The organism is Haloarcula limicola, from assembly GCF_010119205.1.
GTDB classification, from domain to species: domain Archaea; phylum Halobacteriota; class Halobacteria; order Halobacteriales; family Haloarculaceae; genus Haloarcula; species Haloarcula limicola.
On record NZ_WRXM01000001.1, the window covers coordinates 883,245 to 1,766,541 of the forward strand.

General features: G+C 67.7%; 910 protein-coding genes, 11 tRNA genes and 3 pseudogenes (1 of these 924 running past the window's edge). 440 read left to right on the forward strand and 484 right to left on the reverse strand.

The genetic code is table 11. The annotated features are described in order from the left end of the window. From GO488_RS04570 to GO488_RS04580, 3 genes are all read right to left on the reverse strand, one after another. Positions 1–97 carry the start of a sulfite exporter TauE/SafE family protein gene (locus tag GO488_RS04570; RefSeq protein WP_162316611.1) on the reverse strand. 689 nt of this gene lie to the left of the window's left edge, so only the first 97 of its 786 coding nucleotides appear in the window; it begins with the start codon at positions 95–97; its stop codon lies off the left edge, out of view. Positions 98–204: 107 nt separating this feature from the next. Then, entirely contained in the window at positions 205–1,446 is a 1,242-nt protein-coding gene (locus GO488_RS04575) for an NRAMP family divalent metal transporter (protein ID WP_162316612.1), read from the reverse strand. A 169-nt stretch (positions 1,447–1,615) separates the two neighbouring features. Then, positions 1,616–2,020 carry a universal stress protein gene (locus GO488_RS04580; protein ID WP_162316613.1) on the reverse strand — a complete coding sequence of 135 codons (405 nt, stop codon included), beginning with the start codon at positions 2,018–2,020 and terminating at the stop codon, positions 1,616–1,618. A gap of 112 nt (positions 2,021–2,132) precedes the next feature. On the opposite strand from GO488_RS04580, the gene GO488_RS04585 reads away from it, so the two are divergent. Further along, entirely contained in the window at positions 2,133–3,440 is a 1,308-nt protein-coding gene (locus tag GO488_RS04585; RefSeq protein WP_162316614.1) for a hypothetical protein, read from the forward strand. A gap of 57 nt (positions 3,441–3,497) precedes the next feature. Next, the gene (gene mce, locus GO488_RS04590; RefSeq protein WP_162316615.1) at positions 3,498–3,887 is read left to right on the forward strand and encodes a methylmalonyl-CoA epimerase; all 390 of its coding nucleotides are present in this window, start codon (positions 3,498–3,500) and stop codon (positions 3,885–3,887) included. Between the two features lie 27 nt (positions 3,888–3,914). Here mce and GO488_RS04595 read toward each other — a convergent pair whose 3' ends face one another. Both GO488_RS04595 and GO488_RS04600 read right to left on the reverse strand, forming a co-directional pair. Further along, positions 3,915–5,177: a sulfite oxidase gene (locus GO488_RS04595; protein ID WP_162316616.1), complete on the reverse strand. Its 1,263-nt coding sequence runs from the start codon at positions 5,175–5,177 to the stop codon at positions 3,915–3,917. Positions 5,178–5,286: 109 nt separating this feature from the next. Then, positions 5,287–6,105, reverse strand: coding sequence for an NUDIX domain-containing protein (locus tag GO488_RS04600; RefSeq protein WP_338401335.1), 819 nt, complete (start codon positions 6,103–6,105; stop codon positions 5,287–5,289). Between the two features lie 86 nt (positions 6,106–6,191). On the opposite strand from GO488_RS04600, the gene GO488_RS04605 reads away from it, so the two are divergent. Continuing rightward, entirely contained in the window at positions 6,192–7,160 is a 969-nt protein-coding gene (locus GO488_RS04605) for a nucleotidyltransferase family protein (RefSeq protein ID WP_162316617.1), read from the forward strand. Between the two features lie 53 nt (positions 7,161–7,213). Here the strand turns inward: GO488_RS04605 and GO488_RS04610 are convergent. The 6 genes and pseudogenes from GO488_RS04610 to GO488_RS04635 all read right to left on the reverse strand — a co-directional run. After that, positions 7,214–7,339, reverse strand: a pseudogene (locus GO488_RS04610) (Dph6-related ATP pyrophosphatase); the annotation flags it as partial. A gap of 196 nt (positions 7,340–7,535) precedes the next feature. After that, positions 7,536–8,255 carry a diphthine--ammonia ligase gene (locus GO488_RS04615; RefSeq protein ID WP_162316618.1) on the reverse strand — a complete coding sequence of 240 codons (720 nt, stop codon included), beginning with the start codon at positions 8,253–8,255 and terminating at the stop codon, positions 7,536–7,538. 35 nt (positions 8,256–8,290) lie between these two features. Beyond that, positions 8,291–9,415: a DUF373 family protein gene (locus GO488_RS04620; protein WP_162316619.1), complete on the reverse strand. Its 1,125-nt coding sequence runs from the start codon at positions 9,413–9,415 to the stop codon at positions 8,291–8,293. A 48-nt stretch (positions 9,416–9,463) separates the two neighbouring features. Continuing rightward, complete coding sequence (gene sppA / locus GO488_RS04625; RefSeq protein WP_162316620.1) at positions 9,464–10,459, reverse strand: signal peptide peptidase SppA; 996 nt, start codon at positions 10,457–10,459, stop codon at positions 9,464–9,466. Beyond that, positions 10,459–11,199, reverse strand: a complete 741-nt coding sequence (locus GO488_RS04630; protein ID WP_162316621.1) for a proteasome assembly chaperone family protein — start codon at positions 11,197–11,199, stop codon at positions 10,459–10,461. The genes sppA and GO488_RS04630 overlap by 1 nt, the downstream gene beginning before the upstream one ends. Positions 11,200–11,324: 125 nt before the next feature. Further along, a complete protein-coding gene (locus GO488_RS04635) occupies positions 11,325–11,735 on the reverse strand; it encodes a DUF2267 domain-containing protein (protein WP_162316622.1) in 411 nt (136 codons plus the stop codon). Positions 11,736–11,939: 204 nt separating this feature from the next. On the opposite strand from GO488_RS04635, the gene GO488_RS04640 reads away from it, so the two are divergent. The 3 genes from GO488_RS04640 (at position 11,940) to GO488_RS04650 (ending at position 14,408) form a co-directional block, all read left to right on the forward strand. Then, positions 11,940–12,752: a manganese catalase family protein gene (locus GO488_RS04640; protein WP_162316623.1), complete on the forward strand. Its 813-nt coding sequence runs from the start codon at positions 11,940–11,942 to the stop codon at positions 12,750–12,752. Between the two features lie 244 nt (positions 12,753–12,996). Continuing rightward, entirely contained in the window at positions 12,997–13,905 is a 909-nt protein-coding gene (locus GO488_RS04645) for an RsmB/NOP family class I SAM-dependent RNA methyltransferase (protein WP_162316624.1), read from the forward strand. Further along, the gene (locus GO488_RS04650) at positions 13,902–14,408 is read left to right on the forward strand and encodes a DUF7122 family protein (RefSeq protein WP_162316625.1); all 507 of its coding nucleotides are present in this window, start codon (positions 13,902–13,904) and stop codon (positions 14,406–14,408) included. Before GO488_RS04645 ends, GO488_RS04650 begins: the two co-directional genes overlap by 4 nt. 28 nt (positions 14,409–14,436) lie before the next feature. On the opposite strand, the gene GO488_RS04655 is transcribed toward GO488_RS04650, so the two are convergent. The 4 genes from GO488_RS04655 to GO488_RS04670 all read right to left on the reverse strand — a co-directional run bounded on the left by GO488_RS04655 (position 14,437) and on the right by GO488_RS04670 (position 19,059). Next, positions 14,437–14,646 carry a dodecin family protein gene (locus GO488_RS04655; RefSeq protein WP_162316626.1) on the reverse strand — a complete coding sequence of 70 codons (210 nt, stop codon included), beginning with the start codon at positions 14,644–14,646 and terminating at the stop codon, positions 14,437–14,439. A gap of 104 nt (positions 14,647–14,750) precedes the next feature. Next, the gene (locus tag GO488_RS04660) at positions 14,751–16,292 is read right to left on the reverse strand and encodes a DUF790 family protein (protein ID WP_162316627.1); all 1,542 of its coding nucleotides are present in this window, start codon (positions 16,290–16,292) and stop codon (positions 14,751–14,753) included. 37 nt (positions 16,293–16,329) lie between these two features. Then, complete coding sequence (locus GO488_RS04665; protein ID WP_162316628.1) at positions 16,330–17,604, reverse strand: DUF389 domain-containing protein; 1,275 nt, start codon at positions 17,602–17,604, stop codon at positions 16,330–16,332. A 120-nt stretch (positions 17,605–17,724) separates the two neighbouring features. Next, positions 17,725–19,059 carry a DEAD/DEAH box helicase family protein gene (locus GO488_RS04670; protein WP_162316629.1) on the reverse strand — a complete coding sequence of 445 codons (1,335 nt, stop codon included), beginning with the start codon at positions 19,057–19,059 and terminating at the stop codon, positions 17,725–17,727. A 200-nt stretch (positions 19,060–19,259) separates the two neighbouring features. On the opposite strand from GO488_RS04670, the gene GO488_RS04675 reads away from it, so the two are divergent. The 4 genes from GO488_RS04675 (at position 19,260) to GO488_RS04690 (ending at position 21,584) form a co-directional block, all read left to right on the forward strand. Continuing rightward, on the forward strand, positions 19,260–20,000 hold the full coding sequence (locus tag GO488_RS04675; protein ID WP_162316630.1) for a winged helix-turn-helix transcriptional regulator: 741 nt from the start codon (positions 19,260–19,262) through the stop codon (positions 19,998–20,000). A gap of 187 nt (positions 20,001–20,187) precedes the next feature. Continuing rightward, complete coding sequence (locus tag GO488_RS04680) at positions 20,188–20,502, forward strand: HalOD1 output domain-containing protein (RefSeq protein WP_241692892.1); 315 nt, start codon at positions 20,188–20,190, stop codon at positions 20,500–20,502. Between the two features lie 150 nt (positions 20,503–20,652). Then, positions 20,653–20,841, forward strand: coding sequence for a DUF1328 family protein (locus GO488_RS04685; protein WP_162316631.1), 189 nt, complete (start codon positions 20,653–20,655; stop codon positions 20,839–20,841). A 77-nt stretch (positions 20,842–20,918) separates the two neighbouring features. Continuing rightward, positions 20,919–21,584, forward strand: a complete 666-nt coding sequence (locus GO488_RS04690) for a nucleotide exchange factor GrpE (RefSeq protein ID WP_162316632.1) — start codon at positions 20,919–20,921, stop codon at positions 21,582–21,584. A gap of 274 nt (positions 21,585–21,858) precedes the next feature. Here the strand turns inward: GO488_RS04690 and GO488_RS04695 are convergent, their stop codons facing one another. Beyond that, on the reverse strand, positions 21,859–22,779 hold the full coding sequence (locus GO488_RS04695; RefSeq protein WP_162316633.1) for a hypothetical protein: 921 nt from the start codon (positions 22,777–22,779) through the stop codon (positions 21,859–21,861). A 423-nt stretch (positions 22,780–23,202) separates the two neighbouring features. On the opposite strand from GO488_RS04695, the gene dnaK reads away from it, so the two are divergent. Continuing rightward, a complete protein-coding gene (dnaK, locus tag GO488_RS04700) occupies positions 23,203–25,098 on the forward strand; it encodes a molecular chaperone DnaK (protein ID WP_162316634.1) in 1,896 nt (631 codons plus the stop codon). A gap of 178 nt (positions 25,099–25,276) precedes the next feature. Here dnaK and GO488_RS04705 read toward each other — a convergent pair whose 3' ends face one another. The 3 genes from GO488_RS04705 to GO488_RS04715 form a co-directional block, all read right to left on the reverse strand. Beyond that, on the reverse strand, positions 25,277–25,669 hold the full coding sequence (locus GO488_RS04705; RefSeq protein ID WP_162316635.1) for a hypothetical protein: 393 nt from the start codon (positions 25,667–25,669) through the stop codon (positions 25,277–25,279). Positions 25,670–25,820: 151 nt separating this feature from the next. Continuing rightward, positions 25,821–27,563 (reverse strand): Rieske (2Fe-2S) protein, encoded by a 1,743-nt coding sequence (locus GO488_RS04710; RefSeq protein WP_162316636.1) that lies wholly within the window; start codon positions 27,561–27,563, stop codon positions 25,821–25,823. Positions 27,564–27,630: 67 nt separating this feature from the next. Beyond that, a complete protein-coding gene (locus GO488_RS04715) occupies positions 27,631–28,149 on the reverse strand; it encodes a hypothetical protein (protein ID WP_162316637.1) in 519 nt (172 codons plus the stop codon). A 357-nt stretch (positions 28,150–28,506) separates the two neighbouring features. Between GO488_RS04715 and dnaJ the strand changes: the two genes are divergently transcribed. Together dnaJ and GO488_RS04725 are read left to right on the forward strand one after the other, a co-directional pair. Beyond that, the gene (gene dnaJ, locus GO488_RS04720) at positions 28,507–29,658 is read left to right on the forward strand and encodes a molecular chaperone DnaJ (RefSeq protein ID WP_162316638.1); all 1,152 of its coding nucleotides are present in this window, start codon (positions 28,507–28,509) and stop codon (positions 29,656–29,658) included. A gap of 65 nt (positions 29,659–29,723) precedes the next feature. Further along, positions 29,724–30,479 (forward strand): hypothetical protein, encoded by a 756-nt coding sequence (locus tag GO488_RS04725; RefSeq protein WP_162316639.1) that lies wholly within the window; start codon positions 29,724–29,726, stop codon positions 30,477–30,479. A 46-nt stretch (positions 30,480–30,525) separates the two neighbouring features. Here the strand turns inward: GO488_RS04725 and GO488_RS04730 are convergent, their stop codons facing one another. Both GO488_RS04730 and GO488_RS04735 read right to left on the reverse strand, forming a co-directional pair. Continuing rightward, positions 30,526–31,266: a hypothetical protein gene (locus tag GO488_RS04730; RefSeq protein WP_162316640.1), complete on the reverse strand. Its 741-nt coding sequence runs from the start codon at positions 31,264–31,266 to the stop codon at positions 30,526–30,528. Positions 31,267–31,404: 138 nt separating this feature from the next. Further along, complete coding sequence (locus GO488_RS04735; RefSeq protein WP_162317538.1) at positions 31,405–32,196, reverse strand: aldo/keto reductase; 792 nt, start codon at positions 32,194–32,196, stop codon at positions 31,405–31,407. A gap of 147 nt (positions 32,197–32,343) precedes the next feature. On the opposite strand from GO488_RS04735, the gene GO488_RS04740 reads away from it, so the two are divergent. Then, positions 32,344–33,162: a halocyanin domain-containing protein gene (locus GO488_RS04740; RefSeq protein ID WP_162316641.1), complete on the forward strand. Its 819-nt coding sequence runs from the start codon at positions 32,344–32,346 to the stop codon at positions 33,160–33,162. A gap of 27 nt (positions 33,163–33,189) precedes the next feature. Here GO488_RS04740 and GO488_RS04745 read toward each other — a convergent pair whose 3' ends face one another. After that, the gene (locus GO488_RS04745; protein WP_162316642.1) at positions 33,190–33,720 is read right to left on the reverse strand and encodes a type II toxin-antitoxin system RatA family toxin; all 531 of its coding nucleotides are present in this window, start codon (positions 33,718–33,720) and stop codon (positions 33,190–33,192) included. 138 nt (positions 33,721–33,858) lie between these two features. On the opposite strand from GO488_RS04745, the gene GO488_RS04750 reads away from it, so the two are divergent. Further along, the gene (locus GO488_RS04750) at positions 33,859–34,128 is read left to right on the forward strand and encodes a MarR family transcriptional regulator (protein WP_162316643.1); all 270 of its coding nucleotides are present in this window, start codon (positions 33,859–33,861) and stop codon (positions 34,126–34,128) included. A 90-nt stretch (positions 34,129–34,218) separates the two neighbouring features. Beyond that, the gene (locus GO488_RS04755; protein WP_162316644.1) at positions 34,219–35,292 is read left to right on the forward strand and encodes a tubulin/FtsZ family protein; all 1,074 of its coding nucleotides are present in this window, start codon (positions 34,219–34,221) and stop codon (positions 35,290–35,292) included. Positions 35,293–35,616: 324 nt separating this feature from the next. On the opposite strand, the gene GO488_RS04760 is transcribed toward GO488_RS04755, so the two are convergent. The 3 genes from GO488_RS04760 to GO488_RS04765 form a co-directional block, all read right to left on the reverse strand. Beyond that, a complete protein-coding gene (locus GO488_RS04760) occupies positions 35,617–36,960 on the reverse strand; it encodes an alkaline phosphatase family protein (protein ID WP_162316645.1) in 1,344 nt (447 codons plus the stop codon). 85 nt (positions 36,961–37,045) lie between these two features. Next, positions 37,046–37,171 (reverse strand): hypothetical protein, encoded by a 126-nt coding sequence (locus GO488_RS20055; protein WP_277814705.1) that lies wholly within the window; start codon positions 37,169–37,171, stop codon positions 37,046–37,048. A gap of 182 nt (positions 37,172–37,353) precedes the next feature. Further along, positions 37,354–37,884: an inorganic diphosphatase gene (locus GO488_RS04765; RefSeq protein WP_162316646.1), complete on the reverse strand. Its 531-nt coding sequence runs from the start codon at positions 37,882–37,884 to the stop codon at positions 37,354–37,356. A 289-nt stretch (positions 37,885–38,173) separates the two neighbouring features. On the opposite strand from GO488_RS04765, the gene GO488_RS04770 reads away from it, so the two are divergent. Then, positions 38,174–38,533, forward strand: coding sequence for a PadR family transcriptional regulator (locus GO488_RS04770; protein ID WP_162316647.1), 360 nt, complete (start codon positions 38,174–38,176; stop codon positions 38,531–38,533). A 21-nt stretch (positions 38,534–38,554) separates the two neighbouring features. On the opposite strand, the gene GO488_RS04775 is transcribed toward GO488_RS04770, so the two are convergent. The 3 genes from GO488_RS04775 to GO488_RS04785 all read right to left on the reverse strand — a co-directional run bounded on the left by GO488_RS04775 (position 38,555) and on the right by GO488_RS04785 (position 40,164). Beyond that, on the reverse strand, positions 38,555–39,109 hold the full coding sequence (locus GO488_RS04775; protein ID WP_162316648.1) for a DUF7108 family protein: 555 nt from the start codon (positions 39,107–39,109) through the stop codon (positions 38,555–38,557). Beyond that, entirely contained in the window at positions 39,102–39,695 is a 594-nt protein-coding gene (gene rnhA / locus GO488_RS04780) for a ribonuclease HI (RefSeq protein ID WP_162316649.1), read from the reverse strand. Before rnhA ends, GO488_RS04775 begins: the two co-directional genes overlap by 8 nt. A gap of 70 nt (positions 39,696–39,765) precedes the next feature. Next, positions 39,766–40,164: a hypothetical protein gene (locus tag GO488_RS04785; RefSeq protein WP_162316650.1), complete on the reverse strand. Its 399-nt coding sequence runs from the start codon at positions 40,162–40,164 to the stop codon at positions 39,766–39,768. Positions 40,165–40,265: 101 nt separating this feature from the next. Here GO488_RS04785 and nreA point away from each other — a divergent pair, with 101 nt between their 5' ends. From nreA to GO488_RS04800, 4 genes are all read left to right on the forward strand, one after another. After that, positions 40,266–41,561, forward strand: coding sequence for a DNA repair protein NreA (gene nreA / locus GO488_RS04790; protein WP_162316651.1), 1,296 nt, complete (start codon positions 40,266–40,268; stop codon positions 41,559–41,561). Positions 41,562–41,609: 48 nt separating this feature from the next. Continuing rightward, complete coding sequence (locus GO488_RS04795) at positions 41,610–41,789, forward strand: hypothetical protein (RefSeq protein WP_162316652.1); 180 nt, start codon at positions 41,610–41,612, stop codon at positions 41,787–41,789. Between the two features lie 78 nt (positions 41,790–41,867). Continuing rightward, positions 41,868–42,041, forward strand: a complete 174-nt coding sequence (locus tag GO488_RS19610) for a hypothetical protein (RefSeq protein ID WP_164509618.1) — start codon at positions 41,868–41,870, stop codon at positions 42,039–42,041. A 40-nt stretch (positions 42,042–42,081) separates the two neighbouring features. Continuing rightward, positions 42,082–42,306, forward strand: coding sequence for a hypothetical protein (locus GO488_RS04800; protein ID WP_162316653.1), 225 nt, complete (start codon positions 42,082–42,084; stop codon positions 42,304–42,306). Here the strand turns inward: GO488_RS04800 and GO488_RS04805 are convergent. Next, complete coding sequence (locus tag GO488_RS04805) at positions 42,303–42,596, reverse strand: DUF5789 family protein (RefSeq protein WP_162316654.1); 294 nt, start codon at positions 42,594–42,596, stop codon at positions 42,303–42,305. The genes GO488_RS04800 and GO488_RS04805 overlap by 4 nt on opposite strands. A 124-nt stretch (positions 42,597–42,720) precedes the next feature. Between GO488_RS04805 and GO488_RS20060 the strand changes: the two genes are divergently transcribed. The 4 genes from GO488_RS20060 to GO488_RS04820 all read left to right on the forward strand — a co-directional run bounded on the left by GO488_RS20060 (position 42,721) and on the right by GO488_RS04820 (position 45,686). Further along, positions 42,721–42,855, forward strand: a complete 135-nt coding sequence (locus GO488_RS20060; protein ID WP_277814706.1) for a hypothetical protein — start codon at positions 42,721–42,723, stop codon at positions 42,853–42,855. A 256-nt stretch (positions 42,856–43,111) separates the two neighbouring features. After that, positions 43,112–43,534, forward strand: a complete 423-nt coding sequence (locus GO488_RS04810; protein WP_162316655.1) for a cobalamin B12-binding domain-containing protein — start codon at positions 43,112–43,114, stop codon at positions 43,532–43,534. Beyond that, on the forward strand, positions 43,531–44,574 hold the full coding sequence (gene meaB / locus GO488_RS04815) for a methylmalonyl Co-A mutase-associated GTPase MeaB (protein ID WP_162316656.1): 1,044 nt from the start codon (positions 43,531–43,533) through the stop codon (positions 44,572–44,574). Before GO488_RS04810 ends, meaB begins: the two co-directional genes overlap by 4 nt. A gap of 170 nt (positions 44,575–44,744) precedes the next feature. Beyond that, on the forward strand, positions 44,745–45,686 hold the full coding sequence (locus GO488_RS04820) for an alpha/beta fold hydrolase (RefSeq protein WP_162316657.1): 942 nt from the start codon (positions 44,745–44,747) through the stop codon (positions 45,684–45,686). Positions 45,687–45,705: 19 nt separating this feature from the next. Here the strand turns inward: GO488_RS04820 and GO488_RS04825 are convergent, their stop codons facing one another. From GO488_RS04825 to GO488_RS04835, 3 genes are all read right to left on the reverse strand, one after another. Further along, the gene (locus tag GO488_RS04825; RefSeq protein ID WP_162316658.1) at positions 45,706–46,092 is read right to left on the reverse strand and encodes a Zn-ribbon domain-containing OB-fold protein; all 387 of its coding nucleotides are present in this window, start codon (positions 46,090–46,092) and stop codon (positions 45,706–45,708) included. Next, complete coding sequence (locus tag GO488_RS04830; protein WP_162316659.1) at positions 46,089–47,255, reverse strand: thiolase domain-containing protein; 1,167 nt, start codon at positions 47,253–47,255, stop codon at positions 46,089–46,091. Before GO488_RS04830 ends, GO488_RS04825 begins: the two co-directional genes overlap by 4 nt. Positions 47,256–47,422: 167 nt before the next feature. Further along, a complete protein-coding gene (locus GO488_RS04835) occupies positions 47,423–47,620 on the reverse strand; it encodes a DUF5800 family protein (protein WP_162316660.1) in 198 nt (65 codons plus the stop codon). Positions 47,621–47,748: 128 nt separating this feature from the next. Between GO488_RS04835 and GO488_RS04840 the strand changes: the two genes are divergently transcribed. The 4 genes from GO488_RS04840 to GO488_RS04855 all read left to right on the forward strand — a co-directional run bounded on the left by GO488_RS04840 (position 47,749) and on the right by GO488_RS04855 (position 52,088). Next, positions 47,749–48,861, forward strand: a complete 1,113-nt coding sequence (locus GO488_RS04840) for a polymer-forming cytoskeletal protein (protein WP_162316661.1) — start codon at positions 47,749–47,751, stop codon at positions 48,859–48,861. Between the two features lie 153 nt (positions 48,862–49,014). Continuing rightward, positions 49,015–50,568, forward strand: coding sequence for a Na+/H+ antiporter NhaC family protein (locus GO488_RS04845; protein ID WP_162316662.1), 1,554 nt, complete (start codon positions 49,015–49,017; stop codon positions 50,566–50,568). Beyond that, positions 50,565–50,837 (forward strand): DUF7513 family protein, encoded by a 273-nt coding sequence (locus tag GO488_RS04850; RefSeq protein WP_162316663.1) that lies wholly within the window; start codon positions 50,565–50,567, stop codon positions 50,835–50,837. Before GO488_RS04845 ends, GO488_RS04850 begins: the two co-directional genes overlap by 4 nt. 72 nt (positions 50,838–50,909) lie before the next feature. Further along, positions 50,910–52,088: a redox-regulated ATPase YchF gene (locus GO488_RS04855; RefSeq protein ID WP_162316664.1), complete on the forward strand. Its 1,179-nt coding sequence runs from the start codon at positions 50,910–50,912 to the stop codon at positions 52,086–52,088. 28 nt (positions 52,089–52,116) lie between these two features. On the opposite strand, the gene GO488_RS04860 is transcribed toward GO488_RS04855, so the two are convergent. The 10 genes from GO488_RS04860 to GO488_RS04905 all read right to left on the reverse strand — a co-directional run bounded on the left by GO488_RS04860 (position 52,117) and on the right by GO488_RS04905 (position 60,395). Then, complete coding sequence (locus GO488_RS04860; RefSeq protein ID WP_162316665.1) at positions 52,117–52,971, reverse strand: UbiA family prenyltransferase; 855 nt, start codon at positions 52,969–52,971, stop codon at positions 52,117–52,119. A 60-nt stretch (positions 52,972–53,031) separates the two neighbouring features. Then, positions 53,032–53,403 (reverse strand): hypothetical protein, encoded by a 372-nt coding sequence (locus GO488_RS04865; RefSeq protein ID WP_162316666.1) that lies wholly within the window; start codon positions 53,401–53,403, stop codon positions 53,032–53,034. A 54-nt stretch (positions 53,404–53,457) separates the two neighbouring features. Continuing rightward, positions 53,458–54,582, reverse strand: a complete 1,125-nt coding sequence (locus GO488_RS04870; protein ID WP_162316667.1) for a pyridoxal phosphate-dependent aminotransferase — start codon at positions 54,580–54,582, stop codon at positions 53,458–53,460. Between the two features lie 71 nt (positions 54,583–54,653). After that, positions 54,654–55,817 carry a thiolase family protein gene (locus GO488_RS04875; protein ID WP_162316668.1) on the reverse strand — a complete coding sequence of 388 codons (1,164 nt, stop codon included), beginning with the start codon at positions 55,815–55,817 and terminating at the stop codon, positions 54,654–54,656. A 78-nt stretch (positions 55,818–55,895) separates the two neighbouring features. Continuing rightward, positions 55,896–56,666 carry a cytochrome b family protein gene (locus GO488_RS04880; protein ID WP_162316669.1) on the reverse strand — a complete coding sequence of 257 codons (771 nt, stop codon included), beginning with the start codon at positions 56,664–56,666 and terminating at the stop codon, positions 55,896–55,898. A gap of 4 nt (positions 56,667–56,670) precedes the next feature. Beyond that, positions 56,671–57,474, reverse strand: a complete 804-nt coding sequence (locus GO488_RS04885; protein WP_162316670.1) for a cytochrome b — start codon at positions 57,472–57,474, stop codon at positions 56,671–56,673. A gap of 3 nt (positions 57,475–57,477) precedes the next feature. Next, complete coding sequence (locus GO488_RS04890) at positions 57,478–58,341, reverse strand: ubiquinol-cytochrome c reductase iron-sulfur subunit (RefSeq protein ID WP_162316671.1); 864 nt, start codon at positions 58,339–58,341, stop codon at positions 57,478–57,480. Next, complete coding sequence (locus tag GO488_RS04895; RefSeq protein ID WP_162316672.1) at positions 58,341–58,763, reverse strand: DUF7318 family protein; 423 nt, start codon at positions 58,761–58,763, stop codon at positions 58,341–58,343. Before GO488_RS04895 ends, GO488_RS04890 begins: the two co-directional genes overlap by 1 nt. After that, entirely contained in the window at positions 58,763–59,449 is a 687-nt protein-coding gene (locus GO488_RS04900; protein WP_162316673.1) for a halocyanin domain-containing protein, read from the reverse strand. Before GO488_RS04900 ends, GO488_RS04895 begins: the two co-directional genes overlap by 1 nt. A gap of 61 nt (positions 59,450–59,510) precedes the next feature. Beyond that, positions 59,511–60,395 (reverse strand): DUF7319 domain-containing protein, encoded by an 885-nt coding sequence (locus GO488_RS04905; RefSeq protein ID WP_162316674.1) that lies wholly within the window; start codon positions 60,393–60,395, stop codon positions 59,511–59,513. Positions 60,396–60,482: 87 nt separating this feature from the next. Between GO488_RS04905 and GO488_RS04910 the strand changes: the two genes are divergently transcribed. Together GO488_RS04910 and GO488_RS04915 are read left to right on the forward strand one after the other, a co-directional pair. Continuing rightward, positions 60,483–60,965 (forward strand): DUF7321 family protein, encoded by a 483-nt coding sequence (locus GO488_RS04910; protein ID WP_162316675.1) that lies wholly within the window; start codon positions 60,483–60,485, stop codon positions 60,963–60,965. Between the two features lie 64 nt (positions 60,966–61,029). Further along, positions 61,030–62,025, forward strand: coding sequence for a sodium:calcium antiporter (locus GO488_RS04915; RefSeq protein WP_162316676.1), 996 nt, complete (start codon positions 61,030–61,032; stop codon positions 62,023–62,025). Here the strand turns inward: GO488_RS04915 and nth are convergent, their stop codons facing one another. After that, a complete protein-coding gene (gene nth / locus GO488_RS04920; RefSeq protein WP_162316677.1) occupies positions 62,026–62,709 on the reverse strand; it encodes an endonuclease III in 684 nt (227 codons plus the stop codon). A gap of 110 nt (positions 62,710–62,819) precedes the next feature. On the opposite strand from nth, the gene GO488_RS04925 reads away from it, so the two are divergent. Then, positions 62,820–63,353 (forward strand): GNAT family N-acetyltransferase, encoded by a 534-nt coding sequence (locus tag GO488_RS04925; protein ID WP_162316678.1) that lies wholly within the window; start codon positions 62,820–62,822, stop codon positions 63,351–63,353. On the opposite strand, the gene GO488_RS04930 is transcribed toward GO488_RS04925, so the two are convergent. From GO488_RS04930 to GO488_RS04940, 3 genes are read right to left on the reverse strand one after another with little or no spacing between them, the layout of a single operon-like run. Further along, positions 63,350–63,814, reverse strand: a complete 465-nt coding sequence (locus tag GO488_RS04930; protein WP_162316679.1) for a redoxin domain-containing protein — start codon at positions 63,812–63,814, stop codon at positions 63,350–63,352. The genes GO488_RS04925 and GO488_RS04930 overlap by 4 nt on opposite strands. 46 nt (positions 63,815–63,860) lie before the next feature. Further along, on the reverse strand, positions 63,861–64,148 hold the full coding sequence (locus GO488_RS04935) for a hypothetical protein (protein ID WP_162316680.1): 288 nt from the start codon (positions 64,146–64,148) through the stop codon (positions 63,861–63,863). Positions 64,149–64,162: 14 nt separating this feature from the next. Further along, positions 64,163–64,687 carry a DoxX family protein gene (locus GO488_RS04940; RefSeq protein WP_162316681.1) on the reverse strand — a complete coding sequence of 175 codons (525 nt, stop codon included), beginning with the start codon at positions 64,685–64,687 and terminating at the stop codon, positions 64,163–64,165. 216 nt (positions 64,688–64,903) lie between these two features. Here GO488_RS04940 and GO488_RS04945 point away from each other — a divergent pair, with 216 nt between their 5' ends. Together GO488_RS04945 and GO488_RS04950 are read left to right on the forward strand one after the other, a co-directional pair. Beyond that, positions 64,904–66,361: an RtcB family protein gene (locus GO488_RS04945; protein WP_162316682.1), complete on the forward strand. Its 1,458-nt coding sequence runs from the start codon at positions 64,904–64,906 to the stop codon at positions 66,359–66,361. A gap of 60 nt (positions 66,362–66,421) precedes the next feature. Beyond that, a complete protein-coding gene (locus GO488_RS04950) occupies positions 66,422–66,832 on the forward strand; it encodes a universal stress protein (RefSeq protein WP_162316683.1) in 411 nt (136 codons plus the stop codon). Between the two features lie 18 nt (positions 66,833–66,850). Here the strand turns inward: GO488_RS04950 and GO488_RS04955 are convergent, their stop codons facing one another. After that, on the reverse strand, positions 66,851–67,996 hold the full coding sequence (locus GO488_RS04955) for an acyl-CoA dehydrogenase family protein (RefSeq protein WP_162316684.1): 1,146 nt from the start codon (positions 67,994–67,996) through the stop codon (positions 66,851–66,853). Positions 67,997–68,074: 78 nt separating this feature from the next. On the opposite strand from GO488_RS04955, the gene GO488_RS04960 reads away from it, so the two are divergent. Continuing rightward, positions 68,075–68,872, forward strand: coding sequence for an RIO1 family regulatory kinase/ATPase domain-containing protein (locus tag GO488_RS04960; RefSeq protein WP_162316685.1), 798 nt, complete (start codon positions 68,075–68,077; stop codon positions 68,870–68,872). Here GO488_RS04960 and GO488_RS04965 read toward each other — a convergent pair. The 6 genes from GO488_RS04965 to GO488_RS04990 form a co-directional block, all read right to left on the reverse strand. Then, positions 68,865–69,761, reverse strand: a complete 897-nt coding sequence (locus GO488_RS04965) for a DMT family transporter (protein WP_162316686.1) — start codon at positions 69,759–69,761, stop codon at positions 68,865–68,867. The two genes, GO488_RS04960 and GO488_RS04965, sit on opposite strands and share 8 nt — an antisense overlap. Next, positions 69,761–70,309, reverse strand: a complete 549-nt coding sequence (locus tag GO488_RS04970; protein WP_162316687.1) for an NAD(P)/FAD-dependent oxidoreductase — start codon at positions 70,307–70,309, stop codon at positions 69,761–69,763. Before GO488_RS04970 ends, GO488_RS04965 begins: the two co-directional genes overlap by 1 nt. Positions 70,310–70,398: 89 nt before the next feature. Next, on the reverse strand, positions 70,399–70,890 hold the full coding sequence (locus GO488_RS04975; protein ID WP_162316688.1) for an SRPBCC family protein: 492 nt from the start codon (positions 70,888–70,890) through the stop codon (positions 70,399–70,401). 76 nt (positions 70,891–70,966) lie between these two features. Beyond that, positions 70,967–72,223 carry a Glu/Leu/Phe/Val family dehydrogenase gene (locus tag GO488_RS04980; protein WP_162316689.1) on the reverse strand — a complete coding sequence of 419 codons (1,257 nt, stop codon included), beginning with the start codon at positions 72,221–72,223 and terminating at the stop codon, positions 70,967–70,969. A gap of 58 nt (positions 72,224–72,281) precedes the next feature. After that, positions 72,282–72,680: a pyridoxamine 5'-phosphate oxidase family protein gene (locus GO488_RS04985; RefSeq protein WP_162316690.1), complete on the reverse strand. Its 399-nt coding sequence runs from the start codon at positions 72,678–72,680 to the stop codon at positions 72,282–72,284. A gap of 41 nt (positions 72,681–72,721) precedes the next feature. Continuing rightward, on the reverse strand, positions 72,722–73,555 hold the full coding sequence (locus tag GO488_RS04990) for an HpcH/HpaI aldolase/citrate lyase family protein (RefSeq protein WP_162316691.1): 834 nt from the start codon (positions 73,553–73,555) through the stop codon (positions 72,722–72,724). A gap of 127 nt (positions 73,556–73,682) precedes the next feature. Here GO488_RS04990 and GO488_RS04995 point away from each other — a divergent pair, with 127 nt between their 5' ends. Together GO488_RS04995 and GO488_RS05000 are read left to right on the forward strand one after the other, a co-directional pair. Then, complete coding sequence (locus tag GO488_RS04995) at positions 73,683–74,132, forward strand: MaoC family dehydratase (protein WP_162316692.1); 450 nt, start codon at positions 73,683–73,685, stop codon at positions 74,130–74,132. Between the two features lie 139 nt (positions 74,133–74,271). Further along, the gene (locus GO488_RS05000) at positions 74,272–75,015 is read left to right on the forward strand and encodes a CPBP family intramembrane glutamic endopeptidase (RefSeq protein ID WP_162316693.1); all 744 of its coding nucleotides are present in this window, start codon (positions 74,272–74,274) and stop codon (positions 75,013–75,015) included. Between the two features lie 6 nt (positions 75,016–75,021). Here GO488_RS05000 and GO488_RS05005 read toward each other — a convergent pair whose 3' ends face one another. Together GO488_RS05005 and GO488_RS05010 are read right to left on the reverse strand one after the other, a co-directional pair. Further along, the gene (locus GO488_RS05005; protein ID WP_162316694.1) at positions 75,022–76,791 is read right to left on the reverse strand and encodes an acyl-CoA carboxylase subunit beta; all 1,770 of its coding nucleotides are present in this window, start codon (positions 76,789–76,791) and stop codon (positions 75,022–75,024) included. A gap of 135 nt (positions 76,792–76,926) precedes the next feature. Then, the gene (locus GO488_RS05010) at positions 76,927–77,814 is read right to left on the reverse strand and encodes a class 1 fructose-bisphosphatase (protein ID WP_162316695.1); all 888 of its coding nucleotides are present in this window, start codon (positions 77,812–77,814) and stop codon (positions 76,927–76,929) included. 279 nt (positions 77,815–78,093) lie between these two features. Here GO488_RS05010 and GO488_RS05015 point away from each other — a divergent pair, with 279 nt between their 5' ends. The 4 genes from GO488_RS05015 (at position 78,094) to GO488_RS05030 (ending at position 81,835) form a co-directional block, all read left to right on the forward strand. Then, on the forward strand, positions 78,094–78,951 hold the full coding sequence (locus tag GO488_RS05015; RefSeq protein WP_162316696.1) for a 3-hydroxyacyl-CoA dehydrogenase family protein: 858 nt from the start codon (positions 78,094–78,096) through the stop codon (positions 78,949–78,951). 90 nt (positions 78,952–79,041) lie between these two features. Then, positions 79,042–80,232: an acyl-CoA dehydrogenase gene (locus GO488_RS05020; RefSeq protein ID WP_162316697.1), complete on the forward strand. Its 1,191-nt coding sequence runs from the start codon at positions 79,042–79,044 to the stop codon at positions 80,230–80,232. Between the two features lie 93 nt (positions 80,233–80,325). Continuing rightward, entirely contained in the window at positions 80,326–80,685 is a 360-nt protein-coding gene (locus tag GO488_RS05025; protein WP_162316698.1) for a hypothetical protein, read from the forward strand. Between the two features lie 391 nt (positions 80,686–81,076). Next, the gene (locus tag GO488_RS05030; protein WP_162317539.1) at positions 81,077–81,835 is read left to right on the forward strand and encodes an SDR family oxidoreductase; all 759 of its coding nucleotides are present in this window, start codon (positions 81,077–81,079) and stop codon (positions 81,833–81,835) included. 231 nt (positions 81,836–82,066) lie between these two features. Here the strand turns inward: GO488_RS05030 and GO488_RS05035 are convergent, their stop codons facing one another. Then, positions 82,067–82,351 carry a helix-turn-helix transcriptional regulator gene (locus GO488_RS05035; RefSeq protein ID WP_162316699.1) on the reverse strand — a complete coding sequence of 95 codons (285 nt, stop codon included), beginning with the start codon at positions 82,349–82,351 and terminating at the stop codon, positions 82,067–82,069. Positions 82,352–82,440: 89 nt separating this feature from the next. Here GO488_RS05035 and GO488_RS05040 point away from each other — a divergent pair, with 89 nt between their 5' ends. The 6 genes from GO488_RS05040 (at position 82,441) to GO488_RS05065 (ending at position 87,923) form a co-directional block, all read left to right on the forward strand. Further along, positions 82,441–82,728, forward strand: a complete 288-nt coding sequence (locus tag GO488_RS05040; protein ID WP_162316700.1) for a DUF7111 family protein — start codon at positions 82,441–82,443, stop codon at positions 82,726–82,728. A gap of 236 nt (positions 82,729–82,964) precedes the next feature. Next, positions 82,965–85,214: an alkaline phosphatase PhoX gene (locus tag GO488_RS05045; protein ID WP_162316701.1), complete on the forward strand. Its 2,250-nt coding sequence runs from the start codon at positions 82,965–82,967 to the stop codon at positions 85,212–85,214. A 51-nt stretch (positions 85,215–85,265) separates the two neighbouring features. Then, a complete protein-coding gene (locus tag GO488_RS05050) occupies positions 85,266–85,688 on the forward strand; it encodes a hypothetical protein (RefSeq protein ID WP_162316702.1) in 423 nt (140 codons plus the stop codon). A 213-nt stretch (positions 85,689–85,901) separates the two neighbouring features. Then, a complete protein-coding gene (locus GO488_RS05055; RefSeq protein WP_162316703.1) occupies positions 85,902–86,933 on the forward strand; it encodes a cell division protein CdpA domain-containing protein in 1,032 nt (343 codons plus the stop codon). A 42-nt stretch (positions 86,934–86,975) separates the two neighbouring features. Beyond that, positions 86,976–87,302, forward strand: coding sequence for a transcription factor S (locus GO488_RS05060; RefSeq protein ID WP_162316704.1), 327 nt, complete (start codon positions 86,976–86,978; stop codon positions 87,300–87,302). A 9-nt stretch (positions 87,303–87,311) separates the two neighbouring features. Continuing rightward, a complete protein-coding gene (locus tag GO488_RS05065; protein WP_162316705.1) occupies positions 87,312–87,923 on the forward strand; it encodes a DUF6517 family protein in 612 nt (203 codons plus the stop codon). On the opposite strand, the gene GO488_RS05070 is transcribed toward GO488_RS05065, so the two are convergent. The 7 genes from GO488_RS05070 to GO488_RS05100 all read right to left on the reverse strand — a co-directional run bounded on the left by GO488_RS05070 (position 87,904) and on the right by GO488_RS05100 (position 91,017). Further along, positions 87,904–88,311, reverse strand: a complete 408-nt coding sequence (locus tag GO488_RS05070; RefSeq protein WP_241692893.1) for a hypothetical protein — start codon at positions 88,309–88,311, stop codon at positions 87,904–87,906. The two genes, GO488_RS05065 and GO488_RS05070, sit on opposite strands and share 20 nt — an antisense overlap. Continuing rightward, entirely contained in the window at positions 88,308–88,517 is a 210-nt protein-coding gene (locus tag GO488_RS05075; protein ID WP_162316706.1) for a hypothetical protein, read from the reverse strand. Before GO488_RS05075 ends, GO488_RS05070 begins: the two co-directional genes overlap by 4 nt. A gap of 79 nt (positions 88,518–88,596) precedes the next feature. Continuing rightward, complete coding sequence (locus tag GO488_RS05080; protein WP_162316707.1) at positions 88,597–89,319, reverse strand: methyltransferase domain-containing protein; 723 nt, start codon at positions 89,317–89,319, stop codon at positions 88,597–88,599. Position 89,320: 1 nt separating this feature from the next. Next, positions 89,321–89,746, reverse strand: coding sequence for a nascent polypeptide-associated complex protein (locus GO488_RS05085; protein WP_162316708.1), 426 nt, complete (start codon positions 89,744–89,746; stop codon positions 89,321–89,323). 162 nt (positions 89,747–89,908) lie between these two features. Then, complete coding sequence (locus tag GO488_RS05090) at positions 89,909–90,049, reverse strand: hypothetical protein (protein WP_162316709.1); 141 nt, start codon at positions 90,047–90,049, stop codon at positions 89,909–89,911. After that, entirely contained in the window at positions 90,046–90,513 is a 468-nt protein-coding gene (locus GO488_RS05095; protein ID WP_162316710.1) for an Ig-like domain-containing protein, read from the reverse strand. Before GO488_RS05095 ends, GO488_RS05090 begins: the two co-directional genes overlap by 4 nt. A 36-nt stretch (positions 90,514–90,549) precedes the next feature. Continuing rightward, positions 90,550–91,017: a PUA domain-containing protein gene (locus GO488_RS05100; protein ID WP_162316711.1), complete on the reverse strand. Its 468-nt coding sequence runs from the start codon at positions 91,015–91,017 to the stop codon at positions 90,550–90,552. 203 nt (positions 91,018–91,220) lie between these two features. Between GO488_RS05100 and GO488_RS05105 the strand changes: the two genes are divergently transcribed. Next, positions 91,221–91,403, forward strand: a complete 183-nt coding sequence (locus GO488_RS05105; RefSeq protein WP_162316712.1) for a hypothetical protein — start codon at positions 91,221–91,223, stop codon at positions 91,401–91,403. Between the two features lie 41 nt (positions 91,404–91,444). Here GO488_RS05105 and GO488_RS05110 read toward each other — a convergent pair whose 3' ends face one another. Then, positions 91,445–91,942, reverse strand: a complete 498-nt coding sequence (locus tag GO488_RS05110) for a LabA-like NYN domain-containing protein (protein ID WP_135302238.1) — start codon at positions 91,940–91,942, stop codon at positions 91,445–91,447. 451 nt (positions 91,943–92,393) lie between these two features. Between GO488_RS05110 and dapA the strand changes: the two genes are divergently transcribed. The 4 genes from dapA to GO488_RS05130 all read left to right on the forward strand — a co-directional run bounded on the left by dapA (position 92,394) and on the right by GO488_RS05130 (position 95,593). Next, positions 92,394–93,320: a 4-hydroxy-tetrahydrodipicolinate synthase gene (gene dapA / locus GO488_RS05115; protein WP_162316713.1), complete on the forward strand. Its 927-nt coding sequence runs from the start codon at positions 92,394–92,396 to the stop codon at positions 93,318–93,320. Continuing rightward, the gene (gene dapB, locus GO488_RS05120; protein WP_162316714.1) at positions 93,317–94,072 is read left to right on the forward strand and encodes a 4-hydroxy-tetrahydrodipicolinate reductase; all 756 of its coding nucleotides are present in this window, start codon (positions 93,317–93,319) and stop codon (positions 94,070–94,072) included. The genes dapA and dapB overlap by 4 nt, the downstream gene beginning before the upstream one ends. A gap of 2 nt (positions 94,073–94,074) precedes the next feature. Beyond that, positions 94,075–94,914, forward strand: coding sequence for a 2,3,4,5-tetrahydropyridine-2,6-dicarboxylate N-succinyltransferase (locus GO488_RS05125; RefSeq protein ID WP_162316715.1), 840 nt, complete (start codon positions 94,075–94,077; stop codon positions 94,912–94,914). A 148-nt stretch (positions 94,915–95,062) separates the two neighbouring features. Beyond that, positions 95,063–95,593 (forward strand): hypothetical protein, encoded by a 531-nt coding sequence (locus GO488_RS05130; RefSeq protein WP_241692894.1) that lies wholly within the window; start codon positions 95,063–95,065, stop codon positions 95,591–95,593. A gap of 12 nt (positions 95,594–95,605) precedes the next feature. Here GO488_RS05130 and GO488_RS05135 read toward each other — a convergent pair whose 3' ends face one another. Beyond that, positions 95,606–96,727 carry a bactofilin family protein gene (locus tag GO488_RS05135; RefSeq protein ID WP_162316716.1) on the reverse strand — a complete coding sequence of 374 codons (1,122 nt, stop codon included), beginning with the start codon at positions 96,725–96,727 and terminating at the stop codon, positions 95,606–95,608. Between the two features lie 179 nt (positions 96,728–96,906). On the opposite strand from GO488_RS05135, the gene lysA reads away from it, so the two are divergent. Next, positions 96,907–98,142: a diaminopimelate decarboxylase gene (gene lysA, locus GO488_RS05140; protein WP_162316717.1), complete on the forward strand. Its 1,236-nt coding sequence runs from the start codon at positions 96,907–96,909 to the stop codon at positions 98,140–98,142. Beyond that, complete coding sequence (locus tag GO488_RS05145) at positions 98,139–99,287, forward strand: M20 family metallopeptidase (protein WP_162316718.1); 1,149 nt, start codon at positions 98,139–98,141, stop codon at positions 99,285–99,287. Before lysA ends, GO488_RS05145 begins: the two co-directional genes overlap by 4 nt. Before the next feature lie 31 nt (positions 99,288–99,318). On the opposite strand, the gene GO488_RS05150 is transcribed toward GO488_RS05145, so the two are convergent. Then, the gene (locus GO488_RS05150; RefSeq protein WP_162316719.1) at positions 99,319–99,939 is read right to left on the reverse strand and encodes a phosphoribosyltransferase; all 621 of its coding nucleotides are present in this window, start codon (positions 99,937–99,939) and stop codon (positions 99,319–99,321) included. A gap of 38 nt (positions 99,940–99,977) precedes the next feature. Beyond that, positions 99,978–101,288, reverse strand: coding sequence for an MFS transporter (locus GO488_RS05155; protein ID WP_162316720.1), 1,311 nt, complete (start codon positions 101,286–101,288; stop codon positions 99,978–99,980). Positions 101,289–101,377: 89 nt separating this feature from the next. Between GO488_RS05155 and GO488_RS05160 the strand changes: the two genes are divergently transcribed. Then, positions 101,378–101,605: a HalOD1 output domain-containing protein gene (locus tag GO488_RS05160; protein ID WP_162316721.1), complete on the forward strand. Its 228-nt coding sequence runs from the start codon at positions 101,378–101,380 to the stop codon at positions 101,603–101,605. A gap of 4 nt (positions 101,606–101,609) precedes the next feature. Here GO488_RS05160 and purB read toward each other — a convergent pair whose 3' ends face one another. Further along, positions 101,610–103,007 carry an adenylosuccinate lyase gene (purB, locus tag GO488_RS05165; RefSeq protein ID WP_162316722.1) on the reverse strand — a complete coding sequence of 466 codons (1,398 nt, stop codon included), beginning with the start codon at positions 103,005–103,007 and terminating at the stop codon, positions 101,610–101,612. Positions 103,008–103,147: 140 nt separating this feature from the next. Here purB and GO488_RS05170 point away from each other — a divergent pair, with 140 nt between their 5' ends. Next, positions 103,148–105,943 carry a PAS domain-containing sensor histidine kinase gene (locus GO488_RS05170; RefSeq protein ID WP_162316723.1) on the forward strand — a complete coding sequence of 932 codons (2,796 nt, stop codon included), beginning with the start codon at positions 103,148–103,150 and terminating at the stop codon, positions 105,941–105,943. Between the two features lies 1 nt (position 105,944). On the opposite strand, the gene GO488_RS05175 is transcribed toward GO488_RS05170, so the two are convergent. Together GO488_RS05175 and GO488_RS05180 are read right to left on the reverse strand one after the other, a co-directional pair. Next, on the reverse strand, positions 105,945–106,901 hold the full coding sequence (locus tag GO488_RS05175) for a PrsW family intramembrane metalloprotease (protein WP_162316724.1): 957 nt from the start codon (positions 106,899–106,901) through the stop codon (positions 105,945–105,947). 186 nt (positions 106,902–107,087) lie between these two features. Next, positions 107,088–107,651: a hypothetical protein gene (locus GO488_RS05180; RefSeq protein WP_162316725.1), complete on the reverse strand. Its 564-nt coding sequence runs from the start codon at positions 107,649–107,651 to the stop codon at positions 107,088–107,090. A gap of 147 nt (positions 107,652–107,798) precedes the next feature. Here GO488_RS05180 and purH point away from each other — a divergent pair, with 147 nt between their 5' ends. From purH to folP, 5 genes are all read left to right on the forward strand, one after another. Further along, complete coding sequence (gene purH / locus GO488_RS05185; RefSeq protein ID WP_162316726.1) at positions 107,799–109,376, forward strand: bifunctional phosphoribosylaminoimidazolecarboxamide formyltransferase/IMP cyclohydrolase; 1,578 nt, start codon at positions 107,799–107,801, stop codon at positions 109,374–109,376. Between the two features lie 88 nt (positions 109,377–109,464). Further along, positions 109,465–110,415, forward strand: coding sequence for a formate/nitrite transporter family protein (locus GO488_RS05190; protein ID WP_162316727.1), 951 nt, complete (start codon positions 109,465–109,467; stop codon positions 110,413–110,415). An 86-nt stretch (positions 110,416–110,501) separates the two neighbouring features. Beyond that, on the forward strand, positions 110,502–111,038 hold the full coding sequence (locus GO488_RS05195; RefSeq protein WP_162316728.1) for a hypothetical protein: 537 nt from the start codon (positions 110,502–110,504) through the stop codon (positions 111,036–111,038). Positions 111,039–111,107: 69 nt separating this feature from the next. Beyond that, positions 111,108–111,935, forward strand: coding sequence for a flagellar basal body-associated FliL family protein (locus tag GO488_RS05200; RefSeq protein WP_162316729.1), 828 nt, complete (start codon positions 111,108–111,110; stop codon positions 111,933–111,935). A 40-nt stretch (positions 111,936–111,975) separates the two neighbouring features. Then, positions 111,976–114,444: a dihydropteroate synthase gene (gene folP / locus GO488_RS05205; protein WP_162316730.1), complete on the forward strand. Its 2,469-nt coding sequence runs from the start codon at positions 111,976–111,978 to the stop codon at positions 114,442–114,444. 34 nt (positions 114,445–114,478) lie between these two features. Here folP and GO488_RS05210 read toward each other — a convergent pair whose 3' ends face one another. Then, the gene (locus GO488_RS05210) at positions 114,479–116,350 is read right to left on the reverse strand and encodes a DEAD/DEAH box helicase (RefSeq protein WP_162316731.1); all 1,872 of its coding nucleotides are present in this window, start codon (positions 116,348–116,350) and stop codon (positions 114,479–114,481) included. Positions 116,351–116,501: 151 nt separating this feature from the next. Here GO488_RS05210 and GO488_RS05215 point away from each other — a divergent pair, with 151 nt between their 5' ends. Then, on the forward strand, positions 116,502–118,241 hold the full coding sequence (locus tag GO488_RS05215; protein WP_162316732.1) for a Na+/H+ antiporter NhaC family protein: 1,740 nt from the start codon (positions 116,502–116,504) through the stop codon (positions 118,239–118,241). 7 nt (positions 118,242–118,248) lie between these two features. Here the strand turns inward: GO488_RS05215 and GO488_RS05220 are convergent, their stop codons facing one another. Then, the gene (locus GO488_RS05220) at positions 118,249–119,307 is read right to left on the reverse strand and encodes a glycosyltransferase family 4 protein (protein WP_162316733.1); all 1,059 of its coding nucleotides are present in this window, start codon (positions 119,305–119,307) and stop codon (positions 118,249–118,251) included. Between the two features lie 81 nt (positions 119,308–119,388). Here GO488_RS05220 and GO488_RS05225 point away from each other — a divergent pair, with 81 nt between their 5' ends. Then, positions 119,389–121,188 (forward strand): S9 family peptidase, encoded by a 1,800-nt coding sequence (locus tag GO488_RS05225; RefSeq protein ID WP_162316734.1) that lies wholly within the window; start codon positions 119,389–119,391, stop codon positions 121,186–121,188. 96 nt (positions 121,189–121,284) lie between these two features. Continuing rightward, positions 121,285–121,770, forward strand: coding sequence for an NUDIX hydrolase (locus tag GO488_RS05230; RefSeq protein WP_162316735.1), 486 nt, complete (start codon positions 121,285–121,287; stop codon positions 121,768–121,770). On the opposite strand, the gene GO488_RS05235 is transcribed toward GO488_RS05230, so the two are convergent. Continuing rightward, the gene (locus tag GO488_RS05235) at positions 121,767–122,825 is read right to left on the reverse strand and encodes an NAD(P)-dependent glycerol-1-phosphate dehydrogenase (RefSeq protein WP_162316736.1); all 1,059 of its coding nucleotides are present in this window, start codon (positions 122,823–122,825) and stop codon (positions 121,767–121,769) included. The two genes, GO488_RS05230 and GO488_RS05235, sit on opposite strands and share 4 nt — an antisense overlap. A 159-nt stretch (positions 122,826–122,984) precedes the next feature. Between GO488_RS05235 and GO488_RS05240 the strand changes: the two genes are divergently transcribed. The 3 genes from GO488_RS05240 (at position 122,985) to GO488_RS05250 (ending at position 128,200) form a co-directional block, all read left to right on the forward strand. Next, complete coding sequence (locus tag GO488_RS05240; protein ID WP_162316737.1) at positions 122,985–125,528, forward strand: glycoside hydrolase family 3 protein; 2,544 nt, start codon at positions 122,985–122,987, stop codon at positions 125,526–125,528. A gap of 152 nt (positions 125,529–125,680) precedes the next feature. Continuing rightward, a complete protein-coding gene (locus GO488_RS05245) occupies positions 125,681–126,781 on the forward strand; it encodes a TrmB family transcriptional regulator (protein WP_162316738.1) in 1,101 nt (366 codons plus the stop codon). Positions 126,782–127,135: 354 nt separating this feature from the next. Next, on the forward strand, positions 127,136–128,200 hold the full coding sequence (locus tag GO488_RS05250; protein WP_162316739.1) for a DUF7973 family transport facilitator: 1,065 nt from the start codon (positions 127,136–127,138) through the stop codon (positions 128,198–128,200). 17 nt (positions 128,201–128,217) lie between these two features. Here GO488_RS05250 and GO488_RS05255 read toward each other — a convergent pair whose 3' ends face one another. From GO488_RS05255 to GO488_RS05285, 7 genes are all read right to left on the reverse strand, one after another. Next, on the reverse strand, positions 128,218–129,204 hold the full coding sequence (locus GO488_RS05255; protein WP_162316740.1) for an NAD-dependent epimerase/dehydratase family protein: 987 nt from the start codon (positions 129,202–129,204) through the stop codon (positions 128,218–128,220). A gap of 137 nt (positions 129,205–129,341) precedes the next feature. Continuing rightward, complete coding sequence (gene gltB / locus GO488_RS05260; RefSeq protein WP_162316741.1) at positions 129,342–133,895, reverse strand: glutamate synthase large subunit; 4,554 nt, start codon at positions 133,893–133,895, stop codon at positions 129,342–129,344. A 194-nt stretch (positions 133,896–134,089) separates the two neighbouring features. Next, entirely contained in the window at positions 134,090–134,506 is a 417-nt protein-coding gene (locus GO488_RS05265) for a CBS domain-containing protein (RefSeq protein ID WP_162316742.1), read from the reverse strand. Between the two features lie 135 nt (positions 134,507–134,641). Beyond that, positions 134,642–135,898: a Glu/Leu/Phe/Val family dehydrogenase gene (locus GO488_RS05270; RefSeq protein WP_162316743.1), complete on the reverse strand. Its 1,257-nt coding sequence runs from the start codon at positions 135,896–135,898 to the stop codon at positions 134,642–134,644. A gap of 302 nt (positions 135,899–136,200) precedes the next feature. Further along, entirely contained in the window at positions 136,201–136,968 is a 768-nt protein-coding gene (locus GO488_RS05275; protein WP_162316744.1) for an NAD-dependent epimerase/dehydratase family protein, read from the reverse strand. A gap of 165 nt (positions 136,969–137,133) precedes the next feature. Further along, complete coding sequence (gene proS, locus GO488_RS05280; protein ID WP_162316745.1) at positions 137,134–138,588, reverse strand: proline--tRNA ligase; 1,455 nt, start codon at positions 138,586–138,588, stop codon at positions 137,134–137,136. A gap of 59 nt (positions 138,589–138,647) precedes the next feature. After that, positions 138,648–139,370 (reverse strand): ATP-grasp domain-containing protein, encoded by a 723-nt coding sequence (locus GO488_RS05285; RefSeq protein ID WP_162316746.1) that lies wholly within the window; start codon positions 139,368–139,370, stop codon positions 138,648–138,650. A 54-nt stretch (positions 139,371–139,424) separates the two neighbouring features. Between GO488_RS05285 and GO488_RS05290 the strand changes: the two genes are divergently transcribed. The 4 genes from GO488_RS05290 (at position 139,425) to GO488_RS05305 (ending at position 142,782) form a co-directional block, all read left to right on the forward strand. Then, entirely contained in the window at positions 139,425–139,790 is a 366-nt protein-coding gene (locus GO488_RS05290; RefSeq protein WP_338401336.1) for a DUF7471 family protein, read from the forward strand. A gap of 37 nt (positions 139,791–139,827) precedes the next feature. Further along, on the forward strand, positions 139,828–140,331 hold the full coding sequence (locus tag GO488_RS05295; RefSeq protein ID WP_162316747.1) for a winged helix-turn-helix transcriptional regulator: 504 nt from the start codon (positions 139,828–139,830) through the stop codon (positions 140,329–140,331). A gap of 80 nt (positions 140,332–140,411) precedes the next feature. Next, positions 140,412–141,680 carry a DUF7405 family protein gene (locus GO488_RS05300; protein ID WP_162316748.1) on the forward strand — a complete coding sequence of 423 codons (1,269 nt, stop codon included), beginning with the start codon at positions 140,412–140,414 and terminating at the stop codon, positions 141,678–141,680. 52 nt (positions 141,681–141,732) lie between these two features. Beyond that, entirely contained in the window at positions 141,733–142,782 is a 1,050-nt protein-coding gene (locus tag GO488_RS05305; RefSeq protein ID WP_162316749.1) for a DUF7350 domain-containing protein, read from the forward strand. Here the strand turns inward: GO488_RS05305 and GO488_RS05310 are convergent. Continuing rightward, on the reverse strand, positions 142,768–143,262 hold the full coding sequence (locus tag GO488_RS05310; RefSeq protein WP_162316750.1) for a DUF7984 family protein: 495 nt from the start codon (positions 143,260–143,262) through the stop codon (positions 142,768–142,770). The genes GO488_RS05305 and GO488_RS05310 overlap by 15 nt on opposite strands. 129 nt (positions 143,263–143,391) lie before the next feature. Here GO488_RS05310 and GO488_RS05315 point away from each other — a divergent pair, with 129 nt between their 5' ends. The 5 genes from GO488_RS05315 (at position 143,392) to GO488_RS05335 (ending at position 149,455) form a co-directional block, all read left to right on the forward strand. Continuing rightward, on the forward strand, positions 143,392–144,156 hold the full coding sequence (locus GO488_RS05315) for a hypothetical protein (RefSeq protein ID WP_162316751.1): 765 nt from the start codon (positions 143,392–143,394) through the stop codon (positions 144,154–144,156). Beyond that, positions 144,156–145,454: a hypothetical protein gene (locus GO488_RS05320; RefSeq protein ID WP_162316752.1), complete on the forward strand. Its 1,299-nt coding sequence runs from the start codon at positions 144,156–144,158 to the stop codon at positions 145,452–145,454. The genes GO488_RS05315 and GO488_RS05320 overlap by 1 nt, the downstream gene beginning before the upstream one ends. Positions 145,455–145,664: 210 nt before the next feature. After that, positions 145,665–147,569 (forward strand): beta-CASP ribonuclease aCPSF1, encoded by a 1,905-nt coding sequence (locus tag GO488_RS05325; RefSeq protein ID WP_162316753.1) that lies wholly within the window; start codon positions 145,665–145,667, stop codon positions 147,567–147,569. Positions 147,570–147,943: 374 nt separating this feature from the next. Beyond that, entirely contained in the window at positions 147,944–148,366 is a 423-nt protein-coding gene (locus GO488_RS05330) for a disulfide bond formation protein B (RefSeq protein ID WP_174242482.1), read from the forward strand. 57 nt (positions 148,367–148,423) lie between these two features. Then, the gene (locus GO488_RS05335; RefSeq protein ID WP_162316754.1) at positions 148,424–149,455 is read left to right on the forward strand and encodes an aldo/keto reductase; all 1,032 of its coding nucleotides are present in this window, start codon (positions 148,424–148,426) and stop codon (positions 149,453–149,455) included. A gap of 32 nt (positions 149,456–149,487) precedes the next feature. Here GO488_RS05335 and GO488_RS05340 read toward each other — a convergent pair whose 3' ends face one another. Beyond that, a complete protein-coding gene (locus GO488_RS05340; protein ID WP_162316755.1) occupies positions 149,488–150,309 on the reverse strand; it encodes an endonuclease III domain-containing protein in 822 nt (273 codons plus the stop codon). Between the two features lie 59 nt (positions 150,310–150,368). On the opposite strand from GO488_RS05340, the gene GO488_RS05345 reads away from it, so the two are divergent. Continuing rightward, positions 150,369–151,220 (forward strand): SDR family oxidoreductase, encoded by an 852-nt coding sequence (locus GO488_RS05345; RefSeq protein ID WP_162316756.1) that lies wholly within the window; start codon positions 150,369–150,371, stop codon positions 151,218–151,220. 12 nt (positions 151,221–151,232) lie between these two features. Here GO488_RS05345 and GO488_RS05350 read toward each other — a convergent pair whose 3' ends face one another. Further along, positions 151,233–151,658: a DUF371 domain-containing protein gene (locus GO488_RS05350; protein WP_162316757.1), complete on the reverse strand. Its 426-nt coding sequence runs from the start codon at positions 151,656–151,658 to the stop codon at positions 151,233–151,235. A gap of 26 nt (positions 151,659–151,684) precedes the next feature. Continuing rightward, positions 151,685–151,858 carry a hypothetical protein gene (locus tag GO488_RS19615; RefSeq protein ID WP_164509619.1) on the reverse strand — a complete coding sequence of 58 codons (174 nt, stop codon included), beginning with the start codon at positions 151,856–151,858 and terminating at the stop codon, positions 151,685–151,687. Between the two features lie 189 nt (positions 151,859–152,047). Between GO488_RS19615 and GO488_RS05355 the strand changes: the two genes are divergently transcribed. The 3 genes from GO488_RS05355 to GO488_RS05365 all read left to right on the forward strand — a co-directional run bounded on the left by GO488_RS05355 (position 152,048) and on the right by GO488_RS05365 (position 155,850). Then, positions 152,048–153,922 (forward strand): glycoside hydrolase family 2 protein, encoded by a 1,875-nt coding sequence (locus GO488_RS05355; RefSeq protein WP_162316758.1) that lies wholly within the window; start codon positions 152,048–152,050, stop codon positions 153,920–153,922. A 246-nt stretch (positions 153,923–154,168) separates the two neighbouring features. Continuing rightward, entirely contained in the window at positions 154,169–155,059 is an 891-nt protein-coding gene (locus GO488_RS05360) for a coiled-coil protein (protein ID WP_162316759.1), read from the forward strand. Between the two features lie 38 nt (positions 155,060–155,097). Continuing rightward, positions 155,098–155,850, forward strand: a complete 753-nt coding sequence (locus GO488_RS05365; RefSeq protein WP_162316760.1) for a LysE family translocator — start codon at positions 155,098–155,100, stop codon at positions 155,848–155,850. A 19-nt stretch (positions 155,851–155,869) separates the two neighbouring features. On the opposite strand, the gene GO488_RS05370 is transcribed toward GO488_RS05365, so the two are convergent. Then, positions 155,870–156,586: an HD domain-containing protein gene (locus tag GO488_RS05370; protein WP_162316761.1), complete on the reverse strand. Its 717-nt coding sequence runs from the start codon at positions 156,584–156,586 to the stop codon at positions 155,870–155,872. Positions 156,587–157,051: 465 nt separating this feature from the next. On the opposite strand from GO488_RS05370, the gene GO488_RS05375 reads away from it, so the two are divergent. Next, complete coding sequence (locus GO488_RS05375) at positions 157,052–157,780, forward strand: GNAT family N-acetyltransferase (protein WP_162316762.1); 729 nt, start codon at positions 157,052–157,054, stop codon at positions 157,778–157,780. A 101-nt stretch (positions 157,781–157,881) separates the two neighbouring features. Continuing rightward, positions 157,882–158,364 (forward strand): universal stress protein, encoded by a 483-nt coding sequence (locus GO488_RS05380; RefSeq protein WP_162316763.1) that lies wholly within the window; start codon positions 157,882–157,884, stop codon positions 158,362–158,364. A gap of 53 nt (positions 158,365–158,417) precedes the next feature. Here GO488_RS05380 and GO488_RS05385 read toward each other — a convergent pair whose 3' ends face one another. From GO488_RS05385 to GO488_RS05400, 4 genes are all read right to left on the reverse strand, one after another. Next, a complete protein-coding gene (locus GO488_RS05385) occupies positions 158,418–158,672 on the reverse strand; it encodes a hypothetical protein (protein ID WP_162316764.1) in 255 nt (84 codons plus the stop codon). Between the two features lie 410 nt (positions 158,673–159,082). Then, positions 159,083–159,155: transfer RNA gene (locus tag GO488_RS05390), tRNA-Gln, on the reverse strand. Positions 159,156–159,255: 100 nt separating this feature from the next. Further along, positions 159,256–159,690 carry a metal-dependent transcriptional regulator gene (locus GO488_RS05395; RefSeq protein WP_162316765.1) on the reverse strand — a complete coding sequence of 145 codons (435 nt, stop codon included), beginning with the start codon at positions 159,688–159,690 and terminating at the stop codon, positions 159,256–159,258. Further along, positions 159,687–160,169, reverse strand: a complete 483-nt coding sequence (locus GO488_RS05400) for a ferritin-like domain-containing protein (RefSeq protein ID WP_162316766.1) — start codon at positions 160,167–160,169, stop codon at positions 159,687–159,689. Before GO488_RS05400 ends, GO488_RS05395 begins: the two co-directional genes overlap by 4 nt. A 132-nt stretch (positions 160,170–160,301) precedes the next feature. Here GO488_RS05400 and GO488_RS05405 point away from each other — a divergent pair, with 132 nt between their 5' ends. Then, positions 160,302–161,945, forward strand: coding sequence for an alpha-amylase family protein (locus GO488_RS05405; protein WP_162316767.1), 1,644 nt, complete (start codon positions 160,302–160,304; stop codon positions 161,943–161,945). A gap of 184 nt (positions 161,946–162,129) precedes the next feature. On the opposite strand, the gene sufD is transcribed toward GO488_RS05405, so the two are convergent. From sufD to GO488_RS05425, 4 genes are all read right to left on the reverse strand, one after another. Further along, a complete protein-coding gene (sufD, locus tag GO488_RS05410; protein ID WP_162316768.1) occupies positions 162,130–163,341 on the reverse strand; it encodes a Fe-S cluster assembly protein SufD in 1,212 nt (403 codons plus the stop codon). Between the two features lie 2 nt (positions 163,342–163,343). Next, complete coding sequence (gene sufB, locus GO488_RS05415; protein ID WP_162316769.1) at positions 163,344–164,774, reverse strand: Fe-S cluster assembly protein SufB; 1,431 nt, start codon at positions 164,772–164,774, stop codon at positions 163,344–163,346. Between the two features lie 38 nt (positions 164,775–164,812). Continuing rightward, positions 164,813–165,727: an ABC transporter ATP-binding protein gene (locus tag GO488_RS05420; protein WP_162316770.1), complete on the reverse strand. Its 915-nt coding sequence runs from the start codon at positions 165,725–165,727 to the stop codon at positions 164,813–164,815. A 122-nt stretch (positions 165,728–165,849) separates the two neighbouring features. Then, on the reverse strand, positions 165,850–169,890 hold the full coding sequence (locus tag GO488_RS05425) for a DNA polymerase domain-containing protein (RefSeq protein WP_162316771.1): 4,041 nt from the start codon (positions 169,888–169,890) through the stop codon (positions 165,850–165,852). Positions 169,891–169,997: 107 nt separating this feature from the next. On the opposite strand from GO488_RS05425, the gene GO488_RS05430 reads away from it, so the two are divergent. From GO488_RS05430 to GO488_RS05440, 3 genes are read left to right on the forward strand one after another with little or no spacing between them, the layout of a single operon-like run. Then, positions 169,998–170,189 (forward strand): DUF7331 family protein, encoded by a 192-nt coding sequence (locus GO488_RS05430; protein ID WP_135302175.1) that lies wholly within the window; start codon positions 169,998–170,000, stop codon positions 170,187–170,189. A gap of 35 nt (positions 170,190–170,224) precedes the next feature. Next, positions 170,225–170,632: a DUF7322 domain-containing protein gene (locus tag GO488_RS05435; RefSeq protein ID WP_241692895.1), complete on the forward strand. Its 408-nt coding sequence runs from the start codon at positions 170,225–170,227 to the stop codon at positions 170,630–170,632. A gap of 24 nt (positions 170,633–170,656) precedes the next feature. Beyond that, positions 170,657–171,085, forward strand: coding sequence for a DUF7346 family protein (locus tag GO488_RS05440; RefSeq protein WP_162316772.1), 429 nt, complete (start codon positions 170,657–170,659; stop codon positions 171,083–171,085). Between the two features lie 21 nt (positions 171,086–171,106). On the opposite strand, the gene rad50 is transcribed toward GO488_RS05440, so the two are convergent. Beyond that, positions 171,107–173,785 (reverse strand): DNA double-strand break repair ATPase Rad50, encoded by a 2,679-nt coding sequence (gene rad50, locus GO488_RS05445; RefSeq protein WP_162316773.1) that lies wholly within the window; start codon positions 173,783–173,785, stop codon positions 171,107–171,109. Beyond that, complete coding sequence (gene mre11 / locus GO488_RS05450) at positions 173,785–175,104, reverse strand: DNA double-strand break repair protein Mre11 (protein WP_162316774.1); 1,320 nt, start codon at positions 175,102–175,104, stop codon at positions 173,785–173,787. Before mre11 ends, rad50 begins: the two co-directional genes overlap by 1 nt. A gap of 122 nt (positions 175,105–175,226) precedes the next feature. On the opposite strand from mre11, the gene GO488_RS05455 reads away from it, so the two are divergent. Continuing rightward, a complete protein-coding gene (locus GO488_RS05455; protein WP_162316775.1) occupies positions 175,227–176,414 on the forward strand; it encodes a M24 family metallopeptidase in 1,188 nt (395 codons plus the stop codon). Between the two features lie 29 nt (positions 176,415–176,443). Here the strand turns inward: GO488_RS05455 and GO488_RS05460 are convergent, their stop codons facing one another. Next, positions 176,444–176,809, reverse strand: coding sequence for a DUF7966 family protein (locus tag GO488_RS05460; protein ID WP_162316776.1), 366 nt, complete (start codon positions 176,807–176,809; stop codon positions 176,444–176,446). An 88-nt stretch (positions 176,810–176,897) separates the two neighbouring features. On the opposite strand from GO488_RS05460, the gene GO488_RS19835 reads away from it, so the two are divergent. The 12 genes from GO488_RS19835 to GO488_RS05520 all read left to right on the forward strand — a co-directional run bounded on the left by GO488_RS19835 (position 176,898) and on the right by GO488_RS05520 (position 190,115). Continuing rightward, positions 176,898–177,482, forward strand: a complete 585-nt coding sequence (locus GO488_RS19835; RefSeq protein ID WP_194242919.1) for a DUF7310 family coiled-coil domain-containing protein — start codon at positions 176,898–176,900, stop codon at positions 177,480–177,482. Beyond that, complete coding sequence (locus tag GO488_RS05470; RefSeq protein ID WP_162316777.1) at positions 177,479–177,976, forward strand: DUF7311 family protein; 498 nt, start codon at positions 177,479–177,481, stop codon at positions 177,974–177,976. Before GO488_RS19835 ends, GO488_RS05470 begins: the two co-directional genes overlap by 4 nt. Beyond that, entirely contained in the window at positions 177,969–179,843 is a 1,875-nt protein-coding gene (locus GO488_RS05475) for an ATPase, T2SS/T4P/T4SS family (protein ID WP_162316778.1), read from the forward strand. Before GO488_RS05470 ends, GO488_RS05475 begins: the two co-directional genes overlap by 8 nt. Beyond that, the gene (locus GO488_RS05480) at positions 179,840–181,537 is read left to right on the forward strand and encodes a type II secretion system protein (RefSeq protein ID WP_162316779.1); all 1,698 of its coding nucleotides are present in this window, start codon (positions 179,840–179,842) and stop codon (positions 181,535–181,537) included. The genes GO488_RS05475 and GO488_RS05480 overlap by 4 nt, the downstream gene beginning before the upstream one ends. A 38-nt stretch (positions 181,538–181,575) precedes the next feature. Then, positions 181,576–182,043 (forward strand): DUF7283 family protein, encoded by a 468-nt coding sequence (locus tag GO488_RS05485; protein ID WP_162316780.1) that lies wholly within the window; start codon positions 181,576–181,578, stop codon positions 182,041–182,043. Further along, positions 182,024–182,413, forward strand: coding sequence for a DUF7285 family protein (locus GO488_RS05490; RefSeq protein ID WP_162316781.1), 390 nt, complete (start codon positions 182,024–182,026; stop codon positions 182,411–182,413). Before GO488_RS05485 ends, GO488_RS05490 begins: the two co-directional genes overlap by 20 nt. Continuing rightward, positions 182,410–183,291 carry a DUF7284 family protein gene (locus GO488_RS05495; protein WP_162316782.1) on the forward strand — a complete coding sequence of 294 codons (882 nt, stop codon included), beginning with the start codon at positions 182,410–182,412 and terminating at the stop codon, positions 183,289–183,291. The genes GO488_RS05490 and GO488_RS05495 overlap by 4 nt, the downstream gene beginning before the upstream one ends. After that, positions 183,288–186,332 carry a DUF7286 family protein gene (locus GO488_RS05500; RefSeq protein ID WP_241692896.1) on the forward strand — a complete coding sequence of 1,015 codons (3,045 nt, stop codon included), beginning with the start codon at positions 183,288–183,290 and terminating at the stop codon, positions 186,330–186,332. The genes GO488_RS05495 and GO488_RS05500 overlap by 4 nt, the downstream gene beginning before the upstream one ends. A gap of 60 nt (positions 186,333–186,392) precedes the next feature. Next, positions 186,393–186,821 (forward strand): DUF5791 family protein, encoded by a 429-nt coding sequence (locus GO488_RS05505; RefSeq protein WP_162316784.1) that lies wholly within the window; start codon positions 186,393–186,395, stop codon positions 186,819–186,821. A gap of 2 nt (positions 186,822–186,823) precedes the next feature. Further along, entirely contained in the window at positions 186,824–187,708 is an 885-nt protein-coding gene (locus GO488_RS05510) for an SDR family oxidoreductase (RefSeq protein WP_162316785.1), read from the forward strand. Positions 187,709–187,751: 43 nt separating this feature from the next. Continuing rightward, positions 187,752–188,951, forward strand: coding sequence for a DHH family phosphoesterase (locus GO488_RS05515; protein ID WP_162316786.1), 1,200 nt, complete (start codon positions 187,752–187,754; stop codon positions 188,949–188,951). Between the two features lie 78 nt (positions 188,952–189,029). Then, entirely contained in the window at positions 189,030–190,115 is a 1,086-nt protein-coding gene (locus GO488_RS05520; protein ID WP_162316787.1) for an aldo/keto reductase, read from the forward strand. A 25-nt stretch (positions 190,116–190,140) separates the two neighbouring features. On the opposite strand, the gene GO488_RS19620 is transcribed toward GO488_RS05520, so the two are convergent. Continuing rightward, positions 190,141–190,311 carry an HVO_0758 family zinc finger protein gene (locus tag GO488_RS19620; RefSeq protein ID WP_164509620.1) on the reverse strand — a complete coding sequence of 57 codons (171 nt, stop codon included), beginning with the start codon at positions 190,309–190,311 and terminating at the stop codon, positions 190,141–190,143. A gap of 128 nt (positions 190,312–190,439) precedes the next feature. Here GO488_RS19620 and GO488_RS05525 point away from each other — a divergent pair, with 128 nt between their 5' ends. The 5 genes from GO488_RS05525 to GO488_RS05545 all read left to right on the forward strand — a co-directional run bounded on the left by GO488_RS05525 (position 190,440) and on the right by GO488_RS05545 (position 194,927). Then, positions 190,440–191,564, forward strand: coding sequence for an MFS transporter (locus GO488_RS05525; RefSeq protein ID WP_162317545.1), 1,125 nt, complete (start codon positions 190,440–190,442; stop codon positions 191,562–191,564). A 211-nt stretch (positions 191,565–191,775) separates the two neighbouring features. Beyond that, positions 191,776–192,249 (forward strand): DUF7109 family protein, encoded by a 474-nt coding sequence (locus GO488_RS05530; RefSeq protein ID WP_162316788.1) that lies wholly within the window; start codon positions 191,776–191,778, stop codon positions 192,247–192,249. A gap of 98 nt (positions 192,250–192,347) precedes the next feature. Then, the gene (locus tag GO488_RS05535; protein WP_162316789.1) at positions 192,348–192,968 is read left to right on the forward strand and encodes an NUDIX hydrolase; all 621 of its coding nucleotides are present in this window, start codon (positions 192,348–192,350) and stop codon (positions 192,966–192,968) included. Between the two features lie 75 nt (positions 192,969–193,043). Then, on the forward strand, positions 193,044–193,829 hold the full coding sequence (locus tag GO488_RS05540) for a DUF7388 family protein (RefSeq protein WP_162316790.1): 786 nt from the start codon (positions 193,044–193,046) through the stop codon (positions 193,827–193,829). Then, a complete protein-coding gene (locus GO488_RS05545) occupies positions 193,830–194,927 on the forward strand; it encodes an NAD(P)/FAD-dependent oxidoreductase (RefSeq protein ID WP_162316791.1) in 1,098 nt (365 codons plus the stop codon). It abuts the gene before it with no gap. Positions 194,928–194,968: 41 nt separating this feature from the next. On the opposite strand, the gene GO488_RS05550 is transcribed toward GO488_RS05545, so the two are convergent. Both GO488_RS05550 and GO488_RS19625 read right to left on the reverse strand, forming a co-directional pair. After that, positions 194,969–195,505, reverse strand: coding sequence for an Hsp20 family protein (locus tag GO488_RS05550; protein ID WP_162316792.1), 537 nt, complete (start codon positions 195,503–195,505; stop codon positions 194,969–194,971). Next, positions 195,502–195,660 carry a DUF7559 family protein gene (locus tag GO488_RS19625; protein WP_164509621.1) on the reverse strand — a complete coding sequence of 53 codons (159 nt, stop codon included), beginning with the start codon at positions 195,658–195,660 and terminating at the stop codon, positions 195,502–195,504. The genes GO488_RS05550 and GO488_RS19625 overlap by 4 nt, the downstream gene beginning before the upstream one ends. 119 nt (positions 195,661–195,779) lie before the next feature. Here GO488_RS19625 and GO488_RS05555 point away from each other — a divergent pair, with 119 nt between their 5' ends. After that, positions 195,780–197,681: an ABC transporter ATP-binding protein gene (locus tag GO488_RS05555; RefSeq protein ID WP_162316793.1), complete on the forward strand. Its 1,902-nt coding sequence runs from the start codon at positions 195,780–195,782 to the stop codon at positions 197,679–197,681. A gap of 37 nt (positions 197,682–197,718) precedes the next feature. On the opposite strand, the gene GO488_RS05560 is transcribed toward GO488_RS05555, so the two are convergent. Beyond that, on the reverse strand, positions 197,719–198,939 hold the full coding sequence (locus tag GO488_RS05560; protein WP_162316794.1) for a glycoside hydrolase family 18 protein: 1,221 nt from the start codon (positions 198,937–198,939) through the stop codon (positions 197,719–197,721). Between the two features lie 130 nt (positions 198,940–199,069). On the opposite strand from GO488_RS05560, the gene GO488_RS05565 reads away from it, so the two are divergent. The 7 genes from GO488_RS05565 to GO488_RS05595 all read left to right on the forward strand — a co-directional run bounded on the left by GO488_RS05565 (position 199,070) and on the right by GO488_RS05595 (position 207,211). Then, positions 199,070–200,788: a radical SAM protein gene (locus GO488_RS05565; RefSeq protein WP_162316795.1), complete on the forward strand. Its 1,719-nt coding sequence runs from the start codon at positions 199,070–199,072 to the stop codon at positions 200,786–200,788. A 57-nt stretch (positions 200,789–200,845) separates the two neighbouring features. After that, positions 200,846–202,666 (forward strand): flippase-like domain-containing protein, encoded by a 1,821-nt coding sequence (locus GO488_RS05570; protein ID WP_162316796.1) that lies wholly within the window; start codon positions 200,846–200,848, stop codon positions 202,664–202,666. 117 nt (positions 202,667–202,783) lie between these two features. Then, on the forward strand, positions 202,784–203,068 hold the full coding sequence (locus GO488_RS05575) for a YgaP family membrane protein (RefSeq protein ID WP_162316797.1): 285 nt from the start codon (positions 202,784–202,786) through the stop codon (positions 203,066–203,068). Between the two features lie 320 nt (positions 203,069–203,388). Then, on the forward strand, positions 203,389–204,351 hold the full coding sequence (locus GO488_RS05580) for a transcription initiation factor IIB (protein ID WP_162316798.1): 963 nt from the start codon (positions 203,389–203,391) through the stop codon (positions 204,349–204,351). Positions 204,352–204,486: 135 nt separating this feature from the next. Next, positions 204,487–205,374: a methyl-accepting chemotaxis protein gene (locus GO488_RS05585; protein WP_162316799.1), complete on the forward strand. Its 888-nt coding sequence runs from the start codon at positions 204,487–204,489 to the stop codon at positions 205,372–205,374. Between the two features lie 94 nt (positions 205,375–205,468). After that, positions 205,469–206,482, forward strand: a complete 1,014-nt coding sequence (locus tag GO488_RS05590) for a DNA-methyltransferase (RefSeq protein ID WP_162316800.1) — start codon at positions 205,469–205,471, stop codon at positions 206,480–206,482. A gap of 39 nt (positions 206,483–206,521) precedes the next feature. Next, on the forward strand, positions 206,522–207,211 hold the full coding sequence (locus GO488_RS05595; RefSeq protein WP_162316801.1) for a type I 3-dehydroquinate dehydratase: 690 nt from the start codon (positions 206,522–206,524) through the stop codon (positions 207,209–207,211). A 6-nt stretch (positions 207,212–207,217) separates the two neighbouring features. Here GO488_RS05595 and GO488_RS05600 read toward each other — a convergent pair whose 3' ends face one another. The 3 genes from GO488_RS05600 to GO488_RS05610 form a co-directional block, all read right to left on the reverse strand. After that, the gene (locus tag GO488_RS05600; RefSeq protein WP_162316802.1) at positions 207,218–208,165 is read right to left on the reverse strand and encodes a D-2-hydroxyacid dehydrogenase; all 948 of its coding nucleotides are present in this window, start codon (positions 208,163–208,165) and stop codon (positions 207,218–207,220) included. Between the two features lie 43 nt (positions 208,166–208,208). Then, on the reverse strand, positions 208,209–208,412 hold the full coding sequence (locus GO488_RS05605) for a DUF8007 family protein (RefSeq protein WP_162316803.1): 204 nt from the start codon (positions 208,410–208,412) through the stop codon (positions 208,209–208,211). A gap of 92 nt (positions 208,413–208,504) precedes the next feature. Beyond that, the gene (locus GO488_RS05610; RefSeq protein WP_162316804.1) at positions 208,505–209,623 is read right to left on the reverse strand and encodes a baeRF10 domain-containing protein; all 1,119 of its coding nucleotides are present in this window, start codon (positions 209,621–209,623) and stop codon (positions 208,505–208,507) included. Positions 209,624–209,803: 180 nt separating this feature from the next. Here GO488_RS05610 and GO488_RS05615 point away from each other — a divergent pair, with 180 nt between their 5' ends. After that, positions 209,804–210,178 carry a cupin domain-containing protein gene (locus GO488_RS05615; RefSeq protein ID WP_162316805.1) on the forward strand — a complete coding sequence of 125 codons (375 nt, stop codon included), beginning with the start codon at positions 209,804–209,806 and terminating at the stop codon, positions 210,176–210,178. Beyond that, entirely contained in the window at positions 210,175–210,789 is a 615-nt protein-coding gene (locus tag GO488_RS05620) for a DUF8052 family protein (RefSeq protein WP_162316806.1), read from the forward strand. The genes GO488_RS05615 and GO488_RS05620 overlap by 4 nt, the downstream gene beginning before the upstream one ends. A 79-nt stretch (positions 210,790–210,868) precedes the next feature. On the opposite strand, the gene GO488_RS05625 is transcribed toward GO488_RS05620, so the two are convergent. The 6 genes from GO488_RS05625 to GO488_RS05650 form a co-directional block, all read right to left on the reverse strand. Continuing rightward, positions 210,869–212,698 carry a carbon starvation CstA family protein gene (locus GO488_RS05625; protein ID WP_162316807.1) on the reverse strand — a complete coding sequence of 610 codons (1,830 nt, stop codon included), beginning with the start codon at positions 212,696–212,698 and terminating at the stop codon, positions 210,869–210,871. 131 nt (positions 212,699–212,829) lie between these two features. After that, complete coding sequence (locus GO488_RS05630) at positions 212,830–213,801, reverse strand: ArsA family ATPase (protein ID WP_162316808.1); 972 nt, start codon at positions 213,799–213,801, stop codon at positions 212,830–212,832. Position 213,802: 1 nt separating this feature from the next. After that, entirely contained in the window at positions 213,803–214,099 is a 297-nt protein-coding gene (locus GO488_RS05635; RefSeq protein WP_162316809.1) for a DUF7990 family protein, read from the reverse strand. A gap of 43 nt (positions 214,100–214,142) precedes the next feature. Then, on the reverse strand, positions 214,143–214,367 hold the full coding sequence (locus GO488_RS05640) for a hypothetical protein (RefSeq protein WP_162316810.1): 225 nt from the start codon (positions 214,365–214,367) through the stop codon (positions 214,143–214,145). A 105-nt stretch (positions 214,368–214,472) separates the two neighbouring features. Next, positions 214,473–214,910, reverse strand: a complete 438-nt coding sequence (locus GO488_RS05645; protein WP_338401337.1) for an SRPBCC family protein — start codon at positions 214,908–214,910, stop codon at positions 214,473–214,475. 64 nt (positions 214,911–214,974) lie between these two features. Beyond that, on the reverse strand, positions 214,975–215,298 hold the full coding sequence (locus tag GO488_RS05650) for a hypothetical protein (protein ID WP_162316811.1): 324 nt from the start codon (positions 215,296–215,298) through the stop codon (positions 214,975–214,977). Positions 215,299–215,397: 99 nt separating this feature from the next. Here GO488_RS05650 and GO488_RS05655 point away from each other — a divergent pair, with 99 nt between their 5' ends. Then, the gene (locus GO488_RS05655; RefSeq protein ID WP_162316812.1) at positions 215,398–215,583 is read left to right on the forward strand and encodes a DUF8107 family protein; all 186 of its coding nucleotides are present in this window, start codon (positions 215,398–215,400) and stop codon (positions 215,581–215,583) included. Positions 215,584–215,604: 21 nt separating this feature from the next. Here the strand turns inward: GO488_RS05655 and GO488_RS05660 are convergent, their stop codons facing one another. Further along, complete coding sequence (locus GO488_RS05660) at positions 215,605–215,946, reverse strand: cupin domain-containing protein (protein ID WP_162316813.1); 342 nt, start codon at positions 215,944–215,946, stop codon at positions 215,605–215,607. A 113-nt stretch (positions 215,947–216,059) separates the two neighbouring features. Here GO488_RS05660 and GO488_RS05665 point away from each other — a divergent pair, with 113 nt between their 5' ends. Further along, complete coding sequence (locus GO488_RS05665) at positions 216,060–216,494, forward strand: zinc ribbon domain-containing protein (RefSeq protein ID WP_162316814.1); 435 nt, start codon at positions 216,060–216,062, stop codon at positions 216,492–216,494. 24 nt (positions 216,495–216,518) lie between these two features. On the opposite strand, the gene GO488_RS05670 is transcribed toward GO488_RS05665, so the two are convergent. Next, positions 216,519–217,685, reverse strand: coding sequence for a 3-dehydroquinate synthase II (locus GO488_RS05670; RefSeq protein WP_162316815.1), 1,167 nt, complete (start codon positions 217,683–217,685; stop codon positions 216,519–216,521). 159 nt (positions 217,686–217,844) lie between these two features. Between GO488_RS05670 and minD the strand changes: the two genes are divergently transcribed. Then, positions 217,845–219,017: a cell division ATPase MinD gene (minD, locus tag GO488_RS05675; RefSeq protein ID WP_162316816.1), complete on the forward strand. Its 1,173-nt coding sequence runs from the start codon at positions 217,845–217,847 to the stop codon at positions 219,015–219,017. On the opposite strand, the gene GO488_RS05680 is transcribed toward minD, so the two are convergent. From GO488_RS05680 to trpC, 4 genes are read right to left on the reverse strand one after another with little or no spacing between them, the layout of a single operon-like run. Beyond that, positions 219,014–219,817 carry a 2-amino-3,7-dideoxy-D-threo-hept-6-ulosonate synthase gene (locus tag GO488_RS05680; protein ID WP_162316817.1) on the reverse strand — a complete coding sequence of 268 codons (804 nt, stop codon included), beginning with the start codon at positions 219,815–219,817 and terminating at the stop codon, positions 219,014–219,016. The genes minD and GO488_RS05680 overlap by 4 nt on opposite strands. A gap of 26 nt (positions 219,818–219,843) precedes the next feature. Beyond that, complete coding sequence (trpA, locus tag GO488_RS05685) at positions 219,844–220,722, reverse strand: tryptophan synthase subunit alpha (RefSeq protein ID WP_162316818.1); 879 nt, start codon at positions 220,720–220,722, stop codon at positions 219,844–219,846. Then, positions 220,722–221,984, reverse strand: a complete 1,263-nt coding sequence (gene trpB, locus GO488_RS05690; protein WP_162316819.1) for a tryptophan synthase subunit beta — start codon at positions 221,982–221,984, stop codon at positions 220,722–220,724. Before trpB (GO488_RS05690) ends, trpA begins: the two co-directional genes overlap by 1 nt. After that, positions 221,981–222,772 (reverse strand): indole-3-glycerol phosphate synthase, encoded by a 792-nt coding sequence (gene trpC / locus GO488_RS05695; protein ID WP_162316820.1) that lies wholly within the window; start codon positions 222,770–222,772, stop codon positions 221,981–221,983. Before trpC ends, trpB (GO488_RS05690) begins: the two co-directional genes overlap by 4 nt. A gap of 89 nt (positions 222,773–222,861) precedes the next feature. Between trpC and GO488_RS05700 the strand changes: the two genes are divergently transcribed. Continuing rightward, complete coding sequence (locus GO488_RS05700) at positions 222,862–223,332, forward strand: methylated-DNA--[protein]-cysteine S-methyltransferase (RefSeq protein ID WP_162316821.1); 471 nt, start codon at positions 222,862–222,864, stop codon at positions 223,330–223,332. Positions 223,333–223,341: 9 nt separating this feature from the next. Here GO488_RS05700 and GO488_RS05705 read toward each other — a convergent pair whose 3' ends face one another. Then, on the reverse strand, positions 223,342–224,181 hold the full coding sequence (locus GO488_RS05705) for a CPBP family intramembrane glutamic endopeptidase (protein ID WP_162316822.1): 840 nt from the start codon (positions 224,179–224,181) through the stop codon (positions 223,342–223,344). Next, positions 224,182–226,272: an ATP-dependent protease LonB gene (gene lonB, locus GO488_RS05710; RefSeq protein WP_162316823.1), complete on the reverse strand. Its 2,091-nt coding sequence runs from the start codon at positions 226,270–226,272 to the stop codon at positions 224,182–224,184. A 171-nt stretch (positions 226,273–226,443) separates the two neighbouring features. Between lonB and GO488_RS05715 the strand changes: the two genes are divergently transcribed. Together GO488_RS05715 and GO488_RS05720 are read left to right on the forward strand one after the other, a co-directional pair. Next, the gene (locus GO488_RS05715; protein WP_162316824.1) at positions 226,444–227,010 is read left to right on the forward strand and encodes a nicotinamide-nucleotide adenylyltransferase; all 567 of its coding nucleotides are present in this window, start codon (positions 226,444–226,446) and stop codon (positions 227,008–227,010) included. Then, positions 227,007–227,768 (forward strand): SAM hydrolase/SAM-dependent halogenase family protein, encoded by a 762-nt coding sequence (locus tag GO488_RS05720; RefSeq protein ID WP_162316825.1) that lies wholly within the window; start codon positions 227,007–227,009, stop codon positions 227,766–227,768. The genes GO488_RS05715 and GO488_RS05720 overlap by 4 nt, the downstream gene beginning before the upstream one ends. Before the next feature lie 444 nt (positions 227,769–228,212). Here GO488_RS05720 and GO488_RS05725 read toward each other — a convergent pair whose 3' ends face one another. Both GO488_RS05725 and thsA read right to left on the reverse strand, forming a co-directional pair. Then, a complete protein-coding gene (locus GO488_RS05725) occupies positions 228,213–229,553 on the reverse strand; it encodes an APC family permease (RefSeq protein WP_162316826.1) in 1,341 nt (446 codons plus the stop codon). A 133-nt stretch (positions 229,554–229,686) separates the two neighbouring features. After that, complete coding sequence (gene thsA / locus GO488_RS05730) at positions 229,687–231,246, reverse strand: thermosome subunit alpha (RefSeq protein WP_162317547.1); 1,560 nt, start codon at positions 231,244–231,246, stop codon at positions 229,687–229,689. 199 nt (positions 231,247–231,445) lie between these two features. Between thsA and GO488_RS05735 the strand changes: the two genes are divergently transcribed. Then, a complete protein-coding gene (locus tag GO488_RS05735) occupies positions 231,446–232,255 on the forward strand; it encodes an amidohydrolase family protein (RefSeq protein ID WP_162316827.1) in 810 nt (269 codons plus the stop codon). A 15-nt stretch (positions 232,256–232,270) separates the two neighbouring features. On the opposite strand, the gene GO488_RS05740 is transcribed toward GO488_RS05735, so the two are convergent. Both GO488_RS05740 and GO488_RS05745 read right to left on the reverse strand, forming a co-directional pair. Continuing rightward, positions 232,271–233,173, reverse strand: a complete 903-nt coding sequence (locus GO488_RS05740; RefSeq protein ID WP_162316828.1) for a glycosyltransferase family 2 protein — start codon at positions 233,171–233,173, stop codon at positions 232,271–232,273. Between the two features lie 115 nt (positions 233,174–233,288). Beyond that, positions 233,289–233,993: a class I SAM-dependent methyltransferase gene (locus GO488_RS05745; RefSeq protein ID WP_162316829.1), complete on the reverse strand. Its 705-nt coding sequence runs from the start codon at positions 233,991–233,993 to the stop codon at positions 233,289–233,291. Positions 233,994–234,120: 127 nt separating this feature from the next. On the opposite strand from GO488_RS05745, the gene GO488_RS05750 reads away from it, so the two are divergent. The 4 genes from GO488_RS05750 (at position 234,121) to GO488_RS05765 (ending at position 236,393) form a co-directional block, all read left to right on the forward strand. After that, positions 234,121–234,366, forward strand: a complete 246-nt coding sequence (locus GO488_RS05750) for a hypothetical protein (protein ID WP_162316830.1) — start codon at positions 234,121–234,123, stop codon at positions 234,364–234,366. A gap of 166 nt (positions 234,367–234,532) precedes the next feature. Next, positions 234,533–234,808 (forward strand): MarR family transcriptional regulator, encoded by a 276-nt coding sequence (locus GO488_RS05755; protein ID WP_135302106.1) that lies wholly within the window; start codon positions 234,533–234,535, stop codon positions 234,806–234,808. Positions 234,809–234,860: 52 nt separating this feature from the next. Further along, a complete protein-coding gene (locus tag GO488_RS05760) occupies positions 234,861–235,643 on the forward strand; it encodes an MBL fold metallo-hydrolase (RefSeq protein WP_162316831.1) in 783 nt (260 codons plus the stop codon). 33 nt (positions 235,644–235,676) lie between these two features. After that, positions 235,677–236,393: a YkgJ family cysteine cluster protein gene (locus tag GO488_RS05765; protein WP_162316832.1), complete on the forward strand. Its 717-nt coding sequence runs from the start codon at positions 235,677–235,679 to the stop codon at positions 236,391–236,393. Position 236,394: 1 nt separating this feature from the next. On the opposite strand, the gene GO488_RS05770 is transcribed toward GO488_RS05765, so the two are convergent. Beyond that, complete coding sequence (locus GO488_RS05770; protein ID WP_162316833.1) at positions 236,395–236,805, reverse strand: TRAM domain-containing protein; 411 nt, start codon at positions 236,803–236,805, stop codon at positions 236,395–236,397. A 236-nt stretch (positions 236,806–237,041) separates the two neighbouring features. On the opposite strand from GO488_RS05770, the gene GO488_RS05775 reads away from it, so the two are divergent. Continuing rightward, positions 237,042–237,284: a DUF7123 family protein gene (locus GO488_RS05775; RefSeq protein ID WP_162316834.1), complete on the forward strand. Its 243-nt coding sequence runs from the start codon at positions 237,042–237,044 to the stop codon at positions 237,282–237,284. Between the two features lie 81 nt (positions 237,285–237,365). Here GO488_RS05775 and GO488_RS05780 read toward each other — a convergent pair whose 3' ends face one another. The 4 genes from GO488_RS05780 to GO488_RS05795 form a co-directional block, all read right to left on the reverse strand. After that, the gene (locus GO488_RS05780; RefSeq protein WP_162316835.1) at positions 237,366–237,971 is read right to left on the reverse strand and encodes a winged helix-turn-helix transcriptional regulator; all 606 of its coding nucleotides are present in this window, start codon (positions 237,969–237,971) and stop codon (positions 237,366–237,368) included. 38 nt (positions 237,972–238,009) lie between these two features. Next, positions 238,010–239,197 carry an SPFH domain-containing protein gene (locus tag GO488_RS05785; protein WP_162316836.1) on the reverse strand — a complete coding sequence of 396 codons (1,188 nt, stop codon included), beginning with the start codon at positions 239,195–239,197 and terminating at the stop codon, positions 238,010–238,012. Between the two features lie 78 nt (positions 239,198–239,275). After that, positions 239,276–239,890 carry an NfeD family protein gene (locus GO488_RS05790; protein WP_162316837.1) on the reverse strand — a complete coding sequence of 205 codons (615 nt, stop codon included), beginning with the start codon at positions 239,888–239,890 and terminating at the stop codon, positions 239,276–239,278. A gap of 25 nt (positions 239,891–239,915) precedes the next feature. After that, complete coding sequence (locus GO488_RS05795) at positions 239,916–240,281, reverse strand: DUF7312 domain-containing protein (RefSeq protein WP_162316838.1); 366 nt, start codon at positions 240,279–240,281, stop codon at positions 239,916–239,918. A 166-nt stretch (positions 240,282–240,447) separates the two neighbouring features. Between GO488_RS05795 and GO488_RS05800 the strand changes: the two genes are divergently transcribed. The 8 genes from GO488_RS05800 to GO488_RS05835 all read left to right on the forward strand — a co-directional run bounded on the left by GO488_RS05800 (position 240,448) and on the right by GO488_RS05835 (position 249,175). Next, entirely contained in the window at positions 240,448–242,241 is a 1,794-nt protein-coding gene (locus GO488_RS05800; RefSeq protein ID WP_162317549.1) for a DUF7408 domain-containing protein, read from the forward strand. Then, positions 242,238–244,604: a VWA domain-containing protein gene (locus GO488_RS05805; protein WP_162317548.1), complete on the forward strand. Its 2,367-nt coding sequence runs from the start codon at positions 242,238–242,240 to the stop codon at positions 244,602–244,604. The genes GO488_RS05800 and GO488_RS05805 overlap by 4 nt, the downstream gene beginning before the upstream one ends. Then, positions 244,601–245,263, forward strand: a complete 663-nt coding sequence (locus GO488_RS05810; protein WP_162316839.1) for a coiled-coil domain-containing protein — start codon at positions 244,601–244,603, stop codon at positions 245,261–245,263. Before GO488_RS05805 ends, GO488_RS05810 begins: the two co-directional genes overlap by 4 nt. Before the next feature lie 2 nt (positions 245,264–245,265). Next, a complete protein-coding gene (locus GO488_RS05815; RefSeq protein WP_241692899.1) occupies positions 245,266–246,186 on the forward strand; it encodes a DUF7502 family protein in 921 nt (306 codons plus the stop codon). Beyond that, the gene (locus GO488_RS05820) at positions 246,183–247,124 is read left to right on the forward strand and encodes an AAA family ATPase (protein ID WP_162316840.1); all 942 of its coding nucleotides are present in this window, start codon (positions 246,183–246,185) and stop codon (positions 247,122–247,124) included. The genes GO488_RS05815 and GO488_RS05820 overlap by 4 nt, the downstream gene beginning before the upstream one ends. Then, positions 247,121–247,987 carry a DUF58 domain-containing protein gene (locus GO488_RS05825; protein WP_162316841.1) on the forward strand — a complete coding sequence of 289 codons (867 nt, stop codon included), beginning with the start codon at positions 247,121–247,123 and terminating at the stop codon, positions 247,985–247,987. Before GO488_RS05820 ends, GO488_RS05825 begins: the two co-directional genes overlap by 4 nt. Positions 247,988–248,085: 98 nt before the next feature. Continuing rightward, entirely contained in the window at positions 248,086–248,745 is a 660-nt protein-coding gene (locus GO488_RS05830; protein ID WP_162316842.1) for a helix-turn-helix domain-containing protein, read from the forward strand. 259 nt (positions 248,746–249,004) lie between these two features. Further along, positions 249,005–249,175, forward strand: a complete 171-nt coding sequence (locus GO488_RS05835) for a hypothetical protein (protein WP_162316843.1) — start codon at positions 249,005–249,007, stop codon at positions 249,173–249,175. Between the two features lie 61 nt (positions 249,176–249,236). On the opposite strand, the gene GO488_RS05840 is transcribed toward GO488_RS05835, so the two are convergent. The 4 genes from GO488_RS05840 to mfnA all read right to left on the reverse strand — a co-directional run bounded on the left by GO488_RS05840 (position 249,237) and on the right by mfnA (position 254,035). Continuing rightward, complete coding sequence (locus GO488_RS05840) at positions 249,237–249,875, reverse strand: FxLYD domain-containing protein (RefSeq protein ID WP_162316844.1); 639 nt, start codon at positions 249,873–249,875, stop codon at positions 249,237–249,239. Between the two features lie 240 nt (positions 249,876–250,115). Continuing rightward, complete coding sequence (metG, locus tag GO488_RS05845; RefSeq protein ID WP_162316845.1) at positions 250,116–252,272, reverse strand: methionine--tRNA ligase; 2,157 nt, start codon at positions 252,270–252,272, stop codon at positions 250,116–250,118. A 43-nt stretch (positions 252,273–252,315) separates the two neighbouring features. Beyond that, positions 252,316–252,873 (reverse strand): YqaA family protein, encoded by a 558-nt coding sequence (locus GO488_RS05850; protein ID WP_162317551.1) that lies wholly within the window; start codon positions 252,871–252,873, stop codon positions 252,316–252,318. A gap of 109 nt (positions 252,874–252,982) precedes the next feature. Next, positions 252,983–254,035 carry a tyrosine decarboxylase MfnA gene (mfnA, locus tag GO488_RS05855; protein ID WP_162316846.1) on the reverse strand — a complete coding sequence of 351 codons (1,053 nt, stop codon included), beginning with the start codon at positions 254,033–254,035 and terminating at the stop codon, positions 252,983–252,985. 135 nt (positions 254,036–254,170) lie between these two features. Between mfnA and GO488_RS05860 the strand changes: the two genes are divergently transcribed. From GO488_RS05860 to GO488_RS05870, 3 genes are all read left to right on the forward strand, one after another. Continuing rightward, the gene (locus GO488_RS05860; RefSeq protein ID WP_162316847.1) at positions 254,171–255,118 is read left to right on the forward strand and encodes a GAF domain-containing protein; all 948 of its coding nucleotides are present in this window, start codon (positions 254,171–254,173) and stop codon (positions 255,116–255,118) included. Continuing rightward, entirely contained in the window at positions 255,115–255,765 is a 651-nt protein-coding gene (locus GO488_RS05865; protein ID WP_162316848.1) for a DUF7504 family protein, read from the forward strand. Before GO488_RS05860 ends, GO488_RS05865 begins: the two co-directional genes overlap by 4 nt. 83 nt (positions 255,766–255,848) lie before the next feature. Then, the gene (locus tag GO488_RS05870; protein WP_162316849.1) at positions 255,849–256,889 is read left to right on the forward strand and encodes a zinc-binding dehydrogenase; all 1,041 of its coding nucleotides are present in this window, start codon (positions 255,849–255,851) and stop codon (positions 256,887–256,889) included. 30 nt (positions 256,890–256,919) lie between these two features. Here the strand turns inward: GO488_RS05870 and ppsA are convergent, their stop codons facing one another. Continuing rightward, positions 256,920–259,265 (reverse strand): phosphoenolpyruvate synthase, encoded by a 2,346-nt coding sequence (ppsA, locus tag GO488_RS05875; RefSeq protein WP_162316850.1) that lies wholly within the window; start codon positions 259,263–259,265, stop codon positions 256,920–256,922. A gap of 86 nt (positions 259,266–259,351) precedes the next feature. Further along, positions 259,352–260,257 (reverse strand): PhzF family phenazine biosynthesis protein, encoded by a 906-nt coding sequence (locus GO488_RS05880; protein ID WP_162316851.1) that lies wholly within the window; start codon positions 260,255–260,257, stop codon positions 259,352–259,354. A 231-nt stretch (positions 260,258–260,488) separates the two neighbouring features. Between GO488_RS05880 and GO488_RS05885 the strand changes: the two genes are divergently transcribed. Next, positions 260,489–261,136, forward strand: coding sequence for a methyltransferase domain-containing protein (locus GO488_RS05885; RefSeq protein ID WP_162316852.1), 648 nt, complete (start codon positions 260,489–260,491; stop codon positions 261,134–261,136). Between the two features lie 57 nt (positions 261,137–261,193). On the opposite strand, the gene GO488_RS05890 is transcribed toward GO488_RS05885, so the two are convergent. Then, the gene (locus GO488_RS05890) at positions 261,194–262,870 is read right to left on the reverse strand and encodes a right-handed parallel beta-helix repeat-containing protein (protein ID WP_162316853.1); all 1,677 of its coding nucleotides are present in this window, start codon (positions 262,868–262,870) and stop codon (positions 261,194–261,196) included. A gap of 205 nt (positions 262,871–263,075) precedes the next feature. Here GO488_RS05890 and GO488_RS05895 point away from each other — a divergent pair, with 205 nt between their 5' ends. Then, positions 263,076–263,771: a phosphoribosyltransferase gene (locus tag GO488_RS05895; protein ID WP_162316854.1), complete on the forward strand. Its 696-nt coding sequence runs from the start codon at positions 263,076–263,078 to the stop codon at positions 263,769–263,771. A 236-nt stretch (positions 263,772–264,007) separates the two neighbouring features. On the opposite strand, the gene GO488_RS05900 is transcribed toward GO488_RS05895, so the two are convergent. The 6 genes and pseudogenes from GO488_RS05900 to GO488_RS05925 all read right to left on the reverse strand — a co-directional run bounded on the left by GO488_RS05900 (position 264,008) and on the right by GO488_RS05925 (position 272,286). Next, positions 264,008–264,280 carry a hypothetical protein gene (locus GO488_RS05900; RefSeq protein WP_162316855.1) on the reverse strand — a complete coding sequence of 91 codons (273 nt, stop codon included), beginning with the start codon at positions 264,278–264,280 and terminating at the stop codon, positions 264,008–264,010. Between the two features lie 94 nt (positions 264,281–264,374). Continuing rightward, a complete protein-coding gene (locus GO488_RS05905) occupies positions 264,375–265,481 on the reverse strand; it encodes a site-2 protease family protein (RefSeq protein ID WP_162316856.1) in 1,107 nt (368 codons plus the stop codon). A gap of 42 nt (positions 265,482–265,523) precedes the next feature. Next, positions 265,524–266,566: pseudogene (locus GO488_RS05910) on the reverse strand (segregation/condensation protein A); the annotation flags it as partial. Positions 266,567–266,614: 48 nt separating this feature from the next. After that, positions 266,615–270,202 carry a chromosome segregation protein SMC gene (gene smc, locus GO488_RS05915; protein ID WP_162316858.1) on the reverse strand — a complete coding sequence of 1,196 codons (3,588 nt, stop codon included), beginning with the start codon at positions 270,200–270,202 and terminating at the stop codon, positions 266,615–266,617. 19 nt (positions 270,203–270,221) lie between these two features. Continuing rightward, a complete protein-coding gene (locus GO488_RS05920) occupies positions 270,222–270,563 on the reverse strand; it encodes a DUF7518 family protein (protein WP_162316859.1) in 342 nt (113 codons plus the stop codon). Between the two features lie 109 nt (positions 270,564–270,672). Next, positions 270,673–272,286: a long-chain-fatty-acid--CoA ligase gene (locus GO488_RS05925; RefSeq protein ID WP_162316860.1), complete on the reverse strand. Its 1,614-nt coding sequence runs from the start codon at positions 272,284–272,286 to the stop codon at positions 270,673–270,675. A gap of 204 nt (positions 272,287–272,490) precedes the next feature. Between GO488_RS05925 and gatB the strand changes: the two genes are divergently transcribed. Next, positions 272,491–274,005 (forward strand): Asp-tRNA(Asn)/Glu-tRNA(Gln) amidotransferase subunit GatB, encoded by a 1,515-nt coding sequence (gatB, locus tag GO488_RS05930; RefSeq protein WP_162316861.1) that lies wholly within the window; start codon positions 272,491–272,493, stop codon positions 274,003–274,005. A 40-nt stretch (positions 274,006–274,045) separates the two neighbouring features. On the opposite strand, the gene GO488_RS05935 is transcribed toward gatB, so the two are convergent. Both GO488_RS05935 and GO488_RS05940 read right to left on the reverse strand, forming a co-directional pair. Further along, entirely contained in the window at positions 274,046–275,356 is a 1,311-nt protein-coding gene (locus tag GO488_RS05935; protein ID WP_241692900.1) for an MFS transporter, read from the reverse strand. A gap of 204 nt (positions 275,357–275,560) precedes the next feature. Continuing rightward, a complete protein-coding gene (locus GO488_RS05940; protein WP_162316863.1) occupies positions 275,561–276,112 on the reverse strand; it encodes a hypothetical protein in 552 nt (183 codons plus the stop codon). A gap of 194 nt (positions 276,113–276,306) precedes the next feature. On the opposite strand from GO488_RS05940, the gene GO488_RS05945 reads away from it, so the two are divergent. Continuing rightward, positions 276,307–278,790 carry a DNA topoisomerase I gene (locus GO488_RS05945; RefSeq protein WP_162316864.1) on the forward strand — a complete coding sequence of 828 codons (2,484 nt, stop codon included), beginning with the start codon at positions 276,307–276,309 and terminating at the stop codon, positions 278,788–278,790. Between the two features lie 38 nt (positions 278,791–278,828). On the opposite strand, the gene GO488_RS05950 is transcribed toward GO488_RS05945, so the two are convergent. Then, the gene (locus GO488_RS05950; RefSeq protein WP_162316865.1) at positions 278,829–279,233 is read right to left on the reverse strand and encodes a Rieske (2Fe-2S) protein; all 405 of its coding nucleotides are present in this window, start codon (positions 279,231–279,233) and stop codon (positions 278,829–278,831) included. Between the two features lie 160 nt (positions 279,234–279,393). Here GO488_RS05950 and GO488_RS05955 point away from each other — a divergent pair, with 160 nt between their 5' ends. Both GO488_RS05955 and aspS read left to right on the forward strand, forming a co-directional pair. Continuing rightward, on the forward strand, positions 279,394–280,113 hold the full coding sequence (locus GO488_RS05955) for a phosphoglycerol geranylgeranyltransferase (RefSeq protein WP_162316866.1): 720 nt from the start codon (positions 279,394–279,396) through the stop codon (positions 280,111–280,113). A gap of 262 nt (positions 280,114–280,375) precedes the next feature. After that, positions 280,376–281,680: an aspartate--tRNA(Asn) ligase gene (aspS, locus tag GO488_RS05960; RefSeq protein ID WP_162316867.1), complete on the forward strand. Its 1,305-nt coding sequence runs from the start codon at positions 280,376–280,378 to the stop codon at positions 281,678–281,680. 92 nt (positions 281,681–281,772) lie between these two features. Here aspS and GO488_RS05965 read toward each other — a convergent pair whose 3' ends face one another. The 11 genes from GO488_RS05965 to GO488_RS06015 all read right to left on the reverse strand — a co-directional run bounded on the left by GO488_RS05965 (position 281,773) and on the right by GO488_RS06015 (position 292,058). Beyond that, positions 281,773–282,537: an aldo/keto reductase gene (locus tag GO488_RS05965; RefSeq protein WP_162316868.1), complete on the reverse strand. Its 765-nt coding sequence runs from the start codon at positions 282,535–282,537 to the stop codon at positions 281,773–281,775. Between the two features lie 37 nt (positions 282,538–282,574). Continuing rightward, a complete protein-coding gene (locus GO488_RS05970) occupies positions 282,575–282,982 on the reverse strand; it encodes a DUF7344 domain-containing protein (RefSeq protein ID WP_162316869.1) in 408 nt (135 codons plus the stop codon). 96 nt (positions 282,983–283,078) lie between these two features. Further along, complete coding sequence (locus GO488_RS05975) at positions 283,079–286,576, reverse strand: PAS domain S-box protein (protein ID WP_162316870.1); 3,498 nt, start codon at positions 286,574–286,576, stop codon at positions 283,079–283,081. 97 nt (positions 286,577–286,673) lie between these two features. Continuing rightward, a complete protein-coding gene (locus GO488_RS05980) occupies positions 286,674–286,919 on the reverse strand; it encodes a KEOPS complex subunit Pcc1 (protein ID WP_162316871.1) in 246 nt (81 codons plus the stop codon). After that, entirely contained in the window at positions 286,919–287,053 is a 135-nt protein-coding gene (locus GO488_RS05985) for a DNA-directed RNA polymerase subunit P (protein WP_162316872.1), read from the reverse strand. The genes GO488_RS05980 and GO488_RS05985 overlap by 1 nt, the downstream gene beginning before the upstream one ends. Positions 287,054–287,079: 26 nt before the next feature. Then, complete coding sequence (locus tag GO488_RS05990; RefSeq protein WP_162316873.1) at positions 287,080–287,358, reverse strand: 50S ribosomal protein L37ae; 279 nt, start codon at positions 287,356–287,358, stop codon at positions 287,080–287,082. 178 nt (positions 287,359–287,536) lie between these two features. Beyond that, positions 287,537–288,271, reverse strand: a complete 735-nt coding sequence (locus GO488_RS05995; RefSeq protein ID WP_162316874.1) for a DUF2103 domain-containing protein — start codon at positions 288,269–288,271, stop codon at positions 287,537–287,539. Between the two features lie 75 nt (positions 288,272–288,346). Then, positions 288,347–288,616 (reverse strand): DUF7967 family protein, encoded by a 270-nt coding sequence (locus GO488_RS06000; protein WP_162316875.1) that lies wholly within the window; start codon positions 288,614–288,616, stop codon positions 288,347–288,349. A 62-nt stretch (positions 288,617–288,678) separates the two neighbouring features. Next, positions 288,679–290,076 carry a tRNA pseudouridine(13) synthase TruD gene (gene truD / locus GO488_RS06005; RefSeq protein ID WP_162316876.1) on the reverse strand — a complete coding sequence of 466 codons (1,398 nt, stop codon included), beginning with the start codon at positions 290,074–290,076 and terminating at the stop codon, positions 288,679–288,681. A 76-nt stretch (positions 290,077–290,152) separates the two neighbouring features. Beyond that, positions 290,153–290,737: a molybdenum cofactor guanylyltransferase gene (mobA, locus tag GO488_RS06010; RefSeq protein WP_162316877.1), complete on the reverse strand. Its 585-nt coding sequence runs from the start codon at positions 290,735–290,737 to the stop codon at positions 290,153–290,155. Position 290,738: 1 nt separating this feature from the next. After that, positions 290,739–292,058 carry an MFS transporter gene (locus tag GO488_RS06015; RefSeq protein ID WP_162316878.1) on the reverse strand — a complete coding sequence of 440 codons (1,320 nt, stop codon included), beginning with the start codon at positions 292,056–292,058 and terminating at the stop codon, positions 290,739–290,741. A gap of 570 nt (positions 292,059–292,628) precedes the next feature. Here GO488_RS06015 and nasA (GO488_RS06020) point away from each other — a divergent pair. Continuing rightward, complete coding sequence (gene nasA / locus GO488_RS06020; protein WP_162316879.1) at positions 292,629–294,758, forward strand: assimilatory nitrate reductase NasA; 2,130 nt, start codon at positions 292,629–292,631, stop codon at positions 294,756–294,758. Between the two features lie 38 nt (positions 294,759–294,796). Here nasA (GO488_RS06020) and nasA (GO488_RS06025) read toward each other — a convergent pair whose 3' ends face one another. Then, entirely contained in the window at positions 294,797–296,842 is a 2,046-nt protein-coding gene (gene nasA / locus GO488_RS06025) for an assimilatory nitrate reductase NasA (RefSeq protein ID WP_241692920.1), read from the reverse strand. Between the two features lie 329 nt (positions 296,843–297,171). Next, a complete protein-coding gene (moaA, locus tag GO488_RS06030) occupies positions 297,172–298,146 on the reverse strand; it encodes a GTP 3',8-cyclase MoaA (RefSeq protein ID WP_162316881.1) in 975 nt (324 codons plus the stop codon). 78 nt (positions 298,147–298,224) lie between these two features. Between moaA and GO488_RS06035 the strand changes: the two genes are divergently transcribed. After that, complete coding sequence (locus GO488_RS06035) at positions 298,225–299,415, forward strand: molybdopterin molybdotransferase MoeA (protein WP_162316882.1); 1,191 nt, start codon at positions 298,225–298,227, stop codon at positions 299,413–299,415. Between the two features lie 18 nt (positions 299,416–299,433). Here GO488_RS06035 and GO488_RS06040 read toward each other — a convergent pair whose 3' ends face one another. Next, a complete protein-coding gene (locus GO488_RS06040) occupies positions 299,434–300,312 on the reverse strand; it encodes a molybdopterin synthase (RefSeq protein ID WP_162316883.1) in 879 nt (292 codons plus the stop codon). Between the two features lie 74 nt (positions 300,313–300,386). Between GO488_RS06040 and GO488_RS06045 the strand changes: the two genes are divergently transcribed. Continuing rightward, positions 300,387–302,246 (forward strand): molybdopterin biosynthesis protein, encoded by a 1,860-nt coding sequence (locus tag GO488_RS06045; protein WP_162316884.1) that lies wholly within the window; start codon positions 300,387–300,389, stop codon positions 302,244–302,246. 264 nt (positions 302,247–302,510) lie between these two features. On the opposite strand, the gene GO488_RS06050 is transcribed toward GO488_RS06045, so the two are convergent. Further along, positions 302,511–303,872 carry an MFS transporter gene (locus tag GO488_RS06050; protein ID WP_162316885.1) on the reverse strand — a complete coding sequence of 454 codons (1,362 nt, stop codon included), beginning with the start codon at positions 303,870–303,872 and terminating at the stop codon, positions 302,511–302,513. A 156-nt stretch (positions 303,873–304,028) separates the two neighbouring features. Here GO488_RS06050 and GO488_RS06055 point away from each other — a divergent pair, with 156 nt between their 5' ends. Then, positions 304,029–304,193 carry a hypothetical protein gene (locus GO488_RS06055; protein WP_162316886.1) on the forward strand — a complete coding sequence of 55 codons (165 nt, stop codon included), beginning with the start codon at positions 304,029–304,031 and terminating at the stop codon, positions 304,191–304,193. Positions 304,194–304,297: 104 nt separating this feature from the next. On the opposite strand, the gene psmB is transcribed toward GO488_RS06055, so the two are convergent. The 3 genes from psmB to pth2 form a co-directional block, all read right to left on the reverse strand. Further along, entirely contained in the window at positions 304,298–304,990 is a 693-nt protein-coding gene (psmB, locus tag GO488_RS06060; RefSeq protein ID WP_162316887.1) for an archaeal proteasome endopeptidase complex subunit beta, read from the reverse strand. Further along, positions 304,990–305,724, reverse strand: coding sequence for an archaeal proteasome endopeptidase complex subunit alpha (gene psmA / locus GO488_RS06065; protein ID WP_162316888.1), 735 nt, complete (start codon positions 305,722–305,724; stop codon positions 304,990–304,992). Before psmA ends, psmB begins: the two co-directional genes overlap by 1 nt. A gap of 73 nt (positions 305,725–305,797) precedes the next feature. Further along, entirely contained in the window at positions 305,798–306,136 is a 339-nt protein-coding gene (gene pth2 / locus GO488_RS06070) for a peptidyl-tRNA hydrolase Pth2 (protein ID WP_162316889.1), read from the reverse strand. Between the two features lie 98 nt (positions 306,137–306,234). Between pth2 and GO488_RS06075 the strand changes: the two genes are divergently transcribed. The 4 genes from GO488_RS06075 (at position 306,235) to GO488_RS06090 (ending at position 309,263) form a co-directional block, all read left to right on the forward strand. Next, positions 306,235–306,969, forward strand: coding sequence for a YIP1 family protein (locus GO488_RS06075; RefSeq protein WP_162316890.1), 735 nt, complete (start codon positions 306,235–306,237; stop codon positions 306,967–306,969). 93 nt (positions 306,970–307,062) lie between these two features. Then, positions 307,063–307,650: a dCTP deaminase gene (gene dcd / locus GO488_RS06080; RefSeq protein ID WP_162316891.1), complete on the forward strand. Its 588-nt coding sequence runs from the start codon at positions 307,063–307,065 to the stop codon at positions 307,648–307,650. A 69-nt stretch (positions 307,651–307,719) separates the two neighbouring features. Next, entirely contained in the window at positions 307,720–308,616 is an 897-nt protein-coding gene (locus tag GO488_RS06085) for a thiamine-phosphate synthase family protein (protein WP_162316892.1), read from the forward strand. Next, positions 308,613–309,263, forward strand: coding sequence for a class I SAM-dependent methyltransferase (locus GO488_RS06090; protein WP_162316893.1), 651 nt, complete (start codon positions 308,613–308,615; stop codon positions 309,261–309,263). The genes GO488_RS06085 and GO488_RS06090 overlap by 4 nt, the downstream gene beginning before the upstream one ends. Before the next feature lie 24 nt (positions 309,264–309,287). On the opposite strand, the gene GO488_RS06095 is transcribed toward GO488_RS06090, so the two are convergent. The 16 genes from GO488_RS06095 to GO488_RS06170 form a co-directional block, all read right to left on the reverse strand. Then, positions 309,288–310,556: a glycosyltransferase family 87 protein gene (locus tag GO488_RS06095; protein ID WP_162316894.1), complete on the reverse strand. Its 1,269-nt coding sequence runs from the start codon at positions 310,554–310,556 to the stop codon at positions 309,288–309,290. Positions 310,557–310,644: 88 nt separating this feature from the next. After that, entirely contained in the window at positions 310,645–311,631 is a 987-nt protein-coding gene (locus tag GO488_RS06100; RefSeq protein WP_162316895.1) for a patatin-like phospholipase family protein, read from the reverse strand. A gap of 65 nt (positions 311,632–311,696) precedes the next feature. Then, the gene (locus GO488_RS06105; protein WP_162317552.1) at positions 311,697–312,464 is read right to left on the reverse strand and encodes a DUF7001 family protein; all 768 of its coding nucleotides are present in this window, start codon (positions 312,462–312,464) and stop codon (positions 311,697–311,699) included. Between the two features lie 104 nt (positions 312,465–312,568). Continuing rightward, a complete protein-coding gene (locus tag GO488_RS06110; protein WP_162316896.1) occupies positions 312,569–313,090 on the reverse strand; it encodes an HTH domain-containing protein in 522 nt (173 codons plus the stop codon). A 146-nt stretch (positions 313,091–313,236) separates the two neighbouring features. Beyond that, positions 313,237–313,923: a molybdenum cofactor guanylyltransferase gene (locus tag GO488_RS06115; RefSeq protein WP_162316897.1), complete on the reverse strand. Its 687-nt coding sequence runs from the start codon at positions 313,921–313,923 to the stop codon at positions 313,237–313,239. Between the two features lie 38 nt (positions 313,924–313,961). Next, a complete protein-coding gene (locus tag GO488_RS06120) occupies positions 313,962–315,329 on the reverse strand; it encodes a P-loop NTPase (RefSeq protein WP_162316898.1) in 1,368 nt (455 codons plus the stop codon). Position 315,330: 1 nt separating this feature from the next. Continuing rightward, positions 315,331–316,167 carry a HEAT repeat domain-containing protein gene (locus GO488_RS06125; protein ID WP_162316899.1) on the reverse strand — a complete coding sequence of 279 codons (837 nt, stop codon included), beginning with the start codon at positions 316,165–316,167 and terminating at the stop codon, positions 315,331–315,333. After that, a complete protein-coding gene (locus GO488_RS06130) occupies positions 316,164–317,099 on the reverse strand; it encodes a DUF8068 family protein (protein ID WP_162316900.1) in 936 nt (311 codons plus the stop codon). Before GO488_RS06130 ends, GO488_RS06125 begins: the two co-directional genes overlap by 4 nt. After that, positions 317,096–317,812 (reverse strand): molecular chaperone TorD family protein, encoded by a 717-nt coding sequence (locus GO488_RS06135; RefSeq protein WP_174242483.1) that lies wholly within the window; start codon positions 317,810–317,812, stop codon positions 317,096–317,098. Before GO488_RS06135 ends, GO488_RS06130 begins: the two co-directional genes overlap by 4 nt. 1 nt (position 317,813) lies before the next feature. Then, positions 317,814–318,632, reverse strand: a complete 819-nt coding sequence (locus GO488_RS06140) for an ethylbenzene dehydrogenase-related protein (RefSeq protein ID WP_162316902.1) — start codon at positions 318,630–318,632, stop codon at positions 317,814–317,816. Further along, positions 318,622–319,680 (reverse strand): nitrate reductase subunit beta, encoded by a 1,059-nt coding sequence (narH, locus tag GO488_RS06145; protein WP_162316903.1) that lies wholly within the window; start codon positions 319,678–319,680, stop codon positions 318,622–318,624. The genes GO488_RS06140 and narH overlap by 11 nt, the downstream gene beginning before the upstream one ends. Then, entirely contained in the window at positions 319,677–322,568 is a 2,892-nt protein-coding gene (narG, locus tag GO488_RS06150; RefSeq protein ID WP_162316904.1) for a nitrate reductase subunit alpha, read from the reverse strand. The genes narH and narG overlap by 4 nt, the downstream gene beginning before the upstream one ends. Beyond that, positions 322,565–322,759, reverse strand: coding sequence for a DUF8120 family protein (locus GO488_RS06155; protein ID WP_162316905.1), 195 nt, complete (start codon positions 322,757–322,759; stop codon positions 322,565–322,567). Before GO488_RS06155 ends, narG begins: the two co-directional genes overlap by 4 nt. Continuing rightward, complete coding sequence (locus GO488_RS06160) at positions 322,752–324,143, reverse strand: cytochrome b (RefSeq protein ID WP_162316906.1); 1,392 nt, start codon at positions 324,141–324,143, stop codon at positions 322,752–322,754. Before GO488_RS06160 ends, GO488_RS06155 begins: the two co-directional genes overlap by 8 nt. Then, entirely contained in the window at positions 324,143–324,826 is a 684-nt protein-coding gene (locus tag GO488_RS06165; protein WP_162316907.1) for a QcrA and Rieske domain-containing protein, read from the reverse strand. The genes GO488_RS06160 and GO488_RS06165 overlap by 1 nt, the downstream gene beginning before the upstream one ends. After that, entirely contained in the window at positions 324,826–325,449 is a 624-nt protein-coding gene (locus GO488_RS06170; protein ID WP_162316908.1) for a hypothetical protein, read from the reverse strand. The genes GO488_RS06165 and GO488_RS06170 overlap by 1 nt, the downstream gene beginning before the upstream one ends. A gap of 242 nt (positions 325,450–325,691) precedes the next feature. Between GO488_RS06170 and GO488_RS06175 the strand changes: the two genes are divergently transcribed. Further along, on the forward strand, positions 325,692–326,342 hold the full coding sequence (locus GO488_RS06175) for a helix-turn-helix domain-containing protein (RefSeq protein ID WP_162316909.1): 651 nt from the start codon (positions 325,692–325,694) through the stop codon (positions 326,340–326,342). A gap of 160 nt (positions 326,343–326,502) precedes the next feature. Here GO488_RS06175 and GO488_RS06180 read toward each other — a convergent pair whose 3' ends face one another. Beyond that, the gene (locus GO488_RS06180) at positions 326,503–327,432 is read right to left on the reverse strand and encodes a sulfide-dependent adenosine diphosphate thiazole synthase (RefSeq protein WP_162316910.1); all 930 of its coding nucleotides are present in this window, start codon (positions 327,430–327,432) and stop codon (positions 326,503–326,505) included. Positions 327,433–327,568: 136 nt separating this feature from the next. Between GO488_RS06180 and GO488_RS06185 the strand changes: the two genes are divergently transcribed. Together GO488_RS06185 and GO488_RS06190 are read left to right on the forward strand one after the other, a co-directional pair. After that, positions 327,569–328,990, forward strand: coding sequence for a YjiH family protein (locus tag GO488_RS06185; RefSeq protein WP_162316911.1), 1,422 nt, complete (start codon positions 327,569–327,571; stop codon positions 328,988–328,990). Positions 328,991–329,124: 134 nt separating this feature from the next. After that, a complete protein-coding gene (locus GO488_RS06190) occupies positions 329,125–329,400 on the forward strand; it encodes an acylphosphatase (RefSeq protein ID WP_367398170.1) in 276 nt (91 codons plus the stop codon). A 63-nt stretch (positions 329,401–329,463) separates the two neighbouring features. On the opposite strand, the gene GO488_RS06195 is transcribed toward GO488_RS06190, so the two are convergent. Continuing rightward, a complete protein-coding gene (locus tag GO488_RS06195; RefSeq protein ID WP_162316913.1) occupies positions 329,464–330,108 on the reverse strand; it encodes a helix-turn-helix domain-containing protein in 645 nt (214 codons plus the stop codon). A gap of 82 nt (positions 330,109–330,190) precedes the next feature. Here GO488_RS06195 and hutU point away from each other — a divergent pair, with 82 nt between their 5' ends. The 4 genes from hutU to hutH are packed head-to-tail and all read left to right on the forward strand — an operon-like array spanning position 330,191 to position 335,709. Then, entirely contained in the window at positions 330,191–331,933 is a 1,743-nt protein-coding gene (gene hutU / locus GO488_RS06200; RefSeq protein ID WP_162316914.1) for a urocanate hydratase, read from the forward strand. Beyond that, positions 331,930–332,853: a formimidoylglutamase gene (gene hutG, locus GO488_RS06205; protein ID WP_162316915.1), complete on the forward strand. Its 924-nt coding sequence runs from the start codon at positions 331,930–331,932 to the stop codon at positions 332,851–332,853. Before hutU ends, hutG begins: the two co-directional genes overlap by 4 nt. Further along, positions 332,850–334,097 carry an imidazolonepropionase gene (gene hutI, locus GO488_RS06210; protein ID WP_162316916.1) on the forward strand — a complete coding sequence of 416 codons (1,248 nt, stop codon included), beginning with the start codon at positions 332,850–332,852 and terminating at the stop codon, positions 334,095–334,097. Before hutG ends, hutI begins: the two co-directional genes overlap by 4 nt. A gap of 19 nt (positions 334,098–334,116) precedes the next feature. Then, positions 334,117–335,709 (forward strand): histidine ammonia-lyase, encoded by a 1,593-nt coding sequence (gene hutH / locus GO488_RS06215; RefSeq protein ID WP_162316917.1) that lies wholly within the window; start codon positions 334,117–334,119, stop codon positions 335,707–335,709. A gap of 14 nt (positions 335,710–335,723) precedes the next feature. Here the strand turns inward: hutH and GO488_RS06220 are convergent, their stop codons facing one another. From GO488_RS06220 to GO488_RS06235, 4 genes are all read right to left on the reverse strand, one after another. Next, positions 335,724–338,267: an AAA family ATPase gene (locus tag GO488_RS06220; protein WP_162316918.1), complete on the reverse strand. Its 2,544-nt coding sequence runs from the start codon at positions 338,265–338,267 to the stop codon at positions 335,724–335,726. A gap of 1 nt (position 338,268) precedes the next feature. Next, complete coding sequence (locus GO488_RS06225; RefSeq protein WP_162316919.1) at positions 338,269–339,012, reverse strand: 4-phosphopantoate--beta-alanine ligase; 744 nt, start codon at positions 339,010–339,012, stop codon at positions 338,269–338,271. A 117-nt stretch (positions 339,013–339,129) separates the two neighbouring features. Continuing rightward, positions 339,130–339,960 (reverse strand): pantoate kinase, encoded by an 831-nt coding sequence (locus GO488_RS06230; protein WP_162316920.1) that lies wholly within the window; start codon positions 339,958–339,960, stop codon positions 339,130–339,132. A 25-nt stretch (positions 339,961–339,985) separates the two neighbouring features. Further along, positions 339,986–340,192, reverse strand: a complete 207-nt coding sequence (locus tag GO488_RS06235; protein ID WP_162316921.1) for a hypothetical protein — start codon at positions 340,190–340,192, stop codon at positions 339,986–339,988. A gap of 113 nt (positions 340,193–340,305) precedes the next feature. Here GO488_RS06235 and GO488_RS06240 point away from each other — a divergent pair, with 113 nt between their 5' ends. Both GO488_RS06240 and GO488_RS06245 read left to right on the forward strand, forming a co-directional pair. After that, complete coding sequence (locus GO488_RS06240) at positions 340,306–340,608, forward strand: UPF0175 family protein (protein WP_162316922.1); 303 nt, start codon at positions 340,306–340,308, stop codon at positions 340,606–340,608. Continuing rightward, complete coding sequence (locus tag GO488_RS06245; RefSeq protein WP_162316923.1) at positions 340,605–341,117, forward strand: PIN domain-containing protein; 513 nt, start codon at positions 340,605–340,607, stop codon at positions 341,115–341,117. Before GO488_RS06240 ends, GO488_RS06245 begins: the two co-directional genes overlap by 4 nt. A 225-nt stretch (positions 341,118–341,342) precedes the next feature. On the opposite strand, the gene GO488_RS06250 is transcribed toward GO488_RS06245, so the two are convergent. Next, positions 341,343–341,585 carry a HalOD1 output domain-containing protein gene (locus GO488_RS06250; RefSeq protein ID WP_162316924.1) on the reverse strand — a complete coding sequence of 81 codons (243 nt, stop codon included), beginning with the start codon at positions 341,583–341,585 and terminating at the stop codon, positions 341,343–341,345. A gap of 174 nt (positions 341,586–341,759) precedes the next feature. On the opposite strand from GO488_RS06250, the gene GO488_RS06255 reads away from it, so the two are divergent. The 3 genes from GO488_RS06255 to GO488_RS06265 all read left to right on the forward strand — a co-directional run bounded on the left by GO488_RS06255 (position 341,760) and on the right by GO488_RS06265 (position 342,834). Beyond that, positions 341,760–342,077 (forward strand): helix-turn-helix transcriptional regulator, encoded by a 318-nt coding sequence (locus GO488_RS06255; protein WP_162316925.1) that lies wholly within the window; start codon positions 341,760–341,762, stop codon positions 342,075–342,077. A gap of 116 nt (positions 342,078–342,193) precedes the next feature. Then, the gene (locus GO488_RS06260; RefSeq protein ID WP_162316926.1) at positions 342,194–342,595 is read left to right on the forward strand and encodes a prefoldin subunit beta; all 402 of its coding nucleotides are present in this window, start codon (positions 342,194–342,196) and stop codon (positions 342,593–342,595) included. 2 nt (positions 342,596–342,597) lie between these two features. Then, a complete protein-coding gene (locus GO488_RS06265; RefSeq protein ID WP_162316927.1) occupies positions 342,598–342,834 on the forward strand; it encodes a DUF3194 domain-containing protein in 237 nt (78 codons plus the stop codon). Between the two features lie 27 nt (positions 342,835–342,861). On the opposite strand, the gene GO488_RS06270 is transcribed toward GO488_RS06265, so the two are convergent. Both GO488_RS06270 and GO488_RS06275 read right to left on the reverse strand, forming a co-directional pair. Continuing rightward, entirely contained in the window at positions 342,862–343,149 is a 288-nt protein-coding gene (locus tag GO488_RS06270; RefSeq protein WP_174242484.1) for a DUF8142 family protein, read from the reverse strand. Positions 343,150–343,218: 69 nt separating this feature from the next. After that, positions 343,219–343,497, reverse strand: coding sequence for a DUF8081 domain-containing protein (locus GO488_RS06275; RefSeq protein WP_162316928.1), 279 nt, complete (start codon positions 343,495–343,497; stop codon positions 343,219–343,221). Positions 343,498–343,571: 74 nt separating this feature from the next. Between GO488_RS06275 and GO488_RS06280 the strand changes: the two genes are divergently transcribed. The 3 genes from GO488_RS06280 to GO488_RS06290 all read left to right on the forward strand — a co-directional run bounded on the left by GO488_RS06280 (position 343,572) and on the right by GO488_RS06290 (position 347,225). Continuing rightward, the gene (locus tag GO488_RS06280; RefSeq protein ID WP_162316929.1) at positions 343,572–344,021 is read left to right on the forward strand and encodes a bifunctional nuclease family protein; all 450 of its coding nucleotides are present in this window, start codon (positions 343,572–343,574) and stop codon (positions 344,019–344,021) included. A gap of 37 nt (positions 344,022–344,058) precedes the next feature. After that, positions 344,059–344,715, forward strand: coding sequence for an HAD family hydrolase (locus tag GO488_RS06285; protein ID WP_162316930.1), 657 nt, complete (start codon positions 344,059–344,061; stop codon positions 344,713–344,715). Positions 344,716–344,831: 116 nt separating this feature from the next. Then, positions 344,832–347,225: a bacterio-opsin activator domain-containing protein gene (locus tag GO488_RS06290; protein ID WP_162316931.1), complete on the forward strand. Its 2,394-nt coding sequence runs from the start codon at positions 344,832–344,834 to the stop codon at positions 347,223–347,225. 51 nt (positions 347,226–347,276) lie between these two features. Here the strand turns inward: GO488_RS06290 and GO488_RS06295 are convergent, their stop codons facing one another. Then, entirely contained in the window at positions 347,277–347,849 is a 573-nt protein-coding gene (locus GO488_RS06295; RefSeq protein WP_162316932.1) for a DsrE/DsrF/DrsH-like family protein, read from the reverse strand. Between the two features lie 7 nt (positions 347,850–347,856). Continuing rightward, on the reverse strand, positions 347,857–348,099 hold the full coding sequence (locus GO488_RS06300; RefSeq protein WP_162316933.1) for a sulfurtransferase TusA family protein: 243 nt from the start codon (positions 348,097–348,099) through the stop codon (positions 347,857–347,859). A 206-nt stretch (positions 348,100–348,305) separates the two neighbouring features. Between GO488_RS06300 and GO488_RS06305 the strand changes: the two genes are divergently transcribed. From GO488_RS06305 to GO488_RS06325, 6 genes are all read left to right on the forward strand, one after another. Beyond that, positions 348,306–349,487 carry an MBL fold metallo-hydrolase gene (locus GO488_RS06305; protein WP_162316934.1) on the forward strand — a complete coding sequence of 394 codons (1,182 nt, stop codon included), beginning with the start codon at positions 348,306–348,308 and terminating at the stop codon, positions 349,485–349,487. A 2-nt stretch (positions 349,488–349,489) separates the two neighbouring features. Then, positions 349,490–349,990 carry a YeeE/YedE family protein gene (locus tag GO488_RS06310; protein ID WP_162316935.1) on the forward strand — a complete coding sequence of 167 codons (501 nt, stop codon included), beginning with the start codon at positions 349,490–349,492 and terminating at the stop codon, positions 349,988–349,990. A gap of 32 nt (positions 349,991–350,022) precedes the next feature. Further along, positions 350,023–350,454 carry a DUF6691 family protein gene (locus GO488_RS06315; RefSeq protein WP_174242493.1) on the forward strand — a complete coding sequence of 144 codons (432 nt, stop codon included), beginning with the start codon at positions 350,023–350,025 and terminating at the stop codon, positions 350,452–350,454. A gap of 96 nt (positions 350,455–350,550) precedes the next feature. Then, positions 350,551–350,700, forward strand: a complete 150-nt coding sequence (locus GO488_RS19630) for a DUF7512 family protein (RefSeq protein ID WP_164509622.1) — start codon at positions 350,551–350,553, stop codon at positions 350,698–350,700. A gap of 2 nt (positions 350,701–350,702) precedes the next feature. Further along, positions 350,703–351,701: a sulfite exporter TauE/SafE family protein gene (locus GO488_RS06320; RefSeq protein ID WP_174242485.1), complete on the forward strand. Its 999-nt coding sequence runs from the start codon at positions 350,703–350,705 to the stop codon at positions 351,699–351,701. Between the two features lie 83 nt (positions 351,702–351,784). Continuing rightward, positions 351,785–352,186 (forward strand): helix-turn-helix domain-containing protein, encoded by a 402-nt coding sequence (locus GO488_RS06325; RefSeq protein WP_162316937.1) that lies wholly within the window; start codon positions 351,785–351,787, stop codon positions 352,184–352,186. Positions 352,187–352,267: 81 nt separating this feature from the next. Here the strand turns inward: GO488_RS06325 and GO488_RS06330 are convergent, their stop codons facing one another. Then, on the reverse strand, positions 352,268–352,636 hold the full coding sequence (locus tag GO488_RS06330) for a rhodanese-like domain-containing protein (RefSeq protein WP_162316938.1): 369 nt from the start codon (positions 352,634–352,636) through the stop codon (positions 352,268–352,270). A gap of 206 nt (positions 352,637–352,842) precedes the next feature. Between GO488_RS06330 and GO488_RS06335 the strand changes: the two genes are divergently transcribed. The 3 genes from GO488_RS06335 (at position 352,843) to GO488_RS06345 (ending at position 354,866) form a co-directional block, all read left to right on the forward strand. Further along, entirely contained in the window at positions 352,843–353,961 is a 1,119-nt protein-coding gene (locus GO488_RS06335; protein ID WP_162316939.1) for an MBL fold metallo-hydrolase, read from the forward strand. 135 nt (positions 353,962–354,096) lie between these two features. Continuing rightward, a complete protein-coding gene (gene trxA, locus GO488_RS06340) occupies positions 354,097–354,453 on the forward strand; it encodes a thioredoxin (RefSeq protein WP_162316940.1) in 357 nt (118 codons plus the stop codon). 122 nt (positions 354,454–354,575) lie between these two features. After that, positions 354,576–354,866 carry a HalOD1 output domain-containing protein gene (locus tag GO488_RS06345; protein ID WP_162316941.1) on the forward strand — a complete coding sequence of 97 codons (291 nt, stop codon included), beginning with the start codon at positions 354,576–354,578 and terminating at the stop codon, positions 354,864–354,866. Between the two features lie 111 nt (positions 354,867–354,977). On the opposite strand, the gene GO488_RS06350 is transcribed toward GO488_RS06345, so the two are convergent. Then, positions 354,978–356,522 (reverse strand): (R)-citramalate synthase, encoded by a 1,545-nt coding sequence (locus GO488_RS06350; protein ID WP_241692901.1) that lies wholly within the window; start codon positions 356,520–356,522, stop codon positions 354,978–354,980. 496 nt (positions 356,523–357,018) lie between these two features. On the opposite strand from GO488_RS06350, the gene GO488_RS06355 reads away from it, so the two are divergent. Next, positions 357,019–357,354 carry a HalOD1 output domain-containing protein gene (locus tag GO488_RS06355; protein ID WP_162316943.1) on the forward strand — a complete coding sequence of 112 codons (336 nt, stop codon included), beginning with the start codon at positions 357,019–357,021 and terminating at the stop codon, positions 357,352–357,354. A gap of 1 nt (position 357,355) precedes the next feature. Here the strand turns inward: GO488_RS06355 and GO488_RS06360 are convergent, their stop codons facing one another. Next, positions 357,356–357,703 carry a DUF192 domain-containing protein gene (locus GO488_RS06360; RefSeq protein ID WP_162316944.1) on the reverse strand — a complete coding sequence of 116 codons (348 nt, stop codon included), beginning with the start codon at positions 357,701–357,703 and terminating at the stop codon, positions 357,356–357,358. 106 nt (positions 357,704–357,809) lie between these two features. On the opposite strand from GO488_RS06360, the gene GO488_RS06365 reads away from it, so the two are divergent. The 4 genes from GO488_RS06365 (at position 357,810) to GO488_RS06380 (ending at position 361,703) form a co-directional block, all read left to right on the forward strand. After that, positions 357,810–358,433: a DUF7097 family protein gene (locus GO488_RS06365; protein WP_162316945.1), complete on the forward strand. Its 624-nt coding sequence runs from the start codon at positions 357,810–357,812 to the stop codon at positions 358,431–358,433. 237 nt (positions 358,434–358,670) lie between these two features. Next, entirely contained in the window at positions 358,671–359,240 is a 570-nt protein-coding gene (locus GO488_RS06370; protein WP_162316946.1) for a GMP synthase subunit A, read from the forward strand. A gap of 52 nt (positions 359,241–359,292) precedes the next feature. Continuing rightward, on the forward strand, positions 359,293–361,155 hold the full coding sequence (locus GO488_RS06375) for a DUF2070 family protein (protein ID WP_162316947.1): 1,863 nt from the start codon (positions 359,293–359,295) through the stop codon (positions 361,153–361,155). A gap of 71 nt (positions 361,156–361,226) precedes the next feature. Further along, complete coding sequence (locus tag GO488_RS06380; protein WP_162316948.1) at positions 361,227–361,703, forward strand: hypothetical protein; 477 nt, start codon at positions 361,227–361,229, stop codon at positions 361,701–361,703. A gap of 42 nt (positions 361,704–361,745) precedes the next feature. Here GO488_RS06380 and GO488_RS06385 read toward each other — a convergent pair. Continuing rightward, positions 361,746–361,830 (reverse strand) — tRNA-Ser (locus GO488_RS06385). A 96-nt stretch (positions 361,831–361,926) separates the two neighbouring features. On the opposite strand from GO488_RS06385, the gene GO488_RS06390 reads away from it, so the two are divergent. Beyond that, positions 361,927–362,874, forward strand: a complete 948-nt coding sequence (locus tag GO488_RS06390; protein WP_162316949.1) for an AAA family ATPase — start codon at positions 361,927–361,929, stop codon at positions 362,872–362,874. Here the strand turns inward: GO488_RS06390 and GO488_RS06395 are convergent. From GO488_RS06395 to GO488_RS06430, 8 genes are all read right to left on the reverse strand, one after another. Continuing rightward, positions 362,871–363,347 (reverse strand): DUF7519 family protein, encoded by a 477-nt coding sequence (locus tag GO488_RS06395; RefSeq protein ID WP_162316950.1) that lies wholly within the window; start codon positions 363,345–363,347, stop codon positions 362,871–362,873. The two genes, GO488_RS06390 and GO488_RS06395, sit on opposite strands and share 4 nt — an antisense overlap. Further along, entirely contained in the window at positions 363,344–365,197 is a 1,854-nt protein-coding gene (locus GO488_RS06400) for a DUF58 domain-containing protein (RefSeq protein ID WP_162316951.1), read from the reverse strand. Before GO488_RS06400 ends, GO488_RS06395 begins: the two co-directional genes overlap by 4 nt. Beyond that, positions 365,194–366,108 (reverse strand): DUF4129 domain-containing protein, encoded by a 915-nt coding sequence (locus GO488_RS06405; protein ID WP_241692902.1) that lies wholly within the window; start codon positions 366,106–366,108, stop codon positions 365,194–365,196. Before GO488_RS06405 ends, GO488_RS06400 begins: the two co-directional genes overlap by 4 nt. Positions 366,109–366,202: 94 nt before the next feature. Continuing rightward, positions 366,203–367,066, reverse strand: coding sequence for a DUF4129 domain-containing protein (locus GO488_RS06410; RefSeq protein WP_162316953.1), 864 nt, complete (start codon positions 367,064–367,066; stop codon positions 366,203–366,205). A gap of 30 nt (positions 367,067–367,096) precedes the next feature. Next, entirely contained in the window at positions 367,097–368,785 is a 1,689-nt protein-coding gene (locus GO488_RS06415; RefSeq protein WP_162316954.1) for a hydantoinase B/oxoprolinase family protein, read from the reverse strand. Further along, a complete protein-coding gene (locus GO488_RS06420; RefSeq protein ID WP_162316955.1) occupies positions 368,782–370,773 on the reverse strand; it encodes a hydantoinase/oxoprolinase family protein in 1,992 nt (663 codons plus the stop codon). Before GO488_RS06420 ends, GO488_RS06415 begins: the two co-directional genes overlap by 4 nt. A 71-nt stretch (positions 370,774–370,844) precedes the next feature. Further along, on the reverse strand, positions 370,845–371,255 hold the full coding sequence (locus GO488_RS06425; RefSeq protein WP_162316956.1) for a GtrA family protein: 411 nt from the start codon (positions 371,253–371,255) through the stop codon (positions 370,845–370,847). A 6-nt stretch (positions 371,256–371,261) separates the two neighbouring features. Then, entirely contained in the window at positions 371,262–372,680 is a 1,419-nt protein-coding gene (locus tag GO488_RS06430; protein ID WP_162316957.1) for a sulfatase, read from the reverse strand. A 262-nt stretch (positions 372,681–372,942) separates the two neighbouring features. Here GO488_RS06430 and GO488_RS06435 point away from each other — a divergent pair, with 262 nt between their 5' ends. After that, the gene (locus GO488_RS06435) at positions 372,943–373,905 is read left to right on the forward strand and encodes a hypothetical protein (protein ID WP_162316958.1); all 963 of its coding nucleotides are present in this window, start codon (positions 372,943–372,945) and stop codon (positions 373,903–373,905) included. Positions 373,906–374,537: 632 nt separating this feature from the next. Here the strand turns inward: GO488_RS06435 and GO488_RS06440 are convergent. Beyond that, positions 374,538–375,314 carry an IclR family transcriptional regulator gene (locus GO488_RS06440; protein ID WP_162316959.1) on the reverse strand — a complete coding sequence of 259 codons (777 nt, stop codon included), beginning with the start codon at positions 375,312–375,314 and terminating at the stop codon, positions 374,538–374,540. 150 nt (positions 375,315–375,464) lie between these two features. Between GO488_RS06440 and GO488_RS06445 the strand changes: the two genes are divergently transcribed. Together GO488_RS06445 and GO488_RS06450 are read left to right on the forward strand one after the other, a co-directional pair. After that, a complete protein-coding gene (locus GO488_RS06445; protein ID WP_162316960.1) occupies positions 375,465–376,715 on the forward strand; it encodes an MFS transporter in 1,251 nt (416 codons plus the stop codon). Between the two features lie 54 nt (positions 376,716–376,769). After that, positions 376,770–377,735 (forward strand): D-2-hydroxyacid dehydrogenase, encoded by a 966-nt coding sequence (locus tag GO488_RS06450; RefSeq protein ID WP_162316961.1) that lies wholly within the window; start codon positions 376,770–376,772, stop codon positions 377,733–377,735. 40 nt (positions 377,736–377,775) lie between these two features. On the opposite strand, the gene GO488_RS06455 is transcribed toward GO488_RS06450, so the two are convergent. Continuing rightward, complete coding sequence (locus GO488_RS06455; RefSeq protein WP_162316962.1) at positions 377,776–378,993, reverse strand: mandelate racemase/muconate lactonizing enzyme family protein; 1,218 nt, start codon at positions 378,991–378,993, stop codon at positions 377,776–377,778. Then, the gene (locus GO488_RS06460) at positions 378,990–380,099 is read right to left on the reverse strand and encodes a mandelate racemase/muconate lactonizing enzyme family protein (protein WP_162316963.1); all 1,110 of its coding nucleotides are present in this window, start codon (positions 380,097–380,099) and stop codon (positions 378,990–378,992) included. Before GO488_RS06460 ends, GO488_RS06455 begins: the two co-directional genes overlap by 4 nt. A 93-nt stretch (positions 380,100–380,192) precedes the next feature. On the opposite strand from GO488_RS06460, the gene GO488_RS06465 reads away from it, so the two are divergent. The 7 genes from GO488_RS06465 (at position 380,193) to GO488_RS06495 (ending at position 387,133) form a co-directional block, all read left to right on the forward strand. Next, positions 380,193–381,491, forward strand: coding sequence for a nickel pincer cofactor-dependent isomerase, group 22 (locus GO488_RS06465; protein ID WP_162316964.1), 1,299 nt, complete (start codon positions 380,193–380,195; stop codon positions 381,489–381,491). A gap of 61 nt (positions 381,492–381,552) precedes the next feature. Then, on the forward strand, positions 381,553–382,341 hold the full coding sequence (locus GO488_RS06470) for an SDR family oxidoreductase (RefSeq protein ID WP_162316965.1): 789 nt from the start codon (positions 381,553–381,555) through the stop codon (positions 382,339–382,341). Next, positions 382,338–382,685: a cupin domain-containing protein gene (locus GO488_RS06475; RefSeq protein ID WP_162316966.1), complete on the forward strand. Its 348-nt coding sequence runs from the start codon at positions 382,338–382,340 to the stop codon at positions 382,683–382,685. The genes GO488_RS06470 and GO488_RS06475 overlap by 4 nt, the downstream gene beginning before the upstream one ends. Continuing rightward, the gene (locus tag GO488_RS06480) at positions 382,682–383,503 is read left to right on the forward strand and encodes a fumarylacetoacetate hydrolase family protein (protein ID WP_162316967.1); all 822 of its coding nucleotides are present in this window, start codon (positions 382,682–382,684) and stop codon (positions 383,501–383,503) included. Before GO488_RS06475 ends, GO488_RS06480 begins: the two co-directional genes overlap by 4 nt. A gap of 191 nt (positions 383,504–383,694) precedes the next feature. Further along, a complete protein-coding gene (locus tag GO488_RS06485; RefSeq protein ID WP_162316968.1) occupies positions 383,695–384,831 on the forward strand; it encodes a TAXI family TRAP transporter solute-binding subunit in 1,137 nt (378 codons plus the stop codon). 62 nt (positions 384,832–384,893) lie between these two features. Further along, positions 384,894–386,885 (forward strand): TRAP transporter permease, encoded by a 1,992-nt coding sequence (locus GO488_RS06490; RefSeq protein WP_162316969.1) that lies wholly within the window; start codon positions 384,894–384,896, stop codon positions 386,883–386,885. After that, positions 386,882–387,133 carry a hypothetical protein gene (locus tag GO488_RS06495; RefSeq protein WP_174242486.1) on the forward strand — a complete coding sequence of 84 codons (252 nt, stop codon included), beginning with the start codon at positions 386,882–386,884 and terminating at the stop codon, positions 387,131–387,133. Before GO488_RS06490 ends, GO488_RS06495 begins: the two co-directional genes overlap by 4 nt. A gap of 48 nt (positions 387,134–387,181) precedes the next feature. On the opposite strand, the gene GO488_RS06500 is transcribed toward GO488_RS06495, so the two are convergent. Continuing rightward, positions 387,182–388,654 carry an acetyl-CoA hydrolase/transferase C-terminal domain-containing protein gene (locus GO488_RS06500; protein ID WP_206674379.1) on the reverse strand — a complete coding sequence of 491 codons (1,473 nt, stop codon included), beginning with the start codon at positions 388,652–388,654 and terminating at the stop codon, positions 387,182–387,184. 297 nt (positions 388,655–388,951) lie between these two features. Between GO488_RS06500 and GO488_RS06505 the strand changes: the two genes are divergently transcribed. Next, positions 388,952–389,737 (forward strand): enoyl-CoA hydratase/isomerase family protein, encoded by a 786-nt coding sequence (locus GO488_RS06505; protein WP_162316970.1) that lies wholly within the window; start codon positions 388,952–388,954, stop codon positions 389,735–389,737. 15 nt (positions 389,738–389,752) lie between these two features. Here GO488_RS06505 and GO488_RS06510 read toward each other — a convergent pair whose 3' ends face one another. The 18 genes from GO488_RS06510 to GO488_RS06595 all read right to left on the reverse strand — a co-directional run bounded on the left by GO488_RS06510 (position 389,753) and on the right by GO488_RS06595 (position 408,586). Continuing rightward, on the reverse strand, positions 389,753–390,892 hold the full coding sequence (locus GO488_RS06510) for an acyl-CoA dehydrogenase family protein (protein WP_162316971.1): 1,140 nt from the start codon (positions 390,890–390,892) through the stop codon (positions 389,753–389,755). A 52-nt stretch (positions 390,893–390,944) separates the two neighbouring features. Next, the gene (locus GO488_RS06515) at positions 390,945–391,295 is read right to left on the reverse strand and encodes a cupin domain-containing protein (protein WP_162316972.1); all 351 of its coding nucleotides are present in this window, start codon (positions 391,293–391,295) and stop codon (positions 390,945–390,947) included. 63 nt (positions 391,296–391,358) lie between these two features. Next, positions 391,359–392,564 (reverse strand): L-2-hydroxyglutarate oxidase, encoded by a 1,206-nt coding sequence (lhgO, locus tag GO488_RS06520; protein ID WP_162316973.1) that lies wholly within the window; start codon positions 392,562–392,564, stop codon positions 391,359–391,361. 438 nt (positions 392,565–393,002) lie between these two features. Then, entirely contained in the window at positions 393,003–394,019 is a 1,017-nt protein-coding gene (locus GO488_RS06525; RefSeq protein ID WP_162316974.1) for a M48 family metallopeptidase, read from the reverse strand. Positions 394,020–394,100: 81 nt separating this feature from the next. Continuing rightward, positions 394,101–395,531 carry a carotenoid oxygenase family protein gene (locus GO488_RS06530; RefSeq protein WP_162316975.1) on the reverse strand — a complete coding sequence of 477 codons (1,431 nt, stop codon included), beginning with the start codon at positions 395,529–395,531 and terminating at the stop codon, positions 394,101–394,103. Positions 395,532–395,779: 248 nt separating this feature from the next. Beyond that, complete coding sequence (locus GO488_RS06535; protein ID WP_162316976.1) at positions 395,780–396,571, reverse strand: helix-turn-helix transcriptional regulator; 792 nt, start codon at positions 396,569–396,571, stop codon at positions 395,780–395,782. 53 nt (positions 396,572–396,624) lie between these two features. Next, positions 396,625–397,158 carry a DUF7261 family protein gene (locus GO488_RS06540; protein WP_162316977.1) on the reverse strand — a complete coding sequence of 178 codons (534 nt, stop codon included), beginning with the start codon at positions 397,156–397,158 and terminating at the stop codon, positions 396,625–396,627. After that, positions 397,155–397,559, reverse strand: a complete 405-nt coding sequence (locus GO488_RS06545) for a DUF7262 family protein (RefSeq protein ID WP_162316978.1) — start codon at positions 397,557–397,559, stop codon at positions 397,155–397,157. The genes GO488_RS06540 and GO488_RS06545 overlap by 4 nt, the downstream gene beginning before the upstream one ends. After that, a complete protein-coding gene (locus tag GO488_RS06550; RefSeq protein WP_162316979.1) occupies positions 397,552–398,247 on the reverse strand; it encodes a DUF7263 family protein in 696 nt (231 codons plus the stop codon). The genes GO488_RS06545 and GO488_RS06550 overlap by 8 nt, the downstream gene beginning before the upstream one ends. Continuing rightward, the gene (locus tag GO488_RS06555) at positions 398,244–398,690 is read right to left on the reverse strand and encodes a DUF7266 family protein (protein WP_162316980.1); all 447 of its coding nucleotides are present in this window, start codon (positions 398,688–398,690) and stop codon (positions 398,244–398,246) included. The genes GO488_RS06550 and GO488_RS06555 overlap by 4 nt, the downstream gene beginning before the upstream one ends. Next, complete coding sequence (locus GO488_RS06560) at positions 398,683–399,417, reverse strand: DUF7289 family protein (RefSeq protein WP_162316981.1); 735 nt, start codon at positions 399,415–399,417, stop codon at positions 398,683–398,685. Before GO488_RS06560 ends, GO488_RS06555 begins: the two co-directional genes overlap by 8 nt. Then, positions 399,414–401,303 carry a type II secretion system F family protein gene (locus GO488_RS06565; protein WP_162316982.1) on the reverse strand — a complete coding sequence of 630 codons (1,890 nt, stop codon included), beginning with the start codon at positions 401,301–401,303 and terminating at the stop codon, positions 399,414–399,416. Before GO488_RS06565 ends, GO488_RS06560 begins: the two co-directional genes overlap by 4 nt. Then, positions 401,293–403,518 carry a type II/IV secretion system ATPase subunit gene (locus GO488_RS06570; RefSeq protein WP_162316983.1) on the reverse strand — a complete coding sequence of 742 codons (2,226 nt, stop codon included), beginning with the start codon at positions 403,516–403,518 and terminating at the stop codon, positions 401,293–401,295. Before GO488_RS06570 ends, GO488_RS06565 begins: the two co-directional genes overlap by 11 nt. Positions 403,519–403,630: 112 nt before the next feature. Continuing rightward, entirely contained in the window at positions 403,631–405,043 is a 1,413-nt protein-coding gene (locus GO488_RS06575) for a hypothetical protein (protein WP_162316984.1), read from the reverse strand. A gap of 286 nt (positions 405,044–405,329) precedes the next feature. Then, positions 405,330–405,578 (reverse strand): PRC-barrel domain containing protein, encoded by a 249-nt coding sequence (locus tag GO488_RS06580; protein ID WP_162316985.1) that lies wholly within the window; start codon positions 405,576–405,578, stop codon positions 405,330–405,332. A 94-nt stretch (positions 405,579–405,672) separates the two neighbouring features. Continuing rightward, positions 405,673–406,038 carry a DUF5658 family protein gene (locus GO488_RS06585; protein ID WP_162316986.1) on the reverse strand — a complete coding sequence of 122 codons (366 nt, stop codon included), beginning with the start codon at positions 406,036–406,038 and terminating at the stop codon, positions 405,673–405,675. Positions 406,039–406,241: 203 nt separating this feature from the next. Next, positions 406,242–407,828, reverse strand: coding sequence for a hypothetical protein (locus tag GO488_RS06590; RefSeq protein ID WP_162316987.1), 1,587 nt, complete (start codon positions 407,826–407,828; stop codon positions 406,242–406,244). Further along, a complete protein-coding gene (locus tag GO488_RS06595; protein WP_162316988.1) occupies positions 407,825–408,586 on the reverse strand; it encodes an ABC transporter ATP-binding protein in 762 nt (253 codons plus the stop codon). The genes GO488_RS06590 and GO488_RS06595 overlap by 4 nt, the downstream gene beginning before the upstream one ends. Positions 408,587–408,798: 212 nt before the next feature. On the opposite strand from GO488_RS06595, the gene GO488_RS06600 reads away from it, so the two are divergent. Together GO488_RS06600 and GO488_RS06605 are read left to right on the forward strand one after the other, a co-directional pair. After that, positions 408,799–410,016 (forward strand): MFS transporter, encoded by a 1,218-nt coding sequence (locus GO488_RS06600; protein WP_162316989.1) that lies wholly within the window; start codon positions 408,799–408,801, stop codon positions 410,014–410,016. Positions 410,017–410,078: 62 nt separating this feature from the next. Further along, positions 410,079–410,537, forward strand: coding sequence for a ribonuclease H family protein (locus tag GO488_RS06605; RefSeq protein WP_162316990.1), 459 nt, complete (start codon positions 410,079–410,081; stop codon positions 410,535–410,537). A 15-nt stretch (positions 410,538–410,552) separates the two neighbouring features. Here the strand turns inward: GO488_RS06605 and GO488_RS06610 are convergent, their stop codons facing one another. The 3 genes from GO488_RS06610 to GO488_RS06620 form a co-directional block, all read right to left on the reverse strand. Next, positions 410,553–412,079, reverse strand: coding sequence for a S8 family serine peptidase (locus GO488_RS06610; RefSeq protein WP_162316991.1), 1,527 nt, complete (start codon positions 412,077–412,079; stop codon positions 410,553–410,555). A gap of 145 nt (positions 412,080–412,224) precedes the next feature. Continuing rightward, on the reverse strand, positions 412,225–413,379 hold the full coding sequence (gene trpB, locus GO488_RS06615) for a tryptophan synthase subunit beta (RefSeq protein WP_162316992.1): 1,155 nt from the start codon (positions 413,377–413,379) through the stop codon (positions 412,225–412,227). 42 nt (positions 413,380–413,421) lie between these two features. After that, positions 413,422–413,988: a GNAT family N-acetyltransferase gene (locus GO488_RS06620; RefSeq protein WP_206674400.1), complete on the reverse strand. Its 567-nt coding sequence runs from the start codon at positions 413,986–413,988 to the stop codon at positions 413,422–413,424. A gap of 102 nt (positions 413,989–414,090) precedes the next feature. Here GO488_RS06620 and GO488_RS06625 point away from each other — a divergent pair, with 102 nt between their 5' ends. From GO488_RS06625 to GO488_RS06645, 5 genes are all read left to right on the forward strand, one after another. Next, positions 414,091–414,993, forward strand: a complete 903-nt coding sequence (locus GO488_RS06625; protein ID WP_162316993.1) for a diacylglycerol/lipid kinase family protein — start codon at positions 414,091–414,093, stop codon at positions 414,991–414,993. A 66-nt stretch (positions 414,994–415,059) separates the two neighbouring features. After that, complete coding sequence (locus GO488_RS06630) at positions 415,060–415,293, forward strand: HTH domain-containing protein (protein WP_135301941.1); 234 nt, start codon at positions 415,060–415,062, stop codon at positions 415,291–415,293. Positions 415,294–415,392: 99 nt separating this feature from the next. Further along, entirely contained in the window at positions 415,393–416,781 is a 1,389-nt protein-coding gene (locus GO488_RS06635) for an aryl-sulfate sulfotransferase (RefSeq protein ID WP_162316994.1), read from the forward strand. Further along, a complete protein-coding gene (locus GO488_RS06640) occupies positions 416,778–418,427 on the forward strand; it encodes a glycosyltransferase family 39 protein (RefSeq protein ID WP_162316995.1) in 1,650 nt (549 codons plus the stop codon). Before GO488_RS06635 ends, GO488_RS06640 begins: the two co-directional genes overlap by 4 nt. 43 nt (positions 418,428–418,470) lie before the next feature. Next, the gene (locus tag GO488_RS06645) at positions 418,471–419,262 is read left to right on the forward strand and encodes a 2-oxo acid dehydrogenase subunit E2 (protein WP_206674380.1); all 792 of its coding nucleotides are present in this window, start codon (positions 418,471–418,473) and stop codon (positions 419,260–419,262) included. 41 nt (positions 419,263–419,303) lie between these two features. Here GO488_RS06645 and GO488_RS06650 read toward each other — a convergent pair whose 3' ends face one another. The 5 genes from GO488_RS06650 to GO488_RS06670 form a co-directional block, all read right to left on the reverse strand. Further along, on the reverse strand, positions 419,304–420,092 hold the full coding sequence (locus tag GO488_RS06650; RefSeq protein ID WP_162316996.1) for a phosphatase PAP2 family protein: 789 nt from the start codon (positions 420,090–420,092) through the stop codon (positions 419,304–419,306). 1 nt (position 420,093) lies between these two features. After that, entirely contained in the window at positions 420,094–421,878 is a 1,785-nt protein-coding gene (locus tag GO488_RS06655; RefSeq protein WP_241692904.1) for an ABC transporter substrate-binding protein, read from the reverse strand. An 87-nt stretch (positions 421,879–421,965) separates the two neighbouring features. Further along, a complete protein-coding gene (locus tag GO488_RS06660) occupies positions 421,966–422,499 on the reverse strand; it encodes a DUF8054 family protein (RefSeq protein WP_162316997.1) in 534 nt (177 codons plus the stop codon). Continuing rightward, positions 422,496–423,263, reverse strand: coding sequence for a nucleotide-binding protein (locus GO488_RS06665; protein WP_162316998.1), 768 nt, complete (start codon positions 423,261–423,263; stop codon positions 422,496–422,498). Before GO488_RS06665 ends, GO488_RS06660 begins: the two co-directional genes overlap by 4 nt. 57 nt (positions 423,264–423,320) lie before the next feature. Then, entirely contained in the window at positions 423,321–424,817 is a 1,497-nt protein-coding gene (locus GO488_RS06670; protein WP_162316999.1) for a cobyric acid synthase, read from the reverse strand. A 449-nt stretch (positions 424,818–425,266) separates the two neighbouring features. Between GO488_RS06670 and GO488_RS06675 the strand changes: the two genes are divergently transcribed. Next, positions 425,267–425,548, forward strand: coding sequence for a DUF8152 family protein (locus GO488_RS06675; RefSeq protein WP_162317000.1), 282 nt, complete (start codon positions 425,267–425,269; stop codon positions 425,546–425,548). Positions 425,549–425,574: 26 nt separating this feature from the next. Here GO488_RS06675 and GO488_RS06680 read toward each other — a convergent pair whose 3' ends face one another. From GO488_RS06680 to GO488_RS06710, 7 genes are read right to left on the reverse strand one after another with little or no spacing between them, the layout of a single operon-like run. After that, the gene (locus GO488_RS06680; protein WP_162317001.1) at positions 425,575–426,225 is read right to left on the reverse strand and encodes a cob(I)yrinic acid a,c-diamide adenosyltransferase; all 651 of its coding nucleotides are present in this window, start codon (positions 426,223–426,225) and stop codon (positions 425,575–425,577) included. Between the two features lie 9 nt (positions 426,226–426,234). Then, the gene (locus GO488_RS06685) at positions 426,235–426,927 is read right to left on the reverse strand and encodes an adenosylcobinamide amidohydrolase (protein ID WP_162317002.1); all 693 of its coding nucleotides are present in this window, start codon (positions 426,925–426,927) and stop codon (positions 426,235–426,237) included. After that, positions 426,920–427,966, reverse strand: coding sequence for a threonine-phosphate decarboxylase CobD (gene cobD / locus GO488_RS06690; protein WP_162317003.1), 1,047 nt, complete (start codon positions 427,964–427,966; stop codon positions 426,920–426,922). The genes GO488_RS06685 and cobD overlap by 8 nt, the downstream gene beginning before the upstream one ends. Before the next feature lie 40 nt (positions 427,967–428,006). Then, the gene (locus GO488_RS06695; protein WP_162317560.1) at positions 428,007–428,546 is read right to left on the reverse strand and encodes an NTP transferase domain-containing protein; all 540 of its coding nucleotides are present in this window, start codon (positions 428,544–428,546) and stop codon (positions 428,007–428,009) included. Continuing rightward, positions 428,546–429,337: an adenosylcobinamide-GDP ribazoletransferase gene (gene cobS, locus GO488_RS06700; RefSeq protein ID WP_162317004.1), complete on the reverse strand. Its 792-nt coding sequence runs from the start codon at positions 429,335–429,337 to the stop codon at positions 428,546–428,548. Before cobS ends, GO488_RS06695 begins: the two co-directional genes overlap by 1 nt. Further along, on the reverse strand, positions 429,328–430,254 hold the full coding sequence (locus GO488_RS06705) for a CobD/CbiB family cobalamin biosynthesis protein (RefSeq protein ID WP_162317005.1): 927 nt from the start codon (positions 430,252–430,254) through the stop codon (positions 429,328–429,330). Before GO488_RS06705 ends, cobS begins: the two co-directional genes overlap by 10 nt. After that, positions 430,248–430,886, reverse strand: coding sequence for an HAD family hydrolase (locus GO488_RS06710; protein ID WP_162317006.1), 639 nt, complete (start codon positions 430,884–430,886; stop codon positions 430,248–430,250). The genes GO488_RS06705 and GO488_RS06710 overlap by 7 nt, the downstream gene beginning before the upstream one ends. 77 nt (positions 430,887–430,963) lie before the next feature. Here GO488_RS06710 and GO488_RS06715 point away from each other — a divergent pair, with 77 nt between their 5' ends. Continuing rightward, positions 430,964–432,028, forward strand: a complete 1,065-nt coding sequence (locus GO488_RS06715; protein ID WP_162317007.1) for a succinylglutamate desuccinylase/aspartoacylase family protein — start codon at positions 430,964–430,966, stop codon at positions 432,026–432,028. A gap of 41 nt (positions 432,029–432,069) precedes the next feature. Here the strand turns inward: GO488_RS06715 and GO488_RS06720 are convergent, their stop codons facing one another. From GO488_RS06720 to GO488_RS06730, 3 genes are all read right to left on the reverse strand, one after another. Then, the gene (locus GO488_RS06720) at positions 432,070–433,059 is read right to left on the reverse strand and encodes an aldo/keto reductase (RefSeq protein ID WP_162317008.1); all 990 of its coding nucleotides are present in this window, start codon (positions 433,057–433,059) and stop codon (positions 432,070–432,072) included. Between the two features lie 595 nt (positions 433,060–433,654). Next, on the reverse strand, positions 433,655–434,119 hold the full coding sequence (locus GO488_RS06725) for a hypothetical protein (RefSeq protein WP_162317009.1): 465 nt from the start codon (positions 434,117–434,119) through the stop codon (positions 433,655–433,657). A 404-nt stretch (positions 434,120–434,523) separates the two neighbouring features. Continuing rightward, positions 434,524–434,597 (reverse strand) — tRNA-Tyr (locus GO488_RS06730). A 181-nt stretch (positions 434,598–434,778) separates the two neighbouring features. Here GO488_RS06730 and GO488_RS06735 point away from each other — a divergent pair. From GO488_RS06735 to ftsZ, 4 genes are all read left to right on the forward strand, one after another. Continuing rightward, on the forward strand, positions 434,779–435,003 hold the full coding sequence (locus tag GO488_RS06735; protein WP_162317010.1) for a hypothetical protein: 225 nt from the start codon (positions 434,779–434,781) through the stop codon (positions 435,001–435,003). A gap of 76 nt (positions 435,004–435,079) precedes the next feature. Then, entirely contained in the window at positions 435,080–435,736 is a 657-nt protein-coding gene (locus GO488_RS06740) for a double zinc ribbon domain-containing protein (RefSeq protein WP_162317011.1), read from the forward strand. Between the two features lie 215 nt (positions 435,737–435,951). Beyond that, on the forward strand, positions 435,952–436,134 hold the full coding sequence (locus GO488_RS06745) for a ribbon-helix-helix domain-containing protein (RefSeq protein WP_135301923.1): 183 nt from the start codon (positions 435,952–435,954) through the stop codon (positions 436,132–436,134). Between the two features lie 2 nt (positions 436,135–436,136). Beyond that, positions 436,137–437,366, forward strand: a complete 1,230-nt coding sequence (gene ftsZ, locus GO488_RS06750) for a cell division protein FtsZ (protein WP_162317012.1) — start codon at positions 436,137–436,139, stop codon at positions 437,364–437,366. Positions 437,367–437,447: 81 nt separating this feature from the next. Here the strand turns inward: ftsZ and GO488_RS06755 are convergent, their stop codons facing one another. The 4 genes from GO488_RS06755 to GO488_RS06770 form a co-directional block, all read right to left on the reverse strand. Further along, positions 437,448–437,726, reverse strand: coding sequence for an ArsR/SmtB family transcription factor (locus tag GO488_RS06755; protein WP_162317013.1), 279 nt, complete (start codon positions 437,724–437,726; stop codon positions 437,448–437,450). A 60-nt stretch (positions 437,727–437,786) separates the two neighbouring features. Then, positions 437,787–438,539, reverse strand: coding sequence for a DUF4397 domain-containing protein (locus tag GO488_RS06760; RefSeq protein ID WP_162317014.1), 753 nt, complete (start codon positions 438,537–438,539; stop codon positions 437,787–437,789). Positions 438,540–438,733: 194 nt separating this feature from the next. Next, the gene (gene ncsA / locus GO488_RS06765; RefSeq protein WP_162317015.1) at positions 438,734–439,735 is read right to left on the reverse strand and encodes a tRNA 2-thiolation protein NcsA; all 1,002 of its coding nucleotides are present in this window, start codon (positions 439,733–439,735) and stop codon (positions 438,734–438,736) included. Positions 439,736–439,829: 94 nt separating this feature from the next. Further along, positions 439,830–440,531 (reverse strand): alpha/beta hydrolase, encoded by a 702-nt coding sequence (locus GO488_RS06770; RefSeq protein ID WP_162317016.1) that lies wholly within the window; start codon positions 440,529–440,531, stop codon positions 439,830–439,832. A 90-nt stretch (positions 440,532–440,621) separates the two neighbouring features. Here GO488_RS06770 and GO488_RS06775 point away from each other — a divergent pair, with 90 nt between their 5' ends. The 4 genes from GO488_RS06775 (at position 440,622) to GO488_RS06790 (ending at position 442,860) form a co-directional block, all read left to right on the forward strand. Further along, positions 440,622–441,272, forward strand: coding sequence for a DUF7095 family protein (locus tag GO488_RS06775; RefSeq protein WP_162317561.1), 651 nt, complete (start codon positions 440,622–440,624; stop codon positions 441,270–441,272). Positions 441,273–441,334: 62 nt separating this feature from the next. Further along, complete coding sequence (locus GO488_RS06780) at positions 441,335–441,850, forward strand: DUF4188 domain-containing protein (RefSeq protein ID WP_162317017.1); 516 nt, start codon at positions 441,335–441,337, stop codon at positions 441,848–441,850. A gap of 43 nt (positions 441,851–441,893) precedes the next feature. Beyond that, positions 441,894–442,337 carry a CopD family protein gene (locus tag GO488_RS06785; RefSeq protein WP_162317018.1) on the forward strand — a complete coding sequence of 148 codons (444 nt, stop codon included), beginning with the start codon at positions 441,894–441,896 and terminating at the stop codon, positions 442,335–442,337. Beyond that, on the forward strand, positions 442,330–442,860 hold the full coding sequence (locus GO488_RS06790; protein WP_162317019.1) for a DUF7965 family protein: 531 nt from the start codon (positions 442,330–442,332) through the stop codon (positions 442,858–442,860). Before GO488_RS06785 ends, GO488_RS06790 begins: the two co-directional genes overlap by 8 nt. On the opposite strand, the gene GO488_RS06795 is transcribed toward GO488_RS06790, so the two are convergent. The 4 genes from GO488_RS06795 to GO488_RS06810 form a co-directional block, all read right to left on the reverse strand. Beyond that, entirely contained in the window at positions 442,841–443,584 is a 744-nt protein-coding gene (locus tag GO488_RS06795; RefSeq protein WP_162317562.1) for a class I SAM-dependent methyltransferase, read from the reverse strand. The two genes, GO488_RS06790 and GO488_RS06795, sit on opposite strands and share 20 nt — an antisense overlap. A 119-nt stretch (positions 443,585–443,703) precedes the next feature. Next, positions 443,704–444,537 (reverse strand): deoxyribonuclease IV, encoded by an 834-nt coding sequence (locus tag GO488_RS06800; RefSeq protein WP_162317020.1) that lies wholly within the window; start codon positions 444,535–444,537, stop codon positions 443,704–443,706. A 60-nt stretch (positions 444,538–444,597) separates the two neighbouring features. Continuing rightward, complete coding sequence (locus GO488_RS06805; RefSeq protein WP_162317021.1) at positions 444,598–445,392, reverse strand: lipoate--protein ligase family protein; 795 nt, start codon at positions 445,390–445,392, stop codon at positions 444,598–444,600. 77 nt (positions 445,393–445,469) lie between these two features. After that, entirely contained in the window at positions 445,470–446,144 is a 675-nt protein-coding gene (locus GO488_RS06810; RefSeq protein WP_162317022.1) for a helix-turn-helix domain-containing protein, read from the reverse strand. An 82-nt stretch (positions 446,145–446,226) separates the two neighbouring features. Here GO488_RS06810 and GO488_RS06815 point away from each other — a divergent pair, with 82 nt between their 5' ends. From GO488_RS06815 to GO488_RS06825, 3 genes are all read left to right on the forward strand, one after another. Then, the gene (locus tag GO488_RS06815) at positions 446,227–447,870 is read left to right on the forward strand and encodes an NADH-quinone oxidoreductase subunit D (protein ID WP_162317023.1); all 1,644 of its coding nucleotides are present in this window, start codon (positions 446,227–446,229) and stop codon (positions 447,868–447,870) included. 395 nt (positions 447,871–448,265) lie between these two features. After that, complete coding sequence (gene msrA / locus GO488_RS06820) at positions 448,266–448,796, forward strand: peptide-methionine (S)-S-oxide reductase MsrA (protein ID WP_162317024.1); 531 nt, start codon at positions 448,266–448,268, stop codon at positions 448,794–448,796. Next, positions 448,793–449,215: an acyl-CoA thioesterase gene (locus tag GO488_RS06825; protein ID WP_162317025.1), complete on the forward strand. Its 423-nt coding sequence runs from the start codon at positions 448,793–448,795 to the stop codon at positions 449,213–449,215. The genes msrA and GO488_RS06825 overlap by 4 nt, the downstream gene beginning before the upstream one ends. A 26-nt stretch (positions 449,216–449,241) precedes the next feature. Here GO488_RS06825 and GO488_RS06830 read toward each other — a convergent pair whose 3' ends face one another. Next, the gene (locus tag GO488_RS06830) at positions 449,242–450,441 is read right to left on the reverse strand and encodes a cation:proton antiporter (protein ID WP_162317026.1); all 1,200 of its coding nucleotides are present in this window, start codon (positions 450,439–450,441) and stop codon (positions 449,242–449,244) included. A 3-nt stretch (positions 450,442–450,444) separates the two neighbouring features. Continuing rightward, the gene (locus GO488_RS06835) at positions 450,445–450,918 is read right to left on the reverse strand and encodes a cation:proton antiporter regulatory subunit (protein ID WP_162317027.1); all 474 of its coding nucleotides are present in this window, start codon (positions 450,916–450,918) and stop codon (positions 450,445–450,447) included. A gap of 190 nt (positions 450,919–451,108) precedes the next feature. Between GO488_RS06835 and GO488_RS06840 the strand changes: the two genes are divergently transcribed. Together GO488_RS06840 and GO488_RS06845 are read left to right on the forward strand one after the other, a co-directional pair. Then, complete coding sequence (locus GO488_RS06840) at positions 451,109–452,377, forward strand: DUF389 domain-containing protein (protein WP_206674382.1); 1,269 nt, start codon at positions 451,109–451,111, stop codon at positions 452,375–452,377. A 181-nt stretch (positions 452,378–452,558) separates the two neighbouring features. Continuing rightward, on the forward strand, positions 452,559–453,461 hold the full coding sequence (locus GO488_RS06845; RefSeq protein ID WP_162317029.1) for a serine/threonine-protein kinase RIO2: 903 nt from the start codon (positions 452,559–452,561) through the stop codon (positions 453,459–453,461). 201 nt (positions 453,462–453,662) lie between these two features. Here GO488_RS06845 and GO488_RS06850 read toward each other — a convergent pair whose 3' ends face one another. From GO488_RS06850 to GO488_RS06860, 3 genes are read right to left on the reverse strand one after another with little or no spacing between them, the layout of a single operon-like run. Beyond that, positions 453,663–454,859, reverse strand: coding sequence for an ABC transporter substrate-binding protein (locus GO488_RS06850; RefSeq protein ID WP_162317030.1), 1,197 nt, complete (start codon positions 454,857–454,859; stop codon positions 453,663–453,665). A 54-nt stretch (positions 454,860–454,913) separates the two neighbouring features. Continuing rightward, entirely contained in the window at positions 454,914–455,765 is an 852-nt protein-coding gene (locus GO488_RS06855; RefSeq protein WP_162317031.1) for an ABC transporter ATP-binding protein, read from the reverse strand. After that, on the reverse strand, positions 455,765–456,931 hold the full coding sequence (locus GO488_RS06860) for a FecCD family ABC transporter permease (protein WP_162317032.1): 1,167 nt from the start codon (positions 456,929–456,931) through the stop codon (positions 455,765–455,767). Before GO488_RS06860 ends, GO488_RS06855 begins: the two co-directional genes overlap by 1 nt. 194 nt (positions 456,932–457,125) lie before the next feature. On the opposite strand from GO488_RS06860, the gene GO488_RS06865 reads away from it, so the two are divergent. From GO488_RS06865 to GO488_RS06880, 4 genes are all read left to right on the forward strand, one after another. Continuing rightward, the gene (locus GO488_RS06865; protein WP_162317033.1) at positions 457,126–458,379 is read left to right on the forward strand and encodes an ABC transporter substrate-binding protein; all 1,254 of its coding nucleotides are present in this window, start codon (positions 457,126–457,128) and stop codon (positions 458,377–458,379) included. Then, a complete protein-coding gene (locus GO488_RS06870; RefSeq protein WP_162317034.1) occupies positions 458,376–459,371 on the forward strand; it encodes an NAD(P)/FAD-dependent oxidoreductase in 996 nt (331 codons plus the stop codon). Before GO488_RS06865 ends, GO488_RS06870 begins: the two co-directional genes overlap by 4 nt. Before the next feature lie 10 nt (positions 459,372–459,381). Beyond that, positions 459,382–460,296 carry a DUF7551 domain-containing protein gene (locus GO488_RS06875; RefSeq protein ID WP_162317035.1) on the forward strand — a complete coding sequence of 305 codons (915 nt, stop codon included), beginning with the start codon at positions 459,382–459,384 and terminating at the stop codon, positions 460,294–460,296. Between the two features lie 124 nt (positions 460,297–460,420). Then, positions 460,421–461,083, forward strand: coding sequence for a helix-turn-helix domain-containing protein (locus tag GO488_RS06880; RefSeq protein ID WP_162317036.1), 663 nt, complete (start codon positions 460,421–460,423; stop codon positions 461,081–461,083). An 18-nt stretch (positions 461,084–461,101) separates the two neighbouring features. On the opposite strand, the gene GO488_RS06885 is transcribed toward GO488_RS06880, so the two are convergent. Both GO488_RS06885 and GO488_RS06890 read right to left on the reverse strand, forming a co-directional pair. Next, positions 461,102–462,196: a glutamate-cysteine ligase family protein gene (locus tag GO488_RS06885; protein WP_162317037.1), complete on the reverse strand. Its 1,095-nt coding sequence runs from the start codon at positions 462,194–462,196 to the stop codon at positions 461,102–461,104. A 392-nt stretch (positions 462,197–462,588) separates the two neighbouring features. Beyond that, on the reverse strand, positions 462,589–463,029 hold the full coding sequence (locus tag GO488_RS06890; RefSeq protein ID WP_162317038.1) for a hypothetical protein: 441 nt from the start codon (positions 463,027–463,029) through the stop codon (positions 462,589–462,591). 88 nt (positions 463,030–463,117) lie between these two features. Between GO488_RS06890 and GO488_RS06895 the strand changes: the two genes are divergently transcribed. Further along, positions 463,118–463,540 (forward strand): NUDIX hydrolase, encoded by a 423-nt coding sequence (locus GO488_RS06895; RefSeq protein ID WP_162317039.1) that lies wholly within the window; start codon positions 463,118–463,120, stop codon positions 463,538–463,540. Here the strand turns inward: GO488_RS06895 and GO488_RS06900 are convergent. Continuing rightward, complete coding sequence (locus GO488_RS06900; protein WP_162317040.1) at positions 463,537–464,595, reverse strand: GNAT family N-acetyltransferase; 1,059 nt, start codon at positions 464,593–464,595, stop codon at positions 463,537–463,539. The genes GO488_RS06895 and GO488_RS06900 overlap by 4 nt on opposite strands. A gap of 115 nt (positions 464,596–464,710) precedes the next feature. Here GO488_RS06900 and GO488_RS06905 point away from each other — a divergent pair, with 115 nt between their 5' ends. After that, the gene (locus GO488_RS06905) at positions 464,711–465,733 is read left to right on the forward strand and encodes a Gfo/Idh/MocA family protein (protein ID WP_162317041.1); all 1,023 of its coding nucleotides are present in this window, start codon (positions 464,711–464,713) and stop codon (positions 465,731–465,733) included. Next, positions 465,730–466,665, forward strand: a complete 936-nt coding sequence (locus GO488_RS06910) for an NAD-dependent epimerase/dehydratase family protein (protein WP_162317042.1) — start codon at positions 465,730–465,732, stop codon at positions 466,663–466,665. Before GO488_RS06905 ends, GO488_RS06910 begins: the two co-directional genes overlap by 4 nt. Positions 466,666–466,670: 5 nt before the next feature. Here the strand turns inward: GO488_RS06910 and GO488_RS06915 are convergent, their stop codons facing one another. Continuing rightward, complete coding sequence (locus GO488_RS06915; RefSeq protein ID WP_162317043.1) at positions 466,671–468,089, reverse strand: PQQ-dependent sugar dehydrogenase; 1,419 nt, start codon at positions 468,087–468,089, stop codon at positions 466,671–466,673. Between the two features lie 126 nt (positions 468,090–468,215). Between GO488_RS06915 and GO488_RS06920 the strand changes: the two genes are divergently transcribed. The 5 genes from GO488_RS06920 to GO488_RS06940 all read left to right on the forward strand — a co-directional run bounded on the left by GO488_RS06920 (position 468,216) and on the right by GO488_RS06940 (position 475,867). After that, on the forward strand, positions 468,216–469,382 hold the full coding sequence (locus tag GO488_RS06920) for a sugar phosphate nucleotidyltransferase (protein ID WP_162317044.1): 1,167 nt from the start codon (positions 468,216–468,218) through the stop codon (positions 469,380–469,382). Positions 469,383–469,385: 3 nt separating this feature from the next. After that, positions 469,386–471,185: a glutamine--fructose-6-phosphate transaminase (isomerizing) gene (gene glmS, locus GO488_RS06925; protein ID WP_162317045.1), complete on the forward strand. Its 1,800-nt coding sequence runs from the start codon at positions 469,386–469,388 to the stop codon at positions 471,183–471,185. 365 nt (positions 471,186–471,550) lie between these two features. Beyond that, positions 471,551–473,356 (forward strand): LamG domain-containing protein, encoded by a 1,806-nt coding sequence (locus tag GO488_RS06930; RefSeq protein WP_206674383.1) that lies wholly within the window; start codon positions 471,551–471,553, stop codon positions 473,354–473,356. Further along, positions 473,353–474,690, forward strand: a complete 1,338-nt coding sequence (locus tag GO488_RS06935; RefSeq protein ID WP_162317046.1) for a hypothetical protein — start codon at positions 473,353–473,355, stop codon at positions 474,688–474,690. The genes GO488_RS06930 and GO488_RS06935 overlap by 4 nt, the downstream gene beginning before the upstream one ends. Before the next feature lie 58 nt (positions 474,691–474,748). Next, positions 474,749–475,867: a glucosamine inositolphosphorylceramide transferase family protein gene (locus tag GO488_RS06940; protein ID WP_206674384.1), complete on the forward strand. Its 1,119-nt coding sequence runs from the start codon at positions 474,749–474,751 to the stop codon at positions 475,865–475,867. Positions 475,868–475,896: 29 nt separating this feature from the next. Here the strand turns inward: GO488_RS06940 and GO488_RS06945 are convergent, their stop codons facing one another. After that, the gene (locus GO488_RS06945; RefSeq protein ID WP_162317047.1) at positions 475,897–476,724 is read right to left on the reverse strand and encodes a TrmB family transcriptional regulator; all 828 of its coding nucleotides are present in this window, start codon (positions 476,722–476,724) and stop codon (positions 475,897–475,899) included. A 378-nt stretch (positions 476,725–477,102) separates the two neighbouring features. Here GO488_RS06945 and GO488_RS06950 point away from each other — a divergent pair, with 378 nt between their 5' ends. Continuing rightward, positions 477,103–477,894: a TrmB family transcriptional regulator gene (locus GO488_RS06950; protein WP_162317048.1), complete on the forward strand. Its 792-nt coding sequence runs from the start codon at positions 477,103–477,105 to the stop codon at positions 477,892–477,894. Positions 477,895–478,027: 133 nt separating this feature from the next. Beyond that, a complete protein-coding gene (locus tag GO488_RS06955) occupies positions 478,028–478,345 on the forward strand; it encodes a DdfA family disk-determining factor (RefSeq protein WP_162317049.1) in 318 nt (105 codons plus the stop codon). 22 nt (positions 478,346–478,367) lie between these two features. Here the strand turns inward: GO488_RS06955 and GO488_RS19885 are convergent, their stop codons facing one another. From GO488_RS19885 to GO488_RS06970, 3 genes are all read right to left on the reverse strand, one after another. Continuing rightward, positions 478,368–478,526 carry a DUF7344 domain-containing protein gene (locus GO488_RS19885; protein ID WP_206674385.1) on the reverse strand — a complete coding sequence of 53 codons (159 nt, stop codon included), beginning with the start codon at positions 478,524–478,526 and terminating at the stop codon, positions 478,368–478,370. A gap of 267 nt (positions 478,527–478,793) precedes the next feature. Further along, on the reverse strand, positions 478,794–479,816 hold the full coding sequence (locus tag GO488_RS06965; protein WP_241692905.1) for a glycosyltransferase: 1,023 nt from the start codon (positions 479,814–479,816) through the stop codon (positions 478,794–478,796). Between the two features lie 46 nt (positions 479,817–479,862). After that, positions 479,863–480,231, reverse strand: coding sequence for a hypothetical protein (locus GO488_RS06970; RefSeq protein WP_162317050.1), 369 nt, complete (start codon positions 480,229–480,231; stop codon positions 479,863–479,865). Between the two features lie 158 nt (positions 480,232–480,389). Between GO488_RS06970 and GO488_RS06975 the strand changes: the two genes are divergently transcribed. The 5 genes from GO488_RS06975 (at position 480,390) to GO488_RS06995 (ending at position 486,080) form a co-directional block, all read left to right on the forward strand. Further along, positions 480,390–481,631 carry a glycosyltransferase family 4 protein gene (locus tag GO488_RS06975; protein WP_162317051.1) on the forward strand — a complete coding sequence of 414 codons (1,242 nt, stop codon included), beginning with the start codon at positions 480,390–480,392 and terminating at the stop codon, positions 481,629–481,631. Beyond that, entirely contained in the window at positions 481,624–482,556 is a 933-nt protein-coding gene (locus GO488_RS06980; RefSeq protein WP_241692906.1) for a glycosyltransferase family 2 protein, read from the forward strand. The genes GO488_RS06975 and GO488_RS06980 overlap by 8 nt, the downstream gene beginning before the upstream one ends. 113 nt (positions 482,557–482,669) lie before the next feature. After that, positions 482,670–483,812 carry a glycosyltransferase family 4 protein gene (locus GO488_RS06985; protein ID WP_164509634.1) on the forward strand — a complete coding sequence of 381 codons (1,143 nt, stop codon included), beginning with the start codon at positions 482,670–482,672 and terminating at the stop codon, positions 483,810–483,812. Further along, positions 483,806–484,600 carry a glycosyltransferase gene (locus tag GO488_RS06990; RefSeq protein ID WP_162317052.1) on the forward strand — a complete coding sequence of 265 codons (795 nt, stop codon included), beginning with the start codon at positions 483,806–483,808 and terminating at the stop codon, positions 484,598–484,600. The genes GO488_RS06985 and GO488_RS06990 overlap by 7 nt, the downstream gene beginning before the upstream one ends. Before the next feature lie 7 nt (positions 484,601–484,607). Continuing rightward, positions 484,608–486,080, forward strand: coding sequence for a lipopolysaccharide biosynthesis protein (locus GO488_RS06995; RefSeq protein ID WP_241692908.1), 1,473 nt, complete (start codon positions 484,608–484,610; stop codon positions 486,078–486,080). An 18-nt stretch (positions 486,081–486,098) separates the two neighbouring features. Here GO488_RS06995 and GO488_RS07000 read toward each other — a convergent pair whose 3' ends face one another. Then, positions 486,099–488,069 (reverse strand): hypothetical protein, encoded by a 1,971-nt coding sequence (locus tag GO488_RS07000; RefSeq protein WP_206674386.1) that lies wholly within the window; start codon positions 488,067–488,069, stop codon positions 486,099–486,101. Between the two features lie 94 nt (positions 488,070–488,163). Here GO488_RS07000 and GO488_RS07005 point away from each other — a divergent pair, with 94 nt between their 5' ends. Continuing rightward, positions 488,164–488,601 carry a cupredoxin domain-containing protein gene (locus GO488_RS07005; protein ID WP_162317053.1) on the forward strand — a complete coding sequence of 146 codons (438 nt, stop codon included), beginning with the start codon at positions 488,164–488,166 and terminating at the stop codon, positions 488,599–488,601. Between the two features lie 43 nt (positions 488,602–488,644). Here GO488_RS07005 and GO488_RS07010 read toward each other — a convergent pair whose 3' ends face one another. Next, a complete protein-coding gene (locus tag GO488_RS07010) occupies positions 488,645–489,559 on the reverse strand; it encodes an NAD-dependent epimerase/dehydratase family protein (protein ID WP_162317054.1) in 915 nt (304 codons plus the stop codon). 55 nt (positions 489,560–489,614) lie between these two features. Further along, a complete protein-coding gene (locus GO488_RS07015; protein WP_162317055.1) occupies positions 489,615–490,133 on the reverse strand; it encodes a metal-dependent hydrolase in 519 nt (172 codons plus the stop codon). 103 nt (positions 490,134–490,236) lie between these two features. Here GO488_RS07015 and GO488_RS07020 point away from each other — a divergent pair, with 103 nt between their 5' ends. Further along, the gene (locus GO488_RS07020; protein ID WP_162317056.1) at positions 490,237–490,509 is read left to right on the forward strand and encodes a DUF8044 family membrane protein; all 273 of its coding nucleotides are present in this window, start codon (positions 490,237–490,239) and stop codon (positions 490,507–490,509) included. Between the two features lie 34 nt (positions 490,510–490,543). On the opposite strand, the gene GO488_RS07025 is transcribed toward GO488_RS07020, so the two are convergent. The 5 genes from GO488_RS07025 to GO488_RS07045 all read right to left on the reverse strand — a co-directional run bounded on the left by GO488_RS07025 (position 490,544) and on the right by GO488_RS07045 (position 496,103). Next, positions 490,544–491,197 carry a DUF7982 domain-containing protein gene (locus GO488_RS07025; RefSeq protein WP_162317057.1) on the reverse strand — a complete coding sequence of 218 codons (654 nt, stop codon included), beginning with the start codon at positions 491,195–491,197 and terminating at the stop codon, positions 490,544–490,546. Positions 491,198–491,275: 78 nt separating this feature from the next. Continuing rightward, complete coding sequence (locus GO488_RS07030; RefSeq protein WP_162317058.1) at positions 491,276–493,078, reverse strand: glycosyltransferase family 2 protein; 1,803 nt, start codon at positions 493,076–493,078, stop codon at positions 491,276–491,278. 117 nt (positions 493,079–493,195) lie between these two features. Beyond that, positions 493,196–494,137 (reverse strand): DUF1616 domain-containing protein, encoded by a 942-nt coding sequence (locus GO488_RS07035; RefSeq protein WP_162317059.1) that lies wholly within the window; start codon positions 494,135–494,137, stop codon positions 493,196–493,198. Between the two features lie 64 nt (positions 494,138–494,201). Next, positions 494,202–495,209 (reverse strand): transcription initiation factor IIB, encoded by a 1,008-nt coding sequence (locus GO488_RS07040; RefSeq protein WP_162317060.1) that lies wholly within the window; start codon positions 495,207–495,209, stop codon positions 494,202–494,204. 108 nt (positions 495,210–495,317) lie between these two features. Continuing rightward, the gene (locus GO488_RS07045; protein ID WP_162317061.1) at positions 495,318–496,103 is read right to left on the reverse strand and encodes a helix-turn-helix domain-containing protein; all 786 of its coding nucleotides are present in this window, start codon (positions 496,101–496,103) and stop codon (positions 495,318–495,320) included. A 96-nt stretch (positions 496,104–496,199) separates the two neighbouring features. Here GO488_RS07045 and GO488_RS07050 point away from each other — a divergent pair, with 96 nt between their 5' ends. After that, positions 496,200–496,568 (forward strand): hypothetical protein, encoded by a 369-nt coding sequence (locus GO488_RS07050; RefSeq protein ID WP_162317062.1) that lies wholly within the window; start codon positions 496,200–496,202, stop codon positions 496,566–496,568. On the opposite strand, the gene GO488_RS07055 is transcribed toward GO488_RS07050, so the two are convergent. Next, positions 496,533–497,381: a DUF7537 family lipoprotein gene (locus GO488_RS07055; RefSeq protein WP_162317063.1), complete on the reverse strand. Its 849-nt coding sequence runs from the start codon at positions 497,379–497,381 to the stop codon at positions 496,533–496,535. The genes GO488_RS07050 and GO488_RS07055 overlap by 36 nt on opposite strands. Before the next feature lie 208 nt (positions 497,382–497,589). On the opposite strand from GO488_RS07055, the gene GO488_RS07060 reads away from it, so the two are divergent. Together GO488_RS07060 and GO488_RS07065 are read left to right on the forward strand one after the other, a co-directional pair. Further along, a complete protein-coding gene (locus GO488_RS07060) occupies positions 497,590–497,829 on the forward strand; it encodes a PRC-barrel domain containing protein (protein ID WP_162317064.1) in 240 nt (79 codons plus the stop codon). 94 nt (positions 497,830–497,923) lie between these two features. After that, positions 497,924–498,427, forward strand: a complete 504-nt coding sequence (locus GO488_RS07065) for a DUF4112 domain-containing protein (RefSeq protein WP_162317065.1) — start codon at positions 497,924–497,926, stop codon at positions 498,425–498,427. Between the two features lie 346 nt (positions 498,428–498,773). On the opposite strand, the gene GO488_RS07070 is transcribed toward GO488_RS07065, so the two are convergent. Continuing rightward, complete coding sequence (locus GO488_RS07070) at positions 498,774–499,805, reverse strand: NAD(P)-dependent alcohol dehydrogenase (RefSeq protein WP_162317066.1); 1,032 nt, start codon at positions 499,803–499,805, stop codon at positions 498,774–498,776. Positions 499,806–499,857: 52 nt separating this feature from the next. Continuing rightward, complete coding sequence (gene dgoD, locus GO488_RS07075; RefSeq protein WP_162317067.1) at positions 499,858–501,009, reverse strand: galactonate dehydratase; 1,152 nt, start codon at positions 501,007–501,009, stop codon at positions 499,858–499,860. 122 nt (positions 501,010–501,131) lie between these two features. On the opposite strand from dgoD, the gene GO488_RS07080 reads away from it, so the two are divergent. Next, positions 501,132–501,905, forward strand: coding sequence for an SDR family NAD(P)-dependent oxidoreductase (locus GO488_RS07080; RefSeq protein ID WP_162317068.1), 774 nt, complete (start codon positions 501,132–501,134; stop codon positions 501,903–501,905). A 25-nt stretch (positions 501,906–501,930) separates the two neighbouring features. Here the strand turns inward: GO488_RS07080 and GO488_RS07085 are convergent, their stop codons facing one another. The 6 genes from GO488_RS07085 to GO488_RS07110 form a co-directional block, all read right to left on the reverse strand. Beyond that, positions 501,931–503,388, reverse strand: coding sequence for a rhamnulokinase (locus GO488_RS07085; RefSeq protein WP_162317069.1), 1,458 nt, complete (start codon positions 503,386–503,388; stop codon positions 501,931–501,933). A gap of 18 nt (positions 503,389–503,406) precedes the next feature. Continuing rightward, positions 503,407–504,060 carry a class II aldolase/adducin family protein gene (locus tag GO488_RS07090; protein ID WP_162317070.1) on the reverse strand — a complete coding sequence of 218 codons (654 nt, stop codon included), beginning with the start codon at positions 504,058–504,060 and terminating at the stop codon, positions 503,407–503,409. Positions 504,061–504,138: 78 nt separating this feature from the next. Further along, positions 504,139–505,311, reverse strand: a complete 1,173-nt coding sequence (locus GO488_RS07095; protein WP_162317071.1) for an ABC transporter ATP-binding protein — start codon at positions 505,309–505,311, stop codon at positions 504,139–504,141. Between the two features lie 91 nt (positions 505,312–505,402). Further along, entirely contained in the window at positions 505,403–506,281 is an 879-nt protein-coding gene (locus GO488_RS07100; RefSeq protein ID WP_162317072.1) for a carbohydrate ABC transporter permease, read from the reverse strand. Then, positions 506,281–507,213, reverse strand: coding sequence for a carbohydrate ABC transporter permease (locus GO488_RS07105; RefSeq protein WP_162317073.1), 933 nt, complete (start codon positions 507,211–507,213; stop codon positions 506,281–506,283). The genes GO488_RS07100 and GO488_RS07105 overlap by 1 nt, the downstream gene beginning before the upstream one ends. 33 nt (positions 507,214–507,246) lie before the next feature. Further along, the gene (locus tag GO488_RS07110) at positions 507,247–508,704 is read right to left on the reverse strand and encodes an extracellular solute-binding protein (protein WP_162317074.1); all 1,458 of its coding nucleotides are present in this window, start codon (positions 508,702–508,704) and stop codon (positions 507,247–507,249) included. Between the two features lie 121 nt (positions 508,705–508,825). Here GO488_RS07110 and GO488_RS07115 point away from each other — a divergent pair, with 121 nt between their 5' ends. The 4 genes from GO488_RS07115 (at position 508,826) to GO488_RS07130 (ending at position 513,042) form a co-directional block, all read left to right on the forward strand. After that, positions 508,826–509,602: an SDR family NAD(P)-dependent oxidoreductase gene (locus GO488_RS07115; protein ID WP_162317075.1), complete on the forward strand. Its 777-nt coding sequence runs from the start codon at positions 508,826–508,828 to the stop codon at positions 509,600–509,602. A gap of 207 nt (positions 509,603–509,809) precedes the next feature. Further along, positions 509,810–510,841 (forward strand): galactitol-1-phosphate 5-dehydrogenase, encoded by a 1,032-nt coding sequence (locus tag GO488_RS07120; RefSeq protein WP_162317076.1) that lies wholly within the window; start codon positions 509,810–509,812, stop codon positions 510,839–510,841. 244 nt (positions 510,842–511,085) lie between these two features. Beyond that, positions 511,086–511,853 carry an IclR family transcriptional regulator gene (locus GO488_RS07125; RefSeq protein WP_162317077.1) on the forward strand — a complete coding sequence of 256 codons (768 nt, stop codon included), beginning with the start codon at positions 511,086–511,088 and terminating at the stop codon, positions 511,851–511,853. A 598-nt stretch (positions 511,854–512,451) separates the two neighbouring features. Then, the gene (locus GO488_RS07130) at positions 512,452–513,042 is read left to right on the forward strand and encodes a 50S ribosomal protein L15e (protein ID WP_162317078.1); all 591 of its coding nucleotides are present in this window, start codon (positions 512,452–512,454) and stop codon (positions 513,040–513,042) included. A 115-nt stretch (positions 513,043–513,157) separates the two neighbouring features. On the opposite strand, the gene GO488_RS07135 is transcribed toward GO488_RS07130, so the two are convergent. Next, positions 513,158–514,129 carry a phytoene/squalene synthase family protein gene (locus GO488_RS07135; RefSeq protein WP_162317079.1) on the reverse strand — a complete coding sequence of 324 codons (972 nt, stop codon included), beginning with the start codon at positions 514,127–514,129 and terminating at the stop codon, positions 513,158–513,160. Positions 514,130–514,371: 242 nt separating this feature from the next. Continuing rightward, positions 514,372–515,964 carry a bacterio-opsin activator domain-containing protein gene (locus tag GO488_RS07140; RefSeq protein ID WP_162317080.1) on the reverse strand — a complete coding sequence of 531 codons (1,593 nt, stop codon included), beginning with the start codon at positions 515,962–515,964 and terminating at the stop codon, positions 514,372–514,374. A gap of 155 nt (positions 515,965–516,119) precedes the next feature. On the opposite strand from GO488_RS07140, the gene GO488_RS07145 reads away from it, so the two are divergent. Continuing rightward, positions 516,120–516,395 carry a DUF7562 family protein gene (locus tag GO488_RS07145; RefSeq protein WP_162317081.1) on the forward strand — a complete coding sequence of 92 codons (276 nt, stop codon included), beginning with the start codon at positions 516,120–516,122 and terminating at the stop codon, positions 516,393–516,395. A 67-nt stretch (positions 516,396–516,462) separates the two neighbouring features. Beyond that, a complete protein-coding gene (locus tag GO488_RS07150; protein ID WP_162317082.1) occupies positions 516,463–517,797 on the forward strand; it encodes an RNB domain-containing ribonuclease in 1,335 nt (444 codons plus the stop codon). Between the two features lie 4 nt (positions 517,798–517,801). Here GO488_RS07150 and GO488_RS07155 read toward each other — a convergent pair whose 3' ends face one another. Next, positions 517,802–518,158, reverse strand: a complete 357-nt coding sequence (locus GO488_RS07155; RefSeq protein ID WP_162317083.1) for a winged helix-turn-helix transcriptional regulator — start codon at positions 518,156–518,158, stop codon at positions 517,802–517,804. 92 nt (positions 518,159–518,250) lie between these two features. Between GO488_RS07155 and GO488_RS07160 the strand changes: the two genes are divergently transcribed. Both GO488_RS07160 and GO488_RS07165 read left to right on the forward strand, forming a co-directional pair. Next, complete coding sequence (locus GO488_RS07160) at positions 518,251–518,994, forward strand: ABC transporter ATP-binding protein (RefSeq protein WP_162317084.1); 744 nt, start codon at positions 518,251–518,253, stop codon at positions 518,992–518,994. Then, positions 518,991–520,610 (forward strand): hypothetical protein, encoded by a 1,620-nt coding sequence (locus GO488_RS07165; RefSeq protein ID WP_162317085.1) that lies wholly within the window; start codon positions 518,991–518,993, stop codon positions 520,608–520,610. The genes GO488_RS07160 and GO488_RS07165 overlap by 4 nt, the downstream gene beginning before the upstream one ends. A gap of 6 nt (positions 520,611–520,616) precedes the next feature. Here the strand turns inward: GO488_RS07165 and GO488_RS07170 are convergent, their stop codons facing one another. Then, entirely contained in the window at positions 520,617–521,234 is a 618-nt protein-coding gene (locus tag GO488_RS07170; protein ID WP_162317086.1) for a transcription antitermination protein, read from the reverse strand. Between the two features lie 70 nt (positions 521,235–521,304). Here GO488_RS07170 and GO488_RS07175 point away from each other — a divergent pair, with 70 nt between their 5' ends. Further along, positions 521,305–522,480 carry an MBL fold metallo-hydrolase gene (locus tag GO488_RS07175; RefSeq protein ID WP_162317087.1) on the forward strand — a complete coding sequence of 392 codons (1,176 nt, stop codon included), beginning with the start codon at positions 521,305–521,307 and terminating at the stop codon, positions 522,478–522,480. On the opposite strand, the gene GO488_RS07180 is transcribed toward GO488_RS07175, so the two are convergent. The 3 genes from GO488_RS07180 to GO488_RS07190 form a co-directional block, all read right to left on the reverse strand. After that, positions 522,477–522,770 carry a DUF6432 family protein gene (locus GO488_RS07180; protein WP_162317088.1) on the reverse strand — a complete coding sequence of 98 codons (294 nt, stop codon included), beginning with the start codon at positions 522,768–522,770 and terminating at the stop codon, positions 522,477–522,479. The two genes, GO488_RS07175 and GO488_RS07180, sit on opposite strands and share 4 nt — an antisense overlap. Positions 522,771–522,885: 115 nt before the next feature. Then, a complete protein-coding gene (locus GO488_RS07185; RefSeq protein WP_162317089.1) occupies positions 522,886–523,602 on the reverse strand; it encodes a hypothetical protein in 717 nt (238 codons plus the stop codon). 60 nt (positions 523,603–523,662) lie between these two features. Further along, a complete protein-coding gene (locus GO488_RS07190; RefSeq protein WP_162317090.1) occupies positions 523,663–525,066 on the reverse strand; it encodes a PKD domain-containing protein in 1,404 nt (467 codons plus the stop codon). 168 nt (positions 525,067–525,234) lie between these two features. Between GO488_RS07190 and GO488_RS07195 the strand changes: the two genes are divergently transcribed. After that, positions 525,235–526,113: a DUF7093 family protein gene (locus GO488_RS07195; RefSeq protein WP_162317091.1), complete on the forward strand. Its 879-nt coding sequence runs from the start codon at positions 525,235–525,237 to the stop codon at positions 526,111–526,113. 38 nt (positions 526,114–526,151) lie between these two features. Next, the gene (locus GO488_RS07200; protein ID WP_162317092.1) at positions 526,152–526,544 is read left to right on the forward strand and encodes a DUF5611 family protein; all 393 of its coding nucleotides are present in this window, start codon (positions 526,152–526,154) and stop codon (positions 526,542–526,544) included. Between the two features lie 218 nt (positions 526,545–526,762). Here GO488_RS07200 and GO488_RS07205 read toward each other — a convergent pair whose 3' ends face one another. The 4 genes from GO488_RS07205 to GO488_RS07220 form a co-directional block, all read right to left on the reverse strand. Next, positions 526,763–527,530, reverse strand: coding sequence for an ABC transporter permease (locus GO488_RS07205; RefSeq protein ID WP_162317093.1), 768 nt, complete (start codon positions 527,528–527,530; stop codon positions 526,763–526,765). A 31-nt stretch (positions 527,531–527,561) separates the two neighbouring features. After that, positions 527,562–528,506, reverse strand: a complete 945-nt coding sequence (locus GO488_RS07210; protein WP_162317094.1) for an ABC transporter ATP-binding protein — start codon at positions 528,504–528,506, stop codon at positions 527,562–527,564. A gap of 96 nt (positions 528,507–528,602) precedes the next feature. Further along, positions 528,603–528,962 (reverse strand): cell division protein SepF, encoded by a 360-nt coding sequence (locus tag GO488_RS07215; RefSeq protein WP_162317095.1) that lies wholly within the window; start codon positions 528,960–528,962, stop codon positions 528,603–528,605. Positions 528,963–529,359: 397 nt separating this feature from the next. Next, on the reverse strand, positions 529,360–529,839 hold the full coding sequence (locus GO488_RS07220; RefSeq protein WP_162317096.1) for an RNA-binding protein: 480 nt from the start codon (positions 529,837–529,839) through the stop codon (positions 529,360–529,362). A 139-nt stretch (positions 529,840–529,978) separates the two neighbouring features. Here GO488_RS07220 and GO488_RS07225 point away from each other — a divergent pair, with 139 nt between their 5' ends. Beyond that, positions 529,979–530,890, forward strand: a complete 912-nt coding sequence (locus tag GO488_RS07225) for a cobalamin-binding protein (RefSeq protein WP_162317097.1) — start codon at positions 529,979–529,981, stop codon at positions 530,888–530,890. Between the two features lie 6 nt (positions 530,891–530,896). Here GO488_RS07225 and ubaA read toward each other — a convergent pair whose 3' ends face one another. Continuing rightward, positions 530,897–531,712 carry an SAMP-activating enzyme E1 gene (gene ubaA / locus GO488_RS07230; RefSeq protein WP_162317098.1) on the reverse strand — a complete coding sequence of 272 codons (816 nt, stop codon included), beginning with the start codon at positions 531,710–531,712 and terminating at the stop codon, positions 530,897–530,899. Between the two features lie 298 nt (positions 531,713–532,010). Then, positions 532,011–533,510, reverse strand: a complete 1,500-nt coding sequence (locus GO488_RS07235) for a carboxypeptidase M32 (RefSeq protein ID WP_162317099.1) — start codon at positions 533,508–533,510, stop codon at positions 532,011–532,013. Positions 533,511–533,669: 159 nt separating this feature from the next. Between GO488_RS07235 and GO488_RS07240 the strand changes: the two genes are divergently transcribed. Beyond that, positions 533,670–533,975, forward strand: coding sequence for a hypothetical protein (locus tag GO488_RS07240; protein WP_162317100.1), 306 nt, complete (start codon positions 533,670–533,672; stop codon positions 533,973–533,975). 35 nt (positions 533,976–534,010) lie between these two features. Here GO488_RS07240 and GO488_RS07245 read toward each other — a convergent pair whose 3' ends face one another. From GO488_RS07245 to GO488_RS07305, 13 genes are all read right to left on the reverse strand, one after another. After that, positions 534,011–535,111 carry a M20 family metallopeptidase gene (locus GO488_RS07245; RefSeq protein ID WP_162317101.1) on the reverse strand — a complete coding sequence of 367 codons (1,101 nt, stop codon included), beginning with the start codon at positions 535,109–535,111 and terminating at the stop codon, positions 534,011–534,013. Positions 535,112–535,151: 40 nt separating this feature from the next. Beyond that, on the reverse strand, positions 535,152–535,613 hold the full coding sequence (locus tag GO488_RS07250) for a histidine kinase (protein ID WP_162317102.1): 462 nt from the start codon (positions 535,611–535,613) through the stop codon (positions 535,152–535,154). A 106-nt stretch (positions 535,614–535,719) separates the two neighbouring features. Further along, complete coding sequence (locus tag GO488_RS07255) at positions 535,720–536,409, reverse strand: urease accessory protein UreF (RefSeq protein WP_162317103.1); 690 nt, start codon at positions 536,407–536,409, stop codon at positions 535,720–535,722. Beyond that, complete coding sequence (locus GO488_RS07260) at positions 536,406–537,011, reverse strand: urease accessory protein UreE (RefSeq protein WP_162317104.1); 606 nt, start codon at positions 537,009–537,011, stop codon at positions 536,406–536,408. Before GO488_RS07260 ends, GO488_RS07255 begins: the two co-directional genes overlap by 4 nt. Beyond that, entirely contained in the window at positions 537,011–537,937 is a 927-nt protein-coding gene (gene ureD, locus GO488_RS07265) for an urease accessory protein UreD (RefSeq protein WP_162317105.1), read from the reverse strand. The genes GO488_RS07260 and ureD overlap by 1 nt, the downstream gene beginning before the upstream one ends. Further along, a complete protein-coding gene (gene ureG / locus GO488_RS07270) occupies positions 537,937–538,560 on the reverse strand; it encodes an urease accessory protein UreG (RefSeq protein ID WP_162317106.1) in 624 nt (207 codons plus the stop codon). The genes ureD and ureG overlap by 1 nt, the downstream gene beginning before the upstream one ends. After that, positions 538,557–538,949, reverse strand: a complete 393-nt coding sequence (locus GO488_RS07275; RefSeq protein ID WP_241692909.1) for an urease subunit gamma — start codon at positions 538,947–538,949, stop codon at positions 538,557–538,559. The genes ureG and GO488_RS07275 overlap by 4 nt, the downstream gene beginning before the upstream one ends. Then, on the reverse strand, positions 538,946–540,652 hold the full coding sequence (gene ureC, locus GO488_RS07280) for an urease subunit alpha (RefSeq protein ID WP_162317107.1): 1,707 nt from the start codon (positions 540,650–540,652) through the stop codon (positions 538,946–538,948). The genes GO488_RS07275 and ureC overlap by 4 nt, the downstream gene beginning before the upstream one ends. After that, positions 540,649–541,104, reverse strand: coding sequence for an urease subunit beta (locus tag GO488_RS07285; protein WP_162317108.1), 456 nt, complete (start codon positions 541,102–541,104; stop codon positions 540,649–540,651). The genes ureC and GO488_RS07285 overlap by 4 nt, the downstream gene beginning before the upstream one ends. Positions 541,105–541,269: 165 nt before the next feature. Then, on the reverse strand, positions 541,270–542,109 hold the full coding sequence (locus tag GO488_RS07290) for an energy-coupling factor ABC transporter ATP-binding protein (protein ID WP_162317109.1): 840 nt from the start codon (positions 542,107–542,109) through the stop codon (positions 541,270–541,272). Then, positions 542,106–542,900 (reverse strand): cobalt ECF transporter T component CbiQ, encoded by a 795-nt coding sequence (gene cbiQ, locus GO488_RS07295; RefSeq protein ID WP_162317110.1) that lies wholly within the window; start codon positions 542,898–542,900, stop codon positions 542,106–542,108. The genes GO488_RS07290 and cbiQ overlap by 4 nt, the downstream gene beginning before the upstream one ends. Further along, positions 542,887–543,192, reverse strand: coding sequence for a PDGLE domain-containing protein (locus GO488_RS07300; RefSeq protein WP_162317111.1), 306 nt, complete (start codon positions 543,190–543,192; stop codon positions 542,887–542,889). Before GO488_RS07300 ends, cbiQ begins: the two co-directional genes overlap by 14 nt. Continuing rightward, positions 543,192–543,830, reverse strand: a complete 639-nt coding sequence (locus GO488_RS07305) for an energy-coupling factor ABC transporter permease (RefSeq protein WP_162317112.1) — start codon at positions 543,828–543,830, stop codon at positions 543,192–543,194. Before GO488_RS07305 ends, GO488_RS07300 begins: the two co-directional genes overlap by 1 nt. A gap of 106 nt (positions 543,831–543,936) precedes the next feature. Between GO488_RS07305 and nikR the strand changes: the two genes are divergently transcribed. The 9 genes from nikR to GO488_RS20065 all read left to right on the forward strand — a co-directional run bounded on the left by nikR (position 543,937) and on the right by GO488_RS20065 (position 552,050). Continuing rightward, a complete protein-coding gene (gene nikR, locus GO488_RS07310) occupies positions 543,937–544,347 on the forward strand; it encodes a nickel-responsive transcriptional regulator NikR (RefSeq protein WP_162317113.1) in 411 nt (136 codons plus the stop codon). A 330-nt stretch (positions 544,348–544,677) separates the two neighbouring features. Further along, positions 544,678–545,988: an urea ABC transporter substrate-binding protein gene (locus GO488_RS07315; protein ID WP_162317114.1), complete on the forward strand. Its 1,311-nt coding sequence runs from the start codon at positions 544,678–544,680 to the stop codon at positions 545,986–545,988. A 1-nt stretch (position 545,989) separates the two neighbouring features. After that, positions 545,990–546,877 carry an ABC transporter permease subunit gene (locus GO488_RS07320; RefSeq protein ID WP_162317115.1) on the forward strand — a complete coding sequence of 296 codons (888 nt, stop codon included), beginning with the start codon at positions 545,990–545,992 and terminating at the stop codon, positions 546,875–546,877. After that, on the forward strand, positions 546,878–548,032 hold the full coding sequence (locus tag GO488_RS07325; RefSeq protein WP_162317116.1) for an ABC transporter permease subunit: 1,155 nt from the start codon (positions 546,878–546,880) through the stop codon (positions 548,030–548,032). After that, on the forward strand, positions 548,029–548,820 hold the full coding sequence (locus GO488_RS07330; protein WP_162317117.1) for an ABC transporter ATP-binding protein: 792 nt from the start codon (positions 548,029–548,031) through the stop codon (positions 548,818–548,820). The genes GO488_RS07325 and GO488_RS07330 overlap by 4 nt, the downstream gene beginning before the upstream one ends. Next, on the forward strand, positions 548,817–549,521 hold the full coding sequence (locus GO488_RS07335) for an ABC transporter ATP-binding protein (RefSeq protein WP_162317118.1): 705 nt from the start codon (positions 548,817–548,819) through the stop codon (positions 549,519–549,521). The genes GO488_RS07330 and GO488_RS07335 overlap by 4 nt, the downstream gene beginning before the upstream one ends. Before the next feature lie 64 nt (positions 549,522–549,585). Continuing rightward, positions 549,586–551,466 (forward strand): PINc/VapC family ATPase, encoded by a 1,881-nt coding sequence (locus GO488_RS07340; RefSeq protein WP_162317119.1) that lies wholly within the window; start codon positions 549,586–549,588, stop codon positions 551,464–551,466. A 276-nt stretch (positions 551,467–551,742) separates the two neighbouring features. Next, entirely contained in the window at positions 551,743–551,910 is a 168-nt protein-coding gene (locus GO488_RS07345) for a hypothetical protein (protein WP_162317120.1), read from the forward strand. 5 nt (positions 551,911–551,915) lie between these two features. Further along, positions 551,916–552,050 carry a hypothetical protein gene (locus tag GO488_RS20065; RefSeq protein WP_277814707.1) on the forward strand — a complete coding sequence of 45 codons (135 nt, stop codon included), beginning with the start codon at positions 551,916–551,918 and terminating at the stop codon, positions 552,048–552,050. 1 nt (position 552,051) lies between these two features. On the opposite strand, the gene GO488_RS07350 is transcribed toward GO488_RS20065, so the two are convergent. Continuing rightward, positions 552,052–552,318 carry a MarR family transcriptional regulator gene (locus GO488_RS07350; RefSeq protein ID WP_135306228.1) on the reverse strand — a complete coding sequence of 89 codons (267 nt, stop codon included), beginning with the start codon at positions 552,316–552,318 and terminating at the stop codon, positions 552,052–552,054. 173 nt (positions 552,319–552,491) lie between these two features. Between GO488_RS07350 and GO488_RS07355 the strand changes: the two genes are divergently transcribed. The 3 genes from GO488_RS07355 to GO488_RS07365 all read left to right on the forward strand — a co-directional run bounded on the left by GO488_RS07355 (position 552,492) and on the right by GO488_RS07365 (position 555,195). Then, on the forward strand, positions 552,492–552,788 hold the full coding sequence (locus tag GO488_RS07355) for an EMC6-like membrane protein (protein ID WP_164509623.1): 297 nt from the start codon (positions 552,492–552,494) through the stop codon (positions 552,786–552,788). 3 nt (positions 552,789–552,791) lie between these two features. After that, entirely contained in the window at positions 552,792–554,630 is a 1,839-nt protein-coding gene (locus GO488_RS07360; protein WP_162317121.1) for a ribosome biogenesis/translation initiation ATPase RLI, read from the forward strand. A 160-nt stretch (positions 554,631–554,790) separates the two neighbouring features. Next, entirely contained in the window at positions 554,791–555,195 is a 405-nt protein-coding gene (locus GO488_RS07365; protein WP_162317122.1) for a DUF7522 family protein, read from the forward strand. Between the two features lie 83 nt (positions 555,196–555,278). On the opposite strand, the gene GO488_RS07370 is transcribed toward GO488_RS07365, so the two are convergent. After that, positions 555,279–555,494: a hypothetical protein gene (locus GO488_RS07370; RefSeq protein ID WP_162317123.1), complete on the reverse strand. Its 216-nt coding sequence runs from the start codon at positions 555,492–555,494 to the stop codon at positions 555,279–555,281. An 83-nt stretch (positions 555,495–555,577) separates the two neighbouring features. Beyond that, positions 555,578–556,099: an archaemetzincin family Zn-dependent metalloprotease gene (locus GO488_RS07375; RefSeq protein ID WP_162317124.1), complete on the reverse strand. Its 522-nt coding sequence runs from the start codon at positions 556,097–556,099 to the stop codon at positions 555,578–555,580. On the opposite strand from GO488_RS07375, the gene GO488_RS07380 reads away from it, so the two are divergent. The 5 genes from GO488_RS07380 (at position 556,094) to fer (ending at position 559,420) form a co-directional block, all read left to right on the forward strand. Then, positions 556,094–556,543 (forward strand): UPF0146 family protein, encoded by a 450-nt coding sequence (locus tag GO488_RS07380; RefSeq protein ID WP_162317125.1) that lies wholly within the window; start codon positions 556,094–556,096, stop codon positions 556,541–556,543. The genes GO488_RS07375 and GO488_RS07380 overlap by 6 nt on opposite strands. Positions 556,544–556,593: 50 nt before the next feature. After that, a complete protein-coding gene (locus GO488_RS07385) occupies positions 556,594–557,460 on the forward strand; it encodes a TIGR01548 family HAD-type hydrolase (RefSeq protein WP_162317126.1) in 867 nt (288 codons plus the stop codon). A 67-nt stretch (positions 557,461–557,527) separates the two neighbouring features. Beyond that, the gene (locus GO488_RS07390) at positions 557,528–557,917 is read left to right on the forward strand and encodes a hypothetical protein (RefSeq protein ID WP_162317127.1); all 390 of its coding nucleotides are present in this window, start codon (positions 557,528–557,530) and stop codon (positions 557,915–557,917) included. 54 nt (positions 557,918–557,971) lie between these two features. Further along, positions 557,972–558,637, forward strand: coding sequence for an NADPH-dependent F420 reductase (gene npdG, locus GO488_RS07395; protein ID WP_162317128.1), 666 nt, complete (start codon positions 557,972–557,974; stop codon positions 558,635–558,637). 93 nt (positions 558,638–558,730) lie between these two features. Beyond that, positions 558,731–559,420: a ferredoxin Fer gene (gene fer / locus GO488_RS07400; protein ID WP_162317129.1), complete on the forward strand. Its 690-nt coding sequence runs from the start codon at positions 558,731–558,733 to the stop codon at positions 559,418–559,420. 72 nt (positions 559,421–559,492) lie between these two features. Here fer and trxA (GO488_RS07405) read toward each other — a convergent pair whose 3' ends face one another. Further along, complete coding sequence (gene trxA, locus GO488_RS07405; RefSeq protein ID WP_338401338.1) at positions 559,493–559,804, reverse strand: thioredoxin; 312 nt, start codon at positions 559,802–559,804, stop codon at positions 559,493–559,495. A gap of 59 nt (positions 559,805–559,863) precedes the next feature. On the opposite strand from trxA (GO488_RS07405), the gene GO488_RS07410 reads away from it, so the two are divergent. Then, positions 559,864–560,019, forward strand: coding sequence for a preprotein translocase subunit Sec61beta (locus GO488_RS07410; protein ID WP_162317131.1), 156 nt, complete (start codon positions 559,864–559,866; stop codon positions 560,017–560,019). A gap of 142 nt (positions 560,020–560,161) precedes the next feature. On the opposite strand, the gene GO488_RS07415 is transcribed toward GO488_RS07410, so the two are convergent. Beyond that, positions 560,162–561,196, reverse strand: coding sequence for a PPC domain-containing protein (locus tag GO488_RS07415; protein WP_162317132.1), 1,035 nt, complete (start codon positions 561,194–561,196; stop codon positions 560,162–560,164). Between the two features lie 153 nt (positions 561,197–561,349). Next, positions 561,350–562,504, reverse strand: coding sequence for a PKD domain-containing protein (locus tag GO488_RS07420; protein WP_162317133.1), 1,155 nt, complete (start codon positions 562,502–562,504; stop codon positions 561,350–561,352). A gap of 150 nt (positions 562,505–562,654) precedes the next feature. On the opposite strand from GO488_RS07420, the gene GO488_RS07425 reads away from it, so the two are divergent. The 3 genes from GO488_RS07425 to GO488_RS07435 are packed head-to-tail and all read left to right on the forward strand — an operon-like array spanning position 562,655 to position 564,838. Continuing rightward, a complete protein-coding gene (locus tag GO488_RS07425) occupies positions 562,655–563,029 on the forward strand; it encodes a DUF7532 family protein (RefSeq protein WP_162317134.1) in 375 nt (124 codons plus the stop codon). Continuing rightward, a complete protein-coding gene (locus GO488_RS07430; RefSeq protein WP_162317135.1) occupies positions 563,026–564,432 on the forward strand; it encodes a ribonuclease FAU-1 family protein in 1,407 nt (468 codons plus the stop codon). The genes GO488_RS07425 and GO488_RS07430 overlap by 4 nt, the downstream gene beginning before the upstream one ends. Positions 564,433–564,475: 43 nt before the next feature. Then, complete coding sequence (locus tag GO488_RS07435) at positions 564,476–564,838, forward strand: hypothetical protein (RefSeq protein ID WP_162317136.1); 363 nt, start codon at positions 564,476–564,478, stop codon at positions 564,836–564,838. On the opposite strand, the gene GO488_RS07440 is transcribed toward GO488_RS07435, so the two are convergent. The 3 genes from GO488_RS07440 to GO488_RS07450 all read right to left on the reverse strand — a co-directional run bounded on the left by GO488_RS07440 (position 564,835) and on the right by GO488_RS07450 (position 568,400). Further along, a complete protein-coding gene (locus tag GO488_RS07440) occupies positions 564,835–566,226 on the reverse strand; it encodes an LVIVD repeat-containing protein (RefSeq protein ID WP_162317137.1) in 1,392 nt (463 codons plus the stop codon). The two genes, GO488_RS07435 and GO488_RS07440, sit on opposite strands and share 4 nt — an antisense overlap. 50 nt (positions 566,227–566,276) lie before the next feature. After that, complete coding sequence (locus GO488_RS07445; protein WP_162317138.1) at positions 566,277–567,692, reverse strand: DUF6498-containing protein; 1,416 nt, start codon at positions 567,690–567,692, stop codon at positions 566,277–566,279. A 126-nt stretch (positions 567,693–567,818) separates the two neighbouring features. Continuing rightward, positions 567,819–568,400 carry an LURP-one-related/scramblase family protein gene (locus GO488_RS07450; RefSeq protein ID WP_162317139.1) on the reverse strand — a complete coding sequence of 194 codons (582 nt, stop codon included), beginning with the start codon at positions 568,398–568,400 and terminating at the stop codon, positions 567,819–567,821. Positions 568,401–568,517: 117 nt separating this feature from the next. On the opposite strand from GO488_RS07450, the gene uvrA reads away from it, so the two are divergent. The 6 genes from uvrA (at position 568,518) to GO488_RS07480 (ending at position 578,086) form a co-directional block, all read left to right on the forward strand. Next, the gene (uvrA, locus tag GO488_RS07455) at positions 568,518–571,487 is read left to right on the forward strand and encodes an excinuclease ABC subunit UvrA (protein WP_162317140.1); all 2,970 of its coding nucleotides are present in this window, start codon (positions 568,518–568,520) and stop codon (positions 571,485–571,487) included. 101 nt (positions 571,488–571,588) lie between these two features. Beyond that, positions 571,589–573,424 (forward strand): sensor histidine kinase, encoded by a 1,836-nt coding sequence (locus GO488_RS07460; protein WP_162317141.1) that lies wholly within the window; start codon positions 571,589–571,591, stop codon positions 573,422–573,424. Positions 573,425–573,485: 61 nt separating this feature from the next. Then, positions 573,486–575,375, forward strand: coding sequence for a S9 family peptidase (locus tag GO488_RS07465; protein WP_162317142.1), 1,890 nt, complete (start codon positions 573,486–573,488; stop codon positions 575,373–575,375). Between the two features lie 73 nt (positions 575,376–575,448). Then, positions 575,449–576,435: a WD40/YVTN/BNR-like repeat-containing protein gene (locus GO488_RS07470; protein ID WP_162317143.1), complete on the forward strand. Its 987-nt coding sequence runs from the start codon at positions 575,449–575,451 to the stop codon at positions 576,433–576,435. Positions 576,436–576,502: 67 nt separating this feature from the next. Further along, positions 576,503–576,943, forward strand: a complete 441-nt coding sequence (locus GO488_RS07475; RefSeq protein ID WP_162317144.1) for a DUF5518 domain-containing protein — start codon at positions 576,503–576,505, stop codon at positions 576,941–576,943. A 60-nt stretch (positions 576,944–577,003) separates the two neighbouring features. Then, entirely contained in the window at positions 577,004–578,086 is a 1,083-nt protein-coding gene (locus tag GO488_RS07480; protein ID WP_162317145.1) for a geranylgeranyl reductase family protein, read from the forward strand. A gap of 47 nt (positions 578,087–578,133) precedes the next feature. On the opposite strand, the gene GO488_RS07485 is transcribed toward GO488_RS07480, so the two are convergent. Next, positions 578,134–578,382 (reverse strand): DUF8151 family protein, encoded by a 249-nt coding sequence (locus GO488_RS07485; protein ID WP_162317146.1) that lies wholly within the window; start codon positions 578,380–578,382, stop codon positions 578,134–578,136. 84 nt (positions 578,383–578,466) lie between these two features. On the opposite strand from GO488_RS07485, the gene GO488_RS07490 reads away from it, so the two are divergent. Beyond that, the gene (locus GO488_RS07490) at positions 578,467–578,694 is read left to right on the forward strand and encodes a DUF7860 family protein (protein ID WP_162317147.1); all 228 of its coding nucleotides are present in this window, start codon (positions 578,467–578,469) and stop codon (positions 578,692–578,694) included. 31 nt (positions 578,695–578,725) lie between these two features. Here the strand turns inward: GO488_RS07490 and GO488_RS07495 are convergent, their stop codons facing one another. The 4 genes from GO488_RS07495 to GO488_RS07510 all read right to left on the reverse strand — a co-directional run bounded on the left by GO488_RS07495 (position 578,726) and on the right by GO488_RS07510 (position 583,007). After that, the gene (locus GO488_RS07495) at positions 578,726–579,514 is read right to left on the reverse strand and encodes a YihY/virulence factor BrkB family protein (RefSeq protein WP_162317148.1); all 789 of its coding nucleotides are present in this window, start codon (positions 579,512–579,514) and stop codon (positions 578,726–578,728) included. A 93-nt stretch (positions 579,515–579,607) separates the two neighbouring features. Further along, a complete protein-coding gene (ygfZ, locus tag GO488_RS07500) occupies positions 579,608–580,690 on the reverse strand; it encodes a CAF17-like 4Fe-4S cluster assembly/insertion protein YgfZ (protein ID WP_162317149.1) in 1,083 nt (360 codons plus the stop codon). Positions 580,691–580,728: 38 nt separating this feature from the next. Next, positions 580,729–581,973: a carboxypeptidase regulatory-like domain-containing protein gene (locus GO488_RS07505; RefSeq protein WP_162317150.1), complete on the reverse strand. Its 1,245-nt coding sequence runs from the start codon at positions 581,971–581,973 to the stop codon at positions 580,729–580,731. 80 nt (positions 581,974–582,053) lie between these two features. Continuing rightward, on the reverse strand, positions 582,054–583,007 hold the full coding sequence (locus GO488_RS07510; protein ID WP_162317151.1) for a PfkB family carbohydrate kinase: 954 nt from the start codon (positions 583,005–583,007) through the stop codon (positions 582,054–582,056). Between the two features lie 258 nt (positions 583,008–583,265). Here GO488_RS07510 and GO488_RS07515 point away from each other — a divergent pair, with 258 nt between their 5' ends. Next, complete coding sequence (locus GO488_RS07515) at positions 583,266–583,436, forward strand: hypothetical protein (RefSeq protein WP_162317152.1); 171 nt, start codon at positions 583,266–583,268, stop codon at positions 583,434–583,436. A 244-nt stretch (positions 583,437–583,680) separates the two neighbouring features. On the opposite strand, the gene GO488_RS07520 is transcribed toward GO488_RS07515, so the two are convergent. The 3 genes from GO488_RS07520 to mutL form a co-directional block, all read right to left on the reverse strand. Next, positions 583,681–584,475: a GNAT family N-acetyltransferase gene (locus GO488_RS07520; protein ID WP_162317153.1), complete on the reverse strand. Its 795-nt coding sequence runs from the start codon at positions 584,473–584,475 to the stop codon at positions 583,681–583,683. A 4-nt stretch (positions 584,476–584,479) separates the two neighbouring features. Beyond that, positions 584,480–584,866: a TFIIB-type zinc ribbon-containing protein gene (locus tag GO488_RS07525; protein WP_162317154.1), complete on the reverse strand. Its 387-nt coding sequence runs from the start codon at positions 584,864–584,866 to the stop codon at positions 584,480–584,482. A 229-nt stretch (positions 584,867–585,095) separates the two neighbouring features. Continuing rightward, positions 585,096–587,216, reverse strand: a complete 2,121-nt coding sequence (gene mutL / locus GO488_RS07530; protein ID WP_162317155.1) for a DNA mismatch repair endonuclease MutL — start codon at positions 587,214–587,216, stop codon at positions 585,096–585,098. Between the two features lie 131 nt (positions 587,217–587,347). Between mutL and GO488_RS07535 the strand changes: the two genes are divergently transcribed. The 6 genes from GO488_RS07535 (at position 587,348) to GO488_RS07560 (ending at position 590,897) form a co-directional block, all read left to right on the forward strand. After that, positions 587,348–587,536 (forward strand): hypothetical protein, encoded by a 189-nt coding sequence (locus GO488_RS07535; RefSeq protein WP_162317156.1) that lies wholly within the window; start codon positions 587,348–587,350, stop codon positions 587,534–587,536. Positions 587,537–587,655: 119 nt separating this feature from the next. After that, complete coding sequence (locus GO488_RS07540) at positions 587,656–588,912, forward strand: HAD family hydrolase (RefSeq protein ID WP_162317157.1); 1,257 nt, start codon at positions 587,656–587,658, stop codon at positions 588,910–588,912. A gap of 85 nt (positions 588,913–588,997) precedes the next feature. Beyond that, a complete protein-coding gene (locus GO488_RS07545) occupies positions 588,998–589,504 on the forward strand; it encodes a hypothetical protein (RefSeq protein WP_162317158.1) in 507 nt (168 codons plus the stop codon). 61 nt (positions 589,505–589,565) lie between these two features. Then, complete coding sequence (locus GO488_RS07550; RefSeq protein WP_162317159.1) at positions 589,566–590,066, forward strand: DUF7992 family protein; 501 nt, start codon at positions 589,566–589,568, stop codon at positions 590,064–590,066. Between the two features lie 103 nt (positions 590,067–590,169). After that, a complete protein-coding gene (locus GO488_RS07555; protein ID WP_162317160.1) occupies positions 590,170–590,568 on the forward strand; it encodes a DUF7344 domain-containing protein in 399 nt (132 codons plus the stop codon). 38 nt (positions 590,569–590,606) lie between these two features. Beyond that, a complete protein-coding gene (locus GO488_RS07560; protein WP_162317161.1) occupies positions 590,607–590,897 on the forward strand; it encodes an SUI1 family translation initiation factor in 291 nt (96 codons plus the stop codon). Between the two features lie 203 nt (positions 590,898–591,100). Here the strand turns inward: GO488_RS07560 and GO488_RS07565 are convergent, their stop codons facing one another. Next, a complete protein-coding gene (locus GO488_RS07565) occupies positions 591,101–592,288 on the reverse strand; it encodes an orc1/cdc6 family replication initiation protein (RefSeq protein WP_162317162.1) in 1,188 nt (395 codons plus the stop codon). A 555-nt stretch (positions 592,289–592,843) separates the two neighbouring features. Then, on the reverse strand, positions 592,844–595,540 hold the full coding sequence (gene mutS / locus GO488_RS07570; protein WP_162317163.1) for a DNA mismatch repair protein MutS: 2,697 nt from the start codon (positions 595,538–595,540) through the stop codon (positions 592,844–592,846). 152 nt (positions 595,541–595,692) lie between these two features. Here mutS (GO488_RS07570) and GO488_RS07575 point away from each other — a divergent pair, with 152 nt between their 5' ends. Together GO488_RS07575 and GO488_RS07580 are read left to right on the forward strand one after the other, a co-directional pair. Further along, positions 595,693–597,840 (forward strand): peptidase, encoded by a 2,148-nt coding sequence (locus GO488_RS07575; RefSeq protein ID WP_162317164.1) that lies wholly within the window; start codon positions 595,693–595,695, stop codon positions 597,838–597,840. 61 nt (positions 597,841–597,901) lie between these two features. Then, the gene (locus GO488_RS07580; protein ID WP_162317165.1) at positions 597,902–598,924 is read left to right on the forward strand and encodes an AIR synthase family protein; all 1,023 of its coding nucleotides are present in this window, start codon (positions 597,902–597,904) and stop codon (positions 598,922–598,924) included. Position 598,925: 1 nt separating this feature from the next. Here GO488_RS07580 and GO488_RS19635 read toward each other — a convergent pair whose 3' ends face one another. Further along, entirely contained in the window at positions 598,926–599,090 is a 165-nt protein-coding gene (locus GO488_RS19635; RefSeq protein ID WP_164509624.1) for a DUF7331 family protein, read from the reverse strand. Between the two features lie 188 nt (positions 599,091–599,278). On the opposite strand from GO488_RS19635, the gene thiD reads away from it, so the two are divergent. Further along, positions 599,279–600,631, forward strand: coding sequence for a bifunctional hydroxymethylpyrimidine kinase/phosphomethylpyrimidine kinase (gene thiD, locus GO488_RS07585; protein ID WP_162317166.1), 1,353 nt, complete (start codon positions 599,279–599,281; stop codon positions 600,629–600,631). A 28-nt stretch (positions 600,632–600,659) separates the two neighbouring features. Here thiD and GO488_RS07590 read toward each other — a convergent pair whose 3' ends face one another. Both GO488_RS07590 and GO488_RS07595 read right to left on the reverse strand, forming a co-directional pair. Next, positions 600,660–600,905 carry a PRC-barrel domain containing protein gene (locus GO488_RS07590; RefSeq protein ID WP_162317167.1) on the reverse strand — a complete coding sequence of 82 codons (246 nt, stop codon included), beginning with the start codon at positions 600,903–600,905 and terminating at the stop codon, positions 600,660–600,662. A 137-nt stretch (positions 600,906–601,042) separates the two neighbouring features. Further along, a complete protein-coding gene (locus tag GO488_RS07595) occupies positions 601,043–601,498 on the reverse strand; it encodes a ferritin-like domain-containing protein (protein ID WP_162317168.1) in 456 nt (151 codons plus the stop codon). Between the two features lie 187 nt (positions 601,499–601,685). On the opposite strand from GO488_RS07595, the gene GO488_RS07600 reads away from it, so the two are divergent. Together GO488_RS07600 and GO488_RS07605 are read left to right on the forward strand one after the other, a co-directional pair. Then, the gene (locus GO488_RS07600; protein WP_206674387.1) at positions 601,686–602,417 is read left to right on the forward strand and encodes a hypothetical protein; all 732 of its coding nucleotides are present in this window, start codon (positions 601,686–601,688) and stop codon (positions 602,415–602,417) included. 104 nt (positions 602,418–602,521) lie between these two features. Next, the gene (locus GO488_RS07605; RefSeq protein ID WP_162317169.1) at positions 602,522–603,157 is read left to right on the forward strand and encodes a DsbA family oxidoreductase; all 636 of its coding nucleotides are present in this window, start codon (positions 602,522–602,524) and stop codon (positions 603,155–603,157) included. Between the two features lie 3 nt (positions 603,158–603,160). Here GO488_RS07605 and ddh read toward each other — a convergent pair whose 3' ends face one another. Both ddh and GO488_RS07615 read right to left on the reverse strand, forming a co-directional pair. After that, positions 603,161–604,087, reverse strand: coding sequence for a D-2-hydroxyacid dehydrogenase (ddh, locus tag GO488_RS07610; protein ID WP_162317170.1), 927 nt, complete (start codon positions 604,085–604,087; stop codon positions 603,161–603,163). 116 nt (positions 604,088–604,203) lie between these two features. Then, positions 604,204–604,383, reverse strand: a complete 180-nt coding sequence (locus tag GO488_RS07615) for a hypothetical protein (RefSeq protein WP_162317171.1) — start codon at positions 604,381–604,383, stop codon at positions 604,204–604,206. A 193-nt stretch (positions 604,384–604,576) separates the two neighbouring features. Here GO488_RS07615 and GO488_RS07620 point away from each other — a divergent pair, with 193 nt between their 5' ends. Then, the gene (locus GO488_RS07620) at positions 604,577–605,674 is read left to right on the forward strand and encodes a sulfite exporter TauE/SafE family protein (RefSeq protein ID WP_162317172.1); all 1,098 of its coding nucleotides are present in this window, start codon (positions 604,577–604,579) and stop codon (positions 605,672–605,674) included. Positions 605,675–605,698: 24 nt separating this feature from the next. Then, positions 605,699–606,136 carry a universal stress protein gene (locus GO488_RS07625; RefSeq protein WP_162317173.1) on the forward strand — a complete coding sequence of 146 codons (438 nt, stop codon included), beginning with the start codon at positions 605,699–605,701 and terminating at the stop codon, positions 606,134–606,136. A gap of 58 nt (positions 606,137–606,194) precedes the next feature. Here GO488_RS07625 and GO488_RS07630 read toward each other — a convergent pair whose 3' ends face one another. The 3 genes from GO488_RS07630 to GO488_RS07640 form a co-directional block, all read right to left on the reverse strand. Further along, a complete protein-coding gene (locus GO488_RS07630; RefSeq protein ID WP_162317174.1) occupies positions 606,195–606,527 on the reverse strand; it encodes a thioredoxin family protein in 333 nt (110 codons plus the stop codon). 66 nt (positions 606,528–606,593) lie between these two features. Beyond that, positions 606,594–607,073 carry a hypothetical protein gene (locus tag GO488_RS07635; protein ID WP_162317175.1) on the reverse strand — a complete coding sequence of 160 codons (480 nt, stop codon included), beginning with the start codon at positions 607,071–607,073 and terminating at the stop codon, positions 606,594–606,596. Next, positions 607,066–607,692: a DUF7344 domain-containing protein gene (locus GO488_RS07640; RefSeq protein WP_162317176.1), complete on the reverse strand. Its 627-nt coding sequence runs from the start codon at positions 607,690–607,692 to the stop codon at positions 607,066–607,068. The genes GO488_RS07635 and GO488_RS07640 overlap by 8 nt, the downstream gene beginning before the upstream one ends. 390 nt (positions 607,693–608,082) lie before the next feature. Between GO488_RS07640 and GO488_RS07645 the strand changes: the two genes are divergently transcribed. From GO488_RS07645 to GO488_RS07680, 8 genes are all read left to right on the forward strand, one after another. Beyond that, positions 608,083–608,703, forward strand: a complete 621-nt coding sequence (locus GO488_RS07645) for a hypothetical protein (protein ID WP_162317177.1) — start codon at positions 608,083–608,085, stop codon at positions 608,701–608,703. A gap of 19 nt (positions 608,704–608,722) precedes the next feature. After that, a complete protein-coding gene (locus tag GO488_RS07650; protein WP_162317178.1) occupies positions 608,723–609,307 on the forward strand; it encodes a hypothetical protein in 585 nt (194 codons plus the stop codon). Positions 609,308–609,442: 135 nt separating this feature from the next. Further along, a complete protein-coding gene (locus GO488_RS07655; protein WP_162317179.1) occupies positions 609,443–610,333 on the forward strand; it encodes a hypothetical protein in 891 nt (296 codons plus the stop codon). A 50-nt stretch (positions 610,334–610,383) separates the two neighbouring features. Next, on the forward strand, positions 610,384–611,355 hold the full coding sequence (locus GO488_RS07660) for a hypothetical protein (RefSeq protein WP_162317180.1): 972 nt from the start codon (positions 610,384–610,386) through the stop codon (positions 611,353–611,355). 59 nt (positions 611,356–611,414) lie between these two features. Continuing rightward, positions 611,415–612,560: a S26 family signal peptidase gene (locus tag GO488_RS07665; RefSeq protein WP_164509625.1), complete on the forward strand. Its 1,146-nt coding sequence runs from the start codon at positions 611,415–611,417 to the stop codon at positions 612,558–612,560. A 28-nt stretch (positions 612,561–612,588) separates the two neighbouring features. After that, a complete protein-coding gene (locus tag GO488_RS07670) occupies positions 612,589–613,803 on the forward strand; it encodes a DUF5305 domain-containing protein (protein WP_162317181.1) in 1,215 nt (404 codons plus the stop codon). Between the two features lie 60 nt (positions 613,804–613,863). Continuing rightward, positions 613,864–616,665 (forward strand): DNA mismatch repair protein MutS, encoded by a 2,802-nt coding sequence (mutS, locus tag GO488_RS07675; protein ID WP_162317182.1) that lies wholly within the window; start codon positions 613,864–613,866, stop codon positions 616,663–616,665. Between the two features lie 77 nt (positions 616,666–616,742). Further along, positions 616,743–617,006 (forward strand): HalOD1 output domain-containing protein, encoded by a 264-nt coding sequence (locus GO488_RS07680; RefSeq protein ID WP_162317183.1) that lies wholly within the window; start codon positions 616,743–616,745, stop codon positions 617,004–617,006. Between the two features lie 50 nt (positions 617,007–617,056). Here GO488_RS07680 and nucS read toward each other — a convergent pair whose 3' ends face one another. Both nucS and GO488_RS07690 read right to left on the reverse strand, forming a co-directional pair. After that, complete coding sequence (nucS, locus tag GO488_RS07685) at positions 617,057–617,785, reverse strand: endonuclease NucS (protein ID WP_162317184.1); 729 nt, start codon at positions 617,783–617,785, stop codon at positions 617,057–617,059. A gap of 9 nt (positions 617,786–617,794) precedes the next feature. After that, entirely contained in the window at positions 617,795–618,229 is a 435-nt protein-coding gene (locus GO488_RS07690) for a DUF6735 family protein (RefSeq protein ID WP_162317185.1), read from the reverse strand. Positions 618,230–618,390: 161 nt separating this feature from the next. Between GO488_RS07690 and GO488_RS07695 the strand changes: the two genes are divergently transcribed. The 8 genes from GO488_RS07695 to GO488_RS07725 all read left to right on the forward strand — a co-directional run bounded on the left by GO488_RS07695 (position 618,391) and on the right by GO488_RS07725 (position 632,370). Then, positions 618,391–618,687: a DUF7577 domain-containing protein gene (locus tag GO488_RS07695; protein ID WP_162317186.1), complete on the forward strand. Its 297-nt coding sequence runs from the start codon at positions 618,391–618,393 to the stop codon at positions 618,685–618,687. A gap of 51 nt (positions 618,688–618,738) precedes the next feature. Further along, complete coding sequence (locus GO488_RS07700) at positions 618,739–619,722, forward strand: Gfo/Idh/MocA family protein (protein ID WP_162317187.1); 984 nt, start codon at positions 618,739–618,741, stop codon at positions 619,720–619,722. 42 nt (positions 619,723–619,764) lie between these two features. Continuing rightward, positions 619,765–620,604 carry an aldo/keto reductase gene (locus tag GO488_RS07705; RefSeq protein ID WP_162317188.1) on the forward strand — a complete coding sequence of 280 codons (840 nt, stop codon included), beginning with the start codon at positions 619,765–619,767 and terminating at the stop codon, positions 620,602–620,604. A 7-nt stretch (positions 620,605–620,611) separates the two neighbouring features. After that, positions 620,612–620,794, forward strand: coding sequence for a hypothetical protein (locus GO488_RS07710; RefSeq protein WP_162317189.1), 183 nt, complete (start codon positions 620,612–620,614; stop codon positions 620,792–620,794). Between the two features lie 96 nt (positions 620,795–620,890). After that, complete coding sequence (locus GO488_RS19640) at positions 620,891–621,028, forward strand: hypothetical protein (RefSeq protein WP_164509626.1); 138 nt, start codon at positions 620,891–620,893, stop codon at positions 621,026–621,028. Between the two features lie 589 nt (positions 621,029–621,617). Beyond that, on the forward strand, positions 621,618–629,066 hold the full coding sequence (locus GO488_RS07715; RefSeq protein WP_162317190.1) for a malectin domain-containing carbohydrate-binding protein: 7,449 nt from the start codon (positions 621,618–621,620) through the stop codon (positions 629,064–629,066). 225 nt (positions 629,067–629,291) lie between these two features. Next, entirely contained in the window at positions 629,292–631,241 is a 1,950-nt protein-coding gene (locus GO488_RS07720; RefSeq protein ID WP_162317191.1) for a PKD domain-containing protein, read from the forward strand. 232 nt (positions 631,242–631,473) lie between these two features. After that, positions 631,474–632,370 carry a hypothetical protein gene (locus GO488_RS07725; RefSeq protein ID WP_162317192.1) on the forward strand — a complete coding sequence of 299 codons (897 nt, stop codon included), beginning with the start codon at positions 631,474–631,476 and terminating at the stop codon, positions 632,368–632,370. Positions 632,371–632,467: 97 nt separating this feature from the next. Here the strand turns inward: GO488_RS07725 and GO488_RS07730 are convergent, their stop codons facing one another. Next, a complete protein-coding gene (locus GO488_RS07730; RefSeq protein ID WP_162317193.1) occupies positions 632,468–632,977 on the reverse strand; it encodes a hypothetical protein in 510 nt (169 codons plus the stop codon). Between the two features lie 155 nt (positions 632,978–633,132). Between GO488_RS07730 and GO488_RS07735 the strand changes: the two genes are divergently transcribed. Next, positions 633,133–633,480: an ArsR/SmtB family transcription factor gene (locus GO488_RS07735; protein WP_162317194.1), complete on the forward strand. Its 348-nt coding sequence runs from the start codon at positions 633,133–633,135 to the stop codon at positions 633,478–633,480. Continuing rightward, positions 633,477–633,821 carry a hypothetical protein gene (locus GO488_RS07740; RefSeq protein WP_162317195.1) on the forward strand — a complete coding sequence of 115 codons (345 nt, stop codon included), beginning with the start codon at positions 633,477–633,479 and terminating at the stop codon, positions 633,819–633,821. Before GO488_RS07735 ends, GO488_RS07740 begins: the two co-directional genes overlap by 4 nt. A gap of 123 nt (positions 633,822–633,944) precedes the next feature. Here the strand turns inward: GO488_RS07740 and GO488_RS07745 are convergent, their stop codons facing one another. Beyond that, positions 633,945–634,193 carry a hypothetical protein gene (locus GO488_RS07745; protein ID WP_162317196.1) on the reverse strand — a complete coding sequence of 83 codons (249 nt, stop codon included), beginning with the start codon at positions 634,191–634,193 and terminating at the stop codon, positions 633,945–633,947. A gap of 488 nt (positions 634,194–634,681) precedes the next feature. On the opposite strand from GO488_RS07745, the gene GO488_RS07750 reads away from it, so the two are divergent. After that, the gene (locus GO488_RS07750) at positions 634,682–634,960 is read left to right on the forward strand and encodes a hypothetical protein (protein WP_174242487.1); all 279 of its coding nucleotides are present in this window, start codon (positions 634,682–634,684) and stop codon (positions 634,958–634,960) included. Between the two features lie 108 nt (positions 634,961–635,068). Further along, entirely contained in the window at positions 635,069–635,554 is a 486-nt protein-coding gene (gvpH, locus tag GO488_RS07755) for a gas vesicle protein GvpH (protein WP_162317197.1), read from the forward strand. A 244-nt stretch (positions 635,555–635,798) separates the two neighbouring features. Here the strand turns inward: gvpH and GO488_RS07760 are convergent, their stop codons facing one another. Genes GO488_RS07760 through GO488_RS07775 form a run of 4 tightly spaced genes read right to left on the reverse strand, consistent with a single transcriptional unit; the run spans position 635,799 to position 638,404 of the window. Next, positions 635,799–636,677 (reverse strand): hypothetical protein, encoded by an 879-nt coding sequence (locus GO488_RS07760; protein ID WP_162317198.1) that lies wholly within the window; start codon positions 636,675–636,677, stop codon positions 635,799–635,801. A 36-nt stretch (positions 636,678–636,713) separates the two neighbouring features. Beyond that, on the reverse strand, positions 636,714–637,436 hold the full coding sequence (locus GO488_RS07765) for a hypothetical protein (protein WP_162317199.1): 723 nt from the start codon (positions 637,434–637,436) through the stop codon (positions 636,714–636,716). A gap of 21 nt (positions 637,437–637,457) precedes the next feature. Then, positions 637,458–637,793: a hypothetical protein gene (locus GO488_RS07770; protein WP_162317200.1), complete on the reverse strand. Its 336-nt coding sequence runs from the start codon at positions 637,791–637,793 to the stop codon at positions 637,458–637,460. After that, positions 637,790–638,404: a hypothetical protein gene (locus GO488_RS07775; protein ID WP_194242920.1), complete on the reverse strand. Its 615-nt coding sequence runs from the start codon at positions 638,402–638,404 to the stop codon at positions 637,790–637,792. The genes GO488_RS07770 and GO488_RS07775 overlap by 4 nt, the downstream gene beginning before the upstream one ends. 172 nt (positions 638,405–638,576) lie before the next feature. Between GO488_RS07775 and GO488_RS07780 the strand changes: the two genes are divergently transcribed. After that, positions 638,577–639,140: a type 1 glutamine amidotransferase domain-containing protein gene (locus GO488_RS07780; protein ID WP_162317201.1), complete on the forward strand. Its 564-nt coding sequence runs from the start codon at positions 638,577–638,579 to the stop codon at positions 639,138–639,140. 40 nt (positions 639,141–639,180) lie between these two features. Here GO488_RS07780 and GO488_RS07785 read toward each other — a convergent pair whose 3' ends face one another. Both GO488_RS07785 and GO488_RS07790 read right to left on the reverse strand, forming a co-directional pair. Continuing rightward, a complete protein-coding gene (locus tag GO488_RS07785) occupies positions 639,181–639,843 on the reverse strand; it encodes a class I SAM-dependent methyltransferase (protein WP_162317202.1) in 663 nt (220 codons plus the stop codon). Positions 639,844–640,100: 257 nt separating this feature from the next. Further along, positions 640,101–640,451: a hypothetical protein gene (locus GO488_RS07790; RefSeq protein WP_162317203.1), complete on the reverse strand. Its 351-nt coding sequence runs from the start codon at positions 640,449–640,451 to the stop codon at positions 640,101–640,103. Between the two features lie 126 nt (positions 640,452–640,577). On the opposite strand from GO488_RS07790, the gene GO488_RS07795 reads away from it, so the two are divergent. After that, positions 640,578–641,600, forward strand: coding sequence for an NADP-dependent oxidoreductase (locus GO488_RS07795; protein ID WP_162317204.1), 1,023 nt, complete (start codon positions 640,578–640,580; stop codon positions 641,598–641,600). Here the strand turns inward: GO488_RS07795 and GO488_RS07800 are convergent. Further along, positions 641,594–642,097, reverse strand: a complete 504-nt coding sequence (locus GO488_RS07800) for a hypothetical protein (protein ID WP_162317205.1) — start codon at positions 642,095–642,097, stop codon at positions 641,594–641,596. The genes GO488_RS07795 and GO488_RS07800 overlap by 7 nt on opposite strands. A 135-nt stretch (positions 642,098–642,232) precedes the next feature. Here GO488_RS07800 and GO488_RS07805 point away from each other — a divergent pair, with 135 nt between their 5' ends. Beyond that, positions 642,233–642,427, forward strand: a complete 195-nt coding sequence (locus GO488_RS07805) for a cold-shock protein (RefSeq protein WP_135305301.1) — start codon at positions 642,233–642,235, stop codon at positions 642,425–642,427. 2 nt (positions 642,428–642,429) lie between these two features. Continuing rightward, entirely contained in the window at positions 642,430–642,624 is a 195-nt protein-coding gene (locus GO488_RS07810) for a cold-shock protein (RefSeq protein WP_162317206.1), read from the forward strand. 85 nt (positions 642,625–642,709) lie between these two features. Here the strand turns inward: GO488_RS07810 and GO488_RS07815 are convergent, their stop codons facing one another. Beyond that, entirely contained in the window at positions 642,710–643,453 is a 744-nt protein-coding gene (locus GO488_RS07815; protein ID WP_162317207.1) for a DUF429 domain-containing protein, read from the reverse strand. Positions 643,454–643,580: 127 nt separating this feature from the next. Here GO488_RS07815 and GO488_RS07820 point away from each other — a divergent pair, with 127 nt between their 5' ends. Further along, entirely contained in the window at positions 643,581–644,288 is a 708-nt protein-coding gene (locus GO488_RS07820; RefSeq protein WP_162317208.1) for a nucleotidyltransferase family protein, read from the forward strand. Positions 644,289–644,360: 72 nt separating this feature from the next. Here GO488_RS07820 and GO488_RS07825 read toward each other — a convergent pair whose 3' ends face one another. The 3 genes from GO488_RS07825 to GO488_RS07835 are packed head-to-tail and all read right to left on the reverse strand — an operon-like array spanning position 644,361 to position 647,703. Next, positions 644,361–645,443 carry a sugar ABC transporter permease gene (locus GO488_RS07825; protein WP_162317209.1) on the reverse strand — a complete coding sequence of 361 codons (1,083 nt, stop codon included), beginning with the start codon at positions 645,441–645,443 and terminating at the stop codon, positions 644,361–644,363. Continuing rightward, positions 645,443–646,405: a carbohydrate ABC transporter permease gene (locus tag GO488_RS07830; protein WP_162317210.1), complete on the reverse strand. Its 963-nt coding sequence runs from the start codon at positions 646,403–646,405 to the stop codon at positions 645,443–645,445. The genes GO488_RS07825 and GO488_RS07830 overlap by 1 nt, the downstream gene beginning before the upstream one ends. An 11-nt stretch (positions 646,406–646,416) precedes the next feature. Then, entirely contained in the window at positions 646,417–647,703 is a 1,287-nt protein-coding gene (locus GO488_RS07835; RefSeq protein ID WP_162317211.1) for an extracellular solute-binding protein, read from the reverse strand. A gap of 292 nt (positions 647,704–647,995) precedes the next feature. On the opposite strand from GO488_RS07835, the gene GO488_RS07840 reads away from it, so the two are divergent. Both GO488_RS07840 and GO488_RS07845 read left to right on the forward strand, forming a co-directional pair. After that, positions 647,996–650,071, forward strand: a complete 2,076-nt coding sequence (locus tag GO488_RS07840; RefSeq protein WP_162317212.1) for an alpha-amylase family glycosyl hydrolase — start codon at positions 647,996–647,998, stop codon at positions 650,069–650,071. 149 nt (positions 650,072–650,220) lie between these two features. After that, positions 650,221–651,384 carry an ABC transporter ATP-binding protein gene (locus GO488_RS07845; RefSeq protein ID WP_162317213.1) on the forward strand — a complete coding sequence of 388 codons (1,164 nt, stop codon included), beginning with the start codon at positions 650,221–650,223 and terminating at the stop codon, positions 651,382–651,384. Positions 651,385–651,539: 155 nt separating this feature from the next. On the opposite strand, the gene hisE is transcribed toward GO488_RS07845, so the two are convergent. Then, positions 651,540–651,833, reverse strand: coding sequence for a phosphoribosyl-ATP diphosphatase (gene hisE / locus GO488_RS07850; RefSeq protein WP_162317214.1), 294 nt, complete (start codon positions 651,831–651,833; stop codon positions 651,540–651,542). Between the two features lie 41 nt (positions 651,834–651,874). Continuing rightward, positions 651,875–652,468 carry a pyridoxal 5'-phosphate synthase glutaminase subunit PdxT gene (gene pdxT / locus GO488_RS07855; RefSeq protein WP_162317215.1) on the reverse strand — a complete coding sequence of 198 codons (594 nt, stop codon included), beginning with the start codon at positions 652,466–652,468 and terminating at the stop codon, positions 651,875–651,877. Positions 652,469–652,578: 110 nt separating this feature from the next. On the opposite strand from pdxT, the gene GO488_RS07860 reads away from it, so the two are divergent. Next, positions 652,579–653,610, forward strand: a complete 1,032-nt coding sequence (locus GO488_RS07860; RefSeq protein ID WP_162317216.1) for a PrsW family intramembrane metalloprotease — start codon at positions 652,579–652,581, stop codon at positions 653,608–653,610. Here the strand turns inward: GO488_RS07860 and GO488_RS07865 are convergent. Further along, on the reverse strand, positions 653,607–654,185 hold the full coding sequence (locus GO488_RS07865) for a riboflavin synthase (protein ID WP_162317217.1): 579 nt from the start codon (positions 654,183–654,185) through the stop codon (positions 653,607–653,609). The two genes, GO488_RS07860 and GO488_RS07865, sit on opposite strands and share 4 nt — an antisense overlap. Before the next feature lie 151 nt (positions 654,186–654,336). Between GO488_RS07865 and GO488_RS07870 the strand changes: the two genes are divergently transcribed. Beyond that, positions 654,337–654,483, forward strand: a complete 147-nt coding sequence (locus GO488_RS07870) for a hypothetical protein (protein WP_162315765.1) — start codon at positions 654,337–654,339, stop codon at positions 654,481–654,483. On the opposite strand, the gene GO488_RS07875 is transcribed toward GO488_RS07870, so the two are convergent. Beyond that, positions 654,480–655,685 carry a phosphoglycerate kinase gene (locus GO488_RS07875; RefSeq protein WP_162317218.1) on the reverse strand — a complete coding sequence of 402 codons (1,206 nt, stop codon included), beginning with the start codon at positions 655,683–655,685 and terminating at the stop codon, positions 654,480–654,482. The two genes, GO488_RS07870 and GO488_RS07875, sit on opposite strands and share 4 nt — an antisense overlap. Positions 655,686–655,820: 135 nt before the next feature. Then, positions 655,821–656,828: a type I glyceraldehyde-3-phosphate dehydrogenase gene (gap, locus tag GO488_RS07880; protein ID WP_162317219.1), complete on the reverse strand. Its 1,008-nt coding sequence runs from the start codon at positions 656,826–656,828 to the stop codon at positions 655,821–655,823. Positions 656,829–657,022: 194 nt separating this feature from the next. On the opposite strand from gap, the gene GO488_RS07885 reads away from it, so the two are divergent. Beyond that, positions 657,023–657,406 (forward strand): Hsp20/alpha crystallin family protein, encoded by a 384-nt coding sequence (locus GO488_RS07885; protein WP_162317220.1) that lies wholly within the window; start codon positions 657,023–657,025, stop codon positions 657,404–657,406. Positions 657,407–657,438: 32 nt separating this feature from the next. Here GO488_RS07885 and GO488_RS07890 read toward each other — a convergent pair whose 3' ends face one another. The 3 genes from GO488_RS07890 to GO488_RS07900 all read right to left on the reverse strand — a co-directional run bounded on the left by GO488_RS07890 (position 657,439) and on the right by GO488_RS07900 (position 659,409). After that, positions 657,439–658,302: an ATP-grasp domain-containing protein gene (locus tag GO488_RS07890; RefSeq protein ID WP_162317221.1), complete on the reverse strand. Its 864-nt coding sequence runs from the start codon at positions 658,300–658,302 to the stop codon at positions 657,439–657,441. Positions 658,303–658,356: 54 nt separating this feature from the next. Then, the gene (locus GO488_RS07895) at positions 658,357–658,560 is read right to left on the reverse strand and encodes a hypothetical protein (protein ID WP_162317222.1); all 204 of its coding nucleotides are present in this window, start codon (positions 658,558–658,560) and stop codon (positions 658,357–658,359) included. A gap of 315 nt (positions 658,561–658,875) precedes the next feature. Beyond that, positions 658,876–659,409, reverse strand: coding sequence for a 50S ribosomal protein L16 (locus GO488_RS07900; protein WP_162317223.1), 534 nt, complete (start codon positions 659,407–659,409; stop codon positions 658,876–658,878). Positions 659,410–659,578: 169 nt separating this feature from the next. On the opposite strand from GO488_RS07900, the gene GO488_RS07905 reads away from it, so the two are divergent. After that, complete coding sequence (locus GO488_RS07905) at positions 659,579–660,577, forward strand: glutathione S-transferase family protein (RefSeq protein ID WP_162317224.1); 999 nt, start codon at positions 659,579–659,581, stop codon at positions 660,575–660,577. Positions 660,578–660,639: 62 nt separating this feature from the next. On the opposite strand, the gene GO488_RS07910 is transcribed toward GO488_RS07905, so the two are convergent. Beyond that, positions 660,640–661,689, reverse strand: a complete 1,050-nt coding sequence (locus GO488_RS07910; protein ID WP_162317225.1) for a TrmB family transcriptional regulator — start codon at positions 661,687–661,689, stop codon at positions 660,640–660,642. A gap of 139 nt (positions 661,690–661,828) precedes the next feature. Between GO488_RS07910 and GO488_RS07915 the strand changes: the two genes are divergently transcribed. From GO488_RS07915 to GO488_RS07925, 3 genes are all read left to right on the forward strand, one after another. After that, a complete protein-coding gene (locus tag GO488_RS07915; protein ID WP_162317226.1) occupies positions 661,829–664,228 on the forward strand; it encodes a glycoside hydrolase family 15 protein in 2,400 nt (799 codons plus the stop codon). A 93-nt stretch (positions 664,229–664,321) separates the two neighbouring features. Next, positions 664,322–666,328 carry a DUF7997 domain-containing protein gene (locus GO488_RS07920; protein WP_162317227.1) on the forward strand — a complete coding sequence of 669 codons (2,007 nt, stop codon included), beginning with the start codon at positions 664,322–664,324 and terminating at the stop codon, positions 666,326–666,328. Between the two features lie 359 nt (positions 666,329–666,687). Continuing rightward, positions 666,688–667,413, forward strand: a complete 726-nt coding sequence (locus GO488_RS07925) for a hypothetical protein (protein ID WP_162317574.1) — start codon at positions 666,688–666,690, stop codon at positions 667,411–667,413. A 34-nt stretch (positions 667,414–667,447) separates the two neighbouring features. On the opposite strand, the gene GO488_RS07930 is transcribed toward GO488_RS07925, so the two are convergent. Continuing rightward, entirely contained in the window at positions 667,448–667,768 is a 321-nt protein-coding gene (locus GO488_RS07930; protein WP_162317228.1) for an ASCH domain-containing protein, read from the reverse strand. A gap of 139 nt (positions 667,769–667,907) precedes the next feature. Here GO488_RS07930 and GO488_RS07935 point away from each other — a divergent pair, with 139 nt between their 5' ends. Next, a complete protein-coding gene (locus GO488_RS07935) occupies positions 667,908–668,906 on the forward strand; it encodes an NOG1 family protein (RefSeq protein WP_162317229.1) in 999 nt (332 codons plus the stop codon). 15 nt (positions 668,907–668,921) lie between these two features. On the opposite strand, the gene GO488_RS07940 is transcribed toward GO488_RS07935, so the two are convergent. The 3 genes from GO488_RS07940 to GO488_RS07950 form a co-directional block, all read right to left on the reverse strand. Then, complete coding sequence (locus GO488_RS07940) at positions 668,922–669,899, reverse strand: calcium/sodium antiporter (protein ID WP_162317230.1); 978 nt, start codon at positions 669,897–669,899, stop codon at positions 668,922–668,924. 81 nt (positions 669,900–669,980) lie between these two features. Beyond that, positions 669,981–670,700: an SIMPL domain-containing protein gene (locus tag GO488_RS07945; RefSeq protein WP_162317231.1), complete on the reverse strand. Its 720-nt coding sequence runs from the start codon at positions 670,698–670,700 to the stop codon at positions 669,981–669,983. Between the two features lie 60 nt (positions 670,701–670,760). Further along, positions 670,761–672,041 (reverse strand): TIGR00341 family protein, encoded by a 1,281-nt coding sequence (locus tag GO488_RS07950; protein ID WP_162317232.1) that lies wholly within the window; start codon positions 672,039–672,041, stop codon positions 670,761–670,763. Positions 672,042–672,191: 150 nt separating this feature from the next. Here GO488_RS07950 and GO488_RS07955 point away from each other — a divergent pair, with 150 nt between their 5' ends. Together GO488_RS07955 and GO488_RS07960 are read left to right on the forward strand one after the other, a co-directional pair. Continuing rightward, complete coding sequence (locus tag GO488_RS07955; protein WP_162317233.1) at positions 672,192–672,965, forward strand: coenzyme F420-0:L-glutamate ligase; 774 nt, start codon at positions 672,192–672,194, stop codon at positions 672,963–672,965. Next, a complete protein-coding gene (locus GO488_RS07960; protein WP_162317234.1) occupies positions 672,952–673,932 on the forward strand; it encodes a 5,10-methylenetetrahydromethanopterin reductase in 981 nt (326 codons plus the stop codon). Before GO488_RS07955 ends, GO488_RS07960 begins: the two co-directional genes overlap by 14 nt. Here the strand turns inward: GO488_RS07960 and GO488_RS07965 are convergent. Further along, positions 673,886–674,107, reverse strand: a complete 222-nt coding sequence (locus GO488_RS07965) for a DUF8024 family protein (protein WP_162317235.1) — start codon at positions 674,105–674,107, stop codon at positions 673,886–673,888. The two genes, GO488_RS07960 and GO488_RS07965, sit on opposite strands and share 47 nt — an antisense overlap. A gap of 90 nt (positions 674,108–674,197) precedes the next feature. Between GO488_RS07965 and GO488_RS07970 the strand changes: the two genes are divergently transcribed. The 5 genes from GO488_RS07970 to yciH all read left to right on the forward strand — a co-directional run bounded on the left by GO488_RS07970 (position 674,198) and on the right by yciH (position 679,179). Next, on the forward strand, positions 674,198–674,482 hold the full coding sequence (locus GO488_RS07970) for a DUF7573 domain-containing protein (RefSeq protein WP_162317236.1): 285 nt from the start codon (positions 674,198–674,200) through the stop codon (positions 674,480–674,482). A 175-nt stretch (positions 674,483–674,657) separates the two neighbouring features. Further along, complete coding sequence (locus GO488_RS07975; protein ID WP_162317237.1) at positions 674,658–675,617, forward strand: AAA family ATPase; 960 nt, start codon at positions 674,658–674,660, stop codon at positions 675,615–675,617. Continuing rightward, complete coding sequence (locus GO488_RS07980; protein ID WP_162317238.1) at positions 675,614–676,588, forward strand: DUF58 domain-containing protein; 975 nt, start codon at positions 675,614–675,616, stop codon at positions 676,586–676,588. The genes GO488_RS07975 and GO488_RS07980 overlap by 4 nt, the downstream gene beginning before the upstream one ends. After that, the gene (locus GO488_RS07985) at positions 676,585–678,831 is read left to right on the forward strand and encodes a transglutaminase TgpA family protein (protein WP_241692910.1); all 2,247 of its coding nucleotides are present in this window, start codon (positions 676,585–676,587) and stop codon (positions 678,829–678,831) included. The genes GO488_RS07980 and GO488_RS07985 overlap by 4 nt, the downstream gene beginning before the upstream one ends. Before the next feature lie 54 nt (positions 678,832–678,885). Further along, positions 678,886–679,179 carry a stress response translation initiation inhibitor YciH gene (gene yciH / locus GO488_RS07990; RefSeq protein ID WP_135305337.1) on the forward strand — a complete coding sequence of 98 codons (294 nt, stop codon included), beginning with the start codon at positions 678,886–678,888 and terminating at the stop codon, positions 679,177–679,179. A gap of 78 nt (positions 679,180–679,257) precedes the next feature. Here the strand turns inward: yciH and GO488_RS07995 are convergent, their stop codons facing one another. Next, positions 679,258–679,569, reverse strand: coding sequence for an ArsR/SmtB family transcription factor (locus GO488_RS07995; protein WP_162317239.1), 312 nt, complete (start codon positions 679,567–679,569; stop codon positions 679,258–679,260). Between the two features lie 156 nt (positions 679,570–679,725). Between GO488_RS07995 and GO488_RS08000 the strand changes: the two genes are divergently transcribed. Further along, a complete protein-coding gene (locus GO488_RS08000; protein WP_162317240.1) occupies positions 679,726–681,120 on the forward strand; it encodes a GntP family permease in 1,395 nt (464 codons plus the stop codon). A 61-nt stretch (positions 681,121–681,181) separates the two neighbouring features. Here the strand turns inward: GO488_RS08000 and engB are convergent, their stop codons facing one another. The 5 genes from engB to GO488_RS08025 form a co-directional block, all read right to left on the reverse strand. Then, on the reverse strand, positions 681,182–681,799 hold the full coding sequence (engB, locus tag GO488_RS08005) for a GTP-binding protein EngB (protein ID WP_162317241.1): 618 nt from the start codon (positions 681,797–681,799) through the stop codon (positions 681,182–681,184). 66 nt (positions 681,800–681,865) lie between these two features. Next, the gene (locus GO488_RS08010) at positions 681,866–682,363 is read right to left on the reverse strand and encodes a metallophosphoesterase family protein (RefSeq protein WP_162317242.1); all 498 of its coding nucleotides are present in this window, start codon (positions 682,361–682,363) and stop codon (positions 681,866–681,868) included. Positions 682,364–682,403: 40 nt separating this feature from the next. Further along, complete coding sequence (locus tag GO488_RS08015) at positions 682,404–682,709, reverse strand: winged helix-turn-helix transcriptional regulator (RefSeq protein WP_174242488.1); 306 nt, start codon at positions 682,707–682,709, stop codon at positions 682,404–682,406. A gap of 167 nt (positions 682,710–682,876) precedes the next feature. Continuing rightward, the gene (locus GO488_RS08020) at positions 682,877–683,527 is read right to left on the reverse strand and encodes a hypothetical protein (RefSeq protein WP_162317244.1); all 651 of its coding nucleotides are present in this window, start codon (positions 683,525–683,527) and stop codon (positions 682,877–682,879) included. A gap of 664 nt (positions 683,528–684,191) precedes the next feature. Then, positions 684,192–684,264, reverse strand: a tRNA-Asp gene (locus GO488_RS08025). Between the two features lie 288 nt (positions 684,265–684,552). Between GO488_RS08025 and GO488_RS08030 the strand changes: the two genes are divergently transcribed. From GO488_RS08030 to GO488_RS08055, 6 genes are read left to right on the forward strand one after another with little or no spacing between them, the layout of a single operon-like run. Further along, positions 684,553–684,780: a DNA-directed RNA polymerase subunit H gene (locus tag GO488_RS08030; protein ID WP_162317245.1), complete on the forward strand. Its 228-nt coding sequence runs from the start codon at positions 684,553–684,555 to the stop codon at positions 684,778–684,780. After that, positions 684,780–686,345 (forward strand): DNA-directed RNA polymerase subunit B'', encoded by a 1,566-nt coding sequence (locus tag GO488_RS08035; protein ID WP_162317246.1) that lies wholly within the window; start codon positions 684,780–684,782, stop codon positions 686,343–686,345. The genes GO488_RS08030 and GO488_RS08035 overlap by 1 nt, the downstream gene beginning before the upstream one ends. A 1-nt stretch (position 686,346) precedes the next feature. Beyond that, complete coding sequence (gene rpoB, locus GO488_RS08040) at positions 686,347–688,173, forward strand: DNA-directed RNA polymerase subunit B (protein WP_162317247.1); 1,827 nt, start codon at positions 686,347–686,349, stop codon at positions 688,171–688,173. 1 nt (position 688,174) lies between these two features. Then, positions 688,175–691,081 (forward strand): DNA-directed RNA polymerase subunit A', encoded by a 2,907-nt coding sequence (locus GO488_RS08045; protein WP_162317248.1) that lies wholly within the window; start codon positions 688,175–688,177, stop codon positions 691,079–691,081. A gap of 3 nt (positions 691,082–691,084) precedes the next feature. After that, complete coding sequence (rpoA2, locus tag GO488_RS08050) at positions 691,085–692,266, forward strand: DNA-directed RNA polymerase subunit A'' (protein WP_162317249.1); 1,182 nt, start codon at positions 691,085–691,087, stop codon at positions 692,264–692,266. Then, positions 692,266–692,691: a NusA-like transcription termination signal-binding factor gene (locus GO488_RS08055; RefSeq protein ID WP_162317250.1), complete on the forward strand. Its 426-nt coding sequence runs from the start codon at positions 692,266–692,268 to the stop codon at positions 692,689–692,691. The genes rpoA2 and GO488_RS08055 overlap by 1 nt, the downstream gene beginning before the upstream one ends. A 37-nt stretch (positions 692,692–692,728) precedes the next feature. On the opposite strand, the gene GO488_RS08060 is transcribed toward GO488_RS08055, so the two are convergent. Beyond that, positions 692,729–695,137 carry a methyl-accepting chemotaxis protein gene (locus tag GO488_RS08060; RefSeq protein WP_162317251.1) on the reverse strand — a complete coding sequence of 803 codons (2,409 nt, stop codon included), beginning with the start codon at positions 695,135–695,137 and terminating at the stop codon, positions 692,729–692,731. Between the two features lie 214 nt (positions 695,138–695,351). On the opposite strand from GO488_RS08060, the gene GO488_RS08065 reads away from it, so the two are divergent. The 5 genes from GO488_RS08065 (at position 695,352) to GO488_RS08085 (ending at position 698,491) form a co-directional block, all read left to right on the forward strand. After that, entirely contained in the window at positions 695,352–695,780 is a 429-nt protein-coding gene (locus GO488_RS08065) for a 30S ribosomal protein S12 (protein WP_162317252.1), read from the forward strand. A 2-nt stretch (positions 695,781–695,782) separates the two neighbouring features. Then, entirely contained in the window at positions 695,783–696,406 is a 624-nt protein-coding gene (locus tag GO488_RS08070) for a 30S ribosomal protein S7 (protein WP_162317253.1), read from the forward strand. Between the two features lie 101 nt (positions 696,407–696,507). Continuing rightward, entirely contained in the window at positions 696,508–697,086 is a 579-nt protein-coding gene (locus GO488_RS08075) for a biotin transporter BioY (protein WP_162317254.1), read from the forward strand. Next, positions 697,083–697,784, forward strand: coding sequence for an energy-coupling factor ABC transporter ATP-binding protein (locus GO488_RS08080; RefSeq protein ID WP_162317255.1), 702 nt, complete (start codon positions 697,083–697,085; stop codon positions 697,782–697,784). The genes GO488_RS08075 and GO488_RS08080 overlap by 4 nt, the downstream gene beginning before the upstream one ends. Further along, on the forward strand, positions 697,778–698,491 hold the full coding sequence (locus GO488_RS08085; protein ID WP_162317256.1) for an energy-coupling factor transporter transmembrane component T family protein: 714 nt from the start codon (positions 697,778–697,780) through the stop codon (positions 698,489–698,491). The genes GO488_RS08080 and GO488_RS08085 overlap by 7 nt, the downstream gene beginning before the upstream one ends. On the opposite strand, the gene GO488_RS08090 is transcribed toward GO488_RS08085, so the two are convergent. Then, a complete protein-coding gene (locus GO488_RS08090; RefSeq protein WP_162317257.1) occupies positions 698,488–699,237 on the reverse strand; it encodes a DUF5781 family protein in 750 nt (249 codons plus the stop codon). The two genes, GO488_RS08085 and GO488_RS08090, sit on opposite strands and share 4 nt — an antisense overlap. A gap of 195 nt (positions 699,238–699,432) precedes the next feature. Here GO488_RS08090 and GO488_RS08095 point away from each other — a divergent pair, with 195 nt between their 5' ends. From GO488_RS08095 to GO488_RS08125, 7 genes are all read left to right on the forward strand, one after another. After that, complete coding sequence (locus GO488_RS08095) at positions 699,433–701,619, forward strand: elongation factor EF-2 (protein WP_162317258.1); 2,187 nt, start codon at positions 699,433–699,435, stop codon at positions 701,617–701,619. 256 nt (positions 701,620–701,875) lie between these two features. After that, a complete protein-coding gene (locus GO488_RS08100; RefSeq protein WP_162317259.1) occupies positions 701,876–702,097 on the forward strand; it encodes a hypothetical protein in 222 nt (73 codons plus the stop codon). An 89-nt stretch (positions 702,098–702,186) separates the two neighbouring features. After that, entirely contained in the window at positions 702,187–702,720 is a 534-nt protein-coding gene (locus tag GO488_RS08105; protein ID WP_162317260.1) for an amino acid-binding protein, read from the forward strand. Further along, entirely contained in the window at positions 702,717–703,670 is a 954-nt protein-coding gene (locus GO488_RS08110; protein WP_162317261.1) for a homoserine dehydrogenase, read from the forward strand. The genes GO488_RS08105 and GO488_RS08110 overlap by 4 nt, the downstream gene beginning before the upstream one ends. A gap of 152 nt (positions 703,671–703,822) precedes the next feature. Beyond that, positions 703,823–705,088 carry a translation elongation factor EF-1 subunit alpha gene (gene tuf / locus GO488_RS08115; protein ID WP_162317262.1) on the forward strand — a complete coding sequence of 422 codons (1,266 nt, stop codon included), beginning with the start codon at positions 703,823–703,825 and terminating at the stop codon, positions 705,086–705,088. A gap of 3 nt (positions 705,089–705,091) precedes the next feature. Beyond that, on the forward strand, positions 705,092–705,403 hold the full coding sequence (rpsJ, locus tag GO488_RS08120; protein WP_135305362.1) for a 30S ribosomal protein S10: 312 nt from the start codon (positions 705,092–705,094) through the stop codon (positions 705,401–705,403). 184 nt (positions 705,404–705,587) lie between these two features. Next, positions 705,588–705,659 (forward strand) — tRNA-Ala (locus GO488_RS08125). Positions 705,660–706,160: 501 nt separating this feature from the next. Here GO488_RS08125 and GO488_RS08130 read toward each other — a convergent pair. From GO488_RS08130 to GO488_RS08140, 3 genes are all read right to left on the reverse strand, one after another. Further along, positions 706,161–706,234 (reverse strand) — tRNA-Phe (locus GO488_RS08130). Between the two features lie 88 nt (positions 706,235–706,322). Continuing rightward, positions 706,323–706,442 carry a zinc ribbon domain-containing protein gene (locus GO488_RS08135; RefSeq protein ID WP_162317263.1) on the reverse strand — a complete coding sequence of 40 codons (120 nt, stop codon included), beginning with the start codon at positions 706,440–706,442 and terminating at the stop codon, positions 706,323–706,325. Between the two features lie 278 nt (positions 706,443–706,720). Next, positions 706,721–706,794: transfer RNA gene (locus GO488_RS08140), tRNA-Val, on the reverse strand. An 85-nt stretch (positions 706,795–706,879) separates the two neighbouring features. Here GO488_RS08140 and GO488_RS08145 point away from each other — a divergent pair. Both GO488_RS08145 and GO488_RS08150 read left to right on the forward strand, forming a co-directional pair. Then, entirely contained in the window at positions 706,880–707,464 is a 585-nt protein-coding gene (locus GO488_RS08145) for a DUF192 domain-containing protein (RefSeq protein WP_162317264.1), read from the forward strand. Positions 707,465–707,503: 39 nt separating this feature from the next. After that, complete coding sequence (locus tag GO488_RS08150; protein ID WP_162317265.1) at positions 707,504–709,426, forward strand: ABC transporter ATP-binding protein; 1,923 nt, start codon at positions 707,504–707,506, stop codon at positions 709,424–709,426. Positions 709,427–709,492: 66 nt separating this feature from the next. On the opposite strand, the gene GO488_RS08155 is transcribed toward GO488_RS08150, so the two are convergent. Next, positions 709,493–710,089 carry a cupin domain-containing protein gene (locus GO488_RS08155; RefSeq protein ID WP_162317266.1) on the reverse strand — a complete coding sequence of 199 codons (597 nt, stop codon included), beginning with the start codon at positions 710,087–710,089 and terminating at the stop codon, positions 709,493–709,495. Positions 710,090–710,180: 91 nt separating this feature from the next. Between GO488_RS08155 and GO488_RS08160 the strand changes: the two genes are divergently transcribed. The 3 genes from GO488_RS08160 to GO488_RS08170 all read left to right on the forward strand — a co-directional run bounded on the left by GO488_RS08160 (position 710,181) and on the right by GO488_RS08170 (position 712,393). Then, positions 710,181–710,780 (forward strand): cupin domain-containing protein, encoded by a 600-nt coding sequence (locus tag GO488_RS08160; protein ID WP_162317267.1) that lies wholly within the window; start codon positions 710,181–710,183, stop codon positions 710,778–710,780. Between the two features lie 193 nt (positions 710,781–710,973). Beyond that, positions 710,974–711,885 carry an NAD(P)H-binding protein gene (locus GO488_RS08165; protein ID WP_162317268.1) on the forward strand — a complete coding sequence of 304 codons (912 nt, stop codon included), beginning with the start codon at positions 710,974–710,976 and terminating at the stop codon, positions 711,883–711,885. 67 nt (positions 711,886–711,952) lie between these two features. Then, positions 711,953–712,393 (forward strand): hypothetical protein, encoded by a 441-nt coding sequence (locus tag GO488_RS08170; RefSeq protein WP_162317269.1) that lies wholly within the window; start codon positions 711,953–711,955, stop codon positions 712,391–712,393. Between the two features lie 56 nt (positions 712,394–712,449). Here GO488_RS08170 and GO488_RS08175 read toward each other — a convergent pair whose 3' ends face one another. The 3 genes from GO488_RS08175 to coxB are packed head-to-tail and all read right to left on the reverse strand — an operon-like array spanning position 712,450 to position 716,203. Further along, positions 712,450–712,716 (reverse strand): cytochrome C oxidase subunit IV family protein, encoded by a 267-nt coding sequence (locus GO488_RS08175; protein ID WP_162317270.1) that lies wholly within the window; start codon positions 712,714–712,716, stop codon positions 712,450–712,452. Between the two features lie 11 nt (positions 712,717–712,727). Beyond that, positions 712,728–715,355 carry a cbb3-type cytochrome c oxidase subunit I gene (locus GO488_RS08180; RefSeq protein ID WP_162317271.1) on the reverse strand — a complete coding sequence of 876 codons (2,628 nt, stop codon included), beginning with the start codon at positions 715,353–715,355 and terminating at the stop codon, positions 712,728–712,730. Then, positions 715,352–716,203, reverse strand: coding sequence for a cytochrome c oxidase subunit II (gene coxB, locus GO488_RS08185; RefSeq protein ID WP_162317272.1), 852 nt, complete (start codon positions 716,201–716,203; stop codon positions 715,352–715,354). The genes GO488_RS08180 and coxB overlap by 4 nt, the downstream gene beginning before the upstream one ends. 120 nt (positions 716,204–716,323) lie before the next feature. Between coxB and GO488_RS08190 the strand changes: the two genes are divergently transcribed. Continuing rightward, complete coding sequence (locus GO488_RS08190; protein ID WP_162317273.1) at positions 716,324–716,845, forward strand: DUF6789 family protein; 522 nt, start codon at positions 716,324–716,326, stop codon at positions 716,843–716,845. A gap of 66 nt (positions 716,846–716,911) precedes the next feature. On the opposite strand, the gene GO488_RS08195 is transcribed toward GO488_RS08190, so the two are convergent. Continuing rightward, positions 716,912–717,235 (reverse strand): hypothetical protein, encoded by a 324-nt coding sequence (locus GO488_RS08195; RefSeq protein ID WP_162317274.1) that lies wholly within the window; start codon positions 717,233–717,235, stop codon positions 716,912–716,914. Between the two features lie 164 nt (positions 717,236–717,399). On the opposite strand from GO488_RS08195, the pseudogene GO488_RS08200 reads away from it, so the two are divergent. Continuing rightward, positions 717,400–717,846 (forward strand): annotated as a pseudogene (locus tag GO488_RS08200) (creatininase family protein). A 7-nt stretch (positions 717,847–717,853) separates the two neighbouring features. On the opposite strand, the gene GO488_RS08205 reads toward GO488_RS08200, so the two are convergent. Continuing rightward, a complete protein-coding gene (locus GO488_RS08205; RefSeq protein WP_162317275.1) occupies positions 717,854–718,324 on the reverse strand; it encodes a DUF5790 family protein in 471 nt (156 codons plus the stop codon). Positions 718,325–718,526: 202 nt separating this feature from the next. Between GO488_RS08205 and GO488_RS19645 the strand changes: the two genes are divergently transcribed. Further along, positions 718,527–718,691, forward strand: a complete 165-nt coding sequence (locus GO488_RS19645) for a hypothetical protein (protein ID WP_164509627.1) — start codon at positions 718,527–718,529, stop codon at positions 718,689–718,691. 127 nt (positions 718,692–718,818) lie between these two features. Here the strand turns inward: GO488_RS19645 and GO488_RS08210 are convergent, their stop codons facing one another. Both GO488_RS08210 and GO488_RS08215 read right to left on the reverse strand, forming a co-directional pair. Continuing rightward, on the reverse strand, positions 718,819–719,943 hold the full coding sequence (locus GO488_RS08210; protein ID WP_162317276.1) for a DUF7544 domain-containing protein: 1,125 nt from the start codon (positions 719,941–719,943) through the stop codon (positions 718,819–718,821). A gap of 69 nt (positions 719,944–720,012) precedes the next feature. Continuing rightward, the gene (locus GO488_RS08215) at positions 720,013–720,360 is read right to left on the reverse strand and encodes a dihydroneopterin aldolase family protein (protein WP_162317277.1); all 348 of its coding nucleotides are present in this window, start codon (positions 720,358–720,360) and stop codon (positions 720,013–720,015) included. A 75-nt stretch (positions 720,361–720,435) separates the two neighbouring features. Here GO488_RS08215 and azf point away from each other — a divergent pair, with 75 nt between their 5' ends. Then, complete coding sequence (azf, locus tag GO488_RS08220; RefSeq protein WP_162317278.1) at positions 720,436–721,209, forward strand: NAD-dependent glucose-6-phosphate dehydrogenase Azf; 774 nt, start codon at positions 720,436–720,438, stop codon at positions 721,207–721,209. A 262-nt stretch (positions 721,210–721,471) separates the two neighbouring features. On the opposite strand, the gene GO488_RS08225 is transcribed toward azf, so the two are convergent. Both GO488_RS08225 and GO488_RS08230 read right to left on the reverse strand, forming a co-directional pair. Further along, on the reverse strand, positions 721,472–722,083 hold the full coding sequence (locus GO488_RS08225; RefSeq protein WP_162317279.1) for a DUF309 domain-containing protein: 612 nt from the start codon (positions 722,081–722,083) through the stop codon (positions 721,472–721,474). Positions 722,084–722,131: 48 nt separating this feature from the next. Then, positions 722,132–723,673: an alkaline phosphatase family protein gene (locus GO488_RS08230; protein WP_162317280.1), complete on the reverse strand. Its 1,542-nt coding sequence runs from the start codon at positions 723,671–723,673 to the stop codon at positions 722,132–722,134. A gap of 100 nt (positions 723,674–723,773) precedes the next feature. Here GO488_RS08230 and GO488_RS08235 point away from each other — a divergent pair, with 100 nt between their 5' ends. Genes GO488_RS08235 through GO488_RS08250 form a run of 4 tightly spaced genes read left to right on the forward strand, consistent with a single transcriptional unit; the run spans position 723,774 to position 726,654 of the window. Continuing rightward, the gene (locus tag GO488_RS08235; RefSeq protein WP_162317281.1) at positions 723,774–724,448 is read left to right on the forward strand and encodes a glycosyltransferase family 2 protein; all 675 of its coding nucleotides are present in this window, start codon (positions 723,774–723,776) and stop codon (positions 724,446–724,448) included. 2 nt (positions 724,449–724,450) lie between these two features. Further along, positions 724,451–724,804, forward strand: coding sequence for a DUF2304 domain-containing protein (locus GO488_RS08240; protein WP_162317282.1), 354 nt, complete (start codon positions 724,451–724,453; stop codon positions 724,802–724,804). Beyond that, a complete protein-coding gene (locus GO488_RS08245) occupies positions 724,797–725,639 on the forward strand; it encodes a polysaccharide deacetylase family protein (RefSeq protein ID WP_162317283.1) in 843 nt (280 codons plus the stop codon). Before GO488_RS08240 ends, GO488_RS08245 begins: the two co-directional genes overlap by 8 nt. Before the next feature lies 1 nt (position 725,640). Further along, positions 725,641–726,654, forward strand: coding sequence for a lysylphosphatidylglycerol synthase transmembrane domain-containing protein (locus GO488_RS08250; protein ID WP_162317284.1), 1,014 nt, complete (start codon positions 725,641–725,643; stop codon positions 726,652–726,654). A 20-nt stretch (positions 726,655–726,674) separates the two neighbouring features. On the opposite strand, the gene GO488_RS08255 is transcribed toward GO488_RS08250, so the two are convergent. Together GO488_RS08255 and GO488_RS08260 are read right to left on the reverse strand one after the other, a co-directional pair. Then, positions 726,675–728,480, reverse strand: coding sequence for an ArnT family glycosyltransferase (locus GO488_RS08255; protein ID WP_162317285.1), 1,806 nt, complete (start codon positions 728,478–728,480; stop codon positions 726,675–726,677). A 330-nt stretch (positions 728,481–728,810) separates the two neighbouring features. Then, positions 728,811–728,883, reverse strand: a tRNA-Arg gene (locus tag GO488_RS08260). Positions 728,884–729,017: 134 nt separating this feature from the next. Here GO488_RS08260 and GO488_RS08265 point away from each other — a divergent pair. The 4 genes from GO488_RS08265 to GO488_RS08280 all read left to right on the forward strand — a co-directional run bounded on the left by GO488_RS08265 (position 729,018) and on the right by GO488_RS08280 (position 732,631). Continuing rightward, positions 729,018–729,509, forward strand: a complete 492-nt coding sequence (locus GO488_RS08265) for a hypothetical protein (RefSeq protein ID WP_241692911.1) — start codon at positions 729,018–729,020, stop codon at positions 729,507–729,509. A gap of 160 nt (positions 729,510–729,669) precedes the next feature. Next, positions 729,670–731,130, forward strand: coding sequence for a single-stranded DNA binding protein (locus GO488_RS08270; protein WP_162317286.1), 1,461 nt, complete (start codon positions 729,670–729,672; stop codon positions 731,128–731,130). A 55-nt stretch (positions 731,131–731,185) separates the two neighbouring features. Continuing rightward, positions 731,186–731,623 (forward strand): histone, encoded by a 438-nt coding sequence (locus GO488_RS08275; RefSeq protein ID WP_162317287.1) that lies wholly within the window; start codon positions 731,186–731,188, stop codon positions 731,621–731,623. Then, entirely contained in the window at positions 731,624–732,631 is a 1,008-nt protein-coding gene (locus tag GO488_RS08280; protein WP_162317288.1) for a histone deacetylase family protein, read from the forward strand. On the opposite strand, the gene cca is transcribed toward GO488_RS08280, so the two are convergent. Further along, complete coding sequence (gene cca, locus GO488_RS08285) at positions 732,610–734,019, reverse strand: CCA tRNA nucleotidyltransferase (RefSeq protein WP_162317289.1); 1,410 nt, start codon at positions 734,017–734,019, stop codon at positions 732,610–732,612. The two genes, GO488_RS08280 and cca, sit on opposite strands and share 22 nt — an antisense overlap. Before the next feature lie 96 nt (positions 734,020–734,115). Here cca and GO488_RS08290 point away from each other — a divergent pair. The 4 genes from GO488_RS08290 to GO488_RS08305 all read left to right on the forward strand — a co-directional run bounded on the left by GO488_RS08290 (position 734,116) and on the right by GO488_RS08305 (position 735,821). Beyond that, positions 734,116–734,188: transfer RNA gene (locus GO488_RS08290), tRNA-Asn, on the forward strand. Between the two features lie 184 nt (positions 734,189–734,372). Then, positions 734,373–734,447, forward strand: a tRNA-Ile gene (locus GO488_RS08295). Between the two features lie 177 nt (positions 734,448–734,624). Further along, on the forward strand, positions 734,625–735,224 hold the full coding sequence (locus tag GO488_RS08300) for an AsnC family transcriptional regulator (protein ID WP_162317290.1): 600 nt from the start codon (positions 734,625–734,627) through the stop codon (positions 735,222–735,224). A 240-nt stretch (positions 735,225–735,464) separates the two neighbouring features. Continuing rightward, positions 735,465–735,821, forward strand: a complete 357-nt coding sequence (locus tag GO488_RS08305) for a four-helix bundle copper-binding protein (protein WP_162317291.1) — start codon at positions 735,465–735,467, stop codon at positions 735,819–735,821. A 426-nt stretch (positions 735,822–736,247) separates the two neighbouring features. On the opposite strand, the gene GO488_RS08310 is transcribed toward GO488_RS08305, so the two are convergent. Together GO488_RS08310 and GO488_RS08315 are read right to left on the reverse strand one after the other, a co-directional pair. After that, positions 736,248–736,499, reverse strand: coding sequence for a hypothetical protein (locus tag GO488_RS08310; protein WP_162317292.1), 252 nt, complete (start codon positions 736,497–736,499; stop codon positions 736,248–736,250). 76 nt (positions 736,500–736,575) lie between these two features. Further along, positions 736,576–738,498 carry an asparagine synthase-related protein gene (locus GO488_RS08315; protein ID WP_162317293.1) on the reverse strand — a complete coding sequence of 641 codons (1,923 nt, stop codon included), beginning with the start codon at positions 738,496–738,498 and terminating at the stop codon, positions 736,576–736,578. Between the two features lie 229 nt (positions 738,499–738,727). On the opposite strand from GO488_RS08315, the gene GO488_RS08320 reads away from it, so the two are divergent. After that, complete coding sequence (locus GO488_RS08320; RefSeq protein ID WP_135305260.1) at positions 738,728–738,907, forward strand: HVO_0416 family zinc finger protein; 180 nt, start codon at positions 738,728–738,730, stop codon at positions 738,905–738,907. 207 nt (positions 738,908–739,114) lie between these two features. On the opposite strand, the gene GO488_RS08325 is transcribed toward GO488_RS08320, so the two are convergent. Further along, positions 739,115–739,615, reverse strand: coding sequence for a PadR family transcriptional regulator (locus tag GO488_RS08325; protein ID WP_162317294.1), 501 nt, complete (start codon positions 739,613–739,615; stop codon positions 739,115–739,117). 132 nt (positions 739,616–739,747) lie between these two features. Between GO488_RS08325 and GO488_RS08330 the strand changes: the two genes are divergently transcribed. The 4 genes from GO488_RS08330 (at position 739,748) to GO488_RS08345 (ending at position 742,951) form a co-directional block, all read left to right on the forward strand. Then, positions 739,748–740,098, forward strand: coding sequence for an ArsR/SmtB family transcription factor (locus GO488_RS08330; RefSeq protein ID WP_162317295.1), 351 nt, complete (start codon positions 739,748–739,750; stop codon positions 740,096–740,098). A gap of 26 nt (positions 740,099–740,124) precedes the next feature. Beyond that, complete coding sequence (locus GO488_RS08335; RefSeq protein WP_162317296.1) at positions 740,125–740,424, forward strand: DUF7521 family protein; 300 nt, start codon at positions 740,125–740,127, stop codon at positions 740,422–740,424. A 75-nt stretch (positions 740,425–740,499) separates the two neighbouring features. After that, on the forward strand, positions 740,500–742,341 hold the full coding sequence (locus tag GO488_RS08340; RefSeq protein ID WP_162317297.1) for a UvrD-helicase domain-containing protein: 1,842 nt from the start codon (positions 740,500–740,502) through the stop codon (positions 742,339–742,341). A 133-nt stretch (positions 742,342–742,474) separates the two neighbouring features. Continuing rightward, positions 742,475–742,951 carry a hypothetical protein gene (locus GO488_RS08345; protein ID WP_162317298.1) on the forward strand — a complete coding sequence of 159 codons (477 nt, stop codon included), beginning with the start codon at positions 742,475–742,477 and terminating at the stop codon, positions 742,949–742,951. A gap of 9 nt (positions 742,952–742,960) precedes the next feature. Here GO488_RS08345 and GO488_RS08350 read toward each other — a convergent pair whose 3' ends face one another. Continuing rightward, a complete protein-coding gene (locus tag GO488_RS08350) occupies positions 742,961–744,073 on the reverse strand; it encodes an RNA ligase (RefSeq protein ID WP_162317299.1) in 1,113 nt (370 codons plus the stop codon). A gap of 73 nt (positions 744,074–744,146) precedes the next feature. Here GO488_RS08350 and GO488_RS08355 point away from each other — a divergent pair, with 73 nt between their 5' ends. Further along, on the forward strand, positions 744,147–744,821 hold the full coding sequence (locus GO488_RS08355) for an RNA ligase partner protein (protein ID WP_162317300.1): 675 nt from the start codon (positions 744,147–744,149) through the stop codon (positions 744,819–744,821). On the opposite strand, the gene GO488_RS08360 is transcribed toward GO488_RS08355, so the two are convergent. From GO488_RS08360 to GO488_RS08370, 4 genes are all read right to left on the reverse strand, one after another. Beyond that, a complete protein-coding gene (locus GO488_RS08360; protein WP_162317301.1) occupies positions 744,818–745,066 on the reverse strand; it encodes a DUF7533 family protein in 249 nt (82 codons plus the stop codon). The two genes, GO488_RS08355 and GO488_RS08360, sit on opposite strands and share 4 nt — an antisense overlap. 94 nt (positions 745,067–745,160) lie before the next feature. Further along, entirely contained in the window at positions 745,161–745,628 is a 468-nt protein-coding gene (locus GO488_RS08365) for a cupin domain-containing protein (RefSeq protein ID WP_162317302.1), read from the reverse strand. 47 nt (positions 745,629–745,675) lie between these two features. Then, on the reverse strand, positions 745,676–745,840 hold the full coding sequence (locus tag GO488_RS19650; RefSeq protein ID WP_164509628.1) for a DUF6757 family protein: 165 nt from the start codon (positions 745,838–745,840) through the stop codon (positions 745,676–745,678). Positions 745,841–745,977: 137 nt separating this feature from the next. Further along, on the reverse strand, positions 745,978–746,751 hold the full coding sequence (locus GO488_RS08370; protein ID WP_162317303.1) for a PHP domain-containing protein: 774 nt from the start codon (positions 746,749–746,751) through the stop codon (positions 745,978–745,980). A 145-nt stretch (positions 746,752–746,896) separates the two neighbouring features. Here GO488_RS08370 and GO488_RS08375 point away from each other — a divergent pair, with 145 nt between their 5' ends. Further along, positions 746,897–747,184: a DUF5789 family protein gene (locus GO488_RS08375; RefSeq protein ID WP_162317304.1), complete on the forward strand. Its 288-nt coding sequence runs from the start codon at positions 746,897–746,899 to the stop codon at positions 747,182–747,184. 78 nt (positions 747,185–747,262) lie between these two features. Here GO488_RS08375 and GO488_RS08380 read toward each other — a convergent pair whose 3' ends face one another. From GO488_RS08380 to GO488_RS08405, 6 genes are all read right to left on the reverse strand, one after another. Next, a complete protein-coding gene (locus tag GO488_RS08380; RefSeq protein ID WP_162317305.1) occupies positions 747,263–747,502 on the reverse strand; it encodes a ribbon-helix-helix domain-containing protein in 240 nt (79 codons plus the stop codon). A 58-nt stretch (positions 747,503–747,560) separates the two neighbouring features. After that, a complete protein-coding gene (locus GO488_RS08385) occupies positions 747,561–747,971 on the reverse strand; it encodes a DUF8057 family protein (protein WP_162317306.1) in 411 nt (136 codons plus the stop codon). Further along, the gene (locus GO488_RS08390; RefSeq protein WP_162317307.1) at positions 747,968–748,654 is read right to left on the reverse strand and encodes an RAD55 family ATPase; all 687 of its coding nucleotides are present in this window, start codon (positions 748,652–748,654) and stop codon (positions 747,968–747,970) included. The genes GO488_RS08385 and GO488_RS08390 overlap by 4 nt, the downstream gene beginning before the upstream one ends. 71 nt (positions 748,655–748,725) lie before the next feature. Beyond that, positions 748,726–749,436 (reverse strand): Nmad3 family putative nucleotide modification protein, encoded by a 711-nt coding sequence (locus GO488_RS08395; RefSeq protein ID WP_162317308.1) that lies wholly within the window; start codon positions 749,434–749,436, stop codon positions 748,726–748,728. Between the two features lie 30 nt (positions 749,437–749,466). Beyond that, entirely contained in the window at positions 749,467–749,733 is a 267-nt protein-coding gene (locus GO488_RS08400) for a DUF7577 domain-containing protein (RefSeq protein WP_162317309.1), read from the reverse strand. Between the two features lie 93 nt (positions 749,734–749,826). Next, positions 749,827–750,732 (reverse strand): acyltransferase, encoded by a 906-nt coding sequence (locus tag GO488_RS08405; RefSeq protein WP_162317310.1) that lies wholly within the window; start codon positions 750,730–750,732, stop codon positions 749,827–749,829. Positions 750,733–750,903: 171 nt separating this feature from the next. Between GO488_RS08405 and GO488_RS08410 the strand changes: the two genes are divergently transcribed. Both GO488_RS08410 and GO488_RS08415 read left to right on the forward strand, forming a co-directional pair. After that, positions 750,904–751,914, forward strand: a complete 1,011-nt coding sequence (locus GO488_RS08410; protein ID WP_162317311.1) for a CPBP family intramembrane glutamic endopeptidase — start codon at positions 750,904–750,906, stop codon at positions 751,912–751,914. A gap of 62 nt (positions 751,915–751,976) precedes the next feature. After that, positions 751,977–753,029: an aldo/keto reductase gene (locus GO488_RS08415; RefSeq protein WP_162317312.1), complete on the forward strand. Its 1,053-nt coding sequence runs from the start codon at positions 751,977–751,979 to the stop codon at positions 753,027–753,029. 254 nt (positions 753,030–753,283) lie between these two features. Here the strand turns inward: GO488_RS08415 and GO488_RS08420 are convergent, their stop codons facing one another. From GO488_RS08420 to htpX, 6 genes are all read right to left on the reverse strand, one after another. Continuing rightward, positions 753,284–754,330 (reverse strand): PAS domain-containing sensor histidine kinase, encoded by a 1,047-nt coding sequence (locus GO488_RS08420; RefSeq protein WP_206674389.1) that lies wholly within the window; start codon positions 754,328–754,330, stop codon positions 753,284–753,286. 42 nt (positions 754,331–754,372) lie between these two features. Continuing rightward, positions 754,373–755,419, reverse strand: coding sequence for a DNA repair and recombination protein RadA (gene radA, locus GO488_RS08425; RefSeq protein ID WP_162317313.1), 1,047 nt, complete (start codon positions 755,417–755,419; stop codon positions 754,373–754,375). A gap of 158 nt (positions 755,420–755,577) precedes the next feature. After that, positions 755,578–756,051: a hypothetical protein gene (locus GO488_RS08430; protein WP_174242489.1), complete on the reverse strand. Its 474-nt coding sequence runs from the start codon at positions 756,049–756,051 to the stop codon at positions 755,578–755,580. Continuing rightward, complete coding sequence (pspAB, locus tag GO488_RS08435; RefSeq protein ID WP_162317314.1) at positions 756,052–756,669, reverse strand: PspA-associated protein PspAB; 618 nt, start codon at positions 756,667–756,669, stop codon at positions 756,052–756,054. It abuts the gene before it with no gap. 68 nt (positions 756,670–756,737) lie between these two features. Beyond that, a complete protein-coding gene (gene katG / locus GO488_RS08440) occupies positions 756,738–758,915 on the reverse strand; it encodes a catalase/peroxidase HPI (RefSeq protein WP_277814708.1) in 2,178 nt (725 codons plus the stop codon). A 261-nt stretch (positions 758,916–759,176) separates the two neighbouring features. Beyond that, positions 759,177–760,061, reverse strand: a complete 885-nt coding sequence (gene htpX / locus GO488_RS08445; RefSeq protein WP_162317316.1) for a zinc metalloprotease HtpX — start codon at positions 760,059–760,061, stop codon at positions 759,177–759,179. 115 nt (positions 760,062–760,176) lie between these two features. On the opposite strand from htpX, the gene GO488_RS08450 reads away from it, so the two are divergent. The 5 genes from GO488_RS08450 (at position 760,177) to GO488_RS08470 (ending at position 765,576) form a co-directional block, all read left to right on the forward strand. Further along, complete coding sequence (locus GO488_RS08450; RefSeq protein WP_162317317.1) at positions 760,177–761,070, forward strand: NAD-dependent epimerase/dehydratase family protein; 894 nt, start codon at positions 760,177–760,179, stop codon at positions 761,068–761,070. 58 nt (positions 761,071–761,128) lie between these two features. Next, the gene (locus GO488_RS08455; protein WP_162317318.1) at positions 761,129–762,265 is read left to right on the forward strand and encodes a 60S ribosomal export protein NMD3; all 1,137 of its coding nucleotides are present in this window, start codon (positions 761,129–761,131) and stop codon (positions 762,263–762,265) included. A 27-nt stretch (positions 762,266–762,292) separates the two neighbouring features. Further along, positions 762,293–763,345: a class I SAM-dependent methyltransferase gene (locus GO488_RS08460; protein WP_162317319.1), complete on the forward strand. Its 1,053-nt coding sequence runs from the start codon at positions 762,293–762,295 to the stop codon at positions 763,343–763,345. Positions 763,346–763,409: 64 nt separating this feature from the next. Next, on the forward strand, positions 763,410–764,525 hold the full coding sequence (locus GO488_RS08465; RefSeq protein WP_162317320.1) for a Gfo/Idh/MocA family protein: 1,116 nt from the start codon (positions 763,410–763,412) through the stop codon (positions 764,523–764,525). A 148-nt stretch (positions 764,526–764,673) separates the two neighbouring features. Then, positions 764,674–765,576 (forward strand): hypothetical protein, encoded by a 903-nt coding sequence (locus GO488_RS08470; RefSeq protein ID WP_162317321.1) that lies wholly within the window; start codon positions 764,674–764,676, stop codon positions 765,574–765,576. Between the two features lie 34 nt (positions 765,577–765,610). Here GO488_RS08470 and GO488_RS08475 read toward each other — a convergent pair whose 3' ends face one another. Beyond that, the gene (locus GO488_RS08475) at positions 765,611–766,561 is read right to left on the reverse strand and encodes an AEC family transporter (protein ID WP_162317322.1); all 951 of its coding nucleotides are present in this window, start codon (positions 766,559–766,561) and stop codon (positions 765,611–765,613) included. A gap of 62 nt (positions 766,562–766,623) precedes the next feature. Further along, positions 766,624–766,776 (reverse strand): hypothetical protein, encoded by a 153-nt coding sequence (locus GO488_RS19655; RefSeq protein WP_164509629.1) that lies wholly within the window; start codon positions 766,774–766,776, stop codon positions 766,624–766,626. Positions 766,777–767,106: 330 nt separating this feature from the next. On the opposite strand from GO488_RS19655, the gene GO488_RS08480 reads away from it, so the two are divergent. The 5 genes from GO488_RS08480 (at position 767,107) to queC (ending at position 770,710) form a co-directional block, all read left to right on the forward strand. Further along, on the forward strand, positions 767,107–767,511 hold the full coding sequence (locus GO488_RS08480) for an ArsR/SmtB family transcription factor (RefSeq protein ID WP_162317323.1): 405 nt from the start codon (positions 767,107–767,109) through the stop codon (positions 767,509–767,511). Then, positions 767,508–768,266, forward strand: coding sequence for a DICT sensory domain-containing protein (locus GO488_RS08485; RefSeq protein ID WP_162317324.1), 759 nt, complete (start codon positions 767,508–767,510; stop codon positions 768,264–768,266). The genes GO488_RS08480 and GO488_RS08485 overlap by 4 nt, the downstream gene beginning before the upstream one ends. 470 nt (positions 768,267–768,736) lie before the next feature. Continuing rightward, a complete protein-coding gene (locus tag GO488_RS08490; protein ID WP_162317325.1) occupies positions 768,737–769,186 on the forward strand; it encodes a 6-pyruvoyl trahydropterin synthase family protein in 450 nt (149 codons plus the stop codon). Beyond that, complete coding sequence (locus GO488_RS08495) at positions 769,186–769,989, forward strand: 7-carboxy-7-deazaguanine synthase QueE (RefSeq protein ID WP_162317326.1); 804 nt, start codon at positions 769,186–769,188, stop codon at positions 769,987–769,989. The genes GO488_RS08490 and GO488_RS08495 overlap by 1 nt, the downstream gene beginning before the upstream one ends. Positions 769,990–770,011: 22 nt before the next feature. Then, the gene (gene queC / locus GO488_RS08500; protein ID WP_162317327.1) at positions 770,012–770,710 is read left to right on the forward strand and encodes a 7-cyano-7-deazaguanine synthase QueC; all 699 of its coding nucleotides are present in this window, start codon (positions 770,012–770,014) and stop codon (positions 770,708–770,710) included. Positions 770,711–770,712: 2 nt separating this feature from the next. Here queC and GO488_RS08505 read toward each other — a convergent pair whose 3' ends face one another. The 4 genes from GO488_RS08505 to GO488_RS08520 form a co-directional block, all read right to left on the reverse strand. Continuing rightward, on the reverse strand, positions 770,713–771,093 hold the full coding sequence (locus GO488_RS08505) for a methylglyoxal synthase (protein WP_162317328.1): 381 nt from the start codon (positions 771,091–771,093) through the stop codon (positions 770,713–770,715). Between the two features lie 43 nt (positions 771,094–771,136). Beyond that, on the reverse strand, positions 771,137–771,415 hold the full coding sequence (locus GO488_RS08510; protein ID WP_162317329.1) for a HalOD1 output domain-containing protein: 279 nt from the start codon (positions 771,413–771,415) through the stop codon (positions 771,137–771,139). A gap of 96 nt (positions 771,416–771,511) precedes the next feature. Continuing rightward, positions 771,512–772,168 carry a helix-turn-helix domain-containing protein gene (locus tag GO488_RS08515; RefSeq protein WP_162317330.1) on the reverse strand — a complete coding sequence of 219 codons (657 nt, stop codon included), beginning with the start codon at positions 772,166–772,168 and terminating at the stop codon, positions 771,512–771,514. Between the two features lie 191 nt (positions 772,169–772,359). Further along, a complete protein-coding gene (locus tag GO488_RS08520) occupies positions 772,360–772,824 on the reverse strand; it encodes a deoxyuridine 5'-triphosphate nucleotidohydrolase (RefSeq protein ID WP_162317331.1) in 465 nt (154 codons plus the stop codon). Positions 772,825–772,961: 137 nt separating this feature from the next. Between GO488_RS08520 and GO488_RS08525 the strand changes: the two genes are divergently transcribed. Continuing rightward, a complete protein-coding gene (locus tag GO488_RS08525; RefSeq protein WP_162317332.1) occupies positions 772,962–774,938 on the forward strand; it encodes an aconitate hydratase in 1,977 nt (658 codons plus the stop codon). A 716-nt stretch (positions 774,939–775,654) separates the two neighbouring features. On the opposite strand, the gene GO488_RS08530 is transcribed toward GO488_RS08525, so the two are convergent. From GO488_RS08530 to GO488_RS08615, 18 genes are all read right to left on the reverse strand, one after another. Beyond that, positions 775,655–776,923 carry a cation:proton antiporter gene (locus GO488_RS08530; protein WP_162317333.1) on the reverse strand — a complete coding sequence of 423 codons (1,269 nt, stop codon included), beginning with the start codon at positions 776,921–776,923 and terminating at the stop codon, positions 775,655–775,657. 326 nt (positions 776,924–777,249) lie between these two features. Next, complete coding sequence (flaJ, locus tag GO488_RS08535) at positions 777,250–778,998, reverse strand: archaellar assembly protein FlaJ (RefSeq protein WP_162317334.1); 1,749 nt, start codon at positions 778,996–778,998, stop codon at positions 777,250–777,252. Further along, on the reverse strand, positions 778,998–780,671 hold the full coding sequence (locus tag GO488_RS08540) for a type II/IV secretion system ATPase subunit (protein WP_162317335.1): 1,674 nt from the start codon (positions 780,669–780,671) through the stop codon (positions 778,998–779,000). Before GO488_RS08540 ends, flaJ begins: the two co-directional genes overlap by 1 nt. 13 nt (positions 780,672–780,684) lie before the next feature. Beyond that, the gene (gene arlH / locus GO488_RS08545; RefSeq protein ID WP_162317336.1) at positions 780,685–781,446 is read right to left on the reverse strand and encodes an archaellum protein ArlH; all 762 of its coding nucleotides are present in this window, start codon (positions 781,444–781,446) and stop codon (positions 780,685–780,687) included. Next, positions 781,443–781,895 (reverse strand): archaellum stator protein ArlG, encoded by a 453-nt coding sequence (gene arlG, locus GO488_RS08550; protein ID WP_162317337.1) that lies wholly within the window; start codon positions 781,893–781,895, stop codon positions 781,443–781,445. Before arlG ends, arlH begins: the two co-directional genes overlap by 4 nt. Continuing rightward, a complete protein-coding gene (arlF, locus tag GO488_RS08555; RefSeq protein ID WP_162317338.1) occupies positions 781,896–782,339 on the reverse strand; it encodes an archaellum stator protein ArlF in 444 nt (147 codons plus the stop codon). After that, positions 782,323–783,933: a FlaD/FlaE family flagellar protein gene (locus tag GO488_RS08560; protein WP_162317339.1), complete on the reverse strand. Its 1,611-nt coding sequence runs from the start codon at positions 783,931–783,933 to the stop codon at positions 782,323–782,325. Before GO488_RS08560 ends, arlF begins: the two co-directional genes overlap by 17 nt. Positions 783,934–784,182: 249 nt before the next feature. After that, entirely contained in the window at positions 784,183–784,704 is a 522-nt protein-coding gene (locus tag GO488_RS08565) for a chemotaxis protein CheD (RefSeq protein WP_162317340.1), read from the reverse strand. Further along, on the reverse strand, positions 784,704–785,921 hold the full coding sequence (locus tag GO488_RS08570; RefSeq protein ID WP_162317341.1) for a chemotaxis protein CheC: 1,218 nt from the start codon (positions 785,919–785,921) through the stop codon (positions 784,704–784,706). The genes GO488_RS08565 and GO488_RS08570 overlap by 1 nt, the downstream gene beginning before the upstream one ends. Next, complete coding sequence (cheY, locus tag GO488_RS08575; RefSeq protein ID WP_162317342.1) at positions 785,922–786,281, reverse strand: chemotaxis protein CheY; 360 nt, start codon at positions 786,279–786,281, stop codon at positions 785,922–785,924. 108 nt (positions 786,282–786,389) lie between these two features. Further along, positions 786,390–788,357, reverse strand: a complete 1,968-nt coding sequence (locus tag GO488_RS08580) for a hypothetical protein (protein ID WP_162317343.1) — start codon at positions 788,355–788,357, stop codon at positions 786,390–786,392. Beyond that, positions 788,354–788,830 (reverse strand): hypothetical protein, encoded by a 477-nt coding sequence (locus GO488_RS08585; protein WP_162317344.1) that lies wholly within the window; start codon positions 788,828–788,830, stop codon positions 788,354–788,356. The genes GO488_RS08580 and GO488_RS08585 overlap by 4 nt, the downstream gene beginning before the upstream one ends. A gap of 46 nt (positions 788,831–788,876) precedes the next feature. Continuing rightward, entirely contained in the window at positions 788,877–789,437 is a 561-nt protein-coding gene (locus GO488_RS08590; RefSeq protein ID WP_162317345.1) for a DUF7500 family protein, read from the reverse strand. Positions 789,438–789,514: 77 nt separating this feature from the next. Beyond that, positions 789,515–790,150 (reverse strand): archaellin/type IV pilin N-terminal domain-containing protein, encoded by a 636-nt coding sequence (locus GO488_RS08595; protein WP_162317346.1) that lies wholly within the window; start codon positions 790,148–790,150, stop codon positions 789,515–789,517. Between the two features lie 364 nt (positions 790,151–790,514). Further along, the gene (locus GO488_RS08600; RefSeq protein WP_162317579.1) at positions 790,515–790,790 is read right to left on the reverse strand and encodes a DUF7521 family protein; all 276 of its coding nucleotides are present in this window, start codon (positions 790,788–790,790) and stop codon (positions 790,515–790,517) included. An 84-nt stretch (positions 790,791–790,874) separates the two neighbouring features. Next, entirely contained in the window at positions 790,875–791,213 is a 339-nt protein-coding gene (locus tag GO488_RS08605; RefSeq protein WP_135305681.1) for a winged helix-turn-helix domain-containing protein, read from the reverse strand. Between the two features lie 166 nt (positions 791,214–791,379). Further along, on the reverse strand, positions 791,380–792,105 hold the full coding sequence (locus tag GO488_RS08610) for an RAD55 family ATPase (protein ID WP_162317347.1): 726 nt from the start codon (positions 792,103–792,105) through the stop codon (positions 791,380–791,382). Positions 792,106–792,188: 83 nt separating this feature from the next. Continuing rightward, on the reverse strand, positions 792,189–792,623 hold the full coding sequence (locus tag GO488_RS08615; protein WP_162317348.1) for a chemotaxis protein CheW: 435 nt from the start codon (positions 792,621–792,623) through the stop codon (positions 792,189–792,191). Positions 792,624–792,792: 169 nt separating this feature from the next. Here GO488_RS08615 and GO488_RS08620 point away from each other — a divergent pair, with 169 nt between their 5' ends. Genes GO488_RS08620 through GO488_RS08640 form a run of 5 tightly spaced genes read left to right on the forward strand, consistent with a single transcriptional unit; the run spans position 792,793 to position 798,787 of the window. Next, complete coding sequence (locus GO488_RS08620; RefSeq protein ID WP_162317349.1) at positions 792,793–793,890, forward strand: protein-glutamate methylesterase/protein-glutamine glutaminase; 1,098 nt, start codon at positions 792,793–792,795, stop codon at positions 793,888–793,890. Next, positions 793,890–795,878, forward strand: coding sequence for a chemotaxis protein CheA (gene cheA / locus GO488_RS08625; RefSeq protein ID WP_162317350.1), 1,989 nt, complete (start codon positions 793,890–793,892; stop codon positions 795,876–795,878). Before GO488_RS08620 ends, cheA begins: the two co-directional genes overlap by 1 nt. Next, positions 795,875–796,687 carry a CheR family methyltransferase gene (locus GO488_RS08630; protein ID WP_162317351.1) on the forward strand — a complete coding sequence of 271 codons (813 nt, stop codon included), beginning with the start codon at positions 795,875–795,877 and terminating at the stop codon, positions 796,685–796,687. Before cheA ends, GO488_RS08630 begins: the two co-directional genes overlap by 4 nt. A gap of 1 nt (position 796,688) precedes the next feature. After that, positions 796,689–797,921 carry a HEAT repeat domain-containing protein gene (locus GO488_RS08635; RefSeq protein ID WP_162317352.1) on the forward strand — a complete coding sequence of 411 codons (1,233 nt, stop codon included), beginning with the start codon at positions 796,689–796,691 and terminating at the stop codon, positions 797,919–797,921. After that, positions 797,918–798,787: a CheF family chemotaxis protein gene (locus tag GO488_RS08640; protein WP_162317353.1), complete on the forward strand. Its 870-nt coding sequence runs from the start codon at positions 797,918–797,920 to the stop codon at positions 798,785–798,787. The genes GO488_RS08635 and GO488_RS08640 overlap by 4 nt, the downstream gene beginning before the upstream one ends. A gap of 147 nt (positions 798,788–798,934) precedes the next feature. On the opposite strand, the gene GO488_RS08645 is transcribed toward GO488_RS08640, so the two are convergent. Genes GO488_RS08645 through tenA form a run of 3 tightly spaced genes read right to left on the reverse strand, consistent with a single transcriptional unit; the run spans position 798,935 to position 801,908 of the window. Beyond that, positions 798,935–800,467, reverse strand: coding sequence for a sodium:solute symporter family transporter (locus tag GO488_RS08645; protein WP_162317354.1), 1,533 nt, complete (start codon positions 800,465–800,467; stop codon positions 798,935–798,937). Next, positions 800,461–801,246, reverse strand: a complete 786-nt coding sequence (locus tag GO488_RS08650) for a TenA family protein (RefSeq protein WP_162317355.1) — start codon at positions 801,244–801,246, stop codon at positions 800,461–800,463. Before GO488_RS08650 ends, GO488_RS08645 begins: the two co-directional genes overlap by 7 nt. After that, positions 801,243–801,908, reverse strand: a complete 666-nt coding sequence (gene tenA / locus GO488_RS08655) for a thiaminase II (protein WP_162317356.1) — start codon at positions 801,906–801,908, stop codon at positions 801,243–801,245. Before tenA ends, GO488_RS08650 begins: the two co-directional genes overlap by 4 nt. A 116-nt stretch (positions 801,909–802,024) precedes the next feature. Between tenA and GO488_RS08660 the strand changes: the two genes are divergently transcribed. Beyond that, entirely contained in the window at positions 802,025–802,948 is a 924-nt protein-coding gene (locus tag GO488_RS08660; RefSeq protein WP_162317357.1) for a thiamine-phosphate synthase family protein, read from the forward strand. Positions 802,949–803,333: 385 nt separating this feature from the next. Here GO488_RS08660 and GO488_RS08665 read toward each other — a convergent pair whose 3' ends face one another. The 4 genes from GO488_RS08665 to GO488_RS08680 form a co-directional block, all read right to left on the reverse strand. Further along, a complete protein-coding gene (locus tag GO488_RS08665; RefSeq protein WP_162317358.1) occupies positions 803,334–804,212 on the reverse strand; it encodes a CheF family chemotaxis protein in 879 nt (292 codons plus the stop codon). A 75-nt stretch (positions 804,213–804,287) separates the two neighbouring features. After that, positions 804,288–804,716, reverse strand: a complete 429-nt coding sequence (locus GO488_RS08670) for a DUF7112 family protein (protein WP_162317359.1) — start codon at positions 804,714–804,716, stop codon at positions 804,288–804,290. Next, the gene (locus tag GO488_RS08675) at positions 804,713–805,102 is read right to left on the reverse strand and encodes a 30S ribosomal protein S6e (protein WP_162317360.1); all 390 of its coding nucleotides are present in this window, start codon (positions 805,100–805,102) and stop codon (positions 804,713–804,715) included. The genes GO488_RS08670 and GO488_RS08675 overlap by 4 nt, the downstream gene beginning before the upstream one ends. Positions 805,103–805,178: 76 nt before the next feature. After that, positions 805,179–805,601 (reverse strand): dCTP deaminase/dUTPase family protein, encoded by a 423-nt coding sequence (locus GO488_RS08680; protein WP_162317361.1) that lies wholly within the window; start codon positions 805,599–805,601, stop codon positions 805,179–805,181. 355 nt (positions 805,602–805,956) lie between these two features. Between GO488_RS08680 and GO488_RS08685 the strand changes: the two genes are divergently transcribed. Continuing rightward, complete coding sequence (locus GO488_RS08685; RefSeq protein WP_162317362.1) at positions 805,957–806,433, forward strand: hypothetical protein; 477 nt, start codon at positions 805,957–805,959, stop codon at positions 806,431–806,433. 55 nt (positions 806,434–806,488) lie between these two features. Here GO488_RS08685 and GO488_RS08690 read toward each other — a convergent pair whose 3' ends face one another. The 4 genes from GO488_RS08690 to gnd all read right to left on the reverse strand — a co-directional run bounded on the left by GO488_RS08690 (position 806,489) and on the right by gnd (position 809,073). Continuing rightward, on the reverse strand, positions 806,489–807,211 hold the full coding sequence (locus GO488_RS08690) for a CPBP family intramembrane glutamic endopeptidase (protein ID WP_162317363.1): 723 nt from the start codon (positions 807,209–807,211) through the stop codon (positions 806,489–806,491). A 149-nt stretch (positions 807,212–807,360) separates the two neighbouring features. Beyond that, positions 807,361–807,433, reverse strand: a tRNA-Arg gene (locus GO488_RS08695). A gap of 42 nt (positions 807,434–807,475) precedes the next feature. Next, the gene (locus GO488_RS08700) at positions 807,476–808,066 is read right to left on the reverse strand and encodes a 2Fe-2S iron-sulfur cluster-binding protein (RefSeq protein WP_162317364.1); all 591 of its coding nucleotides are present in this window, start codon (positions 808,064–808,066) and stop codon (positions 807,476–807,478) included. Between the two features lie 107 nt (positions 808,067–808,173). Next, positions 808,174–809,073: a phosphogluconate dehydrogenase (NAD(+)-dependent, decarboxylating) gene (gene gnd, locus GO488_RS08705; RefSeq protein WP_162317365.1), complete on the reverse strand. Its 900-nt coding sequence runs from the start codon at positions 809,071–809,073 to the stop codon at positions 808,174–808,176. Between the two features lie 111 nt (positions 809,074–809,184). Between gnd and GO488_RS08710 the strand changes: the two genes are divergently transcribed. The 7 genes from GO488_RS08710 to GO488_RS08740 all read left to right on the forward strand — a co-directional run bounded on the left by GO488_RS08710 (position 809,185) and on the right by GO488_RS08740 (position 813,389). After that, the gene (locus GO488_RS08710; RefSeq protein ID WP_162317366.1) at positions 809,185–810,267 is read left to right on the forward strand and encodes an aminopeptidase; all 1,083 of its coding nucleotides are present in this window, start codon (positions 809,185–809,187) and stop codon (positions 810,265–810,267) included. A 299-nt stretch (positions 810,268–810,566) separates the two neighbouring features. Next, the gene (gene rimI / locus GO488_RS08715; protein WP_162317367.1) at positions 810,567–811,061 is read left to right on the forward strand and encodes a ribosomal protein S18-alanine N-acetyltransferase; all 495 of its coding nucleotides are present in this window, start codon (positions 810,567–810,569) and stop codon (positions 811,059–811,061) included. Positions 811,062–811,127: 66 nt separating this feature from the next. Further along, positions 811,128–811,604, forward strand: coding sequence for a DUF5810 domain-containing protein (locus GO488_RS08720; RefSeq protein ID WP_162317368.1), 477 nt, complete (start codon positions 811,128–811,130; stop codon positions 811,602–811,604). Between the two features lie 24 nt (positions 811,605–811,628). Next, the gene (locus tag GO488_RS08725) at positions 811,629–812,042 is read left to right on the forward strand and encodes a DUF5809 family protein (protein ID WP_162317369.1); all 414 of its coding nucleotides are present in this window, start codon (positions 811,629–811,631) and stop codon (positions 812,040–812,042) included. Next, on the forward strand, positions 812,042–812,455 hold the full coding sequence (locus GO488_RS08730; protein WP_162317370.1) for a hypothetical protein: 414 nt from the start codon (positions 812,042–812,044) through the stop codon (positions 812,453–812,455). The genes GO488_RS08725 and GO488_RS08730 overlap by 1 nt, the downstream gene beginning before the upstream one ends. Continuing rightward, positions 812,452–812,994, forward strand: coding sequence for an NUDIX hydrolase (locus GO488_RS08735; RefSeq protein ID WP_162317371.1), 543 nt, complete (start codon positions 812,452–812,454; stop codon positions 812,992–812,994). Before GO488_RS08730 ends, GO488_RS08735 begins: the two co-directional genes overlap by 4 nt. A 38-nt stretch (positions 812,995–813,032) precedes the next feature. Next, positions 813,033–813,389 (forward strand): rhodanese-like domain-containing protein, encoded by a 357-nt coding sequence (locus GO488_RS08740; protein WP_162317372.1) that lies wholly within the window; start codon positions 813,033–813,035, stop codon positions 813,387–813,389. A 496-nt stretch (positions 813,390–813,885) separates the two neighbouring features. Here GO488_RS08740 and GO488_RS08745 read toward each other — a convergent pair whose 3' ends face one another. Continuing rightward, on the reverse strand, positions 813,886–814,596 hold the full coding sequence (locus GO488_RS08745) for a YqjF family protein (protein ID WP_162317373.1): 711 nt from the start codon (positions 814,594–814,596) through the stop codon (positions 813,886–813,888). Positions 814,597–814,796: 200 nt separating this feature from the next. On the opposite strand from GO488_RS08745, the gene GO488_RS08750 reads away from it, so the two are divergent. The 8 genes from GO488_RS08750 to GO488_RS08785 all read left to right on the forward strand — a co-directional run bounded on the left by GO488_RS08750 (position 814,797) and on the right by GO488_RS08785 (position 824,758). Next, the gene (locus GO488_RS08750; RefSeq protein WP_162317374.1) at positions 814,797–815,942 is read left to right on the forward strand and encodes a PstS family phosphate ABC transporter substrate-binding protein; all 1,146 of its coding nucleotides are present in this window, start codon (positions 814,797–814,799) and stop codon (positions 815,940–815,942) included. Between the two features lie 146 nt (positions 815,943–816,088). Beyond that, a complete protein-coding gene (locus GO488_RS08755; RefSeq protein ID WP_162317375.1) occupies positions 816,089–817,228 on the forward strand; it encodes a PstS family phosphate ABC transporter substrate-binding protein in 1,140 nt (379 codons plus the stop codon). Positions 817,229–817,305: 77 nt separating this feature from the next. Continuing rightward, on the forward strand, positions 817,306–818,427 hold the full coding sequence (gene pstC, locus GO488_RS08760) for a phosphate ABC transporter permease subunit PstC (protein WP_162317376.1): 1,122 nt from the start codon (positions 817,306–817,308) through the stop codon (positions 818,425–818,427). Further along, positions 818,424–821,075 (forward strand): phosphate ABC transporter permease PstA, encoded by a 2,652-nt coding sequence (gene pstA, locus GO488_RS08765; RefSeq protein WP_162317377.1) that lies wholly within the window; start codon positions 818,424–818,426, stop codon positions 821,073–821,075. Before pstC ends, pstA begins: the two co-directional genes overlap by 4 nt. Beyond that, positions 821,068–821,979 carry a phosphate ABC transporter ATP-binding protein PstB gene (gene pstB / locus GO488_RS08770; protein ID WP_162317378.1) on the forward strand — a complete coding sequence of 304 codons (912 nt, stop codon included), beginning with the start codon at positions 821,068–821,070 and terminating at the stop codon, positions 821,977–821,979. The genes pstA and pstB overlap by 8 nt, the downstream gene beginning before the upstream one ends. Positions 821,980–822,107: 128 nt before the next feature. After that, positions 822,108–823,154, forward strand: coding sequence for a phosphate signaling complex PhoU family protein (locus tag GO488_RS08775; protein ID WP_162317379.1), 1,047 nt, complete (start codon positions 822,108–822,110; stop codon positions 823,152–823,154). 75 nt (positions 823,155–823,229) lie between these two features. After that, the gene (locus tag GO488_RS08780) at positions 823,230–823,976 is read left to right on the forward strand and encodes an MBL fold metallo-hydrolase (RefSeq protein WP_162317380.1); all 747 of its coding nucleotides are present in this window, start codon (positions 823,230–823,232) and stop codon (positions 823,974–823,976) included. Positions 823,977–824,116: 140 nt separating this feature from the next. Next, on the forward strand, positions 824,117–824,758 hold the full coding sequence (locus GO488_RS08785) for a cyclase family protein (protein ID WP_162317381.1): 642 nt from the start codon (positions 824,117–824,119) through the stop codon (positions 824,756–824,758). Position 824,759: 1 nt separating this feature from the next. Here GO488_RS08785 and GO488_RS08790 read toward each other — a convergent pair whose 3' ends face one another. From GO488_RS08790 to GO488_RS08815, 6 genes are all read right to left on the reverse strand, one after another. Continuing rightward, complete coding sequence (locus GO488_RS08790; RefSeq protein WP_162317382.1) at positions 824,760–826,058, reverse strand: eIF2B alpha/beta/delta subunit family protein; 1,299 nt, start codon at positions 826,056–826,058, stop codon at positions 824,760–824,762. A 38-nt stretch (positions 826,059–826,096) separates the two neighbouring features. Beyond that, positions 826,097–827,203 carry an aminotransferase class V-fold PLP-dependent enzyme gene (locus tag GO488_RS08795; protein ID WP_162317383.1) on the reverse strand — a complete coding sequence of 369 codons (1,107 nt, stop codon included), beginning with the start codon at positions 827,201–827,203 and terminating at the stop codon, positions 826,097–826,099. Positions 827,204–827,276: 73 nt separating this feature from the next. Next, on the reverse strand, positions 827,277–827,621 hold the full coding sequence (locus GO488_RS08800) for a fluoride efflux transporter FluC (protein WP_206674390.1): 345 nt from the start codon (positions 827,619–827,621) through the stop codon (positions 827,277–827,279). Then, complete coding sequence (locus tag GO488_RS08805; protein WP_162317385.1) at positions 827,618–828,013, reverse strand: CrcB family protein; 396 nt, start codon at positions 828,011–828,013, stop codon at positions 827,618–827,620. Before GO488_RS08805 ends, GO488_RS08800 begins: the two co-directional genes overlap by 4 nt. A 162-nt stretch (positions 828,014–828,175) precedes the next feature. Next, the gene (locus GO488_RS08810; RefSeq protein ID WP_162317386.1) at positions 828,176–828,589 is read right to left on the reverse strand and encodes a DUF302 domain-containing protein; all 414 of its coding nucleotides are present in this window, start codon (positions 828,587–828,589) and stop codon (positions 828,176–828,178) included. 49 nt (positions 828,590–828,638) lie between these two features. Next, the gene (locus GO488_RS08815; RefSeq protein WP_162317387.1) at positions 828,639–829,667 is read right to left on the reverse strand and encodes an ATP-binding protein; all 1,029 of its coding nucleotides are present in this window, start codon (positions 829,665–829,667) and stop codon (positions 828,639–828,641) included. Positions 829,668–829,742: 75 nt separating this feature from the next. Between GO488_RS08815 and GO488_RS08820 the strand changes: the two genes are divergently transcribed. Continuing rightward, positions 829,743–830,189, forward strand: a complete 447-nt coding sequence (locus GO488_RS08820) for a DUF7382 domain-containing protein (RefSeq protein ID WP_162317388.1) — start codon at positions 829,743–829,745, stop codon at positions 830,187–830,189. Here the strand turns inward: GO488_RS08820 and GO488_RS08825 are convergent. From GO488_RS08825 to GO488_RS08835, 3 genes are all read right to left on the reverse strand, one after another. Further along, positions 830,186–830,917 carry a protein-L-isoaspartate O-methyltransferase family protein gene (locus GO488_RS08825; RefSeq protein WP_162317389.1) on the reverse strand — a complete coding sequence of 244 codons (732 nt, stop codon included), beginning with the start codon at positions 830,915–830,917 and terminating at the stop codon, positions 830,186–830,188. The two genes, GO488_RS08820 and GO488_RS08825, sit on opposite strands and share 4 nt — an antisense overlap. Before the next feature lie 61 nt (positions 830,918–830,978). After that, a complete protein-coding gene (locus tag GO488_RS08830; protein WP_162317390.1) occupies positions 830,979–831,608 on the reverse strand; it encodes a protein-L-isoaspartate(D-aspartate) O-methyltransferase in 630 nt (209 codons plus the stop codon). Position 831,609: 1 nt separating this feature from the next. Further along, entirely contained in the window at positions 831,610–832,263 is a 654-nt protein-coding gene (locus tag GO488_RS08835; RefSeq protein WP_162317391.1) for an HVO_0476 family zinc finger protein, read from the reverse strand. Positions 832,264–832,359: 96 nt separating this feature from the next. On the opposite strand from GO488_RS08835, the gene GO488_RS08840 reads away from it, so the two are divergent. Further along, complete coding sequence (locus tag GO488_RS08840; protein ID WP_162317392.1) at positions 832,360–832,776, forward strand: DUF1648 domain-containing protein; 417 nt, start codon at positions 832,360–832,362, stop codon at positions 832,774–832,776. 18 nt (positions 832,777–832,794) lie between these two features. Here the strand turns inward: GO488_RS08840 and GO488_RS08845 are convergent, their stop codons facing one another. Further along, positions 832,795–833,748 (reverse strand): aminopeptidase, encoded by a 954-nt coding sequence (locus GO488_RS08845; protein ID WP_162317393.1) that lies wholly within the window; start codon positions 833,746–833,748, stop codon positions 832,795–832,797. 166 nt (positions 833,749–833,914) lie between these two features. Between GO488_RS08845 and GO488_RS08850 the strand changes: the two genes are divergently transcribed. Beyond that, positions 833,915–834,979 (forward strand): type II glyceraldehyde-3-phosphate dehydrogenase, encoded by a 1,065-nt coding sequence (locus GO488_RS08850; protein ID WP_162317394.1) that lies wholly within the window; start codon positions 833,915–833,917, stop codon positions 834,977–834,979. A 42-nt stretch (positions 834,980–835,021) separates the two neighbouring features. Here GO488_RS08850 and GO488_RS08855 read toward each other — a convergent pair whose 3' ends face one another. The 5 genes from GO488_RS08855 to GO488_RS08875 are packed head-to-tail and all read right to left on the reverse strand — an operon-like array spanning position 835,022 to position 838,097. After that, the gene (locus tag GO488_RS08855; protein WP_162317395.1) at positions 835,022–835,513 is read right to left on the reverse strand and encodes a metallophosphoesterase; all 492 of its coding nucleotides are present in this window, start codon (positions 835,511–835,513) and stop codon (positions 835,022–835,024) included. 57 nt (positions 835,514–835,570) lie between these two features. Further along, positions 835,571–836,290 (reverse strand): type 1 glutamine amidotransferase, encoded by a 720-nt coding sequence (locus tag GO488_RS08860; protein ID WP_162317396.1) that lies wholly within the window; start codon positions 836,288–836,290, stop codon positions 835,571–835,573. Between the two features lie 58 nt (positions 836,291–836,348). Beyond that, complete coding sequence (locus GO488_RS08865) at positions 836,349–836,786, reverse strand: DUF2085 domain-containing protein (RefSeq protein WP_162317397.1); 438 nt, start codon at positions 836,784–836,786, stop codon at positions 836,349–836,351. A 1-nt stretch (position 836,787) separates the two neighbouring features. Next, on the reverse strand, positions 836,788–837,294 hold the full coding sequence (locus GO488_RS08870) for an NINE protein (RefSeq protein ID WP_206674391.1): 507 nt from the start codon (positions 837,292–837,294) through the stop codon (positions 836,788–836,790). 26 nt (positions 837,295–837,320) lie between these two features. Continuing rightward, entirely contained in the window at positions 837,321–838,097 is a 777-nt protein-coding gene (locus GO488_RS08875) for an alpha/beta fold hydrolase (RefSeq protein ID WP_162317398.1), read from the reverse strand. An 83-nt stretch (positions 838,098–838,180) separates the two neighbouring features. Between GO488_RS08875 and GO488_RS08880 the strand changes: the two genes are divergently transcribed. Continuing rightward, positions 838,181–840,040, forward strand: a complete 1,860-nt coding sequence (locus GO488_RS08880; protein WP_162317399.1) for a cation:proton antiporter domain-containing protein — start codon at positions 838,181–838,183, stop codon at positions 840,038–840,040. A gap of 31 nt (positions 840,041–840,071) precedes the next feature. On the opposite strand, the gene GO488_RS08885 is transcribed toward GO488_RS08880, so the two are convergent. From GO488_RS08885 to GO488_RS08900, 4 genes are all read right to left on the reverse strand, one after another. Next, positions 840,072–840,989, reverse strand: a complete 918-nt coding sequence (locus tag GO488_RS08885; protein ID WP_162317400.1) for a DUF4013 domain-containing protein — start codon at positions 840,987–840,989, stop codon at positions 840,072–840,074. Positions 840,990–841,062: 73 nt separating this feature from the next. Further along, entirely contained in the window at positions 841,063–843,846 is a 2,784-nt protein-coding gene (alaS, locus tag GO488_RS08890) for an alanine--tRNA ligase (RefSeq protein WP_162317401.1), read from the reverse strand. A 66-nt stretch (positions 843,847–843,912) separates the two neighbouring features. After that, positions 843,913–844,533 carry an archaellin/type IV pilin N-terminal domain-containing protein gene (locus GO488_RS08895; protein WP_162317402.1) on the reverse strand — a complete coding sequence of 207 codons (621 nt, stop codon included), beginning with the start codon at positions 844,531–844,533 and terminating at the stop codon, positions 843,913–843,915. A gap of 92 nt (positions 844,534–844,625) precedes the next feature. After that, entirely contained in the window at positions 844,626–845,603 is a 978-nt protein-coding gene (locus tag GO488_RS08900) for a replication factor C small subunit (protein ID WP_162317403.1), read from the reverse strand. Positions 845,604–846,182: 579 nt separating this feature from the next. On the opposite strand from GO488_RS08900, the gene samp2 reads away from it, so the two are divergent. Next, positions 846,183–846,383 carry a ubiquitin-like small modifier protein SAMP2 gene (samp2, locus tag GO488_RS08905; protein WP_162317404.1) on the forward strand — a complete coding sequence of 67 codons (201 nt, stop codon included), beginning with the start codon at positions 846,183–846,185 and terminating at the stop codon, positions 846,381–846,383. After that, complete coding sequence (locus GO488_RS08910) at positions 846,383–846,751, forward strand: GNAT family N-acetyltransferase (protein WP_162317405.1); 369 nt, start codon at positions 846,383–846,385, stop codon at positions 846,749–846,751. The genes samp2 and GO488_RS08910 overlap by 1 nt, the downstream gene beginning before the upstream one ends. A 71-nt stretch (positions 846,752–846,822) precedes the next feature. On the opposite strand, the gene GO488_RS08915 is transcribed toward GO488_RS08910, so the two are convergent. The 5 genes from GO488_RS08915 to larB form a co-directional block, all read right to left on the reverse strand. Then, positions 846,823–847,275, reverse strand: coding sequence for a pyridoxamine 5'-phosphate oxidase family protein (locus GO488_RS08915; protein WP_162317406.1), 453 nt, complete (start codon positions 847,273–847,275; stop codon positions 846,823–846,825). Between the two features lie 24 nt (positions 847,276–847,299). Next, positions 847,300–848,688 (reverse strand): phosphoglucomutase/phosphomannomutase family protein, encoded by a 1,389-nt coding sequence (locus GO488_RS08920; protein WP_162317407.1) that lies wholly within the window; start codon positions 848,686–848,688, stop codon positions 847,300–847,302. 31 nt (positions 848,689–848,719) lie between these two features. Continuing rightward, a complete protein-coding gene (locus GO488_RS08925; RefSeq protein ID WP_162317408.1) occupies positions 848,720–849,019 on the reverse strand; it encodes a GIY-YIG nuclease family protein in 300 nt (99 codons plus the stop codon). 27 nt (positions 849,020–849,046) lie between these two features. Continuing rightward, a complete protein-coding gene (locus tag GO488_RS20190) occupies positions 849,047–849,196 on the reverse strand; it encodes a DUF7563 family protein (RefSeq protein WP_422111214.1) in 150 nt (49 codons plus the stop codon). A gap of 102 nt (positions 849,197–849,298) precedes the next feature. Next, a complete protein-coding gene (gene larB / locus GO488_RS08930; RefSeq protein ID WP_162317409.1) occupies positions 849,299–850,072 on the reverse strand; it encodes a nickel pincer cofactor biosynthesis protein LarB in 774 nt (257 codons plus the stop codon). A gap of 256 nt (positions 850,073–850,328) precedes the next feature. Here larB and GO488_RS08935 point away from each other — a divergent pair, with 256 nt between their 5' ends. Next, positions 850,329–850,496, forward strand: a complete 168-nt coding sequence (locus tag GO488_RS08935) for a DUF1931 domain-containing protein (protein WP_162317410.1) — start codon at positions 850,329–850,331, stop codon at positions 850,494–850,496. Positions 850,497–850,598: 102 nt separating this feature from the next. Here the strand turns inward: GO488_RS08935 and rpiA are convergent, their stop codons facing one another. After that, on the reverse strand, positions 850,599–851,279 hold the full coding sequence (gene rpiA / locus GO488_RS08940) for a ribose-5-phosphate isomerase RpiA (RefSeq protein WP_162317411.1): 681 nt from the start codon (positions 851,277–851,279) through the stop codon (positions 850,599–850,601). A 59-nt stretch (positions 851,280–851,338) separates the two neighbouring features. Between rpiA and GO488_RS08945 the strand changes: the two genes are divergently transcribed. Together GO488_RS08945 and glmM are read left to right on the forward strand one after the other, a co-directional pair. Further along, a complete protein-coding gene (locus GO488_RS08945; protein WP_164509630.1) occupies positions 851,339–851,509 on the forward strand; it encodes a hypothetical protein in 171 nt (56 codons plus the stop codon). A gap of 64 nt (positions 851,510–851,573) precedes the next feature. Continuing rightward, positions 851,574–852,890: a phosphoglucosamine mutase gene (gene glmM / locus GO488_RS08950; RefSeq protein ID WP_162317412.1), complete on the forward strand. Its 1,317-nt coding sequence runs from the start codon at positions 851,574–851,576 to the stop codon at positions 852,888–852,890. Between the two features lie 107 nt (positions 852,891–852,997). Here glmM and GO488_RS20195 read toward each other — a convergent pair whose 3' ends face one another. From GO488_RS20195 to GO488_RS08970, 5 genes are all read right to left on the reverse strand, one after another. Further along, positions 852,998–853,156, reverse strand: coding sequence for a DUF7563 family protein (locus GO488_RS20195; protein WP_044952319.1), 159 nt, complete (start codon positions 853,154–853,156; stop codon positions 852,998–853,000). A gap of 233 nt (positions 853,157–853,389) precedes the next feature. Continuing rightward, positions 853,390–854,445 (reverse strand): DUF7972 family membrane protein, encoded by a 1,056-nt coding sequence (locus GO488_RS08955; RefSeq protein WP_162317413.1) that lies wholly within the window; start codon positions 854,443–854,445, stop codon positions 853,390–853,392. Further along, on the reverse strand, positions 854,442–854,663 hold the full coding sequence (locus tag GO488_RS08960; RefSeq protein ID WP_162317414.1) for a DUF4177 domain-containing protein: 222 nt from the start codon (positions 854,661–854,663) through the stop codon (positions 854,442–854,444). Before GO488_RS08960 ends, GO488_RS08955 begins: the two co-directional genes overlap by 4 nt. 103 nt (positions 854,664–854,766) lie before the next feature. Beyond that, positions 854,767–855,345 (reverse strand): DUF7090 family protein, encoded by a 579-nt coding sequence (locus GO488_RS08965; RefSeq protein WP_162317415.1) that lies wholly within the window; start codon positions 855,343–855,345, stop codon positions 854,767–854,769. Positions 855,346–855,882: 537 nt separating this feature from the next. Further along, a complete protein-coding gene (locus GO488_RS08970) occupies positions 855,883–856,326 on the reverse strand; it encodes a DUF2391 family protein (RefSeq protein WP_162317416.1) in 444 nt (147 codons plus the stop codon). A gap of 94 nt (positions 856,327–856,420) precedes the next feature. Here GO488_RS08970 and GO488_RS08975 point away from each other — a divergent pair, with 94 nt between their 5' ends. Together GO488_RS08975 and GO488_RS08980 are read left to right on the forward strand one after the other, a co-directional pair. Beyond that, positions 856,421–857,104 (forward strand): class I SAM-dependent methyltransferase, encoded by a 684-nt coding sequence (locus GO488_RS08975; RefSeq protein ID WP_162317417.1) that lies wholly within the window; start codon positions 856,421–856,423, stop codon positions 857,102–857,104. 81 nt (positions 857,105–857,185) lie between these two features. Then, complete coding sequence (locus GO488_RS08980; RefSeq protein ID WP_162317418.1) at positions 857,186–858,190, forward strand: AI-2E family transporter; 1,005 nt, start codon at positions 857,186–857,188, stop codon at positions 858,188–858,190. A gap of 30 nt (positions 858,191–858,220) precedes the next feature. Here the strand turns inward: GO488_RS08980 and GO488_RS08985 are convergent, their stop codons facing one another. After that, positions 858,221–859,006 carry a sulfurtransferase gene (locus GO488_RS08985; protein WP_162317419.1) on the reverse strand — a complete coding sequence of 262 codons (786 nt, stop codon included), beginning with the start codon at positions 859,004–859,006 and terminating at the stop codon, positions 858,221–858,223. 266 nt (positions 859,007–859,272) lie between these two features. Here GO488_RS08985 and GO488_RS08990 point away from each other — a divergent pair, with 266 nt between their 5' ends. Continuing rightward, complete coding sequence (locus GO488_RS08990) at positions 859,273–860,127, forward strand: sulfurtransferase (protein ID WP_162317420.1); 855 nt, start codon at positions 859,273–859,275, stop codon at positions 860,125–860,127. Positions 860,128–860,272: 145 nt separating this feature from the next. Here GO488_RS08990 and GO488_RS08995 read toward each other — a convergent pair whose 3' ends face one another. Then, complete coding sequence (locus GO488_RS08995; protein ID WP_162317421.1) at positions 860,273–860,542, reverse strand: DUF7571 family protein; 270 nt, start codon at positions 860,540–860,542, stop codon at positions 860,273–860,275. Positions 860,543–860,640: 98 nt separating this feature from the next. Between GO488_RS08995 and GO488_RS09000 the strand changes: the two genes are divergently transcribed. From GO488_RS09000 to GO488_RS09010, 3 genes are all read left to right on the forward strand, one after another. After that, positions 860,641–860,991 carry a WNWW family protein gene (locus GO488_RS09000; RefSeq protein ID WP_479682643.1) on the forward strand — a complete coding sequence of 117 codons (351 nt, stop codon included), beginning with the start codon at positions 860,641–860,643 and terminating at the stop codon, positions 860,989–860,991. Positions 860,992–861,352: 361 nt separating this feature from the next. After that, positions 861,353–862,042 (forward strand): SOUL family heme-binding protein, encoded by a 690-nt coding sequence (locus GO488_RS09005; RefSeq protein WP_162317423.1) that lies wholly within the window; start codon positions 861,353–861,355, stop codon positions 862,040–862,042. Between the two features lie 93 nt (positions 862,043–862,135). After that, on the forward strand, positions 862,136–864,091 hold the full coding sequence (locus tag GO488_RS09010; protein ID WP_162317424.1) for a PAS domain S-box protein: 1,956 nt from the start codon (positions 862,136–862,138) through the stop codon (positions 864,089–864,091). Positions 864,092–864,187: 96 nt separating this feature from the next. On the opposite strand, the gene GO488_RS09015 is transcribed toward GO488_RS09010, so the two are convergent. From GO488_RS09015 to GO488_RS09030, 4 genes are all read right to left on the reverse strand, one after another. After that, the gene (locus GO488_RS09015; RefSeq protein WP_162317425.1) at positions 864,188–865,432 is read right to left on the reverse strand and encodes a hypothetical protein; all 1,245 of its coding nucleotides are present in this window, start codon (positions 865,430–865,432) and stop codon (positions 864,188–864,190) included. Between the two features lie 47 nt (positions 865,433–865,479). After that, on the reverse strand, positions 865,480–866,763 hold the full coding sequence (locus tag GO488_RS09020; protein WP_162317426.1) for an MBL fold metallo-hydrolase: 1,284 nt from the start codon (positions 866,761–866,763) through the stop codon (positions 865,480–865,482). Between the two features lie 134 nt (positions 866,764–866,897). After that, positions 866,898–867,065 (reverse strand): ribbon-helix-helix protein, CopG family, encoded by a 168-nt coding sequence (locus GO488_RS09025; protein ID WP_162317427.1) that lies wholly within the window; start codon positions 867,063–867,065, stop codon positions 866,898–866,900. Positions 867,066–867,159: 94 nt separating this feature from the next. After that, positions 867,160–868,548 carry a sugar porter family MFS transporter gene (locus tag GO488_RS09030; RefSeq protein WP_162317428.1) on the reverse strand — a complete coding sequence of 463 codons (1,389 nt, stop codon included), beginning with the start codon at positions 868,546–868,548 and terminating at the stop codon, positions 867,160–867,162. Positions 868,549–868,787: 239 nt separating this feature from the next. Between GO488_RS09030 and GO488_RS09035 the strand changes: the two genes are divergently transcribed. Beyond that, on the forward strand, positions 868,788–869,090 hold the full coding sequence (locus GO488_RS09035) for a cupin domain-containing protein (protein WP_162317429.1): 303 nt from the start codon (positions 868,788–868,790) through the stop codon (positions 869,088–869,090). A 31-nt stretch (positions 869,091–869,121) separates the two neighbouring features. Here GO488_RS09035 and GO488_RS09040 read toward each other — a convergent pair whose 3' ends face one another. Next, positions 869,122–870,207: a hemolysin family protein gene (locus GO488_RS09040; protein ID WP_162317430.1), complete on the reverse strand. Its 1,086-nt coding sequence runs from the start codon at positions 870,205–870,207 to the stop codon at positions 869,122–869,124. Between the two features lie 47 nt (positions 870,208–870,254). Further along, positions 870,255–871,196: an oxidoreductase gene (locus GO488_RS09045; protein WP_162317431.1), complete on the reverse strand. Its 942-nt coding sequence runs from the start codon at positions 871,194–871,196 to the stop codon at positions 870,255–870,257. A gap of 83 nt (positions 871,197–871,279) precedes the next feature. Between GO488_RS09045 and GO488_RS09050 the strand changes: the two genes are divergently transcribed. After that, positions 871,280–871,528, forward strand: coding sequence for a glutaredoxin family protein (locus tag GO488_RS09050; RefSeq protein ID WP_162317432.1), 249 nt, complete (start codon positions 871,280–871,282; stop codon positions 871,526–871,528). Positions 871,529–871,540: 12 nt separating this feature from the next. Here the strand turns inward: GO488_RS09050 and thiE are convergent, their stop codons facing one another. Then, positions 871,541–872,215 (reverse strand): thiamine phosphate synthase, encoded by a 675-nt coding sequence (thiE, locus tag GO488_RS09055; RefSeq protein ID WP_162317433.1) that lies wholly within the window; start codon positions 872,213–872,215, stop codon positions 871,541–871,543. A gap of 144 nt (positions 872,216–872,359) precedes the next feature. Here thiE and GO488_RS09060 point away from each other — a divergent pair, with 144 nt between their 5' ends. Next, positions 872,360–874,684: an Hvo_1808 family surface protein gene (locus GO488_RS09060; protein WP_162317434.1), complete on the forward strand. Its 2,325-nt coding sequence runs from the start codon at positions 872,360–872,362 to the stop codon at positions 874,682–874,684. Positions 874,685–874,776: 92 nt separating this feature from the next. Further along, positions 874,777–875,913 (forward strand): site-2 protease family protein, encoded by a 1,137-nt coding sequence (locus tag GO488_RS09065; protein WP_162317435.1) that lies wholly within the window; start codon positions 874,777–874,779, stop codon positions 875,911–875,913. 2 nt (positions 875,914–875,915) lie between these two features. Here the strand turns inward: GO488_RS09065 and GO488_RS09070 are convergent, their stop codons facing one another. After that, a complete protein-coding gene (locus GO488_RS09070) occupies positions 875,916–876,521 on the reverse strand; it encodes a methyltransferase family protein (protein ID WP_162317436.1) in 606 nt (201 codons plus the stop codon). Positions 876,522–876,604: 83 nt separating this feature from the next. Between GO488_RS09070 and GO488_RS09075 the strand changes: the two genes are divergently transcribed. Beyond that, entirely contained in the window at positions 876,605–877,288 is a 684-nt protein-coding gene (locus GO488_RS09075) for a helix-turn-helix domain-containing protein (protein ID WP_162317437.1), read from the forward strand. On the opposite strand, the gene GO488_RS09080 is transcribed toward GO488_RS09075, so the two are convergent. Continuing rightward, the gene (locus tag GO488_RS09080; RefSeq protein ID WP_162317438.1) at positions 877,289–878,641 is read right to left on the reverse strand and encodes an aryl-sulfate sulfotransferase; all 1,353 of its coding nucleotides are present in this window, start codon (positions 878,639–878,641) and stop codon (positions 877,289–877,291) included. Between the two features lie 144 nt (positions 878,642–878,785). Here GO488_RS09080 and GO488_RS09085 point away from each other — a divergent pair, with 144 nt between their 5' ends. Beyond that, complete coding sequence (locus tag GO488_RS09085; RefSeq protein WP_162317439.1) at positions 878,786–879,640, forward strand: ZIP family metal transporter; 855 nt, start codon at positions 878,786–878,788, stop codon at positions 879,638–879,640. A gap of 76 nt (positions 879,641–879,716) precedes the next feature. Continuing rightward, a complete protein-coding gene (locus GO488_RS09090) occupies positions 879,717–880,295 on the forward strand; it encodes an NADPH-dependent FMN reductase (protein ID WP_162317440.1) in 579 nt (192 codons plus the stop codon). On the opposite strand, the gene GO488_RS09095 is transcribed toward GO488_RS09090, so the two are convergent. The 4 genes from GO488_RS09095 to GO488_RS09110 form a co-directional block, all read right to left on the reverse strand. Further along, positions 880,292–881,167 (reverse strand): helix-turn-helix transcriptional regulator, encoded by an 876-nt coding sequence (locus GO488_RS09095; protein ID WP_162317441.1) that lies wholly within the window; start codon positions 881,165–881,167, stop codon positions 880,292–880,294. The genes GO488_RS09090 and GO488_RS09095 overlap by 4 nt on opposite strands. Positions 881,168–881,207: 40 nt before the next feature. Continuing rightward, positions 881,208–881,507, reverse strand: a complete 300-nt coding sequence (locus tag GO488_RS09100) for a CPCC family cysteine-rich protein (protein WP_162317442.1) — start codon at positions 881,505–881,507, stop codon at positions 881,208–881,210. Between the two features lie 75 nt (positions 881,508–881,582). Next, positions 881,583–881,867 carry a DUF6360 family protein gene (locus tag GO488_RS09105; protein WP_162317443.1) on the reverse strand — a complete coding sequence of 95 codons (285 nt, stop codon included), beginning with the start codon at positions 881,865–881,867 and terminating at the stop codon, positions 881,583–881,585. Positions 881,868–882,115: 248 nt separating this feature from the next. After that, complete coding sequence (locus GO488_RS09110; protein ID WP_162317444.1) at positions 882,116–883,282, reverse strand: nicotinate phosphoribosyltransferase; 1,167 nt, start codon at positions 883,280–883,282, stop codon at positions 882,116–882,118. Between the last annotated feature and the right edge of the window lie 15 nt (positions 883,283–883,297).

Below are 883,297 nucleotides of genomic sequence, written 5' to 3' on the forward strand. Positions count from 1 at the left end.
CGGGACCGATGGTCGTGATGCCGATGCCGGCGAAGAAGGCAATCGCGACTAAGAGTGCGACGAGCGCCGGCCCGACCGGGAGAGCGAAATCGAGCACGGCGGAACTCGGCCACTACCGCACATAAATTTACGGGACGAAAAATCAGCGCTGCGAACTGGCGTCCGCGAGCGAAAGCGGAGAGCGGTCGGACCGCGACCGCGGCCTCAGAGCCAACCGATGATCTGGTTGTAGAGGCCCTCGGCCGTCATCGCCGCGAGGACGAACATCAGGCCGACGATGATAGCGAAGCCGGCGCGCATCCACAGCGGGTGGTCGAAGAACTTCCGGTTCGCCATGTACAGCGCGAGCGCCGTGATGGGAAGGCCGATGAGCCCGTTGACCGCGGGCATCGTGATTCCCAGTTCCACCGGCGTAATCGCGGTGTACTCCAGCAGCAGGATGGCGAAGGCGACAGACATCACGACCAGCACCTCGACGGTCCGTCGGAACCGCTTGTCGCCGAACTTCGTGTCGTTGCCCCACGCCTGCGGGACCATGAATCCGGAACCGAACAGCGTCCCCGTCGCCGAGGAGAACGACGCGAGGAACACCGCGGTAACGAACACCGGGAGCGCCCACGGACCGACCGCGTTGACCAGCGGCTCCGCGGGACTGGTAAGCGTCGGCGTGTGCGGGTCGAGCGTCAGCGCCGAGACGGCGATGACGGACATGCTCAGCAGGACGACGAACGCGATGCCGACGAAGTTGTCCTTGCGGTAGTAGGACATGTCCGTCCAACCCTTCTCGGGCCCCATCGACGACTGGATGAAGAAGTTGGGGTAGTAGACGGTGGTCCCGAACAGCCCGACGACCGTCGCCAGATAGCCGAGGTCGGTCGTGAGCATCGGGATGAGCCCCGAAGTGACCTTCCCGATAGGGAGGTCGAGTCCGAGCATCAGGACGATGTAGATGGTGAAGACCGTCAGGATGAGGACGGCGATGGCCGCTTCGACGCGTTCGTAGAGACGCATCTCCACGAGCGCGATGCCGACCCCCGCAGTCAGGATGATGCCGAGATAGATGTTATCGAGCGGCGTCAACCAGGCGAGGGCCGCACCACCGACGGCGAAGTTCGATATCGCCCAGAAGTGCATGATGAAGGCGATGAGTACGGACAGCGCCTTCCCGCCGGTCGTACCGATCGTCTCCCTGATGTACTTCATCAGGGGTTCGTCGATCGTGGCGAGTCGCCCCGACATCTCTCGCATGCCGAGGTCGACCAAGAGCGCCAGCGGCATGGTCCACAGAAGCGTGAAACCGAATTGCGCCCCCGTGTTCGAAAGGATATACACTGACCCCGCACCGAATACGTTCGCAGAAAACAGCAGTCCGAGCCCGTACGCCTTGATGAATTTCCGTGGCCCCTCCAGCGGAAGCCACGAACTCACTTCGTATTGCGAACTCATCTATGCGACCTCCCCTCACGCGGATTTGCTTGAATCATCTAACGCTATCTTCACCATTGGTGATGTATCCTCAAGGGGAGACTGCTTGCATTGTCAGAGAGCGTTTCAGTCCCGCCTCTATCGCTTCCGCGCCTGGAGAATACGTATCAGCAGTACGACCACTGTATCGCTACGAGACGATGCGAACGGGGACAGACGCGTTCTCGGCCACCGACTCGGAGACGCTTCCGAACAGCAGTCGCGACAGCTTCGAACGGTCGTCCGTCCCCACGACGATAGCGTCGATATCGTGCTCCTCGGCGTACTCGACGATCTCCGGGGCCGGGAGGCCGGGCTCGACGACCGCCTCGACGCGCTCTGACGTCACGTCCGGTTCGGGTCGAGTCAGGAGCCCGTCCGTCGCGTCGGCGTTCGTATCCAGCGGGGCGTCCGAGCGGGCGACCCCCTCCTCGGAGACCGGTTCGACGACCCTGAGTAGGACCACCGTCGCCTCGGGATACAGTTCCAGCGCGCGCTCGACGCCTCGGTTCGCGCAGGGCGACCCGTCGAAGGGAACGAGGATACGATCGGCCATACGTGCTATACGGTCTCACGATACGTTAACCCCGTAGCTTGCAAGTCGTGCTCGCTGTGGCATTTGAAGGCCACAACCCTTTCCCGTCCGCCCGACTAGCACGCATATTACGATGGCACGGCGTTCACGGATCGTCAGGCTCGCACTGTTACTCCCGCTGCTCGCGCTCACAGCGGTCGTCGCCGAAGTCGTCTCGTATCTCTCGCTGAAGCGCTACGGCGAGGGGATCGACGGAATGCCGACGGTCGCCTGGGAGGAGTTCCCGGAGATCGACCGCGAACTGCTCGGGAAGTTCAGTAGCTTTGACCCCGAACTGGGTTGGTGTCCCAAGGCCGGAGTGAAGAAACAGAAGGACACGGGCGACCACCTCCCCGGCGAGGAGGTCGAACACGTCGTCACGTACTCGATGGACGAGTACGGCAGCCGCACCTGCGTCAACGACCGCGACCCGGACAACGACCCCACTATCTCGACGTACGGGGACTCGTACTGTTTCTGCCGGGAGGTCGACGACGACGAGACGTTCCAGAACTACCTCGCTCGCCGCCTCGACACGCACGTCGCCAACTACGGGGCGGGCAACTACGGCCTCGATCAGGCGCTGCTCCGACTGAAACGGCAGTACGACGAGGACCCGACCGACTACGTGGTGATGACGGTCACGGCCTCCTCGATCGGGCGCATCCTGAGCGTCTGGAAGCACTACCAGGAGTTCGGTAACGTCCTCGCGGTGAAGCCGCGCTACGAGCTCGACAACGACGGCGAACTCGAACTCGTCGAGAGCCCCATCGACAAGAAGGAGGACCTACTCGACATCGAGTCGCACGCGTCGTTCCTCAGAGAACACGACTACCACTACGAACACTGGTTCAAGCCCCACAATCCGTCGTTCCCGTACTCCGAGGACTTCCTCGGCGAACCGGAGAACGTCCGGTACGCGATCTACGCGACGCTGCAACAGCTCGAACGGCGGTACGAGCGGTCGATCCCCGGCATCGACACCGCGGAACGGCTCCGGGAGACCGAGGTCCGGATGGAACAGCCCCGGGCGGCGTACCACGACCGGCTGTTCGACGAACACGACGAGCTCTTCCGCGCGCTCGTCGGCGAGTTCGTCTCCTTCGCCGAGGAGAAGGAGTTCACGCCCGTCTTCGCGATGGTCCAGCAGCACCGATACACGCAGTACGAGAAGGAACACGGCGCGGTCTACGGCGACTTACTCGACCGGCTCGACGAGGAGTTCGACGCGCTCCAGACAATCGACGTGGCACAGCACCTCAGCACGGACGACACCGAGTCGCTGTACGTCCAGCGGGGCGAGGGCGGCCACTACAGCCCCGAGACGAACGAGCGGATCGCCGAACTGCTGGACGAGGAACTGTTCGGGACGGAGCAGGAATCGCCCCAGCCCGCGGACTGAGCCCCTCGCAGAGCAACCGCTCCGAGAATTAAGTGGGTCGCCGTCGAACCGCCGCTCATGCAGTTCGACCACGCCGGCGTCGCCACGGACGACGCCGACGCGCTCGCAGCGCTCTACGAGACCGCCTTCGACGCATCGGTCGCTCACGAGGAGACGTTCGACGGGCTGCGCGTGACGTTTCTGGATCTGGGCAACGGTTACTTCGAGTTGCTGGAGCCGCTCCCCGACGCCGAGGGGGCGATCCCGCGGTACCTCGACGCCAACGGGCCGGGACTCCATCACGTCGCCCTCGAGACCGACGACATCGAGGCGGCGCTGTCTGCCGCCCGAGACGCCGGCGTCGAGCTGATCGACGAGACGCCGCGCCCCGGCGCGTGGGGTCACGAGGTCGCTTTCTGTCACCCGAAGTCCACGGGCGGCGTATTGGTGGAGTTCGTCGAGCACTGAGTCACCCGACGCGGCTCGTCCGCCCGGTCACTCGACCACCGGGTCCTCGGCGTCGGCGACGGTCACGTCCACGCCGTTCGGGCGGTAGGCGTTCGCGGCGTAGCCGCCCTCGTTCCACGGGAACTCGTCGTGTTCGAGCGCGTCGTGCCACGACTCCGGCCCGGAGATGGTGGCCGGCTGACGGCGGCCCCGGTCGTCGCTCGCGCGCGAGAGCAGTTCGTGCGTGCCCGATTCCGCCGCCCACTCGTAGCGGAACAGCCGCCACGCCCCGGCGTAGTCGGGACCGAACAGTTCCGCGTCGCGCCAGCTCTCGCCGCCGTCGGTGGACACCTCGACGCCCGCGACCGAGTCGTCGCCCGCCCACGCGACGCCGCGCACCTCGACGGTGCCGTCCGACCGGGGCGTGACCGTCGACTCGCCGTCGGGCGACCCGATGACCGACATCACGGTCGTATCGAAGGTGTACGGGGATTCGACGCCACCTTCGAGTTGCGCCCACGTGTCGACCGTCTCGACCGTCTCGTGCACCTCGGGCTCGACGCCGCGCGGGTGGATGCGGTAGGCCTCCTGCTGCCAGAACGAGTGCTCGCCCGGTCGGTCGAGCGTCCCCTCGGTCACCATCGAGTCCATGACGCGCAGCTCTTCGACCCACTTGACGTTGTTGACGCCGTACCAACCGGGGACGATGAGGCGAACCGGGAAACCGTGCTCTCGCGGCAGCGGCCGGCCGTTCATCCCGTAGGCGAGGATGCAGTCGTCGAGGGCCTTCGAGAGCGGGATCGAGCGGGCGAAGACGTCCTCTCCGTCGGAGGGGTCGCCACCGATCGCGGTGAGCCACTCGCCGTCGGCCGACGTGATCCCGCGTTCGCGCAGGACCGAGCTGACAGGCGTCCCCGTCCAGAACGCGGTGGCGGCGGCCTCGAAGCCCCACTGGACGCTCCCCGTCTGGGGACGGTGTTGCCCGCGGCCGTTGCCGGCGCACTCCATCGTGTGTGCGACCGCCACCGTCGGGAACTCGTCCCTGATCGCTTCCATCGAGAGCGTCCCCTCGGCATCGCCGGTCAGCGAGACGGTCCAGGTGTCTTCGTCGGCATTAGGAATGTCGTTTCGGTGACAGACGAAGTGCTCCTCGATCGGCGTCAGCCAGTTCGCGAACGTCTCCCGACCGGCCGCACCGACGACGGTGTACTTGTCGGCGTCGTCGCGCGTCTCTCTGACGCCGTCGCCCTTCGCTTCCAGGATCGCCGCGATCTCCTCGTGGCGGCTCTTCCGGGGTTTCTCTGTGGCCATAGCTATCGTTTCACATGGGTAGGGGATAATAATTCGGCCGGCGCGTCGTCTCTCGGCTCGCGGCGATGCGGGCGGTCCCCCCCACGAGCGGCGTTGGTCGAACGCGGCGTTAGGCCGGTTCGGCGTCCTCGTCGGCCCGTTCGGCCTCGTCCGGTAACTCCTCGGAGCGGTCGCGCTCGTCTAAGAACCGCTCCCAGAGCTGTCTCGCGCCCTCGGTCATCCGCTCGGGCGGTTCGGCGAACCACGCCGCCCCGACCAGTTCCGATTCGTCGACCTCGATAGCGCCGCTCGCGTACGTCGCTCGGAAGTAGACGTCGAGCGTGTGGACCGACCCCTGCGCGTCCGTCTCGGGGTAGTACTTGCGGTGGAACACCTCTTCGACGCCGTCGATGGTACAGCGGATGTTCGTCTGTTCGTTCGCGCGCCGGAGCGTGGTCCCCTGCATCGACTCGTACTGCATCTTCTCGCCGCCGCCGGGCAGCGCCCACACGTCGGCCCCGCGGCCCAGCACCATCAGCACGCGGTCGCGGGTGTCGCCGCCGGCGTGCGCCGGGATGTTCTCGCTCAGCTCGGGCAGGTCCTCGCCGTCGCGGACGATGAACACGACGCTGTTGCCGTCGTACCCGGTGTTGTTCGTCGCGGTGAACACCTCGGTGTAGTCGGCCGGCGACAGTTCGAACGTCTCCTCGGTCACCGGCAACTCGCCGTACATCGCGCGGAGGTCGTCGAGCTTCCGCTCGACGTTGATCTCGTTCATCTTGTCGAGGACGTTCTCCTCGGTCTCTTCGGTTCCCTCGGCCCCTCCGGCGGTCTCGGCGTCGGGATCGTCGAGTTCCGCCTCGTCGACGGCGTCTACTTCCAGTTCGTCCCCCGTCGCATCTGCCGGTTCGTCTCCCCCCACGTCGTTCGCACTGTCATCCCCAGTCATACGTGTGAGGTTCCCGCGGACACCGATAAATGACGCGGTGCCGAGAGATGAAAAGGGACTTGTCGATTCGAGGAGTCGGTGCCGGTATGAAAGCGATCGTCCTCGCAGGCGGGTACGCGACTCGACTCTGGCCCGTGACGAAACAGCGGCCCAAGATGCTCCTCCCCATCGGCGACTCGACGGTCATCGACCGCATCCTCCGAGATTTAGAGACCGACGACCGCATCACCGACATCTTCGTCAGCACGAACGAGCGGTTCGCCGAGGACTTCCGCGACCACCTCTCGGCGAGTTCCTACGACAAGGTTGACCTGACCATCGAGGAGACGACCGAAGAGGACGAGAAGTTCGGTGTCGTCGGCGCGCTGGCTCAACTGGTCGACCGCGAGGAACTCGGCGACGAGGACCTGTTGGTCGTCGCCGGCGACAACCTCATCAGCTTCGACATCGCCGACTTCCTCGACCGGTTCGAGTCCCACGGCGACCCGACGCTCGCGGCCTACGATGTCGGCTCGCTGGAGAAGGCGAAGTCCTACGGGCTCATCGAGACCGACGGCGACGAGGTCGTCGACTTTCAGGAGAAGCCCGAGAACCCCAAGAGCACGCTCGTCTCCATCGCTTGCTACGCGTTCCCGTCCGAATCCATCCGGTTCGACGAGTACCTCTCGGGCGGTAACAACCCCGACGAACCGGGCTGGTTCATCCAGTGGCTGGTCGAGAACGGGCCGGTCCGCTCCTTCACCTTCGACGAGGCGTGGTACGACATCGGCACCCCCGAGAGCTACCTCGAAGCCGTCGCCTGGGAACTCGAAGGCGAGAACCTCGTCGCCGAGGACGCGAGCGTCGAGAACACGACGCTCGGCGAGAACGTCCACGTCCTCTCGGGTGCGGAAGTCGTCAACTCCAGTCTGGACAACAGCGTCGTCTTCCAGAACGCGACTATCGTCGACGCCGACATCCGCAACTCGATCATCGACAAGGACACTCACATCGAGAGTCTGGATCTCGCCGGCGCGCTCATCGGCGCGCACACGCAGTTGACGAACGGGAACTGAGCGCTCCTTCTCGGCGACCCCCTCGGACGTCTCTCACTCGCGGTCGGTTCGGTTCACTCCAGCCACGCGCCCGTGACCTGAATTGTCCCGCGCGTTCCGTCCCACTCCGTCTCGTACTCCAGTTCGATACGTCGGTCCATATGCGGCCCGTCGGTCACCAGCGTCTCGAACTCCCCGCCGTACCTTTTTCTTCGTCGGGTTTCCTCGTTCGCTTCGTCTCGCGGCTACGCCGCTCGTCTCGCTCGCTGCGGGAACCACTCCTCGAAAAATCTACGCTAAAAAGCCGGCCACTCGTTCGTTCCGGTTCACGGCTTCGCCGTTCACCATTCGAGGTCGCTCCGCGACCTCGCTTCACTCACTCGCGGCCGGTTCGGTTCACTCCAGCCACGCGTCCGTGACCTGAATCGTCCCGCGCGTTCCGTCCCACTCCGTCTCGTACTCCAGTTCGATACGTCGATCCATGTGCGGCCCGTCGGTCACCAGCGTCTCGAACTCCCCTCCTTCGCCGAGGATGTGGACGCCGTACTCCTCGTGGAGTTCCTCGAGTTCGTCCAGCGCGTCGGCGTCGAGACGGCGGCCGAGCCACGATTCGTCGAGACCGTAGGCGGCGACGCGGATGATTCTGATCTCGAAGCCGGCGTCGAGCATCGCGTCGGCGAGGTCGCGGGGGTTCTCTTGCCAGAGCGGGGCGAAGACGTTCGCCTCCAGCCGCTCGGCCATCGCCTCGATGCGGGTGGTCTGGTACTCGCTCTCGACCGCGCCGGCGGTGACGCCGCCGACGCCGTCGGGCAGTTCCGCGTCGAGTTCGCGCAGGGCGGCCTCCAGTGGTTCGAGTTCCTCGTCGCCCTGCCGCCCGGAGTCGACGGCCTCGGCCGCTTCGAAGTCGTCGGGTTCGACTTCCAGCAGCGGGACGCCGATGCTCTCGGCGGCCAGCGACGCCAGCCGGGTCGCCGGGACGTGATACATGTACGAGTCGCCCTCGGGGTGGACCGTCACCAGTCGCTCGACGGCGTAGCCGCGTTCGAGCGCGCGATAGAGCGCCCACGAGGAGTCCTTGCCGCCGGAGAACAGCGACACCCACGCGCCGTCTGTCATGTCCGGGGGTATCCCGGCCGGGCGTAAATCGCTGTCTATTCCACCAGTTCCCCCTCGATGTCGGTCTTGCTGACGTAGGCGGCGACCCGGACGCCGACGAGGCTGATGAGGATGCCCGCGAGGATGAACAGCGCGAGGCGGGTGCCCGCCTCCATGGCGAAGCCGTTGATCTCGACGACGCCGAAGTCCATCGGCGGGACGCGGAACGGTCCGAACACGCTCGCGCGTTCGAGGAAGTACGCCGAGAAGCCGCGGACGACCAGCCCGACCGCCACCGCGCCGAACGGGAGGTTGACGTACGCGCTGCGGACCCCCTCGCGTTCGAGGAGTTCGTCGAGCAGCCGGCCCAGCGAGGCCGCGAGCGCCGCCGCGGTGAGCCACGGGACGCTCTCGAAGAGGAAGCGGTTGGCGAGGAGGAACGGACTCGAGGAATCGATGGGCGAGATCTCCAGCGCGCCGGCGAACATGCCGACGACGGAGAGGCCGGCGGCGACGACGTACGTCACGAGCGACACCTGGCCGGAGTAGAGCGCCTCGCGGGTCTGACTCGGCAGCCGCGAGAGGTAGGCGTCGATCCCGAGTCCCTTGTAGATGAGGAAGACGCCGAAGGCGGCGGCGATGGCCCCGACGGCGATGGTGGTGCTGTCCAAGACGATGAGCAACAGCGGGAACGCCAGCATGGCGAGACCGATGGGGACGAGGACCGTCTTGCGCAGTTCCTCGTCGGCGAGGAACTGCTTGAGCAGGTAGTACGTCGACTCGATGTCGCGGGCCTGTCGGACGACGACCCGGTCGACGGCGTCGACGCGGACCCGGCTCTCGACGATGGGGACCAGCCGCTCGTCCTCGGCGCTGTCGACGACGACGACGGCGGAGTCGGGCTCGTACTCGGCGACGATCGACTCCGTCTGGGCGGCGATCTTCCGGTCGGAGCCGACGGCGTCGCTCCCGCCGCCGACGACGGCGACGACCGGGTCGTCACCGCTCGCTTCGAGGTCCGCTGCCACCCGAAGCCCCTCCAGCAGGCAGTTGACGCGGCTGTCTTCGGGATCTTCGACCCCCGTCTCCGTTATCATCGACTCGACGGCGTGCCGCCCGACGACCGGGTACTCGTCCGCGACCGGGCTGTTCCGGTCGATACACACCACCAACGTGGTCACACCGAGTGTGAGTACGCCCCGAGATAAAAACCCTCGCGCCGGCGTCGGCTACTTCCGGAAGGAGAGGCCGTCGACGTCGCCCTCCGCCGCGTCGGTGATGCCAGCCCCGAGCGCGAAGGCGACCTGCTGTGCACCCCCGCGGAGCCGCTCCATGACGCCGCGGTCGGCCTCGAACTCGGCGACGGTGACCGGCTCCCCGATGAGGTGTTCAAGGCGGTCCTCGACGTCCTCTCGGGTCCCGATGTCGTCGACGAGCCCCAGTTCGTCGGCCTCGCTCCCGAGGTAAACGCGGGCCTCGGTCTCCCTGACGAGTTCGTCGTCGATGCCCCGGCCCTCCGCGACCGTCTCGACGAACTGGTCGTAGTAGTCGTCGATGAGCCCCTGGAGGTACGCCCGCTCGTCCTCGGTCATCTCCTTCAGGGGCGTTCCGGCGTCCTTGTACTTCCCGGCGGTGAACTGCTCGTAGTCGAGGCCGAGGCGGTCGCCGAGGTCCTTGGCGTTGACCCGCGACCCGATGACGCCGATGGAGCCGACGATAGAGCCCTCGCGGGCGTAGAGCTCGTCACAGCCGGCGGCGATGTCGTAGCCGCCGCTGGCACAGACGTCCGTGGCGTACGCGATGGTCGGCCCGTCGAAGCGCTCGGCGGCCAGTCGGATGTCCTCGCTCGGGACGATCTCGCCGCCGGGCGTGTTGAGCTTCACGAGCAGCGCCTCCGCGCCGCGGTCGTCGTCCGCGCTCTCTATCTGTTCGACCACGTCGTCGGCGCTGGTCCCGGTGGGCGAGCTGATGGCTCCGCCGCCGCCGTCGCGGGTTATCGGCCCCTCGACGGCGACTTCGGCGACGTTGTGCGAGGGGATCAGCGACCCGGCGACGTTGCCCGCGATACGCACCGCGAGGAGGGTGGCGACGAGTGCCAACACGACCCCGAGCAGCTGCGCGAGGTCGTCGGGAACCGTCACGAAGAGGAACCAGCCGACGACGAGGGCGACCACTGCGGCGACGAGGACGACCGCCAGCCGCGCGACTGACTCTGCCTCGACCATTACTGGTACATCCCCAGCGGTCGGGCGCTCGTGCTCTCCTCTTCCTCGGCGTTCTGCATCTGCTTCGCCAGCCGCTCCTTGGCCTCGCCGATCTCCTCGGCCTGCTCGACCAGCGCCTCGGTGTCGACCTCGAACTCACCGAGCGGGCCGATACCGGTGTTCAAGAGCGCTCTCGCGGCTTCCGGGTCGGGGAACTGCGGGTCCGCCTCGACGACGAGGCCGACGCCGGTCATCCCGATCCGCTGGGCTTCGTGGACGAGCGCGCCCGTCGGGCCGGTCACCGCCCCGGACTCGGTGGGCGCGCCGATATCGGCCTCTTCGAGCAGCGTCTCGCCGTCGCCGGTGGCGATACCGTACACCTCGGGGACGTCGTCCTTCTCGGCGGGCATCCCGCTGAGGAAGATCGGCGTCAGACCCTGGCTATCGAACCAGCCGACGAGGCAACTGGCGAACTCGTCGGCGGCCGACGGCGAGACCGGCGCGTCGCTCTGGAGGACGAGCAGGTCCCGCTCGGCGTCGGCGTAGACACGCACCGGAGCCCTGACCGTCGGGTCGCCCTCCGCGTACACCGCGATCTCCGGCAGCCCCTCGCAGAGCACGCTGGCGTAGTGCTCCATGTCGTAGCTGTCGACGAGGTGGTCGGCGGCGATCTTCCCGACGAGACCGACGCCGGGCAACCCCTCCACGAGCGTGGGGTCCTCGAACTCGATGCCCTCTCGGTGGACCTGTACCTGAGCCATGTCTCGACAGAGGGTCGCAGACGGCTTGAAAGGCGGGGCTACCGAGCGCTGCTCGCCCTGTCGAGAACCGGGCGGCCGGACGGTAGCGAGAGAGGCGAGGCGTCGACGGCCGGGAGTCGCGGCGGTTACACCTGGCCTTCGGTCATGTCTACCGGTTCGAACAGCGGGTCGAACTCGTCGGGGAGCTGCTCGCGCGCGTCGTCGAGTTCGCCGCCGCTGACGGCCTCGCCCAGCACTTCGAGCACGGCCTGGGCGTGTTCGTCGCCGTCGGGGTCGTCGAGCGTCCCGAGATCCGCCTCGCGCGTCTCGACGCGGTCGGTGAACTCCGCGGCGGAGAACTCCTCGGCTTCGGCCGGCCCCGCGGTGAGGCTATCGGCCAGCCGCCGCGGGAGCTGCGAGGCGATGTCCTCGGCCTCACCTCGGACGATACGGTCGCTCAGCGTCCGGAGCGTCGCGTCCGCGACGACGTGCGCTTCGGTGTCCGATTCGACGTCCGTGCGCCGCTCGACGGCGGCGAGGAATTCGTGCTCGTTCATCGCGAATCCGGGCGCAAAAACGGCCCACCGGGGTTATCGGCGTCGGGATGTTGAACCTGCGGCCTGAATATACGTCCGCGCCGAGCGGTCCCGCGGCATTCGGGACGGTCCGCCGGCCGCCGCCAGCGCGACGAACGGAGAGAATCCGCCGCACGCAGTCGCAGGCAAGCGGCTCTTTCACACCCGCGCCCTACCGACCATGCCGTGTTCTACCACGACGACGAACTCCAGTTCGAGGTCGAAGTTGAGGACCCCAACCCCCGCTTTGCGAAGATGCTCCAGCAGGCCATCGGCGGGGCCGAAGGCGAGATGCGCGTCGCGCTCCAGTACATGTTCCAGGCGTTCGCGGTCCCCGCCGAGAAACAGGAGATCCGGCAGTTCCTGATGGAGACCGCCACCGAGGAACTGGGTCACATCGAGATGCTCGCGACCGCCGTCTCGAAGAACCTCGAAGGGGCGTCCGACGAGGCACGCGAGGCCGCCCGCGAGGACGCCGTCATCGACGAGATGATGCGCTCGGGCCAGCCCCGACAGGCCCTCTCCGCGGGACTGCACGCGATGCCCGTCGACAGTAACGGCGCGCCGTTCACCGGCAACTACGTCGTCGCCTCGGGCAACCTCGCCGCCGACCTCTACGCTAACGTGATGGCCGAATCGACCGGCCGACTCCTCGCCACGCGGCTCTACGAGTTCACCGACGACCCCGGCATGAAGGACATGCTCGAGTACCTCATCGCCCGGGACACCATGCACCAGAACCAGTGGCACGCCGCCCTCGAAGCGCTCGGCGAGCACCGTCCGGTCCCCAACAGCTTCGACCAGTCGAAGGAGAACCAGGAGTACAACTACACGTTCATGTCGACCGCCCGCGAGGAACGCGAGGACCCTCAGCAACCGTGGACGCAGGGCGAAGCGCCCGACGGCAACGGCGACTTCAGCTACTCGCCCCGCCAGCCCGGCGGCGGCAACCCCGACCTCGACGAGATGATCGACGAGATGCACAACGAAGTGAAGTAATCGGTTCACCGACGGCGAGGCATCGCCGAGTCGTCGACCTTTTTCATCGCCGGGAGAGCGAAGCTCAGGCCGCGGGCAAAAGGCAGGGCTAGAGCATACCGCGAGCGAAGCGAGCGGTTTCACGCGAATCGCTCCGCGATTCGCGCCTTTTTCGTCGACGTTTTTCGAGGAGTGGTCGCCGCAGGCGACCCGACGAAGAAAAAGGTCGAAAGCCACAAACGCACCCCCGTCGAACGCCGGGCCAATGGAGCCAATCGAACGGTATCGGCCCATCGTCGACGACTGGGAGGCGTTCCGGGCGGCCTGTGAGCGCCCGCTCCCGTCGGCGGTTCGGGTCAACACCGTCAAGGCCACCGTCGAGCGGGTTCGGACGGTTCTGGACGAGGCCGGGGTCGCCCACGAACCCGTCGGCTGGCACGACCTGCTGTTCGTCCTCCCCGAGGACTCGCCGGGGAACAACTGGCCGTACTTCCACGGCTGGATCCACGGCCAGGAGGAGGTATCGGCGGTCCCGGCCACCGTCCTCGACCCCGAACCCGGTGAGCGGGTCTGGGACGCCTGCGCCGCGCCGGGGACGAAGACGACGCAACTGGCCGCACAGATGGGCGATACGGGCGAGGTGGTGGCGACCGACAACAACCTCGGGCGCATCTCGGCGCTGCGGAGCAACGCCGAGCGGCTGGGCGCGACCAGCGTCGCGGTCACGCACGAGGACGGCCGCAACCACTCGCTGAAGCCCTTCGGTGGCGAAAGTTACGACCGCGCGCTGGTGGACGTGCCCTGTTCCTGCGAGGGGACTATCCGGAAGAACCCCGACGCCTTCGACGACTGGTCGCTCTCGCACGTCGAGGGCATCGCCGGCGTCCAGAAAGCCATTCTTACCCGCGCGGTACAGGTGACCGACCCCGGCGGCACGGTCGTCTACTCGACGTGTACGTTCGCCCCCGAGGAGAACGAGGCCGTCCTCGACCACGTTCTGAGCGAGGAGGAATGCGAACTCGTCGAGTACGACCTGCCGCTCACCCACCGCGAGGGCGTCACCGAGTGGCAGGATGAGTCGTTCGACCCGAGCGTGACGAGGGCGAAGCGAATCTATCCGCACCACAACGACACGGGCGGGTTCTTCTGTGCGAAGCTGGAGGTGACGGGATGAGCAACGACAGCACGCGGTTCACGCGGCTGCCCGAGACCGCCGCCGAGCGGGAGGACGAGGAGCGGGCGACGCGCGAGGAAGTGCTCGCGTTCTGGAACGAACGGTTCGGCGTCGACCCCGAGACGTTCGCCGACCACACGTTCTGGGAGCTGGGCGCCGGCAAGATATGGATATATCGCGGCGACCCGCCGTCACCGGTGGAGATCGAGGGCCTCGGGATGACCTTCCTCCGGACGCGACAGGAACACTGGAAGCCGACGCTGGAGGCGGTCCAGCGCTTCGGCCACCGCGCGAGGCAGAACGTCGTCCACCTCACCGACGAGCAGGCCAGGCGCTTCGTCGCCGGCGAGGACCAAGAACTCGACTGGGAGGGCGACTGGGGGTATCTGGTCGTCACGCACGACCTCGCCGGAGCGGCGGAGCCCGTCGGCGTCGGCCTGTTCGTCTACGGGGAGTTGCGCTCGCAGGTGCCGAAGGGCCGCCGCCGGGACCTCGATGCCTGAGCGGTCTCGCCGATTACAGCCGCGACGGTCACTGCTGTTCGTGGACCGGGAACGCCACCTCGACCGTGGTCTTGTACTCCGTGATCTGTCCGTTCTCGACGTTGGCCGTCCAGTCCTCGACCTCGATCCCGTGGATGTCGTCGATGGTCTCGCTGGCCTGTGCGACCGCCTCACGGGCCGCGTCCTCCCAGGACTCCTCGGACGTGCCCAGTACCTTGACTATCTTGACTGCCGTCATAGCGGTTGCGCTACCGCGGGAACGTCGATAACTATGCGTCGGCTATCGCCGTTTGCGGGGAGTAGGATGGGAGTACGGACTCGCCGGACGGCGTTCGATCTCCCTTACTCGCGCTCTCTGATCGTTCCGCCGCTCAGCCCCTCCCACTCGACGCGGTAGCCCAGTCGAGAGAGCACCGCGCTGGCGTCGTCGATGCCGTACGGCTCCAGCGCCGCTTCGACAACCGACAGCGAGACGCCGGCCTCGATATCGTCCGCGACGGCGGAGAGTACCGACGGGCGGACGAGCGTGCGCCCCACCAGTTCGTGGTCGGGAAACGACTTCTCGGCGAGGGCGTCCTCGCTGACGCCGAGTTCGTCGGCGAGGGCGGACAGCGAGATCGCGTCGGCGTCGGGTCGCAGTTCGTCGGGGATGTCGGCGGCGCTCTCGGCGACCAGTTCGGCCTCGTAGGGGCGGAGCGCGTCGCGGACGTCCTTGACGCTGACCGTCCCGGAGTACGGGACGACGCGGTGGTCCTGCGCTTCCAACGTCTCGCCGACGCCCAGCGACTCGTCGACGGCGACGACCATCTCCACGTCCTCCAGCCTGGCGAGCCTGTCGAGCTTCTTCTGTACGTACTCCGGCGTCCAGAACCCCATCACCTCGAAGAAGACGCGGAACGGCGCGTCGCCGTCGCTCGTGTCTCTAACCTCGCTCGTCCCGCCGGGTCGCCACTCGAAGGCGAAGTCGGGGACGACGACGTGCTCGCCGGCGGCGAGCGGTTCTGGCTCGCGGACGAGCCCCCAGTCGAGGGAGAGCGCCGAGAAGCGGGCGGCGAAGTCGGCTTCGACGCCGCTGTCGTAGGTCACGTCGGTCACGGGTTCGACGCCGGGAACGGACACGTCGCCCTGTGAGAGATGGAGTTCGCGGTCGGTTCCCCGGTCGTCGATGGTCGCCGTCAGCTCCCACTCGGACGCGCCGGCGACCGTCCGGAGCAGGCGGGCGAACCGCGTCCCGTACCGCCGCGTGTTCGAGAACAGCGCGTCCGGGCCGGTGACGACCACCTCTCGGCCGTCCGACGTCTTCCGGACCTCGTACATCAGCCGGAGTCGCTTGACCGCCGAGACGAGCGTCGTCGGATCCGACGAGCGGACCCTGACCTCGGTGGCGTCGAACAGCGCCGTCTGCGCCAGCGAGAGGTTGTACTGCACCCGGAGTTCGGCGGGCGACCAGCGCGAATCGACGGCCGCAAGCACCTGCCGGTCGTCTAGGTCGGCGTACAGCGACGACTCGACCGCGTCCCGTTCGACGCCGAGTCTATCGGCCGCCCGGTCGAGCGCCGCCGCTCGTTCGCTCTCGGAGACGACGCCGACGGCTTCGGCGGCCTCGAACGCCCGTTTCCGAGCGCGCCGGGGTGGCACGTCGGCCCGCGTCTCGAAGGTCGCCTCGCGGTCGACGAGCTTGGCGAACCCGCGGACGAGTTTGAAGTCCTCGGCCTCGCCTTCGAGGTCGGTCAGGGCGGCCTGCAACGCCGCGCGCGTCTCGCCGACGTGGCCCTGATATACGCCGAGGACGCGGGCCGCGAGGCGCTCGTCCCCCTCGTCGGCGAACCGGGGGTGGTAGCCGCCGCCGGCCCGGGAGACGCGGAGCAGATCCTTCGTCAGCACGACTGCCCCTCCGACGGGGACGGTCAAAAGTCCCGCGTCAGGCTCCCTCGGTCTGACGGTCGACGAAGCTCACTTCCACGCTCGTCTCCTGTCCGATAGCCGGGGTGACGGCCGCGTCCAGCCGCGCGGCTAACTCCGGATACGCCTCGTCGTCGGGGCGACTCACCTCGACGGTGACCTCTCGGTCCAGTTCGTAGACGGAGACGCCCCCGAACTGGGTCCGTACCGACAGCAGTCGGAGCCGCTCGTAGGCCTCCTCGTTCAGTACCTCTTCGACGGCGTCGTTGACGGACGTCTCCACCTGCATCTGCCGCGCGGTCACCGTGCTCGCGCCGGCGAACGTCGCCAGCAACACCGCCAGCGCCAGCACCGTCGGGGCGTACTTGCGGGCGGTCCCGAGCGTCGGTTCCCCGTCGGGCCAGTCCCAGGGGCGGAACCCGAGGCCCCAGAGGACCGAGAACCCGGCCAAATTGACCGAGGCCGCGTTCACCACGAGGAGGATGCCGGCCCCGAGCGCGATCGCCGGAATCCCCCACGCGAGCCCGATACCGACGGCGGCGGCGGCCGGGATGAGCGCCGCCGCGATCATCACGCCGACGAGCGAGACGGGCAGCGCCGTCGCGAGGCCGAACGCGCCGGCGGCCCCGGCGCAGATCCCAACGGCCATCGAGAGGAAGCCCGGCGAGATGCGCTGGGATATCTGCTGGACCGTCCCGACGCGCAACTGGCCGGGAACGAACCCGCCGTATCGCAGGACCATCCCGAACGCCGCCGCGCTGACCACGGCGAGGGTCAGTCCGAGTATCTGGTCGCGGAACCCCTCCTTGACCAGCGCGCGGTCGTCGAGCGCCGTCCCGACGGAGGCCGTCAGCGCCGACCCGACCTGGGGCGCGATGACCATCGACCCGACGACGACGGCCGGCGAGTCCAGCAGGAGCCCCGCCGTCGCCACCACCGCGCTCAGGACGGTCATCCCGTAGTACGTGATCGCGCCGGGGTTCATCCCGATAGCGCGCCCCCGGAGTTCGTCGTGCGAGATGCGGTCGTCGTGGCGTTCCGCGGTGGCCGCCTGATTCGACCGGGACGTCTCCACGGACCCGACGACGGCGTATCGGTCGGGGTCCATCCCCGCCGCTTCGAGTTCTCTCAACACCTCGTCGACGGTCTCCGGCGGGAGCGGGAACTGAAAGAGCGAGGCCTCCTCGTCGTCGCTCTTCTCCTCGGTCTCGACGTAGCTTATCTCGCGTCCGTCGAGGACCTCCTGAACCGCTTCCAAGTTGTCGTCGACGACGCGTATCTGTATCAGACGCACCGCTCGTGCCTCCGCACCGCTATCGAACCGAGAGAGAACAAGGGCTGCATCTGTCCGAACGTACCGGCCGACGCCGGTTATGTATTCGGGCCGAAAGCGCCGGATTTCAGCCGAGAGACACTATCGCCGCCGTCTGGCCACGCGCTCCTCGGCCGTCTCCTCGGTGACGAGTTCGTACAGCAACGCGCGCGAGTCGTCCGCCTTCGGGCGGAGTATCCGGCCGAGCCGCTGGGTGAACTCCCGTTCCGACCCGCTGCCCGAGAGGACGACGGCGACGTTGGCGTCGGGCACGTCGACGCCCTCGTCGAGGACGTTCGCCGTCACGACCCGGGAGTACGTGCCGTCGCGGAACCGCTCGATGATCTCCCGGCGCTCGTCCGCGCCCGTCTCGTGGGTGATCGCCGGGAGCAGGAACCGCTCCGAGAGCCGATAGACGAGGTCGGTGTAGGCGGTGAAGACGATGACGCGGTCCTCGCGGTGACGGTCGAGGATCTCCGCGAGCCGCTCGACCTTCCGCCGGGCGTTCATCATCACCTCACGGGCGCGTTGCTTGGCGAGGAGGGCTTCGCGGGCCGCGGGGTCGGTCCCCGAGCGCTTGACGAGTTCCTGATAGTCGCTGCCCGAGCGCAGCTCGATGCCCGATCGGGCCAGATAGTCGGTGAAGGTCCCCTGTTCCTCCTCGTAGCGCTCGCGTTCGTCGGGCGTCAGCGAGACCTCGACGCGCTTGATGTCGTAGTCCGCGAGGTGGTCGCCGGCGAGGTCGTCTATCGCTACGCGGTGGACGAGCGGTCCGACGAGCTCCTCGACCACTTCGTGAGCGCCGTCGGGGCGCTCGAAGGTCGCCGTCAGGCCCATGCGGGCGGGCGCGGCAAGCAGTCTGGCGATGTCGCGGTAGCCCTCGCCGCCGAGGTGGTGGACCTCGTCGAAGACGACCAGCCCGAATCGGTCGCCCAGTTCGTCCGCCCGGAGGTACGCCGAGTCGTAGGTGGCGACGGTGACGGCCTCGACTCGCTGCTCGCCGCCCCCGAGCCGCCCGATGGGGCGGTCGAACTCCCGTTCGAGTTCGCGCTGCCACTGCTCTAGGAGGTCGATGGTCGGCACGACGACGAGCGCGGCGGTTCCGAGCGCGACCATCGCGGCGATGCCGATGACCGTCTTGCCGCTCCCGGTCGGCAGTTCGAGACAGCCGCGGTCGCCGGCCTCGCGCCACGCCGAAAGCGCGGATTCCTGATACCCACGAAGGTCGTACGTCGTCGAGAGGTTGAGCGAGGGGGCGTCGAGGACTCGGTCCGTGTACGCGATATTGCGTCCTTCGAGGGCATCGAGCAGCGCGGCGTATCTGTGAGCGGGCGCTCGTCCGCTTTCCGAGCGGTCGTCCCGCTCGACGCCGGGGAGGTCCGCCTTCGAGTCTCCCGCGACGCGGATAGTCCCGTCTTCGAACGTCAACTCCAGCACGTTCTGCGGTTGGCCGCAGTCGCGGATAACGCTTTCCCGCGGCGGGACGCCGGATCAGCGCTCCGCCGACTTAGGGGTCGTTAACCGCGCTAAGACCGACGATTTATCCACTCCTCTTATAGTAGATGGAGTTTTACCCCCTGCTGGGTTTCGGGAGCGGCCTGCAGACTCGACCCGGAACCCGCGTGGCTGACAAATCCATGACAGCTACACTCCGAGCGGTCGTCGGTCTCGTCGCGGTACTCGTCCTGGCGACGACGGTGTCGCCGGCGGTAGCGGCGGGACCGGCGGTCAGGTCACCCGACGATGCTGAGTTGCATCAAGCAGTCAGTACCGGCGGGATGCCCGGCCTCGGAACGGGAGACGATCGCCTGGAGGCATCCACTCTGCTGCAACTCCAGGACGGACTGTTCAGCGTGAGCCTCCCCGTCACGGACGTCGTTCCGGTGGTTCCGGCCGTCGCCGGCTACTCCCGATTCGGTGACGGCGACCCGCTGGAACACGAGACGCGCCAGCGGCTCTTCGACGCCGTCACCGGCGACCCCGGCGTCTACGTCACCGAACTCGCTCGCGAGACGGACACCCACGTCTCGACGACCCGCTATCACGTCCGCGTCCTCGTCGACGAGGGGCTGATCCAGCGGACGAACGAGAACGGGCGGAGCTATCTGTTCCCGGCACACGCCGAGAACAGCGTCTCGCCGGCGACGGTAGAGGACGGGACGCGGCGTGCCCTCCTCAGCGCGCTGGACCGACACGGACCTGCGACGGGAGGCGAACTCGCCGAGCGGGTGAGCCTCACGAAGAGCACTGTCTCCTACCATCTACAACGACTCCGAGAAGACGGACTGATCGACCGGCAACGCGACGGTCGATCGACTATCAACGCGCTCGCGGACGGTATCGACGGGGCGTTCGTCCCGACCGCCGACGATGACTGATAGTTCGACCGGTCCGTCAGAACGGATTTTTTTGTCTGCGTCGTCGCTCGGCACAGATGAGCAGTAGCGCCTCGTCGAAGCAGTCGAGACAGTTGCCGCCGACACCGCATCGAGACGACGCCGATTCGACGCCACGGCGCGACCGACCGCCACAGCGGTCCGCTCCGCGCCGAGCGACCGCCGAGCGATGACCGAGCGAGCGTCCGAGCCGACCGATATCTCGCTCATGTACGTCCCGGCCGCCGGCTGTCACTACGCGACGGTCGAGCGTCCCGGGTCGATGAGCGACGTCGTCACACTCTGTGTGGCGCATCTCGACGGTATCTCGTGTGCCGAACTCCCGCCGCTGAGCGACGTCCTCGACCCGTCGGCGCTCGATGCCCTGTTCGCGGACGAGAGCGCCTGTCCGTCCTGCGTGCTCACGTTCGAGTACTGCGGATACGCTGTCACCGTCGACAGCGCGGTCCAGTGTCGGTTCTCACGGATCGGAGCCGGCGACTGATCGACTCTTCCCCTTCGAGTACGCCCGTGAAGGCCGTCGAGCGACGCTGCAACCCACCTCTAGAATATGGCCGATATACCGGCTAAAAGTCCGGATATCCGTATGTTATGGCGTCCGTAATAATGCACCCGCGGCTCGACTTCCGAGCGCATGCTACAGAACGCCATCATGACACCGCTGCAGTCGGGCGGGTTCCTCGAGTTCGCACTCCTCTTTCTGGTCTTAGCCATCGTCGCAGGCGTGGCCGGGTTCCGAGGCATCGCCGGCCTCAGCATGAGAATCGCGAAGATACTGGTACTGGTCTTCCTCGTACTCATGGTCGTCAGCCTCTTGCTGTAGGAATCGGCGGACGACGGCTCGCGGGCGAGCGGCGACGTTTCTGAATCCTTTTATTCGTGTGACGGTACGCTTCGAGTATGACTGACCAAGACGCCGCCGAGGAGCAATCGACCGAGACGGCGGGCGATACGGAGGACGTCGAGAGCGCGCCCGACGACGTCGACGCGGCCGACGTCGACCTCGACGACGTCGCCGACGGCGAGACGGCAGACCAGGAACTCGTCGAGCGGGTCGCCGACTCGGACCCCGAGGCGGTCGCCCGCGAACTGACCGCCCTGCGGAACCGCGCCGACAGTCTGGAGTCGCAGGTCGAGACTCTCGACGGGGAGACGGCGGAGTTAGAGGACAAGCTCAAGCGCAAACAGGCGGAGTTCCAGAACTACAAGAAGCGGATGAAAAAGCGCCGCGAAGAGGAGAAACAGCGCGCCACCGAGGACCTCGTGACCCGCGTCCTCGACGTCCGCGACAACCTCGAACGGGCGCTCGACCAGGACGAGGACGCCGACATCCGCGACGGCGTCGAATCGACGCTCCGCCAGCTCGACGACGTGCTGGCCGCCGAGAACGTCGAAGTCATCGACCCCCAGCCCGGCGAGGGCGTCGACCCGACTCGGCATCAGGTCCTCGCGCGGGTCGAGAGCGAGGAGGAACCCGACGCGATCGCGGACGTCCACCGACCCGGCTACGAGATGGCCGAGAAGGTGCTCCGCGAGGCGCAGGTCACCGTCAGCGAAGAGGAGTAGCACCGCCGTCGGAGTGTGTTTCCACGTAGGGCATTACTCGTGTACTAACTAACACACAGACGGCGCGAAACGGAGTTCTATCGGATATAACGCTCGCCAGGACTGAGAGAGAGATTTGTCAAAAAGTCGTCAGCTCCGCGGCGTTCCGGACACAACGCTGTCAAGACGCGCCGAGAGTGGTCGACACGGACAGCGACGAGTGGCGCTGCTGTCGGGGACACGTCCCTCGCCGGAAGAACCGAGAAGGGTCGTCCGTGGAGGTGGCGGCCTGCGACTACGGACAGCCGTCGTCGCTGCCGTTCTCGGTCCCGTTCTCCGGGGACTCCGGAGTGGGCTCGTCCGCTTCCGGGGCCTCGCTTTTCTCGGCGGGCGAGTGGTCGAGTTCGAGCGTGTACGCCGCGGAGTCGAGCGACGGGTCCATCGTCGCAGCGGGTTCGAACCCGACCTCGACGACGTACGTGCCGTTCTGTTCGGCCACGAAGGACTCGTCGTAGTCGTCGAGCGCGACGTCCTCGCCGTTCGGGGCGGTGACGGACACCTGCTCGTACCACTCGCGGTCGTGGACCTGAGAGACGACGTCGATATCCATCTCGTCGCCGGCGGTGAGGTTCACCGCGTAGTGGTCGTCGTCGTAGTTGGCGGCGGCGGCGTCGACCGTGGCGTCGCCGTCGACTACCGTCGCCGACTCGGGCGATTCGTCGGGGTCGTACCGATCGAGTCGGTGCGTTTCGAGCGTCAGATCGTACCGTTTCTCCTTTTGGCCTTCCTCGGTGACGCGGACCGTGTATGTCTGGTTGGTCTCGGCGACGTCGCCCGCTTTCGCGTCGAAGTCCTCCATCATGACGTTGGTGCTCGCGGGGTCGTCGCCGCCCGAGAGCGTCCCGACTTCGGTGCCGTTCTCGTCGTACACGCTGACGCTGATGTCGTCGAACGTCGACGTGCTCGCGTCGAGGGCAGCGGTCAACGTGAACGCCTCACCGCGCGCCGCGTCGAACGTGAAATTCCGCGTGCTGGTCGTCGTCACCGACACGGTCTCGCCGTCGTGTATCGGCGTCGCGTTCACCTCTGCGCTATCCGTCGTGTCAGCGCCGGCGTCTCGGGCGAGTGCGCCCGGGGCGAAGACGCCGCCGACGACGACTGCGGAGAGGACGAGAAGCGCGACGAGTCCGATACGTACAGTGTTCGTCTGTCTCATTGTTGGATCAGTGCTACCTCCACAGCACAGGGACCATCGGTCTAACACGGGGCCGAAATCGGTGCAGGTCTGGGAGAGGTAACACGTTAGCGTTCACAGACGCCCCATCTTATTACCATCTGTATAACCTCCCAAAATCCGCCCACATCGGCTATACGCTCCCCTCAGAGATTATGACTCTATTTTACTGTCTAAATGTATTTATTACCTATAAGTACGAAATGTCCCCTGTGTCAGGTTACTGCTGGGCAACAGGGTCCGGACAACTATCGACCGCTGAACGGTGACTTTGCGGTCAACTTATAATATTCGGTCGCTGGGGGCCGAGATGGACGAAACCACCGGCAGCGAGCGGTTCGGGCGCTACTGCCGTCGGTACATCTAGCAACTTTTAACCGGCGCAGAGAGGTACAACCGGGTAAGATGGCGAGCAACAAAATTCTGGGTATCGACCTCGGGACCACGAACAGCGCGTTCGCGGTCATGGAAGGTGGCGACCCCGAAATCATCGTCAACGCGGAAGGCGAGCGGACGACGCCCTCCGTCGTCGCGTTCGACGACGGGGAGCGCCTCGTCGGCAAGCCGGCGAAGAACCAGGCCGTAAAGAACCCCGCACAGACCATCCAGTCCATCAAGCGCCACATGGGCGAGGAGAACTACTCCGTGGAACTGGACGGCGAGGAGTACACGCCGGAGCAGGTCTCGGCGATGATCCTCCAGAAGATCAAGCGCGACGCCGAAGAGTACCTCGGTGACGAGATCGAGAAGGCCGTCATCACGGTCCCCGCGTACTTCAACGACCGCCAGCGACAGGCGACCAAGGACGCCGGCGAGATCGCCGGCTTCGAGGTCGAGCGCATCGTCAACGAGCCGACCGCGGCCGCGATGGCCTACGGGCTGGACGACGAGTCCGACCAGACGGTGCTGGTCTACGACCTCGGCGGCGGAACCTTCGACGTCTCCATCCTCGACCTCGGCGGCGGCGTCTACGAGGTCGTCGCCACGAACGGGGACAACGACCTCGGCGGCGACGACTGGGACCAGGCCATCATCGACTACCTGGCCGACGAGTTCGAGTCCGAGCACGGCGTCGACCTGCGCGACGACCGACAGGCCCTCCAGCGGCTGACCGAGGCCGCCGAGGAGGCCAAGGTCGAACTCTCCTCGCGTAAGGAGACCCGCATCAACCTGCCGTTCATCGCCACGACCGACGACGGCCCCCTCGACCTCGAACAGAAGCTCACGCGCGCGAAATTCGAGTCGCTGACCGAGGACCTCATCGAGCGGACCGTCGGCCCGACGGAGCAGGCGCTCTCCGACGCGGGCTACGGGCAGAGCGACATCGACGAGGTCATCCTCGTCGGCGGGTCCACCCGGATGCCCCAGGTCCAGGAGCAGGTCGAGGAGATGACCGGCCAGGAGCCGAAGAAGAACGTCAACCCCGACGAGGCCGTCGCGCTGGGCGCGGCCATCCAGGGCGGCGTCCTCTCGGGCGACGTCGACGACATCGTCCTGCTCGACGTGACGCCGCTCTCGCTGGGTGTCGAGGTCAAGGGCGGCCTCTTCGAGCGGCTCATCGAGAAGAACACGACGATTCCCACGGAGGAGTCGAAGATCTTCACGACCGCTCAGGACAGCCAGACGCAGGTCCAGATCCGCGTCTTCCAGGGCGAGCGCGAGATCGCCGAGGAGAACGAACTGCTCGGCGCGTTCGCGCTCTCGGGCATCCCGCCGGCCCCCGCCGGCACGCCGCAGATCGAGGTCTCGTTCAACATCGACGAGAACGGCATCGTCAACGTCGAGGCCGAGGACAAGGGATCGGGCAACAAGGAGGACATCACCATCGAGGGCGGTGCCGGCCTCTCCGACGAGCAGATCGAGGAGATGCAAAACGAGGCCGAGCAGCACGCGGAAGAAGACGAGGAGCGGCGCAAGGAGATCGAGGCCCGCAACGAGGCCGAGGCCGCGGTGCGCCGCGCCGAGACGCTCATGGAGGAGAACGAAGAGGAACTGGACGACGACGTCAAGTCCGACATCGAGGCGAAGATCGAGGACGTCGAGGAGACCCTCGAAGACGAGGACGCCACGACCGAGGACTACGAGCAGGTCACCGAGGAGCTCTCCGAGGAACTGCAGGAGATCGGCAAGCAGATGTACGACGGACAGGCCCAGCAGCAGGCCGCCGGCGGCGCTGGCGGCATGGGCGGCGCCGGTCCCGGTGGAGCGGGCGGTCCCGGCGGCGCGGGCGGCGCGTCCGGGCAGGGCGAGGAGTACGTCGACGCCGACTTCGAAGACGTCGAAGAGGACGACGACGAGTAAGTCGCCGTCCTCTTCGGCTCGGAAGTCGCGTGCAGCGTAGCGAACACGTCTTCCGGTGTTTCGAAAAGCGAGCGGAGCGCACCTTCTCAGGAAGATGAGTAAGTCGTCTTTCGCTTCGGCTCGGCGGACGAGCGAAGCGACCGCTCGCAGTTAGCTCGAGAAAGCCACTCGGTGCCGCTCAACCGGCGACGATTCCCGGCGGGACGCCGAGCGCCTGGAAGGAACTGTACCCCATATACGCGGCGGCGAAGAGGATGACGAACGTGACGCTCCACGTCCCGGCGGAGATGCCGACGGCGCGCACGATGGATCCCTCGTAGAGGAGGTCGACCGTGAGGAAGTACGCGATGACGGCCAGCAGCGGACCCAGTGCGACCCAGTAACCGCTGACGCCGACAGCGCCGGAGACGAGGTAGGTCACGCCGAACCAGACCAGCGAGGTCAGTCCCGCCGCGAACGCTGAGTAGCCGATACTGGAACCGCTCGTGAGGACGCTCGTGCTGACGTACGTCGCGACGGTGACGACGGCGAAGCTCAGCACGAACCCGAGGATCGAACCGGATAATGCCACGGGTGTATCATGTCGCCACAACGGGTTATCTCTCAGACTTGCAGTTGAAGGGGGCCTCCCGAAATTGCGTTTCGCGCTCTCACTACCGGTTTCCGGCGTTTTGAGCGACGGCCAGCATATGCGCTTCCGAGTCCGGTTTCGACCGGGGCGTTCAGGCACTCTCGTCGTGAATCGCCTCGCCGCGGAACAGCCGACGGGCGATAGTGAAGGTCTGCTCGCGCTCGCGACGCGTCGGGAAGTGCGCCGAGAGGTAGCGCGCGGTCGCGATCAGCGGCAGTCGCCGCTCAGCGTCGCCCGCTGCGAACGCGGTCTGTCGGAACGCCGCCTCGACGTTCTGGAGTTCGTGAAAGCCCGCGTCCTCCCGAAGTAGTCCCTCGGCGAGCGTGCGCTTCAGCGCGGAGACGTCCCCGCCCGCGTCGAAGTGTTCGCTGGCCAACGCGCCGGCCTCGTTCACGCGACCCTGTTCGTCGAACGTCGCCAGTAGGTCCTCGCGAATGGCCTCGGGATCGCGCGCCGACCCCTCGGGTTCGGGAAGCGGCGCGGCGGGCGTGTTGAGGAAGCGGTCGAGGTAGACCGACATCGCGCCGTCGAAGCAGGGACGATACGCTTCGACGGCGTCGGTCCGGGCCGCGAGCGCGTGGGCGGCGTTGGCGTAGCTGAACGTGTGGTGGACCGTGTTCCAGTCGCTGAACTCGTTGCTCGTGGCGAAGTGCGCGACCCGCCGGGTCGCCGCCAGCGCGACAGTCCGGGACAGCTGTTCGGCCGTCGCGCCCTGCCGGATAGCGTCTTCGAGCGCCTCGATCACGACGTGCGGATCGTCCGAGAGCAGCGTCTCGACGAAGTCCTCGGGACGCTTCCATTCGCGACCCTCGCCGGCCGCCACGAGGTCCGGCAGGGCGTCGTGGGCGTCGAAGCACAGGTCCGCCACGTCGATCGGCTGTCGCCACTGGGATAGCTCCTCGCTCCGGCTCGCGTCGGTGAACTGCTCGACGGTCGAAGCGAGGACGTCCTCGGCCTTCGCCCAGCCGACGTGATCGAGCGTCTCGACGGCCTTGTTGACGAAATCGAGCGTGTGACCGGCGTTCGTGTAGAGGTGGTCCGTCGCCGCGGCCAGCAGAATCTCGACGACGTCCTCGGGCGGGAGGTGGGCCGCGGCGGTTCGCAGACACCGCTCGGCCCCGTCGCTATCGCGGACCTCGCAGGTATCGCGGAACCACGACTTCAGGCGGGCCTTCGAGAGGTCGCCGTTGCGGAGTTCGTACTGGTCGAAACGCGGCGGTTCGCCCGCCGAGTCGTCCGCGACCTCGGTGACGCCGACGTACATCGCCCGCAGTTTCTCGTCGTGAGCCGCGTCGTCGTAGAGGTTCGCCATCGCGGCCAGCGTCGTCAGACCGCGGCCCCACCCCATCGCTCGGTAGGTGATGCCGAAGTCGACGGCGGTTTCGAGCGGCGTCGCGAAGCCCTCGCCGAGGTCGTCTAGATTGATCACGGCCTTCGCGGCGACGAGGTCGATGTTCTCTCGCATCGCGTCGGCCAGCCGGTTGCGCCAGTGGGTCGCCGGAGACACGTCGGGCTCCGGGTCGGGGTCGAGGTAGATAGTTCCGTCCCGGATCTCGACGGGGAACGTCTGGACGTCGTCGGCCCACGGATCGAGTGTGTCGCCACAGGCCAGTTCGAAGCGCGCGTGGTGCCAGTGGCAGGTCAGCAGGCCGTCGTCGACGGTGCCCTTCGAGAGCGGAAACCCCATGTGCGGACAGCGGTTGTCGACGGCGTAGACGGTGCCCTCGTGGTGAAACAGCGCGATGGAACGCCCGCCGACCTGTACGAGTTCGGGCGAGTCCTCGGCGAGACGATCGAGCGGAAACAGCTCCTGATACGCGTCCTCAGTGGCCATGTGTGAACAGTCGTCACAGAAGCGGGTAAACCTTCGCTGGGCCGAACTCGCATCGGCGATCCGACAGTCAGGCCGTCCCGTTGCCGATGGTCACCGTTCCCAGCGTATCGGTGCGTTCGTCGGGCGCGCCGACGAGACGGCCGGTCCAGACGACGTCGACGGTGTCGCCCGATTCGAGGTAGAAGCCCACGGAGCCGTCGCCGTCGAGGTAGTTCCCGTTCCCGTCGCTGTCGACGCTGGGGTCGTCGACGGTGAAGGAGTCGCCCGCGCCGACCGGTAGCTCGCCGCCGTCGGCCCAGACGAGCCTCGTGGTCTCGTTTCGACTCGCGTCGGTGACGACGACGGCCAGTTCGTTCGTGCTGGTCGAGGTCAACTGCCCGTCGCCCGCGAGCGTGACCGTGACCGCGCCCGCGTCGGCGTCGTAGCTCCCGTCGACGGTGACGTCCGGGGCCGCCGTCCGCAGGTCCGCGCCGGGACCGGCGATCACGGCGACGACGCCCGCGACGGCCAGCAGCGCTAGTCCCCAGACTGCGATGCGCTCGACGGTCACGACACCGCGGGTCCCCGACGGCGTGTCGGTACTCATGGATTGGTTCGTCCAGCGGGACGGAAATAAGCGCCCCGGTCACGCGCTAGCGATCGCGGTCTATCAGACGAGTATGAGCGGGACTAATCCTGTAAACGGCCAGAAAGCCCCGAGCGTCTCGACTCGCGTGACTCGTTGCGCGCTTCCCTCGCTCCCTCCGGTCGCTCGGTCCAGTGCTTACGTCGTCAGGCTTCGGCCGAGACGCTCGCCCCTTTCATTCCCGCCCCGCGGTGGCCTCATCGGGCGATACGTTCTGCCCGTTCACCCGGCCGAACCGCGGCTATCGCTCCTCTCGATACCGCTTGTGCTAGACCCGTTCTTTTGAAGTGGCTCAATCGAGTATCGTACGCACAACGAATGAGCCAGGATTTCTACGAGGTACTGGGCGTCTCGCGGGACGCCTCGGAAGACGAGATTCAGCAGGCGTACCGCGAGAAGGCCCGGGAGTATCACCCCGACGTGAGCGACGATCCGGACGCCGAGGAGAAGTTCAAGAAGGCGAAGAAGGCCAAGGAGGTCCTGACCGACGAGGAGCAGCGACAGATGTACGACCAGATGGGCCACGACCGCTTCGAGCAGGCCGAGAAGCGCGGCGGAGCGGGCGGCGGTGCCGGCGGTCGCGGCGGCATGGGCGGCGACCCGTTCGGCGGGGCCGGCGGCTTCGACATGCAGGACATCTTCGACCAGTTCTTCGGCGGCGGCGGACGCGGCGGTGGCGGCAACCGTCCGCGGCAGGGCCAGGACCTCCAGACGCGACTGGAGATCGACCTCGAGGAGGCCTACGACGGCGCGACGAAGCAGTTGACCGTCACTCGGCCCGAGACCTGTGAAGACTGCGACGGGAAGGGTCACCCGCCGGAGGCGGACTCCCAGACCTGTCCGGAGTGTAACGGGCAGGGCCAGACCACGCGCGTCCAGCAGACGCCGATGGGTCGAGTCCAGCAGACCGCGACGTGTCGCCGCTGCGAGGGCGACGGGACGCTGTACGACGAGACCTGTTCGACCTGCGGCGGCAACGGGACCGTCCAGAACGAGGCGACGCTAGAAGTGGACGTCCCGGCCGGCATCGCCGACGGCCAGACCCTCCGGATGGAACGCGAGGGCGCGCCGGGCGAGCGCGGCGGTCCCAACGGCGACCTGCTCATTCAGGTCACGGTCCGGAGCCACCCCGACTTCGAACGCGACGGCGACGACCTCTCGCACCAGCACGCCATCTCCTTCCCGCAGGCCGTCTTCGGCGACACGATCACCGTCCCGACGCTCGACGGCGAGGTAGAGATGGACATCGACTCGGGGACTCAGAGCGGTGAAGTGTTCAGGCTAGAGGGCAAGGGGATGCCACGACTGCGCCGCCGCGGCAACGGTGACCTCTACGTGCAGGTGCAGGTCGTCACGCCCGACAGCCTCAACGGCGAGCAGCGGGAGGCGCTCGAAGCGTTCGCCGAGGCCGGCGGCGAGGAGGTCGACGTCGAGGAGGGCTTCTTCGAGAAACTGAAGAACTCGCTGTAAGCTCCCGTTGAGCGGTCGTTCTCGTTTCCGCCTCCCTTTTGTCGGGTCGTTCCCAACCGAGGCGTATGCAGACACTCGCCGATCTCGTCGCGGACGCTCGCGGCCGCGACGGCGTCCTCTTCAGCGCGCCCGAACGAAACGCACCGTACAGTTACGGCGATTTCTGTACGAACGTCTGGAAAGGCGGGAACCTGATGCGCCACTACGGCGTCCGCGAGGGGACCCGCGTCGCCGTCGTCGTCGGGCCGAAGAACCCCACGGACGGGGACGAACCGGGCTACCTCCGCGACGCGCCGGACGCCCTACTCGCGTTTCTCGCCGCGGCGCTCGACGGCGCGGTCGTCGATATGGACCCGCCGGGAGCGGTGGACGCGACGGCGCTGGTCGCGCCCGCCGCGTGGATAGAGCGCTACGAACTCGCGCCGGGGACGAAGGCGCTGTCCTACGGCGGGCCGATAGACGATCCGACCGTCGCGCAGTTCGAGCGCGAGCTGTGGAGCGAGAACCCGCTCGCTCCGCCGGCGGAAGTCGGCCCCGAAGATGACGCGCTCGCCGCCGAGAAGACGTACACGCACGGCGAACTACTGGCCGCCAGCGAACGCGTGGCCGCCGACCACGATATCGACGAGGAAACGACGGTCGCCCTGCGCGCGCCGGTCACGACCGCCGGCGCGCTCGTCGCCGGCCTGCTCGCGCCGATGCGCGTCGGCGCGACGGTACTGTTCGGCGGCGACGACGAGTCGGGCGACGTGGCGGTCGCCGGCGAGGGGAGCGACGTTCCGGAAGAGCGGGTGATCCGACTGAGCGAACTCTCGGTCTAAATGCGGTAGCCGCGGTAGTCGACCGCGCTCCACGCGCGTTTCGCCGTCAGTCCGTCGGGCGAACGAGGTCCGCGAGCGAGACCAGCGTTCCCAGAACCCAGCCGAGCGGGACCGAGATGGCGAGCCACATCACGACGTAGGCCGCCCCTTCGAGGTCGAACGTCTCGGAGAACAGTTCGGCGAGCCCGACGGGAGCCAGCGCGTTGTCCAGCAGCCACTGTGCGAGAGCGGTGCTGTTCGGGAGGACGACCGCCGCGAGGGTCTTCGAGAACAGCGCCGCGACGACCGGGGGCAAGAAGAGCGCGGTCATCGCGAAGGGATAGGCCAGCAGGACCGTCGTCCCACGGCCGCCGACGCGGCGGGCACCGACCGCCAGCGCGGCCGACACCGTCGCGACGCCGCCGGCGATGACGATGGCGAGAAAGCCGCCCGCGAGCAAGTCGAATTGGAACCGCGCCAGCGCGGCGAGCCCGCCCCAGACGACCAGCGAGAGGACGACGACGCCGAGGAGACCCAGCCGCGCCGCGGTGCCGCTGATGCGTCGCGTCTGGAAGCGGACGAACGCGCCCAGTAACACCAGCGGATAGACGAACGTGATTATCGGCACACCCAGCGCGGACCACAGTCGATACAGCGCCATGCCGGACTGTGAGTTCGGTTGCCAAGTTCCCAGTACGGTGTCGCTCGCTCCCCGCTGGCGCGGGTAGGCGATCTCCATCCACGTCTCGTGTAACCGCCTGAGGTCGATCTGGATCCCCCTCACGACCCCGTTGGTCCCGGTAGACATATCCGCCAGTTTCTCTCGGCCAGCGTTAAAGCTTCGACCCTGTTCTCGTTTCTGATAGAAATATCGTCGGAGACGGCACCTCGATACGACCGTCCGAGTCGGGTCCGGTTCCGAGCGGCCGGCGGTCCGCGCTCGGGTTCAGTCCCAGGCGTCGGGACCCCAGTCGGGGTCCACGAGACGGGTGCGCTGTTCGATACCGTCGATGCGGTCGAGTTCGTCCTCGGAGAGGTCGATCTCGACGCTCTCGAAGTTGTCCTCGATGTGGTCGCGGCCGGTCGCCTTCGGGATGGCCGTGACGCCCTTCTCGCGGAGCCAGGCCAGGCTGACCTGTGCCGCGCTGGCGTCGTGGTCCTCGGCGACGTCGGCGAGCACGTCGTCTTCGAACACCTCGCCGCGGGCGAGCGGCGAGTACGCGACGAGTTCGTAGTCGTGTTCGTCGGCGTGGGCGCGCAGCTCCTCCTGCTGGAGGAACGGGTGCATCTCGACCTGGTTGGCGAAGACGGGCGCGTCGAGGATGTCGACCGCTTCCTCGACTCGCTCCGGCGGGAAGTTCGAGAGCCCGACGTGGTCTATCTTCCCGCGGGAGTGCAGTTCGTCGAACGCCGAGAGGGTCCCCTCGGCGTCGTATTCGCCGGCCGGCCAGTGGACGTACAGGAGGTCGACGTGATCGAGGCCGAGGTCGTCGAGGCTCTCCTCGGCGGTCTCGAGAACGTCGTCGTGGGCGAGATTCGAGGTATCGATCTTCGTCGCGACGAAGAGGTCGTCGCGGTCCACGTCGGCCGCGGCGATACCGTCGCCGACGGCGGCCTCGTTGCCGTAGGCCTGTGCGGTGTCGACGTGTCGATACCCCATCTCCAGGGCCGTCTCGACGCTCGTCGCGCACTCGTCGGGGTCGTCGTTCTGCCACGTTCCGAGGCCGAGCATCGGCATCCCGTTTCGGCGCGGGACGCGGTCGGGTGTAGAGTCCAGTTGGGTCACACAGAGCCAAGGGGAGTGACTCGGAAAGGAGTTAGGAAAGCGGCCACCCCCCGATTCCAAACCGACATATTCAGGACGGGGAGTCACGAAGGGCCGAGTATGACAGACGGTAGTGCGGACGTGTCTCGCCGGGCCTTCTTGCGCACCGCCGCAGGAGCGACTGCTGTCTCGGCCGCGACCGGGGCCGCGGCCGCACAGGAGAACGGCACCAGCACAGGGACCGCGACCGGAACCGCGACGGGTACCAGCACGGGGACGCCGAGCGGGACCGGCACCCCCTCCGGAACCGAGACCGGCACCGGTAGCGGCGGCGGCGAGAACGGCACCAGCGGTGGAAGTGGCAACGAGTCCAGCGGCGGCGGTGGCGGCGGCGGTGGAAGCGCCGGCCCGCCGGACTACGGCAACTGGTTCAGCGGCGTCGGCAACTTCACCGGCAGCACCGTCGACGAGACCGGCAGTAGCGAGGTGACCGTCGAGGTCGGAGTGGAGGCCAACGGCGGTGCCTTCGGCTTCGGCCCGCCCGCCGTCCACGTCGACAACGGCGCGACGGTCAAGTGGGAGTGGACCGGCGAGGGCGGCGGTCACAACGTCAAATCGCAGGGCGAGGGTCCGTTGGACTCCGGCAGTGCGACGTCCAGCGCCGGCGTCAACTACGAGTACACCTTCGAGGAAGACGGCATCTACAAGTACTACTGCGCGCCCCACCGGGGTCAGGGTATGAAGGGCGCTATCGTCGTCGGGACGGATTACCCAACTGCTAGCACCGGCGGCGAAGGCGAGAGCGACGCGTCTCCGGAGGTGCCGAGTAGCGCGAAGACCCTCGGCGTCGCCACGTCGTTCGTGATGGTCGCTACGCTCGGCCTGGCGTACTTCTTCGTCCGCTACGGCGGCGATTACGAGGCCCCGGACGTCGAGTAACCGACGCGGTTCCACGACACGGCGCGTTTAGAGGGAGTCCGGCCCGGTCCGGATGTTCAGATCGACGTCGCGGCGCGTTCCCTCGATATCGGCGACGACTCGTTCGACGATGCGACCGGCCTCTTTGCGGATCAGCGGTTTGACCTTCTCGATGACCCAATCCAGCGAGACGAATCTGGGCAGGTCCACGCTGCTCTCCGACACCGAACTCGGGTCGAAATCGATGTGGAAGACGATCCGCGAGGCCGCTTCGACGCCGTCGGGCGCTTTCTCGGGCACCGACTCGACTTTCCAGTAGCCGTCGGCGTCGATGTCTTTCACGATGCGCCAATCGATCCGTTCCGGTCGCTCGACACCGGTCACCTCAGACCGCGCGGTGTAGGTGAGCTTCCACCACGAAAAGACGAGGTCGTATCGCGTTCCCGGCGTCCCGTCGCCGTCCTGTGTCACCCGTTCTATGTACTCCGAATAGCGCGCGTATCCCGGGAAATCCAGCAGGAACTCGTACATCTCCTCGGGGGGCGCGTAGACGACCGTACTGACCTCCACTTCGTCCACGTCCCCTATGCAGGGGGTTTCCGACGTAAACTTTCGGGCGGCACTCGCTACGGGACTGCGAAGGTTGCCGGAAGATTCTCACGACGCATGAAACAGAACGGGAAATATTATTACGCTGTATCCGATAGGCAGGAGTAGATGAGTACATCCGACGTTCAACAGGCCGAAGCGGACGAGGAGGCCGTCGGCTGGGAGGCCGTTCGTGACCTCCCGCCGAGCGCCAAACTCGTCGCGAAGGTCTTAGAGTACAACGAGACGCTGACCCAGAGCCAGCTCGCGGAGGAGACGCTGCTGCCGCCCCGCACCGTTCGCTACGCGCTGAACCGCCTCGAAGAAGCCGACGTCGTCGCCTCGCGCTTCTCCTTCGCCGACGCCCGCAAGCGGATCTACACGCTCCGCATCGAGTGAGCCGTCGCTGAGAGCGAGTAGCACATACCGCGTACTCGGCACGTACGTATCAGGGCAACGTTGATTAGTTCCCCGATAAATTCGGTGTACATGAAAGTCGTCCTGATTGGCGTCGGCCAAGCCGGGGGAAAGGTCACGGAGTCCCTCGCCGAATTCGACTACGACATGGGGTTCAACGCCGTACGCGGCGCGCTCGCGGTCAACAGCGCCGAAGCGGACCTCCAGAACCTCGGCATCGACACCGCGCTCATCGGCCAGGACCGGGTGAAGGGCCACGGCGTCGGCGGCGACAACGAACTCGGCGCACAGATCATGCAGGAGAACGCCGTCGAGGTGCTCGACAGCCTCGACGGGCGCATCACCACCGAGGCCGAGGCCGTCGTCGTCGTGGCCGGTCTCGGGGGCGGCACCGGTTCCGGCGGCGCGCCGATGCTCGCCCGCGAGCTCAACCGCATCTACGAGATGCCCGTCTACGTCCTCGGCATCCTCCCCGGAAAGGACGAAGGCGGTCTCTATCAGGCCAACGCCGGCCGCTCGCTCAAGACGGCCGCCCGCGAGGCCGACTCCCTCCTCCTCGTCGATAACGACGCGTGGCGCGGCACCGGCGACAGCGTCGCCGACGGTTACGAGCGCGTCAACGACGCCATCTCCCAGCGCGTCGGCCTCCTGCTCGCCTCCGGCGAGGCCGTCGAGGGCGTCGGCGAGAGCGTCGTCGACTCCTCGGAGATCATCAACACTCTCCGCGGCGGCGGCATCTCCTCCATCGGCTACGCCAGCGCCGAGGCCGCCGAGGACGCCAGCGAGAACGTCAACACCATCACGAGCGTCACGCGGAAGGCCCTCCTGACTAGTATGAGCCTCCCCAACGCCGTCGAGGCCGAATCCGCCCTGCTGGTCATCGCCGGCGACCCCGACCGCATCTCCCGGAAGGGCGTCGAGCGCGCCCGCCGCTGGGTCGAGGACCAGACCGGCAGTATGCAGGTCCGCGGCGGCGACTTCCCGCTCGGTTCGGACAAGCTCGCCGCGCTGGTCGTCCTCTCGGGCGTCGAGCGCTCCGATCGCGTCGACCAGTTCATGGAGCGGGCCAACGAGGCCGCCAAGTCACAGGGTAACTCCGTCGACCCTGACGAGTTCACTAACGACGACCTGGATAGCCTTCTGTAAGTAGTACCTTTTTACTGCGGGGGGTCGCCGATGGCGACCCCCGCTTGCAAAAATCTACGCTAAAAAGGCCGGTCGCGCGGAGCGCGACCGGAGAACCGGCGGCTTCGCCGCCGGATGCTTACAACGTTCCGCCGGCCGGGAGTGCGCTCTGTCGCACGACCCGGGGAAGGGCAGGCTGACGAGAGGAGCATACCGCGCCTCCGGCGCGGTTTCACTGAACGTGAGGCGAAGCCGAACGTTCAGCCTTTTTAGCGTAGATTTTTGCGGACCGGGTTCCCGCAGGTCGCCGCAGGCGGCCGAGGAAACCCGGTTCGGAAAAAGGTACTATACCAGGCTCGCGCCGTCGAACTCGGTGCGATCGTAGTCGTGTTCTAGCAGGTCGAGGATGGTCGGGGCGATGTCGTAGAGGTCGGCGTCCTCGATGCGGGCGTCGGCGTCGTCGACGAGCAGCGTCGCGTTGTCGAAGGAGTGCATCCCGTTGCGCGGGCCGATACCGAAGACGTCGTCGCTGCCCTTGAAGCCGGCCTTGAGGTCGAAGCCGTGGTTCGGGACGACGACGAGGTCCGGCGCGATGTCGTCGTGGTCGCCGCGGAAGGCGTCCTCGCGGGTGACGACGCGGTCGGCGACTTTGTTCCCGTTCGGACCTTCGAGCGATTCGAGCTTCTCCTTGAGGTCGTCGCGCACCGACTCGTACTCGGCTTCGGGGACGCCGCCCTTGGGTTCGCGGCCCTCTAAGTTGACGTAGAAGCGGCCGGGGATGAGCGAGTACGCCTTCGTGTCCTCGCCGATGTCGCCCAGCTCGGAGTGGTCGTCGTCCTCGTATTCGAGCCAGCCCTCCTGTTCTAACCACTCGTTGAAGTGGACCTCGTGCTCCAGCGAGGTGAAGCCGTGGTCGGAGGCGACGACCATCGTCACGTCGTCGCCGAGTTGCTCGCGGAGCTTGCCCAGATACTCGTCGACCTTCTCGTAGAAGTCGAAGAACTCCTGTTTGTACTCGCCGTCCTGCTCGTAGTGCTTGAACAGGAAGTGGTTGACCCGGTCGGTGGTCATGAAGACGCCGAAGAAGAGGTCCCAGTCGTCCTGCCCGACGTAGTGGGAGAACGTCTCGTAGCGGCGTTCGAGGGTCTCGTGGGCGTCCTCGACGAACTCGGTCTTGTCCTCGTCGTGGCCGAGCTTGGCGTTGACGTCGATGCGGTAGTTGCTGTCTTCGAGGCGGTCACGCAGTTCGTCCGGATAGGCCGCCTTGTCGACCCCGGGCGAGAGGAAGCCGGAGACCATCCGCTGGACGTTTCGCTGCGGCGGGAACGTGACCGGGACGTTGAGCACCGTCGCGTCGCGGCCGTCCTCGGTGACGCGGTCCCAGAGGCGGGTCGCCTGTACGTCCCGGCCCATCGGCACGTACGTGTCATAGGAGCCGACCTCGCGGTCCTGAAAGCCGTAGACGCCGGTCTGTCCGGGGTTGACGCCGGTCGTCAGCGAGGGCCAGCAGGCGCTGGATTCGGGCGGAACGATGCTGTCGATGGGGCCGCCGCTCCCCTCGTTCTTGAGCTCCGTGAGGTTGGGGAAGACGTCCGGATGCTCGTCGATGAGGCTGTACGGCACACCGTCGATGCCGAAGAAGGCGACGCGGGGCGCGTCGTCGCCTTTCAGACGGTCGAATAATCCCATGGGGTTCGATAGGCCGGTCAGGGACAAGAAGCTTCTTTTCGAAATCCCGTCGGGGAAAGCGGCAAAGCGTACGAAACGAGCGTTCCTACGAGTTGCGGTCGGCGTTCTCGGGGACGACGGTCAAGTGCGCGATTCCCGGTTCGCTCGGTGTCTCTCGCTCCGGTTCGGCCGTCGGTCCGTCGAGCGCGCCGTCGGATTGATCGGTTGCCATCGTGTGTCGAAAGCAGGGGTGCGACGGTGAAAAGATTACCCATGCTCATACATAATCGGCAACGACTGCCGTCATTATCGGTGAGCATACGCCCCGGTCGAGCGGCGTCAGTCGGCGGGACGACGAGAGCGAACGGACGCCGAGAGCGAGTGCCGTTCGTCGCGAGGAACGGAGCGCGTCGCTCAGAAGTTCTCGTCGTAGAGTTCCTGTGCGTGTTCGATGGCGTCCATCGCGGCCTGCTTGTCCTCGAAGCCCTGCGTCTCGACTTCCTTGCCCTTCTCCAAGTTCTTGTACGACGTGAAGAACTCCTCTATCTCGTCGAGCCGCTGCTGGGAGATGTCCTCTAAGTCGTCGATGTAGTCCCAGCGGGGATCTTCGGTGGGGACGGCGATGATCTTGTCGTCCTGTTCGCCGTCGTCGTCCATCTTCATCATGGCGACGGGGCGAGCCTCGATGACGCAGCCGGGGAACGTCTGGTCCTCGACGAGGACGAGAACGTCGAAGGGGTCCTCGTCGTCGTAGTACGACTGCGGGATGAACCCGTAGTCCGACGGGTAGTGGACGTTCGAGTGGAGCACGCGGTCCAGCACGACGGCGGGGATGTCCTTGTCGTACTCGTACTTGTTGCGCTCGCCCTTGAGGCACTCGACGACGGCGTAGATCTCTTCGGGCGGGTTCGGTCCGGTCTCTAAGTCTTCCCAGAGATTCGTCATCGTCGGCGACTGCGACGCCGCGTCAAAAATGGTTTTCGTAATGTCTCGCGCCGGGATAGGTCAAAAAGTATTTGTCCGACGGTACCGGAGCAATGACGACGATAAACGCTGCCGGTAGTTGGTCGCTACCGAGGCATCCAGCGGCGGGCCCGGTGCGTCGGCACTTTCGAGAGGTAGCCGACGAACGAGCGGTATCTAGTATCCTATAGATAACCCGCGTTTCCCGAGATAGCGACTGTCCGCGTCGTGGTTAACAAGTATTAAATAGTTCGGTGACATTTCTTTCACCATGTCAGAGGCACAATCCGTTACGGGCAGTCCAGGTATCGCGAAAGACCTCACGGCGTTCCAACAGAACATCCTCGTCATCCTCGCGGAGGAGCCGCGGTACGGTCTCGCTATCAAACGGGAACTCGAAGCGTACTACAGCGACGAGGTCAACCACGGCCGACTCTACCCGAACCTCGACGACCTCGTCGAGATGGGACTGGTCGAGAAGAGCGAACTCGACAAGCGGACGAACCAGTACTCGCTGACCGACAGCGGGAAAGAGGCGGTCCTCGACCAGCTCGGCTGGGAGTTCTCGAAGTTCGTCACCGGCAACGACCGCGCCGACGAACTCCACGACCTCGTCGACGACCAGGAGTAAGACCCGCCGACGCTCGACAGGTCAGCGCTCCGGGATCCGACCACCCGCTTTTTCGACGGTGAGCCGAACCGACGTGTCGAGCAGCGACCGCTGTTCGTCGGTCGGCCACGTGTTCCGCGGGAAGTACTCCTCGCGGAACTCGGCGAGTTCCTCCGGCGTCGCGTCCGCGATGGCCTTACTGTAGTGGTTGCCCATGAAGTCCGCGAGCGCGTCGGCCGTCGCACCGTGGACGTCGCCGTGCTCGTCCCGGACCTCCTCGGCGACCGTTCGGTTCGCCGCCTCGACCTCGTCCCACTCGTCGGGATCTTCCGGTCCGGAGAGCCGGATTTCGACGCCGCGGTCGGTGTCCTCGACTCGCTCCGGACGGATGACGCCGTCTTCGACCCACTCGGCGGGGTGACAGACCAGCACCTCGCCGGCGTCTTCCTCGCGGATGCGAGCGGTGTAGTCGTGTTCGTCGAGCAGCGCGTCGCGGTCCTCGCGGTACGCGGCGGCGGCCCCCTCGTCGACCGCCTCGCGGGTCAGTTTCGTCAGCCGTTCGACCTCGTCGATCGTCTCGTCTGGCAGGTCAGTCATCGAGTGCGTCGTTGGCTAGCTCGTCGGCGCGGTCGTTTATCTCCCGCGGAACGTGCTCTATCTGCCAGTCGTCGAAGCCCATGAGCAGCTCGCGGACCCGGACCCGCTGTTCACGCAGGTCGGGGTCGTTGGTGTTCCACTCGCCGCGGACCTGCTTGACGATGAGTTCGGAGTCGCCGCGGACGTGAACCTCGTCGAAGTCGTAGTCGGCGGCCACCTCCAGCGCCTTGACGAGGGCGGCGTACTCCGCCTGGTTGTTCGTCGCGCGACCGATGGTCTCGCCGCCCTCGGCGACGATGCCGCTGTCGTCGACGAGGACGTAGCCGACGGCCGCGGGGCCGGGATTGCCCCGAGACGCGCCGTCGAAGTAGGCGTGGACGCGCCCGCCGCTCCCCTCGCGCAAGAGCGCTTCGAGCCGCGCGGTGTTCTCGCCCTGTACGACGACTTTCCCGTCGTAGGCGACGGCCGTCGCCCCCTCGTACTCCGCGCGCCAGCGCTCGTGGTCCGTGTTTCCCGCCTCGACGCCGACGCCCGCGTCGCTGAGTCTGTCGCGGGCGGCGCTCTCGTCGCACTCGATGACCGGCATTATCCGAGGAAGCCGCGCCTGTCGGCAAAACCGTTGTGGTCCGCCCGAAAAAACGACGAGCGGCGGGACTTCAGTTCTCGCTCATGCGGTTGGCGATCCGCTGTGCACCGGTCTGTCGACCCTCCTCGCCGCCGATGAATCGTTCGAGGATGGCGGCTGCGCCGCCGACGACCATGACCGCGCCGAGCGCGAGCATGATCGTGAGGAACGGGTCGACGGGGGCGAGCAGAATCGGTGAGAGGGTGAGCAGGAGGCCACAGACGAGCGTCGTCACCGCGCCGAGCGGACTCGCCTGTTTGCCCGAGGCCGCCCGATAGGCCGTGTGTCCGGCAGCGAGAGCACCGATCTCACCCAGTAGGAGGCTCGTGAGCGCCTGTACGTACGGCACTGAGAACACCGCTGGGAGGAAGATGATGACGACCCCCGCGATGGTGGCTCCGAGTCCCGTCCACTTCGTGGTATCGACCATGATTTATATCACCCGTTGTTACTCAGTCCAGGTACGTAATAGTTATTCATGTTCGCCCGCCGGGGACAGGTTCATACTCGGCAGGGCCCAACGACGTACAGATGCACCTCGACGAGTTCATCGAGGGGTTCGAACGCGACGAGGCCGCCGAGAAGCGCCGCCTCGCCGCGGAGAAGTCCTACGCCATCACCGACCACCTGGAGGACGTCGAGCGCCAGTTCGAGCAGGCGGTGCAGGGCGACGCCCTCTTCGGCTCTACCTCGCCGGAGATCTTCGTCGGCCGGACGGGGTATCCGAACGTCTCGACCGGACTCCTCTCGCCGGTAGACCGGGACGCGACGGCCGAGACGTTCGCCACAAGCAGCGAGTGGTACGACGCCGGACTCGGCATCGAGGACGTGCTCCAGCGACGGACCGGGATGCTCAACTCCACCCGCTCGACGTCCGTCGACTCGGTGAGCACCGGGCGAGGTCGAGGGAGCGACACCGGCGGCGCGTACGACGTCTGGGACGGGTTCGTCGGCGTCCAGCGGGAAGTCGCCATCGCCGACCACCCGGTCGACGTCGAGGTCGGCTTGGACGGCAAACCGGAACTCGACCTCGAATTCGACGACGTGGGGACGCCCACCGGGCCGAGAGCCCACGCCACGGGGGCCGACCTCGCGGAGAACCCCCACGTCCCCAAGCCCGTCGAGAAGACGCTCTCGGACGACGACTGGCGCGCCGAGGGCGCGATGACGTACCTCTATCGCCGCGGCTTCGACGTCTACGACATCAACACCATCCTCTCGGCCGGCGCGCTCGGGCAGGCCAGAGAGCGGTCGCTCGTCCCGACCCGGTGGTCGATCACCGCCGTCGACGACACCGTCGGCCAGTACGTTCGCGGGACGCTCCGGAACGGCGACACCATCGACAAGCCCGAGGTGTGGTACAACGAGTACATGGGCAACCGCTACTGGGTCCTGCTCGCGCCGGGGCGCTGGGAGTTCGAACTGGTCGAGATGAAGGCCCCCCAGAGCGTCTGGAACCCGCGTCCCGAGACAGGCTACTATCTCGCCAGCGCCCACGAGGGGTACGAGGGCCGCACGCAGTACGTCGAGGAGACCGCGGGGGCGTACTACGCCGCGCGACTCGGCGTCCTCGAACACCTCGCAGACCGGGGCCGGCAGGCGAAGTGTCTCGTCCTCCGGGAGATAACCGACGACTACTGGGCTCCCGTCGGCGTCTGGCAGGTCCGCGAGGGCGTGCGAAACGCCTTCGACGGCGAACCGGGCGTGGGCCAGACGTTTCACGAGACGCTCTCGGCCGTCTCCGACCAGTTGCCCGTGAGCGTCGGCGCGCTCCGGCGCAAGTCCGAACTCGTCGCGGGACTCCAGTCTCAGCTCTCCGATTTCTGAGCTGTCCGCCGGGAAACAGTTAAGCCGCCGTCCTCGCTACCCGCTCGTATGGTCCCCCTCCTCCTGTTTCCGGGCGTACCCGGCGGTATCGAACTGCTGGTCATCTTCGTCATGATGGCGGTATTTCTCGTCGTGCCGCTCGGCCTCGTCGTCGTCGCGTACCTGTTCGGAAAGCGACGCGGTCGGGCCGAGACGACGGACGGCGACGGGACGAAGCGTGTCGAATAAGGGACAGAGAAACGGAGTCTCACGGCCTGTGCGGTCCGAACCGACTGGTTTAACCGTCGGAGTCCGCGTGTGTCTAGTGTGTCCCCCACGCCAGCAGATACGGCCCGGGCAGAGGAGCTGACGAGTCGCGCGTACCGCATCACCGTCGACGAGGGCCGCGAGTCCTTCGACGCGCTGAGCATCGAGTCCCCCGAACGAGAGGGGGCGTGGCTCATCTCCGACACCGTCCGTTCGCTGGAATCGATGCGATAGTCGCAAAAACGGTTTGAACGTCCCCGTCTAACCCCGTCGCATGTACCCGCTCTTCCAGTCCATCGACGCCGGTGGACTCGTCGTCGTCGCCCTCCTCCTCGTGACGATGGCGATCCCCGTCCTCGTCGCGCTCGGCGTCGCCCTGTGGCTCACCCGCGACGAGTGGGGCGACCGCAGGGACTTCGACGGGTTCGACACGGACGAATCGGGAGACGGCACAGAGGCGGCGGGAGAAGAGCCGGAGTCCGCGAACGAGACGCCCTAGTTTTCGGTCGGAACGGGTCCCTCGCCGACGACGCCCCGCACCGCCTCGGTGAACTCGTGTCGGTCCGAGAAGTACGTCTCGTCGACGTCGGTCATGATCTCGGAGAGCTGCCGCGGGCCGTCGGGCGTTCGGAGGACGGTGTCGCCCTCCCGCTCGACGATCGTGCTGTGCTCGATGCCCCAGGTGAGCCGCGCCGCGACGCGGGACAGCGGCGCTCCCTCGACGTCGGGCCCCTCGCCGAGTTCGACGGCTGGCGCGTCTTCCTCTTCCTCGTTCTCGTCGTCGCTCATATCGGAACTGTCCGCACCTGCCCGATTAGTGCTTTCGGAATGCGAGCGGCGACTGTCCGCTGTCTGGCGCACGGACTTCGGCCCGACCCGAATCACTATGAGCCACGCGAACGAGGAACAACGCATGTCGCGCACGCTCGACCGATTCGACCACCCCGCGTGGGTGACCGCCGCCGGGATGTTCGCCGGCTACGGACTCGTCCTGGCGTTCCTGTTCCTCTCGCTGTTCGTCATCCCGTTTCTGCTGTTCACGATGTAGTATCGGACGACGCCGCATGAGCGCTGATCGCCCGGGTCGACTACGCGGTCCCGATCTACTACCGCGAACACAGTATCTGAACGCCGGGCCGGGAGCGCGCTTCATCGCGCGACTCGGGGAAGGGCAGTCTGCCGTAGCTGTCCCTCGGTGGACTGAAAGGTCGAGGGCTTTCGAGGTCCGGCCGTCGTACGTAGATACTGCTAGTGAGGGCGGTCACGGGGCAAGAGTCAAAACGCATGCGGTGGTAACTCTTGGCATGAGTGTCGAGCAGGAGCAGGCCGAGCGGACTATCAGGTGTCTGGTCGCGAAGGTCGGACTCGACGGCCACGACCGCGGGGCGCACGTCATCGCCCGCGCGCTCCGCGACGCCGGGTTCGAGGTCATCTACTCGGGCCTGCACCGCGCCCCGGAGGAAGTCGTGCAGGCCGCCGTGCAGGAGGACGTCGACGTCGTGGGCATCTCCATCCTCTCGGGCGCGCACAACACGCTGGTCCCGAAGATTCTGGACGGCCTGCGCGAGTACGACGCCTTCGACGACCGACTCGTCCTCGTCGGCGGCATCGTCCCCGACGACGACAAGGACGAACTCCGCGAGCAGGGCGTCGACGAGATATTCGGGCCCGGCGCGTCGATGGACGAGATGATCGCGTACATCCACGAGCACGCCCCCGAGCGATGACGGACCTCGTCGAGGGGCTGCTCGCGGGCAAGCACAGCGCGCTGGCCCGCGTCATCACGAAGATCGAGAACCGCTCGCCGGGCTACCGCGAGATAATCTCGGACCTCTATCGACACACCGGCCACGCCGAGGTCGTCGGCGTCACCGGCAGTCCCGGGGCCGGGAAGTCCACACTCGTGGACAAGGTGGCTGCGGCGTACCGCGACCGGGGACTGACCGTCGGCGTCATCGCCATCGACCCGTCCTCGCCCTTCTCGGGCGGCGCGGTGCTGGGCGACCGCATCCGCATGGCGTCGAACGCCGGCGACATGGACGTGTTCTTCCGGTCGATGTCCGCCCGCGGGTCGCTGGGCGGCCTCTCGACGGCGACGACGGACGCCGTCACCGCGCTCGACGCCTTCGGCAAGGACGTGGTGATCGTCGAGACCGTCGGGGCCGGACAGAACGAGGTGGACATCGTCCGCACCGCCGACACCGTCGCCGTCCTCGTGCCGCCCGGCAGCGGCGACGACGTGCAGATGCTGAAGGCCGGCATCCTGGAGATCGGCGACGTCTTCGTCGTCAACAAGGCAGACTTAGACGGGGCCGACCGCACCGTCCAACAACTGCGCGAGATGCTTCAGAACAGCAACAGTTCGCGGGACGCGGGCCATCACGGTCATCGCGAGGCGGCCGGCGGGAACACGCCCGACGGGAGCGACGCGAGCGACGAGCGCGAGACGTGGTCGCCTCCGATCGTCGAGACGGTGGCGAACCGCGGCGAGGGCGTCGAGTCGTTCATCGAGGCGCTGTCGGACCACGGCGATTTTCTCGACCGGACGGGCAAGCGCGAGCGGCAGGCCCGACAGCGGGTCGCCGCGGAGATCCGGACCCTACTCAGAGAGGACGTCAACGGCCTGATAGCGGGCGAGCTCGACCGTCACGGCGGCATCGAGGGGTACGTCGACGCAGTCGTCGCGCGCGAGACCGACCCCTACACGGTCGTCGACGAGGTGCTCGAACCGCTCAGAGCCTGTTTGGACGAGACGCGGGACGCGTAGAACGCCCCGTGAGGGGCGAGGTGGGAAACCACGCAGATGACGCGAAGCGCCACGCGCGGCACCCGACAGTCGACTGTTCGCTCATGTAAGGGCTTCGCATCGTTCGAGACGAACGTTTCTGCACGGTCGCTCCCGTACGTATAAACAGGGGCCGGCACGTACACGTGTGCATGAAGCTTCGAAAGGCACTCGGAGTCGCCGCCGGCGCGGTCGGGACGACGGCGGTCGTCAATCGCGTGCTCGAGTCGCGTGCCGACGAGTTCGAACCGCTGCTGTCCGGTGACCAGCGGACGTACCGCTGGCGCGGGTTCGACGTCGCCTACACGGAGGCGGGCGACCCCGAGAACCCGGATCTCGTCCTCCTCCACGGCATCAACGCCGCGGCCTCCAGCCACGAATTCGAGGCCATCTTCGAGCAGTTGGCCGAGGACTACCACGTCCTCGCGCCGGACCTGCCCGGGTTCGGTCACTCCGACCGGCCGCCGCTGCTGTACTCGGCGTCCCTGTTGACCACCTTCGTCCGCGACTTCCTCGCCGACGAGAGCGAGAACGCGACGGTGGTCGCCTCGTCGCTGACCGCCTCCTACGCCGCGATCGCCGCCCGCGAGGTCGAGGTTGCCGAACTCGTCCTCGTCTGTCCGACCGACTCCTCGATGGGCGACCAGAACGTCTGGCTCCGCTCGGTGCTCCGCGCGCCGTTCGTCGGACAGACGATCTTCAACCTGATCGTCTCGAAGCCGTCCATGCGGCACTTCCACGCGGACCACGGCTACTACGACATGGACAACCTCACCGACGAGATCCTCAACTACGAGTGGCGGACCGGTCACCAGCAGGGTGCTCGGTTCGCGCCCGCCTCGTTCGTCTCCGGGTTCCTCGACCCGCAGGAGGACCTCGGCGAGGTGCTCGCCGGCCTCGACGTGCCGATCACGATGGTCTGGGGTGAGGACGCCGACATCTCGCCCCTCTCGGAGGGCCGGGAGCTCGCCGACCGGGCGGACGCGACGCTGGTCGTCTTCAGCGACTCGCTGCTCTTACCGCACGTCGAACACCCCGACGAGTTCGTCGACGTCGTTCGCGACCAGACGGCGGCGGCCGAGATAGAAGAGTAGCGGAAGCGCCTATACCGCGTTATCGCGGTCGGAGCACGACGGCTCGGTCTCCGGTCGTCTCGCGCTCGCCGACTTCGACGCCGACGACGTCGCCGATCCCGACGTCTTCGGGGTCCACGCCGCGGACGAGCCCCGTCACCGACACGGGTCCGAAGTCCGCGATGGCGGTCACGTAGGGCGCGTCGTCCTCGAACTGCGGCGTCGGCACGGTGATGGTCGTGTGCGAGGCGATCTCGCCGCTGTCGGGGAGGGACTTTTCGCTCAAATCGCGGGAGCTACACACCGGACAGACTCGCCTCGGCGGAAGCCAGCCGTGATCGTTCTCGCATTCGAGGTAGTGACCCTCGCCGTCCTCGATGGCGTTCAGCCACGCGTCGTACGCGCCGTCGGGAGCTTTCTCCGTCATTCTCGCACCTCCAGGACGTGAACCGTGGTAGAGGCGACGGTGCCGCCGGCGTTGTGGGCGACACCGACCGTCCCGTCGGGGACGGCGTCGGCGCGGGGATGGGACCCGTCTAAGACCCACGCGATGGTCGCCAACTGCGCGACGCCGGTCGCGCCGACGGGGTGGCCCTTCGCCTTCAGGCCGCCCGAGAGGTTGACCGGCAACTCCCCGTGGCGGTCCGTCTCGCCGTTCGTCGCCGCGTGGATGCCCTCGCCGCGGTCGTAGAGACCGAGCGACTCGATGGCGAGCACCTCGGCGATGGTGAAGCAGTCGTGGACCTCCGCGAAGTCCACGTCGTCGGGACCGACGCCCGCGTCGGCGTAGGCCTCGTCCGCGGCCTTGTCCGCGGCGGGCGTCTGTGCGAGGTGGGGGCGGTCCTGCAGCGCGAGGTTGTCGCCGCCCTGTCCGGTGCCAGTGACCGCGACGGGAGCGTCGAGTCCGTGTTCCTCGGCGTACTCGGCGGTCGTCAACACCGCGGCGGCCGCGCCGTCGGTGATGGGACAGGAGTCGTACAGCCCGAGCGGGCTGGCGATGGTCGGCGCGTCGACGGCCTCCTCGACGGTGATCTCCTTTCGGATCTGGGCGTGTTCGTTGACCAGCGCGTGCTCGTGGTTCTTCACCGCGATGTGCGCGAGGTCCTCGTGCTCGCCGCCGTACTGCTCGAAGTACGACCGCGCCATCAGCGCGTACGCGCCGGGGAACGTCATCCCGGCGCGGATCTCGTAGAGGTCGTCGGCGGCGATGGCCAGCGCGTCCGTCGCCGCGGCGGTGCCGATGTTGGTCATCCGCTCGGCCCCACCGACGACGGCGACGTCCTGCTCGCCGTTGCGGAGGTTCTTGACGGCCTCTCGGATGGCTGCCCCGGCGGAGGCACAGGCCGCCTCTAACCGCGTCGCCGGCACGTCCAGTCCGATCGCCTCGGCCATCAGCGGTCCCTGGTGGCCCTGGTGTTCGGCGAGTTCGCCCATGAAGTTCCCGTAGTAGAGCGCGTCGACGTCGTCCGGGTCGACGCCCGAAGCGTCCAGCGCCTCCAGTCCCGCCTCCGCGAAGAGGTCGCGGCCGGTCCGCTCGGGATGTTTCCCGAACGAGGTGACGCCGGCCCCTGCGACACGTGGGTCTGACATTACCTCACAGTCAGGTTCTGGCTACTTAAATGCCTGCCGACAGTGCGTGGTTTTGCCACGATTTTCCAGCCGTAGGACCGCAAGACGGCGGCGTGTTTATCAATATTCGGTACTTTTCCCTCGAAGGATTATTATGCCTTCGTGGGAACCAGCCGAGGGCGCGGTGGTCACTCGACGATCTCGCCGATACGCCGCGGTTCGCCGGAGAGCGACGGGTCGGGTTCGACTATCTGCAGGACTTCGTGGTCGGTCACGTCGGGATAGGACTTCTGGATGGCGTCCTCGATGAGTTCCTTCTCCAGGCGGAACTCGGTGCCGTCGTAGACCACGTCGACGCCTTGCTCGTCGAACGAGAGAACGGTCATATCAGCCGTAGGGGCGGTGAGAATAAAAGCATAGTCTCTCGGGGACGGTCCGCCCGCGTCAGACACTCGTCAGACGAGCGTCGTGCGCTGCCTCAGGGTTTAAGAGCGTCCGAATCTCTATTTGTGCTGTGCCACTCGGCTCTGACCCGCTCTCGGAACTCGCGATCCCCGACGGCACCACCGTCGAGGAACACGACCTCGTCACGGACGGCGACGTCATCATCGGCGGGCAGAGCACCATCGAGTTCGGCGTCCGCGGCCGCTCGGTCATCGCCGACGAGCGCGTGCGCTTCGGCGGCCACATCGAGGCCGAGGGCGACTGCCGCCTCGACATGTGGTGTGACGTCGAGGACAACGTCCTCGTCGGCGAGGACGCCTACATCGGCGAGCGCGTCCACATCGGCGGCGAGTTGCGCGTCGCCGGCGACCTCGACATCGGCGACGACGTCGACATCGAGAACGGCTTCGAGGCCAACGGCTGGATCGTCATCCGCAACCCGATGCCGACCATCGTCTTCCTGTTCGTCTACCTCTCGCAGCTCCTCCGCATCGGCGAGGACGACGCCGCGCAGGACCTCGTCGAGGAGATGCTCGGCGAGGACGACGACCAGAAGCCGATACTCATTCCGCGGGGAGCCAGCGTCTCCGACGACGCGTGGCGCGTCTCGACGCCGGCGACCATCGGCGACGACTGCCGCCTCCACGGCAACATCCGCGCCGAATCGCTGGAGGTCGGCCGCGACAACGTGATATTCGGCAGCCTACGCGGCCGCGAGGACGTCGTCGTCGGGAAGGGGACCGAGATCAAGGGCGACGTGACCACCCGCAACGGCGACGTGCGCGTCGGTCCCGGCGCGAAGATCTGGGGCGACATCTCCGCGTCGACGGTCGAACTCCACGAGAACGCCACGGTCGACGGGAAGATCCGCGCCCGCGACGGGATGCGGATGCACACCGACGAAGTGCTCTCCCGACCGGACGAGTCCGCCGCCGCGATGGCGGAGATGGCCGAGGAACTCGAAGCGGCCGACGACGACGGAGACGACGCCGAGACGGACGAGGAGCGCGAAACAGCGACCGACACCGACGATACGGAGGAAGTCGAAGCAGACGAAACGGAAGCGGATGAAACAGCGGCGGACGACGAAGCGGCGGAAAACACCCCAGACGATACTGAGTCGACTGAAGAGGGCGAGAACGAACCGGAAACCGACGGCGATGCCGCCGAGGCGAGCGAGTAGCGACGCTCCCGACGCGATATCTGATTGCGACGCGATTCTCGATAGCCGCCGCTCGCTCGCGAACGCCCTGACGCGAGTTCGAGCGTCGCTCTCGGTCGGGGAAACGGTTATTGTGCCACTCTCTGTCGTGGTCCTTATCAGGAGTCATAACACATGGTAGACGCTCCCTCCGACGAGTCGCCCGAGATCGACGCGATCTCGGGGCCGGACGTGGATCGAATCGAGTTCTACGGTGGGCGCTGGACGAGCGTCCTGCCCATCGCGCTGTTCGTCCTGTGGGCGATCGTCCAGAGCGGCCTGTTCAGGATCGGCGACACGACCGGGCTCGTCGCCGGTATGCTCGTCTCGCTCATCGTCGGGATGTTCTTCGTGAAGGGTGACTGGACGGACTACGCCAACACCATCTTCGACGGGATGACCAAGCGTGTCGCCGCGACGGCCGTCGTCGCCTGGCTCTGGGCGGGGATGTTCGCGAACACGCTCCAAGCGGGCGGCTTCGTCGGCGGCCTCGTCTGGGCGGCCGACGCCGCCGCGGTCGGTCCGGCGCTGTTCCCGGCGGTCACGTTCATCCTCGCCGCGCTGCTCGCGACGGGCATCGGCACGGGCTACGGGACGACAGTGGCGTTCACCGCGCTGTTCTTCCCGGCCGGCATCCTGCTCGGTGCGAACCCAGTCCTCCTGTTCGGCGCCATCCTCTCGGGGGCCGTCTTCGGCGACAACCTCGCGCCGGTGAGCGACACCACCATCGTGAGCGCGGTAACCCAGGACGCCGACATCGGCGGCGTCGTCGCCTCGCGGTTCAAGTACGCCATCGTCGCCGCCGTCTTCGCGTTCGCGGCGTACGTCGTCGCCGGCGGCGCGATGCCCGGCCTCGACATCTCCCAGCAGGCCCAGGACCTGTTCATCGAGAACAGCGAACCGGCCGGTCTGGTCCACCTCCTCTCGATGCTCGTCGTCATCGTGACGGCCGTCATGGGGCGACACATCGTCGAAGCGGTCTCCTGGGGACTGGTCGTTGCCGTCGTCTTCAACCTCGTCTTCGGCCTCGCGCCGCTGAGCGCGGTGCTCCTGTTTCGCGTCCCCGACACTTCGGTCGCGGCCGGTGCCGTCGCCGGCTTGCCGATCGTCGAGATCGTCGACCCGGGCAACGCCGGCGTGACCGGGTCGCTGTACAGCGGCGCGGCCGGGTTCTTCCCGCTCATCGTGCTCGTCCTCCTCATCATCGCCGGCTCGGAGATCATGATCCGCGGCGGGGGCTTCGCGGCCATCCAGGACTGGCTGCTCGACAACGTCGCCACGGGCGTCCGCAGCGCCGAGACGACGATGGTGGTCGGCACCGCCTTCGTCAACTCCATGATCACGATCAACACCGCCGCGGAGATCGCCATCGCGCCGTACATCGCCCGCATCGGCCAGAAGTACAACATCAACGGCTACCGGCGGGCGAACATCCTCGACGCGAACACCTCGGCGCTCGGCTACATCTTCCCGTGGGCCGGTGGCGTCCTCGTCGGCTTCGCGACGATGCAGGGCCTGCCCGACCAGTACGAGTGGTTCACCGAGGCGATGGTGGTCAATCCCATCCAGGTCTGGCCGTTCGTCTTCCACGGGTGGCTGCTGTTCTTCGTGTTCCTGCTGTCGGCACTGACCGGTTTCGGGCTGGAGTACACCACTGACCGCCGCTCCGACGAGGTGAGTCGCGTATGAGCATTCTCGACATGTTCCTCGCCGGAGCGACGTTCCGGACGACGACGCCCTCCTTCGAGGCGGGCGAGGAGATCGAGGTGTACGTCACGGACTACGACGACGCCGAGGGCGACCTGTACGCCCTGGTCGGCGAAACGCGGCTCTCGTTCGTCGACGGGTCGCGGAACCTCGTCGGTTGTCGCGTCCTCGCCCGCGTGGAGTCGTTCGACGACGACGCTCACCGTGGGACGGTCGCCCACCTCGAAACGCTGGACCGGGGCTCGTTCTGAGGTCCCGGTCGGAAGCGATTCGGCGACCCGCGAACCGAAACCCCCTTTCCGCGGTCACTGGTACGTGGTGGCATGCTCTCTATCGCACTCGCCGGCAAGCCCAACGCCGGGAAGTCTACCTTCTACAAGGCGGCGACGATGGCCGACGTGGACGTGGGCAACTACCCGTTCACGACCATCGACGCCAACCGCGGCGTCAGTCACGTCCGCACCGACTGCCCCTGCCTCGACCGCGAGGAGCGCTGCGGCGACGACGACTGTCACGACGGCAAGCGCTACGTCCCCGTCGAACTCATCGACGTGGCCGGTCTCGTCCCGGGCGCACACGAGGGCCGCGGTCTCGGGAATCAGTTCCTCGACGAACTCACCAACGCCGACGTCATCCTCAACGTCGTCGACGCCTCCGGCGGGACCGACGAGGAGGGCGAACCCGTCGAGGTCGGCGAACACGACCCGGTCGAGGACGTGGACTTCGTCGAGGAGGAGATGGACCTCTGGCTCGCGAGCATCGTCTCCCGGAACTGGGAGTCCGTCGAGCGGCAGTCCCGCTCGCCGGATTTCGATCTGGACGAGGCGCTCGTGGACATGCTGACCGGCGTCGGTGCGACGGAACTCGACGTGGCGCGGACGCTGCGTGATTTAGAGTACCCCGAGGACCCGATCGCGTGGACCGATGACCACCGCGAGGCGCTGGCCCGCGAGATCCGCCGACGGACGAAACCCATCGTCGTCGTCGCCAACAAGGCCGACATCGCGCCCGAGGGCAACGTCGAGCGGCTCCGCGATGCCGCCGAGAGAGTGGTTCCCGCCACCGCCGACGGGGAGTTGGCGCTACGCAAGGCCGCGGAGGCGGGCGTGGTCGCCTACGACCCCGGCGACCCGGGCTTCGAGATCGTCGGCGACGTGAGCGACCAGCAACGCGACGGCTTGGAGCGCATCCGCGAGGTGATGGCCGAGCACGGCGGCACCGGCGTCCAGGGAGCGATGGACACCGCCGTCTACGACCTGCTGGACCACATCACGGCGTATCCGGTCCAGAACGACGCGAAGTGGACCGACGGCCAGGGGAACGTCCTCCCCGACGCCTTCTTGCTTCCCCGCGGCTCGACGCCGAAGGACCTCGCCTACGCCGTCCACTCGGACATCGGTGACGGCTACATCCACGCCGTCGACGCCCGCGAGGGGATGCGTATCAGCGACGAGGAGGAACTCGAAGAGGGCTCGGTCATCAAGATCGTCAGCGACAACTGAGCGCCACGAGGTCGCTGTCGCTCGTCGCTCACGCCAGCGGTCGGAACCACACTGCCGCGACCAACACGGCCAAAAAGAGGTACGACCCTCGTATCAGCAGCATCGTCGCCAACTCCGACTCCGCGCGCTGAGCGACGGCGGCGACGACGCCGAAGACGAGGGCCGCGCCGGCGGCGCTCGGCGGGATGCCGGGGAGCGCGACCGCGAGGCCGACGACGCCGGCCATCGCCGCCACCAACAGAGCGAGCGCGAACCGTCTGGCCCGCGCCGGTCCCAGCACGACGGCGACGGTGCGTTTCTGAATGGAGCTGTCGTAGTCGTAGTCCTTCTCGTCGTCGATCACCTTGATGCCCGTGAGCAAGCAGAGGAAGACGGCGGCCAGCCCGAGCACGCGGGGGCTGAGCGCCGTCGCCTGCGCGTAGTAACCGCCGAGGAGCGCGAGGGCGATGCCGGCGGGGTAGCCCATCGTCGCGCCCACGGGGTTGAGGTCCAGTTGCGGGGCGTGCGCGTAGCCGATGACCCACGTCGGCAGCGTCAGCAGGGCCGCACCGGGGCCGGCGAGGAGCCATAGACCCGCCGTACAGCACGCGAACCCGATGCCGGCGGCGACGAGCGCACCCCGACAGCCGCCGACGGTCAGCGGATGGTCCTCGTCCTCGCCGCGGAGGTGGAAGTCCACGTAGCCGTCCTTGACGTGGGCGGTGTAGACGGCGAAGAACATGGCGGCGGCGTGCAGCCCCGCGACGGGGAGCGAGACGTCGCCGGCGAGCACGGCCCCGAACAGCGACGTGGCCAGCGGCGGGAGCATGAACACCGGATGGACCTGCGAAGCGAGCGCCCGCCCCGCGGCGAGCGGCCCCGCTCCACGTCGAGAAACTGCCATACGGTAGCGAGGGTCGCGCGACTGAAAAATTCTCGTACGCTACCGCCCCCTAGGAGCGAACTATCGCCAGTTGTCCCGGTCTAACACGAACTGTGAGATGTGGGACGCCAGTTCGCGTGCGGCGGCCTCCGTCGGCGCGTGGAGCTCGCCCGACACCGGGCCGGCTTCGCCGCCGACGCCCTCCGTCTCCGAGATCGGATCGGTCCCAGTCGGGTACGGCCGCCGCGACCGGACCCGGTCGCGCAACTGCTGGACGACTGACGGCGAGAGCTGTCGGTCGAGGTGTTGAAGGTCGTACTTGACGATGTGGCCGCGGGTCGCGTTCCGGACGGCGATGACCGGCTGTCCCCGTTCGGCGCATCGCTCCCAGATGGCCCGTTGCTCGTCGGTCGTCTCGTAGACCGGGACGTTCGACGGCGCGAGGTGTTTCATCGCGCGAGACTAGGACCCCGACGACTATGACGCTTCGCCGGGTTTCGGCCCGAATTAGGCTTTCACGGCGGCCGTGGCCTCGGCCATGATGTCGATGGCCTCTTTCAGTGTCTCCATGTCCGTCGCGTAGGAGATGCGGGCGTACCCGTCGCCGTGCTCGCCGAAGGCGTCGCCCGGGACGACGATGACGCCGCGGTCGATGACCTCCTCGACCCAGCCGTCCGGCACCTTCGGCATCGCGTAGAACGCGCCCTTCGGCGTCGGACACGCAAGCCCCATCTCCTCGAAGCCGGCGAGGAGGACGTCACGGCGTTCTTCGAAGGCCTCGCGCATCTCCGCGACCGGTTCCTGCGGCCCGGTGAGCGCCGCCTCCGCGGCGTACTGCGCCGGCGCTGAGGCACAGGCCTGCGCGTACTGGTGGACCCGCAACATCCGCTCGATCCGCTCGTTCGACCCGGTGACCCACCCGAGTCGCCACCCGGTCATCGAGTAGGCCTTCGAGCAGGCGTTGACGACGACGACGTTACCCGTGTCGTCGAACGCCGCCGGCGAGCGGTGTTCGCCGTCGAACACCTGCTTCTCGTACACCTCGTCCGAGACGCAGAGCACGTCGTGCTCGGCGGCGATGCGGGCGAACTCGCGCATGTCGTCGGGCGACTGCACCGCGCCGGTGGGGTTGGCCGGCGAGTTGACGACGAACGCGGCGGTGTCGTCGGTGATCGCCGCCTCGACGTCGTCGGGGTCCATCGTCAGGTCCTCGCGCAGCTCGACCGGTTTCGGCGTCCCGCCGGCGAGGTGGGTCAGCGCCTCGTAGGAGACGAAGCCGGGATCGGGGAAGAGTACCTCCTCGCCCTCGTTCACGTGGGCCTCCAGCGCGATGTGCAGCGCCTCGCTCCCGCCGGAGGTGGCGATGACGTCGTTCGGGTCGACGTCGAAGTCGTTGTCGCGGGCGTGCTTCTCGGCGATGGCCTCGCGGAGCGACTCGGTTCCCTTGTTCGACGTGTAGGCGTCGGCCTTACCGGCGCGGATGGCCTCGACGGCCGCCTCGCGGGCGTGGTCCGGCGTCGGGAAGTCCGGCTGGCCGAGGCCGAGGTTGATTGCGTCCTCGCCGGCGGCCTCGAACACCTCGCGGATGCCCGAGATCGACACCTGTTCGACGCGCTCGGAGAATCGTGTCATACTCTCTCGCGTGAGTGCCGCCCCGATAATGCTCCCGATTTCCGCGCTCGGTGAGTAGCCGCCGGGCGGGACTACCGCACCAACGACATCGCTATCGCGCCCCCGCCGCCGACGCTCATCCCCACCACGCCTCTGTCCAAATCCTCGCGCTCCATCGCGTAGACGAGCGTCGTCGCGAGGATGCCGCCGCTCGCACCGATCGGGTGGCCGAGCGCGACCGCGCCGCCCAGCGGGTTGTGTTTCTCCGGCGGGATGTCGAGCTCGTCGGCGACGTACACCATCTGCGCGGCGAAGGCCTCGTTGAGTTCGAAGTGGTCCACGTCCGCCACCGAGAGGTCGTTCTCGTCCAGTAGCTCCGAGACGGCGTCGGCGACGGCCAGCGAGAACTCCGCGGGGTCGCGGTAGGAAACGGCGTAGTCCTCGACGTGTGCCATCGGCCCCACGCCCGCGGCGTCGGCCGTCTCCGCGTCGGCGAGCAACACCGCTCCCGCGCCGTCGGCGAGTTTCGAGGCGTTGCCGGCCGTTATCGTCCCCTCCTCGCCGAACGCCGGCGGGAGCGTCGCCAACCGCTCGACGGTGGTCTCGGGGCGCGGTCCCTCGTCTTCGGTGACGAGACGGTCACCGACCTCCACGGGCGCGATCTCCCGCTCGAAGAGGCCCGCTTCGATGGCGTCGGCCGCGCGGTGGTTGCTCCGCCGGGCGTACTCGTCCTGTGCCTCCCGGGAGATGTCGAAGCGCTCGGCGATGCGGTCGGTGAGCGTCCCCATATGAGCGTCGTAGCTCTCGTCCCACAGCGAGTCGTGTATCATCGCGTCCACGAGCGTCGTGTCGCCGTGACGGCGGCCGCCGCGCAGCTCGCGGACGAGATACGGCGCGTTCGACATCGACTCCATTCCGCCGGCGAGACACGTCGACGCTCGACCCGCGTCGATGCGGTCGACGGCGGTCGCGATCGCCCGCAGGCCGGACCCCGACGCCTCGTTGGTCGTCGTCGCCGGGCAGTCGTCGGGCAGCGGGGAGTCGACGACGACCTGCCGCGCGGGCACCTGTCCGACGCCCGCCTGGACGGCGTTGCCGAGGCAGACCCAGTCGACGACGTCGGGTTCGACGCCGGTGCGATCGAGAACCCCCTCGACGGCGGCCCGTCCGAGCGCCGTCGCCGAACGCTCCGAGAGTTTCCCGAGCAGGGCTCCGTGTGCGGTGCGAGCGCCGTCTACGACGACCACGTCGGTCATGCGAGATAAATGACGCCGAGGCTACAATACTGTTGGCCCGCGGATTCGAAGTGAATCGCGACGAAAAATCGAAAGCCGCTACTTCGGCGGCCTGAGCCGGTAGTACCGGCGGTTGAGGTCGAACATGTACCCCTCGCGCATCGCCTTCAACACCGCGTAGGTGATGGTCGCACAGACGATCGGGAGGAGGAACGTCAGGTCGAATAGCAGGTGCGAGTCCATCGGAACCAGGTTCTTGATGGACAGCGCGGCGATGGTGAAGCTGAAGATGACGCCGGCCATTCCGACGGCCGCCCAGAACGGCTGTTCGACCGGACGGCGCGCGGAGCCCTTGTTGAGGAAGGGGACGATGGCGACGAAGCCGACGACGACGACGTTCGCCAGCACGCCGTAGGTCCGGTCGGCCATCAGCTTCTGTCCGCCCAAGATGCTCAGGTTCGGGTTGAGCGGCCCGAGCTTGAGGAGGCCGAACGACCAGTAGAGATACCAGTCCGGCAGGATGATAGCGGGCGTCACGCCCGAGTTCGCCGGGTTCGGCATCTCCGGCGGGAGCGCCGCCGAGACGAACAGGATCATCCCGACGAAGAAGCTCGTCAGCGCGAGGTTCCGTATCATCTCGTGGGGCCAGGCCGGGAACCCGAGCACGTCGCGCTCGACGTAGTCGGACTGCTGGCGCAGGTCCTGGTCCTCGCGTCGCGCTCGCTCGAAGTACTCGTAGGTGAGCCGCGAGAGGCCCTGTTTGCGTTGCTTGCGCTCGGACCAGGTGGGCGTCTCGTCGTCAGGTGCGACGATCCCGCCGCCGCCCGAGCCGTCTGTGCGAACGTCGTCGTCGGTGTCGTTTTCGCTCATGGTATCAGTGTGGTTCCGCGATGCCCTGCATCCAGACGATGCCGATGTGGACGGCGACGAGCGCCGTCGTGATGAACGGCAGGAAGAACACGTGCAGGATGTACATCCGCTGCAGCGTGGACTGTGAGAGGGTGAAGCCGCCGAACATCAGCTGTGCCACCCACTCTCCGATGAGCGGGATGGACAGCGACATCTCGACGCCGATCTGACCCGCCCAGTACGACAGCTGACTCCAGGGGAGCAGGTAGCCGGTGTAGCCGAACACCAGCGTCAGCGAGATGAGGACGATGCCGATGAGCCAGTTGAGCTCGCGGGGCTCCTTGTACGCGCCCGTGAAGTAGACGCGAAGCATGTGCAGGAACACCGCGGCGACCATCACCTGCGCGGCCCAGCGGTGGACCGAGCGCAGGAAGTAGCCGAGGTTGAGCTGGCCCATGATCAGCATCACCGAGTCGTACGCCACCGTCGGCGTCCCGTCGGCGGCCGCGGCGGCCGGGGCGTAGTAGAAGCCCAGCAGCGCGCCCGAGATGGCGGCGACGATGTACGCGACGGTCGAGAACGACCCGAGCGCGTACAGCGGGTACCAGTACCAGAACTTGTTGTCGAGGTTGTACTGCTCGGTGTGGCTCTTCGGCATCTGCATGTTGACCTTGTAGTAGAGGTCTTCGAGCAGTTCCAGGTAGTCGACGACCCGGAGCCGCTTGTCGAGCCAGATGAGCGTGGTCAGGTAGATGGATTCGAGCGGCGATAGCTCGCGCGATTCCATCCAGCCTTTGTGGTCGTGTTCGTCTTTGCGTTCGAGGCTCATTGTCTAATCTGTCTGCGGGGGTCGCGGGAGCGCGACGAACTGTTTCTTGACCGGGCTGAACGGGTCGTACACCGACTGGTGACACTGGCAGTAGATGAGGTTCGCGGCACCGAAGCTCGCGCTTCCGGCCTGCGTCTTGAAACCGGGGACACAGCAGAAGTGCGTACACTTGTTCAGCCACGCGATGAATCCGTTCTGGGTGGCCGCGGAGATGAAGCTCTGAATGTCGCTCGAGAGGTCGCTGTACTGGCCTTCGCCGTTGGCCATCTTCTCGACGTGGGTCGAGCGGATTATCTGAACGGGGACGCCGTCTTCTCCGGCGTCGGAACGCCACACCGCACCGGCCGGCTTTCCGACTCCCGAACTGCCGATGCCGTTACCCCACTCCTTGTAGTCGTCGAACATCTCGACGGTGAGGGGCTCTCCCTGCGGAATTTCGCTCTGCCACTCGTAGCTGCCGGGACTGCTGAGGAACGTGTTCGTCCGCTCGGCCTGCGGGTAGATGCCCGGCGAGCTCTGGACGCCGCAGTACTGGAACCAGGCGGAGGAGTAGTCGATGCCGCTTCCGCCGAAGTTCTTCGCGATGGCGACGCCCTCTTCCTCGCTGAACTCCGGCCAGACGCCGGTCAGTTCGCCGCCCTCGATGGTGAGGGGGATGATCGGCATCCCGCGGGGCGCGGGGCCGTCGACGTTCTCTACGGCGACGAAGTTCGTCGTCCCGCCACCCTCCCCGGCGGCGTCCGTGGTGGCGCTTACGGCCGCGGCACCACCGACGCCGACGCTTGAGAGCGCGGCGCTTCCGACGACGCCCTTTACGAAGCGTCTTCGGCCGGTCTCGGCTGGATACTTGTCTTCGTCTAGTGGCATTATTTCTTGTAATAGGGGTAGACCGCGCGTTTGATAGACTCAACGAGTTCGTCCCTGTCGCCGCCCACCGTGGAACCGTCGACCTGGTCCTGTCGGACGTAGAGGTCCTCCCACTTGCGACGGCGCTTCTTGACGATCATCACGTCGGGGAGGAACTCCTTGCGGTACAGGAGCATGACGAACGCCAGGTCGAGGAAGATGACGGTCAGGACGCCGCCGAGGAACATGTTGGCCTCGATGAGGCGCACCGTCAGTTTCGTCCCGATACCGGACGCCCACCCGGTGAGCATCCCGTAGGTGAACAACCCGACGAGGACGATCTGGATGAGCGTCAGGAGGACGATTCCGACCGCCGCGGCCGTGCTCTCTCGGGGGGGTTCGTAGCGGTGGATGTCACCGTACGTGGAGCCTTCCGATGCCATCAGTTGTTCCCTCCGCTCGTGTGCGGCGATTCACCGTATTTCAGCTGGAAGAACGTGAAGATGAGGGGGATGATGACCGCCAGCCCCGCGCCGAAGCCGACGTAGTGGGGCTGGATGGGCACACCGGCCTCGTGGGGGTTGACCTCCTGAACGCCGCTGTTGAGGTTCGTCGTCGGATACTCCGACCCGACGACGATGGCTCCCTTCATCCCGTTGCCCCGGTGGGGGCTGCAGAAGTACTTGTAGATGCCGTCTTCCTCGAAGGTGTACTCGTAGTGGACGCCGGCGCTGGAAACGGTACTGCCGGAGTCGAGCGGTCCCTCGCCCTCCGAGAGGACGTTGTGGCCGCCGCCGTTGCCGGTCCACTCCCACTTGACCGTCGCGCCGTTGTCGACGTGAACGGCGGGCGGGGCGAACGCGAAGGCGCCGCCGTTCCCTTGGGCACCGACCGTCACCGTCACCTCGCTGCTGCCGGTCTCGTCGACCGTACTCCCGGGGCCGGCGAAGTTACCGACGTTACTGAACCAGTTACCGTAATCCGGGGCTGTGTTGCCGCCGCCGCCACCGCCGCTCGAACCGTTGCCGCCGCCGCCCTCTTCCTGGGCAGCGGCCGTGCCGGCGGTTCCGAGGGTCGCCGCAGCGCCTGCGGCACCCCCTGCAGTCCGGACGAACTCCCGCCTGTTCATATACGTCCGAGACTCAGGACTGTGTTTGTATAAACCCACCGGATACCGCCCGCAGGCACCGTCATGCCCCGGCTTCGTCGGTCTCGTCGCGCTCCGTCCGGTCCCGTTCGTTCTGGGGTTCGAGTTCGGGGACGAAGTCGGGTCGCTCGCCGTCCGCTAAGCCGACCGCTCTGAGCCGGTCGCGGTACTCCTCGGCGCGGAACTTATCGGAGAGGCGCGCGTTGGCGACGGTGAAGAAGAGGACCAGCGCGATCCCGACGAACGCGAGGCCGGCGACGAACAGCGCGACGACGTTCGTTCCGGGCCCGCCGAGGACGCCTGCAACGGCGAGCACTCCGCCGACCAGGAGGACGACCCCGGCGAGCAACTGCGCGCCGGCGATGACCTGTAACATCAAGTTTCCGAGCTCGCCGCCGCCCTCCGCCACCGCCTCGGGGTCGGGAAGGGGGTTCTCGGACACCGTCTCGGGCACCTCGTAGGAATCCATCGACGCGAGCGCGATGGTCGGTTTCACGTCGCGCAGCACCGTCCCCTCGCCCTCGACGCTGCCGTCGGGGTAGACGACCGCGTACCCCTCGTCGGAGTACGCCAGCACGCGCGGCGGTTCGCGGTGGCGTTCGACGCGGGCGAAGACGTCCCGATTCGCCACGCGGTTGCGGAGGTCGCGCGCGACGCGATCGAGCAGTTCGTCGCCGGTGATCCACGACTCGTCGTCGAAGGCCACGTCCCACTCCTCGGCGGTCATCTCGGCCATGTCCGCTGGGCCGAAGTCGTCGAAGTCGTACTTCTCCTCGACCTGCTCTCGGAGCGCCTCGGTGTCGAGGCTCTCGCCGCGTCCGTCCTCTCTCGCTGAGGCGGCGTCCGACCCGTCGGCCGCCGCGGCCGACTCTCGACCGGGGTCCTCGTCGGCGTCCGCCGCGGATGACGTCGAGTCGGTGTCTGCCATCGTCGGCTACTTGGCTTTCCTCGGACTTACGCCTTCTGACCGACCGCATTCGGCACGTTTTAGCGCGTCGTGCCCTAACGAGCGGCTATGGTGTCGGACTGGTTGGTCGCCACGGTGGCGCTCGTGTCGGTGACGCTGAGCCTGCCTTGCTTTCTCTACGGCGCGTACTACATCATCGAGACCGAGCCGGTCACGTGGGGGGTGCTGATGCACCACCTGAAGTTCGTCGTCACGGGGCTGGTCCTGACGACGGTACCGATGCTGTTCTGGATGGCTCCCCGGCTCGTCGACCAGTTGGGCGGCCTCTCGGCGGTCCACGCCTACCTCGGTCTTCAGGCGTACGCCCTCCTCCTGTTCGGTGGGACCGGTATCGTCCGCATCTTCAGCGCCAAGCGCGAGCACGACCTCTACAACGACTACGACGAGGACCTGCTGATGGACGAGATCGGCGGCGAGCGGATGAGCCACTGGCGCTCGCGCCTGCGCATCGGCGTCTTCGGCTACGTCATCTTCTGGATACTCGCCTACCTCGTCGGCGTGGTCCGGTTCGTCCTCCGGTACGTGCTGTGACGGACACACCAAAATCTCAGGTGGGTGGGCCGCGTGCCGAGCAGATGGGAGAGAGCACGTCGACATGGTAGCGCTCGATACAGCGACGATACTGGAACTCGCCGCCGGGACGGTCGCGCTCGTGACGCTCGTGAAGGGGGCCGGCACGGCCGTCGCCCGCTCGCTCGCGCTGGCGCGGCACTTCGACGTCTCCGAGGACCTCGTCGGGATGTTCGTCCTGTCGATCGGCACGAGCCTCCCCGAGATCGGCACGCACCTCGTCGCGTCGGTCGGCATCCTCGGCGGACGCCTGGAGTACGTCGTCGCCTCGGGGACCGTCATCGGCGCGAACATGGGCGCGTCGACGGCCCAACAGCTCTTCCTGATGGGCGTGTTGTTCGTCGGCTACGGTCGATACAGGCCGACGAAATCGTTCCTGCGGTCGAGCTACCTCCCGATGCTAGGCGCGTTCGTCCTGCTTCTGGCCCTCGGAGTCGACGGCACGATCTCTCGACTCGACGGTGCTGTCCTCCTCCTCGCGTTCGCCGGCTACGCCTACCGTCGGTTCAGCGAGCCGGTGGACCGCGCCGTGCTCGCGGAGGTGCCCCAGGAGAGCACGCGAGTCGGGCGGGATGCGGCGGTCGCCGCGGGAGCGCTCTTGCTCGTCCTCGCGAGCGCGTTCGTCGTCCTCAGCGTCGTGGAAGCGACCGTCGACCGCCTCCGCCTCAGCGGGTCGATGCTCGGCGTCGTCACCGTGGGCATCGCCGCGGCGCTCCCCGAGCTCACGACGGTCATCGAATCGATCCGCCGCCGCACGCCCGCGCTGGCGCTCGGGACGCTCGTCGGCAGCAACGTCGTCAACCCGCTGATCGGTATCGGTCTCGGGGGCGTCGTCTCGACGTACGCCGTCCCGCCGTCGGTAATCCTCTGGGACCTGCCGTTCAAACTCGCCGTCGGGGCCGGGCTCTTCGCGTATCTCCGCTTCGTCGGCGACGGGTCGCTCGGCCGACGAGAGGGCGGGACCATGCTCGTCCTGTACCTCGGCTACGTCATCGGCCGGCTCGTCCTCTTCCCCGGCTAGTCACCACGGCTCGCCGCTGGCGAGGTCGACCTCGCTGTCGCCCTTCTCCGAGGGACAGATGTCGGCCAGCACGCACTCGCCGCACTCGGCCGTGCGCGCGCCGCAGACCGCGCGGCCGTGGTCGATGAGCAGATGGGTGAACTGCTGCCACTCCGTCTCGGGGACGACCTCCAAGAGGTCCTGCTCGATGGCCTCGGGGCGCTCCTCCTCGGTCAGGCCGAGGCGGCGCGAGAGGCGTTGGACGTGCGTATCGACGACGATGCCCTCGACGACGTCGTGGCCGTGCTGGAGGACGACGTTGGCCGTCTTGCGACCCACGCCCGGAAACTCGGTCAGTTCCGACATCGTATCAGGGACCTCGCCGCCGTGTTCCGCGACGATCTTCTCGCCGATCCCCTTCAGGTAGCCGCCCTTGTTGTTGTGGAAGGTGATGCCGTAGATGTCTTCGGCCAGTTGCTCCTCGCTGGCCGCGGCGTAGTCCTCGGGCGTCTCGTATTTCTCGAACAGCTCGGCGGTCACCTCGTTGACGCGCTCGTCGGTGCACTGCGCCGAGAGGACGACGGCGACCAGCAGTTCCAGCCGGTTCGAGTAGTTCAGCGAGATGGTCGAGTCGGGGTACTCCTCGTGGAGTCGGTCGACGACTTCCTCGGCCTGCGCTCCGCGGCTCTCCAACGGTGTTCCCATGCCACGACGAGGGGGTGGGACCGCCTTTGGCGTATCGCTCTCGAGGACGGGCACGAGTCGTCGTGTCACACCGTCGAAACGCTGTTGTCGGCCGCCGGCGATTGCGAGGTATGCCCGGACCCGCCTTTCTCCGCGGTGAGAAGGTGACGCTCCACGTCATCGGTGACGACGACGTGTCGTTCCTCTACGAGACCATCAACGACCCCGAGGTCCGAACCGGCCTCTCGTTCGCCCGCCCGAAGACCGAACGGGCGGAGCGCGAGTGGGTCGAGTCGGTCACCGACCCCGACGCCGACGACGTCCACTTCCTGATCTGTGACGACGGCGACCCCGTCGGTACCGTCGGCCTGCGGGACCTCGATACGCGCATCGGCAACGCCGAAATCGGCTGCTACCTCGTCCCCGACGCGTGGGGAAAGGGGTACGCTACCGACGCGGTGCGGGCGCTCCTCGGCCACGCGTTCGAGCAGCTCCGCCTCCACAGGGTCCACGCGCGGGCCGTCGCCGACAACCAGGGGTCGAAGCGAGTGCTGGAGAAAGTCGGGTTCGAACGCGAGGGCGTCATGCGCGATCACTGGTACCGCGACGGGGGCTACGAAGACGTCTACCTCTACGGACTGCTCGAACGCGAGTGGCGGGACTAGAGCGACTCGACGGCGTCCAACACCGCCGAGAGGTCCGGCGGGTCGCCGTTCGGTGCCTCGCGCTCGTCGGCCCACGCGAATCGCACGCGACACCGGCCGTCGACGAGGAACGCCGCTCGGCGCGTCGAGCCGTCGGGTCGCTGGACGCCGAACTGCGCATCGACGCCGGGGTGGTCGACCAACAGCGGGAACGGCAGTTCGAGGTCGGACGCGAAGGCTCGGTGGTCCTCCAGACTGCCGGGCGCGACGCCGAAGACGGCGATGGCGTCGGTCAGCGCCCCCCAGTCGGTGTCGCGGAGCGCTTCGAGATACGAGCGACAGGCCGGCGCGAAGTCCTCGGCGTAGAACGCGACCAGCACGGGTGCCCGGCCGGTCGCCGCGGAGAGTCGATAGGCGCCGACGCCCTCGCCTGCGGTGCCCTCTAAGTCGAAGTCCGGTGCGGGGTCGCCTGCGTCGAGCATTACCGGCGAGAAGCGCGGCGACGAGAAAAAGTGTCGGGACGAGCGCTCAGTCGGCCATCGTCTCGTGGCCCTTCGCCACGTCAGCCGCGTCGGCCGGGGTCGCGATCCGGTAGGCCGCGTACAGGCCCAGGACGACCAGCCCCGCGATGACCAGACCGGTTCGGACGGTCGGGTCGACCATCGGCGTCGCCACGATCTCGCCCGCCTCGTTCGTCACCGGGGCCGCCCCATAGGGCGCGCCGGCGAGCATCTCTACGATGCCCAGGCCCACGATGCCCAGCAGCATCAGTCCGCCGCTCAGTGCCATCGCCGCCTCGTCGATGATGTCAGTCATGCCTTGTCACCTCGTCAGCCGAGTAGGTAGCGGAGTTTGGGGTGGCGCTCCACCAACGCCAGTCTCTCGATGACCGCGTCGAGGCCGTAGTACCGGCCGGCGCCGCCGACCATCACGGTCACGAACAGGAGCAGGCCCATCAGGTCGCCGTTGACCAGGCCGTGCCCGAACCCCGCGTTGCCGACCCAGAACAGGGTCATGAAGACGGCCCCGCCGAAGGCCGCCAGCCGGGTGAGCGCGCCCGCCATGAGTGCCAGTCCGATGAGCGTCTCGAACAGGGGGACCCCCGGCGCGATGAGCCACGCGAGGTTGTTCCCCATCCAGACCGGGATGGGACCGAGCGCCGTGCCAGTCATCTGCTGCAGGTAGGCCGGCCCGTAGGTGAACGCCAGCCCGTTCTCGACGAGCTTGGTCGCGCCGGCGTGGAAGAACCACCAGCCGGTGACCACTCGCAGGAACGCCAGCCAGTACGCCGTCAGCGGCCCGTCCAGCCCGAGTTCGAACTCGTCGGCCAGGGGGTTGGTTGCTTGGTAGGACATCGTTACCTCACATGTGCAACTCCGGCCGAGACGAGTATATAAATAGGAGCGCGTTCCCGCGAACTGAAAACGGTCCTGCGTCGGGTGAGGCGACGTATTGTGGGCGATTGTTTGAATAGATTCGTTCGGACTCGAACTTATATCCGTGGGGGCGTGTGCGACGGCGCGACGCCCCACCGTGAGCTTCAAACCTCGCTCCCGAGTAGCCACGGCAGCATGGCACTGGAACTGCCCGGCGAGTACACGACGGCGCGCGTGATGGTCGAGGACGAATCGCTGGTCGAGGCGGGCTGTCTCGACCAGATACAGTCGCTCGTCGACCACCCGGCGTTCACCGAACCGGTCCGGGTGATGCCCGACACGCACTGGGGCGCGGGCGCGCCCATCGGCTTCACGATGCCGCTCGGCGACCGGATCGTTCCGAACGTCGTCGGCGTCGACGTCGGCTGCGGGATGGCGGCGACGAACCTCGGTGACTCGCTCCCGCTCGAAGACGGAGAGCGAGAGCGCCGCGTCCGCGAGGCCGTCCCGATGGGGCGGTCGGTCCACGACTACGACGACGCGCCCCACCTCGTCTCCGAGTTCCCCTTCGAGCGAGCCAACGACGTGTTCGAGGGGTTCGACGAGGCCTTCGAGGCACGCTTTGGCGAGCGCATCGACCCCGTCGAGTTCGACTTCGACGGCTACGACGGCGAGTACTTCGAGTCGCTCTGTGAGCGAGTGCTCGCCGACCAGCGACAGGGGATGGGCCACGTCATCCAGAGCGCCGGGACGCTCGGTGGCGGCAACCACTTCGTCGAGTTCGCCCGCGCCCGCGAGAGCGGCGACTACTGGCTCGTCGTCCACAGCGGCTCTCGCTATCTGGGCAAATCGGTCGCGGAGTTCTGGCAGTCGAAAGCGACCGACCGGCGGGCCATCGGCTCCATCCGCGAGGAGATCCCCGAGGAGTACGCCGACTACCTCAAGTTCGATCCCGAGACGGTCGGCGATGGCGACCTCTACGAGTGGGTCACCGGCGGCAAGGGCGAGTCGCACATCGAGAAGGACCGCCTGCGCCGGGAACTCGACGGGAAAGACATCGAGGACGCCTTCGACGCGCTCGGGTCGCTCGGTCCACACGTCGGCGACGACGGGGACCGGGACAGCGACCTCGACTGGCTGGAGGGCCGAGAGGCCCACGGCTACTACGTCGACATGCTGTTCGCCCAGCAGTACGCCCGCTGGAACCGCGAACTGATGAGCGACGCCATCTGCGAGGCGCTGGGTATCGACCCCGTCGAGCGCTTTCAGAGCATCCACAACTACATCGACTTCAGGGACATGACGATTCGCAAGGGCGCGACGCCCGCCCGCGAGGGCCAGCGGCTCGTCGTCCCGTTCAACATGGCCGAGGGGTCGGTCCTCGCCCGCGGGAAGGGCAACGACGAGTTCCAGCAGACCGCGCCCCACGGCGCGGGGCGAGTGATGAGTCGCGGGGAGGCCCACGACGTGGTCGAGATGGACGAGTTCGCCGACGCGATGGCCGGCGTCTACTCGGAATCGGTCGTCGAGAGCGTCCGCGACGAAGCGCCGATGGCGTACAAGGACGCCGAGGAGATCGTCGCGGCGCTGGAGCCGACCGCCGACGTCGTCGATTGGCTCGACGCCGTCCACAACCTGAAGGCCACATCGTGATCCCCGGAACTGACTGTCTTCGGCGGTAACCGCTATATCGGCGGCCGTCGTGGTGCCCGTATGACCATCCTCGTGGCCATCGACGACGACCACGCGTCCGGGGAGGTTCTCGAGACCGCCATCAGACTCGGTCGCGGACTGGACGAAGAGCTGTACGTCGTTCACCTGGTGAGCGACGAGTTCGCCGACGCCGAGGCGAAACAGGTGCGAGACGAGATCCGAGAGCGCCTCGTCGACGAGGCCGTCGTCGGGACGGTCTCGCTCGAACACGTCGGTCGGTCGGGACCGCGTCCGGGGACCCGCGTCGGCCACGAACTGCTCGAAGTGGCCGCCGACGTCGATATCACCCACATCGTCATGGGGCACGAATCGAAGGGGCTCGCCGGCCGGTTAGCGTCGGGCAACGCCGCCTTCGCCGTCGTGGACGCGGCGAACGTGCCGGTCACCATCGTCACGGACAACGGGGAGTGAGTTCCGCCGAGCGTGCGCTCAGAGCCCGAGTTCGCGCCCGAGGACCAGCCGCTGGATCTCGCTGGTCCCCTCGCCGATCTCCATCAGTTTCGCGTCGCGGTAGAACCGCTGGGGCGCGAAGTCGGTGGTGTAACCGTAGCCGCCGAGCACCTGCACGGCGTCTTCGGCGACCTCCCGGCAGATCTCGCTAGCGTCGAGCTTCGCCAGCGCGGCCAGGCGGGTGAGGTCGTCGGCGTCGCCCGCGTCGTAGGCCGCCGCGGCCTTGTGGGTGAGCAGTCGGGCGCGCTCTATCTTGCGGTCCATCTCGACGATCTTATCCCGCACCGCGTCGAACTTCGAGATAGGTTGGTCGAACTGCTCGCGCTCGGTGGCGTAGGATTTCGCGGCCTCGTAGGCCCCCTGCGCCAGGCCGACCGAGAGCGCGGCGATGGAGATTCGCCCGCCGTTCAGCGTCCGCTTGGTCTGGTCCCAGCCGTCGCCCTCCTCGCCGAGCAAGCGGTCTTCGGGAATCCGGCAGTCGTCGAACTGGAGTTCGCAGGTCGGCGAGGCGTTCAGTCCCATCTTCTCCCACACCGTTGTCACCTCCCAGCCGTCGTCCTCGGGCGAGACGACGAAGGTCGAAATGCCGTCGTAGCCCGCGTCCGGTTCCGTGACGGCCTTCACCAGTATCGACCCGGCGACGTTCGCGTTCGTGATGAACTGCTTCGTGCCGTTGATGACGTACTCGTCGCCGTCTCGCGCCGCGGTGGTGTCCATGTCGCTGGCGTCGCTGCCGCTGCCGGGCTCGGTCAGCGCCCACGATCCGAGGTGGTCGCCCCGCGCGAGCGGTTCGAGCCACCGCTCTTTCTGCTCGTCGGTGCCGAACGACTCGATGGGCTTCGAACCGAGCGAGACGTGTGCCGCGTAGGAGAGACCGATAGAGCCGGAGACGCGGCCCAGCTCCTCACAGACCAGCGCGTACATCAACTGGTCGCCGCCCAGCCCGCCCCACTCCTCGCCGATGGGGACGCCCATCACGTCCAGTTTCCCGAGTTCGTCGAACACCTCGGCGGGGAACCGGTGTTCGTCCTCGATGTCCTGGGCGATCGGGGCGATCTCGTTCTCGCAGAAGTCCCGCACCGAGTCGCGCATCAGCCGGTGCTCGTCCGGGAGGTCGAACTCCATAGCACCGGCTACGGTCTCTGTCATCAAATACCATGCGGAGCACAAGCGCTATCCGCCGCCCATCCCTCGTCTCACCCAATGGCGTTTCGTCGGTTTCTCCGCGGGTCGGTCCCGTGGGAGCAACTGGAAGGAGTCGCGCGCGCGGTGCTCAACCGCTACGGCGAGTCGTCCGGCCGCGTCGTCTTCCTGGAGGCGGACAACTGGCTCTCGACGCCGTTCGTCGTCGAGGACCGCTGGTTCGTGAAGCTCATCACCCAGCAGAACTCGCTGGTCCACGCGCTGTTGACGACCGGCCGCAACATCGGCGCGTTCTCCTCGGGCACCGAGGGCTTCTTCGAGCACTTCGGGACGCCCGCCCAGATGGCCCAGCACGAACTCGAAGCGACCGAGCGGATGCGGGAACTGGGCGTGAACGCGCCCGAACCCATCGAGGCGTTCGAGCACAACGGGATGGGCGTGCTCGTCTTCGAGTACCTGCGGGACTTCGCCACGCTCGACGACCTGCCACCCGAGGCCGTCGAACGCCACGCGCCGACGGTGTTCGACTACCTCCACCGAATGCACGAGGACGGCCTCGCCCACGGCGACTTCCGCTGTGAGAACGTCCTCGTCGCCGACGGCGAACTCTACTTCATCGACGCGACCAGCGTCCGCGAGGAGGCCATCGCCGACGCGCGGGCCTACGACATCGCCTGCGCGCTGGGCGCGCTGGAACCGCTCGTCGGCGCGCACGCGGCGGTCGACGCGGCGGCCCGGCACTACACGCCCGAGGAACTGCTCGACGCCGACGAGTTTCTGGACTTCGTCAACATCCGCCCGGACCACGACTTCGACGCGGGGGCCATCCGCGGCGCGATCGAGCAGTACGCTAGCTGACGCCGGTCCGGGAACGCGCGGTGACGCCGATGCCCGCGAGGACCACGACACCCCCGGCGAGCGTCCACGCGCCCGGTAGCTCCGAGAGCAGGAGAAACGCCAGCAGCGCGCTCCCGACGGGTTCGCCCAGCAGCGAGACGCTCACGAGGCTCGATTCGAGGTGGCCGAGCGCCCAGTTGAGCACCGTGTGGCCGAACACGCCCGGACCGACGGCCATCAGGAAGAAGAGAACCCACTCGCGAGCGGCGTAGTCGACGACCGGGTGGCCGCCGGCGAGGACGAACGCGAACAGGCAAACAGCCGCGACGGCGTAGACGACGGTGACGTACGGGAACAGCGGGAACCGCTGGCGGAGCGAGCGCCCGGCCAGCACGTAGGCGGCGGCCATCACCCCGCCGAGGAGCGCCAGCGCGTTGCCGTACAGCGGTCGCGGGCCGACGCCGCCGCCGAGCAGTTCGCCCAGCGACATCACGACGATGCCGCCGACGGCGAGCAGGATCCCGACCGTCGTCCCGCGGATGATCCGCTCGTCCAGCAGCGCCCACGCGCCGACGGCGACGAACAGGGGCTGTGACTGGACGAGCGTCACCGAGGCGGCGACGCTCGTCCACGCGAGGCTCTCGAACCACGCGGCGAAGTGGACCGCGAGGGCGACGCCGGTGGCCGCGGCCGCCAGCAGGTCCCGGCGGGCGAGCTTCGAGAACGCGCCCGGGTCGCGCCAGAGCGCGAGCGGAGCCACTAACAGCGTCGTCATCGCCACGCGGTAGAAGGCCGCGACGCTGGCGGGCGCGTCGCTCGCTCTGACGAGGATGGCGCTCGTACTGACCGCGAGAACCGCGACGGCGAGGCCGACCCGCGGGTCGAAGTCCGCGAAGTCGGCGTCGGTCACTACGCGTCGTCCGGCACGTCGAAGTCGTGGAAGTGCTCGCCCTCCTCCTTCGAGAGGATGTCGAGGGCGGCCGCGCCGCCGTCGCCGGCGGAGATGATCGCCTGCCACTCCTGGTCGCGGCACATCGCGCCGGTGGCGTAGGCGTCCTCGACGCTGGTCTCCATCGAGACGTTCACGTCGACCACGTCGCCGTCGAAGTCACAGCCCAGCTCTTCGGCGAGCCCGCGGTCCGCGCCGGTCGCCAGCACCAGATACGGGGCCTCGACCTCCTCTCCGTCGACGGTAGCGACGAAGCCGTCGCCGCTCTCCTCGACGCTCTCGACCTCGCTCTCGCGCAGGTCGACGCCGAACTCCTCGACCTGATCGCGGGCGTCCTCCATGAACTCCGAGCCGTCCACGGAGTCGATGCCGAGGTAGTTGAACAGGTGGGCCTTGTGCATCCACGTCTCGTCCGTGTCGTAGACGACGGTGTCCAGCCCGTTCTTCGCGGTGAACAGTGCGGCGCTCAGACCGGCGGGACCACCGCCGACGACGAGTACGTCCGTCATGGGCGCTACTGCGTCCCACTGCCGGATAAAGCCACGGCTGTGCCATCTAATCGCACGACCGATCCGGCGGTGCGAACGCCGGCCGCCGCTCAGCCTTCCAGTAGCTCCTTGGTCCGCTGGTGGCGGTACCGAAACACGGGTTCCATCCCGAGGAAACCGACCGGTCCCACCGCGCGGCCGAGGGGGCCGCCCGGCAGCTCGTACTCGACGCGGTCGTGGACGATGGTCGCGTCGTCGCCGTCGGCTCGGAAGCGGTGGGTGTGCTCCCACTTCGGGAACGGCCCGTCTCGCATCACGTCCCGGAACACGGCGGTGCCCTCGTCCTCGTCGAAGCGGCGCTCGACGATCTCCGAGACCCAGCGCTGGCGCGAGCCGACGCCGAACGGTCGGGCCGTGGAGATGACGACTGCCCCTTCGTCGAGCACCTCGGGGTTCGGGTCGCCATCGGGCCCGCGCGTCTCCTCGACGCGGAGGTGCATCCAGTCCGGAGTGAGGGCCACGAGGCCGTCGCTCGTGGAGTGAAACGCCCAGACCTCGGAGAGCGGCGCGGACACGCGGACCTCCCGTTCGAAGACGACCATATCCCCCTTTCGGGCGACGAGGGCAAAATACCGGCGGTGGCGGCGGTTCGAGACGAGGCGACGACCGCGCCCGAGCTCAGGGCCAGATGCCCGCTTCCTCGGCGGCGGTGGCGACCCGCTCGATGGCGACGACGTACATCGCGGTGCGGAAGCTCGGCGCGTCGGTGCTCTCGTAGGTCGAGACGAGCTCATCGAAGGCGTCCGTGATGATCCGTTCGAGCTCGTCGTTGACGCGCTCCTCGTCCCAGTAGAAGCGCTGGCGGTTCTGGACCCACTCGAAGTACGAGACCGTGACGCCGCCGGCGTTGGCCAGGATGTCCGGGAAGACGGCGACGTCCCGCTCGGTCATCACGTCGTCGGCCGCCGGCGTCAGCGGGCCGTTGGCCGCCTCGACGACGATGTCCGCCTGCACTTCCTCGGCGAGATCGCCGTCGATGGCGTTCTCCAGCGCCGCCGGGATCAGCAGGTCGACGTCCATCGTCAGCAGTTCCTCGTTGGAGAACTCCTCGCTCGCCCCCTCGAACTCGGCGAGCGAGCCCGTCTCGCTCTTGTGGTCTTTCGCCGCTCGCGTGTCGAGCCCGTCGGCGTCGTACACCGCGCCCGAGGAGTCGGAGACGGCGACGACGTCCGCGCCGAGGTCTTCGATGAGCCGCGCGGCGACGGACCCCGCGTTGCCGTAGCCCTGGACGGCGACGGTCGCGCCCTCGATGTCCTTCCCGAGGTAGTCGAAGGCCTCGCGGGTCGTCAGCATCACCGACCGCCCGGTGGCCTCCATCCGGCCGGCGCTCCCGCCGGAATCCTGTCCCTTCCCGGTGACGACGCCGGGTTCGGTCGTGTTCTCTAGGGTCTCGTAGGTGTCCTTGATCCAGTTCATCTCGCGCTGACCGGTGTTGACGTCCGGCGCGGGGATGTCGCGGTCCTCGCCGATGAGCGGGCGGAGCTCCTCGGCGAACGACCGGGTGATGCGCTCCATCTCGTCGGCCGAGTAGTCGTCGGGGTCGATCTTGATGCCGCCTTTCCCGCCGCCGTAGGGGATGCCGACGGCGGCACACTTGTAGACCATCCACCCGGAGAGAGCCTTCACCTCGTCGCGAGAGACGTTCGGGTGATAGCGGATGCCGCCCTTGTAGGGGCCGCGGTCGCCGTTGAACTGCGAGCGATACGCGCGGAACACCTCGATAGAGCCGTCGTCCATCTCGACCGAGAGGTTCGTCTCGAGCACGCGCTCGGGGTTTTTCAAGCGGTCGAGCACGTCCGGCGAGTACTCGAGATAACCGGCGGCGTCGTCGATCTGCTCCTGCAAGCTCTCGAAGGGATTTACCTCGTCAGACATACGCTAACAGTGGTCGACCGACAGGAAAAGGATACCGCCGTCATTGGCAGGCAGGGGCCTACCCGCCCGTGAACACTTCGTCGGCGCGGATGCGGAGGACGATCCGCTCTGTTTGGATCGGGTTCGGATACTCGTCTTCGCCCATGTACCGCTTCGCCAGTTCGTCGATGTGCTCGCGTGCGCCCTCGGTCGTCACCTTGTCGACTTCCCCCGTTATCGAGAGGAACCGATACGGGTTCTCGGGGTCGGTCATGCTCGCGGCGACCGTCGGGTCGTTCTCGACGTTCTTCGCCTTCCGTCGATGCCGTTCGGTGTTGACGAGCAGGCGGTCGCCCTCGGCGTCGTAGTCGACCCAGACGGGCGTCGAGTGGGGCCTCCCGTCGGGTAGCATAGTCACGACGTGGGCGAACGTCGGCTTCTCGAACAGGTCGTGGTACGCCTCGGGTATCGATGGCACACGACACACGTCGGCCCGCGGGGGTATAGCTCCTCGGGCGCTCACTCGCGGCCGGCGTTCGCCCGCTCTAAGACCCGTTCGGCCTGCCGGATCTGCGGCGCGTCGATCATCTCGCCGTCGACGACGAAGACGCCGCCGCCCGCCTCGTCGCGCGCCGCGAGGATGCGCTCGGCCCACTCGACCCGCGCGGGCGTCGGCGTGAACACCTCGTTGATGATGGTCGCCTGCGCCGGGTGGATGGCGAGTTTCCCGTCGTAACCCAACTGGAGCGCGCGCTTCGCCTCTCGCTGGAGCCCCTCGTCGTCGGTGTAGGAGGGGAAGTGCGTGTCGATGGGCGTCACGTCCGCGGCCCGCGCCGCGAGGACGACGTGCTGGCGCGCGTGCTCGACTTCGCTCCCGTCCTCAGTCCGGGTCGCACCGATGTCGCCGGCGAGGTCCTCGGCCCCGAATATCAGCGCTTCGACGGCCTCGGCGGCGGCGATCTCCTCGGCGTGGAGGACGCCCGCCGCGGACTCGACGAGGGCCAGTATCGGACAGTCGACGCCCGCGTCCGCCAACAGCTCCGCGAGCCGACGTGCGTCGTCGGCGTCGCTCGTCTTCGGGAGCATCACGCTGTCCGGCGTCGGGCCGTCGAGGACCACGGCGAGATCCTCGGCCGCGCCCTCGTCGACCGGGTTGACGCGAACGCAGACCTCGCAGTCGGCCGGGAACACGTCAGAGAGCGCGTCGTGGACGGTCTTCCGGGCCGCGGGTTTCCGGTCGGGAACGACGGCGTCTTCGAGGTCGAAGACTACCACGTCGGCGTTCGTCTCCGGTGCCTTCCGCAGTTTCCCGGCGTCGTCGCCGGGGGAAAAGAGGATGCTACGACGGGGCATGCCACTGCATACACTCCCCCGGTCCCTAAGTGTCGGCGCTTGCAGTTCCGCCGGCGAGTCGCGTCTCGTCCGATTCGACCCCGGCGATGGGACTACTGCTAAGGGACCGGCGTGCGTTCCCGTCGGTATGACAGGCCTCTATTACGAGGAGTTCGAGGAGGGCGAGACCATCCGTCACGGGAAACGGCGGACGATAAGCGAGAGCGACAACCAGCGCTTCTGCGACCTGACGATGAACCAGCAGCCGCTCCACTTGGACGCCGAGTTCGCCGGCGAGACGCAGTTCGGCGAGCGACTGGTCAACGGGCTCTACACGATGTCGCTGGCGGTGGGCCTGACGATCCCGGACACGACGGACGGCACCATCGTCGCCAACCTCTCCTACGACGACGTGGAGCACCCCGCGCCGGTGTTCCACGGCGATACGATCCGCGCCGAGACGACGGTGACCGGGACGCGACTCACCAGCGACGAGGAACGCGGCGTCGTCACGATGCGGGTCGACGTCTACAAGGGGGACGACACGCTCGTCTGCACGTTCGAGCGGACCGCGCTGGTCGAGCGGAAACCGGAGTGACCGTGGCGGGAGCAGAGAGATCACGGCCGAATACGAATCGCCTCGCCCGCTTCGGCGTCGCGCTCGTCGGTCTCGCGGCGCTCATCGTCGCCGTCTCGCTGGCGACCGGGATTCGCATGGTCGCGCTGGCCCCCTCTACATGTTCACGCCGATGGTCGCCGGTCTCGTCGCCGTGCTCACCAGCGATATCTCGCTGTCGACGGTCGGTCTGCGACTCGGGCGGCCGCGGTGGCTGGCCGCCGCGGCGCTGGTCGCGCTGCCGCTCGTCGGCCTGACGCTCGTCCTCTCGCTCGCGGTCCCCGGCGTGTCCTTCGACCCGGCGGCGAATCCGCTGCCGGGCGTCCCGCTCCCCGGCGGCGTGGCCGGCCTGCTCGCCGTTTTCGGGGTCGTCCTGGTCGCCGGAGTGACGATCAACGCTGTCTTCGCCTTCGGCGAGGAGTTCGGCTGGCGCGGCTACCTGCTGTGGGAACTCGCGCCGCTGGGGTTCTGGAAGGCGTCGCTCTCCATCGGCGCGCTGTGGGGTCTCTGGCACGCGCCCGTCATCCTCGACGGCTACAACTTCCCGTCGTTTCCGGTGGTCGGCGTCGGGATGATGGCGCTCGCCTGCGTCGCGTTCTCCCCGCTCTACACCTATCTCGTCGTGCGCGCCGACTCGGTCTTCGCGGCGGCGCTTCTACACGGCGTCTTCAACGGCTCCGCCGGGTTCGTGGCGGTGTACGCGCGGTCCGACAGCGAGCTAGTCGCGCAACTGGTCGCCAGTCCGGTCGGTCTCGCGGGGGCCGCCGTGTTCGGGCTCGCGGCGGCGCTGCTGGCGGTCCGCGGGACGCCGGAACTCACTCGTGAGACGCTCGGCGGGCCTGCCCCCGCTTCGACGGCCGACTGACCGCCGTTACAGGATCGCGCCGTGTTTCTTCTCGGGACGGTCCTTCTCGACGGTCTCGTACATCTCGAAGCGGGCGGCCAGCTCCGCCCGCAGGTCGCTCGGCGGGACGATCTCGTCGATGACCACCTCGCTGGCCATCCGGTGGGCGTCGATGTCGCGGCGGTACTCCTCGCGCAGTTCGGCCTCGCGCTCGGCCCGTTCCTCGGGGTCGTCGATGGCGTCGAGCTTGTTGGCGTAGACGGCGTTGATGGCCGCCTCCGGCCCCATGATGGCTATCTCGCCGCTCGGGAGCGCGAGCGTCGCCTCGGGGTCGTAGGCCGGACCGGACATGGCGTAGATGCCCGCGCCGTAGGCCTTCCGGACGACGACGCACTGCTTCGGGACGGTGGCCGAGGAGGTGGCGTAGATCATCTTCTTGCCGGCCTCCAGGATCCCCTCCTTCTCGACGCCGGACCCGGCCATGAACCCCGGCGTGTCACAGAGGTACAGCAGCGGGACGTTGAACGCGTCGCACTTCCAGACGAACTCCGCCGCTTTGCGGGCCGAGTCGGGGAAGATGGCCCCGGCGCGGTGGCCGGGTTGGTTGGCGACCACGCCGACGGTGCGGCCGTCGATGCGCGCGAACCCGGTGAGAATCTCCTTGCCGTACTCCGGCTGGAGTTCGAAGAAGGAGTCCCCGTCCACCACGCGGTCGACGACCCGGTGCATGTCGTAGCCCTTGTTCGGCTCCCGCGGGACGACGCTATCGAGGCTCTCCGGTGATTTCGACGGGGCGACGGGGTCCCGAGTGGGCGGTTTCTCCTCGCAGTTGTCGGGCAGATACGTGACGAGGTCGGCGACGAGTTCGCGGGCGTGCTCCTCGTCGTCGGCCACCAGGTCCGCGCTGCCGGAGTGACGGGCGTGTACGTCCGGGCCGCCGAGCGTCTCCAGGTCGATGTCCTCGCCGGTGACCATCTCGACCATCCGCGGCGAGGCGATGGCCAGCGCGCTCATCCCGCGGACCATGACGGTGAAATCGGAGAAGACCGGCGTGTACGCCGCACCGGCGATACAGGGACCGTAGAGGACACAGATCTGCGGGACCGCCCCCGAGAGAATCGAGTGGTTGTAGTAGAATTTCCCGATTCCCTCGCGGTTAGCGAAGAAGCCCCGCTGCTGGTCGATCCGGCCGCCCGAGGAGTCCACGAGGTACAGCGCCGGCCGGCCGGTCTTCAGCGCGCGCTGCTGGAGGCGGAGGAACTTCTCGACGCCGCGCTTGGCGACGGAGCCGGCCTTGACGGTGAAGTCGTTCGCGGCGACGTGGACCTTCCGGCCGTCGAGCGTCCCCGCGCCGGTGACGAGGCCGTCGGCCGGGAGTCGGTCGTCGTTGTCGCTCGCCTCGATGTCCGGGCTGTCCGGATGCCAGTTGTCGAAGTTGGCGAACCGGCCGTCCTCGAAGTCCAATCCGTCGTCGCCGAACCAGAGGTCGAGGCGGTCGCGGACGAAGAGCTTCCCCTGTTCGGCCAGTCGCTCGCGGTACTTCTCCGGGCCGCCGCGCTCGATGTCGGCGATCTCCTCGCGCAGTCGCTCCTCGCGGTCGGTCGGACCGAGGTCCTCGTCCGTTTCGGGAGAGCTGTCGGTTCCGTCGTCGTCCGTCTCGCTGACTTCGCGGACGAGCGTCGGTTCGTCGCTGTCGCCGACGAACACCTCGACGGTCTCGCCGACGTGTTCGGCGACGGCTGCGGCGATAGCGGACGCTTCCTCGCGGCTCGCGCCCGCCGCGATACGTACCTTCATACCACTCCACACGACCCCCGGGGTCACAGTAGTTACCCCGACGAGGAGCGCCGCTCACCGGTGGGTCGGAAGGGAACGCTCAGCGAACAGAACACGGGTCGTTGCGGCGTCTGAGGCCGTAGAATCGGTGACGCTCTACTGCGGATACTGCTCGACCGACGCTTCGAGGCGGTCGATGAGGTCAGCATTTCCGAGGTGAAGCGGCGTGCGCTCGTGGAGTTCGTCGGGGTTCCGATCGAGCAGAGAGGTAGAGCCGTCGGAGGAGCGGCCGCCGGCCGTCTCGACGATGTAGGCCATCGGCTGCCCCTCGAACTGGAGGCGGAGTTTCCCGTCGGGACTGGACTCCAGCGCGGGGTAGGCGAAGATACCGCCGTAGTTGAGTACCTGATTGATGTCGGCGATCATCGCACCGCCGTAGCGCAGTTTCAACTCCTGACGGACCTCCTCGGCGAACGAGCCGAAGTTGTCGGTCCAGGAGTCGACGCCGCCGCCGAAGCCGAACACGGTCGGGTCCTCGGGGACGGTCACGTCGTCGTCGACGAGGCGCTTCTCCTCGCTGTCGAGGATGTACTCCTTGACCGCGCCGTCGCGGGCGACGACCATCGAGGTGACGGGACCGTAGATGACGAACCCGGCCGCCAGCAGGTTCTTCCCGTGGGTGGGGGGTTGTTCGCTGTAGACGCCGAAGATGGTCCCCATCCCGCTGTTGGGCTCGAGGTTCGAGGAGCCGTCGAGCGGGTCCATCGCCATGTGAACGTGCCCGTCGGTCGTCGTCACGTCCGCTCGCTCCTCGCTGGCGTAGGAGGCCACGCCGTCGATGGCGAGCATGCGCTGTTCGAACAGTTCGTCCGCGCGAACGTCGGCGGCCAGTTGCTCGTCGCCGCTGGGGTTGACCGTCCCGCTGTGTTCGCGCTCCGTGGCGATCGCCGTGCGTACGTCCGCGGCGGTGTCCGCGATAGTGTCGATTACCTGTGCGACCGTTTGGTCGGCCTGGGCGGCCGAAGCGTCGGATGATTTACTCATTCTCGGAGATGCTGGGCGTCGGTTCCCGGACACCGCACTGGGTAGTCGATAGCTGGGTCGGCCGTCCGGGTGTGAGCGCTGTCACGTCACTTTCCTATTCCGGCGCACCCCATAAGTATCTTGTTCCTGACATTTACTACGGTTCGAGTGAATTATTGGAACGTCGCGCCGTCTGCGGGTTTTAGCGTGGTAGTAAGTCACACCTTTCGGTGATGGTAAGCAAATTTACTGTTCCACTACCGTCGGCAGACTTACACGAAGTCGGGTCGAACCTCGACCATGGAACTCGACGAGATCGACACCGTGGGCGTCGTCGGCGCGGGAACGATGGGAAACGGCATCGCGCAGGTCGCCGCGACCGCCGGCTACGACGTGGTGATGCGCGACGTCGAACAGCGCTTCGTCTCCGCGGGGTTCGAGGCCATCGACGACAGCCTCGACCGACTGGTCGCCCGCGACGAGCTCACCCGCGAAGAGGCTGACCGCGCGCGCGGCCGCATCGACGGGACCACCGACTTGGACGATCTCGCTGACTGTGACCTCGTCGTCGAGGCGGTCACCGAGGACATGGACGTCAAGCAGTCCGTCTTCTCGGATCTCGCCGAGACCTGCGACCCGGAGGCGGTTCTCGCGACGAACACCAGCACGCTCTCGATCACCACTATCGCCAGCGCCGTCGACCGTTCCGAGCGCGTGCTCGGTCTTCACTTCATGAACCCCGTGCCGGTGATGAAGGGCGTCGAAGTCGTCGTCGGCGAGAAGACGGGCGAGGAGACGCTCGCGCTCGGTCACGCCTTCGCCGAGGACCTCGAAAAGGAGACGTGGGAGGCCGACGACAAGCCCGGCTTCGTCGTCAACCGCATCCTGATGCCGTGGATCAACGAGGGGATCCGCGCCTACGACGAGGGCGTCGCCGAGGAGGCGGACATCGACCGGGGGATGACGCTCGGCACGAACGTCCCGATGGGGCCGCTGGAACTGGCCGACCACATCGGCCTCGACGTCGTACTGGACGCCTCCGAGACGCTCCACGAGGAACTGGGCGACCGCTACCAGCCGGCGTATCTCCTGAAGCGCAAGGTCGCCGCCGGCGACCTCGGGAAGAAGACCGGCGCGGGCTTCTACGAGTACGACTGACCGAGACGCGACGACGAGGGCGGATACGACCGCCGGCAACGGGTCGCCCGTTGCCGAACAGTAAAGGGGTGTGGCTCGATACCTACTCGCATGGATTTCAGTCCCTCTGCGGAGCAGCGCCAGATACGGGAGATGGTCGCGGAGTTCGTAGACGAGGAGGTCGTCCCCCGGGCGGCCGACATCGACGCGGACGACGAGTTTCCGCGCGACCTCGTCGAACAGATGGCTGAGTTGGGGCTGATGGGGATGCCGATTCCCGAGGAGTACGACGGTGCCGGTCTCGATTATCACAGCTACGCGATGGCGCTCGAAGAGATCTCGCGCGGCAGCGGCGGTCTCGGCACCATCGTCGCCGCCCACATCTCGCTCGCGTGCAACATGGTCTACGAGTTCGGCGACGAGGCCCAGAGGGAGACCTACCTCGCGCCGATGGCCGCGGGCGAGGACATCGGCGCGTTCGCCCTCTCGGAGGCCGGAGCCGGCAGCGACGTGCCGGCGATGGAGACCACGGCGGAGCGTAGCGAGGCGCAAAGCGCCTCGGAACGGAGCGGCGTAGCCGCGGAGAGAGAGGGCGACGGCTACGTCGTGAACGGCGGCAAACTCTGGATCTCGAACGGCTCGGTCGCCGACACGGTCGTCCTCTTCGCCAAGACGGACCCCGAGGCGGGCAACAAAGGAATCTCCTCCTTCGTCGTCCGCCCGGAGGAGGACGACGGGTTCGTCGTCGAGGGGACCGAACACAAACTCGGCGACAAGGGTTGTCCGACCGCCGAGTTGCGCTTCGACGACATGTATCTCCCCGAAGACCGCCGCCTCGGCGAGGAGGGCCGCGGGTTCGTCCACGCGCTGAAGACGCTCAACGGCGGGCGCATCACCATCGCCGCCCGCGGCGTCGGCATCGCACAGGCCGCCCTCGACGAGTCGCTTCGGTACGCACAGGACCGCGAGCAGTTCGACCAGCCCATCAGCGAGTTCCAGGCCATCCAGCACAAACTCGCCGACATGGACACCAAGACGGAGGCCGCCCGAATGTTGATGCACAGGGCCGCCGACCTGAAAGAGCGCGGCGAACCGTTCGTCAAGGAGGCCGCGCAGGCCAAGCTCTACGCCAGCGAAGTCTCCCGCGAGGTGGCGAACGAGGGCATCCAGATCCACGGCGGCTACGGCTACACCAAGGACTTCCCCGTCGAGCGGTTCTACCGCGACGCCAAGCTCAACGAGATCTACGAGGGGACCAGCGAAGTGCTGCGCAACACCATCGCGGACCAGTTGCTGGACTGAGCGCTGTGAAGACTGCTCGGCGAATCGGCGGTATTCCGCGGATTCCCGCCGTAAGGGCGCTATAACTACGTCACCGTCTTCGGAGGGACCCACATGGCACTCCTCGACTCCCTCGTCGTCTTCCTCGTCAGCCTGCTGGTCGGCGCGCTGGGAATCTACGTCGGTGCGCGCGTCGTCGCGGGCCACGATGATTACACCTACGCCATCGTGACGGCACTACTCGGGGCGGTCGTCTGGGGCGTCGTCGGCTTCTTCTTCGGGTGGATCCCGTTTCTCGGACCGCTGCTCGTCCTCCTCGCGTACGTGGCCGTCATCAACGCGAGGTATCCCGGCGGGTGGGGGAACGCGATCCTCATCGCCCTGATAGCGTGGGTCGCCTCGCTCGCCGTCCTCTATCTGCTGGCGCTGGTCGGCATCGCGGGCTTCGACGCCGTCGGCGTTCCGGGGGCGTGACTCGACTGTTCATCCCCTTGTGACTCCGTCGAACCCCATCTTCAAACAGATTCCATCGTGAAACGGCCGTTAAGTATGATCGCCTATTGACCGCTGGCCACCTTCTCAGAACGCAGTAGTGTTCAGGGTGCTGTGCTGAATGGACAGAGCGAGTCTTGCAATGGGAAGACCATATATACAGGCTGTACAAGAATATTCGTTCTTATCCGTGTATCCGCGCAGAACCGGTGCACAGCACCCAAGCGTATAAATACGTCTACCGGTTTCGACACGCAACCTCAGTAGGTAAGTAAGCATCACTATGGGGTGAGACTGCCTGAAGCGACAGTACCGGACAGTGTTTCTCTCACCCGGCGCCCCTTATTTGTCACCCCGTTATAAACAGTGGATAATGAGTCTAATTGAAGACATCGACGGAAAGGTCGCTCTCATCACCGGTGCATCCTCTGGTATCGGCGAGGCGACGGCAGAGTCGCTGGCAGAGGAAGGAGTCAATGTCGCGCTCGCGGCCCGTCGCGAGGACGAACTTGAACAGTTAGCCGACCGGATCAAATCATCTGGCGGCGATGCGCTCGTCGTTCCGACAGACGTCACCGACGAGGACGAGGTCAAGGAATTGGTCGACCGGACACACGACGAGTTCGGCCGCATCGACATTCTCGTCAACAATGCCGGCGTAATGCTACTTGAACAGGTCGAATCTGCGGACACGGACAACTTCCAGCAGATGGTCGACGTGAACCTCAGCGGGCTGATGGCCGTTACCCACGCGGTCCTGCCGATAATGCAGCAGCAGGGGTCCGGACACGTCGTGAACATCTCCTCTGTCGCCGGCCGGAAGTCATTCCCCGGTTCGAGCGCCTACAGCGCGACGAAATTTGGCGTCAACGGTTTCTCTCGAGGCCTTCGAAAAGAGGTTACTGGCGAGAACGATATCCGAGTGACCCGCATCGAACCAGGTTTCGTCGACACCGAACTTGCGGACCACATCCCCGAAGACGAACAGCGCGAACAGACCCAGCAGATGCTAGAGACGATGGACGCTCTCACACCCGAGGATATCGCCCGGTCTATTACCTACGCGGTCGGCCAGCCGGACCATGTCGACGTCAACGAACTGCTGATTCGACCGACTCAACAGGAGTTATAATCCGGTGATCGTGGCTCGGTACTGAATAGGAGCCGAGAGAAATAACAACCAAATCTTCGGTATAGATTCCGACGAGACACGTCTAAGGGGATTACTATGCCAAGACCACCGCCTATTCCCTGACGGGAACTGGTTTTTGAAAAAATTGAACCGTGGTACACATGCTAACTACATGCCCTGTACTGACCGCACCGAGTCAGGAGAACTCGTCTGTTGAGGGGGTCGACGAAACTACTCCCCGAGGTTCTCGGCCATCCACTCGAACTGCTCGCGCAGGCGTCGCTCGCCGCCGTCGGTCAGCGAGTACTTGTCGGCGATGCCCTCGGTGCGGTGTTCGAGGAAGCCGGCGTCCTCCATCGCCTCCAGCGCCCCGTAGAAGCTCTTGGGCTCGATCCGGGTGTCGTAGCGGCGTTCGAGGCGCGTCTTGAGTCGCTGGCCCGTCAGTTCGCCCTCGTCTGCCCCGGCGAGCAGGACGCAGATGTCGCGCCGCCGCCCGCTCTGGAACCACTTCGCCATGCCGGAGCGTACGCGCCGAGTCGCTTCGGGGTTGCGGTTCGGCGGAGCGGACCGTCAGGTTCGCATACCCGCCCTCCTTACACGCACCAATGACTGACACCGAGCGGGCGACCGAGGCGACGGCCGACGGCATCACCGCGCGCTACCGAGAGACCGAGGCGGAGCGAGTGCTCACGTTCGAGAGCGCCGGAGGGACGGCGGCCATCGCCCAGAACGTCGAGGGCTACGCGATGTTGAAGGTGCGACCGACGGCCGACGGCGACGAACTCGAACGGTACTACGGTTTCGACATGGCGCTCGACCACGCCGCCGAGTTGCTCGGGACGACGCCCGACGCGCTGCCGGTGCCCGAGGCGGCCGCGGACATGGGGATGTAGCCGGCGGTTCGCGTCGCCACAGCCGGCTCGCCGGCTTGGAAAGATATCTCAAAAACAGATAGTTCTCCGATGGCGGCGGACTCGAGACGATCTGGAAGTTGTACGAGAATCGTAGACATAGTGGTGTTTTCGGCTCCGCTACGGTCCGTAACGATACCCGCCAATAGGTATCAGAAATATGATTGTAGTGCCCTCATATAAAGCGATTTTTAGGCCATCTTCGACCCTCCACCCGCATGGTCGATTTAACTCGACGGAAACTGATCTCCAGTTCGGTCGCGGCCGCACTGGGGGCGAGCGTCGTGGGGACAGCGAGCGGCGAAGAAGTGGCGGAGTCCGATACGCCCGGCGCACCGAGCGTCAGGGGGTCGCTCAAGCGATTCTCGACGACGGCGTTCGGCGCGGAGGTCACGGGACCGTTCGTCTTCGCGGACGGGTCCCTACTCTACAGCCTCCAGCACCCCTCGGCGGAGAACGGCGACCCGTTCGACCGGGCGGCGGTCGGCTACTTCAGCGGGTTCAACTTCGAGTTCGACGGGAGCAACGACGACTTCGACGAGGTCTCGTTCCCCGAGACGCGAGCGGAACAGGGCGACGTCCGCTCGGACTCCGGGGACTACGAGATCCTCTTCTACGGTCGCGAGCCGATCGGCGACAGCTCCTCGCTGCTCGGCGTCACGCAGACGCCGGACGGACGGAACATCGTCCAGCGGGGGAGTCTCCCCGAACCCGAGCGCGAGGAGCGGCCGTACTTCGCGGGGTCGCAGTACGGTCTCTCCGGGAGCAACCCCGACTGCAACCAGTTCGTCCCGACGGACGAGGCGGGGACCGAGGGCTACCTGTTCACCAATTGGGAGAACAGTCCGGGCTGCATCTCGCGTGTCCCGCTCGGTCGGGACGACGACGGCGAATGGAGCGCCGACCTGAGCGAGGCCATGAACGTGACGAACACGGCGGCGTTCCGCGACATCGGCGGGACGCGGATCAACTGCTACGGCGACCTCAGCCCGTGGGAGACGATGATATCCGCCGAGGAGAACTACGCGCATCCCCGCGTCAATCTGACCCACACCGTCAGCGACATCGTGGCAGCGGACTCGGGAGCGGGTCTCGTCGGCGGCTGCCAGTTCTGGAACCGACCGAACCCGACCGAGATCGCGGACGCGATCGGCGCGTACGCCGAGGACGGGGCGCTCGAATCGCCGTTCAGTCCGCAGGGTTACTGGGCGCTCAGCGGCGTCGAGTTCCTCGCGTACTACCTCGGTGCGGAGCCGCGAGACCAAGCCGAGGACAGCGCCGAGAACGTCACGCAGCCGATCTGTGACACCTATCCGAACCCCTACCGGTACGGCTACTTCGTGGACGTCCGCGAGCCGGCGGCGGAGACGCCCGAACCCATCAAGTACTGGGTCATGGGCCGCGCGGCGTGGGAAGCTCCCGACATCCAGAAGGACAAGCGGACCGTCTACGGCTGTTCGGACGGCGACAGCAAGGGCATCTACAAGTTCGTCGCCGACCGGCCGATCCCGAGTTACCAAGACACCGACGACATCGCGGGCACGCTCTACGCACCGAAGATCACCAACGACGCCGCGAACGCCGAAGAGGTGGGCGAACGCAACTCCCCGGCGAACACGCCCCTCGAAGTCGAGTGGATCGAACTGGGCCACGCGACCAACGGCGAGGTCGAGTCCTGGATCGCCGAGTACGACGACGTGACTCAGACCGACTACCTCGAAGCCCACGCCGACATCGACTGGAGCGAGAATCTGGACGCCGCGGTTCGAGAGGCCGACCTCGAAATCATCGAGAACGGCAATCAGAACTACATCACCAACGAGGAAATCGTCGAGTGGGCCGAGCAGTACGAACAGAACGGCCCCGATGGCGTCGACGAGGAACTTCGGAAGGTCCCCTTCCTCGAGACTCGCGCGGCCGCCAAGGAGATCGGTGCCTCCATCGAGTTCAACAAGGCGGAGGGCGTCGACAGCGCCGACGACGCCGGCCCCGGCGACTTCGTCTACTTCGGCATCTCGGAGTTCAACGACGACCTGGCGAACGAGACCGGCGACGTCCAGATGGACCGCGTCGACGGCGGCGTCGTCTACCGCGCCGAACTCGAATCGGACTACAACGTCTCGACGCTCGAACCCGTCATCACCGGACCGGACTTCACGGATTCGCCCGAGGACGCCAACGACGCGCTCCGGAACATCGACAACGTCTACGCGATGCGCGACGGCCGCGTCCTCTGCTGTGAGGACGGCTTCGGCGGTCCCGCTCGGTCCTACCCCAACGACTGCCTCTACGTCTACGAGCCGGACTATCTCGAGGAACGTCCCGGCAGCTCGGACGAAAGTCCGAACAGTTCCGGCGAGAGTCCTAGTAACTCCGGCGAGAGCTCCGGTAACTCCGATGACAACCCCGGCCGCGGACCGCAGTGCCAGACGGAAGAGGTCGAGAGCGACGACGACAGCGACGAGTAACCCCCCTGTGTCGGTCCCCACTGACACACTGACCTATCCCCCACACGCTCTATGTCACAAACAGACCACCCGACGACGGCCGAGACGGACTCGGCGTACCGCGAGTACGTCCTCGGCGTCCGCATCCTCGAAGAGAGCGACGTCGACGGCGGCGCGCGCTATCGATTCGAGGCTCCAGACCACTGCGGTATCGCTTTCGAAGACGCCGAGGACGCGACGCTGTACGCCGACGTCTACTTCGATGTCAACGGTTTCGAGGAGGCCGGCACCGGCGAGCGCGGCGTCCCGCCGGCGATCATCCAGGCGGGCCGGGACACTCTCGTCGCGTACTTCCTCACCCAGTCCGGCATCGACGTTCACTGGGCCGCGTCGTTCTACGGCGAGAAACCCGAGAAAGTCGAACGCTACGTCTCCCGCGTGCGAAAGCGAGCGGCGAACATCCGCGACGGCGTGCGAGAGCGCGACCTCTCGTAGCGCCGGCCTGCGCTCTCTCATTTTTTGTAGCGTCGAGAATCGAGACACTGCGGAGATTCATGGCTATCCGTGGGTGGCGCTGCTGACGGCCTGTATCGTTCAATCCCGTTTTCAGACCCTCTAACGGCCACTCACCGGGGCGGCTGGTTTTCCGCGGTGCGTCAGACGCGCGTCTGACGTGAAGTTTTGAGGAGCGCGGTGCTAGACACGTCCATGACCAGTTTGACGGACGTGTACGAGGGGGAGGTCGGCCGCGTCGCGTCTCGCCGCCAGCAGGTCGTCGGGACGGCGCTGTTTCTCGTCGGCACCGCCGGACTCGTCGCCGCCATCGCCCTCGCGACGACGGACGTGGGAACGCGGGTCGGGCTGGGGGATTACGCCGCCCGGGAGGTCGGCGGCATCGTCGCCGGGGTCGGCCTGCCGACCGTCGTCCTCGGCATCTTCGCCGTGTTACCCGCCAGCGCCCGAACCCGCGCGTTCGCGGTGCTCGGGGCCGGCGTCTCGCTGCTCGGCGTCGTCGCTTTCCAGCACATCTACCCCTACAACTGGATGACGAGCGCGCCGACGCTCGCGCTGGGGACCAGCGTCGTCTACTTCGCCGGCATCCTGACGACGTTCTGGTGTCTCTTCGTCGCGCTGGCGACGTTCAAGACCCGGAAGTCACCCGGCGGCACCGCCCGGATGGAAGTCACCGAGGAGGGGACCATCAAACTCGTCGAGGAGACCCGCGCCATCCCGGGACTGGGCGGCATCGGCTTCTTCGGCGACGACCCCGACGGTAGCGTCGAGACGCAGACGAACCGACCCGACGGCGGTCAGAGCGCCGTCAGCGACGGCGGCGACACCGAGGCGTTCGGTCGGGGGCCGACGACTGGCCGTGAGCGGGCCCAGTCCGCCGACGCCTCTCGGGGAAACACGACGACCACCGACCGGTCCTCGGAGTCGACGCAGAGCGGTTCGACGGCAGACGACCGACCGACCTTCTCCGAGCGAGACCTCGATCCGTCCATCGCAAACGCCGGCCCGGAGGCTTCGCCGTCGACCGATGGCGGGACGGCTTCGTCGACCGGCCACGACCCCATCACCGAGACGGCCGTCCACCGCGGCGAACCCGACAAGTACTGCGGGAACTGCCGGCACTTCCAGTACGTGATGGACGACGGCGACGTCGAACCGTACTGCACCCACCACGGCGAGCAGTTAGACGACATGGAGGCGTGCTCGTCGTGGCTCAACAACGACTGAACCCCGACGTTTAACACGGACGGACGGCTAGTGGGGGCAACGATGCAATTTTGCGACGAATGCGGCTCGATGATGAAGACGGAAGGCGACCGCTGGGTCTGTGGGAGCTGCGGCCACGAGGAACTGCGCGACGACGAGACCGAACGGGAGATGGCCGTCACCACGCAGGGCCAAGAGGAGTCCGAGGTCGTCGACACCTCCGAGGTCGACGCCGCGGACATGGGACCGACGACCAGCGAGCGCTGCCCCGAGTGCGGGAACGACCGCGCCTTCTACGAGATGAAGCAGATCCGCGCCGCCGACGAGTCCGAGACCCGCTTCTTCACCTGTACCGAGTGCGAACACAAGTGGCGCGAGGACGACCACTGAGCCGATAGCGTGTCCGACGACGCCTCGTTTCCGGCCGTTCCGGAATCCCGACTGCGCGACGGCGGCTGGGAACTGACCGACGAGACCGTCGAGACGGTGTTCCGGCTCCCGACGGCGAAGGTCGTCGGTGCGACCCGCCTCTACGGCGACAGTCGAACCCGCGAGGCCGCCCGGGACGCGGCCGGCGTCGAGCAGCAGTGGCGCTTCTTCTTCGCCACGGCGCTGACCTTCCGACCGCCGCTGGCCCCCGGCATCGGGCCGGCGATGATACTCCCGACGGTCCGCGCCGAGGCCCAGTCCGCCTTCGCCGAGCAACTGCGCGAACGCGGGTTCGCGGACGTCGAACGCGGCCGACGAGAGCGGGTCCGAACCGACAGCGGCGACCGCGCCCGCCTGCGGACGTACACCGCGTCGCTGTCGCTCGACGAGATCGGTGCGACGCTGTCGATAACGGGCTGGGTCGGTGTCTGGCACGGCGACGGCTTCCGCATCGCCGCAGGCGCGTATCCGGACCGCCCGGTCACCGAGATTCTCGGCCTGGCGGACGCTCCGCCGGAACTCGACTGCTCACCGCAGGACTACCGGGACGAACTGCTCGACCTCATCCGCGCCGTCGAGTGACCGCGGCCAGCGGGACGCCGTCGGGAACGAGTTCGACCGATCCGAGTCCGAGCCGCCGGGCCGCGGCGCTCGGCGTGGCGTCCTCGCCGACGCGCGCCACGGGGACGCCGCGGACCTGCAACTCGGCGGTCAGGCCGACCGACGCCAGCGCCGCCCCGAGGTCCATCGAATCGACCGGCAACCCCCGCCACAGCGCGAGGGCGGCCGGGAGCGAGGGGACGTCCACCGCGACGACGTCGTCGTAACCGACGACGGTCGCGCCGTGGCCGTCGATCTCGACGCTGAGGTCCGCCTCGACGGCCAGCGACATCCGGTCTTCGAGCGCGTCCAGTAGCTCCGCGACCGTCTCTATCGGCTCTCGGCTCTCCCGTTCGATATCGGTCGTCACTCCTTCTCGCGTGTCGTGACGGTGAGCGTGCCGTCGATACGCCAGTGAGCGTAGTCGGGGTCCTCGCCCGTCTTGCTCGGCACGTCCACTTCCATGTCCTCGAAATCGTAGGTGATCTCGGCGTTGCGACCGGTCAGCCGATCGTAGAGACTGATAGCGAGTTCGGGCCAGGTCGTCGTCTCGTCGGGAGCTCCGGCTTCGCTCATACGCGTCCGGATACGTGTCATCGGACCTTGAATCCACGGCCCGGCGAGTCGTGGACGCGCCGCATTTCGGCTTGAATTGTCAGGGACGACGCGCGAACGTGAGGTAGCCGGTGTGACCGACGCCGCCCGTCGACGGCCGAGAGCCCCGGTCGTCGAAGTCCATCTCGCGCTGGATGGTGTCGAGCGTCTCGACGGCCGCCAACCCGACTTCCTCGGCCGCCGCGACGGCCTCGCGCGTGTTCTCGACGAACGGCGAGTAGACGGCCAGCGACCCGCCGCGGCGGAGCAGCGTCGGTGCCCGTTCGACGACGGTCGGCGCGTCTTCGGTGTCGAGCGTGACCACGTCGAACCCGGAGAGCGTGTCGAGGTCGTCGGTCACGTCGCCGGTCCGGACCTCGACGCGGTCCTCGACGCCGGCCAGCGCCATGTTCTCGCGGGCCACGTCGGCGAACTCCGGGTCGACCTCGTAGGTCACCACGTCGGCCCCCAATCGGCCCATATAGGCGCTGAGGATGCCGGTCCCCGTTCCGGCGTCGAGGACGCGGTCGCCCGCGGCGACGCCGGTCTTGCCGACGACCAGCCCCACGTCCCGGGGCATCATCGGCGCGCCGGTGCGTTCGAGGTGGTTGAACAGATCCGGCCCGCGGAGCCGCCGCGTCGTGAACGCCGTTCCGAGGTGCGTCTCGACGACGTCGCCCGGTTCGACGTCTTCTGGCACCTCCAGAATGCCGAGGTCGGACTCGAACCGCTCACCGGGGTCCAGCAGGTACTCGCGGTCCTCGTGGACGAAGAGATAGGACACGCTACTCGAGCTGGTCGACGGCGTCCGCGAGGTCGCCGTCGTTCTCTTCGAGCGCCTCTCGCGCCGTCTCCTCGTCGACGCCGGTCCGCATCGCGACGAGTTCGACGTCGTCCGCGTCGACGACGTTCCCGTCGTCACTATCGTCGGTCTCGCTCGCGTCGCTCCCGCTCTCACCGCTCTCGATCGCGGCGCTCTCCGCGCTCTCGCCCGAACCGAGTTCGCGCGATTCCGGGTCGCCGACGACCTGGTAGGTCTTCTGACCTTGGGCCTCCATGAGTTGGACCTCGGCGTCGCTGAAGACGAGTTCCTCGTCGGCCGTCCGGATGATTACCTCCTCGGCATCGATGTCGTCCATGTTGATGCCCATCTGTTCCATCATCTGCTGCATCTTGCGAGGGTTCATGCCCCCGCCGCCTCCGCCGAACATACCCGTGAGTCTGCGTTCCGGCCGGAAATATTTAGCGACCCACCTTTTTCTTCGTCGCCTTTCCTCGCGCGCTCGCAGAGCGCGCTGTGGGAAGGCTCCTCGAAAAACGTGGGCGAAAAAGGCCGAACTCGCGGCGTCGCCGCGAGTTCGGTACGATACGAACTACCGCACCGCAACGAACGCATCGTCACCCACGACGGCTTCCAGCAGCACAGCCAGCTCCTCGGCAAAGGCATCCCCGACCACGGCGTCGAGAAACTGATGCGCCGCGAGCAGGTGTTCGCGGACGCCTACCGGTATCACTCTTCGGCGAAGAAACGGATCTCGTCAGCCGTTATCTCGATCTCCTGATTCGACCCCATCCGGATATCGTACGTCTCGATAAGGACGTCGAACTGCCGCTCTGTCCCGTCGATACTGACGGCGAGGTCGTACTGTCCCCGCGTCTCGATACCCGTCTCGAACTCCGTCCTCGCACCCGCGTTGAGTTGGACGGATTCGTTCAGTAGGGTTGACCCGTCGCTACGAGAAAGCGTGAGCGAGACGCGTCTTGACCCGTCACTTCGGTTGCGGACGACGACCAGAATCGGGTCGTCGGGATCGGGCGTCACCGGCGGCGTCGCCGTCTCCGTGGGAGAGTCCGTAGCAGTTGGCACATTTGCGGGCGTCACGTCAGCCGGCGTCCGTTTGGGCGTGCCGAGACTGTTGCAGCCGGCGAGCGACGCGGTGGAGAGCGCGAGTGACGAGAGGACCTGTCGGCGGCGCATACCGACCGTTCAGAAGTGCGCAGTAAATGCTTTCTGTCAATTATCGGCACCGTCGCGGACCTTCACGGCCATCCCCGTCTCGAAGTCGACCATCCCCTCGCCGGGGAGCTCGGCCCGACCGACGGCGAGTAAATCGCCGTCCGCGTGGACGACGAGGGCCTCGTCGCCGGGGCGGAGGCCGGGGTCCGCTCGCTTTACGAACTTGGCGAAGGCGTTGCGGCCCTCGCGGACGAACGGTTCGCTCTCGTCGCCGACGACGACGCGGTGCCGCGGCGCGTCGAAGGACTCCTGCAGGCGTCGGCCGCCCGCGAGTCCGAGGCGGTAGCGGCCGTCGGTGCCGTAGGTGACGAGGCGGCCGTCCTCGGCGTGGGCCTGTCGGGGTCGGCCGGAGCTGGTGTGCGTTATCTCGATGCCGTCGAGGGCGGGGAAGAGTGTCGCGCCCGCGCCGTCGCCGAACTGGTAGTCGGCGGCCCGGCGGAGGTCGCGGAGATCGCTGTCGGTCATTGTCGGTATTCGCCTCTCGGTCGGCAACCCGCTTTCGGTCGCCGCTCGTTCGACGACCGTTCATTTCCCGGTTGGGCCGTATGCGTCGTGATAACTGAATTATAGATCGGTGGAGATATAGTGTTGTTTGTGACCATCTAACGTACTTCCGGCGGGCGATTTTGGGGAAATTTATACCGGATGAGCGACTACCGACAGGTACCATGGCTACAGACAAGCGAAAGATGCTGCTGGGCGGCGTCCTCCTGTTCGTCAGTACGGTGCTCATCCTCACCGCGGGACCGGTCAACCTCGGAATCCCGTCGATCGCCGGCGGTCTCGCGGCGCTCGGAATGGCCGCCGGGTCGCTACTGGTCGGCACCTCCGAAGACGGTCGCCCGGTCTGAACGTCGCTCCGTTTTCGCGGGAATCGAGCGAGTAGCGGCGGCTACAGCAGGAATCGGTCGGGGTCCGCGCTCATGTCGACGAAGCCGTCGACGGCTTCCTTCAGATCCTCGGAGGAGGACTCCTCGAAGCCCATCGCCTCGACGCGACAGCCCTCGTGGCGGAGGTAGTGACAGAGCCGAGCGAAGTCTCCGTCGCCCGTACAGAGGACGACGGCGTCGTTGTGCTTCGCCAGCGTGACGGCGTCCAGGCTCATGCCGACGTCCCAGTCGGCCTTCTTCGACCCGTCCTGGAACGTCTTGATGTCCTTGATCCGCGTCTCGAAACCGATGTCCACGAGCGCCTCGAAGAACGTCTCTTCCTCGGGCGAGTCCGCGCGGATGACGTAGGCGATGGCGCGGGAGAGTTCGCGGCCGTCGACGGCGTCTTCGAGCAGCGCGGAGTAATCGATGTTGCGCGAGTAGAGACTCCGGGCGGTGTGATAGAGGTTCTGCGCGTCGGCCAGTACGGCCACGCGCTGACCCGGATGTGAAACGGTCATACGAGGGGTTCCGGAGGCCTCCCCGATAGGCTTTCGGGGTTGGCGAGAGGCGCGCGACTGAAGGGAGCGCGGCTCTCGTCGGAACGGAGAGGGACCAAAGGTCCCTCAAGCAGTCGTGCGGCGGTGCCGCCGCACGACGACGGCGAACGGAGTGAACCGTGGAGTAGCGAGGGGCGTGCGACTGAAAGGAGCGCGGTCCTCGAAGCGACGCGGTGAGAAACGCCGAGGGAACACAACAGCTAAGTCCCTCACGGATTTTCACACGGATATGCGACGACGCCACGACCCGGCGGCCCGCCAAATGGTCAGCGGCGTCTGCGTCGTCCCGAAACGCAAACGCAAGCGGTAGCGATGGCTCGCGGCGGGCGTGGCACACCCGTCCCGGGTCGCTTTCTCTCGTATCGTCTTCAACCGCACCACCTATCCCACAGCGATACCACACACCACAGCAATGACAGCGATCGATTTCCACGGCGTCTACCCCGCGATGTGCACGCCGTTCGAGGACGACGACGAACGCAGCATCGACTTCGAAACGCTCCGACGCGACGCCCGGCGGCTGGAAGAGGCCGGCGTCGACGGCCTCGTGCCCGTCGGCTCGACCGGCGAGTCAGCGACGCTCACCCACGACGAACACGTCGAGGTCGTCGAAGCGGTTATCGACGCCGTCGACGACGTGCCAGTCGTCGCCGGTACCGGGTCGAATAACACCCGCGAGGCGCTCTCGCTCTCGCAGCGGGCCGCGGACGCCGGCGCGGACGCGCTGCTTCTCATCTCGCCGTACTACAACAAGCCCGAACAGCAGGGCCTCGTGGACCACTTCACGGCCATCGCCGACGAGGTGGACCTGCCGCAGATCGTCTACAACGTCCCCTCGCGGACCGGGCGAAACATCGAACCGGACACCGCCGTCGAACTGGCGGGACACGAGAACATCGCGGCGTACAAGGCCGCGAGCGGCGACATGGGTCAGATCTCCGAGATCATCGAGCGCACGCGCGACGAGGAGTTCGCGGTGCTCTCCGGCGACGACGGCATGACCCTGCCGATGCTCTCGGTGGGGGCGACCGGCTGTATCTCCGTGGCCGCGAACGTCGAGCCCGAGCGGACCTGCGCGATGGTCGGCGCGGCCCTCGCGGACGACTTCGAGCGCGCTCGCGCCCTGCACCACGAACTCGGGCCGCTGTTCCGCGCGCTGTTCGTCGAGACGAACCCCATCCCGGTGAAGGAGGCCATGCGCATCCGCGGCTACGGTCCCGGCTACGTCCGCTCGCCGCTGACGCGCCTCTCGGAGGAACACACCGAACACCTCCGGAACGTCCTCGACGTGCTCGAAAACGAGGACTTAGAGGACGAGTACGCGGAGATCGAGCGATGACGCGGGTCGCCCTCCTCGGGATCACCGGACGGATGGGCGAGACGGTCCTCGAAACGGCGGCCGACCGGGACCTCGAGATCGTCGTCGGCTTCGCCACGAGCGACGTGGAATCCGTCGAGGGCGTCCCGGTCGTCCATCCCGAGGACGCGGCCGAGGCGCTCGCCGAACGCGACGTCGACGTCGTCGTCGACTTCGCCGTCCCCGAGGGTGCGCTCGCCGTCGCCGAGGCCTGCGCCGAGGTCGGGGTCCCGATCGTCGTCGGCAGCACGGGCTACGACGAAGACGGGATAGCCAGGCTCGACGCCGTCAGCGAGGACGTGGCCCTGCTGAAGGCGACGAACTTCTCGCGGGGCATCCAGGTCCTCCAGCGCACGGTCCGGGAGGCCGTCCGCGCGCTCGACGACTACGACCTCGAACTGCTGGAGAGTCACCACAACGGCAAGGTCGACGCGCCGTCGGGGACCGCCAACAGCATCTTAGAGACGATTCAGGAGGAGCGCGAGGTCGAACCCATCTACGGCCGTGAGGGGCACGCGCCCCGTGGCGAGAACGAGATCGGCGTGTTCGCCCGGCGAGCGGGCGACATCCGCGGCGAGCACGAACTGATCCTCGCGGGCAACGACGAGGTGCTGTCGCTCTCTCACCGCGCGGAGGACCGCGCGGTCTTCGCCGCAGGAGCGCTCGACGCGGCGGTGTGGCTCTCGGACCGAACCCCCGGTCGCTATACGTTCGGGGAAGTTATCGACGCCTGAGCATGCTCGGACAAGACCTCGAACGGAACGTCGGGGACCTCTGGACGGCGTACGAACAGGGCGCGACAGTCGAGGACGTCGAACCGCCGCAACTGGACACGCTCGATAGCTTCCTCACGGCCCTCGAGAACGGCGAGATCCGCGCCGCCGAGAAGGTCGACGGCGAGTGGCAGGTCAACGAGTGGGTCAAGCGCGGCATCCTCCTCAATTTCGCGTTCCGGGAGACCCACAGCCGGGACTACGGAAGCGTTCCGTACCACGACGTACTGGCCCTGCGCGACACCGAAGACCTCGGCGAGCGCGGCACCCGGAACACGCCCGACGGCACGACCATCCGCCGCGGAGCGTACCTCGGGTCGGACTGCATCATGATGTCGCCCTCCTTCGTCAACATCGGGGCGCACGTCGGCGACGGGACGCTCATCGACTCCTGTGACACCGTCGGCTCCTGCGCCCAGATCGGCGAGAACGTGAAACTCGGCGCGAACACGCTCGTCGGCGGCGTCCTCGAACCGGTCGAGAGCAACCCCGTCATCGTCGAGGACGACGTGTCGCTGGGTGCCGGCTGTCGGGTCACCAGCGGATTTATCGTCGGCGAGGGCAGCGTCGTCGGCGAGAACACGCTGCTGACGCCGCGTATCCCGGTCTACGACCTCGTCGAAGAGGAAGTCCTCTACGGCGAACTCCCGCCCGAGCGCCGCGCCTTCCAGCGGTTCGTCGACTCGTCGGTCGGCGAACACGACCTCATCCCCGGGGGCGCGTACAAGCCCGCCGTCGTCGCGACGGATGTCGAGGAGGAGACGCTGGAAGCGACGGAGCGGGAAGACGCGCTGAGAGATTAGCGAAGACGCGGACAACGACGCCTTACTCCGTCCGCGGTTCGTAATCTGGACCGGCTCGCGTCTTCGTTCCGGCGTAAGCACGCGTTACGTCGAGCGCTGGCGCGAGACGATCGGTTGTATATTTGTCACCAATGCACATAGTCGAGGTATGAGCCAGCGACTCGCCACGCGACGGTTCGCGAACTCGCTCAAGTACACGTGGGGAGCGGGAGCCGCCGGCGGACTCGTCGGCGGCGTCGGGATGGGCGTCGTCTTCCACCTCGGGGCGAACCTCATGCCGTTCGTCGGGGCGCTCTACGGATGGCCGACGGTGCTCGGCGGGTGGGCGGTCCACCTGTTCAACAGCGTGCTCGCTGGGATACTGTTCACGCTCGTTCTCTCGCGGCCGATCTTCCGCCAACAGGCGACGACGGTGGCCGAGAGCGTCTCGGCGGGCGTCGTCTACGCGGCGGCCATCGGACTCGTCTCGACCGGTCTCCTCCTGCCCGTCTCGATGACCGCGCTCGGCGTCGAGTCGTTCCCGGAACCGCTGGTGCCGCTGCCGGGCTTTCTCGGCAGTTTCCTCGTGATTCTCTCGGTCGGCGTCGCCCACGTCGTCTACGGCGTCCTGCTCGGTGCGACCTACGCGGTGATACACGAGCACCCGTGGACGAGCGTCGAATCGGGAGAGACGGTATAAGCGAACGGAGAGTCACGCCGCGCGAGCGTCGCCCGAGGACTCGTCGAGCGTGGTTTGCCGGCCGCCGGCGGCCCCTTCCTCGCGACCGCGGTAGGTCTCACGCAGGGCGAGCGCGAGCGCACCGAGGCCCAGCAGGAACGCGACGAACTGGAACAGGCCGCCGAAGATCGGAATCGCGCCGAGAACGGCGAACCCGACGAGGCCGACGACGAGCGCGAGCCAACGGTTGTCCTCGCCGGCCAGCGAGAGCGCCCACGCGCCGACGGCGTACTGTCCGTAGACCAGCGCGATCCACGCCGTGACGCCGAAGACGAACGCGCCCACGAGCGAGAGCGGGATGCCGACGATAGTCACGACGAGGACGGCGAGCACCAGCGGGACGACGATCAGCGTCAGTAGGCCGATACCGCCGGATTTGACCGGACTCCCCGCGACGCGGTCGGCGACGCGGGTCGAGAACGCCGGGAACACGGCCAGCAGGACGGCGCCGAGAAGGAGGTTGACGAACAGACCGTAGAGAGCCCCGAGCCACGCGGGGACGGCAAACTCGGCGAAGTCCGGGCCGGCGTCGCTCCCGATGCCGTCGTCGCGGACGACGCCGCCGGCCACGCTGGCGGCGGGGTCCTGCCTGAACGTCTCGGCGTCGTAGCGGAACTCGCCGCCGACGACGGCGTTCGGCCCGAGGACGACGGTCTCGGCCCCGGCGGTCACGTCGCCCTCGACGGCGCCATCGACCGAGACGTAACTGGCTCCGGATTCGAGATTTCCGCCGATTCGAGCCGTCTCGCTGATCTCGACGGTGCCCGCGGCGGCGCTGACGTCGCCGCCGACGACGCCGTCGATCCGGACGGTCCCGGCGGCGGCGGAGACGTCGCCGCCGACTTCGCCGGACTCGGTGACGTGGACGCTTCCGGAGACGGTCGAGACGTCCCCGATAACGGTGCCCCGAACGATGACCGACCCAGCGAATCCCTGAATACTGTCGTACGTCTCGTCGGGGCCGACGACGACGGACCCGGCACCGCCTTCGAACGACTGCGCGGCGGCGACGCCGGTTCCGACCGACAGGAACAGCATCGCCGCGAGCCCGAGTGCGACGACTCGTCGGCCGACCGCGGATGAAACGAATGCCATAGCGGGGACTACCCTTGGAAATGCAATAAGTATAGGCTGACACGAGCCGGCACGCGGCTCGGTAAGGCGAGCGAAGTCCGGCTCGCCCGAGATCGCGGGGCCGTCGATAACATCTCGTTCGACGGTCCCGGTTCGCCGAAACGGAACCCTTGTTAGCCGCCGTCGCTCTTCTTGTGGCAATGAGCCACGATTCGCCGCCGGTCCGCCGCCTCGCGGACTGGGACCACGACCGACTCGGTCGGCTGGCGGCCGAACACGCCACGCCGCTGTACGTCGTCGACCTCGACCGCGTCGCCGCGAACTACGAGCGGTTCGCGTCGGCCTTTCCCGACGCCCACGTCATGTACGCCGCGAAGGCCCACACCGGCCGCGCGGTGCTCTCGAAGCTACTCGAAACGGGCGCGGATATCGAGTGCGCCGCGTGGGGAGAGCTCCAGCGGGCCATCGACGCGGGCGCGGACCCGGACACGCTCCAGTACACCGCCGTCAACCCGCCCGATAGGGACCTCGACTACGCCACGGACCTCGCCGAAGAGCACCCCGGCCTGACCGTCACCGGCGGGGCGCGGGACACCTTCGACCGCCTCGAAGCGCGCGGCTACGACGGCCGCGTCGCCATCCGCATCAATCCCGGTATCGGCACCGGCCACCACGAGAAGGTGGCGACGGGCAAGGACGCGAAGTTCGGCGTCCCCTACGACGAGGTCCCCGAACTCGCCGAGGAGTTGAACGAACGGTTCGACCTCGTCGGCATCCACGCCCACGCCGGCAGCGGCGTCCTCCACGACGACTTGGACGACCACTGCCGCGCTATCAGCAAGGTGGCGGACATGGGCCGCACCGTCGAGGACCGCGTCGGCGGACTGGAGTTCGTCGACTTCGGCGGCGGCTTCGGCGTCCCGTACCGCGAGGACGAGGAGCCGCTCGACATGCGGGTCGTGGGGGAGAAGGTCCGCGACGCCGTCGGGGAGCTAGAAGCGCAGATCAAGCTGGAGCCCGGCCGTTACGTCGTCGCCGACGCCGAGTTGATCCTCACCGAGGTCAACACCATAAAGGAGACGCCGGCGGCCACCGTCGTCGGCGTGGACGCCTCGCTGGCGACGCTCATCCGCCCGGCGATGTTCGACTCCTACCACCCTATCCGTAACCTCACCGCACCTGAGCGTGCGGCCGAGCCGGTCTCCGTCGGCGGTCCCTGCTGTACGAGCGCCGACGTGTTCTGTACGGACCGCCCCATCGCACGTCCGGAGCGGGAGGACCTGCTGGCCATCGGCAACGCCGGCGCGTACGGCTACGAGCTCGCCAATCAGTTCCACTCCCAGCCCCGGCCCGCCGAGGTGGCTATCGAGGGCGGCGAGACGCGCGTCGTCCGCGAGCGCGAGACGCTCGAAGACGTCACCCGCCTCGAACGATGAGCGGGTTCGACCTCGCGGCGTTCCACCGACGGGCCGTCGAAATCGACTCGACCGACTCCGTCGAGGCGATGCGCGAGTCGCTCGTCGAGACGCTCGACGCCGCCGGATGCGACCCGACGGTAGACGAGTTGGGGAACGTCCTCGCCACGGTCGGCGCGGCCGACCCGGACGCGGCGGCCGACGCGGACGCTCACCTCGTCCTCAACACCCACATCGACACCGTCCCGCCGCATCTCCCCTACGAACGCCGAGCCGATCCGCCGGGTGACGAGCGAGTCGACGGGAGCGGAGACGAGGGAGCGGGCGATATCGTCTGCGGTCGCGGTGCCTGCGATGCGAAGGGACCGCTTGCCGCGCTGCTGGACGCCTTTCTCACCGTCGAACCCGACGAGGGCGCGGTGACGCTGGCGGTCTCCGTCGACGAGGAGACGACCCAGACCGGCGGGGCGCACCTCGCGGAGACCGTCGACGCCGACGGCTACATCGTGGGGGAACCGACCGGACTGGACGTCTGTACCGCCGCGAAGGGGCAGTTCGAGGGGACGGTGACCATCCGCGGCGAGAGCGCCCACGCCGCCGACCCGGGGAGCGGCATGAACGCGATTCGGGCGGCCGCGCCCATTCTGCAAGCGATGGAGAGCTACGACCAAGAACGGGGGCCCGACGACCACGAGTCGCTCGGGCAGGCCCTGCTGACGGCGTCGATGATTTCGGGCGGCGAGGCGACCAATCAGGTCCCCGCGGAGTGCGCCATCACCTTCGACCGACGGAGCGTCCCGCCGGAGACCAGCGCGACCTTCTGTACCGAACTGGAAGCGCACCTCGCCCAGTGGCTCCCGAGCGGAATGGACCTCGACGTGGCGCTCATCCGCCCCGACACGCCGTTTCCCGAGGCGTTCGCCACCGACGCCGACGCGGAACTCGTCCGGACGCTACAGGACGCGAGCGGCGGCGCGGTCCGACCGTTCGGCGCGGCGACGGAGGCGTCGTACTTCGCCGAGCGCGGCCCGACGGTCGTGTTCGGACCGGGCGAACTGGCCGACGACGTGGGCGCGATCGCCCACTCCAAACGCGAGTACGTCCGGCTCTCGGACGTGCGGACGGCCGCGCGCGCGCTGCGCGAGACGCTCGAACGGCTCGTCTAGTCCGAGCGTCTCGGCCGGTTCGGACGGTCCCTCAGTCCAGCAGCGCCATCGCCTCGTCGTCGCTGACCTGCGAGAAGTCCCGATAGAACTGCCCGACGGCGGCGAAGTTCGGGGGCGTCTCGACGGCGACGACGCCGTCGGCGACGCGTTCGAATTCGTTCGCGGTCTCGGGCGAGGCGACGGGGACGGCGACGACGACGCTCGCCGCGCCCGCGTCTCGGACGCGCTGGACGCAGGCCCGCATCGTCGCGCCCGTCGCCAGCCCGTCGTCGACGACGAGAACGCGCTTGCCTGCGAGTTCCAGCGGCGGCCGGTCGCCGCGGTAGCGATCGAACTTCTCCTTGGCCGCCCGCTGTTCGTGTTCGGTCTCCTCGTCCATGTACTCCGGCGAGAGGTCGAACGAGCCGATGAGGGACTCGTTGCGCCACGTCGTCCCGTCGTCCGCGACGGCGGCGACGGCGAGTTCGGGGTTGCCCGGCGCGCCGACCTTCCGGGCGACGACGACGTCGAGCGGCGTGTCGAGCGCGTCCGCGACCGCTCGCCCGACCGGAAGCCCGCCCCGAGGAATCGCCAGCACGATGTCCGCGTCGACGTTCGCCCGCGCTATCGCCGCGGCGAGTCGCTCCCCGGCCTCCGTGCGGTTTGCGAACATGTAACTGACTACGAACGATGCCGTGATAACGCTCGCGGTCAGTCCTGCGGGGCGGCCGCGGTCGGGTCGTCGCCCACCGAGAGCGTCTCCTCGACCTGCCAGTACGTGAGGACGAGCGCGATCAGCGCCAGCGCCGCGCCGACGGTGAACGGCGTGCTGAACCCTCCGAGGTTGTAGAGCAGGCCCGACGCGAGCGGGCCGGCGGCGACGCCGAGGCCGAACGCCATCGTCAGCACCGACAGCGTCGTCCCGGAGCCGCGCTGTCCCGCGAGGTCGCCGGCCAGCGCCAGCGACGGCGCGAACACGAGGGCGACGGCGACGCCCTGGACGAACCGCGCGGCGAGCATCAGCCACGGGTCGGTGACGAGGCCCTGTGCGTACACCGCCGGGACGAGGACGACGAACCCGGCGACGACGAACGGCCGCCGCCCGATTCGGTCGCTCGCCCGGCCGACCGGCACCTGCAGGAGGACGTTGGCGATGACGACGGCCGCGAACTGGACGCTGAACATGAACGTCGACTCGTCTAAGCGCGCCCGGATCGGGCCTTCGAGCGTGGCGAACAGCGCGATGGTCGTCGCCATCATGAACGTCCCGACGCCGAGGACGAACACCGAGTCCAGCCCGTTCCCGTCGGGGTCGAAGACGGCGACCGAGAGGTTCTTGCTCGCGGCGTCGGCGGCGACGGGCGGGTCCTCGATGAGGACGGCGACCAGCGCGAAACTGACGAGCGCCCCGGCGACGGCGACGGCGAAGGCGGCGGTGAACCCCGAGAAGGAGAGACCGCCGAGCGCGTATGAGACGACCCCCTCGGCACCGAACCCGCCGGTGACGACGACGCCTGCGATAATGGGGCCGAACCCGAATCCGATGAGTCTGAAGGTGTTGAACACGCCGAAGTTCCCGCCCCGCTCGCTGTCGCTCTCGGCGTAGTCGTTGACCAGCGCGATGGTCGCGGGGATGGTGAACGCCGCGCCGACGCCCTGGAGCGCCCGCGCCACGAGCACCGCCCAGTACGAGGAGAGGAACGGATACGAGGCGCTCCCGACGGCGAAGATCAGGAGTCCAACGAGGACGAACGACCGACGGCGACCGGTTCGGTCGGATATCCGGCCCGTGACCGGCTGACCGAAGGAGTTGAGCAGCCCGAACAGCGAGAGGACGAGACCGATGAGCGTCTCCTCGCGGAGGACGAACCCCAGCAGTTCGGCCCCGGCGATGCCGGTGAGCGTCACCTGCCCGCTGGCGATGTACAGCGGGAGGACGATGATGAGGAAGGAGTTGCCCAGCGCGTCCGCCAACCGAGCGAACGCCAGGGTCAAGACGCGGTTGTCGGTTCCGAGGACCATCTACGGGACAGTTGGCCGCTTGCCACCTGAGAGTTCCGTTCGCGGACGGAGCCACAAGAGATTCATACCGGTAGTCGCCCCGTAGAAACGTGTCCGCACGCGAACGATTGAGCGACGCCGTCTTCGAAGCCGTCGCCGCTCGGGAGGGCGTCGACCCGACGGAGCTGCCGGAGCCGGTGTTCCCGCAGATAGACCCCGACGCCCTCGACGACCTGTTCAGAGGCGGAACAGGACGAGTCGCGTTCAGGTATCTCGACTACGAGGTGACAGTCCGTAGCAGCGGCGACGTCTCGGTCGAAACGCTCGGCGACCGCTGACGATCTAGTCGTTCTCGCCGTCGACGCTGTCGGCCAGTTCGGCGGCGATTCCCGTGTACCCCGCCGGCGTGAGCGCGTCGAGTTCGGCCCGCACGTCATCGCTCACGTCGAGGTCCGCGAACAGCTCGCGGAAGTCCTCGATGGTCACCTCGCGGCCGCGCGTGGCCTTCTTGACCTGTTCGTAAGCGTCCTCGTACCCCTCCCGGCGGAGGATGGTCTGGACCGCCTCGCCGATGATCTCGGGCGTCGAATCCAGTTCCTCCCGCATCGCCTGCTCGTTCGGGACGACCTTCGCCAGCCCGTTCTGACACTTCTCGTAGCCGATCAGACAGTGGGCGAAGGCCGCGCCGACGTTCCGCTTGACCGTCGAATCGGAGAGGTCGCGCTGGAGGCGGGAGGTGGTGACGTAGTCCCCGAGGAAGACCAGGTCCGAGTTGGCCTTCGAGAGGTTCCCCTCGCTGTTCTCGAAGTCGATCGGGTTGACCTTGTGCGGCATCGTCGAGGAGCCGGTCTCGCCCTCGACGGTCTCCTGCCCGAGGTAGCGGTCCGAGACGTACAGCCACATGTCGAGGTCCATGTCCAACAGGACGTTGTTCGCCCCGCGCAGGGCGTCGAAGAGCGCTTCGAGGTCGTCGCAGGGGTTGACCTGCGTCGTCAGCGGTTCGTGGTCGATCCCCAACTCGCCGACGAACTCGCGGGCGAAGGCGGGCCAGTCCACGTCGGGATAGGCGGCGTGGTGGGCTGCGTAGGTGCCCGAGGCCCCCGCGAGTTTCCCCGAGAGGCCCTCGGCGGCGCGTTCGATCCGTCCGATAGCTCGGCCGAGCCGGGAGGCGTAGACGGCCATCTCCTTGCCGAAGGTCGTCGGCGTCGCCGGCTGGCCGTGGGTGCGGGCCAGCATCGGCACGTCGCCGTACTCGTGGGCCATCTCGACGAGCGTGTCCCGAATATCGCGCAGTTCCGGGACGAGCACGTCCTCGGCGGCGGGTTTCACCAGCAGGCGATGGGCGAGGTTGTTCACGTCCTCGCTGGTCAGCCCGAAGTGGATCCAGTGGTCGGCGTCCAGTCCGTCGGGCATCCCCAGCCGGACGAAGTACTCGATGGCCTTCACGTCGTGGTTGGTGGCCGCGTACTCGCCGTACCCCTCCGTCTCCAGCTGCTTGACGACGCTCGCGTCCTCGTCGTCGAACTCCTCGTAGAGCGAGCGCAGCGTGGCTCGCTGGTCGCCGTCGATCGAGAGCGGCGTCGCCTCCAGGTCGGCGAGCGCGAGCAGGTACTCGACTTCGACTTCGACGCGGGCGCGCATGAGCGCCCGCTCGCTTGCGTACGGGACGAGCGGTTCGGTGTAGCGGGCGTACCGGCCGTCCAGCGGCGAGACGGCGGCGAGCGGCCCTCTTTCGGTCATGTGGGACTCTCCGCGGGAGGCCGGAAAAAGCGTGACGACTCGGCCGCCCGAGTACCGCCGCCGGGCCGAGACGGGCGATTTTCCGGCCGGTGGGTCGGCGTATAAATGCTTTTGACCCTCCCTGCCGGAACTACGTGCCAATGAGTTCCGGCCGCGTCGCATCCGAGGCCGTACTCGCCGCCTGTGATCGGCTGGGGCGCGCCCACGAGCCGGTCACGGCGACCGAGGTCGCCGACGAGCTCGGATGCGAGAGTCGAGCAGTCGCCGACAGGCTCGCCGACTTAGTCGATCAGGGGCGGATGGCGAGTAAGGTGATCGGCGAGCAGCGAGTCTGGTGGCTGCCCGGTGGGCCCGACGACGCGAGCGCCGACGACGCATCGCCGCGGAGCGCGACCGCGGACGAGCCGACGGGCCCGGAAAGCGGTGGGAGAGGACCACCGGAGGCGGGAGATATCCTCCGTCGCATCTCCGACGGGTTCTACGCGCTCGACGACGAGTGGCGGTTCACGCACGTCAACGAGCGAGCCGTCGAGCTGATCGACTATCGGGACGAGGGGTTGGTCGGCCGCGACATCTGGGAGGTCTTCGAGTGGGCGGCCGACTCGAAGCTCGGCGAGGAATACCGGGCCGCGATGGCGACACAGGAACCGACCGCCTTCGAGTTCTACTCCCCGGAGCCGCTCTCGGCGTGGTACGAGATCAACGCGTATCCGTCCGAGAGCGGCCTCTCGGTGTATTTCCGGGACGTCACCGAGCGCAAGGAGCGCCAGCGGCGACTCGAACGGAGCGAGCGCCGCTATCGGACGCTCGTCGAGCACTTCCCGAACGGCGCCGTCGCGCTCGTCGACGACTCCCTACGCTACCAGACCGTCGGCGGGAGACCGCCCGAGATCGTCGACGCGACGGCGACGGAACTGGAGAGCCGGCGCGTCAGGGACGCGCTCCCCGCGCCGCTCGCCGACGAACTCGCCCCCCGGTACGAGGCGGCGCTCGGCGGCGACGCGAGCACGTTCGAGTTCGAGTTCGACGAGAGCGTCTTCCGTATTCGGACGGTCCCGATCAGAGACGACGACGGCGACGTCTTCGCGGCGCTGGGAATGTCGCAAGACATCACCGAGCAGAAAGAGCGAGAGCGCCGCTTGCGCGACGCGAAGTCCCAGTTCGAGGCCGCGACCGCGGCGGGAGCGGTCGGAACCTGGGAGTGGGACGTCCGGGCGGACCGCGTGGTCACGGACGCCGCGTCCGCCGAGAAGTTCGGACTCGACCCGGACGCTGCCCGCGAAGGCGTGCCGCTGGGTCAGTTCGTCGACGCGATATACGAGGCCGACCGCGAACGGGTCGAGGCGGAGATCGAAGCCGCCGTCGAGTCGGGCGGCGAGTACGAGGCGGAGTACCGCGTCCGGGACGCCGACGGCGACCTCCGCTGGGTCGTGGCTCGCGGGCACGTCGAGCGCGACGCCGACGGCGACGCCGTGCGGTTCCCCGGCGCGCTCACCGACATCACCGAGCGCAAACACGCCGAACGGGAGCGGGACGAACACCGGAAGAAACTCCAGACGCTCTTCGACGTGCTCCCGGTCGGCGTCGTCGTCACCGACGGCGACGGCCGGTTCGACGAGGTCAACGACGCGGCGAAGGAACTGCTCGATATCGGCCCGCAGGACGTCGCGGCGATTTCGGATTACGGTCAGTACCGCGGCCGCTGGGCCGACACCGGCGAGCCGGTCGCGCCACAGGAGTGGGCGCTGAACCGCATCCTCCGCGGCGAGAAAGTGACTCGGCCGGACGTCTACGAGATCGAGACCGCCGACGGTGAACGGAAGATCGTGATGGTCCACGGGATGCCGATCCGCGACGCGAACGGGAACGTGACGCACGGCGTCGTCACGCTCACGGACATCACCGCGCGTCGGACCTACCAGCGCCAACTCGAGGAGAGCGAGCGCCGCTACCGCACGCTCGCCGAGCACTTCCCGAACGGCGCCGTCGGCGTCTTCGACCCCGACCTCCGGTACACGGTGGCACAGGGGAGCGAACTGGGGGAGCGACTGCCCGGTCGAGCGGAACTCGAGGGGAGACGGATGCCGGACGTCTTCCCACCGGACGTGGCCGCAAACCTCGAACCCCTGTTCGAGGCGGCCGTCGAAGACGGTGAGACCGATAGCGCCGCGACGGAGTTCGGCGGCCGGACGTGGCGCGTGTGGGCGACCCCGCTTCGCGACGCGAGCGGCGAGATCTTCGCCGGCCTGAGCTTCGCGCAGGACATCACCGAACAGGTCGAGCGCGAGTCGCGCTTAGAGGAGACCGTCGAGAAACTCGAGGCGTCCAACGAGCGCCTGGAGAGCTTCGCCAGCATGCTCGCCCACGAGATCCGCAATCCGGTCACCATCGGCCAGATATACAGCCGGCAACTCGCAGACGCCGACTCGGAAGCGGCGTCCTACGTCGCGGAGGCGTTCGACCGCATCGAGGACATGATCGACGTCATGCTCGTCCTCGCGAGGGGCAACGCCGCGGTCGGAAAGCCCACGCCGGTCGCCGTAGCCGACGCCGTCGAAGCGGCGTGGGAGCAAGTCGACGCCGCGGCCGCCGAGTTGCGGCTCTCGACGGACAGACGACTGCAGGCCGACCCCCGCTATCTCCAGCACCTGTTCCGGAACCTCTTCGAGAACGCGGTCGAACACGGCGGCGACGCCGTCGCGGTGACCGTCGGCGACCTCCCAACCGGGTTCTACGTCGAAGACGACGGCACCGGCATCCCCGCCGACGAGGTCGACAGCGTCTTCGAGCCCGGGTACACGACGGCCGCGGGACGGGGCGGTACCGGTCTCGGGCTGGCGTTCGTGCGGGAACTCGCCCGGGTGTACGGCTGGGAGTGTACGGTGACCGAGAGCGAGCGCGGCGGCGCGCGCTTCGAGTTCACCGGCGTAAACTGAGTCAGCCGCTCGTCGCCCGGTGGTAGTGCGACTGATAGCGCTTGAGCTTCCGATACAGCAGATACCCGACGACGAGGTCGAAACTGATGACGAACCCGACGAACAGCAGGAGGTTCCACCCCGGAATCAGCTGCGGCAAGTACGTCACCGACGTGTTGTAGATCGCGTGGATGACCGCCGCGATGAGGATCCCCTTCACCACGATGGGGCCGGCGTTATCGCTGTTGAACTTCGCCAGCCCGAGGTAGTAGCCCGCGAAGGAGGAGTAGAGGACGTGGCCGGGACCGACGAACGCCCGGCTCGTCGCCGTCTGTAGCGCCGCGACGATGGGCTCCCCGGCGTCTTGAGCCGACAGCGCCTGGGTGTATCCCTGTGAGATGTACAGCGCGTTCTCGATGCTGGCGAACCCGAGTCCGGCGACGGCCCCGTAGACGACGCCGTCGACGACGGCGTTGATGGAGCCGAACGCGCCGACCCGCACCGCGAGCCACTTCACCGTCTCCTCGATGGGACCGACGACGAGGAAGAAGTACAGCACCATCCCGACGACGGGGACGAACTGAAACAGCGGGTTGAGCAGCGTGTTCACGAGCGCGGCGATGCTGGCGAAGAGAATCGAGAGGACGAACGTGATGGCGAGCGGTTCGAGCGGCTCCCTGTTCGTCGGGTCGCCGTACCAGAGATAGCCGACGATGGCCAGCGCGGGCACCGCCGACAGCGCCGCCAGAACCCCCAGTTCCGGCTGGCGAATCGCCAGCAGGATCGTCGCCGCCAGTTGCGCGACGAACAGCAACAGGGCGAGCACGATGAGGAGCCACCGTCGGGAGGCGTGTAACAGCCCGTAGAGGCTGACCGATATCCCGTCGAGCGCCGACCGCGGCTCCCAGTCGGCGATGTCGTAGAGATCTGTCGAACCGGACAGTGCTGCGGCGACTGGATCGGACTCGTCGTCTGACACGCCAGAGTTATCTCACGGCAGCCACCTCATAGTTTCGCCGGAATTTCCCACTCTACGCGTCCAGTAGACACCCGAACCTCGGGTTTTCGATATGCCGCTCGCTCCGAACCACGCTGCTCACGAGTCGCTTCGCTTCTCGTTCGCGTCGTCGAGGGGCTGTCGTCGCTTCGCTCCGGCAGCCCCTCGCTACTCGGGCCCTCGCTGGACCCACCCGTAATCCTTCTCTAAGTCCCCGAATCGGCCGTCCGGCGGGTCGTAGCGATAGAGGTCCTGTCCCAGCGCGACCCACGCCAGCCCGTACGGCAGCGCGGCCCACGGCGAGAGGTCCAACCCGAGGAAGGCGACCGTTCCAGCGGCCAGAAGGACGCCGAGCCACGGCGGCTGCATGCGGGTCCGGACGAGGCCGACGCTGACGAGTATCGAGCCGCTGACCAGCGCGAGGACGCCGAGACCGACGACCCACTGCGGGTCGGCGTCGGTGAGAACCCGCAGCGACTGGCCGACGGCGAAGACGGCCCCGCCGAGGACGCCGAGCCACGCGCCGCCGGTCCCCGGCCGCTTCATCCGCTGGCCGTAGAAGCTCTCGACGGCGTAGTGGCCGGCGACGACGCCCAGCGTCGAGCAGACGACCGCGAGCAGTATCGGGTCGCTCTCGCTGCCCGTGAGTCCGAGCGCCACGGCCCAGCCGACCCAGACGGCTCCCCCGACGGCGGCGACGGCCCCGGCGCGCTGACACCGTAGCTTCGACATGGTGAGGACTGGACGGGGAGACTACAAAGGGACACCGACACGCGAACGCCCGCGACGCCCGTCGAGCGCCGCAGTCGCGTCGTTCCCGTCGGAACTCCCGGCGCTCGTTTCGCAACTACTTTGCGCGCCCCGCGCCCCCTCTCGGATATGAAACTCGCCGGCATGGCCAGTAACCGCGGCCGAAACCTGATGAACATCGCCGACCGCGCTCCGGGCGGGGCGGAGTTCGCCGTCGTGCTGACCAACGACGCCGACGCGCCCGTGCTGGAGGCGGCGGCCGAGCGCGGCATCCCGACGGAGGTCGTCGAACGCGACGAGGACGAGGCCCGGGAAGCCCACGAGGAGCGAGTGCTAGAGGCGCTCTCGGAGTACGACTTCGACCTCGTGACCCTCGATGGCTACATGCGCATCCTGAGCGAGACCTTCATCGAGAGGACGCCGACGACGCTGAACGTCCACCCGTCGCTGCTGCCGAACTTCGCCGGAATGGACGCCCACGAGCAGGTGCTCGACGCGGGCGTGAGGGTCACGGGCTGTACGGTCCACGTCGTCGACGAGACGGTCGACGGCGGCCCCATCGTTACGCAGGAACCCATCCCCGTCTTCGAGGGCGACGGCGAGGACGACCTGAAAGAGCGGGTCCTCTACGAGGGCGAGTTCACGGCGTACCCCCGCGTCGTGAAGTGGTTCGCCGAGGACCGCGTCACCGTCGCCGACGACGGGACCGTCGACATCGAGGGGGACGAAGGCGGCGACTTCCCCGCCCGACGCGTCGTCTCCGACGACCGCGCAGCCGACCTGCGCTATGGAGAGAACCCGCATCAGGACGCCGCGCTGTACGCCGATACGACGGTTTCCGAGGCCAGCGTCGTCCACGCCGACCAGCTGAACGAGGGCGCGAAGGCGCTCAGCTACAACAACTACAACGACGCCGACGGCGCGCTGAACCTCATCAAGGAGTTCGAGGAGCCCGCCGCCGCCGTCATCAAGCACACCAACCCCGCCGGCTGTGCGACCGCCGACTCGCTCGCGGACGCCTACGCCGACGCGCTCTCGACGGACCCGATGAGCGCCTTCGGCGGCATCGTCGCGCTGAACCGCGAGTGCGACGCCGCCACCGCGGAACAGATCATCGACTCGTTCAAGGAGGTCGTCGTCGCGCCGGGCTACACCGACGCCGCGCTCGACGTCCTCTTCGAGAAGGAGAACCTCCGCGTCCTCGACGTCGACGGGGACCTCGAAGTGACGGACCCGCTGACCGAGAAGCCCCTCGTCGGCGGCCGGCTCGTTCAGGAGCGAGACACGCAGCACCTCACCGCAGAGGACTTGGAGGTCGTCACGGAGCGCGAACCGACCGACGAGCAGATCGAGTCGATGCTGTTCGCGTGGCACACGCTCAAGCACGTCAAATCGAACGGCATCCTCTTCGCGAAGGGAACCGAGACGGTCGGCATCGGCATGGGGCAGGTCTCCCGCGTCGACGCCGTCCGACTCGCCGCGATGAAGTCCGAGGAGCACGCCGAGGGCAAGGACGCCGACGGCGCGGTGATGGCCTCCGACGCCTTCTTCCCGTTCCCCGACGGCATCGAACGCGCCGCCGAGGCCGGCATCGAGGCAGTCATCCAGCCCGGCGGGTCGAAGAACGACGAGAGCGTCGTCGAGGCCGCGAACGAACACGACATGGCGATGGTCATGACCGGCCAGCGGTCTTTCAGACACGACTGAGCGTCTGAAACGACACGCGCGGTATCGCTTCACGGCGTCCGGTTCCCGTCTCGAAAAACGCTTCAGACGGGCTGTCGAACCGGCGGGCATGTCTCAGGACACCGACCGAGAGCGCGCCGTCCGCGACGCGGTCGACCGCGCGCAGAGCGGGGCACCGGCGGGGGGCCGAACCATCCGCGACCGGTTCTCCGCCGACGAGATCTTCCAGCGAATCATCGTCGCCGCGGACCACGAGATAACGTCGAGCAAGCGCGAACTGCTCGCGAGCGCGCTCGCGGCCGGGTTCGCAATCACGATCACCTTCCTCGTGTACGCCTCGCTGTACGCCTCGACCGGCGGCGACCCGGTGCTGAGCGCGCTGTTGTACCCGCTGGGGTTCGTCTTCATCATCCTCGGGGACTACCAGCTCTACACCGAGAACACGCTCCCGCCCGTCGCGCTCACGCTCGAACGGATCTCCTCGCTCCCCGTGCTGTTTCGCATCTGGGGGCTCGTCCTCCTCGGGAACCTCGTCGGCGGCGCGCTCGGCGCGCTCGCGCTCGCCTCGACCGGCGTGCTCTCGCCCGACGCCGCGGCGGCGGCCGCGGGCTTCGCCGAGAAGGCCATCGAGACGCCGTGGTGGACGCTGTTCGCCAAGGCGGTGTTCGCCGGCCTCATCGTCGCCGGCGTCGTCTGGGTCGACTTCTCGCTGCGGGACAGCGTCTCCCGGCTGCTGCTGGTCTACCTCTCGTTCCTCGCCATCCCGTTCGCGAACCTCTACCACGTCGTCGTCTCGGCGACCGAGATGCTGTTTCTGGTCTACGGCGGCGAACTCAGCCTGATGGTGGGGACGACGCAGTTCGTCCTCCCGGTGCTGCTCGGGAACTCCATCGGCGGCGTCGTCCTCGTCACCGTCGTCAACTACTTCCAGACGACGGAGCGTCGGTTGGAGACGGCGCGCGAGAGCGGCAAGAAGCGACAGCTGACTATCCGAGAGTGGGTGCTCGGTCGCTTCTCCGAGTCCGGCCGCTCGTACGTCCCGGCCGACCGCGACCACTAGCGACGCCGCGCTGCCGACCGCGGCGGCGGGGCGGCCGATCGGTCCCGACGACAACGCCTTTGTCTCGCCTGCGACTAAGGGGGAGTGTGAGCTGGGTCTCCGACAACCGCCACTGGATCTTATTCGCCGGCGTCGTCCTGACGACGCTCGGAGCGGCGGGCGTCGCCGTCGTCGGGCTCGTCGCCACGGTGTCGACGCTCGTAGCCGGCGGCCCGTTGCTCGGGGTCGTGGCCGTCACCGTCCTCGGGACGCTCCTGCTGGCCGGTCTCGACGTCGTCCTCGTCGCCGCCCTCGCCTCGGAGCTGGCCAGTCGCGCCTCGTTCCCGACCAATCGGGGGGCCGCCGACGCCTTCCACCGCGCCGAGCGGTTCGTCCCACCGCTTCGCTCGCTGGGGCTGGGCGACCGGTTCGAACCGTCTCTCGACGAGCGAAAGGCCGCCCTCGACGAGCGCTACGTCGAGGGCGACCTCTCGGAGCGCGAGTACGAGGCGGAACTGCAGACGCTGCTGGCCGAACACGACGAGTCGATCCCGGACGTGAGCCGCGAAACCGCCGTCGAAGCCGCCGACGCCCACGAGACTCACGAGGTCCGGGAGACCCGCGAGGTCGAGCGGGAGACCTGACGGGCAGCGGCCACGTTTCTGCGAGCGCCGCCACACGGATTTAAACCGCTGCCGTCCGTCAGTCCAGCCATGAGCGAATACACCGTGCTTCGGATACGGGTCGGTGCCGGCGTCGCGGCGCGGGTGCTCGGTGCGATTCCGGGTATCACCGTCGTCGACGACCTCGATGCGGCTCTCGAGGACCGGGCGGACGCCGCGGACGACGCGGGGGCCGTCTCGGAGACGCCGCCGGCGTCGCGGCCGGTCGACACGACGACGCGCGAGACGTTCGCGTCGGAGGGCGCGGTCGAGCCCGCCGAGGACGACGAGGAATCCGCGTCCGCCGTGAAGAAGTGGGGACTGCTCGGCGCGGGCGTCACCTTCGTCGTGGTCGGACTGGGGACCGTCGGATTCTGGTTCCTCAAACGGCGGGGCTCCGACGACGACGGCGACGGCCCGGTCGCCGAGACGCCGCCGCCGGCGACCGACACCGGCGTCGCCTCGACCGAGCGGACCGGCGGCCGTCGCGACGCGACCACCAGAGGCAAGAGCGGCGGTGTCGACCGTGGTGGTATGGACGAGACAGACGCTGACGCGGGGACGGAGACGGACGCGGGAGCGTCCGCGTCGTCGACGGACGAGACGTCGGCATCGACCGTCCTCGGCGAGGGGGCCAGTGAGACGGACGACACCAGCGATCGGAGCCACAGTCAAAGTTACATCGGGCCGACGAAGGGCGTCGGCGAGAGCGCGGGCGAGACGGGAGCGCCGGCGAGCGAACCCGAGATATCGGCCGACGAGCAGTCTGTCCGGACGCCCGGTAGCATCAACGTCGCGCCGCTGCTCGGCGTGGCCTTCCTTGCGGTGAGCGGGGCGGTCGTGCGCTGGATGCGGAGCGGGCGCGGCGGCGAGCGGTAGGTCCGACAGGCTAAAGCGCGCGGCTCTGAATACTCGGGACATGGAGTTCCACGAGGCCGCGAACTTCCTCTTCGAGTTGCGCCGGTTCGCGTCGCGGGCCGGCACCGACGCCACGCGGGAGTTGCTCTCGACGCTCGGCGACCCGCACGAGAGCCTCCGCTGTGTCCAGATCGCCGGCTCCAACGGGAAGGGCTCGACCGCGCGGATGGTCGAGCGGAGCCTCCGAGAGGCGGGATACGACGTCGGCCTCTACACCTCGCCGCACCTGGACGACGTGCGCGAACGCGTCCGGGTCAACGGTCGCAAAGTGCCCGAGGCGGCCCTCGTCGAGTTCGTCGAGACGGTGGAACCGTCCGTCACCGAGCGGGGAGCCGAAGGCGAGTCGCCCACTTTCTTCGAGACGCTGACCGCCTTGGCGCTCTGGGAGTTCGACCGACAGGACGTGGATATCGCCGTCCTCGAAGTCGGCATCGGCGGGAAGTACGACGCCACCAGCGTCGTCGACCCGGCGGCCAGCGCCGTGACCTCCGTGACGCTCGAACACACTCACATCCTCGGCGATACGGTCGGGGAGATCGCCCGCGACAAGGCCCACGTCGCGCCCGACGGCGCGCCGCTGGTGACCGGCACGACCGGCGACGCACTCGACGCCGTTCGGGAGGTCGCCGGCGACGTGGTGACCGTCGGCGACGGAACCAGCGGAACCGACCGCGGAGCGGACGGCCCGGCGGACGTGGCCGTCACCTACGGCGGCCGCGACGGGCTGGAAGGCGCAGTTACCATCGAGGGTCCGGACTGGACCGTCGAAACCCACCTCCCGCTCCTGGGCGAGCATCAGGCGCAGAACGCCGGCATCGCGGCGGCGCTGGTCAGACAGGTCGCCGACGTGTCCCGAGAAGAACTGGAACGCGGTCTGCGGAACGCCCACTGGCCGGGCCGATTCGAAGTGATGGGCGAGGACCCGCTCGTGGTGCTCGACGGGGCGCACAACCCCGGCGGCCTCGAACGGACGACGGAGACGCTCGACTCCTTCTCCTACGACGACCTCCACCTCGTCGTCGGCGCGATGGTCGACAAGGACCACGTCGGCATGGCCGCGGCGCTCTCGGACGCCGACCACGCGATCGTCTGCCGGCCGAACGTCGACAGAGCGGAGTCGCCCGCCGTCGTCGCCGAGGCGATGCGCGAGGCGACCGACGCCGACGTGGAGACGCGCAGCGACGTGGCCGGCGCGCTGGAGATGGCTCTCGACGCCGCCGACGACGGCGACGCCGTGCTGGTCACCGGATCGCTGTACGCGGTCCGCGAGGCCCGCAACCGGTGGTCGCGCGCCATCGTCCCCAAGCGCGTCGACTCGCTCGACGAGGCCCGCGAGACCATCGACGACGCGCACGTCACCGAGGCCGGCGCGTGGCGGATGCGCGGGAAGGCCGTCCACCGCGTCCTCCGCACGCGGGTCCAGCCGCGACAGGCGCAGTATCTCAAGGAGGAACTGCTGTCGCTGGGCGGCGAGTGCGCCATCTCCGGGCTGAACGACCAGGACGAGGAGCGGCTGGACGTGGTGACGATGGCGACGATGGCCCAGTACAAGCGACTGACCGAGAAGCTCGCCGGCCAGCCCTACGGCCTCTCGCCGTTCGCCGACGAGCTCCGAGAGGCGCTCGACATCCAGCAACCCGACAGCGGCCGCGGCTACCCGTGGGAGGACGGTCCCTCGGTCATGGGCATCCTCAATATCACCCCGGACTCGTTCCACGACGGCGGCGAGTACGACGCCGTGGAGGACGCCGTCGCCCGCGCCGAGGAGATGATCGCCGACGGCGCGGACGTGATCGACATCGGCGGCGAATCCACGCGACCGGGTGCCGAGCCGGTCCCCGCCGACGAGGAGATCGCCCGAGTCGTCCCCGTCGTCGAGGAGCTGGCCGACCGGGACGTGCTCCTCTCCATCGACACGCGAAAGGCGAGCGTCGCCCGCGCCACGCTCGACGCCGGGGCGGACATTCTCAACGACGTCTCCGGCCTCGAAGACCCCGAGATGCGCCTGGTCGCCGCCGAGTACGACGTCCCGGTGGTGGTGATGCACTCCATCGAGACGCCCGTCGACCCCGACAGCGACGTCCAGTACGACGACGTGGTCACGGACTGCATCGACCAGTTGACCGAGCGCGTGCTGCTGGCGGAGAAGGCCGGGCTCGACCGCGAGCAGATCCTGGTCGACCCCGGCATCGGCTTCGGGAAGTCCCGCGTCGAGGACTTCAAACTGCTGGACCGCCTCGACGAGTTCCGGGCGCTCGGCTGTCCGATCCTGTTCGGCCACTCCCACAAGTCGCTGTTCGGCCTCGTCGGCGAAGAGCCGGGCGACTGCCTGGAGGCGACCGTCGCGGGGACGACGCTCGCGGTCGAACGCGGCGCGGATATAATCCGCGTCCACGACGTCGCCGAGAACGTCGCCGCCGTCGACGTCGCCGAGGCCGCCCGCGACCCCGAGCGGTTCGACGGCAGTTGAATCGGCGTCACGTTCTCGATCGTCGAAGCGGAGCTCAGTCCTCGGCAGCGGGCGCTTCGACGGCTTCGGCCTCCGTCTCGTTCACGCGGATGCCCTTCGAGGCGAGGTGGCGCATCTGCCGGCGGACGAAGTCCTCCTCGGTCGTGCCGCGCGTAGCGAGGATGACCATGCGCGCGTCGCCGGCGGGGCGCATCGTCCGCCCGGCGCGCTGTGCGCCCTGTCGCCGTGAACCGCCGAGTCCGGAGGCGACGACGGCGAGTTCGGCGTCGGGGAGGTCGATGCCCTCGTCGCCGACCCGGGAGACGACCAGGGTATCGCGTTCGCTCCGGCGGAACTCGTCGAACAGTTTCTCCCGGCGGGCGTGGGGCGTCTCGCCGCTGATGAACGGCGCGTCGATGGCCTCGCTGATGGCGTCGCCCTGGTCTAGGTACTCCACGAAGACGAGCGCCTTCGCCGCGGGATGTTGGGCGAGCGTGTAGCGGATCTCCTCGATCTTCCCGGTGTTGTTCGCCGCCGCCTGCCGCCGGTCGTGGCCCGACGTAGAGGCGTACTCCGTGCGCTCGTCGTCCGCGCCCCACGGCACGAGGCGGATCTCGACCTCGGGTTCGGCGACGTACCCCTCGTCGAAGAGCTTCCCCCAGTCCGTCCCGATCGGCGGGCCGACGAGCGTGAATATCTCCTCCTCGTCGTCGCTCTCGCGGGTCGGCGTCGCGGTGAGGCCGAGACGGTGTTTGGTCTGCAAATCGGCGCTCCGGCGGTGGATGGGCGACGGCACGTGGTGGACCTCGTCGTAGACGATGAGACCCCACTTGCGCTGGTCGAAGAGCTTCCGGTGGCGGTCCATCCCGGCGGTGCGGTAGGTGGCGATGGTGACCGGGCGAATCTCCTTCGCGCCGCCGTGGTACTCGCCGATGTCGTCGTCGGTCAGCGAGGTGTGCCGGACCAGTTCGTCGTGCCACTGCGTGGCGAGTTCCCGGGAGGGGACCAGGATCAGCGTCTCGCCGCCGATGGCGGCCATCGTCCCCATCGCCGCCACGGTCTTGCCCGATCCCGGCGGCCCGACGAAGACGCCCGAGCCCTGCTCGGTGAACCGCTCGACCCAGTCGGCCTGATAGTCCCGCAGGCGGAGGAGGAGGTCCATCTCCAGGGCGTCGCCCTCGTCCAGTTCACGGTCGTCCCGGACCGGATAGCCCGCCTCGTACAGCGTCCGCTTGATTTCGGCGGTGGCGTCGCGGTTGACCCACGCTTCGGAGTCGGAGATCGGGGCGCGCAGATATTCGTCGTCGAGTTTCTGCCGGGCGACGTTGCCCATCAAGTCATCGCTCTCGGCTTCTAAGACGACGTACCCCTCCTCGTGGGTATAGAGGCGGAACTTCCGGGCGCGCTCCCACTGGCTCGTCACCCACTCTTCGAGGTGGGGCGAGCGCTCGCCCAGCACGTCGCGCATCGTCGCCAGCAGGTCGTCGAGCGACTCGTGCGGGGCCGCCCAGACGTCCGCTTCGCGCAGCTCGTAGACGTAGCCGCCCGACCGGTTGGAGTCCTGCAGGCGGGCGAACTGCGAGAGCTGCGCCCGCGTGAACTGGTCGGGGTGTTCGACCACGACCTCCCGGCGGTCCGGGAAGAGGACGACGCGCTCGCGGTCGGTCACCTCGGCGACGTCCGTGGGGTACCAGACGGACTCGACCTCGCTCACGTTCTGGCGCTCTATCTCGCCCTCCTCGGAGAGCGCTTCGAGCGCCTCGCGGGCCTCGTCGGGCGTGAGGTCCGTCTTCCGAGATAGCTCGGTCGCCGTCAGGTGCGGGCGGCCGACGGCGTCGATGGCGTCGTAGACGGCGTCGAGTTCGACGGCCGGCCCGTCGCTGTCGGCGCTCTCCGGTTCCGAGTCGGCTGGCTCCTCGTCTGTCACTACCGGCCGGAGGTGACCGAGGGCAAAACGGGTTTCGTCTGGCCGGCTTGCCGTCCGCGACGGGCCGCGGTCACGGCCGCCGACTCGCGCGGGCCGAGCGGCGACGCGGGCGAATACGTACGTTAATGTGTCGCCACTCGGACGACCAGACATGGTCGAAGGAATCGTGGCCGGCCCCTGGTCGGTCGTCCCGGCGCTCGTGGCCATCGCGCTCGCCTGGTACACGCGCGACGCCCTCATCGGGCTGTTCGTCGGCATCGTCGTCACGAGCGTCCTGCTCGGGGCGCTGCACCCGCAGACCGTCGGGGTCCCGCCGGACCTGATCACCGCCGGCGGCGAGGTGGCGACGGTCCAGCCGCAGGCAGAGAACGCGAGTTCGTGGACGACCGGCGTCGGCGGCATCGGACTGGGCGCGCTGTTCGGACTGAAGCTCGTCCCGGAGATCATCGCTACAGCCCCGCTATTCGGCGAGTGGTACGTCAAGAACGTCCTCCTGGCGATCTTCGCCATCGGCGGCATGATCGGTCTGATGATCCGAGCCGGGGCCATCCAGGGCGTCCTCGAAGCGCTCGCCTCGCGCGTCGACTCGGCCGACGACGCCGAGAAGGCGGCCTTCCTGGCCGGCATCGCCGTCCACATCGACGACTACTTCAACTGTCTCGTGGTCGGCTCGATGATGCGCCCGCTGACCGACCGCTTCGACGTCTCGCGGGCGAAGCTGGCCTACTACGTCGACTCGGCGGGGTCGCCGGCGTCCCGTCTCGCCTTCTACTCGACGTGGGGGGCGGCGATGGTCGGCTTCATCGGCAGTGGCCTCGTCGAGGCACAGAAACAGGGGTCGCTCCCGTCGGGAATGTCGAACTTCGTCGACGCCGGCGGCGAGCAGGTGACGGCGGCGACGGGAGCCGTCTGGCCGCTGTTCTTCAACACGCTGTTCACGGGCTTTTACTCCTGGGCCGCGCTCGCGCTCGCGGCGCTCGTCGCGTGGCAGGTCGTCCCGAACCTCTACGAGATGGGCACCGAGGAGTCGCGGGCGCGCGAAACCGGCGAGGTCGTCGGCGAGGACGCCGACCCGATGATCTCCGAGGAGATGGACGAGTACGAGGTCTCGGAGACCGCGACGCCGGACTGGCGGAACTTCGCCTGGCCCATCCTGACGATGGTCGTCGTCGGCCTGAGCGCGATGTTCTGGCGGGCCAGTCCGGTCATTTACGTCGAGGGCAGACAGAGGATGGGAACGACGCTGGTTCAGCTGGGCGGCTGGCGGCTCGTCGCGCCACCGAGCGGCCCGTGGGCGTTCAACATCGGCGGCGTCCAGCTCGGAATCGCTTCCATCGCCGCCCTGATCGTCGCCTTCCTGCTGTACCGCTGGAAGGGCGACATCCCGTCGAACGACGACGCCACCGACGCGATGATGGTCGGTTTCAAGGGCATCTTACTGGCCGCCGTCATCCTCATGTTCGCCAGTTCCATCCAGAACGCGGTGTCGTTACTCGGCATCTCCTCGTTCGTGACGAACGTCTTCGGCGGCGTGCCCGCGTTCGTCGTCCCGGTGGGCGTCTTCCTCGTCACGTCGGCGGTCAGTTTCTCCGACGGCTCCTCGTGGTCGACCTACGGCATCATGTTCCCCATCGCCATCCCGCTGGCGTTCTCGACCGGGGCGAACCTCCCGCTCGTCCTCGGCGCGGTGTTCAGCGGCGGCATCTTCGGCGACCACACCTCGCCCATCAGCGACACGACCGTCCTGGCCTCCTCGACGAGCGGGAGCGACCACATGGTCCACGTCAGGAGTCAGGCTCCCTACGCCCTCATCGCGGCGGGGATCGCCGCCGCGCTGTTCCTCGTGCTCGGGTTCGTCGTCCCCGAGGGGTTCCGTATCATCCCCTACTGACCGGGTCTCAGAACAGCCCGCGCTCCTCGACCAATCGCTCGTAGAGGGCCTCGTACTCGCCTCGCACCGCCTCGTGGTCGAACTGCGAGAGCGATTCGTCGACGGCCCGGCGCTCCATCTCGGCCGACTCGACGATCCTGTCGGCGATCTCCTGCGGCGTGGTGACGCGGAAGGCGCGGTCGCGGTGTTCGACGAGTTCGTGACCGCTCGATTCGGCCTGATACTCGACGATGCCGATACAGCCACAGGCCAGCGCCCACAGCAGGTCCGTGGCGAAGCACTCCCGGAACGCCGTCTGGACGAAGACGTGCGCGCCCTTGTAGATGGAGACGCGTCGCTCGCGGTCGCAGGCCCCGACGAATTCCACGCGGTCGTCGATGCGGAGGTCGGCGGCCTCCCGTTCGTAGGCGTCCCGCTCGGGGCCGTCACCGATGATCGTGGCCGACCAGTCCTTCCGGCGGAGCTCGGCGAGACCGAGAAACAGTGACTCGACGTTCGCGCTCTCGTCCAACGGATGTGCGTACGCCACGTCGACCGCCTCGGCGGGGTCGGTCTCCCGGACGAGGTCCATGTCGATGCTCTCGGGGAGGACGGTCGTCTGGTCGGTCGAAGCACCGGCCTCCCAGAGGCGGGTCTGGACGAGTTCGGAGGGTGCGACGAACTGGTCGGGGACGCGAAGGGACCAGTTCGTCCGGTGAGCGTCGGGCAGGCTCTCGTCGCCGTACCACTCGACGACCAGCGGCGAGCGCGAGAGAGACGCACCGAGGTTCGCCGCGAGGACGACCGACGGGGGGGACGGAATCGCGTGAACGATATCCGGTCGGAACTTCGCCAGCAACGCGGGCAGTCTCGTACAGAACGAGGGTTCGGTCGGCGAGACGGTGACCGCCCGATACGTGACCGCGTCGGGCGTGAAGCGCTTGTCGAACCCCTCCCACCACTGCGAGCAGAACACCGACACCTCGTGGCCGGCGTCGGCGAGTTCGCGCGCGACCCGTTCGATGCGCCGTCGGCCGTCGGTGTCCCGGTAGTGGCTCGTCTCCATGGCGACGACCGCGACACGCATACCGAACCCGTCAACGGGGGTTCTCAAAAATCCACCCGTTCGCCGCAAAGGACTTTGCCCGCTCGCGCCCTCCGGACGGCCGTGTACGACTACGATCTCGAACGGTACCTGAACGTCCGGAGCGCCTACGGCGCGTCCTTCGCCCCCGACGGGACGCTCTCGTTCCTCCACGACGCGACGGGCGTCTCGCAGGTCTGGACGCTCGACGCGGCCGGCCGCTGGCCCGAACAGCGCACCTTCTACGACGAGCCGGTGAGCTTCGTCGACTACTCCCCCGAGCGCCCGGAGCTCGTCTTCGGGATGGACGAGGGCGGCAACGAGCGTGCCCAGCTGTTTCTGCTCGGCGACGACGGCCGAATCGAGAACCTCACGGGGATGCCCGACGCCAAGCACCGCTGGGGCGGGTGGCGGCCCGACGGCGGGGCCTTCGCCTTCGCGTCGAACCGCCGCGACGAGTCGGTCTTCGACGTTTACGTGCAGGGCCGCGAGGAGACGGGCGAGGACGCCGAACTGGTCTACGAGGGCGACGGCTGGTTCAGCGTCGGCGGGTGGTCGCCCGACGGCGAGCGGTTGATTCTGAGCGAGGCCCACTCCAGTTTCGACCAGGACGTCTACGTCCTGGACGTCGAGTCGGGCGACCTGACGCATCTGACACCCCACGAGGGCAGCGTCCGTTACGTCAGCGTCTCGTGGAGTCCCGACGGCGACGCGCTGTATCTGGCCACCGACGAGCGGAGCGACACGCTCTCGCTGGCCCGCCTCTCGCTGTCCGGCGACCTCGAAGTCGTCCGGGCGGACGACGACTGGAACATCGACGGCGTGGCCATCGACCAGGCGAGCGGCCGAGTGGCCTACTCGAAGAACGTCGAGGGGTACAACGAACTCACCGTCGGCGAGTTCGAGGACGCGACCACCATCGCGGAGTTCCCGACGCCGGACCTCCCCGGCGGACTCGCGGGCGGCGTGGCGTGGAGTCCCGACGCCGAGCGCTTCGCCGTCAGTGTCACGGGACGCACCGTCAACACGAACGTCTTCGTCGTCGAGACGGAGAGCGGGGGGAGCGAACGCTGGACCCACGCCTCGACGGCGGGCATCCCGCGGGAGACGTTCGTCGAACCCGACGTGATCCGCTTCGAGTCCTTCGACGGCCGCGAGATCCCCGCGCTGTTCTCCCTGCCGCCGGAGGCCGACGAGGACGGCACGACCCCGGTCATCGTGGACATCCACGGCGGTCCCGAGAGCCAGCGCCGCCCCTCCTTCGCCGGGCTCACGCAGTACTTCCTCTCGCGGGGGTACGCCGTCCTCGAACCGAACGTTCGCGGGTCGACCGGCTACGGGAAGGCGTACACCCACTTAGACGACGTGGAGAAGCGACTGGACTCCGTGAAGGACGTCCGGGCGGGCGTCGAGTGGCTCCACGACCACCCCGCTGTGGACCCCGACCGCATCGTCGCGATGGGCGGCTCCTACGGCGGGTTCATGGTGCTCTCCTCGCTCACGGAGTACCCCGACCTGTGGGCGGCGGGCGTCGACATCGTCGGCATCGCCAACTTCGTCACGTTCCTCGAGAACACGGGCGAGTGGCGGCGCGAGTTGCGCGAGGCGGAGTACGGGTCGCTCGCCGAGGACCGCGAGTTCCTCGAATCGGTCTCGCCGATCAACAACGTCTCCCGGATCAGCGCGCCGCTGTTCGTCCTCCACGGGGCGAACGACCCGCGAGTTCCCGTCGGCGAGGCCGAGCAGATCGCCGAGGAGGTCGCGGACCACGGCGTCCCCGTCGAGAAGTTGATATTCGAGGACGAGGGCCACGGCATCAGCAAGCGCGAGAACCGCATCGAGGCGTACACCCGCGTCGTCGAGTTCCTGAACGACCACGTCTGAAGTCGACCGGGCGCTTCGGGAGACGGGTCGCCGAGCCGTCTCGGTCGGCGAGAAGGGTTAGCCGGATTTATACTGTTGGCCCCGCACCCACGGGGTATGGACGTATCCGACCGCTCGCGGTCGCGGATAAAGGAGTGGTTGGAGCGCATCGAGTCCGAAGTCGGGTCGCCGACGGTCACGCAGACGACGTTCGAAGTGGCCGAAGACGGGTATCGACGTGCGCTCGACCAGGCCGAGGCGGGGAACCTCGACATTCAGGCGGTGGTGCGGGACGACGACGACGCGGTGTTGCTCAGCGAGGACGACGGCGGGTGGGGCGTCCCGCGCGGCCGACCCCGCGACGACGAGGGGCTGACCGAGGCCACGGAGCGAATCGTCCGCGACGCCACCGGCGTCGACTGCGCGGTGACGGACGCGACGAGCGCCACCATCTCGGGCATCCGCAACGCCGACGACGAGACGGCGGCGACGGTGTATCGACTCAGCGTGGTCTTCACCGCGGAACTGACCGAGGCCGAGGCGGCCACGGACGAGGCGGTGCGGTGGGACACCGACCCGGACCCGGTCGCCGAGATCGTCTAGACGACGCCGGTGACCGTCGCCGCCTCGATGGCCGCCTCCTCGCTCATCCCGTCGCCCAGCACCGTGTAGCGGTCGCGTATCTCGTGGGCCGTCGTCAGCGCCTCGACGACCGTCTCGTCGTCGATACCCAACTCGTCGGCCGTCGTCGGCGCGCCGATGGCACCCAGCGCGTCCCGAACGTCGCGCCAGCGTCCCTTCGGGCCGCTGTGGAGGTACTCGGTCATGATAGCGCCGACGCCGACCTGATGGCCGTGCAGCCCCGGGTCGGGCGCGATGCGGTCTAACTGGTGGGAAAAGAGGTGTTCCGCGCCGCTGGCCGGCCGCGAGGAGTCGGCAATGGACATCGCGACGCCGGAGGAGACCAGCGCCTTCACGACGATCCAGGAGGACTCCTCCAGCCCCTTCTTGATCGAACTCGCGCTGTCGACGAGCATCTCGGCGGTCATCTGCGAGAGCGCGCCGGCGTACTCGGAGTAGGGGACGTTCTTCAGGCGGTGGGCGAGCTCCCAGTCCCGGACCGCCGTGTAGTTCGAGATGATGTCCGCACACCCCGCCGTCGTCAGTCGCCACGGGGCCTCCGCGAGGACTTCGGTATCGGCGACGACGGCCAGCGGCGGTTCGGCGGCGACGCTGTGGCGCGTATCGCCCTCCGGGACCGAGCCGCGGCCCGAGACGATGCCGTCGTGGCTGGCCGCCGTCGGGACGGAGACGAACCCGAGTCCCAGATCGTCGGCGGCCATCTTCGTGATGTCGATGGCCTTCCCGCCGCCGACGCCGAGCATGAACCCCGCGTCCACGTCCTCGGCGTGGGCGATGACCCGCTGGACGGCGTCGAAACTGGCCTCGTCGATGACGACTTCGGCCGGGTCGTAGCCCGCGTCCTCGAACTGGTCGACGACGCGCTCGCCGGCGACGGCGTGCGGCGTCGGACTGGAGACGACCAGCGGCCGCCCCGCGAGATGGAGTTCGTCCACCGCGTCGAGCGTCTGGTCGAGTACCCCGTGACCCACCACGACGTTTCGCGGTAAGCGAATCCACGTCGATTTCTCGAACATACCCTCTGTCGTCTCTACGGCGAGAAAATTGTTTGTCCTCGACGGCCGATAGCGGTGTTTCTTTTCCGTCAGAAATTCGCGTACTGAAACGCTTTGACAGTCGTCTCACCATTGTTTACCAGAAACAATTATGTACATCATCGTTTGGGTATGGGTGCGATGGCAGACAATTCCGACACGACTGACGACGGCGTAGCCGAGACGTCCCGGCGGACGTTCATGAAAGCCACCGGCGCGGCGACGGCGACGGCGGCGGTGGGGGCCGGTACCGGCGCGGCGGCGGCACAGACCGACGAGGACATCGAGAACATCATCTCGACGCTGAGCCTCGAACAGAAGGCGGCACAGATGACCCAGGTCGCCATCAGCTCGTTCGAGCCCGACCCAGAGGGCTCGAACGTCCCCGACAACTTCGGCGTGGACACCGTCGGCGAGCTCTTCACCGAGCTCGGCGTCGGATCGGTGCTCTCGGGTGGGGCCGCACCGCCGAGCTTCGACGGCAGCGAGGTCGTCTCGGGCATCAACGACCTCCAGGAGTACAACCTGCGGAACGCCGACCACGACATCCCGTTCCTCTACGGCGTCGACGCGACCCACGGCAACGGCCTGCTGGAGGGCGCGACCGTCTTCCCGCAGCGGCTCAACATGGGGTCGACGCGGAATCCCGACCTGATCGAGAAGGCCGAGGAACACACCAGCGACTCGACGGTCTCGATGGGGGCACACTGGACGTTCGCGCCGACGACGGACCTCCAGCGCGACCCCCGCTGGGGTCGCTTCTTCGAGGGCATCAGCGAGGACCCGAAGCTCGAAGGCGACGTGTCCCGGGCGCGAGCGCGGGGACTGGAGAGCGACGACCGCCTCGCCTCGTGTGTCAAACACTTCGGCGCGTACTCCATCCCGAACAACGGCAACGACCGCGCGCCCGCCTCGACGTCGCTGCGGGACCTCCGGACGAACCTCTTCCCGCCGTACCGCGAGGCGCTGAAAGCGGAACCGGGCACCGTGATGGTCAACAGCGGCGCGGTCAACGGGGTTCCCGCCCACGCCTCCCACTGGCTCCTGACGCGGATGCTCCGGGAGAACTACGGCTTCGAGGGGATGGTCGTCTCGGACTGGGACGACCTCAACCGGATGATCACCAACCACGACTACGCGCCGGACTTCCGGACGGCGACGAAGGAGGCCATCAACGCCGGCGTCGACATGTACATGATCGGCAACGGCGGGAGCGCTCCCGGCCCGGTCCAGTTCATCGACACCGTCGTCAGTCTCGTCCGAGACGGCGAGATCCCCGCGGACCGCATCGACGAGGCGGTGCGCAACATCCTCGAACTCAAGGCCGACCTCGGCCTGTTCGAGGAGCCGACCGTCGACGAGTCCCGCATCGACGGCGTCCTCGGCGGCGCGAAGGAGACCTCCGAGCAGATGGCCAAGGAGTCGATGGTGCTGCTGAAGAACGACGAAGACACCCTCCCGCTCTCGGGCGACGAGAACGTCCTGCTGACCGGGCCGGGCGTCGACAGCGAGGGCAACAACACCCGCGCGCTGATGCAACACGGCGGCTGGACGCTCGGCTGGCAGGGGCCGAGCGGAAGTGGGCCGTTCCCGCGACAGCGCCTGCTGGTGGACGAACTCGAAGACTGCGTCGGGAACCTGACTCACGTCCCCACGTCCTACAACAACACGACGTGGTGGGCCGGACAGGGCGACGCGCCGAACCAGCAGAGCGACGAGAACGGGGAGTTCGACTTCACCGACGCGCAGGAAGAGCAGGTCCGGTCCGCCGCACCGAACGCCGACGCCGTCGTCGTCGTCGTCGGCGAGGGCTGTCACAACGAGGGCTTCGGCGACCGCGACGAACTCGTCCTGGACGAAGCTCAGCAGCGCCTCATCGACGTGGTGAACGAGGAGACGAGCGACTCGACGCCCGTCGTCGGCGTCATGCTCGCGGGCAGTCCGCGCGGGTCCCCCGAGACGTTCGAGAAACTCGACGCCCTGCTGTTCGCCGGCGAACCCGGAAGCGACGGTGGCGCTGCTATCACCGATACGCTCGTAGGCAACTACAACCCGTCGGGTAAACTCGCCTTCAGTTGGCCGACCAACGAGGGCACGCCCGTCGGGACGGTCCCGGTCCCGTACAACCGCTACCCGCCGACGTCGACCGGCGCGACGGACAACACCCCGTTGTACGAGTTCGGTCACGGTCTGAGCTACACCTCCTTCGAGTACGGCGACGTCTCGCTGTCCCAGAAGACCGTCGGCAACCCGGCCAACCAGTCCGAAGTGACCGTCAGCGTCGAGGTGACGAACACCGGCGGAACGGCCGGCGACCACGTCGTCGAAGTGTTCAACACCCAGTCCTACGGCTCGGTCCTCCAGCCGCTCCGCCGGCTGCTCGGCTACGAGCGCGTCTCGCTCGCGGCCGGCGAGACGAAGACGGTCGAGGTGACCGCGGACCTCACCGCGCTGGAGGTCGTCCCCGGCGACATGCTCGGCGTCCAGCCGAAGGTCGTCGAGGCGGGTGACTACGAACTCACCGTCGGCCAGGACGGCCCGACGGCGACGCTCACGGTCAAGAACACTCGAAGCATCACCGACGACGATCCGGTCCCCGGCCGCTACGACATCAACAACGACGGCGAGCGGGGGATGGACGACGTGAAAGCGCTGATGCAGGGCATCCGCGGCTACGACGACTGAGCGCGGCTCGCGTCGAGGGCGCTCTACACGGGTCCTCGCGGTAGTCCGTAGCAACACCCCACTCCGCTTCTGACGAAGGACTATACCGCCGTGGCGAGTACGTGCCAGCGACCGGACCCGCCCGCCGCGGCGCGCGGCGACCATCTCAACCCATGTCGGACCAACCTCCAGCAGAGACGGAAACGATACGCGCGAAACTCCAGCAGTACGGCTTCTCCGAGACCGCGGCCGAGACGTACCTCGCGGTCGTCGAGCGCGGCTCGGCGACGGCGAGCACCGTCGCGGAGGCCGCCGGCGTCTCGACCAGTTACGTCTACGACGTCTGCGACGACCTCGCGGCCGACGGTTTCGTCGCCGTCGACGACCACCGGACGCCCACGGAGATCCGAGCGGTGCCGCCCGCCGAGGCGTTCGGAGCGCTCCGGACCGACCTCGACGCCCTCGAATCGGCCGTCACCGCCCGATACGAGCGCCCGGCCGACGACGAGGAGACGTTCGAAGTCGTCAAATCGCGGGCGACCATCGGGAAGCGACTGGTGGATCACATCGACGCCGCCGAGTCCGAGGTGATCCTCCAGTTGCCCGCCCGCCGGTTACCCGTCGTCGCCGACGCGCTCAGGCGGGCCCGCGAGCGCGGCGTCCTGGTGTTGCTGACGCTCGGGGCCGACGAGGGCGACGGGTCGAAGTCGGACCCCGAGGTCGTCTCGGAGACGGGCGGTCGCCTCGACGGGCTCGCGAACGTCGTCAGGTCCGGGCTGGCCGGCGCGCCGTCGCTGTTGGCGACCGACCAGGAGCGGGGGTTCGTCTCGCCGGCGACCATGCTGAGCTGGGACCACGACCAGACCCGCGCCATCACGTTCAGACAGGACGCCGTCGCCTCAGTACTGGTCGGGTCGTATCTGGGAAACTACTGGCCGATGGGCGAGGAACTGCTCGTTACCCGCCCGCCTTCGTTGCCAGCGACCTACGAGATGTTCCGTCACACCGTCTTCGCGGCGGAACTCCGGATGCGAACTGGGACCGACGTCAGCGTCGACCTCTACGCCCGGCGGGTCGGGACCGACGACCCCTTCGAAACCGTCACCGGGACCGTCGTCGACGCCCGACAGAACCTCGTCGAACCCGGGAACAGCGACTTCGGCTTCGAGAACTCGCTGATAGTCGACACCGGGACCGAACGCATCAGCGTCGGCGGCTACGGCGCGTTCCTCGAGGACTACGAGTGCAAACGGGCGACCCTCCGTTCGGCGTAACCACCGATTACCCGGCTACCTCGGGTCTGCCGCCGTGGAGTCAGTCGTGTGAACGCCGCCCGCGTCCGGCCGGTAATGGGGTCGAAACTATATGTCAAATAGAGTTATCTTTCTGTCGAGGCGGGAACTATAGTAACCCTCGAAACGAGTCACAGACGGGGCGCGGCTATAGTGCGCTCGTGTGTATCGGCTTCCGAGGGTCGCTGTAGATAGCCAGCACCGCCGACACGGAGGACACACAATGGATGTGACACACGTCGAACCGAGCGGTCAGGGACGGAAACGGAAGTCAGGAGACGCTGTCGTCGGTGCGAGGACGCGGCCGGCCCGAGTCGAACAGGGAGGAAATCACGGATGGTAATCACGGCGTTACAGCTACCGGTCATCGGTCTGGAACTGTCGGCGTTCGTCGTCCTCGTCATCGCCGCCTTCGCCGGGGGCGCGTTCGGGGCCGCGCTCGGCGCGCTCCCGGCGTTCTGTTTCACGGGATTCCTCGTCGTCGTCGGCGAGGGCGCGGCCTACGCCGGTGCCGAGTTAGCGGGTAGCATCACCGGCGCGGTCGCCTTCGGCCCGGTGTTCGGCCCGCACGTCTCCTTCGCCGGGGGCGCGGCGGCCGCCGCCTACGCCGCCAAACACGACGAGATGGGAGCCGCCTTCGACTTCCACAACGCGAAGGCGATCACGTTCGCTCTCGGCACGAAACCGAGCCACCTCGCCGTCGGCGGCGCGTTCGGCATCGTCGGAATGTTGATCAGGCAGATATCCGGCGGCCTGTTGCTCCCCTGGGACCCGATCGCGATGGGCGTCACGCTCAGCGCGTTGCTCCACCGGCTCGTCTTCGGGTACTCCATCATCGGCGTCGTCGCCGGCGACGGCATCTTCGACATGACGCCGTTCGAACGCGGCGAGACACGGTCCGAAGGCGAGGTGTCGGGCGACGCCGACAAACCCGGCGAGGAGCGCTTAGCCGTCGAGCCGTGGCTCCCCCACCAGTACAAGTGGCCGGGCGTCGCGCTCATCGGCTTCGTCACCGGCGTCCTCGGCGGGTACATCTGGCTCGAAACGGGGAGTTACTTCCTCGGCTTCGGCATCTCGGCGGCGTCGCTCACCTTCCTCAACCTCGGCGTGGAGAAGATCCCGGTGACACACCACATGACCCTGCCCGCCTCGACGGCGGGGGCGGCCGTCGTCGCCAGCGACCCCGGCGGAAGCGCTTTGCTGGTCGTCATCGTCGCGGCGATCTTCGGCGTCTACGGCGCGTTACTCGGCGAGACGTGGCAGCGGATCTTCTACGCCCACGCCGACACGCACTGGGACCCGCCGGCGGCGGCCATCACGCTGGCGACGTTCACCATCGCGATTCTCTACATCCTCGGCGTCTTCCCCGGGTCGGCGTGGGTGCCGGCGCTCGGTCTCTAACTCCCGCACCTCTCCGCTCACTCCGTCAGGTCGTCGAGCAGTTCCTCCTCCACGTCGCGGTCCGGCCCGAACTGCCGTCCGGTCCGGTCGTTCTCCCGGTGTTCCTCGACCGTCCGCTGGAGCGCGACCCGGTGCGGCGTCGAGGACCAGCCGAGCGCTCGGAGCTTCGCCGTCTCCAACAGATGGGGCGACGCCCGATGAATCGGAAAGTCCTGCGGCGTCAGACCGTGCCGCGCGAGGTCGCGTTCGGTCGCGCCGACCGTCTCGACGCCCGTCTGCAGCGTCTCGGCCAGTAACTCCACCCACTGACCGAGCATCGGCGCGTGTTCGTCGCCGACGTTGTACGCCTCGCCGGCCTCCCCCTCCTCGGCGACGATTCGGAGCGCGCTCGCCACGTCCTCGACGTAAGCCATCTGCCAGAGGCTCATCCCGTCGCTCGGCACGGCGATGCGGTCCTGGACGGCCACCCGATCGACCCAGTAGGCGAACCGCTCGGTGTAGTCGTGGGGGCCGTAGACGACGGTCGGCCGGACGCTCATCGCTCGCACGCCGTCCTCCGCGGCGGCGAACACCTCGCGGTCGCCCTCGGCCTTGCGGGGGCCGTACGTCGCGCCGCTGTCGGTCGTCGCCTCCTCCTCGCTACACGGTTCGAGCGCCGTGTCGTCCTCGCGTTTCGGCACCCGCTCCTCACCGTAGGCCGCGCCGCTGGAGACGTAGACGTACGCGTCGACGTCGGCGAAGACGTCGGTAGCGACCCGGACGTCCTCGGGGAAGTACGCCACGCAGTCGACGACCGCGTCGGGGTCGACCTCGTCGCGGGCGGCCGCGAGGTCCTCGCGGTCGCGGCGGTTCCCCTGGACGTGGGTCACGCCCTCGTCGTCCGCGAAGGGGTTGTCGTGATTCCCCCGGTTGAAAATCGCCACGTCGTAGCCTGCGTCACGGAACTCGGAGACGGTGTAGCGGCCGATGAACCGCGTACCGCCGACGATGAGAACCTGGTCCATACCCGCCCAACGGAGGGCGGCGTCAAAACGAGTGGGGTGGCGGGCAGGCGGGTGTGGTCACGCCGGTCGTCGCGCGGTATGTTCGGAAGGCGAAACGCGTCCGAGGGAGCGGAACGCGCCCAGCATCGCGGCCGCCGTCAGTCGTCGGAGGAGGCCGCGAAGTCCACCTCGTCGCCGGCGTCGGCCGGGGCCGACGCGGCGGCGGGCGGTTCGTTGCGCACGTCGTCGCGCTCCCGGTCGCTGATGACCTCGGCGTAGGCGTCGGGCATCACCTTCGTGAAGTTCTCGACTTCGGCGTCCCACTCGTCTAACAGCGCCGCCGCCTTCTCGGAGCCCGTGTAGGCCGCGTGGTTCTCGACGAGGCGGGAGATCATCCCCCGGTCCTTGCCCTCTAGGCCCTCCTCGATGGAGACCATGCCGGTGTTGGCCTGGTCGGCGAGGTTACCCTCGGGGTCGTAGACGTAGGCGACGCCGCCGGACATCCCGGCCGCGAAGTTCTTGCCGGTGTCGCCGAGGACGACGATGGCACCGCCAGTCATGTACTCACAGCCGTGGTCGCCGACGCCCTCGACGACGCCCTTGACGCCTGAGTTTCGCACGGCGAAGCGCTCGCCGGCCTGCCCGTTGATGTAGGCCTCGCCCTGGGTCGCGCCGTACAGCGCGACGTTGCCGACGACGATGTTCTCGCTGGCCTCGTAGGACGCCTCCGCGGGCGTGTTGACGACGAGTTTGCCGCCGGAGAGCCCCTTGCCGACGTAGTCGTTGGCCGTCCCGGTGAGGTCCATCGTCACGCCCTGCGCGAGGAACGCGCCGAAGGACTGGCCCGCCGTCCCGTTCAAGTCGACCCGGACGGTGTCGTCCGGCAGGCCGTCGCCGCCGTACTCCCGGCAGATGCGGTTCGACAGCGTCGCGCCGACGGCCCGGTCGACGTTGTCCACCTCGGTGTCGACGGCGACCGGTTCGCCGCTCTCGAAGGCGGACTCGGCCGCGTCGATAAGGTCCCAGTCGAGCTGTTCGTCGACCTCGTGGTCCTGTTCGCGCTGTTTGTAGCGGCCGTCGTTGTCGACCGGCTCGGCGATGACCGACGAGAGGTCGATCTTCTCGGCCTTCGGCTGGCTCACGTCGTCTCGCTGTTCGAGGACGCCGACCCGCCCGATCATCTCCTCGATAGTCTCGAAGCCGAGTTCGGCCATTATCTCGCGGAGCTCCTGTGCGACGAACGTCATGTAGTTGATGACGTGCTGTGGCTCGCCGGGGAACCGGCTCCGCAGATTCTCGTTCTGCGTGGCGATGCCGACCGGGCAGGTGTTCTCGTGGCACTGTCGGGCCATCACGCAACCGGACGTGACCAGCGAGGCGGTCCCGAACGTGTACCCCTCGGCACCGAGCAACGCGGCGACGGCCACGTCGCGGCCGGTCTTCATCCCGCCGTCGGCGGTGACTTTGATGCGCGAGCGCAGCCCCGTCGCGCGGAGCATCTGGTTGGCCTCGGCGACGCCCAGTTCCCACGGCAGGCCGGCGTTCTTGATGGAGGTCTTCGGCGACGCGCCGGTCCCGCCGTCGTGGCCCGAGATGTGGACCACGTCGGCGTTGGCCTTGGCGACGCCGGCCGCGATGGTGCCGATGCCGTCCTCGGCGACCAACTTGACGTTGATGTCGGCCTCCGGATTGCTGGCCTTCAGGTCGTGGATGAGCTGTTTGAGGTCCTCGATGGAGTAGATGTCGTGCAGCGGCGGCGGCGAGATGAGGCCGACGCCCGGCGTCGCGTAGCGGACGTGGGCGATCATCTCGTTGACCTTCTTCCCGGGCAGGTGACCGCCCTCGCCGGGTTTGGACCCCTGTGCCATCTTGATCTGGAGCTCGTCGGCCGATTCGAGGTAGTGGGCGGTGACGCCGAAGCGACCCGAGGCGACCTGCTTGGTCGTGCACTCCTTCTCGGTGTCGAACCGCTCGGGCGGTTCGCCGCCCTCGCCGGTGTTGGCGTTGGCCCCCATCCGGTTCATGGCGATGGCGTTGTTCTCGTGCATCTCCGGGGAGAGCGACCCGAGCGACATCGCCGCCGTCTCGAAGCGCTTCACGATGTCGTCGACGGGTTCGACGTCCTCGATGGGGACGGAGTCGCGGTCCGAGTCCAGTTCGAGCAGGCCCCGGAGCGTCTGGAGCTGCTCGTTCTGGTCGTTGATGAGTTCGGCGAACTCCTGGTAGGTCCCGTAGTCGCCCATCCGGACGGCCTGTTGGATCTTACCGACCGTCTCGGGGTTCCACTGGTGGTGGATGCCGTTCGAGCGGAACTCGTACTCGCCCTGTCGGGGCATGTCGGGCTCCTCCTCGCTCCAGGCGACGTCGTGTCGCTGGAGGAGGTCCTCCTCGATGTCGTCGATGTCGATCCCCTCGGTCCGGCAGGTCGTCCCCTCGAAGTACTCGGCGATGAAGTCCGAGGAGAGGCCGACGGCCTCGAAGATCTGGGCGCCCTGATAGCTCTCGACGGTGGAGATGCCCATCTTCGCCATCGTCTTCAGCAGGCCGTCCTCGACGGCGGTGATGTAGGCGTCGATGGCCTCCGAGAGGTCCGCGCCGTCCGGCCCGGCGACGAGGTCGTCGATGGTCTGATAGGAGAGGTAGGGGTTGACCGCGCCCGCGCCGTAGCCGATGAGCGTCGCGAAGTGATGGACCGCACGCGGGTCGCCGGACTCGAGGACGAGCCCGACGTGGTTGCGCAGGCCGTTGCGGACGAGGTGGTGGTGGACGCCGCCGACCGCCAGCAGCGACGGAATGGGAACGCGGTCCGGGCCGGCGTCTCGGTCCGAGAGGACGACGACGTCGTGGTCCTCCGCGGCGGCGTCGGCCTCGGCGCGCACGTCCTCGACGGCCTCGCGGAGGTCGGTGCCGCGCTCGTAGGTGATGTCGACGACCGCCGTCGACATGCCGTTCTCGTCCAAGTCCTTGATGGCCGCCGTCTCCTCGTCGGTGAGGATGGGCGAGTCGAGGACGAGTTGCCGGGCGTGGTCCTGCGACTCGTCCAGTAGGTTGCGCTGGTAGCCGAGTCGGGACTCCAGCGAGGTGACCAGTTCCTCGCGGATGTAGTCCAGCGGCGGGTTGGTGACCTGCGCGAACAGCTGCTTGAAGTAGGTGAACAGCGGGCGATTGAACTGCGAGAGCACCGACAGCGGCGTGTCGTCGCCCATCGACCCGACCGGGTCCTTCCCCTTCTCGGCCATCGGTTCGATGAGGTGGTCCACCTCGTCGTAGGTGTAGCCGTACATGGCCTGCTGGCTCCGCAGGCCGGCGGCCTCGGTCTGGGGCGTGTTGTCCTCGCGGGCGGCGATGTCGTCGATGTCGACCTGCTCCTCGGCGACCCACTCGCCGTACTTCTCGTCGCCGATGTCGTCGAACACTTCGGCGTCGGGGATGACCCGTCCTTCCTCGGGGTCGGCGAGGAAACACTGCCCCGGCTGGAGTCGGCCGCGTTCGGCGATCTCACCGGCGTCGTGGTCGAGCGCGCCGGCCTCCGAGGACATCACGAGCGTGTCGTCCTCCAAGACGTCGTAGCGACAGGGGCGCAGGCCGTTCCGGTCGAGGACGGCACCGATGCGCTCGCCGTCGGTCGCCGCGACCAGCGCGGGGCCGTCCCACGGTTCGACCAGCGAGGCGTGGTAGTCGTAGAAGTCGCGCCGGTCGCCGGTCACGTCGTTCATCTCGCCGCGCCACGCCTCGGGGATGAGCATCCGGAGCGCGTGCGGAAGGTCGCGGCCGCCCTGTAAGAGGAGTTCGAGCGCGTTGTCGACGCTCGCGGTGTCGGACTGGTCGGGGTCGTCGATGATGGGCTTGATCTTTCCTATCTCATCACCGAAGCGCTCGCTCTGGATGTCCGTCTCGCGGGCCCGCATCCAGTTGATGTTGCCCTGGATGGTGTTGAACTCGCCGTTGTGGATGATGCGGCGGTAGGGGTGTGCGAGGTGCCACGCGCCGAGCGTGTTCGTCGAGAAGCGGGCGTGGACCATCGCGAAGGTAGATGTCAGGCGCTCGTCGGCGAGGTCCGGGTAGTACTCGGGGAGCTGTTCGGCCTTCAGCAGCCCCTTGTAGACGACGACGTCTGTCGCCAGCGAGACGACGTAGAAGCGCTCGTGTCCGGCCGGTCGCTCCTCGCCGACGGTGTTCTCGAGGACGCGGCGGCCGACGTAGAGCTGGTTGTCGAGTTCCTGGTCCGTCTTGCCGTCCTCGGACGTGACCGCGAACTGGGCGACGGCGGGCTCGGCGTCGAGTGCGGTCTGTCCGATGTCCGCGTTGTCCGTCGGGACGTCGCGCCAGTCCAGGACGTCGAGTCCCTCGTCGGCGAGTTCCGTCTCGACTAAGTCCTTCAGCTCGGCGGCGTCGTCCTCGTCTCGCGGCAGAAAGAGCGTCCCGACGGCGTACTCGCCGGGGTCGGGGAGATCGGCGTCCAGCTCGTCGGCGAAGAAGTCGTGGGGCAACTGGAGCATGATGCCCGCGCCGTCACCGGTGTTCTGTTCGGCCCCCGTCGTCCCTCGGTGTTCGAGGTTCTCGAGGAGTTGCAGGCCGTCCTGTACCGTCTCGTGGTCGCTGCCGCCGTCGAGGTCCATCACGACCCCGACGCCGCAGTTCGACCGGGAATCCGTGGGGTCTACGAGCCCGGCCTCGCTCGCAGCCTCGTCGCTGTCGTGTCGCTCAACCATGTGTGCGCGCTACTAGTGGAACACCTCATAAAAGGATGGTCCTGAAGGTATTAGCGTTGTTAGACCACATATTAGGGCATATATATTTATAACGATAGATTGCAGTCTATTCAGTTCGACATGACGGCGAGAGCGGACGACGGCGACGCCGCTCGGATGGGGGTGCGGAAAACGAGACCGAACGCGCGTCTGTGCTAGTTCTGGGCGCGTGCCGGCGACGGCTCTTCGATACCGGAGACGTAAGCGGTGAGGTCCGTGGTCGTCAGCATCCCGACGACGCCCTCCGTCTCGTCGGTGACCGGGACGTGGTGGATCCCGTTCGCTATCAGGGTGTCAGCGACGGATTCGACGGACTCGTTGGCCGTCGTCGTCACGACGTCGGTGCTCATGTACTCGGAGACGGGTATCGAGTCCGTCTCCCCGCCCTGTGCGGCGATGCGAACGAAGTCAGTCGACGTGACGATCCCCTCCAGTTGGCCCGCGTCGTCGACGACCACGACGGAACTGATGTTCTCCGCGATCATCTTCTCGGCGACAGACGCCGCCGACGCGTCCGCCGATACCGTCTGTACGGGCGAGGACATCAGGCGACCGACAAAAATGTCATCCATGGGTATCGGTATCATCTCTCCTTGGATAAGTTTGTCGTCTCCAGCGATTCGCGACGAGAACCGTCCGGCGTACAGTCGCCGGGCGAGAGGTCGGAAACGAATCGAGAGGCCGTCGTCTTCGGCCGTTCGAACGGACTACGGCCAGACGTCGGCCTGTTCGGCCGCCTCGACGACGCGGTCGATCGCGACGACGTAGGCGGCGACGCGCATGCTCGGGAGGTCGTGTTCCTCGTAGGCGTCGACGAGCGTGTCGAACTGGTCGACCATGATCTCTTCGAGTTCGTCGTTGACGCGCCCCTCGTCCCAGTAGAAGCGCTGGCGGTTCTGGACCCACTCGAAGTACGAGACCGTGACGCCGCCGGCGTTGGCCAGGATGTCGGGGACGACGAGCACGTCCTCGTCTTCGAGCACGTCGTCACCGGCCGGCGTGATGGGGCCGTTGGCCGCCTCGGAGATGACGTCGGCCTGAACTCCCCGTGCGATCTCCTCGTCGATGGCGTTCTCCAGCGCCGCCGGGATCAGCAGGTCGACGTCCAGCTGGAGCAGTTCGTCGTTGGTGATCTCCTCGTCCGCGTCGGGGTACTCCACGACGCTCCCGGTCTCTCGCTTGTGTCGCTTGGCGTCGACGGCGTCGATGCCGTCCTCGCTGTAGATACCGCCGCTGGAATCGGAGACGGCGACGACGTCCGCGCCGAGCTCCTCGGCGAGCTTCGCCGAGATCCAGCCGGCGTTCCCGTAGCCCTGGACGGCGACGGTCGCGTCCGAGATGTCGCGGCCGAGGTAATCGAAGGCCTCGCGGGCGGCGATGACCGTCGAGCGCCCGGTCGCCTCGACGCGGCCCTCGCTCCCCCCGCTCGAGATGTCCTTCCCCGTGATGACGCCGGGTTCGGTCGTGTTCTCTAGGGTCTCGTAGGTGTCCTTGATCCAGTTCATCTCGCGCTGGCCCGTGTTGACGTCCGGCGCGGGGATGTCCCGGTCCTCACCGATGAGCGGCGTCAGTTCCTCCGCGAAGGCGCGAGTGATGCGCTCCAGCTCGGATTCGGAGTACTCAGCGGGGTCGATGACGATGCCGCCCTTGCCGCCGCCGAGGGGGATGCCGGCCGTCGCGGTCTTGTACGCCATCCACCCCGAGAGGGCCTTGACCTCGTCGCGGGAGACGTTCGGGTGATAGCGGATGCCGCCCTTGTAGGGGCCGCGGTCGCCGTTGAACTGCGAGCGATACGCGCGGAACACCTCGATAGAGCCGTCGTCCATCTCGACCGAGAGGTTCGTTTCGAGGATCCGCTCCGGGTTCTTGAGCCTCTCGAGCATTCCCTCGTCGACCTCGATGTGCTCGGCGGCCTCGTCTACCTGTTCCTGAAAGCTCTCGAACGGGTTGACCGAATCTCCCATATATGAACGAACGCGCAGGGGTATTTAAAAAGAATTCGAAGTATTACCACCTCTCGCAGTTAACGGGCAAGAAATGACATAGTACAGGTATAGTGAGGTAATACAATATAATGCCGACCCAACTCATAATATCTCCGATAGGGTTCGCATATCTAACAGCATCTCGCCTCGAACATCATCGCCGTCTGTCGTTTGTCTGCCCCGAGTCTGACGGTGATTTATATACGACCGCGTGTCACTCGACACTGGGGGCGCGGAGAAAGTCACACGCTCCCTCAGCCCCACCTTTCGCGACGTCGAAGCTACGATTCTGCGAGGACTGCCGCCGCGTCGTCGCGCGGCTGGTAATCGAGCGCTACGACCGTCTCAGCCAGCGTCAGATACCGGTCCTCGTTCCGCGAGATGGCGTTGGCGACGAGCGGCGAGGTCGGGAGCGCGTGGCGAACGGCGGCGGAGACGAGGGACCGGCAGTCGCGCGGACTCAACCACATCGCTCGAGCGAACCGATGGCGAGCGGCCGGACCGGCCCGTGTGGCGCGGAGCTCCGCCTCCGTCATGAGCCACCCGAGCCGGAGCGAGACGACGTCGACGCCGTACCGGTCGGCGTAGAGGGACCCTATCGCCTCGCAGGCCGCCTTTGCGACGCCGTAGTACGAGTCGGGTCGGAGCGGATCCTCGGGGCCGACCACCGTGGACAGCTCCTCCGTCAGCGACTCCATCTCACCGGGGTCCTCGCGGTTGTACATCCCGACGACGTGACTCGTGCTGGCGACGACGATCCTATCGAGGTCGTTTCGGCGGGCGGCCTCGAAGGCGTTGTACGTTCCCCGGACGTTCTCGCCGTGCGCGGACGTCCACCCTCCCTCGCTCGCGGACTCCCACGCCAGATGAAGGAGCGTGTCGGTTCCGTCGAGCGCTTCGACGAACGCCGATTCGTCGGTCACGTCGAGAGCGGCCCCGTCGACGTGCGGCGCTTCCCGCTGCGTGTATAGCTCTCGCTCCTCCTCGTCGAATACGTCTCTGACTACGTCACCGACCGCGCTGGCAGCCCCAGTGACTGCGATTGTCATTACCAACCACGACAGCCACGGGAAAGTTTGTTACCCGAACGATATTCGGCGATAAGCGCGCCGTACAGGCCGATAGCGGCAGTCTACTCGTCTGCTGATCTGAGCCGTTTCGGCGTGTCGTGTCGGGGTGACGACGGCCACCGACCGCCGCGATGACGCCCCTACTCAGTAGCTCTTGGCGAAGTACGCCGTCTCTTCGGCGTCTTCACCGCAGATCGCGCACTCGTCGTGGATCGGCTCCTCGTCGCGGTCGAGGGGGACCATCACGATCTCGGCGGCGATGGCGTCTTTGATTGGGTCCTCGCAGTCCTCGTCGCCGCACCAGCCGCATTTGACGTAGCCGCCGTGCTGGCCGATGGTGCCGAGGATCTCCTCTCGGGAGTCAGCCTCCCGAATCTCGCCCTCTAAGGTCTCCTCCGCGCTGGCGTACAGTTTCCCGTGGACGGTGTCGAGGTGCTCTCGAACGGTTTCGGCGATGCCCTCGCGGCCGACGGTCTCCTGTTCGCCGTCGGGGCGGTGAGCGAGCGTCGCCTCCCCGTCGTCGACCTCGTGGGGGCCGATCTCGACCCGGAGCGGGACGCCGTTGAGCTCGTGTTCGTTGAACTTGAAACCGGGATTGCGGTGCTCGCGGTCGTCGAGTTCGACGCGGACGCCCGCCTCTTCGAGTTCCGCGGCGAGGTCGGCGGCGTATTCGATCACCTCGTCTTTGTTCTCCTCCTGCCAGATGGGGACGACGACGACCTGGTCGGGGGCCAGCGCGGGCGGCAGGACGAGTCCCTGGTCGTCGGAGTGAGTCATGATGAGCGCGCCCATCGCACGCCACGAGATGCCCCATGACGTGGTGTGAGCCGTGTTCTCGTCCTCGTCGGCGTCGGCGTAGGTGATGTCGAACGCCTCCGCGAAGGAGGTCCCAAGATAGTGCGAGGTCGCGGCCTGCACCGACTTCCCGTCGGGCATCAGCGCCTCGATGGAGGTGGTCGTGTGCGCGCCGGGGAACTTGTCGTGTTCGGGCTTGCGGCCCTTCAGCGGCGGCAGCGCCATCACGTCCTCGTAGAGGCGGGCGTACTGCTCCAGCCGGGTCATCGTCTCGTCCCACGCGCCCTCCTCGTCGGTGTGGGCGGTGTGGCCCTCCTGCCAGAGGAACTCCTTGGTGCGGAAGAACGGCTTGGTCTCGGTGGCCTCCCACCGGACGACCGAACACCACTGGTTGAGCCGCATCGGGAGGTCCCGGTGCGAGCGGGTCCAGTCGGCCATGAACGGCGCGATGATGGACTCGCTGGTGGGCCGCACGGCCAGTCGCTCTTCGAGTTCCTCGTTGCCGCCGTGGGTCACCCACGCCACCTCGGGGTCGAACCCCTCGACGACGTCCTTCTCCCGTTCGAGGTACGACTCGGGGATGAACATCGGGAAGTAGGCGTTCTCGACGCCGGTGTCCTTGAACCAGCCGTCGAGGTTGTCCTGAATGCGCTCCCAGATAGCGTAGCCGCGCGGTCGCGTGACGATGAACCCGCCCATGGGGGCGTAGTCCGCGAGGCCGGCCTTCTGGACGACCTCGGCGTACCACTCGCCGGGTGAATGCTCCTTGCTCTCCGTGATGCCGAGTTCCTGCTCGCCGCTCATTACCGGAATCGTGGCCGACGCGGCTAATAAACTCCCCGAAGGGTCGGGACGGCGTGTCACTACGCACCGAGCGTCGTCAGCGACGCCACGGAGTCGGCGATTCGCCGCTCCATCTCCGCGCCGGCGAAGCTCGGGACCGGCGTCGCCCCGAGCGCGTAGAACTCGCCGTCTTCGCCCCGCGTGAAATCGACCGCGACGGCGCGCGCGCCGAAGCGGTCCTGTAGCTCCCGGACCCGCGCGGCCAGCATGATGTCGACCTCCGTCGACTCGACCAGCGAGTCCGTCCCCGAGATCGACGTCCGAATCTTCAGCGCTCGCATGTGCGTCTCGCGGCCGTCGTCGACGGCGTAGTAGCGGTGGTCGACCGGGCCGTCCCTGACGTCTTCGACGTGGAAGTCGGCCTCGCCGAGCGAGGCCCCTCCGGTCCACGCGTACCGGCGGCCGGCGACGTACCCCTCGCTCGGCCCGTCGAAACGCACCTCGGGGACGCGACAGCCGACCGCCGACAGCGCGTCGAGCGAGACGAGGCGAGCGGACAGCGCCGTCGTCGCCGCGAAGCCGTTCCACGTCGGGACGCCCACCCGATCGGCGAACCGGAGCGCCGCGAACGCCTCGGGGTGGAGCACGCCGTTGACGAGCGCCGAGAGACCTGCTACCTCCCCGGGCGAGATCGGGTCGGCCGGCCGGCGGAACTCGACGTCGAACCCCCGCGCCGCCAGGCGTTCCGCGACCGGACCGAAGGCCGCGTGGTCCGGCTCGCAGACGAACCCGATTGTGTCCATGGCGGCGGGTCGAACGGCGGGCGTAAAAAACTCCGGCAGAACCGAGCGACTCAGGTGGCTCCGTCCCCAAACCCGACCATGATTCGGCCGGGTCACGTCGGCGTCCACTGGGGCGACTTCCACGCCGACTTCGCCGTCGTGCTCGCGGTGTCGGCCGTCGCGACGGCGGCGCTCTGTGCCCTCGGCCTCGCGGTGTACCGGCGGCGCGGATCGCGGGCCTATCTGTTGCTCGCGCTGGCGCTCGTCGCGCTGGTCGCCCGCCCGCTGGTGGCCGGGCTGGCGATGCTGGGGACCGTCAGTCCCGCGACCCACCACACGCTGGAACACGGGGCCGACGCCGTCGTCGTCGCGCTGGTGTTCGGGGCGGTCTACTACGCCCGCAGCGTCGAGAAGCGACTAGACAACGAGGAGGACACGTGACTGGAACAACAGCGGTACGGACCGAGGCGGAGGGACGATGAACGAGACGCGGCGGCGCATCCGCGACCACATCGAGCGGGACCCCGGCGTCCACTTCCGGGAGCTGACCCGGGCGCTGGATCTCGGGACCGGACAAGTGCAGTACCACCTCCGGAAACTCGACGACGTCGTCGGTGAATCGGTCAGCGGTCGGAAGCACTACTACCCGCCGGGCTACGACCCGTGGGAGCGGCGCGCGCTGGCGCTCCTCCGGCGCGAGACGGCCCGCGACGTGGTCGTGACGCTGCTGGAGCGAGAGACCGCTCGACCCGCGGCCGTCGCCGACCACCTCGGGATCGCCCGGAGTACGCTCGAACACCACCTCGACGGGCTCGCGGAGTGCGGCGTGGTCGAGAAGCGCCGGGACGCCGGCCGCGTGACCCTCGCGCTCTGTCGGCCCGAGGAGACCGCTCGCCTCCTCCGTTCCGCCGAACCGACCCTCCCCGAACGGCTGACCGACCGGTTCGAGCGGCTGGTGGACGGGCTGCTGGAAGACCCGTAGGACGGTACGAATCCGTCCCGTCCCCTCGTTCGACGCCCGTACCAGAACCCAATAAGGGGTGCAGTCCCTAGCGGGCGTCGATGACCGACCGCGGCATCTCCCGACGCGAGTTCGCCAAGAGCGCCGTCGCCATCGGCGGGACGGCCGCGCTCGCCGCCTGCCTCGACCGCGGCGCGCCCGACGTGCCCGAGGGGACGGACGACCCCGGCGGCTTGCCGGCCCGCCAGCACGCGTGGAACGCCTCCCTGGCGACCGACGACGCCGGCAACCCGCGCATGCCCCACCACCACGTCCTCCTGTTGCTCGACTACGAGGGCGACGGCGCGCCGACCGACGGCGACCGGAGACAGGTGGAGGAGGCACTGACCGGGCTCGAACGCGCCTACGAGTGGAGCAACGAGGGGCTGCTGTTCACGCTCGGGTACACGCCATCGTACTTCGAGCGCTTCGAGTCGGGGCCAACGGGCGTGGAGTTGCCGGCCCCGAAGGCCCTCGCCCCCTTCGAGGACCCCGCGTTCGACACGCCCGACGCGCTGTTGCACCTCGCCAGCGATCACGAGAGCGTCGTGCTGGCCGCCGAGGAGGCGCTGAAGGGCAACCGCGAGACGGTCAACGACCGCGAGGTGTCGGCGACGTTCTCGGGCGTCTTCACCGAGTCCGACCGTCGAACCGGCTTCGTCGGTCCCGGCCTGCCGGCGGACAATCAGGACGTCGAGGGGATTCCGGACTCCGACCCGGTCCCCGAGGAGTCGCCGCTGTTCATGGGCTTCAAATCCGGCTTCAAGGGAAATCAGGCCAGCGAGGACCGCGTGAGCGTCGACTCCGGCCCGTTCGCCAACGGCGCGACGGAGCACCTCTCGTTCATCCGCCTGCACCTCCAGCAGTGGTACGAACAGGACTCCCGAGAGCAGCGTGTCTCGAAGATGTTCTGCCCGGCCCACGCGGACGAGGACCGCGTCGAGGGCGTCGGCGAGAACCTCGGGACCGACAGCGGCATGGACGAGTGCCCGGAAGACGTCGTCGAGAGCAGCCGACGCGAGGGTGTCGCGGGCCACTCCCAGAAGATGACCCGGGTGCGCGAGGACGACAGTCCCCTGATACTCCGCCGGGACTTCGACTCGACGGACGGCGGCGAGGCGGGGCTTCACTTCCTCTCGCTCCAGCGGTCCATCGCCGACTTCGTGAACACGCGGGAGTCGATGAACGGCACCGACGTCGCCGAGAACTCGGCGGTCGGCCAGCGGGTCAACAACGGCATCCTGCAGTACATGACCGTCGAGCGCCGCGGGAACTACCTCCTGCCGCCGCGGGACCTGCGCGCGCTGCCGAGCGCCGACCCGAGCGCCTGATTTCGCCGCCCGTACCAGAACCGTCTTTGGGGGAAAGCCGATAGTCAGCGGCATGAACCGCCGTCGTTTTCTCGCCGGAACCGGCCTCGCCGGAGCCTCGCTGCTCTCGGGGTGCGGGTCGCTGCAGAGCCAGTCGACGCGTGCGCCGCCGCTGGTCGAGGACCGCCCCGACGCGACCTACTGGCCAACTCACGCCGAGGGGATGGGGATGGCCGGAATGGCGCAGGCGGGCGACTACATGGTCGGCCTGACCTACTCGTTCCCACACCGGTTCTGGACCGTGACCGGGACCGACGCGGAGAAGGTCGAGATCCAAAGCGACGACAGCCTCCACCTGATGGCGACGGTCTGGGACCCGAAGACCGAGATGGTCCTGCCGGTGAAAGCCGGAGTCTCCATCACGATTAAGCAGGACGGCGAGACGGTCGCCGACAAGTCGCCGTGGCCGATGATCTCACAGAACATGGGATTTCACTACGGCGACAACTACGCCCTCTCCGGCGACGGCCTCTACACGATCAGCGTCCGCGTCAACGGCATGTCCGAGCGCCGCCTCGGCGCGTTCTCCGGCCGATTCGGCGAAGCCGGCGAGGCCAGCGTCGAGTTCGACTTCTCGCAGTCGGCCCTGCGGGACCTCTCCTTCGAGGAGTTCCCCGACCAGCAGGGCGAGCGCAACGCGGTCGAGCTGATGGAGATGGAGATGATACCGACCTCGCAGACGCCCCCCGCCGGGCAGCTGCCCGGGTCGGTGCTGGGAACGAAGAAGGGGAACGACGGGGTGTACGCCGCGACGTGGCTGACCGAGGCCGACTTCCTCGGCGACGGCGAGTCGTATCTGGCCGTCTCGCCCCGCACGCCGTACAACCGCATTCCGTTGCCGATGATGTCGCTCGACGCGAGCGTCGAAGCGAGCGGTGAGACGGCCTTCGACGACGCCCTGAGCGCGGCGATCCACCCCGACCTCGGGTATCACTACGGCGCGGTCGTCCCCGCGACCGGTAGCGACCCCTCGGTCACCGTCGAGGTCATCGCGCCGCCGCAAGTGTCGCGCCACGAGGGCTTCGAGACGGCATTCCTGTCGACGCCGTCACTCTCGTTTTAGGTCGAGGGTGAATCGGCTCTCCCCTTCCTGCCACGACCACCCAGGAAGTCGGGTCTGGACGCCCGCCGCGAGCGCCGCGTCGAGGTCGTCGGCTCCCGCCGCGTCGCCCTCGTCGCCGTGGGTCCGCATATCGGCGACGTGGAAGGTCGCCTCCGCGAGCAGTCGAAGGGGCTGGTTCCCGGCCACCATCCCGGCGAGTTCGCGGCCGAGCAGTTCGTCGACGACGAATCCGGGGTAGTCCCCCTCGACGTCGAGCGTCCGGAGCAGGCGGACCAGCGCCGCGACGTTGACGGCCACGTCGCCGTCGGCGAACACCGCGTCGACGGCGTCGAGGTACGCCTCCTCGTCGATGGTCGCGACGTCCGTATCGAACAGCTCCCCCAGATGGTCGCGGGTCTCGTTGACCAGCGGGACCACTGCGCCGCGCCGCTCGCGGACCCACTCGTACTCCTCGGCGACGACCGCAGGCGTGACGTGCATGGGTCATCCTCGCGCGCCGCCGCCTTCGGTGTGGCGGCGGTTCCGCGCGCTCCGATCGGGCGTTCGATAGGTCAATCGAGATCGTAGCGAACAGGAGACTTATTCCGGTGGGCGAGCGACGCTGAGACGATGGTCCCTCCGACACGCCGACGCGTCCTCCACGGAGCCGCGGGCATCGCGGCCGCCTTATCGGGATGCGGCGAACTTCTCAGCGGGAGCGATAGCTCGACGCGGTCACAGCCGACCCCGACCGCCGGCGAGAGCGGCGAATCGAGCCGCGGAGACTTCGCCGGCAGCGAATCGGACCCCGCTTCCCTCGCGCTGCGGGTCGATACCGACCGCCCGCCGGTCTGGTTCGACGACCCCGACCGCGAGGACGGCGGGCGACCGACCCCCGCGGAGCACGGTGGGTACGGGTACTTCCGAACGCACGGGCTGGTCGACTCCGCCGACCGCGCCGGGCGCGTCTCGGTCGCCGACGTACCGGACCCGGACCGGATCCCGGCGTTCTTCGAGGCGACGGATTTCGACAGCGAGACGGTCTACGTCGAGAGCCAGCTGGTCGAGGAGTGCTTCCGCCTCGAACTCTGTAGCGTCTCGTGGAGCCCCGACGAGGTCCGGACCGACTACGGGCGGGTCGTCCGCCCCTACGACGACCGCTGTGAGGACGGCGAGAAAGTCTTCGCGGTGCGTTTCATCAGGATTCCGGCCGCCCTCGACGCCGAGGAAGTGAGCGGCTACGGCTCCTCTGTCGGAGCCGGGAGCTGTGGGAACCGACGGGCGCGGGCCGAGTTCGGCTCGTCCGAGGACGACGGCGACAGCGAGACGGCGACGGCAGACGGCAGCGAGACGCCGATCGAGCCGCCCGCGACGCCGACGGGAGGCGAGCAGTGATGCCCGCCGGAGACCGCCTGAGCCGACGCGGGATGCTCGCCGGGATCGGTGCAGTCAGCGCGGGCGCGCTCGCCGGCTGTGGCGGTATCGGCGACCTCACCGGGTCCGAGGGGACGGAGATACGGAGCCACGAGCTGCCGGCGGTCGACCCGGACGAGGACGGCCGACTGGTCGCGTCTGCCGTGCCCGTCGCCATCGACAGCGATCACCTCGCGGCCGCCCGCGACCGCGCCACCTCGCTGCTGGCCGAGTTGCCGACGCCGCTCGGCCCGGACGAGATCCCGAACGGGCACGTCCGGGGGCGGTTGCTCGGCGCGGCCGACGACGCGACCGACTCGCTCGACGAGGCGCGGCGCGCGCAGACCGACCTCGCAGCGATGACAGAACTCCGGCGGAGCCGCGAACGCGCCCGCTACGCCGCCGGCGGCTGGCGGTTCGCCGCCGGGACGCAGTCGCTCGACGGCCTTCGGACGGCCCGGCAAAACGCCGTCGGCGAGGCGCGGACGTTCGAGTCGTCCCGAGAGTACCGGGGGAGCGACCCCGTCAGGGCGGCGCTGGTCCACGCCCGCATCGAGGAGTTGCTGCGCCGTGCGACCGACGACGAACCCCCGCATACGGAAGCCGACGGCGGCGGGCTCCTGACCGTCGCCGAGTGGGCCGAGGAGGTCGAGACGGCGCGGGCGCTGCTCGCCGACGCTCGCCACCTCGATTCGCAGTTCGCGGCCTCGCTCTCCGCGGACGCCGGGACCGTCGAGGGACAACTGCGCCGCGCGGCGGAGGCGCTGCTCGCCGACGTTCGCTCGCGCCGAGAGGGCCTCCCACCGGAACCGACCGCCGACGACTGGGGCGTCCGAGAGCGAGCCGTTCACGAACTCCGGAGCGACGCCGACTACGGAGCGAAGCGCGTCGCCGACGCCGCCGGACCGGCCGACGCCGTTCTCGACGCCACGGGACGACTCGCCGCGTTCGCCGCGCTGGACAGCGTACTGGAGCGCGTCGAGTCGGGCGAACGGTTCGCCGTCGAGAGCGCCGCCGACGTCCGCCGGTACCGACAGACCGCCGTGGACGCAATCACCTCGACGCTGGCCGACAGCGCCGAACCGGGGTTGACTCGAACCGTCCTCACCGACGCCGCCGGCCGCGTCTGGAGCGCGGACTGGGAGAGCAGCCGTCTCAGCGGCGAGGTCAGCCCCGCGCGGCTGACCGACCCGGTCTCGTCCTATGTCGTCGCCGCGGCGCTGGCGCGGGCCGCGCCGAAAGCCAGCGAGCGGGCGGCCGAGGCGCTACGGACGGCCTGAGCGAGCCGGCAGCGGCGTCGCCCGCTCGGGTTCAGTGCGAAGTCTTTAATATTTCGAGCGGGCTACAGTCGGGTACACTCGGTTTTCCGGGCAGTTTCGCCTGGAGTTCACTCGCCGAATCAGGGATAACTGTATGACCGTATCACACGCTCGGTCCGGATCTGCCGACGGTGTCGACACCGCCAGCAGGCCGCCCACTCGTTCTACACTATGAGCACGGTAGACAAGCAACTCGAAGACGTACGAGCAACGATCGACGAAGAGGTCCCGAACTACATCTCCATCTCCGAGGTCACCTACGAGGGACCGGAACTGGTAATCTACACGCGCGACCCGAAGGAGTTCGCCTCGGACGGCGACCTCGTCCGGCGACTGGCGTCGAAGCTCCGGAAGCGCATCACCGTCCGGCCCGACCCGGACGTTCTCACGACGCCCGACACGGCCGAGGAGCAGATCCGGGACATCGTCCCCGACGAGGCCGGCGTCACCGACATCCAGTTCCTGGCCGACACCGGCGAAGTCGTCATCAAGGCCGAGAAGCCCGGCCGCGTCATCGGTCGCGGCGGCGAGACGCTCCGGGAGATCACCAAGGCCGTTGGCTGGACGCCCGACGTGGTCCGCACGCCGCCCATCGAGTCGCCCACCGTAGCCAACGTCCGCAGTTTCCTCACGCAGGAACGCGACGACCGGCGGGACATCTTGGAGCGGGTCGGCCGGCAGATTCACCGCGAGCCGATGTCCAGCGACGAGTGGGTCCGCATCACCACGCTCGGCGGCTGCCGCGAGGTGGGCCGCGCCGCCTACATCATCTCGACGGCCGACACGCGCATCCTCGTCGACTGCGGCGACAAGCCCGGCGAGCGGACGGAGAAGCCGTATCTGGACGTGCCCGAGGCCATCGGTTCCGGGGCGTCCTCGCTCGACGCCGTCGTCCTCACGCACGCCCACCCCGAACACGCGGCGCTGGTCCCGCTACTGTTCGACCACGGCTACGACGGGCCGGTGTACTGCACCGAACCGACGCGGGACTTACTCGGCCTGCTGACGCTGGATTACATCGGCCGGACCGACGAGAACGGCGGCAAGCGACCGTACGGCACCGACATGGTCCGCGAAGCGGTCAAGCACTGCATCACGCTGGAGTACGGCGACGTGACCGACATCGCGCCGGACGTGAAGCTCACGCTCCACAGCGCCGGCCACGTGCTCGGCTCCTCGGTGGTCCACTTCCACATCGGCGACGGCCTCTACAACGTCGCCTTCTCCGGGGACATCCACTACGACAGCACCCGCCTGTTCGACGGCGCGGTCAACGAGTTCCCCCGCGTCGAGACGCTCGTCCTCGAATCGACCTACGGCGGTCGCAACGACTACCAGACCGACCAGGACGACTCCGAGAGAAAGCTCAAGCAGGTCGTTCAGAACGCCGCCGACCGGGAGGGGACCGTCCTCGTCCCGACTCACGCCGTCGGCCGCGCACAGGAGCTCATGGTCGTCCTCGAAGAGGCGATGCGCCGCGACGAGGTCCCCGAGATGCCGGTGTATCTCGACGGCATGATCTGGGAGTCCACGGCGGTCCACACCACCTACCCCGAGTACCTCCGCGACGAGGTGCAGGAGCGCATCCACGACGCCGACCGGAACCCGTTCCTCGCCGACCAGTTCACCCCCATCGACGGCGAGGACCGCGAGGAGATCGCCGACCGCGACGAGGCCAGCGTCGTCCTCGCCGCGCCGGGGATGCTCACCCCCGGCCCGAGCCGGTCCTGGCTCGAACACCTCGCCGGCGACGCCGACTCGACGCTCACGCTCGTCGACTATCAGGCGAAGAACACGCTCGGCAGGCGCATCCAAAACGGCCAGCGCAAGGTCCCCGTCGGCGGCGGCGACAGCGTCCCGCTGGAGATGAACGTCGAGACCATCGACGGCTTCTCCGGCCACGCCGACCGGCAGGGGCTTGAGAACTTCGTGAAGACGATGCACCCCCGTCCCGAGAAGGTCCTCTGTGTCCACGGCGACGAGTCCGCCACGCAGGACCTCTCCTCGTCGCTGTACCACGACTACAACCTGCGGACGTTCGCGCCGGAGAACTTAGAGACGTTCCGGTTCAAATAGTACCTTTTTGCTTCGGGGGGTGTCCTCGGCCGCTTTGCGGCCTGTGGGCACCCCCCACTCGCAAAAATCTACGCTAAAAAGGCCGGAAGACGCGCCGAAGGCGCGTTTCCGGGGTCTGCCGGAGCGTAGCGACGGCAGGCTCGTCAGCGCTCTGCTCTGACGGCGAACCGGCGGCTTCGCCGCCGGATGCTCTTCCGTCTCCGCCTGCCCTTCCCCGTCTTCGTGAGCGGAGCGAACGAAGGCTCGTCAGAACGAAGTTCTGACGGCGTTCGCCAGCAATTAAACCACTGGCGAGGCCGACAGCAGCGCTCCGTGCGGTGTGGGAACGCACGCCGCACGGAACGCTTTTTCCGGAGCGGTGCGGTAGAGAGGCTGTGAGTCAGCCCTCCAGAACGGTCCCGCTCGGCACGCGACAGTTGCTCGGCTTCGCGACGCTCGTCGCCGCCGTCGCGACCGCGGGGAGCCTCTACTTCTCGCTGGGCGTCGGCCTGACGCCGTGTCGGCTCTGCTGGTATCAGCGAATCTTGATGTACCCGCTCGTGGTGGTGCTCGGCGTCGCCGCGTTCGAGCGCCGGGCCGAGGTCGCGCGGACGGTCCTCCCGCTCGCCGTCCTCGGCGGGAGCATCTCCGCCTATCACTCCTGGCTCCAGGTGAGCCAGTCCTCCTGCGGACTGGGCGCGGTGAGTTGCTCGGCGGTGGTGTACCGCGTCGTCGGCTTCTCCATCCCGAACCTCGCGCTGATGGCCTTCTCGCTCGTCGTCGCGTCCGTCGGCCTCGCGTGGTGGCAGCGGGGATGAATCTCGCGGCTTGCCGGGCGCATCAGCGTTTTAGCCGTCCGCTACATTGGCCCGTGCATGGAGTACACACGACTCGGGTCGACCGGGACGAAGGTCTCTGAGCTCTGCTTCGGAACGTGGCGCTTCGGTCGGGAGACCGGCGGCGTCGTCGAGACGGAGCGAGAGGAGGCCCACGAGCTGCTCGACGCGGCGTGGGAGCGCGGCGTCAACTTCATCGACACCGCGAACGTCTACGGCTCGCCCCACGGGACGAGCGAGGAGTTCATCGGCGAGTGGCTGGAGGACCACGACCGCTCGGACTTCGTCCTCGCGTCGAAGGTCTACTTCCCCTTCGACGGCTGGGGCGAACCCGGTCCGAACGACTCGGGACTGGGCCGCAAGCACATCCGAAATCAGATCGAGGGGACGCTGGACCGCCTCGGCACGGACTATCTCGACCTCTACTACATCCACCGCTGGGACGAGGAAGCGGACGTCGAGGAGACGCTCTCGACGCTCGATACCCTCGTCAGGAAGGGGAAGGTCAACCACCTCGGCGCGTCGACGATGGCCGCCTGGCAGCTGACGAAGGCGCTCTGGAAGTCCGACGTCGAGGACTTCGAGCGCTTCGAGGTCACGCAACCGCTGTTCCACGCGGGCTACCGCGACGACGTGAAGGACTACCTCGACGTCTGTGCCGACCAGGAGATGGCCGTCTGTCCCTACTCGCCGCTCGCCGGCGGCTTCCTCACTGGGAAGTACGAGCGCACGGACGACGACGACCCGACGGCCTTCGAGGGGCCGGAGGGCTCGCGCGGCTCGCTCGACGATCGCTTCGACGAGTACTACCTCTCCGAGCGCGGCTGGCACGTCTTAGACGAGGTCCGCGCCGTCGCCGACGAGCTGGACGCGACGCCCGCGCAGGTCGCGCTCCGCTGGCTCATCGAGCAGCCCGACTTCACCTGCGTCCCCATCGTCGGCGCGCGCACCGTCGATCAACTGGAGGAGAACGTCGGCGCGACGGACGTCTCGCTCTCCGACGACCAGTTCAACCGCATCGTCTCGGCCCGCTACGCCGAGGACGGCGAGCGCTGGGGCCACCGCCGCTGAGTTCGGGTTCCCGTCCGCTCCCCCTCGCGGACTCAGTCCATCGCTTCGGCCGGGTCGACGACCTCGCCGCTCTCGGGGTAAACGCCGACCTGATCGCAGACGTCCGCCAGCGGGCAGGCGTCGGGGTCGTCTAAGCACGCCGGCTTGCGCGCCGTGCAGTACTCCCGACCGAACTGGATCATCGCCGTGTGGCCGAAGCCGCACTTCTCGGCCGGCACCGCCTCCTCGAGCGCTGCGCGGACATCCTCGTGGTCCGCGTCGGCGGGCGCGAGGCCCATCCGCCGGGCGATGCGGTGGACGTGCGTATCGACGGGAAAGACGCCGCCGCGCCCGCCGGCGAAGAGGAGGACGCAGTCGGCGGTCTTCGGCCCGACGCCGTTCATCTCCAGCAGCCGGTCCCGGACCTCGCTCGGGTCGCCCCCTCTGACGAACTCGTCGAAGCCGGCCGCGCCGCCGAACTCGTCTCGGATCTCGTCGGCCAGCGCGATCATGCGCTCGGACTTCTGGTTGTAGAGCCCGGCCGAGGAGATGGTCTCGGCGAGTTCCCGCTGATCCGCTTCGGCGAGTGCGTCCGCTAAGTCGCCCGTGTTCGCCGGTCCGTCGCCACCGTACCGCTCCATCAGCGCGTCGTGAGCGGGTTGGCTCGCCACGTCGGAGGTGTTCTGGCTGAGGATCGTGCGGACCAGACACTCGAAGGCGTCGCGGCCGCCGTAGGTCTTTGTCCAATACAGTTCGCCGAGGCGGTCGACGACGGCTTCGGCCCGTGTGCCGGCCGTCTCCGGGTCGAAGGTCGCCTCCCGGCCGCCGCCCGCCGCGCCCCCGCTGATATTCTGTTCGGGTTCCCGATCGGCCATACTCGGACGACGGGCGCAAGCGGCAAAACCCCTTCACCCGGGGCGCGTAACGAGGGCGTATGACGCGAACGATTCTCGTGACCGGCGCGACCGGTACCGTCGGGTCGGCGCTCCGCGACGAACTGGCCGAGCGAGACGCCGTCGTCCGCGCGGCGACGAGGAGTCCACCGGGCGACGGTTCCGCAGACGAGTGGGTCGCCTTCGACTTCGGGAAACCCGAGACGTGGGGGGCCGCGCTGGAGGGGGTTGACGCCGTCTTCCTGCTTCGGCCGCCGGAGATGTCACAGGTCGGGCGGGCCCGGGAGTTCGTCGACGCGGCGGCTCGCGTCGACGCCGAACACTGCGTCGTCCTCTCGGTGCTCGGAGCTGACCGGAACCCGCTGTTGCCACACCGCCGGATCGAACGGCACGTCGAGTCGTCGGGGCTGTCCTACACGCATCTCCGACCCTCGTTCTTCACGCAGAACCTCCTCGAGGTCCACGGCGACGCGTTCGCGCGCGGCGAGATCCCGGTGCCGGCCGGCGACGGCGAGACGAGTTTCGTCGACGCCCGCGACGTGGGAGCCGTCGCCGCCGTCGCTCTCACCGAGTCGGGTCACGAGAACGCGGCGTACGATCTAACTGGGCCGGACGCGCTCACGTACGACGAGGTCGCCGCTATCGCCGAAGACGTGCTGGGTCACCCGGTCGAATACACTGACCCATCGCTCCCGTCGTTCGTCCTCCGAGAGGTGCGACGCGGCCGACCGCTCGCGTTCGCGCTCGTCATGTCGGGGATCTACACCACGGCGCGCCTCGGCCTCGCCGGTCGAGTGACGGACGACGTCTACCGAGTCCTCGGCCAAGAACCGCGGAGCGTCCGGGCGTTCTTCGAGGACTACGCGGCGGCGTTTCGCGAGAAGACGCGGTAAAGCAGAAACAGTTCAGGCGGGATCGACAGACAGAGTCAGCGTCAGGTCCGCGCCGTCGGCCAGCGCGGCAATGAGGTCGCGGTCCACGTCGCCCGCCGCCGCGTCCGCGTGGACCATCACCGTCCGGTCGTCGACGTAGTCGCTCGTCCGCAGGACGTGGCTCCGCTCGTCCTCGAAGGTCAGCTCGGGGTGGCCCGACCCCGTGACAGTGACGCTGTGGCCGTCGGCTTCCAGGGTGGCCGTGATCGCCGCGTCTCCGTCCTGGCACGCCGAGACGAACGCCTCGTCGAAGTCGGCGGGGACGGTGTCGGCCTCGATACCGAGGATGCAATCGCCAGCGGGCGTGAGGAAGTCGTCGCTGGTCACTTCGAGCGTGCTCGCGTGCTCGGCGGAGACGTGTTCGTGGCCCTGCGCGCGGACGACGACTTCGTGGGGCATGCGCCTCGGTAGCCCGCCGCCGCACTTCAGTGAGACGAATCCGGGCGGACGACGGTGACCGTCACCGCACCGCACGCGCATTCGTGGGCCTCGCGGCGGCCCGCTGGCGTCTCGAAGACGAGCGCGGGGTCGCCGAGCGGCCAGTCGCAGTCCGTGGCGTCACAGGTCGGCGTGGTCGCCTCGTCCAGTTCGCTGAACATGATAGATAAGAGGAACCGAAGCCACCTTAACCTGAGCCGTCCCCGGAGTGAAAGTGAAAGTAACGGACGGCAGCGTGGTATACGAGCGGAACCGCCGATTTCGCCGCGGCGGCCGCGAACGCTGTCGTTTTACCGTCAGGAACGGCGAGCGGAGAAAAGGATATCCCTCCGGGGGACGGGCGATTCGGTATGTCGCTGGAGTGGCGCGGCGCGGCGGTAGCGCCGACCGACGGGATGCCGGAACCGGACGAGTGGGACGCAGTGACGGTGCCGGGCCGACCGTCACGGTTCGCCGGGGCCGACGCCGTGGCCTACGAGACTTCCTTCTCGGACCCGCGCGAGGGCGACGACGTCCACGCGGTCTTGGAGCTGCGCGGGACGTACGCTCACACGCGCGTCTGGTGTAACGGCGAGCGATTGGCCGAGCACGACGCCTACCTCGCGCCGCTTCGCGTCCAGTTACCGGAGGCCGACGAGTACCGGATCGTCGTCGAGTGCCGCGCCCCCGAAGACCACTTCGGCGGCCTCCACGGGACCGCGATACTCCCCGAAGAGCGGTGCGTCCCGGGCGTCTGGTGGGCGGCCGACCTGCAGACCCATCCCGACCCGTACGTGAGCGCGGTGCGGGCGCGGCCGCGAGTCGCGGTCGCGGACGGGAGCGTCGACAGCGCCGCCGTCGACGTCACCGCGGACGTCGTCACGAACGAGGCGATCGACGACCGGCTCACGCTCTCGTTTCGCCCCGAGGGGAACGCTCGCGGCGGCGGTGCGATGGACCGGACGCGCGTCGCCGCCGAGCCGGGAGCGACGACGGTCCAGTACACCGTCGACGTGCGCGACCCGGCGCTGTGGTGGCCCCACGACCGGGGCGCACAGCCGCGGTACACCGTTCGGACGAAACTCGACGGCGCGACCGCGAGCGTGACGACTGGCCTCCGTTCGGTCTCCTACGGCGACGAACTCCGCGTCAACGGCGAACGCCTGCCGGCCAGAGGCGTCGCGCTGCTCGACCCGACGCCCGAGGACGTCAGACGGGCGGCCGCGGCCAACGCGAACCTCGTCCGCGTTCGCGCGCAGGGCGTGCCCCCGGCGGTCGCCGACGCGTGCGACGAACACGGCGTCCTCCTCTGGGCCGACCTGCCGCTCTCCGGTCCCGGCGAGTTCGACGCCGACCGCGGGCGAGCGCTGGCGGACCACCTCGTTCGGAGCAACGGCCATCACCCGAGTCTCGCCGCCGTCGGCGTCCACGACGAACCGGTCGAGCCGTACGCCGACGGCCTCGGCTCCGGGTTGCTGGACCGCCTGCGCTTTCGCTTCCGCGCGTGGCGGGCGAGCTACGACGACGCGGCCGCCCGGACCGTCGCCGACGCCGTCGACGGCGTGCCGACCTTCCCCGTGATGGGGCCGCCCGGCATCGACCCGGACGCGGTCACGCTGTACCCCGGCTGGCAGTACGGCGCAGCGGCCGACTGCGCGTGGCTCTGTGACCACTACGGCGTCGGGAGCGTCGTCGCCGGGTTCGGGGCGGGCTCGCTGGGGACCGACGGAAGCGCCGAGGACAGAGACGCCGTCCCCGCGGCGTTCGACCACACCGTCCACGACGACGCCCACCTCGGCGGGGACGCGGCGACTTCGCAGGCCACGCAGGCGCGCGTCGTGCAAGCGGTGGCCGAACAGCTCCGCCGGCGCGGGAGCGACGTGACGATTCTGGATAGCCTCAGAGACGCCGCCGACGCCGGCATGGGCGTGCTTCGGTCGAACGGGAGCGAGAAGCCCGCCTACGGGACGCTGACCGACAGCTACCAGCCGACGCAGGCCGTCCTGACCGATCCGACGCCGGGCGAGAGCGACGTCTGCGTGGTCCACGACCGGCCGACGGAGACGGCGATCACCGTCGAGTGGGACCACAACGGCGAGCGGACACAGGAGGAACAGACCATCGAAGCGTTCGGCCGCGTCACCGTCGGGTCGGTGACGCTCGCCGAGGGCGACGAACTCACGCTGGCCGTCGCCGTCGGCGAGAACGTGGTGAAAAACGAGTACGCCATCGGCCACAATATTTAAGCTATCTCAGAAGCGTGTTAATCCTTCACTCGCCCGTAGACGGGTGTGTGAGGGGTCGCCACGGTATTCGGTGCACCGGAATATTTAAACAATATCCCCCGGTACTAGCGGGTACCAGAACGCTCACGCGTTCAGGCAGTATCGCGTCGTGCCCAACATGAGAGGGAACCCTTGTTATTGGTGCCAGCCCCTCAACAGCGACGGGCCTGTCTGTGCGAGAGCGGTGATGGCATAGAGGTTTCAACAATGGTAGACTCGATAGACGAATCAAAGAACGTCACAGTAACCGAAGAGGATCTCGAAAACAAATCCAAAGGCGAGCTCATCAAACTCGCCGGCCAGCTCCGCGACCGGCGCAACGAGCTGAACCAGATGGCCTCCGAGCGGGCCTCCAGCCGCGACGACCTGAACGCGAAGACCCGCGAGAAGGTCGACGAGGCCCAGGAACACCGCGAGAAGCGCGACGAGCTCAACGAGCAGGTCCAGGAGCACAAGGACAAGCGCAACGAGCTCAACGCCGAGGCCAACGAGCTGTTCGACAAGGTCGACAACGTCAAGAACGACCTCGAACTCGACGAGGGCAAGTCCGTCGACGAGCTCAAGGACGAGATCGAAGACTTAGAGTTCAAGCAGCAGACGGAAGTCCTCTCCTCGGAGGACGAGAAGGAGCTCATCGAGAAGATCGAGACCAAGCGCGAGAAGCTCCAGACCAAGCAGGAGAAACTCGACGAGAGCGGTGACCTCGAAGGGCTCAAGGAGGAGGCCGAGGAGGTCCGCTCGGAGGCTTCGAAGCACCACCAGAAGGTCACGGAACTCGCGGACGAGGCCCAGAAACACCACAACAAGATGATCGAGGCCTACCGCGAGGCCGACGAGATCCGCGACGAGGCCGACGAGAAGCACGAGGAGTTCGTCGAGGCCCAGGAAGCGGCCGACCAGCACCACGAGGACTTCGTCCGCGTCCAGAAGCGCCTGCGCGAACTCGACAAGAAGGAAGAGCAGGAAGAGCGGTCCCAGCGCGAGGAGAAGCAGGAAGCCGCGCGCGAGGAAGCCGAGGAGATCTACCAGAAGTTCAAGGAAGGCGAGACGCTCGACACCGAGGACCTGATGAAGCTGCAGAAGGCTGGCAAGCTGTAAGCGCTCCGCGATTCTCTCTCCGTTTTCACGCCCTATAGATGCATCACTGGCTCCTCTCGACACAGCCGGCCGCGCTCTCGATCGGAACGCTGCTCTCGACGGCGATCGGCGGCGTCGTCTTCGGCCTCGCGCTGGCGGCCCCGCCCGGCCCGATGAACGCCGTCATCGCGGAGGAGAGCGCCCTCCGAGGCTGGCGCGCCGGGCTGTTCGCCGGGCTCGGAGCGATGACCGCCGACGCGTGCTTCTTCGTCCTCTCGCTTGCTGGCGTCGCCACCGTCGTCACGGAACTACCCGGACTGCGGCAAGCCATGGTCGCCGCGGGCGGACTCCTGATGCTGTGGTTCGCCTACGGCGCGATACAGGACGCGAACGCCCTCTCGTCAGTCGACGCGGAGAGCGACGGCGACGCGAGCCGCGGGTTCCGAAAGGCGCTGGTGCTGGCGCTCACGAACCCGTATCAGGTGGTGTTCTGGCTCACCGTCGGCGTCGGGCTCTTGCGCCCCGGGACGCTCGACGTGCTGTCGTCGCTCCCGCTGGTCGGTCGCGAGGCCGCCGGGCTGTTCGTCGTCCGAACCGGCCACCCCGTGTTGCTGGCGGGGCTGTTCGGGGGAATCGTCTGCTGGATCACCGGGTTTCCGGCGGCGATCGTCGCCGCGCGCGAGCGCGTCGAACGGCTCGCGCCGGCGATCGCGTGGGCGAGTGCGGCGGTGCTCGCCGTCTCGGGCGCGGTCTTTCTCGCACAGGCGCTCGGGCCGGCCCTCGCGTGGGCCGGCTCGGCGCTGTTACCCTGACGAGACCGCTCGTCCTGCTTCAGGAGTCGCCCATCCCGGTCGCGACGTCGTCTAGACTCTCCTCCGTGTTCATCTCGGTGACTTCGGCTTCGAGCCACTCTTGGAACCAGCGCGCGCGCTTGAGCCGCTGGTGGACGATAGACTCGGCCGTGTCGCTCCGAACGCGGTCCTCGGCGTCCTCGCCGCGCTCGATGACGCGGTCGACCATCTCGGCGGCGTCCATGTGCGTTCTCGACTCGTACCCCATCCGGAGGAGCATAAGCGCAGCGCCGTTGGCACCGACCTTATCGAGGATGTCCGCCTCGATGAGACACTGCGTCTCCAGGGGGAGGTTCGAGAGGTCCCCCTGATAGGAGTGGTCCTCGATGGCGCGACACACCTGCTCGACGAACGACTCGGGGTAGTCACCGTGTGCGGAGAGGTACTCGCGTGCGATGCGAGCGCCGGCCTCGGCGTGGACGTCCTGTTCGACCTCTAGCTTCGCGATGTCGTGAAAGAGTGCCGCGACGCGCGTCACGTCCACGTTCGCTCCTTCCTTCCGGGCGATCTCGGTCGCGATGTCGACCACGTTGAGGATGTGGTTGAACCGGTACTCCGCGGAGTGCCACGGGTACCAGCGCATCCGGCCGCCCTCCTCCTCGTTCTCGACACTGGCAGCGAGGTAGTCGTGAACGAACGTTCGCATCGCGTCGAATTCCGCGTCTGAGACGGGTGACTCCTTAATCTCGACGCCCACACCACCACCTCCGGCGATAGGTTCCGATATTCATCTTACGGATAAGAAGGTGCGTTCGACTCTTTAGCGTTACGACAAGACGCATCCCGGCGTTCACGGGACTGACAGGCGTGAAATCACGCAGAACGGGCCGAAAATTGCCGAAACAGAGCCCGGCGGTCGAGCGAGCGAACGGTGAGACGTGAGCCAACCGGGGCAATCCACCGGTCCGCGGGTACGCTTACGGGCAGTCTCGGCAAGTGACCGGGCGAACGCTTCCGGCCGGCAACAGCAATTACGCTCGAGCAGTGCATATCTAAACCGCCTATACGAGTACTTGCGCGCCCGATATTTGTTCGTTCGTCCATATGCCTGCGCTTCTCGTGAGGATGAACAGTTACATTTTTCAGGGAGATACGTCCGTCGACGTGGAGATACTCGGCAACGGTATGTACGTTTATACCGGTTCCCTACGATTAACCGTGCATGAACGTTCGACCGGCTTCGCCAGCCGATGGACCGGCAATCAGAGACGTCGCGCGACGGTCGCTGCAAGCGTCGTACTCGCTGGGACCGCAGGCGATCACCAGCGCCATCGAGGAGTGGTACGACGAGGAGCAGCTCGAGGCGACGCTGGCTGACGGGGACCGGCTCCTCCTGGTCGCCGACGACGACGGGCAGATCGTGGGTTTCTCCGAGAGCGTCCTCGCGGCCGACAACACCGGGACGCTCCTGTGGTTGCACGTCGACCCGGCCCATCGCGGCGTCGGGAACGCCGCGTCGCTGTTCGAGCGGACCCGCGAGCAACTCCGCGAGCTCGGCGCGACGCACCTCCAGGGACGCGTCCTAGACGACAACGTCGACGGCAACACGTTCTACGAGGAGCAGGGCTTCGAACGCGCCGGCTCGGAGGAGATCGACATCGCCGGCCAAACCTACGTCGAGAACCTCTACACGGAGAGCGAGCGGTGGGGCCGCGAGCCCATGGAGACGGACGAAGGTCGAACCGTCTACGTCGACCACGACAACCACGAGCGGGGCTCGATCGCGCCGTTCCACGTCGTCTACGGCGGCGAGGACGCCGAGGACCGATACGGCTACTTCTGTAGCAACTGCAACACCCTCGCCAACGCGATGGACTCGATGGGCCGCATCGAGTGCGACGGCTGCGGGAACGTCCGAAAACCGCTGCGCTGGGACGCCGCGTACCTCTGAGCGGGCGACGACGGCGGATCGGGGTAGGTCCCGAGCGACTTCCGCGTCGGATCCCGCTCGCTCGCCATACATTTTTTATGGGACTGCTGATTAGCGTAGTCATGGTCCGGGTCCGTCACGTGCTGGTCCCCATGGGAAACACCGAGCGCTCGGAACGAGCGCTGGTGTTCGCCCTGGAGGAGTACCCCGAGGCGAGAATATCAGTCATCCACGTGACCGAGTCGAGTGACCCGTTGGGACTGTTCGGACGGCGCGAAGTCGAAGATTACCTGATCCCCGACCGCGATGGTGGGTTGGAAGATGAACTGGTTCCCGACGGGAGCTCGTTCAACCGAGCGCAACGAAAACGGGCGGAGCAGGTGTTCACTCGCGCCTGCCAAATCGCAGACGGGTACGGGACAGATATCGAACTCATCGTCAGATCGGGCGACGTCGTCGAGGAGATTCGCTCGTATACCGATGCCGAAGCGGTCGATCGTATCGTCATCGCGGACCACCAACCGACGGGTGTCCGCCCGCGAATTCGCGGCGTCTCGGCGTCGATCGCGAGACACGCAGCGCCGCCCGTTACGATGATCGGATAACACACTCGAAGCCTGCAACGAGATCTGCCGCCGTCATAGACCCCATACGACCCTCAGGTGACGGGATTTCTGACAGCGGGATGGCGGAAGAACGCGATGAGTCCCCACATCCCCGCCGCGACGAGCATTCCCATCGCGGAGAGCAGCATATCCATCGACAGGAACGTGACGCCGAAGACCACCTTCAGAGCGGCGGCGGGGATGCTCGTCGCCCACGGGACGCTGGCCGACTTGTTGCTGAGCGTCGGGTAGAGCACGCCGACCGTGATGGCGGCACCAGTCAAGAATATGATATCTTGCCACGCCATCAGTATCCTCCTATCGGTCGGCAAATCACTGAGACACTCATATTTGAACGACGTTTCTGACGGCGATATAAACCTTCTCAAACTGCACCGATCGTCGTGGGGAGTACGTACGCAGCCCGGAACTCCGGCTAGTACCACACTCTACTACGGTAAACGCAGGGGGAAGCCGGTGTGCCGAACGATTCCAGCCGATCGCCTGATCTTCATAGGATGCCGTCAGTGGCATACCACTTCTTCGCACGATCGCTCGTCGGTCGGGATTACCGCCAGTATACTCTTCGGAAGAGCGATTTGTGCCGTTTTGAGTGGCGCTCCGGGCGGATTCGAGTCGCGGCCGTCTCGCCGACGCTTCACTCCCTGGGTTACGACTCCGATAGACTATCCGCTCCTCGCGTTCGATCGTCGCAGGATAGTCCCGGGCGGATTCGAACCGCCGTCAAGGGCTCCAAAGGCCCTTATGATTGGCCGCTACACCACGGGACTTCACTACTCGTCCGTGAGATTCGCAATCTCTGCGAGATCGCTGACCACCACGGGACTTCAGATAGACCAACCGACGGAGGACACTTGAACGCTTCGAGACTCAGTCGCTGACGGCTTCGGCCTCGGTTTCGAGCAGTTCGCAGACGTCGTCGTCGGCGTTGAAGCAGTCGGGACACTGCGGTTCGCGGTCGATGATGGTGTCGAGGCGTTCGGCCACCGTCTCGTCGATGACGCCCTCTAACTGCTTGGCCTCGGTGCGGAACTCCTCGACTTCCAGCACCTCGACGAGGAACCGCTCGATGATGCAGTAGTTCTGGAGGGCGTCGCGGGCCTGCTGGATCCCCTCGTCGGTCAGGTCGACCCCCTTGTACTTCTCGTGCTCTAAGAGACCGCGCTCTTCGAGCTTGCCGATCATCTCGTTGGCGCTCGCCGGGCTCACGTCCAGCAGATCCGCGATCGCGCCTGTGGAGGCGGGACCGTCCTCTTGCTGTTGGGTGAGGTAGATGGCTTTCAGATACTGCGCCTGGGTGTTCATCGTCGTTCCTCCATGAGTGTGGTCACTTCCTCGGCCCCCTCGGCCTCCTCCTCGCGGATGGTTCGCAGGACGTCCAGCAGTCGGTCGCGGTCGACGTTGAACGATACCTCAGAGGCCTCGATCGCCTCGATGAGGTCGTCGTAGAACTTGTAGGCGGTCTCCTCGTTGCAGAGCTGGTCGTAGAGAATGCCGTCGAAGTCCTCGTCGCTCTCGTACTGGGCCTCGACGAGCGTCTGTATCTCCTCGAAGGCGACCGTCTCGGCTTCGAGGTCGTCGACGAGCGCTTCGAGGCGGCGGCGGTGGTCGGCGGACTCCGCGGCGGCGTGGTCGAGCAGCTCGCCGATCGCCGGGTCGAGCGTCTCGCCGGACTCCTCGGCGTGTTTCGAGGCGCGGGCCTCGACGACCTCCTCGAGGACGATGCCGATCTGGAGCAGCCGCGCGAGCTGGTGGTCCGATGCGACCGGCTGGGTCAGACTCACGGCGTCACCCCCGGACGTGGCGATGCAGTCATGTGGAAACGTCGGAGAGGGTGAAACTTAAGCCGTTCCCTGTCGGGTTCGGCGCGCCGGTACTTTTAGCCGCGCGGGAGAACACGTGGGAAGTGACCAGCAATGACTGACCACCCCCAGTGGTACCGCGACGCGGTCATCTACTCGCTCGACGTGAAGACGTTCGCCGACGGGAACGGGGACGGCATCGGCGACTTCGTCGGTCTGCGCGACAGACTCGACTACCTCGACGACCTCGGAGTGACCTGTCTCTGGCTGTTGCCCTTCTATCCCAGCCCGTGGCGGGACAACGGCTACGACGTCGCCGACTACTACGGCATCGACGAGCGCCTCGGGACGATGGGAGACTTCCGACGGTTCCTCGACGAGGCCCACGACCGCGGGATGCGCGTGCTCGCCGACATGGTGTTCAACCACACCTCGACGGATCACCCGTGGTTCCAGCGCGCCCGCGACGGCGACGAGGAGTATCGGGACTACTACCTCTGGACTGACGACCCCGAGAGCGCACCCGACGTGCAGAACATCTTCCCTGGCGAGGAAGACGGCGTCTGGACCTACGACGAGGCCGCCGACGCGCACTACTACCACCAGTTCTACCACTTCCAGCCCGACCTGAACGTCTCGAACCCCGCGGTGCAAGACGAGATAGAGCGCGTCCTCCGGTTCTGGACCGAACAGGGCCTCGACGGGTTCCGCGTGGACGCCGCGACCCCGATGATCGGGCCGAAGGGGGCCGAACCGGTCAGCATCGACGACCCGCACTCGCTGTTCAGACGGATGAAGAGCACCGTCGGCGACGTCGACGAGGAGACGGTCCTGCTGGCCGAGGCCGACGACGAACCCGCCGAACTGAAGCGCTACTTCGGAACCGGCGACGAGTTCGACCTGCTCTTGAGCTTCGTCTCGAACGCCCACCTCGTCTGGGCGCTCGTCGACGAGAACGCCGATCACCTCGGCGAGGCCTTCGACCGGCTACCCGACTACGACGAGGTCGCGGAGCACGGCCAGTGGGCGAACTTCCTGCGGAACTTCGACGAGTTGAACCTCGGGCCGCTCCCTCGGCAGGAGTTCGACCGCGCGTTCGAGCGCATCGGTGCCGACCCCGACACCCGGCTCTACGGTCGCGGCGTCCGCCGCCGGCTGGCCCCGCTCTTGGACGGCGACCCCGACCGAATCGCCTGTGCGACCAGCCTCTGTTTCGCGCTCCCGGGGACGCCGATCATCGTCGCCGGCGACGAGATCGGGATGGGCGACGAGCTGTCGCTGCCGGGCCGTGACGCCGTCCGGACGCCCATCCAGTGGACCGACGACCCCACTGGCGGGTTCTCGACCGGCGACGCGGAGACGCTTTTCAGGCCGGTCGTCGAGGGAGAGTACGGTCCCGAATCGGTCAACGTCGCCGCTCAGAGCGGCGAGCCCGATTCGCTGCTGGCCCACGTCCGCGAGATCATCGCCACTCGGAAGGCCTGCCCGGAGCTCTCCCGCGGCGAGCAGTCCGTCGTCGAGACCGAGGACCCCGCCGTCTTCCTCCACCGGAGCGACTGGGGCGAGACGACGCTGCTGACGGCCCACAACGTCGGCAGCGAGCCGACGACGGTCAACTTGGACGCTCCAGACGACGTCGTCACGCACCTGCTCGGCCCCGGCGAGTACTCGCTAGACAGCGACACGGTGAGCATCGAGCTCGGCGGCTACGAATACTGCTGGCTACGTCTCGGCCGCCCGCGGACGCGGTCGGCGTAGCCGCGGCTGACGGTGGCAGGAGACGAGAAGCGTAGAATTCCGCGGCTTCGGAAGGAGTAGGTCGCCGTTTACTCTCGTAGGCTCATCAGAGCTCGCTCTGATGGCGTCTTCGAGAGTAATCCGGTGATTACTCGCGGGTCACTGTGTTCCCCGCTCGTGAAACCGAGGTCGCTGCGCGACCTCGCTACTCCCGAAGACGCTCGTAGATGAGCTGATCCAGGTCGTCGCGGAGCTCGTCGACCTCGACCTCGTCGAGGACGGGGACGAAGAAGCCCTCGACGAGCATGTTCTTCGCCGCCTCGGGGTGGACACCGCGGGAGGTCATGTAGAACATGTCCTCTTCGTCGACCTGGCCCACCGTCGCGGAGTGGGAGGCCTCGGTGTCGTGGTTGTTGATGATGAGCTTCGGCGAGGCGTCGGCCTCGGACTCGTCGGAGAGCATCAGCGTGTTCTCGCGCTGGTACGAGGAGGTGTCCCACGCCTCTTTGCCGACGTCTTGGACGCCCTCGTAGACCGAGCGCGCCTCGTCGTCTAAGACGCCGCGCGTGACGAGGTCGGCGACCGTGTGCTCGGCCTCGTGCCAGACGCGGCTGGCGATGTCGAAGTGCTGGTCGTCGTGGCCGAAGAACGCGCCGACGATCTGGGACTCCGAGGAGTCGCCGAGCAGGCGCGTCTCGACGTTACTCTTCGTCAGTCGGGAGCCGATGTTGCCGTCGATCCAGTCGAGCGTGCCGTAGGTGTCGGCGTGGCCGCGCTTGACCTGATAGTTGTAGGTCCCCTGAGAGAGGTTCTGGAGCGTGCCGTACTGGACGTAGGCGTTCTCGCCGACGGACGCCTCGACGACGCCGGAGTAGTACTGGTTACCCTCGACGGTATCGCCGTTCTCCTGGCGTTCGAGGATCGTGACCGAGGCGGACTCCTCGGCGACGACGAGCGTGTAGTTGAACAGCGACTGGCTGTTCATCGTCGTCCGGATCTTCACGTCCTCGGCGTCGACGCCCTCGGGGACGTAGACGACGGTCCCGGCCGAGAACAGCGCCGTCGACAGCGCCGTGAGGTAGTCTCGCTGGGGGTCGACGACCGAGCCGAAGTGGTCCTCGATCAGGTCGCCGTGCTCGGAGAGCGCCTCGGACCACGAGAGGACGTCGACGCCCTCGGCGTCGATACGGTCCTTGTCCTGTGCGTAGTCCAACGGGTCGACGAGCGACTCGTAGTCGAGCGCGTCGAGGTTCGTCCACTTGCGGCCGGGCGTCTGGATGACGTCGGGCATCTCGAGGTCGTCGAGCGCCGACAGCGCCTCTTTGCGCGTCTCCAGGAGCCACTCCGGCTCGTCTAAGTCCGACGATATCTGTTCGACTTGGCTCTCTGTGAGATCCGCGTGTACCTGCGTGCTCATGGTTATCCGAGCGAGCCCTCCATCTCCAGTTCGATGAGGCGGTTGAGTTCGACCGCGTACTCGATGGGCAGTTCCTCCGTGATGGGTTCGATGAACCCGGCGACGATCATCTGCTTGGCGTCGTCGTCGTCCAGTCCGCGCGACTGGAGGTAGAAGACGTCCTCGTCGCCGATCTTGCCGACGGTCGCCTCGTGGGCGACGTCGACTTTCGACTCCTGGATCTCCATGTACGGCATCGTGTCGGAGGTGGAGTCGTTGTCGAACATCAGCGCGTCACACTCGACGGACGTGGAGGAGTCCTCCGCGCCGTCGGCGATGTGGACGAGCCCGCGGTAGTTCGTGCGGCCGCCGTCCTTCGCGATGGACTTGGACTCGATGGTGGACTTCGTCTCGGGCGCGTTGTGGTAGACCTTCGCGCCGGTGTCGATGTCCTGTCCCTCGCCGGCCATGGCGATGGTGATGTGGTTGTCCGTCGCGCCGGGGCCCTTGAGGACGGTGGAGGGGTACAGCATCGTGGCCTTCGATCCCATGCTGCCGGAGACCCACTCCATCGTGCCGTCGGCCTCGCAGATGGCGCGCTTGGTGTTGAGGTTGTAGGTGTTCTTCGACCAGTTCTGCACGGTCGAGTACTGGACGTGAGCGTTCTCGCCGACGAACACTTCGACGCCGCCGGAGTGGAGGTTGAACGCGGAGTACTTCGGGGCGGAACAGCCCTCGATGTAGTGGACCTCGGAGTTCTCCTCGGCGATGATGAGCGTGTGCTCGAACTGGCCCATCCCCTCGGAGTTCATCCGGAAGTACGCCTGCACGGGCATCTCGACGGTCGTGTCCTCGGGGATGTAGACGAACGACCCGCCGGACCAGACGGCGCCGTGGAGCGCCGCGAACTTGTTGTCGCTCGGGGGGACGCACTTCGTCATGAAGTGGTCCTTGACGAGGTCTTCGTGCTCCTGGACCGCCTTGTCCATGTCACAGAAGATGACGCCCTTCTCCTCCCAGCGCTCCTGCATGTTCTGGTAGACGATCTCGGACTCGTACTGCGCGCCGACGCCCGAGAGGGCGTTCTTCTCGGCCTCCGGGATGCCCAGTTTGTCGAAGGTGTCCTGGATCTCCTCGGGGAGGTCCTCCCAGGACTCGGCCCCGCCGCGCGTCTCGATGTCGGGGCGGATGTACGGGACGATGTCCTCGATGTCTACCTCCGAGAGGTCGGGCGCGCCCGGCCAGCCTTCCGGCATGGGCATCTGCTGGAACTGCTCCAGCGCGCGCAGGCGGCGCTCGAGCATCCACTCGGGCTCGTCTTTGTCTTCCGAGATGACCCGGACGGTCTCCTCGGTGAGGCCCTTCTCGGTCTCGAAGGCGGCGTTCTCCTCCTTCTTGAACTCGAAGCGAGCCTCGGTGTCGGTCTCTTTGAGATGGTCTTGATCTGAACTCATTGTTGTGTTTCGGTGTTGGTGTCGTGGACGGAAGGGTGTTACGCGGCCTCGTAAACTTCCTCGCGAACCCAGTCGTATCCCTCGTCTTCGAGCTGCTCGGCCAGTTCGGGACCGCCGGACTTGGCGATCTCGCCGTCGATCATGACGTGAACGTGGTCGGGCTCGACGTAGTCGAGGATACGTTGGTAGTGGGTGATCTGGAGGATCCCGGTGCCCTGCTCGTCGCGCAGCGCGTTGATGCCGTTCGAGACGTCCTGCAGGCGGTCGATGTCCAGGCCGGAGTCGATCTCGTCGAGCACGGCGATCGAGGGTTCGAGGATGGCGGCCTGCAGCACTTCGTTCTGCTTCTTCTCCCCGCCGGAGAAGCCGGCGTTCAGATAGCGGGAGGCGAACTTCTCGTCCATGTCGAGTTGCTCCATCTTCTCCTGGAGGATCTCCTGGAACTCGGCGACGCCGACCTCGCCCTCTTCGACGTCTCCCTCCATCGGGGAGGTGTCGTAGCCGGCCTCCTCCTCTTCGTCCTCGTCGGCCTCGTCGTCGTCCTCGAAGAGCTCCTCGCGCTCTTCGAGCTTGGCGTTGAGCGCCGTGCGGAGGAAGTTCACCATCGTGACGCCCTCGATCTCGGCGGGGTACTGGAAGCCGAGGAAGATGCCGAGCGCCGCGCGCTCGTTCGGTTCGAGGTCCAGCAGGTCCCACGTCCGCAGGTCCTCAGGGATCTCGAAGTCCTCGCCGAACTCGTCGTCCTCGAGGTGGATGAGGACCTCGCCGTCCGTGACCTCGTAGGCCGGGTGGCCGGCGATGATCTTCGCCGTCGTCGACTTCCCGGAGCCGTTCGGTCCCATCAGCGCGTGGATCTCGCCGGACTCGACTTCGAGGTTCACACCGCGAAGGATGGTCTCACCGCCCTCTTCTGCGACTTCCGCGTGGAGATTGTTGATTTCGAGTTCTGCCATAGTGTCTGTTAGGTCAACCGAAAGAAGGTCTGTTTCACCCATCAAGCTTTCGCATTGCCGCGAAATCGAGTTCGGTATATAGAAACAATATTTCTCCGCCGAGAAAATCGGTGGCTGCGAGGCTACATGTACTGGCCGAGGCCGGTCTGTTCCTGTCCGGACTTGACCTCGTCCCACGAGACGTCGAGCGCCTCCAGAATCCGGGCGATCGGTCCCTTCAACGTCTTATCGAGCATCTTGTCCCAGTCCACCTCGAACTCCTCGGGAATCTGGTCCGCGTACTCGAAGCAGATGACGTCCGGGTTCCGGCGGAACTCGCCGTACAGCGGGTCCTGTGCCGGGTCGAGACCCAGTTCGTCCTCGACGCGCGTGAAGAAGTCGGCGTGGACCCTGTCGAGATAGAGTCGCTTCGGCTTCGACCCGCTCTGGAAGTTCGTCCCCAACAGGAGGTTGGCGTACTTCGCCCCCCGAACCTGTGCGGTGTCGGTGTCGTAGTTGTCCAGTTTCTTTCCGATGCCGCCCGGGATGCCCACGTCGTCTAAGTCGACGTTGCCGTCCTGGTAGTCCTCGATGACGTCGGCGACGTAGGTCTTGAGGCTCTCCGCGTCCTCCCCGTGGACGATGCGGTCGATGACGTCCTTCTGGACGCGCTTGGTGATGGGCGCGATGTCCGAGCGCTGGTACTCGAAGCCCGTGATGTCGATGTCGTCGACGTGTTTGCCCTCCTTCCAGACGATGTGACCGGCGTAGCGCTTCTTCTTGCCCGCCTGGAAGAAGCGCCGGTACAGTTTCTCGAACTCGATCTCGAACCGGTGGAACTGCGCATTGAGTCGTTCGAGCGCGAAGTCGTCGTAGGAGGCGTTTATCGTCTCCTCGACCTCGAACCCCTTCTGGATGGTCGCCGCGATGATCTCCAGTTCGTCGTCGCTCATCTCGGGATGCTTCTCGCGCATCTCGTCGGTGACCGTCACGTCCCCCTCGACGTCCTCGGGACCGAGGTCGCCGAGTTGGAGCATGACCGAGTCGGTGTCGCCGTAGGCGACCTCGTACCCCTCGTTCTCGACCACTTCGTCGGTGTAGTCGATGACTTCCCGACCGGTGGCCGTGACCGCCGCGCCCATCTCCTTGTCGTAGAGGCGGAAGCGGTCCCAACCGAGAACGCCGTACAGCGACTGCCCGACGAACTGGAACTTCCCGTTGCGACCGGCCATGAGCGTGTGGTTGTCCTCGACGGTGACGCAGTAGACGCCGTCGTCGGCCGTGCTTCGGTCGCTGCTCCGATGCATCCGGAGCGTGTTCTTGCTCTCTTCGGCGCAGTAGACGCGCCACGACCCGCTGTCGTGGTCGTAGCTGGCGGTCAGCCCGAGATGCGCACAGAGTCGCAGTACGTCGTCGCGTAGCCGCTCGCTGGACGTAGTGTACCGCCACGAGTTCGGCTGCCAGTCGCCGTCACCGTCTATGAGCGTGTCGAGGAACCGTCGTTTCTGCCGTCGGCTCGCCTTGAAGACGAAGTCCGGAATCCGCTTGCTGAAACTGTCGGCTCCTGCGAGGTCTTCGAGCAGGTTCCCGAGCAGTTTCGAGGTGAACTGGTAGGCCCGGTCGTCGACGTAGTAATCGAAGCCCATCCGGTCGAGCAGGGACCCGATGGAAGCGTGGTGACCCTCGCCGCCGTCGGCGACGGCGTCCTGAGCGATTTTGACCGTGGTCCCGGACCCGCGCGTGTTCTCGCCAAACTGCTTCGTCTCGGAGGTGTAGACGTTCCCCTCGGTGACGTACCACGCGAGCAACTCCAGAAAGTCGTCGCCGTCGAACGTCCGCGGAATCCACTTGCGACCCGCCGCCGCGTGGACGAAGGTCGTTTCCGCGACCGACTCGATGTACTCGCGGTGGCGCTCGAACTCCTCGGGATCGAAGACATACCCCTCTCGTCCGACGTCGTCTTTCAGTACTTTGTCGGGATAGTAGCCGAGTTCGGCCGCGAACGTGTGTCCGTGGACCGATGGTCGGACCCACACCTCGTAGTCGTCTACGAGCTCGGTCAGGTCGACGGCCTCCAGCGGGTCACCGTCCGGACCCTCCCAGTCGTGCGGGAGCTCGTAGTTCGTCGCGTCGTCTAGTTCGCCCGCCTCCACGAACCGATACTTGTCCTCGGTGATCCCGTTCGTCTCGTTCTTTCGGACGAGCATTCGGTGGTTCGGCGTGACGCGGAAGTCCGTCTTACTCGTCTCGATGTCGACGAGTTCGCCGCGATAGTCCGGGTACGCCTGGGTTTCGACGACTGGCTTGACCTCCATCTCCATCGTCTCGGGGTCCAGCGAGTACACCTCGTCGCCGACCTCGAGCTCGCGGATGTTCTGGACGCCCGCGGGCGTCAGCACGTCGGTGTCCGGCGTGAAGCAGTTCATGATCACCTTCACGGCCGCCTGCTGGCGGTCGTAGCGCTCGTACTCCGGGTCGGCCGGGCTGTGGCTGTTCCGTCGCTCCTTCTTCTCCTCGCGCTCGGTCAGGAGCTCGTCGACCATCTCCCGGATGACGCCGTCCGGCTCCTTTCGGAAGTGGGTGCCGTTTGGCGCGCGGTAGGTGTCGCCGTCGTAGGCGTCGGGGTCGACTTTCGTCTCCGGGCTCGCGTTCGTCGTCACCATGCACATCGGATAGAGCGACTTCAGGTCCAGCACGGTGACGTTCTCGCGGACGCCCGTGATCGGGTCGAAGACGGCTCCGCCCTCGTAGTCCTCGCTCTCCTGTTGGCCCTTCGAGGGTAGCGCGTACTCGCCGTAGAGCTTGTGGAGGACGTACATGTCGACGGCGTCGCCGGGCGTCGTCGCGTCTTCGAGCTTACAGCCGACGAACGTGCGGACCTCGTCCCAGAAGTCGATGATGTCCTGCTCCCGGTCGAGTTCCACGCAGAGTTCCACGTCCCGGAGGTTGTATTCGAGGAGTCGCTCGGGGTCGTCCTCCCAGAGGTCGCCGATGTCGCCGGTGTAGCGTTCCTTGCCGACGCCGAGCTCCTGTTCGCCGACGGCGTCCAGCCGGTAGGACTCGAGTTCGGTGAACTGCGTGCGCTTGTAGGCGTACAGCAGGTCGAAGACGACCCGACCCTTGATGTCCGGGCCGTTCCAGTCGCTGCGCCAGACCTCGTCCACGCGCGAGAGGCGGTCGATATCGAGGTCGTAGTCGTGGTCGTAGCTCTGGAGCTCCTCGATGCGGTCCAAGAGGTACGGCGCGTCGAAGTCGTCGAAGTTCCACCCGGTCAGCACGTCCGGGTCCGTCGTCTCGACGTACTCGATGAACGCGTCGAGCATCGCTTCCTCCTCCTCGAAGACGCGCACGTCGGCCTCGAACTCGGCGTCCTCGCGGATGGGATCGTACTCGGCGAGCGCCTCGGGCCCCTCGATGCCGTCCGGTGACTCGTAGAGCCAGACGACGTACTGGTCGTCGTAGGAGTCGTGAGAGGTGAGACAGACGATGGTCTCCTCGCCGTCCTCGGGGAACCCGTGGCGGTCGTCGACCTCGATGTCGAAGGTGTTCACCCGCGGTTCGGCGCTGGCGTCGACCGGCGTCACCTCCTCGTGGTGGACCTGATAGCTCCCGTCGTCGAGTTCGCGGGCCGGGACCCGAACGCCGCTCGTGATGTCCTTGTCGATGAGCAGGCGGTTCGGGAAGAGGATGTCAGCCTCGTAGTGGTCGAAGTCGTCCCGCATCTGGCCCACGTCGCGGGGGGTCTGTCCGAAGATCTTGCGGAGCCGCTCGCCGCGGATCGACTCGTAGGGGTCGCCGTCCCCGTCGGCGTCCTCCCACCCGGTGATGCTGTCGTACTGCCGAAGTCGGTCTTCGGTCGCGCTCGCCACCGGCGCGTAGAAGTACGGCTTGAATTCGTAGACGCGCGCGTGGACCGCCTCGTTCTCGGCGGTACGACCGAAGACGTGGACGACGGGGAACTCGTCGTCCCCGCTGCTCTCGACCGTGTAATCGACCTGCGTCACCACGAACTCCACCGTCTCCTCGACCGGCGGGAACTGCTGTTCGTCCACGTCGACGACGCTCGCCCCGGATCCCCCGTCGCCGGCGACGGCCGCCGCCTCGTCGGCGACCGGCCGGTTCCCGTCGCCGTCGCCATCGCTCGGCGCGAAGTCCCCGAGCGCTCGCTGGCCCTCGTCACTCATGCTTGCCCACCCTTCGAGACGCCCCATAAAAACGTCGGCGGTCGGCCGTGTTTGACGCAGGCAGAAAGTATATGCCACACAATGACATACGACCTGCTGACGCCCCTATGTCGCACCACGCATCTCCCGACGGCCAGTCGGATCGGGCGGACGACCTTCGGTCGGAGCCTGCGCTCCCTGACGCAGTCCAGACCACCGAGACGTACGAGACCGAAGAGGGGACAGTGTTCTACGACGCGCAGAACCCGCTCGCGTGGGTCCAGACGGACACCGCCGTGTCGCTGAGCGAGGTCGCCTAGAAGTCCTTTTATCGGTCGCGGTCCGACTCGATACCGTGCTGGACGGTTCCGACGAGGACGACCCGGACGCCACGGAGAGCGTCTTCTCCGAGAAGAGCCCCCACGAGCCCGACGAGTTCGATCCGGACAGCCTCGGACCGGACGTCCCGGAAGCGCCCAGCGCCCCGGACGGCAGCGCCGCCAGCGACACGGCCGCGCTGTTCTGGAAGCTCGTCATCGTGTTCAACGTCGCGCTGCTCGCCCTCTCGGTGGGGCCGATGTTCATCTACTTCGAGGGCCGAGTCGACCTCGGCCTCCGGATCTTCCTCGTCGGCGTCGTCGCCTTCGGCTACGGGACCTTCCGCTACGTCAGGTTCCAGCACGAGCGCAAGCGAGACCGAGAGGACGGCGGAGAGGATAGCAGCGACGACGCCGAGGACACGTCCACCGACCGCAACGGCTAACCGCGCGAGTCGGTTACCGCCGGTATGCGCACCGTTCGCGACGGGTCCGGCGCCCGCTACCTGCTGCTGAAGGAGTCCAGCGACGCGAGCCTCGTCCGCGACCCCGAGACCGGCTCGGAGCGCCACGTCTCTAATGACGACCTGGAACCCGTCGAGGGGGAGTCGCCGCTCGCGACGGCCGCGAGCGCGGTCCCCGACGCCGTCCGCGTCGTCGTCACGGCCGCCCACGACGACCGAGCGCTCGGCCTCCTCGTCGAGGTGGACGCGCGCGGCCCGCTCTCGGTCCAGCAACTGCTCGATAGCTACGACCTCTGTGAGAGCGATCTCCACGGACTGCTCGGCGAGTTCCGCGCGGCCGGACTGCTGGAAGAGGCGACCGTCGCCGGCCAGCGGGGCTACGACGCGACGGAGACGGCGAGCGAAGCCGTCGCGTTCCTCACCGCGACCGAGTGAACCGAACCGAGTCGACCCGTCTCAAGCCAGTTCCGCGACTTTCTCCTCGATTCGCTCGACGCGGTCGACCCGCGAGCGGTTCGAGGTGACGTTCTTCTCGACGCGCACGAGGTCGTCGGCCGCGCCGACGAGTTCCTCGTCGTGGCTGACGACCAGAATCTGCTCGACGCCGACGTCGTCGCGCATGTACTCGACCAGATCGAGCAGTTGCGTGACGTGGCCGGAGTCGAGGAAGACGGTGGGTTCGTCGAGGATGAGCGGCGGCATCGGCGCGGACCCCTCGATGCCCTCCGCGAGCAGCCGGTAGATGGCACAGCGCAGGCTGAGGTTGAACAGCGCGCGCTCGCCGCCGGAGAGCTGCTCGGGCTCCAGCGGCTCGCCGTCCTTCTGGAACACGGTCAGCTGGTACTCCCCGTCGAGTTCGATTCGGGCGTAGGAGTCGTTCTGATAGACCAGCGAGAACGTCTCGTTCAACATCCGTTCGAGCGTCTCGACGTTGCGCTGGCGCAGCTCCGCCCGGAGCGTCCCGTACATCTCCTGTAGCTGTTCGGCCTCGTCGTACAGCGATTCGAGCTTCTCGACCTCCCCGGCCAGCTCCTCGCGGCGCTCCCTGAGCGATTCCAGTTCGTCGAGTTCGTTCTCGACGGCACCGACGGCGCTCTGGAGGTCGTCGCGCTCCTCGCGCAGCTCCTCTAACTTCGCGTCGGCCTTCTCGACGTAGTTCTCGGCGCGCTGTCGCTCCGAGCGCGCCTCCTCGATGCGGGACTCGTCTACCTGCTCGGTCAGCTCCCGCTTTCGCTCGCGCTTCTCCGTGAGGCGTTCCCGGCGCTGGTCGTTCGTCTCGGCCAGTCGCGTGCGCGTCTCGCGGCGCTGTTCGATCTCGCGCTCGCACTCCTCTACGTCGGAAAGCAGTGTCTCGATCCGTTCCAGCCGCTCGATAGCGGTCTTGACCCGCTGGCGCTCCTGGTTACACTCGGCGATGACCGACCGGCAGTCGTCGGCCGCCTCGCGCTGCTCGGTGGCATCTTCGCGCTTTTCCTCGGCCCGTGAGTCGAGGTCCGCGGCGTCCTCGCGCAGTTGCTCGGCCCGCTCTTCGTCGGCTTCCAGTCCCGACTCCTTCTCCTCGACCAGTTGGACGACGTTCGAGCGGTTGTCTTCGAGCGTCGCCAGTCGGTCGGCGGCGTCGGCGAGCGACTCCGCGCGTTCGAGCTTCGATTCGAGCGTCTCGACCGTCTCGCGGGCGGATTCGAGGTCACCCTCCAGTTCGGCGACGCGCTCCCGGTCGTCCTCGATGGACTCGACGTGGGGCGACTCCTCGACGCTCTGCCCGCACTCGGGGCACTTGCCCGCTTCGAGGAGAGTCTCGGCCTCGCGGAGCGACTCGCGCTCGCTCCGCAGTTTCGTCTCCAGTTGGGTCACTCGCTGTCGGGACTCGTCGAGTTCGGCGGCCACCTCCTCGCGGTGGGCCTCGGCGGACTCGCGGTCCACCGCTGCGTCGGCGAACCGGGCTTCGAGCGTCTCGATTTTCCCGTCGATCTCGTCGAGTCGGTCCCGGCGGTCAGCGATGGTCTCGCGGGCGTCTTCGAGGGCCGATTCGACCTCGTCGGCCTCCCCTCGCTTCGCCTCGGCGCGCGATTCGAGGTCCTCGGCCTGCTCCTCCAACGAGTCGGCGGTGCTGTTGTGCTCTTTCGCCTCGACGCTCTGTTCGGTGATGCGCTCCTGAATCTCCTCGTCGCGGTCCTGTAAGTCGTCGAGACGGGCATCGACCGCCTCCGAGTCGGCCTCGTCCAGTTCGCTCTCCGCGACCGCCTCGTCCAGCTCCTCCGAGAGCGAGTCGCGCCGCTCTCTCAGCTCCGAGATGCGCGTCTCGAGGTCGTTCCGTTCGCTCTCCGCCTCGGTGATCTCGGTCTCCAGTTCCGATATCTCCTCGCTCAGCCCGTCCAGCTCGGTCCGGCGCTCCTCGTACTCCTCCAGGACTGCGCTGGCTTGCTCCAGCGTGTCCGTCGCCGTCTCCCGTTGCTCCTCGATGCGCTCGATTTCGCTCTGCGTGTCGTTCAGTTCGCTCTCCAGTCCGTTCAGACGCTCGTGGAGGTCGCGGTCCTCCTTCGCCTCGATCTGCTCGTCCAGTTGCGAGAGGCGGCTCTGCTTGTCCTCTCGGACGCGCTTGACTCCGACGCGGGCGTCGCTCGCTCGCTCTCGATAGGTCTCCAGTTTCCCGAGCTGCAACAGGTCGTCGAGCATATCCTGTCGCTCGCCCGGCGAGGCGTTGATGAGCTTGTTGACCTCGCCCTGCCGGACGTACGCGCAGTTGACGAACGCCTCGCTGTCCATCCGCAGGAGCTCGGTGACTCGTCGGCGGACGGCGCGAGCGCCCTCGTACGTCTCCTCGGGCGTTTCGAGGACGCACTTGGCGGTCGTCGCTCGCTCGCCGGTGTTACGCACGCGGCGCGTGAGGTGGTAGTCGCCGCCGGCGTGAGAGAACCACAGGTCGACGGTGCAGTCGTCCGCGCCGATGGTGACCACCTCGTCTAAGTTCTCGTCGATGGCCTTCGACCCGTAGAGGGCGAAGAAGCACGCTTCGAGCAGCGAGGACTTCCCGCTGCCGTTCAGCCCGTGGATGACCGTGACGCCGGGCGAGAGCGCGAGATCGGCGTCGTCGTAACACTTGAAGTTCTCCAGTGCGACGCGCTGGAATCGCATCAGTCGTCACCACCGAGGAACTGGTCCATGCTCGATTGGTCCTCGCCCTCGTCGGCGCTCTGCTCGGGCCGCTCGTCGCTCCCGGTCGTTCCCGTCGGCTGTCCGCCGTCGGCTTCCGCCGCCGTCGGGCCGCCACCGGACGGGTCGGAATCGGACGCCTCGTCGTCTCTCAGTCCCCCGTCTACCGATTCGTCGCCGGCTGAATCAGCGGCGGTCAGCGAGTCGGGGTCCTCCTCGACGAGTTCCTGCACGCGCTGCTCGACCGTGTCCGCGACGTTGGCGTCCGCGACTTTCGAGGCGCGAACGGTCTCGTCGATATCCTGTGCGGCTCCGCTGAGACCGAGTTCGCGGACGCGCTCGGCGACGGCGTCGTCGGGGTCGGCGAAACTGACGCTCGTCTCTCGCTCGTCGGCGGCGAGTTCGCGGTGATCGGTGACGCGGGCGACGAGCGCGCCGGCGTCCAAGGCGTACTCCTCGACGCTCGCGGGAGCGATCGGATCGCCGTCGCCGTCGATGCCGACGATGACGACGGCGTCTTCCACGTCGTGTTCGCCGACGCGGCTCCGGACCCGTTCGACGCCCTCCTCGGGGCCGAGTTCCACGTCGACGAAGACGAACTCGCGGGTGTCGACGCCGCGGCGGGTGATGCGCGTCTCGCCGTCGAACGCGACGATGTTGTAGCCGCGGTCCTCGCGCTCGCTGGCGCTCGCCCGCTCGGTCGACCCGCAGTAGGTGACCCACGTCTCGTCGATCCGTTGCTTGCCGGGGTCGTGATTGTCGCCCAGCAGCAGAGCGTCAAAGGCCACGGACGACTGATCGAGTATCTCGCCGGCGTCCCAGTCGCCGTAGTCGAACGGTTGGAAGAGGCCGTGCGTGACCAGCGCGGCGTGGTCGACGTCGTGAGCGGCGAAGTCGTATTCCAAGTCCTCGCGCTGGGAGCGAGGGACGAAGTCGAGTCCGTAGAATGCGGTATTGCCCACGACGGTCGGTTCCGCGTCGAGGCGCGTCGCCAGTCCCAGCGACTCGTAGAGGTCGAGCCACTGGGCGTCGCGCTTCGCCTCGTGGTTGCCCACGACGGCTAGAAATGGAATGTCGGCCTCTGCGAGCTCTTCCAAGACGGAGAGCGTCCCCATGATATCCGAGAGCGTCGGCCGTCGGTCGTGAAAGAGGTCCCCCGCGTGGACGACGGCGGCGACGTCGCCCTCGATCGCGTCACGGACGACCCGACGGAAGGCGTCGAGGAAGTCCTGCCGGCGTTCGGGTACGTGGTACTGCTGGTACCCGACGTGCGTGTCGCCGGTGTGTATCACCCGTGTCATCTGTCAGGTCGTATGCCAGCGGTTCCTAAAGAGGTGTCGTGACCGCGGTGAAAGTAGTTCGGCGACCGCGCGGCTGCGGGACCGCCGCCGCGCCTATAACGCCCTCCGTCGAAGGCGAGGACATGGCGACACAGCTCCCGGCGTCGGAGTACCGCGGCCGAATCGAGATCTGCCGGCAGTACCTGGCCGAGACGGCCGCCGACGCCGCCGTCTGGTTCGACGCGACGGCCATCGAGTACGTCACGGGGTTCGCACACATCCAGACCGAACGGCCCGTCGCGCTCGCGCTCACGCAGGACCGCATCGAGATCACGGTGCCGCGACTGGAGGTCGAACGCGTCGAGCCCAACGAGCGCATCGACGCCGTCCACCACTACTTCGACTATCCGGGGGGACGACCCGTCGAGACGGCCGCCGAGATGCTCGATACCCTCGGCGTCGAAGGCGTCGTCGCCGATTCGGACGGCGCGCCGGGCGTGATGGGCTACGACGGGCCCGCCCTCTCAGAGTTTGTCGACGTGGAGACCCAGTCGTGGGTCGACCGGATGCGCTGGGAGAAGACCGACGCCGAGATCGACTGCATCCGCGAGTCCGCGCGCTGGGCCAACCTCGGCCACCGCTACCTCGCTGACTACACCGAGGTCGGCGCGCATCCGGCGACGGTCTCTCAGCGGGCCTCCACGGACGCATCTCGGGCGATGCTGGACACGCTCGGCGACAACTACGTCGAGCGAGTCCGTGGGAGCGGCCCGGTCCACGCCGGCTACATCTCCGGCGAGGAGACGGCGCTCCCGCACGGCCACACGCCCAACGAACGGCTCTCGGCGGGCGACGTGCTCGTCACCGGCGCGTCGGCCAACGTCGACGGCTACCATTCGGAACTGGAACGGACGATGTTCGTCGGCGAACCCGACGACGAACAGGTCCACTACTTCGAGTTGATGAAGGAGGCACAGGATGTCGCTATCGACGCACTCGGCCCTGGCGTCGAGATCGCGTACGTGGACGAGCAGGTGCAAGATTTCTTCCGCGAGCAGGGCATCGCTGACCTCGCGCGGCATCACGTCGGACACAACATCGGACTGGACGGACACGAACCGCCGTACATCGACCGCGGCTGGACCGACGCCGACCGCGTCACCGACGAGGACGCGGAGATGCAACCGGGGCAGGTCTACACCATCGAACCGGGCGTCTACACGGAGGACGCCGGCTACCGCCACTCGGACACGATCGCCATCACCGAGGACGGCGTCGAGTGGCTGACGTTCTTCCCCCGCGACATCGAGGGCAACACTATCCGAGCGTAGGCCGAGTCATCGGCCTCCGGCGGTTCCGCTCAACGTTCCTCGGGCCGGTCGTCGGCGACCGACCGAAACCGCTCGAACGCCGTCAGCGCCGCTCGGCCCTCGGTCGCCAGTCCGCTCACCTCGCGTTCGGCCTGTTCGACGGCCGATTCGAGCGCGTCGAGGCCACCGTTCTCCACGAACCGTGCGGCTGCCTCGACATCTTTCGTCGCCGTCACTGCCCGCTCGATGACCGTGCGATAGTCTCGAAACCCCTCCCCACCGTTCGCTCCCACCTCTCGCTCGGAAGTCGCCCGGGCGAGCGAGCGTCGGTCTCCCGCGTCCGACTCGGCCGCCGTCTCACCCTCGCCGTCGGCGAGCGCAGCGAGCGCCGCTTTCACCTGTTCGTCGTCGGTCACGGGCCGTCTGGGTCCGTCATCAGGTAAGAAGGCTCGCACCGCGGCCCGAGGCGAGAGTTCAAATACCAGCGCCGGACCACGCACGGCTATGACCGACGCAGAGACCCTCGAAGAGCGCGTTCGGACCGTCGAGCGCGCCGTCACCGACGGCGACCACGAATTCCCCGAAGCGACCGAGCTCGCCGACCTGCGAGCGCGGGTCGAAGCCCTCGAACAGCGATTCGCGGAACTGGACGACCGAACGAGCGAGCTCGAAGCGGCGACGCAGGCTCTCCGCGGATACGTGGGAAACGTCCGCTCGGTCAACCAGGACGTCGAACGGCGCGCCGACGCCGCGCTCGCTGCCGTCGAAGAGATGGAGCGGCGACTCGATGACCGACAGCCGTCCGCCACCGACAGCGACACCGGGACGGCCGAACAGGGTTCGGTCGCAACCGCGGTTGAGAAGTCAGCCCGAGCCGAGACAGTCGCACCGGCCGACGCGACGCCGCCGACGGAGACTCCAAGGGCAGCCTACAGCGCGGATGGCGCTTCATCAGTTGAGGCCGACGCGCAACGGCGGCGCTCGTCCGGCACCGACGCGGCCGACCTCGCCGCCTCGACCTGCACCGACGATCACGCCGACTCCGAGCGGGACCCCGGCGTCGTCGAACGGATTCGGTCGGTACTGTGATACTCCGGTTCGCTCTCGGCGTCGCGCTCACCGCGGCGCTGCTGACGGTCAGCGCCCCGGCCGTCTCGACGGCGCGGGCCGACGCGGCCGACGCCGCCGTCGAGCGGCAACTGTCGACCCTCGCGGAACGCCTCCGGACGATGGTCGCGACCGACTCCGCGACGCGTGGCCCCGGCGCGCGCCGGGTCGTGACCGTGAACCTTCCCGAGGAGAATCCGACGAGCGCCGCCGTCGCCGGACTCCGCTTTCACACTCGCCGGGGTATCGGCTTCGCCAGTTGGCGAGTCCACGATGCGATGCACACGCGACGCCTCGTCGACGTTCCGATTCGATCCGCCGGCGGACCGCTCTGGCTCGGTGACCCGGGAGACCACCGCCTCGTGTTCGCGCTGGAACTGCGGGACGGACGGCGCGTCGTGACGGTCCGCCGACTGAGCGCCTCGGAAGGCGCAGGCGGTACGGAGAGAAGTGCGGGAGGGCCCGTCGATGCGTAGCTGGTTCACGGCCGATAGTGGCGGCGAAGGTCGCGACTGTCGCTGCTCGGCCGCGTTCGAGGGGGACCGGCTCGCCGTCGCTGCCGACGACTGTTCGGGGAGCGGGCGTCTCGGCGAATCACCTGACTGTCGAGCGACGGTGATAGCGGCGCTCCGCGACGCCGACGTGGACGCCGTCGTCACGACCAGCGACGGCGTGGCACGCGCGTATCTCGACGACTCGGCCGCGCTCCTCGTCGCCGCCGGTCGGTTCGCGGCCCGCGTCGAGCCGATCGACGGCCGGCTGGCGGCGCGGACTCGCCGCGAACCGCTGGCCGCCGCGACGGAAGCGGTCGGTCGCGCCGGCCCGGTCGCGGACCTCGCGGCGGAGACCGGCCTCGCGCTACTCGCCGAGCGAGCGGCGACCGAGAGCGGGCTCGACCCGTACGTCGGACCGACGGTGAGCGACGCCCGCGTCGCCACCGCGCCGCCGGCGAACGCCTCCCTCCGCGACCGGAGAACGGTCGAGACGGGCGCGGTCGTCCGTCGATACGCGTCCCAGAGCGCACTCGACACCTATCACGTCCGACCGCGGGAGCACGAGTTCGACCCCGAAACGACGCGACTGCTCGCCGCCGCCACGGATCGGCTCGCGGCCGCTGCCGGCGAGCGCGTGACGGCGCAGGAAGCGGCCGAGACCGTCGCCGACAGCGGGGCGACGACAGCGGCGGTCGCGGCGGTCCTCCGAAAGCACACTCGGGGACTCGGTATCCTCGAAGACCTGTTCGCCGATCCCCGCGTCTCGGACGTGTTCGTCACCGCGCCCGTCGCCGACACGCGACTGCGCGTCGAAGTCGAGGGCGAGACGATGCGGACGAACGTGCGGCTGACGAACGAAGGGGCGCGGGCGCTCGCGTCGACTTTCCGGCGGACGAGCGGCCGGGCGTTCTCGCGGGCGAGTCCGACGCTGGACGCGACCGCCACCGTCGCCGGGCGACAGGTCCGCGTCGCGGGCGTCGGCGAACCGGTCAGCGACGGGCTGGCGTTCGCCTTCCGCGCACACGACGGGGCTCGCTGGCGGCTGTCGGAGTTCGTCGAGAACGGCACCCTTTCGCCGGGGGTCGCCGGGTTGCTCTCAGTGGCCGTCGAGCGCGGTGCCGCCTGCTTGGTCGCCGGGCCGCGCGGGGCGGGGAAGACGACGACGCTCGGCGCGCTCCTCTGGGAGCTCCCGTCGGCTGTCAGGAGCGTCGTCATCGAGGACACGCCGGAACTCCCGGTCGCCGACTTGCAGAGCGAGGGCCGGGACGTCCAGCCGCTGCGAACCGCGAGCGGCGACGGGCCGTCTATCGACGCCGCCGAGGCGCTTCGGACCGCGCTCCGATTGGGCGACGGCGCGCTCGTCGTCGGCGAAGTGCGCGGCGAGGAAGCGAGCGTCCTCTACGAGGCGATGCGTGTTGGTAGCGGGGACAGCGCGGTGTTGGGAACGATTCACGGTTCCGGGGGTTCGGCCGTCCGCGAGCGCCTCGTCGCGGACCTCGGCGTCCCCGAGAGCGCGTTCGCCGCGACCGACCTCGTCGTGACGCTCGCGCCGCCGACGGCCGAGGCCGGGCGCGGCGTCGCGGCCGTCGAAGAAGTAATCGACCGCGGCGACGGCGTCGGCTTCGAGTCGCTGTTCGAACGCGACGGCGCGGCGGCGACGGCGACCGGCCGACTCGACCGGGGGACGAGCCGTCTCGTCGAATCGCTCTCCCACGCCGGCGAGTCCTACGAGTGCGTACTGGAGACGATTCGGGCGCGAACAGCCCGGTTCGCCGACGGCGTGCCGACACAGACCGACCAGTCGGCAGCGACAGTCGACGCAATCGACACGACCGAGGCTGGACGATGACGGTGCGAGCCACGTTCGAGCGACTGCGACCAGCGTGGGACGACTTTCTCACCGTTCCGACGGAGTACGAGCAAGCGTGCCGATTCCTCGGCGTCGACCGCGACCCGGCACGGCTCCTCGGCGCGAGCTACGCGCTCGCGGGCGGGTTCTGGCTGACTGGACTCGTCGCCCTGTCGGTCGGGACCGGCGGTTTCGCGGTGCTGGGGGGCGGCATGTCCCTCCTCGCGGCGGTCGGCGTCGCGCTCGCGGGGCGCTACGGGGTTCCGCTGGCCGCACGGGCGCGACGCGTCCGAGCGCTCGGGACCGCCCCCTCGCTGGTCGTCACGCTCGTCCTCGGCGTGACGCTGTGGCCCAGCGCGGAGCGGGCGACGGCCTTCGCCACGGCAGCGAGCGACGGATTGCTGGCCGAGCGGCTACAGCGACAGCGGCTTCGGGCGCGCGGGACGCCACGGAGCGGCCTTCGGGCCTTCGCCGAAGCGTGGAGCGACCAGTTTTCGGCGCTCGGGCGAGCGGTGGAGTGCGTCGAACGGGCGGCCGTCGTCCCCGCGGCCGAGCGCGCCGCGGTGCGTTCGACGGCTCGGCGGCACGTCCTCGACGGGACACGCGAGGAGATGGCACGTTTCGCCGCCGACCTCCGCGCGCCGGCGACCGGGCTGTACGCCTTCGGCGTCCTCCTCCCGCTGGCGTTCGTCTCGCTCCTCCCGGCGGCCGCCGCGGCGGGCGTCGCCGTCACGCCGTCGCTGCTCGCCCTGACGTACGGCGTCGGGCTCCCGGGGGGACTGGTCGTCGCCAGCGCGTGGCTACTGGCCCGGCGTCCGGTCGCCTTTCCACCGGCGACCGTGCCCCGGACTCACCCGGACGTCCCGTCGACGCCGACGCCGGCGCTCATCGGCGGCGGCCTCGCGGCCGTCTTCAGCTGGCTGGTCGGGAGTAGCGTCGTTCCGGGATGGGGGCCGCCGATCGCCGCGCTCGGCGCGGGTGCGGGAACGGCGCTCGTCGTCCATTACCGTCCGGTGAGCGCGGTTCGCGAGCGCGTGACGGCCGTCGAGGGGGCCCTGCCGGACGCGCTGTCAGCCATCGGTCGGCGCGTCGACCGCGGGCTGTCCGTGGAGGCGGCGATCGCCGAGACGGCCGACGTGACGGCCGATCCGCTGTCGTCCCTGCTCGATGCGACGCTCGCCCGCCAGCAGCGACTCGGCTGTAGCATCGAGTCGGCGTTCGCCGGGGAGCACGGCACCCTTGACGAGTTGCCGAGTCCGCGACTCCGACAGGCGGCGACGCTGCTGGACGCGGCGGCGGCCGTCGGACCACCGGCGGGCGACAGCATCGCCACGATGGGCGACCACCTCGACGAACTCGCGGCGGTCGAACGGGAGACGCGCCGGGACCTCGCGCAGATCACCGGGACGCTCTCGAACACCGGCGCGCTGTTCGGGCCGCTGATCGGCGGCGCGACGGTGGCGTTGGCGGAGTCGATGCGGAGCGGCGGTCCGATCGAAGCCGTCTCGACCGGGCTGCTCGGCCCGGTCGTCGGCTGGTACTGCCTCGTTCTCGCGGCCGTCCTGACCGCGCTCTCGACGGGACTCCACCGGGGACTGGACCGCGCGCTCGTCGGCTACCGCGTCGGACTGGCGCTCTGTTCGGCGACAGCGGTGTACCTCGTCGCCGTCGTCGCTACCCGCCTACTCGTCTGACCTCGACTTTAAATCGGAGAACGGGACCACCCGGTCACATGTTCGAGACACACGCGGAGACGCTGTTCGTCTGGGTGGCGCTGGCCGCGGTCAGCGTCGCCGTCCTCGGCGTCGTCGTCGGCTTGCCTTCGACGGCACCACCGGACGCCGCCGCGATCGCGGCGACGGTCGACGAGGTCGCGACCAGTCCACCGGGCTCTGTCGCCACTCGGGGCCTGACTGCTACCGAATGGAGGCTGACGAGGCGACAGGTCGGCCTCCGAACGGACGGCGGTACCGCTCACGCGACGTTTCTCAGGCACGCGGTGCCGGCCACCGAAGGGCGGCTCGCGGCCGCGCTCGACGGTCATCGTCCGTCACGGCTGTTCGGGTCACCAGCGAGTTTCCAGCGAGCGATTGAGCGTGCCGAAACCGGGACGGCCGCCGGGGAGTGGCGACCGGCACCCGAGCGAGTGACTGTCAGGCGAGTCGCCTGGGGAGGCGTCGATGTCACGCTCGTCGGCTAGGGGCGCGACCGAACCGCTCGCGGCGCTGATGGCGGTCTTCGCCGTCTCGGCGGGACTGGCGCTGTACGCGGGCGTCCTCGACGACGCGCTGGCGACGACGGGCGGCGAGCGGGACGTCGCGGCCCCGACCGCCGACGCCGTCGAGCGTCGGCTGACGACCGCCGGCGTCGTGGACCCGGCGCGGATCGACGGGGCGCTCGCAGCGGTTCCGACCGGTTACGAGGCAAACGTCACGCTGCGGGCCGAGCGTCGCTGGAGCGTCGGTCCCGCGCCGCCGGCCGACGCCGCCAGCGACTACCGGACGGTGAGCGTCGCTCTCGGCCCGGCGACCGTCCGCCGCGGCACGCTCAGGGTGCGTGTCTGGCGATGAGTCGCGCGACCAGCACCGTCCTCGACGTGACGCTGTTCCTGCTGTTGCTCGGTGCTGCCGCGGCGGCCGTGCTCGGCGGAGCCGCGGACGCCCCGGCGTCGGGGGGCAATCCGGCCGCCGAACAGATCGAGCTGCTCGGCACCAGCACCGCTCACGTCAGCTACGCGTTGGAGCCGCCCGGGTCGCCGCCGGACTGGACGGCGAACGCGACGGCGCGCCACCGGCGAACCGCTCACGGCACCGTCGCACAGCTGCTCGCCGACGCTGCGATGAGCGGCGTCACGGTCGAGGGGAGACGGCTATCGACGGCCGGAACCGACTTCGAGCGGGCGGTCGCCGAGACGACGCGGTCACGCCTCAGCGAACGACGCGAGCCGGGCCGAATCAGCGCGGTCCGCGTCCGCTGGGAACCGTACCGCGGCGCGCCAGTTTCCGCGGCGACGCGGATCGGCGAGCGGCCGCCCCCTGCAGCCGACGTGCGAGCCGCGACGCTGACAGTATCGAGTCCGATGCCCGATGTGCGCGAGCGTGCGACCCGCGCCGCCCGGACGCGAGGGTTTCGCGGGACCGCCGCCGTCGTCGCCCGCGCCGTCGTCGACGGCCTGTTTCCGCCATCGCAGGCCCAACTGGCGCTGCGCGGCGACTATCCCGCCGATACGCTGATGGCGACTCGATATCGACGGACGGCCGCGCTCGCTGACGGCGGACGGCTGCCCGTGCGGACGGAGAACACGACGCGACTCAACGACCGGCTGACGGTGTCGCTCACCGATACGTTCGAACGGGACATGCGCGCCCGGTTCGATTCACCGCGGACCGCGGCCGGGACCGTCGAGACCGGCACCGTCCGAATCACGGTCAGGACGTGGTCGCCGTGAGAGACGACACGCGAGGCCGCGTTCCCTTCGCGCTCCTGGGCGTCCTCCTGCTCGTGAGCAGCCTCACGCTCGCGCCGACGCTCACCCCCGACCCGGTGCCGAGCGACACCGCCGTCGAGCGCACGCTCGACCGGGCGTCCGCGGGGACGCAGACGGCGATGCGGGACGGCGTGGCGACCGCCGGTCGCCGAGCGGCCGCGAGTCCGGTACTCGAACCGGCCGACACGCCCGCCGGCCGAGCGCTGAACGACAGTCAGCCGTTCCGTGACGCGTTGCGGCTGAGAGTGTATCTGCGGGTCCGCGACCACCTCCGGCGCGTCGAGGCGAGGAGCGAGGGCGTCGAAGCCACGGCGAGCCTCCCGGCCATCGAGACGACCGAGGGCTATCGAAACGCTATCGACCGGGTCACCGTCGAGCGCGCGGGGGAGAACGGGACGGCGCTGCGAGCGACCGTCGAGAACGTCACGCTGACCGCCCGGCGCGGCGACCGAGTCCTGACGCGTCGGGACATCTCTCCGACGGTGACGGTCGCGACGCCGGTGTTGCTGCTCCACGACCAAATGGCGACCTACGAGACGCGACTGCACGCGCCGATAGAGCAGCCGGGGCTGAGTCAGCGTCTGACCGCGCGGCTGTACCCGATGGTGTGGGCGCGCGGCTACGCCCAGTTCGGCGGCGTGCCGATCGAGAACGTCCTCGCCAACCGGCACGTCAGCCTCGCGGCCAACGGCGCGCTGCTGGGCGTCCAGCGGTCGACGTTCGGCCGGAGCGACCCGAACGGCCGCCAGGCGCTCACCGAGGCGACGGCGATGACCGGCGTCGAGGATCTGGTCACGGGGAGCAACGACACCGCCTTCGCGAGCGAACTGCTCGGGCGGGCGTCCTATCGGCCAGTCGGCGAGGATATCAGCACCGGTGGGGTCGCCGACGAGTATCCGCGAGCCAACGAGACGATGCGAGTCGGTGTCAACGAAACCGCCGACGCCGCCTTCCGAACGGTCGCCGCACCGAACGCGCTCGACGAGACGACGGCCGACGCCTACACCGTCGAGGTCCGACTGGTCGCCGACAGTCGCCACGTCAGCGGCGGCCGACCCGACCGACCCGACCCGCCGGGGGAGAACTGGACGCTCGTCGCCGAGGAGACGAGCGAGACGACCCGGGCGATTGACGAGGCAGAAGCGACTCCCGGTGTGCCCGACGGCTGGCACGAACTGCGTAGTTTCGGCCGCATCGTCGCCGTCGAGTACACCCGCGTCGCGGTCTGGGAGTCCGTGGACGGGAACGAGAGCCGCCGAAGGCAGACGATAGCGAGCCGAACGGAGCGACGACGCGTGAGCGTCACCATCGTCGGCCGTCACGAGGGCGAGTCGGCCGCGCCGGACCGCCCGATCACGACGGCCCACGATTCCGACGGAAGCCCGGTCGACGGTCCGAATCTGGCCGACGTCGCGGGACGAGCGGAGCGGGGACTCGTCGACCGGGCCGGCGGTCGCGACGCCGTCACCGAGCGCGCCGCGGACGGTCGCCTCCGGACGCGAGTCGTCCCCGTGACGGCCGAACGACCCGCCGAACTGCGAGCGTGGGTGTACCGCGACCTGCGGCGACTCCGCGAGCGAGTTCGGGCGATAAACGCGAGCGTCGAGCGCGGGGCCGTCGGCACCTTCGAGACGAACCCGGCGCGCCGCCTACAACGGCGTCTCGCCGAGCGACGCGCGGCCCTGGTGGACGCCCCGGCCACCTACGACAGCGCCGCCCAGAAGGCCCGCGTCGCGGCCCGCATCGCGTATCTCGACGCCGTCGAGGAGCGGCTCGCGGCCCGAGCGAACGGGCGAGCGACGGCCGGGTCGAGGGTCGAGTCCCAGTTGCAGGAACGCACCGGCGGCTCGCTGCGCGATCTCCGTCGGAGCCTGACCGCCCGCGAGACGCAGGTGCCGCGGGCGCGGCCCGTCCCCACAGGTCCCGCCGGCCCGGTTCGGACGCGGGTCGACGCGCGCCCGCAGTATCTCACGCTGGCGTCGCTCGACGAGTCGCGACACCCGGCGGTAGACGGGAGCGAACACCCCCTCGTGGCCCGCAACGTCAACGTCTTCACCGTGCCCTACGGCGACGCCGCCGACGCCGTGACGACGGGCGCGACGGCGTCCGCGGACCGGACGCGGCTCTCGACGGCGGCGACGGCGCTGGCGGCGGCGAACGCGACGGCCGCGAACGTGACCACGGAGGCCGCCGAAAACGAGAGCCTAAACGAGCACCGAGCGTCCCTGAACGACCGCGTTCGGGACGCGAACGACGGCGTGGCCGCCGAGCTCCGGGCGACGGTGCGCGAGGAGACGGGCGCAGACGCCCGGACGAGTCGGCGGATCGTGACGGCGGGACTGCACCGCTGGAACTCCGCCCACGCGCGCGGGCTGGCGCTGGCGGACGGTCGGGCGGCGAAGCGCGTCGCCGCGGTCGCCGCCGAGCGGCGGGACCTCTCGGCGGTCGAGCGCGACTGGCTCCGGGTTCGGTTGTCGGGGACGGTGAACGACGCGCTGAAACGGCCCATCGCGCGACCCCGAGAGCCGGTGGTGAACCGGACCGCCGCAGCCACGAGAACGGTGGCGCGCGAAGCGCTTCACGCCGCCGTCGCCAACGCGACTGAACACCGGGCGAAGCAACTGGCGAAGAAACGGTTCGGCAGGCGGGTCCTGCCCGCGGGACTACCGATCGCACCGTGGCTCGGTCCCGTCTCGTGGTACGCGACGACGAACCTCTGGTGGGTCACCGTCGAGGGCGAGTACGCCCGCTTCGCGGTCACCGCGAACCACGGGACACCGACGACGCCGGGCGCGACCACGACCTACGTCCGCGACGACGCGACCGCCCGGCTCGACGTGGACGACGACGGCGAGGACGAGGTGCTCGGACACAACGAGCGGCTCCGGTTCCGCGTGGAGACGGGCGTCGTAGTCGTCGTCGGCCCGAAACCGCGCGGCGTCGGCGACAGGGACGGGCAGACCGTCGAGACGTCGGCCGGGTGGCCGAACGCCGGAAAGTGAAGCGACCGGTGGTATTCGGAGAGTGACACCGACAAGTACCCCCCGGCCGTACCGACGCCCATGCTCAGAGCGGAGTTCCCCGATGCCGGCGAGCGGTCGCCCGAGGAATTACTCGCGGCCTACGAGTCGATGCTCGCGGCCACGGTCGAATCGGTCGGCGTCGAGAGAGTCGCCGAAGAGACTGACCTGGACGAGACGACGGTGCAACGCGTCGCGGACGGCGACGCCGCCGACCTCCCCCTAGAGGAGGCCGCCGCGATCCTCGGGACCGACCCCGAGTATCCCGACGCCGACGCCGTGCAGGCGGAGGCACAGGACATCCTCCTCATGGGGATGACGACGGCCGTGATGGACGTCGAATCGCTGGCCTCGGGCATCGACGACGAGATGGAACCCAAGGAGATCCAACAGAAGATAGAGGGTCGGTACCCGATGACGCTCGCCGAGTACGCCGTGCTTCACAGCTACATCGAGGGCGAACAGCGGTAACCATGCGGGTCGCCATCCTCGGCTGTGGCTACGTCGGGCTGGAACTGGGCAGACAGCTGCGGGCCGACCACGACGTCGTCGGCGTCCGGCGCTCGGAGGACGGCGTCGCGGCGATCGAGGACGCCGGCTTCGACGCGGTGCAGGCCGACGTGACCGACGCCGACGCGCTGTCGGCCGTCCCGGACGCCGACTGGGTGGTCTTCGCGGCCAGTTCCGGCGGCCGTGGTGCCGAGGCCGCCCGCGAGGTGTACGTCGAGGGCCTGCGGACGGCCGTCGACCACTTCTGGTCGCGCGACGACCCACCTGAGCGGCTCGTCTACACCTCCAGTACGGGCGTCTACGGCGACCACGGCGGCGACTGGGTGGACGAGGAGACGCCGCTTGCCCCGCAGACCGAGAAGACCGAGGTGCTGGCCGAGGCCGAGCGAATCGCCCGCGAACGCCTCGTCGAACGTGGCGGCCACGGCACCGTTGCCCGTTTCGCGGGGCTGTACGGCCCCGACCGGTACCGACTGGACCGATATCTGGAGGGACCGGTCACCGCGGGCTATCTCAATATGGTTCACCGGGACGACGCCGCCGGCGCGGTGCGGTTCCTGCTGGAAGGGGACCACCGAGAGGAAGTCGTGCTGGTCGTGGACGACGAACCGGTCGAGAAGTGGGCCTTCGCCGACTGGCTCGCGGAGCAGTGTGACGTGGCGTTCCCGGAGAAACGGACCAAAGACGAGCGGCTGGCCGAGGGCGACCTCTCGGAGACGGCGAGTCGGCGCGTCCGGACGAGCAAGCGCTGTTCGAACGAACTCCTCCGCTCGCTCGGCTACGACTTCCGCTATCCGACGTTTCGAGAGGGTTACTGGCCCGCGATCGAGGCGTATCTGGCAGCCTAAAGCCGGGGGAACCTTCTTATCGCATCCGGAACCATCTACCTACATGTTACTGGTGGCCGCCGGAGACCTGGCCGCGCTGGCGGAGGGGGCAGCCGCGTACGCCAGCGACAATCCGTTACAGGTCGCCGGGATCGTCGTCGCGCTCCTCGTCGTCGTCGGCGCGGTGGCGTTCGGGTACCGGTATCTCACGCGGACACCGGCCGAGCGACTCCAGTCGGTCCTGTCGGGATACGAGGAGATCGCGGTTCTGATGCATCCGAATCCCGACCCGGACGCGATGTCGTCGGCGCTGGCGGTCCGACAGCTCGCGTCGGCGGTGGACACGAACGCGGCGCTCTACTACCCCGGCGAGATCCGGCGACCGGAGAACCGCGCGTTCGAGACGGTACTCGACCTCGATTTCGACCGGGTCGAGACGGTCGAAGACATCGACCAACACGACGTCGTGCTGGTCGATCACAACGAACCGCGGGGGTTCCCGGGGGCCGGCGACGTCGATCCGGTCGCCGTCGTCGATCACCATCCCGGCGGCGGGACAGGCGAGCGGTTCACCGACGTTCGAACCGACGCCGGGGCCTGTGCGACTATTTTCGCGGACTACTTCGAATCGCTGAGCTGGACCTTCTACGACGTCGACACGGCGCTCACCGACGGCGGCGTCGACACGGCCGGCGTGCCGGACCACGCCGTCCCGAGCCACGTCGCGACCGGGATGGTGTACGGCATCCAGTCGGACACCCGGTCGCTGACGAACGGCTGTTCCGCCTCGGATTTCGCCGCCGCGGCGTACCTCTACGAGGGGATGGACGGCGACCTGCTGAACCGCATCGCCAACCCGCAGATAGACGCCGAAGTGTTGGACGTGAAGGCCCGAGCGATCACCTCCCGCGTGGTCCGAGCGCCGTTCGCGTACAGCGACGTCGGCGAGGTGTCGAACACCGACGCCATTCCGCAGGCCGCCGACGAACTGGAGCGGTTAGAGGGCGTCTCGGCCGTCGTGGTCGTCGGCGAGAGCAAGGGAACGCTCCGCATCGCCGGCCGCTCGCGCGACGACCGGGTCCACATCGGGCGGGCCATCGAGGCCGCCGTCGAGAACATCCCGATGGCCGAGGGCGGCGGCCACGCGCGGATGGGCGGCGGACAGATCCCAGTCGAGTATCTGGAGGGACTCGGCCCGAGCGACGGCGTCTCTCGGAGCGAGCTACAGAAGCGCGTCTTCGACTCGATGTCCGGCGAGCGCTGAGCGCGGTGAGCTAAGTCCGGCGGTCGGTCGTCCCGTCTGAATCTCGCTCCTTTTGTCTCGTCGTCTCGAAACGGTGGTATGGCAACACGCGAGGGGACCTGGGCGTACCGGGACGACCACGACGAGTTCGCCCGCACCTTCTATCGGCGCTTCGGGGACGGAGTCGTCTCCAGCATCGGCGTCGGCACGTATCTGGGCGACCCGACCGACGAGCGAGACGACGCCTATCACGACGCCATCGTGACCGCGCTGGAGTCAGGGGTCAACGTCGTCGACACCGCGATCAACTACCGCCACCAGCGCTCCGAACGCGTCGTCGGTCGAGCGCTCTCCGACGCCGACGTGGACCGGGAGAGCGTCGTCGTCGCCACCAAGGGCGGGTTCGTCCCGTTCGACGGCGAGCGGCCCGACGACCCCGGCGCGTTCGTCGGGTCGGAGTATCTCGACACTGGAATCGTCGAGCGCGAGGACCTCGTCAGCGGACAGCACTGCATCGCGCCGGACTTCATCGACGACCAACTGGACCGCTCGCTGGACAACCTCGGCGTGGATACCGTCGACCTCTACTACGTCCACAACCCCGAGACGCAACTGGCCGAGAACAGCCGCGAGGACGTGTACGATCAGTTAGAAGCGGCGTTCGAACGGCTGGAGGAGCGGGCGGCCGAGGGCGACTTGAACCACTACGGCGTGGCGACGTGGGAGGCCTTCCGCGTCCCGCAGTCCCACGACAGCTACCTCTCGCTGCCCGAAATCGCCGAGCGCGCCAGAGCGGCGGCGAAGACGGTCGGCAACACGGCGACGCACTTCCGGGCGATCCAGTGCCCGTTCAACGTGTTCATGGCCGACGCCTTCAGCGTCGAGGCACACGAGGGGGCCGACGGTGCCCAATCGGCGCTGTGGTTCGCACAGGACGCCGGCCTGAACGTGTTCACGAGCGCCTCGATCATGCAGGGCCGACTCGCGAAGGAGATGCCGGAGAACGTCGAGGCGAGACTCGACGGCGAGTCCCGCGCCCAGCGTGCACTCAACTTCGCGCGGAGCGCCCCCGGCGTGACCTGCTCGCTGGTCGGGACGAGCAGCGTCGAACACGCGAGAGAGAACGTCGACGCCGGCCGGTACGAACCGCTCGGCGCGGACGCCTTCGACGCCGTCTTCGAGTGAAGATCGCCGCTCGTAGAGCCAACTCTTAGCCCAGCTCCTTCCACTCGGAACCGCAGTCGGGACAGACGCGCACCTTGCCAACCTCCGCGGGGTCGTTGTCCGTCGCCAGCGACTCCTCGCAGGTGGTACAGGAGAGTCGCCCGTAGCTGTCTTTCTCGATGTCGCCGGCCCGCAGTCCCTTCCTGACCGAGTCCATGTCCCCCTCTGTGACACCCGCGGGTAAAAAGACCGCGACGTTTCGGAACCTTGTTCGGGGCTTAGCGACGAACCGCGTACGTGTCTCGGCGAACAGTGTTCGGCTCGCTGCTCGGGTTCGTCTTCCTCATGAACCTCTCCCGGGTGGTGTTCGCGCCGCTCATCGAGCCCATCCGAGCGGCGACCGGTGCCAGCGACGCCACGCTGGGGCTGCTGGCGACGCTCGTCTGGGCCGGCAGCGCGGTCCCGCGGCTCCCGACGGGGTACCTGCTGACGCGGCTGACGCGAGCGCAGGTCATCTTCGGGTCCGGCGTCCTGCTGACCGGGGGGACGGCGTTCGTCGCGCTGAACACCGACCCGACGCTGCTGCTCGTCGGCGGGTTCGTGATGGGGGCCGCCAGCGGCGTCTACCTCATCGCGGCCAACACGCTCGTCAGCGAACTCTTCCCCGCCGCGCCGGGGCGGGCGCTCGGCGGCCACGGCGTCGCCAGCCAGATCGCCGCCGTTGCCGCCCCCACGCTGGTCTCGGCTGCGCTCGTCGTCGGCGACTGGCAGACCACCTTGCGGGCGATCGCCGTCGCCGCCGCGGTGACGACCGTCGTCTTCACGCTCGTGGCCCGACGGACCGACTTCCCCGAGGCCGGAACCGCCGACCGCGACCTCCTCGCGGCGGTGCGCTCGCAGTGGCGCATCGTCCTCACCGCCGTCGTCACCGTCGGCCTGACCTCGATGGTGTGGAACGGCCTGTTCAACTTCTACGTCACATACCTCACGACCGTCGGTTTCACCGAGGCGACGGGCCGGACGCTGTTGCAGGTCACCTTCGGCGCGGGCGTCCCGGCCTTCTACGTCAGCGGCCGCCTCTCGGACCGCCTGCCCGCGGTCCCGTACATGCTCGTCATCCTCGGGATCTTCGCCGGCTGCGTCCTCCTCCTGCCGACGCTCGGCGGCTTCTGGCCGCTCGCGGCGCTCGGCGCGGTCATGGGGTACACCATCCACAGCATCTTCCCCGCGGTCGACACCTACCTGCTCGGGTCCCTCCCCGACCGTCACCGAGCCAGCGCCTACGCCGCCTACGGGGCCGGGATGATGCTGCTACAGGCCCCCGGGAGCGTCGTCGTCGGCGGTCTGCGCGGCATGCAGGTCCCCTTCCCGGCTATCTTCGAGGGGCTCGGTGCCGGGCTGGTCGCGCTCCTGTTCGTCTTGCTGATGCTCCACCTCGACGGCCGACTGCCCGAGACCGCCGAAGCGTGACTAGAGACCGGTGAAAAGGGGCTGAGTACGACGATAACGGCCGGAACGCCCCGCTAAGATCAGTCGATCGTGTGTTATTGCAGGAAGAACGTGGATTCAGAACAGCCAGAAAGCCCCCGGCCCCTTTCTGGCTCTTCAGAGATCAACCTGCTACTCCGGCGACCAGTCCTAGTCCGGAAACGCTGAAGCACCTCCGGACCGCCCGTCCGATATGGACCTGACAGGAGACGACTTCGCCGGCGTCGTCGACGTCTTCGGCGCGCTCACCCGAGCGGAACTCGGGGAGGCCTGCGTCGAACTCGCGTTCAAGCGCGGCGAGGACGCCGAGGCGGCGGCGTTCGACGACGGCATCGACGACGCGCTGGCGGGCTACCACCTCGTTCGCGTCGCCGACCACGGCGCGGACGCCGACGACCCGCTCTTGGTCGTCGGACCGGCGGCGTTCCCGCGGCTACCCGAGGGCGCGGAGGACCTCCCGCACATCATGGACGTGCCCGACCGGATCATCTCGGACGAGGCGGTCGCGAGGGCCGCCGAGGAGCGCTTCCGCGAGGACGCGGTCGTCGCGGTCGAAGCCGGCGACGACGACCGCATCGCCGACCTGCTGGACGTGAGCTACGACCTCGAAGCGTGGGGGCCGGTCGAGCTGGGCGAGGCCCGCACCCGTCTCGACGACGCCGGATAGGTGACAGACGGCACCGCGAGGGCCGTTCGGCCAGCCGGCTGACCGCCGGAGGGCGGCGAACCCACCCGAGTTAAGGACGTCGGTCCCGTGGCTCCCGTATGGACTTCGACCGGCTGGCCGCCCACGACCCCGTCGAGGTTACCGACGAGCAGCGCGAGGCGGCCGTCGTCGTCCCGGTCGTCAGCCGGTCGGACGGCGAGGGGATCCTCTTCACCAAGCGCGCCGATCACCTGCAGGACCATCCCGGTCAGATGTCGTTTCCCGGCGGCGGATGGGAACCCGAAGACGACGACCTGCTGGACACCGCGCTGCGGGAGGCCAACGAGGAGATCGGCTTAGACCCGCAGGCGGCCCACGTCGTCGGCCGCTTGGACGACATCCGGACGATAACGCACTACTCCGTCCGGCCGTTCGTCGCGCGCATCCCCGACCGGGAGTACCTCCCCGGCGACGGGGAAGTCGCGGAGATCGTCGTGCTCCCGCTCTCGGAACTGACGGACCTGGACAACTACGAGTCCGAACACCGCGACCACCCCCACTACGGCGAGATCCGGCTCCACTTCTTCTACGTGAACGGCTACACGGTCTGGGGAGCGACGGCGCGGATGTTCGTCCAGTTGCTCGAACTGGCGACCGACTGGGAGATGCCGCCGGAGCCCGACCGCTACGCCGGTCCCGACGACGACCTCCCGGAGAGCGTCCGCGACGAAGTGAGCTGAGCGCGGGCCGAGAACGAGACGGGAGCGAACCGAGAACGACAGGGCTTTGCGCTCCGAGACGAAGGCACACAACCGATGACAGCGCTCTCGACCGTGACGCTCGCCGACGCGGGGATCGACGCAGTCGCGCTCAAGCCCGCCGAGGTCGACCCGCGAGCGGCCGCCGACCTCGCCGTCGAGACGCTGGCCGTGGACTACGAGGGTCGGGCGCACGTCCCCGACCGAGAGACCCTCTCGGCGCTCGCCGAGGACGCGACGGTTCGCGTGACGACGCCGGTCCGGGCCGACGGCTACGACCCGCTGGGCGACGACAGCGCGCTCGCCGCGCTGCCGGACGCCGTCGAGCGAATTCTGGTGGCCGGCCACAGCGCCTATCTCACCGACGCGGAGGCCGAGCGAGCGGTCGCGCCGCGACTCCGGGCGGCCGCGGCCGACGCCGCCGATCCGTGGGTCGGCACCGAGGGCGTCGAGCGCCTCGCGCTGGCCGTCGGCGGCACGCAGTACGAACTGCTCTCGCGCTCGACCGAACGCGACGTTCGGGCGCTCCGGGCGGCCGGGTTCGACGGCGGCGTCGCGGTGTACGCGCCGTTCGTCCTCGCCGGCGACCCCGACGTCGTCCTCGACGCCGCGGGAGCCTACGCCGCCCGCCGCCGTCCCGTCCGTCGGGCGCTGCCGGACGGCGCGCCGACCGACAGCGCCGCGACCGGCCGAGCGCGCGAGGTGCTCGAAGCGGGGGTCCGGGACTACGCGCTGGTCGGCGCGCCCGAGGCCGTCGCCGACCGGACCGACCGACTCCGCGAGGCCGGAGTCGACACCGTCGTCGGCTACCCGGCCCGCGGGCTGGGGCCGCTGCTCGGGTAGATGCGCGTCGCCGTCGCCGGGGGAGGCGCGGTCGGACTCGTCGCCGCCGGCGACCTCGCGGACCGAGGCGTCGATGTGACGCTCTACGAACGCGACGAACTGGGCAGCGGCGCGACCGGTCGAGCCGCGGGCATCTGCTACGACGCCTTCGCCGGGAAACTGGACGCCGCAGTCGCCGACCGCGCGCTCGCCCGGTATCGCGAGTGGGGACTGCTGGAGCCGTGTCCATACGTCTGGGCGGCCCGCGAGCGCGGCGACGAGACGGCCATCCGGGGGCAGGTCGAAGAGATGCGGGCGCACGGCAGAGCGGTCGAGCGAATTTCCCCGGCGGAACTCGGCGATCGGTATCCGACGTTGCGAACCGAGGGCATCGAGGCGGCCGGCATCGCCACCGCCGCCGGAGTGCTCGACCCCGACGCCGTCGTTACCCGACTGGTCGAGCGCGCGAGAGCGCGCGGCGTCACGGTCGAGATGACCGCGCCCGTCTCGTTAGCCGAACCCACCACCGTCGAGACATCGTCCGGTAAGCGGGACTTCGACGCCGTCGTCGCGGCCGCCGGGCCGGCGACGAAACCGCTGGTCGCCGACGCGGGCGTCTCGCTCGCGCTGAAAGCCTACCGGACGCAGGCGCTCGTCACCGACCCCTTCGAGGGGGCGCTGCCCTCGTTCTACGACGCGACCGCGGAGTTCTACTGGCGGCCGCACGGTGACGCCCTGCTCGTCGGCGGCGGGGCGCACGCGGCCGACCCGGCCGACTGGGATGCCGAGGCTGACCCGGCGTTCGTCGAATCCATCCTCGAAGACGTGCGAGCGGCGACGACGCTCGATCCGACTGCCGACCGGGCGTGGGCGGGCCTGTGTACGGCGACGCCGGACCGCGACCCGCTGGTCGGCCGCGTCGCCGACGGCCTCTGGGTGGCGACCGGCTGGCAGGGCCACGGGCTGATGCGGGCACCGGCGATGGGGGAGTTCGTCGCCGAGCGAGTCTGCGGAACGTCACCCCGGATAGACGCGGCGCTCTCCGACCGCTTCGATCCGACGCGCTTCGACGGCGACGAGCAGTTCGACCCGCTCGGCGACCCGACCGCCGACTGGTGACGTGTGCGTCGTAAAACAGCGTAGACACAACGGGAACCCGGCTACCGTTCGGTGTCGTCGGCGTCGGGGTCGCGTTCCTCGAAGTCGTCGGTCTCCGCATCGTAGTCGGAGACGTCGTACTCCTCGGTCTCCGCGTCCGGTTCGTCCGCGTCGGCGGCGTCGCCGACGGTCGATTCCACGTCGATCTCCTCGCCCGCATCGGTCCCCGCGACCTTGGGGATGCGGACCTGTAGCGTGCCGTTGTCCTTGAGCGTCGCCGACGCTTCGGCGGCGTCGACCGCGGCGTCCGCCGGCAGCGTCACGGAGCCGTCGAGCGCCAGGCCGCGGCCGGGATAGCGCATCTCGAAGCCCTCGTGGAAGTCCCGGAAGCGGTCCACGCGGACCTCGACGCGGTCCTCGACGTAGCGGACCTGCAGGTCGCTGGCGGTCGCCCCGGGCGCGTCGAAGACGACGAGGTAGGCGTCGTCGGACTCCAAGAGGTCCGCCGGCAGCGGTTTCTTCTCCTGGACGCGACCCGCCGCCCGACCGAGGTTCTCGAAGATCTTGTTGCTGACCGACTCGCCGACGTCCCGGATCATAGCTCGACGGCCTCCAGACAGTCGGTGCCGCCGCAGTACGGACAGGAGAAGTCGGCGACGCCGACGTCCTCGGGCATGTCGTACGTGTAGTGTAGCTCGAACATATCGAGCGTACAGTCGTCGTCGGTGCAGACGACCTCCAGGGTGGCTGGCATACCCTCTCGTTGGCCCGTGAGAGACAAACCGCTTTCGGAGACGGTACTGCTCCGAGGCGGGTCGCGGCCGCGCGTAGTTCGAGCCCGGCATATTTCAGTACAGAGCCGATAGACGGTCCATGACCGACGAGCACGGCGGGTTCGAGGGGGTACGTGAGAACGTCGACGGCCACCCGATGGTGAACCTCGTCTCCTATGCGACGCCGTACTGGGTCCGTCTCCTCGTCGGGATCCTCGCGGCCTTCCTGACACGCTTCGCGCGACTCGTCCCGCCCATCGTCGTCGCCGCCGCCATCGACCGTGTCGTCCTCAACAGCGGCGAGCCGGGGCTGCTCTCGGCCGCGGGACTGCTCCCGACGACCGCCATCGCCGGCGAGGCGGCGAAACTCGCCTTCCTCCGCCGACTGGTCGTCATCGCCGCTCTCGCGTACCTGCTCCGCTCGGTGACCCGGTTCGTCTCGCGCTACCTGCTCCAGTCGAGCGCGCAGAAGATACAGCGCGACCTCCGGAACGACACCTACGACCACCTCCAGCACCTCTCGATGGACTTCTTCACGAACCACCAGACCGGCGGGATGATGTCCATCCTCAACAGCGACATCAACCGGCTGGAGTCGTTTCTCAACACCGAGTTCCGCCAGTTGATCCGCGTGGTCGCCACCGTCGGCGGCATCGCCGCCGTCCTGTACTGGCACTCGCCGACGCTGGCGCTCATCGCGCTCGCACCGGTCCCGATAATCGGGATCGCCAGCGGCTACTTCCTCTCGTGGATAGAGCCCCGTTACCGCTCGATCCGACGAACCGTCTCGCGGCTCAACACCCGGCTGGAGAACAACCTGAGCGGCGCACCGGTCATCAAGGCCTTCGACCGCTACGAGTTCGAGAACGAGCGCGTGACGGCCCAGAGCCAGACCTACCACGACGAGAAGGTGGCGGCGCTCCGCATCCGTCGGGCCTTCTTCGCCGGGTTGCGGCTCCTGACCGGGGTCGTCTTCGTCGCGATCCTCTACGTCGCCGGGCGGGACTTCGTCACCAGCCCCGACGGCGCGGCGGCGCTGCAGACGGGGACGTTCGCGCTCTTCTTCCTCTACCTGCGCCGCCTCTACTCGCCGATGCGCCGGGTCGGGAAGTCCGCGAACAAGTACCAGCTCGCCAAGTCCAGCGCCGAGCGCGTCTTCGGCCTGCTGGGACGGGAGCCGACGATCACCGATTCGGCGGACCCGTACGCGCCCGACGACGTGGACGGGTCGGTCTCCTTCGAGGACGTGACCTTCGGATACGAGGCGGACCGCCCGGTCCTGCGGGACGTCTCGCTGGACGTGCCCGCCGGGGCCACGGTGGGACTCGCCGGACCGACCGGCGCGGGGAAGTCCACGCTGCTGAAACTCGTCCCAAGATTCCACGACGTCGACTCGGGCGCGGTTCGCGTGGACGGCGTCGACGTCCGCGAGTACGGATTACAGGCGCTCCGAGAGGAGGTCGCCGTCGTCGAGCAACAGCCCTACCTCTTCTCGGGGACCGTCGCCGAGAACGTGGCCTACGGCGACCGGGATGTGCTCGACGGGGAACGCGAGGGGAGCGAGGCGGCCCGCGAACGGGTCCTCGAGGCCGCCCGCGCCGCACAGGCCGACGAGTTCATCGCGGCGCTGCCCGAGGGCTACGACACGCAGATCGGCGAACGCGGCGTCAAGCTCTCGGGCGGGCAGCGCCAGCGCGTCGCCATCGCCCGAGCGTTGCTGAACGACCCCGAGGTGATCATCTTCGACGAGGCGACCAGCGACGTGGACACGGAGACCGAAGAGCGCATCCAGGCGAGCATCGAGCGCCTGGTCGAGGACCGAACGGCCTTCGTCATCGCCCATCGCCTGTCGACGATCCAAGACGCCGACCGCATCGTCGTCATGGACGACGGCGAGGTCGTCGAGCGCGGGAGCCACGACGACCTGCTCGCATCGGAGGGCGACTACGCCGACCTCTGGCGGGCCCAGGCCGACGAGGGGCCGCTCGAAGCGGACGACTAGGGAGTGCTGTTCCCTGCCGGCCCGCGAACTGGCTCGCTCACTCGGCCAGCGCACTGGTGGCGCTGTCCAGAAGCACCCGGTCCCTGTCGCCGTTGAAGTCCCACATAGTCATTCCGCCGAACCCCTCGTCGGCCACGTAGCGGGCCTTCTCGGCGACGGAGCGCTCGTCGTCGTAGGTGAGGAACACGCCGTCGACCGCCGAGTAGCGGAACGGCGCGGCCGCGTCGCCGTGCCAGTGGGACTCGTAGCCCTCTTCGGGGGTGAAGTTCGCTTCGATGTCCCAGTAGTCGTAGGCCCCCTCACCTTCCCCGGGATAGGTTCCCGGCGGCGTCCCCTCGAACGGCTGGTCGAACCCCTGGTTTTGGGCACTGACGCCGCTGAACGCGCGACCGTAGGCGGCGAATCCGAGGCTCAGCTTGCTCGAGTCGATGGGCTGTCGCTTCCAGGTAGTCATGGCGTTGGCGACGTAGAACGGATTGTCCGGCACTGAGTCCGGAAACGGGTTGTAGAGCGGCGCGGTGAACCCGGTCAGTTCGTCCCACGGGCCGGCGTAGTCGTAGGCCATCACGTTGACCCGGTCGACGAGGTCCGCGAACTCGCCGACGTCCAAGTTCTCGGTGAACTGGGGGTTGATAGACGCCGAGATGCTGAGCTCGTACTCCTTGTCGTCCTCGCCGCCGGCGGCGTCGAGCTGCCGGCGCACCTCCGACAGGAGGAGCGTAAAGCGGCTCACATCGCCCTCTCGGGTGAAGGCGTTCGGGTTCCCGCCGCTCGGGTACTGCCAGTCGAGGTCCAGCCCGTCGAAGTCGTACTCCCGGAGGAATGCGACGGCGGTGCGGGCGAAGCGGGCGCGTCGCGTCCCGTCGAGCGCCGCGTTCGAGTAGTACTCCGAAGCGAAGAACCCGCCGACAGAGAGGAGCATCTTCGTGTCGGGATGGGCCCGCTTTCGCTCTCGAAACGCCGTCAGGTTCCGCGTGTCGCCGTAGCGGTCGGCGTAGTCGACGCTTCCGTCTTCGGTGATCGTCAGGTAGGCGTACTGCAGGTGGGTGATCCGGTCGAGCGGGACGTCGCCCGGTAGATATCCGCGCTCGTAGCGGGACCACGACGGGTAGATACCGACCATCGTCTTGGGTTCGGGCGACGCGTTCGCGCCGTCGGACGGCCCGCGGAGCCACCCGGTCGCCCAACCGAGCGCCCCCGCCGCAGTCGTCACCCCGAGCAACCCCAAGAAGCCCCTTCGAGAGAGTGTCTTATTCATAAGATACATAATATGTACGCAAATCTAGGACATATCTGTTTTGTCTGGTGTGGTAACCGTACGCAACTTCGGCGGGAGTCCGCCCGACCGACCAGACACCGTTTTACGCCTCGGCCGACAACTCGCGGCCATGACCGCAGACCCCGAGACGCTCGACGTGACCATCGTGGACGGCTACGTCGACGAACCGGCGCACTTCGGGGTTCCGCCGTACATCTCGACGTACCCGCGCTACGCCGCCGGCGCGATGGTCGAGGCGGGCGTGCCCCGAGAGCGAATCACCTACCACACGATCGACGAACTCCGCGAGGAGCGCCGCCTGTGGCGCGACGTGGAGGAGGCCGACCTGCTGCTGTACGTCGGCGGGATGACCGTCCCCGGGAAATACGTCGGCGGGACGCCGGCCGAACCCGACGAGGTGCGCGAACTGGCCTGGACCGCCGACGGCACCTCGGTGATGGGCGGTCCCGTCCGCTTCGGCGTCGGCGAGGCGAACGAGGGAGCGAGCGAGACGGCCCGTGACGACCTCGACTTCGACTTCCTGGCGATGGCCGACGTGGAGGCGGCCGTCCACGACCTCGTCGAGTCCGGCCTCGAAGGGTTCGAGGACCGCTATCGCTCGGTCGAGGAGGAGACCCGCTGGGCGCGAGCGGGCGCGTTCGTCGTCGAGCAGCACCCCAACCACCCGGAGTACCTCATCTGCGAGATGGAGACCTCCCGCGGCTGTCCGTACCGCTGTTCGTTCTGCACGGAGCCGATGTACGGCGACCCGGACTTCCGGCCGCCCGAGAGCGTCGTAGACGAAGTCGACGCCCTCTCGGACCGCGGCGTCGCCCACTTCCGCCTGGGCCGCCAGGCCGACATCCTCGCCTACGGCGGCGACGGCGAGGCCCCGAACCCGGACGCCCTCCGCCGCCTCTACGGCGGTATCCGCGAGGTGGCTCCCGACTTAGAGACGCTCCACCTCGACAACATGAACCCCATCACCGTCGTCGAGTGGCCCGAGAAGGCCCGGGAGGGGATCCGCGTCATCGCCGAGCACAACACGCCCGGCGACACCGCCGCGTTCGGTCTGGAGTCCGCCGACCCGCTCGTGCAGGAGGAGAACGACCTCAACGTCACCGCCGAGGAGTGTTTCGAGGCCGTGAAGATCGTGAACGAGGAAGCGGGATGGCGTCCCGGCGGCGACAGGGAGAGCGCGCCCAACTTCGGCGAGGGCGCGCCGCGCCGCCTCCCGAAGCTCCTGCCCGGAATCAACCTCCTGCACGGCTTGAAAGGCGAGCGCCGCGAGACGTTCGACCACAACAAGGAGTTCCTCCAGCGCGTCTACGACGAGGGGTACATGCTCCGCCGGGTGAACATCCGGCAGGTGATGGCCTTCGAGGGGACCGACATGGCCGACACCGGCGCGCAGATCGCCAAGGACCACAAGCAACTGTTCAAGCGGTACAAGCAGGAGGTCCGCGAGGAGATCGACAACCCGATGCTCAAGCGGGTCGCCCCGCCCGGCACGGTGCTTCCCGACGTGCATCTGGAGTACCACCAGGACGGCAAGACCTTCGGCCGACAGCTCGGCACGTATCCGCTGCTAGTCGGGCTCCCGGGCGAACGCGAACTCGGGCGGACCCTCGACGTGGCAGTCACCGGCCACGGCTACCGCTCGGTGACGGGCGTGCCCCACCCGCTGGACGTCAACAGCGCTTCGATGGACGAACTGACGACGATCCCCGGCATCGGCAAGAGCCGCGCCGGCGACATCGTCGTCGGGCGGCCCTACGAGTCGGCCGCCGAGGTCGGCGAGGACCTGACGGAGTTCGTCACCGTACGCTCACCCGAGCGGGCGGACTGACGGGGCGCTAGGAATGGGCCAGAAGGTACTTCCGATTCGGTACCCCACTCGGAACCAATGACTGCTGTAGAGGTGAGCGTCGTCCTTCCGGCGTACAACGAGGAGGACACCATCGAGGAGACCGTCTCGGTGACGCTGGAGACGCTCGCCTCCTTCCTACCGGGAGATTCGTTCGAAGTCATCGTCGCCGAAGACGGCTGCGCCGACCGGACGCCGGAGATAGCCACCCGCCTCGCGAACGAGGACGACCGCGTGCGTCACATCCACTCGGAGACGCGCCTCGGCCGCGGCGGCGCACTGGAGTACGCCTTCGAGCGGGCCGAGGGCGAGACGCTGGTGTATTTCGACACCGACCTCGCCACGGACATGCGCCACCTGGAGGAACTCGTCGAGAGCGTCCGATCGGACGAGTACGACGTGGCGACGGGCTCGCGCTGGATGGCCGAGAACCGCGCCGACCGCCCGGCCAAGCGGGGCATCCCGAGTTTCGGCTACAACACGCTGGTCCGGGGCGTCCTGCGCTCCGACCTCAAGGACCACCAGTGCGGCTTCAAGGCGTTCGACCGGCGGGCCTTCGAGGCGCTCGCGCCGACCGTCCAGGACGAACACTGGTTCTGGGACACGGAGATGCTCGTCAAGGCCCAGCGACGCGGCTTCCGCGTCAAGGAGTTCCCCGTCGACTGGACGCCGAAGGGCGACTCGAAGGTCGATATCGTCCGGGACGTCTTCGGCATGGGGAGTCAGATCCTCCGGACCGGCTGGGAGCTATCTGTCAGCCCCCGCATCACGCCCCGCGTCTCGCTGGGCGCGGGGACGATGCTCGTCGTCGTCGCGCTCCTGCTGATGACGCAGTACCTGAACCCGGCGCGGGTCCTGGACGTGATGGCCGGCGCAGACCCGGCGCTGATCGCCGTCAGCGCCGCCATCTACGCCGCCTCGTGGCCGCTTCGGGGCGCTCGCTATCGCGATATCCTCGATACGATGGGGTATCACGAGCGCTGGGACTTCCTCACCGGCGCGGTGTTCATCAGCCAGACCGGCAACCTCGTGTTCCCGGCCCGGCTCGGCGACGGCGTGCGCGCCTACGTCGTGAAGGCGCGCCGCGCCATCCCGTATCCCACCGGGTTCGCGTCGCTGGCCGTCGAGCGCGTCTTCGACCTGCTCACGATCACGGTGCTGGCCGGCACCGTCATGCTGGGGCTGGCCGCCACCGGATCGGCCGGCGAACTACTGGCCGCCCTGACCGGCGGAGCCAGCGGCGATACCGCACGGAGCGGCCAGACCGCCGTCGTCGTCGCCGCCGCCGTGGGCGTCGCGGCCATCGGGGCCGTCGGCGTCATCGTCGCCAGCGCCCGCACCGACCGCAACTTCGTCCGGTCGGCAGTCGGCCGGCTGAGCGACGACTCCTACGCCGACTACGTCGCCGGCGTCGTCGAGACGTTCGTCGCCGACATCCAGACGGTGACCGCCGACGGCTCGGCCTTCGCTCGCGTGGGCCTCAGCAGCCTCCTCATCTGGACGCTGGACGTGGTGACCGCGCTGGTCGTCTTCGCGGCCTTCGGCTATCCGCTCGACCCCTCGCTCGTCGCCGTCGGCTTCTTCGCGGTCAGCGTCGGGAACCTCGCGAAGGTGCTCCCGCTGACTCCCGGCGGCGTGGGGCTGTACGAGGGAGCGTTCACGATCATCGTCGCGCCGCTGACCCCCGCCGCCATCGGCGTGACGGTCGCTCTCAGCGTCGCGATCGTCGACCACGCGGTGAAAAACGCCGTCACCATCCTCGGGGGCGTCAGCTCGATGGCGTGGCTCAACGTCTCGCTGACGACCGCCGTCGAGGAGTCCCGGAGCGCGGGCGACATCGAACCCGAGACGACGGACTGAGCGTCGCCGACCCGAACCCGTTTTCCGATTTACTCGCCGATCAGACCGCCGTTTGCGGACGAAATACACCGATACTTTATGTTGATTGTCAACGTATCACAATGTGGTGTCTCGACAATGTACCGAAACGTCGGCGGCTACGACCGCATCGGCCGGGCCGTCTTCGGGCCGCTCCTCCTCGTCGTCGGCGCGGCGATACTGCTGGGGAGTGTGAGCCTCGATCCGGGACCGCCCGGCACCGCAGTCGGCGTCCTCGCGCTCGCTGTCGGCGTCGCGTTCCTGCTGACCGCGGCGGCGCGGTGGTGCCCGCTCAACGCGCTCACCGACATCGACACGACTGAGGGCAAGCGGACGATCGGCCGTCCGGGAGACGAGGTCGAACCCGGAAGCCGAACGGAATAACGCGCGACGCACCGAGGCCGTCAGCCTCGAACGCGGTCAGTCGCTCGCCGCGTCCGGGACGACGCGCTCGGCGGGGCGGCCTTTACCGGGTTCCGGCCCCGGTGACGCACGCCGTGGCTCGAACTCCCGGATGAATCATTACGGATGTTATTTGAATGGTTGTGCGTTGCTCATACAGACGCGCGTCTCGTGGCGTGAGCCGTCCATCCGCGGATCGATACCACAAACACTAAATGACTTTCGAACGGATTCGTTCTTACCGATTGCCGCCGGGTTCTACGGTTGGCCCCATCGCCCGGTGAGCCCCGCCTTCGCAACCAATGAGCGAACACACACGAACGCGACGACGAACCGACGAAGAGGAACAGACCGAGGAATCGACGGCGACCGCCTGCCCGGAGTGCTCCGGATCGCTCGTCATGGACGACGAACACGGCGAGACGGTCTGTGAGGACTGCGGCCTGGTCGTCGAGTCCGACGAGATCGACCGCGGCCCGGAGTGGCGGGCGTTCGACTCCAGCGAGAAGGACGAGAAGTCCCGCGTGGGCGCGCCGACGACGAACATGATGCACGACAAGGGCCTCTCGACCAACATCGACTGGCGCGATAAGGACGCCTACGGCAACTCGCTGTCGGGCAAGCAGCGCCAGAAGATGCAGCGCCTGCGCAAGTGGAACGAGCGCTTCCGCACCCGCGACTCCAAGGAGCGCAACCTCAAGCAGGCGCTGGGCGAGATCGACCGCATGGCGAGCGCGCTCGGCCTCCCCGAGAACGTCCGCGAGACCGCCTCGGTCATCTACCGCCGAGCGCTGGACGAGAACCTGCTCCCCGGCCGCTCCATCGAGGGCGTCTCGACGGCGTCGGTGTACGCCGCCGCCCGGCAGGCAGGTGTCCCCCGCTCTCTCGACGAGATCACCGAGGTCTCCCGCGTCGAGAAGAGCGAGATAGCCCGGACCTACCGCTACGTCGTGCGCGAACTCGGGCTGGAAGTCAAGCCCGCGGACCCCGAGAGCTACGTCCCCCGGTTCGCCTCCTCGCTCGAACTCTCCGACGAGGCCGAACACCGGGCCCGCCAACTCCTCCAGAACGCCAAGGAGCAGGGCGTCCACTCCGGGAAGTCGCCGGTCGGCCTCGCCGCCGCCGCGGTGTACGCCGCCGCGCTCCTGACCAACGAGAAGACGACGCAGGCGGCCGTCAGCGAAGTCGCCGACATCTCCGAGGTCACCATCCGCAACCGATACCACGAACTGCTCGAAGCCGAGCAGGGACTGACCGTCGCGTAGCCGCTCTCAGTCCTCGAACTGCGGGAGGCCGCCGTCGGTCAGCGTATCGTTTTTACACACCCCGACGGCCGTCGAAGAATCACGCCTGATAACCGCGGAGGTACGCTTAATCCGCTGGGCTGTCGGATTGCGTACATGGCTTCAGAAATCGGTCAGACCGACCAACGCCCGGTCGGTTCGGGCGGGACGGCGGACGAACTCGGCAGCGCCATCGACGAGCTGCTCCGCGCGTCCGAGAACGTCTCCGGGAGTTCCCAGGAGATCAGCGACCTCGCGAACGAGCAGTCCGACAACATGCGGGAGGTCGCCGGCGAGGTGTCGAACCTCTCCGCGACCGTCGAGGAGGTGGCCTCCAGCGCCAGCCAGGTGCGACAGGTGAGCGAACGCGCTCGCAGCCTCGCCGACGAGGGCCGGGACGTGGCCGACGACGCCATCGACGCGATGGAGTCCGTCGACGAGGCCAACGAGAACGTCTCCGAGGACGTCGAGCAGCTGCGCGACCGCATCGACGAGATCGACGCCATCGTCGACGTCATCAACGACATCGCCGACCAGACGAACATGCTGGCGCTGAACGCCTCCATCGAGGCCGCCCGCGCCGGGGAAGCCGGCGAGGGCTTCGCCGTCGTCGCCGACGAGGTGAAGTCCCTGGCCGAGGAGTCCCAGCAGAACGCGACCGAGATCGAGCAGCTCGTCTCGAACATCAAGGCCGACACCGAGGACACCGTCGGCAGCATCGACGACGCCAACGAACAGGTCGAGGAGGGCATCGAGCAGGTGAGCCGGACCGTCGAGATCCTCCGCGACATCGACGAGGCCGTCGAGGAGGCCGCCCGCGGTGCCGAAGAGGTCGCCTCGGCGACCGACGAACAGGCCGCCTCGACCGAGGAGGTCGCCAGCATGGTCGACATGACCGCCGAGAACGCCGAGGAGGTCGCGACCGAGATCGAGCAGATAGCCGCCGCCAACGAACAGCAGACCGCGAAGATAAACGAGATTCAGAGCCTCGTCGAGCGGAACTGAGGACCGCTCTCGCTCGCGGGCGCCGAGTATCGTTTCGGTCGGCGGCGCGACGGAACCAAAACACACCTAACCGGGTCGCTTCTACCGCCGGCACATGGAGACGAGACACCGGGTCGTCACCGGGGACGTCCGCGAGTTGCCCCTCGAAGCCGACAGCGTCGAACTCGTCGTCACCTCGCCGCCGTACCCGATGATCGAGATGTGGGACGGCATCTTCGCGTCGCTCGACCCCGCCATCGGCGAGGCGCTGGACGACGGCGACGGCGACGAGGCCTTCCGGCTGATGCACGACGTGCTCGATACGGTCTGGGCCGAACTCGAACGCGTCCTCGTCCCGGGCGGCATCGCCTGCATCAACGTCGGCGACGCCACCCGATCGCTGGCCGACGGCTTTCGCTCGTACCCGAACCACGCCGAGATAACCGACCGGCTGACCGACCGCGGCCTGAGAGCGCTTCCGGACATCCTCTGGCGGAAGCCGACCAACAGCGGCGCGAAGTTCATGGGGTCGGGGATGGTCCCGCCCAACGCCTACCCGACGCTCGAACACGAGCACATCCTCGTCTTCCGCAACGGCGAGCGCCGACGGCTCGAACCCGGCGCGGACCGCCGCTATCGGAGCGCGTACTTCTGGGAGGAGCGAAACGAGTGGTTCTCGGACCTCTGGGAGCTCCCCGGCGAGAGCCAGGCGCTCGACGACGGCCTGCGAAACCGCTCGGGCGCGTTCCCGCTGACCGTCCCGCACCGGCTTATCTCGATGTTCTCGGTGTACGGCGACACCGTCCTCGACCCCTTCCTCGGCACCGGAACGACGACGCTCGCCGCGATGGTCGACGCCCGCAACTCCGTCGGCGTCGAGCGCGACCCGGAGCTCGTAGCGGCGCTCGACGACCGCGTGGCGAGTGTAACGGGACACTCAGAGCGGATAGCCCGCGATCGACTCGCCGCCCACCGCGAGTGGGCCGCCGAGAACGACCCGAGCTACGACGCCGAGCACTACGACTTCGCGGTCAACACCAAACAGGAGCGCCGCGTCCGCCTCTACGCCGTCGACTCGGTCGAGCGGACCGACGACGGCTACCGCGTCTCGCACGTGCCGGTCGAGTGAGACGGAGACGTTTTTGTGCGGTTCAGCCGAAGCGCCGCCATGGACTTCAGTTCGTTCACGCTGCTCGCGGCCGGGTCGGACCTCGGGATCGAACCGGCGGCCCGGGGGGACGCCGACGGCGTCGAACTGCGGATGGACCTCGCCGACGCGCCGCTCTCACAGCTCGATGCCTACGACGGCGACCTCCCGGTACTCGTGACCAACCGCGCCGAGTGGGAGGGCGGCGAGGCCGCCGACACCGCCGAGCGACTCGACGCGCTGGAACGGGCCGTCGAGCACGACGCCGTGACCGCCGTCGACCTCGAACTCGCCGCGCTCTCCGGGGCGGGCGACCACGACGCCGGTCGAGTCGCCGACCGCGCCCGAGACAACGGCGCATCGGTCGTCGTCTCGACGCACGACTTCGAGGCGACGCCCGACCGGGACGCCATCGCCGACCGACTGGAAGACGCGTGTGCCTACGGCGACGTGGGCAAGATGGCCTCCACCGCCCGCTCGCCCGATGACGTGCTGGCGATGCTCGGCGCGACCCGCGAGCTATCGGCCGCCGGCGAGCGGGTGGCGACGATGTGCATGGGCGAGGCCGGGCGGCACTCCCGGGCCGTCGCACCGCTGTACGGCTCCCGAATCGGCTACGCGCCGGTCGACCCCGCCGAGGCGACCGCGCCGGGTCAGTACGACCTCGCGACGCTCCGGTCGCTGGTCGAGCGGTTGTCGAGCGAATCTTGATTCGGTCTACTGCGCCAGATTTCGGAGTTCCTCGCCCGACTCCAGTCGCTCGACGTTCTCGGCGATGATGTCGGCCATCCGATCCCAGTACTCCGGCGTGTGGCCGGCGTTGTGCGGCGTGACCAGACAGTTGTCGAGGTTCCACAGCGGGTGGCCGTCCGGCAGCGGTTCGGGGTCGGTGACGTCAAGCGCCGCCCCGCGGAGCTCGTTGGTCTTCAGCGCCGAGACCAGCGCGTCCGTCTCCACGACCTCGCCGCGGGCGATGTTGACGAGGACGCTGCTCGGGTCCAGTAAGTCGAACGCCGACTCGTCGACGAGCCCCTCTGTCTTCTCCGTGAGCGGACAGGCCAACGCGAGGTAGTCCGTCTCCGGCAGTCGCTCCTCGAACTCGTCGAAGCCGATGATCTCGTCCGCGGGGCCGCCCTTCGAGGGGGTGTTTCGAACGCCGATAGTGTCGACGCCGAAGGGGGCCAGCCGATCGAGGATGGCACCGCCGATGGCACCGGTCCCGACGACGGTGACCGTCGAGCCCTGCAGTTCGTCGGCGCGGTAGTGACTCCACGTCCCGTCGCGGCTCCGGTCCCAGCCCGTATCGAGGTGGCGCGCGAAGGAGAGGACGTACGCCATCACCTGCTCGGCGGCGGGCGGACCGTGGACGCCCGAGGCGTTGGTGACGCGGACGTCGTTGGCCTGGAAGGCGTCGGTCGGGAGGTGGTCCGTCCCGGCGAAGGTGCAGGCGAACAGTTCGAGATCGTCGGCCGACTCGACGGCGTCCGCGCCGATCTCGAACCCCGTGACGATGCGCGACTGAGCCACGAGCTCGTCGTATTCGCTGGGTTTCGAGGCGAGTTCGACCCGTCGCTCGGGGAGCCGATCCGCGAGAATCGAGCGGTACTCCCGGGGCGACATCCCGTGGATCGGTTGGTTCAACACGAGAACGTCTATCTCTGACATTAGGCTGAACTCATCCAGACGGGACAAAAAGGTAGCGTCCGCCCTATCGACCGTAGGTCAGCCGCGTCGCCGCGTCGTCGAGGCGGTCCTTGAGGCCCGCGAGCCACGCGGCGGGCGAGACAGTCCGCGCCTCCTCGTCGTCCACCTCGATACGCGCGGTCCCGAACGGGTCCGACTCGTCCCCGTCCGCCGTGTCTACGACGGTGCTCATGCCACACCGACCGCAGGACTCGGTCTCTTTGCTCATGCTCTACCGCGACGGTTCGGTCTCTCGCCGAATAAAAGTTCCCTCGGCGAGTCACGACCGGTAATGTGAGCGGTCGCGGCCGAGACCGACCGTTACGCGACCGGGTAGCGAAGGAGGGCGCCGACGCCCTCGAACCCTTCGTCGAAGCGTTCGCCGCGGTCGTAACCGGTCGGGACGGTGATGGTGTCGGCACCCGTCTCCGAGGCCCGCTTCGAGAGCTCCTGTGCCTCGGCCGGGTCGAGGGAGTCGGAGACCAGCAGCGTCTCGACGGCCCCCTCTTCGAGCGCTTCCTCGGTATCGTTCGGCCCGTAGACGGCCTCGTCGCCGTCGTCCAGTTCGCCGAAGAACCGGTCCATCGTATCCCGGGCGTCGGTCACGTCGAGCGCCTCCGCGTTCTCCGCGGCGTCGACGAGCTCTCGGAGGCCCTGTTCGGAGGCGTAGGACACCTCGAACGGGCCGACGACGCGCTCTTCGAGCCGCTCGTGGAGGTGGTCGCCGTCGTGGAACTGCTCGGCCATGACCTCGCTCCCGCCGACGACGAGCCGGTCGATGTCGGGGTCGGGCGTCTCGCCGGCGACGTCGGCCTCGGGCAGGAACACCCGCTGGGCGGCGTCGCCGACGGCGTCGAAGAACTCGCCGGCGCGCTCCTCGCTGCGGTCCTGGAAGCTCTCCTCCGACCGGCCGGTGGCGGACTGCTTGCTCGGGACGTCGCTCTCGATCTCGTCGACGAGTTCGACCGACTCGGCGTCGTACCGGCCGAAGACGGCCGACTCCCGCGCGACGACGAGGAGGCCGTGCGTGCCGGCGTCGGCGGCCTCGGCGACCGTCGCGTCGAGCGGCGACGCGTCGAACTCGTTCGAGCGCTCGTACACCGACTCGGTCACCGACTCCGGCGGGTCGTCGAAGACGTACGTCCGTAGGTCGCCGTCGACGACGCCGGCGTAGACGACGAGGCCGTTCGCCGGCGTCTCGTCGTAGTCGTTGAGGAGCCGCTTGACCTCGTCTAAGGCCTCGCGGACGTGCGTCTGCGTCGTCTCGTCGGTGTCGAGATACGACGCCTCCGCGTGGTCTTCCTCGATCGCTTCCAGGGTCTCGCCGATCGGCTCCGTCGCGGGAACGGCGACCGACAGGAGCCGGTCCGTATCCGCCGACGCTGTCTCGACTGCTTCGATTCGGTTCCGCAGGTCGTCTGCATGGGTGCTCTCAGTCATCGAATGCGATATGAATTCACGGTCAGTTCAGTGGCCCTGTACGCCGCGGTAACGCGGTGGGCTGTCGCGGTCGTACTCGATACGTAGCCGTCGCTCTCCGGTAAAATCGGTGCTTGCAAACGCAACCCCCGCCCGCGATTCGGGCCGAAGTTTTAGATGGGCGACCGCCAGTGTACTGGTATGGGATATCACCACATCTCGATCGCCGACGTCTCGCCGACGCCCGACCGGCCGAGCACGCAGCGGTCCATCGACGCCGCCGCCTCGCTCGAACAGTTGGGAGCGAACGTCTACGAGGCCGACCCCGGCGAGCCGCTCCCGCTGGCCTATCACGTCCACGACGAACAAGAGGAGGTGTTCTACGTGCTCTCGGGGACGCTCCACGTCGAGACGCCCGAACGGACCTACGAGGTCGAGGCCGACGAGGTGTTCGTCGTCGAACCGGGCAGTCCACAGCGGGCCTACAACCCCGAATCGGCGACGGAGCCCGTCCGCGTCTTCGCCGTCGGCGCGCCCGCCGGTGACGACGTCCACGCCTACGACCCGGACGCATGAGCGAGCGAGAGGACACCGAACGCGCGGTCGAGTCGGCCGAGCCGCCCGAACAGGACCTGCCCACGTGGGACGATGACTACCTCCAGCGGGTCGCTGACCGCCTCCAGTACAACTACGACCTCGAACGGGACTACGCCGCCGACGGCGAGCGCTTCGACCTGTACGGCCGCCTGTTCGTCGAGAGCCAGAAGCAGTTCCTCCATCGCTCGATCAACTGGGCGAACTACGAGACGAGCGAACACCTCTTCGCCCGACGCGCCGACGGCGTCTCCACCGCCGACCTCGACGCGCTGGTGGCGCTCGGCCACGACCTCGCCGACGAGTGGATAGACGCGAGCGAGGAACACCACGGGACGGAGTTCACGTTCGTCCTCGTCGTCCCCGACGTCCCCGAGGACGTGCGCTCGCACGTCTCGGGGTTCCGCGACCGGACGCTGCTGAAGTACGGCTACTACGGGAGCTACGAGGTGAACCTCGCCGTCGTCGCCCCCGAGCGGGAGGACGCCGTCGCCAGCAGCGAGGCGGACGTGGCGGCCGCGTTCGAACTGTGGCGGGACTTAGACGCCGAACCGTCGGGACTGCTGGGACGGCTGCGAGCGTTGCTCGGATGAGCGCCTTCGGCGTCGCCACCGCGGGGACGCTCGAACGCGGAAAACGCAGAAAAGTAGGGAGGGCTCGTCGCGTCGCCGTTCAGTCGTCGGCCGGGGCCGCGCCGGGCCGTTCGCGCACCGACCGAATGTTCTTGTAGCCGATCCAGACCAGCGAGATTGCCAGTCCCACGAGCACCAGCGCGAGGATTATCTGCGCGGCGACGGAGATGCGAGCGACGATGCCCGCCTCCGGCGCGAAGCCGCCCAGAACGAACTGCTGGTAGAAGTTCTGATAGAGCGCGAGGTACAGCAGCGCGATGACCGTGATGAGCGTCATCAGCGCCATCGGCACGCCGGTACTGATGAGCTGCTTGTCGTCGTCCCAGTTCGCCAGCCACACCGTCGCGGTCAGCAGCGCGAGCGCGGCCAGCAGCTGGTTCGCGCCGCCGAACAGCGGCCAGAGGCTCGCCCACGACCCGCTGGCGACCAGCGCATACGCGATGAGACACTGGATGGCGGCGTTCGAGTAGCGGTTGGTCCCGGTCTCCTGTATCTGTCGCATGTAGACGGTGTCGGCGTCGGGCGTGCCGACGATCTCCTCGGCCATGTAGCGACCGAGGCGGACCGCCGTGTCGGTCGAGGTCAACAGGAAGCTCACGAGCACGAGCGCCATGAACACCGCGCCGACCTCCAGCGGGATGCCGAAGCTCGACAGCATGACGGACCCGCCGCTGGCGAAGTTCGGCAGGGCGCGGCCGATGCCGCCGCCGGCCGTGACGCCCGCGATGGCGACCGTCCCGAGCGCGACCGTCGCCAGTAGACCCTCACCGAGCATCCCGCCGTAGCCGATGGGGCGGGCGTCGGACTCCTTGTTGAGTTGCTTCGCGGTCGTCCCCGAGGAGACCAGCGAGTGGAAGCCGCTGATGGTTCCGCAGGCGATGGTCACGAACAGCAGCGGGAACAGCGGCAGCCCCGCGGTCCCCATGAAGCCGTAGTACGGTTCGAGTTCGATCACCAGCGGCTGCGAGGACGTTCCGAGCAGGGTGCCGACGACGACCGCCAGCAGCGCCCCGCCGACGCCCGCGTAGAGCAGGAACGACGAGAGGAAGTCCCGCGGCTGGAGCAGCATCCACACCGGGAGCACCGACGCGATGGCGGCGTACAGCAGGATGACCGGTATCCAGCCGGCGGTGTTCGCGCCGAGCGTGCCCGCCGCGGGCACCAGCGAGGCCAGTCCGGAGCCGAACAGGACGATGGTCTCGGGCGCGTAGGGCGACCCCTCGGGGGCCGGGAACAGCGCGATAGGGAAGTTGAGGCCGACCCAGACGCCGCCGAACACCGCGGCGACGAAGACGGCCGTCCCGGGGATGAACGGGAGGTCCAACTGATAGAGGTACACGCCGAATATCAGCGCCAGCGCGATGTAGACGAAACTCGCCGTCGCCGCCTGCGGGTAGGCGTTGAACACGATGGCGACGACGAGCGCGAACACCGCCACGACGAGGATGATCGTCAGGAACGCGAACCACAGCAGCATCTTCTTCCCCCGTTCGCCGACGTACTCGCCGATGATGTAGCCAATGGACTTCCCCTCGTGTCGCAGGCTGCCCGACAGCGAGACGAAGTCGTGGACGCTCCCCATCAGCGGGTTCCCGATGGCGATCCACAGCAGGGCCGGCACCCACCCCCAGACCACGCCGGCGGTGATGGGCCCGACGATGGGCGCGCCCCCGGCGATGCTAGAGTAGTGATGCCCCAGCAACACCGGTTTCTTCGAGGGGACGTACTCCTGTCCGTCCTCGTACTTGTGCGCCGGTGTCTCGTTCGAATCGTCCAGTTCCACGAACTGCGCGAGATACCTCGAATAGCCGAGGTACCCGATGCTGAACGTGAGCAGCGTGGCGACGACGAGCCAGATAACTTGTACCATGATGACTAACCCTCATCCATATCTGTGCCCAAAAAGTATTTAATAATTGTGGAGATATCGGACAGCTCAGTCACATTTCGAGCCCAGCAGCGGCTACGCCGCCTGCCGATTTCCGCCCCCGCGGCCGCTGTTTAGGGCCCCGCCGGGGACGCCTCGACGTCGATGTCGAGTTCGGCCGTGACCTCGTCCAAGAGGCTCCCCTTTATCTCCGAGACGCGCTGTTCGACGACCGCGAGGACCGGCTGGTCGAACTCCTCGCGGATGCGGTCGAGTCGCGCCCGCTCGGTGCGGTGGCGCTCCCGCAGGTACGTCGCTCCCTTCCCCGTCTCGTCGTCGTCCGGGGCCGGCGCGACCTTGTTGACGACCAGTCCGCCGATGGTCAGGCCCGCGTCGGTCAGGTCGGTGACGGCGCGGTGGGACTCCTCGATGGAGAGTTCGTCGGGGTTGAGAACGAGATAGAAGACGGCGTCCTCGCGGAGCGTCCGCCCGGCGAACTCGAAGTTCTCCTTGCGTTCCGTGAGCCGGCGGATGATCGGGTCGTCCCGCAGACGCTCCCGAGCCTCCTCGTCGCCGATGGCCGCCTTCTCGAAGAGGTCCACGCTCTCCTTTCGCTTGGCCGTGAGCCGCTCGATCCACGATTCGAGGAACTCCGGGAGCGCGAGCAGGCGCAGCGTGCCGCCGGTGGGCGACGTGTCGAAGACGACGCGGTCGTAGTCGTCGCTCTCGCGCATCACGTCGATGAACCGGTCGAACAGCGCCGCCTCGTAGGCTCCCGGCGTCCGGTGGGCGAGCTCTATCTGCCGGTCGATCTCGTTGACGATGGCCGGACTCACCTGGTCGGTCATCGAGCCCTTGATCTCCCGCATGTGCCGTTCGACCTCCTCCTCCGGGTCCAGTTCCATCGCCCAGAGGTTCTCGTGGCCCTCGACGGCCGTCGGGTCGTCGTCGAACTGCTGGTCGAACACGTCCGAGGTGCTGTGTGCCGGGTCCGTCGAGACGAGCAGCGTCCGCAGGCCGTCGCGGGCGCACTTCAGTCCGTAGGCGCTCGATACCGTGGTCTTGCCGACCCCGCCCTTCCCCCCGAAGAAGACGAACTTGTTCATCTCAGAAGTGATACTGTTGGCCCTTGCGCTCGATGAGCGACTCTCGGTCCCACATCCGGCGCTCCCACTGGACGAACTCCTCGGAGAGGTACGGGAGCAGTTCCGCCGTGTAGTACGAGATGGGGCTCGGGATGCCGAAGGCGTCGGCGAAACAGGCGAACATGAACACGTCCGCGGTGTCCTCCGCCTCCTTCTCTATCTTCTCGAAGGACGGGTGTTCGATCATCCCGTGGTAGAGACCGTGCAACCACTCTTCGAGCGTGTCGAGGTACGCGTCGATTCGGTCGGCCGCTGTCATGTGTGTCGATAACAGGTCTCGGAGATATACGTGTTCTGGCGAGTCAGCACGCACAGCCGGTGGCGGCGGCCGAGCGTTCGAACCGCATCTCTTCGCCGCAGTCCGGGCAGTTCGGCGGCTCTGTGCCGGTCGCGTCGACGTCTCGGATTCGTTCGGCGCAGTCGTCACACCAGTACGCCCCCGCCGACGTCTCCCCGGCGCTGTCGCCCCGGTTCGCCGACTGCGTCGAGGCCCGCAGTATCTCGCCGACCGCGCTCAAAATACCCATATGTCACCGTTCCGTCCAAAACGGCATAAACGTTCGTGAGACTCTGCGCGGCCCGCACACATCCGGCGGAGTGACCGGACGGCGTCGATGCAGAACGACAGCGCGCTATCGGTGTTCGTCGGTCAGTCCGTCGAGCAGTCGGTCGAGTTCGCCGCCTCGCTTCCACGCGGCGATGCGGTCGGTCAACGACGAGAGCGGGAGGCCGAGACTGACCACCGAGTGCGCCGTCACCTCGCTCCCGTGGTCGCTCGACCGGTAGGTGAGCGTCGTCTCCATCGACTCGAAGGGGCCCTGCTCGCCGACCTGCCGATAGGAGAGTCCGTTCTCGCGTTCCTGAAAGGAAAAGACGGCCTCGACGCCGCCGCCGCGGGCCGTGACTCGCTGACCGGCGTCGGTCTCTTCGTTCGTCACGACGCTGAACGTCCCCTCGTGTTCGATGACGGCGACCGGCGACAGCGAGCGAGCGAGTTCGGCGGGCGTCGCCGCCACGAACCGCGTGCGTTCCACCTCGCGCATGAACCCGCAGTCGCGCTCCTCGGCCATAGTTCCACAGGCTTGCGACGTCAGAGAGCGACATCCGGCGACAGAGTGCGGAATTCGAGGGAGGTCACAGGCCGCCGGCGACGAGCGGGAGCGCGAGCGCGACGACGACGAAGAAACCGACGACCATGCCGTACAGCAGCCGTCCGAGTCGAACGTCGGCCGGCACCTCGCCGCGCAGTTCGGGCCGTGCCATCCAGACGTAGCGGTGGTAGGCCGCGGCTGCCGTCCCCAGCGCGACGAGCCCGGCGACCGACAGCGAGAACGGCAGCGACGCGCCGAACTCCATGACGTAGATGGGGCCGAAGGAGAAGCTTACCGCGACGCCCAACCCGCTGACGACCAGAAAGGGGACGGGGTCGACGGGCGTCCCGTTACGGTTCTCTATCATCGTCTGTCAATCCATCTGAACGATAATCAGCGCTCTCATTCGGGTAGATATCGCGTGACCTCCCCGTACGTATATGGAGGTGGACGCGACAGTAGCGCCATGGCCGCAGACGGCGACGGGGACATCCGGGTCCTGCTGGTGCTCGACCTCCTGCTATCGCTCGCGTTCAGTACCGTCCTCGTCTGGGGGCTGAGCTTCTTCGAGTTGGCCGCGTTCACGCCGCGAACCGTCCTCCTCACGGCGGTGTTTCTCGCGGTCCTGACCTATCTCCTCGTGTTGCGGTGACGGGGTCGGTCGGCTGCGCCGCTACTCCAGCCAGTCGGGATTCGGCCGCGGCGGGCTGAACACGTCGATCGCCAGCAGCACCTCGTCGCCGCGGTTCTCGGCGGCGTGGACTTCGTGACTCTTCAAGTGGTAGGACTCGCCGGGTCCGACGGTCACCGCCTCGCCGCCCTCGAGGACGAAGGTCTGTTCGCCCTGATAGACGAATCCCACCTGCTCGTGGTGGTGGCTGTGTTCGGGCACGCGCCCGCCCGGTTCGATGCGGAGATGCTGGATGCTCATCTCCGCGCCCGCGGCCAGCTGCGTGAGGAAGACGCCCGGTTCGACTTCGACGGCGTTCGAGCTGTCGTCTGCTACGACGTCCATGGGCGGAACTGATGGCGAGCGGTAAAAACGATACCCGCCGTCGAAGGCAGTTGGGACGGGGTGAATCCCGCGGTTCGGAAGATATAGGAGCGTGGGCCCCTGAATCGGGGAGTATGGCTGAGACCGGGCGAAAGCGGCCGTGGCTCGCCGCCGTACTCGCCTTTCTCTACCCCGGGCTGGGGCACGTCTACCTCCGGGAGTGGTTACGCGCGGTGCTCTGGTTCGGCCTCGTCTACAGCACGACGGCGCTGCTCATCGACGGGAACGCGATGGCACCGCTACAGAACGGCTTTACGCTCGACAACCTGCTGGCCGCCGCACAGAACGTCCCCCTCGAAGCCTCGGTCGCCGTGCTGGCGATCACCGCTCTGAACATGGTCGACGCCTACTGGATGGCGACCCGCGGGAACGTGACCACCGAGGTCCTCGAAGGGACGAAGTGTCCCAACTGCGGGAAGGAACTCGACGACGACATCGAGTTCTGTCACTGGTGTACGACCGAGCTCGACCAGTACCGGACCGAGGCGGACGCCGAAGCCGAACAGTAGGAAAAGAGCCCCGCTGCGTGCCGTCTACTTCTCGATGATGCTCTCTTCGATCTTCTCGCCGAAGTGCGTCGCCGTGTCCTCGTGGTAGACGAGGATCTCGTCGCCCGGTTCGAGGTCGGTGACCGCGATGCGACCGTCGCGCGCGTGTACCTTGATGGTCTCCGCGTTCTGGAGCAGCGTCTCGATGCGGTCGCCCTCCTCGGTCTCTGCCTGCACGCGGAACATCGGCCGCTTCTCGATCTTCGCGCGGCCGACGATGGCCTCGCGGGTGCGACCGTTCGAATCGACGATCTGGACCTCGTCGCCCGACTGGAGCTCCGAGAGGTACTTCGTCCCGCCGTCGGGCGTGCGGACGTAGGCGTGGACCGCGCCGGCGTTGACCCGGAACGGCCGCGAGGCGACGTACGGCGACTCGGCGGTCTCCGCGTGGACGAAGAAGAGGCCGCGGGCCATCGACCCGACGAGCATCCCCTCGTCGTGGTCCATCAGGTTGCCCGTGTCGATGCAGACCCGGTCGGCCGACCCCGTCTGCTCGACGGCGGTCACTTCGGCGTACTCCAGGTCGAGTTGCTCGCGGCCCATCTCGTCGCGCACGTCGACGGTCTTTCTGATCTCGTCGATGTCGTCCGTGTCGAGTAAGACGCCGTCGACGCCGTGCTCCAGCGTCTCGTAGGCCGTGCGGGCGTCCTCGGCGGAGGTGACGCCGGTGATGAGGTCCGTCTCGTCGCCGACGCGAGCGATGAGATTTTCGAGGGGGATGATCTGCCAGTCCTCGCCGATGACGATCGTGAAGTCGGCTTCGGTCGCCACCTCCTCGGCGAAGGCCTCGTAGTCCTCGTCGAAGATGCGGACGTAGCCGCCCTCGGGGGCCGCGCCGTTCTGCCGGAGCGAGGAGAGGTCCGCAGAGCCGGAGAAATCGGAGGGCAGATCGACGGTGCCGTCGCCCTCGCCGTCCTTGCCGACGACGGTCGCGTCGGCGTCGGAGTCGTCGGCCTCGGCCTCCATGACGTGGACGTCGCCGTTCGTGAACGCGGCGACGTTGACCGAGCCGAGGTCGCGGACGCGCTCTACGTCCGCTTCGTCGACCAGCACCCAGTCTACGCCCGCTTCGAGTCCGGCGGTGATGCGACGCTTTCGCGCCTCCCAGTCGCCGACCTCGTCGTCGGCTTTGAGCCACACGCTTCGTGTCATAGAGCCACGTCCGCGACGGCGGGGCTTGAACGTGGCGGACTCAGCGCCGTGACTCCCCGTCGGTTTTCAACGCTGAGAACGTGAGCGATAGTGTTATCAGTTTCTCTGATAGATTGAGATTGTAACAGGATTCGGGCGAGAGTCAGGTAGTTGTTACGCATGGTCACGAATCACGTCTACACGGTCGCTGGTGCAAAGGGCGGCGTCGGGAAGACGACGACGAGTATCAACCTCGGGGCGTCGCTGGCGGCGGCCGGCCGTTCGACGGTCGCAGTGGAACTGGACCTGGCGATGGCGAACCTCGTCGACTTTCTTGAACTGGACATCGACGTTCGGACGGCGACGACGCTCCACGACGTGCTCGCCGGCGAAGCCGAAGTGAAGTCCGCTATCTACGAGACCGAGGCGGGACTCGCCGTCGTCCCGAGCGGGACGGACCTCGACGGGTACGCGGAGACGGACTTGGACCGACTGTCCGAAGTGGTCGAGACGCTCCGCTGGCACTACGACGCGGTGATACTCGATACGCCCGCCGGCCTGAGCGAGGAGACCGTTCGGCCGATGCAGTTGGCCGACGAGACGCTGCTCGTCTCGACGCCCCGAGTCGCCTCGATCCGGAACGCCCGGAACACGAAGGAACTGGCGGAGCGCGTCGACACCGACGTCCGCGGCCTCGTCCTGACGAAGTCCGGGACCGGTGCCTCGCCCGGCGCGGATCGGATCTCGGAGTTCCTCGACGTCGAGTTGCTCGGCCACGTCCCCGAGGACGACGCCGTTCCCCACTCCCAGGACGCGGGCCGACCCGTCGCGGTGAACGCGCCCCAGAGCGGTGCCGCCATCGCCTACCGCAGGATAGCCCGACAACTTGTCGAGGGATCGACAGCAATCGGTTCGGAGACGACGGCCGATTCGGAGGCGACGGCCGCGACGGTGAGCCCCGAGACCGGCTCCGAGGAACGATCTGCCACCCCCATGACCGACGTACCGGCCGCAGACGGACAGTGCGACGGGGAATCGAGGCCCCCCGAGGAGTACGGGCGAGCGATGGCCGTCGAACCCGCCACGAGGGACGGCGACGACGGAGCGGCCGGCGACGATACAGGGGCGGTGTCGGAATCGGACTCCGCCGACGCCGTCTCCGACGTCGACTTACTCGGCGACGAGTCGGCGACTCACTCGTCGGCGGTCGAGGGCCCACGCGCCGAGGCGGACTCCGAAGCGAACGGCGAGGAACCGGACGACGAGGCCACTCCGGGAGAGGACCCCTCGAAAACGGCAGAGAGCGACACCGCGTCGCTCGGGTCGCAGATACGGTCGCTGTTCGGGTTCTAGGCTTCGACGGCCAACCCGGCGTCCCGGAGCGCGTCGGCGGCCTCGCTGTCGTCGTGGACGACGTTCGCGACGGCTCGGGTTATCTTCTCGGGGTCCTCGTGCTGGAAGATCGAGCGCCCCATCGAGACGCCGGCGGCACCGGCGTCCATCGCGCCGCGGACCATCTGCAGAGTCTCCTGGTCCGTGCCGCGCGACCCGCCGGCGATGACCACCGGCAGCGACGTGGACTCGACGACGTGCTGGAAGGTCTCCGCGTCGCCGGTGTAGGCGGTCTTGACGACGTCCGCGCCGAGTTCCTCGCCGAGACGGACGGCGTGGCCGACCGCCTGGTTGAACTCCGCCGCCTCGGGATCGATCTCCGGTCCGCGGGCGTAGGTCATCGCCAGCACCGGCAGCCCGTAGCGCTCGGCTTCGCCGGTCAGTTCGGCGAGTCCGGCGATCTGTTCGCGCTCGTACTCGCTGCCGACGTTGATGTGGAAGGAGACGGCGTCGGCCCCCGCGCGGATGGCGTCCTCGACGGTGCCGGTCCGGCGCTTGTCGTCCTCGTCGGGGCCGATGGAGGTCGAGCCGTTGAGGTGGGCGATATACCCCGCGTCGTTCTTGTTCGGATGGACGCGGCCGGCGATGCCCCGCTGGGTGAGGACGGCGTCGGCTCCGCCGCGCGTGACCGCGTCGATCGTCGATTCGATGTCTTTGAGTCCCGTTACGGCACCCATCGTGATACCGTGGTCCATCGGGACGACGACGTAGCGGCCGTCTGTCCCGATGCGGTCGAGTCGTGTTCGTTTCCCTGCGTTCATGTTATGCGAGACTGTGGCAAGAGCGATTATGTGCGTTCCGGTTGCGGCCGTTCCTGTGCTCCTCGGAGGGCCCCCTGTTTGAGTTCCCGGGCGAGCGATTCGAGGTCGTCGGCGACCGCCTCGGTCGGCCTGCCGTTCTCGTGGCCCTCGGCGACGATGTCGACGAGCGCGGACCCGACGATGACGCCGTCTGCCCCCGCGGCGACGATCTCCTCGGCGTGGTCGCCGGTCTTGATGCCGAACCCGACGGCCTTGGGGACGTCCCAGTCCGAGAGGCGGGCGAGCGACGCGCCCGTCGCATCGTCCACGTCGTCGCGCGCGCCGGTGACGCCCATCCGGGCCTGCACGTAGACGTACCCCGAGACCTGCTCGCGCATCCGGTCGAGTCGGTCGCCCTCGGTCGTCGGCGCGACGATGAATATCAGGTCGAGGCCGAACTCGTCACAGGCGTCTCGGAGCGGCCTCGCTTCCTCAGCCGGGAGGTCGGGGACGACGAACCCCTCGATGCCCACGTCGGCGGCCTTCTCGACGAAGGGGCGCGGGCCTTCTTGGCTCGCGGTTTCACCGCTCGCGTTCTCCGAGGCGCGCTTCGCCTCGCTGTTCCCGTACTGGTAGATGAGGTTGTAGTACGTCATACAGACCAGCGGCACGTCCACGTCGAGGTCGGCGACGAACTCGAAGAACCGCCCGGGGGTCATCCCGGCGTCGAGCGAGCGAACGATGGCGTTCTGGATGGTCTTGCCCTCCGCGATGGGCTCCGAGAACGGCAGGCCGAGTTCGATGACGTCCGCGCCGCCCTCGGCGAGCGCTTCGACGTAGGCGAGCGACTCCTCGTAGCTCGGGTCGCCCGCGGCGAGGTAGGGGACGAACGCGGGTTCGTCCGCGAAGGCGCGTTCGAGACCCATCAGAGGCCACCTCCGCCCACGCGGTTGAGAACGGACATATCGGGCGCGACGTCGAGGTCGCGCTTGCTCGTCTCCTCGACGACCGTCTCCAGGTCCTTGTCCCCGCGACCGGAGACGTTGACGACGACGGTGTCGCCCAGTTCGTCGTGGTGCTCCTCCAGATAGCCGAAGGCGTGGGCGGTCTCCAGCGCCGGGATGACGCCCTCGTCCTGCGACAGTCGATGGAACGCCTCCAGCGCGGCGTCGTCGTCGACGTTGGCCGGAATCACGCGCCCCTCGTCGACGAGGTGGGCGAGCTCCGGGCCGACGCCGGCGTAGTCTAGCCCGGCCGAGACGGAGTGTGACTCCATGATCTGCCCGTCCGAGTCCTGAAGCAGTTTCGTCCGCGCGCCGTGGAGGACGCCCTCGCCGCCCGTCGAGAGCGTCGCGGAGTTGGGCGCGACGCCCTCCTCCTCGTCGACTTCCAGCGAGGAGCCGCCGGCCTCGACGGCGTGGAGTTCGACCCCCGTGTCGTCGACGAACTCCGCGAACGCGCCCATCGTGTTCGACCCGCCGCCGGCGCAGGCGACGACCGAATCCGGCAGACCGCCGGTCTTCTCGATGGCCTGCTCGCGGGCCTCCTCGGAGATGACCGACTGAAAGTCCCGGACCATCTTCGGGAACGGGTGCGGGCCGACGACGCTTCCGATGACGTAGTGGGTCTCCTCGACGGTGGTCGCCCAGTCCCGCATCGTCTCCGAGATTGCCTCCTTCAGCGTGCCCCGGCCCACCGTGACCGGGTTGACCTCCGCGCCGTTGATGCGCATGCGGAAGACGTTGGGCCGCTGGCGGGCGATGTCCGTCTCGCCCATGTAGATCTCACACGGCATGTCGAGGTGCGCGGCGGCCATCGCCGTTGCGGTGCCGTGCTGGCCCGCGCCCGTCTCGGCGATGATGCGCTCCTTGCCCATGTACTTCGCCAGCAGGACCTGTCCGAGCGCGTTGTTGAGCTTGTGCGCGCCGCCGTGGACGAGGTCCTCGCGCTTGAGGTACACCTCGGTGTCGTAGCGGGCCGAGAGCTGCTCGGCGCGCTGCAGCGGCGTCGGCCGACCGCCGAAGTCCGCCAGTCGCCGCCGGAACTCGTCCATGAAGCCGTCCTCGTTCTCCAGCACGTACCGCTCGTAGGCGTCGGCCAACTCCTCGATGGCCGGCATCAGCGCCTCGGGCACGTACTGTCCGCCGTACTCGCCGAACTTGGGGTCGTGTGCGTCGTCCGTACTCATGTGTCAGTCTCCGCCTGTGTCAGTCGCCGCGTGTTCGCCGCCACGTCGGAGTCCCCGCCGTGGTCCATGATGGCCGAGCCGACGAGCAACGCGTCGGCTCCGGCCTCGCGCATCCGCGCGACGTCGTCCGGTGTCCCTATGCCGCTTTCCGCAATGAGCGTGACGTTCTCGGGGGCCGCGTCCGCCGCCGCCGGGAACGTCCCAAGGTCGACCTCCAGTTTCGCCAGGTCGCGGTTGTTCACGCCGATGATATCCGCGCCCGCCGCGACGGCCCGTTCGACCTCCGCTGCGGTGTGGGCCTCGACGAGCACCTGGAAGCCGCGGTCGCGGGCCGCCGCGAGCAGGTCCTCTAAATCGTCGGTGCCGTCCTCGTCCAGAAACCGGACGATGAGGAGCACTACGTCGGCCGCGACGACGTCCAGTTGCGCCTCGTGGAGGACGAAGTCCTTCCGGAGGACGGGCACGTCCACCGCCTCGCGAACTCGCTCCAGCGTCTCGGCGGAGCCGCCGAAGTGCTCGGGTTCGGTCAGCACCGACAGCGCCGCCGCGCCGCCCTCGACCATCCGTTCGGCGAGTTCGATCGGGTCGTCCGTTCGCTCGCCGTCTGCGGTCGGGCTGGTCGGCTTGACTTCCGCGATTATCGGGACGCGTTCGTCATCCTCGGCCGCCTCGAACGCGTCGGTGAGCGACCGGGCGTCGACAGCCACTCGCTCGCCCCCGCCGCCCCGGTCGCGCGCCGCCGCGAGTATCGACTCGACTTCCGGTGCCAATCCCGCATCGGATTCCATTACTGGACACTAACGTACAGAAGTGTACATAAACGTTGTTGTCTGCCGCGTGGGAATCTTGAAGGCCCGACCGGCCCTGCCTCTACGGTATGGACGCACCCACGACGGACGCAGGCATCTACGCCCGCGAGTCGGCGTATCTCGACTGCTTCGTCCAGTTCGGCGAGGCCGGCGACCGGGTCATCTCGCTGTCGTTTCCGGACCAACCGGACGAGGACAGCGCCGAGGACCACCCGCTGTTGGACCGCATCGAGGACTACCTCAACGGGACCGAGGACGACTTCGCGGACGTGACCGTCGGCCTGACGGTCCCGACGGCTCAGCGAAAGGTTCTGGAGGCCGTTCGCGAGATCCCCTACGGCGAGGACGCCACCGTCGAGCAGGTCGCCCGGATGACGCCCGACCTGAGCGCCGGCGAGCAGGAGGACCTGACGCAGGTCCGGGAGGCGCTGGCGGCGAACCCCGTTCCGCTACTGATCCCGGACCACCGCGTGCGCGACGGTCCCAGCGCCGCGCCACCGCCGGTCGAACAGAAGTTGCGGGCCGTCGAGGGACTGTAGTTCTGCGGTTCAGGCGAGCGAGTCGAGCCGGTCGACGCCCAGCCCCTCGTGGACGGTGAGTTCCAGCGCGTTCACGAGGTAGTGGGCGACGACGACGGCGAGCAGGCTGTTCGTGAGCACGAACAGCACTGCGAGCCCCGCGCCGAGGACGCCGGTGACGACTATCCCGATCCGGCCCTGCGCGCCGTGACCCAGCGCGAACGCCGCCGAGGAGACGACGACCATGAGCGCCGGCGGCGCGCCGAGCCCCGCGACCGTGACGCCGATGGCCGCCGCCCGAAAGAGCAGTTCCTCGACGAACGCGATCGTGGGCAGGACGCCGCCGAGCAGGACCGCCCACCCGGCCCGCGAGTCCGGCGCGAGCAACTCACGGAGCGACTCATCGAAGGCGACGCCGAACCCGTCGGCGAGCGCGGCCGCGAGTTCGTTGCCGACCCAGAAGCCGACGCCGGCCGCGACGCCCAGCGCGAGCGCCGGGAGGCCCGTCGAGAGCGGGTCGCCGGTGACGCCGAACGCCGACAGCGGGATCTGGAAGTAAAAGCCTCCGGCGACCGCCAGAACGCCGAACAGCCCCTGCGTGAGCGCGACGTTGACGAGCAGCGCGCCCGTCGAGAGCTCGTCGTATTCGAGGGTTCGTTCGAGACGCCGGCGCTGGCGGGCGGCCTCGGCGGTCTCGAAACGCGGGAAGGTCGGGTCGGAGGCGTCGAGCGCCCCCATCTGCCGCCCACCTGACCCGGCCGGAGCACCGCTCCCGTCGGTCGAGAGCGCGTCCTGTGAGAGCCGTGCGAGCGCGAGTAGCGCGAATAGAAGAAGTGCCGTCAGGCCGACGAAACCGGCCCACTCGGGCATCTACTGCGGACTGGGACTGCTGCTTCCCTGTCGGCCGACCTCGTGGTCGAGCGCCTTGCCCGTGATGGACTTCAGGCGGTCGACCAGCGAGTCCTTCTCGGGCTCGCCCGACAGCGCGACTTCCAGCACTTCGGAGATGTGCGAGACGGGGACGATCTCGATCATGTCCTCGTACTCCTCCTCGATCATCACGTCCTGCGTGTTGGCTTCCGGGATGATGACCGTGTCGAGACCGGACTTCGCGGCGGCCTCGATCTTGTGGGTGACGCCGCCGACCGGGAGCACGTCTCCGCGCACGGAGAGCGAGCCGGTCATGGCGATGTTCTGCTCGACGGGGACGTTCTCCAGCGCCGAGATGACGGCGGTCGCGACGGTGATCGAGGCGGAGTCGCCGTCGACGCCGCCCTCGCCGGCCTGGACGAACTGGATGTGGACGTCCTTCTCGGAGATGTCCTCGTCGCTGAACTTCTTGATGATGGCCGAGACGTTCTGGACCGCCTCTTCGGCCATCTCCTGGAGCTGCCCGGTGGCGATGACCTGTCCGGGCCCCTGCGAGGGCGCGACTTCCGCCATCACCGGGAGGACGATCCCGCTGTCCTCGCCCATGACCGCCAGGCCGTTGACGCGGCCGATCACGTCGCCGGCGTTGACGGTGAGCTCGTAGTCCTTGCGCCGTTCGATGTAGTTGTCCGCGAGCTGTTGCTCGATGGAGCGCGAGCGCCGCTTTGCCTGCAACACGTCGGCGCGTTCGGTGAACTCGCTGTCCTCGGCGCGGGCGATGTCCCCCGCGACGCGAACGAGCCCGCCGAGGTCACGGAGCTTCAGGGTGAGGTGGCCCTTCCGGCCCGCGCGGCGGCGGGCTTCGAGGATGATCTCCTCGATGGCCCCCTCGGTGAAGTGGGGCAGTCGGCCGTCGTTCTCGACCTCCTGTGCGATGAACCGGGTGTACTTCCGGCGCATCTCGGGGTCGTCCTCGATGGTGTCGTCCATGTACACCTCGTAGCCGTACCCCTTGATACGGGAGCGCAGCGCGGGGTGCATGTTCTCCATCGCGTCTAAGTTCCCCGCCGCGATCATGATGAAGTCCGTCGGGACGGGCTCGGTCTGGACCATCGCGCCCGAGGAGCGCTCGGACTGGCCCGTGATGGAGAACTCGCCCTCCTGGATGGCCGTCATCAGCTTCTGCTGGCTGCGGATGTCGAGCGTGTTGATCTCGTCGACGAACAGCACGCCCTTGTTGGCCTTGTGGATCGCGCCGGGTTCGACGCGGTCGTGGCTGGGCGTCTCCATGCCGCCGGACTGGAACGGGTCGTGGCGGACGTCGCCCAGCAGCGCACCGGCGTGGGCACCGGTCGCGTCCTCGAACGGCGCGGTCTTCTGGCTGGCGTTGTTGACCAGCAGGTTCGGGATCATCGCGTCGCTGCCGCGAGAGCCGTAGCGGAAGGCGAGATAGATGACACCGGCCGCGAGGATACCGAGCAGGACCGATCCCTGGATGATCAGCGCGTAGCCGATGACGATGGCGATGATGATCCACATCAGGAAGGTCCGCATCTGGTTTCGCTTCCGGGCCTCCTCCTTGTGGGCCTCGACGATCTGTTCGCCCTTCCCGCCGGGAACGGTGCGAACCTTCGGTTCGTTACCGTCGTCGGGGTTGTGATAGACGAGGACGTCCTGCAGTTCCTCGCGCGGGAGCAGCTGACTCATCGCTTTCGCCAGCATCGACTTCCCCGTCCCGGGGGAACCGATCATCATCACGTGGCGGCGCTGTTTGGCCGCCTTCTTGATGACGTCGCGGGCGTGGTCCTGCCCGATGACCTGATCGACGAGGCGTTCGGGCACCTCTATCTCCGCGGTCGAATCGATGTCGAGACCGCCGAGGAGGGTCTCCTCCTCCTCCTCGACGAACTCGCCCTCGACTTCGACGTCGCTGCCGAGTGTCGTATCCGACGAAGCTTCGTCACCGGCCGCCGGCGCGTCGCCGTTCGTTGGCTCGTCGACCGTCGGGTCCGATGCCTGTTCCTGCTCGTCGGCGTCGGCACCCCCGCGGTCGGGGTCTGAAGCCGCGTCTGTGTCGGTGTTGTCGCTCATACAAACGTTGCTAACACTCGTTTGGAAGGACTCTCGACTGATATACTTTCTCCCCGCGTCCGCCCTTGCCACACCGGTAAAACCGCAGTACGGCGGCAGGATGATTGACGCCGAACTCGCGGCGACATCGCCGCCGTCGGGTTTATGAAAGCACCCGACGCACACTCGGGCATGCGCGGGTTCTACATCGGCCGGTTCCAGCCCTATCACGAGGGACACCACGCGATGGTCGAACGCATCGCCGAGGAAGTCGACGAGCTGGTGCTCGGGATCGGCAGCGCCGACGACTCACACACGACTCACGACCCCTTCACCGCGGGCGAACGCATCATGATGTTGACCAAGGCCGTCGACGAGTTCGATCTGCGGACCTACGTCGTTCCGCTGGAAGACATCAACCGCAACGCCGTCTGGGTGAGCCACGTCGAGAGCATGTGCCCGGATTTCGGCGTGGCGTACTCGAACAATCCGCTCGTCGTTCGCCTCTTCGAGGAGAGCGGCATCGAAGTCCGGCAGTCGCCGATGTTCGAACGGGACCGACTGGAGGGCAGCGAGATACGCGAGCGGATGATACGCGACGAGTCCTGGCGCGACCGCGTCCCCGACCCCGTCGTGGAGACGATCGAGGAGATAAACGGCGTCAAGCGATTGCAACACGTCTCCGACTCGGACTCGCTGGAACGGTACACGGCCGAAGACGAGTCGGTGGACGACCCCTCCATCGGCGACGAGAGATGATAACGCTCAGCTCCGACTTCGGGTCGCCCTACCCCGCGGCGATGAAGGGGGTCATCTGCCGGGAGAGCGACGCGCGAATCGAGGACGTCGCCCACGACTTCCCGCGACAGGACGTCCGCGCGGCGGCGTTCTGGCTGACCCAGACGCTTCCGCACTTTCCCCCGGCGGTCCACTGCGTGGTCGTGGACCCCGGCGTCGGCACCGACCGCGCCGCGCTGGTCGTCCGGGCGGGCGACCACGCGCTCGTCGGCCCGGACAACGGCGTTCTCGCGCCGGTCGCCCGCCAACTGGCCGACGGCGACGGCTTCGAGGCGTTCGAGTGGATCTACGACGACCCGGCGAGTACGACGTTTCACGGCCGTGACGTGTTCGCGCCCGCCGCTGCGACCGTCCACGATGCCGGCGTCGATTCGGTCGAGGGGCTCTCTCAGACTGTCCCTGCCGACGAGTGGGTGGACCTCCGATTCCCGGACCCGACGCTCCGAGCGGACGGCGCGACGGGCGAAGTGCTCGTCGTCGACGGTTTCGGGAACGTCATCACGAACGTTCCGGGCGAGACGCTCGACGGGGCGTTCGGAGAGACGGTCGCCGTCGGCGGCGAGCGGGTCCCGGTTCGGCGGGCCTACGCCGCCGTGGACCCGGGCGACCGACTCGTCACCGTCGGCAGTCACGGCAACGTCGAACTCGCGGTGAATCAGGGCCGGGGTGACGAGGCGTTCGGCCTCGAAACGGGCGCGACGGTCGAGCTGACGCGATAAGCGCGTCCGCTCGCCGACCGATATTTAGGCCGGCCGAAACCGATACGCTTTTGTGTTTTAGGCCCACCTAAACAATCGTATGCCGGAACGACAGGTGCCGTGGCCGAACCGTGGCCGCCGACGCGACGAGACGGGTCTCAGCAGGCCTGCCGTCCGGACCACCGCCGACCGACGGGTCACCGGAGGTGAGCGCAGGTAACGTCGGACACCTCGATCCTCGACCATGCGCGGCGACGACTACCGTGGGCACGGTCGTCGGGCGAAGGCCCGACGCTGTCGCCGCACCACGAGTCCCAGCTCGTGTCTGTCCCATTTTCCGTCGACAGCCGTTCCAGGTTCGGCTGTCACCGGTTTTCGCGTTTTCGACCGTCCCGCTTCTCCAGCGACGGCAACGGACCGGCCGCGACGGCCGCCGTTGCGCTCGGCTTTCGGCGACCGCGCGGGTCACCGGTTCGCGCTCCGCTCTATCTGCTCGATTTCGCGTTCCAGATACCCCCGCTCGAAGTAGAGCAGTTCGACGGCGACGACCGCGGCGGCGACGACCAGCACCGTGTAGAACGTGTTCGGCTCCCGCTCGTAGAGGTTGAACAGCATCAGCGGGAAGAACAGCGCCGAGCCCGCGGCGCCGACCGCCGGCGGGAGCGGGGACACCTCGCCCGCGTCCCGCTGACGGAAGGCGAGATAGCTCATCGCGCCGAAGACGACGATGAACGAGAGCGAGGCGAAAGACGTGATCGCGCCGAGGCTGCCCACGGCCGAGAAGGCCGCGGTGACGACGCCGAGGAGGAGGACGGTCCGCCCCGGCGCGCCGTCGGCGTCGGCGTCGCCGATGTCGTCGGGAAGCAGATCGTCGGTGAGCATCCCCTTGGCGAAGTGGGCCGCGGAGAACAGCGTCGCGTTGATGGCGCTCCCCGTGGAGAACAGCGCCGACACCGAGAGCGCGACCGCGCCCGCCGACGCCAGTCCGTACGGCGACATCATCGTCGAGGCGGCGTCTTTCAGCGCGACGTGCGGGTGGCTCTCGAGCGCCTCCGGCGCGAGGTTGACCGTGACGACGCCGACGAGGACGTAGACGAGTACGGCCACCGGGATGGAGATGTACACCGCCGTCCGGATGGTCTCGACCGGGTCCTCGATGCTCGCCTGGTCGTAGAACAGCAGCTGCCAGCCCTGGAACGCGACGAAGGAGACGGCCGCCGCGACGATCGGGCCGACCGTCGCGAGCCGTCCGACCCCGAACTCCAGCGGCGCGCCGCCGTACTCGAGGGCGTACACCAGCCCGAGGACGCCGAACGCGAGGAGAATGGCGAGTTTCAGGCCGACGAGGACGTTCTCGGCGACACCGGTCGTCCGCGCCCCGAGCAGGTTCAGCGCGACGAACGCGGCGACGGCGAGGACGGAGACCGCCGGCCGCGTCGGGAGTCCGGCGACCGACCCCGGCAGCCCGAGCGCGACGGAGAACTCGGCGAACGCGAAGGCGTACATCGCCATCGACCCGACGTAGCCGAAGAGCAGCGTCCACCCGACCATCCCCGCCAGCGTCGAGTTGCCGACGTAACACTGGACGAACGTCACCGATCCCCCGCGCTGGTCGCTCAGCGCGTTGAGGGCGTTGTACGAGTAGCCGGCGCAGACGGCGACGACGCCGGCCAACAGGAACGCGGCCCACGTCGCCGCCATCGTGATGCCGGCGACGACGCCAAGCACCGCGTAGATACCGCCGCCGATCATCCCGCCGAGCGCTATCGCGACCGACGCTGAGAGACCCAGATCGCCGTCGCTCATGCTATCGTGTCCTTCTCGAAGCGACGATTTCAAACTGCCGCTGCGTTGCCGGAGCGTGCGGTTCGAAAAAATGCAGTTCGGCTGAAGTGGTCCGCGCGACGCCGCCGCGTTCCGAAGCGGCGAGCGACCTCGCTTACGACGAGGAGATGACGTCGTCGATGCGGACGATCATCGTCGCCGCCTCCGTCGCCGAGTCGATGGCCTCGCGCTTGACCGCCTTGGGGTCGAGGATGCCGTACTCGACGGGGTCGCCGACGACGCCCGTCTGGCCCTCGCTGATGACGCCGGCGATGCCCTCGCTCTCGTGTTCGGCTCGCAGGTCGACCAGCGCGTCGATGGCGTCCAGTCCCGTGTTCTCCGCGAGCGTGCGAGGCAGGACGTCGACGGCGTCGGCGAACGCCTCGACGGCGAGCTGCTTGCGGCCCTCGATGGACGCCGCCTGCGAGCGGATGTGGTCCGCGATGGCGATCTCGGTCGCGCCGGCACCGGGGACGACGCCGCCCGCGTCGAGCGCGGCGACGACGACGTCGAGCGCGTCGTTGAGCGCGCGCTCGATCTCGTCGACGACGTGGTCGGTCGAGCCGCGGGCGAAGACGGTGACGGCCTCGGCGGCCTCGCCGCCCTGGATGAAGGTGACCTCGTCGTCGCCGTGCTTCTCGACGCCGATGCTGTCGGCGTGTCCGAGTGCGTCCTCCGAGAGGGCCTCGACGGAGCCGAGGCGCTTCGCGCCGGTCGTCTCGACGATGTCCTTCGCGGTCGAGGAGCTGACGCTCTCGACGGCGAGGACGCCCGCCTTGGCGAGCTGGGAGGCGACGCGGTCCGCGATGTCTTCGGTCACGAACACCACGTCGGCTCCGGAGTCGACGACCGCCTGTGCGTAGCCCTGAAGCTCCTCCTCCTCGGCGTCGAGCGCGGCGTTGAGCTGGTCGACGTTGGTGACGTTGTACTCGGCGTCGACGTTGCTCTCGCGGACGTCGAGCTCGGCGTCGAGGACGGCGATGGACGCGTCCTCGACCGATCGGGCCATGTTGTCGTGAACGGGCGTGTCGTCGATGATGACGCCCTCGACAAGTTCCGTCGCGGAGGTCGCCGCGCCGGTCTGGGTGTGGACCTCGATGTTGTCCCGGATCACGCCGTCGTCGGTCCGGGCGTGGCGGACCGCCTCGACGACGACCTCGGCGAGTCGCTCGGCGTCCACGTCGCCGGTTCCCTTCCCGGTCATCGCGGACTCGGCGACCTCGACGAGCGTGTCGTCGGAGAGGTCTACGTCCAGACCGGAGTCCTCGATGGACTCCTGGGCGAGCTGGGAGGCCGTGTGGTACCCCTCGACGATGGTCGTCGGGTGGACGTCGTCATCGAGGAGGTCCTCGGCCTTCGCGAGCAGTTCGCCGGCCAGGACGGACGCGGTCGTGGTCCCGTCGCCGACCTCGTCCTCCTGCGTCTGCGCGACTTCGACGATCATCTGCGCCGCCGGGTGCTCGATGTCCATCTCCGAGAGGATGGTCGCGCCGTCGTTCGTGATGACGACGTCGCCGTCGTCGGAGACGAGCATCTTGTCCATGCCGCGCGGACCGAGCGTGGTGCGTACGGACTCGCTGACGGCCTTCCCGGCGGAGATGTTCGACGACTGTGCGTCCTTCCCTTGTGTGCGCTGGGCGTCCTCGTCGAGAATGAAGAGGGGCTGGCCGCCCATGCGTCGCTGGCCAGATGACATAGTTCTGTAACCTCACCTTATCCATCGTAAGCGGTTCTATATAAACCTTGCTAACGGAACGGCCGTTTGAGACCCGGTCGATCGACGGACGCGACTCCGATGGTGGCCGTGGCTCCCGCATCGGCGCGCTCGGGACGGCCCGGTAATTTAATATCGGATTCCGCTCACTGTGGCGTAGATGCTGGAGTTGGAACACGGGTTCCGGATCGTCGACGTGCACACCCGGATCGAACCGGACGAACAGCGCCGGGCCCGCCCGGGACTCGGCGATCCGGAGCAGCTCGAACGGGAGATGCATCAGGCCGGAGTCGTCCGCGCCGTCGCGTATCCCGGTTCGCGCGAGGGGTCGTATCTGAAGGCCAACAACGCCGTGGCCCGGATGTCCGTCGGTCGACCGCTGGTCGCCTTCGCCCGGATCAACGGCGCGCGCGACGCCGGGAGCGGGGCGGGGTCGAAGCTCCGAAACCTCCGGAGCCAGCGCGGTGACGACCACGCCTCGCCCGACGACGTCGAGCAGTACGCCTACGACGACCGCTTCTTCGGCTTCAAGCTCCACCCGCCGAAAGACGGTCTCCCCGACGAGGAGGTGCTCTCTCGGCTGGCCGACGTCGGCTTGCCGGTCCTCGTCCACGGCGGCGAGTCGTTCGCGCCCGAGGCCGTCGCGAGGGAGCTGCTCGGCTACGAGTTCCCCGTCGTTCTCGCTCACTTCGGCGCACACCCCCTCCGCGCGGACCTGATGAACGAGGCGATCGACCTCCTCGGGAGCCACGACGGCCTCTATCTGGACACGAGCGTCGTCCGCTACCGCGAACCGCTCGAACGGGCAATCATGGAACACCCCGACCGCGTCCTCTTCGGCAGCGGCGCACCGCACGCCCACCCGAACGTCGCGGTGATGGAGATTCTCACCCTCGACGTCCCCGAGGACGCGATGAAGAAAGTGTTCTCGAACAACCCCGTCCGCGTCGTCGAGGGGCTCGCACCCTGACCCGCCGAATCGGGGTCAGCGCCGGTCGTAGACCGTCACCGCGCGGTCCGCCCGCATCGACCGACCGTTGGGGTTGCGCCGCTCGCTCCGGTCGCGATAGCGAGCGAGCAGTCCGTCTTTAGTCCCGAGACTCAGCCCGCCGAGAACGTCCCGGCCCGTCCCGAGCCACTGCGAGGGGGCCGTCTCGCCGCGGACGACGTCTTTCAGCGCGTCGACGGAGTCCCGGCTCGCGTGACTGGAGAGGCGGCGCAGGACGGTCGGTCGCGCGCCGTAGTTCTTCACCAGTCGGTAGGAGAGCGAGCGGTACTTCCACGACCAGTCGGTCTCGCGGATACCGCCGTCGGCCTCGAACTTCCGGCTGACGCACATCCCCGTGTTCCAGTCGACGGCGAAGTCCTGCGCCGCGAGGCGGTGCGCAACGTCGCGGGAGCCGCCGATGTCCAGGTACTCGTCGAAGCCGTCCAGCGCGTCGAGCACGGACTTCCGGAAGGCGACGTTGCCGGGGTTGAAGTACGTCACGTCGCGCCCGGCGATGGTCCTCGACTCCTCGGGTTCGGTCGTCATCCCGGCGGTCAACTGCTCGTGAGTCGGTCCGGAGACGACGTCGCCGGCCGCCAGTCCCTCTCGGACCGCCGCCGCCCAGCCCGATTCGACCGAGAGCCCCTGGCTCACCAGCGCTACCAGTTCGCCGGTCGCCCGGTCCAGCCCCGCGTTGCGGGCGACGTTGACCGAGCGGTCGGCGATCTCGACCAGGACGTCGACGTCTTCTCGGTCCCGGACCATCCCGGTCGTCCCGTCGGCCGACGGGCCGTTGACCACGATGGTCTCCGCGTCGGGCACCTCCTCGGCGAGTGCGTCCAGACAGGCCGATAGCTCCTCGCGGCCGTTCAGCGTCGGGACCACCACCGATAGCTCCATACCTCTCGGTTCCTCTCCGGAACCGCTTAAAAGTCGCGGGCCGAGCGTTCCGAGAGTGGGAACGTCTCGCAGGAGCCGGGACGGCGACGAGGGAGGCCGGCCGCCGTGAAACCGCTCAAACGTGCGTGTTCCAGTAGGAGACGGAGGCCAGTTTGTCGCCGAGCGGCGTCCCGCCGATGGCCGTGTCGATCGAGCGGATGGAAGCGGCCAGTTCGTTGGGCATCTTCCGGTAGAAGCCGTAGGGGAGTACCCAGTCGTGGTCCTCCTCGGCGAGTTCGAGCCCTGCGCCGTCCAGCAGCCGGTCGATCTCCCACCGGGAGTAGAGCCGAGAGCCCATCGGGAGCGCCCAGTTGTACAGCGAGCGCGTCGAGAACCGGTTGAACGTATCGAAGAAGACCTGCTCCTTGGCGACCCGGCGCATCTCCGCTAAGAAGGCGGCGGGCGTGTCGGCGAGGTGGAAGAACCGCATCGCCAACACGGTATCGAAGTGATTGTCGGGGAACGGGAGTCGCGCGGCGTCGCCGCGCATGAACTCGACGTGGTCGTCGACGTCGGCGGCCCGGGCCTTCTCGCGGCCCTGCTGGAGCATCGGCCCGGAGATGTCCAGCCCGGTGATGTCGGCCCCGCGCTCGGCGAGCATCACGGTGAACCGGCCGGTCCCGCAGGCGACTTCGAGGACCTTCTTCTCGTCGACCGGTCCGATGGCATCGAGCACCGCCTGCTTCTCCCGGCGGTCGATGAGCCGCCCGCCGCGGGAGAAGCGCTTGGACTCGTACTCTTCGGCCACCGTGTCGGCCTGGTACCACTCCTGCCCTTTCACGCTACAATCGTCGCCACCCAGGGGATAAAACGATACTGGAATCCAGGTTCCGAGCCCCCGGCCAGACGGTGCCTCGGTGGCCGGGTCCCAAGTTTATTTCAACGAGGAACGCGCGCTTTCGGACGCGATGACAGTCCTCTCCACGACTGACGAAGGAAAGTACCTCATGGACGTCGAGGGCGAACAGATCGGCATCGTCACCGAAGTCGACGCCGACGCGCAGGTCGCGTTCGTCGAACCCGAACCCGGTCTCGCCGAGGCGTGGGTCCAGAGTTTCGGCTACGGTGACGCCGACGAGGACGACATCAAGGTCCCCGCGGACGCCGTCGAGACGGTGACGGACTCGGAGCTTCGCGTCGCGAAGGACCTCTGACGGATCGACTCGTCCCCTCGTTTCGACTGCCGACGAGCCGGCAAAAACCGCGGCGACGAGGTGTGGTCGAACGAATATAAGGTGTGTTTATACACACTAGAGTATCGATGTTGTATGGTCACACATATAGCCAAGTTTTACCAAGAGGGTTGGACCATCGTCCAGTATGAGCACGACGACGACCGAAGATGTGACCCTGACGCCCTTCTCGGAGAACGAAGAGTTCCGCGAGCGCCTCCGCGAGCTCCCGCCGAGCGCGAAGCTCGTGGCGAAGGTACTGGAGGACGACGCGCCCCTCTCGCAGGGCCAGCTCGCGGAGTCCTCGCTCCTGCCCGACCGCACGGTGCGCTACGCGCTGAACAGGCTAGAGGAGTCGGAGCTCGTCGAGTCCCGGTACAGTTTCACCGACGCGCGAAAGCAGGTCTACTTCCTCAGCGCGTAAACGCGCCGCCCGCTCGCCGGAGTTTTGACCGTCCGATTCGACGTGTCCGACGATGCCGTTGACACGGGTAGACCTCGAAGTGGCGACGCGCGCCCCGACCGGCCGGACGGCCGCGTATCTGAGCGACGGGCCGGAGGCGCTGCTGATAGACCCCGCGGCCCGAACCGACGCGTTGGACGCCGCCGTCGCCGACGCCCCGGTCGGCCACGTCGCCGTGACGCACCATCACCCCGATCACGTCGGAGCGGTGGCTCACTACGCCCGCGAGACGGGCGCGACGGTCTGGGCGCGGCGCGGCCGTGCGGCCGACTTCGAGGACGCCGCCGGCGTCGCGCCCGACCGGACCTTCGCCGAGGGAACGACGATTCCGGCGGGCGACGGCGTCACCGTCCTCGACCTGCCCGGCCACGCGCCCGAACACGTCGGCTTCGAGACGGCCGCGGGCGTCGTCAGCGGTGACACGGCCGTCGCCGAGGGGAGCGTCGTCGTCGGCGCGCCGGAAGGCGATATGCGGGCGTACGTGACCTCGCTCCGTCGCCTCCACGCTCGGGACCCGCCCCGGCTCTACCCCGGCCACGGACCGACCATCACTGACCCGCGTGCGACGTGTGCGCGACTCCTCACCCACCGCCTCGACCGCGAGCGACGGGTCCGCGCGGCCGTCGCCGGCGGGGCGTCGACGCTCGACGACGTGCTCGACGCCGCCTACGAGAAGGACCTGACCGGCGTCCGCGACCTCGCGCGGGCGACGGTCGCGGCGCATTTAGAGAAGTTGGCCGTCGAGGGCGCGCTCCGCTGGGACGGCGAGCGAGCAACGCCGACGAGCGGCGACTGACGGCTTTTTCAGCGTCGACGCCGAGGGGTCGATATGGACTCGCTCGAATCCGAACTCGAACGCGCCCGCGACCTCGATACGTCGGCGCTGGCCGACGCCATCGAGACGATCGGGTTCGAGTGCACCCGCTGTGGAGCCTGCTGTAAGGCCGGGGAGACGGCCTGCGGCGAAGAGGACGAGGAGGCCGACGACGCTGCCCGCGAATCCGACGCCGCCGACCCCGAGCCCCACACCGCGACGGTGTTCCCCGACGAGATACGCCGACTGCAGGACGCGGGCGACTACGACTTCCGCGACGTGGCCCGGCCGATGCCTTACGGCATCGAGGAGACGCCGGACGGTCCGCGGGGCGAGACCTTCGAGTGGGCGCTCCAGACCGACGGTTGCGGCGACTGCACGTTCTACGCCGAGGACGACGGCGTCGGCGCGTGTACGGTTCACGAGGACCGCCCGCTCATCTGTCGGACCTACCCATTCAGCGTCGGATTGGGCGGGACCAGCCAGCCGATGGGCGAGGCGGTGGACGAGGAGGGGATGGTCCGCGCCCACGAGTGCGAGGGTCTCGGACGAGATATCTCGCGGGCGGACGCCGAGGAACTCGCCGCGGCGCTCAAAGAGCGGGCGGTTCGCGAGCTCGAAGAGGCCATCGGCGTCCGCGAGAACTACCGACCGACGGAGCGCGACGGCGTCGTCGTCCACGACTCGGAGGGGCAGAAACGCCCCGACGGGACGCCGATAGACCGAGAGTGACTCAGACCTCTTCGTCGATGATCTCGCCGACGGCGAAGTTCGACTTGACCTCCGTGACCTCTATCTTGACGCGTTCGCCGATGTCCGCGCCCGGGACGATGATGACGTAGCCCCGCTCGACGCGGGCGATGCCGTCCCCTTGCTTGCCGATGTCCTCGATCTCGACGTAGCGCGTCTCGCCCGGCTCGACCGGCGGCTGCGGCTGGTCCGGCGGCGTCTCCGCCTCGCCCCGCCCCGATTCGCCTTCGGTCTCGCCCTCGGCGTCCGCAGAGATGAGTGCGACCCGATACGTCCCCCCGGCCTCGATGGCCCCGGTGTCGACTTCGCGGCGCGGTATTTCGACGGTGTATCGCTCCCCGTCGTCGCTCACGGTAGCACTGAACAGACACAGCAGTTCGTCCGAGATTTCCAATGTGGTAGACCTCCGTTCGCGGTAATGTCCGCCAGCTACTAAAGGACTGCTGGAGGGTGAGATAGCCCTCGTAGCGACCGCGTGTCCGTGTTTCCTTCCCGTACCAATCGGCGTCACAGACGGCCGGTAGCCGCCGTGGAAATCGGGTAAGACGAGTGAAACCGCACGACGGCGAGCCGTTAACCGACTGTACCAAACCCCATAAGGGAATCTCTGCACAAGAGAGTAATAGAGCAATGAGCGCGACAGCACAGGCGACCGACAGCCCGCTCTCGGAGAAACAGCGCCGCATCCTGGACTACCTCGAAGCCAACGCCGGAGAGCAGACGTACTTCAAGTCGCGGCTCATCGGCGAGGAGCTCGGCCTCTCCGCGAAAGAAGTGGGAACGAACATGACCGCGATCGCCAACGGCGACCACGCCCTCGACGTCGAGAAGTGGGGCTACTCCTCCTCGACGACGTGGATGGTCGAAGCCTGAGTCGGCGGTTACACCGCGGCTGCCGGCGTTTCACTCACCGCGTCCCTCTCGCCCTTCTTTCAGTCCGACGCCGAGCGGCGGCTACGGGTCGTAGCGGAACAGCGAGTCCGCCTCGCTGGCCAGCGCGGCGGCGTCGTCGCCGAAGGAGTCGGCGTAGCGCACGACGAGCGTCAGAATCGTCTCCGGCTCCGTGACCGCGTAGCTCCCCTCTCTCGTGAGCAGTCCCGCCGATTCGAGGTCGGCGGCGTAGTTGCTGATGGTCGGCCGCGAGACGTCGAGCGCGCTCGCCAGTTCCGCGGCGGTGATCGAGGGGTCGCGCAGCAGCGCGACGAGCATCCCGCGGGCCGTCGCCCGGCGGAGGTATCCCAGCGTCACCTGTTCGAACTCGGAGAACTGTCCGGCCGGGAAGTACCGGCGGTAGTCGCCGTCCTTGCGCGAGTCGACGACGCCCTCTTTCTCCAGTCGGTGGAGGTGGTGCTGGGCCTCGCCGGTGCCCAGTTGCAGGTCGTCGCGGAGCTTCGAGAAGTGCGCGCCCGGGTGGGCGGAGACGTAGCCCGCGATGGCGTCGGGAGCGTCGCTGTCGCTCCCGTCGTCGGTGAAGCGGGCGAGGGGACTGGCAGCGCCGAGGGCGGCGAAGCGACGCAGCGTCGCGCGCTTGTCCTCGTCGACGCCGCCGTCCCGTGTCATGCCTCAGTTGAAGTGATAATGCTACAAAACGTCTTCGGCTACGCTTGCTGGTCCGTGTCGTCGAGGCCGTCGGTGTCGTCCGGGCCGCCGGCGACGTCGGTCTTCGTCATGTCTCCTTCGAGGTCGGCGTCCATCTGTTCGATGACCTCGTCGGCGTCGTCGACGCCCGAGTCGTCGCCGCGCTTTATCTTCTGGGCCTCCTCCTCCATCGCCTCGACGTCGACCTCGGCCTCCTCGTCGATCTGGCCGAGGATCTCCTCGATGTCGTCGAGGCCGAGCATCTCGCGGGTCTCGGCGTCGAAGTCCAGGGCGTCGAGGACGTGGCCGTTCTCCTTGACGTCCGAACCGGAGAGGTGCTTGCCGTAGCGGCCCACGAGCGACGTGAGTTCCTGCGGGAGGACGAACGTCGTCGATTCGGATTTGCCCATCTCGCCCAGAGTTTCCATCCCCTTGTCGATGACGGCGCGCTCGCCCATCGACTCGGCGGATTTCGCCCGCAGGACCGTCGAGATGGCGTCACCCTGCGCTTCGAGGATCTGGCTCTGCTTCTCACCCTGTGCGCGGATGATGTTGGACTGCTTGTCACCTTCGGCCGTCTCGATGGCGGAGCGCCGTTCACCCTGCGCCTCCAGGATCATGGCGCGGCGTTTGCGCTCCGCGGAGGTCTGTTGCTCCATCGCCTGCTGGACGTCCTTCGAGGGGTTGACCTCGCGGACCTCCACCGACTCGACCCGGACGCCCCACTCGTCGGTGGGTTCGTCCAGTTCCTTCCGGATGCGGGCGTTGATCTCCTGTCGCTTGTTCAGCGTGTCGTCGAGTTCCATGTCGCCCAGGACGGCTCGGAGGGTGGTCTGGGCGAGGTTGGAGACGGCGCGCTCGTAGTTGTCGACTTCGAGGAAGGCCTTCTTCGGGTCCATCACCTTGATGTAGACGACGGCGTCGGCGGTGACCGGCGAGTTGTCGCGGGTGATGGCCTCCTGTCGCGGCACGTCGAGCGTCTGCGTCCGCATGTCGAAGCGGGTCACGTCCGAGACGAAGGGGTAGATGAAGTGGATCCCCTGGTCGAGGATACCCCGGTACGTCCCGAGGACGGTGTACGCGCCCTTCTGGTACGGGCGGATGATCACGACGCTGGAGTACACCAGCGCGATGGCTAACAGGAGGAAGATCACCGTGACGAAGCCGATGATCCCTCCGATCTGCAGCGGTACTAGCGCGGGGAACATAACGATCGGAACTCGGGAGCGGCGAAAGAAAAGCCTTTGGCGTGTCTGTCACAAACTGACGTATCGCACGCCGCCCGTTCAGGCGCGCTCGGACTCGGTGTCAGGTTCGCGCGCGTCGGATTCGCGCTCGTCGGTCGTCGCCCGGTCGCGTGCGAGCGCCCGGTCGATGTCGTCGCCCGCGCTCCCGACCGGTTCGACTTTCAGAACGTTGCCGCCGCCGGGGTCGACCACCAGCACTTCGGTCCCCTCCTCGATGTCGCCGTCGATGGCGCGGGCCTGATAGTAGGGGTTGAAGCCGCCGTCCTCCAGTTTCACTTCGCCGGAGCTACGGGTGACTCGCTCGGTGACGGTGCCGAACTGGCCCTGCAGCGAACTCGAACTCAGCGTTTGGCCGCGGCTGCCGCCGGCGAAGTCGAGCTGACGGTACCCCCACAGCGTCGCCGCCGTCGTCAGCAGGACGACCACCGTGAGGATGACCGGCGCGAGAAGCCCCAGGCTCGCCGGGATGAACAGACCGACGAGCCCCGCCGTCAACAGGGCGACGCCGAGGACGAAGAAGTGTGTCCCCGGTGCGAACGCCTCGGCGGCGACGAGTCCGGCACCGGCCAGAAACAACAGCAGGGAGAGGGACATACTGAACAGTGGGTCGACCTGTGCGGGCGCGAGAGCGAGGGCGACCGGGGGGAACGCCATGCCTCGGTGTAGGGGGGCCGCGGGATTAAGTGTCGGGGTCCGTCCGGGTGAAGAGACCGTAACAGAGCGCCGTTCCGACGGCGACCGTCGCCGTGATCGCGGCGAGAGTCGTCGGCGCGTAGACGGCGCTCCCGGCGAACATCTGTCCCAGGACGAGGGTCGCGATGTACACCCCCAGCGCGACGAAAACCGTGTTCTCCGCGCTCGGCGTCCCCGGTTCCACGTCGCCCGCCGGAGAGAAGGAACCGGCGACTGCGCCCTCTTCTTCCGCTTCCTCGGGGCCGTCCTCCTCGACCTGGATGACGTCGGCTTCCGTGGCGTACTCGTACGTCTCGACGAAGTCGTCGCTCTCCTCGGCGGCCGAATCGTCGTCTCGCCCGTCGGCTGGCATATCTCCCGCTACGCGGGCGGGCTACAAAAGTGACCGGCGACGTACTTGCGGTTCGTTGACAAGCCACTCGATCGCCCGACTGCGACCCCCTTGGCCCCTCGTTTGGTCTAGAAAGGACGAAAGACCAACATAAGAGGGATAATCTTGGTGTGAGATGAGTGAATCGATGGCCCTCTCCGACGTGTTTCTCACCCCCCTCGGTCTCGCCGCCCTCCTCGCGGCGGTCCCCATCATCGTCCTGTATCTCATCCGCCCCGACCCGGAACGGCTGGAGTTGCCGACCTTTCGGTTCCTGGCGAGCGAACAGCGCCAGCAGGCCACGAGTCCGCTGCTGGAGCGGCTCTCGCGGAGCGTCCTCCTCCTCGTGCAACTGGTCGTCGTCCTCCTGCTCGCGGTCGGCCTGGCGTCGCCGTACGTCCCCGTCTCCGAGCGTGCGACCGTCGAGGAGACGGTGCTGGTCGTGGACACGAGCGCCAGCATGACGACGGCCGACGGGTCGGGAACCCGATTCGACCGGGCGATTTCGGCCGCACGCGAGGAGGTGACCGGCACGACGTCCGTCGTCACGACGACCGGCGGCGGGCAGGTCGTCCTCCAGCGCAGCCCGCCCAGCGAGGTCGAGTCGACGCTGGACGGACTGACGGCGACGGACAGCCCCGGCGACCTCCGATCGGCCGTCTCACAGGCGACCGCGCTCGCCGGCGAGAACGCCCGCATCGTCGTGTTGAGCGACTTCGCGGGCGACGCGTGGACCGACACCGTCACGACCGCCCGCGGACGCGGTCTCAGCGTCGACCTCCGGCAGTTCGACGGCGGCGGAAGCGCGAACGTCGGCATCGTCGAACGCCGGTTCTCCGGGTCGGAGGTGACCGTCTCGGTGAAGAACTACGGCGACGAACCCGTGACGCGAACGGTCACACTCGGCGAGGGGAGCGCGCAGGTCGACCTCGGGGCGGGCGACGTCGCGACCGTCACGCTGCCGGTCCCCGCCGGCCGGAGTCGGGTCCGTCTCTCGCCCGGCGATGACTTCCCCGTCGACGACAGCGTCGCCGTCGCCGCCCCCGAGGACCCGACCGTGGACGTGCTGGTGTTGACCAACGACCGCAACCGCTACCTGACGACGGCGCTCTCGGTGGTCGACCAGGTCGACCTCACCGTCGACAGTCCGCCGACGACGGTCGACGACGGCTACGACGTCATCATCTACAGCAACGTCGACCCCGGCTCGCTACTGGCGGGGAACGTCGAGGCGGGCCGCGACGTCGTCGCCGACGGCGGCGGCGTCGCCATCCAGGCACAGCCCGAGATGCCCCAGAAGTACGGCGACCTGCTGTTGCTCGCCCCGGAGGGCGTTCGGGCCGGGTCGACGATCGGGCAGACGAGACAGACGACGCTCACGCGCGGTATCGACTTCCAACCGCCCGACGAATACGTCGGCGGCTCGCTCAAGGACGGCCAGGCGCTGGTCGAACTCGCCGACGGGACGCCGCTCATCGCGACCGCCGACCGAAACGGCGGCCGACTCATGTACTACGGCTACATCGAAGACCGATCGAGTTTCAAGTACAACTACCAGTACCCCGTGTTCTGGAAACGCACCGTCTTCTCGCTGGCCGACCGAGCGCCGCTCTCGGCGCTGAACTACGGGACCGGCGAGCGAGCGCAGTTCGACGCCGACAGCGTCGACGGCCCCGACGGGACCGTCGCCGGGCCGACCGTGACCCTCCAGCGGGCCGGCTTCTACGCGAGCGGCGAGCGCACGGTGAGCGCCGCGCTGCTCGACGAACGAGAGTCCGACGTCGCCGTCGAGGCGCTCGATACCCGCGAGGGCGTCGCCGGAAATCTGACGCGAGAGGAGCGACGGACCGTGCCGAAGCCGCTCACCGAGTACGCCGCGGTCGGCGCGCTGGCGGTGGCGCTCGCCGAGATCGGCTACCTCGGCCGACGGGGTGACCTCTGATGGTGTCGTACACCCTCGCCGACGGCCTGCGGGTCGGCGTCGAGCACCTCTGGCCGCTCGCGGTGCTCCCCGTCGCCGTCGCCCTGCTGACGTATATCGTCGTCTGGGGCGACTACGGCCCGCGGTCGGCCTCGGCGCGGAGCCGCCGGCTCCTGTTCGGGAGCCGCGTGCTCGTGGTGGTCCTCCTCATCGTCGCCGCGATGGGGCCCTACACCGTCCAGACCCGGGAGACGGCGGGCGAGCCGAGCGTGACGCTGCTTGCCGACGAGTCGGCGAGCATGGCGGTCTACCCCAACACGACCGACTCGCTCGTCGGCGATATCGAGGACGAGGGCGTTCCCGTGACGAAGGCGACCGTCGGCAGCGGCAACGACTCCCGCCTCGGCGACGGCATCGCCGCGAACCTCCGGGAGAACGGCACCGTGGTCGTGCTCTCGGACGGGCAGGTGACCGACGGCCGGTCGCTCTCGGCGGCCGCCGACGAGGCCAACGCGCTGAACGCGACGGTCAGCAGCGTGGGTATCTCGCCGACGGAGACGGAACGGGCCGTCAGCATCGCCGGCCCGCAGACGGTCAGCGCCGGTCTCCCGACCGAGTTCACCGTCTCGCTCGGGGCGGTCGAACAGTCCGGGTCCGCGACGGTGACGGTCAGCGTCGACGGCGAGACGGTGACGACCGAGTCGGTCGCGGCCGGCGAGTCCTTCGCCGTCAGCCAGTCCTTCAACGATACCGGCACGCACCGGATGACCGCCCGCGTCGAGGGCGAGGACGTCTACGACGTCAACGACGTCTACTATCGGAGCGTCCGCGTCGTGGAGAAACCCGATTTACTGTACGTTTCGGGCGGTAACTACCCGCTCGGCGACTACCTCGGGGACCTCTACGACGTGACCGAGGCCGAGACGGTCCCCGGCGACCTCGACAACTACTCGGCGGTCGTCGTGCAGGACCGCCCGGCGAACCGCCTCGGCAACGTCAGCGCGCTGCAGGAACACGTCATCGACGGCGGCGGCCTGGTGATGGTCGGCGGCGACAACGCCTACGACAACGGCGGCTACGAGGAGTCGCCCGTCGCCTCCATGCTGCCGGTCAGAGTGGGTAACGCCACCGGCGGGACGGCGAACATCGTCCTCGCCATCGACGTCTCCGGCAGTTCGAAGGAGGGTCTGGGGGTTCAGAAGGCCGTCGCGCTGGACGTCTTAGATCAGTTGGGCGACGAGAACAAGGTCGGCGTCGTCGCGTTCAACTACCGCGCGTTCCGCGTCGCGGAGCTCCAGCAGCTCGGCGGCAACCGCGAGGCCATCGCCGACCGGATCCGCCGACTGCAGAGCGGCGGCGCGACGGACATCGCCGTCGGCCTGCAGGGGGCCGACGAGCTCATGGGCGACGAGGAGGGGACGATCATCCTCCTGAGCGACGGGAACGACTACCTCGGACCGCCCTCGGCCGTCGCCAACCAGCTCGGCCGCGAGGGAACCCGCATCATCGGCGTCGGGGCCGCGAAGCGGGTCAATGAGCCGAAGATGAAGCGGATCGCCAGCGAGTCCGGCGGGTCGTACTTCTCGGCGAGCGAGACCGACCGCCTTCGACTGCTGTTCGGCGGGGGTTCCCGCCAGTACGAGGGGCAGAACCTCACGATCGTCACGCCGGACACGTTCATCACCTCCGGCGTCACGCTGACCGCCAACCCGGGGCAGGCCAACCGCGTGGCGGTCAAGTCCGGCGCGGACTTCCAGGTCGCCACCGCCGACGGCGAACCGGCCATCGCCTCGTGGCGCTTCGGCCTCGGTCGCGTGGTCTCCATCACTGCCTACGACGACGACGGGACGCTCGGCGGGCTCCTCCGAAAGCCCGACTCGCTGGTCGTGACGAAGTCGGTCAACTACGCCGTCGGCGATCCCGCTCGGACGTCCACAGGCGTGACGGCCGTCAGCGACGCCCGCGTCGGCCGCGAGGCGACGCTCACCTACCGCGGCGAGAACCGGCCATCGGCCGAAGACGTCAGTATTCGACAGGTGGGCGAGAGCGTCTACGAGGGGACGTTCACGCCTCGGGAGGTCGGTTACCACGACGTCCTCGGCACCGAGTACGCCGCGAACTACCCCGCCGAGTACGGCGCGTTCGGCCGCTCACAGCAACTCGAGTCGGTCGTCGAGGCGACCGGCGGGCAGACGTTCGCCCCCGACGACGGGGCGGCCATCGCCCGCCTCGCGCGCCAGCAGTCGACGCGGGTCCGAACCGTCCGCGACTCGTGGGGGTGGCTCGCGCTGCTCGCCGCGTTGCTCGTCTTCCTCGCGGAGGTCGTCGGCCGGCGCGTCCAGGTGTATCGCGGCCGCACCACGCTGGAGAGTGGTCTGCCATGAGCGCCATCGGCCGGCGGCTGAACCTGGGACTGCTAGCGCTCATCGTCCTCTCCGTCGCCGGGACGGCCGGCGCGACGGTGTTCTATCAGGACGCCACCAGTGACCTGCAGACACAGAACGACCGACTGCAGGAGAAAAACAGCGAACTCCAGTCCGAACTGGAGACGGCGCGGACCAACTTACAGGAAAATCGGACGCAGCTCCAGGAACTGCGCAACACGCTCAACACGCGGACGCAGGACGTCGATCAGGTGGCGAAAGAGCTCGACCGGACGAGCAAACAGTTGAACGCGACCGAGAACCAGCTCGCCGAGACGCGCGCCGAACTGCGCGAGCGGGAGGACCAAGTGGACGAACTCCAGTCGACGAACCGCGAACTCGACGAGGAGATCAGCAGTCTCCGAGAGGAACGAGACCGGCTCGAATCGGAGGTCGCCGACCTCGAAAGTGACGTCGAGACGCTCCGTAGCGAGCGGGACCAGTTACAGGAGGACGTCGAGGACCTCGAAGCCGAGATCGAGACGCTCGAAGACGACGTCGCCGAACTCGAACAGCGGGTCGAGGACTTAGAATCGGAGAATTCCGAGATGGAGAGCGACCTCGAAACGCTCTGTAGCCAGGAAGAGAACGCCGAGAAACCGTCCTGTGAGGGGTACTGACCGTGGCTGAGAACACTGGTTCCGAGACGCAGTCCGAAACCGGCGCGTCGCGCGATCGGATGAAGCGCGCGCTGCGCGAGGTCCGCCGAGAGGGGTGGAAGGCCGCGATCGTCTACGCCGTCGTCGACGCGACGCTGCTGTTCCTCGTCGTCAATCTGGCGCTCTCGGTGCTCTCCCCGCCGAGCGTTCCGAGTCAGGTCGCGGTTCCGTCGGCGGTCCTCGACCCCGTCGGCGACGCGCTGGGGCGGTCGCTGACCGGCGCGGCGCTGCCGGTCGCGGCGCTGGTCGGCATCGTCGTCGGCGCGGTCGCGTTCGTCGCCGAGGTGTGGCTCCGCGTCCGCCGGCCGCTGATCGAGCGCTTCGAGGCGGCCAATCCACCAGTCGCCGAGGCGCTGCGGACCGCCCGCGACGCCGTCGCGGCCGATGCCGACTCGCGGATGGCCGCCCGGCTCTACGAGGACGTTCTCGACCGGCTCCGAGAGAGCTCCGGGGTCGCGCTGGTGGACCTCCGCCGGGTGGCCGGCACCCTCGTTGTCGTCGTGCTGTTGAGCGTGGCGACGCTGCAGGTGGCGGCCGTCGACCTGGCGCTGCTTGGCGGCGGCCCCGCGGACCCGGCGGCGGGCGGCCCCGCGAACCAGTCGCGGAACTACACCGGGCTGGAGGACGCCGACGCCGTCCTCGGCGAGCGCGAGAACGTCTCGGCCGGCGACGACAACCTGACGGCGCAGGTCGAATCGACGGGCGGCGACCAACCAGTGGAACAGAGCGAGCAGTTCCCGTCGTCGGGGCCGAGCGGCGGCGGCGACGGCAGCGGTATCGACAGTCAACAGGCCGGCTTCGCCGGCTCAGAGGAGATCGAGGACGCGGCGCTCATCCGCGAGTACAACCTCCGCATCCGCGAGGAAGAGGAGGACGACCAATGACAGCATACGACATCGACGACCTTCAGGAGAAGCTCAGCATCGCCCGCGACCAGATAGGAAAACGCATCGTCGGCCAGTCCGACGTGCTCGAACAGCTGCTCGTCTGCATCCTCGCGGACGGCAACGCCCTGCTCGAATCGAACCCCGGTCTCGGCAAGACCACGATGGTCCGCACCGTCGCCGAGGTGACGGACCTCCAGTTCTCGCGCATCCAGAACACGCCCGACCTGATGCCCTCGGACATCACGGGCACGGAGATCATCCGCGAGAGCGAGACCGGCCGGGACTTCGTCTTCGAGAAGGGGCCGGTGTTCGCCAACGTCGTGCTGGCCGACGAGATAAACCGGGCGACACCGAAGACGCAGGCGGCGCTGCTCGAAGCGATGCAGGAGAAACAGGTGACCGCCGCCGGCGAGACCTATCAGTTGCCCAGTCCCTTCTTCATCCTCGCCACGCAGAACCCCATCGACCAGTCGGGGACCTACACGCTGCCGGAGGCCCAGACCGACCGCTTCATGATGAAACTGCTCGTCGAGTACCCCGACTTCGAGGAGGAGAGCCGCATCGTCGACATGTTCACCACCGGCGCGAAGCAGGTCCCCGTCGAGAAAGTTCTCTCGCGCGAAGAGATCCGCGCGGCACAGGAGTTCGTCCGCGACGTGCCCATCGCCGACGACATCCGCGACCGCGTCGTCCGGCTGGTCCAGCGAACCCGCGACGCCGACGAGATCGACTACGGCGCGAGCCCGCGGGCGAGCATGGCGCTCGTCCTCGCCTCGAAGGCCCGGGCCTTCCTGCGGGGGCGCTCGCACGTCGCGAGCGAGGATATCGAGGCGCTGGCCGCGCCCGTCCTCCGCCATCGCATCGTGCTCGACTTCCGGGCCGAACGGGAGGGCCGCACCACGGACGACGCTGTCGCGGACCTCCTCGCGGAATGACCATCGAGCCGGACTTCCTCGACGAGCTCGCGCGCTTCGACGCGGCGCTGAACCGCGAGTCGACCGCGCTCCGACAGGGCGACCAGCGCTCGCCCCGCATCGGCGAGGGGCTGACCTTCAGCGACTACCGCCGGTACTCGCCGGGCGACGATACGCGGCTCATCGACTGGAAGCTCTTCGCCCGCACGGAGGAGTACTTCATCAAGCAGTACGAGGCCGAGCGGAGCCTCACCGTTCACGTCCTCGTCGACGCCAGCGCGTCGATGGACTTCGGCGACGGCGACGCCCACAAGTTCGAGGCCGCCGCCCGGCTCGGGCTGGGCGTGGCCTACCTCACCGCCGAGGAGAACAACCAGTTCCAGTTCGGGACGTTCCGCGAGCGAGCGGACCGGCTGGACGCCGCCCGGTCGAACCGCGGCGAGCTGTTCGCGCTCATCGACCAGCTCAACGAGCTGTCGCCCGACGGCGAGGCCGACTTCGAGCGCGCGCTGGCCGACTACGCCGGACGGATCGGCTCGCGGTCGCTGGTGGTGCTGTTGAGCGACTGCCTGACCGACCCCGAGGAGATCGCCACCGGCGTCGCCGCCCTCGCTCGCAAGGACGTCGACGTGTTGCTGGTGCAGGTGGTCGCGCCCGACGAGCGCGACCCGCCGGCGGTCGGGGACGCCCTCTTCGCCGACCCCGAGTCCGAGGAGACCCGACGATCGTACTTCAGCGGATCGCTCGCCGAGCGCTATCGGGAGCGCCTCGACGCCCACGTCGACACCGTCTCGAACCGCGTGACGGAGTTGGGCGCGGACCACGTCGTCGTCGATACCGGGACGGAGTTCTTCGACGCCTTCGCCAGCGTCTGGTTGCAGTGAGGTGGTCGCGGAGACCGGCCCCTCGGCGAGACGCCGCCGTAAATACCCCCGTCTATCGCTGTCATCGAACTTATCCGCCGCCGTCGTCCAGACGACGTATGAGCGTCGTTGGCGAGTTCACCATCCCCGCCGCCGCCTTCGCGCTGGAAGACGCGCTGGCAGCGGTCCCGGAGATGACGATCGAGTCCGACCGGTTGGCATCGCACAGTCCGCGCGAGGTCTTCCCGTTCCTCTGGGCGAGGGGCGGGAGTTTCGACCGGTTCTCGCGAGCACTCGAAGGCGATCCGACCGTCACGTCGGTCGACCTCGTAGACGAGGCGGACGACGTGGCGTTGTATCGTCTGGTGTGGAACGAGGACTTCAAAGAGCTCGTTCACGAGATGATAGACCACCACGCGGCGATCACGGAAGCGACGGCGCGCGACGGCCGGTGGCATCTCCGATTGCGGTTCGCCGACGAGGGCATGGTCTCGTCGTTCCAGCGTCACTTCCGGGACACTGGCCACGAGTTCGAGGTGAGGCACCTCACCTCGCCGTCCGAACCGCGCCACCGCAAGTTCGGGCTGACGCCGGAACAGTACGAGGCGCTCGTGACGGCGGCCCGGGAGGGGTATTTCACGATCCCGCGCACGACGTCCGTGGCGGAGGTCGGTGAGGCGTTGGGTATCTCGGCCAACGCGGCCTCACAGCGGATCCGACGCGGGTGTGAGACGATGATTCAGTCCGGATTGATCGTCCCCGACACCGAGACCGAATGACGCTTCCCCGGCCGACAGTTAAGTAGCGGTACGTATGAGCGTCGGAGCTGATGGATTTTTGGTCCGTCTGTCCACGAGAGACCAGTGATATCTGAGATGGATCAGCCGAACGACATCGGCTCCGTACGATGAACGACTGCAACGCGCCGACTGAGGCTCGCTCTGACTGTCGCGGCCGTACCGCTGCCACAGCCCGTCGCGGCCAGTCGACCGCCGAGCGGGCGTGGGGGTTCCGCGGTGAGGCCGGCGGTGATCGCGCGTGAGTACCCCCAGCGGATACGAAGTGGCGATCGACCGATTGGAGGCGGCGTTGAACGCCGACGACGGGGCCGCGAAAGACTACGAGATTCGGGAGGCGCTCCAGTACCTCCACATCGAGAGCGATTCGGCCCCGACAAGTAGCGAGGGCGAGGCCGAACCGTCGCGGTGATCGGTCGTCAGTTCGGCCGAAAAAGAGCGCACCGCTATGTTCGAACGCGAGGTCTCGGCGATCAGTTGCCGGTGGTGTTCGTCTCGGTCTCGTTGAGCCCCTCGATCGAGGTGGCGTTACCGCTGGTCATGTTGCCGCCGGGCCCGGTACCGAGTTCGCCCTCCTCGGCGAGGTCACCGTCGGCTTTGATGGTGTAGCGAGTCGCTTTGTCGATGTCCGCGCCTTCGAAGATGATGGTGAACTGCCACTTGTTGCCCGCGTAGAGGGCGTCCTTGTTTCGGGCCTCCGTGCTGTCGATGAACTGACCGATGGGGTCGTTCTGGTCGTAGAGGGTCGCAGTCACCTGGACGTCCTCGTAGGGCCGAGCGGCCGTGTTCTGCAACACGCCGTTGACGGCGGCCACCGGATTCCCGGTGCCGAAGACGCTGCTGTTGCCGGACTGGCTGCCCTCGTCGCCGCCGGCGATCTGCGCGAGGTCGACGCGCGTGAACTTCAGTTGCTCGGCGGTGTCGTTGCTTACCTCGCCCTTGAGGTTGAACCAGGAGTCCTGGTCCTGTCCGCCCTCGGCGACCTCGTCGTCGCCGTCGTTGGTGGGTTCACCGCCGCCGCCGCTGTCGCCCTGGTCTTGGCCGAGACAGCCGGTGACTGCCGCTCCGAGCGCCGTAGCGCCTGTCGCCTTCAGCAGTTTACGTCGATTCATTCCATCGGATAGTGGGCCTGTAGACGGCTACGTGGCGGGCCTGCGATATAAGGGGAGATTTCGGGTCTCAAAGCGGTCGTAGATCCGTTCCTCGAAGATTTTGGGCGAGAGAGCCGATCTGAATGGGACTGCGTGGACGACGACGTTCTTTCACCTCGCTTGCATCTTTCACTCCGTTCGCGGCGGAGCGGCGCTGTCGCGGGATTCCGTAGGCGGTCGAGACGTGTCGATCGCTGTCCCCTACTGTACCCGCGTTCCGAGCGGCGCGTCCTCGTGGGTGGTCAGCAGGTCCGCCTCGTCGCCGGCGGCCAGCACCATCCCGTTCGACTCGATGCCGAACAGGTCGGCCTTCTCCATGTTGGCCAGCAGGATGACTCGCGTGCCGGGCAGGTCGTCCACCTCGTGGAGCTGGGCGAGGCCGGCCACGACCTGTCGCACCTCGTGGCCGATGTCGACTTCGAGGCGGAGGAGCTTATCGGCGTCCGGGACCGGCTCCGCCGAGACGATCTCGCCGACGCGCATGTCGACGCCCTCGAAGTCCTCGAAGCCGATGCGCTCCTCGACGAGCGGTTCGAGGTCGGCCGCCGCGACCTCCTCGTCGGTGTCTCCCCCGGCGTCGTCCTCGTCGTCGGTCCCCTCGTCGCCGTCCTCGCTCTCGCTGGCTTCCTCGATCCGTTCCTGCAGTTCCTCGTTGAGCTCCTCGATGTGGTCGTCCTCGACCTGCGCGAACAGCTCCTCGGGCTCCTCGAAAGAGGCCGGCGGCGCTTCGAGCGCGGTGTCGAGGGACACGTCGGCGACGGAGCCCTCCTCGTTGAGCTGGCCCCACAGGCGCTCGGCCTTGCCGGGGAGGACCGGTTGCATGACGACCGCGACGGCCTTCGCCAGTTGCACGCAGTCGCGGATGACCTGCTCGGCGCGGTCGGGGTCGTCGTCCACGAGGTTCCACGGCTCGTTGCGCTGGATGTACTCGTTGCCGTAGTTCGAGAGGTCCGTGGCGACCTCCGCGAGCGTGCGAACGTCGTACGCTCTGACCGCGTCCTCGAACTCGTCGAGCGCGTCCTCGATGCGCTCGCGCACGTCGTCGCTCACGTCCGTCTCGGGCGTCCCGCCGTAGTTGCGCTCGGCGAACAGCAGCGAGCGGTAGATGAAGTTGCCGACGTTGCCGACGAGCTCGCCGTTGACCCGCTCCTGGAAGCGGTCCCACGAGAAGTCCACGTCGGTCTCTAAGCCCGCGCCGGTGGCGATGTAGTAGCGGAACAGGTCGGGATGGAACCCCGCGTCGAGGTACTCGTCGGCCCACACCGCGCGGTTGCGCGAGGTGGAGAGGGCGTTCCCGTCGATGCCGACGAATCCCGTCGCCAGGATCGAGCGGGGCTCGTTGTAGCCCGCGCCGCGCAGCATCGACGGCCAGAAGACGGCGTGGTGCTGGATGATGTCCCGGCCGATGACGTGGATTATCTCGCCGCCGTCGTCGGTCCACGGTCCCTCCCAGTCGGTGCCGTGGCGCTCCTCGCCGCCGAGCTTCCAGACGTCCTCCCAGTCGTAGGTGTCCGCGCCGACCCGTTCGGAGTACTGCTTCGTCGAGGCGACGTACTCGATGGGGGCGTCGACCCAGACGTACAACACGAGGTCCTCGGGGTCATCGGCGTCCTTCGCCGGGTAATCGATCCCCCAATCCATGTCCCGCGTGATACAGAGGTCCTGCAACTCGCCCTCGATCCACTCGCGGGGCTGGTTCCGTGCGTTGTCCGTCCCTTCGACGCGGTCGAGGAAGCCCTGCAGATACTCCTGGAAGTCCGAGAGACGGAGGAACTTGTGCTCGCGGGTGCGGTACTCCGCCGGGTTGCCCGTGATGGTACTGACGGGGTCCTCGATCTCGCCGGGTTCGAGGTGGCGCTGGCAGCCCTCGTCGCACTCGTCGCCGCGGGCGTGTTCGCCGCAGTACGGGCAGGTCCCCTCGACGAAGCGGTCGGGCAGCGGCTGGTCCTGTTCGGTGTCCCACGCGACCTCGATCTCCTTCTCGAAGACGTGGTCGTTCTCGACCCACGAGCGGACGAACTCCTGCGTGAGTTCGGTGTTCGTCTCGTCGTCGGTGTGGCCGTAGTTGTCGAACTCGACGTTGAACTGCGGGAACGTCTCGGCGTAGGTCTCGTGATAGCGCAGGGCGAACTCCCGGGGTTCGACCCCCTCCTCGGCGGCGTTGACGGCGACGGGCGTCCCGTGCATGTCGGACCCACAGACGAAGGCGGTCTGTTGGCCGATGCGTCGCAGCGCCCGCGAGAGGGCGTCGCCGTCCACGTAGGTCCGCAGGTGGCCGACGTGCAGGTCGCCGTTGGCGTAGGGCAACCCGCAGGTCACCACCGCCGGACGGTCCGTGGGAAACTCGTCGTGGCTCATACCTCTCTGTGAACCACCCACGGGTCAAAAGGAGGGCGGTTTCCTACAGCAACGCCAGCGTGCCGCCAGCGAGCCCGAGCGTCACGAGGAGGCGGCCGGCGCTCCCGACGAACGTCGCCGCGCCGAAGCGCAGATAGTCCTCCTCGAGGACGGTGAAGGCGTAGATGGAGAGCGTATCGGGGAAAAACGGGACACAGAGCGCGAGCGCCAAACCGACGTAGCCGTACTCCTTGGCTATCTTGATAGTATTCCGCTCGGACCACTCGATGAGGTCGAACCGCGAGTCCTTGATCCGCTGGACCAGCGGACCGTACTCCTTCGCCTCCTGCCCGATGTGGAACGCGAAGAGGCTACCGAGAGCCTTGCCGAACGCGCTGGCGAGGATGATGGCCGCGAGGTTCCCCGTCGTCGAGAGCCCCAACCGGAGCGTCTCGGCCGGGACGAGGACGACCTCGCTCGGGAGCGGGAGGATGAACGCGATGAGGAACGAATAGACGGCGATGATGCCCAGTCCCGTCGGTCCCGTGGCGGTACAGACGGCCTCCTCCAGGGGGCCGAGGGCACCGCCTGCCGTACCGCACTCACCGAGGAACGCGACCATCGACGGGAGCGAAGCGACCGGGTCCACACTCCTCGGTATCGGGTAGTGCGACCTAAGTCTTGGTATGTTCGCTCGGGAGGTCGCTATATTCGGCGTCGTCTCGCCGGGCTCAGTACCAGTCTAAGTCCGCGACGAAGGAGCGGAGCATCGATCGCGTGACGTGGGGCATACAGACGACGCGCATCTCGCCGGCGCCGGTCTTCGAGACGCGCCAGCCGCGCGCTCGCAGTTCGTCGGTCATCGGCACGGAGAGGTCCGCCGCCACGAGCGGCAGTTCGGGGTCGACCACGTCGTGGCCGCGGGCGCGCAACTGGTCGGCCAGCCAGCGGGCGTTCTCCATCGAGCGCTCGTATTGCTCGCGGTAGCCCGCGGGCCACAGCGCCTCCATCGCGGCGACGGCCGAGGCGACGCCCGCCCCCGAGCGCGTCCCGGTCAGCGTCAGCTGGCTCGTCGATTCGAGGTAGGGCGTCTCGACGGCCAGTTCGTCCAGGAGCGTCCCGTCGCGGGCGAGCAGGCCGCCGGCGGGCACCGCCGCCTGCCCGACCTTGTGCGGGTCGATGGTCATCGTGTCCGCGTCGGCGTGGCCGAAGTGCCACGCGTGGTCGGTGAAGGGGAGATAGAAGCCGCCCCACGCCGCGTCGACGTGACAGAGCGCGTCGGCCTCGTGAGCTAACTCGGCGATGGCGGGGATCGGATCGACGTAGCCGTACTCGGTCGACCCGGCGACGCCGACCACGCAGACGGTGTCGTCGTCGATCAGTTCTGCCATCGCTTCGAGGTTCGCGCGGTAGCCCTCGGCGGGCGCGGTGCGCAACTCGACGCCCAGCACGTCCGCGGCCTTGGTGAAAGAGAAGTGGGCGTGGACCGGCGCGACGACGTTCGGGTCGTCGGTGTCGGCGCGGTTGCGGGCGATGCGGACGGCCTGGAGGTTGGCCTCGGTGCCCCCGGAAGCGACGTACCCGGTGGGGTCCGTCAACCCCGTTATCTCCCCGAGAGACTCGACGGCCTCGGCTTCGAGTTCGGAGACCGTCTCGTAGGTGCCGGGGTCGCCGGGGTTCGTCGCGAGGAACCGTTCGGCCGCCTCGCGGGCCGCGGGATGTGGGACGGTGCACATCGAGGAGAGGACGCGGTCGAAATCCTGTGGCTCGGCCCGCTGGACCATTCTATTGGCGTCCACGCGGGCGAGCGGTTTAGCCGTTTTGTTCACGCCGGGACCGGCCTTCTGACCGAGGCGCGATTATCACGATTGATACGGTTAGGCATCAGGCTTTTTATACCATTTCCTGAACGCTGGTGTATGAGTCGAACCGTACTCTGTGTCGACACGGAGGAGCGAATCGAATCCGTGACTGAAGCTATCGAATCTGAGGACAACCTATCCGCGGTATCCGTGACGTCCGCGGAAGCGGCCGCGGACGTCCTCGAACGCGAGCCCGTCGTCTGCGTCGTCACCGCCTACGAACTCCCGGACGGGACCGGGATGGATATCGTACGGGCGATCCGAGAGCGCGCGCCGCAGACGCCCTGCGTGCTCTTCACCGACCTGCCCCCGAGCGAGATCGACACCGCCTCCTTCGAGGAGACCATCGTCGAGTACCTCGACCGCGGCCTGCCGGACGCCGAGGACCGACTCGGGTTCGTCACGAACGACGTCATCGAACACAGCGCGCAGGTCAGCTTCCTGACTCCCGAAGACGAGGGCGAGCGCCTCGACGCCCTCGCCGAGTACGACGTCGAGGAACTCCCGGTCCGGGAGAGCTTCGAGCGGCTGACCGACCTCATCGCCAGTCACTTCGACGCGGGCGTCGCCTTCGTCGGCCTCATCGAACGCGACCAGGAGAATTTCCTCGCGTGCCACGGGGCCGACCTGGACACATTGACCCGCGAGGAGACGATCTGCACCCACAGCATGCTCGAAGAGGACGTGATGGTCGTCGAGGATATCACTCGGGACAAGCGCTTCAGCGAGAACCAGTACCTGGAGAACCTCGGCGTCCGCTCGTACGCCGGCGCGAACATGACCACCGACGGCGGACACGTCATCGGGCAGGTCTGTCTCATCGACTTCGAACCGCGCGACTACGACGCCGAGGAGCGGGCCGAACTGACCGAGTTCGCCGAGGTGGCGATGGAGACGCTCGACCTCCGGCAGGCGCTGCGGGAGGCCAGAGCGCGCGACGACGCCGAGGTCCCCGCCGAGCCCGGTCCGGACGCCGACGTCGCGACCGCGGAGGCGGACCGATGAGCGTCTCCGGCGAGCGATTCACCGTCGGCGGCGACCTCCTCGGCCCCATCGAGAGCGGCACGAGCCTCCTGCTGACCGGCGACGACAGCGACGCGCTGGAGACGGTGTTCCACCGGTTGGTCGCACCCGACGCCGACGAGCGCAGCGTCGTCCTCGCCGCCGACCTCCCCGGGTCGGCGGTCCGGCGCTCGCTCGACGGTGCCCGCCGACGGGGCGGGTCGCGCTCGTACGTCCTGACCGGCGACGGCCGCAGCGGCGAGAACGTCGAGACCGTCGACGACATCGGCGACCTGACGAGGCTCGGCATGGAGTTCTCCTCGCTGGTCGCTTCCTCGCAGCGGGAAGCGGACCGGTTCCGAACGGGCATCTTCCTCTGTTCGACGATCTGCGCCGAGGCCGAGGACACGCGGTCGGTCTATCGCTTCCTCAACTCCAGCTTCCTGACCGACATCCGACGCGGCGAGGGGATCGGCGTCTGTGCCGTCGACACCAGCGCGGACATCGGCGCGGACGTCGACAGCACCGTCACCGGCCTCAAGACGTCCTTCGCCGCACACGTCGAGGTCGAGCGGACTGGACCGAACGAGGCCGAACTGACGGTCTCGGGACTCGACGGGGCCGACGAGACGCTGACCGTCTCGCTGTAACTCACCAGTTCGAGGGACCGATCCCCGCTCGTGATACTACCGTCACAATAGACTATTATGATGTTGCGCCGAGTCGGTAGACGATGCAAGCAGTCCAGTTCGACGCTCACGGCGACAGAGACGTGCTCGAATACGGCGAGTTTCCGGACCCGGAGTGCGGCCGAGGGGACGTACTGGTCGACGTCAAAGCGGCCTCGCTGAACCACCTCGACATCCACACCCGGCGCGGCCTGCCGGGCGTCGACCTCGACATGCCACACATCCCGGGGAGCGACGCCGCCGGAGTGGTCGCGGAGGTGGGCGAGGACGTCACGCGGTTCGGACCCGGCGATCGAGTGGCGCTCTTGGCCGGCAAGAGCGGCGGCGACGACGAGTTCAGCCGGAAGGGTGACCAGACGCTGGCCCCGGACTTCCACATCATCGGCGAACACGTCCGTGGCGTCCACAGCGAGTTCGCCGCGGTCCCCGAGGCGAACCTCGCGCCCGTCCCCGAGGGCGTGGACTGGGAGACGGCCGCGGCCGCGCCGCTCGTCTTCCAGACCGCCTGGCGGATGCTCCGCGACCGCGGCGAGTTGCAGGTCGGCGAGTCCGTCCTCGTCCTCGGGGCGTCGGGCGGGGTCGGACACGCGGCGGTGCAGGTGGCCGCCGAGGCCGGCGCGGAGGTGTTCGCGACCGCGAGCACCGACGAGAAGCTCGCCTACGCCGAGGAACTCGGGGCCGACCACACGATAAACTACGAGGAGGACGACTTCGCGAGCGAGGTCCGGTCGCTGACCGGCGGCCGCGGCGTCGACATGGTCGTCGACCACATCGGCGCGCAGACGTGGCAGGACTCGCTGAAGAGCCTCGTGAAGGGCGGCCGGGTCGTCACCTGCGGGGCGACGACCGGGGGCAGGCCGGAGACGGACCTCAACCGCATCTTCTGGAACCAACTGCACGTCATCGGGTCGACGATGGCGACCCCCGGACAAGCGGAGGAAGCGCTCGAACTGGTGTGGGACGGCACCTTCGAACCGCGCGTCCGCGAGACGCTGCCGATGAGCGAGATCGCCGAGGCGCATCGCCTCATCGAGGAGCGCGAGGGCTTCGGAAAAGTCGTCGTCGTCCCGGACAGCGAGCTGTAGCGGTTTCGAGAGAGAAGAGGGGCGCTGTTCTCAGCGCACCGATTCCAGCAGGAGGCGCTGTTCGACGCGCTTGACCTCGTGTTGCACGTCACGCACGGCGTCGATGTTCGCCGAGATGGAGGTGACGCCCTCGTCGACGAGGAACTGGACCATCTCGGGCTTCGAGGCCGCCTGTCCGCAGATGCTCGTCGCCACGTCGTACTCGCGGCAGGTGCCGATGACCTTCCCCATCAGGTCCAACACCGCGGGGTGGAGTTCGTCGAATCGACCGGCGACGTTACCGTTGTTGCGGTCGACGGCGAGCGTGTACTGCGTGAGGTCGTTCGTCCCGAAGGAGACGAAGTCGAGCCCCGCTTCACAGAGCTCCTCGATGCAGAGCGCGCTCGCGGGCGTCTCGACCATGACGCCCCAGTCGCGCTTCTCGGGGTCGATGCCGACCTCCTGCATCAGCGCCTTCGCGCGCAGGACGTCCTCGGCGTCGGTCACCAGCGGCAGCATCAGCTCGACGTTGTCGTAGCCGAGCTCGTAGAGGCGCTCGAACGCCCGGAGTTCGAGTTTGAACTCGCCGGGGCGGTCGAGCGACCGCCGGATGCCGCGGTAGCCGAGCATCGGGTTGTGCTCGCTGGGTTCGTCCTCACCGCCCTGTAGCTGCCGGAACTCGTCGGAGGGGGCGTCGAGCGTGCGTACCCGTACCGGCCGGGGGTAGAACGCCTCGGCGACGCTGCGGACGCCCTCGACGATCTCGTCGACGTAGGCGCGCTCGCCGTGGTCCTCGACGTAGCGGGCCGGCGTCTTGTTCGTCGAGAGGATCATGTGCTCGATGCGGAGCAGGCCGACGCCGTCCGCGCCCGTCGCCGCGGCGCGTTCGGCGGCCTCCGGGATGGAGACGTTGACCTTCACCTCGGTGCCGGTCATGGGCTTGACCGGCGAGTGCTGCTGGGAGGGCTCCGCGGCCGCCGGCTGTTCCGCACCCGCGTTCGCGTCTGTTTCCGTCGACTCCTCCGTCTCGGCGATCTCGGTCCCCTGCTCGACGGTCCCCATGTCGCCGTCGATGGTGACGATCTGGCCGTCGCGGAGCCGGTCGCTCGCGTCGTCCGCTCCCACGACCGCCGGGACGCCGAGTTCGCGCGAGACGATCGCCGCGTGGCTGGTCATCCCGCCCTGGTCGGTGACGATGCCGGCCGCGCGCTTCATCGCCGGCACCATGTCGGGCGTCGTCATCTCGGTGACGATGATGTCGCCCTCCTCGACCTTGTCGAGGTTGTCGAGCTTCGAGACGATGCGGACCTCGCCGGTGACCTTCCCGGGACTGGACCCGATGCCGGTGAGGCGCACGTCGTCGGTCTGACTCTGCATCGCCCCGCCGTCGGCGACGCCCGAGGCCTCACCGCCCTCGTCGGCGCTGGCCGTGGCGGCGTCCGCTTCCTCGCCCTCGACGGCCTCGTCGATGGTCGTGATGGGGCGGGACTGCAGGAGGTACACCTCGTCCTCGAAGATGGCCCACTCCACGTCCTGCGGGGTGTCGTAGTGGTCCTCGACGAGTTCCCCGACGTCGATGAGGCGGTGGATCTCCTCGGGCGAGAGCACGCGCTCGTTGCGCTTCTCTTCGGGCACCGAGCGCTCGACGGTCTCGCCGTCCTCGCCGCGGACGCACATCACCTTCTTGTCGGCGACGGTGACCTCCTCGATCTCCTCGCTCTCGCGGTCGACGACGTAGTTGTCCGGCGAGACGGCCCCGGAGACGACGGCCTCGCCCAGCCCCCACGCGGCTTCGAGGATGGCCGTCGGCGCGCCGGTCGAGGGGTGGCTCGTGAACATGACGCCGGACTTCTCGGCGTCGACCATCTGCTGGACGACGACGGCGATGTCGACGGCGGCGTCGTCGAACCCCTGCTCGTTGCGGTAGTAGATGGCCCGCTGGGTGAACAGCGACGCCCAGCACTCCTTGACTCGCCGGAGGAGGTCGGCCCGCGAGACGTTGAGGTAGGTGTCCTGCTGGCCGGCGAAGGAGGCGTCCGGGAGGTCCTCGGCCGTCGCCGATGAGCGGACCGCCACGTCGGCGTCGCCCATCTCGTCGTAGGCCGCGAGCAGGTCCTCCTTGACCGAGGGCGGGGCCTCGGTCTCCAGAATGAGTTCCTGCGCGCGCTCGGCGGCCTCCGCGAGCGCCGCCGAGTCGTCGCTGTCGACGTCGACGACCTCGAACAGTTCCTCGTCGATCTCGGTCTCCTCGATGAACGACCGATACGTGTCGGCGGTGACGACGAACGCCGAGGGGACCGGGAGGCCCGCCGCGGTCAGTTCGCCGAGAGACGCTGCCTTGCCGCCGACCCGCGATAGGTCGTCGGCACCGATCTCGTCGAGCCACAGTGTTGGCATTGACTCGTTGTTTTGTTCCCCAAGAACCATTAAGTTGCTTCTGGTGGCGGCACGAACGGGGGGTCGTTCACTCGGAACCGAGGGAATCAAATCTCGATGATTCCGTCGTCGTCCTCGGCGTCAGGAACCGTCAGCGACCCGTCGAGCGTCGTCACGGCCCGTCCGCCGACCCACGCCTCGGTGCCGTCGGTGTCGACGCGGACGGTGCCGGGCCGGTCTAAGAAGTGGCCCTGTTCGACGACGACCTGCTCGATGGTGTCGTCGAGCGCGCCGTACCGGCGGACGTACGCGCCGCAGGCCCCGGCGGCGGTTCCGGTCACTGGGTCCTCGGCGATGCCCGCGAGCGGCGCGAACGCCCGCCCGTGCAGCGTCGACTCGCCGCTGATCGTGTCGAAGGTAAACGCGTATAGCCCCATCGCGTCGGCCGCCTCGCAGCACGCCTCGATGGCCGCCGGGTCCGGGTCGAGGCCGCTGAGATGCTCGAAGTAGTTGATGGGGACCAACAGCCACGGGAAGCCGGTGTCGCCCACCGAGAGCGGCAGGTCCGCGCCCACGTCCCGCAGCGTCGCCACGTCCGCGCCGAGGGCGTCGGCCACGTCCGCGAGCGGGAGGTCCACCTCGCGGATGTCGGCCTCGCCCTGCTCCATCCACACCGTCCCGTCGGGTTTGACCTCCGCGTCGAGGACGCCGCGGGCCGTCTCGAACGTGCACTGCTCGGCCGCCAACGCGCCGCGCTCGAACAGCGCGGCGTGGGCCGCGACGGTGGCGTGCCCGCAGAGGTCGACCTCCCGCTCGGGCGTGAAGTAGCGCAGTCGCCGGTCGGCGTCCTCGCTCGGCAGGACGAACGCCGTCTCGCTGGCCCCCAGCTCGTTCGCGATGGCCTGCAGCTGGTCGTCGGTCAGTCCCTCGGCCTCGGGCACCACCCCGGCCGGGTTGCCCGTCATCGGTTCGGCGGCGAACGCGTCGACGAGCAGCGCCTGTCGCGTCTCCATGCCACCGTGTTGTGGGACCCCCCGGATAACAGTTGCTGGTACCTCGAACGACAGTTCCGGTGTCGCCTTCGACCGGCGTAGCGTGAAGCAACTGCGCGGTAAGCACGCGTATCGACGGACGCGGGTGCCGCGTCGCGGCCATCGACAACTATCCGGCACCTAAAGCCCGCGTTCGCCCGCTGAGGGAAGTAAGCGACGTATAGTGATGTATAGCCGTCCGGACGTTCCGGTATGCGCTCGTACATCACCACGGTCGGCAAGTGGGTGCTCGCAAAGACGGACGCGCTCGGCATCGCCACGCCCGACGTCATCTACGGGTTCGGCGACCGCTGGCTCGATCTGGTCTCTAACACGCCGACCGAGGAAGCCCACGCCGTCGCCGACGTGCTCTACCGGGAGTACGAACCCGATTCCGTGATCGACTTCGGATGCGGGCTCGGTCGCTACCTCACCGGGTTCCAGGCTCACGGGGCCGCCATCCACGGCGTCGAGGGCTTTTCCGAGGCCCGAGACCACGCCGAGATACCGGCCGAGGCGCTCACCATCCACGACCTCCGCGAGCCGCTGGAACTCGACGAGCGGTACGAGTTAGCGCTGTGTATCGAGGCCGCCGAACACATCCCGTCGCGGTTCGCCGACACGCTCGTCGAGACGCTCACGGCAGCCGCGCCGCGCGTGGTCTTCACCGCCGCGCCGCCCGGCCACAGGGGGACCCACCACGTGAACGAAGCCCCGCGGGAGTACTGGATCGAGAAGTTCCGGTCGAACGGGTTCTCGTACGCCGCCGAGGAGACGGACCGGCTCCAGGAATCGATCCGCTCCGAGATCGACGCCGCGGAGTGGGTCGCCGACCGTCCCTTCATCTTCGTCGAGCAGTAGCGCGACACCCGCGGTCGTACCGTGTACGCGCGATAATCGCGAGAAGCCCCGACTGGGTCAGTTTGCCAGTCGTTCGGCCGCGTCTTCGCCGCCGGCGCCTTCGGTCACCGGCGTAGCGTCTCCGCTCGGCCCGCTCGGTTCGAGCAGTGCGAGGGTGCCGTTACCGACGACCGAGACCGTGACGCTGCCACCGTCGACGGTCGCACCCTCGACTCGCGTCCACGTCTCGCCGTCGTGGTACCACAGTTCGGCGTGCTCCCCGTCGCTGCGGGCCGGGACGGAGAACGCGGCACGGAGGTCGTCCGACGGGAGCGCGCTCACCGCTCGGAGCGCCTCACCGGTCCGCTCGTAACCGTCGGGGAGCGGCGGGAGCGAAGTCGCCGCCGCGAGCGTCGGTTCCCCGGTGAACGAGACCGTCACGCCGGAGATCGAGAGCCGGTCGGCGTCGAACCCGTCGCCGTCCCGCGCCGTGTCGTTGAACGCCGCTCCGGCGTTGCCCCGGAGCGTGACGTTGCCGAGCGTGCCGGTGCTCCGCGTCGTTCTGATTCCGTCGCCGGCGTTGTCACGGACGACCGTGTCCCGAATCCGAACGTCGCTGGCGTCGACGAGTCTGACGCCGTCGCCCCCGTTGCCCGCGATTACCGTGTTCGAGACGGTGTGATTGAACACGTCGAACCGGAAGTCGACGCCGACGCCGCCGTTGTTCCGCACGTCGGCGTCGCGGATAGCCACACGGCTGACGCCCGTCGTGCCGACGACGACGCCGCGGTCGCCGTTGTCCGTCGCCCGCAGGTCGGAGAGCGTGACGTTGCGGGAGGCCTGTCCGACGCGGACGCCCACGTCAGCGTTGGCCGAGGCGTTCAGCGAGCGCACCGTGAGGTTCGTCGTCTCCCACGTCCGCAGTCCGTCGCCGTTCTCGGCGAGCGTGACGTTCTCGACCGTCGAGTCCTCGGCGTCGTAGAGGAGGAGGCCGCCCCCGTTGCCACGGGCGTCGAGGTCCGAGACGCGCAGCGTCGGCCCGCCCCGGAAGATCTCGCCGGCGACGACGCCGCGCTCCCAGTCGCGCACCCGCAGGTCGGTGACGGTGACGTTGGCGAGTTCCGGGCCGACGCGCTCGCCGTCGGTCCCGTTGAACACGCGGACGCCGACCGTATCGTTCCGACCGACGCCGTCGACGACGTGCCCGTCGCCGTCGATGACCACGTCGTCGGACCGGACGCGGATGCACGTCTCGACGCCGCTGTCCTGCAGGTCCGTCGTCAGCTCGTAGCGGCCGGGTTCGGTGATGGTCGTGCAGGCGTCGATCGGCTCGACGCTCGCGGCGGTGCCGCTGCGCTGTCCCGTGAGGACGCCGGTCACGTCCTCGCCGTCGAGTTCGAGGCGGAACTCGGAGTCTCCGCTGGTCTTCTCGAAGGCGACGATGCGTCCCTCGACCTCGTAGGCGTCGCCCCACTGGTCGCCGGCGGTCCCGGTGACGGTGACTGTTCCGTCGTCGTTCTCGACGACTCGGTCGCTCGCTTCGGCCGCGTAGCCGTCGGCCTGCGTCTTCGAGACCGATCCCTCGACGGTGAACGCGTAATCGAAGGACTTCCCCTCCGACGTCGACTCGACGACGAAGGTGCCGTCGCCGACGGTCTGTGCCGCTCCGAGGGGCAACAGGCCGAGCGCCGCGGTTCCCGTCACGATGAGCGCCGAGAGGAGGAACAGACTCGCGTGGGTCCGTACCGCGTTCATGTCTCGGGCTTGGACGAACCGAGGAGTTAGTTAGGCGGCCCATGCGAGCGATAAGCACCGGTAACTCCGTTTCGGGGACAGTTGGGAACTGTTCTGTGTCAGGAGGGCGCTCGGCGGTCTACCGACCGACGTCGCGGCGACGGCGGCCGAAACTCCGAGAAGCCCGTTCTGAAACGGTTAAGTCCGCCCGTCCACGCGAGAGTGTATGGGCGAGTTACCGGAGGAGTTCCCGTGTACGATCACCAACTGGGAGTACATCTACGGCCTCTGTCGTGACGTGGCCGACGACGTGAAGGCCGCCGACTTCGAACCGGACGTGGTCGTCGCCTTGGCCCGCGGCGGGTGGTTCGCCGGTCGATGCCTCTGTGACTTCCTCGGGCTCGACGACCTGGCGAGCCTGAAGGTCGAACACTACGTCGGCACCGCACAGAAGGGCGACGAGGCCGAGGTCCGCTATCCGCTGGCCGACGGCGCGGTCGAGGGAAAGGACGTCCTCGTCGTCGACGACATCGCCGACACCGGCCAGTCTCTCGAGACGGCCGCCGAGGCCGTACAGGAGCAGGACCCCGGGAGCGTCCGGACGGCGACGCTACAGCTGCTTCAGACCAGCGAGCACGAACCGGAGTTCGTCGGCGAGCGCCTCGACGAGTGGACGTGGGTCGTCTACCCCTGGAACTTCGTCGAGGACATGATCGAACTCGTCGGCAGCGTCATGGAGAAGAGCGACCGGACGGTCCACACCACCGATGACGTCCGCTCGCTCCTCCGGTCGTACCACGGCGTCGAGCGCATCGAGATGGAGATCGCCCAGCCCGACCGCCTCGACGAAGTGATGGACGAGATGGTCAGGCGGGACGCGGCGACGAGAGAGGGCGAGGGCTGGCGACTCACCGACGGCTAAGAACGGACACTTCTCGTTCTCTATCCGGGCGCTCCGTCAGCGGCGGCGACGGCGGCCGTCGTCCCGGACGTACTCTAACGCGGCGACGAACTCCTCGGCGTCGACCCTGTCTTCGGTCTCTTCGAGTCGCTCGCGTATCTTCGTGGGAGTCATGCGTATTGTTAGCATAGAACCTGACGCGGCATAATTCTTTCTGTCGTTCTAACAATACTGCGCGGCGTGAAACGGCGGTCCGATCAGTCGTCGGACTCGACGATTCGGTCCTCGTGGAGCTCGATCCACTCCCGCAGCGGTCCGCGGACCCCCTCGACGGTGACGGTCACGTCGCCGTCGAACCCCCAGCGCGCCCGCGGCGCGTCCTCGCCGAAGCGAATCGGAACGTCGACGCGTAAGCCCTCCGCGGAGAGTTCCAGCGCCTCCTCTCGGTCGACCGTCTCGTCCAGCAGCCGTTCGACCGCCTCGTGGAGCTGTTCGAAGTCGGGTTCGGGGACGCCCGCTGACTCGCTCATGGGCACCCGTTCACGCTCCACCTATCTCTGTGTTTCCCCGGCGAGGTCAGGACGCTCGGAGAGCAGAAGAGTCGGAACCGGTCGCCGTCAGCGGTCACAGCGAGATGACGATCGGTACCGGCGCGAAACACAGCACGCCGAGGACGAACGTCAGGACGCCGACGGCCGCCCGTTTGGTCCCGAGCGGCGTCTCGTCCAGCGGCGTCGCCGACCCGACGCGTCCGAAGACGAGCGTCAGCACGCCCCAGAACGCCCACAGCGCCGCCGCCTGGCCGTTCTCGAAGGCGACGAGGTAGCCCGCGAGGCCGAACAGGAGCAGCGGGACCGCCAGCTGGATCGACCGCATCCGGTCGCCCAACAGCGAGCGCGTGACGTGCGCGCCGTCGAGTTGTCCCACCGGCAGCAGGTTCAGGAACGTGACGAACGCGCCGACCCACCCGGCGATGACGACGGGATTGGGGATCAGGGTCGGGTCGGCATAGACGACCTGTTCGCCGAGCAGCGCCGCGATGCCGCGAATCAGCAGCGGGTAGCCGATGTCGACGTGCGCGATGAGGCCGCCGGGGACCCGAACGGGGTCCATCGTGACGCCGACGGCGGTGACCAATATCGTCGCCGCCAGCCCCGCGAGCGGTCCCGCGACGCCGATGTCGAACAGCGCCTTCCGGTCGGGGATGTTGTCGTTCATCTGGATGACCGCCCCCAGCGTGCCGATGACGTTGAACGGGAGCGGGATGAAGTAGGGCAGGCTCGCCTGCACCTCGTGGTACCGGCTCAGCGCGTAGTGGCCGAACTCGTGGACCGCGAGGATGCCGAGCACCGCCGCCGCGAAGGGCCACGCTCCCACCAGCGAGACCGGGTCCGAGATGACCGGTAGCCCGTACCACCGGCTCCCCGCGTACAGCGTCGAGAGCAGCGTCGCCAGCGCCAGGGCGACGTTCGTCCACGGGACGCCGTCGACGCCCAGCGACCGCTTCTCGGCGACGAGGACGTACTCGCCGGTCTCCTCCGTGAGACGGACCCGATAGCCGCGACTGCGAAACGTCGGCCCGACCGCCTGCACGACGCGCTCGCGTTCCGTCATCGGCTCGCCGTAGTACCGGATCCCGTCCTCGGGCGTCGTGTCCACCTCGTAGACGTAGAAGGCGTCGGCGAGTCGCTCGGGGTCGGGGAGGTCCGTCGACGACGACGTGTGGGCCATCACCCCTCTCTACGGGTTCGTCCCGTTTGAACCTGTTTCCGCTCAGTCCGCGACGGCCTCCTCCGAGCCGCTCACCGCACCGGGGTCCTGAATCCAGAGGTCGCCGAAGAGGTCGTCCTGCTGGAGGCAGACCTGTCCCCGATGCGCCAGAAACAGCAGGCCGAGGAACGTCTCGACGCGGGAGCCGCCGGCGTGGTGGACCTCCCGGTAGAGGACCTCCTCGCGCCCTTTCTCGTAGTGCTCTCGCACCGCGGCGTACACGTTGTCGATGATGTCGTCGATGTTCTCGGCGTGGGCGGTGCCGGTCACGTCCGCCGCCGAGGGCTCGTCGTCCAGTCGCATGTCGTCGGCCCCCCGGTAGTCCAGTTCCTGTGTCCCCCGCTGGAACCCCTTCGGCGAGTCGCTGGTGTCGTACTCCCGGGACTCCTTCCACCACGAGTCCCGCTCGGCGTCCCGCAGGTCTCGCACCAGTTCGTCGAGCGTCCGCGGCATCCCGCGGGCGCGTCGGCGCTCCAGTCGCCGGTCCATCTCGGACTCCAGCGAGGCGAAGGGATCCGGTTCGTCGATCGGGGCGTCCTCGGTCATCGCCTGCTCCCACGGCTCGGCCATCGGTTCCTCGGGTTCGTCCTCGCCGAGCATCGCGTCGCTCTTCATCCGGACGAGGACCGACGCGTAGAACAGCGCCCGGCCGGAGGTCCGCAGGTCGCTCCCGTCGATGCGCGCGAGGAACTTGTCGGTGACCCGCACCACGTCGATGTCCCACGGGTCGATCTCGCCGTCGTCGGCGAGTTGCACCAGCACCTCGACGGGTTCGGCCTTCTCCTCGTCGCCGTCGGCCGCGTCGCTCTCATCTAAGAGTTCGACGTCTTCGGGTTCGTCGCCGGTCGTCGTCTCGTCGGCCGCGTCCGCATCGCTCCCGAACAACGGTGACTCCGCGCCGCTCGGCGGTTCTCTATCCTCGTGGCCCGTAATATCGAGCGGGATGTCGTCGTCAGTCATCGCGGCTCACTCCGTTCACCGCTCGATTTGGCCGAGACCCGCTCCTCACTTCGTTCGGACCGGCTCTCGCTATTGCTCGCGGCTCTCGCCGCTCGCCTTCGAGGGCCGCGCTTCCTTCGGTCGCGCGCCCCTCGCTAGTCATCGGCTAGTGCCTCCTCGTCGTCCGGTCCCTCGCCGGAGAGGTCGATGCCGGTGACGGTGCTGACGTTGTCGCCCTGCATCATTACGCCGATGGCGCGCTCGGAGCGTTCCAGCAGGGCCGAGCGGTGCGAGACGACGACGAACTGCGCTTCGCCCGCCAACTCGTCCACCAGTTCGCCGACGAGGTCGGCGTTGGCCGCGTCGAGGAAGGCGTCGACCTCGTCCAGCGCGTAGAACGGCGCGGGGTTGTGCCGCTGGATGGCGAAGATGAACGCGAGCGCGGTCAGGGACTTCTCGCCGCCTGACATGGCGTTCAGCCGCTGGATCGGCTTGTCGCCGGGCTGGGCCTTCATCGTCAGGCCGCCCTCGAAGGGGTCGTCCTCGTCTTCGAGGTGGAGGTGGCCCGTGCCGTTCGAGAGGCGCTCGAAGATGTCCTCGAACTGCTCGTTTATCTCGTCGAAGGAGTCCATGAACGTCTCCTTCTTCCGAGCCTCGTAGGTGTCGATGCGGTCTCTGATGCCCTCGGCCTCCTCGACGAGCGTATCCTTCTGGTCCTCCAAGTCGGCGAGGTCGTCGGCCACGCTGTCGTACTCGTCGATGGCGCGCATGTTGACCGGCTCCAGGGCCTCCATCTCGCCGGAGAGACGCTCGATCTCGGCCTCGACGGTGTCGTGGTCGGGGACGTCCTCGGGGTCGTAGTCGCCGACCTGCGCCTCGAGTTCGTCGATCTCCCACTCTAAGCGCTCCTCGTCCTCCCGCTCGTCTCCGAGGTCGCGCTCGACTTCAGAGACCGCAGACTGCTGTTCGTCGCGGGCCTCCTTGGCCGTCTGTAGCTCGTCGCGAAGCTCCTCTCGCTCTTCTTTGAGGTCCGCGAGTTCGTCTTCGAGGTCGGCGACCTCCGCTTCCTTCTCGGCTTTCAGCGCTTCCTTCTCCTCGACCTGTTCCTCCAACCGGGCGATGGTCTCCTCCTTCTCGGCCTTGCGGTTCTGGGCGGCCTCGATGTCGTCGTGGAGGTCCTCGATGGCGTCCTCGGCGTACTGCTTCTCGAGTTGCAGTTCGTTCAGCTGGGCGTCTAAGTCGTCCATCCGGTCTTCGAGGGCGTCGATGTTCTCGCGGATCGCCTCTCGCTCGTCGGTGAGGTCGGGGAGCTCCGAATCCTGCACCTCCGCCTCTAGCTCCTCGATGTCGCCCTCGACGGCCGCTATCTCCTCGTTCTTCCCCTCGATCTCGGCCTCCAACTCGTCCATCTCGTCGGCGACGGACTCCCGGTCGCTGGCTATCTCTTCGAGGTCGCTCTCCAGTTTCTCGATGCGCTCGCGGGCCTCCGAGAGCGCGGTCTGCTTGCGCTCGATGCTCGTCTCGATGTCCCGGACCTGCTCGGTCGCGTCGGACTCGCGGTCGCGGGCGTCGTCGAGGCGCTCCTCGGCGTCTCTGAGGTCCTCGCGCACGTCCGCGCGCTGGTCTTCGAGGTCGTTGATCCGCTTTGCGACCCGTTCGAGCTGGCCGGCCCCGCCCGAGAAGGAGTAGCGCGTGCCCGAGGACGAGCCGCCGGTCATCGCGCCGCTCTTCTCGACTAAGTCGCCCTCGAGGGTCACCATCCGGTAGTCGCCCATCAGGTCGCGGGCGGTGGACATGTCGTCGACGACGACCGTATCGCCGAGCACGTAGGAGAAGACGCCGGCGTAGTCGGGGTCGAAGTCCACCAGGTTGTACGCGAAGTCGACCACGCCGTCGGCGCTCGGCAGCGACGGGAGCGACCGCCGCTGCATCTGCGTGATGGGCAGGAACGTCGCTCGCCCGGCGTTGCGGGATTTGAGGTACTCGATACAGGACTGGCCGACGCCGTCGTCGTCCACGACGACGTGGGCGAGCCGCCCGCCCGCCGCCGTCTCGCAGGCGGTGGCGTACTCGGGGTTCACGCCGCCCAACTGCCCGACGGTGCCGTGGACGCCCTCGCGGCCGGCGTTCAGGATGGCCGTCACGGCCCGGCCGTAGGAGGAGTCGCCGTCCTGACCGGCCTTCGCTTCGAGCTGGGCGTACTCCTGCTGTTTCGCGCTGATCTCGTCTTCGAGTTCGTCTAGATCGGATTGGAGTTCGCGCTTCTCGGCGCGCAGGTCGTCGACGACTTCCCCGATGGTCTCCTTGTTCTTCTGCGCCTTCTCCAGTTCGGTCTCCAAGTCCTCGATGTCGGCTTCGAGGTCCGGTATCTCCGCCTCCGCCTCCTCGATGGCGTCTCGCTTCTCGTCTTCCTCGTTGGAGCGGCGGCGCGCCTCGTCTAACAGGCGGTCCTGCTCCCGCTGGAGGTCGTTGCGCTCGCTCTTGAGCGATTCGAGGCGGTCCCGCTTGTCTTCGAGTTCGTCCTTTATCTCCTCGAACTCCTCACCGATGTCGTCGATGCGCTGCTGGACGTCCGCGAGGTCGCTCTCCTCGCTCGCGACGTCCGCCTTGACGTTGGACTTCTCGACTTTCGTCTCGCGGATGTCGCTCTCTAACTCGTCGATGGTCTCCTGCTTGCGGTCGATCTGGACGAACGCCTGCCGGCGCTCGTTCTCGGCGTCCTCGACGGCCTCCTCGGCGTTGTCGATCTTGTCGCCGAGCCGCGAGATGTCGCCCTTTATCTCCTCGATGTCGCGCTTGATGGCGAGTTGCTCGTCCTCGCCCTTCCGCTCGATCTCCTGATTGAGCGCGTGGAGTTCGTCTTCGAGGCGGACGACCTTCCCCTGTCGCTCGTCGAGTTCGCGCTGGAGGTCCGCGAGTTCGCCCTCCAGTTTCTCGATTCGACCCTCGACGGCGTCGAGTTCCGAGCGCTTGTCTTCGAGTTCGGCGGCCTTGCGGTAGCCCTCGTACTCCTCTCGCTCTTCCCGCAGGGACTGGTACTCCAGCGCCGTCTCGCGTTCGTCTTCGAGCTGGTCGAGGCGGTCCCGCTTCTCCTCGATGCGCAGCTCCGCCTCGCCGATGCGCTCCTCGACGACCTCCAGTTCCTCGAAGGCGTCGGCCTTCTTCGCGTCGAACTGGGCGACGCCAGCGATCTCGTCGATGATCTCCCGACGGGAGCCGGCGGTCATGTTGATTATCTCGGTGACGTCGCCCTGCATCACGACGTTGTACCCCTCCGGCGTCACGCCCGCCTGCGCGAGGAGGTCCTGGATGTCGGAGAGGTTGACCGAGCGGCCGTTGATGTAGTAGTACGAGTAGTAGTTGTCCTCGGTCTCCTTGACCCGGCGCTTGATGGCGATCTCGTCCACGTCGCCGACGTCTTCGGTGCCCGCTGCGTTGACGACCTGCGCGCGTTCGAGCGTGCGGTCGTCGTTGGCGAGGATGACCTCGACGCTGGCCTGCCGCTCGCCGTCGTACTCGCTCTCCTCGTCGGCGTGGCCGGGATTGTAAATGAGGTCGGTCAGTTTCTCGGCGCGGATGCCCGACGTGCGGGCGAGTCCGAGCGCGAACAGGATGGCGTCGATGATGTTCGACTTCCCGGAGCCGTTCGGGCCGCTAATAGTAGTGAAATCTTCGTAAAACGGGATGCGAGTCTTTCGCCCGAAGCTCTTGAAGTTGTCGAGGACCAGCTCTTTGATGTGCATGCGGTGGTGGGCCGGCTTCCTACGCGACGATGATGTCGGAGCCGGAGTCGTCTTCGGATTCCGACTCGGACGCGGCCTCGTCCTCCTTGTCTGCCCCCTCGGTATCCTCGGTGTTAGAGTTGTCGGACTCCGGAGTCAAGATCTCCTCGTCGTTGCCCGACGCATCGGTTTCGGCCGCCGCGGTCTCGCTCTCGGCACCGGCGTGTTCGGCGTCCACGCCCAGTCCGCTGTCGTCGTCGACGGCGTTCTCCAGTTCGCGGATCCGAACCTTGCACTCGACGAGTTCGTCGGTCAGCCCCTCGACGGAGGCCTCCAGTTCTTGGACGCGCGTTTCCAGTTCCTCGACGCGGTTGCCACACATACCAACAACCCATCGGTTGCGCGTACTTATACCTACGTCAGACATTGACAGCGGAACTGATACTTGTACGTCTATCGGACAGTTCCATCGAGCGGCGCGCGTCGGCTCGCTACCCCTTCCCGACCATCTCGTCTTCGTCGTCCCACTCGCGCTGGCGCAGTTCGTACTTCTGGATCTTCCCGGTCGCGGTCTTCGGGATGGTATCCACGAACGAGATCTCGTGGACGGCCTTGTAGTCGGCCAGGCGCTCGCGGGTGAACGCGGTCAGTTCGTCGGCGGTGACACCGGGGTTCTCCGGGTCCCCGCTCGTCGGGACGACGAACGCCTTCGGCGTCTCGCCCCACTTCTCGGACGGCGCGGGGATGACCGCCACGTCGTCGACGGCCTCGTGGTCGAACAGCGTGTCCTCCAGTTCGATGGAGGAGATGTTCTCGCCGCCGGAGATGATGATGTCCTTCTTGCGGTCCTGGATGGAGATCATGCCGTCCTCGTTGACGACGGCGAGGTCGCCGGTGTGGTACCACCCTTCGAGGCGCTCGTTGAACGCCGCGTGCGTCTCCTCGGGTTTCTCCCAGTACTCCTCCATGACCTGGTTGCCGCGGACGACCACCTCGCCGATGGTGGCGTCGTCGCGGGGGACTTCCTCCCCGTCGTCGTCGACGACGCGGAGTTCGGTCCCGAGCGGGGCGATGCCCTGTCGCTGCTTCAGCGAGAATCGGAGTCCGCCCTCCTCGGGGATCAGCCGGGCGGCGTCCGAAGTGGCGATCAGCGGCCCGGTCTCGGTGGCGCCGTAGAGCTGCGTGAACTCCCAGCCGAACTCGTCTTCGACGGTCCGGATGGTCGCACTCGGCGGGGCGCTCCCGGCGGCGGTCACGCGGACCGGATTGTCGCCGCTGAATGCCGGACCGTGCTCGTCGGCGTACTCGTCGAGGATGGTCAGCACGGTCGGCGCACAGCAGAGGAAGGAGACGTCCTCCGTCTCGATAGCGTCGAACACTTCCGCGGCGTCGACGCCGCGCGTACAGACGTGCTTCGCGCCGCGGCCGGTGACGGCGTAGATGTGGCCCCAGCCGTTGACGTGGAACATCGGCAGCGTCCACAGGTAGACGTCGTCGTCGGTGAGGTGGTGGTGGATCGTCACGAGTTGCGCGTGCAGCGACTCCGTCCGGTGCGTGCGACAGACGCCCTTCGGGTCGCCGGTCGTCCCCGAGGTGTAGTTGATGGTGATTATCTCGTCCTCGGCCATCTCCGGGCGGTCGTAGCCGTCCGGTTCGGCCGCCAGGAACGACTCGAAGCCGATCCAGTCGCCCTCCACCGGAACCGGGTCGTTGGTCACGAAGACGTCGGCGGGGATCTCGTCGCGAATCGCCTCGATCTTGCCGGCGTACTCGTAGTCCGCGTAGACGACGTTCGCCCCCGAGTCCGAGAGGAGGTACTCGTAGTCCGCCGACGTGAGTCGGTAGTTGAGCGGCACGTGGATCGCGCCGCACTGCATCGCCCCGAACGCCGCTTCGAGGTGGTAGTGCGTGTTCGGGTCGAGGACCGCGACGCGGTCGCCCTTCCCGACACCGCGCTCCTGGAGCGCCGCCGAGAACCGGTCGACGCGGTCGCCGAATTCGCTGTAGGTGAAGCGCTCGCCGTCCGTTCCGACGATCGCCTCGTAGTCGCCGTAGTACGTTCTGGCACGGTCGAGAAAGTCGGTCACGAGTAACTGTTTCTTCATTCATGATAGATTCGACCGGCGACCAAACTAAACGTGCGACTCGCGGCAATATTTTCGCCCTGTCACGGTCAGAGACGGTTTTAGCGGCCCTGATTGGCCCTTACTGTGGGGGAGGACCAGCGTCGATCACCGCTCGGAAAAGAACGCGACGACGGCCGACCGGGGGTCGTTAGCCTTTAGCCAGCGGCAACCGAACGGCGTGTAATGACTGCGCAAGCCGCCGAGTCCCGCGAACTCGCGGCCGTCATCGGGCTGGAGGTCCACGTCCAGCTAGAGACGGAGACGAAGATATTCTGTGGCTGTTCGACCGAACCGACCGAGGAACCCAACACGCACACCTGTCCGGTCTGTCTGGGCCTGCCGGGGGCGCTGCCCGTTGTCAACGAGGGAGCCGTCGAGGCCGCCGTGAAGGTCGGGAAGGCCATCGACGCCGACGTGCCCGAGGAGACGACGTTCCACCGGAAGAACTACTACTACCCCGACCTGCCGAAGAACTTCCAGATCACGCAGTACGACGCGCCGATCTGTCGGGACGGAGAACTGGAGTTCGCCGTCGAGAGCCAGCGTCGTGCCGTCTCTATCCGCCGCGCCCACTTAGAGGAGGACCCCGGCTCCATCAAACACGTCCGCGAGGGGACCGGCCCGCTGGAGTCCCGGACCTGTTCCATCGACCGCGCGGACTACACGCTCATCGACTACAACCGCGCGGGGACGCCGCTGATGGAGATCGTCACCGAACCGGACTTCCGCGACCCCGGCGAGGTCCGAGCGTTCCTCGAAAAGCTCGAGGAGGTCCTGGAGTATCTGGGCGTCTTCGACGCCACCCGCGACGGCAGCCTCCGCATCGACGCGAACCTCTCGATGGTCGACGCCGACGAGGTCGGCGAGGACGGCCACATCGAGGAGTCGGTGCTGGAAGACGCGAACCGCACGGAGGTCAAGAACATCTCCAGTCACAAGGGCGCAGAGCAGGCCCTGGCGTTCGAGGCGTCGCGCCAGCGGAAACTCATCCAATCGGGCCGCGCCGTCGAACAGGAGACCCGCCACTTCAACGAGACCCACGGCAACACCGTCTCGATGCGCTCGAAGGAGGAGGAGAAGGACTACCGCTACTTCCGCGAGGCCGACATCCCGCCGCTCGAAGTCGCCGACTGGAAGGAGACGATCGACATCCCGGAACTCCCCGACGCCCGCCGCGAACGCTTCGTCGCGGAGTACGACCTGAGCGAGGAGGCGGCCGCGAAGCTCACCAGCACGAAACAGGTCGCGGACTTCTTCGAGAGCGTCGCCGAGCGGTTCGACGCCGACCTCGCGGCGACGTGGGTCGCCGATAACCTGCTGGGCGAACTCAACTACCGCGACATGGAGATCACGGACGTCGACGACCGCTTCGACGAAGTCACCCGCCTCGTGGAACTCGTCGCCGAGGACGAGATCACCGCAAAGAACGCCCGCGAGACCGTCCTCCGAGAGATGTTAGACGAGGGCGAGGACCCCGACACCGTCGTCGAACGCGAGGGGCTGGGCAAGACGAGCGGCGACGCGGTCCAGCGGGCCGTCGAGGAAGCCATCGAGGAGAACCCCGACGCCGTCGAGGACTACCACAGCGGCGAGGACGGCGCGCTGAACTTCCTCGTCGGACAGGTCATGCAGAAGACCGGCGGGAGCGCGGACCCCGGCGACGTCAACGGGCTGTTGCGAGAGGAGTTAGCGGAGTAGCGTCCCGCTCGGACCCGACCGGGAAAAAGGCGGAGTGGACTCAGTCCGCCGACCGCACCGCCGTCGACGCCCGCTGTTCTCGGCGGGTCGAGCGAATCGCCATCGCCACGAACGCCACCGCGGCAGCGCCGGCACAGCCCGCGGCCACCCAGAACGCGACCAGCGCCGACGTGGCCTCCCAGATCGCCCCGACCGCCACCGGTCCGATCAGCTGTCCGACCTTCCAGGAGAGCGAGCGCAGCGAGAAACTGCCCGCGACGGCGTCCAGCCGCTCCCCCTCTTCGACGAACAGCGTCATGCTGGCGGGCAGCCGGATGCTGTCGCCGACGCCGAGGACGCCGTAGGCGGCGAAGAGGCCGAAGAAGGCCGGCGGGAGCACCATCGTCCGACCGGCCGCCGACAGGGAGACCGCGGACAGGAACTGCGTCGCGGACCCGGCCAACGGGATGAAGAGGATGCCGACCGCGTAGACGGCCGCGCCGGCGAAGACGAACTTGTAGCGGTGCTCAGCGCCGTCGATGAGGGTCCCCATGCGGCCCTGCAGGAGCGACTTCGTGAGCTTCCCGCCGGCGAGGATGCCGCCGATAGCGAGCGGGTTGATGCCGAACTGCGTCTTCGCGTAGATGGGCAGGAAGATGACGACGGCCATCTTCGCGACGCTGAAGCCGAAGCGGAACGAGACGAGCGCGCGGATGGCCGGACGCTGCAGGAGCGTCTTGAGCGTGTCGAGACCGGAGGCGTCCGCGGTGTCCGTCTGCTGCCCGGGATTGTCGCGGAGGAACCGATAGACCGAGAGCGTGGCGAGCGTGGTGACGGCCACGAGGACGGCGTAGGTGGTCTGGAAGCCGTAGGTGTAGAGGAGGAGCCCGCCGAAGATCGTCCCCGCGAGACTGCTCACGGCGGCCACCTGATTGTAGCTGCCGAGCCACAGCCCCCGTTTGCCGTCGGGGCTGATCTCGCCGACGACGGTGCTACCGGTGATCCAGAGGAGACTGGCACCGACGCCCTGGAGGGCGCGGAGGACGAGGACGTGTTCGACGGCGGTGACGAAGGTGAATCCGGTGAAGATAGCGATATTGAGGAGGAGGCCGGCGAGGAGGTAGCGCTTGGAATTTCCGGTGTCGACGACCCGTCCCAGCGGGAGGACGATGAGGAACTGCGTCAGCGCGAAGACGGTGCCGAAGAGGCCCTCGACGGTGCCGGAGGTCCCGAAGAGGTCGGCGTACATGGCGAGGGCGATGAGGATCGTGGAGTAGGCTTGGCTGCGGGCGAAGGCGGTGCTCGCGAGGGCGAGGAACTCCTCGTTCCTGATGAGATCGGTGAGCGAGGTCGCGTCGGCTGCGTCGGTCACGGTGACTCCCGTAATGGGTGCCCTCATTTAACTCTGATTACAGAACGAGTCGCACACGTGAGTGAGTTCCACCCGTTGAACGGGCGGTGACACGCGCTCCGTATCGATCGCCTCGAAGAGAGAAACTATCAGTATTTATGATTGATAGAGCCGGTCGGCGGACTGGCGTCGAAGAAGTAGCGGGTCTCGGACCGTGATCGGCGACTAGTTCTTGCTCACGTCGCCCGCCTCCGCGCCCGTGTCGCGGTCCTTCGGGACGATGGCGGGGTCTCTCCACAGCAGCGTCACGAAGATGGCGACGCCGGCGAGTTCGATGGTCTTGATGGCCGATTCGACGGGTTCGGTGACGTAGTGGCTCAGGACGAGAACCACGGCGTTCGTATCGCCGCTGTGGTGGCCGCCGCCGCCCCCGCCGGGAGCCGAGAACCCGTCGACGAGGAACGCGCCGTGGCCGGTGGTGTGCCAGAACACCCACGCCGCGATCGAGCCGCACAGCAGCACCGTCCCGACGACGTAGGCGTTGCGCAGGCTAACCAGCCCGCGAGTCACGAAGTACGGTCCCGCGAGCAAGATAGCGGCGAACGCGACGAAGAAGAAGGGGCGCGGGTCCGGCGGCATCCCCGTCGCCAGCCACCGGTCGGCCGCCATGAGGTAGATGACGCTCCGGCGGAAGCCCCACCAGAGGTGAAACGCCGCCGTGGCGAAGACGAGCGCGGCGGCAATTCCCCGCAGGATTCTGGCTGTCCGTCGCTCCATACCACCGACTTGGGAACTCCCCGATAAGAGGGCATCGGAGTCCGTCGGTGGTAGTCCTTCGCGCGTGCGTCTACGAGCGCGCCCGCAAGCGCTCGCAAGCGCACGCACACCCGCGCTGTCGGCCGATTTCGGCGAAAGCCTTTAGAACGGTCCCGAGCGTAGCGACCGGTAATGAACCCAGCAGGTGGTGTCCGATGGAGCTGATCATCACTGAGAAGGACAACGCCGCGCGCCGCATCGCCGAGATCCTCTCGGAGGGGAGCGCCTCGGCCGAGCGGCGCAACGGCGTCAACGTCTACCGGTGGGGCGGCAAGCGCGTCGTCGGCCTCTCGGGCCACGTCGTCGGGGTCGACTTCCCGCCGGAGTACAACGACTGGCGCGACGTGGAACCGGTCGAGCTCATCGACGCCGACGTGACCAAGGAGGCGACACAGGAGAACATCGTGGCGACGCTCAAGCACCTGGCACGCAAGGCCGAGAGCGCCGTCATCGCCACGGACTACGACCGCGAGGGCGAACTCATCGGCAAGGAGGCCTACGAGCTCATCCGCGACGTGACGGACGTGCCCGTCTCCCGCGTGCGCTTTTCTTCTATCACGGAGCGGGAAGTGAGAGGGGCCTTCGAGGACCCCGACGAGATCGACTTCGACCTCGCGGCCGCGGGCGAGGCCCGACAGATCATCGACCTCGTCTGGGGCGCGGCGCTGACGCGCTTCCTCTCGCTCTCGGCCCGACAACTGGGCGACGACTTCATCTCGGTGGGTCGGGTGCAGTCGCCGACGCTGAAGCTCATCGTCGACCGCGAGCGCGAGATCGAGGCGTTCGACCCCGAGGACTACTGGGAGATCTTCGCCGACCTCCAGAAGAACGGGTCGGGCTTCGAAGCGCAGTACTTCTACGACGACGACGGCAGCGAGGCCGAGCGCATCTGGGACGAAGCGGAGGCCGAGGCCGCCTACGCCGACCTGACGAGCGTCGACAGCGCGACAGTCACGAACGTCCGCCGGCGTACCCGCACCGACAGCCCGCCGACGCCGTTCAACACGACCGCGTTCATCTCCGCGGCCAGTTCGCTGGGCTACTCCGCCCAGCGCGCGATGTCCATCGCCGAGGAACTCTACACGACGGGCTACATGACCTATCCGCGGACCGACAACACGGTCTATCCCGACGACTTGGAGGAGGACGCCCTGCTCGACGAGTTCGTCGGCTCGCCGGAGTTCGGCGAGGACGCCGAGTCCCTGCTCGAACAGGACGAGATCGTCGCCACGGAGGGCGACGAGGAGACCACCGACCACCCGCCGATCCACCCGACGGGCGAGATACCGAACAAGTCGGAACTCTCCGAGGACGAGTGGGAGATCTTCGAACTCGTCGTCCGGCGCTTCTTCGCCACCGTCGCCGAGGCGGCGACGTGGGAGCGCCTGCGCGTCGTCAGCGAGGCCGGCGGCCGCTCGCTGAAGGCCAACGGCAAGCGCCTCGTGGAGCCGGGCTACCACGCCGTCTACCCGTACTCCAGCGCCAGCGAGAACCACGTCCCCGACGTGGAGGAGGGCGAGGAACTGTCGATCTCGGAGGTTCGGCTGGAGGACAAGCAGACCCAGCCGCCCCGGCGCTACGGCCAGTCCCGCCTCATCGAGACGATGGAGGACCTCGGCCTCGGGACGAAGGCGACCCGGCACAACACCTTAGAGAAGCTCTACGACCGCGGCTACATCGAGGGCGACCCGCCGCGGCCGACGGCGCTCGCGAACGCCGTCGTCGAGGCCGCCGAGGACTTCGCCGACCGCGTCGTCAGCGACGAGATGACCGCCCAGTTGGAGCGGGACATGACCCGCATCGCCAACGGCGAGGCGACCTTAGACGAGGTGGCCGACGAGTCCCGCGAGATGCTCTCGCAGGTGTTCGAGGAGTTGCGCAACTCCAGCGAGGAGATCGGCGAACACCTCCAGGAGTCGCTGAAGGCCGACAAGACCCTCGGCCCGTGTCCCCAGTGCGGCGAGAGCATGCTCGTCCGGCGCTCCCGACAGGGGTCGTACTTCGTCGGCTGCGACGGCTTTCCCGAGTGTCGCAACACGCTCCCGCTCCCGTCGAGCGGCGAACCGCTCGTCCTGGACGAGGAGTGCGAGGAACACGACATGCACCACGTCAAGATGCTCGCCGGTCGGGACACCTTCGTCCACGGCTGTCCCCGTTGCGAGGCCGAGAAGGCCGACGAGAGCGAGGACGAGGTCATCGGGCCGTGTCCCGAGTGTCGTGACGGAGAAGGTGGCGAACTCGCCATCAAGCACCTCCGCTCCGGCTCCCGACTGGTCGGCTGTACGCGCTACCCCGATTGTGACTACTCGCTGCCGCTGCCCCGCAACGGCGACATCGAGGTGACCGACGAGTTCTGCGAGGACCACGACCTGCCCGAACTCGTCATCGACCCCGACAGCGACGACCCGTGGGAGCTGGGCTGTCCCATCTGCAACTTCGAGGAGTACCAGGCGCGAAACGCCGTGCAGGACTTAGAGGACCTGAACGGCGTCGGGAGCGCCACGGCGGAGAAACTCGAAGACGCCGGCGTCGACTCGCTCGACGCGCTCCGCGAGGCCGACGCCGACAGCATCGCCGGCGAAGTGCAGGGCGTCAGCGCCGGACAGGTCAGGGACTGGCAGACGGAACTCGACGCCTGAGGGCGGTCTACCCGTTTCTGCGAGCGCGATAGTCGATACTACAGCTGCAGGTGCGAACTCGACCCCGGCGCGTCGTCGTCATCGTCGACGCCGCCCTCGTGCATGAACTCGAAGTCGTCGTCAGTCAGATACACCGTCCCGTGACGCTCGGCGAGGTCCACGTCTGGCAGCGTCGTTCCGGCGGCCTCGCCGTTGTCGCAGTCGCCCTCGCAGGCGTCGAACATCGACCCGTGACGGGGACAGATTATCTGTCCGTCGCGCATCGGGACGCCGCGGCCCGTATCGAAGCGCTGGTCCTCGTGCGTACACCGATTCACCCACGCCTCGACGCCCTCGCCGCAGGGGACGACGACCACCTCCTCGGGTTCGCCGTAGGGGTCTTCGGCCGTGAACCGGAACGACCCGCTCTCGTGGACTTCCTCGACGGTGGTGAGTTGCTGCATAGACGGAGTGTCGCGTGCGAGCGGCTAAGATGTGGCGGGTGGTTCGCGGCGGCGAAGTCGTGCCACGTGTCCCGGTTTCGCGTCCGCCTCGCTATGGGAACACATACTCGCGCCCGGCCCATCCGAAGCCGTTATGCCGCCGGGCGAACGTCTCTGCCGTATGGCTAACTGGGCGGACTGGGACCACATCGTCAAGATAGACCCCGATAAGACGCTCGTCGAGGGGGAGACCTACGAGGACGTGGCCGCGACCGGGACCGACGCCATCGAGGTCGGCGGCACCACCGGCATGACCGAGGAGAAGATGGAGCGGGTCGTCGACGCCTGCGGGAAGTACGACATCCCCGTCTACATCGAGCCGTCGAACCCCGCCTCCGTCGTCCACAGCGACCGTCACGATGGCTACCTCATTCCCGTCGTGATGAACGCCGGCGACGTGACGTGGATCACCGGCGCGCACAAGGAGTGGATCCGCATCGACGACGACATCGACTGGTCCCGCACGTTCACCGAGGCCTATATCGTCATGAATCCCGACGCCTCCGTCGCCGCCTACACGCAGGCCGACTGCGATTTAGACGCCGACGAGGTCGCCGCCTACGCCGAGGCCGCCGAACACCTGCTCGGCCAGGAGATCGTCTACGTCGAGTACTCCGGCACGCTCGGTGACACCGAGAAGGTCGCCGCGGCCGCCGACATCCTCGACGACGCCACCCTCTTCTACGGCGGCGGCATCCACGACTACGACTCCGCCCGGACGATGGCCGAACACGCGGACACCATCGTCGTCGGCGATCTGGTCCACGACGAGGGCGTCGACGCGGTGCGAGCGACCGTCGAAGGCGCACAGGACGCCCACGCCGCGACCGCCGACCGCTGAATCCGCATCGGTCCGCCCAGGTTAGTCGTTTTCGACGTCGCTGCTCGCGACTCGCTTCTGCTCCGTGATTCGCTGTCTCGCGAGCGATGCCCGCTCGACTTACCGAGGCGGCCGGCGCGGCCTCGCTCTCCCTCACCGTTCGGGCTCTCGTTGCTCACGGCTCACTTCGTTCGCCGTTCGCATTAACGAGGGCCGCTCCCTTCGGTCGCGCCCCTCGCCCCGAAAGACTGTCCTTAAGTCAGGCGCACCAGAACGCCACTCCATGGAAGACCGCACCTACACAGCGGACGCCGAACCGGGCGACAGCGTCACCGTCGCCGGGTGGGTCCACGAGATCCGGGACCTCGGCGGCATCGCCTTCCTCATCCTGCGAGACACCACGGGGAAGATTCAGGTCAAGTTCGAGAAAGACGAGATGGACGAGGACCTCGTCGAGACCGGACTGAACGCCCACCGCGAGTCCGTCATCAGCGTCACCGGCGACGTAGAGGAGGAGCCGCGCGCGCCCACCGGCGTCGAGGTCACGCCCGCGAGCGTCGACGTCATCTCCGAGGCCGACCCCGAACTACCGCTCGACCCCTCCGGGAAGGTCGACGCCGAACTCCCGACCCGACTGGACAACCGGACGCTGGACCTCCGCAAGGACGAGGTCAAGGCCATCTTCGAGATCCGCGCCGAAGTGCTTCGCTCCGCTCGTGAAGCCTTCCGCGACATCAACTGCACGGAGATCAACACGCCCAAGATCGTCGCCACCGGAACCGAGGGCGGCACCGAGCTGTTCCCCATCACGTACTTCGGCCGCGAGGCGTTCATGAACCAGAGCCCGCAGCTGTTCAAGCAGCTGATGGTCGGCTCCGGCCTCGAACGCGTCTTCGAGATCGGCCCGATCTTCCGCGCCGAGGAGCACAACACGCCCCGGCACCTCAACGAGGCGACCTCTATCGACTTCGAGTCGGCCTTCTACGACCACACCGAGGCGATGGACGCCTGCGAACACGTCGTCAAGGCCGCCTACGAGGGCGTCGCCGAGAACTGCGCCGAGGAACTCGAAGCGCTCGGCCTCGAAGACGAGTTCGCCGCGCCAGAGGGCGAGTTCCCGCGCCTCTCCTATCAGGACGCCATCGATAAGATCAACGCCACCGGCGAGCTCGACGAGCCGCTGGTCTGGGGCGACGACCTCTCGACGGAGGCCGAACACGTCCTCGGACAGGAGGTCGGCGAGCACTACTTCATCACCGACTGGCCCAGCGAGATCAAGCCGTTCTACATCAAGGACCACGACGACGACGAGGAGGTCTCGACCGGCTTCGACATGATGCACCCGTCGATGGAACTGGTCTCCGGCGGCCAGCGTGAGCACCGCTACGACCGGCTCGTCGCCGGCTTCGAACAGCAGGGCCTCGACCCCGAGGCCTTCGAGTACTACACCAAGATGTTCAAGTACGGCATGCCGCCCCACGCGGGCTGGGGACTGGGCGGCGAGCGCCTCGTCATGACGATGCTCGGACTGGAGAACATCCGCGAAGCCGTTCTCTTCCCGCGGGATCGCCAGCGGCTGAGCCCATAGAAAGCGAGGTCGTGACCTACGGGAACGACCTCGGATCGCCGAGCGGGAGCGAAGCGACACGCGAGCGGCAAATACCTGGGAGCGCCTCGGCGCTACTCCGGGAACAGCTCTTCTTCGCGCTCTATCGAACTGATGCGCTCGATGGCCTCGGCGTCGAGTTCGAGGTCGGCGGCCGCGAGGTTCGCTTCCAGGTGTGCGCGCGAGGACGCCTTCGGGATGGTCACGACGTTCTCGTGGGACGTGACCCACGCGATGGCGACGGCGGCGGGCGTCGTCTCGTACCGCTCGGCGACGTCCTGCAAGGTCGGGTCATCGAACACCTGCCCGCCGGCCAGCGGCGAGTACGCCACCAGCGGGTAGTCGTGTCGTCGTGCGTCCTCCAGCAACGACTGCTGCCAGAAGAACGGGTGGAACTCGACCTGGTGAGCGGCGATCGGCGCGTCGAGGTGGTCGCGGGCGGTCGCTACCTGCTCGGGCGAGAAGTTCGAGAGACCGACGTGGTCTGTCAGGCCCGCATCCCGCACGTCGTCGAGGGCCGGCAGGGTCGTCGCCGGGTCGTAGTCGCCCCGCGGGCGGTGGACGTACAGCAGATCCACGGAGTCCAGACCCAAGCGTTCGAGGCTGGCTTCGGTCCCGGCGCGAACGTCCTCGGCGGCCAGCGAGTCTATCCAGAGTTTCGTGGCGACGGTCAGGTCGTCGCGCTCGGCGTCGGCCGCGGCGATACCGCCGCCGACGACGCCCTCGTTGTCGTATATCTGTGCCGTATCGAGATGCCGGTAGCCGGAATCGACGGCCGCCGCGACGACGGCGGGGTCGTCGATCCCCATCGTGCCGAGACCGACGGGCGGGAGGTCCATAGTCGGCGGTCGGGCGGGACCGAAAAGGGCGTGTCGGTCAGAACCCGCTGCGCCGGCTGACGGCGGCGGCGTGGTCCGCCCACTTCTCCAGCGTCGGACAGCCCCAGTATCTGACCGTGCCGCTGCGCTCGTCGAAGTCGAGGACCGCGAGCCGATGGAGGACCGGGAGCTGCGTCTCGATCAGCGCCGACTCGACGGCGTCGACGGCGGTATCGGCCTCCGGAAGACCGCTGTCTCGGCCCTGCCGTGCGACGACGCCGGCGAGGTCGCCGACCGTCGCCTGCGTCTCCGCGGCGGTTTGAAAGTGGAGGCAGACCGCGCGCCGCCGCCAGTCGGCGAGCGCTTCGAAGACGTCGTCGACCATCGGCGTCGTCAGCCCTCGATCCTCGGGCGTCATGCCGGACCAGTCGTCGCTCCGTGGCCCGCTCCGCGGCTGATTGCTCATGGAGTAGTTCGAAATAGTCAGTCAGCGGTATCAACCCATCACCTAGCCGGCTAGGTACACATTCGTGAGAACACGGAATCCTACAATGTGGCGGTCTCAGACGTCGAGGAATCCGCCCAAGAGGTTTCGCTCCGCGCGGCGGAGATGCTGGTGCAGCGTCGGCGACGCGATGTTCAGCGTCTCGGCGAGCTGTTCGGCGGTCGTATCGCGGGGCCACTCGTAGTACCCCGCGAGATACGCCGCGCGGAGCACTTCGAGCTGTCTGTCGGTCACTCGCTCGCGAAGCGCCGCCCCGCTCTGCTCCGTCGTCGGGCGGCGTTCGCGTTCCCGCTTGGCGAGGAGTTCGATCCCCGGGAGTCGGTCGGCGAGCGTCTCCCGTATCGTGCGCGGTTCGGCGTCGGTCGGGGCTTCGACGGTGAGCGAGAGGCGCTCCGAATCGGCAGCGAGGTCGACGAGTCGAGCGCCCACGTCGAGCAACAGCGACTGGTAGGTCTCGCTCATCCGGAGTTCGACGACGCCGCTATCGCCCTCCTCGCGGACGACGCGACCGTCGTCGATAGCCGGGCTCTCCAGTAGACTGTCGAGTACCGCCGTCGGTGATGCGCCCTCGACGGAGAGGTACTGGAGGACGGCCTCGCCGATGTCGACACAGCCGGCCGCTTCGAGCCGGCAGCCGTGTTTCCGCGCGGCGTCGACGAACGGGGAATCGGTTCCCGCGGCCTGAAACTCCAGTTCGACGACCCGGTCGTGCGCCAGGAGCTGTCGGTTCTGGACGGCCGTCAGCGCGAAGCCGATCATCTCGCCCAGAACGGTCAGCGCGTCGACGGCCCGAGAGCTGAACGCCTCGGCGCGGTTCGCGTAGACGATGAGCGCGGCGTGGACGACCTCGTCGTGTCGGAGCGGGATGACCGCGGCCGACCGGAGGTCCCTGTCGAGAGCCTCGTCTCGCCACGTCTCCATTCGCTCGTCCGTCGCCACGTCGTGGATTATCTGGGGCTCTCCCGTCCGGATAGCGACGGTCCCCGGATCGTTCTCCCGGTCGACCGTTCTCGCCAGCTCGCGGATCCGGTCGAGATACCCCTCGTCGTCGCCGGCAGTGGTGCTCTGAGAGAGGTGGGTGCTCCTCCCCTCGCGGTCGCCGACCCACGCGAGCTCGAAGAGCTCCGATTCGACGAGGCGCTCGCAGACGGTTCGCTCGATCTCCGCTCGGGTGGCGGCGGATCCGAGCGCGTGCAGGACGTCCTGGATGAGGACGTGCACCTGCGTGAGCGTCGCCAGTTCGTCTCGCTGGGCTTCGAGTTCCCGCTGGCGCTCCTTTCGCTCGGTGATGTCCTGATGGATGCCGACGAAACGGACCGCCTCGCCGTCGTCGTCGCGCTCGACCACCCGTCCGATGTCGCGGATCCACCTGTAATCACCCGATTTGGTGCGCAATCGGTGGTCACACTGGTAGATGTCCGTTTCGCCGTCGAGATGTGAGTTGATAGTGTTCCACGTCCTCTCGAGGTCGTCGGGGTGGACCAGTTCCTCCCACGTGTCCACGTGCGGGTCGAGTTCCTCGTGCGAGAAGCCCAGCATCCCGGCCCAGCGCTCGTCGAACGTGAGGTCGCCCGTCTTGGCGTTCCAGTCCCAGACGCCGAGTTCCGCTCCCTCGAGAGCGAGTTCGAGTCGCTCGCTCGTCTCTCGCAGCTCACGCTCCCGGTTCGTCCGCTCGGTGACGTCCCGGTAGAGCCAGAGGTTCGCCGGGCCGTCCGGCAGTTCGAGCGGGAGGTAACTCCGCTGGAAGGTCCGGCCGTCCGCGAGTTCGACTTCCTCACGGAGGCGGGGTTCGCGGGCCGAGACGAGCGATTCCGAGTCAGCGATCGCCGCTTCGGGATTCGCGTACCGCTCGTGCATTCGCTGGGCGACGGTCGCACAGTCGGCTCCGACGAGCTCTTCGGGCATGTTCGACAGCTCGAACAGCTCGACGAAGCGCTCGTTGGCCGTCAGCACCTCTCGGTTCCGGTCGCCGAGGAGGACCCCGACCGGGAGCGCGTCGAACAGCGTCGAGAGGAGCGTGTTCGACTGTTCGAGTTCCCGCTCGCGTTCGACGCGCTCGGTGACGTTCTGTGCCATGGACATCCCCGAGGTGACGGTGCCGTCGGCGTTCCGTACCGGGATCACCTGCACGTGATAGTGAGTATCCCGAAACTCGTCTTCGAAGTCGGCACTTTCACCGTCGAGGGCCGCCGCGTAGGCGTCTTCGAGCAGTTTCGCGTTATGCGGCGGGAAGACGTCCCGAGGCGTCTTTCCGATGAACTGTTCCGGTTCGATTCCGAGACGGTCCAGCTCCGTACCGCCGGCCATCTGGTACTCGAAGCTCTCGTCGAAGAGGAACACGCCACCGTTCGGGAAGTGAGAGACGAGGCTATCGAACAGCTCGCGCCGTCGCCGGAGCTCTCGTTCGTGCTCTCGTCGCTCCGTCACGTCGCGGACGACGCCCATCAGCCCGCGATAGGCCCCGTCATCGTCGCGGAGGAGCGTATAATGGATCGACGCCTGCAGTTCCGTCCCGTCCTTCCGGCGGAGCGTGAGTTCGACTGTCTCCTCCTCGCCGTCCGATGCGAGTAACGCCTCGATAGTTCGCTGCCCCTTCTCCAGCTCCCCCGGAGCGAGCGTCAGCGATGCGTGTTCGCCGCACAGCTCCTCGGGTTCGTATCCGAGCATCTCGGCGAACGATTCGTTACAGAACTCGACGACGCCGCGCTCGTCCAGCGTGTACAGTCCGTCCTGCGCGCGGTCCGTGAGCAGTTCGAGGAGCGACTGGCGGGTATCTCGGCGCGCGCGTTCGGTCACGTCCGCGAGCCGAAGCAGGCGTAGCGACCCCGCGTCCTCGGGGAGGCGATGCCCGCGACAGAGCACGTATCGCTCCCCGTCGTCGCCGTCGAGGCGGAGTGTCGTCGCTTCGGTCGGGCCTTCCCGGAGTCGGTCGACTCTCGAGCGGTCGACGGCCTCTACGCACCGGGCCGCCAATTGGTCGTAGATCGACTCGCTGTCGTTCCCACCGAGGACACCGTCGACCGGGTCGCTCGCCCAGACGACCGCGCCGTTGTCCGCGACGAGCACCGTCGTCTCGCTGTCGGTCGCCCACGTCTCGATGTCGTCGAGCGCCTGCTGCAGGGCGTACTCGGTCCGTTCGGTCGTCTCCGCCGTGACCCCGATCACCTTCTCGGTGAGGAACGCGCCGCGGCCGTCCTCGCCCTTCTCGACCACCGTCGCCGCGGCGTCGAGCAGCGACTCGTCGAGCGCCGACGGGTCCCGGTCGGTGTAGAGGACGAGCGGGCAGTCCACCGCCGCCACGAGTCGGTCCGCGTCGTCGAGGCTGGAGGGGTCGACCACGAGACAGGACGGCGGCGTCGCCGTCGCGACGTCGATCGCGGCATCGACGCTACCGACGCCCGAGACGGAGACGTCCGTGGCGCGTTCGGTCAGCGCCCGTCGTATCCGCTCTCGCGTCGCTGCGTCGCCGTCGACGTACAGTACCTCGGCTGACCGGCGAGCGGACGCGGTATCGACCCGCTCCGTCCCCGACGTGGAGTCATGTCTCTCGGTCATGTTCCGACTCCAACCATTCGATGTCGTCGGTACAGAGTAGCGCCGTCGCCTATATACTATCGGTCGGCGAACCCGGTGCGGGCGTCAGTCCCGATTGCTAACAGTCGCCGGCCGTCTCGGCGACGCCGGTCAGCGTCAGCCACGTGTTACACCCCGCTCGTAACGCGACGAGGTCCGACGCCTCGACGACACATTCGAGGGTCGCGCCGTCCCGGGCGAGACGGGCGGTCGTCCGGTCGCCGTCGATGGCACCGACCTCCGGGCGGAGGCTCCGCGCCACTCGGCGCGCCCGCTCGGCGGTCGCGTACTCGAAAGTGAGAACAGTCCGGTGGGGCGGCGTCACTAGTTGACGTCGATTTCTTTGACGTCGGGCGAGCGCTCCTTCAGCAGGACGCGGTGCCCGCAGTACGGACAGCGGACGCCACCGTACTCGTCGAGCGTTACGTCGCGCTTACAGCGTGAACACTTGTAGCTCATGACAGATAGGTGGGGAGAGAGGCCCTTTACTCTTCGTCTTCGGCGAGCGCGGCGCGGATCGAGCGGCGGACCGTCTTGCCGCCGGGCGTCTCGGGCCGGTAGCTCCCGCCGGTGTACTTGTAGTCGCAGTAACTGCACTGCCAGATGCCGGTCCCCTGCCGGTCGACGCGGTCCTCGCCGCAGTTCGGGCAGGTGTGGTCGTCGTTCATCTCGTCTTCGATCTCCGCGACGCGGCGACGGGCGACGCGCCCGTAGCGAGCGCCGAACCGACCGGCGCTCCCGGTGCGCCCTCTGTTGCTGGCCATAGTACCTGTTGGTCGGCACAGCGGCCACATAAGCCCTTCGAGACGAGCACGTTCGACCCCACAGAGAAGCCGCGAGGCGGACGAACAGTGTGAGAGCGGCGCACGGCCCGCGGCGAATGCGCTACTGTCGCTATCGGTCCTCGGCCGCGACGTGGAGACGCGCCGCGAACGGTCTGACTCACGAGTCGTCTTGCAGTCCCGCTTCCCGCAGCGCCTCGTTGAGGTCGGCGCGGACGTGTTCGCCCAGTTCCCGGTCGCCGGCCGTCGTGACGACGCGGTTCTCCTGCACGCTCGATCCGTCGCGGATGAGCACGCGAACGTTGCCGTTAGCGTCGGCCCGGGTCGCCTTCGCCCGGACGCCCGTCGGCGAACTCGAGCCGCCGGCGTCGATGGGACCGGGGATGACCTTCTTGACGTGGGGGTGGCCGGCCACCGTCTGGATGACGCGCTGGCCCTCGCGGCCGCCGATGAGCGTCGAGTGGCTCCCGCCCAGTTTCTCGGCGGGAGCGGCGTCGACGACCTCCAGCGCGGGCTCGCCCTGCCGCTCGACGACGCGCTGGACCGGATCCTCGCCCTCGACGCGGAAGAACTCGTAGTGGAGCTGCTCTCGCACCGCTCCGATGACCTCGCGGTCGCCGGTGACGTACACCTCCTCGGGGCGCTTGCGCCGCACCTCGTCGGCGACCAACCCGGCGAAGTTGCGCAACTGGACGACCGCCTTCTCGTCGCTCTCGCCGTCTTCGGGCGTGGTAGTCATGGTCCGCTCGCCGATCACTTCGCCGTCGGCGAGACAGGTGACCGTCGCCCGCTCGTCGCCGAGTTCGAGGACGACGGCGTCGGCGTTGGCAGTGTGACACACCAGGCAGTAATCGCCCGGCCTGGCGAGCGGCGTCGCGCACTGCCGGCAGTCCATACCCGGCAGTAGGTGGGTTCTCGGGGATAAGCGGGACGGTTCGGCGGAAGTGTGGGTGGCCGTCCCGAAGCGGCGTCAGATCGCGTCGTCGGGGTCGTGGTCGTCCGCCACGCGCGCCGCTTCCTCGGCGTACCGCTCGCGCGTCGCCGCGTCGTCGACGGCTTCGAGGTTGTCGGGCGAGACGTCCTTCGCGGCGGTCGCCGTGTCCGCGTCGACGGCCGACGCCGCCAACTCCTTCCGGAACAGTCGGTCCCCCTCGGGCGTGGCGTACTTGAGCGTGATGAGGTCGCGGTTGTTGTAGCCGCGCTCGACGAGCCACACGCGCACGTCGTCTGTCTCGGACATAGCGGAACGACGAACGGCGCGGGGTTAGGCGTTCGGGCCGGAGACCGAGCGACGGGACGCGCTCACTCGTCGGGGTCGCCCTTGCGGAACTCCCGCAGGACGACCGTCGCGTAGCTCCCCTTCGGGAGCGAGAAGGAGAACGTCAGGTCGTCGCCGTCCCGTTCGACGCCGAGATCGGTTCGGAGCAGTATCGCCCGCCGCGTCCCCTCGCTGTGGAAGTTCCCGGGCAGGTCGAAGTCGGCGGGTTCGAGCCCCACGTCTCCGAGCACGTCGCGTTCTATCTCGCCGGGCGCGCCGTCGGCGAGTTCGGTCTCGGTCCCCACCAGCGGCGCGGTGACGAACGCCCGTCCCCGCTCGCAGTGGCGCTCGACGGTCCGCAGGCGCTTCCCGGTGACGCGCTGGGTCCGGTCGGGGTCCGGCAGGGCGAGTCCGTCGGGAGCCTCGCTGTCGCTGAAACACACCACGTCGCCCTCGACCGGGCGGTCGAAGGGCAGGCCCCGCTCCAGTCGCGCCGAGAGGATGCGGTTGAAGACGTACGACTGCGCGGCGTTGACGAACAGCGTCTGGAGGTTCGTCGGGAGCGTCTCGACGGCCTCGCGGAAGTCCTCGGGACCGTCCGCACCGTTGTCGACGAGCGCGTGACACATCGAGCGCTCGTAGCCGAGCGCGCGCGGCAGGCGGTCCAGCGCGCCCGCCCAGTCGCGCGTCTCCTCGACGTACTCGCGGGCCTCTTGGGTCGCCTCGGGCTCCCGGTCGTGGGGGTTCCCGACGTAGGCCAGAACCGCGCCCGCCCAGTCGCCGTGGACGATCTCCAGGCCGACCTCGTGGGTGACCGGGCGACGCGATCCGAAGCGCTGCTGGCCGAAGTAGTTGGGGACGCCGGCCGTCATCTCGCCCTCGGGAAGCGACTCTGCATCGGCGCTCGCGCTCTCGTCTCCGCCGTCTCCGCTCTCCTCTCCGTCCCCGCCCGCGAACGCCCGCAGGTCCGCGACGACCGGGCCGGCGTTCTCGGGCAGTTCGGCGTCCCGAACGACGATTTCGAAGGCGTTGCCCGCGAGGTCACCGAAGAGGACGGGCCGGCCCGCGCGGCCGATCACCTCGATATCGGCCCCGTCGAGTTCGGGCACGTCTCCGGGGTCGATGCCGTCGACGGAGAACAGCTGTCGGGTGACCGCGCGCTTGTCCTTCGTCCCGGCCCAGGAGACGCGCTCGCGGGAGATGCCGAGGCGGTCCGAGAGCGCGCCGGCGAAGTCGTTGGTGTCCCAGTCGCGCAACTCGACGCGACAGACGACGTGGGGGTAGCCGCCCGGGTCGGCGTCGACCGGCGCGACGTCGAACGCCTCCAGTTCGGTCACTCGGAAGTCCTCGGGGGCGACGCGGAGGCGGCCACCCACGCCGTCTGCGTCGCTGACGTAGTAGTCCATACCGACCGCCCGCTCGATTGGGTGGGCCTCGCGCATTGCTACGGTGTTCGTGGCTCACCGCTTATGGCTGGCGTTCGCAGGCCGGGAAGACGAGGAAAGATGACGAACCGATTCAGGTCCCGCTGGACTGCGCGGCAGTGAGATCCTCGCGCGTGTCGATGTCCCGCACCGCGCGGACGGGAGCGGGGCTGGGGACCGTGACGACCGAGAGTCGGTCCAGCAGGTCCGTCAGGGCGCTGGAGCCGAGCCCGAGGGTCGTATCGGCCGCCTCGACCGCGGCGTCGGCGCGATAGACACCGGCCAGCGGGCGCAGTCGGTCGCCGACGCGCGGGACCGCGCCGTCGTCCTCCGCCGCCGCGAACAGTCGCGACACCAACTGCGGTCGGACGAACGGCATGTCACAGGCCGTGACGAACGTGAATCGGCCCCGCGCCACGCGACAGCCGGTTCGGATGCCCGCCACCGGGCCGCCGTCGGGCACCGGGTCGACGGCGAAGCGGTGGTCCACGCCGTCGAGGGCCGTCGCGATGGGCTCTCGTTGCTCGTCCCGGCAGTTGACGACCACCTCGTCGACCACGCCGTCGACGCGGTCGACGACGCGGCGGACCAGCGGGTCGCCGTCGAGTTCGGCGGTCGCCTTATCGGTCTCGCCGAACCGGGAGGAGTAGCCGCCGGCGAGGACGACTGCCGAGCGCATCTCAGTCGCTCCCGCTCGTGACCTGCTCGGGTTCGCCGCCGCCGACGAAGCCGGCCGTGTTGGCGACTTTCGCTACCTCCGGGCGGAACACCCACGCCGACAGCAACACGATGGGGATCATCGACGCCGCGACGACGGAGTAGCCGAGGTGGAGGTTCGCCAGCCACGGGGCGGAGTAGACCAGCGGGAAGAGGATGCCGCCGACCGTGCCGACGCCGCCGACGACGCCTGCGACCGCGCCGGAGCTGTTGGGAAACATCGAGGGGACCATCGCGAAGATGGAGCCCTCGGCGAAGGCACAGGCCGTGCCGACGAGGAAGCCGACGACGACGGCGTTCAGCAGGACGCCGGAGAGACCGGCGAGCGTCATCGCGAACATCGTCACGACGATGAAACACAGCGTGACGAACGTCCACTGCTCGCGGTAGCGACCGCGGAAGAACGGCAGGATATCTTTCTCCTTGCGCGCGAGCACGTCGCTGACGTAGCCGCCGATCGGGCGGAGCAGGCCGGCCGCGACGGAGAACGTCGCGGCGAACGTGCTCGCGAGGACGAGGTTGTCCTGGTTGAACGCCTCGCGGTAGTAGGTGGCGAGCCAGCCGTTCATTGACAGTTCGAGGCCGAACGACATGACGTACGCGAGCGCGAGGACGACGGTCCCATAGCGCGTGGCCGTGTGGAGCCAGTCCCTGAAGCTCGCGTTGTCCTTGGTCGCCTGGCGCTTCTCCTCGCTCTTTGCGGCCTCTCCGAGCGTGTAGTACGCGACGGCGAGGAAGATCGAGACGACGCCGGTGTAGAAGAAGGCGGCGCGCCAGTTCGTCGAGAACAGCGGCCCGTTCCACCCGGAGCCGAACACGCGCGGGAGGACGAGCGCGCCCGCCGCGGCCCCGGCGTTGCCGACGCCGGCGTAGATGCCCTCGGCGAGGCCGAGGTTCTCCTCTTCCCACCACTCGGCGACATGCTGGATGCCGATGACGAACGTGATGCCCGCCGTCGCGACGATGATGCGCGTCACGAAGAACAGCGAGTACGTCTCGATGAACGCGCTCGCCATCGAGAACACGCCGACGTACGTCAGCACGATGGCGAAGATCGCCGGCGCACCGTACTTATCGGAGAGCCACCCGGTGAGCATCCGTCCGAACGGTGCCATCCAGATGGCCGAGCTGGCGAGGATACCGATCTCGGCCGTCGTCAGCCCGAACTCCTCGGCCATCGGCCCCGTGAACGGCGCGAAGGAGAACCAGATGAGAAAGGAGAAGTTGAACCCGATGGTGGCGAGCACGAGCGTCCGGTACTTCGTCATCCTGATCAGTCCCATGCTATCGCCTCCGCGGACGTGACCGAACGACCGGTTCCGACCGTATTGGATTGTACTTCACGAACTTTACTGCCCTTTTCCACTACGTTCGAACACATTAGTACGAAATACCCTAACGAACAGGGGACAATAACGGTGCCTATTTACAAAATCACAACTTTCCTCCCGCAGACGTACATCCGAACAATCTCGCCGTTTCGCTCCGCGTACTGAGAGCGTTTTTTGGAACATCCGGAAACTCGGTGCCGCAAGTGTGCAATCGTCAATCGCCCGCGGCGTCGCCGCGGGCGTCGAGACACCGAGATCCCCGTAATCGAGAGGCTGCGGCGGTATTCGTCGCGATTCGAGCAGAATATTCCAAATTCGCACCACTATCCAGTATATTTTCGTGTAACGAAAGGGTTATTCGCCCACTCTCGAAACAATAGCTAACCTACTGTCCTATATTATGCACGAATGTGAGAACGTCTTTCGCACTCACCGTCTCGTCAGATCCCCGGCCTGCGAGTTCCTCCGCCGCGCCGTCGGTGACTCGGCGACTGACTCAACGCCAGCGCTCCCGCGTGAGAGATGACTCACTGGAAGCCAACGACCTGTATGCGGTGTGCGGTCGGCTGCGGCCAGCACCAGCGCGGCGTCGACCAGGGGTACGGCGTCGACAAGGTCCGGGGCGACTACGACCACCCCGCGACGGCGGGACTGTCCTGCGAACGCGGCATCAGAGAGACCGAGAACCCCGACGGCGAGTGGCTCACGGAGCCGCTCATCCGCCGGGGTGACACGCTCAGACCCACCTCGTGGGAGCAGGCGCTCGGCGTCGTCGCGGCCGAGTTCATCCAGGCGATCGCCGACGACCCCGACAGCGTGGCGGTCCTCGGGAGCGGCCAGCAGACCAACGAGGCCGCCTACGCGCTGGGGAAGGTCGCTCGCGGCGGCATCGGCACCAGACACTTCGACGCGAACACGACGCTGTGTATGGCGAGCGCGGTCAGGGCATACTACGACGCCTTCGGCAGCGACGCGCCGCCGCCGACGTACGACGACATCCCCGAGGCGGAGACCCACGTCGTCTGGGGGGCGAACCCGGCGGTCGCCCATCCGGTGTTGTACCGGTGGATCCTCGACAGCGCCGCCGACGCGGACAGCCGGCTGGTCGTCGTCGACCCCGTCGAGAGCGAGACGGCCGCCGACGCCGACCAGTACGTCGCGCCCGACCCCGGCACCGACCTCGAACTCGCCCGCGCCCTCCTCGCGCGACTTGTCGGCACCGACCGAATCGACCGGGCGTTCGTCGACGCCTACACCGAGGGGTACGACGAACTGGTCGACTCGCTCCCGGACGCCGCGAGCGCCGCCGAGACGGCCGGCGTCTCGATGGCGACGGTCGACGCGCTGGCCGACGCCTTCGCGGACCCGACGCTGCTGTACTGGGGGATGGGCGTCAACCAGAGCACGAACGGCACCGACGCCGCGCGGATGCTCGTCAACCTCTGTCTGGCCACCGGGAACCTGGGGCCGGGGACCGGCCCGTTCTCGCTGACCGGACAGGCCAACTCGATGGGGGCTCGGGTCGTCTCCTCGAAGGAGACGTGGCCGGGTCAGCGGCCGTTCACCGACCAGGAACACCGGGCGACGGTCGCCTCGACCTGGGGCGTTCCGCTGAGTCGACTGCCCGCCTCCTCGGGGCCCGGGCCGGTCGGCATCGTCGACCAGATCAACCGCGGCAACGTCGACGTCTGTTGGACCGTCGCCACCAACCCCGTCGCGGGGATGCCCGACGCCACCAACGTCGAGCGCTCGCTCGACGACGTCTTCCTCGTCGCGCAGGACGCGTTCCGGTCGGAGACGGTCGAACACGCCGACGTGGTGTTGCCCGCGGCGACGTGGGGCGAGACCGAGGGGACGACGATGAACATGGAACGGCGCGTCTCCAGGGTCACCGCCGTGAGCGACACCGTCGACGCCGTCCGGCAGGACCTCGACATCATCGCGGCGCTCGGCAACCGCATCGACGAGGACCTCTTCGACGAACCGCCGCTCGACCCCGAGACCGTCTTCGACGAGATCCGGTCCCTGACTGAGGGGACCGTCGCGGACTGCTCGGGCATCACCTACGACCGCCTCGACGCGGAGCTGGCCGTCCGCTGGCCCGCCCCGGACGAGGAGACGCAGGGCGGGTATCGTTACTACGAGGGGAGCGAGAGCGGTAGCACCGACGAGGGCGAGTCGTGGTCGTTCCCCACCGACTCCGGGCGGGCGTGCTTCTCGGCGGCGACCTACCGCGGCCTGCCGGAACCGACCGACGCGACCTACCCGCTCCTCCTGACGACCGGGCGACGGGCCGGCGCGTACAACACGGGCGTCCGGACCCGCGAAACGGCCAGCGAGGTCCCGACGGCACGCATCCATCCGGAGACGGCCGGCCAGTACATCGACCTGCTGGACCGCGGCCGGACCGTCGTCGAATCGCGCCGCGCGCGAGTCACCGTCGACCTCGCGCCGGACGACAGCGTCCCGACCGGTGCCATCTGGATGGACGTTCACAATCCAGCGGTGAACGACCTGACGGTGCCGGCGGTCGACCCCGACTCGAATGAACCCAACTACAAGCAGTGCGCCGTCCGTCTCGCGTCCCCGGACGCCGGCCCGACGGTGACCCAGAACGGCCTGCCCCGAACCGGCACGCTCGACGGCGACTGAAGAGGGGGCCGAACGTTCGAGCCGCTCTCGCCGACCGCTCAGTCCGCGGTCGCCGGCGGCAGTTCCGCCTCGGGTGCGGTGAGCCTGACCGCGCACTGCTTGAAGTGCGGTTCCCTCGACTGCGGGTCCAGTTCCGAGAGCGTGAGCCGGTTGGTCTCCGGATGGTGGATCGGCAGCCACACCATCCCCCGAGGGACGCCCTCGTCGGGGTCGAGGCGAGCGGTCGCGGACCCGCGCCGGGAGACCACCGCGAGACGGTCTTCAGTCACGTCGTCGGCGTGCTCGTCGACGGTGTCGGGATGGACCCGGGCCACGAGGTCGCCGGCGGCCCCGCCGCGCGACCGGACGCCCGTGTTGTAGCCGTCGGCCTCCCGCGCGGTCGTCAGGGTCAGCGGGTAGTCGTCGTCGGTCGGTTCCGGCAGGGCGGCCTGCCGGCCGGTGGAGAACTGTGCGTTGCCCGACACCGTCGGAAATGACCACGACTCGCCCTCGTCGGTGTCGGCGTCGTAGTAGCGGTACCCGCCGGCGCTCTCGACGTCGGGCGCGGGCCACCGGACCGCGTGAGCGTCCTCCAGCCGGTCGTAGGTGATGCCCGAGCAGTCCGCGACGGTCCCCTCGGTGAGCGCGGTGAACTCCTCGAATATCGATTCGGGGTCCGGCGACGTGCTCTCGAAGAGGCCGAACAGTCGCGAGCCGATGGTAGCGATGATGTCGAGGTCCGGTCGGACGCCGCTCGGCACCTCGGTCGCCGCCCGGACCCGCGAGATGGTCCGCTCCATGTTGGTTGTCGTCCCCTCGCTCTCGCCCCACGTCGCCGCGGGCAACACCACGTCGGCGAGCTCGGTCGTCTCCGTGTGGAAGGCGTCCTGCGCGACGACGAAGGCGTCGCCGAGCGCCTCGCGGGCGGTGTCGGCCTCCGGCATCCCCGCAACGGGGTTGGTGGCGACGGTCCAGACCGCGTCGGGACCGGCTTCGAGGACGCCGACCGGTCCCGGCCCGGGGTCGTCGGGCAGGCGGTCGACCGGCACGTCCCAGCGGTCCGCGACGGTCCGGCGGTGATTCGGGTCCTCGAACGCTCGCTGTCCGGGCCACGACCCCTTCGAGGAACAGACGCGGGTCCCCATCGAGTTGGCCTGCCCGGTCAGCGAGAACGGGCCGCCGCCGGGCCGGAGGTTGCCGGTGGCGAGCGTCAGGTCGACGAGCGCCCGCGCCGTCTCAGTTCCTTGGACGTGCTGGTTGATACCCATCCCCCAGTAGACGAGGGCTTGCTGGTCCAGCGCGTCGGCCAGCAGGTCCACCTTCGCCGTCGGGACGCCGGCCGTCTCGGCGGCGCGCTCGGCGTCGGGCAACACGTCGAGCAGCGCGTCGAAGCCGTCGGTGGCCGATTCGACGAACGCCTCGTCCACGCGGTCGGTCTCGACGATCCGAGCGAGCACCGCCCGCGCCAGCGCGAGGTCCTTTCCGGGGTCGGGCGCGACGTGGTGCTCCGAGTTCTCGGCCGTCTCGGAGCGCACCGGATCCACGACGATGATCTCCACGTCTTCCTCGTCCGCGGCCTGCCGTATCCAGCGGAACATCACGGGGTGGGCGACCGCCGGGTTCGCCCCCCAGACGACGTGGCGGTCGGCGTCCTCGATGTCGGCGTAGGTACACGGCGGGGCGTCGCTGCCGAACGCCTGATAGTACGCCGTGACCGCGCTCGCCATGCACAGCGTCGTGTTCGCGTCGTAGTTGCGCGTCCCGAATCCGCCGCGGGCCAGTTTCCCCAGCGCGTAGGCGGCCTCGTTGGTCTGCTGGCCGCTCCCGAGGACCGCCACGCTGTCGGGGTCCCGTTCGTGGGCCTCGCGCAGCCCCTCGACGGCGCGGGCCAGCGCCACGTCCCACGTCGTCTGCCGGAGTTCGCCGCCGCTGCGGACGAGCGGGCGCGTCAACCACTGACCGTCTGGATCCCTGCTCTCCTGAATGCCGCGGGCACAGGCCAGCCCCTGATTGACCGGATGGGCGGCGTCGCCGCGGACGGTGTCGATCCCGTAGCCGATGTCGGCCGCCTGCTGCACGTGACCGCAGCCGACCGCACACCGCATACACGTCGTCGGTACCCAGTCGCTCACGGGCGATCACGCGCCGGTCGGGCGCACGACCGTCCACGCCGAAAAATGATTTCGATACGCTCGTTCACCATTCTACTACAAGGGTAGAAGAAACAAGAGTACAAAACAGTATTCCTTGACGAAAGTATCTGTCTGGAGATTTCGATGGACGTTTGTCGATTCGGGTTCGGAAACGTCGCGACTCCCCGGCCGGATTGGCGAAACGTTGCGTTCGCGGGCGACGCTTCGAACGTTCGCAGGCCGAACGCGCCGCTGTCGGATAGTCGTGTCTACCGGCGTAGGTCGGTCTACGAGGCCCGCAATCAGTCGTCGGCCGTCGGCGGGTCGTCGAGATACCTCTCGTTGACGACCCACTCCCCGTCCTCCTCGACCATGTACTCGCCGTAGTACGGGACGCGGTTCTCGACCGTCTCGCGGAACGTCTCCCGGATCTCCGCCTCGGTCATCTCGCCCATCGACCGCAGGTCGTCGTTGCGGTTCAGACAGCCCTTGAGATAGCCGTCGTGAGTGACTCGGACCCGGTGACAGTTGGCGCAGAACTCCTCGTTGCCGACCGGGTCGACCACCTCGACCATCCCGCCGTCGATGAAGTACCGCGAACGACCGTGCATCTCCCGCTGCTCGATGCGGTCGGCCTGCCCCGCCAGCCACTCGTGCATCGCCGCGGTGTCGACCGCCCAGTCGGCGTTGCCGACCAGCTCCGGCATGTACTCGATGAGCTGGAGGCGCAGCCCGTCGTTCTCGGCGACGTGGTCGACCATCTCGGGGAGGTACGGTTTGGTCCCCTGAAAGACGACCATGTTGAGCTTCACCGGCGCGAGGCCGGCGTCGAGGGCGGCTTCGACGCCCTCTATAACTTGCTCGTAGGCCCCCGACTGCGTCACCTTCGCGAAGTCGTCGGGGTCCAAGGCGTCCTGCGAGACGTTCACTCGCTCCAGCCCGGCGTCGACGAGCTCCTCGGCCCGGTCCGGCAGGAAGGTGCCGTTGGTCGTCATCGACACCTCCAGTTCGTCGGGCGTCCGACGGACGATCTCCGTGAGGTCCCCCCGGAGCATCGGTTCGCCGCCGGTGAACTTCACCGCGTCCACGTCGAATTCCGCGGCGACCTCCAGGAAGCGGACCACGTCGTCGGCCGACATCTCGTCGTCCTGCGGGTCCATCGGGCCGCGCGTGTCGCCGAGCCCCTCGTTGTGGCAGTAGACGCAGTCGAAGTTACACCGGTCGGTCAGCGAGACGCGAACGCCGGTGACCTCCCGTCCGAACTGGTCAGCGAGCATCCGATTCCTAGTCCGGTGGCCGCGGGGAAAAGTATCCGGGTCGGTGCCATTATTATCTCGCCCGGCCCAGCCTCCGCCATGACCGACCGCCAGGACGCCGGGTTCCGCGAGCACACGCCGCTCTCCGAGGCGCTGGCCCGCTTCGACGAGCAGGTCTCCCCCCACGGGCGCACCGAAACGGTTCCGGTGGCCGAGGCCGACGAGCGCTGGCTGGCGGCCGCGCTCACCGCCCGTCGGGACGTGCCCGGCGAGGCGCGCGCGGCGATGGACGGCTACGCGGTCCTCGCCGAGGACACGCTCGGTGCCAGCGAGCGCGCGCCGGTCGTCTTAGACCGGAACGATCGCGCGGGCCAGGGCCGGGCCACGCCGGTCCACACCGGGAGCGAACTCCCCGCGGGGGCCGACGCCGTCGTGAGAGTCGAACGGACCGAGGACCGGGGCGGCGACGTCGCGGTGCGGGCGACGGTCGCACCGGGCGAAAACGTCGCGCCCGCGGGCGAGGACGTGGCCGCGGGGACCGACCTCTTCGGAGCGGGCCACCGACTGACGCCCGCGGATCTCGCGGTCGCCAAGAGCACGGGCCACCAGCGACTCACCGTCGCCGAGCGGCCCCGCGTGAGCGTCGTGCCGACGGGCGAGGAACTGGTCGAGGACGACCCCGGCCCGGGCCAGACCGTCGAGACGAACGCGCTGATGGTCTCCCGACTGGCCGAGCGCTGGGGCGGGACCGCGACGTACCGCGACATCGTCACGGACGACGCGAACGCGCTGGGGGAGGCGATCGAGCGGGATACCGACCACGACGTCGTGGTGACGACCGGCGGCTCCTCGGTCGGGGAACGCGACCTCTTGCCCGAAGTAGTCGACGACCGCGGCGAGATGCGCGTCCACGGCGTCGCCATCAAGCCCGGCCACCCCCTCGGCTTCGGCGTGGTCGACGGGACGCCGATACTGGTCCTCCCGGGCTACCCCGTCTCCTGTCTCGTCGGTGCCGTCTCCTTCCTCCGGCCCGCGATAGCGTGGCTCGCGGGCGCGGAACCGGACCCCATCGCCGAGACGACGGCGACGCTGACCGAGCGGATCCACAGCGACCTCGGGACGACGCAGTTCGTCCGCGTCGGGCTGGACGACGGCGACGCGACGCCGGTGCGGGCCTCGGGCGCGGGCGTCCTCTCCAGCGCCGTCGAGGCCGACGGCTGGGTCGTCGTCGGCCCGGAGACCGAGGTGCTCGACGTCGACGCGACGGTGACCGTCGAGCGCTGGCCCTAGCCGTCTCTCCTCGACTCGTTAGTCGTGGCTGTGTTCCTCGTGCTGGTGCGCCCAGAACTCCCCGTCGACCGTGACCTCCTTCTTGAACAGCGGGACCTCGGCCTTCAGGCGGTCGATGCCGTCCTCGACGGTCTCGAAGGCCTCCGCGCGGTGGCCCGCGAGGACGACGACGAAGACGATGTCCTCGCCGGCCTCGACGACGCCGGTGCGGTGGTGTAACACTACGTCGTAGACGCCCTCGCGAGCTTCGAGTTCCTCGCTGATCGCCGCCATCTTCTCCTCGGCGACGCCGTCGTACTTCTCGAACTCCAGGAACTCCGTCGCCGCGTCCTCGGGACCGTCGCGGGCACGGACTCGACCGGTGAACGTGGCGATGGCCCCCGAGAACTCCGCGTCGGGCGAGCGCTTGGCTCGCCGAACGAGCGATTCGAGCGTCTCGTAGGGTTCCGTCTCCGCGAGCGCGTCCAGTGCCGCTTCGACGTCCACCGAGTCGGCGTCGGGCGCGCGCTGGAGTATCTCGCCCGCGTACTCTCGCCCGTCGCTGTCGTCCGCTGCGTCGCCTCCCTCGCCGCCCAACACGACGGTCGGCAGAGTCGCGTCGCCGTACCCCTCGACGAGCGCGTAGTCGTACTCGGGCGCGAAGCCGTCGAGCAGGTCCGAGAGCGACCGGTTCTCGCCGGTCGCGAACCACGACCCGTCGCTCGTGACGCCGTAGGTCTCCCCGGCTCCGGCCGCTCGGTGGCGGGCCGTGTCCTTCCCCTCGGTGTCCACGTCCGGGTCGCAGTCGATGTGTTTCACGGTCGCCACGCGGCCCTCCTCGGCCAGCCGCTCGGTGAGCCGTTCGACGAGCGTCGTCTTGCCGGCGTCGGACGGGCCGACGACGCGAAGTACGTGCATACGACCGGCAACGCCCTCGGGGAACATCAGCCCTCGGCTCCGGGTTTTTAACTCCGCCGCGGCGAAGGGCGACCATGACCGAACGCGCGAACCGGCGGGAACTCGCCGATCTGGAGACGGCCCGGACGACCATCGCCGAGTTGGGACTGGGAAGCGAGGCGACGGCGGTCCCGCTCGACGACGCGCAGGGGCGGACGCTGGCGGCGGCGGTGTCGGCCGACATCGACGTCCCGGGGTTCGACCGGGCCGCGATGGACGGCTACGCGGTCCGGGCGAACGACACCGTCGGAGCGGGAGAGGCGTCGCCGCTCGAACTCGCCGTCGCGGGCGAACTGCACGCGGGCCAACCGCCCGAAGCGGCCGTCGGCGAGGGCGACGCCGTCGAGATCGCGACCGGAGCCGTGATGCCCGAGGGCGCGGACGCCGTCGTCGTCGTCGAACGGACGAGCCGCGACGGCGACCGGGTCGCGGTCCGGGACACCGTCACGCCCGGCGAGAACGTCCTGCCGGCGGGGGCCGACGTGGCCGTCGGCGACTTCGCGCTGAGCGCGGGCACGCGGCTGACGCCCCGAACCATCGGGCTGCTGTCGGCGCTCGGCGAGAGCTCCGTCCCCGTGCGAGGGCGGCCCGAGGTGGCCGTCGTCTCCACCGGCGACGAACTCGTTCCCGCCGACGAGCCCCTCGACCACGACGCCGGGCAGATACACGACGTGAACACGCCCGCGATCATGGCCGCCGTCGCCGCCGCCGGGGGCGAGGCGGTCCGCTTCGACAGCGTCGGCGACGACCGCGAGGCGCTGGCCGACGCGCTCTCTCGGGCCGCCGAGACGGCCGACTTAGTGCTCACGTCGGGGTCGACGAGCGCCGGGAGCACCGACGTGCTGGCCACGCTGGTCGAGGAGCGCGAGGACACCGAGTTGCTGCTGCACGGCGTCGACATCCAGCCGGGGAAGCCGACCGTCGTCGGCCGCATCGCCGGGACGCCGTACGTCGGTCTGCCGGGCTACCCCGTCTCGGCGCTGTCCGTGTTCCGCGTGCTCGTCGCGCCGGCGATCCGCGCGGCGACGGGCGTCCCCGCGCCCGCGATGGAGACCGACGCGGAGCTGGCGACCCGCGTCCGCCACGAGGGCGGGCGCTACCGACTGGTCCCGGTGGGACTCGTCGCCGACGGCGACGGCCGAACGCTCGCCTATCCCGTCGACAAGGGCAGCGGCGCGACGACGAGTCTGGCCTACGCCGACGGCGTCGTCACCGTCGCCGCCACCACGAACTACGTCCCGAGCGGCGAGCGAGTCACCGTCGAACTGTTCGACGACGAGGCGCGCCCGCCCGCCCTGCTCTGCGTCGGCGACCGCGACCCCGTCGTCTCGTCGGCCCTCTCGGGGGTCGAGCGCGTCCGCTACCTCGCTCGCGGAACCCAAGCCGGAGAACAGTGGCTCGCCGACGGTATCCCCGACGTGGCCGTCGTCGCAGGCGACCCCGAAGACGGGACGGCGCTGGCCGCGTGGGACCGCGAGTGGGGCCTCGCGCTCGGCCCGAACGCCGACCTCTCGGGACTGGACGCGCTGATCGACGGCGACGCGACCGTCGTCAACGCGGCCCCCGGAACGGGACTCAGAGCCGCCTTCGACGACGCGCTGGCGGCGCTGGGCGAGGAGCGCGGACGAGCGAACCTGCGAGACGCCGTCGATGGCTACGGCGTCACCGCTCACGGCCTCGACGGGCCGGCCCGCCGCGTTAAATCCGGCGACGCCGACGCCGCGCCCGCGCTCCGGCCCAGCGCCGCGTCGCTCGGCCTCTCCTTCCTCCCGCTCGGCACCCAGCGCCTCACCGTGGTGGCGCTGCCCGACCGGCGCGAGAAGGACGGCGTCGAGTCGCTGGTCGCGGCGCTCGATGAGGTCGAGAAACTGCCGGGCTACGAGCGAGTGGAATAGCGATTCGCGGTCATCCATCAACGCCGATAGTCCGCCCGTATCTCGACAACAGAGAGCCAGATAGTCCCCTTTCAGTCCCATCCTGTAGCTAATCGATCAGCCGACGCGGGTGGGACTGAAAGGGGCCGTGCCGTCGCCGAACCCCGACGACACAAGCACCGCAGACCGAAGGTCGAGGAGCGCAGCGAGTCGCGGGAGGCGACGGCACGGGGGCTTTCTGGTAGTCGAGTGGTCGTTTTCACGAGCAACAGATGCTGATTCTGCTCACGCGTACGCGTCGAACTCCTCGCCGAAGACGAGGAAGTACAGAACGCCGACGACGCCGATAGCCGTCGCCGCGCCGAAGGCCAGTTCCGGGCCGGCGGTGACGGTGACACCCGCGATCTCGACGGCCCACTCGCTGCCGTAGATCCAGCCGCCGAGCGCGGCGCTCGGGATGACGACGGTGTTGCGAATCAGGTAGTACGTCCCGGTGACGCGGCCGCCGGCGTCGCGCTCGGCCGGGCCGACGATGAGCGCCTTGTGGGCGGGCAGGCCCGCGAAGCGGAGCCCGGAGTACGCGAAGAGGGCGACCAACACCCACTGGTCGGACGGGGCGTAGATGAGCGCGAGGGGAAACAGCGCGTACACCGAAAACCCGAGCGCGACGGCGGGCTTGAGGCCGAACGCCTCGGTGAGCTTCGAGACGGGGAGCATCGAGACGATGGCGACGACCATCTCGACGCCCAGTAGGACGCCGAAGAAGGCGTCGGGCCGGAGCGAGACGCCGAAGCCCGAGAAGCCGACCGAGAGGAACTCCGTGACGACGATGACGAAGAAGACGTACACCATCCCGTTTGCGAAGCGCACCAGCGTGTCGGCGACGAGCAGGGGTCGCAGCGTCGCGGGCATGGCTCTTAGGTCGTCTATAACCTGTTTCACGCCCTCGAAGGACTTCCCTAAGGAGTCCTCGCCGGCGTCGTAGAGGACGTGCTGGGCCACCGTGGCGACGGCCCCGCAGCCGACCGCGGCGAGCAGGACCAACTGGAAGCCGCCGACGAACGTCGCCGTCGCCGCGAGCAGGCCCGCGGCGGCCAGCGGGCCGATGAGGAATCCCAGTCGTCGGAACACCTCGGTGCTGGCGAAGCCCATTGCTAACCGGTCGTCGGGGACGCTCTGCTTGACGATGGCGAAGGTCGCCCCGAGGCCGAACGACTTCCAGGCCTGCGCGAGGAAGAGGCCGACGAAGACGAGGGCCCACGCGGGCATCGTGACCGGCCCGATCGCCACGTCGCCGACGACCGAGGCGAGGTACCAGACGCCGAAGCCGACCGTCGCCAGCACGGCGAAGGCCGTCAGCGCGAGGCGCGAGCCGACGCGGTCGGAGACGGCCCCGCCGGGGTAAGGATAGACGGCGCTGATGAGGTTGCCGACGCTGCCGTAGAGACCGATGACGCTCGCGCTCGCCCCGAGGAGGCGCATGTACTCGGGCACGTAGCGGCTGGTCATCTGGAAGGCCAGCGAGAACGCCAGCATCGACAGCGAGAGCACCAGCACGTCCCGCTCTAAGGCGAAGAACTGCCGGAACGCCGAGAGCAGGTCGACGTCGGCGTCGCCGTCTCCGTCGCGACCGCGGTCCGTAGCCATCGGTCGAAGCCAGAAGCGGAACCCACGTATAGCCACGGATTCCGGAGGGTAGAGAGCTATTGTGGGCTACGTCGACCTACGGAGACGAGACTCGGCTGCGGATTAGCGCGCACATAACCAGAAAGGCCCGAACCGTCCCTCGAAGCGAGAGCACCAGTGAGCGAACACGATTCCGAATCCGAGAACGGGGAACGGCACGAGCCCAGCCGGCAGGGGCGACCGGACGAGGTGGAGATACGGGAGTTCGGCGGCCGCACCGTCGCCTACCTCCCGGACGCCGACGACGCCTGGATCTGCGGCTGGGTCGAGGTGCCGCGGTAGGTCGGCGGTCCGCGCAGCGTCGGCACTCGCACAGCGCCGAGCAGTGTCGGACGGCGGCGAAATGCGCGGAAAAAACGACGGAAAGCGAGCGGTTCGGGGCCGAGTCAGGCCGCCGAGTCGTAGTCGTCGAAGCGGTCGATGCCGACGCCGTCGCCGGTGATCTCGGCGATGACGACGCCGTTGCCGGAGCCGGTGTCGCGCTCGGCGGCGGCCTCGACGGCGCGGATGGCCAGTTCGCGGGCGTCTTCGAGGCTCATCTCGGGGTCGTACTCGCCCTCGATGGTCCCCGTGGCGACCATCGTCCCCGAGCCGGTGACGGTGTAGTCGTCCTGCAGGACGCCGCCGGCCGGGTCGATGCTGTAGACGTGGCTGCCCTCCGCGTCGACCCCGCCGAGGATGGGGTTGATGGCGAAGAACGGGCCGCCGCGGGCGAAGTTACCCGCGAGCGTCGCCAGCGCGTGGATCGAGAGCGGCTCGTTCCGGCGGACCTCGTAGAGGTTCGCCTCCGAGCGCAGCGAGCGGATGAACGACTGCGCGCCGCCGACGCTGCCGACCAGCGTGAGCGCGGCCGTCGGGTGGATCTGCTCGACCTTCTGGACGTTCTTGTTCGAGACGAACCGGCCGCCGAGCGAGGCGCGCCGGTCCGTGGCGATGATGACGCCGTCGTCGGTGCTGATGCCGACGGTGGTGGTCCCCGTCTTGGTGACGTTCTCCTCGTCGCGGCCCTCGTCGTCGTTCGGGAGGGTCCCGACTTCGGGTTCGTAGGCGTCGGTCAGGCGGTTCTCGGGGTCGTACATCAGTTCTCACCTCCGAGTTCGAACTCGTCGAGGCGCGCCGAGACCTCGTCCTCGTCGAGCTTGCCGAACTGCTTGCTCTCGACGTCGATGGTGGCGATGTCCACGCCCGAGGCGTCCAGCCCGTCGTCGTTGACCGATTCGAGGGCGCGGAGCGCCAGTTCGACGCCGCCCTCTAGGTCCATCTCCTCGGTGTACTCGTCCTCGAGGAAGTTCTGGATCTCCTCTCGGGACCCGCCGATGGCGACGGCCTGCCACTCGTAGGGCGTCCCCGAGGGGTCCGTCTCGAACAGGCGGGGCTCGCCGTCCTTGATGCCGCCGACCAGCAGGGCGACCCCGAACGGCCGCGCGCCGCCCGTCTGGGTGTACTGCTGGATGTAGTCGGTGACTTCCTTCGTCAGCGACTCGACGCTCGCGGGTTCGTCGTAGCGCAGCCGGTTGACCTGCGCCTGCCGGCGGGCCACGTCGATGAGCTGGCGGGCGTCGGCGACGTGGCCGGCGCTCGCGACGCCGACGTGGTCGTCGATCTCGTGAATCTTCTCGATGCTGTCGCGCTCGATGAGCGGCGAGCGGGCGTGGCGGTCGGCCGCCAGCACGACGCCGTCCGCGGTGCGGACGCCGACGCTTGCCGTGCCGCGCTTGACTGCCTCACGAGCGTACTCCACTTGGTACAGGCGACCGTCCGGCGAGAAGATGGTGATCCCGCGGTCGTACGCCTGCTGATCGTTTCCTTGCATTGTGTGTTACTCTCTGTTATTCACCTGAGGTTAGGTCTTTTGGTATATAACCGTATCGGCGCGTTCGCCGCCCTCAGTACAGCGAACAGTCGCCGGTGACGCGGTCCACCAGGTCGTCGTCGGCGGGGCCGACCGCCAGTGCAGTGACCGTCCCCGGTTCCAGCTGCGTGTGGCCGGCGTCCCTGATGATGGCATGCGGCAGGCCCTCGCGCTCCGCGGCGTCGGCGAGTTCGAACAGCTCGGACTCGCCGGTCGCCTCGAGGACGACTTTCTTCTGACCCTCGCCCTTCCAGGCTTTGCGGGCCTTCCGGCCGGCGTCCTCGTACGCCGACAGCGACGCGTGGGCGACCTGAGCGGCGAGTTTCCCCTCGCTCATCCCGATGTCCGCCCGCGCGACGATGGCCTGCTTCATACCCACATATGACGACCCCGACTTAAACCCCCGTCGGAGTACCCGCCCGGTTGCACGTACCACAGGGCACTTACCGCACGGGTGAGCATTCGTCGGGGATGCCCTCCACAGTTCGAACTTTCCTGGCCCGCCCGGGCGCGTTCTTCGAGTCGCGCGTCGACCGCTTGAACGGCTTCCGAGGGGGCGCGCTCGCCCTCCTGTTCAGCGTCGTCGCGACGGTGATCCTCGGCGGCGTTCTCAGGCGTTTCACCGCGATGTTCACCGGGACGACGACCGTCGACAACCCGTCGTATCCGGGCGACATGATCTGCGAGGACGGCGCGTTCGCGGAGATGAACATGACGGTGACGACGAGCGGCTGTGACCTGCCGAAGCGAAAGTCGGTCGAGATCAGCTCGCTCCTCTGGGACGAGGTGGCCGGCGTCGTCCCGTGGCTCGTCGTCGGCTTCGTCGTCGTCTGGTTCGTCTTGGCCGTTGCACTCCACGTCGGCGCGTGGCTCGGCGGCGGCACCGGCCGGTTCGGGCAGACGCTCGAAGTGGCGGCGTGGGGCTTCCTGCCGACGCTCGTCACGTCGGTGGTCGGCGGCGCGGCGCTGCTGTTCTTCGCCAGTCGCACGGATCTCTCGGCGAGTTCGCCCGAGGCGCTCCTCCCGGCCATCCGATCGCTGCAGTCCGGCGTCTCCGGGCTCACGCTCCTCCTGATTCAACTGCTCGGAGCGACGTGGCAGGCGTACGTCTGGGCCGCCGGCCTCCGGGTCGTCCACGAAGTCAGCCGGCGAGCGGCCGTCGCCGTCGCCGTGCTGGTCGCGTTGGTTCCCGTGTTGCTGTCGTAAGGGGGGCCGTCTGTCGAGAGGACGCCGCGTCCCCCGTTCACCGTTCGATACGAGACGGGACGCTTTAGGCACCCGGCGTCACTACCTCGGGTAATGATACTCTCGGACGCCGACATCGAGCGCCGCCTCCGCGAGGGCGACCTCGTGGTCGAACCGCTCGACGACCCCGACATCCAGATCCAACCGGCCAGCGTCGACCTCCGACTGGGCCGAGAGTTCCTGGAGTTCCAGCACGCCAACATCCCCTGTATCCACCCCAACGCCGAGGCCGAGGTCGCCGACTACGTCGAGGAGACCGAGATCGACGAGGACGGCGAGTACATCCTCCATCCCGGCGACTTCGTGCTGGGGACGACCCACGAGCGCGTCGAGATCCCCGACGACCTCATCGCCCACGTCGAGGGCCGGTCGTCGCTCGGCCGTCTTGCGATTGTGGTGCATGCAACTGCCGGACTCTGCGACCCCGGATACGAGGGTCAGATAACCCTCGAACTCTCCAACCTCGGCACTGCCCCCGTCGCGCTCACGCCCGGCATGCGAATCTCCCAGCTCACCTTTACCGAACTGAAGAACCCCGCCGAGCGCCCCTACGGCTCCGAGCGCGGGTCGAAGTATCAGGGCCAGCGGGGGCCGCAAGCGTCGAAGATACAGGGGGACCGCGAGTTCGGAGGCGACCAATGAGGACCGAAGCCAGCGGCTTCGTGTCCGAGTCTCGGCTACGAGCGAGTGAGGTCGGAGGCGACCAGTAGCATGCGCTTCGTCGAGGAGATCGTCGTCGAGGAGTTCCTGCCGACGTTCCGCTCGATGCTGGCCGAGTCGCTCCGCGAGCGGGGGCTGACCCAGTCGGAGGTGGCGGCACTGCTCGGTATCAGCCAGAGCGCCGTCTCGAAGTACGTCCACGGCGACGTCGAGCGCAACGAGCGACTGCTCGACCACCGAGGGATGACCGAACTCGTCGAGCGACTGGCCGAGGGACTGGCCGACGGTGAGATGAGCCCGGTGCAGGCGCTCGTCGAGGCGGAGGTGTTCGTCCGCGAACTCGAACACGGCGGCCTGCTCGCGGCGCTCCACGAGGAGGCGGTGCCGGAGCTCGCCGAGTACGGCGGCGAGTTCGCGGTCCACGACCCCGACTCGACGCTCCGAGCGGCCGAGCGGACCCTCTCGTCGGTCCGGCAGGGCCTGCGCGTCTTAGAGAACACCAGCGGCTTCGCCACGCTCATCCCCGCCGTCGGATCGAACCTCGTGCAGGCGCTCCCCGACGGGACCGCCATCGAGGACGTGGCGGCGGTGCCGGGCCGACTGCTGGACGTGAAGGGCCGAACGACCATCCCCGCCGAGCCGGAGTACGGCGTCAGCGAACACGTCGCCGGCGTGTTGCTGGCCGCGCGGGCCGCCGGGAGCGACGCGCTCGCGGCGCTGAACGTCGGCTACGACCCCGAGCTCGTCGAGGCGCTCGAGGCCGCGGGCCACACCGCCGTCGAGTTCGACGCGGAGACCGACGTCGAGGCGGCCATCGACGAGGCGCTGGCCGGTTCGCCCGACGCCGACGTCATCTACCAGACCGGTGGCGTGGGCGTCGAACCGGTGATCTATCTGCTGGGCGAGGACGCCGTGGCCGTCGCCGAGCGGGCGCGGGACCTGCTGTGAGCGACACGCGGGAGTTCTACGGGCGGTGGGCCGACCTCTACGACCGGCTGGCGAGCCTGCCGTTCGCCCGGTCGTGGCGGGAACGGGCCGCCGACTCGCTCGCCCTCTCGCCGGGCGACACCGTCGTCGAGATGGGATGTGGCACCGGCGCGAACGTCCCCATCCTCCGTCGGCGGGTCGGTCCCGAGGGCCGGGTCGTCGGCCTCGACCTGACGCGAGAGATGATCGAGCGCGCACGCGGCCAGCCGGAAAGAGCGGGCGCGGGCGTCCACTACCTGCTCGGCGACGCGACCCGACCGCCGGTCCAGGGAGCCGACGCCGCGCTGGCGACGTTCGTCGCGGGCATCTTCGCGGACCCCGCAGCGGCCGTCGACGCGTGGTGTGACAGCGTCCGACCGGGCGGCCGGGTCGCCCTGCTGAACTTTCAGCGGAGCGACAGCCCGCTCGCCGCGCCGCTCGATGTCGCCTTCGAGGGATTCGTCAGGCTCTCCGCGCCCGGCGCTCGCCTCTCCCGGCAGTCGCACGCGAGCGCGTTCGAGCGGCAGGTCGCGGCCGCCCGCGACCGCCTCACGGAGCGCACCGTCGACCGGCGCTACGAGACGTTCGGCGGCGGTTTCCTGGGACTGGTCTCCGGGCGGGTGGAGTAGTCAACGGTCGGCCGCGCCGGTCAGTCAGCGGTCGGTCGTATCGGTTCTGCGGAGGGTGTCCGGTATCGCCAGTCCGCCGGTCTCCATTCGGTAGACGACGCAACCGAGCAGCGTCAGGAGACAGCCGTACAGCACGGGCGTCCCGACCGCGAACACCGGGCGGAGCGTCGCCGCGACGGCGTCGGCCGTCGCCGGGGAAAACGGCGCGAGACCGAGCACCTGCGGAACGGTTCTGAAGGACAGCGAGACGTTGGCGAGGACGGTGCCGGCGACGAACAGTCGTCGGCCCCACCCGCGCGGGAGGTGATACAGCAGGGCGACGAGCGGGAACGTCAGGTAGACGTAGTAGAGCAACAGCGACGGGAAGAACAGCAGCATCGCCGTGACGGTGGCGTACAGCGCGACGAGGCGGTCGGTGACGCCGCGGACCCGCCAGTAGCAGAGGGCGACGACGGGCGCGAGCAGGGCCGCCGCGCCGACCGCGTACCACGTCGGGTCGACCGCCGGGAAGGCGACCGACAGCGGCCGCCGGAGCGTGACGTAGCTGATCCCGGGGTCTAATCCGCCGACGAAGGCGTCGGTGTCTCGGCGGGCGAGCAGGACGTCGAAGGCGTAGGTCCGGTAGGTGTCGAGGCCGAACGCCGCGAGTCCCGCGATCGTGAGAGCGCTCGCGGCGGCGACGGCGGCCGCGATCGCCCGCCACGCGCGCTCGCGGAGGAGCCAGAGGCCGATGGCCGCCGGGAACACTTTGACGAAGGCGGGCAGCGCCAGCGCCGTGCCCGCGAGCCGCTCCCGGTCGCGTTCGAGCCAGACCAGTCCGGCGGCGAAGGCGGCGACCAGCAGGTGGTTCACCTGCCCGTAGGCCAGCGACGGGACCGAGTGGACGGAGACGAGGAGGTACGTCCCGAGCAGGAGTCGGTCGGCGGTCGGGATGCGGTGACCGAGCGACTCGATGTATCCGACGAGCAGATGCGTCAGCACGGCGGTGACCACGAGCGAGGCGAGCGTCACGACGGCGTAGCCGACGGGCCACGGTCCCAGCCACGCCAGCGGGACAAACGCGAGCACCGTCACCGGCGGATAGAGGTAGTGGAAGTTCTCGGGGGAGGCCGCGGCGTAGAAGTCGCCGCCGGCCAGCGCCGTCCGCGCGGCCACGTCGTAGACGCGGTAGTTCAGCCCGACTTTGACCGGGCGGGCGAGGACGTAGTACGCCCCGAGCGCGACGCCGAGGAGGAGGGCGGTGCCGAGCGCGAGCCAGACGTCGCGGCGGGTGCGAGAGAGCGAATCGGACATGGGTGGAGGTAGGGGACGAGTCGTCGGAGTACCCGATACTCCAGCCACCGGCCGCTTCAACGCGTCGGTCGCCGTCCGCCGCGGTCCGTCACTCGCTCGCTTTCGAATCGAGGAATTCGCTCGCCGTCGCGCGGCCGCGCTCGAAGAGGTCCTCGATGAACGACGGCGAGCGGTCGAACCGCGAGGAGAGGGGGAGGTCGGCGTCGAGCCTGAGCTGTTCGACCGCGACGCGCTTGTAGCGCTCGCCGTCGAGCCGGCCCTCGGCGACCCACTCGTTGATCCGGTCGATGAAGGCCAGTTCCTTCTCCAGCGCGAGGTTGCCCGAGAGCTCGTTCTGTCGGTCCGCGATGGCCCGCAGCGAGCTGGGCACTTCCTCGCGGCGTTCGGGCGCGACCCGGAGGACCCAGACCTCGTCGGGTTTGCGGTCGGCGTCCTCGACGCCGGAGAGGAAGTTCGTCACCGGCGGGTTCTGGGCGAACATGCCGTCCCAGTACGGGCTGCCGTCGATCTCGACCGCCTCGAACAGCAGCGGGACCGCGGCGGAGGCCAGCAGCGCGTCGGCGGTCACGTCCCCGTCGGCGAAGATGCGCGCGTCGCCGCCGGTCACGTCGACGGCGCTGACGAGCAGTCGCGGGCTCGGGCCGGCCGCCAGTTCGGGGATACGGTCGAAGTCGACCACGGACTCGATCGACCGGCGGAGGTCGCGCCGGGCGATCTCGGACGCCGGCGAGAGGTACGGGCTCACGTCGGGCACCGGGACGCCGCCGTTGTCGAGCGCGATCGTCCATCTGGCCGCCTCGTTGACGGCCCGGTCCAGCGGGGTCCGCGCCGCCACGTCGGACCAGAGCGCTTCGAGGCGGTCGGCGGCCCCGTCCGGTCCGTCTTCGAGCAGGCCGTACCACGCCGTCGTCGCACAGAGCGCGCCGCCGGAGGTGCCGCTGAAGCCGATTATCTCGTACTCCTCCGGGAGGTCGACGAGCAGGGTCTGGAGGGTACCGGCACAGAACGCGCTGTGTGAGCCGCCGCCCTGACAGGCCAGCGCCACCGTCGTCGCGTCGCTACGGTCAGGAACCATCTCTGTCGGTGAGTGACCCGCTCGGTACGTAAACGGCGACCATGATTGCTAAACGAGCGCGCCGGTCACGCCGGCGGCCGATACCGCTTGGCGTGACGCGAACAGAACTCGGTCCCTCGCAACTGCGCGCCGACGACGGCGGGTTGGCGGTGGGCGTTGTGGAGGCGACAGCCCCCGTCGTCGCAGAACGCCTCGCCCGTCGAGAGGTAGTGATACGCCTGCAGGACGTACCCTTTCAGCGCGTCGGTCGTCCGCGGATCGTCGGCGACGAGGAACTCCCCCTCGACCTGTTCTTCGAGGACCTCGCGGGGCGGGGCGTCGCCGGACAGCAACGCGTGTCGCTGTTGTTCCCTGTAGTAGCTCTCGGGTTTCGCCGGCGCTTCGTACAGCCCCGGCACCGACACCAGCGCCGGTTGCCCGAGGACGTTCACGCGCTTGTGCCACCGGCCGTCGTGATCGCCCCACGTCCCCACGACGCGGTCCAGCAGCGGGACGTGGAGGTGCGAGAGCGATCGCTCGTCGGCGGGAATCCGTCGGTGGAGCGACCGCTGGAGCGCCTGCCCGTCGTAGATGACGCCGCCCGCCCGTTCAGGGTGTTCGATAGCCCGTTCCTCGTAGCGGACCACGCCTAACATGGTGTTGCCGGTCTCGGAGTCGTACGGGTCCAGCACGCGCACGCCGGCCAGTTCCTCGGGGAGGTCACCGTCCGCGTGGCGGGAGAGAAATCTGTCGCGGACCGCCACCCCGGCGTCGATCCGCTCCGACAGCCACGCCGCGATGGCGTCGGCGTCCGCCTCGGTCGTCGGGGCGCGATAGAGCGAGACCTGCTTGATCATATCTGAGAGTGGTACCACCGAGATATACCAGTTGCGGAGCCGCGGAGTTCCCCTTCGTCGCATGACCTCTGAGCGTCCCACACCTGGAGCGATAGCCCGGATTACGGCGTCCCCCCTTCGGACACCTCGATCATCTCTCCTTCGTCGGCGTCGGGGAGCGGCGTCGAGTCGCGTTCGAGCGCGTCTAAGAACTCCCCGATGGTCCACGTCCGCTCGCCGTCGGCACAGGGGTAGACGCCGACGAGTTCGCCGTCCTCGTAGGCGGCGGCCAGCATCATCGGCGTCGTCAATACCTCCTTGCTCCCGCCGACCAGTAGCGACGCCGTCCGCGTCTCGAAGGGCGGGCGAAGCGTCAGCCCGTGCTCCGCTGCCCACTCCTCGAAGTCGTCGACCGTGTCGAGCAGCTCGCTGTGGTTGGTCCGCCCGGAAACGACGATCTCCTCGGGCCACGTCGTCACCGAGAAGTCGTCGATCACCTCCGCGGTTCGGAGGCTACTCAGGCGGTCGATGACCGTCGCCCGCGGACCGCAGACCGGGCGTCGGGTCCACAGGTCGACCGTCAGCCCGACCGACGCGGGTAGTTCGGTACGGTTTCCGTCCGTTCGTCTTCTTTCGTTCGACATTGATTGTCAATCACAACCATATCTCGGCTAAAGGGACATAATCGTTTGTATGAATATGATATTAGTTGACATTCATAAACTAGTCTGATTAAATACGAGCCGAGCGTCGGCTGTCCGCCGCGTCGGAGCGCGTCATCGAGCCCACCTCACCGCTCGCCGGCGAGATCGACCCGGAGCGAGCGGAGGGCGTCCTTCGTGTTCACGTTCAGGACCGACCGAGCGGCGTCGAGGCCCGGCGGAGCGTCCGCGGCGGCCACCGAGCGGCAGTTCGGAAGCGCCGACAACAGCGCCCGGAGCCCGGCGGCGGCGGGGAGGTCGGCGAGTGCGGCCGTCACCGCGTCCCTCCGATAGAGGGCGTGCAACGGCTCGGGTCCGTCGTCGGTTTCGAGACAGACTGCGTCGTCGCCCTCGGCCCGTTCGCCGCCGAGCCACCGGACGACGTCGACCGAGACGAGCGGCATGTCACAGCCGCAGGCGAACAGCCACGCCTCGTCGGCGGCCCTCGCCGCGGCCGCGAGCCCGGCGACCGGTCCCTCGAAGTCGGAACTGTCGTAGACGTACGTCACGTCTCGGCCGTCGAGTACCGCGTCGTATTGCGACCGCTGTGCCTCGTCGTGGACGGCGACGAGCGGTGGCGCGCCGGTGGCGGCTTCGAGGGCGGTCACTGCGCGTTCGAGCAGCGTCGTCCCGTCGAGCGTCGCCAGCGCCTTGTTCTCGCTGCCGAACCGCCTGCTCCGCCCGCCCGCGAGGACGACGCCCCGAACGCCGTCGAGCGTTGCGGAAGCACCGCTCCCGGTCGCTGTTCCGGCGTTCGAATCGGCGCGGTCGGTCACACGCGGTCCGAGGAGCGGCCGGCCCAAAACTCACTCGCTCACGGCCGGACCGTACGTACGATCCACGTCTCGGGGTTCTGCTGTCTCACCTCGAAGCGCTCCAGCGACTCGACCCCCTCGCCGGCGACGTCGAGCAGGTACTCGCGGACGGCCGCCGGATTGCGGTCGCTCACGACGTGGAACTCCGTGCCCGAGTCGAGCGCCTCGAACCCCGCTCGGACCCGCTCGTGACGGTCCGCCGGCGCGACGCCCCTGAGGTCCACCGCGCGGTCGGGCACGTCCACGTCCCAGATGTCGGCGAGCCGCTCTCGCACCGCGTCACCGAGTTCCCGAGCGTGAGACGGGACGCCGTCGGCGGCGGGCCTCGGCGTCCCCTGCATCTCGCCGTCGAACGGGATGTCCGCGAGCAGTGGGGCGTCGAGGGCGTCGATCGGGTCCTCGCCGTCGAAGAGGTCGTGAACCTCTCCGCAGCCCTCACAGACGAACTCGCCCATGTTCGAGACGACGCCGAGCACCGGGACGTCGTTCTCGCGGAACAGCTGAATCGAGCGGTGGGTGTCCGAGACGGCGGCGTGGAACGGCGTGGTCACGAAGACGACGCCGTCGACGGGCACCTCCTGCAGCGTCGTCAGCGCGATGTCGCCCGTCCCAGGCGGCAAGTCGAGGACGACGGTGTCCGGATCGTCCCACGCCGTCTCCTCGAACAGCTCCGAGAGCGCGTCGTGGGCCATCGCGCCGCGCCACGCCAGCGGCGCGCTGGAGGACATGAGCCCGACGCTCATCACGTCCAGCCCGTCGGCGTCGACGGGAATCGGGTTGCCGTCCTCGTCGGAGTGGACCGGCCCGCTGACCGACAGCAACTCCGGAACGTTCGGTCCGTGGATGTCGGCGTCGAAGAGGCCCACGTCGTCGCCGTCGGCGGCCAGCGCGCAGGCCAGGTTCGCGGCGACGGTCGTCTTCCCGACGCCGCCCTTCGCGCTCGCCACGGCGACGACGCGGTCGGCGGTGGTGATCCCCGCCTCCCGGCCCTCGACGTCCGGCGTGGGATCGACGTGTTCGACGTGGGCGCGCTGGACGCCCTCTACGTCCGAGAGGGCTCGGACCATCGTCGCTGTGACCGCCTCCGCCTCCCGCGGCGGGAAGTCGCCGAGGTCCGCCTCGACGGTCACGTCGCCGTCGGCGACGCGGACGTCCTCGATCAGCCCCGCCTCGAAGACGGTGACGTCGGCCTCCGGGTCCCGGACCTGCCTGAGCGCCGCCTCGACGGCGTCCGACAGATCGGTACCCGCGTTCGGTTCGTCGGCGTCAGGCCGGTCGACAGTCTCGTCGTTCGTCGGTCGGTCGTCGGTCGATTCCTCCGCGGCCGGTCCGTCTCCGCGTTCGTTCGTCGATGGGTCCTGTGACATGTCAGAGGTCGGGTCGTCGGTTCAGTCGGCTCTCGCCGGGGCGTTGCGCGCTGTCCTGTTCGGTGCCGCCGGTGAACTGTCGCCGGAACTTGCCGGGGTCGGCCTCCAGCGACCGGGCGGCCGTGCTCCGGACGACCGCCGGTTCGGCGTCGTCGCTCGCCAGTTCGGTGAGCCGGGCCTCGGCGCGGTCGTCGTCGACGCCGGCCAGCAGGTGCGCGGCCCACTCTCGAACCCGCTCGCTCTCGTCGCGTGACTGTTCGAGCAGGATATCGAGCGTGTCCTCGCCGCGGAGCTTAAACAGCGAGACGGCGGCGTTCCGGCGGACAGCGTGGTGGTCGTCTTCCAGGGCCGCCTCGATGTGGGACTCGAAGGCTTCCCTGTCGATGCGGTCCAGCGCGACGAGCGCCTCCGCGCGCACCCACGGGTTCTCGTCGCCGAGCGTCTCGACGGCGGCGACGCCGGCCCGCTCGCCGCCGAGGTTCCCGAGCGACTCGACGGCGAACTGCCGCACGTCGGCGTCGTCGTCGGTCAGCCCGACGCCGACGAGCGCGTCCAGCAGCCCCTCGCTCGCGGATTCCTCGCCGAGCGCGAGCGCGACGCGGCGGCGCTCGACGACGTCCCCCTCCGCGAGGGCCCGGATCTTCTCCTCGACGGAGTCGTCGGCGACCGGGCGGATGTCGGTCGCCTGTAGCTCCCGGGGCGTCGCCTCGCCGATGGTGACGTCCCGGTCCACCTCGATGTCTTCGAGGCCGTCGGGGTCGACGCCGAACCCCGGGCTCTCCTCCGGGTGGACGCGCGGGTCGGTCGGGCCGTCGGTCGCCTCCTCCTCGTCTCTCATGCCGACCCCTCCGCGGTCGCGGCGGCCGGGTCCGGACGCTCGAAGGCCTCGCGGTCGAGCACCGCCAGCGTCGCGCCGACCAGCACCGCCATCGCCCGCGGGAGCGTGGCCGGGACGCCCGCCAACAGGAGCAGCGACGCGCCGACCGCGAGCGAGGGCGAGAGCGCGTCCCGTCGAACGCCCGTGACGGCGGCCGCGACCGCGCCGGCGACGGCGAGCGCGACGAGGACGTGCGGGACGCCGACGACGGCGAAACCGGTCACGAGCGCGCTGCCGACGACGTAGGGCTTCGCACCGCTCGCGAGGGCGACGGCGGCGAATCCGACGCCGCCGGCCGCCGCGCCAGCGCGGTCGACCGCCGTCCCCAGCGGGAGGACGGCGAGACTCCCCAGCGCGAGCGCCGCGCCGAGCGCGCGGAATCCGCCGTCGACGACGCCGACGCCGCTCCCGAGCGAGACGGCGACGGCGGCGACGAGGCCGGCGGCGACGATCCACCGCGGCCAGTCGTCCCGGGACGCGGGGACGCCGAGCGTCCCGAGCAGCGCCAGCCCGCCGCCGACGGTGACGGCGGCGACGGCCGGCAGCGTCGCGGCGTCGCTCAGGACGGCCATCGGCCCGAAGACGCCCGCGAACAGCAACCCGACGCGGGCGGGTGCCGCGGTGGCGGCGAGCGCGCACGCCACCAGCGCGAGCGCCAGGACGAGCGGCGTGCCGAGCGCGACGCCCGCCCGGATCGTCGGTCCGAACGTCACCGGGTCGAACGGGACGTTGTGGAGGACGTGAACGGCGGTCCGAAGCGCGACCGCCGCCAGCGCGACGGCACCCGCCGCGCGGACGGCCCGGTGGCGCTCGCCCGCGAGCGCCGAAGCGATCCGCGCCGGGGAAAACGCCGAATCGCCGTTCGGGTTCGCTCGCCGCGTCTCACTGCTCACGCGCCATCACCCCCCTCGCGCCGGGCGGCCAAGTCTTCGACGTCCGCCGCCGTGAAGCGGTCGAGGAAGTCGGCGAGCCGGCCGAACAGCCCCGTTCCGGGTTCGGTTCCCATCGCGTCGGCGATGCCCTCCGAGATGACTCGGAGATGCCGGTCGTGGAAGTCGAGGCGGGCGGCGGCCACGCCCGGGTCGACGGCGGCCTCGCGCCGGCAGAGGTAGCCCGCGAACTCCAGTTGCAGGCGGAGGTGGTCGTGGTTGCGCCGGACCTCCTCGTCGACCTGACAGCCGAAGTGCTCGTAGGCTCGCGCCAGGTCGAGGTTGACGTCGTTCCAGGAGACCTCCGGACGATAATCCGATTCGTACAGCGAGACCGGCGGCCCCTCGTTGGCGACGGTCCCGTCGGTCTTGTCGACGACTTCCGAGTAGCCGACGACGAACAGGTCGTTGAACCGCGCCGACAGCGTGTCGTGGTCGTCCTCGACCGCACAATCCGGCGGGGCCACGTCGAGCCCCGAGCGATCGACGAGGCGCTCGAACTCCGCCGTCACCGCGCCGCGCTCCAAGTCGCGATACAGCTCCTCGTCCGGTTGCGCGAAGAGGGTCGCGAGGAGGGCGTAGACGCCGCCGCGAGCGGCCGGTTCGACGGCGACGCCCTCGGGCGGTCGTCGCTCGTCAGTCTCCGCCGGCGATCGGTCGGAATCGGGGGTCGCCACGTCAGTCACCCCCCGTTCGGCGGACGCCCTGAACCGTCACGAGCGTCGTGACGACGATGCCGATGCCGGCGATCGCCCAGAGGATGGCCTCGTAGGGCGGTCCCTCGGGGCCGGGGCCGAGCGCGAGGTAGTACCACTGGCTCGTGGACTTCTGGCCCGACCGCTCCATGTTCGACCCGTTCCACGCCGCGAAGGCCACGTCCACGTCCCGGTCGCTCGGGACGGTCGTCCGGTTCTCGCCGGGGGCCGACAGCGAGCGCGAGAAGACGACCTCCCAGCGGCCGTCGGTGTGGGTGTAGTTCGTCGCCACGGTGCCGTTGCGGAACTGTGTGGTCGACCCGGGTCCGCCGGCCAGCAGTTCCTGGGTCTGCCCGGAGCCGCTCCAGTACCAGACGTTGACCGTGTTGTCCGTCCCGCCCATGGCGATTGGCGGCCGCTCCGCCGGGTCCGTCGGCAGCTGGACGGCCACGGCGTCGGCGAACTCCCGGACGCTCGCCGCGGACGTGTCGTTCGTCGGGTCCGCCCACTCGACTTGGAGGTAGAGGCGGTCGTCGGTCCGCGCGGCCGAGACTTGGATCTGCTCGACGGTCGTGTTGTCCGCCGAGGGGACGGCCGCGCCGGCGCTGCTCATCGGGACCGTCACCGGCGGTGCCCGCCCCCACTCCTCGCCGTCCACCCTGTCGAGGGAGTCGCCGTCGGTCGCGTAGTGCACCGGGATCTCGAAGGCCGGCCGGGCGTCGACGGTCATCGGAGCCACGACCGTCGCGGCGAGCAACCCGACGGCGAGCAGCCCCGCCAGCCGGAGTTCCCTACCCGTCATCGAAGACCTCCAGCCGGTACTGGTCGGCGGTGTCGGTCGTGGTCAGCATCTCCATCAGTTCGCTCTCCTCGCCGCGTTCGACCCGGTTCCGCTCGCGTTCGATGGTGTTCAACGCCTCGTTGACCGCCGGCCCGAACAGCTCTTCGAGGTAGTTCCGGGGGATGCGTTCGGCGTCCAGCGACTCGCCCGCGTCGGAGTGCTGGGGCGGGGCGAACGGCGGGATGTAGTAGACGTTCGGCTCGGTGCGGTACTCGGGGTGCAGTCGGACCGCCGCCTCGTACTCGTTGACGAGCTTGTGGATCGGTCCCTCCTCGTCGTCGAGGAAGCCGACCATCCGGAGCTGCGGCGGACAGTCCGCCGCACAGGAGGGCGGCTTCACCTCGCCGTCCGGCCCCTCGCCCTCGATGCGGGGGTAACAGAAGATGCACTTCTCGGAGGTCTTCTTCATCGCGTTGTAGTACACCTTCTTGTACGGACAGCCCTCGACGCAGTAGCGGTAGCCCCGACAGCGGTCCTGGTCTACGAGGACGATGCCGTCCTCCTCGCGCTTATAGAGCGCCGACCGGGGGCAGGCCTCGACGCAGGAGGGGTGCGTGCAGTGGTTACAGATGCGCGGGAGGTAGAAGTAGTAGGAGTTGGGGTACTCGCCGGCCCCCTCGTCCTCCTCCCAGTTCGGTCCCCACTCGGCGTTGTCCATTGGCCGCAGCGGTTCGTCGCTCCCCTCGAACATCACCTGCTCGTGATTGAACTCCCACGGCCGGCCGTAGTCCTCCTCGCTGGGGAGGTCTCCGGGGCTCCGTTCGGTGTGTTCGTCGGACTCCCACCCGCCGCCCATCTCCTCCCAGTCGCGCGGGTAGCCGGGGCCGGGCTTGGTCTCGACGTTGTTCCAGTACATGTACTCGCGGCCGCCGCCGTCGGTCCAGTTGGTCTTACAGGCAATCGTGCAGGTCTGACAGCCGATGCACTTGTTCAGGTCCATCACCATCGCGACCTGGTGGTCGATCCCCTCCGCGAGGTCGACGGCGTCGCCCTCGTCGGTCTGGCTCATCGGCTCTCACCTCCGTCGGCCTCGCCGTCGCCGATTCTCTCCACTTCGACGCGGACGTCGCTGTTGACGCCGGTCGGTCCCCAGTAGTTGGGCTTGAAGTAGAGGTGTTCGCCGGTGTCTTCGGGGTACTGGACGAGCTGGGTGGGTTTCATGTACAGGGGCACGAGTGAGTTGAAGTTGTTCCGGTCGGGGAACTGGAACCGCTCCCAGGCGAAGTACATCCGGGCTGTTCCGGGTTCGCCGCTCGGGTACCGTTTCGCCTGGATCTCCACCTCCCCGAGGTCGTTGTAGATGCGGACGGTGTCGCCGTCCTCGATACCGCGCTCTTCCATGTCGTCCGGGTTCAGGTGGACGACCGGTTCGCCCCGCTGGAGTCGGAGCATCTTCTCGCTGTCCCGCCACGTCGAGTGGATGGACCACCGGCCGTGCGGCGTCGCGTAGTTGAGCGGGTACTCCGACTTGTCCTGGAGCGTCGGCGAGCGCTTGTACGTCGGCAGTTCCTCGTCCATCTCCAGGAACCAGTCGTGGTCGATGTAGTACTGCTGGCGGCCGGTGAAGGTCGGCCAGGGCTGCTTGTCCTGGACGTAGCGCTGCCACGGCGTGTAGGCCTCTCCCTCCGCTAAGTCCGAGGTCCAGTGGTCGCCGACGGCGAGGACGCGCCGCGGCTGCTCGTCGATGTCCTCGAAGGTTATCCGCTCGTCGGTGCCCTCGGGGTTGGTCTCCTCGGAGTGTTTGAGGATGAACTCGCAGGCCGCCCTGTCCTCGCCGAGGGCGTCGTCCTCGCCGCTCTCCCGGTCCCGGAGGAAGTCCTCGTGGATCGACTGGAGGTCGATCTCGCGGTCGAACTCCCTGTCCGCGACCGGCGGGGCGTCCCGCTCGCGGGCGACCTCCTGTATCTTCGCGGCCAGTTCGCGGAATATCTGCCAGTCGGTCTTGGCCTCGCCCAGCGGCTCGACGGCGGGGGTGAACGGATGCACGTACGAGTGCATGTCCGTCATCGACAGGTCGTACTTCTCGTAGTGGCTGGCCGTCGGGAGGACGATGTCGCTGTACAGCGCCGAGGAGTCCATCCGGAAGTTGACGTCGACGATCAGGTCGAGTTTCGGCCACAGCCGCTCCTCGATGGCGACGTTGCCCTTGGCCTGGTTGAAGTAGTTGCCCCGCCACATGAACAGGACGCTCGGGTCGGGCCTGTTACCCTCGTCCCGCTCGGCGGGGTACACCGGCATCCAGTCCTCGTCGATGGCCGTCTGTACGCGCTGTCGGGTCTGCCGGTCCGCGTTGTCGAGCACGTCGCAGTGGTAGTACGTCCACAGCGTCGTGGGCACGCTCCGGCCCGGGACCGGGTTACTGAGTTTGTTCCAGCCCTCGTGGGTCCAGATCTTCTCCTGGCCGACGTAGTGGTCGAGGCCGGTGCCCTGCCGACCGATGTGGCCGGTGAGGGTGACGAGCAACTGGATGGCGCGGTTGCCCAGGTCGTTGTGGTACCAGTCGTTGACGCCCTTGCCGTGGATTATCTTCCCGCGCTCGGCCTCGGCGAACTCGCGGGCGATCTCCTGGTGGGTCTCCCGGCCGACCTCGGTCTCCTCCCGGACGTACTCGGGCGTGTAGTTCGACAGTTCGTCCCGGAGGTTGTTCCACACCGACCGCACCGAGACGGTCCCCGAGTCGGTCGTCCGGACGCTCGTCTCGACGGCCAGTTGCGGGTCGAAGTCCAGTTCGATGCTCGCCGTCTCGTCGTGCTGGCCGTCGCGCGCGCCGAGGGACCCCGGCGCGGCCCGCAAGTTCCCGTCGGCGTCCCGCATCACGAACACCTGGTCGGGGCGGTCGGCGTCGACGCGCAACCCGGCGACCTCGCTGGCCCGGAGGAACTTCTCCGTGTCCTCCCGAACGAGCAGCGGCATGTCGCTCTGCTCCTTGAGGTGGGCCTCGTCGTAGAGGCCCTCGTCGACGATGGTCCGCGCCATACCGAGGGCGAGCGCCGTGTCGCTGCCGGGGTCAGGCCCCAGCCACTCGTCGCAGTGGATAGCGGTCTGAGAGTAGTCGGTGAAGACGCCGACGCGCTTCGTGCCGTTGTAGGCGGCTTCGAGGAAGTACTTCGCGTCGGGGATACGCGTGACGTTGACGTTCGACCCCCACGCGATGATGTAGTCGGCGTTGTACCAGTCGGCGCTCTCGGCGTTGTCCGTCTGGGTTCCCCAGGTGATCGGCTGGCCGGGCGGCAGGTCGGAGTACCAGTCGTAGAAGGAGTGAGAGACGCCGCCGAGCAGCGACATCAGGCGGCTGCCGGAGGCGAAGGAGATCGGGCTCATCGCGGGGATGGGAGTGAACCCGCTGATGGCGTCGTAGCGCTCGTCCTGCACGGTGTCGACGACCTCCTCGGCGATCTCGGTCAGCGCCTCGTCCCACGAGATTCGCTTCCACTTGCCCTCGCCGCGCTGGCCGGTCCGCCTGAGCGGGTGGAGCACGCGGTGGTCCGCGTTGACGTAGTCCGAGTAACACGCTCCCTTCTGACAGCCCCGCGGGTTCGGGTCCGGGAGGCTCTCGTCGAACTGGGGGTAGTCGGCGGCCTGCTCCTCGCGCCAGACCTGTCCGTTGCGGACGTACACCTCCCACGAGCAGCTGCCGGTGCAGTTGACGCTGTGGGTGGAACGGGCCGTCGAGTCCCAGTCCCACTGCTCGCGGTAGAGGTCCTCCCAGTCGCGGTAGGGGTACGAGCCGATGGGGTCGTCGACGACCTCCAGGCCGTCCATCGCGAAGCGGTCGTCCGCGAGGCCGATGCCGGTCGCGCCGACGGCCGCGGCCGCGCCGAGGCCCTTCAGGAAGTTCCGTCGTCCGGTGCTGAAATCGTCGGGTGTCGTGTCGTCCGTCTCCTGTTGGTTGCTCATTGTGAGATGAATACGGTAGCGAGTCCGCACGCGACGCCGAGCGTCGCGAAGAGGAGACCGGTCGTCGTGCCGCCGCCGGCCTCCAGTCCGGCGGCGATCAGCGCGACGCCGGCGAGTTTCGTCGTCCGGTCCAACCAGCGATACTGCCGCGCGGAGAGCGCGAGTCCGCCCGAGGCGCGCCCGTCAGTCATCGTCTCCCTCCCCGCTCGTCGCCGATTCGGGTCGGTCCGCCGGCCCCGACCCCGTCGGCCGCTCGGGGTCGCCGCCGGGGGCGTCGCCCCGGAGCGCCGCGTAGGTTATCGCCCCCGCGGCGAGCGGTCCCAGGACGAGCGCCGCGATGAGATACGGCTTGATGGCGTCGGTCGTCGTCCCGGCGATCTCCGCGACGATGACGTCCATCCCGGCGATGGAGGCGAGCATGATGAACACCACGCCCGCGACGCCGCAGGCCGTCTGCCACGGGCGAGCGAGCGGGCTCGCCGAGAAGTGGCGCTGCTCGCTCTCGTAGTCGATGAAGGGCCAGAGGGCCACCACCGCGAAGACGATGCCGGGGAGGACGAGGCCGCCGATGAACTCCGAGCTGACGTGGACGCCCAGCACGTCGAAGCTCAGCCACGAGGGGACGAGCTTCAGGAAGCCGTAGCCCCACATCAGGAACCAGTCGGGCATGATGAGCGACGGCGTCGTCGCCGGGTCGTTGGGACCGTACTCGGCGATGTTGTGCACCGGCAGGAACCCCGCCAGCAGCGACAGCGTCGCCAGCGTGAGGAAGAAGACGACGGCGCTGACCGCCGTCTGGTTCGGCACGGCCGGCAGGCCGACGACGACGCTCCCGTCGTCCCGCTCGACTCGCTCCCGGCCGGGGACCGCCTCGTCGCGCTCGGCCTCGGTGTGTTTCTGCCGTATCAGTATCGCCATGTGGACGCCGATCAGCCCCGCGATGGCCAGCGGCAGGACGAAGACGTGCAGGAAGAACAGCCGCGGGATCGTCGCGCTGGAGGGGAACGACCCGCCGAAGACCAGGTGCGCGAGCGTCTCGCCGATCAGCGGCACCGACAGCGCGACGTTGTAGCCGATGCCGACGGCGGTGCTGGCGAACTCGTCGAAGGGGAGCGCGTAGCCGGTGTAGGCCGCGAACATCGAGAGGCCGGCCAGCCCCGTGCCGACGAGCCAGTTCGGCTCGCGCGGGTTCCGGTAGGCCCCGGTGAAGAACACCCGGAGCATGTGCAGCGCCATCGAGGCGACGAAGAGGTGGGCCGCCCAGTGGTGCATCCGCCGGAGCAACATCCCGAAGGGCACGTCGTAGGTGATATTCAGGACGCTGGCGAAGGCCGCCGGCAGCTCCTCGCCCTGGAACTGCGCGACGCTGCCCTCGTACTCGACGGCGGTCGTGCTCGGCTCGAAGAAGAAGCCGAGGAACGTCCCGGTGAGGACGAGTATCCCGAAGCAGAACAGCGCGACCTCACCCAGCAGGAACGAGTCCTCGGCGGGGAAGGCCTTCCCGAGGAACGACTGTGCGCCCTCGGCGTCGAGTCGGTCGTCGACCCAGTCGTAGAGGCGCTCGCTGCGACTCATCACTCGCCCCCGGGGCCGACCGGCCCCTCGAAGTCGCCCGTGGCGACCAGATACCCGTCGCTCGACAGCGTTATCGGGAGCTGCGGGAGCGCCCGCGGCGGCGGCCCGCCGACGACCGTCGCCCCCGAGAGCGCGTCGAACCGGCCGGAGTGACAGGGACAGACCAGCGTCGTACCGTCCCGATCCGCTACCATACAGCCGGCGTGGGTGCACACCTTCGAGAAGGCGGCGTACCCGCCGACGGTGAACTCCGCCCGCGTCTCGCCGCCGTACTCCCTCTCCTCGAACCGCACGAGCAGCGTCGGCGCGCGCTGGATACCCGGATGGCTCGCCGGGAACACGGTCAACTGCTCGCCCGGCGCGAGGCGGTCCTCGGCGATCTGCTCGCCCTCGGCGTCCACGAGCGCCACGCCGTCGGAGTACACCGGGCCGGTGTACTGCCGCTCGAAGACCTGCGTCAGGCTGGCGAGCGGCGCGGCGAGGCTCCCCAGCGCCGTCAGGCCGCCGATGGTCGCGAGCACCTTGGCGTAGTCCCGCCGCTCCATCTCGCCGCGGGCGTCCCGCCAGAACGCCTGATAGATGCTCGGTTCGTCGGCGTCGTCAGCGCCCTCCACACAGCAGTCGGTCGCCTCGCGCTCCGCTCCGCCGGGGTACTCCCGGCCGAAGAGGTCGTCGTCGGCCATCAGTGCTCCCTCCGCTCGGCGACCTCGACGTGGGGCATGAACCAGGCGTAGTACGAGACGGTCAGCCCGGTCAGGGACATGAACATGCCGAAGGCGTAGACGCCGAAGTACTGCGTCCGGGCCAGCGTGAGGTACTCCCCGGTGAACAGCGCGGCGAACGTGATGGCGAGCACCGTCAGGCCGCCCATCGCGACCAGCCCTTCGATGGCGTCGCTCGGCGGGTGATACTCGGTTATCCAGCGGTCGTCCGTCTCTAACCACGGGAACGTCGAGACGCCGCCGGACCGAGCGTCAGAAGCGGTGTCGCTCCCGCCACTGACGGTCCCGCCGTCGGCGACCGCGGCGTCGACGTCGGCGTCGGGCCTCGCCGCCTCGTTCATGAACCGGTGGAAGAAGGCGAGTACGCCGACGAGGGCGAACAGCGCCACCCAGACGACGACGCCCACCTGACTGGGCGAGAGTTTGTTCGGCGTCTCCACGAACCCTTCGAGGGGTCGTATCTCGTTGACGCTCTGGTCGATCTCGATCTCCTCGGAGGGCGGTTCGCCGTGCAGCGCGACGAACCACATCGGGAGCAGGACCGCCAGGAGCACCAGGACGATGAGTATCGTTCTCAGTTGCATTGGATACAGGTCGAATCAGTTCGCTATCGGTACCACCGCTCGGACGCTGAAGCCCGCCCCGACGCTGCTCGCGCGGCCGTCGTGACACCGTTCGACCGCCGGCCCGGACCGGAGCCCTTGCCCGAATTCAGTTCGATTTCGGCAGCGAATCGTGTTAAAGAACGACACACTATATGTGGGTGATTTAAGTAGGGGTCACGGAGCGGACAAACGCTTAACAACGGTGCCGGGGAAACCCCACTATGCCGACAGGAATCCTCGCCACGGTGACGGTGCGAGATCCCGCCGCCTGTCCAGTCGTCGAATTCGGACGAAACCGCCGCGTTCGGTCGGTCACTACCGGTCAGCCCTCCCGGGGTCGAATTCCGCTGGAGGTGACCACCGACGGACCCGTAGAGCGAGACGACCACCCCGGCGAGGAGGTCTTCAGTTACGACGCCGAGACCGTCTACCGGCTCGATCGACCCGCGGACCAGGGCTGTGCGTGTGACTGCGTCGAGCGCCACGACTGCCCCGTCCGGGACATCAGCGCCGAGGACGGCGAACTCCTCGTCACGTTCATCGCGGCCGACCTCGCCGAACTCCGCGACGTCGTCGCCGACCTCCGGACCCGCGAACAGTCGGTGACCGTCCGCAGTCTGCGCCAGTCCGGTACCGACGAGGGCGACTCGGAGCCCGTCTTCGTCGACAAACAGGCGTTCACCGACCGGCAGCGCGAAGTGCTACGGACGGCCCACGAACTGGGGTACTTCGAGCGGCCGAAACAGGCCAACGCCGGCGAGGTCGCCGCCGAACTGGACGTCTGCCCCTCGACGTTCGCGGGGCATCTCGCCGCCGCACAGACGAAACTCATGGACGCGCTCTTCGAGGAAGACGCCGCCGAACTGGACTGAGCGCGGCGACTCGACGCGCTATCCGAACGGGTTCGAATCGCCAGCGAGCCGTCCGACGACGAGTGATGCCGGCGGCTGAACCGGAAGCGCTGGAGGGCGGCGGAGAGTCAGCGGGGCCGTCGCCGGGACACCGAGTAGGGAACCCACAGAGAGATCGCCGTCAGTCGTCGGCGGGGGCGGCGTCGCGGCTGGTGATGTCGACCGCCTCGGCGTCGACCTCCAGTTCGTCCAGCGCGACCTGTGCGGCGCGCTTGCCCGAGACGAGCATCGCGCCGAAGGTCGGTCCCATCCGCGGGAGCCCGTAGGTCGTCGCGGTCGCCATCCCGGTGACGACGAGGCCATCGTGGGCGAGGCCGGTGTGCTCGACGACGGCGTCCTCGCTCTCGCCGACCCACATCGAGTCGTGGCCGGGCGAGTCGTGGCCGGGCGCGCCGTAGGTGTCGTCGCCGGTCTGGTCCATCCCCGAGTTCGACTTCGCGTCCTCGATGCCCGGCGCGTTCAGGACGCCGCGCTCGTCGAGTTTCTTCACCGCCATCGCGTCGTGACCCGTCGCGTCGATGACGAGGTCCGCCTCGACGGCGATGGGGTCGACGCAGGTGATCTCGCGGGGCAGCGCGTGGACGGGCGTCCAGTTCATGACGATGCCGCCGACGCGGTGGTCCTCGCGGATGACGATGTCGGTGAACTCCGTCATGTTCTGCATCTTCGCGCCCGCGTCGCAGGCGGCCTTGATGAGCCCGGAGCAGGCCTCCGGCCCGTTGGCGATGTAGAGGCCCTCGCTGTCCTGTGACTGCTTGTACTCGACGTCGAGTTCCTCCAAGACGTTCTGGGCCGGGTCACGCACAGTGACCTTGTTCATCAGGAACCCGCCGAGCCAGAACCCGCCGCCGAGGTAGTTGTTCTTCTCGACGACCATCGTCTGGACGCCGCGTTCCGAGAGCTCCTTGGCGGCCATCAGCCCCGAGGGACCGCCCCCGACGATGATGACGTCCGAGTCCGAGAAGTCCATGAACTCCTCGGTCCACTCCTGACCGATAGCGCGCGTGACTTCCGCCTCGCCGACGTCGCTGAACTGATCGAAGTCGCTCATACCACCTAGTGATATTCTAGTGTGGTAAATAGGTGTTGCGGTGCGGGGCTGCCGCGACACCGCCCGGCATGAGTTATAAAATACCCGCCACAGGGTGGTTCCGGAACTAACACTTCGATCGCGGTAGTGTGTGGTAATGTCTACCGAAACAGGCAACACCTACACCGTCGACACCGAGCCGGCGGTCGAGAGCATCGAGGAGATAGAGCTGAACGAGTACGACACACGGCCGGTGGCGAAGTTCGTCGTCGCCTTCCTCATCGGGGGCGTGTTCTTCCTCCTCCCGGTCCCGTATCAGGGGGAGGTGACGGTGCCGTTCGACATCGTCGTCAGCAACATCACCGGGACGTTCCCGGACGCCGTCGGGGTGTACTCGCTGGCCATAATCGTTGCGGGCGGCGTGTTGACGACGCTGGCGATGGTCGGAGACGGGGAAGTGAGCGGATACGACGTCTCGTACTTCGAGACGTCGACTGTCTTCTGGTTGCTCCGCGTCGCCGGCCTCGTCCTCGCGCCGGTGATGTTCTTCAAGCTCGGGCCGGGGTGGTTACATACCCCGAGCACCGGCGGCCTGATGTGGAACACGCTGGTCTACAGCGTCGGCGTCATCATCCCCATCGGCGCGATCTTCATCACCATCTTCGTCGAGCTCGGGGGGCTGGAGTTCGTCGGGACGCTCGCCCGGCCCATCATGCGACCGCTGTTCAAGGTGCCCGGTCGGGCGGCGCTGGATAGCCTCGCGTCGTGGGTCGGCTCCTACAGCGTCGGCCTCTACGTCACCCGCAACGTCTTCGAGGCCGGCGGCTACCACAAGCGCGACGTGTTCACCATCGCCACCTGTTTCTCGACGGTCTCCATCGGCTTCGTCGGCGTCGTCGCCGCCACCTTGGAGATTCTGCCGCTGTTCCCCCTCGTCTTCGGGGCGTACTTCCTCTGTGTCGTCGTCACCGGCGCGATCCTCGTGCGCCTGCCGCCCATCTCCACGACGCCCGAGGAGTACATCGCCGAACCGGACCCCGAAGTCGCCTTCTCCGGGTCGCCGACCGACTACGTCCGACTCGCCACCAGCGAGGCCGTCGGCAAGGCCGAGGCGGGAGAGACGTTCGCGGAGGCCGCCAAGCGCGGCTTCGTCGACGGCCTGAAACTGACGAGTCTCATTCTCGGGACAATCCTCGCCGTCGGCCTCGCGGCGACGCTGCTGTCGGCGCACACGCCGCTGTTCGACATCCTCGGGCAGCCGCTGACGCCGCTCATCGCGGCGCTCGGCATCCCGAACGCCGAGGTCGTCGCGCCCGCGACCATCGTCGGCATCACGGAGATGTACGTCCCCGTCCTGCTGGTGACCGAGACGGCGACGAAGGCGAAGTTCTTCGTCGCGGTGCTCGCGGTGTCTCAGCTCATCTTCTTCTCCAGCGTCGGCCCGATGATCATGGACATGTTCAGCGACGTGCCGATCCGCTTCCGCGAGCTCGTCGCGCTGTTCGTGATGCGGACGGTCATCCTCCTGCCGCTCATCGCGGGCATCACGCACGCGCTGGCGGCGCTGGGCTTCCTCTGAGGGCGGCGTAGACACCTGTCTCGGCGGTCGTTTCCCGGTACTCTCGGGAGACCGACGGCGCTGGGCGCGCCTTCCGCGTCGCTCGGTTATATATGAGACACAGTGTTCTTCCGTCCCCGGAGGCAAACGTTTCCGTGACCGAATCACGCGCTCACGTCTTCGTCGAGGGGGACGTACAACACGTCCACTTCCGCGACAACGCCCACGAGACCGCCCGCGCACACGACGTCGAGGGGTGGGTCAGGAACCTCGAAGACGGGCGGGTCGAGGCGCTGTTCGAGGGGCGCGAGGAAGACGTGAACACGATGATCGACTGGTGCGAGCGCGGGCCGATAAAGGCCGACGTGAGCGGTATCGAGGTCGAGGAGGGGGACCCCCAGGGGGACCTCGGCGGGTTCGAGAAGCACTGACCGTCGGCAGGCGAATCCCGTCGTCTCCGGGGTGAACGCGAAGAACTGTTCTCCGAGATCGCCTTAGAGAAACGCCACCAGCGCGTCGGTCAACTTCTTCTCCGCGCGACGCAGGTGCTCCTCGGCCGTCCGCCGCGTCACGCCGACCGCCTCGGCGATCGCCGCCGTCGATGTCTCCCGCGGGAGCTCGTAGTACCCCATCTCGTAGGCCGTCAGGAACACCTCGCGCTGGCGCGTCGAGAGGTCCGGTAGTACCGCGTCCACCGTCAATAGCGGCGCGTCGGGGGTCACCGACCTGATCTCGCGCTTCGACTCGACGGTCACCGCGTAGTCGTCGGCCATCGCCGCGTACACGGCGGACAGCGACTCGGCGTCGAGCGCGAGGACGCGGGCGAGTTTCGCGCCCTCGGTGTATTTGAGCGGCGGGACGAGCAGACAGCCGTGGTCGGCGAGGTAGCCCTCGACGTTGTGTTCGAGGTGGGCCGTGAGACACTCGGCGGTGACGACCACCAGTTCGTCGCCCTGTCGCAACTGCTCGCTGACGCCGACGGTGTCCCGCACCTCCTCCAGCACGGCGTCGGCACCGCGCCCGCTGACGTGCAAGAGGTCGCGGTGGTCGTTACACCACAGTTCGATGGTCGTGTCGGTGTCGTCGGTGGCCACCGCGTACGCCCCGTCGCCGACGACGCGGAAGACGGCCTCGTACATGGCTACCAGTACGCACGCGCTATATAAAATAACCACCGTGCGGAGGGATTTCGCTATCCCGTTCGCGGTCGTACGTCAGTTCATGTCACAGCAACCCGCGACCGAGGACGACCACGGGGTCGGGGAACCGTCCGAGCAGTGGCGCGAGTACCAGGGCGCACCGACCGGGACGGACATCGAGTGCGAGGGCTGGCGACAGGAGGCCGCCCTCCGGATGCTGAACAACAACCTCGACCCGGAGGTCGGCGAGCGGCCCGAGGACCTCGTCGTCTACGGCGGCACCGGGCGGGCCGCCCGCTCCTGGGACGCCTACGACGCGATCGTCGACGAACTGCGCGAACTGGGCGACACCGAGACGCTGCTCGTCCAGAGCGGCAAGCCGGTGGGCCGCTTCGAGACCCACGAGAAGGCCCCGCGGGTTCTCATCGCCAACTCGAACCTCGTCGGGAAGTGGGACGACTGGGAGCACTTCCACGAACTCGAGGCGAAGGGCCTCATCATGTACGGGCAGATGACCGCCGGGTCGTGGGCGTACATCGGCACGCAGGGCATCATCCAGGGGACCTACGAGACGCTCGCGGCCCTCTCGCGGGAGCACTACCCCGACGGGGACGGCCTGCGCGGGAAGATAGTCGTCACGGGCGGCCTCGGAGGGATGGGCGGCGCACAGCCGCTCGCGGTGACGATGAACCACGGCGTCTGCATCGCCGCCGAGGTCGACGAGCGACGCATCGACCGCCGCATCGAGACGGACTACTGTCAGGAGAAGACCGACGACCTGGACGAGGCCATCGAACGGGCGAGAGAAGCCGCCGAGAGCGGCGAGGCCTACAGCGTCGGCGTCCACATGAACGCCGCGGACATGCTGGAGGAGATGCTCGAACGCGGGTTCGTCCCCGACGTGATCACCGACCAGACTAGCGCTCACGACGAACTGGAGGGGTACTACCCCTCGGGCTACTCCGTCGAGGAAGCCGACGAACTGCGAGAAGAGGACCCCGAAAAATACGTCGAGGAGAGCCTCGACACGATGGAACGCCACGTCGAGGGCATCTTGGAGATGCAGGACCGCGGAGCCATCGCCTTCGAGTACGGCAACAACATCCGCGGACAGGTGCGGGAACACCGCAAGATGGAGAACGCGTTCGACTTCCCCGGATTCGTCCCCGCGTACATCAGGCCGCTGTTCTGTCAGGGGAAGGGACCGTTCCGCTGGGCCGCCCTCTCCGGCGACCCCGAAGATATCCACCGCACCGACGAGGCGGTTAGGGAGTTGTTCCCCGGGAAGGAGTCGCTGCACCGCTGGATCGAACTGGCACAGGATCAGGTCTCCTTCCAGGGGCTCCCCTCGCGGGTGTGCTGGCTCGGCTACGCGACGGAGGACGGTCTGACCGAGCGCGCGCGGTTCGCGCTTCGCATCAACGAACTCGTCGCCGAGGGCGAGATCTCGGCCCCCATCGTCGTGACCCGGGACCACCTCGATGCGGGCAGCGTGGCTTCGCCGAACCGCGAGACCGAAGCGATGCGGGACGGCTCCGACGCCGTCGCCGACTGGCCCATCCTCAACGCCCTGCTGAACTGCGCGGCCGGTGCGGACATCGTCAGCGTCCACGACGGCGGCGGCGTCGGCATCGGCAACGCGCTGCACACGAACAACCACGTCGTCCTCGATGGCTCTGACCTCGCCGCCGAGAAGGCCAGGCGCGTCTTCACCACGGACCCCGGGATGGGCGTGATTCGCCACGCCGACGCCGGCTACGACGAGGCGATCGAACAGGCCGACGCCGACGACGTGGCCGTGCCGATGCGGGACCGCGAGCGATGAGCGAACTCACTGCGCCGCCGGAGTGGGGCGGCCCCTCCGCGGACCCGAACGACGAGCAGTTCGGCGACGTGATCGAGGGGGCGACGCTCGCTTCGGCGGGCGACTACGACGCCGTCCTCGTCGGCGAACCGTACGACGGCGCGGTCATCGGCCGGAAGGGGGCAGCGGAGGGTCCTGCGGCCATCCGCCGGGAACTCGCCGAGACGAAGACCCACCACGTCGAGCGCGGTCCGGTGGCGTCCGTCGGCGACCTCGGCGACGTCGGGATCCCCGACGGCGGCGTCGAGGCGGTCCAGTCTGCCGTGCGGGAGACCGTGACCGCCATCTACGACGCGGACGCGTTCCCGGTCTTCCTCGGCGGCGACAACTCGCTCACCGTCCCGAACGCCGCGCCCCTGCTGACCGACGGGACGCTCGGGGCGCTCAGCTTCGACGCCCACCTGGACTGTCGCGAGGTCCGAGGCGATCCCACCAGCGGGACGCCCTATCGCCAACTCCACGAGGCGGGGCTGGACGCCTTCGCCGTCGTCGGCGCGCGTCACTTCGAGACCTCGACGGCGTACCACGACTACGTCGCGGAACGGGACGGGCGCGTCGTGGCACCCGAGGTCGTCGAGCGAGACCCGAAGGCGGCGGTAGACGAAGCCCTCGACTCGATGGGCGACGTCGATTCGGTGTACGTCAGCCTCGATCTGGACGTTCTCGAAGCGTCCGCCGCACCGGGCGTGAGCGCGCCGACCCCCGGCGGCGTCACGACGCGCGAACTGTTCGAGATGCTCGGCCACGTCGCGGCCCACGACCGGGTCGCCGGGTTCGAGGTAGTCGAGTGCGCGCCGCCGCTAGACGACGGCTTCCGGACCGCCCGCGTCGCTGCCCGCGCCGTCGCGCACTTCCTCTCCGGGCTGGAGGCGGCGCGATGACCGACCTCGACGCGGTAGTCCACGGCGCGAACGAACTCGTCGTCGGCCCCGCGGAGAGCGGTCGCGAACTAGAGACCGTCGAAGACGGCGCGGTCGCGGTCGTGGACGGCGAAATCGCGGCCGTCGGCCCGACCGCGGACGTGACTCGCGAGTATCCGCCCGCCAACGCCGACCGCGCCATCGACGCCGACGGCCGGGCCGTCCTCCCGGGCTTCGTCGATCCGCACACGCACGGCCTGTTCGCCGGCGACCGCTCCGACGAGTTCGCCGCGAAGCTCCGCGGGAAGTCCTATCAAGACATCCTCGCCGAGGGCGGCGGCATCCTCCGTACCGTGCGCGCGGTCCGCGAAGTAGACGACGAGACGCTCCTCTCGAATCTGCTGGGCCACCTGGATACGATGCTCGCTCACGGGACGACCACCGTCGAGGTGAAGTCGGGGTACGGCCTCGACACGGAGACGGAACTGCGGATGCTCGACGTCATCGGCCGCGCCGACGACCGCCACCCCGTCGACGTGGTGCCGACGTTCATGGGCGCGCACGCCGTCCCCGAGGGACGGGACGCCGACGACTACGTCGACGAAGTCGTCGAGGAGCAGATTCCGGCCGTCGAGTCGCAGGGCGTCGCCGAGTTCTGCGACGTGTTCTGCGAGGAGGGCGTCTTCTCCGTCCCCCAGTCCCGGCGCGTCCTCGAAGCGGGCGAGGCCGCGGGGCTGACGCCGAAGGTCCACGCCGAGGAACTCGCCCACATCGGCGGGACGCAACTGGCCGCCGAACTGGGCGCGGCCAGCGCCGACCACCTCCTGCACGCCACCGACGAGGACATCGACGCCGTGGTCGAGTCGGGCGTCACGCCGGTCCTGCTTCCCGGGACGGCGTTCGGTCTCGGTGCCGACTACGCCGACGCCGAGGCGTTCCTCGACGCGGGCGCACCGCTCGCCGTGGCGACGGACTTCAACCCCAACTGTCACAGCCACAGCATGGGGTTCGCGATGGCGCTGTCCTGCGTCGAGATGCGGACGACGCCCGCCGAGGCGCTGATCGCGGGCACGCGCAACGCCGCGCTGGCGCTGGACCGCGAGGACGGCCGCGGGACGCTCCGCGAGGGCGCGCCCGCCGACATCCTCGTTCTCGACGCGCCGACGCACGTCCACGTCCCCTACCAGTACGGCACGAACGTCGTCGGGAGGGTGCTCGCGGACGGGCGCGTGGTCGCCGAGGGCGGGAGCACAACGTATGAGTGAGTGGCACGTATCGTGACACATGACCGGAGTTGGCACGGATAGCGTCGTCCTCGACGGCGCGTCGCTCTCGCCCGAAGACGTGGTCGCCGTTGCCCGCGAGGACGCGACCGTCTCCATCGCCGACGAGGCGCGGGAAGCGGTGCGTGAGTCCCGCGAACGCGTCGAAGCCGTCTTAGAGAGCGGCGAGGCCGTCTACGGGGTCAACACGGGCTTCGGCGAACTGGTCGACGAGCGCATTCCGAGTTCGGACCTCGAACCGCTCCAGGAGAACCTCCTGCGGAGCCACGCCGCGGGCGTCGGCCGCGGACTGAGCCGCGAGGAGGTCCGATCGATGATGGTCGCGCGAGCGAACGCGCTCGTGAAGGGCTATTCGGGCATTCGCGAGGGCGTGGTCGACCTGCTCGTCGCCATGTTGAACGAGGGCGTTCAGCCAGTGGTCCCCTCACGCGGCAGTCTCGGCGCGAGCGGCGACCTCGCGCCGCTCGCACACATATCGCTGGTATTGATTGGAGAAGGGGCAGCGGAGATTCAGACAGACGCGGGAACGGCGCGACTCCCCGGTGACGAATCCCTCGATCGGGCGGGTTTAGAGCCAGTTACCCTCGAAGCGAAAGAAGGACTGGCGCTCATCAACGGCACGCAGTTGAGCGTCGGTCTGGGCGCGCTCGCCGTCCACGACGCGACCGCGGCCGTCCAGAGCGCGGACGTGGCCGGCGCGCTCACGACGGAGGTGACGATGGGGTCGACCGTACCGAGTCACGAGGCCATCTCGGCGGTCCGCCCGCATCCCGGACAGGCCGCCAGCGCGCGGAACGTCCGCCGCCTCACCGCCGAGTCGGGCGTCGTCGAGTCCCACCGCAACTGCGACCGAGTGCAGGACGCCTACTCCCTGCGCTGTCTCCCGCAGGTCCACGGCGCGGTCCGGGACGCCCTCAACCATCTCCGCGAGGCCGTCGAGACGGAACTCAACAGCGCTACCGACAACCCGCTGCTGTTCGCCCGCGCGGACGCTCCCGACCGGGCCAGCGGCACCGGCGACGCGGCGGTGCTGTCGGCCGGCAACTTCCACGGCGAACCACTGGCGCTCCGACTGGACTACGCCGCGGGCGCGCTGACGGAGCTCGCGGCCATCTGCGAGCGCCGCGTCGACCGCATGCTCAATCCCAACCTGCAGGAGGATCACCTGCCGCCGTTTCTCACCGAGCGCGGCGGCGTGATGTCCGGCTACATGATCGCCCAGTACACCGCCGCAGCGCTGCTGAACGAGTGCCGAGCGACCGGCAGACCCTCCATAGACTCGACGCCGGTCAGCGGGAATCAGGAGGACCACGTCAGCATGAGCGGCCAGTCCGCACTGTCGTTCCGCAGCGTGGTCGAGAACGTCCAGACCGTCGTGGGTATCGAACTGCTGTGTGCGGCGCAGGCCGCTGAGTTTCTGGACGACTCGCTCTCGCACGGCGTCGGAACCGGCGTCGCCTACGAGACGGTCAGGGACGTGATTCCGAAACTCGACGCCGACCGCGAGGTCCACGAGGACATCGACCGAGCGCGGACGCTCGTGACCGAGGGCCTGCTCGTCGACCGCGTCTCCGAGGCCGTCGACCTCGAATAGCCGCGACGAGTTCCCTACAGGTCCAGCGCCGAGGTGTCGGCGGCGTCGCCGTACCGGTCGCGGCCGCTCCAGTCGGCGATGCTCGATTTCGTCTCTCGAACGGCGGTTTCGAGGTGGGCCTGCGTGATGTGCGAGTCGTCTCGTAGCGCGTGGCGAGCGGCGTCCTCGGCGAGCAGTTCGAGGTCGCTGGCCGCGTAGCCCGCGGTCGGTTCGACGATGGTGTCCCAGTCGACGCCCTCGGCGACCGGCCGGTTCCGGAGGTGGACACCGAGAATCTCGCGGCGGGCCGTCGCGTCCGGCGGCGGCACCTCCACGCGCTCGTCGAAGCGGCCCGACCGTCGCAGGGCTTCGTCCACGTCCTCGACGAAGTTCGTCGCACCGACGACGACCACGTCCTCCTCGGCGGCGCTCTCTACTTCGGTGAGCAGTTGGTTGACGAGTTGCTGCTCGCTCGTGTTCATCGACCCGCGGCGGGAGCCGGCGATACCGTCTATCTCGTCGATGAACAGCACGCAGGGCGCGTTCGCCCGCGCGATCTCGAACAGGTCGGCGACGTTGCGGGCCGGTTCGCCCATCCACTTGCTCGTCACGTCGGCGGGCGACACCTCGACGAACGAGTGGCCGAGTTCGCCCGCGAGCGCCCCGGCGAGGTGGGTCTTCCCGCAGCCCGGCGGCCCGTAGAGCAACAGCCCGGAGAGCACGTCGATGTCGTACGCGGCGTAGGCGTCGCTGTTCTCGATCGGGTCCAAGACGGCGTCTTCGAGTCGCGCCTTCAGGTCGGCCATGCCGCCGACCGCCGAGAAGTCCCGGCCCGGGTTCGGGTCGACCAGGTTCGTCGCCCGCAGGTCCACGCCGTCTGGTTGGACGACGCCGCCCTCGGCCGCGTCCGCCGGGTCGACCCAGTCGGGGATGCTCGTCGCGGAGTCGTCGGCGGCCGACCGGAGGTGGGCCGTACCGATGGGTTCGTCCGCCCGGAGCGCCGCACGAGCGGCGTTCTCCGCGAGCAGTTCGAGGTCGCTGGCCGCGTAGCCCGCCGTCTCCTCGACCACCGAGTTCAGTTCGAGGTCCTCGGCGACCGGGCGGCCCGCGAGGTGGAGGCCGAGGATCTCCCGGCGGGCCTCGGCGTCCGGCGGCGGCACCTCCACGCGCTCGTCGAACCGGCCCGAGCGCCGGATCGCGCCGTCGACGTCCTCGACGAGGTTCGTCGCGCCGACGACCACCACGTCTTCCTCGGCGATGCCCTCCAGCTCGGTCAGCAGTTGGTTGACGAGTTGCTGCTCGCTGGCGTTCATGTCGCTGTCGCCGTCGCGCGAGCCGGCGATACCGTCGATCTCGTCGATGAAGAGGATGCACGGAGCGTTCGCCCTGGCGATGGCGAACAGCTCTTCGACCCTCTTCGCGGGCTCGCCCATGTACTTGCTCGTCACGTCGGCGGGCGTCACCTCGACGAACGAGTGGCCGACTTCGCCGGCGAGCGCGCCCGCGACGTACGTCTTCCCACACCCCGGCGGGCCGTGCAACAGGACGCCGTTGACGACGCCGATACCGTACTCCTCGAACGTCTCGGGGTCTTCGAGCGGCCGGACGACCTTGTGGTTGAGCGTCGAGAGCAGATCACTCATGCCGCCCACGTCCGCGAAGCTCCGGTCGGGGTTCGGGTCCACCAGCCCTTCCGCGCTCATCTCGACGCCGTCCGGCTGGACGACGCCGCCCTCGCTCTGTCGCTCCCGGTTCACCGTCGGCGCACCGTCGGGGTCCGGTGACGACGAGCGATCCGGCCCGAGGTCGTCCGTCCGCTCTCGCCCGCCCTCGCCGTTCGATTCGAGGCGCTCGCGGATATTCCGTTCGAGGCGGTCCGGGTCCACCTCGTAGCCGTAGGTCGCCAGTCGGCGGGGCCGCTCGCTGACGAACGTCGCCAGCCAGGCGTGTTCTCGCATCTCCGCCGCCGGAGCGTCGGGGTCCCGGAACGTGACCATCGCTGCGTCTTCGGAGCGGGGCGAGTGGAACTCCGCCAGCCAGAACGGGAGATACCACCGTTCGACGTCGGTCACGCCCTCGAAGCCGTCGGGGTCGAAATCGCCCGGCAGGCCGTAGGACTCCCGGAGCTTTCGCAGGAAGACGTTCGCGGTACCGCCGCGCTGTTCGCGGTACTCCTCGACGCGTCGCGGGAGTAGCGACTCGGCGTCGCCGGTCGGCACCTGAAACCGCAGGAGGACCGACTCGCCCAGCCCCGGGTCGTCGAGCCCGAAGTCGTAGTCGTTCGTGGCTCGCCGCACCGGGCTCTCGGTCCCGTTGACGTACCGGACCAGTTCGGCGTCGTTGTCCGCCCAGAGGCCGTCGAGCAGCGCCGTCGCCTCTTTCCGGTCGGTGCCGAACAGTTTGCCCTTCCCGCTCTCGTAGGCGTAGATGACCCGGAAGACGGGGTAGAACACGCGGTGGAGGCGGGCCAGCTCCTCGTCGTCTCCGAACTTCGTCAGCGTCCGGTCGGCGAGCGTCTCCCGGACCGTCTCGGCGTCGGGGAGCCGCCGGTCGGCGTAGATGTACGGCCGTAGCCCCATCTCACTCGCCCTCTCTGATCGCGCGCTCGGCGGCCGAGAGCGCCTCGTCGGCGTCGAACGCCTCGATGGCTTCGGCCTGCGCGTCCGGGTCGTCCCGGAGTTCCCGCGCGTGGTCAGTCACGTTCGGAATCGCCCGAACGATGTTGTCGATCATCGGAACCGTCGCCACCTGCGCCGACCGACTGAGGGGGTTCAGGTCGACGACCAGCTCCGTCTTGCCCATCTCGCCCAGCGCCTTCGCCCGGTCGCCGTCTTCGAGCGGGACCAGCACCACGTCGGCGGCACCGATGCCGTCGGCGTCGACCTTGCCGCGCTCGTGGTCGAGGCCGGGGATGCGGCCGTCGGCTTCGAGTCCCAGCACCTCGGTCGCGCCGTGTTCGCGGAGGAACTCGGCGATGGCCCTCATCCGCTCCTCGGTCCGGTTGAACAGGTTCACCTCCAGCGCTGCGCCGGTGGCCTCGGCCAGTTCGACGAGCTCGCCGGGGACGAGCGCCGCCGCGTTGCCGTTGACGGAAATTACGGCGCGATCGGCTCGGAGGAGGTGCGCGGCGGCGGCGCGTTCGGCCCGGTCGGCGCTCTCGATGGTCCGCTCGCCCAGCAGGTAGTCGTAGGCCTCACCGCGACCCTGCGCGATGAGCCCCTGTCGGGAGGTGATGCCGCGGTCGACGCCGCGTTCGATGCGATGGCGAGTCAGCAGCGACTCGTAGCGGGGGTGGCTCTCGGGGACCTCGACCTCGTCGCTCATAGCGTGCGTTCTATGGCGGACCGTAGAAAAGTCGTCGGTCAGCGGCGAACGCGGACGCTCGGTCGCGTCGATACCGTCCGCCGATGGCCGTCCTCGCCGACACCCGACGCCGGCGACTCACTTCTCGACGGTCGCGCCGGGGGGATACACTTCACAGACGCTGGCGTCGTAGCCGGCGTCGGTCAGCCCCGTCCCGACGGCGAACACCGTCTCGCCGAGCATCGCCATCCCGGCGTCGCCGCCGGCCGCCGTCACGTCCTCGACGACGCTTCGCACGCTCTCGGTCAGCAGATTCGCCTCGCGGGAGAACTGGCGGGCGGCGCGAGTGAACGTTTCGAGCGTCGGCTCCTCAACGACCGCCGAGAGGGCGCGCTCGCCGGCCCGCGTCAGCGCCTCGGTGTCGCCGCCGACCACGTCGGCCGTCGAGAGTTCGCCGAGCGTGTGATACTCCACGCGAGTACGCGCGGGGATCGCGTCGACGTAGTTGTGCCGCGGCCCGCCGGGTTCCAGACGGAGCGGGACCCCGCCGCGGGCCTGCCCGACCACGTCGCCCAGCCCCGTTCCGGCCTGCACCTCCGCGCCGTGGGCGACCGTCACGAGTTCGTTGTACGAGAGGTGGCGGTCGAACGCGGCGTTGGCCGCGAGCGCGGTTCCGAGCGCCATCGCGCCGGAGACGCCGAACCCCGCGCCCAGCGGCAGCGGCGTCTCGGCGGTGACGGTCGCAGACGCTCGCAGCGCGTCGAGCACTCGCTCGACGGCCTCCATCTCGACTCGCTCGCCGTCGAGTTCGACCGTCGTCTCGTCGGCGGGTTCGACCCGCACGGAGACGCCGTCGGAGAGCGCCAGTCCGCCGCCGCGGGAGCCGGTCTTCGTCGGGTCGTCGGCCCGGTCGACCGTGAAGAAGCCGGTCACGTGTCCCGGGACGAACGCCCGTGCGTCGTCGCTCATGCCCGTGGTGTCGGCGACGGCCCGCTTAACCGTTGGCGGTTCTCCGCTCCGGGCCGAGCCCGAGGAACGCGAGCAGGCCACCGATACCGAATAGGACTGCGACCGAGACCCACCCCAGCCGCCGGCGCCGTGACAGGTCGGCCGTCTCGGCGTAGACGTACCAGCCACACGCAGCCCCGACGACGAGGACGTACAGCCCGTAGCGAAGCAAGAGCGTCCCGACGGCGACCATATCCCTGCTTCGGGCGGGACGAGCGAAACGCTTTCTGGTAGTTCACGTTCGCTGATACTCGCTTCTCTGACCCCTACATTGATGTGTGTTTACGTTACACTACTGCGCAAACGATGCCAACGATTAGCGCGCGGCTCCCCGACGAGGAGAAGGCCGAACTGGACGAAGTCGCCGAACTGCTCTCGGAGGACCGCTCGACGACGATTCGGAAGGCGCTCCGGGAGGGACTGGAGACGCTCCGCATCCGCGTCGCCGTCGAGCAGTACCAGTCCGGCGAGGCCTCCGCGGCTGAGGCCGCACAGATCGCCGACCTCTCGATGGCCGAGTGGTTAGACGTGGCCCGCGAGCGGAATCTGACGACGCAACTCGAACTCTCCGACCTCGAACTCGACGCCGACGCCGCCGCGGAGCTATGACTCGCATCTACGTCGGGCCGACGTCGCTGTACAGCCTCGGGCAGATCGGCGAACTCTCGCTCCTCGATGCCTTCGACGGCGGCATCGTCATTCCGGGACCGGTCGCCGACGAGGTGCGCGTCGAACCGACCGCGACGAACCTCGAAGAGTACCTCGAAGCCGACGTAGAGACCGCCGTCGACGAGGACCGGGTCGAACAGGCCCGGTCGCTGCTCGGCGAGAAGGACATCGGTGCCGCCGTCACCGTCCTCGCCGGCGTCCTCGCCCACCGCGACCCGTCCGACCGCTCGGCCGTCGCCGTCGTCTCGGAGGACCGAACCGTCCGTCGAATGGCTCAGGGACTCGGCGCTGAGATCACCAGCAGTTTCGGCGTCGTCGTCCGCGCGGCCATCGAGGACAAGTATCTCAGTTCGCGGCAGGCCAAGCGCATCGTCCGCCGCATCGACCAGCACGGGATGCACCTGACTGGCGAGTTGCGCGAGCGAGCGGTCGGGGAAGTGGCGGAGTAGCGAGACAGTCGCGAGTGCGACGAGCGACTGCTTTTTCGCGTAGCTTTTTCGACGAGTGGTACCCACAGGCCCTCGCGGCCGAGGATACCCGACGTCGAAAAAGGTACACCAGCACGGGATGCACCTGACCGGCGAGTTGCGCGAGCGGGCGGTCGGTGAGGTGGCGGAGTAGCGCTCCGAACAGTTACAGCACCCAGAGAGCCGCGTGCGGAAACTGTGCAGATTCTAAATCGGCTCGACGCGTACGGTCTCGTCGGCGTCGACGGTGACCTCGTACCCGTAGAGTTCGAGGGTTATCTCGACCGACTCGGCCGTTTCGACGAGCGCGTTCAGCGCCGCCGGATCGGTCTGTTCCGAGAGAGCGGGTAACGCAGTCGGTTCCACGCCCTCCCTGTCCGCGATGCGATCGACTATCTCGTACACGATCGACCCGACGGCCTCGGGACGAGACCCCCTTCCCGTGGTCATTGTATCGGCACTTCGAACAGAATTAGCAAAACTCTATTGGATATTAAGAAATGGTACCACATCCGAATTAAACAAATAGATAACCAGCCAACTCGCTAATTTTGTGTGTTTCTAGTTAATAGCGGAGTCAATCCAAGCAAAGCGGTTATCTATAGGTGGTATGACAAATGGACAGTGAACGTGAATCTGGACCTCGTACATCGGGCGCTGGCCGACGAGATTCGTCGCACGATTCTCGCCCGCTTGCGGACCGGAGAGCCCGTTCCGCTATCGGCGCTCGCTGAGACGATAGCAGCGTCGGAGATCTCGACTGAAGTCACCAGTTCGGTCGAGACGCTGCGCGTCGAACTGTACCACGTACACGTCCCGCTGCTGTGTGATGCCGGACTCCTCGAGTACGACGACCGGCGGTCGGCGGTCGTACTCACGGACCTCGGCGGCGAAGTCGAGTCGAAACTGCTCCGACCGTCAGTCGAAGTGGCACAGGGCTAGGGAGCTAGGGAGGGCCCGTCGATTCGGGGAGCTTCCGCGTGCTGGTGCCGCCGCTCGTAGCGCAGCAGCGAGTCCAGATGCGTGGGTTTAACACGCCGGACCCCAACCGTCGGAGTATGCAGGGCAATCTTCCGCCGGAAGCACAGGAGAAGCTCGAGGAACTGCAGGACCTGCAGGAGACCGCACAGCAGGTCGCCGCGCAGAAACAGCAGGCCGAGACGAACCTGCAGGAGTCCCGCACCGCGCTGGACGAACTCGACGACGTCGATAAGGACACCACGATGTACCGCGAGGTCGGCGAGCTGCTCGTCAAGACCGACTTCGACGAGGCGCAGGACGACCTCGAAGAGAAGGTCAGCAGCCTCGAAGTCCGCGTCGAGACCCTCGAAAAGCAGGAGGAGCGCGTCCAGGAGCAGTTCGAGGACCTGCAGGGTGACCTCCAGCAGATGCTCGGCGGCGGCGGCGGCGCGGGCGGCCCCGGCGGTCCGGCAGGCGGTCCCGGCGCGGGCGGCGCGTAAGGATGCCGACCGACGACGAGGTCGTTGAGACGGCCGCTTCCGCGGCCGAGAACGTCGTTTTCTCGCGATTCGATAAGAACGACGTCGAAGACATCGACGTGACGGTCACGTTCGAAGACGGCGTACTGGAGGTCGACGTCTACGTCAACGCGCCGGAGAGCCGCCTCGACGAGGAACGGGTCGCGGAGGACGCCGCGCTGGCCGCTCGATCGGCGGTCGACGACCTCTTCGAGGAGTAACGTCGCGGTCAGGCAGGTCTAAATTGATCAGGTCCGGTCGCTGGCGAACCCGGTCCGGAACGCGATCCAGCCCAGCGCGCTGACGAACAGGATCGGGGGCAGAATCATGAACCCCCACAGCGGGTCGAGTCCCCAGCCGAGCAGCAACACGAGGTCCAGCAGGCCGATGGCGACGAACGGCGAGATGTACTTCGTCGCCTGCCAGCGGTCGACGCCCTCGGTCTCCAGTACGTCGTCCGAATCAGCCGACAGCAGGTCCTCCGTGGTTCGCTCGCCGCCGTCGCTACGGACGCCGGAGTCGGCTGTGTCGTCCATAGCGGGTCTCGGTTCCGGACGAGGAAAAAGACCGCGCTTGGTCGTCGGCAGTCGCCGGACGACGCTCGGTCACTCCCCGAGCGTCCGCTGTCGGCCCGGCGGCTCGGACCGTGAGACGTCCCGAGAGCGGCCCACGAGGTAGCCGTCGGCGTCGTCCTCGGCCCACGGCGGGGCGTCCTGAATCCAGACGGGCGCGGTCGGCCCGCCGCAGGTGCGCGCCCACTCGCGGGCCAGCGCCTTCGAGTCGAAGGCGCGACGCGGTCCCGCCCGGTTGACCCACCGGCCGACGCGAGCGCTCACCCGTCGCGCGGACGGCTTCACCACCACGTGGTAACGGTCTTCGGCCACGGGTTGAACTACGGGGCGGCGTCGGTAAAGCGCCCCGGCCTAGCTTTTCATACCCGCACGCCGAACTAGCGGGCATGGAACACGAGGCAACGGTCGAAGGGGTCGGTGTCGGCGTCAGCGAAGAGGGGTCGGGAACGCCCGTCGTCCTCCTGCACGTCCGCGGCGAGATACTGCCGATCTTCGTCAGCTCGGACCAGGCCCAGTCGATGCAGTTGGCCATCGACGGCGACCCCTTCGAGCGGCCGCTGACCCACGACCTGCTGGTCGAGATGGTCGCGGAGTTCGGCAGCGCCATCGACCGCGTGCGCATCGACGACCTCGCCGACGGCACCTTCTACGCGAAGATCGACACGGAGCAGTACGTCGGCGACCGACGGAAGGACATGGTGTTCGACGCCCGCCCCTCCGACGGCATCGCCATCTCGCTGCGGGTGGACTGTCCGCTCGTCGTCTCCGACGAGGTCATCGACGAGGCCGGCCGCCCGCCGGAGGAGTTCGACACCAGCGACGAACTCGGTCGGTAATAGAAACGCTCTCGGGGAGTCGACTCTTTTAGCGTATATGGGCTACGACGCGGTCATCTTCGACAACGACGGGGTCTTGCTGACGCTGACCAGCATGGAGGCCCACCGGGAAGGGTCACGCGACGCGTTCGCTCGCGCCGGCGTCCCCGACCCCCACCCCGACCACGTCGAGGCGATGAGCATCGGCGTGAGCGTCGCTGAACTCGAATCGATCTGTGAGCGCTACGACTTAGAGCCGGAGGCGTTCTGGTCGACCCGCGACGCCGCCATCTCGGCGGCCCAGCAGGCCGAGATGACCGCCGGGGAGAAGCGGCCCTACGACGACATCGACGCGCTCGATAAGTTCGAGACGCCGCTCGCCGTCGTCTCCTCGAACCAGCAGGAGACCGTCGAGTTCGCCTTCGACCACTTCGGCCTCGACACGCACTTCGAGACGGTGTACGGCCGAGAGCCGACGGTGAAGAGCCTCGAACGGAAGAAGCCACACCCCCACTACGTCGAGCGGGCGCTCGCCGACCTCGACGTCGAGGACGCCCTCTTCGTCGGCGACAACGAATCGGACGTGCGGGCGGCACACGGCGCCGGCATCGACTCGGCGTTCATCCGCCGACCGCATCGGGTCGACGCGTCGCTGTCGGTTCGCCCCGACTACGAGATCTGGGGGCTTGACGACGTGGTCGACATCGCCGAGTGAGACCGGTTCGCGTCGTCCCTGTCGGCAGCGAGTGGTAACCAACGTCCGACTACAGTGACGTAGTTGACGTGGACGCCGAAATCACGCTTTCGTACCCCAGGCGTCGACCGGGGTGCATGGAGAAGTCGGTCAGCGACTCCGCTGATGTGGCCGGGAAAGAGAGCGAGGAGACGGGACGAGAGACGCCGGCGGCCCTGTTGACCACGCTGGTCACACGGGTTCCCGAACCCGCGTTCGTCCTCGACGGGGGAGCGACCGTCGTCGCCGCCAACGACCCGTTCGGGGAACTGTTCGGGCGCGGCGGCGACGCGCTCGTCGGCGAGTCGCTGTCGTCGCTGTTGCCCTCGGTGACCCGCGAGGCCGTCGCGTCGGCCGCCGACGGCGACGAGCCCCTCACCGCTCGCTGCGCGGGCGAGACCGACCGCTGGGTCGAGCTGACCGTCGAACGACACCGCTCAGACGGGCAGACGCGCTTTCTCGCCGTCGGTCACGAAGTCACCGCCCACCGGGAGCGCGAGCGAGACCTCGACCGGCACCGCCGGCTCGTCGAGGCGATGGGCGACGGCGTCTACACCCTCGATGAGTCCCTCGCCGTCGAGACGGTCGACGACACCGTCACGGCGCTGACCGGCCGCGACCGGGCCGACCTCGTCGGGTCGGACGCGGGAGCGCTGCTCGACGACTCGACGGCCGAGCGAGCCGGGAAGTTGCGCGAACGGCTCCTCGACGGGGACCGCGAGGACGTGACGCTCACCGGCGAACTCGAAGCGGCCGACGGGGAGCGCCGTCCCGTCGAGACGCGGTTTTCGACGTTCGAACGGGACGACGGCGCGCGGCGCACGGTCGGCGTCGTCCGGGACGTCAGCGACCGACGGCAGTTCGCGCGCACGCTCGAAGCCCTCCAGCAGTCGACGAGACGCCTGCTCCACGCGGAGACCGCCGACGAGGTGGCGACGATCATCGCCGAGACCGCGAGTGACGTCCTCGACGCCCCCGGCGCGACCGTCTATCTGTTCGACCGGGGAGAGAACGTCCTCCGACCGGCCGCAGTCGCCGACGCGTCGGCGACCGACGACTCCCCCACGACCGTCGGCCCCGACGGGGGGCTCGTCTGGGACGTCTTCGTCGACGACGAGGGCGTCACGCTCGGAACCGGCGAGACGTATCGGCCGCTCGACGACCAGGGCGTGCTCTCCGTCCGGTCACCGACCGCCGATCGGAACGGTCGGACCCGAGAACTCGTGGACCTGCTCGCAGACACCGCGAGGGCGGCGCTCGCGCGAGTCGACCGGGAGACGGTACTCAGAGAGCGCGAAGCCGAGCGCCGCCACCGGAACGAGGAGCTCAGGCGGTTGAAACAGGTCAACGCCGTCATCCGCCGGGTCGACCGCGCGCTCGTCGAGGCCGAGACCCGCGAGGAGATCGAGCGGGCCGTCTGCGACGAACTGACGGCGTCACACTGGATCACCTTCGCGTGGCTCGGACGGTGTGAGAACGCGAGCGTCGAACCGCGGACGTGGGATGGACGATCGGAGGGGTTTCTGGAGACGGTCTCCACGTCGGCGGTCGGCGACGGCGGGACGCCCGCCGTCCGGACCGCTCGGTCGGGCGAACCCACCGTCGTCCCCGCGATCGCGGACAACCTCAGGGATGAACACTGGCGAACCGAGGCCATCTCTCGGAACTTCCAGTCGGCTATCAGCGTCCCGCTGAAGCACGACGACTTCCGCTACGGCGTGTTGACCGTCTACGCCGATCAGTCGGACCGCTTCGGCGAGACGCTCCGGTCGGTGTTCGTCGAACTCGGCGAGAACATCGCCAACGCGATCCGGGAGGTGGAATCGCGCAAGCGCCGGCTGACCGACAGCGTGGTCGAACTCGACCTCTCGCTGGCCGCGCCGGACTGCTTGCCGGTCCAGTTGGCCCGGGAGTTCGACCGCTCCGTGATCTGTTCGGGCGTGGTCCCGAGCGGCGACCGGACGCGGCTGTTTCTCCGGATACCCGACCGGGACCCGACGGCCGTGCGCGAGTACGTCGACGGGGTTCCGAACGTGGAATCGGTCTCCTCGGTCTCGGACGACGGGGACTACGAGGTGGTCGTCGACGGACCGACGGTGCCGCGAACCGTCGTCGAACAGGGGGCTCGACTCGGGGGGCTCGAAGCGACCGCCACCGGCGTCGACCTCGTCGTCCACCTCTCGGCGGAGACGAACGTCCGGACCTTCGTCGAGCAGCTGTCGAGTCGCTACGCCGACGTCGAGTTGGACGCGCGGCGAGAGAAGCCGACGCGACACCGGACGAAAAGCGGGACGCGCGCCGACCTCGAAGAGCGCCTCACCGACCGGCAACTCGAAGTACTCCGGACGGCGTACCTGAGCGGCTTCTTCGAGTGGCCCCGAGAGACGACCGGCGAGGAGGTGGCGTCGATGCTCGACATCACCCAGCCGACGGTGAACCGCCACCTCCGCGTCAGCCAGCGGAAGCTCTTAGACCTCGTCTTCGGTGAGTGACGAACGGCGCGCAGGGCAGAACTCGGTCAGCCCGGCGGTGAGATCAGTCGGTCAGACCAGCAGTTGGATGTCGCTGTCGGCCATGTCCTGGATGGCCGTCGCCGCGCCGACGCCGGTCGTGACGCCGTCGTAGAAGTCGTCCTCGTCGTAGTCCATCAGGTCGATGGTCATCTGACAGGCCTGGAACTCGACGCCCATGTCCAGCGAGGTCTCGATGAGTTCCTCGATGGTCGCCGTGTCGTTGTCGTCGATCTTCTTCGCCATCATCCTCGTCGTCATCCGGTCCATCCCGGGGAGCGCGCCGAGGACGTTCGGGACGGGCATGTTCGGATTGCCGACCGAGCTCAGTTTGAGGTCCTTCGAGCGCTCCTCGTGGAGGATGTCCAGCCCCCAGAACGTGTGGAAGACCGTCACCTCGTAGCCGAAGGCGGCGGCGGTGCTGGCGAGGATGAGCGGCGGGTACGCCATGTCCAGCGTCCCCTTCGTGGCGATGATAGACATCTTCCGCTCGCCGTCGTCCTCGGTCGCCTCGGCGAGCGACTCCTCCAGCTCCTCGATGCGCGCGGCGAGTTCGGCTCGGGTCGGGACGTCGTCGTCGGCGGCCGTGGGCGTGTCTGTGCTCATGGCTGGATCACTCCGTCTTGCGGACGTAGTGCTTGAAGACCTCCTCGCCCTCCTCCTGGCCGAGGAGTTCGACGCCGTCGGTCGTGTCGGCCCACCCGCCGAGGTCGCTCATGCTCCCCGGGTCCGTCGCGAGCACTTCGAGGACCTCGCCCTCGGCGAGTCGGTCGACGTTCTGCTTGGTCTTGACGACCGGCATCGGGCAGTTCTCCCCCTTCACGTCGAGCGTCTGGGTGACTTCGTGTTCAGTCATGGTATTGTCTTCACCACCCAATACCGGGTGCAGTATAAAAAATGTGTCGGTAGTAATCCCGCTATTATGCACGACTATATCACCAAAGACCCGATATATCCGAATATAGGGCCTGAAATATCGATTTCTCTGCCTCTAGTATTGTGCGAAAGTTGAACTACTATGCAAAGCCTTATTTCGGAGTAGCCGATAGATAGGGGTGAACGATGACGCAAGGGACCAACCCCGACACCGGCGAACCGGTCGCATCGACGACGCCGACCGAACTGAAAGCCCGCATCGACGACGGCGAGGACGTGTTCATCCTCGACGCGCGCTCGGAGGACGACTTCGAGGAGTGGCGCATCGGCGGCGAGTCCGTCGAGATCGTGAACTATCCGTACTTCCAGTTGCTCGACGGCATCCCCGAGGACCTCCACGAGGCGCTCCCGGACGACCGGCGCATCACCGTCCTCTGTGCGAAGGGCGGTTCCAGCGAGCTGGTCGCCGAGCACCTCGAAGCCGAGGGGTACGAGGTCGACCACCTCGAACGCGGGATGAAGGGCTGGGCGCGCATCTACGAGTACCAGGAACTGGACGCGGCCGGCGACGTGACCGTCGCGCAGTATCAGCGTCCGTCGAGCGGCTGTCTCGCCTACCTCGTCGTCTCCGACGGGGAGGCGGCGGTCGTCGACCCGCTTCGCGCCTTCGCCGACGAGTACGTCCGGGACGCGAAGGCGCTCGGGGCCGACCTGACGTACGCGCTCGATACGCACGTCCACGCGGACCACATCTCGGGCATCCGCGACCTCTCCGCCGGAACCGACACGACGGCGGTGCTGCCCGAGGCGGCCGCCGACCGCGGCGTCGACTACGACGCGGACTTCGCGACAGTCGAGGACGGGGAGACGCTCTCGCTCGGCGACACCGAGATCGAGGTCGTTCACACCCCCGGCCACACGACGGGCATGACCGCCTACAGGGTCGGTGACGTCCTGTTCACCGGCGACGGCCTCTTCACCGAGAGCGTCGCCCGGCCGGACCTCGAAGACCCCGAAGCCGCGAGAGACGCCGCCCGGACGCTCTACGAGAGCCTGACCGAGCGCGTCCTCTCGCTGCCCGACGAGACGGTCGTCGCACCGGCGCACTTCAGCGACGCGGCGACGCCCGCCGACGACGGCACGTACACAGCCGAACTCGGCGATCTCGAAGCGCGGATGGACGCGCTCTCGATGGACGAAGCCGAGTTCGTCGAGTTCATCGTGGCCGACATGCCGCCCCAGCCCGCGAACTACGAGGAGATCATCGCGGCCAACCTCGGGCGGCAGTCCCCCGACGACGAGACGGCGTTCGAACTCGAACTCGGCCCGAACAACTGCGCCGCCAGCGAGGACGCGCTGACTAACTGACGATGGAACCGTTCACACCGCTGCTCGCGCTCGGTGACCCCTTCCCTCGCGGAGTGGTGCCGTATCTGATCGGCGGCCTCCTCGTCGGGCTCGGAGCGTCGGTCGTCTACCTCTCGACGGGCATCATCGCGGGCGCGAGCACGTTCCTCGAGTCGACGCTCTCGTACGTCTCGAACGTCGACCGGTTCAACCGCTTCAAGTACCGCCAGTCGCGGGGGTGGCGACTCGTGTTCACCGCGGGCATCGTCAGCGGCGCGGCGCTCTGGGCGTTCGTCCTCGCGCCCGACCCCGGCATCTGGACGACGAGAGTCGAGTGGTGGCGGCTGCTCGGCGGCGGCTTCCTCGTCGGCGTCGGCACCCGCCTCGGGAAGGGTTGCACTTCGGGACACGGCGTCTGCGGCGTCGGGTCCCTCTCGAACACGTCGCTCGTGAACGTCGCCACGTTCATGACCTTCGCCATCGGCACCGCGCAGATAGTGCAGGCGCTGGGGGTGAGCCCGTGAGCGACGCCGGACGGAGCCCGCTGTTCCTCCCCATGATCTACGTCGGGGGGCTGATATTCGGTCTCGGTCTCGCCGTCAGCGGGATGGCCAAGCCCGAGATCGTGCTGGACTTCCTCCAGTTCGAGGACTTCGGCCTCCTGTTCGTGATGGGCGGGGCGGCCGTCGTCAGCGGCGTCGCGTTCGCCGTCGCGACGCGGTATCTCGACCGAGCGCCGCTGACCGCCCGCGAGTACGCGCGACGCGTGAAGGAGTTCGACCGGAACGTCGTCCTCGGCGGCGCCGTCTTCGGCGTCGGCTGGGGGCTCTCGGGCATCTGTCCGGGCGCCGCCTACGCCAGTTTCGGGGTCGGTAACTATCCGATCCTCTGGGCGATCGCCGGCATGTTCCTCGGCGCGTACGCGCAGGGATACGTGCGCCCGACCAGTACAGACGACACGACCACGGCAGACGCGACCACACGCTAACAGTACCACAGATGTCTCGACTCGATACCCTAACCGTTTGGAAGCAGTATTGTGTAGTAATGACACTATCATACAAACCAATAGAGGGAGCGTGAGATGTTCGGGCTCGAATCGCTGAGTGGGTCCGCACAGGCCGTCGCCACCGTGGGAGTCGTCTTCGCGGAGGCCATCGCGCTGTACGTCGGGTACGGCGCGCTCAGCAGCGTGCTCGGCTCGACCGTCCTCGACGCGCTCGGGGGTGACTGACGATGGCGATACTCGGGCTGAGTCTCGGCATGATCGCCCTCTTCGTGGGCTTCGGTCTGCTCATCGGGACCCTGTTCGGGTTCTTCGGGATGGGCGGGTCGTTCCTCGTGACGCCGGCGCTGCTCGTGATGGGCTATCCCTCGACAGTCGCCGTCGGGAGCGGGCTCGCGTTCGTCTTCGGGACGAGCGTCATCGGCGCGCTCCGGCACCGCGACCACGGGCAGGTCGACTACACGCTCGCCGTGATAATGACCGTCGCCATGACGCTCGGCATCGAGGGCGGGAAGCGCGTCGTGTTCTTCCTCGACGCCACCGGGGCGGCCGACCTCGTCATCAACGTCGCCTACGTCGGCCTCCTCGCGACGGTCGGACTGTTCACCCTGCGCGACGCGTGGTCGGACGACGAGGAGAGCGAGACGGGCGGTGACCTCGCCGACCGCGTCCAATCCCTTCACATTCCCCCGATGGTGACGTTACGCGGCGGCGTCCGCGTCTCCGGGACCGTCGTCTTCGCCGTCGGACTCGTCATCGGCGTCCTCTCGGGGTTCCTCGGCGTCGGCGGCGGTTTCCTGCTGATGCCGGCGATGATGTACGGGCTCGGCGTGCCCGCTGCCATCGCTGTGGGGACGGACATCCTCCAGATAACGATCTCCGGCGCGTTCGGCGCGTTCACCTACGCGCAGTCCGGGTCGGTCGCACTACCCGTCGTTGGCGCGCTGCTCGTGGGAAGCGCCCTCGGCGCGCGAGTGGGGGCCGGGGCGACCAACCTCGTCGACGAGGGCGAGATAAAGGGCTACTTCGCCGCGATGCTGCTCGCCGGCAGCGCCGCCGTCGCCTCGAACAGGCTCGGGACCGTCTACGGGATCGAAGTCCTGAACACGCTGAGCACCGTGCTCATCTTCGGATCGGCCCTGCTGGTGAGCGGTGCGGTGGTGCTCGCCGCGGTCTGTCGGCTCCGGGGAGACTCGGACGGCACGTGGTGTCGCCTCACCACGTCGTAGGACCCGCGGCGTCAGAGATAGGCACAGTATTGTGCCATCTATGCAAATACTTTTGCTCGTCCGGTTCGTACGTTCCGCTAACAATGGCTAACTCGATGAACGAGATGCTCCGCAAGGACATGCAATGCGAGGGGTTACTGGAGTGTTTCCACGACCTCAAGGAGATCGACAAGGAGATCTTCCAGTTACTGCACGACCGCGCGGAGCCGCTCACCGTCGACGAGATCGCGGAACGCGTCGACCGTGAGCGCTCGACCGCTTACCGCGGCGTCCAACGTCTGATGCAGGCGGGGTTCATCCAGAAAGAGCAGGTGAACTACGACCAGGGCGGCTACTACCACGTCTACCGGCCGCGCGACGGCGAGGAGATCGCCCAGGAGATGCAACGGACCCTCAACGACTGGTACGCGCAGATGGGACAGCTCATCGGGGAGTTCGGCGAGAAGTACGACAGCGAGTCACGTCCCGCCGCCGCCGAGAACTGAGATCTGGCTTTCTCTTCGCGCAATGCGTGCGCCTATCGGTCGTCCAATAGCCGAGGGTTCGTCTCGGTAGTTCGCACGTCGTTACGGGACGAACCGCCGGAGGAGGGAAGCCACGCGATAGAGGATCGTCCGCTCGCGGTACTGTCGCCAGCCGGTAAATCCGCCTGTGAGCGTGGTCGCTTCGTAGCCCCGTTCGTCGAGGCGGGCCGTCGCTTTCCGTGCGACTATCCCCGCCTTGCAGACCGTCACGACAGCTTGGTCGTCCGGAATCTCAGCGAGGTGCGAGTCGAGCGACTCGGTGTCTCCTCGCCGGAGGTCGTCGTAGACCGGGACGTTGTAACTGCCCTCGATGTGGTCCTCCCGGTAGTGAGCCGCGGGGCGAACGTCGAGGACGAACGCGTTGTCGCTCGAAAGCCGGTCGTCGAGTTCGGACGGTCCGATTCGGCTCATTCGTCTGTAGTTGTGTGAGAACGGTGAAATAGTTGGCGGTCAAGAAGCGACATCTCGATATTCTCTGAACACTCGAATTTTTCGTCGATAGTCATTAGTGCCCCCATATACGCATGATTTCCGGCGTCTGAAGTGATTTCCGGAGTCAGTACGTCGCGTTACTGCCAACGGATTTATGAGCGTGGAAACTCATAGTAATGGATACGATGAGCAATACTGGATACGAGCCGAGCGAGCTCGCGCGTCGCGTTCGAGACGACGAAGACCTCTTCGTCCTCGACGTCCGGAACGAAGAGGACTACGAGGAGTGGCGGATACCGGGCAGCACGAACCTCCCGATATACGACGATCTCCTCGAATACGACTACTCCTCGCTGGAGGAGCGACTCGACGACATCCCGAAGGAGAAGGAGATCGCCGTCGTCTGCGTCGCGGGCGTCACATCCGCGCGCGCCGCGGAGTTCCTGCGCGAACGGGGCTACGACGCCGAGTCCATCGACGACGGGATGAACGGATGGGGGAAGGCACATCGCCAGTACGAGGTCGAGGGAGTCGACGGCGTCGTCCAGGTCGTCCGTCCCGGTACGGGCTGTGTCTCCTACCTCGCTCACGACGACGGCGAGGCCGTCGTCGTCGACCCGACGCAGTACATCGAGGAGTACCTCGAGGCCGCGGACGAGCGCGACCTCGAGATCGTCGGCGTCGTCGACACGCACGCCCACGCCGACCACGTCTCCGGCGCGCGCCGGCTGGCGGGCGAGCTCGACGTCCCCTACTACCTCCACGGCGAGGACGCCGGCGAACTCGACGAAGTGAGCGAGCTCGAGGACGGCGACGCGATCGACGTCGGCGGCCGCGAGCTCGACGTTCACCACACGCCCGGCCACACGCCCGGGAGCGCGTCCTTCGACTTCGGCGACGCGCTCCTCTCCGGCGACACGCTGTTCCTCCGCAGCGTCGGTCGCCCGGACCTCGAAGACGGTTCCGAGGACGCCGTCCGGGAGGCCGCGAGCCGACTGTTCGACAGCCTCGACGAGCTGACCGACTTCGGCGACGAGACCGTCGTCCTCCCTGGCCACTTCAACGACGAGGAAGTGCGCCCGCTCGCGACCGAACTCGGCGACCTCGTGGCGGAGTCGAACAACGAGCTCCTGGGCTACGTCGAAGACGGCGACGAGGAGGCGTTCGTCGAGACCATCGTCGAGAGCCTCGCCGACGAGCCCGCGAACTACAACGAGATCAAGCAGATCAACTGGGGCAAGGAGCAGCCGGGCGGCGACGTGGAGTCCCTCGAACTCGGCCCGAACAACTGCGCCGCTAACTGAGTCCCCTCTCTCTGAATCTCTCGCCGGCTTCAACCTCGCTCAGAGACACACAATCACACGCTAACTCCCGTGAGGCATTAGTATTGTAGAATATACCCAAAACTCTTAATTACCGCTGGCACGTACTAGCGAGTGATGACTGTAGAACCCTCGACCGATTCGAATGGCCGATCGCCCGCGGAACCGGTCGCTATCGACGGACAGGCGGCCCTCGACGAGTTCGTGGCCGAGAACGACGTGGTCCTCGCCGACTTCTACGCCGACTGGTGCGGACCCTGCAAGATGCTGGAACCGACTGTCGAACGGCTCGCGGCCGATACCGACGCCGCCGTCGCGAAAGTCGACGTCGACGCCAACCAACCGCTCGCGCAGGCCTACGGCGTCCGCGGCGTGCCGACGCTCATCCTCTTCGCCGGCGGTGAGAAGGTGGAGGAAGTCGTCGGCGTTCAATCGGGAGACCGGCTCCGGTCGTTGATAGAGCGCTACGCCTGAGACGCTCCCGTCGGGTTTCCGCCGGCGTCACTACTCACGTAGTGACCGAATCTGATTGACGCAATCTGTGTAGCCAGAACTCGTTTTTACCGGGGCAGATATTGACCGCTACGGAGCCAAGGATGACCGGAACGAAGCACGTACACTCGACAGCACCGGCAGAACCGCTGAGCGAAGCCGTCGTCTACGCCGTCGCGGCGGCGAAGGGGGTCGATCCGCTCGATCTCGACGAACGCCTCTACGACCACGTCAATCCCGAAGCGTTGGACGAACTGTTTCGAGAGCCCGACTCCGAGCGCCACGCCGCGCTCACGTTCTCGATGGCCGGGTGTCGCATCGAGATAGAGAACGGCGAGGTCGTGGTCGTCGTGACCGAGCCCGAGGAACCGTCAGCACCCGAGGTACCCGCGTAGACCGGGTCTTCGGGACGATCCGGAACCGAGTCGTCGCCGAGACGGATGTTCTCGCGTTGTCGTCGGGATCGATACCGCGCTCTTCTCGTCGTCCGCTTCGCCGAGCGTCGCTCAGTCGTCCGCGACCAGTGTCTCGCCCTCGTCCGAGATAAGGCGGTCCATCGCGTCCACCATCGCCCGCACGGACGCGCGGGTGATGTCCGAGTCGCTCGCCGACACCGCGACGGAGTCGTCGCCGCGCGCCATCTCGATCTCGACGGTGACCATCGCGTCGGTCCCGCCGGTGATGGCGTCGACGTGGTAGTGTTCGAGCGACGCGTCGGCGGTGTGAGAGAGCGCCGTCTGGGCGGCGTTCATCGCGGCGTCGACCGGCCCGGACCCGACGGCGGCCTCCTTGCGCTCCTCGCCGTCGACCGAGAGGCGCACGCTCGCCGTCGGCGTATCCGACCCGGAAACGGCGGTCAGACCGAGCAGGTCGACCCGGCGGTCCTTCTCCTTGCCCGTGACCTCGTCGGCGATGGTCAGCAGGTCGGCGTCGGTGACGCGCTTGCCCCGGTCGCCGATCTCCTTCACGCGCGCGACGATGTCGGAGAGTTGCTCGTCGGTGACGGAGACGTTGTGCTCGTCGAGCGCGGCCTGCACGCCGGCCCGGCCGGCGTGTTTGCCCAGCGCGAGGCGGCGCTCGCGGCCCACCTTCTCCGGCGGGTACGGCTCGTACATCGCGTCGTCCTTCAGGGTGCCGTCGGTGTGGATGCCCGACTCGTGGGTGAAGGCGTTCTGCCCGACGACGGCCTTGTTCGGTGCCAGCGGGATGCCCGTGCGACTGGCGATGAGCTCCGCGAGGTCGTACGCCTCGGTGAGTTCCATCGTCTCGACGCCGTAGCCGTGAGACAGCGCGATGGCGACCTCCTCCAGGGCGACGTTGCCGGCGCGCTCGCCGATGCCGTTGATGGTGCCGTGGACGAGGTCCGCGCCCGCGGCGACCGAGACCAGCGCGTTCGTCACCGCCATCCCGAGGTCGTCGTGAGTGTGGGTGCTGACCGGCCCTAACTCGGAGAGCCGCGAGACGCATTCGAGCGCGCGGTCCGGGGTCGCGTGGCCGACGGTGTCCGCCCAGCAGATACGGTCGGCCCCGGCGTCGAGCGCCGCCCCGAGCAGCTCTTCGAGATACTCTACGTCCGCCCGGGAGCCGTCCTCGCCGATGACCTCGACCCAGAGACCCTGAGACTTGGCGTACTCGACGAGCTCGACCGTGTTCCGTACGTTCTCCGCCTTCGAGGTGCCGACCTTCCCCTCGACGTGGCGGTCGCTCGCGGGCACGACGAGGTTGACGCCGTCGACGTCGCACTCCACCGCGAGGTCGATGTCCCGCTGGATGCCCCGACAGAAACTCGTCACCGTCGCGTCGAGGTCGAGCCCGGCGACCCGCGAGATGGTCTCGCGCTCGCCCGGACCGGTGCAGGCGCTGCCCGCCTCGATCACGTCGATTCGCGCCTCGTCGAGCTTGCGCGCGATGTCGGCCTTGTCGTCGGGCGTCAGCGAGACTCCCGGGGCCTGCTCGCCGTCGCGCAGCGTCGTATCCAAGAACTGTACCTCGCCGACTTCCTCGAGGGGACGCGTCGCTGGATGGTCCCCGAACAGTGTGTGCTGACTCACAGAAGATTCACGTCCTTCACGCTGTGGGGCGAATTTCACACCCAGCCGCCTCGCGGCGACTTCCTCTATCCTCCGTCGGGTATTCCGACATAGTGGTACCCACTCGAACGTTCACGGTCTAAAGTCTGTTGGATGTGGTCGCGGATCGCGCCCGAATACTGATTCGTCCCGTCGGCCGCCGTGCCGCCGACAGTTCAGTTCGAACAGCGATTATAGTAATTACTGTACAAACATTGTCCGCGACCGTCTGCGCGTACCCGTCCTGTCGACCTCCGTCGCCCGTCGAGTGGCTCTTAGCCGAGCAGTATATGCCATCTGCATATCGAACGGCTATCAGTATACGGGCAGGTATTATTGAAGTGGTATCTAATTGGATACCCATGACGCAGCGTTACGCGACTCGTTTCACTCGTGAACCCTCCGCGGAGACCCCTATTTTCGAAGCGACTGACGACAGCCCCGCAGACGCCTCGTGGAGACTCGCGCGACGATGACCATGACTGTCAACGAGAATCCGCAGAGCTCGACCTCGCGGCCGTCTGACGACGACGTATCGCCGAATCTCGTCTTCGAGACGACGTACGAGTACGGGACCGAAACCGACGAGCTGACCGTTCTCATCGTCGACGCCATCGCCGACGAGATGGACGTCTCTCCGGTGAAATTCGTCTCGAAGATCAACGAGGCCGTCAACCCCGACGCGATGGAGCGGATACTCCGCCCGCTACCGGACGGGACGAAGCGAAACGGCCAACTCATCTTCTTCCTCCACGGGTTCCGAATCAGCATTCACGGCGACGGCACGGTCCGGATTCACGAGACCCCGGCCTGAGTCACCCGTCGACGACGACGGTGTCTCCCGTCTCGACGCCATCCGCCGCTCCAGCCGGGAGTTCGAGGACGGTATCGGCTTTCGCGTAGCCCACCGACCGCCATGGGCGTAACGTACTCGCGCGCTGGACAGTCTCGTCGGCCAGCCAGATCACGTCCAGGGGAAAGCGGACGAACAGCATGTGAATGAACCGCCGGCCGACGCCGTCGAAGGGAAAGACGAGCGCGTAGTCCTCGGGGATCGAGCGCCGGAACATCAGCCCCCGAGACTGTTCGATCATCGTCTCGGCCCGGTCTACGGTCGAGGCGATGGTCCGCGAACGTCCCTCCGGGTCGTGGACGACGGGCATACGCCGGGCGATGGGGGGCGACGGCAAAAGCGTTCTGTCGGAAACGCGAGGGGAGTGACCGACCGTCGGAGACAGATTCAGGTAGCGCCGGCCCCGAGGCGACGGCATGGAGAAGGCACCGGGCGGCACGAGCGTCGGCGTCGACGACCCCTACGAGCACGTCGACCGCTGTGACTTCGTCACCGACGAGGGGAAGTGCCGCTGGGCGCGCGAACACGGCCAACACGACCCGGAGTTCGCCGACGCCCGGAGCGCCGAGGAGTTCCGCTGTCCGGCGGCGGTGGGTCCGGACGGTGACCCCGAGGGCGCCGAGTGGGACTGGGCGGACTGCCCGCACTTTCGCTGTCGGAACCGCGACCGCGAGTGCATCCGCTGTGGCCTCGAAGAGCGGCGGATGGCCCACTCCGACGAGCGGCCGCTCTTGGAGGAGCATCACCTCTCGTATAGCGAGGCGTGCGAGGAGCGCAGCGACGAGCGGGCCTCGGCCACAGCGAGCGGTGAGCGAAGCGAACCGCGAGACAGCGGGTCAGCCGACGAGGCCGACCCGGCCCACGAGATCACGGTCTACCTCTGCCGCTGGTGTCACTCGAAGGTCCACGGGTCGTGGGCGCGCATCGACGACGACGCGAACCCCGACCCGGAGGCCATCGCCGAGAAAGAGGGCCGACGCACGAAAGAGCAGTCGGAACTGGGCTTTCAGTCGGCGGCCGAGCGGTACGACGAGGAGTGACGGCCAGCCGACCAGACGACGGGTGGGAACGAAAGGGGCGGCACGCTGCGCGAACCCCGACGACAGGAGGACCACAGCGAACGGAGTGAGCGAGGACCGCAGCGAGTCGCGGGAGCGCAGCGTACCGGGGCTTTCTGGCGGTTCGCGACTGTCTCGGTCGTGTCGAACTCCCCATTGGTTATCGCCGCTAGCGGCGTTTCAGGGGATATATACGCACCGGTAGCGTGACACTATCCAATGACTCAGATCGTCGTCATCGACAACCACGGCCAGTTCACCCACCTGGAGCAGCGCGCGCTCCGGGACATGGGCGTCGACGTCGAGCTCGTCGACAACACTACGCCGCCCGAGGAGATCGACGCCGACGGAATCGTCCTCTCGGGCGGCCCGGACATGAGCGACATCGGCAACTGCCCCGAGTATCTCGACCTCGACGTGCCCGTTTTGGGCATCTGTCTGGGGATGCAACTGATCGCCGACCAGTTGGGCGGGCGCGTCGGCGGCGGCGAGTACGGCGGCTACGCCGACGTGACCGTCGAGATATTAGACGACGAGGACCCGCTCGTGGGGTCGCTCGCGCCCGAGACGCGCGTCTGGGCCAGTCACGCCGACGAGGTCAAGGAGGTTCCCGAGGGCTTCGAGTGCACCGCGACCTCGGACGTCTGTGGCGTCGAGGCGATGAGCGACACCGACCGGGACCTCTACGGCGTCCAGTGGCACCCCGAGGTCGCCCACACCGAGGAGGGCGAAGAAGTGTTCGAGAACTTCCTCGCGGTCTGTACCCAGCAGTCGGCCCCGAAGCAGTAGCCGGGCGGGAGAGCGACCCGCTTATGTGCGGGCGCGCGGTTCTACACGATACATGACCGCGACACAGGGGAACCTCGCCGGTCTCTCCCGGTTCATCTTCCGGGCCCCGAACTGGTACTCCAGTCTCGCGTTCGCCCTGTTCATCGCCGCCGTCACCGGCGTCGCCGCCTTCGATTCACGGTTCGTCCTTGACGACGCGTGGCAGGGCGTGTTCTTCATCGGCTTCCCGACGGCCATCGCCAGCGCGGTGACACCGTGGGTCGACCGCCGGCTCGACGGCCAGTTGACGCCCAACCGCGCGTCGCTGCTCGCGCTCATCTGCGAACTCATCACCATCGCCTTCCTGACGGTCGCGGGAGCCATCGCCGTGCTCACGCCGCGGCTCGGCCAGAACTTCGTCTTCGACGTGTTGCTGGTCGCGTTAGCCTCCATCTTCGCGTTTCGCCTGCTCATCCTGATGGCCGTCTCCCGGCACTCCCTGCTGAAGGCGGCGATTCCGGCGAGCGTCCAGACCGTCGCGGCGGCGGGGTTACTGGCCGTCTACAGCGGCGCGACGGCGCTGCTCCTCGACAACCCGACGCTCCGGGAGACGCTCGCCCGCGCGGAGGTCGCCCCGCCGGAGATCCAGGGGTTCATCCCCGAGGACTTCCTGCTTCTGGGCGTCATCTGCGCCCTCTACGCGCTTGCGGTGTGGCTCTTCCTCGTCACCATCGACCGCCCGTGGCGCTCCTCGCTCGGCGTCTCCGCGCTGGACTTCCTGCGCGGGTTCATCGGCCACATCGCCGAGGGCTCCGACGAGCTGGAGGCGTTCTTCGAGGACATCGGCGAGGAAGCGCTCGTCCCCGTGACCGTCCTCTCGGTCCGCCGCCCCGGCGGCGAGGAGAAGGCCCGCTTCGTCCTGCCGATGATACATCCCGGGCCGATGGGGGAGATCGGCGGCGGGAACCTCCCGAAGCGCGTCGCGGCGGCGTCTGACGGGCTGGCGTTTCCGCCCCACGCCACCGCTGGCCACGACTTCAACCTCGTCACCGAGGGCGAGGTCGACACGATACTCGAGACCGCCGACGCCGCGTTCGAGGACATCGAGTACCGCGCCGAGGCGACGACGAGTCACCGCATCACCGAGGGCGAAGCGACGCTGACCGGACAGGCCTTCGGCGGGAACGCCTTCGTCGTGACGACGTACGCGCCCGGCTGTGCCGACGACGTGGACTACTCCGTCGGCCTCTCGGCGATGTCCGAGGCGCGCTCCGACGACGTCGAGGAGGTGCTGCTCGTGGACGCCCACAACTGCAACGACGGCCTCGACGGCGAGGACCTCGGCCACGTCGTCCCCGGCAGCCAGCGCTCGTTCGACATGATATACGGTACCGGCCGCCTCGGCGAGACGCTAACCGGGAGCGAGACCGGCCCGCTGCGCTGTGGCGTCGCGTGGGACGAGACCCAGTGGGAGCCCGAGGAGGGCATCGGCCCGCTGGGGATCCGCGTCTGCGTCTTCGAGGTGAACGACGAACGGACGGCCTACGTCCTCGTCGACGGCAACAACATGGAACCGGGGCTCCGGGACCGCATCCTCGCCGCCGTCGAGGGCGTCGACCGCCTCGAGGTGATGACGAGCGACACCCACATCGTCAACACCGTCGAGGCCGAGAACCAGGTCGGCCAGGCCATCCCCCAAGAGGACGTGGTCGCGCTCGTCGACGACCTCGTCGAGCGCGCCGTCGCCGACCTCGAACCCGTCGAGGCGGGGATGGCCAGCGAGACGGCCGAAGTGACGGTGTTCGGCAACGACCGCACCGAGACGCTGGCCTCGACGGCCAACGCGATGGTGTCGCTGGGCGGCGCGCTCGCGGCCGCGTTCATCATCGTCGTGATGGCCATCAGCGTCCTCATCTTCGTTCTGGCGGGGCTCTGAGCGGTTGCGCTCGGAGCGGTGCGCCGCGACCGGGAGAAAACACTTATCACCAGTCTGTCTCGTTTCGAGCGATGGCCCTCCGAACGTTGCTGGTCTGCCTGCTCGTGTTCACCGCGGGATGTGCCATGCCCGCCCCCGGCGACGGGACTGGCGAGGCCGCCACGGACGACGGCGCACAGACCGCCGCCCCGAGACCGACCCCCACGCCCGCGCCCGCCGCTGACCGAACGGCCACCGTGACCGGTGCGGTACCGGCCACCACTGCCGACGTGGACCTCGCACTCTATACGGATTCGCCGGTCCGCCTCACGGTCGAGGAACTCGGTACGGACGGCCGCGGCGTCGTCGCCGACCGGAACTACACGACCGTCACGTCCCCCGAGTTCAACGAGAACGAGTCGGTCTTCGTCGCAGAGCGAGACTACCGCGTCGCGATCCGCGTGGGCGGCGAGACTCGGTGGAACCGAACCGTCAGGCACTACGAAATCTACGAGTTGGCCGTCCAGCGGAACGGGACCGTCGAAATCCAGTCACACGCAGTTGTTTGAGATTGCTTGAACACGCCGTTCGCCGTGTAGCGTCGACAGAAGCGCCGAGGAGGAGATTTGAACTCCTGAGTCCGTGAGGACAGTTGCTCTCGAAGCAACCGCCTTGGCCAGGCTAGGCTACCTCGGCTCACCCGACAATTTCGCCGTTTGGTCTTTAGGCGTTTCGATTCGTCGGGTGCCGTGTTCTCGATACGCATTTACCGGATGCGTGACATGGGCGCGTATGGACGTCACTGAGGCGAGTGACCTGTCGAATCAGGTCCTAGACGAGGTGGGGAGCGCAGTCATCGCCGACCGCGACTTCTTCGAGACGGTCCTGCTGGGCGTGGTGGGGAAAGGGCACGTCCTGCTGGAGGACGTTCCGGGCACGGGGAAGACGCTGACCGCCCAGAGCGTGGCGACGGCGCTCGGGCTCTCCTTCTCGCGCGTGCAGTTCACGCCGGACCTCCTGCCGGCGGACATCACCGGCACGCACGTCTTCAACGAGCAGACCCGCGAGTTCGAGTTCACGGAGGGACCGATCTTCGCCAACGTCGTGCTGGCCGACGAGATCAATCGCGCGCCGCCGAAGACCCAATCGGCGTTGCTCGAAGCGATGGAAGAGGGACAGGTCACCGTCGACGGCGACACCTACGAACTGCCCCGGCCGTTCTTCGTCCTCGCGACGCAGAACCCCGTCGACATGGAGGGGACCTTCGAGCTGCCGGAGGCCCAGGTCGACCGCTTCCTCGCGAAGAGTTCCATCGGCTACCCCGACAGCGACGGAGAGGTCGAACTGCTGCGCCGCCGGGCCGGCCGCACCGAACAGAGCCCGAGCGTCGAGGCCGTCCTCGACGACGAGAAAGTGACGAACCTGCGCGCCGTTCCCGAGACGATCACCGTCGACGACGACCTGCTGTCCTACATGGCCGACGTCGCGCGGGCGACCCGCGAGGACTACCGCGTCGAGGTGGGCGTCTCACCGCGCGGGACACAGCGGCTGTTCGAGGCTGCCCGGGCGATGGCGACCATCGAGGGGCGGGAGTTCGTCGCGCCGGACGACGTCAAGCGCGTCGCGCAGCCGGTGTTGGCCCATCGACTCGTGTTGACCCCGGACGCCCGCGTCGAGCAGGTCGACAAGCGCGACGTGCTGGCGGACGTGCTCGGCCAGGTACCGGTCCCAACGGTCTAGCGGACCGCGTAGACCGTCAGTATCGTCCCCGCGAACAGCAGCGTCGCGGTCAGGGTGTCCGCGGCGGGAACGGCGACCGTCAGCCCCGCGGCGGAGACGACGCCGACGGTGAGCGCGGCGACGAGCGTCCCGCCGGCGACCCGAACCACTTCCGCGTTGTGCGTCACCGCGCCGTCGGTCAGGCTCTCGTCGAGCGAGACCGCGTAGTGGCCGAAGTCCCACGCGAGCACCGCCGCCGCGACGCCGAAGAGGAGGGGGACGGTACCGCTCCCGAGGACCCCGGCGACGAGGACGCCGAGCGCGACGACCGCCGCGCCGACCGTCACCGCGCCGCGGCGTGAGCGGACGACGCCGCCGGTCACCGCGGCGACGCCCACCAGTGCGACCGGACTACCACGGGTCGTCGCCACGGCGAGCGCGCCGAACAGCGCGGCCGCGACCGCGGCGACGCCGACGAGTCGGACTCGCCTCACGCCGACCACTCCCGGCCCTGTCGCTCGATGGCGGCCGCGAGCGACTCCCCGTGTCGCCAGTCGATCACCGGGATCCCCTGCCGTCGGAGGTCCGAGAGCCTGAACAGGCGCTTCGCGGCCGCGACGGTCCCCCCCGCCGTCGGTCGAGTCCCCGGGTCGGGGCTGAGGACCGTCACCGGGTGGCCGTAGGCGGCCAGATACCGGAGCGTTCGGACGACCGTGTCGTCGGTGAGCGACGAACAGCAGACCACCTGCGCCGCGTTCGGGAGCTCGCGCCGGAGCCAGCGGAACGTCGGCCCGACGTAGAACTCGCCGTCGGCGGGCGTCGGCCCGAAGGCGTCGGCGCTCGACAGCGCCGTCTCCAGCCGACTCCGGTGTGCGTGGCCGCCGCCCGGCGGGACGAACAGCCGCTCCGTCGAGAGCGCGGCCAGGCCGACCTGATCTTCAGCCTCGATTCGAGACCCGACGACGCCGCGAGCGGCGACGACCGCGCGGTCGACGGTCGTATCCAGCGACGGGTCGGTCGGCGCGCGGTAGGCCGCCGGGCGGGCGTCGACGAGGGCGACGACGGTCGCGGCCTGTTCCTCTCGGAACTGGAGCGTCGAGAGCTCGCGCGTGCTCGCGTACCGGTTCCAGTCGATGCGGGAGAGCGGGTCCCCCGGGCGGTACTCGCGGGTGGCGTAGAAGGCGATCCCGTCGCCGCCCGAGTCGGCCTCGATGCGACCGCGGTGCTGCGTCGTCCGCGACCGGACCGGTACCGAGAGGTCCGCGGGCGGCAGCGAGACCGAAATCGAGTCGTCGCCGGTGACGGTCGGCTCGGTCACCGTCGCCGCGGTTCCGGCCGCGTCGCCGACGACCGCCCGCGGCCGGTCGAAGGCGTGATCGCCGCGGGTCGCCCGGACGGCGTATTCGACGGTCGCCGCCGCGCCCGGCCGAAGCGCCGTCGCCAACTGCGCCGACCCCTCGGTCACGGCGAGCGTGTCGGGCACGCCGTCGGCGAGGCGACAGTCGAGCAGCGTCCGGTCGCCGTCGTTGCGCACCCGCACCGTCACGGTCACCTCCTCACCGTGAGTCGGGTCGTCGGCGTCGACGGCGCGATTCACCGTCAGACCGGGTTCGGGAACCCGCGAGGCGGCGCTGACCGCCAGCGCGACGACGGCGACGGCCCCCGCCAGTACCAGCCCCGGCCGGCGGGCGACGATCCCGACGCCGACGAAGACGAGCGGTACCGTCTGAAAGCCCGTCCAGCGCCCGGTCCGGACCGTCCCCGGCCCGCTGGCTCGTCGCGGCTCGGGCGGCGCGTCGTCGTCGGCCGTGAGTCCCAGCACCGACCGGAGGCCGGCCGCCGCGCGTTCGAGTCGGTAGGCCAGTCGCGTCGTCCCGCCGAGCCGCGCGGCCAGTCGGTCGCGGTACTGCCGCCGTTGCCCCACCTCGCTCGCGAAGGCGGCGCTCGCCGACGGGTCGTCGGTCCACTCGCCCGACGCGAGCGCCGCGTCCGCGGCGTCGGTGTCGCCGTCGCCGCGGGCGAGCGCCCGCCGGAGCAGCGAGCGGACGTCCTCGGTCAGCCGGTGTCGGGCGATGCGTCGCGTCGGCTCGGAGCCGAACCCGTCGGTCGCCGGCTCCGGCGGCGAGACGTCGCGAGTCGAGGGGTCCCGCAGGACCGGGTTTCGCGGTTCCGTCCGGTGCCGGCTGTACGCACCGTACAACCCCAACCCGACGGCGAAGATCCCGACGAAGACGATCGTCCCCGGGCGGAGCGACAGTGAGAATGCCCCGGTCGTCGCGCCCCAGAGACCGGCGAGTACGACGGGGACGCCGACGGCGAGCGCCGCCCGACGGCGATAACTCACGACGCCCCTCCGTAGGTCCGTTCGACGTTTCGCAGCGCCTGCTGGGCCCGTCGCTCGCGCTCCTCGGTCGCTGTCTGGTCGCCGTAGCGAACCGTCTCGAAGAGGTCCGTCAACACTGCTACGTCTTCGGAGTCCATGCCGGCGTCCACGGCCGCGGCTTGGAACTCGCCCGGCGTGCTGGTCTCGGGGTCTGGGACGTCCAGCGCGTCGGTCATCTCGCGCCACGCCTGATAAACCGCGTTGTCGGGGGGCGCGTCGTCGGCGATGCGGTCGGCGGCGTGGCCCGCGACGGCTGCGACCTCGCCGTGGGTCTCGCGAGTGTCGTCGGCAGTCCCCTCGCCGTCGTCGCCCGTCGGCGTCCACGATTCAGTACCGGTCCCGCGGAGCGCGAGAGCCGCGAGCGGAGCGGCGAGCGAGAGCGCTCCCAGCGCCACCAGCAGGACTGTCCGCTCCGACGCGGCCGACGCCGCCGGGTCGAGGAGACCGCTCCCAGCACCGTCCGAGAGCGGGGGGACGGCCCGGCTCGCGCCGCCGAAGTCGGTCATCGCGAAGACGAGCGCCGCCGCGGCCACCAGCGTGATCCCGAGTACGGCGACGACCGCGTCCTCGCGGCTGTGTCGAGCCGCGAGGTAGTAACAGAGGACGAGGTCTGCGGCGAACAGCGCGAGGACGACGAATACGCTCGCCGACGGCGCTTCGCCCGGCGGCGAGGACTGTTCGGAAGCCGACACCGATGTGGCCTGTGCGACCAACCGGTCGGCGTCGTCTTTCAGCTGGACGAGCCCGTTTCCCGGGGATTCGGCCGACGGACTCGCCTTCCCGGTGGGGCGGTCACCGAGGGCTCCCGCGCCGACGACGAGCGCGAGGAGGGTCAGTACGGTGATACCCGCGATGCTGCGCCGTGTAGCCATCGATACGGTGTTCATCGAGAACTGGTCATAAAATCGTTATGTTGTTTTACTTCGCAGATAGACCTGCGGCTCTGGATCCACCGTCGCGGACGGTTCACAGCGACCTCTCGTAGGTCCGCTCGACGTTTCGCAGCGCTCGCTCGGCCCGCCGCTCGCGTTCCTCAGTCGCGGGCTGATCACCGTAGCGAACCGTCTCGAAGAGGTCCGTCAACACTGCTACGTCTTCGGAGTCCATCCCGGCGTCGACGGCCGCCGCCTGGAACTCGCCCGGCGTGCTTGTCTCGGGGTCTGGGACGTCCAGCGCGTCGGTCATCTCGCGCCACGCTCGGTAGACGACGTTGTCCAGGGGCGCGTCGTCGGCGATGCGGTCGGCCGCTCGGCCCGCCGCCTCGCCGAGTGCCGTCGGGTCCTCGGTCGCCGCACCGTCTCCCGTCTCGGTGTCGCCGTCCGTCGCCGCCCACGTCTCGGCGTCCGTCGCGCGAAAGAGCACGACGCCCGCCAGGACGACGAGCGCGAACGAACCGACCGCGCCGACGAGCCACAGCGAGTCCGGTCCCGGAGTGACCGATGTCGTCGAGTCGACGGCGGACTGGTCCATGGTGCCGTCCGTGAACGCCCCGGCCACGGTCGGGTTCCACTCGGCGGCCACGAGGGCGGCGGCCAGCGCCGTCAGCCCGACTGTCGTCGCGGCCGCGAGGACGGCGTCGCTCCGGCGGTACTGTCGGAGGCCGTACGCGAGCGCGACGACCAGCGCGACCAGCAGAGTCACCATGACGAACCCGCTCGCGGTCGGCGAGGCGTCCAGTGGGGCGCTCTGGGACGGCCCCCGCTGCCCGGCGCCGATACGCTCCGCGTCGCTATCCGCCGACCCCGTCGGCGTCTTCAGGGCCGGCGCGCCGACGACCAGCGCCAGCACCGCGAGCAGACAGGCGAGCGCGACGGCGAGACGGCGGGACATAGCGGGGGTTCGAACCACCGGGCGTTAAAATTACGCCGCGTCGTCGGGAGCGGTCCCGGACTCACCGTCGGCGGCCGTTCCGTCGTCGTCCCCGCCCGTCCGCCGGTCGGTCTCGCTCGCTCGACCGTGCCCGCCGCCGCCCGGCGTCTCGACTCTGAGCGTCGTCCCCGCCTCGACCTCGCGGGTCACCTTCGCGGGCACCGCCTCGCCGTCGATGAAGTTCCGACCCGGGTCGCCGTCGTCGCCGCCCGCCAGCCCCCACGGAGCGTGACGGCGGCGCTCGGTCAACAGCGAGACGGTGGCGGCCGCCTCGACGGTGAGTTCCCGAATCAGGCCGTCGCCGCCGCGGTGGTCGCCATCGCCGCCGCTCCCGGACCGCAGGCCGTACTCATCGACGCGGAGCGGATAGGCCGCCTCCAGCGCCTCGACGGGCGTGTTCAGCGTGTTCGTCATCCCGACCTGCACGCCTGAGGGGCCGTCGGAGTCCGCGCTCGCGCCCATCCCGCCGCCGACCGTCTCGTAGTAGCTGAACTCGGGACCGCCGACGACGACGTTGTTCATCGTCCCCTGCCCGGCCGCCGGAACGCGGTCGGGCACCGCCTCCGCGAGCGCCCGGAACACCACGTCGGTCACGCGCTGGCTGGTCTCGACGTTGCCGCCGACGACGGCCGCCGGCGGCTCGGGATTTAGCAGCGACCCCGGCGGCGCGCGCACGGTCACGGGGTCGTAACAGCCGGCGTTGGGCGGCACGTCGGGGTCAGTGACCGACCGGACCACGAAGTACACCGCGCTCTTGGCGACCGACAGCGGCGCGTTGACGTTGCCCGCGACTTGCGGCGCGGTCCCCGAGAAGTCGACGTCGAGGGTCGCACCGTCGACGGTCACCGTCACCTCGATCGGGATGTCCGCGTCGGTGACGCCGTCGCCCTCCAATACGTCGCTCGCGGCGTAGACGCCGTCGGGGAACGCCCGGAGTTCCGCCTCGACGCGCTCTCTGGAGTACGCCCGCACCGCGTCGAACGCCGCCAACAGGCGGTCGCCGTGGTCGGCGAGCAGGTCCCCGACGCGCTCGGCCCCGCGGTCGTTGGCCGCCAGTTGCGCGCTGAGGTCGGCCCGCCGTTCCTCGGGATTGCGGACGTTCGCAGAGAGCAGATTCCAGACGCTCTCGCGTCGCTCGCCGTCGGCGACGAGCCGCGTCGGCGGGATGCGAAGCCCCTCCTGCTGGATGTCCCGCGCGCCCGCGGGCATGCTCCCGGGAGCCATCCCGCCCACGTCGGCGTGGTGGGCGCGCGAGACAGCGTAGCCGACGATCTCGCGGTCTCGCGCTCTCCAGCCGCTCGACCGCGTCGAGGCGCGGAGCGCCTCGCTGTCGGGAACTATCGGCGAGACGAGCGTCACGTCCGGGAGGTGTGTCCCGCCCTCGAAGGGGTCGTTGAGGACGAACACGTCGCCGGGATCCGGGTCGCTGTCGAGAACGGCGTCGACGGCTTCGGGCATCGCGCCCAGATGGACCGGGATATGCTCGGCCTGCGCGACGAGCTCGCCCGCCGCGTCGAACAGCGCCGTCGAGCAGTCTCGGCGCTCGGTGATGTTCGGCGAGAACGCGCCCCGAATCAGCACCTGTCCCATCTCCTCGGCGACGCTCTCCAGTTGGTTGCGGAGGATTTCCAGTTCTATCGCGTCGAGTTCGGAGTCGGCAGGGCCGTCGCTCGCCGTCATGCGTCCCCCTCCAGCCGGAGCGTGCCGCGGCCGTCGACGGAAAGCGACCACGCCGGCGGGACGACGACGGTGCTCTCACCGCCCTCGACGATAGCCGGGCCGTCGCGGTCGGTGCCGGACGCGAGCGCGTTCCAGTCGAGCACCGGCGTCTCGTGCCGCGCCTCGCCGAAACAGGCGTCGCGCGTCCCCGTCTGCGGATCCGCGTCGGCGGTCGCGGCGCGAGTGAGGTCGGGCATCGCGTGAGCGACGGTCGCGGTCGCCCGGAGCGTCACGAGTTCGACGTCGGTCTCGGGGAGGCGGTAGCCGTGCGCCCGCTCGTGGGCCGCCTGGAAGCGCGCGGCGAGCGTCGCGCGGTCGAAGTCCTCGATACCGACGCCGAGTTCGTGGCTCTGACCGACGTAGCGGCAGTCGGCCTCGAACGTGACCGTCGCCGCCTCGGGCATCGTCGTCTCGGCGAGGACGCTCTCTTCGAGGTCCGAGAGGACGGCTTCGACCGACCCCGGGTCGACACCGTCGAGGCGTGCGCGGAACGTTCGGACGGCGTCGTGGCGCTCGTCGGCCGCGAGCAGGCCGAGCGCCGAGAGGACGCCGCTGGCTCGCGGGACGACGACCGTCGAGACGCCGAGGCGATCGGCCAGCGCCGCGGCGTGCATCGGTCCCGCGCCGCCGAAGGCGGCGATGGCGAACTCGCGCGGGTCGTCGCCCCGCTCGGCGGTGACGCTGCGTATCGTCCGGGTCATCGTCGCGTTCGCGACGCGGTAGACGCCGCGGGCGGCCGCGACCGGTCCGTCGAGGCCCGCGTCGTTTGCGAGTGCCGAAAGCGCGTCTCGGGCCGCGTCGGCGTCGAGCGAGAGCGTCGACCCGAGCGTCGTGTCCGGCCCGAGATACCCCAGCAGGAGCGCCGCGTCCGTCACCGTCGGGTCGGTGCCGCCCCGTCCGTAGCAGGCCGGACCCGGGTCCGCGCCGGCAGAGCGCGGGCCGACCCTGAGCGCGCCGCCGGCGTCGATCCAGGCGATCGAGCCGCCGCCGGCACCGACCGTCTCCACGTCGACCATCGGGACCCGGACCGGCCGGCCGCCGATGTCGGCGTCGGTCGTGCGCTCGATCTCGCCGCCGCGGACCAGCGAGACGTCGCTGGAGGTCCCGCCCATATCGAAGGTGACGACGCCGTCCGCGTCGTCGGGTTCGAACGCGCTCGCGCCGACGACGCCCGCGGCCGGCCCGGAGAGCGCCGTCGTCACGGCGCGCTCGCGGACGGCGTCGGCGTCGGCGATACCGCCGTTTGACTGCATCACGCGCGGTTCGGGGAGGCCGCGGTCGGTCGCTCCCTCGACCAGCCGACCGAGATAGGCGTCGACGACCGGCGTGACGTAGGCGTCGGCCACCGTCGTCGCGGTGCGCTCGTACTCTCTGAACGCCGACAGCACCTCGTGGCTCGCCGAGACCGGGGCGTCCAGTTCCCCGCGGAGAATCTCGGCGACTCGTCGCTCGTTGTCGGGATGTGCGTAGGCGTGGAGCAGCGACACCGCGACCGCGTCGGCCTCGATATCGCCCGCGAGGTCCCGGACCGCGTCGGGGTCGACCGGGCGCTCGATACCGTCGGTCGTCGCGCGCTCGTCGAGTTCGTAGCGGCGCTCTGCGGGCACCAGCGGGTCGGGTCGCGCGACCGACTGGTCGTACAGTTCCGGGCGGTCCTGCCGCCCGATGGCCAGCACGTCGCCGAACCCGTCGGTGGTCACGAGCGCCGTCTCGGCCCCCGCCTCCTCCAGAAGGGCGTTCGTGACGACGGTCGTCGCGTGGCGAAAGCGCGAGACGGAGTCGGGATCGACGCCGGCCCGCTCGCAGGCCGTCGCGACCCCCGCTAAGACCCCTTCGTGCTGCGGATCCGTCGTCGGCACCTTCGCCGTCGTCACCCCGTCTCCGGCGACGAGGACGACGTCGGTGAACGTGCCCCCGACGTCGACGCCCAGTCGAACCGAATCGTCCATGCGACTACTCGGATCGGGGGCGGCAAAAACGGTGGGCGTCGTCGCAAATTTCGTCCCGTCGCGTCATCGCGTCAGTTCCACGTCCACGTGGCGTCGAGCGCGTACCGATAGAGCCCGGTCACGGCGATGGCCGCGGCGTTGGCGATGAGGTACTCGATCGCGGTCGCCGAGACCAGGGCGTAGAGGATGCCCAACTGCAGGGGGATGGCGGTGCCCCGGACGAGGTTCGTCTTCCCCATCCCAACGATGTACTCCCGGCGCGAGGTGTGTTTCGAGCGGTGGAACGTCCACGCGTTGTTGAGGACGTACTGGAACAGGATGGTGATCTCGATGGCGACGAACGCCCCGAACAGGTAGTTCAGCCCGCCGATGTCGACGAACGCCCAGAGCAGCACCGTCTGGACGGCCGCCGCGCTCAGACCGACGAGGAAGAACCGAAGGAGTCGCTGTCGTCGCGGTGAGGTTGCGACGGCGTACGACATGTCGGCCTACTTGTAACCGAGTGCTTTTAAGCGTGCCGCAATTTCGTCTGACGCTTCTTCCGCGTCTCCGCCCCCCGAATCGGCGTCAGACGCCGTTTCGAGTCGAGCGACGTGGTCGGCGACGGCCGCGGAGAGTCGGTCGACGACCGGCGGCGGGGCGACCCCCTCCGCACAGAGGTCCCGCCGCTCTGTCGGGTCCTCGCGGCGGTCGTACAGTTCGCGGTGGCCCGATTCGGCGTGCTCGATGTAGGTCCAGTCGGCGTCGCGGGCGCTGACGAGCAACTCGCCGTCGTCGAGGCGGCGCGGGATCGGCTGGCTCGTCACGCTCTCGCCGCGGACGGCGACTGAGAGTATCGGACTCCGGTCCTCGATCTCCTCGCCGGAAAGCGCGGCCGCGACGGACTCGCCCTCCCACGCCTCGGCCGGGTCGACGCCGAGCAACTCACAGACGGTCGGCGGAATCACGTCGAGCCCGACCGGTCGCTCGACCGTCCCGCTCTCGCCGTCGGGGTGCGTCACGAAGAACGGCACCTCGACGAGTTCGCGGTAGAGCTTCGGGTAGTGTGCGAGGTGACCGTGGTCTAAGAACTCCTCGCCGTGGTCGCCGGCGACGACGACGGCCGTCTCGTCGGCCAGCCCCTCGCCGGACAGCGTCTCGAGCAGTCGGCCGACGCTCGCGTCCACCTGTCTGATCGTCCCGTCGTACAGCGTCCGGAGCGTGCCGAGTCGCTTCTCGTCGACGTCCCAGCCCAGCCCCGTCCGGGCGTGTGCCCCGAGCATTCGGAACAGGCCGAAGTGCGTGTCCGAGACCTCCCGGAGGTGTCGCGGGGCCGGGACGTACGGCGTGTGGGTGTCCATGTAATGCACCCAGAGGAAGAAGCCCTCCCCGGCCGATTCGAGGAACGCCGTCGCCCGGTCTTCGAGGTCGCCCATCCGCGAGACGTCGGCGAAGGGGCGTTCGTCCGACCCGCCCCGGAGGATCGCGGCGGCGCGGCGAAACGGCGACGCCAGCAGTTGGGCCCAGGCCTGTACGGTCGGGTGGGCGGCCAGGTACTTGCTGTAGACGCCGCTCTCGACGAACGGCTCGAACTCGTCGAAGCCGCGGTCGTACCCCCAGTGTTCGGTCAGGAACCCGTTGGCGGCGTTGAATCCGGCGGTGGCGAGCCCGGCCTCCGAGAGCCGTTCGGCCAGCGTCGGCGTCGAGGCGACGCCGATGTCTCCCCCCTCGTCGAACACCGGCCGCGAGCCGTGGACGCTGGGAAACGAAAAGGGGGTCCAGTTGCCGTGAGCGATGGCGTTCTCGAAGACCACGCCCTCCTCGGCGAGCCGGTCGAACACCGGCGAGACGCTGTCGGGACCGCCGAGCGCGTCGGCCCGCAGCGAGTCGACGGTGACGAGAACGACGTTGTTCACGTCACCCGGCATCGGTGCCACCTCCCTTTCCGGGGAAGGGGTGGCGCGGCGACGACGGCGGAGGGGACGTCGCCGTCGCGGCTGCGCCACGCGAATCGTGCATACGCCCCCCAACGCGGCCGGCAGTACTGAATGTTCTGGTGTCGCTCGGCTTCGAGCGCGGCGGACGCCGGGACACCGGACCACGTCGCCGTCCCGCGATTACGTGTAAGTCGGGGGCGGTCGTGTTTTTCAATCGATAGTTTTAGGCGGTCACTCGCGAACACCTCACTCGATGCCCTCCACTAACCGCCGAACCTTTATCGGCGCGACGTCTGCCGGTCTCGCCTCGCTGGCCGGCTGTGACTCGCTCCGGTCGAATCCCGGCGTCGAGTACGCGCTCTACGTCGAAACGCCGGACCGCCCGCTCGCCGAGATCGTCCGGTGGAAACCCGGACCGAACGAGGACGACCCGTACGCCGCCACTCGCCGCGACGCGTGGGCGGCCGCGGTCACCGGCGGACGCTACACCGTCTCCGGGCACAGCGCCGTCCCCGACGGCGAATACACCGAACACGACGGCACGTACTACCGGCTCCACGACGTCGTCACCGGGAGCCGACGCGTCGAACGCCCCGTGTTGCGACTGCACTGGGTCGGCCGTGCGGGCGACGGGGACGTCCCGGACGCGACCCCGCGCGAGTCGCTGCCGGCCCTCGACCGGCACGCCGTGCTGCCGGCGTACTTCGCCGCTCGCGCCCGGGAGTACGACGGCGGCGCTCCCTGGGACCTCGTCGAAGAGGGCGGCTACGTCTATCGCTACGCCGACCGAACCGAGAGCGAACTGGCGCCGACGCCGGACCACGAGTACGTCTCGGTCCACGACACCGTCCTCCGGGTCGACGTGCGCCGCGAGACGCTCGTCGAAGCCGAGCACACGGCGACGGCGACGAAGGTGGCGACCAGTCCCGAGGCGTTCACCGACGTCGCGGACGCCGCCGCCGTCGAAGTCCGCCTCTCGCCGGACGAGTTGAGCGCGGACGCGCGCGCCCTTTTCGAGCGAGCGCGCGGCCGAGAGACGTACACCGAGACGATGCCACTCTCGACGGAGTTCGAGTCGCTGCTGTCGGCGCTCCGCCTTCGGGAGGCGCTCGGTTGCACGCGGTCGAACTGCGAAAGCGAGGCCTACGAGACGCAGTATCTCGCCTACGACGGCGCGTACTACGACTGCCGGCTGTACGTCGACGGCAGCGAGTAGCGCACCCGAGTCGGTCGTTCGCGATCCGCCCTCGCCTCCGATTTATTTCTCTGTGTCGCGATATTTCACACGAATCGGTTAATTTTGTCCACATATGTACCAAGATATATCTACTCCAGATATAGTACTATCATATCCGAGAAAGAAGTTCAGTTTTCACCTAATTTGTGTACGTAGTCGGATATTATATATCTATTTACTTAGATTTAGTCCTATTTTTCGGGAATACGTGGATCCGAGCGCTACCGAGCGCTTTTCCGATACCGCTTCGCGGTACTTTAGTAAACACAGCGAACGGCGACGCGTCGTTCGACATCGTCGAATCGGCCGTATCGAGTCGGTTGAGCGTTCAGCTCCCACGAAACCGCCGTGCCAGCACGCTCCGTGAGCTCGACGACGACATCCGCATTCTTGATAACAAAGGTACATTTGTTATATCAGTCAGAAAGGTCCGTGAGAATTGCACACACGAACCAGGGATCGGTCACGTCGGTCCTCCCGCGATACTAGCGACGGGTCGTTCGTATTCGAGGTCTTCGAACGGGAGTGGAAAGCGACGACTGCCGCCGCTGGCCGACAGATACGCAATGAGACAGTCGAGCCGGTCTACCGGCTATAGAAGGGGATGAGAGCTACGAGTGAGCGATGTTGAGTTCGAGTTCGTTCGCGGCCCCGAGCAACAGGTCGGGCAGTTCCGTCTCGAACCGCTCGCCCTTCAGTCGGTGAGAGGGGCCCGTGACGCTGAGTCCGCCGATGACGTCATCGTTCGAATCACAGATGGCGACGCCGACGGCGTGTGTCCCCTGCAGGGACTCGTTGCGGTTGAAGGCGTATCCGCGGTCGCGGATCTCGTCGAGTTCCCGCAACAGCTCGTCCGGGTCCGTTATCGTGTGCTCGGTCATCGGCTCGAAGTCCATCAGTTCGACCATTTCGAACAGCTCCGATTCCGGGAGCTCCGCGAGGATCGCTTTCCCCGCAGACGCGGCGTAGAGGGGGATTCGGCTCCCGATTCCCGGGTCGGTGTGGACCGCGTGGGTTCCGACCGACCGGGCGAGATACACCGCCTCGCCGTGTTCCTCGACGAAGAACTGCGCGCGCTCGCCCGTCTCGCTGGCGATCTCCTCGACCTTGTCGCGGACGAGTTTGTACCCGCAGTAGCTGTTCCGCGCGGTCACGCCGATGTCCAGAAAGCGGAGCCCCACCCGATAGCCGTCGTCTCGCTCGACGACGTATCCGAGGTGTTCGAGCGTCCGCAGATGGCGGTGAATCGTGCTCTTCGCGTAGTCGAGTTCGGCCGCCATCTCCGGGAGCGTCGTCCCCTCCTCCTCCTTGACGAACTGCACGACGTCGAACAGCGTCTGGGCCGTCTTGACCGAGTCGGGCAGTTCGTCGCCGGCTTGCATTCCCATACGCGGTCAATGTATCCTCGACAATAAAAAGTGTTCGACGACTTCGAACGGGGGCGGGCGGTCGCGGACTCGCCTCGCGCGGCGGTCGTACCGCTACCGGGCGGCCGACTGATAGTCAGATTTAATTCGCTCAGTCGAGTGGTCGGACCCGTGGCATCGCTCTCATCTATCGCCGGGACCGACGCGGGCGTCATCCGCGAACGCCCCTTTCAGTTGCTGTTCCTCACGAACATGCTCCCGCCGCTCGGGACCGCACTTCTCTCCCCGGTGCTGAACTCGCTCGTCGAGCCGCTCGGCGCGACGCCGGCGAACATCGGGCTGATGATGTCGGCGTTCACCGCGCCCGCCGTCGTCGTCATCCCGATCACCGGCGTCCTCGCCGACCGGTACGGACGACGACCCGTCATCCTCTTCGGACTCCTCTGGTTCGGTATCACCGGCACGGCCATCTCGCTCGTTTCGACGTTCGAGGCCGCCCTGCTCTTGCGGTTCTGTCAGGGGTTCGGCTTCGCCGCGCTCACGCCGGTCATCATCACCAGCATCGGCGACCTCTACTCGGGGACGAAGGAGGCGACGGCACAGGGCTTTCGCTTCACCGGGTCCGGCATCACCCAGACGGTCTTCCCGCTCACCGCCGGGCTGCTGGTCGGTCTCGCGTGGCAGTACCCGTTCCTCCTGTACGCCATCGCGTTCCCCATCGCCGCCGTCGTCTACGTCTGGTTCGAGGAGCCGATCGACTCGGACGCCGACACCGACGACGGACGGCCGCTCAAGGCGCAGCTCGCCGACCTCTGGACGCTCGTCTCGCACAGGCGAGCGTGGACGATGGTCGTCGCCCGCGGCTCGGCCAACCTCGTGTGGTTTGGCTTCCTCACCTACAACTCCATCGTCGTCGTCGACGGCCTCGGCGGGACGCCGGCGCAGGCGGGCGTGCTCGCGGCCCTCGCCAGCACCAGTTACGCGGTCGCCGCGACGCAGGCCGGTCGCATCACCGCGCACTTCGAGCGCCGGCTGTATCCGCTCGTCGCGATGAACGTCTCGCTGGGCGCCGGTCTCGCGGTCGTCTTCCTCGCCGACGCGCTCTGGCTGGCGGTCGCCGGCGTCGTGTTCATGGGATTGGGCTTCGGCGTCGTCCTCTCGATATACCGGACCGTCATCACGTCGCTCGCGCCGCCGACCCTCCGCGGCGGGCTGGTGAGTCTCAGCGAGGGGAGCGGCCGGGCGGCGGCGACGGTGACGCCGATCCTCATGGGCGCCGCCATCGCCGTCTTGAACCCGCAGTTCGGGTTCGTCTCCTCGGTCCGACTGGTCGGTATCGCGACGGCGGCGGTCGGGGCGGGCGTCGGCGTCGCCTGTCTGCTCCTCATGAGCGTCTCGCCGTCGATTCAGGTAGATGCCTAGCGGGGCGACCGCGGGTACTTTGTCGGTCGGCTCCGACTACCTTCGACAGAACACATGCCCACCGACACACCCGACATCGCGGTCCTCGACCACGACGCACACGGGATCCCCGCCGCTGAATACGCCGACATTCTCCGGCGGCGACTCCCGGATTACACCGTCAGCCTCGCCGATACACCCTCCGAACGGCGGCGACTGCTCGAAACGGCGACCGTCGTCGCTGGGAGTAGATTGGACGGAGACGACCTCAACGCCGCCGAGAACCTCCGCCTGTTCGCCTGTAACTCGGCCGGCGTCGAGCACCTGCCGCTCGACGCGCTCGCCGAACGGGGGGTCGCCGTGACGAACGCCTCGGGCGTCCACGGGCCGAACATCGCCGAGCACGTCCTCGGCTGGGTGCTGACGTTCGCTCGCCGACTGGACGAGGGCCGGCGTCGACAGGAACGGCGGGAGTGGCGGCGGTTCCAGTCGTTCGCCGAACTCGCCGGGAGCACCGTCACCGTCGTCGGTCTCGGGTCCATCGGCGAGGCCATCGTCCAGCGGTTCTCGGGGTTCGACGTGACGACGCTCGGCGTGCGCCACACCCCCTCGAAGGGCGGGCCGACCGACGAGGTGCTGGGCTACGGCGATCTCGACGACGCGCTGGCCCGAACGGACGTGCTCGTCCTCTCCTGTCCGCTGACCGAGACGACGGAACAGCTGATCGGCGAGACCGAACTCGGTACCCTGCCGACCGACGCCGTCCTCGTCAACGTCGCCCGCGGCGGCGTCGTCGATACGGAAGCGTTAGTCGGGGCGCTGCAGTCGAACAAGATCCACGGCGCGGCCCTGGACGTGACCGACCCGGAACCGCTCCCGACCGACCACGAGCTCTGGGGGTTCGAGAACGTCTTCCTCACGCCGCACGTCTCGGGACACACGCCGAAGTACTGGGAGCGCCGAGCGGACATCTTAGTGGAGAATATAGAGCGAGTCGCCGAATCGGGAGCGTACGAGAAACTCCGCAATCAGGTAGCCTGAGCGCGGCGGGCGGCGAGCGGCGACCGCAGGGCGGCGGGTATTAGAACCCGCTCGTCCCTTCGAGTCGGTGTTCCTCGACGACGTCCTCGTCCAGTTCGATTCCCAGTCCGGGCTCCTCGGGCACTTCGATGTAGCCGTCCTGGATCAGCGGCTCGTCGCGGGCGAGCATGTCGTCCCACCAGTCGACCTCCAGCGCGTGGTACTCCAGCAGGTCGAAGTTCGGCGTCGCCGCACCGAGATGGACGCAGGCCATCGTCCCGACCGGGCTACAGACGTTGTGCGGGGACATCGGCATGTAGTTCTCTTCGGCCCGGTCGGCGACCCGCATCGTCTCGGCGAGGCCGCCGACCGTCGTCGGGTCCGGCGTGATGACGTCGACGCCGTGGTCGTAGACCAGTTCCGAGAGCTCGAACACCCGGAAGCGGTTCTCGCCGGTGGCGACCGGCGTCCTGGTGTTCTTCGTCACCTCCTTCTGGGCGTCCATGTTCTCCGGCGGCACGAGGTCTTCGAGCCACATCAGTTTGTACTCCTCCAGTTCGTGGGCCAGTCGCTTCGCGCTCTCGACGGAGTAGTCCCAGTGGCAGTCGAAGGCGAGGTCGACGTCGTAGCCGATCTCGTCGCGCACCGCCTCGACGATCTCGCGTTTCTCCTCGATGGCCGCGTTCGTCAGACGACCGTTGTACGGGTCGGGGTCGTTGTCGGCCGGCAGGTCGAGGTCGAACTTCAGTGCGGTGAAGCCCATGTCGGTGACGCGGGCCGCCTCGGCGGCGTACGCCTCCGGCGAGTACGCCTCGGCCCCGGCGTAGGCCGTCGCGCCGTCCTCGACGGCGTAGGCCTCGCCGGCGTGGCAGTCGCAGTAGAGGCGCACCTCGTCGCGGTACTTCGAGCCGAGCAACTGGTAGACCGGGAGGCCGAGGATCTTCCCGGCGGCGTCCCACAGCGCCACCTCGATGCCCGAGGCGGCCGTGACGACCTTGCCGGTCGTCCCCCCGTGGCCGGACATCTCCTGGAAGATGTAGCGGCTGAGCCGCTCCACGTCGAGCGGGTTCTCCCCGAGCAGGAACCGCTTGGTGTACTCGACGAGTTCTGGGACGCCCCCGCCCCGGTAGGACTCGCCGATGCCGGTGACGCCGGCGTCGGTCTCGACCTTGATGAGGTTCCACTCGAAGTTGCCTTCGACCACGCAGGTCTTGATGTCGGTTATCTCTACGTCGCGGTCCGGGTCGCGGTTCGCTATCTGGTCTGAGTAATCTCTCATTGGGTTCTGAATTCGTCGAGCGCGTCGTCATCGAGCGGTACACCGTGGCCGGGCGTCTCCGGCAGGGGAATCATTCCGTCGTCGTCGGGGGCGAGCGGTTCGGCCACCACGTCGTCGAACACCTTCACGTCCATGTCGCGGTAGAAGTACTCGATCCAGAGGCCGTTCTCGATGGCCCCCAGGAGCGAGGCGTGGATGTTCCAGTTGTAATGGGGCGCGATGGGGATGTCGTAGGCGGCCGCGTAGTTGGCGATGCGGAGCCACTCCGTGACGCCGCCGCAGACGGTCACGTCCGGCTGGAGGACGGTCGCCGCGCCCGTGTCGTTGAGGCGGGCGAAGTTGTGTCGCGTCCCTTCGAGTTCGCCGGTCGCGACCGGGTAGTCGATGGCGTCGTTGACCTCGGCCATCGTCTCGACCCTGTCGATCATCACCGGTTCCTCCATGAAGTACGGGTCGTGCGGTTCGAAGGCGCGACAGGCCCGGATGGCCTCGGTCGCGGAGGACCAGACGCCGTTCGCGTCGAGCAAGAGCGTCCGGTCGGGGCCGATCTCCTCGCGGACGGCGGCGACGCGCGCTTCCTCCTCGCTGACCGAGCGGCGGCCGACCTTCATCTTGACGACGTCGTGACCTTCGTCGAGATACCGGCGCATCTCCTCGCGCAGGCCCTCGTGACCCTTGTCGTCGCGGTAGTAGCCGCCGCTGGCGTAGGACGGGACCGAGTCGGCGTAGCCGCCCAGCAGTTTGTACAGCGGCTCGTCGGCGGCCTTCGCCTTCAGGTCCCAGAGCGCGATGTCGACCGTCGAGATGGCCCGCAGAAAGAGCCCCGTCCGCCCGATCTGGACGTTGCCCTCGTACATCTCCTGCCAGAGCCGCTCGGTGTCTCGCGGGTCCTCCCCGAGCAGTATCGGTTCGAGGAGGGACTCGACGGCCTCCGAGATGAGGCCGGCCCCCTCGTAGCCCAGCGAGTACCCGACGCCCTCTCGGCCGTCGGCCGTCCGGACGTGCGTTATCGCGTGGTCGCGGAAGGTGAGCGTCCGGTTCGAAAAGGAGACCGGGGACTCCAGCGGGATCTCTATCGGATACGATTCTACATCTACGATTTCCATAGACACAGCGCCGCGACACACGGAGTAATAGCCCGCCGTCGCGGCAATACTTACCACCCGCACATTTGTACGTCTCGGTCGATACACGCCGGTATGGACGTACCCGACCGCAGTGACGTCGACCACCTCATCGACCCGCAGCCGCTCCCGTCGTTCGCGCGGGTCCGCTACGAACCGCCCGTCGAGACGGTCGCCGAGCCCGCCGACGCGGCTCGGGAGGAACTCGATGCCCTCGCGCTCGACGGTCTGTCCGAGGGGGCCACCGTCGCCGTCGGCGTCGGGAGCCGCGGCATCCACGCTATCGACGACGTCACGCGCGCCGTCGTCGGGGAACTCGCCGAGCGCGGCTTCGACCCGGTGGTCGTCCCGGCGATGGGAAGCCACGGCGGGGCGACCCCCGAGGGCCAGCGGGAGGTGCTGGAGGCGCTCGGCATCACCGAGTCGGAGCTGGACGCCGCGATAGACGCCCGGATGGACACCGAGCGCGTGGCGACCGTGACCGTGGGCGAGACGGAGATGCCAGTCCACCTCTCGGTCGCCGCGCTGGAGGCCGACGCCGTCCTCGTCGTCAACCGCGTCAAGGCACACACCAACTTCACCGGGCCGGTCGAGAGCGGGCTGACGAAGATGGCCGTCGTCGGCCTGGGCAAACAGCGCGGGGCGAAGTCCTTCCACTCGACGGCCATCGCCGAGGGGTACCTGGAGACGCTGAAGCCCGCGCTCTCGGCCATCGAGGACGCCGCCCCGCTGGTCGGCGGCATCGCCCTCGTGGAGAACTTCCACGAGGAGATCGCCCGCGTCGAGGCCGTCCCGGCCGGGTCGTTCATCGAGCGCGAACCCGCGCTGCTGGAGCGGGCCTACGAGGAGATGCCGACCCTCCCTATCGACGACGTGGACCTGCTGGTCGTCGACGAACTCGGCAAGGAGATCTCGGGGGCCGGGATGGACACGAACGTCATCGGCCGTTACCGCGTCCTCAACGCGCCCGACCCCGAGACCCCCTCGATAGATATCATCTACGCCCGCGGCCTCACCGAGGCGACGAAGGGCAACGGCATCGGCATCGGGCTGGCCGACCTCACCCGCAAAGCGGCGCTCGACCAACTGGACCTCCGGAAGACCTACGCGAACACGTTCACGAGCGGCTCGCTCGCGAAGGGGCAACTCCCCGTCGTCGCGCCGGACGACGAGTTCGCCCTGCGGGCGGCGCTGTCGGCCCTCGGCGGCTACGACCCGGAGACGGTCCGCGTCCTCTGGATACAGAACACGCAGGACCTTGGCGAGTTACACGTCTCCGAGGCGGTACTTCCCGACCTGCCCGACGCCGCGGAGGTCGTTGAGGACGCGACGCTCTCCTTCACCGACGGGACCGCCGCGTTCACCGAAGAGTGACCCCGTCGCCGAGGTTGCCTCTACGGAAACATTTTCAGGCTCGACCCTGATTGGGTCTCACATGGACCTGCAACTAGACGGGAACGCAGCGCTCGTGACAGCGTCGTCAAGCGGACTCGGCAAGGCGTCGGCGAAGGCGCTCGCCCGCGAGGGCGTGAACGTGGTCATCAACGGCCGCGACGAGGATCGACTGGCCGAGGCGAAGGAGGAAGTCGAAGAGGTCGCGACCGGCGAGGTGCTCGCCCAGTCCGGCGACCTCACCGACCCGGACGAGACGGTCGCGCTCGTCGAGGCGACCGTCGAGGAGTTCGGCGGCCTCGACCACCTCGTGACGAGCGCTGGCGGTCCGCCGTCGGGCGCGTTCATGGACACCGACGACGAGGACTGGGAGCACGCCTACCAACTGCTCGTGATGAGCGTCGTCCGACTGGCGCGCGAGGCCGCCCCGCACCTCCAGGAGAGCGACCACGGGACCATCGTCAACATCACCTCCCGGAGCGTGAAGGAGGCGCTTGACAGCCTCGTGCTGTCGAACTCCGTCCGGATGAGCGTCATCGGCCTGGAGAAGACGCTCTCGAAGGAGCTGGCACCCGAGGTGCGGGCCAACGCCGTCCTCCCCGGCCCCCACGAGACCTCGCGGATTCAGGACCTCGTGAACGACGCCGTCGACCGCGGCGAGTACGACTCCTACGAGGAGGGCCTGCAGGGCTGGGCCGGCAACCCCTTAGAGCGCATCGGTGACCCGATGGAACTGGGCAACACCGTCGCGTTCCTCTCCTCTCCGATGTCCGGATTCATCAACGGCACCGCGCTGCCTATCGACGGCGGGTCGACGGGGGCGAACCTATGAAACCCGTCCCGTTCGACGAGGCAGAGACCTACGAGCCCGAGGACGGGTGGCGGCGCGTCTCGATGGCCGGCAGCGACCAGTTCTCCTTCGAGTGGTTCGAGAAGCCGCCGGGCCACAGTTCGCCGATGCACGACCACGAGAACGAGCAGGTCTGCCTCTGCCTGGAGGGCGAACTCACCGTCGCCACCGAGGACGACGAGGTCACTCTGCAGCCGAACGACTCGGTCCTGCTCGAATCGAACGAGGCCCACCGCGTCGAGAACACGGGCGACGAACTGGCGGTCGGACTGGACGTCTTCGCGCCGGGGCGCTCGTTCGACTTCTGGACGAACCGAGAGGAATGAACTACCTCGCACGCACCGCGAGCGGGCGGCCGCTGCTCGGGGACGACGAGGGATTCGTCCCGCTGAGCGCGGTCGAGTCAGACCTCGATAGCGTCCGCGAGGCGCTCCCGCGGGCCGCCGCGGGGACGCTCGGCGACGTCGCGGACGCACACGCGGAGCGGATGCCAGCCGCCGACTTCACGTTCGGGCCGCCGCTCGAAGCGTTCGGGAAGCTCTGGGGCATCGGGCTGAACTACGCCGAGCACGCCGGCGATCTAGACGAGCAGCGCCCGGACGAGCCGGCGAGCTTCATGAAGCCCTCGACGGTGCTGACCGGGCCGGGCGGGCCGATCCGCCTGCCACCGAAGTCCCAGAGCGAGCGCGTGACCGCCGAAGCCGAACTGGCCGTTGTGATGGGGAAGACCTGTCGCGGCGTCTCGGAGGCCGAGTTCGACGACGTCGTCGCCGGCTACCTCCCGGTGATCGACATGACCGCCGAGGACGTGCTCCAGCGCAATCCGCGATTCCTCACGCGTGCGAAGAGCTACGACTCCTTCCTCGTCGTCGGCCCGGCCATCGCCGTCCCCGAGGAGCCGCTGGACCTGACCGACGTGACCGTCCAGACGGTCGTCAACGACACCGTCGAGTCCGAGAACCAGATTCGGAACATGCTGTTCCCCCCGGAGGAGATCGTCTCGTTCCACTCGGACGTGATGACGCTCGAACCGGGCGACCTGTTCAGTACGGGGACCCCCGGCGCGGCACCCATCGAACCCGGCGACGACGTGCGCGCGACCGTCGAAGGCATCGGGAGCGTCGATGCGCCCGTGACGCGATAATTCGGTCCCGCCGACGCACTCGACCGTCGCGTGGCACCTCGAATCCCCGTAGCACCGTTCTCCGGTGCTTTCGCCGTATTTCGACCTTTTTCGACGACAGGAACTCCCGAGACCGGCGGAATATTGCCAACGAATATTCATGCACCAAATGGATAGATTGTTAAGGATGCCGGTAGTGCCCACTAATGACGATGTCAGACGAGAATATGCAGCGACGCAAATTCCTGTACGGAGCGGCAACCGCTGGCGTCATCGGCCTGGCCGGCTGCGGCGGCGACGGCGGTGACGGCGGCGACGGCGGATCGGGCGGCGACGGTGGCAGCGGCGGCGACGGCGGGTCGACCGGCACTGGCACCAGCGACGGTGGCGACGGCGGCGACGGCGGCAGCGGCAACCTCTCGCTGCGCGTCGGGACCTCCGCCGGCGGGACCCGCGACGTGGGCCTGGCCGTCGAACGCGCGGTCAGCCAGACGAGCGACTCGCTGGACTACTCGACCATCGAGAGCCCCGGATACATCGGGACCATCTACCGGATGGCCCAGGGCCAGTTCAACGCTGGCATCACCGACAACAACTCCCTGCTCAAGGCACAGGAGGAGCGCGGCCGGTTCTCCGAGCAGGCCGTCGAGCGCATCCCGCACTACGGGTTCTACGCGTTCCCGTACAGCATCTACGTCATCGCCCGCGACGGCACGGGCATCGAGACGTTCTCCGACCTCGCGGGCGCGAACGTCTACCCCGCCGAGCCGGGCTACTCGACGCGAGCGACGACGCTCGACGTCTGGTCGCAGGACCCGACGGCCGACGTCTACGACCAGATGAACATCCAGAACATGGGCGTCGACTCCGCCCCCGGCGCGATGGAAGAGGGCAACATCGACGCCTGTATCGCCTACGGGACCCCCGGCGTCCGCTACACCGGCTGGGTGACCGAGATCGCGTCCCGCCTCGACGTCCACTACGTCGAGCCGACCGACGCGCTCAAGGAGTCCGCCGAGTCCTACGGCGGGGCCGGTGCCAGCACGACGCCGTACAGCGACTGGCAGCTGGGCAACCTGGAGTTCGACACGGACGAGCTGTTCCACTGGGACCTCGAGGTCAACTACACGTTCAACCCGGACGCCAACAACGAGGCCGTCTACGAGCTCTGCCGCGTCGTCTACGAGAACAACGACGTGGTCAACGAGGGCGAGGCGCAGTTCAACGACTTCGCCAACGTCGAGGAGATGTACGGGTCCGCCCGCGAGAGCATCCCCGTCCACCCCGGCGCGGCCCAGTACTACAAGGACAACGACGCGTGGGACGACAGCCTCACGGTCGGTGAGTGAGCGATGCCGAGCGCGGTCTCCCCCGGTAACGGGCGCTGAGTGATACACGGATTCAATCAACAATGAGCACACAAACGGAACACACTGACCACTCTTCGGGGTTAGTCCGAGGGTTGGACCTGACGGTGACGGCGGCCGCGCTCGTCTTCTGGGGCATCGTCATCTGGTGGTCCACGACTCAGACGTGGTCGACGGTGCGATACGCGACGGTGTTCGTCGGCGGTATCATGACGGTGTACGCCCTCAACGAGACCCGCGAATCCTTAGCGGAGGGCAACTGGATCGATAGCGCGGTGTTGCTACCGTCGTCGATCGTCCTCATCACCGCCTCCGCGTACTTCGCGGCGAACTTCGAGCAGGTGTACCTCCTCCGACAGGGGTTCGCGCTCGAACACGAGTACATGCTGGCCCGGCTCATCATCATCTCCCTGCTGTACCTCACCTGGCGGGAGTTCGGGAACCTGTTCCTCGGGCTGGTCATCGGCGTGATGATCTACGCCCTCTTCGGGGACGCCGTCCCGGGCGTCCTCGGCCACGCCGGGATGAGCGAACTGACCCTGCTGCAGGCGACGGTGACGGACCTGTACGGGTTCTACGGCTCGCTGACCCAGCTGACGGCGTCGTGGATCGCGCCGTTCCTGCTGTACGCGGGCCTGCTGTTCGCCTACGGCGCGTTCGACCTCATCCTCCGCATCGCCATCGTGGCGGCGCGGTACGTCAAGTCGGGCGTCGCACAGACCGCCGTGCTGTCCTCGGCCGTCATCGGCTCCATCAACGGCTCTTACACGGCCAACGCCGCGATGACTGGATCGTTCACCATCCCGACGATGAAGGAGAGCGGGATGGCCGGGCACCGCGCGGCCGGCATCGAGGCCGTCGCCTCCACTTCCGGACAGGTGCTCCCGCCGGTCATGGGCGCGTCGGCGTTCGTGATGGCGTCGTACCTCGGCGTCCCGTACCTCAACATCGTCGTCGCGGGTCTCATGCCGGCGGCGATCCTCGTGGCGTCCATCGGCATCGCGGTCCACTACACCGCGATCAGCGACTCCAGCAGTCAGGAGATGGAGTTCTCGGAGTTCTTCGACGACCCGCTGTCGAACCAGGAGAAACTGTTCGAGGCGGTCCGGTTCGGTATTCCGTTCGGCCTGCTCATCTACCTCCTCGGGTTCGCGCAGTACACCGTGATGACCTCCGCGCTGTACACGGTCATCGCCATGGTGATCACCGGGATCACGATCCCCGTGCTCCAGAGCTTCGCGACCAGTTCCGAGGAGGGTCCCGGTAGCACGCTCGTCTCGCAGCTCCGGAAGACCGTCTTCGGCTTCCGCCGCGGAGCAATCATCCTCGCGCCCATCGCCATCATCCTCGTGGTCATCAGCGGCGTCGTCAACATCTTCGGGACGACCGGCGTCCCGGCGAAGATCGCGCTACTGATGATCAACATCTCGGGCGGCGTCCTGCTGTTCGCCGTCCTGCTGGGGATGGGCGTCGCCATCCTGATGGGCGTCGGGATGCCGACGGTCGCGGCCTACGTCATCGTCGCCATCCTCATCGTGCCGACGTTCGTCTCGGACTTCGGCGTCGCCGAGATCACGGCTCACTACACCGTCTTCTACGCGGCCATCTTAGCGGGGATCACGCCGCCGGTGGCCACGGCGGCGGTGGTCGCGGCCGGCATCGCCGAGGCGAACTTCTGGAAGACCTGCGGGGCGGCCATCAAGATCGCCGCGCCGCTGTTCGTCCTCCCGATCGCGTTCGTCTACAACCCCGGTCTCGTCGCCATGAACGTCGGTCTCACCACGCTCATCGTCGGCACGCTCGTGATGTTGGGTGCGATCACCATCATCTACGGGCTGAACTACCCGTTCCAGATGAGTCTCGGCAAGCGCTCCCTCCTCCGAGCCGGACTGGCCGTGCTGGGCGTCCTCATCATGACGTACCCCGGCAGGCTCCTGAAGATCGCCGGCATCCTGGTGTTCGCCGGCGTCTTCTTCGGTGAGAAGGTGATGACTCGCGGTCTGGAACTGCCGTTCAACAGAGGTGCGAGCCAATGAGTTCGAACGAGGAATCCCCGGAAGCGATGGCAGAGGAATCGATGCAGAACGCCGGCGGGCTCGGGGAGATCGTCCCCGAACCGCTCATGCCGGCGTGGCGGCAGTTCGAGCGCGTCCAGTCGTTCCGCGAGCGCCACGGTGAGACGTACGTCACCGTCCTCGAAGTGCTGACCGCCATCGCACTCGCCGGCGGCTACGCCTGGTGGGTGTACCTCTACCTGCTCGGCGGTTCGGGCGCGCCCATCTGAGGGCGCTCGCTTCGGCTCACAATTTTCTCCCGGAAAATCAGCGGCTACTCACTGCCACGTCGCCGCGCGCTCGATATCGTGCGGGATGTGGCTGTCCTGTTCTCGCACGTCGTCTAAGTACGCCCACAGGTCGTCGGCGAACGACGGGTGAGCGCAGTTCTCGATTATCACCTCTGCCCGCTCGACCGGCGAGAGGCCGCGGACGTCCGCGACGCCCTGTTCGGTGACGAAGACGTCGACGTCGTGTTCGGTGTGGTCGACGTGGAACGTCATCGGCACGACGCGGGAGATGTCGCCGCCCTTCAGGGAGGAGGGGAGCGCGCAGACGGTGACCAGCGAGTTGCGGTTGAAGTCCGCCGACCCGCCGACGCCGTTTATCATCCGCGTCCCGCCGACGTGCGTGGAGTTGACGTTGCCGTAGATGTCGAACTCGATGGCGCTGTTGACGCCGACGACGCCGAACTGGTCGATGAGCCCCGGATGGTTGGCGATGTCGGCCGGCCGGAGGACGATGTCCTCGGCGTAGCGCTCGACGTCGGCGAAGAGGCGCTCCTGGCCCGCCTCGGTGAGCGCCATCGACGTGGCGCTCGCGCACTTGAGTCGGCCGGCGTCGAGCATGTCGAACAGGCCGTCCTGGATGAGCTCGCCGAAGTAGACCACCTCGCGGTCGCCGAAGTCGAGTTCCTTCAGTTCGCCCATCAGCGCGTTCCCGAGCGAGCCGACGCCGAACTGGAGGTGGATCGCGTCGTCGAACACCGGCGACCGCTCCATCTCCCGGGCGAGGAACGACCCGAGGTTCGCCGCGATGGCGAGGTCGTCGTCGGTCGGGTCCCGGAAGGTGTACGTCGAGTCGGGGATGTCCGTCTCGACGACCCCGACCAGTTTCTCGGGGTCGAAACTGACGTGGTTCGTCCCGATCCGCTCGCCCGGCCCGGTGAGCGGTATCGGCTCTCGGTCCGGCGGCTTCCCCGGCCGGTAGATGTCGTGGAGCGCCTGCAGTTCGAGCGGTTGCGTGCGGTTCAGCTCGATCACGAGCTCGTCGGCCGCGTCGACGAACGCCGGAACCTGCCCGATGGAGGTCGAGGGGACGAACCAGTCTTCGCCGACCGCGATGGCCTCGACCACCGCGACGTCGGGGTCGACCAAGCCGCCGTACTGCACCTCGTCGCCGATGGACGAGGCGTTGCGGTCGCCGAACGCGATCTCGCGTCGGTTGGTCGCCGTTCGGGCGGCGCTGGAGAACTGATACGAGAAGCGCCGCGCGATGGCCCCCGACTCGACGAGGTCGACGTCGATCTCCTCGCCCACGTTGCCGCTGTGGACGACGGTGAGCGCGAGGTCGCGGTCGTCCTCGGCGAGCGCGAGCGGGACCGCCTTCGGATAGCCGACGCTCCCGAACCCGCTCGTGAGCACCGTCGCGTCGGCCGCAATGCCTGCCGCCGCCTCGGTCGCGTCGACGAGGGGGAGGTCGCCGTACAGTCGGCGTTCGACCGGCCCGTCGTCCGGCGGTTCGCGGGTCACGAGGACGCACCCCCGGCGGGCCGTCGAGGCGAGTCGTCCGTGCGAGCGATGCGACTGTCGCTGGTAGCGGTCCTGCCGCCACCGTCCGTGAAAGTGGGCATTGTCTGGGTACTTGACGGCGCAGCGTCGAGCGACGGACGGAGCTCTCGCTGTCGCTCGGCACCGGCCGTCGATGGTCGGTCGCTACTCGGATATTCGTATCTGAGATAATAAATCGTAGGGTACGCGTCGCCGAGGGGACGACAATCGGGACGCCCGACAACCACCTATATGTGGGAACGGACCGACGAGAGGAACATGGAGACCTACGAGGACGTCAGCTACGGCGTCACCGACGGGATCGCGACCATCACCATCGAGCGACCGGACGTCTACAACGCCTTCACGCGGAACACCGTGCTCGAACTCAACGACGCGGCGCGGACGGCCGAGGCCGACGAGGACGTCTACGCGGTCGTGCTGACGGGGGCCGGGAAGGGCTTCTGCTCGGGCGCGGACACGACGGAGATGCCCGACTGGGACGAGCAATCGCCCGAGGAGTACGGCGCGTTCCTCTGGCTCATCCAGCAGTTCGTCTGGAACATGCGGACGATGGCGACGCCCTCCATCGCCGCCGTCAACGGCCCGGCCATCGGTGCCGGCTGTGACTTCGCGCTGGCGTGTGACCTGCGCGTCGTCGGCGAGGAGGGCGTGATGCGCGAGGGGTTCGTCAACGTCGGCCTAGTCCCCGGCGACGGCGGCGCGTGGCTCCTGCCCCGCCTCGTCGGCGAGTCGAAGGCCCGGGAGTACCTGCTCACCGGCCGGGACATCACCCCCGAGGACGCCGTCGACATCGGCCTCGCCGTCGAGCGGGCCGACGACGCGCTCTCGGCCGCGGGCGACCTCGCGGCGGAGATCAGAGACAAGCCCGCGACGGCCGTCCAGCATACGAACCGGCTGGTCGACCCCCAGCAGAGCTTCGACGAGTACTGCCGGAAGGCCGCCGAGTACCAGTGGGACTGCGTCGTCGACGACGAGCACAAGGAGGCGGTGGCGGCGTTCAACGAGGGCCGCGAGCCGGCGTTCGATCGGTCCTACGAGTAGCGGCGACGCGGTCGGCTACCGCTCGGAGACGGCGGGAAGCCCGTCGTCTTTCAGCGCGCCGGCGATGGTGTTGAGCTGCATCTCGTCGGTGCCCGCGGCGATGCGCCTGCTCCGGGCGAACCGATAGAGGTGCTCCAGCGGATGACCCTGCTGGTAGGCCCGCGCGCCGACGATCTGGACGGCCTCGCTGACGACCTCCTCGGCGATCTGCGAGCAGTGGAGCTTCGCCGTCGAGGTCTGCAGCCGCGGCGGGGCCCGCTCGTGACCCTGTGCGCCCGCGGCGGACATGTAGACCAGCGAGGCGGCCGTCTCGACCTGTCGGTACATCTCGGCGAGCTTCCACTCGATGCCCTGGAACTCGTCGATGGGCTGGCCGAACTGCTCGCGCTCGCTCGCGTACTCCAGGGCCTGTTCCAGCGCCGCCTCGGCCCACGCGACCGTGAGGATCGAGCTCCCGAGGCGCTCCCAGTTGAGCGACACCAGCTGCTCCTTGAAGGCTTCCTTGCCGCGAGTGAGGACGTGGGTCTCCGGGATCACCACGTCGTCGATGGTGAAGTGCGTCTGCGCGTAGCCGGCCATGTTCGTGTACACCTTCTCTATCTCGACGCCGGGGTCGTCGTAGGGGATGACGACCGAGCCCAGCCCCTCCGGGAACCGGACCCACGTCACCGCGGCGTCGCCGAAGGGGACGCCGCCGACCCACGTCTTCTCGCCGTTGCAGACCAACTGGCCGTCCTCCTCGGTTACCTCCGTCGTCATCGACCCGACGTCCGAGCCGGCGTCGGGTTCCGACATGGCGATGGAGACGAAGCTCTCGCCCGCGGTCACGGCGGGGAGGAACTCCTCCTTGACCGTCTCGGACCCGAAGAGGTCGATGGCCCGCGGCGCGACGATGCTCTGCATGTAGGTGAACCAGCCGGTGTCGGGACAGACCCGACCGACCGCCTCCGTCAGGAGCATCGCCGTCACGTCCGAGAGTCCCTGCCCGCCGTACTCCTCGGAGATAGAGGGGCAGTACAGGTCCGCCTCCGCGAGTCGCTGAAGGTTCTCCCACGGGACGTCGCCGCCCCAGGTGTAGGCCTCCTCCTCGAACTCCGCGGCGACCGATTCCGCGCGCTCGGCGTAGTCGCGTTGCTCCGCTGTCAGGGTTCGCATCACGCTAACCTTTCGAATACCGCATCATAAATGGTCGGAATCGCCGGCCGAGTCACTCCGTGTACGACTCGATAGGCGGCGTGAACGTGTCCAGCAGTTCGGTGCGCTCGGCGACGCCGCGGACGCCGTGTCGGACGCCCGGACCGACGATGAACGAGTCCCCCGCCTCCAGGCGCTTCTCGCGGTCGCCGAACAGGTCGATCGCGCCGTCGACGACGTACACCGTCTGTTTCGTCTCCTCGTGTTCGTGTTCGGGGAAGACCGCGCCCGCCTCGACGGTGTAGTGGACCTGCATCGCCTTCTCGTCGAAACAGAGCACGCGCCGCTCGATGCCCTCGTAGGCCTGTTCGGTCTTGAACGGGTCGTCCCACGTCCCGATAGTGAGGTTCGCTGTCGGCTCCATGCGAGCGAGTGAGCGGCCAGCCACATAAGTCCGGAGCTATCTGTGCAGGTCTGTCTCCGGGGATCAGACCTTCGCAGCGAGCGTCTCGGCGATGTGTTCGCCGAAAGGGAGCGAGGACGTCAGGCCCGGCGAGACGGCGTTGAGGATGTGGACCGCGTTCTCGCGCTCGACGAACAACGGGTCTTTGACCAGTTCGCCGTCGTCGCTGACGAGTTGGGCGCGGATGCCGGCGTAGCTCTTCTCTAGGTCCTCCGAGCGGACCTCCGGGACCAGGCGCTGCGAGGCCTCGGTGAACCGCCGCTTGCGGTAGGACTTGTTCAGTTCCGCCCACGCCACCGACAGCATCGTCTTCGAGGCGAGGAGCTTCTGGAACCCCTCGTAGGTGAGCGTCTCCGCGAGGTCGGCGGGGTTCACGTCCGTGTTGTCGTAGGCCTCGCGGCCGAACGCCAGCACCGCGTTCGGCCCGACGATGACCTTCCCGTCGGTCCGGCGCGTGTAGTGGACGCCGAGGAACGGGAGCTGCGGGTCCGGCGTCGGGTAGATCATCGTCTGACAGAGGTCCGCTCGGTCGGGCGTTATCTCGTAGTACTCCCCGCGGAACGGGACGACCTGATACTGCTCGCCGACGCCCAGTTGATGGGCGAGCGTGTCGGCGTGGAGCCCCGCGGCGTTGACCAGATACGACGCCTCGACGTCGCTGTTGCTCGTCGCGATTCGGTAGCCCGCCGCCGTGTGTTCGATCTCCGAGACGGCGTGGCCGGTGTACAGCGAGGCGTTCTCCCGCTGTTGAATCTCGCGCGCGAGCGCGTAGACGTACTGCTGTGAGTCGACCGAGGCCGCTTCGGGCGCGTAGAGGGCTGCCTGACCGACGGCGTGGGGTTCGTGTTCGCGAATCGCCTCTTGGGAGCGCAGGATCTCGTACTCGACGCCGTTGGCCTCGGCCTGCTCCGCGAGCGTCTCCAAGTGGGCCTCCTCGCGGTCGGTCTTCGCCACGACGAGGACGCCCAGTTCCTCGCAGGGGACGCCGTGTTCGGCGCAGTACTCCTTCATTCGCCGCGTCCCCTCGGTGGCGAAGTCGGCCTTCTTCGACTCCGGGGGGTAGTTGAACCCGGGATGGAGGACGCCGGAGTTCCGGCCGCTCTGGTGTTGGGCCAAGTGGTGTTCCTTCTCCAGGATCGCTACGTCGAGGTCCGTCCGCTCGGTGAGGTGCTTCGTGACGGAGAGTCCGACACAGCCGCCGCCGACGACGGCGACATCGTGGCTCATCATTGCTGACTAGTGGCACGCTTTGGCGGGGCGTCGGTTATACATATCGCTTCGGGGAGCGTGGCGGACGAGTGACGGGAGCGACACACGCCTTCCTGCGACCGGCGGGAGAAACGGCCACGGGTATATGTGTGTAGGTGGCATCGTAGAGCTGGAAATCGATAAAAATAGTTCCTTCATTTACACACCTAATCTTCCAATATACTCCTATTTATATATTCTTCGCCCTTTCATCCGCATATCTTTCGCATATGACCATATACTGTTCGATTGGGCGATTAGACTGGGAGTGTATAGTCGCTATTTCGGCATATATCGATATCTTTTAGTCTATATCCCCTTATCTGTCGCCACTATCTCCACTATATGGACAAATGTCAGTCTTAGCGCCGTACTTTGGATTTACTTTCGGACCAATCTCGACAAGCGACGTCGCCCGAGTCAGGTGCCGCTCGTGGCCGCTTCGCCCGTCTCGCGTGCCAGTTCTCGGAGTCGGTCGAGTCGCGCGGTCGTCGGCGGATGGGTGGCGAAGGCGCGCCCGATCAGCCGACGGACCGGCGAGAAGATGCCGTCGCCCCTCTCGTCAGTCGACGGTTCGACGATGGCGAAGGCGGCGACAGAGTTGGTCCGGAAGTCCCGATTCGGGCGCTCGGCGATCGCTCCGTCGATGCGTTCGAGGGCGCTCGCCAGTGCCGCCGGGTCGCCCGTGATGGCGACCGCGCCCGCGTCGGCGCTGAACTCCCGCGTCCGGGAGAGCGACGCCGCGAGCAACTGCGCGGCGAGCCACACCGGCGCGACCAGTCCCAGACCGACCGTCAGGAGGCCGTCGGCGTAGTCGGCCTCGCTCGGTTCGCCGTGTTCGACGCCGGCGGTCGGCCCCGACAGCAGATTGAGGACTCGCTCGGCCGCGCCGACGGGCAGGGACACCGCGGTCAGCACCGCGGCGTCCCGATTGGCAACGTGGGCGAGTTCGTGGGCGAGGACCGCCTCGCGCTCCGCGTCAGAGAGCAGGTCGAGCAGGCCCTCGCTCATCACGAGGTTCGCGTTCGCGGGGCGAAAGCCGGTCGTCAGCGACAGCGGCGTGTCCGTCGGCGCGACGTACACCGCGGGGACCGGCACGTCGGCCTGCCGGGCGACCGCGCGGACCTCCGTCAGTAGGTCGGGGTGCGAGTGGTCGTCGATCCGACGGGCACCGACCGCCCTGACGGCGTGTCTCGGCGTGTCGCGCTCGCCCCAAACGACGGCGGCGAGGAGGGCGAGCGTCGCCGCCCCGCCGATCAACAGTACCAGTTCGAGCGTGAGCAGTTCGGCGTTCGGTGCCGCGATAGCGATCGCGCCGCCGAGCAACAGCGTCAGGACGGCACCGGTCGCCAGCGTCGCCGCGACGACGGCGGCAAGGAGGAGACACAGCGCCACGGCCATCCGTATCCGGAGGCCGCGAGCAGGAGACCAATCCATGTCCCGGTGTTCGGCCGAATACGGGATAAACCTCGGCCACGCTCGGGACGGTTTCGGCCACCGCGCGGCGACTCATACGGCTCAGGCCATGCTCCGAACCGGATCGCCGTCGGCGTAGAACTGGCCGTGGAAGCCGTAGGGAAGTCGATGGGGGAGCGGCGCGCGCGCCAGTTCCCCGAACGTCGCCGCGTCGAGCACCAGCAGGAACGAGCGGTCGGCCTCGGCGTCCAGTACCAGCGAGAGGACGACGCCCTCGTCGTCCGCCGTGGCGTCGGGCGCGCGGACGAACATCGGTTCGCCCGGGAACGCCCCGTCCTCCGTCCACGTCGCCGCCCCGCCGTCGGGGACCGACACCTTCGCCAGTCGCGTCGGCAGACTCGATTTGTCGGCCGTTTCGGCGACGTAGACGTGATCGTAGGGCTCGCCGAGGCGGCGCGGATAGTCGACGACGGGAAACTCCACGTGACCCTCTCGGAGCGTCTCGCCCGTCGCTCGGCTCCCGTCGAGCGGCAGGCGATACCGACGCAGATCCCCCTGTGGAACCGACGGCGAGGCGCGCCGGAGGTTCGAGAGCGTGAGGTCCGTCACCGCGCGCTCGTCGGGGTAGGCGACGAGGTCGACGACGAGTTCGTCGCCGTCGGGGAACGCGTTGGCGTGGTGGTAGACGAAGAAGGGGTCCACCCGCGGTCGGGCGACGACCGACCCCGTCTCGCGGTCCACGACGACGAACTCGCCGTCGCGGTCGAACCGCTCGAAGGCGTCGAGGAAGGTGCGGCCGGTGACCGCCCCGGCGAGCAGCGAGGGGAGGTCGAGGCCGAACGGCATCGCCGGGAGGACGGCGTACCGGTCGGTCAGCGCGAAGGAATGGACGTACGGGGCGTCGTCGAACGGCAGCCGAATCGTCGTCTCGACGCCGGCCCCGTCGCGGCGAAACAGCGTGAACGTCGTCTTCCGCCCGTAGCTCACGCCGAGGTTCACGAGCGCCTCCCGCCGGGGGTCGTAGTGCGGATGGCCGAGCGTCAGGTCGGCGTCGACGCCCGCGGTCAGGTCGATGCGTCCGGTCGTCTCCAGGGTCTCGGGATCGATGGTCAGCGCCACGGGCGACTCGGTGACGGCGGCGAGTTCCCCGCCGATACGGGCGACGCCGATAATCGGGTTGTCCGGAAACTCGCCGGTGAGCGCTTGCCAGAGCCGCCGCCAGACGGGTCGCTGTGCGGGCGTCCCGGGAAACGGCGTCCGGACTCTCCCGTACTCCCGCGCGAACTCGAAGTCCCGGCTCCGAACGAATCGGTTGGTGTAGGCGACCTCGCCGTCACGGATTCGAAATCCCCGGAGCATCGCGAGCGGGTCGAACCAGTGGCGGAGGGCCGTCTCGCCGACCTCGAACTGTCCCGGGCCGTTCTGAACGTACCGCCCCGAGAGCCACTCGGGGATCTCGCCCTCGACCGGCAGCGAGCGACCGGCGACCGTCTCCCGCTGTGTCTCGAACCCGCGTCGGTGCTGCGTGGGCACGTTCCCCCTTGGGTAGCCGCTCGTATGAGGGTTCGCCACGCCGGAAAACCACCGGCCCGTGGTGGGGTGTATTAGGGGTTGTAACACCTACCGGTGGGTAAGTATAGGGTGATCACCTTCGGAGTATCTGCCGGGGAGACCCCCTCCACGTCCGGTGGGCGCTGTCAGTGGTGTCCGTGGCGTGCCCACCTCGCTTCGGCCTTCCCTCCCACCGTCAGCCCAGGGTTGCACTCCTCCGGCTGACGGTTTCACGAGTAGAGCGCGGAGAGCGGTTGCGCTCGCTCCCGCCGACGTTCGTAGACCTCGCTCGCCCAGTCGCGCATCTCGTCGCTCTCGGACGACAGCATCGCCCTGACGTTGTTGTGCTCGTCGTAGGCCGCCAGACAGCAGCGCTCCTCGTCGACGACGAGTCCGAACGAGAGGGGTTCCTCGTGGACGTAGATGTCTATCTGGTCGCTCTCTAACCCCTCTTTCAGTTCCGCGGGATACTCCGCCTCCGAGCGTTCGAGGACCGCCTGGTCGATGACGAATTCGATTCTCGTCCCCGAGGCGAGCAGCTCCGCGCCCACCTCGTTGAACGGTTCGGCCACGATGGGCGAGATCGCTCGGACGTCCCCCTCGGCGTTACGGAACCACTCGGTGAACGCCATGACCGCCGCCAGCGGGTTCCCCTCGGCGCTGACGGTCAGTTCGCCTTCCGTCAAGGCCACCGGGGGTAAGTCGTCCGCGAGCGGGCCGAGGTGCGTCGCCAGCGGGCCGAACTCCCGCGCCTGTTCGGTCGCCGACAGCAGGGCGCGGTACTGCTCGCAGACGCGGCGGCCGGTCACCGTGGCTCGATACTTCCCGTCGTGCTTCCGGACCCACTGCCGCTCGCGGAACCCCGCGAGGATGCGCTGGATCGTCGTCCGCGAGGCGTCGACCGCCTCGCGGAGCTCGCAGGGCCGCGCCGGCGACTCACACAGCGTCGCGAGCACGCTACACCGCTGGGGAGACCCCGTGAGGAACTTGACGTCCTCGTACGCCACCTGGTCGGGTTGCATCGCTCTTGGCTGGCGTTTCTCGGCCACCATTGTTAGTGAACCGGTCTGCGGCGTCAGACGGGCGTCTGTCGGCCGACGGGCCGAACGACTACCGTCACCGCCGTCTCGCTCCGGTCAGTCGTCGTCGTCACGTCGAAAGCGATACCCAGAACGTGGGTCCGACCGGTCCGTTCTTGCACGACGACGCCGCGATCGGCGACGCAGGGACCGAACTGGCGGTTCGGACCGTCGGGACAGTTAGCGTCGCGCCACGCGGTGGCGGCGCTCGCGTTGTACGTGATCGACGTGACCGTCCCCTCGCTGACGCGGGCCTCGCGGAGCCGGTCGAGCGTCGGCCGCAAGTCGCCGCGGACGGCCATGACGGCGGCGTTCCGGCCGGGCCACGGATAATCGCCCGGCACGTCGGAACTGGCCGTCGCGGTGGCGCGCTCTACGACCCGAACCGTCTCGGCCGTCGGGTCGTCGTAGTCGGCGGTCGCGCGCACGTCGTCGTGATAGCCGAGCTGGAGGTACGCGAGGACGATGGGCGCGAGCGCCACCGCGACCAGCGTCGCGGCGACGAGGACGAGTTGGCCTCGCTCGCTCACGCGTACCACACCTCGATTCTGACGGGCCCGGCACCCGTCGGCACCGTCGCCGTCCCCGTCGTTCGCCCTCGCGGAAGCGGCGTGCCGGCGGTGCCGTGAGGCGTCCGGACGTGAAAGAGAACGTTGGCCGGGAGGATGCGGTCGATACGGCGCTCCAGAGACGCCCGTTCCCGAGCGAACGCGGCGTCGCTCGCCACGATCTCCCGCAGTCGGCTCGCCCCCTCGTGACGCGGCGGTTCGTTCGCCAGTATCGTCGCCGTGTCCTCGGCGTAGGCGTCAAGTTGCGGAGCCTGCGTCTCGGGAGCCGGCGTCCCGAGCGCGAACCCGAGCGCCACGCCGAGTATCAGCGTCGCGCCGAGTGCCACCTCGACGAGCGACAGCGGCAGTTGCGCTCTATCCATCGACAGTCACCACCAGCGTCGCCTTCGTCGCCTGCGGCGCGTCGTACGTGACGGTGACGTCGCCGTCCGACAGCGCACCGACCGTCTCGAAGCGGAGTCGCGTCGGTTCGTACGGCACCAGTTCGACCGCGAACGTCCCCCGCAGACCGCTGTCGTTGTGCAGGAGGACGCGGTCTCCGGCCCGAACCGTCCGGACGGTCGCTCCGCCGGTGGGAGCGATAGTCACCGTCGCGCCGTCGGTGCGACGCGGCAGCGTCACCGTCGATCCGTCCGGCGAGAGCGTCTCGCGGCCCGACCGCTCGACGAGGACGAGTCGGCGGATGGTCGTCCCACCGACGGGGTCACCGCTGCGAGCGAGCGACTCGCCCGCGAGCTCGACGCTGACGGCGTACTCCCTCGCCGGGGGAACTGCCGCGCGGAGCGCCGCTTCGTCGAACGCCGCCACGCGGGAGCGGTTCAGGACGTTCGCGCGGTCGGCGAGCGGCCCGTCGGCGTCGACCAGCAGCGCGGCGGTCGCCGCCGCGGTCCGGCGCTCGTCGGGCGTCCGGTCGGCCCCGGCGATGGCCGCGTCGGCCATCCCCAGTCCCAGCGCCGTCACGACCGTCAGGAGGACGAGGGCCACGGCGACCGCGGGCAGCGTCGACTGCGCGCGGACGGTCGTCTTCAGTCCCTTCGACGGCGTTTTCATCGTCCGTCCTCCAGCCGAACCGTCACGTTCTCGCCGTCGCCGGTGACGGTGACGACGGTCCCGCCGCCGCTCTGCCACTCCCCGCTCAGCGTCGCGACTCGACTCGGTAGGACAGGACGGCTTCGGGCGCTTACTCCCGGGTCGGGGTGGGCTAAGACGAGCGCGTCGCCGTCGACCCGGATCTCGTAGCCGCTGCCGTCGATGGTCGCGGGCAGATCGACTCTGACCGTCGCGGTGGCGTCCCGACCCGCGGGCGGGACCGCCTGTTCGACGCGAGCGGTCGCCTCCGCGAGGGTTCGTTCGGCGAGTTCCGCGCCGACCGCCTCCTGATACGCCGGAACGGCACCGCCGTACAGCGTGGTCGTCAGGAGCGTGATGTACAGCGAGACGATGCCGAGCGTGAGCAACTTCTCGACGACCGTGCTGAGCCCGCGGTTATCCACCGGCCACCTCCACGCGCATCGCGTGAACGACGAGATGCATCGTCTGCTGGCCGTCCACCGAGACCACGACGCTCGGGACGCCATCGCCGTCGAGGTCGGTAACGGCCGTCCGGCCACCGATGCCGCGGAAGTGTCGCCCCAGCGGTCCGGGCGTCGCCGTCTCGATGGCGACCCGGTAGTTCGCGGTCGGAAGCCGCGTGTGGGCGTGCGTAACGTTCGTCCGGAGGCGAGCGGTCACGCCGCCGCTCCCGCTCACCGTCGCGCCGCTCTCGTTCACCGCGGCGGCCCCCACGACGAACGTGCTGTCGTCCCGCGTCACCGTCACCGGTGGCTCCCGAACGAGCCACGAATTTCCGGGCCGGCCGCGGACGACAGCGCCGCCCACGAAGGTCACTCGGGCCGACTCCGACGTGTAGACGAGGCCGCCGATGTCGATCTCGCGGTCGACGCCGGTCGGCGTGAGAATCCGCAACTGGCGCTCGACGGTCGTCAGCCGCCCGTCGCCGAACCGTACCTGCACCCGGTTCGGCCCGGTCTGTTCGGTCGGCCGTAGACCCTCGTCGAAAGCCCCCGCGACGCGCGCCTCGTCTGCCGCCGCCGTCTGGCCGTCGACGACGCTCCCGACCACCGCGGTCAGGCCGCCGAGCGCCACCGTCGTCAGCCCCAACAGCAGGACGACGCCGACGACGTGAGACTGTCCCCGACTTCGTCCCCCTCTGGCGCTCACAGCAGTCCGACCCCCGCGAAGACGACGTAGGCGAACAGCGCCAGCCCGCTGGAGTGAAACAGCGCCTCGTAGACGCCCCGACTGGCGGTCCCCGCGAACCAGCCGCAGGCGAGCATCGTCGCCTGCGTGACGACGTAGAACCGGTAGCGATCGCGTTCGGGGTCGATGACCGACGGGTCGAAGGCGATGCTCTGCGCGCTCGTGACCGTCGACAGCTGTGCGAACTCCGCTAAGACGTAGACGTTGACCGCGACGGTGATGCCGACGACCAGCAGGGCGGTCGTCCAGCCGATGGCGACGTAGACTAACAGTGCGGACCGAAGCGATTTCCGTTGGTGATACAATCTGCCTATCTCGGTCTGTAACGTCTCGAAAACGTCCTCCGCGTCACTTCCCGCGTCGAGCGCGCCGACGACGAGACCGATGGTCTGTTCGGCCATCGGGGTGCCGACCCGCTCGACGAACTGGTCTAAGGCGGCGGCGCGGCCGTCCTCGGTCGCGTCGCTGGGACTGTCCGACAGCGAGAGCGTGAACGCGAGCGACTCGACGTCCTCGGCGAGCGCGCCCAACTGCACGTCGTCGGCGACGCGGCGGACCGCCGCGGGAAAGGGTCGTCCGAGCGCGACGTGTCCGGCGACGGCGTGGACGAAGTCCTGTATCTCGCGGTCTTTCGCGTCGTCGCGGCGGGCGCGCCGGACCGCGACGAGGCCGACCGGCAGGCCGACGCCGACGTACGAGAGTAAGAGGACGTTCACCGGCCGGTATCCCAGCGCCCAGAGCGCGACGGCGAGCGCGCCGCCGGCGGGGAGACAGACGGTGAGCGCGCTGGCGGGGTTCGAGGGGACCGTCCGCGCGGTCGCCAGCACGCCGCTCGGCCGAGCGTAGGTCGGGGCGGCGGTGTTTCGCGGTCGCAACGCCGCGACGACGAACGCGGCGAGCAGCCCCGTCGTGAGGACGAACGCCGCGCTGCCGTAGACGATTCCGGCCCGAACCGACACCGCTCCGAGCGGCGTCGGGACCGGTTTCGAGAGCCCCGGCGCGAGGACGCCCATCACGGTGACGATGAGCACCACGAGCGCGGGGACGACCAGCAGGACGACGAACAGCTCCGAGAGGAGTTCGAGATAGCCCGTCGCCCGCTCCTGCTGGCGGCTCTGTTCGTGTGAGAGGAGCCGCCCTTCCATCTCCAGATACCCCTCCAGCGCGTCGGCGCTCTGGTTGGCGTGCTCGCGGAACTTCAGGAGGAAGGGACCGAGTAAGTCCCGCGAGGGCGTCTCGCTCGCCACGCGTTCGAGCCCGGCGTCGATACTTCCGGTGAGCGTCCCGCGGTTGAGCGCGCGGCGGAACGCGACGGCCGTCTCGCCGTAGGCCTCCTGCTCGGCGACGGCCCGGAGCAGTTCGCGTCGGTCGTGCGTGCCCGACGCCAGCACTCGGAGGTAGCGCACCGCGCCGGGCAGCGTCGCGGCGATGTCGGCCCGCCGCGCGGCGGCGACCCACGAGAGGTATCGAGTACCCAGCGCGAACGCCGCCCGACGAGCGCCGAGTCCGACCAGCAACGAGAGACCGATCGCGAGAACCAGTCGGGGAACGCGCGGGAGCGCCAGTCGGTTCAGGATCGGGAGCGCCTGACTCGCGACCGCGACGATCCGGTCGAACGTTCCGGCGGGGAGGGCGAGCGCCAGCGTCCCGGCGCTCAAACTGGCGACCGCGAGAGCGATCCACGCCAGCCCGTAGATGCGGGCGACGTAGACGCCGAACCCGGTGTCGGGGTGGGCCGCCCGGTAGCGTTCTCGCGTCGCGGTGTGCCGGTCGTCGTCGGCGTGGTGAGCGAACAGCGCGTACAGCCCCCGGTCGAGCAGACCGAGCGCGTGGCCGTCAGTCGTCACCGGCCTCGACCTCCAGGTGCAACGGGTCTCGATCGCCCGATTTCCGGCGCAGGCGCTCGACGGTCGCGGCTTCGTTGGTCTCCAGGTCAGCGAGCACGCCGAACAGCTCCTCGAAGTCCGTGATTCCCTCGCGGACGAGGTACTGGACGTAGCGATGACGGCGATGGAATGCCTCCTCGACGGCCTCGACCGATTCGTCCCGCAGCGTCCCGAGGCGGTCGAACACCTCGGTCTCGACGCGGCGGCGGTCGTCGCCGAGCTGTTCGTGCCCGTAGGCGAACTCGAACCTCCCGCCCGGACCGCGCCGGCAGAGCGTGTTGTAGTGAATCCTCGCGCCGTCTTTCTCGATCGTGCCACAGCCCTCGCGGTCGAGCGGCTCGTCGACGAACTCCACGACGGAGCCGACGTATCGCTTTCCGCCGACGTGACGGGGGAAGACGACGAGGTCGATCTCCTCGAAGAGGTAGGTCGGCACGCCCTTCTCGATGATGCGGTTGACGAGCGTCTCGACGTCGGCGGCGTGGGTCGTCCCGAGGACGCCGTGGCCGGTGTTCAGCGTCTCCGCGAACGTCTGGAAAGACGCGGGCGTGTTTATCTCGGCGATGACCTCGACGTCGGGGTTGAGGTAGTTACACTGAGTCATCAGGTCGGCCATCGTCACGCGCCGGTGCTCGCGCTCGTGCTCTCTCGTCGTCAGCGACACGCCGGTCTCGTGGGGGATCCGTACCTCGCGGGATCCCTCGTCCATGCTGATTGGGCGGTCCCGATACGGGATGAACGGCATGTGCGCGTTCAGCAGCGTCGTCTTGCCCGCGCCGGTCGGTCCCGAGAAGAGGACGACGCCGTGTGACTCGTAGAAGAGCCACAGCAGGGCGACGAGTTCCGTCGGCAGCGAGCCGCGTTCGACGAGGTCGATCGGCGTCATCGCGTCGGCCGACTGCTTCCGGATGGAGATGTGCGGACCGTCCTCGCTGATGGTCGGCAGCGCCACCGCACAGCGAATCGTCTCCTCCGTGTCGTGGAGGCTCTCGCCGTCGGGGTCGATGTTGACCTTCGCGCTCGGGTTCGACGCGTTGAGTTCCGTGCCGTCGTCGGCCGCGAGCTGGGTGACGACGTTGACGAAGGCGCTCTCGGAGTCGAACGAGAGGTTCGTCGGCACGCGGCCGTCGTGGCCGAGGTCGGCTCGCGGAAGCACCTTCACGCGCTCGCCGACCCGGTTCGCCTCGACGTCTTCGAGCGTGTGGTCCCGAATCGGCACCGTGAGTTTGCCGTGCCCGACGAGATCGCGCAGCACGTAGTACAGCAGGTCGTCGAGTCGGTCGTCGGCGAAGCGGCGGTCGACCGGCGGGACCGCGAGGTCCAGTTCCGCGAGCGCGGAGCGCAGGCGATACCGGACGGCGTCGAGCCACTCGGTCGTGTTTCTGACCGTCAATTGGCGGGCCAGTATCGCGGTCGCGCGCTCCCGGACGAACGCGACGCGGTCCTCGACGAGCCCCTCGACGCTCGTCTCCCAGATCCGCTCCTTGCAGGCCTCGATGAGGTCCTCGTCGCCGGGAAGTAGGTCGGGCTCGCGGACGGCGTACTTCGTCGTGAACGGGTCCGAGCCGAGCAGGTGTTCGCGGTAGACGACGACCGGCACGTCGAACTCGTGAAAGCGGACGGCGTGGCGCTCGACGCGTTCGCTGGCGAAGCGGTCGATGTACTCGGGATCGGCCGCCAAGTCGGTCTCCGCGGGCGCGTAGGCGTCGGTGTGGACGACGATCCCGTCGTCGGTCACGTCGGCCACGTCGATGCGGTCGTCCAGCGCGTAGGGCGTCAACTCGCCGAGGCACGCGAGCGAACACAACGCGTGGTAGGCGACGCGGCGACGGGCCGCGGGCGAGCAGTCGACGAGCCGGTCGATGACGCGGCGGTGTTTCGGATCGAATCCCCGTTCCATCCGCTCGATGGCCCCCTCTCGCGTTCGCGGGCGTTCGATGTTCGCGCCCTCGAAGTACGCCTCGACGGCCGAGAGCGTCTCGGCCTCCGCCTCGCCGAGGAGCGGCCCGCGCACCTCGTAGCGAAAGCCGTCGGTCCGTCGGACGGTGACGACGACGCCCGGATAGATCTCGTCCTGCTCGCGCACGTCCGGCGCGTACCACGCCGCCGAATCGTCCGGCGGAATCGGTGCCGGCACGCTCTGTACCCCCCGCTGTGTCCCCCCACAGCCGTTCATCGTCCCTATTTGGTATCCCTATTGTATTTAAAATTTACATACTGTCGCGATACGTAACGCCGAGGACCCACCGAGGAGTATCGGTAGTATCCCGCTCTCGTCTTCGCCGCCCTCACCCGAGCAGCGGCCAAACGAGCGCCCAGACCCAGAGCGCGAGTCCGACGGTGTGATAGCGGTGGCGCGGAATCGGTTCCGTCGCCCAGCGGGTGCCGCCGGCGGCGAGCAGGCCGAGCCCCACCAGGAGGACCGCCCGCTGGACCAGCGCCCCGTAGGGGATGACGGTCAGGCCGAGGTACGAGTAATCGAGCATGATACCCGTCCCGAACCCGAGGATGGCGACGGTGAACCCGTCGGTCGCGGTGAGGTGGCGGCCGAACAGGACCGCGACGGCGGGCAGGCCGACGGCGAGGAGCGCGTAGAACGGCGCGCCGACGACCTTCGGCGACGTGAACGGGAACGCCTGTTCGGCGGCGATCCCGCCGACGCGGACGAGCAGCGGGATGAGCGCCGTCGAGGCGAACAGCGCGACGTGGTTCAGCGACAGCGGGCTCTCCCGGAGCCGTCTGACGTACTCGCGGCTCTCCGCGGCGTACTCGCGGCCCTCCTCGACGACGGACTCGACGTAGCCGGCGAACGCCAGCCCGACGAGCGAGAACGCGAGACCGTACGCCGCCACTCGCGGTGCCGTATGGGTGTGCTCGGATTGGGTCTGTGAGTCCGCTCGCGTAGACCGAGCCCGTGAGTCCGCCGACGGCGTCTCGGAGCGATCGGCGTCGTACTGCGGTCCCCTGGTGACGCGGTCTTCGAGTTCGATGACGGTGACCCAACCGTCGGCGTCGATCGCGCCGCCGTTCGCCCACCGCTCGCGGCTCAGTTCGGTGACGAGCCCGATGCCGCGGAAGTCGCGTTCGAGGTAGTGCTGGGAGCGCGAGAGGCTGTTGACGTCGTGGCGGAGGCGGAACCAGTCCCAGTGTTCGTGGTGGGCCTGGATGGCCGTCCAGGGCCGGTCTCTCGACCCGCCGGCGTAGAGTCGGAGGTGGTGGCGCGACCCGAAGTACGTCCCGTGGTGGAGCTGATAGGTCGCGTCGCGCCACTGGCTCGACCGGTTCGACATCGTGAACGTGTACCGCTCGGAGCCGGTGGATTCGGCCCAGTAGACGCCGGTCTCGTTTATCGTCACGTTGGCCTGCGCGGTTCGGCTCGGCTGCCAGGTCTTCTCGGTCGTGTTCCAGTAGAGCCGCTGGCCGCCCCCCGGCGTGGTCGAAAGCAACTGGTAGGTCGTCGTCGCGTCGGTCATGACGACGGCGTTGATAGGCAGCGTCGCCCGCTCGAACGTCCGGCCGCGGCTCGTGTAGGGCCACAGTCGCACGCCGTCGTCGGCGGGCTGGACGAAGCGGACGTCTTTGACCGTCTTCCGCTCGTCCGGGCTCCGCTCTACGAGCGGCGAGAACGGCGCGAACAGCGTCACCACCAGTATGAGAGCGACCAGAAGTAGCGCCGGGAGAGCCCGTTCGTTGCCCCACATAGACCGAGTAGTACGGACGGTGGGAGATTAAAATATCCCAATTACTCAGCGGGACGGGCCGTTAATTTCGAGGGATATTCACGTGTGTTGAGTGAACGCATACCATAACTAACGCTGGACGAGACGTGAACCGGCAACGACTGCTTTCAGGCGTGAGGTGAGATCGGTCACGCGCGTGTCGCGGTCAGTATCAGTACGCAGCGAAAACAGGCCCGCCGGCGTCGGCTCCCATCGACGGCCGGCGAGCTGCCCTCCTCCACGAGGCGGTGGACGGTTGCACAGCGGGTTACAGGTCGGAGCGCAGTCGAATCTCGTCGTCGGTGACTTCCTCTACTGCCTCTTCCTGCAGCGGATAGCCCTCCTCTTCGTCGACGTCGTCCCAGCCGAGGGACGTCTTCAGTTTCGTCGTTATCCCGGGGTCGGGCTCTACGTAGGCCGTCCCGTATCTGTAGCCGCTGACGATGCCGATATCGTCGCCGTCCGCGGCGACGACATCCTTCCCGACGTCGTCGTCGTCGATCTGAGTGGTTGACATCGCGACTAGCCGTAGCTGCCTCTGGAATATGCGTATGCTGCTTGCATACGCAGATCTCCCACCACAGCCGCCGCGAGAGCGACTCGCAGCGGATTCAGAGGAGGAGCGCGAGGTTGTGGGCCGTCACCCAGAGACCGACGACCGTCAAGAGGAGGGGCGGACCGTAGAACGACCACGGGTCGTTCTCGGCCTTGCCGGCCCAGAGGCTGATGCCGATGCCGGCGTAGAGGACGAGCAGTTTCAGCGCGAGGAAGCCGCCGCCGCCGAACGCGGCGATCGCGGCTCTGACGACCGGGTTCGCTTCGGTCAGGTGGGGAACGAAGTAGATTATCGCGATGGTGGTCACGACGTCGCCGACGCCGTAACTGGCCGTGGCGAACACCCAAGCCCAGGAGAACGAGCGCTCGCTGAACAGCGACGCCTCGAAGTGGAGCCACGCGGGTTGTCGTGCCGTTCCCATCGATCGGAGGTGCGACCACGACCGTCTAAAATCCACCCGTCGAAATATCGAATGTGATTTTTAGAGAGACAAGCCGGCGTCGAACCCGCTCTCGAAGTCGACGGCCGCGGCGACCGAGAAGTTCCCGGCCGGCGACCGCGCGGCTCCCGAAGGCCGGCGGCGGTGGTCAGTACGCGAACCGAGAGCTGAGAGGGGAAACAACTCTACACGTCGTCCAGTTCGAAGCCGTCGAAGCGGCGGACGGCGTAGACGTACCCGCCGACGGCGAACCCGACGACGACCAGGAGGTAGACGGTCCCCAGACCGCCGGTCAGGAGGCCGACGCCGTCGACGGCCGCGATCGAGGCGAGGACGAGCCCGCCGCCGGCCATCACCGTCCCCCCGAGGAGGTAGCCGAAGAGGACGATGAGAGAGGGGTGGGCGCGCTCGACGTTCATGTACTCGCGGCGCTCGAACGCCGGGAGCGCGGCCCCGAAGCCGAGCGCCGTCCCCGCGGCGGCGACGACGAGGAAGACGCTCAGCGCGGCCCGCGCGAGCGAGCCGACGACGCCGTTCAGGTACGCGTCGAAGGCGAAGCCGAGGGCGACGAAGACGAGACCGATGGCCGCGCCGGCGACGGCGCGGCCGCGGAGCGGGATCGCCGTCGAGCGGGCGCTCGTCAGCAGGAGCGGCAACTGGTCACGCTCGTCGCCCAGCGGGTTCAGCCCGTACGTCGCGCCGGCCAACAGGACGCCGAGGACTTCCAGCGCGCCGGGACCGATGAGCATCGCCGCGTCCGGGCTGGCGAAGACGCTGGCGAGCATGCTCATCCCGCCGAACAGCAGGGGAAAGAGATGGCCCATCATCGACGGGTTCCGGCGGGCGCGCAGCAGGTAGCGCCACGCCAGCCGCGTCGAGGGCGTGCGGTCGAACGGCGTCGGCACCGTGGCGTCCGAACTCACGGTCGCGCCGCGCGCTCCGTCGTCGGTGACGAGCAGCCGCTGTTCGGTTCGGACGGTGACGACCGCCGCGACGGCCCCCGTGGCGGCGACCGCCGCGAAGACGAGCAGGCCCGTCGCCGTCACCGCGCCGCCGACGGGCGCGAGGACGAGCGCGCCGTAGGCCTGTGCGGGCGCACCGGGGAGGAGTGCCGTCTGAGGCATCGCCGTCTCGGGGTTCTCGATCAGCGATCGGGTCGCCAGTTGCGTCCCGACGAAGAGGAGCGCGATGATCAGGAGTCCGAGGACGGCCTTCGCCCAGCCGCCGATTCCGAGCCGCCGGCCGACGAGTTTCCCGCCCGACCCGACGGCGCGACCGGCGATCGCGCCGGCGAGCGCCACCGGGAGCAGGCCGACGAGGAAGAGCGTCGGCGCGAGGACCCCGCCGGCGCCGACGAACAGCTCGACGAGCACCACGAACAGCGGGACGACGACGAACAGACTGCCGACCAGGAACGCGCCGCCGACGCGACCGGCGACGACGGCTCGCGGCGTCGTCGACGTGCGGACCAGCGGCCCGACGCGGCCGACGCTCCCCTGGTTCATCGCGCTCGCGACGCCGAGGTAGACGCCGCCGGCGAGGACGCCCAGCACGGCGATTCCCACCTGTCCGACGGGCGGACTCCCGCCGGCGAGCGCCCGGCCGAAGGACGTGACCGCGCCGTAGCCCATCGTGGCGGCCGCGAAGCAGAGCGCGAGGACGCCGACGAGCGTGGCGAGCAGTTGCCGGGCGTCGGCTCGGATGGCGCGGAGGCGCGTCCGCAGTTCCGTCCGGGCGATGGCGCTCGTGGCGTGGCGTTCCCGGGCGCTCATCGCCCTGGCTCCGGGTGCTCGCTCGTCAGTTCGAGGAACGCGTCTTCGAGGTCGCCGTCGCCGGCCTCGTCCTCGCGCTGGGCGACGAGTTCCGAGGGCGGCCCCTCGGCGACGAGTCGCCCGTCGTGGAGGACGCCGACCACGTCGGCGATCTCCTCGACGACCGGGAGGATGTGCGTCGAGAGGAAGACGGTCGTTCCCTCGGCGCGCAGTTCCGTGATGAGTTCCCGAAGGGTCTTCGCCGCCCGCGGGTCCAGCCCGCTCGTCGGCTCGTCTAAGAAGGCCACGTCGGGGTCGTGCTGGACCGCCTGCACGAACGCCAGTTTCTGGCGCATCCCCTTCGAGTAGCCGTCGACGCGCTTGTCGAGGTCGGAAGACAGGCCCAATCGGTCCACCAACGGGAGCGCGCGCTCGGAGACGCTGTCCCACGACAGCGAGCGGACGTCGGCGGCGAAGGCCAGCTGCTCGCGGCCGCTCAGCTCGTCGTACAGCGGCGGCTCCTCGGGCAGGAGACCGATGTGTGAGACCAGCTCGGCGCGGTCGCGGCAGTCCACGCCGGCGACGCGGGCCTCGCCGGAGGAGGGCTCGACGAGCCCGGTCAGCATCCGCATGGTCGTCGTCTTCCCGGCCCCGTTCGGGCCGAGGAAGCCGTAGACGACGCCGCGGTCGACGGCGAGGTCGACGCCGCCGACGGCGGTGGTCGAACCGTACGATTTCGAGAGGTCGCTGACTGATATCGCGGGGGAGGGCGCAGTCATCGTCTCCCCGTTGAACGGCGGTCTCCGAAGTAGTGTTGGTTTCGGCGGGTCGACGGCGGAACTGGTTTTTTGTCCGTGTCCAGTGTGAATCCGTTTCGGCCGAGCGATAGCGGTCAACCGCCCCGCGGTCGATACCCCTATCCGGCCCAGCGACCGAGGTAGTGTATGCGAGCGACACCCCTCCACGTCGCCGTCGCCGGTGGGACCGCGCGATGAGCCGTTCGCGGACGGTCATCGTCGCCGTCATCCTGAGCACGTTCTTCGTCGGGTTCGGCGGGGGCGTCGTCTTCCCCATCCTGCCGAACCTCGGGGCGGTGCTCGGCATCTCGCCGTTCCTCGTCGGCCTCATCCTGAGCGCGAACCGCATCACGCGCATCGTCGCCAACGCGCCGGCGGGGTCGCTCATCGACCGCGCGGGCACCCGGACGCCGTTCGTCGTCGGCCTGTTCATCGAGGGAGTGGCGACGATGGGCTACGTCGTCGCGATCAACGCGCCGCTGCCGGAGGCGTGGTTCCTCCTCGCGCGCGTGCTGTGGGGCATCGGGAGCGCGCTGGTCTTCGCGACGGCCTACACCATCGCCGCCGACGTGAGCGACGCCGACTCCCGCGGGCAGAACATGGGCGTCGTCCGCGGCGGGATCACGCTCGGCTTCCCGGTGGGCCTGGTGCTCGGCGGCGTCGTCAGCGAGGCCTACAGCGTCACCGCCGCCTTCGCCGTCGCGGCGGCGTTCGCCCTGCTGGCGAGCGGCATCGCCTACCGACTGGTGCCCGAGACCCACGTCGACGGCACCGACCGCGGCGTCTCGCCCCTGGAGATCGACACGAGCAAGCCCGCGCTGACCGTCGGCCTCGTCAACTTCGGGCTCTACTTCGCGTACCTCGGCGCGCTGTTCTCGACGCTCGTCCTCGTCATCGAGGCGCGCGACCTCGCCACGCTGGGCTACGGCGCACAGGGGATGTCCGGCGGCCTGATGGCCGTGACCGTCGTCGCCGCCTCGGGGCTGATGCTCGGCGGCGGGAAGTTGAGCGACGGGGAGGGCCGCCGCGTGCCGGTGCTGCTCGGCTTCCTCGTCGTCTCGTTCTGCGGCTTCCTCCTGTTGACCGTCGCCGGCACGCTCCCGGCGTTCGTCGCGGCCTGCGTCCTCATCGGGGCCGGACAGGGCGGCTCCAGCGGCCCCCTCGTGGCCCTGCTGGCGGACCTCACGCCCAACGACCGCATGGGCCGGGCCACCGCGACGAACAACGTCCTGGGCGACTTCGGCGGCGCGCTCGGACCGATGGTCTCGCTCCCGCTCGTCGAGTCGATGGGTTTCACCGCGGTGTACGCCGCCTGCGCCGTGATCCCGCTGCTCGCCGCGGCGTTCCTCGTGACCAGCATCTACCTCGATCACCGCTCGCTCACGCCCACCGCCGAGACCCCGGGCGAGTGACGCCGACACACCGCCCCTACCGACGGGGTTTTGCCCCGACCGATTCGAGAAGCGAGTAACGGATGCCGCCGACCGACGAGCGACCGACCGCTCCCTCGCTCTTACTCTACTTCGACGCGAGCGTGCTGTACGGCCCTGACAACGGGACGCCGACCTCGGCGGCGGTCGGGTTCCTCGTCAAGGACGGAACGACGACGATACTCGAACGGTCGATGCACGTCGACGCCTTCGTCTCCAGCGCGCATCTGGAGTACCGAGCGCTGCTCGAGGCCGTTCGGGCCGTCGAGGAGCTCTCGACCACGGTGGCGTCGCTGCACGTCCACGGGGACGCTGACGCGGTGCTTCGCGCCGTGGACCCACGGCACCACGCGATGCCGGACGACGCCGTCGCTCGCCGGCGGGTGGCGTCCATTCACGAGTGCGTCGCGGACATTCCGGTTGTGACCTACCGAGCCGTCAAGCGAGGCGAAAACGAGCGTGCGCACGAACTGGCGCGGGCCGGGCACGACGAACCCAGATAGCGGGTCGGTTTCTCCCTACCGCCGGTCGGTAGCGGCCCGCACCGCCGCCGCCACGTCCAGTACGCCGGACCCGACGGCGTCGCGCCGCTGGCCGCTCACGTCGCTCGCGCTGTTCTCGAGGACGGACTCGATCTGGTTGGCGCTGAGGTCCGGGTTGGCGGTCGCCACCAGCGCGGCCGCGCCGGTCACCTGCGGCGCGGCCATCGAGGTGCCCGCGAAGTACGAGTAGGCCGCGCCGTAGACGTCCGGCGGCGTCGTCGAGAGGACGAGGTTCGTCGGGAAGGGCCACTCGGTGTCCGTAGCGAGCGTCTTCTCCAGCGTCTCGTAGCCGCCGCCGGGCGCGCCCAGCGTGACCTCGTTGGCCCCGTAGTTCGAGTAGAAGGCGAGCTCGTCGTTGGGACCGGTCGCGGAGACGCTGGTCGCGCCGGGGACGCTGTTGGGCGTCGTGAACACTCCGCCCCTGTTGAGTTCCGTACCGCTGTTGCCGGCGCTGACGACGACAAGGCTGTCCGAGGAGACGGCGTCCTGAATCACCTGTCGGTAGGCACCCCTGAACCCTTCGCGGTTGAGTTGCGGGGGGAGCGGCGGCGTCCCGATGGAGAGGTTCATCGCGTCGACACCCACCTCGTTCGCGGCGAAGTCGATGGCCGCGAGGATGTCGGCCGTCGTCGTCGAAGTGACGACCAGTTCCTCGGTCCGCTCGCCGCCTTCGCCCTCGAAGGTGACCTCCTGTCGCTCCCAGTAGAAGACGCGGTGGGGGGCGACCGTCGCGTCGGGCGCGGTCCCGGCGATGCCGGTGAAGCCGTCGCTGACTTCCTCGCCGACCGAGGCGGCGGCGATGCCGGCGACGTGCGAGCCGTGACCGTCCACGTCGTCGGAGGGGTGGCGGTCGTCGGTCACCGCGAAGGCGTCGGGGTCGTAGCCGACCACCGTCCCCTCGGCGTTCGTCACTTCGTCGGCGGCCGTCAGCGGGTCTTCGGGGAGGCGTACGTCGGTGCCACTCTCCGTAAAGACGCCGTCGTCGGGGTCCGTCCCGGCGACCCGTCGGAACAGCGCGCCGGGGACGAGGTTCGGCGCGAGGTCGGGGTGGTCGAGGTCCGACCCGGTGTCGACGACCGCGATCGTCGCGCCCTCGCCGGTCGTCACGTCGTGGGCCGCGGCGGCGTGGGTCGTCTGTTTGTCCCACTGCATTGGATACAGCGACTCGGCCCGAGTCTCGGCCGCGTCCTCGGGAAGCGAGGCGGACCGAGTCGGGCGTTCGAGGCGGAGTCGAACGTCCCGCGTGGCGCTCCGTACGCCGTCGACGCTCGACGGGTCGTCACCGCCGGCAGCGAGGAGGACGCGCCCGCCGGCGAGTTCGCGCGTGACGGTGAACCCCGCCTTTTCGAGCCGCCGCCGCACTCCCCTCCCGCGTGCCGATACGATGTACCGATCCGTCGATTCCGCGGCGACCAACTGCGGACTCACCGCCGCGCCGCCCAGTAGCGCGCCGGCTCCTTTGAGAACGCTACGCCTGTCGAACCCCTTGCCAGCGTCTGACATGGCAACGTCCCCAAGGGAGAGCGCCGGGATAAAACATCATGATTAATACGCAAGTAATCGGCCTGCGGGTGGTAGCCGTCGCTGTGCGGCGCGGGCCGGACGATGGCGAACAGAGCGAGAATCGAACGGGGGTAACGCGCCGACTTCAGGCGAGGTCGAACAGCTCCGCGGCCTGCTCCATGTCCTTGTCGCCGCGGCCGGAGAGATTGACGAGGATGGTGTCGTGGTCGCCCTCGGCGGCGAGTTCCTTCGCCAGCGCGATAGCGTGGCTCGTCTCCAGCGCCGGGATGATGCCCTCCGCCTCGCTGAGTTCGCGGAAGGCGTCGAGGGCGTCGTCGTCCTCGATACCGCGGTACTCGGCGCGACCGACCTCGCGGAACATCGCGTGTTCCGGGCCGACGCCGGGGTAGTCGAGTCCGGCGGAAACCGAGTGGACCTCCACGTCCTCGTCGATGACGCGGGTCTTCATCCCGTGGAGGACCCCCTCTTGTCCCTTCGCCAGCGGCGCGGCGTGGCGCGTCGAATCGGCCCCTTCGCCGCCGCCCTCGGCCCCGTAGAAGGCCACGTCGTCGTCGCGGAAGGCGTGGAAGAGGCCCATCGCGTTGGAGCCGCCGCCGACGCAGGCCACCGCCGCGTCGGGGAGGTCGCCGGTGCGCTCCCGGAACTGCTCGCGGGCCTCCCCGCCGATGACGCTCTGGAAGTCCCGCACCATCCGCGGGAACGGGTCCGGGCCGACGACGCTGCCGACGAGGTAGTGCGTGTCGTCGACGTTCTCCGCGAAGTCTTCGAGGGCGGCGTCGACGGCGTCGGCGAGCCCCTCGTCGCCGCGGGTCACCTCGTTGACCTCCGCGCCCATCAGGCGCATCCGGAAGACGTTCATCTGCTGGCGCTCGACGTCTTTCTTCCCCATGTAGATCTCCGTCTCGAGGTCGAGCAGCGCCCCGGCCATCGCCGTCGCGGTGCCGTGCTGGCCCGCGCCGGTCTCGGCGATGAGGCGCTCCCTGCCCGCTTGCTTCGCGAGCAGCGCCTGTCCGAGCGTGTTGTTGATCTTGTGCGCGCCGCCGTGGAGCAGGTCCTCTCGCTTGAGGTAGATCTCCGCGCCGTAGCGCTCGCTCAGGTTCTCGGCGTGATAGAGCGGGGTCGGCCGGCCCGCGAAGTCCCGGCGCAACTCGTCGAGTTCGGCCCGGAACTCGTCGGTGTCCTTGACCCCGTCGTAGGCGCTGGCCAACTGTTCGAGCGGTTCTTTCAGCGGTTCGGGGACGTGGCGGCCGCCGTAGCCGTCGAAGTCGCCTGCTGTCATACGCTACCGTGAAACGCCCGGGGTGATAAACCGTGCTCTCCGTCACTGCCGCCCGGGCGACGACCCGTCACGCAGGTCCCGCTCGAAGTGGACGAGCTCGTAGCCCGCCTCCGTCGAGTGACCCACCTCGTCGTAGCCGGCGTCCCGATAGAACGCGACGGCCGCCGGTTGACTGCGCGCCGTCGTCGCCAGCACCCGGTCGTAGCCGAGTTCGATCGCGCGCGCTTCCAGTCGCGTCAACAGCGTCCGACCGTAACCCCGTCGCCAGTGCGTCGGCGCGACCCGCATCCGATGGAGTTCGGCCGCGCCCGGGACGGTTCGCTCGTCGTCGTGGCCCGCCTCGTTGGGGAGCAGGCCGCCGATCGCCACGACCCTTCCGTCGTGGGTAGTCGGCGGGCCGCGGCCGTCAGAGCGGTCGGTCGCGCCGCCGTCCGCGACGCCGACGAGGAACTCGCCGCCGTCGAGATAGCTCCTCTCCACGTCTCGCAAGTCCTCGGTCCCGGGAATCTCGGCCGGGTCGGTACCCGTCTCGCGCATCGCCCACTCGTGGAGGGTCCACACCGCATCGGCGTCGCGCGGGTCGTACCGGCGAAAGTGAACCTCGTCCATCTCGGGCGTCGAGACGTGCCGGAGCGCGTTGTACGTGACGACTCCGACGGCGTCCGTGCCGACAGCGAGATACCTAAGTGTCAGACCGGCCTCGGGTTCCGTATGCAAGTCGGTTCGCGTCGGTGTATCCTCAACCCCGTCAGCGGCGACGGCGAGCACGCCGACTACGTCGAGCGATTGATGGAGGCCCGCGGGTTCGCCGTCGAGCGGACCGAGGGCGCGGGCGACGCCATCGAGATGGGACGCGAGGCCGGCGAAGCCGAGGCCAGCGAAGTGGCGGTCTGTGGCGGCGACGGCACCATCAACGAGGTGTTGCGCGGCCTCCATCGGGCCGACCACTTAGGCGAGGTGACGCTGAGCGTGATCCCCGCTGGAACGGCGAACCTGCTCGCGGGGACCATCGGCGTGACGGACGACGAGCACGGCGTCGAGGTGGCCGACACCGGGACGGTCCGCAGCGTCGACGTGGGGTTCGCCGACGACGAACCGTTCCTCGTCTCCTGTATCGCGGGCCTGACCGCCGACGCCAGCGTCGCGGCCTCCAGCGAACTCAAGGAGCGCTTCGGGACGCTCGCCTTCCTGCTCTCGGGCGCACAGGAGGCCATCGAGTTCGACGGGCTGGATATCTCGCTGGAGGCCATCGGCGAGGACGGCCCGGTCCGGTGGTCCGGCGAAGTGGTCTGTCTGCTGGTCGGCAACGCTCGGAAGTTCGTCGAGCGCGGCGGGCAGGCCAACATGGAGGACGGCCTGCTGGACGTCGCGATCGTCGAGCGGATGCCGACCGGCAACCTCGTCGCCGAGGCCATCGGCCACCGGCTGCTGGCGACCGAGACGGAGGGCGTCACGCACGTCCGCGCTCGCGACATCTCCATCGAGAGCCGCGAGGAAGCGGTGTCGTTCAGCCGCGACGGCGAGCTCGCCGAACACGAGGCACTCGACATCTCGGTGGGCGAGCGCACGCTGGACCTGCGCGTCGGCTCCGAGTACGTGCCGGATCCCGAGTGAGACGCGACGGCAGTCGTCGGTGGGAGTCGGGCGACAGTTAAGTACCCAGCCGCCGTTTTCCGACACATGTCACCACCCGGACGTGAGGTCCAATACACCGAATCGGACGTCATCGAGGTGTTCAAGGACCGGGACGACTACGCCGAACCGCTGACCGCCTCGGAGGTCGCCGATCGACTCGGCTGTTCCCGTCGGACCGCCCTGAACAAACTCCACAGCCTCGAAGACGAGACCGACATCACGAGCAAGAAAGTCGGCGGCCGCTCGCGCGTGTGGTGGATCCCCGTGCGCACGGACTGACGCGCTCGTGCGGTAGCCCCTCGTACGCTAGCCGCTCACACGCCTCACGCCCCGGAATCGGCCAACGGGCATATCACTCCTCGGGTCCATCGGCCGACAATGACCGATAGCAGGCGTCTCAGCGCTGGACTTGCTGTCCTGACGCTGTTATTTGCGTTTCTCTTAGCTACCAGTTACGCCAGCGCACAGCTGAGCGGCGACGAGATCCGCGGCGATCCGGCGGTCGAGCGCGCGCTCCAGACCGGCGAGCGCGACCCGGTCGTGGGCCCGCGCGACAACCTCACCGTCGTCGCCACGGACTCGACGGCCTTCACGAGCGACCAGGGCGACAGCGCCCGCAAGCGCGCCGAGCTCGTCGCGTTCGCCCCCGACGGCAGCATCTACTACGCGAACGACAGCCACACTCGCTACTGGGACGTGGACCCCGTGCCGGGGACCAACGCCACCGTCGAGTACGTCTACGCCCAGCACCTCACGCCCGAGCAGTGCGACGCCGAGACGGTCTGTACCCGCAACGGCGTCGAGCGCGCGAACCTGACGACCGGCGAGGTGACCTCGATATATAGCCGCATCACGCCCGGGAAGCACTCGACGCGCTGGCACGACGTCGACCGGCTCGGCGAGGACCGCCTGCTGGTCGCCGACATCGACCGCGATCGGGCCTACGTCGTCAACACGACGACCGGGCTCGTCGAGTGGTCCTGGGACGCCCAGGCGGACTACAACACCTCCAGCGGCGGCCCCTACCCCTCCGACTGGACGCACCTCAACGACGTCGAGTACGTCGAGATCGACGGCCGGCCGACGGTGATGGCGAGCCTGCGCAACCAGGACCAGGTCGTCTTCATCGACATGGAGCGCGGGCTGCGCGAGGACTGGACGCTCGGGGAGGACGGCGACCACGACACGCTGTACGAACAGCACAACCCCGACTTCATCCCGGCCGAGCGCGGCGGGCCCGCCGTCCTCGTCGCCGACTCCGAGAACGGTCGCGTGCTGGAGTACCAGCGCGAGGACGGCGAGTGGGTCCGCTCCTGGGAGTGGAAGGACTCGCGGCTGACGTGGGTCCGGGACGCCGACCGCCTCCCGAACGGCCACACGCTCATGGCCGACTCCAACGGCGACCGCGTCCTCGAAGTCGACGAGTCCGGCGAGGTGGTCTGGAGCGCCGACATCGGCTTCCCCTACGAGGCGGAGCGCTTCGGCACCGGTGACGAGAGCGCGGGCGGGCGGAGCGCCGCCGCGCTCGGGCTCCCCGACCGGACGCCGAACGCCAGCGACCGCGGGTCGGTCGGTCGGGTGAAGGCCGCCCTGCCCCAGAAGGTCGTCAACGGCGTGGCCTACCTCCTGCCCGGCTGGATGGGGACCCTCGACGTCGTCTCGGTGCTGGGACTGCTCGTCACCGCACCGCTGTTGCTGGCCGTCGAGTGGCGACGACGCGACCTCTCGGTGAGCGTCCGCTCGCCGCTTCAGTTCCGGAAACGATGACGGGTGACACGACCTCCACGGACGCGGTGAGCGCCGGTTCGGCGACGCCGGACTCGACGGCCGCAGACGCGAGGGCGACCGACGGAGCGACGACCGAGAGCGCCCCCGGGCGGCTGCGGCGAGCGCTCCGGCCCTCGCCCCTCTCCGAGCGGGACTGGCCGTGGCTCGCGTGGCCGCTGCTGGTCGGGCTCGTCGTGACGGCTATCTACGTCGCCACGAACGCCTACCCGGCCTTCGGTGCGGGGCTCTACACGCTCACCGCCGACGCGATCCGGGCGAACGGCTACGCGCTGCCGGCGACGGTGCCGCACTACGGGCCGCGCGGGGTCCCGCTGGCCTATCCGCCGCTGGTGTTCTACGCGCTCGCGGTGCTTCGGGACCTCGGCGCGCCGACGTTCGCCACGGCGATGTACCTCCCGCCGCTGATCACGGTCGCGGCGCTCGTCCCCGCGTATCTCTTGGGCCGCGACCTCCTCGGCGACCGCCGCGCGGGGACGGCCGTCGCCCTCTTGGTCGGGCTGAACCCGCAGGTGCTCCAGTGGCACATCTCGGCCGGGGGCCTCGTCCGCGCGCCCGCCTTCCTCCTCGCGCTCTGCGGGGCCTACGCCGCGCTCCGCATCTTCCGCGACGGCGAGACGGCGTGGGTCCCCGTCGGCCTCCTCGGGTTCGTGCTGGTCGCGCTGACCCACCCCACCTACACGCTGTTCGTCGTCCTGACGTACCTCCTGTTCTGGGCCGGCTACGACCGGTCGCCGCTCGGCCTCGCGCGGGGCGCGGTCGTCGGCCTCGGCGGCGCGTTGCTCGTCTCGCCGTGGCTGGCGACCGTCGCGAGCACGCACGGGCCGGGCGTGTTCACCGGAGCCGCGGGCACCCACGGCGGCGTCGGCGGCGGGCTGACACAGCTCCTGCAGTACGGTCCGTCGTTCGCGCTGCTCCCCGTCGCGGCCGCCGTCGTCCTGCTCCTGACGCGCCACCGCGTCGTCGGCGTCTGGACGCTGGCCGTCTGGCTGGCGTTCGCCCAGTCCCGGTTCACCTACGCCGTCGGAGCCGTCGCGGTGGTCGCGTCGGTGGTCGTCCTCACCGACCGGTACGGCGGGGGCGTGGGCGCGACCGTGAACGCGAACGTCGGGACGGCCGGCCGAGTCGCCGTCGCCGCGCTCCTCGTCGTCTCCGCCGCCGGCGTGGCCGGCATCGGCTACGAGTTCGCCGGGCCGGACGGGACGACCCCGGAGTTCGTCGACGACCGCGACGTGGCGGCGATGGAGTGGGCCGCCGAGGAGACGCCGCCCGACGCGACGTTCGTCGTCCTCGGGGACGCCGCGGAATGGTTCCCGGCCGTCGCCGAGCGGACCATCCTCGTCTCGCCGTGGGGCGCGGAGTGGCGCGGCCCGGACACCTACGGTCCCCACCTCGGCGCGTTCAAGAACGTCTCGCGGTGTCAGTCCGCCAGTTGCGTCGAGCGCTCGCTCTCGGCCGTCGACGCCCGCCCCGACTACCTCTACGTGCCCAAAGAGTCCTACACGGTCCGTGGCCACGACGAGCAGAACGTCGGGACGCTCGACCGCTCGCTCGCGCTCAGCGGCCGCTACGAACCCGTCTTCGAGAACGAGGGCGTCGTCGTCTTCCGTCGGACGGCGTCGGACTGAACGCTCGGGGTATCGCTTTGGTGCTCACGCTCGAAGAGGCGATATGAGCGGTAGCGGCACCGACGGCGGGCGCGTCTCCCCACAGCAGCAGTTGACGGCGGACTACATGCGGATGGCGGGACGCAGGAGCAACGTCCACGGACTCGTCGAGGTCGACGTCACCGACGCCAGAGAGCGCATCCGAGCTATCGAAGCGGAGACCGGGACGAAGCTCTCGTTCACCGCGTTCGTCGTCGCCTGTCTGGCCGCCACCGTCCGGGAACAGCCCCACGTCCAACGGTATCGCGATTGGGGGGGACGGGTCCACGAGTTCGAGGACGTCGACGTGAACGTCCTCGTCGAACGGGAGACCGACGGCGAGCGCATCGGCGTCCCGCACGTCGTTCGGCGGGCGAACCGACGGTCGGTCCGGTCGATTCACGAGGAGATCCGGCGCGTCGAGGCGGACGCGACGGCCCACCCAGAGCCCGGACTGGAACGGCTCGCGCGCCGCCTCCCGGGCGTGCTGCGTCGCCAGATCTGGCGGCTCCCCAGGTGGTTCCCGGGACGGTGGAAGGCCCTCGCCGGCACCGTCGCGGTCACCTCCGTCGGCATGTTCGGCACCGGAAGCGGCTGGGCCGTCAGTCCCACGAACTACACCCTCCAACTCACCGTCGGCGGCATCGGCACTAAACCCCGCCTGATCGATGGCGAACTCCGGTCCCGGGAGCTCTTGAGCCTGACCGTCACCGTCGACCACGACGTCGTCGACGGCGGGGCGGCCGCCCGGTTCGTCCAACGTCTCGGCGAACGTCTGGAGGGCTGTCACGGCCTCGATACGGACGCCACACAGTAGCCGCAGTCCTGACCCCGGTCGGTAATTGCAACCGCCTCCGGCTACCGGAACCGCGACCGCGTCGCGACCCGGACGGCGAGCGCGCCGAGCAAGGCGCCGGCGACGACGTCGGTCCCCCAGTGGATGCCGAGGATCATCGTCGAGAGGACGACGCTGGCCGCGAGGAACACCGCGACCGGCGTCCAGCGCGGGAAGCGCTCGCGGGTGTGGACCGAGAGCAGCGCGACGGTCACCGAAAGCGAGGTGTGCAGCGACGGGAAGACGTTCGTGTTGGCGTTGACCCGGCTCGTGAGCAGTTGGAATCGCGGGAGCGTATCGAACAGCAGCGGCTCGACGAGTTCCGGCATGTAGTTTCGCGGCCCGTATGCCACGAACAGGAGGTAACAGAGGATGCCGCCGCCGTAGTTGACGGTGTAGGCGAGCGCCGTCCGTCGGAGGACAGAGTCGTCGTCGGCGAAGATACCCAGGAGGATCGGGAACACCAGCAGGAAGACGTAGCCGTAGATGTAGACGTAGCCGAAGTACGGCGTCGACCACGGCGTCATGAGCGACTGGAGCGCGGCGACGAACGACCCCTCGATGGCGTAGATGGTGTCGGTGATGTTGAGACCGATGAGCCAGGAGAGCTCGACGCCCACGTCGCGGACGACGCTGTTCAGCGCCAGCATCGCCCCCAGGACCGCGAGCGGTCGAGCGGCGTCGCGGAGCCGCTGCGGGAAGTCGGCCGCCGCCGCTCTGATGCCCTCGGGACCGACGACGGCCACCGACGCCAGCGAGAGGGCGGTGGCCACGACGACGACGACCTCGGCGAGGACGGTGGCCAGGCTCATCTCAGACTCGGAGGAGGCGGTGCCGTTCGTCGTATCGGTAGCCGGCGTCCCGGAACGCCTCGCGGGCGCGTAGCTTGTTGACCGAGCCGCCGCTACCAAGGAAGGACGTGACCGGATGGTCCTCGTCCCACGCGAGGTCCGACGGGAGCCAGTCGGTGCCGGCGAGCGGACTCACCGCGGGCGTGACGTAGTCGTTGAACACCGACTCCGCGACGGTCTTGCGGTCCAGCAGGCGAGAGAGGAGGTGGCGGAACCGCGGGTTCGAGAGCGGCGTCCGCCGCGCGTTGAACCCGAGGAAGTAGAACGAGTCCGTCTGGTCGACGGCCAGCGTGAGGTGCTGTTGCTTCCCGATGGTCCGGACGAGGTCGGGGCCGACGCCGACCGACGTGAAGTCGGCCTCGCCGTTCGCGACCAAGTCGACGGCGGAGGCGTCCGAACCGACGAACCGCAGTTCGAACTCCTCGAAGGGGACGCCGCCGGCGATGGGGCCGGGCAGTTGCGTCTGGTCGGGCCGTTCGAGGAAGTGGTCCTCGAACCGGGAGAGCGTCAGCGACTCGCGGCCCGCCGCCGACTCGAATTCGAGCGGGCCGCTCCCGACCGGCGGAACCGCGCTCGCGACGAGGGCCTCCGTCGTCGCCGACCCCAGGTTGAGCCCGCTGACGTCCGCGCGGGCCGCCCGGTCCTCCCAGACGTGTTCGGCGAGCAGCGGGACGGTGAGCGCCCGCGTCGCGACCTCGGGCGTGCACTCGCCGAACTCGATCTCGACGGTGCGGTCGTCCAGCGCCGTCGCCGATTCGACGAGCGACGCCCGGCCGCGAAAGCGAAGCGGCGGGACGGGCTCGTCGAACGAGCCGAGCGAGGTGTCCGCGAGGAGCGCGTAGGTGAACTCGACGTCGTCCGCGGTCAGGGGCTCGCCGTCGTGCCAGGTCTGGTCCTCCCGGAGCGTCGCGCGCACCACCGGCGGATTCTCCGCCGTCCACTCGAACTCGGCGGCCGCCCACGGGTGGAGGTCGCCGCGATACCGGCGGGCCAGCGAGTCGTAGATCAGCTCCGTCACCGAGCCGCTGCGGCGGAACGAGGCGACCAGCGGATTGAGGTTGGTCGTCGGCCGCATGTCCGGCGTCGTCGCCCGGAGCGTCGTCGCCGAGAGGTCGCGGCGGTCGAGCGACAGCAGGTGAAGCGGCGAGAGACCGGCCATCGAGCGCCACCCGGTGAACCGCTCGTTGCTGGCCGCCCTGATGACGTCCGGGAAGCCGACGACGACGAACGGGCACTCCCTGACGAGGTGGCGCTGTATCTCCGAGACGGCCTCGGCCCGACGCTCGCCCGACGTTCGGCGCTGCTCGGTCAGCAGGTCGTCGACCGTGAGGTTCGTGTACCCGAAGGGGTTCTGCCAGCCCGGTTCGACCGAGAACCGAGAGTGCAACAGCGGGTATAGCGCGTCCGGTCGAACGGTGTGTGAGGGGTACTGCCCGACGAACACGTCGAACTCGTGGTTGACGAGCGTCTGGCGGTACAGCTCCTCGGCGGTCATCGGTTGGACGGTGGTGTCGATGCCCGCCGTCCCGAACCACTCGGCGACCTGGCGGGCGATGGCGATCGAGTACGGGTCCTCGTCGACCGGGAGACACTTCACCGAGAGGGAGATGGGGTCGGGCTGCTGCCGGTTGGCCAGCGTCCGCAGACGCGTCACACAGCCGCTCGTCCCCGTGGCTCCCGCGGTCAGCCCTGCCAGTAACGCCCGGCGCGTGACCCCGCTTCCGGGGCGGGGGCTGCGGGAGGTCATTAGGATATCTGACTCGCCGAGGCTATAACAGCCCTGTGTTTGTCCCCTCGATACCGCCCGGTGACTCCGAAACACGGACGAGAGCCGCTAAAAGTCCCACTCCGCCGCCCGCTGCTGGGCTTCCTCACGGGCCTGTTCCCGGATAGCGGCAATTTTTTCTTCGTCTTCGAGGAACGCTTCCACGGCGCTCTGATCCGTGCTAGCGTCCCCGTCGCTTCCCGTCCGCGCGGTCGGGGCCGCCCGTCGCGTGCTGTCGGCCAGCGCGGGGTCGCCGGCCAACCGCTCGGCCGGCATCCCCGGTGGCACCCGCAACTCCTCGGCCGCGTGGGCCTCCGCGAGGTCGGCGGCGGCGAGTTCGAAGACCGAGACGTGGTACGGCCCGGGGATGGCGAGGTCGGCGAGCGCCGGCGGCCCGCCGCGGTCGGTCCCGGTGTGGTAGGCCAACACGGGTACGCCGTCCTCGAAGGTGACGACGCCCCGACCCTCGGCGTCCAACAGGAGCGTCTCCTGTGACTCGAACACCGCGTAGCCGGTGACTTCCCGGTCGAGTACGTCCGCGAGCGTATCGCGCGGGTCCATGACGACGCGGGACTTGCGGAGCGTTCCCCGCGGGAGTCTCATAGGGTCTCCGGGATGACGGCGCTGCGGAACCGGTCAGCCACGTCGCCGGACTCCCCGCTGTCGACCGAGAGCGCGTCGGCCGCCCGGCGGTAGGCCGCCGCGGCGTCGCAGTCGGCCGCGTGGGCCAGCAGGGGTCGGCCCGCGCGTCGGGCCTCGCGCGCCCGTTCGCTCTCGGGGATCGCGGCGAGCGTCGGCCCGTCGAAGTAGCGCTCGGTCTTCTCCGCGACGTCGTCGATGCGCTCGTCCTCCCGGACCTTGTTGAACAGGATGCCGGCGACGCCGGTCCCGTAGGAGGTCGCGTACTCCTGGACCTTCAGGCCGTCCGAGATGGCCGGGATGGTCGGCTGGAGGACGACCACGATGCGGTCGGCCATCACGATCGGCAGCACCGCCGTGCGGCTGTCGAGCGCCGGCGGCGAGTCGAGCAGGATGACGTCGGTGTCGGCCGCGAGCGTGGCGACCACCTCGCGCAGGCGGGCGGGGTCGGCGTCACGGAACCCGTCCAGGCTCGTCCCGCAGGGGACGACGGTCATCCCGAAGCGCTCGTAGGTCGCCTCGTCGATCGCGGCGTCGTCGGCCAGCACGTCGTGCAGCGTCGTCTCGGCCTCGGAGAGCCCGGCGTGAAAGAGCAGGTTGGCCATCCCCGTGTCCGCGTCGACCACCGTCACGTCGTAGCGGTCCGCGAGCGCCATCCCCAGCGCGACCGTGCTCGTCGTCTTGCCAGTCCCCCCCTTCCCGCTGGCGACCGCGAACACTTCCACCATTACCGCTACTGCCCGCGCGCTCGTATATAAACTTCGCGTCTCCCGGGGACGAATAAACTACCACTCGACGGGGAGCGGGTCGGAATCGACGTGTGTCGCCAGGAGCGACGCCGCCCGGTCGTAGGGCGAGGGACGGTCGTCACCGAGCGTCGTTGGCGGCTCGGTTCCGGCGTATTCAGATATATTTCTCACGAAGGCATCACGCGCCGCGGCGTTCGCGAAGAGGTCGTGGAGGTAGGTGCCCAGTACGCGATCGGTCGCCGCGCCGCTTCCCTCGAACGGCTGGGCCGCTTCACCGGCGAGTTCCGAATCGCCCATGTGTATTTCGTACCCTTCGACCGACCCGTTCGCACCCGCCAACGGTCCGACGCCGCGCAGGCGTCGCTCGACGCGCTCGACGGTCTTCTCCGTCGAGAACGTCGTCGTCACCGGGAGGAGGCCGAACCCCTCGACGCGCTCGCGGCCGCTCGTCCCCTCGACGTCGGCGTTCCGGATCTCCTCGCCGAGTAGCTGATAGCCGCCGCAGAGACCGACGATCGGTCCGTCGAACCCCGAGAGCGCGTCGCCGAAACCGGCCTCGCGGAGCGCCAGCAGGTCGTCGACGGTGTTCTTGCTGCCGGGCAGGACGACGGCGTCGGCGTCGTCGAGCGAGTCCGAGAGCGGGACGTAGGCGACGCGGACGCCGGGTACCGCGGCGAGCGGCTGGAGGTCCGTGAAGTTCGAGATGCGAGGCAGTCGCGGCACCGCGACCGTGACGCTCTCGCTCTCCGAGACGCCGTCGTCCGCGCCGCGGACCGCGCGCTCCCCGACGGCCGGAAGGGCCATGCTGTCCTCCTCGGGGAGGCTCGGGTCGTCGTACGGGAGGACGCCCAGTATCGGAACGCCGGTTCGCTCCTCGAAGGCGGCGAGGCCGGGCGCGAGCAGCGACTCGTCCCCGCGGAACTTCGTGATCACCGCCCCGACAACCCGCTCTCGGATATCCTCGGGTACGAGTTTGAGCGTGCCGACCAGCGAGGCGAAGACGCCGCCGCGTTCGATGTCCGCCACCAGTAACACGTCGGCGTCGGCGAAGCGCGCCGTCTCGACGTTGGCGAGGTCCCTGTCGTGGAGGTTTATCTCGGCGATGGAACCCGCGCCCTCGGCGACGATCACGTCGTGGTCGGCGGCCAGTCGAGCGTGAGCCTCGCGGGCCGCCGTCAGCGCGTCGTCCCAGTGGACGTCGTAGTACGCTCCGGCGGCGAAGTGACCGACCGCCTCGCCGTCGACGACCAGTTGGGACTCGCCGTCGCCGCGCGGTTTCAGCAGGACCGGGTTGTGGTCGGTCGTCGGCGGGACGCGGGCCGAGCGGGCCTGTACGTACTGCGAGACGCCGATCTCGCCGCCCGGCGTCGCCCGCGCGTTGTTGCTCATGTTCTGGGCCTTGAACGGCGCGACCGAGACGCCGCGGTCGGCGAGGAGCCGACAGATTCCCGCCGCTACCGTACTCTTTCCCACGTGTGAAGCGGTTCCCGCGACGAGAATCGTGTCGGCCGCCGGTCCGCCGCTCGAAGTCATCTATCGAGAGTGGGCGGGCCGGCGACAAGAGTGATTCGACGGCGGCATTGTCGGAAACCCTCAGCAGATGATGTGGTTTGACCCGGTACGGTCAATTCAGATGGCTCACTTACCGTTTTGAGGACGAATCTAAAACGCTTGTTTCAATTCTACGAGTGCGAATACGATAGCAATAGCTCCAATGACTACACTAATCGTGCCCAAGAGTTGATTTCGCGGAACGACAGTCGTCTGAGAGACGGTCAGTAGTGCCAGCAAAATCACATGAAGCGCAAGCAGTCGGTCTGTACGATTGGACATAATGATACTTGTATAACGGTTCGAAAAGAAACAACCGATTATTAAGCACACCTAACTAACGGCTGTTTCGCGCGATAAGATATCTGAATAATAGTATTTCGGCCGAGCCTCGACGGCGGGCTTTTCCCTTCGCCGATCGAAGCGTCGCCGTGGACGAAGACAGATTGCACGCCCTGCACGAGCACCTCGAAGCGACCGGCGAGCGACCAGTCGAGCGGACGGCCAGTCGCTGGCTGGGCGAGGCCGAGGCCATCGCGCTCGACGCCGCGATCACCGACCTCGCGCCCGCCGTCCGCCGGGAGCGAGTGGCGAAGGTCGCGGAGCTACTGGAGGAGTTCGACTCGACGGGCGACGAGAAAGCCGACGAACACGTCGACGCCGCCCGGTCGCTGGCCGCGGACCTGCTCGCGGAGTCGGAGCCCGACTCGTAGCCGGCGGGCCAGTCGGTCCTGCCGACTCAGTACTCGGTGCCCTTCCGCGCGGAGTGGCCCGATTCGAGGGGGTGTTTGATTTTCCCGACTTCCGTGACGAGGTCGGCATGCTCGAAGACGTACTCGGGCGAGTCGTGGCCCCCCGTGAGGACGAGTTCCACGTCGTCGGGCTTGTTCTCGATTAGCGAGACGACGTCCTCGGGGTCGACGAGGCCGCGGTTGGCGGCGTAGAGGATCTCGTCCAAGACGAGCATGTTCACGCCGTCCTCGGGCGGGCCGTCGGCGTCGAGCGGTTCCGAGAGGTCCGCGTCGGCGCTGGCGTCGAGGATCTCGCGGGCGCGAGAGAGCGCGCCCTGCGCGCGGGCGGCGTGCTCGTCGTCGTCGCTGCCGTCCATGAAGCCGTGCCAGCCGTAGTGGCCCGCGTTCTCGTAGGAGAAGCCCGGCAGCGCGGCGATGGCGTTGTACTCGCCGCGGACGTCCTCGACGGTGCCGGTGCCGCCCTTCATGAACTGCAGGAGGTGGACGCGGTAGCCGTGGCCGACGGCGCGGGTCGCCATTCCCAGCGCCGCCGTCGTCTTCCCCTTGCCGTCGCCCCACCACACCTGCACGAGACCGAACTCCTCGGGCGCGCTGGGCGTGATCGGTTCGGCCGTCGGGCCGGCGGAGTTGTCGCTCATAGCCCCGATTCAGGGCCGGCGCACATCGGTCTGCCGGTCGGTGACGACGCCGTATTCGGCCTCATCGACCGTCGGCGGGCCGTCGTCGTATCGCGCGGCGAGGCTGGCGCGAACGGCATCGCGGACGCAGGCCCGCGCCGCCGCGCCGACCTCGGTCGCGCTCCCGGCGAACTCGGCGGGTTCGGCCTCGGGGACACAGCCGACGAGAGCGGCGTCGGAGGTGGTGCCGGGGACGCCAGCGACGGCGAGCAGCGTCGCCGCCTTCGCCTCGACGGCGGTCGCGAGCAGCGTCGCGAGCGCACCGTCGTCCAGCGAGCGGTCGGCCCCGACGACGAGGTTCACCGTTCCGGGTCGCCAGTCTGCCCCATCGGTCGATACCGTGTCCGCTCCGCTCTCGCCCATAGGGAGCGCCGCCGGGTTCGAGAGGCCCGCTGTCGCCAGCACCGCGATGGGGCCGCTCCGAGCACAACGCGCGTGGACCATATCGAGGCCGGTCAGCAGCGCCGGCCCGACCGGGAAGCCGGCCTCTCTCAGTCGCTCTTCTCGGTAGGCATCGAGGTCCGTCCGATCGAATCCCTCGGGGACGGTGAGGTTGTACACCGCGTCGGCCGCGCGGTAGCCGCCGTCCCACGCCGTCGAGAGCCAGCGCGCTCCCTCGCGGCGGGCCCGGACGACGCCCTCGCGCCGGGTCGTCTCAAACATCCAGCGCCGCCAGGAGGCGGTCGTTCTGCTGCTCGGTCCGGACCGCGACCCGGACGTGGCTGTCGAGGCCGCGGAACGAGCGCGCGTCCCGGAGCGCGATCCCCCGCTCGCGGGCCGTCGATAGCAACTCGTCCACGCTCACGTCGGACACCTCGAAGAGGAGGAAGGGGGCGTCAGACGGGAACACGTCGAAGCGCGCCGAGAGGCGGTCGCGCATCCGCTCGCGCTCGGTCTCGACCCGGTCGCGCGTCTCGGCGACGAACTCCTCCTGTCGGTAGCAGTGTTCGCCAAGCGCCGCCGCGGGTTCGCTCATCGACCACGCGCGGCGAGCGGTCGTCAGCCGGTCGAGCGCGTCCCCCGACGCGACGGCGTAGCCCATTCGGACGCCCGGCAGGCCGAACAGCTTCGTCAGCGAGCGCGCGACGACGACGCCCTCCCGACCCGCGAGCGAGGGTTGGTCGGTGAATCCGAGGAACGCCTCGTCCGCGAGTAGCGTGGTCCCGTGCTCCCGACAGCGATCGGCGAAGGTTCGCAGGTCCTCGGCGTCGTAGGACTGCCCCGTCGGGTTGTTCGGGTTGCAGACGATGGCCATTGCGTGGGACGCAGGGTCGCTGTCCAGGATCCCGTTCTGGTCGACGAACTCGGGTTCGGCTCCCTGCAGTCGAACCTCGCGGGCGTACTCGCCGAAACTCGGCGCGGGCACGAGAACCGATTCGTCGGCCCGAACCGTCGTCTGGATGGCGAGCCGGATGGCTTCGAGACCGCCCGCGGTGGGGATGACCTGCACGGGGTCACAGCCGACGAACTCGGCGGCCGTCGTCCGGAACGGGAGGTAGTCGTCGGCCGGGTACGACCGCGCGGCGGCGAAGGCGGAACTGAACACGCGGGCCGAACCGGGCGGTACCCGCGGGTTGGTGTTCGCGCTGAAGTCGAGCAGTTCCCGGTCGTCGCTGCTGCCGTGCGGGACGCGGCCGTCCGCGTCGAAGTGCGGGTCGGTCTCACCGAGCGTCCGCAACCGGTCGACGCTGTCGGGGTCCATAGAGGCCGAACGAGGAGGAGTCGGGAGTATGTTTCGCGTGTTACAGATATTGCTCGGCCACGCGAGCGTCTGAACGCGTGTTGACGTTGACCGCCAGTCGCACGTCCGTCGGACGCCACGCGCCCTCGTCGTCGTCGCCGACGACGTTGACGCCGGTCGGTGCGACCTCCTCGCCCGCCCGCTCGAAGGTTGCGTCGTCGCTGACGCCGAGTTCGCGCTTGCGAGCGGCCGGAACGAGCACCGAGAGCGAGCCGCCGTCGTGGGCAGCCAGCACTCGATCGAGTATCTCGCCGTCGAGCAGCGGGAGGTCCGCCGCGACGGTCAGCACCGGCGTCGTGAGACGAGCGTCCGACAGCGCCCGGTCGAGGTCCGCGACGTACCCTTCGCCGGGCGTCTCGATACGCGGCACGTCGAGATGAGCGCGGGTCTCGGGGGCGTTCGGCGACGTGACGGCGTACGCTCGCTCGACGCCGCTGGCTTCGATCGCACGGAGTACGCGGTCGACCATCGGGACGCCGCCGACTTCGAACAGGGGCTTCTCGCGGTCGGCGTCGAGGCGCGTCCCGCGCCCGCCGCACATCACCAGCGCGTCCACGCGAGCACCCCCCAATCGACGAGTTCCCAGTCGAAGAGCGTCCACGCGACGACGGCCGCGTGCAGGGCGACGACCCGCGAGAGCTCGTTGGCCGCGCCGAAGACGTCGCCGCCGACGCCGTCGAGGCGACGGTCGGCCCACCGTTCGAGGAGGAGGGCGACGACCGGTCCGGCGGCGACGGCGACGGTCGCCGCCGGAACGACGAGCGCGGCGGCCGGAAGCGCCGCCGCGACCGACGCGAGGACGTCTCGCGGCCGCTTGTCTGACAGGACGGTCTCGCCGAACCCCTCGTGGCTCGGACTGCCGAGACACGCGAGCGTCGCCATCGAAAGCTTCGCGCCGACCTCCGCGGCGACGACAATAGCGACGGCCGCGAGCGTCGGCAGTCCCGCCACGGCGAGCGCGCCGAGCGCCAGTCCGACGAGAGCGGTCCCGAGCGCCAGCACCGCGCCGACGCCGACCGTCGTGTCGCGCATCGCCTCGCGGCGCTCGGCGGGGTCGCCGTGGACCACGGCCGCGTCGCCGAGGTCCGCGAGGCCGTCGGCGTGGTTGACGCCCGTGACGACGACGACCCCGGCGAGGTACGCCGCCGCGACGACCGGCGCGGGGACGAGTCCGACGGCGAGGAACGGGACGGCGACCAGCGCGCCGACGACGTAGCCCGCCAGCGGGAACGCCGCCGGGGTCGCGGCGAAGGCGTCCCACGCGGCCTCGCTGTGGCCGATCGGGAGCCGCGAGAGGAAGCCGAGCGCCCCGCGCACGGCGCTCAAAACCACGCGAGCACCCCCCCGAGCGCGTAAGCGAGCAGGCCGGCGCGGCCGACGCCGCGCACGCCGCGCTGCGCCGCCGTTCTGTCCGGAAGGTCCGCGCTGGCGTTCAGAAGGTAGACGCCGGGTTTCTCCAGCCGAGCGTCGAGAGCGGCGGCGACGGCCCCCATCGGCCACCCCGAGTTCGGTGAGGAGACGCGACTCAGCCATCCGCGAGCGCGGACGAGCGAGCGCGGGTCGGCGAACGCGACGGCCAACAGCAGAGCGCTCGCCCGCGCCGGGAGCCACATCACGGCGTCGTCGAGGCGCGCGGCGGGTGTCCCCACGCGCTTCGAGCGATAGCCGAGCATCGAGTCCATCGTGTTGACGGCCTTGACCCAAGCGGCGACAGCGGCGGCGACGGGGAGCGCCGGCAACCCGGCCAGCGGCGCGAGTGCCGCGCCGAGGACGAACGCGCCGAGCGAGGCGACCAGTCCGTCCGCGAGGTTCTCGGCGGCGCTCTCGACGGCCGCGCTGCGGAGGAGACCCGGCGAGAGACCGGCGGCGTCCCGGCCGACCAGCGCGAGCAGTCCGTCGCGAGCGGCTTCGGGGTCGGTCTCGGAGTCCGCGACGACCGACCGCGCGGCGACGAGGAGTTCGCGGAGACTGGTCGTCAGGAACAGCGCGAGACCGGCCGCGAGCGCCCCAGCCATCGGGGAGAGCGTTTCGGCTAGCGCGACCGACGCGCCGACGGCCAGCGCCGCGAACAGCGGGAGGACGAGCGCGCCGAGCCCACCGGCCGCGAACGCGTGAGCGTCGCTTCGCCACTCCTGGTCCAGCGGCGCGACGAGCGAACCGAACCACGCGACGGGGTGGTACCGCGTCGGCGGTTCGCCGACGGCCGCTTCGAGCGCCGCGGCGACGCCGACCGCGAGCGCGCTCAGCACAGCGTCCCCTCCCGGAGCCGCACGGCGACCGTCGGAAGCGGCACGTCCTCCAACAGGATCGACGCCGCGCCGACCCGTCCCGCGCCACCGTCGGTGCGGGCGTCGTCGCCGACGTGGACGAGCGCGGAGAGCGGGACGCCCAGTGCGTCGGCCGTCGCCGCGAAGATCGGCTCGAACGGCTTGCGCCAACCGCAGTCGACGCTGGCGACGACGGTGTCGGGCGCGAGCGCGGCCTCCGGACTGAGGTCGGCCCGGTCGAGCGTCCGCTCGACCAGTCCGGGGACGCTGCAGTTCGAGCAGACGGCGACGGGACCGCGGTCGTGCGCGGCGGCAAGCGCCTCGCGTGCGCCGTCCCTGACAGTCACCGGGACGTCGAAGGCCGCGAGAACTGCCTCGCGAGCGGTGGTCTCGCCGACCTCGACGCCGCGACTCGCCAGCGCGAGGCGGACGTGCTCGTCGAGCGGGGCCTCCCGGCCGCGGTCGTACTCGCGATGAGAACTTCGATAGGCGGCCTCCCAGTCGTCGGGGACGGTGACGCCGCGCGCGTCGAGCCGCTCGGCCACGGCGTCCCACGGCGCGTCGGATCGGTCGGCGGCGACGAGCGTCCCGAACAGGTCGAAAGAGACCGCCATACGCGTGAGATTACTGCAAGCGCACTTGAACTGTGCGGTGGAGCCAGAGTTATGGCGGCCCACGTGGTGGACGGGGCATGGCCGAGACGTTTCGGTACGAGGGAGAGGTGCGACCGGGGGAAACGCGGCACGTCAGACACGAGGTGGGCGAGACGTACCTCGGGGACCCGATAGAGATTCCGGTGACCATCGTCGACGGTGCCCGCGACGGCCCGACCGTCGGTCTGACCGCGGCGGTTCACGGGGACGAACTCAACGGCGTCAAGGTCCTCCAGGAGGTCGCCGACCGCTACGACCCGGCCGACGTCCACGGGACGCTCGTCTGCTTGCACGTCGTGAACGTCCCGGGCTACATCGCCCAGACTCGGGACATCCCCATCTACGACCAGGATCTCAACCGGGCGTTCCCGGGCAAGCCCCGGAGCAACACGGCCGAGCGGATGGCCAACAACATCTACGAGACGTTCGTCTCTCAGTGTGATCTGCTGCTCGACTTTCACACCTCCACGCGCAACCGGACGACGATGTATCACGTCCGAGCCGACACGTCCGACGCCACCGTCGACCGACTGGCCCGCGCGTTCGGCGCGAACGTCGTCATCGCCGGTCCGGGCGACGTGGGGTCGCTCCGACGGACCGCGACCGCGGACGGGACGCCGACGATCACGATAGAGATGGGGAAGGCCCACCGCTTCCAGCCGACGCTCATCGAGCGAGCGCTAGAGGGCGTCAGCAGCGTCTTCGCCGAGTTCGGCGTCGATCCGACGGCGACGGTCACGTGGCCGGGGTGGCTCCGCTCGGTCCCCGCCGACCAGGGCGATAAGACGTGGCTTCGCGCCGACACCGGCGGCCTCGTCGAGATGCAGTGGGGACCGTACCCGCTCGTCGAAGAAGGCGCGCCTATCTGCACTATCAGCGACCACTTCAAGCGGGAGGAACGGACCGTCACGGCACCCTTCACCGGTATCCTCGTCGGTGTCCTGGAGAACCCGGTCGCCCAACCGGGGCACCCCCTCTGTCACCTCGTCCGCATCGACGAGACGACACACGATGAGATCGTCGCCGAGATCGACCGCGGCGAGTTCGACGGCTACCGACAGCGCGGCCTCCGATGGCGCGGTGAGAAGGCGGAACTCGACTAGGACCAAGCCCCGTCAGCGAGACAGAGGCAAAAACGCGCGTCTCACCAGCGGTGGTGAACCGAGTCGAAGACGTACTCCTCGTAGATGTCCCGCACCGCGCCGTGAGTCTGGTTCGAGAGCGGCGCTTTCTCGCTGGCCGCGGCGTTGGCCTCGATATGCTCGGGCGTCGTCGACCCGGGGATGACCGTCGAGACGGCGTCGTGGTCGAGGATCCAGCGCAGCGCCATCTGGGCCATCGTCGTCTCCTCGGGGACGTGCTCGCGCAGTTCATCGACGGCGTCGAAGCCGTCCTCGACCGGTAGGCCGGCGAACGTCTCGCCGCGGTCGAAGGCCTCTCCCTCGATGTTGAAGTTACGGTGGTCGTTCTCCGGAAACTCCATATCGCGCGAGAGTTCGCCGGTCAGCAGCCCCGACGCCAGCGGGACCCGAACGATGACGCCCACGTCGCGGCGGGCGGCCTCCTCGAAGAACAGCTCCGCGGGTCGCTGGCGGAACATGTTGAAGATTATCTGGACCGTCTCGACGCCGGGATATTCGATGGCTTTCAGCGCCTGTTCGACCTTCTCGACGCTGACGCCGTAGTGGTCTATCTTCCCCTCGTCTCTCAGGCGATCGAGCGCCTCGAACGTCTCCGGCTGATAGTACGCCTCGGTCGGCGGGCAGTGCAGCTGGACGAGCCCCAGCGTCTCGACGCCGAGGTACTCCCGCGAGCGGTCCACGAACTTCGAGAGGTTCTCGTAGTCGTAGCGGTCGGCAGTGTGCGGGTCGAGGCGGCGGCCGGCCTTCGTCGCCACCGTCACCTCCTCGCGGACGCCGCGCTCGTCGAGCACCTCGCCGATGCGCTGCTCGCTGAAGCCGTCGCCGTAGACGTCGGCAGTGTCGATGAAGTCGATGCCGGCGTCGAGCGCGGCCCGGACCGCCTCTCGGCCCGCCTCTTCGTCCACGTCGCCCCAGTCGCCGCCGATGTTCCACGTCCCGAAGCCGACCTCTGTCACGTCGAACCCCGTCGTCCCGAGTTGGCGATGTCGCATACGCTCGCTACCGCTCGCGGTCACTTGTGGCTGTGCCAAGCGGCATGCAACGCTGGAGACAGGCGGCAAAAAAGGGCGTTGAGCCCGATAGCATCGGTTAGGACGTGCCAGTGTGGACGTCGAGGGCTATTCGACCCACTCGGCCCGGCGGACGTCGTATCCGTCACAGACCGGACAGGAGTGGTACTGGACTTCGAACGACTCCTCACATTCCAGACAGATGTACGGGCATCTATCCTGTTCCCCGAGTTGGGAAACGTTGCGTGCTTTGTCAAAGACTCCCATCGACGACCAAGCCATGCTTCTACCCGCTCCGCCAAAAAGAGGGAGGGTAGTTCACGCGGTTTCACAGCCGCGATATGACGGTTCTCCGTACAGGTCACGGGCGTTCGCGTCGAGAACTGCTCGATCGCCTGACTCGTTCGCGAGTCGCTCGGTCTTTGGATTGGTGGGAACCCATTCGACACTCGATTGGTTACTAGTTCGATATTATATCATTACCTTCATTGAGTCATCACATGTAGGTTACTAGTGTAGATCTCATCAAGACGCGAAACAGGCCAATACAACAATACACGATACAAATAGAGGAAGGTTATTTATCGATCTCAGGGTAGACCTCTACATGTTGGCTTGTTCCGGGTGTGATCTTACCTGCGAATTCCATTATCAAGCGTCCAATCGTTGTTCGGTGTTGAAGTCTCTCATTGTGCGCATCCTTCACTGCTCTGTTGAGATTTCTATCGATTTGCCTCATCGACAACCTAATCTCCAGCAATTGCTCTTCTGTCAATTCATCGAAATCGATGTCAAACATAACTTTCTGAGTAGTCTCGTCCATTAGAGAGTTGTCAGAGTTAGGGAACTCTGTAAGTAGATTATTAAAGCGTTCATTCACGATCTCAAATTCTCTATCTAACTGGCCTTCTGGGAGACCTGATAGATTCTCATACGAATAATGTTCTAGCAGTCGAGTCAGGTACGCTTTCAAGAACTCATCGTTGCTCATATTATCACGGTCTATCTGTTCAAACAACCATTCTCTATCAGATTCGGACATTCAACAAATAGATCAGTTGAATCGTAATAAATACTTGTCAATATCTACAAACAACCGTGTGGGTCATTTTGGTAATATAACTTTAACCATATGGTTAGAGAGAAATCAAAAATGAGCCACCACCTCTCAACGTATTCAATTTGAACAGGTGTCAGATGTTCCCGTCCACACATAGGGCGTTTCGCGAGCGTGCGACTGGTGTGTTCAAATCGGTCCGGGATTGAGCACACACGCGGCGCTCGTCGTTGAGCGCCGCGAGAAGTATCCGCCCACGACCCGATTTGAACGAGCCGAGACGGTCGCCTCGCTCCGCTCGGCGCTGCGACTCGTCGGCTCAAATCGGGTCGTGGGCGACTGAATAGCTGCCGCTGGCTCACTCCGTTCGCAGGCGGCAGCAATGTAAGTCCGCCCTCCCCGATTTGAACGGGGGACAAGTCGATCTACAGTCGACTGCTCTACCAGTCTGAGCTAAGGGCGGGCAGCAACAGGAATTAGCCCGCCGTCCGGACTTAAGGATTGTTATTCTCGGGGCGTTCGCGGGGCGCTCACACGGGGACGCGTACCACGTATGTACCTCCCTGGATCGCCCGGCTTTCCGTTCATCGCGACAGCCGCCTCACAGTATGGGCAACACGTAAACCAGCGGTCGTTGTACGTCCGTGACAGTGCTCGGGGACTGCATCTACTGTTCGGACCGCCTCACCAGCGAGCTGCGATCGGTGACGTGCGACCACTGCGGTGCCGGATTCCACGTCGCGTGCGCTCGCGATGCGGGAGAGCTGTCCGTCGAAGAGACGTCACACTTCCTGCGGTCGAACGCGTATCAAGTCGAGTGTCCCGACTGCGGCGACCGCTGGGACGCCGGGTTCGACCCGCGAGAGTGAACGCGTCTCGCCGGCCGTGCGTCTGACCCAGCGGGAAGATTTTAATACCCGGGTGACGACCTGTCTTACGAGTTGGATGAGCAAGATCACGTTCCGCGCTGACGACGACCTCATCGAACGCCTCGAAGCGTTCGACGCCTCGAAGAGCGAGGTCATGCGCGAGGCCCTCCGAGCGTACCTCGACGGGAGCGGCGACGACCCGTCGCCCGCCCGCTCTGACTCCGCCGAGTCGACGGGGGCCGAATCGGTGACCGACACCGAGAGCATCGACGAACTCATCGCGGAGCGCGTCGACGCCATCATCACCGACCGGTTGTCCGAGCGAGCGGAGCGACCGCCCGCGCGGCAGCCACAGGACGTCAACGTAAACATCTCACTCGACGCCGAACGTGGCGCTGTGGCGACCGAAGGGGCGGCCGAGTCACACGCGTCTGACACCGCCGCTGCCGACACTGCTGAGGACGTATCACACGGCTCCGAGGGCCGTAAGACACCGGCCAAACGCCGTGAAAACGCGGAGCCGAGCGAACAGAGCTCCTGTGCGCAATGCGGCGAAAACCTCTCCGCAGACCACGTTTACTGTCCGAATTGCGGCGAGAAGGCGTCCCGGCGCGTCTTCTGTGACTGCGGTGACGAGATCCGGTCCGACTGGGGATTCTGTCCCAGCTGCGGTCGTCGGACGCCGGCGGCGGACGTACTCGACCAATCCCGAAGTGGCGCAAACGAGCGGTAGCGTGTTTCTTCTGACGTAAACGCGCGTTTGTCATACACTCGGCGATAGTTTTAATATCCCCCAGTTTGTGGTACATCTTGCGTAAGACGGTCGTCTTACACGGTGTGCGCAACGGTGGCATCCCGCCATCGGCTGTCGATTTCACGGTGTAAACAACCGGACGGGTCGAAATCTCGACTCGCCCGGGCCGTCTTACCCAAAGGGGACCAACAACAATGGAGCGTGTGACACTACGGATTCCGAAGCAGCAGATCGAAGAGGTCGAACAGATGGTCGAGACGGGGGAGTACCCCAACCGGAGCGAGGCGATCCGGTCGGCCGTCCGTGAGATGCTCGCAGAACAGGACGGTTCCGAGCGCGCCTCGGAGAAGCAAAAGCGGACGTGGGCGAGGGCCTAACGATGCAGGACATCGTCAACGAGGCCCTCGAGCGCGACGAGCAGGAACAGCAGAAGATGTCCGAGGACGACGTCGACGGGTTCGGCGACCCGCGGATCGTCATCGTCGGCTGTGGCGGTGCCGGGAACAACACCGTCAATCGGCTCTACAACATCGGCGTCGAGGGTGCCGACACCGTCGCCATCAACACGGACAAACAGCACCTCAAGATGATCGAAGCCGACACGAAGATTCTGGTCGGCAAGTCCCTCACCAACGGACTCGGTGCCGGCGGCGACCCCTCGATGGGCGAGCGCGCCACCGAGATGGCACAGGGGACTATCAAGGAAGTGCTGGGCGACGCGGACCTCGTGTTCGTCACGGCCGGCATGGGCGGCGGGACCGGGACCGGTGCCGCTCCCGTCGTCTCGAAGATCGCCAAGGAGCAGGGCGCGATCGTCGTCGGCATGGTCTCGACGCCGTTCAACGTCGAGCGCGCCCGCACGGTGAAGGCCGAAGAGGGCCTAGAGAAGCTCCGCAACGAGGCGGACTCCATCATCGTGCTGGACAACAACCGCCTGCTCGACTACGTCCCGAACCTGCCCATCGGCAAGGCGTTCTCGGTGATGGACCAGATAATCGCCGAGACGGTCAAGGGCATCTCCGAGACCATCACCCAGCCGAGCCTCATCAACCTCGACTACGCCGACATGACCTCCATCATGAATCAGGGCGGCGTCGCGGTGATGCTCGTCGGTGAGACCCAGGACAAGAACAAGACCCAGGAGGTCGTCAAGGACGCGATGAACCACCCGCTGCTGGACGTGGACTACCGCGGTGCCAGTGGCGGCCTGGTCCACATCACCGGCGGCCCGGACCTCACGCTGAAGGAGGCCGAGGGCATCGCCCAGAACATCACCGAGCGCCTCGAGGCCTCGGCGAACGTCATCTGGGGAGCCCGCATCCAGGAGGAGTACAAGGGCAAGGTCCGCGTCATGGCCATCATGACCGGCGTCCAGTCCGCGCAGGTGCTCGGCCCGACCACGCAGAAGCAGGCCAACAAGTCCCGCGAGGCGATCCAGGAGGTCGGCGACGACACCTCCTTCGACGCCTCCGAGAACTTCGAAACCAGCGCCAGCGACGGCGGCACCGCCAACCACGCCGGCAGCCCCAGCGGCTACGGTGAGACCGACGGCGGCCGCGACCAGCGCGAGAAGAACAACGGCCTCGACGTCATCCGGACGAACGAGTAACCGCCGACCCCTCTTTCCTCCCCGTTTTCGCGCTCCGAGCGACGGCGTCCGACGACCGCTGTCAATCGAACGGGACCGCTGCTAGGTGTCAGTCGTCTCAGCGATTCGTTCGACGATCGACCAGTGTTCTCGGGCCGTCTCCGTCGTGAAGTAGACGGCCCCGTAGTCGGAGTCGCTGTGTTCGACCAGCCCGTGCTTCGAGAGCACGTCGAGGTGGTGTTCGACCGTCTTGTAGTTGAGCGAGAGGTCGTCGGCGAGCCGGTGGCGGTTCCGCGGTCGCTCATCGAGGGCGCGAAGGATCCGGACCCGGTTGGGCCCGCCCTCGGTGCCGGCGAGGACCTGCCAGAGCACGGTCTCCATCGGCGACACGGACGCGTTGGGACGCCCTTAGTATACGCCGCGTATCAGCGGTAAGCCGACTCAGTGATCGTCGTCGTCGCCGTCGCGCCGAGCGTCGACTGCGGCCAGGAGGTCGAAGACCTCGTACTCTGCCGCTTTATCGGGCATAAAGAACCCGGTGGCGACGATAGTGTACACTCGGCCTCGGCGGAGGCGGGCGTCGAACTCCGCGTCGAAGGGGTTGTCGTTCTTCGAACTCGCGGGTCGCACTTCGAGCTCGTAGCGGTCCGGCTTGACCGTCAGGTAGTCGCTCTCCTCGCCGAATTCGAGGTCCTCGACGAGGACAGTATCACCCTCGTCGAGGGTCACGTCGACGTCGGGAGCGTCCGGCGAGGCGTGGATCACTCGGACGCGCGCCCGGTCTCGGCGGGTGCTACGGTCGTCCTCGTAGACGAACACCTCGAAGTCGTCCTCCTCGAACTCGCCGGTGGCGACGACGGTGTACGCCTCGTCCTCCTCGAGCTCCAGGTCGTCCTCGAAGACGATGGCGTCCCGGTCGCCGGCGGCGGTTATCTTCACCTCGTACTCGTCCGGTTCGACCCGGAGATAATCCGAGATAGTGCCGTACTCGACGTCCCTCAGCACTCGGTCGCCGTCGACGTAGACGTCGACGTCCGGAGCGTCGGGGGACGCGTGGACGACCCGGACGAGGGCGTCCTCGTCGTCGTAATCGTCATCGTCGTCATCGTCGTGGGCGCTCGCGACGCCCGCGATGGCGGATGCGGTTCCGGTCGCAGCGATACCTCGCAACACGTCTCGTCGATCTGGTGTCATATGGAATACACCGTCAGAAAGAGAGGATTACCGACACATGAACGATTTCCAGATTCCTACCGGGAACGGACACGACTCACGCACGAGTCGGACACGAGTCGTCCCGGAGTCGGACACGAGTGAGACACGAATCGGCCACCAGTCACACCGGCGGTAGACACGACTTATCCACGAATCGGTACCTTCTCGCCCAATTACACCGCTTCGAGCGCGTCGAGGAGGTTGCACTTCCGACACAGGTCCCGAGCGGTCGGCGCGCCGCAACTGTCGCACTCGCCGAACTCGGCGTCGGCGTCGTCGCCGCCGTAGGCGTCGGCCGCCAGCGCCGCGAGTTTCTCGTAGCCGGCCATAATCGAGTGTCGCGTGCCGGGGTGGTTCTCCTCGAGGCCGAGCATCAACTGCTGGACCTCTCCCCGATAGGCCTCCTCGGCGTGGGGACACTCGGTGATGTGGGCCGGCAGGTCCCGGAAGCGGGCGTAGAGCGCGATCTCTTTCTCGGGAACGTCCCGAAGCGGTTTCGCTCGCGGGACGTGGTGCTCCTGTTTCTCGCGCGTTCGCTCGGTCGGCGCGTCGCCGTCGGACCCCGTCTCGAACGGTCCGAGCGAGGCGTCGAAGTGCTGGGCCATCTGCTCGACGTCCCCTTCGAAGAAGTTCATCAGCGCCGTCTCGGCCTCGTCGTCTAAGTTGTGGCCCGTCAGCAGTTTGTCCGCGCCCAGTTCCTCGGCGTACCGCGAGAGCACGTCCCGGCGGAAGACCCCGCAGTACGCGCAGGCGGCCATCCCCTCCGGGTCCTTCTCGACGACGTCGTCCATCCGGACATCGAACTCCTCGGCGTAGGAGACGACTTCGTGGCGGATACCCAGGTCCTCGGTCAGTTCCTCGCAGGCCTCCAGGCTCTTATCGCGGTAGCCCTCGATCCCCTCGTGAATCGACAGGGCGACGAGTTCGATGCGCGGGTCGCGCTCGAAGACGTCGTGGAGGATCGACGTGAGGACGACGCTGTCTTTCCCGCCCGAGAGCCCGATGACCCACGTGTCCGGGTCCTCGGGGGTGGCGTCGTCCGGGACGAGGCCGTCCTCGCGCACCCGCCGCCGGAGCCGCTTCTCGACGGTCCGGCAGAGGTGGTCCTCACAGAGGTGGAGCCCCGAGTACGCCGCGTGCAACACCGCGTGATCCCCGCACTTGTCACACTCCATCGTCTCCGCTTTCGTGCGAGCGGTGGTGAGGGTTTCGTCTCGGTTCAGGTTCGGTCGTCGTGGCCCACGAGGACACGGACGGTCGAGAGCGGCTCTACGAGAGCGCGCCCGGGCCGCGTTCGAGGGCGTCGAGCACAGTGTCGATATGGCGGTCCCGAGCACTCGAACTGAACAACTCGTGACCGCCGTCGTACAGGCGGATGCGGTCGGCGGGCAGGCGCTCGCCGATGGCTCTCGGATCCACTATCTTGTCCGTGAGACTGCAGAATGCGACGGCGTTCTCGCGGGCCGGCGGGAGAGAGGCGTGCGCCCGGCGGGTCGTTCGCAGGAACGCGGGCGAGGCCGCGTCCGGCCCGTCGCGTATCTGTTCCTCGGTGGCGAGGTCGCCGATGGCCTCGCGTTCGAGCGTCCCAGTGGGGAGGAACGGTTCGGTGACGGGCAGCCGTGAGAGCGCCTCGACGACCGCCTTCGGGAACGGGAGGTCGTCGCCCCACCACGGACTGAGGTAGACGCGGTTCGTGACGCCGTCGACGTCGAGGTGAGCCGTCGTCAGCCCACCGGCGCTGTGGGCGAGAATCGGGAAGTCGTCGAGGTCGGCGGCGTACTCTCTGACCGGTGCGACCCACTCGCGCCGGACGTCGGTGATGTGCGTCGGCAGTTCGACGGCGTGGACGCGATAGCGCTCGGCCAATCGGTCGACGAGCCATCGAACGTTCTCGTGACGGCAGCGGTTGCCCCATCCGAGGACGAGCAGGCAGTCTCGCTCCGCTCCGTCGTCATAGACGCGAACCTGCATGGCCGGGCCTTCGACGGCCCCCTGTAAAAGGCCGTGGCCGGCAGAGCGTCAGCGATTTGCCCGCTCGCCCGCTACGGACGATCAATGAGCATGGACCGCGCGGCGGCCGTTTCCCGGGTCGAGGACGTCGTCGCCACCGTCGAGGCGGAGACGATGCCGGTCCCAGTCCGAGAGGTCTGGGTGTACGGCGACGTGGCGCTGGGACTGGACCCCATCGAGCGCCTCGATATCTACGTCACCAAGGACATCCTGTTCAAGGACGCCCCCGAGCGGAGCGAGGAGTTCGAGCGGAGCCACGGCGTCGACGGCGTCGGCAAGACGGTCCGGGCCGAGTGGGCCGACGAGTACCCCGAGTACCTGCGCGCCAACGCCAGCGGCCACGCCGCCCCCGAGAAGTGTCTGGCCGCACACCTCTTGCCCGATGACGGCGACGCGCCGATTCACCTGGAGGTCTGTAACGCCTCTTTCGACGACAACGTCACCCAGCGGCTACAGGGAGCGATGGCCCGCGACGACTACGAGCAGATCCTGGACCCCCGCGGCGCGTGCCTGTGGGTGGACGGACAACGTTCCGAGGAGGCCTTCGAGAAGCTCCGCGACGGCGACTTCGTCCTGCCGACGCTGTCGGGCGCGCTGGAGATGCTCGGGATGGACGACGGGGAAGCCGGCGAGGCCGCCGACGCCGTTCGGGCCTACCGCGAGCGTCAGGAGGGCGCGACGGTCCGCGGCGACGTGGTGTGATGGTATAAATTATCCTACACTAACAGACATACGTCGGGAGTCGAGAGTGTAAGCTAGCAGCCATGATCGATCCGATCCCGCGCCGGATGACCGCCGACGTCGACGACGATTTCGTGGTGTTTCGCATCGGCATCCGCCTCAACAAGCTCTGGAAGGTCCACGAGTGGCTCCCGGTCTTCCTCGCGATGCCCCGGATGTTGCGGGAACTCGACGCCGACCCCGACAGCGGGCTGCTCGGGTACCGGACCAGTTTCGGCATCAGGAATCACACTCTGACGCAGTTCTGGCGGTCCTTCGAGGAATTACACGCGTACGCCCACGACGCCGACCGAGAGCACGTACCGGCCTGGGAACGGTTCGTCCAGAGGGTTAGCGAAGGCGGCGACGTGGGTATCTGGCACGAGACCTACCGCGTTCGAGCCGGCGACCACGAGTCCGTCTACGTCAACATGCCGCCGTTCGGACTGGGAGCCGCGACCGGTCTCGTCCCGGCGACGGGCGCTCGGGCGACCGCGTCGGAGCGGCTCGGGCGGACCGGCGACGGAGCGACGGCCGACGAGGACGGAACCGACGCCTGATCGACGACCAAGCGCTTTTGTCGAGCCGCGCGTACACCGACCGATGGCGCAACTGGTCTCCCTCGCCGTCCGAACCCTCCACGTCCTCACCGTCGCGGTGCTGGTCGGCAGCACCGTCGCGCTCTGGTACGGCTACCGAACCGCCGCGGTGACCGATCTCGCCGCCGCTAGACGGTACGAGTGGCTGTTCTGGGGCGCGCTCGGCGTCCTCGTCCTCACCGGCGTCGGCAACCTCGGCGCGCTGGGCGTGCCCGGACCGACGACCGACTGGGGCCGGACGCTGCTCGCGAAACTCCTCGCGGTACTGGGCGTCGTTCTCGGGTCGGCGATCAGAACGCTCGTCGTCGTCCGGGCGGGCGAACGGAACGGCTCCGGAGCCGATACCATGAATATGGCCCTCCGCGGAACGCTCGGCCGATCCTACGGCGTGACGGCCGGCGCGCTCCTCGCGCTGGTCGTCCTCGCGGAGGTGCTGGCACATGGCTGAGTCGGCCACCGACGGCCGGCGACTCGACCTCCTCCCGTGGGCGCTCGGCACCGTCGACGTCGTCGCGTTCGCCCTCGTCGGCGTCGTCGCCGCCCACGCGGCGGGCGCTCTCGGGGGTTTCCTGCGGGGCCTGAACACGCTCGCAGGCGTCGCCGTCTTCCTGTATCTCTGGGCGATATTCGTCCTCGCCGCGCGCTGGGTGCTCTCGGCGGCGTCGCTCGCCGACGACTCGCTACGGTCGCTCGCACTGCGGGGCGTCGCGGTCGGCGGGGTCGGCGGTACCGCGTTTCTGCTCGGCATCCTCGCGGTCACCGCCGTCCCGCAGTTGCTCGTGAGCCAGCCGGTCTCGGCGCTACTGGTCGTCCTCATCGGAATCGTCGTCGCCGCGCCGGTCGGTGCCCTCGTGGGACTCGTCCTCGGCGGTCTCGATATCGCCCTCTACCGAGCCGCCGGCTACCTGCTCCCCGAGGAACCCAGTCGAGAGACGGCCGACGCGCCGCCGACTACACCCGACCGACGGTGACGAAGAACGGGACCGTCTCGCGGCGCTCGTAGTCGTCGGTCTGCATCTGGGATATCACGTCTCGTCCCATCTCCCGCCAGCGCTCGCGCAGCGCGTCGTACTCCTCCGGCGTGGTCTCGCCGGCGAGGATCGTCTCCCGGTCGCTCGCCAGCCCCTCGCCGGTGGCCTTCCGCCGGGCGGCCCGCACCGCCGCTTCGCCGTAGGGCGGTTCGACGGTCCGCTCCTGGTCGTACCGGCGCGTCGAGACCACGTCGAGACCCGCCGCCTCGAACACCTCGGCGGCGTCGGCCCCCAGCGTCACGTCGGTTCGGACGCCGTCCAAGAAGTAGCGCCGCGCTCGCCGAGCCAGAACGGGTTCCCGGTCGACGGTCGAATCGACGGTGACCGCGCCGTTGTTCGGTTCGACCGCGGCGACCCGGTCGCTCGCGACGCGGGCGAACTCCCGAACCGCCGCCTCGGGGTCGGGGAGGTTGATGAGCAGCGCCTGACAGACCACGAGGTCGAACGAATCGTCGGCGAAGGGGAGCCGCGTCGCGTCGCCGCGGACGGCTGGGCCGTCCACTCCGGCGAGCAGTTCGGCGTCGGCGTCGAGCCCGACGACCGTCCCGCCCGACTCCTCGCGGAGAACTCGCGTCAGCTCGCCGGTGCCACAGCCGACGTCGAGGACGCGCTCGCACTCCCCGAGGGCGAGGTCCGACAGCGCCGCTCGGGAATCGTCCCACATCCCGGTCCGGGTCGCGTCGAGGTAGTCGGCTGAGAACTCGCGCACTGTCGGAGAGAGACGGGTCGGCGGCAAAAAGTTCGCGATTAGCGCGCCGTGAGGATTATCGCCTTCGTGAAAACCTATTCGTCGCGCAGTTCCCGCACTCGCTCGATATTCCACGCGAAGCCCTTGCCGTTCTCGGTCGGCGTCTCCAAGACGAACGGCACGTCCGCCACGGCGTCGTGGTTGACGAAGGCGCGCATGCCGGCCTCGCCGATCTCGCCCTCGCCGACGTGGGCGTGTTCGTCCTTGTTCGTCCCACAGGCGTGTTTCGAGTCGTTGAGGTGGACGCAGGCCAGCCGGTCCAGCCCGACCACGTCGTCGAACTCGGCGACGGTCTCCTCGACCCCCTCCGGGGAGGAGATGTCGTAGCCCGCGGCGAACGCGTGGGCGGTATCCAGACAGAACTCGATGTCCTGGTCGGTCCGCTCGCCCACCGTCGCCAGGTGCTCGAAGTCGCCGCCGAGCTTCGTCCCGCTCCCGGCGTCCGATTCGACGAGGACGGTGACGCCGTCGGGGATCGCCAGGTCGTCAAGCACGCTCGCGGCGTTGTCGAGACCGCCGTCGACACCCGCGCCGGTGTGTGCGCCCAGGTGGACGTTGACGTACTCGATGCCGAGTTTCGCGGCCGCCTCGACCTCCTTCTGCATGGAGTCGCGGGACTTCTCGCGGAGGTCCGCCTTCGGCGTACAGAGGTTCACGAGGTACGACGAGTGGATGACCCACGGGCCGACGCCGTTGTCCTCGCTCAGCTCTCGGAACCGCTCGGCCTCCTCGTCGTCGATATTCGGGTCCTGCCAGACCTGCGGCGAGTGAGAGAAGATCTGCCCGCAGTTGCCCTCGTACTCGACTTGCTCCGTAACGGCGTTGTACGCACCGCCCGCGATGGAGGTGTGTGCACCGACTCTGACCATGGTTCCGGTCGGCGACGACACGACAAAGAGATTCCGAACTGTCCGTCGAACCGACACGCGCTACGGCGAGCGGCGAACCCAGGCCTCGGTATCGTATTTCGACTCCGCGCGCTCGCGCGCACGCGAGCGCTCCTCGTCGGTCCACTCGCTTTCCTCGGCGTCCACCCATTCGGCCAGCGTCTCTTTTAGCGTCTCTACGGCCGTCTCCCGCTCGATATCTGCGTATTCGTCGATGGCACCCACTCGCTCGCGGAACGCGTCGATGTCGATATCGCCGGAGAAACAGCCGCAGTGGCGCTCGGGTCGCAGCGAGAACGACAGCGACCCGTGCTGGACGACGGCGTCTCGCTGTCGGTACTGGGCGTTCCCGCCGAGTTTGCGGCCGTCCGAGCCGACGATGTCGTGAGCGGGGTGGAGTTCGCGGAGGTAGCAGGCCGGTCGGTGGACGGCCTCGCGTTCGCCGGCGACGAACTTCGCGTCCACGCCCATATCCTCGAAGGCATCGAGAATCGGCTCGCAGAACAGTTCGTAACACTCCATCAGGTCGCCCGGGACGGCGTCGGCCGGTGCGACGATGCCGTACGAGATGTCCGCGACCGAGTCGTGATAGATGGCGCCGCCGCCAGTCGGCCGCCGCGTGACCCCGATCCCCTCGCGCTCGCAGTACTCCCAGTCGACGCTGTCGGGGTCCTGTCGATACCCGAGCGAGAGCGTATCGGGCCACGTGTAAACCCGGACGGTGGCGGGACCGCCGTCGGCGACCGTCTCGGCCGCTACCTCCTCGAACGCCATCGTCAGCGGGCCGTCGTGTCGCTCCTCGCCGACGACGCGCCAGTCTAGGTCCGCGAGTGTCATCGGCGACGGTAGGTGATGGGATGTGTTAGACGTTGCGGGCCGGGGAAGGGAACCGACTCGGCTCCTTCGGTATTCCTTCAGACCGGACCGCTGTACTCCGCGACGGCGCGTTCCATCACGCGGGCCTCCGCTTTCCGGAGGTGTTCGGCGGCCGTCCCCGGCGCGCAGTCGAGTCGCTCGGCGACGTCTTCGGTGGTTCCGCTCCGCGGATCGCCGTAGTAGCCGCAGTCGACGGCGGCGGCGACGGCCTCGAACTGCCGGTCGGTCAGCGTCGCCGCCGTCTCGAAGCGGCGACTGTCGTACTCACTGACCTCGCGGACGTCGGCCGAGATACCGTCCGGGACGGCCTCGATAGCCCGCTGGACGGTCCCGCCGGGACCGACGAGCGCGAGGCGGATGGTCCCGTCGTCGCGGTACGCGATGGGCGAGACGACCACGAGCCCCGCTCTGACGAGCGCGTCGACGAGCTCGTGGTCCTGCTCGGACGGGTTGCCGCGCACGTAGAGGTAGAACGTCTCGTCGGGGCACGTCGAGATGGCGTACTCGACGACGTTCTCGGCGCGTTCCAGCGCCTCGCGGTAGGGTTCGACCGGGTGGCCGTCGACGTGAAAGAGGAGCGTCTGTACGTCCTCGCCGAGCTGGTTACCCCGGACGAGGTAGCTGGCGTCGAAGCCGTCGTGCTCGACGACGAACTGGTGCATCGGATGGCGCAGGGCCGGCGCCATCGAGAGGGAGAGCCTGACGTACTTCATGTCGGTAGTTCGGACACTTGGTATAAAGGCACCTCGCAACAGAGGCAGCAATTCGAGGGGGGACCCGGCCGACGGGTCTCGTATGTCACGGACAGTCGGGGTCACAGAGCGCGACGCGCACGCAGACCTCGTCGAACCGATACGCGAGTACGTCACCGCCGAGGAGACCCACGAGAACGCGCCGGCGGTCGTCGTTCGCGCCGACGAGGTACAAGCGGTGCTCTCGACGCTGAAGGCCGAAGCGGGACTGGACCACTGCGCCTGCGTCACCGCACAGGAGTACGCCGACCGCTTCGAGACCATCTATCACCTGCGGAGCTACGACGACCCGACCCGCGAGCTGTCGGTGGTCGTCCCCACCACGTCGGACCGCCCCCGCAGCGAGTCGGCCGCGCCGGTGTACCGGACCGCCGAGTGGCACGAGCGCGAGGCCTACGACCTGTTGGGCATCGAGTACGACGACCACCCGGACCTGCGACGAATCCTCCTGCCGGAGACGTGGCAGGGTCACCCGCTGTCCCGTGACTACGACCGGGACCAGCCGCAGATCGTCACCTTCCGCGAGCATCAGCACCTGCTCGAAGACAGGCGCGCCGGTCCCGATACGATGCACCTCAATATCGGCCCGCACCACCCCTCGACCCACGGCGTCCTCCACCTCAACGTCGAGCTCGACGGGGAGCAGGTCGTCGGCGTCGACCCCGACATCGGCTTCATCCACCGCTGCGAGGAGCAGATGTGCGAATCCGGGACCTACCGTCACCAGATCATGCCCTACCCCGACCGCTGGGACTGGAGCGGGGCCGGTCTGGCCAACGAGTGGGCCTACGCCCGCGCCGCGGAGGACTTAGCGGACATCGACGTTCCCGAGTACGCGCAGGTGATTCGGACGATGTGCGCGGAGTTCAGCCGGATGCTGGGTCACCTGCTCGCGTTCGGCACCTACGCGCTGGACGTGGTCGGCGAGTTCAACGCTGTCTGGCAGTACGCGGTCCGCGACCGCGAACTCATCCAGGGGATCCTCGAAGACCTCACCGGCCAGCGCCTGATGTTCAACTACTTCCGGCTGGGCGGCGTCGCGTGGGACCTCCCGGAACCGCGCGAGCCGTTCCTCGAGAAGGTCCACGCCTTCCTCGATTCGCTCCCCGAGAAGGTCCGGGAGTTCCACGACCTGGTGACCAACAACGAGATCCTCCAGCTGCGCACCGTCGACACGGGATACCTCTCGCCCGAGACCGCGAAGGCCTACGGCTGTACCGGCCCCGTCGCCCGCGGGTCGGGCGTCGACTACGACCTGCGCCGCGACGACCCCTACGGTTACTACGACCAACTGGACTGGGATGTCGTCACGCAAGAGGGCGGCGACAACTTCGCGCGCCTCCTCGTCCGGCTGCGGGAGGTCGAACAGTCCGCGAGGATCGTCGAGCAGTGCGCCGACCTGCTCGCCGACTGGCCCGAAGACGAGCGCGAGATTCAGTCGAACGTCCCCCGCACGCTTCGGCCCGACCCCGACGCCGAGATCTACCGCGCCGTCGAGTCCGCCAAGGGCGAACTCGGCATCTACATCCGCTCGGACGGCACGGACACGCCCGCCCGCTTCAAGATCCGCGGTCCCTCCTTCTCGCACGTCCAGACGTTCCCCGCGATGGCCGAAGGCGAGTACGTTGCCGACCTCGTGGCGACGCTGGGCAGTCTCGACCCCATCATGGGCGACGTGGACCGCTAGCGAGGGTAGCAGTATTTAGTTTGGCAAGGAACGGCTCGAAGAGCCAGAAAGCCCCCGCTCTCTCGGCTCCCGCGGCTCGCTGCGCTCCAGTAGGTGCTTGCGTCGCCGGGGTTCGCCAAGAGAGCGGCCCCTTTCAGTCCCACCTGTATCAGCTGGTCAACCAGCAACTGGCGGGACTGAAAGGGGCGTTGTCGGCACGTAGCGCCGACTGCTCGGGAGACCGACGGTCTCCCGGTGGCTGGCTTCGGGACGGCGGACGACGTAAGGACCGCAGCGAGTCCCCCGACTGAAGCCAGCCGAGGCTTTCTGGCTGTGCGTACTCTACGAAGCGTAACTAAACAGTGCTAGCGAGAGTCGACCGTCTGTTTTTGTGCGTTCCCCGCCTACGCCTCCCCATGACCGAAACCGAGCAAGCGACGTTCGCCGGCGGCTGTTTCTGGTGTACCGAGTCCGTCTTCGAGCAGGTGAGAGGCGTCGAGAAGGTGGTCTCCGGATACGCGGGCGGCCACGTCGAGGACCCCAGCTACGAGGCCGTCTGCCGCGAGGAGACGGGCCACGCCGAGTGCGTCCAAGTTACGTACGACCCCGACGCGGTGAGCTACGAGGATCTCCTGGCGGTCTTCTTCACCACGCACAACCCGACGACGCTGAACCGGCAGGGCAACGACGTGGGGACGCAGTACCGCTCTGCGGTCTTCTATCACGACGACGCCCAGCGCGAGACCGTCGAGGCGTTCATCGACGACATCCAGCACGGCTACGACGACGACATCGTCACCGAGGTCGAACCGCTGGAGACGTTCTACCCCGCCGAGGAGTACCACCAGGACTACTTCGAGAAGAACCCCAATCAGGCATACTGCACGATGACGATCCCGCCGAAAATAGAGAAACTCAAGGACAAGCACGCGGAGCTACTGGCATGAGCTTCGAGTTCGCGACCGAGGTCGACATCCGCTACGACGACCTCGACACCTACGGCCACGTCAACAACGTCCGGTACGGGACCTACCTCGAAGAGGCCCGCATCGACTACCTCCGGGAGGTCCTCGGACAGAACGACGACGACCTGCTCTCGGCGGCCGGCGACGGGACCGGGATCGTCATCGCCAACCTCGAACTCGACTACGAGCGGCCGGTGCGGACCCTCGATAGCGTCACCATCGGCGTCCGCGTTCCCCGCCTCGGTACCAAGAGCTTCCCCTTCGAGTACGAGGTCCGCTCCGATGGCCACGTCGCCGCCACCGGGGAGACGACGGTCGTCGCCTACAGCCGCAGAGAGGAGACCCCCCAACCCATCCCCGAGAGCTGGCGCGAGGCGATCGCCGAGTTCGAGGGGCTCTGAGCGACGACGCGACGCTCCCGACTTGGCTACTCGCCTCGCTCGATGCCGAGAACGCGCCGCCTGAGCGCGGCGATGCCGTCCGCGCGGTGGAGGAGGACGCTCCCGACCACGCTCGTCAGCAGCACGTAGCCGACGGTGAACGCCGGGATCGTCTCGGAGAGCGTCGGCGTCGTCCCGGCGGCGGTGAGGAACGCGGCGATGACCAGCGAGAACTCCCCTCGCGGCGTCAGCGCCGCGCCCATCCGGACCGCGCCGTCGGCGTCCAACCCGAACGCGCGCCCGGCGTAGTACCCGCTGACCAGTTGCCCGACGAGCGTGACGCCGCCCACACCGAGAACCAGCGGCGCGACGCTCGTGACCACCAGCGGGTCCGTCTGCACGCCGATCCACAGGAAGAAGACGACGGCGAAGACGTCCCGCACCGGCGCGAGGTAGCGCTCGGTCTCGGGGGCGAGACCGGCTTTCTGGAACAGCCCGCCGGCGAGGAACGCGGCGACGGCCTCGCTCGTCCGCGTGAACGCGCCGAGACCGGCGATCAGCGCCGCCGCGCCGAGGGCCGCGACGACGAACAGATCGCCGCGAAGCGGCCTGAGCGCAGTCCCGATCCGGGCGGCCCCGCGGAGGGTGACGGCCGCGAGCGCCGCCAGAAACACGACGCCGGCGGCGAGCGACCACGCGAGGTCGATTCCGGTCCCCCCGACGACCAGCGCGGACAGGACGGCGAACGACAGCGCCGTCACGACGTCCTCGACGACGACGACGCCGAAGATCGCGTCGCCGGCCCGCGTCCCCAGCCACCCGGCGTCGACGACGGACTTCGCGATGACGACCGTCGAGGAGTTGAACACGACGAGCGCCAGGAACCCCGCTTCGAGCGGCGCGAACCCGGCGGCGAGCCCGACCAGAAACCCGAGCGGCAGGCTCGCTCCGACGTCGACGGCACCGGCGAGGCCGAACGCCCGTCGGTCGGCCAGCAGTTCGTCGACGCTCAGTTCCAGCCCCACGAAGAACAGCAACAGGACGACCCCCAGCGCCGCCGGGAGCGACAGCAACTCGGGCAGGGGGACGCCGATCGTCCCGCCGCCGAGACCGACGCCGAACGGTCCGACGACGACGCCGGCGAGGATGTACGTCGGGATGACCGACTGCCCGAGCCGCTGCGCGCCGAGCGCGAGCGCGACCAGCGATAAGAGCACCGCGCCGGCAACGAGCAGCGGGTTCGCCACGGCTCACCCGAGGAGGTCGGCCAGTTTCTCGTGGGCCTCGTCGGTCCCGACGGCGACGAGGACGTCGCCCGACTCGATTCGGGTGTTCGCGTCGGGACTCGAGATGGTCCGGTCTCCCCGCTGGACCGCGAGGACGAGGGCCCCCGTTCGACTGCGAATCCCGGTTTCACCGATGGTCCGCCCGACGACCGGGTCGTCCGAACCGACCCCGACCCAGCGGATGCGCGCGTCCCGCAGGACGTCGTCGACGCCCTCGGGTGCCGGTTCGAAGTACGTCCCGTCGTAGATCTCGGCGAGTTTCCGCGCCTGTCCCTCGGTGAGCGAGAACAGCCGGTCGCTGTCGCCGTCGCCGTCCTCGCGCCAGTATGTCTCCCGCGTCCCGTCGTTGCCGACGAGGACCGTCAGGCGGCCGCCGTCGGGGAACTCGACGGCGTATCGCCGGCCGACGCCCGGGAGGTCGGTCTCGTAGACGCGCATACGCGGACGTACGGGCAACACTCACTTCGCTGTTCGCGTGCCGCGGCCTCGATTTCTCGTAAGCCTGGTCCGACGTCACAGATAGCCGTAACTCGGCCTCTCACGCCCCTAATCGGAGTTTTCGAAGGCAAGCAACAGCACTTCTTGCACAGACGGCGACGGGCGAGGCGTGCGTCAGCTACACATCAGAGTGTCCGAAGAACACGAGTCCGAGGTGGCGTCGGTTCTCGACGACGAGGGAGCCGACTATACGGCACTTTCCGAGGACGGTACCACGCACGTGTTCGCGCCCGTGCCGACGCCGGCCGTCGGCGACGTCCTCGACGCCATCGAGGAGCGAGACGTCGGCAGCGACGCCTACTCGGTGGTGACGAGAGCGGAGTTCGCAGAGACGCCCCGGTTGCCGGACCTACAGGAGCGGTACTCCTCGACGGTGCGGACCCTCTCGAGTCAGGAGCTGCGGGGGAAGATTCGAGAGATGCAGTGGCCCTACCAGATCTATTACGTTGGGACGCTGCTCAGCGTCATCGCGGCGGCCGCGGGGCTGCTCGCCGACCTGCCGGCGCTGGTCATCGGGTCGATGATCATCGCGCCCCAGGTCAGTTCGGCGCTCGCGGTCCCGGCCGGGACGATACTCGGCGACTGGGAGATGGTCACGTCGAGCCTGCGGAATCAGGTCCTCGGCCTCGCGCTCGGCATCGCCGGTGCGGCTCTGTTCGCGGTACTGCTGCGGCAGTTCGGGTTCGTCTCTCCGAGGATGGCGGTCACGAACCTCGAACTGCTCGGGCTCCGGGCCTCGCCGACGTTGCTCTCGACGATCGGGGCCATCGTCGCGGGTATCGTCGGTGCCTTCGGGTACACGACCGAGCAGTCGACGTCGCTCATCGGCGTGATGGTGGCGGCGGCCATCGTCCCCGCCGTCGCCGCGGTCGGCATCGGCATCGCGTGGTCGGTGCCCGTGTTCACCTACGGAGCCTTCCTCCTGCTGGCGGTGAACCTCCTCGCTATCAACATCGGCGCGACCTGCACGCTGGTGGCGATGGGCTACCTGCCGAAGTGGTGGCAGCGAGACGGACCCCACTTGCGCGAGTTCAGGCGCTCGCTCCCGTCGAAGGACCGGGTCACGGTGTACGCGATGCTCGGCCTCCTCCTCGTCGCCGCCGCAGGCACCGGTGCCCTCACCGGACTGAACATCGCGTTCGCACAGGACGTCGAACGGGAGACCGAGGAGACGCTCTCGCAACCGGCGTACGACTCGCTCACCCTGATCGACGTGCAGCCGGCCTACGGCGGGCCGCCAGAGACCGACGAGCCGGTCGAGGTGACGGTAGCGGTGAGCCGCACCGCGAACGAGTCGTATCCCGACATCGCCGCGACGCTCGAACGCGGCATCGAGCGGCGAACCGGACAGGACGTGAAGGTCGTCGTCGAGTTCACCGGCACTCGAACGGCGAAGTGAGGGCTGAGCGGTATTCTCGCGCGGTCTCGGCACATCGGACCGTTTTCAATCGCTTCTGATGCTGGGAAACGTCTCGCCGCAGGCACCGACCATTCCTCATTCTGTATCGCGCTATCCGATTTATATCCTGGCTCGTGCCGACGCGTCGAACTTTTACGAGTCGGGCGATTAGAGCCGGTACATGGTCCAGAACGTGGCTTCCGTGATGACGGAGTTGGAACCCGAGGACTTCCACCTCCTGTCGGGCGTCGAGCAGGGGATGCGCTTCTCCGAGTACGTCAATCGCGAGAAGCTGACCGAGTTCTCCCGGCTGAGCGAGGAGAACGTGGACTATCGGTTGGACCGCTGTGCCGACCGGGAGCTGCTCGAACGCAAGACGATGCAGTACGAGGGGTTCAAACTCACCTTCGAGGGCTACGACGCGCTCGCGTTGCATACCTTCGTCGAGCGGGACACGATCGAGGGCTTCGGCGCACCGCTGGGCGTGGGTAAAGAGAGCGACGTCTACGAGGTGCAGTCCTACAAGCCGATGGCGCTGAAGTACCACCGCGAAGGGTACACCAACTTCCGCGAGGTGATGAAAGAGCGCGAGTACACCGCCGACCGCGACCACGTCTCGTGGCTCTACACCGCCCGGAAAGCCGCCGAACGAGAATACGAGGCCCTCGAAACCCTGTATCCCGACGTCTCGGTCCCCCAGCCGATCGACACCAACCGCCACGCCATCATCATGGAGAAGATCGACGGCGTCGAGCTCTCCCGGACCGGTCTCGAACCCGAACAGGTCGTCCCGCTGCTGGAACTCGTCTTGGACGAAATGCAGACGGCCTACCGCGAAGGGTTCGTCCACGCGGACATGAGCGAGTACAACGTCTTCGTCACGACCCAGGGGATCGTCGTCTTCGATTGGCCCCAGGCCGTGCCGACCGACCACGAGAACGCACGCGAATTGCTAACTCGGGACGTGGACAACATCGTGAGCTACTTCCAGCGGAAGTATCCCGCAGAAGTCGACGACGTCGACGTCGACGCGGTGGCCGACGCCGTGGCGACGGACTCGTTCGAGTCGCTGGCCGGCTATTAACGGTTTGCGGCGTCTCCGGCCTATCTTCTACGGACTGTTCTCGTATTAGCGATGTGTTCGGGCCATCTGATAAACAATATATAGCTATATGAAATCGGCATCGAGACAGATTCGACCGGCTCGAACGGACTGACTTGGACAGCGTTGCCGCTACTGAGTGAGAATCGGGAAAACGACGGCCGCAGCGGGGCGCAGTGGCCGTTAGAAGTCGCCGTTGACGATGCTCGCAACGCGCTCTCGGTCGAACAGGTCGTCCTCAGCGCCGTAGACCTGCTTCGCGGCGCGTTCGGTCACGACGAGGTTCGTGATCGGTCCCTGATACAGGGGGCCACCGCGGTAGACGTCGCCGTTCTTCACGGCGGTGAGTTGGCTGGCGACGTCGTGGTTCTCCATGAAGTCGACGACGGTGTCCTGGAACTCCGATTTCGTCTGGCTCTCGTGGCCCCGCAGCATGAGCATCGGCGGGTCGATCTCGAGCAGCGTCTCGTAGTCGACGGCCGCCCGGGTGGCGTGGAAGTCCTTGACGTCGGTCTCGGCCAGCGCGTCTCGAACCTTCAGGTCGCGCCACTGCTTGAAGCTCGTCCCCTCGCCGATGAGGTACGGCGAGAACTCCTCGGGCTCGTTGCCGGCGGCCCACATGATGGCGACGGCCGGGCGTTCGCCCTCGTCGGGGACGACATTCGCGACGTTCGACTGGAACGTCTCGTCGTGGTACGCCTTGAACGCATCGTAGCGGTCGGTCCGCTGGAAGACCTGCGCGAGTTTCCCGAAGGCCTCGTACAGCGATAGGTACGGGTAGCTCTGGTGCCACTCGTACCCCGTCGAGAAGATGCTGTTGCCGAAGAAGGGCGCGACGTTCTCGGAGATCTCGTCGACGTCGCTCTGCTTCCAGCCCTTCGCGCGATTGATGAGGAAGTTCGGGTCGATGACGTGGACGTCCGCGTCGATCGAGTAGAACTGCTCTTTCCCGACGCCGCTGCTCCCCCAGAGCTTCTTCATTCCGCTCTTGTCGACGCTGACGTCGGGAATCTCGTCGTAGTACCGCGTGTGGTATCGGCTCGGGAGCCAGACGCCCTCGGGCGGGTCCCGGCCGAGTGCGACGCCCATGTCGGCCCAGCTGCCGTTGTTGGCGACCCACGTCTCGGGGACCGCCTCGAAGGTGACCTCACCGACCGGCTCCATCGACACGGCGTAACTCCCGTCGCTCGATGCTTCCGTCTCGGCGTCCGTCTGCTCGGTCCCCGCAGACGTCGCGGCGTCCGTCCCGGACGTTTCGGTGTCGTTCGGCGTCCCCGATCCGCCCTCGCTCTGTGAACAGCCCGCGAGCGCGGCGGCACCGGCGAGGCCCGCGGCGGTCCGCAGTACGTTGCGTCTCGTTCGGCGTGGTTCGTCGGCCATGGTTTTAGGTTCGCCTAAAAGTTAAAAACCCTTCCGAAACGGAGACCGGCGCGACTACTCGTCGGGGAGCGCCCGCTTCGGGAGTACCTGCAGCTCCGGTTCGTGGGTAACGGTGGCCTCGACGCCGAAGACGTCGGCGAGGAGCTGTTCGGTGACCACGTCCGTCGGCGGTCCCCAGTCGTACAGTTCGCCGTCTCGCAGCGCGACGAGGTAGTCCGCGAACCGGGCCGCCTGTGCGATGTCGTGGAGGACGATCGCGACGGTGACATCCGTCTGCTCGTTCAGCTGCCGGACCGTCTCTAACACCTTGAACTGGTTGTGTAAGTCGAGGAACGTGGTCGGCTCGTCGAGCAGCAGGACGTCGGTGTCCTGTGCCAGCACCATCGCGATCCACGCGAGTTGTTTCTGCCCGCCGGAGAGCTGCCCGACCTCCGAGTTCCGCAGGTGTTCGACGCCGGCCATCGAAAGCGATCGCTTGACCACCTCTCGGTCCTCCTCGGTCGTGCTTTCGAAGAAGCCCCGATGGGGATACCGCCCGTGATAGACCAGGTCCTCGACGGTGATGGAGTCGGGCGACTCGTTCTCCTGTGAGAGGACGCCCATCGCGCGGGCGAGTTCCTTCTCGCCGAAGGACTGGATCTCCCGGTCCCAGAGACGGACGGTGCCCGACTCCGGGGAGAGGTGGTTCGAGAGGCCCTTCAGCAGCGTGCTCTTGCCGCTCCCGTTCGGGCCGACGAGGGCGGTCACCTCCCCCTCGGGGACGTCCAGTCGGGCGATGTCGACGATGGTCTCCTCGGCGTTGGGATAGCTCAACGCGAGGTCCTCGGCGACCACCGCGCTCTCGACGGGGACGCCCTCGGTGTCGGTGACTCGCTCGTGGCCGTGTTCGCCGTCGGTCCGCGCCATCAGAGATCACCCATCGTCTGCTGTCTGCGCATGAGATAGAGGAAGTACGGCCCGCCGACGACGCCGGTGACGACGCCGACGGGTATCTGACCACCGCCGAACAGGACCGCGAGTCCGAGCCGCGCGCCGACGTCGGCGACGACCATCAGCGCCGGGCCGGCGAAGAGACAGCCGACGATGAGCCGCCGGTAGTCGCTCCCCAGGACGATGCGGACGACGTGGGGGACGACGAGGCCGAAGAAGCCGATGATCCCGGCGACGGCGATGGCCGTGCTCGCCGCGAGGATGGCGACCCCCGAGAGGAGGAACCGCATGCGTTCGACGCGCATCCCGAGCGACTTCGCCGTCCGTTCGCCGAGCAACAGGACGTTGAGCTGGCGAGCGCCGCCGATAGCCAGGACGATGGCGAGCGTCGCGGGCACGATCGCCAGTCGGACTTGCTCCCAGCCGGTGCCGGTGAGCGACCCCGTGATCCAGGCGAGCGCCGATTGGACGACGCCGAGGCTGTCGGCGAAGAAGAAGAGCCCGCGCTGGAGGGACTGGAACACCATGTTGACGATGACGCCCGCGAGGACGAGGCGGACGGGACTGGTGCCGCCCTTCCACGCGATCCCGTAGACGAGGAGGAACGCGATGGTCCCACCCACGGCGGCCAGCAGCGGCAGCAGCGCCGAGGTAGTGAGCGCGACGCCGCCGAACAGAACCGGGATCACGATGGTCGCGCCCGGGAAGACGACGAGCGTCAGCAGCACCGTGAGACCCGCTCCGGAGGAGACGCCGAGGACGTACGGACTCGCCAGTTCGTTGCGCGTCACGGCCTGGAAGATAGCGCCCGAGACCGCCAGCGACGCGCCGACGATGGCGGCGACGAACACCCGCGGGAGGCGGATGTTCCAGACGACGAGACTCCGCCGGTTCATCTCGGGGAGTTCGCCGCCCAGCAGGAACGACTCCCAGGCGTCGAGGTCGAAGACGACGCTCGGGTTGAACACCGCTCGCCACGCCTGGCCGATCGTCATCGAATAGGAGCCGAAGCTCACCTGCACCAGGCCAGCGATGACGGTCACCCCGAGACAGGCCAGACAGAACGTCACGAGTTGGGGTGTGATCCAGCCGCGCTCGTCGGCGGTCTCCGAGGGGGCTGAATCGGAATGCGCACTAGCCATACATGGATTTAGGGTTACCTAAACAGCATATTATGGGTTTCGGTTCGGCATAGTGACTGAGAGATTCGACGGGACTCTCGGCGAACAGTACGGGAGTTTTTCGGTCGGAGCGGCGTTCGCTGTAACACCCTCCTACTTTTAGGCTCGCCGAAATACCGGAACGAATATATGTATTTAGGTGTCCCTAAACGATAATGCCAATCGACGACGACTCCTGCTCGACGCGGCGGCGGTTCGTAGCGGCGGGCCTCGGCGCGGCGACGAGCGGACTACTCGCGGGGTGTGGCGGATCGAGCGCCGACGGAGACGGGACCGAGCGGTCGACCGCGACCGACGCCGATCAGGGTCCAGAGACGGCCGCCGAGACGGACGGTTCGACCGCCGCGGGAGAGGGACACACCGTCTCGATGTCCCCGGTCGGCGAGGTGAGCTTCGACGCGGTTCCGACGGAGGTCTTCACCGTCTTCCCGCAGTACCTCGACATGGCCGTCGCGCTGGGCCACGGCGAGTCGGTGAACTCGGTGTACGTCCCCGAGATGTCGGGGACGACGATGAACCACTACTACCACCGCCTCGACGGCGTCTCGTTGGAGTGGGAGGGGTTGCGGGACCCGCTGAGCGACGGACTTCCGAAGGAACTGCTCTACGAGTTGGGAAGTGACGTCCACCTCGCCGACCCCGTGTGGGCGGCGGCCCAGGACAACTGGAGCGACGCCGACGTCGACGAAATATCCTCCCAGATCGGCCCGTGGTTTGGGAACTTCTACAGCGGGACGCAGGCGGCCCCGCCGAACGGCGACGGCGACTACCGGTACTACGGTCTCTGGGATTTATTTGGGAAGGTCGCGACTGTGTTTCGGGAGCGCGAGCGCTACGAGGCGCTCGCGCAGGTCCACTCGGACCTCGTCTCGCGCGTCCAGTCGAACCTCCCGCCGGAGTCCGAGCGACCGACCGCCGTGCGGGTGACGCTGGCCAGCGACGGCTCGAAGTTCTGGACGTACCACCTGAACGAGCCCGGTTACTGGCTGGCCGACACGCGGCCGCTCGGGGCCCGCGACGCCTTCGCCGAGAAGGACTGGGGTAGCCTCTGGGGCAGCGTCTCCTACGAGGCGATGCTGGAGGCGGACCCGGACGTCATCCTCCACCTCTGGGGACTGACCCCGAACTACGACATGGCGAAGACCCGTCAGCAACTCGAGAACCACTCGGCCGGGCAGACCTTACAGGCCGTCCGGAACGACCGGGTGTACCCCGCTGGGATGCGCTATCAGGGCCCCATCATGAACCTCTTCCAGATAGAGATGGGCGCGAAACAGCTCTATCCCGACGTCTTCGGCGAGTGGCCCGAGTACGAAGACGGGAGTCCGTACCCGGAGATTCCCGAGGAAGAACAGTTGTTCGACCGAGAGAGAGTCGCCGGCATCGTCACGGGGGAGGGAAGCGCGTGAGCGCGGCGGACGGACGCGACGGGGACGACGAAGACGACGGAGACGACGCGGCCGCGAGCCACTACGACGTCGCGATCGTCGGGGGCGGGCCGGCCGGCTGTTCGGCCGGGGTCTTCACCGCCCGCTACGGCCTCGATACGGCGGTCTTCGACCGCGGGAACTCCTCGCTGGCCCGGTGTGCGTACCTACAGAACTACCTGGGCTTCCCGGGCGGCATCGACGTCGAGACGTTCCTCGAACTCGCGCGGGACCACGCCGGTGCCGCCGGCTGTGACGTGGTCGAGGACATGGTCGAATCGATCGAACGCGGGGGCGAGAGCGGGGGCGGCTTTCGGGTCGAGACCCAAGACGGCGGGCCGGTCACCGCCGACCGGGTCGTCGCGGCGACGCGCTACGGCGGGGAGTACCTTCGGCCGCTCGACGGCGACGCGATGTTCGAGACCCACGAACACGACGGCGAGGAACACGAGCACTTCGACCCCGACTACGCCGACGACGACGGTCGGACGCCGGTCGAGGGGCTGTACGTCGCCTCGCCGGCGGGCGAACGCGACGTCCAGGCCATCGTCGCCGCGGGCCAGGGCGCCCACGTTGCCCGCACGCTCCTCGCGGAGTGGCGGCGCGCGGAGGGGCTTCCGGAGGGCGTCCTCGCCAACCACTACGACTGGCTGCGCCCCGACTCGGAGTTCGAGGGGGCGTGGGGCGAGCGCGAGCGCTGGCGGGAGTGGTTCGACGACCGCGCGGCCGACGCCGAGGTGGACGACGAACGCCTCTCGACGCTGCGCGAACGGGCCGTCGACCGGGCGTTCGAGACGCGTCGCAGCGACGAGGAGATCCAGCGCCTCACCGACGAGGGCCGCCGACGCCTCGCCGAACACCTCGACCCCGAGAGTCTGGTCGAGGCCGTCGGGAGCGACGCGGTCCTCGACGCCGTCGACGACGAGCAAATCAGGGAGTATCTGGAGACCGAACCCGTCGAGCGGACGCCGTAGCCGGACCACCATGGTCGGAACCACACTCGCCGAACTCCGCGACCGAATCGAGACCCTCGCCAGTTCCGACGGCGAGTACTACCTCGTCTGTGCGCGCACCGGGGACCGCCCGGTCCCGGCGGCCGAGGCGCGCTTCGACAGTCGCTCGACGGCACAGCGGGCAGCACGCGCGACCGAGCGGTATCGGCGAGCGCTCCGACGCTACGACCCGCGGCTCCCGCACTACGACGTCGTCGTCTGTCAGGCAGTCGAACCGCGCGTGACGGGCGAGCGACCGGCGGGCGACTCGACGGACGAGGGCGCGCCCGCGGACACCGGCAGCGGGGACGCGTCCGCGGAACCGACCCGCCGTCGCCGCATCGACTTCTGTCACAGCGTCGCGGCCGCCGTCTTCGAGACGCTGTCGGCGGCGGGCCACGACGCCGTCGAATCGGCGGTCATGGACACCTACTTCGACCTCGCGGAGACCGTCGACGACCTCGACGACCTCTGTGTCTGCCTTCTAGAGAGCATGGCGACCGAACTCGACCGGCGACTCACGCCCGACGAACGGGCCGACGTCCTCGCCGACGCCGCGGGACGGCTGCCGCCGGTCGAGTCCGGGAGACGGCCGATCCCGGCGGCGTTTTCCCACCTCCGAGACCGGGGGTTGCTCGACGGCTACGTCGAGTCGCCGCCGTCGGCGTCCACCGACGGCGGCACTCGATCGGTCGTCGTCCGGCTGTCCGGGTACGCCCTCTCGCCGCGGAACGGTCGACTTCCCGTCCTCCCCCTCGTCCTGGCGCTCTACCGGGGTGCCGGCGACGGGCCGCCCGCGGCGCTCCGGGCAGTTCACGTCGACGGGGACTGGCGGCTCACGCTCGTCTACACCCGGGACGGCGGGCCAGAGGAACTGGCGAGCGTCCCGATCCGATCCGCGCTCTGAGCGGCGCTGTCATCGATATCCGGCGTTCAGACGGGGTGGTAACCGAGACAGGTCACTTCCGGTCCCGTGCGGAAATTGTTAGAAAAATGAAGAGCGTTATCTACCTGAGAAGAGTACGTAGCGAATGGTCACGATCGTCAGAGGGTCGATTCCGGCGACCGAGTTCGCACTCAGCCACACGCTCGAACGCCACCCAGACGCGGAGTTCGAAGTCGAGCGGATCGCCGACAGCGGGAACGGGCAGGTGATGCCGATCCTGTGGGTCAGAAGCGACGACGCCGACGCGATCGAGGCGACGCTCGACGAGAACCCGACGGTCAGCGACGTGACCCTCATCGGGGACTTCGACGGGGAGTGCCTCTACTGGATGCAGTGGGTCAGCCACGTGCAGCTGGTCATCCAGATGCTGACCAACTCGAAGGCGACGATCCTGACCGCCTTCGGCAGCGGCGACAGCTGGCAGTTGCGAGTGATGTACCCGACCCGAGAACTGTTCGCCGAGACCCACGAGTTCGCCGCGGACCACGACATCCCGTTCGAAATCGAATTCATTCGCGAGATGGAGGGGGAGCCGGCGGGCCGATACGGCCTGACCGTCGAGCAGCACGAGGCGCTCGTCGCCGCCGCGAGAGCGGGCTACTTCGAGGTCCCGCGCGAGACGACGCTCGAGGAACTCGCCGAGTCGGTCGGGGTCTCCCACCAGGCCCTCTCCGAGCGACTCCGGCGAGCGACGGGCGCGCTGGTCGAGGACACGCTCCTCATCGGTCGGCCCGGCGACGGCGACTGAGAGCCGGCCGACGACGGGTCACACTGCCGGTCTCGCGGCCACCGGGTCGTCGTCGTCGACCAGCGTCGCCACGTCCTCGCGGAGCAACTGCGCGGCCAGCAGCCGCATCTGCCGGGCCTCGGCGGCAGAGAGGACGTCCGGTCCGACGAGCCGGTCGGCGAGCGGGTCGTAGGCCGACGGATCGAACCCGAGCTCCGAGAGGTACTCGCGGACGGCCGACGATTCCAGTCCCTCGGATATCGCGGCGTCGCTGAGGTCCCGGAGGTCGCCGAACGACGGGATTTCGACGCGGTTCGAGTCGACGCCGCCTCCCCCGACGCCCACCGATTTCGTCGCCGTCTGCTCGACGACGCGGCCCATGTCGAAGGCGAGTCGCACCGTCTCGCTGGGCAGTGCCGTGTCGGGCGCTCGCCACTCGACGGTCGGGGTCGCCTCGCGCAGTCGAACGGGATTCAGCATCGTGTCCTCCGGGCAGAAGTGCTCCTCGACGGCGGCGGCCTCGACGCCGTTGCTCGCCGCGACCCCTTTGAACAGTTCGAAGGCGGTATCGACGCGGTCGTTCCACTCGGAGACCGAGTCCGCGTACGACCAGAGGCCGCAGTACCGGGCGAACTCGTCGCTCTCCTGCTGTCGATACGCGTGAGCGCGGGAGGACTGCTGTCGGCGCTCCCCGAGGTAGTACGGCGAGGAGTTCACGAGCGCCAGCGCCGGGTCCAGCGCCGTCAGGAGGTTCAGCTGTCGCACCGGCTCGGTCTTCTCGAAGTGGACGTGCGTGCCCGCGCAGTTCTTCGCGCTCGTAATCCGTTCGCCGTAGATGTCCTCGAACAGCCGCCCGCGGTCACCCGTCGCGTCCGGCGCTGCGCTGGTCAGCGGCGTCCCGAGCGGGACGAGGTGGAGCCCCTCGCTGCGGGCCGCCGTGAGCGCGGTCCGGAGGATCGACTGCAGTTCCCGGCGGAGGGAGTCCTCCGTCTCGTGCGGAGAGGTCCGTACCTCTACGAGGGGCGCGATGAACTCCGGCTCGATCCTGTCGTGTGCCTTCGGCAGCGCTCGCCCGTCGGTCAGTCTCCCCTGTTCGTCGACGGTCCAGAACTCCATTTCGATGCCGAGTTTCATGATTGATGTGAGCCGTCCCGCTCACGTTCGAGTTGTCACGAGCGAAACATCTGGGTACTCGGCTTGCGCTCGCCAAGCAGTCATAAGGGGGTAGATGTTGCCTCGATCTCGAACTGAAATACGCAGACAGCGGCTGTCTCGACGGCGATATCGGCGTCGTTCACGTAGGCGTTGTCGACGGCGCTACCCATCGTTCGCGGCAATTCTGTCCGACGGCTGTTCTTCGCCCGGCTCGCTTCGACGGGGAGGCGACGATCGGACCGCAGCGTGGCGGTTCTGACACGCGGACTCGAGTGAGATCGGCGACGCCGCCGTCGGCTGGCAAATGGTATATCGCGATATAGAATCGAGCTGTCCGACGGTCGCGGCCGAGAGACACGAGCGGCGTCGGCCTACGACTCGGTCCGTCGCTGCGTCGCGTCCGCCGTTTGGCCGTAGTGTTTGACGTCGGCATAGAGGTCAGCGAGCACGTGGACGTATAGCGTCAACCCGACGACGAGCGCCCAATACGGTGCCGAAAGGACCCAGAGCGCGCCGACGGCGACCCCGGCGATGACGACGTGACTGAAGAGACGCTGGACGTGCGAGAGGTCCGTCTCGCCGAACAGCGAGTCCTGGTCGGTGACGGCAGCGAGCGGGTTTCGGAGGAGCCGGCGGATATTCTCGGTCGAGCCGGTGTTCAGGTAGGCGACGAGGAAGTGGTCGAAGTCGATGCCGACGCCGACGACGACGGCGACTGCGACGACCAGTACGGGGTGGACCCGCGGCGAAGTGACGGCCAGTAGCGCCGCGCCGGTCACCGCCGAGAGGATCGCGTGGTTGCGGGAGTACATTCATCGGTGATTCCGGTGCCACGGTTATCAACGTCGGCCACTGTGTGGCGACCGGTAGACTAACACCGCTCTCCCTCCATCGCATTCTATGAACGAGCAGTTCCTCGAAGCGACGGTGAGCGTTCGCGGGGTGGTCTGTACGCCCGACGAGCAGATTCTCACGGTCCGTCGCGCGAGCGACGGAGGGTGGGAACTGCCGGGCGGGCGGATGAACCGCGGCGAAGACGTGACCGACTGTCTCCGGCGGGAGATCGACGAGGAGACGGCGCTCTCGGTGACGGTCCACCGGCCGGTTCACGTCGTCTCGTGGCAGAACGACACCGACGACAGCCGCCTCGCCGTCTACTACCACTGCACCGCGGCGAGCGCCGAAGTGACGCTGAGCGAGGAGCACACCGATTCGGCGTGGGTGTCGGAAACGGCGGCCAGAGAGCGGTTGAGCGACCCGCAAGTGACCGCTCTGGAGCGAGCGCTCGACGCGAACGCGAAGCCGGCGGTCGGCGACGACTAGTCGCCCTGTCCACCCGCCGCCGAGGGGGACAGGTGAGCGACGGCGCGGTCGCTGCCAAGCAGGTAGAGAACGCGACCGACAAGCGAGTCGATCCGCTCCCAGCGCGTAGTCGGCACCGCTTGCCCGCCGAAGTCGGTCTTGAACGAGAACGTGCCGTCGTCGAAGGCGGGGGTCGTCTCGCCGAAGTTACAGGTCTCGTAGCCGGCGTCGATGCCCCACCGAATCGCGGCCCGGTAGAGTACCTCCGAGGGGAAGTGCTCGAAGTTCGTCGGGTCGTAGGCCGGAAAGAGGAGGAACAGGCAGTCCCGTTCGTCGTCGAGGACCGCCAGCAGTTCGCCCGCCGGGTCGCCGTCGACGCTCGCCCGGAACAGTTTGAGGCGGTCGCCGACGTTCGCCAGCAGCGCTCTGAGGAACGAAAGCGACGTGCCGTCGCCGTCGATTCGGGCCATGTGTTCGGCGTGGCGGTCGGCGAACGTCTCGATGGACTCGGGCGTGACCGGCACGTCGGTCGCGGTGACACCGGCCTCGTCCGCCTTTCGGAGGTTCCGGCGTTTCTTCTGCGAGAGGTCCTCGGCGACGGCCTCCCACGGGCGGTCGATGTCGAGGACGAACTGGCAGTCCCGAACGGACGGATAGTACCCCCGCTCGCGGAGACGAGTGGCGTAGCGAAGCGACCGCGACGACGCGGGTTTGAGCAAGTGACCGACGGTTCGACCCGCAGTCAGCTCTTCCACAGCGTCGGCGATCGCACCGAAGACGGCGGCCTCGTCGGTCGCGATCATCGCGCCGTTCGAGCCGGGTCTGGCCGGGCCGAGAAAGCGAAAGGGCGTGCCCGGAAGCGACCGGACGAACAGCGGATGGACGCCGACGAGCGTCCCGTTTTTCCGGACCTGTACGTGCCGAGCGGGCGAGTCCGTCGCGTCTTCGTAGGCTTTGAGCCACTCGTAGCGCTCGAAGACGCTACCGGTCTCGGACTGCTGAGCGACGATCGCGTTCCACTCCCCCTGTTTGACCCCGGTTATCGATCGGTGGACCGAGGTCGTGAGGTCGGTCATCGACCGAGGTTCGCCCAGCGCCCTCGTAACTGTGTGGTTTCCGACAACCCGGCGGCGTAGTGTGGGACACGGTGACGATGAGAGCTTTTATGCCGTCGTCGGTAGAGACGTACCTATGACCGAACTGGCCGTCGGGGTGGTGGGGGCCGGGTGGATGGCCACAGACTATCACGTCCCGGCGTTCACCAGTCACCGACGCACTCGCGTCACGGCGTTCGCCGAACGCGACGACGCCCGACGGGAGACCGTCGAAGCCGACCTCTCTCTGCCGGGGTACGAAGACGCCGCGTCGATGCTCGCGGCTCAGGATATCGACGTGGTGAGCATCTGCACGCCGACTAGTACACACGAGGGCATTTTTCTCGACGCCGTCGAATCGGGCTGTCACGTCCTCTGTGAGAAACCGCTCGCCCTGACCGCCGAGAGCGCGCGACGGATGGCCGACGCGGCGGCCGAGGCGGGCGTCGTCGCGCAGGTCGGCTACCTCCATCGCTACTACCGGAACTACGGGCGAGCGCTCGACGTGCTCTCGAACCACTTACTCGGCGACGTCGTCGAGGTCACCGTCGCCCACCACTCCGCACCGCCGACGCAGGGGTGGTATTACGATCCCGCGCTGTCGGGCGGCGGCGTCGCCCGCGACCTGTTTCCCCACTCGCTCGACGTGCTGATGGCGGCGTTCGGTGAGGACGTGACCGTCACCGACGCGAGCGTCCGTCATCTCCGCGAGCGCCCGGTCGAGGACGTCGCCCGCGCTTCTCTTTCCTTCGACGGTATCCTGGTGCGGCTCTCTGCGTCGTGGACCCAGACCGACGGCGTCTCCCGAGTGCTGGTCGTCGGCACGGAGGGATGGCTGGAGCTCGACGCCGAGACCTTACAGGGAGAGGTCCACGGTCGCCCCTTCGAGTTCGAACACGGCGCACTACCGATCTTCGATATCGGCGTCGCCGACCTATTCCCGGCGAGCGACGACGACGCCCACACCGCTCGCATCCACGACTTCGCCGACCACGCGGCGGCGGGCGACGGGGAGACGGCCGCGCCGCCGAGTCGCGGCGTCGCCGTCGCCGAGGTGATCGACGCCGTCTACGAGCGGAGCGGCAGCGAGCGAGACGCCAAACGGGAGGGCGGGCGATGACCGTCCTCGTCACGGGCGCGACCGGGTTCGTCGGCCTGAACCTCCTCCACGCGATGGCGGGCGGCGGCAGCGAGCGAGAGCCGGTGGCGATGGTCCGCGCGAGCGCCTCGACCGCGCGACTCCCCGACGGCGTCGCGACCGTCGAGGCGGACCTCTCGGATTCGCAGTCGCTGACCGCGGCGATGGCCGAAACCGACGCCGACAGCGTGGTCCACCTCGCGGCGGCGGTGTACGACCAGTCGGCGATGCGGGGCACCAACGTCGCGGGCACGGAACGATTGCTCGACGCGGCGACCGAGACCGGCGTCGAGCAGGTCGTCTTCCTCAGCACCATCGGTGCTCACCCGGAGGTGCCCGCGGACCCGGACTCTCCGTACCAGTCCTCGAAGGTCGCCGTCGAGAAGTCGCTGTTCGAGCGCGACCACCCCTTCGACGTCGCGGCGCTGTACCCCACGTATATCTTCGGCCCGCGGGACTACCGCCTGACCCGCTACGAACACGTCCGCCCGATCGCCGCGAACCGCGTGCTCGTCCCGCCGCTGTACACGTACGACGAGTACAACGTCGTCCACGTCGACGACGTGGTCGGCAGCATCGAGTACGCGCTCGACGCGGGCGAGACGGAGAGGTACCTGATAACCGGACCGAACCTCACGAATCGGGACGTGCTCGGGACCATCGCCCGGCACGCGCCCGGGAACTGCCGCGTCGTGAACGTCCCCTACGGCGTGGCTCGCTGGGCCGTCAAGCCGACGATGGACCTGCTCCACCGCGTCGGCGTCTCGCCGGTCCCCGGTGCGGGCTTTCTGGAGCGCGGGGACTACGGCACGGTTCGAGAAGACCTCGCACGGCGGGCACCGGTGCGCCAGCGCTCGTGGCAGGCGGCGCTCACCGAGACCGTCGACTGGTATCGGACCGTCGGCGTCCTCTAATCCGTTCAGGCGCGCAGTCGGTAGACGACGCCCGCTTCGGTCGAGAGCGGGTCGTCAGCCAGCGCGGTTCGCGTCCCGAGGACGTAGCTGTCGGTCCCGTCGGTCCCGAACGCGAGTATCTGGATGTCGAGGCCGCCCTCGACCTGCGCCTCCCGAATCGGCCACCGACCGGATTCCTGCGGTACGGCGACGAGGAGGCGACCGGCGGCCTCGGTGAACGAACTCGTGAACACGCCGAAGACGTACGAGTCGCGCAGCGCCTCGACCGGTCCGGTGTGGACGTGACCACCGATGACCGCGAAGCCGACCGGATAGCCCTCGTCGTCGAAGTGGGGGAACTCCAGAACCGGGTCGATCAGGGACTCGCCGCGGTCGGATTGGACGACGCACTCGCCGTCCTCGCTCGTCCCGACCTGCGGGTCGTGACAGTGATACCCCTCCTTGAGCGGCCAGCCGTAGTTGCCGCCCCTCTCGACGACGTTGACCTCCTCCCACGTCGCCTGCCCGACGTCGCCGACGAGGAGATCGTCGCCGCTGAAGCCCATCTTCCACGGGTTGCGAAGCCCCCACGCGTAGTGCTCGTCGCGGCCCTCCTTCCCGACGAGCGGGTTGTCCTCGGGGATGCCGTACGGCAGGTCGCCGGTGCGGCCGTCCACGTCGATGCGGAGGACGCTCCCCTTGAGGTTGTCGGTGAGGTCCTGGCCGTTGTACGGGTTCAGGCCGTCGCCGAGCGCCGCATAGAGGTAGCCGTCGGGACCGAACTCGATGGTGCCGGCCTGATGCAGCGGGCGCGCCCACGGCAGGTCGAGCAGGATTCGCTCGCTGTCGGGGTCGCCGCGCGACCCGTCGTCGGCGGCGCGGAACTCCGAGAGGCGCTCGCGGTGGTCCAGTTCGTCGTCGTCGGTCGGCGCGCTGTAGCGGACGTAGAACAGGCCGTTCTCGGCGAAGTCGGGATGGAAGGCCAGTCCCAGCAGCCCGCGTTCGTCGTAGGCGACCCAGTTCGGTAAGTTCTCGCCGACGGCGACCAACCGGTCGGTGAGGTCCAGAAACGGCTCGGAGCGGAGGCCGTCGGCGTCGTGGACGTACACCTTCCCGATCTGATCGACGACGAACCGCCGGTTGGTGCCGTCGGTGGCGGTGACGAGCGCCGTCGGCGAGACGAGGCCCGTCGCCACCGGTTCGAGCGAGACGGTCGGGCCGGGTTCGAAGAAGTTGCCCGAGGACGCCGGCGTGTCCGTCGCGCCGTCGCCCCCGTCCCCTCCGCCACCGTTCCCGCCGTCTCCCCCGTCGCCCGCCGCGTCGTCGCGGCTGCCGAACGAACAGCCGGCGAGCGCGCCGGTGGCACCGACGACGCCGAGCGTCCGCAAGAAGTCCCGCCTCGACGGTCCCGGCGCGGTCGTCCACCGCTCGTTTCGTGGGTTCATGACCGTAAAAAGCTCCGTTAGTATTTAACTGTTCTTCGATAGGTAGTATTCGAATATCCGTCGATAGCAAAGATATATACTGTTTAAAACCAGTTACGAAGTGATGATTATCCGGGTGGTAGACCGATGCAAGCAGTGATCTTGGCCGCGGGGGAGGGACAGCGATTGGGACCGCTGACGGAGGGCCGACCCAAACCGATGGTGCCCGTCGGCAACCGACCGATCCTCGAAGCCGTGCTGGAGGCCGCGGTCAAGGCGAGCGTCGAAGAGGTGGTTCTCGTCGTCGGCCACTGCCGAGAGCGCATCCAGAGTCACTTCGGCGACGGCGACGACTGGGGCGTCCCGATACGCTACGTCGTGCAGGACCACCAACTCGGCGCGGCCCACGCGCTGGCACGGACCGAGTCCGTCGTCGAGGGGCCGTTCTTCGTCCTCCACGGCGACCAGTTGGTCGAGGCCGCGCTGCTTGAGCGACTCCTGGAGCGGTGGGAGGCGACCGAGACGCCGACCATCGCCGCCGTGCAGTCGGACCGGCCGACCGAGTACGGCGCGGTCGACGTGGACGGCGAAACCGTCGTGGCCGTCTCGAAGACGCCGACGGCCGATCCGCCGTTCCTCGTCAACGCCGGCGCGTACGTCCTCGACGAGGGCGTCTTCGACGTGGTTCGAGGGGTCGAGACCGCGGACGGCACCGACTTCGGGATGGCGACGACGCTCCAGCGGCTCGCCGACGCGGGACGGCTCTCGGCGGTGCTCCACCGCGGGTCGTGGCAGGACCTGACCTACCCGTGGGACCTGCTCTCGACGAACGCGACGCTGCTCCGGCAGCGCGACAGCGAGGCGGTCGCCGAGGACGCGCGGGTCCACTCGACCGCGGCGGTCTCGGCGAGCGTGGCCGTCGACGAGGGTGTCTCCGTCGGCCCGAACGCGACGCTCCTGCCGGGGACGGCGCTCGGCCGAAACGTCCGCGTCGGCGCGAGCGCGACGCTCTCGAACTGCATCGTGCTGGACGGGGCGCGGATCGGCGACGGGGCGGTGCTGCGCGACTGCATCGTCGGCGAGTCGGTGTCGGTCGGCCCGAACGCCACCGCCGAGGGCGGGCCGGCCAGCGTCGTCGTCGGCGACGCGGTCCACGACGACGTGGGACTCGGTGCGGTGCTCGCGGACCGAACCGTCCTCCGGGGCGGCGTGACGGTCGCGCCCGGGACCGTCGTCGGCCGCGACGTCGAAGCGGACTGCGGGACCGTCCTGCGCGGGCGAATCGACTCGAACGAGACGGTACGGAGGGGATAATCCATGTGCGGAATCATCGGCTACGTCGGCGAATCGGCCGCCCAGTCACGGCTCGTGACCGGGTTGCAGAAACTGGAGTACCGCGGCTACGACTCGGCGGGTATTGCGCTGGTCGACGACGCGCTGTCGGTGTACAAGCAGGTCGGCCTCGTGGGCGACCTCGACCTCCCCGCCGACTCGCCCCAGACGTGTGGTATCGGCCACACCCGCTGGAGTACGCACGGGAAGCCGACAGACGCGAACGCCCACCCCCACACCGACTGCACGGGGCGAGTCGCCGTCGTCCACAACGGCATCGTCGGCAACTACGACGACCTGCGGGCCGAACTGCCCGACCACGAGTTCCGGAGCGAGACGGACACGGAGGTCGTCGCCCACCTCGTCGAAGTCGAACTCGAGTTCACCGACGACCTCGTCGCGGCGGTCAGCGCCGCCGTCGAGCGAATCGAGGGGAGTTACGCGCTGGGTGTCGTCGCGGCCGGACACGACGGCATCGTCGTTGCCCGCCGGAACAGCCCGCTGGTCGTCGGTCACGGAAGCGACGGCAACTTCGTCGCCAGCGACGTGACGCCGCTCTTGGAACACACGCGCGAGGTGTCCTACCTCGAAGACGGCGACGTGGCACACGTCACCCGCGACGGCGTCGCGGTCCGGCACGACGGCGCGAGCGTTGAGCGGGCCGTCCACCGAATCGAGTGGAACGCCGACGCCGCCGAGAAGGGCGGCTACGACCACTACATGCTCAAGGAGATCCACGAGCAACCGCAGGCGCTCCGACAGGCCGTCGCCGGCCGCATCGACGCCGTCGAGGAGCGCGTCGAGTTGGACCGCTCGCTGTCGACGGCGTTTCTGGACTCGCTCGACGAGATTCAACTGGTCGCCTGTGGTACGTCCTACCACGCCTGCCTCTACGGGAAGCAGCTGCTGGAGTCGCTCGCGGACGTCCGCGTCACCGTCGAGTTCGGCAGCGAGTACGCCGTCGGGAGCGGCCGCGACCCCGAGCGGACGCTGGTCGTCGGCGTCAGTCAGAGCGGCGAGACGGCCGACACCCTGCGGGCGCTCAGGACGGCGAAGCGGACCGGCATTCGAACGCTCGGCGTGACGAACACCGTCGGGAGCACCGTCGCCCGCGAGTGCGACGACGCGCTCTACATCCAGGCCGGTCCCGAGATCGGCGTCGCCGCGACCAAGACGTTCGCCTCGCAGGTCGTCACGCTCGCCCTGCTCGCCGTCGACGTGGCGGATTCGCGCGGCGAACTCGACCCGGCGGACGGCCGGGAACTGCTCTCGAACCTGCAGGCCCTGCCCGGCGCGGTCCAGACCGCCCTCGACCGGGACCGGGAGGTCCGCGAAGTGGCCGACGCCTACGCCGGCGGCGAGGCCTTCTTCTTCATCGGTCGGCAGTTCGCCACGCCGGTCGCGCTCGAAGGGGCGCTGAAACTCAAGGAGATCTCCTACGACCACGCGGAGGGGTTCCCGGCGGGCGAACTCAAGCACGGGCCGCTGGCGCTGATCACGGAGCGGACGCCGGTGCTGGCGATACTCACAGACGGTGCTCGGCCGGAGGAGACCCACAACAACGTCAAGGAGGTCCAGTCCCGCGGCGCGCCGGTGGTCGCCGTCACCTCCGAGACGGGCCGGGAGGGCGACTACGAGGTGGGCTTCGACGTCCCCGATCTGGGCGTCCTCGAACCGCTGGTCGCCAACGTCTACCTCCAGTTGTTCGCCTACCACGTCGCCGACGGGAAGGCCCGCCCCATCGACCGGCCGCGCAACCTCGCGAAGAGCGTCACCGTCGAGTGAGTGTCTGTCCGCGCTCGCGCGCGCTGGGTCCAGCTAATTTTCCGGGGAACGGGGCGATAGCGTCGACCGACCCGTCGGCTTCTCGACGAGCGCGGTCAGAACCTTCGATACTCCGACTGTCACGTCAGCGGTGGCGATAGTACTGTCGAACCCGTTCTGAGTCTCAGGATAGATATTTTGGGGGATTCGTCGCGCCGATGTCGCCGATATCCGCCGTCAGTCGAATCGGCGTAGAACCGTCGGGAACGCGACAGGCGTAGAGACGTCTCCGTTCTCCGGCACGAACGGGGATCCGGCCTCTCAGGGTATCTACGTTGATAATCCGTCGAAAAGGATATTATTGCTGGTATAGAATTGGTTGGCAGATGGCACCAGATCCACCGCCGACCGACCGGCCAGCCAGTCCCGGTCTCTCCAGACGGGCGCTCCTCAAGTTGACGGGCACCGCGCTCGGGACAGCGGCCGTCGCCGGCTGTCTGGGGGATGACCCGAGCGGCGAGCGGCGAGTCGGCTACGGCGGCGTCACTCCGGCGATGCTCGCGGCGGGGCGACTGTCGCTGTCCGCGCCCGACGACGGTCTCGTCGCTCACTGGGCGTTGGACGGGACCGGCGCGACCGCGACCGACGCGGTCGGCAGCAACGACGGAGCCATCCGCGGCGCGCCCCGGCAGGGCGTTCCCGGCGTTCACGAGTCGACTGCCTACGGCTTCCGGCCGGGGGCGGGCAACTACGTCGAGGTCGCCGACGCCGGCGTCCTCCGGCCCGCCGCCGAACTGTCCTTCGGCGGGTGGTACCGCACGGAGAGCGACGACAACGGTCAGACGCTGGTCCAGAAGGCCGATGCCCGCTTCGGCGAGACGGGGTACGCCGTCGACGTCCAGACGCCGAACAGCGTCCGCGGACACGTCGCCGTCGAGAGCGGGCGAGCCTCAGTCAACCTGTGGGGCGTCGCGACCCACGACGGGGAGTGGCACCACCTCTTTCTGACGTGGGACGGCTCGGCGCTCGTCCTCTATCTCGACGGCGAGGAGATCGATCGCGACGCCTCGCAGTCGGGACGCGTCGTCCACAGCGACCGCTCGCTATTCGTCGGCCGCGGCGACAACGGCTATACCTCTTACTACGGGATGGACGGTGCCATCGACGACGTTCGCGTCTACGAGCGCGCGCTGCCCGCGAGCGACGTGGCCGACATCTACGAGGGCGAGACGGTGACGCCGACAGCGACGCCAACGCCAACGGCAACTTCGACGCCGACAGCGAACCCAACGCCCACGCCGACACCGACCGCTGCGCCAACTCCGACAGCGGCCCCCACGCCGACCGAGAGCGACGGACCGGCCCCGGTCGCTCGCTGGCGGTTCGAAGAGACCGAGGGCACCGTGGCGGCCGACGGCGTCGGGTCGGCCGACGGGTCCCTTCGCGGGTCCCCGACGCTCGACGCCGCGGGCGTGTTCGACACGTCGGGAATCGCGTTCGGGGCCGGCGACGCGGACTACGTCGAAGTGGCCGATGCCGGCGTTCTCCGGCCCGCGGCCGAACTGTCCTTCGGCGGGTGGTACCGCACGGAGAGCGGTGACAACAGTCAGACGCTGATCCAGAAAGCCGACGCCCGCTTCGGCGAGACGGGTTACGCCGTCGATATCCAAACTTCCGACAGCGTCCGCGGGCACGTCGCCGTCGAGAGCGGGCGAGCCTCAGTCAACCCGTGGGGCATCGCCACCCACGACGGGAAGTGGCACCATCTCTTGCTGACCTGGGACGGGAGCGCGCTCGTCGCGTACCTCGACGGCGAGGAGGTCGGCCGCGACACGTCGCAGTCGGGCCGCGTCGTCCACAGCGACCGCTCGCTGTACGTCGGCCGCGGCGACAACGGCTACACCTCGTATTACGGTCTGGTCGGGCGCGTCGACGACATTCGCGTCTACGACACCGCATTGACAGCGAGCGATGCCGGCGCGCTGTACGAGGGGGGAAGTACGCCGCCGACGCCGACTTCCGAACCGACTCCTGAACCGACACTAACGCCGACCCCCGAGCCGACGGCGACGGCCACTGAGACCGCGACACCGACTGAAGCTCCGACCGAGACGATCGCGAACGACGAGTTCGGCGAATCCGGCTACGGCGGCCACGGATACGGCGGCGTCGTCGACGCGGACCAACTATGACAGACAACCACCGATACGAGACGCCAGCGGCCGGGACGCTGGACTGGGACGAACCGCTGAACCGCAACTTCGAACGCATCGACACCGACGTCGAGATCCGCGATACCGACGCCAATCGGTCGAACTACGTCGCCAAGACCGGCGCGAAGTTCCTGGCGACGGACACCGGCGACGTCTACATCGGCGAGGGCGGGTCGTGGAACCGCCTCGGCACGATCGGCTCGGGCGACTCCGGCGGGAGCGAGCCCGCAGACGGGACGGACCTCACGTCGCTGCTTCTCGACGGCTACGTCGTCGCCCTCGCCCGGAACCTCTCGTCGCCGCGAACGATCGACCCCGCGGGGACGGACACCCCGATTCAGGACGCGCTCGACGTCCTCGCGGCCAACGGCGGCGGCTCGGTCCGCCTCCCGACGGGCATCGTCGAGGAGACGGGACCGATCCGACCCTACGAAGAGACCCGGATCCTCGGGCTCGGCGTCGAGATATCGAAGGTATCCATCACGGACCGGAGCGCCGACGGTATCCGCTTCGACCGCGACGAGGGTGCCGACCGGGTCGCCCTCGACGGGTTCGCGCTGAACGGCCCGGCCGGCACCGGCCCCACCGGCGTCGCCATCCACCACACGAACCGCGACACGCAGGACCTCCACGTCGGTCGCCTGCTGTTCTGGGGGTGGAACAACTCGGTGTACCGTGTCGAGGAGGGCGTCGGCCCCTTCCAGTGCCGACACGACCAGCTCACCATCTACGAGTGCGACGCCGGCGAGGAGGACGGCCTCTTCGAGTTCCGGTCGTGGTACGGCCCGGCCAACTGGTTCGGGACGATCGCCGCGTACCCGAGCGCGACGGTCAGCGGGCGGAACACCACCGTGTTCTTCTCCCGCGGCGGCACGCAGACCGTCGATTACCTCACGATGGGCGGGTCCGCCGGCGTCGCCGTCGACCAGACGTGGGACGGCGTCGTCGAGTTCGGCCACGTCCACTGGGAACCGACGACCAACCCGACGGACCCGCCGGCTATCGTCCGTCTGCGCGGCCACGGCACCGGCGTCGTCGGCGCGGTCAAACACGTCACCGGAACCGCGGACTACGTCTACGAACTGGGCTACGACAGCTACAACGGTCGCGGCCCGGCCCGGAAGGTACTGGGGCCGTACATCGAGTTAGGCCGAGAGGCGGACATCACGTCGAACGTCCTCAACCTCGCTCACCCGGCCGACCCCGCCGCGCCGTCGTTCTATCAGGGCGCGCCGGACGACGTGAGCGTCACTCACGAACGGGGGAACACGGGCGGCCTTCGCGCGCTCGGGACGGCCGGGACCGGTTTCTGAGCGCGAATACTCTCGCATATGATTAAGTAGTCCGATGACGGAAACGAAGGCAGTTATCATGGCCGGCGACACTCCGCAGACCCGGTTGCTCGCGCACGCGCAGTACCGGATCGCCCCGCTCAAGACCCGACTCCGAACGGCCCTCGCTCGCTCGACGCTCGTCGAGCGAACGGCGTGGCACGCGGGCGAACGCCTCCACATGCGAACGCCGACCGGCCGGCGAGTGCCCGAGGCCGTTGACATCTCCGGACTCTACGACGGCCCGGCGGCCCCGTCGTACCCCTACGCCGCCGCCGACCGGGAACCCTCGCTATTCCTGCCGGCGGGCGACATCGACCCGGTGGTGACCGCCGCCGACGTCACCGACTTCGGCCGCACCGACTGCGTCGCCGACCCGTTCCTGTTCGTCACCGAAGACGGAGAGTGGCATCTCTTCTTCGAGGTGTACACCCAGAACCGAGAGCCGAGCGCCGCCATCGCCCACGCCGAGAGCGCCGACGGCTACGACTGGACCTACGACCGCGTCGTCCTGGAGACAGACGAACACCTCTCGTATCCCTACGTCTTCCGCTGGGCGGGCGAACACTACATGATTCCGGACCGCTGGGCCAAAGAACGGGGACCGGCCGGCGTGACCCTCTACCGCGCCGAGCGGTTCCCCCACGAGTGGACGCCCGTCGCCGACCTCGTCCAGCCGGAGACGCCGCTGCACGACTTCAGCCCCTTTCGCTGGGGGGACCGCTGGTGGGCGCTGCTGGGCGACGGTCGAGACCTCTACGCCTACTACAGCGACGAGCTCGAAGCGCCCGACTGGACGCCGCACGAGGCCAATCCCGTGGTCCGCGACCGACCGAACGCGGCTAGGCCCGGCGGTCGTCCGCTCGTCTTCGACGACTACGTCCTCGCGTTCTATCAGGACTGTGCGGCCCGCTACGGCGAGCGAGTTCGAGCGTTCGAGATCGCCGAGTTGACGCCGACGGCGTTCGAAGACCGCGAGCGAGACGACTCGCCGGTCATCGAGCCGACGGGCGGCCTCGGCTGGAACTCCGGTGCGATGCATCAGGTCGACCCGTGGTTCGACGGCGAGGGGTGGCACTGCGCGGTCGACGGCAACCTCGGAGCGGGGTATCGGGTGTTCGGCGAACACCACTGGGCGATCGGCATCTACCGGGCGTGAACTCGTCGTCGGACCGAGAGCGCCTCGGGTCAGTCGTCGTCACCGGCCTCCGCGGACGAGAGCAAGCCGGTCGCCAGGATGCGACGGACGATGGTCACGAGGCCGTTGTCGAACCCCTGGCCGAAGACAGCCTTCTCCTGTGTTCGCTCGCCGCTGTCGGTCTGATAAAACGAGCTCACGAGGATCGTCTCTCTGTCGACCAGTAGCAACCGGCCGATCTCCGTGTCGTCGCCCGGCAGCGAGGAGTGAGTCAGCCACGCCAGTTCCGAGACGAACACCTCCGTCCCGGGGAGCGCCTTCTCGACACGGTCGCGCAACGCATCGGAGACCGTTCCGACGATGACGTCGACGTCGTGACGCTGGGCCTGCTGGAGGCAGTCCGCGAGGTCGTCGGTGAAGACGCCCTCGTGGCCGAGGACGATGACGACTTCGCTGTCGGCCCCGCTTATCAGCTGCGCCGTGCGGCTAGTTATCCCCGCCTCGCCCGCCAGCGCCCACACCTCGTGTGTGACCTCCGACTCTTCGTCGCTAACGGCTGGGTCGAGTCCCTCCAGAGCCTGTCGGAGCGTCTCGACTCGGTCGTCGTACTCGTTCCGGAGCGTCTCGACCGCCTCGTCAATGGAGACGGCGCGAAACACCTGCGGATTCGAGTGTTGAATCTCGACGAGTCCTTTCGCCTCTAAGACCCGTATGGCGTCGTAGACGCGGGTCCGGGGCACCTCGGAGACGTCACTGATTTCTTTGGCCGTCCCTCGCGGAAGCCGCGAGAGCGCGACGAACGCCTTGGCCTCGTACTCTTTGAGGCCGAGTTGCTGAAGTAGTTCGACTGCGTGTTCTCGGTTTACGGTTTCGTCCATATGGGCCCCAACCATCGCTACCGTGACCGGTAGGCTAGATAACGGTTTCTCACCGGGACTGAAAGTCGTTGTCACTCCTTTCGGCCTGTACTGGAACAGGTCCCCCTCCCACTTCGATAACCGTCACGGCGGCCCGAACTGGGGAGGGTTGCGTTTATTTTAATAATTACCGCCTCGGTTGACAGGTTAGCGGTGTCTCTACGGACGGTTCGTCTCCTCTCGTCAGGTCGGCCGAATTCCCCGCGAACGACCCGTTAACTCAGATAATCACAATACCATTATACGGGGTGAGCGGGAACGTGCTACTGGCGCGCAGCTCCAGACTGGGTCCCAACCGATCTGTTGCTGCGCGCCTTTACGTACGGTACATCGCCACACATGACCTCGGAGTCCTCGGACGAGCCCCGTTCTGTCGCGGTCGACCAACTCGAAGCGCTGGGGCTGAGCGCGTACGCCGCCCGGACGTTCGTCGCGCTCTCGAGTCTGGGCAGCGGGACGGCAAAAGACGTGAGCGACGTCTCCGAGGTGCCCCGGACCCGCGTCTACGACGCCGTCGAGGAACTCCGCGACTGGGGACTGGCTGACGTACAGCACTCGAAGCCGAAGCAGTTCTGGGTCGTCTCCCCGGAGACGACGAGCCGGCGGTTCGAACGGGAGTACAGCCGTCGCATGGACGCGCTGACCGAAGCCCTCGACGGGTTGAACTCGACCGAGCGAACCGTGGAACAGCGCGGCGTCTGGACCGTCGTGGGCCGGGGTACCGTTTCGGAGCGCGTCGCGGACTTGATCGACTCGGCCAGCGACGAGGTCGTTTTCATGACCGTGAGCGATCTCCTCACCGACGAGGTCGTGGCCCGTCTCCGGACCGCAAGCGAACGCGGCGTCTCGATCAAACTCGCGGGGATGGCCGACGGCGTCGAACGAGACTTCTCCGACACGGTACCAGAGGCGGAGTACTTCGACTCAATGTGGGTCTGGTCGGACACGCCGGCCGGTCGCATGCTGATGGTCGACCAAGAGAAGACGCTCGTGAGCGTGCTCGTGGACGGCGACGGCGACCACCCGCCGGAGCCGCGCGACGAGACGGCCATCTGGGGGACCGGCGAATCGAACGGCCTGGTCGTCGTCCTCCAAGCGATGTTCACGTGGCAACTCGATGGGACCAGATAGCGTTCGGGGCTTGTAACGCACATATTCACAAAAGGTCTATATCGACATCGGTTCAACTGTTCGACTGTAGCAAAGCGTCGCCGACAGCGGAGTCGTGTATCGCGTGAGAGATTGTCGTCAGGAAGAGAGGACAATGGACGACAATACAGACCACAGAAAGGGCTCGAAAGCGCCTACCGAAGCGAGTCAGTCACGATTCGAGTGGAAAACGACCGAGAGTCCGTGTGCTGCGGTCGTCGAGGCCGTCGCCGCGTCGATAGGGCGAGATTCCACCGACCTGCCGCCGCTGTACGCCACCGTCGACCCCGACGCGCTGACGGCGGTTCTCGCCGACAGGCCGGACGGCTCCGAAAGCGCAGTCAGCGTGTCGTTCGAATACGCCGGGGTCGACGTGACCATCGACAGCCACGGCGGCGGCGTGGTCAGCTCGACGGCGGCCCGTCGCGAGTGAGCGGGACAGTACCGTCGACGAGTCAGAACCACTCGGCTGGCAGTTCGTCTTCGTGAGCCACCAGCAGTTCGAGCAGGGGACGCGCCCGGTCGAAGTTCGGTCCCCGACGTATCTCGTCGCTCTCCCGGTCCCACTCGATGAACCCGTGGTCGGCCAGTTTCGGCAGGTGGACGTGATGCATCCGCACGGCGTTCGAACCGGCACCACTCTCGGGACGGGCCCCCGTCGACAACCGTCGAAGGGTCCGTTCGCGGATTGTCCGCCAGCAGGTCCACGAGCAGTTTTCGGCGTTCAGCGGCGGCTAGCGCGCTCAGTAGGTCGTCTGGAAATGTATCTCCCGCCGTGGAATCCATACGGATTATTGGTCGAGGGAGCGGATAATTACGGCGGTTTTTCGGTTTGGTAGACGTTTGAGGAAGTGAGTAACAAGCCACGCGGCGTCGCCGGCTCAGGGCAGTTCCTGCGGCACGGGGTCCGGTGCGAGCGTCCCTTCGAGGAACCCGACGCCGTAGTACGCGTACTGTGCGGCCAGCATGACCGGTATCAATAGCGCCAGCGGCGTCCGTCGGTCGCGATACACCTGTGCCGTCGCGTAGCCGCTCGCGAGGAGGAACGCCGACAGGAGCAGCGGGAGGTAACGGATCTTCCGGGCCCGCCAGTCGCTCAATGCAGCGAGTACCCCCGTTCCGAGACCGAGCGACGGCAGCGCCGAGTACCACCGGATGACCTTCCCGTGGCGGCGCTGGACGCGCGCCATCGCGTACCCGTACGATCGGCTCTTCCGACAGAAGGAGCCGAAGTCGGCCGAGAGATGGTGCGAGACGGCGATAGTCGGGTCGAAGACGAACCGGTAGCCCGCCTCGCTCAGGCGGAAGTGGAACTCGGCGTCCTCGCCGACGTTGATCCCGTCGTCGTAGCGGAACTCGGAGAACACGTCGGCGTCGTAACAGACGTTGCAGGCCGCGACCGAGCGGACCAGTCGCTCCCCGTCGATGGCGTGAGACTGGGGCGACCCGCCGGAACCGAACACGGTTCCCTGCAGACTCCCGACCAACTTGGCGAAGGGCGGGTCGTCGGGAAACGGACGGTTCGGACCGCCGACGCCGACGACGTCCTCGCGGTCGGCGTAGCCCTCGATGCGCTCGACGTGGGATTCGAGCCACGTCGCCGGGACGGCGCAGTCCGAGTCGGTGAAGGCGACGTACTCGCCGCTGGCCGCCTCGACTCCCCGATTCCGACACGCACCGATCGTGGCCCCCTCGGCGACGCGGAACCGGACGCCGTACTCAGCGGCGACCTTCTCGGTGCCGTCAGTCGAGCCGCCGTCGACGACGATGACCTCGTAGCGGTCGTCGGGGTACGTCTGTCCGGTGAGCGAGGAGAGCGTCTCGGCGACCGTCCGCGCCGAATTGTAGGTCACGACGACCGCGGACACCATCGGGGCGCTGTCGCCGCGCAGATTCGTCGACACGGCTGCATCCTCGCCGTGTCGCTGAATAACCCTATCGGTGGGCGGGTCAGCCCAGTCCCCTCCGTACGACCGAGACGTTCATCCCGAACCCGTAGAGTCCGGTGTTCGGGTGCGGGCGGATCGGCCCCCGCTCGCTGACCCGTCCCGGCGGGAGGTAGACGCGACCGCCGCCCGCCTCGGCGACGCGGTCGAGAGCGTCCTGTACCGGCGTCGCCGTCTCGTCGGGCCGGACCACCGCTCCGTCGAGGTTGCGGGCGATAGCGACGAGGTGTCCCGCGAGCAGCGCCTCGGTCGCGCTCGTCGGCGAGTCCGCGGACACGTCGTCACCGCCGAACAGCGAGTAACCCGCGGTCGTCGCGGCGAGCACCAGCGAGAGGTACGCCCGGCGACCGAGCGGCGCGGTCACCGAACCCACCCGAGAGCGTCGGTTGTCGACACACGCGAGACGGTTCGCGGTCGGCGTGGAAAAGCGTCGACCCCCGAGACTCCGGAAAGCCTAACATCTGTCTGCTGATATGGTAGGACGAACATACTGTCGCCCGGCCACGATATCGGCGATACGTCCCCCATCACATGTCAGACGACTCGACATCCAGAAGCGACCCGGCGACCGGGTCAGACGCCGAGGCGGCCTCCCGCGTCCTCGGTTGCGCGACCGAACACCCGAACCACGTCTTTCCGGTCCGGACCCCGTTCAACCACCGCTCGTTCGACGCCCTGAACGCCACCGGCGTCGACCTCGACGTGGTGTCACCGACGCCCTTCGCCCCGCCGGTCGGCCCCTTCTCCGAGTACCGCCACGTCCCGAAGACGGAGCAGTGGGGGTCGTATCAGGCACACTACCCGCGATTTCTCTACGCGCTCCCCAAGCGCTACTTCTATCAGTACTCCGGCGACTCCGCGCAGAAGCGCGTCACGCGCTACGTCGAGCGCACCTTCGAGACGCCACACGACGTGGTGCAGACCTGTGGGTTCTACCTCGACGGCTACGCCGCCCTCGAATACTGCCGACGCCACGATATCCCGCTGGTCGCCCTCTCGCACGCCGGCGACCTGAAGAACTTCGACCGGTTCAACGACGAGGTGCAGGCCCGCATCCGCGAGACGATCGACTACTGTTCGGCCGTGCTGACGGTCAGCGACGAACTCGCCGCCGTCGCCCGGCAGTTCGCCCCCGCCGGGAAGGTCCGCACGCTCCCCATCGGCGAGGACCCCGAGGACTACCCGACCGAGCGCCGGGCGGCCATCCGCCGGGAACTGGGCATCGCTCCGGAGACGAAGCTTCTGCTGTACGTCGGCCGCTTCGAGAAGGAGAAGGGCATCCGCGAACTCGTCGCCGCCCTCGACTCGCTCTCCCGCGAGGACGTGGCCGTCGCCGCCGTCGGTCACGGCGGGGCCCTCCGGTGGTGGTTCCTCGACAGCCTGGGCGAGCTTCACCACCCCGCACACGCCTACTGGCAGCTCGACCCCATCGCGGTCCGTCGCCTCCACGTCGCCGCGGACCTGCTGGTCCACCCGAGTTGGATAGAGGCGCGTCCGACGGTCCTCTACGAGGCGATGGCCGCCGAGACGCCCGTGTTGGCCTCGAACGTCGGCGGCATCCCCGAGATGGTCGTCGACGGCGAGACCGGCGTCCTCGTCCCGCCCCACGACCCCGAGACGCTCTCGCGGACGCTCGATTCGCTGCTCGACGACCCCGAGCGCCTGCGCGAGATGGGACGAGCGGGCCGAGCGCGGCTCGTCGACCAGCGCTGGACGTGGACCGACCACGCGCAGCGACTGCGCGAGGTCCACCGGGAGGTCGCGCGTGACTGACCGGCCCCGCGTGAGCGTCGTGATTCCGGCATACGATCGAGCGGACGTGGTCAGCCGAGCTGTCGACAGCGCGCTCGCCCAGACGGTCGACGCCGTCGAAGTCCTCGTCGTCGACGACGGCAGCACCGACGAGACGGCGGCCGTCGTGAGGCGGTTCGAACGCGAGGACGACCGGGTCCGCTATCTCGCTCACGAGACGAACCGGGGCGTCAGCGCCGCCCGCAACACCGGCGTCGAGGCGGCGACCGGCGAGTACGTCGCCTTCCTCGACTCCGACGACGAGTGGCTCCCGCGGAAGCTCGACCGGCAACTGGCGCTGCTCGACTCGCGCGGCGAGGGGTGGGTCGGCGCCTACTGCGACGTGGTGACGGCGTCCCGCCCGACGGTCGGGCGGATCGCCGCCGCCGTCTCCGATAAGGTATTTCGTTCGAGGGCACCGAGAGAGGGCGGCCGGGAGCTGGCCGAGTCGCTGCTGTCGATGCAGGTGTTCATGGGGCCCGGGTCGACGCTGCTGGCCGAGCGCGACGCCCTGCGAGCGACGGGCGGATTCGACGAGGGGCTGTCTATCTACGAGGACTGGGACCTCGTCCTCCGGTTGCTCGCCGCCGGGAAGGTGGCCTACGTTGACGAACCGCTCGCGGTGACTCACTTCACCGGTGACGCGCCCGCCGAGGCGTACGTCGAGAACGACGAGCGCTACCTCGACCGCAACGCCGACCTCGTCGCCGAGGTAGAGCGCCGGGGCGTCGCCGTCCGGCGCGCTCACCGCATGGGGCTCGTCGGCCACTTCCTCGCCGAGGGGCGGTTCCGTGAGGCGAGCGCGTATCTGGATCGCCGGGCGTTCACGCGGCCGAAGGATCTCGCTCGACTGGGTTTCTGGTCGCTGCTCGGTCTCCGAGCGCTGGCAGCTGGGAGGACGGCGTGACCGCGACCCGCGGCGACGGGGCGGTCCCACGAATCGGCGAAACGGCCGACGCCGCCGCCGACGGCGACCCCTACCGCGTGCTGGCCTGCTGTATCCACCACCAGAGCCACCCGCTGCAGGTCCGCTCGCCGTTCAACCACCGGTCGTTCGACGCGCTGAACCGCACCGCCGCCGACCTGGACGTGGTCGTCCCGACGCCGTTCGCTCCCCCGATCGGCCCCCACTCGGAGTACTCGCGGGTGCCGAAGACGGAGCGCTGGGGGACCTACGTGGCTCACTACCCGCGCTTCCTGTACGCGATTCCGAAACGGCGCTTCTACCACGTCTCCGGTGACTCGATACAGAAGCGCGTCACGCCCTACGTCGAGCGGACCTTCGAGACGCCTCACGACGTGGTCCACACCTCCGATATCTACCTCGACGGCTACGGGATGCTGAAGTACTGTCGGCGGCACGACCGGCCGCTGGTGGTCAACAGCCACGCCGTCGACCTCCACAACTATGACTCGTTCAACGCGAAGGCCCGGGCCCGCATCCGCGAGACCATCGACTACGCCTCGCGCATCCTCGTCGTCAGCGACGAACTCGCCGCCTGCGCCCGGCGGTTCGCCCCCGACGAGAAGGTGACGACGGTCCCGATCGGCGAGGACCCCGAGAAGTTCCCGACCGACCGCCGGGCGCGGATACGCGAGGAGCTGGGCATCGACCCCGACACGAAGGTGTTGCTGTCGGTCGGCGCGTACACCGAACAGAAGGGACTGAAGGAACTCGTCAGCGCGGTGGACGCGCTTTCCCGCGAGGACGTGATGCTCGTCACGGTCGGTCACGAGGGGGACCTCCGGTGGTGGCTCTTGGACCGACTGGGCGAACTCTCCCATCCGGCGCGGTCGTTCTGGCGGCTCGACCCGGTGGCGCTCCGGCGCTGGCAGGTCGCCGCCGATCTGCTCGTCCACCCGAGTTGGACGGAGGGGCGGCCGACCGTCGTCTACGAGGCGATGGCGGCCGAGACGCCCGTGTTGGCCTCGAACGTCGGCGGCATCCCCGAGATGGTCGTCGACGGCGAGACCGGCGTCCTCGTCCCGCCGAAGGACCCCGAGACGCTCTCGCGGACGCTCGATTCGCTGCTCGACGACCCCGAGCGCCTGCGCGAGATGGGACGAGCGGGTCTCGACCGACTGCTCGGCCAGCGCTGGACGTGGACGGCCCACGCCGAGCGGGTGACCGAGATCCACCGGGAGGTGCTGGCCAGATGGTGAGCGGAGGAACGACGGCCGACGGAGCGGTCGACCCCGTCACCGTCGTGGTCCCGTACAGCGCCGAGTACACGCCCGCGTCGATGCTCGAAGAGGCGAAGGCGACCGTCGCCGCACAGACCGTGCCGACCGAACTCCTCGTCGTCGACGACGTCGACACCGGCCCGGCGGACGCCCGGAACGCGGGACTGGACCGCGCGGCGACGCGCCACGTCGCCTTCCTCGACGCCGACGACCTCTGGGAACCCGACAAGCTCGCTCGCCAGCTCGACCGGATGGCCGAGACGGGGGCCGGCCTCTGTCTGGAAGGCGGGCCGATGTCGCTCGACGACTTCGTCTACGAGGCGTTCGTCGGCGAGTTAGACGAGGTCACGTCGGCCGTCCTCGTCGACACCGACCGCGTCGACGCCCGCTTCGAGTCGTCGCTGCGCCGCGGCGAGGACATCCTGTACGTCCTCGAAGCGGCCACGGAGGCGGGCGTCTGTTGCTGCCCGGACCTGTTCACCCGCCGGAAACACGAGCAGAGCATGATGGCCACCGGGATGGCCGTCGACGAGTATCTGACGCAGGCCAAGCGCTTCGGCCACCTCGTCGACCGACGGGTACCCGCGGCCCATCCCTACGTCGACATCTACTACGTCCAGTTGTTCACCACCGTCGGAGAGGCCTGCCGCCGCGAGGGCGAGTACGACCGGGCTATCACCTACTTCGGGCGGGCGCTTCGCATCGCACCGCACCCGACGACGCTCGCACACCTCCTGCGGACGCTCGTCGCACGGGTGGTTGGCTGAACCGACCATGACGGGGGACGGCGACCACGACGCGGAGATCGTCGGGCGGCCGACGATGCCCCGGAAGCTCAACTTCGCCAGAGCGGGCGGGCTCCTGCTGGCGCTGGAAGTCGTCGGCGTCGTCGTCGGGTTCGGCTCAACGGTGTACTTCGCGGGGGCGCTCGGCGCGACGGCGCTCGGCGTGTTCTTCCTGTTCGAGGCCGTCCTGAGCACGCTCGGGACGTTCGCTGACTTCGGCATCAACGGGGCCGTCGAGAAGCGCATCAGCGAGGGAGAAGACCCCGACGCCGTCCTCGGGGCCGCGCTCCTATTGAAGGGGACGTTGGTGCTCGGACTGACCGCCCTCGTCGTCCCGTTTCGGGGGGCGGTCAACGCCTACGTCGGCGCGAACGTCGTCGTCCCGCTCCTGCTGGCGATGGTGCTGTACCAGTTGTCGATGCTCACCCTGCACGTCCTCAGAGCCGAGATGCGCGCCGACGAGACGGCCGCCCTCCAGTTCCTGCGACTCGCCACGTACGTCGTCGTCGCCGTCGCCCTCGTCCAGTTCGAGTTCGGGGCGATGGCGCTCGTCTACGGCCTGCTCGCGGGGTACGTCGCGCTGGTGGTGGCCGGCCTCGCCCGGATGAGCACCCGCGTCGCCCGCCCGTCGGTCGGGCACGTCGAGACGCTCGTCGACTACGCGAAGTTCAACGGGATCTGGGGGCTCGGCGGCCACGTCTACAACACGATGGACCTCCTCGTCGTCGGCTTCTTCCTCTCGGGGGCGCACGTCGCCGGGTACGAACTCGCCTGGCGGGTGACGGTCATGACCGGCGTCGTCGGCGGCGTCGTCGCCAACACCGTCTTCGCCCAGATGAGCGCGTGGGACGCCGCCGGCCAGCGCGACCGGATCGCGCCGACGGTGCGGGACGGCTTGCTCGCCTCGCTCGTCCTCGTGATTCCGGCGTTCGTCGGCGTGGCGCTGCTCTCCGAGGAGATACTCGGCCTCGTCTTCGGCCCGGAGTTCCTGCTGGCGACCGGCGCGTTCGTCGTGTTGATGGGCGAGAAGCTGGTCGCGGCGGTCAACAACGTCTTCGACGCGACGGTGCGGGCCGTCGACCGGCCCGATATCGGCGCGTACGCGACCGTCGCGTCGCTCTCGCTGAACGTGGTCCTGAACGTCCTGCTGGTGCCCCGGTACGGCCTCGTCGGGGCCGCCGCCGCGACGGGCACCGCGATGGCGGTCAACACGCTCGTCCTCGGTGGGTTCCTCCGGCGCATCATCCCCCTGTCGTTTCCGACGGGCGCGGTGGCGTGGTGCGGGGGAGCGGCCGCGGTGATGGGCGGCGCGCTGGTCGTCGCCGGAACGGTCGCTCCCGCGACGCTGCCGGGCCTCGTCGCGCAGATACTCGTCGGCGGCGCGGTCTACGTCGCCGTCGTCCTCGCGTCGCCGTCGCTCCGGGGGAAACTGCGCTCGACCGTCCGCCGGTTCGGGGAGTGAACGCCACGCGCGGAGAGGTTACGAGCCGGTCGTCGAGTTCGCCGTCCCGTTCTCGCCGTAGAGCCCGCGGTAGCCGTCGTCGCTGTGATAGATTCGAACGCGACCGGTCGTGTACACTTTATCGGCCCGCGCGTCCGCGGCGTCGAAGCGCGCCTCGGAGACGGTGAAGACGTTCTGCTCGCTGCTCGTGAGTCCCCGCCCCAGCGCGACGAGGTGGTGGGTCCAGCGGTCGCGGACGACGAGGAACGTCCCGCTGGTTCGCAGGCCGGACTCCCGAGCCCTGAGCATCCGCGTGGCGTTGTACCCCGTCGTCTCGAAGGCCCGGTTCGTCACGCGGTCCGTGGCCGCGCTGTCGTTCGCGTACCGCTGGAGGAACGCCGAACTCGCCCGCACCGACTGATACTCGGCGTCGCTCATCGACACCTGTTCGCGCCGTTCGTCGGTGTAGACGCCGTCCATGTCGTCGGCGCTCAGTACGGTGAACGCCGTCGCACCGCCCATCGACGCCACCAGCACGAGCGCCACCGCGGCGTAGCGGCGGTCGACGGCGAGCGCCCGCCGGAGACCGATGGCGAGCGGGAACAGCGCGACGATGGTCACGACGAACCGCAGCCGCTCGACCTGCGGGATCGGCACGGGAAGCGGGAGGAGTAGCGCCGACAGACCGAGCCCGGTCACCGCGAGCGTGAAGCCGCGGCGGTACTCGCGGGCGTGGTCGAGCAGCTCGTAGCCGGCCAGCAGGAGCAGTGACCCCAGTCCGGCGGCGTAGACGCCGGTCGGCGTCAGCAGCCACTCGACCGCGCGGGCGACGCTGTCGTCAGGGATCGTGAGGCCGTAGACGTACAGTTGCGAGGCGGGGATGGTCGCCACGTCGAACAGCACGCCCGCGGTCAACTGGACGATGCCGACGGCGACGACGCTCGGCGAGTACGACCAGTACGTCAACAGGAGCGCCGCCCCCGCGAGGCCGGGAAACAGCCAGCGGTATCGGAGCCCTCGCCAGCGGTCGGTCGTCTCGCCGAGGAGCGTCGGGCGGGCGAGCGCCACCGGGAGCGCCGCGGCGACGACGCCGGCGAAGAGGACGTACGTCAGGTGGTGCGTGACGACCATCGTCGCCACCAGCGCGAGGACGAACACCGAGAGGCGTCGGTAGGCTCGCTCGTCGTCGGCCGATAGCAGGCAGCTGTTGAGGTAGATGGCGACGAGCAACAGCGCGACGGCGAGCGCCTGCGGGTAGAAGTACAGCGCGTGATAGGCCGCGAACTCCGAGAGCGTGAGCGCCAGCGCGGTCAGCAGGCCGAGTCGCGTCGATCCGAAGACGGAGGCTCCGACCAGATACGCGATCGGGACGACGAGCGTGAACAGCGCCGCCCCCGTGAGGACGAGCGCGTCGTACGCCGGCAGCCCCGTCGCGTACGTGACCGCGCCCACGAGGAAGTGAAACACCGGGTAGAGGTCGTAGCCGTGCGGGATGGCCGTCGTGTATCCGACCTCGGTGAGCGCGTTCACCGCGGCGACGTGAGCGAAGGTGTCGGTGCCGCCGAAGTAGAAGCCGGTCGTGACGTACTTCCCGAGCCGCGGCGCGAGAAACAGCGCACAGAGCTGTGTCAAGACGGATGGCACCGGCGGCTCGCCGCGGAGCTGTAACGCGACCAGCAGGAATCCGAGCGGGAGGACGACGGCGAACGGCAGCAGGCGCGACCCCGTCTCGGCGGCGGCGACGACGGCCCCGGCCGACAGCGCGACGACGATCTTCGTCGCCACGCCAGACGAAAGTCGGCGGGAGTCGGCCGGGACGGCGATATCGCCCCGAGAGGCGTAAAAGAGGACGAGTGCGACGACGGCCCCGACGAGAGTGAACGCGGCTCGGAGGAGCGTCGGCCGCTCCAATACTGCGAGCGCGTCGAGGGCGAAGAGACCGGCAGCCGCGAGGAGACAGACCGCCAGCGGGACGTACTCGGCTCGGCGGAGAGTTGAGAGAGATGTCATCGAAGCGCTCTGCGTTGGCTATCTTTCAGGGTCGGATAGCAAAAGCGTTGCAGTCGGTAGCTACACTTAACAAACTGGCAATGCTCCCCCCAATATGAACCGACGGACGATGTTGCGGTCGGCGGGCGTCGGGGTCGTCGGCCTCCTGGCCGGCTGCTCCGGCGACGGCGGAGACGGAAGCGGCGGCGAGACGGGTAGCGACGGCTGGGCGGGCGGGACCAACGTCGCGATGACCGATAGCCTCAAGTTCGAACCGGAGACGCTCACCGTGAACGTCGGCGACACCGTCACGTGGAAGACGGTCGACTCGGTCGCCCACAGCGTCACCGCCTACGAGGAGAAACTGCCCGACGGCGCGGCCTACTTCGCCTCCGGGGAGTTCGATAGCGAGTCCGCGGCCCGGCAGTCCTATCCCGATGGTAGCGTCGGCGCGGACGAGACGTACAGCCACACCTTCGAGACCGCGGGCGAGTTCCCGTACTTCTGTATCCCTCACGAATCGGGGATGCGCGGCACCATCGTCGTGGAGTGAGGACCGACGCCGGACAGCGGGATACCCGTCGCTCCGGCCGGACTCAGCCGAGATACGCCGCGAGACCGTCTTCGAGCGCCACCGACGGTTCGTATCCCAGTCGCGTCCGGGCCTTCCCGATGGCGGCGACGCTGTCCTGGATGTCGCCCGCTCGCGGCTCGGCGCGCGTGATATCGGCGTCCGGTGCGACGCGGTCGCGGACGACGGTCGCCAGTTCGCTGATCGTCGTCCCGCGGCCCGTGCCGACGTTGAACGCCTCGCCCGTGGCGTCGGTGGTCGCCGCCCGCAGGTTCGCCTGCACCACGTCGGCGACGTTGACGAAGTCGCGGGTCTGCTCGCCCGTCCCGTGGACGGTCAGCGGCCCGCCGGTGCGGGCCTGTTCGGCGAAGGCGGTGATGACGCCCGCGTAGTCCCCGCCGGACTGACGCGGCCCGTAGACGTTGAAGTACCGCAACGCGACCGTCGGCAGGTCGTAGAGGTCGGCGTAGAGGCGGCAGTAGTGATCGGCCGAGAGCTTTTCGAGGCCGTAGGGCGACTCGGGGGTTTTCCGCGCCGTCTCGGCGACCGGGAGCGTCTCGGGCGCGCCGTAGATGGCGGCGCTGGAGGCGAAGACGACGCGGGCGTCCCGCCGTCTGGCTTCTTCGAGGAGGGCGAGCGTCGCGTCCACGTTGACCGCGTGGCTCGTCGCCGGGTCCTCGACTGACTGGGCCACGCTGACGATCGCCGCCTCGTGGAAGACGAGGTCGACGCCGTCCATGGCCCGGGAGAGCGTCGCTTCCTCGCGCACGTCGCCCTCGATGACCGTCGCCTCGTCGGGGCAGTGTTCTCTGTTGCCCCCGGCGAAGCTATCGAGGATACGAACGTCGTTGTCCGGGACCAGCGCGTCCGCGATGTGGCTCCCGATGAACCCCGCCCCGCCCGTCACCAGCACCGTCCGGTCTGTGACCGTCGCAGTCATGGCCACCCCTGCGCGAGCGGCGGCTAAATAGCCGCTGGTGCGACGAGAGAGCGACTCACTCCGGTAGCCAGGGAGCGCGCAGGAAGTGGACGAGAAAGCCCGAGCCGACGACGGCGGCGACCGCCACCCCGAGCAAGAGGGGCGTCGTCACCTCGATCGCGCCGAGGAACTCGCCGAACCGGACGCCGTCGTCGTAGGGGTACGCCGGGAGGAACGGGTAGAGGAGGAAGGTGAGGTCCTCCGTGCGCCAGTAGAGGAGTTCGACGTACGTGTCGCCGAGCAAGTGGCTGGCGTAGCCGAGCGCGAACGCCGCGCCGACCTCCGGATGCGACCGACGCCACGCGACCGCGAGGACGAGGGCCGAGAGCGGGACGGCGACCACGAGCGAGTGAGCGAGCGACCGCCCGGAGGGGAGGACGGAGAGCCACCACGCGAGCGGTTTGTCGACGAGGTCCGGGAGTTGCGTCCCGACCACGACGGCGATCAGTTCCGCCCGCGAGACGCGCCGGGAGAGGGAGACGGCGAGGACGAGGAGGAGGACGTAACCGAAGGCGGCGTGGGTCCACGGGAACATCGCTATCGAACGGATGCGACGGAATACCTTCAATCTGCGGTAGCGCGGATTCACCGGCCCGAACCCCACGTGATTATGCGCTCGCCCGCCGTACCGACGGTCGATGACGACACCGCGCCAGCGTCGCTTTCTATATGCCCACGTCGGCTGGACGCTGCTCGGTATCGCGCTGCTCTCGACCGTCGGGGCGTTGACGCTCGAATACGTCTTCGTCTGCTCGTTCGTCGGCCTCGTGCTCCTGACCGCGCTGACCGGCCCGGCCCACGCGACGCCGCGCTGGCGCACGCGACTCCGCTGGCCGCTCGTGGTCGGTGCAGTCGTCTTCGCCGCGCTGGTCGCGCTGCGCACGCTGGAGAAGTTCGTCGCGTCGCTGTGAGCGGGCGCAGGAGTCGATCTTCGGGAACCCTCCGTCACTCGAAGCGGCAGGTGAGGATCAACTGCTCGCCCTCGGCGACCGGCTCGACTCGAACCGGCCCCCCGACGACGCGAACGAGACCGACTCCCAGCACGGAGGCGACGGGGTGGTCGAACAGTTCGTCCGTACCGACGCGGCTGTCGGTGACGGTCACTTCGACGCCGCCCTCGACCGGCACCGCGCTGGCGCGGCCCGCGAGTTCGAGGTCGTTGACGAGCGCGTCGACGAGCACCGGCAGCCGCTCCTCGACCGTCGCGTCGGGAGCGTCGTCGACGGTCGCAAGCAGGCGCTCGCCGACCGGGTCGAGTCGGCGCTCGGAGCCGTCGACGGCGAGCGCCACTGACCCGTCTTCGGGAACGTAACGAGACGAACCGCCGCCCGTGAGACGGCGGGCGTTGCGGGCCATCGTCGCGTGGACGTCCGTCGTCACCGCGGCGGGCAGCGTCACCGTCCGCGTGACGACCCGGAGCAGGAACGCGGCGAACAGGGCGGTGCCGCCCCACGCGAACAGGAGCGTCTCGAAGTCGGGGACGGCGACGCCGCCCGCGAGGAGGAGGACGCCGAGGACGGCGAACAGCGATGCCGGGTCGCGCTCGCCGAAGCGGTCGCGGAGGCGGCCGCCGGCCGCGACGTGCGCGGAGTTATCCACCGGCGTTCACCACCGGTCGGTCGAACTGAGTTCCCATCGTATCGGCGACCAGTCTCGCCGAGCGCTTAGCTGTTCCCGTCATCGCTCTAATCGCCTGAGCGAGGGGTGGCCGTTGAGGACGTGCATCATCAGCGCCGTGATACAGAGTAGGAGGCCCCCGATGCCGAACAGGACGGCAGTGCCGAGCTGGATGGGGTACAGCGTTCCCGTCTCGACGAACTGCGCGACCAGCAAGAGCGTGACGCTCACGCCCAGTAGCGTGGTGATAGCGCCCGGAACGCCCACGATGAGCAGCGGGCGGCCGTACTCGACGGTCCACATGATGTTGCGGACCAGATCGAGGCCGTGCGAGAGCGACCCCTGCGTGCTGGAGTTCTCCACGTCGTAGGAGATGGTCGTCCCCACCTCGGCGACGCTCAGGCGGTTTCGGTGAGCGTGATAGAGGATGTCCGTGCTCGCACCCATGTTGTCGCCGATGGTCGGGTCCGCCGCGAGCGACCGGACGGCGCGTCTGCTGTAGGCCCGGTAGCCGCTTTGCGTGTCTCGAACCCACCCGCTCGGTCGAAGGTTGCCGAGACTGACGTTGGTGAGGTTGTTGATGAGCGCCAGTCCGAGCGAGCGGACGAGCGGAATCTGCGTGTGGGACTCGCCGACGTAGCGGCTGCCGATGACCACGTCGGCGTCGTCGCGGGTCTGGGTCTCGACGAGGAGCGGAATGTCCGCCGGGTCGTGTTGGCCGTCGGCGTCGATGACGACGAGGTGGGCCGCGTCGCGCGCGGCGGCCTCCCGAAACGCCGTCTTGAGCGCCCCGCCGTAGCCACGGTTGCGGTCGTGGACGACGACGGTCGCACCGGCCTCGCGGGCGCGGGTGCCCGTCTCGTCCCGGCTGCCGTCGTCGATGACGACCACTTCGTCGGCGAAGGCGTCGGCCCGCTCGACCACGTCGCCGATGCTCCCGGCGGCGTTGTACGCCGGAATCGCCACCACGACCGCGGGGCCGTCGTCCGTCTCGCGCCACTGTTCGGGGATGGCGATGACGTCGTAGTCGGCCCGTTCGAACGCCAGCGCTGTCCGGTCGTAGTCGATGCGCGGACAGTCCCGCGTCTGGAGGACGATCCCCGGTAGCCCGCGCTCTCTGGCGTGTTGAGACAGCAGCCGGTGGAGCTCCGACTGCGAGGCCCGCTGCCGGGGTGGCGAGAGGACGATCGCGCCGAGGTCCGCCAGCGTGTCGAGTGACTCCGCGTCGGCGTCGAGACCCGCGTACGTCGCTATCACCGTGTGCCCGCGCCGACCCGCTCGCAGGGCGGTGCGGTAGGCGGCGTCCTCGTTCGCCGCCGTGAGGACGACGCCGACGGCGGCGTCCGCCATCGCGCTCTCGTCGGCCGGCGATTCGGCGTCGGGAAGGGCGATCAGCGGCAGGTCCTCGTCGGTGACGCCCGGGACGACCGACGGGGCGACGTCGAGCGTCGCCGCACCGTCGGCTCCGACCCATTCGGCAGCCGTCTCGGTGAGTAGCTGCGCGTCATCGGTGACCGGAACGACCCGCTCGACGGAGGGAATCGGTAGATCCGTCTCGGGCGCTCCGCGAACGAGATAGCCGAGCGCGACGCGCTCGCCCGGTCGCGTCACCTGCTCGACGACGAGCGACCCGTCGCTGTAAGCGGTCGGGCCGCCCGTCGTCGGTCCATCCCCGGCGAGCGACGCGAGCGCGTGCGTCTCCGGAACCGACTCGATGAGCGACACCATCACGGGTTCGTCGGCCGTGGAGTGCATCGAGAGTGTCACGAGACGCGTGTCGGCGTCGACGCTCTCGACGGACTTCGTCACCGAGACGCCCGCTTCCCGTATTGCTTTCGCTGAGTTCCCGTCCCTTGTTTCCACTGAGTTCCCCTTCCCCGGATATCCGATATGTCCGTCAGTTGTGACCGATGACCGGACAGTTTACGTACCACTCGTACGCGGAACGCTGTCATATAGGTATCGGCATCGAACGCGCACTCACGCCGCCGTGACCGTCGTCCAGACGTGGACCTGTCTGACCGGCGATCGATCGTCCGTTCGGTACAGGCGATATGTCAGTCGGAGGCGTTCACCGGTCATCGACGGTCGAATCACGTGTCGATCGACGACCGACCCGCCGGCCTCGACCCGCACCGGAAACCGGACGAGTTCTCGCGACCGCCGGACGCGGACCGAGTCGCCGTCGACGCTGACCCGTTCGAGGCTGCCGACGACCCTCCCCTCGAACGACTCCGGTCCGCGGACGTCGACGCCGATGCCGACCGTCGCCGGTTCGCCGGCGGTCAGCCGTTTCGGTTGGCTATCAGCCCGCAGGTCACCCGCGGCGTTCTCGCCGAGGACGTAGAACGCCGTCACGTTCGACGACGGCGTCGAGTCCCGTGCGACGACGCCGACCGCGCCCGCCGCGGCGACCACCACGAGGACACTCAGCGCGATGCCGACGACTCCCCCGCCGGTAACAGCGTCTCTCGTCCGGGACCGAATCGTCGAGAAGCGGAGGCTGACGCGGGCGTCGGCCGGCGTTCGCCGACGGCGGTAGAACGCGAAGGCCGTCGCCGCGAGCGTCACCAAACTCAGTCCGGAGAGGACGGCGGTCCGCCGGAACCCCCAGACGGTGAAATCGAGGACGACGCCGACGACGGCGATCGCGACGACGCTCCCGCCGACGCTCAGGCCGAGCCGGGCGAGCCACGAGGTCTCGGAAAACGACGACGGGGCCGCCTCGCCCGCGCGGGGAAAGACCGCCGAGACGAGGGCGTAGCCGGGAACGAGGAGGACGAAGGGGAGACCGACCAGGATAGCCGCGGGCCGCCACTCGCCCAGCGGCGTGAACGCGACGGCGGCCGCGAGACCGACGCTCAGGACAACCCCCCACAGATCGGCCGCGCCGCCGTCACTTCTCGGCCCCGGACCAGTCATACCGACCTATCCGCGTCACCCGACAAAAAGGGCGCGGAGTGGGAGAGACGCGTTCGCCGTCGGTTCAGGCGCTCGCGCCCGGCCCGGACGGCGCGTTCGTCTCGACGGCGTCGCCGCCGGTGGACGCTTCGAGCAGCTCCCGGTAGCGGTCGCGGATGGTGACCGTGCTCACGTCGGTGGCCTCGCTGACCGTCTCCTGGGTGAGTTCCTCGTCGACGAGCAGGCCGGCGGCGTAGATGGCGGCCGCGGCCAGGCCGACGGGGCTCTTCCCGCTGTGGACGTTCTCGTCCTTGCCCGTCTCGATGAGGTCGCGGGCCTGCATCGCCAGTTCGTCGCTGGCGTCGACCTTCGAGGCGAACTTGGTGAGGTAGTTCGCGGGGTCGGGCGGGCCGATTTCGAGAGCGAGTTCGCGGTTGATGTAGCGGTAGGCGCGGGTGAACTCCTGTTCGTCGACGCGGCTGACGACCACCATGTCGTCGATGGTCTGGGGGAGGTTCGTCTGCCGGATGGCCGCGTACAACGACGCCGTGGCGATGCCCTCGATGGAGCGACCCGGCAGCAGGCCCTCGTCCAAGGCGCGGCGGTAGACGACGCCGGCCGTCTCGCGGGCGCTCTCGGGGACGCCGAGCGCGCTCCCCATGCGGTCGATCTCGCCCAGCGCCTGCTTGAGGTTGCGCTCGCTGTGGTCGCGGGTGCGGAAGCGCTCGTTCCAGGTGCGAAGGCGCTGCATCTTCTCGCGCTGGCGCGACGAGAGGGAGTTGCCGTTGGCGTCCTTGTTCTGCCAGCCGATGTTGGTCGAGAGCCCCTCGTCGTGCATCAGCTTCGTCGTCGGCGCGCCGACGCGGGACTTCTGGTCGCGCTCCGCGGAGTCGAACGCGCGCCACTCCGGCCCGTGGTCGATGGCGTCCTCGTCGACGACCAGCCCACAGTCGGCACACACCGTCTCGCCGCGTGTGCCGTCCTGCGTGAGGTTGCCGCCGCAGTCCGGGCAGGCGTGCTCGCCGCGCTCCGTCTCCTCCTCCTGGACGGTGCTGTCGCGTTCGTCGGCGTCGTAGGTGGTGAGTGTGGTCATGGTAAGGGAGGCGAGCGATGAGACCACCGCTCGCGTAGGTACTCTAATGGAAGGGTCCTACCCGTATCAGGTCTAGTTCGGCATGTGCCAAAGAAGTATGTCAGGCCCTCACACGCGGGAACGGCTGACGCGAAGCCGGGAGCCTTCGGCCACCGACTCGTCGGCCTCGACAGGACCCATCGACCGGGTGACGAACGAGCGGACGATCCACGCCTCGGCGCGCTGCAGGCGGTACTGCAGGGTCGAGCGCGAGACGTCCAGCGTCTCGGCGAGGTCCGAGAGGGACGTGTCCCGCGGGGTGCGGTAGTAGCCGTGTTCGACGGCCGCCTCGACGGCGGCTTGCTGCTCCGGGGGGAGCTCCGCGAGCGTCACCGCCTCGTCGGTCCAGTAGGAGGGGTCACCGAGCTGCCGGAACTCGACGGTGAGCCCGGGCCGGAGTTCGGCCTCGAGCGCCCCGAAGAGGTCGTCGACGCCCTCGTCGTCACAGAGCAGCAGCCGCCACTCGCAGCGACTGCCCCGCCGCTCCGTCTCGACGAGGACGCCCTGACCGACGTGTTCGATGGCGAGTCGGGGGATGGAGTGGCAGTCGCCGGCCTCCGACCGATAGCTGTAGACGGTGCGACTGCCCGCTTCTTCGGCGATGACCTCGTAGTGCCACTCGGTGTCGCAGTCGCGCGTCCCGATGCACTCCGTGCACTGGACCGGCCCGTCGAAGACGTCGTCTAAGCGTTCGAGGGCCTCCTCGGTGCCCGCGATGCGTTCGAGCCGCCACATCCCGTTGCTGGTGACGTTGCAGGCGATGGTCCGGGAGTGCGTCGCCGGGTTGTCGATGAACACGTCCATCAGCGGGTCCAGCCCCCGCTCGTAGTCGATGGTGAAGATGAACTCTCGCATTGCCCGTTCGTAGCCCGTCGAAGCATATATATCCACCCAAAATTTTCGGCGTGTGCCGAACGAGTGGCCTTGGTCGCGGACCGCCTGTCTCGGTGTATGTCGTGCTCACTGTCGAACTCGCCCGAGCGAGAGCCGTCCGAGGCTGGGGCCCCGAGCGGGCGACGTCCTTCCCAGAACTGGCGACCGACCGTCGTCCACGGGGCGCTCCTCTGGGCACTCTTGCTCGCGGTGGGGACACCCGTCCCGACCGGCCACCCGCTCTCGCTCGGCGTCTCTCTCGTCACCGTGTTCGCCGCGCCGATCCTGCCCGTCGCGCTGTTCTTCGATTACCGCCAGGCCAGACGAGTCGGGACCTGCGACCCCGGTCTCGTTGCATACTTCCACAATCTCGCGTGGGACGTGCGGACGCTGCTCACCCGCGGCGACCCCCTAGGGAGCGCGCGCCGGCAGTTCGATACGTGCTGAATCCCGCTCTGACTGCCGGGAGCGAGCCGCGTCCAGCCACTCGGGGTCGTCGACGGTCGTCGCGCCGACGCCGGTCAGCGCGTAGTGCCACTTCGCGGAGACCGGCTCGCCGTCGTCAGTCTCGCCGGTGAGCGTCCACTGGGTCTTGCGCGCCAGCCCGTCCCCGTCGACGAGGACGACGACAGTGAAGTCGGTCACCGTGACGTTCTCGTCGCTGCCGAACGCGCTCGCGCCGTACTGTCGCCACAAGTGCGGATCGGTGTACTCGTAGCGGTCGACGGTGACACCGTCGAACGTCTCCTGCCCGACGAACTCCGCGTCCTCGACCGACTCGTAGCCGAAGGAGCCGCGGGCCAGCGCCGACTCGAACGTGTCGTCGGCCCCGTCGACTACCTGATAGAACTCCTCCTCGCCGTCGCCGTAGCGCGTGTAGGTCGTCCCGTCGGCGTAGAACGTCTCGAAGTCCATCCGGGAGTCGGGACCGACCGTGCTGAGCCGCTCCACCGAGCGGTTCTTCTCGAGGTCCACGAGGTACGTGCTGGTGACCGCGGACTCGGTCCCGTCGCTTTCGGTCACGGCGAAGGACCACTCGGCGGTGAAACTCCCCGCATCGGCGAGGAGCCGTTCGGACTCGGTCACGTCGAGCCCGCTTTCGGCGGCCGAGCCGTCGCCCGCGCCGTCGCTCGCGCCGTCGTCGCTCGCCGACCCGTCGGCGTCCGTCGCGCCGCCCTCGGAGACGGGATCGCCGCCGGTACAGCCGGCCAGCAGCACCATCACTCCCACGAACAGCGTCGCCAATCGAACGTGATTCATCACCGTCTAGAGAGGGCGGTAGAGGGCATAAGCTAGTACGATTGATACGATCCGGTCACCGAGTGGCTATCGAGAGAGCACCGCTTACAGCCACCCGGTATCGGAGGGTCGCCCGCATTTTAACAGCCCGCGGGATTCCCGGCCGACGGGAAGCGTGGCACGTGCAGGCTGAACGGCCAGGGGGACGCGTTCCGAACACACGGTTACGATGGCAACACTATCCGACGACGACGAGGGCAAAGACGTCGTCACGGCCGGCGGCGAGAAGATCGGCATCGTCAAAGAGGTCGACCGCGGGACGGCCTACGTCGACCCCAACGCCGGACTGACCGACGAGCTGAAGTCGGTGCTCGGCTGGGGAGACCGCGACGAGGACACGTATCCCATCAAGGCCGACGCGGTGGCCGAGACGACCGACGACGAGCTGCATCTCGACCGCGGCCGGTAGCCGCGTCGTTTCCTCTTTCCCCGCGACCTCGTGCGTTCGCGAACCCTGCACCTGCCGGGAAGAGGCTTATTCGGCGGAGCCGCCATGTACGAATATGGAAAACGAGATCGACGTCTCCGGGACGAACGCGGACGACGGGACCGGCGAGACGAACAGCGAGGAGGCGGCGGGGCAAGAGATCCCCGTCGAGACGGAAGCAGACAGCGAGGACGCATCGGGAGACGTGACCGTCGAGACCGACGGAAACGGGCAGGCGACGGCCCGCGAGGAGGCCGCCCTCCAGCGGGTCGAGTCGGTGAGTAACCTGCTCGACGACGCGATCCCGGTGCCGGGGACCGACTTCCGTATCGGGCTCGACCCGATCCTCAGCGTCGTCCCGGTCGCCGGTGACATCATCGCGGGGGCCTTCTCGCTGTATCCCATCGTGGAGGCAGTCCGCCTCGACGTTCCGCGGAACACGCTGGCGAAGATGCTCCTCCTGGTCGCCGTCGACATCGCGGGCGGTTCGGTCCCCGTCCTGGGGACGGTGTTCGACGCCTTCTGGAAGGCCAACGAGTGGAACCACGGGATACTCGAAGACCACGTTCACCAGAGCTAAGGGGCCCCGTCCGCCGTCGCAGTCTCGTTTTCGAGCCCGTCGACGATAGCGAACGGCCGCCTCTCGCGGCACCGGTCTCGCGTTCGACGAGCCGACGGTGAGCGGTCGTCGAGTGGCGGGTATCCAGCGACTTGCGAGCCGCGTCTTCGGCATGTTTATCGTTATCCGGGCGCGCAATTACGCAAATTGAATGTCTCTATCGGCATTTTTCGGTTATAAGTCCCAATATAGAGTCGATTTCGTATATTTCACCGCATAATCTCCAGTCCTGAGACTTTTTAACTCGCATTCGAAACAATACGTGCCGCTCACCGATACTTCGAGCCGCATCGTCGCCGCGTCCGTCTCACGAGTCGAGCGTGATCATCCCCTTGATCGCCGTCGGTTCCATCGCCCGCTGGAACGCCGCCTCGACGTCGTCGAGCGGGGACTCGAAGTCGACGATGCCCTCGACGTCCACGGCGTCGTCGGCGAGGAGGTCGACGGCCGCGTCGTAGGTGTTCTTGTAGCGAAAGGAGCCGTGGACGTCGATCTCGTTGTCGATGACCTCCAGCACGTCGAACGGGACGGTGGCCTCGTCGGCCAGTCCGACGAGGACGACGGTGCCGCCGCGGCGGACGGCGTCCACCGTCGACTGGATGGACGGGTCGGCACCGGACGCCTCGACAACGACGTCCGCGCCGATCCCGCCGGTGTACTCGTCGATCGCGGTCTCGAGGTCCGTTTCGGTCACATCGACGGTCAAGTCGGCCCCGCGCTCGGCGGCGAAGTCGAGTTTCTCCCCGACGACGTCCGAGACGACGATATCGGTCGCACCCGCGGCGCGGGCGGCCTCCATCGCCAGCAGGCCGATGGGGCCGGCCCCGGTGACGAGGACGGTGTCGCCGGTCCCGACGTTCCCCCGACGACACGCGTGGATACCGACCGAGAGGGGTTCACAGAGCGCCCCCTCGACGGTGGAGACGCTCTCGGGCAGTTCGTAGGCGAAGTCGGCAGGCCAGGCGACGTACTCCGCGAACGCGCCGTCGTGGGGCGGCGTCGCCATGAACCGCACGTCTTCACAGAGGTGGTAGTCGCCGCGCTTGCAGTGGGCGCAGCGACGGCAGGGGACGCCGGGCTCCAGCGCGACGCGGTCGCCGGGTTCGAGCCCGGTGACGTTCTCACCGGCCTCGACGACTTCGCCCGCGCTCTCGTGGCCGAGGACGAGCGGGTAGTCGACGACGTAGTCGCCGATACGGCCGTGTTCGTAGTAGTGGATGTCCGAGCCACAGATGCCCACGTCCCGGATGGCGACGAGGACGTCGTCGGGGCCGGGCGACGGTCGCGGGCGCTCTTCCAGTTCGAAGTGAGTGGGTTCGGCCAGTACTGCGGTGCGCATACGTACTCTCTTCTCGTGAGACCACAAAAAATGCGGGGCTGAGGCCGGCGAGTCACCACTCGGCGATGCTGCCGTCCTCGTGGTGCCAGACCGGGTTGTTCCAGTTGACCTGCGTCTGGGCCTGCTTGCGGAGCGACTCCTCGTCGATCTCGATGCCCAGTCCCGGGCCGGTCGGCCGATCGACGTAGCCGTCGTCGAAGCCGAACACCGCGGGGTCGTCGAGCAGCGCCAGTCGCTGGCTGGACTCGGGGTCGTGGAGTTCGAGGTCCTGTTCCTGGACGAGGGCGTTCTGCGAGCAGAAACAGACCTGCAGACTGGCGGCGAAGGCGACGGGGCCCAGCGGGCAGTGGGGGACGACCGACACGTCGAAGGCCTCGGCCATCGAGACGATGCGGCGCATCTCGCTGATGCCGCCGACGTGCGTGACGTCCGGTTGGATGATGGAGACGGCGTCCTCGACCAGCAGTCGCTTGAAGTCGTACCGGGAGTAGTGGCGCTCGCCCGTCGAGATGGGGATGGTGGTGCGGGTAGCGATGCTCTCGAACCCGTCGCCGTGTTCCGGCGAGAGCGGCTGGTCGACGAACATCAGGTTGTAGGGTTCGAGCCGCCTGACGAGCTCGGGGGCCATCGGCTTCGAGACGCGGCCGTGGAAGTCGATGCCGAGGAACGCGTCGCGGCCGATGGCGTCCCGGAGCGCGCCGATCCGGTCGACCGCGCGGTCGACGGCCATCGGCGTCTCCAGCGGGCGGAACTCCTGGGGATAGTTGAGCTTGAACGCGCGGTAGCCCCTCTCGCGGTCCCGCTTCGCGGATTTAGCTACGTCGCCGGGGTCGTCGCCGCCGACCCACTGATAGACCATCATTCGGTCGCGGACGTGTCCGCCCAGGAGGTCGTGGACCGGCGCGCCGTAGTGCCGGCCCTTGATGTCCCACAGCGCGTGGTCGATGCCGGCGAGCGCGCTCATCAGTATCGGCCCGCCGCGGAAGTACCCCGACTGGTAGAGCTTCCGCCAGTGGTACTCCGTCCGGAGCGGGTCCATACCCAAGAGATAGCCCTCGACGAGTTCGGTGACGGCCGCCCGAACCGTCTCCAGTCGCCCCTGCACGATGGGCTCCCCCCAGCCCACGACGCCCTCGTCGGTCTCCAACTTCAGTAGCAACCACCGGGGCGGCACGGCGAACAGTTCGTAGTCGGTGATTTGCATGCGTAGGTCATCGACGAGCGACCACTTGAAACGACAGGCTCGAAACGGGCCGAGTCGTCGGGGCGAACGCGTCGAATAGACCTAGTTTTATGCCGGTGGAAACCGCTCGTTTACTCGTCCACATGAGCGCACTCGAACGCTTCTCCCTCGACGGAGAGACGGCTATCGTCACCGGGGCCGCGCAGGGTCTCGGCAAGGAGATGGCGGACGCCCTCGCGGAGATGGGGGCCGACGTCGCCATCGCGGACGTGAACTTAGAGAAGGCCGAACGAACCGCGTCCGAGCTCGACGGCGAGACCGAGGTCATCGCCGTCGAAGTCGACGTGACCGACGAATCGTCGGTCGAATCGATGGTCGAGGACGTGACCGACCGCCTCGGCCCCATCGACGTGCTGGTCAACAACGCGGGCATCGTCGAGAACTCGCCGGTCGAAGAGACGCCGATCGAATCCTGGCGGCGCGTCGTCGCGGTCAACTTAGACGGCGTCTTCCTCTGTGCGAAACACGTCGGCCGGCAGATGCTCGAACGCGGCGAGGGCCGCATCGTCAACATCTCCTCGATGTCGGGCTTCGACGTCAACGTCCCCCAGAAGCAGGCCAGCTACAACACGACGAAGGCGGGCGTCAGGATGCTGACCCAGTCGCTGGCTGTCGAGTGGGGCGACCGCGGCGTCCGGGTCAACGCCATCGCGCCGGGATACATGCGCACCGATCTCGTCGACGAGGTGCTCGCGGAGAACCCCGACATGGAGGAGACGTGGCTCGAAAACACGCCGCTCGGCCGCCTCGGCCAGCCGGAGGAACTGCGCGATCTGGTCGTCTATCTCGCGTCGGACGCCTCCGCGTACATGACCGGAACGACGGTCAACATCGACGGCGGTTACACGGCGCGGTAGAGGAGCAGAACGCGTTTTTCAGTCGTCAGTCGGTCGGCAACGCCGCGACTCGTTCTTTCGTCTCCGCCCAGTCCTCGCCCGTCGGTTCGTAGGTCGCCGTCTCGAACGACGATTCGACGAGCCGGCGGCCGGTCGCCACGTCCGGGAGCGTCCCGGCCGCGACGGCCTGCGTCAGGACGTTGCCGACGGCGGTCGCCTCGACCGGGCCGGCCGTCACCGGGCGATCGGTGGCGTCGGCGAGCAACTGACAGAACAGGTCGTTCCTGACGCCGCCGCCGCCGAGGTTGATGCGCTCGGGCGGGTCCTCGACGACGGCCGCGATCTCGTCGAAGGCCAGCGCCGTCTTCGCCACCAGGCTGTCGAGGAGACAGCGGACGATGCCGCCGCGCCCCTCGGGAATCGGCTGGTCGGTCCGGCGGCAGTACGCGCGGATCTGGTCGGGCATCGGGTCGTCGATGCTGAACGACTCGGCGTCGGGGTCGACGAGCGCCGTCCGCGCCGGCGCGTCGCGAGCGGCCGCGAGCAGGTCGTCGTAGTCGACCGACTCGTCCGCCTCGCGCCACGCGTCGCGGCACGCTTCGAGGATGAAGAAGCCGTCCACGTTCTTCAGGAGGCGGACGGTGCCGTCCGCGCCCAGTTCGTTCGAGACGCCGCGCTCGAAGGCGGCATCGGTCCGAACCGGCTCCTCGCGCTCGACGCCGAGGATGAACCACGACCCCGTGTTCAGGAACGCGGAGCCGTCAGAGAGGGGCAGCCCCGCGACGGCCGACGCCGTGTCGTGGCTCGCCGGCGTGACGAGTTCGGGCGTCGAGGGGAGGTCAGCCGCCACCTCGTCGGTGACGGGACCGAGCCGCTGTCCGGGTTCGGCGAGCGTCGGCAGCGGGCCGGTCGGTAGCGACAGGTCGTCGAGCAGGTCGGTCGCCCACGCGCGCCGCGCGGGGTCGACCATCTGCGCGGTCGAGGCGACGGTCACCTCGCCGGCCTCCTCGCCCCCCAACAGCGTCGAGAGCAGTTGGGGCATCATCAGCAGGCGGTCGGCCCGGTCGAGTAGCTCCGGTTCGCGCTGGGCAATCGTGTAGAGCTGCCAGAGCGTGTTCGGCGTGTTCCAGTTCGTGATGCCCGTCTCCTCGAAGAGCCGCCGCTTGGAAACGGCTTCGAACAGTTCCTCGCGGGCGGCCGTCGACTCGGGGTCCCGATAGGAGGTCGGGTCCCGGAGCACCTCGCCGTCGGCGAGGAGGCCGAAGTCGAGGCCCCACGTGTCGACGCCGACGGTCTCGAACGCGCCGCCCGCTTCGGCCGCCGCTTCGAGGCCCTCGACCATCCGCTCGCGGAGCGCCGAGAGGTCCCACGCGTAGCGGCCGTCCGTCTCGACCGGCCCGTTCTCGAACCGGTCGACTTCGGTCACGTCGAACGTCTCGGACGTCACTTCCCCGAGGTAGACGGTTCCGCCGCTCGCGCCGACGTCGATGGCGACGTGTTTCATGCGTGAGTCAGCCCCCTCTCACTGCCCGTAGGCGTCGAGCTTGTCGCTCAGGCGGTCGATCTCGTCGTCCGGGAGGATCTCGGGGTCGCCGATGGCCTTCGCCTGGTGGTGGATGCGCGCGCAGTACTCGACCATCAGGGCGACGGTGTAGGCGTCAGAAAGCGACTCGTCGGCGGTCAGGACGCCGTGGTTGCGAAGCAGCGTCGCGTTGAACTCCTCGCCAAGCGACTCGACGGCCGCCTCGCCGAGTTCGGCCGTCGCGTGGGTCCGGTACTCGGCGACCGGTACCTCGGTTCCCGTAAAGGAGATGAGGTAGTGCGAGGCCGGGATCGGCTCGCCGAGCGAGGCGAACGTGGTCGCGTAGGGCGAGTGCGTGTGGACGACGCCGCCCACGTCGGGGCGGGACTCGTAGACGGCCAGGTGCATCGGCAGTTCCGTCGAGGGCTCGACCTCGCCCTCGACGACCGTGCCGTCGGTCTTCACGACCGGCACGTCCGCCGGCGTCACGTCGTCGTAGGGGACGCCCGAGGGGCTGATGGCGACGAGGTCGTCGTCGAGGCGGGCGCTCAGGTTGCCGCCGGTCCCGGTCGTCAGGTCGTCTTCGAGCAGGCTGCGGCCGTATTCACAGATGGCGTTTCTCGTCTCGTAGTGTGCTAGGTCTCGTGAGGTCATAGGTGGTGTCTGAATCGGTCTCGAACCGCGTAGTCGAACGTCGGTGGGGGTCACCGGAAAGAGTACCGATTTCCCGGCTCAGTCCGAGGAGCTGCTGACGGTCTGCATTCCGTCTTCGAGGGCGAGTTCCGCCTCGGCGTCCAGTTTTCGCTGGTGGACGGTCTCGCCGGTCTTGGCGTCGAAGAGGTGGACGTCGGTGTCCGGGATCTCGACGTAGACTTCCGACCCCTCGCTGATCGGCCGCTGGCCGTCAGTCTCCGCGATGAACGTGTCCTCGTGGTCCTGCTGTCTCGGTTGCAGGTAGACGTAGGAGATGCTGCCCATCGGTTCGACCACGTCGACGACCGCCTCGAACTCGTGGCCCCCCGTCGGTTCGTCGTGGAGCGTGAGGTCCTCCGGGCGGACGCCCAGGACGAGGTCGTTCCGGTCCCCGACCGAAGACTGCATGCGCTCGGTCAGGTCGTAGTCGAAGCCGTCCGCCCGCAGCGTCCCGCCGTCGAGGCTCCCCTCGAAGAAGTTCATCGAGGGCGAGCCGAGGAAGCCGGCGACGAACTGGTTTTCCGGCCGGTAGAAACACTCCAGGGGCGTGCCGACCTGCTGGAGCTCGCCGTAGTTGAGCACGACCAGCCGGTCGCCCATCGTCATCGCCTCGGTCTGGTCGTGGGTGACGTACAGCGTCGTGACTCCGAGGTCGTTCTGGAGCCGGTTGATCTCCGTGCGCATCTCCGCGCGCAGTTTCGCGTCCAGGTTCGATAGCGGCTCGTCCATGAGGAAGACGTTCGGGTCTCGGACGATGGCCCGGCCCAGCGCGACGCGTTGCTGCTGGCCGCCGGAGAGTTCCCCGGGTTTGTTGTCCAGCAGCGCCCCGATGTCCATCATCTCGGCGGTGGACGTGACGCTCTCCTCGATGGCGTCATCGGACATGTCCGTGGACATCTTGAGTCCGAACGACATGTTCTCCTCGACGGTCATGTTGGGGTACAGCGCGTAGTTCTGGAACACCATCGCGATGTCTCGCGCACGCGGCCCGAGTTGGTTGACGATCGCATCGCCGATCTCGACGTCGCCCTCGGTCTGTGTCTCCAACCCGGCGACGATCCGCATCAGCGTCGACTTTCCACTACCTGACGGACCGACGAAGACGACGAACTCGCCGTCCGCGATGTCCAGCGAGACGTCGTCGACCGCGACGACCGACTCGGCTCCCTCTCCGAACTCCTTCGTTACGTCGTCTATCGTGATACTGGCCATTAGCAGTCCTCCGTAGTGCGGCTGTTCGCCCCTGCCGCGCGGGTGTGCTGTGCGAGCGATGCGTCGCGTCGGTGCGTCGTCGTGTTCGTTCTCATTCTTTGATCACCACGCCGAAGCTGAGACCGGCAGCGAGGTACTTGTTGACCGCGATCAGGAAGACCACGATGGGGACGATCATCGCCGTCGAGGCCGCCGCGAGCATCGACCACTCGATGGAGCGCGAGCCGATGAACGAGTAGACGAACAGCGTCACCGGCACGGCCTTGAAGCTCGTCAGCACTAATCCGAACAGCAACTCGATCCACGCGAAGATGAAGCTGATGATGGCCACCGAGAAGATGCCGGGCTTGGCCGCTGGCAGGACGACTTTCCGGAAGCCCTGGAACTGGGTCGCACCGTCGACGCGGGCGGCCTCCTCTAAGGTCTCGGGGATGCCGTCGAAGAACGCCTTCATCACCCAGACGACCAGCGAGAGGTTGATACTGACGTACATCAGGATCATCCCGATTCGCGTGTCGAAGAGATTGAGCGACTGGAAGATCACGAAGAACGGGATGACCACCGCGATGGGCGGGAGCATCCGCGAGGAAAGGATCCAGACGAGGACGTCCCGCTCCATCGGAATATCGTACCGCGAGAGGACGTACGCCGCGGGCACGCCGATGAGCAAGACGAGTATCACCGACGCGCTCACCATGAAGAGGCTGTTAGCGAACGCTGCGAGGAAATCGCCCTGCTGGACGAGCTGGATGTAGTTGTAGACGGTCGGCAGGAAGATCCAGTCCGGCGGCAGCGAGTTGGCCTGCCCCGGCGGCTTCAGCGACATCGAGACCAGCCAGTACAGCGGGAACAACACCACGAACGACCACGTCAGGAGGATAGTGTGGCGGACCGCCGTGACGAGTTTCTCCCGCGTGTCCTTATCGAGTCGCTGCGAGGAGTCGACGGGACTGCTGTCTTGGGTCGCCATCAGTCCCACACCCCCTCGAAGCCGACCTTCGCGATGATTATGTTACACAGTGCGACGACGACCACGAGGTAGACGATGGCGATGGCGGCGGCCACCGTGATCTGATTGTTGATGAACATCTGTTCGTAGATGTTGATGCTGACGAGTTGGGTCGCCGTCCCCGGGCCGCCCTGGGTCAGGCCGTAGACGACGCCGAAGGTGCGAAACAGGTCGATGAGCCGGATGAGGGTGGCGACGAACACCACGGGCTTCATGTAGGGGATGATGACGTGGACGTAGCGCCGCCACAGCGGCGCGCCGTCGACCCGCGACGCTTCGACCAGCGTATCGGGCACCGACGAGAGGCCGGCGTAGAAGATGATGAACATGAACGGCGTCCAGTTCCACGTGTCCAGCAGGATCACCGTCAACAGCGGGATGTCCGAGAGGAAGTTCGGAGCCGCGAAGGGAGTCATCGTGTTGATCACGAACGGGATGACACCGATCTCGCTGTTGAGCATGATGCGGCCGATGGTCGCCATGGAGACGGGCGCGACCGCCATCGGAACGATGAACAGCACGCGGTAGAACGACTTCGTTCGCTCGGATTCGACGCCGGCGACGAGCGCGGCTAACACGAACCCGAGCAGCGTCTCTAAGAACAGCGCGCTGACGACGACCGTGATGGTGACGACGAACGAGTGGAACGCGCCGCCGCGGGTAAAGGCCGTCCGGAAGTTGGCCAGCCCGGCGAAGTCGGCCTGGAAGACGTTCAGCGTGGCTTCCTCGATGAGCGCGAGATAGAGGTCGTAGGCACCGGGGAAGAAGGTGATCATCACCATCACCAGCACCATCGGCGCCATGAACCAGTACGGGAGGTAGTCGTTCCAGACGTCCCGGAGGCTCCCGAGGGCCGTGTCGTTCGTCGTTTCCGTTTTCGTTGGTGTACTCATTGTGGTAGTGTGGCTCGGATTGACTCGGACGGGTTACCCGCTGTAGATGTCTTCGGCGATCTCCGCCGCCCGGGTCATCGCTTCCTCGGGGGCCTTCTGCCCGGCGATGGCTCGCTGCAGTTCCTCGGAGTAGCGCTGGCCCCACTGGGGGTACTTCGGGTCGAAGGGGTCTGGCTGGGCTTCCTTCAGCGAGTCGAGCGAGACCTGCGCGAAGTTCTCGCCGACGCGCGAGCGGAACTCCTCGTTCTCCCAGACGGACTGGCGCACCGAGTACGCCGCGCTCTGCTCTAAGTGCATGTAGTTGTTCGTCGGTTGCGAGGAGGCCCAGATCATGAACAGGAAGCCCTGTTCGGAGTTCTTGGCGTTCTTCGAGGTGGAGATCTGCCAGTTGAACGCGTTCGGGCCGAACTCGCCGTCGGCCGGCCGCGGCGCCTTTGCGATCCCGATGGAGTCGCCGACCGACGAGTCGGAGCCGGTCAGGCCGGGCCAGAATAGGTTGGCGTCGGCGACGATGTGGCCGGCGCTGCCCTCCTGCATCGTCGAGAGCACGTCGGACCAGGTCATCGTAGAGATGCCCTCTGGCCCGTAGTCCCGCAGTACGTTGGTGTACCACTTCGCCGCGTTGATGACGGCGTCCGTATCGAGCCCGGAGTCCTCCGGGAACGAGGTCCAGAGTTCGCCGCCGTACTCGCGGATGAACGTGTTCAGGATGTAGATGTTCATCCCGTAGCCCTTCTGTCCGCGGCCGACAGTGCCGACGATATCGGACTCGTTCTCGTGGATGGTCTTCGCGTTCTGGCGGAACTGTTCGAGCGTCTCGGCGACTTCGAGGCCGTGCTTCTCGTAGAGGTCCTTCCGGTAGAACTGGGTCTGGACTTCGGTGGTGATCGGGATGCCGGTCCACCGGTCGCTGTAGCCGCCGCCGTGGGCCTGCCACCGGGAAGACTCGAAGAGGTCGTCGGGCTTCCACCAATCCTCGTCGTAGAGGCTGCTGTCGTTGAAGTACTGGTCCAGCGTCTGCAGCCACCCCTCTTCGCGGAACTGGTTGACGACCTGGTCCATGAAGAAGACGTCGAACTGCCCGGCCCCGGTGCTCACGTCGGTCTGTCGCTTGGTCCGGAACTGCTGTTCGGGCAGGACGTTCCAGACGACGTCGATGCCGGTCAGTTCCTCGAAGACGGGAACCGCGGGCTTGATGTTGTCGACCCAGGCGTGACTGACGGCACCGACGTTTATCTTCGAGCCCTCGAACTGCTTCCAGTCGATGTCGGCCCCGGTGTACTTATCGAGCGAGATCGGTAAGTCGCCCGAAGAACCATCGCTGCCGGTGCCGCTCGATCCGTTCCCGGTCGAGCCGCCACCCCCGCCGTCGCCGCCGTCGCCGCCGTCGCCGCCCCGCGTGCACCCCGCGAGGCCGCCGAGGAGGCCGACGCTGGCCGCTTTGATGAAGCTACGCCGCTTGTGCTGACGCCGATTGCGCTCACTTGTCATTGGTCTCCGTCTCACCTCCCAACGAATTCCTCATGGGCAATAAAGTTAATCATTTGTAGAGCACGATACACGTTACCTCACCCCCAATCGCTATGTATGAGCGGTGAAAACCGGTTGTCGTATGGAGTACGACTTCACAGACCGAACTGTTCTCGTCACCGGGAGCGGTAGAGGTATGGGCAAAGCGGCGGCGGAGAAGTTCGCAGAGAACGGCGCGAGCGTCGTCGTCAACGACCTCGACGCCGAGGTTGCGGAATCGACCGCCGCGGAGATCCGGGCGACCGGGGCCGACGCCATCGGCGTCGGCGCGGACGTGAGCGACGAGGCCGAGGTCGCCGCGATGGTCGAGACGGCGGCGGACGAATTCGGGACCGTCGACGTACTGCTGAACAATGCAGGCGTCGGCGACGCCGGTCCGTTCCTCGACGAGCAGTACGACGACACCTTCCAGCTGAACCTCGACGTCCACCTCCACGGGTCGCTGAACTGCATCCGCGAGGTCGTCGACGGGATGGTCGAGCAGGGGTACGGGAAGATCGTCAACACCACCTCGATCCACACCAAGAACGCCGTCGGGATGTCGCCGGCCTACGACGTGGGCAAGTTCAGCCTGCTCGGCCTGACCAAGAGCCTCGCGCTGGAACTCGGCCGAGAGGGAATCCGAGTCAACGCCGTCGCGCCGGGTTGGGCGGACACGCGGATGACGGACGAGTTCAGCGACGCCGTCACCGAACAGATCCTGGACAACAACCCGCTCGGGCGGTTCGCCGACCCGGAGGACGTGGCCAACGCGATGGTGTTCCTCGCGTCGCCGGCCGGCGACTACATCAACGGCCACGAGCTCCGCGTCGACGGCGGGCAGGTCCCCATCGATAGCTGGCGACTGGATAACCGATAACCCCGCGACGCACTCAGCAACAAGCTATTTATCTCGTGACCGGGATAGTTCTCCCCGTCGGACCGGGGCGTCGACCGCCGTCACCGACCGGTCACGTCACCGGAGAGACGGAGCGACCGAACCCGAGAGCGCACCTATGAGACCAGACAGACACACTCAGAAACGCACCGAGCGACCGACCACCGAAGACACCGACGGAGGCAGTTGATGCGCGCCTCCACACTCACCGACGTGGGCGAGATCACGGTAGAGGAACGCGAACGACCGGAGCCGGCGGCCGACGAGGTCCTCGTCGAGGTCGGTGCCTGCAGCGTCTGCATGACCGACTACCACATGTATCACGGCACCTTCCCCATCGAGACGCCGCTGGTGCCGGGCCACGAGGCGGCGGGCACCGTCGCCGACGTCGGGAGCGACGTCACCGGCTTCGAAGCGGGCGACCGCGTCGCGGTCAACCCGACGGTCCCCTGTAACGCCTGTTCGTACTGCAAGCGCGGGGAGACCCACCTCTGTGAGAACAACACCAGCATCGGTGGCGCGGGCGACACCATCCTCGACGGCGCGTTCGCCGAGTACGTCCGCGTCCCGGCGATCAACGTCGAGGACATCGGCGACATGTCCTTCGAACGGGCCGCGCTGGCCGAGCCGCTGGCGTGCTGCGTCCACGGCGTCGAACAGGTCGACCTCACGCCGAGCGACAGCGTCGCCATCATCGGTGCCGGCCCCATCGGGCTCCTGCTATTGCAGGCGTTCCGCAACGCCGGTGCCGCCCCCATCGTCGTCTCCGAACTCGACCCCGAGCGGCGCGAACTCGCGGCCGAACTCGGCGCGGACGCCGTTATCGACCCCGACGAGGTCGACCCGGAGGAGGCCATCCCCGAGGCCGCGGGCGGCCCGGTGGACGTCGGCGTCGAGGCCATCGGCCTCGTTCCGACCATCGAACAAGCCAACGCGGTGACCACCAAGGGCGGGTCGACGCTCATCTTCGGCGTCCCCGAACAGGACGCCACGCTGGAGGTCAGCCCGTTCGACGTGTTCTTCGACGAAGTGGGCTATCGGGGGTCGTACTCCCTGACCACCGAGGACTTCGAGCGAGCGATCACGATGCTCCGGTACGGCCGCGTCGACGCCGACTCGCTCATCACGGAGCGAATCGGGCTCGACGAGTTGCCGACGGCGTTCGAGCGGATGGGCGACGCCGAGGGCCTGAAGAAAGTCGTCGTCCCCGATCGCGACTGACCGCCCCGTAGCGACGTGTTCACTTCCTTCTCTGTAACCGCACCACGCACCCGAACCGCGATTTCCACGTCGCGGCAGCGATGTGTTCTTCTCTGCAGAACGAATAGATTTCCGCTGCTACACGCGCAAACGAACCGTATATATCCGAAAAACCATGATAGATTTGGCGTGCGAACTGTTGACAAAGGCAGAAGCGTTCTGCTCTAAAGAACAAGCTTTTGACCCTCCCGTTCGTAGCGTCCGTATGGACGACACACCGGAGTACGCCGTCGAAGCGACCGGAACCTCGCTGTCGGTCCTCGAAGCGCTCGTCGCCCACGAGGGACCGCTAGGCGTCACGGCTCTGGCCGACCGCGTCGACGTCTCGAAGAGCGTGGTCCACAATCACCTCTCGACACTTCGCGCACACGGCTACGTCGTCAAGCGGGTCGACGGCTACGAACCGTCGCTGCGGACGCTGAATCTGGGCAACCGGACGCGGGAGAAACTGCCGGTCTACCGGGACGCAAAGCAGGCTCTCGACAACCTCGCGGCCGCCAGCGGCGAGACCACCACGCTGTTCGTCCTCGAAGCGAACGCGGCCGTCCCGGCGTACATCTCGCAGCCGTCGAACGGGTGGGACCCCGAGTTTCGGGAGGGCGAGCGGCTCCCGATTCACGTCAACGCGCCCGGGAAATCGATACTGGCGTCGCTGCCCGACGACCGCGTCGAGGAGATATTAAACGGCACTCAACTCCGCGCACAGACCGAAGCGACCATCACCGACGCCGACGCGCTCGAAGACCAGATCAGCCGCGTCCGAGACGACGGCATCGCGTTCTGCAGAGAAGAACATTACGAGGGGATCGTCGGCGTCGCCGCGCCGCTCCAGACGGGCGAGGAAGATTACGTCGCCGCACTCGGCGTCTGTGGCCCCGTAGACCGACTGAGCGGCCGATACCTCGAAGAGGACATCACCGGCCAAGTGCTCAGCACTGCGAAGTCGGTGCAGGTCACGCTCACGAGCAACTGACAGCCGACCTACCGGTCTCCATAACACTGGTACGTTCGTTATCTCCCACTCTGTTCTGATATCCGTCCGATGTCGATATTCGGCTCGGTATAGGTATCTATCTCATCGATATCTCCCTACTCGCCATATCTATCGATATGATTCTCGCTAATCCGGGCTAGTTTCTCTAATTTTGGTATTATAGTTCTCTTTTTAGAATATCTATCTGTGAAAATGCGCTAAGTCTCTCGATATAGTCCAGGATATGCGTACCTAGGGAGAAAGCGTCGGATACCACACCTCCGGAAGCGGCGCGTTCGCTCGCACAGCCCTCGTATCCGTGGCTGTGCGAGGAAAGTATCGGGTACGACCCTGACGGTTCACCACCACTCGGTCATCGCAGCCCGGTCCGCACGTCCTTCGCGACCGTCGCCCACTGCCAGGCCGCCACACGCTCGACCGCAGTTCGAACTGTTTAAGGGCGCGAATACGGAACAGTCGATAACTCGCTGGACGACGGGCGCCAGCGGGCACCTGCGTGTGCAGGTCGGGATGTGAGCCGCCGACGCGACGTCTGTCGCGGGCGACTTGAACCACGCAACGCCCGTGGTGAAACACAATGGCACGAAGTGCATACTCGTACATCCGAGACGCGTGGCAGAGCCCCAAGGAAGGCAAACTCGCCGAGCTGCAGTGGCAGCGACAGCAGGAGTGGCGCGAACAGGGCGCGGTCGAGCGCATCGAGCGCCCGACCCGCCTCGATAAGGCCCGCTCGCAGGGTTACAAGGCCAAGCAGGGCGTCGTCGTCGCTCGCGTCTCCGTCCGCAAGGGGAGCGCGCGCAAGCAGCGTCACAAAGCCGGACGCCGGACGAAGCGTCAGGGCGTCACGCGCATCACCCGCCGGAAGGACATCCAGCGCGTCGCCGAGGAACGCGCCGCCCGCGTCTACCCGAACCTGCGCGTGCTCAACAGCTACTCCGTGGGGCAGGACGGCAGCCAGAAGTGGCACGAAATCATCCTCGTCGACCCCGAGCACCCGGCCATCCAGAACGACGACGACCTCTCGTGGATCTGTGAAGACCACCAGGCCGACCGCGTCTTCCGCGGGCTGACCGGTGCCGGCCGTCGCAACCGCGGTCTCGACACGAAGGGCAAGGGCGCGGAGAAGACCCGACCGTCCATCCGCTCGAACCGCGGCAAGGGCAAGTAAGCGACCGTTCGCTGCGGTTTTCGGTTTCTCCGCTTTCTCCCGGTTTTCCGTTTCCTACGTCGCTCTCGCTATCGGCAGTTCCGCGTGTCTTCGGCGTCGGAAAGACCGGCGACCGCTACCCGCGCCACGTCGGCTGGCCGTGGCTGGCGATCTCCGGCTGCATCGCCCCCGAGCCGCGTTCGGAGACGGCGCTGACGGCGTAGAACGTCGCCTCGGGGTCGCCGTTGCGCCGCCAGTGCCACCAAGTCCGCGCTAAGAGCCAGAGGCGACGGCGGCGGGTCAGGTCAGGCGTCGCCGTGAGCACGTCGTACTCCCGTTCCCGGATGAGCCGGTGGTGTTCCGCGTACAGCACCGCCGCCAGTAGGACGCCGAACTGGCAGTCCTCGGGCAGGTAGCGGATGCCCGTGACGCCCTCGCGGTACAGCTCTTCCGTGCGAGTCAGCTCCTCTTCCATCACCGCGCGGAACGCGTCGTCGACCTCGGCGTCCGCGAGTTGCGCCTCGGTGACGCCGTGACGGGAGAGCGTCTCCTGGGGGAGGTACACCCGGCCGTAGTCGTGGATGTCCTCGCGCACGTCACGGAGGAAGTTCGAGAGCTGAAACGCCTCCGCCAGCGCCGCGGCGTGAGGCAGCGCCTCCTCCTTGCCGGGCGGATCCATCACCATCGTCATCATGTTGCCGACGGCGACGGCCGACCCGCGCATGTACCCCCGGAGGTCCTCGAACGTCTCGTAGCGGGCCCGGTCGATGTCCATCTCCATCGCGTCGACGAAGACGTTCACCTCCTCGTCGGGGATGTCGTGTTCGGCGCGGAGGTCCTGAAACGCCGAGAGGACGACGCCGTCGTCGGTGTCGTCCGGTTCGCGGTTCCCGAGCGCTGTCTCCCGAATCGCTTCGAGTCGCTCGTGCTGGACGGCGGGAGGCGGGCCGTCCGGTTGGTCGACCACCTCGTCCGCGATACGGAAGAAGGCGTACATCACGTAGGTCGGATGGCGGATGCGCTCCGGGAGCAGGCGGGTAGCGAGATGGAACGTGCGACCGGTCTGCTGTTGGATCGATTTGCTGGTACGGATATTGTCAGATGACATTGAGTTCTGGCGACGGGGTGGTGGGTGAGTGGTGTTCGGATCGCGACGGTCGCGGCAGGGGGCGGAGTCGGTTTTCGTCCGCCGTCAGTAGTTCGGACCGCGGTTCATGTCACGGGTACGACATCATAGACCCGAGTGACACTTCGTCTACATACACGTACGGAGAGTACGGCTTTAAACTGTGTGCCCAACTGCTTTGGACGAATCGCGGCGTCCGCCGGGTCGTCGACGACGAGGGCACCTCACCAGGTCTCGAAGACCGCTTCGAGCAGCTTCCGCTCGCCGGCCCGGAGGTGCTGATGGAACGTCGAGGGGCAGATGTCCATCGATTCGGCCAGTTCCTCGCCAGAGACGTCGCGGGGCCACTCGAAGAAGCCGCCGAGATACCCCTTGCGAAGCGCCGTCAGCTGACGGTTGGTCAAGTCGTCTTCGAGCGTGGCGAGGAACGCCTGCCGCGACATCGGCGGTTCGTCGCGGTCGCGGACCGACAGCAGGTCCGTCCCGGGGTGGGCGTCCCGGACGTGTTCGACGACGGCGCGGGTCTCGGTGGCGGCCGGAAGCACCGCGGTGACGACGGCGTGGTCGGGCGTGACGACGATATCCCGGGTCTCCGCCCCTCGGTCGGCCAGTAGCGAGACGACGGGCGGGTCCGCGACGGTGAACTCGAACAGCGACGTCGACTCCGTCGTCGAGACGTGCGTGACGGCGCTGACCTGCGGGTGGTCGGCGGCCGTCGCACACACCGCCGAGGGGTCGTCGGTCTCGACGAGGAAGAACATCGCCGACTCCTCCTCGCCCGCGACGCTGCCGCCGTACTCCATCCGACAACCCAGTTCGCGCGCCAGCGAGAGGAAGAAGACGTCGTCGTCGCGTATCTGGAGTTCCAGTTCGGTGAAGTTGTCCGCCGTGAGCAGGCGACTGGTCTCCGTCGCGTCGATCGCCGTCGAGACCGCCTGCCCGACGGCACCGAGGACCGCGCGCTCGCGCGGGTCGAACACGTCGTCTCTGTCGGCGTACACCGTGAGTACGCCGTACAGGGATTCACCCGCGACGAGCGGGACGGCCGCCAGCGACGCGACGTCCTCGCCCGCGAGTTCGCGGTGGACGGCGCGTATCTCGCCGGTCTCGACCTGAATCGTTTCGGTTCGGGCGGCGACCGCGACGGGGTCGTCGTCGGTCACCGGGATGCCCACGTCCGTCCCGTCGCCGTCGGGTCCGGCAGCCGACACCGCCGCCGGACGGAGGGTCTCGTCGCGGACGTCGAACTCGGCGATCCACGCGAAGCGGTACGAATCCACGGACGCCAGCCGGTCGACGACCGTCTGTTGGATCTCCGAGCGCGACCCCGCGGTCATCACGTCGCCGACGACCGCCGTGACGAGTCCGTCGAGTCGGTCGAGGAGGTGTTCGAGTTTCGAGCGCTCCGCTCGCAGCTGCTCGCTGCGGCGCTCGGCGTCCAGTTCGGCGAGTTTCCGCTGTGTGATGTCGACGTGCGCGACGACGACGCTGCCCGCTTCCTCGGGCGGCAACGGCGCGACGCGCATCAGAAACCACTGTTTCTCTTCGGGAGTGTGACACGGGTACTCCAAGGTGAAGAGGTCCTGGTCGCCGTCCATGACCGCCTTCAGCCCCGCGACGGCCTCGGCGGCGTACTCGTCGGCTTCGACGTCCGTCGTCTCGAAGTAGTTCACGCCCTGCATGTCGCCGTCGTCCACGCCGGCGAACTCCCGCCAGGCGCGGTTCGTCACGAGGATCGTGCCGTCGTCGTCGAGGACGGCGACGTTGATGGGCAGCGTATCGAGCGTCGCACGCGCGAGTGTCTCTGGTGGCTTCATCGCGGTAGATCCGGCACGGTGGGCCGATAGCAGGTGTAATGGCGGCATCCGAATAAACGTGTGGACGGGCGACCCCATCAGATGGGTATCGGGAACGTCCCCCGAGTGGCCGCCCGGCGAAAACATCTATATCGTGGGGGTCGCTATCTCGGTGTATGTTCGGCTCCCGGACGGACCGGGAGATGGTGACCTGCATCGCCTGCGGGGAACGCCTCTCGCGGTCGGACGCCCGCGAATACGACAAGCACGGCGACCGGTGGGACCGCCGGGACAAGACCTTCGAGTACGTCTGTAAGGCCTGTTTCGGCGAGATGTCACGTCACCCGAGAGGCGACCTCGAAGCGACGCTCGACGCCGCCGGCGCGGGCGAGACCGACCGCGAGACGTTTCTGGAGCAGTTCCGAGAGCTGTCTCGGAGCGAGTCGGAGTGAGAGTCGCGAGCAGTCGAGATATCCCCACCCCGACAGTCCTAACTACACCCTGGGCGTAGCCGGGGACATGACCACCGAAGACGCCCAGTCGGCCGCAGGGACGCCGGAGGGGCAGGGCCCCGTCGAGATCGACGAAGAGGTCGCCCGCCACATGGAGAACAAGCGCGAGGAACTGTTCGAGAAGTTCGGCATCCGCGACGAGTTCCCGCCCGAGGTCCTCGAAGAGGCCGAGGAGCGCACCCAGGACGTGCAGGCCGAGATTCAGGACGAGGGCGAGGAGCGCCGGGACCTCCGGGACCTGACGACGTGGACGACCGACCCGATCGACGCCCAGGACTTCGACGACGCCATCTCCGTCGAGGAGCGCGACGACGAGTACGTCCTCTGGGTCCACATCGCCGACGTGACCCACTACGTCAACCCCGATACGGCGATGTGGGACGAGGCCGTCGAGCGCGGGAACACCGTCTATCTGCCGGGGTACACCATCCACATGCTCCCGCCGGTGCTCGCAGAGACCGTCTGCTCGCTGGTCCCCAACGAGGACCGACTGGCCCACACCGTCGAGATGCACCTCGACAAGGACGACCTGGGCTACGACGAGATCGAGATCTACAAGTCCGTCATCGAGAGCGACGCCCGCCTGACCTACACCGAGGCCGAGAACTTACTCGACGACCCCGACAGCGCCGGCGACCACTTAGAAGACGATAGCGTCGACCTCGCCGAGAAGACCCGCGAGGTCTGGGAACTGGCCGACCGGATGCACGAGCAGCGAAAGGAGGAGGGGTCGCTCGTCCTCAACCCCGCGCGGGACCGCGCCCACACCATCATCGAGGAGTGCATGCTGAAGGCCAACAAGGCCGTCACGCACGAACTCATGTGGGGCCGCGGCGTCGAGGCGATGTACCGCGTCCACCCCCAGCCCAGCCCCGACGAGTGGGACGAGGCGCTGGTCGAGATCCAGGAACTCGACGGCGTCTCCATCCCCGGCTCGGCGTGGGACGACCCGCGCAAGGCCGTCAACGCGACGCTCGAAGACGCCCCCCAGCGCCAACTCGATAAGATCCAGTGGGCCGTGATGAAGGTGATGCCCCGTGCGAAGTACATGAACGACCCCTTCGGCGGCCACCACGCGCTGAACTTCGAGATCTACGGCCACTTCACCTCGCCCATCCGTCGGCTCTCGGACCTCATCAACCACTGGATCGTCTACACCAACGACGTGCCCGAGGACCTCGTGGCGCTCTGTGACCGAGCCAGCGACCGCCAGAAGGACGCAGAACAGTGCGAACGCGAGTACAAGCAGTTCTTAGAGGAGATCGGGCTCGACCCGTCGGCAGTGAACAACCGCGGCATCGAGATCGTCGACGAGGACGAGGAAGAAGCAGCGGAGGAGTAGCGAATCAGGACGGGGCCTCGCCCTCGGGGAGGTACTGCTGACTCCACTGCCACAGTTCCTCGATGAGCGGCCCGAGGTCGGTTCCGGCGTCGGTCAGCGCGTACTCGACGCGGACGGGTTTCGCGTCGATGACGTCGCGGCTGACCACGCCGGCGGCCTCCAGGTCGTCGAGCGACTCCGAGAGCACCTTATCAGAGATGCCCTCGACGGACGCTTTGAGGTCGTTGAAGCCGATGGGACCCTCTCGCTGGAGGGTGTGGATCAGGATCGGGTGCCACTTCTTGCCCAAGATGGCGGTCGCCCGGCGGAGTTGCTGGCGCTCGCCGGCGCGTCTTCCCACCCCCTCCCCATCGGAGTCCATGCTTTCGCGTTCAGGTGGGCCGAACATATAGGTACTGGCGGCGAGCGAGCGAGTGGACAAGAGCTATTGCGCCGTCGGTCGGCATCGGGCGTATGTGCCCTCCACCAGCGATCGCCATCGAGAACTTGACCAAGCGCTATGGCGACGCCGTCGCCGTTACGGACCTCGACCTCACCGTCGACTCGGGCGAGGTGTTCGGCTTCCTCGGTCCGAACGGGGCCGGGAAGACCTCGACCATCCGCATCCTGACGACGCTGACCGAACCCACCTCGGGTTCCGCCCGCGTCGCCGGCCACTCGGTGACCGACCGCGCGAGCGTCGTCGAACACATCGGCGTCCTGCCCGAGGAGCCGCCGCTGTACGAGGAGCTCACGGGCCGCGAGCAACTGGAGTACATCGCCGGGCTACGCGGCTACGAGGACTGGGACCGCGTCGAATCCCTCCTCGAACGGTTCGACCTCGCCGACGACGCCGACCGCCGCGTCGGGACGTACTCGAAGGGGATGAAGCAGAAGGTCGGGCTCGTCCAGGCGCTGTTGCACGAACCCGAGGTGCTCTTCCTGGACGAACCCACCAGCGGTCTCGACCCGCGGGCGGCCCGAACGGTGCGTGACACCATCAGCGAGGTCGCCGCGGCCGACACCACCGTCTTCCTCTCGACGCACATCCTCCCGGTCGTCGAGGAACTGGCCGACACCGTCGGGGTGCTCTACGACGGCGACCTCGTGGCCGAAGGGACACCGGCCGACCTGACCGCCGACGTCGAGGCCGGGAGCACGCTCGAAGACGTGTTCCTCGACGTGACGAGCGAACGCGGGCAGCCGGCGGAGCGATGATGCGGCCGAGCGCCCGCCGCGTCCGCCTCGTCGCCCGGACCGAACTGCGAAGGACGTGGCGCAACCTCCGCGACAGCACCCGCGGCGTCGTCATGTTGCTCGGTGGCGGACTCATGATTCCGCTGTACAGCCTGGGGATGGGCGCGCTCGCGTACTTCGGCGGGAGCGCGCTCGCGGAGACCGATATCCGACAACTACGCTCGGCCGCGCTGAGCGTGCTGGCGATGCTGCTGGCGCTCGTCGTCTTCGTGGAACTCCAGCGCTCGGCGAAGCAGGTCGGCGAGCCCGACGGGCTCGACGGCCTACTGACCACGATTCCCTACGTCGACGTGCTCGCCGGTGTCCTCACCGCCGAGTTCGTCCGGATACTGGGCGCGCTCGGGCTGCCGCTGCTCGCGTTCGCCGTCGGGCTGACGGTCGGGGCCGGCCACCCGCTCGTCTTCCCGGCGGTCCTGCTGACGACGTTGCTCGTCACCGCGCTGGGCGCGCTCCTCGGTTACGCCGGCGGGCTGACGGTGAAACTCGCCGCCGCTCGCTCGGCGTTCGTCGCCCGGCACCGCGCCAGCGTCGGCTCTCTCGCGTCGATGGGTCTCGTCGTCGGCTGGATCGGTCTCTCGACGGTGTCGTCAGTCCAGCGGTCGGTGCTCCGCGCGGTCACTCGCTCGCCGCTCGCCTGGCTCGGCGACATCGTCCTCGTCGCGTTGCCGGACGTCCCGGCCTCCCCGCTCGCGGCGGCCGGCGGTTGGGCGCTCCTCCTCGGTAGCGTCGTCGCCGCCGCCGTCGGAACCCGGTGGCTCGCCCGAGCGGTGTGGTACGTCGACCCCGTCCAACCCGACCACGAGTTCGACGCGGACGAGCGGACGCTCTCGGATCGGCTCCTCACCGGCCGCGTCTCGACGGCGACCCGCGTGGTCGCCCAGAAGTCCTGGCTCCGGGCGAAGCGCTCGCCCTTCACCGTCCAGTTCGCCGTCGCGCCGCTCTTCCTGCTCGTCTATCAGGGCCAGTTCCTGCTGACCGGCGGCCCGGTCCCGGCGACGCTCCCGCTGACGGCGGGTCTGGCCAGCGCATCGGCGTTCGGCGCGGCGTTCACGCTCAACCCGCTCGGCGGCGAGGAACGCGTCCTCCCGCTGACGCTGACCGCGAACGTCTCCGGCCGGGAGTTCCTCGCGGGGCTCGTCATCGCGGGCGTCCTCCCCGGTCTCCCCGTGACAATGACGCTCGTCGGCGGCCTCGGCGTCGTCGCCGGGCTCGGCCCGGCCGCGCTCGGGACCGCTCTCGCGACGGCGTTCGTCGCGACGCTCGCCGCCCCGGCAGTCGCCGCCGGGACCGGCGTCGTCTTCCCGAAGTTCGAGACCTCGTCGGTTCACGGCCGCGAGGTGACCGTCCCCAGCAGTTGGGCGTTCCTGTCGTACTTCGCCCTCCTCGCCGTCGCCGTCCTCCCGGCGAGCGCGGCGTTCCTGTTCGCCGTCGATCCGCCGTTCTCGGTCCCCTTCCCCGTCGGAACGCCGGTCTCGCTCGGCATTGGTCTTGGCGTCACCGTCGTCCTCTTAGGTGCCATCGGCGGCCTCGGCTACCGCTACGCCGCGAACCGCGTCGCCACCTACCGGCTTCCCTGACCCGATTCAACAGATCGGCCTCGGATCCAGCCCCATCCCGTTCAGCGTCTCGGCGTACTCCTCGTACGCGACGCCGATAGCCTCGATAGCCGCGTCACGGGCCGTCTCGCGGCCCTCGTCGTCGAGTTCCGCGAGCGCGTCTCGCGCCGCGCCGAGGTCGCCCGCGGCGGCCCGGATCTCCCGGAAGGTGTCGGCGCTTTCCTCGTCGGCCTCGTTGACGAAGAAGCTCACCACCTGCAGGTAGAACCGATCGGCGACCAGCGGGACCGCCACGAGCCCCGCGCCGACTCGCTCGGCCGTCCCGTCGACGGTTTCGAGGTGTCCCGAGAGCGCGTCCGTCTCCGCGTCGGCTGCCGTCGCGTCGTCCCCCGCGATACGGTCGACCCGCTCGGTCGCCGCCGACGCCGCGTCGGCGAAGCGGTTCGCAGTCGCGCCCCCGCTCTCGTCGGCCCACGCGGCCAGCGCGCTCGCTCGCCCGCGTTCGCGCGTGATCGCCGCTTCGCGGACCGCATCGCTCGTCAGGTCCGCGCCCGTCACCGCGACGAGCAGTTTGTCCGACCCCAGCCGCTCCAGTTCGCTCGCGCTCGCCTCGCGCACCGCATCGAGTGTATCGGCCGCGTCCATGCCGACGGGAGGGGCGCTCGATTCATAGAACCCCCGCCCGATTTATCGCCCGGCGACTCTTAGTTCGCGCATGGCCGAGGAGTATCCCGACCCGCCGGCCGACCACCCGTCGCTGTCGGCGGCTGACCTGAAACGCCGCCTCGACGCCGGCGACCCCGTCCGCCTGCTGGATGTCCGCGACCGCGACGAGTTCGAGCAGTGGCGCGTCGACGGCCCGTCGGTGACCGCGACGCAACTGCCGTTCGCCAAGTTCTTGCAGGCGAAGGTGACCGACGGCGTGGCCGACCTCGCCGACGATATCGCCGGCGACGGCCCCATCACGGTCGTCTGTGCCCGCGGCGAGTCGAGCGCGTTCGTCGCCGGACTGCTGACCGACTACGGCTTCGACGCCCACAACCTCGCCGACGGAATGGAGGGCTGGGCGCGCCTCTACGAGAGTCACGAGATTCCCTGCGACGACGCCACCGTCTTCCAGTACCAGCGCCCCTCGTCGGGCTGTCTGTCGTATCTGGTAGTCAGCGACGGCGACGCCGCCGTCGTCGATCCGCTCCGGACCTTCGCCGACCGCTACGTCACCGACGCCGCCGACCGCGACGCCGCGCTCCGCTACGCCGTCGACACGCACGTCCACGCCGACCACGTCAGCGGCCTCCGCGAACTCGCCACGGATCACGATGTCGAACCGATGTTGCCGGCCCGTGCAGCCGACCGCGGCGTCGCCTTCGCTGTGACCGAGCTCAACGACGACGCCGAGATCGCCGTCGGGTCGGCGGCGCTCGCCGCGGTCCCGCTGCCGGGCCACACGACCGGCATGACCGGGTTCGCCGTCGGCGACGTCCTCCTCACCGGCGACAGCGTCTTCGTCGAGAGCGTCGCCCGCCCCGACCTGGAGTCCGACGCCGACGGCACCCGCGACCTCGCGCGCTCGCTGTACGAGACGCTGACCCGGCGACTCGCCGACTTCCACGACGATACAGTCGTCGCACCCGGACACTACTCCGAGAGCGCCGAGCGAGCCGGCGACGGGACCTACACCGCCCGCTTGGGCGATATCCGCGAGCGTCTCCCCGCCTTCGAGATGGACCGCGAGACGTTCGTCGAGCGCGTCTGCGCCGACATTCCGCCGCGACCGGCCAACTTCGAACGTATCGTCGCCGTCAACCTCGGGACCGACACCGCCGACGCGGAGGCCGCCTTCGAACTCGAGCTCGGCCCGAACAACTGCGCGGCCGCGCCGATGGACTAAAACGGGAGTCGCCGGCGGAGCCGTTCGTACAGCGACGTCTCCTCGTCGGTCTCGGCCGGCCCGACGACGTCCTCGTCGGGCAGGATGACCGTCCGCTCGCCATTGTCCTCGACCTCGATGAGACCGTCCTCTTTGAGCGCCGGGAGCGCTCCCTCGATCTGGTCGATGGTCACCTCCGCCCGCGACCGGATCTCGAACACCGTCATCCCCTCCTCGTGGCGGTCCGCGAGCGCGTCGAGGACCGCGACCTCCGTCTCGTCCCGGTCGCGGTACTCCGGCTTCGCTCTCATATCCCCCTCTATACCCGGATGGCTCTTGTCTCTGTCCCTCAATCCGCTCCAACGAGGGCACGATCCCAAGACCGAACGAGCGCATCGCCAGTCGAAGCGAGGCGCATCCGGTGAGCTACGATGACTCCGCTTCCGTTGCAGTAGGAGTGTAGTGTGGCGATCCCGGTCCGTACTCCAGCGTCTGGATGAACTCCGCCCAGTAACGAATATCGTTCCACTCATCGCTGAGGTACTTGTTTGCCATCGACTCGTTGACATACGTCGTCCGATACAGTTCGCCGTCGCGTTCGAGGACGGCACGGTGGTTCACCCGCTCGGGGACGTAGCTCTCGTCGACGGATTCGAACGTATCTGTTCGGTAATTTTCAGCGAGGAACGCATAGATCCGTATCAGCGAGAAGTCTTGCGTTTCTAGGTTCTCCAAGTCAAGAAGATACGTTATCGTGATACTCTCGTTCGACGGATTGACGGAACTGTCGATAACAGAGACATTTCGGTCTCCCAGAGCACCACTATAGCTCCAAATGAACGCTTCGTACTTTTGATACTGAATCGGTTTCTCCGTCGATAGATTGATAGACGAACTGGGAGTTGCGGTGACGGTCGGCTTTTCTTCAGGAGTCTCAGTAGGTGTCTGTGTCGAGTCCGATTCGACTGACGCCGTCGCTACTGGTTTCTCGCTTTTCTCAGGAATCGGTTGAACTGCGGTTTGGTCCGTAGGGGTGTCTGGGTCCGAACCGATATCGACGCCGCTGCAGCCGGCGATCACCAAAAGAAGAGCTATGAGGGCTAGCGTCCAGACACTCCGGATTGTGTTCTTAGAGCTACTCATCACCGAAACCACTCTTGCACTATCCTTTCATTCATTTTTTGTCGTTATATTAATATTCTACTAGAAAGTTATCCAATCCGATATCTCGTTTAACAGGCCCCCGTTAGATTCGTCTGGAGAATCACGCTTCCCGGTATGCAGTGAACTATCACTCTCTTCTTCCGCGTGGCAGGTATAGCACGCTCCTGCGCCGTTCAATGGGGGGGCGTACCCGCTACTCTTGTCAGTATCTGTCTCTACGATATTGTTACTGGGTGGCCCCTCCGCCGAGAGATAGTCGTCGTGACTTCCTGTCCCAGCAGAGGAAGCCCCGTCAGTCATGTCACTAACAGTCTCGCTTCGAGAATCGGTGGCGCTGTAATCGTGCTCTCCGGTTCTGTCGTAATTTGCTGGCTCAGAGTCGTGGTTTGTGTCCGTAGAGTCTACTGGAACATTGCTTGTCTGAGTACTTCCAGCGGAGGGAGGAACATACCCCGATTGGTTGTCAGTCGAAATAGCTTCAAGACCCCAACTGATGGTACTATTTTTATCTTTCTCCTTGATGTTCTCCTCCGCCGCCTCGAGCATTGCATCGACATTGTATCCCGTCTGCGGGCCATTGCGATAGTCCTCTATCGTCTCGTTTTCGAGGAAAGAACCGACATCAGTTAATTCGCCGCCGACGTACAGCTGGATCCCGTTGTCGGCGTTCGAGTCGAGTACGGTACGATTGCCGTCGAAACTGTAAATCATGTCTGAACCGTTCATACATCCCTGGAACTTTCCGTTAGCGTAGTACGGAGCGACGCCCTGCGCGCAGGGGTTATCGCCGCCACCTGCCCCCGGCGCTCTGACGAGTAGTGTCTGAGTGGCCGCACCGCTATATCCCAGTTCGTCGTAGACGACGGCGCGGACCGGGACCCGGCCGGCCGTCCCGAACGTGTTCGTGAGGGTACTCGTGGCGTTCTCGCCCGAGACCGACTCCTCTCGGAGAACGGTACCGTCGAGTAGCCACGCGAATCGGGTGACGTTCGTCTCCGTCGCGTTGGCGGTCGCCACGAGCGTCGTTTCGCTCCCGCGAGTCGTCGTCGCGGGACCAGAGAGTTCGACTGTCGGACCTCGTGCGGGCGTGACCGAGACGTACAGCGTATCCTCGCGGGCCGCGCCGTCGTCGTCGATGGCACGGACCGTGACGGCGTACCGGCCGGTCCCGTCGGGGCGAAACTCGGTCTGGCGGCAGGTCGGACACGCCGGCGCGGTGGTGTTGCCAGACGGCGTCTCGATCGTCCACTCGACGTGGGCGATCGCCCCGTCAGGGTCACGCGAGCCGTTCGCATTGAGGAAGACGGTCGTATTGGTAACGACCGTCTGGTCGAGACCGGCATCGGCCAGCGGCGGCCGATTCTCGGCAGCGACAGCCGTGCCGGTCGCAGTTGCGACTGCGAGCACCGCGAGCGCGGCGACGACCCCACTTGCCGAGCGCATCGGTTCACGCTGGGTCGCTTTCGCTTATAATATTTCGTTTTCCTCTTCCAAAAACCAATTCAGTCGGAAATATTTCCAACGGAGAACGTTCTCGTGAACACCAGCCGACGGCCGCTTCGCGCAACCGACAGACAGGGTTTAAGTAGGTCACGGCGGCAATCACTGACAATGGGTCTCAAATGTTCCGTCCTCGGGCACACGTACGGTGAGACCACCGTCGAGCGCGAGCGCGAAGAGCAGGGTAGCGAAGTCGTCATCACCATCCAGGAACGGGAGACCTGCGAGCGGTGTGGAAAGACGCGGATCGTCTCGGAGAACAAGGAAGTGACCTCGATCGAGACGCCCGCTGACATCGCGGGCGATATGGTCGACGACGGAGACGAGAGCGAACCGGCGGCCGACGAGGAATCGGTGGAATCGGTAGACGCTATCGACTCGTTCGCCGACAGCGAGCCGTTGGACGACCCGGAGACGGAGACCGAGGAAGCGGAGCGAGACGCCGACGAGGGATCGGCGTCCCGACCGGAGACAGCGGCGGGAACCGAAACCGAGGTCGAGGCCGAAGCGGAGGCGGTCGAACCCGACGTCGACGACGCGGAGATCTTAGACGACAGCGACGACGGCGACCGACGGGGCGACAGCGAACTGGAGAACCCGACGACGGACGTATCGGTATCCGACGCCGAGACGGGGGAGTCGGTGACCGACGACGAGGCCGACCCGGAGACGGACGACGCCGTCATCATCGACGGCGACGAGGACGACGCGGCGGGGACGACCGACCGCGAACCCGGGCAGTGGCCCGAGGAGCCGGGCGACGACAGCGAGGACGACGGGTGGCGGCCCGACACGGATCTGACCGCCGAGGAGTCCGTCGACGGGTCCGCCCCGGCCGAGTCCGCGGAAGGCGAGGCGGTCACCGTGCCGGCGGGGCAGTTCCGCTGTCCGGAGTGCGGGTTCACGACCGACGTCGAGGCGAGTTCGCTCAGGGCGGGCGACTTCTGCCCGGAGTGCCACAGAGGCACACTCGTCACCGGTAGCGAGTGAACGCAAAGGGTAAGACGGGGCCTCGCAAAACGAAGTCCATGCGCGAGTACAAGATGCGGCGGGGTGAACACCTCGAAGACCGCGTCCCGGACATGGAAGCGTTCGTCGAGGAGCACTTCGGCGAGGTCACCGACACAGAGGAACACAACGGGAGCGACCTCCTCGTGGTAGACGAACCGGACAACCCCGTCTTCGACCGGGTCGTCGCCGGCACCGTCAGCTTCGGCAGCAAGAAAGACAAACTGGCGCTCCACATCGACGAGAAGCCCGCGGAAGAGGTCATCGCGGAGGGGCACGTCGACGCCGCCGAAGACGCCGTCACCGTCAAGAACGACTTCTTGGAGGGCGCGACCGGCCGCGACGCGAAGGCGCGTCGGGACTCCCTCAAGCGGTCCGTCGAGGACGACGCCGACAAACCCGACAACGTCTGAACGCGACGCTATTTTCCGGCAGGTGAGACCGCCCCAGCGGTATGCATAAATACGTACATGTCATATGTTCACACACGCCCTATCCGGAGGCGCACGAAATATCCGGGTCGTGGAGTCACCGAGCGGTGACTCGACGTGGCACCCTGTCATAGTTTGCCGCCCCGCCGGAGGCGGACCCAATCCGGCATTCGGGCACGTCCGCTTCGTGTTACTCCGGCTCAGTCGACCAGTCCGTAGCCGCGTTTGACCAGCAGGAAATCGACCAGGAGGACGGCCACGGCCGCGACCGAGAGGACGGCCAGCGACGTGTTCGGATCGATTTCAGTGACACCGATCATCCCGTAGCGGACGCCGTTGACCATGTAGACCATCGGATTCAGTAGGGACACTTGGCGCCACAGCGGCGGGAGCACGTCGAGCGAGTAGAACACCGCCCCGAAGAACACCAGCGGGCGGAGGATGAACTGGTTCATCACCGTCAGATAGTCGAAGTCCGTGGCCCAGAGTCCGCCGATGACGCCCAGCCCGGCGAACAGGACGGTGATCACCAGCAGGAACGCGACCGTGTAGAGCGGGTTCGCCAGCGGGACCGAGGTGAACACGACCCCGACACCGATGATGAGCAGCGACGTTATCACTCCCCGGAGAGCGCTCGCCGCGACGTAAGAGACGACCAGCTCGCCGTGGGACATGGGCGAGGTGATCACCTCGTGTATGTACTCGTTCCACCTCCCGTGGAAGATGGAGAACGAGGCGTTCTCGAACGAGTCCGAGATGGAGCCCAGTACGACCAGCCCCGGTAGCACGAACTGGATGTAGCTTACACCGGCGATCGCGCCGATCCGGTTTCCGAGGATCACCCCGAAGACAGCGAAGTACAGCGAGTTCGTCACGATCGGGGGCAGGAACGTGTTGTACGGTCGCCTGACGTACCTCAGCACCTCGCGCTGAATCAGCGTGCTGAGCTGCGTGTAGTTCGTACTCATGCCGTCACACCCTCGTCCGCGGCGTCTCGGCTCACGCCGACACCTCCGCGTAGTCGCGGTCGTCGCGGGTCAGGTCGACGAACACCTCTTCGAGCGACGCCCGGCGGATCTCCAGCGACGTGACGGTGTGGCCCCGCCGTTCGAGTTCCCGCACGAGCGCGGGGGCGGTCTGGCTCCCGCCGGCGGCGGTGACGCTGAGGCCGCCGTCGGTGACCGCCACCTCGCTGACGCCGTCGACGTCCAATCGCGGGGCGCGGTTCGGCGGGTCGGCGAGCCCGAGTTCGATGGTGTCGGTGCCGCGGGCCATCAAGTCGTCGGGAGCGGCGACCTCGACCTTGCTCCCGCTGTCCATGATGGCGACGCGGTCGCAGAGCCGTTCGGCCTCCTCGATGTAGTGGGTCGTCAGCAGGATGGTCGTCCCGGCGTCGTTCATCCGGTTGATGATGTCCCAGAGGTCGTGGCGCAACTGCACGTCCACGCCGGCGGTCGGTTCGTCGAGGATCAGCAGATCGGGGTCCGAGACGAGCGCTCGCGCGAGGACGAACCGCCGTTTCATCCCGCCGGAGAGCCAGTCGAAACGGGTGTCTCGCTTCTCCCAGATGCCGACGGTCTTCAGGGCGTCTTCCGCCCGCTCTCGGGCGGTCTCCTTGTCGATGCCGTGGTATCCAGCCTTGTGCTCTAGGACTTCGATGATGGGGAAGAATCGGTCGACGTTGAACTCCTGCGGCGCGAGGCCGATGCGGTCGCGGGCCTCGCGGTAGTCGTCCTCGACGTCGAAGCCGAACACTTCGGCGGTGCCGCCGTCCTTGTGGACGAGGCCGACGAGCGTGTTGATGAACGTCGTCTTGCCCGCGCCGTTGGGACCGAGCAACCCGAAGAACTCGCCGCGTTCGACGGTCAGGTCCAGTCCGTCGAGCGCCTGCACGTCGCCGTAGTCTTTCCGCAGATCTCGCGCGCGAATCGCCGGAGCGGTCATTGTCTACGCAAACGCAGCGACACCGAAAAGCGCGTTGAACGCGGCGGAACGGGCGGCCTATCCGCGTGAGAGAGTATCGAACGGGGGACGGACCGGCTACTGCCCGAGTCGCTCGCGCGAGATGACCACGTCGCTCGGCGTGATGATGAGCTGATCGTCGTCCTTCTGGACGATGTCGCCGCCGACCTCGTTGGCGACCTGCTTGAGCTCGTCGCTGATGTGTTCCATCGTGCGGTCCTGCGTGGAGTGGCGCGTGATGTCGGCGATGACGACGTCGCCGTCGTAGACGGCGTCCTTGATGTCGATGACGTCCTGCTTGTCGCTGATGCGGGCGATGCGGACCTGCCGTTCGGCCTCCGCGCTGGCGGTCTCGTACTCGTTGGCCTGCAGTTCGACGTAGTCCTCGGTGTTGCGGGACGAGCCCGTCTCGCCGAGAATCTTGCTCATCAGTCCCATGTCTCTCAGGGCGAGCGCGACCGGTTTCAAGGTTTCGTCAGACGGAGTTCCGTGCCAGACGACCGTCGCGGAGCGTTCTTCGGCGCGATTTCTCAGTCAGCGTCGGCGAGAGGACTACACCGAGAACTCGAAGCGGTCGTCGCCAACCACCTTTTTTAGCCGCAGGTGCGCTCGCTTCGTCTCACGGCTGCGCCGTTCGACGTTCGAGGCCACTACGTGACCTCGCTTCGCTCGCGCACCCTTCGGCGAAAAACGTCCTCAGAAGTTGAAAACTTCTGACGGGCTGCGTTAGAGTCGTCCGAGAGAGCTTCGCTCTCTCGTGATCGCGAAAGAGCGCACGGCGCTCTTTCGGACGACTTCGCTCTAACGAACGTGGGCGAAAAAGACTCCAGGGGCCCTACACCGAGAACTCGAAGAGGTCGTCGCCGACGTGATGGATCGACTCGACGACCTTCCCGGAGTCGCCGACCATGTCGTCGCCGCCGGTCTTCGCCCGGCCGATGGCGAGAAACTTCCCGTGGGACTCCTCGTTGATGACGACGAGGTCGCCCGCCTCGATATCGGGGTCGGCCTCGGTGATGCCCGGCCGCATCACGTCCGCGCCGTCGGAGACGAACGACACCGCGCCCGCGTCGACGGTGACGACGTGCTGCTGTGGCGGGTAGACGTTCGCGCCCTGGACCGTGAGGAAGGGGTCTTCGTCCACGTAGAGGACGTGCGGCTCGCCGTCGACGAGGACGACGTCCCAGTCGCTGTCCTCGAATTCGACCTTCTCGAAGCTATCGGCGTCCAGTTCGACGCCGAGTTCGTCGGAAAGCGCCGACTCGATGGCGTCGACCTCGTCCGAGCGGAGGTGATGCCGGGACTTGACGTTCATACGAACCTCTGCGACGGGGCCGGGCGTAAGCGTAACGAACGACGAGCGGGCGACCGTCGGACCCGAGCGTCGATCGGCCGGTAGTTGACTGCACGCTCGGTGCGGGGAGGCTTTTGTCCCGGCGGTCCGTAGCCTCGCTATGCGCGTCGTCACCCTGCTCCCCTCCGCGACGGAGATCGTCTACGCCCTCGGGGTCGAACCGGTCGGCGTCTCCCACGAGTGCGACTATCCGCCGGCGGCCCGCGAGGTGCCGTCGGTCAACCGCTCGCGGGTCGACCCCGAGGCGTCCAGCGGCGAGATAAACGAACAGGTCGCCGAGGCCGAATCGGGCGACGGCGTCTACGCCATCGACCGCGAGGCGCTGGCGAGCGTCGACCCCGACGTGATCGTCACGCAGGGCGTCTGTGACGTCTGTGCGGTCGACCACGTCCAGGTCGAGGACGCCGTCGAGTCGCTGGGACTCGATAGCGAGGTGGTGACACTCGACGTCCACAGCCTCGCGGACCTGTTCGAGTCCGTGCGGCGCGTCGGCGCGGCCGTCGACCGCGAGGCGGCGGCGACCGACCTCGTGGCCGACCTCCGCGAGCGCGTCGCCGCCGTCGAATCGACCGTCGAGCGGGCCGGCGACACGCCGAGCGTGGCCGTCCTCGACTGGCTCGACCCGGTGATGGTTGCCGGTCACTGGGTCCCGGAAATGGTCGAGAAAGCCGGCGGCACCTACGGGATGGAGGAGGCGGGCGCGCACTCCCGACCCCGCGAGTGGGAGGAAGTTCGAGGGTACGACCCCGACGTGCTCGTGGCCGCGCCCTGCGGCTTCGATATCGAGCAGACCCGCGAGAACCTCGCCGACGTGACCGGGCGGCCGGGCTTCGACGACCTGACCGCGGTGCGCGAGGGCCGGGTCTACGTGATGGACGGTCACCACTACGTCAACCGCTCGGGGCCGCGGCTCGTGGACACGCTGGAGTATCTCGCGGCCGTGATGCACCCGGACCTGTTCGAAAAACCGCCGCGGGACGCCGTGCGGGAACTGCCGGCGCTCAGGGCGTAAAGCGGCTCACCCCTCAGTCAGCGCACAGCGACCCTCGTAGCTGGCGTCGGCGACGCTCTCGATCGCCGGCTCCGAACCGCAGACCGGACACTCGGGATTCGGCGCGACGGGGACCTCGTCGACGCTCATCTCGGCGGCGTCGTAGGCCAGCAGACGGCCGTCCAGCGACTCGCCGTAGCCGAGCGCGAGTTTGACGACCTCCGTCGCCTGCAGACAGCCGATAGTGCCGGGGAGGACGCCCAGCACGCCCGCCGTCGAGCAGTCGGGGACGGTGCCCGCCGGCGGCGCTTTCGGGAACAGACAGCGGTAGCACGGCCCCCCGCCCGTGAAGGTCGTCACCTGTCCCTCGAAGCGGAACACCGCGCCGTGGGAGAAAGGGACGCCGGCGAGGGTGCAGGCGTCGTTGACGAGGAAGCGCGTGGCGAAGTTGTCGGAGGCGTCGACCACGATGTCGTACTCGGCCACGAGGTCGGCGGCGTTCTCCGCCGCGAGGCGCAGTTCGTGCGCCTCGACGGTCACGTCGGGGTTCAGCCCCGAGATAAATTCCCGCGCGCTCTCGACTTTCGGCCGGCCCACGTCGTCGTCACCGTGGATGACCTGTCGCTGGAGGTTCGAGCGCTCGACCACGTCGTCGTCGACGATTCCGAGGGTCCCGATGCCCGCCGCCGCGAGGTACTGCAGGACCGGCGCGCCGAGGCCGCCCGCGCCGACCACGAGCACCGACGAATCGAGCAGCGCCGCCTGTCCCTCCGGTCCAACGTCGTCCATGATGATGTGCCGGGAGTAGCGGTCGAGCTGCTCGGGGTCCAGGTCCGGTCGCATACGCGAGTGTAAGTCCACGCTCGGGCATAAGGTGTCGGATGGTGCGCCGGAAGCGGCGGGTCGACGGCTATCGAATACGGCGTCGAGCGCGGTCGAAAGATCCAGCCGAGAGGCGGCTGGCCAGCCGGCCCGGGTGGGACTGAAAGGGGCGGCGCGCCACGCGAACCCCGGCGACGTAAGGACCACAGCGAACGCAGTGAGCGAGGACCGCAGCGAGCCGCGGGAGCGTAGCGCGCCCGGGCTTTCTGGCTGTTTTGCGGTCCGTTACTCTCAGTTTCGAAATCAGCTGCTCCGATTCCTAGCAGTCGTAGAGGTCGCGGTACTTCTCGTCGGCGTAGTCGAGGAAGTAGTCGGCGGTGAACGACTCGCCGGTGGCCTCCTTCACGAGGTCGTCGGTCTCGTAGCGCGCGCCGTGTCGGTGGACGTTCTCGGTCAGCCAGTCGTGGATCGGGTCGAAGTCGCCCTCGCGGACGAGCGAGTCAACGTCGCCGACGTCCTCGCGGAGGTGGTGGTCGAGTTGGGCGGCCAACACCGAACCGAGCGAGTAGGTGGGGAAGTAACCGATCGCGCCGTTGGTCCAGTGGATGTCCTGCAGGCAGCCCTCGGCGTCGGTGTCGGGGCGCACGCCGAGGTACTCCTCCATCTTGTCGTTCCAGACCTGCGGGACCTCAGAGACCTCTAGGTCGCCCCGAATCAGGTCGCGCTCGATCTCGAAGCGCAGGACGATGTGCATGTGGTATGTCAACTCATCCGCTTCGACTCGGATGAGGTTGTCCTCGTACACCTCGTTCGCGGCCTCGTAGAACTCGCGCGGCGAGGCATCCGTCCCCAAGTGCTCGTTGGCGGTGTCGGCAAAGAGGTCCCAGAAGGGCCGCGTGCGGCCGACGTGGTTCTCCCAGAAGCGGGACTGGGACTCGTGGACGGTCAGGTCGCGGTTGTCGCCCAGCGGCGTGCCGTAGTCCTCCCGCGGGAGGCCGAGCGTGTAGGTGGCGTGGCCGAACTCGTGGACGGTCGAGCCGACGGCGTCCATCGGGTCGTCGGGCTTGAACCGGGTGGTGACGCGGGCGTCGAACTGCGTCCCCGTCGAGAACGGGTGCGGGGCGGTGTCGAGGCGGCCGTGGTCCCAGTCGTAACCCAGCACGGAAAGCGCCTCCTCGACGAGATCGTGTTGCACGTCGTCGTCGTAGGTACCCGAGAAGGGGTCCGCGAGCGTCACGTCGCTGTCGTCGATGTCGTCGATGAGCGGCACGAGTTGGTCGCGCAACTGCGTCAGTACCTCCTCGGCGGTGTCGATGCCGAGGTAGGGCTCGTACTCCTCGAAGAGGACCTCGTAGGGGTCCCGATCCGGGTCGATGGCCTCGGCGTACTCCCGGCGGAGCTGGACCATCTCTTCCAGGGTATCGGCGTAGTGGTCGAAGTCGTCCTCGGCTTTCGCCTCCTCCCAGACCGGGAGCGCGTTCGAGGAGGCTTCGGAGATGCGCTCGACGAGGTCCGAGGGAACCCGGACCGCTCGCTCGTGGTCGCGGCGGACCTCGCGGACGACGGCCTCCTGCTCGGCGTCTAACTCCGCGGCGTCGAGGTCGTCCAGCCACTCGCCCAGCCGGTCGTCGGTCAGCAGGTCGTGATGGAGCGTCGAGAGCGCGGAGGACTGCTTCGCGCGAGCGGGAGTCCCCCCCTCGGGCATCATCACCTGCTGGTCCCACTGGAGGACGCCGCCGGCGTCGCCGACGTAGTGGAGGCGCTTGACGTGATCGAGGAACTGTTCGTAGGTGGAATCTACCTCGTTAGTCGTTGCCATAGCACGCCGTTGGGCTGGGTGTCCTAAATGCGCAATGTCGGCGGTAAGGCGTGCATGGCGACACCGCGACCTCTCGGACGAGGCGATAAATCCGTCGAGAGACACCTCCGAAGATGGCCCAAAAGACCGATACGGGGGGCTATCGAACAGCGAGCTATCGTGACTCCGAACGTCACCGGCATCGGCCCGGTCGTGGTGTATCTCGCCATCCTCGGCTTCGTCGGTATCCAGTACCACCGCGGCAAGGTGACGACCCGCCGGCTGCCGCTGCTCGTCGGAATGTCGCTCATCTGGCTCGCGTCCGGCCTGTTCCAACTCGCCACGAACGGGACGACGCTGGGCTACGCGTTCGACGGCCTCTCGGTCCTCGCGCTGGTCGGGGGGCTGTACGGCCTCTACTGGTGGTGGCGACACCGCGACGTCGAGACGCCCGGCCCGGACCGCGACGAGCGACAGTCCCTCTGAGCGGACGGACTACGGCGGTCCCCGTCGCCACCGGCTCACTCGGGCCACGAGGCCGCGACGTTCTCGTAGATACCGCGGCAGCGTTCCAGTACCTCGATAGCGACGGTCTCCTCGGCGGTGTGAGCCTCGCCGGGTTCCGCCGCGCCGACGACGACGCAGTCGGTGCCCGCCGCCGCGAGCCAGCCCGCGTCCGTGGCGTGCGGTTTGACGACGTGTTCGGGGCGAGCGTCCTGTGCGGCGGCCGCCGCGTCGAGGACCGCGTCGGCGAAGCCGGCGTCGCCGCAGGCCATCGGCGGTAGGTCCTGATCGACGCGCCGGGAGACGCCGTCGATAGCTTCGACCCGTTCCAGCGGCGCGCGTTCGTCGGGGACCGTGCGCTCGTCGACGGTGACTTCGCACCGCTCGGGAATCACGTTCCACGCCGACCCGCCGTCGATCTCCGTGACGGCGACGCTCCCCGTAAGTTCGTGGCCGAGTACCTCGGTCGTCGGGAAGTCGAGGTCGCGGACGATATCGACGGCGTCCGTCGCGCGGTAGATGGCGTTCTCGCCGGCCTCGGGTTCGCTGGCGTGGGCGGCCGCGCCCTCGGCGACGACGGTCGACCCGCGCCGGCCCTTGTGTGCGACGGCCACGTCGGTCACCCCCGTCGCGGAATAGCCGGTCGAGCCCTCGCCGACGACGGCGTAATCCGGCGCGAACCCGTCGTCAACAGCGGCCCGACAGCCGACGCCGCCCCGCTCCTCGCCGGCGAAGGAGGCGAAGACGAGTTCACCGCTGTTCGGCTCGCTCGCGTCCCGGAAGGCCAGCATCGCCGCCGCGAGGCACCCCTTCATGTCGGCCGTGCCGCGGCCGTAGAGGCGTCCGTCTCGCTCGTCGAGGACGTAGTTACCGTCGGCGTCGATCTGCGAGTCGTCCGGCGGGACGACATCGTGGTGCCCGACCAGCGCGAGCGACTCGCCGCCGTCGCCGCCGCCCTTCCGGGCGATGACGTTGCCGTGGTCGTCGAACTCGACGGCCGCGTCGGTGTGCTCGCGGAGCCACGCCGCGACGAACTCGCCGGCGGCGGACTCGTCAGAGTCGGGCCCCGCGTGGCTCGGAATCGAGACCAACTCACGGGTGAGGGAAGCGACGTCCATACCTCGACGGTGTGGCCCGAGCGGTTTGATTCTTGCCGGATCAGCGGAGCGCCGCGTACGTGATGCCCAGCACGCCCCCGTAGACGACGTGCCAGAGCAGGCTCGGGACCGCGAAGTTCGGGAACGGCGGGGCCTGCGGGAAGCCGACCGCGCCGAGCCACAGGGGCATCACGAGCGCTGCCAGCACCAGCCACGTCACGACGCCCCAGACGACGCCGAGACCGAGCGTCGTCCCGATAGAGCGGTCGGCGGGCAGACCTCGCTCGGCGACGGCCGCGAAGGCGACGCCGAGGACCGCCCCGTGCGAGAGGTGGACGACCCACCCCGCGACGCCGCCGGAGAGCCCGTAGAGGCCGGGGATAGCCCCCTGTAGCACGGGCGGACTCATCACCGAGATGAGGACCGCCATCACGGTTGCACCGAGGACCCCGCCGAGTACGCCGGCTTGCCAGTCGGCGAGCGTTACGTCCGTCTCTGCCGCAGTCGTGGATTCGGTCGCCATTGCGTCCGTGGATGGCGCAGGTAATATCAAATATCCAACTTGTTCGGGCGGCGGACGCGCACGACCGCGGTAGCTTGATGTGATAGCACCTAGCAATCGAGGCGGTTCAGCTCACGAACAGGCGACGCTGCGCCCGTTCGTGGTCGGCCGCGAGCACGTCGACCAGCGGCGCGAACGGCGTCATGTCGGAAAGCGTCCGGTCGGCGCTGTCCTCGACGGCGTCGGTCATCACCGGCCGCAGGTCGTCGAGAATCCGCTGGGCGTCGGTGTGGCCCAGCGAGAGGAGGCGCTGGGCCGCGCCGAGCAGCCCGGTCACGAACCCGTGACAACACAGCAGACACGCCGCTCGCGCGTCGATCCCGGCCAGCCCGGTCGCCGCGCCGAGGACGACGGCGTAGTTGCCCGGCGCGTCCCCGGTATCAGCGGCGTCCGCGTACCGCTCGAAGATGTCGGAGTCGCGCAGGTCGCGCTGGAGCGAGAGCAGTCGAGCGCCGGAGTTCTGCGCGCTCTCGCGGAACTCCGCGGCCAGCGTCACCGCCGCGAGTCGGCGATCGGCGGCACAGATGGCGTCTACGTCGCCCTCGCGCGCGGCGGCGTGCGCGGCCCGCAGCGCCACCAGTTCGGCCGGTCCGACCTGCCGTCTGAGATACGTCGCCAAGAGCACGCGGAGGTCCTCGGCGTCGGTCACCCGGTCGTCGGCGACGAACTGTTCGAGGCCGTAGGAGACGGTGTAGGTTCCCACCGGGAGGAAGGAGTCGGCCAGACGGAACGCTTCGAGGGTCGCCGCGTCGCTCATTCGCCGTCTCCGTCGATGGTACGCACGCCGTGCGCGTGGCCGTGCTCGTGGTCAGCGCTGTCGTGAGAGCCGTGTGGGTGCGAGTGCGTGTGGTCGCCGTGGCCATGTGCGTGTCCGTCGCCGTGCCGGCGGTCGCCCCCGTCGTCGAACGTCGTCGGGGGTGCCCGCTCGTAACGGGTCGTGACCCCCTCGGGGAGCAGGTCCGCGACGGCGGCGTCCATCCGTTCGCGGGTGTCGGGCACCGGAAACAGCGCCTCCTCGCCGCGGACGGCGAGGTCCCAGTGACGGTTGCCGAGCGCGTGGCCCAACTCCAGCGCGGTGGTCGCAGACACGTCGGCGTCGGCGAAGTCGAGGACCAGCGCGTCGATCGCGGCGAGTTCGACTTCGACGAGCGCCCCGTCGTCGGTTTCGAGCACGTCGCCGTCGGCGAGGTCGCGGGCGACGACGATGCCGATGTCCTCGCCGTCGGTCGTCTCGGTGCGCAGGCGCGAGCGCCGCCGGTCGGTGTCCGAGAGGACGACTCGAAGCGGGTCGGCGTCGGCCAGTCGGTCGGTGACGGCGCTGTCCTCGCGGTGGCCGAGGTAGCTGTCGGCGACGCGCATCAGAACTTCCTCCCGGAGGGTGCGGGCGAATCGATAAGGTCGCGGCGGGCGCGGTCCCACGCGGCGTGGAGCGTGCTCTGGACCGTCTCCGCGCGGTCGCCCAGTGCGCGGACGGCGACGCCCGCGCCGTTGGGGAGGGCCGTCGCGCCCGCTCGCGCCTCGCAGTCGGTGACTGCCTCGTGGAGGTCGTCGCTCGTTTCGGCCGCATCGCTCTCGGGCGCGACGACGAACAGCGACCCGTAGACCGTGAACTCGCCGAGGACCCCCGGCGCGGTGGGGTCAGACTCACCGGGCGCGAGGTGGGTCGCGTCCTCGAACAGCAAGCCGTTCGGTCCCTGGGCGCGGACCCGAGAGAGATACCGCTCGAACTCGAAGCGCTCGCCGCGCGCGAGCCGACCGGGGACGACGATATCGCCGAGAACCGCCGTCGCACCTGTCTCGAGCGAGAGCGTCAGATCCTGCGAGTAGCGGGCGTCGGCGTGGAGGATGGTCGGTTCCGGTACGTAGTCCAGATGGCCTCCCCGCCCGACGGAGAGGGACGCGTCGGCGGCGGCGTAGTTGTGCGTCATCGACTGCACCTTCGTCGAGCTCTGCGTCGAGACGTGCGCGGTCGCGTCTCCCTCGACGGAGATCGCGATGTCGTGGCGGTCGCCCTGCGCGACGCCGCCGGTCGGCGACTGGACGAACACCGTCGCCGCGTCGGGGTGGGGGTCGTGGGCGAGCGTCCCCGAAATGTGGAAGGGCACCGTCGCGTAGTCCCGAACGAGCGTCGTCCCGTCGCTCGTCGGCGCGAACGTCAGTTCCAGTACGCCGTCCTTGCCCGGCGCGCCGACGGCGGCCTGCGGGGGGGATTCGGCCGCGTAGCCTTCGAAGGCAGGATGGGGAGCGTCTGTGTTCGCTTCCGGTTCGGAAACCTCCGTGGCCATCAGACGAACAACACTCCCTCGTGGAGATGTCGAAGCACGTCATCGATCCCCTCTTTCGCTTTGCAGTCGGTGAAGACGAACGGTCCGTCCCGGACCTCGCGGGCGTCGCGTTCCATCAGGTCGAGGTCCGCGCCGACGTGGGGTGCGAGGTCGGTCTTGTTCATCACCAGCAGGTCGCAGTCGACCACGCCGGGCCCGCGCTTTCGGGGGATGTCGTCGCCCTCCGCGACGCTGATGACGTACAGCGAGTAGTCGGCGAGTTCGGGGTTGAACGTCGCCGCGAGGTTGTCGCCGCCGCTCTCGATCAGCACGAGGTCCAGCTCCGGGTGCTCCGCGAGGAAAGCGTCTATCTGCTGGAGGTTCATCGACGGGTCCTCGCGGATGCCGGTGTGGGGACACGCCCCCGTCTCGACGCCCGCGACGAGGTCCTCGGGGACGACGCCGGCGAACCGCTCGCGCAGGCGCTCGGCGTCCTCCTGCGTGAGGATGTCGTTGGCGATGACGCCCACGTCGAGGCCGTCCTCGCGGAGTTGCGGGACGATCTCCGTCAGCAGCGAGGTCTTGCCCGACCCGACCGGGCCGCCGATCCCGACCGTCGCCACGTCGCGGTGAGTCAGGCTCATTCGGCGACCTCCTCGTTCTCTGTCTCCTCGTCCTCTGCCTCCTCGCTGCCGGTCTCTCCGTCCCCGTCCAGTCCGCCGACGCTGTCGGAGCGAATCGGGTCGTGAACGGTGACGAGCTTCGTCCCGTCGGGGAACACCGGTTCGACCTGAATCATGCCGATCATCTCGGGGACCCCCTCCATGACGTCCTCGCGACCCAAGAGTTGGGACGCGCCAGCGCGGATCTCGGCGACCGACTCCCCGTCGCGGCCCCGTTCGATGCACCAGTCGCTGATGTAGGCGACGGCCTCGGGGTGGTTCAGCGGGACGCCGCGGTCCTTGCGGCGTCGCGCGACCTCTGCGGCGGTGAAGACCGTGAGTCGTTCCTGCTCTTTGGCTGTGAGTTTCATAGCATGTACCGCTGTGCGAGTGGCAGTTCCGAAGACGGTTCGCAAGTGACGTGTTCGCCGTCGACCCGGACTTCGAACGTCTCCGGGTCGACTTCGATATCGTCGGGGCAGTAGTCGTTGTAGACCATGTCGTCCTTGCCGGGCGTTCGCGTGCCCTCGACGGGGACGACCGGGGTGTCGAGGCCGTACTCCTCGCCGACGCCGCGTTCGGCGGCCGCAGGGGAGACGAACGACAGCGAGAGGGCGTGTTTGGCCTTGCCGACGGCTCCCGCGCGTTCGCGCTGGAGGATGGGTTCACAGGTCATCAGCGACCCGTTGGCCTCGCCCATCTCCGAGTGGACCGGGAAGCCGCCCTTGAACGTCATCGCGGGCTTGACGCCGAAGAAGGCGGGGTCCCACAGCACCACGTCGGCGAGTTTGCCGGGTTCGAGCGTCCCGACGTACCTCTCGATGCCCGCCGAGATGGCGGGGTTGACGGTGTACTTCGAGACGTAGCGTTTGATACGGTGGTTGTCCGCGTCGGTGCCCTCGTCCTCGGGGAGGGGGCCGCGCTGGGACTTCATCTTCGAGGCCGTCTGGCAGGTGCGAGAGACGAGTTCGCCCATCCGGCCCATCGCCTGCGAGTCCGTCGTCATCATCGAGATGGCCCCCATGTCGTGGAGCACGTCCTCGGCGGCGATGGTCTCCGCGCGCACGCGCGACTCGGCGAAGGCCACGTCCTCGGGCACGTCGGGATTGAGGTGATGGCAGACCATCACCATGTCCAGGTGCTCGTCGAACGTGTTGTCGGTGTAGGGCATCGAGGGGTTCGTCGAGGAGGGGAGCATGTTCGGCTCGCCGACCATCTCCATGATGTCCGGCGCGTGGCCCCCACCCGCGCCCTCGATGTGGAAGAGGTGCATCGTCCGCCCGTCGACGGCGGCGAAGGTGTTCTCGACGAAGCCGGCCTCGTTGAGCGTGTCCGTGTGCATGCAGACCTGCACGTCCTCCTCCTCGGCCACGTCGAGGCAGGTGTCGATAGCGTCGGGCATCGACCCCCAGTCCTCGTGGAGTTTCAGCGTACACGCCCCCGCCTCGATCTGCTCGCGCAGCGGTTCGGGGTCCGAGGCGTTGCCCTTGCCGTAGAAGCCGACGTTGACCGGCCACGCCTCGGCGGCCTGCAGGAACCGTTTGACGTTCTCCGGTCCGGTCGTACACGTCGTCGCGCCGCCGCCGTAGCCGCCGCCGAGCATCGTCGTCACGCCCGAAGAGAGCGCGTGTTCGTGCAGTTGCGCCGAGTTCCAGTGGACGTGGATGTCCAGCGCCCCGGCGGTCGCAATTTTTCCCTCGCAGGGGTAGACGTCCGTCGACGGGCCGACGACCATGTCGACGCCGTCCATCGTGTCGGGGTTCCCCGCCTTCCCGATGCCCGCGATCTCGCCGTTCCGGATGCCGATGTCGGCCGCGACGATACCCACCACGGGATCGATTATCGTCGCGTTCGTCAGCACCCAGTCGAGCGCGCCCTCCGCCTGCGTGACGCCGGGGGCCATCCCGAGGCCGTCCCGAATCGTCTTCCCGCCGCCGAAGACCGCCTCGTCGCCGTGCGTCCGGAGGTCTCTCTCGACTTTCGCGAACAGTTCCGTATCGCCGAGTCGGACTTTGTCCCCCTCGCTTGGCCCGTAGAGCTCGGCGTAGGCGTCGCGGTCGATGTCGCGGGTCACTCCGCGTCCCCCTCGTCGTCCTGCTCGCGGGTCGTTCCTCCCCGCTCGCTGTCCCGAGGCCCGCTCTCCGAGCGCGCCTCGCTATCCCCGAAACCGGCGTCTCGCAGCCGCTCGATCGCCTCGCTCGGGTCGCCGTCCACACTTCCGTTGACCATCCCGTTCATCCCGTGAGCGACGCGCTTACCGCCGATGGCGACGAGGTCGACCGTCTGCTCGTCGCCCGGTTCGAACCGGACGGCGGTGCCCGCGGGGATGTTCAGGCGCATCCCGAAAGCCGCCTCGCGGTCGAACGCGAGGGCGGCGTTGGCCTCGAAGAAGTGGAAGTGCGACCCGACCTGCACCGGCCGGTCGCCGGTGTTGCCGACGGTCACCGCGGCCGTCTCGCGTCCCTCGTTCAGCGTCAGCGTTCCCGCTTCGGGTATCACTTCGCCGGGAACGAGGTCTTCAGCCATGTCGCACCTCTCCCGGCGCTATTTTCGACTGTTTGTCCAGCATATGGCTTTTGGTTTGGACAGCCGTGATAAGCAACTTCCTCTCGGCGCAAATAGCGCCACTCGGTGCGGTATTTTAGCCACTTCGTCACGGTGACGCTCGTTCGACTGGACGAGCGTCCAACGTCACCCGTCGAGTCGGGCGCGCGCCTCGGCAACCGTCAAGGGCACGTCCTCTCGCCCCTCGAACAGGCGGACGACCTGCGGCGGGCGAAGGTCGCAGTCGGTCAACAGATCGACGTCGGTCAGTATCTCGCGGGTCGGGCCGCGGGCGGCCACCTCGCCGGCGGAATCGAGCAGAATCACGCGGTCGGCGACGTGCGGGACGAGTTCCGTCTCCGGCGTGGACGTGACCAGCGTGACGCCGTCGGAGCGGCGCTCCGACGATCCCCCACTCGCTTCGCTCGCGGGGCCGCCTTCGGCCGAGAGCTCGTCGAGCAGCGAGAGGATCTCGGCGCGGTTAGCGGCGTCGACGTTGCTCACCGGCTCGTCGAGCAAGAGCGCGTCCGGTTCGACGGTGAGCGCGCTCGCAAGCGCCGCGCGGCGCTGCTCGCCGCCGCTGAGTCGGAACGGCGGCTTCGAGAGCAGTCCGTCGAGGTCGAGTCGGTCAGCGAGTCTCGCGACGCGGCGCTCGACCTCGGCTCGCGGAAGGTCCTGCTGGGCCGGGCCGTATGCGAGATCCTCTCTGACGGTGGGGTTGAACAGGTACTCGGCGGGGTCCTGCGTGAGGACGCTCAGGCGCTCCCGGACCGAGTCGGCGTCGGTCGTCTCCCCGAAGTACCGGACCGTCCCGGCGTCCGGTTCGACGAGGCCGCCGAGCAACTGGAGGAGCGTGCTCTTGCCCGCGCCGTTCGGGCCGAGCAGCGCGACCCGCTCGCCCGCGTCGATCGTCACGTCGACGCCGTCGACGGCGAGCGTCCCGTCCGGATAGGCGTACCGCAGACCCGTCGCCTCGATAGCGGTCACGCGAGGCTCACCCCGGCGACGGCGGCGAGGACGACCAGCGCGAATCCGGCGTCGGCCGCGCCGAGCGAACCGCGAGAGCGGGTCGGCGTCGCGCCCGTTCCGCCGCGGGCGCGGGCGGCCCGCTGGACCCCCTCGCCGCGTTCGAGGCTCCGCAGGAGAAACGTGCCGACGAAGTTCCCCGAGTCGCGCCACGTGCGGCGTAGATCCGGCTCCGCGAGCGTGCGGCCCCGCCGCGCGCGGACCATCCGTTCGAGTTCCGCGAAGAACAGCAGCAGATACCGGTAGGTGATCGCCAGCAGCGAGACGGCGATGGTCGGGGCGCGCAGGCGGCGGAGCGCGGCCAACAGGTCCGAAAAGCGCGTCGTCAGCAGGAGGACCGAGAGGAAGGCGACGCAGGCGGCCACGCGAACGGCGAAGACCGCGACGTACTCGACCCCGGGGGCCGACAGCGGCGTCCCCGCGAACGTCGGACCGTCCATCAGGACAGCCTGCGGGGCGACGACGACCACCGCGAACGCGGCCGGCCCGGTCGCTCGCCCGAGAAACGTGCGCGCGGGGACCCGAGAGAGGAGCGCGAGCGCGGCGGCCACCCCCGCGAGGAGGGCGACGCTCTGCAGGTCGCGCCGGGTGACGGTGAACGCGACGAGGGCGACGACGCCGACCAACTTGACGCTCGGCGCGACGGCCTGCAGGAAGCCGGACCGTTCGGGCACGTCCTCGGCGAGCAAGAACCAGCGGGCCCGGGCCGCGATCGCCGCGACGGTGCGGTCCAGCAGGTCAGTGCGCGCCATCGGAGTCGGTACCGAGCAGCCGACCGAGACCGGCCGCCGCGAGCAGCGTCAGCGCCGTCCCGACGATCGCCGAGACGAGGGTCCCGCTCGCGCCACCGAGGCCGGGGACGCCGTAGTCGGGGAGCGGTGCGACGCCGCTCGATTCGGCGTGGTCGGTCGCGCCGGTCGCTTCGGCGGCGTTCTCGAGCGGCTCGGCGTAGCCGACCGCGCCGGCCGCCCACCCGAACACCGGAGCCAGCAGCGTGAGGACGAGCAGCGCCGCGAGAGCACGCGGGAGCCAGTCGGGGGCCATCAGACGCTCGCCTCCCCCGCGGCGGTCGGTCGGAGGTCCGGCCGAGCGTCGGCGAGATACCGATAGACGGCGGCCGTGATCGCACCTTCGACGAGGCCGAGGACGAGGTGGCCGACGCCCATGATGGCCAGCGTGGTGAGCAACTGGTACTCGAACGCCGACGAGAGGCCGAGCTGGAGGCCGGCCGAGAGCGCGCCGGCGGTGATACCGAGCCAGCCGGCGGCGAAGGCCGCGCGGAATTCGCCGTAGGGCGCGACCGCGCGATAGACGGCGTAGCCGACGTACACCTCGACGATGGCCATGTTGAAGACGTTCGCGCCGAGGACGACGAGGCCGCCGTCGCCGAAGACGAGGGCCTGGATCGTCACGACGGTGGCCACGCAGAGCGCGCCGAGATGTGGACCCAGCAGGATGGCGGCGAACGCGCCGCCGACGAAGTGAGCGCTCGTCCCGCCCGGGATGGGCCAGTTGAGCATCTGGGCAGCGAAGACGCCGGCGGCGACGACGCCGACGAGCGGCGCGCGGGCGTCGGAGATCTCCCCGTCTATCCGCTTGGCGGCGTAACCGAGCACCGCGGCGGAGAGCGCGCCGAACAGCAGCGCGAGGGACAGGTCGACGTACCCGTCTGGAATGTGCATGTCACTGCGTCCCCGCCCGGCCGGGATAATACTTTCTCATCGCGCAGTATTACTGTCGGTCCGACGGTAGCCACGCATATTACCCCCACTCGCCTACGCCCGGGGTATGAGCGACGACATCGACCGGATCAGCCTGACGCTGCCGTCGGCGATGGTCGAGCGGCTGGACGGGATCGTCGACGACTGGGAGTACGCCAGTCGCTCCGAGGCGATCAGGGATTCGCTGCGGGACTTTTTCGCCGACTACGAGTGGGAGACCGCCGGCGACGAACAGCACCACGGGACGATCGTCATCGTTCACGACCACCACGTCTCGGGCATCGCCGACGACCTCCAGACCATCCAACACGAGATGGCCGACGCCATCACCTCCGTCCAGCACATCCACCTCTCGCACGACACCTGCATGGAGACGCTCGTCGTCGAGGGGGCGGCCGGCGACATCACCGAACTCGCCAACCGCCTCCGCGCGCTCGGCGGCGTCCAGCAGGTGAAAGTCGTCCTCGTCGGCCAGTAGTCGGCCGCGCGACGCGAACGAACCGTCTACAGAAGTCTTTCAGCCGCGCCGACCCCTCTCGAAGTTGGATAGTTGATCTTCTCGTATTATCCACTATATTGGGACGAATATCTGGTAAAATCACCTTCTCCTTTCAGACCCTAATACACGTGGGTAGATGGTTGGACATCTATAAGATAGAATTGCAAACCCTTATTTACCATCTCGGAAATCGAAGGAACGTCAACAGATGATGGACGAATACCCACATATCTCGCGTAGTTCGTACACGATAGCTGGATATCTCGCAGAATTTAGCTCTGATTGTAAACTTAACTCGGGTGATTTCGCGTGAGTCGGAAGGGCGTTAGTCGGCGGCGCTTCGTCACCGCTGGCGGTGCCGCACTCGTCGCGGGGCTCGCCGGCTGTTCACAGAGCAGCGGGAGCGGCGCGTCGACTGACGGAAAGAGCAGCGGCGAGACGGTCAAGATCGGCGTCCTTGAGGACCGCTCGGGCACGTTCGCGCTCAACGGCACCCCGAAGTGGCAGGCCAGCAAGCTCGCCATCGAGGAGATCAACGCCGACGGCGGCATCGACGGCGCGCAGATCGAGCTGTTCGATCCGGACCCCCAGTCCGACAACTCCCGGTACAAACAGCTCACCCGGAAGATGATCCAACAGCGCGGCGTCGACGCGCTGTGGGCCGGCTACGCGTCCTCGACGCGGGAGGCGATCCGCCCCATCGTCGACCGCCAGGACCAGCTCTACTTCTACACCACCCAGTACGAGGGCGGCGTCTGTGACAAGAACGTCTTCGCGGTCGGGCCGACCGCCCGCCAACAGCTCGGCAGCGTCCTGCCGTACCTGCGCGAGGAGTACGGGCCGAAGATCTACACCATCGCCGCCGACTACAACTTCGGTCAGCTCTCGGCGGACTGGGTGAAGGTGCTCGCCGACGAGAACGACGCCGAGGTGATCGGCGAGGAGTTCATCAGCCTCGACACCTCGCAGTTCAGTTCGACGATCAACAACATCCAAGAGGCGGACCCGGACTTCGTCATGTCGATGCTCGTCGGGAAGAACCACACCGCCTTCTACAAGCAGAAGGCCTCGGCCGGGCTGGACGTGCCCATCGGCACCTCGACGGCGATGGCACAGGGCTACGAGCACCGCCGCCTCGAACCGCCGGCGATGGAGAACATCTACGCGGGCGTCAACTACATGGAGGAGATCCCGAGCGAGAGCAACACCAGAGACGGCGGCTTCGTCGACCGGTTCTACGAGATGTTCCCAGACGCCCCGTACATCAACGAGGAGGCCCAGACGAACTACTTCTCGACGTACATGTACAAGAAGGCCGTCGAACAGGCCGGCACGTTCGAGCAGCCGGAGGTCAAGGAAGCGCTCGAATCCGGCATCAGCCTCGGTCCGGAACACGCCCCGGAAGCGCCCGAGGGCGGCTCGATCGAACTCGACGGGGCGACCCACCACGTCGACCACCACATGTGGGTCATGAAAGCCGACGCCGAGCACAACGTCGAAGCGGTGAAAGACGAGAAGATCCCCGAGAAGTTCCTCTCGGAGACGGTCGGCTGTGACCTCACGCAGGAGGACGAGGAGACGCAGTACACCCCGCGAGACTACTTCGAGGAGGCCGAGTAGGATGGTCAACGGGCTGAACCTCGCCTTTCAGTACCTCCAGCAGTTCTCGGTGCTGGTGCTCGCGGCCGTGGGGTTGGCCATCATCTTCGGTATCATGGGCGTCATCAACCTCGCACACGGGGAGTTCATCATGGTCGGCGCGTACGCCACCGTCTTCGGCTACCACGACCTCGGACTCCCGCTGCTCGCGTCGATGGGACTCGCAGTGGTCGTGACGGCCGCCTTCGGATTCGTCGTCGAACGCCTGCTCATCAAGCGGACGTACGGGCGGCTGTTCGACTCCATGGTCGTCACGCTGGGCCTCAGTCTCGTCCTGTCACAGGGGATGCTCGTCCTGCGGGGGACCTCCGAGCCGTCGATCCCGACGCCCTTCGGGACCATTACCTACGGGGCGTTCTCCCAGTCGCTGTACAAGGTCGCGCTCGCGCTGGTGGCCGTCGGCGTCCTCGCGGTCGTCTACTGGCTGTTCACGCAGACGGCGTACGGCGTCCGGGCCCGCGCGACGATTCAGAACGAAGAGATGTCCCGCGCGCTGGGCGTCACGACCGAGCGAGTCTACAGCCAGACGTTCGCGATCGGCTCGGCGCTGGCCGGGCTGACCGGCGCGCTGCTCGCGCCGCTGGTCTCGGTCAACCCGACGATGGGCGGCACCTACCTGGTCAAGTCCTTCGTCGTCGTCGTGGTCGGTGGCCCGTCGGTCGTCCTCGGAACCGGACTGTCCGGCGGGCTACTCGGTGCCGTCGACGCCGGCGTGACGTACTTCTACGACCAGACGATGGGGAGCATCGTCCTGCTGGTCGTGACGGTGTTCGTCATCCGGTTCTTCCAGGACGGGATCACCGGATTCGTCGAGCGCGCCCGCGACCGCCTCGCGGCGGAGGGGGCGTAGATGGCCGACGACCACGCGCTGGCCGGCCTCGGCGAGCGCTTCGAGGGGCCGAACACGGTCGGGAGCGGCCGCGGCTTCTGGGTCGCGCTCGCGGTCGCCGCCGCGGCGCTGTTCGCGTACCCGTCGCTCACGAGCATCTATCAGGCGACCCAGCTATCGCGGTATCTCGTCGCCGCGTTCCTCGCGCTGTCGCTGGCGTTCGTCTGGGGGTACGCCGGGATACTCAGTTTCGGACAGAACGCCTTCTACGGCCTCGCGGCGTACGCCTTCGCCGTCACCGTCGGCAACCTCGCCTCGCCGCTCGGGACGACGGCCGCGGCCGCCGTCGCCGTCGGCTTCGGCGCGCTCGCGTCGCTCGTGCTGGGCTACTTCATGTTCTACGGCGGCGTGCGCGACGTGTACGTGACGATCACGACGCTGGTCGTCACCGTCGTGTTGAACACCTACGGGACGACCGCCAGCCAGGTGTTCGTCGGCTCGGTCAACCTCGGGGGCGACACCGGGGTCGGCATCTCGGACGTCGTCCTCGGTGCCGGGCCGGTGACGGTCACCCTCGTCCAGCCGCTCACCTACTACGTCATCGCCGGGCTCCTCGTGGCGACGTACCTCGGCCTGCGCGTCTTCGTCAACTCGGACTTCGGCCGCGTGATGGTCGCGATCCGCGAGGACGAGGACCGCGCCGAGATGTTCGGCTACGACGTGAAGTTCCGGAAGCTCGTCGTCTTCACCATCGGCGGCGGGCTGGCCGGGCTGGGCGGCGTCCTCTACATGTTCCAGTCGTACTCGGTCACACCCGAGACGGTCTTCAGCGCCGCCGCCGCGGCGCTCCCGGTCGTCTGGGTCAGCGTCGGCGGCCGGAAGACGCTGCTCGGGCCGATCATCGCCGCCGTCGCCATCGAGTGGGTCCGCACCGCGGCCGCCGTCCAGTTCCCCGAAGTGGCCCGGATCGGCGTCGGTCTCCTGATGATCGTCTCGATCCTGCTGCTTCCGGAGGGGGCCGTTCCGGGCGTTCGGAGCGTCTACGGCTACTTCGACCGACACGGCCTCGTCGACGGGAGCCGGCGGGCGACCGAACGGGTCAGACACACGCTCAGGCGGACTCTCCTCGGGTGGCTCCCTGGTGCCGAGAACGGACCGGAGGTGGCCCGGGAATGAGTGAGAGCGCATCCGGCGACCCGAACGTCAGGGAGACCGCCGCGCAACTGGCGACCGGGACGAACACCGAGACGCTGTTGCAGACCGACGACGTGGTCAAGCGCTTCGGCGGCTTCACCGCGACGGACCACGTCGACTTCGGCGTGAAGGCCGGCGAGATACGGTGTCTCATCGGCCCGAACGGCGCGGGCAAGAGCACGCTGATGAAGCTCATCACGGGCCAGCACCCCGTGACCGAGGGAAGCGTCTACTTCAACGGCTCCGACATCACCGACGACGACCCCCACGAGCGCATCGACCGCGGCCTCAGCATGAAGTTCCAGGTCCCGAGCGTCTTCGAGGAACTGACCGTCCGCGAGAACGCGCGGCTCCCGGTCCAGCGGTTCGCGAGCGGCGACGACCGCCGCCGGCGCGTCGACGAGTCGCTCTCGGCCGCCGGTCTCGACGGCGAGGGCGAGACGCGCGCCGGCGACCTCTCGCACGGCCAGCAACAGCAACTGGAGATCGCGATGGCCGCCTCGCTGGAACCCGACCTCCTCCTGCTCGACGAACCGGTCGCCGGGCTCTCGACGGCGGAGCGACGGGCCATCGCCGAGCGGATCGAGACGCTCAACGAGGAGCGGGGCATCGCCTTCATCGTCATCGAACACGACACCGACTTCGTCGAGCGGATCTCCGAGCAGGTGACCGTCCTCCATCAGGGGTCGGTGTTCCGGGAGGGCACCATCGACGAGATAAAGGCCGACCCGGAAGTTCAGCGGATCTACCTCGGAGGTGACGCGGAGTGACGCTCCTGTCGCTCTCCTCGGTGACCGTCGGTTACGAGTCGACGCCGATCCTGCGAGACGTGGATTTCTCCGTCGACCGCGGCGAGATCGTCGGCGTCATGGGCAAGAACGGCGTCGGGAAGACGACGCTGATGAAGACGGTCATCGGCCTCCTCGAACCGTGGCAGGGGACGATAACCTACGACGGTACCGACCTCACGACCAGTAGCGCGGACCAGCGCGCCCGCGCCGGGATGGGGTACATCCCGCAGGGCCGGGACGTCTTCCCCGACCTCTCCGTCGAGCAGAACCTCGAGATGGGCGAACACGTCAACGCCGGCTCCGACGACTACCGCTACGACGAGATATACGACTTCTTCCCGGTCCTCGAAGAGCGGGCGAGTCAGGACGCGGGGACGCTCTCGGGCGGCGAGCGCCAGATGCTCGCCATCGCCCGCGCGCTCGTCTCGAATCCCGACTTGCTCTTGCTCGACGAACCGAGCGAGGGCGTCCAGCCCTCCATCGTCGACCAGATCAGCGCCGACATGCGCACCATCAACGACGAACTCGGCACGACCATCCTCTTCGTCGAACAGAACCTCGGCGTCATCCGCGAGATGGCCGACCGCTGCTACGCGATGGAGCGGGGGGAAATCGTCGACGAACTCGAAGGAACGCAACTGGACGACGAGGACGCGATCGCCAGCTATCTGGCGGTGTAACCGTCGGCCGTTTCGCCTCTTTCGAGACGGACGCGCTTTTAAATGGTCGTCCCGAACACGGGGTATGGAAATCGTACCGGACACGAGCGTGGTCATCGACGGCCGCGTGTCCGAGCAGATAGAGGCCGACGCCGACCCGGATTCGGACGTGGACGGCATGGGCTTCGCCGGCGCGACGGTCGTCGTCCCCGAAGCCGTCGTCGGCGAACTCGAAGCACAGGCCAACGACGGGCGAGAGACCGGCTGGGAGGGGCTCGAAGAGCTCCAGCGACTCGTCGACCTCGCCGACGACGGCACCGTCGACCTCGAATACGTCGGCCGACGACCGGACGCCGTCGAGAAGCGCGACGCCGGCGAGGGCGAGATCGACGCGCTCATCCGCGACGTGGCCCAGAACCGCGAGGCGACGCTGGTGACGAGCGACGACGTGCAGGCCGAGGTCACCCGCGCGAAGGGCCTCGACGTGGAGTTCATCGAGCCGCGCGGTCGGACGATCGACCGCCTCCAGATAGAGAACTTCTTCGACGAGGGGACGATGAGTGTCCACCTCAAGGTCGGCGTCAAGCCCTACGCGAAGAAGGGCTCCATCGGCGACATGCACTACCAACCGATCCGGGACGACCTCGCCACGGAGGAGGAGCTCCGGCAGTACGCCGACGACATCGAGGAGGCCGCCCGCTCCTCGCCCGAGGGCTTCCTCGAACTCGACGAGCCGGGCATGAGCATCGTCCAGTTCAAGGACATGCGGATCGCCATCGCCCGACCGCCGTTCTCGGACGCCCGCGAGATCACGGCCGTGCGACCCATCGTCAAGACGGAGCTAGACGACTACGAACACGCCGACGAACTGCGCGAGCGCTTCACCGAGCACCAGCGCGGCGTCCTCATCTCGGGGTCGCCCGGAGCCGGGAAGTCGACGTTCGCACAGGCGGTCGGCGAGTTCCTCGTCGACGCCGACTACGCGGTCAAGACGATGGAGAAGCCGCGGGACCTGCAGGTCGGCCCGGACATCACCCAGTACACCGCGCTGGGCGGGTCGATGGAGAAGACCGCCGACTCGCTGTTGATGGTCCGGCCGGACTACACCATCTACGACGAGGTCCGGAAGACCGACGACTTCGAGGTCTTTGCGGACATGCGACTCGCGGGCGTCGGGATGGTCGGCGTCGTCCACGCGACGCGGGCCGTCGACGCCCTCCAACGGCTCATCGGCCGCGTCGAGTTGGGCCTCATCCCGCAGATCGTCGACACCGTCGTCTACATCGAGGCCGGCGAGGTCCACACCGTCTACGACGTGACGACCGAGGTCAAGGTCCCGCAGGGGCTGATGGAGGAGGACCTCGCGCGCCCGGTCATCGTCGTCCGGGACTTCGAGACCGGCCAGCCCGAGTACGAGATCTACACCTTCAACCGCCAGGTCGTCACCGTCCCGCTGAACGAGGACGACGACGACCAGGACTCCGGCGTGGACCGCCTCGCGAAGCAGGAGGTCGAGCGCGAGATCCGCGCCATCGCCCGCGGCCACGTCGACGTCGAACTCCGCGGGCCGAACAACGCCGTCGTCTGGGTCGAAGACGACGATATCCCGCAGGTCATCGGGAAGGGCGGCGGCCGCATCACCGACGTGGAGAACCGACTGGGCATCGACATCGACGTGCGGACGCTCGAAGAGAAACCCACCGGCCCCTCCGGCGGCCCCCAGACCGACAGTGGCGGCAGCCAGCAGGGCGAGATCGTCCAACCCGAGGTCACCTCACGGCACGTCATCGTCCCCCTCGACGGGCACGCGGGCGACACCGTCGAAGTGCAGGCCGACGGCGAGTACCTCTTCACCGCCACGGTCTCCCGCGGCGGCGAGATCCAGGTCTCGCGCGGGTCGGGCATCGCCGAGGAGCTGGAGCGAGCCATCGACCGCGGCATGACGATCACCGTCGTCCCGTCGTAACGTAGCGGCCCGGCCGCGGCGGCCGTCGCTGTTCGCGGGCGAGGCGGTCTTTTCGTCGGGTTTCCGACTCGAAAGTGACGACTACGGTTGTCCCCAGGGCGTCGTTCGTGACCGTTTCGGACGCGCGTCTCGAAAGCACGTGCGTCAACAATCAGTAGACAGAAATTGACGTTCGGGCCAAATATTGGCCATCAGTTGTATTATGTAGCACTATATAAGGTATCTATACGACGTTCGCCCATAGCTATTTAGTGCTGCTGCAGTGTTACTCGTGATATGGACCTACCCGATGCCACCCCCGGTTCGGAACGCCATCTCGACACCGACAGCCACCGCTCGGCCCGCGACGGCGACAGGTACTGTCGCCACTGCCGGGAGATCGCGCTCGCGTTCGATCCCCACGCCGACCGGGCACGCTGTCGCGCCTGCGGCGAACTGGCCTGAGAACGATGGGCCTCCGACAGCGGCTCCGCGGAAGCCTCCGACGCGAACCGACCTACGAGTGTGCGTTCTGTCGGCTGACCTTCGACGAGGAGCGGGACCACTGTCCGGCCTGCGGCTGGACGGTCAGAGAAGCCAGCTGAATCAGTCGGAGACGGCCGCGTCGGCCTGTTCTGCGGGCTGTTCGGTGATCTCGTAGAGGTTCTGTCGGGCGTCGGCGAAGTAGACGTCCTCTTCGATGACACCGACCTCGTCGAGGCGTTCGAGGGCGTAGCGGACCGTGCGTGCAGATAGCATCGACTCCTCGACGATGCCCTTCTGGGTGAGCGGCCCGTCGTATTCCAGCACCTTGTAGACGAGCTTCGCGCTCGGTGGAAGGTCTGCGATGGCCTCCCCATCGGATTCCGTCATTACCTGTTACGAATGTCGCCGGATGCATAAAGATTGAGGAGTCAGTTCGCCAGACGGGCGTTCACGGGAAACGGCGCTCCGTTCGCTATCGACGTCCGTCCCGCCGCCGTCACGGGCCGACGTGGGGTACTGGAACCGCGTCCCTTTTGGTGACGGGTAGTTCAGTATTCGGTATGGCAACGGAAACGGCGGGCGGTATGAGTTCCCATATGCGGGGACTCACTGTCACGACGATAACGGCGGTCGCGGGGATCGCGGCGGCGTTGGTCTCGGACGCCGTGGCGACGGGTCCCGGCGACGTCACCGGCATCGTCGTCGTCGCAGTCGCCGTCCTCGCACAGTTCCCGATACTTCGGGTCATCGGCATCGGTCCGGACGACCTCTCGACGAAGGACGTCCTCTACGTCGCGTTCATGACCTTCGCGCTCTGGTTCGTCTCGTGGGGCATCCTGCTGACCGCGGGGGTGTAATCGATGGCGGAGGACAGCATCGCGGTCGTCGACTTAGAACGGTGTCAGCCCGACCGCTGTAACTACGAGTGCATGAACTACTGCCCGCCCAACCGGAGCGGGAAGGAGTGCATCGTCAAGCGCGGCGACGAACACGAGGAGGACGAGGAGTTCGACGGGAAACCCGACCAGGTACGGATCTCCGAGGAGATCTGTCTGGGCGAGTCCTGCGGTATCTGCGTCAACAAGTGCCCGTTCGACGCCATCGAGATCATCAACCTCCCGCAGGAACTGAACGACGAACCCGTCCACCGCTACGGCGAGAACGCCTTCGCGCTGTACGGACTGCCAGCGCCCCAGGAGGGACAGGTGACGGGGATCCTCGGCCCGAACGGTATCGGGAAGACGACGGCTGTCCGCATCCTCGCCGACGAGATGTCGCCGAACCTCGGTCGCTACGGCGAACAGGTCGGCTGGGACCAGGTGTTAGACGAGTACCGCGGGACCGCGCTGCAGGACTACCTCGAACAGCTGCGCGACGGCGACGTCGACGTGGCCCGCAAACCGCAGTACGTCGACCGCATCCCCGACCAGTTCGACGGGAAGGCGCGCGAGCTGCTCGAACAGACCGACGAGCGCGGCGAACTCGACTACCTCATCGACCGCACCGATATCGGCCCGGTCGTCGACAGTAATCTCGACGACCTCTCGGGCGGCGAACTCCAGCGCGTGGCGCTGGTGGCGACGCTGGCTCGCGACGCCGACTTCTACTTCCTCGACGAGATCACGCCGTATCTGGACATCGGCCAGCGGATGACCGCCGCGCGGCTGATTCGAGAGCTCGCCGAGGAGGGCGACCGCTCGATGCTCGTCGTCGAGCACGACCTCGCCATCCTCGACCTGCTCGCGGACAACATCAACGTCGCCTACGGGTCCCCCGGCGCGTTCGGTATCATCACCTCGCCGAAGTCCACGAAGAACGGCATCAACGAGTACCTCTCGGGGTATCTGGAGAACGAGAACATGCGCATCCGCCAGACGGAGATCGAGTTCGAGGAACACGCGCCTCGAACGGCCTCCACCGGCGACGTGGTCATCGAGTACCCCGACCTCACCAAGAGCTACGGCGACGGGGAGTTCTCCCTCGACGTGGACGCGGGCACCATCCGCGAGAGCGAGGTCCTCGGCGTGGTCGGCCCGAACGGCATCGGAAAGTCCACGTTCGCGAAGATGCTCGCCGGCCGGCTCGAACCGAGCGAGGGGAGCGTCGAGTCCGACCTCGACATCGCCTACAAGCCCCAATACATCGAGATCGACCAGCCGATGCGCGTCGACGCCTTCCTCTCCTCGATCACGGACGACTTCGGCACCTCCTACTGGGACACCGAGATCGCCCAGCCGCTCCAGCTCGACGCCGTGATGGAGCAGCAACTCACCGACCTCTCGGGCGGGGAGCGCCAGCGCGTCGCCATCGCGGCCTGCCTCTCGAAGGACGCGGACCTCTACTTACTCGACGAACCGTCGGCGCACCTCGACGTCGAACAGCGGGTGCTCGCCACCTCGGCCATCCGCCGGTACGCCGAGAACCACGACGCGACGGCGATGGTCATCGACCACGACATCTACATGATCGACTTGCTCGCCGACCGCCTGCTCGTCTTCGAGGGCGAACCCGCGAAACACGGGTACGCGACCCCGCCGCAGGGCATGCGCGAGGGGATGAACGAGTTCCTCTCGAACCTCGACATCACGTTCCGCCGCGACGAGCGAACGTCTCGACCGCGCATCAACAAGCCGGGGTCCCAACTCGACCGCGAGCAGAAGAACTCGGGCGAGTACTACTACTCCCCCGACGAGAGCTGAACGCTACCGCCTCTTCTCCGTAGTTAGCGACGGTAGTGATTCGTCGAGCGGTTACCATTTAGTTACTAGATACAGTCCACGTACTCCCGCCTACAATTTAACCACGTACGACCCAAATATACAAAATATATTAAGTAAGTGTGCGGTCATATTCAGGTCTGTGACAGGTTCTGGTCCCACGAAGCCGATCCCCGACGGGGCAAAAGAACTCACCGCCCACCTCCAAGACAGCCTCGGTAACCGACTCCGGAGCGTCATCTGGTACGACAAGGGAGACCACGACGTACTCTACGCTCGGAGCGACGTGGCGGCCGCGTACACCGAAGCGGAAATAGAGGACGTCGTAGACGAACTCTCGATGGAGTCGTTCGCGCGACCCATCAAGGAAGACCTGTACCCCCACGGTGACCTCCGGTGTACCGTGGAATGCTACGAAGACGGCGTCGAGATGCACTTCTGTATCGCCGACGGCGAGGGCGTCGCCGTCGGGATCGAGCCGACCGCGTTCGTCGAGGAGGGGACGTTCATCGGTAACTGTCTCGAAGCGGCGGAACTCGTCGAATAAACGGTGGTCGTCGCGTCGGTAGATAGCAGTCGCTGCCGAGCGCTGCCCACCTATCGAAAAGAGAACACACTCCCGGGAACCGCTTACGCGGCGGGGTCGCTGGTGTCGCCGGTCTCGGACCCGGCGACGGCGTCGTCGAGTCCGTCGGCGACCTCCTCTGGGTCGAACTCCTCGTCGGGTCGGAGCTCTCGGTCGGGGGAGTCGCCGTCCTGTCGTTCGGTGACCGATTCGTCGCCGGTGACCGAGACGAAGATGTCACCCAGTTCCTCGGCTCGGTCGCCTGACTGACTCTTGCTCATTTGCAATCGCCTATAACGGGTAGAGGGGGTTAGCTCCGCGGCCTAACTCGTTAGGGGCAGCGCAGTCGGGCGATTTCGCCCGTTCAGAGGACGCTTCGCTGGCAGGAGCCACACAGCGACGGCTCCTTGACGTCCACCTGTCGGACGGTCGGCGAGAAGTTCATCACGCAGCGCTTGTTGTCACAGTGTTCCAGCCCGAGCGTGTGGCCGATCTCGTGGACGACCTCTTTGCGAACGCGGGCAGCGAAGATGTCGCTGGCCGACTGGTTCGAGAAGCCGCCGTCGGAGGAGGTCTGGAGGCGATACGTCGAGATGACACTTCCCGAGCCGCCGAGGTAGGCGAGGCCGAACACGTAGTTGCGGCGGCGGTAGAAGAGGTCCTTGGGGGTGATGGCGATGTTCTTCTCGCCCGCGCCGACGCGCCGTGCGAGGTCGATGAACTCCTCGGCGCGGTACTGGTCGCGGTCGCCATCGTACGCACCGGCGGGAATCGACTGCGGTTCGTGCATGGAGACGTCGCAGTCGTAGGTGGTGCGAAGGCCCTCGGAGGCCTCGCGTTTCACCTGGGCAGAGACGTCGCCCACCGGGACGATGTCGACATGCATGAGAATGCATATGAGACGGTGGCGCTTAAACATCCCGACGTGAGCGACGCAGAACGGACCCTCGTCGGCCGATTGGCGACCGCCGATAGCGTGGTGGAGGTCGGCATCGGCAACCGCCCCGACGTGGCCGCGGCGCTGGCCGACCGCGGCGTCGACGTGACGGCGACGGACATCACGCCGCGGTCGGTTCCCGACGGCGTTATCTTCGTCGAAGACGACGTGACCGACCCCGAGTTGACCGTCTACGAGGGAACCGACGTCGTCTTCGCGCGGAACCTCCCGCCGGAGCTCCACGGGCCGGCGCGCGAAGTCGCCCGACGCGTCGGCGCGGACTTTTGGTTCACGACGCTGGGCGGCGACCAGCCGGCGGTGCCCGTCGAGCGCGAGCAACTCGACGGCCGCGTGACGCTGTTCCGGGCCGTGGACGGTCCCGGCGGCCGATAGCGAGTGGCCGACATAGCAAGGCGCTTCAAGGGCGACGACCAGAAGCGAGTATGCAAGTCGACGCGGTCGTCTTAGACATCGACGGCGTCCTCGTGGACGTCGCCGATTCCTACCGGCGGGCCGTCATCGAGTCCGTCCAGCGAGTGTACGACGACACCATCGAACGGGCCGACATCCAGCGGTTCAAGGACGCCGGCGGGTTCAACAACGACTGGGAACTGACCGACGCGGCGGCGCTGTACGTACTGGCCGACCGCGAGGGGAGCGCGGGCGACGTGGCGAGTTTCACCGACGCGATCGCCGAGCGGGGCGGCGGCCTGTCGGCGGCCGAAGCCGTCGTTCGGGACCGCCTCGACGAAGGGGCCGCCGAACGGGTGTTCGACGCGTGGGACCCCGACGAACTCCGCGACGTGTTCCAGACGCTGTATCTCGGGAGCGATCTGTACCGCGACCTCGAAGGCGGCGATCCGGCGTTCGACGCGCCCGGCTACATCAACGACGAACCGGTGCTGGTCGACGCCGAGACGCTGGCGGCGTTGCGGGACCGCTACGCCGTCGGCGTCGTCACCGGCCGTCCCGCCGCGGAGGCCGACATCGCGATGGAGCGCGTCGGGTTGGACCTGCCCGAGGATCACCGGTTCACGATGGACGACTGGGCGGAGGGGAAACCCCATCCGGCCGCCCTCGTGACGTTGGCCGAGCGCTTCGACGCCGAGCGAGTGGCCTTCGCGGGCGATACGCTCGACGACGTGAAGACCGCCGTCAATGCCGACGCCGCGGACGACGACCGAGTGTACTACGGCGTCGGCGTCCTGACCGGCGGGCTGACCGGCGAGGACGGTCGCCGGAAGTACGCCGCCGCCGGCGCGAGCGCGGTGGTCGAGACGGTCAACGACCTGCCGGACCTGCTGGGGTAGCACGTTCCGGCCGACAGTCGGCACGAGAACGGCAGGGATTTCCCGGCCGAGGTGGAAACCCGGCGACATGGGACGGAAGGCGATGGTCGCGTGGGCGCTGCTGGTGAGCGTCTGGGCCGGTCTCGTGGGCGGGGCGGCGGTGTTCGAACCGTCTATCGACTACGTGCAGCTGTACGCCGTCGGCTTCGCCGTCGTCGCGTTCCCGGCCGCGTACTGGACGATCTCGTCGAACCGGGCGATATTCGACTCCGCGCACCGGCCCGGCCGCATGGCCATCTTCATCCTCGTCATCTTCCTCGTCACGGTGGTCCTGGCCACGCCGTCGGCGCTCCTGCTGGGACACACCGGGCCGCTCGGCATCGTCGTCCAGTTGCTCGCCTACGTCGTCGGCCTCGCCGCGGCGCTGTACGTCGCCTACGGCGGCGGCTTCGACCTCGCGTGGGACCGCTACACGTAGGCAAGCACCACCGGTCGCACAACGCTTATTCACCGGTCGGCCCACCGCGTAGACATGGATATCGCGTTACTCGGCGGCACCGGCGACATCGGCGAGGGCCTCGCCCTCCGCTGGGCGTACGACACGAACCACGACGTCATCGTCGGGTCGCGGGACCCCGAGAAAGCCGAGAACAAGGCCGAGGAGTACGAGACCGAACTCGCCAGTCGCGGCACGGACGTCACCGTCGAGGGACTGGGCAACGAGGACGCCGCCGCCCGCGCGGACGTCGTCGTCGTCGCCGTCCCCGCTTACCACCTCACCGATACCATCGAGGCCGTCGCCGACCATCTCGACGACGCCATCCTCGTCTCGCCCGCCGTCGGCATGAAACGCGACGAGGACGGCTTCCACTACAACCGCCCCGGCGTCGGCAGCGTCACGGAACTGGCCGCACAGGCCGCCCCCGAGGGGACGCAGGTCGTCGGCGCGTTCCACAACCTCGCGGCGGGTCGGCTGGCGAACTTAGACGCGGAGATCGACTGGGACACCATCGTCGTCGGCGACGAGACGGACCCGAAAGACACCGTCTGTGAACTCGCCGACGGCATCGAGGGGCTCCGACCGCTCGACGGCGGCCCGCTCTCGAACGCCGCCGAGATCGAGGGACTGACGCCGCTGCTCATCAACGTTGCCCGCCACAACGACGGAATGCACGACCTCGGTGTCACGTTTCAGTAGCCCCGTTCGGACCGGTCCGCGGAAAGCCGTCCCGTGGGCCGAGTTCACACGCCTGAAGGAGCACTTTTCCCGACCGAGTCCTATCGCTCGTGTGTGGCGTCTCCATACGAAATTCTCGGTGTCGACCCCGACGCGGACGAGGACGAAGTCTCCGACGCCTACCGAGAACTGGTCAAAGAGGTTCATCCCGACCAGGGCGGCTCCACCGAGGAGTTTCGTGCCGTCCAGCGTGCTTACGAACGCATCCAGAGCGGCTACGAACCCGGCGAGGAGATCAGCCCGGCCGGGGCGACGACGGCCCGAACCGGACGGCCGACGGCCGGCGGAGATGCAGGAGAGAAGGACGAGCAGCCGGAACCCGAAGGCGTCAAAGTCGAGTTCCTCGACTACGAGGCGATGGAGTCCCGCGGCTGGCAACTGACAGACGACGACCTCTTCGAGAAGGCGGCCGACGACGAACTCGGCGGTGAGACCCACGGTTACTTCTACGTCGAAGAGAACGAGACGCTGCTCGAAGCCGCCGAAGACGAGGGGTACGCCTGGCCCTTCGCCTGTCGAGGCGGGGCCTGTACGAACTGCGCCGTCGCTATCGTCGACGGCGAGATGCCCTCGCCCGCGAGTCACATCCTCCCGAAGGAGCTCCACGACCGCGGGATCCGCCTCTCCTGTATCGCCGCGCCGACGACCGACGCGAGGATCGTCTACAACGTCAAGCACCTGCCGGCGATCCGCGACCTCCTCCTGCCCGCGAGTCGGTTCGAACAGACTTCCTCGACGGACTGAATCGCGGACGCACCGCTCGCGACAGCGAGCGGTCGACCGGCGGCGAACCCGAGCGCGAAAAGAGTAGTCGCCTTACGCTCCGGCCTGCGAGAGGGCGTCCTCGATATCGTCGGCCTGCGTGACGCCGACGAAGCGCTCGACGACGCCGTCGTCGTTCTCGACGATGAGCGTCGGCAGGGAACGTACCTGATACTCGTTCGCGACGTCCTGCTCTTCGTCGACGTTGATCTTCTCGAACGTCACGTCGGTCCACTCATCCTCTAAGTCCTCGAGGATGGGGTCTTGGGTCTTGCAGGGGCCGCACCAGTCAGCGTAGAAGTCCTTGAGCGTGACCGTCATGGTTCCCTTCGAGATTGTCTGTGGGGTCTGATAAGGGTTATCCATGTGGGTGCGTCGCGAACGAACCCGAAAAGCTTACTCCGCGCGAACGGGGAGGGAAAGATATGAGCAGTGACAGTGGCGGGCTGATGTCGAGTGCCGGGCTAGTCCGGTACTTCGACGCCGAGGACAGCAACACTATCCGTATCGACCCGCGAACCATCGTCGCCTTCGGCGTCCTGTTCGGCGGCCTGATCTTGGTCCTGAACGCGATGGTCTAAGCGTAGCGAACCATCTTCTACTGCTGAGACGCCGGAGTCGAATCATTCGCAGGAACACAGACACGCTATGCTGGCTAGTCGTACTACATCTCGCAAGAATCAGCGCAGCAGGAAAAGAGAACGGTCAGAAACAGGTCTCCGCTTACTCCTCTATCACGTCGTAGCCCACCTCGGTTGTAGAGTTGTCCGCGCCCTCAACGTAGTCCGAATCAGCGGGGCCTTTTCGCATGGTAGCGAGGTACCGAAACAGATACTGATCGAGTTCGTCCGTCTCGACCATCTCCTTTGCCCACTTAGTTTTGATGAAGGTAGTTCGATACAATTCGCCGTCCGGCGTCACCGCGCGGTGATATACCCGGTCGGGAATCCATGTCTCATCAGTGAAAGAGGCATTCTCGTCTGAATAATCTTCATAGAGGTTCTCATAGGTGAGCAGGAGAGTCGCGTCTATTCCGGCGCGGTCATCACCGGACACATTTGAGTCCATTACGTAAGTCACGACCACGTAGTCTTGTTCTGTATTAACTGAATAGTCCCGGAACACGGCCTCATCTGGCGTGGTCGTGTCCGCGGCAACGTCACGGTAGTCGTGTGCGAACTCTCTGTACCGTTTGTACTCGTTCCAGTTAGCCGGGATTTCATCAGTAATGTCTTTGACTGTCAAGATGTAGTCGAACGTCGCATTGGGGGTGCTGGACGTTGCTATGATAGTGTACTGCCCCGTCTCTGGGATTTCGATTTTCTTGAACTTGGCGGCGTTGTCCATTCCGCCGTCGTCGTTACTACCGAGGGTGGTCCCGTTGGGGGCAACCAATCGCATCTTCGGATTGCCTATAGATGACCCCATCGTAATGTTGAGCGTCGTGTTCGCTTCTGCTGCGAACTCTACCCGCTCATAGTATCTACCTCCATCTTGCGGGTCACCACTATCCAGTTCACCGACACCGGATTGTCCGACTGTGACACTACGGAGGTCGGTGCCGTTCTCGGGCACGGTCGGTGTCGGCGTCGCTGTTGGTGCCGTCGGCGTTCCGGTGACAGGTGTGCCTGTCGTTCTATCAGGGCCAGTGTCACTCGGGTCGACGTCGATGCCGTTACATCCTGCGGTAATCAGGAGAAACGCTACCAGTAGCGTCGACAGTAGGTTTCGAGAGCGAGTAGAAGTCGTTCGTAGCATATGAGATTTCCTATATTTCATTGTAATCAACTTCAGATGCGATAGTATATAAATACGAAGAAAATCGAATAATGTTACGGGCTGGAAACACTCTCACTTCACGCCACTCGCCCTCCAGAGAATGAGGAGCGGCCGTCTTGACGAGAGAGGTCTCTATCCACTCACCACCACTAGACCAAGAGTCGTCGCCGCTGGACTCGCCAGCCGACAATAGAGGCAGGCCCCCGCTCCGCTGTTTTCCGCTGCGTCTGAATCACTAGAGTCGTCGTCTCCATAACCAGCATATCCGCCAGTACAATAGGCACAACCGCCCGCCCCACTGGTATCATCAGAGTCCTCGTCGGAGGAATCTGAACCGCTATTACTGTCTGAAGAAGAATCGTCGTTGCTACTCTGACGGCGTTTACGTTCAGACATCACATCGGACTCAAGTTCGTCTAGGTTGTACCCATATCCGCCGTTATCTTGGGCGTAGTCCTCCGTATTCACGTAGTCACCCGCATCTACCGGCTGGCCATCGATCCACAGCGTGATTTTCCCGTCGCCGTTGGCGTCCATGATGGTCCGCTCGCCAGTATTCACGTTTCGGAACGTGGCGTCCGTGAGACAGTTCTGTTCCCAGAAGTGACAGTTGTTCGAAGACGCATCGCTGCTACCTCTACCAGTGGCATTGACGACCCGAACGCTCTCCATCGCTGTCCCGCGCCGGCCGAGTTGGTCGTAGGCGACGACGCGCACGGTTCGAGAGCCAGTGGCGTCGAACGAGTGAGTCGTGTTCACCGTCGCGTTCTCGCGGGACAGCGACGTGTGGTTCGTGGCGCGTCCGTCGACCAACCAGTCGACGGTCGAGATGGGGACGTCGTTTCCGGCGACGGTCGCCGTGAGGCGCACGTTGGAACGTCGGTCGACCGTATCGGGTGCGGTGAGAGAGACGGCCGGCCCGTTCGACGGCGTGACCGTGACGTACAGCGTATCCGCGCGAGTCGCGCCGTCGTCGTCGGTGGCGCGAACCGTGACGGCGTACCGGCCGGTCCCGTCGGGGCGGAACTCGGTCTGGCGGCAGGTCGGACACGCCGGCGTGATGGCGTCGCCACCGGGCGTCCGGATCGACCACTCGACGCGGGTGATAGTCCCGTCCGGGTCCCGCGAGCCGTTCGCATCGAGATACACCGTCGTATTGGCCGTGACCGTCTGGTCGAGTCCCGCGTCGGTCAGCGGCGGCCGATTCTCGGCAGCGGCGGCCGCACTAGCCGTAGCCGCTACTGCGAGCACCGCGAGCGCGGCGACGACCACCCCCGTCGTTCGCATCGTTTCCTGCTGGAGAGGGTTTCGGGTATAAAATTATGTATTCGTATCGGAGGAATCACCTCGGTCGAGGGGATAGCTGCGGTAGTGGTCGCCGCCGCCGTCAGCATCGGAGTCCGCGACGTTTTCTACCTCCCGCTAACAATGGTCGGTATGCACTTCACGCAGCGCGAACAGCGCGCGCTTCGACAGGCAGGCGTCGAGCAGGAGACCATCGAAGCGGCCTCGGAGGCCGTCGTCGCCGCGACGGACGCGGCCGCCACCGACCTCGAAGCGTTCTTCGCCGACCGCGAGACCGTCTACTCCGACATGGACCGCGCACACAGCGCCTCGGAGATCCAGACCCACGCCGTCGAGTACCTCGATCTGTTCACCCACGCCGACGACATCCGCGGCTATCTCCGCTTCGATTCGTGGGGCGTCCCCGTCGAAGGTGGGCGCGTGCTCTCCGACGACGTGGTCGAGCTGCGGTTGGGGCCGACCGTGAACGGTCGGGTCCGCTTCGCGGCGGACGAGGACGCCCTATGAGTGTCCGGGTCAGGGGCATCTACGCGACGGCGCTGACCCGGTTGCTGAGCGATGCCGGCCTCGACGTGGTGCAGGCCTCCGGACCCATCGAGGAGCGCTTCGACGCAGACTTTCCGACGGAGCGAGCGGCGGCGACGGTGGAGACCACCGACGACCGACAGGGCGTCGGCGTCAGCGGCGATAGCGAACCCGTCGAGCGCGTCCTCGATCACCTCGGCGACCTCGGTCGGGACACGCTCCACTGGGCCGACCCGCTGCCCGCGGAAGCGGTCTACGACGGCGAGGTGACCGAGACGCGCGGGAGCGGTGCGGTCGTGGACTGCGGCGACGGCGAGGGGTTTCTCCCTTACGCGAACGCCGACGACCGCGTCGAGGCCGGCGACTGCCTTCGTGTGCAAGTCGTCGAGGGGAGCGCTCCGTGGACCGACGGTCGACCGGTCCTCGATACCACGATCGCGGTGCGCGGCGAACTCCTGACGCTGGAACGTGGGGGGTCGAACAGCACGACGGCCGGTGGGCCGGCGATGCTGGACGTCATCGCCGCCGACCCCCGCGAGGGCTGGGGCGTCTCGTGGGAGCGCGAGAGCGACGACGCGAGCTTCGACGGGCTCGCGGACGCCCTCTCGGCGGCCAACGAGCGGGCGGAAGCGATCGACGCGGCGCTCGACGGGGTGGGAATCGCTTCTGAGGACGCGCCGGCGCGGCGCTACGACGGCGGCGCGACGACGTGGATCTGGTTCGGCCGCGAGAGCCGGTTCGCGCTGGACGAACAGCGACGGGCAGTTACGACAACGATGACCGGACACCACCGCGTGAAGGCGGGCGACGACGCCGCGAGCGCGGCCGTCGACTACGTCGAGGCGCTCTGTGCCGACCCCGGTGCGGACGACGAGACGGACTTCCCCTTCGCCGTGACCGCTCGACAGTTCGGCCCGCGAGCGGGCGGCTCGATCGCGCTCGGCCACGGCAAACCCGACGGCCGACTCATCACGCTCGGTCGAGCCGACGTGCAGTCGGTCGGCGCGGACGGGACGGTCACGGTCGAGCGCGAGATGTCGCCCGGCGGGGAGTACGATGCGCTGGGCGTCCCGAAGGAGGGCGGCGATATCGCGGAGACGAAATTGAAGGAGGGACGCTGGTGGTACCCGACGGTGTATCGCGACGGCGACGGCGAGAAGAAGGGGACCTACGTCAACGTCTGTACGCCCGTCGAGATATTTCCGGACACCGCTCGGTACGTCGACTTACACGTCGACGTTATCAAGCACGCCGACGGGCGCGTCGAGCGGGTCGACGACGACGAACTCGATGCCGCCGTCGAGGCTGGAGACATCCCCGAGGACCTCGCCGAGCGCGCCCGGAGCGTGGCCGCGGCGGTGGCGAACGCGCTGGACCCGAAATAGTTAGGCACGTCGGATATACTCCCTCTCGATAACTGATGGTTGTATGTCCACATCAAACTGGAAACTATACGTAGAAGACAACGTCCTCGTCGCGGACTTCGCCGAGGGGATGCCGAGCGACGCCGAGGAGTACAGGCGCGTCAACGAGCAGTTCGAGCGGCTCGCCACCCGCGGCGAGGTCGACGCGCACATGTCGGTGCTGAACATGTCGGCGTCGCTCAACAGCGACGTCTTCGAGAAGGCACAGGAGGCCGCGGAGGTCGGCACCGAGTACGGCATCACGAAGTGGGCCATCGTCTCGGAAGGGATCAAGAGCCTCGCGCTCAAGGGGAAGGTCGAGGAGATGGGCGTCGAGACGATGACCTCCGACGACGAGGCGGAAGCGCTCGACTGGGCGCGGAACTAACTGTCGCGTTTTCGACCGGCCACTCCAGCGAGACCGACGCCCGCGAGCGCCGCGGCGACTCCGAACCCGTCGCCGGCGGCACCGACGAGGCTGCTGTCGCCGCCGACGGCTCCGGGCGTCTCCGATGGCGGTTCGATTCTGGGGTCGGGGAAGGCGTAGACGCCCGGCTGCGCCTCGCTCCCCGCGTTGGCGTTCGTGTTCGAGGCGAGGAAACAGCCGGCGGCGCGCTGGGCGGTCCAGAACGACGCGGAGTCCGAGTCGCGCCACGAGAACACCTCCCGAGGGTGAGTCGGATCCGAGAGGTCGTGAACCCGGACCCCGCCCATGTACCACGCCGAGTAACACCGGTCGTCCGCGAGTTCGAAGTTGTGCGCCGTCGTCAGCACGCCGCCGGGCGTCGGATCGTCGGTCGGCGGCGGGTCGATGGTGGCGAGCGATTCGGGTTCGGTCGGCTCGGCGATATCGAACAGTTCGATGCCGCTCGGTCCGCCGGACCCGTCGTCGCCGCGGTCCCACGACTCCCCGCCGACGCCCAGCAGCGTGGCGTCGTCGTTCACGGTCACGAAGTGGTCGTTGCCCGGCGGTTCTGTGCGCTCCAGTCCCGGGTCGTCGATGACCGACAGTTCGGCTGGCTCCCGGCCGCGGACCCGCGAGACGAGCGAGGGGTCGGCGGGGTCGGCCACGTCCAGAATCCACGTTCCGGCGTCCCAGTACGCGAGGTACGCCCGTCCGTCCTGTACCCACACGTCGTGGAGCGGTCGGAGGCCCGCCGGCACCTCGGTCCAGGCCTCGTCGGCGTCGAACAGCGACCACGTCCCGACCTCGCGCTCGCGGTCGGTGTCGATAACCAGCAGCGGGTTCCCGGTGCGCCCGTTGGCGGTCAGGTAGGCGTAGCGGCCGTCGAAGTCGCAGTTGTGGACGCGCGTGTCCGTCTCGTAGCCGAGGACGCGCTCGGGGTTCTCCCGGTCGCTCACGTCGAAGACGACGAAACCGTGAGCGCCCTCCGTCGGGTGGGCCGGGCCGGCGACGAGCAGTCGGTCACCGGCGACGGCGACGTCCTGGACGATCCGCATCGGCCCGTCCTCGCTCTCGGCGAGCAAGTCGGTCCGGTGCTCGATGAGACGCGGCGCGGTCGGCGAGACGACGTCGACGAAGGCGACGCCCTCGCCGGTGGCGACGTAGGCCGTGTGGCCGTCGGGGCTGGTGACGAGTTCGCGGGCACCCGGCAGGTCGAGCGTTCCAAGCACGTCGCTCCCGGTCGGCGTGCCGCCGGGCGTCGCTGGCGTGCCGTCGTCGGTCGGTAGCGGATGGGCGCCAGCGGTGCCCGTAGCGGTGGCGATCCCGCCGGTTCCCGCACCGAGCGCTCGGAGAAACGTCCGACGGCGCATACGCGCAATCGGGGAGCGACGGCAAGAAGCCTTCCGGTGGCCGGGGTCGCTCAGACGTTCATCGCGCCGACCCACAGGAGCGGGCCGAGGACCAACAGCAACATCGGGCCGACGACGGCACCCAGCAGGGCCACCTCTCCGATGGGGATTCCGGCCGAGACGACCATCCCGACGGGGATGACCAGAAACGTCAACGCGATGCCGACCGCCGCAGCGAAGACGGCGCGGTTCGGTTCGCGCTCGGTCGTCTCGCGGACGGGGAGCCCCAGCCGGCTCGCGGCGTCGTCCACGTCATCGAACGGACCGAGCACCTTCGTCGTCGTGCCGTCGCGACCCTCGCCCCACCGGACCGTGATGACGTCGGTTCCCGACAGCCGGCCGGCGAGCCGCCGGGGGACGTCTCGGTCGGTGAGGTCGGCGCGCTCGATGCGCCACTGGGGTTCGTCCAGCCAGCGGTCGTACGCGACGATGGCGTCGCCGTAGCGCCGGTACTCGACGGTACCGTAGACGGCGTAGTGGACCGCTATCTTCCCGGCGACGAGGAGGGAGACGAGCGCCAGCACGGCGACGGCGAGCGCCGGGAGCCAGAACAGCCCGAAGACGGCCGCGATCACGGCGACGTAGCCCGGGCGACTCGCCAGTACCGAGAGGCCCGGGAGAACGCCGCCCACGAGGACTCCCGGCGTCGAGGGTCGGACGGTGTCGTCAGGCGTTCCCGCGGGCGTCTCGACTACCGGCGGCGGGGCACTGGTGTCGCGCGGCCCGAACACGCGCGCCCAGAGTCCGCTCGTTCGGTCCCCGACGCGGTCGGCCCGGTAGTTGAACACCTCGTAACCGAGTTTGGCGACGACCACGAGGGCAGCGGCGACGAACAGGCCCGTCGACTCCAATCCGTCGGCGCTGCCCAGGACCGGCATCAATAGTATCACGAGCAGCGCGTGTCGGGCCGGCGTCGCCACGACCATCCGCCCCGAGACGTCTTCGTATTCCGCCTCGCCGAGATAGGACTGGACGAACTCGACGCCGCGCCCGACGAACATCGCGATCCCGCCGAGCGCGACCGTCCGGACGAGTCGCCCGGTCGGCGCCACCGCGAGGTCGAACTGCAACAGCAGGAAGCCGCCGTAGCACAGCCAGATGAACAGGAAGACGCCCGCGAGCCCGACGGTGAAGGGGACGTTTCGGAGATACGCCGGCGGGCCGCCAGACCACAGGGTGACGCCGCCGCGCTTCTCGCGGAGTTCGCGCAGCGGCGTCCGGTGGTGCGAGACGCCCGCCGACTGCCGCTCGGCGAACAGCGCCCTCGCGCCGGCCCAGACGGCGACGACCCCCATCTCGACCCAGTAGAGGACGAGAACGGTGCCGAGAGACCAATCGAGGGCGGCGACGCCGACGAGCGGATAGAGGTTCGCGACGAGGATCGACAGCAGGCCGCCGGCGTGGCGGAAGCGGCGACGGCCTGTCATCGATCACGGACGCGAGCGGGGTGAGCGGACGAGCGACTCGGAGCGGAGGGAGGGCTGAGACCGGCCATCTCGGCCGGCGATAGCGAACCGAGAGAGATAGCCGTTGCGCTCGGTCGCCGGCCGGGCTCAGTTGCCCTGGATCGCGTCGATGACCATCGCCGCGGCGACGATGGGCTCTTTCGGGACGGAACTGGCGTCGTCGATGGTGATCTCGTAGCGGTCGCGGAAGGAGAACTGGCCGTCGATGTTGCCGACGTGACCGCCCTCGGCGTCGGTGATCTCGTACTTGTGGGGGATCCACGCGCCGAACGGGAGGTACTTGCGAGCGAGCGTCACGAGCGCGCCGCGGGAGTCGATCTGCGCGAGTTTCTCGCCCGTCTCGGCGTCCCGGATTCGCCACGTGTCCTGCAGGATGGAGAAGTCGTTGTCGAGGACGACGACCTCCTCGCCCGTCTGGGAGTCGGTGAGGACGTAGTTGCCGGCCACGTCGAGGTAGCCGGCGGCGTCCACCTGGAAGGCGTCGTCGCCGTCGCCGTCGACGAACGGGAACGACTCCTTGAGCTTGAACATCTTCTGTTTACCTCGGAGGACGACGTTACCGTCGGCGTCGAGCGCCTTGTACTTGTTTCGGACGAGGCTCTGCTCGACGGTGTAGCTGTCGTCGGTGAGTTCGACCGCGCGAATGTCGTACTTCTGGGCGGTACTCATGTGCCCCACTCCCGCGGAAAGTGACTTGAACCTTTCCACGAGCGTTCATATCAGATTGGGCGACACGAATACGCAACCGACAGGGTTTCACGGGTCCCCGCCTTGGGGAACCCATAGATGAGCAAGGACGTCATCGAGGTCAGGGGTGCAGAGGAACACAACCTCAAGGACGTCGACGTGGAGATTCCGCGCGAGGAACTCACCGTCGTCACGGGGCTGTCCGGGTCGGGCAAATCCTCGCTCGCCTTCGAGACGGTGTACGCCGAGGGCCAGCGGCGCTACATCGAGTCGCTGTCGGCGTACGCCCGGAACTTCCTCGGTCAGATGGACAAACCGCAGGTCGAGAACGTCGAGGGGCTCTCGCCGGCTATCTCCATCGACCAGAAGAACGCCGCCAACAACCCGCGCTCGACGGTCGGGACCGTCACCGAACTGCACGACTACCTCCGACTGCTGTACGCCCGCATCGGCGTGCCCCACTGTCCCGAGTGTGGCCGCGAGGTCGGCGAGCAGTCGGCACAGAACATGGTCTCGCGCATCCTCGAACTCCCCGAGGGGACCCGCGCGAAGCTCTGTGCGCCGGTCGTCCGCGACCAGAAGGGCGCCTTCGAGGATCTCTTCGACGACCTCGTGAGCGACGGCTACGCCCGCGTTGAGGTCGACGGCGAGAGCTACGACCTGACGATGGACCGCCCCGAGTTAGACGAGAACTACGACCACACCGTCGACGTGGTGGTCGACCGCGTGAAGATAGCGGACGACGCCCGATCGCGCATCAACGACTCCGTCGAGACCGCCCTGGAAGAAGCGGACGGCACGCTGAAGGTCGTCCTGCCGGACCCACCGGAAGGTGCCGCAGACACTCTCGGCGGGTCGACGGCGCGGGCGACGGGCGACCTGGCGGACGCCGAAACCGACGAGACGACCGACGACGACCGGCTCGTCGTCGAACTCTCCGAGGAACTGGCCTGCACGCACTGCGGCATCGACATCTCCGAGATCGAGACGCGCTCGTTCTCCTTCAACTCCCCGCACGGGGCCTGTCCGGCCTGTGAGGGCCTGGGCGAGACCAAGGAGGTCAGCGAGGACCTCGTGATTCGGGACGCCTCGAAGCCGCTGAAACACGTCTTCGAGCCGTGGAGCTACGACCGGACCTACTACTCCCGGCAACTGGACAACGTCGCCGACCACTTCGGCGTCAGCCTGCAGACGCCGTTCGAGGAACTGGACGAGGAGATCCGCCGGCAGTTCCTCCACGGCACCGACGGCGTCGTCCACTTCGAGTGGCGGACGAAGAACGGCACGCGCGAGAAGACCGAGCGCTTCGAGGGCGTGATCCCGAACCTCGAACGCCGCCACGTCGAGACGGACTCCGACCGCGCACGCGAACACATCGAGGAGTTCATGGCGACGACGACCTGCCCGGTCTGTGAGGGGACGCGCCTGAAGGCCGAATCGCGGGCGGTGCTCGTCGACGGGACCTCGATCACGGCGGTCAACCGGATGTCCATCGGCGACGCGCTCGCCCACTTCGAGGGCCTGGAGGCGAACCTCTCGGCCCGCGACACGAAGATCGCCGAGGAGATTCTGAAGGAGATTCGCGCCCGCCTGGGCTTCATGAAAGAGGTCGGTCTGGAGTACCTGACGCTGGATCGCGAGGCGGCGACGCTCTCCGGCGGGGAGAGCCAGCGTATCCGACTGGCGACCCAGATCGGCTCGGGCCTCGTCGGCGTGCTGTACGTGCTCGACGAGCCCTCCATCGGCCTCCACCAGCGCGACAACGACCGCCTGTTGAACACCCTAGAGGAACTGCGCGATCTGGGGAACACGCTCATCGTCGTCGAGCACGACACCGCGACGATGCGGCGGGCCGACCAGATAATCGACATGGGTCCCGGCCCCGGCAAGCGCGGCGGCGAAGTCGTCGTCAACGGCCCCCAGGAGGAACTGATGGCGACCGAGGAGTCGGTCACCGGCGAGTACCTCGCCGGCGAGCGGTCGATCCCGGTCCCCGGCGACCGCCGCGAGGGCGACGGCCACCTGACGGTTCGCGGCGCGCGCCAGCACAACCTCGCGGACCTCGACGTGGAGTTCCCGCTCGGGACCTTCACCGCCATCACGGGCGTCTCCGGGTCCGGGAAGTCGACGCTGATGCACGACGTGCTCTACAAGGGACTGGTCCGCCGGATGAACGACACCGACGTCTACCCCGGCGAGCACGACGACATCGAGGGCATCGACCAGATAGAGACCGTGCGATTGATCGACCAGTCGCCCATCGGCCGCACGCCGCGTTCCAACCCGGCGACGTACACCAACGTCTTCGACCACGTCCGCGAGCTGTTCGCCGAGACCAGCCTCGCGAAACAGCGCGGCTACGAGAAGGGACGGTTCTCCTTCAACGTCAAGGGCGGCCGCTGTGAGGCCTGCGGCGGACAGGGGACGGTCACCATCGACATGAACTTCCTCTCGGACGTGGAGGTGCCCTGCGAGGAGTGCAACGGCGCGCGCTACAACGACGAGACGCTGGACGTGGAGTTCAAGGGCAAGACCATCGCCGACGTGCTCGACATGACCGTCGAGGAGGCCTACGACTTCTTCGAGAGCCACACCGGTATCCGCCGCCGGCTGAAGCTCCTGAAGGACGTCGGCCTGGACTACATGCGGCTCGGCCAGCCCTCGACGACGCTCTCGGGCGGCGAGGCCCAGCGCATCAAACTCGCCGAGGAACTCGGCAAGAAGGACTCCGGCGAGACGCTGTACCTGCTCGATGAACCGACCACCGGACTCCATCCGGAGGACGAGCGGAAGCTCATCGACGTGCTCCACCGCCTGACCGACAACGGCAACACCGTCGTCGTCATCGAACACGAACTCGACCTTGTGAAGAACGCCGACCACGTCGTCGATCTCGGACCGGAGGGCGGCGAGCACGGCGGCGACCTCGTCGCCGCGGGGACGCCCGAATCGGTCGCCGAGAACGAGGATTCCCACACCGGGCGGTACCTCCGCGACCTGCTCCCCGACGTGGACTTGGAGGGACCGCGCGCCGACAGCGACGTGGCCGCGCCCGCCGCGGACGACTGAGAGCGCCTTTGTCGGCGTTCGCGCGGAGGGGTGTTCCCGGAGAGTATCACGCGTGATAGCCGACGGGTCGAACATAAGGACGCTCCCGTCAGTTCACGAGTATGCCTCTCGTCTTCGCCGCGTACGCGGTCGCCCTCTCGGTGACCATCGTCATCGGCGGGGCGCTCGCCGTCTGGGTGTACGTCCATCACAGGAGCGTCCGCGGGTCGGACTGGTTCTTACTCCACCTGATATCTGGCGTGGCGTGGCTGGCCTGTTTTCTGGCGCATATCCTCGTAAAGGACGCGGATCTCCAGATCCTGGCGGCCATCTTCACCGCGAAGTTCACCGCCGTGACGTTCGTCGCCGTCGTCGTCTTCACCGCCGTCTACTCCGAGGCGAACTTCCACCGTCACCCGGTCGTCGGGACGGTACTGGGCGGTATCGTTCTGCTCGCGCTACTTCCGACGTGGGTAGAGCCGTTCCGGAGCCTCTTCTATCGCGGTTTCGAGGCCCATACCGAACCATTTCATTACGTGATCGTCGAGAAGACGCCGCTCTACGAGACGCTGGGCCTGCTGCTCATGGCCGTCGCCGCGTACGGGCTCTACTGTGTCACCAGATACATGCTCTCGACGCCCCAGCGGTCGCGGAACCAACAGGCGCTGTTCGTCCTCGGAGTGCTCTCGGTGATGCTCGCCATCGTTCTGGACAGCGGCGGCCTGTCACTCGTCGACGGACTCTCTATCGTCGAGTTCGGCGTGTTGCCCTACCTGGTGTTCGTCTCGCTGGCGCTGTTTCGCTTCCGGCTGTTCGACGTGTTGCCGGTCGCCAGAAACGCCGTGGTCGAAGAGCTCCGCGACCCGGTGTTCGTCCTCGACGACGAGCGCCGGCTCGTCGATTTCAACGACGCGGCGCTGGCCGTCCTTCCGAGAGCGGGCGACCGCATCGGAGAGGCGTTCGTCGACGTTCACCCGACGCTCGCGGCCGGGATCGACCTCGGACCCAAAGCCGGCGACGCATCCGCGCGGTTGACGCTCGACGTCAGCGGGGACACCCGCCACTACTCCGTGAACGCCTCGCGCGTGGGCGACGACGGCGGCGGGGCGGACTGGTACTCGATTCTGCTTCGGGACGTCACCGACCTCGAACGCTCGCGGTGGCAGTTGGCCAAGCAGAACGAGCGGCTGGAACAGGTCGCGAGCGCGATCTCTCACGACCTGCGAAACCCCATTAGCGTCGCCGACGGCCACGCCGAACTGCTCGCCGAGCGACTCGCCGCCGACTCGCTCTCCGGCGACGAACTCGAATCGGCGCGGGCGGACCTCGCGAAGACCCGGGACAGCCACGAGCGGATGGGCGAGATAATCGAGGACCTCCTCACCCTCGCTCGGGGCGGCAAGACCGTCGAGGAGACGGAACCGGTGTCGCTCTCGACGACCGCCTGGGAAGCCTGGGGAAACGTCGAGACCAGCGGCGCGACGCTGTCGCTCACCGGCGAGCGAACCGTCGAAGCCGACCGGAGCAAACTCCTCTCCATCTTCGAGAACCTGTTTCGAAACGCTGTGGAACACAGTTCCACGAGCAGTCGGCTGCAACCTGACGACGCCGTGGAGCACGGCTCTACGAGCGGCCGAACGCGGTCCGACGACGCCGCAGAACACGGCCCCGCCGACGTAACCGTCACGGTGGAAGCGACCGACGACGGGTTCGCCGTCGCCGACGACGGCCCGGGCATCCCGGAAGTCCACCGCGAACGGGTCTTCGAGGACGGCTACACCACCGACGAAGAGGGGACCGGACTCGGCCTCTCTATCGTGCGGACGATGGCCGAATCGCACGGCTGGACGGTCGAACTCGACGGCGACGCCGACGGCGCGCGGTTCGTCTTTTCGACGGACGGCGGGGCGTCAGCCTCGTCGGTGACGCGTTCGAAACCGCCCGCACGCGCCCGCTGATGGAGGTGTCGAGAGCCCCGGCAGAACAGTTACAAACGCGTCGCCCGACACCACGGACGGCATGTCCGACTCCGAGACTGACGACGTACTCGACGCGCTCGCCGGCCTGCCGACGCTGGCCCATCCGACGGCGTCGCCGGACGGCACCGAAGTCGCGTTCTACTACGACGGCAGCGGCCGCAACGAGCTGCACGTCTTAGACGTCGAGAGCGGCGAACACGAACGGTGGAGCGACGGCGAGGTGCCGCGCAACGCCCGCTGGTTCCTCGAGTGGGGAGCCGACGGCGACCGCGTGTTCTTCCACCGCGACGAGGGCGGCGACGAGCAGAACGACGTCTACGCGATCGACCGCGAGGGAGCGGTCGAACCGGTCGTCGAGCTGGACGGGCAGGTCCAGATCATGGACGTGAGCGAGGACGGCGAGACGCTGCTGGTCGGGTCGACGCGCGACGGGCAGATGAACCTCTACGGCCACGACCTGTCCGGCGGCGAGACGGCGAAGCTCACCGACTACGAGCGGGCGGTTTGGACCGGCCTGCTCTCGCCCGACGGCGACCGACTGGCGTTCACGACCAACGAGGCCGACGATTTCGAGAACATGGACGTCTACGTGTCCGAGGCAGACGGATCGGACCCGCGAAACCTCGACGTGGGCGAGACCGGGTCCGAGACGGGCGTGGTCGAGTGGGGGCCGGACGGCGACCGCCTGCTGCTGACCGACAACAGCGAGGACATCCCACGTTCGGGGGTCTACGACGTTGAGCGCGAGTCGGTGACGTGGTACGGCGGCGAGTTCGTCGAAGCCCCCCAGTGTTTCCTGCCCGACGGCGACCGATTCCTCGCGCTCCGCACGCGCGAGGCGTCGAAAGTACCGGTGGTCTACGACGCCGAGTCGGGCGAGTCGCGCGAACTCGACCTCCCCGACGGCGTCGCCGGGCTCGGCCGGGCGGGCGACGACCTGCTGGCCGATGGCCGGATCCTGCTGACCCACACCACGCCGACGCGTCGGCCGAGCCTCCTGGCGTACGACCTCGAAACGGACGAGACCGAGACGTTGCTGGAAGCCGAATACGGTCCCTTCTCGCCGGAAGACTTCGCCGACGCGGAGTACTTCACCGTCGAGTCCGACGGCGTCCCCGAGACGCGGCAGGCCGCCGTGGAACACGACCCCTACGAGACGCTGGAGATCGGCGCGCTGCTGTACGACTCCGGCGAGCGGCCCTCGCCGCTGGTCGTCAACCCGCACGGCGGCCCGCGCGCGATGGACACGAAGTCCTTCGACCTCTACACGCAGTTTCTGGCCCAGCGGGGCTACTCGGTGCTGCAGGTGAACTACCGCGGGTCGACCGGTCGCGGCCGCGCGTTCGTCAGGGCGCTGTACGGCGACTGGGGCGGGGCCGAACAGGGCGACGTGGCGACGGCCGCCGAACGCGTCCTCGACGGCCGCGAGTGGATCGACGACGAGCGGGTCGCCGTCTTCGGCGGCTCCTACGGCGGCTACTCGGCGTACTGGCAACTGGTCCAGTACCCCGACCTCTACGACGCGGGCGTGGCGTGGATCGGGCTCACCGACCTCGTCGAGATGTACGAGACGACGATGCCGCACTTCCGCACCGAGCTCATGGAGAAGAACCTCGGGACGCCCGAGGAGAACCCCGAACTGTACCGCGAGCGCTCGCCCGTCGAGTACGTCGAGAACCTCGCGGCCCCGCTGTTCATGCTCCACGGCGTCAACGACCGCCGCGTCCCCGTCTCGCAGGCCCGACTGTTCCGCGACGCGCTGGAGGAAGCGGGGTACTCGCAGGGAGAAGACGGCGGTTTCGAGTACGAGGAACTCGGCGAGGAGGGCCACGCCTCCTCGGACATCGACCAGAAGAGGCGGCTGTTCCGCCTGCTCGACGACTTCCTCGACCGCCGCATCGGCGTCGGCGTGGCGGCGGCCGACGACTGAGAGAGAGAGGACGACCGACGACCGAGAGCGGACCGGCCGACACGTTTCTTCCGTCCGAGCGCGTAGCGCGGGTATGGACACCTGCTACGCCGCGCTGGACGACCGCGTACTGGTCGGCGACGGGTCGTCGTGGACCGAGCGGCTTCGCGGCCGCGACATCGAGTGCGTCGCCGCCGCCCACGAGGCCCCCGACCGCGCGTTCGTCGGGACGGTCGGTTCGGGCCTCCAGCGGACCACCGACGGCGGCGAGACGTGGCGGAGCGTCGAGCCGCCCTCGACGGAGCGGGCGCTCGGCGGCGGCGACCGCGTGACCAGCGTCACCGTCAGCCCGCACGACCCCGACGTGGTATGGGCGGGCACGGAACCGAGCGCCGTCTACCGCTCGATGGACGGCGGCGAAACGTGGACCGAGCGCGAGGGTCTCACCGACCTCGATTCCGAATCGAATTGGGCGTTCCCGCCCCGCCCGCACACCCACCACGTCCGCTGGATAGCCCTCGCGCCGGACGACCCCGAGCAGTTGTACGTCGCCATCGAGGCCGGCGCGTTCGTCCGGAGCCCCGACGGCGGCGAGACGTGGATAGACCGCCCCGACGGTGGTCGCCGGGACAATCACACGTTAGCGGTCCACCCCGACGCGCCGAGTCGGGTCTACACCGCCGCCGGCGACGGCTACGCGCAGTCCGAGGACCGCGGCGCGACGTGGACCTACCCGCAGGGGGGGCTGGACCACCGATACGTCTGGGGGCTGGCGGTCCATCCCGACGACCCCGACTGCGTCGTCGTCTCGGCCGCCCACGGCCCCCAGTCGGCTCACTCGACCAGCGGCCAGAGCTACGTCTACCGCCGGACCGGCGACGAGTGGGACGTGGCGATGGACGGGCTCCCCGACCCGAACGGGCTGGCTCGCCCGGTGCTCTCGGCCGACAGCGACGGCGACGGGTTCCTCGCGCTGACGAATCGCGGGCTGTTCCGGTCGGGAGACGGCGCGACGTGGGAATCGATCGGGTCGTGGGACGACGACTACGAGCAAGTCCCGCGCGGCCTCGCGGTGGTCTAGCGGGGCGTCTCGGTCTGTTCTCCCCTCCGAAGGTAAATTTATGTTCCCGAGGTGAGAACGTTGTGCTGTGACCCGAATTGGTTCCCTCCCCCGCGGCCTCAGTCCGACGTGGGCGTACGCCCTGTTAGGCGGACTCCCGATAGCCCCGCTGACGCTGTGGGGCTACTGGCAGTCCGGGACCTCCCTGGAACCGGCGGGGCTCTGTCTCGCGGCGCTGATCGCGGGCTATCTCGCGAAACGCCGCGGTATCGACGCGACGCCGGTCGGGTTCCGCGCCGGCGTCGTCGCAGTCGTGCCCGCGACGCTGTGGGCCGCCATCGACCTGCTCCGGTTCGCGCTCGGCCTCTCTCAGCCCGCCTGGTTCACGGGCCTCCAGCTGCTGTTGGTGGTGGCGTTCGTTCCCCTCCTCGCGGTCGTCGCGGGCTTCTTCGGGGGGTTTTCGGCACGGATCGGCGGCTGGTTCGCGGAGCGAGGCGGTCGCCAGGGACCGCCCGCGGCCGGTAGCTGAGGCCGCCCGCTCCCGCGCGAATCGAGAAAGTACTTGGCCCGTGACGCCGAGAACAGGTGTATGTACGACGTCGTCGTCGTCGGGGCCGGCCCCGCCGGGTCGCGGTACGCCCGGCGAGCGGCCCAGCAGGGATTCGACGTGCTCGTCTTCGAGCAGGGCACCGTCGGCGAGCCGCTGGCTTGTTCGGGCCACGTCAGCACCGACATCTGGGAGTACACCGAAGGCGCTCGCGGGGAACTGCTCCAGAACGAGGTCTCCGGCGCGCGGTTCTACACCGACGGCCCGGGCGGCGACGCCCATCCCTTCTACAAGGACGAGGTCATCTCGAACGTCATCGACCGCGTGGGACTGGACCGCCACCTGGCCGATCTCGCTCGCGGGGCCGGCGCGGACGTCCGCGAACAGCACACCGTCGTTGCCGTCGAGGAAGACAGAGACGGGGTCACCGTCGAGGCGAAGGGGCCCGACGGCGTCGAGAGCCACCGCGCGAGGATGGTCGCCGGCTGCGACGGCCCGAAGAGCCGCGTCCGCCGGGAGCTGGAACTGCCGGAGCCAGACGAACTGCTCCACGGGGTGCTGGGTTTCGACGAGACGGCGGATCACGGCGACTTCGTGGACGTCCACCTCACCGTCCCGCGCTTCTTCGCCTGGCGCATCCCGCGGGGCGAGGCCGGCGTCGAATACGGACTGGCGGTGCCGCCGGGCGACGACGCCCGCGCGCGCTTCGAGGCGTTCACCGACGGCTACGGCGCGGACGTGACCCGCCGCTGTTCCGGTCTCATCCCCATCGGCCCGCCGAAGCGCGTGACCGGCCGGCGGTCGTTCCTCGTCGGCGACGCCGCCGCCCAGACGAAACCGTTCACCGGCGGCGGCATCCTCTACGGCATGACCGCCGCCGACCACGCCGCCCGCGAGATCGACCCCGACGACCCGTCTACGCTCGGCGACTACGAGCGGGCGTGGCGCGAGGACCTCCGACGAGAGATTCGCCTCGGCCACGCGGTCAGAGCCGGGTACTCCGTCCCCAAACCGCTGCAGAAAGCCGGCATGAAGGCCTTCGAGGGCGAGATCGGCGTCCACATGGACCGGCCGAGCACGCTGTTCTCGCGCGAGCAGCTGAAGGCGCTGCTGTCGCGGTCCTAACTAAACCGTCGGGAGCCGCGAGAGCCGTCGAGAACGAGTCTAACCGGTCAGTTCGGTGCGGCCCGGCTCAGCATCGGAGCGAGCACGCGCCGGTAACCGAGCATGTAGACGCCGGCGTACAGCAGTATCGCGCCCATCCAGAGCTCCCACGCGCCGAACGTCGACTGACCGGCGAGCAGGTTGGTCAGGCCGGCGCTCTCCGTGAGCGCACCGACGACGGTCAGTAGGCCGGCGACGAACGCCGACGCGACCAGTCCGAGTAGTTCGACGAGCGACTCTGAGAGTAGTGCTGTCATCGCCGCCTGTTTCGTCGAAGCGGATTATAGCTTTTTCGACCGGAAAACGCAAAGCGTTAGTCAAACCGCGGACAGAAGGAGTGTATGGCACAGTATCGAAGCATGGATCATGCGGCACTCGCAAAGCGAGGGTTCCTCCTCGGCGTCGGCTTGTTCGTCCTCGGCATCCTCGGCGAGTTCGTCGCTCCCGCCGTCGTCGGCCCGCTGCCGGGATGGGGCCATATGGTACTGACTGACATGGAAGGAATCGGCATCTTACTCGGCCTCTTCTCGCCGCTCGTCTTCGGGATCATCCTGCCGCTCATCGAGTGAGCAGGGAATCGCGGCGACGACCGGCGTTCGGCTATCTGTTTCTCCGCAGCGGGGCGATCACGTCCGAGAGCGTCGCGTTGACGACGTGGCCGATCATGAGGAGCGCCGCGGCGGCGTAGAGGCTCGTGAGGATGAGGATGATGCCGCTGAGGACGCCGAAAATAGCGTACGACCCCGCGTTCTCGGCGTAGAACCGGATGCCAGCGAGCAAGACCGTCCAGCCGACGGCGGCCGTTACCGCGCCGGGAGCGGCGGTCGACAGCGAGTCGATGTCCCGCGACGGGAGATAGTACAAGGGGAGAAAGGAGACGGTGAGCGCGACGGGCAACGCGACGAGCCCGCTCGTCAGTACGAACGGCGCTTCGGGCAGCAGAACGAACAGCGCGCTGACGAGGAGCACGGAGACGATGCCGAAGACGAGCGAGCCGAGGACGCCGACGCCGTCGCGGAGGTGTCCGGCCAGCGACCGGTCGATCTCCCCCTCGACGTCCTCGACGACCGTCTGGAAGCCGGCGGTGATGTTCGCGCCGCTCCAGAGGAGGACGCCGAGCGCGAACAGCGTCGCGCCGACCCGTCCCCGCGAGTCGGTGAGCGCGTCGAGGACCAGTTCCTGCGCCGCGGGGGTGAGATACTCGAGCGTCACGAGCTGGACCTCCGACGCGGCCGACTCGCCGAGGACCGCGAGCAGGATGACCAGCAGCGGCAGGAGCGAGACGAAGCCGTAGTACGCGAGCGCGGCCGCTGGATACTGGATGTCCCGCTTGATGGACGTCCGAGCGATATCGAGGACGGTCCCGAACGCGCTGCGCCAGTCGGCCATAGCGGTCGTAGCGTTCTGCGTCGGATAACGCTGTGTTTCTCGGCTCCCGGTCGGACCGGAACCCAGCCTGACGCGAGAACCGACGCGTCGCCGTCAGTACGTCGGCAGCCGCGCCGAGGGCGCCGATCCCTCGACGAAGGGGAGCGCCGTTCGCTCGGCTGCTGCTCCGTCGCCGTCGACGCGCACCGTCAGTGCCGCTTCGGGCAGCTCCCAGTCGACGGCGGCCAGCGCCAGCGGGGCCTCGCGCATCGGGCTGTCGACGGCGCGGGTGACCTCGCCGACGTGTTCGTCGCCCGCGAAGACCGCCGCCCCGGGTTCGGGACGCGCCTCGACGGTCAGACCGACGAGCCGCTGCGTGGGATGGCCGCGGTTCTCGATGCGGGAGACGACCTCCTGGCCGACGTAACACCCCTTCTCGAAGTCCAGCGCGTTTCGCAGGCCGAGGTCGTTCGGGAGGCGGCCCTCGATCTCGGTGTCGAACAGCGGCGACCCGGCTTCGAGCGTGAGCGTCTCCCACGTCCGGTAGCCGAAGGGGACGGCGTTCAGGCCGCGGTTGACCAGCGTATCGAAGACCGGTTGGGCGTCCTCGGCGGCACAGACCACGTCGTAACTCTCCTCGCCGGAGAGGTTGTCCGTTCGGACGACGGTCACGCCCGCGTCGCCGAGTTCGCCGCGATTGAACGACAGCAGTTCCTCGGGCGAGGACGCCTGATGCAGGACGCTGGCGATCTTCTCAGTGGACTTCGGCCCGTGGACGCCGAAGACGGCGAAGTCGTCGGTCGCCAGGCGGACGTCGACGTCCTGGATGAACGTCTTGTCGCTCCACTCCGTCGCCAGCGGCTCGGCCCGCTGTGGCGGCGTGAACACCAGCAGTCGCTCGCCGGCGTTGTAGACGTACATGTCCGTCTCGACGCGACCGTCCGGGTCGAGTAACAGCGCGTAACAGCCGTGGCCGTCGTCCTCGGGCACGTCGTTCGAGACGGCGTTGTCGACGTACTCGACGCGGTCCTCGCCGGTGACGACGAGGACGCCGTAGCCGAACTCGCAGACGCCGACGACGTTGCGGACCGCGCGGTGGGTCCGCTCGGAGCGGCCGTAGTGGTCGACGACGCGGCGGCCGCCCACCTCGCGGAACGTCGCCCCGTGGGCTTCGTGGACCTCGGAGAGAACAGTCATTGCCCACGGATGGGGGCCTCGCGCTGAAAAGCGTCCCGCTACCGACGCCGGAGCGCGAACGCGGTGAAGAGCGTCAACGCGATCAGAACCGCGGCCGCGGTGAATCCGGGACCGTCGCCGCCGGTCGTCTCCGTCGGCGTGGTGGCCGGCGTCTCCGTCGCCGTTTCCGTGGGCGAGGGCGTTTCGGTCTCGGTGTCCGCATCGGCCGCCTCGACGCCCTCGACGGTGGCCGTCGCCGAGCGGTCGCCCTCCTCGACGGTGAACGTCACGTTCCCGACCGAGGAGACGGGCGCGGCGACCGCGCCGGAGGCGTCGGTCGTCCCGACCTCCTCGCCGTCCCGGCTGACGGTGGCGTTCGGAACGGGGGAGCCGTACTCGTCGGTCACCCGGAGCCGGACCGTCTCGCCGACGACGACGCGCCGGTTGTCCGGCGTGAGTTCGAGCGCCGGCGTCCGCTGGATGGAGACCTCGGCCGACGCGTCGGATTCGCCGAAGCGGAGGCGCTGCTCCGCGGTCTCGTAGCCGTCTTTCGTCACCGTGAGGTCGTACCGGTCGTTGACCGGCAGCCGGATGGTCGCCTGCCCGTTCGACAGCGTCTGGACGGTGCCGACCGACGGCACCCGGACCGTCGCGTTCTGGACGGCCCGCGGGTCCTCGAAGTGGTCGTCGGCGACCGTGACGGTCAGGAGCGCCGACCCCTGTTCGATTGCGCTCCGCGCCTGCGTCTCGCCGGTCACCTGTATCCGGGTCCGGTTCCAGTAATAGCCCTCCTTGCCCACGGTGAGGCGGTACTCGCCGGCCTCGACCGACGGCGTGGTGACGGTGCCGTCGGAGCCGGTCCGCTGGTCGGTGACGAACTCGCCGTCGCGGTAGAGGAGGACGCGCGCGTTCGAGACCGGGTCCCCGCCGCCGTCGACGACGGTGACCGCCGCCGTCGCGATCTCCGAGACGGGGACCTCGACGCTTCGGGCGGACGCGTCTGTCACGCGGAACGGTCGGTTACGGACGTACTCGTCGCCGTGGACCCGAATCGTCACGTTCGCTCCCGCGGGGACGTCGACGAGGGCCTGCCCGTTCGCCCGCGTCGTCTCGTTGACCGGCCCGCCGTCGCCGTCGTCCCACGTCGCCGAGATCGGTACGTCGCTGACCGGATCGCCGTCCTGATCGACGACGGAGACGGTCAGCGTGACCCGCTCCTGTTGTGCGATAGCGCCGCCGGGGACGGCGGCCACACCCACGAGCGCCACGATACAGAGGACGAACGCCGACCGAGACGGAGCCATAGTGAAATGATAACGTGGACGAACCTTAACAGTATGGTCAGCTTACACACGATAACGGACACTATAAGAGGGAAGTCGTGTCAGCGGCCGCGGTCGTCGCGGTCGGCGACGAGGCGTTCGACCTCGTCGGCTTCGAGGGGGGTGAGCGGGCCGGGCATCGTCCGGGCCAGCGCCGCGGCGGCCGCGCCGTGAGCCAGCGCCTCGTCGGTCGGCGCGCCGGCGACGAGCCGTTGGAGGACCGCTCCGACCAGCGTGGCGTGCTGGCCGGAGCTATCGGTCGCGTCCGTCGCGTCGGTCTCGAAGGCGTCCTGCTCGTGGACGACGTTGTCGTGGTAGCCGACGACGCCGCGCTCGTTTCGGGTGAGGACGACCCGCGAGAAGTCGTAGTCCGCGGCGATGGTGTGAACCAGTTCCCGGGGCGACCCCGTCCGGTCGAAGACGGCCTTGGCCTGCTCCTCGCTGGCGAACAGCAGATCCACCGCGCCGAAGAGGTCTTCGAGCGTGTCGTGTGCCGCCTCGGCGCTCCAGAGCCCGGGGTGGAAATCGAGGTCCAGCGCCCGGATTCCCGGCGACGCGCGGAGCAGCGCGCCGGTCGTCTCCGCCGCCGTCTCCGAGAGGGCCGCCGTCGACCCGGCGGCGAAGACCACGTCGGCTTCTTGCAGGCGTCCCATCGGGAGTTCGCCGGGCGTGAGCGTCGCCATCGCGGTGTCTGCGCGGTCCTGTAGCAGCCGGTCCTCGCGGGGGGCGGCCGCGTCCTCGTAGAAGGTCAGGCCCTGCCGGCCCACGTCGGGGTCGGCCCAGACCACGTCGGTCTCCAGCCCGTGTTCGTGCAGTTCCGCGACGACTCGGCGGCCCAGCGGCGTGTCCGGCAGTTTCGAGAGCCAGACCGCGTCGCCGCCGAGCCTGCTCGCCACCGCCCCGACGGTGCTCGCCGCGCCGTCGGCCCGCATCCCGACCTCGCGTGCCGTCTCGAATCGCTGTCCGTCCGGCGGCGAGAGCCGAAGGGCCGTCTCACCCAGTGTCACCAGTCCCATACCCGGCCATCGGGAGACTACGGTTTAGTTTAACCGGTGGTTTCGACTGTACGTATCGTATACGGACACTAGTGGAATTAGCCGACGGATGACGGTTCGCAGCAAGCGCTGTCAGAGCGGCTTCGCCGGGGGACGGACGCGCTCACCGAAGACGCGTCGTCAGTAGGATTCGTCGGACCGATCGAATAGTCGAGCGTCACCTGCCACGGGAGAGCTGCCGGCCTGCCATATTAGTGGCTCCAGGGACAACCCAGGCGTGTGTCCCAAGACTCGCTCTCCGAATGTCCGTTCTGTGAGTTCGAACCTGACGTCCCGGACGAGGACGTGAAAACCGCGCCCGAGCAGGCCACGCATCGCGTCCACAGACACGTCGAGAACGAACACCCAGACCGAACCGACGAACTGTCGACCTATACGAGCCCCGAGTGAAACCTCGGGGTCACTCGGTTCGAAATGGCGACGTTTCCCCGCCACCACAAGACCGCTCCGCCTTCAGTCATTCTCGACGGAAAGTAAATCCGTGTAACCGAGACGAGTCCGCGTTCGGCAACGGTCCTGAAACGGCTCACCGCTCGCGGGATTCGACGCGGTCGTCTGAACGGGAGACTGTGACCGACAGTAGCAGTCGCCCTAAACGAGAATCAAGCCCGCCACCGCGTATCGGCGTAGCGAATCACAGATATGCGCCGTCGTAGTCGTCGTCCGGCTTGCGAGTGTTCCCACAGTCGCCGCAGCGAACCCGTTCCATGTTGTCCATAGCGACGTCCGGCGACCCGCAGTTCAGGCAGCAGTAACCGTACTGCTCCGAGCGGTCAGCGTCGGAGAACGTTTCCACGAACCAGCCCTCCGTTCCTTGGAACGGATCCCCTCCGAGGTAGAGTTCAGTACCGTCCGTCGCCGTCGTCGTCTCGGGAATCTCGGGTGGTCGGTCGGCGTCCGACGCATCCGATTCGGAGTCGCCTTGTTCGGCCTCCTCGCCCGTCTGTTCGGCGAACACGTACTCGACGGACTCCCGGCCGCCGATGTCGGTCGTTCGTTCGGCGACCTGCTCGAAGCCGAAGCGCTCGAGGAACGTCCCAGCGGACGTGTTCGCCGCGAGCGTGACTGCGCGGGGCTCCTCGATGCCTTCGTCCGCGAGCGCCGACTGAATGCGCTCGAGCAGTGCGGTTCCGACGCCAGCACCCCGCCGTTCGGGGTCGACGTGGAGCCAACGAATCTCGCCTTCGGCGTCTTCGAATTCGGCTTCGGCGACGCCGGCCACGACACCGTCGAGTTCGGCGAGCACGACGATCGTCTCGGACGCTTCGATTCGGTCTCGGACGGGATCCGCGTCGAACACGGCCTCGGAGATCGTCTCGATGTCCTGGGGGCTAAGTGCGTACGACGCAGTCATCGAACTCTCGACGAGCTCTTCGACCCGCTCGGCGTCGTCGGGCTCCGCGAGGCGGAGCGTCGGATCGGGGCTCATCCGATCAGTCCTCCCGTTGTTTGTGGACGGCATCTGATCCGCAGGCCGGACACTCGGTCGGCAACCCGTCGTCGAGTTCGTCCATCTCGCCGCAGTTCTCACAGCGCCACATGATGTACCCCTCCCCGAACTCGCCGCCGGGGTTGTCCTCCTGCTCGGATTTGTGAAGGCCCTCCTCGGTGGTCGTCACCGCTTGATCGCGCTCGTCGTCCGGCGATGCGAGTATCGCATACCCGTCTTCGCCGACGTCTTCGATCTCGGCTTGCATCGAGACCTCGAAGCCTCTGCTCGTCATGTCCGTGACGACTCCGAGTTCGTTACCGTCCGGGTCGTACACCACCAGTCCGGATTCGATAGCCGTGGATGCTTCCGACGGACTGTCTTCGCTCATATTCCGCCTTGCAGCGCACGACTGTTTACTCTGATGGCTGAAGCGGGCCCGAAGAGCGAGGCAACAGGTGCGGGATGAGCAGTAGCTCACCGAGACGGACTCTGCAGCGGGCGAGACGCGGATTTATCCGGCGCTCTGGCTATCACTGGTCTCTGAGAAGGCGGCCCGTAGTCGGGACCGCACCGACCGGGTAGCTCGCTCTCTCTGCGGGAACTGACGTTCTCCAGATTCACTTCCTGCGCCCGCCGTGTCCCGGATAGTCCCGTTCGAACCGGTCTTCGAGTTCCGCGTGTGATATCTCGATGACCGTCGGTCGCCCGTGCGGGCAGGCGTAGGGGTTCTCGCAGTCGTCGAGCGCCGCCAGCAGGTCCCGCACCGACCCCTCCGTGAGCGACGTGTTGCCGGTGAGAGAGGGGTAACAGGCGAGGTCGCCGAGCAGTTCGTCGGCGGCCGCCTCCACCGTCGTCGCGGCCGACCCCTCACCGCCGACGAACGCGCTCAACACGTCTCGGACGATGTCGGGACCGGCGGCATCGGCGATGACGCCGGGGAGCGTCCGGACCGCGACGCTGCGCTTGCCGGTGCGAGCGGTGTGAAACCCCAGGCTCGCCAGCGCGTCGCTCCGCTCCTCGAAGACGGCGGCCTCGCGGGCCGTGAGTTCGAGTTCGACCGGGTCGGCGAGCGCCTGCGTCGTCGTCTCGCCGGCGAACTGCGCCTGCAGTCGCTCGTAGTTGACCCGCTCGTCGGCCGCGTGCTGGTCGATCAGCACCAGCCCGTCGTCGGTCTCGGCGACGACGTACGTCTCGTGGAGCTGGCCGAGGATGCGCATCGACGGCAGGGAGTCGTGAGTCGTCTCCGGGTCGCGGCCGAGCCGGGCCTGTTCGTGGCCGCCCGAGAACTTCCGGTCGGGCGTCGGCTCGCTCGTCGCCGAGTCGGTGTCGCCCTCCGGTCCGGTGCCGGTCGGGGCGGCCGACCCGTCGGCGGCGTCACCGGCCGACTCGTCGGCAGGCGCATCGGCCGTCGCACTCGGCGTCGAATCGGCGGCCGAACCGGTCGACGCGGAGTCGGCCGGGGACGAAGCCGATGACGCGTCGGCCCGCTGGTCAGCCGTCCCGGTGGTCGACGGAGCGGTCCCGTCGGCGGTCGGAACCGTCTCGTCGGTCCCGACCGAGTCGGCGTCGCCGGCGGTTCGACTCGAAACCGTCTCGTCACCGGACTCGCTGTCTGCGGGGTCGGCGGTCTCGCTCCTCGCCTCCTTCGCCGTCTCTTCGGCTCCCGACCGCTCGGGCGATATCTCGGTCTGTTCGGGCTGTGACCGGCCTCGGGGGGCCGACGACCGAAGCAGCCCTTCTTCGAGCAGAGCGTCTTCGACCGCGGTTCGGACCTGCTCGCGGACGCCCTCGTCGTCGGCGAAGCGGACCTCCATCTTCCGGGGGTGGACGTTCACGTCCACGTCGCCGGCGGGCACGTCCAGGAAGAGGACGGCGAAGGGGTAGCGATCGGGCGCTATCTGCGTGCCGTAGGCGTCGACGACGGCGTCGTGGGCCGTCTTCGCTCTGACGTAGCGGCCGTTGACGTACGTCGAGAGGTACTCTCGGCCGGCGCGGGTGGTCTCGGGGTGGGAGACGAGGCCCGAGACGCCGTCGAGCGGGCCGGCGGGGAGGTCGGCGTCATCTACGGCGATCATGGACTGGGCGACCTCGAGGCCGTAGACCGACATGACCGTCTCGCGCAGGTCGCCCTGTCCCGTCGTCGCGAACGTCTCGCGGCCGCCATGGGAGAGCGAGACGGCCACGTCCGGGTTCGCCAGCGCGTAGCTCGTCACGATGGTGTTGACGTGCGCGAACTCCGTCGAGGCCTGCTTGAGGTACTTCCGGCGGGCCGGGACGTTGTAGAAGAGGTCCTCGACTTCGATGGTCGTCCCCTCCGGACAGCCGGCGGGACCGACCGACGTGACCTCGCCGCCCTCGACGACGAGTTCGGTTCCCACATCACCACCGCGCGGGCGGGTGGTGATCGTCAGGCGCGAGACGGCCCCGATGGCGTGGAGCGCCTCGCCGCGGAAGCCGAGCGTGCCGACCCCGCCCTCTAAGTCCGCGATGTCGCGGATCTTCGAGGTGGTGTGTTGCTCGACGGCGCGTTCGACGGCCTCGCGATCCATGCCGATGCCGTCGTCCGTGACCCGAATGCCCTCGCTGCCGCCGCGTTCGACGGTTACGTCCACCCGGTTCGCGTCGGCGTCGACGGCGTTCTCGACCAGTTCCTTCACGACCGAGGCCGGCCGCTCGACCACCTCGCCGGCCGCGATGCGTTCGACGGTCCGCTCGTCGAGTCGCCGGATGTCCGTCATGGCGTCCCCCGCATAGTCTTGCCGTGCGGTAGCGGGCGCGGCGACTTGAGGCTGTCTGCTATCGAGTCGCGGCCGAACATCATGGAAATAGTTAACACGGCACAGCATAGACGTTCGATAGGTGAGGCGCCATGTGTCACCACAGAGGCTACACACCGGAGTGGCGGAGAGAGCGCACCGAGACGACAGCGGACGAGAGAGCGGCGAGAGCGGATGCCGACGACGAACTGCCGTCGTTCCTGAACGAGGAAGCGCCTGCGGACGCGGAGGTGCTGACCGACGGCGGCGAGGGCGACGACGGCGACGGCCGTGACGACTGAGAGCGGCGACGGCCGTGACGACTAACGGCGGCGACTCGGCGTAGCGATCATCCCGTCTTTTCGCCGGTGTACCGCACAGTGAAGTGCGCGCGGGGCGACGGGACGACCAACCCCGACAGATGGAACAGTACGACCAGCTCTACCGACTGTACGAGACCGCGGACACGGAGACGCTGCGGGCCTACCAGGAGTTCGTGGACCTCTTCCCGCCGCTTCGGACCCGCGTCGCGCTGGACCGCTGGGAGAACGTCCGCGAGGAACTCGACGAGCAGAAAGCCGCCATCGCCGAGGAGTTCCCGGCGACGGGCGAGACGTACGCCGAGATCGCCGCCCGGCTGACGCGCGAGGAGGCCTTCACCGCGCTGGACCTCTACGCGAAGTACGGGCGGTCGGTGAACGTCCTCGTCCTGGACGTCGACGAGACGCTCCGGTCGGCCGGCGACACCGACAACGAGATCCCGCGCGAGACGCTGTATCTCCTCACCGAGTTCCACGAGCGGGGCGTCCCGATCGTGGTCTGTACCGGCCAGACGCTGGAGAACGTCAAGGGGTTCCTGATTCAGGGACTGGGCAACGAGGTCGTCTCCTCCGGGTCGGTCAGCATCGTCTACGAGTCCGGCAACGGCGTCTTCACGCCGAAGCACGGCTCCGAGACCAAGCAGTTACTGTACGAGGACCTCGATTCGACCGTCGTGGACATGTTCGACGCCGTCCGCGGCCGCGTGCTCTCGGAGGCACCCGACAGCGTCCGGCACGGCTGTCACCTCCAGGGCAACGAGTTCAACGTCACGCTCAAGCCCAACGCCGAGGTCGGCAGCGAGACGGCCGTCGAGATAATCGACGAGGCGCTCGGTTACCTCTGCGGATTGGTCGGTGAAGTCGTCGTCGAGGCCGTCGACGCGTCCGTCGCGGACCCCGCCGCGCTCGCCCGGACCTACTTCGCCCGCGACCCGGAGATAGCGTCCGTGCTGGACGACGCCGGGCTCTCGACGGACGCCGACACCGACGACGCACCGTCGGCCGTCCTCGACGTCTTCGAGCGCATCGACATCGGCTACTACGAGGGCGACGCCGCCGAACTCGTCAGTCTGGAGCTCGACAAGTCCGCCGGCGTCGAGCAGGCCTTCGAGGTGCTCGACATCGACGACCCGTTCGCGCTGGTGATGGGCGACAGCAAGAGCGACCTCCGCGTGATGGAGTGGGTCGCCGAGAACGACGCCGGGATCGCCGCCGCGCCGCATCACGCCTCGACGGCCGTCTTAGGCCACGTTCGGAACCGCGACGACCTCGTCTACGAGGCCGGAGAAGCCAGTTCAATCCTGAACGTCGTCTACGGACTGGCGCTGCTCGCCGAGCTGGGCGAGCGCCGCTCCTGACTCGCTCGCCGCGGATTCGACGGATACCGTTCCTTGTGACTCGTCACCACACAACAGTTAGACGGCTCCGCGTCGAACGCCACCTATGGCGCTCGAACAGGTCTTCAAGCAGGTCCCGGACCCGCGCTCGCACTCGTTCCCGGAGTACTCGCTCGGACAGGGCGACCCCGTCCGCCCGATCGCGGTCACCGCCGACGAACTGACGGCGCTGCTCGACCTCTACGAGCGGTTCGCCGCCGTCGACCCGAGCGGCTTCGACAGCAACCCCTTCCTCCGGGCGACCAGCGACTTCCTGAACCAGACCTTCGGAACGACGCTCAAACGGCCCGACGAACAGCTACACGACGACATCGCGGCGATGCTCAACGACTTCTCCGACGACCTCGGCGGCCGCCCGCTCGGCGTGGTCGACGCGACCCCCGCGCACCACCGCACGCTCTACTTCTTCCTGACCAGCTGCAAGGCCTACCACCTCGCGCCGCACATCCGCTTCTCGCCGGACGAATCGGCCGTCCAGACGCTGTACGACGTCTACGAGCGCGTCAGCGACCAGGAGTTCTACCTGAAGCGGCCCGAGACGGTGCTGGAGTGACCGTCTCCGAGCAGTGGCGAAGCCCCCGACACATATCAGCGTGGACGGCGAACGACACGGTATGCCACTCGACGTGCCGGTTCCGGACCCGCCGTCGCTGCGCGGGCCACAGCCGCGAGGCGACTACGAAGCGATCGACAACCCGGTGGAGGACCCCGAAGACGACTACCGCCGAGAGGAGATCGAGGGGTTCCTCGAGTCGGGCGCGTGGGCCGACGCCTTCGAGGAGTGGACGACACAGACCACGCTGACCGAGGAGGACTTCGCCGTCGTCACGGAGTACGACCTCGTCGAGAAACTCGACTTCTACTGGGACCCCGGCGTCGACGAGGTGGGGTATCGAGCGCCGACGCTCCCCGAGGAAGCCGAGGACGAGACCGACCTCGACTCCGGCGAAGCCGACGAGATCGAGATCGAGATCGACTCGCTGGGCCGCGTCGTCACGGAGATGCTCGAGAACGACTACCTCCGTCGAGACGACGAGACGTTCGGGTTCTTCGCCGACGACGCGCCGGAGGAGACCTTCGACTACGAGGACGACGACTTGGGCGAGGGACTGTAGATGACTGACCGTTCACAGTATCCCCGCTGAAAACGCAGATCGTGTGGCAACTACCGGATTGTATTCGTAAGTGATACCTAGGGGTGTGCCCTCGCCTCGGATAATGGACGGCGAACGCGGCCGCAGAGAGATAGAGAGGGTATTGGCCGACCGGCGGCGGCGCTACCTGCTTTACTGCCTCCACCTCCACTCGACGCCGCAGCCCCTCCCCGATATCGCGGATCAGGTCACGGTCTGGGAGACCAGTGACCCGGCGACCGAGCGCCTCGACGAGCGGCTGGAGATCTACCTGTCGCTCTATCACGATCACCTCCCGGAGCTCGTCGAAGCCGGCGTCGTGACGTATCGGCAGACCGAGGACGACGTGGACTGGGACGGGCGCGTCACCCCGGAACGGCTCGACTCGCGCCTCGAACGCCGACTGTGCGAGGAACTCGACGCGCTGCTGGACGCCGAGACCTGTACGTTCGACTGCGACGACGGCGGGGACATAGAGCCGTGACAACGTTCTTTCGGCTTCATCCCCTATCCGAATACACAGTGTCAGACGAAGACCCGTTCGACGACCTCGACATCCCGGAAGACCCGACGGCGGACCTCGACCGCGCGACGCAGCGGCTCACGGTCCGCACGGAGGAGCGCCGCTACGGCAAGAAGATGGTGCTCGTCGAGGGGTTCGAAGACGAGGGCGACGTTCAGGACCTCGCCTCGGACCTGAAGTCCTCGCTCGGCACCGGCGGAACCGTCAAAGACGGACGCATCGAGCTGCAGGGCGACCACGCGGAGCGCGTCCGGGACCTCCTCGAATCGAAGGGGTACCAGATAGCCTGACAGCCGACCGGTAGCCTCTCGAGAAGTGCGATACAGCGGACGAGCCTTCGCGATTCGTAACAGCGGAAGCGGTGGGGTAGAAAGTCAGTAACAGCGGAAGCGGTGGGGTCGTGAGAGTGTCACTAACGCCGGGACCAGTGGGTCGAGACGTACGCCGGAACCGGTGGGGCCACGAAGCCGGCGTTACCATCGGCGTCAGTGGGTCAGGGCGTCGTCTCGAGGAGTTCGGATAACCCGGTCTTCACCGACGAGATGGACTGCTCGAGTTCGTGCTCTTTGTACTTGCCCCCGCCTTTGCCGCGGTTGTACTCAGTCGAGGAGATGATGCCGAGCTGATCGAGTTCGCCCAGGTAATCGCGAACGGACCGTTCCGAGACGGGGTCGACGCCCTCCTCGATGGCGACTCGTTCGTACGCGCTGAGGATGTCCTTCGTTCGCGCGGGCGTGTCGCCCCGTTCGGCGAGCAGCGTCACCGCGTAGAGGACGAACTGACCGTGGTTGGAGTAGTTCCGAATCCCCTCGACGACCTGGTCCGTCTGGAGGCGCTGTCGGGCGCGACGGACGTGCGACTCCGTGACGAGCTCCCCGTTGTTCTCGCGGGCCAAGTCGCCGGCCTCAAGTAGCAGGTCCAGCGCCTGCCGGGCGTCCCCGGAGTCCTTCGCGCCGTAGGCCGCGCACATCTCGACGACGCCGTCGTCCAGCACGTCGTCTCTGAACGCCACGGCCTCGCGCTGCTGGAGCACCAGTTGCAGTTCTCGCGCGTCGTACGCCGAGAAGGAGACTTCCTTCTCGCAGAGGCTGGAGCGGACCTTCGAGGAGAGCTGGTTGCGGAAATCGAGGTCGTTCGAGATCCCGATCACGCCGAGTTTGGCGTCGGTGACGTCGCCGTTGGAGCGGGCGCGCGGCAGTTTGTAGAGCAGCGAGTCGTCCCGGATGTGATCGACCTCGTCCAGGACGATCAAGACGGTTCCCCCCACCCGGTCGAGTTCGTCGAACAGGAACTGGTAGACGGACGCCTGCGGGTAGCCGGTGTTGGAGATCTGGTCGGCCGGGTCCCGGAGTTCGTTGACCAGCGCGACGGCGACCTGATAGCTCGAGTTGAGCCCGTCGCAGTTGATCTCGATCGTGTGGAGGTCCAGTTCCGGGACCGGTTCGGCGTCGCGTTCGAGCGCCTGGAGGAGATAGCGCGTGGCGGCGGTCTTGCCGACGCCGCTCTTCCCGTACAGAAAGATGTTCGAGGGGCTCTCGCCGTTGATCACCGGCTGGAGCGCCGCGTGGAACCGTTCGAGTTCCTCGTCGCGGCCGACGAGTTCGTCGGGCGTCCACTCCTCTAAGAGGGCCTCTCGCCGCTCGAAGATCGCAGACGTCGGTGAGAAGGTGATATCCGTCATCCACCACAGGGTGAGCGGCGTAGCTGTATTAACCTTCGGTTCCGCTGTTTCCGTTGTTACTCTTGTCTTATATATGACCGACCCCACCACTTCCGCTGTTAGTGGGTTGACAGGGCGTACGTCGCGAGAGAGCGAGGGAAAGTCGGCACACACCCACCCCACCACTTCCGCTGTTAGCGGGAACGGAGGCGGTATCCGGAATCGGCTCGCAGCCGGCTATGTTTTCGTGTCGAATAGGTAAGTTCAAGTGACTGCTTTAGAAACGATATCCGTACGTCGTTCTCCACTGAACGATGCCACCCCACAGGGGTGGGGTTACTCGTTCCCTCCCTAACAGCGGAACCAGTGGGGTGGGAGGGTGGTCCGTCACCTAATTCTGTCACCGGTGCTCGCCTACTACCGGGCGGCCGAATGGACGGGCACAGACCAGATCGCGCCTGACCGAGTGCGAGAGTCGTCACGACGCGCGACGCTACCGATGCTCGGCGTGAGTCCGACCGTCGGCGCGAAGGAATCAGCGCGGCTCGGCCGAGCCGCGCTCGAACGAGACCCGCGTCACGCCTCGTCGAGTTCCTCTTGCCACTGTTGGACCGTCGCCATCAGTTCGACGGGCGGGGTCTCGTTGACGTCGAGGTCCCGTAACTCGTCGAGAACTGACCGTGTCTCGGCGTCGATGGCCGCCTCGGCCGATTCGTCGGCGGCGGCCGCCTCCGGACTCCCGTCGGTCTCGACTCGCTGTGTCTCCCCGCCGGGAGCGAACTGCCCCGACCCCAGGTCGAAGACGGCCTGCGTGGTCCCGGCGTCGCCGGCCGCGTCGCTCCCCCGGACCTCGATGGCCTTGTCCTCGCGCAGGCGGTCGAGCACCTGCCGTGAGCGGGCGACGACCGGGTCGGGGATCCCCGCCAGATCGGCGACGTGGACGCCGTAGGAGCGGTCGGTCGGACCGTCCCGCACCGTCCGCAGGAAGGTCACGTCGCCGTCGGTCTCGTCGGCGGCGACGTGGACGTTCTGGACGGTCGGCAGCTCCTCGCCCAGCGCCGTCAGCTCGTGGTAGTGGGTGGCAAAGAGCGTCTTCGATCCGAGCGTGTTGACGACGTACTCCGTCGCCGCCCACGCGATGGAGATGCCGTCGAACGTCGCCGTCCCGCGGCCCACCTCGTCTAAGATTATCAGCGAGTCCTCGGTCGCCGAGTGGAGGATGTTCGACAGCTCCTGCATCTCGACCATGAACGTCGAGCGGCCCTGTGCGAGTTCGTCCAGGGCCCCGACGCGGGTGTAGATGCCGTCGACGAGGCCGACGGTCGCCGCTCGCGCGGGGACGAAACTGCCGGTCTGGGCCAGCAGCGTGATCAGCGCCGCCTGTCGCATGTACGTGGATTTGCCGCTCATGTTCGGCCCGGTGACGACGAGGAACCGCCGGTCGCGGTCCAGGTGGAGGTCGTTGGGGACGAACTCGGTGGTCTGCTCGACGACCGGGTGTCGGCCGGCCTCGATGGCGAGTTCGTCGCCCTCGGTGACCTCGGGGCGCGTCCAGTCGTTCTCGACGGCGTGGACGGCGAACGAGGCCAGCGCGTCCACCTCGGCGAGCGCTCGGCCCACGTCCTGCATGAGCGTCGCGCGCTCGGCGACGCGCGCTCTGAGGTCCTCGAACAGGTCGCGCTCCATCTCGTGGCGGCGCTCCTCCAGACGGAGGACGTCCCGTTCCTTCTCGTCGAGTTCGGGGATGGTGTAGCGTTTCGAGTTCTTCAGCGTCTTTATCTGCTCGTACTCGTCGGGGACGTCGCCGGTCTCGCTCTTCCCCACCTGGATGTAGTAGCCGTCGGTCTTGTTGCGGTCCACCGAGAGGTGGGTGATGCCGGTGCGCTCTTTCTCCCGCTCCGGCAGCGTCTCCAGCCACGAGAGCGCCCCCTCGTGTTCGTCGATGAGTTCGTCCAGCTCGTCGTCGTACCCCCGGCGGAAGAGCCCGCCCTGCGTGACGGTGCCGGGCGGGTCCTCGACGAGCGCCTCGTCCAGTTCCGCAGCGAGAGAGGCGGCGGCCTCGCGGTCGGCCCCCGAGAGCGCGTCGGCGAGCGGCGAGTCGGCCAGCCGCTCGGTCTCGGCGACCGCGTCGGCGACCTCGGAGAGGAGCGCGAGCGTCTCCTGTGCCGCCCGCAGGTCGCGGGCGTCGGCGCTCCCCGAGGTCGCCCGCGACGCCAGCCGTTCGAGGTCGTAGGCCGCGGAGAGCGTCTCCCGGATCGCCTCGCGGGCCATCGCTTCGCGGGCCAGCGCCGCCACGGAGGACTGCCGACGCCGGAGTTCCCCCCGGTCTCGGCGCGGTCGCTGGAGCCACCGCCGGAGGAGTCGCCCGCCGGCGGCCGTGACGGTGTGGTCGACGGTGTCGAACAGCGACCCCGAACTGTCGCCCTGCATCGTCTCGGTGAGTTCGAGGTTGCGCTGGGTCGTCGCGTCCAGCGCGACGTGTTCGCGCGCGCCGTAGACCTGCAGCCGCGTGACCGCCGCGAGCGTCCCGACGCCCGTCTCCTCGACGTAGGAGAGCACCGCCCCGGCGGCGGCGATGGCGGCTTCGTCCCCCTCGATACCGACGCTCTCCAGGGTCTCCGCGCCGAACTGCTCGCGCACCCGGTGGCGGGCGCGACCCGGTTCGAACGACTCGGTGGCGTGGAGGGTGAGCGCGGCGTCGGAGCGCTCCCGGAGCCGCTCTAGGAAGTCGTCGTCGTTCCGGAGGTCGGGGCCGGGCAGGACCTCCGCCGGCGCGAACGTGTACAGTTCCGAGAGCACCGAAGCGGGGTCGGCGCCGTCGAGTTGCGTCACCTGAAATCGGCCCGTCGTCACGTCGGCGAAGGCCAGCCCGTAGGTGTCGCCCTCGCCGCGGGACGTCTGTCGGACCAGCGCCGCGAGATACCGGGCGCTGGCGTCGCTGCTCTCCAGATGGGTCCCGGGCGTCACGACCCGCGTTATCTCGCGGGCGTGACCGTCGGCCGTCTCGTGTTGGTCCGCGACGGCGACCCGATAGCCGCGTTCGACCAGCGCGGAGACGTACGGCGTCAGGTCGTCCACCGGAACGCCGGCCATCGGATACGACGAGCCGTGCGAGGACTTCTGCGAGACCTTCAGGTCCAGTTCCTCGGCCACCCGCTCGGCGTCGTCCGCGAAGAACTCGTAGAAGTCACCACACTGCATCGCCAGCAAGTCGGCGTCGGTCTCCTCCTTGAGCGAGAGGAACTCCCCGACGATGCCCGTCGCCTCTGTCATAGCCCACCCTCTGTCCGTCCTCGGCGTAAGGATTGCGGGAGCGCGGCGGGCGGCCACGGGGCGGGCGGCGACTCCCTCGGGGGACCCCGGCGATGGATTACGTTCAGTATAACCGGACAATTATATGAACCGGGGGCCGTTAAGAGGTCACAATGCGCGTGGCGCAGCGAGGGTGGGCCGCGGTCGCCGTCGCTATACTGCTCGTTCTCACGTCCGTGGGCTCCGCAGCGGGAACAGCCGACGCTACGGGGCGGGCGCCACCGGCCGAAACGTCGTCGCTGGTCCGACCGCAGGGACAACCGACCATCGCCAGCGGACAGGTCTTCCAGGTCGCAGACGACGACAGCATCAACCAGACCCAGACGTACTCGTTGACCCCCGACCGGCCCGGCGAGGTGGCCGTGACGCTGACCTACGAGATTCCGGACCGGGTGGTTTCACTGGAAACGGCGGTGCCACGGAACGCGACGGTGCGAGACATCGGCGGGTTCAACCGGATCAACGAGACCACGTTCGTCTGGGACGAGGAGACGGAGACGGCGACCATCGACTACCGAATCGACCCCAACGAGACGGCGCAGAAAGCCGGGATCGAGGGGTCGGAAGGACGGTACGTCGCCGCCGACGCGGGCGAGTGGGCGCTCATCAGTCGGTCGCAGACGCCGACCCGATGGCGCTATACCGGCCGCGACCGGATGACGTTCGAACAGGAGGTGACGACGGACGGACCGGGCGCGGCGGGCGACCAGATCGTCTACCTCGGCGAGGTCGAGACCTTCCGACGCGAGGCCAGCGACCAGACGTTCCGTCTTGTCGTCCCCGAGCGAGCGGACCTCGCCGAGTCGCCCGAGGAGATACTCGACTCGCTGGCCGCGGCGTCGGACTCGCTCCGGGTCGGCGACCGCGACGCGGAGGTGTTCGTCGTCGCCGCGCCGACCGACGGCGTCGACTGGGGCGTCCGCGGGCTCGAACGGGGCGGGTCGGACATCTGGGTACAGGACGACGAGCCGCTCGATACGCCCGAGAGCGTCTGGCTCCACGAGTACACGCACACGAGACAGTCCTTCAAAACCACCCAGCGAACCCGCTGGCTCACCGAGGGGACGGCGGTGTACTACGCGGCGTTCCTCTCGCTCGAACAGGACCGCATCGACTTCGACGCGTTCCGGGACGCGCTCGACGACGGCGAGCGCTCGGTCTACGACTCCGTGGTGTTGGCCGAGCCGGCCACGTGGGAGGACAACGCGAACTACGTCAAGGGGTCGCTGGCGGCCGGTCGCATCGACGAGGAGATCCGCGTCCAGACGGCGAGCGAGGCGACGTTCCAGGGAACCGTCCGAGAGCTGAACGGGATGAACCAACCGGTGACGCAGGCGGACCTGCTCACCGCCGTCGAGCGGACCGCCGGCAACGCCTCGCGGGCGAAAGCGTCGGCGTACACCGAGACGCCCGCCGATCTGCAGATGTGGAACCAGAGCGTCCACGCCCGCGTCTTCGGTCAGTTGCCCGCCAGGATCAGCTACTCGCTGCCGTCGGACAGCGAGTCGGGGACTTACCGGGTGAGCGGCCCGTATCGGTCCGCGAACGTCACGGAGACGAGTCCGATACGGCTGGCGACGGGCGAGACGCTCACCGTCGAGGCCCTGGTGAGCAACGCCGGCGGCACCGAGGGAACCTACAACGCGACGCTCGACATCAACGGGACCGCCGTCACGACCGAGCGCGGACGCATCGAGCCCGGCGAGGAGCTGGTGGTGCCGCTGTCGCACACGTTCGCGACGCCGGGCCGTTACACCGCCAGCATCGACGGGGCCAACGTCACCGTCGTCGTCGAGCGACCGGCCCGGACGCGGGTGACGGACGTGCAGGTCAGTTCCGAGACGCTCACGCGGGGCGATTCGGTCGTCGTGACCGCGACGGTCGTCAACGACGCCGAGGTCCCGGCGACCGGGACCGTCGTCTTCACGCGGGACTATCAGGCCGTCGCCACGCGGGAGGTCTCGCTCCCGCCGGAGAACACGACGCGAGTCGCCAGCGGGGTCCCGCTTCCCGAGGCCGGCAGCGTGGTCGTCTCGGCGGGCGGCGCGAACCCGGTCCGGATCACCGTCATGCCCTCGAACGGGTCGATGGCGACGCGCACGCCGACCGGTGAAACGGCGACGCCGAATCGATCGACGGGAACGGCGACGCCGGATCGGTCGGCAGGGACGACGGCGGCCGACGGCCCCGGCTTCACCGTCGTCGGGACGCTGCTCGCGGCGCTCCTCACCGCGTTCGCGGCCGGCCGTCGTCGGGCCTGACCGAAATAGCTCGCTCCTCGACGGGGCCACCGATTAGTACCACGGCGTAGTACGTCTCGCTATGGCAGACCTCGGCAAAGTAGACCGCGAGTTCTTCGACGAGTACATCTACCCGAACCTCGGCGCCGACCGCGAGGACGTGACGCTCGGCCCGCAGCACGGCGTCGATTTCGGCGTCATCGACGTGGGCGACCGAGCGGTCGCGATGGCGACCGACCCCGTCTTCGTGATGCCCTCGCTGGGCTTCGAACGGGCCGCGTGGTTCGCCTTCCACATCCTGCTGAGCGACGTGGCCGTCTCGGGGCTCGCGCCGACGCACCTCTCTATCGACTTCAACCTCCCGCCGGAGATCACGGACGAGGAGTTCCGAACCGTCTGGGAGACGTTCGACGCGGAGGCCCGCGAGTTCGGCGTCTCCGTCGTCACCGGCCACACCGGCCGCTACGCCGGGTGTAACTACCCGATGGTCGGCGGCGCGACGAGCGTCTCGGTCGGGTCGTTCGACGAGTTGGTGCGCCCCGACGGCGCGCGGGTCGGCGACCGCGTCGTGATAACGAAGGGACCGGCCATCGAGGCGACCGGCCTGCTCTCGATTCAGTTCGAGTCGCTCATGGAAGGGGAACTGGACGGCGACGCTATCTCGGACGCCACCGACCGGTTCTACGACATGAGCCCCGTCAGGGACGCGCTGACGGCCGCCGCGGCCGGGCCGGTGAACGCGATGCACGACGCCACCGAATGCGGCATCTACGGCGGCCTCTACGAGATGGCGCGGGCCGCGGGCGTCGGCATCGAGTTAGAGACCGAGCGGGTGCCGATGCAACCGGGCGTCCGCGAAGCCTGCGACTTCTTCGGTATCGACCCGTGGATCTCCATCAGCGAGGGGACGCTGCTGGCGGCCGTCGACCCCGACGGCGTCGAGGACGTGCTGGCCGCGCTCGAATCGGAGGGAATCCCCGCGGCCGACGCTGGCGAAGTCACCGAGGAAAGCGGATTGGTCGTCGACGGCGAACCCACGGACCACCCCGGGGTCGACCCCTTCTGGGGGACCTTCGAGGAGTACATGGGAAAGCTACAGGAGTGAGTTACGCGCTCGTTCGTTCCGACGAGGGGCCTACTTCGACGGCATAGCTGGACTGGAGCCACGCCTCCGGGTTCTGCGTGTCGTAGACGACGGTGTCGCCGCCGCCGGTGGTGAAGGTGCCGTACTGCTCGGTCGCGTCGTCGGAATCGTTCGATGCCGGTTCCATCGTACACCGGTTTTCAGTGGGTTCGAACACATAAGCGTTTCCCAGGAATGCTTAAGAGTATTATTAGCATACTAGGACAGCGCCCGGATTGCCGGTTTGTCCGTCCCGTCTCCGTCTTCGCCTCCCGACAGAGCGGCGATCCCCGCGAGACCAGCACCGCTTTGGGGCCGCCGGTCGACGGCACGCGTATGCCACGAGCGGACGCACCGGTTTCGCCGCCGGTCGTGCTCACCATCGCGGGCAGCGATTCCGGCGGCGGAGCCGGGATTCAGGCCGATCTGAAGACCATCGAGGCCGGCGGCGCGTTCGGGACGAGCGCCGTCACGAGTGTCACGGCACAGAACACGACCGGCGTGCGGGGCCAGCATCTCCTGCCGACCGAGGAGATCGAGGCCCAGATTCGGGCTGTCCGCGAGGACTTCGAGGTCGCCGCCGTCAAGACCGGGATGCTCGCCGCCAGCGAGGTCGTCGACCTCGTGGTCGAGGCCGCCGCCGACCTCCCGAACCTCGTCGTCGACCCGGTGATGGTCGCCACGTCCGGCGACCGGCTACTCGAACCAGAAGCCGAAGCCGCCTACGAGCGGCTCGTCGCCGAGGCGGCGCTCGTCACGCCCAACGCCGACGAGGCCGAGGTGTTGACCGACCGCGAGATCGCGGATCCCGACGACGCCGAGGCGGCGGGGCGGGACCTCGTCGAGATGGGAGCCGACGCGGCGCTCGTCAAGGGCGGGCACGTCCCCGGCGACGAGATCGTCGACACGCTCGTCACCGCCGACTCGGTGACGACGTTCCGCCACGACCGGGTCGACACCGAGGCGACCCACGGGTCGGGGTGTACGCTCTCCTCGGCCGTCGCGACGCGACTGGCCCACGGTGACGACCTCACCGCGGCCGTCGGCAGCGGCATCGACCTGCTCTCGCGGGCGGTGCGGTACAACCTCGACGTGGGCGAGGGGCCGGGCGCGGTCCACCACATGGTCGAGGTCCGCAACGAGGCCGCCCGCCACGAGACGAGCGAAGCCGTCGAGGGAATCGTCTCGGCGCTCGCGGAGGGCGGGGCCGCACCGCTGCTTCCCGAAAGCGGTGCCGCCGTCGCCGGCGCGACGCCCTACGCCGAGACGCCCGGCGAGGTCGCGGGTGTCGAGGGCGTGCCGCCGGAGTCAGCGGGCGACGGCCGCTCGAACCGCTGCGTGCGTTTCGGCGCGTCAGCGGCCCTCGGGGCGCGCCTGTTGGCCGCCCGCGAGTGCGACTCCGAACTCCGGTTCGCGGTCACCTGGCGAGCGAGCGAGCGCGTCGAATCGGCCCTCGAAACCCTCGACTGGTCGGTCGCGACGGTCGACGCCGCGGACCGTCCGGGGGACGTACCGGAAGACGAGACTGCCACGTGGAGCGTTTCGCGAGCGTTCGAGACGAGCGGGGAGTCGCCGGTCGCGCTCGTCGCTCGCGACGAGGGCGTCGCCGAGGAGGTCACTCTTTTCGCGCCGTCTGTCGAGGGGCTACTGGACCGGGTCGAGCGACTGACCGACGCGGTCGAGAACTGAGCGGGGTTCGGAACTGCGAGCGGCGACGCTACAGGTCCGATTTGAGTCGGACCTCGTCGTCGTCGATGCTCGCCACCTGCGAGGAGTCTAGTTTGTAATCGTCGTCGTCGACGTTCTCCCAGCCGAGCGTCGACATGATCTTATCCGTGATCCCCGGGTCCGGGTCGACGTACGCCGCGCCGCCGCGGAACCCCGAGATGACGCCGACCTCGTCGCCGCGGTTGTTCACGACCCGCTTGCCCTCGTCCTCTTCGGTGAGGTTCGTTCGTGCCATTGCAGTAACTCGTGTCCAGAGAGACGGCATTGTTATATTGGCGCAACCGCGGGCCGAGCGGAGACGAATTGCACCTACTGCTCGATAAGAAGACGTTACAGCGGCGAAAAATCGCGTTCGCGCCCGTCTCGGCGGCGTCAGTCGTTCCGATACTCCTTGCGGAAGCCCCGGAACTCAGTCCGGTGGGCCTCCTCGTCGGCGAGGATGGTCACCGCGAGGTCCTCGGTGACCGGGTCGTCGGCCGCCTCGGCGGCGTCGACGAGGTCGCGGTACGTCTGGATGGCGTCGTTCTCGGCGTCGAGGACGCCCTCGATGACCGCCAGCACGTCGGTGGTGTTCTCCGGCGGCTGCAGGGAGTCCTGCCGAGCGACGAACTCCGAGGACCCCGGTATCTGGGCGTCGAGTTGTTTGAGCCGCTGTCCGAGCTGTTCGGCGTGGCCGAGTTCCTCCTGGATGTCCTCCCGGAGACTCTGTTTTATCTCTTCGGCACGCACGCCGTCGAGCGCGATGGCGTTCGTCTGGTAGTTCATGACCGTCTCCATCTCGTCGCCGTAGGCCTGTCGCAGCAGGTCGATGACGGTGTCGTCTGCCATACAGCCGTCTTTCGCGACCGAGACTTAAACAAACCCGGTGGTTAAATCGAGGAACCAATCGCCTACCGGGAGATGGCGATGCGTACCGCCGCCCCGTCGCGTGAACACGCCCCGGGAGCTGTCAGTAAGCCATCTGGAGCCGGAAGCGTAATCAAGCCGTTCGATCCGATACAGTAGTATTACCGCCGTGCAGTCGAGCGACGACGACGTGACGGACCCCCGCCTCCGCGAGGAGTGTCTCGAACGGATCCCGGGAGCGACGAGCGACGTCCTCCTCGTCGGCGTCGTCCACGACCACCCCGCGAGCACGTACCGAATCAGGACCGTTCTCGACCGCGAGGCGCCGGCGACCCTCGCACTCGAACTCCCGCCGCTCGCCGTGCCGCTGTTCGAACAGCACGCGGCCGACGAGCGGACGCCGCCGCCCTTCGGCGGCGAGATGAGCGCGGCGATACAGGCCGCGGACGCCGCCCGGGTCGTCGGCATCGACGGCCCGACGCCGACGTTTCTCCGTCATCTCGTCGGCTGTCTGTACCGGGAGCGAGCGACGCTCTCGGCCGTCTGTGACACGGTGCGAGCGCTCCGCTCGGCGACGAGGGAGGCAGCGACCTGCCGAGTGGCCGCCGCCGTCGCCGCACGGACTGGGCTACGGGTCGCCGTCGACGCGCCGGCGACGTACGACGTGGGTTCGGACGACGAACCCGACAGGCAGGCCACAGACGAACGCGAGCGGATTCGAGCGGCGAACTCGATGTTGTCGGCGTTCGAGCCGCCGACGGCCGCCGCGGTTCGCACAGCGGCGCGCGAGCGACACATGGCCGAGCGGCTGGCCTCGCTCCGAACGGCCGGCGACGTCGTGGCCGTCGTCGGGATGGCGCATCTTGAGGGCGTACGGGAGTGTCTCGTCGACGCCGAGTGACTACCATCGGCACGAAGATAACCGAGTCACAGCAGGGTCGGGATGTGCGCGGGTCGAACACGACCGGCCCTCTCTCTTTAGGGGCCGACCGATAGAGTCGGGACATGAGCGAGACATCGACCGACGAACGCATCACGGTCTACTCCGACTACGTCTGTCCGTTCTGCTACCTCGGCCGCGAGTCACTCAGACAGTATCAGGCGGACCGTGAGGACGAACTGGAGATCGACTGGCACCCCTACGACCTGCGGAGTCAGAAGCGCGGTCCGGACGGGAGCATCGACCACTCCGTGGACGACGGGAAGGACGAGGAGTACTACGAGGAGGCCAAACAGGGCGTCCGTCGCTTACAGGAGCAGTACGACGTGGAGATGGACCTCGATATCGCCACGGACATCGACTCGCTGCCCGCGCAGGTCGTCTCCTACGCGGTGAAGGAGCGCGAGGACTACGAGACGTGGCTGACCTTCGACAGAGCCGTCTTCGACGCGCTCTGGCAGGAGGGACGCGACATCGGCGACGCGGACGTGCTGGTCGAACTCGCGACCGAGGCCGGCGTCGACGCCGACGCGGTCCGGGACGCGCTCGACGACGCTTCGCTCCGGGAGCAGATCCACGAGCAGTTCGCGGCGGCCCGACGGCAGGGCGTCACGGGCGTCCCGACGTTCGCGTACGACGGCCACGCCGCCCGCGGGGCGGTGCCGCCCGAACAGCTCGAGCGGCTGGTCGAAGGCACCTGAGACTCAGGCGACGCGGTTCCGCAGCTCGTCGCCGCGGGCCGCCCGCTCGACGTTCTCGCGGACGAGCGCCGCCACGTCCTCGTGATAGCGGTTCGTGAAGGCGGCACAGTGCGGCGTCATGAGGACGTTCTCGTACTCCCAAAGCGGGTGGTCCGCCGGGAGCGGTTCCTCCCAGTAGGCGTCGATCGCCGCTCCGGCGATGGTCCCCTCGTCGAGCGCCGCCAGCAGGGCGTCCTCGACGACCACGTCGCCGCGAGCGACGTTGACGAGGTAACTATCGGTCGGCATCGCGTCGAGGATCTGAGCGTCGACTACCCCCTCGGTCTCATCGGTCAGCGGGACGGCGAGGACGACGAAGCGGGCGTCGGCGACGGCGGTCCGGAGGTCGGCGGGTTCGTACACCCGCTCGACGCCGGGAACCGGATCGTCCGACCGGCGGACGCCGACCACACGCATGCCGAGCGCGTCGGCCCGGTCGGCGATCCCGCGGCCGATGGTGCCGAGACCGACGACGCAGATTCGCTCGCCGGAGAGCGTAAAGGGCGCGTCGTAGGGTTCGTGTTCCCACTCGCGATCCCGCTGTCGGTCCCGATAGACGTGGAGACGACGGGCGAACGACGTGAGGTAGCCGACGACGGTCTCGGGGACGGTGTCGCCGTGGATGCCGGTGCTGTTCGTGAGGGCGGTCCCGCTCGCCTCGTAGGCGGCCGTGTCGAACTCGTCGTAGCCCGCTCGGACGCCGTGGACCCACGCCGCGTCCAGGAACGCCTCGCGAGGCGAGAACGTCACGACGCAGTCGCCATCATCGTAGGATTCACCGTCGGCCGTCTGCTCGACGGGCACCGAACAGGCCGACAGGGACTGTACGACCGAGTCGGTCGGGCAGGCCTCCGCGACCGACTCGTGGACGGCGATTCGGTCGATCTCCATACCGTATGGCCGACGCTCCCCCGGTTAGTCGTTTCGCCGAGCGATTCGAGCGCGCTCCGGTCGGGAGAGCGGCCGCTCGCCGGGGTACACACGAAGAAGATCCGCTGAACGCGGCGTTACTTCCGACGCGGGGAACGGGCTTCGACGCGCATCTCGACGTAGCGGCCCGGCCACGTCGCCACGTGCTTTCGAACGGCCCGAGCGACCCCCGCGACGAACCCGTCCGTCGGGGCAGGATCGACCGCGTCGTGACTGTCGTCCTGCTCCGTCTCGATCGGTCCCTCGGGAAAACTCATTGCGTCACGGACTAGCACGGTCGGTACAATAAACGTTAGGGATTCGAGAGCGCGCACGCGAGCGGGACCGAACCTCGTTTACTCAGATTATTCCGCGACAATTGCGACATCTTGCACTATTGTTGAGTGAAAAACGGAAACACAGACAACAACGCACTTATACTCGAGTTTCCAAAACAGGGCTCACGCTTCAATGACCTCGTCGTCACCCACGGGAAGCATCCAAAAGACGTTTCTGAAGTACCAGCACGTCTTCGTGTTCCTCGCGCCGCTGGCGTTCGTGGTGGGCGTTTACTTCTTCGCGCCCACGTCGCCCGCCGACCCCGGAACCGGCTACTGGCTGGAGTACTGGTGGCTGTTCCTCGCGTTCATCGTCGGCGCGACCATCGTCAACACGGTCGGCATCAGCGGGTCGGCGCTGTTCGTCCCCTTCCTCATCTTCGTCTTCCCGGTCGTCGCCGGTGAGACGCTCACGCCGGAGACGCTCGTGAAGATCGGCCTCATCAGCGAGTCGTTCGGCCTGTCGAGTTCGGCGCTCGCGTTCATCCAGTACGGACTGGTGGACCGACGATTGGCGCTCACGCTGGTCGGCGGCGGCATCCCGTTCGTCGTCGCCGGAGCGCTGCTCTCCTTCGTCATCCCGGCGCCGGTGTTCCACGCGATGCTCGGGCTCGCACTCATCGCGGCGTCGTACCTGCTGTTCAAGGCCGATCTCGCACACGAAGAGCCGGAGTCGAGTGGCGACGAGTCGAGCGTCTCGGCCGACGGGGGTACCGACGACGGTCTGCCCAACGACGACGACAAGCTCGGCCCGGCCGGCGTCGAGAAGGACGACTCGGGGACCGTCACGCGCGTCGACCGCGACGGAAACGACTACGGCTACTCCCACGGCGGCTACCTCGAACGGTTCGCCAACTACAGCATCGGTGGCGTCTTCCAGGGGCTGGCCGGGTTCGGTATCGGCGAACTCGGTATCATCTCGATGCTCCGCACCGACGTGCCGGTTCGCGTCGCCATCGGGACCAACCACATCGTCGTCGCTACGACGGCCATCCTCGCGTCGCTCGTCCACGTCTTCGGCGGTAGCCTCGTCCCCGGCGCGCACAGCATCAGCCTCGCGTCGACTCCGTGGAACATGGTCGTCTGGACGGTCCCCGCCACCGCGACGGGCGGGCAGATCGCCCCCTACGTCTCCGCTGCACTGGACACCGAGATCATCAAGAAGGGCGTCGGCGCGCTGTTCGCTATCATCTCCGTCGCGCTGTTCCTGATGGCCGGCGGTGCTTTCTAACCTCCGGGCGTTCTCCGTCCGGGCATGTATGACGATATCTTGCTCCCGACCGACGGCAGCGACGGCATCGCCGCGGCCGCCGAGCACGCCGGGAACTTCGCCGAGTCGTTCGACGCGACCGTCCACGTCCTCTCGGTCGTCGACACGCGTAACCGCTTCGAGAGCCCGACCAGCGGGCTCTCGGCAGAGGCGTGGACAGAGGCCGAAGAGGACCGTGCGACGGAGGCCGTAGAAGACACCGTCGCCGAACTCTCCGACGATATCGCGGTGGAGACGGTCGTCAGAGAGGGCGTCCCTCGGACGGAGATCCTGGAGTACGTCGGAGACGAGGCGATGGATCTCATCATGATGGGTACGCACGGTCGAACTGGTATCGACCACTACCTCATCGGCAGCGTCGCCGAGAAGGTCGTCCGTCGCTCACCGGTCCCGGTGACGACCGTGCGGGTGGGCAACGAGTAGCGAGGGGCCGCCGGAACGAAGTGACGGTGACTCTTCGAAACGGAGACAGAGATACCACTCAGCTCGATTCGACGAACGCGACGAGCTCCGCCGTCGGGACGAACCCGTCGGCGCGGCGGTCGACCAACTCCCCGTCGACGAAGAGCAGGAACGTCGGGACACTCCGGACGTCGAACGCCTCGACGGCGTCTAAGTCCTCCTTCGGGTTGAAGACAACGACGGCCGCGTCGGTCGCTCGGGCGACGTTGTCGAGGATCGGCTCCATCGATTGGCAGATGGTACACCCCTCGGTGCGGACCATCGTCAGCACGCGGTCGCTGTCCGCCAGTACGTCGTCTAATTCCGCGCGCGTTCGGACCGTGACCGGCCGGTCGTGGTCGGAAGCAGCCATGTGGGGCGTACGGTCCGCGGCGGGGTAAGGGTTTCAGGCAGCGGTGGTCGTTCGCTCGGCCGTGACTTACGCGGCGGACGAGCAGTCGACCCGATACTCGACCGTTCGATTCTCGGTCGTCTCAGCGAAGACGCTCTCGCCCTCGGCCCGCGCGCCGAACTCGACGGTCGCGTTCTGCTGGCCGCTCCCGGTGCAGTTGAACTGCACAGTGACATCGCGCTCCTCGCCGACGCCGACCGATTGGTCCGTCACGGTGTCGCTGGCCGGGGCCGCTTCCAGTCCGTCGCTGGACGATACCTCGTACTCGACGGTGAAATTGACGGGTTGAGCGAACTGGTTTCGGAGGGTGACGAACCGATCCTCGTACTGGCCACTGCCGGACAGATCGACTTCGTCGGAGTAGTTCAGCGCCATGTAGGCGTCCTCGTCGCCGACGACCTCGACGCTCGCCGCCCGGTCGGCCGTCACCGAACTGAACCCGCCGCTGCCGACGGCGAACGCCAGCGCCACCGTCGCGACGACTGCGAGGGCGACGCGCCTACGCATCGCTCACCTCGGGGGGTCTCTCGTCGACGCCGAGTCGCATCCGCCGGGAGAGCAGGAAGTGCGAGACCGACGAGACGAGAAACACCCCGAGCAAGAAGACGGTCCACCCGGCGAAGGGCACCGCGGCGAACGGTGCGATTTCCAGCCACGACAGCGAGACGATCGCCGTCCCGAACAGCGTGAATCCCAGGTAGTACGAGCTCCACGGGATGTCGTATCGGTCGACCACCTCCAGATAGATGTCGAGGTCGGCCGCGGCGTCGGTGAGCGCGACCTCGCCGGCGCGGCGGTCGAAGTCGACGACGCCGGTGTCGTCCATCTTCGGGAGGTGGAACTGCTGGAGCGAGGTGTACACCGTCTTGCGCTCGCTCGCCGAGATCTCCGCGACGGTGCTGTCGTTCTCCCACGCGGCGACCTGTTCGGCGAGGTCCGACAGCGTCACGTCGGTCCGCTCGTCGTGGAGGTAGTGTAACGTGTAGCGCCGCCGGCGGTTGCTCAGCATCTCGAACGCGTCGTCGCGCGAGAGGTCCGTCTCTCCCTCGGGTTGGTCGTCCGATTCCTGTTCCTCTGCCGCCTGAAGGGTCTCTTCCCCGGTGGATCCTGCTTGTGCCTTACTCATGCTAACCTCCCACCCCTGGGAGATACCGCGATCGACTGCGACTGACTGCGACCGCCTGCGATCGGCGTCGGCTGTATGCATTTGCAACGTGGGCCACATATGGTATAAAACTATTGGAGAGCTATCATGAAGCCGGTCGGAGCGTATCTGGATACAACTCTGGACAACTCTGCTTCAGTTGACGGTAGACACCGGTAACCGTCCAGATAGCAGCGCGATACGGTATCGAAAACGGTGTTTGAACCCCCCTCTCGGAACCGTAGTCGGCCCCTATCAATCTTCAAACACTCACAGGTCCCCTGTCAAAGAGATTACTACAATGCGGGAAGGGGGACATGACTCAGGTAGCGCTTGCCCGTAGGGGGTGGGCGCGACCGAGGTATACAAACGATGCAACGACGCAAGTTCCTGATCGGAATGGGATCGCTCGCGGCCGGCTCGGCCGCTGCAATGGGTACCGGCGCGTTCACGAGTGTGAGTGCGGACCGCAATGTCAGTGTTGCGCTTGAAAGCGACGATAACGCGTTGCTCAAGATGGCACCGACGGACGGCCCGAACGCTGCCTACGCGACGCAGAACAGTAACACTCTCGAGATCAATATCGACGAGACGAACTCGGTGAGCGGTGACGGTCTGAACGACGACGCTCGTACCATCATTCGAGACGTGTTCAAAATCACGAACCACGGCACCCAAGATGTCTATGTCTTCATCGAGAACGAAGACATTCCGGATGGCGTCGGCGTGTTCTCTGATTACCCAGCTAACGCCGAATCGGGTGCCGGAGAGCCGGTTCCGGGTACCAGCGGACCAACGACTGGAATCGGTGAAGGGAGTCAAAGTAAAACTGGTGCACCTGACCATCCCATCCCAGAGCGTATTCTCGTCCCTACGGGTGAGACAATGGACGAGATCGGCTTCTCGTTCAACACTGGAAGCCGTGGTCAGTTCGACCCGAGTGATTTCCCGGTGGACATTACCATCCAGGCGGTCGCGGAGAGTTCCTACTGAACAGCCTCTTATCTAAGCCATGAAACGACGCACGCTCCTGGCCGGACTCGGCAGCCTGACAGCGGCTAATAGCCTAATCGTCGGGTCAGGAGCGTTCACGAGCATATCAGCTGATCGAACCATCAACGCTGAAATCGCCGACGACAATAGGGCACTCCTCGCGATTCACGAACGGGGTGATAGTCGTTATGGCGTGGGAGGCCGGAGCAACGAGAGTGGGGATACCGTCACGTTCAGTTTCCCTGGAGTAGGACGACGACTCAACAACGACGACCCTGGCGTCGGACTCGGCGTCGACTCTGTCTATGAGTTCACGCAAGACAGCGGTGAGGCCGATAGTCAGAGTCCCAAGCAGGGATTAGCCCGTATCCAGAACCAAGGTACACAGTCTGTCGAGGTCTATTCGGTTCACGAAACGAGCTCAGAGCTTGAAATTGAGCTGTTCGACGTAACTAACCCCGATAGGACGGCACTGCGTGACGACCCCACTGTCATGAATGTCGGTGATCACGTCGACGTAGGGTTCCGGATCCGAACCACGGGTACTGACCTCGGAACTCACGACGAGACGCTGACGATAGTCGCCGAAGCTACTGACGACTGAGAGCCGTTGTGGTCCGCACCACCTTGGGGGGTGGTGGCACCACCTCAGTCTCTTTGAACTGGCTTCAATCACCAGAATACAATGACAATACGAGATACATTTGGAGCCAACACGTCTGACCGGCACTGATCATCCGTGAATAGAACTATACTCCTGCTCGTCGCTACCGTCACGTCTGCCGCGATACTCATCCCGACCGGCGCGATACCGTTCGCCGAGTCGGGGACCGACCGAGTGAGCGAAGACATCGAGATGGCACCCGCCGACACCCTCAACGGCGATTACGCCATCCTGAACGAGAACGACGAGATAGAACTCCTGCTGACCGACGCCAACCCGTATATCGACGGGGCCGGCGTGGACGCCGACGCCGTCACTCCGATCGACTGCGTGTTCACGGTGACCTACACCGGCGACAGCACCGCCGAAGTGTGGCTGACCGACGACGCCGAGGACGTGCGGTTCTACCGGGACACCGACCCCGAGGACTCGCTCGAACGGAGCGAGAACAGCGTCGTCCTCCGGCCGAACGAGAGCGTCTCGGTCGGCTTGCTGGTCGACACGCGCGGCGACCACGACGTCGAGGAGGTAGATACGTTCACCGTGCACGCGGAGCTCGCAGAGCAGCGGGACCGACGGAACGACCGCGGAAACGGCGGCAGTAACGGCCGGAACGGCGTCGGAGGAGACGACAGAAACGACGACCCCGGCCGCGAAGACCGCGGAAACGACGACCCCGGCAGCGCGGCGGGCGGGGCGAGCGAACCGCCGCGACAGACGCCGGCCCCACCGACGGCGACCCCCGACCGGACGCCGGACGCGGACGCAGACGATGCAACGGCCGAGGCGGCGGACGAGACGGGGACTGCGGCGATCGCCGGTGACGACGCCGCGTCGGGTGCGGACGCGCCGGCGGCCGACGAACCGACGGAACTCGGCGGGTTCAGTCCCGGCCCGCTGGGGCTCGTCGTCGGGTCGCTGGCGGCGGTGTTGCTCGGACTCGCCGCGTTCCGGGCGTTCGGCTGAGACGCACGCGCGGTCGGCCCGATGCGATCGTCGATACCGCCGCAACTGAGATGAGGGACGCGCCGAAACGAACGGCAGACGACCGAGCGATGAACGCGAGCGAGGGGAGGGAAACGGCGGACGAGAGCGCCCTGCGGACGGTCAGCGAGCGAACCGCAGCGTTCGACGTCTGTCTGCTGCTCTCGATCCCGATAGCGTTGCTCGCCGTCGCGTCGCTTCCGCTCGCCGTCCGCGAGTCGCTCGTCTTCGAGTACACGGACCCGACGCTCGCGACGGCGCTCGCCTCGCCGTTCGTCCACCTGACGCCCGTCCATCTCGGGACGAATCTCGCGGTGTACGCGCTCGTGGTTCCCACGGCCTACCTTCTGAGCGTTCTGAGCGAGCGGCGGCGGCGGTTCCGCGTCGTCTTCGTCTCGCTGGTGCTCGCCTGCCCGCTCACGCTGTCGTATCTCAATCTGGCGATCGTCCGGCAGAGCGCCGGCGTCGGCTTCTCGGGCGTGCTGATGGCCCTTTACGGCTATCTGCCGTTGGCGCTCGCCACCTATCTCGATCGTCGCTTCGACGTCGGTCGGGTGCGACAGACCGGGCCGCTGCTGTTCTTCGTGGGCTTGCTGCTGATGACGACGCTGACCCTCGTCGCCGTCCGCACCCACCGAGTCGCCGTCCCGCTGCGCGGGACGATGGTGCCGGTCACGTGGCTCCTCTCGGTGACGCTCCTCGGCGTGCTGGCGGCGCTCGCGCTGACCGTCGCGCTGTACGTGCTCTCGGGTCTCGACGAGTGGTGGCCGAGTCGGTCGACCCTCACCGACGCCGCGGCGCGGACCGGGCACTTCGAACTGGCCGTCGTCTCGACGGCGGTGTTTCTCACGGTGCCGATCGCCACGTTTCCGGTCGACCCCGTCGTCGCGGGTAGCGTCGTGAACCTCTACGTCCACGTACTGGGCTACGCGTTGGGATTCATCGGCGCGTACGCGACGGTGGTTCTCGACCGCGCGTTGTTTGCCACTTCGCCTCGCCTGTGATCCAAGCTAGTATTGTTACTTCACCAACTGTTTTATGACGGCATATCATACAGAGACTGATGACACTGCGGCGGGGGGTAGAGCTGGGGCTGGAGGCAGCGATGGCGCTGTTTCTCGTCGCCATGGTCGCCGGACAGTTGCTCGGCCAACCCGTGTTGTTGGGCTACGTCACGACTGGCAGCATGCAACCCACGTTGGACCCGGGCGACGGGTTCGTAGCGGTTCCGGCGGCCGTCGCGGGGCCGATCGAGGAGGGCGACGTGGTCACGTTTCGGGCCGAAGAGCTACACGGCGGGGGGTTGACGACCCACCGGGTCGTCGACGAGACCGAGCGCGGCTACGTGACCCGGGGCGACAACAACCCGTTTACCGATCAGGACGGCGACGAGCCGCCGGTGACCGACGCGCAGATAGTCGCCGTCGCCTGGCAGCCCGGCGGGGCGGTGCTGTCGATCCCCGGCGTCGGACTGCTCGTCACCGGCACACAGGACGCCATCGCGGGGGTACAGCAGCGCCTCGCGGTGCTCACCGGCAGTCGCTCCCTGCTCGGTACGCAGGGTATCGCCTACCTGCTCGTGGCGCTGTCGCTCGGAGCGTACGTCGCGGACGTGGCGCTGAGCGACGATCGAAAGCGCCAGCGGACCCGGTCGCGAGAGACGGGGACGGACGTCCGCCTCGTCGTCGCCGTCTTCGCGGCGGCGGTGGTGCTGGCCGCGACGGCGGCGATGGTGGCCCCGGCGGGGAGCACCGAGTTCGGGATCGTCAGCGCCGAGAGCGACGCGCCCGGCAGTCGCGTCATCGAGACCGGGACCAGCGAGTCGGTGCCGTATCTCCTCCAGAACGGCGGGTTCGTCCCGGTGGTCACGTACTTCGAGCCGGTCACCGACGGCGTCGACGTTCGACCGCGGGAGACGCGGATCCCGGGCCGCTCGACGGTCAACGCGACGCTCGTCCTCACCGCGCCGCCGGAGACCGGCTACTACCGGCAGTACCTCGTCGAACACCGATACCTGCTGATACTCCCCCAGCCGGCGATTCGAGCGCTCTACGGGGTGCATCCGTGGCTCCCCATCGCCGCCATCGACGGCGTCCTCGGCGGGTCGTTCTACCTCCTCGGGACGACGCTCGCCGGGACCGGACGCGTCCGCACTCGCTCCCGAGAGGCCCCCTCTCGGTTCGACCGGTTCCTCTCTCGACTCAGATAGCGTCTCCAACGAACTCACTCAGCATCTCATGAACGACAGAACGAACGAAACGGACACGCGGGGTCGTCGCCTCCGAGCGACGCTGGCCGACAACTACGCGCTCGCGCTCACCGCGCTCTTGCTGGTCGCCGCCCTCGGCGGTGCGGTCACGTACGCGACGCATCTCGACGGCGAGACGCGGACCGAGACGCGACAGGTGGCGTCCTGGCAGTCGAGCGGCGAGTTCACGCATCAGGCCACTGTCGTCAACGACACGGAGGCGTTCGCGGCCGGCACCGTCCTCCGGAACCGCTCGGTGTACTACCAGCGACTCACGCCGCGACTGAACGGCTCGTTCGTCTACACGTACGCCGCCAGCGACGGCGGGAACCTCACGGTCGAGACGACGGTGACGCTCGTCATGCGCTCCGTCGAGGAGACCGGTGAGGGCAACGAGACCGTCTACTGGCGCGTCGAGCGCCCGCTGAACGAGGTCCGCACGTCGTCGCTCGAACCCGGTGAGCGAGCGGTCGCGCCGTTCTCGGTCAACGCGACCGCGGCGGCCGCGGAGGCCGCCCGCATCGACGGCGAGATGGGCGGAACGCCCGGACAGACCGAAGTCGCCGTCGTCGCCCGGGTCGAGCGTTCGGGAACGCGCAACGGCCGCCCGGTCGAGGCGAGCGACGCGTCCCGGCTGGCTATCGCCTCCGGCGACGGCGTCTATCGCGTCAGCGAGTCGGGAGCGATGACCGACTCCGGCGGGCAGACCGAGGAGATCGAGGTCCCCGCGGAGTACGGCCCGCTCCGGACCGCCGGCGGGCCGCTCCTGTTGCTCCTCGGCGGGGTCGGCGCGCTCGGCCTCGTCAGTGCGCGCCGCTCCGGTCGGTTGACCGTCACGGACGCCGAGCGCCGGTGGCTCGCGTACCGCTCGACCCGCCGGGAGTTCGACGACTGGATAACGACCGGACGCGTGCCCAGCGAGGCGGAGGGACCGCCGGTCGTCGCGGTCGACTCGCTCTCGGGACTGGTCGACGTGGCCATCGACACCGACGAGCGCGTCATCGAGGACCGCCGACGCGGGGCCTGTCTCGTCCTCGGCGAGGGACAGTGGTACCGCTACGACCGGCCGGCGGCACCGACGGGGGTGCGCTCCGAGAACGGCGACGGATCGACCGAGTCCGCCGACGAGCGGCTGATCGCACCGGAGACGAGCGCGTCCGGCGAACCCGACACGGACGGCGGACCCGCCACAGACGAGAACTGAGCCGGACTGCCTGACGACCCGACCGTGGAGTATTTCCGCGCCGGAACCGCCAGACCAGACATGGACGCTGCGCTTGGCCCGCCAGCGAAGATGGCCGAGCTGGAGGACGACTTGACGCCGATGATGGCGCAGTACTTCGAGCTCTGCGAGCGCTACGACGAGGCGCTCGTCCTCTTTCGAGTGGGCGATTTCTACGAAGCCTTTTGCGATGCCGCCGAGCGGGTCGCTCGCCTCTGTGAGATCACGCTGACGAAGCGGGAGGACTCCACCGGGGAGTACCCGATGGCGGGCATCCCCATCGACAACGCCGAGTCGTACATCGAGACGCTACTGGACGCCGGCTACCGGGTCGCCGTCGCCGACCAGGTCGAGGACCCCGACGAGGTCAGCGGCGTGGTCGAGCGGGCGGTCACCCGCGTCGTCACGCCCGGGACGCTCACCGAGGCGGAACTGCTCGGCGGCGCGGACAACAACTACGTCGCGGCGCTGACCGAGGGAGCGGACGACTACGGCCTCGCGCTCGTCGACATCTCGACCGGCGACTGCTACGCGACGAGCGTCGGCAGCGAGACGGCCGTCGCCGACGAACTGAGTCGGTTCGGCCCCGCCGAGGCCATCGTCGGCCCCGAGGTGGACGTAGATCGGGACGCGACGTTCGGACCGGCGTGTCTCGTGACCGAGTACGACGCCGGGGCGTTCGAGCGTGAGCGGGCCGAGGAACGCATCGAGCGCTACTTCGGCCCGCCCGAGCGGCTGTTGGCCGGCGACGCCGAGCGGCGGGCCTGCGGCGCGCTGTTGGCCTACGCCGAGTACACCCGCGGCAGCGCGGGCGCGGTCGGTCCCGACGGCGAGCCGGTCGACCCCGACGTGGACCCCGAGGGGACCCTCGACTACCTCAACCACCTCACGCGCTACGACCCCCGCGAGTACATGCTACTGGACGCGGTGGCCGTCGAGAGCCTCGAACTGTTCGAGCGGCGCTCCGTGCAGGGCCACGCGAACCTGACGCTCGTCGACACGCTGGACGAGACCGCCTGCGCGCTCGGCCGTCGGAAACTGACCGACTGGCTCCGCCGCCCGCTGCTGGACGAGGACCGCATCGACGCGCGCCACGAGGCCGTCGACGAACTGTCTCGGGACCCAGCGACCCGCGAGCGGTTGCACGACCTGTTGACGGACGTGTACGACCTCGAACGGCTCATCTCGCGGGTCTCTCGCGGGCGCGCGAACGCGCGGGACCTGCGCTCGCTCGCGGCGACGCTGTCGGTGGTGCCCGACGTGCGCGAGGCGCTCTCGGGGGCCGACGCCCGCCTGCTCTCGGACCTCTACGCGACGATCGACCCGCTGGCCGAGACGCGCGAGGAGATAGCGGCCGCCGTCCGCCCGGACCCGCCACAGGAGATCACGGAGGGCGGCGTCGTCCGCGAGGGCTACGACGCGGAACTCGACGACCTGCGCTCGACGGAGCGCTCGGGCAAGCAATGGATCGACGACCTGGAGGCCGACGAGCGCGAGCGGACCGGCATCGACTCGCTGAAAGTCGGCCACAACTCGGTCCACGGCTACTACATCGAGGTGACCAACGCCAACCTCGATGCCGTACCTGAAGACTACCAGCGCCGACAGACGCTGAAGAACAGCGAGCGGTTCTACACGCCCGAGCTCAAGGAGCGCGAAGAGACGATTCTCCGGGCCGAGAGCGAGGCCGACGACCTGGAGTACGACCTCTTCTGCTCGGTGCGGGACGCCGTCGCCGACGAGGCCGAACGGGTACAGGCCCTCGCGGACCGACTCGCGCGGCTCGACGTCCTCGTCTCCTTCGCCGAGGTGGCCGCGAACCACGGCTACTGTCGGCCGACCGTCGGCGGCGACGGCATCGACATCGAGGCCGGGCGACACCCCGTCGTCGAACGCACCGAGGACGCGTTCGTTCCAAACGACACGCACCTCGGCAGCAGTCCGGTCGGGGCGAGCCGGGCGAACAATGCGGACGGCGCGAACGGCGAGACCGACGCCGAACGGGACCCCTTCTTCGCCGTCGTCACCGGGCCGAACATGAGCGGGAAATCGACGTACATGCGGCAGGTCGCGCTCGTCTGCCTGCTGGCACAGGCCGGTAGCTTCGTCCCCGCGGCGTCGGCCGACCTCCCGATACTGGACCGGGTGTTCACCCGCGTCGGGGCCAGCGACGACATCGCCGGCGGGCGCTCGACGTTCATGATCGAGATGACCGAGCTCGCGACCATCCTCTCGGAGGCGACGGCCGACTCGCTGGTGCTGTTAGACGAGGTGGGGCGGGGGACCTCGACGGCGGACGGGTTAGCTATCGCCCGCGCCGTCACCGAGTACCTCCACGACGAGGTGGGCGCGTACACGCTGTTCGCGACCCACCACCACGACCTGACGGCGGCCGCCGAGGAGCTCCCCGGCGTCGCCAACCGCCACTTCCGGACGAGCCGCGACGAGGGGCGCGTCGTCTTCGACCACGAACTCGCGCCCGGCGCGGCCGCGGCGTCCTACGGCGTCGAAGTGGCCGACATGGCGGGCGTCCCCGACGACGTCGTCGCCCACTCTCGGGAACTGCTCGCCGACGAGCGACGGGACGGAGCCGCGGTGACGGGAGACGGTCGCGACGGCGTCGACGGCGGTGACCACCCCGAAACGGGAGACGAACCGGTTCCGGCGACGAACGGCCACGACTCGGCCGCTGACGGAGCCGACGGGATAGAACTGGCCGACGACGAGGCGCTGGCACGCGAGCTCCGGGAGACCGACGTGGCCACGATGACGCCGCTGGAGGCGCTGAACACGCTCGCGGCGCTCAAGGACCGCGCCGAGCGAGACAGTCCGAGCGGGGAGTAACTGGCAATCAGGTGAAGTCTATGCTTTACTAACCTGTAAGGTACAGGTATTTTTATCCTAGAGAGATGACATCCGCTATGCGAACGTCAGCCCATACCCCGTCTACGGCCCCGCTGGTCTCGACCAACTTCCAGGATCCGGAGTCGGTCGCTCCGGCGGTCGTCCAGGCGGTCTCGAACGTCAGCGAGGACCCGATCGAGTCGCTCCCGCCGCTCAACACGGCCGTGGACCCCGACGCGCTCGCCGCGCTCGTCGAGAGCGGCACGGTCGCGCACGTCGCGTTCAGCTACCACGGTCACGACGTGATCGTCACCGCGGAGGGCGACATCGACGTCTACTGAGTTCCCGGTATCGGTAGTACCCGACGGTCTCGAATCGGTTCAGTAGACGATCACGGCGGGGCGAGCGAGACGAACTCCAGTCCCTTCTCGGCGAGTAGCTGACGCGCGCGATCGGTCACCGACGGCGCGACGAGGACGCCGCGGACCTCCGTCTCGGCGTGTAGGTCCCGCCTGAGCGCGTCGACGTACCGATTCAGTTGGCCGACGGCGTCCGGGCCGACCCGTCGGCGCTTGAGTTCGACGACGACGGTCCGCCCGGCGGCGTCCTCGCCGTAGACGTCGACCGCGCCCGCGGGCGTCTCGCGCTCGGTGGCGAGCGGCGTGAAGCCCGCTTCGACGAGGTCCGGCGTCTCCAGTATCCGCTCTTTCAGGTCGGCCTCGGTTCCGGTGACGGCCAGCTCCTCGGGGTCGCTCACGTCGAAGGCCGCGGCGTGGGCCACCGTCTCGAAGGCGATCTCGAGTTCCTCGTCGGGCGTCGTCCGCTCCGAGAGAATCACCAGCGACCCCTCGGCGACGGTGACGGAGTGGTCACACCCCGGCGGTTGCCAGTTCACGGGTTGCTGTCCCTCGTCGGTGTGGACCAGCGCGGTCCCGTCCGGCTTCAGCGTCACGTGGCGGTCGCCGAGACCCAGCGAACTGGCCGCGCGGCCCTGATACTCGACGGTACAGGCGCCGAACAGCGTCACCATCGCGCCCCGGTCGATCGCCCGCTCGACGAGGTCGCGCGCGGTGTCGGGGGCGGGGTGGCTCAGCGTCTCGACGGCGCTCTCGGCGGTCACGACTCGCGGTTAGCGGTCGGTCCGTAAAAAGGACGCGTCGCCGGGGAGGAACACCGCATCGGCCCGCAGACGAAGCGCGGCGAGCAGGCCGTCCCGGACGGTCCGAACGTCGATACCGTCGCCGACCACCTCGCAGGCCCGGCTCTTCGTCTCCACCCACCACTCGCGTAGCGCCGCCGGGTCGTCGGTGCGGGCGAGCGCGACGTCTCCGCGGTCGGCGAGCGTCGGGTCCAGCCAGCAGACGCAGTAGCGCCGGACCGTCCCGTCACAGACGAGCAACTGATCGAACCCCGCGTCGAGTCGCGCACAGACGGCCGCTGCCGGCCATTCCGTTCCGAGCGGCTCGGACTGCGCGACCGGGTCGGCGTCGACGCCCCAATGCGCGTACCGGCAGTCGAATCGGCCGTCCGCACGCTCGACGGCGACGAGGGTCCGCCGCCCCATCAGCGACCGCCTCCCCGCTTTTCGCACATGCACGTCGGTGGCCGCGTCCCCCTACTTCAACGCTCGCTCGACGGCCGTCGGGACACGGCGGAACCGGCGACCCCGTCGAAGTATGCTAATCATGCACAACCCTCAAGTATCGCGTCGCCGTATCGGTACGTATGATGGGGAGCGAATGGCTGTACGGTGCCATCGCCCTGCTCGTCGGGCTGCACGTCCTGACGATGCTGTACGCCTACCGCCGGCAGAGCGACCCCGCCGCCGGCGCCACGCAGACGGACGCGGAGACGCGTCCAGCGGTCGGCAGCGACGAGGAAGAGGAGGCCGACGGAACCGTCAACTGCGCTCACTGCGGCACCGTCAACCAGCAGGGCTATCAGTTCTGCCGGGAGTGCGTCGCCGACCTCTCCGGTAGCGCGCCCCGGCGACAGTCGCCCGACCACACCCAACCATACTGAGATCGCTCCCGGAGGGGTGCGTTTAGGTGCGTGGGAAGCGACGGCTTCGACATGCGTTTCGGAGTGCTCTCGACGGCGGAGATCGGACGCGAGTCGGTGATTCCAGCCATCCAGCGGAGCGAGCACGCGGTCGCCGCGATCGGCTCCCGCGACGCCGACCGCGCCCGCGCCGTCGCCGACCAACTCGGCATCGAGTCGGCTTACAGCGACTACGAGACGATGCTCGCCGAGGCCGACATCGACGCGGTGTACAACCCGCTGCCCAACGGTCTCCACGCCGAGTGGAGCCGACGGGCCGCGGACGCGGGCCTGCACGTCCTCTGTGAGAAGCCGCTGGCCGTCGACGCCGCCGAGGCCGCCGACCTCTTTTCCTACTTCGAGGACCGCGGCGTCACGCTGATGGAGGCGTTCATGTATCAGTTCCACCCGCGGACCGAGCGGGCGCGCGAGGTCGTCGGCGAGGAACTCGGCGAGATCACCTCGGTCGACGCCTCGTTCACCTTCCGCCTCGACGACGCCGGGGACATCCGCTTGGACCCCGACCTCGCGGGGGGCAGCCTGATGGACGTGGGCTGTTACGCGGTCAGCGCGGTTCGCGGGTTCCTGGGCGAACCCGACCGCGCGTACGGCCACGCCGTCGACTCGCGGGCGACGAGCGTCGATACGACTTTCTCCGGCGTCCTCGAATACGACGACGGCCGGGTCGGGCGGGTCGCCTGTGGTTTCGATACGCCGAATAACGAACGCTACCGCGTCGAGACCACGGACGGCTGGCTCGAAGCGCGGAACTGCTTCGGTCCGGGCCCCGACCAGTCGGTGTCGCTCACCTACGCCGTCGACGGCCGAGAGGCGACCGAGACGTTCGACGCCGTCGACCAGTACACCCTGCAGGCCGAGGCGTTCGCCGACGCCGTCGCGGCCGGCGAGACGCCCCGCGTCGACCGCGCGGAGTCGATGGGGAACGCGCGCACGATCGACGCGCTGTATCGGAGCGCCGAAGAGGGGGCGCCGGTGGCCGTCGCCGATCCGAACTGACTGGGCCAAACCGTTTTTGCCCGCCGACGACTTCGGGGGAACGTGACGATTCCCACCACGACACTGCCGAGCGGCGACGAGCTCCCGATGGTCGGCGTCGGGACGTGGCAACTGGACGACGACACCGTCGGCGACTCCGTGCGAGCGGGGTTAGACGCCGGCTACGGCCACGTCGACACCGCCGAGGGGTACCACAACGAAGCCGCCATCGGCGACGCCCTTTCCGAGTACGACCGCGAAGACTACTTCCTCACCTCGAAGGTCCTGCCGAAACACCTCGACTACGAGTCGGTCATCGCCGCCTGTGAGGCGTCGCTCGATCGGCTGAACACGGAGTACCTCGACCTGTATCTGGTCCACTGGCCCAACCCGGCGATCTCGATCCGCGAGACGATGAACGCGATGGCCCACCTGAAAGAGGCGGGCAAGGTCCGGAACGTCGGCGTCTCGAACTTCAGCGCCTACCAACTCAGCACCGCCCAGCACGTCAGCGACGTGCCCATCGCGGTCAACCAGATCGAGTACCACCCGTGGAACACCCAGGACGACGTGGTCGAGCACTGCCGCGAGACCGACACCGTCGTCGAGGCCGCCGCGCCGCTCGGTCGGACCGAGGTGTTCGAGGACGAGACGATCCAGACCGTCGCCGAGGAGTACGGCCGCTCGGTCCCGCAGGTCATCCTGAAGTGGGCCGTCGAGAACGACGTCGTGCCCCTCCCGAAGTCCACCTCGCCGGACCACGTCCGGGCCAACCTCGAACTGTTCGACTGGGACCTCGCTGAGGAGGACCGCCGGCGCATCGACGACATCGACCGCCACCAGCCGGTGTACGACCACCCCGCGCGGGACTGGACGAGCGACACCTACGGCATCTCGCAGTAGGCCGTCTATGGGGCCGCCCGCGCCGACCCGACTCGACGCCGCGGCGGCCGCGAGCGTCGCGCTCTGTCTCCTCGTCGCGTACTATCTCGCGCCGGGGCCGACGGTGCAGTACGCCGCGTGGCTGGCGGTCTTCTGCGTCTGGATGGCGTGGTTCGTCGCCTTCGGCGCGCGGTGGCTCTACGCCGAGTGACTGTCCGATCCGCACGTGCAAACGGCCTGACTCGAATGGTTTACTCGATTCCGTGTCAGAGAGATTTTATTAACTCCCGGTCCGTATGCACAGTTGATGCCTCGCATCGAAGTCTCGGAAAACCTGTACCGCCAGCTCGAAGACGAGGCCAACGGAGAGGCCATCGACGACACCATCTGGAAGATGGTCGGTACGTACCGCCGCAAGCACAACCCCGAATCAGACCGCCGATAGCACCACGCTGCCGACTGTTCTTTGTTGACTCACCCCCGAGCGATAGCGCCGTCTGTCTGGCGAGTCGCTGACTGCTCGACCGACGCGTTTTCGCGTAGACGCGTCGCTCGCCACGCGATAGCGACCAGCCGGAGTCGCTGATAGCGCTTCTTCGAGACGATCGGGACAGCGTCGCTTTCGGTCCCGTACGCCAGTACCGACAGCGCCGTCGCGGGTTCCGTAGCCGCGGGAATCGAGGCGTTTCGCGGGTGGAAACGGCCGACTAACCCCTCGGAAACCGCGTCTCTGAGTTCGCTACCCCCACTTGGTAAGCACCTGCGTACTAGCTCGCTCTAACCGTCGTAAACCGGCTTTTGAACGATAGCTATCGGTGTCAAATCTCGGTCATACAAGCCATAACAAAGGTGTCAACTGGAGCAAAGATGAGCGATGGCCCCGACAGGTCGACCGACTGCTGTCTCCCAGCGTGAGCGGAGCGGAGGTCACGCCGCTCGGACTCGCTCGCCGCCCGGGAGGGGGGTTCGGCATTGGGCTGTCGGTGCCAGTTGAGAATCATGCAAACAGTCACAGCGAACCAGTTAGGGAGAGGATGAGGGGAGCGAACGAAGCGACGCGACTTCTCGCGGTCGTGTTTTCGGTCCTGATGATCACGTCGGCGATGGGAATCGGTGCGATGTTCAGCGTCGGGGTAGCGCAGGGTCAGACAGCGGGAGAGACACTGTATCAGGCGAACGCGGGTGGATCGTTCACCGCGGACGGGGACACCTGGGACCCGCTGATAGACTATCAGGTCGCCGGCGAGGACGAAACGTCGAGTCACGGCCAGCCGAGCGCGATCGACGACTCGGTCCCGTCCGACACGCCCACGCAGATCTGGGAAACGGAACGGTGGGACCCCGATGGCGGCGAAGAGATGCAGTACGAGTTCAGCGTCCCGGACGGTCAGCAAGTGGAGGTCCGACTCTACTTCTACGACGGGTACTCGGGAACTAGCAGCGTCGGTGACCGCGTCTTCGACGTGAGCGTCGAGGACCAGACGGTCGAGGAGTTCGACGTCATCGAGGCGTACGGCGACGACACCGGCGGCATGAAGTCGTTCACTGTCACGAGCGACGGGACGATCGACGTCGACTTCGCGCACGTGACGGAGAATCCGCAGGTCAACGCCATCGAGATCGTCGCGGCCGAGCCGGAACCCGACACGCTCGGCGGCCCGTCCGATGTCGACTTCGGCTCGGTCGTCACCGGCCAGACCGAGTCCGAGACGGTCACCGTGACGAACCTCGGCGGCGACGGCGACTCGAGCATCGACATCTCGGGTGTCTCCGTCAGCGGCGACGCCGCCTTCTCGGCGGGGTCGGCGTCACAGACGACGCTCGCACCCGGCGAGTCCGCCGACATCCCGGTGACGTTCTCGCCCTCGGAGGTGGCTACGAAGAGCGCAACGCTCGAAATCAGCCACACGGGGAGCAACAGCCCGCTGACGGTCGACCTGACCGGCGAGGGTGCGAGCGCGGTCGACCCCGGCTTCTCGAAGAGCCAGCTGCAGGGTTTCAGCGCCAGTAACCCGACGGCCATCGACTTCGGCCCCGACGGCCGCGCCTACGTCTCGACGCAGGGCGGGACCGTCTACGCGCTCGCGGTCGAGCGCACGGGCGAGAACAGCTACCAGGTCGTCAACGAGGTCCAGATCGACGCGATCAAAGACATTCCGAACCACGACGACCTCGGAAACCTCGAATCCGGTGAGACCAACCGGCAGATAACCGGTATCACCGCCGGCGGGACCGCCGAGAATCCGGTCGTCTACGTCTCCTCGTCTGACCCCGAGATCGACGTCGGGCAGGACGACGACGACACGGACACCAACTCCGGTGCCATCTCGCGGCTGACGATTTCGCCCGGTAGCGACGACACGCTGCAGGCGAGCGAGGTCAGCCACGACGTGATGGTCCTCGGCCTCCCGCGCTCGGAGGAGAACCACGCGACCAACGGCATCGACCTCTCGGCCGACGGCGACACGATGTACGTCGCACAGGGGGGTCACACGAACAAGGGCGCGCCGGGCGACAACTTCGGGCACACGCCCGAGTACGCGCTCTCGGCGGCCATCTTGGAGATCGACCTCGCCCAGATAGAGAGCAACTACCAGGCGAAGAACCTCCAGAACTACGATAGCGACTACCCGGACCTGTCGTTCTACTACGGGATTCCGACCATCCAGAACGACGACGCGACGGACGGCGACGACCTGCCGTTCGGCGGCAACGACGGCATCAACCAAGCGAAGCTCGTCGAGGGCGGACCGGTGCAGATCTACTCGCCCGGCTACCGGAACCCCTACGACCTCGTCGTCACGGAGAGCGGGCAGGTCTACGCGGCCGACCACGGCCCGAACGGCGGCTGGGGCGGCCAGCCCGCCGACGCGACCGGAAGCATCGTCGCGGACGCGGCGAGCGTCACGAACCACCCGAACGAGGACGGGAGCTTCAGCACGAACGACCAGCTCGTCAAAGTCGACGAGGGCGACTACGGCGGCCACGCCGCGCCCATCCGCGCGAACCCGACCGGCGCGGACATCTACGACGCGAACGGGAACGTGATATTCGACATCAACGCGTCGAACTCGCCCGTCCCGTCCAGTATGGTGAACCCGGTGGAGGCGGACTACATCCCGCCGACTAGCGACTCGCCCGACCCGGGCGCACCCGCCGGCAGCGCGAACACGATGGAGTTCGAGGACGGCGACCCAGTCCTGTTCGGGCCGACCGGCGCGACCACCGAGTACACCGCCTCGAACTTCGGCGGGGCCATGCAGGGCGACCTCGTGCAGGTCGAACTCGGCGGCGACATCGAACGCGTCGAGCTGAGTGACGACGGCACGACGGTCACGAACGTCGAGACCATCGCCAACACCAACGGCCCTCTCGGAGCCACCGCACAGGGCGACGACGAGGTGTTCGCCGGGACGGTCTGGACCGCCAACCACGGCAGCGGCGGCCTCACCGTTCTCGAACCCGTCGACTACGGCGACAACGATAGCGACGGCGGCACGCAGTGTACCGGCGCGGACGACGCCTCGCTCGACGAGGACGGCGACGGCTACGACAACGCCGACGAGATCGACGCGGGCACCGACCCGTGTTCGTCGGCCTCGACGCCCGCCGACTTCGACGACGACGGAACGTCGAACCTGAACGACCCGGACGACGACAACGACGGCCTCGACGACACCGAGGACCCGTTCGCGGTCGACGCCAGCAACGGTATGGACACGACGCTGCCGGTCGAGCACGACCTGTCCGAACTCAGCCTCTTCGGCGAGAACGGACAGGGCTGGACCGGACTGATGATGAACGGCTCGAACTACCAGGACCTCTACGACCCGACGCAGATGACGGTCGGCGGCGCGGCCGAGGTCCTGACCGTCGAGCAGGTGCCACCGGGAGACGCCTACTCGAACACGAACACCCAGCAGTACGGCTTCCAGTTCGGCGCAGACACGCCCGACGAGCCGTTCACCGTCGAGACGACGGTGAGTAGCTTCCCGGACAGCCCGGAGAACTACCAGTCGGCCGGGCTGTTCCTCGGCACCGGCGACCAGTCGAACTACACGAAACTGGTCGTCGCGGCCGACGGCGGCAACGGCGGCGTCGAGTTCGCCAAGGAGGTCGACGACTCATTCACCCATCCGAGTTCGCCGAACGTCGTCAGCGACAGCGCGGTCACGACGTCGCAGACGACGCTCCGCATGACGGTGGACCCGACGACCGATCCCGCGCCGGACAACGGCGTCGAGGAGGTCGCGGTGACCGCCGAGTACGAAGTCGCGGGTAACACGACCGAAGTCGGAACCGCCGCGGTCCCGGCCAGTTGGTTCGACACCTCTGACGGCGTCGCGCCGGCGTTCGGCGTCATCTCGACGTCCAACGGCGCGAGCAGCACGTTCTCGGCGACGTGGACCGACATCTCCGTCGAGTACGTCACGCCGCCCGAGAACCAGCCGCCGACGGCCGACGCGGGCGCGGACCAGACCGTCGACGAGGGCGCGGACGTGACTCTCGACGCCTCCGGTAGCGACGACCCGGACGGCGACCAGCTCGGGTACACGTGGACCCAGACGGCCGGTCCCGACGTCAGCCTGAGCGTCAACGACGGCGAGCAGACGACGTTCACCGCGCCCGAGGTCGACGCTGAGACGACGCTGACCTTCGAGGTCAACGTCTCCGACGGCGAAGACACGGACGCCGACACGGTGAACGTCACCGTCCAGGACACCGACACCGCGCCCGCCGAGGGCGAGGTCGTCTACCGCGTCAACGCCGGCGGTCAGGAGGTCGCGGCGACTGACGGCGGCCCGGCATGGAGCGCGGACACGGACGTGAGTCCGTCCCAGTACGTCAACGCCGACGGCGACAACGGCCTCAACACATACAGCACAGGCGACACGATCACGCTCGACGGCTCGGTGCCGTCGAGCACGCCCGCGTCGGTGTTCCAGACGGAACGCTACGACGAGAACACCAGCGGATCGGCCGCCGACGACACGGAGATGCAGTGGTCGTTCGACGCGGAGCAGGGTGCGACCTACGAGGTCCGCCTCTACTTCGCCGAGATCTTCCTCGACTCCTCGAACGTCGGCACCCAGGGTCCGCGGACCTTCGACGTCGTCGTCGAGGGCCAGACGGAACTGGACGACTACAACATCTACCAGCAGTACGGTCACGACGTCGGCGCGATGGAGTCCTTCGAGGTGACGCCCTCGGACGGCACCATCGACGTCGCGTTCCTGCACGAGCAGGAGAACCCGAAGATATCCGCCATCGAGGTCGTCAAAGTCAGCGACAGTAGCGGCAGCGGCGACATGACCGTCGCGGAGGCGGTCGCCAGCTACGACGACGACGGCGACGACACCCAGATAGAGAACGAGGAGATTCAGGCGGCCGTCAACTGGTGGACCACCGGCAGCGAGGTGCCGAACACCGGTGGCGAGACCATCAGTAATTCGCAGATACAGCAGCTCGTCAACATGTGGGCGACCGGCGCTACCGTCGGCGACGGCTCCGGTGACGACGGCGACACCGCTACCGGGTCGGCCCTGGTCGAAGTGACGCCCGACACCGGACTAGAGACCAGCACCTACGGCAGCGGCTCCTATCAGGTGACGAACACCGGCGAGAAGAACATCTCGTCGGTGTCGTTCGACCTCGATACGGCGACGCTCCCGGACATGGTGTTCGACCCGCAGGGAACCGCGGGCGACCCGACCGGTGAGGGGCTCAACATCGCCGACGACGGCGGTACCAACATCACGACAGAGCCCGGCAGCGGCGAGGCGTTCTCGGAGCCCCACAACGGGCAGAACGCCGACGACGGCTACGACGTGATGACCGTCGAGTTCGCCGACTTCGAGAGCGGCGAGACGGCCACCTTCTGGGCCGACAACGACCCGACCAGCATCAAGGGCGCGACGGTCGGCTCCCAGGAGGCCGGCCCGGTCTCCGGACTGGAACTCGCTCGTTCGACGGTGACGGTCACCTACGAGGACGGGACGACCCAGACCACCCAGCTGATGGGCGACGGCAGCGCCGGCGGGTCGACCGCCGTCGTCACCGACAGCGAGGCCCCCGCGCCGACCATCGGCGCACAGGACGTCTCGCTCGATGACACCGCGCTCGACGACTACCATAGCGCAGCGACGGTCTCCTCGGCCGACCAGACGGTGACGGTCACCGGCGAGCCGGGCGAGACGGTCACGCTCGTGCGCGTCGAGGGCGAACTGACGCTGACGAACGTCCCGGACGCCGACGGTGACGGCGAACCGGGCTACGAGATCGAGGCCTACGAGGCCAACGACGCCGAAGCGGTCGAGTACTACTCGGTCACGCTCGACGGCGACGGCGAGGCCGCGGTCCCGGTCACGCTGACCAACACGACCGGCGACTCGGACGCCGGCAACGCCGGCTACAACTACTTCGTGGCCGCACACGGCGAGGCCAGCGGCGACATGGGCCTCGCATCGAACGTCGTGGTCCTGAAGTACGAGGAGGGCACCGACGACGGCGACACCGGCGGTTCCGGTGACGTCGCCTTCGCCGTGAACGCTGGCGGGAGCGAGTACACCGCGACCGACGGAACGGTCTATCAGGCCGACACGAACTTCGACGGCGGCTCGGCCTACGACACGACGCAGGCCATCGGCGACACCCAGAACGACCCGCTGTACCAGACCGAGCGGTACGGCGACTTCTGGTACAACGCGTCGGCCCCGAATGGCACCTACGAGGTCACCCTGGAGTTCGCCGAAATCTACCACGGGACCTCACAGGACAACAACGATGTCAACGGCGACGGCACGAACGTCGGCGACCGCCTGTTCGACGTGAACGCCGAGGGACAGCAGGTCCTGAACGACTACGACATCTACGCGAACGCCGGGGCGCTCAACGCGACCAACGAGACGGTCACCGTCGAGGTGACCGACGGCGAACTGAACCTGGAGTTCGTCACCGAATCCGACAACGCCAAGGTCAGCGCTATCAAGGTCGCGGCAGCCGAGGACGGCTCGGGCGGGTCCAGCGGGACCGCTTCGGCCGACTTCGCCGTCAACGCGAACGGCGGCGTCGACGCCAGCACCTACGGTAGCGGTTCCTTCGAGATCGCGAACACCGGCGACCAGCAGATCTCGTCGGTCACTTACGACCTGAGTTCGGCGGCGTTCCCCGACGTGGTCTTCGACCCGCAGGGGACCGCCGGCGACTCGGGTGCGAAGGGCTTCACGCCCGACAGCGGTGCGAGCGCCGTCTCGCCGTCCGGGTCGTTCGCGGCACCGCACAACGGACAGAACGGTGACGACGGCTACGACGAACTGACCGTCGACTTCGGCGACTTCGAGGGCGACGAGTCCTTCGCCTTCTCGACGGACATCGACCCGACGAGCATCAAGGACGCCTCGGGGACGGGCGCGGCCGGTTCCGTCTCCGGGCTCGAGCTCTCGGGCGCGACGGTGACCGTCGAGTACGCCGACGGTACCACGCAGACGACGAACCTGTTCGGCGACGGTAGTTCGGGCGGCTCGCAGGCCGCCGCGAAGGCGGACGTCCCGGCCGCGCCGACGACCGGTGCGGAAGGCGTCACGCTCGATTCGAGCGCGCTCGACAGCCAGCACAGCGCTGCGACGGTCTCCTCGGCCGACCAGACCGTGACGGTCTCCGGGCCGGCCGGTGCGACCGTCCAGCTGCTCCACGTCGAGGGCCAGCTCGAACTCGCCAACCAGGCCGACGGCTACGACCTCGAAGCCTACGAGGCTAACACCGCCGAGAACGTCGGCTACCAGACCGTCCAACTGGACAGTAACGGTCAGGCGACCGTCGACGTCACGCTCACCAACACGTCCGGTAGCGGCGTCGAGGGCGGCTTCAACTACTTCGTCGCCGCCGTCGAGGACGGCAGCGGCGACACCGGCGCGACGTCGAACGTCGTCGTCATGAAGTACTCCGAGGGGAGCGACTCGTCGGGCACGCAGGTGCTCCACCGCGTCAACGCCGGTGAGGGGACGACCCTCAGCGCGACCGACGACGGTCCCGACTGGATCGGTGTCGCGGACACCAGTTCACCGTACCTCGCCTCGGTGGCGAACTCCAGCGCCGGAACCTACTGCAGCGGGAGCATCACCGCGACGACCGCTGCCGTTCCGTCGAGCACCCCCGACGCAGTGTACGACTGCGAGCGCTACGGCAACTCCACCTGGGAGTTCTCGGTGGACTCCGGTCAGCAGGTCGAGGTGCGACTGTACGTCGGCAACCAGTTCTCCGGCACGAGCGAACCCGGTGACCGAGATTTCAACGTCTCCGTCGAGGGTCAGCAGGTCCTGACGAACTACGACCCCGTGGCCGACGTCGGCCACCAGACCGGGACGATGAAGAACTTCACCGTCACCGAGGACGGCGACGGCGCGATTACGGTCACCTTCGACAAAGGAGCCTCCGAGAATCCGCAGGTCAACGCCATCGAGATCGTCGAAGGGGGGAGCGCGTAACGAGACGCGCCTGAAGGCGATGCTCGGGACTCCCCTCTCCGCGCCGGCTGTCCGGCGCGCACGCGTCCGCCCCCGCCCCTCGCCGTTCGGGGGTAACTGCCAGAAACATCGAACGGCGGCGGGCGATCGGCGACAGCGATACCACATGCAACCGACGCATGAGGGTCCCGAGCACGACGAATCGCGGAGCAACGAACGACGACACCAGCGACAACACAGCAACTCATGAGAACGACGATACAGACTCGATTCAAGCGGGCGACAGCGGCGTTCCTCGCGCTCGCGGTCGTCCTCTCGGTCCTCGGACCGGTGGGGATGGCCGCGGCCGCGCCGAGCGTCTCTGTCACCCAATCGGCGGATAGCACGACAGTCAACCCCGGCGGTACCGTGACGTTCACCACCGATCTCACAGTCGAAGAGCTCAACGCGCCGCAGTTGAGTGCCACAACGCCTGACGGATGGGCGATAACGAGCCAGGACCCCGACGGCGCGGCCTACAATGGCGAGGGAACGTGGCAGTGGCTCATAGGCGGTAACGTCACCTACACGGTCACGTATACGGTACAGGTGCCCGAAGACGCCAGTCCCGGCGAGTACACTATCGGCGCGGAGGGGTCGGCGCTGACTCCCGAAACCGATTCGACCCGCTTCGCCGACACCGACTCGACCGTCATCACGGTCGAGGAAGAGCAGACCAACGCCGCGCCGACGGCCGACGCGGGGGCAGACCAGACGGTCGACGAAGGTGACGACGTGAGCCTCGACGCCTCCGGCAGCAGCGACCCGGACGGCGACGCGCTGAGCTACGACTGGACGGTGACCGACGCCGCCGGGACCGGCGTGAGCCTCGCTGACGCCGACACGGCGACACCGACGTTCACCGCCCCGAGCGTCGACAGCGCGACCACGCTCACCTTCGAGGTCGAAGTCGCCGACGGTAACGGCGGCACCGACACCGACACCGTGAGCGTCACGGTCGAACCCGTCAACGAAGATCCGACCGCGTCCATCAGCGGGCCGGCGAGCGCTCAAGTCGGCGAATCGCTGACCTTCGACGCCACCGCGTCGGACGACGGTTCCATCGCCTCCTACGAGTGGGACTTCGGCGACGGTGAGACCGCGACCGGTCAGTCCGTCACCCACTCGTTCGATTCGGAAGGCGACTACACGGTCGAGCTGACCGTCACCGACGACGAGGGCGCGACCGCCACGGCCACCCAGTCGGTCTCGGTCAGCGCCGCGCCCGCGCCGGCGAGCTTCCAGATTACGAACTTGGACGCGCCCGCGTCCGCGACGCAGGGCGACACCGTCACCGTCGAGGCGACGGTCGAGAACACCGGCGACGAGGAAGCGACCAAATCCGTCGAGTTCACGTTCGACGGCTCGGTCGTCGATAGCCAGGATCTGACGCTCGCGAGCGGCGCGAGCGAAGACGTCCAGTTCACGCTCGACACGACCGGCGTCGACGCCGGCACGTACACGCACGGCGTGTCCACCGAGGACGACAGCGAGACCGCCCAGATAACCGTCGAAGCGGCCTCCGAGCCCTCGCCCGGCTCGGTCGACGTGAGCCTCGTGCCCGCTGACCAGACCGCCACGACCGGTGACGAAGTCACCTACGACGTGGTCGTCAGCGGCACCGACGACGTCGGCGCGTTCGAGGGGACGGTTTCGCTCTCGGACACGTCGAGTGCGGTGATCACCGACGTCTCGACGCCCGCGGCGGCCGACAACGAGGTCGTCGACGTCAGCGACCAGACCGCAGACGTTCAGGTGTACAACCTGCCGTCGAACACGGACGATCCCGTGACGGTCGCGACGATCACCCTCTCAGCCGAGAGCACGGGCGAGACCGACATCTCGCTGTCGGACACCAGCGTCTTCAATGAGCAGGGTACCGGCTACACCGTCGACAGCACCGGCGATGCGACCCTGTCCGTGAGCCTCGCACCGGTTGTCGGCGACACGCCGCCCGCCGACATCGACGGCGACGGCGTCTTCGAAGACATCAACGGCAACGGCGAGTTCAACATCGTTGACGTGCAGGCGCTGTTCTACAACCTGGACAGCCCGACCGTCGAGAACAACGTCGCGCTCTTCGACTTCAACGGTGACGGTCAGGTCAACGTCGGTGACGTGCAGACCGCCTTCTACGCGGTCACCTCGTCGCAGTAACCGACCGCGAGACCTCACGACATCACTTTTTTCGACCGTTCGGCGCGAGACGCAGCGAGATACTGCGAGCGGTATCGCCCGTCTACCGACGCCGCCGGGCGTTCGGAACGCGGTCGCTGCCGGTTAAACGACCCCTACGGAAGCGGCCCGGTAGGCACCCGAAACCGCCCGAACCGTTCAGCCTGTCTATATCTTTAAGCGATCCTCTCCCGGTCAGGGGTGGGAAGCAAGGATGACCGGAAATCGACAGCACGCCGTCGTCGCGGCCGCGCTCCTGGTGACGCTGCTCGTCAGCGTCGCCGCGCCGGTGAGCGCCGCCGGAACGACGGACGTGTTCGTGACACCGACCGAATCGGAGATCGCAGAGGACGAGACGACGACCGTCGACGTCGTCGTCGGGAACGCCGACCGCGGGGTGGGCGCTGCCGAACTACGAGTGGCGGTTGTGGACCCGAGCGTGGCGTCGATAGCGAACGTCACGATCGGCGGCGAACCGAGCCTGACCAACGTAACCTACGCCGACGACCGTTCGTGGGCCAGCGTCGAGTACGCCACGGCGAACACGGCCGACAGCGGCGACGTGTCGATCCTGACCGTCACCGTCGAGGGCCGCGCCGCCGGCTCGACTACCCTCTCGGTCCTCCCGCAGACCGACAACGACGCCGTCCTCGCCTTCGACGAGCGCGGCGACGGGTACGACATCTCGGAGATTCGAAACGGGACGCTGACCGTGACCGAAGCCCGGAGCGGCGGCGGTGGAGGCGGGGGCGGCGGTGGCGGTGGGGGTGGCGGAGGCGATGGCGATTCGGTGTCGTCCGGCGGCTCGAACGACGGCGATTCCGTCGACAGCGAGACCCCGGAACCGACCGCTGAGCCGACGCCCGAGCCGACGGCGACCGAGACGCCCCAGTCGCCCACCGACGAGGAGCCGACCACGAGCGCACCGACTGAATCGACCGCTGCGCCGACGACCGACACCGAGACGCCGGAATCCGAGCCGACGACGGAGACACCCGTCGACACGGCGACGCCGGCCGACGTGGACAGCGGCTTGCCGATCACGGGAATCGCCGCAGGGGGCGGACTCGTCGCGCTGCTCGCCGTGGCTGCCCTCGCTCGGCGGCTCTGAAGGCCGTCGCTGCTCGGTTCGCGAGCCCATCCACCGGAGATAGCAACGCCGACGGCAAGAGAGCCCGGTATCGACGAGTTCGACGATGCGGAGTCCGTTACGGCTCGAAGACGATTTGCTGGAGGTCGTCCCCGAAGTCCGTCAGCGCGCTCCGTTCGCCGTCGATCAGCCCGCGAAGCGTGACGAGGACGGCGTCGTCCTCGCTCTGGAAGTCGAAGGCGAGGCGGTCGAACGCGGCGCCCTCACCCAGGCACGAATCGAACAGCGGCGCGTCGCCGTCCGAGCGCCCTTCGAGCGAGACTTCGGTGCCTTCGGCCCCCGATCGGTCGTCGAAGACGAGTCGCTCTGCGTGCTGGCTCTCGGCCACGAGCTGGAACACCGAGCCGGCGTCGATGCCGGCGAGCCGGCACTCGACGACGACGCCCACTTCGTCGCCGGTCCCCGATTCGGGGTTGAGGGTGACCCGCTCGACAGGGGGAAGATCGTCGTTGTCGACTAACTCACCGATACCCAGCTCCTCGATTGCGAACTCGAGCGTGACGTCGATCTGTTCGGTGGTCTCCGATGCCTCGGCGTCGCGAGCGAGAGAGTGTAGCTCACTACTCATAGGTTGACTGGCCCCCTCGAGAATCGCTGCTTCGAGTAGGCTACACGGGGGTACGGGCTCCCCACTCTTGAACGCGAACCGCGTTTGCAGAGCGTGCAAATCCGACGCGAGCGGAAGTCTGAAACGATTGGCACCGCCTAGAGACCGAAAACAGGATGGATCTGCGAACACAGGCCCTCATCGACGCGGTCGCGACCGAGGAGGCCCGAGAGATCCTCCAGCTCGCCAGCCGCGAACCGATGTCGGTCCGGAATCTCCAGGAGGAGATCGACGTCTCCGCGGCCACGATCTACCGTCACACCGACGACCTCGTCGAGGCGAACTACCTGAAAGAGGAGACGGAGATCACCGACGACGGGGACCAGTACAGCACGTTCCGGACGAAGGTGAGCGCGGTCACCTTCACCGTCGAGCGAGACGAGTTTCGCGTCGACGTCCAGGTCAGGGACGACATCGTCGACCGGTTCAGCCGCGTGTGGCGCTCGCTGGGGGAGGGACGATGATCGGGGTAGCTAGTCCAGTCCGAACGACGCTCTTGCAGGCTCAGGGGACGCCGGAGCAGTTGCTGTTCGGCGTCTCGAGTTTCGTCGTGTTCCTGTTGCTGCTGGCGCTGGCGGCGATCTCGTACAAGGCCTACCAGCGGGAACGTCTCGTCCCGTTCCTCATCGCGTCGCTCGGGTTCGTCAGCCTCGCGGCCGGCTCGGTCACCGAAGCGACGTACGAGTTCGGACTGAACGGCGGCTATCAGACCATCGGCCGCGAACTCTACCTCCTCAGGACCGGCGAGGCGGTGTTCCTGGCGCTCGGTGTGCTGTTGCTCCTCCTCTCGCTGCAGCGGGCGTAGCTTGCCTCGAGTTTGCCTCGGCTGTGACCGCGTCGCGCCGCCGGGCCGTCGCTGACCGGCACCGGACAGCGGCTACTCCGCGAGTATCGCCCGCCGAAAAATAACTGGTCGAACGGGGGCCGCTTATTTCGAACTTCGCAGTCGGACTTCGTCGTCGTTGATGCTGTCGACGTGCTCGTTGCGGACCTCGTTCGAGTCGTCGTCGTCGCCCCAGCCGAGCATGTCCTTGATCCTGTCCGTGAGGCCGCCGCCGTCGTCGTCGCGGTCGACCGTCGCTCGGTCGTCGTCGACGTTGCGGATGGAGCCGATGCGGTTGCCGTCTGCGGTGACGACGTCTTTGTCGCGGTCGTCGTCGGTGAAGTTTCGTGCCATCGCATTTGGGCTACGCGGGGCGCGGCAGGACCGTTACTGCTTGTTTCTGCGTGGTAGTTATACCCGAAGAGAAAAACCGCAGCGCGATCGGGCTGAAACGCGTTCTCGGAACGCCTCGCCCGGTTCAGAACGGACGGTCTCCGTCCGAGGAATCGGCTCTGCTTTCGATGGTGACGACGAGATGTCGAGACGCTTTCGGGTGCGTGCCGTGGACTAAAGACGCTCCGTCCCTCTTCACCCCGTTGGGAGCAAGTGCGGCTGTCGCCGACGGAGCAGACGGCTACGAGCGACGGGTAGTGGGCTTGCGTGGCGACCGACGGCGGCGATGACCGGTCGTCCCGAACCGGCAGAGACGACATTCCTCAGCGGCCGTGAGCCGCAATACGAGCGTAGCGATCGGCCGTCGTCGGCGGATTCTCGACGTGGCGGGGTCGTCTGCAGGTACAGGCAGCGGACGGATTCGGCGTCCGCCCGTCGTTTCAGTCGCAATGGGAATTCAATCAGAGAGCGAGTCCGAGACGACGGAAGCGGACGCGACGAGTACGGTCGACGACGTCGCCGAGTCGACGCCGCTGTCGATGGGCGATCCGGTGGCCACGCTCGCGGCGGGGTCGGTCCTCTACTCGTGGTACAAGTTCTACGGCGAAGGGAACAAGGAAGGCGGCATCTTCGTCGGCCTGTGGGCACCGACGCTGCTCGCGGCGGCCAGCTATCTCCAGCAGAAGGACGTCATCCAGGCGATCAAGCGCGGCGTCGCCTCGTTCTGAGGCGACGAGTCGCGGTGACGGATCGGAGCTCGATCCCGAGCGGGTAGTGCATTCCGGGCGATACCTTTTGCCGCTCCTCGCGTTACGTGGTCATAGTCAGCACTGACCATGACTTCTGATGACAATACTGATTCAGACGACGGGGGCGGCGATAGTGCCGACAGGGACGGCGGTATCCACATCGAGTTCGGCCTCTCCTTGAGCGACCTCGTCGACGGCCTTCTCGACGGCGACCGCGCGAGCGACGACCGGGGGAGCCTCGGACGTCGCCCCGAGCGGGCCGGAACCGAGCGGCCCTCGTCGGGTTCGGACGAGGTCGACGGGCGGAAGCACGACGAGTCGGCGATCGATAGCCACGTCCGAACGTACCGCGAGGGCGACCGGGTGACGGTCGTCGCCGACCTGCCGGACACCGACTTCGACGACGTCTCGGCCGCGGTCGGCGAGCGCACGAACGACCTCGTGATCCTCGTCGACGAGGCCGTCGTCGACCGGGTGTCGCTCCCGTGGGAGGTCTTCGAAGTGGACGCCGCGACGTTCAACAACGGCGTGCTGGAGATCCGCGTTCAGGCAGTCGGCGACGCCGCTTCGTAGCGGACGAGCCGATCGCATCACCTCGAACGCTGAGACCGATATCGCTCGCTACAGCAGGGACCGCAGCAGGCGCAACGGGAACGTGATGATAGCGATGAGTAAGTTGATGATCCGCTGGAGTATCGCGCGAACGCTACTGAGCATGTGCAACGTTATCGTTCGTCACCGACATAGCGTTTCGGCACGCATATGCCGGCAGTGTCGGAAAATCCGACGCCGCGGGTGACGACCACGAAGCGCTCACTCACTCCTCGTCGTCGTCGGCGGACGAGGGCTGCAACGTCGAGAGCCGTCGCGGTTGGCGCATATCCGACCGGTTCGCCGAGGGGACCGAGGAGAACGTGCTTCGCCGGTGACCGGGGTCGGCAGCGGTGTCCGTGTCGTCGTTCTCGGCCGTCGGCGTTTCGTCCGTGTCATCGCTCTCGGCCGTCGACGTCTCGTCGGACTCGTCGGATTCCGTCAACTGGTCGCGAAGCGACGACTGAGCCGCTTCTATCTCCTCGCGGAAGTCCTCGAGCGAGGAAGTCAGCTCCACGTCGAGTTCCTCGCCGAACTGCGACATCGGGTCCGTCGACTCGTCGCCGTCCGCGTCCGAACTGGCGTCCGGCGCGCCCGAACCCTCCGCCTCCGGTTCGCTCTCCGCTTCGGACTCTCCGGCCGTCCCGGATCGGTCCTCGTCTGCCGCTTCGTCGGCGCGCTCGTCCGCTTCGCCCTCTGTCTCCGACTCTCCTTGGCCCTCGTCTTCGACCGCGGCCGTCGCGTCCTCCGGAGCGGTGAGTTCTCGCAGCTCTTCGAGCGGCTCCGCCGCCGCGTCGTCCCCCGTCTCGGACAGCTCCGAGAGCAAGAAGAGCGTCCGCAACTCGGCGACCGACTCGGGGTCGCTCTCCGAGAGCGCCTTCGGTATCGTCTCCGGGCCGCTCCCCTCCGGCAGGTCCGTGCCCGTCGCTTCCAGCAGCGCTTCGGTGTCGGCGCTCTCGATCAGGTCGTCGGCCTCGGCGGCCACGTCCCGGAGTGACGACGACGGCTCCTCGTCCGATTCCCCGTCGCCGAGTTCCTCGCGAACCGCTCGAAGCAGTTGCTCGACCCGGTCTTCCATCGGTCTCTCGTCCGTGTCCTCTGTCATTGTTCGTCCGTTCGGTTTCTCGCCGCGGTCGCGTCCTCACTCGTCCGATTCGCCCGATTCGTCGGTCGAGTCTTCGCCGTCGTCCGAGCCCTCCTCGGCCGTGAACTCCTCGACGATGCGCTCTCGCATCGTCTCCGTGTCGAGGTTCGCCTTCACGCCGACCTTCTTCGCGATGGACTGCAGCTCGTCGTAGGACATCAGGTCGAGGATCTCCCGGAGCGTCTCTTCGCGGAGGTTGTCGAGCTCCTCGGGAGAGGTGACGCCCGCCCCGTCTTCGCCGTCCGCCTCTGCTTCGGCTTCCTCGGCCTCGTCGGCCGCTTCCGACCCGGCTGCCTCGACCGATTCGTCGTCTGCGCTCGACTCGTCTTCGCCCGCCTCGTCGGCCGATTCTTCGTCTGTCCCTTCCTCGTCTGCCGTTTCCTCGGGAAGCGAGCGCGCGGTCTCTCGGATCTCCGCCAGCGCCGAGTCGGCGTCGGCGTCCGTGAGCAACTCTGAGAACACCGCGACGAGGAACTCGCGGACCTCTCCGAGGACGTCGTCCGACGAGTTCCCCTCTTGTAGTCCGTTGGCGACGAGTTCGCCGACCGAGCGACCGAGGACCGCCCCGATCTCGCCGCCGATGCGAGCCCCGACCGCGTGTCCCGGCGACGCTTCCTCGTCTCCGTCCCCGGCTAACTCGTCCGGCACCCAATCGAGGGAGTCGGTTAGCACGGCTACCGATTCCGTGACGGCGTCGGCCACTCTGGACGTATCACTCATGGTTCCCGTCGGTTCGGTCGTTCATTCCTCGTCATCGTCCGAATCGGTCCCGTCGTCGCTCTCTTCGGCGCTCTCCCCATCCGTCGCTTCGTCTCCCTCCGACTCCTCGTTTTCGTCCGTCTCGTCGTCCGACCCCTCGAGTAGCTGCCCGATCAGCATCGCGCCGAGGTAGCCACCGAGGAGTTCCCCGAGCTTGCGACCGGCCAGCTCGCCCAGCCTGCGGCCGACGGCTTCCGTTATGTCGCCGTCCTCCTGCTCGATCCCCTCCAGTTTCGTCCCCTCGAACAGCTCCTCGTAGTCGAGGTTCGACAGTATCTCGCTCGTGTCGACGGCGGACGCGAGTGCGTCGTCGCTCATGAGTCGTCGCTCTCCTCCGTCTCGTCACCGCTCGACGAGTCCGAACTGGACGACTGGGTCAACTGCGTGACCAGCTCGCTGATGAACTGGCTGACGAACTTCTCGATGGGGATGTCGTCCACCACGGACTGGGCCGACCCCTTGACGTACTCGCCCAGACCGCCGGAGTCGGAGTCGTCGTCCCCGTCGCCGCCGCCGAGCAGTCCGCCGCCGAGACCGCTCAGCAGGCTCCCGAGACCCGGTCCGTCGAGCAGGCCCGAAACCGCCGAGAGCAGGTTTCCGAGCAGGTTCCCGTCGCCCTTGCTCGCGGTCACGTCGAGTTCGACCTCGTCCAGGTCGACCTCGAGTCCGAGGAGATCGACGAAGAGCCCCTCAAGGTCGAGATAGAGGACGCCCGTGTCGCCGTCGCCCTCTTCCGCGCCTTGCTCGCTCTCCTGGTTTTCGGTCTCCTGATTTTCGGTTCCCTCGTTCTCGCTCTCCTCGGTGTCGTCGGCCTCCGCCTCCGCTTCGTCGGCGTCCGAGTCGTCGCTCTCTTCGTCCTCGCCGCCGTCCGTAATCAGCCGTCGCGTCGTCTCGGGGTCCGTGGACACGTCCTCGGTAGAGTCTGCCATGTACTCGAAAGACAGCCGTAGCGGGCAAGTGACGACTGCTTGCAAACGCGAGCTTCCGTCACTAATCGGGTGCAGGCGGCGTTCAGACCGCCGAAAAGAACCGTTCGTCCCCCGGCTGGACTTGCGAGGGCCGGCCAGCCCCTTACCCGTTCGCCGCCCCATCTCTCTCCCGATGAGCGAATCCGAGAGCCAGCAGCTCGATGGGGTACAGGTCGCCGTTCTCGTCGCGGAAGGTACCGAATCGGTCGAATTCGACCAGCCGAAGGAGGCCCTCACGGACGCGGGGGCAGACGTCGACGTGATCGGGTCCGAGACGGGCGAGGTGCAGACCGTCGAGAACGACCTGAACGAGGCGGAGACCGTCGAAGTCGAGCGAGCGATCGACGAGGTGTCGGCCGACGAGTACGACGGCGTGGTCATTCCCGGTGGCACCGTCGGCGCGGACACGCTCCGATCCGACGACGACGTCGTCTCGTTCGTCGCGGCGCAAGTGGAGTCGGGGACGCCCGTCGCGTCGATCTGTCACGGTCCGTGGGTACTGGTCGAGGCCGACGCCGTGGATGGTCGGACGCTGACGTCCTATCCGAGCCTCCAGACCGACGTCCGCAACGCCGGTGGAGAGTGGGTCGACGAAGAGGTCGTCACCGACGAGAACCTGATCACGAGTCGGAAGCCCGACGACCTCGACGCGTTCTGCGAGGCCGTCGTCGACGCGGTCGAGTCGACCGCCGCGTAATCGCGCAGCGGTCTCCTCGCTATCGGTCGTATCGGTCTCGCTACGCCGGTTTCTCGCCGACGACGAAGGTCCACCACTTGACGAACTGCGTGCGCCGATAGGCCTCGTGGAGGTGTTTCGAGAGGTCGGATTCGGCGATGCTCGCGACCATGAGCGGCGAGCCGAGCGTCCGCTTCGCCACCACGTCGAACTCCCGGGCCACGAGTTCGTAGACGTCGGCCTCCGAGAGGTGCCCGTAGATGTCGGTGTCCTCCTCGAGGAGGCCGAGTCGGAAGGCGACTCCCTTCGTCAGTCGCCGATACAGCCCCGGAGTCCCCTCCAGAAGGACGATTCTGCCGCCGGGTTCCAGGACGCGCGCGGCCTCGCTGAGAATCCGTGGGCGATCCTCGGGCGGGACGTGATGGAGAAACCGCCGGCCGACGACGGTCCCGAACGCCGCGTCTTCGAACGGCAACGAGCGCGCGTCGCCGGCGACCGCCGGGTTGGAAACGCACTGAGCGTTCGACGGCCACCCCTCCAGGCCGACGTCCGCCGCCGGGTGCATGTGCTGTCCGAACGCGATCTCGAGCGTTCGCCCCGAGAGATTCTCCGAGATGAGCGCGTCGTGGTGCCGGTAAATCCGCGCCAGCAGCGGATGACGGCGGATCTCCCGGGGTTGCTCTACGATGGCACCGTCTTGGACGTCCCAGGTGGCCTCTGACATAGTCGATCCTCGGTGTCCCCGCTACCCGGGTGCCATATTTGTTTATAGAGGGTCTAAGCGGCCGAAATTGTGTCTTTCGAGGACATGTTTCTCGTCCGGTACTCACCGCGTAGTCGGCAGATAGGGACGCCGTCGGGCGGCGAAACTATCGCCGTGACGCGGCGGCTTTCGGACGGTACGCTCCGCGAGCTCCCCGCTCTCCCGTCGGTCGGTACGACCGATCGACAGAAAGGCCGGTTCGACAGCGATTCGGCGCGTTACTTGCCGGAGTCGTCGTCGCTCTCGACGTCGATGCGGAGGGGTCCCTGGTCGTCGTCCTCGCTCTCGCCCAGGAACTTAGAGCGCACGTCGTCGGCGAAGGACTGCACCTGGTTGCGCAGCGTCTTGACCTCCTCCTCGAACTCGTCGACCTCTCGCTCGACGTAGTGGACGTGACGAGTGGGGATTCGGCGGACGATGTCCCAGTCCCCGTCCTCGTCGTCGCCCATCTTGACTATCCAGTGATCCTGGAAGTACGCGAGGTGCTCGTTCTGGACCGTCCGCTCGACGGTGCCGTCCTCCGGTGTCTCGTAGACGATCGTCGCCTCGCCGAGGTCTTCCTCTGCCATGGCGGCCACGACGAGCGGGTGCGTGTTAGGTACTGTGCCTGCTCACGCGACACTGGAATAAACTTTCAACCGGTGTATGTTTCTTCTTTCGATGCCCCCTTTCGGGTCTCCGGTGTACGGCTCGTGATGCCAGAGACTAACCGCGTCTATCGGCTGGCGAAGCGCCCCGAGGGGACACCGGACCGCGACACCTTCGAACTGTCCGAGGAATCGGTGCCCGACCCCGGCCCGGGCGAGGCGCTCGTGCGCACGCTGTATCTCTCCGTGGACCCCTACATGCGCGACCGGATGCGCGAGGGCGAGTCCTACGCCGAGCCGTGGGGCGTCGGCGACCCGCTGCGGGGCGGCGTCGTCGGCGAAGTCGTCGAAGCGAACGGCGCGGGCTTCGAGGCCGGCGACGTCGTCACCGGGAACCTCCAGTGGGCCGACTATGCCACCGCGCCCGGTCCGGAACTGACGCCGGTCGACCCCGACGTCGCGCCCGTCTCGACGGCGCTCGGCGTCCTCGGGATGCCGGGACTGACCGCGTACTTCGGCACCCGAGAGGTCGCCCAGCCGTCGGCCGGTGACACGTTCGTCGTCACCGGCGCGGCCGGTGCCGTCGGCTCCGTTGCCGGGCAACTGGCAAAGCTACAGGGCGCTCGCGTGGTCGGTTTCACCGGTTCCGACGAAAAGGTCGAGTTCCTCGAAGACGACCTCGGGTTCGACACCGCGATCAACTATAAGCAGACGGACGACTACCGCGCGGCCCTCCGGGAGGCCGCGCCCGACGGCGTCGACGCGTACTTCGACAACGTCGGGGGCGAGATCACGGACGCCGTCTTCACGCAGTTGAACGTCGACGCGCGCGTGGCCGTCTGCGGTCAGATCTCGCAGTACAACGACGAGGAGACGCCGGTCGGGCCGCGAAAGCTCGGCCAACTCATCCAGTCGCGGGCCACCGTCCGCGGATTCCTCGTCGGCGACTTCGAGCCGCGCTTCGAGCAGGCCACCCAGCGGTTGGGTGAGTGGGTCGCCGCCGGCGACGTCGAGTACCGCGAGACGGTCACGGAGGGACTGGAGAACGCCCCGGACGCCTTCCTCGGCCTGTTCGAGGGAGAGAACATCGGCAAGCAGCTCGTACAGGTCGGCGAGCGCGGAGATCAGTAGTCCCGAACGGCGGCGACGATGCCGGCGGTCTGGCCGACGTTCGTCAGCGTCAGTCCGGCGAGCACCAACGCCGAGGCGGGGAGAGAGACGCCCGCGAGGTAGACGACCACGCCCGCTGCGCTCGCCGCGGCCCCGCCGGTGTACGCCCACGGAGTGCGGTCGACGCGTCGGCCGGTGTAGGCGAGACCGACCGCGGGGACGACCATCCAACCGACCACGGTGGCAGTCAGCAGCGGTTCGACGTCGCCGAGCAGTCCGGCGATACCCGCCAGCGTGATCGGGATGCCGACGACCAGCACGCGTCGCCACACCAGCAGCACTCCGTCGGTCATCTCCCGCCACGAGAGGGCGGCGAACGCGGCGAGTATCGTCGCCATGACGACGTGTGCGATGAGTACCGTCCGGGCGGCCAGCAGACCGAGGTGGGCGGCCGTCGCAAACGTCCACGCCAGCGGGACGAGGACGACCGGGCCGTTCTCTCTGAGTCCGCGGAGCACGTTCCGTAGTCGGCAGCGACCGACAAGAACGGCTCGGAACCGGTAATCGGTCGCTGCCGTCGCTCTCTCGCCGTTTTCATGGCCTCTGACCGTATCGGAACTGTTATCCGTGGTCCCGGCGTCTCTGGAGATGCAATGGCGAAAGGAACGGTTGATTTCTTCAACGACACTGGCGGTTACGGTTTCATCGACACTGAGGACGCGGACGAGGACGTTTTCTTCCACATGGAAGACGTCGGCGGCCCTGACCTCGAAGAGGGGCAGGAAGTCGAGTTCGACATCGAGCAGGCGGACAAGGGTCCGCGCGCAACCAACGTTACACGGCTCTAACAATGGCGAAAGGCAAAGTCGACTTCTTCAACGACACAGGCGGGTACGGTTTCATCGACACTGAGGACGCAGACGAGGACGTTTTCTTCCACATGGAAGACGTCGGCGGCCCTGACCTCGAAGAGGGGCAGGAAGTCGAGTTCGACATCGAGCAGGCGGACAAGGGTCCGCGCGCGACGAACCTCGAACGGCTGTAAGACGGGCTTTTTGTCTACAGTCTCGCAATTATTCACACCGGCGAGCGGCTGCTATCGCCCAGCGTGCGACCGCCGTTGGCCGCGCTCACTCGACCGACAGCGGCGTCGCTGCCCGGTAGACGAGTTCCATCGGGAGCCCTGCGGCGTCCGCCGGCGGCTCGGACGGGAGCGTCCGCAGGTCACCGTCGCCGGGCCGCGCGGTGTAGGCGAGCGCAACGGCGTCTAAGACGTCGGCGACGGTCACGTCGCGGCCGGCGGTCGCCTCGGCCACTCGCTGGACCAGCGGTGCCGCGTCGCGGTCGTAGTTGACGAGCGTGCGCATCCGCTCCGCGTAGCCACCGGCCGTCTCGCGGGAGTACGCGAGCGGTTCCCCGGCGAAGGCGCGAAAGCAGAGCTCCGGGTGAGACTCGCGGACGACGGCGGCGGCCTCGGAGACCTCCCGGAGGAGTTCGTCACACATGGCGATCCCCTCGCGGCGAGCGAACGCCGCCTCCGAGAGCTCCGCGCCGCTCTTTCGCTCGTGAACGCGGTTCGCCGTGGAGTACCGGTGCTTTCGCGTGGCCTCTCGAACCGGCGGATCGAAGATCACGACGCTCCGAGGCCCGAGCACCGCGCGCGCGAGTTCGTCACAGCGCCGGACCGGATCGCCCGACTCGACGAGGCCGATGGGGACGTCTACCAGTATCCGCGCGGCGGTCTCCTCGTACCTCGACCAGCACTCGCCGATACTCTCGAAGGTTTCGGTGTGGTCGTAGCCGTCCGGTCCGAACGCGACCGCGAGGCACGACCCGTCGCCACAGACGACGCCCACGTACAGGTCCCCGACCATCATTCGACTTCGGGGACCGGGGTGCAAAAGTCTGACCCGCGTTTGGTCGCTAAGTCGTCACGTCTTCCGGCGGTTTATCGACCGATTCCCCACCAACCATTTCTCCGTGTCGGCCCACGGGACGGACATGGACGGCGTCGTACTGGCGGCCGGGAAGGGGACCCGAATGCGGCCGCTCACCGAGGAACGACCGAAGGGGCTGGTCGAAGTCGCCGGAAAGCCGCTCCTCTCCTACGCGTTCGACGCGCTGCTGTCGGTCGGCTGTGACCGGCTGGTCGCCGTGGTCGGCTATCGGGGCGACGACGTCGTCGCTCGCTACGGCGAGTCGTATCGGGAGACGCCGCTCGTCTACGTCGAACAGGCCGAGCGGCTCGGAACGGCCCACGCCCTCCGGCAGACGCTTCCCGTCGAAGACTCGCCCGTGGTCGTGATGAACGGCGACAACGTCTGTCGAGCGAACCTCGACGCCGTCGTCCGGCGACACCGCGAGACAGAGGCCGCCGCGACGCTGCTGGTCGAATCCGTCGCGCGCGAGCGGGCCCGGACGACCGGCGTCGTCGAGACGGACGCCGACGGCCGCGTCACCGGCCTCGTCGAGAAACCCGAGGACCCGCCGTCGACGCTCGTCACGCGCGGGTTCTACGTCTTCGACGCCGCGATCGACCCGGCGCTCCGTCTCGTCACGCCGTCGGCCCGCGGCGAGTACGAACTCGCCGACGCCGTCGACCTCCTCGTCCACGCGGGCCACCGCGTCGAGGCGGTCGAACTCGACGGCTGGTGTCACAACGTGAACGAACCCGCCGACCGCGAGCGCGTCGCCGACCGACTGCGGTAGCTATCGAGCCGGGGAGACGGAGAAGACGGAGGAGACGGAGAAAACGGAGGAGACGAAGGAGGTGCGGTCGAGTTACCCTTCCATCCCGCTGAACGACAGGCCGCCCTCGATGTACCGCTGTGCGAAGAGGTACACGAGCATGATCGGCAGCGCGAAGGTGAGCGCGAACGCGGAGAAGCGCGCCCACGGGATGGAGTACTCGCCGACCAGCGAGTACAGGCCGACCGGGAGGGTGTAGTTCTCCGTGCCCAGCAGCGTCTGGGCGACGACGAACTCGGTCCACCCGGTGAGGAAGATGAAGATGAACACCGTCGCCAGTCCGGCGGCGGACATCGGGAGGATGACCTCCGTGACGACCCGCCACGGCGGCGCGCCGTCGACGACGGCCGCCTCCTCGTAGGAGACCGGGATTCCGTCCATGTAGGTCTTCAACAGCCACGTGTTGAACGGCACGGCCGTCGCGGCGTAGTAGACTGACAGCGCCAACTTGCTGTTGTTGATACCGAACTGGACGTAGAGAGCGTACATCCCGATGAGCAGGGCGACACCGAGGCCGCCACCGATCTGCGTGAACAGGACGTAAGCGAACAGCACCTTCCGGCGGAGGAGGAACTCTTTCCGCGAGAGCGCGTACGACGCCGGGATGATGAGCGCCATCGAGATGAGCACCGTCGGGATCGCGACGGTGACGCTGTTCCAGAGGAACTTCTTGAACGCGGACGGCCTGTCGACGCCGTAAGCGGAGGCGTCGAGCAGCGTGATCTCCGGCGTGTTGAACACGAGCGAGAGGTCGGTCAGCGGGATGCCGACGCCGATCGTGTAGCCGGGGACGATGAGGTCGCCCACCACCCAGATGAACGGCTTGAGCGTCGGGTTATCCGGGAACAATCGGAAGCTCTCGGAGGTGTACAGCGACGACCCGCTCCCGGACAGCGCAGCCATCAGGATCCAGTAGATGGGGAACAGGAGCGCGAGCACCATTATCGTCGCGAGGACCGTCGAGACGGCGACTTTCACGACCTCTGAGGCCGGCACTTCGCCCCGTTGGACGGCCTCGTAGGTGTACTTCCAGTTCCGAACCGTGTCGACCGGGGTCATCGCGACGTTCTTCACGTCGGTCTTGAGCTTTCGACCGATGCCCGAGAGGATTCCCATCAGTCGCTCACCCCGTCGGCGAGTCTACCCTTCTTCACGTTGAGCCACATGAACGCGCCGATGAATATCAGCGCGATGATGCTGATGGTGGCGCCGCGACCGTACTCCTGGAACTGCAGCGCTTCGCGGTAGCCGTAGACGACCAGCAGTTCGTTCGCCCGCGCGGGACCCCCTTCGTTGAACACGAAGGGGATGAGGAACTGCTGGAACGACGCCGCGGACGTCAGGATGGTCGCGAACAGCACCGGTCGCTTGATCGAGGGAAGCGTGATGTGGAAGAACCGGGAGACGAAGCCGGCACCGTCGACGACGGCGGCCTCGTGCAGTTCCTCCGAGACGTCCTGGAGCGCGCTCACGGTGATGATGACCATGAACGGGTACGCGAGCCACGCCTCCGTGATGTTGTACGCCATGAACGCCGTCCAGCGCCCCGAGAGCCACGCGACCGGTTGCATCCCGATTCCGGTGAGGAACTGGTTCATCAGCCCGAACTGCGCGGAGCTGAAGATACCGCGCCACACCGTGATGATGAAGATGGGCGGCAGCCCCATCGGGAAGATGATGAACGAGCGCAGGAAGCGCTTCCCGCGGACGAGGTCGCTGGTGACGACCAGCGCGATGGAGATGCTGACGACGATCTTCAGCGTGACGCTCGTCGCGACGAACAGCCACGTCACGCCAAAGGAGTTCCAGAACTCGGGGTCGGTCAGCACGTTGGCGTAGTTCCGGAGGCCGACGAACGACGCGTCACCGAACGTCAACACGGCGACGACGCCTTCACCGGCGAAGAGATTCGCCGGCTCGGCGTTAGTGAAGGAGATCCCGATGAGATACACGACCGGAAACAGCATGAACGCCGAGAAGATGAACAGGCCGGGGAGGACCAGCAGCAGCGACGCGTCCCCGCGGCTCAGGAACGGCACCTTCTCGACGCGGTTCGCGACTCGTGTTGCCGTACTCATATCGGATATGATTACCAGTTGCTGCGGATGTCCTTCGCGGCGGTCGTGAGCGCCTGTTCAGGGGTGGCGTCGCCGTTGAACGCCTTGACGAGCGCGCTGTCGACCGGGCCCCACACGTCGTCCATCTTGGGGTGGGCGGGCATCGGCGTCCCCATGTCGACGGAACTGGAGAAGGCCTGGACGGTGGCGGGCAGGTCGTCGCCCTGGGCGACGCTCTTGAGAACCGGGATGGAGCCCTGATTCTCCGCGAGGGAGCGGATGTGGTCCTCGTTCGTCGTGTACCACTCGGCGAACGTCCGCGCGGCGGCCGCGGACGGACCGCCGCTCTCCATGGCTTTGGCGAAGTACCAGAGTTGAATCCCGGTGTAGGGGTTCGGCGTTCCCTCGCTCATCTCGGGGAACGGTATCACCTCGTAGTTGAGGTCGTTCCCGTTGAGCGCTGCGAGCGACCACGGGCCGTTGATAGTGATCGCGGCGTTCCCCTCGTTGAACGCGGCCGCCTGTGGCGAGTACTTCGGGTCCTTCGGCATGTACGGTTTGAAGTTCTCGACGATGAACTCGAGCCCGCGGACGAACTCGTCCTCCGCGATACCCAACTGCGGATCGCTGTCGGCCTTGAAGAAGTAACCGCCGAAGGCCTGTAGCCACCCGCTGGTGAAGTAGGAGTTGATCGGGTAGCTGAGCCCGTACTGACCGTTGTCGGGATCGTGGTGCTTCTCGATCGTGCTGATCATCTCGTCGACGCTGCTCGGGACGGAGTCGACGATGTCCGTGTTGACGATGGGAGTGACGGTTTCGGCACCGTACGGGAGACCGATGACCTTCCCGTCGTACTTGGCCGCCTGTCGAGCCGTTTCGGTATAGACGTTCATGTCGACCGAGAGCTGGTCGCCCTGACCGACGATGAAGCCCTGTTCGTAGGTGTTGCCCGCCCAGTCGTGCGCCCAGTCGAAGATCTGCGGGCCTTCGCCGGCCGGGATCGCGCTCGACGTCTTCTGCTGGAGGTCGGAGATATCCGCTCCCTCGATAGTGTGACGCTTCTGCTCGTTGAACTCCTTGATTATATCCTGACGCGTCGCCAGCTCGCTCTCGGAGAGCGAGTACCACGCGGTCGCGGTCCCGGCGGGACCCTGACTCTCCGTGCCACTGCTCCCGTCGGAGTCGGTACCGCCGGAGCCACCGTCGCCACCGTCACCGCCGCCGTCGCCGCCGTCTTCCTGTACGCTACAGCCAGCGATCGCCGTTGCAGCTCCGATACCACCGAGTTGCTTGATCAGCGTTCTGCGGTCCATTGTCATGGATGGATAATGGATGAAATAGTCTTTCACAACTTAAATCATTCGGATACTCACGAACGTTCATCATATATATCCCGACTGCTGCGGCTCGCGGCGGGCGAAGAATACGACGAGCAGACGGGCCGAACGACCGACTATCTGGCTCTCAGAACGTAAATTATCCTCCATGCACAAAAGTGCTACGAAATTATACTTCAGCTCTTTACGGAATCGTTGAAACGATGGTGAACTACTCGAACGAAGATCGAAAACGAGGGCAACAGTAAAATAGCGGGCTGGCAACGCTTGGGCTATGCATCACCCCGGCCCACCGCGTTTTTGCACCGTCGACGAGTCGGTCGAGCTGGCACCACGGCGACCGGACCCCGACGCCGACTTCCGGTGGCGACTCACGGAGGTACCGGGGGGGAGTTCGGTCGCCCTGGGCGACGGTCCCGTCGTCCACCTCGAGCCGGACGTACCCGGCACCTACCGCGCGGAACTCTCCGCGCCGGACGGGACGCACACGCAGACGGTACGCGCGTTCCCGGCCTCGACGACGCGGACAGTCCGGTTCAGCGTCACCGAGGACGACGTCGCCGAGGGCGACCCCGCCGACGTCGCCGACGCCGAGAGCTGCGTCGTCTTCGGGAAGTTCAACGACTTCACGATGGGGAGTCACTGGGCGACGGAAGCGGACGGCGAGTGGGTCCTGGAGACGGAACTCCCGCCGGGCACGCACGAAGCCATCTTCGCGTTCGACGGGGAGTTCGACCCGTTCGCGACCGACGAGGTGACAGTCGAAGGCGCGGGTCGCCCGCGCGTCGAACTCGACAGCCACCGGGAGGGCGAGGAGCTGGTCGTCACCGCCGACGCGCGCGCCGCGCCCGACGGGCGCGACCCCGACGTGGAGTTTCACTTCGACGACCGGGACTCGCTCGACGAAGCGGCGGTCGACGTCGGCGGCGGCGAACTCCGGGTCGCTATCGACTCGCTACCGGTCCTCTCGCGCGTCCACGCCGTCGCCGTCGCCGAACGGCACAGCATCGCCGACACGCTCGAAATTCGTTCCGGCGCGTCCGGAGACCTCACTGTCTCTCGCCCCGCGGACGCCCCCGAGTGGACGGACGACGCCACCATCTACGAGATCTTCGTCCGCGAGTTCGTCGGCGACATCGCCGAGACGTCCTTCGAGGAGATCGAGCGCCGGGTGCCCTACGTCGAGTCGCTGGGCGTCGACGTGGTCTGGTTCACGCCCGTCGTCCAGAGCCCCACCCGACACGGCTATCACATCACGGACCTCTTCGACACCGCCGCCGACCTCGGCACGCGCGAGGAGTTCCGGTCGCTGGTCGAGCGCTTCCACGAGGCCGGTATCCGCGTCGTCTTCGACCTCGTCCTCAACCATACCTCGCGGGACCACCCGTACTTCCAGTTCCACCGCGCCGGCGTCCCCGAGTACGCCGACTACTACGAGCGCATTCCGGCAGAGGCGGACGTGACCGACGTCGACTGGGCCGGCGACGACGCGCCGGGGCTCTACTTCAACTGGACGCGAATCCCCAACGTCAACTACGACTCGCTCGCCGTCCGCCGATGGATGCTCGACGTGGTCGAGGAGTGGGCCGACGAGGTGGACGGCTTCCGCTGTGACGTGGCGTGGGGCGTCCCCCACGGCTTCTGGAAGGAGGTTCGCGAGCGGGTGAAAGCCCACGACTCCGACTTTCTCCTGCTCGACGAGACGGTACCACACCGCGACGCCGCCTTCCGGGAAAACGAGTTCGACGTGCACTACGACCCGGACTTCTACTTCGCTCTGCGAGACATCGGTCGCGGCGAGGAACCGGCGACGGTGCTGTTCGACGCCCTGGCAGAGTCCGAGCACTGGGGCTACCCCGACCGCGCGGTCCACATGCGCTACGTCGAGAACCACGACGAGGACCGCTACCGCGACGAGTGCGGGCCGGAACCGCTGCGGGCCGCCGTCGGCGCGACGTTTACTGTCCCCGGCCTCCCCATGCTCTACTACGGACAGGAACGCGGCGTCGAAGACCAGCGCGGGACGATGCGCTGGCACGACGGCGACGCCGACCTGACCGACTTCCACCGCCGACTGGTGGCGCTCCGCGACGAACACGCCGCCCTGCGCGCGTCCGGTGTCACCCCCGTCGAGTGGTCCGTCGCCGAAGGTGATCCGGACGGCGTCGTCGCCTACGAACGCGCCGACGGCGACGAGACGCTCGTGGTCGTCTTGAACTTCGCCGCCGAGGACGCGACGGTGACTCTCGACCGCGAGGTGACCGGCCGCGACCTCCTCTCGGAGTCCGACGTGACGAGCGAGGACGGCCTGCGCGTCGCCGACGTGGTCGTGACCCCCGCCGCGGAGTAATCGCCTGCTCTCGTCTCCGCCGACCGCTCGTTGATTCGGATTCTCGCCGTCCGCGCGCCCACCGGAAGAAAAAACTCCTACGAAATTTCCCCTCACAGATTCACTATTTTGGGGAACATTTATCATGCGGGACACGTACACGGGTACTAATGGCGAGTCTCGAACTGAACGCACTGAGAAAGGAGTTCGATGGCGGGTCCATCGTCGCGGTCGACGACCTGGAACTGTTCATCGAGGACGGGGAGTTCGTGACGGTCGTCGGACCGTCCGGCTGTGGGAAGTCGACGACGCTGCGGATGATCGCCGGTCTCGAACGACCGTCGAGCGGTCGCATCCACATCGGCGGTAACGACATCACCGACGTCCACGCGCGACACCGCGACGTGGCGATGGTGTTCCAGAACTACGCGCTGTACCCGCACAAGACCATCCAACAGAACATGGCCTTCGGCCTGCGGATGAGCACCGACATGTCCGCCGAGGAGCGCGAACAGCGCGTCTACGAGGCCGCCGAGATGATGGGCATCGAGGACCTGCTCGACGACACGCCCGAGGAGCTCTCCGGCGGGCAGAAACAGCGCGTCGCGCTGGGTCGCGCGATCGTCCGCGAACCCGACGTGTTCCTCTTCGACGAGCCGCTGTCGAACTTAGACGCGAAACTGCGGACGACGATGCGGACCGAGATCCAGCGCCTGCAGGAGGAACTGGGCATCACGTCGGTGTACGTCACCCACGACCAGGAGGAGGCGATGACGATGGGCGACCGAATCGTCATCCTCAACGACGGGAAGCTCCAGCAGACGGGCAAACCCACCGAGGTGTATCAGAACCCCGCCAACCAGTTCGTAGCCGGGTTCGTTGGGTCGCCGTCGATGAACTTCATCGACGTCGAGGCCGAATCCGTCGGCGATGGCATCCACCTGACCGGCTCGGACGGTGCGTTCTCCTACGACCTCACGTCGGGTCGAGCCGACGCGTTCGGCGACATCGGCGGCGGCTCGTACGTCCTCGGCATCCGCCCGGAACACGTCGTCGTCGGCGAGGACGGCGGACAGAACGCCGTCCCGGCGACGGTGGACGTGGTCGAACCGGTCGGGAGCGACAACTACCTGTATCTGGACCTCGGCTCGGAGTCCCGGAGTTTCGACACCGAGGACGCGCCGGACTTCATCGCCCGCGTCCCGGCCGACGTCGAACCCGAAGTCGGCGACCTGATCCACATCTCCTTCGAGGAGTCCTCGGTCCACCTCTTCGACGCTCAGACGGGTGAGGCGGTCACGGCCACCGAAGAACCGGCCGTCACCGCCCCGTAGCAGCGACACGCAGTTTCGACGGTTTTCCAGACACCGTCCGGCGAGCGACGACCTCGTGGTGGAAAAACTGCGCCCGCCGCTCCGCGGGTCACTTCGCTACCCGTTTCGCTTCGAGGGCCGCGCTCCCTGCACCCTCACCGGTCGCGCGCCCCTCGCTACCGCCTCTTCGACAACTCCGCGCGCAAGTCCTCGACGTCCATCCCCTTCATCGAGAGCAGGACGAGCAGGTGATAGACGATGTCGGCGGACTCGTGGGCGAGTTCCTCGCGGTCGTCGTCTTTCGCCGCGAGAATCAGCTCGGTGGTCTCCTCGCCGAGCTTCTCCAAGACGGCGTTCTCGCCTTTCTCGTGGGTAAACAGCGACGTGGTGTAGGAGTCCTCGGGGAGGTTCTCCTTGCGGTCCTCGATGACCGCGAACAGGTCGTCGATGACGTCGTCGGCGTCGTCCATACCGGGCGGTCGGCGGGGGACCTATTCAGGCCGTCGAAGCGCTACGTCTCCACGCTGTCGAAGAAGGCGAGGTCGTGGATGCGCGGGTCCTCGGTCAGTTCCGGGTGGAACGACGTGCCGACGACGGGACCGTCACGGACCGCAACGGGGCGGTCGTCCCACGTCGCCAGCACCTCCACGTCGTCGCCGACGTAGTCGATGACGGGCGCGCGGATGAACACCGCCGGGAACGGGTCATCGAGACCGGTCACGGAGAGCGGGGCCTCGAAGCTATCCTTCTGTCGGCCGAAGGCGTTGCGCTCGACGGAGACGTCGAGGACGTTCAGCGTCTCCACGCGGTCGTCGTGGGCGTCGCTGGCGGCGACGATGAGGCCGGCACACGTCGCCAGCACCGGTTTCCCGGCCTCGACGTGAGCCGCGATCTCGCGGTCGATACCCTCCCGGTGGACGAGTCGCGAGATGGTGGTCGACTCGCCGCCGGGCATGAGGAGCGCGTCGCAGTCGGGGACGACCCCCGCTTCGCGTATCTCGACGACCTCCGCCGTCTCGCCGTGGGCCGTCGCCACCCGTTCGATCGCGTCGGCGTGTTCGGAGACGTCGCCCTGCACGGCGAGGACGCCTGCCCGTAGAGTCATGGTCGCCGGTACGCCGGGAACCGTCAAAACACTCTCGCCTCGGTGAGCGCACCGTTCCGGGACGACACCGCGAGCCAAACCGTTAGGTGCTGGGCAGCCCAGAACGAAGTATGGGAAAGCGACGGGACCCGGTCGCGTCGAACGCGGACCGGTCGACGGACCTCTACGAGATCGCCGACTGGGAGGTGCGGTCCCGGCTAGACCGCTTCGCCCACTGGCTCTATCACACGGGCATCTGGGCGCTCCGTGGAATGGTGATCCTCATCGCCCTCGTCATCCTGGTGCTGCAGGTCGCGTTCGGCAGCCTCGGCGCGCTCGGCGTCCAGCCGCTGTTCGCCGGTCTCGCGGCGCTTTCGGCGGTTCCCGCGCTGCTGCTGGCCCTCTACATCTGGCGCGCCGACGTGACCTCCTCCGAACCGCTGACGCTGTTGGTGGGGACCTTCCTGCTGGGCGTGCTGTTCGCCGGCTTCGCCGGGCTGTTGAACGTGACGCTCGGCGACCCGGTGCAGTCGATCGGCTCCGGGTTCGGGCTGTTCGAACCCGCGGGCCTGTTCTTCTTCTTCTATCTCGTCGTCGGCCCCGTCGAGGAGAGCGTGAAGCTGCTCGCGGTGCGACTCTACCCCTACCGGGACGACCGCTTCGACGCCGTCATCGACGGCGCGGTGTACGGTGCCGCCGCCGGACTGGGTTTCGCCACCATCGAGAACGCGCTGTACATCGTCCAGAACACCGAGACGGTCAACGGGACGATACAGGCGATAAACGCCGGCAGCGACATCGCGGCCGTGCGGGCGCTGGCCGGGCCGGGCCACGTCATCTACTCGGCGTTCGCGGGTTACTACCTCGGGTTGGCGAAGTTCAACCCCGACGACGCCGGCCCCATCATCCTGAAGGGGCTGCTCATCGCCACGCTCATCCACGCCACGTACAACGCGCTGTCGGGTCCCGTGACGGTGGTTCTCTCCGAGTTTTACGGCGTCAGTCAGTTCACCGCCTTCCTCGGATTCGTCGTCGTCTACGACGCGCTGTTCGGCCTGCTCCTGTTTCGGAAACTCAACGCCTATCGGCGAGCATATCAGCAGGCACATCAGGTGACCGACAGCTCGCCAGACGAGATCGAACAGGCCGAGTTCGAACCCTAGTGGAGCTGTTCGACGTACTTCGCTATCACATCGACTTCGAGGTGAACCGGGTCGCCGACCGACTTCTCCGAGAGCGTCGTCTCCTCGTAGGTCGTCGGGATGATCGCCACGTCGAAGCGGTCGTCGCGACGAGCGGCGACGGTGAGGCTGATGCCGTCGACCGTGATCGATCCCTTCTCGACGAGGTAGTCCCGCTGCGCGTCGGGAAGCGAGAAGGAGAACGTCCAGTCGCCTCTCTCCCGTTCGATGCCGACGATCTCCGCGGTAGCGTCGACGTGGCCCTGCACGATGTGGCCGTCGAAGCGGCCGTCGGCGGGCATCGCCCGTTCGAGGTTGACGGTCGCCCCCTCGGTCAGTCGGTCGAAGAAGGTCCGGTCGAGCGTCTCGCGGGCGAGGAACACCTCGAACCACTCCCCGTCGGCGAACGCCTCGACGGTGAGACACGCGCCGCTGACGCTTATCGACTGGCCGGCTTCGAGGTCGGAGAAGGGCGCGCCGATGCGGACCCGCCGACCGTCCTCGTCGTCTACGACTTCCCGTACCTCGCCGGTCGCCTCGACGATCCCGGTGAACATACCGATCGCTTGGCGACTGGCGTGGAAAGCGCTTCGCCTCGCGGCGCGTCGGGCTGAACGAGGCTGCCGCCGCGACACTTACTCGAAACCGAGTAATATATTTACAACCCTAGTCACAAGGAATTTATTGTCGACGGCCCTACTGCGTGGTATGCCAGAGATGGCTTCCCCGAAGGGCGACGACGGCGACTGGACGACCAGACACGCGCGGACGCGTCCCCGCGAGAAGCGGCCAGTCGCCGACTACGACCCCGAAGACGGCTGGGACGTCCGCCACGCCGAGACGGACCGCGACTAGCGCTGTAGCACTTCGACGCCGACGAGCTCCGCGCCGGTGAGCGCGCGGATGTACGCGCCGCCGGCGATGGAGACGTGTCCGAACTCGTCTTCTTCCATCCCGTACATCTCGATGGCGCGAGAGGTGTCGCCGCCGCCGACCACCGAGAAGCAGTCGGTCTCCGCGATGGCTTCGAGGACGCCCGCCGTCCCCACGGAGAAGCGCTCGTCCTCGAACATGCCGAGCGCGCCCTTCACGAAGACGGCCTCCGACTCGCGGATTGTCGGCGAGTACTCCATGACCGTCTCGCTGCCAACGTCGAGGTACGAGACCGTCTTCTCGTCGATGTCGTCGACCGACTGCTCGGCGCGGCTCCCGTCGTCGTCCTCGTAGGCCAGGTCGACCGCGAGCGTGATCTGGTCGCGGTGGTCTTCGAGCATCGACTCGATCTTCTCGCTGTTCTGTTCCCACTGCTCGTCGTAGAGGTTCGCGTCGTCGATGTCGTAGCCGACGGGGTAGCCCGCCGCCCGCAGGAACAGCTCCCCGGCGATGCCGCCCAGCAGGAAGTCGTCGACCTTCTCGTCCAAGTGGGTCATCACGTCGATAACGTCGGTGGCCTTCGTCCCGCCGACGACCATCGTCACCTGCCCGTCGAACTCCTTCTCGGCGATGGCGGTGTTGGCCTCGTACTCGGTCTCCATGACCCGGCCCGCGTAGGCGTCCATGACCAGCGGAAAGCCCACGAGCGAGGCGTGCGAGCGATGCGCCGCCGAGTAGGCGTCGTTGACGTAGGCGTCGAACTCGTCCTTGAGCGTCTGGACGAATTCGGTCTCGGCCTTGACCTCGGGCTCTTCCTCGGGGAGTTCCTCGTCGCACATTCGCGTGTTCTCCAAGACGAGGACGTCGCCGCCGTCGAGTTCGCCGATGGCGGAAAGGGCGTCCTCGCCGAAGGTGTCGGCGACGAAGTCGACCGGGCTGTCGACGTGCGATTCGAGGATGTCAGCGTGCTGGGAGAGCGAGACGAAGTCGTCCCGGCCGGGCCGGCCCTGGTGGGCCAGTACCGCGACCTCGAAGTCTCGGTCGACGAGTTCGCTGATCGTCTCGGCGTGGCGGTCGAACCGCCGGTTGTCCTGTACCTCGCCGTCCTCGACGGGTGAGTTGAGGTCGAGTCGCACGAGGACGCGCTGCCCGTCCTCGAGGTCGTCGAGCGTCTGGAAGGTCATCACGCGAACCCACACCCGCCCCGTGCTTAGGCGTTTCCGAGTCCGCCGAAAGCGCGTCGAGATACCGCCGACAGCCGCGGCTCGGCGAGCCGAGAAATCGAAGGAGAGACGAACGGCGAGAGCGGAGCGACCAGTCTACTGCTCGGTGATGTGCTGTGCGACGTCGAGCATCCGGCTCGAGAAGCCGTACTCGTTGTCGTACCACGTCAGGATCTTCGTCATCCCGTTGACGACGTTCGTCGACTGGAGGTCGACCTGCGAGGAGTAGGGGTCGCCGAGGATGTCGGAGGAGACGACGTCCTCGGTCGTGACGCCCAGCACGCCCTCGAGGTCGCCTTCGGCGGCCTCTTCGAAGGCGGCGTTGACGTCGCTCTCGGTGACCTCCTCGTTCAGGTCCACGACGAACTCCGTGATGGAGCCGTTCGGGACCGGGACGCGAATGGCCATCCCGTCGAGTTTGCCCTCGAGGTCGGGCAGGACCTCGGTGGCGGCCTGTGCGGCCCCGGTCGAGGTCGGGATGATGTTCTCGGCCGCGGCGCGGCGGCGGCGGGGCTTGCTGTTGGGGCCGTCCATGAGGTTCTGGGACCCGGTGTAGGCGTGGACGGTCGTCAGCTGTCCCGACTCGATGCCGAACTCGTCGTCGAGCACCTTCGCGACCGGCGTGATGGAGTTCGTCGTACAGGAGGCGTTCGAGACGACGTCCTCGCCGTCGTACTCGTCCTCGTTGACGCCGTAGACGATCTGCTTGACGTGCTCGTCGCCCTTCGGTGGCGCGGAGATGAGCACCTTGTCGGCACCCGCTTCGAGGTGCTGGCTCGCGTCCTCTTTCGTCCGGAAGATGCCCGTCGCCTCGAACGCGACGTCGACGTCTAGGTCCTCCCAGGGGAGCTCCGTCGGGTCGGTCTCGTGGAAGATGCCCGCCTCGAAGTCGGTGCCCTCGACGCTGAGGACGCCGTCCTCGACGTTCGCACCCGGGAGATTGCCCATGACGGTGTCGTACTGGGCGAAGTAGTCGATCTCGTCGTCGTCCATGACGTCGTTGATGCCGACGATCTCGACGTCGTCGTTCTCCAGCGAAGCACGGAATACGTTACGGCCGATGCGGCCGAAGCCGTTGAGGCCGACGCGGACTGGGTCACTCATACCGGCTAGTAAAGCGCCTGTTCGGAGTAAAGGGTTTTCGGAATTGTTCCGGGATGTGTTTGTTTGTGTTCGTTACGTTTCGAACGAATGTCTATGATAGATACGCCACCGCGCGTCCGGGCGAGATAGATCAGATGAATCAGATGAGTCCGACAGAAGGCTTTTGAGAGATACGACCGAATGGCCCTATAGTAATGAGACGGGACGACGACGACCCCTTCGACGAGTTCTTCCGCGAGATAGAGCGGATGATGGACGAGATGATGGGTGCCGAAGGGGACGTTCACATCGACCGAGACGGTGCGACGGGGGGCAGCGACCTACACGTAGACGTCCACGAGACCGACGAGGAGATCCGCGTCGTCGCCGACATCCCGGGCATCGAGAAGGAGGCGATCGACCTCAAGTGCGACGGCAACGTCCTCACCATCGATGCCGACAGCCACCAGCGGGAGTACCACGAGCGGCTCACGCTCCCCAGTGCAGTCGACGAACACTCCGCGTCGGCCACCTACAACAACGGCATCCTCGAAGTCACCTTCGACCGCGAAGAGGACTCGGCCGACATCGAACTGTAGCCGCGCTTTACCGAACCGCCTGTCGATTTCTGCTACGCCGTCGCTGTCGCGCGAATCAGCTCCGCCAGTCGGTCCCAAAATCCCTCCTCGTACTTCGTCGCGCTGTCGATGGTCGGCCGGGCGTTCGTCTCGTTGACGACGGCGCGGTCGTCGGTCACGAGCAGATCCACGCCGAGATACGAGATGTCGAGCACGTCCGCCGCGCGTTCGCTCAATTCGCGCAGCGGGTCGGGTAGTTCGACTCCCTCGGCGTCGGCCCCGCGGTGGACGTTGTGCTTCCAGCGCCCGCCCGCGCGGGCGTCGGCGGAGAGTCGTCGTTCGACGGCCCCGACGTACTCGCCGTCGACGATCATCGCTCGGTAGTCGCGCGCGTCGGGGAGATACTCCTGGACGAGAAACGACTGGTCGCCGGTCGCCCGGTAGTCGTGGACCAGGTCGAGGTAGTCGGCGATACCCAGGAAGGAATCGAGGTCGTGCGCCGTCGTGACGCCCACGCCGCGGGTCGTGGAGTTGGGCTTGACGACTACTGGCGGGTCGAACTGTTCGAAGGCGGCGACGAGGGCGGCCTCGTCGGCGGGGTTCGAGACGAGCACCGTCTCCGGGACTGGAACGTCGGCCCGGCCGAGTCGCGTCAGCACGTCCGCTTTGTTGCGCGAGCGCAGGATCGCCTCGCGGTCGTTGACCCACGGCACGCCGAGCATCGCGTCGGCGACGGCCCCCTCCATGATGCGAGAGGGATAGACGAACCCCACGTCGTAGGCCGCGAACGGCGACGTGGAGAGCGGCAGCGACCGCTCGCTGACGTCGACGTGGCCGACGGCGATATCGCGGGCCGCCAGCGGCTCTCGCATCCGCTCGAACGTCTCCTCTCGCGTCGTGACGGCCAGATCCAGCATCACCGCTCGCTTCGTGCGGTCGCTACAAATACTCCCGGTCGCCGGAGACGGCCGTTACTCCGCTTTGCCGCGGCCGCGTCGGCGTTTCAGCAGCCACAGCACGATGACCGCGCCCTCCAGCCGCGCGACCGAGTACACCCACGGCCGCAGTTCCACGTCGTCGTCCTTCGACGCCAGCCCCATCCAGAAGTCCACCATCTGCTTGGGAGCGAGCAGTTCCACCAGCCCGATGACGAGCAGTAGCAGTCGGAACGCCATACTCGACGGTAGGACGTGTTAATTCAATAGTATTTCGGCGGTCGCGGTATCGCACTGACCGCGGTGGCCGAGCGCGCGTTTCATCGCGCGCCACGGGGAAGGGCAGGCTGACCTGGGAAGCGTACCGCGCCGAGCGAAGCGAGGCGCGGTTTCACCGTCAGAGCGAAGCTCTGACGAGCCTGCTGTCGCTGCGCTCCAACCGACACCGAACTCGCGGCATCGCCGCGAGTTCGGCCTTTTTGGTCCAGGTTTTTCAAGGAGGGTTCCCGCAGCGCCGCGAAGCGGCGCGAGGAAACCCGACGCAGAAAAAAGTGGTTAGGAAACCAGCTGTTCCGCGCCGCGCTCGACCTTGATGCGACAGGACGGCGTGATCTTGTTGTAGGCGCGACGGAACGCCTCCTTGACGTGTTCGGCGTCCTCGACGTGGCAGTAGGCGGTGAACAGCTGCTCGCCGGCCTGCACGCGAGCGGCGGTGCCGACGATCTTCCCGAAGGCGGCGCGCATCCCGTCTGAGACACGGTCGGCCCCGGCACCGGTCGCCTGCTTGTTCTCGCGCAGGACCTGGTGGGGGAACTTCCGCAGCGTCATCTTGTAGTCGCCGTCCTCGCCGAGTTCCTTGATGAGGTGGCGGTTGGCCGACAGGCGCGAGGCCTCGAGCGAGCCGTGGCGGAGCTGAACCGACTCCTCGACGATGAGGCTGATCTGGACGGGGTAGTCGTCCGTGTCGGTCTGCTTCTGGCCCATCTCGTGCTGTGCGATCTTCGAACCGGGGATGCCCGTGATGTACTCGCGTCGGGTGTACGCGGGCTTGTCGATGTCCCGGTACATCGAGGCAGGTTTGTCCGACATAGGTACTCTTGGCGAATACGAGGCCGAGCGACGGGATAAGAGCTTCGAAGGCCGACCGCGGTGTGACGGGTAGTCGCACGGCCGGGGCGCCGCCGCGCCGCCGGCGCGGTGACACGGATGTTACCTCGCTGGGGTGTTTATGCGGGTCGAGCGGCTATCGGAAGATACCATGAACATGCTCGTCGACGGCGAGTGGCAGACCGACGCCTACGAGAGTACGAACGACGACGGTGAGTTCGACCGGCAGGAGACGACGTTCCGGGACCGTATCGAAGACGACCCCGACGCGCGGTTCCAACCCGAAGCCGGACGGTACCACCTCTACGTCTCCTACGCCTGCCCGTGGGCACACCGAACGCTGCTCGTGCGCAGGCTGAAGGGACTGGAGGACGCCATCAGCGTCGACGTCGTGGACCCCTACCGCGACGAGGACGGTTGGCAGTTCACGCCCGAGAAGGAGGGGTGCACCGAGGATTCGCTGTACGGATCGGACTACCTCCGGGAGCTGTACGTGAGAGCCGACGACGACGTGACCTGTCGCGTGACGGTGCCCGTCCTCTGGGACAAACAGGAGGAGACCATCGTCAACAACGAGTCCGAGGAGATCCTACGGATGCTCGACACCGAGTTCGATTCGGTGGCGGAAACCGACGCGGACCTCTACCCCGAGGGGTATCGAGACGAGGTCGACCGCGTCATCGACGACATCTACGATCCGATCAACAACGGCGTCTACCGCGCCGGCTTCGCGGACACGCAGAGCGCCTACGACGACGCGGTCACCGACCTCTTCGACGCGCTCGACCACTGGGACGACGTGCTCGCGGACCAGCGCTATCTCGCCGGCGACCGCCTGACCGAGGCGGACGTCTGCATGTTCACGACCCTGGTCCGCTTCGACCAGGTGTACCACACCCACTTCATGTGCAACCGCCAGTTCATCCGAGAGTACGACAACCTCTGGCCGTATCTGCGGGACCTGTATCAGACCCCCGGTGTCGCCGAGACCGTGAACATGGACCACATCAAGGAACACTACTACACGACCCACCCCGACGTGAACCCCAAGCGCATCGTCGCCGTCGGCCCCGACCTCGACTTCGAGGCGGCTCACGACCGGGACGAACTGCCGGGCGAACCGCCGGCGGACCTGCTGGCGACGCACTGAGCGGACCGCGCGCTCGCCCGTATCGAACGCGTCATCTATCGATGTCCGGAACCGAGCCGTCGTTAGGACTCGGAGAGGATTATCTCCTCGGCCTCGTAGTCCTCGATGAACGAACCGGGTCCGCCGACCGTGACCGTCTCCTCGCCCGTATCGACGACGAGCGTGTGCTCGATCGGGTAGGCGTTGGTCTGTGGTTCGACGAGGCCCTGTCGCGTATCGACGACGGTCCCTTCGAGCGTCTCTACGTCGGTGTCGGCTTGCACCGGGTGGACCGACGCGGTGACGTGGACCGGGTCGTCGGCGCGCAGCCGGAGCGTCGCCTGTAACACCGGTTGGCGGAACCGACGGTAGGTGGCGGGTAGCTCGCGCGGTTCGGCGACGTACAGCTCCGTCGCCATCGGCCAGTAGTTGCCGAGGAAAGAGCCCGAGAGGACCGGCACGAGTTGCTCCTGTACGAACGCGATCGCCCGCTGGTCGGAGTTCGACCGTATGATCATATCGGCGGGCGCGACCAGCCCGAACTGGCCGTCGACGGTGAGGACGATCGGCATCTCCTGTTGCCACGATCGGGCGACCGAGGCCATCCCGGCCACGTCCTCGCTCTCGATGTCGGCCGCGTTGCTGACAACCAGCAGTGCCAGTACGCCACGGTCGACGGCCGCTTCGAGTTCGTCGGCTATCTCCGGGAGGTACTGCTGTGGGACCGACAGCATCACCTCGTCCGTCGCGTTCGAGATGTACTCCGTGAGCCGCTTGACGACGGTCACGCGGGACTTGATGACGTCGAACTGCTGGGCGCGCCGTTCGGTGTCGGAGTAGCGAGAGTCGAGCGCCGATTCCATCTCCGAGAGCTGACTCGTCAGCGATTCGATGACCTCCGACGGCGGACGTGCGCGGATCGTCGTCGGCACGATGTGGTCGTTGACCTCGACGAACCCGCGGTCTTCGAGCGATTCGCTGATGCTGTAGACGTATCGCTTGGAGACGCCGGTGTTGTCGGCGATCTCGCTGGCTTTCGCCTCGCCGTTCCGGAGGATCGAGAGATACGTGTCCACCTCCTTCTCCGAGAGTCCTAACTGCGTCAGTCGGTCCGCGAGCGTCGAATCGTCCATGTTATCCCATCATCACCGGTGTGGCAAGTAATTTCGTTTCGGTCTCCAGAGACGCGGTGCCGTCCGTATCGGTAGATTCGTTGTAATAGTTCATTACGTCTTGAGAAACCATTAAGGTACTGGTCGCACAGGCTCTCGTATGACACGAGAAGCGATTCCGACAGCGACCGCCGATGCGACGTGGACAGTCGGCGAGAAGTACGGGTTCGGCACCGTCGCCGACCACGACGACGCGGACCCGTCACGCGTCTGGTATACCCTGACCGAGGGCGCGGTCACCGAAGTCCGGTTCCCCCGCATCGACGTGATGAACGTCCGCGAACTGGACTTCCTCGTCACCGACGGCGAGGGCTACGCCGCCCGGACCTTCCGGGAGCGACGTGACCTGCCGACGACCGTCGAGCGCTCGACCGAAGCCGTCGGCGAGGACGCCCTTCTGTTCCGCCAGACCGCCCGCCCGACCGACGACCGCGACTGGTCGCTGACCGTCGAACACGTCGCCCATCCCGACGAGGACGCCCTCCTCCTCGACGTGGATTTCGAGGGCGACGGCTACGACCTCCACGTCGTCGTCGACCCGGCGCTGTCCTGTCACGCCGACCACGACGTCGCTCGCGCACGCGAGGACTCGCTGCTCGCGGCTCACGACGCGACCGAGGACGCCGAACCGGCGTTCCTGACCGAGCAGGGCGAACCCATCGACGTGGGGCTGGGCGTGGCGAGCGCCGACGGGTTCGACTGGACCACCGCGGACGTCCGCGAGGGCGACGTCGAGACGGCGCTCCTCGAATCGGGCGTGACGGACGAGCGCCACGACGAGGCCCGCGGCAACGTCGTGCTGGCCGGGACGCTGTCGAGCCACGAGACGACGCTGGCGCTCGGCTTCGCCGAGGAGAGCGACGACGAGGCCGCGCTCGCTACTGCCGAGGCGGTCCTCGCCGACCCCTTCGAGGACGTCCGCGCGGCCTACGCCGATTCGTGGGAGCGGTACCTCGACGACGTGCCGGTGCCCGACAGCGTCGCCGGCGACGACGACCTGCTGGCGCAGTACAAGACCGCCGTGATGGTGATGAAGGCCGCCGACTCCAAGGCGTTCCCCGGCGCGGGTATCGCCAGCCCCTCTGTCCCCTGGGGCGACGCTGTCGATGCCAACGACCCGCGGGACTACGGCTACAACTACGTCTGGCCCCGAGACCTCTATCAGGCCTACACTGCCTTCGACGCCGTCGGCGACACGCAGAGCGCCATCGATGCGACGGAGTACGTCTACGCGTATCAGCAGGAGTCCGACGGCTTCCTCCCGCAGAACACGTTCCTCGACGGCCGGACCCGCTGGGGCGGCGAGCAGATGGACGAGATCGCCTTCCCGCAGGTGATGGCTCAGCAACTGAAAGAGCGCCACGGCTACGACTTCGGGGAGGCGACCTACGGCTACGAGAACGTCCGCCTCTCCTCGGACTATCTGGTCGGAACCGGCCCGCACTCCCAGCAGGAACGCTGGGAGGAGGAACCCGGCTACTCCCCCTCGACGACGGCCGCCGAGATCGCCGGCCTGGTCTGTGCCGCCGACCTCGCTATCGACGCCGGCGAGGACGCCGACGCCATCGCCTATCTGGGCGTCGCCGACCACTGGGTTCGGAATCTGGAGGAGTGGCACGCGACGACGACCGGCACGGAGAGGCACACCAACACGCCCTACTACGTCCGCATTACCGACGAAGGCAACCCCGACGACGGGGAGTTGCGCACCCACAACAACGGCGGCGGGATGCTCGACGAGCGAAATATCATGGACGGCGGGTTCCTCGAACTCGTCCGATTGGGTATCCTCCCGGCCGACGACCCGACGATCCGCAACTCCGTCGCGGAGTACGACGACGACATCATGGTCGAGACGCCCCACGGCCCGGGCTGGTACCGCTACACCGGCGACGGCTACGGCGAGAAGCGCGTCCAGCCGGGCGCGCCGTGGCAGCCGGACATGACCGGGAAGGGGCGCATCTGGCCCTTCTTCACCGGCGAGCGCGGCGAGTACGAACTGCTGCTCGACGACCCGGACTTCGAGCCAGCGGACCTCCTCGGGACGCTCGCGGCCTTCGCCAACGACGGGCGGATGCTCCCCGAACAGGTCTGGGACGAGGACGGCGAGAACGACTTCGACTGGGAGTTCGGCGAGGGCACGTCGAGCGCGACGCCGCTCTCGTGGACCAACGCGCAGTTCGTCAGGCTGGCGTGGAGCGTCGACGCCGGCGAACCCGTCGAGACGCCCGCCGTCGTCGAAGAGCGCTACGGTGGTAGTCCGCTGGCGACCGGGCCCGAGCTGGACGTGAGCGTCGAACGCGACGGCGATACCGCCCGGATCACCGGTCACACGGACGGCGACGACCTCGTGGTGAAGACGCGCGCAGAGACGGCCCGCGTGGACGGCGGCGACGTGGACGTGACCGTCGCCCTCGACGACGCGGCTCGCGTTACCGTCGTCGCGGCGACCGGCGACCTCCCGGCGGTCGGCACGACGGCCGTCGTCGAGTCGGTCTGAGAATCGGCGGTCGACCTCGACGCCGCGATCGTCTGTAAGGACGAAAAAGTATTACAGCAGATTTTATAATGAGGGACGTGTTGGGTAGTGGCAATGACGCTTCGGACATCGTTGAACGATTACAAGCGCAACCGGGACCACGACCGGAAGTTCCCGGGCGAACTCCGCTCTACGACTGGCACTTTCTCTGGGCGCGGTGACCGTCTCGTCCACGTGAACGACGACGGCGCACTGCAGGACTACTCCTACCCGCTAAGCGGCCTCTCGGGCGTCGATAGGTCCCGCTTCGGCGTCGGCGGAGAGTGGTTCGACGCCGACGCCGACCAGCGGTACGACGACGCGGGCGTCGTCGAGACGGTCCACGACCGCGGGAAGTGGCAGGTCCACCAGCGAGACCTGACCCTCGGCCGCGCGCACGTCACCCAGTTCGAACTCGCCGGCGACGCTCCGACAGACGCCGACCTGCAGGCGTACGTCGGATTCGCACCCGACGGCCGCGAGGGACAGACCAGTCTCTTGGTCCACGAGAACGCCGTCGAGGCCTACCACCGCCGCGAGCACGACTACGTCGGCGCGTCGACAGCCATCGACGCCGCCCACGGACAGATCCCCGAGCGGTTCGACGAACTGGTCGGCGACGACCCCGTCGAGTTCCCGCGTCGAACCGACGAGGAGCGGTACGAGGACGCGGTGATGACCGGCGGCGTCCTCCTCACCGCGCCGTTCGAAGACGGAGTCGTCACCGTCGTCACGCTCCTGGCCGAACGAGGCGAGACGGACCGCGAGTCGGCGCTCTCGACCGTCGAAGCGGTCGTCGACGAGTACGGCGACGCCGACTCGCTTCGGACCGAGAGCGCCGCGGCGCGCGACTGGTCGCTCCCCGATTCGACGCCGCGACGCGAGACCGTCGTCTCCGACCTGCGCGTCGTCTCGCTGCTGTCGGCCGAGAACGGGGCCCGCATCGCCGGCCCGGACTTCGACCCCTTCTACGTCACCTCCGGCGGCTACGGCTACACGTGGTTCCGCGACGACAGCGAGATCTCGCGGTTCCTCCTCGACAGCGCGCGGACGCTCGGCGTCGACATCGACCACTGGCACCAGCGGTCCGCGGACTTCTACTGCCGGAGCCAACTCGACGACGGGAGCTGGCCCCACCGCGTCTGGCCCGGCGACGAGACGCTCGCGCCCGGATGGGCCAACGCCCGCCTCGAAACCGGCGCGGACACCGACTATCAGGCCGACCAGACCGGCAGTATCGTCGGCTTCCTCGCCACCTTCCTGCGGACCGGCGACCCCGACGACCCCGAGGGACTCGAACGGACTATCGAGGCCGCCGTCGACAGCCTCGACGACACGCTCGAGGACGACGGTCTCCCCATCGCCTGCCAGAACGCCTGGGAGAACATGCAGGGCCGGTTCGTCCACACCGCCGCCACCTTCCTCCACGCCTACGCCGCCGTCGCGCGCGCGCCGGTCTCGACGGAGCTTCGAGACCACGCCCGAGCGCAGGCCGACGCCGTCCTCGACGGCCTCAACGGCCTCTGGACGGGAGAGTTCTACGCGCTGCGGGAACACGAGGGCGAACTCGACGAGCGCCTCGACTCCGGGTCGCTCGCCCTGCCCGACGCGTTCCGGGAGTACGCCGCCGTCGCCGACCTCTCGGCGGCGACGCTCGACCGCCTCGTGACCCACGTCGAGGCGACGCTCGACGGCCTCGAACGCGAGACCGACGCCATCCGCGGCCTCGTCCGCTTCGAGGGCGACGACTGGCGCTGTCACGGACAGGCCGATGAGAAGGTCTGGACCGTCTCGACGGCGTGGGGGGCCAACGCGGCCGCCGAACTCGGCAGCCTCCTCGACGACGTCGACGACGACCGAGCCGCCGACGCGTACCGCCGGTCGCGGGACCTCCTGAACGAGATCCTCCCGGGCGGATCGCTCGTCCGAGCGAACGGCTATCTCCCCGAACAGTTGTTCGACGACGGGACGCCCGACTCCGCGACGCCGCTCGGGTGGCCCCACGCGCTCCGACTGGCGACCATCGCTCACCTGGAGGAGGCCGGCGAAGGGCGAGTCAGCACGCCGGAAGCCGCGGAGTAGCGAGGGTCTGAGCGCACGCGAGGACCCTCGGCGGAACGGCGACTGCAGGGAGCCGTGGAGTAGCGAGGGGCGCGCGACCACAGGGAGCGCGGCCCTCGAAAGCGACGCGGTGAGCGGTAGCGAGGCCGCGCCAGCGGCCTCGTTCAGTCGAGCGGGTAGCGCCCGCGAGACAGCGACCCGTGGGGCAGTAGCGAGGGTCTGAGCGCACGCGAAGAACCTCGGCGGAACGGGGAGGAACGACCCGTGGAGCAGTAGCGAGATCCCGTCACAGAGACTGACCTGAGAGCTAGATTTAAGCCGCCGGCAAGTGGTTCCCCGTCCGTATGAGTGGGGCGACGATACGCGGAACGATAGAGGGACTGGGCAGACGAGCGAATCCCGCGTTCGCGGCCGGGGTGGTGGCCGTCTCGATCGCGGCGCTGGCCGCCACGACAGTCGTGTCGATCCGTCAGCACACGTACGTCCACGTCATGGCGGGGGTCCTCTGGACCGGCACCGACATCTTCATCGGCGCGATCCTCGGGCCGGTCATCGGCGGTCTAGAGGAGGAACAGAGCGCCGCCGTCTTCGAGCGACTGACGCCCAAAACCGCCTTCTTCCTGCCGTCGATGGCGTTTCTCACCATCGCCTCGGGCATCGCGCTGGCGCTCCGACTGGAGATCTTCGCCCACTCGGGGCCGTGGCTCGCGCTGTTCACGGCGGCGAACGTAATCCCGATACTCCTGTTGCTCGGCTGGCGGCTGAACGCGTACGGGGACTGGCGCTGGCAGGTGCCGTTCGCCGTCGGTACCGTCGGCTCGCTGGCGTGGGTCGCCACCACTATCGGCGCGTTCCAGATGACCTCGCCGGCCATCGTCGTGGCGCTGGCGCTCGTCACCGTCCTCTCGGTGCAGGGCTTCGGCTTCTTGATGCCCGGCGAGGTCCGAATCTACAAAGAGATGGTGTCGGCCGCGCCGAACACGGGCGTCATCTCGGCGGTCGGTCAGCAAAACGCCATGCTCGGCGGCGTGCAGGGCCTCGTCCAACTGCTGCTCATCGCCGACATGGTGTACCTGCGCTGGGGCGGCTTTCCCGGGTTGCTGTAACCGTTCGAGAACCGCCCGCTACTCACTCACTCGCTCACTCGCTATCTGTCGGTGCGAACCGATGCCGGACGACGTCGTTGTCGTCGTCCCACTCGAACTCGTCGTGGACGCGAGCGAGCCGGTCGCGATAGGCGTCTAAGTCTGCGGAGCCCTCGCGCCGCGCGTCCTCGTCGGTCAGGTCGCCGAGCGTCCGCTCCGTCACGTCGGTCACTTCGTAAGTGGTCCCGTCTATATCGAACGTGTCGCCCTCGTCGGCGTAGCGGTGGCCGCGGTGCATCTGGGTGATCTCCCCGTCGGCGGCCATCCGCTGGACGTGCTCGTTGGGCAGGAGTTCGCCGGCGTCGATGTGTGCCATATCGGGCGTACGAACCGGCCGGTGAAAAACGTGGGTCGCAGTTATTTGGGGGGCCGCCTCACCAGTGTCCGCGCGCACCCCTCGCACGGCTGTCACCGATTGGACGCGTTTTTACGCGCTGGCCGTCTACGACGGCCCAATGAGCCATCCTTTCGAGAATCTCCCGACGACGCCGACCGCCGAGGAGGTCGTCGACAAGGCCTTCTCGCGGGCGACGCGGGCCGGCGGCGCGAAAGAGGGCGTCGAGGCCCAGCAGTCGATGCTGATGACCGCCTCGAACATCGTCTCGGACAACCTCCAGAACGTCGCCCAGTCGTGGCCGACGATCGACGAGTTGGACCCGTTCTACGTCGAACTGGCCGACGCCGTCGTCGGCGAGGCCTACCCGTCCGAGGACGACCCGGGCGTCGACGCCCTGAAACAGCACCTCTCCGAGGTCTCGTGGGCCGGGCGCAAGGCCAAGGAGATCCGACAGGAGTACGAGGGCCGGCTGGTCCGCGGCGACAAGGACACCGCCCGCAAGCTCCGCAAGCAGGCGTTCGCCCGCATCGCCGACGTGGTCGAGGAGGTCGAGGGCGACCTCGCGGCCGTCTCGACGGCCAGAGACGCGCTGAAGGGGCTGCCGGACATCCGCCCGGACGAGCCGGCCATCGTCGTCGCGGGCTACCCCAACGTCGGGAAGTCCTCGTTCGTCAACCGCGTCACGCGCGCGGACAACGAGATCGCTTCGTATCCGTTCACGACGACCCAGATCCGCGTCGGCCACTTCGAGGACCAGCGCATCCGCTATCAACTGGTGGACACGCCGGGCCTGCTCGACCGGCCGCCGGAGGAGCGCAACGAGATCGAGTCGCAGGCCGTCAGCGCGCTCGAACACCTCGCCGACGCCGTTCTCGTCCTCGTCGACCCGAGCGAGGAGTGCGGCTATCCGCTCGCCCAGCAACTCGAACTGCGAAACGATATTCAGAGCCGTTTCGACGTGCCGGTGCTCACCATCGCCAACAAGAGCGACCGCTCGACGGACGTGGAGGCCGACCACTACATGAGCGTCACCGAGGACGACAACGTCGAGGGCGTGTTGCAGGCGGCCGTCGACGCCGTCGGCTACGAACTGGAACTGCCGTTCGACGACGAGTAGCGAGCGGAGCGTCGGTCAGCCGAGGACCCCGAGCAGTCCGAGCGCCCACCGGACCATCTCTGAGGCCGCGAACAGCGCCCCTTCGAGGCGCGAGAGCACCCGCCCGGTCCACAGCGCCGCGACCATGACGACCGAGACGCCGACCAGCCACAGCAGCGTCGCCGTCGCCGTCCCGCTCGCCGCCAGCGGGCGGACGAGCGCCGCGACGCCGACGATTCCCGTGAGGTTGTAGACGTTGCTCCCGATGACGTTCCCGACGGAGACGCCGAGGCTCCCGCGCCGAATCGCCACCAGCGAGACGGCGAACTCCGGGGTCGACGTCCCGGCCGCGACGATGGTCCCGCCGATGACCCACTCGGAGATGCCCGCGCCGCGCGCCAGCGCCGACGCCGCCAGAACCATGTAGTCCCCGCTCACGAGCACCAGCGCCAGTCCGCCGAGCAACAGTAGGCCGTCCCGACCGCGGAACGTCACGCGCTCGGTGACGGCGCTCGTCACCGGGTCCCCCGACTGCTCCGTCCCCGTCTCGACCGACTGTTCGGCCCGGAGCAGGTACGCGGTGTAGGCGACGAACGCCCCGACCAGGACGACGCCCTCTATCCGCGTCACCGCCCCGTCGAGCAGGACGCCGACGCCGAGGAGGGTGCTCGCGAGCAGCGCCAGTCCGTCCCGTCTGACCAGCGACTCGGTGACCGGGAGCACTCGGAGGAGGGAGACGACGCCGAGGATGAACGCGAGGTTGTAGATGTTCGACCCGAGGACGTTCGCGACGGCGATGTCGCCCAGTCCCTTGAACGCGGCGTCGACCGAGACGGCCAGTTCCGGCGTGGACGTCCCCATCGCCACGATGGTCAACCCGATCGTGAGGTCAGACAGGCCGAACCGGCGAGCGAGTCGGACGACGGCGTCCACGAGGAACCGCGCGCCGACCCACAGCCCGAGGACCGACAGAACGATGACGGCGAGTTGGACGAGGGGGCCACCGGCTACCATGTGTGGATGCTACCACCGATGGCGGGAAGATGAAAATTTTGCTCGCGAGGTCTACGGGGCGACCGCGCCCCGTCGGTCCGCTCACCCGAGTTCGTAGGTCACCTGCACCGCCGCGTCGACGGTGACCGGACCGGGCGAGATGACGGTGCTCCCGCCGGCGCTCCCGGCGTCGGCGGTCGCCATCTCGGCGCGGACGACGTACCGGCCGCTGTCGCTCGTCTGGATGGCGGCGACGCCGTCGACGGAGCGACCCTCGGCGGCGGCGACGGTCTCGGCGTCAGTTCGCGCCCGGTCCATCGCGGTCGTCAGAGCTTCCTGTCGCGCGTCCTGTCGGGTCTGTTCGCTCAGGCCGTAGGTGATGCCCTCGACGCGGTCGGCACCGGCATCGACGGCAGTGTCGACGAGCGATCCGACCGCGTCGACGTCGCTCGTCTCGGCCTCGACGGTGTGGACGGCGACGTAGCCGACCTGTTCGCGGCCCGTCTCGGTCCGCTCGTATTCGGGGTGGATGCTGAAGCGCGCGGAGGTGACGTTCGCGCCCGCGTCTTCGAGCGCCCGCTGGACGGCGTCGGCGTCGCCGCTCAGGTTGTTCCGGGCGGCGGCGGCCGTCTCGCCGCGGCCGACGGCGGCGACGGTGACGGTCGCCCGGTCGGGCGCGCGCTCGACCGTCGCGTCCGCGCTGACGCTGACAGTTGCGTTCTCCGCCGACGGGACAGGTCCGCCGCTTGCGAGGGCGAACCCGACGCCGCCGGCCAGGAGAACGGCCAGTACACCTGCGACTGCGAGTGGTCTGGAGACCATACGCTATCGACGCGCTCTACCGTATTTATGTAATCGTACGTTCAAAACCGCGTTTGAGCGTCACGACGCGCTCTCGACGACGACGTACCGGACCGACGCCTCGACGTCGCGGCCCGCCGCGGCGTCGGCGGCGGCGTCGATGTCGTCGGCGAGCCCGGGGGGGTCGGCTCCCGGCGGGATCCCCACGGTCACGGTGACGCGGCGCGGCTTCTGGAAGATGACCGTGTTGGTCTGTTGGACGTCGACGGAGATGAGCTCGGCGGACGACGGTATCTCCGCTTCGACCTGCTGTCGTATCTCCTGATCGACGGTGGCTCGCTGATAGGAGTCGAGCGTCACGCCGCCGAGGAACGCCGACAGGACGAGGATCGCGACGACGAGGACGCCGATCCGTTTGACCGTCGCCGTTCGCGCCTCGTCCTGCTGGAACCATCGCTCGGGTCGGTAACCCTGATACCAGAGGCCGATGAGGGCGGCGAGGTTGATCGAGAGGACGTTCACCAGCAGGAGGACGCCGGACCCGAGACTGACGAGCGGCGCGGCCCACGCGATACCGATGCCCACCGCGGCGGCGGGCGGGATGAGCGCCACGGCGATCATGACGCCGACCATGGCTGTCGACACCCCGGAGGTGAGACTGAGGATGCCAGCCGCGCCGGAGCCGAGCGCGACGGCGAGCGAGAGGAAGTCCGGGGAGACGCGCTCGCGCACCTGATCGATCGCGGTGATGTCGGATATCGGCGGGATCAAGTTGGCCGTCCGGACGAAGTACGCGAAGATAGCTGCGCTGACGATAGAGAGGAGGAGGCCGACGACCTGCAGTTTCACGCCGCGCCGGAACATCTCGCGGTCGTCGACGACGGTGCCGACGTTCGCCGACAGGGCCGGGCCGATGAGCGGCGCGATGACCATCGATCCGACGATGACGGCCGCCGAGTTCAACAGGAGCCCGGCGGTGGCGACGACCGCGCTGATGACGGTCATCGTCGCGTAGACGGGGAAGGAGGGCGCGAGTCCGTTGGCCTTGGCCATCAGCTCCTCGCGGGCGATGCGGTCCTCGCTCTCCTCCTCGGCGTACTTCTCCTGCAGTTCGTCGAACTGACGGGAGATGACGGTGTTCGCCTCGACGACGACGGTGTACGTGTCCTCGTCGAGCCCCACCTCTCGCAGCGCCGCGAGGATCGGTTCGAGCGCTTCCGTCGGGATCGGAAACGAGACCACGGCCGCGATGTCCCGGTTGCTCGTCTCGTCGGAGACGACGTAGTCGATGCCCTCTCCGTCGAGGACGTCGAGGGCGGCTTCGAGTTTGCCCGTCGGGACCGTGAGTTGTACCAACCGCACGGCTATCGGTGAGAGGGCGGCGGGTAAAAACCCGCGTGGTCGATGCCCGAGCACCGTCGGCCCCGCCGCCCGATGCGGCAGCGATTGCCGACGACGGCCCCGCTTGCACCTAACGGCGGCCTTTTTCCCTCTCACCCCGGAGAGACGCGTATGGAAGTCTCCCCGGTCGAGGGGTTGCCGGAGGTCCGCCCCGGCGACGACGTGGCCGAACTCGTCGCGGAGCGGACGGACCTCCGAGACGGCGACGTCCTCTGTGTCGCGAGCACGATCGTCTCGAAGGCGGCGGGTCGGCAGGCGGACCTCGCCGACTTCACGGCGAGCGAGCGAGCGGAGCGGATCGCCGAGCGAATCGGAGCCATAACCGGCGAGGAGAAGGACCCCCGGTTCGCGCAGGCGGTCATCGAGGAGAGCGAGGAACTCGTCACCGACGCGCCGTTCATCCTCGCGGTCACGCGCTTCGGCCATATCACGGTCAACGCGGGCATCGACCGCTCGAACGTGCCCGACGCCGATCTGCTCCTCCTACCGGAGGACCCGACCGAGGAAGCCGAAGCGATTCGCGCGGGCATCCGCGAGCGAACGGGGGCGGACGTGGCGGTCGTCGTCACGGACACCTCCGGTCGGCCGTTCCGCCACGGCCAGCGCGGGGTCGCGCTGGGCTGGGCGGGCATCCCCGCGGCCCGCGACTGGCGCGGCGAGCGCGACCGCGACGGTCGCGAACTCGGCGTGACGGTCCAGGCCGTCGTCGACGAACTCGCGGCCGCGGGCAACCTCGTCACCGGCGAGGGCGGCGGCGGCACGCCGGTCGCGCTGGTCCGCGGCTTCGACTTCGGCGACCACGGCGAGAGCGACGCCCTCTACCGCCCGCCGGAGAGCGACATCGTTCGAGACGCACTCAGAGAGTGGTCACATGAACGCGATTGAACTCACCCCGGAACACCCGGTCGCACAGCTCTCGGACCTCGCCGTCGAGGCCGAGAAACAGGACTTCGACGCCGTCTTCGTCAGCCATCACTACAACAACCGCGACCAGTTCATGGCCCTCGCGGAGATGGCGACACGGACCGAGGAGGTCCTACTCGGGCCGGGAATCGCCAATCCCTACGAGACCCACCCGGTGACGCTGGCCTCGCGGGCCGGTACCCTCTCCGAGATGAGCGACGGCCGCGCCGTCTTCGGCGTCGGTCCCGGCGATAGATCCACGATTCGAAATCTCGGCTTCGACCACGAGAACGCCCTGCGACGCGTCTTGGAGACGATGAAGGTCGCCGAGCGACTGTGGGACGGCGAGCGCGTCGATCACGACGGGACCTTCGAGGCGGTCGACGCGGGTCTCAACTACGAGGTCGGCGACGAGATCCCGACGTACGTCGGCGCACAGGGGCCACACATGACGCGGATGGCCGCGAAACACGCCGACGGCGCGCTCTACAACGGCGCGCACCCGAAGGACCTCGCGTGGGCGCGAGAACAGGCCGAGGAGATGGCCGACGAGCGCGTGCCCGACACCGACTTCGACCTCGCGGCCTACGCCAGCGTCTCGGTCGCCGAGGACGAAGACGCCGCCCGCGAGGCCGCCCGGCCGCCGGTGGCGTTCGTCGCGGCGGGGTCGCCGCCGCCGGTGTTGGACCGCCACGGCATCGACCGCGACGTCGCCGCGGACGTCGGCGACGCCATCTCGGCCGGCGAGTTCGAACGGGCCTTCGGGCTGGTCACGGAGCCGATGCTCTCGGCGTTCTGTATCACCGGTACGCCCGAGGACGTGGCCGAGCGGGTCGAGGCGCTGCGGGAACACGCCGACAGCGTCGTCTTCGCATCGCCGCTCGGTCCCGATATCGAGGACGCTATCTCTCTGCTCGGGGCGGCGACCGACCGCTCCCCGGACGCATGAACAGCGAGACGACCGCGCCCAGCGAGAGGTAACCGAAGACCGCCGAGGCGACGCCGACCAGTAGCGCGCCGACGACGATGAGAACTGCGGAGAGGGGGTCTGACATCGCGATCGTGACGAACTCGCCCGGTGCGTCGAGGATGCTCTGAACGAGCTGTGAGAGGAGCCCTTGCATGCCCGGGCGTTGGCGGTGCCCCCACTTTGCGTTTCCGTTCGCGGCGACGCTCCGAACAGCTATTTGGCGCTCCCGTCCGGAGTGACTGCCATGAGCGAAGACACCTCGCTGGACCAGTTCCTCGGCGATGGGGACGACGACGCAGAGGCGGGAGAGAGCGAAGCGGTGACGAACGCCGAGTCGGAGGCGCGCACAGACGGGGCCGACGGCACCGCCGAAGCCGAGAGCGGTGAGGAAGTGGCGGCGGCGACGACCACCTACGCGTGGTCGGGCGAGGGCGCGGCGTGCGGTGCGTGTGGCGAGACCGTCGAGCGCCGCTGGCAACAGGACGGATCGCTCGTCTGTTCTGACTGCAAGGAGTGGGACCGCTCCTGACCGGCCGTGTGGGAAAGGTCCCCATCCAGCAACGTTACGTGTACGCACGCCTAACACGTAGCTACATCGGAACTGCGCACGGTGCGGACGAGCGACGGGCGAACGGACTCACTCGTCGCGGGGTGGCACGCTCTCCGCCGCGCGGTCGGGTGTTCGCCGCGCAGCATCTCCACACATGACAGACACGGACACAACACGCGGCCAACAGTCGGACAGTGCGCTCCGCGACGCGAGTCGCGTCGCGACACAGGTAATCAAGAACGTCGAGGAGGTCATCGTCGGCCACCACGACGAGATCGAACACATCGTGACGGCGCTGCTCGGCCGGGGGCACATCTTATTGGAGGACGTCCCCGGCGTCGGCAAGACGATGCTGGCGCGGTCGGTCGCGGCCTCCTTCGACGGCGAGTTCAAGCGCGTGCAGTTCACGCCCGACCTGCTGCCGACGGACGTCACCGGCGTCAACGTCTACAATCAGAAGACACAGGAGTTCGAGTTCCGCCGCGGCCCCATCTTCGCCAACGTCGTGCTGGGCGACGAGATCAACCGCGCGCCGCCGAAGACCCAGTCCGCCCTCTTAGAAGCGATGGAGGAGGGACAGGTTTCGGTCGACGGGACGACCTACGCCGTCCCCCAACCGTTCACCGTCATCGCCACGCAGAACACGGTCGAGCAGAACAAGGCCTACGACCTGCCGATGGCCGAACTCGACCGGTTCATGACGAAGCTCCACCTCGGCTATCCCGACGAGGACGAGGAGACGGCGATGCTCGGCTCGGTCGTCGGCAACCACCCCATCGACGAGCTGTCGCCCGTGGCGACGCTCGCGGACCTCCAGGCCGCCCGCGACACCGTCGCCGACGTGACGGTCGAGGAGGCGATCCGGTCGTACGCGACCCGCCTCGCGCGCTACACCCGAGAGAACGCCCAGCTCGGCGTCAGCCCGCGCGGGAGCATCTCGCTGCTTCGGGCGGCACAGGCCCGCGCCGTCCTGAACGGGCGGACCTACGTCGTCCCCGACGACGTTCAACAGGAAGCGCCGGTCGTCCTCCCCCATCGGATCCGGACCGACAGCAGCGAGCAGACCGCCGAGGCGCTCGTCGCGACGGCGCTCGATACAGTCGACGTCGAATGAGACCGACACGTCGCGGCGTCGGCGTCCTCCTCGTCGCCGCCGCCGCCGTGGCCGTCGCCTCCCGATTCGGTCAGCAGGCGCTGGGTGCGGTCGCCGGCCCGCTGCTCGTGGGGTTCGTCGTGGCCGTCGGACAGGTGTACTTCGCGGGCACGCCGACCGTCGAGCGGTCCGCGCCGCGGCGTGGCTTCCCCGGCGAGCACCGAACCGTCGAGCTCACTGTCGAAGGGAGCGGCGTCGCCCGTCTCACCGACCGCCTCTCCGAGGGGCTCGGCGGCGATAGCACGGCTCGTCGCTCGCTCCCGGCGACCGTCAGATACGACGTGAGCTACGACCGGCGGGGCGAACACCGCCTTGGCCCGGTCGACGTGGCCCTGACCGACGCGCTGGGGCTCGTCGTCTCGAAGACGACGGTCGACGCGACCGGCGACGTGCTCGTCTACCCGTCAGTGTATCGGGTCGGCGGTCCGGACACCTTCGTCCAGACGCTCGTCCCCGAGACCGAGGACCGACAGGCCTTCGACCGCCTGCGCGAGTACGTCCCCGGCGACTCCCTGCGCGACGTCCACTGGAAGTCCAGCGCCAAGCGCGACGACCTGCTCGTCAAGGAGTTCGCCGACCAGCGCAGCGACCGCGGCCTGCTCGTCGTCGCGGAGGCCGACGACGGGCACGACGACGAGATGGCCGCCGCCGCCGCGACCGTCGCGATGGGCGCACTGGAGACCGGACTGGCCGTCGAACTGACCGTCCCCGGTGGGACCGTCGGGAGCGGCTACGGCGACACCCACCGGACGCGGCTGCTGGAACTGCTCGCTCGTACCCCGGCCGGCGAGACGGGCCGGGCCGACGACGCTGACGTGTTGGTGACCGCGGACGAGGGCGGCGTCACCGTCACCGTCGAGGGGCACCGACAGACCTTCGAGGACGTGACGACCAGTCGCGACAATCCCCTCGCCGGGGAGGTGGGGGCGTGAGCGGCGTCACCGGCCGACTCCGCGGGGCGCTCCCGTGGAGCGAGACGCGGGTGCTCGCGCTGCTCGCCGTCGCGCTCGCGCTCGGCGCGCCGCTGCGGACGATGTACCATCTCATCGACGTGGTCGGCGATCCGACGCTGTTCCTCGCCGTCAGCGCCGTCTCGCTGGTGGCGGCGGCCCTGTTGGCGCGCTTCCTGCCGCCGGTCGTGGCACTCGTCATCGGCGCGGTGCTGTTCGCGGCGGGACTGGCGTGGTACATCACGAACCTCACGACGGACCCCGCCATCGCCGACTTGCTCCGGGACACCGCGGCGCTGCTCTCCGGGCGGCGGCTGCTCCAGATCGCCAACGTCCGCCTGTGGGTCATCTCCTTCGCCCCCGCCCCGGTGTTCCTCACGACGTATTTCGCGCTCCGGCGCTGGTACGTCACCGCGGTGCTGGCCGCCGGCACGACGCTCACGTTCTTCGTCCTGACCACCGACGCCGGCGTCGTGACGACGCTGCTCGGCGTCGTCGGCGCGTTCGCCGCCATCGGCTTCGGCAACCTCGATACGCTCTCGCCGCCGGACGAGACGATTCCACCGGAGTCGGCGGCCACCGACTCGGCGTCCGACGGAGAGACAGCGACGACGACAGCCGACGACGCCGGTATCGACTCGGGCCGGCGGGCGGTCCTCGAACAGTTAGCCGCCATCATCGTCCTCCCGGCGATCCTCTCGCGCGCGCCCTCCGTCTCGGGGAGCGCCCTCTCCTTCACCGACGAGAGCGGCACGACCGTCGAGGGCAGCCTCATCGACGCCGACGAGTCGCTGACGGTGCAGGGCGATATCTCGCTGACGCCGACGGTCCGATTCACCGTCGAGAGCGAGGAGCCGCGCTACTGGCGCGTCGCCGCCTACGACCGCTATACCGGCGACGGCTGGGTCCGCACCGGGAACGCGAGCCCCTACAACGGCAACCGCCTCACCGGTCCGCCCGGCGACAGCCGCCCGCTGCGCCAGTCCTTCGAAGCCGAGTCGGCCGTCGGCACCGTCCCGGCGGCGTGGAAGCCGATCCGCTACGACGGGGAGGTCGACGTGGAACTGACGACCCACCGCGGGTTCCAGCCGATCGGGCAGCTCACGGCGGGCGACAGCTACGAGGTCACGAGCGAACTCGTCGTCGCCACGCCGCGGCAGTTGCGCGACGCCGGCGAGGACTACCCCGACCGAATCACGCGGCGCTACCTCCAACTGCCCGATAGCACGCCCGACCGGGTCCGCGAGACGACGACGACGCTGACCGCCAACGCGGAGAACCCCTACGAGACGGCGCTGGTCGTCGAGCGCTGGCTCCAGAACGAGCGGGAGTACTCCCTGGAAGTCGACAAGCCCGACTACAACGTCGCCGACCGCTTCCTCCACGAGATGGACCGCGGCTACTGCGTCTACTTCGCCACGACGATGGCGGTGATGCTGCGGACGCAGGGCATCCCCGCCCGGTTCACCGTCGGCTACACCTCCGGCGAACGGGTCGACGAGAACCGCTGGGTGGTCCGCGGGCTCAACTCCCACGCGTGGGTCGAGGCGTACTTCCCCGACCACGGCTGGATCCAGTTCGACCCGACGCCGAGCGGGCCGCGCGAGACGGCCCGACAGGACCGCATCGAGGAGGCCCGCTCACAGGGTGACGACTCGGCAGACACCGACGAGACGGGCGGCGAAAGCGAGTTCACGCCGACGCCGACGGCCACGCCGCCGCCGCTGACCGAGACTCCCGAGGGGAACGAGACGCCGACACCGACGCCGAACGGCACCGACGAAGCGGACGACACGCCGACGCCGCGGAACGGTGCTGGTGGCGGCACCGACGGCGACGACGGCGGCACGACGCTACCGGAACTCCCCTCGCGCGAGGAGGCCGCACTCGGCCTCGTCGCCCTATTGGGGACGGCCGCCGGCCTCCGCCGCGCCGGCGTGACCGACCGCGTCTCGCGGGCGATCTGGCTCCGCTACCAACGGCGCGAGGACCCCGAGACCGACGTCGAACGCGCGTTCCAGCGCGTGATGGCCGTCCTCGCCGACGAACATCGGCCTCGCGAGCGCGGCGAGACGGTCCGAGCGTACCTCGATGCCATCGAGGCCGACGCGGACGCTCGCCGAATCGCGACGCTGCGAGAACGGCTCCGCTACGGCGGCGAGATCTCCGAGGCGGCCGCCGACGAAGCGGTCGAAATCGCGGACAGCGTGGTCGAAAACCGGTAGGCGCGGCTTTCGCCCGACAGTGTTTAATACGAAGGTTTCGTACGGGCCGGTGTAATGTCGGAAGTCTGCTCGACGTGCGGGCTGCCTGAGGAGCTCTGCGTCTGCGAAGACGTCGCCAAAGAGTCTCAGCAGATCAACATCCGCATCGACGAGCGCCGTTACGGGAAGGAGGTAACGATCATCGAAGGGTTCGACCCCAAAGACGTGGACATGGACTCGCTGTCTTCGGACCTCAAGTCCAAGTTCGCCTGCGGGGGGACGGTCGAAGACGGCCAGATCGAGCTCCAGGGCAACCACACCGGTCGCGTCGAGGACTTCCTCCGCGACAAAGGCTTCAACGTCGCCTGACCTCCTGATCGTCGGAACGGTTCTGCGGTAGCTGGTTTTCGAGTGGCTACGACGTCGCTGTCCTCGCCCGAGGACTAATCAGCCCGTGTCGGGCCGCCGTCGGCGGCGGATCGTGAACTCCCCGTCTTCGAGTTCGATGTCGACTTCCCCGAGCGCCGACCGGTACCGAGTACACTCGCCGGCGCGTCCGTCGGAACCGAGTTCCGACGTCAGGAGGTCGTACTCGGTCAGCGTCTCGATCCGTCTGTAGATGGTCGGGAGCGACGCGTCACACTCCGCCTCCAGTTCGTAGGGGGTCATCGGCTCGGTGCTCGTGAGCCGAAGGATCTGGCGGACGTACTCGTTTCCCAAGAGATCGAGAATCGAGTTGGCAGTCGCTCGCTCACACATGAACTATCGAGTTGACAACTCTCGTTGTAAAGGAGTTTGCGGTTTCGGTAGTCGGCCGGATAAGTATTCAATAGCTGATACTACGTTATCGATGAATGATAATCAACATAATTATTACACGACGTGGGGTCCGAGTCGCCGTCGGAGGGACACGCTATGGCAATCGAGTTCGCACACAGCCCGTTACTGACGTTCATACTGGCACTGGTAGCGGTCGTATTCCTGTTGGTCGTCTTGGACCTCCCGGCGTTCGTCGGGTTGATCATCGCGGCGTTCTTCGTCGGCATACTCAACGTCGTCTTCGTCCCCGACTTCGAGGCCGCACAGGCCGCCGGCGCGGTCGCGACGGCGTTCGGGAACGGGATGGCCGGCATCGGCATACCCATCCTGATGGCGGCAGTGATCGGCAAATCGATGCTGGAGAGCGGTGCTGCACAGCGCATCGTCAGGGGGTTCCAGAACCTGCTGGGGGAGGAGAACTCCGACTACGCGCTGTGGGGTAGCAGCACGATCCTCGCTATCCCGGTGTTCTTCGACAGCGTGTTCTACCTCATGGCACCGCTCGCCCGGTCGATGCGCGCCCGCGTCGGGCGCGACTACGCGCTGTTCATCGTCGTCGTCGGGGCCGGCGCGGCGACGGCCCACGTCTTCGTCCCGCCGACGCCCGGCCCCCTCGCCGTCGCGGCGGAGATCGGCGTCAACCTGGGAATGACGATCCTCGTCGGCATCGCTACCGCGCTCCCGGCGGCGTTCGTCGCGGGCATCGTCTACGGGCGCTGGATAAACTCGCGGTTGGACATCCCACTGCGGGACGCGATGGCAACTACCACCGAGGAGCTGGAGGAACTGGCCGACCGTGACACGCGAAGCCTCCCGGGCGTGCTCGAATCGCTCGCACCCATCCTGCTCGCCGTCCTCCTCATCGCGTCGCTCACCGCCATCAACACGTTCGAAGAGTCCGTCCCCGCGCTGTCGGTACTCAGACCCTACGCCGCGTTCCTCGGCGACAAGAACGTCGCGCTGACGATCGCGGCGCTCGCGGCCGCGTGGACGTTCTACCGGTACAACGACCTAGACCAGAGCGAGTGGGCCGACGAGTTGACGGAGGCGCTGAAAAGCGGCGGCAACATCGCCGCCATCACGGCCGCCGGCGGTGCCTTCGGCGCGCTGCTGGCGGCGTCCGGCGTCGGCGACTACATCACCGGCGCGCTCTCCGGCGTCGGCATTCCGCTGCTGGTCAGCGCGTGGCTCATCGCCGCCATCATCCGCATCGCACAGGGGTCGGCGACGGCCGCGATGCTCACCACTGCGGGTATCATGGCTCCGCAGGTGCCGGAACTGGCCGTCCATCCGGCCTTCCTCGTGATGGCTATCGGCGCGGGCGGGAACATCTTCTCGTGGTACAACGACTCCGGGTTCTGGCTGGTCAAGGAGATCGGCGGCCTCACGCAGGCCGAGACGCTGAAGACCTGGACCGTCCTCACGACGATAATCGCCGTCACGGGTCTCATCACGACGCTGGTGTTCGCATCCGTCGTTCCGTTGACCTGACCAGCAGATAGGCGTCGTCTGGAGGGGACGCTCCTCTCCGCCACTCGTCCGGCGGACACCGTCAGAAGAACTGGAACAGGTCGTCCCGCTGTGCCTCGTGCAGGTGGTGACGCACCGCCTCGTTCAGGGCGTCGATGTTGCCGCGTTTGGCGGAGATGGGCGCGATGGTCTCCTGCCACTGCTGCCACGGCGGGTGGAGACCGAGTCGGTCACAGAGGTCGTCTAGGCGTTCGTCCTCGTCGTCGACCTTGTCCATCTTGTTGACGGCGACGACGGGTTCGACGCCGACCTCCCGGAGGAAGTGAAACATCTCGACGTCGTGGGGGATCTCCTCGGGACCGGAGTGGCGGTCGATGATGTCGACGACGCTCTTGCCGTCGACGACGAGGATACCGACCAGAATCTTCTCGGCGTTCGCTTCGACGTAGCGGACCACGTCGGTCTTGATCTCCTCGCGGACGTCCTCGGGGACGCCCTTCATGAAGCCGAAGCCGGGGAGGTCCGTGAGGACGAAATCCGGCCCGGCCCAGTCGTAGTGGTTGGGCTTGCGGGTGACGCCGGGGCGCTGGCCGGTGTCGAACGTGTGGCCGGTCAGCTCTCGCATCAGCGTCGACTTGCCGACGTTGGAGCGGCCGACGAGGACCACCTCGGCGTCGCGGTCCGGGCGTGAGTCGAACATACCGCCGGTACAGCGCCGACGGGGAAAAGCGCGTCAGTTTGGCTTTCACGGTGCTCGACCGCGACGCTACCGTTCGTGCAACGTTACGCTGAGGTCGCCGTCTCGCACCGTCGCGGTCATCATCGTCGTCCGCTCGGCGGGGGCCGCACCCGTTACGCTCCCGGGATTCAGCAGTCGTACGCCGTCGTGAGTCGTATCCAGCACCTCGTGGGTGTGGCCCGAGACACCGACGGCGTCGCTGTCCGCTCCATCGGCTTCCTCGCGGACGATGCCGGCGACGCGGTCCTCGTATCCGCGATGCGGACCGGTGCCGTGCGTGACGACGAAGGTGACGCCGCCGAGTTCGACCGTCGCTCGGTCGGGAAGTCCGATACGCGGGTCCATGTTCCCCGCGACGGCGGTCAAGCGAGACGACATCGCTCTGACGTTCGACAGCGCGCCCTCGCTGTCGAAGTCCCCGGCGTGGATCACGTGGTCGGCCGCTTCGATGCGCTCTTCGAAGGCAGCGGGTATCTCGGCCGCCCGCGACGGGATGTGCGTGTCGCTGATGAGTGCAACGTCCATGACCGCCGGTTCGGCGGCCGGCGACAAAATCGTTCGTCCGCTACTCGGGGGTTTCCGTCGTCGCGAACAGCCCTTCGAGTTCCTCGAGGCGATCGACGAGCGTCTCGATGCCCTCGTTTATGTCCGCCACGCGCTGGTCGATGTCGTCGGCCGGAATCGCGCCCTGCGGCGTCGGGTCGACCAACTCGTCGTCCTCCAGCATCCGGAGCGAGTACCGTACCTTGTGTTCCGGAATCCCAGTCTCCTCGGAGAGCCGAACGATGCCGATCGGTCCGTTGTTGATGACCGCTTCGAGAATCGTCAGGTCTCGCCCCTCCTTTTCGACCTGATTGCTCAGCCTTTCCATGCCCATAGAGAATCGTATCTATCCGTACTGCGTGCCGATACATAAACGCCCCAGTTGTGGCATCGTCAGCGTAGCGGTTCGCTCCATTCACCGCGTCGTTGCGAGGCCCTTCGCTTCGCTCCTCGTTCACTTATCGGGAGGGGCGCGAACGGAGTGAGCGGTCCTCCCTACTCCTCGACCGGCGTCCGCCGCAACTCGTCCAACTGGTCGCGCAACTTCGAGAGCTCCGTCTCCAGTTCCTCGCGGCGGTCGATGAGCGCGCTCAGCTCCTCGGTGTTGACCGAGTAGTCGTTCTCCAGGGCCACGTCGAGGGCGTCGGTGGTCGCCGCCGCGAGGTCCGTCGAGACCCGGAGCACTTCGCTCGGCGTCCCGCGCGACTCGTACAGTTGCTGGTCGCCCGAGAGCGGGCTGTAGGCTATCATCGGCGACTCGACGCCGTGGTGGTACGTGACCGTGTAGCTGGTGTCCGTCACCGGGTTGAGCCGATCCTCCGCCCGCTCGGTCCTGACGATGTTGAACGGCTCGGCGAGCGTCGGGTAGGTCTCCGCGAGGTCGCGCAGGCGGTCGGCGGCGGTCACGTCGAGTTGCGCCTCCACGTCGCCGAAGAACTGCCGGGAGTTCGTCAGACTGAACGCGACGGTGTAGAAGACGGACTCGTCGCTGTCCGCGAGGTTTCGCACCCGCTCGCGGACCTCGCCGTGACGCCCCTCGATGGTCATCTTCTCCAACTCTTCGAGCAGCGCCCGGACGCCCGCCTCGCGTTCGAGGAAGGCCTCGACGATCGCGCCGGGCATCGTCTCGCCCTCTACGTCGTCCATGCCCTCCGTTGGAACGTGCCCACTAAACAGTCTATCGGCGAACGGACCGGTACGCCGACGCGACAGCGGGGACAAAACATATGCCGGATTGGCGTCTTGCTTCCTACGTCCGCCTCCCGGGGCGGGCCTATGACAGGGCGAGGGGCGCACACCCCTCACACGCCACACTTTCCACCGATAGGTCATTGTTATAGCCGCGCTAACCCCGCTATCGCTCGCGAGAGCCGTCGCTATACACGTGCTAACGGGTTCAAATTCTTCGTCTGCGTTTCCTCGAACTCGCCGCCGCTCGGTGACGAGACACCTCGCTGGGGGAATTGAGTTAGAGAGAAAGCGCCCGGAGCGGATGGAGCAATCGCTACGCGATTGCGAACGTCGAGAGACGAAGTCTCTCGGGATTTGAACCGGAGGAAGACTCACGTTGTTCGTCTCCCAGGGTTCAAACCCCTCTCGTCGTTTCACCTGCTCACGATGACGAGCACACGCTACGCGGTGCTCGTCGAAATTGTCCGCAGTAGAAGACGCCCGGATCGGGATTTGAACCCGGGCAAACGCTCACTACCGTTCGCGTTTGCGTGGCTCTAATCCCTTGTCTGCGTTTCCTCGAACTCGCTGTCGCTCGGCGATAAAACGCCTCGCTGGGGGAGTTATGTTAGAGAGAAAGCGCCCGGAGCGGGATTTGAACCCGCGTCACGACCGTGACAGGGTCGTATGATGGGCCACTACACCATCCGGGCACGCTGCCTTGCTGCACTTCTTCGTATCCCGGTGTTAGTATTAAGGCTTTCCAAAGGAAGGCGCTCTGTGATGGGTACCCGTGGCGGGACCCAAACTTCTATATCTGGGCTGGCCGAACTGGCTGGTACGCGAGTTCGTCCCAAAGCTCCCGGCGTGGGGGGAGAGATGGGCCGAGTAGCTACTGCCGGCCGAGTTAGTAAGCGTTATACCGATGCCGACAATAACGACCTGTAGTATCTCGTGACAGCAACCTTCTCCAGTAGCAGGCCCCACGCACACGCACACACATGGTAGATGTAAGTCAACACGACCTCGTCCCCGACCACAGCGTCGTCGACGAGGACGACCTCGACGCAGTGCTCGAGGAGTACGACATCAAGCGCACCGACCTTCCGAAAATCAAGCGTGCCGACCCGGCGCTCCCGGAGGACGCCGAGGTCGGCGACGTCATTCGAATCGAACGCGACTCGCGAACGACCGACGTCGCGGTCGTCTATCGACTGGTGGTGGAATAATGGACACACAGGACCGACGCGCAATCTCGCGTGAGTACTTCGCCAAGGAACGGCTCGCAGAACATCACTTCCGCTCGTTCAACTCCTTCCTCGACCGGGGGATGCAACAGGTCGTCGACGAGAAGGAGACCATCGACACCGACATCGGCGACAAAGAGGGTCAGGAGCCGGTGTGGGTCGAGCTCGGCGACGTCCGCGTCGTCACGCCCCGCGTCCGAGAGGCCGACGGGAGCGAGGAACTGCTCTACCCGCAGGAGGCCCGTCTCCGCAACATCACCTACTCCGCGCCGGTGTTCATGGAGATGGCCATCGTCCGCGGCGGCGAGGAGGAACCCGAGGAAGTCGTCGACCGGACCGAGACCAAGATCGGGCGGATGCCCGTCATGGTCGGCTCGAACAAGTGTAACATCGCCGGCTTCTCCGACGAGGAACTGATCGACATCGGCGAGGACCCCGCCGACCCAGGCGGCTACTTCGTGGTCAACGGCTCCGAGCGGGTGCTGATGACCAGCGAGGACCTCGCTCCGAACAAGATCCTCGCCGAGTACGACACGAAGTACGGCGACGAGGTGCAGGTCGCCAAGACGTTCTCCCAGCGCCGCGGGTACCGAGCGCTCGTCCTCTGTGAGCGCACCCGCGACGGCCTGCTCGAAGTCTCCTTCCCGTCTGTCTCCGGAAGCATCGACTTCGTGACGCTGGTCCGGGCGCTCGGCCTGGAATCCGACGAGGAGATCGTCCACCGCGTCAGCGAGGACCCCGAAATCGTGAAGTTCATGCTGGAGAACTTAGAGGAAGCGGAGGTCCAGACCACCGAGGGCGCGATCGAGACTCTCGGCCAGCGCGTCGCCTCCGGACAGGGGAAGAACTACCAGCTGAAGCGGGCCAACTACGTCATCGACCGGTATCTCCTGCCGCACCTCCACGAGGAGGGCGTCGACGAGGAGGAGGTCCGCATCAACAAGGCGTACTACCTCTGCCGGATGGCCGAGGCCTGCTTCGAACTCGCGCTCGACCGGCGCGAGTCCGACGACAAGGACCACTACGCCAACAAGCGCCTGAAGGTCAGCGGCGACCTGATGACCGACCTGTTCCGGACGGCGCTGAACAAGCTCGCCCGGGACGTGAAGTACCAGCTCGAACGCGCGAACATGCGGAACCGCCAACTGTCTGTCTCCACGGTGGTCCGCTCGGACGTGCTGACCGAACGGCTCGAACACCCGATCGCGACGGGGAACTGGGTCGGCGGCCGCTCGGGCGTCTCGCAACTGGTCGACCGGACGGACTTCATGGGGGTTCTCTCTCACCTCCGTCGCCTGCGCTCGCCGCTCAGCCGCTCCCAGCCTCACTTCGAGGCGCGTGACCTGCACGCGACCCAGTGGGGTCGAATCTGCCCCTCCGAGACGCCGGAGGGACCGAACTGCGGTCTGGTGAAGAACTTCGCCCAGGCGATGGAGCTGTCACAGGACGTCGAGGACAATCAGGAACTGAAGCAGGAACTCGCGGACATGGGGGTCCAGGGCATCCCCGGAATCGAATCCATCCAACAGCAGCCCGCGGACGATTAACATGAGTCAGGGACGCGAAGCCAAAGTATACGTGAACGGTAGCCTGGTCGGGACACACCCCGACCCCGAACAGCTCGCAGAACAGGTCCGACAGGCCCGACGGCGGGGGGACGTCTCCCAGATGGTCAACGTCTCGGTCAAGGACCGCACCGAGGAGGTCATCATCAACGCCGACGCCGGCCGCGCCCGACGCCCCCTGCTGGTCGTCGAGGACGGCGAGCCGCTCATCTCCGAGGAGGAGGTCGAGCAGGTCAAAGACGACGAGCTGGAGTTCGAGGAGCTCGTCGAACGCGGCGTCGTGGAGTTCATCGACGCCGAGGAGGAGGAGGACATCCTCGTCGGTGTCGACGAGACGGAACTCACCGAGAACCACACGCACCTCGAAGTCGACCCACAGCTGATGTTCGGGATCGGTGCGGGGATGATCCCGTACCCCGAGCACAACGCCAGCCCCCGCATTACGATGGGGTCGGGGATGATCAAGCAGTCGCTCGGACTGCCGAGCGCGAACTACCGCATCCGCCCCGATACGCGCCAGCACCTGCTGCACTACCCGCAGCTCTCGATGGTCAAGACCCAGACCACCGAGCAGATCGGCTACGACGACCGGCCGGCCGCACAGAACTTCGTCGTCGCCGTCATGAGCTACGAGGGGTTCAACATCGAGGACGCCCTGGTCATGAACCAGGGGTCGGTCGACCGCGCGCTCGCCCGTTCGCACTTCTTCCGGACCTACGAGGGCGAGGAGCGCCGTTACCCCGGCGGACAGGAGGACCGCTTCGAGATGCCCGACGACGAGGTCCGCGGCGCTCGCGGCGAGGAGGCGTACACCCACCTCGACGACGACGGCCTGGTCAACCCCGAGACGGACGTCGGCGAGAACGCCGTCCTGCTCGGGAAGACGAGCCCGCCCCGGTTCCTCGAAGAGCCGGACGACATGGGCGGTCTCTCCCCGCAGAAGCGCCGGGAGACGAGCGTGACGATGCGCTCGGGCGAGTCCGGCGTCGTCGACACGGTGACGCTGATGGAGGGCGAGGACGGCTCGAAGCTCTCGAAGGTCTCGGTGCGCGACGAGCGCATCCCCGAACTCGGGGACAAGTTCGCCAGCCGACACGGCCAGAAGGGCGTCGTCGGCCACATCGCGCCCCAGGAGGACATGCCCTTCACCGAGGAGGGCGTCGTCCCGGACCTCATCATCAACCCGCACGCGCTGCCGTCGCGGATGACGGTGGGGCACATCCTGGAGATGATCGGCGGGAAGGTCGGCGCGCTGGAGGGCCGCCGCGTCGACGGCACCGCCTTCACCGGCGAAGACGAGGAGCGGCTCCGCGGCTCGCTCGAGGAGCACGGCTTCGACTCCTCGGGCAAGGAGACGATGTACTCCGGCGTCACCGGCGAGAAGATTGAAGCGGACATCTTCGTCGGCGACATCTTCTACCAGAAGCTCTACCACATGGTCTCGAACAAGCTGCACGCCCGCTCGCGCGGGCCGGTGCAGGTGCTCACCCGCCAGCCCACCGAGGGGCGCGCCCGCGAGGGCGGCCTGCGCGTGGGCGAGATGGAACGGGACGTGCTCATCGGGCACGGCGCGGCGATGGCCCTCAAAGAGCGTCTGCTCGACGAGTCCGACCGCGAGTTCATCAACGTCTGTGGCCGCTGTGGGATGACCGCCGTCGAGAACGTCGAACAGCGCCGGGTCTACTGTCCGAACTGCGAGGAGGAGACGGACATCCACGAGGTGGAGATGTCCTACGCGTTCAAGCTCCTCTTAGACGAGATGAAGGCGCTCGGCATCGCCCCGCGAATCGAACTGGAGGACGCAGTCTAAGATGAGTTCCCAACAGACACCACAGGAGATCGGTCAGCTCAGTTTCGGGCTGATGGACCCCGAGGAGTACCGCGAGATGTCGGCGACGAAGGTCATCACGGCCGACACCTACGACGACGACGGATTCCCCATCGATATGGGGCTGATGGACCCGCGACTGGGCGTCATCGACCCCGGACTGGAGTGTAAGACCTGCGGGAAACACAGCGGGTCGTGTAACGGCCACTTCGGTCACATCGAACTGGCCGCGCCCGTTATCCACGTCGGGTTCGCGAAGCTCATCCGACGGCTCCTTCGGGGGACCTGCCGGGAGTGTTCACGGCTCTGCCTCGACGAGCACGAGCGCGACGAGTTCACCGAGCGCCTCCAGCGGACCCGCGACCTCGGCCGCGACCTGAACGACGTGACAAAGGCCGCCATCCGGCAGGCCCGGAAGAAGGACCGCTGTCCGTTCTGCGGCGAGAAACAGTACGACATCAAACACGAGAAGCCGACCACCTACTACGAGGTCCAGCAGGTGCTCGCTTCCGACTACCCCGACCGCCTCGCCGCCGCGATGGAAGAGGCCGAGGACCGCATCTCGCCGCCGGAACTCGCAGAGGAGACCGGCATCGACTCGGGCCGCGTCCAGCAGATCCTCAGCGGCGAGTTCCGCCCGCGACAGGAGGACCGCCGCGCCTTAGAGAAGGCGCTGTCGGTCGACCTGACCGAGGAGGACATGAACAAGCTCATGCCCTCGGACATCCGGGACTGGTTCGAGGACATCCCGGACGGGGACATCGAAGTGCTCGGGATGAACCCCGAGCGGTCCCGCCCCGAGTGGATGATTCTCACCGTTCTTCCGGTACCGCCGGTCACCGCCCGCCCCTCGATCACGCTGGACAACGGCCAGCGCAGCGAGGACGACCTGACCCACAAACTGGTCGACATCATCCGCATCAACCAGCGGTTCATGGAGAACCGCGAGGCGGGTGCTCCCCAGCTCATCATCGAGGACCTCTGGGAACTGCTCCAGTACCACGTCACCACGTTCATGGACAACGAGATCTCGGGGACGCCGCCGGCGCGACACCGCTCCGGTCGCCCGCTGAAGACGCTCTCGCAGCGGCTGAAGGGCAAGGAGGGCCGGTTCCGCGGCTCGCTCTCGGGGAAGCGCGTCAACTTCTCGGCGCGGACCGTCATCTCGCCGGACCCGACCCTCTCGATGAACGAAGTCGGCGTCCCGACGCGGGTCGCCCGGGAGATGACCCAGACGATGAACGTCAACGAGCGCAACCTCGACAACGCTCGGCGCTACGTCGCCAACGGTCCGGAGGGCCATCCCGGCGCGAACTACGTCCGACGACCGGACGGCCGCCGGCTGAAGGTCACCGAGAAGAACTGCGAGGAACTCGCGGAGAAGGTCGAGCCCGGCTGGGAAGTCTCCCGGCACCTCGTCGACGGCGACATCATCATCTTCAACCGGCAGCCGTCGCTGCACCGGATGTCCATCATGGCCCACGAAGTGGTCGTGATGCCGTACAAGACGTTCCGGCTCAATACCGTCGTCTGCCCGCCGTACAACGCCGACTTCGACGGCGACGAGATGAACATGCACGCCCTGCAGAACGAGGAGGCCCGCGCGGAGGCCCGCGTCCTCATGCGCGTGCAGGAACAGATGCTCTCGCCGCGCTTCGGGGAGAACATCATCGGCGCGATTCAGGACCACATCAGCGGGACGTACCTGCTGACTCACACTAACCCGCACTTCAACGAGACGCAGGCGCTGGACCTACTGCGGGCGACGCGTATCGACGAGCTGCCCGAGCCGGACGGCGAGGAAGACGGCGAGGCGTACTGGACGGGACGCTCCCTCTTCTCTGAACTCCTGCCCGACGACCTCAACTTGGAGTTCACCGCCTCGGCCGGCGACACCGTCTCCATCGAGAACGGCGAGATGACCTCGGGGACCATCGACGAGGACGCGGTCGGCGCGTTCGGCGGCGAGGTCGTCGACACCATCGCCAAGGACTACTCGAAGACGCGCGCCCGCATCCTCGTCAACGAGGTCTCGGCGCTGGCGATGCGCGCCATCATGCACTTCGGGTTCTCCATCGGGATCGACGACGAGTCGATCCCCCGCGAGGCCGAAGAGCAGATCAACGACGCCATCGACTCCGCCTACGACCGCGTCGAGGAGCTCATCGACACCTACGACCGGGGCGAACTCGAATCGCTGCCCGGCCGAACCGTCGACGAGACCTTAGAGATGAAGATCATGCAGACGCTCGGCAAGGCGCGTGACTCCGCCGGTGACATCGCCGAGGACCACTTCAGCGACGACAACCCGGCGGTCGTCATGGCCGAGTCCGGCGCCCGCGGGTCGATGCTGAACCTGACCCAGATGGCCGGCTGTGTCGGCCAGCAGGCAGTCCGGGGCGAGCGGATCAACCGCGGTTACGAGGGCCGCACCCTCTCGCACTTCGAGGAGGGCGACCTCTCGGCTGACGCCCACGGCTTCGTGGAAGCCTCCTACCGCTCGGGGCTCGGGCCGAAGGAGTTCTTCTTCCACGCGATGGGGGGCCGCGAGGGGCTGGTGGACACGGCAGTCCGTACCTCCAAGTCCGGCTACCTCCAGCGCCGGCTCATCAACGCGCTCTCCGAACTCGAGACGCAGTACGACGGCACCGTCCGGGACACCTCGGACACCATCGTCCAGTTCGAGTTCGGCGAGGACGGCACGTCGCCGGTCAACGTCTCCTCCAATCAGGACGAGGCCGCCGTCGACGTCGAGCAGATCGCCGACAGCGTACTGAACGAGGAGTTCCAGGACGACAAGCAGAAAGAGAGCTTCCTCGGGCAGCGCACCGAGCGCACCAACCTCTCGGAACACGCCGACGACTGGTGGATGGCCGAGGGAGACGACTGAACCATGACGAACGTCACCGAAGACATCGAAGCCGTCGTCGAGGACACGCAGCTCCCGCGCCGGCTGAAAGACGAAGTGTACAGCTCCATCGAAGCCCGTGACGTCACCGTCGCGGAGGCCGACGAGATCGCCCAGGCCGTCGAGACGCGCTACATGAACACGCGCGTCGACCCGCTGGACCCCGTCGGCACCGTCTCCGCGCAGTCCATCGGGGAGCCGGGGACGCAGATGACGATGAACACGTTCCACTACGCGGGCGTCGCCGAGATCGACGTGACCCAGGGCCTGCCGCGACTCATCGAGCTGGTCGACGCGCGGAAGACGCCCGACACGCCGATGATGACCGTCCATCTGGACGAGGAGCACGCCGAGGACCGCGAGCGCGCACACGAGGTCGTCTGGAAGATCGAGGCCACGCGCATCCTCGCGCTCGGCGACATCTCGACGAACGTCGCGGACATGCTCGTCCAGATCGACCTGAACGAGGACACGCTGCTCGAACGGTGGCCGACGATGAACGACACCGAGGCCATCGCCGAGGAGATCGCCGACATCATCGAGTCGAACCTCGGCGTCCAAACCCAGCAGGCCGGGACGGTCATCGAGTTCGGCCCCGAGGAGCCGAGCTACCGTGACCTCCTCCAGTTGGTCGAGGAGCTGCGCGACATCGTCTTCAAGGGCATCGAGGAGATCTCCCGCGTCGTCATCCGCAAGGAGGAGACCGACAACGGCGAGGAGTTCGTCCTCTACACCGAGGGCTCGGACTTCGGCGAGGTGCTCGGCATCGAGGGCGTCGACGCCTCCCGGACGACGTGTAACAACATCCACGAGATCTACCGGAGCCTCGGCGTCGAGGCCGCCCGCGAGACGCTCATCAACGAGACGATGAACACGCTCGAAGAGCAGGGCCTCGACGACGTGAACGTCCGTCACCTGATGCTGGTCGCGGACATCATGACCAACGAGGGGACCATCGAGTCCATCGGTCGCCACGGGATCAGCGGGTCGAAAGACTCCGTGCTCGCCCGGGCGGCCTTCGAGGTGACGGTCAACCACCTGCTCGACGCCGCCATTCACGGCGAGGTCGACGAGCTCGACGGCGTCACGGAGAACGTCATCGTCGGCAAGCCCATCAAGCTCGGCACCGGCGACGTGGACCTCCGCATGGGCGCGAGTCAGGACTGATGCGAATCGAGATCTCGGACGAAGCGCGCCGACTGGTCGCCCTCTTCGAGGACGAGGCCGACGTCACCGTCCGGGATTGCGTCGTCGACGAGGCCCACGACCAGATCGTCTACCTGATCAAGCGCGGCGAGATGGCCGACGCCATCGGGCCGGGCGGTCAGACGGTCGGTACCGTCGAGGAGCAGCTCGGCCGCGACGTGAAACTCGTCGAAGACGCCGAGACGGCCGAGAACTTCGTCGCCAACGCGCTCGCACCGGCGGCGGTGTACAACGTCACCGTCTCCGAGAACGACGACACCGTCGCCTACGTCGAGGTGGCACAGGAAGACCGCGGGGCGGCCATCGGTCGCGAGGGGCGCAACATCGACGCCGCGCGCCAGCTCGCGAAGCGGCACTTCGGAATCGACGGTATCGAGCTGACCTGAAAACGAGTCGAGTGGGGTCGGCTCGGTCGAACTTTCTTCAGTCGTCGCCGGCCACCGAGCGGTCGGTCGCGTCGGGGTCGTAGACGTCCGTATCGGTCATGGGCATCTGTGCCGTCTCCACGTCGAACTGCGTGAGGAGGTCGCGGAGGTCGGTGGCCTGTCCGGACAGCGACTCGATGCTCGTCGTCACCTCGTTGATGGTGGCCGTCTGTTGCTCCGTGGCCGCGGCGACGTTCTCGGCCTGGCTGGCGGTCTCCTCGCTGATGGACCCGACTTCGTCAACCATCGCGACGGTCTCTTCGGTGGCGCTCGCCTGCTCGTCCGTCGCGCGGTTGATCGACTGGATGCCGTCGTTGACGGCGTCGACCCGGTCGACGATGGTCTCCAGGGACTCGATGGCGTCGTCGACGGTCTCGATGCCGTCGGTGACGCTGTCGCCCATCTCCCGGATGTCGTCGACGGCGGTGCTCGTCGAGGACTGCACGTCGTCGATGACGGCCGACACCTCGTCGGTCGCCGTGCCGGTCTCCTGTGCGAGTTGCTTGATCTCGTCGGCGACGACGGCGAAGCCTTCGCCGGCCTCGCCGGCGCGGGCGGCCTCGATCGAGGCGTTCAGCGCCAGCATGTTCGTCTGTTCCGCGATGTCGTCGATGAGGTCGACCACGTCGCCGATGTGACTCATCTCCTCGTCGAGGGCTTCGACCCGGTCGATGGTCTCGTCGGCGCGCGCCTCGATGTCGTTCATCACGTCCATCGCCTCCGTGGCGCGCTCGCTGCCGGTCTCGCCGACGTCGGCGGCCTCGTCGGCGGTGCCGGCCACCTCGTCGGCCTGTGCGGCCACCTCCTCGATGGTCGCGGAGAGGTTCGACATCTCGTCTGCGGCCTGCTGGAGGTTCTCGTGCTGTCTGTCCGCACCGGAGGCGATCTCCTGGACGGACTCGCTGACCTCCTCGCTGGCGTCGCGGACCTCGGTGGCGCTGGCGGTGATCTGGTCGGCCGAGCCGTCGACGTCGGCCGCGAACTCGCGGATGTGGACGACCGTCTGGCCCAGCTGGGCGAGCATCGCGTTGAACGCCCGTGCGATCTCGTCCATCGCTTCGGTCCCGGTCTCGGTGTCGAGTCGCTGGGTCATATCGCCCTCGGCGGCCAGGCGCATCACGTCGGAGAACTCCTCGGCCTGTCGTTCGAGCGAGTCGGCGAGTTCCTCGGCCTCCCGCTGAGCGGTTTCGGCGTCCGTCTTCGCCGCCTCGATCTCGGTGACGAACTGCTGGAGGTCGGTCTGCATGGCCGAGAGCGATTCGCCGAGGCGACCCGGCACCTCCTCGTCTAAGACTGGGTCGTCGAACTCCTGTGCGGCTAGCGCGTCGGCCTGGTCCGCGACAGTGCCGAGATACGCCTGGATGTCGGTGAACGCCCGCTCGACCTGTCCGATCTCGTCCATCCGCTCGCTCGATTCGGTCTCGTCGATTCGGCCGGCGGCCAGCGCCTCGGCGCGGTCGGCGACGCCGGTCAGCGACCGCTTGATGTCGCGGCCGACGAACGCGCCGAAGGCGACGAACCCGAGCAGCGCGAGACCGATGAGCGCGAACAGGTACTGCTGCACCTGATTGCGTAACGCGAAGACGTTCTCGGTGGGAGCACGCTTGACGACGACCCAATTGGTGCCCGCCACGGGCGCGTAACTCAGCACTTCGTCGCCGGCCTGCACGACGCCGCTGGACCCATTCGCGGCCGCCGCGACGGCTCGCTTCTCCGTTTCGCCTTCGTAGGCACCGAATATGAGCGAGGTGTTATCGGCGAAGACGATCTCGTCTCTCGCGCTGCCCGACTCGACCACCTGCGTTTCGCCGCCCTCGATAGAGTTGCTGAACGCCTGTGAGCGCTGACTGACGTTGTAGAACGCGACTGTCATGTAGTTGGTCCGCGGAACGGTGCTGGCGAAGGCCATGTAGTAGTGGTCCTCGTACTTGAAGACCTTCGACCGTGCGACGTCGTCGGTACCGCTGAGGATGAGCGACCCCCGATTCCACGCGATACCGAACTGGAAGAGCGAGCGACCGGGATATCCCTCGACCGTACTCCGGTCGATCCGCATCGTCGACTGATTCACGAGATTGATCGCGTGAATCGACTCTCCCATCCGCTGTTTCTCGCTCTCGAACGTCGCCTCGGCCCGCGTCGCCGTCGCGTCGCTGACGAAGTAGTGATTCGACAGTAGCCGCGTCGTCCGCGACTGTCGTTCGAGCCAGCCATCCATCGACTCCGCTTCCTGCTCGGTGGTCGTCCGCAGTTCGTTCGTTCGCTGGTCGGTCAGTTCGCTCGCGATCGCGGTCTGTGCAGTCAGGCCGGCACCCGTGACGACGACGGCGATGACGGCCACGGCGACGGCGAACTTTCGGAGGTAGCTCCGCCGTACGAAATCTGGCAGCAGTTCGGTTGTCTTCATCGACTCTTAGCTCTTCTGTAGCGGTTTTTCGACGCTCTACGTAAGTTCTCGCTTCCAGTTATCACGAATAAGTATCGCGACGGAGCCGTGGAAACGATGTTCGTCATTCCCGGTGTGATCGCCGGTATCGTGTGTGCGAACGCCACGCATCGGCCGTCTCGGTCGCCGACGAAAGAGGAGTCTTAAGTATCTCGGCAGGATACGGAAGCGTACTATGGCAAACGGCAAATACGCCGCGCGCAAACTCAAGAAGGACCGCCAGCAGCACCGGTGGTCCGACTCTGATTACGCGCGCCGCGAACGCGGGCTCGGGAAGAAGTCCGACCCGCTCGAGGGCGCGCCGCAGGGTCGAGGCATCGTCTTAGAGAAGGTGGGCATCGAAGCGAAACAGCCCAACTCCGCGATCCGAAAGTGCGTCCGCGTTCAGCTCATCAAGAACGGGAAGCAGGTCACCGCGTTCTGTCCCGGTGACGGCGCGATCTCGTTCATCGACGAGCACGACGAGGTCACCATCGCCGGGATCGGCGGTGCGAAGGGTCGCGCGATGGGCGACCTCTCCGGCGTCAACTACAAGGTCGAGAAGGTCAACGGCGTCTCCATGATCGAACTGGTCCGCGGCAACGCCGAGAAACCCGTCCGATAACCATGAGCGAGGAAGAACCACCCGAACCCGACGCCCCCGCCGGCACAGACGACGAAGAGGAGGAGACGGCCCGCGCCGAACTGTTCGGTACGTGGTCGGTCACGGACATCGAGTACTCCGACCCCTCGACCGAGCGCTACATCACGGTCACGCCCATCGCGCATACGATGGGCCGACACGCCGACAAGCAGTTCAAGAAGTCCGAGATCAGCGTCGTCGAGCGCCTCATCAACCGCCTGATGCAGACCGACGAGAACACCGGCAAGAAGCAGCTTGCCACCTCCATCGTGCAGGACGCCTTCGAGATCGTCCACGAGCGCACGGAGGAGAACCCGGTGCAGGTGCTCGTCCGCGCCGTCGAGAACAGCGCCCCCCGCGAGGAGACCGTCCGCCTGAAGTACGGTGGCATCTCCGTCCCGAAGGCCGTCGACGTCGCGCCCCAGCGCCGCGTCGACCAGGCCCTGAAGTTCCTCGCCGAGGGCGTCTACGGCAGTTCCTTCAAGACGACCACCAACGCCGAGGAAGCGCTGGCCCAGCAGCTCGTCGGGGCCGCAAACGACGACGTCCAGGCGTACTCGGTCAACCAGAAAGAAGAGAAAGAGCGCGTCGCGGCCGCCGCTCGCTGATCTGCGACTGTCTTTTCCGATTTTGCTAGCGGGCAGCGACGGCCGTCCTCCCCGATCGGTGAACCGTCGATTATATTCTGGTTGACGAGAGAGGAGAGCGTATGTCACAACAGCACGAATCCGTCGAGCTGGTGGGCGACGAGACAGTCAGGCACTTCACGACCGCCGTCCTCATCGCGGCGCTGACCGCGGCGCTCTCGTACGTGTCGATACCGCTCCCCGGGGCGCTCCCGCCGTTCTCGCTGCAGCACTTCGGGATGTTCTTCGCTGGCTTGCTGCTCGGACCGCTGTGGGGCGGGCTGGCCCTTTCGCTCTACCTCTTGGTGGGTCTCGCCGGCGTGCCGGTGTTCTCGAACGGCGGCGCGGGACTCGGCTACTTCCTCGGGCCGACCGGCGGCTTCCTGCTCGGCTTTCTGGTCGGGGCGGTCGTCGCCGGGGCGATCGTCCATCGCCGCGTCGAACCGCGGTCCCTGTCGTCGGTATCGACCGCGATTCAGGTTGCAGGGTTGCTCGCGGCCGTGGTCGCGGTGTACGTCGTCGGCGTGCCGTGGATGGCCGCGGTCACCGGGCTGTCGCTCGGCCGCGCGGGTGCGACGATGGCTCCGTACTTCGCGGTCGACGTGGTGAAAGCCGGCGTCGCCGTCGCCATCGTCCGGGGCGGCTCCCTCGCGGGGCGATGATCGCCGTCGAGGACCTCGTCTCCGGCTACGACGACCCCGTCCTCGACGGCGTCTCGCTCTCGATTCCCGACGGCGAGTTCTGCCTGCTCGTCGGCCCGAACGGGAGCGGGAAGACGACGCTGGTCCGGCACTTCAACGCGCTGTTGACGCCCGACGAGGGGACGGTCGCGGTCGACGGGACCGACGTGACCGAGCGGCCGGTCGCCGCGCGGACGAGCGTCGGGATGGTGTTCCAACAGCCGCGGGACCAGTTCGTCGCCGCGACGGTCGGCGCGGACGTGGCGTTCGGTCCGGAGAACCTCGGGCTGGACCGCGAAGAGATCGACCGCCGGGTCGAGGCCGCGCTCGCGGCGGTGGACTTAGACGGCCGGGCGGACGAGCGACTGGACGAACTCTCGGGCGGCGAGCAGGCCCGGGCGGCCATCGCCGGCGCGCTGGCGATGGAGCCGTCGTATCTCGTGCTGGACGAACCGCTGACGGGGCTGGACTGGCCGGCGCGGGAGTCGGTGCTCGCCCATCTCGATACGTTACACGCCGAGGGCACCGGCGTCGTCGTCGTCACCCACGACCTGCGGGACCTCCACGAGCGGGCCGACCGCGTCGTCGGGTTGCGCGACGGCCGCGTCGTTCTCGACGACGTTCCCGAACGAGCCCTCGACGAAGTGTCGGCTCTCGGCGTTCGAGATCCGCGATGCTGAGCTATCGGCCCGGCGACACCGTCGTCCACCGGCTCGACCCGCGGTCGAAACTGCTTGTGCAGTTCGGGCTCGCCGTCGCCGTCGTCGCCCACTCGACCGCGCCGTGGCTCGTCGGAGCGACGCTCTTTTCGCTGCTCGTGCTGGCGGCCGCGCGGCTCTCACCGCTCGCGGTCTGTCGCTCGTACCGAATCGTCCTCGCGGTGCTGGCGTTCGCGCCCCTGATCGCGGGCGTCGCGCTGGGTCCGCCGTGGTTTCGGGTCGAACCGGCGCTTCGTTCCGCGCGACTCGTCGCCCGCGTCGTCCCGGTCCTCTTCGTGAGCGCCGCCTACCTGACGACGACGCCGGTCAGGGAGACGCGCGCGGCCGTCCAGCGGCTCGTTCCGGGCAAACCCGGACAGCTGCTCGGCGTCGGGATGGCGCTGGTCGTCCGCCTCTTTCCGGTCGTGCTGGGCGACGTTCGGGAGGTTCGGGACGCGATGCTGGCCCGCGGCGGGCAGCGCCGCCCGGCGTGGGTCCGCGCCCGCTTGCTCGCCGTCCGCTCGCTCGACCGGACGCTCGCGCGCTCCGACCGCCTGAGCGCGGCGCTCCGGGCGCGCTGTTTCGCCTGGAACCCGACGCTGCCGCCGCTCTCCTTCGAACGACGCGACTATCCGGTGCTCGCGGTGGGAATCGCGCTCGCGCTGTCGCCAGCGACGGCGCTCCTCTAGTCGGCGGCCTGCCCGCCGTCGCCGCTGGCGTACGCTCTGGTGACGTCGACGAGCGCCTTCCGGAACTCCGACTCGTCGGGGTCGGGCGACAGCGACTCGAAGTGACGCTTGAACTCCGCGAGGTCCACATCGGCGGCGTCGTGGGCAGCCGCGTGCGCGAGGTCGTACATCCGGTGGCCCTCGTCGACGAGGTCGTGGCGCTCACACAGCGCCAGCGCGAACGCGGCGTTGACCGCGGTGATGTCGGGGTCAGACGCCGGCGTCAGCCGCTCCCAGCCCGGCTGTTCGACCGGGCGGTCGGCGACGGCCGCCGCGAGGCTCGCCTCCAGAAAGCCCACGAGTTTGTCCCCCGGTGCCATCGCCATCCAGACGTCGTCGGCGTAGACGTCTTTCATGTGGTTCGCTATCTGATAGCAGTGCGTGAGCTTCCGCCGCTCGACGGAACGGCCGGCCAGCGCGAGGTAGATCGCCTCCTCCGTCGACTGCGTGTGCGAGGGGTGACCTCGTTCGTGGTGGTGCATGTGGGCGAACTCGTGCAGCGCGAGTTCGCGGGCCATCGCGCTGGTCGCCGCCTGTCGGGAAATGGTCAGCCGGTGGCCGTGGTCGTCGTGGCTCACCCGAGTGCGCTCGTCCGGGCTCTGTTCTATCCGTACCGTCACGGGTCGTTCGAGGTCGTACTCGGTCGAAAAGAGGTTCCGGGCCCCGAGAAACGGTTCGGCCGGCCCGCCCCGTACGTGGACATCCATGTGTCACGTTCACAGGCGTCGAAGCGGTATGTCTCTTGTGGAGCGCGCACTCGTCGCCGGATTTTCCGGACCGCGAGACTGCCCCATCGGGTCAGTCGCCGCCCGCGTCGCTCGGACCAGATTCTTCGCGTGCGAATAGCACGCTCACATGGAAACACTATCCTTTTGACCCTCCTGTTGATACGCTTCTGTATAATGGGCCGACGTAAGAAAATCGTTCAGGAATGTGAGACACTGATGGACGACCCGGAGCACATCCGGAACATCGCCATCGCCGCTCACGTCGACCACGGCAAGACGACGCTGACGGACAACCTGCTCGCCGGCGCGGGCATGATCTCCGACGACACGGCCGGCCAACAGCTGGCCATGGACACGGAGGAAGACGAACAGGAGCGCGGGATCACCATCGACGCCGCGAACGTCTCGATGACTCACGAGTACGAGGACCAGAACCACCTCATCAACCTCATCGACACCCCCGGCCACGTCGACTTCGGTGGCGACGTGACCCGCGCGATGCGCGCCGTCGACGGCGCGCTCGTGGTCGTCGACGCCGTCGAAGGCGCCATGCCCCAGACCGAGACGGTCCTCCGGCAGGCCCTGCGCGAGGGCGTCAAGCCCACGCTGTTCATCAACAAGGTCGACCGTCTCATCTCGGAACTGCAGGAGGGTCCCGAGGAGATGCAGTCCCGGCTGCTCGACGTCATCCGCGACGTCAACGACCTCATCCGCGGGATGACCGAGGAGATGGACGACATCGAGGACTGGACGGTCTCCGTCGAGGAAGGCACCGTCGGCTTCGGCTCCGCGCTCTACAAGTGGGGAGTCTCGATGCCCTCGATGCAGCGCACCGGGATGGACTTCGGCGAGATCATGGAACTGGAGCGCGCCGACAAGCGCCAGGAACTCCACGAGCGCACGCCGCTCTCGGACGTCGTGCTGGACATGGTCTGTGAGCACTTCCCGAACCCCATCGACGCCCAGCCCCGTCGTATCCCGCGCATCTGGCGCGGCGACGCGGAGTCCGAACTCGCAGAGGGGATGCGACTGGTCGACGAGGACGGCGAGATCGTCCTGATGGTCACCGACATCGGCGTCGACCCCCACGCCGGCGAGATCGCCGCCGGGCGCGTCTTCTCCGGGACGCTGGAGAAGGGCCAGGAGCTGTACGTCTCCGGCACCGCCGGCAAGAACCGCATCCAGAGCGTCGGCATCTACATGGGCGGCGAGCGCGAGGAAGTCGAGCGCGTCCCCGCCGGCAACATCGCCGCCGTCACCGGTCTCAAAGACGCCATCGCCGGATCGACCGTCTCCAGCGTCGAGATGACGCCCTTCGAGTCCATCGAGCACATCTCGGAGCCGGTCATCACGAAATCCGTCGAGGCCCAGAACATGGACGACCTGCCGAAGCTCATCCAGACGCTCCAGCAGGTCGCGAAGGAGGACCCGACCATCCAGATCGAGATCAACGAGGACACCGGCGAGCACCTCATCTCCGGGCAGGGCGAACTCCACCTCGAAGTCATCGGCCAGCGTATCGAGCGCAACCAGGGCATCCCGATCAACACCGGGGAGCCGATCGTCGTCTACCGCGAGGCCCCGCAGTCCAACTCCCGCGAGGTCGAGGGGCGCTCGCCGAACAACCACAACCGGTTCTACATCACCGTCGAACCGCTCAGCGACGACATCGTCGAGACCATCAAGCTCGGCGAGGCGTCGATGGACATGCCCGAACTGGAGCGCCGCGAGGCGCTGCAAGAGGCCGGCATGGACAAGGACGACTCCCAGAACATCGAGCACATCCACGGGACCAACATCCTGCTCGACGAGACGAAGGGTATCCAGCACCTCAACGAGACGATGGAACTCGTCATCGAGGGGCTCGAAGAGGCCCTCGACGACGGCCCGCTGGCCGCGGAGCCAGTCCAGGGCTCGCTCCTGCGACTGCACGACGCCCGACTGCACGAGGACGCCATCCACCGCGGTCCCGCACAGGTCATCCCCGCCGTCCGTGAGGCCGTCCACAACGCCCTCGTCGACGCGGACATCAAACTGCTGGAGCCGATCCAGCAGGTCCGCATCGACGTGCCCAACGACCACATGGGCGCGGCGTCCGGCGAGATTCAGGGTCGCCGTGGCCGCGTCGACGACATGTACCAAGAGGGCGACCTGATGGTCGTCGAGGGCGTCGCGCCCGTCGACGAGATGATCGGGTTCTCCTCCGACATCCGCTCGGCCACCGAGGGCCGCGCCTCCTGGAACACCGAGAACGCCGGCTTCCAGGTCATGGCCGACAACCTCCAGCCCGAGAAGATCACCGAGATCCGAGAGCGCAAGGGCATGAAGACGGAACTGCCCGCCGCGATCGACTACTTCTAAACCACCTTTTTCTTCGTTGGGTGGCCTGCGGCCACCACGCCTCGAAAAACGTGGGCGAAAAAGGCTGGTCGTTCACTCCGTTCACGACCAGTGAAACCGCTCGCCGCTGGCGAGCGGTATGCTTCTTGGCATTTCTGTTCTACTCTCGCAGCCTATCGATTCGGTCGCCCAGTGCGGGCGTCTTCGAGAGCGGGTTCGGGAGACGTCGCCAGCCGCAGTCCCACACGCTTAGGGCGGTTCACGGCTAACCGGCGGTATGGCGAATCGACTTCACCAACTCGTGGATCTCCTCGTCGCGGGACTCATCGCGGGGACGTCCGTTTTCCTCTGGGGACTCGTGGTCCCACCGGCGATAGCGCTCTGGCTGGCGACGCTCTTCGCCGCGATATACTACTTCTCGCGCAACCCGTGGGGCACGCCGCGAGGCGAGCAGTTCAACGCGTTCATCGACGACCTCTACGACCGATACTTGCCCTGACGCCGCCCGCCAAACGGACGGTTTCTTATACGTGCCCCTGCTGAGTCTCCCACAATGAGCGGCACTACTGCACAGGAGGTGAGCGGGCGATGAGCGACTCGACCGACGAGGTGCGATCCTACACAGTTCGGCTGGAACTGGTCGACGAACCGGGCGAGCTGCTGCGAGCGCTCGGCCCCATCGCCGACAGCGGCGGCAACCTCCTCTCTATCTTCCACGAGCGGGGTAACGTCACGCCCCGCGGGCACATCCCCGTTGAGGTCGACTTAGAGGCGACGCCCGAGCGCTTCGATGGAATCGTCGACGCGCTACGGGACGCCGGTATCAACGTCATCCAGGCCGGAGCCGAGCGCTACAGCGAGACGATGACGGTCATCCTCTCCGGGCATCTCATCGATACCGACCTCTCGGATACGCTCTCGCGCATCCAGGCGGCGACGAACGCCACGGTGACCGACCTCTCGCTCTCGGCCCCCGAAGGCACCGACGACGCCTCCAGCGCCCGCATCCGACTGGCGACCGAACAGGGCGCGGCCGACAGCATCCTCGAGACCGTCCGCGGGGTCGCCGACGAGAAGGAACTGCGGGTCATCGAGCCGCTGGCGACCGGAGGCGACCTATGAGACTGGCCGTCCTCGGTGCCGGTGCGGTCGGCTCCTCGGTTGCCGAACTGGCCGCCGACTACGGGCACACCGTGACCGCCTACGCGGACTCACAGAGCGCCGCGGTCGACGCGGACGGCCTCGACGTCGCGGCGGTCCTCGACCGCAAACAGACCGACGGCATCGTCGGCGACGACGACGCAGACGCGGCGCTGACCGCCGATTACGACGTCCTCGTCGAGGCGACGCCGACGACGCTCGGCGACGCCCAGCCCGGCTTCGGCCACGTCGAGGCGGCGCTCGAACGCGACCGCCACGTCGTGTTAGCCAACAAAGGCCCGGTCGCCGAGCGGTACGCCGACGTACGCGCGCTCGAACGCGAGAGCGGCGGCACCGTCCTCTTCGAGGCCACCGTCGGCGGCGCGATGCCTGTCCTCTCGACCATCGCCGACTTCGACCCCGAACACATCAACGCCGTCCGCGGCGTCCTCAACGGCACCGCGAACTTCATCCTCTCGCGGATGGCCGCCGAGGGACTCGGCTACGAACACGTCCTCGCGGAGGCCCAGGACCTCGGCGTCGCCGAGGCCGACCCGACCTTCGACGTGGACGGCACCGACGCGGCGCTCAAGGGCGTCATCGTCGCCAACGTCCTCGCGGGCGACGGCCGAGAGTACGCGCTCGAAGACGCCGACGTCGAGGGCATCCAGGACATCTCCGGAAGCGCGCTCGAACTGGCCGCCGAAGACGGCCGCACCGTCCGCCTCATCGCCGAGGTCGCCGACGGCGAGGTCCGCGTCGGCCCACGACTCGTCCCGGAGAACGCCCCGCTCGCGCCGACGGGCACGCGAAACATCGTCCAGCTGGAGACCGAACACGCCGGGCGACTCAACATCTCCGGCCGCGGTGCCGGCGGTCCCGAGACGGCGAGTGCCGTCCTCGCGGACGTCGGCCGCCTCCCGGAGCTGTAGGCGGTTTCCGCCGACGTGGTCGTCCCCGTCGCGTGACACCGCGTCCCAAATCGACAGACAGCGCCACTCTCCCCGGCGAGCGCTTTCGAAATCGTTTTATGAACCACTGGCTAAAGACTCCGATATAGCGCCCCTGCGCGTGAGAAACAACAATGAGCGACGAACAACACCAGAACCTGGCCATCATCGGCCACGTTGACCACGGGAAGAGTACGCTCGTCGGCCGACTCCTCTACGAGACAGGATCGGTACCGGAGCACGTCATCGAACAGCACAAGGAAGAGGCCGAGGAGAAGGGCAAGGGCGGCTTCGAGTTCGCCTACGTCATGGACAACCTCGCCGAAGAGCGCGAGCGCGGTGTCACCATCGACATCGCCCACCAGGAGTTCAGCACCGACGAGTACGACTTCACCATCGTCGACTGTCCTGGCCACCGCGACTTCGTCAAGAACATGATCACCGGCGCGAGCCAGGCAGACAACGCCGTGCTCGTCGTCGCCGCCGACGACGGCGTCCAGCCGCAGACCCAGGAACACGTCTTCCTGGCCCGCACCCTGGGCATCGGCGAACTCATCGTCGCCGTCAACAAGATGGACCTCGTCGACTACGGCGAGTCCGAGTACAAGCAGGTCGTCGAGGAAGTCAAGGACCTCCTCAACCAGGTCCGCTTCGATACGGAGAACGCGAAGTTCATCCCCGTCTCCGCCTTCGAGGGCGACAACATCGCCGAGGAGTCCGACCACACGGACTGGTACGACGGCGAAATTCTCCTCGAAGCGCTCAACGACCTGCCGGCACCGGAGCCGCCGACGGACGCGCCGCTCCGCCTGCCGATTCAGGACGTCTACACCATCTCCGGTATCGGTACCGTCCCGGTCGGCCGCGTCGAGACGGGTATCCTCAACACCGGCGACAACGTGAGCTTCCAGCCCTCGGACGTCTCCGGTGAGGTCAAGACCGTCGAGATGCACCACGAGGAAGTCCCGAAGGCGGAACCCGGTGACAACGTCGGGTTCAACGTCCGTGGCGTCGGCAAGGACGACATCCGCCGCGGTGACGTCTGTGGTCCCGCCGACGACCCGCCGTCGGTCGCCGAGACGTTCCAGGCCCAGATCGTCGTGATGCAGCACCCGTCGGTCATCACCGAGGGGTACACGCCGGTCTTCCACGCCCACACGGCACAGGTCGCCTGTACCGTCGAATCGCTCGACCAGAAAATCGACCCGGCCTCCGGCGAAGTCGCCGAGGAGAACCCCGACTTCATCCAGAACGGGGACGCCGCGGTCGTCACGGTCCGACCCCAGAAGCCCCTCAGCATCGAGCCGTCCTCCGAGATCCCGGAGCTCGGTTCGTTCGCGATCCGAGACATGGGCCAGACCATCGCCGCTGGGAAGGTCCTCAGCGTCAACGAGCGATAACACATGTCCCAGCAGGCACGCGTTCGGCTCGCGGGCACGAGCCCCGAGGACTTAGACGACATCTGCGCCGACGTGCGGGAGATCGCCGAGAAGACGGGCGTCGAACTCTCCGGCCCCGTCCCGCTCCCCACGAAGACGCTGGAGGTTCCCACCCGCAAGTCCCCCGACGGTGAGGGGACCGCGACGTGGGAACACTGGGAGATGCGAGTCCACAAGCGGCTCATCGACATCGACGCCGACGAACGGGCGCTGCGCCAGCTGATGCGCATCCAGGTGCCCAACGACGTCTCCATCGAGATCGTCCTCGAGGACTGAGCGAGACCGCAGGTTTCGCGAAAGCGGGCGTCTTCCGAAAACAGGCCATCCGGCCTACTCTCGTCGGCACTCGACCGCTTCCCGAATCGCACGCCGGGATACACACCACACACCGTGTGAATCGCTATCGAAGTTCGCCCTCACGCGCAGGGTTTTTACCACCCCGCGTTCGAGAGGGAGATGCGGGCTCGTAGATCAGTGGCAGATCGCTTCCTTCGCAAGGAAGAGGCCCCGGGTTCAAATCCCGGCGAGTCCATTCCTTCGCTCATTACGTTCGCTTAGTCGTGGACTCGCCGAACATCGCAAACGCGAAGCGTTTGCTCAATCCCGGCGAGTCCATGGTTCTTGCACCGCGAGCGAATCCGCGAGCGGCGCGAATCGCTGTCGATTCCCGAACCGTGAACGCCGCCCAGAAATGCTCGCTTCGCTGTGCCTTGCTGGCCTAGTTCAAACTCGCTCGGAGAGCACCTGCTGCTCACAGTATCGCTCACAGCGAAAATGCACCTCTCAGATTGTGAACGTCCGAAAGACTCGCTGCGCTCGCGGGACCGGAGACAGTTCGATCGTCAGTCAAGCGCAAAAGCCGCTCGAATGGAAATCGCGTAGAATCCGAATGCCGCCTCCCGGATTGTGAACCTTGCCGAGACAATCCGGGCATGTGGCTCGCTCCGCTCGCCATTCCGGGCTATGACTCGTCTCGTTCAAATCCGGTCGGGTCGCATATTTGCGGCTCACGAAGTTGTTCGCCGCAAAAGTATGCCGCCTCCCGGATTTGAACCGGGGACAGCTCGATCTTCAGTCGAGTGCTCTCCCAGTCTGAGCTAAGGCGGCGCGCACTCGAAGCGAGGACGAGGGTAGAAAAAAGGATTTCGAAAGTCCGCTCGCCATCCAGCGAATCGTGTGTCGGTCACCCACGCCGCTACGGCAGGAAGAGGTCCGCGCTGTCGAACTCCGCTCCGCAGTCGTCACAGACGTACTCTGCCCCGTTCACCGTCGAGACGCGCCCCCCGCATTTGGGACACGTCGAACCGTTTATCATGGTCTGCGGTAGCACAGACCCCGATAAATGACTTTCGACAGGTGTCAGTTCGGTAAGAGCAGCGGAGCGAGACTCACATTCGTTCGTCTCGCAGGGTGCGACTCCTAGTCACCCCCACAGACGGCACTGGCTCCTCGCTTCGCTCGTCGCAGTCGCCGTCAGAAGTGGGTCCGGGCGGATTCGAACCACGGTCACTCCGCTACGCTTCGTTCCCTGATTAGAATCCGCCGGCCGCTTCGTACACGCGGCGCTCGAAAGTGAGCGCCGCGAGAACTCAGTGGGTCCGGGCGGATTCGAACCACCGACCTCGGCCTTGTAAAGGCCACGTCATAACCAACTAGACCACGGACCCGCACTCTCACGTTTTCCACCGTCGGGAATAACCCTTTCTTTCTGGGGTCGGAACGCTTACCCGCGCTCTGGCCCTCAGTAACGGTATGAATCGTCGTCCGCTGGCCGTCGTCTTCGGACTGGTCGGCGTGCTCGCGTTCGCCGTGGTCGCCCTCCAGACCGGCCTGTGGGTCGACCTCGTCGGCGTCGGCGATCACGAGGAGGGGAACGTGACGGTCTACGACGAGACGCCCGACGCCACCGCGGCCCCGACGCCGACCGCGACATCGACGGAGCGAGCGACGACTGTCGCGGCCCACGGCGACGGCGGCGAGCGGTTAGCAACCGTCGAAGTCCGCATCTCGAACACTACCGCCCAACGCTATACGGGGCTCAGCAATACGACGTCGCTGGGACCGAACGAGGGGATGCTGTTCGTCCACGAGGAGGAGGGGACCTACGGCTACGTCATGCGGGATATGGACTTCCCGCTGGACATCATCTTCGTCGACTCGAACGGGACCATCACGACCATCCACCACGCGCCGCTGCCGCCGGAGGGGACGAGCAACTCCGAACTAAAGCGATACGAGGGGCGAGGGAAGTACGTCCTCGAAGTGAACCGCGGGTGGGCCAACCGGACCGGCGTCAGCGTCGGCGATCGCGTCGAACTCCCCGAGAGCGTCGCGTAGCCCAACGCGCTTTTGCGGCTCGGGCCGCTAGACCGGCTGATGGATTTCGATGCGGCGTCGGACGACGACGTCTTCGAGGACGCCCGCGAGCGCGTCGACCGGCCGATGTGGCGGTTGTTCACGGCCTACGGTCGCGGCCAGCGCGGGGCGTTCGTCGTGGGCCTTGTCAGTTCGATTTTCGCCCGAATGCTGGACCTCCTGCCGCCGGTGTTGCTGGCGCTGGCCATCGACTCGGTCATCCAGGGGCGGACGAGCTACGGCCTCCCGCTGGTCCCCGACGCGTGGATTCCGGGCACGACCGTCGGGCAGTTGTGGCTGACGGCGGGGCTCATCGCCGCCTCCTTCGCCGGCGGGGCGATCTTCCACTGGAGCCGGAACTGGGGGTGGAACAAGTTCGCCCAGCACGTCCAGCACACGGTCAGGACCGACACCTACGAGACGATGCAGCGGCTGAACATGGACTTCTTCGCCGACAAGCAGACCGGCGAGATGATGTCGGTCCTCTCGAACGACGTCAATCGGCTGGAGAAGTTCCTGAACGACGGGCTGAACTCCACCTCGCGGTTGGTCATCATGGTGCTCGGCATCGCGGCGTACCTCTTCTACATGAACTGGCAGCTGGCGCTGGTCGCGCTGTTGCCGGTGCCCATCATCGCAGTGTTCACCAAGCGGTTCATCGAGACGATTCAGCCCAAGTACGCCGACGTGCGCGCGTCGGTCGGGAAACTCAACTCCCGGCTGGAGAACAACCTGAGCGGCATCCAGATCATCAAGACCGCCAACACCGAGGAGTTCGAGTCCGACCGCGTCGAGGACAGTTCGCAGGACTACCTCGACGCGAACTGGGACGCCATCGAGACGCGCATCACCTTCTTCCCCGGTCTCCGCCTCGTCGCCGGCCTGGGCTTCGTCCTCACGTTCGCCGTCGGCGGCCTGATGGTCATCGGGCAGCCCCCGGGGCCGCTCTCGCTGTCGCTCTCGCCCGGCGAGTTCGTCGCGTTCATCATCTACACCCAGCGGTTCGTCTGGCCGATGGCGCAGTTCGGACAGATAATCAATATGTATCAGCGGGCCTACGCCTCCGCGGAGCGGGTGTTCGGTCTGATGGACACGCCCGGTCGCCTCGAAGAGGCCGACGACGCGCCGCCGCTGTCGGTCACCGAGGGAGCCGTCGAGTACGACGACGTGAGCTTTCGATACGATGGCGACGAGGACCCGATTCTCGAAGACGTCTCCTTCGAGGTCGACGGCGGCGACACCGTCGCGCTGGTCGGCCCGACGGGCGCGGGCAAGTCCACGGTGATGAAACTGCTCCTGCGGATGTACGACGTGGACGAGGGCGCGGTGCGTATCGACGGACAGGACCTCCGCGACGTCCAGATACCCTCTATCCGGCGGGCCATCGGCTACGTCAGCCAGGAGACGTTCCTCTTCTACGGGACCGTCCGCGAGAACATCACCTACGGGACGTTCGACGCGAGCGACGACGAGGTGCGCGAGGCCGCGAAGGCCGCCGAGGCGCACCAGTTCATTCAGAACCTCCCCGACGGCTACGACACGATGGTCGGCGAACGCGGCGTCAAGCTCTCGGGCGGCCAGCGCCAGCGCATCGCCATCGCCCGCGCGATGCTGAAAGAGCCGGAACTGTTGGTGCTCGACGAGGCGACCAGCGACGTCGACACGGAGACGGAGATGCTCATCCAGCGCTCGCTCGACGAGTTGAGCGCCGATAGGACCACCTTCGCCATCGCCCACCGCCTCTCGACGATCAAGGACGCCGATACCATCCTCGTCCTCGACGACGGCCGCATCGTCGAGCGCGGCACCCACGAGGAACTCCTCGCGGCGGACGGTCTCTACGCGAACCTCTGGGCGGTGCAGGCCGGCGAGATCGACGAACTGCCCGAGGACTTCGTCGAGCAGGCGATTCAGCGCCGGGCGCAGACCGACGCGGACGATTGACTCAGCAGCCAGTCCGGAGGCAGGTGTGACCGATCACCCCCGTCTCACCGCCCGTAATCGCATCGCCTACCGTCGAACTGTGTCCGCGTCCTCGACCGGGTTAGCGCGGTAACCGAGTCCGCTCGCTACCGGGGCCAGCGCTCCGAACAGTACCTTCTGGACCCGAAGCGGTGGGCTCGCTAGGTGGAGTAAGTCGTATCCGTAGGCGTCGTAGAGAGCTGCGACCCGAAGCAGGGGCGGCGCGCCATCGGTCTTGACCTCGCCCCGCTGAGCGAGGGTGGCTAAGTCACGGAGGAAGGCCTCGGTCTGCAGTCCCGGCTGGATACGGACCCGCAGGTGGAGTCGAGTGTCGCCCGCGTTCGTCCACGTATGTGGGGTGGCGGCCTCGATCGTAACCGCCTCGCCCTCGCGGTATCTCGATTTGACACCCTCTCGGATCACTTCGACGGTGCCCGAGCTCACGGTGAACGTCTCGTCTTGCTTCGGGTGGACGTGCTCGGCGAGCGGCGACATCTCGGGGGACGCCCAGACGTCGAACTCCAACGGGTCGGTCGCCGGCTCGTCGGGCCGGGAGTGAAACCGGAACTGTTCCCCGGTGACCGGATTTTCGACGTACGCGGAATCCTCCGGATTCACTCCGGACGGCACGGCTAACACGGTCATGTTGAATAGTACCAACCGGCAGACTATAGCTGTCCGGGCCATCGTGGAGGCTCGGTGGACTGATAAATCGGCGCGACGCGCCGATATTCGGGTGGCTGATAGCTCACCTGCCCGAACGCTTATGCTCGGTATTGCTGTATGCTCATATATGACACTCACAGAGGCGGACGCCGATCCGAGTCGAATCCTCGATCACGAGGGATTTCCGGGCAGATGGGAGATCATCGAAACAGCGGACGAGACCGGTGGAAAACGGTTCAAGACCCGAATAGAGTTGGACGAACGAGGGAGGTTACCGCCACATCTCCATCCGACCGCCGAGGAGAGCTATCAGATCATCGCTGGCGAACTGGAGATACAGGTCGATGGGGAGTGGTCGACGGTCGAAGCCGGCGAGGAAGTCGTCGTCCCACCGGATACGGAACACGCGTTCGAGAACACGGGGCCTGCCGAGGTGATCAACGTTCACCGACCCGCGATGCAGTTCGAGGAGTTCTTTCGGGGGTTCCAGAGGTTGAAAACGGAACGCGGGGTGCCGATGCCGCCGGACGACATCGAGTCGTCCATCTTGCTCGCCATGCTGGTCGTCGAACACGAAGACGAACAGCGTGTCGTTCACCCGCCACATTGGGTATTCGAGATACTCGCGAGGCTCGGGGACCTGCTCGGCTACCGGCCCCCGACTGAGTGAGCGAGCAAACGGGCCGATGTCGGTGGTGTCGTCTCCGCGGTGGGGTTCCCGTTTGCTGCCTCCGTCTTCTGTATTCGCCAGCGGTCTCTCTCGACTGCTGAGGATTTCGACGAGGCCGTGACACGACGACTTCTCGGGTTCGACCCTCAGATGCCGGGCCGACAGTTAAACGCCTCGCGCTGCAAGTCGAAACATGCGAGTTCTCGTGACCGGCGCGACCGGTTTCGTCGGCAGCAACCTCGTCCCGGCCCTGGTAGAGCGGGGCCACGAGGTGGTCGCGCTGACCCGCGACCCGGATAGCTACGACGCGCCCGACGGCGTCGAAGTCGTCGAGGGCGACGTCCTCGATTCGGACCTGACGCTGCCGTCGGTCGACGCCGCGTACTACCTCATCCACTCGATGGAGGCGGGCGAGGACTTCCGGGAGCGGGACCGGAACGCGGCGAGAAACTTCCTCAAGGCCGCCGACGAGGCCGGCATCGAGCGGCTGGTCTACCTCGGCGGGCTGGGCGGCGACGACGACGAGACGCTGTCGGACCACCTCAAGTCCCGCCGCGAAGTCGAACACATCCTCGGTAGCGGCGACGCGCAGCTGACGGCGCTACGGGCGGCCATCGTCATCGGCGACGGCTCCGCGAGCTTCCGGATCATCCGACAGCTGGCGGGCAGGCTGCCGGTGATGGTGACGCCGGAGTGGGTCCGCACCGACTGTCAACCCATCTATATCGACGACGTGGTGGACTACCTCGTCGGCGTCCTCGACGCGCCGGAGACGGCCGGCGGCACCTACGAGATCGGCGGTCCCGACGTCCTCACGTATCAGGAGATCCTGCTGACGACGGCCCGGCACGTGCGCGGCCGGGAACCGCTCATCGTCCCCGTCCCCGTGCTCTCGCCGAGCCTCTCGGCGCGGTGGCTCGGGCTCGTCACGGACGTCCCCACCAGCGTCGCCAAACCGCTCGTCGACGGCCTGCGCAACCGCGTGGTCGTCGACGACCACCGCATCGAGGAGCTGGTCGACGTGGACCTGACGCCGTTCGAGGAGGGCGTCCAGCGAGCGCTCGACGAGGAGAAGGCGGCGTGGAAGCGCGTCGCCGAGGCCTGATGGACGGGTCCCTCGTTCGGCGGCCCGGCACAAACAATTATGTTCGAGTGCCATGTATTGACGTACCATGTCGACGGCATACCTCGTGAGCACGGCTCTGATGGGGGTGTTCGTGCTCGCGGTTCTGGGGTGGATCGGGCGGAGCCGCGGCTGGTACCACTACTCGCCGAGCACCGAGCGCGTCGCGTTGCCGCCCGGCGACGACTTGAACGCGCGATTCACTCGGTTATCGGGCGACCCGATCGCGCTGACGGTGGCCTTCGCGCTGCTGGTGGTCGGCGCCGTCGGCGGCGTCGCGTTGTACATCGGCGGCCCGACGGAGATGCGAGCCGCCGCGGGAATCGCCGTCGCGCTCGGCGGCGGACTCCTCTTGGTCGGCTACCTCCTCTTCGGGGTCTACCTCTCGGCGACGCGGCGAGGCCACCCCCGGTCGCTGGCCGTCGCCGAGTCCGCGACGGTGGCGGGCGCGCTCTTTCTGCTCGCCGTGACCCTACAGCTGGTCGGCTGAGCGCCGCGCTGTGCGGTTCTCTGTTCGGTCCGGAGAACGAGAGCGGCGGCTCCGACTCAGAGGATCGAGTACGCGGCGGCGAAGGTCAGCGCCATCGCCGCGACGGTGCCGCCTAAGACGAGGTACGTCACCGACCGGGGTTCCCAGCGCAGGTGCTGGTAGTAGGCGGCGACGCCGACGGCCTTGACGACCGACAGCACCATGATGACCCCGAAGGCCAGCCAGTACGCGCTCTCGACGAGACCCGCGAACTCCACGACGGCCTGTGCAGTCGCGAACGCGAACAACACGACGTATATGACGGTGTATCCTTTCCAGTTCATTTTCGTTCACCTCAGAGTATGTAGAACAGCGGAAACAGGAACAGCCAGACGATGTCCACGAAGTGCCAGTACAGCCCGAAGTACTCGATGGCCCTGTCGTCGCCCTGATAGGCCCCGTTCCACGCGCGAACGGTCATGTACGCACAGATGACGAGACCGACGGTGACGTGTGCCCCGTGTAAGCCCGTGGTGAGGTAGAACGTCGAGGACGCGATGTTCGTCGAGAGGTTCCAGCCGTTGGGGAACAGCTCCGTGTGGATGTGAAAGAGGTGCTGCCACTCCAGGCCCTTGTTTATCAGGAAGCCGACGCCGAGGGCGAACGTGCCCGCGAGCGCGGCGGTCGTTCCCTTCTTGCTCTCGCGCTCCGCGGCGACCATCGCCAGCACGACGAGGAAGCTCGACGTGAGCAGGAGGTAGGTGTTGATCAGTCCCGGCATCGTGACGTGCTCGGCGGGGATGAGGTCGTGGTGCCACGCGGTCCAGCCGTAAGCGACCCGGACGAAGGCGTACGACCCGATGAACGCCCCGAAGAGGACGATGTCGCTCGCGAGGAACGTCCACATCCCGAGCTTCGGCTTCTCCACCTTAGCGAAGGGCCAGCGCTCGGCGATGGGCATCTCCGGGGCGTGGAACGGCTCGCGGGCCATCCCGAACAGCGCCCCGAACGTCGCCAGACCGCCGAGCGCGGCCAGCGTGACGTAGACGACGCTGCCGGTCCGCACGCCCGAGAGACCGAAGAACGCGATGAATCCGCCCAAGCTCACCAGGAACGGCCAGAGACTGGCGTGGCTCGCGTGTTCCTCGCCGCTCGTCTCGTGGGCGGTCGCCGCCGGCGTTCCGGTCGCCGTCACGGGCGTCACCGAAGCGGTTCCGCCGCCGGGCCGATAGCCCGACGAGGCTCGCCGTCCGGTGGACGGCTCACCCCCATCGGCGGCGGTCCCGCCGTCCGTCGCAGCACCGCCGTCAGCAGCTACGCCGCTCCCGGATTTCCGGGTGCGTTCGGCTACCTCCTCGTCGTCGAGGAAGGAGAGCGAGCCGCCGGCGTAACTCGGGACGCCGGGGAAGTTCTCCAGCGGCGGCGGCGAGGAGACCGCCCACTCTGCGGAGGTGGCATAGGCCCACGGGCTGTCGCCGGCGTCCTCGCCGCGCCACAGCGAGGCGAAGAGGTTGTAGAACATGATCAGGAAACTCGCGCCCAGCAAGAACCCGCCGACGGTGGCCATCGAGTGCCAGATCTGGAGCTCTTGGGGGTACTGGAACACTCGCCGGGGCGTCTCCCACGCGATGAACATCGGGAAGTAGAGCAGGTTGAACCCGACGAAGTAGACGGCGAAGTGGAGCTTCCCGAGCGTCTCGTCGTACATCTTCCCGGTGATCTTCGGGTACCAGTAGTAGAGCCCGCCGAACAGCGCCGTTGCGCCCGCGACCATCACGTAGTGGAAGTGCGCGACCACCCAGTAGGTGCCCCGGAACTGGTAGTCGAGTACGATCGCGCCGAGGAAGACGCCGGTGATGCCGCCGATGATGAACAGTAGCAGCGCGCCAAGCGAGAACAGGAACGGCGTCGTGAATCTCACTCGTCCCTTCGCCATCGTGTAGATGAGCGAGAACACCATCAGGTCGAACGGCAGCGAGATGCCGATGGTGGTCGCCATGAACACCGTCTTGATTGGGAGGTTGATGCCCGTGAGGAACATGTGGTGCATCCAGACGACGAAGCTCTGGAGCGCCACCAGCACCATCGAGATGATGAACCACTTGCGGCCGACCAGTCGCCGCCCCGTGAAGGTCTGGAAGCACTCGGCCATCACGCCCAGCGCCGGGAAGAAGACGATGTAGACCTCCGGATGGCCGAAGAACCAGAACAGGTGCGCCCACAGCAGCGACGCCCCGGGGTTGTCGGCGTCGGTCGCCATCGTCGTCCCGTCGATGGAGTACTGGAAGTAGTTCGTCCCGATGATGTGGTCGGAGGCGAGGATCATCAGCGCCGCCAGCAGCGCGGCGAAGGCGAAGAGCATCATCCAGACGGTGAGGTTGATAGAGAGCGAGAAGATCGGGATATCGCGCATCCGCAGGTTCTCGGCGCGCATCCGGTACATCGTCGTCAGGAAGTTCACCGACCCGAGCGTGACGGCGGCGGTGAACATGATGAGCGCCAGCACGACCGACGTGGCCCCGAGTCCCTCACCGGGGATGTAGGCGGGCGTGTTCAGCGGCGCGTACATCGTCCAGCCGCCGGCGAAGGTCATCCCCTGGAAGAAGGAGACGCCCATCAGGACGCCCGAGAAGAGGTAGAGCCAGTACGACAGCGCGTTCAGACGGGGGAACGCCAGGTCGTCGGCCCCGATCTGCAGGGGGACGAGGTAGTTGGCGAAGCCGAAGGCAAACGGCGAGATGAACCAGAACACCATCAGCAGGCCGTGCGTCGAGACAGCCTGGTTGTACCCCATCGGCCCGAGCAGATCGGCGGCGGGCGTGATGAGTTCGAGGCGGAACAAGAGCGCTAAGGTCCCGCCGAAGACGAAGAAGAACAGCGCGGTGACGAGATAGAGGACGCCGATGTCCTTGTGGTTCGTCGTGAGGAACCAGCGACTGATCGAGGACTTCGGCGGCAGCCCGTGCTCGTGGCTCTCGCTCATGCCGGGACACCCCCGAAGGCCGCCGGGCTACTGATGCGGGCCGCCGTCTGCGTGGCGGTTCCGCTAGTTGGAGTTGCGGTTCCGTTCTCGGTCTGCGTTCCGCTCTCCGCCTGCGTTCCGTTTTCGCTCTCCGCTCCGTTCGCGGTCTGGTTCGACGTGTTCGCGTACCACGCGTCGTACTCCTCGTCGGAGACGACCTGCACCGGGGCGGTCATCAGCGAGTGGCCGCTCCCGCACAGCTCGTAACACTTGGCGGTGTAGTTGCCCGTCTGATTGGCCGTGAACCACGCCTGCGTGGTCTGGCCGGGGACGGCGTCGGTCTTCACCCGCAACTCGGGGATCCCGAAGTTGTGGAACACGTCCGACGACGTCACGTCTAATCTGACCACCCGGTCCTGTGGCACGCGAAGCGTGTTCGTCCGGTACCCGTTCGGGTAGGTGAACTCCCAGCCGAACCGGAAACCCTCGACGTCAATCTCCAGCGCGTCTACCTGCGGCCCCGACGGACCGTTCTCGATGTAGAGGAGCGTGGTGTACGTCCACGCGATGAGCGAGACGACGATGATCGCGCTGATACCGAACGAGTAGAACACCTTTCGCCCGCCGGACCCGCCCGTCGGCAGTTCCCCCATCTGCGGTCGCTCGACTTTGCCCTCGTAAGGGTCCTCGCCCGCCGTCTCGCGGTACTTGATGGCGTGATACAGCGTGTAGGACACGACGAGGATTCCCACCGCAGTCCCCAACAGCAGGAACACCTCGAAGATGCTGTTGAAGACGTCGGCCGGTGCCCTGACGCTCCCCCCGTGGAGCGGGATCCCGACCACGTTGTGTGGTATCGTGTAACTCATCGTTCCTTCATGATTTTTTGTAGCGTCTATTAGGTATTGTGGACAGTATGCTTACATATCTGGCCCGAGACCGAGCGGTGCGCGCGAACCTTTTTGTTCATTGGTATGTTACAACACGGCATGGCAGACACGTCATCCGGGGTCGAAGACCCCATGAACGGCGAGTCCGTGAGCGACAGCGAGGAGTTCGACAACCTGCGGGGCATCCTCGCCGACGGCGTCGTCGGCGCGGCCGGCGGCCTGGTCGGCACCGCGATGATGACGGTGGTCTTTCTTATCGCGCAGTCGCTCGGCGCGTTCGACCTCGCCGACTTCGCCATCCTCACCGAACTGGTCGGACTGACGGGCTACGTCCCCGAGGTGCTCTTCGGCTTCTTCATCTTCCTCGGCGGCGGGATGTTCCCCTGGCCGCTCCTCTTCGCGGCGCTCAAGGAGTACCTGCCCGGCCGAACCGACCCCGTCTCCGGGGCCTTCTTCGGCGCGGCGATGTGGACCGGGTTCGTCCTGGCCTTCTACACCGGCCAGACCGGGCTCTCGCTGGTGCTGTACGCCGTGCTGACCCTCGTCGCCCACGTCGTCTACGGGATGGGACTCGGAGCCGTCTTCAACTACTTCGCCACGCGACCCGACTCGATCGTCTGAGTCGTCGCTTCGAGAAAGCGCGTTCGATTCGACGCCGAACGGCAGCGTCGTACGGAGAAGCGCCCGTTACTCGGCCGTCTCGTTCGCAGTCGTTGTCGCGTCGGCCGTCGCCGTCTCGTTGCCGGTGGCTGTCTCGTTTACCGTACCGGTTTCGTTCACGGTGGCCGTCTCGTTCTCGGACCCGGTCTCGGATTCGACGGTCTCCGTTCCCTCGACGGTTCCGGTACTCGTCTCGTCGGCCGCCGTTCCGGTCGTTTCGTCGTCGCCCTCTTCGGTTCCGGTACTCTCCTCCTGGGAGGAGCCGCCGCTACACCCGGCGATGGCGACAGTCGCTGCACCTGCTGCGGTACTGACGAAGCGTCGTCGCGAGATTCCGTTGTCGCTAGACATACGCCGTCCTGTTTTTCCCAGCGCGTATTAAATCGAATTTATGCTCAAAGAGCGACAGTACATAGTGCTATTTACCATTATATATTCGAACTGAGGATTACGCGTTGCGGAGCCGGAGCGCCGCGGACCGCTACGCTGTGCCCTCGCGCGCACACCGCACACGCTTGCAGCCGGCGACGTGGACCGACGCCGAGCGCGTCGAGATCGACTTCGCGCTCCTCCCAGTCGGGAGCACCGAACAGCACGGCCCGCACGCGCCGCTGGGACACGTTTCGCGATTACGCCCGCGAGACGGTCGCCAGTCTCGCCCACCACGGCTGGGACCGCGTCGTCAACGGCCACGGCGGGCCACTAGAGACGAGCCTGTCCGACACAGCCGTCTCGAACTCGTCCGCGAGGACCGGGCCGACGAAGCCGCAGACGGCGCTGCCGACGGCTGGGACGAGTGGGTCAGCGGCGTGAACCTGACCGACGACGCCGCGGAGTTCAGCGAGAACGGGACCGTCGGTGACCCGCGCGAGGGCGGGCCAGAACGGGGGGCGCGACTGCTGGACGAAGCGAGCGCTGCGCTCGTCGAACTGCTCGACCGGGTGGCGACCCGCGAGCGGTGAGGGCGATCTAGGCCTCGGCCTCCTCCGCGTCGCCGTCCGCGTCCGTGTCGGCGTCGGATTCGGACTCGGACTCCTCTTCCGCTTCCTCCTCGCCGAAGTCTTCGAGCGTGCTCCGCAGCTGCGGGACGGTCGACGTGAGGTCGCCGACCTGCTCGCGCGCGCCCTCGACGTCCTCGATGAGGTCTTCGATCTCCTCGATGGCCTCGGCGAGGTCGTCGGCGTCCTCGAAGGCGTCGGCGCGTTCGCCCATCGTGTACCACTTCTTGGCGTCCCGCAGGTGGTCCTCGGCGTCGCCCACGTCGAGCGCGTCCTTCAGCGCGTTGAGCGCGCCGAGCGTGTTGTCGGCGTCGAGTTCCCACACGTCGTCGCCCTCGGGGAGCGCCTCGCGCGCTTCCCCCAGCGAGGCCTCGACGTCCGTACGCATCTCGTCGGCCGCGTCGGCGAACAGTTCGTCGTCGTCCAGACTCGTCTGACTCATACCGACCCGTTGGCGCGGTGACGGGTTAAAAGCCCGCCTGAAAGTGAAAGTGTAATCGCCGGACTGCAGTGGTCAGGAAAATCGGAAACCGAAACTGAAGGTGTTACAGGGATCTTCCCCGCTACCGCACGTCTCGCGACGGCCGAGACGGGGAAGCGAGCGCGAACCAACGTTTATCCACGTCGCACCGCTAGCTTTGCGGATGGGACTCTTCAGCGACGTCGGCCGGACGGTCGAGAAGACGAAACGGGCGTTCACCGATAACAAGCGGGCGGAGTACGTCTGTCTCGACTGCGAAGAATCGCTCGACGAGAACTACGAGTACTGTCCTCGATGCGGCGAGGATTCCGTCGAACCCGCCGCGTAACCCCGCCTCGCCGTCCGCCGTTCTCGGTTGTTGTAGCGGCTGTGACTGCGATGGGGCAGTCGATCGCCGCTGATCACACGCCAACCAGCGCTGTCATCGCGGATTTCGATAGCGCGAAGCCGCGCCCTTAGCTTCGGATGTCTTCGCGGACCGCCGGGATGGGGTCCAGCGTCTCGTCGATGTCGCCGAGCACCAACATGGCGTAGTAGCGGAGGAACGCCACCAGCGGGACGTTGATCAGGAGACCGACGACGAACAGCAACAGCAGGAACAGGACCCCGACGACCCCGGCGAGGATGCCGGCGGCGAGGCCCTGTCCGAGCGCGAACCAGACGACCAAGCCGACGACGAAGAACGGGATCCCCAGCGCGACGAAGGCGACCGCGCCGAGGACCGCGCCGACGATGCCGACGCCGATGCCGAGGACCACCGAGAGGAGCAGGTACGCGAGGTACTGCTTGGGCCGGTCGCGAATAGAACCGAGGAGACGCTGCCACCCGTCGAGGATGCTGTCGTCCCCCGAGACCATCAGCGGGACGACGAAGACGTTCGTGAACCCGGTAACGGTGCCGACGACGAGCAGTCCGACGGCGACGAGGGCGACGATCGGCAGCGAGAGGGCGGCGACGACGCTCCCGCCGAGGTCGCTCGTCTGCCCGCCGAGCGCGAGGAGGAAGAACGCGCCGAGAACGACGATACTGACGATCGCCGTGACGATATCGAAGGCGACGCGAAACGCCAGCAGTTGCAGCCCGTCGCCGAGGTGGTCGCCGAAGTACCGCCGGACGTGTACCTCCCGGGAGACGAGCGATTGCACGAAGACGAACTCCGCGAAGTTGCTCACCAGCCCCTGTACCAACCGCACGAACACCAGGAAGACGAACGCGGCGACGAGGACTAAGCCGAACCCCGCGACGAGCGCCTCGGCGGAGCCGGGCATCTCGGAGCCGGGTCCCGACACCTGTGCCGCGAGCCCGCCGCCGAGCTCGGGGAGCGCGCCGAGCGTCCGGGTCACCGCGAACTCGCTGCCCGACCCCATCGGTCCGGTCGGATCGGTCGGCCCGGTCGGTCCGGACTCGCCGGCGAAGTTGGTGAGCAGGTTCAGGATGCGGAAGGCGCCCAGTCCGCCGCCGCCACCGATGAAGAATACCACGAACGCCAGTCGGAGCCACGTCCCCCGCTCAACGGGGAAGAGGAAGGACTGCGTCGCGTCGATCGCGTCGCCGATATCGTCGATTGCGTGGAGGGCCATCACCGGACCTGCACCGGGCCACGGGGTAAGATTTTCGACGCCGTCCGACGAATCAGCCGGCGCGTCGCCTCACTCTCGGACCGTCTCGACCTGCATCAGCGGATAGCCGTCCTCCATCGCCATGCTCGTCTCGACGACGACCCCCTCGTAGTCGACGGTCATCGTCACGTCGAGAAAGCGGCCCGTGAGTTCGGTGTAGTCGGCTCCGGCCGACTCGATGGCCTCTCGAAGTTCGTCCTCGCGGACTGCGACCGTGACCGCCTCGCAGTAGGGCTGGTTCTCGATTGCCTCCTCCATCGCCGCCGTCAGCGAGTCGGCGCTGTCGGGGCTGACCGGCGTCCCCGCGAACTGGTGGTACAGCGACCCGAACTTGATGCCCGCTTCGAAGCACGCGACCTGCGCGGCTGTCGGTTCCATACTCGCCCGTCGAACTGCGCGGTCATAACGGAACCGCAAGCTACCTATTGTGCGCTCTCTATCCCCCGCATACGAATGGACGAGCCGGTTCTACTCACAGGTGCTGGCGGCGCGGTCGGGCAGGCCATCCTCGAGGGCATCGGGGACGCCTACGAGTGGAAACTCATGTTCCACAGCCCCCCCGCCGAGGAGCCCGACCACGAGTACCTCGTCGGCGACGTCATCACCGCCGAAGACGTCGAAGCCGCGGTCGAAGGCGTCGGTGCCGTCATCCACCTCGCCGGCGATCCGCGCCCGGAGGCCCCGTGGGACTCCGTCCTCTCGAACAACATCGACGGCACGAAGAAGATGTACGAGGCCGCCGTCGAGGCGGGCGTCGAGAAGTTCGTCTACGCCTCCTCGAACCACGCCGTCGGCGCGTTCGAGACCGACCGCCGCACCCCCGAGATGTACCGCTCCGACGACGACTTCCTGCTCGACGGCACCGAGCTCCCCCGCCCCGGTAACCTCTACGGCGTCTCGAAGGCCACCGGCGAGGTGCTCGGCCGGTACTACCACGACGAGTACGGCATCGACGTTTGTAACATCCGCATCGGCAACCTCACGCGCGGCCACCCGCCCATCGACTACGAACGCGGGCAGGCGATGTGGCTCTCCTACCGCGACTGCGCCAACATCCACGCCTGCGCGCTCGACGCCGACTACGACTTCGAGATCGTCTACGGCATCTCCGACAACGACCGGAAGTACTACTCCATCCAGCGGGCGAAAGACGTGCTGGGCTACGACCCGCAGGACAACTCCGCACACTTCGACGGCGAGGATAGAGTCGTGGAACCGGACGCTTGAACAGTTATTCGACTATTACAGAGATATGGTCGATATACTGTATACTGGGACAAAAGCGGGAGAAACGATTATCGGGGGAATGGTCGGTGGGTTAGTATACAGTATAATATCAGAGGGTGTAGTAGGAATCGGCGATATTAGTTCGATAGTAGGTGTGTTCTTTGTCCTGACTTTCCTATTCTTTGCACTCCACTGGTGGTATGAACGGAAGCGCGGAGAACCATTTCGGTAACTTTGGTGTCTCAGACGGTGCGAGAATTACTTAGCCGAACAACCCCGAAACGTCGTCGTCTTTCTGCCGTTCGCGCTGGACGTGATCGCGCAGGCGGTGATACACCACGGCGCGGTGCTCCTCGTCACGGACGAACGCGAACAGCAGGCCGACGAACCGGCCCTCGCCGCGCTCGTCGAGTTCGTCGCGGGCGTAGTCGATAGCGCCTGCGATGGCGTCCTCGTCGTAGCCGTCGGCCTCCGCCAGCACGTCGGCGGCGACGGCCGTGGCGTCGAAGTCGAGGTCGTCGTAGCCGATGGTCTCGCCGTCGTGGGTCAGCCGCGGCGGGTCGTCCCAGTCCACCGCTTCGGGGTCGGCCGCTACGCGGTCGAGAAACGAGCGGACCGAATCGAGGTCGACGCCGCGATACTCCGGCGGCAGGTCGGCGAGATATTCGCCCGCGCTCTCGGCCAGCCCCCGCGCGCCCGACCAGTTCTCGTTGCCGGCGTGGTGGACGACGGCGGTGAACTGGATGAGGCCGTGGAGGAACCGCTCGTCGTCGCCGGGATCGAGGTCCAGCCAGTAGTCCTCCCACGCGTCGTGGGCGGCGTGGTACCGGCCCGCGTTGTAGACGGCGATGCCGGCCCGGAGGTGGGCGTCCATACACCTCCGTAGCGAGTGAGCCCCGAAAACAGCGTCGCCCGCCGCAGTTTATTCCATGTAGCCCAGCTGCTGGAGGCGCTCGGTGACCTCCTCTGAGTTCTGCCCGCCCACGCCGTCGCCGATGTCGATGGGGTCCCGTCGGTCCTCGGGGACGTCCCCGGCGACGATGGGAAGCACGTCGCCGACCATGTCCGTGGCGGGCGCGGTACCGTTGGCGGCCAGAATCGTTGGAGCCATGTCGGTGATGCTGATCTGGTCGAGTTCGCCCTCGCTCTCGAAGTCCGGGCCAGCGGCGAGGAAGATGCCGTTGGGCGTGTTCTCGGCCGCCCAGCGGTCGGGACCAGTCTGGATAGTGCCGCCGCCGATGCCGTCGTTGACGTGGACGCCGGGGCGCTGGTCCACGACGATCTCGGGCGCTTCGTCCACGTAGGGGCCGCTGTAGACGTCCTCGCCGCGGTAGACGTCGGTGAAGATCTCGCCGTGTTCGTCGGTGACGCCGCGGAGGTCCTCGATGAGGCGGTCCCGAACCGAGTCGCCGACGCCCGGCATCAGATAGACGGGCCCCTGGCCGCTGGCGACGGCCTGCGTCCGCGAGAGGTCGATGGCTTCGAGCTTCCGGTCGCGTTTCAGCCCCGCGCTCTGCGGGACGAGTTGCTGGATGCGCTCGGGGACGGTGGCGGCCAAGAGATCTACGATACCCGCGCGTTTCGCGACGCTCAGTGCGCGTTCGCGGGTGAGGCCGAGGGGGCGAAGCACGTCCTCGACGGTCCGCTCGTGGGCTTGATAGCCGTTCTCGGCCAGCCACTCGTTGACGTAGAACTCGGTCGTGGTGGGAGCGCTGCCGTGGTCGGACATCAGGACGAGGTTGGTGTCCTCTAGGTCCTGAAGGCGGCCGAGCCACTCGTCGATGAGCTCCCAGGCGCGCTTGGTCGGCTCCTCGTCCCAGAAGAAGTGCTGGAGAACGTTGAGGTAGAACAGCGTGACGTGAACGAAATCGAGGTCGCGCTCCTCGAAGAGCCACAGGGCCACCTCGAACCGTTTTTCCAGCACGTCGAGGATGGCGTCGACCTCCGCGCCGCGCTCGTCGTTCGAGGACAGCAGCGGGTCGGGGTGGACCCGGTAGTCGAAGCGGTCGGCCAGTTCGTCCTCTAAGTCCGAGGGCGAGGTGTAGCCGCTGTCGATCGTCCGGTACTCGCCCTGGACGGCGTCGGGGCCGCCACAGATGACCGGGCCGTCGAGGTCCCGCGGCGGGAACATCGTCGGCATGTTGACGACGCCGGTCGACTCGCCCTCGTCGTTGAGGTAGTCCCACAGCTCCGCCGTGTGGAAGTCGCTGCCGTTGGTCACCTCGATGCGCTCGTTTTCTAAGTCCACGCGCTCGAACCAGAAGACGCCGAACCCGCCGGGGTCCTTCCCGGAGGAGTAACACTTCCAGTTCGGGAAGGTCACCGGCGGGAGACAGCTACGGGTCTCGGCCCACGAGCTCTCCGCGCGCAGCGCGGCGAGATTCGGGAGGTCACCGGCCTCGATCCACGGGTCGAGCAGTCGCCAGCTCGCGCCGTCGAGCCCGACGACGAACGTCCGCGTCATACAGTATCTCGGTGCGACAGCCCAGATAGGTCTTTTCGTCTCCGCGCTCGCGTCGCCGTGACAAAACGCCTATATCCGATTGCCGAATTAGCGTCACACAGTGCGCACAGTCGCCGTCATCCCCGCGTACAACGAGGCCGACACCATCGGCCCGGTCGTCGACGAGACCGGCGAGTACGTCGACCGCGTCGTCGTCGTCGACGACGGGTCCAGCGACGGCACCGCCGCCATCGCCCGCGAACACGGTGCAGTCGTCGTCGAACACGTCTTCAACACCGGCGTCGGCGGGGCCGTCAGGACCGGCTACCAGTACGCCATCAAGCACGACTTCGACATGGTAGTACAGGTCGACGCCGACGGCCAGCACGACCCGGCGAAGATCCCGGAACTGCTGGAGGTCGCCAAGGACTACGACATGGTCATCGGCAGTCGGTATCTGAACGACAGCTACCAGAACTACTCGGCGACTCGCAACGTCGGCATCCGCTTTTTCACCGAGGTGGTCAACCGACTGGGCGGCATCGAGATCACCGACGTGACCAGCGGCTTCCGGGTCTATCGCGTCTCGATGCTCCGGCGCATCCTCCACCGCTCCGATAAGCACTGGGCGATCGAACAGACCCTGGAGGCCGCGAAACGGGACTTCCGCATCACCGAGGTATCGACCGAGATGCCCGTTCGGGAGGAGGGCGACTCGCAGTTCACGCTGGATACGTTCGTCCTCTACCCCGTCCGGATGACCGACACCATCCTGCGGGTCCTCCTCTTTCGCTGACCATGGCATACACGCTCGTCAACCTCATCGCGCTCGTCGTCGGCCTCGCGTTCCTGGTGAACGGCTACGTCATGGTCAAGCAGGGCCGGGAGGCCATCGCCCTGTTCGTCGTCTCGGTGGCCATCGGGTCGGGGCTCATCTTCGTCGCCGTCTTCCCGGACGTCTTCCAGGTCATCGCCACCGTCCTCGGTCTCGAACTGAAGGCGCGGGCCATCCTCGTCATCTCGAACCTGACGCTGTTCGTCGTCGCAACCTACCTGTTCAACCGCATCGGCAAGCTGTACGACCGCCTCTCGCGGCTCAACGAGGAGGTCAGCCTGCTGCGGACCGAACTCGAGGAACAGCGAGATGAGTGAGGCGGTGCTCTCGATCGACGTCGAGCTGTTCGACCAGACGCCCGCCTACCGCGCCGCCGAGGGGACGACCGACCGAGAGAACGTCGGTCTCGACAGTCTCGACTTCCTCCGCGAGACGCTGACCGACCGCAACGCGACGGCCACCTGTTTCGTCGTCTCGTCGCTGGCCGAGCGCTGTCCCGAGGCCATTCGAGCGCTCGCCGAGTCGGGCTTCGAAATCGGGTCGCACACCCACCGGCATCGCCTGCTCTCGACGCTCAGTGTCGACGAACGACGGGAGGAACTCGACCGCTCGCGGCGAATCCTGCGGGACCTCACCGGCCAGTCGGTCTCGGGCTTCCGCGCGCCGGCGTTCGACATCACTGACGACCACTTCGACCTGCTCGATGCGGCGGGATACGGCTACGACTCCAGTATCGTCGCCAGCCGGCGGATCCCGGGGTGGTACGGCGGCGAACACGACCTCCAGCGGCCGGCCTCGGCGACGGCCGTCGACCCCGGCGCGCCCGCCGATCTCGCGGAACTCCCGGCCAGCGTGATGCCTGGCCTCCGACTGCCGCTAACCGGGACGTGGCTGCGCTTCTTCGGCCCGCGCTACACGGCGCTGGGGATGCGACTGCTCGCCCGTCGCGGCATCACGCCCGTGCTGTACGTCCACCCGTGGGAACTGGCCGACCTCCCCGACGTCGAGGGCGTCCCCTCGCGCGTCTACTGGCACACCGGCGAGTGGATGCGCGAGGCGGTCGGGTACCTCCTCGACCGGCCCTTCGAGTGGACGACCGCCGAGTCGGTGGTCGAACGGCAGGTCCCGCGCGCCGGAGGAGGTGCGCGATAGCGTGGCGACGTCGCGCCGCGACCTCCTCGTCTCCGTCCTCCAGTACGGCGTCGGCATCGTCGCACTCGGCGTCCTGCTCACGCAGGTCGACTTCGGGGTCGTCGTCGACCGCCTCTCGAACACCTCACCCGCCGTCGTCGCCGCGCTCGGCGTCGTGACCGTCGCCGGACTGGTCGCCCGCTTCTACACGTGGAGTGCTATCATCTCGCCGTTCACGTCGATCGCGCTGGGGACCGCCGGTCGCATCGACCTGACGGTGAACTTCATCAACCAGTTGCTCCCCTCGCGCCTCTCGGGCCGGGTCGCCGCGCCGTTCGTCCTCCGGGCCGAGACCGGCATGGAGTACGCCGACGCGACCGCCGCCACGGGCGCACACACCGGCATCTACGCCGTCCTCTACGGCGTCGCGTCGCTGCTCGGGCTCGCCGCCGCCTACGACCGCCTCTCGACCGGCGTCCTCCTCTTGCTCGGGCTCTCGACTGGCCTCTACTTCGTCGCCGGTGCGGTCGTCCTGCTGGCCGGCGTGAACCTGACGCTGTTCGACCGCGTGGTCGAGGCGATGGCCGACCTCGCCGCGAGCGTCCCGCGCGTCGGCGCGGCTGTCGCCGAGAAAATCCGGGGGATCACGGAGATCACGTCGTCCTCGACGGACTCGTTCCGGGCCATCGTCGGGGACGCGACGGTCTGGTTCCGCTACGCCGTCGGCTGGACCGGCGCGCTGGTGGTCGCACCCGGCGTCCGGGTCTGGCTCCTCTTCGCCAGTTTCGGCGCGAGCGTCGAACCCGCCGTCCTGCTCCCGCTGTACCTCGTCGCGGCTTACAGCGTGACGCTGCTCCCGCTGACGCCCGGCGGCATCGGCGTGACCGAGGCGACGGCGACGGCGGTGTTCGTCGGACTGGGCGTCCCGAGCGACGTCGTCATCCCCGTCATCTTCGTCGACCGGTTCCTCGGCGTCTACCTCCCGGCGCTCGCGGGGTGGTATCCGTCGCTCTCGATGGACCTCTCGGTGCTGTGAACCGCCGGTTCGGCTCCCCCTCAGAACGGCGGGTTGCGCCGGGCGCTGCACTCCCCGGTGCGCTCTAAGATGACGGTGTACTGGTTAGCGGCCAGTTCCTGCTCGTCGGCGAACTGGTCGGTCTGGGGGACGACGCCGTAGCGCAGGAGGTCGACGAACGACCCCGGCGTCGCTCGCTGCGGGACGAAGTTCGGCGGCCGCTCCCCGAACTCCGCGACGATCTCGTAGCTGTACTCGCCCTCCAGTAGCCCGCGGATATATTCCGCCTGCGCCTCGCCGTTGCGGTAGTAACTGCCCTCCTTCAGATAGAGGAGGTCGCGATACCCCAGTTGGATGTACCGCGGACAGCGGACGAGGCGTTCGCCCTCCCCCTCCTCGCCGAAGGCGTGGTTGATGTCCATCCCGTGGGGAATCGCCGCGTCCTGGAAGTCCCGCCGATACACCTCCATCGTGTCGTTCTCCTCGGAGTGCTCGTTCAGCCACGCCGTCGCCTCGTCCCGGGGCATCGAGGCGAAGCCGAGGGTGCCGACGCCGGCGTAGATGCTCGTCGTCACCAACAGGAGCGCGACGGCGGGCCGGGCAATCGAGGGGTTCCATTCGTCGAACTCGCCGAGCGAGCGCGCGAGCAACAGCGCGATCAGCGGGAACGTCGGCAGCAGGTGATGGACCCGGAAGTCGTGCCACTGGCTGAACATCGCGAGGTAGAGCGCGAGCGTGAACAGGACGAGCGCGGTGCCGTACACCTCCGAGCGCCAGCGGCGGAGTCGCGCCACGCTCGCGAGGACGCCGCCGAGGGCCGCGGCGAACAGCGGCAGTCCGAGCGCGCTGAAGTACCCGCGCAGGAACCACCACCAGATAGGGGCGTCCGGTCCGGTCGGGTGACTCATCCGCGACATCGACCCGCCGAACACCCGCTCTATGAGCGGGTCGAACCCGGCGACGAGGAACGTCGGAAAGCCGAGCAGGATGGCGACGAGACCGAGCGCCGCCCCGCCGACGAGGAGGCGCGGCGCGAACAGCGCCGCCGGGAGGCTCCGTTCGTCGTCGTACGCCCAGACGAGATCCGCGCGGAAGAGGTAGGCGACAGCGATGACCGCGACGATGGGCGCGGCGGTGAGTTTGAAGGCGATGGCGACGCCGCCGAACGCCGACGCGGCGAAGAACGACGCGTCGTCGCCCGTCTTGACGAAGACGTAGAGGAGATACAGCGTCAGCAGGCTGAAGAACAGCGCGGGCATGTCCTCGCCGCCCTCGTGTGCGATGGTGAGGAAGCCGAAGGTGAGCGTCAGCAGGATGGCCGACAGCCGACCGGTGGTCCGGTCGCCCATCGCGGTCCCGAGCCGGTAGGTGAGATACACCGATCCCACGGCGAAGGCGACGTTGAACAGGCGGACGAAGACGAGGCTCCACGTCCAGACCCACCGCGGCGTCTCGTGCCACACCGGGTAGTGGCCGAACTCCCAACTGGGGAAGCCGACGGCGGTGAAGATCTCTGATTGGCCGGTCAGGAGCGCCACGAGAACCACCGGGAGCATGGCCAGCCCGAACAGGTACAGCGTCGCGCCGAAGGGCACACGGCTCCACTCGACGCCCGCCCGCAGCGACTCGAAACTCGGGTCCGCGAGCGTCGTCCCGTAGGGGACCATCGCGTCCAGTAGCCGGCTCTTCTCGTCGCGCGTCGCGAAGTTCGGGATGCGGTGCCAGAACCAGAAGCTCGTCAGGAGCGCCGCCCCGACGAGGATGTAGAGGAGGTACGGATCGGCTCCGAGGTCGTCTCGAACCTGCCGTTTCGCGCGGCCGAACAGTTGCCGTCCCGCACCGAGCATGCTCTCAGAATGCAGCAGCGCGGGTAAAAGCAAACCGGTCTCCGGTCACTCGCGACTGAGTTTTACGCGAGCACACGCTACGCGGTGCTTGCCTGTCTGCTTCGAGAGAATGACGTCCGGACGGAGTTCCACGCGAGCGAAACGAGCGTGGAGCACGTTCGAGCGCAAGCGCTCGAACGAGATTTGAACTCGCCGAGACGTTCCGGGCATGCGGCGCTTCGCGCCGTTCCGGGGCTGCGACTCGTCTGCTCAAATCTCCGCAGAACGCATAACCACTCACGGAGGCGAGCGACAGAGCAGTCGCTCGCCGAGTAGTTCGCGGAAATGTAGCGTCCGGACGGAGATTTGAACTCCGGTCCCTGGCTCCGCAAGCCAAGAGGATAGTCCACTACCCTATCCGGACTCATATGGACGGAGGATGGTCGGTATGAAAAGGGTGACGGTTCGACCCCCGCCACGCGACGGGAGCGCACACCACGCTCAAAGGCCGGTTTGAACCAACGCAAAGCCCATCCTTCATCCGACAGATGAACGCGTATGGAGCGCAGAGCCCTCCTCACAGGAATCGGAACGGCCGCTGTGGCCGCTCTCGCCGGGTGCGCGTCGAGCGCGGACCCCGGCGACGACGGTGATGACACGCCGACCGATACACCCACGGACACGCCCGATCCGGAGCCACGCATGACCGACACGACGTTCACTGTCACCGACGTTAGCTCGGGAACGCAGAGAGACGAGGCGAGCGTCGCCTTCGGCGGCGATACCGTGACCGTCGAGGGGACCATCTGGGGAGCCAACGGCTGCAAGACCGGGAGGCTGCTCGGCGCGGAGTACGACGCCGCGGCCGACGAGCTGACCGTCACCGTCGGCACGAAAGATCGGGAGGACGCCGGCGACGGATGTACGCAGGCCATCGTCGAGATCCGGTACCGCGCGACGGCCACCTTCGAAGGCGGCCTGCCCGGGACTGTCGTCGTCACGCACGACCACGGCGACGGCGGCAAAGACGTGACGACGGCGACGCAGTAGCGCCGATCGACTCGAAACGGTCCCCGCTCCGAGAGTTTATATCCGGTAGCGACGCCACCGATAGCTATGCCGACGCTGACGACGAAACCACCGGACGGCAGCGGCCCGCTCGACCAACGACAACGCTTAAGCGCGCCCCATCCCTGCGTCCCATAGATAGATGGGTGCGATAGAGGACATTTACGGCGACCTGGAGACGGACGTCTCCGAGGAGGAGTTTCGGGAGGCCGTCGAGGAGAAGGTCGAACAGATGGGAGGGCTCGCGGACGAGGAGACGGCCGCGATGCTACTGGCCCACGAGCTCAACGAGGGCGAGGTCGAGACCGTCGCCGACATCGAACCCGGGATGGACGAGGTGAAGTTCATCGCGAAGGTGATGGCCGTCGGCGAGTTGCGGACCTTCGAGCGCGACGGCGAGGACGAGGACGGCCGGGTCATCAACGTCGACGCCGCCGACGAGACCGCGAGCGTCCGACTGGCCTTCTGGGACGGGCAGGCCGTCGACATCGACGAGGGGGGGCTCGAAGTGGGCGATGTGCTCCGCGTGAAGGGCCGGCCGCAGGACGGCTACAACGGCCTCGAAGTCTCCGTCGACAAGGCCGAACCCGACGAGGACGCGACCGTCGACGTCGAACCCGGCGAGGGCGCGACCGCCGCGTCGCTGACGATGGGGCAGTCCGACGTGAACCTCCGCGGACTGGTCCTCGACACCGACGCCGTCCGGACGTTCGACCGCGACGACGGCAGCGAGGGCCGCGTCTCGAACCTGCTGCTCGGCGACGAGACCGGCCGTATCCGGGTGACGATGTGGGACGACCAGGCCGACCGCGCCGAGGAGATCGACCCCGGCGCGGCCGTCGAGGTGGTCGACGGCTACGTCCGCGAGCGCGACGGCTCGCTCGAACTGCACGTCGGCGAGGACGGGGCCGTCGACGAGGTCGAGGACTCGGTGGCTTTCGAACCCGACGCCGACCCCATCGAAAGCGTCGAGATCGACGAGACGGTCGACATCGCGGGCGTCGTGCGCTCGACCGACCCGGTCCGGACGTTCGACCGCGACGACGGCAGCGAGGGCCAGGTTCGGAACATCCGGATTCAGGACGCCACCGGCGACATCCGCGTGGCGCTGTGGGGCGATAAGGCCGACAAGGAGATCGCGCCGGGCGACGAGGTGCTGGCCGCCGACGTGGAGATCCAGGACGGCTGGCAGGACGACAAGGAGGCGTCGGCCAACTGGGCCTCCTCCGTGGTCGTCTTAGACGACGCCGCGAGCGTCGGAACGACGCCCGCCGACGACGCGGGCGACGACGAACACGCCGGTCTCTCGTCGTTCGGTAGCGGGGACGGAGGCGAGAGCGACGCGAGCGCCGACGGCGAGGCGTCGGCGGAGGGTGCCGCGCCCGGGAACGGATCGAACGGCGAGACCGCGGGCGGCGGCGTACAGGCCGCAGAGCAGGTGGAGTTCACCGGCACCGTCGTCCAGACCGGCGACCCCGTGGTACTCGACGACGGCGAGGAGACGATGAGCGTCGAGACGAGCGAACACGTCCAGTTGGGACAGGAGATAACCGTTCGCGGCCTGCTGGACGACGGCCGACTGGACGCCGACGACGTGTTCTGAGCGGAGGAGCACTCCTACGGAAACTCTTAAGGCCGCAACACTCCCGATTGTGGGTATGAGCGTCGAGCTGCCGTTCGCGCCGGTGGACACCGTCATCCGCCGGAACGCGGGCGGATTGCGAGTGAGTGCCGGCGCGGCAGAGGAACTGGCGCGCCGGATCCAGGAGCGGGGAGCCGAACTGGCAGTCGTCGCCGCCGAGGAGGCGACCGCCGACGGGCGAAAGACGCTGATGCCCTCGGACTTCGGCGTCGAACGCTCCCCCGATAAGGACCGACTGGAACTGCCCGTCGCTCCCATCGACCGCATCGCACGGCTCGACATCGACGACGACTACCGCGTGGCGATGGACGCCCGCGTCGCGCTGGCGGACATCCTGGAGACGTTCGCCGACGACGTGGCCGCCGCCGCCGCGGATCTCGCCCGCCACGCCGACCGGCGGACGGTGAAGGCGGCGGACGTCGAGACCTACTTCGAACTCGCTCAGTACTACTGAATGAACTTCGGCTACCGCGAAGTCTGCTTAGACCACGACACCGGCCCGCGCCATCCCGAGAGTCCCGACCGTCTCCGGGCGGTTCGACGCGCGCTCAAGGAACGCCACGGCGTCGAGTACGTGGCCGCCAACGACGTCGATCTGGACGTCGTTCGGGAGGTTCACGACGCCGACTACGTCGAATCGTTCCGGGAGTTCTGCGCCGACGGCGGCGGCAACTGGGACGCCGACACCGTCGCCGTCGAGGCGACGTGGGACGCGGCGCTCGCTTCGGCCGGCCTGGCGGTCTGGGCCGCCGAGATGTCCGGACCGGAGGTGACCGACCGCGACACGCCGTTCGCGCTCGGACGGCCGCCGGGCCACCACGCCGTCACGGACGACGCGATGGGGTTCTGTTTCATCAACAACGCCGCCGTCGCCGCTCAGGCGGCCCTCGAAGACGACGCCGAACGGGTCGCCATCTTCGACTGGGACGTCCACCACGGTAACGGCACGCAGGACATCTTCTACGACCGCGGCGACGTGTTCTACGCCTCCATCCACGAGGACGGACTCTACCCCGGGACCGGCGCGATCGACGAGACCGGCGAGGGCGACGGCTCGGGGGCCAACCTCAACGTGAAGTACCAGCCCGGTGCGGACACCGCGGACTACCTCGGAGCCATCGACGAGGCCGTCGCACCGGCCATCGAGGACTACGACCCCGACGTCCTCATCGTGAGCGCGGGCTTCGACGCCCACGAGCACGACCCCATCTCACGGATGCGCGTGAGCACGGAGGGGTACGGCGCGATGGCCGCGCGGATGCGAGACCTCGCGGAGGACTGCGGAGCGGGCCTGGCGCTCGTCCTCGAAGGCGGTTACGGGCTGGATACCCTCTCGGACTCGGTGACGACCGTCCACGAGGTGTTCGACGGCTACGCGCCGATGGAACCCGACGACGACGTGAGCGAGGACGCCCGCGAGGTCCTCGACCGGCTCGCGAGTCAGGGCTTCGGCTCGAAGTAACGGGCCAGTTGGACGCCGAAGCGATCGGCGAGTTCCGTGATATCGTCGCCGACGAGCACCTCGTGGCTCGATTCGAGCGCCGACTCGACGTGGGGGCCGAGGCTCACGTCGAAGACGGCGTCGCTGTGGAGAAACGCCGCCGCCGTCTCGAACTCCCGCGCCCGCTCGACGACGTAGCGGTCGCCGTCGACGTAGGGGCCGGTCACGTCGGGGTCGTCGGCGTACTTCTCGTAGAAGCCGGTGGCGTGCCGGCGGACGTGGACCGGCGGCCCCTCGTGGCGCTCGATCGCCGGCCGCTGGGCGACTTCGAGTTCCGCGAAGAGGACGGCTTCGGCGCCGTCGTCCGCCGTCGCTTCGCGCTCGGAGCCATCCGTCGACTCGACGCTGTCTGTGGCGAACGCCGCCGAGCGGAGGACGTCGAACCCGCGGCGGTCGAGTTCGTCGGTGAGGCTGTCGAGCGACTTCCGTAACTGGGGCCAGAGCTGGTCCTCGACGATATCGGGAGCGGGGAATCGCAGAGCGACCGGCGTCGTCCCGCGTCGGTCGAGCGTCTTAGCGACGGCGGCGGCGTCGGAGGGTGCCGGGTCGCTGCCCTCGAACAACTCGATGCGCGGGTCTTCGAGCAAGTCTCGCGCGTAGTGCTGGAAGCGTGCGACGTTGGTCGCAGAACACACCGCCGCGACGTTCCGCTCGGGGTCGGTCGGGTCGATGACCACAAGCGGGTCGTCGAAGGACGCCCGACCGTGGCTCTCGGGGTCGAACTCGACCGGCGGGTGCCAGTCGGCGGCGGCGTCGAGGAGGCCGCGGAAGCTGCCGTACTCCAGTACCAGTAACTCCGTCAGATAGCCCGAAAAGCCCCGCGTGCGGAGGTTACTCCCGTAGACGCCGATACCCTTCAGGAACTGCTTGGTGACGCGGACCTCCCCGGCGAGTTCGTCGTTCAATCGCGATTCGAGATAGCGCGTGTGAAACGGCGTCCGATCGACGGCCGACTTGATGGCCGTCGCGTCCTCGACGGCATAACACGGCACGAGGTCGACGTCGTAGCCTTCGCACTCACCGACGACGTAGGGGTGCTCGGCGTACTCCTCGCGCCCGTCGGGCAACACCGCGTGGCCGACCTCCAGCCCGTACTTCTCTAGGGTCTCCCGTGGCAGGTCCGGCGGAAACGCGACGAAGACGTCCACGTCGCGGTCGCCGGCGGTCCACGTCCCCCGCGCCGTCGACCCGACCTGTATCACCTCGGCTTCGACCGGGAGCGCGGCGACGGCCTCGCGCGCCCGCTCCATCACCGTCTCGGCGGCCCGCTGTAACCGCTCGCGTTCCTCGACGTCGGGCGAGACCCGCGCTCGGACCCGCTCGACGACGGCGTCGAACTCGTCGCTCATGCCCGGCGGTTCTCGGAGAGTGCGTGAAAGCGTGTCGATGGCGGTCGGAAGCGAAAGCCCTAATTACCAACTCTGGTTACAAACGGGTGCGAGCAAGCCGCCGTAGCTCAGTTGGTAGAGCACCTGGTTGTTACCCAGGTTGTCCCAGGTTCGAGCCCTGGCGGTGGCGTGAATTTCTGCGAAATTCACGGCCTAGCAGACGGAGTCTGCTTACGGCGTACTTCTGCGGACGACGGCTCGTGAGGAGCGTCAGTCGTGAATAGTAGAGTAGTCCCGAACGCGCGATGTCGGCCGCGAACCCACCGACGCGGACCCGACAGGCTAAAGACGTGGAATCGAGAAGCAACCCACGAGGGCCCTTAGCTTAGTCTGGTTAAAGCGATCGGCTCATAACCGATTGAGCGCTGGTTCAAATCCGGCAGGGCCCATCGAACGCCGCGAGCGAAGCGAGCGTGTGTGAGACGTACTGCAGATTTGAGCCCCGGAGGACGAGGGGAGTGAGTCCTCAGACGGTTCCAGATCCGGCCGGGCCCATCTTCTGCGAGAGTTCCGGGTCGACGAGCCGACATACGGAAACCTCTCTCGGTCGTACGCATGGCTAAACCATGTCCGAACTGGACGCGACGGACGTTACCATCTTGGAGTTGCTCATGGAAGACGCCCGGCGTTCGTATCGCGAGATCGCAGAAGATGTCGGTCTCTCGCCGCCGACCGTCTCGAACCGCGTCGACCGGCTGCGCGACCTCGGGATCGTCCAGGGGTTCACCGTCGAGGTGGACCGGGCAGCGTTCTCCGGCGAGGACGAGTGTCTCGTCGTCATCGAGACGTCGCTCGGGGAGAGCGATGCCGCCTTCGCTCGATTGCGGGACGCCGACGACGTCGAACACGTCTTCCGAACCGTCGAGTCGGCGGTGGTCGCCAAGGTGGTGTCGTCACCGGCTGCGGTTCACGGGCTATTGGAAGACGTGTTGAGCGACGACCAAGTACGGGACTATCACGTCCAGTCGGTACTGGAGTCGGCGTGGCAGCCGCAACTCGGTGCCGACGAACTCGACGTCGAGTGTTCGATCTGCGGCAAACAGATAGCCGGCGACGGCGAGACGGTCGAAGTCGATTCCGACGATACGTACCACGTCTGCTGTTCCGCGTGCGCCGAGAAGATCGCCGAGCAGTACGAATCGCTGAAGGAGGGCGTCGACGGGTAGCGCCGCGACGCAGCGACCGGTTATCAGCGGCGGGTTTTACGAAGCATAACTCGTCCGGTCCGCTATTTTGGTTCGTGAAATGTCGTGAGCGGGAACTGCCGTAGCGTTCGTTTCGTTTCAGAAACGAGACGCCAGAATACGGGAGAGACGCGCGCTCGACGCGAAATCGCGCTCGTCGGAGCGAGGCCGACAATGACAGCCACAACTCAGGAAAACGTGGCACCCCTCTCTCTACATGCAATGTCACTCTCCGAAACGGTTTCCGACATCGACCGACTCGACGACGAACAGCGCGAATGCATCGAGATCTGTACCGAGGCCGCCGAGGTCTGTGAGTGGTGTGCCGACGAGTGTCTCGGTAGCGAGGACATGGAAGAATGCGCTCGACTCTGCCGTGACGTCGCCGACATCGCGTCGCTGCACGCCCGGTTCATGGCGCGGGACTCGCAGTTCAGCTCCCAGCTCGCCGAGGCCTGCGCGGACGCCTGCGAAGCGTGTGCCGACGAGTGCGAGAGCCACGACGCCGACCACTGTCAGACCTGCGCGGACGTGCTCCGAGAGTGCGCGGAGCACTGCCGCGACATGGCGAACGCGTAAGACGGGACCGAAGGCGTCGGCCGTTGGGTGCTCGTCCGCTGACGACAGACGTTCTTTTTTGTGAAGTCGGGTAGCCGGTGCGCTGTCGATCGTCCCAGTACGCTCCGCGGCCGCAAAGCGGCGTCTCACGGGGCGTAGCGATATCCGATCCGGGGACGCGGCGCAGAACGGAACCATCGTCAGTCGGCCGCCTGTGCCTGTCCACCTGACTGGCTCTGGGCCATCTCGGCGGGGTTCTGCATCCCTCTTTGACGCCGACGTGGACGAGCACGGCGTTGCGAGCCGACAGACGGTGTCTCGTCAACCGACCAGTTTCTCCATCGTTTCGGTTACCGTTCCGGGGCTCGCGGCGGCGGAAACGTCGGCATCGAAACCATTCGGCAGTGACGTCGCGGAGAAGCGTTCAGCGGTCCGTCTACCGACCGACTAGAGAGTCGTCCCGCGAGCGACGCAGTACATGAGCACGACTCCGGTCCCGACGGCGAGGACGAACTGGCCGAGGACGGAGAAGAGAGCGCCGAGGGCCGAACGGCCGAACAGGAAGAAGGCGAGCGCGTAGGGGACGAGCGCGAGACCGACGAACACGGCGATGAGTTTGGCGAGCGGCAGCGCCTCTTGTAGCAGCTGCGTCGTCTTCAGTTCACCCGTTGCGGAGTCGATAAACGGTCTGCGAGGCATTCAACTGGGTGTTCCGAGCCATTCGTAAGTATTGCTCGGTCCCGAGCGGAGTCAGACCGAGGAGCGGACGGTCGGTCTAGTCCACTCTGCCGCTACCGTCCGTCCGGGCGGAGCGAGCCGACTCCTGGCGAGAGGCCGGTTCCGAGGGGGAGAGCGAGCGGTCGCTTCCGTCGTCGATGCGGTCGAGGAGCGGCATGTTGAGGAACGTGGCGAGCGTGTACAGGTCCTTCATCCGATCCTCGCCTCGGCAGTGGGCCTCGTAACATTCCACGACGCCGTCCCAGTCGAGGAACGGGAGCTCCCGGATTCGCTCTTCGTTCGCGTCGATGGTGTCGCGGATGAACGAGTGGTTCCGGATGAGGTTGTTGTGGTCCGTCCACGGGCCGCGCGTCCAGTGAGCGCGCGCGGGGTCCGACCGGAGATGCGTGTCCGCGAACGAGAGCGCGATGTTGCTCGTCCAGTTGAGCGCGAACGGATAGCGGATCGGAAAGAGGCCGCGGCCGTGCGGGATCTCGGCGAGCGGGGGCGAGAGTTTCGCCGTCGCTTTATTGATCAGGTCGCCCCGCAGGAAGTGCTCGGCGGGGATCTTCAGGAACAGGTCGATGAGGCGGTTGTCGAGGAACGGCGTCCCCGAGGGGATGAACTGCGCCGTCGCGTAGAGGAAGAACTGGGACGCGCTGTTGGTTACCGGGTACCGCTTACAGACCGTCGCCTCTCTGAGCGAGCGATACTCGACGCCGTGGTCGACGAGGGCATCGCCTCGCCTGGTGACGTTCTCGGCGTATATCTCTTCGGTACTCCGCGGCGACTGGAGGTAGGACGGCTTGCTCTTGGCCCGCTCTCCGACGAGCGCGTCGAGGTCTTCGAACCGGCGCTCGACCGGGAGGTCGAACGACCCTGCCGGCCCGAGGTCGATGTCCGCCGTCGGGAGGTCGTCGCCCTTGAACAGTGTATCACCGTAGTGGCCGGTCAGCAGCATGTCACACTCCGATCGCAGGCGGTCCGCGAAGCCGCCGGCGTGGTTCTGGTTGAAGTAGCCGACGAAGTTCGACCGCTTCGATTCCCGCTCGAGAGCCTTCGCCTGATAGTCCTCGCCGCGTTTGAGCAACTGGAAGTCGATACCGACGGCGTCGGCCACGCGTTCGGCGATTCTGGCCTCTCGGTTTCGCCACTCGTTGAGGTGGAATCCCGTCACCGAGACGTCAAGCGAGTCGAGGGCGGCGAGGACGAGTCGCGAGTCGCTGCCGCCGCTCAACAGGAGTCCGTAGTCCGTCTCCGAGTCCGCGGTCCAGTCGGCGACGACGTCCTTCATCGTCCTCGCCAGTCGCTCGGCCAGCTGCTCCGCCGAGGCGTCGACCGGGTCGTACACCGGTTCCCAGTACCGCTCGGTCGTCGTCTCGCCGGTGTCGACATCGACGGAGACGACGCTTCCGGGGTGGACCTTCTCGACGCCGCGCAGCGGCGTCTTGACCCCGTACGTCTGTTTCATCGAGAAGTACTCCGTGAGGTAGTCGAGGTCGAAGTCGGTATCGACGGCCGGATGGAGCGGAAGCGACTGGATGTTCGTAGAGAAGACGACGCCCCCGTCGGTCTCGTAGTAGTGAATTGGACGCGTCCCGAGCCGGTCGGAGAGCAATAGGAGGTCGCCGCGAGTTCGGTCGTAGATGACGCCGGCGAAGTTTCCGTTCACTCCCGACAGAAACGACGTGCCGTCGGCGGCGTACCGTTCGGCGCAGTAGGCCGCACCGTCGGTCTCGACGGTGACGTACCCGTCGTCGGTCTCGTCGCCCCAGACGTCGCCCCAGAGCCAGACGGCGACGTCGCCGTTGGCGGCGGTCGCCGGTTTATCGCCGGCCTCGCCGGGATGAGAGACGCTCGCGACGGCTATTTCGTCGTCGCTAAACGTGTCCCGGTGATCGCTGTCGTTGTACTCTATATCGGCAGCGAGCGCCTCTGCCGAGAGCGGGGAGACGCCGGTAGCGCCGCAAAGACCAACCATGTGCGGGCTAGTTCTCGGACGGTATTTATTATGGTGTTGCTCAGCGGTCGCGATGTCTCTTAGCCGGACGATAATCCCCCTGTAACGATCGGAACGGCGGAATCGAGCGACGGACGACCGCGGCCCGCTACTCGTGACTGACCGTTTCGAGACGGCGATGAAACCGTTTCGTGGCAACGTTTCTCACTACCGGTATCTCTATATACTGTTGTGCTATACCATAGCATGTATGGCTACCACCCCGAGTGGTGACGACATGTTCGACGACTTCCTCTCACAGCGCGGTCACGACGTCGAGGAGACCGGCTGGGAGGAGAGCTACAACAAGAAACAGTGTCCCGACTGTGGCGGTATTCACGAGACGGCCGCGAGCGAGTGCTCGGTGTGTGGGTGGACACCGGTAAACTGAACGGGGACGTGGGGTGGGCGGTTTCTCCTTCGACGACCGGACAGCGACGCGGTTGTCGGCGTCGTGGACGAGATTACGTAGCGACGGCGCTGTACCGTCGAGAACGGTCGTCTAACCGGCCGTCGATGACGCGACCGCGAAGGCAGTCACGGCCCGGCCGGAGTCAGCGGTCGGCCGTGACCGGTAGGAGAAGAGAGGGGACGAGACTCACAGTGCATCGAGCGACGCGCGCAGGAACGTCCCGACGAGGAGATGCCGGTACGCCGCTCGTTCGATCTGTGTCTCCGCGTCGGCGACGTCTTCGATGAGATACTGTTTCGTCTGTACCAGTTCGTGCATCGTGAGCGTCCCGTCCGCTTCGAGGTCGTGGAGACGCGGGTAGACGGTCCCCGGACTCAGTTGCGCGTCGAAGAGCTGCGAGAGGTCCTCCATGAGACCCGTCCCGTGGGTGCCACCGTCGGACAGCGCGATCAGCGCGAGCAGGATCTCGTCCAGACTCTGGGTCACGAGGCCGTCGTCGACAGCGAGGTCGCCCTCGGCGACGTCGTCGATGACCGAAGTCAACAGCGACTCCGGGATGGCGTCACGACTGGCAGTACCACTGTTCGACCGCGGGTCGTCGACCGTTTCGAGAGGGGTCAGTCGCTCGTCGAGTCGATCGCCCATCGTCTTGCCCGTCGTCACGCGACGGAGGTTGTCTCCGGACATCATTTCACCTGAACGGAATTCGCACTCGACCGTACCGGCGATACCGGCATATAAACCTACCAGCGTTTTCGGAGCGTGAAACAACCCCCGCGCTCGAAAACGCTTATGGTACCTGACGCGAACGCATCAACAGTGGCAGGGGACGAGAGCATCGAGGAGATTCTCGACACCATCGGGGACCAACACGCTCGCCGGGTGCTGGCGGCGATCAGCCGCCAACCGCACTCGGCGAAGGAACTCGCAGAGACGTGTGACCTCTCCTTGCCGACGGTGTACCGACGGATCGAACTGCTCGACGAGTACGACCTCATCACCGACCGGACGCTCATCGCGGACGACGGGAATCACTACAAGGTGTACGAGTCGAACTTCGAGTCGACCGTCATCTCGCTGGAGGACGAGGAGTACAAGGTCCGTATCTACCGCGAAGAGAACTTACCCGATCGGTTCAGCCAGCTGTGGGACGAGCTGAACCCGGAGTGAACCGATGAGAGAGAGAGCCCGAGACGATGGCTGACGGCGTCGCGATCGCCCGCGGGGCGCTCGTACTGATGCGGATGGTCGTCTTCGGGCTGACGCTGGGCATCACGCTCATCAGTTTCCAGGCCTACCGCAAGCGCCCCTCCGAGCGGCTGCAGTACGCGTTCGTCGGTTTCGCCTTCATCAGCATGGGCGTCGCGATCACCAGCGTCATCACGCAGTTGAGCGCCGGCGAAGTGAGCCCGTTCGAGCGGGTGTTCTTCCAGATGGCCGAGACCATCCCCTTCATCATCGGCTTCGCGATGCTGTACGTCTCGCTGTACCGATAGCCCGGGGATCGCGGCTATTTTCCGCCGCTCTCCAAAGCACGTGGTTTATTGCGTCGGGGGCCCAGTATAGGTGCAATGACTGATTCGACCACCGAGGTCGTCCGCCTGTTCGGTGGGCCGGGAAGCGGGAAGACGACGGCGCTGCTGGACCGCGTCGAGGAGATACTCGAAGACGACGACGTCGACTTCCGCGACGTGTTGGTCGTCTCCTACACGCGGGCCGCGGCCGCCGAGATCCGGGAACGACTGGCCGAACGGCTGGACCTCACGCCGCGCGCGCTCCGGGGCAACGTCTGTACGATGCACGCGAAGGCGTACGAACTGCTGAACCTCTCGCGCGGCGACGTGGTCGGCGAAGACGACAAGGAGGAGTTCTGCGACCAGTTCGGCATCGACTTCGAGGACGAGTACGAGGGGTCGCGGCGACGCTCGGCCCGGTCGACGACGCTCGGGAACAAGATCATCGCCACGAGCCAGTGGCTCCAGCGGACCCGCCGCGACGTGGCCGACTGGTACGACGTTCCCTTCAAGTGGGACGAGGAGGAGGTCCGGCTCCCCCCCGAGATCGACGACAACGCACAGACCGGCAACAAGTACACGCCGACGTGGCCCACCGACGACGACCGGGTGGACGTGCCAAACGCCATCCGCGGCTGGCGCACCTACAAGGGCGACAACGACGTCATCGGCTTCGCGGACATGCTCGAGCGGGTCGCCCAGCGCTCGCTGCTCCCCAACGTCGACTACCTCATCATCGACGAGTTCCAGGACATCACGACGCTGCAGTACGACGTCTACGAGGAGTGGAAGCCCCACATGAAGCGGGTCCTCATCGCCGGCGACGACGACCAGGTCGTCTACGCCTGGCAGGGCGCGGACCCCGACCTCCTCTTGGAGGAGGACGTCACGCAGGACGAGATTCTGCCAAACTCCTACCGACTGCCCTCGCGCATCCTGAACGTCGTCAATCGCGAGGTGCGCCACATCGAGAAGCGCCAGGAGAAGGACCTCAACCCGCGCAAGGAGGGCGGCCGCGTCGAGGCGGTCCAGAACCCATCGATGTTCGACCTCGCGCGCAACGTGAAGGGCACGATCGAGCAGTCCGACGAGACCGTGATGGTGCTGTTCCGCGCGCGCTATCAGATGTTCCAGTTCATCGACGAGTTCATCGACGACGGCATCCCCTTCTCCTGTCTGACCGACCAGCGGATGTGGACCGACCGGCTCAGTCAGTACGTCCGAGCCGTCGAGGCCGTCCAGGACGACGAGCCGCTCTCGGTGCTAGAAGCCCGCCGGCTCGCGGACATGCTCGTCGACTCGGCGTTCGGCACCGGCGAGCGCGACGACTTCTTCGACGCCTTAGAGGACATCGAGGAGGCCCACGAGGCCGACGACATCGCCGAGATCGAGATCGAGTCCGACGTGGTCACCGACCACGTGCCGTTCGTCCCCGACGACGCGTCCGCGGGCGATATGCTCCGGAAGGTGACCAACTTCCAGCAGCGCAGCGTCGACGCCTACTTCAAGGGCGACTACCGCGGGATGGACGCCGACCGGGTCCGACTGGGCACCATCCACTCCGCGAAGGGCCGCGAGGCCGACCACGTCTTCGTCGGAACCGACCTCACCGAGAAGGTGGTCGAGCAGATGGCCGCGACGGTCGACCAGCAGGGCATCGACATCCCCGGCGTCGACGAGTTCACGAAACACACCAGCCCGGTCCCGACCCTGACCGACAACGAACGCCGCGTCTTCTACGTCGGCATGTCCCGGGCGCGCGAGCGGCTCGTGCTGATGGAGAACCTCGTCGACGGCGCGCCGACCCTGCCCATCGACGTGCTACTGGAGAACGCGCCGAGCGAGCGCTCCATCGACGAGCTGCTCGACGAGGCCGGCGAGACCGTCGTCGCCGACTGACGGGACACGCCGACGGCGCGTCGACCGCGTCGTCTCTTCGACCTGTACTGCAGTGCGGTGTGGTACGCCCGTCGAACGCGTTCGCCGCCCGTGCCAGAAGCGGTTTCCCGTCGCTCTCGGAATCGACGGTCGCATGACGGAGACAGATCCGACGCGACGGAGCGTTCTCAGGTCCGGTGTGAGTGTCGCCGCGGCGGCCGCCGGAATCACGGCGGCGACCGGCGGCGCGGTGGCGCATTTCCCCCGAGAACTCGATATCGACGTGAAGCCCGACGCCGAATCGAATCCAGTCAACCCGCGGAGCAACGGAACTACGAGCGTCGCGGTGTTCGCGACCGACGAGTTCGACCCGACGAGCGCCGCCGTTCGGTACCGCTTCGGCGCGCCAGAAACCGTCGCCGACGGCGGTGGCGCGACGCCGGTTCGTCACTGCGTCTACGACGTGAACGGCGACGGGTCCGAGGACCTCGTGGTGCACTTTCGGACGGCCGAGGCGGGGTTCGAAAGCGAGAGCGAGACGGCGGAACTCCGCTGGGACCGCGACGAGAGCCGCGAACACGGGCTCTCCGGTCGCGACTCGATACGAACTGTGGGTCCTGACGGGCGGTAGCTCCGGGCATCACTCGTCGACCGTCCCGCCCTCTAAGAAGTACGCCGTCTTGTCCTGCGTCGAGCGAGCGATTTTGGTGAATTCGACCACTCGCTGGTCGCCCTCTCGCTCGTCGCGTTCGACGGCCAGTTTCAGCCCCTTATCGCGGAAGTACGACAGCAGCGCCTCGACGACGGCGGGGTCGGCGCGAACGGTGTGGGTGTCGCCGACCGCCTCGTCGGCCTCGACAGCCCGGACAGTTTCGACGGCCGGCAACAGGATCGCCTCGCCCAGTTTCCGCGCCCGTTCGCGAGCCTCCTCGGGCGATTCGTCGAACTCGACAGTCTGGAAGGCCTCCCGCATGACACGGGTGAAGAGGAAGTCCCGGCCGTAGTCGAAGGGGAGCGCGAAGGCGTGTTCGAGGTCCGAGCGGTGGACGGCGCTGGTGGTGTACTTCAGCGCTCGCTCCCCGTCGACGGATTTGAGGACGACACCCTCCCGGCCCAGCGCGTCGAGGTCGCGAACCGTCTCGATGGCCGCTTCGGCGGCCGCCTCGGGCGCGAACGTCCCGTAGTGACCGACGGCATCGAGGCCGTACTCGGCGCAGCACTCGCGGCGGCGAGGGACGGCCATCGGGTCGCCCGTCTCCCGGTGGCGGACGTCGAAGACGTAGAACGCCGCCTCCTCGACCTCCGGGTAGTCGTGTTCCGTGTAGGGGTTCTCCGGGCCGATCAGTTCGCCGCAGAGCATCTGCTCCGGGTAGTCGGCGAAGAAGCCGTCGAGGTCGAGCAGTTCCGCGACTTTCGCGGTGGTGTACGGACAGACGAACCCGCTCCGCGTGAGGGCCAACAGGTCGCCGTCGATGCGGGCGATACGGACGTTGTAGCCGTCGAGCTTCTCTTCTACGGCGACCGGTCCCTCGAAGCGCGCCTTGACCGCGGCTTCCAACACGAGGGCGCGTGGGATCGAGGGGTAGCCCCGCACGACCGCGTCGTCGAAGATAGCGGTGCCCCGTTCGACGCCGTGACGGGCCTCCGGGAGATGCCGATAGGGCCGTCCGCGGAACCACTCTCGGTCGAGGTGTTCCGAGAAGTCCTCGGCGTCGGTGTCGAGGTCGAACACCGCTGCCCAGTCCCGAACCATAGCTAGAGTCGTCCGCGTATCGACTAAAGCTCTCGCACAGCAATCATTTGTGTATAGACACCGTACCGCAAATATGGCCGACCGCCCGCTCAAACAACGGTTCGTCCTCGATACGTCGCTGTTTCTCACGACGGAGATACGCGGCCCGGATCAGGACGTCGAGGCCGCCTGCCGGGACTTACTCGAACTCATCGCGGCGGCCAAGCAGATACACAACATCTCCTGTTACATGCCGCCCTCCATCAAGACGGAGCTGACGCGGATGCTGGAGAGCCGCGACGTCGACGACGAGGTACTGATGAAACTGGAGACGTGGGTCATCACGAAGGCCCCGGCCCACCACGAGGTGATGGTGCCGGCCGACCACGTCTACGCGTTCATCGACGAGATGTCCGACCGCGTCGACCGCGGCCTGCGCGTCTCCGAGAAGGCCGTCCGCAAGGCCGAGGAGTCCCGTGCCGAGACCGTCGAGGAACACGACCACATGACCGAGGTGGACAAGGTCATCTCCGAGCTTCGCGACGAGTACCGCGATACGCTCAGGCAGGGCGTGCTCGACTCCCGAGAGGACTTCGACCTGCTCATCCTCGCGAAGGAACTCGAAGCCGGCGTCGTCACGGAAGATCAGGGCATCATCAACTGGGCGGAGGACTTCGGCCTGCGGTATCTCGAGGGGAGGAACTTCCCGGTGTTACTGAGAGAGTACCTGGCGGCCGACGACCCCGACCGCTGGCGCGACGAGCGCTAGTCCTCTTCTGAGGGGTCCTCGGTCTTGACGACCGCACCGACGGTCTTCTCCGCGACCATCCCCGGGATGTCCGTCGGGGTAGTGAGATACTGCTCGATGGCGACCATCAGCGCCGCGATGCCGAGGTAGACGACGCCGGCCAGCAGCTCGCCGCGGACGAGGTGTTCGGCACCGAACAGCGCGATGGGGATAGCGAGAACGACGACCGCCATCAGGCCGATGGTGTCGAGGATGCCCTGTGCCATTGGCCCCCGTTCGCGCCTCCCGGACAAAAGCTTCGCGGGACCGGAGAGCAGTCGGCGACTCCGCGTCCCGCCGTCGGACGCCGAGCGGTACCGGTTACGTGAACCGACCCGTCTCCTCGCCGCAACTCGCACAGAGCGTCAGGAGCGCGTCGCGGTCGTCGGCCAGTTCGACGCGCTGTTCGGTTCGTTCGCCGCAGGGGTCGCAGCGGCGGACCAGCTCCGTCTCGCTCTCGTCCTTGGGCGCGCCGAGCGCCAGCGCGACCACGCGCTCGTCGCCGGCGTTGCGACCCAGTTGCCACTCGCCCGGAGCAAAACGAATCGCCTCGTCCGGGCCGACCGCGACGTCGCCGTCCTCGGTCTCGAAGGTGGCCGTCCCCGTCTGGACGTAGAAGAGTTCTTCCTGGTCGGGGTGGCGGTGGTACCCCAGACCGAACGTCTCGCCGGGCGCGAGTTCGTAGTAGTTGACCGCGAGGTCGCTCGTATCGAGCGCCTTCGAGAGCGACCGCTTGACGTCGGCGGAACCCATGCGCGAATCGACGGCGTCGACGCTGACTCTCTCCATGTTCGAAACCGAGAACGCCAGCGACAAAACGTTGGGCGGCGAAGCCGTCACTCCCGTCGGTCGATGTCGAGCTCCTCGTCGAGTTCCTCCAGCCACTCGGCGTCTTCGAGTTCGGCCATCTGCTCGCGGAAGTGCGTCTTGCAGACTCCGACTTTCACACCGTCGCTCTCGACGGCGAGGTCAGCGTCGTCGTCGCAGTAGTGACACTGCATATCTACTCGTTGTGGCTCTGACGCATTGAACCCTCGCATTGCGTCTGCCGGTCGTCAGACGGACCGCTGTAGTGCAGTATCGGATCGAGCGCACGACACCACACACAGGGACGTGAAAACAGCTACGGCAGTCCGTATCAGACGATTTCCGCGCGGACTCGCTCCCACGCGGCCTGGTCGAGACCGGTCTCCCCCAGCGTCTCGTCGTGCGTGTCGCTGCCACCGGTCGGCACGAGGTCGTAGCGCTCGACCGCGTCTTCGAGGAGGTCGGTGTCGACCGACTCCTCGTAAGGGTACCACCGTTCGACGGCCGAGAGCGACTCACAGCGGGCGAGCGCCGCCTCGGTATCGGGATAGCGGAACGGGTGCGCGAGGCCGACCAGCCCGCAGGCGTCGGCGAGCAACTCGCGGCCGCGTTCGAAGCTCGGGACCTCGCGAGCGACGAAACACGGACAGCCGTCGCCGATGAGCTCTTCGAACGCCTCCTTGTAGCCGTAGTCGGACGCCTCGTCGATGGCGCGCGCGATGTGCGGGCGACCGAGTCCCTCGCGGGGTTCGACCGGCAGCGAGACGTCGAGTCGGTCCTCAACACAGTCGATGATGCGCCGACCCCGCTCTAAGCGGTTCTGCTGGATGCGGTCGCATTCATCGATCAATTCGTCGGTCGGATCGACGCCGTATCCCAAGAGGTCGAGACGCTGGTCGTCGGTCTCGACGCGCAGTTCGATACCGTGGACGACCTCGACGCCGTCGCGCGTCGTCATCGGACCGTCGAGTTCGGGGTTGATCCGGTCGTGGTCGGTGACGGCGACGGCCTCGACGCCCGCCCGACGCGCGGCGTCGGGAAGCGTCTCCAGAGTGAGCGTACCGTCCGAGCGCGTAGTGTGTAGGTGGAGGTCCGCGATAACCATACGAAGCCATTCCCCTCCACCCACAAGCGACTTGGCCTTGATAGTGGGCCGTGGTATCGTCTCCCCCGTGTTCATTAAACGCATTAAGGTATATTAACATCATAAATAGTGAAGGTTTATTATCGACCATCCACTTTACCCCTGTATGCGAATGATGACCGACGCGGCGGAGGCGTTCGAAGCACACGAGTACCCGATGACCACCGAAGAACTGATCGAGGCCGACGGCGACGTCACGCTGGAGCTGCCCAACGGCACCGAGACGGTCGCCGACGCGCTCAGTCGCTCGGCTCCGGAGACGTTCGAGAGCGCGGAAGACGCGCGACTGACGGCGTGCGCGGGCCTCTCCAGCAAGGCGATCGGCCGCAAGGGCTACTCGGACCGCGACCCCGTCTGCATGGGCGAGGACGGACCGGACGAAGTCTCGTTCTGAGCGAGCGACGCGCGTCGCTCAGGCCCCAGCTATCGTTTTTTGACGCGAATCGCGAGTAGCGGCGCGCGAGCGGCGGCCTCAGAAACCGAACTCGTCGTCGTCCTGCACCGCCGGGTCCTGCTGTTCGTTCGTCGTCTGACCGAACATGTCGTCGTCGACGTCGGTGGTGTCGTCTTCGGTCGTCGTGTTGTACGCGGAGATGCCCCGCGAGAGGAGTTCCTCGACGGCCTGGTCGCGGTTGATGAACTCGCCCTGTTCGACGAGGCGGTCGATGTCGGAGTCGACTTGGTCAGGCAGTGACACCTTGATTCGGCTCATGTGAGCCGGCTTATCCGGTCGAACGTATAACGCTGTTGCCGAAGCGGCGGTCGAACCGCTACCGCTCCAAGAAATCGGGCCGGTCGACGGCCTCGGTGCTGTCGACGCTCTGTCGGTCGAGCAGTTCCGAGGGTTCGAGCGCTTCGGGCAGCCCGTCCCGGCCCCCGGTCGGAAGGTCGTCCTCGTCGAGAGTAACCGTCTCGCCCTCGACCAGCTCCGCCCAGACGGCGTCGGCGTCGGCGCTCCCGCTCTCGGCGGCCGCCTTGGCCTCGTTTCGCCCCTCGTCGTACGCGAGTTCGACCATGCTCCGGTGGTACGCCGAGTCCATCTCGACGTAGATGGCTTCGAGCTCCTCCCGGTTGTACTCCCCGAGGCGCTCGGCGACGCCGATGGCGTAGGCGCGGTCGGTGGCGGCGTCCTTATCCAGCGCGTCCCAGTCGGTCTCGAACTCGCGTTCGTAGCGGCTCATGTCTCGACCTTCGTCTCCGCGTGGATCCGCAGTCCACGGTCGCTGAAGGAGATCTGCCGGATGTCACAGTCGATGGCCGTCCCGCGCATCTTGATGACCTGCACGCCGCGGGTCATGCTCCCGCCCTCCAGAAAGTTGTGGAAGAAGACGACGCCGTGGGCGAGATAGTGCTCGTCGCTGTACGACGAGGGGTCAGTCATCTCGGAGATGAGCAGCGTCGTCGCGTCGGTCTGTTTCAGCGCCGAGAGGAAGCCCGTGATCTCGCTGTCCACGTCGTTCATGAAGTGCTGGAGCAGCATCGTCGAGTCGATGACCACCCGCTGGATGTCGTTCTGTTCGATGTAGGCGACCAGCCGGTTCGTCAGGCCGCCCTCGGTCCCGAACTGTGTGATGGTGCGCTTGCCGCTCTCGGTGACGAGGTTGAGGAACTGGACGGCGTCCGACTGCATCGCCCGGTCGAAACCGAACTCGTAGCCGGCCATGTCCTGCATCAGCTCGGATTTCGTCTCGTGCATCGTCACGTAGAGGCAGGTCTCGCCCTCCTTGGCACCCCGCGTGATGAACTGCGAGCAAAACGTCGTCTTGCCGCTTCCGGGCGGCCCGCTGACCACGTACAGGCGGTCCGGAAGCAAGCCGCCCTCCACCAGATCGTCGAAGCCGGGAACCCCACTCGATATTCGCATACCACCAGCATGCGCGCGTCTCGACATATGTCTTGGTGCTCCGTTTTCACCCGTGATAACTCACTCGGCCCTCAGCGCTCGACGACTGTCCGCGGGTGCTCGTCGACGAGCGACAGCAGCGTCTCGGTGCCGTCCTCGTCGAAGCGCATCGGTCGCCGCCACCAGGGCCCCTTTCCCGAGTCCGAGGAGCGCTCGGTGACCAACCAGTTGGCGTCCGTGCCGCCGCTCGGCCGGGAGAGCGGGACCACCGTCTCGTAGAGGCGCGAGCCGTTGGGGTCGCCGAGCAGCAACACCTCCGCGTCGAACTCGGCGCGCCTGACGTGGGCGTTCGAGTCGAAGACGGCCCGTTCCTCGTCAGCGAGGTCGCGGTACGTCTCGCCCGTTACCGGATCCCGAGCCAGGCGGAAGTGGCCGATGACGTACGCGCCCCACCGCTCGGGTGCCCACGCGGGCGGCTCGCCCGTAGTCGTGAGCGTGGCGTAGAAGAAGAGATAGTCGCCCGCCGATAGCTCCGAGAGCGGACGGGCCTTGACGCCGTGCTCGTCGCCGTAGGTGTACCGCTCGCCGCCGGCCTCCGGGAACTCCGGGTCGAAGTGGACCGGTCGGTCGGCGACGCCACTCACGTCGGTCACCACGCCGAGGTCGGCGTAGGTCGGGACCGCGTCGGCGGTGGACTTCGACTCCGGAATCGGAATGTATTCGAAGGAGCCGTCGGGGTAGAGCGGGCCGCGAAACCCCGGCTCGTTGGTGTTGGCCGCGACGTTGATGGCGACGCTCCGCATAGACGGAAATCGCGGCCGCCGGCAAAAGGGCTACCGGAGCGACTCGGTGCAGGTCCCGCAGTACCGGAGCATCAGGTGGGACTCGTTGGCCGCACCGCAGTGGCGGCAGTGGACGACGCTCTCCTCGCGCCGCGTCGGGTCGTCGCCGGCACCGCTTCCGGAACCGTTCATCGCCCCCGACGCCCGCTTCGGCGTCCCCTCCGGCGTCGGGTCGGTCGCCTGGACGTACCGATAGAGCAGCACCTGCAACAGACCGAAACCGACGACGTACGCGGTGAGCCACGCCCAGACGTTCATGGTAGGACGTCGCTGGAACGCCTATTTCTGTATTTGGGCCACAGTATCATATGTGATACTCAGGTGGCAAAATCGGCGCGTCTCGATCCGGATCTACGAGCGGTCCGGCGGGTGGAGGTCGCGCTGGAACTCGTCGAAGTCGTCTACCCCGTCGGGGAGTTCGTACTCGATGCCGCGCTCCGCGCGCCGGTCCTCGTTCGCGTCTTCGAGGGGGTCGGCGACCTGCTCCCACCCGTCTTTGATAGCGATAGACTTCGCGGGGGTGCCGGCGGCGATGTGGTGTGCGGGAATGTCACTGCCGGCGATGGACTTCGCGGCGAGGATGGCGTTCTCGCCGACGCGGACGCCCGCGCGAACCATCGAGTCGTAGGTGAGTCGCACGTCGTCCTCGACGATGGTGTGGAAGTTGTCGATGTGGGTCTGGTCGACTACGTCGTGGTCGTGGGTGTAGAGGTGCGTGTCGTCGGAGATTGAAACCCGATCGCCGATGGTGAGCTTTCCGCGGTCGTCCAAGTGGACGTCGTCGTGGACGACGACGTTGTCGCCGATCTCGATGTTGTGTCCGTAGGTGAACGAGATTCCCTTGAAGAACCGGCAGCCGTCGCCGCAGGACTCGAAGAGGTGGTCCGCCAGCATCTGTCGGAACCGGAGCGCGAACTCGACGTTGTCGGCCATCGGCGTCGCGTCGAACTGCCGCCAGAGCCACTGGAGGTGTTTCGAGTGCTTGAACTTCTCCTCGTCTTTCTCGGCGTAGTACTCGCTCTCTAAGGTCGTGTTACAGGGGTCGTATCCCTGGAGACGGACGCGTTCGGCCGGGGAGACATCCTCGCCGGACTGCCAGCGTTCGTACGCGTCGCGATCGCCGTGGAGGTCGACGAGGATGTCCTCGACCACGTCGCAGGTGTCTTCCTCGCCGGAGAGGCGTTCGTCGACTTCGTCTAGGAACGCCCGGAGGCCGTCTTCGGCCACCGGTGGAAGCGACACGTGGCGCTTGGTCATGTGCCGTCGGATGACCCCGCCGACAATAGGAGTTTCCTTACCGGCCGGTAAGGGGGTGACACCGACGACACCGGCCGGGCGCATCAGGAAACAACACTGACACGAACCGCGTGATACCGCGGGTCGACGGCGAGCCAACAGTATAAACCGCCGCCGTCTAAACCCACCGACATGACCAGGTCGGACTTCATCATGGAGATCCGGGGATATCTCGTCAATCCCGCGGAGCGGCGGTTGCGAACCCCCTGGCGCATCATCGTCTGGCTGTTCGCCGCGGGGTTCGTCGTCGTCGTCCTCAGCGCCCTCTTCGGAATCGTCCCCGCCCCCGAGCGTGCGACTGGGCTCACGCCGGCTCTCTACGTCGTTACCGAACAGATATGGGGCTTCATCGCGCTGTCGGTCGGCGGGCTCGGTATCGGCTATCTGCTCGATCGTCGGACGATAGCGGACTACGGACTGCTCCCCGACCGGCAGTGGTGGCGCGACGCCGGGTTCGGGCTGGTACTGGGTTTCGGTCTGCCGACGCTCGTCCTCCTCGTGCAAGTCGCCGTCGGGTTCACCGCCGTCACCGGCGTCCTCGTGACGAGCCCGAGCGAACAGTTCCCGTTCGGAGGCACCGACGCGGCGGTTCGGCTGGGGCTGCTCGCGGCCTTCTTCCTCGTCCAGGCGACCACCGAGGAGATACTGGTCCGCGGGTACCTCCTGACGAACCTCGCGGAGGGGCTCGCCGGCACGCTCGGGAAGTGGCGCTCGGTCGTCGCCGCGACCGTCGCCACCGGCGCGCTGTTCGGCGTCCTCCACTGGACCAACCCGAACGCGTCGCTGCTCAGCACCCTGAACATCACGCTCTACGGCGTCTTACTGGGTGCCTGTTACGTCCTCACCGGCCGACTGGGAGTCGCCTGCGGCTTTCACGTCGCGTGGAACTACACGCTCTCGCTGTGGAGCTTCCCGGTCAGCGGCCTCGTGACCGGCGCGGCCCTGCTCGGGACGCGCTCGACCGGGCCGGCGCTGGTGACCGGCGGCTCCTTCGGTCCCGAGGGCGGTCTCGTCGCCCTGCCGCTGCTCGTCGTCGGCGCGGCGGCGCTGGGCTGGTGGGTCCGCCGCGAGTACGGCAGCGTCGAGATTCTGGAGGCCATCGCGACGCCCGACCTCCGGATCCGGACCCGTGGCGGACAGTGAGCGGGAACGGACGTGAGACGAGAACCGCGGCGGATAAGTGCGGCGACGCCTAACGCGCGGACATGAAGTACGATACGCTGGGGAACACGGGCGTCGAAGTCTCGGAAGTCGGCTTCGGTGCGTGGGTCGTCGGGACGGACTGGTGGGGCGACCGAACCCGCGAGGACGCCGTCGAGATGGTCCACCACGCCGTCGACGAGGACGTGACCTTCTTCGACACCGGCGACGTCTACGGCCACGGCGACAGCGAGGAGATCATCGGCGAGGCGCTGGCCGAGGTCCGCGACGAGGTGACCGTCTCCACGAAGGTCGGTTACGACTTCTACAACAACCCGCAGGCCGGCCACGGCGAACTCCCGAAGAAGATGACGCCCGAGTGGATCCGCACCGCGCTCGACCGCTCGCTCGACCGCCTCGACATGGACCACGTCGAACTGCTGATGCTCCACAACGCCAACGTCGGCGAGGTGGACGAAGACGTGTTAGAGACGCTCGACGAGCTCCGCGAGGAGGGGAAAGTCGAGGCCATCGGCTGGGCGCTCGGTCCCTCCATCGGCTGGCTGGCTGACGGCGACGCCGCCGTCGCCAACGAGTTCGACGCGCTCCAGACCGTGTTCAACCTCTTCGAGCAGACGCCGGGCCGACACTTCATCGACACTATCCGCGAGCGGAACGCCGACACGTCGGTCCTCGCTCGCGTCCCCCACTCCTCGGGCCTGTTGAACGAGCAGGTCACCCCCGACACCGAACTCGGCGAGGGCGACCACCGCTCGCACCGCCCGACCGAGTGGTACGAGACCGGGTGGGAGAAGGTGGAGTCCATTCGATTCCTCGAACGAAACGGCGAGCGCACGATGGGACAGGCCGCGATCCAGTGGCTGCTGGCCCACGACGAGGTCGCGTCGGTCACGCCGACGTTCCGGACGAACGCCGACATCGACGAGTGGGCCGCCGCGCCCGACACGCCGCCGCTCAGCGACGAGGAGTTCGAGCGCGTCCAAGATCTCTACGCGGACAACTTCGGCATCGACCGCGACGACGGGATGGACGCCCTTCGCTCCTCTGTCGGCGGCGAGGACTTAGACGGCACCGGCATGAAGTCCGCCGGCGACTGACGCCGGAGGCCGTCTCCGCCCGCCGAACCTAACGACCAGATATATCCAGCCGACGAGCGGTCCCTCGTTCGACCGCGTGAAACGAACGGCGTCGCACGATTCTCTCTCGAACCCCTCGGTTTCCGCAGGAGATAGCTCGCCGTCCGGTGGTTTTTCCCCGTCACGTTACTTTCACTTCGGTCCGTCAGACAGGCGACGGACGCCAGAGGGAATGGGGTCGATACGGAACGAAGGAATCGAGACTCGGGAGTGCATCACTGGCCGACGGCGACGCCCGAGACGACGAACGCCGCGCCGCCGTCCGGCCCGTTGGTCGCTCGAACCGACCAGTCGTGTAAGTCCGCGATCCGACTGACGATGGCGAGCCCCATCCCGGTGCCGCCGCCGTCCTGGTTGGTCGTGTAACCCGACTCGAAAACGGCGTCGCGCTCGCTCTCGGGGATTCCGGGGCCGTCGTCGGCGACGACGAAGCCGTCCTCGCGGGGCGAGACGGTGACGGTCACGTCGTCGCCGCCGTGCTCCACCGCGTTCCGAAAGAGGTTCTCCAGCAGCTGCGCCAGTAGCGTCTCGTCCGCCTCGATGGTCGCGTCCGCCTTGACGGCGAGCGTCGCGTCGCCGGTGGTGACCTGCTCCCAGGCCCGTTCGGCACACGCGCCGAAGTCGAGCGCTTCGAGCGTCTCGGGTTCGGTCTGGCGAGCGATGAGCAGCGCGTCGTCGACGATGTCGCGCATCCGTTCGAGCGACCGTTCGATGGCTTCGAGGTGGTCGTTCCCGCCCCCGTCGCTCACTTCCCGCAACAACTCCGTTCGGGCCGTCGCCACCGAGAGCGGGTTCCGCAGGTCGTGGCTGAGGATGCCGGCGACCAGCTCCAGGGTCTCGTTTCGCTCGGCGACGTCGGCTTCGGCACGGTGGCGGTCAGTGATGTCCGTGTGGACGATCAGGACGAGTTCTTCCCCCTCGAACTCGAACGGCGTCGCCCGCATCGTGAACCAGCGTTTCCGGTCGGGCCCGTGACACGGGTACTCGAAGGAGAACTCCTCACTCCGCCCGTCGATAACGGCGGTGATACCCTCGGCGGCCGTCGCCGAGTCCTCGTCCTCGCCGGCGCGACAGACGGCGAGGTAGTTCTCGCCGACCATGTCGGCCTCGACGCCCACGTCGTTCTCGATACCGAACGTCTCCCACGCCCGGTTGGTCGCGCGGATGACGCCCTCGCCGTCGAGGATGGCGACCTGATGCGGGAACTCGTCGAAGACTCTCGTGGCGATACGGACGCGTTCGGCCACCTCCTCTTCGGTCACTCTCGTGAGATACGGGCGCGAACGTAAAAAGCCGTTACCCCGCTACTCGTTCATCAGACCCGCCTCTTCGACGCGCATGACGCCCTCGCCGTCGGGCAGGTTCGGCGCGTCGACCAGTTTGACGATGCGCTTGTTCCCCTTGGACTTCCGGAGGTAGATGCGGAACGTGGAGGTGTGGCCGAGGATGTTGCCACCGATCGGCTGTGTCGGGTCGCCGAAGAACGAGTCGGGGTTCGAGGCCACCTGGTTGGTGACGACGACGGCGGTGTTGTTCAGGTCGCCGACCCGCATCAGGTCGTGGAGGTGCTTGTTGAGCTTCTGCTGGCGCTCGGCGAGTTCGCCCCGGCCGACGTACTCGGCGCGGAAGTGGGCGGTCAGCGAGTCGACGGCGAGCAGTCGCACGGGGAACTCCTCGTCCTGGGTCCCGCTGGCGATCTCCTGGGCCTTCTCGGCGAGGAGGATCTGGTGGTTGGAGTTGAACGCCTTGGCGACGTGGATCTTGTCGAGCACCGACTCCAGGAGGTCATCGAGCAGGGCCTCGTCGGTGGGGTCGGCCTCGCCCTCCTCGACGATGCCGTGGAGCACCATCGTGTCGGCGAGCACCTCGTCGTCCTGGCCCTTGAGCATCTGCTCGATACGCTCGGGGCGGAAGGTGTCCTCGGAGTCGATGAAGATGGTGCTGCCCTCCAGCCCGCCGTGTTCGGCGGGCAGTTGGACGTTGACGGCCAGCTGGTGCGTTACCTGTGACTTGCCGGCCCCGAACTCGCCGTACACCTCGGTTATCGACTGCGTTTCGACGCCGCCGCCGAGCAGGTCGTCCACCTCGTCGACGCCCCACGAGAGCTTGCCGATCTGTTCGCGGCGTTCCAGGACGGTCGCCCCGGTCTCGAACCCGCCGATGTCGGCGGCGTCGCGGGCGGCGTTGATGATGTCGGCGGCCGACGACTCGCCGATGTCGGCCGTGTTCGACAGTTCGCCGGGGGAGGCGACGGCGATCCCCTGATAGGAGTCGAAGCCGTTCTCTTCGAGTTTCTCTGCGGTGGCCGGGCCGACGCCCGGGAGGTCTTCTAGGTCTTCTGTTGCGGCCATGGACGTTGGTTACGCCCGGTGGCATATAAACCCCCGTTAACACCGTAGTGAAAGTGAAACTGAGGGACAGCGGCGGGGTAGATTGGTCGGGTATCGGGACATTTAGGAGGGAAGGCGCGAGACGCGGGGCTCGGAATGGAATGCGGTCGAGGGGAGACTCAGAAACGGCCGCTTCCGATGTAGACGAGAGACAGGCCCCCGACCAGAATCAGGGCGCTGGCCGCGAGCGGCGACAGCAAGAGAGCCCCCTGCCCGAACTCGCCGGCCAGAAACAGGGCGAGGGCGACGGTCGACGGGAGCGGGTGGGCGGCCAACGACTGGACGAACACCCGCGCCGACCAGTAGAGGCGGTCCAGCGACGCGCGCATCGTGGCCGTCGCCGGGCGATTCCCGTCGGGGTTCTCGGCCGGTTCGAACGCCGAGCGGTCGGCGGTCGGGACGCGGTGGAGTTCCCCCGTGTTCGCCCGCCGGTCGTCGGTGTCAGCGACGCGCAGAAGCGTCATCTCGTCTCCCCCGAGACCGACGACTCGATAGATACCCGTCGGATACTCGCCCGTCGTCGGGCGGAGGTGATCGTAGACCGACAGCGCGTCGTCGGTCGGCGTCTCGTCGGCCGGTGTGTCGTCGGACATCTACTCCCAGGGGTGGTCGCCGGGGCGGTCGGGCCACAGCGGATACCAGAACTCCTTGTCCCCCTCGACGGTCAGTTCCCCGTCTAAGTTGCTCTCCAGTTTGAACTCCGCCGTCGTGTCGCGCTCGTGGTCCCGGTCGGGGTCCGGCGCGAACGGGTAGTACGCCCCTCGCCGGAAGGAGTAGACCCAGTAGACGAGTTGCCCGGTCCGTTCGTCTTCGAAGCCGAAGAGCGCCGCGAGGAGGCGAGAGCCGTAGCGCCGCTCGATGAGCGTGTCGGCCGCGAAGTGGATCGAGGTCACCAGGTCCTCGAAGTCGTCGTCGTGGAGGACGACCCACTGGTAGCCGTGGCTGTCCCGCGTGAACTCGGCGCTGGTCCCGGTCTCGGCTTCGCCCGCGCTGAGAATCGTCTCCACCTCGTCTCTCGCGTCCTGGAAGTCCGTGCTGTCCACGTCGCCGAAACAGAGGGCGGCGTCGCCGGTCGGCGCGTAGCCGAGGTCGGCCTCCATCGTGATGTAGGCCGTCGACATCCCGAAGAGGTCCTCCGGGTCGGCGTCCCGGGTCGCGTCGGCCTCGGCTTTCACGCCGAGGACGCTCTTGAGTCCGTCCAGCAGTCCCATGTACCGACTCAATGCGCGCCGCGGGTAAGGTCGTTTTCGTCCGTCCGCGAGAGGGGACAACTCGCGGGTTACTTGCGGTCGAAGCGGTCGTGGGTCATCACCTTGTGCCAGGTGTCCACGAAGTCCCGCACGAACTTCTCCTCGCCGTCGTCGCTGCCGTAGACCTCCGCGACGGCGCGGAGCCGGGCGTTCGATCCGAAGACGAGGTCGAAGCGAGTCCCCTTCCGGACGAGGTCGCCCGTGTCGCGGTCGTACCCCTCGAAGACGTACTCGTCCTCGCTGGCCGGCTCCCACTCGACGTCCATGCCGAGCAGGTTCACGAAGAAGTCGTTGGTCAGCGTCCCCGGTCGGTCGGTGAAGACGCCGAGGTCCGACCCGTCGTAGTTCGCGTCGAGCGCCCGCATGCCGCCGACGAGAACCGTCATCTCGGGCACCGACAGGTCCAGGAGCTCCGCCTTGTCGACCAGCAGTTCCTCGGCTCGTTCGTCGGCCTCGTCGGAACGGTAGTTCCGGAATCCGTCCGCATCGGGTTTGAGCGCCTCGAAGGACTCCACGTCGGTCTGTTCCTGCGAGGCGTCCGTGCGGCCCGGCTCGAACGGGACGTCGACGTCGTACCCGGCGTCGGCCGCCGCCTGCTCGACGGCGACGTTGCCGCCGAGGACGATGAGGTCGGCGAGCGAGACCTTCGTCCCGTCGGAGCGCGAACTGTTGAACTCCTCCTGAATCTCTTCGAAGGTGTCGAGTACGGTCGCCAGTTCCTCCGGGTTGTTCACTTCCCAATCTCGCTGCGGCCGGAGGCGGATGCGAGCGCCGTTGGCTCCGCCGCGCTTGTCGCTGTCGCGGTACGTCGACGCCGACGCCCAGGCGGTCCTGACGAGCTGGGGGACGGAGAGTTCCGAATCGCGGATCTCCTCTTTCAGTTCCTCGACCTCCTCGTCGCCGACGATGTCGTAGTCGGCGTCGGGGATCGGGTCCTGCCACAGCATCTCTTCGTCAGGCACCTCCGGACCGAGGAGCCGGGACGGCGGTCCCATGTCGCGATGGATCAGTTTGTACCAGGCCTTCGCGAAGGCCTGCTGGAACTCGCCGGGGTTCTCCTGGAAGCGCTCTAAGACCTCTCGGTAGTCCTCGTCGCGCTTCAGGGCGACGTCCGTCGTCAGCATCATCGGGTCCACCATCTCCGAGGAGTCGTGGGCGTCCGGAACGGAGCCCTCCAGTTCCTCGCCGACCGGCCGCCACTGCCACGCGCCGCCGGGGCCCTTGTGGGCCTCCCACTCGTGGTCGAGCAGGTTGTCGATGTACCCCATGTCCCACTGGATCGGCGCGCTGTTCCACGGCCCCTCTATCCCGCCGGTAATCGTGTCCTGCCCGCGCCCGGACTCGTAGTCGCTGTCCCAGCCGAGTCCCTGGTTCTCGATCTCGGCGGCGGCGGGCTCGGGGCCGAGGTAGTCGGGGTCGTCGGCGCCGTGGACCTTCCCGAAGGTGTGTCCGCCGGCGATGAGCGCGACCGTCTCCTCGTCGTTCATCGCCATGTGGCTGAACGACTCGCGGATGTTCTTCGCCGACCCCTCGACGTCGGGCTCGCCGTTCGGCCCCTCGGGGTTCACGTAGATGAGGCCCATGACGGTGTTACCGAGCGGATCTCTGAGGGAGCCGTCCTCGTCGAAGCGCTCGGGAGAGGTCTGCTCCATCTCGTCTTCCGGACCCCAGTCGACGGCTTCGTCGGGCTTGTAGGCGTCCTCGCGGCCGCCGCCGAAGCCGAACGTCTCGAAGCCCATCGACTCCAGGGCGACGTTTCCGGTCAGGACCAGCAGGTCGGCCCACGAGAGCTTCTCGCCGTACTTCTGCTTGACGGGCCAGAGCAGTCGTCGCGCCTTGTCGAGGTTCGCGTTGTCGGGCCAGCTGTCGAGCGGCGGGAGGCGCTGCCCGGCGCGGCTCGCGCCGCCGCGGCCGTCGGCGACGCGGTACGTGCCGGCGCTGTGCCACGCCATCCGGATCATCAGCGGTCCGTAGTGGCCGTAGTCGGCCGGCCACCAGTCCTGCGACGTCGTCAGGACGTCCTCGATGTCCGACTTCACCTCGTCGAGGTCGAGCTTCTGGAACTCCTCGGCGTAATCGAAGTCCTCGTCCATCGGGTCCCCGGGACGCGTGGTGTCGTCGAGGATCTCCAAGTTCAGCTGATCCGGCCACCAGTCCTGATTAGACCTGGTCATCAGCGGGGAGTTGTCCCTTTCGCAAGTTAAAATTGACTATTTCGGAAACGAAGTTTCGCACCAACGCAATCAATCTACCGCGTTTATAAACGGCAGTTGCCGAGAATCGCGTTTTCTCTTCGGGGTCAGATAGCGTGGCTGAACAGTATCGGCCGGTGACAGGAGCTGCCGATGGCGGCCGCCCGTCTCGTGTCGTCGCTGATCGACCATCTCGACGATCCGAGTATCGGGAGCGCCCCCATGTGTCGATCCATTGTTAATTAACGAGACGTGAGCGAGCGCCGCCGGCCGCGCTCAGCGGCTCTCTAGGTCCCGCTCTAAGTTCCGCAGGCGCTCGATGCGCTTCTCGGTGGTCGGGTGCGTGCGGAAGAGCTTCCCGATCCAGCCGACGCTGATGGGGACGATGAAGAAGGCGTTCATCTCCGACTGGCCGCGCAGGTCGTCCTTGGGCACTTTCTCCATCCCGCTGTCGATCTTCATCAGCGCCGAGGCGAGCGAGGCGGGGCGGCCGGTGATGGCCGCGCCGCCGCGGTCGGCGGCGAACTCGCGGTAGCGGCTGAGCGCGCGGATGAGCAGGAACGAGACGATCCACACGACCAGCGAGGCGAGGATGGCGACGATGACCGGGGCCTGCTGCTGGCCGCCGCGGTCGCGGCCGCCGCTGAACAGCCACCCCCAGCGGACGATGAGGAAGGCGATGGTCGAGAGGAACGAGGCGATGGTCATCACCATCACGTCGCGGTTCTTGACGTGGGCGAGTTCGTGGGCGATAACGCCCTCCAACTCGTCCTCGTCGAGCATGTTCATCAGGCCCGTCGTCACGCAGACGGCGGCGCTCTTCTGGGAGCGGCCCGTCGCGAAGGCGTTCGGGGTGCGGGAGTCGGCGATTGCCACCTTCGGTTTCGGCAGGTCGGCCTGCTGGGAGAGCCGTTCGACCATCCGGTGGAGTTCCGGGTACTCGTCGGGCTCGACTTCCCGCGCGCCCATCGAGTACAGCGCGAGTTTGTCGCTGAAGAAGAACTGTGCGCCCAGGAACAGCGCCATCACGAGGACGACGGGGAACAGCCGGTCGCCGAAGAAGAGGACGACGAAACCGAGGAACGTGACGTACAGCGCGAACAGCAGGAACATCGTCACTGCCATCCGGCCGCGCAGTCCCCAGTCGGTTTGCCACTGCATATAGGAAGATAGCGGGCGGAGACGGTAAAAGGTCGCTATCCTGTTCCCGAATCGCACACCGGCGAGCGGACGGCGTCGTCGCCGGGGCTTTGTGCCGTCGGCGAGAACGACGGGCATGACCGAGACAGTTCTCGTCACCGGCGGTCGCGGCCGCTCCGGACGCTGGATCTGTGACCGCCTCGCGGGCGAGTACCACGTCGTCTGCGTCGATTTGGACCACCCCGGCTGGGAGGTGCCCGAACGCGAGCGCGTCGAGTTCAAGGCCGTCGACGCCACCGAGGGGGCCGAGGTCCGTGATCTGGTGAGTGAATACGACCCCGATGCCGTCGTCCACTGGGCGGCGATTCCGGCCCCCGAGCGCCACGCCGGCACGCGCGTCTTCGAGACGAACGTCTCGGCGGCGTACAACGTCCTCGACGCCGCCGGGCGCGCCGGGGCGGATATCGTCTGGGCGTCCTCCGAGAGCGCCTACGGGCTGGCCTTCGCCGAGGAGACGCCCCTGCCGGCGTATCTCCCCGTCGACGAGAGCCACCCGATGGCCCCCGAAGACCCCTACGGCACGTCGAAGGTGGCCGGCGAGGAGATCGCGAAGATGGTCGCGCGCCGCGACGGCGTCTCCGTCGCCTCGGTTCGGCCGTCCTGGATCCAGTACCCCGGCGAGTACGCCTGCCGCGACGCGGCCGAGGCCGATCTCGACGGCGGCGCGGGCAACTGCTGGTCGTACGTCGACGTCCGGGACGTGGCGACGCTGGTCGAGGCGGCGCTCGACGCCGACTTCGACGGTCACGAGGCGTTCCACGCCGCCGCGGCGGAGAACTACGTCGGCCGACCGACCGCGGAACTGGTCGAAGAGCACTGGGGCGAGCTTCCCGAGGAGTGCGAACTCGACGGCGAGCAGTCCGCGCTCTCGACCGCGAAGGCCCGAGGTCTGTTGGATTGGGCACCCGAGCACGACTGGCGCGAGGCCGCAGACGCCGACGTCCCGGAGCCGAGCCTCCTCGGCGAGTAGCCCGCCGGCGAGCGTCGGAACGCACGACTTAACCGACTGACCGGACTACGGAGCGTACATGAGCCGGTCCGGAGCCTTCTGTCCGCGGTGCGGCGAGGAGATATCCGAGCCGCCCACGGACCGACCCGAGCTGCCGGGCGCGCAGCGGGACTCCGAGCGAGTCCTCTGTGACGCCTGCTACTTCGAGGAGTTCGACCTCGTGGACGCCCCCGAGGAGATCCAGGTGCGGGTGTGCGCCCAGTGCGGCGCGGTCCACAGGGGCAACCGCTGGGTCGACGTGGGCGCGGAGGACTACACCGACATCGCCGTCGAACAGGTCAGCGAGGCGCTGGGCATCCACGTCGACGCCCAGTCGGTCGCCTGGCAGGTCGCGCCCGAACAGGTCGATAAGAACAACATCCGGATGCACGCCGAGTTCTCGGGCGTCGTCCGCGGGACGCCCGTCACCGAGGAGGTCGTCGTCCCCGTCAGCATCTCCCGACAGACCTGCGAGCGCTGCGGGAAGATCGCCGGCGGCTCCTTCGCAAGCATCGTGCAGGTGCGCGCGGAGGGCCGCGACCCGACCGACGAGGAGGTCTCGCGCGCGAGGACCATCGCCGAGGAGTACGTCGCGGCCCGCGAGGCCACGGGGTCCCGCGACGCGTTCATCACCGAGACGAAGGAACTGGACGAGGGGCTGAACATGAAGATCTCGACGAACAAGCTCGGCCAGGGCGTCGCGAAGCGCATCACGGAACAGCTGGGCGGGTCCTACTCCGATTCGAAGCGCCTCGTCACGGAGGACGAGGACGGCCAGAAGCTCTACCGGATGTCCTACGCCGTCCGCCTCCCCCGCTATCAGCGGGGCGAGGTCATCGACCCGGAGGACGGCGACGGCCCCGTGCTGGTCCGGTCGATACAGGGCAACCTCAAGGGAACCCGATTGGCGACCGGCGAGCAGTACGAGGCCAGTTTCGAGGAGAGCGAAGCGCCCGACGCCACCCGCCTCGGGTTCCGCGAGGACGGCGAGCGGACGACGCTCGTCGCCGTCGAGGACGAGAACGCCGTGCAGGTGTTAGACCCCGAGACCTTCGAGAGCAAGACGGTCGCCCGGCCGGACTACCTCGACACCGACGCCGACGAGGTACCGGTCATCAAGAGCCGAGCGGGCCTGCACGTCTTACCAGCGAACGACGAGCGCGAGGACGAGGCGTGACGGCGATGGCGGGAGGCAGCGAGAGCGATGTCTGAGCGCGACGCCGACCGGCGGTTCGCCGTCGTCGTGGCGAAACCCCGAACGCAGGCGGTCATCGACGCCCTACGGGAAGAGGGCGTCTACGACGACGACCGGAGCGTCCGGTCGTGGGACGGCGACAGCGTCGCGATCCCGGTGACCGACCCACCGCAGTCCGTCGAGGTCCGAGAGGTCGTCGAGCAGGTCGGCGAGCCGCGTCTCCGCGGTCTGGAGGACCACCTCCGCGAGCGCGGCTGGACCGACGACGAACTCGACGCCGCCCCCTCGTCGTGGGCCGTCGTCGGCAGCGTCGTCCTCGTGAAACTGGGCGACAGCCCCCGCCCCGAGGAAGTGGGCGAGGCGCTGCTTGCCCTCCACGGCGAGGCCGACACGGTGCTCGCTCGCGGCGGCATCGACGGCGCGCACCGCGAACCCGACGTGACGTTCCTCGCGGGCGAGGGCGACACCGAGACGATCCACACCGAACACGGGACGAAGTACGCGCTGGACCTCGCCGAGGTGATGTTCTCGCCGGGAAACGAGGCCGAGCGCGTTCGGATGGGCAAAACCGTCGAAGAAGGCGAGACCGTCCTCGACATGTTCGCCGGTATCGGCTACTTCACGCTGCCGATGGCGCGGGCCGGCGCGTCCGTCACCGCTATCGAGCGCAACCCGACCGCCTTCCGCTACCTGGTCGAGAACGCGATGCTCAACGACGTGAGCGAGCGCGTGACGCCCTACCGAGCGGACTGCCGGGACGTGATTCGCGAGGGGCTGTCGAGCGGAGAGGGTCTCGGCGGGGACGGGCGCGTCGACCGCGTGATGATGGGCTATTACGAGGCACACGAGTACCTCGACTCGGCGCTGTCCGCGCTCTCGCCCGGCGGCGTCGTCCACGTGCACGAGGCGACCCCCGATGACCTCGTCTTCGAGCGGCCGATCGGCCGACTCGAAGCCGCGGCGGCCGACGCCGACCGCTCCGTGGAGATTCTCGACACCCGTCGCGTGAAGGGGTACAGCGAGGGCGTCGCCCACGTCGTCGTCGACGCGCGGATCGAGTGACTGTCGAGCGGGACCGCCGTCGGGAGAAGTAAAGGTACTTTGAACCGGCGAGTCTCGCAGGCGTATGAGCAACGCCACTGACTCGGTTCGGCTCGGCGTCGTCGGCCTCGGTTTCATGGGCCAGACCCACGCCACGAACGCCCGCGACCTCGGCCACGAGGTCGTCGCCGGCGCGGACGTCGTCGCCGAGACGCGCGAGGAGTTCGCGCGGTCCTACGACGCGACGACCTACGAGGACTTCGAGGAGATGTACCGCGCCGAATCGCTCGACGCCGTCGCGGTGTCGACGCCGAACTCGTTTCACGAGGCCGCCGTCGTCGCCGCGCTCTCCCACGGCTACGACGCCCTCTGTGAGAAGCCGCTCGCGGACGACTTAGCGGCCGCGGAGCGGATGGCCGCGGCCGCCGAGGACTCCGAGGGGTTCTGCATGGTGAACTTCCACAACCGCATCATGCCCGCCGTCGAGGTGTTCAAGGGGTATCAGGAGGAGGGGAAGTTCGGCGACGTGACGGCGATTCAGGCGAACTACGTCCGCTCTCGCGGCATCCCCGGCGTCGGCTCCTGGTTCACCAACGAGGAGCTATCGGGCGGCGGCGCGGTCATCGACATCGGCGTCCACGCCATCGACCTGGCGCTGTACCTGATGGGGTACCCGGCCGTCGAGGAGGTCTCCGCCGTCACCCGGACCGAGTTCGGCGAGAAGGACGAGTACGTCGACCCCGACGACTGGTACGAGGCGACCGGCGAGGCGGTCTTCGACGTGGAGGACTCGGCGACGGCGATGATCCGCTGTGCCGGCGATCGAACGATCACGCTGGAGGTCGCGTGGGCCGCGAACCAGGCGGAGACGAGGGAGTTCGTCGTCCGCGGGACCGACGCCGGTGCCAGGCTCGAACTCGGCGGCGAGGAGCTGGCGCTGTTCGACGCCGGTCGGCAGGGGACCGACCACCTCGTCGAGTCGCAGGTCGTGGACGCCTCGCTCGACCACACCGGGTGGGCCGGGAGCGACAAGCTGTTCCTCGACGCCGTGGCGCGCGGAGCGGCACCGGAACGAAACACCATCGACCAGGCGCTGACGGTACAGCGCGTCATCGACGCCATCTATCGGTCCGGCGAGTCCGGAACGGTCGCCGTCGTCGGCGAGGACGACGCCGCCGGCTCGGGCGAGCGGCCCGAGTGAGCTAGTGCGACCGCGATAGCTCAGTCGTCTTCTCCGCCGACTCCGTCCCGTCATTGTCCACACCGCGATGGCTGCTTTCGGAGTCCGTACCGAAACCCGACCCACACGCACCCCAAACTATTCACTATCTATCCGATTTCTATTAGGTATGCGCCGCCGACAGTTCCTCGCCGGACTCTCCGTCGCCGCCGTCGCCCCCCTCGCCGGCTGTTCGGACCCGCGCGGGTCGATCCGGTTGACCGACGTGAGCGACGACGCGGTCCTCGCCGAGCGGTGGACCCGCTCCGCCGACGCCCTCTCCGAGTCGTCCCGGGAGTTGGTCGCCGGTGCCGTCGAAGACGACGACGCGCGCGCGACCGCCGCCGCCACGAGTCCGCCGCTCGAACTCGCTCGACCGGTCCGGTACGAGGGGTCGTACTACGAGGTCAGCTACGAGGCGACGAACGAGCGCGAGGAGACCAGTTACGACGTCGTCGTGACGTTCAACCCCGACCCCGCGCCCGAGACGACCGTCGCCTTCGCCGACCTCCCGGCCGTCGACCGCGAAGTCCTCGACGGCCTGCTGGAGTCGCGCTGGGACCGCACCGACGAGACGAACACCAGGTTGGGGACGCCGGCCGTCTACACCGACGCCGAGGCGGCCGAGTCGGTCATCGTCCCCGAGCCGGAGTACGACGGCGTCACGCGTGGCGACCGGACGGTCGGGCTCGGTGTCGACGGCAGCCGGCAGGTGACCGTCGCCGACTACCGCTACCGCGCCGAGCTACTGGCTGAGGACGACGCCGGCATCGCGGCGCTGGCCCGCGAACGCTATCGCTTCGAGTTCGGCGACCTGACCGCCGAGCAGCGGTCGATCCTGGACGAGGCGAAGGGCGGCGAGGCCCGCTCGGCGGACCCGCCCTCGCAGGCGTTCGTCGACCTCGTCGAGAAGTTCCGCGCTCACGACGGCCTCGACGTCGACGAGTACGGCGGGACGTGGCTGCTGGGCTACGACGGGCGCGACTGGTGGGCACAGGTTCGGACGCCGCGGGGGACGCCGACGGCGGAGTGATTACCGACGCTGGCGACGGCGCGGTGACGCGGGCTCACAACACCGCGCCGGACTGCAGGACGGCGACCAGCAGCGTCACGGTCAGCACGCTGGCGAGCGTCGTCAGCAGCACCGTCGCGCTCACGAACTCGCCGGGGGCCAACCGCTCGGTGTCGTCGCTGAACGCGCCGACGAGGATGAGCGTCGTCACGCCCGTCGGCGTCGCGAGCAGGAGGACGACCACGCGGGCGACGGTCGGATTCGAGAAGCCGACGAGTACGGCGACACCGGTGGCGACGACCGGGGCCAGCAGGAGCCGGAGGCCGCTCGCGGTGCCGACCGGCCGCACCGCGTCGGTGCCGTCGACGCTCGACAGCTGGATGCCGAGGATGAGCAACATCACGGGGATCGAGGCGTTGCCGAGCAGTTCGAGGGTCTGCATCAGCGTCGAGGACTCGGCCGGGACGACGCCGAGCCACCGGACCGCCAGCGCGGCGACGACGGCGTACACCAGCGGCACGCCGAACACCTGTCGCATGTCCGCGAGCGCGTCGCCGCCGCTGCCTCGGGCCGCGACGTAGATGCCGAGCGTGTACAGCATGACGCCTTGGAGCGCCGTCACGAGGACCGCGACGCTCCGCCCCGTCGGGCCGAACGCGAAGTCCGCCAGCGGGATGCCGTAGTTGCCGGTGTTCGGGAAGATAGAGACGAGGACGAACGCGCCCAGCAGCGGCTCCGAGTACCCCGAGAGGCGGCCGACGAGTTCGGCGACGGCCAGCATCGCCGCGGTGAAGGCGAAGACGGTGAGGACGACCTGAACGATGGTTCCGCCGCCCAGCGTCGACGTCGTCAGGCTGTGGACGACCAGCGCCGGCGCCAGGACGTAGACCGTGACGGTGTTGAGCGCGTCCGGATCGACGCCCTCGTACCGCCCGAGGAAGAAGCCGACGGCCGCCACGCCGACGACCGGCAGGATAGCGGAAGCGAAGATACCCAGCAGTGACACGGGAGCGCCTCGTCCGGGGAGCGGCAGAACACTTTCGACTTCGACTCGCCGCGTGCGGGAGGCTAACAGAGGTCGTACCGCGCGATCTCCGTCGACCCGCACTGGTGGCAGATCTCCGAGTGCTGGGGCATCTTCATCCCGCACATCCGGCACTCGTAGACGATACACGAACGCGCGCCCCGCAGGACGCTCCGCAATAGCCCTATCACTGACATCTATCGTTCCCTGTCCGGTCCCGCCGTTCGGTCCCGCTACGGCCGAGCGACCGACGGGACAGTGAAAAGCGTAGTTACCAGTCGCCGCCGTTTCGCCGTCAGTTGCTTCGATCTGCGGCTGTTTTCACACCAGCGACGGTTCTCGGCGGGGTGAGCGCGAGGCGCCCGAGACGACCGAGCCCGGTGGCCGTTCGGTGCGGTGTCACCGCTACGAGCCCGAGCGGGCCGGAGAGCCGCTCGTCGATCCCGACGGGTCCGACTGAACTATAGTCATTAATTATTGAACAACATATATTATGCCGCCCCGAGAACTTGTACGCGTGAGTACAGATGGCTCCGCCCGACGACCGGCCTCTGGAAACGTCCCTCGATGCCGAGTCGCTCGATAGCGCATCGATACGGCCACCGCCTGACGACCTGTTCCGGGCAGTCGCTAACACCAAGCGTCGTCAGTTGCTCGCGCTGCTGACGACCCAAGAGACGATCGCGCTCGACGATCTGACGGACGTCCTCGTCGGAATGGCGACCACGACCGACGGTCCGGCCGGGCCCGACGAGTGGGCGCAGGTGAAGATAGAGCTCGTCCACGCGCACCTCCCGCTATTGACGGAGGCCGGTCTCGTGGAGTACGACGAGGAGGGCGGCGAGGTTCGCCTCGCGTCGCTTCCCGACGCCGTCCGCGATCTCTTCGAGTTCGCCGACGAGTACGAGCGCGCCGTCGAGAACCGACAGTGACGCCCACGGACACCGGGGCGACGACCCTCGGCGGGATTCTCGCGGAGGTCGCTCGGCGGCGGAAGACCGTCGTCGTCTACGCGCCCAACGGGACCGAGCGCGACCTCGCGGCGACGCTCGCGACGCGAAACGTGACCGTCGAACACCGGACGCTCCCGACTATCGGCGACGACGCGTTCGTCGTGGTCCGCGACGACGGTCGCTTTCGGGGCGCGATCTCGCTCGCCGACCTCCTCGTGTTCCTCGCGCCGCCCATCGAGCGACCCGGGGACCTCGATTCGGTCGACCTCGAACACCGCGCCATCTTCGAGCTGCTGGACGAGACGCTGTTCGTCACGCTGGACCGCCGACAGCTGCTGGCGACATCTCGGGAGTTCGAGGACCGCGCGTGGCGGACCGGTCGCGGCCGTCTCCACGTCGGCTTTCAGTCGCCGGACGCCTTCGCCGCACAGGCGGAGCTGTATCGCCGGCTGGCGACCACGACCGATATCGACGTCCACGTCTACGTCGATTCGGCCGTCGACGCCGACCGCCTCGACGACGCCCCGCTGACCGTCCACGTCGAACCCTCGGACGAGATCGGTCGCTACTGGTTCGTCCTCTTCGAGGACGGCGGCGACGGGGCACAGAACTGCGGTCTCGTGGCCGAGGAGACCGCTCCGGGGCAGTATCGCGGTATCTGGACGTACGACCGGGAACTGATCGCCCGGGCGTTCGCAGCCGTCGAGCGAGTGAACTCCGCACATCGGTCGTAGAGTTTACGCATTACTATCATAAGGTAGACAACATCAGTAAATTCTATACTACCGATGTACCGGCGTCAGGTGGCTGATATCTGGGTGAAAGAACTTACTCGGTTCAGAAGTAACATATTCCGTAGAGTATTTATCGTAGCGGTGAGTCGGTACAGGTGGCAGGTCATCGGGCCGATACGCGCGACCGGTCATCCCACCCACCCACGACCGGTCCCGTAGTCCATGCCGAACGGAGTCTACAGCCATTTCCCCGGCCGACCCGTCTCCTGCCGTCGTCAGTCAGCGGATACGTGACCGCCCTCGTTTCCGGGGGCGTCACGTGCACCAATCCCCCATTCGGCACCGCGCTACCCACCTGGCGCGGTGCCACACTGCCACGAGCTCCCGGAGCGACGCGGCTATCGAGCAGCGACCGACGGCCGACGAGCGGCAGCCGAGGCGTTTATATCGCCCCGTGATAATCACGGAGTGTGACTGAGAGAATATCGACGGCCGACGACCCGGTCGCCGGGACCGACGACCGCGAGCTCGTCGTCGGCGGCGACCGCCCGCTCCGTATCTCGGCGGGACATCGGCTCATGCATCACGAGGGGAAGTGCTCGCGGCCGCACGGGCACAACTACGAGGTGACCGTCCGCGTCACCGGCCGGCTCACCGAGGAGGGCTGGGTCGTCGACAAGGGCGTCGTCACCGACGTCGTCGACGCGTGGGACCACCGATTCCTGCTGGAGGCGGGCGACCCGCTCGTCGAGGCGTTCGAGGAGAGCGGCGACGGCGAGAGCGTCGTCGTCCTCGACCACCCGCCGACGGCCGAGGTGATGGCCGCGGTGCTGGAACGGCGGCTGACCGACCGGCTCCCGGACACCGTCTCGGAGGTCGGCGTCACTGTTCGAGAGACCAGCGAACTCCGCACCAGCTGATGCCGGTCGCCGACGACACCGACGCGCTCGGCGAGACCGTCGACCGACGCGGCGAGGGACGCGAGGAGGGCGAGGGCGGCGGCGACGAACTCCCGGTCAACGAACTGTTCTGCTCGCTGCAGGGAGAGGGGCGACTGGCCGGCGTCCCGTCCGTGTTCGTCCGCACGAGCGGCTGTAACCTCCGCTGTTGGTTCTGTGACTCCTATCACACCTCCTGGGAACCGACCGGCGACTGGTACGGCGTCGAGGACCTCGTGTCGGCCGTCGACCAGTTCGACGCCGACCACGTCGTCCTGACCGGCGGCGAACCGTTGATCCACGACGCGAGCGTCGACCTCCTCGAAGCACTCGCCGACCGAGGGTATCACACCACCGTCGAGACCAACGGCACGATCTACCGCGACGCCCCCATCGACCTCGCCAGCGTCAGCCCGAAACTCGCGTCGAGCACGCCCACCGCCGAGCGCGACCCGAAGGGCGACGGTGAGTGGGCCGACCGCCACGAACGGCGGCGACTCGACGTCGAGACGCTCGCCCGACTGCTCGAACGCTACGAGACGCAACTGAAGTTCGTCGTCACCGGTCCCGACGACGTGGACGAGATCGAGACACTGGTCTCGCGCGTGCGGGAAGCGGCCGACGCCCCCTTGCCCGACGACCGAGTCCTGCTGATGCCCGAAGGCCAGACGCGCGAGCGGTTGAACGAGACCCGCGAAGTCGTCGCGGAACTGGCGATCGAGCGCGGCTACCGCTACACGCCGCGGCTGCACGTCGACCTCTGGAACGACGCGCCGGGCACCTGAACGCACCATTCGAAGCTATAACATGACCCACGACGACCGCGCTGTCGTGCTCGCCTCCGGCGGCATGGACAGCGCCACGGCGGCCTACGAGGCACAGTCGCGCGGATACGACGACCTGTATCTGTTGCACACCAGCTACGGCCAGAACACCGAACAGCGCGAGTACGACTGCGCTCGCGCGCTGGCCGACCGCGTCGACGCGGCGGACTTCTGTCACGTCGAGACGAGTCACCTCCAGCGGATCGGCGGGTCGTCGCTGACCGACGACGACATGAACGTCGCCGAGGCCGACACCGAGAGCGAGGAGATCCCGAGTTCATACGTCCCCTTCCGGAACGCCAACCTCCTGTCGATGGCCGTCTCCTACGCGGAGACCAACGGCTGCGCGGCGGTGTTCATCGGCGCGCACAGCGAGGACTTCTCGGGCTATCCGGACTGCCGCCCGGCCTTCTTCGAGGCGTTCCAGCGGGTTATCGACGTCGGGACCAAACCCGAGACGAGCGTCGAACTGACCGCGCCGTTCGTCGAGTGGTCGAAGACCGACATCGCCGAACGGGGCCTCGAGCTCGGGGTTCCCTACGAGGAGACGTGGAGTTGCTACCGGAGCGACGAACCGGCCTGTGGCACCTGCGACGCCTGCGCGTTCAGGCTCGAGGCGTTCCAGCGGCTCGGCGAGCGCGACCCGATTACGTACGAAGAGCGACCGGAGTACGCGGAGTAGCCCTACTCACTCCCGTCGGCCGCGAGACCGTCCAGCACGTACTCGGCGGAGGTACGCGTCGTCGCCATCGGCACGTCGTGAACGTCACAGATGCGGAGCAGCGCGGAGATATCCGGTTCGTGGGGCTGTGCGGTCAGCGGGTCCCGAAGGAAGACGATGGCGTCCATCCGGTCGTCGGCGACCTCCGCGCCGATCTGGGTGTCGCCGCCGAGCGGCCCGCTCTGCTTGCGCTCGATGTCGAGGGCCGTCTCCTCCATGATGCGCTTGCCGGTCGTGCCCGTCCCGACGAGGTCGAACGGCGAGAGGACGTCCTCGTACTCCCGCACGAGGTCGATCATCTCCGGTTTCTCGTCGTCGTGGGCGATGAGCGCGACGCGTGTCATACCGCTGCTAAGGTCGCCGCTGGCCAAAGGTATGTGGGTTCTCTCAGCTCACGGTGACCTCGCCGTCGGCCGTGACGGTCACGTCGTGGCCCTCCACGTCGAAGGTGATCGTCTCGCTGTCGCCGTCACCCAGGACGGCCCGGAGTTCGTCGGCGTCGACGTACGCCTCGATGGCGTCGATCTCGTCGGCCGTGCGGTCCGTCGCGGCCACGACGGCGTCGGTGATCACGTCGGCCGCGGGTTCGGGACTGACCCACTCGTCGCCGCCCTCGGCGGCGGCGCGGCCCCGTATCATGTACACTGTCCCCTCGTCCGAATTCATACCGTTCCTATTTCCCTCGGACGGTATAACGGGGTACGGGTGGTTTCAGAACGTGAAACAGCCCGAAAGCGCGGCTCTCCGCGGGAGAGTGGTCAGTCAGGGGTGCCGCGATCCGACGACGGGTCGGTGCGGGGACGCGAGCGTGTTGCTGACGAGCGTCCCGGTCCCCCGTCGGAGACGTTCGGACGCCGCCTGACTAGAGATGTCGAGTCGCGCCGCGAGGTCCGAGAGGGAGGCGTCCCGCGGGACCGTGAAGTAGCCCGAATCCGACGCGAGCAACAGCACCTCTCGCTGCGGGGCGGTCACGCCGAAGTCCGTAGACGGCTCGTCGTCGTCCGCGATGACGCTTCGGAAATCCGCGGTCACGCCGTCTGCGACGATCGCTTCGCGAAAGGAGATGACGGTGCTCCGGTCGGCGAACCGCGCTCGGACCGCCCACCCCTCGTCGGTCCGGTCGGCGTGGACCAACATCCCGTCGGACGACGAGAGCGCGCGCCCGACGGACAGCAACGCCGCGTCCGTCGTCGCGACGACGAACCAGTGACCGCCGGCCTCCGCGCCGACGTGCGTCACCTCCCGTACGCCCTCCTCGCCCGTGATCGCCGCTTCGACCTCGCGCCGGTCGGACTCGCCGACCCAGAGGTCGAGTCGGCATCGCTGCTCGCGCGCGTGGAGACGCTGTATCGAGACGCCGTCGGCCGTCTCACCCGCTCGCCGGAGACACGCCGATTCCACGTGAAAATCCGCTATCATGTGTGGGAGTCGGGCCGGCACCGGCATAAAACGCCGGCAGACGACCGTCCGACGCGAAAGCGGTGCCGGAGGTCGGATCTACGGGCTGTCAGAGGCACAGATCGGTCGACATCTCCGCGATACCGAGTGGTACTACCCGATAGTGACACATAAAGATACGCCTGCCGTGTCGCGGGGGCCCGCACGGGGAACTAGTCCAGGTTCTCCCGCTGGTAACTCCCCTCGTACGTCCCCTCGTGGGCGGCCTCCGCGAGGACGAGTTGGGCGATGCGCGCGCCCGCTTCGAGTTCGATCGGGTGGTGGACTTCGAGGAGTCCCTCGCCGCGGCCCTCGTAGCCGGCGTCCCACACCGCCGTATCGAGCATACAGGAATTGCGAAGCAGCGACGACCGGGGGTAGAGAAAGCCGACGTGTCCCTCCGGGATGACCACGCGGTCGGCGTACTCGACGACGTAGCCGCCCCGGGAAAGCGCGTAGACGCCGTCCTCCCGCTCGACTTCCCGGCGCTCGCCCACGGTCTTCCCATCCTTCCCGATGCGACCGGGTTCGACCTGTTCGTACACCGCACCGAGCGTGAGGTCGACACCGTTCGGCTGCACCTGCCCGTCGCGCACGTCACCGAGTCTATCGGCGACGAACTGCCCGCTCTTGAACATGGTGGCGCTCGGCGTGCCACCGCGAAAACCCTGCCGTTCGACCGGCAGAAACCGAAACCGGGCGCGGGTATCGGTAGATGAAAAATAGGGCGGAATACGCGGGATTTATACGCGCGGACCGTCGATTGTCGGACGTTATGGGACAGACGCTCACGGAAAAGATTCTCGACGACCACCTCGTCGAAGGGGAGCTGACACCCGGAGAGGAGATCGGTATCGAGATCGACCAGGTTCTCACACAGGACACGACCGGCACGCTCGTCTGGCTGCAGTTCGAGGCGCTGGGTCTCGAGGAGGTCCAGACGGAGCTGGCCGCCCAGTACTGTGACCACCAGACCTACCAGTTCGACTTCAAGAACACGGACGACCACCGCTTCCTGCGCTCGGCCGCCGGCACCTTCGGCGCGCACTTCTCGCGTCCGGGCAACGGCATCTGTCACAACGTCCACAAGGAGAACTTCGCCGAACCCGGCAAGACGATGCTCGGCTCGGACTCCCACACGCCGACCCCCGGCGGCCTGGGCGAACTCGCCATCGGCTCCGGCGGCCTCGACGTCGCCGTCGCCATGGGCGGGGGCGCGTACTACATCGAGATGCCCGAGGTCGTCAACGTCCGACTCGAGGGCGAACTGCCCGAGTGGGCCACCGCCAAGGACGTCATCCTCGAGCTGCTCCGCCGTCTCTCCGTCAAGGGCGGCGTCGGCAAGGTGCTCGAATACACCGGTCCCGGCGTCGAGACGCTGACGGTCCCCGAGCGGACGACCATCACCAACATGGGGACCGAGCTCGGTGCGACCTCCTCGATCTTCCCGACCGACGAGCAGACCGAGGACTACCTCTCCCGGCTGGGCCGCGAGGACGCGCACGTCGAGATCGGCCCCGACGAGGACGCCGAGTACGACGACGAGATCGTCGTCGACCTCTCGGACCTCGAGCCGCTCATCGCCGAGCCGTCGATGCCCGACAACGTCGTGCCCGTCTCGGAAGTCGCCGGCACGGACGTCGAGCAGGTCATCATCGGCTCCTGTACGAACGGCGCCTACGAGGACATCCTCCCCGGCGCGAAGATGCTCGAAGGTCGCAACATCGACAAGAAGACCGAGATGATCGTCGCGCCCGGTTCGAAGCAGGCCTCTGAGATGCTGGCCCGCCAGGGCTGGACCGCGGAGATGATGGCCGCCGGCGTCAACTTCTCCGAGGCGACGTGTGGTGCCTGTATCGGCATCGGTCACGTCCCGGCAAGCGACTCCGTCTCGCTGCGGACCTTCAACCGCAACTTCGAGGGCCGCTCCGGCATCGAGGACGACAACGTCTACCTCTGCTCGCCGGAGGTCGCCACCGCGGCGGCCATCAAGGGCGAGATCGTCGACCCGCGCGACCTCGCCGACGAGCTCGGCGACCTCGAAGCGCCCGGCCTGGAGATGCCCGACGAGTACATCGGCAACTCCGAGTCGGACCTCATCTCCCCCGACGAGGCCGTCGACGACGACCTCATCAAGGGGCCGAACATCGGCGACGTCCCGCTGAAGGACCCCCTCGAGTCCGAAGTTGGCGGTGAAGCGCTGCTGAAGATGGAGGACAACATCACGACCGACCACATCATCCCGGCCACGCAGGACATCCTGATGTATCGGTCGAACGTCCCGAAGCTCTCGGAGTTCACGCTCTCGCGCGTCGACGACACGTTCGCGGAGCGCGCGCTGGAGTCCGACGGCGGCGTGCTGGTCGCCGGCGAGAACTACGGCCAGGGCTCCTCGCGCGAGCACGCGGCGCTGTGCCCGATGTACCTCGGCATCGAGTCCGTCCTCGCCCAGAGCTTCGCCCGCATCCACAAGGCGAACCTCTTCAACTTCGGCATCGTGCCCCTCGAAATCGACGAGGACACCTACGAGCAGATCGAGCAGGGCGACGACGTCGAGATCGTCGACGACGTGGCCGAAGCGGTCCGCTCCGGCCAGGAGGAGTTCACCATCCGCGTCAACGACGACTGGGAGGCCTCGGCCTCGCTCGACGCCTCCGAGCGCGAACGCGAGATCCTCGCCGCCGGTGGCAAGCTGCCCCACACGAAGAAGCAGCACGAAGAGGGCGGCGACGCCGCGCCCGCGGACGACTAGAGAGACTTCGAGCGTAGCGAGAAGTCTCTTACAGGTCGAACGGCGCGAAGCGCCGTGAGACGGACGAAACCCTCACTTTCCCCTTTCTTTCGCGTGAATCGGTGAGCGCCAGCGATAGCGCAAAATTATCGCATCCGCAGCGGAATCATCGTATACTGGCAATTCACATTTCCGATTTAATAGACAATTATTTGCCAGAGGACAGGAAACCACATGCCGATGAATTGGGTCTGTGGGCGATGTGGCAAACTACACACGCAAAACCCCAGAGAGTGCCGGGACTGCGGGGGGACGACTCTTAGACCAGCACGAAGAGATGAACTCCCAGATACCAGCACCGGTCATCCAACCCCATTGAATTCCAGCCGCGCTCAAACCTATGGGACAACTCCGGAACCGGAATACGAATCTAGTCCCGACGTGGCTCTCGATGGATCGGTAGATGCCGAAGAGCAACCGGGGAGAGAGCACGAAACGAACGCGAACTCTGGATCCGCCGGATTTCTTTCTCGGCAACTGCGAACACTGAGAGCGACGCTTCGAGCGCCGATAGGGATTTTTCGTGAATTTCTCACCCCGATTCTCGCATTTCTATTCGTTATCGCCCTCGGAATGTGGGTATTCCTGTAGAACGTCTCTACGAATTCGGCCGGTTTCTCCGGCTTCCGATTCTCGCCTTCGTTCTCTCGTCAATGGACGGCTTATCCTGTCTTCGCCTACGCGTCGTCGTGACGCGCGAGCCGCTCCATGACCGGCGTGGCGGCGATCCCGTGGACGACGATGGAGACGAGGGCGACGAATCCCACGAGCGCCCAGAGCAGTTCCGACTGGGCGAACGTCTCCTTGTTGAGGGCGTACGCGAGGTAGTAGAACGAGCCGATGCCGCGGATACCGAAGAACGCGATGGTCGTCCGCTCGTTCCGCTCCAGCGGCGACCCGACGAGACCCAGCGCGCCCGCGAGCGGTCGGAGCACGAACAGGAGCACCAACCCGACGGCGGCGACCTCCCACGTCAGCGGCGACAGCAGCCCGGTGGCGAGCGCGCCGCCGAACAGCGTCAGCAGGACGGCCATCGCCAGGCGCTCGGTCACCTCGGAGAAGTCGTGGAGCGCCTGGTTGTAGTCGTGAGAGCGCTCGTAGTGCCGGACCAACAGCGCGGCGACGAAGACGGCGATGAAGCCGTACCCCTGGACGAGTTCGGTTATCGCGTAAATGAGGAGGGTGCCGCCCAGTATCTCCGCGCCCTCCACCGCCTCGGCGAGCCGCGTCGTCGGCGAGAACCGGAACAGGAGTTGCGCGAACAGATAGCCCAATAGCAGACCGCTCACGACGCCGACGAGGATCTTGTAGCCGACGTACATCCCGCCCCACTTCCCCAGCCAGTCGGCCCCGGCGAAGCCGGACCCGGCGACGAGGATGGCGGCGTAGGTGAACGGGAACGCCAGCCCGTCGTTGAGGCCGGCCTCGGAGGTGAGCGCGAAGCGCGTCTCGTGTTCGTGCTCCCGCGCTTCGTGGGACTCGTCCGCGGCGTCGTGGCCCTCGCCGGGCGGCCCGACCTGCACGTCTGAGGCCAACACTGGATCCGTCGGGGCGATAACGGCCCCCAACAGGAGCGCCGTCGCGGGGACGAACCCCAGCGACCACCAGCCCAGCAGCGCCGCGCCCGCGATGGTCAGCGGCATCGTAAGGGCCAACAACCGCCACGTCGAGGCCCACGTCCGGAGCGAGAACGGCCGGTCGAGTTTCAGTCCCGCACCCATCAGCGAGACGATGACGACGAACTCCGCCAACTTCTCGGCGATGTCGCCGTGGACGATGGGGTCGGGCGCGGGTATCCCGTGGGGGACCGAGAACGCGAGCGCGCCGAATGCCACGAAAAACAGCGGCGGCGACGCCCAGCGCTCGGCGAGCAGCTCCGGGAGCACCGCCGCCGCGAACGCGACGGCCCCCAGCAACACGAGTCCGAGGACGTACGTCTCGACCATTGATTCATCTCAGAGACCACGACGCTTACCGCACCGGCTTGCAACCGAACCGAGCGAGGGGAGCGATGTGATACCGAAACTCTCGCGTCGCGGTCAGGATGGTGGACCGACCGATGTCGGGCCGGGAGCGAGTGACGCGACGAGAGTCGCGTCCGAGCGACCCACCGTCAGAGCTCCGCTCACGAAAACGGGGAAGGGCAGGCCTGCAGTAGCATCCGGCGGCGAAGCCGCCGGTTTACCGGTCGTGAGCGGAGCGAACGACCGGCCTTTTTGTACTAAATTTTTGCGAGCGGGGGTCGCCGTCGGCGACCCCCCGAAGTAAAAATTTAGATGGCGAGAAACTGCGTCACCAGCCACTTCGTGAACGTCCCGGTGACGCCGCCGATCCACGAGAGCACGACGAAGTGAAGGTAGGTGTTGGCCTTGTGGCCGCCGTCGACGGTGCGGATCATCAGCGCCGAGAGCATGGCCGAGAACATGATGATGATGACCAGCAGGAACTCGATGAGGGGGATGTCGTAGACGCCGGTGTTGATGAGCGAGTTCACGTCGAGGCGGCTGCCGGCGTTCAGGTCGAGGGACATCTGCGCGAGGATGTTGACGACCTGCAGGCCGATGAAGAAGGCGAAGGTGGAGGCGGCGGTGATCCCGTACAGCAGGCCGACCATCGTCGTCGTCGCCTGTTTGCGCTTCTGACGCAGTTGGAGGACCTCGTTCATGTTGGCGGCGATGAGTTCACCTAGCTGTTTGGGCGAGCCGCCCATCTCGCGGCCGATGAGGTACATCTCCGAGAAGGTCTGGATGAGGTAGGACCGACAGTCGGCGGTGAAGTAGCGCCACGCCGCGGTCGGTTCGATGCGCATGTTCAGCCGCTTGTAGAGGTCGTTGATGTTCTCGGTCAGCGGGCCGAAGTCCTTCTTGCGGAGGGTCCGCAGCACCATCCCCGTCGTCGACTGTTTCGCGCCTTCGGTGGCACCCAGCGCGCGGATGAAACTGGGGAACTCGTCGTCGCGGGCCTTCACCCGCTGTTCTTCCTGCCGGAAGACGATGCCGGGGATCAGCATCGGGGTGATGGGGACGACGGCGTAGAACGGCAGCGGGACCTCGTCTAAGAAGAAGAGGAGGTCGTTCAGGCCGATGGGAGTGACGCCGAACATCCCGCCCAGCGTGACGAACAGGAGGGCCGCCGAGAGGCCGACGCCGACGTACATCGCCTTATCGAGGCGCTCCTCGATGGGCGAGGGGTACTCCTCGGGGTGGAACCACAGCGGGTCGTAGGGGGCCATCGACCGGATGGCGAGGTAGAAGCCCGACTGGACGAAGATGTACATCACGATGACTGCGCTGACTGTCATCGTCGGGTTCGTCCCCGTGAGCACCGGGAGGACGACCGCAAACACCAGCGCGAACGTCATCGAGAGGATCATCGAGAGGTAGAGGTCCTTCATCACTTCGAGGCTGTCGAGGGAACTGCTGTAGACGGTGGTGTAGTGCTGGATGATCTGGGCCTGCTCGGAGATGAGGTAGTCGTCGAGCGACTGGCCCGCGCCGAGGGTGTAGGCGAGGCGGTCCAGGAAATCCGAGAAGGCGTCGCTGGGGACTTCCTTCGCGCGACGGCGACAGGCGTCGTCGAGGCTCTGGTTCCACGTATCGACCAGTTGGGTGATGCGGTGCATCTCCATCGCGAGTTCGCCGTACTCCTCCTCGCGGGCGAGCGTGCGGAACACCTCCATGCGGTCGATCTTCGTCGTCGCCAGCACCGTCATGTGCGTGATCAGGAGGTGAAATCGGTTGTTGAGTTCGCGCTTGCGCTGGCTGAGCAGGATCTTCGGGTAGAACAGCGCCGCCGACATCGCCAGGAACCCGAGCAGGGGGATCGGAAGGCGAATCATCAGCGGCTGGTCCAACAGGAGCGCGGCCACTACCGAGAGGACGAAAAAGCCCGCCGACGGCAGGAGGATGAAGAGGAGGTACCGCTCCAGCGGAATCGTCATCTGGCGATACGACTCCACTAGCCCCTGAACAGTCTCGGTGATCGTCAGGTCGAGTCCGTTCTCGGCTTCGCTCTGGGCCATCAGTTGGGCTTCGAGACGTTGAACGGGATGCCTTCGACGCCGTCGCGCTGGAAGTCAGAGATGAAGTCGTTGACCTCGTGATACCCCAAGATACCCTCCTGCATGGCGCGTTCGATCATGTTCGCGCGGAACTCCAGGTCGTCGTAGATGTCGCGGGTGTCCTCGTAGCCCAGCAGCGTCGCGATCTGCTCCTCCAAGACGTAGGAGTTGTTCATCCCCTGGAAGACGATCTCGTCCTCGACGGGGTCCCAGTTGAACACCTGTCGGGTGACGACGCCGTCCATCTCCTTGGAGTAGCCCTCGATTTCCTGAACGCTCGTGACGCGGCGCAGGACGCGGTCGCCCTGCTTGACGCGGTTCTGGAACAGCGCGACGTCGGCGACGTCCATGAACGTCTCGGGGACGTTGATCGGTTCACCGGTGAACCGTTGAATCATCGAGACGATGTCGCTCGCGTGGAAGGTCAGCATCACGGGGTGGCCGGTCTGGGCCGCCTGGAACGCCATGCGCCCTTCCTCGCCACGAACCTCGCCCACGATGATGTAGTCGGGCCGGGACCGCAGCGCGGCGGCGACGAGGTCGAACATGTCGATGCTGGTCCCCTCGTCCTCGCCCTCGCGGGTGAGCAGTTGCTGCCAGGTGTTGTGCGGCGGCAGCACCTCGGCGGTGTCCTCCGCGGTGTAGATCTTGGCGTCGTCGGGGATGAACGACGTGATGGCGTTCAGCGTCGTCGTCTTGCCCGACGCCGTCTCGCCGACGACGAACACCGTCTGTTCGTTCTCCAGACAGAGCCAGAGGTACGCCGCCAGTTCCGGCGAGAGGGTCATCCACTTCGTGATCTGGAAGACCGACAGGGGGACCTCGTCGCCCTGCCGGATGGTGAGCGACGGCCCCTTGACGCTCACGTCGTCGGAGTAGATGAGATTCAGCCGCGACCCGTCCGGCAGCGTCGAGTCGACGATGGGGTCCGAGTCGGAGACCGGGTCGCCGATCCGCTCGCCCATGTTGCGGAGCCACTGGTCGAAGGCCTGCTCGCTCTCCCACTCGACGGTGGTTTCGAGCATGCCGTAGACGCCGTGGTCGACGTGACACTCGCTCCGGCCGATGACGTGAATGTCCTCGTTGGCCGGGTCGCGCATCACCGGTTCGAGCGGCCCGAGGCCGACGATGTCTCGGTTCAGGCGATAGAGGATGTTCTCGTAGGTCGACTGGGTCACCTCGACGCTGCCCACGTCGGCGAGATTCGACAGGCGCGTGAGGACGCCGCTGTCGCCGTCCTCGTTGCGGATGCGGGTCGTCTCCTGGAGGAGTTCCTCGATCCGGTCGTCGTACTCGGCCTCGCTCTCGGGGGCGGGTTTGTTGACGCTCTTCTGGAGCAGGCGGTTGCGGACCTTATCGAAGACGACGCCCTCTTCTTGGTCGAGTTCCGGTTCGATGGCGTAGTACTTCATATCCTGCCCGATGTCGCCGTAGATGTGACAGAAGATGGGGCCGCCGACGGGGTAGAGGACGTTGGGGCGGTTGGACTCGTAGTCGCCGTCGGCCTCCTCGATGAGCATGGGAAACTCTCCGGTGATCTGCTTGAACTTCTTCAGGTGGTCCCGCAGGTGCGGCCGCCGGGCGGCTAGCTGTCGAAGTTCGTCCGAGGGTTTCGCGCGGCCGTGGTCTGTCATATCTTGGAACCCCCTATGCGACGCTCCGCGATTCGATGACGATGCCGGTACCCGACCGGACCGAGAAGCCGACGGTGTCGCCGACCTGTTCGCCCATCCCCGCGAATCGGAGGACGTTGATCTGCCGGCGCACGTCGTTGCCGACCTCGATCATCTCCAGTTCGATGAACACGTCGGCGATGGCCCGGAACGGGCCGATCGCCTCCTCGTCGAGCGTCGAGGGGTCGACGGTCAGCATGACACATCGCCCCTGTGAGATGATATCCCGGAAGAAGGAGATGATCTCCAGCGCGGCCTGTCGCTCGTCGTTCTGTCGGACCAGCGCCTCGAACTTGGGGTCGTTCCGCAGGATAGCGTCGAAGGTGTCGATGACGACGACGTCGGCGTCCCACATCACTTCGGCCTCCATCAGGCGTTTGAGGAGTTCCTTGCGCTCTTTCTGCTCGTCGCCGCCGGAGAACGTGTTCGAGTCCCCGATGTCTGCGTGCAAGAAGAGGACGTTCTCATCGAGCAGGTGGTCGACCATGTCGTAGGACAGCGAGTGCATCTGGTCGAGGAAGCTCCCGACGGTGAGCTCCGTCGAAAGGTAGGTCACGTCGTGGCCCTCCTCACAGAGGCCGTAGGTGAAGCGCTGACTCATCGCGGACTTCCCGGCCCCGTAGTCGCCCTCGACGAGGATGATGCTGCCCGGCGGGATGCCGCCGCCGAGTTCCTTGTTCAGTCGGTCGTGATCGTCCAGTCCGAGCGAGAACAGATCGCTGTTTGCGAGACTCATGTTCGGAATTTGAACACCTCTTCGTCGCCGTTGACGACGACCTTGACGCGGTGGTCGCCCGGCGACAGCGAGTGAGAGATCTCGAGGCGGACGACCGTGCCGGGCCGCCAGACGACGCCGTCGTCTAAGAGCGTGACGCCGAACGTCCGGGCGTACTGCCCGTCGACGAACAGATCCATCTGCCCGGGTTCGGCCCCGAGGTCCTCGGAGCCGGTGTTCTTGACGTGGAGCGTGATGTTGTCGTTACCGCTGGTGTTGTAAATCGCGTCGCTCCCGGCGTCGGAGATGACCTCGATGTCGGTGCGGACTTCGCTGCTGACGTCGAGTCCCTGTTCGGAGACGGCGTTGCTCAACTGCCCGATGCTGTCGGTGAACACGCCGGCGACGCTCGCGGCGACCATCATCGACGCGATGAAGAGGATGAGGTGGGAGGCCGAGACGCTCGCCATCTAGCTCACCTCCGTCGTCGTCTCGACGACCGAGACGCCCGGGCCGGTGACGAACTTCGCCCGGCCCGGGTCCGCCGTGAGACCGGTCGCGTTAACGACCAGTCGCTCCTCGGGAAGCCAGAGATCCGTCGCCTCGTCGCCCTCGACGGCGGTCCGGTAGCCGGTGAGGTAGGTGTTGTCCGCGAGCACGTCCACGTCGCTGACGGCCAGTTCCGTCGAACCGGTGTTGACGACGGTGACGTTCAGCGAGTCCGCCGTCGAGTTGTAGACGACGGAGGTGAGCTCGATCGCGGTGTTTTGCTGTTCGAGCGTCCGATCGGCCTGGGCGTCGCGGGCGTCGTTGACGTTCTCGAAGCCGTTGGCCGTCGCCGAGTAGAACATCCCGAAGCCGATGAACATGGCGACGAAGACGAGGGCCGCCGAGCCGCTAACGCTGAAGCCCATCGGCACCACCTCCGACGAGTTTCGAGAGCGCGACGGCCTCGGGACCGCTGTCCTCGTCGAGCTGTGAGATGTACCGGAGGCTCTCGGTGTGGTGATCGATGGTCAGGCCGCCGCTGGCGTCGGCCACGTCGTCGAAGCCGCGAAGGTACTCCGACAGCGCGTCGGCCACCGCAGCGTCGATCCAGCCGATGGTCTCGTAGTAGTCGATGGCGCGGGCGGCCTCGCGGTAGCCCGCCTGTCCGACGAGGTACTCCAGCCACTCGACGACGATGAGGTCGGCCGCGAACCCCTCCGGAACCGAATCGAGGTACGGCTTGCCGTCGTCGCCGTCGTCGCTCTCCTCGGCCGCGGATCCGGTCGTCGGTTCCGGCCTCGGCTCCGATTCCGTTGCTTCCGGCGTCGGATCGGAGACCGGTTCGGGCTCCGGTTCCGGGGCGGGGTCGGGTTCCGGGGCCGCTTCGACCGTGGCGTCGCCGTCCAGCAGCGCCGCGTCGGACTCGGCGTCGGCATCGTCGGTCGACGCGTCGTCGCCCTCGTCCTCGATAACCTCGTCGAAGAGGTCGTCGTCCGCGAGGCTGTCGTCGTCGAAAGTGTCGTCGCCGTCGTCCATCGCCACCTCGTCGCCGCCGTCGTCGAACGCGGCCTCGGCGTCGTCGTCCAGCAGCGCCGCGTCGGACTCGCCCTCGTCTTCCGGTTCCTCGCCGTCGGCCCAGTCGGCGTCGCCGGATTCGTACTCGTCTTTCAGTTCGGCGAAGGACTTGCCCCCCTCGCTGTCCCCGTCGTCGCTCCCCTCGTCCACGTCGAGTCCGTCGTCCATGCTCATGTCGTCATCCGTCTCCTCGAAGTCCTCGAACTCCTCGTCGAACGACCCGCCGTCGTCCTCGAAGCCGCCCATGTCGTCGTCGCCGAAGATGTCGTCGCCGTCGTCCATCGCCATCTCGTCGCCGCCGTCGTCGACGAGGTCCTCGTCGAAGAAGCCCTCGGCGTCGGCGTTGGCGACGGTGTCGTCGATCTCCTCTTCGTCCTCGTCGTCGCCGTCGTCGTCGAACAGGCCGAAGGAACCGCCGCCCCCCATGCCGCCGCCCATCCCGGCGTCGACGTCGTCGGCGAAGGGGTTCACCCCGCGAGTGACCATCTCGTAGATGTCGAGCAGTTTCCGGACGTTCTCCTCGACGTCTTCGACGGATTCGGAGATGGACTCGTTCTCCGTGCGGACGGTGTTGACCGTCGAGGAGAGCGAGCCGACCTCGTTCTCCAGTTCGTCGAGCCGGTGTTCTAACTCGTCCGTGTCCGGGCCGCTCGCGTCCTCCATGTCGCCGAACTCGTCGTCGCCGAACCCGCCCATGTCGTCGCCGTCGCCTAGCCCGCCGAGTCCGCCGAGGTCGTCGTCCCCGCCGTCATCAGCCATCAATCCGCTGTCACCGCTCATCTCGTTCGCGTCGTCGCCCTCGCCGTCCGACATGATCGAATCGAACATGCTCTTGATGCTCATCCCGACGAGGCCCCCCGAGAGGACCACGAGCAACGCGGGCACGAGTGCGACCGCGTCCGGGGTAGCCGCCTGTAGCGTCGGCACGAGAGCGAGACTACTCATCGTCTGTGAGGATTCTCTCGCCCACCATCAATATACCGTCTAGCGTATCAAATCTGATAATAACTTCCCAAGCTACGTGTCCGAAATACTGGAATTAACTACATATCGTTCAGTCGTCACAGATGAAGCGGCGCGTCGTCGCTTTTCGCAGCTGTACGGCGTTGAGCGCCGCGCTCGCGGCTGACGTGTGGCTGCCGTTCGTCTGACGAGAAGAGAGACTCGGCCGCCGTCCGGCGATCTCGCCCGAAATCAAAGCGTCGCCGAGTCCATGTTGGCGCTCTTGACGACGAGGTTCCCGGTGTCGGATTCCAAGCGGAGCGAGCGGCCGTGGTCGCCGCCCACGTCCTCGCCGACGAGGGGGATGCCGTACGCTTCGAGCGTCTCTCGGACCTTTTCGGCGTTGCGCGACCCGATAGACGAACCGTTCTCCGAGAAGTCGAGCATGTCGCTGCCGCCGGCGATCTTCGCTCGCATCCCGTCGCGGGACGCCCCCTCGGCTTCGAGCGCTTCGACGAGCACCGCGACGCCGGTGTCGGCGAACTTCGCCCTGTTGCCGCCCTCGACGTCCTCGGCCGTCGGTAACATGACGTGGACTAAGCCGGCAGCGCCCGACAGTTCGTCGTAGATGGCGACGCCGATACAGGAGCCGAGACCGCTGGTCGTCAACACCGCCGAGTCGGTCGTCACCTGGTATTCGGCGATACCGATCTTGACGCGCTCCGGATCATCGGTCCGGGTCGTCTCCGACTGCGTGCCGTCGTAGACCTTCATTATTCGAATATCTGTTCGACGTCGGCGTCGGTCTCATCGGCGCGTTCGACGTCCAAGTCGTCGAGCGCCGCTCGCAGTTCCCGCTCGTTGGGGAGCGCGTGTATCTCGGCCTCGAACTCGATGTCGTCGGTCCGCATCTTCGAATCGATGATGAACGCGTGTTCCTGGTGCTGACCGACCTGTGCCGCGAGGGGGTCCACGATGGCGCGCCCCATGTCGTGGACGAGGCGCGGCGGCGTGTGGTCTACCGAGGTCTGCAAGACGTTCGCCCACCCGTCGACGAACCCGCTGGTCATGATGTTTCCCAGTTCCTCGATCGCCATCTCGTGTTGCTCGGTGAGTTCGTCACTGTCCATCTCGACGGGCATCATCGCTTCGGCGACGGTCACGGCCGAGCGCTCGTCGAACAGCACCATCAGGTAGCCGCTGGGCGTCCCGGTGAACTCGACCACGGTGCCCACGTAGGTATCGGTGCCGATCTGGCGCGGAACGTCCTCGATGGGAGCGAAACTGAGCTGTGTCACCTCCGCCTCGGTCGGAATCCCGGTCATCATCTCGACGTTGTCGGCGGCCTGCCGGGTGCCGCTGGTGGTCATCTCGTTGAACGTCTGTAACTTATCGATGGGGATGGCGTCGCCGTCGGTGTCGGCGTGTCGCATCATCGCGTCCGCGAGCGAGTCGTACTCGGGGAGCATGTAGATGTAGAAGTTCACCGACTCGTCCATCCACTCGATCTCGGATTTGAAGACGAACACCTGCGAGTACTCCTGGGATTCGGGCGCCTCGGGCAACACGTTCGCGCCCGTCTTCTCGATGTACGTCGGCGGCGAGTGGTCGATCGTCGAATCGAGGTAGTCGGCCCACCCGTCGATGAAGCCGCTCATCATGATGTTGCCGATCTCGGTGATGCCGCTTTCGGCCATCGCCGGGTCGTCGCTGCTGCCGGGCAGCAGCGCGTCGGCGATGGTGTCGGCCGACTCGCTATCGAACACCAGCACCGTCTCTCCCTCCAGTACCCCCTCGAAGCCGAACTGAACGCCGACGAACTCCTGTCCGGCGAGTCCCTCGCCGACGTCCTCGCGGTCGAGCAGCGTGATCTTCGTCACGTCGACGGCGGCGTCGATGCCCGTCATCTGTGTCAGCGACCGGGTCGCCTGTTCGGCCCCCTCGTGTGCGAGTTGGTTGAACGTGCCGAGCGACTGGATGTCGACGTTCATCTACGACGGGACGACGTCCTGAATAGCCTCGATTACACTCGGCTTCTGGAACGGTTTGGTGATGTAGCCGTCGGCGCCCGCCTTGACGGCCTCCTTCATCTTCTCTTCCTGGCCGACGCTCGTACACATGATGACGTTGGCTTCGGGGTTCGAGGTCTTTATCTCGTCAGTCGCTTCGATGCCGTCCCGAATGGGCATCACGATGTCCATCATCACGAGATCGGGCGACTGCTCCTTGTACACCTCGACGGCTTCCACCCCGTTCTCGACTTCACCCACTATCGTGTGGTCCTCCTCAAGAATCTCCCGGAGGAGGTTCCGCATGAACTCCGAATCGTCGGCAATCAGTACGTCTGGCATGACTTATCGAAACGAAGTACCTCGATTAGCTAAATAAAGGTGTCCCGTAAATTATCGCCTGTGATACCGCCGTAGAACGGCGATACGGGCCGGTCGTCACCCGTCCGTTCAGAGCGAGGGTAATCGCGCCGTGGTCACGCGAACCACGTCGAAAGCATAGGTGCCGTACTCGAAGTAAACCAGTCCCGAGAGCAGTAGATAGGCCGTGGCGAACCCGGCCGACAGCGCCAGCCCGACCGCGACCGCACGCGACGAGACGCGGTCCGGGGCGACCGTTCGGCCGAGCGCGGTCCCGGCACAGGCGGTCGCGGCCGCGAGGTTCCACAGCGCGTGGTACTGCACCGCCTCTCCGAGCGCCAGGTCGAGACCCGCGATCCCCCCGAGAACGACGGCGAGCGCGAACGCGAGACTCGCGGCGTAGAACCGAATCAGGCGTCCCATCCCGTCGGTTACTGCTGTCCGAACGGCGGGGACGCGACAGACGCCGTAGAGCGCCAGAGGGACGACCGGATGGATATACCGGACCGTGAGCATACTATAGAGGGGCAGTCGCGGGAGGTAAATGACGGTCAACACGACCGTCAGCGCCACCACGAGCAGATCGGTCTGCCGTCGCGGGGCGAGGCGGCGGGGACGTGCCCCCTGAAGGAACCCCCATCCGTCTCGGAGCACTCGCCGGCCGGCGAGAACCGGCAGCGCCAGCAACGCCCCGAGTATCGACATCGCTTCGAGCAGGGAGAGCTCTATCACCTCGTGGTCGTTGAGGTCGTAGCGCATCCCCTCGATGTGGCCGCTCCGGACGAAGATATCGACGAGTCGGGCCGGTTCACCGAGGACGCCGATGCCCCCGACGACGGCGCCGCCGACGAACTGCCAGGCCGGTCCGGCGGCTCTCCGAACTCTGTCGAGTATCGGCACGTCGGAGCCGTCGTCGGTACTGCCACCCTCGGCGCTACCGCCGCCCTCGCTGCCGCCGTCTGCACCACCACCGCCTCCCGTACTTCCGTCGTCACCGCTCGCACCGTCACCGACCCCCCCGTCCGCGCCGCTCGACGGGGCGAACTCCACGTCGCCGTCCTCGGCATTCGGGAGGAGGCGCGGGGGCTTCGCGGGATTGCCGGAGATGGCGTAGTTCGTCGCCAGCATCGGCGTCGCCGCCAGCAAGAGCACGCAGCCGACCACCAGCAAGTCTCTGGGTCGGTTCGAGCGAGCGGTCGAGAGATCTACGACGGCCAGCGTCCCGACGAGGAAGAACGCCTCGAAGGCGTGGACCCACGTGACGAGACCCGCCAGCGCGTACGCGCCCGCTCTGGCGCGCATCGCCGCCCGTCCCTCGGCCCGTCGGCTCACCGCGAACGCGTAGACGGCGGCGATCGTCAGCAAGGCGACGACCGTGTGCCGTTTCGGGATCGTCGCCCAGAACCCGACGGGCGTGGCGACGCCGAGGGCGACCCCGGCGGCCAGACCGACCCGCTGGCCGTGCAGGGCGCGGAGGAGACGATAGCAGACGAGACACGCCGTCGCGGCCGCGACCATCGTCGAGAGTTGGAGAGCCGCGAGCGCCAGCCGGTCCCGCGGGAGGTCCGTCGCCGTCAGCACGCTACCGGCGAACAGCAGCGCGACGACGATGCCGCCGACGGTTCGCGTCCGCTCGCGGTCGACGCCGTCGAGCCGGCTCGCCTGCGCGACGAACGCGAGGCCGAGTCCCGCCCAGAGCGACGCGAGCAGCAGGCGCGGGGCGACGAGAGCGCTGAGCCCCTCCAGCGCCCAGACCAGCGGCACGGCGAGCGCGAGTTGGCCGTAGTTGCGCCCGTACAGCCGCCCACCGTACTGATGGAGGCCGGGCTGCGATCCCAGCGTCAGCGAGTACCGCAGTTCGGTGACGTGGAGGTGTCCATCGGCGAGCGCGACCAGCGCGTTCGCCAGCGCGTAGGTGTCCTGGATGAAGATGCCGACTCGCCACGTCAGTCCGAACCAGCAGAGGACGCCGAGCCACAGCAGGAGGCCGGGTCGGTCGCCGAACGCCCACCAGAGAAGTCGCCGCGCGTGTCGCCGGCCGTCCCGCGCGCCGGTCACGCCGCCACCTCCACGGTCACGTTCTCGCGGTAGACGGTTCGATCGGTGGTGAAACTCTGAACCCGGACGGCCAGCGTGCCGTCGTAGGTAGATGCGTCGGCCGCTCCCCGTGCCATCCCCCGATCGTCCGGCACGAGTCGATACGTCCCCGTCTTCGACACGACGGCCGTCTCGGTCAGTTCGACGTCGAGCGCCGGCACGAGGACGCGATAGACCAATCGCGGCCGGTCCGAGACCGACGTGACCGTGACCGTCGCCGTCGGCACGCGGAGGTAGGAAACGCCGGTGCCGAAGCGGCCGTCGGTGACGCGGAGCGCCGCCGTGTCGACCGTGACCGCTCCGACGGTCGCCGTCCCGTCGCCGAACTCCGTGGCTCGCTGCTCGGTCACGTCCACGCCGGTCAGCGGCCCCGTCGCCACCGAGACGACCACGACGAAGAGGGCGACGCCGGTCAGCAGATCCCGTCGGGTCATCGCCTGCACTACCAAGGCGGGCGACCGGTGTTAAATCCCTCGTCGGTCAGAACTCCGCGCCGTCTCGCGCTTCGACCGCTTCGAGCAGGTCGGCGACGGTGTCGTCCGGCGAGACGCCGGTCGATTTGACGGCCTCCCTGAAACTGGCCGGCGGGTACTTCACGGGGACGTTCGACTCCGAGAGGAGGATGCCGAGCACGTCCTCGACGTCCGTCGAGCCGTCCATCCGGCGACCGTACCACAGCATCAAGCTCTCGAAGACGGTGACGATGTCGTTGGAAGTGAGCTGTTGCTGGTCGACCTCGCCGTCGAACTTCGCGGTCACGTCGAACCCGTAACGGGTATTGGAGTCGGCCAATTGCTCGGCGAGCCAGTCATGGACGTTCGCGTCCGAGAACTCCGGCGTCGCCGGCTCGGGTTCGAGTTCCGGCTCTGGTGTCGGTTCTGCCGAGGCGGGGAGACTGCCCTCGTCGGTCCGCACGTCCGAGGAGACGACGTAACGGCCCTCGTCGATCTCGGTGACGTGTTCGTCCTCGGCGATATCCAGCTCTTCGGGGGAGAGTATCTTCCCATCTTCCGGCTTCGGTTCGTCTGGCCCCCGCGACATATCGGATACTGTATGTGGAAGTGTATAATTCCGTCGCTGGTCGGGACGTTATCTGGAAAAGGAGAGAGAACGCCGGCTTAGAGCGTGACCGCGGAGTTACCCGAAAGCGTCTCGGGGACCACGAGTCGAACGGTGGTGGTACCACCGGATTGGGTGTTCAGGCGGATGGTCGCAGTTGCACCCTCACCTAGACCTGCGGCGTCAGTAGAGTCAGCACTTTCACCGTGGATGTCTCGGACGTTGAACGTGAGCGTCGCGCGGTCGGATGGATCGTTGAGCACCTGACTGCTTGAGATAGAGGTGTCGTCGTCCTGAACCTCGGACACGCCGTAGTTGTCGTTATCGGAAGTGGAAGCAGCACTTTCGTCGACGGTCAGGTCGTAGGATCCGGACGAGTCGACCCACTGGGCGATCGTACTGCCGATGTCAATGTTCGCGGCACCGGGCGCTTTCTTCACTGTGACTTCAACGGTGTCAACCTCGCTGTTCTCACTGTCAATGGACGTACCGACTGTATTTACCACTTCGAGCCGATTGGTAACTTGATCGCTGCTCTGTTGTCCGGTCTCTTCCGCACTCGACTGCAAGAATCCTGCCGTGTTGATGAGGACGCCCGCGGCGATAGCGGCGACCAGCACCATCGCGATGAACACGATGAGGGTGCCGATCCCGACCTGCCCGCGGTCGTCGTCGTTTCGTAGTTTGTCGAACATGGGTTATGTCAGGTCTGTCTGACCTACCAGAACCATATCTGTTACCTGTAATAATACCTCTCCCCGAAATATCTCTAATGATAACAGGCTTTTCAGGGCATCTATGCGGCATATAATTGAATTCATCCCGTCCATTCCGCCTCCGATGCCAGTGTCTCCGTTCGTCGATTCCAACGGTTGATACTGTTCGTCTACGATAGATTGACACGCGTGAGTTCGCCCCAGCTCAGAGGACCGTCTCGAACTCGTGCTCTCGAAGTCGCACTGTGACTACGGGCGTTCACGACGAAGCAGAGAGTTCGAATCGAAAAGGAACGAGACGAAGTATCGGTCGATTATCGCGCTAGCTGACAGGGCATCGACGTCAGTCGTAGGTGACGAGACTGTACATCACGAACAGGTAGCCGAAGGTCGTCAGGCCGCTGTTGACGAGCAAGAGCGACTTCACGCCCTCGAAGTCGTTGACGAACGCGCTGATCATGGTCGCTGCCGCCCCGGCGACGGCCAGCGAGAATCCGAGCGAGAGATGGAGCATCGCTTTTCGGGACGTCTGGACGTACGCCCGCATCGCCATCCCGACCATGGTGAGCCCGGCGACGACGAATACCAGCGTCGAGATGGCATAGAGGAGTTCTATCATCGGCACTGCCTACGGCTATGCGAAACCCTGTAATAAATCCACTTGCGAAAATATCCGTCCTGATAATCAGGTGCGTACGGTCGCTCAGCGGTCAGCAGAGAGCGTTCGCCAGGCCTCGTCGAGTTTGTTGGTGACCTCGGAGCGTTCCTCTACGTGAACGGTCAGTTCGTCATCGAAGTCGACGCGGACCTCGTCGACGTTCCGGCGGTACACCTTGATGCGTCGCCGGTCGTCCGAGAGGATGTTGTCGTGGAGTTCGAGCAGGTCGTGTTCGGTCAGCTCGTCGATGCGTCGGTAGCAGGTAGCGATGGGGATCCCGAGTTGGTCGCTCAGCTCTTGGGCTGACGCCGGTTCGTCGGTCGCGTCGAGGATCTCGGCGCTGTATTTGTTCCCCAACGTCTGGAGAAGATCCGCTGAAGCCATCGTTATCAAAACATATATTGTGACTACAATAAAACTATCGCCGGTGATAGCGGGCGAGGTCGGCCGCGGGATGCGAATCGACAGAAAGCGCGTATATCGCCGTTTCGGACGCAATGCCGAACGTTTTCTTCGACAATAACGGGGTTAGACGCCGCGTAAATCGACCTTACAGCGGCGAGTCCTCGTCGCTCATCATCGAGAAGGCGCTGGCGTTCTGGTGGACCTTCAGCCCGCCCCAATCGATCTCCATCGGATAGATGTCCGTCTCGATGTTCTGCTTTCGCATCTTCGCCACCCAGACGTAGCGGTTGACGCCGGAGTCGGTCGGCGTCTGGATGAGGTAGATGTTCCCGTCGGTGAGGTAGTTCGCGAGGCCGATCTCGGTGTCCGGAAACACCGCGCCCTGTTCGTTGGTCAGCAGCGAGGTCAGTCCGTTCTCACGGAGGATATCGGTGAACTTGAGCAGGTACGTGCGCTTCTCGCGCTCGTTCTCGAAGAACAGCTCGAACATCGCGAGCGAGTCGAGCACCAGTCGGTCGTACTGGTCGTCCTCCAAGTCGTCTAAGAGGATGTCCAGCGAGGAGGAGAAGTCGTTCTCTCGGAGGAGCACCTGCTTGTCGTAGACCTTGATGTCGCCGTTTTCGACGAATTCGGCCCACTTATCGAAGCCGAGTGACTCGGCGGCTTCTCGGAGGTCGGATTCGTTCTCCTCGAAGGTGAGGTAGATGCCCTTCTCGTCGAACATCTCGACGCCGTTGTAGATGTACTGGAGGCAGAGGATCGACTTTCCGGCACCGGGGTTACCGCTGATGAGCGTCGTCGAGTCTTTCACGATACCGCCGTTGAGGATGTCGTCGAGGCCGTCGATGCCCGTCTTCGTTAGCTCGATCATGATAGGAGTAGGTACTGAGTTGTGTAACCGTGAGTCGCCTGTGTTCAAAAGTCTTGTTCACGAACGGGCGGAAACGCCGGCGTTCAGGCTTCACTATGGACGACTGCGGGGTCGACCCAGATGACGAACGCTTCGTCGCGCTTGACGACGCCGTGGATAGACCCGGCGTCGTTGCCCGGCGACCGGTCTATCTGGTCGGGCGTTATCTGGACGACCTGATCGACTTCGTCGACCAACCACCCGACGGCGCTCTGGTTCTTCACGATATCCGGGTCGAAGACGATGACGCGCTTGCCCGCGCCGGCGTCGTCGATCCCGAAGACGACCTTGGGGTCGACGATGGACGTCGTCCGCCCTCGGAGGTCCATGACCCCCTCGACGTAGCGGGGCGCGTTGGGGACCTGCGTCAGGTCGCCGACGTCGACGATCTCGGTGACGTAGTCGATACTGACGCAGTACGTTTCCCCGCCGAGTGCGAATTCGAGCACTTGGCCGGTTGTGGCTGACTGAGCTGACATGGCTTCTGGAATACCAACTGCTACGATAGCAAGCGGGCATAAAACTGCCTCCTGGGCTATCAACTTTGATTACGTGGGCGGTGTCTTTATTTCCGGGCGAAGGGGAGTACGCCACAGTGATGCAGATGCTCCGCCCGCGAACGACCACGTCACCGGAGGCCGCGTGACGATGGCCGGTGCCGCCCCGCGCGCAGTCGTGGCCGACGACTCTCACTTCATGCGAAGCGTCATCTCCGACATGCTCGAAGAAGGGGGGATCGACGTCGTCGCCGAGGCCCGCAACGGACGCGAGGCCGTGGCGGCGGTCCGCGACCACGGGCCGGACGTCGTGACGATGGACGTCGAAATGCCGGAGATGAACGGGATCGAGGCCACCGAACGGATCATGGGCGAGCGGCCGACGCCCGTGTTGATGCTCTCGGCCCACACCGACGAGAACGCCGACGTGACCTTCGAGGCGCTCGATAAGGGGGCCGTGGACTTCTTCACGAAGCCCGGCGGCGAGGTGTCGATGGAGATGTCCCGGCTGAAGGACCAACTCGTCGACATCGTGACATCCGTCGCCGAAGCCGGCGTCCGCGGCGCAGGCGCTTCCGATGCGAACGCGGGGGCGCAGAGTCGCTCCACCTCTACTGGAACGACCGACAGTCGCTCGACCGAGGCGTCCCGGACGTACGTCGCGGACCCGACGGTCGTCATCGGCTCGTCGACCGGCGGACCGAAGATGGTCGAGCAGGTGCTGTCGGAGCTACCGGCCGCGGCCGACCTCCGAATCCTCGTCGTCCAGCACATGCCCGAGGGATTCACCGGGCGCTTCGCCGAGCGCATCGACGCGCGTAGCGAGTACGACGTTCGGGAGGCGATCGACGGCGCGCGAATCGGGGGCGGCGAGGCGCTCGTCGCCGCCGGCGACAGCCACATGGAGATCAAGAACTACCGGAACGGCCGGCTCCGCGTGAAACTGACGAAGGACGAGCCGGTCAACAGCGTCCGACCGGCCGTCGACGTGACGATGGCGACGGCCGCGGCGACCATCGACGACCCGCTCGTCGGCGTCATCCTCACCGGGATGGGCGAGGACGGCGCGGACGGCATCCGCCGGATCAAGGCCGCCGGCGGGCGGACCATCGCACAGGACGAGGCCACGTCCGCCGTCTACGGGATGCCCCAGCGGGCGGCCGAGACCGGCTGCGTGGATTCGGTGCTCCCCATCGACGACGTGGCGGGCGGCATTTTAGCGACGATCACGACCGAGGTGACCCCATAATGGACGACCAGTATCTAGACGCGTTTATCCGCGAGAGCGAGGAAGCGATAACCGAACTGAACAACTCCCTGTTGGACCTTGAGTCCGACCCGTCCGACCGGGCGGCGATGGACTCCATCTTCCGCACCGCCCACACGCTGAAGGGGAACTTCGGCGCGATGGGCTTCACCGACGCGGCGAACCTCGCGCACGCGATGGAGGACCTCCTCGACGCGATGCGACAGGGCGAGATGGACGTCACCCCGGACGTGATGGACCTCGTCTTCGCGGGCGTCGACCGGATCGAGGTCATCGTCAACGAGATCGAGGCCGAGGGCGAGTCACAGACGACCACCGACGAGACGGTCGGGGAGCTGCGTGCGGTGCTCGAATCGGGCGCGGCGGCCGCCGGCACCGGCGCGGCTGCCGGCGCTGGTGCAGCGGCCGCGGGAAGCGCCGTGGCTGCGGCGAGTGAGGACGGCCAGACGGCCGACATCGACGTCGAGACCGACCTCGACCCGGTCGACGCCGAGGAGCGGGTCGTTCGCGCGACGATCGGCGTCGGCGAGTCGGACATGCTCGGCGTCGACTCGATGCTTGCCTTGGAGGGCATCGAAGACGCCTTCGAGATCCTCGAGTTCTCGCCCGACCGGGCGGCCATCGAGGACGGCGAGTTCGAGGAGAGGTTCACGCTCTACCTCGACGCGCCGGACGCCGCGACGGTCGACGCCGAGCTGGCGTCGGTCGGCAAGGTCGACTCCTTCGAGGCGACGGACGTGACCGAGGCGCTCTCGGCCGACGAGGGCGGCGACGCCGACCCCCCGAGTCCCGCTCCCGGAGCGACCGAGGGCGGCGAGGAAGAGCACAGCGTCGACGAGATCAAGTCCGTCCGCGTCGACGTCGACCAGCTCGACGACTTACACGGGCTGGTCGAGCAACTGGTGACGAGCCGCATCAAGCTCCGGCGCTCCGTCGAGCAGAACGACCTCGACTCGGCCGGCGAGACGCTGAACGAACTGGACAAGATAACGGCGAACCTCCAGAACACGGTGATGGACATGCGGCTCATCCCGCTGAAGAAGGTCGTCGGGAAATTCCCGCGGCTGGTCCGCGACCTCGCCCGGAACTTAGAGAAGGACGTCGACTTCGAGATCGAGGGCGAGGACATCGAACTCGACCGCACCATCCTCACTGAGATCTCGGACCCGCTGATGCACATTCTCCGGAACGCCGTCGACCACGGCATCGAAGCGCCGGCGATGCGCGAGGGGAAGGGGAAGTCCCCGACGGGACACATCACGCTGCGGGCCTCCCGCGAACGCGACCACGTCATCATCGAAGTCGATGACGACGGCGCGGGACTTGACGTGGAGGGGATCAGGCAGAAAGCCGTCGAGAAGGGCGTTCGCTCGCCGGAGGAACTCGACGCGATGGACGACTCGGCCGTCTACGACCTTGTCTTCCACCCCGGCTTCTCGACGGCCGAGGAGGTGACGGACACCAGCGGCCGCGGCGTCGGGATGGACGTGGTCCACGACACCGTCACGCAACTCGACGGGTCAGTCAACGTCGAGTCCACCGAGGGCGAGGGGACGACCGTCTCCCTCCGCCTGCCCGTGACGATGGCCATCGTGAAGGTGCTGTTCGTCGAGGTGGGCGACGAGGAGTACGGCATCCCCATCAAGAACGTCGACGAGATAACGGCGACCGGCGCGGTGAAACAGGTCAACGGGAAGGAGGTCATCAAGCACAACGACGACATCTACCCGGTCGTCCACTTGGACGACGCCTTCGAAGTCCCCGGCGAGACGGCGAACGGCGACGGAATGCTCGTCCGCATCCGGGAGTCCGAACGCCAGATCGCGCTCCACTGTGACTCGGTCAACAGCCAGGAGGAAGTCGTCGTCAAGCCCCTGGAGGGCATCCTCTCCGGGACCGCCGGCCTCTCCGGGACCGCCGTGCTCGGCGACGGCAACATCGTCCACATCCTCGACGTGGTGACGCTATGAGCGGCGACACCGAGGGCCGGCAGTTCGACCGCCTGCTGTCGTTCATCGGGTCGGAGATGGACTTCGAGTCCTCGTTCTACAACGACGCGTACCTCGACCGTCGCATCACCGCGCGGATGCGACGAACCGATACCGACGGTTACGGCGCGTACAGGCGACTCCTCGAACGAGACGACGGCGAGCGCGAGAAACTCCTCGATTCCCTCTCGATCAACGTCACCGGCTTCTTCCGGAACCCGGACGCGTGGGAGCAGCTGCGCTCGGTCCTGCGCGAGCTGACGGCCGAGAACGACAGAGTCAGGGTGTGGTCCGCGCCGAGCGCCGACGGACGGGAGCCGTACTCGGCGGCGATGCTGGCGCTCGACGACCCCCGGATCGACGCCGGTCGCGTCGAGATCACCGGGACCGACATCAACGCCGACATCCTCCGAGAGGCCCGGAAAGCGACCTACCGGACCTCACAGACGACGGACATCGCCGAGGAGCTCGCGCCGCTCAGCGACTACGCCGAGTACGTCGAGGAGGACGGCGACACGTTCGAGGTCCGCGACGCCGTCACGGACATGGTCACGTTCCAGCGACACGACCTCATCCGCGGCGACCCCAAGCGGGACTTCGACCTGGTGTTCTGTCGGAACCTCCTCATCTACATCGACGCCGAGTACAAGGTCCCCATCTTCGAGACGATCCGCGGGTCGCTCCGGGAGGGCGGCTACCTCATGATCGGGATGACCGAGACGCTCCCGACGGCCTGTCGGGACTCGTTCGAACCCGTCGACAAGCAACACCGCATCTACCGCCGGGTGTAGCATGAGCCTCTACGAACTCGAACGCGACGGCGAGATACAGGAACTCATCCGGGTGTTGCGCGAGAGCGACAACGAGCGCGTCCGGACCCGCGCGGCCGAGCTATTGGGGAACTTCGAGCGCCATGACGACCGACGGGACGCCGTCAACGCGCTGGTCGGGGCGGCACAGGGTGACAGCAGCGCCGTCACCGCGGCGGCCATCGACTCGCTCGACGAACTCGGGGAGGGAGCCATCGAGCGGCTCATCGGCGAGATGGCCGGCGTCGAACTGGACGGCGACGCGGCCGACTGGGTGACCGCGAAGGCGTTCGTCCGGGCGCTCTCGGCGGACGTCCCCGAACTCCGGATGGCCGCCGCCAACGGGTTGGGCCGGCTGGGACAGGCCGACACCGTCCCGCAACTGGCCGAGCGCTTCGACGACCCCGATCCGCGGGTTCGAGCGCGGGCCGCCCGGTCAGCGGGGAAGATCGGCGACTCGCGAGCCGCGGGGCCGCTCGAATCGTTGCTGACGGACCCGAAGAGCGCGGTGCGCCGAGAGGCCGCCGAGGCGCTGGGCAACGTCGGCAACCGACAGGCGCTGCAGGCGCTGCTGCCGATGTACGAGGACGACGACGAGCGCGTCCGCCGGATCGCCGTCGGCGCGTTCGGCAACTTCGAGAACGGCCGCCCCGTCGACTATCTGGTGGAGGCCCTCTCCGACGAGTCCGGGGCCGTCCGCCGGACCGCGGTGTACTCGCTCGTCGAACTCCTCTCGAACGTCCCGACCGAACGGAGCCACGACATCCGCGACACCGTCGTCGAGAGGCTCTCGAACACCGACGACCGGAGCGTCGTCGTGCCGCTGGCGGAGATACTCGAAGAGAGCACGCAGGCCGCCCAGCGGCGCAACACCGCGTGGCTGCTGGGCCGAGTCACGAGCGACCGGGAGCGCGACCGCGTCATCGACGGGCTCGTCGAGGCGCTCTCCGACGATGACCGGATGCTCCGCCAGTTCGCCGCGACGAGCCTGGCGGAACTCGGCGGCCCGGACAACATGGTCGAACGCCGTCTGTTGCCCGTCGTTCAGGACGGGACCGTCGACCCGCAGATCCGGGGCCAGGCGATCTTCACGCTCGGGAAGGTCGGCGGCGAGCGCTCGCGGAAGGCGCTGGATAAACTCATCGACGACACCGACGAAGACGCGGTCCGGCAGAAGGCCTTCTCGGCCATCTCGAAACTCGGTGGGCGCGGATGAGCGACGGCGAGCGCGCGCTGGCCGACTCGAAGGGGAAGTTCGTGCAGGTGGTCAGAGACGGCCGGAAGCGAAACGACATCGAGTGGCTTCCGGGCCGCGTCGTCCTCTCGAACAGACGGTTGGTGCTGGCGACGAACCAGGGCAAGCGCACGCTCCCGCTCTCGAAGGTCACGAGCGTCACCGCCAGCCAGATGAACCAGTCGCTCGCGCAGGTCGACGGCTACGTCAAACTGCAGGCCGGCCGGGACGTGTGGCTGGTGTCGGCGACCGCCGGGGCGTTCGAAGTGGAACTCTATCGCGCGTTGCTCGACCAGATCGTCGTCCTCGTCAGACACCCTGCAGTGAAAGGCGGGGTCGTCCAGGATACCGAGTGGGAGAAGGCCCGGCTGAAACTCGACGACGAGAGCGACGAGACCATCGACCTCGCCACCGCCAGCGGCACGTTCGTCGAGCTCGACATCGACGACGTGGGCACCGTCGAAGCCAAGCGAAAGGAGATCCGAGGCGAGGAGCGCCCGCTGCTGGAGGTCGAACACACCATCGACGGCACGAGCGTCGAGACGTACATCTCCGGGACGCCGCGGCACGTCTCGCTCGTCGAGGGGTTGGTCCGTCAGGGCGAGCGGCGAAACGCCGCCGACGACGTGGACCTCGCCCCCGAGGAGACGCAGGTGTTGATGGCGCTGTACTCGGGCATCTCGCCGTTCGAGATCCCCGACTTCGTCGACATGGACATCGACGAGGTAGAGCGCGTCTACGACCGCCTCATCGAGGCGGACATCTTAGAACCCGTCCGCACCCGCCGCGAGGTCCAGTTAGAGGCCCGCGGGCGCTCCATCGCGGGCGAGGCCATCGCCGACCAGTAGCGACCGGACGGCTGTCGATTTCTCACACCGGCGGCGAGCTACCGAGCAAGCGCGCGTAGTGAACCCGTTCGCTGACGGCTCGTGAGAGCGGTAGCAGGAACTCGCCGGTCGTCGAGATAACAGGCTTCGCCCCACACTCGGGTCGGTTCAGTTCTCTCCGTCGCGCTCGGTCCCGCCGTCGGTCACGGGCACGCCGCCCGTCTCGGCGAGGCTGTCGAAGTCGAACGCACCGTCCGAAAGTCGCGCCGCGAGCAGCGTCGCGCCGGTGGAGACGAGGAAGGCTCCCGCGAAGGACGTGAGATACAGCGGGTCCGCGGCCGGAAGGAGGTCGCCGACGACGGGAATCGCCGTCGTCACGCCCCGAAGGTCGGGGAAGTACGCCAATCCGACGGCGAGCCCGAGGAGACTCGATAGCAGCGCGCCGGGACCGGTGAGCCGCCGGGAGTAGAGGCCGTAGACGAGCGGGAAGGCGACGGCGGCCCCAAGCAGGTCCGCGAAGAAGAACAGGCGGAGGACGCTCCGGGCGCGCAGGCTGACGTAGATCGCGGCGACGGCGACGACGGCGGTGAGCGCCCGCGCGCCCAGCCGGAGGGTGCGGTCGTCGGGCTCTGCGAGCAGTCGGGGGAGGTCTGCGGTGACGAGGCTCGAGAGCGCCGAGAACAGCGAGTCGACGGAGCTGACCACCAGCAGGAGCGCCAGCAGGACGACGCCGAGCAGTAGCCATTCGCCGAAGACGCTCTCGACGAGGACGAAGAAGGCGACGTCGGCGTTGTACGCCGCGCTCGACGCGTCGGTGACCACGTCGGCGTGGCCGACGGCGACGATCCCGAGGACCGCGGCGACGAAGACGAGCGCGCTGTTGAGCAGCGTGGCGTTGCGGAAGCCGCGGGCGACCGTCTCGCCGTCGCGGCCGGCGTAGATGCGCTGCCACCACGTCTGGTTGACGAGTTCCGCGCCGAGGATGGCGAAGGCGAGACCGAGGCCGAACTGGAGACCGGGGAGGAACCCCGCGTCTACGAGCGCCGGGTTCGTCTCGACGACGCCGGAATACACCGCGCCGGGACCGCCGAGCGAGAGGACGACGACGCCGACGACCACCGCGAGAATCGGGAGGACGAGGACCGCCTGAACCGTATCGGTGACGATGGTCGCCCGGAGGCCGCCGTAACTCGTGTAGAGCAGGACGAAGCCGCCGACGAGCGTCGCCGTCTGCCACTGCGGGACGCCCGCGACCAGTGAGAGGGCGCTGGCGATGCCAGTCAGTTCGGCAGCGACGAAGACGAACATGTAGAGCGCGCTGACGAGGAGGACGAAGCCGTACATCATCGATCCGTAGCGGGCGTGGGCGTACTCCGTGAGCGAGTGGCCCTTCGGGAGCAGTTCGCGCACGCGTGGGCCGAGCCGGGAGTAAGCGAGCATCGGCGCGGCCTCGCCGACCGCGTAACCGACGACGGCGGCGATTCCGAACCCCGCTCCCGCTTCCGGCGCGGAGAGGAGGATCCAGACGCCCATCACCGAGGCGACGAGCGTCGCGGTCAGGCGACCCTCGCCGACGGAGTCGCGAGCGGTGAGGAAGTCGTCGGCCGACCCCTCGCGCCCCCGCGTGTACCAGACGCCGAGCGCGGCGAACGCCGCGAGCGTGAAGACGGTCAGTCCCAGCGCGACGGCCGTGGTCACCACGAGCGGTCACCACCGTCGGTCGTCGCCGCGCTCCCGCCGTCGTCTTCCTCGCCCGTTCCCACGTAGGCCGCGTCGAAGAAGGCGACTTCCAGTTCGACAGTTCGACGGAACAGGTCAGCGAGCCTCTCCTGCCGGCGCTCGCTCGCGGCCGCGCCCTCCCGGTCGAGTTCCGCCCGGAGCCAGCCGACGAACTCCTCGAAGGCCGGAACCGCGTGGAGGTCCACCCATTCGGCGAGATAGAACCGGTCGGGGCGGTCACCGTCGCTATCCGCGGCCGTCGCCCACGCGAGGTACACCCACTCGGCGGGGACGAGGACGGCCAGCGTCTCGGCGTAGCCGCCCCGTCCGGTCGCCCGCAGGAGCAGGTCCCGGAACGCCGCCGTGGTCGGCGTCAGGTCGGGACTGTCGTGCGCCGATTCGTCGACGCCGAGCGCGTCGAAGGAGCGCTCGAAGTAGTCGCTCTCCTCGTCGGTGAGCGTCCCGAGAAAATCGGTGAGACGGGACTTCGCGCCCATCGTCGGCGCGTCGCCGACGGCGTGGCCGAACGCGCCGACGAGCGTCTCCAGGAAGGCGTAGTCCTGCACGAGATACCGGCGGAAGACGGCGTCGTCGAGTTCGTCGGCGCGGAGTTCGCGGGTGAACCGGTGGTCGGTCGCCTCGGTCCACGACGGCTCCGAGCGCGCTCTGAGCCAATCGGTGAATCGCGGATTCTCGTGGTTCACTGCGTACTCGCCGTAGGTGGCCGGCACCGCCGCCGGGATCTCGTCCGTCCCCGTCACACCGACCACTCCTCCTCGCGCCAGGCGGCGTCCCAGAAGCGGTACTCGTAGCGGGCCGACGTCTCGAAGACCTCGCGGTAGCGCTCGCGTTCGGATTCGGTCGACTCGGCGGCCACGTCGTCCATCAGGCCCTTACACCACTCCGTGAGCTCGGTGAACTCCTCGCCGGCGTACATCTCGATCCACGCGGCGTACCGCTCGTGGTCCGGGCGGCCGCGCTCGTCCAGTCGGCGCGCCGTCTCGTTGAACCCCCACATACAGGGCAGGAGCGCCGCCGCGAGGTCGCCGAACGTGCCGGTCGCGGCGGTGCGGACGAGGAAGTCCGTGTATCCCCGCGTCGTCGGCGATGGGTCGGTCGCTTCGAGGTCCGCTTCCGAGATACCGAACTCGGCGGCGTACTCCCGGTGGAGCTCCATCTCCGTATTGATGGTCGAGTCGAGCAGTTCGGCGAAGGTTCCCATCCGTTCCAGGTCCGGGGCGTTGGCCGCGCCCAGCGCGAACACGCGCGCGTACTCGACGAGGTAGACGTAGTCCTGCCGGACCCAGTAGCGGAACGGGGCTCCGTCTAACGTTCCCTCGCCCAACTGTTCGACCATCGGGTGGGCGACGATGGCGTCCCAAACGGGCTCGCCGATATCGGCCAGTTCGCCGGTGAAGCTCATATCGACCGCTCGGCCTTCCGGCGTGATATAACTTAGTATTACAATCGGCTTATCGTCTCGCAGTACGGTCGAGTCGATGTCGAACGCTTAAGCGACCGGTCGCCCAACGAGGGGGTATGTCCCTCCGGCTGCCGAGTGAAATCGTCGTGCAGGACGTGTTGCCGACGCTGCGCGTCTTGCTGGCGCGGGAACTCTCGGCGCACGACCTCACCCAACAGGAAGTCGCGGCGCATCTCGGCGTCACGCAGGCGGCCGTCTCGACGTACGTCAACGGCGACCCCGACCTCGAACCGCGCGTCGCGGACCACCCCCGAACCGCGGAGACGGTCGAACGGGTCGCCGCGGGACTGGCGGACGACGAGATGGACGGCTACGACGCGCTGGCGGCCGTGCTGGAACTTGTCCGCGCCTTCGAGGACCGCGGACCCGTCTGCGAACTCCACGAGGAGGCGATGCCGGAGTTAGAGGGGCTGGGCTGTGACCTCTGCGTCCGCGGCGCGAACCCGGAACTCCGCAGGGAACGCGAGGTCCTCGACAGCGTCCGCGAGGCGAGCCGCGTCCTCGCGACCACGCCCGGTATCGTCGGCTACGTCCCCAACGTCGGGACGAACGTCGGGACCGCCCTCCCCGGGGCCGACGCCGTCTCGGACGTGGCCGCCGTCCCCGGCCGCATCTACGTGATGGACGGCAGCGTCGAGGTGCCGGCGAACCCCGAGTTCGGCGCGTCGAAACACGTCTCCACGACGATTCTGGCCGCGACGGCCGTCGACCCCGACCGCCGCGGCGCGCTCAACCTCGCCACCGACGACGCGCTCCTCGACGCGGCCCGCGCGCGCGGCCTCGACCTGCTGGAGTTCGAGGCGGACTACGACGACCGCGGCGACCGCCTCCGCGAGCGGTTCGAGGACCGCGGCGCGGTCCCCGACGTGCTCTACCACCGCGGCGCATTCGGCATCGAACCGATCACCTACGTCCTCGCCGAGACGGGCGCTGCCGCCGCTCGCTTAGCCGCCGAGTTAGTCGCGGACGCGGAGGAATAGCGGTTGCGGGCGGTGGCCGGGAGAGCGCTCCGTCGCGCGACCCGGGGAAGGGCAGGCCTGCTTGAGAAGCATACCGCGCCGGAGGCGCGGTTTCACCGAACTCGCGGCGTCGCCGCGAGTTCGGCCTTTTTCGCCCACGTTCATCAGAGCGAAGCTCTGATGCAGTCGTCCGAAAGGCGCAAAGCGCCTTTCGGGATGAACGGGGGACTCTACGAGTCCCACGAACCTGCGAACGGGCGGCGTCGCCGCCCGTGAGCAGATGACGAGAGAGCGTAGCTCTCTCGAACCACCCATCAGAAGTCGCAGACTTCTGAGGACGTTTTTCGAGGAGCGGTTCGAGCGCGCCGGAGGCGCGACTCGAACCCGACGACGAAAAAGGTGGTCGCTAGGCGTTGACGTCCTCCAGGTGCCGGCTGGCGACGATCTTCCCCTTCGGGGTGAGCGTCGGGCCGTCCGGACCGTCCTGGACGAGGTTGTCCGCGTCGAGGTCTCGCAGGAGCATCGACACCGCGGCGGAGTCCTTCCCGAGGATGTTGGCGAGGGGCATCCCCTCCATATCGCCGGTCGAGTACATGGCGACCAGCACCTCCTTCTTGTCCCGCGTGAGGTCGACGCTCCGGATCTCCTCCATCAGTTCGGAGTACTCCCGACGGAGGTAGCGGCCGAGGATCGACATCTTCCGGGGGGACGCGAGCGTCGCCATCGTCGTGACGGCGGTGCCGTCCTGCATGTGCCGGACCTCCAGAACGGGGCGTTTGCTGCCCGATACTTCCCGAGTGGTTCGGGAGAAGTCGGAGACGGTCTCTAAGTCGATGGCGAAGGTGCCGTCCTCGCGGCGGAACTCGACGGTCCCGGGAGACAGAAAGAGGCGAGCGGTCCGCTGGGCGTCGTCGGTGACGCGACCGCCGACGCGGGCTCGCTCCTTGACCGTCGTCTCGGTGCCGTTGACGATCGCCTTGAACAGGAGCGTGCCGAACTTCTCGATCTTCTCGTCGCCGGCCTCGATGGCGGCGACGAGGCGGCGGCCGTTCTTCTCGAAGGCGACGGTCACCGTCGAGTCGAAGAAGTCGCCCAAGTCGGGGGGCACCTGCCCGATGGCGACGTCGAAGACCGATGACAGCGGAATCGTCAGCTTGTCGTCCTCGCTGGCGGCCAGTACCAGTCGCTTCTGTGAGAGGACCACCCGACCCTTGATCGGGTCGCTGCGGGTGGAGACCTCGGAGTTGAACTGGCCGACGAAGTCGGCGATGACTGATTCCGACATGCGGGGGGTTGGCCGTTGCTTGTCCGCCCCGTATATTGAGCGTTTCGCGCGAATATCAGTTCGTAGAACGAGAGATTACCCGTCTACGTCCTCGGCGATGTCGGCGAGCGAGGAGTCGGCCCCGCCGGTCGAGGTGTAGACGACGCGCGTGCCGGGCGTCCGCAGGCCGTACTCGGTGCCGTCGGTAATCACGTCCAGGTGCGCCGAGCCGCCGAGCGAGACGGTGCCGTCCGCGACCCACTCGGCGAGGCGGTTCTCGCCCTCGCGCTCGCGGGCGAGGCGGCGGTTGTCCGCGACGTGGGCGATACCACGCTCGCCCTGGATGTTCGTCTCGACGGCGGCGTAGTAGCCGTCGCCGTCGAGGGCGAGGCTGACGACGTCGCCGTCCTGTAAGCCGACGGCGTCGGGGAGAGCGACCCGCGGGCGGTCGGTACGGCCCACCGATTCGACGGTGACGCGGTGGGTCTCGATGGCCTCGTGGTCGCTCGGGACGCGCTCCGTCACTCGTCGCCGTCGCCGAGCAGGTCCTCGACGGAGTCGCTGCCGCGGCCGACGATCTTGGCGTTGATCTGGCGCGTCTCGTCGCTGACCTCGCGGCCGCGGACGGTGATGCGCTTGCGCTCGCCCTCGGTGGTCGGCTCGAAGCCGACGCCGCCGTCGGACATGATAGCGGTCGTCGAGACGCCGCGGACGTCCGACCGCATCGGTCGGCCGGCCTTGTCGGAGCCACCGGTGAGTTCGAGCGTGTAGCCGTCGAGACCGACCGCGCCGCCGTCGACCTCGTCGCCGAGTTCGCGGCCCATGAAGCGGTTGGCGTCCTGTCCGTCGACGTCGATCTGGTACGTGTGGCCGTCCTCCGGGTCGGAGACGGCGACAGTGAATTCAGCCATACCTGTTCTCAATCAATCCCGCGCCAAAAGCGCATCGAAGCAGTGGCGCTATTTCCCGTCCGTAGCGAGGCCACAGTCACTCCTCGACGTCGACGATGGTGCTCACGCGGGCGTTGGCCTTGAGCCTCAGTCCCGCGCCGCCGACGGATAGCGGTACGCGGGGGAGTTCCGCGACGGTGAGCGTCGGGTGAGTCGCGCCGCGTTCGAGCAACTCGGTTCGGGGCTGGAACGTTACTGTCCCCTCGCCGGTGAGCGACTCGTTGAACTCGACGAGGTACTGCCCCTCGCGCAGCGTCCACCACTCGTAGTCGTCGTCCGGGTCGCGTTTCGCGCTGCGGTGCGGAACGGTTTCGGCGGGTTCGAGTTCGCCGCCGCCGAAGTCGATGCGGCCGGGTTCGACCACATCGAACACCTCGGCGACCGTAAGATCGAAGCCCGGGCTGTCGCTTTGGGTCGGCTCGTGGACGATATCGGTGACGTATTCGCCGTAGTCGGGCATAGTCGGAGGTATCTCCCGCTCGTGTCAAAACAGTGGGGGCGGACAACGGCACTCTCCGGATTCGGGTCCGAGCGTCCGTCGCCGCCTCGACGGCTCAGCGCTGTTCCTGTACGGTTCTTCGACAATATTTACCCCAATATCTATTGGTTAGCAAACCGTACGTAGGTAGTAGACTCGGATTTGCATCCCGTGTGCCGCTCGGGGTGAGTATCGGACGGACGAGCAGCGAAATGGAAAAGCGACCCCATCCGGCGTGCTCGAAAGCGGAGAGACGACGATGACAGACGAACACAGTGACCCACACACGACGGCCCGGACACGGACTCGCGGACGAGAGCGATCGGTAGCGCACCTCATGGACGCACTGGATACCGACGAGGTAGCCGAGAAGGACTACGTGATACGCGAGGTGCTCCAGTTGCTCACCGTCACCGACTCGCGGAGCGGACAGCGGTCGGTTCCGCCGGAGCTATCGGATACGTCCTTAGACGCCATCTTCGAGACGCTCAGCCGCCCGGTCCGCCGCCGGATCCTGCTGGCGCTCGCGGAACGCGGCGAGTGCGACGAGACGGAGTTCATCGCCGAGACGTTCGCGGACGGGGAATCGGACGACACCCTCGCCGCCGCGAAGCAGGGACGCGTCCGCGTCCACCTCCAGAAGCTCGACGCGCGGGAGTACGTAGAGTGGGACCGCGAGGCGGAGACGATTCGCCGCGGGCCGAATTTCGAGGAGGTCGCGCCGCTACTGGACCTGATCGAGGACGCCGAGACGCCGGGCCGCGAGGCGGAAGAAGAGCAGTCAGCGGATTCACAGATGGGCGCGGACGACTAACTCGGTGGACGCCGAAGTCCCGGTCGTCGAATGGGTTCTACCCGCCGTCGGGCTCTCACAGCGTGAGATACGTCCCGACCAGCAGGACGGCGTTGTACCCGCCATGAGCGACGACGGGAACCAGCAGATTACCCGTCCGTTCGTAAATCGTCCCGAAGATGACACCGCCGACGGTGACGATGGCGACGCCGCCGAGCGCTCCGACGACGGAGCCGGTGTAGTTCAGCAGATGCGTCGACCCGAAGACGAGACTCGCCAGCCCGACCGCCGCTGCCGGACCGAACGATTCGCGCAGACGGCCCTGAATCGCCCCGCGAAAGAGCAGTTCCTCGGCCGGCGCGACCAGCACGACGGAGAGCGCCGCCAGCCCGAGCGCCACTCGCGGATCGGCCATGATGGGGTCGTCGAAGACGCTCCCCTCCGGCGCGACGCCGAGCGCCGTGACGACGACGCTGAGGACGACGGCGGCGACGAGCGCGCCGACGAGACCGCCGATCGCATACTGTACGTCTCGCCGCGTCGGCCATCGAATCCGGACGCCGCCGCGCGACCGGACGTACGCGTAGCCGACGAGGAGGAACGCCACCTGTCCGACGGCGGCCAGCGCCAGAAACGCCGTCGGACTCTCGACGTTCGTCCCGAACAGAATCAGCGGTACGGTGAACACGATCCCGAAGGCGACGCTGACGGCCAGTCCCGCGAGCAACAGTCCGAACGCGACCCCGACGGCGCGGAGTCGACGTGGCGAATCGGCGAGCGTGGTGTCGTCGTGGGCCATAGACGCTGCTTCGCCGCGAACTGCGAAAAAGGTCGGCGGGCGGCGGGGGATTTGAACCACGCGAACGCCGTCGCTTCGCTCGGCGTTCTCTACTTCAAATCCCTCGCGTGACGTATTCGTCGCTCGCGGATATGCGAGCGACAGAAGTACGGGCGGCGAGGGATTTGAACCCCCGACCATCTGGTCCGGAACCAGGCGTTCTGTCCGCTGAACTAGCCGCCCACGTGACGAGATATTCGACAGTCGCGTTTAACAGTTGCGAGGTTACGGCGACTCGCTGGTTTCGAGCGTGAAGTCGTCGACGGGGTAGGCGACGCAGGTGAGACAGTAGCCGTCCTCCATGTCGTCTTCGAACAGGGACTCGTTCTGGCTGTGGCGGATGTAGTCCTCGGCCGGGCCGTCCTCGATGTGGCCGGCACAGGAGATACACTGGCCCTCTCGGCAGGCGTAGGGCAGGTCCCAGCCCTCGTCTTCGCCCGCTTCGAGCAGCGGCTCGTTGCTGGCGACCTCGATGGTCTCGCCCTCCTTCGCGAACTCGACCTCGTAGTACTCGACCTCGTCGTCGGCGATCGCGTCGGGGTCGAAGCCCTCCTCTTCTTCTTCGGCTTCCCCTTCCTCACCTTCGGCGAGTTCGCCCTCGCTGCCGCCGGCGGGGATCGCGGCCGCACCGCCACCGCCGATGGAGCGGTTGTACGGTTCGGGGAAGTCGGTCTCCGGAACCGACGCGGCGCGCTGCTCTAAGACCTCCTGGGAGATGTCCTCCGACGCCTCCCAGCCGGTCCCTTTCGCGTAGTGGAGCGCCACCACGGTGAGGGCGAGCACGGCCCCGCCGAGGACGCCTGCGAGTTCAACCATACGGGCGGCTATGGAGTACTGGTTTAACTAAGCTTTGGATTCCGCCGTTTGGCCGCGCCGGATGGGAGAAACGGACCGGGTCGTAGCGCACTCGCGTCGCAGCCGTCTCACTCGCGTCGCGGCACGTCGTGCCGGCCGAAGCCGTACCGGAGGCGACTGGCGAGCCGCCGGGCGAAGCGGCCGTCGTCGGCTCGCGACCCGAAGCGCTCGGCCAGCGCCTGGTAGATGAGCGGGACCGGGACCTCCTGTTCGAGGGCCTCTTGGACCGTCCACGTCCCCGTCGAACCGCCCTCGACGCGGTCGGCGACGGTTCCGAGGTCGACGCCCTCCTCGCGGAAGGCCTCCTCGCAGAGTTCCAGCAGCCACGAGCGGATGACCGCGCCGTTGTTCCACGTGCGCGCGACGGCCTCCAGGTCGAGGTCGTAGCGGCCGTTGGCGAGCAGTTCGAAGCCCTCGCCGTAGGTCTGCATCAGCGCGTACTCGACGCCGTTGTGGACCATCTTCACGTAGTGGCCCGACCCCGCCGGCCCCATCCGGTCGTGGCCCGCCGGGCCGGTCGCTACGGCGTCGAAGACCGGTTCGAGCTCGTCGTAGGCCCACTGCGGGCCGCCGACCATCAGCGAGAAGCCCAGTTCCGCGCCGGCGGGACCGCCGGAGGTGCCGCAGTCGAGGTAGGCGGCGTCGGTCGAGTCGGCGCGTCGGACCGAGTCCTCGAAGTGGGAATTCCCGCCGTCGACGACGACGTCGTCGCCGTCGACGTGAGGCGCGAGTTCGTCGAGCGCGGCGTCGACCGGGTCGCCGGCGGGCACCATCAGCCAGATGCGCTTGTCCTCGCCCAGCGACTCCGTGAGGTCCGGGATGGTGTCTGCCGGGCGCGCGCCCGCGTCGGCGGCGTCGGCGACCGCGTCGTCGTCGATGTCGAAGACCGCCACGTCGTGGCCCGCGTCGAGTACGCGGTCGACGACGATCCGTCCCATGCGTCCGAGTCCGATGACGCCAAGTTCCATGCCTGCTGATTTCCCAGCGTACAGGTAGGGATTCCGGTTCGGCTACGCGCCCCGCTCGGGAACCGTTCCGGAGACGATACGCTTTCTATCGGGCCGGTTCCACGAGCGAGCATGGACGACCGCGTACGCGAACACGCACGGACGCTCGTCGACTGGAGCGCTCGCATCGAGGCCGGCGACGACGTCGTCGTGCAGGTCGAGGAGGGCGCGCACGACCTGGGCGTCGCCGTCGCCGAGGCGCTCGGCGAGCGGGGGGCGAACCTGCTCTCGACGTACCGCTCGGACGAGCTCACGCGAGCGTACCTCCGAGCGCACGACGGCGAGTTCGAGGCGAATCCCGGCTACGAACTGGCGCTGTACGAGCGAGCCGACAGCGTCCTGATCCTCTCCGGGACGAACAACACCGCCGGCACCGCCGACGTGGCCGGCGAACGGCGACAGGCGTACTCGAAGGCTCGGCGAGATATTCGGGAAGCGCGGCTCGATACCGACTGGGTCTCGACCCAGCACCCGACGCGCGCGATGGCCCAGCAGGCCGGGATGGCCTACGAGGCCTATCGGGACTTCGTCTACGACGCGACGCTGCGGGACTGGGAGGCGCTGGCCGAGGAGCAGGCGCAGTTGAAGGAGATACTCGACGACGGAGCGGAAGTCCGCCTCGTCGCCGACGGGACGGACCTCACGATGTCGATCGAGGGCCGGACGGCCGTCAATTCCGCGGCCAGCGTCGCCTACGACTCGCACAACCTCCCCTCCGGCGAGGTGTTCACCGCGCCGGAGGCCACCGAGGGCGTCGTCACCTTCGACGTGCCGATGACGATCCAGGGCCGCCGAGTCCGCGACGCGGAACTCACCTTCGAGGACGGCTCGGTCACGGACTTTGCGGCCGCACAGGGCGAAGCGGTCCTCGAAGACGTCCTCGACACGGACGAGGGCGCACGTCGGTTGGGCGAACTCGGCGTCGGGATGAACCGCGGCGTCGACCGCGTCACCGACAACATCCTCTTCGACGAGAAGATGGGCGGCACCGTTCACCTGGCGCTCGGTCGGGCCTACGACGCCTGCCTGCCGGCGGGGGAGTCCGGCAACGAGAGCGCGGTCCACGTCGACCTCATCACGTCGATGGACGAGGGGTCGCGGCTAGAGGTGGACGGCGACATCGTACAGGAGGACGGGCGGTTTCGGTGGGAGTAGCGCGGTTCCGACCGTCGGCCGGAACCTCGAACGGCGAACGAGTCGCGCGCAGTCGAGACACGCGTCGCTCAGCGACGTCGAAAGTAGGAAAGATCGGAAAGAGGGGTGGGGGGTGGGGGGTGGTGGCACCCAAAGTGGGTGCGCTTAGAGATTCGGGAGTGATAATTAAGAATCTTCCGGCCGACCCCTCTAGTGGTAAGTATCTGTATGTATTTCAAAAATGAAATTCGGAGCGGATGTCGAGAACGGAGCCGCGGCCGGCGGTAACACATATGCGTACGCGCTCCGTAGGTGCGTCCGTGACGACGGTGGCACCGGGCGGTCGCGACGGGACCGACAGACCGGGGGTTCGACAGGCCGAGCGCGCCGACCTGCTGGAGATTCATCGCATCGAACAGGCGTCGTTCCCCCAGCCGTGGCCGTTCTCGGCATTGGAGAGCTACCTCGGCGAAGAGGGCTTTCTCGTCGCCGAGGCGGGCACCGAGGACGGCGTGCCGACGGTGGCGGGGTACGTCATCGCCGACACCGTCCCGAACCACGGGACGCCGCTGGGCCACGTCAAGGACCTCGCGGTGCGCGAGGAGTACCGACGGGAGGGCGTGGCGACGGCGCTGTTGGAGAGCGCGCTGGAGGCCGTGATAGCGACCGGTGCCGGTTCGGTCAAGCTCGAAGTGCGCGCGGACAACGACGGCGCGCGGCGGCTGTACCGGCAGTTCGGCTTCCAGCACCGCAAGACCATCCCCAACTACTACAGCAACGGCGAAGACGCGCAGGTCATGGTCCGCTTGCTGTGAGACCGGCAGTCCCGTCCCGCTGAGACCCGGCTTTCTATAGAGCTCCGTCGCCTCCCTTCCGATACAATGGGATACGCGTGCCCCGTCTGTGACGACCCGCAGGCAGACGCCCGTCACCTCGCGAACCACCTCGCGTTCACGGCGATGACCAGCGGCGGCGACCACGAGTCGTGGCTGGACGATCACGTCGAGAACTGGGGGCAGTTGGGTGAGAACGAACTGGCCGAAGAGGTCACCGCTCACGCCGAGGAGACGGAGTTCCCGCAGGTGTTCGAAGAGAGCGGCGTGGACTCCGGACACGACCACGACCACGATCACGGCCGCGGAGGCGTCCCCGGGGAGGGCGACCTGCCGCCGGGGACCGACAGCCACCGCGGCCAGCGGTCGATGAGCGACGAGGACAGAGAGGTGTTAGCCGAGGCCCGCGACCTCACGCGGGAGATGCTGGACAACGAGAGCGAGGACGGGGAGAGCGGCGACGAAGGGGACGGGACCGACGGGCAGCGCGCGGACGGCGACGCGACCGGAGACGAAACCGAATAGTTCCGCGGCTACCTAGGTCCGGGCATGGAGACCGAGGGGCAGTTCTCGCCGACGACAGTCGCCGAGGCGCAGGACCGCTACGAGGCACTGGGACCGACCGCGCAGGTCGTCGTCAAGGAGGTGGCGAAGGCGATGGGGCTCGACGCCGAGGAGTACCGCGACCGCGTCACGAGCGAGGTCGTCGAGACGGCGCGGGACGTGCTGTTCGCCGAATCGCTCGCGGTGACCGTCGGAACAGCCGAGGAGTTCGAGGCGTGGGCGGCCGACGCCGATCACGAGGTGACCGTCGTCGGGGCCGACAACGTCGACAACGTCGTCTGGCACGCGCCCGAGTTCGCCGAGGAAGCGGTCGCGGCCACGTTCCAGTCGGAGCGCCAAGCCGCCGTCGGCACGCTCCGCCGGCAGGCGTTCGGGCGCATCTACAGCGAGGTCGTTTGATGCGGACGGTCACCCGCAACTTCATCTTGGGCGTGGGCGTCGTCGTCCTCCTCCTCCTGGCGCTGGGCGCGCTCCCCAGCTATCTCAAGAGCGGCGACCCGTACTACCTCACCGCGACGCCGGAGAACGGGAGCTTCAGCGTCGAGGACGGCACGGCGGCCAACGGCAGTACTCTCTCGGCACAGCGCTACCCCTACACGACCGCCGCGCTCGCCGACGCCGCGGCGAACGACACCGGTCGGTCGGAGCTCTACTGGCGCGGTCCCGTCGGACTGAAGGGAGCGTTCACCCACTCGCCGTTCGACGAACTCGACGCGCTCCGTCAGCAGGCGCCCGCGGCGGCCGACGGCGAGACGGTGGTCGTCCGCCACGGCGGGACGTTTTACCGCCTCGCCGTGACACAGCGACCATGACCCGCGACCAGACCCACGAGTGGCCAGTCGTCGAATCGGCGACGGAGTACGAGACCGGCTGGTACGCCGGCGGCTACGACCGCGTCCGGCAACCGGACGGCTCGGAGAAGAACTACTACTGGGCCGAACTCCCCGACGCCGTCGTCGTGGTGGCTCGCACCGGCGACGAACTCGTCTTCGTCGACCAGTTCCGGCCGGTCATCCGCGAGCAGTGTCTCGAACTGCCCGCCGGCATCGTCGAGGACGGCGAGTCCTACACGACGGCCGGCGCGCGCGAACTCCGCGAGGAGACCGGGTTCGACCCCGCCGGCGTCTCCCTGCTGGAGGAGTTCTGGTGTTCGACCGGCGTCCTCAGACACCGCCGGGGTATCGTCTTCGCCGAGGGACTTGACCCCGTCGACCGGAACTTAGACGACAACGAGTTCCTCTCGGTGACGACGGTCCCCGTCGAGGACGCCCTCGACGTCGCTCGCCGCGAACCGGCCAACGACGCCACCATCGAGGGGATTCTGCTCGCGCGGGCCGACGGTTTGCTGTAGTCGGAGCACGTTTAGGGCTCGACCGTTTTCGAAGGGACATGGACGGCGAAATCAACGGCGAGGAGCTGCGAGCGCTGCTCGACGAGGACGAGGCGCGGGTCGTGGACATCCGCTCGCCGAACGCCTTCGAGCGAGGCCACATCCCCGGCAGCGAGAACGTCCCCTTCCCGTCGCTCGTCGACGAGGTCGAACGGTTCGAGGACGAGGAGCGAGTCGTGACGGTATGCCCGAAGGGGAAGTCCAGCGTACAGGCCGCCCGGCTCATCGCCTCCTACGAGGGGTTCGACGGCCGTGTCGACAGTTTCGCGCCCGGCCTCACCGGCTGGGAGGGCGCGCTCGAATCGAGCGACGACGGAGATCAGACCGCGAACGAAGGTCCCGAAGCGCCGTTCTGAAGCGAACGTATCTGACGGAGTATCCGGACGAGACTGCGATTTTCTCGAAACGACTCCCCCGAGCGAACGGCCCGCTCGATAGTCCGCAGTAGGCTATCGGGGGGTGTTTCGACCGCGCTCTCAGTATCGGAAAACCCCGCTCCCGCCGCCGGGTTCTCCAGCCGAAGCGACCGGGTTCGCATCGCTCGTCGCACGGAAACGGTGGCTCGGTCAAAAGCTCTCATCACAAGGGGCTGAGCGGGGGTAACTGCTCGTCATCGCCACCGAGCCGTACTTCGCGACCACGGCTGAAAAGCACGTCCGTTTCGGTCGGGCGACCGGGCCCGTGAGGGACCGACCTCGTATCACTCCAGAAACGGGTCGCTGACGTCTTCGTCCGGGATCATGCACCGGTCCCCTCGTCCGCGCGTTCGAACAGTAACGGTTGTCGGCGACGAGACCGAAGAGGGCGTCGCGCGGTCGTCGCGGGAGGAGTCGCCCGACGCTCGCTCGGCGGTCAGGCGTCTCCCGGGAACTCCGACCACCGCCGGCTCACGGCCGCCTCGACGTCCAGTCCCGGACTGTAGTAGTACACCGGGTCGGCGTCCGGGCGGGCGAACCCCTCGGCGGTCAGAAGCGTGTCGGTCTCGATGTCCGCGGTCGCGGGATAGAGCGTCCACGGGTCGTGGTCGACGCCGGTGTAGCGGAGGGTCCCGTCGGGGGACTCCGTGAAGAAGCGGTAGCGCTCGACGAGGAACTCGGCGAGCGGGTCCTCGGGGGCCGCGAACGGTTCGCCGGTCGGCCAGTAGGTCGCCTCGTACCGCGCGGGGCGCGTGCCCGGCTGACACCGACGGCTGGCGAACCGCACTCGGCCGTCGTCCAGTTCCAGAGAGATGCGAGCGTAGCGATAGGGGAGGTGCTGAAAGAGGCGCGCGCCCGCCACACTCAGCAGGCCCTGCGCGTCGAGGGTGAAGAAGTAGACGCCGGGTTCGCCGTCGCAGGTGACGTACGTCCGCAGGTTGAGTTCGGGCAGGCGGATGCCGACGCGGGCGGGAAACCCCCGCGGCCGCACCGCGACGTTGGTGAACGGAACGGCCGAGAGCCACGCGTGCCCGTCGTGGACGTCGACGGTGAGCGCGTCCGGCAGGTGGGCGTCGACGACCGACGGCTCGACGGGCCAGTTCTCGAACAGGAGGTGTCGCCACCCCATCTCCAGCGGGACGACCATACGAACGGCTACGCCTTCCGCACCGAAAACGGCACCTGTTCGCATCTGGCACAAGGGGGCTCGTTTCGGAGTCCGGACTCTCAATAGCGCTCTATACCCGGATATAGCGATACGATGCCTACGGAGGAAACTGAACTCCCCATACCCGAAAGTACCCCTATTATAAACGGGTTTAACACTCCCTCGGCCTGTTTCAGGTGATGACGCAGGACTCAGAGCGGCTCTCGGACCGCGTTTCGCGTCGCAAGTTCATCGCGGCGACAGGGGTAACGGGCGCAGCGACTATCGCCGGCTGCTCGGGCGGCGACGGCGGCGACGGTGGAAGCACGAGCGCACCTGATACCGACGGCTCGACCGGTTCCGGCGGCGGGAGCGCCACGGAGGACACCGACAGCGGGAGCGAGTCCGGCGCGTCGGGGCCTCTGGAATCCGGCGGCTCCTCGACGGTGTACCCGATCATGAACACGGCGGCGTCGTACTGGAGCGCTAACCGGCCTGCCGACGACACGGAATACTGGCCTCACGGCGAGTACGACATCGAGACGGACAGGGCCCTCGCTAGCTACTGGGGCGGTCTCTACGGCTTCAGCAGCGAGGACGACGGCCCGCCCTTCCAGTTCACCGTCGGTCTCTCCCACTCCGGGACCGGCGTCGAGAAGGTCATGAACGGCCAGCTCGACATCGGCAACTCCAGCGGGAACGTCGAGGACGAGCTCCCCGAGCGAGACTCTTACGAGAAGTTCGTCGACCACGTCGTCGGCGTCGACGGCCAGCCGCTGGTCGTCTCTCAGGAGATCGCCGACGCCGGCGTCGAGAAGATCACCGGCGATCAGCTCAAGGGCCTCTACAAAGGCGAGATCACCAACTGGAAGGAACTGGGCGGCCCGGACCGCGAGATTCAGGTCCTCGGCCGCGTCAAGGACTCCGGGACCCGGACCTCGTTCGTCTCGAACGTCTTCGGTAACCCCAAGGAGAACACGCAGGTCGCCAACCGCTACGGGCAGAACCAGCGCCTGGCACAGGCCGTCGCACAGGCCGACAACGCCATCAGCTACCTCGCGCTGGCGTTCATCGACACGGAGGGGGTCGCCCCGATCGCGCTCGAATGGGAGGGGACGACCTACGCTTACCAGGACGACCAGAACGGGCTGGACTCCAAGGAGTACCCGCTCTCGCGCGACCTCCACTGTTACACCTGGGACGGCACGTCGAAGAAGGAGGCCGCGGTCCTCAACATGATACTGCACGACTTCGGTCAGGACACCTTCGTCGCGCCGAACAACTACTTCAAACTCAGCAAGCGCCGCCAGGAGGAACAGAAGAAGAAGCTCCCCGAGCAGGTCTAACCGACCGTCAGACGGTCACGCGACTCGACTACGTTCGACTATATAGCGCTCCCTAACGCTATGTCGTCTACTGTGTGGACTAGACCCATCATACTGGAAAATACCCCTATTATAAACGCGTTTAATACGTCCTCGGCCTATCTCGGATGATGACGGACTCCCAGCGGGTATCCGACCGCATTTCGCGCCGTAAGTTCATCGCGGCGACCGGAGTAACGGGCGCAGCAGCTATCGCCGGTTGTTCGAGTGGGAGACGCAACGGGGGCGTACCGAGCAGCGGCGGATCCGGTTCGAGCGGGTCCGACGGCGGAGCCTCCACGAACGCGACCGACAGCGCGGGCAGTTCCGGCTCGGTGGGGCCGCTGGAGTCCGGCGGCTCCTCGACGGTGTACCCCATCGTGAAGTCGGCGTCGTCGTACTGGAACGCCAACCGGCCGGCCAGCGACTCCGAGTACTGGCCCCACGGCGAGTACGGTATCGAGACGGACAAGCGCCTCGCCGACTACTGGGGCAGCCTCTACGGCTTCGACGGGAGCGAAGACGGCCCGCCGTTCAAACTCACCGTCGCGCTCTCTCACTCCGGGACCGGCGTCGAGAAGGTGATGAACGGCCAGCTCGACATCGGGAACTCCAGCGGGAACGTCAGGGACGAACTCCCCGAGCGAGACTCTTACGAGAAGTTCGTCGACCACGTCGTCGGCGTCGACGGCCAACCGCTGGTCGTCTCCCAGGAGATCGCCGACGCCGGCGTCGAGAAGATCACCGGCCAGGAGCTCAAGGACCTCTACAAGGGCCGCATCACCAACTGGAAGGAACTGGGCGGCCCGGACCGCGAGATTCAGGTCCTCGGCCGCGTCAAGGACTCCGGGACCCGGACCTCGTTCGTCTCGAACGTCTTCGGCAATCCCAAGGAGAACACGCAGGTCGCCAACCGCTACGGCCAGAACCAGCGCTTAGCACAGGCCGTCGCACAGGCCAACAACGCCATCAGCTACCTCGCGCTGACGTTCCTCGGCACGGCGGGGGTCGCCACCATCGCTCTCGAATGGGAGGGGACGACCTACTCCTACAAAGACGAGAAGCACGGGCTCGACTCCAAGGAGTACCCGCTCTCGCGCGACCTCCACTGTTACACGTGGGACGGCACGTCGAAGAAGGAAGCGGCGGTCCTCAACATGATACTGCACGACTTCGGCCAGGACACCTTCGTCGCGCCGAACAACTACTTCAAACTGAGCAAGCGTCGCCAGGAGAAACAACTGCAGAAGCTACCTGAGCAGGTATAAATGCCTGCCGGTGATTGCGACAGTCGAAGGGAACACGGGATGGCACAGACGACAGCACCGACGCTCGATACGACGCCATGATAGACGACGCACAGAACAGCGCACGAGAACTGCTACTGGGCGGGGACGCCACGGACGGGTCCGCGTGGGCCGTCGGCGCGTCGGGAGCGGCGCTGCTGGCGACGCTCGCCGTCTTCCTCGTTCGACCGGCCATCGCGCCGCTGGTCTTCGGGGCGTTCCTCGTCGTGACCGCGATCGGCTGGGTGACGTATCAGGCCGAAATCGCGCGAATGCTGACGCTGATAGCGACGGTTCTGACGGTTCTGACGGTGACGTTCATCACTATCTTCCTCTTCGCCCGATCGGTCCCCGCGTTTCTCGAACACGGGCTGGGGCTCTTCCTCATTCCCGAACAGAACGGGCAGACGCGCTGGTTCTTCTGGCTCGACGCCGTCTTACCGAGCGGCTACCCCTACTGGAACCCATCTAGCGACGCGTTCTCGCTGATCCCGATGATATGGGCGACCGTCGTCGTCACGCTCATCGCGGGCGCGATCGCCGGCCCGCTCGGCCTGTTCGGCGCGCTCTTCATCGCCGAGGTCGCCAGCGACGGCCTCCGCGAGGTCATCAAACCCGGCGTCGAGGTGCTCGCGGGAATCCCCTCGATCGTCTACGGATTCATCGGCTTCCAGGTCCTGAACGGCTTCATCCAGAAGTCCTTCCTGGACGACGGGGCGAGCTTCCTCATCGCGGGCGTCGTCGTCGGCGTGATGGCGCTGCCGACGGTCGTCTCGGTCGGCGAGGACGCGCTGTCGAGCGTTCCCGAGGCGATGGGCGACGGGTCCATCGCGATGGGCGCGACGAAGTGGCAGACGATGAAGAGCATCTCGATCCCGGCCGCGTTCTCGGGCATCTCGGCCGGCGTCATCCTCGGTCTCGGCCGCGCCATCGGCGAGACGATGGCCGTCGCGGCCATCATGGCTTCGGGGACGCAGTTCGCCGACCCGCTGTTCGACATCTTCGACGCGAACGCCACCCTGACGAGCCTCATCGCCACCCAGTACGGGAGCGCCTCCGAGAGCACCATCGAGGTGCTGTTCGTCGCCGGCGTGATGCTGTTCGTCATCGTCGCCGGGATGAGCGTCGTCTCGCAGTACATCGAACAGCGGATGCAGGAGAAACTCAAGGGGCAACAATGAGCGACGCCTACGCGAACGAGAACGCACTGGTCTCGGCCGAATCGAACCTCTACGACCGCGGGCTGGACACCGCGATCGCGCTGAGCATCGTCAGTTTCACGCTCGGGATGATAACGCTGGTCGACGCGGTCGGCCTCGACGCCAGCGGCGGCGCGCTCGGGGAGTTCTTCCTGCTGTTGCTCGCCGTCGTCGTCGGCGGCGTCGGCGTCGTCGGGGCGTTCTCGTGGGCCAACGTCACGCCCATCACCTCGAAGCGAGTCCGCGGCATCGCGCTCGGTCTCGTCGTCAATACGCTCGCGCTGACAGTGTTCGCCTACGCGGTCCCGGTCACGCTGGCGACGCTTCTGGGCGTCGTCCTGCTCGTCGAGGCGGCCGCCGTCGCCGCGGCCGGTCTCGCCTCGAAGGCGGGGGTCGTCGACACGGAGCCGAGCGCGAGCGCGGGGCTGCTCGCCGGCGGCGCGTTCGGCGTCATCGGACTGATACTCGGGGCTACGCTGGGGGCCTCCGTCGCCGAGTTCGGGTCGCTTCCGTGGCTCGCCATCGCGCTGGTCGGCGGTGCCGTGCTGGCGACGCTGACGGTCGTCCCGAGCGAGGACGTCGGCTCGACGCTGCCGCCGGCCCTCGTCGTCGGGACGTTCGGTGCCGTCATCGCCACGGCGGTCATCGGCGTCGGCTGGCAGTGGAATCCCCAGAACATCTCCGGCGGGTTCACCGGCGGAGCGGTCATCCCGATATTCGTCGTCTTCGGCGCGATCCTCTCGGCGTGGGCCGCGGCGAAGTCCCGCGCCGGGTTCGGGGCGCGCGGCCGGCAGTTCGGCGCGTTCCTCGTCATCAACCTCAACGCGTTCCTGATGGTCGCGGTCATGGCCACCATCGTCGTCTTCGTGACCGTCAAGGGGGTCGGCTACGCGCTTCACGGGCTCACCATCGGCGCGCTGTCGGCGCTCGCGCTCCTCGCACCGGCGCTCGTCTTTTCGGTCGCACACGCGCGCAAGCCCGCGGGCACGGACGACTGGAACACCGGGGCGCGCCAGCTGTTCCGGCTGCTCCCGCTCGCCGCGACCGGCGCGGTGGCCGCCCTCCTGCTCGCCACGGCGGCGCTGGGTCGCCGCCTCGCGCTCCCCTTCACCTACACGGTCTGGGTCGACCGCCAACCGCAGGTGCTCGACACCGCCGTCGCGGTGACCCCCGACCCCAGAGTCGGCGCGTTGCTCCTCGTCGCGCCGGCGCTCGTCCTCTTCGCCTACTTCTATCGGTCGTACGGGAACCTCCGTAACGTCGGGAGCCGGTTCGACCGCCTCGAGACCGTCCAGCGGGCGCTTCCGCTCGTGATCGGCGGCATCGGCGTGCTGATCGGCGTCTTCCTCCTGTTCGGATACGCGCCGCTGGGGATTCCGCTGGGCCTCACCGTCGCCTATCCGCTGGTCATGGTCGGTTCCGCGGCCGCCCTCGGCCTCGCCGCGCTGCCGACCGCGAGCGTGCTCGTCGGCGACGGCTCGCTCGCCGACCGCGCACAGGACCGCGCGAAATTCTTCGTCGTCGGTCTGCTCGGCAGTCTCGGTCTGCTGACGGCCGTCCTGTTCCTGCAGACGCCGGCGAACATCGTGCCCATCGTCGGCCCGGTCAACGTCGTACCGGTCGTGGCGCTGTACGCCGCCGTCGCGTCGCTCGCGGCGACGGCGCTGGTCGCCTCGGCGAAACGAAACAGTACCGACACGCTCCAGCGGCGACTCCTCGGTGAGGAGATCACGCTCGGACTGGCCGCGACGGCGGGCCACCTCGCGCTGGTCGGCCTCCACGTCGCGGTCACGGGCGTCCAGTTCAACGTCCTCAGCGTCTCCGTCTCGAACGAGGGCACGCTGTCGTTCCCGATGGCGCTGACGCCGTACATCCCGCTGGGGGCCGACCCCGGCGGCATCCTCCCGGCCATCGTCGGGACGGTGTGGCTCGTCGTCGGCGCGACGCTGTTCGCGGTGCCGCTCGGCATCGGCGCGGCCGTCTTCCTCACCGAGTACGCCGAACAGGGACGCTTCACCGCGCTGGTCGAGATCGCGACCAACGCGCTCTGGAGCACCCCCAGCATCGTCTTCGGCCTGTTCGGGGCCGCGTTCCTCCTCCCCCGACTGGGCGGCGACGAGTCGCTGCTCGCGGGGATGCTCGTCCTCGGGTTCATGCTCCTGCCGCTGGTGCTCATCACCTCCCGGGAGGCCGTCAAGGCCGTCCCGGACGAGTACCGCGACGCCAGCGCGGCGCTCGGCGTCTCGAAGTGGGAGACCATCCGGAGCGTCGTCGTTCCGGCGGCGATGCCGAGCGTCATCACGGGAATCATCCTCGGCGTCGGTCGCATCGCCGGCGAGACGGCCCCGCTCATCCTCGTGTTGGGGTCGACCCTGAACTCGACGGAGGCCATCGACGTCATCGGCGGGTTCCGATTCACCGCCCAGCCGCCGTTCGTCGCGAACGACGCGCTACTGTCCTCGACGGCGTCGCTGCCGACGCAGGTGTGGGCGGTCATCTCCGCGGGCGTCAGCGGCTCGCCCTCCCGCGGATGGGCAACAGCGTTTATCCTGCTGATGGTCGTACTGACCTTCTATGCCGTGGGGATCACCGCGCGGACCTACTTCCGGAGAAAGCTGAACTATGAGTAACGCAATCAACGACGCGGACATGGAGACGGGTACAGACCAGCAGACGACCACCACGGCGGGCGAGAGCGAAGAGCGCGTCCGCGAGGAGTGGACCGACTACTCCTTCGCGGGCGAGCCGAAGCTCTCCGTCGAGAACCTGAACGTCTGGTACGGCGACGACCACGCCCTGAAGGACGTCTCGATGGACATCCCCGAGAACTCCGTGACGGCGCTCATCGGTCCCTCGGGCTGTGGGAAGTCGACGTACCTGCGCTGTCTCAACCGGATGAACGACCGCATCAAGGCCGCGCGCATCGAGGGGTCGGTCGAACTCGACGGGACCGAGATCTACGACCCCAACGCCAACCTCGTCGAACTCCGCAAGCGCATCGGGATGGTGTTCCAGTCGCCAAACCCGTTCCCGAAGTCCATCCGCGAGAACATCTCCTACGGGCCGCGAAAGCACGGCGACATCGACAAGGGGCTGCTCGCGCGCTTGTTCGGCCGCGACGACACCGAGAAGGAGGCCGAACTCGTCGAGCGCTCGCTCAGACAGGCGGCGCTGTGGGACGAGGTCAGCGACCGACTGGACGACAACGCGCTGGGACTCTCCGGCGGGCAACAGCAGCGGCTCTGTATCGCCCGCTGTCTGGCCGTCGACCCGGAGGTCATCCTGATGGACGAACCGGCCTCGGCGCTGGACCCCATCGCCACCTCGAAGATCGAGGACCTAGTCGAGGAACTCTCGAAGGAGTACACCGTCGTCATCGTCACGCACAACATGCAGCAGGCGGCCCGCATCTCCGACCAGACCGCCGTCTTCCTCACCGGCGGGGAGCTGGTCGAGTTCGACGACACCGACAAGATCTTCGAGAACCCCGAGAGCCAGCGCGTCGAGGACTACATCACCGGCAAGTTCGGCTGACCGCCCACGCGCGGCTCGAATAGCGCCCGTCACGCCGCGAGTTCGGCGCGCGGGCCGGACGACTGCATCGACAACCACGCCGGGGCCGCGTCCCCGGCAGTGAGAGAGTAACACGTCACGAGCGACCGATGGAAACACGCAAGATACAGCAGGTCGGCGGCGGGACCTACACCGTCTCGCTCCCCAAAGAGTGGGCCGAGACGGCCGACATCGAGCCCGGATCCGTCGTCGACCTCCACACCCACATCGACGGCGTCCTCGTCGTCCAGGCACAGGAACGGGACGCGGAGACGACCGGTCACGTCGCGCTCTCGGTGCCACACGCCGGTCCGGCGTGTATCGAGCGCGCCCTCCGCGCGGCCTACGCCGCGGGGGTCGAAGCGCTCACGTTCGAAGCCCCCGACGGGTTCGACGACGACCGGCGCCGCGCGGTCGAACAGGTCGCGCGGACCCTCTCCGGCGTCACCGTCACCGAGTCGACGGCGACGACGGTGACGGTCCGGACCCTCCTCGACGCCTCGGAGGTGTCGATACAGCAGTCGGTCCGACAACTCCGGTTCGTCGCGCTGTCGATGCACCGAGACGCGACGGCGGCCCTGACCGATCCGGCGGTCGCGGCGGGGGACGCCGACCGGGACGACCGGGCCGACCGCCTCTACGCGATGATAGACCGCTACTTCCAGCGCGCGCTCGTCCGACTCGATGAGGTGGACGCGCTGGGTCTCACTCGTTCGGAGTTGTTCGTCTGCTGGACGACCGCCCGCGAGTTGGAACGCGTCGCCGACCACGCCGAACGCATCGCCGCCACCGCCGAGGCCATGGACGTCGAGGCCGTCGACGACGAGACGGCCGAAGAGGTGGCGTCGCTCGCCGAGACGGCTCGCGGGATCGTCGAAGACGCCGTCCGCGCCGCCGTCGGTGACGCCGACGTGACCGCGGCCCGAGCAGCGCTCCACGCTCGTGACGCCCTCCGAGACGACGTGGAGGCGCTCGACCGCCGCCTGTTCGAATCCGAAGCGGCGGCGTATCGCCTGACGCGCGTCCTCGACAGCGTCGCTCGGACCGCCGAACACGGCGGCAACGTCGCCGAACTCGCCCTCCGGACCGCGATTCGAACGGGCGAACTCGGCGCGCCCTCGGCCGAGGACGCCCTCGACGGACCGCTCGCGGAGTAGCCCGCGGCGCTCGGCGCTATCGTCGCGCTCGCTCGAAACCGCCGATTTATCTGTCTCGTCGCCCACTCTCCGACGATGACCGTTCGCCACGAGGGACTGACCGTCGATTGGCTCGGGTACGCCACGCTCCGCATCGCCGGCGGCGACAGCGTGGTCTACACCGATCCGGGTCGCTACGGTATCCTGACCGGCGAGTGGGAACCCCACGAGGACGACGTCGGCCATCCGCCGGCGACCGACTACCGGGCGGAGGACGCCGACGTCGTCTGTGTCACCCACGTCCACCACTACGACCCCGACGGCATCGAACGGGTGGCGAACGAGGAGACGACGATAGTCGCCTTCGAAGGTATCGACGGCCGGGACGTGGAACGGGACCTCCCACCCATTGTAGACCTCCCCTACGAAGTCCGGCAGGTGGGCGCGAAAGAGCAGATTACCGTCGGCGACGTTCCCATCTGGACGACGCCCGCACACAACGAACCGGACGGCCCGCACACGCTCCCGGACGGCACGCCGTACCACCCCGAGGGATTCGGCTGCGGGTTCATGGTCAAAGTGGACGGGACCCGCGTCTACTATCCCGGCGACTCCGACGTGCTGCCGGGTCACCGGACGCTCGATACCTCGCTGTTCTGCCCGCCGATCGGTCCGCGGGCGACGATGGACCGCCGCGAGGCCGCGGCGCTCGCGGCGACCATCGAACCGCGATTGGTCCTCCCGGTCCACTACAACACGTTCTCGAACCTCGAAGCCGACTCCCGCGAGTTCGCCGCCGACGTGGCCGAGGCGGGCGTGCCGGTCGTGCTGGACGAGAAGTAGCGAGGTTCTGACCGCAGGGAAGAACCTCGAATAGCGAGCGGCGAAGCCGCGAGCAGCAGCGAGGAACGGAACGGAGTGAAGTTCCTCGAACCCGTGCGGCGAGCACCACACGTTTACGACCGTCCGCCCCTATCGCCGCCATGCCCTACGCCGACCTCTCGCAGCCGATCCGCTCGGGGATGCCGGTGTTCCCGGACGATCCGCCCGCCTCGGTCGAACCGCACGCGACCCACGCCGAGGACGGTTACCGGGTCGCCGCGCTCTCCTGTGGGACCCACACCGGAACGCACGTCGACGCGCCGAGCCACACGGAAGCCGAGGGACGCGACGTGGACGAGTTTCCCGTCTCGCGGTTCGTCCGCGACGCGGTTCGGGTGGACCTGCGGGGCCGGGACCCCCGCGCTCGCGTCCGCCCGGCGGACCTGCCGACGGTCGACGCTGAAGCGGTGGTACTTCACACCGGCTGGGACGCCCATTGGGGTGAGGAGCACTACTTCGACCACCCGTTTCTGACGCCTGCCGCCGCTCGACACTGCGTCGAGCACGGCTACGACGTAGCGATCGACGCCCTCAACGTCGATCCGACGCCGACCGACAGGGCAGGTGAGGACGAACCCTCGGGGTTTCAGGCCCACCACGAACTGCTGGAGGCCGACCGCCTCATCGTCGAGAACCTGACGAATCTCGCGGGGCTTCCCGAGCGGTTCGAACTGCTCGCCGTTCCCCTCAAAATCGCCGACGGCGACGGCGCGCCGGTGCGGGCGATGGCCCGCTACGAGTGAGTCACTCGTCGGCCCACTCGCTCCGTTTTCGGTGGACGGCGGCCACGGAGCGGACGGCGTCGGCGTCGAGCGCCCCCCGTTCAGTCACGACGCGGTCGACCGCGTCGGCGGGCGTCACGTCGAAAGTCGGGTTCGACACCGAGAGGTCCGCCTCGCCGTCGTACACCTCGGTCGCGTCGCGGGGTTCGAGGTCGTAGTCGGCGGTCGGCGCGACCTTGTCGCTCGCCGCGACGACGAGACAGTCGATACCCGCCGCGTTCGCACCGAGCGCCGCCGCACGGGTGCCGACCTTGTTCACGACGCGGCCGTCCGGCAGAACGCGGTCGGTTCCCACGAGTAGGGCCTCGGCGTCCCACTCGGCGAGTTCGAAGGCGAGGGCGGCGTCCGTCGTCAGCGTCACGTCGGCAGTGTCGGTCAGCGACTCGGCGACAGCGACCCCCTCGCGGCCGGGCCGGGACTCGGCGACCAACACAGCGTCGGGAGTCGCTTCCTCGACGGCCGCGGTGACCGTCCCCGACCGCGAGAGCGTCGCCACCCGGTCGGGCAGCCGTTCGGCGGCGCGCTTGGCGGCCTCGCGGTCGGCGGCGACGGCGCGGTCGAGCCCCTCGCGGGCCGCCATCTCGATCGCCTCCGGCGTCCGTTCCTCGCTCGCCTCGGACATCGCCCGGTCGACGCGGTTCCCGACGACCACCATCGACGGCCGGGCGTCGCGCAGCGTCCGCGCCAGTTCAGCGAGGGCGATCCAGTCGTCGCCGCTCCGTTCGCTCGCCTCCAGTTCGTCGCGTCGGCCGTCTCCGGCGAGCGCCGCCTCGTCGCGCAGCACCTCCAGCGCCCGCAGCGAGAGCCACGCCGATCCGTGGCTGTGGTCGTCTCGAACCGTCGCCACGCGGGGGCGAACCCGATCGTATGCCGTCCACAGACGCGGCACCATCTCGCGGCGCAGTATCTCGGGCGGGTGGACCCACGCCGTCTCGGCGACCTCCTCGTTCGGCGTCACCGCGCACGAGTCGCAATCGAAGAGGAACGGATGGACCTGCCACCGGGTTCCGCGCTCCTCGTCTTCGACCGGAAACGGCTCGCCCGACCGGACGAGCGCGACCGACTCCTCCAGACCCGCTTCCTCGCGTATCTCGGCGCGGACGGCAGCCTCCGGCGGCCGGTCGTTTCCCTCGTCGTCGGCCACGTACCCCGAGACGCCGCCCCAGCACCCGGTGTAGGAACCGACTTCGTCGCTCCGGCGAAACAGGAGCACCTCGCCGTCGTCGCGGAGGAAGGCGGTGACGACGCCGCGTTCGTCCATACGCGAGAGAACGGTCGGCGCGTCAATCAATCCACGGGCTACAGCGCGTCGAGCAGTTCGTCCACGTCGTCCTCGGTGTTGAACGCGTGGACCGACGCCCGGACGGCCTCGGGATAGGGGATGTGTCGGACGACGATCCCCTCCCGCGCGAGTCGCTCGGCGGTCGCCTCGGGGTCGTCGGCGGCGAACGTGACCAGTCCGGACTCGTAGCCGCGGGGACTCAGCAGTCGGTCGCCCAGACCGTCTTTCAGGCGACCAGTCAGGCGTTCGACCCGATCCTCGACGGTGTCGAGACCGATTCCCTCGATGGTCTCGATCGCCTCCGCGAGGGCGACGTAGGGAGCCGGCGACGTGGTCCCGACCTCGAACCGCCGCGCGCCCCCGTGGTAGGCGTACGCCTCGGCGCTCGGGTCCTCGACGCTCCGATAGCCGATGCGGGTCTGTCGGAGGCGGTCGTGAGCGTCCGGGTCGACGTACAGCATCCCCGCGCCCCAGACGCCGAGCAACCACTTGTGGCCCGCCGTCGCCACGAAGTCCGCACCCCAGTCGGTCACGTCGACGGGGTGCTGGCCGACCGACTGGACGGCGTCGACGAGCACCTGTGCCCCCGCGTCGTGGGCGACCTCGACCACCTCGGAGACGGGCAGTCGCGTGCCGTGGCTCCACGTCAGCGAACTGAGGAAGACCAGGCGAACGTCTTCGTCGACGGCGGCTTTCACGTCCTCGACGTCGAGTCGTCCGCCGTCGGTCTCGACGACGCGGACCTCCACGTCGTGCGTGTCGGCGAGGCGGTCCCACGGGAGGGTCCCGGCGGGGTGTTCTAAGTCGGTGCGGACGACCACGTCGCCGGGCTGCCAGTCGATGGCCCCCGCGACGAGGTTGACGCCGTCTGCCGTGCTCCGGGTGAACGCTACGTCTTCGGGCCGGGCACCGAGGTGACCGCCGACCACCTCGCGGGCGGCGGCGAGCGCGTCGAACGCGACCTCGTAGGGACCGTCGCCGGCCGGGGCCTCGAAGGCGTGTCGCTCCAGGAAGTCGGTCGCCGCGCCGACCACGTTGCGGGGGCTCGGGCCGCTCGCGCCCGTGTTGAAGTACGTACATCGGTCCAGCGCGGGAATCGACGCGCGGAGCTCCGTCGGGTCCATACGCACGCTACCGGGTCCCGGCCCCTTGAGCGCTGTGCGCCGTCGCGCGTCGGAGTGGGGCAGCGCCGTGCCGCTACAGCGCCGCGCCGACGAATCCGCCGACGGCGACGCCCGCGAGCGCGACGGCCAGCGTCCCGCCCGCGTACAGCACCGCCTCCCGCTCGTGGCCGAGTTCGGCCAGCCGAACGGTCTCGAAGGCGAACGACGAGAACGTCGTGAACGCGCCGCAGAAACCGGTTCCGAGGGCGAGAGCGACCGAATCGGTGATCGGCACGACGACGAGCGCCCCGAGCAGCACGCTCCCGCAGACGTTGACGACCAGCGTGTCCGCCCGGTTCCGTTCGAGGCGCGCCCCGACGAGGTGACGACCCAGCGCGCCGGCCATCCCGCCGAACCCGACGAGCAACAGCGGATTCACGATAGCCACCTCGCGACGAGACGACCCAGGACGACGCCGGCGAAGGCGAGCGCGTAGTTGGCGGCGACGTTGGTCACGGCCAGCGCCGGGGGGAGCCCGCTCGTCTGGACCGCGAAGGTGCTGTAGGTCGTAAACGAGGAGAGGAAGCCGGTCCCGAGTACCAGCCGGGTCTCGGCGGAGAGCGCGTTCGCCAGATGAGCCTCGTACAGTAAGACGCCGAGCGCGAAGCTCCCGGCGACGTTGACGACGAGCGTTCCGACGACGGCCCCATCCAGAGCCGCTATTCCGGGGGCTGCGAGCGCGACCGAACGGCGGAGTACCGCGCCGGCGAACCCACCCACAGCGACGAGCAGCAGGGGTTCGACCCGCGAGAGGGCGTGTGATCCGGCCATTGGAGGCCACTCGCGGCGGCCGTACTCGGCAGTTGCGATGTGCGGTCGGTCCGCGGTGCGATAACGGGGGGCGTCGCTCGCTCGTACGGATTATTGTAGCTGTTTACCGGTAATCGCCGTACCGGCCCCGGCGATGCCGGTACGAGACTACAAGAGTCCGTATCAGTCCTCGGCCGGTTCCGCGTTCGGCAGCGCCTCCAGTACGCGGGTGAGTCGCTCGCCGACGTCCTCGGCGATCGAGTCGAGCGCGTCGTTGTCGGCGACCGAGAGCATCACCTGCGGGTCGACCGCGCTCACGCCGACGTCGCCGTCGTCGCGCTCGTAGACGATGACGTTACAGGGCAACAGCGCACCGAGTTCCAGTTCCTCCTGCAAGGCCTCGTGAGCCAACGACGGGTTACACGCGCCGAGGATCCGATACTGTCGAAACTCCTCGTCGAGCTTCTTCTTCAGCGTCGCCTGCACGTCGATGTCACAGAGGACGCCGAACCCCTCCTCGGCGAGTTCGTCTTCGACCGCGGCGACGGTGTCGTCGAACTCGCCGTCCACGCGGTAGCGCACCGTGTAGTTTGCCATACCGAGACCGACGTGCCCCGGGGAGTAAAAGCCACGCCCGTCCCTCGTCTCACGGCTCGCCGGCGGCCGAGGCGCTCGGACTGTCACCCCCGTGGGGCGTCCGTCGCTCGCGTACCTGCACGTGATGCGTCGATTCGGTCACGTCGTCGACGACCAGCGCTTCACCGGTCGCCACGGGCAATCGCTCGCCGAGGTTCCCCGCCAGATACGTCGGTCGAGCGTCCGTCAGCGCGCCGACGTCCGCCTCGCTCGTCAGGCGATGGGCGATCAGCAGATCGGCCTGCGAGAGGGCGACGGCGGGGAGCGCGCCGGGCCGCTGGGTCGCCAGCCAGCAACTGACGCCCGGGTGCCGGCCCCGAGTCAACAGCCGGCGAAGCGCTCGCTCGGCGACGCCGTCGGTGAACGCGTGGGCCTCGTCGACCAGCAGCCACGGGAGCCGTCCCGTCTCGTTCTCGATTCGGGCATCGTAGAGCGCGCCGCCGACGGCGGCGACCACGGCGTTCGCGGGCGCGGGGTCGACGCCCGCGAGGTCGAGCACGGTGACGCCGCCGTCACAGAGTCCGTCAGTAGCTATTCCATCGGCGGCGAATACGTCCCACGAGCGCGCCATCGCGAGGTGGTTTGCCGCCGCCCGGCGCGTCTCCGCGGGAGCGTCCGCGCCCTCGACCCACTCCGCCATCCCCGTCAGCGTCGTCGTTTCCGTCGCCGCCCGCCAGACGAGCGTCCCGGGGCCGCGCTCGGGGTCGAGACCGAGCAGCGCACACCACGCTCGCGGGTCGAGCGCGTTCGCTCGGACGCGCGGGCGCACGACGGTCGCGTCGGCGGCGGCGTCGGCCAGCGGCGCGAACGCACCCATCGGATCGGCGACGACCGGTGCGACGCCGGATGCGGCGGCGAGACCCTCCGCGAGGACGCCCAGCGTGTACGTCTTGCCCGACCCGCGCTTGCCGACGACGACGCCGGCGTGGGGCGCGTCGAGGTCCAGTTCGACGCGCGCGCCGCGGCTCCCGTCCCGCGCCCGATAGTGGCCGAGGTGTGCCGTCGGTCCCGTCGTCCGCTCGCGTCCGATGACGACCATAGCGGGGCTGGCCGCGCCTCCATATTTGAACCTCTGCACGAGGGTTCAAGTAGGGGTACGCGCCCATTCCGTGCCATGCGTGACTCACTGTGGTCGGACGAACGGGCCATCGAAGGACTCCCGATACGACTCGTCATCGCGCTGGTCGTCGGCGTCGCCTGCCTGAGCGTGATGATGAGTACCATCTCGGGGATCGAGACGCTGCAAGTGACCGAAGTCGACGTCCAGCCCCATCCGGAGGTGACGACGCCCGGGTCGACGGACGTGACCGTCACCGTCGTCGATCCGGAGGGCGCACCGGTCGCCGGCGCGACAGTCGTCGCAAAGAGCGGGACCGCTACGCTCTCGACCGTCGGGACGGCAGAGACGGGAGCGGGGGGCAACGCCACCCTCTCGCTGTCGCCGTCGCTGGGCGCGAACCAGCAACAGGGAACCGTCGTCTTCGACGTGAAACCACCCGCCAGCAGCAGCTATCGGGACAGTCGGTCGAACACGGAGTTACTCGTAGTCAGGGAGAGCTAGCCGTCCCAGTCGATCCAGTTCTGCTCCCACCCGGTGCGGGACTGGGCGTTCCGCCGGGCGTGTTCGCGGTCCTCGCGGCGGGTCCGGTTGCGCTCGATGGTGTCGGCCTGCTCGCCCTCGACCAGCATCGGCTGGAAGGCGACGCTGCCGAGGCGCTGGGTCTCACCGTCGGGATCGACGGTCGCCAGCGTCTGCTCGTTGGTGCCAAGCGGCATCACGAGGCGACCGTCCTCTGCCAGTTGCGAGAGGAGCGCCCGCGGCGGTCTGACGGCGGCGGCCTCCAGCAGGATTCGGTCGTAGGGCGCGTACTCGGGCAGGCCCTCGGCTCCGTCCCGGCGGTCGACGAGGACGCCCTCGTAGCCCGCCTCCGCGAGGTTCGTCCGGGCGTCGACGACGAGGCGTCGGGTGATGTCGATGGCCTGGACGTTGGCTTCGCCGACGCGCTCGGCGAGCACGGCGGCGGTGTAGCCGACGCCGGCCCCGACGACCAGCACGTCGTCGTCGGCGTCGGGGTCGAGCGCCTCCAGTAGGCGAGCGGCGGTGCTGGGCGAGAGGACGCGGGTGCCAAGTCGCTCGAAGGGGCGGTCGGAGTAGGCCTGTTCCTCGCCGACGAACGCCTCTCTCGGGACCGACCGCATCGCCGCCGACAGCCACGTGCTCCGGACGACCCCCTTGCTCTCGTGTTGCAGGCTGTCGACCATGTCGCCGCGCAGTACCGCCGGGTCCATAACCGAGGTTCCCGCCGGAGCTATATGAATGACGCGGCCACCGTCGGCCGGTCGGGGCCCGTCACTGCAGCGGGACGAACCGCACCGCGCCGTGGCTCTCGCGTTCGAGCGAGCCGTCGGCTCGGCGGCGTGCGCTGACGAGCGTCTGTCGCCGGCCGGTCCCGATGGGAGCCAGTAGCACGCCGCCGGGTCGGACTTGCTCGACGACGGCGTCGGGGAACTCCCCGGCGGCACACGTCAGGTACGCGCGGTCGTAGGGCGCGTGGTCGGGCCATCCCCGTTTGCCGTCGCCGGCGCGGACCGAGACGTCGCCGTAGCCTGTCGCGGCGAGCGTCTCGCGGGCTTCCTTGGCGAGTTGGTCGTGATACTCGACGCTGTAGACGTTCTCGGGGCCGACCAGTTCGGCGGTGACGGCGGCGTGGTAGCCACAGCCGGTCCCGACTTCGAGGACGCGGTCGCCCGCTTCCAGCGAGAGCCGGTCGGCCATGAGCGCGACCATGTGCGGGGCCGAGATGGTCTGGTCCTGCCCGATGGGGAGCGGGCGGTCGTCGTATGCGCCGTCTCTGACGCGCTCGGGGACGAACCGATGTCGCGGGACGGCGGCGACCGCCGAGCAGACGCGTTCGTCGAGGCCGTACTCCTCGCGGAGGCGTTCGACCAGCGCCGTCCGGTCGCGGTCCCAGCCAGTCATCCTACCAGGCCGACCACGCCGTCGAGGACTCGTCGCGGACGTACAGCCGGTTGATGTCCTTCGCCACGGCGCTGTCCCCCTCGAAGTCCATCTTCTCGTGGTCGTAGCCGTGGGCGTCGTCGCGGACGTGGATCCCCTCGACCGTGAACTCCTCGTCGCCGAACTGCTCGGTCTCGCCGACGACGAAGTCGTAGTCGCCCGGCACCTGCAGTTTGAAGCTCTCGGTCTCATCGTGGCGGCCGTCCTTCGGGTGCATCGTGACGTTGACGGCGACGTTCCCGACGGCCCGGGACCAGATCGTCTCGACGTCGTCGACGGGGGTCTCCTCGGTGCGGCCTTGATCGGTCTCCAGACTGGTAATTCGGACCGTCATGACGGCCTCCTCGGTCTCTAAGAGGAACTCCTCGCCGACGGCGAGGTCCTCGTCGTCGGGGACGTCGACCTGCGCGGTGAACGATTCGCCGTCCTGCGAGACGACGACGTCGCGCTGGACGGTGTCGTCGTCCGGTAACTGTTCCTTGTGGACGTGGTCGCAGTCGGTACAGCGGACGGTGACCTGTCCACCGGGTTTGAGCACCTCGTGGACGGTCTCCAAGTCCGGCGAACAGGCCGGACAGGGGAGCGCGACGCGCTCCCCGGACGTGACGTCGGTCATACGTCGGCGTTGACGGGCCGGGCGTAAATGGTCGTCGGCACGCGCTCGTCACGAGCGAGACGCACGGTTAAGGCCCTCGCTGGCGTCCGCGACGACATGCGCCTCGACAGGCGGACTGTCTCCGTCTCGGCTCTCCTCATTGCCCTGACGGCCCTCGCCGGCGTCGTCCTCTACCCGCGACTGCCGGCCAAGGTAGCGATCCACTTCTCGGCGTCGGGGACACCCGACAATTACGTCTCGAAGGCGGTCGCAGTCACGCTGTTGCCCGCACTCATGCTCGCGACGCTGTGTCTCATCGAGGTCGCGATGCGCGCGGACCCGCCCGACGATCCGCGTACGGGTGCCGTCGTCACGGTCGCCACGATGGCGCTCATGGCGGCCGTCCACGGGTTGGTCCTGGCGTGGAATCTCAGTTATCCGGTGCCGTTCGACCTCGTCCTCCTCGGCGTGGCCGTCTGGACGGTGGCCGTCTGCGGGTACGCGGTTCGCCGCGAGGGGTTGAATCTCGGCTGATGCTCACTCCGTTCGCCGTTACTCGCCACGTGGAAGGTCCACTTCTTCCCCATCCGCGTAGACGGTCGGTTCCGTCAGGATGCCGTCCAGGTGGATGGGCGCGTGGGTGTCGCCACCGATGGCGTGGTCGTCGCCGATGGCGATGTGGACGGTACCGCCCGCCTTCTCGTCTAAGAGAACGGAGCCGACCAGTTCGGTGACGGCGACGTTGGTGCCGATGCCCAGCTCCGCGAGGTTGTAGGCGTCCCGCCCGACCTCCTCGGCGGCCGTCTCGATCTGGCCGCGGATCTCGTCGTCGCTGACGTCGGTGACGTAGCCGTCCTCGACCTCGAAAGAGAGTTCGAGGCCGTCGAGTTTCCCGTGCGGGCGCATCGTCCCGTCGACGACGAAGGTGCCGTCGGCCGTCTCGGGGGCGAGAAACACCTCGCCCGCGGGGAGGTTCGACATCGCGCCGGGCTCGTGGACGATGCCCGTATCGAGGTTCCACTCCCGCGAGCCGACGCCGAAGGTGATGTCCGTGCCCTGCGGCGAGGTGACGCGGATCTCCTCGGCCCCCTCGACCTGTGCGAGAACGTCCTCGCAGTGCTGGCGGATGGCCTCGTAGTCGGCGTCTAATCCCATCCGGAAGACGTCTTCCGTGATGCCGGGGAGCGTGGCGACGCGAGCGCCGGCGGCGTTGGCCTCGCTTCTGGCCTCGGTGTGGGTCAGGCTCTTGGTCGTCGGCGCGAGCACCACGTCGGCGGCCTTCATCGCCCCGGCGACGGGAGCCGGCGGTTCCTCGCCGTGTTGGTTCCCCGGCGGGTAGCGCAGAATGATGGTGTCGTCGGTTATCTCGCCGGCGACGCGGTAGAGCGCCTCGCCGATGGCCTCGCGCTCGTCGTCGGTGACGATCGCACAGGACTCGTCGGCCCGTAGGTTCATGCACTGTTCGACCGCCGTCTCGGCCGGCGCGCGAAGCGAAGCGTCGTCCATATCACCGGGTCGGTCCCCCGTCGGATTAACTCTTGGTGGCCCGCCGTCTCCCCGCCGTGTGCGGGTTAATAGCACGGTTTTCGGCGAGAAGAGTACAACTATCCGAGTTAATTTCTTCTTCTTATCTACCGCAAAGAATATACTCCGGCCGCGAGAACAGGTGGGTATGCTCCACGTGGGCATCAACGGCTTCGGCACCATCGGCAAGCGAGTCGCCGACGCGGTGCGCACACAGCCGGACATGACTGTCGCTGGCGTCGCCAAACGGTCCCCGAACTTCGAAGCTACCATCGCACATGACCGCGGATACAACCTCTACGCTGCAGACGGGCAGGCCCCGTTCGACGGTGCCGGACTGACGACCGCCGGGACGGTCCACGACATGGTCGAGGCCAGCGACGTCGTGGTCGATACCACGCCAGGCGGCGTGGGCGCGACCAACGCCTCGCTGTACGAGGAACACGACACGCCCGCGATCTTCCAGGGCGGCGAGGACCCCGACGTGGCCGACGTGAGCTTCAACGCCCGCGCGAACTACGACGCCGCGGTCGGTGCCGACACCGCTCGCGTAGTTTCGTGCAACACGACCGGACTCTCGCGCCTGCTCGCGCCGCTCCGGGAGAGCTACGGCGTCGAGAAGGCGCGCATCACGCTCGTCCGCCGGGGCGGTGACCCCGGCCAGACGTCGCGCGGCCCGATCAACGACACACTGCCGGACCCCGTCGAGATCCCGTCTCACCACGGTCCCGACGTCCAGACGGTCTTCCCCGACCTCGACATCGACACGATGGGGATGAAAGTGCCGACGACGCAGATGCACACCCACAGCGTCAACGTCACGCTCGACTCCGAACCGACTTCCGAGGAGGTCCTGGACCTCCTCGGCCGGGAGACGCGGCTGTTCCTCGTCCCGGAGACCCTCGGCATCGACGGCGCGGGCAAGATCAAGGAGTACACTCGCGACGCCGGCCGCCCGCGCGGCGACGTCTGGGAGAACTGTATCTGGGCCGAATCGGTCACCGTCGAGGGCCGGGACCTCTATCTGTTCCAGGCCATCCACCAAGAGGCCGACGTGGTCCCCGAGAACATCGACGCCGTCCGCGCGCTCTCGGAGCGGACCGCGAGCGCCGAGCAGAGCATCGAGCGCACCAACGACGCCCTCGGCGTCGGCCGCGGCCTCGTCCAGCACGAGGGAGAGATCCGCCGGGCCGAAAACGTCGCCGACGACTGAGTCACGCCGGTCTCGACTTCGATTCTCGCGTCGCCGTTCGGTCTACTCCAGTTCGTGAAAGGTCACGTCGCCGGTATCGGTGTCCAGCGTCGCCACCGAGAAGTCGTCGGGGGCCGGCGGGATGCCGATGCCGCCGGGGTTGATTCGGGTCGTCCCCTCGTACTCTTCGGCCCCCCGGTCGTGGGTGTGGCCGGTGAACACGTAGTCGTAGGTCCCACACTCGATGAGGGCGTCCACGATGGCACCGCTCGTCCCGTGGTAGACGGCCACCTCGGCACCGTCGAGGGTCAGTTCGCCCATCTCGCCCATGTAGGTCCCGAACTCCTCGACCGCCGACTGGAGGTCCCACTCGCCGTCGTTGTTGCCTCGGACGGCGTAGAACTCCCAGTCGCCGTCCCACGGCGTCGCGGAGAACGGGGCGACGAAGTCCCCGCAGTGGACGACCGTCTCGACGCCGGCGTCGGCGAAGGTATCCACGGCGGCGTCGACTAACCCGGTGTTGTCGTGCGTATCTGAGACGATTCCGACCTGCATAGACGGGCGTTCAGCCGGGGGTCACAAGAACGTACTCCCTGCACCGGGCCGACCCTATCAGTCGTCGGAGGTCGCCGGCGACCGCTGCCCGTCGGCGTCGGCCGACCGCCGGGCTCGGACGTAGTCGGTGAAGTTCTCGAAGAGGCGCTTGGTGTCACAGGCCGCCCGGTAGTTCTCCTCGGTGATGCCGTCTAAGACGCCCTGAATCCGCTCGTCGGGGAGGTCCTTCCCCTTCGTCACCGACTCGGCGGTCTCGGTGTCGTACTCCGGGTGGAACTGGACGGCGAAGACGTCGCCCTTCCGGAAGCCGTGGACGCCGTAGTCGTTCTCGGCGAACCGCTCGGCCCCCGGCGGGAGTTCGGCGACGTGGTCGGAGTGGGTGGTGAAGGCGGTGAAGGACTCCGAGACGCCGTCGAGCAGCGGGCTCTCTCCGGTGTGGTCGATAGTCCGATACCCGATCTCGTACTCGTCCATCGGTTCGACGCGGCCGCCGAGGGCCTGTGCGAGCAGTTGGTGGCCAAAACAGACGCCCAGCACCGGCAGTCCGTGGTCGATGGCATCGCTGACCCATCCCTCGAGGGCGGTGATCCACTCCTCGTCCCAGTAGGCCGACGCGCGCGAGCCCGTGACGACGCAGGCGTCGAACGCGAAGGAGTCGGGTAGTTCGCGTTCGGTGGCGTCGTACTCCACGAGGTCGGCGTCGAGCTCCCGGCGGAAGTTCCGTCGGTTGTCCTCGCCGTCGTGGGCCGCGTTCAGTAGCGCGATGCGCAGACTCATCGTTCCAAGTCAATCTGTCGAGCGTGATAAGCCTTCTATCTCCCCGAAGTTCTGCCGCTCATTCGGAGACCGACCGCAGGCCGACCAGCGCGAGCGTCCCGTACCCGACCGCGACGGCCGCGAGTCTCGGCTGCCACGTCGTCAGGAACCACGGGACTGCGAGGCCGTAGGCCAGACCCAGTAGCCCGCCGGTGGCCGTTCGGACCGTGTTCCTCCCGCGATGGCCTGTGAATGTCGTGAGCGCCCAGTCGACGAGCGCCGGGAGCGGTCCGAGCGCGACGACGGGGAACCACGCGCCGGGAGCGACGCCGAGGCGGAAGGCGAGGACACCGAGAGCGATGCCGGGATAGATACCCGAACAGCGCGCACAGACGAGAATCGTCCGTCCGGCGACGGGCAGGCGGTGACACCGGTAGCGCTCGTCGGCGGCGTGATGGGAGAGAAGGTACGGGGCCGTCGCGGCGAGCCCGCGTCGCAGTTCGCGTCGGCGCGACATCTCAGTCCCGGTCGACGTACTGGCGCTGGAACTCCTCGTCGGTCTTGGTCAGATAGATGATCCCCTCGACGATTCCGGCGATGCCGGGCAGCCCGGTCCAGAAGAGACAGAGATAGAGGACGCCGAACGTCGTGTTACCCAGATAGAAGTGGTGGACGCCGAAACTCCCCAGAAGGAGCGCGAAGATGCCCGCCGTGACTCGGTCCTTCTCGCTGGTCGCGGCGGTCGCCGCGCTTCCCTCGACGCCGCCCTGTGACGCGCCACAGTCGGGGCAGAAGTTGGCGCTCGCGTCGATGACCACGCCACAGGAGCGGCAGTACTTCTCGCCCGGACCCGCCGTCTCGCCGACCGCCGACTCGTCGGCGGCGGTATCGCTATCCGTATCGGTGTCAGTATCGGCGTCGTACTCGGCCATCTCGTCGCCGGGCGAGCCGACCGGTCCGTCCTCGTCCGAACTCCGGCCGCCTGACGACCGGTCGTCGTCCGCCTCGTCGTCTCGGGGGGACATACACCGTTCAATCGGCGCGCCGGCGGTTAAAACTCGGGGTCGGCGTGTTCGTCCAGAAACGCGGTCAGCCGGTCCGTGACGGCCGCCGAGTGCTCGACGAAGCAACAGTGCCGTCCCTCGACGGCCGCGGCGGTCCCCCGCGGGAGGTCCGCGGCCAGCGACTCGGCGGCGTCGGCCGGGACCACCGGATCCTCGACGCCGTAGTACAGTTCGGTCGGTTGGGTTATCTCGTACAGCGGCGGCGCGTCGAAGTCGGTCATCGCCGCGGCCTGCGCCGCGAAGGCGTCGCCCGCGGCGTCCTCCTCGCGTCGCCACTCGGTGATCCGCTCGACGAGAGCCGACGTGCGCTCGCGGAAGGCTGGCGAGAACGCCCCGTCGAGTGAACTCTCCTCGCCCGCGTCCAGCGAGAGCGAACGGAGCGCCGCCTCGTCTACGTCGCCGCCCGACGCGGCGGTGCAGTAGAGCGTCAGCGTCCGCGCGCGGCCGTACTCGTGGGCGTACCGGAGCGCGACCATCCCGCCCAGCCCCGCGCCGACGAGGTGGACGCGCCCGACGCCGCGGTCGGCGAGGACCGCTTCGAGGTCGGCGGCGAGCGTCTCCACGTCGTAGGGGCCGGCCGGCGCGTCGGAGTCGCCGGTTCCCCGCAGGTCCCAGACCAGCGTCTCGAAGGGGCCGGAGAGCGCGTCGTAGTGCCAGCCCCAGATCCACGCGCCGTAGCCGACGTCGCCGACGAACGCCACCGTGGGGCCGTCGCCGTCGGTCTCGTAGTGCAGCGACACGCCGCGGTTCGTTGCGGTCGGCATCGCTCGACGATTGCCCCGGCGACGGGGTGGCTCTTTCGGTCGGAACCGCTTAACACGGCGGAGAGTGAAGCAATACCAGACCCGTGTCCGCCGCAACGTCACTCGTCGGTGCCGTGGTCCTCGTCGCCGGCCTCGGCGTCACGGCACAGCTCGTCGCCGACCGATTGCAGGTCCCGAGCGTCGCGTTCCTCCTCGTCGCGGGCGTCGTGGTCGGCCCGGAGGGATTCGGCGTCGTCCGCCCGGAGCTGTTCGGCGAGGCCGGCCTGCAGACCATCGTCGGCCTCAGCGTCGCCATCATCGTCTTCGAGGGGGCCTTTCACCTCACGGCCGAGCGGGTGAAAGAGGCCTCCCGGGAGGCGCTCGGGCTCGTCACCGTCGGGGCGCTGGTGTCGCTCGTCGGCACCACGCTCGCCGTGCGCTTCGTCTTCGGCACCACGTGGCCGGTAGCGATGCTGGTCGGGTCGCTGCTGGTGGCGACCGGGCCGACGGTCATCACGCCCATCATGCAGGTGGTGCCGGTCAGAGACCGGGTCGCGGCGGCCTTAGAGACGGAGGGGATCATCAACGACGTCATCGCGGCCATCCTCGCGGTGGCGACCTTCGAGTTCGTCACCACCGCGGCGTCGCCGCTGGTGGTCGTCGAGGCGTTCGTCGCCCGGCTCGCGGTCGGTATCGGCGTCGGACTGTTGGTCGGCGGACTCGCCGCGCTCCTGCTCCGTCGGCTGTCGCTCTCGCGGGACAACGCGCCCCAGAACGCCCGGTTGGTCGTCCTGACGGCGGCGCTGGCGGCCTTCGCCGTCGCCAACGCGTGGCTCACCGAGGCGGGCATCGCGGCGGCGGCCGCGGCCGGTCTCGTCCTCGGGAACGCCGACATCCCCCACGAGGACGTGGTCGCGGAGTTCAAGGGCGGGGTCACGGTGTTCGTCCTCTCGTTCGTCTTCGTCGTCCTCGCGGCGCTGCTCTCGATCGACGACCTGCGGGCGCTCGGCGTCGGCGGGCTGCTCGTCGTCGTCGCCGTCGTCGCGCTCGTCCGCCTCCCCGGCGCGTTCCTCTCGACGGTCGGCGGGTCGATGACGAGAAACGAGCGGCTGTTCGTCGGCCTCGTCGGGCCGCGCGGCATCGTCCCGGCCAGCGTCGCCACGCTGTTCGCCATCGAGCTGCGGCCGACGAACCCCGAGGCCGCGACGGTGCTGGTCGGGACCGTCTTCTCGGTCATCTTCGCGACCGTCATGTTTCAAGCCAGTCTGGCCCGTCACCTCGCGCAGGCGCTGGATATCGTGCCAACCACCACACTCATCGTCGGCGCCGGCCGCGTCGGCACGGAACTCGCGGACCGGTTCGAGGCCCGCGGCGAGGAGGCCGTACTCGTCGACCGCGACTCGGACGCCGTCGAGCGGGCGCGCGCCGAGGGCCACCGCGTGGTCCACGGCGACGCGACGGACACCGCGACGCTCGACGCCGCCGACGCCGACCGCGCCGGCGTCGTCGTGGCCGCGACGGCCGACGACGACGTGAACCTGCTGGTCGCTCAGCTCGCGGCGACCCGGTTCGACGTGGAGAACGTCGTCGCGCGGGCGAACCGGCCGGACAACCTCGCGGCGTTCGAGGACCTGGACGTCGAACCGATCTCGGCCGGCTTCGCGGTGGCCGACGCCATCGACGACGCCATCGAGCGGCCCGCGCTGAGCCACTGGCTCGCCGACGCGACCCGGACCGGCGACGTCCTCGAAGTCGAACTGCGGAACGACGCGCTCGTCGGCCGGCCCGTCGGGGAAGTCACGGCTGACCTCCCCGACGGCTCGCTGGTGGCGATGGTGAGCCGGGACGGACAAGACCGGGTCCCCGACGGCGAGTTCACGCTCGACAGCGGCGACCACCTCACGCTGGTCTGTGAGACCAACGACGCGATGCGGACCGCGCGCCGGCTGTGTCAGGGCGAGTGAACCGACGCTCGCGGTGAGAGAGAACGGCCGGTCAGGGCGACCGAGCAGGGACCGTCTCGGTCGCCGTCGTCCGCGCCGAATCGTCGGCGTCGGGGGCGATCTTGGGAACGGTTCCCGCCTCGGCGGCCGCCCGGTACTGATACCCCCAGAAGGCAGCGAAGACGTAGCTCGCGTACGTCGAGACGAACACCGGGCCGACCAGCGTCAGGAGCGACGCCACCCAGAGCATCGTCGCCGCGAACCCGAGAACGAGCGAGCCCGCGAACGCGGCCAGATAGTGCGTCGATAGGGCGAACGCGCCGGCGTAGCGGCCGGTGAACGCCCGAGTGATTCGCCCCGTCACCGCGTAGGCGGTCAGCACCGCCGGCGTGACGTAGAGGCCCGCGAGCGCCGTCAGCGCCACCGCGAAGTCCGAGAGGGGACCAGCGAGGCCAGCCTGTTCCGTCACCGCCGCGACGGTCGCGCCGACGACGGCGGTGACGACGGCGAGGACGGCCGTCGCGACGGCCAGCCGCAGGCCGTCGACGAACAGGCGGCCGAACTCGTCGAACTCCGGGGGGTCCGCCCGCCCGTTCGCGGCCCACTCGATCAGACGGAAGACGTAGCCGTACGTGAACAGGCCGACGAACGGGATCACCGCCCCGAGGAGCGCGACGATGCTCCCCAGCAGGAACGGCTCGTAGCCGGCCCGAGAGGGGTAGTACAGCCCGAACGAGAGACTGCCGCGCTCGTAGGGGCCGGCGTCCCCCTCGGCCGTCGCGTCGCGTTCGCCGGCCATGTCGACCCGTCGGCGCGACTCGGTCGTCTCGCGGGTATCGGCGATTTCCCCGGATTCGACGGCGTCGGCCCCGGCGGCCTCGTCGCTCGGTTCGTGCCGTTCGAGCCCGCACTGCGGACAGAAGGCGTCGGTGGTCGATACGGCGGCCCCGCAGGCCGTACAGTGGGGCATACACTCGGCGATTCGACCGGCGAGAACATCGTTCTTTCGACGCGACAGGTCACGCCGCTGGTGCGAACCCCGCTCAGGCGTTGGCGACGGAGCGCAGGATCTCGCCGGCGTCGGCGAGCGCGTCGTCCAGCGCGTCGGCGTCGGGACCGCCCCCCTGTGCGAAGTCCGAGGGACCGCCGCCGCCGCCGCCGACGCGGCCGGCGAGTTCGCCGACGACCGCGCCGGCGTCCACGTCCACGCCGTCGGGGACGGCGACCACGAACTGCGCGCCGTCGCGTCCGGAGCCGAGCACGGCGATGTCGCCCTGTTCGACGACGGCGTTGGCCTGTGCGCGCAACTCGTCCATGTCGGCGTCGATGCGCTGGACGACCGCGGTGGTGCCGCCGACGTCGACCTCCTCGGTGTCCGCGCCGCCGGCCGCGCGGGCCTCGGCGAGTTGCTCCTTGAGGTCCTCGATCTCCTTGCCGCGGGCCTTCCACTCGTCGAAGAAGCGCTCGGCCGTCTCGGGGACCGCGTCCGGGGCCACGTCGAGTATCTCGGCGGCCTCGTAGAGGGCGTCCTCGGTGCGCTGGGTGGCCTCGATTGCGGCGTCGCCCGCGGCGAAGGTCAGGCGGATGACGCCGTCCTGGATCCGCTCGGTGCCCAGCAGTTTGATGGCACCGATGTCGCCGGTGCGGGCGACGTGGGTCCCGCCGCAGGCCTGGATGTCCTCGGCGACCTGGATCAGACGGATCTGCTCGCCGGCCGGGATGCCGCCCTGATAGAGGTCGAAGCCGTGTTTCTTCTCGGCCTCGTTGCGGTCGGGCCACTCCTGGGTGACCGGGACGTTGTCCTGGACGAGGTCGTTGGCCACCGACTCGATCTCCTTGACCTGCTCGCGCGTGACCGACTCGTAGTGGCGGACGTCGATGCGCGAGGAGTCGACGCCCTTCTGTGCGCCGGCCTGCCGGACGTGGTTGCCGAGGACCCGCCGGGCGCTGTGGACGACGATGTGGGTCGCCGTGTGGTGTTGCATCAGACGCTTGCGCCGCGTGGCGTCGATCTGCCCGCGGACGAACTCGCCCTTGCCGGGGTCGGCGTCGACGGTGTGGACGATGACGTCGTCGTAGCGCTGGACGTCCTCGACCTCGGCGGTCACGTCGTCGGTCGCGAGCGTCCCGTGGTCCGGCGGCTGGCCCCCGCCCTCCGGGTAGAACATCGTCTGGTCGAGCACCACGTCGAACCGCTCGTCGTCGCGCTCGAACACCTCCAGCACGACGGCCTCGAACTCGGTTCGCTGCTGGTCCTCGTAGTAGAGCCGGTCGGTGTCCGGAAGCTCCGCGAGGCGGTCGGCGTAGGGCACGCCCTCCGTCTCGTCGGCGGCGGTCTCGCCGCCGTGGCGCTCGGCGACGACCGAGTAGAAGTCGTCGGGCACGTCCACGTCGACGCCCTTCTCGCCGGCGATCTCTTCGACCATGTCCGGCTGGATGCCGTGGGAGTCGTACAGCTCGACGAGTTCCTCGACGGGAATCGGTTCGTCCTTCTCGGCGTATTCGTCGGCGAGCTGGCGGACGCGGCGGCCGCCCCTATCGAGGGTCTCGCGGTACTTCTCGACCTCCGTGCGGACGATGTCGCGGATGGTGTCGCGGTTCTCGTAGTCCAGGCGGTCGGCCTGCATGTCGACCAGTTCGTCGAGCGGCGCGTCGACGCCGACGTTGTCGACCAGCCGCTTGGTGCGCCGGAGGACCATCCGCGCGAGGTAGCCCGTCCCGACGTTCGAGGGGACGATGCCGTCGCCGAGCATGTACGCCAGCGTGCGGCAGTGGTCGGCGATGGCGTAGATGTCCTCCAGCGGGGCCATCAACTCGCGCATCTCCTCGACGCTGACGCCGACGTGTTCGGCGATGGTGTCCCGCTCCGCTTCGATGTCCTCGGCCTCGTCGATGTCCATCCGGCCCGCCAGCTTCGCGGCGTTGTGGACGATCGCCTCCTCCTCCTCGGACAGTTCGACGCCCGCGTTGTCCTTGAGGAACTCGATCATGTCAGGGTAGACCGCCTCGTACACCGTTGGAGTGCCCTGTGAAACCCACGTCCAGCGCTCCAGCCCGTAGCCGGTGTCGACGACGTAGGTGTCCATCTCCGAGTAGCGGTTGCCGTCCTTCATCTCGATGTCGCCGTCGGGGTCCTGTTCGAGGGACATGAAGACGAGCGTCGCCAGCTCCGCGCCCTCGTAGATGACCTCGAAGGCGGGGCCGGCGTTGCCGCCGCCGACCCACGGGTCCTCGATGAGCGTGAGCTCGTCGACGTCCGCGCCCATTTCCTCGAACAGCTCGACGCAGTAGGCGACGGTCTCCTCCTTCCAGTAGACCTCGCCCTCGTAGGCGTACTCCTCGGGGTCCTCGATGTGCTCGCGGGCGTTGAACGCGTGGTGGGCCATCATCTCGAAGGCCATCGTGTGTCGCCCGGTCTTGCCGACGTTGTCGATGTCCTGCATCCGGATGCAGGGCTGGCTGATACAGAGGGGGTTCGCCGGCGGCGGCGTCGTCCCGCTGGTCACCAGCGGCTGGAAGTCGTAGATCGACGCCTGGGTCAACAGTACGTCGTCGCGCCAGCGGTTGGCGGCGACCGGGTACGGGTCGATGCGCGTGTGGCCCCGCTCCTCGAAGAAGGAGAGGAACGCCTCGCGCATCTCGCCGAGGGCGTACTCCTCGTCGAAGCCGGGGTTGTCGATGAACCCGTACTCCGCACAGGGGGGCTCGCCGCAGGTGTCGCGGTCGGCCCGCGACCAGAACATGTCGCCGCACTCGCCGCACTCCTGTCGGGTGAATCCCGACTCCTCGAAGTAGTCGAGCTGGTAGGCGTCCGAGAGGTCACTCATTGGCGTACTGTTGGCCCAGCAGCGGGTAAAACAGTTCCGAAGGGGTAGTGCGCGTGCCCCGAGCGGTCACACCGCCACCGCTGAACCGCCAGAGAGCGTCTTCGGGACGACGATGCGCTCGATGGTCGTCGCGCCCGACGTGGTCGTGATCCGGACCGTCGCCGTCTCGCCCTCCGCGAGTTCCTCGCCGAACTGGTTGCCGTCCGTGACGACATCCCTGCTTCCGATGTCCAGCGTGATCGTGAACCGGTCCTCCGTCGAGTCGAGGACGGGCAGGGAACTGTCGTCGTCCTGCACCTCACTGACCCCGAAACGGCCGTCCGGCGACCCCGACGCGCCGCTCTCGGCCAGTTGGTAGTACGACCCGCTGGGGCCGACCCACTGCACCGTCGCCTGCCCGAGGTCGACGTTCCCCGACCCCGGCGCTTTCTTGATGGTGAGTCTCACTACGCCGACCTCGTTGTCCGAGAAGTGACTTCCGGTCGCGCTGACGACCTGGACGCGATTGGTCGTCGAGTCGCTCGATTCCTGGCCGGTCGCCTCCGCGGAGTTCTGGAGGAAGCCGGCCGTGTTGATGAGGACGCCCGCGGCGATGGCGGCGACCAGCACCATCGCGATGAACACGATGAGGGTCCCGATACCCACCTGCCCCCGCTCGTCCGCCCGCTCCTCTCGCAACCGATACATTTCAATCAGTGATACTGTCTCGACTGCTCCCGTATAAATCTCCGTGAGTGATTATCGTCGGTGAAAACAGGCGAAACAGCCGCGCGTGAGGGCTATTCGGGCTGGGCGAGCGAGGCCAGCATCGCCTCCAACTGCACCGTCTCGTTGGCCCCCTGGGTGATGCGATAATCGGTCTCGCCGACGCGTTCGAGGATGCGGACCGCCGCCTCGTCGTCCACGTCGAACTCCCAGACCGACCGGTGCAACTGGTCGATGACGTCGCCGCCGGCGATCCCCTCCTCGGTGAGCAGGCGGTCCAGCGTCGCGCGCGCGGCGGTGAAGTCGCCGTCGAGCGCGGACTGGACCATCTCGTGGATCTCCTCGGGCCGGGCCGTCGAGGTGATGGCGTACACCGCCTGTTCGTCCACCGTGTCGCCGCTGACCGACGCCGCCTGCAGGCCGTTGATGGCCTTCCGCATGTCGCCGTCGGCGGCGTAGACCAGCGCGTCCAGTCCGTCGTCGGTGAGTTCGATGCCTTCCTCCTCGGCGATGTGGCGGATCTCGGCTTCGACGGCGTCGTCCGACAGCGGCGAGAACCGGAAGACGGCACAGCGGGACTGGATGGGGTCGATGATCTGACTGGAGTAGTTACACGAGAGGATGAACCGGACGTTGTTCGAGAACTGCTCCATCGTCCGACGCAGGGCCGACTGGGCGTCGCTCGTCAACGCGTCGGCCTCGTCTAAGAAGATGATGCGGTACTCGTAGCCGCCGAAGCTAGTCCGCGCGAAGTTCTTGATGCGGTCCCGCACCACGTCGATCCCCCGCTCGTCGGAGGCATTCAGTTCGAGGAAGTTCTCCTGCCAGTCCTCGCCGTACAGCTCGCGGGCGATGGCCGTCGCGCAGGTGGTCTTTCCAGTTCCCGCGGGGCCCGAAAACAGCATGTGGCTCAGGTCGTTGCGGTCGACGTAGCTCTGGAGTCGGCCCACGATGTCCTCGTGGCCCATCACGTCCCCGAGCCGCTCGGGCCGGTACTTCTCGATCCACACCTCTTCGCGTCCCGCCCGCGACTCGGACTCGGCCTCGCTCATGCTCTGAGGGAAGCGTGGACCGCCCTTAAACGAACCGCTAGCAGTGTCTGGAAGAGGCGGTATCGAGACGAATACTGCAGTCTTCTACGGCAGAGATGCCATCGAAAGTGCCATGACCCACTGCACCACGAACAACCGGACTACGTTTCAGAACAGCCAGAAAGCCCCGAGCGTCTCGACTCGCGTGTCTCGTTGCGCGCTTCCTTCGCTCACTACGCTCGCTCAGTCCAGTGCTTACGTCGTCAGGCTTCGGCCGAGACGCTCGCCCCTCTCAGTCCCAGCCCGTGGGTCGTCCGCTCGGGCCGGACTGAAAGGGGCCGCTCGCTGGGCGTTCGAGATCGTTCGAAAGGCGCATAGCGCCTTTCGTGATGACGAGAGAGCTTCGCTCTCTCGAACCACGAAGTAAGGACCGCAGAGAGCGAAGCGAGCGAGGACCGCAGCAAGTCGCAGTAGCCCAGCGAGCGGGGGCTTTCTGGCGGTTCACGAATCCGGTCCGTCTCGATACGGTTCATACAGAGGGCGAAGTCACAATAACGCCTAGCCGACACACTCAAGCCCACGATTACGATAGACAAGGCCATGAACGTCACTGTGGAGGTGGCCGGCGAGGACACCCACGAACTCAGCGTGGACGACGACGCCACCTACGCCGACCTGCTCGGGCCGCTCGACCTCTCGCCGCACGAGGTGTCGGTGCTGGTCGGAGATCAGACGGTGCCGACCGACCAACCGGTCGAGGCCGACCGCGTGCGCGTGGTCCGGCTCATCAAGGGCGGATAGTGTCGGTTCGCGAGGCGACCGCCGCGGACCTGCCCGACGTGATGAACGTCCTCGACGGCGCGGCGCTCGCCGTCGACGCGGAGACGGTTCGAGCGAGCATGGGTTCGGGTGGAACGCTCGTCGCGGTCTCCGAGGACGGCGAGCGCGTGCTGGGGGCGCTCGTCCTCGACGGCTGCCGTATCGAAGCCGTCGCGGTCCGCCGGCGGCGACGGGGACAGGGCATCGGGACGGCGCTGGTCGAGGCGGCCGGCGAACGCCGCGAGCGGCTGACGGCGGCGTTCGACGCCGACGTTCGACCGTTCTACGCGAAACTGGGGTTCGAAATCGAAGACGGCGACGAGTCCGGACGGCTGCGGGGCGAACGATAGGATCAGGTCTCGGTGACCGGGACTCGTCGCTGAATCGGCCGCCCGAGTCTCGGGTCGCGTCGTCGTCCCCTTCAGTTCGTCCGACCCGCCAACTCCTCGATAGAGAGCTCGTAGAGCGTCAACTCTACCTCCTCTAGGGCCTCGTCGAAGATCCGTATCGGCGCGAACCGCTCGTTGATGGTAACGGCGTCGTAGGCCGGGTCGCCGGCCGGGACTTCCCGTACTGGCCCGCGAGCGAGGACGCTCCAGCCCCGCTGTGCGTCGGGGTCGTCCGTGGCCGCCACTTCGTAGACGACGTAGGTCGCCGTCTCCGTCGCCTCGATGTAGGCGGCCTTCCGGCTGTCTGGGGACTCGCCCAGTCTGAAGTACAGCGCGCCGTCCTCGTAGTGATGAAACACCGGGACGGCGTAGGCGTCGCCGCCGTCGGCCAGCGAGAGGACACCGTGTGGCGTCTCTCGTAGGTGTCGCTCTACTTCGGCTTCGGTCATGCCCTCGGTGTAGGCGAAGGAGACGTCGAGGTCCATGCCAGACGTACGCACGCCGTAGCGTTAAACCAGCGGTGCGACGAGTTCCCGACCGGCCGACAGCAGTTCGTCCAGTCGCTCCTCGCTACTCGCCTCGGCGTAGACGCGGAGCTTCGGCTCGGTGCCCGACGGGCGGACGAGCACCCACGTCCCGTCGGCCAGTCCGATCTTGAATCCGTCGACGGTGTTGACGTTCTCGACGGCCTCGCCGGCCACCGACTCGGGCAGTGCCGATTCCAGTTCGTCGAGAACCGGTTCCTTCCGCTCCTCGGGGCAGTCGACGCTGATTCGGCCCTGGTGGATCTCGCCGTGTTCGGCGAGCAGGCGGTCGACGCGGGCGTCGAGCGACTCCTCGCTGTCGGCGGCGGCGGTCACCAGCGCCAGCAAGACGCCGTCCTTGTTCCGGAGGTGGTCGGCGAGGCCGAACCCGCCCGACTCCTCGCCGCCCATCAGGGCGTCGTGGTCGGCCATCGCCTGTGCGACCCACTTGAACCCGACGGCGGTCTCGTGGACCGATTGGTCGTGGGCCTCCGCGACCCGGTCGACGATGCTGGACGTGGAGACGGTCCGCACCACGTCGCCCGACCGAGTTTCGAGCAGGTAGTCGTACATCGCCGCGAAGTAGAGGTTCGGGTCGAGGTAGCCCCGCTCGGGCGTGACGACGCCGAGGCGGTCGGCGTCGCCGTCGTTGACGACGCCGAGGTCGGCGTCGCCCTCGCGGACGCGCCGGATCAGCTCCTCGACGTTCTCGGCGGTCGGTTCCGGGGACCCGCCGCCGAAGTCGGGGTCCCGCGTGTCCCGCATCGCCGTCACGTCCGCGCCGGCGCGTTCGAGGAGCGCGTCCGTGACGCCGCGACCGCTCCCGTGCATCGCGTCGTAGGCGACCGAGAGGCCCTCCAGATCGGCATCGGCGTACTCGATGGCGTGGTCGGCATAGTCGGCGACGAGGTCCGCCTCGGTGACCGACCCCCACTCGTCCTCGGGCAGTGACTCGGGGTCGGCGAGGTTCGAGACGATCTCCTCGGTCGTCTCGGGGAGCCCTGGCGCGCCCGAGTTCGGAATGAACTTCACGCCGTTGTACTCCGGCGGGTTGTGGCTCGCGGTGATCTGGAGCGCGCCGGCCAGCCCGCGCTCCGTGACCGTCCACGCGACGACGGGCGTCGGCGTGTCGCGGTCGGGGAGCAGCACGTCGAACCCGTTGGCACACAGCACGCGGGACAGTTCCTCGGCGAACCCGCGCGAGGTCTCGCGGGCGTCGTAGCCGACGGCGACCGTCCCCGCCTCGCCGCGCTCTCGAAGCGTCGTGGCGACGGCCTGTCCGACCATCCGAACCCGGGGGGCGGTGAACTCGTCTAACGTCGCTCGCCACCCGTCGGTGCCGAAGGTTATCGCCGCGGCGTCGTCTTCGTCCATGCGCGTCACCTCACGGCGCGCCGGCAAAAAATCACCCGTCGTCGCGGGGGTCAAGTGACTCGGGCGCGTCCGCTCCCTCGACCAACCGCTCCTTTCGGGAGCGGGAGAACTGCTTTATCTCGTACTCCCGGCTCATGGCCGCGGATTTCGACTCGAAGCGCTCGACGTGGACGAGTTCGACCGGCGTCCGGCCGCGCGTGTACTTCGCGCCGTCGCCCTCGTCGTGTTCGCGAACCCGTCGCTCCACGTCGGTCGTGTAGCCGGTGTAAAAACTCCCGTCACTACACCGCAGGACGTACGTGTAGTGACCAGGGCTCCGCGTGGTAGTCATCGCACGATGCGGGCGGCCCAGCGGGCCTCACACTTGGTGGGCGCGTTCTTTCGACACCTCGGCGATGCCAGCGTTCGCCGAGCAGTTCGGACAGGCCCGGATATCTCCGCCTTCGTCCGCGAATACACGGGCGAACTGGTCCGAGACGTGCGCGCCGCAGTGATTACATTCAGGCATCGTGTTCGTCGGCGACACCACCGCCGACGTCTGAATCGAGGGGTCCCGGAGGGATATTCGTTTACCCAATTATGTAGGTATTCTCCCCCAATTTCCCGTTTTTCAGTCATCTGTGGCCCGAGCGGCGTCGACCTGTCTGGCGATGAGCCCCGCCTGCGCGCCGGCGGTGAAGCCCGCGTCGACGTTGACCGTCGAGAGCGCGGTACAGGACTGAAGCATTCCCGAGAGAGCCGCCTCGCCCTCGCCGGCGTGGCCGTACCCCGTCGAGACCGGCAGCCCGATGACCGGCGTGTCCACGAGGCCGGCGACGACGGTCGGCAGCGCCCCTTCCCGGCCCGCCGCGACGACGAGGACGTCCCGGTCGCGCAGGCGGTCCACCGCGTCGATGGTCCGGGCGATGCTGGCGACGCCGACGTCGGTGACCCGCGTAACCTGTGCGCCCATCTCGCGGGCCATCATCGCCGCCTCGCCCGCCGGGACGGCGTCGGACGTGCCCGCGGTCACGACGGCGACAGCGGCGTCGAGTTCCGGTCGCTCGAAGGCGGGCGCCGTCGCGACGAGCCAGTTCGACCGCTCGTTCCAGCGCACCGTTGCGTCCGGTTCGAGCGTCGCCAGTTCGTCTCGGACGGCGGCCGCCGCCGAGGGGTCGATCCGCGTGACGATGGCCCGCCCGGTCGTCTCGACGGCCGTCGCCGCGAGGTCGGCGATCTCGCCAGGTGTCTTTCCGTCGCCCAGTACCGCCTCCGGGATGCCGGAGCGGGTCTCGCGGGCCGCGTCGAACCGGCCGGCGCCGCTCGTTGCGTAGCCGGAGAGTCGTGCCTCGGCCTCGGCGGGAGTCAGGTCGCCCGCCGCGACCGCGTCGAGTAGGTCGCGCATGCCCACCTCTCGGAGGTCGGGCTACTCCTATTCGTCGGTCCGCGACGAGCGCGCGCGAGGAAGGCAATTGGGCGCGCTGGCTCTCACAGAAGACGTTTTCCCCGGCGTATGCAAACACCACCCGCGATCCCCCCCTTCGAGCGGGTCATTTATATAGTCGATTCCGGCCAAAAACCTCTCAAACCCCCGTGAATACCGGCGAGAGCGAACGCATTGGGGAAAGTATTTAAGCGGCCCCTTCGGATGAGAGGAGTGTATGGCAGACCTAATCGTCAAAGCCGCTGTGAAGGAAGAGCTCGATGACATGAACGTAGCCTCGGACTTCTACGACGCCCTGGACGACGAAGTCGAGGAGCTGCTCTCGGACGCCGCCCGCCGAGCCGAGGAGAACGACCGCAAGACGGTCCAGCCGCGCGACCTGTAAGGTCGGCTCTTCAACCAGTCTTTCTTTCGACGCGAGCGCCGAGTAGCGACGGCGTAATCCGCGACGACGCCGTTCGAGGGGACGAGCGACAGCGCCGCTCGGCTACGGTTCGCGGACGGTGACGCCGTCCTCGCTCCCGACGTAGACGGCGTCGGCCAGCCCGACGAACAGGCCGTGCTCGACGACCCCCGGCGCGGTCGAGAGGGCCGTAGCGAGGCGCTCGGGGTCGGCGATCTCGCCGAACGCACAGTCGAGGACGAGGTTGCCGTTGTCGGTGACGACCGGGCCGTCCTTCCGCTCGGCCCGCCGGAGGTCGGGGTCGCCCCCCAGCGCCTCGACGCGCTCGGCGACGGTCGAGCGGGCCGCCGGGAGCACCTCGACCGGGACCGGGTGCGAGAGCGCCTCGGCCTCCTTCGTCGGGTCGGCGACGACGAGGAAGCGATCGGCGCTCGCGTCGACCACCTTCTCGCGGGCGTGGGCCGCGCCGCCGCCCTTCACGAGGTCGCCGCCGGCCACCTCGTCGGCCCCGTCGATGGCGACGTCGACGCTGACCTCGTCCAAGTCCGCGAGCGGAATCCCCTCCTCGCGGGCGAGCTCGCGCGACTGGAAGGACGTCGGGACGCCGACCGCGTCCAACCCGGCGTCGACCCGCCGCCCGATTGCGCGGATCGCGTGGGCCGCGGTGCTGCCGGTCCCGAGCCCGACGACCGCCCCGTCCTCGACTGTCTCGGCCGCCGCCTCGCCGGCCGCGCGCTTCGCCGCGTCGGAGCCGCCCTGTTTCATGGGCGAACGTCGCGCCGAGGCGGACAAAACGTTTGTTCTCCGGACCGCGTTCTCCTCGTATGGAGTGTACGTACTGTGGGTTGCCGGTCGAGGACCACGACCCGCTCTATCTCTCGACCGCTCCGGAGAGCGAACCGACCGCACAGTTCTGTAACTACGGCTGTCTGGCGACCTACATCGACGAGGAGGAACTCACCACGGGCACGGCGTGTAGCTGGTCGCCGGAGTGAGTCCCGCTAGCGAGGACCCCGCCGTAGTCGGTATCCTTTTGCGCTCGCCGGACGCTCCGTCGGTATGACTCTGTTCGGGACTAGCGGCATTCGCGGACCGGTCGGTGAAACGGTGACGGCGGACCTCGCGCTGTCGGTCGGCCGGGCGCTCGGCGTCGACAGCGACCGCGTTGTGGTGGGACGGGACCCGCGGGGGAGCGGCGAGTTCCTCCAGTCGGCGCTCGTCGCGGGCTTACGCGAGAGCGGGACCGACGTGGTGGACGTGGGTCTGGCGTCGACGCCGACGGTGGGGCGGGCGGTCGGCTGGCACGACGCCGACGCCGGCGTCTCCGTCACCGCGAGCCACAACCCGCCGCAGGACAACGGGCTGAAGCTCTGGCAGCCGTCGGGGCAGGCATTCGATAGCGAGATGCGCGAGACCATCGAGGGACGCATTCACGAGGGCGCGTTCGACCCCGCCGACTGGGACGAGACCGGTGGCCTCGAATCGGCCGACGCACGAACACCTCACGCCGAGGCCATCCGAGCAGCGCTCGACGCCGACTCGCTCGACAGCGACGTCGTCGTCGACGTGGGCAACGGGGCCGGCGGCGTCACCCCCGACGCGTTGCAGTCGCTGGGCTGTCACGTCGAGACGCTCAACGGTCAGCCGGACGGCGCGTTCCCCGGCCGGCCGAGCGAGCCGACCCCCGAGAACTGCGAGTCGCTCTCGACGCTGGTCGAGGCCTCCGACGCCGACGTGGGAATCGCCCACGACGGCGACGCCGACCGGATGCGTGCGGTGGCGGGCGACGGCACCTACCTCTCGGGCGACGTGCTGCTCGCCATCTTCGCGCGCGCCGCCGCCGAGGCCGGCGAGCGAGTCGCCGTCCCGGTCGATACGAGCCTCGCCGTCGCGGACCACCTCGCCGAGATCGACGTCGACGTCGAGTACACGCCGGTCGGCGACGTCTACGTCGCCGAGGCCGCGAGCGAACCGGGCGTCGCCTTCGGCGGCGAACCCAGCGGCGCGTGGATATGGCCCGACCGGACGCTCTGTCCCGACGGCCCGCTGGCGGCCTGTACCGCCGTCGCGCTGGACGCCGAGCGCTCGCTCGCCGACCGGGCCGCCGAGGTGCCCGACTACCCCATCCGCCGGGACAACGTCGAAGTCGAGGACAAGGGCGCGGTGATGTCCCGCGTCCGCGACAGCGTCCTCGACGAATACGACGACGCGACCACGCTGGACGGCGTCCGCGTCGACCTCGGCGACGGGTGGTTCCTGCTGCGAGCCAGCGGCACGCAACCGCTGATCCGCATCACCGCAGAGGCTCGCGAGGAAGAACGGGCGGACGAGGTGCTGGCCGCGGCCCGCGAGATTCTGACCGACGCCCGCGAGTAGCGGGCGCGAGTGTATCGCCGCGACTGTCGGCACTCACAGGCTGGCGAACGCCCCGCGCGAGCCACGGTCGCGGGACGAGAGAATCGACGCTTCGACCCTGTTGATAGCTATCCGCGTCGTGTCGACCGGGCCTCTCGGACGTCGGCCCCGTCCCGGATCTTGTCCTCGCACTGCGGGCAGACCCGCGGTTTCTCGACCCCGTTCGGCGTAAAGACACGCGCGTAGTCAGCCGTTACAAAATTGCCGCAGTTCTGGCATTCCGGCATACACCTGCACAGGACGCACTATATCGCCTTAATTGTTGGTGGTTTGGTAAGTGGTGGCACACCGGACACGTCGCGGCGCTTGGCCGCCCGGAACTCGCTCGTGGCGGTGCCGTCCGCCGCGAATGTACCGGCGACGCTTAGAGGGAAGCGGTACCCGAGTGCCAGTGGGGAGCGAGGGCGTCTCCCCCGCCCTCTGCGAGACGCGAATTTCGTCGGTTACCCCGAACGGGACCTCACCGCTGTGAGTCCCGCAGGATCAGCGGTTCGATCGCCAGCGTTCGCTTCGCCACGGTGACGATTCGCAACACGTAGGACGTGAACAGCAAGAACGGGACCAGCGTTATCGTGAACGCGGCACCGACGAGCACCGTTATGTGTGCGACCCCGAACGTGTTTCCGGGAAGCGTCGCCCCGGTAACGGTGGTGAGCATGACGCCAGCGACGAGCAACGCCGGAATCGCCGCGTACAAGATCAACTGCGAGAGAGTGACCAGCGCCCACTCGAAGTACAGCGTCTTCACGTGCTCCCTGGCCGGGCCGAACAAGGAGAGCGCCGTCTTCAGCTCGGTGAGCAGCGTGTTTTCAGGCTCACCGAGGTCTTCGGCGTGGTCGTTCGCGATGCGTTCTACTTGGTAAATTTTCCAGCCGTAGTTGTAGTTGAGCGCCGCGAAGAGCACGTCGAAGGTCCCGAACTCGGCGCCGTCGAGTTGCTCGCGAACCGTCTCGGAGTTCCCGGTGAGGCTCTCGGTGAACTGCTCGACTTCCCACTGGAGCTGGTCGCTATCGATGTCGCTCAACCCGTCGTGAACCGCGTTCGCGCGCTGCTCCGCCACGTCGACGAGATTGCGGAGGAACGCCGACGGATCGGCCGGACTCGGGGAGCCGATGAGTTCCTCGGTGTAGTCCCGGAAGTCCATCGAGTTCTCCATGCGGCTGCGCTGCTCTCCCAGCGGGCCGTTTTCCTGAGAGAGCACTAACTGGCCGATCGTCACGACGAGGGTCGTCCCCGTGATTATCGCGCCGATCATCGTAGAGAACATCGTCTCGATAGTGTCTCCCGACCTGAGCTGTGGGAGGAGCGGTGGCGGCAGAAGCGTCACGAGCGCCACGAAGAGGACGAAGACCGCGAGCGCTAGCACGGCGGTGACGTGCCACCGATTCGCGGCGAGCAACAGCCAGATCTTGACGCGGCTCTCCCCGGCGCGGTCGCGCATCGTGTTGGCCGTGCTGACGTCGACATCGGTATCGACGTTCGGGTTCGCCTCGCCGTCGATGGAATCGGGGCTCACGACGACTCGCTCTCGCTGTCGGCGGTCGACCGCGCGGGTCGCTCGAACACGATGAACTTGGTACCGCCGCCGGTGTAATCGATCGTCTCGACGAGTCGCCATCCCTCCGCGGCGAGCTCGTTCAGCTCCGACTTCGGGTCCTCGGACTCTTTCTTCGTCTCTCCGCGGGGAACTCTGAGCGTCTCGTACTCCCAGCGCTCGCTTTTCGGCTGACTCATCAGTGAAACGTTGCCGTCGGAGTCGGATAACGGTGGTCGATTTAGACGAGAACGTACCGCTCGGTCATCCGAGACGCAGGTCAGACGACGGTCGCTCGTTCGGTCAGAACTCGCTCGTGACGGTGCCGTCCTCGGCGAGTTCGATGACGCCGTCGAAGCGCTCGCGGAACGCCGCCACCGTCTCGTCGTCGTGCACCTCGTCGGCGAGGTGGAACAGGCCGACGGCGTCGTACTCCTCCAGCAGTTCGAGGATGTCGGCGACGGCCTCCAAGGCGCGTTCCTCGTCGGCGTAGTAGATGAGCTCCGTGACCGAGTCGAAGCTCACGCGCAGCTTGCCGTCGTGCTCTTTCAGAAACGCCTCCGTCTCCTCGACGATTCCCTCCAGGTCGTCCGGCGCGGAGGCGTAGCGGACGTTCTCGGACTGGCGGCGGGTGTATCCCCGCTCGACCGAGAGCGTATCGAGGATGCTCGCGCTCTCCTCGTCGACCTCGTAGTACTCTAGCTTCTGCTTGACTTCGCGGGCGGTGGTTCGAGTCGAGATGACCAGCATCGCGTCGGTGTCCGTCGCGAGGAACTCCGTGTCGATCCGGTCCGTCTCGCCCGTACTCGGGTGCAAGAGGAGGATGCCGGTCCCGCCCTCGACGCTGTCTGGCGTGTTGTCGATAGCCAGCGTATACTCCATATGACCGGGAAAGCGGGGGGACGCGCATTAAGTCTGCGGGTCTCGCTAGCTATCGGTGGTGCTGGGAGTGGTCTCTGAGTCGGAACTGGCAGTTAGAACGGGCGAGACTGACAGAAATCCCCGCTAGCAATGGTCGATGATCGTGAGGTGATCGAGAGCAAAGAAACTGACAACAGCCAGAAAGCCCCCGGTCGCTCGATTGCCGGGACTCGCTGTGGTCCTCGGCCTTCGGCCTGCGGTCCTTGCTTCGTCCGGGCTAATCGAGCGACCGGCCCCTTTCGGTCCCGCCTGATTGAATGTTCCACGAGGCGGGACCGAAAGGGGCGGCAGGCTACGCGAACCCCGACGTTCGCAAGATCGAAGCTCTTGCGCAGCCCATCAGAAATCTTCGATTTCTGAGGACGACGCAAGCACTGGACCGAGCGACTGGAAGGAGCGAGGGAAGCGCACAGCGAGTCGCGGGAGTGCAACTGGCCGGGGCTTTCTGGCTGTTCGCAACGCGACCGACGGTAGCGATTCACCGACCAAACACGATTCCTAGAACACGCTGTCGGCGGTGGCGGCTCCGACGACGCTGAAGATGGCACCGACCGCGACGGCCTTCAGGGTCGTCACGGCGACGGCCATTCGCGTGGGGTTTTTCAGAATCTCGTTGTCGACGAGGAAGGCATCGGGGGCGGTGAAGACGAACGCCAGAACCACCACGGAGCCGAAGGAGACGAGCATCAGCGAGACGAAGCGGACGGGGATGCCGGCGACCTCCGCCTCGCGTTCGATCTCGCGGTCGGCGTCGGCCTTGTACAGCGCCCCGTAACCGATCGCGAAGACGATGGCGGCCACGAGCACGGCGTGGAACACCGTCATGTTCGCCGCCAGCACCCACACCTCCTCGGTGACGACGAACGGCCCGGCGAGCAGGAATCCCCCCACCACCTGCTGGGCGGTGTCGGCGAGTCGATAGCGGCGACGTCGACGGCGCATATCAGTTCGTGGCCATCCGGCGGTAAAACGTTCTCGGACTGTCGGGAAAGCGCGAGTCGAAGGGCGTTTTGCCCCGGCCACCCCATCCGAAACCATGAGCGTCAGCGACGAGTTCGACGACTGGGCGGCGCGGGGGAAAGACCGGGGGATGGAGGACCGACACTGGCACACCGCGAAGCACGTCCTCGCGCGGATGCCCGTCGAGGCCGGCGACACCGTCCTCGATCTGGGCTGTGGCAGCGGCTACGCTGGCCGCGCGCTGAAGGAGACGAAAGACGCCGGCCGAGCCTACGGCATCGACGCCTCGCCGTCGATGGCCGCGAACGCCCGGTCGTACACCGACGACCCGGACGTGGGCTACCTCGTCGGCGACTTCGAGCGCCTCCCCTTCGAGTCCGACAGCGTGGACCACTGCTTCTCGATGGAGGCGTTCTACTACGCGAGCGACCCCGACGAGGTCTTAGCGGAGGTGGCGCGAGTCCTTCGGCCCGGTGGCACCTTCCACTGCGCGGTGAACTACTACGAGGGGAACGTCCACTCGCACGGCTGGGACGACCTCGTGGACGTACCGATGACCCGCTGGAGCGCCGCCGAGTACCGAGAGGCCTTCCGCGAGGCGGGGCTCTCGGTTGCGGTACAAGACAACGTCCCCGACCGCGAGATCGAGATCCCGCCCGAGAGCGATTTCCCGACCGACGAGTGGGAGACCCGCGAGGCGATGGTCGAGCGCTACCGGGAGTTCGGGACGCTCGTCACCGTCGGCGTCGCTCCCGAATAGCCGGTCCCGACCGCCCACCGCCTCGGACACGGGAGGCGTGCTCGCAGGAACGCTTTAGTCACCCGCTCGGAAAGGTAGGGCGTGGTTACGCAGCAGCGACGGTACGTGCTCGCGGGCTTGCTCGTCGGACTGGGACTGCTGACGACGGTCCTCCTGTCGACCGTGTTGGCGACCGTCTTCTTCGCGATAACCGTCGCTTACGTCCTCTTTCCGCTCTCGGAGTGGTTCGCCGGTCACGGGCTCTCCGAGCGGCTCGCGGCGGCGGTGACGACCGTCGTCGCCTTCGTCGGCGGGTCGCTCGTCCTCCTCCCGCCGGTCGCCGTGCTGTACTTCCGCCGCCGCGATCTCCTCGGATTTCTCCGACAGATCCCCGACTCGGTGACGCTCGCCTTCGGCGAGATGCGTTACACCGTCGACATCGGGGTGGTGCTGACGGACGCCGTCGGTTTCCTCGGGAGTTTCGCGGTCAGTCTGGCCAGCGCGGCCCCGATCCTCGCGCTGAAGGTCGTGCTGTTCACGATCCTCGTCTACGCGATGCTGTGGCAGCCGAGCGCCCCCGGTCACGTCGTGTACCGGACGGTTCCGAAACCGTATCACGACGTCGTCACTCGGTTCCACGAACGCCTGCGCGGAACGCTGTACGCCCTCTACGTCCTGCAGGCGGCGACGGCCTTCGGGACGTTCGTGATGGCGTGGGTCGTCTTCGCGCTGCTGGGCTATCGGAGCGCGTTCTCGCTCGCTGTCGTCGCCGGCATCCTCCAGTTCGTCCCCGTCGTCGGGCCGAGCGTGGTGGTCGTCGCCATCGCCGCCGCCGACGCGGTCATGGGCGACTTCGTCGGCGCGGTGCTGGTGACCGTGCTGGGACTCGTTCTCGTCGGCTTCCTCCCCGACGCGGTCATCCGGCCGCGACTCGCCCGCTACACGACCGGAATGCCGGCCAGTCTCTACTTCGTCGGTTTCACCGGCGGCGTGCTGTCGCTCGGGCTGGTCGGGTTCATCGCGGGGCCGGTCGTCGTCGCGCTCCTGGTCGAGGCGGCGAACCTACTGGCCGAGGAGCGCGGGCCGGAACAGCAGCAGTTGTCGTAAACGGGGGACCGAAAGTCGGACGACCTCGTTTCACTCACTCTCGTCGGTTTCCAGCGGCCGGTTCTCCTCCTCCCACTCGGTGAGGCTGCCCTCGTAGAAATCGACGTCCTCGAAGCCCAGATGCCGGAGGACGACGTAGGTGTGGCTGATGCGCCGGGCCGTGTTGCAGTAGAGGACGATCCGCTTCTCGGGGACGATGCCCGCCGATTCGAGGACGGCCAGCGCGTCCTCGCGCGGGAGGATGCCGCGGGTCTCGTCGTCGACGAGGTCGCGCCAGTCCAGCAGCACCGCGCCGGGGATGTGACCCGCGGCGTACTCCTCGTCCTCGCGGGTGTCGACGAGGACGGCGTCGGGGTCGTCCGCGGCGTCGGCCACCGTCTCGGCGTCCACGAGCGGCGTCGTCTCCGGCGGCGAGACGCCGTACTCCGTCGGCTCGACGTCGGGGGCCTCGCTCTCCGTCTCGCGTTCGAGCTGCCAGCTGGAGAAGTCGCCGTCGAGTAAGTGGAGTCGTTCGGGGTCGTGACCGAGCAGCTCGGCGGTGACGAGAAACCGCGCCGCGAAGACGCCGTGGTGGTCGTCGTAGGCCAGTATCTCGCTGTCGGCGTCGATGCCCGCCTCCGAGAGCAGGGCGGCCCACTCGTCGTCGCTCGGCAGCATCCCCTCGCCGCCGGAGCCGGTCCGGAACTCGTCGAAGGGGACGTTCACGGCCCCCGGCAGGTGACCGAGGCCGTCGTATTCCCAGCCGTCCCGAACGTCGACGATGCGCAGGTCCGCGCCCTGGTCGGCGACCCACGACGCGGAGACGATGTCTGTCATCGCCCGTCCGTTCCCGCTCCGCCCGCTTGAAGACTCTCATCGGGACCGGTCGAAGGTGCTGGCAACTGTTGCCGCCTGTGTCGAGACTCGGTTGCCGAAATCGGCGAAACGGCTACTTCGTCCCTCGTTCCGTGCCGCTCGGCGGCGCTGGTCCCTGGCGTGCGTTCGCGCGATAGAGGCAACATATGCCGTCAGGGGGGAGGAGTGGTCGTACATGCCGACACTCGTGGTAATATATGGGTGGTGGACCAACGGTTCAACGCACTATGAGTGAATACGCCAACGACGTGCTCGTCACGGCCGACTGGGTCAGCGAGCGCTTAGACGAGTTCCAGAGCGACGACTCTGACCTCCGTCTCGCGGAGGTCGACGTCGACACGGAGCTCTACGACGAGAGTCATATCCCCGGAGCAATCGGCTTCAACTGGGAGACAGACCTCCAGGACCAGACCACGCGGGACATCCTCTCGAAGGAGGACTTCGAGGACCTGCTCGGCTCCAACGGCATCAGCGAGGACTCCACCGTCGTACTGTACGGCGACAACTCCAACTGGTTCGCCGCCTACACCTACTGGCAGTTCAAGTACTACGGCCACGACGACGTCAAGCTCCTCGACGGCGGCCGCGAATACTGGGTCGAGAACGACTACGAACTCACCGACGAGGTCCCCGAGTTCTCGGAAGTCGACTACGACGCCTCCGGCCCGCGCGAGTCCATCCGCGCGTACCGCGACGACGTCGAGCACGCCATCGAGCGCGACGTCCCGCTCGTCGACGTCCGCTCGCCCGAGGAATACTCCGGCGAGATCCTCGCGCCCCCCGGACTGCAGGAGACCGCCCAGCGCGGCGGCCACATCCCCGGTGCCGAGAACATCTCGTGGGCGGCCGTGACCAACGACGACGGCACGTTCAAGAGCTACGACGAACTCGAAGAGCTCTACGCCGAACACGGCATCGACGGCGACTCGACGACGGTGGCTTACTGCCGCATCGGCGAGCGCTCCTCCGTCGCGTGGTTCGCGCTCCACGAACTGCTCGGCTACGACGACACCATCAACTACGATGGCTCGTGGACCGAGTGGGGCAACCTCGTCGGCGCGCCGATCGAGAAAGGCAACTAAGCCACGACTTCGACCATTTTTCTGCGAGTCGATAATCGATCAACCGCCGTACGGCCGGTGTCGGGCCGTCCGCTATCTGCTACCCTCGGTATCGGAGAGTGACGCCACCGGCCGAAAAAATATCGATCGTGAAGGTCCCGACCGCTCAGAGCGACACGGAAGTTCGGTTCCAACCGGGGTCGTTCCCGGTGCGGTCGAGGAGATCGGCCCGACACGCCGGACAGTAGTCCGGAGTGGTCGATTCGCTCCGAGGGACGTACACCGCGCCGCCGCACTCCACGCACGCGTCTGCAACGATAGTCGTGCAGTCCGCACAGACGTTGAAGTCGTCGACTGTGAGGTCGCGCAGGGGTTCGAGTTGTTTCTGCAGGTGGTACTCGTCGATGACCGACTGGCAGTTGTGGCACGGTTTCATGGCGGTGCACGTTGCACCATGTTAGCACACTATAAATAGCTACGTCCCGGAGTGGACGGATTTCAGACGGTACTGGAAGTAGCCGCCGGTCGAAGCCGGTGTCGGCTTACCGGGCAGGAACACGGCGGCCATACGTTCAAGACTACAGCGCCCTTTCGAGTACTGTGGACCGACAGGAACTCGAAGCGGCGCTCCGCGAGCAGTTCGGCGACGAGGACGACCTCGCCGCCGTCGTCGCGCGGCAGGCACGGGACCTCGCGGACGCTCGGCAGTTCGAGGCCGACTTCGACGACGAGCTGACCGTCGAGACGGTCGTCCGGAACTTGCGGGACGCTCCCGAGGACTACTCGCTCGTCGAGCGGTGGAACTGGTGGCTGGGCGCGCTCGACCTCTCTCACGGCGGCTACGCTCGCTTCAGCGTCCGCCCGGACGTCGATACGCGCTCGTAACTCTCCGAACCGAGAAACGTTTCGAACCGGTCGACGGTTCGAGCGGGGACCGCACTGCCAGCGTTAGAATACGTCGAAGCCGTGTGCCTCTCGTGCGTGGTCGAGGAGGTCGTCCGTGGTGTCGAACTCCTCGCCGCAACTGCACGTGTGGTACGTTGTCGGGGGTTGCTGGCTTGTCGCCATGACGTCCTTACGTTATCGACCAATCATAATAATTGTTTGTGTGGTTGTGGTACGCAAACTCACACGAGTGGTCTTCTCACGGCGGAGCGGCCCCAGCCCCCCGAATTTCTGATTTCGCCGCGCTGCCGTCCTGTTGTCGCGTCTATAGATTTTTGCCGCTCGGCGGCGTAGTCCGGCTATGACTTCGCGAACCAGGGCCGCACTCGGGACGCTCGCCGCCGCACTCGCGCTGTGGGTGGGATGGGGACTGTACGTCACTCGTTCGGCCGAACGAGTCCCCTACGAGACGGTGGAGCGACTCGACGGCGTCGAGATACGCCACTATCCGCAGACGGTGCTCGTCGAGACGACTGCACCCAGCGCGAACGCCGCGTTCCGACGGCTCTTCCGGTACATCTCGGGCGCGAACGAGGGGAACGAGGGCGTCGAGATGACCGCGCCGGTCGAGACCGACGAGGCGACTGTCGGGATGACCGCGCCGGTTCGGATCGGTACCGACATCTCGATGACGACGCCGGTCCGCACGGACGGGGACGACGGCGAGGCGGGGGGCGTGCGCATGGCGTTCTACCTCCCGGCGTCCTACACCCCGGCGACCGCACCGGTGCCGACCGACCCGTCCGTCCGACTGGTCGTCGACCCGCCGCGGACGGCCGCCGTCCGCGAGTTCGGCTGGTACGCCACCGACGGCCGCGTCGCCCGCGAACGCGAGGCGCTCTTCGAGACGCTCGCCGAGCGGGGGATCGAGACGCGCGGCGACCCGACGCTGCTCCAGTACAACGACCCGTGGACGCCGCCCTTCATGCGCCGCAACGAGGTCGAGGTGACCGTCGACGAGCGGTCGTTCCCGAGCGGGGGCGAGACGTAGTCAGCGCCGGCGACCGCTATCAGCCTTTGATATGCCGCCCATAGAGTCATAGTGGTCGACGCGGTACTCTCGCGCGACGCGTCGCCACCGACCATGACGGACCCCGATTTCGAGTCCCGCGAACGCTACCGAGAGCGGGTGTACGAGGCCTTCGCCGACAGACGTCGCCCCTTCGAGGACGCCATCGAGGCGGCGCTCTCGGCCGGTCGAGAGCGTCTGGACGTCGAACTGGGATTTCTCACGCAGATCGTCGACGACGTCCAGCGGATCGAGCAGACGGTCGGCGACCACGACCGCATCCGCCCGGGCGAGCGGTGCCCGCTCGGCGTTGCCTACTGCCGCCGGACGGTCGAACTGGAGGGGAACCTGAGCGTGCAGGACGCGCGGGCGTCCTCGTCCATCGCCGAGGCGGCCTACGAGACGTTCGAACTCGGGTCGTACATCGGGAGCCGAGTCGTCGCGAACGGCGACGTCTACGGCACCGTCTGCTTCGCCGACGGCGACGAACGGGACGCCCCCTTCTCCGAGGCGGAGGAACTGTTCGTCGAACTCGTCACCCGACTCGTCGGCCGCGGCATCGAACGCCGCGAGTACGACCGCGAACGCGCCGAGCGGACGGCCGACCTCCGCGCGGAGAAGCGCCGTTTCGAGGGAATCGCCCAAAACAGCTTCGACGTTCTCTTTCGAGTCGATACCGACGGTCGGTTCACCTACGTCTCCGAGGCGGTCGAGCGGGTGCTCGGCTACGAACCCGACCGGCTCGTCGGTGAGCTGTTCACACAGCACATGACCTCGTCCGGTGTCACCGACGCCCTCAACGCGTTCTCCCGCCTGCTGGAGGGGACCGCTGTCGAACAGCTCGAACTGACCTTCGACCATCGGGACGGCTCCGAAGTCGTCGTCGAACTCAACGCGACGCCGGTGATCGAGGAAGGGGCCGTCACGGCGATACAGGGCGTCGGCCGGGACGTCACCGAACGCAAGGAGCGAGAGGCGGAACTCCGCGTGCGGACGCGAGCGATGGACGAGGCGGAGGTTCCCATCACGCTCGCCGACGCGACCGAGCCGGACGACCCGATAATCTACGTGAACGAAGCCTTCGAGGCGGTTACCGGGTACAGCGAGACGGACGTGCTCGGCGAGAACCTCCGACTACTGCAAGGGCCGAAGACCGACCCCGAGACGGTCGCGATGCTCCGCGAGGGGGTCGAAGCGCAGCGCCCGGTCACGACGGAGCTACTCAACTACCGCCGCGACGGCTCTCCGTTCTGGAACCGCATGACGATCACGCCCATCGAAGACGAGACCGGGACGGTCACGCACTTCCTCGGCTTCCAGCAGGAAGTGACCGAGCGAAAGCGAAGCGAACAGCTCGTCGGCCTCCTGAACCGGGTGCTCCGACACAACCTCCGCAACGAGCTGACAGTCATCCAGGGGTACGCCGAGTTCGTCGGGGACCCGCCGTCGGATATCGACGTCGGGGAGCGAATCCGACGACCGGTGGATCGGCTGGTGGAGTTGAGCGAGCGGGCGCACGAACTGGAGACCTACGCCGCGCGGGACGCCCGCCCGACTCGCATCGACACCGCTGCGCTCCTCGAATCGGTCGCCGTCGACCACCGGGAGCGGGTTCCAGCGGCGACGGTCATCGTCGAAGACGGGACGGCCTCCGACGTCTGTGCCGGCGCGGAACTGGAACGGGCCGTCGACGAACTGGTGACGAACGCGCTGGTCCACGACCCCGCTCCGGACACCACCGTCCGCCTCACCGCCCGCTCGTCCGACGAGTGGGTCGAGGTAGTCGTCGCCGACGACGGTCCCGGTATCCCCTCGATGGAAGCCGCGGTCGTCGAGGCCGGCGAGGAGACGGCGCTGCAACACGGTAAGGGGCTGGGCCTATGGCTCGTCAACTGGATCGTCACCCGCTACGGCGGCTCGTTCCAGATCGCGGGCGAGGACGGTACCGTCGCCACCCTCCGCCTGCCCGCGATCGGCGAGGACCAGTCGGTCGAAGACGCCGCGCGCCGCCCGACCGTCCTCTTTCGGTGAGGAGACGGCGTGCGGTCGGCGCTTCACAGAGCGGGAGCCGTCAGGGAACCGAGACAGATGCCGGTTCAGGCCCGTTCTGCGCACCGCCATACCCCCTCAGCCTAACGGCTCGCGAAGCGCCCACACGTCGGTCTCGGGAGTCAGGTTCGACGGTTCGGCCCCTCGTGAGGTCAGAATTCCGGCATGGTAGAGCATCGCCTTCAACTGGAAGACGGTCGGTGAGTGGTACACTGCCCCATCTGTCAGCTCGTCTCGCCGGAGTTCGCCGTCGGCGTCGAGGAGTCGACTCCGAACCGCCTCGTCGCCGCGGGCGAACAGCTCGACCGCGAAGGACGGATGGAGTTGGTGAAGGTACTCTACGACCTGTGGGAGCGTCGGTTCAGAGACGCCGTCTTCGTGCAGTTGCTGGAGTTCCTCGACGAGCAGTTGCGTCGCCGGATACGCGTAGACTACCCGGCGAGTCAACATTCCCCACTTCGGCGACAAATCGGCGAATCGCTTTCGAGAGCGCTTCCACTCGTCGAACGTCTGCAAGGCGGTGTCGACAGACCCGTACTCTCTGTGGGCGAATCTGACGACTTCCTTTCCCAGCGGCGTCAACCGAACGCGGTCGGGCCGCTCGTCGACGAGGTCCAGAAACGCGGCACCCGTTCGAGCGCCGTCGACGGCCCTGACGACCCGTTCGGAGAGGATACGCTCCGTTTCGTCGGGATGGTACACCGCCAGCGGATACGCGAGGTAGTTCTTCGGGTGGTTGAGACTGAACGACTTGTCCGCGACGCCCTGTGCGCTCGCCTGAAACCGAATCGCGTCGGTCTCGGTCGTCGTCCGGTTACCGACGAGACGCGGGACCTCGACCGGTTCGACTCCGCCGCTGGCGTCGACGCCGAGGACGCCGACGTTGAGTTCGCGAGCGAGCGTCCGGGCGGACTGAGAGATGGCACCGGCGGGTGCCGCGGCGTAGACGGCGTTCGCCTCGCCGAGTCGGTCGTGTGCCTGAACGATACCACGCTCGACGTCGACGCCACCGCCGTCGGTGTACCCCTTCGCTTCGACGGCGACGAGCGGCGGTTCGTCCCCGAGCCGGTCGACGGCGAGGAGGTCGTCGTCGAGGACGCGGACTCCGACGAGGTCCGGGTATCCCGACCCGACGCGGACGTGATTGAACGGGGCAAGCGTCTCCGTGACGTCTGGGTCGATAGACTCGTTCGCGAGCCACCGTTCGGCGGCGAACTGCGTGTCGGCGACGACGTAGCCGTCGTCGGCGTTCGCCGGGAAGAGGCGGCGCTTCGTGTGTGCGAGAACTTGGGGCTCGGTCAACGAGCCCGCCGCACTTACCATGTCACGCAGTTTCAGGCAGCTGGCTCATGAAGATTCGGCTTCGGGTGCTACACCGTGAGCGAGTCGCCGACCGACGGTGCCGACGCGTCGTATCCCCGCTCGTCGAGTTCCGCGGCGAACGCTTCACAGCGGTCGCCGTGGTTCACCAGAATACGAGCATCGCGGTACTCGTCTAGCAGTTCGAAGAGCCCGTCGCGGTCGGCGTGCGCGGAGAAGTCGTACCACTCGACCTGCGCGCTGACGGGCATCATACGCCCATCAATCTCGGCGCTGCCCGTCTCCAGTAGGTCTCGGCCCGGCGTCCCCTCGACCTGATACCCCGTGAGCGCGACCTTGTTCGTCGGGTTCGAGCGAATCGCAGGAATGTACGTCATCGCCGGGCCGCCGGAGAGCATCCCGCTCGTCGTGACGATGACCGTGTTCTGGTCCGCAATGCGTCTGCGCTGTCCGTCCCGACCGGTGACGAAGCGAGCGTTGGACTTCGCTCGTCGAAGCGACTCCTCGTCGCGGACGAACTCGGGGTGACGGCGGAGCATCTTCGTCACCTCCTTGCCCATCCCGTCGACGTAGCAGTCGACGTCGTTCGCCTCACAGACCAGCAGCATCTCCTGTGTCCGGCCGATAGCGAACGCGGGGACCACGACGGTGCCGCCCTGCCAGACCGTCGTCCGGACGCTCTCGGCGAACTGCGCTTCTATGCGCCGGCGCTCCTCGTGGTGAACGTCGGAGTACGTGCTCTCACAGACGACGACGTCGGCGTCGGGGCGGGCCGTCGAGGCGGCCACCAGCCGCTGGTCCTCGGTGTGGAAATCTGCCGTGTAGAACAGCCGTGTGTCGCCGTCGTCGACGAGGACGTGGGCGCTCCCGGGGATGTGGCCCGCGTTGTAGAACGTCACCTCGTGACCGGCCGCCTCGAACCGCTCTCGATAGCCGTGGGTTTCCGACACCTGCGTGACGCGTCGTACCTCTTCCTCGGTGAACGGGCAGTCGTAAGTGCCGCCGCGGGACCGGTAGTCCCGCGAGCCTCGTCTCGCTCCGCTCGACGAGACGCCGTGTAGCTTGAGCGTATCGCGAGCGAGCGTCAGCGCGAGTTCGCGCGTCGGCGGCGTCCAGTGAATCGGCGGGCGGCGGTCGCCGGACAGCAGGGACGGCACCGATCCGACGTGGTCGAGGTGGCCGTGGCTGACCACGACCGCGTCCGGGTCGGGCGTCTCGACCGGAAACTGCGGTGGGTTCCCGGTCAGCGTCCCGAAGTCGAGGAGGAGGCGGTCGTTGACGAGGAGAGCGCTCCGGCCGACCTCGCGAGCGCCGCCGAGAAAGCGAACGTCCATGTGGCTCTCGGTACCGCCGCGCTCCGTTTGTGTTCGTCGCTTTCCGTTGGACCGGAGTTCCACACGTAGCCCCGCCTTCCCCACCGAGAGTAGAACCCGACGGAACAGCCACCGGTCAGCGGCCGCGGCTCACTTCACTCTCCGTCGCTGTCGCGTGCCTTCAGCCACTCGTCGAGCAGATCCCGGATCGCGGCGTCGCGGTTGTCGCGGTGCTCCTTGAACGCCTTCTCGTCGAGCGCCTCCAGCGCCGCCTCCTCCAGTTCGATTTCGACCTCGTCGAGGTCGAGGAACGACTCGTTCATCGGGTTCGTCTCAGGGAGTGGCCGGATAAATACTCTCGTCAGACGGCCGTCGGGCGCTCGTGTGACGCGGATCGCCGGCGGCGGCCGCGTCCGCTCAGTCAGCGGTTTCGGTGGTGCCGATGTTCTCGCGCAGTTCCGACTCGATTGCCTCCAGGGACCGCCCCTTCGTCTCGGGAACGTACCGGTAGGAGAACAGCAGCGCGGCGAGGCTGAAGACGCCGAACAGCCAGAACGTCTGGGGCTTGCCGGCGTTCGCGGTCAGCATCGGGAACGTCAGCGAGACGAGCAGGTTCGCGCCCCAGTTGGCGACGGTGACCAGCCCCATCGCGCCGCCGCGGACCGCGAGCGGATAGATCTCGGAGATGAGGAGCCAGAACACGGGACCCAGTCCGATGGCGAAGAAGGCGACGAACAGCATCAGGCTGCCCGTGGCGAGGACCCCCTGCATGTCGCCGAACCCGGGGAGGTAAAACACCGCGCCGAGGGCGACCAGCGTCGCGATCATCCCGCCGATACCCGTCAGCAGGAGGCGGCGGCGGCCGACGCGGTCGATGAGCGCGATGGCGACGACGGTGGCGGCGACGTTGATCGCGCCGATGCCGACCGTGGCGAGGATGGAGGTCACGTCGCCGAAGCCGGTCGATTCGAGCACGGTCGGCGCGTAGTACATCACCGCGTTGATGCCCGTGATCTGCTGGAAGACGGCCAGCCCGAGACCGACGACGAGCGCCGGGCGGAGCCACGGTTTCAGGAGCTCTCGGATGCCGGTGTCAGACTGCTTCTCGACGGTCTCCTCGATCTCGGCGAGTTCCTCGTCGATGTCGCCCTGTCGGGTCCGCTGGAGGACGGCCGCGGCCTCATCTTCGCGGCCGTGTTCGAACAGCCAGCGGGGGCTCTCGGGCATCTTCAGCATCCCGATTGCGAGGACGACGGCGGGGATCATCCCAGTGCCGAGCATCCAGCGCCACGCGCCGGCGTCGGCGAACGCGAAGTTGACGAAGTAGGAGACGAGGATGCCGACGGTGACCATCAACTGGTTCAGCGAGGTGAGCGACCCGCGGATGCGCGGGGGCGCGATCTCGGAGATGTAAAGCGGCCCGACGATGGAGGCGAAACCGATGGCGACGCCGTCGATCAGCCGCCCGGCGACGAGCACCGGGACGGTGGGAGCGACGGCCATCGTGAGCGAGCCGACGAAGAAGACGGCCGCGCCGAGTAAGATGAGTCGTTTCCGTCCCAGCGTGTCGGCCAGCCTCCCGCCGAGGGCCGCGCCCGCCGCCGCGCCGGCCATCGCGCCGCTCATCACGATGCCCTCGACCAGCGGCGACATGGCGAACGTGTCGTTGATGTAGAGGAACGCCCCCGAGATGATGCCCGTGTCGAACCCGAACAGCAGGCCGTTCAGCGCGGCCAGCGCGGACGAGAGGTAGATGAACCGATCTCCGCCGCCGCGCAGAACGCTCCGGATGTCGGCTGTAGACATGGTGTACGATCTCTACGTTGTTCGATACGGCTTATGAATCGTTCGAAGCTATCAGTAATGGATAATATATTAGAACCGCTCACGTCCCTCGATATTGTCCATAATCTATGTCTTTTATAATATGTTATGCCTTATCTATCTTCACGGATTTTTGATGTATCGAGCGCTGACGGCGGACAGCAGGACCCGGCCGTTCGCAGTTCCGAAACCGACACGTCGCCGCCGTGCGACCGTCCGGCATGGAGCGAACGCGTCTCGACTTCGACCGCTACTTCGAGGTCGTCATGGAGACGGAGGAGGCGCAGGTCGCGGAGATGACGGTCGGCCCCGGCGAGCACGTCGGCGGCCCCGACAACTACCACGCCGACAGCGACCAGTGGCTGTTCGTCGTCTCGGGAACGGGCGTGGTAACCGTCGACGGCGAGGAAGAGCGCGTCGAGACGGGCGACTTGCTCCGCATCGACTCGGGCGAGCGCCACGGCATCGAGAACGGCGGCGAGGCACCGCTACAGACGCTCAACCTCTACACGCCGCCGCGTTAGTCGGTCGGAGCGACTCGCGAACTCGACCGCGTCACTCCACGCCGGCTTTCGCGTCCATCGGGTCCTGGATGTCGCCGACCACTTCCTCCAGCAGGTCGGTGACGGTGATCATCCCGACGACCTCGCCGTCCTCGACGACGAAAGCCAGCTCCTGGTTCTCGGCCTGAAATCGGTCGATCGCGTCGCTGACCGACGTGTCGGCAGTCACCGTCATCGGCGGTGCGGCGACCTCCTCGAGGTCGACGTCGGAGAGAGGGGTCCCCTCTCTGGCGTCCTCGTCCTGCTTTCTGAACAGTTCCGGGACGTAGACGATGCCGAGGAACTCGTCCAATCCGCCGTCGACGAGCGGATACCGCGTGTGTGGCGTCTCGGCGACGCGGTGGGCGTTCGCCTCGCCGTCGTCGGTGAGCGACAGCGAGACGATGTCCGCCGCCGGGACCATCACGTCCCGGACCTCGCGGTCGCCCACCTGGAACGCGGCCAGCACCTCCTCTCGGCGTTCCTCGGGGATGTCGCCCTGCGAGAGGATGCTGTCGAGTTCGTTGCGCAGTTCCGCGCGGGACTCGATGGAGTCCATCTCGGTTTCGAGCCACGCGCCGGTCATCTCGACGCCGAACAGCTTCAGCGTCCACTTCGCGACGGCGTCGCCGAGCGTGATGATCGGCGAGATGATCCAGTTGAACCAGTACAGCGGCTTCGCGCCGTACCGACAGACGAACCGCGCTCGCTCGACGCCGAGATACGTCGGCGTCTGCTCGCCGTGGGTCAGGTGGACGAGGTTGATGATGAGGAAGGCGATACCGGCACCGAGCCCGATACCGGCCAGTCGGGACCCGGCGAATATCGGCTCGAATATCGCCGCGAGGGCGGGTTCGGCGACGATACCGACCGCGATAGAGGACGCCGTGATGCCGACCTGGCAGGTGGTGAGATAGATCTCCAGATTGTTCGTCATCTCCCACGCGCGTTCCAGCGCCGGGTGACCGTCGCCGATGAACTCCTCTTCGCTGAACTGCCTGGCCCGGGTCAACGCGAACTCGATGGCGACGAAGAATCCGTTGGCGAGGATGAGCGCCAACCCGGCCAACAGTCTGGCGACGATTACAGGGGTTTCCATCGACTTCGGCTTGTCCTTCGCGGGCCGAAAAAGGTGTGGTTGCGCGCTCAGAGCGCCTCGAAGTCGTACGCGACGCCGGTCAGTTCCTCGGAGACGTCCCAGAGACGTTCGGCGTCGGCCTCGTCTCGGGAGGCCTCGCTGGACTGCTGGAACTCCGGCGAACCGCGCATGTCCATGAGGCCGCCGGGACCGACGTACTCGCCGCCGATGACGGTGTCGGCCGTCGCCGCGTACAGCATCGGCAACGCGCCCTGCTCGGCGGACTGGGCGAGGACGGCGTTGGCCACTTGCATTCCGAGCATCCGCAGCGACGACCCGCTCTCCCGGGGGCCGCGGAACTGGAGTTCTGTGTCGGCGTAGCCCGGGTGACAGGCGACGCTGAGCAGGTCGCTCACGCCGTGCTCGTCCAGTCGCCGTTCGAGTTCGTAGGCGAAGAGGAGGTTCGCCAGCTTGCTCTGGCCGTAGGCGTCCCACTTGTCGTACTCTCGCTCCGATTGGAGGTCCGCGAAGTCCATCTCGCCCTGTTCGTGCAGCCCCGAGGACTGCGTGACGATGCGGGACTCGCCCTCGCTCGCTCGGAGTGCCGGCAGGAGGTGGCCGGTGAGTGCGAAGTGACCCAGATGGTTGACGCCCAGTTGCATCTCGAAGCCGTCGGCCGTCTCCTGTCGCGGGATCGCCATCACGCCGGCGTTGTTACAGAGGACGTCGACGCCGTCGTAGGCCTCCCCGAGACCGTCGGCGAACGCGGCGACGCTCTCCAGATCGGCGAGGTCGCACTCGCGGACGTCCAGGTCCGCGTCGTCGACCGACTGCCGAATCTCCGCGGCGGCTTCTCGACCCCGTTCGAGGCTCCGACACGCCATCACGACGCTCGCGCCCCGCCGGGCGAACGCCTCGGTCCCCTCGAAGCCGAGGCCGCTGTTGGCCCCGGTGACGACGACGGTCTCTCCCTCTAGCGACGGCATCTCGGCGGCGGTCCAACCGGACATGGGAGACGGTTCGGGTCGGACACACAGAAACCCGTCGGCCCGCCCAGCAGGACATTTAGCGCTCGGGACCCAACGGGCGAGCGATGAGTGACGCGTCGGTCACGGTGTACACGCGCGAGGACTGCCACCTCTGTGAGGAGGCGATCGACACGATCGAGCGAGTCGCCGACGAGGAGGGCGTCGCCCTCTCGCTGTCGCTGGTGGACGTCGACGGCGACCCGGAGCTACGCGAGGAGTACGGCGAGCGAGTCCCCTACGTCCTGTTGGACGGGACGCCGGCCTTCAAGTACCGCGTCGACGAGCGGCGGTTGCGGCGGAAGTTGACCGAGTGAGGCTCGCGGCGCTCACTCGCCGTCGCCGCCACTCGCCCCTGCCTCGCGCTCGCGTTTCCCCCGCTCGACGGCTTCCCGGAGCGCCGCCGTCGCCGCTTTCGGGTCCTCGGCTCGCGTGATGGCGGTGATGACCGCGACGCCGTCGGCTCCCGCGGCGGCCACGTCGGCGGCGTTCTCGGCCGTGACGCCGCCGATGCCGACGACGGGAATGTCGACTGCGGCGGCGATCTCGGCCACTCGCTGCGGGCCGACGCCGTGTTCCTCGTCGGGGATGTCGGTCTTCGACCCGGTTCGGAACACCGTCCCGACCCCGAGGTAGTCGGCCCCGGCGGCTTCGGCCGCCTCGGCGTCCGCGACGAACGACACGGAGCGGCCGATGAGCGCGTCCTCGCCCAGCAGCTCGCGGGCGACGGACACCGGCAGGTCGTCGTCGCCCAAGTGGACGCCGTCGGCGTCCAGCGCCTGCGCGAGGTCGACCCGGTCGTTGACGACGAAGGCGACGCCGGCCTCGCGGGTCAGTTCCCGTAGCTCTCTGCCCATCTCGTAGCGTTCGCGGACCGGCAGGTCCTTCTCGCGCAGCTGTACGACGCCGACGCCGCCCTCGATGGCTCGCTCGACTATCTCGTGGGTGGACCGGCCGTCCGACAGCGACTCGCCGGTCACGAGGTACACGTCCCAATCGACCATACGGGCGGTCGGCGCGGCCACCGCCTGATTCTTGCGTTCCGACGCGACGATAAGCCCGGCTTAGTCGCCGGGCGCGCTCCATAACTAATGGCCGAGCAGCCCTGACAGTGCCTATCCGAGCGACGGAGACGACCGCTTCCAGCCATGACTCTCACTTCCCAGACACGCGTCCGAACGGTGACGATCGCCCTCGCCGTCTGTCTCGCCGCGGTGACCGCGACGATGGCCGTCGGTACCGCGGCGGCACAGACCGAGACCGACGAGGCGGCGTTCGAACCGAACGACAGCTTCGAGAACGCGACGCAACTCGAGCCCGGAAACTACACGGGGCTGAACGTCACCGAGAACGACCTCGACGTCTACGCCGTCGAACTGAACGCCGGTGAGTCGCTCTCGGCCGAGATCGAGTTCTCGCACGCCCGCGGCGACCTCGACCTCTTCTTGCTCGGGCCGAACGGGTCGACGCTCCAGGCGGGCGTCTCCGAGACCGACGGCGAGAGCGTCTCCGCGGTCGCCCCGGAGGCGGGGACCTACTACTTGGTCGTCGCCGGCTTCCAGGGGGCGAGCGGCCCCTACGACCTGCGCGTGAATACGGCCGGGGCCGGACCGTCGCCGGCGGCGGGCGAGTTCGAGCCGAACGACGACTTCGAGACGGCGACGCCGGTCGAGGCGGGGAACTACACCGGCCTGAACGTCACCGAGAACGACCTCGATGTCTACGCCGTCGAACTGAGCGAGGGCGACACGCTCTCGGCCGAGATCGAGTTCTCGCACGCCCGCGGCGACCTCGAACTCCTGCTGATCGGGCCGGAGCGGACCGTCCTTCAGGCGAGCACGTCGTCGACCGACGGCGAGAGCATCTCGCACCTGGCGGGGACGAACGGCACCTACTATCTGGTCGTCTACGGCTATCTGGACGGGACCGGCCCGTACGACCTCTCGGTCGGCGTTTCGAGCGGTGAGGATGGCACGCCGCCCGCGGGACCGTCACCGACCGAGACGCCCGGTAACGAGACGGCGACTCCGGAGCCCCCGACGGGCGAGACGGCGACCGACGAGACTGCCTCGCTCGCCGACCCCGAGAGCGACCGGCTCGGCTGGGAACGGGGCTACTGGGCGAACGAGTCGCTCGACGTGGAGACCGGCGACGGCCTCTCAGAGGCCGAGCGGCGGGCGCTGGTCGCTCGCTCGATGGCCCGCGTCGAGGCGATCCGCGAACGGGAGTTCGAGCGGCCGGTCGAGTTCGACGTGGTCTCCCGGGCGGCCTACGCCGCCAATCAGTCCCAAGACACCTTCCAGCGCCTCGTCGGCACGCGGTACTACAATCAGGTGTACGAGGCGACGTTCATCGTCGACGAGGAGACCGACGCCTACGACGTGGTCACGGGCGGGCAGAGCGCCGCCGTCGGCGGGTTCTACGCCGTCGGCAGCGACCGGTTCGTCCTCGTCGTCGAGGACCCCGACGACCCGAGCGTCGACGAAGGCATCCTCGTCCACGAGCTCACCCACGCCCTGCAGCACCAGACCGGCCTGCTCGACTCGGCCTTTCGGTCGCCGACGCTGAGCAGCGACGCCCGAACCGGCCTCCTCGGTCTCGTCGAGGGCGACGCGAACTACGTGATGGCCCGCTACGACGCCCGCTGTGCGAACGGGACGTGGGAGTGTCTGCCCCGCGACGCGTCCGCCTCGGTCAGCGGCGATGGCGACGAGAGTGCCGGAGACGCAGACGGCCCCGACGGCGTCAACCTCGGCGTCTACCTCACCGGCTATCAGCCGTACTCGGACGGCCCGGCGCTGGTCGCCGACATCCGGGAGCGCGGCGGGTGGGACGCCGTCGACGCCGCCTACGACTCGCCGCCCGTCTCGACCGAGCAGACGATCCACCCCGAACGGTACCCGGACGAGCGGCCGGCGTCGCTCGATCGGCGCGAGCCCATCGACGGCGACTGGGAGCGGTTCACCACCGACACGCTCGGCGAAGCGTGGCTCTACTCGATGTTCTGGTATCAGGACCGCGAGTACGATATCCCCGTCATCGACAGCGGACAGGTGCTCTCGCCGGACTCGGGGGACTACGACACGTACAACTACACGAGCGCCCCCTCCGAGGGGTGGGCCAACGACCGCATCTCGCTGTACGCGAACGGCGACGCGTCCGGCTACGTCTGGGTGACGGCCTGGGACAGCGAGGACGACGCCCGGCAGTTCGCCGACGCCTACCGGCGGGTCCTCGACGGCCACGGCGGCGAGTCCGTCGGCGAAGAGACGTGGCGCATCCCCGACGAAGCGCCCTACGGCGACGCCTTCCGGGTCGTCCGCGACGGCCGGACCGTGACCGTCGTCAACGGTCCCGACGCGGACGCGCTGTCGGCCATCGCGCCGGACGTCGGCAGCGACGACGACGGTGACGAGGGCGGCGGCGATGCGGACGACGGTGACGGCGAAGCCGAGTCGGTCGCGATTCCGTGAGTACCGGCGGCCGACCGGTCGCCGCCGCCGGACCCGCTCTCGTCGCCCGGTTCGGCCGAAGCTATTACTGCTAGCCACCCCTTTCCTCGCTCGTGCGAAACTATCGTATCACGACGGTGTGGGGTATTCCCATCCGCGTCAATATCTCGCTACTGGTGTTTCTGCCGGTGCTGGCGTGGCTCATCGGCAGCGGCGCACAGATAGAGCTCTACGCCGGTATCGTGGGCGGACTCGTCGGAACGGAACTGGACCTCGCCCGGTTACAGGCCGGGACGACGCCGTGGCTCGTCGGCACGCTCGCGGCGGTGGGCCTGTTCGTCAGCGTCACGCTGCACGAACTCGGCCACGCCTGGGCGGCGATGCGCTACGACCTCGAAGTGGAGTCCATCACGCTGTGGATCCTCGGCGGGCTGGCGAGCTTCAAGCAGATGCCCAGAGAGTGGAACCGGGAGTTCTGGATCGCCGTCGCCGGCCCGATAACCAGTATTCTGGTCGGCGTCGTCTGCTACGCCGGGCTGTTCGCGCTGCCGACCAGCGCGACGGTCTCGCTGTTCGTCGTCGGCTGGCTGAGCGTGACGAACCTCGTCCTCGCGGGGTTCAACATGCTGCCCGCGTTCCCGATGGACGGCGGGCGCGTCCTGCGGGCGCTCTTGGCCCGGAACCGCCCGTACGCCTCGGCGACGCGCATCGCCGCCCGCATCGGCACGTTCTTCGCCGTCCTCTTCGCCGTCTTCGGCGTCCTCTCCTTCAGCCCCATCCTGCTACTGCTCGCGCTGTTCATCTACGCCGCCGCCACGGGCGAATCCAGAACGGTCGCCCTGTCGGACCTCCTGGAGGGGCTCACGGTCGGCGACGTGGCCCGGCCGTCGGCGCTGACCATCGACGCCGCCGCCAGCGTCGAGGACCTCGTCGACCGGATGTTCGCCGACCGCTCGACGGAGTTCACGGTCACGCGGGGCGGCGAGGTCGTCGGCGTCGTCACCGTCGCGGACTTCCGGGCGCTCTCGCAGGCCGAGCGCGCGGCCGACACCGTCGGCGACCTGATGGAGACGGACCTCCCCCGACTCGACGCCGACATGTCGGCGTTCGACGCGCTGGTCGAACTCGACACCGCCCGGGCCAGCGCCGCCCTCGTCGAGGGGCCGGACGGCGTCCACGTCGTCTCCCGGGAGGACTTCTCCTCGGCGATGGAGATGCGGCGGCTGGTCGGGACCGGCGACCCGTTCTGACGCTACTCGGCGTCCGCGGCCGACCGTCGGTCCGCGAGCGCTCGCACGGACGCGGGACCGACGAAGCGCGGCACCCGCTGTGCGTATCGCTCGTAGGCCTCGCCGTACTGCTCGCGCAGCCACGGCTCCTCCGCGAACGGGAGCGTCACCCACGACAGGAGGTAGACGGCGCACAGCGCGAACACCGGCGGCGTCGCCGCGAAGACGGCGAACCCGACCGTCGCGACGACGTAGCAGACGTACTGCGGGTTGCGGGAGTAGCGGTACCAGCCGCCGGTCCGTAGCTCGCCTTCGAGCCCCATCGTCTCCTCGCTCCCGAGGCCCCGTCCGGCGAGCAGCGCGCCGGCGAACGGGACGGCGAAGCAGACGGCACCGGCGACGAGCGCCGGCGTCGGGAAGCCGAGGCTGTTCCAGCCGAAGTACGTGACGACGAGGAGGGAGACGTTGAACGTCTGTTCGAGCGTCCAGTGCGTGTAGTACCGCCATCCGCGCTCGCCCGGCGGCCAGTACTTCGTCCACCCGAGCGCGCTCGACGCGATCCCGACCAGATTCACGGATTCGGCGGCGAATCCCACCGCGAACGCGACGAGCGGTAGCGACAGGTCCATAGCGTCGCTTGTCGGTGTGAGCGCGTGGACGTTGTCCCGGCTCTACTAGGCGATTTAAATATTCATCGGGCAAAGCACCCACCGTGAAGTACCTCGACGTCTATCTCCGCCAGCCGCGGTGGATGCTCCACCCGATGCAGGCGTTCATCCGCGACGAGGACGTCGTCGAGTACGAGGAGCTACAGGCCTGGACCGGCATCGGCGGCGACCGGTCGGTCGAGTACGTGCTGTTCTACGTCGAGGCCGAGCTGGAGCCGTACGCGGCGGCGCTCGATTCCGTCGAGTCGATCCGCTGGTACGACCTGACGCCGGTCGACGACGGGGCGTTCTACGCCTACGTCTGCCAGGAGACCCTCCCGGCGGACCGCTCGTGGCGCGAGGCGTTCGCCGACCTGAGCGTCGTCCCCGTCCCGCCCGTCGTCTACGACAGCGACGCCGCCTTCCACATGACGCTCGTGGGCACCGGCGAGGACCTGCAGACGACGCTCTCGTCCTTACCCGAAGACATCGACGTGACCGTCGAGGCCATCGGCGAGTACGACCGGCGACACGCCCCGGTGGTCGGCGACCTGACCGATCGCCAGCTCGAAGCCGTCGAGGTCGCCGCCGAATTGGGATTCTACTCGGTGCCCCGCGAAGCCGGCGTCGCGGCGGTCGCCGACGAGCTCGGCTGCGCGGCGAGCACCGCCTCGGATCTCCTGCAGAAAGCCGAATCACGGGTCATGCGCCGTCTCGCCCGCCGATACGGCCGGCGGACGAGCGGGTGATTATCGCCGCTGCCGGAACCAGTCCGCGCTTCCGACGACGACGCCGACGAGCGACACCAGCGAGACCGCCAGGTGGATCTCGACGAACCAGAACGGCGTCTGTGGGGCGACGGCCCGGAGACCGATCAGCGCGAGCGAGAGCCCCGGAATGCCGTTATCTACCGTCTGGACCCCCTCACCCGAGGGCTCGTAGGCGGTCGCGCCGGCGCGCTCGCCCTCGGGGAGCCGCTCGGCCTCGTAGGGTATCGGGGAGTTGCTCGGCGTTCCGGTGCTCCAGACGACGGTGCCGTCTTCCGTCACCTCGAAGACGCGCTTGTTCAGCGTGTCCGTCACGAGCGTGTTACCGTTGTCGAGCCGGTCGGCGTCCCGCGGCCAGTTGAGGTCCATGCCGCCGGCGCTCTCGAGCGACCAGACCGGCACCCAGCGGTCGCCTCGCTTGTGGAGCTCGACCACGCGGTCGTTGCCCGAGTCGGCGACCAGTATCGCGCCGGGACCGAGCCACTGGGGGTTGTGTTGGTGGTCCATCACGCTCGGGTCGCCACAGCGGACCTCGCCGTCGTCGTCGAAGTCCAGGAGCTGTTTGCCGCCGCCCCTGCAGGCCTCGTCGTCGGTACCGCGGTCCGCGTTGACGACCTCGACGACGCCCTCGCCGCGCTCGACGACGAGCAGTTGGTTGGAGTTGCGCACCGAGACGAGATAGCGCGTGTCGCTGATGGCGTCCACGTCGTTGATGTGGAGCCAGTCGTGTCTCGTCGCGTCCGGCGGCGCGTCGTAGAACCGCGAGGCGTTCCACTGCCACGTTATCTCGCCGTCCTCCAGGATGAAGATGCGCTCGTGTTCCATGTCGGAGAGGAGGAACACGCCCGGTTCCAGCCGCTCGACGTCGTGCGTCTCACTATTCTTGCCGGTTCGGACCGGGAAGGCGTACTCGCTGAGGACCGTCGGCCCGCCAGCGGCGTGAGGGTCGATGATGCGGAAGCCGGTCTTGGTGCACGGCGCGTCGTAGGGCGCACAGCCGGTCTCGTAGCCCGAGTGCATGAACCCCGCCATGACCGTTCCGTTGGGGAGCCGCGTCACGTCGAAGTAGCTGTCGGCGCTCCCCTCCTGCCACGCGATCGCGCCGTCTCTGATGAGGTAGACGCTGCCCTTGCCGTGCCAGCCGGGACCGCCGCCGTGAGAGCCGACGAGCGTTCCGGTGACGTTCGCGCTAGTGTTCGTGCTGGCGTTTGCGGTATCGTAGCTCTCGCCGCCGATGCCCCGGTCGGGAGCCGTCACCGCACCGGCGACGAGCGTGCTGGAGAACAGCAGGAGGCTGACCGCGACGAGGGCGACACCGCGCCTGGCACGTTCCATCGTCGTCACCTGGGTGAGAGCGGAAAAAAGCCTTCCGGGGTGGGGCGGAACCTCCGGTCCCGCGTCTCGGTGAGCGGGCTTCGCCCACGAACCGAAGCCCGCGCGGCGGTAGCTACAAATCACCTCCCCGCACACGTCCCGACGATGCAGTCGGGATTCGTCGAGGCGTTCGCGTCGCTGGTGGGAACCGACCCGCTCGTGATGGGACTGGTCGGTGGGATCGTCATCGCGGGACTGAACCTCCTCGGGGCGTCGCTCGTCTTGGTGTGGCGCGACCCCTCCGAGCGCGCACTCGATATCGCACTAGGGTTCGCCGCGGGCGTGATGCTGGCGGCGGCGTTCACGAGCCTCATCCTCCCCGGTATCGAGGAGTACTCCGGGGGCAACCCGATACCGACGCTACTCGGCGTCGCGCTCGGCGCGCTCTTCCTCGACCAGGCGGACCGCTTCACGCCCCACGCCCACTACCTGCTGACCGGTCGCAAGCGCACGGACGCCGCCGCCCCAGCGGAGTCCCTCCCCGGGTCGGACGAACGGCTGACCGGCGTCGTCCTGTTCATCCTCGCGATCACCCTCCACAACATGCCCGAGGGCTTGGCCGTCGGCGTCGGGTTCGGCGCGGCGGCGACCGATCCCTCGCAGCTCGGCGGCGCGCTCTCGCTGATGCTCGCCATCGGCATCCAGAACGTCCCCGAGGGACTGGCGGTGTCGGTGGCCGCCGTCAACGCCGGCCTCGACAAGCGCTTCTACGCCGTCGTCGCGGGCGTCCGAGCGGGCGTCGTCGAGATCCCGCTGGCGATCCTCGGGGCCGTCGCCGTCACCGTCGTCGAACCGCTCCTCCCCTACGCGATGGGCTTCGCCGCGGGCGCGATGCTGTTCGTCATCTCCGACGAGATAATCCCCGAGACCCACCGCAGCGGCCACGAGCGCGTGGCGACGCTGGGGCTGATGGCCGGCGCGATCGTCATGCTGTACCTCGACATCTCGCTGGCCGGGTGAACGCAGTTTCGGTAACGCCGCCGACAGAAATGTAGCTCTGCAAACATTAACGGGCCAGTCGGCCCTCGGTACGCGTATGTCCGAAACCGAGTCCCGGCCGCTGGTCGTCGGCGTCGTCGGGAGCCTGAACGACGATAGCGTCACTCGACTGGCCACGGAACGCGCGCTCGCGGCCGCCGCGGACCGCGGCGCCGAAACCGAGCTACTGGACCTCAGAGACTACGAATTACCGGTATTCGATCCGAACGCCGACCCCCCGGCGGGCGTCGCCGAGCTGACCGACCGTATCGAGGCCGCCGACTCGGTCCTGCTGGGGACGCCGATGTACCACGGCTCCTACGCCTCCCCGCTGAAGACCGCCCTGGACTACGCCGGCTTCGACGAGTTCGAGGCGACGACCGTGGGTCTGCTGGTCGTCGCCGGCGGGAGCTACCCGCTTCCGGCGCTGGACCACCTCCGGTCTGTCTGTCGCGCTCTCGACGCGTGGGTACTCCCCCATCAGGCGGCCGTCACCGGCTCTCACGGCATCGACGGCGAACTGCCGGAGGGCGACCGCGGTCGGGTCGAGGAACTCGGCGAACAGGCGGTCGCCTACGCCGACATCGAGCCGGCCGACCCCGAGGCGCAGTCGCCGCCCGCCCCGGCCGACGATTAATCGAACGCCGTGACCGCGCCCGTCCCGTCGAGCACGGCGACCCGCTCCGCGTCACCGGGAGCGACCCGAACGGCGACCGCCCACGGGTCGGTCGCGCGGACCGTCACGGCCTCCGGGTCGACCACGAACGGGAGTTCCCAGACCGGGCGCTCGCGCAGGTCGACCCCGTTCTCGTAACAGAAGCCCTGGACGCCGGGGTGGGTCAACAGTACTGCTCCCGGCGGGACGTAGCTGTGGTAACTGCACCGCTGGCAGTCGTAGCCGACGACGACGGAGTGGCCCCGGACCGCGACGGCCTTCGCCGGCGGGCCGTCGCTGAACTGCCGCGTGACCTGGCCGGAACACACCGGACAGCACTCCGCGTGCGCCCTGGCCCACGCCGACCGCGCGACTCTGTCGAAGGCGCGGCCGATCTCGTCGCCGCTCCGGTCGACGAGACCGCCGGGGTCGAAGGGATGGCGGAGGTGACGGAGCCCGCACTCCCGACAGGCGACGCGTCCGCCTTCGATCGTCCTGTACGTGAAGGCCAGTCCGCCGCCGCAGTCGATGCACGACCCCGATAGCGGCTCGCTGTCGCGGCCGTCCCGTCGATGGAACGCGCCGCCCTGAATCGCGTCGACGACGCGATGACCCGGATAGGTCAGCGCGTACAGACCGTCGTCGGTCTTCGCGACGAACCGGCTCTCGAGCTTCGAGAGGTGGTAATTGAACTTGCCGCTGTCCCGCTCTCCGACCCGCTCGCGTAACACCGAGAAGGAGAGCCGCTGTCGCTCGGCCTCGCCCAGCGCTCGGAGAATGGAGATGCGGAGTTCGTGGCCCACCAGCCCGAACGCCTCCTCCGGCGAGAGGGTCGCCCGTGGGTCCTCGGTCATATCGTCAGTGTGTACCGACCCGGTAATAGTAGCTCCGCCGTCACCTGTCGTAGGGCCAGTTCGGGTCCCGGTCGAACTCGTCGGCGGCGACGGAGCCGTCGGCCTCCTCCGGCGCGCAGGCCCCGTGCTCGCGGAAGTTCTCGCGCGCGGTCGAGAGCGAGACGTGGTTCGTGTCGCTGACGTAGTCGGCGTCACCGAACTGATGGGGGTCGTCCATCCAGTGACAGACCGGACACATCTCGTAGGAGCCCGGTGCCCCCTGCGGGAGTGTGCGATAGCCACAGCACGGGCAGTAGCCCAGTTCCCGCGCCGCGGGGTTCCCGGGTGCGTCGGTGGACATGAACGGTGGTATGCGTTGTCGTGCCAAATAGGTGGCGGGTCGTTCACGGGACCGGGAAACCGCCAGAGAAGGCCGTTACTCGGACTGCGCGGCCTCGACTTTCTCGGCGTACTCTTCGAGTTCGGCGGCGAGTTCGCGGGCCTGGTCCGCCGAGAGCGTCACCGAATCGGCGTGGGGTTTCACGGCGTCGAGTTGCGTGTTGTCCATCTCCAACTGCAGGGAGACGTGGTCGGGGTTCTCCCGCGGCGCGGTGACGTTCAACACCGCGAGCGCCTCCTCGTCGAAGCCGTGGCCCTCTACCGTGCCGTCTAACAGGTCGAACGTCGTGTACGCGTTGACCTTCATGATGCGGTCTGCCATGCTCCTCCGTTGGGGGTTGGTCGTCTAAACCTCTGTGCTCTGTCCAAATGGGAGTGCGTACCAACGGAATCAGAAAGCCCCCGGCCGGTCGCGGTCGCTGCTCGACATATCCTCGCTCGTGCCTCGCTCGGATAGGGGTCGAGCAGGCGACTCCTCTCCGCCGCGACCGGCCGGCCCCTTTCATTCCTCCCAATCGGTTGCGTCACCGGCAGAAACGCTCGGCCGCGTCGCCGGCGACGAGTGGTGATTTACTCCGCCTCGGCGTTCTCGCTCGTGAACCCGACCGCCTCGGCGTCGGCGGCGGCGCGGTCGATGGCGGCGTCGAGGTCGAACTCGCGGACGATCTCGCCGTCCCGAATCAGCGGTTCCATGAGCGACTCGGCGTCCTCGGGGGCCTCGCGGTCGGCGAGGCCGATGTGGTGGCCGCCGTCGGCGGTGCGGTACACCGCCTTCTTACCAGTCAACTTCCCGCGCTTGGCGGCGAGTTCGCCCTCGACTTCGACGATGTCCAGCGCGAAGTCCAGCGGGTCGGCGTTCGAGACGTAACTGCCGACGCCGAAGCCGTCGACCACGTCCCGTAGGTCGCGTAACTGCTCGGGACCCAACCCGCCGGAGGCGAAGACGTCCACGTCCCCGTGGCCGTGGGCGTCCAGCGACCAGCGGACTTCCCGGAGGATGTGCCGGAAGTCGCCGCGGCGAGAGCCGGTGGTGTCGATACGTACGCCGTCTAAGTCCTCGATTGTCTCGGCGGCCCGCACCGCCTCGTCCACCTCGTCGCTGTAGGTGTCGGTCAGCGCGATTCGTGGAGTCTCCGCGGGGACGCCCTCGTCGAAGGCCCGCCACGCCTCCTCCTGGTTGCCGCGGCCGAAGCAGATGACCAGCGCGTGGGGCATCGTCCCGCCGGCCGTCCGGCCGGTCGCGTCCTCGGCGGCGACGTTCGAGAAGCCGTCGAGGCCGCCCAGCAGGGCCGAGCGCTCTATCATCGCGCCCAGCGACGGATGGACGTGCCGCGACCCGAAGGAGAGCACCGTCGAGTCGGGCGCGGCGTGGCGAGTTTCCAGGGCGCGCGTCGCCACGCCGGTCGGGTGGGAGAGAAAGCCGAGTAGTGCGGTCTCCAGCCGGCAGAACTCCCGGTACGGCCCCTCGATGCGCATCACGGGACCGCCGTCGAACAGTCGCCCTTCGGGGATCGCGTCGGCGTCGACGGCTCGCCCGTCCAGCAGCGCCGCGGCGTCTTTCAGGCCGGCCAGGAGGTTCCACTCGCCGGTGGCGAACTGGCTGGCCGTCACCTCGGCGACCACGTCGGGGTTTTTCCCCGCGTGCTCTAGAGCCTCCATCGTCCGGTCGAAGTAGGCGTCGGTCGCCCGACCCTCGCGGATGGTCTCGGGCGAGATAACGTCGAACTCGTCGGTCATACCCCGCCTTCGGAC

What these genes read in the sequence shown, in the direction of transcription:
- rpoB (WP_162317247.1), top strand. Translation starts at nt 686,347, where the DNA reads ATGAGTCAGGGACGCGAAGCCAAAGTATACGTGAACGGTAGCCTGGTC.
- GO488_RS05810 (WP_162316839.1), top strand. Translation starts at nt 244,601, where the DNA reads ATGAGCGCCATCGGCCGGCGGCTGAACCTGGGACTGCTAGCGCTCATC.
- GO488_RS08085 (WP_162317256.1), top strand. Translation starts at nt 697,778, where the DNA reads ATGCTGAGCTATCGGCCCGGCGACACCGTCGTCCACCGGCTCGACCCG.
- GO488_RS09020 (WP_162317426.1), bottom strand. Translation starts at nt 866,763, where the DNA reads ATGGACGTTCGCTTTCTCGGCGGCGCTCGCGAGGTCGGCCGGAGCGCT.
- GO488_RS05105 (WP_162316712.1), top strand. Translation starts at nt 91,221, where the DNA reads ATGGCTACAGACAAGCGAAAGATGCTGCTGGGCGGCGTCCTCCTGTTC.
- GO488_RS07960 (WP_162317234.1), top strand. Translation starts at nt 672,952, where the DNA reads ATGAACGCGATTGAACTCACCCCGGAACACCCGGTCGCACAGCTCTCG.
- GO488_RS08460 (WP_162317319.1), top strand. Translation starts at nt 762,293, where the DNA reads ATGTCTGAGCGCGACGCCGACCGGCGGTTCGCCGTCGTCGTGGCGAAA.
- GO488_RS04895 (WP_162316672.1), bottom strand. Translation starts at nt 58,763, where the DNA reads ATGGCATCGGAAGGCTCCACGTACGGTGACATCCACCGCTACGAACCC.
- GO488_RS06095 (WP_162316894.1), bottom strand. Translation starts at nt 310,556, where the DNA reads ATGTCCGATTCGCTCTCTCGCACCCGCCGCGACGTCTGGCTCGCGCTC.
- GO488_RS06435 (WP_162316958.1), top strand. Translation starts at nt 372,943, where the DNA reads ATGCCCTCCACTAACCGCCGAACCTTTATCGGCGCGACGTCTGCCGGT.
- GO488_RS06165 (WP_162316907.1), bottom strand. Translation starts at nt 324,826, where the DNA reads ATGGCCGACGACGACCTCTTCGGCCGGGAGTACCCCGGCGGAGCGGAG.
- GO488_RS06245 (WP_162316923.1), top strand. Translation starts at nt 340,605, where the DNA reads ATGACTCGCATCTACGTCGGGCCGACGTCGCTGTACAGCCTCGGGCAG.
- GO488_RS06805 (WP_162317021.1), bottom strand. Translation starts at nt 445,392, where the DNA reads ATGACACTCGCGGACCTAGACTGGCGCGTCGTCGGCGAGGAGCGACAC.
- GO488_RS07505 (WP_162317150.1), bottom strand. Translation starts at nt 581,973, where the DNA reads ATGGCTCCGTCTCGGTCGGCGTTCGTCCTCTGTATCGTGGCGCTCGTG.
- GO488_RS08925 (WP_162317408.1), bottom strand. Translation starts at nt 849,019, where the DNA reads ATGACTACCACGCGGAGCCCTGGTCACTACACGTACGTCCTGCGGTGT.
- GO488_RS08505 (WP_162317328.1), bottom strand. Translation starts at nt 771,093, where the DNA reads ATGACACGCGTCGCGCTCATCGCCCACGACGACGAGAAACCGGAGATG.
- GO488_RS07445 (WP_162317138.1), bottom strand. Translation starts at nt 567,692, where the DNA reads ATGACAGGCCGTCGCCGCTTCCGCCACGCCGGCGGCCTGCTGTCGATC.
- GO488_RS04925 (WP_162316678.1), top strand. Translation starts at nt 62,820, where the DNA reads ATGCCCGGACCCGCCTTTCTCCGCGGTGAGAAGGTGACGCTCCACGTC.
- GO488_RS07550 (WP_162317159.1), top strand. Translation starts at nt 589,566, where the DNA reads ATGCCACTCGACGTGCCGGTTCCGGACCCGCCGTCGCTGCGCGGGCCA.
- GO488_RS07860 (WP_162317216.1), top strand. Translation starts at nt 652,579, where the DNA reads ATGGGAAAGCGACGGGACCCGGTCGCGTCGAACGCGGACCGGTCGACG.
- GO488_RS05060 (WP_162316704.1), top strand. Translation starts at nt 86,976, where the DNA reads ATGCAATTTTGCGACGAATGCGGCTCGATGATGAAGACGGAAGGCGAC.
- GO488_RS05560 (WP_162316794.1), bottom strand. Translation starts at nt 198,939, where the DNA reads ATGAATAAGACACTCTCTCGAAGGGGCTTCTTGGGGTTGCTCGGGGTG.
- GO488_RS08045 (WP_162317248.1), top strand. Translation starts at nt 688,175, where the DNA reads ATGAGTTCCCAACAGACACCACAGGAGATCGGTCAGCTCAGTTTCGGG.
- GO488_RS05405 (WP_162316767.1), top strand. Translation starts at nt 160,302, where the DNA reads ATGACTGACCACCCCCAGTGGTACCGCGACGCGGTCATCTACTCGCTC.
- GO488_RS04650 (WP_162316625.1), top strand. Translation starts at nt 13,902, where the DNA reads ATGAGCAACGACAGCACGCGGTTCACGCGGCTGCCCGAGACCGCCGCC.
- GO488_RS08190 (WP_162317273.1), top strand. Translation starts at nt 716,324, where the DNA reads ATGGCAGACACGTCATCCGGGGTCGAAGACCCCATGAACGGCGAGTCC.
- GO488_RS08700 (WP_162317364.1), bottom strand. Translation starts at nt 808,066, where the DNA reads ATGGTTGAACTCGCAGGCGTCCTCGGCGGGGCCGTGCTCGCCCTCACC.
- GO488_RS07110 (WP_162317074.1), bottom strand. Translation starts at nt 508,704, where the DNA reads ATGACAAGTGAGCGCAATCGGCGTCAGCACAAGCGGCGTAGCTTCATC.
- GO488_RS08180 (WP_162317271.1), bottom strand. Translation starts at nt 715,355, where the DNA reads ATGAGCGAGAGCCACGAGCACGGGCTGCCGCCGAAGTCCTCGATCAGT.
- nasA (WP_162316879.1), top strand. Translation starts at nt 292,629, where the DNA reads ATGACTCACTGGAAGCCAACGACCTGTATGCGGTGTGCGGTCGGCTGC.
- GO488_RS09015 (WP_162317425.1), bottom strand. Translation starts at nt 865,432, where the DNA reads ATGGTAAGTGCGGCGGGCTCGTTGACCGAGCCCCAAGTTCTCGCACAC.
- GO488_RS07920 (WP_162317227.1), top strand. Translation starts at nt 664,322, where the DNA reads ATGACGCTTCGGACATCGTTGAACGATTACAAGCGCAACCGGGACCAC.
- GO488_RS05135 (WP_162316716.1), bottom strand. Translation starts at nt 96,727, where the DNA reads ATGGCATTCGTTTCATCCGCGGTCGGCCGACGAGTCGTCGCACTCGGG.
- GO488_RS06425 (WP_162316956.1), bottom strand. Translation starts at nt 371,255, where the DNA reads ATGTCGTACGCCGTCGCAACCTCACCGCGACGACAGCGACTCCTTCGG.
- GO488_RS06525 (WP_162316974.1), bottom strand. Translation starts at nt 394,019, where the DNA reads ATGGATTGGTCTCCTGCTCGCGGCCTCCGGATACGGATGGCCGTGGCG.
- GO488_RS05180 (WP_162316725.1), bottom strand. Translation starts at nt 107,651, where the DNA reads ATGTCGAAGCTACGGTGTCAGCGCGCCGGGGCCGTCGCCGCCGTCGGG.
- GO488_RS09030 (WP_162317428.1), bottom strand. Translation starts at nt 868,548, where the DNA reads ATGTCTACAGCCGACATCCGGAGCGTTCTGCGCGGCGGCGGAGATCGG.
- GO488_RS05650 (WP_162316811.1), bottom strand. Translation starts at nt 215,298, where the DNA reads ATGATAGAGAACCGTAACGGGACGCCCGTCGACCCCGTCCCCTTTCTG.
- GO488_RS06835 (WP_162317027.1), bottom strand. Translation starts at nt 450,918, where the DNA reads ATGCGCGTCTACGAGACCGACCTCCCGGGCGTCGGCCGGCGATACGCC.
- GO488_RS07105 (WP_162317073.1), bottom strand. Translation starts at nt 507,213, where the DNA reads ATGAGTACACCAACGAAAACGGAAACGACGAACGACACGGCCCTCGGG.
- GO488_RS07470 (WP_162317143.1), top strand. Translation starts at nt 575,449, where the DNA reads ATGGACACCTGCTACGCCGCGCTGGACGACCGCGTACTGGTCGGCGAC.
- GO488_RS08585 (WP_162317344.1), bottom strand. Translation starts at nt 788,830, where the DNA reads ATGACCCGACGGGATCTGCTGACCGGCGTCGCCCTCTTCGTCGTGGTC.
- GO488_RS06040 (WP_162316883.1), bottom strand. Translation starts at nt 300,312, where the DNA reads ATGCACGTACTTCGCGTCGTCGGCCCGTCCGACGCCGGCAAGACGACG.
- ygfZ (WP_162317149.1), bottom strand. Translation starts at nt 580,690, where the DNA reads ATGACTGTTCTCTCCGAGGTCCACGAAGCCCACGGGGCGACGTTCCGC.
- GO488_RS06665 (WP_162316998.1), bottom strand. Translation starts at nt 423,263, where the DNA reads ATGGTGGAAGTGTTCGCGGTCGCCAGCGGGAAGGGGGGGACTGGCAAG.
- GO488_RS06715 (WP_162317007.1), top strand. Translation starts at nt 430,964, where the DNA reads ATGGCCGAGACGTTTCGGTACGAGGGAGAGGTGCGACCGGGGGAAACG.
- GO488_RS08265 (WP_241692911.1), top strand. Translation starts at nt 729,018, where the DNA reads ATGGAGCGCAGAGCCCTCCTCACAGGAATCGGAACGGCCGCTGTGGCC.
- GO488_RS07940 (WP_162317230.1), bottom strand. Translation starts at nt 669,899, where the DNA reads ATGGTAGCCGGTGGCCCCCTCGTCCAACTCGCCGTCATCGTTCTGTCG.
- GO488_RS08135 (WP_162317263.1), bottom strand. Translation starts at nt 706,442, where the DNA reads ATGATAAACGGTTCGACGTGTCCCAAATGCGGGGGGCGCGTCTCGACG.
- GO488_RS09110 (WP_162317444.1), bottom strand. Translation starts at nt 883,282, where the DNA reads ATGACCGACGAGTTCGACGTTATCTCGCCCGAGACCATCCGCGAGGGT.
- GO488_RS08565 (WP_162317340.1), bottom strand. Translation starts at nt 784,704, where the DNA reads ATGAAGGTCTACGACGGCACGCAGTCGGAGACGACCCGGACCGATGAT.
- GO488_RS07895 (WP_162317222.1), bottom strand. Translation starts at nt 658,560, where the DNA reads ATGGCGTTCCGACTGCTACTGCTCGTCATCGGGCTGGTGGAACTGCTC.
- GO488_RS08415 (WP_162317312.1), top strand. Translation starts at nt 751,977, where the DNA reads ATGAAGTACGATACGCTGGGGAACACGGGCGTCGAAGTCTCGGAAGTC.
- GO488_RS05240 (WP_162316737.1), top strand. Translation starts at nt 122,985, where the DNA reads ATGGCAGACAATTCCGACACGACTGACGACGGCGTAGCCGAGACGTCC.
- GO488_RS05075 (WP_162316706.1), bottom strand. Translation starts at nt 88,517, where the DNA reads ATGAGCGAAGCCGGAGCTCCCGACGAGACGACGACCTGGCCCGAACTC.
- GO488_RS08665 (WP_162317358.1), bottom strand. Translation starts at nt 804,212, where the DNA reads ATGTCGGAATCAGTCATCGCCGACTTCGTCGGCCAGTTCAACTCCGAG.
- GO488_RS05325 (WP_162316753.1), top strand. Translation starts at nt 145,665, where the DNA reads ATGAGCACGGTAGACAAGCAACTCGAAGACGTACGAGCAACGATCGAC.
- GO488_RS05085 (WP_162316708.1), bottom strand. Translation starts at nt 89,746, where the DNA reads ATGTTCGGCGGAGGCGGCGGGGGCATGAACCCTCGCAAGATGCAGCAG.
- GO488_RS08300 (WP_162317290.1), top strand. Translation starts at nt 734,625, where the DNA reads ATGTCCGAACTGGACGCGACGGACGTTACCATCTTGGAGTTGCTCATG.
- GO488_RS08870 (WP_206674391.1), bottom strand. Translation starts at nt 837,294, where the DNA reads ATGTCCCCCCGAGACGACGAGGCGGACGACGACCGGTCGTCAGGCGGC.
- GO488_RS05715 (WP_162316824.1), top strand. Translation starts at nt 226,444, where the DNA reads ATGCGCGGGTTCTACATCGGCCGGTTCCAGCCCTATCACGAGGGACAC.
- GO488_RS07375 (WP_162317124.1), bottom strand. Translation starts at nt 556,099, where the DNA reads ATGCATGTCGACATCGTCCCGGTGGGCGACGTCTCTGCCCAGGTGAAA.
- GO488_RS08095 (WP_162317258.1), top strand. Translation starts at nt 699,433, where the DNA reads ATGGGCCGACGTAAGAAAATCGTTCAGGAATGTGAGACACTGATGGAC.
- coxB (WP_162317272.1), bottom strand. Translation starts at nt 716,203, where the DNA reads ATGAGTTACACGATACCACACAACGTGGTCGGGATCCCGCTCCACGGG.
- GO488_RS08835 (WP_162317391.1), bottom strand. Translation starts at nt 832,263, where the DNA reads ATGACCGACGTCACGTCCGGGGAGCGCGTCGCGCTCCCCTGTCCGGCC.
- GO488_RS19650 (WP_164509628.1), bottom strand. Translation starts at nt 745,840, where the DNA reads ATGCAGTGTCACTACTGCGACGACGACGCTGACCTCGCCGTCGAGAGC.
- GO488_RS08840 (WP_162317392.1), top strand. Translation starts at nt 832,360, where the DNA reads ATGCGCCTCGACAGGCGGACTGTCTCCGTCTCGGCTCTCCTCATTGCC.
- GO488_RS05795 (WP_162316838.1), bottom strand. Translation starts at nt 240,281, where the DNA reads ATGCCAGCCGACGGGCGAGACGACGATTCGGCCGCCGAGGAGAGCGAC.
- GO488_RS07085 (WP_162317069.1), bottom strand. Translation starts at nt 503,388, where the DNA reads ATGAAACACGTCGCCATCGACGTCGGCGCGAGCGGCGGAACCGTCTAC.
- GO488_RS06850 (WP_162317030.1), bottom strand. Translation starts at nt 454,859, where the DNA reads ATGGCCGACGAACCACGCCGAACGAGACGCAACGTACTGCGGACCGCC.
- GO488_RS05830 (WP_162316842.1), top strand. Translation starts at nt 248,086, where the DNA reads ATGAGCGTCGTTGGCGAGTTCACCATCCCCGCCGCCGCCTTCGCGCTG.
- hutU (WP_162316914.1), top strand. Translation starts at nt 330,191, where the DNA reads ATGTCACAGCAACCCGCGACCGAGGACGACCACGGGGTCGGGGAACCG.
- GO488_RS04825 (WP_162316658.1), bottom strand. Translation starts at nt 46,092, where the DNA reads ATGACGGAGAAAGCTCCCGACGGCGCGTACGACGCGTGGCTGAACGCC.
- GO488_RS20190 (WP_422111214.1), bottom strand. Translation starts at nt 849,196, where the DNA reads ATGCCTGAATGTAATCACTGCGGCGCGCACGTCTCGGACCAGTTCGCC.
- GO488_RS05230 (WP_162316735.1), top strand. Translation starts at nt 121,285, where the DNA reads ATGGACGTATCCGACCGCTCGCGGTCGCGGATAAAGGAGTGGTTGGAG.
- GO488_RS05030 (WP_162317539.1), top strand. Translation starts at nt 81,077, where the DNA reads ATGAGTCTAATTGAAGACATCGACGGAAAGGTCGCTCTCATCACCGGT.
- GO488_RS07900 (WP_162317223.1), bottom strand. Translation starts at nt 659,409, where the DNA reads ATGTCGGACAAACCTGCCTCGATGTACCGGGACATCGACAAGCCCGCG.
- GO488_RS08895 (WP_162317402.1), bottom strand. Translation starts at nt 844,533, where the DNA reads ATGTATCGGTTGCGAGAGGAGCGGGCGGACGAGCGGGGGCAGGTGGGT.
- GO488_RS09095 (WP_162317441.1), bottom strand. Translation starts at nt 881,167, where the DNA reads ATGACCGAGGACCCACGGGCGACCCTCTCGCCGGAGGAGGCGTTCGGG.
- GO488_RS07320 (WP_162317115.1), top strand. Translation starts at nt 545,990, where the DNA reads ATGGTCAACGGGCTGAACCTCGCCTTTCAGTACCTCCAGCAGTTCTCG.
- GO488_RS08675 (WP_162317360.1), bottom strand. Translation starts at nt 805,102, where the DNA reads ATGGCTGAATTCACTGTCGCCGTCTCCGACCCGGAGGACGGCCACACG.
- GO488_RS07955 (WP_162317233.1), top strand. Translation starts at nt 672,192, where the DNA reads ATGGAAGTCTCCCCGGTCGAGGGGTTGCCGGAGGTCCGCCCCGGCGAC.
- GO488_RS06875 (WP_162317035.1), top strand. Translation starts at nt 459,382, where the DNA reads ATGGTCGGAACCACACTCGCCGAACTCCGCGACCGAATCGAGACCCTC.
- GO488_RS07625 (WP_162317173.1), top strand. Translation starts at nt 605,699, where the DNA reads ATGTATGACGATATCTTGCTCCCGACCGACGGCAGCGACGGCATCGCC.
- GO488_RS06795 (WP_162317562.1), bottom strand. Translation starts at nt 443,584, where the DNA reads ATGTGGGACGATTCCCGAGCGGCGCTGTCGGACCTCGCCCTCGGGGAG.
- GO488_RS06620 (WP_206674400.1), bottom strand. Translation starts at nt 413,988, where the DNA reads ATGGACGAGGTTCACTTTCGCCGGTACGACCCGCGCGACGCCGATGCG.
- GO488_RS06140 (WP_162316902.1), bottom strand. Translation starts at nt 318,632, where the DNA reads ATGACGGGTAGGGAACTCCGGCTGGCGGGGCTGCTCGCCGTCGGGTTG.
- GO488_RS06575 (WP_162316984.1), bottom strand. Translation starts at nt 405,043, where the DNA reads ATGTGGGGCAACGAACGGGCTCTCCCGGCGCTACTTCTGGTCGCTCTC.
- sufB (WP_162316769.1), bottom strand. Translation starts at nt 164,774, where the DNA reads ATGAGTTCAGATCAAGACCATCTCAAAGAGACCGACACCGAGGCTCGC.
- GO488_RS05350 (WP_162316757.1), bottom strand. Translation starts at nt 151,658, where the DNA reads ATGCCCCACGAAGTCGTCGTCCGCGCGCAGGGCCACGAACACGTCTCC.
- GO488_RS09010 (WP_162317424.1), top strand. Translation starts at nt 862,136, where the DNA reads ATGACGGACCCCGATTTCGAGTCCCGCGAACGCTACCGAGAGCGGGTG.
- GO488_RS05320 (WP_162316752.1), top strand. Translation starts at nt 144,156, where the DNA reads ATGCCCGCCGGAGACCGCCTGAGCCGACGCGGGATGCTCGCCGGGATC.
- GO488_RS06495 (WP_174242486.1), top strand. Translation starts at nt 386,882, where the DNA reads ATGAGTTCGAACGAGGAATCCCCGGAAGCGATGGCAGAGGAATCGATG.
- GO488_RS06680 (WP_162317001.1), bottom strand. Translation starts at nt 426,225, where the DNA reads ATGAGCGACAACTCCGCCGGCCCGACGGCCGAACCGATCACGCCCAGC.
- GO488_RS06180 (WP_162316910.1), bottom strand. Translation starts at nt 327,432, where the DNA reads ATGAGCGACTTCGATCAGTTCAGCGACGTCGGCGAGGCGGAAGTCACG.
- GO488_RS08245 (WP_162317283.1), top strand. Translation starts at nt 724,797, where the DNA reads ATGAGTGAGGCGGTGCTCTCGATCGACGTCGAGCTGTTCGACCAGACG.
- GO488_RS08060 (WP_162317251.1), bottom strand. Translation starts at nt 695,137, where the DNA reads ATGAAGACAACCGAACTGCTGCCAGATTTCGTACGGCGGAGCTACCTC.
- GO488_RS08385 (WP_162317306.1), bottom strand. Translation starts at nt 747,971, where the DNA reads ATGAGCCGCTACGAACGCGAGTTCGAGACCGACTGGGACGCGCTGGAT.
- GO488_RS07330 (WP_162317117.1), top strand. Translation starts at nt 548,029, where the DNA reads ATGAGTGAGAGCGCATCCGGCGACCCGAACGTCAGGGAGACCGCCGCG.
- GO488_RS07430 (WP_162317135.1), top strand. Translation starts at nt 563,026, where the DNA reads ATGAGTGTCCGGGTCAGGGGCATCTACGCGACGGCGCTGACCCGGTTG.
- GO488_RS07635 (WP_162317175.1), bottom strand. Translation starts at nt 607,073, where the DNA reads ATGCGTAGGCGCGTCGCCCTCGCAGTCGTCGCGACGGTGGCGCTGGCG.
- GO488_RS05575 (WP_162316797.1), top strand. Translation starts at nt 202,784, where the DNA reads ATGTACCGAAACGTCGGCGGCTACGACCGCATCGGCCGGGCCGTCTTC.
- GO488_RS08590 (WP_162317345.1), bottom strand. Translation starts at nt 789,437, where the DNA reads ATGTCGCGGGGGCCAGACGAACCGAAGCCGGAAGATGGGAAGATACTC.
- GO488_RS06375 (WP_162316947.1), top strand. Translation starts at nt 359,293, where the DNA reads ATGACCGCGACACAGGGGAACCTCGCCGGTCTCTCCCGGTTCATCTTC.
- mce (WP_162316615.1), top strand. Translation starts at nt 3,498, where the DNA reads ATGCAGTTCGACCACGCCGGCGTCGCCACGGACGACGCCGACGCGCTC.
- GO488_RS19645 (WP_164509627.1), top strand. Translation starts at nt 718,527, where the DNA reads ATGGGACTCTTCAGCGACGTCGGCCGGACGGTCGAGAAGACGAAACGG.
- GO488_RS07890 (WP_162317221.1), bottom strand. Translation starts at nt 658,302, where the DNA reads ATGCTGGATCTGGCCGTCACGACGCGAGAGGAGACGTTCGAGCGGATG.
- truD (WP_162316876.1), bottom strand. Translation starts at nt 290,076, where the DNA reads ATGCGCGAGGCCCACCCAATCGAGCGGGCGGTCGGTATGGACTACTAC.
- GO488_RS06790 (WP_162317019.1), top strand. Translation starts at nt 442,330, where the DNA reads ATGGCTGAGTCGGCCACCGACGGCCGGCGACTCGACCTCCTCCCGTGG.
- GO488_RS07715 (WP_162317190.1), top strand. Translation starts at nt 621,618, where the DNA reads ATGAGGGGAGCGAACGAAGCGACGCGACTTCTCGCGGTCGTGTTTTCG.
- GO488_RS08465 (WP_162317320.1), top strand. Translation starts at nt 763,410, where the DNA reads ATGAGCAACGCCACTGACTCGGTTCGGCTCGGCGTCGTCGGCCTCGGT.
- GO488_RS08970 (WP_162317416.1), bottom strand. Translation starts at nt 856,326, where the DNA reads ATGCGCCGTCGACGTCGCCGCTATCGACTCGCCGACACCGCCCAGCAG.
- GO488_RS08215 (WP_162317277.1), bottom strand. Translation starts at nt 720,360, where the DNA reads ATGGAACCGACAGCCGCGCAGGTCGCGTGCTTCGAAGCGGGCATCAAG.
- GO488_RS06670 (WP_162316999.1), bottom strand. Translation starts at nt 424,817, where the DNA reads ATGACTTCGAGCGGCGGACCGGCGGCCGACACGATTCTCGTCGCGGGA.
- GO488_RS19640 (WP_164509626.1), top strand. Translation starts at nt 620,891, where the DNA reads ATGCCTCGCATCGAAGTCTCGGAAAACCTGTACCGCCAGCTCGAAGAC.
- GO488_RS06780 (WP_162317017.1), top strand. Translation starts at nt 441,335, where the DNA reads ATGATCGATCCGATCCCGCGCCGGATGACCGCCGACGTCGACGACGAT.
- minD (WP_162316816.1), top strand. Translation starts at nt 217,845, where the DNA reads ATGGTCACGAATCACGTCTACACGGTCGCTGGTGCAAAGGGCGGCGTC.
- GO488_RS06590 (WP_162316987.1), bottom strand. Translation starts at nt 407,828, where the DNA reads ATGAGCGCCCGGGAACGCCACGCCACGAGCGCCATCGCCCGGACGGAA.
- GO488_RS04855 (WP_162316664.1), top strand. Translation starts at nt 50,910, where the DNA reads ATGCTCTCTATCGCACTCGCCGGCAAGCCCAACGCCGGGAAGTCTACC.
- GO488_RS05190 (WP_162316727.1), top strand. Translation starts at nt 109,465, where the DNA reads ATGTCTCAGGACACCGACCGAGAGCGCGCCGTCCGCGACGCGGTCGAC.
- GO488_RS08080 (WP_162317255.1), top strand. Translation starts at nt 697,083, where the DNA reads ATGATCGCCGTCGAGGACCTCGTCTCCGGCTACGACGACCCCGTCCTC.
- GO488_RS08985 (WP_162317419.1), bottom strand. Translation starts at nt 859,006, where the DNA reads ATGACAGACATCGTCTCCGCGTCGTGGGTCGCCGACCAGGGCGCGGAC.
- GO488_RS08105 (WP_162317260.1), top strand. Translation starts at nt 702,187, where the DNA reads ATGAGCGACTCGACCGACGAGGTGCGATCCTACACAGTTCGGCTGGAA.
- GO488_RS08030 (WP_162317245.1), top strand. Translation starts at nt 684,553, where the DNA reads ATGGTAGATGTAAGTCAACACGACCTCGTCCCCGACCACAGCGTCGTC.
- GO488_RS06250 (WP_162316924.1), bottom strand. Translation starts at nt 341,585, where the DNA reads ATGACCACGGGAAGGGGGTCTCGTCCCGAGGCCGTCGGGTCGATCGTG.
- GO488_RS05505 (WP_162316784.1), top strand. Translation starts at nt 186,393, where the DNA reads ATGCTCAGAGCGGAGTTCCCCGATGCCGGCGAGCGGTCGCCCGAGGAA.
- GO488_RS06035 (WP_162316882.1), top strand. Translation starts at nt 298,225, where the DNA reads ATGACCGACCGCCAGGACGCCGGGTTCCGCGAGCACACGCCGCTCTCC.
- GO488_RS08640 (WP_162317353.1), top strand. Translation starts at nt 797,918, where the DNA reads ATGAGCGACGGCGAGCGCGCGCTGGCCGACTCGAAGGGGAAGTTCGTG.
- GO488_RS07260 (WP_162317104.1), bottom strand. Translation starts at nt 537,011, where the DNA reads ATGCGCGTCGCCGACAGCTACCTCGGCCACCGCGAGGACAGCGCCGTC.
- GO488_RS09045 (WP_162317431.1), bottom strand. Translation starts at nt 871,196, where the DNA reads ATGTCCGGTTGGACCGCCGCCGAGATGCCGTCGCTAGAGGGAGAGACC.
- mutS (WP_162317182.1), top strand. Translation starts at nt 613,864, where the DNA reads ATGGACGCTGCGCTTGGCCCGCCAGCGAAGATGGCCGAGCTGGAGGAC.
- GO488_RS05425 (WP_162316771.1), bottom strand. Translation starts at nt 169,890, where the DNA reads ATGAGTGACGAGGGCCAGCGAGCGCTCGGGGACTTCGCGCCGAGCGAT.
- GO488_RS05305 (WP_162316749.1), top strand. Translation starts at nt 141,733, where the DNA reads ATGAACCGCCGTCGTTTTCTCGCCGGAACCGGCCTCGCCGGAGCCTCG.
- GO488_RS06230 (WP_162316920.1), bottom strand. Translation starts at nt 339,960, where the DNA reads ATGAGCGACGACGCACGGGCGTTCGTCCCGGGACACGTGACCGGCTTC.
- GO488_RS06950 (WP_162317048.1), top strand. Translation starts at nt 477,103, where the DNA reads ATGACCTCGGAGTCCTCGGACGAGCCCCGTTCTGTCGCGGTCGACCAA.
- GO488_RS08775 (WP_162317379.1), top strand. Translation starts at nt 822,108, where the DNA reads ATGGAAACACGCAAGATACAGCAGGTCGGCGGCGGGACCTACACCGTC.
- GO488_RS05700 (WP_162316821.1), top strand. Translation starts at nt 222,862, where the DNA reads ATGGACGCACCCACGACGGACGCAGGCATCTACGCCCGCGAGTCGGCG.
- dnaJ (WP_162316638.1), top strand. Translation starts at nt 28,507, where the DNA reads ATGAGCCAGGATTTCTACGAGGTACTGGGCGTCTCGCGGGACGCCTCG.
- GO488_RS07935 (WP_162317229.1), top strand. Translation starts at nt 667,908, where the DNA reads ATGAGCCATCCTTTCGAGAATCTCCCGACGACGCCGACCGCCGAGGAG.
- GO488_RS05670 (WP_162316815.1), bottom strand. Translation starts at nt 217,685, where the DNA reads ATGACACGAAGCGTGTGGCTCAAAGCCGACGACGAGGTCGGCGACTGG.
- aspS (WP_162316867.1), top strand. Translation starts at nt 280,376, where the DNA reads ATGGAAGACCGCACCTACACAGCGGACGCCGAACCGGGCGACAGCGTC.
- GO488_RS08210 (WP_162317276.1), bottom strand. Translation starts at nt 719,943, where the DNA reads ATGGCCCTCCACGCAATCGACGATATCGGCGACGCGATCGACGCGACG.
- GO488_RS05495 (WP_162316782.1), top strand. Translation starts at nt 182,410, where the DNA reads ATGAGTCGCGCGACCAGCACCGTCCTCGACGTGACGCTGTTCCTGCTG.
- GO488_RS04710 (WP_162316636.1), bottom strand. Translation starts at nt 27,563, where the DNA reads ATGGCCACTGAGGACGCGTATCAGGAGCTGTTTCCGCTCGATCGTCTC.
- GO488_RS07370 (WP_162317123.1), bottom strand. Translation starts at nt 555,494, where the DNA reads ATGAGCAAGAGTCAGTCAGGCGACCGAGCCGAGGAACTGGGTGACATC.
- GO488_RS07420 (WP_162317133.1), bottom strand. Translation starts at nt 562,504, where the DNA reads ATGCGAACGACGGGGGTGGTCGTCGCCGCGCTCGCGGTGCTCGCAGTA.
- GO488_RS05145 (WP_162316718.1), top strand. Translation starts at nt 98,139, where the DNA reads ATGAGCGGGTTCGACCTCGCGGCGTTCCACCGACGGGCCGTCGAAATC.
- GO488_RS06940 (WP_206674384.1), top strand. Translation starts at nt 474,749, where the DNA reads ATGGCCGGCGACACTCCGCAGACCCGGTTGCTCGCGCACGCGCAGTAC.
- GO488_RS07360 (WP_162317121.1), top strand. Translation starts at nt 552,792, where the DNA reads ATGGCGGAGGACAGCATCGCGGTCGTCGACTTAGAACGGTGTCAGCCC.
- GO488_RS05375 (WP_162316762.1), top strand. Translation starts at nt 157,052, where the DNA reads ATGAACGTTCGACCGGCTTCGCCAGCCGATGGACCGGCAATCAGAGAC.
- GO488_RS08785 (WP_162317381.1), top strand. Translation starts at nt 824,117, where the DNA reads ATGCCCTACGCCGACCTCTCGCAGCCGATCCGCTCGGGGATGCCGGTG.
- GO488_RS07875 (WP_162317218.1), bottom strand. Translation starts at nt 655,685, where the DNA reads ATGACCTTCCAGACGCTCGACGACCTCGAGGACGGGCAGCGCGTCCTC.
- GO488_RS05640 (WP_162316810.1), bottom strand. Translation starts at nt 214,367, where the DNA reads ATGGGTATTTTGAGCGCGGTCGGCGAGATACTGCGGGCCTCGACGCAG.
- GO488_RS07245 (WP_162317101.1), bottom strand. Translation starts at nt 535,111, where the DNA reads ATGGACGTCGCTTCCCTCACCCGTGAGTTGGTCTCGATTCCGAGCCAC.
- GO488_RS08360 (WP_162317301.1), bottom strand. Translation starts at nt 745,066, where the DNA reads ATGGCACAGGGCATCCTCGACACCATCGGCCTGATGGCGGTCGTCGTT.
- GO488_RS05570 (WP_162316796.1), top strand. Translation starts at nt 200,846, where the DNA reads ATGACTGCTGTAGAGGTGAGCGTCGTCCTTCCGGCGTACAACGAGGAG.
- GO488_RS06300 (WP_162316933.1), bottom strand. Translation starts at nt 348,099, where the DNA reads ATGACTGAACACGAAGTCACCCAGACGCTCGACGTGAAGGGGGAGAAC.
- GO488_RS04945 (WP_162316682.1), top strand. Translation starts at nt 64,904, where the DNA reads ATGGCACTGGAACTGCCCGGCGAGTACACGACGGCGCGCGTGATGGTC.
- GO488_RS07150 (WP_162317082.1), top strand. Translation starts at nt 516,463, where the DNA reads ATGACCACCGAAGACGCCCAGTCGGCCGCAGGGACGCCGGAGGGGCAG.
- GO488_RS06815 (WP_162317023.1), top strand. Translation starts at nt 446,227, where the DNA reads ATGTCACGGACAGTCGGGGTCACAGAGCGCGACGCGCACGCAGACCTC.
- GO488_RS07210 (WP_162317094.1), bottom strand. Translation starts at nt 528,506, where the DNA reads ATGACCGCTCCGGCGATTCGCGCGCGAGATCTGCGGAAAGACTACGGC.
- GO488_RS06775 (WP_162317561.1), top strand. Translation starts at nt 440,622, where the DNA reads ATGGACCGCGCGGCGGCCGTTTCCCGGGTCGAGGACGTCGTCGCCACC.
- GO488_RS06195 (WP_162316913.1), bottom strand. Translation starts at nt 330,108, where the DNA reads ATGTACGAGGCCGTCTTCCGCGTCGTCGGCGACGGGGCGTACGCGGTG.
- GO488_RS05170 (WP_162316723.1), top strand. Translation starts at nt 103,148, where the DNA reads ATGAGTTCCGGCCGCGTCGCATCCGAGGCCGTACTCGCCGCCTGTGAT.
- GO488_RS06825 (WP_162317025.1), top strand. Translation starts at nt 448,793, where the DNA reads ATGAGCTTCGAGTTCGCGACCGAGGTCGACATCCGCTACGACGACCTC.
- GO488_RS05850 (WP_162317551.1), bottom strand. Translation starts at nt 252,873, where the DNA reads ATGGTCGCGTTCCTCGGTGAGTGCGGTACGGCAGGCGGTGCCCTCGGC.
- GO488_RS08595 (WP_162317346.1), bottom strand. Translation starts at nt 790,150, where the DNA reads ATGTTCGACAAACTACGAAACGACGACGACCGCGGGCAGGTCGGGATC.
- GO488_RS07765 (WP_162317199.1), bottom strand. Translation starts at nt 637,436, where the DNA reads ATGAGTGATACGTCCAGAGTGGCCGACGCCGTCACGGAATCGGTAGCC.
- GO488_RS05785 (WP_162316836.1), bottom strand. Translation starts at nt 239,197, where the DNA reads ATGTTCCCCGCGCTAGTACCGCTGCAGATCGGAGGGATCATCGGCTTC.
- GO488_RS08965 (WP_162317415.1), bottom strand. Translation starts at nt 855,345, where the DNA reads ATGGAGTATACGCTGGCTATCGACAACACGCCAGACAGCGTCGAGGGC.
- GO488_RS08750 (WP_162317374.1), top strand. Translation starts at nt 814,797, where the DNA reads ATGACGCAGGACTCAGAGCGGCTCTCGGACCGCGTTTCGCGTCGCAAG.
- GO488_RS07140 (WP_162317080.1), bottom strand. Translation starts at nt 515,964, where the DNA reads ATGAAGCCACCAGAGACACTCGCGCGTGCGACGCTCGATACGCTGCCC.
- GO488_RS07035 (WP_162317059.1), bottom strand. Translation starts at nt 494,137, where the DNA reads ATGACTGGTCCGGGGCCGAGAAGTGACGGCGGCGCGGCCGATCTGTGG.
- GO488_RS06660 (WP_162316997.1), bottom strand. Translation starts at nt 422,499, where the DNA reads ATGAGACTCCCGCGGGGAACGCTCCGCAAGTCCCGCGTCGTCATGGAC.
- GO488_RS07815 (WP_162317207.1), bottom strand. Translation starts at nt 643,453, where the DNA reads ATGGTCGGGGACCTGTACGTGGGCGTCGTCTGTGGCGACGGGTCGTGC.
- GO488_RS07165 (WP_162317085.1), top strand. Translation starts at nt 518,991, where the DNA reads ATGATGCGGCCGAGCGCCCGCCGCGTCCGCCTCGTCGCCCGGACCGAA.
- GO488_RS07995 (WP_162317239.1), bottom strand. Translation starts at nt 679,569, where the DNA reads ATGTGTGAGCGAGCGACTGCCAACTCGATTCTCGATCTCTTGGGAAAC.
- trpB (WP_162316992.1), bottom strand. Translation starts at nt 413,379, where the DNA reads ATGACAGCAGGCGACTTCGACGGCTACGGCGGCCGCCACGTCCCCGAA.
- GO488_RS07760 (WP_162317198.1), bottom strand. Translation starts at nt 636,677, where the DNA reads ATGACAGAGGACACGGACGAGAGACCGATGGAAGACCGGGTCGAGCAA.
- GO488_RS08615 (WP_162317348.1), bottom strand. Translation starts at nt 792,623, where the DNA reads ATGTCAGCTCAGTCAGCCACAACCGGCCAAGTGCTCGAATTCGCACTC.
- narG (WP_162316904.1), bottom strand. Translation starts at nt 322,568, where the DNA reads ATGAGCAACCAACAGGAGACGGACGACACGACACCCGACGATTTCAGC.
- GO488_RS07555 (WP_162317160.1), top strand. Translation starts at nt 590,170, where the DNA reads ATGGACGGCGAACGCGGCCGCAGAGAGATAGAGAGGGTATTGGCCGAC.
- GO488_RS08620 (WP_162317349.1), top strand. Translation starts at nt 792,793, where the DNA reads ATGGCCGGTGCCGCCCCGCGCGCAGTCGTGGCCGACGACTCTCACTTC.
- samp2 (WP_162317404.1), top strand. Translation starts at nt 846,183, where the DNA reads ATGAACGTCACTGTGGAGGTGGCCGGCGAGGACACCCACGAACTCAGC.
- GO488_RS05015 (WP_162316696.1), top strand. Translation starts at nt 78,094, where the DNA reads ATGGAACTCGACGAGATCGACACCGTGGGCGTCGTCGGCGCGGGAACG.
- npdG (WP_162317128.1), top strand. Translation starts at nt 557,972, where the DNA reads ATGGATATCGCGTTACTCGGCGGCACCGGCGACATCGGCGAGGGCCTC.
- GO488_RS07820 (WP_162317208.1), top strand. Translation starts at nt 643,581, where the DNA reads ATGGACGGCGTCGTACTGGCGGCCGGGAAGGGGACCCGAATGCGGCCG.
- proS (WP_162316745.1), bottom strand. Translation starts at nt 138,588, where the DNA reads ATGAGCGGCGAGCAGGAACTCGGCATCACGGAGAGCAAGGAGCATTCA.
- dgoD (WP_162317067.1), bottom strand. Translation starts at nt 501,009, where the DNA reads ATGCAAATCACCGACTACGAACTGTTCGCCGTGCCGCCCCGGTGGTTG.
- GO488_RS07825 (WP_162317209.1), bottom strand. Translation starts at nt 645,443, where the DNA reads ATGGGAATCCTCTCGGGCATCGGTCGAAAGCTCAAGACCGACGTGAAG.
- GO488_RS06390 (WP_162316949.1), top strand. Translation starts at nt 361,927, where the DNA reads ATGGACGTCACTGAGGCGAGTGACCTGTCGAATCAGGTCCTAGACGAG.
- pstC (WP_162317376.1), top strand. Translation starts at nt 817,306, where the DNA reads ATGATAGACGACGCACAGAACAGCGCACGAGAACTGCTACTGGGCGGG.
- uvrA (WP_162317140.1), top strand. Translation starts at nt 568,518, where the DNA reads ATGAGCAAGGACGTCATCGAGGTCAGGGGTGCAGAGGAACACAACCTC.
- GO488_RS07910 (WP_162317225.1), bottom strand. Translation starts at nt 661,689, where the DNA reads ATGGACGATTCGACGCTCGCGGACCGACTGACGCAGTTAGGACTCTCG.
- GO488_RS05655 (WP_162316812.1), top strand. Translation starts at nt 215,398, where the DNA reads ATGGCCGCAGACGGCGACGGGGACATCCGGGTCCTGCTGGTGCTCGAC.
- GO488_RS06920 (WP_162317044.1), top strand. Translation starts at nt 468,216, where the DNA reads ATGCAAGCAGTGATCTTGGCCGCGGGGGAGGGACAGCGATTGGGACCG.
- nth (WP_162316677.1), bottom strand. Translation starts at nt 62,709, where the DNA reads ATGGGAACACCGTTGGAGAGCCGCGGAGCGCAGGCCGAGGAAGTCGTC.
- GO488_RS05920 (WP_162316859.1), bottom strand. Translation starts at nt 270,563, where the DNA reads ATGTGTGGCAACCGCGTCGAGGAACTGGAAACGCGCGTCCAAGAACTG.
- GO488_RS04775 (WP_162316648.1), bottom strand. Translation starts at nt 39,109, where the DNA reads ATGACTGACCTGCCAGACGAGACGATCGACGAGGTCGAACGGCTGACG.
- GO488_RS04955 (WP_162316684.1), bottom strand. Translation starts at nt 67,996, where the DNA reads ATGGAGTTCGACCTCCCGGACGAGCACCGGCTGATGCGCGACTCGGTG.
- GO488_RS06600 (WP_162316989.1), top strand. Translation starts at nt 408,799, where the DNA reads ATGAGCCGTTCGCGGACGGTCATCGTCGCCGTCATCCTGAGCACGTTC.
- GO488_RS04750 (WP_162316643.1), top strand. Translation starts at nt 33,859, where the DNA reads ATGAGTACATCCGACGTTCAACAGGCCGAAGCGGACGAGGAGGCCGTC.
- GO488_RS05565 (WP_162316795.1), top strand. Translation starts at nt 199,070, where the DNA reads ATGACCGCAGACCCCGAGACGCTCGACGTGACCATCGTGGACGGCTAC.
- ncsA (WP_162317015.1), bottom strand. Translation starts at nt 439,735, where the DNA reads ATGGAGTGTGACAAGTGCGGGGATCACGCGGTGTTGCACGCGGCGTAC.
- GO488_RS06535 (WP_162316976.1), bottom strand. Translation starts at nt 396,571, where the DNA reads ATGCAACCCGACCAGGTGGCGTACGAGGACGTCAAGTTCCTCACGGGG.
- GO488_RS06855 (WP_162317031.1), bottom strand. Translation starts at nt 455,765, where the DNA reads ATGGCGCGGACCGACGGCGAACACGGCCACGAGCGAGTCACCGACACC.
- dapB (WP_162316714.1), top strand. Translation starts at nt 93,317, where the DNA reads ATGACGCGGGTCGCCCTCCTCGGGATCACCGGACGGATGGGCGAGACG.
- GO488_RS05235 (WP_162316736.1), bottom strand. Translation starts at nt 122,825, where the DNA reads ATGTTCGAGAAATCGACGTGGATTCGCTTACCGCGAAACGTCGTGGTG.
- GO488_RS04785 (WP_162316650.1), bottom strand. Translation starts at nt 40,164, where the DNA reads ATGGTCGATACCACGAAGTGGACGGGACTCGGAGCCACCATCGCGGGG.
- GO488_RS05595 (WP_162316801.1), top strand. Translation starts at nt 206,522, where the DNA reads ATGGACTTCAGTTCGTTCACGCTGCTCGCGGCCGGGTCGGACCTCGGG.
- psmB (WP_162316887.1), bottom strand. Translation starts at nt 304,990, where the DNA reads ATGTACGACCCCGAGAACCGCCTGACCGACGCCTACGAACCCGAAGTC.
- GO488_RS07250 (WP_162317102.1), bottom strand. Translation starts at nt 535,613, where the DNA reads ATGGCGACCGAATCCACGACTGCGGCAGAGACGGACGTAACGCTCGCC.
- GO488_RS08630 (WP_162317351.1), top strand. Translation starts at nt 795,875, where the DNA reads ATGAGCGGCGACACCGAGGGCCGGCAGTTCGACCGCCTGCTGTCGTTC.
- GO488_RS07980 (WP_162317238.1), top strand. Translation starts at nt 675,614, where the DNA reads ATGAGACCGACACGTCGCGGCGTCGGCGTCCTCCTCGTCGCCGCCGCC.
- GO488_RS07275 (WP_241692909.1), bottom strand. Translation starts at nt 538,949, where the DNA reads ATGAAACTCACAGCCAAAGAGCAGGAACGACTCACGGTCTTCACCGCC.
- GO488_RS05010 (WP_162316695.1), bottom strand. Translation starts at nt 77,814, where the DNA reads ATGAGTAAATCATCCGACGCTTCGGCCGCCCAGGCCGACCAAACGGTC.
- GO488_RS05610 (WP_162316804.1), bottom strand. Translation starts at nt 209,623, where the DNA reads ATGACTGAGAGCACCCATGCAGACGACCTGCGGAACCGAATCGAAGCA.
- GO488_RS05955 (WP_162316866.1), top strand. Translation starts at nt 279,394, where the DNA reads ATGGCTAACTGGGCGGACTGGGACCACATCGTCAAGATAGACCCCGAT.
- psmA (WP_162316888.1), bottom strand. Translation starts at nt 305,724, where the DNA reads ATGCAAGGAAACGATCAGCAGGCGTACGACCGCGGGATCACCATCTTC.
- GO488_RS07235 (WP_162317099.1), bottom strand. Translation starts at nt 533,510, where the DNA reads ATGGCAACGACTAACGAGGTAGATTCCACCTACGAACAGTTCCTCGAT.
- GO488_RS07735 (WP_162317194.1), top strand. Translation starts at nt 633,133, where the DNA reads ATGGATCTGCGAACACAGGCCCTCATCGACGCGGTCGCGACCGAGGAG.
- GO488_RS08100 (WP_162317259.1), top strand. Translation starts at nt 701,876, where the DNA reads ATGGCGAATCGACTTCACCAACTCGTGGATCTCCTCGTCGCGGGACTC.
- GO488_RS07090 (WP_162317070.1), bottom strand. Translation starts at nt 504,060, where the DNA reads ATGACCTCACGAGACCTAGCACACTACGAGACGAGAAACGCCATCTGT.
- GO488_RS08855 (WP_162317395.1), bottom strand. Translation starts at nt 835,513, where the DNA reads ATGCAGGTCGGAATCGTCTCAGATACGCACGACAACACCGGGTTAGTC.
- GO488_RS08660 (WP_162317357.1), top strand. Translation starts at nt 802,025, where the DNA reads ATGTCCCTCCGGCTGCCGAGTGAAATCGTCGTGCAGGACGTGTTGCCG.
- GO488_RS07525 (WP_162317154.1), bottom strand. Translation starts at nt 584,866, where the DNA reads ATGAGCGAAGACAGTCCGTCGGAAGCATCCACGGCTATCGAATCCGGA.
- GO488_RS06225 (WP_162316919.1), bottom strand. Translation starts at nt 339,012, where the DNA reads ATGAGCGACGAGGTCGAGGTCCCCGAGAGCCACCCCCGCTACGAGTCG.
- GO488_RS08145 (WP_162317264.1), top strand. Translation starts at nt 706,880, where the DNA reads ATGAATCGTCGTCCGCTGGCCGTCGTCTTCGGACTGGTCGGCGTGCTC.
- GO488_RS07255 (WP_162317103.1), bottom strand. Translation starts at nt 536,409, where the DNA reads ATGAGCGACGCGGCGACCCTCGAAGCGTTCCGTCTGGCCGACTCCTTC.
- GO488_RS05525 (WP_162317545.1), top strand. Translation starts at nt 190,440, where the DNA reads ATGAACCTCTCCCGGGTGGTGTTCGCGCCGCTCATCGAGCCCATCCGA.
- GO488_RS07590 (WP_162317167.1), bottom strand. Translation starts at nt 600,905, where the DNA reads ATGGCACGAACGAACCTCACCGAAGAGGACGAGGGCAAGCGGGTCGTG.
- GO488_RS05485 (WP_162316780.1), top strand. Translation starts at nt 181,576, where the DNA reads ATGTTCGAGACACACGCGGAGACGCTGTTCGTCTGGGTGGCGCTGGCC.
- GO488_RS07135 (WP_162317079.1), bottom strand. Translation starts at nt 514,129, where the DNA reads ATGTCATCTGACAATATCCGTACCAGCAAATCGATCCAACAGCAGACC.
- GO488_RS06455 (WP_162316962.1), bottom strand. Translation starts at nt 378,993, where the DNA reads ATGAGAGATTACTCAGACCAGATAGCGAACCGCGACCCGGACCGCGAC.
- dapA (WP_162316713.1), top strand. Translation starts at nt 92,394, where the DNA reads ATGACAGCGATCGATTTCCACGGCGTCTACCCCGCGATGTGCACGCCG.
- GO488_RS08375 (WP_162317304.1), top strand. Translation starts at nt 746,897, where the DNA reads ATGCGAATGATGACCGACGCGGCGGAGGCGTTCGAAGCACACGAGTAC.
- GO488_RS04605 (WP_162316617.1), top strand. Translation starts at nt 6,192, where the DNA reads ATGAAAGCGATCGTCCTCGCAGGCGGGTACGCGACTCGACTCTGGCCC.
- GO488_RS06720 (WP_162317008.1), bottom strand. Translation starts at nt 433,059, where the DNA reads ATGCGACATCGCCAACTCGGGACGACGGGGTTCGACGTGACAGAGGTC.
- GO488_RS08315 (WP_162317293.1), bottom strand. Translation starts at nt 738,498, where the DNA reads ATGGTTGGTCTTTGCGGCGCTACCGGCGTCTCCCCGCTCTCGGCAGAG.
- GO488_RS05825 (WP_162316841.1), top strand. Translation starts at nt 247,121, where the DNA reads ATGACCATCGAGCCGGACTTCCTCGACGAGCTCGCGCGCTTCGACGCG.
- GO488_RS08510 (WP_162317329.1), bottom strand. Translation starts at nt 771,415, where the DNA reads ATGAATTCGGACGAGGGGACAGTGTACATGATACGGGGCCGCGCCGCC.
- GO488_RS04905 (WP_162316674.1), bottom strand. Translation starts at nt 60,395, where the DNA reads ATGGCAGACACCGACTCGACGTCATCCGCGGCGGACGCCGACGAGGAC.
- GO488_RS05345 (WP_162316756.1), top strand. Translation starts at nt 150,369, where the DNA reads ATGACGCGAACGATTCTCGTGACCGGCGCGACCGGTACCGTCGGGTCG.
- pdxT (WP_162317215.1), bottom strand. Translation starts at nt 652,468, where the DNA reads ATGACTCTACGGGCAGGCGTCCTCGCCGTGCAGGGCGACGTCTCCGAA.
- GO488_RS08680 (WP_162317361.1), bottom strand. Translation starts at nt 805,601, where the DNA reads ATGCCCGACTACGGCGAATACGTCACCGATATCGTCCACGAGCCGACC.
- GO488_RS09005 (WP_162317423.1), top strand. Translation starts at nt 861,353, where the DNA reads ATGACTTCGCGAACCAGGGCCGCACTCGGGACGCTCGCCGCCGCACTC.
- pstA (WP_162317377.1), top strand. Translation starts at nt 818,424, where the DNA reads ATGAGCGACGCCTACGCGAACGAGAACGCACTGGTCTCGGCCGAATCG.
- GO488_RS07020 (WP_162317056.1), top strand. Translation starts at nt 490,237, where the DNA reads ATGACGACACCGCGCCAGCGTCGCTTTCTATATGCCCACGTCGGCTGG.
- GO488_RS05360 (WP_162316759.1), top strand. Translation starts at nt 154,169, where the DNA reads ATGGTAGACTCGATAGACGAATCAAAGAACGTCACAGTAACCGAAGAG.
- GO488_RS07645 (WP_162317177.1), top strand. Translation starts at nt 608,083, where the DNA reads ATGCAACGACGCAAGTTCCTGATCGGAATGGGATCGCTCGCGGCCGGC.
- GO488_RS07145 (WP_162317081.1), top strand. Translation starts at nt 516,120, where the DNA reads ATGTTCGGCTCCCGGACGGACCGGGAGATGGTGACCTGCATCGCCTGC.
- GO488_RS06945 (WP_162317047.1), bottom strand. Translation starts at nt 476,724, where the DNA reads ATGGACGAAACCGTAAACCGAGAACACGCAGTCGAACTACTTCAGCAA.
- GO488_RS05820 (WP_162316840.1), top strand. Translation starts at nt 246,183, where the DNA reads ATGACAGCATACGACATCGACGACCTTCAGGAGAAGCTCAGCATCGCC.
- GO488_RS05270 (WP_162316743.1), bottom strand. Translation starts at nt 135,898, where the DNA reads ATGGGAGATTCGGTCAACCCGTTCGAGAGCTTTCAGGAACAGGTAGAC.
- radA (WP_162317313.1), bottom strand. Translation starts at nt 755,419, where the DNA reads ATGGCCGCAACAGAAGACCTAGAAGACCTCCCGGGCGTCGGCCCGGCC.
- GO488_RS06635 (WP_162316994.1), top strand. Translation starts at nt 415,393, where the DNA reads ATGACCGATAGCAGGCGTCTCAGCGCTGGACTTGCTGTCCTGACGCTG.
- GO488_RS06415 (WP_162316954.1), bottom strand. Translation starts at nt 368,785, where the DNA reads ATGACGGCGAGCGACGGCCCTGCCGACTCCGAACTCGACGCGATAGAA.
- GO488_RS07945 (WP_162317231.1), bottom strand. Translation starts at nt 670,700, where the DNA reads ATGGTCTCCAGACCACTCGCAGTCGCAGGTGTACTGGCCGTTCTCCTG.
- GO488_RS06810 (WP_162317022.1), bottom strand. Translation starts at nt 446,144, where the DNA reads ATGAAGTACGTCAGGCTCTCCCTCTCGATGGCGCCGGCCCTGCGCCAT.
- GO488_RS04645 (WP_162316624.1), top strand. Translation starts at nt 12,997, where the DNA reads ATGGAGCCAATCGAACGGTATCGGCCCATCGTCGACGACTGGGAGGCG.
- GO488_RS05275 (WP_162316744.1), bottom strand. Translation starts at nt 136,968, where the DNA reads ATGACAATCGCAGTCACTGGGGCTGCCAGCGCGGTCGGTGACGTAGTC.
- GO488_RS06845 (WP_162317029.1), top strand. Translation starts at nt 452,559, where the DNA reads ATGGTCCAGAACGTGGCTTCCGTGATGACGGAGTTGGAACCCGAGGAC.
- GO488_RS06695 (WP_162317560.1), bottom strand. Translation starts at nt 428,546, where the DNA reads ATGTGCGGCGGGCGCGGGACGCGCCTCGACGCCGACCGCGAGAAGCCC.
- GO488_RS07750 (WP_174242487.1), top strand. Translation starts at nt 634,682, where the DNA reads ATGGGAATTCAATCAGAGAGCGAGTCCGAGACGACGGAAGCGGACGCG.
- dcd (WP_162316891.1), top strand. Translation starts at nt 307,063, where the DNA reads ATGATACTCTCGGACGCCGACATCGAGCGCCGCCTCCGCGAGGGCGAC.
- GO488_RS06170 (WP_162316908.1), bottom strand. Translation starts at nt 325,449, where the DNA reads ATGCAACTGAGAACGATACTCATCGTCCTGGTGCTCCTGGCGGTCCTG.
- GO488_RS05520 (WP_162316787.1), top strand. Translation starts at nt 189,030, where the DNA reads ATGGCAACACGCGAGGGGACCTGGGCGTACCGGGACGACCACGACGAG.
- GO488_RS08015 (WP_174242488.1), bottom strand. Translation starts at nt 682,709, where the DNA reads ATGGAAAGGCTGAGCAATCAGGTCGAAAAGGAGGGGCGAGACCTGACG.
- GO488_RS07870 (WP_162315765.1), top strand. Translation starts at nt 654,337, where the DNA reads ATGCCAGAGATGGCTTCCCCGAAGGGCGACGACGGCGACTGGACGACC.
- GO488_RS08915 (WP_162317406.1), bottom strand. Translation starts at nt 847,275, where the DNA reads ATGGACCTCGACGTCTCCTTCGCCTACACCGAGGGCATGACCGAAGCC.
- GO488_RS08010 (WP_162317242.1), bottom strand. Translation starts at nt 682,363, where the DNA reads ATGGACGTTGCACTCATCAGCGACACGCACATCCCGTCGCGGGCGGCC.
- GO488_RS07975 (WP_162317237.1), top strand. Translation starts at nt 674,658, where the DNA reads ATGACAGACACGGACACAACACGCGGCCAACAGTCGGACAGTGCGCTC.
- GO488_RS04680 (WP_241692892.1), top strand. Translation starts at nt 20,188, where the DNA reads ATGACCGAGCGAGCGTCCGAGCCGACCGATATCTCGCTCATGTACGTC.
- GO488_RS08450 (WP_162317317.1), top strand. Translation starts at nt 760,177, where the DNA reads ATGACCGAGACAGTTCTCGTCACCGGCGGTCGCGGCCGCTCCGGACGC.
- GO488_RS08035 (WP_162317246.1), top strand. Translation starts at nt 684,780, where the DNA reads ATGGACACACAGGACCGACGCGCAATCTCGCGTGAGTACTTCGCCAAG.
- GO488_RS04630 (WP_162316621.1), bottom strand. Translation starts at nt 11,199, where the DNA reads ATGGCTCAGGTACAGGTCCACCGAGAGGGCATCGAGTTCGAGGACCCC.
- GO488_RS19615 (WP_164509619.1), bottom strand. Translation starts at nt 151,858, where the DNA reads ATGTTCAGCGAACTGGACGAGGCGACCACGCCGACCTGTGACGCCACG.
- GO488_RS06325 (WP_162316937.1), top strand. Translation starts at nt 351,785, where the DNA reads ATGGCTAACTCGATGAACGAGATGCTCCGCAAGGACATGCAATGCGAG.
- GO488_RS06440 (WP_162316959.1), bottom strand. Translation starts at nt 375,314, where the DNA reads ATGGGAATGCAAGCCGGCGACGAACTGCCCGACTCGGTCAAGACGGCC.
- GO488_RS07495 (WP_162317148.1), bottom strand. Translation starts at nt 579,514, where the DNA reads ATGGCCGACTGGCGCAGCGCGTTCGGGACCGTCCTCGATATCGCTCGG.
- GO488_RS06185 (WP_162316911.1), top strand. Translation starts at nt 327,569, where the DNA reads ATGTCTACCGAAACAGGCAACACCTACACCGTCGACACCGAGCCGGCG.
- GO488_RS08070 (WP_162317253.1), top strand. Translation starts at nt 695,783, where the DNA reads ATGAGCGAGGAAGAACCACCCGAACCCGACGCCCCCGCCGGCACAGAC.
- GO488_RS05515 (WP_162316786.1), top strand. Translation starts at nt 187,752, where the DNA reads ATGTTACTGGTGGCCGCCGGAGACCTGGCCGCGCTGGCGGAGGGGGCA.
- GO488_RS04850 (WP_162316663.1), top strand. Translation starts at nt 50,565, where the DNA reads ATGAGCATTCTCGACATGTTCCTCGCCGGAGCGACGTTCCGGACGACG.
- gatB (WP_162316861.1), top strand. Translation starts at nt 272,491, where the DNA reads ATGACTGCGCAAGCCGCCGAGTCCCGCGAACTCGCGGCCGTCATCGGG.
- GO488_RS06410 (WP_162316953.1), bottom strand. Translation starts at nt 367,066, where the DNA reads ATGTCCCGCCGTCTCGCCGTCGCGCTCGCCTGTCTGCTCGCGGTGCTG.
- GO488_RS04870 (WP_162316667.1), bottom strand. Translation starts at nt 54,582, where the DNA reads ATGACACGATTCTCCGAGCGCGTCGAACAGGTGTCGATCTCGGGCATC.
- GO488_RS07485 (WP_162317146.1), bottom strand. Translation starts at nt 578,382, where the DNA reads ATGACAGCACTACTCTCAGAGTCGCTCGTCGAACTACTCGGACTGGTC.
- GO488_RS08995 (WP_162317421.1), bottom strand. Translation starts at nt 860,542, where the DNA reads ATGAAACCGTGCCACAACTGCCAGTCGGTCATCGACGAGTACCACCTG.
- GO488_RS06085 (WP_162316892.1), top strand. Translation starts at nt 307,720, where the DNA reads ATGCGCTTCGTCGAGGAGATCGTCGTCGAGGAGTTCCTGCCGACGTTC.
- GO488_RS07065 (WP_162317065.1), top strand. Translation starts at nt 497,924, where the DNA reads ATGGAAAACGAGATCGACGTCTCCGGGACGAACGCGGACGACGGGACC.
- GO488_RS08790 (WP_162317382.1), bottom strand. Translation starts at nt 826,058, where the DNA reads ATGGACGAACGCGGCGTCGTCACCGCCTTCCTCCGCGACGACGGCGAG.
- thiE (WP_162317433.1), bottom strand. Translation starts at nt 872,215, where the DNA reads ATGGTCGATTGGGACGTGTACCTCGTGACCGGCGAGTCGCTGTCGGAC.
- GO488_RS08900 (WP_162317403.1), bottom strand. Translation starts at nt 845,603, where the DNA reads ATGAGCGAGGCCGAGTCCGAGTCGCGGGCGGGACGCGAAGAGGTGTGG.
- GO488_RS08205 (WP_162317275.1), bottom strand. Translation starts at nt 718,324, where the DNA reads ATGAGTCAGACGAGTCTGGACGACGACGAACTGTTCGCCGACGCGGCC.
- GO488_RS07175 (WP_162317087.1), top strand. Translation starts at nt 521,305, where the DNA reads ATGGCCGAGGAGTATCCCGACCCGCCGGCCGACCACCCGTCGCTGTCG.
- GO488_RS06995 (WP_241692908.1), top strand. Translation starts at nt 484,608, where the DNA reads ATGACGGGGGACGGCGACCACGACGCGGAGATCGTCGGGCGGCCGACG.
- GO488_RS05150 (WP_162316719.1), bottom strand. Translation starts at nt 99,939, where the DNA reads ATGTTCGCAAACCGCACGGAGGCCGGGGAGCGACTCGCCGCGGCGATA.
- GO488_RS08710 (WP_162317366.1), top strand. Translation starts at nt 809,185, where the DNA reads ATGGACGACCGCGTACGCGAACACGCACGGACGCTCGTCGACTGGAGC.
- GO488_RS04995 (WP_162316692.1), top strand. Translation starts at nt 73,683, where the DNA reads ATGACAGGCCTCTATTACGAGGAGTTCGAGGAGGGCGAGACCATCCGT.
- GO488_RS06310 (WP_162316935.1), top strand. Translation starts at nt 349,490, where the DNA reads ATGGAACCGTTCACACCGCTGCTCGCGCTCGGTGACCCCTTCCCTCGC.
- GO488_RS04820 (WP_162316657.1), top strand. Translation starts at nt 44,745, where the DNA reads ATGAAGCTTCGAAAGGCACTCGGAGTCGCCGCCGGCGCGGTCGGGACG.
- purH (WP_162316726.1), top strand. Translation starts at nt 107,799, where the DNA reads ATGAAACTCGCCGGCATGGCCAGTAACCGCGGCCGAAACCTGATGAAC.
- GO488_RS08150 (WP_162317265.1), top strand. Translation starts at nt 707,504, where the DNA reads ATGGATTTCGATGCGGCGTCGGACGACGACGTCTTCGAGGACGCCCGC.
- GO488_RS04885 (WP_162316670.1), bottom strand. Translation starts at nt 57,474, where the DNA reads ATGAGCCTCGAACGCAAAGACGAACACGACCACAAAGGCTGGATGGAA.
- GO488_RS08110 (WP_162317261.1), top strand. Translation starts at nt 702,717, where the DNA reads ATGAGACTGGCCGTCCTCGGTGCCGGTGCGGTCGGCTCCTCGGTTGCC.
- GO488_RS05385 (WP_162316764.1), bottom strand. Translation starts at nt 158,672, where the DNA reads ATGGCGTGGCAAGATATCATATTCTTGACTGGTGCCGCCATCACGGTC.
- GO488_RS06745 (WP_135301923.1), top strand. Translation starts at nt 435,952, where the DNA reads ATGGAGCGTGTGACACTACGGATTCCGAAGCAGCAGATCGAAGAGGTC.
- GO488_RS07345 (WP_162317120.1), top strand. Translation starts at nt 551,743, where the DNA reads ATGGACCTACCCGATGCCACCCCCGGTTCGGAACGCCATCTCGACACC.
- GO488_RS09050 (WP_162317432.1), top strand. Translation starts at nt 871,280, where the DNA reads ATGAGTGACGCGTCGGTCACGGTGTACACGCGCGAGGACTGCCACCTC.
- GO488_RS08350 (WP_162317299.1), bottom strand. Translation starts at nt 744,073, where the DNA reads ATGGTTCGGGACTGGGCAGCGGTGTTCGACCTCGACACCGACGCCGAG.
- cobD (WP_162317003.1), bottom strand. Translation starts at nt 427,966, where the DNA reads ATGGACCCCGACAGCGTCGACCGGTTGCGGACGCTCGGTGAGACCGAC.
- GO488_RS09040 (WP_162317430.1), bottom strand. Translation starts at nt 870,207, where the DNA reads ATGGAAACCCCTGTAATCGTCGCCAGACTGTTGGCCGGGTTGGCGCTC.
- ubaA (WP_162317098.1), bottom strand. Translation starts at nt 531,712, where the DNA reads ATGCGACCGGACCTGGACCCCGAGCAGCTCGACCGCTACTCCCGGCAC.
- GO488_RS05780 (WP_162316835.1), bottom strand. Translation starts at nt 237,971, where the DNA reads ATGACACGGGACGGCGGCGTCGACGAGGACAAGCGCGCGACGCTGCGT.
- arlG (WP_162317337.1), bottom strand. Translation starts at nt 781,895, where the DNA reads ATGGCGAGCGTCTCGGCCTCCCACCTCATCCTCTTCATCGCGTCGATG.
- GO488_RS07615 (WP_162317171.1), bottom strand. Translation starts at nt 604,383, where the DNA reads ATGAGTTTTCCCGAGGGACCGATCGAGACGGAGCAGGACGACAGTCAC.
- GO488_RS07000 (WP_206674386.1), bottom strand. Translation starts at nt 488,069, where the DNA reads ATGACATCTCTCTCAACTCTCCGCCGAGCCGAGTACGTCCCGCTGGCG.
- GO488_RS08560 (WP_162317339.1), bottom strand. Translation starts at nt 783,933, where the DNA reads ATGAGTAGTCTCGCTCTCGTGCCGACGCTACAGGCGGCTACCCCGGAC.
- GO488_RS07440 (WP_162317137.1), bottom strand. Translation starts at nt 566,226, where the DNA reads ATGCGCCGTCGGACGTTTCTCCGAGCGCTCGGTGCGGGAACCGGCGGG.
- purB (WP_162316722.1), bottom strand. Translation starts at nt 103,007, where the DNA reads ATGACCGAAAGAGGGCCGCTCGCCGCCGTCTCGCCGCTGGACGGCCGG.
- GO488_RS07010 (WP_162317054.1), bottom strand. Translation starts at nt 489,559, where the DNA reads ATGACTGCGACGGTCACAGACCGGACGGTGCTGGTGACGGGCGGGGCG.
- GO488_RS04860 (WP_162316665.1), bottom strand. Translation starts at nt 52,971, where the DNA reads ATGGCAGTTTCTCGACGTGGAGCGGGGCCGCTCGCCGCGGGGCGGGCG.
- GO488_RS06000 (WP_162316875.1), bottom strand. Translation starts at nt 288,616, where the DNA reads ATGTCCGAGACAGACGACGTGCGCGTGTGGCTCGTCGAGCGCGGCTAC.
- GO488_RS06645 (WP_206674380.1), top strand. Translation starts at nt 418,471, where the DNA reads ATGAGCGGTAGCGGCACCGACGGCGGGCGCGTCTCCCCACAGCAGCAG.
- GO488_RS06285 (WP_162316930.1), top strand. Translation starts at nt 344,059, where the DNA reads ATGGGCTACGACGCGGTCATCTTCGACAACGACGGGGTCTTGCTGACG.
- folP (WP_162316730.1), top strand. Translation starts at nt 111,976, where the DNA reads ATGGAGTTCCACGAGGCCGCGAACTTCCTCTTCGAGTTGCGCCGGTTC.
- GO488_RS08000 (WP_162317240.1), top strand. Translation starts at nt 679,726, where the DNA reads ATGGCAATCGAGTTCGCACACAGCCCGTTACTGACGTTCATACTGGCA.
- GO488_RS06280 (WP_162316929.1), top strand. Translation starts at nt 343,572, where the DNA reads ATGGAACACGAGGCAACGGTCGAAGGGGTCGGTGTCGGCGTCAGCGAA.
- GO488_RS07840 (WP_162317212.1), top strand. Translation starts at nt 647,996, where the DNA reads ATGCATCACCCCGGCCCACCGCGTTTTTGCACCGTCGACGAGTCGGTC.
- GO488_RS08455 (WP_162317318.1), top strand. Translation starts at nt 761,129, where the DNA reads ATGAGCCGGTCCGGAGCCTTCTGTCCGCGGTGCGGCGAGGAGATATCC.
- GO488_RS06370 (WP_162316946.1), top strand. Translation starts at nt 358,671, where the DNA reads ATGACTCAGATCGTCGTCATCGACAACCACGGCCAGTTCACCCACCTG.
- GO488_RS05530 (WP_162316788.1), top strand. Translation starts at nt 191,776, where the DNA reads ATGGACCTGACAGGAGACGACTTCGCCGGCGTCGTCGACGTCTTCGGC.
- GO488_RS20065 (WP_277814707.1), top strand. Translation starts at nt 551,916, where the DNA reads ATGGGCCTCCGACAGCGGCTCCGCGGAAGCCTCCGACGCGAACCGACC.
- cheY (WP_162317342.1), bottom strand. Translation starts at nt 786,281, where the DNA reads ATGCCAGACGTACTGATTGCCGACGATTCGGAGTTCATGCGGAACCTC.
- cbiQ (WP_162317110.1), bottom strand. Translation starts at nt 542,900, where the DNA reads ATGGCGCGCACTGACCTGCTGGACCGCACCGTCGCGGCGATCGCGGCC.
- GO488_RS05775 (WP_162316834.1), top strand. Translation starts at nt 237,042, where the DNA reads ATGAGCGCGACAGCACAGGCGACCGACAGCCCGCTCTCGGAGAAACAG.
- GO488_RS05035 (WP_162316699.1), bottom strand. Translation starts at nt 82,351, where the DNA reads ATGGCGAAGTGGTTCCAGAGCGGGCGGCGGCGCGACATCTGCGTCCTG.
- lhgO (WP_162316973.1), bottom strand. Translation starts at nt 392,564, where the DNA reads ATGATGAGCCACGATGTCGCCGTCGTCGGCGGCGGCTGTGTCGGACTC.
- GO488_RS04990 (WP_162316691.1), bottom strand. Translation starts at nt 73,555, where the DNA reads ATGCCCCGTCGTAGCATCCTCTTTTCCCCCGGCGACGACGCCGGGAAA.
- smc (WP_162316858.1), bottom strand. Translation starts at nt 270,202, where the DNA reads ATGCACATCAAAGAGCTGGTCCTCGACAACTTCAAGAGCTTCGGGCGA.
- GO488_RS06895 (WP_162317039.1), top strand. Translation starts at nt 463,118, where the DNA reads ATGAACGAGCAGTTCCTCGAAGCGACGGTGAGCGTTCGCGGGGTGGTC.
- GO488_RS06430 (WP_162316957.1), bottom strand. Translation starts at nt 372,680, where the DNA reads ATGCCGGGTGACGTGAACAACGTCGTTCTCGTCACCGTCGACTCGCTG.
- GO488_RS05220 (WP_162316733.1), bottom strand. Translation starts at nt 119,307, where the DNA reads ATGCGTGTCGCGGTCGTCGCCATGGAGACGAGCCACTACCGGGACACC.
- GO488_RS05555 (WP_162316793.1), top strand. Translation starts at nt 195,780, where the DNA reads ATGACCGACGAGCACGGCGGGTTCGAGGGGGTACGTGAGAACGTCGAC.
- GO488_RS07660 (WP_162317180.1), top strand. Translation starts at nt 610,384, where the DNA reads ATGAGGGACGCGCCGAAACGAACGGCAGACGACCGAGCGATGAACGCG.
- mobA (WP_162316877.1), bottom strand. Translation starts at nt 290,737, where the DNA reads ATGCGCTCGGCAGTCGTCCTCGCCGGCGGCTACTCCTCCCGGTTCGGC.
- yciH (WP_135305337.1), top strand. Translation starts at nt 678,886, where the DNA reads ATGTCGGAAGTCTGCTCGACGTGCGGGCTGCCTGAGGAGCTCTGCGTC.
- GO488_RS05355 (WP_162316758.1), top strand. Translation starts at nt 152,048, where the DNA reads ATGTCGCTGGAGTGGCGCGGCGCGGCGGTAGCGCCGACCGACGGGATG.
- GO488_RS06605 (WP_162316990.1), top strand. Translation starts at nt 410,079, where the DNA reads ATGCCGCCGACCGACGAGCGACCGACCGCTCCCTCGCTCTTACTCTAC.
- GO488_RS06650 (WP_162316996.1), bottom strand. Translation starts at nt 420,092, where the DNA reads ATGAGCCTGGCCACCGTCCTCGCCGAGGTCGTCGTCGTCGTGGCCACC.
- GO488_RS04690 (WP_162316632.1), top strand. Translation starts at nt 20,919, where the DNA reads ATGACTGACCAAGACGCCGCCGAGGAGCAATCGACCGAGACGGCGGGC.
- GO488_RS04770 (WP_162316647.1), top strand. Translation starts at nt 38,174, where the DNA reads ATGTCAGAGGCACAATCCGTTACGGGCAGTCCAGGTATCGCGAAAGAC.
- GO488_RS04810 (WP_162316655.1), top strand. Translation starts at nt 43,112, where the DNA reads ATGAGTGTCGAGCAGGAGCAGGCCGAGCGGACTATCAGGTGTCTGGTC.
- GO488_RS05665 (WP_162316814.1), top strand. Translation starts at nt 216,060, where the DNA reads ATGGCTGAGACCGGGCGAAAGCGGCCGTGGCTCGCCGCCGTACTCGCC.
- GO488_RS07410 (WP_162317131.1), top strand. Translation starts at nt 559,864, where the DNA reads ATGAGCAGTGACAGTGGCGGGCTGATGTCGAGTGCCGGGCTAGTCCGG.
- GO488_RS06265 (WP_162316927.1), top strand. Translation starts at nt 342,598, where the DNA reads ATGCCGACCGACGACGAGGTCGTTGAGACGGCCGCTTCCGCGGCCGAG.
- GO488_RS07695 (WP_162317186.1), top strand. Translation starts at nt 618,391, where the DNA reads ATGATGGGGAGCGAATGGCTGTACGGTGCCATCGCCCTGCTCGTCGGG.
- GO488_RS08520 (WP_162317331.1), bottom strand. Translation starts at nt 772,824, where the DNA reads ATGTTCAAGAGCGGGCAGTTCGTCGCCGATAGACTCGGTGACGTGCGC.
- GO488_RS06885 (WP_162317037.1), bottom strand. Translation starts at nt 462,196, where the DNA reads ATGAAACTCGGCATCGAAATGGAGTTCTGGACCGTCGACGAACAGGGG.
- GO488_RS07070 (WP_162317066.1), bottom strand. Translation starts at nt 499,805, where the DNA reads ATGCGCACCGCAGTACTGGCCGAACCCACTCACTTCGAACTGGAAGAG.
- GO488_RS06260 (WP_162316926.1), top strand. Translation starts at nt 342,194, where the DNA reads ATGCAGGGCAATCTTCCGCCGGAAGCACAGGAGAAGCTCGAGGAACTG.
- GO488_RS06355 (WP_162316943.1), top strand. Translation starts at nt 357,019, where the DNA reads ATGACTGTCAACGAGAATCCGCAGAGCTCGACCTCGCGGCCGTCTGAC.
- GO488_RS06050 (WP_162316885.1), bottom strand. Translation starts at nt 303,872, where the DNA reads ATGGCTACGGACCGCGGTCGCGACGGAGACGGCGACGCCGACGTCGAC.
- ddh (WP_162317170.1), bottom strand. Translation starts at nt 604,087, where the DNA reads ATGGAGATCGACCGAATCGCCGTCCACGAGTCGGTCGCGGAGGCCTGC.
- GO488_RS07180 (WP_162317088.1), bottom strand. Translation starts at nt 522,770, where the DNA reads ATGAGAGCGAAGCCGGAGTACCGCGACCGGGACGAGACGGAGGTCGCG.
- GO488_RS08865 (WP_162317397.1), bottom strand. Translation starts at nt 836,786, where the DNA reads ATGTCGCGCCGACGCGAACTGCGACGCGGGCTCGCCGCGACGGCCCCG.
- GO488_RS07580 (WP_162317165.1), top strand. Translation starts at nt 597,902, where the DNA reads ATGGCAGACCTCGGCAAAGTAGACCGCGAGTTCTTCGACGAGTACATC.
- hutH (WP_162316917.1), top strand. Translation starts at nt 334,117, where the DNA reads ATGACCGGAGTTGGCACGGATAGCGTCGTCCTCGACGGCGCGTCGCTC.
- GO488_RS08355 (WP_162317300.1), top strand. Translation starts at nt 744,147, where the DNA reads ATGGCCGACCGCCCGCTCAAACAACGGTTCGTCCTCGATACGTCGCTG.
- GO488_RS05645 (WP_338401337.1), bottom strand. Translation starts at nt 214,910, where the DNA reads ATGGCCGAGGAGCGCGACTGCGGGTTCATGCGCGAGGTGGAACGCACG.
- pth2 (WP_162316889.1), bottom strand. Translation starts at nt 306,136, where the DNA reads ATGAAGCAGGCCATCGTCGCGCGGGCGGACATCGGGATGAGCGAGGGG.
- gltB (WP_162316741.1), bottom strand. Translation starts at nt 133,895, where the DNA reads ATGGTTGAGCGACACGACAGCGACGAGGCTGCGAGCGAGGCCGGGCTC.
- GO488_RS07565 (WP_162317162.1), bottom strand. Translation starts at nt 592,288, where the DNA reads ATGACGGATATCACCTTCTCACCGACGTCTGCGATCTTCGAGCGGCGA.
- GO488_RS07905 (WP_162317224.1), top strand. Translation starts at nt 659,579, where the DNA reads ATGAACATGCTCGTCGACGGCGAGTGGCAGACCGACGCCTACGAGAGT.
- GO488_RS06910 (WP_162317042.1), top strand. Translation starts at nt 465,730, where the DNA reads ATGACCGTCCTCGTCACGGGCGCGACCGGGTTCGTCGGCCTGAACCTC.
- GO488_RS08230 (WP_162317280.1), bottom strand. Translation starts at nt 723,673, where the DNA reads ATGACGCGGACGTTCGTCGTCGGGCTCGACGGCGCGAGCTGGCGACTG.
- GO488_RS09090 (WP_162317440.1), top strand. Translation starts at nt 879,717, where the DNA reads ATGTCCGAAACCGAGTCCCGGCCGCTGGTCGTCGGCGTCGTCGGGAGC.
- thiD (WP_162317166.1), top strand. Translation starts at nt 599,279, where the DNA reads ATGCCACGAGCGGACGCACCGGTTTCGCCGCCGGTCGTGCTCACCATC.
- GO488_RS05990 (WP_162316873.1), bottom strand. Translation starts at nt 287,358, where the DNA reads ATGGCCAGCAACAGAGGGCGCACCGGGAGCGCCGGTCGGTTCGGCGCT.
- GO488_RS06315 (WP_174242493.1), top strand. Translation starts at nt 350,023, where the DNA reads ATGATCTACGTCGGGGGGCTGATATTCGGTCTCGGTCTCGCCGTCAGC.
- GO488_RS07220 (WP_162317096.1), bottom strand. Translation starts at nt 529,839, where the DNA reads ATGAACGTCAAGTCCCGGCATCACCTCCGCTCGGACGAGGTCGACGCC.
- GO488_RS07425 (WP_162317134.1), top strand. Translation starts at nt 562,655, where the DNA reads ATGCACTTCACGCAGCGCGAACAGCGCGCGCTTCGACAGGCAGGCGTC.
- GO488_RS04600 (WP_338401335.1), bottom strand. Translation starts at nt 6,105, where the DNA reads ATGACTGGGGATGACAGTGCGAACGACGTGGGGGGAGACGAACCGGCA.
- GO488_RS06990 (WP_162317052.1), top strand. Translation starts at nt 483,806, where the DNA reads ATGGTGAGCGGAGGAACGACGGCCGACGGAGCGGTCGACCCCGTCACC.
- mfnA (WP_162316846.1), bottom strand. Translation starts at nt 254,035, where the DNA reads ATGGTCCAGCGGGCCGAGCCACAGGATTTCGACCGCGTCCTCTCCTCG.
- GO488_RS08815 (WP_162317387.1), bottom strand. Translation starts at nt 829,667, where the DNA reads ATGGTCGTCATCGGACGCGAGCGGACGACGGGACCGACGGCACACCTC.
- GO488_RS06955 (WP_162317049.1), top strand. Translation starts at nt 478,028, where the DNA reads ATGGACGACAATACAGACCACAGAAAGGGCTCGAAAGCGCCTACCGAA.
- GO488_RS06865 (WP_162317033.1), top strand. Translation starts at nt 457,126, where the DNA reads ATGCCAATCGACGACGACTCCTGCTCGACGCGGCGGCGGTTCGTAGCG.
- GO488_RS05765 (WP_162316832.1), top strand. Translation starts at nt 235,677, where the DNA reads ATGGACTCGCTCGAATCCGAACTCGAACGCGCCCGCGACCTCGATACG.
- alaS (WP_162317401.1), bottom strand. Translation starts at nt 843,846, where the DNA reads ATGAGTGACCTCTCGGACGCCTACCAGCTCGACTACTTCGAGGAGTCG.
- GO488_RS06110 (WP_162316896.1), bottom strand. Translation starts at nt 313,090, where the DNA reads ATGTCGAACGAAAGAAGACGAACGGACGGAAACCGTACCGAACTACCC.
- GO488_RS04875 (WP_162316668.1), bottom strand. Translation starts at nt 55,817, where the DNA reads ATGACCGACGTGGTCGTCGTAGACGGCGCTCGCACCGCACACGGAGCC.
- GO488_RS05295 (WP_162316747.1), top strand. Translation starts at nt 139,828, where the DNA reads ATGAACGAGACGCGGCGGCGCATCCGCGACCACATCGAGCGGGACCCC.
- GO488_RS08875 (WP_162317398.1), bottom strand. Translation starts at nt 838,097, where the DNA reads ATGCCGACCGCAACGAACCGCGGCGTGTCGCTGCACTACGAGACCGAC.
- GO488_RS05860 (WP_162316847.1), top strand. Translation starts at nt 254,171, where the DNA reads ATGAGTCGAACCGTACTCTGTGTCGACACGGAGGAGCGAATCGAATCC.
- GO488_RS06015 (WP_162316878.1), bottom strand. Translation starts at nt 292,058, where the DNA reads ATGGGACTGATCAGGATGACGAAGTACCGGACGCTCGTGCTCGCCACC.
- gap (WP_162317219.1), bottom strand. Translation starts at nt 656,828, where the DNA reads ATGAGTGACCCAGTCCGCGTCGGCCTCAACGGCTTCGGCCGCATCGGC.
- GO488_RS06710 (WP_162317006.1), bottom strand. Translation starts at nt 430,886, where the DNA reads ATGGCGGTCTCTTTCGACCTGTTCGGGACGCTCGTCGCCGCCGACCGA.
- GO488_RS20195 (WP_044952319.1), bottom strand. Translation starts at nt 853,156, where the DNA reads ATGCCGGAATGCCAGAACTGCGGCAATTTTGTAACGGCTGACTACGCG.
- rnhA (WP_162316649.1), bottom strand. Translation starts at nt 39,695, where the DNA reads ATGCCGGTCATCGAGTGCGACGAGAGCGCCGCCCGCGACAGACTCAGC.
- rpoA2 (WP_162317249.1), top strand. Translation starts at nt 691,085, where the DNA reads ATGACGAACGTCACCGAAGACATCGAAGCCGTCGTCGAGGACACGCAG.
- GO488_RS06270 (WP_174242484.1), bottom strand. Translation starts at nt 343,149, where the DNA reads ATGGACGACACAGCCGACTCCGGCGTCCGTAGCGACGGCGGCGAGCGA.
- GO488_RS08820 (WP_162317388.1), top strand. Translation starts at nt 829,743, where the DNA reads ATGCGTGACTCACTGTGGTCGGACGAACGGGCCATCGAAGGACTCCCG.
- GO488_RS06515 (WP_162316972.1), bottom strand. Translation starts at nt 391,295, where the DNA reads ATGGAGCCGACAGCGAACCTCACTATCGGGACGTGGGACGACCCGTTC.
- GO488_RS06125 (WP_162316899.1), bottom strand. Translation starts at nt 316,167, where the DNA reads ATGAGAGACGAGGAGGAGGCGACCGACGGCCCGACCGACCCGCGCGTC.
- GO488_RS07325 (WP_162317116.1), top strand. Translation starts at nt 546,878, where the DNA reads ATGGCCGACGACCACGCGCTGGCCGGCCTCGGCGAGCGCTTCGAGGGG.
- GO488_RS08065 (WP_162317252.1), top strand. Translation starts at nt 695,352, where the DNA reads ATGGCAAACGGCAAATACGCCGCGCGCAAACTCAAGAAGGACCGCCAG.
- GO488_RS08240 (WP_162317282.1), top strand. Translation starts at nt 724,451, where the DNA reads ATGGCATACACGCTCGTCAACCTCATCGCGCTCGTCGTCGGCCTCGCG.
- GO488_RS05950 (WP_162316865.1), bottom strand. Translation starts at nt 279,233, where the DNA reads ATGCAGCAACTCACCACCGTCGAGGAAGTCCACGAGAGCGGGTCGTTC.
- GO488_RS07490 (WP_162317147.1), top strand. Translation starts at nt 578,467, where the DNA reads ATGGCACAGTATCGAAGCATGGATCATGCGGCACTCGCAAAGCGAGGG.
- GO488_RS06640 (WP_162316995.1), top strand. Translation starts at nt 416,778, where the DNA reads ATGACGGGTGACACGACCTCCACGGACGCGGTGAGCGCCGGTTCGGCG.
- GO488_RS08380 (WP_162317305.1), bottom strand. Translation starts at nt 747,502, where the DNA reads ATGAGCCGAATCAAGGTGTCACTGCCTGACCAAGTCGACTCCGACATC.
- GO488_RS08845 (WP_162317393.1), bottom strand. Translation starts at nt 833,748, where the DNA reads ATGGACGACGCTTCGCTTCGCGCGCCGGCCGAGACGGCGGTCGAACAG.
- trxA (WP_338401338.1), bottom strand. Translation starts at nt 559,804, where the DNA reads ATGGATAACCCTTATCAGACCCCACAGACAATCTCGAAGGGAACCATG.
- GO488_RS08990 (WP_162317420.1), top strand. Translation starts at nt 859,273, where the DNA reads ATGAGTGAATACGCCAACGACGTGCTCGTCACGGCCGACTGGGTCAGC.
- GO488_RS05155 (WP_162316720.1), bottom strand. Translation starts at nt 101,288, where the DNA reads ATGGTCCTCGGAACCGACAACCGCGTCTTGACCCTGGCGTTCGCTCGG.
- GO488_RS04940 (WP_162316681.1), bottom strand. Translation starts at nt 64,687, where the DNA reads ATGTCCTACCAAGCAACCAACCCCCTGGCCGACGAGTTCGAACTCGGG.
- GO488_RS07970 (WP_162317236.1), top strand. Translation starts at nt 674,198, where the DNA reads ATGAGCGAAGACACCTCGCTGGACCAGTTCCTCGGCGATGGGGACGAC.
- GO488_RS09085 (WP_162317439.1), top strand. Translation starts at nt 878,786, where the DNA reads ATGCAGTCGGGATTCGTCGAGGCGTTCGCGTCGCTGGTGGGAACCGAC.
- GO488_RS08410 (WP_162317311.1), top strand. Translation starts at nt 750,904, where the DNA reads ATGACCAGGTCGGACTTCATCATGGAGATCCGGGGATATCTCGTCAAT.
- GO488_RS06295 (WP_162316932.1), bottom strand. Translation starts at nt 347,849, where the DNA reads ATGAGCACAGACACGCCCACGGCCGCCGACGACGACGTCCCGACCCGA.
- tenA (WP_162317356.1), bottom strand. Translation starts at nt 801,908, where the DNA reads ATGAGCTTCACCGGCGAACTGGCCGATATCGGCGAGCCCGTTTGGGAC.
- GO488_RS08255 (WP_162317285.1), bottom strand. Translation starts at nt 728,480, where the DNA reads ATGCTCGGTGCGGGACGGCAACTGTTCGGCCGCGCGAAACGGCAGGTT.
- GO488_RS06570 (WP_162316983.1), bottom strand. Translation starts at nt 403,518, where the DNA reads ATGAACGGCTGTGGGGGGACACAGCGGGGGGTACAGAGCGTGCCGGCA.
- GO488_RS07930 (WP_162317228.1), bottom strand. Translation starts at nt 667,768, where the DNA reads ATGGCACACATCGACGCCGGCGAACTCCTGCCCAACGAGCACGTCCAG.
- GO488_RS07050 (WP_162317062.1), top strand. Translation starts at nt 496,200, where the DNA reads ATGTCGTGCTCACTGTCGAACTCGCCCGAGCGAGAGCCGTCCGAGGCT.
- GO488_RS08055 (WP_162317250.1), top strand. Translation starts at nt 692,266, where the DNA reads ATGCGAATCGAGATCTCGGACGAAGCGCGCCGACTGGTCGCCCTCTTC.
- GO488_RS08795 (WP_162317383.1), bottom strand. Translation starts at nt 827,203, where the DNA reads ATGGACCCGACGGAGCTCCGCGCGTCGATTCCCGCGCTGGACCGATGT.
- GO488_RS04725 (WP_162316639.1), top strand. Translation starts at nt 29,724, where the DNA reads ATGCAGACACTCGCCGATCTCGTCGCGGACGCTCGCGGCCGCGACGGC.
- GO488_RS08390 (WP_162317307.1), bottom strand. Translation starts at nt 748,654, where the DNA reads ATGCGAATATCGAGTGGGGTTCCCGGCTTCGACGATCTGGTGGAGGGC.
- GO488_RS04655 (WP_162316626.1), bottom strand. Translation starts at nt 14,646, where the DNA reads ATGACGGCAGTCAAGATAGTCAAGGTACTGGGCACGTCCGAGGAGTCC.
- dnaK (WP_162316634.1), top strand. Translation starts at nt 23,203, where the DNA reads ATGGCGAGCAACAAAATTCTGGGTATCGACCTCGGGACCACGAACAGC.
- GO488_RS07115 (WP_162317075.1), top strand. Translation starts at nt 508,826, where the DNA reads ATGGAGTACGACTTCACAGACCGAACTGTTCTCGTCACCGGGAGCGGT.
- GO488_RS19620 (WP_164509620.1), bottom strand. Translation starts at nt 190,311, where the DNA reads ATGGACTCGGTCAGGAAGGGACTGCGGGCCGGCGACATCGAGAAAGAC.
- GO488_RS06330 (WP_162316938.1), bottom strand. Translation starts at nt 352,636, where the DNA reads ATGAGCCGAATCGGACCGTCCGAACTCGACGACCGGCTTTCGAGCGAC.
- nreA (WP_162316651.1), top strand. Translation starts at nt 40,266, where the DNA reads ATGCACCTCGACGAGTTCATCGAGGGGTTCGAACGCGACGAGGCCGCC.
- GO488_RS06505 (WP_162316970.1), top strand. Translation starts at nt 388,952, where the DNA reads ATGGAGACCTACGAGGACGTCAGCTACGGCGTCACCGACGGGATCGCG.
- GO488_RS08960 (WP_162317414.1), bottom strand. Translation starts at nt 854,663, where the DNA reads ATGAGTCAGCCGAAAAGCGAGCGCTGGGAGTACGAGACGCTCAGAGTT.
- GO488_RS06935 (WP_162317046.1), top strand. Translation starts at nt 473,353, where the DNA reads ATGACAGACAACCACCGATACGAGACGCCAGCGGCCGGGACGCTGGAC.
- GO488_RS08920 (WP_162317407.1), bottom strand. Translation starts at nt 848,688, where the DNA reads ATGGACGAAGACGACGCCGCGGCGATAACCTTCGGCACCGACGGGTGG.
- GO488_RS07620 (WP_162317172.1), top strand. Translation starts at nt 604,577, where the DNA reads ATGACCTCGTCGTCACCCACGGGAAGCATCCAAAAGACGTTTCTGAAG.
- GO488_RS05300 (WP_162316748.1), top strand. Translation starts at nt 140,412, where the DNA reads ATGACCGACCGCGGCATCTCCCGACGCGAGTTCGCCAAGAGCGCCGTC.
- GO488_RS04685 (WP_162316631.1), top strand. Translation starts at nt 20,653, where the DNA reads ATGCTACAGAACGCCATCATGACACCGCTGCAGTCGGGCGGGTTCCTC.
- GO488_RS07465 (WP_162317142.1), top strand. Translation starts at nt 573,486, where the DNA reads ATGTCCGACTCCGAGACTGACGACGTACTCGACGCGCTCGCCGGCCTG.
- GO488_RS05735 (WP_162316827.1), top strand. Translation starts at nt 231,446, where the DNA reads ATGCTGGAGTTGGAACACGGGTTCCGGATCGTCGACGTGCACACCCGG.
- GO488_RS08310 (WP_162317292.1), bottom strand. Translation starts at nt 736,499, where the DNA reads ATGCCTCGCAGACCGTTTATCGACTCCGCAACGGGTGAACTGAAGACG.
- moaA (WP_162316881.1), bottom strand. Translation starts at nt 298,146, where the DNA reads ATGCTCGCTGACCAGTTCGGACGGGAGGTCACCGGCGTTCGCGTCTCG.
- GO488_RS06610 (WP_162316991.1), bottom strand. Translation starts at nt 412,079, where the DNA reads ATGTCAGACGCTGGCAAGGGGTTCGACAGGCGTAGCGTTCTCAAAGGA.
- GO488_RS05725 (WP_162316826.1), bottom strand. Translation starts at nt 229,553, where the DNA reads ATGAGCGACGGCGATCTGGGTCTCTCAGCGTCGGTCGCGATAGCGCTC.
- GO488_RS06345 (WP_162316941.1), top strand. Translation starts at nt 354,576, where the DNA reads ATGACCGGAACGAAGCACGTACACTCGACAGCACCGGCAGAACCGCTG.
- GO488_RS07915 (WP_162317226.1), top strand. Translation starts at nt 661,829, where the DNA reads ATGACACGAGAAGCGATTCCGACAGCGACCGCCGATGCGACGTGGACA.
- GO488_RS07785 (WP_162317202.1), bottom strand. Translation starts at nt 639,843, where the DNA reads ATGTCAGAGGCCACCTGGGACGTCCAAGACGGTGCCATCGTAGAGCAA.
- GO488_RS05590 (WP_162316800.1), top strand. Translation starts at nt 205,469, where the DNA reads ATGGAGACGAGACACCGGGTCGTCACCGGGGACGTCCGCGAGTTGCCC.
- GO488_RS05255 (WP_162316740.1), bottom strand. Translation starts at nt 129,204, where the DNA reads ATGGACCAGGTTCTCATCGTCGGCGGTACGCGGTTCATCGGCCGCTAC.
- GO488_RS06465 (WP_162316964.1), top strand. Translation starts at nt 380,193, where the DNA reads ATGGACGTACCCGACCGCAGTGACGTCGACCACCTCATCGACCCGCAG.
- GO488_RS05585 (WP_162316799.1), top strand. Translation starts at nt 204,487, where the DNA reads ATGGCTTCAGAAATCGGTCAGACCGACCAACGCCCGGTCGGTTCGGGC.
- GO488_RS07725 (WP_162317192.1), top strand. Translation starts at nt 631,474, where the DNA reads ATGACCGGAAATCGACAGCACGCCGTCGTCGCGGCCGCGCTCCTGGTG.
- GO488_RS04715 (WP_162316637.1), bottom strand. Translation starts at nt 28,149, where the DNA reads ATGAGTACCGACACGCCGTCGGGGACCCGCGGTGTCGTGACCGTCGAG.
- mutL (WP_162317155.1), bottom strand. Translation starts at nt 587,216, where the DNA reads ATGACGGACATCCGGCGACTCGACGAGCGGACCGTCGAACGCATCGCG.
- GO488_RS05995 (WP_162316874.1), bottom strand. Translation starts at nt 288,271, where the DNA reads ATGGACTGCCGGCAGTGCGCGACGCCGCTCGCCAGGCCGGGCGATTAC.
- GO488_RS07545 (WP_162317158.1), top strand. Translation starts at nt 588,998, where the DNA reads ATGGCGCTCGAACAGGTCTTCAAGCAGGTCCCGGACCCGCGCTCGCAC.
- GO488_RS05200 (WP_162316729.1), top strand. Translation starts at nt 111,108, where the DNA reads ATGAGCGAATACACCGTGCTTCGGATACGGGTCGGTGCCGGCGTCGCG.
- GO488_RS04695 (WP_162316633.1), bottom strand. Translation starts at nt 22,779, where the DNA reads ATGAGACAGACGAACACTGTACGTATCGGACTCGTCGCGCTTCTCGTC.
- GO488_RS05680 (WP_162316817.1), bottom strand. Translation starts at nt 219,817, where the DNA reads ATGAACGCAGGGAAACGAACACGACTCGACCGCATCGGGACAGACGGC.
- lysA (WP_162316717.1), top strand. Translation starts at nt 96,907, where the DNA reads ATGAGCCACGATTCGCCGCCGGTCCGCCGCCTCGCGGACTGGGACCAC.
- GO488_RS05890 (WP_162316853.1), bottom strand. Translation starts at nt 262,870, where the DNA reads ATGAACGCGGTACGGACCCACGCGAGTCTGTTCCTCCTCTCGGCGCTC.
- GO488_RS05660 (WP_162316813.1), bottom strand. Translation starts at nt 215,946, where the DNA reads ATGGACGTCGTAGCAGACGACAGCTCGAACGCCGTCGAAGTCGAACCG.
- GO488_RS19635 (WP_164509624.1), bottom strand. Translation starts at nt 599,090, where the DNA reads ATGGAACCGGCATCGAACGATTCCGACGACGCGACCGAGCAGTACGGC.
- GO488_RS08345 (WP_162317298.1), top strand. Translation starts at nt 742,475, where the DNA reads ATGACGGAGACAGATCCGACGCGACGGAGCGTTCTCAGGTCCGGTGTG.
- GO488_RS07340 (WP_162317119.1), top strand. Translation starts at nt 549,586, where the DNA reads ATGGAAATCGTACCGGACACGAGCGTGGTCATCGACGGCCGCGTGTCC.
- narH (WP_162316903.1), bottom strand. Translation starts at nt 319,680, where the DNA reads ATGAGCCAGACCGACGAGGGCGACGCCGTCGACCTCGCGGAGGGGATC.
- ureD (WP_162317105.1), bottom strand. Translation starts at nt 537,937, where the DNA reads ATGGCCACGGAGGTTTCCGAACCGGAAGCGAACACAGACGCTCCCCAT.
- GO488_RS07305 (WP_162317112.1), bottom strand. Translation starts at nt 543,830, where the DNA reads ATGCACATTCCAGACGGGTACGTCGACCTGTCCCTCGCGCTGCTGTTC.
- GO488_RS08270 (WP_162317286.1), top strand. Translation starts at nt 729,670, where the DNA reads ATGGGTGCGATAGAGGACATTTACGGCGACCTGGAGACGGACGTCTCC.
- GO488_RS05600 (WP_162316802.1), bottom strand. Translation starts at nt 208,165, where the DNA reads ATGTCAGAGATAGACGTTCTCGTGTTGAACCAACCGATCCACGGGATG.
- GO488_RS06760 (WP_162317014.1), bottom strand. Translation starts at nt 438,539, where the DNA reads ATGACACCAGATCGACGAGACGTGTTGCGAGGTATCGCTGCGACCGGA.
- GO488_RS04835 (WP_162316660.1), bottom strand. Translation starts at nt 47,620, where the DNA reads ATGACCGTTCTCTCGTTCGACGAGCAAGGCGTCGACGTGGTCTACGAC.
- GO488_RS07575 (WP_162317164.1), top strand. Translation starts at nt 595,693, where the DNA reads ATGCGCGTGGCGCAGCGAGGGTGGGCCGCGGTCGCCGTCGCTATACTG.
- GO488_RS07380 (WP_162317125.1), top strand. Translation starts at nt 556,094, where the DNA reads ATGCATGAGAATGCATATGAGACGGTGGCGCTTAAACATCCCGACGTG.
- GO488_RS08170 (WP_162317269.1), top strand. Translation starts at nt 711,953, where the DNA reads ATGTCGACGGCATACCTCGTGAGCACGGCTCTGATGGGGGTGTTCGTG.
- GO488_RS05005 (WP_162316694.1), bottom strand. Translation starts at nt 76,791, where the DNA reads ATGAAGGTACGTATCGCGGCGGGCGCGAGCCGCGAGGAAGCGTCCGCT.
- GO488_RS08195 (WP_162317274.1), bottom strand. Translation starts at nt 717,235, where the DNA reads ATGTCTAGCGACAACGGAATCTCGCGACGACGCTTCGTCAGTACCGCA.
- GO488_RS08525 (WP_162317332.1), top strand. Translation starts at nt 772,962, where the DNA reads ATGGGACAGACGCTCACGGAAAAGATTCTCGACGACCACCTCGTCGAA.
- GO488_RS05020 (WP_162316697.1), top strand. Translation starts at nt 79,042, where the DNA reads ATGGATTTCAGTCCCTCTGCGGAGCAGCGCCAGATACGGGAGATGGTC.
- rpsJ (WP_135305362.1), top strand. Translation starts at nt 705,092, where the DNA reads ATGTCCCAGCAGGCACGCGTTCGGCTCGCGGGCACGAGCCCCGAGGAC.
- GO488_RS05055 (WP_162316703.1), top strand. Translation starts at nt 85,902, where the DNA reads ATGACCAGTTTGACGGACGTGTACGAGGGGGAGGTCGGCCGCGTCGCG.
- GO488_RS04935 (WP_162316680.1), bottom strand. Translation starts at nt 64,148, where the DNA reads ATGACTGACATCATCGACGAGGCGGCGATGGCACTGAGCGGCGGACTG.
- GO488_RS08720 (WP_162317368.1), top strand. Translation starts at nt 811,128, where the DNA reads ATGGGATACGCGTGCCCCGTCTGTGACGACCCGCAGGCAGACGCCCGT.
- GO488_RS08370 (WP_162317303.1), bottom strand. Translation starts at nt 746,751, where the DNA reads ATGGTTATCGCGGACCTCCACCTACACACTACGCGCTCGGACGGTACG.
- queC (WP_162317327.1), top strand. Translation starts at nt 770,012, where the DNA reads ATGACCCACGACGACCGCGCTGTCGTGCTCGCCTCCGGCGGCATGGAC.
- GO488_RS06510 (WP_162316971.1), bottom strand. Translation starts at nt 390,892, where the DNA reads ATGCGAACCCTGACAGCGGAGCAACGCGACTACGCCGAGCGCGCGGAA.
- GO488_RS04915 (WP_162316676.1), top strand. Translation starts at nt 61,030, where the DNA reads ATGGTAGCGCTCGATACAGCGACGATACTGGAACTCGCCGCCGGGACG.
- GO488_RS07780 (WP_162317201.1), top strand. Translation starts at nt 638,577, where the DNA reads ATGAGCGAATCCGAGAGCCAGCAGCTCGATGGGGTACAGGTCGCCGTT.
- trpC (WP_162316820.1), bottom strand. Translation starts at nt 222,772, where the DNA reads ATGGAATCCGATGCGGGATTGGCACCGGAAGTCGAGTCGATACTCGCG.
- GO488_RS08805 (WP_162317385.1), bottom strand. Translation starts at nt 828,013, where the DNA reads ATGGCCGGATCACACGCCCTCTCGCGGGTCGAACCCCTGCTGCTCGTC.
- trxA (WP_162316940.1), top strand. Translation starts at nt 354,097, where the DNA reads ATGACTGTAGAACCCTCGACCGATTCGAATGGCCGATCGCCCGCGGAA.
- GO488_RS06460 (WP_162316963.1), bottom strand. Translation starts at nt 380,099, where the DNA reads ATGGAAATCGTAGATGTAGAATCGTATCCGATAGAGATCCCGCTGGAG.
- GO488_RS05580 (WP_162316798.1), top strand. Translation starts at nt 203,389, where the DNA reads ATGAGCGAACACACACGAACGCGACGACGAACCGACGAAGAGGAACAG.
- GO488_RS08480 (WP_162317323.1), top strand. Translation starts at nt 767,107, where the DNA reads ATGGCTCCGCCCGACGACCGGCCTCTGGAAACGTCCCTCGATGCCGAG.
- GO488_RS05750 (WP_162316830.1), top strand. Translation starts at nt 234,121, where the DNA reads ATGACAGTCCTCTCCACGACTGACGAAGGAAAGTACCTCATGGACGTC.
- GO488_RS04970 (WP_162316687.1), bottom strand. Translation starts at nt 70,309, where the DNA reads ATGACGGACGTACTCGTCGTCGGCGGTGGTCCCGCCGGTCTGAGCGCC.
- GO488_RS06475 (WP_162316966.1), top strand. Translation starts at nt 382,338, where the DNA reads ATGAAACCCGTCCCGTTCGACGAGGCAGAGACCTACGAGCCCGAGGAC.
- GO488_RS07770 (WP_162317200.1), bottom strand. Translation starts at nt 637,793, where the DNA reads ATGAGCGACGACGCACTCGCGTCCGCCGTCGACACGAGCGAGATACTG.
- GO488_RS06485 (WP_162316968.1), top strand. Translation starts at nt 383,695, where the DNA reads ATGTCAGACGAGAATATGCAGCGACGCAAATTCCTGTACGGAGCGGCA.
- GO488_RS07665 (WP_164509625.1), top strand. Translation starts at nt 611,415, where the DNA reads ATGACACTGCGGCGGGGGGTAGAGCTGGGGCTGGAGGCAGCGATGGCG.
- GO488_RS06175 (WP_162316909.1), top strand. Translation starts at nt 325,692, where the DNA reads ATGCCGACAGGAATCCTCGCCACGGTGACGGTGCGAGATCCCGCCGCC.
- GO488_RS07005 (WP_162317053.1), top strand. Translation starts at nt 488,164, where the DNA reads ATGAACCGACGGACGATGTTGCGGTCGGCGGGCGTCGGGGTCGTCGGC.
- GO488_RS04865 (WP_162316666.1), bottom strand. Translation starts at nt 53,403, where the DNA reads ATGAAACACCTCGCGCCGTCGAACGTCCCGGTCTACGAGACGACCGAC.
- GO488_RS08600 (WP_162317579.1), bottom strand. Translation starts at nt 790,790, where the DNA reads ATGATAGAACTCCTCTATGCCATCTCGACGCTGGTATTCGTCGTCGCC.
- GO488_RS07845 (WP_162317213.1), top strand. Translation starts at nt 650,221, where the DNA reads ATGGCGAGTCTCGAACTGAACGCACTGAGAAAGGAGTTCGATGGCGGG.
- GO488_RS05480 (WP_162316779.1), top strand. Translation starts at nt 179,840, where the DNA reads ATGACGGTGCGAGCCACGTTCGAGCGACTGCGACCAGCGTGGGACGAC.
- GO488_RS05925 (WP_162316860.1), bottom strand. Translation starts at nt 272,286, where the DNA reads ATGAAGAAACAGTTACTCGTGACCGACTTTCTCGACCGTGCCAGAACG.
- GO488_RS05125 (WP_162316715.1), top strand. Translation starts at nt 94,075, where the DNA reads ATGCTCGGACAAGACCTCGAACGGAACGTCGGGGACCTCTGGACGGCG.
- GO488_RS06800 (WP_162317020.1), bottom strand. Translation starts at nt 444,537, where the DNA reads ATGGTCAGAGTCGGTGCACACACCTCCATCGCGGGCGGTGCGTACAAC.
- GO488_RS09070 (WP_162317436.1), bottom strand. Translation starts at nt 876,521, where the DNA reads ATGGACCTGTCGCTACCGCTCGTCGCGTTCGCGGTGGGATTCGCCGCC.
- GO488_RS07740 (WP_162317195.1), top strand. Translation starts at nt 633,477, where the DNA reads ATGATCGGGGTAGCTAGTCCAGTCCGAACGACGCTCTTGCAGGCTCAG.
- GO488_RS07415 (WP_162317132.1), bottom strand. Translation starts at nt 561,196, where the DNA reads ATGCTACGAACGACTTCTACTCGCTCTCGAAACCTACTGTCGACGCTA.
- GO488_RS08735 (WP_162317371.1), top strand. Translation starts at nt 812,452, where the DNA reads ATGACCCGCGACCAGACCCACGAGTGGCCAGTCGTCGAATCGGCGACG.
- hutG (WP_162316915.1), top strand. Translation starts at nt 331,930, where the DNA reads ATGAGCGAACTCACTGCGCCGCCGGAGTGGGGCGGCCCCTCCGCGGAC.
- tuf (WP_162317262.1), top strand. Translation starts at nt 703,823, where the DNA reads ATGAGCGACGAACAACACCAGAACCTGGCCATCATCGGCCACGTTGAC.
- GO488_RS06490 (WP_162316969.1), top strand. Translation starts at nt 384,894, where the DNA reads ATGAGCACACAAACGGAACACACTGACCACTCTTCGGGGTTAGTCCGA.
- GO488_RS05975 (WP_162316870.1), bottom strand. Translation starts at nt 286,576, where the DNA reads ATGACCGAGAGACATGACTCCACGTCGGGGACGGAGCGGGTCGATACC.
- GO488_RS06405 (WP_241692902.1), bottom strand. Translation starts at nt 366,108, where the DNA reads ATGGCTACACGGCGCAGCATCGCGGGTATCACCGTACTGACCCTCCTC.
- trpB (WP_162316819.1), bottom strand. Translation starts at nt 221,984, where the DNA reads ATGAGTACGGACGACGCACACGACCCCAAGTTCGGCGAGTACGGCGGA.
- GO488_RS07385 (WP_162317126.1), top strand. Translation starts at nt 556,594, where the DNA reads ATGCAAGTCGACGCGGTCGTCTTAGACATCGACGGCGTCCTCGTGGAC.
- GO488_RS07170 (WP_162317086.1), bottom strand. Translation starts at nt 521,234, where the DNA reads ATGGACGCGGCCGATACACTCGATGCGGTGCGCGAGGCGAGCGCGAGC.
- GO488_RS04735 (WP_162317538.1), bottom strand. Translation starts at nt 32,196, where the DNA reads ATGCCGATGCTCGGCCTCGGAACGTGGCAGAACGACGACCCCGACGAG.
- GO488_RS07120 (WP_162317076.1), top strand. Translation starts at nt 509,810, where the DNA reads ATGCGCGCCTCCACACTCACCGACGTGGGCGAGATCACGGTAGAGGAA.
- GO488_RS05630 (WP_162316808.1), bottom strand. Translation starts at nt 213,801, where the DNA reads ATGAACAAGTTCGTCTTCTTCGGGGGGAAGGGCGGGGTCGGCAAGACC.
- GO488_RS07595 (WP_162317168.1), bottom strand. Translation starts at nt 601,498, where the DNA reads ATGGCAGACGACACCGTCATCGACCTGCTGCGACAGGCCTACGGCGAC.
- GO488_RS05455 (WP_162316775.1), top strand. Translation starts at nt 175,227, where the DNA reads ATGGCGACACAGCTCCCGGCGTCGGAGTACCGCGGCCGAATCGAGATC.
- GO488_RS09100 (WP_162317442.1), bottom strand. Translation starts at nt 881,507, where the DNA reads ATGTCCACCGACGCACCCGGGAACCCCGCGGCGCGGGAACTGGGCTAC.
- GO488_RS05760 (WP_162316831.1), top strand. Translation starts at nt 234,861, where the DNA reads ATGCCGTTGACACGGGTAGACCTCGAAGTGGCGACGCGCGCCCCGACC.
- GO488_RS06320 (WP_174242485.1), top strand. Translation starts at nt 350,703, where the DNA reads ATGGCGATACTCGGGCTGAGTCTCGGCATGATCGCCCTCTTCGTGGGC.
- GO488_RS05395 (WP_162316765.1), bottom strand. Translation starts at nt 159,690, where the DNA reads ATGAACACCCAGGCGCAGTATCTGAAAGCCATCTACCTCACCCAACAG.
- GO488_RS04765 (WP_162316646.1), bottom strand. Translation starts at nt 37,884, where the DNA reads ATGACGAATCTCTGGGAAGACTTAGAGACCGGACCGAACCCGCCCGAA.
- GO488_RS06545 (WP_162316978.1), bottom strand. Translation starts at nt 397,559, where the DNA reads ATGGATAGAGCGCAACTGCCGCTGTCGCTCGTCGAGGTGGCACTCGGC.
- GO488_RS06220 (WP_162316918.1), bottom strand. Translation starts at nt 338,267, where the DNA reads ATGGGGCTACGGCCGTACATCTACGCCGACCGGCGGCTCCCCGACGCC.
- GO488_RS06360 (WP_162316944.1), bottom strand. Translation starts at nt 357,703, where the DNA reads ATGCCCGTCGTCCACGACCCGGAGGGACGTTCGCGGACCATCGCCTCG.
- hutI (WP_162316916.1), top strand. Translation starts at nt 332,850, where the DNA reads ATGACCGACCTCGACGCGGTAGTCCACGGCGCGAACGAACTCGTCGTC.
- GO488_RS09105 (WP_162317443.1), bottom strand. Translation starts at nt 881,867, where the DNA reads ATGGCAGACCGCATCATGAAGGTCAACGCGTACACGACGTTCGACCTG.
- GO488_RS05475 (WP_162316778.1), top strand. Translation starts at nt 177,969, where the DNA reads ATGCGTAGCTGGTTCACGGCCGATAGTGGCGGCGAAGGTCGCGACTGT.
- gnd (WP_162317365.1), bottom strand. Translation starts at nt 809,073, where the DNA reads ATGGAACTTGGCGTCATCGGACTCGGACGCATGGGACGGATCGTCGTC.
- GO488_RS07045 (WP_162317061.1), bottom strand. Translation starts at nt 496,103, where the DNA reads ATGCGAGAGTTCATCTTCACCATCGACTACGAGCGGGGGCTGGACCCG.
- GO488_RS08685 (WP_162317362.1), top strand. Translation starts at nt 805,957, where the DNA reads ATGGACGCACTGGATACCGACGAGGTAGCCGAGAAGGACTACGTGATA.
- GO488_RS05315 (WP_162316751.1), top strand. Translation starts at nt 143,392, where the DNA reads ATGGTCCCTCCGACACGCCGACGCGTCCTCCACGGAGCCGCGGGCATC.
- GO488_RS08275 (WP_162317287.1), top strand. Translation starts at nt 731,186, where the DNA reads ATGAGCGTCGAGCTGCCGTTCGCGCCGGTGGACACCGTCATCCGCCGG.
- GO488_RS08515 (WP_162317330.1), bottom strand. Translation starts at nt 772,168, where the DNA reads ATGATAGCGGATTTTCACGTGGAATCGGCGTGTCTCCGGCGAGCGGGT.
- GO488_RS07520 (WP_162317153.1), bottom strand. Translation starts at nt 584,475, where the DNA reads ATGAGCCCCGATCCGACGCTCCGCCTCGCGGAGCCCGACGACGCCGAG.
- htpX (WP_162317316.1), bottom strand. Translation starts at nt 760,061, where the DNA reads ATGCAGTGGCAAACCGACTGGGGACTGCGCGGCCGGATGGCAGTGACG.
- GO488_RS06450 (WP_162316961.1), top strand. Translation starts at nt 376,770, where the DNA reads ATGCCCACCGACACACCCGACATCGCGGTCCTCGACCACGACGCACAC.
- GO488_RS08860 (WP_162317396.1), bottom strand. Translation starts at nt 836,290, where the DNA reads ATGAGTCTGCGCATCGCGCTACTGAACGCGGCCCACGACGGCGAGGAC.
- GO488_RS19625 (WP_164509621.1), bottom strand. Translation starts at nt 195,660, where the DNA reads ATGCCAGCCACCCTGGAGGTCGTCTGCACCGACGACGACTGTACGCTC.
- GO488_RS08020 (WP_162317244.1), bottom strand. Translation starts at nt 683,527, where the DNA reads ATGGACGACGTAGAGGGCGAGACGATGCCCGGCGCGATCGTCGAGGCC.
- GO488_RS04980 (WP_162316689.1), bottom strand. Translation starts at nt 72,223, where the DNA reads ATGTCTGACGAGGTAAATCCCTTCGAGAGCTTGCAGGAGCAGATCGAC.
- GO488_RS08090 (WP_162317257.1), bottom strand. Translation starts at nt 699,237, where the DNA reads ATGGATGTCCACGTACGGGGCGGGCCGGCCGAACCGTTTCTCGGGGCC.
- GO488_RS07195 (WP_162317091.1), top strand. Translation starts at nt 525,235, where the DNA reads ATGGGTCTCAAATGTTCCGTCCTCGGGCACACGTACGGTGAGACCACC.
- GO488_RS04755 (WP_162316644.1), top strand. Translation starts at nt 34,219, where the DNA reads ATGAAAGTCGTCCTGATTGGCGTCGGCCAAGCCGGGGGAAAGGTCACG.
- GO488_RS06290 (WP_162316931.1), top strand. Translation starts at nt 344,832, where the DNA reads ATGGAGAAGTCGGTCAGCGACTCCGCTGATGTGGCCGGGAAAGAGAGC.
- GO488_RS06470 (WP_162316965.1), top strand. Translation starts at nt 381,553, where the DNA reads ATGGACCTGCAACTAGACGGGAACGCAGCGCTCGTGACAGCGTCGTCA.
- GO488_RS05550 (WP_162316792.1), bottom strand. Translation starts at nt 195,505, where the DNA reads ATGATCCGGGACGTCGGCGAGTCGGTCAGCAACAAGATCTTCGAGAAC.
- GO488_RS07775 (WP_194242920.1), bottom strand. Translation starts at nt 638,404, where the DNA reads ATGGCAGACTCTACCGAGGACGTGTCCACGGACCCCGAGACGACGCGA.
- GO488_RS05110 (WP_135302238.1), bottom strand. Translation starts at nt 91,942, where the DNA reads ATGACCGTTTCACATCCGGGTCAGCGCGTGGCCGTACTGGCCGACGCG.
- GO488_RS08340 (WP_162317297.1), top strand. Translation starts at nt 740,500, where the DNA reads ATGACTGATTCGACCACCGAGGTCGTCCGCCTGTTCGGTGGGCCGGGA.
- GO488_RS05720 (WP_162316825.1), top strand. Translation starts at nt 227,007, where the DNA reads ATGATAACGCTCAGCTCCGACTTCGGGTCGCCCTACCCCGCGGCGATG.
- glmM (WP_162317412.1), top strand. Translation starts at nt 851,574, where the DNA reads ATGACTCTGTTCGGGACTAGCGGCATTCGCGGACCGGTCGGTGAAACG.
- GO488_RS05605 (WP_162316803.1), bottom strand. Translation starts at nt 208,412, where the DNA reads ATGAGCAAAGAGACCGAGTCCTGCGGTCGGTGTGGCATGAGCACCGTC.
- GO488_RS09035 (WP_162317429.1), top strand. Translation starts at nt 868,788, where the DNA reads ATGGAGCGAACGCGTCTCGACTTCGACCGCTACTTCGAGGTCGTCATG.
- GO488_RS04585 (WP_162316614.1), top strand. Translation starts at nt 2,133, where the DNA reads ATGGCACGGCGTTCACGGATCGTCAGGCTCGCACTGTTACTCCCGCTG.
- GO488_RS06335 (WP_162316939.1), top strand. Translation starts at nt 352,843, where the DNA reads ATGAGCAATACTGGATACGAGCCGAGCGAGCTCGCGCGTCGCGTTCGA.
- GO488_RS19885 (WP_206674385.1), bottom strand. Translation starts at nt 478,526, where the DNA reads ATGCATCACGTCCACCTGCCGAAACTGGCCGACCACGGGTTCATCGAG.
- GO488_RS05430 (WP_135302175.1), top strand. Translation starts at nt 169,998, where the DNA reads ATGTCGCACCACGCATCTCCCGACGGCCAGTCGGATCGGGCGGACGAC.
- ftsZ (WP_162317012.1), top strand. Translation starts at nt 436,137, where the DNA reads ATGCAGGACATCGTCAACGAGGCCCTCGAGCGCGACGAGCAGGAACAG.
- GO488_RS05510 (WP_162316785.1), top strand. Translation starts at nt 186,824, where the DNA reads ATGCGGGTCGCCATCCTCGGCTGTGGCTACGTCGGGCTGGAACTGGGC.
- GO488_RS07125 (WP_162317077.1), top strand. Translation starts at nt 511,086, where the DNA reads ATGGACGACACACCGGAGTACGCCGTCGAAGCGACCGGAACCTCGCTG.
- GO488_RS06905 (WP_162317041.1), top strand. Translation starts at nt 464,711, where the DNA reads ATGACCGAACTGGCCGTCGGGGTGGTGGGGGCCGGGTGGATGGCCACA.
- engB (WP_162317241.1), bottom strand. Translation starts at nt 681,799, where the DNA reads ATGTTCGACTCACGCCCGGACCGCGACGCCGAGGTGGTCCTCGTCGGC.
- GO488_RS04575 (WP_162316612.1), bottom strand. Translation starts at nt 1,446, where the DNA reads ATGAGTTCGCAATACGAAGTGAGTTCGTGGCTTCCGCTGGAGGGGCCA.
- GO488_RS06915 (WP_162317043.1), bottom strand. Translation starts at nt 468,089, where the DNA reads ATGAACCCACGAAACGAGCGGTGGACGACCGCGCCGGGACCGTCGAGG.
- GO488_RS05130 (WP_241692894.1), top strand. Translation starts at nt 95,063, where the DNA reads ATGAGCCAGCGACTCGCCACGCGACGGTTCGCGAACTCGCTCAAGTAC.
- GO488_RS05025 (WP_162316698.1), top strand. Translation starts at nt 80,326, where the DNA reads ATGGCACTCCTCGACTCCCTCGTCGTCTTCCTCGTCAGCCTGCTGGTC.
- GO488_RS06860 (WP_162317032.1), bottom strand. Translation starts at nt 456,931, where the DNA reads ATGGCTAGTGCGCATTCCGATTCAGCCCCCTCGGAGACCGCCGACGAG.
- GO488_RS08605 (WP_135305681.1), bottom strand. Translation starts at nt 791,213, where the DNA reads ATGGCTTCAGCGGATCTTCTCCAGACGTTGGGGAACAAATACAGCGCC.
- ppsA (WP_162316850.1), bottom strand. Translation starts at nt 259,265, where the DNA reads ATGCCAACACTGTGGCTCGACGAGATCGGTGCCGACGACCTATCGCGG.
- thsA (WP_162317547.1), bottom strand. Translation starts at nt 231,246, where the DNA reads ATGGGCGGCCAGCCCCTCTTCATTCTCGACGAGGACGCCCAGCGCACA.
- GO488_RS07680 (WP_162317183.1), top strand. Translation starts at nt 616,743, where the DNA reads ATGCGAACGTCAGCCCATACCCCGTCTACGGCCCCGCTGGTCTCGACC.
- GO488_RS05970 (WP_162316869.1), bottom strand. Translation starts at nt 282,982, where the DNA reads ATGAGCAATCAGCCGCGGAGCGGGCCACGGAGCGACGACTGGTCCGGC.
- GO488_RS06305 (WP_162316934.1), top strand. Translation starts at nt 348,306, where the DNA reads ATGACGCAAGGGACCAACCCCGACACCGGCGAACCGGTCGCATCGACG.
- GO488_RS08935 (WP_162317410.1), top strand. Translation starts at nt 850,329, where the DNA reads ATGGCAGACCTAATCGTCAAAGCCGCTGTGAAGGAAGAGCTCGATGAC.
- GO488_RS08470 (WP_162317321.1), top strand. Translation starts at nt 764,674, where the DNA reads ATGCGCCGCCGACAGTTCCTCGCCGGACTCTCCGTCGCCGCCGTCGCC.
- GO488_RS05045 (WP_162316701.1), top strand. Translation starts at nt 82,965, where the DNA reads ATGGTCGATTTAACTCGACGGAAACTGATCTCCAGTTCGGTCGCGGCC.
- GO488_RS04805 (WP_162316654.1), bottom strand. Translation starts at nt 42,596, where the DNA reads ATGAGCGACGACGAGAACGAGGAAGAGGAAGACGCGCCAGCCGTCGAA.
- GO488_RS07510 (WP_162317151.1), bottom strand. Translation starts at nt 583,007, where the DNA reads ATGGGACTGGTGACACTGGGTGAGACGGCCCTTCGGCTCTCGCCGCCG.
- GO488_RS05245 (WP_162316738.1), top strand. Translation starts at nt 125,681, where the DNA reads ATGTCGGACCAACCTCCAGCAGAGACGGAAACGATACGCGCGAAACTC.
- GO488_RS08280 (WP_162317288.1), top strand. Translation starts at nt 731,624, where the DNA reads ATGAACTTCGGCTACCGCGAAGTCTGCTTAGACCACGACACCGGCCCG.
- GO488_RS05285 (WP_162316746.1), bottom strand. Translation starts at nt 139,370, where the DNA reads ATGGACACAATCGGGTTCGTCTGCGAGCCGGACCACGCGGCCTTCGGT.
- GO488_RS05945 (WP_162316864.1), top strand. Translation starts at nt 276,307, where the DNA reads ATGGAGCTGATCATCACTGAGAAGGACAACGCCGCGCGCCGCATCGCC.
- GO488_RS07965 (WP_162317235.1), bottom strand. Translation starts at nt 674,107, where the DNA reads ATGCAAGGGCTCCTCTCACAGCTCGTTCAGAGCATCCTCGACGCACCG.
- GO488_RS07535 (WP_162317156.1), top strand. Translation starts at nt 587,348, where the DNA reads ATGTGTCACCACAGAGGCTACACACCGGAGTGGCGGAGAGAGCGCACC.
- GO488_RS05625 (WP_162316807.1), bottom strand. Translation starts at nt 212,698, where the DNA reads ATGGTACAAGTTATCTGGCTCGTCGTCGCCACGCTGCTCACGTTCAGC.
- GO488_RS04675 (WP_162316630.1), top strand. Translation starts at nt 19,260, where the DNA reads ATGACAGCTACACTCCGAGCGGTCGTCGGTCTCGTCGCGGTACTCGTC.
- GO488_RS07480 (WP_162317145.1), top strand. Translation starts at nt 577,004, where the DNA reads ATGTACGACGTCGTCGTCGTCGGGGCCGGCCCCGCCGGGTCGCGGTAC.
- rad50 (WP_162316773.1), bottom strand. Translation starts at nt 173,785, where the DNA reads ATGCGATTCCAGCGCGTCGCACTGGAGAACTTCAAGTGTTACGACGAC.
- GO488_RS05440 (WP_162316772.1), top strand. Translation starts at nt 170,657, where the DNA reads ATGCGCACCGTTCGCGACGGGTCCGGCGCCCGCTACCTGCTGCTGAAG.
- GO488_RS08975 (WP_162317417.1), top strand. Translation starts at nt 856,421, where the DNA reads ATGAGCGTCAGCGACGAGTTCGACGACTGGGCGGCGCGGGGGAAAGAC.
- GO488_RS05250 (WP_162316739.1), top strand. Translation starts at nt 127,136, where the DNA reads ATGGTAATCACGGCGTTACAGCTACCGGTCATCGGTCTGGAACTGTCG.
- gvpH (WP_162317197.1), top strand. Translation starts at nt 635,069, where the DNA reads ATGACTTCTGATGACAATACTGATTCAGACGACGGGGGCGGCGATAGT.
- GO488_RS05620 (WP_162316806.1), top strand. Translation starts at nt 210,175, where the DNA reads ATGAGCGAGCGAGAGGACACCGAACGCGCGGTCGAGTCGGCCGAGCCG.
- GO488_RS05790 (WP_162316837.1), bottom strand. Translation starts at nt 239,890, where the DNA reads ATGGCGTTCCCCCCGGTCGCCCTCGCTCTCGCGCCCGCACAGGTCGAC.
- GO488_RS07700 (WP_162317187.1), top strand. Translation starts at nt 618,739, where the DNA reads ATGCGTTTCGGAGTGCTCTCGACGGCGGAGATCGGACGCGAGTCGGTG.
- GO488_RS04830 (WP_162316659.1), bottom strand. Translation starts at nt 47,255, where the DNA reads ATGTCAGACCCACGTGTCGCAGGGGCCGGCGTCACCTCGTTCGGGAAA.
- GO488_RS08810 (WP_162317386.1), bottom strand. Translation starts at nt 828,589, where the DNA reads ATGGCAAACTACACGGTGCGCTACCGCGTGGACGGCGAGTTCGACGAC.
- GO488_RS08075 (WP_162317254.1), top strand. Translation starts at nt 696,508, where the DNA reads ATGTCACAACAGCACGAATCCGTCGAGCTGGTGGGCGACGAGACAGTC.
- glmS (WP_162317045.1), top strand. Translation starts at nt 469,386, where the DNA reads ATGTGCGGAATCATCGGCTACGTCGGCGAATCGGCCGCCCAGTCACGG.
- pspAB (WP_162317314.1), bottom strand. Translation starts at nt 756,669, where the DNA reads ATGGGACTGCTGGACGGACTCAAGAGCGTCCTCGGCGTGAAAGCCGAG.
- trpA (WP_162316818.1), bottom strand. Translation starts at nt 220,722, where the DNA reads ATGGGTCTCGAACGCGCCTTCGCGGACGAACCCGCGTTCGTCCCCTAC.
- mutS (WP_162317163.1), bottom strand. Translation starts at nt 595,540, where the DNA reads ATGACAGAGGCGACGGGCATCGTCGGGGAGTTCCTCTCGCTCAAGGAG.
- GO488_RS05335 (WP_162316754.1), top strand. Translation starts at nt 148,424, where the DNA reads ATGGAGTACACACGACTCGGGTCGACCGGGACGAAGGTCTCTGAGCTC.
- GO488_RS07080 (WP_162317068.1), top strand. Translation starts at nt 501,132, where the DNA reads ATGAGCGCACTCGAACGCTTCTCCCTCGACGGAGAGACGGCTATCGTC.
- GO488_RS05885 (WP_162316852.1), top strand. Translation starts at nt 260,489, where the DNA reads ATGCGCTCGTACATCACCACGGTCGGCAAGTGGGTGCTCGCAAAGACG.
- GO488_RS08495 (WP_162317326.1), top strand. Translation starts at nt 769,186, where the DNA reads ATGCCGGTCGCCGACGACACCGACGCGCTCGGCGAGACCGTCGACCGA.
- GO488_RS06655 (WP_241692904.1), bottom strand. Translation starts at nt 421,878, where the DNA reads ATGACCTCCCGCAGCCCCCGCCCCGGAAGCGGGGTCACGCGCCGGGCG.
- GO488_RS05865 (WP_162316848.1), top strand. Translation starts at nt 255,115, where the DNA reads ATGAGCGTCTCCGGCGAGCGATTCACCGTCGGCGGCGACCTCCTCGGC.
- GO488_RS08405 (WP_162317310.1), bottom strand. Translation starts at nt 750,732, where the DNA reads ATGACCAAGCGCCACGTGTCGCTTCCACCGGTGGCCGAAGACGGCCTC.
- GO488_RS08225 (WP_162317279.1), bottom strand. Translation starts at nt 722,083, where the DNA reads ATGGACGCCCACCTCCGGGCCGGCATCGCCGTCTACAACGCGGGCCGG.
- GO488_RS08430 (WP_174242489.1), bottom strand. Translation starts at nt 756,051, where the DNA reads ATGTCCGACGACACACCGGCCGACGAGACGCCGACCGACGACGCGCTG.
- GO488_RS06235 (WP_162316921.1), bottom strand. Translation starts at nt 340,192, where the DNA reads ATGGTCGCCGTCGGGACGCTCTTGCTTCGCTACGGGCTGTACGTCCTC.
- GO488_RS06580 (WP_162316985.1), bottom strand. Translation starts at nt 405,578, where the DNA reads ATGTCAACCACTCAGATCGACGACGACGACGTCGGGAAGGATGTCGTC.
- GO488_RS05365 (WP_162316760.1), top strand. Translation starts at nt 155,098, where the DNA reads ATGCATCACTGGCTCCTCTCGACACAGCCGGCCGCGCTCTCGATCGGA.
- GO488_RS05040 (WP_162316700.1), top strand. Translation starts at nt 82,441, where the DNA reads ATGACTGACACCGAGCGGGCGACCGAGGCGACGGCCGACGGCATCACC.
- GO488_RS04880 (WP_162316669.1), bottom strand. Translation starts at nt 56,666, where the DNA reads ATGAGCGAAAACGACACCGACGACGACGTTCGCACAGACGGCTCGGGC.
- GO488_RS08740 (WP_162317372.1), top strand. Translation starts at nt 813,033, where the DNA reads ATGGACGGCGAAATCAACGGCGAGGAGCTGCGAGCGCTGCTCGACGAG.
- GO488_RS06975 (WP_162317051.1), top strand. Translation starts at nt 480,390, where the DNA reads ATGTCAGACGACTCGACATCCAGAAGCGACCCGGCGACCGGGTCAGAC.
- GO488_RS09080 (WP_162317438.1), bottom strand. Translation starts at nt 878,641, where the DNA reads ATGGAACGTGCCAGGCGCGGTGTCGCCCTCGTCGCGGTCAGCCTCCTG.
- GO488_RS04910 (WP_162316675.1), top strand. Translation starts at nt 60,483, where the DNA reads ATGGTGTCGGACTGGTTGGTCGCCACGGTGGCGCTCGTGTCGGTGACG.
- GO488_RS06120 (WP_162316898.1), bottom strand. Translation starts at nt 315,329, where the DNA reads ATGTCACAGGACCCATCGACGAACGAACGCGGAGACGGACCGGCCGCG.
- sufD (WP_162316768.1), bottom strand. Translation starts at nt 163,341, where the DNA reads ATGAGCACGCAGGTACACGCGGATCTCACAGAGAGCCAAGTCGAACAG.
- GO488_RS04845 (WP_162316662.1), top strand. Translation starts at nt 49,015, where the DNA reads ATGGTAGACGCTCCCTCCGACGAGTCGCCCGAGATCGACGCGATCTCG.
- GO488_RS06785 (WP_162317018.1), top strand. Translation starts at nt 441,894, where the DNA reads ATGGCGCAACTGGTCTCCCTCGCCGTCCGAACCCTCCACGTCCTCACC.
- GO488_RS05490 (WP_162316781.1), top strand. Translation starts at nt 182,024, where the DNA reads ATGTCACGCTCGTCGGCTAGGGGCGCGACCGAACCGCTCGCGGCGCTG.
- GO488_RS08885 (WP_162317400.1), bottom strand. Translation starts at nt 840,989, where the DNA reads ATGCCCCACTGTACGGCCTGCGGGGCCGCCGTATCGACCACCGACGCC.
- GO488_RS08540 (WP_162317335.1), bottom strand. Translation starts at nt 780,671, where the DNA reads ATGACAGACCACGGCCGCGCGAAACCCTCGGACGAACTTCGACAGCTA.
- GO488_RS07605 (WP_162317169.1), top strand. Translation starts at nt 602,522, where the DNA reads ATGAGCGAGACATCGACCGACGAACGCATCACGGTCTACTCCGACTAC.
- GO488_RS08175 (WP_162317270.1), bottom strand. Translation starts at nt 712,716, where the DNA reads ATGAACTGGAAAGGATACACCGTCATATACGTCGTGTTGTTCGCGTTC.
- GO488_RS08335 (WP_162317296.1), top strand. Translation starts at nt 740,125, where the DNA reads ATGGCTGACGGCGTCGCGATCGCCCGCGGGGCGCTCGTACTGATGCGG.
- GO488_RS08320 (WP_135305260.1), top strand. Translation starts at nt 738,728, where the DNA reads ATGGCTACCACCCCGAGTGGTGACGACATGTTCGACGACTTCCTCTCA.
- GO488_RS04740 (WP_162316641.1), top strand. Translation starts at nt 32,344, where the DNA reads ATGACAGACGGTAGTGCGGACGTGTCTCGCCGGGCCTTCTTGCGCACC.
- GO488_RS20055 (WP_277814705.1), bottom strand. Translation starts at nt 37,171, where the DNA reads ATGGCAACCGATCAATCCGACGGCGCGCTCGACGGACCGACGGCCGAA.
- sppA (WP_162316620.1), bottom strand. Translation starts at nt 10,459, where the DNA reads ATGGTCGAGGCAGAGTCAGTCGCGCGGCTGGCGGTCGTCCTCGTCGCC.
- GO488_RS06550 (WP_162316979.1), bottom strand. Translation starts at nt 398,247, where the DNA reads ATGAAAACGCCGTCGAAGGGACTGAAGACGACCGTCCGCGCGCAGTCG.
- GO488_RS04730 (WP_162316640.1), bottom strand. Translation starts at nt 31,266, where the DNA reads ATGTCTACCGGGACCAACGGGGTCGTGAGGGGGATCCAGATCGACCTC.
- meaB (WP_162316656.1), top strand. Translation starts at nt 43,531, where the DNA reads ATGACGGACCTCGTCGAGGGGCTGCTCGCGGGCAAGCACAGCGCGCTG.
- arlF (WP_162317338.1), bottom strand. Translation starts at nt 782,339, where the DNA reads ATGGGCTTCAGCGTTAGCGGCTCGGCGGCCCTCGTCTTCGTCGCCATG.
- GO488_RS05900 (WP_162316855.1), bottom strand. Translation starts at nt 264,280, where the DNA reads ATGAGCGAGTCAGCGGGCGTCCCCGAACCCGACTTCGAACAGCTCCAC.
- GO488_RS06755 (WP_162317013.1), bottom strand. Translation starts at nt 437,726, where the DNA reads ATGGAGACCGTGCTCTGGCAGGTCCTCGCCGGCACCGAGGGCGGGCCC.
- GO488_RS06685 (WP_162317002.1), bottom strand. Translation starts at nt 426,927, where the DNA reads ATGTTTGAGACGACCCGGCGCGAGGGCGTCGTCCGGGCCCGCCGCGAG.
- GO488_RS07095 (WP_162317071.1), bottom strand. Translation starts at nt 505,311, where the DNA reads ATGGCCAGTATCACGATAGACGACGTAACGAAGGAGTTCGGAGAGGGA.
- GO488_RS07630 (WP_162317174.1), bottom strand. Translation starts at nt 606,527, where the DNA reads ATGGCTGCTTCCGACCACGACCGGCCGGTCACGGTCCGAACGCGCGCG.
- GO488_RS07225 (WP_162317097.1), top strand. Translation starts at nt 529,979, where the DNA reads ATGCGCGTCGTCACCCTGCTCCCCTCCGCGACGGAGATCGTCTACGCC.
- GO488_RS06160 (WP_162316906.1), bottom strand. Translation starts at nt 324,143, where the DNA reads ATGAGTCGCAGCGAGCGCCTCTACGACTGGGTCGACGACCGACTCGAC.
- GO488_RS06890 (WP_162317038.1), bottom strand. Translation starts at nt 463,029, where the DNA reads ATGTACTCCCGCAACCACGCGATCCTCTCGGCGGTGACCGGCGCGGCG.
- GO488_RS07450 (WP_162317139.1), bottom strand. Translation starts at nt 568,400, where the DNA reads ATGAGTACCGCCCAGAAGTACGACATTCGCGCGGTCGAACTCACCGAC.
- GO488_RS05800 (WP_162317549.1), top strand. Translation starts at nt 240,448, where the DNA reads ATGGCCCTCTCCGACGTGTTTCTCACCCCCCTCGGTCTCGCCGCCCTC.
- GO488_RS05985 (WP_162316872.1), bottom strand. Translation starts at nt 287,053, where the DNA reads ATGAGCTACAAGTGTTCACGCTGTAAGCGCGACGTAACGCTCGACGAG.
- GO488_RS07540 (WP_162317157.1), top strand. Translation starts at nt 587,656, where the DNA reads ATGGAACAGTACGACCAGCTCTACCGACTGTACGAGACCGCGGACACG.
- GO488_RS08780 (WP_162317380.1), top strand. Translation starts at nt 823,230, where the DNA reads ATGACCGTTCGCCACGAGGGACTGACCGTCGATTGGCTCGGGTACGCC.
- msrA (WP_162317024.1), top strand. Translation starts at nt 448,266, where the DNA reads ATGACCGAAACCGAGCAAGCGACGTTCGCCGGCGGCTGTTTCTGGTGT.
- GO488_RS06420 (WP_162316955.1), bottom strand. Translation starts at nt 370,773, where the DNA reads ATGGACGATTCGGTTCGACTGGGCGTCGACGTCGGGGGCACGTTCACC.
- GO488_RS05050 (WP_162316702.1), top strand. Translation starts at nt 85,266, where the DNA reads ATGTCACAAACAGACCACCCGACGACGGCCGAGACGGACTCGGCGTAC.
- mre11 (WP_162316774.1), bottom strand. Translation starts at nt 175,104, where the DNA reads ATGACACGGGTGATACACACCGGCGACACGCACGTCGGGTACCAGCAG.
- azf (WP_162317278.1), top strand. Translation starts at nt 720,436, where the DNA reads ATGGACGAGCCGGTTCTACTCACAGGTGCTGGCGGCGCGGTCGGGCAG.
- GO488_RS07060 (WP_162317064.1), top strand. Translation starts at nt 497,590, where the DNA reads ATGGCAACACTATCCGACGACGACGAGGGCAAAGACGTCGTCACGGCC.
- GO488_RS07015 (WP_162317055.1), bottom strand. Translation starts at nt 490,133, where the DNA reads ATGTTCCCGTGGACCCACGCCGCCTTCGGTTACGTCCTCCTCCTCGTC.
- GO488_RS05545 (WP_162316791.1), top strand. Translation starts at nt 193,830, where the DNA reads ATGCGCGTCGCCGTCGCCGGGGGAGGCGCGGTCGGACTCGTCGCCGCC.
- GO488_RS06100 (WP_162316895.1), bottom strand. Translation starts at nt 311,631, where the DNA reads ATGGTTCCTGACCGTAGCGACGCGACGACGGTGGCGCTGGCCTGTCAG.
- GO488_RS05635 (WP_162316809.1), bottom strand. Translation starts at nt 214,099, where the DNA reads ATGACAGCGGCCGACCGAATCGACGCGTACCTCGACACGCTCGAAGAG.
- GO488_RS05895 (WP_162316854.1), top strand. Translation starts at nt 263,076, where the DNA reads ATGGGCGAGTTACCGGAGGAGTTCCCGTGTACGATCACCAACTGGGAG.
- GO488_RS07790 (WP_162317203.1), bottom strand. Translation starts at nt 640,451, where the DNA reads ATGGCAGAGGAAGACCTCGGCGAGGCGACGATCGTCTACGAGACACCG.
- GO488_RS04615 (WP_162316618.1), bottom strand. Translation starts at nt 8,255, where the DNA reads ATGACAGACGGCGCGTGGGTGTCGCTGTTCTCCGGCGGCAAGGACTCC.
- GO488_RS06075 (WP_162316890.1), top strand. Translation starts at nt 306,235, where the DNA reads ATGCCCTCCACAGTTCGAACTTTCCTGGCCCGCCCGGGCGCGTTCTTC.
- GO488_RS09060 (WP_162317434.1), top strand. Translation starts at nt 872,360, where the DNA reads ATGACTCTCACTTCCCAGACACGCGTCCGAACGGTGACGATCGCCCTC.
- GO488_RS06365 (WP_162316945.1), top strand. Translation starts at nt 357,810, where the DNA reads ATGGAGAAGGCACCGGGCGGCACGAGCGTCGGCGTCGACGACCCCTAC.
- GO488_RS05880 (WP_162316851.1), bottom strand. Translation starts at nt 260,257, where the DNA reads ATGGAGACGCGACAGGCGCTGCTCGTCGACGCGTTCGCCGCCGAACCG.
- GO488_RS05310 (WP_162316750.1), bottom strand. Translation starts at nt 143,262, where the DNA reads ATGCACGTCACGCCTGCGGTCGTCGCCGAGGAGTACGAGTGGGTCCGC.
- GO488_RS04930 (WP_162316679.1), bottom strand. Translation starts at nt 63,814, where the DNA reads ATGCTCGACGCAGGCGACCCCGCACCGGACTTCGACTTAGAGGGCACC.
- GO488_RS05840 (WP_162316844.1), bottom strand. Translation starts at nt 249,875, where the DNA reads ATGAATCGACGTAAACTGCTGAAGGCGACAGGCGCTACGGCGCTCGGA.
- GO488_RS05535 (WP_162316789.1), top strand. Translation starts at nt 192,348, where the DNA reads ATGGACTTCGACCGGCTGGCCGCCCACGACCCCGTCGAGGTTACCGAC.
- GO488_RS07640 (WP_162317176.1), bottom strand. Translation starts at nt 607,692, where the DNA reads ATGAGTAAGGCACAAGCAGGATCCACCGGGGAAGAGACCCTTCAGGCG.
- GO488_RS04595 (WP_162316616.1), bottom strand. Translation starts at nt 5,177, where the DNA reads ATGGCCACAGAGAAACCCCGGAAGAGCCGCCACGAGGAGATCGCGGCG.
- GO488_RS07835 (WP_162317211.1), bottom strand. Translation starts at nt 647,703, where the DNA reads ATGACAATGGACCGCAGAACGCTGATCAAGCAACTCGGTGGTATCGGA.
- GO488_RS05740 (WP_162316828.1), bottom strand. Translation starts at nt 233,173, where the DNA reads ATGGAGCTATCGGTGGTGGTCCCGACGCTGAACGGCCGCGAGGAGCTA.
- GO488_RS06380 (WP_162316948.1), top strand. Translation starts at nt 361,227, where the DNA reads ATGGCCCTCCGAACGTTGCTGGTCTGCCTGCTCGTGTTCACCGCGGGA.
- GO488_RS05870 (WP_162316849.1), top strand. Translation starts at nt 255,849, where the DNA reads ATGCAAGCAGTCCAGTTCGACGCTCACGGCGACAGAGACGTGCTCGAA.
- GO488_RS04900 (WP_162316673.1), bottom strand. Translation starts at nt 59,449, where the DNA reads ATGAACAGGCGGGAGTTCGTCCGGACTGCAGGGGGTGCCGCAGGCGCT.
- GO488_RS04760 (WP_162316645.1), bottom strand. Translation starts at nt 36,960, where the DNA reads ATGGGATTATTCGACCGTCTGAAAGGCGACGACGCGCCCCGCGTCGCC.
- GO488_RS07215 (WP_162317095.1), bottom strand. Translation starts at nt 528,962, where the DNA reads ATGGGACTGATGAGCAAGATTCTCGGCGAGACGGGCTCGTCCCGCAAC.
- GO488_RS06240 (WP_162316922.1), top strand. Translation starts at nt 340,306, where the DNA reads ATGCCAACGATTAGCGCGCGGCTCCCCGACGAGGAGAAGGCCGAACTG.
- GO488_RS08825 (WP_162317389.1), bottom strand. Translation starts at nt 830,917, where the DNA reads ATGGACCCGGCGGTACTGCGCGGCGACATGGTCGACAGCCTGCAACAC.
- GO488_RS05215 (WP_162316732.1), top strand. Translation starts at nt 116,502, where the DNA reads ATGGTCGAAGGAATCGTGGCCGGCCCCTGGTCGGTCGTCCCGGCGCTC.
- GO488_RS07830 (WP_162317210.1), bottom strand. Translation starts at nt 646,405, where the DNA reads ATGAGTACGGCAACACGAGTCGCGAACCGCGTCGAGAAGGTGCCGTTC.
- GO488_RS07730 (WP_162317193.1), bottom strand. Translation starts at nt 632,977, where the DNA reads ATGAGTAGTGAGCTACACTCTCTCGCTCGCGACGCCGAGGCATCGGAG.
- GO488_RS08730 (WP_162317370.1), top strand. Translation starts at nt 812,042, where the DNA reads ATGCGGACGGTCACCCGCAACTTCATCTTGGGCGTGGGCGTCGTCGTC.
- GO488_RS05000 (WP_162316693.1), top strand. Translation starts at nt 74,272, where the DNA reads ATGTTCACGCCGATGGTCGCCGGTCTCGTCGCCGTGCTCACCAGCGAT.
- GO488_RS05420 (WP_162316770.1), bottom strand. Translation starts at nt 165,727, where the DNA reads ATGGCAGAACTCGAAATCAACAATCTCCACGCGGAAGTCGCAGAAGAG.
- GO488_RS06480 (WP_162316967.1), top strand. Translation starts at nt 382,682, where the DNA reads ATGAACTACCTCGCACGCACCGCGAGCGGGCGGCCGCTGCTCGGGGAC.
- metG (WP_162316845.1), bottom strand. Translation starts at nt 252,272, where the DNA reads ATGAGCCACGACGAGTTTCCCACGGACCGTCCGGCGGTGGTGACCTGC.
- GO488_RS08745 (WP_162317373.1), bottom strand. Translation starts at nt 814,596, where the DNA reads ATGGTCGTCCCGCTGGAGATGGGGTGGCGACACCTCCTGTTCGAGAAC.
- GO488_RS08165 (WP_162317268.1), top strand. Translation starts at nt 710,974, where the DNA reads ATGCGAGTTCTCGTGACCGGCGCGACCGGTTTCGTCGGCAGCAACCTC.
- GO488_RS05705 (WP_162316822.1), bottom strand. Translation starts at nt 224,181, where the DNA reads ATGCCCGAGTGGGCCGGTTTCGTCGGCCTGACGGCACTTCTTCTATTC.
- GO488_RS20060 (WP_277814706.1), top strand. Translation starts at nt 42,721, where the DNA reads ATGTCGCGCACGCTCGACCGATTCGACCACCCCGCGTGGGTGACCGCC.
- arlH (WP_162317336.1), bottom strand. Translation starts at nt 781,446, where the DNA reads ATGAGTCTCGCAAACAGCGATCTGTTCTCGCTCGGACTGGACGATCAC.
- GO488_RS08945 (WP_164509630.1), top strand. Translation starts at nt 851,339, where the DNA reads ATGGAGTGTACGTACTGTGGGTTGCCGGTCGAGGACCACGACCCGCTC.
- GO488_RS07055 (WP_162317063.1), bottom strand. Translation starts at nt 497,381, where the DNA reads ATGAATCACGTTCGATTGGCGACGCTGTTCGTGGGAGTGATGGTGCTG.
- GO488_RS07690 (WP_162317185.1), bottom strand. Translation starts at nt 618,229, where the DNA reads ATGGGGCGGCGGACCCTCGTCGCCGTCGAGCGTGCGGACGGCCGATTC.
- GO488_RS06880 (WP_162317036.1), top strand. Translation starts at nt 460,421, where the DNA reads ATGGTCACGATCGTCAGAGGGTCGATTCCGGCGACCGAGTTCGCACTC.
- GO488_RS08395 (WP_162317308.1), bottom strand. Translation starts at nt 749,436, where the DNA reads ATGCGGAGCGTCGCCATCAACGTCGCGGCCAACACCAACGAGCCGGGG.
- GO488_RS08635 (WP_162317352.1), top strand. Translation starts at nt 796,689, where the DNA reads ATGAGCCTCTACGAACTCGAACGCGACGGCGAGATACAGGAACTCATC.
- GO488_RS04635 (WP_162316622.1), bottom strand. Translation starts at nt 11,735, where the DNA reads ATGAACGAGCACGAATTCCTCGCCGCCGTCGAGCGGCGCACGGACGTC.
- GO488_RS06630 (WP_135301941.1), top strand. Translation starts at nt 415,060, where the DNA reads ATGTCACCACCCGGACGTGAGGTCCAATACACCGAATCGGACGTCATC.
- GO488_RS04975 (WP_162316688.1), bottom strand. Translation starts at nt 70,890, where the DNA reads ATGGTCGTCTTCGAACGGGAGGTCCGCGTGTCCGCGCCGCTCTCCGAG.
- pstB (WP_162317378.1), top strand. Translation starts at nt 821,068, where the DNA reads ATGAGTAACGCAATCAACGACGCGGACATGGAGACGGGTACAGACCAG.
- GO488_RS06725 (WP_162317009.1), bottom strand. Translation starts at nt 434,119, where the DNA reads ATGTCCGAATCTGATAGAGAATGGTTGTTTGAACAGATAGACCGTGAT.
- GO488_RS04800 (WP_162316653.1), top strand. Translation starts at nt 42,082, where the DNA reads ATGTACCCGCTCTTCCAGTCCATCGACGCCGGTGGACTCGTCGTCGTC.
- lonB (WP_162316823.1), bottom strand. Translation starts at nt 226,272, where the DNA reads ATGAGCGACAACACCGACACAGACGCGGCTTCAGACCCCGACCGCGGG.
- GO488_RS07155 (WP_162317083.1), bottom strand. Translation starts at nt 518,158, where the DNA reads ATGGACTCCGATGGGGAGGGGGTGGGAAGACGCGCCGGCGAGCGCCAG.
- GO488_RS05540 (WP_162316790.1), top strand. Translation starts at nt 193,044, where the DNA reads ATGACAGCGCTCTCGACCGTGACGCTCGCCGACGCGGGGATCGACGCA.
- GO488_RS05095 (WP_162316710.1), bottom strand. Translation starts at nt 90,513, where the DNA reads ATGCGCCGCCGACAGGTCCTCTCGTCACTCGCGCTCTCCACCGCGTCG.
- GO488_RS07100 (WP_162317072.1), bottom strand. Translation starts at nt 506,281, where the DNA reads ATGGCGACCCAAGACAGCAGTCCCGTCGACTCCTCGCAGCGACTCGAT.
- GO488_RS08690 (WP_162317363.1), bottom strand. Translation starts at nt 807,211, where the DNA reads ATGGCCCACGACGACACCACGCTCGCCGATTCGCCACGTCGACTCCGC.
- GO488_RS06770 (WP_162317016.1), bottom strand. Translation starts at nt 440,531, where the DNA reads ATGCAGGTTCGCGTCTATGACGACGGAGCGGAGCGAGACTGCCTGCTC.
- GO488_RS08570 (WP_162317341.1), bottom strand. Translation starts at nt 785,921, where the DNA reads ATGAACGTCGACATCCAGTCGCTCGGCACGTTCAACCAACTCGCACAC.
- GO488_RS08530 (WP_162317333.1), bottom strand. Translation starts at nt 776,923, where the DNA reads ATGGTCGAGACGTACGTCCTCGGACTCGTGTTGCTGGGGGCCGTCGCG.
- GO488_RS07460 (WP_162317141.1), top strand. Translation starts at nt 571,589, where the DNA reads ATGCCTCTCGTCTTCGCCGCGTACGCGGTCGCCCTCTCGGTGACCATC.
- GO488_RS07185 (WP_162317089.1), bottom strand. Translation starts at nt 523,602, where the DNA reads ATGAGTAGCTCTAAGAACACAATCCGGAGTGTCTGGACGCTAGCCCTC.
- ureG (WP_162317106.1), bottom strand. Translation starts at nt 538,560, where the DNA reads ATGAGCCTGACTCACCGCGACGTGGCGACGGTCGGGATCGGCGGCCCG.
- GO488_RS08830 (WP_162317390.1), bottom strand. Translation starts at nt 831,608, where the DNA reads ATGACTGGCTGGGACCGCGACCGGACGGCGCTGGTCGAACGCCTCCGC.
- GO488_RS09025 (WP_162317427.1), bottom strand. Translation starts at nt 867,065, where the DNA reads ATGAACGAGTCGTTCCTCGACCTCGACGAGGTCGAAATCGAACTGGAG.
- GO488_RS07670 (WP_162317181.1), top strand. Translation starts at nt 612,589, where the DNA reads ATGAACGACAGAACGAACGAAACGGACACGCGGGGTCGTCGCCTCCGA.
- nasA (WP_241692920.1), bottom strand. Translation starts at nt 296,842, where the DNA reads ATGCGGTGTGCGGTCGGCTGCGGTCACGTGCAGCAGGCGGCCGACATC.
- GO488_RS06900 (WP_162317040.1), bottom strand. Translation starts at nt 464,595, where the DNA reads ATGACCGACCTCACGACCTCGGTCCACCGATCGATAACCGGGGTCAAA.
- GO488_RS08400 (WP_162317309.1), bottom strand. Translation starts at nt 749,733, where the DNA reads ATGAACGTCTGGGCGTGGCTCACCGCGTACGTCGTCGGTTTCGGTCTG.
- GO488_RS07745 (WP_162317196.1), bottom strand. Translation starts at nt 634,193, where the DNA reads ATGGCACGAAACTTCACCGACGACGACCGCGACAAAGACGTCGTCACC.
- GO488_RS05100 (WP_162316711.1), bottom strand. Translation starts at nt 91,017, where the DNA reads ATGACCGACAGCGATCTCCGCGACCTCCGCCGGGCCGCCGACTACCAG.
- GO488_RS07355 (WP_164509623.1), top strand. Translation starts at nt 552,492, where the DNA reads ATGGCAACGGAAACGGCGGGCGGTATGAGTTCCCATATGCGGGGACTC.
- GO488_RS07810 (WP_162317206.1), top strand. Translation starts at nt 642,430, where the DNA reads ATGGCGAAAGGCAAAGTCGACTTCTTCAACGACACAGGCGGGTACGGT.
- GO488_RS07710 (WP_162317189.1), top strand. Translation starts at nt 620,612, where the DNA reads ATGGGGCCGCCCGCGCCGACCCGACTCGACGCCGCGGCGGCCGCGAGC.
- GO488_RS06595 (WP_162316988.1), bottom strand. Translation starts at nt 408,586, where the DNA reads ATGACTGCGCCCTCCCCCGCGATATCAGTCAGCGACCTCTCGAAATCG.
- GO488_RS07040 (WP_162317060.1), bottom strand. Translation starts at nt 495,209, where the DNA reads ATGACCACACTCACCACCTACGACGCCGACGAACGCGACAGCACCGTC.
- GO488_RS07190 (WP_162317090.1), bottom strand. Translation starts at nt 525,066, where the DNA reads ATGCGCTCGGCAAGTGGGGTCGTCGCCGCGCTCGCGGTGCTCGCAGTC.
- GO488_RS07390 (WP_162317127.1), top strand. Translation starts at nt 557,528, where the DNA reads ATGGGACGGAAGGCGATGGTCGCGTGGGCGCTGCTGGTGAGCGTCTGG.
- GO488_RS05940 (WP_162316863.1), bottom strand. Translation starts at nt 276,112, where the DNA reads ATGGAGCGACGGACAGCCAGAATCCTGCGGGGAATTGCCGCCGCGCTC.
- GO488_RS05965 (WP_162316868.1), bottom strand. Translation starts at nt 282,537, where the DNA reads ATGGACCTCCCGCCCGTCGGTCTCGGCACGATGGGGATCGACGACCCC.
- larB (WP_162317409.1), bottom strand. Translation starts at nt 850,072, where the DNA reads ATGCGCGACCTACTCGACGCGGTCGCGGCGGGCGACCTGACTCCCGCC.
- GO488_RS06045 (WP_162316884.1), top strand. Translation starts at nt 300,387, where the DNA reads ATGACCGAACGCGCGAACCGGCGGGAACTCGCCGATCTGGAGACGGCC.
- GO488_RS07865 (WP_162317217.1), bottom strand. Translation starts at nt 654,185, where the DNA reads ATGTTCACCGGGATCGTCGAGGCGACCGGCGAGGTACGGGAAGTCGTA.
- flaJ (WP_162317334.1), bottom strand. Translation starts at nt 778,998, where the DNA reads ATGGCCCAGAGCGAAGCCGAGAACGGACTCGACCTGACGATCACCGAG.
- GO488_RS04960 (WP_162316685.1), top strand. Translation starts at nt 68,075, where the DNA reads ATGGCGTTTCGTCGGTTTCTCCGCGGGTCGGTCCCGTGGGAGCAACTG.
- GO488_RS07200 (WP_162317092.1), top strand. Translation starts at nt 526,152, where the DNA reads ATGCGCGAGTACAAGATGCGGCGGGGTGAACACCTCGAAGACCGCGTC.
- cheA (WP_162317350.1), top strand. Translation starts at nt 793,890, where the DNA reads ATGGACGACCAGTATCTAGACGCGTTTATCCGCGAGAGCGAGGAAGCG.
- GO488_RS06740 (WP_162317011.1), top strand. Translation starts at nt 435,080, where the DNA reads ATGAGCAAGATCACGTTCCGCGCTGACGACGACCTCATCGAACGCCTC.
- hisE (WP_162317214.1), bottom strand. Translation starts at nt 651,833, where the DNA reads ATGGACGACGCCGACGACGTCATCGACGACCTGTTCGCGGTCATCGAG.
- GO488_RS04950 (WP_162316683.1), top strand. Translation starts at nt 66,422, where the DNA reads ATGACCATCCTCGTGGCCATCGACGACGACCACGCGTCCGGGGAGGTT.
- GO488_RS08755 (WP_162317375.1), top strand. Translation starts at nt 816,089, where the DNA reads ATGATGACGGACTCCCAGCGGGTATCCGACCGCATTTCGCGCCGTAAG.
- GO488_RS07285 (WP_162317108.1), bottom strand. Translation starts at nt 541,104, where the DNA reads ATGGCTGAAGACCTCGTTCCCGGCGAAGTGATACCCGAAGCGGGAACG.
- GO488_RS07885 (WP_162317220.1), top strand. Translation starts at nt 657,023, where the DNA reads ATGAGACGGGACGACGACGACCCCTTCGACGAGTTCTTCCGCGAGATA.
- GO488_RS07205 (WP_162317093.1), bottom strand. Translation starts at nt 527,530, where the DNA reads ATGAGTACGAACTACACGCAGCTCAGCACGCTGATTCAGCGCGAGGTG.
- GO488_RS08305 (WP_162317291.1), top strand. Translation starts at nt 735,465, where the DNA reads ATGTCACTCTCCGAAACGGTTTCCGACATCGACCGACTCGACGACGAA.
- GO488_RS06625 (WP_162316993.1), top strand. Translation starts at nt 414,091, where the DNA reads ATGCAAGTCGGTTCGCGTCGGTGTATCCTCAACCCCGTCAGCGGCGAC.
- GO488_RS04580 (WP_162316613.1), bottom strand. Translation starts at nt 2,020, where the DNA reads ATGGCCGATCGTATCCTCGTTCCCTTCGACGGGTCGCCCTGCGCGAAC.
- GO488_RS05905 (WP_162316856.1), bottom strand. Translation starts at nt 265,481, where the DNA reads ATGGCCCACACGTCGTCGTCGACGGACCTCCCCGACCCCGAGCGACTC.
- GO488_RS19655 (WP_164509629.1), bottom strand. Translation starts at nt 766,776, where the DNA reads ATGTCAGTGATAGGGCTATTGCGGAGCGTCCTGCGGGGCGCGCGTTCG.
- GO488_RS19630 (WP_164509622.1), top strand. Translation starts at nt 350,551, where the DNA reads ATGTTCGGGCTCGAATCGCTGAGTGGGTCCGCACAGGCCGTCGCCACC.
- GO488_RS06155 (WP_162316905.1), bottom strand. Translation starts at nt 322,759, where the DNA reads ATGACTGACGGGCGCGCCTCGGGCGGACTCGCGCTCTCCGCGCGGCAG.
- GO488_RS04795 (WP_162316652.1), top strand. Translation starts at nt 41,610, where the DNA reads ATGGTCCCCCTCCTCCTGTTTCCGGGCGTACCCGGCGGTATCGAACTG.
- GO488_RS19835 (WP_194242919.1), top strand. Translation starts at nt 176,898, where the DNA reads ATGACCGACGCAGAGACCCTCGAAGAGCGCGTTCGGACCGTCGAGCGC.
- cca (WP_162317289.1), bottom strand. Translation starts at nt 734,019, where the DNA reads ATGAGCGACGAGTTCGACGCCGTCGTCGAGCGGGTCCGAGCGCGGGTC.
- GO488_RS07350 (WP_135306228.1), bottom strand. Translation starts at nt 552,318, where the DNA reads ATGACGGAATCCGATGGGGAGGCCATCGCAGACCTTCCACCGAGCGCG.
- GO488_RS05340 (WP_162316755.1), bottom strand. Translation starts at nt 150,309, where the DNA reads ATGGCCGATCGGGAACCCGAACAGAATATCAGCGGGGGCGCGGCGGGC.
- nikR (WP_162317113.1), top strand. Translation starts at nt 543,937, where the DNA reads ATGAGCGACGACATCGACCGGATCAGCCTGACGCTGCCGTCGGCGATG.
- GO488_RS07805 (WP_135305301.1), top strand. Translation starts at nt 642,233, where the DNA reads ATGGCGAAAGGAACGGTTGATTTCTTCAACGACACTGGCGGTTACGGT.
- rpiA (WP_162317411.1), bottom strand. Translation starts at nt 851,279, where the DNA reads ATGAAACAGGGCGGCTCCGACGCGGCGAAGCGCGCGGCCGGCGAGGCG.
- GO488_RS08365 (WP_162317302.1), bottom strand. Translation starts at nt 745,628, where the DNA reads ATGGAGAGAGTCAGCGTCGACGCCGTCGATTCGCGCATGGGTTCCGCC.
- GO488_RS07650 (WP_162317178.1), top strand. Translation starts at nt 608,723, where the DNA reads ATGAAACGACGCACGCTCCTGGCCGGACTCGGCAGCCTGACAGCGGCT.
- GO488_RS04890 (WP_162316671.1), bottom strand. Translation starts at nt 58,341, where the DNA reads ATGCCACTAGACGAAGACAAGTATCCAGCCGAGACCGGCCGAAGACGC.
- GO488_RS07160 (WP_162317084.1), top strand. Translation starts at nt 518,251, where the DNA reads ATGTGCCCTCCACCAGCGATCGCCATCGAGAACTTGACCAAGCGCTAT.
- GO488_RS05755 (WP_135302106.1), top strand. Translation starts at nt 234,533, where the DNA reads ATGAGCACGACGACGACCGAAGATGTGACCCTGACGCCCTTCTCGGAG.
- GO488_RS07300 (WP_162317111.1), bottom strand. Translation starts at nt 543,192, where the DNA reads ATGGCCCCCGACTGGCTCCCGCGTGCTCTCGCGGCGCTGCTCGTCCTC.
- GO488_RS08325 (WP_162317294.1), bottom strand. Translation starts at nt 739,615, where the DNA reads ATGTCCGGAGACAACCTCCGTCGCGTGACGACGGGCAAGACGATGGGC.
- GO488_RS07435 (WP_162317136.1), top strand. Translation starts at nt 564,476, where the DNA reads ATGTCCACATCAAACTGGAAACTATACGTAGAAGACAACGTCCTCGTC.
- GO488_RS07720 (WP_162317191.1), top strand. Translation starts at nt 629,292, where the DNA reads ATGAGAACGACGATACAGACTCGATTCAAGCGGGCGACAGCGGCGTTC.
- GO488_RS08850 (WP_162317394.1), top strand. Translation starts at nt 833,915, where the DNA reads ATGCTCCACGTGGGCATCAACGGCTTCGGCACCATCGGCAAGCGAGTC.
- GO488_RS08155 (WP_162317266.1), bottom strand. Translation starts at nt 710,089, where the DNA reads ATGACCGTGTTAGCCGTGCCGTCCGGAGTGAATCCGGAGGATTCCGCG.
- GO488_RS07130 (WP_162317078.1), top strand. Translation starts at nt 512,452, where the DNA reads ATGGCACGAAGTGCATACTCGTACATCCGAGACGCGTGGCAGAGCCCC.
- GO488_RS08610 (WP_162317347.1), bottom strand. Translation starts at nt 792,105, where the DNA reads ATGATCGAGCTAACGAAGACGGGCATCGACGGCCTCGACGACATCCTC.
- GO488_RS07795 (WP_162317204.1), top strand. Translation starts at nt 640,578, where the DNA reads ATGCCAGAGACTAACCGCGTCTATCGGCTGGCGAAGCGCCCCGAGGGG.
- GO488_RS06585 (WP_162316986.1), bottom strand. Translation starts at nt 406,038, where the DNA reads ATGGGAACGGCACGACAACCCGCGTGGCTCCACTTCGAGGCGTCGCTG.
- GO488_RS08725 (WP_162317369.1), top strand. Translation starts at nt 811,629, where the DNA reads ATGGAGACCGAGGGGCAGTTCTCGCCGACGACAGTCGCCGAGGCGCAG.
- GO488_RS05380 (WP_162316763.1), top strand. Translation starts at nt 157,882, where the DNA reads ATGGTCCGGGTCCGTCACGTGCTGGTCCCCATGGGAAACACCGAGCGC.
- GO488_RS05265 (WP_162316742.1), bottom strand. Translation starts at nt 134,506, where the DNA reads ATGGATGACATTTTTGTCGGTCGCCTGATGTCCTCGCCCGTACAGACG.
- GO488_RS06930 (WP_206674383.1), top strand. Translation starts at nt 471,551, where the DNA reads ATGGCACCAGATCCACCGCCGACCGACCGGCCAGCCAGTCCCGGTCTC.
- GO488_RS05615 (WP_162316805.1), top strand. Translation starts at nt 209,804, where the DNA reads ATGGGATATCACCACATCTCGATCGCCGACGTCTCGCCGACGCCCGAC.